The following is a 922,746-nucleotide window of genomic DNA, read 5'->3' as shown; positions in this document are numbered from 1 at the left end:
CGGCCTGCGTCCGCAGGGCAACCTCAAGCAGCGCAGCACGGCCTATCTGCACTCCTGGTCGGGCGAGCGCGGCATCGACGTGGCCAAGCCCATGACGATCAACGCCGCGCTGGGCGGCCAGATGAAGCGCGAGCTGCGCCAGCAGATCATGAAGCGAACGGTCCGGGACCTGCCCAACCTGATGCCGTTCATGGTCGGAGCGGCCGTGGGCGCGGTGATGAACCGCCGCGACACCAAGCGTGTGGCAGGCCACATTCGCAAGGACCTGCGCAGGATGCAGGTGCCGTGGGACGAGCTCCCGCAACTGCCGCCGCTGGAGAAGCCGACGGATCCGGTGCGGATCGGAGAGATTCCTACGGACCTGGGGGACTGAAGGCGTCTCGCACGCCGACCGAGACCGTTCACCCGCGCTCGGCGGACCGTGCCCGTCGCCGGTGCGCCGGCCCGGGCGCCGGCCGCGGCTGTCTCAGCTCTCCGCGGGACGGGCCGACTCCCGTGCCGTCTCCAGGGCGGCGGCCAGGCGTTCCGGCTCCCGTGTCGACAGGTACAGGTAGGGCGTCGGGTCCGCCGGGTCCGTGACCTGGACGCGCAGCGCCGTGGGGATGTACGAGCGCAGGAGCATGAAGGCGCGGGTGTCGGCCTTGTAGGTGCGCCAGGCGCGCGCTTCCTCCGGGTCCATGATCTCCGTGTCGCCCAGGGCCGAGACCGGGATCCTGGCGTCACCGGCGATCAGCGCGTCACCGACCACGCGGATGCGGATCGAGCCGTACGCGCTGGCCGCGACCGCCGCGACCGCGGTGCCGCCGACGAGGGCTCCGAGCATCGGCAGAGTGCCGAACGGGAGGAACACCAGGGCCAGCGCGAGCCCGACCAGAAAGCTGATCACCCACCACGAGCGGGGTGCGGTGAGGCGTTCTTCGTACGGGGAGGCGGAGAGCTGCATGACGTCAAGCTTGGCACGGTGCGAAGACTCGGTGGACGCGCGGGTAAGGTCTGCGGCTGTGAGTGGTACTTCCGCAGCTCTGACGCCTCCCGCCGACGCCGTCGCGCCGGTGCGGCACCCCGACGCGCCCGCCCCCGGAGAGCTCCTCGGAGCACACTACGAACACTGTTTCGGGTGCGGTGGAGCACAGCCCCACGGACTCCATCTGGAGGCCCGCGCGGGCGAGGGTGTCAAGATCACGGCGGAGTTCACCGTGCGCCCCGTCCACCAGGGTGCCCCGGGACTCGCGCACGGCGGTGTTCTCGCCACCGCGCTCGACGAGACGCTCGGCTCGCTGAACTGGCTGCTGCGGACGATCGCCGTGACAGGACGCCTGGAGACCGACTTCCGCCGCCCCGTACCCGTCGACACCGTGCTGTATCTGGAGGCCGAGGTCACCGCGGTGGCCGGCCGGAAGATCTACTGCACCGCCACCGGGCGGATCGGCGGCCCCGAGGGGCCCGTCGCCGTCCGCGCCGACGCTCTCTTCGTCGAGGTGAAGGTCGACCACTTCATCGACAACGGCCGCCCGGAGGAGATCCAGGCGGCGATGAACGACCCGGACCAGATCCGGCGAGCCCGTGCCTTCGAGGTGAACCCGTGACCCGTAGCCCCGGGGCCAGTGAGCCCCGTCCAGAAGTCGCCGTGATGATCAGGCGCGTCGATCCCGACGTCCCGCTTCCCGAGTACGCGCACCCCGGTGACGCGGGAGCCGATCTGCGCACCACCGAGAGCCGCGAGCTCGAGCCCGGTGAACGGGCCGTGCTGCCGACGGGAGTGTCCATCGCTCTGCCCGAGGGGTACGCGGCCTTCGTGCACCCGCGCTCCGGCCTGGCCGCCCGCTGCGGCGTCGCCCTCGTGAATGCCCCGGGGACCGTTGATGCCGGGTACCGTGGGGAGATCAAGGTGATCGTGGTGAATCTCGATCCGCGCGAGTCGGTGCGGTTCGAGCGCTTCGACCGGATTGCTCAACTGGTCGTCCAGCAGGTCGAGAAGGTTCGCTTCCAGGAGGTCGCGGAACTTCCCGATTCTGCGCGGGCCGCAGGGGGCTTCGGGTCCACGGGCGGTCATGCCGCCGTGGACAGCACGACGGGTGGGAATCGATACGCTTCGGTCGTATCCGACCGGGAAGGACAGTGACGTGTTCGGACGTCGCAAGAAGGGCAGTGCCGCCGAGGACGCGGCGGGCGAGGCCGAGCAGGTCGTCGACGGCGTCGACACTGAGGCGGACGAGGACGAGGAGCGCGAGCGCGTGAGGCTCGAACCCGAGCCGCGCCCCGACGGGCCCTGGGACAGCACGGAGGTCCGTGAACCGGCCGAGGGCCGGGTGGACCTCGGAGGTCTGTTCGTGCCCGGAGTCGACGGCATGGAGCTGCGGGTCGAGGTCGCGGGCGACGCGATCGTCGCGGCGACCGTCGTCGTCAATGACAGCGCCGTGCAGCTCCAGGCCTTCGCCGCTCCCAAGCGCGAGGGCATCTGGGGCGAGGTGCGCGAGGAGATCGCCTCCGGGATCACCCAGCAGGGCGGTGTCATCGACGAGGTCGAGGGCCCGCTCGGCTGGGAGCTGCGGGCGCAGGTACCGGTCCAGCTGCCGGACGGCACGGGCGGTTTCCAGGTCGTGCGGTTCGTCGGCGTGGACGGCCCCCGCTGGTTCCTGCGCGGAGTGATCTCCGGGCAGGGCGCGGTGCAGCCGCAGGCCGCGGGTCTGCTGGAGCAGATCTTCCGGGACACGGTCGTCGTCCGCGGTGAGGGGCCGATGGCCCCGCGCGACCCGATCGTCCTGAAGCTGCCGAACGACGCGCAGATGGTCCCCGAGGGTGTTCAGCAGGAGGACCAGGCCGGCTCCCGCTTCTCCGGCGGCATGGGACAGCTCCAGCGCGGACCGGAGATCACCGAGGTCCGCTAGACGGATCAGGCACAGACGAAGAGTCGAGCAACAGGAGGGCCGCATCCCCAGGGATGCGGCCCTTTCCCGTGCGCGGATCCTCCGGGGCACATGCCTCGCCGCATTCCTGTACGTGAACGACGGCTGAGCAGCAGCTCTTTCCTCAAGCCTTGACGGAAGTCTGGTCCGTACCTATGGTCACCGGCCAGCACCTCATGTTCAGCATCCCGTGTGTAGTTCACATACAAGAATGGATGGCTCTGCATGTCCGACACCCCCACTCGGCATCGCCGCAGACGGCGCCCGGCCTTCCTCGTCACCGTCGCCGCCGCGACCGCCGCGCTCGTCGGCACCCTCCTGTCCTGGCCCGGTGCGCACCGGGCCGAGGCGGCACCCGCCGCCTTCGTCCACCCCGGAGTCACCGTCTCCAGGGGACAACTGGACTTCGCCCGCACCGAGGTCCTGGCCGGCGCCCAGCCCTGGAAGGGCGCCTACGACCAGATGATGGCGAGCAAGTACGCCTCGCTCACGCGCACCCCCACGCCCCGCGCGACCGTCGAGTGCGGCTCGTACTCCAACCCCAATTACGGCTGCACGGACGAGCGCGAGGACGCGATCGCCGCGTACACCGACGCCCTCGCCTGGTACATCACGCGCGACGACCGGTACGCCAAGAAGGCCATCGAGCTGATGGACGCCTGGTCCGCGGTGATCAAGTCCCACACCAACAGCAACGCACCCCTCCAGACCGGCTGGGCGGGCTCCTCCTGGCCCAAGGCCGCGGAGATCATCAAGTACACGTACACCGGCTCCTGGGCCAACTCCGGCCGCTTCGCGAGCATGCTGCGCGACGTCTACCTGCCCCAGATCATCAACGGTTCCAACTCCAACGGGAACTGGGAGCTGTCGATGATGGAGGCGGCGGTCGGCATCTCCGTCTTCCTGGAGGACAAGACGTCGTACGACAAGGCCATGGCGAAGTTCCGGACGCGCACCGCGGCGTACGTCTACCTCCCGACCGACGGCGCCGTGCCCAAGACCGTGCCGAGCCAGAACCTCGACACCACCGCGAAGATCGTCAGCTACTGGCAGGGGCAGTCCACGTTCGTCACCGGGCTCACACAGGAGACCTGTCGCGACCTCACCCACACTGGCTACGGCATCTCGGCCATCTCCCACATCGCCGAGACGAGCCGCATCCAGGGGCAGGACCTCTACGGCACCGACGTCGGCGAGCGGCTGCGCCAGGCGCTCGGCTTCCAGTCGAAGTACCAGCTGGGTACGGCCGTGCCGAGCTGGCTGTGCGGCGGCTCGATGAACCTCGGGCTCGGCCCGGTCACCGAGGTCGGCTACAACGCCCTGCACAACCGCCTGGGCATCGCGATGACCAACACCCAGGCGCTCACCCAGCAGAACCGTCCGGCCGGCAGCAACAACCTCTTCGTCGCGTGGGAGACGCTGACGCACGGCGACAATCCCGCGTGAACCGGATCCGGGGTCTCGTCCGATGAACCCATGAGGGACCGGGTGTCCGGCCGGGACACCGGCGCCCGGTCCACCGGGGATCACGGGGAGAGAACATGAGCCGGACCGTCACCAGCACCGCCGTCGCTGTCACCGGCACCACCACTGTCACCAGCGCCGGCATCACTGTCACCAGGGCCGCCGTCACCGGCGCCGGCCGCCGACGGGCCACGTGGAACCGTGCCGGGTCGCGCGGGGCATCAGAGTTGCGTCAAGGACGTTCCCCGGCGGGGCGATCGTCCTGTTCGCCGGGAATCCTGGCCGTAAGGTCGACGCTGCGTACACAGCGGTGACAGGAAGACAATAGGCACATGGGACGCGGCAAGCTTCGGATCTACCTCGGTGCGGCACCGGGCGTGGGCAAGACCTACGCGATGCTCTCCGAGGCGCATCGCCGCGTCGAACGCGGGACGGACTGCGTGGTGGCGTTCGTCGAGCACCATCACCGGCCCCGCACCGAAGTGATGCTGCACGGCCTGGAGCAGGTTCCGCGCAAGGAGCTGGAGTACCGGGGCGGCGTCTTCACCGAGATGGACGTCGACGCCGTGCTCCGCCGCGCCCCGGCCGTCGCCCTGGTGGACGAACTCGCCCACACCAACGTGCCCGGCTCCCGCAACGCCAAGCGCTGGCAGGACGTGGAGGAGCTGCTCGCAGCCGGCGTCGACGTCGTCTCCACCGTCAACATCCAGCACCTGGAGTCACTGGGTGACGTCGTCGAGTCGATAACGGGTGTGCGGCAGCGAGAGACCGTGCCGGACGAGGTGGTGCGGCGGGCGGATCAGATCGAACTGGTCGACATGTCACCCCCCGCGCTGCGCCGCCGGATGGCGCACGGCAACATCTACAAGCCCGACAAGGTCGACGCGGCCCTGTCCAACTACTTCCGGCCGGGCAACCTCACGGCCCTGCGCGAACTCGCGCTGCTGTGGGTGGCCGACCGGGCCGACGAATACCTGACCGAGTACCGCAGCGAACACCGGGTCTCCAAGATCTGGGGATCCCGGGAGCGGATCGTCGTCGGGCTGACCGGCGGTCCGGAGGGCCGGACGCTGATCCGGCGCGCCGCGCGGCTGGCCGAGAAGGGGGCGGGCGGCGAGGTCATGGCCGTCTACATCGCCCGCAGCGACGGCCTCACCTCCGCCTCGCCGAAGGAGCTGGCCGTCCAGCGCACCCTGGTCGAGGACCTCGGCGGCACCTTCCACCACGTGGTCGGCGACGACATCCCCGCCTCCCTGCTGGACTTCGCGCGCGGGGTCAACGCCACCCAGATCGTGCTCGGCTCCTCCCGTCGCAAGACCTGGCAGTACGTCTTCGGTCCGGGCGTCGGCGCCACGGTCGCCCGGGAGTCCGGCCCCGACCTGGACGTCCACATCGTCACCCACGAAGAGGTCGCCAAGGGGCGCGGTCTGCCGGTGGCCCGCGGAGCACGGCTCGGGCGCTCCCGGATCATCTGGGGCTGGGCGATCGGCATCGGCGGCCCCGTCTTCATGGCCCTGCTGCTGAACACCATCGACCTCGGCCTCGCCAACGACATGCTGCTGTTCCTGGCGGTGACGGTCGCGGCCGCCCTGCTCGGCGGACTGCTCCCGGCCCTCGCCTCGGCCGCCTTCGGCTCGCTGCTCCTGAACTACTTCTACACACCGCCCCTGCACCGGCTGACCGTTGCCGACCCGAAGAACATCGTCGCCATCGTGATCTTCGTGGGCGTCGCCGTCTCCGTGGCGTCGGTGGTGGACCTGGCGGCCCGCCGTACGCACCAGGCGGCACGGCTCCGGGCCGAGTCGGAGATCCTCTCCTTCCTGGCGGGCAGCGTGCTGCGCGGCGAGACCAGCCTGGAAGCCCTGCTGGAGCGCGTCCGGGAGACCTTCGGGATGGAATCGGTCGCCTTGCTGGAGCGCGCCGGTGACGTCGACCCGTGGACGTGCGCGGGCAGCGCCGGACCGGCGCCCGCGACCCGCCCCGAGGACGCCGACGTCGACATGCCGGTCGGCGACCACATGGCGCTCGCCCTGTCCGGACGGGTGCTGCCCGCCTCCGACCGCCGGGTGCTGGCCGCCTTCGCCGCGCAGGCCGTGGTGGTCCTGGACCGTCAGCGCCTCCAGCACGAGGCGGACCAGGCCAAGGTGCTGGCCGAGGGCAACCGCATCCGTACCGCCCTGCTGGCCGCCGTGAGCCACGACCTGCGCACCCCGCTCGCCGGGATCAAGGCGGCGGTGTCGTCCCTGCGCTCCGACGACGTGGCCTGGTCCGAGGAGGACCGGGCCGAGCTCCTCGCGGGCATCGAGGACGGCGCCGACCGCCTCGACCACCTGGTGGGCAACCTGCTGGACATGTCCCGGCTCCAGACCGGCACGGTCGCTCCGCTGATCCGGGAGATCGACCTGGACGAGGTCGTCCCGATGGCACTCGGCGGTGTCCCCGAGGACAGCGTGGTCCTGGAGATCCCGGAGAGCCTGCCGATGGTCGCCGTCGACGCCGGACTGCTGGAGCGTGCCGTCGCCAACCTCGTCGAGAACGCCGTCAAGTACAGCCCCCTCGACGAACGCGTCCTGGTCGCCGCGAGCGCCATGGCCGACCGCGTGGAGGTCCGCGTGGTGGACCGCGGCCCCGGCGTCCCGGACGACGCCAAGGACCGGATATTCGCGCCCTTCCAGCGCTACGGAGACGCCCCGCGCGGCACCGGAGTGGGTCTCGGCCTCGCGGTCGCCCGAGGCTTCGCCGAGGCGATGGGCGGCACCCTCAACGCCGAGGACACCCCAGGCGGCGGACTCACCATGGTGCTCACGGTGCGGGCGGTGGACCGCCGGCCCGACCTGGCCGCCCGATCAGCAGTCGCAGAAAGGCAGGCTTCATGACCCGGGTCCTCGTGGTCGACGACGAGCCGCAGATCACCCGAGCCCTCGTCATCAACCTGAAGGCACGCAAGTACGAGGTCGACGCGGCCCCCGACGGAGCCACCGCGCTCCAGCTCGCCGCCGCGCGTCACCCCGACGTCGTCGTGCTCGACCTCGGCCTGCCCGACATGGACGGCGTCGAGGTGATCAAGGGGCTGCGCGGCTGGACCCGGGTGCCGATCCTGGTGCTGTCCGCCCGGCACTCCTCGGACGAGAAGGTCGAGGCACTCGACGCGGGCGCCGACGACTACGTCACCAAGCCCTTCGGCATGGACGAACTGCTCGCCCGGCTGCGCGCCGCCGTCCGCCGCGCTGAGCCCACCGGGGGCGATGACGACGACGTGATCGTGGAGACCGCGGGGTTCACCGTCGACCTGGCGGCGAAGAAGGTGCACCGCGACGGGCGGGACGTCCGGCTCACCCCCACGGAATGGCATCTGCTGGACGTGCTGGTCCGCAACACCGGCCGGCTCGTCAGCCAGAAACAGCTGCTCCAGGAGGTCTGGGGCCCGTCCTACGGGACGGAGACGAACTATCTGCGGGTCTACATGGCCCAGCTGCGCCGCAAGCTGGAGGTGGACCCCTCGCACCCGAAGCACTTCATCACCGAGCCGGGTATGGGATACAGGTTCGAACGGTGACGCGACCGCGCCCCGCGGATCGTCCGTGCGAGCCACGGCGGTCGCCCGATCGAGCGGAGCCCGCGGCCGGTTCGGGGAGCGGCGCCGCGGGTACGAAGCTGTCAGCACCCCCCGGTACGCTTTCGGTATGAGTGCTGTTCCTCGTTCCGAAAAGCCGGCGGGCCGCTTCCGGCGCATGATGGACCGGCTCTCCTCGTCCCAGCAGGACCTGGAGTCCGAGGAGCTGCGGGAGGACACGGCGACCGCGGGCTGTACCCGTATCGGTGACTGCCACGACCGGCAGATCGTCACGGTTACTGGTACCTTGCGCACGGTCACTCTGCGGCCGAGAGCCGGTGTCCCGGCTCTGGAGGCCGAGCTGTTCGACGGCTCGGCCGCCCTGGACGTGGTCTGGCTCGGCCGCCGTTCCATCGTCGGCATCGAGCCCGGACGCAAGCTGATCGCCTCGGGCCGTATCGCGATGAGCCGGGGCCGTAGGGTGTTGTTCAATCCGAAGTACGAACTCAGACCCCTCGGACGGGAGTAGCCGGTGACGTCGCTCGACAAGCCGACCGAAGACGCCCAGGACGCCCAGCAGGATGCACGGGCGGTGACCGAGGCCGCACTCTTCGAGGCGTTCGGCGGCGTGCGCGGCATGGTCGAAACCGTGGTGCCGGGCCTGCTCTTCGTCACCATCTTCACGATCAACAAGGACCTGCACTGGGCGGCGATCGCCGCCCTCGCCGTGTCCCTGCTGCTCGTCGTGGTCCGCCTGGTGCGGCGCGACACCGTGAAGCACGCCTTCAGCGGAGTCTTCGGCGTCGCCTTCGGCGTGGTCTTCGCGATGATGACGGGCAACGCGAAGGACTTCTACCTGCCCGGCATGCTCTACACGCTCGGGCTCGCCGTCGCCTACATCGTCACCACCCTCGTGGGCGTCCCGCTGATCGGTCTGATGCTCGGCCCGGTCTTCAAGGAGAACCTCTCCTGGCGCACCCGCAACCCCGGCCGGAAGAAGGCCTACACGAAGGCCAGTTGGGCCTGGGGCCTGATCCTGCTCGCCAAGTGCGCGGTGCTCTTCCCGCTCTACTGGTGGGGCGACACCACCCAGTTCGGCTGGGTCCTGATCGCCCTGAAGATCCCGCCGTTCCTGCTCGCCGTCTGGCTCACCTGGGTCTTCCTGGCCAAGGCGCCGCCGCCCATCGACGTGTTCGCGGAGATGGAGGCCGAGGAGCAGGCGGAGAAGGAGCGCAAGGCCGCCCTCGCCAAGGAACGCGGCGACGCCCCGGCTCCGGCCCGCCACCGCCGCGAGGCGTGAGCCGGGTGCTTGTGCGGACGCCTCCGGGCGACTGACCGTGGTACGACGATGGGGGCGCCCGGAGAATCTCCGGGCGCCCCCATCGTCGTACCACGGCGCGAATCCTCTTCCCGCCGGCGGACGGCCGCGTCGCCGTACCGCCGACGGAAGGGGAACGGCTACTTCGTCGTGCTCGTGTCGCGGCGGACCGACAGCAGGTCCTCGAGCTGTTCCTCCCGGGCCTGTGCGGCCACGAAGAGGAGCTCGTCGCCCGCCTCCAGGGAGTCCTCCCGGGAGGGGGTCAGGACGCGGGTGCCGCGGATGATGGTCACCAGCGAGGTGTCCTCCGGCCACGCGACGTCGCCGACGGTCGTGCCGGCCAGGGCGGACTCCGGCGGCAGGGTCAGCTCGACGAGGTTGGCGTCGCCGTGGCTGAAGCGCAGCAGCCGTACGAGGTCGCCGACGCTCACCGCCTCCTCCACGAGCGCCGACATCAGACGCGGGGTGGAGACGGCGACGTCCACGCCCCAGGACTCGTTGAACAGCCACTCGTTCTTGGGGTTGTTCACGCGGGCGACGACGCGCGGAACCCCGTACTCGGTCTTCGCGAGCAGCGAGACCACGAGGTTGACCTTGTCGTCCCCGGTGGCCGCGATGACCACGTTGCAGCGCTGCAGCGCCGCCTCGTCCAGGGAGGTGATCTCGCAGGCGTCGGCGAGCAGCCACTCCGCCTGCGGGACGCGCTCGACCGAGATGGCGGTCGGCGCCTTGTCGATCAGCAGGATCTCGTGGCCGTTCTCCAGCAGTTCGCCCGCGATCGAGCGGCCCACGGCACCGGCACCGGCAATGGCGACTCTCATCAGTGCCCCGTCTCTTCCTCAGGGCCCTTGGCGAACGCCGCCTCGACCTTGTCCACCTCGTCGGTGCGCATCATCACGTGCACCAGGTCGCCCTCCTGCAGCACCGTCTGCGAGCTGGGCAGGACCGCCTCGCCCAGCCGGGTGAGGAAAGCGACGCGTACGCCCGTCTCGTCCTGGAGGCGGCTGATCTTGTGGCCCACCCACGCGACGGCGGTGTGCACCTCGGCGAGCTGCACACCGCCCGTGGGGTCGCGCCACAGCGGCTCGGCACCCGAGGGCAGCAGCCGCCGGAGCATCTGGTCGGCCGTCCAGCGGACGGTGGCGACGGTCGGAATGCCGAGGCGCTGGTAGACCTCGGCGCGGCGCGGGTCGTAGATGCGGGCGGCGACGTTCTCGATGCCGAACATCTCGCGGGCCACCCGGGCGGCGATGATGTTCGAGTTGTCACCGCTGGAGACCGCCGCGAAGGCGCCGGCCTCCTCGATGCCCGCCTCGCGCAGGGTGTCCTGGTCGAAGCCGACTCCGGTGACACGACGGCCGCCGAACCCGGAGCCCAGCCGCCGGAAGGCGGTGGGGTCCTGGTCGATCACGGCGACCGTGTGCCCCTGTTGCTCCAGGTTCTGGGCAAGAGCGGAACCTACTCTTCCGCAGCCCATGATGACGATGTGCACGACCGTCCTTCCGCATGAATGGTTACGGCTCAGGCTAAACAGGGTCTCAGACCGCCGCCCAAGCTACACACGCACGGTCGGCCGGGGGCACCGTTGCGCGGGTTCACCTGTGCCTTTTTCGCGGAACGTTCGGGGAACGGCGGTGAGCGGGGGGTTCAGCGCCGTGTGATGCTGCGAACACTCGCGAGGGTGAGGATTCCGAGGCCGGCCAGTGCGACGGCCGCGCCGACGAGCTCAGCGGTCAGATGCATGGGTCCTCCAGGACGGTCGACAGTGGGGTTTTGTCATATAGACACGTGGATCTCCGGTGCTGCGGAATCCGCAGCCGGAGCCACCCCGTTTTCACCCGGAGAGCAGATGACGTGCCGAAGAGGGATGGCGGGTGGGCGACAGCCAGTTCGAACCCTTACGATTCCCTGTTGTGTCCAAACTGACCGACGTGCCCAAGCGGATCCTCATCGGGCGTGCACTGCGCAGCGACCGGCTGGGGGAAACGCTTCTGCCGAAGCGCATCGCCCTCCCCGTCTTCGCATCCGACCCGCTCTCCTCCGTGGCGTACGCGCCCGGAGAAGTCCTGCTGGTCCTTTCCATCGCGGGCGTGTCGGCCTACCACTTCAGCCCCTGGATCGCGGTCGCGGTCGTCGTGCTGATGTTCACGGTGGTCGCCTCCTACCGCCAGAACGTGCACGCCTACCCGAGCGGCGGCGGCGACTACGAGGTCGCCACCACCAACCTCGGTCCACGGGCCGGTCTCACCGTCGCCAGTGCGCTGCTCGTCGACTACGTCCTCACCGTCGCCGTCTCCATCGCCTCCGGCATCGAGAACCTCGGCTCGGCGGTGCCGTTCGTGGTGGAGCACAAGGTCTTCTGCGCGGTCGCCGTCATCGTGCTGCTCACGCTGATGAACCTGCGCGGGGTCAAGGAGTCCGGAAAGCTCTTCGCGATCCCGACGTACGTCTTCGTCGCCGGCGTCTTCATCATGATCGCCTGGGGCGCCTTCCGCGGGCTCGTGCTCGGCGACACCATGCACGCGCCGACCGCCGACTACCACATCAAGGCCGAGCACCAGGGGCTCGCGGGCTTCGCCCTCGTCTTCCTGCTGCTGCGCGCCTTCTCGTCCGGCTGTGCGGCGCTCACCGGCGTCGAGGCGATCTCCAACGGTGTCCCCGCGTTCCGCAAGCCGAAGTCGAAGAACGCCGCGACCACGCTCGCGGCGATGGGCCTGCTCGCCGTCACCATGTTCTGCGGCATCATCGCCCTGGCCATGACCACCAAGGTGCGCATGGCCGAGAACCCCGCCACGGACCTGATCCACAACGGCGTCGCGGTCGGCGCCGACTACGTCCAGAACCCGGTGATCTCCCAGGTCGCCGAAGCCGTGTTCGGCAAGGACAGCTTCCTGTTCATCCTGCTGGCCGCCGCGACCGCCCTCGTCCTGTTCCTGGCCGCGAACACCGCGTACAACGGCTTCCCGCTGCTCGGCTCGATCCTCGCCCAGGACCGCTACCTGCCGCGCCAGCTCCACACCCGCGGCGACCGCCTGGCCTTCTCGAACGGCATCGTGCTGCTGGCCGGCGCCGCGAGCATGCTCGTCATCATCTACGGGGCCGACTCGACGCGCCTGATCCAGCTCTACATCGTCGGCGTCTTCGTCTCCTTCACTCTCAGCCAGACCGGCATGGTCCGCCACTGGAACCGCCATCTGGCCAGTGAGACCGACCAGGCCAAGCGCACCCACATGATCCGCTCCCGCGCGATCAACGCCTTCGGCGCCTTCTTCACCGGACTGGTCCTGGTCGTCGTCCTCGTCACCAAGTTCACTCACGGCGCCTGGGTCGCCCTGCTCGGCATGGTGATCTTCTACGCGACGATGACCGCGATCCGTAAGCACTACGACCGCGTCGCGGAGGAGCTGGCCGCCCCCGAGGGACCGTCCGACGACAGCGTCCGCCCCTCCCGGGTCCACTCCGTCGTCCTCGTGTCCAAGATCCACCGGCCGGCACTGCGCGCCCTCGCCTACGCCAAACTGCTGCGCTCCGACACCCTCGAAGCGCTCAGCGTCAACGTGGACCCTGCCGAGACCAAGACCCTGCGCGACGAGTGGGAGCGGCGCGGCATCGACGTACCGCTGAAGGTCCTCGACTCGCCCTACCGCGAGATCACCCGGCCGGTCATCGAGTACGTGAAGGGCCTGCGCAAGGAGTCGCCGCGCGACGCGGTCTCCGTGATCATCCCCGAGTACGTGGTCGGCCACTGGTACGAGCACCTGCTGCACAACCAGAGCGCCCTGCGTCTCAAGGGCCGCCTGCTGTTCACCCCGGGCGTCATGGTGACCTCCGTCCCCTACCAGCTGGAGTCGTCCGAGGCCGCGAAACTGCGCGCCCGCAAGCGGCAGGACTGGAACGCGCCGGGTGCCGTGCGCCGCGGTCCGGCCCAGGTACGGCCCAAGGAGCCCACCCAGAAGAACTGACGGGGAAGGGAAGCGCGCCGGGAGCACGTAGACTGGACGGCTGTTGTCCGGCCGTTTCCCCCCTCTCATCTGGAGTCACCCCACCATGCAGGCAGAACCGAAGAATTCGCTGGTGGGGGACGAGTACGAGGTCGAGATCGGCCCCGTGGCGCACGGCGGGCACTGCATCGCCCGGACGGACGAGGGCCAGGTCCTGTTCGTCCGGCACGCGCTGCCCGGCGAGCGGGTCGTCGCCCGGGTGACCGAGGGCGAGGAAGGGGCGCGGTTCCTGCGCGCCGACGCCGTGCGGATCATCGACGCCTCCAAGGACCGCGTCGAGGCGCCCTGCCCGTACGCGGGCCCCGGCCGCTGCGGCGGCTGCGACTGGCAGCACGCCAAGCCCGGCGCGCAGCGCCGTCTCAAGGGCGAGGTCATCGCCGAACAGTTGCAGCGCCTCGCGGGCCTCACGCCCGAGGAGGCCGGCTGGGACGGCACCGTGATGCCCGCCGAGGGCGACAAGCTGCCCGCGGGCGAGGTGCCGCAGTGGCGCACCCGTGTCCAGTACGCCGTCGACCCGGACGGCAACGCCGGACTGCGCCGCCACCGCTCGCACGAGGTCGAGCCGATCGAGCGCTGCATGATCGCCGCCCCGGGTGTCACCGAACTCGGCATCGAGGAGCGCGACTGGTCCGGCATGGAGGCCGTCGAGGCGATCGCCGCCACCGGCTCCCAGGACCGCATGGTGATCCTGGAGCCCCGGCCCGGCGCCCGTCTGCCCCTCGTCGAACTCGACAAGCCGGTCTCCGTGATGCGGGTCGCCGAACAGGACGGCGGCATCCACCGCGTCCACGGCCGCGCGTTCGTGCGCGAGCGGGCCGACGGCCGCACCCACCGGGTCGGCAGCGGCGGCTTCTGGCAGGTCCACCCGATGGCCGCAGACACCCTGGTCAAGGCCGTCATGCAGGGCCTGCTGCCGCGCAAGGGCGACATGGCCCTGGACCTCTACTGCGGTGTGGGCCTCTTCGCCGGGGCCCTCGCCGACCGCCTCGGCGACCAGGGCGCGGTCCTCGGCATCGAGTCCGGCAAGCGCGCGGTGGAGGACGCCCGGCACAACCTCGCGAACTTCGACCGCGTCCGCATCGAACAGGGCAAGGTCGAGGCGGTCCTCCCGCGCACCGGCATCTCCGAGGTCGACCTCATCGTCCTGGACCCGCCCCGCGCGGGCGCCGGCAAGAAGACGGTCGAGCACCTGACGTCGCTGGGCGCGCGAAAGATCGCCTACGTGGCCTGCGACCCGGCGGCGCTGGCCCGGGACATCGCGTACTTCCGCGACGGGGGATACAAGGTGCGGACGCTGCGGGCGTTCGACCTTTTCCCGATGACGCATCACGTGGAGTGCGTGGCGATTCTGGAGCCGGTGAAGAAGGCCGGCTGAGCTGCAGGGTGACCCGCCTGCCGCGTTGCAGTGAGCAGGGCACCGATGAGACGGAAAGGCCGGTTCGGAACGGGCCTGGTCGGCCACATGGGCTGGGGAAGGCCCCCGCAGAGCGAGCGGCTGTGGGGATGCCACCGCTGACGCGACCGGATTCGCTGAACCTCGCCAGGTGGTCCAGCCTGTTCACAAGGTCCGCCGCGCGCTGCTCCACCAGCTTGGTCGTGACTCGCTGTCAGGCCTCGTCCCCGGGCAGCGCCGAGAGGAACGCGTCGATGTCCTGGCGGACGTGGCGCGAGACGTCGGTCAGGACGGCGACGGTTTCCCTGAGTTCGTGAGCCGGCTCCGGGGCGGCGGCCCAGACCTCCGGCTTTCTGGTGATGACCGCGTACAGCAGGTCGTCGTCGAACCAGCCGCCCTCGGCTTGCTTCGGCGCGGTGTCCCGCAGAATGTCCACGGCCAGGGGCAGGAGCCAGGGCAGCCCCACGTCCTGCCCGATCAGCCGGGCCAGCTCGTGCGGCTCCAGGGTTGCGACCGGCCGGCGCCGCAGCTCGTACACGTTCCGGACCATGGGGGTCGAGTCCGCGGGAGGAACCGGCCAGCGCACGCCCTCCAGCTCCTCAAGGGAGCTACCGCGGTCGAAGTCTTCGGGCATCGTCGGTCCTCTCGTGCTCCGCCGCTGCGGCGCGGAGGCGTTCCAGGCCGTTTCTGGCCTGCTTCAGGTCGATGGGCGTGCCGTCGGACCTGAGCCGTCCGCCAGGAGGAACAGCCCCGCGACGGCCGCGAGCAGCCGATGCCCACCGCGAGCGGGACGGGGTGACGCGCACGTCTTTTCCGCGCCTCGTCCTCGGCAGGACCGCTCATGCTCAACCTCCGTTCCTCCAGCGCCGGATCATCCGGTCCCGGCCTGTCATCCCCCTGAGGCGCGTCTGCCGAGACCGACTTCATGATGCCGCTGAGTACATCGGGGTTCTCGGACCAGTGTGCGATGTCCTCGGGCGTGAAGACGAAGAGGGCCGACCCGGGGCCGGTCTCCAGCGGCAGGCTCAGCTGCAACTGCCGGACGGCGGCGGGTATGGAGTCGTCCAGGCCGAACAGCATCGCTTGACCCGGTCCGTACGGTGTTCGAGTGATGGACATGCTGATCGACGAACTCCGCACCGCGTATGACGCCCAACTCCGTGGTGTCACCCCGCCCGGTGGCAGCGCCCGCATCGAGAAGGACGGCCCGTTGACCCGTGTCGTCGGCTGGCACCGTGGCTTCGTCACGGGCCCGCGCGACCTCGGTGTGCGCGGGGCGGAACTCGACACGCTCATAGCGCGGCAGCGTGACTTCTACGCTGCCCGTGGTGAGGCGGTCGAATGGAAGACTCGCGCCCATGACCTCCCCGCCGACCTCACCGGCCGACTCACGGCGGCCGGCTTCGTCGCCGAGGACAGCGAGACCGTGCTCATCGGGCAGTCCGCAGCTCTTGCCGCCGATCCCGTCCTGCCCGACGGCGTGACCCTCCGCCGTGTCACCGCCGGAGCAGACCTCCAGCGCATTGCCGCCATGGAGAGCACTGTCTGGGGCGAGGACTGGAGTTGGCTCGCCGACGACCTGGCCGCCCGGATCGAGAACGCCCCCGAAAACATCGTCGTCCTCGTCGCCGAGGCACGCACCGAAGTCGTCTGCGCCGCCTGGCTGGTGTTCAAGGACGGCGTCGACTTCGGCGGCTTCTGGGGTGGCTCGACGCTCGAGGAATGGCGTGGACAGGGCATCTACCGGGCCATGGTCGCCCACCGAGCCCGACTCGCTGCTGCCCGCGATATCCCCTACGTCCATGTCGACGCCTCAGCCCACAGTGCCCCGATACTCACCCGCCTCGGCCTGCACGCGGTCACCACGACGACACCGTATGTCTGGTCGCCCTGAGCTCAGAGTCCATCGCCCGGTCGGCGATGTCGGAGAACTCGACTGAAGGCTCAGATCATCGCCGAGGGTAGTGGTGTCGAGGGGTAGTGGCCCGGTCTCGCCGGTCGGCGCCTGGTACTGACGCGGGCTCAGGACGAACCGGGCGCCGGTGTCCGATACCGCAGGGCCGTTCAGTCGTGGCTGCCTGAGCGGGTCTCTTCCCGTGGGTCGGCGGGCGGTACGGCGTCCCGTGGCGGTACGGCCTCGTGCGGCGGGGACGGGGGCGTCGTCTCCGTCGGCTGGGCCGGGGTCTGTGCCCGGGCCCGCAGTCTGCGCCGGTGGCCGGTGCGGTCGGGGCGGCCCTTGTAGCCCTTGGGCTGCCATTTGTTGCCGTGCCAGAGAGTCGGCGGAACCCAGCGGGAGCATGCTTCCTCGACGTCCGTGGTCACGTTGATCATGTTGGTGAGCCCGACGCGGTAGCGCAGCCTCGGGAGACCGTCGGCGGGCGGGTCGGCGTCCCGTACGTGGCGCCACAGCACGGGGTGATCGCGGTCGAAGTCCCCGCGGGGGAAGAGTTCGAGTGTCGCGGTGCCGCGGTCGACGGCCGCGTCACCGGTGGAGTAGACGCACACCCCGGCCAACGAGTCCCAGGTCAGCAGCGCGTCCCCGTCCAGGCTGAACCACCACCACCCGGTGGCGTCGAAGACGAATCTCTCCTTGGACCCGGCGGCCGTCCCCATCAGCATGAGCAGGCCGAAAAGCGCACACAGGCCGCCGGCCGAGGCGAGAAGCCATCGAGCCACTTCGTTGCCGACCAGCGCGGCTCCCGACAAGCCGACGGCGGCGACAGACAGGGCGACCGCGGCGACGATCAGGCCCGGCGGGACCTCCTTCTGCCCGTACCGCACAACGGTCGCGTCGTCGGACGGCCGTCCCGGCAAGCTCCCCCCGGTGCTCATGGGCGCCACGGTACCGGCCGCGGTCAATCCACGGAATCCACTCCGTTCCGAGCTGCCGAGTTCATTTCCGAGACCCTCGTATGCTGGGCGTGTGAGGCGGACTTCTTTTGCGAACTGGCCCTGTTCCATCGCGCGAACGATGGATCTGCTCGGCGACTGGTGGACGCCTCTGGTGCTGCGGGAGGCGTTCTACGGGATCAAGCGGTTCGACGCGTTCCAGCAGGAGCTCGGCATCGCGCGCAACACGCTGACCGACCGGCTCCGTCGGCTGGTCGACGAGGGGCTCATGGAGAAGCGGGCCTACCAGACGGACCCGGTGCGGTACGACTACGTGCTCACCGAGATGGGCCGGGACTTCTTCGGGGTGCTGGCCGCCATGAACAGCTGGGGCAACCGCTGGCTCAGCGGTGAGCAGGGGCCCCCTGTCGTCTTCCACCACGACCGCTGCGGGCACGAGAGCGAGGCCGCGGTCGTGTGCGCCGACTGCGGTGAGCCGATGACGGCCGAGGACACCCGTCCGCGGCTCGGCCCCGGCTACCCGCCCCACCTCGCCGAACGCCCGGACATCCAAAGACGCTTCACCGCCTGAGCGCGCGACGGCTTCCGGGTCCGTTGGCCGTCCGGTTCCGCATCGGCTTCCGGGTCGGCTTCCGAGTCCGCTTCTCCTCCAGCATCCCTTCCGGCTCCCCTGTCGTACTCGTCTCCGCGCCCGATTCCCCGCCCGCTTCCGCGCCCCGTCGGGCCTTGTGTCGGGCGGGGTTTTCCTTGACATGACAGTCTATCTACGCAACTCTCAAGGTCAGAGCCCTAGGGGTGAGCTTCCTGGGGGACGAGAGGAAGGCCGGAGACTCATGGAGTGGACGGGCGCCCGCTATGCGGACCAGCCGACCGTCGAGGTGCGGACACGGATCGAGGCTCCACCGCGGCGGGTGTGGGAACTCGTCTCCGACATCCGGCTGATGCCGGACCTGAGCGCGGAGCTCCAGTCGGTCGCGTGGCTCGACGAGGTGACGGAGCCGCGCGTCGGCGCACGCTTCGTGGGGCGCAGCCGGCATGAGTCGCTGGGGGAGTGGGAGACCACCTCGTACGTGGTCGAGTGCGAGCCGCTCCGGGCCTTCGCCTGGGCCGTGGCGGACCCCGAACATCCCAGCGCCGTATGGCGGTTCGGACTGGAGGAGGCGGACGGCGGCACGGAGTTGACCCAGTGGATGCGGATGGGACCGGGCCGTTCGGGGCTGTCCTTCGCCATCGACCGGATGCCGGAGAAGGAACAGAAGATCGTGTTCGTACGGTTGCGGGAGTTCGAGCGGAGCATGACGGACACCGTCGAGGCGATCAGGAAGCTGGCCGAGAGCGCGGAAGGGGCGGGTGCGTGATGCGTACCTCCACGACGATCGAAGCGTCGGCGGGCGACTGGCGGGAGACCGTCGACTTCGTGGTCGAGGCCGAGAAGCTCGGGATGGACATCTGCTGGGTCGCGGAGGCCTGGGGCTCCGAAGCACCTTCTCCACTGGGCTACTTGGCGGCACGGACCGACCGGTTGCTGCTCGGCTCCGGGATCATCCAGCTCGGGACCCGCACCCCGGCGGCCATCGCCCGTGCCGCGATCACGCTCTCCAACATCTCCGACGGACGCTTCCTCCTCGGTCTCGGACCGTCCGGCCCCCAGGTGATCGAGGGGCTGCACGGCGTGCCGTTCGCGCGCCCGCTGTCCCGGATGCGGGAAACCGTGGAGATCGTCCGGCAGGCGGTCGCCGGGGAGAAACTCTCGTACGAGGGAAGGGAGTTCACCATTCCGCTGCCGGGCGGGGAGGCGCGGCCCATGCGGATGTCCGTGCGGGCCGAGCACGAGCTGCCCATCTATCTCGCCACGCTCTCGCCGAAGATGCTGCACCTGACGGGCGAGATCGCCGACGGCTGGCTGGGCACCAGTTTCGTGCCCGAGGGTGCCAAGGAGGCGTACTTCGACCACCTGGACGCGGGCCTCGCGGCGGCGGGCCGCGGCCGCGCCGACCTCGACATCTGCCAGGGCGCGGAAGTCGCCTTCGCGGAGGACGAGGACGCGCTGCGTGCCATGGTCGCGGGCCGGAAGAAGGAACTCGCCTTCAGTCTGGGCGGAATGGGCTCCGCCACCACCAACTTCTACAACGCCGCCTACAGCAGGCAGGGCTGGGCGGAGATCGCCGCCGAGATCCATGAGCGCTGGCAGGCCGGGGACCGGGACGGCGCCGCCGGGCTCGTGACCGACGAGATGGTCCTCGGAACCACCCTGATCGGCACCGAGGGCATGGTCCGCGAACGGCTCCGCGTCTGGCGCGCGGCAGGCGTCGACACCGTCCGCCTCTACCCCGCGGGCGAAACCCTGGACGAGCGGCTCACGACGCTGGGGCGCGCTCTGGCCCTCGTGGCGGAGGAGAACGCGGTGATCGCCGAGTAGTTCCTCTGCCTCTGCCTCTGCCTCTGCCCTGCCTCGGCCTCTGCCCTGCCTCGGCCTCGGCCTCGGCGCAGGGCCGGGCCGGTGCCGCGCGGCACCGGCCCGGCCCTGCGTGCGCCGCGCGGCCCGGCGACGGCGTCGTGCGCCGAGCGGCCCCGGCGGCCGTCGAGACCGTCACCCGATCGGCGGAGCCCCCGTGGCGGTGGGGGAACGGCGGGCGGACGCTCGAACTCCCCGATGCTTCCGGCACCGGGACGGCCGGCGGCCGACAGCTCAGCGAGGTGGTCGAGCATGAGCCAGGATTCTTCGAGACCTCAGGGCCCCCCGCCCGGTGGCGGCACGGGATCCCAGCCCAGCGGCGGCGACATGCCGCTGTGGGGAGACCAGTGGTCCGGAGCCGCTCCCGCCGCGGGAGGCATGGGGCCCCCGCCCTCGGGCAGCAGTGGCTGGGCGGCAGGAGGAGTCACCTTCGCGGGCGTCCTCCTGCTGGTGAACGGCGGCCTCAACATCCTCCAGGGCATCTCCGCGATCGCCAAGGACGATGTCTACGCGCGCGTGAACGACTACGTCTACCGCATCAATCTCACCGGCTGGGGCTGGATCCTGCTGATCCTCGGCGCGATCGCCGTCGTCACCGGCTGGGGGATCCTCAAGGACGCCGGGTGGGCCCGGATCACCGGCATCGTGCTGGCCTCGCTGAGCATGCTCTTCCAGTTCATGTTCCTGCCGTACGCGCCGATCTGGTCGGTCATCCTGCTGGCCATCGACGTCTTCATCATCTGGGCGCTGGCCACGTACCGGCCCGACCGCCCGCGCTGACGCGCCCTTCTCCGGCCCGCCGCCGGGCGAACGCCGCCGAGAAGGGGGCCGTCCCAGTGCCGTCGAACCCACGAACCGGACCGAGCGGAACGAGACACGCCATGGACGACGTGATCGACCGGACGCGAGCGGGCACGCCCGCGCGCGGCGCCGCGGGCACCGTCGACGATCCGGAGACGACGTGAGCACCGGAGACGTGAGCGGCGGCGCGAGCGGTGCCGGCGAGGGCGGCGCGCACGGGCAGGAGATCGCCGAACTGCGGGCCCGGGTCGCCGAACTGGAGCGACGCGGGCCGAGACGCGAGCACCACCGCGTCCGGTCGACCTTCGCTGTCGTGCTGGTCCTCCTCGCCGCCCTGCTCACCCCGCTGAGTGCCGTGGCGGCCTGGTCGAGCGATCTGATCGGCAACACCGACCGGTACGTGTCCACCATGAAGCCGCTCGCCTCCGACCCGGACGTCCAGGACGCCGTCGCCAAACGGGTGACCGACGCGGTGATGCAGCACGTCGACGTCCAGTCGCTGCTCGAATCCGTCGCCCCCGCCGACCGGCCCGCACTGACCAAGGCGATCGGCCCGCTGAGCGGTCCGATCACCAGCGGCCTCACCGACTTCGTGCACACCGTGACGCTGAGGTTCGTCAGCAGCGACGCGTTCGCCACCCTGTGGACCGAGCTGAACCGCAGAGCGCACGCCGCCGTGGACAAGGCGCTGACCGGAAGCGGCGGCGGAGCGGTGAAGCTCACCGACGACGCTGTGGTCATCGACCTCGCCCCCGTCATCGACCAGGTCAAGCAGTCGCTCGTCGACCAGGGGCTCGCCATCGCCGCGAAGATCCCCCAGATCCACACGAACTTCACCGTGATGACCTCCGACTCCATCGGCAAGGCCAAGAAGATCTACCGACTGCTCCAGCTCGTCGGGTTCTGGCTGCCGGTCCTGACCCTGCTGCTGGCGGCCGGCGGTGTGCTGCTCGCCGTACGCAGACGCCGTGCCCTCGTCACGGCGGCGCTCCTGGTGGCGGGCGGGGCGGCGGTCCTCGGCATCGCGCTGTGGATCTTCCGGGCGATCTATCTCGACGGTCTCCCGGCGGCGGTCTCCCAGCCCGCCGCCGGGTCGGTCTTCGACACCCTGGTGCGCTACCTGCGGACGTCGGTACGCCTGATCATCACCCTCGGCATCATCGTGGCCCTGGCGGCCTGGCTGACCGGCAACGGCCGGGCGGCCAAGCGGGTCCACGCCGCCTGGACCGGCGGTATCGGTGCCGTGCGGACGGCGACCGGGGTCGAACTCGGCGCGGTCGGCGCGTGGGTGCACCGGGTCAAGACGTGGCTCAACTGGACCGTGGTCGCGGTCGCCGCAGTCGTCCTGCTGGTCTGGAACTACCCCACGGCCGTCGTCACCGTCTGGATCGCGGTACTGGCCTTGCTGGCCCTGGCGGTGGTCGAGTTCCTCGACGACGACGGCGCCCCGCACCTGATCGACGCCGACGGCGGCCCGACGGCGGGACCCGCGGCCAAGGCCCCGGCCTGACCCATCGGTGTTCGTCGGCGTCCGCCCATGTCCATGTCCACGGGCGGTCCGGGCGTCCGCTGGCGTCTGTGGCCGGTCCGGCGTTCGCCGGTGTCCATGGCTGGTGAGGAGTCCACCGGCGCCCGGGTCCGGCGTCCGTCGGCGGGGCGGCGGGCGCGGGGTGGGCCGCGGCCGAAAAGCACCTGACAGATCGTCGGGGCCGGGCTACGCTCCCCGCGATGATGACTTCCTCCGCAATCAGATGGGGGGACCCGTCCGCGCAAGGTGAGTGCTGATGCTCACTTCGACCGCGTACGAGGATTCCCTCCTCTCCTTCTGGCCGCGCGTGCGGGACTTCGCCGTGCCGCCCACCATGATCGAGACCGCGACCGCCCGCCGCCGTCACGGGGACTGGGCGGGGGCCTGCGCCGCCGCCGGCGTCGACATCGACTTCGATCTGCGTTCGCTGGCACGTACGCACGGCAGCGAACTGGCGTCCCGAATCCGCCGCGATCTACGCCATTTGGCTCCCGACCTGCTGCGCTGGCACCTGCCGAGAGCCGCCCCCGACGGGCTGCTGCGCCCCGGTCTGACCATCACGCTGGCCCGGTACGACCGTGCCGCGCGTGATGGCGTGCATCGCGTACGGCCTGTGCACCTCGTGGTCCGCACTCCGCCGGCCTGGGCGGACGGCGGCCAGCGGATCAGCCTCGCGCTCTGGGACGGAGCTCCCGGCGGTTCCCGCGACCGCTTCTCCTTCGACACCGGTGCCCGCCGCCATCCGCACCCCCGTCCCAGCCGCCGGTACCGCCTGGATCTGCACCGCCACCTGTGGGACACCCGCAGGACCGATGAGCTGCGGGTCCGTTCCGGGGCAGACCTGCCGACGGACGACGCCCGTCGGGGAAGCGCGGATCCACCGGGGCCGGTGCCCGGGGACCTCGGCTGCGCCGTCGGCCGGTGGGCGGACGAGGCGGCGATCCTGCTGCGCGACGAGGGGCGCGCGGCCGGCACGGTCACCGTGTGGCTCGGGGCCCGCCGGCGGCTGCTCCTGGAACTGCCCGCGGGCCCGGCACGCGTCGGTCCGCCCCCACTGCGGATCACCGCCGTGCCCGCCGACAGGGGCGGCGCCGGCCTCGCGGTGCCGGCCCTGCCCGACGCCGCGACGTGGGTGCTGCCCGACCTGGCACTGATCCGCGCCGGGGTCATCGGGCCCGAGCGGCTGCATCCACTGGTCGCCTCGGCGCTGGTGCCGGACCACACGCCCGCCGGGTCCCGTGGGAACGCGGACCCGGCGGGAGGGCCACGCCTGGTGGAATGCCGGGGAGCCCGGCACCGGATCGGCCTGGTCGACGGCGTCCTCGTGCCGCTCGACCACGATCCGGCCGAGATCCGCCGGGAAGAGCTGCTGGTCGCCCTGACCGGCACACCCCTTCCCTGCCTCCGGGTCATCGACGACACGCACCGGCAGCCGCAGGACCTCTCCGGCGTCCGTGAACGGCTGCGCCACGGCGACACCGCCGGTGCGCTCGCCGTGGTCGAGGGGCTGCTGGGCCCCGAGGCGGTGCTGCGTGGCGGCGCCCTGCGCGACGAACTCCGGGCCGCCGCACTGCGGCGCCTCACCTACGGACTGTTCAGGGCGGGTCTGACCGGTCCCGGACCCGGACCCCTCTTCCCGGGGCCCGCCCGGCCCCGCTGGCACCGCTCCCACCCGCGGGAAACGGCCGGCCGCTGACCGTTCCCGGCCGCTGACCGTCCGTCGGCCGCTCGCTGACCGTCCGTCCAAAACCAGTTGACCGCCCCGGGGGCCAACCCCCGCGCACGGGCGTCCCGTTCTCGAACCCAAAGGTGATCAGACATGCCCGCAATCAGCACGTTCGCCGAAGCCTCCACCGTCACCGACCCGGCCCACACCGCCCGCCTCGCCGTGGCCGACGCCCGCGTCGACGCATCCGGCGGCACCGAACCCGCCGTGGCCGACACCCGCGTCGATCATTCCGGCGTCACCCAACTCGACGTGGCCGATGCCCTGTCGGCCCTGCTCCGCGACACCGGTACCGAGCCACGTCCCGACAGCCAGCTGGAGGCACTGACCCTCGCCGTCGCCGCCGACCTGCCCGTACTCCTGTGGGGCGAACCGGGGATCGGCAAGACCGCGGCCCTGACCCAGCTCGCCGAGACCCTGGACCTGCCCCTGACCACGGTGATCGCCAGCGTCCACGAGCCCTCGGACTTCTCGGGGCTGCCCGTCCTCGGCGACGACCCCGCCGAGCAGGGCGTGCCCATGGCCCCGCCGGACTGGGCGGTGCGCCTCGTACGCGCCGGCCGCGGCCTGCTGTTCCTGGACGAACTGTCCACCGCGCCCCCGGCAGTTCAGGCCGCCCTGCTCCGTCTCGTCCTGGAGCGGCGCATCGGATCCCTTCAACTGCCGCCCGGGGTACGGATCGTGGCCGCGGCGAACCCGCGTTCCTCGGCGGCCGACGGCTGGGAACTGAGCCCGCCGCTCGCCAACCGGTTCGTCCATCTCCAGTGGGCCCACGACCACGACGTCGTCGTACGAGGACTCGGTGGCACCTGGCCCCGTGCGACCCTGCCACGGCTCGACCCGCTCCAGCTCCCGGAGGCCGTGGACTTCGCCCGCCGCGCGGTGTGCGGACTCCTCGCCGCCCGCCCCGGACTGGTCCACCGGCTGCCCGGCAGCGAGACCCGCCGGGGCGGCGCCTGGCCCTCGCCCCGGAGCTGGGAGACGACCGTGCGGCTCGTCGCCTTCGCGCACGCGGCCGGTTCCTCACGGGAAGTACTCTCCCTGCTGGTCAGAGGCGCCGTGGGCGACGGCCCGGGACTGGAACTGCTGGCGAGCGTGGACCGTATGGACCTGCCCGACCCCGAGACCCTGCTCGCCGACCCGGCGGGCGCCGTCCTGCCCGAGCGGGGGGATCTGCGCCAGGCCGTCCTCGACGGCGTGGTGGCCGCGGTCCGCAAGCGGCCCGACAGGGCGCGCTGGGACGCCGCCTGGGCGCTGCTCGTGCGGGCGCTGGACACCGGCGCCCCGGACCTGGTGGTCGTTCCCGCGACCACCCTCGCGACGCTGCGCCAGGAGGACTGGGACGTCCCGGAGTCCATCGAGCGGCTGGCCGGAGCGGTGGCACTCTCCCGGCGCGCGGACGGCGCGGCGGCCCGCGTCGCGGCCGCCGCCGGGGCGCGACGATGACGGCGACCGCGCCAGGGGCTCTGGACCGGGAGAAGCTCTATGCCGCCCGGCTGCACGCGGCGCGGGCCCGGCCCTACCTCGCGACGGCACTGTTCGCCCTGCACACCGTCGAGTCGCGGTGGGTGCCGACGATGGCCGTCGACCGGCACTGGCGGTGCTACGTCTCGCCCGGGTTCGTGGACCGCACACCCGTGGAGGATCTGGCCGGTGTCTGGGTGCACGAGGTGTCGCACCTGCTGCGCGACCACCACGGGCGCAGCGAGCGGTTCGCCCGCGAACACGGACTCACCGGCCCCGCGGAGCGGCTGCGGATGAACATCGCCGCCGACTGCGAGATCAACGACGACGCGTTCGGGACAGGGCTCGCCCGGCCCGAGGGCGCCGTCATGCCGCAGCACCTGGACCTGCCGCCGGGCGAGCTCATGGAGGACTATCTGCGCCAGTTCCGGCTCGGGCCGCGTACGGAGGCCATGGCCTGGCTGGACTGCGGCAGTGGCGCCGACGGACGCGAGCGGGAGTGGGACCTCGGACCGGACGGAGCGCACGGCCTCAGCGCGCAGGAACGCGACGCTGTCCGTTTCCGGGTCGCGCAGGGCATCAAGGCCCGCCCCGGGAGGAGCCCGGCGGGATGGGAACGGTGGGCCGAGGACGCCTTCCATCCGCCGCAGCCGTGGCGGGAGTTGCTGGGGGCCGCGGTCCGCTCCGCGGCCTCGGGGCCCGGCGCGGGCGAGGACTACACCTACGGCCGGCCGTCGCGGCGCTCGGCCTCCGTACCCGGTGTCGTCCTGCCGAGCCTGCGCCGCAGACCGCCGAGGGTCTCGGTGGTCATCGACACCTCCGGGTCGGTCAGTGACGGGGAACTGGGCAGCGCCCTTCTGGAGGTCGCCGCGATCTCCCGTGCCGTGGGCGGCCGCCGCGACCTGGTCACCGTGGTCTCGTGCGACGCGGCGGCCGGGGTCGCGCACCCCTTGTGCCGGGCCGAGGGCATTCCGCTGCTGGGCGGCGGCGGTACGGATCTGCGCTCGGGATTCACCGCGGCGCTCCGGGCACGGCCACGCCCCGACGTCGTCGTGGTCCTGACCGACGGACAGACTCCCTGGCCTGAATCGCGGCCCCCGTGCCGGACGGTCGTGGGTCTCTTCCCGCGCGGGGACGGTTCCTGGGACGAGGACGACCCCGACTACGTACCGGACCAGCCGCCGGCCTGGGCCCGCGTGGTCGAGATCGGCTAGGACGTGTCCGGTCGAGCACGATGGAGGACGCCGACGGCAGCCGGTGGGGCCCGGTTGACGGCACGTGGGTGGACCCCGGTACTGACGGCGGCTGGAGGGCGCCGGTGCCGAGGTCGCCCGGTGGCCCCGCGTCTTCGCCGTGATCGACCGGACGGGTCCCAGGGAAGTGCTTCCGGCGCTTCCTCAGATGCTCAGACGCTGTACCCCCCGTCCACCCCCAGCGCCTGCCCGGTGATGAAGCCCGCGCGGTCCGAGGCCAGGAACGCGACGGCCTCGGCGACGTCCCGCGCGGTGCCGAAGCGGCGCAGCGGGGTGTTGCGGCGTGTGATCTCCAGTGCCGTGTCATCGAGTTCGCCGGAACCGATGAGACGGGCCGCGTTGCCGTCGGTCAGCATGCCGGGACCGACGCAGTTCACCCGGACGCCGTAGCGCCCTTCCTCGGCGGCCAGGGCGCGGGCGACCGCCTCGACCGCCCCTTTCGGGCCCGAGGAGAGTCCGTCGCGCACCGGGAACCGGCGCGTGGCCACCGTGGTGACGGCGACGACGCTGCCCCGGCTCTCCCTGAGCAGGGGCAGTGCGGGATGCACCAGGTTGAAGAACGCGCCCGCGTCCGCGTCGAGTTGGGTGCGGAACTCGCTCGGCGTGACCCTGCTCAGATGCACCATCGGCACATGCGGGCCCGCCGCGTGGACGAGGGTGTGCAGTCCGCCGAGCTCCGCGGCCGTCCCGGAGACGGTTGCGGCGACGGACCGCTCCTCGCCCAAGTCGAGCCGCAGGGCTCGTACTCGGCGGTCCGGCTCCGCGAACTCCCGCGCGATCTCCGCGGCGAGCGCGTCGGCGGCGGTCCGGCTGGAGCGATACGTGAACACCACGTCACTGCCTCGCTCGGCGAGGATCCGCACGACCTCCGCGCCGATGCCTCCGGTGCCGCCCGTGACGAACGCGACGCCTTTCCGGTGCGCGAAGTCAGCCCGGTGTGAGCGATCCGCGCGGTGTGAGGGATCCGACGGTTCCGACATGGGGGTCACCGTCCCAGGGAAGGCGGGGGACGGGTCATTTCAGCACGCCCGCGTCGTCGGCGCCAGAAGGCGGACGGGGTGAGGGAGAGAAGAGGAAGAGAACCGGACGAGTGCTCAGGGCCGGGTCGCCGGCAGGTGGAGGTCGGTGCTCGACAGGGTCATCGGCGCTGCCGAGACGGCTCGCAGACGTACGCGTACGCCGGCTCGCGGAAGCGTGAACTTCCCGTCAGGGGGTCGTAGTTCGTAGCGGCCGAAGGCGTGGCCGGCCAGGGTGGAGGGGCCGGAGGTCACCGACCAGTAGCGGCTCATGCCCTGGCCCGTGGTCAGTGTGAAATGCGGACTCAGCGCCGCGGCACCGAGGTTGGTGACGCCGACCGTGAGCCCGGTCAGGGTATGCGCGGCGCGGCGCGCTTCGGTGACCCGCATGCGCAGCGGCGGTGACCCGGTGGCCGCCAGGCTCACCGCCGCCGCCGACGGGGCCAGCAGCAGGGCGACCGCGGCGACCCGGGCCCCGCGCCGGTGCGGGCCGCGCAGGAAGGCGGGGCGGGGCTGCCACGCGGTTCGGAAGGACTGCCAGGGCGCGGTGATCGCGGCGGCCACCCACAACGGCGTCATCAGCAGGTAGTAGCCGTCCTGCGAGCGGGTGGCCGCGTAGAACGCGCACCAGGGCAGCACCGTCGCCGCGGGCCCCAGCCGCCGTACGAACAGCACGAACAGCGCCAGCAGACCCGCCGCCAGCAGCAGGCTCGCGTGCGCGTACCAGGCGAGGCGGTCGCTGCCGTCGGTGAGGTACAGCGAGATGCCGACCAGGCCCTGTCCGTGGATGTCCGCGTCCTGGGTGAGGGGCAGGGCGATTCCGGAGAGCCAGGTGCGCGGCTCGCTGACGATGAAATACGAGTTGATCAGCAGCCAGGTGGTGGCGGCGGTGCCGGCGATCCGGCCCACCGCGATCGCCGCCGCCCGCGCGCCCAGGTCGCCGCGGCGCAGCGCGTACACCCCGGCCAGCAGGAACGGCGTGAGGAACCAGGGGAGTTGCTGCGCCGCGCAGGCCGCCCCGAGGCAGGCCGCCCGCGCGAGGTCGCCGCGTCCGCCGCCGCCCATCCGCGTCCAGCCCACCACCACCGGGATGAGCAGGGCGCAGGCGAGGATCGCCGGGTAGCCGAGCCGCGCGTACGTCGGCAGCAGACCGAAACCGAGACAGGCCAGGGTCGCGGCGGACCGCCACGGCACCGGCAGCATCCGCCACATGACGACCGCGCCCGCGATCACGGCCCCGGTGCCGACCAGCGTGGCGGCGGTCGAACCGTGGCCCACCCACAGCAACGGCGCGGTGAGCATCGGCGCGAGCGGCGGATAGCCGTACGTGAAGTCGTAACCGCCGTTCATCGTCGCGGTGAGGGCGACGCCGTGGCCGAAGAGCCAGGGCCAGGGGCGGCCGTACACCTGGTGGCCGGCGAGGAACTCGTGGGCGGCCCGGGCGGTGAGGACCGACTCGTCGCTGCCCCGGTGGTTCATGACCAGTCCGCACACGACGAGCGTCACCGCGGTCACCAGGACGACGAGGTCGAGCCGCGCCAGCGAGCGGCCCCGGCGCACGACGAGGGCCAGTACGCCCGTCGCCAGGATCGAGGCGTAGCAGAGCGAGACGATCGCGGCCACGAGGAGCCGGTGGCTCGCGGCCTGCGCCCACAGCGGGCGCGTGCCGATGAACAGGCTGATGTCGGCCAGGAGGGTCAGGACGCGGTGCCACTGCGCGGGCGCCTCGTCCGGGTTCCATCGCGCGACCGCCTCGCCGGGCGAGACCTTCGACGGGGCCTGCCGGCGGACGGGCGCCGGCGTGATTTCTGCCGAGTACACGACGCCATAAGCTAGTTGTCGCAGGTGAGCGAGGTGCGACGGGACGTGAAGAGCCCGGTGTGAGGCCAGTAAGAGCAGGCCGGGCGCGTCAGGCGTTGGCCAGCGAAACCTCGGTGGACTTGATGAGCGCGACGACCTCGGAGCCGGCCGTGAGGCCCAGGTCGGAGACCGCGTCCCCGGTGATCGCCGAGGTCAGCTCGCCGCCCGCGACCCGGACCTTGACGCGGGCCATGGCGCCGCCGGAGGCGACGTCGGTGACCGTGCCCGGCAGTTGGTTGCGGATGCTCAGCCCGTCCACCGGGCCGGTCGCGAGGGAGACCTCGGTGGACTTGATCAGGGCCCGCACGGCGGAGCCCGGCGTCAGGCCGAGTTCCTGTACGGCCTCCAGGGTGACGGCCGCGGTGATCTCCTGTCCGGCGTCGAGCCGGACCTTCACCGTCGCCATCACCTCACCGGGGGTGACGGATGTGACGGTGCCGGGGAGTTGATTGCGGATGCTCAGACTCATGGGGAGGCCTCACTCGCTGAAATGCGTGATGGATACGGGCGTATATGCGTAGCTTGCCGCACGCGTCGGCTCCCGGTCCGGGGCGCGGACCGTGTCGCTGTTGGGCCGAACGGGTGACCATGCGTAAGAATTGCCCGGTGCAGACAACGAGTGCGAGCCAGGACGGGGTGGATCGATGACCGGCCACGACGTCACCGATGAACAGTGGGAAGGGCTCGCCCAGGTCGTTCCGTTGCGCGGCCGCGACGCCTGGCCGTCCGCGGTGCGGCACCGGTCGATCCCCGAGGCCGAGACCGAGACGCGGCGCCGCTTCGTGGTCCTGCGGGTGAACGTCTTCGCGGACGCCCGCGATGTCGCCGAGACGCTCATGTCCGGCGTCCCGGTGCTCCTCGACCTGACCGGCGCGGAGACCGAGGTCGCCAAGCGGGTCCTGGACTTCAGCACGGGCGTGGTCTTCGGCCTGGCCAGCGGCATGCACCGGGTCGACCGGAACGTGTTCCTGCTGACGCCCCCGGGGACCGAGGTGCGGGGCCTGATGGAGGGGGTCGGCGTCCCGGGTCTCTGACGGCCCACGGTCTCGCGGGCGTTGCCCGGTCATGGTCAGACGGGGATGCCGGGCGGGTGGTCGATCCGACGGGCATGCCTGGCGGTTGGTCGAGGGGGCCCGGCTGCGGGACCGGGGGTTTCGTCCCCCGATCGTAGGAAGGTCCCCCAGATGTAACGGTTCGCCTCCGCGAGGCGGCCTACCGTCGGCATATGACCCTGTCCTCGCCGGAAGCCCCCACGGCGGTGGAGCCGCGCCCGGTCCGTCCCGGCGTCACCGAGCTGCGGCTCGCCGCCTTCGCCGCCCACCGCCGCGTCCGGTTCCCGCTCGGACCGCTCACCCTCGTCGCCGGCCCCAGCGGCAGCGGCAAGACAGCCGTCCTCAGGGCCTACGAGGCGCTGGCGCGGCTCGGCGCCGGTGCCGGGCTCCCCGAGGTGTTCCCGGACCCGGTCGCCTGTGTGCCCGAGCGGTCCCGGCCCGACGCCCAACACCGCCGGGGCTTCCGTATCGGCTGCACGGTCGACGGACCCGAAGGCCCGGTCCGGCTCGACGTCGCCGTCCAGGCCGAGCCCCGACTGCGCGTCGTGGGCGAGCGGTTGTCGGCGGGCGGGCGGACCCTGCTGGAGACGGCGCTGCGCGACCCGGGCCGCCCGTCCGTCCAGGCGGCCTGGCACACCGGCGGGTCCTCGTCGGTGACGCGGGTCCCGCTCCCCGACGACCGCCTCGGCACCGCGCTGCTGCCTCTGCGGGTCGCGGGCCGTACCGCCGGGGAGCGCCACGTCCTGGCCGCGGCCGAGCAGATGGTGCTCGCACTGCGGTCCGTCTACGTCTGCGATCCGGACCCGGACTCCATGCGGGCCCCCGTTCCGCTCGGCTCGGGGCGGCTGCTGCGCGGCTGCGGCAACCTCGCCGAGGTGCTGTGGCGCACGAGGTCGGAGTGCGTTCACCGCTACGCCCACCTCGTCGCGGCGGTCCGCGCCGGATGCGCCGGACCGGTCACGGACGTCCTGGCCGAGGTGCTCGGCGACGGCACCGTGCGGGCGCTCCTCGACCGCGGCGACGGCGTCCGTACGCCGCTGGGGCTGCTCGGGGACGGCGAGCTGAGGTATCTCGCGCTCGCCCTCGTGCTGCTCACCGGACCCGGAGTCCTGGAGGTCGACCCGGCGGGCGAGGTGCCGGCCGCCTTCCAGTCGCTGACGGTTCTGGCCGACGGCCTCGGCCGCGGACTGGACGCCCGGCAGGCCGGGGAACTGGTGCGGCTGGCGGCGCGGATGTGCGAACGGGGGCACATCCGGCTGCTGGGCACGGTGAGCGACGGGACTCAGGCGCTCGGAACGGCCGGGGTCACGGTGGTGGATCTGACGGCGTGAGGGAGGCGAGGCGCGGTGGTGGATCTGACGGCGTGAGGGAAGCGGGGCACGGTGGTGGACCTGCGGTCTTGAGGGGAGGGGGGCGGTGGTGGACCTGACGCCCCCCGGCGGCCCGGGTCACGGTGATAGACCTGACGCCGTGAGTGAACTGGACGTAGCGACGCTGCAGCGCAGACTGGCCGAGTTCGCGGCCGCACGGGACTGGCAGCCGTACCACACCCCCAAGAACCTGGTCGCCGCCCTGAGCGTGGAGGCGTCCGAACTCCTAGAGATCTTCCAGTGGTTGACGCCCGAGGAGTCGGCCCGCGTGATGCAGGACGCGGACACCGCGCACCGCGTCACCGACGAGGTCGCGGACGTCCTCGCGTATCTGCTCCAGTTCTGCGAGGTGCTGGGTATCGACCCGCTCGTGGCCCTCGACGCGAAGATCGACCGGAACGAGCGGCGGTTCCCGGTGCCGGAGAAGCCCTGACCGACCGGCCGTCACCTGCCGCGCGAAACGGAATCCGGCACTCTCTGTAGTCGCCATATCCTCCCGATGCGATTCCGTGTCCACAGATTTCGGGCTTCCTCTGGCTTTTCGTCTCAAGGGACTTCACTCTGGGTAGTGAACAAGGGAGTTCGGGTAGACGTGCGAGAGCGCGTCGGACAGACGGGGGCAGCGCATGGAAGCGGTGCGGCTCATCGCGGCGAACAGACGTGCCCTGGCGGAGAGCGGCGAGACTCCGGAGGTCATGGCGGAGGCGTGGCAGGCGCATTCCCTGGCACAGGGGATCGGCAGCCGCCTCGCCGTGTCCGGCCCCCCTGAACTCCGGGGCGAGGCGCTGGGGTTGACCGAGCTGGCGGGCCGCGGCTGCGGGGTGCTCGGCGACCACGCCCTCGGGGTCGGTGCCTTACGGGCCGCCCAGCTCACGGAGCTGGGCGACGCGCGCGAGGCCCTGCTCTGTCTCGGCGGCCTCCTCGCCGAGGTCGGCATATCCCTGGTCGGCATCGCCTGTGCGGCGGACGACGAGGGAACGTACTGGCAGTGCATGGAGGCGATCGACGCGGCGGACGAGTCCCGGGACCGCGTCCTGGAAATGCTGAGACGCCTCGCGGTCCGGGACGAGAAACGTGTGGTGGAGCGGGATTCGGCCGCGGGGTAGGCAATCGGGAAGGCCTGTGCCGCCGCCCTTCGGCGCGCGGTCCGGCGCCACCCCGTTCCTCTGCCGGACCGGCCCCGGTCATGGCGGGTCACCCGACCGGAACCGCTCGCGGTGCCCGGCCGGTCAGCCGAGCTGCGGTGCCACCGCGGAGGCGATCAGGTCCAGGTGGTCCAGGTCGGTGAGGTCCAGCATCTGGAGGTACATCCGCTGCGAACCGACCGCCTGGTACTGGGCGATCCGCTCGACGACCTCCGCCGGGGAGCCCGCGAGGCCGTTGGCCTTCAGCTCGTCGACATCGCGGCCGATGGCGTCCGCCCGTCGTCTCACCTCGCTGTCGGTGCGGCCGACACACACCACCAGGGCGTTGGAGTAGACGAGTTCGTCGGTCTTGCGCCCGGCCTGCCGCAGCGCCGCGCGCACCCGCCCGAACTGCGCCTCCGAGTCGGCTACCGACGCGAAGGGGATGTTGAACTCGTCGGCGAAGCGCGCCGCGAGCGCGGGGGTCCGTCTGGCGCCGTGGCCGCCGATCAGGACGGGCACCTTCGACTGCGCGGGCTTGGGGAGCGCGGGCGAGTCCTTGAGCTGGTAATACGTTCCGTCGAAGGTGAACCGCTCACCGACCGGCGTGCCCCACAGCCCGGTGACGACGGCCAGTTGCTCCTCCAGCCGGCCGAACTTCTCCTTCGGGAACGGAATGCCGTACGCCGTGTGCTCGGCCTCGTACCAGCCGGCCCCCAGGCCGAGTTCGACACGGCCGCCCGACATCTGGTCGACCTGGGCGACCTGGATGGCGAGGACTCCGGGGAGGCGAAAGGTTCCGGCAGTCATCAACGTACCCAGGCGGATGCGGCTCGTCTCGCGGGCGATGCCGGCCAGGGTGATCCACGCGTCGGTAGGGCCGGGGAGCCCGTCGGCGGATCCCATGTGCACATAGTGATCAGAGCGGAAGAAGGCTCCGTAATGAAGGTCTTCGGCGGCCTTGGCGACGCGAAGCAGCGTCTCGTAGGTCGCGCCTTGCTGCGGTTCTGTGAAGACTCGAAGATCCATGCATTCATCATGCACCGGTCGCAACTGGCGTCCCGTGCCGAACCGCTGGCGCATCTTCCCTGTCGCCGGGCGTCCTCGCCCGCCGGGTCCGCCGGGGGCGGGGCGGCCCGGAGGCGAAGTCCGCGCCGGGCTACCGCCGCTCCCCGGAGAGCTGGGGGTACAGGGCGCTCAGCTCGCCGGAGAGGCCGGCCTTGACCTGGCGGGTGAGCGCGTCCGCGAGGACCTCGTGGGCGTCCGACTCGATCCCGTCGAGCGCCTGCCCGGCGACACTGTGCGCGGTGACCTTGGGTACGTCGAGGCTCGCGGTGAGATCCGTGTCGACGTAGCCGACGTGCAGCCCGGTGACCTTGATGCCGCGCGGCTGGAGCTCCAGCCGCAGGGCGTTGCTCTGGGACCACAGGGCGGCCTTGGCGGCGCTGTAGCCGTCGGCGCCGGGCACCGTGACCCACGACAGCACCGAGTGGACGGTGAGGATGTGCCCGTCGCCGTTGCGCTCCAGGACCGGAACGAAGGCCCGGGTGGTGAGGAGCGGCCCGAAGAAGTTGATGTCGAACTCGCGCCGTATGTCCTCGACGGGGGAGTTCAGGAAGGACGTGGGGGCCGTCGAGCCCGCGTTGTTGATCAGGAGGGTGACGTCCTGGGCCCGCGCGGCGGCGGCCGCGACCGACGCGGGGTCGGTGACCTCCAGGGCGAGCGGCACCGCGTCGGGGTGCGTGACGGTCCGCGGGTCGCGGGCCGTCGCGTAGACCTTCCTGGCGCCGCGCTCGTAGAGAGCGTCCACGAAGGCCTTGCCTATGCCGCGGCTGCCGCCCGTCACGAGTGCCACGGAGCCGTCGATGCTGGTCATGAGCTTCTCCTCTGGAGGGCCGCTTCCGTAAGCGGGGGAAACGGAGCGGCCGAAGGGTGGCGACAGTTTCGTCCACCGCGCCGCGTCTATCGTAAACCGATCGGTTTTCCTCGTTCTCCGCACTGTAAACCGATCGGTTTCCGCGAAGCAAGCGGAGAACGTAAGCTGGGCTCATGACACAGGCGACCTCGACCGCGACCGCCGGTTCACCGACCCGCGACCGACTGCTCGACGCCGCGGCCGAGCTCTTCTACAGCGAGGGCGTCGGCGTCGGTGTCGAGGCGCTGTGCCGGGTGGCCGGGGTGTCCAAGCGCTCGATGTACCAGCTCTTCGACAGCAAGGACGGCGTGCTGGCGGCGAGCCTGGAGCGCAGCGCGCCCGCGTACCTGGCGTTCCTGCTGCCCCCCGACGACGACCGGCCGCCGCGTGATCGCGTCCTGCACGTCTTCGAACGCCTGGAGGAGATGGCCGCGCGCCCGGACTACCGCGGCTGCCCCTTCGTGGCCGTGACCGCCGAGCTGAAGGCGCCGGATCACCCCGCGAGCCTGGTGGCCCGCCGCAGCAAGGACGCGCTGACCGCGTTCTTCCGGCAGGAGGCGGAGCGCGCCGGAGCCGGGGACCCCGAGCTCCTCGCGCGCCAACTGACCGTCGCCTTCGACGGATCGGGCGTCCGGGCCGTCATGCAGGGCCAGGGCCTCGGCGGCCTCGCCCTCGCGACCGCCGCCGCCCTGCTCGCCGCCGCGGGCGTGAACGGCGGGGACGATGCCGAGCGCCGCGGGCCGGAAACCTCCGGCTGATCCCGGCCGAGCCGTCCGCGCGCGGCGAAAAACCCCGGGTCCACCTGGGGTGTCCGCTGTACGTTGTGGGGGCGCGCCGAGGGCAGGCGTCGCCCCTGCGGTCGGCCGCGGCGCGGCGTGGCCACGGGCCACGGGGGCCGCGGCGGAGCCGGGAGGAGCGACGGCCGAGGCGTGCTCGCCCACGCCGTGGTTCCTCGGCGTCCGGCACGTGCGCACCGCGCACCGGCCGGGCGGCCCACAGGATCCACGGCTCAGAAGACACTTCGAGGCAGACACACCGTGTTCCTGACGATCAGTACCACCGGTACCCCAGAGCGGCCCGCGACCGACCTCGGCTTTCTGCTGCACAAGCATCCGGACAACGCGCAGAAGTTCTCGACCTCGTACGGAACGGCGCATGTGCTGTACCCCGAGGCGACCGCCGAGCGGTGCACGGCCGCCCTGCTCCTGGAGGTCGACCCGGTGGCGCTGGTCAGGCGGGGCAAGGGGAAGGGGCGCGGCGGCGCCCCCGACGCCGCACTCGCGCAGTATGTCAACGACCGCCCGTACGCCGCGTCCTCGCTGCTCGCCGTGGCGCTCAGCGCCGTGTTCTCCAGCGCGATGAAGGGCCAGTGCAACGCCCGGCCCGAGCTGCCCGCCGAGCCGAGGCCACTGCGCGTCGAGGTGCCCGCGCTGCCCGCACGCGGTGGTGCCGGCCTCGTCCGAGGGCTCTTCGAGCCGCTGGGCTGGACGGTGACGGCCGAGCCGGTGCCGCTCGACGAGCGCTTCCCGGAGTGGGGCGACTCCCGCTACGTACGCCTGGAACTGGCGGCGGAGGAGCTGACGCTCGCCGAGGCCCTGCGCCACCTGTACGTGCTGCTCCCGGTCCTCGACGACGCCAAGCACTACTGGGTGTCGTCCGACGAGGTCGACAAGCTGCTGCGGGCCGGCGAGGGCTGGCTGCCGGACCACCCGGAGCAGAAGCTGATCACCAGCCGCTATCTCTCCCGGCGCTGGTCGCTGACCCGGGAGGCCATGGAGCGGCTCGAACTCGCCCGGCTCGCCGAGACCGACGACATCGCGGTCGAGGAGATCGACAACGCCGTCGACGAGGAGACCGACACCGAGGAGAAGCCGGTACCCCTCGCCGTGCAGCGCCGGGACGCGATCCTCGCCGCGCTGCACGCGTCCGGCGCGAGCCGCGTCCTCGATCTCGGCTGCGGCCAGGGCCAGTTGGTGCACGCCCTGCTCAAGGACATCCGGTTCACCGAGATCGTCGGGGTCGACGTGTCCATACGCGCGCTCACCATCGCCTCGCGCCGCCTCAAGCTTGACCGCATGGGCGAGCGCCAGGCCGCGCGCGTCCAGCTCCTCCAGGGCTCGCTCGCCTACACCGACCGCCGCCTCAAGGGTTACGACGCCGCTGTGCTCAGCGAGGTGATCGAGCACCTCGACCTGCCCCGGCTGCCCGCCCTGGAATACGCGGTGTTCGGCTCCGCCCGCCCGCGGACCGTCCTCGTGACGACCCCGAACGTCGAGTACAACGTCCGCTGGGAGACCCTGCCCGCCGGCCACTCCCGGCACGGCGACCACCGATTCGAGTGGACCCGCGAGGAGTTCCGCTCCTGGGCTCGCGCTGTGGCCGAACGACACGGCTACGAGGTGGAGTTCACCCCTGTCGGCCTCGACGACCCCGAGGTCGGCCCGCCCACCCAGATGGCCGTCTTCACCCTGGCCACCGGCACCCCGAACGCGAAGGAGGAGAAGGCCGCATGAGCGAGCACACCGAACAGGGGCGCGTGCTGCCCGTCACCGACCTCTCCCTCGTGGTGCTGATCGGCGCCTCGGGTTCCGGCAAGTCCACGTTCGCCCGGCGGCACTTCAAGCCGACGGAGGTCATCTCCAGTGACTTCTGCCGGGGTCTGGTCGCCGACGACGAGAACGACCAGAGCGCCAGCGGCGACGCCTTCGACGTCCTGCACTACATCGCCGGCAAGCGGCTCGCGGCCGGCCGCCGGACCGTCGTCGACGCCACCAGCGTCCAGCAGGACAGCCGCCGCCAGCTGATCGAGCTGGCCAAGAAATACGACGTGCTGCCCATCGCCATCGTGCTCGACGTGCCCGAGGAGGTCTGCGCCGAGCGCAACGCGGCGCGCACCGACCGCGCCGAGATGCCACGCCGCGTGATCCAGCGCCACATCCGCGAACTGCGGCGCTCGCTGCGCTCCTTGGAGCGAGAGGGCTTCCGCAAGGTGCACGTCCTGCGCGGGGTGACGGACATCGAGAACGCGTCGGTGGTGACCGAGAAGCGGTTCAACGACCTGACCCACCTCACCGGCCCGTTCGACATCGTCGGCGACATCCACGGCTGCGCCTCGGAGCTGGAGACCCTGCTCGGCAAGCTCGGCTACGTCGACGGCGTGCACCCCGAGGGCCGTACGGCCGTGTTCGTGGGCGACCTCGTCGACCGCGGTCCGGACTCGCCCGGCGTGCTGCGCCGCGTGATGTCCATGGTCGGTTCCGGCAACGCCCTGTGCGTGCCCGGCAACCACGAGAACAAGCTCGGCCGCTATCTCAAGGGCCGCCAGGTCCAGCACACGCACGGACTCGCCGAGACCATCGAGCAGATGGACGCGGAGAGCGAGGAATTCCGCGCCTCGGTACGGGAGTTCGTCGACGGACTGGTCAGTCACTACGTCCTCGACGGCGGACGCCTCGTCGTCTGCCACGCCGGCCTGCCGGAGAAGTACCACGGCCGCACCTCGGGCCGGGTGCGCTCGCACGCGCTGTACGGCGACACGACCGGGGAGACCGACGAGTTCGGGCTGCCCGTGCGCTATCCGTGGGCGGAGGACTACCGGGGCCGCGCGGCGGTGGTCTACGGACACACCCCGGTCCCCAACGCCACCTGGCTCAACAACACCATCTGCCTGGACACCGGCGCCGTGTTCGGCGGCAAGCTCAGCGCCCTGCGCTGGCCGGAGCGCGAGCTCGTCGACGTACCCGCCGAGCGGGTCTGGTACGAGCCGGCCAAGCCGCTGGCCACCGAGGCGCCGGGCGGTCACGAGGGCCGTCCGCTGGACCTCGCGGACGTGCACGGCCGCAGGGCCGTCGAGACCCGGCACGCCGGACGGGTGGCCGTCCGGGAGGAGAACGCGGCGGCCGCACTGGAGGTCATGAGCCGTTTCGCGGTGGACCCCCGGCTGCTCCCGTACCTCCCGCCGACCATGGCGCCGACCGCGACCTCGCACCTCGACGGCTATCTGGAGCACCCCGCCGAGGCCTTCGCCCAGTACCGGGAGGACGGGGTCGAGCGGGTCGTGTGCGAGGAGAAGCACATGGGGTCGCGGGCGGTGGCCCTGGTCTGCCGGGACGCGGACGCGGCCCGCGAGAGGTTCGGCGTCGACGGCCCCACCGGGTCGCTGTACACCCGTACCGGACGACCCTTCTTCGACGACGCCTCCGTCACCGAGGAGATCCTCGGCCGGGTGCGCGCGGCCGCGACCGAGGCCGGGCTGTGGGAGGAGCTGGGCACCGACTGGGTGCTGCTGGACGCCGAGTTGATGCCGTGGTCGCTGAAGGCGTCCGGGCTGCTGCGCAGTCAGTACGCCGCTGTCGGCGCCGCGTCCGGGGCGGTGTTCCCGGGAGTGCTGACCGCGCTCGAAGGGGCGGCGGCGCGGGGCGTCGACGTCACGGACCTGCTGGCGCGCCAGCGCGGACGGGCCGCGGACGCACAGGCGTTCACGGACGCGTACCGCCGCTACTGCTGGACCACGGACGGCCTCGAAGGCGTCCGCCTCGCACCGTTCCAGATCCTGGCCGTCCAGGGCCGGAGTCTCGCCGGGCTGCCGCACGACGAGCAACTCGCCCTGATCGACGGGCTCGTGGAGAACGACGGGAGCGGGCTGCTGCACACCACGCGGCGGCTCTTCGTCGACACCGGTGACCCGGAGTCGGTGCGGGCCGGTGTCGACTGGTGGCTGGAGATGACCGGCCGCGGCGGCGAGGGCATGGTCGTGAAGCCGGTCGGAGCGGTGGTGCGCGGCGGGCACGGGCGACTGGTGCAGCCCGGCATCAAGTGCCGGGGGCGCGAGTACCTGCGGATCATCTACGGTCCGGAGTACACCCGTCCGGAGAACCTGGCCCGGCTGCGCGGCCGCTTCCTCAACCACAAGCGGTCCCTGGCCGTCCGCGAGTACGCGCTCGGCCTCGAAGCGCTGGACCGCCTGGCCGAGGGCGAGCCCCTGTGGCGCGTCCACGAGGCGGTCTTCGGAGTCCTGTCCCTGGAATCCGAACCGGTGGACCCCCGCCTGTAGCGGGGCCACTCTCTTGCCCCGGGCCGGGCCCGGTCAGGGGCGCGAGGAACGGCGCGCCCGGCCCGCACCGGTCGGCGGCGGAACCCCGCACCCACCGGGTGGGGGGAGCCCTGCCAGGGGCGCGGGGAACGGCGCACTCAGCCCCCACCGGGCCGGTGGCCGAACGGTGTACCCACCGGGCCGGGTAGTCGCCGGCCCCGGTGGGAGCCCCTTGAGGGGCGTGGGGAACTGCGCGACAAGCCCCCACCGGGCCGGTAGCCGAACCCCGCGCCCGAGGGGGCGGGGCGCCGCGTTCTCGGGCGGGTGTGCCGTAAGGGGCTCGCTCGGCCCCCACTGGGCCGGCGGCCGAACCGCCCCACCGGGGCACACGACCGACCCCGGCCGGGGGACTCCGGTCAGGGCCCAGGGGCCCGGCGGGGCTCGGCGCAGCCGGGCGGCGAGGGAGCGAAGCGACCCTCAACCGACCAGGCGGAGCCGAACCCCGGCCACCCCCACCTGCACGGTCTGCCCCCAGACCAGTTCCACCGCATCCCCCTCCATCCCGTCCCCGAACACGATGAGCCGGTCCGACTCCACCGTGAGGGACAGCCGCCCGGACCCGGTGAGCTCGCCGCCCACGAGCGAGGTGCCCGTGGCCGGCGACGGCCAGGCCTCGCGGACGAACCAGAGCAGGCGCTCGTCCGTCGGTCCCGGCAGAGGAAGCCGCTCGCCCCGCTCCTGCCACACCGAGCGGAGCCAGCCGGTGGCCCCGGTCCCGGTTCCCACCAGCACCCCGGAGGACGCCTGGGGCTCGACGGCACCCCCGTACTCGTCGAGCCCCAGCCGATAGCGGGCCGTCTGATGGCCCGCGGCTCCCAGATAGATCTCGTTGAGCGCGACCAGCCGCTGCGTGTCGTCCGCGACCGCCTCGACCATGGTCAGCTCGTCGGCGTTGCCCCCCTGTGCCGAGGCGAGCAGCGCGCCCGCGTCCCCCGGCCGGTGCCGCACCAGCACGCCCGGATTGCGCCCGGGGTCGGCGTCGATGCCCACCACCGGCTGACCCTCCAGGTACTTGGCGACGTTCGCGACCAGCCCGTCCTGGCCGACCACGACCACCACGTCCTCCGGCGCGAACAGGAACCGGTCCAGGTCGGAACGCTCCACGCGTGCCTGACGCCAGGTCAGCGGAACGGCCGCCACGACCGCGGACAGCGCCTCACGTGTCCGCCGGTGCCGCTCGACGACCTCCGTGATGTCCCGGCCGCGCGAGGACAGGAAGAACGCCGCCTGCCCGTGCGTGCCATGACGGGCCGTCAACTCCTCGTACTCGGTGGTCCGGTGGACGAGGACGACCCGGGGCGCGAGACTCACGCCCGGTCCCCGGCGGCCCCGTTGCCCAGCTTGGCGAGCAGCCCGGTCAGGACGTCGGGCGAGACGGTGAGGTTCTCGATCCGCGGCAGGTTCTCCGCGAGCCGGGTCCCGGTCAGGGCGTGCAGCGTGGCGACATCGACGTCGCCGTGGACCCGCAGCCAGGCCGCCTGAGCCTCGGCCCGCGCCGCGCCGACCTCGCGCGCCGCCTGTGCCTCGGCCCCCGCGAGCCGCACCTTGCGCGTGGCCTCCGCCTCGGCGAGCCGCAGCGACCGGGTGGCCTCCGCCTCGGCCAGCCGGACCGTGCGGGCCGCCTCCGCCCCGGCGCGCACCGCGTCCGCCGCCGCGTGTTCCTCTGCCTCACGGCGGGCGTTCGTGCCCTGCTGGTCGACCAACTGCTCCTCGCGTCGGGCGAGTTCGATCCGGCTGGCGAGTTCGTTCTCGGCGATGGCCCGCTCCCGCTCGACCGCGACGGCCCGGCGCTCGTACGTGGCCTTGTCCGCGTCCTGTTGGATCTGTTCGCGGGCGGGGGTGCGCAGCGCCCGTTCCACCTCGGGCTCCGGGCGCAGCGCGACGACCCGCACCGCGACCACCTCGATGCCGGTGGCGGGCAGCCGGGGCTCGGCGGCGAGGCCGTCCGCGACCCGCTCCCGCACCGCCGCGACGCCGTCGACCAGGGCGGACGCCAGCGACGTACGGGCGAGCACGTCGAGCGCGTGCTGCTGGGCCGTCTCGGTCAGCAGCGAGCCCAGCTGCTCCAGCGGGGTGCCGCGCCAGGCGCCGGAGTCGGGGTCTATGGAGAAGTCGATACGAGAGGCGGCGACCGCGGGGTCGCTGATCCGGTAGGTGACCGTCGCCTGCACCGCGACATCCTGGAAGTCGGACGTACGGGCATGGAAGGTCATCGCCAGCTCGCGGTCGTCGACGGGGACTTCGGAGAGCGCAGCGGTCAGCGAGCGGTACCAGAAGCTGAGTCCGGGGCCGTCGTGGACCAGCTGTCCCGACCGGTGGTGCCGGACGTGGGCGGTGGGTGCCCCGCGCAGATGGCGCCAGCCGAGGCGTCGCGTGATGTCGGCCATGTGTACCCCCTCGACGCCGGGTTGTCCCGGCGGCTCCACGTCGTTCATTGTCGTCACTGGGACGATAACGAACGGGCGGGCTTATCGTCAAGGGGACGAAATGAATGCGGTGCGGCTCGGGCGATCCACGGGTGAACACGCGTCCGGATGGTCAGGATGGAGGCATGGGATTCCATGTCGACTCCGAGGCCGGGCGGCTGCGCCGCGTCATCCTGCACCGGCCCGATCTCGAGCTCAAAAGGCTCACCCCCAGCAACAAGGACGCGCTCCTCTTCGACGACGTGCTGTGGGTGCGCCGGGCGCGCGCGGAACACGACGGGTTCGCCGACGTGCTGCGCGACCGTGGGGTCGCCGTCCACCTCTTCGGCGACCTGCTCACCGAGACCGTGGCCATCGGGGAGGCCAGGTCGCTCGTCCTGGACCGGGTCTTCGACGAGAAGGAGTACGGTCCGCTCGCCACCGACCATCTCCGGGCCGCCTTCGAGGCCATGCCCGCCCCGGAACTGGCGTCCGTGCTCGTCGGCGGCATGACCAAGCGCGAGTTCCTGGACGCGCACGCGGAGCCCACCTCGGTGCGCTTCCACGTCATGGACCTGGACGACTTCCTCCTGCGGCCGCTGCCCAACCACCTCTTCACCCGTGACACCTCCGCCTGGATCTACGACGGGGTCTCCATCAACGCCATGCGCTGGCCGGCCCGGCAGCGCGAGACCGTGCACTTCGAGGCGATCTACCGGCATCACCCGCTGTTCCGCGGCGAGGACTTCCACCTCTGGTCGGAGGGGCAGGCGGACTATCCGTCCACCATCGAGGGCGGTGACGTCCTCGTCATCGGCAGCGGCGCGGTGCTCATCGGCATGAGCGAGCGGACGACGCCCCAGGCCGTCGAGATGCTCGCCCACAAGCTGTTCGCGGCCGGCTCGGCCCGCACCATCGTGGCGCTCGACATGCCCAAGCGGCGTGCGCTCATGCACCTCGACACGGTGATGACGATGGTCGACGGCGACATCTTCACGCAGTACGCAGGGCTCGGCATGCTCCGCTCGTACACCATCGAGCCGGGCGTGGGGGACAAGGAGCTGAAGGTCACCGACCACCCCCCGGAGCACATGCACCGCGCCATCGCGGCGGCGCTCGGCCTCAACGAGATCCGGGTCCTGACCGCCACGCAGGACGTGCACGCGGCCGAGCGGGAGCAGTGGGACGACGGCTGCAACGTCCTCGCCGTCGAGCCGGGCGTCGTGATCGCCTACGAGCGCAACTCCACCACCAACACCCATCTGCGCAAGCAGGGCATCGAGGTGATCGAGATCCCGGGCAGCGAGCTGGGCAGGGGGAGGGGCGGCCCCCGCTGCATGAGCTGCCCCGTCGTACGGGACCCCGTGTAGGGGCCCGCGCGGGGCCGGTGGACGGGGTCGTCGCACGGAGTCGAACGGCAGGCCGCATATAAATGCTGAGGGTCGTATAGAATTTCAGGCGTCCGGTCCCGTCCCCGTCCCCGTCATCCCTGGAGCGCCCCCATGGCGACAGTCCCGACCGCCCTCGCCGGCCGCCACTTCCTCAAGGAGCTGGACTTCACGGAGAAGGAGTTCCTCGGCCTGGTCGAGCTGGCCGCCGGGCTCAAGGCGGCCAAGAGGGCCGGGGCGGAGACCCGGTATCTCCAGGGCAGGAACATCGCGCTGATCTTCGAGAAGACCTCGACGCGTACCCGCTGCGCCTTCGAGGTCGCGGCCGCGGACCAGGGTGCCTCGACGACGTATCTGGACCCGACCGGCTCGCAGATCGGTCACAAGGAGTCCGTGAGGGACACCGCCCGTGTGCTCGGCCGCATGTTCGACGCGATCGAGTACCGCGGCGACAGTCAGTCCGCGGTGGAGGAACTGGCCGCCCACGCCGGAGTGCCGGTCTACAACGGTCTCACCGACGCATGGCACCCCACCCAGATGCTGGCCGACGTCCTCACCATGACCGAGCACTGCGCCAAGTCGGTCGATGAGATCGTCTTCGCCTACATGGGTGACGCCCGTTTCAACATGGGCAACTCGTATGTGATCACCGGCGCGCTGCTCGGCATGGATGTGCGGATAGTGGCCCCCCGGGCCTACTGGCCGGACGACGAGATCGTCGCGAAGGCCCGCGAACTCGCCGCGAAGAGCGGCGGCAGCGTCACCCTCACCGAACGGGTGGGCGAGGGCGTGCGGGGCGCCGACTTCGTGGCCACCGACGTCTGGGTCTCCATGGGGGAGCCCAAGGAGGTGTGGGCCGAGCGCATCGGCGCCCTGGCCCCGTACGCCGTGACCATGGACGTACTGCGCGCCACCGGGAACCCGGACGTCAGGTTCCTGCACTGCCTGCCGGCCTTCCACGACCTCGGCACCCGGGTCGGCCGCGAGCTGTACGAGGTGTACGGACTCGACTCGCTGGAGGTCACCGACGAGGTCTTCGAGTCGGCGCATTCCGTCGTCTTCGACCAGGCCGAGAACCGGCTGCACACCATCAAGGCGATCATGGTCGCCACCCTGGCCTGATCTCCCCGTGGGCCCGTAGGCCCGTGGGCCCGTAGGCCCGTAGACCCCTGGGCCTGTAGTCGGCAGGCCCGTATGTCCGTACGTCTCTGCGGGTGACGCGCGTGTCCCGTGCGGGCCGCTACAGCGCCGGCTGCCGCTGGGCGGGAATCACGGGCAGCCTGAACCAGACCGCCTTGCCCGAGTCGGTGGGGCGGTGCCCGCAGGCCGAGCTGAGGGCGCGGAGCAGCAGCAGACCGCGCCCGTGCTCCTGCCAGGGGTCCGGCTCGCCGGGCGGGTGCGGCAGCGTCAGATCGAGGGGCGGCTCCGGGTCCGGGTCGTGCACCTCGACCCGGCAGCCGGTCGGCATCAGTTCCACGACCAGCTCTATCGGTCCGTCGCCCGCGGTGTGCTCGACCGCGTTGGCGACCAGCTCCGCGGTGAGCAGCTCGGCGGTGTCACTGTCGGCCGCGTGCTCCCGTTCCGCGAGTGCCGTGCGGACCAGGGCGCGGGCTACCGGCACGGCCGCGACGGTGTGCGGCAGCGCGATGCGCCAGGAGGCGGGTGCTGGGGTGTCGTGCAAGGCGGGTCCGTTCGTGGAGCAGGCTGTCCTGCTTACAACCTAAGGAATGGTACGGCGCCATCGGGTGAACGCGCTCGGCGGACTGTCCAGGGGCATCGGCCGATGCGTTCCGGAGAGGACAAGGCCTTTTTTCGGGACGTTCGGTCCGATACGGACTGTGTACCCGGACAAACGGTCCCCCTCCCGTCTCCGGCCCCGCTGTTACACGGCTATCGACAATCCGTGACGCGGTGACGGACCACGGTCCCCTCGCGGCTCCCCGTTCACTACCTGTGGCCGCTTCGTCGCGGTACGCGGCCTGCCCTTCGCGACTCGTAGCCAACCTGCTTTATCGCGTGCTCATGACGACAGTCACGAATGAGTGATAACTTGGTGGGACAGCCGTATCGCGTCGCCCCCGCCCTAGGAGGCCGCCCGCCATGAGTCCCTTCACCGGCTCCGCCGGCCGCACCGCCGACTGGCAGCATCTGAGGTACGAGCTCACCGACGGCGTCGCCACGGTCACCCTGGCCCGCCCCGAGAAACTCAACGCGCTCACCTTCGGTGCCTACGCCGACCTGCGCGACCTGCTCGCCGAGCTGTCCCGCGAGCGGTCCGTGCGCGCCCTGGTGCTCGCGGGCGAGGGCCGCGGATTCTGTTCCGGCGGCGACGTCGACGAGATCATCGGCGCGACCCTCTCCATGGACACCGCCCAGCTCCTCGACTTCAACCGGATGACCGGGCAGGTCGTCAGGGCCGTACGGGAATGCCCGTTCCCGGTGATCGCCGCGGTGCACGGGGTGGCGGCGGGCGCCGGAGCCGTGCTGGCGCTGGCCGCGGACTTCCGGGTGGCCGACCCGAGCGCCCGCTTCGCCTTCCTCTTCACCCGGGTCGGGCTGTCCGGCGGCGACATGGGCGCGGCCTATCTGCTGCCCCGTGTGGTCGGGCTCGGACACGCGACCCGGCTGCTGATGCTGGGCGAACCGGTGCGGGCGCCCGAGGCCGAACGCATCGGGCTGATCAGCGAACTCACCGACGAGGGGTACGCCGACGAGGGCGCCCAGGCGCTGGCCCGCCGTCTCGCCGACGGCCCGGCCCTGGCGTACGCCCAGACGAAGGCGCTGCTCACCGCCGAGCTGGACATGCCGCTCGCGGCCGCCGTCGAACTGGACGCCGCGACCCAGGCCCTGCTGATGAACGGCGAGGACTACACCGAGTTCCACGCCGCCTTCACCGAGAAGCGGGCCCCGAAGTGGCAGGGGAGGTGAGTCCGGGATGCGCGTGAAGGCCGGTGCGAGGCGGGTCGCGGTGATCGGCGGTGGCCCCGGCGGACTCTACGCCGCGGCCCTCCTCAAACGCCTGGACCCGGACCGCGAGATCACCGTCTGGGAACGCAACGCGCCCGACGACACCTTCGGCTTCGGCGTCGTCCTGTCCGACGAGACCCTCGGCGGCATCGAGCACGCCGACCCGGTCGTGTACGCGGCGCTCCAGGCCGAGTTCGTCCGCTGGGACGACATCGACATCGTGCACCGCGGAGTGCGGCACACCTCCGGCGGCCACGGCTTCGCGGCGCTCGGACGGCGCCGGCTCCTGGAGATCCTGCACGAACGCTGCCGCTCGCTCGGCGTCGACCTGCGCTTCTCGGCCGAAGCCCCGCCCGTGGACGAACTCATGGCGGCCTACGACCTCGTCGTCGCCGCCGACGGTGTGCACAGCCTCACGCGCGCGGCCCACGCGGAGTGGTTCCGCCCGTCCGTCGAGGAGCACCGCTGCCGCTACGTCTGGCTCGCCGCCGACTTCGCCTTCGACGCCTTCCGCTTCGAGATCGCCGAGACCGAACACGGCGTGATGCAGCTCCACGGCTACCCGTACTCGGCCGGCGCCTCCACCGTCATCGTCGAGATGCGCGAAGAGGTGTGGCGCGCCTCGGGGTTCGCGGACCTCGACGAGCAGGAGTCCATCGAGCGGTGCGGCAAGATCTTCGCGGACGCGCTCGGCGGACGCCCGCTGCGCGCCAACAAGTCGACGTGGACGACCTTCCGCACGATCGTCAACGACCGCTGGTCGCACGGCAATCTGGTCCTGCTCGGCGACGCGGCGCACACCGCGCACTTCTCCATCGGCTCCGGTACGAAGCTCGCCGTCGAGGACGCGCTCGCGCTGACCGCCTGTCTGGAGGAACAGCCCTCACTGGAAGAGGCGTTGGCGGCCTACGAGGAGGAGCGGCGCCCGGTCGTCGCCTCCACCCAGCGGGCCGCCCGCGCCAGCCTCGACTGGTTCGAGAACCTCGGCCGCTATCTCGGCCAGCCCACCCGGCAGTTCGCGTTCAACCTCCTCACCCGCAGCCGCCGCGTCACGCACGACAACCTGCGGCTGCGCGATCCGCGCTTCGTGGCCGCGGTCGAGCGTGAGTTCCGCTGTCCGCCCGGCACCCCGCCGATGTTCACCCCGTTCCGGCTGCGCGGCCTGACCCTGCGCAACCGGGTCGTCGTCTCGCCGATGGACATGTACTCGGCCGTGGACGGCGTCCCGGGCGACTTCCATCTCGTCCACCTCGGCGCGCGGGCCCTGGGCGGCGCGGGACTGGTCATGACGGAGATGGTGTGCGTCAGCGCGGAGGGCCGCATCACGCCCGGCTGCGCAGGCATCTACACCGCCCGGCAGGCCGACTCGTGGCGGCGGATCGTGGATTTCACGCACCGTCAGGCACCGGGCACGGCGATCGGCCTCCAGCTCGGCCACGCGGGCCGCAAGGGCTCCACGCGGCTGATGTGGGAGGGCATCGACGAACCCCTGCCGGACGGCAACTGGCCGCTCGTGGCCGCCTCCCCGCTCCCGTACAAGCCGGACAGCCAGACCCCGCGCCAGCTGTCGCGCGCCCAGCTCACCGATCTGCGCGAGCAGTTCACCGCGGCCGCCTGCCGCGCGGCCCGCTGCGGTTTCGACCTCCTCGAACTGCACTGCGCCCACGGCTACCTGCTCTCCGGCTTCCTCTCCCCGCTGACCAACCTGCGGACCGACGCGTACGGCGGATCGCTGGAGAAGCGGCTGCGCTTCCCGCTCGAAGTGTTCGACGCGGTGCGGGCGGTGTGGCCCGCGGAACGGCCGATGACCGTACGCATCTCCGCCACGGACTGGGCCGAGGGCGGCACCACCGGGGACGACGCGGTGGCGATCGCACGGGCCTTCGCCGCGCACGGCGCCGACGCGGTGGACGTGTCGACCGGCCAGGTGGTGGCGGACGAGCGCCCCGAGTACGGCCGCTCCTACCAGACGCCGTACGCGGACCGGATCCGTCACGAGACGGGGATCCCGGTCGTCGCCGTCGGCGCGATCTCGTCCTGGGACGACGTCAACTCCCTGATCCTGGCCGGGCGTACCGACCTGTGCGCGCTCGCCAGGCCGCACCTGTACGACCCGAACTGGACGCTGCACGCGGCGGCCGAGCAAGGCTACGAAGGGCCGGGCGCCGACTGGCCGATGCCCTACCGCGCGGGCAGCCGCCGCCCCCAGACCGGCCGCACCGACGCCCCCAAACCCCGGCTCACCCTGGGTACGTGAGCGTGTCGGGGTGCCCCGGCCACGGAGGCACCCCGGCGAACTCCGCGCCCGCGTCCCGCAGTCGCTCGTGGAGTGCCCGGAAGACGGTGGCCGAGCGGGCCCCGGGCCAGCCCTCGGGGAGCAGGGCCGCGGGCAACCCCGGGTCGGTGTAGGGGAGATGACGCCAGGAGTCGAGGGCGAGCAGGTAGTCGCGGTACGCCTCCTCGGGCGGGGTGTCCGTCCGCTCCTCCCAGGTGTGCAGCACCCGCGCGTGCCGGCCGAGGAACGCCTCGTGCTCCTTGGCGATCGCGGTCAGGTCCCACCAGCGCGCCACCGCGTCGGCCGTCGCGGCGAACCCCAGATGCTCGCCCCGGAACAGCTCCACGTACCCGTCGAGCCGCAGCCGTTCCAGGGTGTGCCGGGTCTCCTCGTACAGCCGCGCCGGGGCGATCCACACACCGGGGGCGGCCGTGCCGAAGCCGAGACCGGCCAGCCGCGAGCGCAGGACGTGCCGTTTCTGCCGCTCCGACTCGGGCACGGAGAACACGGCGAGCACCCAGCCGCCGTCCTCGGGAGGTGTCGTCGCGTACACCCTGCGGTCACCGTCGTCGAGCAACTGTCGTGCGTCCGGCGACAACGCGTACCCGGCCGCGCCCGCCGCGGTGCGCGCCGGCTCCAGCAGCCCGCGGCGCTTGAGCCGGGACACCGACGAGCGCACCGAGGGCGCGTCCACGCCGACCGCGGCGAGGAGCCGGATCAACTCGGCCACCGGCACCGGGCCGGGCGTGAAACGGCCGTAGGCGCCGTAGAAAGTGACGATGAGGGACCGGGGGGCGTGGTGCTCTGACACGTTGATCACTCTAGTGCGCGAAGATCACTTGGGATCGCCGTCCGCGGACAAGTCGTCCCCGGCAGCGGAGGCCGACGCCCCGGCAGCGGAGGCCGGCTCCCCGGGCACGGAGCCCGGAGGGATGCCGGTAGCGCCGTCGGAACGGCCTTCCTCCCGCAGCCTGAACCGCTGGAGCTTGCCCGTGGCGGTCCGTGGCAGGGCGTCCAGGAAGATGATCTCGCGCGGGCATTTGTACGGAGCCAGCTCGGACTTGAGGAAGGTGCGCAGCGTTTCGGCGTCCCGGCGGGCGCCCTCCTTGAGCACGGCGTAGGCCACCACGATCTGCCCGCGCGCCTCGTCGGACTGCCCGACGACGGCCGTCTCCAGGACGTCCGGGTGCCGCAGCAGCGTGTCCTCGACCTCGGGGCCCGCGATGTTGTACCCCGCCGAGATGATCATGTCGTCGGCGCGGGCCACATAGCGGAAGTAGCCGTCGGGGTCGCGCACGTAGGTGTCACCGGTGATGTTCCAGCCGCCGCGTACGTACTCCCGCTGCCGGGGGTCGGCCAGATACCGGCAACCGACCGGGCCGCGTACGGCGAGCAGTCCGGGCTCGCCGTCCGGCACGGGCGTCCCGTCGGCGTCGACCACGCGCGCGTGCCAGCCCGGCACGGGTACGCCCGTCGTGCCGGGGCGGATGTCGCCGTCGGCGGCGGAGATGAAGATGTGCAGCAGCTCGGTGGCGCCGATGCCGTTGATGATGCCGAGTCCGGTGCGCTCCTGCCAGTCCCGCCAGGTCGCGGCGGGAAGGTTCTCGCCGGCGGACACACAGCGCCGCAGCGACCCGATGTCGTGCCCGTCCGCCTCCGCCGGTTCCGCCAGTTCCGCCAGCATCGCCCGGTAGGCGGTCGGCGCGGTGAACAGCACGGAGACCCGGTGCTCGGCGATCGCGGGCAACAGCTGTCGGGGGCCCGCCTGTTCGAGCAGCAGGGAGCAGGCGCCGGCGCGCAGCGGGAAGACCACGAGACCGCCGAGCCCGAACGTGAAACCCAGGGGAGGACTGCCCGCGAAGACATCGTCCTCGCGCGGCCGCAGCACATGCTTCGCGAACGTGTCCGCGATCGCCAGCACATCACGGTGGAAGTGCATACAGCCCTTGGGCCGGCCGGTGGTGCCCGAGGTGAACGCGATCAGTGCCACGTCGTCGGCGGCCGTGTCCACCGCGGCGAAGGGCTCGCCAGGGGCGCCGGTGATCCGCAGCAGCAGATCGCCGGGCGCGTCACCGCCGTACGTGGTGACCCGCAGTCCGGGAACCTCCGCCTTGACCAGGTCGTCGACCGAGCGGACGTCGCACAGGGCGTGGGTCACCCGGGCGATCGAGCACATCGTGCCCAGTTCGTGCGGCCGCTGCTGAGCGAGCACCGTGACGGCGACCGCGCCCGCCTTCAGCACCGCCAGCCAGCACGCCGCCAGCCACGGTGTGGTCGGACCGCGCAGCAGCACCCGGTTGCCCGGAACGACACCCAGCTCGCCGGTCAGCACATGGGCGATCCGGTCGACCCGGGCGCGGAGCTGTCCGTAGGTCCAGGGCGCGCCGGACGGCGTACGGAACACCGGGCGTTCGGGGCCGGTGTCCGCGAGGAGCTCGACGGCGCAGTTGAGCCGGTCGGGGTAGCGCAGCTCGGGCAGGTCGAAGCGGAGTTCGGGCCACTGGCCGGGGGGCGGGAGGTGGTCGCGCGCGAAGGTGTCGACGTGGGCCGAACGTGCCGGCCCCGGAGTGTCTGCGGGATCCAGGGGATCCACAAGGTCCATGGCGTCTCGCCCCCTTGCCTTGACGGGCTGCCTCGGTGGGCGTCGTGGTGGGCTCGCACAAGGAGCGTATCGTGTTGGTGACGACAGTCAACGGTTCGCGATAACGTGGGTGGCGTCCGATGGGGAGAGGGGACGGGCAATGACCGCATTCTCGCTCGATCCGGGGCAGACCGCCTGGTGTGCAGAGCTGCGCGCGCTGGCCGCGGAGCAACTGCGCCCCCTGGCCGACAAGGGTGAACCGGGCCACGTCAACCGGCCGCTCGTCGCCGAACTGGGCCGGCTCGGCCTGCTCTCCCGCCTGTTCACCTCCGGCGCCCTCGACCTCTGCCTCATGCGCGAGTCCCTGGCCCAGGTCTGCACCGAGGCCGAGACGGCACTGGCCCTCCAGGGGCTCGGCGCCCATCCCGTCCACGCGTACGGCACCGCGGCCCAGCGCGCGCACTGGCTGCCCCGGGTCACTGACGGCTCCGCCGTGGCGGCCTTCGCCCTGAGCGAGCCCGGCGCGGGTTCGGACGCGGCCGCGCTGGCACTCCGGGCGGACGCGGACGGCACGGGCGGCTGGCGGCTCATCGGCGAGAAGTGCTGGATCTCCAACGCCCCCGAGGCCGACCTCTACACCGTCTTCGCGCGGACCACGCCCGACGCCGGAGCCCGCGGTGTCACCGCCTTCCTCGTCCCCGCCGACCGCCCCGGCCTCACCGGCACCCCGCTCGACATGCTCTCCCCGCACCCCATCGGCGCCCTCGCCTTCGACGCCGTGCCCGTCACGGCCGACGACGTCCTCGGCGAACCCGGCCACGGGTTCCGGGTCGCCATGAACACCCTCAACCTCTTCCGGCCGAGCGTGGGCGCCTTCGCCGTCGGCATGGCGCAGGCCGCGCTGGCCGCGGCCCTCGCGCACACGGCGCGGCGCGAGGCGTTCGGCGGCCCGCTGAAGGACCTCCAGACCGTGGCCCACCAGGTCGCCGAGATGGCGCTGCGCACCGAGGCCGCCCGCCTGATGGTGTACGCGGCCGCGGCGGCGTACGACGAGGGGTCCACGGACGTACCCCGGCGGGCGGCGATGGCGAAACTGCTCGCGACGGAGACGGCCCAGTACGTCGTCGACGCGGCCGTCCAGCTGCACGGCGCCCGCGCCCTGCGCCGAGGGCATCTCCTCGAACACCTCTACCGCGAGGTGCGCGCGCCGCGCATCTACGAGGGCGCCAGCGAGGTCCAACGGGCCATCATCGCCAAGGAGTTGTACCGAACGGCCGAGCGTGCCGACGGAAGGATGTCCAGGTGACCGCCGAGCGCGTGAATCCGCCCGAGCTCTCCCCGGCGGCCGGGTTCTCCCACGCCGTGGTCGCCACCGGCTCCCGGGTCGTCTTCCTGGCCGGACAGACCGCGCTGGACGTGGACGGAAAGGTGGTGGGGGAGACCCTGCCCCAGCAGTTCGAGAGGGCGCTGGCCAATCTGCTGACCGCGCTGCGCGCGGCGGGCGGCGCTCCCGCGGACCTCGCCCGGGTCACGGTCTACGCGACGGACGTAGCCGACTACCGTGCCCACGCTGCCGAACTGGGCCGTGTCTGGCGCCGGTTGGCGGGCCGCGACTACCCCGCGATGGCCGTCGTCGGCGCGGTGCGCCTGTGGGACGAACAGGCGCTGGTCGAACTCGACGGGTTCGCCGTACTGGCGTAGGACCGCGAGGCGAGGCGAGGCGGCGAGCGGGGATCAGGCCGCGACGGCCAGCCGGCCGGCGAACACCCGGTGCGGAGCGATCACGCTGCCGTCGGGGAGCAGTTCGCCGCTGTCGTCGAAGACGATCGCGCCGTTGCACAGCAGGTTCCAGCCCTGCTCGGGATGGGCGGAGACGATGTGCGGGGCGGCGGCGTCCGCGGACGGGCACGAAGACCGGTGTGAGCACATGGTGCACCTCCACGTGGGATGCGAAGAGTGTCGGCGGCGCTGTCGTCGCCCTCGCATGTACAGACCATGCGCGCGCGGCGAACCGATCGGAACACCCGGACGAGAAGCGTGACAACACGAGGACAACTCTCGGACGTCCCCAGGACGGACGGTGCCAACTCGCCACCAAAGGGGTGATGATCACCGCCCTCGGCGCCTCGGACCGGTACCTGTTGAGCGCCCTGTCCAGGTCCCTGCTCCCGGAGGTATCCCATGTTGTTCCGCCAGGCCGTCGGCGCGGCCGCCGGTGCCGCGCTGCTCCTGCTTCTCGCCCCGTCCGCCGTCGCCCGGTCCGCCCCCTCCGACGAGGTGACCGTCGACCCGACCGGCACGGTCGCGGCCGACGGCACCATCACCGTCTCCGGCAGCTACCGCTGCACGGGCGCCGCCGGGCCCGTGTTCGTGTCCTCCACGGTGTCCCAGGGCGATCCCTTGGTCAGCCGCCCCATCGGCGGCTCCTCGGCGGTCTGCGACGGCGCGGAGCACCGCTGGAGCAACTCGGAGAAGAGAGCGCCCGAAATCCTCGTACCGGGACCGGCGCGCGTCGAGGCCACGGTGTTCGACATCAGCGCCACCGGCCTCCCCCTGCCCACGATCCACGCCACCCGGAAGCAGGACATCACCGTCGCGCAGGGCTGAACGGGCGCGAGGAGGGGCCGCCGACCGTGCGAACCGGCGGCCCCTCGGCGGCTCACACGGGATAGGCCGTGTGGATGTTGCCGTCGCGGATCTTCGCCAGGTGCCGCACCCGGTCCGGATCCCCGGGCGTCGGATCCTTCTCCAGATCCAGAACGCGCCGATCCGTCGGCCGGTGTCCCACGTTCGTCCCCCGTCGCACGGCCTCACTCAACGCACGTACGCCTCGGCAAAGTTGCTTGGTGCCCGCTCATAGGCTTCGGGCGTGAACGACAACCAGGCAACGCCCGGTGACGACGCTTCCCGTCGCCCCCTCGGGGACCTGTCCGGCACGGCAGAGCTCAAGCTTCGGGCCGGGGCGCGCCCCGAGGAGCTGTACGAGGCGGCGGAGCGGCTGTGCCGTGAGGCGTCCGATGACGGCTCCGCGGCATCCGCCGCGGCCGTGCGGACCATCGGACGCGTCGCCGACGTTCTCGCCGAGACGCGGTCCCGGGACTGCGCGAGGTTCGCCGTGGACCTGGTGGGCCGGCTGCTGCCGACCGCCCCCGTGGGCCGGCGGGAAGGAGACCGGCTACGGCGATCGGTGGCCGCGAAGCTGGCCAAGGCCCAGCAACTGCGCGACCTGGCACCCCTGTTAGAGGAGCTGCCGGACGACGCCGAGGATCCTTCGGCGGACGTGCGCGCCTGCCTCCTCGGGGAGCTGGCCCTGATCGGCGCCGGACGCGGCCGGCCCGCCCTCGACGCGTACGCGGAGCGACTGCAAGAGCTGGGGCACCCGCTGGCCGTGCTGCCCAGGACGCGGCTCGACGTCGAACACCGTTTCACCGTCCGCGTCCGGGGCCTCGGCTCCGTCAAGACCCCTGACCAGCTCCGGTCGCGATTCCCGGAGATTTCCCCGACCGACGGCGGTGCGGCGGCGGGACACACGGCCGGGCAGACACCCGACGGCACGCGTGCGCGGGCCGCAGCGGAGCCGTTCACCGCCGGCGGATGGGCCCGTGAACCGGAGGTGCGCTTCTTCACGCTGCCGCGCCCGCTGGACCCGGACGACTTCAACATCTCCTTCGTCAAGGAACTGCCGCTGGACTGCATGGTGGGCGAGGGCGCGCACCGGGGCGGAGCCGTGGCCTGCCGGACGACGCCCGACGATGTGCTCGACACACTGTTCGCGGCGGCGTACGACGGTGGGGTGAACGGCAGGCCGCAAGGCGGCGCGTACGCCCGCCTGTACGCCTGGAAAAGTCTGTACGCGCTGCTGGGTCTGCCCGCCGACGTTCCGTTCCCGGAAGCGGTGGGGCAAGCCCTCGACCACCGTTGGCTGCGCTTCATGGCGTTCACGGACTGGTTCCACCACGACACGGCGGACGAGGCTTTCGCGGTACTGGATCCCACCCGTACACGGGTGACGGTGCTGGCCGCGACGGACACCGACACCGACGGCTAGCGGACGGGCCGGCCCCCGTCCCTCACCCTTTCGGGCCCCCACACATGCGTCCCCCCGTCCATCGGTGGTGCCCTGAGGTGAAGCCGACCGAGAGGAGCATCCGTGCCCGCGACGAAGGGCCGAGGCGCTGGAGGGATGGACGGCGGGGCCAGTGACCTGCTGCTGCGTACGGGGCGGTTCTTCCGGCGGGGTGAGACCTCCGCCGATCTGCGCACCCTCTCCAAGGAGGGCGGCCGGAGCGGGGACGTCTTCTACCGGGACCGGTGGAGTCACGACAAGGTCGTGCGTTCCACCCACGGGGTCAACTGCACCGGTTCCTGCCGGTGGAAGGTGTACGTCAAGGACGGCATCATCACCTGGGAGACCCAGGAGACGGACTACCCGAGCGTCGGCCCGGACCGCCCGGAGTACGAGCCGCGGGGCTGTCCGCGCGGGGCGGCGTTCTCCTGGTACACGTACTCGCCGACACGGGTGCGCTACCCGTACGTCCGCGGCGTGCTCCTGGAGATGTACCGGGAGGCGAAGGCGCGCACCGGGGACCCGGTCACCGCGTGGGCCGACATCCAGGCCGATCCCGAGCGGCGCGGGCGCTACCAGCGGGCCCGCGGCAAGGGCGGTCTGGTGCGGGCGAGCTGGGACGAGGCCGTGGAGATGGCCGCCGCCGCGCACGTCCACACCATCAAGGCGTACGGCCCCGACCGCATCGCCGGCTTCTCGCCGATCCCCGCGATGTCCATGGTCTCGCACGCCGCCGGGGCCCGGTTCCACTCGCTCATCGGCGCTCCCATGCTGTCGTTCTACGACTGGTACGCCGATCTGCCGGTCGCCTCCCCGCAGGTCTTCGGGGACCAGACGGACGTCCCCGAGTCGGGGGACTGGTGGGACGCGGCGTATCTGATGATGTGGGGCACCAACGTTCCGGTGACCCGTACCCCGGACGCGCACTGGATGGCCGAGGCGCGCTACCGCGGGCAGAAGGTCGTCGTCGTCTCCCCGGACTACGCCGACAACACGAAGTTCGCCGACGAGTGGCTGCACCCCCACCCCGGAACCGACGGAGCGCTCGCCCTCGCGATGGGGCACGTCGTGCTCAAGGAGTTCTTCGTCGACCGGCAGGTGCCGTTCTTCACGGACTACGTCCGGCGGTTCACCGACCTGCCGTTCCTCGTCACCCTGCGGGAGCGCGACGGCCGGCACGTCCCGGACAAGTTCCTGCGCGCCTCCGACCTCGGGGACAGCGCGGAGGGCGCGGACTGGAAAACCGTCGTCCTCGACGACAGGACCGGCCGGCCGGAGGTTCCCGGCGGGTCGCTGGGCTTCCGCTGGACCGAGTCCGGCCAGGGCCGGTGGAATCTGGAGCTGGGCGACCTCGAACCCCGGCTCTCCCTGTACGGGAGGGACGGAGCCGTCCCGACCGAGGTGCTGCTGCCCCGTTTCGACACCGACGGCGGGCCGCACGGCCAGGGCAGCGGGGCGGTCCGCGCCGGCGGCGTCCCCGCCGTGGCCGTCGGCGGCCACCTGGTGACGACCGTCTACGATCTGCTGCTCGCCCAGTACGGTGTCGGCCGCGCCGGACTGCCCGGCACCTGGCCGGGGGGCTACGACGACGCCTCCGTCCCCGGCACCCCCGCCTGGCAGGAGGTCCACACCTCCGTCCCGGCCGCGGCGGTCGTCCGTACCGCACGGGAGTTCGCGGACACCGCCGAGCGGTCCCGGGGCCGCTGCATGATCCTCATGGGCGCCGGCACGAACCACTGGTTCCACTCCGAGACGATCTACCGGGCCTTCCTCGCCCTGCTCCAGCTCACCGGCTGCCAGGGACGCAACGGCGGCGGCTGGGCGCACTACGTCGGCCAGGAGAAGTGCCGCCCGGCGACCGGCTGGGCCACCCTCGCCGCCGCGTCCGACTGGTCGCGTCCGCCGCGGCAGGCGATCGGCACCGCTTACTGGTTCCTCAACACCGATCAGTGGCGCTACGACCACTACCGCGCCGACACCCTCGCCTCCCCGCTCGGCAGCGGGGCCTTCGCCGGGATGACGGCCGCCGACTGCCTGGCCCAGGCGACCCGTTCGGGGTGGATGCCCTCCTACCCCACGTTCGACCGCAACCCGCTCGACCTGTGCGACGAGGCGGGCGACGAGGACCCGGCCGTGTACGCGGTGAGACAACTCCGTGAAGGGAGGCTGGGGTTCGCCGGAGAGGACCCCGACGCCCCCGCCAACTGGCCGCGGATCGTCACACTCTGGCGAGCCAACCTGCTGGGCTCGTCGGCGAAGGGCGCCGAGTACTTCCAGAAGCACCTGCTCGGCACCACCTCCTCGCTCGGCGCCCAGGAGGCCGCCCCCGAGGAACGTCCGCGCGATGTGCGCTGGCACGAGAAGGCACCCGAGGGAAAGCTCGACCTGCTGCTGTCGCTGGACTTCCGCATGACGTCCTCCACCCTCATGTCGGACATCGTCCTGCCGGCCGCCACCTGGTACGAGAAGCACGACCTGTCCAGCACGGACATGCACCCCTACGTGCACTCCTTCACCCCGGCCGTCGACCCGCCGTGGCAGGCCCGTACCGACTTCGCCGCCTTCCACGCCCTCGCCCAGTCCTTCTCCGCGATGGCGGCGGGACACCTCGGCGTGCGCCGCGACCTCGTCGCCACCGCCCTCCAGCACGACACCCCGGGCGAGACCGCACAGCCCGGGGGCGTCGCGCTGGACTGGCGCCGCGGAGAGTGCGAGCCCGTACCGGGGAGGACCATGCCCCAACTGACCGTCGTGGAGCGGGACTACGGCGCCATCGGCGAGAAGATGGCCACTCTCGGCCCCCTGGCGGAGAAGCTCGGCCTGCCCGTGAAGGGCATCACCTTCGACGTGGCCGAGGAGGTGCGGCTGCTCGCCGACCGGCACGGCATCCGTATGTCCGGGCCGGCGGTGGGACGGCCGCTTCTCGACACCGCCGTCAAGGCGGCGAACACGATCCTCGCCCTGTCCGGCACCACCAACGGTCACCTCGCCACCCAGGGCTTCCACACCCTGGAGCGCCGCACCGGACAACCGATGGCCCACCTCGCCGCCGAGCACGAGGGCAAGCGCATCACCTACGCCGACACCCAGGCGGCACCCGTGCCGGTCATCACCTCCCCGGAGTGGTCGGGCAGCGAGGCGGGCGGGCGCCGCTACACCGCCTTCACCCTCAACACCGAGCACGCCAAGCCGTGGCACACCCTCACCGGACGCCAGCACTTCTTCCTCGACCACGACTGGATCCACGAACTCGGCGAGGCGCTGCCCGTCTACCGGCCGCCGCTGGACATGCGGCGGCTCTTCGGAGACCGGATCGCCACCGGCGACGACGGCCAGGCGGAGGTGACCGTCCGGTACCTCACCCCGCACAGCAAGTGGTCCATCCACTCCGAGTACCAGGACAACCTGCTGATGCTGTCGCTCTCCCGCGGCGGCCAGAACATCTGGATGTCCCCGCAGGACGCCGAGACCATCGGCGTACGCGACAACGACTGGATCGAGGCGGTCAACCGCAACGGCGTCGTCGCGGCCCGCGCGGTCGTCAGCCACCGCATGCCGCGGGGGACGGTGTACATGCACCACGCGCAGGACCGCGTCATCGCCACCCCCAGGACACAGACGACGGGCAAGCGCGGCGGGACCCACAACTCCCTCACCCGGCTGTTGCTCAAACCGACCCATCTCATCGGCGGATACGCCCAGTTGAGCTGGGCGTTCAACTACCTGGGACCGACGGGCAACCAGCGCGACGAGATCACGGTCATCCGGCGCCGCACCGAACCCGTGGAGTACTGACATGCGCGTCATGGCACAGATCGCGATGGTCATGAACCTCGACAAGTGCATCGGCTGCCACACCTGCTCCGTCACCTGCAAACAGGCGTGGACCAACCGCGGCGGCGTGGAGTACGTGTGGTTCAACAACGTCGAGACCCGCCCCGGACAGGGATATCCGCGCCGATACGAGGACCAGGAGACGTGGAAGGGCGGCTGGGAGCTCAACAAGCGCGGACGGCTGAAGCTGAAGGGCGGCGGCCGCTTCTCGAAACTCGCCCACATCTTCTCCAACCCCAGACTCCCCGCCATCAGCGACTACTACGAGCCGTGGACGTACGAGTACGCCAACCTCATCGACGCCCCCCTCGGTGACGACATCCCCGTGGCGCAGCCCCGCTCGCTCCTCAGCGGCAAGCCCATGAAGATCGAGTGGAGCGCCAACTGGGACGACAACCTCGGTGGCGTGAATGAACACGGCGCACTCGACCCGATGGTGGCCAAGGTCCGTGAACAGGCCTCGGAGAAGGTCCGGTTCACGTTCGAGCAGACCTTCATGTTCTATCTGCCACGGATCTGCGAACACTGCCTGAATCCGTCCTGCGTCGCCTCGTGCCCGTCCGGCGCGATGTACAAGCGGCAGGAGGACGGCATCGTCCTGGTCGACCAGGACCAGTGCCGGGGCTGGCGCATGTGCGTCAGCGGCTGCCCGTACAAGAAGGTCTACTTCAACCACCGCACCGGCAAGGCCGAGAAGTGCACGCTGTGCTATCCGCGCCTCGAAGTCGGCCTGCCCACCGTCTGTTCCGAGACCTGCGTCGGACGGCTGCGCTACCTCGGCGTCATGCTCTACGACGCCGACAAGGTCCTGGAAGCGGCCTCCGCCCCCGACGACACCGACCTGTACGAGGCCCAGCTCGGCGTGTTCCTCGACCCCGAGGACCCCGTCGTACGCCGGGAGGCCGAACGCGCCGGCATCGCCCAGGACTGGATCGACGCCGCCCGCCGCTCACCCGTCCACGCCCTCATCAGCAAGCACAGGGTGGCGCTGCCGCTCCATCCGGAGTACCGCACCATGCCGATGGTCTGGTACATCCCGCCGCTCTCCCCGGTCGTCGACGCACTCACCGAGACCGGCTTCGACGGCGAGGACGCCGGCAACCTCTTCGGCGCGATCGACACCCTGCGCATCCCCCTGGAATACCTCGCCGAGCTGTTCACCGCCGGCGACACCGCTCCCGTACGCGCCTCGCTGGAGAAGCTCGCCGCCATGCGCAGCGCGATGCGTCCCGGGCTGCTCGCCGGCGGCTCCTCGGGACCGACCCCGGTCGACGAGGCGGCCGCCCGGTCGGTGGGCATGTCCGGGGAGGAGATGTACGCGATGTACCGGCTGCTGGCCCTCGCCAAGTACGAGGAGCGGTACGTGATCCCCACCGCCGCCGTCGGCGACGCGCGACGCCTGGAGGAGTCCGTCCTGCCCGACGAGTGCAGCCTCGACTACGAGGGCGGGCCCGGCATGGGCGGCTCCGGCCCCTACGGCGAAGGGTCCGGCGGGACACCGCCGGTGTCCGTGGAGAACTTCCACGTCCTGCGCGACCGCCAGACCGCCGACGCGCCCGCCGACACCGGCCGCAGCCGCGTCAACCTCCTCAACTGGGACGGCCGGGGCCACCCCGCCGGACTGTTCCCGGGAAAGCCGGGAACACCCGGCACCGACCCGCACCCACCCGAGAACGACGACGAGGAGGAGAGATGACCACCCCGCACGCCGTCGTCCACGCTGCGGCCGCCCGCTGCCTGGTCTACCCCGACGACGAGTTCCACGCCGGTCTGGGCGTCCTGCGCGCGGCTCTGGAGGAACAACCCGGCTCGGGAAGAGGGGAGTTGCACACGTTCCTCGACCACGCGGGCAGCACGGACCCCGACCGGCTCCGGCAGGACTACGTCCGGACGTTCGACTTCTCCGGCCGCCGCTGCCTCTACCTCACCTGGTGGACCGACGGCGACACCCGACGCCGCGGCCGGTCCCTGGTGCGCTTCAAGGAGATCTACCGGGAGCACGGATGGGAGTACGCGGACACCGGGGAACTCCCCGACTTCCTGCCGGCCGTCTGCGAGTTCTCCGCCCTCACCGGCACCGACACCCTCCTGCGCGACCACCGCCCGGCGCTGGAACTGCTGCGCTTCGCCCTCACCGAGGCCGCCTCGCCCTGGGCCGGCGTGCTGCGGGCGCTCGTCGCCACCCTCCCCGGAGCCTCCCCCCGCGACCGCGCAGCCGCCCAGGCCATGGCACGCAACGGACCGCCGCGCGAGGACGTGGGGCTCGCACCGTTCGGCACACCGCTGCTGGAGGTCGTCCCCCGATGAGCCTCGCCGACAGCATCCTGTGGACCGCCATGCCGTACATCACGATCGTCCTGCTCGTCGGCGGGATCATCTGGCGCTACCGCTACGACAAGTTCGGCTGGACCACCCGCTCCTCGCAGCTCTACGAGTCCAGACTGCTGCGGATCGCCTCCCCGATGTTCCACTACGGCATCCTCTTCGTCCTCGCCGGTCATCTCGTCGGGCTGTTCGTCCCGGACTCCTGGACCAGCGCACTCGGGGTGAGCGAGTCCACGTACCACCACCTCTCCCTGTGGACCGGCACACTCGCGGGCCTCGCCACCGTCGCCGGCATCGCGCTGCTGATCTACCGCCGCCGCACCAACGGGCCGGTCTTCCTCGCCACCACCCGCAACGACAAGCTCATGTACGTCGTCCTGCTCGCCGCCATCCTGATGGGCATGATCGCCAAGCTCACGCACGCGGGAGGCCACGGGTACGACTACCGCACCACCATCGCCCCGTGGCTGCGCAGTGTCTTCACCCTGCGTCCGGACTACGCGCGGATGGACGGCGTGCCGGTCACCTACCAGGTCCACATCGTCATCGGGTGCGCGCTCATCGCCCTCGTCCCCTACACCCGGCTGATCCACATGTTCAGCGCCCCCGTGCAGTACCTCTTCCGCCCCTACATCGTGTACCGCAGCCGCGAACGCGGTCAGCTCGGCACCCGTTCCGAGCGGCCCGGATGGGAGCGAGTGGAGTGACCACCCGGACCCCTCGGACAGCCCAGAGCACCGCGGTGCCCGGCGCCGCCTACCGCAACCTCGTGGTCGCCACGATCGGGTTCGCCCTCGCGTTCTGGGCGTGGAACCTCATCTCACCGCTCGCCACCGGGCTGGGCGTCAAGCTCTCGCTGAGCTCGTTCGAGCAGTCGCTGATGGTCGCCGTCCCCGTGCTCGTCGGCTCGCTCGGCCGGGTACCCGTCGGCGCGCTCACCGACCGCTTCGGCGCGAAGCTCATGTTCCCTCTCGTCACCGCGCTGACCATCGTGCCCGTCCTGCTGCTCATCGTCGTGAAGGACTCCTACGCGGGCCTCCTCGTCGTCGGCTTCTTCCTCGGCCTGGGCGGCACGACCTTCGCCATCGGCGTCCCCCTCGTCAACTCCTGGTTCCCGCCCGCGCGCCGCGGCTTCGCCATCGGCGTGTTCGGCGCGGGCATGGGCGGCGTGGCCCTCTCCGGCTACTTCACCCCCCGCATCTACAAGCACGGCGAGAACCTGCCGTTCGTGGTGCTGGCCATCGCCCTGGCCGTCATGGCCGTCGTGGAGTACTTCCTCCTCTCCGACCGTCCCGACCGTGTGGTCCCCACCACGTCGCTGGGGAAGCGACTGGCCGACGCCGGGCACCTGCGGGTCACCTGGGAGCTCGCGGCCCTGTACGCGATCGGGTTCGGCGGCATCGTCGCGTTCGGCGTCTACCTGCCCACCTACCTCAAGACCTGGTACGACCTGTCGCCCACCGACGCCGGTACACGCGCGGCCGGTTTCGCGCTCGTCACCGTGATCTTCCGCCCGATCGGCGGCTGGCTCTCCGACCGCGTCCACCCCGCCGTCGTCACCTCCTGGGCGCTCGGCGTCGTGGGGGCCATGGCGGTGTGCCAGGCGTTCGAACCCCACCTCGTCCCGGGCGGAACGGTCTTCCTGCTCGTGATGGCGGCCGGTCTCGGCACCTCCAGCGGCAGCGTCTTCGCGATGGTCGCGCGGGTCACCCCGCCGCCGCAGGTCGGCAGTGTCACCGGAATCGTCGGCGCGACCGGCGGACTCGGCGGCTTCGTCCCGCCCCTCGTCATGGGCGCCGTCTACAGCGCCAAGGGCTCCTACGCCATCGGCTTCATGCTGCTCTCCGACCTCGCCCTGGCCGGCTGCGTCTACGCGTACGGCCGCATGCGCGACGCGGACCGGGAGCGCGCCGTGCGACAGCCCGCCTGAGACCGGCCGGCGCAGTCCGCCACAGCACCCCGCGACAGCCGGCCGGAGAGCGGCCGACGCGGGCCGGACCGCACTCGGCACGGACCCCGCCCGGACGCGGAGAAGTCCCGGAGACGCCGCAGCGCCCTGCCGGACCCGCGGGCGAGCGGGTCCGGCAGGGCGCCGGGTCGGCAGAGGCGCGGGCGCGGCAGCTCCTCGCGACGTGGGCTCAGATGTCCCGGAAGATCTCGATCTGCGCGCCGATCGAGTTCAGACGCTCGGCGAGGTCCTCGTAACCGCGGTTGATGACGTACACGTTCCGCAGCACCGAGGTGCCGTCGGCCGCCATCATCGCGAGCAGGACGACCACGGCGGGCCGCAGCGCGGGCGGGCACATCATCTCGGCGGCGCGCCAGCGGGTCGGGCCCTCGACGAGCACCCGGTGCGGGTCGAGCAACTGCAGGCGGCCGCCGAGGCGGTTGAGGTCGGTCAGATAGATCGCCCGGTTGTCGTAGACCCAGTCGTGGATCAGCGTCTGGCCCTGCGCGGTGGCCGCGATGGCCGCGAAGAACGGGACGTTGTCGATGTTCAGGCCCGGGAACGGCATCGGGTGGATCTTGTCGATGGGCGCCTCCAGCTTGGAGGGCCGCACGGTCAGGTCGATCAGCCGCGTACGGCCGTTGTCCGCGAAGTACTCGGGCGTGCGGTCGTGGTCGAGGCCCATCTCCTCCAGGACCGCGAGCTCGATCTCCAGGAACTCGATCGGCACCCGGCACACCGTCAGCTCGGACTCGGTGACCACGGCGGCGGCGAGCAGGCTCATCGCCTCGACCGGGTCCTCGGAGGGCGAGTAGTCCACGTCGACGTCGATGTTCGGCACACCGTGCACGGTGAGCGTCGTGGTGCCGATGCCCTCCACCCGTACGCCCAGCGCCTCCAGGAAGAAGCACAGATCCTGGACCATGTAGTTGGAGGAGGCGTTGCGGATGACCGTGACACCGTCGTGGCGGGCGGCGGCGAGCAGCGCGTTCTCGGTGACCGTGTCCCCGCGCTCGGTCAGCACGATCGGCCGACCGGGCGTCACGGACCGGTCGACGCGGGCGTGGTAGAGCCCCTCGGTCGCGGCGATGTCCAGACCGAACCGGCGCAGCGCGATCATGTGCGGCTCGATGGTGCGGGTGCCGAGGTCGCAACCGCCCGCGTACGGCAGCTTGAAGGCCTCCAGGCGGTGCAGCAGCGGGCCGAGGAACATGATGATGGACCGCGTGCGAATGGCGGCCTCGGCGTCGATCGACTCCATGTCGAGCTCGCTCGGCGGCACGATCTCCAGATCGACCCCGCCATTGATCCACCGGGTGCGGACGCCGATCGAGTTGAGGACCTCCAGCAGGCGGTAGACCTCTTCGATCCGGGCCACCCGGCGCAGCACCGTGCGCCCCTTGTTCAGGAGCGTCGCGCACAGCAGGGCGACACAGGCGTTCTTGCTGGTCTTGACGTCGATGGAGCCGGACAGACGGCGGCCGCCGACGACCCGCAGATGCATCGGACCCGCATATCCGAGCGAGACGATCTCACTGTCCAGGGCCTCGCCGATCCGGGCGATCATCTCAAGGCTGATGTTCTGGTTGCCGCGCTCGATGCGATTGACGGCGCTCTGACTCGTGCCGAGTGCCTCGGCGAGCTGCGACTGTGTCCAGCCCCGGTGTTGCCGGGCGTCACGGATGAGCTTGCCGATACGTACGAGGTAGTCGTCTGCCATGGCGCGACCGTATATCGGATGTGAGATAAACAAAAGTGGAACGTGGCCTTCCGAGTGACAGGGGTCACCAGGCGGTGTTCGAGGGGCAGTTCGGGTGCCGCGCACCGGCGCGGCGACGGCGCCCGCGGGGTGCCGGCCGGCTCCGCGGGCTCCTGTCGCCGTCGGTGGATGCCGTGAAGAAACGCTTCCGTGACGGTTCGTCGGACCTAGGCCTTTTGTCGCCCTTGGGTCACTTTGCCTTGCGTGTGGTCTTGCGCCATCCGAACGGCCCCGGCAGGTCCATCGACGTCGTCCGGCGTCCGGTGCTGCTGTGTGTGCGCCTGGGGCCGTTCTTTCCGCCCGAGGTGATGGACCACGACTTGCGGTTGATGTTGAGCCGCAGTCCGGGAAGGATGCGGAAGCTCTTGCGGAAGGTGAGCGGCATGGTGCCCCCCTGTGTCGGTCACGCCGGGACGTTCCCGGCGCACACCGGGTACCCCGAAACGGCCCCGATGTGCCTGCCCTCGGCTTCGGTGTGTCAGCTTCCCTCCCGAGGGGCCGTGTTGCCCTTCTCCGGGTCCTCGGGTTCCGTCGAGTCTGCGGCCGCCCCTCTTGGTCGCCATGCACTGGTTGCGTGCGGCGTCCAGGGATGAGGCCGGTCCGGGAGAGCCGCCGGTCCGGGACGTCACGCCCGGCCGATGCCGGGTGATGCGGGCATTCTTCCCGTGGCGGGACATGCGGAACGGCCCGGACATGCGGGCGTGCGGACATGACCTGTCCGCCCCCATGCACTAGAGTTATCTCGACATCGAGATATCTGCCGAGGCGTACCGCAGCAGCACGCCGTCATCGGTCCAACGGTAAGGGCTACCTAACTTAGCCTTACCTTAGCGGATCGGCCATGACGTCGTGGCGGCAGGATGCGGTGGGAACGCGCACATCAATGAAGGAGACTGTCGTGTCGGCGAACAGCTTCGACGCCCGCAGCACGCTGCAGGTGGGCGACGAGTCGTACGAGATCTTCCGGCTGGACAAGGTGGAAGGCTCGGCTCGCCTTCCGTACAGCCTGAAGGTGCTGCTGGAGAACCTGCTCCGCACGGAGGACGGCGCGAACATCACCGCCGACCACATCCGGTCCATCGGCAACTGGGACTCGCAGGCCCAGCCCAGCCAGGAGATCCAGTTCACGCCCGCCCGCGTGATCATGCAGGACTTCACCGGCGTGCCCTGCGTCGTCGACCTCGCCACCATGCGCGAGGCCGTCAAGGAGCTCGGCGGCGACCCGGCCAAGGTCAACCCGCTCTCCCCGGCCGAGCTGGTCATCGACCACTCCGTCATCGCCGACAAGTTCGGCACGAAGGAAGCCTTCGGCCAGAACGTCGAGCTGGAGTACGGCCGCAACAAGGAGCGCTACCAGTTCCTGCGCTGGGGCCAGACCGCGTTCGACGACTTCAAGGTCGTCCCGCCGGGCACCGGCATCGTCCACCAGGTGAACATCGAGCACCTCGCGCGCACCGTCATGGTCCGAGGCGGGCAGGCCTACCCCGACACCCTGGTCGGTACGGACTCGCACACCACCATGGTCAACGGCCTGGGCGTGCTCGGCTGGGGCGTCGGCGGCATCGAGGCCGAGGCCGCGATGCTCGGCCAGCCGGTCTCCATGCTCATCCCGCGCGTCGTCGGCTTCAAGCTGACCGGTGAGCTCACCCCCGGCACTACCGCCACCGACCTCGTGCTGACCATCACCGAGATGCTGCGCAAGCACGGTGTCGTCGGCAAGTTCGTCGAGTTCTACGGCGAGGGTGTGGCCGCCACGTCGCTGGCCAACCGCGCCACCATCGGCAACATGTCGCCGGAGTTCGGCTCCACCGCCGCGATCTTCCCGATCGACGGCGAGACCATCAAGTACCTCAAGCTCACCGGCCGCTCCGAGCAGCAGCTCGCGCTCGTCGAGGCGTACGCCAAGGAGCAGGGCCTCTGGCTCGACCCGGCCGCCGAGCCCGACTTCTCCGAGAAGCTGGAGCTCGACCTCTCCACGGTCGTCCCCTCCATCGCCGGCCCGAAGCGCCCGCAGGACCGCATCGTCCTCGCGAACGCCGCCGAGCAGTTCAAGAGCGACGTGCGCAACTACGTCGCCGACGACGACGAGGCGGGCAAGGAGTCCTTCCCGGCCTCCGACTCCCCGGCCGCCAGCAATGGCGTGCCCTCCAACCCGGTCACGGTCACGGCCCCCGACGGCTCGACCTACGAGATCGACCACGGTGCGGTGACGGTCGCGGCCATCACCTCCTGCACCAACACCTCGAACCCGTACGTCATGGTCGCCGCCGCGCTCGTCGCGAAGAAGGCCGTGGAGAAGGGCCTGACCCGCAAGCCGTGGGTCAAGACCACGCTCGCCCCGGGCTCCAAGGTCGTCACCGACTACTTCGACAAGGCGGGGCTCACCCCCTACCTCGACAAGGTCGGCTTCAACCTGGTCGGTTACGGCTGCACCACCTGCATCGGCAACTCCGGCCCGCTGCCGGACGAGGTCTCCAAGGCCGTCAACGACCACGACCTCGCGGTCACCTCGGTCCTCTCCGGCAACCGGAACTTCGAGGGCCGTATCAACCCCGACGTCAAGATGAACTACCTGGCCTCCCCGCCGCTGGTCGTCGCCTACGCCCTCGCGGGCTCCATGAAGGTGGACATCACCCGCGACGCGCTCGGCACCGACACCGAGGGCAAGCCGGTCTACCTGGCCGACATCTGGCCCTCCGAGGCCGAGGTCAACGACGTCGTGGCGAACGCCATCGGCGAGGACATGTTCAACAAGTCCTACCAGGACGTCTTCGCGGGCGACGCCCAGTGGCAGGCGCTGCCGATCCCCGAGGGCAACACCTTCGAGTGGGACCCGCAGTCGACGTACGTCCGGAAGCCCCCTTACTTCGAGGGCATGACGATGGAGACCACCCCGGTCTCGGACATCGCCGGCGCGCGCGTCCTCGCCAAGCTCGGCGACTCGGTCACCACCGACCACATCTCCCCGGCCGGTGCGATCAAGGCCGACACCCCCGGAGGCAAGTACCTCACGGAGCACGGTGTCGAGCGTCGTGACTTCAACAGCTACGGCTCGCGCCGCGGCAACCACGAGGTCATGATCCGCGGTACGTTCGCCAACATCCGCCTGCGCAACCAGATCGCGCCGGGCACCGAGGGCGGCTACACCCGCGACTTCACGCAGGACGGCGCCCCCGTCTCCTTCATCTACGACGCCTCGCGCAACTACATCGACCAGGGCATCCCGCTGGTCATCCTGGCGGGCAAGGAGTACGGCTCCGGCTCGTCCCGCGACTGGGCCGCCAAGGGCACCGCGCTCCTCGGCGTCAAGGCCGTCATCGCCGAGTCGTACGAGCGCATCCACCGCTCGAACCTCATCGGCATGGGCGTCCTGCCGCTCCAGTTCCCGGAGGGCGCGACCGCCGAGTCCCTCGGTCTGACCGGCGAGGAGACCTTCTCCTTCACCGGTGTCGAGGAGCTCAACAACGGCACCACCCCGCGCACGGTGAAGGTCACCACCGACACCGGCGTCGAGTTCGACGCGGTCGTCCGCATCGACACCCCCGGCGAGGCGGACTACTACCGCAACGGCGGCATCATGCAGTACGTGCTGCGCAACCTGATCCGCAACTGAGCGGTCCGGTGAAGCAGTTGTAGGGCAGCTCCGCAGGAGTCGAGGGCCGCATCCCCGGTTGACGGGGGTGCGGCCCTTCGCCGTCGCCCCGAACTCCCTTCCAGGGCAGGGGTGGTGCTCGGACGGAACAATGGATTGCGTCCGGGTGCCGGGCCACGATCGCCCAAGTGCGGTGCGTCTGGGGGTCCTTGCCGGCACGTCAGTGACCGTTCCGTCTCGGTCGCCGTGTTCCGGTGGTCCACGACGGGTCGGTGCCGTCCGCGTCCCGTGGGCCCGGCCGCGGAAACGGGACGACGGCCCCGGCGGGTGCGCGCGATGCGTCAGGCGTTTACAGGGGTCCCTGTGCGCGCTACTTTCCGAGTGAGGTGGGAGCGCTCCCATGGGGTGGACCGGAACCCGCCCCCGGGCCGCTCCCACCTCGCTCCGATCCCGCACGGCCTCACGAAGGGATGGATTGTCATGCACTTAACAAGCTCGCGCCTGGCGAGGCTGCGTTCGCCCGGCCCGCGTACGCCCGGTCCACGCTCTGCCGGAACGCGACGGCCGCTCTCCCGGTCACTGCTCCCCGGCCGCCGCCCGTCCCCCTTCCTGGTCCTCCTCGCCCTGCTGGCCGTGCTCCCGGCCCTCGCCCTGATCGTCATGACCGGCGGCCGGGCGGAGGCGCACGGCACCCCCATGAAGCCCGGCAGCCGCACCTTCCTGTGCTGGCAGGACGGGCTGACCGACACCGGTGAGATCAAGCCCGTGAACCCGGCCTGCAAGGCGGCGCAACAGGTCAGCGGGACCACGCCGTTCTACAACTGGTTCTCGGTGCTGCGCTCGGACGGGGCGGGACGCACCCGCGGCTTCGTCCCCGACGGCTCGCTGTGCAGCGGCGGCAACCCCAACTTCTCGGGCTTCGACCTGCCGCGCTCCGACTGGCCGTTGACCCACCTGACCGCGGGCGCGACCGTCGACTTCGCGTACAACGCCTGGGCCGCGCACCCCGGCTGGTTCTACGTCTACGTCACCAAGGACGGCTTCGACCCGACCAGGACCCTCACCTGGGACGCCATGGAGGACCAGCCGTTCCTCACCGTCGACCACCCGCCGCTCAACGGGACCCCGGGCACGGTCGAGGCCAACTACTCCTGGAGCGGCAAGCTGCCGGCGGGCAAGACCGGCCGCCACATCGTCTACATGGTCTGGCAGCGCTCGGACAGCGCGGAGACGTTCTACTCCTGCTCCGACGTCGTCTTCGACGGCGGCAACGGCGAGGTCACCGGCATCCACGATCCGGGCAACCCGACCGAACCCCCGCCCGGCGCCTGCTCGGCGACCCGGCGCACCACCGGCAGCTGGCCCGGCGGTTACCAGTCCGAGGTGACGGTCACCAACACCGGCACGGTCCCGATGCTCGGCTGGATGGTCGACTGGACGCTGCCGGGCGGGCAGTCGGTCGCCAGTCTGTGGAACGGCAACGCGACCTACAGCGGTCAGGACGTGATGGTGCACAACGCCGACTGGAACGGCTCACTCAGTCCGGGCGGCAGCACCACGTTCGGCTATGTCGTCCAGGGCTCGGGTGGTGATCCGGCAACGGCCCTTCCCTGTCGGGTCGGCTGAACAGGCGACGCTCGGGGCGGACCGGGTGGGTGGGTTCGGACCCACCCGGTCCGCGAGCCCGGACGCGGCGGGGGAGGCCCTGCCCGGGATGGTGCGGCTTGTGGCGACCGGAGTGCGCGACAACGTTGTCGAACGGTCTGCTCACGACTCTATCGCCTCAACGGACAACGATGTCAAGCATGTTGACGGCCCACCTCGGCGCGTTCGCGCCCCTCGGGGGGCGGGCGCAGGACGCGTCGGCGGCCGGGGACGGGCGGGAGGCGGAGTACCGCTCACCGGCCCGGGCAGGTCACCGGTGGCCCCGGAAGGCGCGACCCGTCCGGCGTGCTGTCCGTGACGCCGTCGGAGGAGGTGCCGGGCGCGTCTCCGGCGGCGCAGGCGGTCTTCCGTGGTACCCGTGGCGCACGTTACTGTCCCTGCGGCTTGTGCGACCTGTGGTGCGCGACCCGTCCGAAGGAGGAGGGGCCGCGTCATGCGTTTCCGTCCGTCATCGTTACTGCTGGCCGTCGCCCTGACGGTCGCCGGTGCCACCCCGGCGCTCGCCGCGCCTCCGTCGGGGCCACCGGCATTCGTCCAGGACCCCACCGCGTACGTCGACCCGCTCATCGGCACCAGGAACGGCGGCAACGTCTTCCCCGGCGCCGTCACGCCCTTCGGCATGCTCTCCTGGAGCCCGGAGAACACCCGCGGGGACGCCACCCGCACCGCCGCGCCCGGCGGCTACCAGTACGACGCCACGCGCGTCCGGGGCTTCAGCCTCACCCACATGTCCGGAACGGGCTGCGCGGGCGGCAGCGGCGACATCCCGTTCTTCCCGTACGCCGGTGAGGTCACCTCGTCCCCGGCGACCGACACGAAGGACGCCGTCTACGCCGCGGGGTTCGCGCACTCCGACGAACTGGCCGAGCCCGGCCACTACAAGGTGGGGCTCGCCTCCGGAGTGACCGCCGACCTCGCGGCGACCGCGCGCACCGGCTCGGGCCGCTTCACCTTCCCCGCCGACAAGCCCGCCTCGATGCTGATCCGCACCGCCAACTCCGAGGTTGGGTCGACGGATTCGACGGTGCGGATCGACCCGGCGACCAGGACCGTCTCCGGCTCCGTCACCTCCGGCAACTTCTGCGGCTACCTCGACCCCGAGGGCCAACGCTCCTACTACACCCTGTACTTCACCGCCCGCTTCGACCGCGCCTTCAAGACCACCGGCACCTGGCAGGACGACCGGCTGAGCCCGGGTGCCACCGAGGCGAGCGGCGGCACCGGGGGCTTCGCGCAGGGCGGCCGGCCTCTCGCGGGCAAGGGGGCGGGCGGCTATGTGGAGTTCGAGCCGGGCGCCGACCCGGTGAACGTCAAGGTCGGTATCTCCTACGTCAGTCAGGAGGGCGCCGCCGCCAACCTGGACGACGAGAACCCGCCGTCCCGCTCCTTCGCCTCCGTCCAGCGCGCCGCCCACCGCGCCTGGCGCGAACAACTCGGTGCGATCGCGGTGGGCGGCGGCACCGACACCGACCGCACCACCTTCTACACCGCGCTCTACCACTCCCTCCTGCACCCGAACGTCATCAGTGACGCCGACCGCAGATACCGGGGCCCCGACGGCAAGGTGCACACCGTCGGCCGGGGCCACGAGGCGCAGTACGGCACCTTCTCCGGCTGGGACGTCTACCGCTCCCAGGTCCAGCTGCTGACCCTGCTCGACCCGGACACCGGCTCCGACATCGCGCAGTCGCTCCTCGAACTCGCCCGGCAGAACGGGGGAGTCTGGGACCGCTGGCTGCACGGCGCGAGCGGCACGCACGTCATGAACGGCGATCCGTCGGCGCCCGCCCTCGCGGGCATCCGCGCCTTCGGCGGCACGGACTTCGACCTGCGCGGCGCACTCGGCTCCCTGGTGAAGGCGGCGACCGTACCGACCGAAGGGGACCTCTCACCGGCGGGCAAACCGGTGCTCTCGGCCGGCCAGCGCCCCTCGCTCGACAAGTACCTCGAACGCCACTACATGCCGTCCGTGTCCAACGCCTGGGGCGGTGCCGCCGAGACCCTGGAGATGTCCGGCGCGGACTTCGCGATCTCCCAACTGGCCAGGGCGGCGGGGGAGAAGAAGACCGCGGCCGACTTCGCCGAGCGTTCCCAGTGGTGGCAGAACAACTTCAACATCGCGGCCGACCCCGGCGGCGGCTACATCGCCAACCGCAAGGCCGACGGGAGTTGGGTCACCGGCTTCACCCCGGCCACCGGCAACGGTTTCGTGGAGGGGACCGCGGCCCAGTACACCTGGATGGTGCAGCACGACCCGGCGGGCCTCTTCGCCGCCATGGGCGGGCGCGCCAAGGCCCTCGACCGTCTCGACACGTTCTTCCACAACGCGGACGGGAGCTGGGCGTTCAGCGGCAGCGGCGGTGCGAAGTCCGAGCTGGACAACGAGCCGTCGGTCAACGTGCCCTACCTGTACGACTACGCGGGCGCGCCCTACAAGACGCAGGAGACCGTCCGCGCGGCGATGAGCAAGCTGTGGTCGACACAGCCCGGCGGCATCCCCGGCAACGACGACCTCGGTGAGATGTCGTCCTGGTACGTCTTCTCCGCACTCGGCATGTACCCCCAGGTGCCCTCCCGCGCCGAACTCACCCTGGCCTCACCGCTGTTCCCGAGGATCGAGATCGAGCGTCCGGGTGGCGCCGACATCGAGATCCGGGCCCGGGGCGCGGCCGCGGACGCCCCGTACGTCCAGTCGCTGCGCGTCGACGGCCGCAGCAGCGAACGCCCCTGGCTGCCGGCCTCCTTCGTCCGTGAGGGCGGCACGCTCGACTACACGCTGTCCGCGACACCCGACAAGAGCTGGGGAAGCGCCGAGGCGGCCGCGCCGCCCTCCTTCCGCACGGGTGAGCAGCCGTACCAGATCGGTGTCGGGCCGACCGCGGCGACGCTCGCGCCCGGCGGCAGCACCGCGCTCGACATCCGCGCCCTGGCCCTCGGCGGCGGCGCCGGGCCCGAGGTCCGCTTCCACGTGGACGTGCCCGCGGGAGTGACGGCGACCCCGGCCGAGGGCACGGTGAGCGACGGTGCCCAGCGGATCGCCCTCACCGCCGCCGACGACGCCGAGCAGGGGTTCTACGACGTCAAGGTGACCGTGACCTCCGCCGACACGTCGTACGCGCAGCCGGTGGCGCTCACCGTCGCGGCCCCGGGATCCCTCCTCGCGGCCTACGACAACACCGGTGTCTCGGACGACAGCGGTGATCACGCCGAGGCCGACTACGACGGCGGCGGCTGGAGCTACTCCCGTCAGGCCCTCGCCGACGCGGGCCTGACCTCGGGTGGCCAGGGGACGGTGGACGGTCTCGCCTTCACCTGGCCGAAGTCCCCGTCCGGCCGTCCCGACAACGCCTCGGCCACCTCGCAGACCATCGAACTGAGCGACCCGGCGAGCCGGTTGTCCTTCGTCGGCAGCGCCGTGAACGGCAACCAGCGGACCACGGCGACCGTCACCTACACCGACGGCGGCACCGACTCCGTCGACCTGTCCTTCACCGACTGGACCGTGGGCGGCGGGGGCGGAACCGTCCAGTACGGCAACGAGACCGTCGCGAGGACCGCCTACCGCAACGTCGCCGGAGCCGGCAAGGACCCGGTGGCCACCTACGTCTTCGCCACCAAGCCCTTCACGGCACCGGAGGGGAGGACGATCAAGAGCGTCAAACTCCCGGACAACGCGGACCTGCACGTCTTCACCCTCGCGGTGAGCCGGTGAGTCAGTGAGCTGACCCGTACACGAACGCGGGGCGGGCCCGGAGTCTCCTCCGGGCCCGCCCCCTTTCCGTCGGGTGTGGCTCAGGCCAGCAGTTCCACCTCCGCGAGGGTCGACTCGCCGTCGAGGACGAGACGGTAGTGGGCGTACGAGCCCGGGGCCGCGACCGTGAACGCCCGGGTCTGTCTGTCCCAGGGGAAGGACTCACCGGAGCGCTTGTCGAGGTCCGTCCATGCCGTCCCGTCCGAGGAACCCTGGAGCGTCCACCCGCTCGGCGCCTTCGTGCGGTCCGCGGAGGTCAGCGTGTACTGGACTCCCTCGGTACCGGAGCCGACCGGCAGGTCCACCGAGGTGACGGAGGCGTCCGTCGCCGAGGTGTTGTCGAACAGGGCGCCGTCCCCCTTGAGCGTGTCCGCCCGGGGCGAGGGCACCTTGTCGTCCTCGGTGACCGACACCGGTGCCGCGTCCTTGCCGGTGCCCCACGAGGACGGTTCGGAGCCCATGTCGAACTCCAGCACTCCGCCACGGCTGATCAGCGAGTGGGGGAGCGAGGTCGAGTTCCACCGCTTGCCGTTGAACCGGACGCCCTGCACGTACACGTTCTTCGTGCTGTTGCGCGGGGCCTTGATGACCAGGTCGTGGCCGTTCTCCAGGTGGACCGTCACCTTGGTGAACAGCGGGGAGCCGATGGCGTACTCGCCGCTGCCCATCACCAGCGGGTAGAAGCCGAGCGAGGAGAAGAGGAACCAGGCCGACTGCTCGCCGTTGTCCTCGTCGCCGTGGTAGCCCTGTCCGATCTCGCTGCCGGTGTAGAGACGCGAGAGGACCTCGCGGATGTTCTTCTGCGCCTTCCAGGGCTGCCCGGCCGCGTCGTACATGTAGTTCACGTGATGGGCCACCTGGTTGGAGTGCCCGTACTGGCCCATGCGCACGTCCCGGGCCTCGGTCATCTCATGGATGACACCGCCGTAGGAGCCCACGATGTCCGACGAGGCCGTCTCGGGCGTGGAGAAGTACGTGTCGAGCTTGTCCCCGAGCGCGCCGCGGCCGCCGTACAGGTTGGCGAGACCGCGCGAGTCCTGCGGCGCGGTGAACGCGTATCCCCAGCCGTCGGTCTCCGTGTAGTCGTAACCCCACACGCGCGGGTCGTACTTCGCGGAGTCGACCCGCCAGTCGCCCTTGGCACCCCGGCCCTGGAAGAAGCCGGCCTTGGAGTCGAAGAGGTTCACGTAGTCCCGGGAGCGGTTGAGGAAGTAGTCGGACTCCTCCTTGTAGCGCTTCTCGCCGGTCTTCCTGTAGAGCGCCTTGCCCATCTCGGCGATGCCGTAGTCGTTGACGTAGCCCTCCATGGCCCACGACAGGCCCTCGCCCGTGGAGGTGCTCGTGTAGCCGAGGAAGGGTGAGGTGGTCATCCCCTTGCGGCCCACTCCGGACGTCGGCGGGACGACCGTCGCGTTCTTCAGGGCCGCCTCGTACGCGGACTTGGCGTCGAAGCCGACGCCCTTGACGTACGCGTCCGCGAACGCCACGTCGGACGAGGTGCCGGTCATCAGGTCCGCGTAGCCGGGCGAGGACCAGCGTGAGGTCCAGCCGCCGTCCTTGTACTGCTGCACGAACCCGTCGACCATCTCACCGGCCTGACCGGGTGTCAGGAGCGAGTAGGCGGGCCAGGTCGTCCGGTAGGTGTCCCAGAAGCCGTTGTTGACGTACACCTTGCCGTCGACGATCTTCGCCCCGGTGTGGGTCGGGGTGTCCGGGCCCGGCATCGGGGAGAACGGCGAGGCGTACTGGTACTTCGTACCCACCTTCTCGAAGCCGGAGTTCGGGTACAGGTAGAGCCGGTACATGCTGGAGTACAGCGTGGTCAGCTGGTCCGGTGTGGCGCCCTGCACCTCGATCTTGCCCAGGAGCCGGTCCCACTGCTTGCGGGCCCCCTTCTTGACCGCGTCGAACGACGTGCCGTCCGGGATCTCCTGGCTCAGGTTGTCCTTGGCCTGGTCGAGGCTGATGAGCGAGGTGGCCAGCCGCAGGGTGACGGTGTGGTCGGAGCCGGGCTTGAACTTCAGATAGCCCTTGACGCCGCTGGAGGAGCCCTCGGTCACGGGCGCGTCGAAGACCCCGTACACGAAGAGCCGGGTGGCGCCGGTCGACAGGCCGGACTTCACGTCCGAGTAGCCGGTGACCACGCCCGCCGACGTGTCCAGTGTCAGGCCCGCCTGCTCGGTGACGTTGTCGAAGATCACGCTGGCGTCGTCGCCCGGATAGGTGAAGCGCAGGGCGGCGGCGTGATCGGTCGGGGCGAGCTCCGCCTTGAGACCGTTCTCGAAGGTGACGCCGTAGTAGTACGGCCGCGCGGTCTCGTTCTCGTGCCTGAAGGCCAGTTCACGGGCGGTGCGGCCGGTGTCCGGGGTGCCGGAGGCGGCCGACGGCATCACCTGGAAGGTCTGCCGGTCGCCCATCCAGGGGCTCGGCTCGTGGCTCGCGCTGAACGCCTGGATGGTGGGCAGGTTGTCCGCGTTGTTGGCGCGGGCGTAGTCGTACAGCCAGCTCAAGGAGCCCGCGTTGGTCACCGGCGTCCAGAAGTTGAAGCCATGCGGTACGGCCGTCGCCGGGAAGTTGTTCCCGCGCGAGAATCCGCCGCTGGAGTTGGTTCCGCGGGTCGTGAGCGCGTAGTCGGCCAGATGGGCCGCGGGCTTCCGCGGAGCGGCCGTCCTCAGCGCGACGTCGTCCAGCCAGCCGCGGAACTTCGCGGGACCCTTGGGGGAGTCGTACGCGAGGACGATCCGGTCGACGGTCTTCCCGGCCGCGACGGAACCGATCCGCGAGGTCACGTTGTTCCACTGGTTGACGTAGAGCACCTTGGCGGCGCCCTGGCCCTGCGGCGTCAGCGTGAATCCGTGCTGGTCCACGGCGTTGAGACCGCTCAGCGAGGTGCCGTCGGTGAAGACCAGGTCCACGGCCGCGTTCGTGGCGTCGTAGTCCCGGTCGCCGTCCGCCATCGAGGGGAAGATCCGGTACGACAGCTCGGTGTCACGCCCGACGGCGACGTTCACGTCGAACACCTTGTTGTACGAGTACGCCCGGCCGTCGCCCTTGTGGGTGCCGGCGTAGCGCAGGGCCCGCTTGCCCGTGAAGCCCGCGCCCGCCTTCGCGGTCGGCGAGCCGCTCGGCCCCCGGTCCACGAGCGAGAGCATGTCCTTGGGCGTCGGGTCGTCGCTCCGGCCCGTCGAGAACTGGACGTCGGCGATCTGGAGGATGTCGCCGCCGTTGTTCTTCGTGACGTCGAGCCGGAAGTGCTGGTACTCGACGGGGCTCTCGATGTCGTACGACTTCGTCTGGAACCGCTCGCCGAAGGATTCGCCGGAGCGGGTGTCGAGGGTCTTCCAGTCCTTGCCGTCGGCGGAGCCCTGGAAGGTCCAGTCCCGAGGGTCGCGTTCGTCGTGGTCGTTTGCGGATGTGAGCGCGTACGTGACCGTCCTGACCGGCGCGTCCAGGTCGAACTCCGCCCAGCCGGTGGGCTCGAAGGTCAGCCACTTGCTGCTCGGCTCACCGTCGGCGAGGTTCTCCTTGACCTCGCCCGCGCCGGTGTTCTCGCCGCTGGCCCGCACGTCGGTGACGTGATCGGTCACGTTGCCGGGGATGCCGGTGCTGTAGCCGCCGTCGACCCCCGAGGACCGCTTCGTCCCGTCGGGAGCGGTGTCCACCGTGTTGAGCCAGTCCGGGGCCGGATCACCCGATTCGAACGAGGAGCTGAACTCCCGGTCGGGCTTGGCCGCTTGGGCGGGCAGGGCGACCGCGACGCCCTGGGAGGCCGCTAACAGGGCGAGGGCCGCCACCCCCAGCGCCGCCGGGGAACGCCATCCGGTCCGCCGCGTGGAACTCTGTCTGTACCGAGCGCTGTGCTGCATGCGCGAGCACCCTCCCTGCACGTGGACAACGTTGTCAAATTCGATGCGCAAGGACCATTTGGGCGTCAAGTTGACAGTGATGTCAAGGGTGTTGGGTGCGGCATCCGGGGTGAATGTGTGTGACGAACCGTGCATTGCGTTCAATGCGGGAGGCCGGCGTCCTGTGGATCTTCGCCGGGGTGGTCCTGGGGTGCCCCATATTTCCGTGAGGTCTCAACTCGGAAAAGACCGACGGCCAAACCTGCATTCGATCTTGCTCCGTTGGCGGGAAGTGGACTATACCTGTCGCGTCCGGCCAGTCGATCGACTGGCTCTGGACAGGCAGGACCCAGGGGGGAATTTCGCGGGACGGCGGAGCGTGGTCCATACACGTAATGCCGGTTCGTCCCGGTGAATCCCTCATGCACGACCCCAGCTTGACCTAACCGCGGTGCCGGGGAGGATCCGGTTCACCGCCTGAGTCCTGGAGAAGGCGAGGACTTGAGCATGGGATCCACTTCCGCCGAGAACAACAGCCCCGAGGGTGTCGGCCGCCGTGACCTCATCAAGAGGTCGGCCGCACTCGGTCTGATCACCGTCCCGACGATGAGCTTCCTGTCCGCGTGTGCGAGCGGCGGGGGCGACGAGGACAAGTCGGGCGACAAGGGCACCGGCAAGACCAGCAAGGACAACCCCTTCGGCGTGAAGAAGGGCGGCGGCAAGCTCGACGTCGTCGTCTTCAAGGGCGGCTACGGCGACGAGTACGCCAAGGCGTGGGAAGCGGCCTTCGACAAGAAGTGGGGCAGCAAGAGCGCCCACACCGGTACCCAGGAGATCACCGGCAAGCTCCAGCCGCGCTTCAACGGCGGCAACCCGCCGGACATCGTCGACGACTCGGGCGCCCAGCAGATCAAGCTGGACGTGCTCTACAAGAGCGGCCAACTCCTCGACCTGGCGGCGGTCCTCGACGCCCCGTCCATCGACGACCCGACCAAGAAGGTCCGCGACACCCTGATCCCCGGCACGCTCGACCCGGGCCTGCAGGGCGGCAAGGTCGTGTCCCTCAACTACATCTACACGGTGTGGGGGTTGTGGTACTCCGGCAAGCTCTTCAAGGAGAAGGGCTGGGAGGTGCCCAAGACCTGGGACGACTTCCTCGCCATCTGCAAGGACGCCAAGTCGCAGGGCATCGGCGGCCTCGCCCACCAGGGCAAGTACCCGTACTACATCAACGTCGCCATCATGGACCTGATCGCCAAGAAGGGCGGTCTGGACGCCATGAAGGCGATCGACAATCTCGACCCCAAGGCGTTCGTCGGGTCCGACGCCGCCCAGGCGGCCGTCGAGGCGATCTACGAGATCGTGGAAAAGGGCTACTTGCTGCCCGGCACCAACGGCCTCACCCACACCGAGTCGCAGACCCGGTGGAACCAGTACAAGGCCGCCTTCATCACCTGTGGCTCCTGGCTGGAGAACGAGCAGCTGAAGCAGACCCCGGCCGACTTCGACATGAAGTTCATGCCGATGCCCCTGCTGCCCGACAGCAAGCTGCCGTTCGAGGCGATCCGGGCCGGCTCGGGCGAGCCGTTCATCATCCCGGCGAAGGCCGCGAACCTGCCCGAGGCCAAGGAGTTCATGCGCTCCATGCTCTCCAAGGAGTGGTCGACGCTCTTCGCGCAGAAGGCCAACTCGCTCACCATCCTCAAGGACGGTGTGTCCGACGGCGTGGAGCTGCGTCCCGGTACACAGTCCACCGTCGACGCGTCGAAGGCCGCGGGCGACAATACGTTCAACTACCTGTACCCCAACTGGTACAGCGAGATGGGTACGGCCATCGAGACCGCGTCCAACGAGCTGATGTCCAAGCGTATTCAGCCGAAGGAATGGCTCAAGCGGGCCCAGGCGGCGGTCGACAAGGCGGCCAAGGACCCGGAGTCCAAGAAGAACCACCGCGACTGATCACGTAAAACCCGGAACATCGGGGTCACGCACGCCCGGAACACCCGGGCCGCGCACATCCGGAACACCAGGGCAGGATGCCATGCGAAAAGGGCAGTACCGGTTCGTCGCGGGGTTTCTCCTCGCACCTTTGGCGCTGTATCTGATCTTCGTGATCTGGCCTTACATACAGACCATCGGCTACTCCTTCACCGACTGGAGCGGCCAGTCGCAGACGTTCGGTTTCGTCGGCCTGGACAATTACAAGGCGTTGTTCCAGGACGACGTATTCCTCCAGGCGATCTGGCACAACATCCTGTTCCTGGTGTTCATCCCGGTGATCACCATCCTGCTCGCCCTCTTCTTCGCCTTCATGGTGAACGCGGGCGGGCGGGGTGGCGCCGGTGGCGTACAGGGCGTCGCCGGCTCCGGCTTCTACAAGATCGTGTACTTCTTCCCGCAGGTGCTGTCGCTCGCGATCGTCGCGGTGCTCTTCGGGGCCCTCTACCGCAGCGACAGCGGCGGCCTGCTCAACGGCCTGCTGATCAAGCTCGGCCTCGTCGACGCGAACAGTCCCGTCGAGTGGATGAACGAGCCCAACCTGGTGCTCTGGTGCCTGATGGCGGTCGTCGTCTGGCACGGCGTCGGCTTCTATCTGGTGCTGTTCTCCGCCGCCATGCAGTCCATCCCGCGGGACATCTACGAGGCCGCGCTGCTGGACGGCGCGAGCCGCACCCACACCTTCTTCCGGGTCACCCTGCCCCTGCTGTGGGACACGGTGCAGACCGCCTGGGTCTATCTCGGCATCATCGCGATGGACATGTTCGTCCTCGTCTCGACCACGACCCAGGGCACCGGCTACGGCGGCGGGCCCGACCACCACAGCGAGGTCATGGCGAACGTCATGATGCGCAACTTCCTCTACTACGGAAAGAGCGGCTACGCCTGCGCCATGGGCGTCGTCATGCTCCTTCTCACCCTGATCCTGTCCGTGGTCACGCTGCGCGCCACCCGCCGCGAGCGCATCGAGTTCTGAGCGGGAGACACGACTATGAGCGCACCCATCACGGAGCCGGCGAAGGTCGACGGCGCCGGAGTACCCCCGCAGCGAACCGCCAGGAAGGCCCCGCCACGGCCCGGCGACAAGCGCACCGAGGGCATGGCCCTCAACGTCTTCTCGCACGGGTTCCTGGCCCTGTGGGCGATCCTGATCATCCTGCCGCTGCTCTGGCTGGTCCTGAGTTCCTTCAAGACCGACGCGCAGATCGGCGGTTCGGCCCTCGGCTGGCCCTCGAACTGGCAGCTCGACGTCTTCAGCCGGGCCTGGAACAAGGGCATCGGCGACTATTTCGCCAACACTCTGATCGTCCTGGTGTTCTCGGTCCCGCTGACCATGCTGCTCGGCGCGATGGCGGCCTACGTACTGGCCCGCTACGAGTTCCCGGGCAACCGGCTCGTGTACTACTTCTTCGTCGGCGGGGCCATGTTCCCCGTCTTCCTGGCCCTGGTGCCGCTGTTCTTCATGGTCAAGCGCCTCGACATGCTGAACACCTACCAAGGCCTGGTCCTGGTGTACGTGGCCTACTCGCTGCCGTTCACGGTGTTCTTCATGCACGCCTTCTTCAGGACGCTGCCCACGGCGGTCTTCGAGGCGGCGGTGCTCGACGGGGCCTCGCACACCCGGGCGTTCTTCCAGGTCATGCTGCCCATGGCCAAGCCCGGACTGCTCAGCGTCGGCATCTTCAATGTGCTCGGCCAGTGGAACCAGTACATCCTGCCCTCGGTGCTGATGCAGCCGCAGACCAGTTCGGACCCGGAGCGCTACGTCCTGACCCAGGGACTCATCCAGCTCCAGCAGCAGCAGGGGTACGCCACCGACCTGCCCGTGCTGTTCGCCGGCGTGACGATCGCCATGGTCCCGATGCTGATCGTCTACCTGTCCTTCCAGCGTCAGGTCCAGGCAGGTCTCACTTCGGCGACTCTCAAGTAACGAATCGCCCCTTCCGTCACATGCGCCACTCCCGTCCCGGGGGTGGCGCATGTGTGTCCGGGTGAGGCCAGGAGTCGAACATGACTGGGCGACCCTGATTTTCGTCAAGGACTTGACTGCGGTAACCCGTTCAGCGGAGCTTGGAGTTCACAACTTGTAAGTGACCGGGGTCCCGTTGACGTGACCCAGATCACACGGGCGGCATCGGGGCCGCCCGGCTATGGGCAGGAGTGGATGAGTCGATGGAGACTCCGGGGTCGCAGTCGTCGCTGCACCGAGCCAATCTGGAGCGCGTCGTGCGAGCGGTGCGCCTGGCCGGCTCGCTCACGCAGGCGGAGATCGCGAGGGCGACGGGCCTGTCGGCCGCGACCGTTTCCAATATCGTTCGTGAACTCAAGGACGGCGGGACGGTCGAGGTCACACCCACTTCGGCGGGCGGCCGCAGGGCGCGCAGCGTGTCCTTGAGCGGGGACGCCGGGATCGTGATCGGCGTAGATTTCGGGCACACCCATTTGCGCGTCGCTGTCGGAAATCTGGCCCATCAGGTGCTGGCCGAGGAGTCCGAGCCGCTGGATGTGGACGCCTCCGCCGCGCAGGGCTTCGACCGGGCCGAGGAACTGGTCAGCCGCCTGATTGCAGCAACGGGGGTCGACCGTTCCAAAATCGCGGGCGTGGGCCTCGGTGTACCGGGCCCCATCGACGTGGAATCGGGCACCCTGGGGTCCACCTCGATCCTGCCCGGCTGGACCGGCGCGAGGCCCGCCGAGGAGCTGCGGGGGCGGCTCGGCGTGCCTGTCTACGTGGACAACGACGCCAATCTGGGCGCGCTCGGCGAGATGGTCTGGGGCAGCGGTCGCGGGGTCCGGGATCTCGCGTACATCAAGGTCGCCAGCGGCGTCGGCGCGGGGCTGGTCATAGAGGGCAAGATCTACCGCGGTCCGGGTGGCACAGCGGGAGAAATCGGGCATATTACACTTGATGAATCCGGCCCCGTCTGCCGTTGCGGCAACCGCGGCTGTCTGGAGACCTTCGCGGCGGCGCGCTATGTGCTGCCGCTCCTCCAGTCCAGTCATGGTACCGATCTGACGATGGAGGGCGTGGTCAGGCTGGCGCGGGAGGGAGATCCGGGCTGCCGTCGGGTGATCGCCGACGTCGGCCGTCACATCGGCAGTGGAGTCGCGAATCTCTGCAATTTGCTGAACCCGAGTCGGGTGGTCCTCGGCGGCGATCTCGCCGAGGCCGGCGAGCTCGTTCTCGGGCCCATCAGGGAGTCTGTCGGCCGCTATGCGATCCCCAGCGCCGCACGTCAACTCTCGGTGTTGCCAGGCGCACTTGGGGGCCGTGCGGAGGTACTCGGCGCGCTCGCTCTCGCACTCAGCGAGATGGGTGATTCGACCCTTTTGGACGGTTCTCTGTCGACCGGTACTCCTGCCTTCACTTAGAGAACGCATGGCACCGTTGCCATCTCGTTAAGTATTTACTTCTTGACGTCGCACGTGTGGCCGAGTTGACTCCAGTCCACCTCGGCCGCAACGACGCGGCCTCGTCAGGGAGGTTTAAGAATGAACACGCAGATGCGTCGTGCCGCTGTTGCCGTTGCCGCTGGTGCAATGGCTGTCTCTCTCGCCGCTTGTGGCAGCGCCAAGGAGTCCGGTGGCGGGAGCGACAGCTCCGCCAGCTCCGCGAAGAAGGGCGACGCGATCAAGGTCGGTCTGCTCCTTCCGGAGAACCAGACGGCTCGCTACGAGAAGTTCGACAAGCCGCTGATCGAGAAGAAGGTCCAGGAGCTCACGAACGGCAAGGGCGAGGTCGTCTACGCCAACGCCAAGCAGGACGCGAGCACCCAGAACCAGCAGGTCGACACGATGATCACCAACAAGGTGGACGTGCTGATCGTTGACGCTGTGGACGCCGCCGCGATCAAGAGCTCGGTCCAGAAGGCCAAGGACGCCGGCATCCCGGTCGTGGCCTACGACCGCCTCGCGCAGGGCCCGATCTCGGCCTACACCTCGTTCGACAACAAGACTGTCGGCAAGACGCAGGGTGAGGCGCTCCTCAACGCGCTCGGCTCCAAGGCCAAGTCCGGCAAGATCGTCATGATGAACGGTTCGGTCACCGACCCGAACGCCGCTCAGTTCAAGGCCGGCGCCCACGAGGTGCTCGACGGCAAGGTGAACGTCGGCAAGGAGTACGACACCAAGGAGTGGAAGCCGGAGAACGCCAACGCCAACATGGAGGCGGCGATCTCGGCTCTCGGCAAGAAGAACATCGTCGGTGTCTACTCCGCGAACGACGGCATGGCCGGCGGTATCATCACCGCGCTGAAGGCCGCCGGCATCAAGGTCCCCGTCACGGGCCAGGACGCCGAGCTCGCCGGTGTGCAGCGCATCCTCGCTGGTGAGCAGTTCATGAGCGTCTACAAGCCGTACGCCCCGGAGGCCGACGCGGCCGCCGAGCTGGCCGTCGCGCTCGCCCAGGGCAAGGCGCTCGACACCGTCGCCAAGGACAAGGTCGACAGCCCGACCGACAAGCAGATCCCGTCCCTGCTGGTCCCCGTCACCTCGCTGACGAAGGAAAACATCAAGGACACCGTCGTCAAGGACGGCCTGTACACGGTCAACGACATCTGCACCCCGGCGTACGCCGCGGCCTGCAAGAAGGCCGGCCTGCAGTAAACAACCGCGAGTAGCCAAACGCGTACGGGAATTCGATACTGAATTCCCGTACGTGGCTCGTGTGATCCAAAGCTCCTCCGGTGCCCCGCATCCAACAGCCCCGCAAGCTAAGCGGGGCACCGGACGGAACCCCCACCGCAAAATTCTGCACAACCTCCCGCCGGGTCAGGCGGCGAAGGAGATGGTTCACGTGTCCGCTACGCCTGTTCTGGCGTTGCGCGGGGTCTCCAAGCGATTCGGTGCCGTCCAGGCGCTCACCGATGTAGAGCTTGAGGTCCACGCCGGTGAAGTGGTCGCCCTGGTGGGCGACAACGGCGCCGGAAAGTCCACGCTGGTCAAGACGATCGCCGGCGTGCACCCCATCGATGAGGGCTCCATCGAGTGGGACGGCAAGGGCGTTCAGATCAACCGCCCGCACGACGCCCAGAACCTGGGCATCGCGACGGTCTACCAGGACCTCGCGCTCTGCGACAACATCGACGTCGTGGGAAACCTCTACCTGGGACGCGAGCTCAAGAAGCGCGGTGTCCTGGACGAGGTCGAGATGGAGCGCCGCTCCCGCGAGCTGCTGAACACGCTGTCGATCCGCATCCCCAGCGTCCGCATCCCGATCGCCTCGCTCTCCGGCGGTCAGCGCCAGACCGTGGCGATCGCACGTTCGATGCTCGGTGAGCCCAAGCTCGTCATCCTCGACGAGCCCACCGCGGCCCTCGGCGTCGAGCAGACCGCCCAGGTTCTCGACCTGGTCGAGCGTCTGCGCGAGCGGGGCCACGCGGTGATCCTCATCAGCCACAACATGGCTGACGTGAAGGCCGTGGCCGACAAGGTCGCCGTTCTGCGTCTCGGACGCAACAACGGCATCTTCGAGGTCAAGTCGACCTCCCAGGAAGAGATCATTTCCGCCATTACGGGTGCCACGGAGAACGCCGTGACCCGTCGTGCGGCGCGCAGCGGGGAGGCTCAGAAGTGAGCATCGACAAGACTTCTGAGACCGGGGACCACATCGTGGAGAACCCCGAGGCGGCCGCCCACGCGGTCACCGCCGTCGACCCGCGCCTGCTCGTCCGCGAGCAGGGCTTCGCCGGTTACGTCGGCGAGTTCAAGCGCAAGATGAAGTCCGGTGACCTGGGTTCCATCCCGGTCGTCATCGGCCTGATCGTCATCTGGGCGATCTTCGCGAGCCTGAACTCGAACTTCCTCACCGCGGGCAACATCTCCGACATCTCCGTCGCCATGGTCGGCACGGGCATGATCGCGGTCGGCATCGTCTTCGTGCTGCTGCTCGGTGAGATCGACCTGTCGGTCGGTTCGCTCTCCGGTCTGGCCGGCGCCACGTTCGCCGTGCTCAGCGTCACGCACGGCATGAACGAGTGGCTGGCGTTCGTCCTGGCCATCCTCACCGGCACGGTCGCCGGCGCGATCCAGGGCTTCGTCTTCGCGCGCATCGGTGTGCCGGCCTTCGCCGTCACCCTGGCGGGTCTGCTGTTCTGGAACGGCTTGATGCTCCAGATCCTCGGCAGCAACGGCACCATCAACCTGGACAGCGAGGGCGTCGTCGCCAAGCTGACCAGCTACTACTTCACTGATGTCGCCGCCGCCTACGTGCTCGCGGTCGTCGTGACCGCCGGGTTCTTCGTCAGCTCCTACCTCGGCAACAAGCGCCGCGAGGCGGCCGGTGTGCCGTCCCGCCCGCTGGGCGAGACCATCGCGCGCACGGTGCTGCTGGGTATCCTCAGCTTCGGCGTGGCGATCATGTACAACCAGTACAAGGGTCTGCCGCTCGCCGTTGTGATCTTCCTCGCGGTCCTGCTGGTCACGGACTTCGTGCTGCGCCGTACCACCTTCGGCCGGAAGATCTTCGCGCTCGGTGGCAGCGTCGAGGCCTCCCGTCGTGCCGGTATCAACGTCGAGCTGATCCGCATCGCGGTCTTCTCGATCTCCGGCACCTTCGCCGCCATCGGCGGTCTGTTCATCGCCTCGAAGATCGCCTCCGCCAACCAGGGCGCGGGCGCCGGTGACCTCCTGATGAACGCCATCGCGGCGGCCGTCATCGGTGGCACCAGCCTCTTCGGTGGCCGTGGCCGCACCTGGAACGCCCTGCTGGGTGTTCTGGTGATCGTCTCGATCCAGTACGGTCTGGCCCTGCAGGGCATCGCCTCGCCGGTCCAGTACATGATCACCGGTGGCGTTCTGCTCGCCACGGTCGTCATCGACGCCGTCACCCGCAAGACCCAGAAGACCGCGGGTCGCGCGTAGGGTTCCCACCCACCCAGGCCTGTGCCCGGCGCCAATGGCGGCGCCGGGCACAGTCACGTCCGGACGGGAACACGTGTTCCCGTCCGGTTGGGCCGTTCGTGTGGCGTAGATCGCCAGACCCGGCCCGCGCCCGAAAAGGCGGAACATTAGACTCGACGAACCCGGCAACAGCTCGATCACTGCAAGGAGGCACGGGTGGCGCTGCTGACCCGCATCACGGGACCGCGCGATCTGGACCGGCTGACCCTGGAGCAGCTCGACCAGCTGGCCGAGGAGATCCGGACCTTCCTCGTCGACGCGGTCTCCAAGACCGGCGGCCACCTCGGCCCCAACCTCGGTGTCGTGGAGCTGACCATCGCCCTGCACCGCGTCTTCGAGTCACCGAAGGACAGAGTGCTGTGGGACACGGGCCACCAGTCCTACGTCCACAAGCTGCTCACAGGCCGCCAGGACTTCTCCCGGCTGAAGATGAAGGGCGGCCTGTCGGGCTACCCCGCGCAGGCCGAGTCCGAGCACGACGTCATCGAGAACTCGCACGCCTCCACGGTCCTCGGCTGGGCCGACGGACTGGCGAAGGCGAACGAGGTTCTCGGCAGGAACGACCACGTGGTCGCCGTCATCGGTGACGGCGCGCTCACCGGCGGTATGGCCTGGGAGGCGCTGAACAACATCGCCGACGCCAAGGACCGCCCGCTGATCATCGTCGTCAACGACAACGAGCGCTCGTACGCGCCGACCATCGGCGGCCTCGCGAACCATCTGGCGACCCTGCGCACCACGGACGGCTACGAGCGCTTCCTGGCCCGCGGCAAGGACCTCCTGGAGCGCACGCCGGTCGTCGGCAAGCCGCTCTACGAGACCCTGCACGGCGCGAAGAAGGGCCTGAAGGACTTCATCGCCCCGCAGGGCATGTTCGAGGACCTCGGTCTGAAGTACGTCGGCCCGATCGACGGCCACGACATCGAGGCCCTGGAGTCGGCGCTCGCCCGCGCGAAGCGCTTCGGCGGCCCGGTCATCGTGCACTGCCTCACCGAGAAGGGCCGCGGCTACCAGCCGGCCCTCCAGGACGAGGCCGACCGCTTCCACGCCGTCGGCAAGATCCACCCGGACACGGGCCTGCCGATCGCCTCCTCCGGCGCCGACTGGACCTCCGTCTTCGGCGAGGAGATGGTGGCGCTCGGCAAGGAGCGCGAGGACATCGTCGCGATCACCGCCGCGATGCTCCAGCCGGTCGGCCTCGACCGGTTCGCCAAGGCGTTCCCCAAGCGGGTCTACGACGTCGGTATCGCCGAGCAGCACGCCGCCGTCTCCGCGGCCGGCCTCGCCACCGGCGGACTGCACCCCGTCTTCGCCGTCTACGCGACCTTCCTGAACCGCGCCTTCGACCAGGTCCTGATGGACGTGGCCCTGCACAAGTGCGGTGTCACCTTCGTCCTGGACCGCGCCGGTGTCACCGGCACCGACGGCGCCTCGCACAACGGCATGTGGGACATGTCCATCCTCCAGGTCGTCCCGGGTCTCAGGCTCGCGGCGCCGCGCGACGCCGACCAGGTGCGTGCCCAGCTGCGCGAGGCCGTCGAGGTGAAGGACGCGCCCACCGTGGTGCGCTTCTCCAAGGGCGCGGTCGGCCCGGCCGTCCCCGCCGTGGGCCGGATCGGCGGCATGGACGTCCTGCGGGAGCCCGGCACCGACGCCCCCGACGTGCTGCTGGTCTCCGTCGGCGCGCTCGCCCCGATGTGCCTGGAGATCGCCGCTCTGCTGGACCGCCAGGGCATCTCCACCACCGTCGTGGACCCGCGCTGGGTCAAGCCGGTGGACGAGGCCATGGCGCCGCTCGCCGAGCAGCACCGCGTGGTCGTCACCGTCGAGGACAACTCCCGGGTCGGCGGTGTCGGCTCGGCGATCGCGCAGGCGCTGCGCGACGCGGGCGTCGACATCCCGCTGCGCGACTTCGGCATCCCGCCGCGCTTCCTCGACCACGCCTCCCGCGCCGAGGTCATGGCCGAGATCGGGCTGACCGCGCCGGACATCGCCCGGCAGGTCACCGGTCTCGTCGCCAAGCTCGACGGCCGTTTCGAGAGCAGCGCCGTGCAGGCCGTGGACGCCGTACAGCCCGCGCGCGACTGACGCATCCCCGCACGGCCGATGGGCCGGTTTCACCACCCTGTACGGGTGGTGAAACCGGCCCATCTGCGTGATCCGCGCCGCGTCGGGGCATACGTGCTACCTGCCCTCTCGATCATGTCGAGGACGACAAGCGTGGGAGGTACGTCCGTGAGCAACACCCTCTTCAGGACGAAAAGGGTCGAACAATCGATCTTGGACACCGAGGAACCGGAGCACGCGCTCAAGAAGTCGCTGTCCGCCCTGGACCTCACCGTCTTCGGTGTCGGTGTCATCATCGGCACCGGCATCTTCGTCCTCACCGGCAAGGTGGCCAAGGAGAACGCGGGGCCGGGCGTCTCGCTGGCCTTCGTCGCCGCGGGTGTCGCGTGCGCGCTGGCCGCCCTCTGCTACGCGGAGTTCGCGTCCACGGTCCCGGTCGCGGGGTCGGCGTACACGTTCTCCTACGCGTCGCTCGGCGAGCTGCCCGCCTGGATCATCGGCTGGGACCTGGTCCTGGAGTTCGCGCTCGGCACGGCGGTGGTGGCCGTCGGCTGGTCGGGCTACGTGCGCTCGCTGATGGACAACGCGGGCTGGCACATGCCCGAGTCGCTCAGCGGTCGCGAGGGGGCCACCGGGTTCGGCTTCGACATTCTCGCCTCGGCGCTGGTGCTGGTGCTCACCGCCATCCTCGTCATCGGCGTGAAGCTCTCCGCCCGGATCACCACGCTGGTCGTCGCGATCAAGGTCACCGTCGTCCTGGTCGTGATCATCGCGGGCGCCTTCTTCATCGAGGGCAAGAACTACTCGCCCTTCATCCCCAAGGCGCAGGCCGTGGAGGCGGGCAGTGGCATCAAGTCGCCGCTGATCCAGCTGATGTTCGGCTGGGCGCCGACCAACTTCGGCGTGATGGGCATCTTCACCGCGGCCTCCGTCGTGTTCTTCGCCTTCATCGGCTTCGACGTGGTCGCCACGGCCGCCGAGGAGACGAAGAACCCGCAGCGGGACATGCCGCGCGGCATCCTCGGCTCGCTCATCATCTGCACCACGCTCTACGTCCTCGTGTCGATCGTGGTCACAGGCATGCAGCACTACAGCAAGCTGTCCGTCGACGCTCCGCTCGCCGACGCGTTCAAGGCCACCGGGCACCCCTGGTACGCGGGCTTCATCAGCTTCGGCGCCGCCGTCGGGCTGACCACGGTCTGCATGATCCTGCTGCTCGGCCAGACCCGTGTCTTCTTCGCGATGAGCCGTGACGGACTGCTGCCGCGCTTCTTCTCCCGCGTGCACCCGAAGTTCCGCACCCCGCACCGGCCGACCATCCTGCTCGGTGTGATCATCGCGATCCTCGCGGGCTTCACCAGCCTCAGCGAGCTGGCCGAACTGGTCAACATCGGCACGCTCTTCGCCTTCATCGTGGTCGCCGTCGGCGTCGTCGTGCTCCGCCACACCCGCCCCGACCTGCCCCGCTCCTTCCGCACCCCGTGGGTGCCGTGGGTGCCGATCCTGTCGGTCCTCGCGACGCTGTGGCTGATGCTGAACCTGCCCGCGGAGACCTGGCTGCGGTTCGTGATCTGGATGGTGATCGGCATCGTCGTCTACTTCCTCTACGGGCGCTCGCACAGCCGCCTCGGCCGGCACGAGGAGACGACGCTGGGCGAGGCCACCAACCCGCCCGGCGGCGCGGCCGGGTAACCACTCGGCGATGTCCGTACCGGCCCCGTGCCTCCCGTGTTCCGGCGGGCGGGCACGGGGCCCCGTACGTCCCGCGTCCACCGGAACGCGCGCGGCCCGGTACATGGCGGTGCGGGGTCCGGGGGGAGCCGGTCAGTCCTCGGGCGCCCGGTGCACGGTCCGGGGACCCGTGACCTTCGCGCCCAGTTCGCCCACCCGCCGCCGCAGTTCGCGGTCGGCCGTGACGACCAGGCGGGGGCGGCCGGGTGCCGAGGCGACGAGCTCCACGATCCGGTCGTCACCGTTGCCCGGGGCCTCGTCCACCCGGACGCCGGGAACCGGGGCCACTCCCCGGGCGACGCCCTCCACGACGAGGACGATGTCCAGCGGACCGGGATGACCGGGCACCCCGGCCTCCGCAAGGCCGGCCAGCCGGTCCCGGAGCCGCACGGCCGCTGCGCGCCGGTCGCGCCACCAGCCGTCGGGCACGGATCCGACCACATTGGCACCGTCCACGATGAGCAGAGTCGTCATGGCTTCACCCTGCCAGAGGGGGACCACCGCCCCGGCCGCGCGTCATGACGGACACGGCCTCGGCCACGAACGGCTTCCGCGCCGGGCTGCCGCGCGGCGCCAAGTGCCGGCGAACGGCTGACGGGCGCGGGGCGTTCGACCCGGCGGGAGGCATCCCCCGGATCACCGGGCGGGCCGCCCCCGATTAAGGTGAACCGGTGAACGTCGACTGGCTCATACGCGGTCGCGACGGCAGGCTCAGTGTGTACCTGCTGTCGGAGGCCACCGTCCGCTGCCGGGCGGAGCACGGACCCGGCGGCCCGTGGGGCTCCGCCCGCACAGTGGGGGGCGAACAACGCCTGCACTCCGTACTGGCCCTGGGGCAGGGACCGGACCGCTACACCCATCTGGTCTCCTGGCGCCCCACGGTCAGGGGCGAGTCGGGTCTCGTCCACTCGACCCACTTCCGGCCGGACCTCGCCGCCCTCGACTGGAACCCGATCGGTCACCCCGACCGCACCGGGGACCGGACGGGCAACCCCGCCGTCGCGGTCGACGCTCAGGGGCGCGCCCATGTCTTCGTGCGCAACAAGGGCGGCGGGGTCAGCATGATCGCCCAGAAGGAGAAGGGCGGCTGGGGGCCCTGGCGCGACCTCAAGGGACATGACGTACGGGGTGACCTGGCGGCCGTGACCGGGATGTCCGGCCGGGTCGAGCTGTACGCGGCGGTGACGGGCGGTGTTCTGCACTGGACCCAGGAGGAGCCGGGCGCGGTACCCGCCCTGGACGAGGCTCTGGAGGCACCGGTCCGCCCGGACACCCTCCAGGCGCTCGCGACCTCCGCCGGCTCCACCACGCTCTTCTTCACCGACGACTCGGGCGATGTGTGTGTCTGGCGTCCCGGCACCAGGCCCGTGCCCCTGCTGGCCTCGGCCGGCCCGGGTCCCGTCCGTGTCATCCGCTGTGAACTCGACGGCCACGACTGCACGTTGCTCGCCCAACGCGCGGCGAGCGGCCGGGTGGCCTTCGCCGCCTATCCGACCGAGGACGAGTCGGCGGGCGCGTGGTGGACGGAGTCGGGGCCCGAACTCCCCGCCGACGCCCTGCTGTCGCTGACGGAGGACGAGGAGGGCCGGGTGGTCGCCGCGACGCTCTCCCCGGGAACCGGAGAACTCCGCGTCACCCGGCGCAAGGACGAGTCGGGGATCGCCCTGGAGGCCTGGCGGGCGGTCTGACGCCGTTCACACGAACAAGGGTCCGGCCGTCACCTGTTCAGGTATCGGCCGGTGGACTTCTTCGTGCACCGCGGTGGAGGCAACTGCCGGCGGGTGTCCGAGGCCATCGACGCCCTCGGTGAGGTGCCCGCGGCCGCGCTCGCGCCCGCGGGCCCGGTCGGCGCGCTGTCGTCGCCGGAGACCGAGCAGACGAGGTGGATCGACGCGGCCTGCCGTCGGCCCGTTCCGGATCCTCCTCGCGGGCGACCCGAACGGGTGCGTTCGCGACAACAGGACGAGAACAGGAAGAGGGCCCCCGCCGAACGGCGGGGGCCCTCTTCCTGCTTACGTCAGGCCGTTACGCCGGAACCGACGCCACGCCCGCGTCCAGGAAACGCTTCCCGGTCACGCGCTCCGAGACACCCTCGCGGTCCAGGTACGGCGTGATGCCGCCCAGGTGGAAGGGCCAGCCCGCACCGGTGATCAGGCAGAGGTCGATGTCCTGGGCCTCGGCGACGACGCCCTCGTCGAGCATGAGGCCGATCTCCTGGGCCACCGCGTCGAGGACCCGGCCCCGTACCTGCTCCTCCGTCAGGACGACGTCGCCCTGCTTGAGGAGAGCCGCGACCTCGGGGTCCAGCTCCGGCTTGCCGGAGTCGTAGACGTAGAAGCCGCGCTTGCCCGCCTTGACGACGGCCGCGAGGTTCGGGGAGACCGTGAAGCGGTCCGGGAAGGCCCGGTTGAGGGTCTCCGAGACGTGCAGGCCGATCGCGGGGCCGACCAGTTCGAGGAGGACCAGCGGGGACATCGGCAGGCCGAGCGGCTCGATGGCCTTCTCGGCGACCTCGACCGAGGTGCCCTCGTCGATGACGTTCTGGATCTCGCCCATGAAGCGGGTCAGGATGCGGTTCACGACGAACGCCGGGGCGTCCTTGGTGAGAACCGCGGTCTTCTTCAGCTTCTTGGCGACGGCGAACGCCGTGGCCAGCGAGGCGTCGTCCGTCTGCTCGCCGCGCACGATCTCCAGGAGCGGGAGGATCGCGACCGGGTTGAAGAAGTGGAAGCCCACGACCCGCTCGGGGTTCTTCAGCTTCGACGCCATCTCGGTGACCGACAGCGAGGAGGTGTTGGTGGCGAAGATCGCGTGCGCCGGGGCGACCGCCTCGACCTCGGCGAACACCTGCTGCTTGACGCCGATCTCCTCGAAGACGGCCTCGATGACGAAGTCGGCGTCGGAGAAGCCCTCGGCCTTGTCCAGCACACCGGAGACCAGGGCCTTCAGGCGGTTGGCCTTGTCCCGGTTGACGCGGCCCTTGAGCAGCAGCTTGTCGATCTCGGCGTGGACGTAGCCCACACCCTTGTCGACGCGCTCCTGGTCGATGTCCGTGAGGACGACCGGGACCTCCAGGCGGCGCAGGAAGAGGAGGGCGAGCTGGCTGGCCATCAGGCCCGCGCCGACGACGCCCACCTTGGTGACCGGACGCGCGAGCGACTTGTCCGGCGCACCCGCCGGACGCTTGCCGCGCTTCTGGACCAGGTTGAACGCGTAGATGCCGGAGCGCAGTTCGCCACCCATGATCAGGTCGGCGAGCGCCACGTCCTCGGCGTCGTAGCCCTTCTGCAGGTCGCCGTCCTTGGCCGCGGCGATGATGTCCAGCGCGCGGTAGGCGGCCGGGGCGGCCCCGTGCACCTTGCTGTCGGCGATGAACCGGCCACGCGCGACGGCCTGGTCCCAGGCCTCGCCGCGGTCGATCTCCGGTCGCTCGACGGCGATCTCGCCCTTGAGGACGGAGGCCGTCCACAGCAGCGACTGCTCCAGGAAGTCCGCACCCTCGAAGAGCGCGTCGGCGATGCCGAGGTCGTAGACCTGACCGCCCTTGAGCTGCTTGTTCTGGTTGAGCGAGTTCTCGATGATCACCGAGACGGCCTTGTCCGCGCCGATCAGGTTCGGCAGGATCGTGCAGCCGCCCCAGCCGGGGACCAGACCGAGGAAGACCTCGGGCAGCGAGAACGCCGGCAGGGCCGCGGAGACGGTCCGGTACGAGCAGTGCAGACCGACCTCGACGCCACCGCCCATCGCCGCGCCGTTGTAGTAGGCGAAGGTCGGGACCGCGAGGCCCGACAGACGCTTGAAGACCTCGTGGCCGCCCTTGCCGATGGCGAGCGCGTCCTCGTGCTTCTTCAGCAGCTCGACACCCTTGAGGTCGGCGCCGACCGCGAAGATGAACGGCTTGCCGGTGACACCGATACCGACGATCTCGCCGGCCGCGGCCTCCTTCTCGACCTGGTCGATGGCGGCGTTCAGGTTCGCCAGCGACTGAGGGCCGAAGGTGGTCGGCTTGGTGTGGTCGAAGCCGTTGTCGAGGGTGATGAGCGCGAAGCGCCCGGCACCGAACGGCAGGTCGAGGTGGCGTACGTTCGCGGACGTCACTACCTCGTCGGGGAACAGCTCGGCTGCGCCCTTCAGGAGTTCAGCGGTGGTCACTTGTCGCCTCCGGCGTCCTTGTGGTGCGGGTTCTCCCAGATCACCGTGGCGCCCATGCCGAAGCCGACGCACATGGTGGTGAGGCCGTAACGGACCTCCGGCTGCTCCTCGAACTGGCGGGCCAGCTGCGTCATCAGACGGACGCCGGAGGAGGCGAGGGGGTGGCCGTACGCGATGGCGCCGCCGTACTGGTTGACGCGCGCGTCGTCGTCGGCGATGCCGTAGTGCTCCAGGAAGGCGAGCACCTGGACGGCGAAGGCCTCGTTGATCTCGAAGAGGTTGATGTCCTCGATCGACAGACCGGCCTGGGCGAGGGCCTTCTCGGTGGCCGGGATCGGGCCGTAGCCCATGACCTCCGGCTCGACGCCCGCGAAGGCGTACGAGACCAGGCGCATCTTGACCGGGAGGCCGTTCTCGCGGGCGAAGTCCTCGGAGGCGAGGATCGACGCGGTCGCACCGTCGTTCAGACCGGCGGCGTTACCGGCGGTGACCCGGCCGTGGACGCGGAACGGGGTCTTCAGGCCGGACAGGTTCTCCAGCGTGGTGCCCGGACGCATCGGCTCGTCGGCGGTGACCAGGCCCCAGCCCGTCTCACCGATCTCCGCGTTGGTGTTGCGCACCGAGATCGGCACCAGGTCCTGCTGGATCTTGCCGTTGGCGTACGCCTTGGCGGCCTTCTCCTGCGAGCGCACGGCGTACTCGTCGGCGCGCTGCTTGGTGATGGTCGGGTAGCGGTCGTGCAGGTTCTCGGCGGTCATGCCCATGAACAGGGCGGACTCGTCGACCAGCTTCTCGCTGACGAACCGCGGGTTCGGGTCCACGCCCTCGCCCATGGGGTGACGGCCCATGTGCTCGACACCGCCGGCGATGACGACGTCGTACGCGCCGAAGCCGATGGAGCCCGCGGTGGCGGTGACGGCGGTCAGCGCGCCCGCGCACATGCGGTCGATGGAGTAGCCGGGGACCGACTGGGGGAGCCCGGCGAGGATGCCGGCCGTGCGGCCCAGGGTCAGACCCTGGTCACCGATCTGCGTGGTCGCGGCGATGGCGACCTCGTCGATCTTCTTGGGGTCAAGACCGGGGTTGCGGCGCAGCAGCTCCCGGATGGCCTTCACGACGAGGTCGTCGGCGCGGGTCTCGTGGTAGATGCCCTTCGGGCCCGCCTTGCCGAACGGGGTGCGGACGCCGTCTACGAAGACGACGTCCCTGACGGTACGAGGCACGATGGCTCTCCTCCAGATGCGGGATGGCACTGCTGCGCGACACACGCCTGAGCGCGCGCTCAGCACCCATGCTACTTACGAGTAACCAACCTGCCCAGTCCCGCGGGCGGGAGCGGCGAAGGTCACATCCGGAAGGCCTGCGTGTTCCGGCCCGGCCGCTCGAGCGCGGGCGGCCGCCACCGGATCGCCGCCCGGGGTCCGCCCCGGCGGTCCTCGTGGCGGACGGTCCGTCCGCGGCCGTCCGGCCTGCCGTCACGCCGCTCCACCAGGTTCGGACGCCCAGGAGACGGCCGCACTCGGACACCCCGGGATCTTGGCGTGATCTCGTCGCCCGTTCGACGGGCCGATTCCCCTCCGAGGACCCGTCCGGCGTGCACCGGGAGAGCCGGCACACGCCCCGGGCGGCGCACACGGTGGGGCACGACGGGCATGCCGGGCGTGCGGAGTGTTTCCGGCATACGGAGCAACCGGAGCGCGCGGGACGTCCGGCGCGCATAAGGCGTACGGGCGGCGCACGACGCACACGAGCGCGCGCCCGGCATGGTCCTACGCCCGGCACGGCCCTACGCCAAACGGGTGGCCGTACGCCGGGTACGCCGATACGCCCAAGGCGTGCGGCCCGTACGCCGGGCCCGCCGCCGCGTGGAGGGACTCCGGTCTCCGGTCCGTCTCGGGTCCGGTCCGCCCCGGGCGTGGCGTTCCTGGCGGGCCATGGCGTCCCGGGTCCGGACGTCCTAGGCGGTCTTCACGGACAGCGCCGTCACCAGTTCCGGCGTGACCAGCTCCACCTGCCAGGGCCGTGCCCCGCAGGCGGTGAGCGCCGCGCCCACCGACTCCGTGTCCGGTGTCCTGGGCGGCTCCCAGCACACGCGCCGCACGGTGTCCGGGGTGATCAGGTTCTCCTGCGGCATGTTCAGCCGCTCGGCCAGCGCCGACACGGCGGCCCGCGCGGCGGAGAGCCGGGCGGCGGCGGCCGGGTCCTTGTCGGCCCAGGCCCGCGGCGGGGGAGGCCCGGTCACCGGCTGGCCGGGCTGCGGCAGCTCGGCGTCCGGCAGCGCCTTCGCGCGGTCGACCGCGGCCTGCCACTGCTCCAGCTGGCGCCGGCCCATGCGGTGCCCGAAGCCGTTCAGGGCGGCCAGGGCGTGCAGGTTGGCGGGCACGGCCAGCGCCGCTTCGACGATCGCGGCGTCCCCGAGCACCTTGCCCGGCGAGATGTCCCGGCGCTGCGCGATGCGGTCCCGGGTCTCCCACAGCTCCCGGACGACGGCCATCTGCCGGCGGCGGCGCACCTTGTGCATCCCGGACGTACGGCGCCAGGGGTCCTTGCGCGGGGGCGCGGGCTCGGCCTGGGCGATGGCGTCGAACTCCTGCCGGGCCCACTCCAGCTTGCCCTGCCGGTCGAGCTCCTTCTCCAGGGCGTCGCGCAGGTCGACCAGCAGTTCCACGTCGAGCGCGGCGTAGCGCAGCCAGGGCTCGGGCAGCGGGCGTGTCGACCAGTCGACAGCGGAGTGCCCCTTCTCCAGGACGAAGCCGAGGACGCTCTCCACCATGGCTCCGAGGCCCACCCGGGGGAACCCGGCCAGGCGTCCGGCCAGCTCGGTGTCGAAGAGGGTGGTGGGGATCATGCCTATTCCGCGGAGGCAGGGCAGGTCCTGGGTGGCGGCGTGCAGGACCCATTCCGCCCCGGAGACGGCCTCACCGAGGCCGGACAGGTCGGGACAGGCGACGGGGTCGATGAGAGCGCTGCCGGCGCCCTCGCGGCGCAGTTGCACCAGATAGGCCCGCTGGCCGTACCGGTACCCGGAAGCGCGTTCCGCGTCGACGGCCACCGGGCCGGAGCCGGCGGCGAACGCGGCGATCACCCCGGCGAGCGAGGTCTCGTCGGCGATCACCGGCGGAATGCCTTCTCGGGGCTCGAGCAACGGGGTCGGCGCCGATTCGACGTCGTCCGGAGGGCCGCCTCCGGTGGTTCGCAGTGAGCTGTCTGCTGCGGTCTCTTGGGCGTCGGTCACCTGTCAAGGGTATCCGTGGATGGACGACGCCCGTCGACGGAACGTTCCGTCGACGGGCATCGGATGGTCGTAAACCAGTCAGGTGAGCGCAACACGCGGTTCACGGGCCGGGGGGCGACCAGGGGGCCGTTCGGTGTCGGGTCGGGATGCGGGGAGGAGGGTGGGGGAGGGGTCAGTGGATGATTCCGGTCCGCAGGGCCACCGCGACCATTCCGGCGCGGTCGCCCGTGCCGAGCTTGCGCGCGATGCGGGCGAGGTGGCTCTTGACGGTCAGTGCGGACAGGCCCATGGAGACGCCGATGGCCTTGTTCGACTGGCCCTCCGCGACCAGACGCAGGACCTCGACCTCTCGGCCGGACAGTTCGCGGTAGCCGCCCGGGTGGCTCGGGGCACCCGGGGGGCGGCGGTGCATACGGGCGGCGGCCGAGCCGATGGGCGCGGCGCCGGGCCGGGTGGGGAGCCCGACGTTCGTGCGGGTGCCGGTGACGACGTAGCCCTTGACGCCGCCCGCGAGGGCGTTGCGTACGGCGCCGATGTCGTCGGCTGCGGAGAGGGCGAGGCCGTTGGGCCAGCCCGCGGCTCGGGTTTCGGAAAGGAGGGTGAGGCCGGAACCGTCCGGCAGGTGGACGTCGGCGACGCAGATGTCACGCGGGTTGCCGATTCGGGGACGGGCCTCCGCGACGGACGACGCCTCGATGACGTCGCGCACTCCGAGCGCCCACAGATGGCGGGTGACGGTGGAACGGACCCGGGGGTCTGCCACGACCACCATGGCGGTCGGCTTGTTCGGGCGGTAGGCGACCAGGCTTGCGGGCTGCTCGAGGAGAACGGACACCAGGCCTCCTGGGGTGCGGGACGGGACCGGCTCTGGGGGGCGAGCCAGGACGAACCGTGCTTTCAAGGTCACAGACGTCTTCGGCACCAAACCCGTCGACCTTTAGGGAATGATCACGATGGGGTGAGTAACAATCCGCGCAATTCGGACGCGCGATCGATCATCCGAAGATCGAACCGAGTCGTTCCGCGTCGTTCCTCGTCGATACGCGGCCGAAAGTGGTCGTATCGACACGCGGCCGGTAAGGAAACGGAAAGGGCGCGCGCGTCGGCGCGCGCCCTCGGCGGGGTCAGCGGGACTGTGGTCCCCGGCGCTGCGGCAGGGTGACCACCGAGGCGTCACCCGGAGTCACCGGCGGCAGTCCGGCGATCTGGCACAGCAGGTCGCACCAGCCGGCGAGGTGCGCGGCGGTGTCCGGTACGCCGCCGAGGCCCTCCCGGGGTGTCCAGGACGCGCGGATCTCGATCTGCGAGGCGGCCGGGCGCTCCGCGAGCCCGCCGAAGTAGTGCGAGCTCGCGCGGGTCACGGTGCCGCTCGGCTCGCCGTACGAGAGACCTCGGGCCTGGAGCGCGCCGGTCAGCCATGACCAGCAGACCTCGGGGAGCAGCGGGTCGGCGGCCATCTCCGGCTCCAGCTCCGCGCGGACCAGGGTCACCAGACGGAAGGAGCCCTGCCAGGCGTCGTGCCCTGCCGGGTCGTGCAGCAGGACGAGGCGGCCGTCGGCCAGATCCTCGTCGTCGGCGACGACCGCGGCCTCCAGCGCGTACGCGTACGGAGCCAGGCGTTGCGGTGGTCGCGTCGGGTCGATCTCGATGTCCGGCCGCAGCCGGGCGGCCCGCAGTGCGTCGACGGCCGCCCGGAAGGGCAACGGGGCCGTCTCCGCCGCATTCCTGTCCCCCTCCTTCTCCTCCCTCGCGTCGTCCATTCCGCCAGCGCCGTCCGACAGTCGTCCCTGAGCCGCAGCCATGCCGGGAAGATTAAGGGGAACGGAGCCCGCGCGCAGGGAGAGACACCCGTGCGTGGGACCCCTGTCCGGATCACGCCGGGCGCACGCCGTCGCGCGAGCGCGCCGTCCGGAGGGGCGGCGGGCGCACCGGAGCCCGGGACGGGGGTGTCCGCGAGCCGTGGGAGACTTTCCGTCGTGAGCGCCAACCACAGCCCCGCCGGGCAGCAGCCGACAGCCACGTACGAGTCCGCCTTCCTCAAGGCGTGCAGGCGCGAGCCCGTGCCACACACACCCGTGTGGTTCATGCGGCAGGCCGGTCGCTCACTGCCCGAGTACCTCAAGGTGCGCGAGGGCATCCCCATGCTGGAGTCCTGCATGAGGCCCGAGCTGGTCGCCGAGATCACGCTCCAGCCGGTCCGCCGGCACCACGTGGACGCCGCGATCTACTTCAGCGACATCGTGGTCCCGCTGAAGGCCATCGGCGTCGACCTGGACATCAAGCCGGGCGTCGGCCCGGTCGTCCAGAACCCGATCCGCACCCGTGCCGACCTGGCCCAGCTGCGCGATCTGACCCCCGAGGACGTCTGGTACGTCACCGAGGCGATCGGGCTCCTGACGGCCGAACTCGGCGAGACCCCCCTCATCGGCTTCGCGGGCGCGCCTTTCACCCTCGCGAGTTACCTCGTGGAGGGCGGCCCGTCCAAGAACCACGAGCACACCAAGGCGCTGATGTACAGCGACCCACAGCTGTGGGCCGACCTGCTCGACCGTCTCGCCGAGATCACCTCCGCCTTCCTGAAGGTGCAGATCGAGGCCGGGGCGAGCGCCGTCCAGCTCTTCGACTCCTGGGTCGGCGCCCTGGCCCCCGCGGACTACCGCCGCTCGGTGATGCCCGCCTCCACCAAGGTCTTCGACGCCGTCGCCTCGTACGGCGTGCCGCGCATCCACTTCGGCGTCGGCACCGGTGAACTGCTCGGCCTGATGGGCGAGGCGGGCGCGGACGTCGTCGGCGTCGACTGGCGTGTCCCGCTCGACGAGGCCGCCCGTCGCGTCGGCCCCGGCAAGGCGCTCCAGGGCAACCTCGACCCCGCGGTCCTGTTCGCGTCCACCGAGGCCGTCGAGACGAAGACCCGCGAGGTGCTCGACGCCGCCGCCGGCCTGGAGGGCCACGTCTTCAACCTCGGGCACGGTGTCATGCCGAGCATGGACCCGGACGCGCTGAGCCGCCTGGTGGAGTACGTCCACACGCAGACGGCCCGCTAGCTCGGCTCCCGTACCCGCGGGCTCACCAGCTGTGCCGCGCCTGTCTGCCGAACAGCAGGCGGCGCGGTTCGGGCGGTGGCGGGGTGCCCGGACGCAGCGGCCAGGCCAGGAGCATGCCGGCCAGGAAGCCGACGACGTGCGCCGCGTACGCCACGGTGCCGGCCGCGGGCACGGCGGCGCCGGACGAGTACGCGGCCTGGAGCGCGAACCAGAAGCCCAGCACGAGCCACGCGGGCAGCCGGAGCGGCAGGAACACCAGGAACGGGACCAGGACCCAGACCCTGGCTCTCGGATACAGCACCAGATACGCGCCGAGGACCCCGGCGATCGCCCCCGAGGCGCCGATCAGCGGATCGCCCGAGTCCTCGTTGACCAGTGCGAAGCCGTACGCCGCCGCGAAACCGCACGCCACGTAGAACAGCGTGAAGCGCACATGCCCGAGCCGGTCCTCGATGTTGTTGCCGAAGATCAGCAGGAAGAGCATGTTGCCCAGCAGGTGCAGCCAGCTCCCGTGCAGGAACATCGCCGTGAGCACCGACAGCGGCGGCGACTTGTCGTAGCCCCGCGGGCCCAGCAGACAGCCCGGTCCGTGCGGCCCGCCGCCGACTTCCCCGGTCGGCACCAGTCGGGGGATCCGATGATGGATCAGTTCCTGCGGCACGGCGGCGTAGTGGTCCATGAACGCGCGCAGATGACACAGCTGCGACAGGGCGCTGTCGCCCGCCACCGATCCGGAGAGACCGGGGGTGTAGAGGAACACGAGCACATTGGCAGCGATCAGCGCGTACGTCACATAGGGCGTGCGCCGCACCGGGTTCACGTCATGGACGGGAATGACCACGAAGGACTACTGCCCCCGCTGGGCGGGGTGAATCCGGGCTCTCCCGTCCTCGGCCGGCCCGGCCGCCGGCACGGTTTCCCGCCGGACCCACTGAACACATGTGCCCCTGCGGCCGTATGTCTCCTCAGCCCCCCGCGTCGCTCCGGCGGCGTGGCGCGGGTACGACGACGCGACGACGTGAAGACGTGAGGACCAAGGCCATGAGCGACCGAGTTACTCCTCCGATGCACGCTCTGCCCGACGGCGAGGCGGAAATCGCCCTGGTGCTGCACCTCCCCTGGGAGGACGTCGCCGCGCTCGGCCAGGAGGCCGGCCGGCTCGCGGCCCGGTTGCAGCGGCCCGTGACCCTGGACGAGGCCGTCAGCCATCGGCTGCGGTCCTCCCGGCCGGCGGCACACGCGAAGCCGGCCCAGACCGCGCCCGCGGTCACCGCGGGCTCGGTCTCCTCGGCCGGCTCGGTCTCCTCGCTGCCGCCCCGGCCGCCCGCCGAGCAGGCCCGGCAGACGATCGACCGGATCAACGGCACGGCCGGGAACGAGTCCGCGTAGCCGTCGCGCGGGCTGGCGTCCGCCGGGCGGACCGTCCGGGCGGGGCGGGGGCGCGCCGCCCAGGGCGTCCCGGGCGCCGCGCCGGGAAGCGAGTGCCGGGCGTCCGCCGGGCGGGCGAGACCGTGCGGACACGCCCCGGTTCCCGTCACGGGCCCGCCCGGCGCACCTTCGCCACAGCCTTGCGGGCCGCCACCAGGACGGGGTCCCAGACGGGCGAGAACGGCGGCGCGTAGCCGAGGTCCAGCATCGTCATCTGTTCCACCGTCATGCCCGCGGTCAGCGCCACCGCCGCGATGTCCACCCGCTTCGCCGCGCCCTCCCGGCCGACGATCTGCACGCCGAGCAGCCGTCCCGTACGGTGCTCCGCGAGCATCTTCACCGTCATGAGGGCGGCGTCCGGGTAGTAGCCCGCGCGGCTGGTCGACTCGATGGTGACGGTCTCGAACCGCAGGCCCGCCCGGCGCGCGTCCTTCTCGCGCAGTCCGGTGCGGGCGATCTCCAGATCACAGACCTTGCTCACCGCGGTGCCGACGACACCGGGGAACGTGGCGTATCCGCCGGCCACGTTGGAGCCGATGACCTGCCCGTGCTTGTTCGCGTGGGTGCCCAGCGCGATGTGCCGCTCGCGTCCCGATACCAGGTCGAGCACCTCGACGCAGTCGCCGCCCGCCCAGATGTTCTCGTGCCCGCGCACGCGCATCGCCAGGTCGGTGAGCAGCCCGCCGTGGTCGCCGAGCGGCAGCCCCGCCGCGCGGGCGAGCGTCGTCTCGGGGCGCACGCCGATACCGAGCACCACCACGTCCGCCGGGTACGTGGCGTCCTTGGTGACGACCGCGCCGACCCGCCCTTCGGCGCCGGTGAGGAACGCGGTGACCTCGGCGTCGTCGACCATGGTGATCCCGAGGCCCTCCATGGCGGTGTGCACCAGGCGGCCCATGTCCGGGTCGAGCGTGGACATGGGCTCCTTGCCGCGGTTGACCACCGTCACCTCGTACCCGCGGTTGATGAGCGCCTCGGCCATCTCCACGCCGATGTAGCCCGCGCCGACGACCACGGCACGGCGGCCCTTTGTCGCCGCCAGCGAGTCGAGCAGGGCCTGCCCGTCGTCCAGGGTCTGCACGCCGTGCACGCCCGGCGCGTCGGAGCCCGGCAGGTCGGGGCGGACCGGACGCGCGCCGGTCGCGATGACGAGCCGGTCGTACGACGTCCACTCCTCGGCCCCGGTGCCGAGGTCCCGGGAGCGCACCCGGGCGCCCGCGACGTCGATCCCGGTGACCTCCGTACGCATCCGCAGGTCGATGGAGCGCTCACGGTGTTCCTCGGGGGTCCGCGCGATCAGCCGGTCGCGGTCCGGGACGTCGCCGCCCACCCAGTACGGGATGCCGCACGCCGAGTACGACGTGAAGTGGCCCCGCTCGAACGCCACGATCTCCAGCTCGTCCGGACCGCGCAGCCGGCGGGCCTGTGACGCGGCGGACATCCCCGCCGCGTCACCCCCGATCACGACCAGTCGTTCCCGGGCGCCAAGCCCGCCGCCCGCACCGTTCGTATCGCTCATGCTCATACGAACACGCTACGGGGGCCCGGCACTTCAGTCCTTCTCGCCTTCCGCGGCCGCGCCGCGGGCGGGCGGGGCGGCCTTCGGCGCGGCCTCGCCCACCGGAGCCGGGCCGGGAGCCGGGCGGGAAGCCGGAACCGGGACCGCCGACGCCCGCGCGGCGGCACTCGGGGCCGGACCCGGAGCCACCGCCGGACCCGGAGCCACCGCCGGGGCCGGGCGGCGGGGCAGCCGGGGACGCACGAAACGCATCCACACCAGGGCGATCAGGCCGAGGACCACCGCGAAGGGGAGCAGCGCCCCGATCGCCAGGGCCAGCCAGCGCACCATGGTGACCAGCACGTCCCAGCCGCCCTGGAGCGCGTCCACGAAGCCCGGGTCCTCGTCCTTCTTCCCGGCCTTCTTCACCGGGGTCTCGGACAGCGAGAGGGTGATCGTGGCCAGGCTCGTGCGGTCCTTCAGCGAAGCCTGCTGGGCGAGCAGCGATTCCAGGTCGGCCTGCCGGCTGCTCAACTCCCCTTCCAGCGTCACCACATCACTGAGTTTGGTCGCCTTGTCCATCAGTTCCCGGACGCGGGCCACGCTGGCGCGCTGCGACTTGACCCGGCTCTCCACGTCCACGACCTGATCGGTGACGTCCTGTGCCTTGGCCGTCCGCTCGACGACCTTGCCGGCGCCCTCCAGGTCGGCGAGCACCTGGTCGTAGCGCTCGGTGGGCACCCGCAGGACGACGCGGGTGCGCTCGTGACCCCTGCCGTCACGCGTGGTGGTCTCGTTGCCGACGTAGCCGCCGGCGTTCTCGGCCGTGGCCCGGGCGTCGTCCAGGGCCTTGGCCACCTCCTTGACCTCGACGGTCAGGGAAGCGGTGCGGATGATGCGGTTCACCGTCACCTTGGGCGGGGCGGCCTTGCGTCCGCCCGAGCTGCCGCTGCCGGCCGCACCCGAGTCCGCCCGCTCCGCGGGGCCGGCCTTCGCGTCTCCGGCGTCCTGCGCGTACCCCTTGTCGCTGCTGCTGGTGGCCGCGTCATCGGCGGCGCCGCATCCCGACAGCGCGAGCGCGGTGACGAGGAACATCCCGGCGAGGACCCGGGCCGGGCGGGCGGTGCGTCCTGGTGAAGCGGGTGAGCCGGGTGAGACGGACGAGACGGGTGGCACGGGCCGGTCCGGACGTCCGGAGCTGTGTGTGAGCATGCGGTCTACCCCCAAGGTGGTGACGACTGACGCTTCTTCGACGCCGCAGCGGCCCGGGACGTTGGACGACTTCGGTTCCGATGCGGTCACGGTCAGGGCTCGCGCCGGACACCGGACTCCCCGACGGAGGGCACCGGTGGTGTCTGAGAAGGTGGAGCCATGCGCGAAGAGGACACTTCTCCGGGTTCGGGACACGTCGTGGTGGTCGGCGGAGGGATCGCGGGGCTGGCAGCCGCCCACCGCCTGCTCGGGCGGGGCGCGCGCGTCACCGTCCTGGAGGCCTCCGACCGCCTGGGCGGCAAGCTGCTGGCCGGCGAGATCGCGGGCGCACGCGTCGACCTCGGTGCCGAGTCGATGCTGGCGCGCCGCCCGGAGGCCGTGGACCTCGCCCGCGAGGCGGGACTGGGCGACCGCCTCCAGCCGCCCGCCACCGCGACGGCCTCCCTGTGGACCCGCGGCACCCTGCGCCCCATGCCCAAGGGCCACGTCATGGGCGTCCCCGGCAGCGCGTCCGCCGTCGCGGACGTCCTCTCCGAAGAGGGCCTGCGCCGCATCGAGCGGGATGCCGACCTGCCCCGCACCGAGGTGGGCGAGGACATCGCCGTCGGCGAGTACGTGGCGGCGCGCCTCGGCCGCGAGGTCGTCGACCGCCTCGTGGAACCCCTCCTCGGCGGCGTGTACGCGGGCGACGCCTACCGCATCTCGCTGCGCCTGGCCGTCCCCCAGCTCTACGCCGCCGCCCGCACGCACACCTCCCTCACCGAGGCCGTCCGCGAGATCCAGGCCAAGGCGGCCGCCGCCGGGCAGACCGGCCCCGTGTTCATGGGCATCGACGGCGGGGTGGGCCGGCTGCCGCTCGCCGTCGCGGAGTCGGTGACGGCACGCGGGGGCGAGATCCTCACCGGGACGCCGGTGACCGAGCTGCGCAGGACCACGGCGGCCGGGGCCGGTGAGCCCGCCCGCGCCGCCTGGCGCGTCGTCGCCGGGGACCGTGTCCTGCACGCCGACGCGGTGGTCCTGGCGCTGCCCGCCCCGGCCGCCTCCGCGCTGCTGCGGGCCGAGGTCCCGGCCGCGGCGGCCGAGCTGGCCGCCGTGGAATACGCGTCGATGGCCCTGGTGACCCTCGCCTACCGCAGCGAGGGCGTCACCCTCCCCGAAGGAAGCGGCTTCCTGGTGCCGCCGGTGGACGGGCACACCATCAAGGCGTCCACCTTCGCCTCCCGCAAGTGGGGCTGGATCGCCGACCAGGACCCCGGCCTGCTGGTCCTGCGCACCTCCGTCGGGCGGTACGGCGAGACGGAGGTGCTCGGCAGGCCCGACGCCGACCTCGTCGAGGTGTCCCGCCACGACCTGCGGGAGGCGACCGGGCTGGACGCCGAGCCGGTGGAGACCCGGGTGACCCGCTGGGACGACGGCCTGCCCCAGTACCCGGTCGGCCACCACGCGCGCGTCGCCCGCGTCCGCGAGCACGTCGCAAAGCTGCCGGGCCTCGCGGTGTGCGGTGCGGCGTACGACGGGGTCGGCATCCCCGCCTGCATCGCGTCCGCGTACGCCGCCGTCGACCGGCTCGGCGGCGACGGCGGCGCTCTCGAGGCGCTGCGGGCCGACCCGGTGCAGAGCCTGCACGGCGGCGCGGGAGAATAGCCCCATGAGTGACGACGCCCCCACCACCGAGGCCGCCAGGATCCCGAACAAGGGCAAGCTGGCCAAGGACCTGAACGAGGTCATCCGCTACACCCTGTGGTCGGTCTTCAAGCTGAAGGACGTGCTCCCCGAGGACCGGGCCGGTTACGCCGACGAGGTCCAGGAGCTGTTCGACCAGCTCGCCGCCAAGGACGTCACCGTCCGCGGCACCTACGACGTCTCGGGACTGCGCGCCGACGCCGACGTCATGATCTGGTGGCACGCCGAGACCAGTGACCAGCTCCAGGAGGCGTACAACCTCTTCCGCCGTACGAAGCTGGGCCGCGCCCTGGAGCCGGTCTGGTCGAACATGGCGCTGCACCGGCCCGCCGAGTTCAACCGCTCGCACATCCCGGCGTTCCTCGCCGACGAGACGCCCCGCGACTACATCAGCGTCTACCCCTTCGTGCGCTCCTACGACTGGTACCTGCTGCCCGACGAGGACCGCCGCCGGATGCTCGCCGACCACGGCAAGATGGCCCGCGGGTACCCCGACGTCCGCGCGAACACGGTCGCCTCGTTCTCGCTCGGCGACTACGAGTGGCTCCTCGCCTTCGAGGCCGACGAGCTCTACCGCATCGTCGACCTCATGCGCCACCTGCGCGCCTCCGAGGCCCGGATGCACGTCCGCGAAGAGGTCCCGTTCTACACCGGCCGCCGCAAGGACGTCGCCGAACTGGTCGCGGGCCTCGCCTGACCGTCCCGGCCGGGTTCGGTCCGACGGTCCCGTGAGCAGGCGGGCGCCCCTCCGGGGGACGCCCGCCTGCGGCTTCTCCGGAGCCGGTCAGTGTGCCCGGGCCACCGGTTCCCGGTGCGGTGCGCACCCCGCGTTCCGCCCGGGGAGCCGGCCCTCCAGCAGATAGGCGTCCAGATAGCCGTTGACGCAGGTGTTGGGGCCGCCCGCGATCCCATGGGTGCCGGCACCGTTCTCGGTCACCAGCACCGAGCCCCACAGCCGTCGCTGCAACTCCTTGGCACCCTCGTACGGCGTCGCCGCGTCCCGCTCGGCGGCGAGGATCAGCGTCGGCGGCAGCTCCCCGGGCAGCGTCCGGACGTCGAGCGGCTTCTGCCGGGGCGCGGACCAGTACGCGCACGGCAGGTTCATCCACACGTTGTCCCAGGTCTCGAACGGGGCGGCCCGCGCGAGACGGGTGTTGTCGCGGTCCCAGGTGCGCCAGTCGGTCGGCCAGGGCGCGTCGTTGCACTCCACGGCCGTGTAGACCGCGTTGCCGTTCTCCTGCTCGGCGGCGGCCTCCGGGTGCGGTCCTGCCAGCTGGATCAGCGGCTTCGGGTCACCCTTCAGATAGGCGGACAGCGCCAGCGCGCGCTGCGGCCAGTAGTCGTCGAAGTACCCGGCCTGGAGGAACGCGCCCTGAAGCTGGGCTGGTCCCACCGTGCCGCCCGCCGGGGAGGCGGCGAGCCGGGCCCGCGCCTTCTCGTAGGAGCGCCGCACCTCCTCGGACGTGCGGCCCAGCTTGTACACCTTGTCGTGCCGGGCCATCCACGCGCGGAAGTCGGCCCAGCGGATCTCGAACGCGGCCGACTGGTCGAGGTTGTTGCCGTACCAGATCTTCTCGGGGTCGGGGTTCACCGCCGAGTCGAAGACCATACGGCGTACGTGCGAGGGGAACAGCGTCGCGTACAGGGCACCGAAGTAGGTCCCGTAGGAGGCCCCCATGAACGTCAGCTTCCGCTCGCCGAGCGCGGCCCGCAGCACGTCCAGGTCACGGGCGTTGTTGAGCGAGGTGTAGTGGCGCAGGGCGGAGCCCGAACGCCGGGCGCAGCCGCGGGCGTACGCCTTCGCCTCCGCGATCCGCGCCTTCTTGAACGACTCCGAGGGGACCGCCGGGGCCTGGAGGAGCGGCTTCGGTGGGTGCTCGGGGTCCCGGCAGGACAGCGGCGCCGACCGGTCTACGCCGCGCGGGGCGTAGCCGACGAGGTCGTACGCGCCTCCGATCCGCTTCCACGCGGGCAGCATGCCGATCAGCGGGAAGTACACGCCGGAGGCGCCGGGGCCGCCGGGGTTGTACACGAGAGCGCCCTGGCGCGGCACCTTGTGCCTCGCGTTGTGCGGATCCTTGCCGGTGGCCTTCACCCGGCTGACGGTCAGTCTGATCCGCTTGCCGTCGGGGAGCGCGTAGTCGAGGGGCACCGTGACCGTGCCGCACCGGAGGCCGGACGGCAGATGCTCCTCCTTGGGACACCTGCCGAAGCGGATGCCCGCGGCGGCGGCGCGCTGGGCGGCGACGGCGGTGCCGCGCGTCTCGGCGGAAACGAACGGGCTCGGCCAGGCCGGCGCGCCTCCCGCCGGAGCGGCGACGAGGCCGGTCAGCAGCAGGGACCCCGCGGTTCCGTGGAGGACGGCAGCTCTCATCGCGAATCCCTTCGGCGCACGGCAGCGACAGAAGGGATGCTTCGGGCGGCGGCCGGCGAAGTAAAGCACCGCCCGCCGGTGTCGGCGCCAATGACCCCGATGCGCCCCCTGGAGCACCTTCCAGCCCCCCCCGGGCCCGCGGACCCGGCCCTGTCCGCGGGCAGGGCCGGACAGCGCTGGTGAGCCCCCTCCCGTCAGGAGGTCTCGCGGTCGCGGTGTGTCAGGGCCGCGCGCAGTTCCGGCTCGCCGATCGCGCGGATGCCGCGTACGGCGACGGAGGTGAGGTACGTACGGTCGTCGCCGGACGCGTCGGAGTGCCTGGCCAGGGTGCCGAGCAGCCGCTGTCCGGCCGGGGAGGCCCAGCGGGTGCAGGGGTGCACCTCGATCCGGGCTATGGCGAGACAGCTCAGCGTCAGGATGAGCGGGAGCAGGAACCAGACGGCCACCGGGACGTCGCTGCCCGGGGCCTGGCCCGGCAGCAGCAGGGCCACCACGCCCAGCGCGAGGACCGCGGCCGCGGCGGCCCGGACCTGGCGGACGGCACCCGCGACGTCGGTGCGGGCCCCGTCGGGGACGGCGAGGCCGGCCGCGACCAGGCGGTCCGCGAGACGGCGTACCGAGTCGGCGGCGGCGGTGGCCGCCCGCAGGGGTGCTATCCGGGACTGGCCCTCGGCTCCGATCGCCCTGATGACCGAGCGCTCCATGTCGTCGCGACCGCGCGGGTCGACGACCGTGGCCCAGCCGGTGTGCGCGAGCAGCAGGCGACGCTGGCGGGCCATCGACACCAGGGTCAGGTCGGCCACCCGGACCGGTCCGCCGGACAGGAACGCGGCCTCGTACAGCGTGAGGTCGTGCCCGCGCGCGGCGTCGACGTCGAGGGACGCGGCGTGGACCGCGGCCAGACACAGCCGGGTGCAGGAGACGCCGGCCGCCAGCCAGGCGAGGAACAGGAGAAGGACCCAGAACATGGCGTTTTTCTATGCGATGTGGCCGGTGGGCACCATGCTCCACTCACGATGTGGGACGGAGCCGTTCCCGGTATGTGACGTTCCGTTTGTCGCGGACCTCGGCGAATCGGTGCCCCCACGTGCTCAACTCGTATGAGTCGGGCCGCTCTTGAGGGCCTGGTGGTACCCGACGGAGTCGAGTTCGAGCTCGGACACCATTCGGTGGCGTCGGCGGACGGCGCCGGTCGTTCAGGAGGTCGGGGAGGGGTTGGGGCGGGTGGCGGCCGGAGGGAGCGGGTAGCCCGAGGACGGGGTCACCGGGAGGGGTGACGACGGGGACGGGACCGGGCCGGGCGGTGCGGGGGAGCGGGTGAGCGGCGGCGGGCTCGCGGTGGCCGCGTCCTCGGCGAGCGCGTCGAAGTCCACGTATCCGGTCGCTTCCAGGACCTTGATGTGGTCGAGCACGGTGGTGTTCGCGTCGTCGGCGAGATCCCGTACGAGCGAGTTCCGGGTGTTCGCGCGGACCTGGGCGACCATGGCGAACACCTTGCCGTGCGCCGCGCGCAGGATGTTCGCGAAATCCTGGTCGTACCGCGTGCCGTGCGCCGCGCTGAGCGTGGACAGCCACTGACGCTGCTGCGGATTGGGCTGGCTGGGCAGTTCCAGGCTGAGCCGCGCGGCGACGCTGCGGACACGGGCGTCGAGGAACGTGTGCCCCTCGATGAGGTGCTGTCCGGCCGTCCGTACGGCCTGGGTGGTGCCGCGCTCCTGGGCCTGCTGGCCGGCGGGCAGCTCCCACAGACCGGCCAGCCGGACCCTGGTGACGAACTCCCGGTCCAGGGCCGACAGCGGACCGTAGGGGGTCGGCACGGTCTGGGAGTTCAGGGTGTCCAGGCCGGTGCCGGCACGGTCCGCGTACGACCAGATCGGAAAGGCCAGCGCGACGAGGGTCGCCAGCAGCGCGGCGACGATGAGCCCTGTTCCACTGACGAGTCCGGTGCGGTTGTCGGATCGCATGGTGCCTCCTGTTGCGGCACCGCACGCTAATGCGCTTCGGGTGCGGGTTGGCATGCTACGGGGGGCTCTACGCCAACTGCCGTACACGAAGAACGGATCGGGCTGAGGGGAGAAGGTATCGGTTGTGGCGGTTCGCGCGTATGCCAGAACACCCCGAAGCGACCGAAACGGGGTGCACACATGACCTTCACAAGCGGAGGTGTTACTCCGGGCACACTCCGCGGGTGAGGTGTGTCGGGGTGCCCGGTCCAGGCGGCGCGCCGTGGCCGGTGGCGCGCGGCCGCGCGTCGGCGGGAACCCGCCCGGCACGCCCGCTCAGCGCCGGAGCAGCACCCGGCGGGTGGCCCGGGCCAGCCGGGCCGCGGGACGCCCGGACAGCGGGGCCGGACCCGATCGTTCCAGCCACCAGTCGCGCAGCCGCCGCGTGTCCGCGTCCTCCGGGAGTCCCGTGAGCAGCAGGTGTTCGGCGAAGTCCAGGGCGTCCCGGCGGTAGCCCCCGGTCATCGGACGCCGCTGCGCGTACGCGAGGAACGCCGGCCGGTAGGTGTCGGCCAGGATCTCCGGCAGCTCCGGGGCCACCTTCGCCACGACGTCCGCCCGCTTGGCGGCGAGGGCGCGCGCCTGCACCCCGAGGCGGACGCGGTCGAAGCCCTCGGGGGCGGGGGTCCCGGCGACGAGCGCGGACAGCAGGGCGGCCTGCGCCAGCGCCACCCGCTGACGACGGGCGTCGTCGGTGCCCGCGCGTGAACCCGGTCCGTCCGGTGCGGCCTCGGCGTCACCCGGGGTCCGGGACGCCGTCGTGGTGATCGCGGGAGCGGTCGGCGAGGTGTCCGGACTCCGCGTCGGCTCCGTTTCCGCCCCCGCCTCCCCGGCGGCCGGGGAGGCGGCCCGGCAGCCCACCAGGGCCGCCGTACCCCGCTCCGCCGCCCGGGCCGCGGCCTTCGCGGTCTCCCGCGTTCCCCGGGTCGCTGCCTTCGCCGTCTCCAGCGTTCCCCGGATCGAGGTCAGCTCCCGCTCCAGTTCGGCCGGTCCGGGGAAGTTCTCGTCGCGTTCGAGGAGGACCCCCGGCGGGGTCACCCGGGACGCGAGGTCGGCGAGGATGTCGAGCACGGGCCGCGCGACGGGATGGGCGTGGCTGTCGTGCCATACGCCGTCACGCTCGAAGCCTCCGGCGACGTGGACGTAGGCGATCGCCTCGACGGGCAGTTCGTCGAGCGCCTTGGCGGGGTCCTCGCCGCGGTTGACGTGGTTGGTGTGGAGGTTGGCCACGTCGATGAGCAGCCGGACACCGGTGCGGTCGACCAGGTCGTACAGGAACTGGCCCTCGGTCATCTCCTCGCCGGGCCAGGAGATCAGCGCGGCGATGTTCTCCACGGCGAGCGGGACGGGCAGCGCGGCCTGAGCGGCGCGGACGTTCTCGCACAGGACGTGCAGCGCGTCCCGGGTGCGGGGAACGGGCAGCAGGTGCCCGGCCTCCAGCAGTGGCGACGCGGTGAGCGGGCCGCCTGCCCGGACGAACGCGATGTGTTCCGTGACGAGGGGCGAGCCCAGCGCCTCGGCGCGTTCCGCGAGTGCGGTGAGCCGCGCCTCGTCGGGCCGGTCGGCGCCGCCGAGGCCCAGGGAGACGCCGTGCGGCACCACCGTGATCCCCCGCTCGCGCAGCCGCAGCAGCGACTCGGGGAGATGACCGGGGCACACGTTCTCCGCCACGGCCTCGACCCAGTCGATGCCGGCCATGTTCTCCACGGCCTCGGCGATCTCCGGCCTCCACCCGATGCCCGTACCCAGCCGCCCCGGCTCCCTCATGTCCCCTCCTCCGTCACGGCCTCGGCCGTGCCCCGCCCCTACGTCGCTCCCCACGACGGCCGGTGCACCGGCGTGACCAGGTCATGGCCCCGGGGGCCGGGACCGAACCCCCCGGGGCGGACGTTCAGAGCAACATTTGAGGTTTCGCGGGTTCACGCCCGGCGGCCCGGCGTCACGCGGATGGGCAGCGGACGACCGCCCCGCGCGGGTTCACGCCCGGCGCCGGTCCCTGCCGATCGGTCATTTCGGGCCACAACGGTGAACGAGAGGGCGTCAATTGGCCTGAAAGCCCTCCCGCGTCCTTCGTTCGGGGGCTGGTAACGCCAACTTCCGTTTCCCTAAGATGTATTGCCGGTCGGGCCGGTCAGGCCGGCCGACACTGATCTGGGGGAACGATGCAGCCTGGCGAGCAGCTGACCACGTCGATCGATGCCACGGTGCCCACGGCCGCGCGCATGTACGACCACTACCTCGGCGGCAAGGACAACTACGCCGCCGACCGGGCGGCCTGCGAAGAGCTGGACAAGGTCGTACCCAGCACGCGCGCGCTCGCCCTGAACAACCGGCGCTTCCTCCAGCGGGTGGTCCGGACGCTGGCGGACGGCTACGGGATCAGGCAGTTCCTCGATCACGGATCCGGCCTGCCCACCCAGAACAACGTGCACCAGGTCGCCCAGACGGTCGACGAGACCTCCCGGGTGGTCTACGTCGACAGCGATCCGATGGTGCTGGTGCACGGCCGGGCCCTGCTGGACCAGAACGAGCGGACCGCCGTCATACACGCCGACCTGCGGCAGACGGAGGAGATCTTCTCCCACTCCGACACCCGGCGGCTGATCGATCTCTCGCAGCCGGTGGCCGTGCTGTTCAACTCGGTGTTCCACTGCATCCCGGACAGCGAGACCGACGGGCCGCTCCCCGTGATCCGCCGCGTCGCCGAACGGCTGGCGCCCGGCAGCTTCATGGTGATGTGCCAACTGGTCAGCGAGGAAGCCGAGGTCCGCGACTTCGTCACCGGCTTCATGGACACCGCGACGCAGGGGCACTGGGGCCGGGTCCGCCAGGAGAAGGACGTGGAGGAGTTCTTCGACGGCATGGACATCCTCGAACCCGGACTGGTCGAGGTGTCCACCTGGCGCCCGGACACCGACGTCGTGCCGCGCCAGCTCACGCAGGAGTGGATCGAGTTCGGCGGGGTCGGCCGGGTCCGCTAGTTCCGGACCACTTCCGACCTCCCGGCGCCTGCGGCGGGACCCGCTCGCGTGTGCGCGGCGGGACCTGCCCGGCGGGACCCGCCGGCAACGGCCCGGGCCGGGTGTGACGGCCCGTCAGTGCGAGGCGTTGTAGCGCTGCTCCACCGTGCTGCGCAGCAGCGCCAGGGACGCGCGCGGGCTGAGGGCCTCGTCGGCGAGCCGGTCCAGTACCACCCGGTACTCCTCCGTCTCGTCGCGGTCCTCCAGGAAGTTTGCGCTCCTGATGTGCTCCAGGTAGACGATGTCGGGCAGTTCGACGCCACCGAAGCGCAGATAGGTGACGGGGATCGCCGGAGCCGAGGCGTTGGTGACGTCCAACGGCACGATCTGCACGACCACATGGGGGCGCTGTGCCATCTCGATGAGGTGCTCCAGTTGAGCGCGCATCACCTCACGGCTGCCCAGAACGCGCAGCAGGACGGACTCGTCGACGACGGCCCACAGCTGAGGGGCGTCCTCCCGGTTCAGCAGTTCCCGCCGGCGCATGCGCAACTCCACCCGGCGCTGCACCTCGGCGGCGGGCGCCGTCGGCAGCCCGCGTTCCACCACGGCCCGTGTGTAGTCGGGGGTCTGCAACAGGCCCGGAACGTACTGGATCTCGAAGGTGCGGATGATGGTGGCCGCCTCCTGGAGTCCGACCAGCCGGTCGAACCACTCGGGCATCAGCCGCTTGTCGTAGCGCTGCCACCACCCCGGCTCGCCCGCGCGCTTGAGCAGTCTGAGCAGGACCGACACCTGGTAGTCCTCGGTCCCGTACAGGTCGAGCAGCGCGCGGACGTCGCCCTCCGTCGGCGGCCGACGGCCCTTGCCCGCCTCTATGCGCGACAGCTTCGCCGCGCTGAACCCCAGGGAACGCGCCGCCTGTTCCTGGGACAGTCCCGCGTCCTCGCGGGCGCCGGCCAGCTGAACGCCGACCAGCATCTTCAGCAGAGTAGGGGCGGGCTCCTCCCGGCTCAGATACGGTTCGAGGCGGGAGACGCGGGGTGACTCGACGGACATCCTGACTCCCATTCGACCGGCAGAAGACAGCCAAAATTATCGCACTGCCCCGGACTCTGCCGCAGGGGGAGACAGAAGTGGACAATCATCGTTCCGTTTCAACGGAGTTCGGAGCACCGGACGCCTGGATCAGAGCAGGTGGTCGAACTCCCCGTCCTTCGCGCCGGCCAGGAACGCGGCCACTTCCGCGGGGGTGTAGACGAGGGCCGGACCGTCGGGGTCGCGGGAGTTGCGTACCGCGATACCTCCGTCGCCGAGGTCGGCCACCTCGACGCAGTTGCCTTCGGCATTGCTGTGCCTGCTCTTGATCCAGGAGGCGCCCAGCGAGCTCGCCCGCACTCCGTTCGGCACTGATGGCACCAACGCACTCTCCTTGCTGACGTTCCACCAGGGGTGTGTCCGCCCGGCCACCCGGTCGCGGGCTCCGGCCGGACCTCACGTGGCCCAAAACTCTCTCCGGCTTCATGCAATTTCTCGTGCAATTGCACGAAGACGCTGACAGCGTGGATAATAGCCGTGGCGTCAACCTCGTTACCAGGGGCGTGTACTGACGTCGGCTCAGCCGCTCCCCCGGGAGCGTGATCGTCCGGGACGGGCCCTCGGCCCGCCCGCGCACCTGTCACTGTCCGACGCCTTCGGAGGGAGCGGAAATGGCAACACCACTCGGGAATCTGGAACGCGTGCCGTGGGACGAGATCAAGGACTCCAAGGGGTCGGCGGAAGCCATCCCCTTCCTCCTCGACACCGTCGCCTGGGGTGACGCGGCAACGGCCAGGGCGGCACTCCAGGACCTGAGGGAACGAATCTGCCAGTACGGATTCGTCGTGGAGCAGGCGACGGCCGCCACCGTCCCCTTCCTCTGGGAACTCGCCGAACTCCCCCAGGTCACCTGCCGCGTTCAGATAATCCAGCTTCTGAGGGACATCGCGGACGCCCGGCAGTGGGAACGCACGGCCGCCGCCTACCCCAAACTCCTCAACCGCCGGGAGAACTGGGTGGGCTGGGAGCGCGAAGCCCGCCAGGCCGTGCGCGCCCACAGAGGCACCCTCCAGCACCTGCTCGCCGAGCCGGACACCGAACTCGTCCGCGTCACGGCGGAACTCGCCACCACGCTGGCGAAGTAGGGACCGCCGTCAGACCGCCGCATCCGGAACGCTTTTCGGCAGGGCGCCGACGCGGTCGTGCCCCTCGACGGCGACCGTCAGTCCGGGAGCGATCTCCGTGAACCCCGCGTCACGGACCAACGGCAGCTCGGAAGCGCTGAGTTCACTCCAGCGGGCCGGATCGGCCGTGCGCACCGAGAGGGCGAAGCCCGCCTCGCGCCAGGCGATCCGCTCCTTCTCCGACAGCTCCCACCAGGCCAGCTGGGCGCCATGACCCGTCTGCGCCATCGTCTTGCCGGCCGACATGTCGAGTTCCGGGTTCAGCCACAGCACGGGCGCCGCCGGATCGACCGGTGCCGGGGGTTCCGGATCCTCGAGATCCGTACCGGACACCTGGAGCCGTGCCAGGTCCTTGGGCCAGCCGTCCAGCGGTACCGGCGGGAAAACCCGTACCTCCGCGGACCGCCCGGTCACGGTGATGCCGGGCAGAGCCCCGGCCCGCCGCCACTCGGCTCCGCGCGCCCGCCGCACGACCTTGCGGATCCGGGCGTCCTGCCAGTCCCGCATCGCCTGCGCCCAGATGCCGTCCCCGAGCGACCGCTCGTCGCTCAGGATGGTCAGCACGGCCCGGGCCGCGGTCTCCAGCGCGTCGGTGCGCGCCGGGGGAGCGGCCTTCTCGATGTGCACGACCAGCGGCAGCACGAACTGCCGTGCCTGGTCGCGCACGGTGGGCTCGTCACGGAACGGGCTGTCGTCGGCGGGGGTCGGGTCGTCGCTGCTCACGCCCCCAGTCTGCCAGGCGGAAGATCCGTTCCGGACGGACGGTCCGGTTCCGCCCGTCCGGCCGGTGCCCGCGCCGGTCAGCCCGAACACGCGGTGCGCTGTGCCTCCTGCCAGGCGCAGACGGGGCACAGCGTGATCCCCCTGTACGACTCCGGGTACTCGGTCGGTTCACGGCACAGCACGCACTCCGCGTACGGCGGCCCGGCCTGCTCCGCCGCCGGGTCGAGGGCTTCGCGGGAGTCCAGGCCCGGCCCGTCTCCGCCGGTCGCGCAGTGGTCGTCGCTCATGCCTCCACCTTATGAGGAGCGGCGCACCGACGTCCCCGGCCGGTCCCGTCGAGCAGATCGACGCCGCGCGATGCGATCCGCCGCCCGGCGCGGTGCAGGACCTCGTCGGCCGGCCGGGGGTCGAGACGGCGCCCGTCGCGCAGGCGCAGGGCGATCAGACCGGCGGCCGCCTCCCGGGGACCGATCGCCGCCTGGTGGGGGACCAGGCGGGCGGCACGCACCCGGGCACCCAGGCTGCCCTCGTCCGGGGCGGCGAGTTCGGCCCGGATCCCCTGGTCGCGGCAGCGGCGTACCAGCCCGGCCACCTGTTCGGTCTCCGCCCCGGACACAGACAGGGCCACCAGTTGGGTAGGGGCGAGCCGGAAGGGGAACGCGCCACCGTGCACCTCGGGAGCGCGACCCGAGGCCGAACTCCCCCTCGTCCGCGCGGGGCTACCCCGCGGGTGTCTCCGGCTCCGCGCGTTCTGCCGCGGTCGTGGACCGGTCCGCGTCGTTCCCGTACTCGTCGGGATTCCCCGAATCCTCGGGTCCCTCCGGCTCCACGGGCACCCTGGGCTCACCCAGGATGCCGAACGTGTCCGGGATGCCGAGCCCGTCCGTGTCCGCGAACGCCTCCGGAAGGCCGAGAGCCTCCGGCACTCCGTTGATCCGCTCCGGCGGGGCGGGAGGCTCGACGGGCTCGACCGCCGGCTGCCGCTCCTCGGCGGTCGGCGCTTTCGGCTGCCGCTCCCGCTGCGACTCCGTCACCACCGGTGGCTGTCCCGACTGGGCTCGTTCCAGGAAGCGCAGCAGTTCGACCGGGAAGGGCAGGACGAGGGTGGAGTTCTTCTCGGCCGCGACGGCCACCACCGTCTGGAGCAGCCGCAGTTGGAGCGCGGCAGGCTGTTCCGACATCACCTCGGCGGCCTGCGCCAGCTTCTTGGACGCCTGAAGTTCCGCGTCCGCGTTGATGATCCGGGCCCTGCGTTCACGGTCGGCCTCGGCCTGGCGGGCCATGGACCGTTTCATCGTCTCGGGCAGCGACACGTCCTTGATCTCGACCCGGTCGATCTGCACGCCCCAGCCGATCGCCGGGCTGTCGATCATCAACTCCATCCCCTGGTTGAGCAGTTCGCGGTTGGACAGCAGGTCGTCCAGGTCGCTCTTGCCGATGATCGAGCGCAGCGAGGTCTGCGCCATCTGGGAGACCGCGAAGCGGTAGTCCTCGACCTTGATGACCGCGTCGGCCGCGTCCACCACCCGGAAGTAGACGACCGCGTCCACCCGGACCGTCACGTTGTCCCGCGTGATGCCCTCCTGGGCCGGCACGGACAGGGTCACGATCTGCATGTTGACCTTGCGCAGCCGGTCCACGAACGGCACGACCATGGTGAAGCCAGGGGGGCGGACCTCCCCCGCGAGCCGCCCGAGGCGGAGGACGACGCCGCGTTCGTACTGCTTGACGACCCTCGCACCGGCCGCGACGTAGACCACACCGGCGGAAGCGGTCACCGCGATCGCCGCGATGAGTTCCTGGATCATCAGGACCACCTTCCGGGCCGCCCGATTTACCTGATATTTCCACTTTACGTCGCGGGGGCGCGGTCTTTGGCGGGCCCGCCCGCGGGGAAGAGGGCGGGCGGGGCGCCGGGAAGGGCGTTCGGTGGAGTGCCTGGAACCGGGCCCCGTGGAGGGTGGGTGCGGTTGGTGCCGCCCCGCTCTTCGCGGGGAGGATGTGCAAGGAGGGCGGATCCTAGGATCCGTCGCCCTCCACGAGCCCCTTCGCGTCGCGGGCGAGCGCGGTCAGCCGTGAGATCGCGCGGAAGTACTTCTTGCGGTAGCCGCCGTTCAGCATCTCCTCGCTGAACAGCCGGTCGAAGGGCATTCCGGAGGCGAGGACCGGTACCTCGCGGTCGTACAGCCGGTCGGCGAGCACGACGAGCCGCAGTGCCGTCGACTGGTCCGGGACGGGCTGGACGTCGGTGAGGCAGACCGCCTTGATCCCGTCCGTCAGGGCGCCGTACCGGCTGGGGTGGACGCGGGCGAGATGGCCGAGCAGGTGCGGGAAGTCGTCGAGGGACGCGCCGTCGGTGGCGTACGCGGCCTTGGTGACCTGCTCGTCGGAGAACGGGGCGGGCGCCTCGGGCAGCCCGCGGTGGCGGTAGTCCTCGCCGTCGATGCGCAGCGAGCGGAAACGCGCGGACAGGCCCTGGATCTCCCGCAGGAAGTCGGCGGAGGCGAACCGGCCCTCGCCGAGCTTGCCCGGAAGCGTGTTCGAGGTGGCGGCGAGCGCCACGCCCGCGTCGACCAGCTTGCCGAGCAGGGTGGAGACGAGGACGGTGTCGCCCGGGTCGTCGAGTTCGAACTCGTCGATGCACAGGAGGCGGTGCCCGGAGAGGGTCTGCACGGTCTTCTGGAAGCCGAGCGCGCCGACCAGGTTGGTCAGCTCGACGAAGGTGCCGAACGCCTTGAGTGCGGGCTCCGCCGGGGTCGCGTGCCACAGCGAGGCCAGGAGGTGGGTCTTGCCGACGCCGTAACCGCCGTCCAGGTAGACACCCCGGGGACCGGCCGGCGTCTTCGGGGCCTTGCCGCGGCCGAACAGCCTCCGCTTGGGCGTACCCACGGCGTGCGCCCCGCCGAGACCCCCGGCGAAGGCCTCCAGGATGCCCACGGCCTCGATCTGGCTGGGCTGGTTCGGGTCCGGGATGTACGTGGCGAAGCGGACCGAGTCGAAGCGCGGCGGCGGCACCATCTCGGCGACGAGCCGGTCGGCGGCGACGTGCGGCTCGCGGGCGCACAGGGACAGCGGGGCCGCTTCGGCTATCGGGTCGATCGCGGAGGCGGTGGAGGTGGACGACACGGTTCCCCACTCTATGCGCCGTGCCAGACTGCACGTCATGCGACGCCTGTTCCCTGTGACCTACGAAACAGCAGCCGAGGCTTCTGGCAAGGCCTTGGAAGCGGATGCGACGGAACGCGAGTGGGAGCTCGGGGAACTGGCGGAGGCGTACGCCTATCCCGAGGTCCGGTGGCCCTGGCTCCGGGCCAACATGGTCTCCACGCTCGACGGCGCCGCCCAGCACGACGGGCGCTCGCAGCCCATCTCGAACGCCACCGACATGAGGATCTTCGGTGTGCTCCGGGGGCTCGCGGACGTCGTGGTCGTCGGCGCGGAGACGGTGCGGCAGGAGGGCTACCGGCCGGCCCGCGCGCGTGAGGCCTTCGCGGCGCTGCGGGAGGCCGCCGGGCAGGGCCCCGCGCCCGCGATCGCGGTGGTCACGGCGAGCCTCGACCTGGACTTCTCGCTGCCGCTGTTCACCTCGCCCCTGGTGCCCACGCTGGTGCTTACCGGTGCCGCGGCGGCACCGGACCGGGTCGCCGAGGCCGAGCGGGCGGGTGCGCGGGTGGTGATCGCCGGGGACGGCATGGGGATCGATCCCGCGCGTGCCGTACGGGCCCTGGGCGACCTCGGGCACACCAGGCTGCTGACCGAGGGCGGGCCGCGGCTGCTGGGCCAGCTGATCGCGGCCGGTGTCCTGGACGAGATGTGTCTGACGCTGGCCCCGATGCTCGCCGCGGGTGACGCCCAGCGGATCGCGGGAGGGCCCTCGGTGCCGGTTCCCCAGCAGTTCGGACTGGTGTCCCTGCTGGAAGAGGCCGGGTTCCTGTACAGCCGGTACGGTCGGTCCGACCGACAGTCGGAACAGTAGATTCCGTTTCTCTTCGACCGGGCACACTAATTCGCGCAGTACCCGTGCTGTCACGGGGCAGGATGGTTTCCGCAGGGGGCCGGGACGGCCCACGGACGAGAAGGGCGCCTGTCGTGTTCACGAGCGTATTGATGATCGAGAAGGCCCTGACGTCCGCCGACGTGGAGTTCGTCACCACCTTGCACGGTGACGAGACGGTCGCCTTCCACGTGCTCCTCCAGCCCCGGGGCGACCAGGCGGACCGGCTGCTGCGGGCCATCGACGACGTCGCGATGGGCGAGCTCGACGAGGCGACCCGCGAGGGCGAGACGCCGGAGGGCGAGGAGGCCGCGAGCCAGGGCGAACGGGCGCTGGAGGTGTCGCTGGTGGCGCTGCGCGGTTCCGGCAGCACCGCCGAGGGCCGGCTCATCGAGGACCACCCCCTCGACGCGCTGAAGACCTTGGTCGACGAGGTGGAGGCCGACGAGGTCATCGTGCTGACCGACCCCCACTACGTGGAGGAGTTCTTCCACCGCGACTGGGCCTCCCGGGCCCGCCACAAGGTGGGCGTGCCGGTCCTGAAGCTGTTCTCGCACAGCAAGGCGTGAGCCGGCTCCCGGTGCCGGGGACCGGCGTGAGCGGGCTCCCGGTTCCGGGGACATGAGAGCGGCCCGGGCGCGAGTCCCCGGGCGCCCGGGCCCGTCCGCCGGTGTCCCTTGTGAGGCGCTGTCCGTCGCACCCAATAGGCTGGGCCCGCGTTCCCCTCGGGAGAACGCGCCCACCTTCGTACCGGATCTTGGGGAGATACACGCATGGCACCCGGCCTTCCTACCGCGATGGACCGACCGCACTTCATCGGCATCGGCGGCGCCGGGATGTCGGGCATCGCGAAGATCCTCGCGCAGCGTGGAGCCCAGGTGGCGGGCAGCGACGCGAAGGAGTCCGCCACCGCCGAGGCGCTGCGCGCGCTGGGCGCCACGGTCCACATCGGGCACGCGGCCGGCCGCCTCGCCCCCGACGCCACCTGTGTCGTGGTCTCCTCCGCGATCCGCGCGGACAACCCGGAGCTCGCCCGCGCGGCCGAGCTCGGCATCCCGGTCGTCCACCGCTCGGACGCCCTCGCCCGGCTGATGGACGGCCTGCGCCCGATCGCGGTCGCCGGCACGCACGGCAAGACGACCACCACCTCGATGCTGGCCGTGTCCCTGTCCTCGCTCGGCCTCGCCCCGTCGTACGCCATCGGCGGCGACCTCGACGCCCCCGGTTCGAACGCCCTGCACGGCGAGGGCGAGATCTTCGTCGCCGAGGCCGACGAGTCGGACCGCAGCTTCCACAAGTACGCGCCCGAGGTCGCGATCATCCTCAACGTCGAACTCGACCACCACGCCAACTACGCGTCGATGGAAGAGATCTACGAGTCCTTCGAGACGTTCGTGGACCGCGTCACCGAGGGCGGCACGCTGGTGATCTCGGCGGACCACGAGGGCGCCCGCGAGCTGACCCGCCGTGTCACCGGCCGTGGGGTGCGCGTCGTGACGTACGGCGAGTCCGCCGACGCGGACGTCCGGGTGCTCTCCGTGGTCCCGCAGGGCCTGAAGAGCGAGGTGACGGTCCTGCTGGACGGCGCCGAGCTGACCTTCGCGGTCTCGGTCCCCGGCCGCCACTACGCGCACAACGCCGTGGCGGCGCTGGCCGCGGGGGTCGCCCTGGGCATCCCGGCCGCCGAGCTGGCCCCCGCGCTCGCCTCGTACACCGGCGTGAAGCGCCGCCTCCAGCTCAAGGGCGAGGCGGCCGGCGTCCAGGTCGTCGACTCCTACGCGCACCACCCGACCGAGATGACCGCCGACCTGGAGGCCATGCGCGCCGGCACCTCGGGCCGCATCCTCGTGGTCTTCCAGCCGCACCTGTTCTCCCGCACCCAGGAGCTGGGCAAGGAGATGGGCGAGGCCCTGTCGCTGGCGGACGCCTCGGTCGTCCTGGACATCTACCCGGCCCGCGAGGACCCGATCCCCGGGATCACCAGCGAGCTGATCATCCAGGCCGCGCGGACCGCGGGCGCGGAGGTGACGCCGGTCCACGACAAGGCCGAGGTCCCGTCCGCCGTCGCGGGAATGACGAAGCCCGGTGATCTCGTTCTCACCATGGGCGCCGGCGACGTGACGGATCTCGGACCCGAGATCCTCGCCCGCCTGGCCGAGTGACCGTGGCCCCTCAGTGGGCCTCCTTGAACGTGAGGGGTTGAGCTTCATGTCGTACGACATCGAAAAGCCGGACGAGCAGTGGCGCGCGGAGCTGACCCCGGCCGAGTACACGGTGCTGCGCAAGGCGGGCACCGAGCCCGCCTTCACCGGTGAGTACACCGACACCAAGAAGAAGGGCGTCTACTCCTGTCGCGCCTGCGGCGCCGAACTCTTCACCTCCACGGAGAAGTTCGAGTCGCACTGCGGCTGGCCGTCCTTCTACGACCCGAAGGACTCGGACGCCGTCGAGCTGATCCAGGACCGTTCGCACGGAATGGTGCGGACGGAGGTGCGGTGCGCCCGCTGCGGGTCGCACCTCGGCCATGTGTTCGATGGTGAGGGGTATGCGACGCCGACGGACCAGCGGTACTGCATCAACAGCATCTCGCTGCGGCTGACGCCGGACGAGGGCTGACCCTCCCAGGGCCCTGAGGGGCGACGGTCCAGGTCGCCCGGACCTGTCAGTGTGCCGTTCCCGGAGCGGCTCTGATGTGGGCCGTGAGGTGCTGAAGGGTGGTCCAGGCCCCGGGCGAGGTTCCGTCGCCGATCGGGTAGTGCAGGGCGGGTTCGGCGGCGGGGCCGAGCTGGACAGGGGTGGGGCCGAGGGGCGGGCTGAGGGCGTGGGCGAGGCCGACCGCCCTGAGCTCGCCGGGGCCCAGCGTGAATGTGTGGGGTACGGGCGGGGCTTCGAAGTGTGGGGGAACGGTCAGATCGCGACGGGCGGCGCGAAGTGACGTCAGCATGCTGGCCAGGGCGTGCTCGGCGCAGAGAGTCTCGGCGAGAAGTCCGATCCTGTCCAGGGGCGGGGTCTCGTCCTCGCCGTAGCCGAGAGTGAGGATGATGTCCTCCTCGACGCCGGCGGGGGTGCGGGTGACGCGGACGGTCGCGATGGCCGGGCGGTCCGGATGGCCGACGGCGATGAGCCAGGTCGGTCGGGGTGCGCGATCGCGCGCGAGGTCGGTCAGCCGGCGCGTCGACCAGGGAAGGCTGACGGGTTCGGCGGTGCTCCATCCGGCAGGTGGGGCACCGGTGAGAGCGCGCCAAGCGGCTTCCAGCGCCCGGCCGAGGACGAGATCCTCGTCGGCGGGGTGCCGGGTACGCAGGGAGAGGACGAGCTGGCGTTCGCCGGTGCCGGCGGTGGTCGTGAAGGCTTCCGCGACGGAGGCCGTGCCGTTCTCCCCGAGAACGGGGGTGAAGATGCCGCCCTTCCAGTGGAGTACGGCGCCGGACAGGCCGTCGTAGAAGCCGTGGTCGGCGTCTTGGACGACCCAGCGGTTGGGATGGCCGGTCAGCGCGATGCGGGTGGGCTGGGTCAGGCGGGTGGTGCACGGGGTGACGATCTGCAGGGCGCGGTCGTCGGCCGTCGCGCCGCGCAGGGCGTCGGAGAGCCAGCTGGTCATGGTGACGAAGGGGCGGTCCTGGATGACCACGGCAGCGTTGTCGGTGAGGACGTCCACTGCCGGAGCCGCCGTGGCGGGGACGGGGACGGCGGAGATGTCCGTGGTGAGCGGGACGACGTCGGTCGAGGCGGCTTCCGGAGGCCAGACCGAGCCGTTCAGGACGGTGGCGAGACGTCCGGCGAAGGAGCCCGCCAGCAGGCCGCCTTCCGCGACGGTGGTGGAGGCGCGGGCCTCGGTCCACCACACCGGGCTGTCGGGGAGACCGGGGCCGGCGCCGAGGAGACGGGCGGTTTCACCGGGGACCTGGATGAGTACGGGGGCCTCGACGGAGACGAGGGGGCGCCCGTCGGGCGCGTGGAGCTGGATGACGGCGCTGTCGGCCAGGGTGCTCACACCGAGGTCTGGGCCTCCGGCGTAGAGACCTGCGAGGAGGGTGCGCAGGTCCGGCATCTTCGGGGTGAGGGCGATGACGTCCTTGGTCATGGAGCGGATCCCGGATCTTCGTCGGCTTCGTCCGTGACGGCGGTCTGGATGAGCCGGTGGTGGCCGCGGCGGACGAGGGTGCCGCGGCCGGGCGGCTGGGCGGAGGCGTACAGGCCGGGGAAGAGCTGGCCCTCGGAGCGGTCACCGGTCATGACGAGGGCGGTGGTGCCGGTCTCGCGCAGGGTGGTCAGCAGCGGTTCGTGCAGGGCGCGGGAGGATCCGGCGGTGCGGCGGGCCATGACGAAGTGGAGGCCGATGTCCTGGGCGGAGGAGATGTACGGCAGGAAGGGTGCGAGGGGTTGCAGACCGGCGGTGGTGAGGACGTCGTAGTCGTCGATCAGGATCACGATCCGCGGTCCGGTGAACGAGGGCTCCGCACCGATCGCGTCGGGGTCGGCGGTCTCCGGCAGACGCTTCTCCAGCTCGGTCGCGATGCCCGTGGCCAGGGCGGCGGCGAGCTTCGCGTTGTGGGCGTAACCGCCGCGGTACGGCTCCGGAACGACGCCGCGCAGGCTGCGGCGCGGGTCGAAGACACCGAATACCAGCTCCTCGTCGCCGTACCGGGCCACGAGTTGCCGGACGATCAGCTTCAGCAGGTTGGTCTTGCCGCACTCGCTGTCGCCCAGGACCAGCAGGTGCTGATCGCTCCCGAACAGGTCCAGGAGGACCGGGGCGAGCGCGTCCTGGTCCACGCCGATGGGAATCGTCCCTGGCGCGGTGGCCGGTGAGGGGAGTTTCGCCGCGGGAAGCCGCGCCGGAAGCACCCGGACGGGGGCGGCGACGTCGCCGTGCCAGCCCGCACGGATCGTGCGGGCGGTCCGCTCCAGGGTGGCCGCGAGGTCGTCCGTGCGGGGGCGGTCGTCGATGCGGGGCAGCGCGACCTGCGCGAACAGTTTCCCGTCGGTCAGCACTCGGCCCGGCACATCGGGTGCGAGCGTCGCTGACAGCTTGCGGTCGATGGACGAGTCGGCCGGGTCGTTGAGCCGCAGTTCGACGCGCGTGCCGAACATCGACTGGGTGGCGATGCGGACGTCGTTCCAGCGCAGCATTCCGGCGACGACGTGGATGCCGTAGCCGCCGCCGCGCTTGAGGAGGTCGGCGACGGCGTCATCGAGATGGGTGAACTCGTCGCGCAGCGTGCCGAATCCGTCGATCAGCAGCACGACGTCGGTCGAGCCGAGCTGCGGCAGCCTGCCCTGGGCGCGCAGGTGGCGCAGATGGTCGACGGAGTCGATACCGTACGCGCGGAAGAGCTCCTCGCGCTCGGCGAGCATGGCGCGTACCTCGGCGACGGTACGCGCGGCTCGCTCGTGGTCGGCGCGCCCCGCGATGCCGCCGACCTGTGGCAGGCCAGCGAGAGCGGACAGGCCGCCGCCGACCAGGTCGAGGCCGTAGACGGCGACGTCGTACGGGGTGTGGGTGAGGGCAAGTGAGAGGGCGAGGGTACGCAGCAGGGTGGTCTTGCCGGACTGCGGGCCGCCGATGACGGCCGTGTGGCCGCCGGCGACGGTCAGGTCCAGCAGCCAGGGCCGTTGCCACTGCTTGGCCGGGTCGTCCAGAATACCCAGCGGAATGCGCATCGCGCCGTTGCGGTGCGCGAACCGGAGGCCCTCCGGACCGGCTTCGAGGGGGCCGACGGCGGTGGCGAGGGTGACGGCGTCCGGCAACGGCGGCAGCCAGATCCGGCGCACCGGCGGGGCGGCGGTGGCGAGTTGGCCGACCATGACCGACATCACCGTCGGTCCGGTCTCTCGTCTGGTGGCTGCGTGTTCCTCCGCTGCGTCCGCAGGGGATGCGCCGAGCGTGTTGTATGTCGGATACGGCGACGCGAGCGGCTCGTCGTCCTTCTCGTTGTGCGGGTTCGGGCTGCGGTAAGCGCCGGAGACGTACCCCGCCTTGAAGCGTTCGTAGGTGGAGGTGTCGACCTTCAGATAGCCGAAGCCCGGCAGTGGCGGCAGGTTGAAGGCGTCCGTGGTGTCGAGCACGGTGCGCGACTCGTCGGCGGAGAAGGTACGCAGGCCCAGGCGGTACGACAGATACGTGTCCAGCCCCTTGAGCTTGCCGCCTTCGATGCGCTGGCTGGACAGCAGCAGATGGACGCCGATCGAGCGGCCGATGCGGCCGATCGACAGGAACAGATCGATGAAGTCCGGCTTGGCGGTGATCAGTTCGCCGAACTCGTCGATGACGACGAACAGGTGCGGCAGTGCTTCGAGGTCCGGGCGCCGGGTGGCACGCAGAACGGCGTAGTGACCGATGTCGGCGATGTCGCCGGCGTCCTTGAGTACCTGCTGGCGGCGCTTGACCTCGCCGGCGAGGCTGCTGTGGACACGTTCGACGAGCCCGGCCTGGTTCTCCAGGTTCGTGATCACCCCGGCCACGTGCGGGAGGCCGGTGAAGGGGGCGAAGGTGGCGCCGCCCTTGTAATCGACCAGGACGAGCGCCAGGTCCTCGGGGGAGTGGGTCGCGGTGAGCGCGAGGACGAGGGTGCGCAACAACTCGCTCTTGCCGGAGCCGGTCGCGCCCACGCACAGACCATGTGGGCCCATGCCGAGCTCGGAGGACTCCTTCAGGTCCAGCAGCACCGGATCATGGCGGTCCGTCAGGCCGACGGGCACACGCAGGAACGCTCGCTCGCTCCGCGGTGCCCACAGACGCTCGATGTCGAGCGCCGCGGGGTCGTCGATGCCCAGCAGGCCGGGGAAGTCCACGGGCCCGGAGACGGGGGTGCCCTCGGCCGCGGACTCCGCCGACAACCTGAGCGGGGCCAGCATGCGGGCCAGCCCTGCCGCGCTCGCAACGCTGATGGCGTCCGATGAGCCCTGTGCCGCCGGCGACGTGTCGCGCAGGTCCTCCACGGTGATCCGACCGTCGTCGACGGTGACGCGGACCGTCACCTGATCCGGCTCGTGCACGCGCTGCTCCAGCAGGTGCAGCACGGTCACGCCCATGTCCGACAGTTCAACCGCCGTGTCAGGACGGTGCAGTTCGGCTGCCGCCTCGCCGTACACGTCGCTGACGACCAGCAGCCGGTCTGTCATCCGCAGCGCGCCACGGTCCGACAGCCCGCGTCGTACCTCCGCCGCGTAGGAGGCACGCTGACGCAGATCGTGACGGCACAGCGTGGCCAGTTGGGCCAGATCCGGCGAGATCCGGCGGGCGGCGACCGGACCGTCGTGCTCGGACGGATCCAGGACGTGGGGGAGCCACTTGGCCCACTCCCACTCGGCCAGCCTCTCGGCAGGTACGGCGAGCGCGAGGGCCACGTCGTCCGGCGCATGTGCGACCGCGGTGTGGATCAGCAGGGCGTGGGCGACCCGCAGCACCCCTTGGCGGTCCCCCACGATGCTGACGTTTCCCGCCCGGTCCAAAGGCACGGTGAGCGGGAAGTCCGTCGCCGCGGCGAACCTCTCCCGCAGGGCGCGGGCCTCGTTGAGCATGAAGGGGTCCGGAGGAGCCAGGACCCCGCCCGCGCTGTTCTGCCCGACCACCAGTTCCTGTACCGGCACGTTCCCCGTTCCGACCCGTACCTGCAGGAAGTCGGTGTCCTGGCGGCGCCGCTCCCACAACCGGGCCGGATCGCGCACGAGGTCGTACAAGGCCTCGTGCGGCGGGTTGAGCAACCGCGCCCGCCCACGCTGCTCCAGCTCGAGGGAGCCGAGCTCGTCGCGCAGTTCCTCCAGGTATTCGAGATACCGCTCGCGCTGGGTGCGTCGGGTGCGCTGTGCCTTGCCTCTCTGGGACAGGAACAGCGCTGCCGCGCCGACCAGGGCGAAGACCAGGAGGATCGCCCCGAGCGCGGCGAACTGGCTGTTGCGGATGACGGTCATCATCACGACCGAGCTGATGACGCCGGCCATCGGCAGCAATGCGGTCGCCGCGTTGCCGATCTTTCCCTCGGGCAGGTTGGGCGGCGGTTCGATGGTCCGCGGCTGGGACGGGGTGAGGGGGCGGGTGGAGCGCGCGGGCCGGTGGACGAGGTGCTGGGTCACGGACGGGCCCTTTCTCGAACAGGTCCTGAAGCCTGATGTCTGCTCATCGCACTCTCACCGCGCGGTGCATCGCCTCTGCCGCGAGGCGGACGGCGGCGTCCCGGGTGGCCCGGCCCAGCACGGAGGTGTGGATGGGGCCTCCCTGCGCCAGATGCCGGTCGTAGGGGAGCCGTACGACGGATACACCCGTCTCTCGCAGGTGCGTGGCGGCCGTCTTCTCGTCGAGAGTGGTGTCGGGGGAGTTCGCGGACAGTGCCACGACGGTTCCGGCCAGGGCGGAGTGCGGCAGCTGGGCCAGCCAGTCCAGGACCTGCCGGGTGCCGTTGACGCCCTCCGCGGTCATCGGGGCGACCACCACCCGGGCATGGGCGGTGTCCATCGCCGTACGAGCCACATCACCCGGCAGCGTCTCGCAGTCCACCACCGTCACCGCGAAGTAGCGCCGCAGGGCCAGTGTGACCGTGCGGTATGTGCGGACGTCCATCGGCGCGCCGACGCGGCCCTGGCTTGCGGGGAGCAGCCATCCGCCATCGGCTACAGGCACCAAGTAGCCCGTGACGTCGGTGAGTTGCATCGCGGGGGTGAGGATCCGAGCGATGTCGGCGCACGTCCAGCGCACCGATGCGGCGCCCATCCGTACGGGGAGGGTGCCCAGTGCGGTGTCGGCCTCCAGGGTGAGGACGGGGTCGTGTCGGTAGTGGTTGAAGGTGCGGCCCAGCAGGGCGGAGACGGTCGACTTGCCGACCCCGCCCCGGATGGATGTCACGGCGATGACTCGGCCGGTGGTGACCGGCTGCTGCAACTCCTGTGCGAGACGGGTCTCTTCGGCGACATCCCGGGAAGCTGACGCGGCGAGACCACGGAGTGCGCGTCCGGTCCGGCGGGTCACGGAATCGCCGTGCTGGGGCCGGCCCAGGGCGTGTGCCAGGCGAGGGTCGACGGTCGGTACGGACTCCGGGGCGTGCAGCGGAAGACGGGGATCACGGGGCGTCCGAACGGCGGGGTCCGACGACGGCGCGGAGACCTGGGCGGAACCCGGTGAGGCGGTGGATCGTGCGGCCTCGGGGGGCGTCGGCGCCGAGTGCGTCGGTCGAGGCCGTGCCGTGGGCCCGGTCGGCTCGGGGGCGGGACCCGCCGCTTCGTCCGAGCCGTCGTACTGTCCCAACTGCCGTAGTACGTCCTGCTGCCAGTCCTCTCGCTGAGCCATGAAGCCACCCCTACGCGAAGGTGTCGAGCAGACGCCCGTACACACCGAACGCCCCGATGAGGAGCGGAAACAGGGCGATGACTCCCACCGACTCGAGCACATCGCCGAAGCGCCGCAACCGCACCCGCACATGCTCGGCAGGCTGCACGGTCAGCACCAGCAGCGGCACGAGAGCCAAAGTGATGAGCGAGGCCATCGGTCCCGCGGCACCGCGGTGTTCCTGCCAGACATTGAGGAGCCGAACGGTGACCACCGCACCGGCTCCGAGCAGTGCCACGACCTCGGTGACGAGCGGGAAGGCACGTGCCCGCAGCGCCAGAACGGCCGCGGCCACCACGGCGAGCAACACGGTCCATGCCGAAGGCGCCCGCAGTACGAGAACCCCCGCGGTCATGGCTGAGGCGGCCAGGACGATCGTGGCGAGAGCCAGACCGCGATGAGTCGCGGTCAGGGCGGTGCGAACCTGCAGGCGGCTGACGGACATACCGCTCGAGCGCCGGTCGTCCAGCCCGGACAGACCGGATGCCGTGAGCGCGAGTCGCGGCAGCACGCCGAGGGCGACGACCGAGACGACGCTCAGCAGCGCGCCCGCACGGGCCTGCTCCACCGCTGTACCCGCGCCCGACTGGACCGCGAGCGCCGCCTGCCAGCAGACGGCGCAGCCGAACACCGCGACGGCACCGACGAGGCCGGCGCGGCCCAGCGGTGCGAACCAGCCCAGTAGGAGCAGCGCCACCACGAGGGCGAAGGCCATGCCTGCCAGGCGTACCGAGCCGGACCAGGCATGGGCGTCGGCCAGGGTCCATGTCCCGAGCGCGCCGAGGGTTCCCCCGGCGACGAGGAGCGTGGTGGCCAGGCCCCGTTGCGCGGCCCGGCCGAGAAGGCTCCCCGCGAGTGAGCACACCACGGCGACGGCCACCAGAGTGCCGCCCACGGCCAACGGCGCGAACTCCCGTCGGGCCAGGGCGCCGGCCACCGTGGCCCAGCCGACCGCCGCGACTCCGGCGACGAGGCGTCGGGCCGCGGGGCTCCACCGCCATGCCCGAACCTGCGGATCGTCGGCGGCCTCGTCGGTGACGTCGTGCACCACGGGTGCCGCAGGGGCGTCCTCCAGGCGCACGAGCCGCAGGATGGCCCCGTCCGGAATCCCGGCCGATTCCAGCGTGCTGTCGTGCGCCAGCGCGGAACCGTCGGGGGTGACCAGATGCCGTGACTCGGGGCGAGCCGACGGCCGGTCGTCCAGCAGTCGCATCACGTCGGGCAGGAGCAGCCCGACCGGTTCCCTGGAGGGGAGGACGAGATCGACCCGCCTGCGTTCGCCGACCAGGGTGACTCGGCTCAAAGCGGTCCGGCTCGGCGTCGTACGGCTCAGGGACCCCGCAGATATCACGCGTTCGAACCTATCATCGAGTTATCGGGTGGAAGACGGCGAATGCGCCTCGGAAGGCGAGGAAGAGGGCACAGAGGTGCCGTACGGGCTTTTCCCGATGACCCGGTGCGAAACGAACGACCAGCCCACGCATCCGGCGCACAGCACCGCCGCGACAACGATCCCGGCGAACGCCTTGCCCAACCGCTCGTCCACCGAACGCCGTTGCCGCTGCGTTCCGAACAGGACGGCATCCCTCAGCCGCCGACGCCGAACCGACACCGACTCCAGCAATTGGCTGTCGTAGTCCTGGGCTGTCACAGGTATGCGTTGTCCGTTCCGGTTCTCAGGGGGACGGTTCTCAAGTGGGGAACTCGCCGAGCCATCCGTGCTGGAGGAGGTGTTTGGGCAGATAGTCGGACTCGACCTCGATGGGAATGCCCCCGTCGCGGGCCAGGCACGCAAGGGCCAGCGGCCCCAGGGCGATGCTGCCGTCGATGTCTGCCGACCGTTCCTCGTTCAAGGTCCAGTAGGCGCGGTGCAGTTTGAGTGCCTCGGCGAGAGCGGGGCCGAAGCCCTCCTCGTCCCTGCGGACGAAGTGGTAGAAGAGGTTGATCGGCGGATAGAGGATTCCCTGCAGCAGATCCCGGGGAGCGATCCGCGCCACCGCGGGATCCGACGCCTCGAACGCGGCGGTGAGCTTCTCCACCAGTCCCGGTCGCCGCAGCCAGTACGTCTGCAGTGTGTCGACCCAGTGGTAGACGTACTCGTCGTACTGCCCCTCCGGTGCGCGCAGGCGCTCCAGCGGAATCTCGCAGAGCTGCGTCATACGGTCCTGTTCGCGGCAGATGACAGCCAGCCAGAACGCCTGCAGCCAGGTGCCCGCATCAGCGGTGGAGAGGGGGCCGACAGCACGCAAGCTGCGCATCTTGCGGTCGATGCGGCACTCGACGGTGCCGTCGCTCACGCCGGTCACGACAAACAGCGCAGAACCCAGCTGCATCGCCGCGACCGCAGCCTCCCATGTCTCCACCGCCGCTGCCCGCGGGTCGATGACACAGCGGGCTCGCAGGTTCAGGACCGACGTGTTGAACGTTCCGTCGATCGTGGACGCGGACTCCTCGAGCCGATCGATCTTCCCGCCGAGGTGACGGCTGAGCCGTTCCGCGTACTGCTCGGCCTCGGGTCCTGACGGCAGTCCGTGCCGGTCGATTCGTACGGTCACGGAAGGGTCCCCTTGCTGATGTCGAAACGGCGATACTTGTATCCGGTGTATGTACCCGCGTTCTTCTCGCCCTTGACGACCACGTATTCTAGCTTCCCCTCGCTGAGCGCCTTGTCGAGGGTTTCCGCCAGATCGAACTCGCCGCGTTTCTCCATGGCATCGATGATGTCGTAGAAGTATTCCCTGCTTCCCTGGGATACCTGGCGACCGTTCGGAAGGGTACGTCTGCCCAGTTCGGTGGTGGGGCTGCTCTTGGCCTCGATGACGACCACGCGGCCGTCCTCATGCGTCCAGACCTGGTCGAACTGGTCGTTCCCACTCTTCGGGCCGAGGAGGGGCTCATCAGTGAAGCCCGGGTGGCTCTCGGCCATGTAGTGATATCTGGCCGCCGCCTCACCGAAGTCCTCAGCCTTTTCTCCCATCAGGGTGTGGGATTCCTTGTACGCGCCTCGGGCCTCGCCCCACTGCGCAGCCGTATCGATCGTGCCGTGGAGTTCGTGAGCCTTGCCCGTATCCGCCTTCCAGTCCGAGACGAGGTTGTCCCACTTGATGGCGAGATGGCGCGTACGCGCGGCCATTTCCAGAGCATGGCGCCTGGCCTTGGACGTGACGGAGTCGGCCCTCACGGAGATGAAGTCGTCGTCGAGGAAGTGCGGCGCGGGCGGCGCCGGCGCGTCCTTGGCGCGCGTCCAGGGCACATTCTCGGAGGGCCGAGTGAGTTGCGGTGGGGTGTAGCCGCTCTCGTCGTAACGCTCCAGGAGCCTGCGGGTGCCGTCCTTGCGATAGTACTGATCCCGATAACCGGGCTCGTGGTTGGCGCGGTAGACCTGGATCTTCTCGATCTGCTCCAGTGAGAGTGATCCGCGAGGCCCGTAGGGATTGGGTCCCTCACGCATGAAGCCGGGGCGTTCGACGTCCGTGTGCTGACCGGGGGTGTCCCTGTCCGGCCCGCTCACACCGTCCGTTCCGTCGCCCATGGCGTCGTCGCCGCTCCGCCCCAGGTCGTCCAGGCCGTCGCCTCCGTGAGCACCCGCTCCCGTGCCGGCATGGCCGCTGCCGGTCGGCCCGGTGCCGGACCCGGAGGTCCGGGGACCGACGGGATGCGTGGCTCCGCGGCCGCCGGACGCTTCCCCCGCGTGAGCCGTGGTCCCGGGCGTGTGTGAGGATGCGCCGACCGTGGCGGGCTCCCGCGGCTGCGCGGGCGACTCCTCCGGCGTGGACCGCGCGTCCGTGGACGCTTCCCGGCGTGGTGTGTCCCCGATGACGTCGCCGTGCCTGTCGACGGGGATGAACCTGCCGTCCTCGATCACGACTTTGGAGCCGTCACCGAGTTCGATGACACTGTGGACCCGCTGGGCGTCCGCCGAGGCGCCGATGCCGCCGCGGATTCCGGCGGTGAGGTCGGAGAGCTTGGGCAGTGCGCCGACCGCCTTGCCCGTCGCTTTGAGGCCGATGACGACCGGGTCGATGTACTGGCCGACCTTGGCGGCCACGCCGGCGCTCTTGGCGACCGCGCCGGCCTCGCCGCCCTTGGACGCGACGGCCAGGGGGCCGGAGCCGAGGGTGAGACCGTTGAAGACGACCGTCGCCGCGGCACGGGCCGGGTTCTCGCTCCACATGTCCCAGGCGACCAGAGACTTGGCGAAGTCCTTGGCGGCCTTTTTCTGCCGGACCTCGGTGGCGCTCTCCTTGTCCGGGCCGATCGCCCAGTCCATGAGCGCGTCGTAGGGGGTGGCCGTGTACTGGCCGATCCCGCTGACGACGTCCCCCAGATGCCCCCAGGCGTCCCCGGCCGCGTCCGAGCCGTTCCAGCCGACCAGGGTGCCGAGTCCCTTGATGCCGCCCCAGATGTTGTCGACGACGAGCCCGTCCCAGACGAAGCTCTTGGCCCAGTAGCCCACCTCCCACGCGTGGTGGGACTCGCTTTCCGGAGTGCCCCAGGGCGTCTTCTCGGCGTGTTTGAGGACGTCCAGGTCGTAGCCGTACATCACTGTCTTCTTGTCGACGGTGTGGTGGCCGTCGTCGACCACGAACTCCGGGCCGCCGACAAGGGCCGAGATCTTGCCGGCGGCCCGGCGCTCGGCCTCCCGGAAGGCGCTCTCGGCCGCGGCGACACCGTCCATGAGCTCCTGGTGACGGTGGATCTTGTCCCCGTCGTACGTCCAGTCGTCGTCGCCTTCGACACTCTCGACGAACGCGAAGGCGTCCGTCTTGAGCCGAGCGAGCTTCTCGGCGATCGGCCGGGCCTCGACGGAGTACGTGTCCAGCGCGTCCGCGACCGTCTCCAACTGGGCGGCGAAGGTGTCGGCCTTGTCCATCACCGGCCGTGTGGTGGCGAACAGGTCGTCGGCCTCCGGCGCGGTGTAGAAGGCCTCCAGCATCTGGAAGCGGGAGTGCACGTCCATGCCACCGTTGCGGATCCCGATGGCGTCGCTGCGCAGACCGGACGTGTCCTTGTCCAACTGATCGAAGTCGCCGGTGAACTGGGGTATGGCCGAGGGCTCGATCACTTGTCGCCGCCGTCCTTGCCCTTGCCGTCCTGGCCCGGCAGATCGATCCTCGGTGCGCCCAGCGCCTTGTGCTCGGCCTGGCCGGCCATTTCAAGATCTCCGGCCAGGTAGTACGCGGTCGCCTCTCGTGCCCCGTTCACCGACTTCGCCGCCCGCGCGCCGAGGAACAGGACGTCACCCGCGGTCTTCTCGACGAAGACGGCCAACGCCGCGCCGATCGCACCGGTGGGAACGGCTCCGCAGTACGGTCCGCTGACGGTGCCGGCGGAGGTGGCCGCGCTCTCCACATCCGTCCCGTACGCCTTGACGTCCTTGGTCACGTCGTCCATCGCGTCCGCGACCAGCGAGGTCACGAACTCGACGCCGGACGACGAGATGTCCCACCCCGACATGCCAAACCCCCGTGGAAACGTTCCTGCTTACTCCGACGCCGGTCAGCCGATGTTGTCGACGGCCGCCCGTGCCTTGGCCATGGTCGACTGGGCGGTGCCGTCGTTCTGTTCGAGTGTGGTGCGTACGAGGCGGATGATGTCGCGGACCTCGTTCGCGGCGCGGTTCCAGCGGACTTCCTTGCCGTGGTACTCGTCGGCGACACCGTCGGCGGTGAAGTCGGCCATCGCGGCCTGCACCGCGCGGTCGCGGTCGCCGAGGACGCGCTCCAACTGGCCGATGACGCCCTGCAGGCTCCCCTGCACCTCGGTGGAGGCGCCGGTGTCGTACGAGCGCCTGTCCTGGTTCTGCCCCATCGTCATGTTCCCCCTGTGTCTGCTCAACGAGTGCCGAAGCGGGCGGCGTCGAAGTTGGACTGGCCCATGTTCTGACGGGCGTTGTCCTCCTGCTCCAGATCGCCGGAGCCGAACGCGGTGTCCATGCCGCCCTGGCCGCCCAGAATCGCGCCCAGCGACCCGTTCAACGCGCTCGTGATCTCGTCCGTGTGTGCCTTGAAGGAGTCGAACGCGGCCTTGCCCGACCCGTTGAACTTCCCCTCCAGCGGTTCCGCCGCCTGGACCAGCCACTGGATCAGCGTGCCCAGGTCCTCCGTCGAACCGACCGTGCTCCTGCCGAGATCCGCCAGGGTCGACGACTCCATGTCGAACTTCATCCACCCGCCCCCGTGTCGGTCATCCGTGTATGTCACGACAGTTCACTTGTTCGATAGTCGTGACGTCCGTGCGTGCGGAACGGTTCCCGTGTGCCCCGCACGCCTCTCGGTGCGCCGAACATCCTCTCGTTTCGCGCGTTGCAGGCGCAATCGAGTAACGCGCGAAGTGGCTTGATCTGCCCATGAGTTGTCTCACCGCACCGGGCTGCGGCGGCTGTTGCTCTGTCAGGACCGGCGCGTGTGCCGTCCCTTCGCCGTTCACAGCACCTTGCGGTGTACCAGGGCCGACAGGATGAGCGTGCCCGGGAGCAGCGGGATCCAGACCGTCAGGACGCGGTAGCCGATGACGGTGGCCGTCGACAGGCCCGTCGGTGCGCCCAGCGAGACCATCGTGAAGACCATGGCCGCGTCCACGGGGCCGATTCCGCCCGGTGCGGGTACGGCGCCGACGGCGGTACTCGCGATCAGCAGCGCGAACACCACCTGAGCCCACGACAGCGGCAGCCCGAGCGCGAAGCCGACCGCTGCGATCGTGCTCCCCTGGAGCACCGGGGCGACGGCCGAACCGCCCCAGAGGGCGAGCACGCGGCTGGGCCGCGTGTGCAGGATCCGTACATCGGTCAGCGCGGTGCGAACGAAGTCGACGGCCGGGCGGCGCAGCGGACGGACCGTCGTCACGAGCAGGCAGACGGTCGTGAGCCCGAGCGCCGCGCTTCCTGCCGCCGCCAGCAGCGTCGAGCGGTCCGGGGCGAGCGCGCCGAACCGCAGGGTGTCTCCGACGGCCATCAGGAAGACGATGAGCACCGGAATCCTCGCCACCGGCTTGACCAGCGAATACAGGGCGAGCGAGGCGGTCGCGCGAGCCAGGGGTATGCCTCTGCCTCGCAGGAAGCGCAGGGTGACCGCGTGGGCGCCGATGCTCGCCGGCAGCACGTGGTTGGCGGCGCCGGCGGCCAACTGCGACGCCAGCAGCAGGCCGGGCGGCAGCCGTTCCGGCAGGGCGCCCTGCCGGACGCACGCGGCGACGACCCAGCCCAGCAGAGTGAAGAGGAACCCGGCCAGCAGCCACCAGGGATCGGCGTCACCCAGCCGGGCGACCCCGTCGAGCACGGCGCTCCGGTCCAGCGCCGCCCACGTCCCGATCAACAGCAGGGGGAACAGCGTCACCACCAGGCGGGTGAGGTGCGAGAGGGACGTGAGGCGGGCGGCGGCGGGAGGGGAGCAGATGGTTGTCGGCGGGCAGGTGGCGGGAGGCGACTGCTTCGACGGGGAGTGCGCCGATGAGGGGTGGGCGGGGCAGGACACGTCGCCGGCCGCGGGGGTGGTGGTGCGGGTGGGTGATGGTGCCGTTGTGGGCGTGGTGGCGGGGAGGCTGTCGAGCGGAGGCAGGGACACGGCGCACGTCGTCCTTCCGCGTCACGCCCGGGTACGGACGGACGGATCCGAGGCGAAGCAACGGGGACGGGGGAAACGTGCCCGCCCGGTGTGACGCCACGGTGTCCGGGAGTGGAAGAGTGACCAGCGGGTGAGCGACACGGCGTCCGGCAAGGGAGGGGGACGGCGCGGGAGCGCCACGGCCGAGGTGTCGACCCCGGTGCCGGATGCCCCGCGGACCCCGGTGGTCGAGGCGTCGTCCCCGGTGCCGGATGCCCTGTGGACGCCGGTTCGGGGCGCTCTGCCGGCCCCGGTGACGGAGGTGTCGATCCTGGTGCCGGATGCCCGGTGGACGCCGGTTCCGGGCGCTCTGTCGACTGTGGTGACGGAGGTGCCGGCCCCGGTGCCGGAGGCCCGGTGGAGCCGGGTGGTGTGAGTCCGGCCGGCTCCGGTGACGGACGTCCGTGCCCGGGGAGTCGGCGAGTCGCCGTCCGAGGCACACGCGCACCCCCGATCCTGGCCTGACGCGCGGCCCTGGACTCCCCGGCCCGGGGGCCGCGCGCCCATCGCCGCTCCCGTGCCGCCCCGGAACCTACGGAGAACCATGGACGCCGACAGCAATCACCCCGCGGACGACGGCGCCGAGGACCCCACGGGCACCGCGGGCGCGGACGACGGTGCCGTCACCCGCCCCGGCGGCCGCGACGGTACGGACGCCGGCGCGGCCGCCCCCGCCGGCGCCCCCGTCCAGGCGCGCGCCGCCACGCTCCTGCGCCGCCCGAAGCTGTGGCTGGTGCCCACCGTGCTGACGGGGCTGCTCGCGCTGCTGCTGTCGCTGCTGTACATGGGCGGCATCGTCAACCCCAACGGGCATCTGCGTCACCTGCCGATCGGTCTGGTCAACGAGGACACCGGCAAACCGCCTCCGGGGCAGCGGCAGAACGTGGGCACCCAGGTCACCGCGGCCGTCGTCGCGAGCGACACCTCCGGCACGGTGCGCTGGCGCAGGCTCACGCGCGCTCAGGCCCAGGACGAACTCGCCTCCGGCAAGATCTACGGCGCTCTCGTCGTCCCCCGGAACTTCACCGACTCGCTGACCGCGCTGACCACGGCGAACGCCACGGTCCGGCCCACCATGACGGTGCTGACCAACCCCGGTATGGGCAGCCTCGGTTCGTCCCTCGCGAGCCGGATCACCACGGCGGCCGCCCAGCAGACCTCCACGACCATCGGCAAGCAGCTGACGGCGTCCCCGGTGACCGCGCAGGCGGACGCCACGACACGACTGCTCCTCGCCGACCCCGTCCAGGTCGTCACCCGCATCGGGCACCCCATCGGCGCGCACAGCGGCCTCGGGCTGAGCGCGTTCTACTACACCCTGCTCCTGGTGCTGGCCGGCTTCCTCGGCGGCAACCTCATCAGCACCGGTGTCGACACGGCCCTCGGCTACGCCGACAACGAGATCGGCCCCTGGCACACCCGCCGTCCGACCGTGCCGATCAGCCGCACCCAGACCCTGCTCCTGAAGATGGCCATGACCGCCGGGATCACCGTGCTCACGGTCTCCCTGGTCATGCTGGCCACCGTCGCGATCCTGGGCATGGACGCCACTCACCTGCCGTTGCTGTGGATCTACTCCTACTGCGCGAGCCTCGCCGTCGGACTGGGCGTCCAGGCGATCAACGCGGCGTTCGGCGGGATCGGGCAGCTCGTGTCCATGTTCGTGTTCATCGTGCTGGGCCTGCCGTCCTCGGGCGCCACCGTCCCGCTCCAGGCCGTCCCCGGCTTCTACCGGTTCCTGTCCGTCTTCGAGCCCATGCGCCAGCTCAGCGACGGGGTGCGCGCCATCCTCTTCTTCGACGCGCGGGCCGACGCCGGGCTCGGCCGCGCCTGGCTCATGATCGCCGTCGGCACCGTGCTCGCCCTCGTCTTCGGCTTCGCGATGACCCGCTACTACGACCGCAGGGGCCTGGACCGGCTGACCCCCCAGCCGCCCACCCGCCCGGCCACCCGTCCCGCGGCATCCACCTGACCGGGCCGGCGGCTCACGCGCGGTCGAGCCCGTCCTCAGGTCAGGTGGCGCAGGAGCGCGCGGACCGCGGGAGGGGGATCGCCACGGGGGTGCACCATCATGATCTTCCAGTGCGGGGCGTGCCGGGCGAACGCGTGGGTGCCGAGGCCCGGGAACCGTCCCGCGATCGAGGCGGGCATGACGCAGACGCCCAGGTCGTCGCGGACGAGTTCGGCCGCGGCCACGATGTCGTCGACCTCGAAGGCCGCCTCCCGTTCCACACCGGCGGCACGGAACGCCCGGTCCACGCAGAGGCGGATCGCCCAGCCCGGCGCGAAGTCCACCAGCGGCAGCCGGGCCGCCTCGGCGAGGGTGACCGTGCCGTCCGGGCCGGCTCCGGCGAGCGGGCGTGACGGGGCGGACACCAGCACCATCTCCTCGTACGACAGCAGCCGGGTCACCAGGCCGCGCTGCCGCTGCCGGTCGAGTGCGACCACGGCCAGGTCGACGCTGCCCTCGCGCAGCCCGTGCCGGATGTCGGTCATGGACCCCTGCCGCAACCGCACCACCACGCCCGGGTGCTCGGCCCGCAGCGCGGCCAGCGGCCGGTGGAGGTCGGCCCAGACACCCCGCGCCGTGCCGATGGTGATCCGGCCCCGCAGCTGTCCCCGGACCAGGTCGACGGTCGCCCGCGCCTGTTCCGCCGCCCGCAGAGCGGCGCGCGCCGCCGGGACGAAGGCCTCGCCCGCCGGGGTCAGGACCACCCGGTGCGTGGTGCGGTCGAACAGAGGGGTGCCCAGCTCCCGTTCCAGAGCGAGGACCGCGCTCGACACGGCGGACTGCACCACGTGCAGCCGCTGGGCCGCGGCGGTGAAACCGCCCTCCTCGGCCACCGCGACCACGACCTCCATCTGCCGCAGATCCATCTCCACTCCCGGGGCAGCAGCCCGTCGTGTACCGGGATCCCGTACTGGAACGGGATTCCGTCCTGTACCGATCGTCCGTACCGATTGTCCCAGGACGTGATCGTCCGTGGGACGGCGGAAGCGGCGGTCAGGGCAGGTGTGGGTGGGTGGATGTACGGGGGAGGGCACCGGGTGCGCGGTCACGTCCCGCGGACACGGTTGCGCATCTCGCGCGGGCTCACCCCGAAGCGCTGCCGGAAGGCGGTGCTCAGCGCGCTCGCCGACGAGAACCCCGAGGCGTAGGCCAGATCGGTGATCGTGAGTCGTTCGCAGTCGCCGCACCGGAGCCGTTCGCGGACCAGCCGCAGCCGCTCCTCGCGGATCAGGTCGCGGGGGGTGGTGCCCGCGTGCTGGAGGGCGAGCTGGATCTGGCGCAGCGACCAGCCGAGGGCGCGGGCCATGGACGTACCGGTGAGGCCGGGGTCGGCGGCGTTCTCGCGGACGTGGCGGCGCACCACCGTCTCCACGTCGGACAGGTGACGGGTGCCGTCGGGGCGGTCGTCACCGGTGGTGAGCATGCACAGCAGTTCCACCACCCGGTCGGACACGGCGTTGAACTGGGCGTCGGTGAGGTCGTCGCGCTCGGCGTACAGACCGTCGAGCATCGAGCGGACGACACGGCCGAGGCCCCTGCTCAGGTCGAGGCCGGTGGCCAGCGGCGACTTGCGGCTCAGTGGGCCGTCCAGCTCGCGGGCCGGGATCGTGAGGACGAACGCCTGCGTGGCGGCGTCCTGGACACACTGGAACGGCGACCCGAACGAGACGATCGTGCCCGTCCCCGGCGTCAGCCGTGCCTCGTGACCGTCCTGGCGCAGGAGGATCTGCCCGGTCAGCGGCAGCAGTAACCGGTAGTCCCCGTCGGGATCCTCACGGATCTGCCCCGCGGTCCTGCTGTACTCGATCTCGTCCGACCGGAACCTGACGAGCTGATACGCCTCGGTGCGCTGGCGGACCGTCTCGCCGTGGAAGTCGTCGGTGCGGCTGTACCGGTAACCCATCCGGGACTGGTACGACCCGATGTGCTCGCTCCAGAAGTCGGTCCGCTCCGACGATTCCACCGCACTCGTCGACCGGGTTTCCACCAGGTAGTTCCCCGTGGGCAAGGCCACCATCGACTCCCGTGCGGGTGAGGGCAGTTACGCGGTGTCAGCCTAGTGCACACAGCCGGTGCGCATGGCGGCAACTTCCTTGCGCGCAGGGGAAAGCGCGAACGCCGACGCGCGGCTACCGTCATGCGCCCCGCCAACTCGCACCACATCCCTCACTGTTCCAGCTCGTGCCCCAGCAGTGCGTTTCCGCATAAGAGGACTTGAGGACCATGACCGAACGGATACCGGAGGCCGCGTCCTGGTGCCTGGCGGCCGGACTGCTCGCCGTCACCGTGCTGCTGCTGCGCCAGCGCGGGATCAGCTCGCGGCAGCGCCGGCGGACCGACGATCTCACGGAGGACCTGCGCGCCCGCGACGAGGAGCTGCGCCACCTGGCCGAGGTCCGCCTGCCCACCCTGGAGGACACCCCGCACCAGCACGTCACCCCGGGTGCCCCGCCCACCGCTCTGCTCGACGCCCGTCTGGCCGGCACGGACTTCGCGAAGCACCTCGACAGCGTCCTCCAACGCTTCTCGGAGGCGGTGGGACACGCACAGGCGCGGGCCGACCGGTCCGCGAAAACCGCGCTCAAGGCGTCGATGCGCTCGATCCAGGCCCTCGCCAACGAGCAGCAGGTGTCCATCGCCGAGATGCAGGACCGGCACGATCACCCCGACGTCCTGCGCGACCTGCTCGAGATCGACCACACCAACGCCCAGTTCGGCCGCCGCGCCCAGGCGATCGCCGTCCTGTGCGGCTCCTGGCCCGGACGGCAGCGCGGTACCTCGGAGCTGATCGAGGTGGTGCGGGGCGCGACCTCCCGTGTCCGTGACTACCGGCGCGTCCGCGTCAACGGACAGGTCGACGTCGCCGTCGAGAGCCGCGCCGTCGAACCGGTCGTCCTCGCCGTCGCCGAACTGCTGGACAACGCGGCACGCCACTCACAGCCCGACACCACCGTCGAGGTCACCGTCCAGTCGGCGCACAACGGTGCCTGCGTGGTCGTCGACGACGCCGGTGTCGGCATGGACGGCGGGGCGGTCGAGCGCGCGGCCGGGCTGCTGACCGGCCGCGACCTGGTGGACGTGACCCGGCTCGACGACCCTCCGCAGTTCGGCTTCGCCGTCATCGGCGTACTCGCCGCACGGTACGGATTCAGCGTCTCGGTGGACACCCGGTCCCCGTACGGCGGCGTGCGAGCGGTGGTCTTCCTGCCCACGACGCTGCTCACGCATCCGGCCCCGGCCGTGGCGGTGCCCCCGTGGGCCGGGCCCTCACCGACGGCCGGAAGGCCGACGGGCGCGCCGCCGGTGCTTCCCACCCGGCGGGCGGCCGAGCCCGTCGAGACGACGACGGCCGGTGGCCTGCCGAAACGGCGGCGCCGGGTCCCGGGGCCGCCGGACGTCGCGGGACAGTCCGCCCCCGTGCCCCCCGCGCCCGCCGAGGACGTCAGCGCACGGTCGGCCGAGGAGAACGCCCGGCGCATGGGGGCGTTCGCCCGCGGCACCCGCTTCGGCCGCGCGGAGCAGGACACCACCGGCACCCCGGCCGTCCCGCAGCCGCCGCACGCCCCCGAGACCCCCGAGACCCCGTACGGAACACCCCACTCGATCGAAGGGAGCACACAGGGATGACCGCGCCCATGACCAACGAGCTGGGGTGGATGCTCGACGAGGTCCTGAAGGTGCCGGAAGCCCGGCACGCGATCCTGCTGTCCACCGACGGCATGCTCCGCGCCCACTCCGCGGACATCGGCCGGGACGACGCCGAGAGGCTGGCCGCCGGCCTGTCCGGCGTGCAGTCGATCAGCCGCAGCACCGCCGAGTTCTGCGGCAGCCCGGACACGCCCTGGCGGCAGACCCTGATCGAGTTCGCGCACGGATACGTGTTCCTCGTAGCCGCGGGCGAGGGCACCCACCTCGCGGTGTCCACGACCGAGAACGTCGACATGGAGGCGGTCAGCTACCGCATGCACAAGATGGTCGACCGGCTCGGCAAGGAGCTGACCAGCCCCGCCCGCAAGGACACCGGCAGCCCGGCATGACACCGCCCGGACGTCGTCCCGGGGAACGGCTGGTGCGGTCGTACGTCGTCACCGGCGGCCGCTCGCAGCCCTCACGCAACACCCTCGACCTCGTCACGCTGCTGATCGCCGCCGTCGGCCCGCCGCTCACCGGGTTGAGCCCCGAGGCGCGGCGGCTGATGGAGCTGTGCCGGCCCGGGGCCCTGTCGCTGGCCGAGGTGGCGGGCCATCTCGAACTGCCCGTCAGCGTCACCAAAGTGCTGGTCGCCGACCTGATGGACAGCGGTCACCTCGTCACCCGCGCGCCGATCCCCTCCGCCGGGCCGCCGTACGACACCCGCATCCTCAAGGAGGTGCTCGATGGACTGCGCTCCCGCCTCTGAGACCGGGTATCTGCCCGAGGGCGTGCGGACCGCCGTGAAGCTGCTGGTCGTGGGCCACTTCGCGGTCGGCAAGACCACGTTCGTCGGCGCGCTCTCCGAGATACGCCCGCTGCGCACCGAGGAGGTCATGACGCAAGCCGGCTCCCTCGTCGACGACTTGACGGGATCCCGGGACAAGACCACCACGACGGTCGCCCTCGACTTCGGCCGCGTCACCCTCAACGACACCCTGGTCCTCTACCTGTTCGGCGCCCCGGGGCAGCGGCGCTTCACCGGACTCTGGCGGGACCTGACACGCGGAGCGCTCGGCGCGCTCGTTCTCGCCGACACCCGCCACCTGGACCGGTCCTTCGAAGTCATGGGCCTGCTGGAGGAGCTGGGGCTCCCTTACGCCGTGGCCCTGAACGACTTCGACAACAGGCCCGCGTACGGCCTCGACGAGGTGCGCGAGGCCCTCGACCTGTTGCCCTCCACCCCGCTGCTGCGCTGCGACGCCCGCGACCGGGTCTCCGCCACCGAGACCCTGATCGCCCTCGTCACTCATCTGCTGGCCCGCACCGGCGAACTGGAGAACGCGTGAACGCCGTACCTCCCCCCGGCTGCCCGGCCCGTCAGTCCCTGTACGGGCCGGAGTTCGCGGCCGATCCGACGGCGGTCTACCGACTGCTGCGGGAGTCGGGACCCACCGCGCCCGTCGAACTCGCCCCCGGCGTCCGGGCCACCCTTGTCACCGGGTACGACGCCGCGCTGCACGTCCTGCGCAGCCCGGAGACCTTCTCCAAGGACCCGCGGCACTGGAAGGATCTCGCCGACGGCACCGTCCCGGCGGACAGCCCGGTCCTCCCGATGATGATGTACCGGCCCAGTGCCCTGTTCACCGACGGCGAGGAGCACGCCCGGCTGCGGGGCGCCATCACCGACACGCTCGCCCGCGTCGAGTCCGGCACGCTGCGCGGCTATGCCGAACGCAGCGCCGACACCCTCATCGACCGGTTCGCGCCGCTCGGCACGGCGGATCTGCTCGGCGAGTACGCACAGGTCCTGCCCCTGCTCGTCTTCAACCATCTCTTCGGCTGCCCCACCGGGCACGGCGTCCGGCTGGTCGAGGGCATGTCCGGGATGTTCGACGGGGTGGACGCGGAGAAGGCGTACGAACTGCTCATCGCCACTCTGCTCGACCTGGTCGCGCTGAAGCGGCGCCGACCGGCCCCGGATCTGACGTCCTGGCTGATGGAACACCCGGCCGCGCTGACCGACGAGGAGCTGATCCACACCCTCGCCGTGCTGATGGGGGCAGGCACCGAACCGCAGCAGAACCTGATTGCGAACGGCCTGTGCCTGCTGCTGTCCGACGACCGCTTCGCGGGCGACCTGTCCGGCGGGACCCTGCCGGTGGAGGACGCCCTCGACGAGGTGCTCTGGACCGACCCGCCGATCGCGAACTACGCCGTGCACTATCCGCGGTACGACGTCGTGTACGAGGGCACGCCCCTGCGCGCGGGCGATCCGCTGGTGGTGAGCCTCGCAGCCGCGAACACGGACCCTTCACTGATGAACCGTCAGCGCACTGGAAACCGCGCGCACTTGGCGTGGAGCGCCGGTCCGCACACGTGTCCCGCGCAGGGTCCGGCGCGACTGATCGCGTCCGTCGCGGTGGAGAAACTCCTGGACCGGGTCCCCGACATCGAACTGACGGTTCCCGTGGAAGACCTCCGGTGGCGTCCGGGCCCGTTCCACCGTGCGCTCGCCGCCCTGCCGGTGAGCTTCCCACCAGCCCCGGCTGTCGAACGCTCCGGGAACGGACGCTCCGGGGACGGACCGCCCGGGAACGGACGGCTGGGGGACGGACGCGTCGACGGCCTGGAGTGGTCGCCGTCCGAACCCTTCCCGCCGCCCGCGTTCGAGCCCTGGACCCCGGAGGCCGGCCGCCCGCGGAGCGCCTGGGCGCGGGCGGCTGCCTGGTGGCGCGGGGAATGACCCGGTCCCGGTGAGGCCGGACATCAGGCACAGGGCCCTGGGAACCCGACCCCAGGAACCCGGCCCCGGAAAGGAACCTGACCCCAGAAACCCGGAACCCAGGAAAAACCGACCTGGGAAAGCGCCCTAGGAAAGACGGACCGGCAGTGAGCGGTGTCCGTTGGAGATGAAGGAGCCGACCGGCCTCAGTTCCTCCTCCGGAACGGCGAGCCGGAGGTCCGGGAAGCGGCCGAACAGGGCCGGAAGGGCGATCCGGGCCTCCAGGCGGCCCAGCGGCGCTCCCAGACAGCGGTGCACACCGTGGCCGAAGGCGAGGTGTTCCTTGTCGGCGCGGGTGACGTCGAACTGATCGGCGTCCTTGCCGTGGCGCTCGGGATCACGTCCGGCGGCGGCGTAGGCCGCGAGGATCGCCTCGCCCTCGGCGATCACGGTCCCCTCGGGGCCGCCGAGTTCGGACAGGGCGATGTCCTCGACGGCGTACCGCAGCGGCAGACTCGCGACCGGCGCGTCCGCCCGCAGGGTCTCCTCGACCACGTCGTCCCAGTCGGCGCGGCCCTCCCGGACGTGCGCGAGCTGCTCGGGACGGGTGAGCAGGGCGTGCACGGCGTTGTCGATGAGGTTGACCGTCGTCTCGTGACCGGCGCTGACCATGAGGATCAGGGTGTCCAGCAGTTCCTGTTCGCTGAGCGCACCGCCGTGATGATCGTCGCGGGCCGCGATGAGCCCTGAGGTCAGGTCGTCGCCGGGTGACTCCCGTTTGGCGGCGACGAGTTCGCCCAGGACGACGAACAACCGGCCGTAGGCGGACGTCATCTCGCCCGGGTCGGCGGAGGTGTCGAAGATGCGGTCCACCAGCTCGCGCAGCTCGGGGCCCCGCTCCTCGGGCAGTCCGAACAGTTCGCTGATCACCTGGATCGGCAGCGGATAGCAGAACTCCTCGCGCAGGTCGACGATCTGGGAGCCGTGTCCGGCCTGCGCCACACGGTCCAGAAGCTGCCGGGTGATCTCCTCGACGCGCGGCTGGAGCGCGGCCGTCCGGCGGGCGGTGAACGCCTTGGAGACCAGCGTGCGCAGGCGCCGGTGGTCACCGCCGTACGCGGTGAACATGTTCTGCACGGCCACCCAGGTGAACAGCGGCCACTCGGGCGTGATCGTGCCGTTCGCCAGCAGGGGCCAGTGCCGCCGCGCGTCCTTGGACACCCGGGGGTCGGTGAGCAGCCGCTTCAGCAGTTCGGGACCGCTCACCGCCCAGGCCTCGACGCCCCCGGGAAGCTCCACCCGGGCCAGTGGCCCGCTCTCGCGGATCCGGGCGGCCTCCTCGTGGATGTCGCGTCCGGTCACGTCGATCACCAAAGGACGTGGATTTCCCATCAGGAACCTCCCGGCAGTCGAACTCCGATGCGCATACGGCGCGTCACGCTACGCGACGGATCAGGGTCGTCCGTATACGCAGGGGCCGGGTGCGTACGGTGTCAACTTCCCTGCGCGTACAGGCAATTCCGTCTTCCCTGTGCGTGCGGGGCAAGCCAGTGAGGGTCCGGATCACGCCGGGCCGCCCGCCTCAGGCGTGCTCGCGGCGCAGCAGCCGTTTGCGCGGTTTCTGATCGGGGAGCCAGCCGAAGGCGAGGCAGCTTCCGACGGCCCCGAGGAGCAGGCCGATGAAGAAGCCGCCGAGGTTGGAGGTGACCCAGGTGCCGAGCGACAGCAGGATGCCCAGCAGGGAGTAGAACAGGCGCTGGGCCGGGTTGAAGAGGATCAGCAGGCCGCACAGCAGCATCACGGTGGGCAGCAGGTAGCCCGCGAGGCCCTGCATCCCGATGTGCAGGACGACCTTCAGCGACGCCTTCTCGGTGAGCAGGATCTCCGCCCCCGCCAGGGTGAGCAGCAGCCCGCCCCAGAAGGGGCGGTTCGCGCGCCACCGCCGGAAGGAGCCCCTCAGGTCCCGGGAGTCGTCCGTCCGCGCTTCGGTGCTCATCAGCAGCCTTGGTCGCTGAAGCGGAGCTTGAGGCCCGGGAGCTTGAACACCGCCGCCGTCGTCGCGTAGTTGGTCTGGCGCAGGTTCGCGATGCGCACGGTGTCGGCCTGCTGGCTGAACACGCCCTTGGGGCCCTGGACCCCGGCCTTGTCGAGCGTGCTGGCGTCGTTGCCGATCTCGATGTTGTTGAAGGAGGCGTTGCCGGACAGTTCCGTGGAGTCGGTGGTCAGGTTCGTCGCCTGGACCTTGTCCGCCCCGCTGCCGGCCGTGATGAGCAGGTTCGTGCCCCCCAGGTCGACGCTCTGGCACAGGTGGTCCAGGGTCGCGTTCTTGATCGCCGAGGTGACGATGAGGACCTGGCCGCCCGTGTCGCCGGCGTTCGGGCTGTCCTCGGCCATGTTGTCGAGGCCGCCGAACTGTTCGAAGCCGGTACCGTTCAGCTCGGTCGCGGTGACCGTGAACGGCATGCCGGAGATGGCGAACTGGACACCGAGGGCACCCTGCGCCGTCGCGATCATCAGCCCCGCGGCGACCGCGGTGGCGGGTATCGCCATCACGGCGGCGCGGCGCAGCCGGACCCGCCCGCGTCGGTCCTGTCCGGCGGCTGAACCGCTTTCCGGGGTCTCGGGCGTGGAACCGTTGGACGCCGTGGCGTCCGAGGACGAAGCCATGTCTGCTCCCTGGGCACGTTCGATGCTGGTATCGATGCGGGTTGGGCTCAGTGGCGCGTTGTCCTGGCGCGGACAGCGGCTGCCGCGTACGCCTCCTCGCGCCTCCCGGCGGTTGCAAGGGCTTTCTCGTTACGCGGCAGTAGCCTTCGAGGAAGTTACCGGGGGTTACACGCACGGTCAAGGTACGTGTGGGAAAACCGTGCCCGTTGTGCCTCACCTGTGAACACGCGTCGGCCGGAGAGCTGCGTTGACCTCCAACTTCCTTTCAACGCCTTGACGTTGACCCTTCATCAGGTCTACAACTCTCCCTGTTTCCCGGATCCGTGGCGCCGGATCCGTCAGCCGACGCGCCCGTCACCTCCCGGACCCCGCTCTGCGGGGCGGTCATGGCGTGTTCCGGAACGGCCCTGACGCGTACGCCGGAAAAGGCACGCCTCTCGGCCGGTCCCCGAACCCGTGGCACCGGCGCGGTCACCTTCCCCCGAGGGCCGTACCGGTCGCCCGGTTGTCGCCGCCGGCCCGTGACGCACGGAGAAGGCGTCACGGACCGGCGGCGGTCCATCACCGCACCACTCCCGCGGGCGGGTCCCGGTATTCCGGCCCGTCGTCGCGCGCGGCCCGTTCGACCCCGCACACCCGCGCCACCTTCTCGACCCGCACCCCCGTGCCCCGGCACGGTCAGGCACCCACACCCCCATCGGAGAAGAGGCACCCCCCCCATGCGTACTCGATCCCTGCTCGCCCTCGCCGGCGCCGTCGCAGCTCTCTCGGCGTCCGCCGTCGTCCCCGCCTCCGCGGACGACATCGCGGTGCTCACCACCGGCAGCGCCGGAGGAACCCCCGTCGCCGTCGGCGACGTCCTCACCGCCTCGCTGGCGAGCGGCACCAACGCCACGCTCTACTCCAGCAGCACCGGAACGAGCGGCGTGTCCTGTTCCGCGTCGACCTTCACCGCGACCGCCGCCGACAACCCGGCGTCCCCCGGCACGGCCACCGAAACCCTCACCGGCCACACCTTCGGCGCCAGTTCGTGCAGCAGCAACGTCGTCGGCGTCCTCGGCGTCACCAGCATCACGGTCGACAACCTGCCCTACAGCACTGCGGTGGGCTCCGACGGAAGCGTCACGGTCACCCCGGCCGCCGGCTCCACCATCCAGACCACGGTCAAGCTGCGCTCCCTGCTGGGCACGCTGACCTGCGTCTACCGGGCGGCGAGCCTCACCGGAACGACGGACAACTCGGACAACAGCCTCAGCTTCACCAGCCAGCAGTTCACCAAGTTCTCCGGCTCGTCGCTGTGCTTCGCGAACGGTTTCTTCACCGCGAAGTACGCCCCCGTGACCGACACCAGCCAGGCGGACAGCCCGGCGGTGTTCGTCAACTGACCTCCACGGGAGCCCGGTTCACTGCCGGCGTCGCAGCACGACCGCGACGCCGGCAGTGAGCAGCAGGGCCGCTCCGGCTCCTCCGGCGACCAGGGGGAGCCCGGGGCCGCCTCCCGTGGTGCTCTCGGCGGCGGGCGCCAGCCGATCGGTGCCCGCCTGCGCGGCCGCCGAACCGGCCTCAGGTGAAGGCGAGTCGGCGGACGGCGACGGGGCCGTGGGGCTGGGTGTCGTGGATGCCGACCGTGTCGCCTTGGGGGATTCCTTGGCGCTCTTGCCGGCGGAACCACTCCCGGCGGTCCCCGAGGTCCCGGCGGTCCGGGCGGGCTTCGACGTCCCGCTCCCGCCGGAGAACACCACGTCCGAGCACGAGTAATAGGTGTCCGTCGTACTGGAGTTCTGCCAGATCGTGAACAGCATCTGGCGGCCGGTGCGGTCGGACGGCAGCGTCGCGTTGATCCGGTAGGCGCCGCCGACCAGGGCGGGATCGGTGACCGTGGCGAACGGCTTCTCCGGCAGGTCGGACCATTTCAGCGACCGCGTCGGGCTGTAGCCCTGCTTGGTCAGATAGAGCTTGAACGTCCCCGTGTGCGCGATCGTCGAGCTGTACTTCATGGTCATGGCCGCACCGGGCGTCAGACGCGTGGCCGGGAAGTCGGAGCGGGCCAGGTCGAGGCCCTTGTAGGCGGGCAGACCGCCGCTGCACAGCTTTCCGTCCGGGATCACCGAGCGGTCCCGGCCGCCCACCCCGCCCACCCGCAGGTTGTCCCACGCCGTGAAGGGCGAGCCGTTCGCGGCGATCGCCGCCCGGCAGGCCGCCGTTTGATTCTGGCTGCCGCCCTCGGGCGAGCACGCGTACACCCGGCTGACCGGGGACGTCGGCGCGCCGTGCGCCGACGCGGTCCCCGCCGCCCACGTCGTGAGCAGCAGCGGAGCCGCCAGGGCGACAGCGGCCGCGGTGGCGGTGCGGTAGGCGGTCATCCGGAACGTCTCCTCGGTGCGTGGGCGAAGCGGCGCGCCACCGCGCGCGGCCGGGACGCACTCCTCGCACGGGGCACGGGGGGATACGGATCCGGAGCGCGGAGTGTTCAGCCGGATCCGCAATCCGCGCGAATCAGGACCACCTCGCCGCGTCACGGGCGGACGAGGGCCGAACACCGGCCGGATCGAGGGTTTTCCCGCTATCCCTCCACCGGGCCGCCTGCCTATCGTTCAGCGCGACCGCCGGGGGACGCCGCACCCCGGATCGAGGACACGACCGCGCGGCACCCACAACGGCCGACAGCTCGAAGTCGACCGCTGGGCTCTACGGGGGGAGGGGCCGCTCGGCGCGCACCGCGTCGGACGGCCCCTTCTGTTCTGCGGGTACGGTGAGCCGCATGCGCGATCCCGACGCCCCCGCCCCCTCGGCCGCCGATCCCGACGACGCCCCGGTGGTCGTGAGCTCGGTGCGGGGCTCGTTCCCCTGGAGCGTGCTGGCGCAGCGGCATCCGGCGCTCATCCGGAAGGTGCGGGACGCCTTCCCGTACGGTCCCGAACAGCGCCACGCGCTCGACGCCCTGCTCAGGAACTGCGCCGAGGGGGTCGTCGAACCGCTCATGGAGTCGGCGGCGGACCGCGGCCGGTGGGACGCCTGGGGTGGCCGGGAGTACTACGGCCGGTCCTGGTTCGACCTGCCGTTCCTGTGGTCCGAGAGCTACTTCTACCGCAAGCTCCTCGAAGCCGTCGGTTACTTCGCGCCCGGCCCCTGGCAGGGCATCGACCCCTTCCGCCCCTTCAAGCTCGCCGAGCTCGACACCCCGGAGGCCGACGAGGAACTCGCCGCGCTGGACGACCTCGCACGGCGGCCGGCCGGGGAGCAGGAGGAGGCACTGCTGCACGGCTCGCTGTGGGGCAACCGCGCCGACCTCGGGTTCAGCCTGGCCGGCACCGGGGGCGCGACGGCGGCCGAGTCCCAGCTCGTGGCGAACGACGCGGACGTGCTGCGGTCCCTGTTCGACGGCGGCACCCTCTGTCTCGTCGCGGACAACGCGGGCCGGGAACTCATCCCCGACCTCCTCCTCGTCGACCACCTGCTCCGGCACGGCCGGATCGGGCGGGCCGCCCTGTACGTGAAGCCGTACCCGTACTACGTTTCCGACGCCACGGCGGCGGACGTGCTGGACGCTCTGCGCCGGCTCACCACCGCGAAGGGAGCGGCCGGCGAGGCCGGGAACCGTCTCTGGGCGGCCCTGTCCGAGGGCCGGCTCACCGTCCGGCCCCATCCCTTCGCCTGCGGCCCGCTGCCGTACGCCGATCTGCCCGACGACCTCCGGCGGGAGTTCGCCGCGGCCGACGTGACCCTTCTGAAGGGCGACCTGAACTACCGTCGGCTCATCGGCGACCGGCTCTACCCCGCCATCACCCCGTTCGCCGCCGCCACCGCCCGTTTCCCCGGTGCGGTGGCCGCGCTGCGGACCCTCAAGTCCGATGTCGTCGTCGGGCTCACCCCCGCCGTCGAGGCGGCCCTCGACGCCGCCGAGGACGACCGCTGGCGCACCGGCGGAACCCACGCGCTGATCCAGGCGAGACGCGGATGACCACGCGCCCGGCTCCCGAAGCCTGTCCGGTCACCTGAAGCGGCAGGGGCGGAAACTGCGAGGCGGTGGGGTGGTCCCGACCTGATGAAGAGGCCGTCGTGTGCGGCTTTCGGCGCGGTTCACGCGATGGTGTGATCATGTCCTGGCCTGCGGATGTGCGCGCGGGGCCCTGGGTAGGGCCCGGCCATGACGCAGCCGTTCGAACTCCCTCACTTCTACATGCCGTACACCGCCAGGCTGAACCCGCACCTGGACGAGGCGCGGGCGCACTCGGTCGAGTGGGCCCGCGACATGGGCATGCTCGAAGGCTCGGGTATCTGGGAGCAGTCCGACCTCGACGCCCACGACTACGGCCTGTTGTGCGCCTACACCCACCCCGACTGCGACGGACCGGCCCTCTCCCTCATCACCGACTGGTACGTGTGGGTGTTCTTCTTCGACGACCACTTCCTGGAGACCTTCAAGCGCACCCAGGACCGCGACGGCGGCAGGGCCTACCTGGACCGCCTGCCCCTCTTCATGCCGCTCGACCTGTCGACCCCCGTCCCCGAGCCGGAGAACCCCGTCGAGGCGGGACTCGCCGACCTGTGGGCGCGCACCGTGCCCTCGATGTCCACCGAGTGGCGCAAACGCTTCGCCGTCTCCACCGAGCATCTGCTCAACGAGTCGATGTGGGAGCTGTCCAACATCAACGAAGGGCGGATCTCCAACCCCGTCGAGTACATCGAGATGCGCCGCAAGGTGGGCGGAGCCCCCTGGTCGGCGGGGCTCGTCGAGTACGCGACCTCCGAAGTGCCCGCGTCCGTCGCGGAGTCGAGGCCGCTGCGCGTCCTCATGGAGACGTTCTCCGACGGCGTCCACCTGCGCAACGACCTGTTCTCCTACCAACGGGAGGTCGAGGACGAGGGCGAACTCAGCAACGGCGTCCTCGTCCTGGAGACGTTCTTCGGCTGCACGACACAGGAGGCCGCCGAGACCGTCAACGACATCCTCACCTCACGGCTCCACCAGTTCGAGCACACGGCGCTCACCGAGGTGCCCGCACTGGCTGTGGAAAAGGGGCTCACCCTCGCGGAGGTCGGCGCCGTCGCCGCGTACACGCAGGGCCTCCAGGACTGGCAGTCCGGCGGCCACGAATGGCACATGCGCTCCAGCCGCTACATGAACAAGGGTGCCGTCGAGGAGGTGCGGCCCTTCGGCATGGGCGGGTTCGGGACATCCGCGGCGGACGTCGGGGCGCTGCTCTCCGCGGCCGGGGCGGAGCGGCTGCGCGCGTACACCCACGTCCCGTTCCAGAAGGTCGGCCCCTCCGTGCTGCCCGACTTCCACATGCCCTTCGAGGTCACCCTCAGCCCGCACCTCGCGGGTGCCCGGGACCGCCTCGTCACCTGGATGCACACCACGGGCATGCTCCAGGAGGGCGTCTGGGACGAGGACAAACTCATCGCCTACGACCTGCCGCTCTGCGCGGCGGGCATCCACCCCGACGCGACACCCGAGGCCCTCGACCTCAGCTCGCAGTGGTTGGCCTGGGGCACCTACGGCGACGACTACTACCCGCTGCTCTTCGGCAACCGCCGCGACCTGGCCGCCGCCAGGCTGACCACGACGCGCCTGTCCGCCTGCATGCCCGTCGAGGGCGATGAAGTGCCCGTCCCGGTCAACGGCATGGAGCGGGGGCTGATCGACCTGTGGCGGCGCACCACCGCGGACATGACCCCGGACGCCCGGAGCACCCTGCGCGCGGCGGTGGACGTGATGACGGAGAGCTGGCTGTGGGAGCTGTCCAACCAGATGCAGAACCGCGTCCCGGACCCGGTCGACTATCTGGAGATGCGCCGGGCGACGTTCGGTTCCGAGCTCACCATGAGCCTGTGCCGACTCGGACACGGCCGGACGGTCCCGCCGGAGGTCTACCGCAGCGGCCCCGTCCGTTCACTGGAGAACGCGGCCATGGACTACGCGATGCTCCTGAACGACGTCTTCTCGTACCAGAAGGAGATCGAGTACGAGGGAGAGATCCACAACGGCATCCTCGTCGTGCAGAACTTCTTCGGCTGCGACTACCCGACCGCGCTCGGCGTCGTCCATGACCTGATGACCCGGCGCATGGAGCAGTTCCAGCACGTCGCCGCCCACGAACTGCCCCTCCTGTACGACGACTTCAAGCTCTCGGAGGAGGCGCGTGGGATCATGCGGGGCTATGTGGCGGAGCTGGAGAACTGGCTGGCCGGAATCCTGAAGTGGCACCAGGACTGCCGTCGTTACGGCGCGGCGGACCTGGCCCGGCGCGCCCACGGCTTCGTGCCGGACCAGGTTCCCGCGCCGCCGATGGCCCTTCGGGCGCAGCCCGTTCCGCTCTGACGGATCCGCAGGGCGCGGGAGTCAGTGCCGGACGCTGCGGCGGGCCGCCTCGGAGAGTTCCGACAGGAGGACCGCCGCGGCCTCGGTGACCTCGCGGACCTCCTCCGCGAGGCCCGGGTCCGCGGCGGCCGCACGGGCGACCTCGTGGTGCTCGTCGACGATGAACACGCCGAGGTTCGTGCCGCGCCAGTGCTTCAGCGAGCCGCCGGGGACGCGCCCGGTCCCGCCGGACTCCGGTTCTGCCGTGAGCGTCTCCCTCAGCCGTGCCAGCCCGGCAGCCCGATCACCGTCTCCAGCGCCTCGTCGACGCTGTTTCCGATGATCCCCGCACGGCCCTCGGAGTCGGCGTACAGCACCGAGCCGTCCGCGCACACGAAGTACGTGCCACCCGTGTCGTCGCCCGCCACCGGCTCCAGCGGGCCTCCCGAGGCGAGCCGGACGTCCTCGCAGTGGTCGGCGCGGTCCAGGTCGAAGTCGAAGGGGAAGGCCGCCAGTTCGGCCAGGCGCGGGGTCTCGCGGAGGAGCCGCAGGGCGTGATCGCTCATGTCACAGAACGTAACAGCCGCCGCTGACAAGGGGTCTGGCCGCCTCCTGGGCCGGAGCCGGAGCCGGAGACTGAGACGGGGGCGGCAGTCTCACTCGTTCGGGGATCGTCGCGGGCCGGAGCGCGGGGTAGAGCATCAGCCGAAGGCGGTCCGTAGAACATCTGCCGGAGGCGACCCATGGAACAGACCGCGCTGCGTCCCAAGCCGATGCCCGGCGGGGATCCGGGCGGCGGCACCCGTCCGTCCGGCAGCACTCGTCCGTCCGGCGGAGCCCGGCGCCCGCACGCGGCGCGGCGTCGTGGAAGGCGTCTGATCACCGTGGTGGCCGGGGTGTCCGCCGGAGTGGTCCTCGTCCTGTCCGGTGTGGGGCTCGGCGCGGTGGGCGCGACCGTGATCGGCGTGAGCAGGCCGGCGGACCTTCAGAGGCAGACCGGCGCGGCCGGGCAGCCACGGCAGCCCTCCGCCGCCTCCGAAGCGCCGAAGCCGGGCGATACGGGGGCGCCGAGGCCGGGTCGTTCCGGGGCGCCGCGGGCCGGTGGGGTCACGGCGGAGTCCGGCGGCGGACCGGTCCGGCCGGGGGAGTCCGAGCAGCGGTCCGTACGGGGGACCCTCGGGGTCGAGGCGGTCGACGCCCCCGGCGGCGCGGGTGCGCTCGTCGTGGGAGTGCACCTCCCCGGTCCCGGCTACAGCGCGGGCCTGGTGCGCGGCGACACCCTGCTCGCCCTCGACGGGACCGGGATCACCTCGGCCGCCGACCTCGCGCGCGCGGTGGCGGACGCGGCGCCGGGCGTCGAGGTCACCCTGCGCGTGCGCCACGCGAACGGCAGCCGCGGACAGCTGTCCGCCGTCCCGGGCACCGCGACCTGAGGCCCGGAGCCGCCCTCACCGCCCGGGAGGCCCGGAGCCGTCCCCCTGCCCGGGAGGCCCGGAGCCGCCTCGCGGGCGCGACACCCTGCTCCGGTGGGGCGGGAGAAACATGCTGGTCAACGGCTTCGCGGCCCGCCATGATGGCCGCATGCTGAGCACCCTCGTCGCCTTCCTCGGCGCCTGCACCCTCATCGCGGCCTCGCCCGGACCGAGCACCGTGCTGATCATCAAACGGTCCCTGGGCAGCAGGCGGTCCGGTTTCCTGACCGTGCTCGGCAACGAGACGGGCGTCTTCCTGTGGGGCGCCGTCGCCGCGTTCGGCCTCACCGCCCTGCTCGCCGCCTCCGAGATGGCGTACGGCGTCATGCGGGTCGTCGGCGCCGTGGTGCTCGTCGGCTTCGGCGTACAGACGCTGTGGCGGGCACGCCGTTCCAAGGGCGCCGCCGACGGCGGCTGGGAGAGCGCGGAGAGGAGCGGCTGGGCGTCCTACCGGGGCGGGTTGCTGCTCAACCTCGCCAACCCGAAGGCGGCCGTCTTCGCGATGTCCTTCCTGCCGCAGTTCGTGCCCGAGGGCGCCCCGCACCTGCCCGCCATGCTCGGCCTCGCCGCGCTCTGGGCGGTCTACGAGGTGGGGTACTACGGCGTCTACGTGTGGTTCGTCGGCCGGATGAAGACCGTACTGTCCCGGACGGGCGTGCGCCGGCGCCTGGAGCAGGTCTCCGGAGGCGTCCTGCTGCTCCTGGGAGCCCGCCTCGCCCTGGAGGGCTGAGGGGGCGCGGGCACGACCGGCTCGCGTACGCCCCACCGGAGGGGCAGGATGCTGCCGTAGCCCCCTGGGGAACTCCGCACACACGGAGGCATGGATGACCGCCGCCACACCCGAGCCCTTCACCGCCGACGACTACGAGGCCCGTATGCGGCGCGCCGCCGAGGCCGCGGCCGACGCCGGGCTCGACGGCGTCCTGGTCGCGCCGGGGCCCGACCTGGTGTGGCTGACCGGGTACCGCCCGGTGGAGACGGAGCGGCTCACCCTGCTGGTGCTGCGGGCGGGACACGACCCGGCCCTCGTCGTGCCCACCCTGGAGGCGCCCGACGCGGCCAAGTCGGCCGGCGCCCCCGCGCTGACCCTGCACGCCTGGACCGACGGCACGGACCCCTACGCGGCCGCCGCGCCCCTCCTGGACGGCACGGGCCGCTTCGGCATCAGCGACAACGGCTGGGCCCTGCACCTGCTCGGCCTCCAGAAGCGGCTCCCCGACACCCGCTACGCGGCCCTGACGGAGGTCCTGCCGATGCTCAGGGCCGTCAAGGACGCGGCCGAGCTGGAGCGGCTCGCGGCCGCCGGAGCCGCCGCGGACGAGGCGTTCGAGGAGATCCGCAAGGTCCGCTTCGCGGACCGCAGGGAGTCGGAGGTGTCCAAGGACCTCGCCGATCTGCTGCGCCGGTTCGGACACTCCCAGGTGGACTTCACCATCGTCGCCTCGGGCCCCAACGGCGCCAACCCGCACCACGAGGCCGACGAGCGGGTGATCGAGGCCGGCGACATGGTGGTCCTGGACTTCGGCGGACTCAAGGACGGCTACGGCTCCGACACCTCCCGCACGGTCCACGTCGGCGAACCGGACGACGAGGAGCGCAAGGTCCACGACATCGTGCGCGAGGCGCAGGAGGCCGGCTTCCGCGCCGTGCGTCCCGGGGCCGCCTGCCAGGACATCGACCGCGCCGCGCGCGCCGTCATCGAGGCCGCCGGGTACGGCGAGTACTTCATCCACCGCACCGGGCACGGCATCGGCGTCACCACCCACGAACCGCCGTACATGGTCGAGGGCGAGGAACAGCCCCTGGTCCCCGGCATGTGTTTCTCCGTGGAGCCGGGGATCTATCTGCCCGGCCGTTTCGGGGTCCGTATCGAGGACATCGTCACGGTGACCGAGGACGGCGGACGCCGGCTCAACAACACATCCCGCGAGATGGTGATCGTCGACTGACATGCGCCCGCACACCGCGCGGCGACCCCTTCGCCCCCGCCCCCGCTCCCGGACGACAAGGGCGCGACCATGAACGCGACACCGACACCGGTCCCCGTACCGACCCCCGAGACCGTCCGCCGGCTGGTCCGCACCCTGCTCTCCGACGACGCCGCGCCCGGTCCGGGACCGGACGTACGGCCCGTCCGCGAGCAGGGCGGGCACACCTGGTGGGTGGGCCGACGCCATGTGCTGCGGCTCGCCCTCGACCGCGAGGCCTCCCTGCGGCAACGCCGTGAACTGAGGCTGCGCGATCTGGTCCGCCCGTTCATCGGGGGCACCGTTCCCATGAGTGTGGCGCAGGGCGAGTGGGCGAGCGGACTGACCTACACCCTGGACACGAAGCTGCCCGGTGTCCCGGGCGAGGAACAGGCCGTCTCGGCACTCGGCGAGGCCGACCTGGCCGACCTGCTGACCGGGCTGCGCGACGTCCCCGTACCGCAGGCCGAGACGCTGGGGGTGCCGCGGACCCCGCAGCGCTCCCTGGAGGCCCTGCGGGCCGCCGCGGTACGGGCCGCCGAACGGATTCCCGCGGAGGACTTCGACCCCGCCCGCTTCGACCAGCTCGCAGCGCCCGCCGCCGTGCAGCTCGGCGCGCAGACCGGCGCCCCGGTCCTCGTGCACCACGGACTCCTCGGCGAACACCTCGTGGTCAGCCCCGACGGCCGGGTACGGGGCGTCCTCGACTGGTCCGGCGCGGTGACCGGGGATCCGGCCGAGGACATCGCGGGGCTGGCCCTCGCGGTCGGCGCCCCCGCGGCCGTACGAGCCGCCACCCTCGCCGGTTACGGCGCCCGGCCCTGTCTGCGCGGCCTGTGGCTCGCCCGCTGCGACACCGTCATCCGGCTCGCCGATCGCCTCCGCGGCGGCGACGCCGGACAACTTGCGCTCGCGGAAGCCCGGTTGGCGCGCGCCTGGGAGTCGATCCTGCTGGAGCGGGTCACGGACCTGCGGGACGCGCCGGACGAGACGCCGTAGGGACCTGCGGGACGAGACGCCGTAGGGGCGCCCGCCCCAGACGCCGTAGGGCGCCCGCGCGAAACGGCGTAGGGACGCCCGTCCGGGACGGCCTCACGTCTGGGTCAGCACCACGCACGACTCGCCCGGCACGTTCAGCACCCCGTCCGTGCCCGGTGTCTCGACCGGGTCCCAGGCCGCGAGGACGCGCGCTCGGCGGATACCGAGGGGAATCGCCGCCGGGTCCTTGCCGAGGTTCACGGCGATCCGGACGTCCCCGCGCCGGACGGCGACCCAGCGGGCCCCCGGATCGTGGGCGACCCTGACCGCCGCGAGGTCGGGGTCCGACAGGTCGGCCTGGCTCCGGCGCAGGGCGATCAGGTCGCGGTACCAGGCCAGCAGGCGCGCGTGCGGGGCCCTTTCGGGTTCGGACCAGTCGAGACACGAGCGGTCCCGGGTCGCCGGGTCCTGCGGATCCGGCACGTCCTCCTCGGCCCAGCCGTGCGCCGCGAACTCCCTCCGCCTGCCCCGCCGCACGGCCTCGGCGAGCTCGGGGTCGGTGTGGTCGGTGAAGAACTGCCAGGGGGTCGTGGCACCCCACTCCTCGCCCATGAAGAGCATCGGCGTGAACGGCCCGGTGAGCGTCAGTGCGGCGGCGCAGGCCAGCAGCCCGGGGGAGAGGGCCGCCGACAGCCGGTCCCCCTGGGCGCGGTTGCCGATCTGGTCGTGGGTCTGCGTGTAGCCGAGCAGCCGCTGCGCCGAGACCCGCGCACGGTCGAGCGGCCGGCCGTGACGGCGCCCGCGGAAGCTGGAATAGGTGCCGTTGTGGAAGAAGCCCGACGTCAGCGTCTTGCACAGCGCGGTGAGCGGGGGGTGCGCGAAGTCCGCGTAGTAGCCCTGCGCCTCGCCGGTCAGCGTGGTGTGCAGCGCGTGATGGAAGTCGTCGTTCCACTGGGCGTGCAGCCCGAGGCCGCCCTCCTCGCGGGAGGTGATGAGCCGCGGGTCGTTGAGATCCGATTCGGCGATCAGGAACAGCGGCCGGCCCAGGTCGCCGGCGAGCGCGTCCACGGCCGCCGACAGCTCCTCCAGGAAGTGCACCGCCCGGGTGTCCCGCAGCGCGTGCACCGCGTCGAGACGCAGCCCGTCGAGCCGGTAGTCGCGCAGCCAGGCCAGCGCACTGCCCACGAGATACGCGCGCACCTCGTCCGAGCCGGGCGCGTCGAGGTTCACCGCGGAGCCCCAGGGCGTCTGATGGGTGTCCGTGAAGTAGGGCCCGAAGGCGGGCAGGTGGTTGCCGGACGGGCCGAGATGGTTGTGCACGACGTCCAGGACGACTCCCAGGCCGAGTTCGTGCGCCCGGTCGACGAAGCGCTTCAGCGCCTCGGGACCGCCGTACGGCTCGTGCACCGCCCACAGGGAGACACCCTCGTACCCCCAGCCGTGCCGGCCGGGGAACGGGCACAGCGGCATCAACTCGACGTGTGTGACGCCCAGTTCCGCGAGGTGTCCGAGCCGGTCCGCCGCCGCGTCCAGGGTGCCCTCGGGGGTGTACGTCCCGACGTGCAGTTCGTAGAGGACCGCGCCGGGCAGCGGGCGTCCGGGCCAGTCGGCGCGCCACGCGTACCCCGCCGGGTCGACCACGGCGCTCAGTCCGTCGGGGCCGTCCGGCTGACGGCGCGAACGGGGATCGGGCAGGACCGGCCCGTCGTCCACCGCGAACCCGTACCGGGTCCCCTCCGCAGCCTCCGCCTCGCCCGTCCACCATCCGGCACGCCCGGGATCACGGTCCAACGCGCGCGTGACACCGGCGCAATGGAGCGTCATCCGCTCGGCCCGTGGTGCCCACACCTCGAATCGCATGGACGTTTCCCCCTTGTCGGCTCGCAGTGACTCAGCCCGTCCATGGTGCTCCACCGGAGATCAATTCGCTTTCGGATCCACCCTTTTGCCGCGTGTTCGTCGCCCTTTGGTCGCGCGAACGGCCGCACGCGGTCCCACCAGCCGTTTCCGGGTCTTCTGGACACCCTGTCGTTACTGGCCGACAATCACGAGCGTGACGTCGTCCTTCGAGTTCCACACGTACCCCGCGCGGCTGTCCGACGCGGAGCGCGACCGGGCGCTCAAGTCCCTCCGTGACGGTGTCGCGCTCGGCCGTCTTTCGCACGACACGTTCATCCGCCGTATGGAGCTGGTGCTGTCCGCCCGCCGCTCCGAGGAACTCGCCGTGCTCACCGCCGACCTGCCCGGCGACGGGCCCGCCGCGCGGCGCTGGTCGAAGCGGGTGTTCGGCACCGTGGAGGCCGTGTCCGGCTTCACGGTCCGGCTGCGCCGGGCCTGGCAGGCCGAGCGGCTGCCCAAGCTCCAGCTGCCCGACCCGAGGGACGCCTACCCGCTGCGCATCGGCCGCGACCCGGCCAGCGGACTGCGCCTCAACCACGAGACGGTGTCCCGCGTGCACGCCGAACTGCGCCGCCAGGACGGTGTCTGGGTGCTGCGCGACCTCGGCTCGACCAACGGCACGACCGTCAACGGGCGGCGCGTCATCGGCGCGTCCGTGGTGAAGGCCGGCGACCAGATCGGCTTCGGCCGCATGCTGTTCCGCCTCGCCTCGGCCTGAACCGCGGCGCCGCACGGGAGTGCCGAGGAGCCCTGGCGCGCCCGGAGAGCGGGCCCGGCCCCGGATTCACCCGCCCGCCCCCGCAACATCCTTTCGCTCCCGTGGTGTTGACGTACCCCCGGGACTCGTGACTGACTGTGTGTACTTCGTGCACATCAGGTGAACGACGGCATCGTTCGAGTGGAGGTGTGCCCTGCCGCCACTCCGTCGCTACCCGACCGTGGACGAACTCGGCGTCCGCGCCGCCGCCCTCGCCGCCCGGCGCCCCGACGACGCCCGGCTGCGCCGTGTGGGCACCTCGCGGGCGGGCACACCGATGCTGCTCCTGTCCGTCGGACACGGCAGCCGCCAGGTTCTCGTCGTCGCCGGACCGCACGCCAACGAACCCGTCGGCGGCGCGACCGTCCTGCGGCTGGCCGAACGGGCCCTCGCCGATCCCCGCCTCACCGAGGGCGCGGACGCCACCTGGAACCTGCTGCTCTGCCTCGACCCCGACGGCTCCCGCCGCAACGAGGCCTGGCTCCAGGGCCCTTACGTGCTCGGCCACTACTTCCGGCACTTCTTCCGGCCCGGCTTCCTCGAACAGCCGGAATGGCTGCCCGAGGGCCCGGACGCCGCCGCCCTGCCCGAGACCCGCGTCCTGCTCGGCCTCCAGGACGAGCTGCGTCCCTTCCTCCAGTGCTCCCTGCACGGCGTCGACGTCGGCGGCGCCTTCGTCGAGCTGACCCGCGATCTGCCCGGCCTCTCCCAGCGGGTCGCGCACAGCGCGGCCCGCCTCGGCATCCCGCGCGAACTCGGCCCCTACGACACCCTGTACTGGCCCGCGCTCGGCCCCGCCGTCTACCGCGTCCCGCCGCCGCGCCGGGGAGACCTGGCCGCCGCCATCACGGAGGCCGCGGTCGACTCCACCTGGTTCCACCCCCAGCCGCACGGCACGGTCACCGCGATCGTCGAGGCACCCATGTGGGGCGTCGGCGCCGTCGAGGACCGGGCGCGCCCCGCCGATCCCGACGCGGTGCTGCGCTCCGTCAGCCACACCCTGCGGCACGACACGGCGGTCCTGGAGGACATCCTGGCCCGGGTGCGGCCCGGCCTCGGCAGCTCGCCGGAGGCGACCCGTCTGCTCGCGCCCGTCGACGACTATTTACTGGTCGGACCCGGACTCGCCGACTCCTGGGACCCCGACGTGCGCGACGCCGGCGGGCGCGCCCTGCCCTCGCTCGACACCGCCCGGCTCACCGCCCTGCGCCTGGCCGGGCGCAGGGTCGCGCTGCGCACGGCCGGGCTGCTGCACCAGCTCGTCACCGCCTCCGGCCAGGACCCGTGCGGCGCGCTGCCCGAGCTCGACCGGCTGATCGACGCGTGGTGCGCCGAGTACCGCGACGGCTGCGGAGCACGCTGGATCCCGGTCGCGCGCCAGGTCGAGTACCAGGCCCGGGTCGTGCTGGCCGCGTTCGAACTCGCCGGGCGTCACACCGGGACGCGTTCCCGTTCGGGTGACTCCGGCTGGACCGCGCAGGCCACGGTGCCGATGCACCGGGAATGACGACAACCCTTCGAGCGATCCGCGCCGGCCTGCTCGTCCCGCTCGCGCTCCTCCTGGCGGGCACGGCCCCCGCCGCCCACGCGACACCCGGGCACGGCCTGCCCGGCAACTGGCTCCGCCTGGCCGTCACCCGCGGCGACGCCCGCGCCGACGACGCCGGAGGCGTCCTGCTGCTCTGCGACCCGCCCCAGGGCCACGCCCACGCCGCGAAGGCATGCGGGCAACTCGCCGCCGCCGGGGGCGACATCGGCCGCATCCCGAGCCGCGCCGGTGCCATGTGCCCGATGCTCTACGCGCCGGTGACGGCGTCGGCGTACGGCGAATGGGACGGCCGCCGGGTCGACTACAGGCGCGCGTTCTCCAACTCCTGTGTGATGGGAGCCGAGACGGGCGCGGTGTTCGACCTGCCGGGCTGAGTCAGGCGGCGCCGTCGCGTGCGTGGCGGGCGGCCGCCATCACCGTACGGGCCTGGTGCTCGACCTGGTTCTCCAGCGGCACCCAGCGGGCCCGGAAGCGTTCGGCGAAGGCGTCGCTCCAGCCGGCGACCAGCTGTTCGAGGCGGGGTGCCTCGCGGTCGTCGGCCTCCTGGAGGACGCGCAGCAGCATCGACGCGGCCCGCAGCGGGATCCGCCGGCCGAACGCGTCCACGCTGCCCACGTACGCCATCGTCGTGTCCACGGGGGGTGGCAGCGACCAGTCCGCCGCCAGCCCCGGCACCAGTTCCAGCGCCCACTTCGCGGCCCGCAGCAGCGGCCCGTCGGGACCCCGCAGCCGGGGCAGGGCCCGCCCGAGCACCTCCTCCACCTGACCCGCGTCCGTCACCAGCCGCTGGGCCAGGCGTCGCATCGCCGCCGCGGGCGCTGGGTGGGGCGCCGGGTCGTCCACCAGGTCGCTGGCCCACATCGGCACCTCCACGACGGCCGTCAGACCGCCGTACCGGTGGGCGTGGTACCAGGTGCTGTGCCGGGCGTCGTCCGGCATGCTCGGGTACGCCGTGTCCGAGCCCGGCGCCGGCATCACATGCACCCCGGGCCCGGAGGCGGGCCAGCCCGCGGCGTCCGAGGCGGCCGTCTCGACCGGGATGCGCAGCTCCGCCGCCGACTTGGCGAACGGCTCCGCCAGGCCCGGGATGTCCTTGGTCAACTGCACCCAGCTGCCGCCCAGATCGGTCCCGTGCAGCGTCACCTGGAGATAGGGCCGCACCTCGTCGATGACCCGGGTCAGGGCCCGCGTCTCCGGCGGCAGCCGGTCGGGCGGCAGGACGGAGGGCGACCACTCCGGCTGCTCGGGTCCGGCCGGGCGGAAGAAGCCCAGGTGGTAGTCGAGGAGCGTCCGGGGCGCGGGTGTCACATGAAGGCTCGCCCCGTCGGGGTCCGCGCACAGCAGGAAGTGCCAGGAGGTGTCCTTGCGCAACTCCCGCCGGTACAGCACACGTTCGGCCAGGGACAGCAGCGTCGAACCGCCCGTCGGCTCGTTGGCGTGGGCCCCCGCCACGACGAGCACCGCGTGCCGGGCATGACCGACGGACAGCAGGTGGAGGGGTCTGCCCGCGCGGGAGGCGCCCACTTGTCTGAGGACGCACAGGTCGGGCCGACGGGCCGTCAGCGCCCAGGCGGACGACACGATTTCGGTCACACTGGGGTAGCGCAACTCCGGCAGATGACTCACCCCCGACTTGTCCGCCCTGCGTCGCTTTTGGCAGTACTCCACGGTCTCGGAGAACTGTCAAGGACGCGTCGGCGCGGCCGCGAGGGAGCCCAGGTGGCATTTTCCGCCGGCAAGGGGCGGTGGAAGGTGCGCGGCCTTTCCCGGCCGGAGCGGACGGTGTCCCGCAGGCCTGCGGCGTACCGGACGGGACCCCCGGAACGGGCGCTCGGGAGGAGACGGCCGGCGTACGCGCGCGCCACGGGCGGGCGGGCCGGGACGACGTACACGATTCACTCGTCCGGGTGTACGGAAACTGCGGTCCGGGGCGGGCGGTGGTCGACTCGGAACAACCGCGCGCGGGTCCGGCGCGCAGACCCGAGGTGGTGGCCCGCGGTGCTGTGTCCACACGGCCTTCCCGGCGAAGGCGCCCAGCCGGCGACTCCCACGATCCCACCGGCCCCGATCCCGTCACCTCCACCGCCCGACGCCGAGCCCTTCCCGTCGTCCGACGCCGAGCCGTTCCCGTCGGGTGCGAGCCGGTCACCGGCGTCCCCGGCCGCCGGTGGGCCGTCCCCGGCCCGTGCGTGTTCACGACCCCCGCGGTCCGGCGCGATCGCGCAACCCCCGCCGGTCGCGGCCCCGGCGCCGGCTCACGCGTCGGTGGTCCCGTTCGCCCCGTCCACTCGCTCGGCGGACGGGCCGTGCGGGCCGTACGCGCCGCCGCGCGGGTGGTCCGCGTGCGTGGGCGGACCCGCGAGCCTGCTCGATCAGGGAACCGAGCGTGATCCCCACCCGCTCTACCGCACCCTGCGCGGAAACTTCCCCCTGGTCCACGACGAGCCGTTCGGCGCCTGGCTGATCAGCAGGTACGCCGATGTGCGCGCCGCGCTCGCGGACCCGCGGCTCGTCGCGCCGTCACCCGGCCCGGTACCGGCGCACGGGGAGCGCCGCACGCACGACGCGTACCGGGCCATCGCTTCCGCGGCGCTGAGGAACCAGGTGTCGGCCGCTCTCCGGGCGGGCGTCGAGCGCACCGCCTACGTCCTCGCGAGCCGACTGGCGTCCCGTCAGGAGGCCGATCTGGTAGCCGAGTTCTGCCGGTGGCTGCCCGCCGCCGCGGCCGTCACCGCGCTCGGACTGCCGTACGAGGACACCCTGCGCGTACACGCCTGGTGCCGAACAGGACTCGACCACCTCGGCGGTCACCGCCCCGGACTCGACGCCTACCTGCGCCCCCACCTGGTCCGCCGCCGCGCCCACCCCGGTGACGATCTGCTGTCCGCGCTGTGTACGGCCCGCCTCGACGGACGGCCGCTGCCGGACGGGACCGTGACCGAGCTCGCCGGGATCGTGCTGGGCGCGGCCGGCGAGACGACCGCGCGCGCCCTCGCGTCGTTCCTCGCCAACCTCCTCGACCATCCGGGCCGACTCGACCTGATCCGTGCCCGCCCCGGGCTGGCGGGCGCCGCCTGGGCCGAGTCGCTGCGCCGCGACCCGCCGCTTCAGATCGTGGCCCGCCGGGCGCTCGAACCCATCGGCCCGATACCCGAGGGTGCCACCGTGGCGTGTCTGCTCGGCGCCGCGGGCCGCGACCCGGCGCGGTTCGCCGACCCGGACCGCTACGACCTCTTCCGCGCCGACCCGGGCGACCTCGCGTACGGCTCGGGACCGCGGCACTGCCTCGGCGCCCCGCTGGCCCGGCTCACGGCGGAAGCCGGGCTGCTCGCCCTGCTCACCGTGCTGCCGGGCCTGCGCAGGGCCCCCGGGCCCCGGCCGCGCCCCGAGGGTCTGGTCAGCCGTTCTCCCCGGACCCTTCCGGTGTGTCCGCGCTGACGCGCTCCAGCAGCACGACGGGTGACCTTCCGAAGAGGTCCTCCACGCGCGTGTGCCCCGTGAACTCCCGCTGCGCGGAGCCGGGGAGCACATCGGCCCACCGCCCGTCGGGGAGCGCGAGCACAGTGTCCCGCCAGCCGCCGGCCTCGGCGAGCCCCAGCGACAGCCGGGTGACGGCCGTGATCACCTCTCCCGACCGCACGAACGCCACACAGTGGTCGGCGGCGGGCCCCTCGGCCCACAGCGGCGCGTACGTCGCCGCGTCGCCGAAGACATCGGGCCGCCGGGCGCGCAGCCGCAGCGCGGCGGCCGTGAGCGCGGGCTTCTCCGCGGCCGGGTCGCGCGGCGTGAACGCCTCCCGGTTGTCCGGGTCCACCAGCGCCCGGTACTCGTCCTCGGTGCCCTGGTACACGTCCGGCACCCCGGGCATCGTCAGATGGACCAGGGCGGCCCCCAGGACGTTCGCCCGCACGTGCGGGCCCAGCGAGGTCCGCAGGGCGGCCACGTGCCGTCCTGGGGGCCCGCACGGCCCGTCGGCGACGAACGCCGTCACCGCGTCCTCGTACGCGGGGTCGCGTTCGGTCCAGGCGGTGCGCGTGCCGGCCTCCCTGATGTGCTTCAGCAGGGCGTCCCGGACGCGCTCCGTGTGGACCTCGGCCCCCTCCTCGGCGGTGGCCGGGCCGAGCCCGAACACCGTCTGCCACGCGGCCCACGCCACCTGCGGGTCGGGGATCCCCGGCCCCTCCTGGGCCGCTTCCGCCAGGACCTCGGACCAGGCCTCCGGGCACTGGGTGAGGACCGAGACGGCGGCGCGCACGTCCGCGCTGCGTTTGGTGTCGTGGGTCGACAGGACGGTTCCGGTGGCGGGCCAGTCGCGCTGCACGCGCGCGCAGTAGGCGTGGAAGTCGTCCGGGGACACCGCGGGCCGGCCCGGATCGCCGCCCACCTCGTTCGCCGACAGCAGCGGCACATAGCGGTAGAACGCCGTGTCCTCCACCGACTTGGCGCGCAGCGCCGACGACGTCTGCGCGAACCGGGCCCGGAAGGCGGCCTCCCCCGGCCCGTCGCCGTCCCGGCCGAGCAGCAGGGCCCGTACGAAATCCACGGCATGCGCCTCCTCGGGCACCCGGAACGCCGACCTGGCCTCGGCGGCGGCCCGCTCGGTGACCACCAGGGACGCGTCCGTGGACGGGTAGGGCCGGTACACCTCCAGCCGGACCAGGAGTTCCCGCAGCGCGGCGCCCAGGGCCCAGGGCGCGTGGTCGCGGGCGGCGGGGTCGGGGGCGGCGGCGCACAGCGCGCTCACCTCGCGGGTGAGGCGCTCGACCTCCGTGGCCAGTTCGTACGTGATCACCTTGTACGCCGCCCGGCGCACGGTGCTCTCCCAGTGGCCGCCCCGGTCGGCCTGCGGGCCCGCGAACCGCCGGTAGCGGCCGAGCATCCGGCTCGCGCCCGCCTCGTCCGTGAAGAGGCCGTCGACGTGCCGCAGCGCGTCGTAGCCGGTGGTGCCCGCCACGGGCCACGCGGGTGGGAGCGGCTCGCCGTCCGCGAGGATCTTCTCGACCACCGTCCAGCGGCCGCCGGTCGCCTCGTGCAGCCGGCGCAGATAGGCGTCCGGGTCCGCCAGTCCGTCCGGGTGGTCCACGCGCAGTCCGTCGATCACGCCGTCGGCGACGAGCTGAAGGATCTTCACGTGGGTCGCCGCGAACACCTCCGGGTCCTCGACGCGCACCCCGATGAGCTCCGAGATGCTGAAGAAGCGCCGGTAGTTGAGCTCGGTGCGGGCCAGCCGCCACCACGCGGGGCGGTACCACTGGGCGTCCAGGAGCTGGGGCATCGGCAGCTGCGCGGTTCCCTCGCGCAGCGGGAACACGTGGTCGTAGTAGCGCAGTATGTCGCCGTCGACCTTCAGCTCGCCGATCTCGGCGCCGAGGCGGTCCCCGAGCACCGGCAGCAGCAGCCGGCCGCCCTGGGCGTCCCAGTCGATGTCGAACCAGCGGGCGTACGGAGACTGGGGGCCCTCGCGCAGCACCTCCCACAGGGCGTGGTTGTGGCGCGGGGCCATCGCCATGTGGTTCGGCACGATGTCCACGACGAGGCCGAGGCCGTGCTCCCGCGCGGTGCGTGCCAGGGAACGCAGCCCCTCCTCACCGCCCAGTTCGGCCCGTACGCGCGTGTGGTCCACCACGTCGTAGCCGTGTGTCGAGCCGGGGACGGCCTCCAGGACGGGGGACAGGTGCAGGTGGGAGACGCCGAGCGAGGCCAGATAGGGCACGGCCGCCTCGGCGCGGCGGAAGGGGAACTCCGGCTGGAGCTGGAGCCTGTAGGTGGCGGTCGGCACGACGGGGACGACCGGGCCGGGGACGACCGAGTCCGCGATCGCCGGTTCGGGGCGCTCAGGGGTCATGCGCATCTACGTACCCCTCCGGCCGCCTTTCTGTCAGCGCGGCCCGAGGAAGGGCACGCACGGCCCCGCCCCGCGCGCGTGGGTCCGCGTCATGGACCCACGCGCGCGGGGCGGGGGAAGAGGCCGTCCTAGGCGGGCCGCTGGAGCACCGTCATGCTCCGGTCGACCAGGGTCAGCCGGTCACTGGCCGCGACCTTCGCGCCCGTACCCGGGGCCACTCCCTCCGGGAGGGACGTGTCCACGACGACCTGCCACTGGCGGCCGTGGTCGACCGGCACGACGAATTCCAGGGGCTTGGGGGAGGCGTTGAACATCAGCAGGAAGGAGTCGTCGGCGATGCGCTCCCCGCGCGCGCCCGGCTCGGAGATCGCGTTGCCGTTGAGGAACACGGACAGCGCCCGGGCCTGGGCGGAACCCCAGTCGCGCTGGGTCATCTCCTGGCCCTCCGGGGTGAACCACGCGATGTCGGAGAGCTCGTCGTGGGTTCCCTGGACGGGCCGCCCGTGGAAGAAGCGCCGCCGCCGGAAGACGGGATGGTCCCGGCGCAGCCACACCATCGCGCGCGTGAAGTCGAGGAGCTCGCAGTCCTCCTCGGGCCACGGCACCCAGGCCAGCTCGCTGTCCTGGCAGTACGCGTTGTTGTTGCCGCCCTGGGAGCGCGCGAACTCGTCGCCGTGGCTGAGCATCGGCACACCCTGGGAGAGCATCAGGGTGGCGATGAAGTTGCGCCGCTGCCGGCCCCGCAGCGCCAGCACGTCCGGGTCGTCCGTCTCGCCCTCGGCCCCGCAGTTCCAGGAGCGGTTGTGGCTCTCGCCGTCCCGGTTGTCCTCGCCGTTGGCCTGGTTCTGCTTGTTGTTGTACGACACGAGGTCGTTCAGGGTGAAGCCGTCGTGACAGGTCACGAAGTTGATGGAGGCGAGCGGACGGCGTCCGTCGTCCTGGTAGAGGTCGGAGGAGCCGGTCAGCCGGGACGCGAACTCGGCCAGCGTGCGCGGCTCACCGCGCCACAGGTCCCGCACGGTGTCGCGGTACTTGCCGTTCCACTCCGTCCACAGGGGCGGGAAGTTGCCCACCTGATAGCCGCCCTCGCCGACGTCCCAGGGCTCGGCGATCAGTTTCACCTGGGAGACCACCGGGTCCTGCTGGACGAGGTCGAAGAACGACGACAGCCGGTCCACCTCGTGGAACTGCCGGGCCAGCGTGGCCGCGAGGTCGAAGCGGAAGCCGTCCACGTGCATCTCGGTGACCCAGTAGCGCAGCGAGTCCATGATGAGCTGGAGCACGTGCGGGGAGCGCATCAGGAGCGAGTTGCCGGTGCCCGTGGTGTCCATGTAGTAGCGGGGGTCGTCCGCCAGCCGGTAGTACGAGGCGTTGTCGAGGCCCCTGAAGGAGAGCGTCGGCCCCAGGTGGTTGCCCTCGGCCGTGTGGTTGTAGACCACGTCGAGGATGACCTCGATACCGGCCTCGTGCAGCGCCCGGACGGCCGACTTGAACTCCAGGACCTGCTGTCCCCGGTCGCCCCAGGAGGCGTAGGCGTTGTGCGGGGCGAAGAAGCCGATCGTGTTGTAGCCCCAGTAGTTGTTGAGACCCATGTCGACCAGCCGGTGGTCGTTAACGAACTGGTGTACGGGCATCAGCTCCAGTGCCGTGACGCCCAGCTTCGTCAGGTGTCCGATGATCGCCGGGTGTGCGAGCGCCGCGTACGTGCCGCGCAGCTCGTCCGGCAGCTCCGGATGCAGCATCGTGAGGCCCTTCACGTGGGCCTCGTAGATCACCGTGTGGTGGTACTCCGTTCGGGGGCGCCGGTCGTCGCCCCAGTCGAAGTACGGGTTGACCACGACCGACGACATGGTGTGCGGCGCCGAGTCGAGGTCGTTGCGCTTGTCGGGTGAACCGAACGGATAGCCGTACACCTCCTCGCCCCAGCTGACGGAACCCGCGATCGCACGCGCGTACGGGTCGAGCAGCAGTTTCGCGGAGTTGGCGCGCTGCCCGCGCTCGGGCGCGTACCGCCCGTGCACCCGGAAGCCGTACCGCTGTCCGGGCATGACGCCGGGCAGGTACGCGTGGCGCACGAACGCGTCGGTCTCCCGCAGTTCCACGGCCGTCTCCGAGCCGTCGTCGTGCAGAAGGCACAGCTCAATACGGTCGGCGGCCTCCGAGAAGACCGCGAAATTGGTGCCGGCGCCGTCGTACGTGGCACCGAGTGGATACGCCTCACCAGGCCAGACCTGCATGGATATGACTCTTCCAGTAGTGCCGTGCCCCTGGGGGCGAGTCCGAGCCGAGTCTCCCCGAAAGTGATGGAACCTCACATGACTTACATCCCTCTTACCCCGCGACCAGGCATATCTCGTATGCCGAACCAGTGGGACTCAAACGACTCCTGGGGATGTAGGGGGAGTAGGGGGAAATGTGCGCAAGATAGTGCACCGCCATCTGGGCAAGGTGGTGGCGGGTGCGGCCATCGCGGTGGCCGGGACGGCCGTGATGATCGGAGTCACCCTTCCGGGCTCGGCGGGGGCCGAGGAAGCGGGCGGGGGCCTTCAGGCCGACGGGACCACGCAGCAGGCGGCGCGGGACGGGCAGGGCGGATCCGTTCGGCCCGGCGTCGTCGAGCGGGCGCCGGCCGAGGGTGAAAAGGGCAAGGGCCGTGACCCGCTGACCGACGACGAGATGCGGCGCGCCGAGCGGATCGCGGTGAACCGGGCGCTCTTCGACTCCAGCGAGAACGTCGAGGGCGCGCGCGGACCACAGCGCATCGGAGTCGACCTCGCCGAACCCGACACGGCCGATCTGGACAACCCGAACGCGCCGCGCCGCGCCGACATCACGTTCTACGACTACAAGGACGACACGCTCGTCACCAAGACCGTCGACCTCGACACCGGGAAGGTCGACCGGACGGGCGTCCAGCACGGCGTGCAGCCGCCGATCAGCCGCGACGAGATGACCGAGGCCGCCCAGCTGCTGATCGCCGATCCGCTCGGCGCCGGCCTGAAGGCCGACTTCAAGGACGCGACCGGCAAGGAACTCACCTCGCCCGACCAGCTGATGCTCAACAGCATGGTCTACCGCGCGACCTCCGGCGCCCCCGCCGCCCTCGGCGCCTGTGGCGAGCACCGGTGCGTGCGGCTCTTCCCGAAGGTCAAGAACGGGCCCTGGATCGACAGCCGTGACCTGGTGATCGACCTGAGCGCCCGCAAGGTCGGCAAGCTCGGCTGAGCGCCGCCCGTCTTTCCTTCCCACCTTCACAGCTTTCCGCAAGGAGTCATTTCTTCATGCGCGTCAACAGAAACAGCCGTGCCCGCAGCCGGGCCGCCGTGGGCCTCTCGGCGCTCGCCCTGGCCGCCGGCGCGACGACGGCCGCGGGACCGGCCGTCGCCCAGCCCAGGTCCGCTCCCGCCCCGGCCGCCGACTGCAGCGCCGCCTACCGGATCGAGCAGAAGCTCGCCACCGGCACCACCTGGCGGATGTGCTGGCACTACGAGAGCGAGGCCGGGCTCGTCCTGGAGAACATCTCCTACCAGCCCCCCGGCGAGGCCCAGCCGATCAAGGTCCTGAGCACGGCCAAGCTCGCCCAGATCGACGTCCCCTACGACGACGGCTCGGTCGAGTACAGCGACCTGACCGGCGCGGGCTTCGGCCAGGGTCTGGTCGACATGGTCCCCGCCGAATGCCCCGGCGGCGCCATCAAGACGGTCAAGGTCCCCGACGCCTGGGACCCGCAGCACGCGAACGTCAAGGGCCTGTGCACCACGACCCGTTCACGCGGCCACGCCTACCGGATGGAGTCCGAGACCGGGAACAAGGTCTTCCAGAAGCAGGGCAAGGACCTGCTCGTCTACACCGTCAACAAGGTCGGCTGGTACGAGTACATCACCGAGTGGCGCTTCCAGGACGACGGCACCATCAACATGAACGTCGGCGCCACCGGCAGCCTCTCGCCCTTCGACTACGACGCGGGCGACGGCCGCGGCTGGCCGCTGGGCAAGGGCGCCAAGGACTACGCCACGAGCCACAGCCACAACGTCTTCTGGCGGCTCAACTTCGGCCTGGACGGCTCGTCCAAGGCGAAGGTCGAGCAGTACGACTCGGTGGTCAGCCCGCCCGCGCAGGGCCAGGAGGCCCCCAGCAACAAGACCACGGTCACCAAGGTCGGCAAGGAACTCGCCGGCGACGCCAAGAACATGCGCTGGTGGCGGATCGTCAGCAACTCCGGCAAGAACAAGGACAATCACGCACGCTCGTACGAGTTCGTCCCGGGCGCGACCACCAAGTACCTCGGCCGTGCCTTCACCAAGCACGACATCTACTTCACCGAGTACAACAAGTGCGAGCAGTTCGCGAGCGACAACCTGCGCAACTGCGGTGCCGGGCACGGAAAGTCCGTCGACAAGTGGGTCGACGGGCAGACGCTCACCCACCCCGTGGCCTGGGTCAACGTGGGTTTCCACCACGTCGCCCGGGACGAGGACCAGCAGCCGATGCCGGTCCACTGGCAGGGATTCTCCATCGCCCCGCGTGACGTGACCGCTATGAATCCGCTCACTCCTCCGGAGCTCGCGAACCAGAACGGGCATGTCGAACCAAGGTAGTTGGGAAACGACATGCGCATCGGGCTGCATCGCTCGCCGCTCCCGGAGTACCCTTCCTTGATCGTTGATTGGGGCCTGGCCCCTGGGGAGTGCTCGGGGGAGCGGAAGGCGGTGCGCGGGTGGGCTCGGGAGGGCTGGAGCTGCCTCCTGGTGACGAGGGTCACGAGGGGAACTCCACGGATGTCCCGCCCGGCGCGGTGTCCCTGGCGCGGCCGATGGAAATGGGATCCATTGGACCGGAACTGGACTGGGGCGCCGACGCCTGGAGCGAGGTGCGTACGCGCGCCCAGCGAGCCGGGCGCGCCTACATCTGGCTGAACCTGGTCGAACAGCGGCTGCGCGCGGTCGTGGCCGCTGTTCTCCGGCCCGTCTACGAACCCGTCCACGGCGACGACTGGGTGGTCGCCGCCGCCGGTCCGGCCGGCCAGGAGTGGGTGCAGCGCGCCGTCGCCGTACGCGAAGTCAGCCGCCGCAAGGGGTACTTGCTCGATCCGGCGGACGACAACGTGCTGAGTTTCCTCACGTTGCCCCAGTTGCGCGAGCTGATGGTGCAGCACTGGCCGTGCTTCGAGCCGTACTTCGACGAGCGCAGGGACGTCGAACTCGCCCTGGACGAGCTGGAAGTGACCCGGAACGTCGTCTCGCGCAACCGGGCGCTGTCCGAGGCCGTCCTGAACCAGGCCGAGCGGGCGGCGGCGAAGCTGCTGGAGATCCTGGGCGCCGGGAGCGATGTGCCCTCCGCGCGCCGGCTGCCCGTGGACGCCGTCGAGGAACTCGTGGGCGACCGCTACGCGGATGTCGTCGGGGTGCACTCCGACCGCGTGCGGCTGCTGCGCCAGTTCCCCGCCGAGGACCTCTTCGGCGGATCCCGCCGGCTCGACGCGATCGGCATCGGCCTGAACCTGCTGGTGCAGAACTTCTCCGGGCGCCGGCTGGTCCGCCTCGCCGAGTCCGGCTGCCGGACACGGCTGCTGTTCCTGAACCCCGCGTCCAGCGCGGTCAAGCGGCGCGAACGCGAACTCGGCATCAGACGCGGCGAGCTCAGCCGGTCGGTCGAGATGAACATCCTGCACATGCGCCGGGTGCGGTCCCGGCTGCGCGACCCGGACGCCTTCGAGATCCAGGTGTACGACGAGACGCCCCGCTTCACCGCGTACCTCGTCGACGGGGACGGCTCGGACGGCATCGCGGTCGTGCAGTCCTATCTGCGCCGGACGCGGGGCATGGAGGCGCCGGTCCTGGTCCTGCGCGGCGGAAGCCGGGTGCTCAAACCGGACGAGTTCGGCGAGGAGGGACTCTTCCCCACCTATCGCGAGGAGTTCGAGATGGCTTGGGCCGACTCGCGACCTGTGTCCTGAAAGCCCGTTTCTTCCGGCCTGATGGAACGCGGCCCCCGGATTGTCAGTGGCCCGTGGGATCGTGGAGACCACTGGGGGAAAGCACCACGAAGAAGGGGGGCCACCCATGGGCTGGCACCGGGAGCTGCTGATCGGCTTCGACCTGGAGACGACCGGGACCGATCCGCGCGAGTCGCGCATCGTCACGGGCGCCGTGATAGAGGTCAAGGGCGGAGAGCCGCTGGGCCGCCGCGAATGGCTGGCCGATCCGGGCGTGGAGATCCCGGTCGACGCGGTGGCCGTGCACGGGATCACCAACGAGCGCGCGACCGCCGAGGGCCGCCCCGCGGACGAGGTGGCCGACGCCATCGCCGGAGTCCTCGTCACCTACTGGCGCACCGGCGTTCCGGTCGTCGCGTACAACGCCGCCTTCGACCTCACGCTGCTCTCCGCCGAGCTGCGGAGACACGGACTGCCGTCGCTGGCCGAGCGGCTCGGCGGCATCGACCCGGCACCGGTCATCGACCCGTACACGATCGACCGCTCCGTGGACCGCTACCGCCGGGGCAAGCGCAACCTGGAGGCGGTCTGCACCGAGTACGGGGTGGTCCTCGACTCCGCCCACGACGCCTCGGCCGACGCCCTCGCCGCCGCCCGGCTCGCCTGCGCGATAGCCGGCCGCCACCCCAAGGTCGCGGCCCTCGGTCCCGTCGAGCTGCACCGGCGCCAGATCGAGTGGTACGCGGAATGGGCGGCGGACTTCCAGTCCTTCCTGCGCCGCAAGGGTGAGACGGACGCGGTGGTGGACGGGACCTGGCCGCTGCGGGACCTGGCGGACGAACACGTCTGACCCGACCGGGGGCCGGGGCGCGCCCCTCGTGCGGCCCTGGGCAGGCGGGCACCCGGCATCCGGGTGGGCACCTGGCTCCGGGCGGCCCCGAATGGGCACCTGACCTCAGGGCGGCCCTGGGCGGGCACCCCGGTGGCAGGTCAGAACGGGTACCAGCGCACCGTCTCGTCGCCGTCCCGCAGCGACGCCACCCGGCGTTCGAACTCGGCCAGTGCCTTCGGGTTCGTCGGCGCGTGCTGGGCGACCCAGGCGCAGCTCGCGGTCTCGCGGGCACCCCGGAGCACCGAGCAGCCCTCCCACGCCCGGACGTCCCAGCCGTACGTCTCGGTGAAGGAGTCGTAGGCCTCGGCGGGGAGCCCGTAGCGGTCGCGGGACAGGGCCATGACCACCAGGTCGTGCTCCCGCAGGTCCGCGGCGAAGGTCTCCAGGTCGACCAGGACCGGCCCCTCCGGGCCGACATGGACGTTGCGGGGCAGCGCGTCGCCGTGGATCGGGCCCGGCGGGAGCTGCGGGGTGAGCGCGGCGGCCGCCTCGGCGAAGCCGTCGCGCCGCTCCCGCAGGTACGCCGCGTCCGCGGGGGCGATCGCGTCGCCCGCCAGACGCAGCCAGCGCTCCACACCGCCGAGGAGTTCGCGGGGCGGCAGAGCGAACGAGGGGGAGGGCAGCGCGTGCACCACCCGCAGCAGCCCGGCCAGATCGCGCGGTTCTGCGGGGCGGACGGCGTCGGGCAGCCGGTGCCACACCGTCACGGGGTGTCCGTCGACCAGCAGCGCTTCCGGCTCGGCGGCCCGCACCGCGGGGACGCCCGACTCGGCGAGCCAGGCGGCGACGGCCAGTTCCCGGCGTGCCCGGTCGTGGAGTTCGGCGTCGCGCCCCACCTTGACGACCAGGTCACCGGCGCCGAACACCGCGTTCTCGCCGAGGGCGAGGAGCGACGCGTCCCGCACCGGTCCCGGCAGCACCTTCGCCGCGGCCAGTACGTCCCGCGCCCGTGCCTCGTCCATCGCTCGCCTCCGTGTGCTCGCATGCCGCCCGCGCGGCCCTCGCGTACGACGGCTCCGGGTGCGCGCCGTCCGTCGGTCAGTCTCGCATTCCCCCAGGCCGGACCGGGCGAAGGGTCTGTCGGCCCCTCCGGGAGGAGGAGACCGACAGGCCCTGGTGGTGTGCGGTTCTCCCGGCCGGCCGACTGGCCGGCCGGGAGCCGAGGCGGCGGCGGTGGTCGGCCGTGGCCGATGCCGGCCGGGACAGGTCCTAGACCCCGGCCCGCTCGCCCTGGAGCACCGGCGGCGCGACCGCCTCGGGGGCCTCGTCGTGCGTGAGGTCGGGCATCCGGTTCAGCCACTTCGGCAGGTACCAGTTGCGCTCGCCGAGCAGCGCCATCACCGCGGGGAGCAGGACACCCCGGATGATCGTCGCGTCGATGAGCACCGCGGCCGCCAGGCCCACGCCCATCTGCTTCATGGACTGCATGGACAGCGTTCCGAAGATCGCGAAGACGGCGACCATGATGACGGCGGCGCTGGTGACGACACCGGCCGTGGTGACCACCCCGTGCCGGATCGCGTCCTTGGTGCTGCGGCCGCGCAGCCGGGCCTCACGGATCCGGGAGACCACGAACACGTGGTAGTCCATCGAGAGCCCGAAGAGGATCACGAAGAGGAACAGCGGCAGCCAGGCGACGATCGCGCCGACGCCCTCCGCGCCCACCAGGGACGCGCCCCAGCCGTGCTGGAAGACCGCGACCAGGATGCCGTAGGCGGCCGCCACCGAGAGGAGGTTGAGCACGATCGAGGTGATCGCGATCGTCAGCGAGCGGAACGAGAGCAGCATCAGGAGGAAGGCGAACACGACCACGAAGGCGAACACCGGGGTCACCGAGCCGACCAGCTGGTCGTTGAAGTCGTGCGACCCCGCCACCTGACCGGTGATGGGCGCCTCCAGCCCGTCGACCTTGCCGAGCGTCTGCGGGCGCACCTTGTCACGCAGCAGCTCCAGGCTCTTCTCCGCCTTGTCCTGGTCGGAGCCGCCGACCAGCGGGACGAAGACGAACGCGACGTTGTGCTCCGCGTGCACCTTGATGTCGACCGGACCGCGCGAGGCACCCGAACTGACCGCCGTCGCACGGAAGTCGGCGAGCGCCGCCTTCACCTCGGGGGCGTTGATGTCCCGCGCCCTGACGACCACCTCGGCCGGCTCGGAGCCGCCGGGGAAGGCCTCGTTGACCCGGTTGTAGGTGCCGACGATCGCCAGCGAGTTGCCGAACTCCTTGTCCAGGGTGAGCTGTTGCGTCTTCATGCCGAGCGCCGGAGCGGCGACGGCGAGCAGCGCGCCCGTCGCGACGACCAGCGAGACCAGGGGCTTGGCGAGCACCACGCGCAGGACGGCGCTCCAGAACCGGCTGCCCTCGTCGGCCGGACGGCGGCCGTTCCGGCCGCCGTCCGCACCGCGCCGCTCGGCCCGGCGCAGGAACGGAAGGCGGCCCTTCTCGACGCGGTCGCCGAGCAGGGAGAGCAGCGCGGGCAGCACGGTGACCGAGCCGACCATGGCGACGGCGACGACCATCAGCGAGGCCAGGCCCATCGCCTCGAACTCGGCGAGCCCGGTGAACAGCATGCCCGCCATCGCCACGCACACGGTGACTCCGGAGACGATGATGGCGCGGCCACTGGTCGCGGCGGCGATCCGCAGGGCCGTACCGGCGTCACGTCCGGCCTCGCGCTCCTCGCGCTCACGCCGCAGGTAGAACAGGCAGTAGTCGACGCCGACGGCCAGACCCACCAGCAGCATCACGGAGTTGGCCGTGTCGCTCATCGGCATCAGATGGCTGACGATGCCCATCAGACCCATCGTCGCCATGATCGCGGTGACCGCGAGCGCCACCGGCAGCAGTGCCGCCACCAGCGCGCCGAAGGCGATCAGCAGGATGCCCAGCGCCACGGGGACGGCGGAGAGTTCGGCCTTCTGGAAGTCGTCGCCGAACGCGTCGTCGTACTGCTTCATCATGCTCGCGCCGCCGATCTCCTCGATCCGCAGCTCGGCGTGGTCCTTCTGCACGCCCTTGACGGCGTTCAGCACGGGCTCGACGCGGTCGCCCGCCGTCTCCGAGTCGCCGCGCATGTCGAACTGGACGAGCGCGCTGCGCCCGTCCTTCGAGATCGTCTTCGTGTCGTACGGGGAGGTCACGTCCGTGACCTTGCCGGTGGCGCCGACCGCCTCGACTACCGCGGCGACCGCGCTCCTGAACTCGGCGTCCGTGGCCTTCGTGCCCGCGTCCTTCGCCTGGATCAGGACCGTCTCACTGGCCGGCTCCTTGATGCCGGCGTCCTCGATGATCTTGGCCGCGGTGTGCGTCTCGCCCTTGAGCTGGTCGCTCTCCTTGACGTCGACGCGACCCGCCGCGGAGCCGAGGCCCATCGCCAGGACGACGAACAGCACCCAGATTCCGACGGCCGCCCATCGGTGGCGGGCGCTCCAGCCGCCTGCTCGCGCGGCGATGCCGCGCACCCGTGTGTCTGCGTTCCCCATGACGGGCCTGCCCCCTTGAGCACGGTGACAGCCCCTGCCGCCACCTTTCGTAATGAAGGTATGGGCCCGATAAGCGCGTCTCCTCGTACTGTCCGGTGAACTGCCGGACCTTCCGCTCCTCCCCGCGGACCCCGGGTCCTCCGCACTGGGGAGGACGGAAGCCCCTTACACCTAACGGCACTTCTCGGGGATGCCGCTCAGGGATCGGGCCTGTTGCCGGAAGCCCGGCGGGCGGCCCCACGGGTACGGTCGTCGTGCCCACCCTCGGGGGCGCGGCACCCGGCCTATGGTGTTCGGATGACGACGACGTACGCGGCGCTGTTGCGCGGCATCAACGTGGGCGGCGCGAAAAAGGTGCCGATGGCCGAGCTGCGCACCCTGATGGAAGGACTCGGGTACGGCGACGTCCGTACCTATCTCCAGAGCGGAAACGCGGTGTTCAGGAGCGACGGCGGAGACGAGGAGTCCCTCGCCGAGGAGCTCTCGGGGGCCATCGAGAAGCACTTCGGCTTCGGCGTCGGCGTACTCGTCCGCGATCACGCCTACCTGCGGGCCGTCAGGGAGGCCTGCCCGTTCCCGGCCGCCGAGCTGGAGGGCAGGCAACTGCACGTCACCTACTTCTCGGCGCCCGTCGACGCCGAGCGCTTCGTCTCCGTCGAGCCCGCGGCCTTCCTCCCCGAGGAGTTCCGCCTCGGCGACCGCGCCCTCTACCTCTACGCACCCGACGGCCTCGGCCGCTCCAAGCTCGCCGAGGCCCTGGCGAAGCCCAGACTGCTCAAGGGCGTCCTCGCCACCACCCGGAACTGGAACACGGTCGTCAAACTGGAGGAGCTGACCGGTGCTTGAGCGCAATGCCGCCGTCGAGGCCGCCATCGAGAGCGAACTGCGCCTGCTCGATCCGACGGTCCGCCGCTCGGCCGACCTCGTCGCCGCGCTGCTGCACCCCGGCTTCCACGAGTTCGGCGCGTCCGGCCGCATCTGGGACCGCGCCTCGACCGTCGCGTCGCTGGCCGCCGGGATGGAGGACGGCGGCCGCATCACGACCTCGCGCATGAAGGGGGTGCAGCTCGCCCCCGACCTGGTCCACCTGACCTTCGACACCGACAACAACGGCCGCCGCGCGCACCGGAGTTCACTGTGGCGGCTGTCCGGGAACGAATGGCTCCTCTACTTCCACCAGGGCACTCCGTACGATCCCGCCGAGGATGACGTGTCCGTCGAGGAGGCGTGAGCCACGGGATCCTGAGGAGGTACGGGCCCCGCGTTCCTGAGGAGGCGGGGGCCCCGCGTTCCCGGCGGGGAAGCGCTCCGCGGCCGCCACGAGGGCACCGCCGGCCTGACGGACGGGCCGACCCGGCGGACAGGCCGGGCCGGGAGAATTGGCCCAAGATTTCCGTGCGGGATTGGGCCAGGATTCTGCGCCACCGCGTGACTAGCCTCGACGGTATGACGACCACTTCGCCCACGCGGGTCGACTTCTGGTTCGACCCCGCCTGCCCCTTCGCCTGGATCACCTCGCGCTGGATCCTGGAGGTCGAGCGGAGCCGCCCGCTCGACCTCCGGTTCCACGCCATGAGCCTTTATCTGCACAACACCGGCAACGAACTCCCCGACTGGTACCGGGATCTGGTGGACAGGTCCATCGGTCCGGTACGGGTGACGGTGGCCGCGGCGGAGGCGCACGGCGAGAAGGTGCTGCGCGATCTCTACACCGCCCTCGGCACCCGCATCCACCAGCAGGGAAACAAGGACTTCGACGCGGTGACCGCCGAGGCGCTCGCCGAGCTCGGACTCCCGGCCGCCCTCGCCGACGCGGCCCACGACTCCGCGTACGACGAGGCGGTGCGCCGCAGCCATGACGCCGGAACCGAGGCGGACACCGGCGCCTATGTGGGAACGCCCACTCTCCACGTCGACGGAACGGTGTGGTTCGGCCCCGTACTCCGGGCCGTCCCGCGTGGTGAGAAGGCCGCCGAACTCTTCGACAGCTTCCGTGTCCTCGCCGCCCACCCCGACTTCTTCGAGCTCAAGCGGACCCGGACGGGCGGCCTCTCCTTCGACTGATCCCGGCGGAACACCGGGCCGCCCCCGAACCCGGGAGTCAGGCTCCCAGCGCCGCCAGCGACGGCATCCGTGCCTCGTCGTAGCGGTCCAGCAGGAGGCGCGCGACCTCCGGCGCGGGACCGAGGACGTCGGCGAGTACGTCCGCCCCGGCGGCGCCCCGGGCGATGCGGTCCGGCAGGAAGCCGGGGGCCAGGACGTACGGCGCGACGGCGACGCGTTCGCAGCCGAGGGCGCGCAGCTCACGGACGGCGTCCTCGGTGCGGGGAAGGGATGCGGAGGCGAACGCGGGCCGCACGGCGCACCAACCGGTGTGCCGCCACTCCCGCGCGATTTCTGCGATCACCGCGATCGCCTCCGGGTCGGTGGACCCCGCCGAGGCCAGTACGACCCCGGCCCGGGACTTGTCGGCGGGCGTCAGCCCGGCCTCGTACAGCCGGCGTTCGAGCGCGGCCGTCAGCAGCGGGGACGGGCCGAGCACCTCCGCCTGCCGGATCCGCAGCCGCGACGGTGCCTGGCGCAGCACCGCCGGGATGTCCGACTTGGCGTGGAAGGCGCGGGTCAGCAGCAGCGGCAGGGCCACCACATCGCGAACGCCCTCGGCCGCCAGGGAGTTCAGCACCCCCTGCACGGAAGGGATGTTGAAGTCCAGGAAGCCGGTCTCCACGCGCAGGCCGGGGCGCTGGGCGCGCACCCTTCGTACCAGGGCATGCACCGTCGCGGCGTGCCGCGGATCGCGGCTGCCGTGGGCGATGACGACGAGGACGGGACGCTCCGGCCTGCTCATGACGGGGTCAGCCCTTCACCAGGAGTCCGCGGCTGCGCAGCACCCACCGCTCCACCGGGCTGAAGACGATCAGGTCGATGGCGATGCCGACGAACAGGATGAGGAAGATGGCGAGGAAGACCATCGGCATGGAGCTGGCGTTGCGGCCGTTCTCCAGCAACTGGCCGAGTCCCACGCCGAGGTCGGGGGAGGAGGCGATGATCTCCGCGGCCATCAGGGAGCGCCAGGAGAACGCCCAGCCCTGCTTCAGACCGGCCAGATAGCCGGGCAGCGCGGCCGGCATCACGATGTGCCAGGTCCCGCGCAGGCCCGTCGCGCCCATCGTGCGGCCCGCCCGCAGGAACAGCGGCGGCACCTGGTCCACGCCCGACACCAGCCCGTTGGCGATCGACGGGACGGCGCCGAGCAGGATCACCGCGTACATCATCGAGTTGTTCAGACCCAGCCAGATCACCGCCGGCGGCACCCAGGCCACCGAGGGCAGGGACTGCAGGCCCGAAAGCATCGGGCCGATCGCGGCGCGCACGAACTTCACCCGGGCCACCAGCAGGCCCAGCGGCGTCCCGATCACCAGGGCGAACAGGAAGCCGAGCAGACCGCGCGAGACGCTGGTCCAGATGTAGTCGAGCAGTGTGCCCTGGAGCCAGGCGTTCTTGACCTCGCTCCAGACGTCGGACGGCGAGGGCAGCTTGGTCGGGTCGTCGACGATCTTGAAGGTGATCAGCGCCTGCCAGGCCGCCACGACGATCACGAACGCGACCAGCGGCGGGAGCACCTTCTGCCGGAACGTCGTGCCGAAGGAGCTGCGGCCGGCCACGGAGGACTCCAGCGCGTCGAGGCCCGCCTCCAGACCGCCCAGCCCGTCGTTGTCCTTGACGGCCGCGTCCGACTTCGTCTCAGTGCTGGCCATGACGGCGGATCTCCCCACGCAGTTCTTCGGTGATCTCGATGGACAGTTCCGCCACGGGGGCGTCCTCGATGCGGCGCGGCTGCGGGATGTCCACCCTCCACTCGCGGGCGATGCGCCCCGGGCGGGAGGACAGCAGGACCACGCGCTGGGCGAGCCGCACGGCCTCGCGGACGTTGTGCGTGACGAAGAGGACGGACAGTCCCGTCTCCCGCCAGATCCGCGTCAGCTCGTCGTGCAGGACGTCCCGGGTGATCGCGTCCAGCGCCGCGAACGGCTCGTCCATCAGCAGGATCTGGCTGTCCTGGGCGAGCGCCCGGGCGAGCGCCACACGCTGGCGCATACCGCCGGACAGCTCGTGCACCCGCTTGCCGTACGCGCCCTTCAGCCGGACGAGTTCGAGCAGCTCCTCGGCGCGCCCGCGCCGCTCGGCCTTCGGAACTCCCCGCAGTTTCAGGGCGAGTTCGATGTTCTTGCCCGCGGTCAGCCACGGGAAGAGGGCGTGCTCCTGGAACATCAGAGCCGGGCGCCCGTTGGTCGTGATGCTGCCGGTGGAGGGCTTGTCCAGCCCCGCCACCAGGTTCAGCAGTGTGGACTTGCCGCACCCCGAGGCCCCCAGGAGGGTGACGAACTCGCCCGGCGCGACATCGAGGGTGATGTCGTCGAGGACGAGCTGGGGTCCCGCGGGTCCGGCGAAGGACTTCGAGACGTGCTCGATGCGGGCGGCGTACTCCGTCGTGTCGGCGCCGTCGGCGGCCTTGGCGAGTGTCGTTGCCATGGTCGTCACCTCCTGAGAACTCATCGGGATACGGACTTACTTGACGCCGAGACCGGCGTCGTCGACCGTGCTCTCGCCGGCGGCGGCGAGGACCTTGTTCAGGAGCGCCAGGTCGTAGATGCCGGTCAGGTTCGGCTTGTCCAGGAGACCGGCCTTCACCGCGTGGTCCGCCTCGCTGTTCAGCGTGGAGGCCAGCGGGTCGTCGGTGATCTGGATGGACTTCCAGGCCGGGTCGAGGACGTCGGCCGGCAGCGCCTTGCCGGAGTCGGCCTCGAGCTGCTTGTTCGCCGAGGCCTTCGCCTCGTCCGGGTTGGCGTTGATCCACTTGTTGGTCTCGACCGAGCCCTTGAGGACCGCCTCGACGACCTTCGGGTGCTCCTTGAGGAACTTCTGCGACACGATGATGTTCGTGATCACGAACTTCTTGTCGGGCCACAGGTCCGACTCGTCGAGCAGGACCTTGCCGCCCTCGGCGACCAGCTTGGACGCGGTCGGCTCCGGCACCCAGGCGCCGTCGATGGAGCCGGACTTGTAGGCGTCCGGGGTGATCTTGTTGTCGGTGCGGACGACCGACACATCACCCTTGCCGCTCTGCGCGTCGACCTTCCAGCCCTGCTCCGCGGCCCAGTTGAGGAACGCCACGTCCTGCGTGTTGCCGAGCTGCGGCGTCGCGATCTTCTTGCCCTTGACGTCCTTCAGGGACTTGATCGTCTTGGGGTTCACCACGAGCTTGACGCCGCCCGAGGCCGAACCGCCGATGATCCGCAGACTCTTGCCCTCGGACTTGGTGAATCCGTTGATGGACGGCGAAGGACCGATCCAGCCGATGTCGATGGAGCCCGAGTTGAGCGCCTCGATCTCCGAGGGCCCGGCGTTGAAGATCTGGTACTTCGCGGCCGTGGCGCCGAGCTCCTTCTGGAAGAAGCCCTTCTGGTTGCCGACCAGCGCGGTGGCGTGCGTCAGGTTGCCGAAGTAGCCGATCTTCACGGAGTCGAGTCCGTCGATCTTCTTCGAGCCGACGGCGACCTTGGCCGCGGAGTTGTCGTCCTTGGCCTCGGAGCCGTAGCTGCACGCGGCGAGCGCGAGCAGGGGGAGAGCGGTGACGAGGGCTATGCCGCGGCCCAGCAGCTTGGTGCGCGTGGAGCGGATGGCAGGCACGGGAGGGTTTCCTCTCGTCGGCCCGGCGGTCACGCCTTTCTCAGGTCGTGGCCGGGAGGTCGGCAGGTCTTCGTTTGTGCAGGCGGTGGGGAGTGAGGGCGCGCAGGCAGTGCGCGTACGTCATCGCGCACATCGCGCCACTCCGCCCTGCCCGCTGCCGAGGGCGCCGCTGCCGACGCGGCCGCCCTCCTTCGCGAACGTGGAGTAGATGTCGACGGGGTTCATGTCAGAAGTCCCAGCCGTCGTCGTCGGACTCGTCCTTGACCGGCTGCGGAGCCGCGAAGGACTCGCCGATCATGCCCGCGGTGAGGGTGGTGCCGTCGGCGGGGTCGATGAGGATGAAGGCGCCGGTGCGGCGGGAGTCGGCGTAGGAGTCCAGGGGCAGCGGTTCGGCGGTGCGGATCTTGACGCGGCCGATGTCGTTGGCGACCAGCCGGCCCGGGTGCGGGTGCAGCGAGAGGTCGTCCAGGGTCAGCCGGGAGGGGATGTCCTTGACGATCGCCTTGACCGTGCGGGTGCCGTGCTTGAGCAGGACCCGGTGGCCGACGGTGAGCGGTTCGTCGGCGACGTGGCAGACGGTCGCCTCGACGTCCTGGGTGGTCGGCGGCGCGTCCTTGCTCGGCACGAGCAGGTCACCGCGCGAGATGTCGATGTCGTCCTCCAGCAGGAGGGTCACCGACTGCGGGGTCCAGGCGATGTCGACCGGCTTGCCCAGCAGGTCGATCCCGGCGACCTTCGTGGTGCGTCCGGAGGGCAGCACGGTGACGCTCTCGCCGACCCGGAACGAACCGGCCGCGATCTGGCCGGCGTAGCCGCGGTAGTCGGGGTGCTCGGCGGTCTGCGGGCGGATCACGTACTGGACGGGCAGCCGGGCGTGGCAGTGCGCCAGGTCGTGGCTGACCGGGACGGTCTCCAGGTGTTCCAGGACGGTGGGGCCGCCGTACCAGTCCATGTTGGCGGACGCGTCCACCACGTTGTCTCCGGCGAGCGCGGAGATCGGGATCGCGGTGATCTCGGGGACGCCCAGCTCGGAGGCGTAGGCGGTGAACTCCTCGGCGATCGCCGCGAAGACGGACTCCTTGTACTCGACGAGGTCCATCTTGTTGACGGCCAGGACCACGTGCGGGACGCGCAGCAGGGCGGCGACGGCGGCGTGGCGGCGGGTCTGCTCGATGACGCCGTTGCGGGCGTCGACGAGCACGACGGCCAGGTCGGCGGTGGAGGCGCCGGTGACCATGTTGCGGGTGTACTGCACGTGCCCGGGGGTGTCGGCCAGGATGAACCGGCGCCGGGCGGTGGCGAAGTAGCGGTAGGCGACGTCGATGGTGATGCCCTGTTCGCGCTCGGCGCGCAGGCCGTCGGTGAGCAGGGCCAGGTCGGGGGTGTCCTGGCCGCGGTTGCGCGAGGCGTGCTCGACGGCCTCCAGCTGGTCGGTCAGGATCGACTTGGAGTCGTGCAGCAGGCGTCCCACCAGGGTGGACTTGCCGTCGTCGACGGAGCCCGCGGTCGCGAAACGCAGCAGGGTGGTCGCCGTCAGCTGTTCGACCGACAGGGGCTCGGCGGGTTCGGTGGTGCTGGTCATGTCTAGAAGTACCCCTCGCGCTTGCGGTCTTCCATCGCGGCCTCGGACATCTTGTCGTCGGCGCGGGTCGCGCCCCGCTCGGTGAGCCGGGACGCGGCGATCTCGGTGATCACCTGCTCCAGCGTGGTCGCGTCGGAGTCGACGGCGCCGGTGCAGGACATGTCACCCACCGTCCGGTAGCGCACGAGGCGCTTCTCGACCGTCTCGCCGTCCTTCGGCCCGCCCCACTCACCGGCGGTCAGCCACATGTTCGAGCGCTGGAAGACCTCACGCTCGTGCGCGAAGTAGATGTCCGGCAGCTCGATGCCCTCACGGGCGATGTACTGCCACACGTCCAGCTCGGTCCAGTTCGACAGCGGGAACACCCGCACATGCTCACCGGGCGCGTGACGGCCGTTGTAGAGGTTCCACAGCTCGGGGCGCTGGCGGCGCGGGTCCCACTGCGAGAACTCGTCCCGCAGCGAGAACACCCGCTCCTTGGCGCGGGCCTTCTCCTCGTCCCGGCGCCCGCCGCCGAACACGGCGTCGAAACGCTCCGACTGGATCTTCTCCGTCAGCGGCAGCGTCTGCAGCGGATTACGCGTCCCGTCGGGACGCTCACGCAGCACACCGCGGTCGATGTAGTCCTGCACGGAGGCCACGTGCAGGCGCAGACCGTGCCGCTCCACGGTCCGGTCGCGGTACTCGAGGACCTCGGGGAAGTTGTGGCCGGTGTCCACGTGCAGCAGCGTGAAGGGGACCGCCGCCGGGGCGAACGCCTTCAGCGCCAGATGCAGCATGACGATCGAGTCCTTGCCGCCGGAGAACAGGATCACCGGCCGCTCGAACTCACCCGCCACCTCACGGAAGATGTGGACGGCCTCCGACTCCAGCGCGTCCAGGTGCGACAGCGCGTACGGGCTGCTCTCGGTCTCCTCGGAGACACTGGCGACGGTCGTCATGCGAGACCCTTCTCGGTGAGCAGCGCGTGCAGCGCGGCGGCGGACTCCTGCACGGTCTGGGTGTGCGACTCGATGCGCAGGTCGGGCGACTCGGGCGCCTCGTACGGGTCGTCGACCCCGGTGAGCCCCGTGAGCTCGCCCGCGGCCTGCTTGGCGTACAGACCCTTCACATCGCGTACGGAGCACACCTCGACCGGGGTCGCCACGTGCACCTCCAGGTACGTCGTCCCGTTCTCCTGGTGGCGCCCGCGCACCGCCTCACGGCTGTCCGCGTACGGCGCGATGACCGGGACGAGCGTCTTCACGCCGTTGCGGGCCAGCAGTTCGGCCAGGAAGCCGATGCGCTGCACGTTGGTGTGCCGGTCCTCGCGGCTGAAGCCGAGGCCCGCCGAGATGAACTCGCGGATCTCGTCGCCGTCGAGGACCTCGACGCGGTGGCCCTCCTCGCGGAGCCGGCCGGCCAGCTCGTAGGCGATGGTGGTCTTGCCGGCACTCGGCAGACCCGTGAGCCAGACAGTGGCTCCGCTCGTCACTTGCCGCTCCTGGGAAATCGTGGGGGCCGCGCCGGGCGCGGTGTCCGTCGTGGTCGTCGTCATCCGTGCAGCCCGCACTCGGTCTTGGCGCGGCCCGCCCAGCGGCCGGCGCGCGCGTCCTCGCCCTCCAGCACCCGGCGGGTGCACGGCGCGCAGCCGACGGAGGCGTAACCGTCCATCAGCAGCGGGTTGGTGAGGACCCCGTGCTCGGCGGCGTACGCGTCCACGTCCGCCTGCGTCCAGCGGGCGATGGGCGAGATCTTGACCTTCTGCCGCTTCTCGTCCCAGCCGACGACCGGGGTGTTCGCCCGGGTCTCGGACTCGTCGCGGCGCAGCCCGGTCGCCCAGGCGTCGTACGCGGTCAGGCCCTCTTCGAGCGGCTTGACCTTGCGCAGGGCGCAGCACAGGTCGGGGTCGCGGTCGTGCAGCTTCGGCCCGTGCTCGGCGTCCTGCTCGGCAACGCTCCGACGCGGGGTCAGGGTGATGACGTTGACGTCCATCACGGCCTCGACCGCGTCACGGGTGCCGATGGTCTCGGGGAAGTGGTAGCCGGTGTCGAGGAACACCACGTCCACACCGGGCCGGGCGCGGGAGGCGAGATGGGCGACGACCGCGTCCTCCATGGAGGAGGTCACGCAGAACTTCCCGCCGAAGGTGTCCACCGCCCACCGGAGGATCTCCAGCGCGGAGGCGTCCTCCAGGTCGCGCCCCGCCCGCTCGGCCAGGCTCTTCAAGTCCTCGTCCGTGCGCTCTTGCCGAACGGCCGTCATATCTCCGCCCCTCCACGCTCTTCCCGCTGGACGCCCCGGGACAGCAGTCCCAGGAACTTCAGCTGGAAGGCTCGGTTGCACGCCGCGCATTCCCACGCGCCGTGGCCCTCTTCGCTGGGTCGCAGGTCTTCGTCTCCGCAGTAGGGGCAGTAGAACGGTGCGGCACGCTCGCTCACGACAGCGCCTCCTCGGAGGCACGCGCGGCCCAGGCGGCGAAGCGCTCGTCGTCCTCGCGCTCCGCCTGGAAACGCTTCAGGACACGCTCGATGTAGTCGGGCAGCTCGTCCGAAGTGACCTTCAGGCCGCGGACCTTGCGGCCGAACCCGGCCTCCAGGCCGAGCGCGCCGCCCAGGTGCACCTGGTATCCCTCGACCTGCTCACCGTTCTCGGCGAGGACCAGCTGGCCCTTGAGACCGATGTCCGCGACCTGGATACGGGCGCAGGCGTTGGGGCAGCCGTTGATGTTGATGGTGATGGGCTCGTCGAACTCGGGGATGCGGCGCTCGAGTTCGTCGATCAGGGAGGCGCCGCGCGCCTTGGTCTCGACGATCGCGAGCTTGCAGTACTCGATGCCGGTGCAGGCCATCGTGCCGCGCCGGAAGGTGGAGGGGCGGGCGGTCAGGTCGAGAGCCTCCAGGCCCTCGACGAGCGAGTCGATCTGCGCCTCCTCCACGTCGAGCACGATCATCTTCTGCTCGACGGTGGTGCGCAGCCGGCCCGAGCCGTGCGCCTCGGCCAGCTCGGCGATCTTCGTCAGGGTGGCGCCGTCGACGCGGCCGACGCGCGGGGCGAAGCCGACGTAGTACCGGCCGTCCTGCTGCCGGTGCACTCCGACGTGGTCGCGCCAGCGGGCGACGGGCTGGTCGGGGGCGGGGCCGTCGACCAGCTTGCGCTTCAGGTACTCGTCCTCCAGGACCTGGCGGAACTTCTCCACACCCCAGTCGGCGACCAGGAACTTCAGACGGGCGCGGTTGCGCAGCCGCCGGTAGCCGTAGTCACGGAAGATCGACAGGACGCCGATGTGGACGTCCGCCACCTCGTCGAGCGGCACCCAGGCGCCCAGGCGCTGGCCGATCTTCGGGTTGGTGGAGAGACCGCCGCCGACCCAGAGGTCGAAGCCGGGGCCGTGCTCCGGGTGGTTCACGCCGACGAAGGCGACGTCGTTGATCTCGTGCGCCACGTCGAGCAGCGGCGAGCCGGAGATCGCGGTCTTGAACTTGCGGGGCAGGTTGGAGAAGTCCTTGTTGCCGATGACCCGGCGGTGGATCTCCTCGATGGCCGGGGTGCCGTCGATGATCTCGTCCTCGGCGATGCCGGCGACGGGCGAGCCGAGGATGACGCGGGGCGTGTCACCGCAGGCCTCGGTCGTGGACAGGCCGACGGCCTCCAGGCGGTCCCAGATCTCCGGGACGTCCTCGATACGGATCCAGTGGTACTGGACGTTCTGACGGTCGGTGAGATCGGCGGTGCCGCGCGCGAACTCCTGCGAGATCTCGCCGATGACACGGAGCTGCTCGGTGGTCAGCCGGCCGCCGTCGATCCGAACCCGCAGCATGAAGAACTTGTCGTCCAGCTCCTCCGGCTCCAGGATCGCGGTCTTGCCGCCGTCGATCCCGGGCTTGCGCTGGGTGTACAGACCCCACCAACGCATCCGGCCGCGCAGGTCGTTGGGGTCGATCGAGTCGAATCCCCGCTTCGAGTAGATCGTCTCAATGCGTGTCCGCACATTGAGACCGTCGTCGTCCTTCTTGAACTGCTCGTTGCCGTTGAGCGGGGTGAAGTGACCTACGGCCCACTGGCCCTCGCCGCGGTGACGGCTCACCTTGCGGCGGGGCGCGACGACGGGATCCTGAGGGGTGGCGGCCATGGCTGTTACGTCCTTCGAGACTGCGGGGCAGGTCTGACTGCGGCTCTGACCTGCGCATACGGGTGCATACGGAAGAATGGGCGCAGCACTGCGCAAGGGTCGCAAAAAAGAGGGGGTTCGGCGCTGCTGGGCTGATCAGCTCGCCGGACAGATGGCGCTGGACATGCGGCCGAGGTCGACGTGCCGCCGACTCACCAAGGCAATTCCAGTTCCAGACATGACGGAAGCGTGTCACGGGGATCTCGGGGCAGTCCACCGTCATCCATTATGTGGACATCCTTGTCCCGAATCTTGAGACGTGGGTGTTGTCGATCACATGACCGGCCCTCCCGCGGTGCCGCGAGGAGGGCCGGGAGTCGTGGTCACCACGGTACAAAGCGGGTCAGACGGTGTGCGCGCCCGGCCAGGGCCCCGGTGTGGCGGCCTCCTCCTCCTGCTCGACCTTGGTGTCGAAGAGCCGGAAGCCGCGACGCTGGTAGTTGTCCATCGCGTGCTCGCCGTCCTTGCTGCACGTGTGCAGCCAGACGCGCTTCGTACCGGCCCGTCCCGGCCAGCGTTCGGCCAGGTCCCAGGCGCGTGCGGTCCCGAACGAGAGGAGGTGGCCCCCGATCCGGCGGCCGCGGAACGCGGGGAGGAGTCCGAAGTAGGCGATCTCCACGACGCCGTCGTCCTGGGCGTCGAGTTCGACGTAGCCCGCGGGGGTCCCCCGGTCGTAGGCGACCCAGGTCTCCGTGCCCGGCCGGTCGAGGACCTCCTGCCACTGCGCGTACGTCCACGCGAGCCGGTCCGTCCAGAGGATGTCCCCGCCGACCGAGGCGTACAGGAAGCGGCTGAACTCGGGCGAGGGGACCTCGGCGCGGACGATCCGCAGGTCCCCGCCGGGCGCGCTCGCGGGGAGCAGGTCGGCCGGGGCCGTCTGCTCCAGGGACCAGGTGGTCACATTGATGCTGCTCATGACCGCCAGGGAATCACGCGACCGGGTGCCTCTCCAAAGCCGTCCACGGACCGGCGTCACGGACCGGCTGCCCGCTATGCGGCGCGGGCGGGCCCGCTGTCCGAGCGGCCCGTCCCCGGGCGGCCGGCTCCGCTATCCGAGCGAGCCGTCGACCGACGACAGCGGCACCGCGTAGAGCACCCTGTGGCCCGCCGTGCCGGTGAGACTCCACAGCTCGCCGGTCTGCTGCCAGTAGGAGAGCGACCCGGTGCCGAGGTCCCAGCAGGCGTGCGACTGGTCGGCGGTGCACGTGGCCGCCTCGGCGCCGTCTTCGCTCTGACGCCACAGGGACCCGTGCCCGGCGCGGCCGTCGGACGGCCGCCCGATGTACCACCTGGCCTCGTGGTCGCCCGCGGACCGGTGCGAGAGGGCGCCGGAGATCCCGGATCCCTTGGTCGTGTAGGCCTCGACCGCGTTCACGTGGCCCTGGGCGTCGGCGAGCAGTCCGGTGCGGTACGCGGCGGTGCTGAACGCGTACCGCCACAGGCGGGTGCGCTCCGGACGGTCGTCCGCGGCCTCCGCGGCGACCAGGCTGTCGGGTGCGGTCGTACGGTCCAGGGAGAGCGAGCCGATACAGGGGACCGCGTGGTCACGGTCGCGGGTGCACGAGCCGCCCTCCAGGTCGTACGAGCCGATGGCGGGGAGCACGTACCGGTAGCCGGCGGCCGAGTAGCCGTGGCCCACCCGGCCCACGGCGCCGCTGTCCACGTCGGTCCGCAGCAGCCGGTGCAGGTCGAAGACGAGCAGGCCCTCGCCGTGGTCCGCGGTGACGATCAGTTTGTCCTGGTACCAGACCATGCCGCCGAGGCCGGCGCGCACCGCCGTGAAGTCCTTGCCGCCGGCCCGTGGGGCGACCAGCAGGACCCAGCGGTAGCGGAGGGCGTCCGGATCCGTCGCGTCGACGACGGCGATCCGGGCCAGTCCCTCGTCCCGGTCCGGCGCGGCCGCCCGGCCGTCGCGGTGGGTCCAGCCGGCGAGGATCACCCGGTGCGTGTCCCACGTGCCGTCGTCGTCGGCGTCACCGGACGTCGTCACGGAACGCGGCTGCCATCCCGAGGTCCGCGCGTCGTCGTCGCCCCAGCAGTAGGCGCGGGTGGCCGTGGGCTCGACGGGGAGCGCGGCCCGCTCGTCCGCCGTGCAGTCGGCGGTGTTCCGCATCGAGCGGTCGGCGTCGCGCAGGACTCCGTCGACGCCCACGTTGCCGCCCATGTTCCCGCTGAGCGTGTCGAGCGCGTCCCGGGAGGCGAGGTTCTCGTGCAGGCTCAGTTGCGAGGAGGCGCCGGTGCGGAGCGGGGTGAGGCCGCCCGGACTGTTGGCGCCGGTGGCCTGCGAGGTGCTGATCAGGGTGGCGGCCGCGGTGAGGGCGAGCGCGGTTCCGGTCAGCGTGGCGCGCAGCGCCTGTCCTCTTCGTCGACGACGGTGTCTGCCGCGCTGCTTCATGCGTCCTCCCGGATAGGCCAACTGCCTCCCCCGCCGAGGGCGTTGACGGAGAGACGGGTGGGGTGGCCTGTGGAGTGGATGCTACGGCAGAGACCCCCCGGCCAGGTCGAAGACCGCGGAAGACGCCCACGAAATACGCCCGCTTCACCCCTTCTCGTCTTCACGAGGGGTCCGGTCCGGCCGTCGCGCGTGCTCCGAGCACCGCGGGCGCGGTCGAGTGCGGCAGCAGGTCCCGGGGGTCGTCCGGCAGCAGGACCTCGACCTCCACCTCCTCGCGGAAGCGGTACGGACGGTGGTCGAGGAGCCCGATGAGCCGGCGGCGTACGCGGGAGAGTTCGGCGCGGACCGTGACCGTGCGGGTGGGGTCGCCGAAGAGGTCGACCGCGAGTTGCGCGGCGCTGCGTCCCTGGCGGTGCACGGCGAGGACGTAGAGCAGTTCGGCGTGGCGCGGGCTCAGGTCCTGGGACCAGCTGCCCGCCGTGCCCGAGACGGTGATGTGCGGGCGCCGGGGTTCGCCGAGGTCGAGGACCACCCGCCCGGCGCTCCCCAGGTCACCGGCGCCGGTGACGCGCAGCAGCCAGCCGCCGGGCATCGGTTCGGCGACACACGTGCCGAGGGAGGGCAGCCAGATGTGGCCCGCGCCGAAGGAGTCGGGCAGCGGGACCCGGTCCACGGGCGGCATTCCGGTGACGGCGGCGAGCCAGCCGTGGGAGTCCACCACGAGCGCCGGACCGTCCAGTCGGCACAGCAGGGGCGCGGCCACCGCGCGCAGCCGCTCGATGGCCGTCAGATGCGCGGTGCGCAGTTCGCTTTCGGCCAGTCTGGACACCGTGTCGACCAGCGCGAGGGTGGCGGGATGAAAGGTGCTGTCCGGGCCGCTCACGTCGATGATCCCGAGCAGCCGTCCGTCGCGCGGGTCGTGGACGGGCGCGGCGGCGCACGTCCAGTCGTGCAGGGTGCGCACGAAGTGCTCGGCGGAGTGCACCTGGACGGGGGCGTCCGCCGACAGGGCGGTTCCGATGGCGTTGGTGCCGGTGGTGTCCTCGCTCCAGGCGGCGCCTTCCTCCAGGCAGATGGTGTCGGCCCGGCGCAGCACGCCCGCGTTCCCCTCGCGCCACAGCACCCGGCCCTCGGGGTCGGTGACCACCATGATCTGGAGGGAGGCGTCGGCGACCGTCCCGAGGCCGCCGTGAAGAGTCGGCATCACGTCGGCGAGCGCGGTGGAGGTCCGCCGGTGTTCGAGTTCGTCGGAATGGAGAAGGGTGCTGTCCGTTCCTTGTTCGGGATTGATGCCGAAACGTTTCGCTCTTTGCCAGGACCGACCGATCACCGGACGCGGGGCGAATGCGCCACGCTCGCCCTTGACCGAAGCGGCCCACGCCTGCCGGCGGTGCTCCGCAGCCTCGGACGGTGCGAACCGGGCTGGGTTGAACGATGTGGTCTTCACAGAGCACTCCCGAAACCAGGACCTCGTACGGGCCGCGTCACCGCCGTCATCCCACATCGTGCCTGCTCTCGGCCGCGTCCGCCGGGTCTTCGCGCAAGGTGCACAAAGGAATGCAACGGTCTGCAACTCTCGCCAACGGTCACAAGGTTCCTTGAAACTGACAGCGATGCCGCCCGTGCGGTGTCCGAGCTCCTGAACGGGGCGAGCGGCGGGGGTGGTGCCGTGTCGGCGCAGCACCACCCCCGCCTCAGCGCTTCCCTCAGGCCACCGGCCGGGCCCGCTCCACCACCGTGGCCAGATCCAGACTGTGCGGCAGCGTGCCGAACCCCGTGCCCCAGTCACCGCCCAGACGCGAGGCGCAGAACGCGTCGGCGACCTCCGGAGGCGCGTACCGGACGAGCAGCGACCCCTGGAGCACCAGCGCGATCCGCTCGACCAGCCGGCGGGCACGGGCCTCGATGCCGTCCAGGTCGGCGAGTTCCGTCAGCAGGTTCTTGATGGCCCCGTCCAGCCGGTGGTCGGCGCCGCGGGCCCGGCCCACCTCCCGCAGATACGCGTCCAGAGCCCCCGGCTCCCGCTGCAGAGCGCGCAGGACGTCCAGCGCCTGCACATTGCCCGCGCCCTCCCAGATGGAGTTGAGCGGCGACTCCCGCAACAGCCGCGGCATTCCGGACTCCTCGACGTACCCGTTGCCGCCCAGGCACTCCAGCGCCTCCACCGCGACCGGCGTACACCGTTTGGTCACCCAGTACTTGGCGGCGGGCACCGCGAGCCGCAGGAACGCCCGCTCCTGCTCGCTCCCGTCGTCGTACGCCGCCGCGAGCCGCATCGCCAGAGTCGTCGCCGCCTCCGACTCCAGCGCCAGATCGGCGAGCACGTTGCGCATCAGCGGCTTGTCGACGAGCCGGCCGCCGAACGCCTCGCGGTAGGTGCAGTGATGGATCGCCTGCGCGACCGCCTGCCGCATCAGCGAGGCCGAGCCGAGCACACAGTCCAGTCGGGTCGCCGCGACCATCCCGATGATGGTGCGGACCCCGCGCCCCTCCTCGCCCACCCGGCGCGCCCACGTTCCGTCGAACTCGACCTCGCTCGACGCGTTGGACCGGTTGCCGAGCTTGTCCTTGAGCCGCTGGATACGGAAGACGTTCCGGGTGCCGTCCGCCAGGACGCGCGGCACCAGGAAGCAGGTCAGCCCGCCCGGAGCCTGCGCCAGCACCAGGAAGCCGTCCGACATCGGCGCCGAGCAGAACCACTTGTGCCCGGTCAGCGCGTACGTCCCGTCCTCGGCGAGCGGCCGTGCCTCGGTCGTGTTGGCGCGCACGTCGCTGCCGCCCTGCTTCTCGGTCATGCCCATACCGAAGAGCACGCCGGCCTTCCGAGCGGCGGGCCGCAGCTCCTGGTCGTAGACGGTGGCCGTCAGCCGCGGCTCCCACTCGGCGGCGAGCGCCGGGTCGGTGCGCAGCGCGGGCACCGCCGCGTGGGTCATCGACAGCGGACAGCCGTTGCCCGCCTCGGCCTGCGTCCAGACCACGAAGCCCGCCGCGCGCCTGACGTGTCCGCCGGGGCGGGTCCAGGCCGACGTCAGCCCCGCCGACACGCCCTTGCCGAGGAGGCGGTGCCAGGACGGGTGGAAGTCGACCTCGTCGATCCGGTTGCCGTAGCGGTCGTGCGTGCGCAGCTTCGGCGGATTCTCGTTGGCCAGCGCACCCCACTCCTGGACCTGGGCGGAACCCGTCGTCCTGCCGAGTGCCGACAGTTCCTCGCGCGCCCCCTCGAGGAGCTCCGGATCGAGGTGCCGGACGACCGCCTCGCCGAGGGCCCGGTCGGCGGCGAATACGTCATATCCCACCAGGGGCGGAGCCTGGTTGGTCACGGTGTGGGTGCTGGCTGGCATACCGCTACCGTAAGGACGTGCACCAGGCAAAAGAAACCTCCGAACGGCCCCGCCTCGGCCGATTCCACCGCGCTCGCGCGCTCTACAGGAACGTCTCCAAGCGCAGGACCGCCTGGCTGCTGATCAAGGACACCGTCAACTCGTGCATGGAGTACCGGATCCTGGGGCTGGCGGCCGAGGCCGCCTTCTTCACGCTCCTGTCCGTGCCGCCGCTGCTGCTGAGCATGATCGGGCTGCTCGGATACGTGGACGCCTGGACCGGCGCCGACACCATCGCCAGCCTGGAGTCCAACATCCTGGACGCGTCCCGCACGGTGCTGACGCAGAAGGGCGTGCACCAGATCGCGGAGCCGATCCTGCACGACGTGATGAAGGGCGGCCGGCCCGACATCATCTCCCTCGGCTTCCTGTTCGCCCTGTGGTCGGGCTCGCGCGCGGTCAACGTCTTCGTCGACACCATCACCGTGATGTACGGGCTCGACGGCACCCGGGGCATCGTGAAGACCCGGGTGATGTCCTTCCTGCTGTTCATCGTGGCCCTGCTGATCGGCTCCGTCCTGCTCCCGCTGATGGTGGCGGGCCCGGACGCCGTGGTGAACGTCGTGCCGTGGTCGACGACCGTCGTCCAGGTCCTGTACTGGCCGGTCGTCATCGTCCTGTCGGTCGCCTTCCTGACGACCCTCTACCACGTGTCCGTCCCCGTCCGGTCCCCGTGGGTCGAGGACGTGCCGGGCGCCCTGGTCGCCCTCGCCATGTGGGTCCTCGGCAGCTTCCTGCTGCGCATCTACCTGACCAACACCATCGAGGGCCCCACCATCTACGGCTCCCTCGCCGCCCCGGTGGCCGTCCTGCTGTGGATCGGCGTCGCCGCCTTCGCCGTCCTGGTCGGCGCGGCCGTCAACGCCGCCATCGACCGGGTCTGGCCGGCCGCCGCCACCGCCGCGGCCCGCGCCGCCAACGAACGGCTGCGCGAGGCCCAGGCCGCCGAGTACGTGGCCCGCGCCGCCGCACACCGGTCCTACGACGCCGACCCCGACGATCCCGACATGCCCTCCGAGTTCCCGGAACGCTGGTCGCGCTTCCTGCCCCCGGAGGACGTGACGTCCCGCCTGCGCACCCACGCCAAGAACACCCACCACACCCACCGCGCCCCGAAGAACGGCACGGAGCACCCTCCGGGCGAGTGAGTCCGGGCAGGGACCGTCAGGCCTTCCACACTCCGGCCGCCGCTGCCTCCCGCGCGAAGTCGGTGAAGTCCCGCGGCGCACGGCCGAGGATCTCCCCGACGCCGTCCGAGAGGTGGGAGTTGCGGCCGTCGAGGAGGCTCTCGAAGAGCTCGACGAGGAACCCGGCCTCCTCGGCCGGCACTCCGAAACCGGCCAGCGTGTCGCCGTACCGCCGCGCCGTCACGGGTGTGTACGTCAGCTCCTCGCCCGTGGCCCGCGAGATCTCCGCGACCGCCTCCCGGAAGGTCAGCAGCCGGGGCCCCGTGATCTCGAGCTCCCGGCCGGTGTACCGGTCGCCCCCGGTCAGCGCGGCCACCACGACGTCGGCGATGTCCCGGACGTCGATGAACGGCTCCCGCACCTCGCCCGCGGGGAAGACCAGCTCCCCATGGCACAGCCCCTCGACCAGCGGGCCCTCGCTGAAGTTCTGCGAGAACCACGACGCTCGTACGATCGTCCAGTCCGCGCCGGACGTCACCAGCGCCTCCTCGGTCGGCCGGGCCCGGTCCTCGCCCCGCGACGACAGAAGCACCAGCCGCCGCACGCCGAGCCCCACCGCCTCCCGGGCCAGGGCCCCGACCGCTTTCGTGGCCGCCGGCGAGCCGACGTCCGTGGGGTGCGCCAGGTAGGCCGCGTCGGCGCCGCTCAGCGCCCCGGCCCACGTCGAGGCGTCCTCCCAGTCGAAGCCCGTGGCGCGCGAGGCGGCCCGGACCGTCAGTCCCGCCGCCCGCGCGGCCCGCGCGACCCGGCTCCCGGTCCGCCCCGTGGCGCCTGTCACCAGCACTGTCATGTCCCGCGTGTTCTCTGTCATGCGGCCCAGTCAACTGCCGTCCCCGGCAGGGAACCATCGGCGAACAGCTCATTCCCATAAGCGGTCGTCCACGGTCCCCCACGGCTGCCCGGGCCGCCGTCTACGCTGGCGGCATGGACGCTCCGCCGCGCTCGGACCCGCTCATGCGGGGGGACCCCCTCGCGAGCCTGCTGGAGGGTCCGCGCGCGCGGGGCGCCTTCATGATCCGAGCGTGCTTCGACCCGCCGTGGTGCGTACGCGTCGAGGACCGCGCCCCCCTGACGATCATGCTGGTGGTCCGCGGTGACGCCCGGGTCGTACCGGACCGGGGCGAGGGGCTGCGGCTGCGGGCCGGTGACCTCGCCATCGCGCGCGGCCCCGACCCGTACGTCTGCGCCGACGACCCGGGCACCCCGCCCCAGGCCGTGATCCTGCCGGGCGGCGAGTGCGCCTACCCGGACGGACGCTCGCTGAAAGGCCACTGGGACCTCGGCGTCCGCAGCTGGGGCGACCGGCTCGACGGCTCCACGGTGCTGCTGATCGGGACGTACATGATGCGGGGCGAGGTCAACGGCCGGCTGCTCGACGCCCTGCCGCCGCTGCTCGCGCTCCCCTCCGACGTGTGGGAATGCCCGCTGACCCCGATCCTCGCCGCGGAGATGACGCGCGACGAGCCCGGCCAGGAGGTCGTCCTGGACCGGCTCCTCGACCTGCTGATGATCACCGCCCTGCGGGCCTGGTTCTCCCGCCCCGAGGCCGCGGCACCCGCCTGGTACCAGGCCCTCGCGGACCCGGTCGTGGGCCGCGCGCTCCGGCTCCTCCAGGGCGACCCGGCCCGCCCCTGGACGGTCGGGGGGCTCGCCGCCGAGACCGGCGTCTCCCGTGCCGCGCTGGCCAGACGTTTCGGTGAACTCGTCGGGGAACCCCCGATGACGTACCTGACCGGCTGGCGTCTCGCCGCCGCCGCCGACAGGCTCCGCGAGAGCGACGACACCCTGGAGACGATCGCCCGCCACGTCGGCTACGGCAGCGCCTTCGCGCTCTCCAGCGCCTTCAAGCGGGTCTACGGCGTCAGCCCGCAGGAGCACCGGGCCCGCCCGGCGTAGCCTGGCGGGCATGTACGCGGAACGGGCGTCCCGGCTGCCTGGCGCGGTGCTCTGGAGCCGTGTCCTGAACGGTCCCGCGCCTGACGGCGGGGCCGAGGCGGCGCCCGCGCGCCTGACGCCGGGCACGGAGGCGGGGGCCGCCCACCTCGGCGAGCCGGCGTTCGCGCGGGGTGCGGAGGCGGGGCGCGCGGGCCTGGCGGAGCGTGCGTCCGCGCCCGGTGCGGAGGCGATGGCCGCGTTCGTCCGCGGGATCGAGGGCGAGGGCCCGGCCCGGGACGATCCTGCGGCCGCCCGGCACGCTTCCGTCACCGCCCGGGACGCCGTGCTCCCCGACGGCTGCATGGACCTGCTGTGGACCCGGGGGCGGTTGCTCGTCGCCGGTCCCGACACACGGCCCCACATCCCGGACGGCGTGCCCGGCGGCTGGGCGGGCGTCCGCTTCTACCCCGGCACGGCACCCGCCTACCTGGGCGTGCCCGCCGACGAACTCCGGGACCGGCGCGTGGAGCTGACCGAGCTGTGGCCCGCCGCCGAGGTGCGCCGCCTCACCGCGCGGATCGACGCGGCCGCCGACCCCGTGGCCGCGCTCGAAGAGCTCGCGCTGCGCCGGGCGGCCGGGGCCGAGCCCCCCGATCCGCTGCTCAGGGAAGTGGTGGCAGCCCTGGACGCGGGACGCCCGGTCGCCGAGACGGCGGACCGACTGGGCCTGGGGGCGCGGCGGTTGCACCGCCGCTCGCTCGCCGCCTTCGGGTACGGACCCAAGACCCTGGCCCGGGTCCTGCGACTTCAGCGGGCTCTCGCCCTCGCCCGTGACGGCGTGCCCTTCGCGGAGACCGCGCTGCGCGCCGGGTTCGCCGACCAGGCTCATCTGGCGCGAGACGTAAGGGAGTTGGCGGGAGCGCCGCTCGGTGAGCTGGTCGGTCAGCGGTGACAGGCCCCGCTACTGCGCGGGCGCCGGCTCTCCCGGCAGCGGGGCGAACAGGTCGACGCCGTTGCCGTCCGGGTCGTGCACGACGGCGTACCGCATGCCCCAGAAGGCGTCCCACGGCTTGAGTTCGCCGTGGTGGCCCGCGCCGACAAGGCCCTCGTACACGGAGTCGACCTCGGCGGGGTCCTCGCAGCGGAAGGCGAGCGACACCCTGCCGCCGCCGCTCGGAGGCCGCCACCCGGCGTGGAACGACCTGATGGTGTCCTCCGTGTCCAGCGCGAGGCGCAGCCCGCCGGGCAGCTCGGCCTCGACGTGCGGCTCGTTCTCCGCGCCTGCGGGGAACACGAGCCCGAGACGGCTGTAGAAGGCGAGGGAGGCGGCCATGTCGGAGACGGCCAGCCCGATCACATCGAATCGTGGAGTCATACGGCCACCGTAGGAGGGTCCCCGGCGGCCGGTCTTGAACGAAACGGACAGCGCCCGGCGAACGCGCGCCCTTAGGCTCCGGGCATGGTCTTCCGCGTTCTCGTCTACACCCGTACGACCGGCTACCGGCACGACTCGATCCCGGCCGCGGTGGGCGCCGTGCGCGCCCTCGGCCGCGCGCACGGCTTCGAGGCCGACGCCACCGAGGACCCCGAGGTCTTCGAGGCCCCCCTCGACCCGTACGCGGCCGTCGTCTTCCTGTCGACGAGCGGCGAGGTGCTGACGCCGCGGGGCCGTGACCGGCTGGCGGCCCACGTCGAGGGCGGTGGCGGCTTCGTCGGGGTGCACGCCGCCGCCTGCACCGAGTACGACTGGCCCCACTACGGAGAACTGCTCGGCGCCCGCTTCGAGAGGCACCCGGACCTCCAGCCGGGCAGGGTCGTCGTCGAGGACCACGGACATCCCGCGACCCGGCTCCTGCCACCGGTCTGGGATGTCACGGACGAATGGTACGACTTCCGGACCAATCCGCGCGAAGCGGACGGCGTGCGCGTGCTCGCCTCCGCCGACGAAGCGTCCTACGAGGGCGGGGGAATGGGCGGAGACCACCCGCTGGTGTGGTGCCGGGAACAGGGCGCGGGCCGGGTGTTCTACACCGCGCTCGGCCACGCCGCGGAGGCGTACCAGGATCCGGACTTCCTCGGACACCTGCTCGGCGGCATCCTCTGGGCGGCACGGCAGCCCGCCACGGCCGCTTCGGACCCCGGCGCCTGACCCGGCGCCGGACCCCGGCGCGGGGCCGCTCGCGGCCGGCGGACCGGCCCGTGCCGTACCGCGGTACGGCACGGACAGGTGGCCTCCGCAGGAATACCGGGACGCGATGTGGTGCTCTGATCTCTACAGCGCGCGACGGTGAGGAGCTGGTCCCGGATGGCGGCGGACTCGGTGGACTCGGTTGATCCGGTGGCGGAGACGAGGGGCCCGGTGGTTTCCACCCCTTACGGAGCGGTGCGCGGCCGGTACGAGAACGGGATCGCGGTCTTCCGGGGCATCCCCTACGCGGCCCCGCCCTTCGGCGCCCGCCGCTTTCGCCCGCCCGAGCCGCCCGAGCCCTGGGACGGGGTCCGGGACGCGGGCGCCTTCGGACCGACGCCGCCGAAGCCGCCGTACTCCGAAGCGTTCGCCCGGCTCCTCGCCGACCCCGTCGTCCCCGGCGACGACTGCCTCAATCTCAACGTGTGGACTCCGGCGCCGGACCCCGCCGCCCGCCTCCCCGTGATGGTGTGGATCCACGGCGGCGCGCTGACCCGCGGTTCCTCGGCCATACCGGTGTACGACGGGCACGCCTTCGCCCGCGACGGTGTGGTCCTCGTGTCCGTCAACTACCGCCTGGGCGTGGAGGGCTTCGGCCTCTTCCCGGACGCGCCCGCGAACCCCGGCCTGCGTGACCAGCTCGCCGCGCTGGAATGGGTGCGGGAGTCCGTCGCCCGGTTCGGCGGAGACCCCGGCCGGGTGACCGTCTTCGGCGAGTCCGCCGGGGCCATCAGCATCGGCGCGCTGCTCGCGAGCCCACGCGCCCGGGGCCTGTTCCACCGGGCGGTCCTCCAGAGCGGGCCGCCCGAGGCGAGCGACCGCGACAAGGTACGCCGCATGGTGCGCAGGATGGCCACGCGGCTGAAGATCCCCGCGACGGCGGAGGCGTTCGCCGCCGCCGACCGCGACCTGCTCCTGCGCACCCAGGCCGACGTGGGCAGGCTCAGCAGCCCGGTGCTCGGCGGACCCGCCTTCGGCATCGTCGTGGACGGCGACCTCGTGCCCCGGGACCCGCTTCAGGCCCTTGTCGAGGGCGCTGCTGCGGACGTCGGCCTCCTGCTCGGCTGGACCCGTGAGGAGTACCGGCTGTGGCTCGTGCCCGGCGGGCTCCTGGAACGCGTCGACCGGCTCGGCCCGGTCGCCCTGGCCGGTGCGATGGCCCGCTGCCACTGCGGCCACGAGGTGCCCCGCGGCTACCGCGCCCTCCGCCCCGAGGCGGGCACCGCCGATCTCGTCGGCCAGATGATCACCGACCATCTCCTGCGGGTACCGCTGCACCGTCTCGCCGACGCGCGGAGCGGCACGCCGACCGCGTCCCTCGACGCGGACGTCCCCGGCGGCCGGGCCCCGGCGCACGTCTACGAGTTCGCCTGGCCGTCCAACGTGCCCGGCCTCGGTGCCTGTCACGCCCTGGAACTGGGCTTCGTCTTCGACACCGCGGGTGTACCGGAGGCGGCGAAACTCGCGGGCGAGGGCGCTCCGCAGGAGCTGGCGGACGCCATGCACGGCGCGTGGGTGCGGTTCGCGGCCGACGGCGACCCCGGGTGGGCCGCCTGGGACCCCTCGCACCCGGTCCGGGTCTTCGGCGCCGGTGCCCCGCACACCGTGCACGGCCCGCACGACCGCGAACTCGCCCTGTGGGAGGCCGAGTCGGCCAGAGCCGCGGCCGGGCCCGCGACCGGTCCCACCCGCAGGCAGACCGGCAGAGCCACGGTCGGGGCCGCCGGCACGTCCCCACTCGGAACCGCCGGACAGCCCGTCGCAGGCGCGGACCCCGGTCCCGCCGCCCGTACCGTCGCCGGGACTGCCGACGGGCTCCCGGGCAGTCCCGTCGCCGGGACTGCCGACGGGCTCCCGGGCAGTCCCGTCGCCGGGACTGCCGACAGGCCCTCGGGCAGTCCCGCGGCCAGGACTGCCGACAAGACCGCTGGCAAGACCGCGGACAGCCCGCCCGGGGCGGTGGACGGAGCGTCCGCGTCGGCTTCTCCCGGCATCGACGAGCCCGTGCGCATCACGACACCGCTGGCGGCCGTACGACGCTTCCGCCGCTCGGGCGGCCCGGGACGGCGCTGACCCCGCCCCGGCCCCGGCCGGTACGCCGGGGTGGCTCCGAGCCGGGGTGCGGCCCGGGCCCGCGGCCCGAAGCCGCTCCGGGCCGGGGGCGGGGCCTGAGCGGCGCGCGGGCTCAGGCGGCTCGCAGCGCCGACGCGATCCCCGTGATCGCCTCCGGGCCCACCCGGCAGCAGCCGCCGATCAGCCGGGCCCCGGCCCGCTCCCACCCGCCGACCTGGGCGGCCGTGAACGTGGAGCTCCCGGTCCAGGCGCGGGCCGCCGCGTCCCAGGTCTCGCCGCTGTTCGGGTAGACCACGACCGGCTTTCCGGTCACGCGCGCGGCCGTGGCGACGGCCGCGTCGACGTCGGCGGGAGCACAGCAGTTGACCCCGACCGCGATGACCTCGTCCGCCTCGGCGGCCAGGGCGAAGGCCTCCTCCAGCGGCTGTCCGGCCCGTGTACGGTCACCGGCCACGCTGTACGACAGCCACGCCGGTACGCCGAGCCCGCGCACCGCCCGGAGCAGTGCCCGCGCCTCGTCCGTGTCCGGGACCGTCTCCAGCGCCAGCACGTCGGGCGCGGCGGCGGCCAGCACCTCCAGGCGCGGCAGGTGGAACCGCTCCAGTTCCGCGACGCTCAGCCCGTACCGCCCCCGGTACTCCGAACCGTCCGCGAGCATCGCCCCGTACGGACCGACCGACGCGGCGACCCACAGGGGCCGCGCGACGCCCTTCGCGTGCGCGCGCCGAGCGGCCTCGCGCGCCGACCCGACGCTCAGGCCGAGCAGTTCGGCACCCCGCTCGCGCGGGACGCCACGCCGGGCGAAGCCCTCGAACGTCGCCTGGTAACTGGAGGTGATCGCCACGTCCGCGCCCGCCTCGTAGTAGGCGAGATGCGCCTCGACGATCGCCTCGGGCCGGTCCGCGAGCAGTCGCGCCGACCACAGGGAGTCGCCGAGATCGTGCCCGGCCGCTTCGAGCTGGTTGGACATGCCTCCGTCGAGCACGACCGTGCCCGAGGAGAGCGCGCCGGCGAAGGCGGGGGTGGAGTCGCTGTTCATGTCACGACGCTAGTCGATACGACGGGAAAGCCGGTCTCCGCGACCGTGCCCCCGCCACGATCACCGGCCCGGACCGAGGACCTGATCAGCGACGGTCCACCGTCGTCCGGCGGCCGGGGTCGGACCGCCGGCCCCTGGTGACCGGACCCCGGCCGCCGCCCGGTCACCAGGGCCCCGACCGCCGGTGTCTCACGCTTCGAAGGCCGTGTCCCGCGCGAGCTTCTCCCAGGCGGTGATCTCCGCGCGCTGCGCGTCCAGGTGACCGAGGACGGCGTCCACCCCGTCTCCGCCGAGCGGCAGCCGCAGCGGAGTGCGGTCGTCGGCGAGGGCGGCCAGGACCGCGGCCACACCCTTCGCCGGGTCGCCGGGCTGGTCCCCGTCACCGGCGGCCACGGCCTGCCGGGTCGGGCCCACCGTGTCCGCGTAGTCGGCGATCTCCTCGCTGGCCCCGGCCGCGCCCATCAGGTTCGTACGGAACGCGCCGGGCTCCACGATCAGCACCTTGATGCCGAGCGGCGCCACCTCGGCCGCCAGCGCGTCGGAGAAGCCTTCCAGACCGAACTTCGTGGCGCAGTACGCCGCGAACCCGGGGTACGTCATCTGCCCGCCCATGCTGCTCATCTGGACGATCGCCCCCGAGCGCCGTTCCCGCATGTGCGGCAGCACGGCCCGTACCAGCGCGGCGGGCCCGAAGAAGTGCAGTTCGAAGAGGGACCGCAGCTCCGCGTCCGTGGTCTCCTCCGCGGCGCCCACATGAGTGCGGCCCGCGTTGTTGACCAGCACGTCGATCCGCCCGTGCCGTTCGACGACATCGGCCACGACGGAGTCGATGCCCGCCGGGTCCGTCACGTCGAGGGCGAGCGCCTCGACCTGATCGGGGTGAGCCGCCACCAGACCGGCCAGCGCCTCGGGCCTGCGGGCCGTGGCCACCACGACATCGCCCCGGCCGACGGCCGCCTCGGTGAACGCCCGGCCGAAACCGCTGCTCGCGCCCGTGATCAGCCATACCTTGCTCATGTCCGACTCCCTGGTCGTCTTTTCGTCCGCTGTCCTGCTTCCGATGAGTCGAGCCTGGCCCCGCGCCCGCTCGCCCGTCCAAGACCCTTCGTGATAACTCATGGTTATGGCCATGGACGTTCACGGGCGGGACCTGCGCTATTTCGTCGCCGTCGCGGAGGAGCTGCACTTCACGCGCGCCGCCGAGCGCCTCTTCGTCTCCCAGCCGGCCCTCAGCAAGCAGATCCGTGCGCTGGAACGGCAATTGGGTGCCGAGCTGTTCGAACGGGACCACCAGGGAGTGCGGTTGACCGCCGTGGGCGCAGCCCTGCTGCCTCATGCGCGCCGGGTCCTCGCCGAGTGGGCCGGCGCGGCCGACGCCTTGGAACGCGCCAAGGCCGAGCAACGGGCGACCCTGGTCGTCGGCATGAGCACCAGCCCGGGGCGGGGCGGCCTGCTGCCGGCCATCAGATCCCGGTTCGGCGAGGCGTGTCCGGACGCCAGGATCGAACTGCGGCAGGTGAGCTGGGCGGACTCCAGCGCCGGGCTCGCGGACGGTTCGGTGGACGTGGCGTTCGTGTGGCTGCCGATGCCGGACGAGGAACGCTTCGCGTGGGTGGTGGTGGCAGAGGAACCCCGTCATGTCGCGCTGCCGGACACGCATCGCCTCGCGGACCGCGAGGAGATCGACTTCGCGGACCTTCTCGAGGAACCGTTCATCGCCATCCCCGAGTCCGCCGGAGTGCTGCGCGCGTACTGGCTCGCGCTCGACGACCGCCTCGGGCACCCGGCGAGGATCGGCGCCGAGGCCGCGAACGCCGACGAGACGTACGAGGCCCTGGTGGACGGCCGGGGCGTCTGCCTGCTCGCCGCGGGGAACGCGCCGCTGCTCACCCGGGGCGGTGTCGTGACCCGCCCGGTACACGGCATCGCGCCGAGCAGACTGGCGCTCGCCTGGCGCGCGGACGACCGGCGCCCACTGGTCCAGGCGTACGCCAGAGCGTGCCGTCTCGCGTCGGGCCGCCGGTCCGGCGGCCTGCCCCGGAGCCCCACCCGGCCTGCCCAGGAGCCCCAGTTCTGAGGACCGGCCCCGTCCGTCCCGTTGACCTCTTCGTAGTACGCGCTTACTTTCTCCGACGGCAATGTTCGTAATCGCAGATGATGTTCGGCATACCGGACGGACGGTCACCGCATGAGCCGTATGAGCCGCACCATCCCCGCCCCGCGCTCCACACCCGCCCCACGCGCAACCCGCGCCGATCGGCACCCGCCGAGACGCCTGTACGCCCTCCTCGTCGCCCTCTGTCTCGCCCTCGCCGGGGGACTTCTCGCCGCCGCCCCCGCCCTGGCGGCTGTCCAGACCATCACCAACGGCACGCAGTTCACGGACACTTCGGGTGCCCCGGTGCACGCGCACGGCGGCGGGGTCCTCAAAGTGGGCGGCTACTACTACTGGTTCGGCGAGAACCGCAACGCCGACAACACCTTCCGGTACGTCGACGCCTACCGCTCCACCGACCTGAAGAACTGGGAGTTCCGCAACCACGTCCTGACACAGTCGAGTGCCGCCGAGCTGGGCACGGCCTACATCGAGCGGCCCAAGGTCATGTACAACGCGTCCAACGGCACGTTCGTCATGTGGATGCACAAGGAGAACGGCGTCGACTACAGCGAGGCGCGTGCCGCCGTCGCCGTCTCGGACACCGTGGACGGCGCCTATGCCTATCGGGGCAGCTTCCAGCCGCTCGGCCAGTACATGTCCCGTGACATCACGACCTTCGTCGACACCGACGGAACCGGCTACATGGTCTCCGCCGCCCGCGAGAACTACGACCTCCAGATCTACCGGCTCACCGCCGACTACACCGGCGTCGCGGCCCTGGTCGCCGACCCCTGGCACGGCGGACACCGTGAGGCACCCGCGCTGTTCAAGCGGGGCGGCGTCTACTTCATGCTGACCTCGGCCGCCACCGGCTGGAGTCCCAACCAGCAGCAGTACGCCACCGCCACCTCGCTCGCCGGCCCCTGGAGCGCGATGACGAACGTCGGTGACTCCACGGCGTACGGCTCGCAGACCGCGTACGTCCTTCCCGTCCAGGGGACTTCGGGCACCTCCTACCTCTACATGGGCGACCGCTGGGGCAACGCGTTCGGCGGCACGGTCGACGACTCCCGGTACGTCTGGCTGCCGCTCGCCTTCCCGACGTCCACCACGATGTCCCTGTCCTGGTCGCCGGAGATCGGTGTCGACGCGGCCGCCGGGACCATCAGCGCGACGAGCGCCACCTACGAGACCCTGACGGCCCGTCACTCCGGCAAGTGCGCGGACGTCCCGAACCAGTCGCTGTGGCAGGGGATCGCGCTCGCCCAGTACACCTGCAACGGCGGAGGCAACCAGAAGTTCTGGTTCAAGTCCCTCGGCAGCGGCTACTACGAGCTGATGGGCCGGGGCAGTTCCCTGTGCCTGACCGAGAACGGCACCGGCGTCAGCCAGGAGGACTGCTCCGGCACCACCGCCCAGCAGTGGTCGGTGACGGCATCGGGCGGCTACGTGCTCCTCAAGGCCAGGGCGTCCGGCGAGTGCCTGGACGTGTCCGGTGCCTCCACCGCCAACTCCGCCCCGCTCATCACGTACACCTGCAACGGAGGCACCAACCAGCAGTGGACGCGCGGGACTTGAGCACACGGTCGCGTGACGGTCAGGCTCCGGCCCCCGGCTGGTCCCTCAGGGGTACTTCGGCCGGTGCCTTCCGGGGGTCGGATTCCTGCTCCTGTGCGTGGGCCGCGCTGCGCCGGTCCAGCGGCACGGACGTCTCGTTGCCGGTTCCGAACCCGACCCGGTGTGTAGGGTGCCGTCCCGCGCCTCCGGGAAGGGGCCTGCGTTCCCGGCGTCAGGCCAGCAGATCCAGTGCGTCGATCGACGTCCCGGCGCTGAGATACGACGTCGTCCCCGATCCGCTCACCACGTCGATCTTCAGCACGTTGTACTGGCTGGTGTCGCCGAGCCAGGCGCCGGCGGGCACGCTGTACGTGAACGTGGTGTTGTTGCCGCGGTACGAACCGACCGTCAGCGAACGGGTGCTCGGCTGGGCGGGCGGCGAAGGGATCGACGACACCCAGCTGTTGACCGTGACCTGTGGCCGGCCGTTCGCGTAGGCGGTGGTCACACCGATCCGCAGGGTGTGCGCCGCGGCGGCCTGAGCTGCCGTCAGTCTGAAGTAGACGAGCAGGCCGCTGTTGACGTCCTTCCAGATGTACGCCGGGAAGGACGCGGTCTCGCTGCCGCTGCCGATGACCACGTTGCCGGTCCACGCGGCGGCCCGGACGTCGGAGGGATGCGCGTACGTCATCAGCTCGGCGTTCTTGAACCCGGCGGGCGTGCCGTCCCACGTGCCGATCCGCCAGATCGCCGTCGCGTTGGCCGGGTCGTTCGAGGAGGCGATGGCGATGGTGTTCAGGGTGGTCGTGCCACCGGCCGTGACCGTCACCGAGGTGGTGTGGACGGCGAGTTCGCCCTTGAGGACCGTGAGGGTGTACGTCCCCGGCAGGACGCCCCCGATCGAGAAGTAACCGTCCGAGGACCGCGCCGAACCCCAGTACTGGGCGGCCGAGTTGGCGAGCCCGACGGTGTACGCGTACGCGGTGTCGCGGCCCGAGATGCCGACGCCCGCGACCTTGCCCCGGCCGCTCGCCGCGACGTACCCGGAGATGCCGAGCGAGTCCGCCCACGCGGTGGTCAGCGTGCCCGGGTACAGCGACGTGGAGGGGGTGCCGCCGTCCGTGAAGGCGATGACGTACGGGCCCTGGAGGCCGAAGCGTTCGGCCTCGGTCTGGTTCTCGCCGTAGTACAGGATCTCGTACAGGCCGCCGCCGTCCGTGCTCTGGTGGCGCAGCAGGGAACGGTAGAACGGGCCGCCCGAGGCCTTCTCGTGGTTGGAGCGGACGACGTACAGGCCGACGCTTCCGGTGGTCCAGCCGATAGCGGAGTAGTCGATGACACGGCGCTTCGCGTAGTGCTTCGAGCGGGTCTGCCCGTCCGACTTCACGAACACGTCCGCGGACTCGATGACGGTCGGCGCGTAAGTGTAGGAATCGGGCTCGTCGTTGAGGAACAGACCGGCCTTGACCCGCACGATGTAGCGCGTCGCGCTGACGGAGGTGTCGGCCTTGTTCGTCCACAGATAGATGTTGTTCTCACCGCTGCGGGCCGCGTAGTAGTGCTTGAGCGTGCCGTAGACGACGGAGATCAGGATCGTCGTACCGGACTGCTTGATCGTCACGGTGGAGCTGCCGAGGCCGGACTCGACGTGCGAGTTCTTGCCGCCGTAGCCCTGGTACTCGGTGCCCCGGTAGACCAGCGAGGTCAGGTCTCCGTTCGCCTTGCTCACCTTGAAGACGAGGTTCGCGCCGGTGTCGACGACGTAGTTCGAGCCGTCGTCGCTCCAGCCGAAGGACGCGGCGGACGCGGCGGTGGCGAGCGGCCCGGAGAGGGCCGCGGTGCCGGCGGCGGCAGCGCCGCCGAGTACGAAGGCGCGGCGGCGGACCGGCCTGTTCAGGGATCCGGACATGGGAGTGCCTCCTTCGGGAGCGGGGAGGTGCGGGTGTTTCGCAGGGTGACAGTTGAAGCGTCATCGCGAAAGGGCTTTCGTCGAGGGGAAGTTGGCAGTCGTATGAAATTCGGCCGCGCACTAGAAAGCGCTTGCCCATGAGCGGTACCGTCCTGCCGCACCGTCCTGTCGCTTTCTTGCTTTCTCGCCTTGGCGTTCCGCGTTCCGCTGTCCCGCTGTCCCGCTGTCCCGTTGTCCTGCCGGAGGAGCCGCCCATGAGACGCCTCACCATCGCCGTGCCGCTGTTGGCGGTGGCCGCCGCCGGTGCCCTGTCGGCCGGCCCGGCCCGGGCCCAGGCGGGGCGTCCAGGCCCGGGCACGGAGAACTGCACGGCGACCGCCTGCCACTTCGACGTCCCGCCCGGCACGTACGACGTCAGCGTGCTGCTCGGCGGACCCGCCGCGGCCAGTACGTCCATCAGCGGCGAGACCCGCCGCTCCCTGCTCCCCGAGACCGCCACCGAGGCGGGCCGGCCGGTGGCGCGCGCCTTCACCGTCGACGTCCGCACCCCCGAGGGCGAGCCGACCGGTCCCGCGGGCACCCCCGGCCTGGACCTGGTCATCGGCGGTCCGGCGCCCGCGCTCGCCGGCATCCGGGTGACCCCTGCCCTCCCCGGGGGACACGGTCCAGACCGGCGGGAGGACGGCCGCACGCGCACCCGGCAGATCTTCCTGGTCGGCGACTCGACCGTCTGCGACCAGCCCGGCGACCCGTACTCCGGCTGGGGCCAGCAACTGCCGCAGTACTTCAGGAAGGGCCTCTCGGTCGCCAACTACGCCGATTCCGGGGAGAGTACGGTCACCTACCTCGCCGACCCGGCGCTCTTCCCGACGGTCCGGACGCTGATCCGCGAACGCGACCTGGTGCTCATCCAGCTCGCCCACAACGACAAGACGACCGACGAGGCGACCTACCGCGCGAACCTCGAGACGCTGGTCGCGGGGGTCCGCGCGCGGGGCGGCGTCCCCGTCCTCGTCACTCCGATCGTCCGCCGCTGGTTCAACGCGGACGGCACCCTGGACAACGGCACCGCGCTGCTGGTGAACGGCCTGGGCGTGGACCACCCGGCCGTCGTGCGCTCGGTCGCCGCCGCCGAGAACGTGCCGCTCATCGACCTCACGGCGAAGACCAAGGCCCTCGTCGAGTCGCTGGGCGTCGAGGGCTCCAAGGCGGTCTACCTCTACAACGAGAAGCGGGACAACACCCACACCTCGGTGCACGGCGCCACGGTGTACGCGGCCCTGGTCCGCGACGAACTCCTCGCCCTGCGTCTGGTGCCGAGGGCCCTGGTGAGGGTGGGATGAGCCCCTGGGGCGTCCCGACCGGAACCGGGGCGCCCCAGGTATCCACCCCGGCCACCCGCCGGACACCCGGCGCGCGAGACGCCGGGCCCGGCCCGGACAGGAAGCCCGTGAGATGCCCGTCGAACCCGCCGAGGACCGCTCTCTCAGCCCGTACACCGGCCGCACCCGCGCCCATTGGGAGGCGACCGCCGATGCCCTGCTCGCCGCGGTCGCCCCGTACGCCACCGACGACCAGGCCCTCTACCACTTCCCCGGGGACCGCACGAGCAGCGCGGGCAGACTCTCCGACGGCCTGGAGGGCTACGCCCGTACGCTGCTGCTGGCGGGCTTCCGCCGTGACGAGAAGGTCCTGGAGCGGTACGCCCGGGGGCTGGCCGCCGGAACGGCGGGCGTCTGGCCCCGGGTCGAGGACCGCGGCCAGCCACTCGTCGAGGCCGCCTCGATCGCGCTGGCGCTGCGGCTGACCCGGCCCCTGCTGTGGGACCGGCTGGACGACGGCGTGCGGCAACGGGCCGCCGCATGGCTCGGTGACGCGCTGACAGCCGAACCCTGGCCCTGCAACTGGGAGTTGTTCCCGGTGACGGTCGGCGGCTTCCTCCAGGAGATCGGCTACGAGCCCGAGGCGTCGCGCGCCGCGATCGACCGCGGCCTGGAGCGCATCGAGCAGTGGTATCTCGGGGACGGCTGGTACACCGACGGCCGCGGGCGCAAGTTCGACTACTACAACGGCTGGGCGATGCACCTCTACCCGGTGCTGCACGCCTGGCTGGCGGACGACGCCCGGCTGCTCGACCTGTACGCCGGCCGCCTGGAGGCCCATCTCGGCGACTACGCCCGCCTGTTCGGCGGTGACGGCGCGCCGATGCTCCAAGGCCGCTCGCTCACCTACCGCTTCGCGGCCACCGCCCCCCTGTGGCTCGGCGCGCTCACCGGCCGCACGCCCCTGTCACCGGGCGAGACCCGGCGCCTCGCCTCCGGCGCCCTCGGCTACTTCCTCGACCGGGGCGCGGTGGACGGCGCCGGACTGCTCACCCTCGGCTGGCACGGGCCCGACGAGGCGCTCCTCCAGCACTATTCCGGCCCCGCCTCGCCGTACTGGGCGAGCAAGGCCTTCGTCGCCCTGCTGCTGCCCCCGGAGCACGAGGTCTGGACGGCCACGGAGGAACCGGGCCCGGCGGAACGCGTCGACGCCGTCACCCCGGTCGGACCGCCCAACTGGCTGCTCCAGTCGACACGTTCGGACGGGCTGGTCCGCCTCCACAACCACGGCAGCGAGGACGTCCGCTACGACCCCTACTACACGCGGCTCGCCTACTCGACGGTGACGGCGCCCTCCCCGTCGTACGACAACAGCGTGATCGTCGGTGCCGACACGGGCCGGACGCGGATCGTGCCGCTCGGCGTCGGTGAGGGCTGGGCGGCGTCCCGGCACACCGTCTCGGAGGGCGTCGAGGCCGGCTGCGTCGTGGTCGCGCGGGGGGCCGTGGAGGTCCGGGCCCACCTGGTGTCGGGCGCGGACCCCGGGACGCCGGTACGGGTCACGGGCTGGGCCGCGCACGACGGCGCGCGCTCCGAACTCCTGCCCGTGCACGGCCTGTCGGGAACGGGGGAGGGCGTCACCGAGGACGGCCCGTCCCTCTTCGTCGCGCTCGTCCGCCTCACGGCCGACCGGGACCCGCTCCCGCTCACGGACCTGGTGTCCGTGCGGGTGACGACGCCCGAGGACACGGGGTCCGGAGCGTACGACGTGACGGTGACCTGGGCCGCCGGAGGAACGGCCTGCTTCCGGTTCGACGGCAGCGGCGGAATCGCCCCCCTGAACGGCGGCGACGTCACCGCCGTTCCCTAGAGTTCGGAGTGAGGCGGAAACGGATCCGCCGGGGCAGGGGGGTGTGTCATGGGTGGTCCGGACGAGGGCCGGGGCGGCAGAGCGGACAGCGGCCCGGTGAACGCGGAGCAGATGATCGCGGAGGCGCGGAAGGCGTTCTTCGTGATGTTCGGTTTCCTGGCGATCGTCTGGCTGGTGCAACTGGCCAACTACGCCGACGATTACGCGTTCTCGCGCGACTACGGTCTGGTGTCGGGCGACATCGGCACGCTGCCCGACATACTCAGCGCGCCCTTCCTGCACTGGAGCTGGGCGCACATCGAGAGCAACTCCGGCCCGCTGTTCGTCTTCGGCTTCCTCGCCGCCTACCGAGGCGTGGCCCGCTTTCTCGGACTGAGCCTGCTGGTGGCGACGACCAGCGGGCTCGTGGTGTGGTTCTTCGAACGAGGCCATGTGGAAACGGTGGGCGCGAGCGGCCTGATCTTCGGCTACTTCGGTTACGTCGTGGTCCGCGGGATCTTCGACCGGCACCTGATCGACACCCTGATCGGTGTCGTCATGGCGGCATCCTTCGCCTACATGCTCACCGTCGCGGTACCCGGGACACCCGGGGTGAGCTGGCTCGGCCACCTCGGCGGCCTGATCGGCGGCCTGGCCGGAGCCTGGCTCTTCCGCGACCGTCACCCACGCCCCCTGCCGCCCACCCGATCCGACGGCGGAGGGTCTCCCGCCCGCCGCACCCCGAACCCGGACCCCACCAACCCGCGCGCGGACCTGCACAAGGAACTGGGCGATCTGGGGTTGCTCTAGCCGAGCGGTGGCCGCCCCGGGGTGCGGTCGCGTGGTCAGACCTCCGTCGAGTTCTTCAGGCGCGGTGGCTTCGACGCAGCCGCGGGCCGGGGCGCGGGACCGCCTTCGCTGAGACCGAACCGTCCGTGGAAGCTGCGCAGGAAGCCGGGCGCGTACCAGGCCGAGCGGCCGAGCAGGCGCATCGCGGCGGGGACGAGGACGCCGCGTACGGCGACGGCGTCGATGAGGATGGCCAGTCCGGCGCCGAGGCCGAACATCTGCATGAAGCTGACCTCGGCGGTGACGAAGGCGAAGAAACTCACCGCGAGCAGACAGGCCGCCGCGGTGACGATGCGTCCCGTGTGGCCGAGGCCGTCCCCGACGGCGGTCTCGGTGTCCTCGCCCTGGTCGTGGAGTTCCTTGATCCGGCTGGTGACGAACACCTCGTAGTCCATGGAGAGTCCGAAGGCGATGCAGACCATCAGCACGGTCATCGCTGTCTCCATCGGCTGCGCGGTGACGCCGAACAGGGAGGCGAGATGGCCGTCCTGGAAGATCCAGGTCACGACGCCGAGGGTCGCGCCCAGACTGATGACGTTGAGGACCAGCGCGCGCAGTGGCTGCACGACGCTGCCGGTGAACAGGAAGAGCAGGGCGAAGGTGGTGAGCGCCACCAGGCCCAGGGCGAGCGGGATCCGGCTGCCGACGGAGTGCTTGGAGTCGACCAGCGCTGCGTCGACTCCGCCGACCAGGGGCTGTGATCCGGCGGGCGGTGCGACCGCCCGCACGTTCTCGACCAGGCTCTGGGCGGCGTCCGACTTCGGTACCAGGTCGCTCACCACGTTGATCCGCTGCGCGTCGGGGCGGCTGAGGGCGGCGTCGCCGGCCGCGGTGGACCGACCGTCGACATAGGTTCCCGGGCCCGCCTCGACGCGGAGGACGCCCTTGAGCGCGGACAGTTCGGTCGCGTACGAGTCCAGCGAGGCCTTGTCCACCGGCTGGTCGATGACGACGTGGACGGCCGCGTCGTCACTTCCCTCGAACTTGTCCCGTAGCTCCGTGGCGACCTGGCGGCTCTGAGCGTCCTCGGGCAGCACGCGTTCGTCGGGCGTGCCGAGGCTGATGCCGAGCAGCGGGCTCGCGGCCAGCAGCAGCACCGCGAGCACGGGCAGCGCGGTGAGCGCGGGCCGCCGCATGACGGTGCGGGCCAGTCGTCCCCACAGGGGCGCCCGGGTGGCGACGCGCCCCGGCTTCGCCCACGGCAGCCGCCCGCTGTTGACCCGGTGCCCCAGGGTGACGAACAGCGCCGGCATCACGAACAGGGTGCCGACGGCCGCGATGGCGACGACACCGATTCCCGCGTAGCCGAACGACCGGAGGAAGTACTGCGGGAACACCAGGAGCGCGGCGAGCGCCACGGCCACCGTCGCGGCGGAGAACGCGATCGTACGGCCCGCGGTGCGCACGGTGTGCCGTACGGCGTCGTCCACGGCCTCCCCGATCGCGAGCCGCTCCCGGAACCGGCTGATCATCAGCAGGGCGTAGTCGATGCCGAGGCCGAGGCCCAGGGCCGTGGTCAGATTGGTCGCGTTGACGGAGACATCGGTGGCGCCCCCGAGGAGGGTCAGCTCGGCGAACGTACCCGCGATGGCGACGATCGCCACGACCAGCGGCAACAGGGCCGCGACCACGCTGCCGAAGACGAACAGGAGCAGGACGAGAGTCACCGGTACGGCGATTCCCTCGGCCAGCACGAGGTCCTTGGGCACCTGTGTCGACATGTCGTCGCTCACCGCGGCGCCGCCCCCGGCCCGTACGCCGAGCCCGCCCGCGTAAGGACCGGTGTATTTGTCGATGAGGGCCCTGGCGTTCTTCTCCCGCTGGGTGTCGTCACCCTTCACATGGGCGAGCACCAGGGCTTCGCGGCCGTCCCCGGAGCGGAGGGCCGGGCTGTCCGAGTCCCAGTACGAGACCACGTTCCGCAGGTTCCGCTCCGCCCTGAGGCCGGCCGCCAGGGCCCGGCCGCTCCGCTCGGCGGCCGACGTGTCGATGCGGCCCTTCTCCGCACGGACCATCAGGACCAGGTTCGTCTCCCCGCCGAACTTCCCGTCGATGACCTTCTCGGCCCGGCTGGACTGCGAGGCCGGGTCGTCGAACCCGCCCCCTTTCAGCTTGCCGAACACGCCGACGCCGAGGGCGCCCATGAGGACCACGGCAACGAAGGCGACGGCGAGTACCAACCGGGCCCGGCGGATGGCCAGTTCGGCCAAGCGGTCAAACATGACCGTTCTCCTTTGAGAGGGGAGTTCGACAGGGGAGGGGGGAACTGGCGCCACGAACGAAGTTAGCGGGCGGCAAAAACATTTGGCAGTGTTAGATTTTCCTCATGCCCGCACATGAATCCGTGACGGTTCCACCCCCGCCGTCCTCGCTGCGCCAGCGGCGCCGTGCGGTCGCCGTCCAGGAGATCCTGGACGCCGCCGAGCGCCACCTCGCCGAGCACGGGCCGCACGCGCTGTCCCTGCGCGCGATCGCCCGGGGACTGGGCATGACCGTGCAGGCGCTCTACCACTACTTTCCGAGCCGGGACGCCCTTGTCACGGCGCTCATCACCAAGGCGTACGACGACTTGGCCGACGCCGTTCGGGCCGCCGTCGACAACGGCGGGACCCAGGCGGACGGTTCGGTCCTGCCGGGCACGGTGGTCGCGGCCGAGGGCTATCGCAGATGGGCGATCGACAACCCGGAGCGGTTCCAGCTTCTCTACGGAACGCCGTTGCGGTACTACGCGGCCCCTCTCGACGGCCCGACCACCCGGGCGGTCCGCCGGATGGGCGCGGCCTTCCAGCGCGAGTTGTTCGGCGGATTCACCCCTGCGCAGCTCGCCGCGGCCGACGTCCCCCCGCTCTCACCCTCGCTCCGGGCCCACCTGGAACTCATGCCGGCGGAGAGCCCGGAAGCAGCCGTGCCGCCCGCCGCGACCGCTCTCTTCCTGAGCGCGTGGGGGCACCTGCACGGCCTGGTCATCCTGGAGGTGTTCGGCCACACGGACTTCCTCGGCGACCACCGGGCCGAGATCTTCCGGACGGCGATATTGAACCTGCTGGAGGATGTGCACCGCCGTATCTCCACCCCCTGAGCCGGAGAGACTGCGCTCCCGTGCCGTGCTGCGAGGAGATGTCGTGCAGGTGGCCACGGCGGGTGGCTGAAGCCGCCGCGAAGCCGGGGTCATCAGGAGAATCGGCCAGAGGCGGCACAGCGTGGCGGAACGTGCGAAAAGCTCACTCCCTGCACCGCGTCCACGAGAGGGACGGCCCCGAGCGATGACAGGAACAGAAAGGTCCCCGAGTACACCGCCGAGGCCGCGAAGGCCGGAGGCCCCGGCGATGCCTCCCTGGGCATGCTGTTCCGCAGACCGAGCCTGCTCCCGGCCGTCACCATCGCCAAGCTGCGCGGCCGTGTCCGGGGGGCGGGAAGTGAGTTCCTCCTCGCCTGCGACATGCGCTTCGCCTCCCGGGAGAACGCCCTCCTGGGCCGGCCCGAAGTGGGAATCGGAGCACCCCCGGCGCGGGCGCGATCCAGCACCTCACCCGGCTGATGGGCCGGGGCCGCGCACTGGAAGCCGTGCTGGCGTCGTCGCACAGTTGGTCTCCCCTGCCGGTTTCGTGGGCCCGGAGCGAGGGGCGCCGCTCAGGCCCCGTCCTCGGCGCGCGGCCAGTTCTCCAGGGTCACGTGCAGTGCGTCCAGCGCGTGTCTCCAGGACGTCTCCACGGAGCGCGGGGCGCCGAATCCGCCGATGGCCTCAAGGGCGCAGTAACCGTGGAACGTGCTGCGCAACAGGCGCACTGCGTCGGTGAGATCGGGCTCGGACAGACCGTAGGCGCGGAGCATTCCACAGGTGACCTCGGCGGTGACCTCCGCCGTGCGGCGGTACTCCGGCCGCTCCGCGACCAGGGCCGGGTCGGGCTGCGTGTGAGTGGCCCGGTAGCGGCCGGGCCGCTCCAGCGCGTAGGCGCGATAGGCGTCGGCGAAGGCGACGAGGGCGTCCTTTCCGGCCCGTCCGGCCACCGCGGTGGCGATCCTGTCGATCATCTCGCCGGACGCGAGCAGCGCCATGCGCTCGCGCAGCTCCCGGACGTTCCTCACATGCGCGTACATGCTCGCGTCCTTCACCCCGAACTGCCGGGCCAGCGCGGCCACCGTGACGTTCTCGAAGCCGATCTCGTCCGCGAGATCGGCCGCCGCCAGCACGACCCGCTCGGTCGTGAGTCCGGCACGAGCCATGAGGACCACCTTTTAGCCACGGAACATTTCCTGGGGAACCCAGGCAGAAGCCTAGTCCCGCATGGCCGCCGACTCCGCGGAATTCATGACGCAACGGACAGGGTGTGGAGCAACAGGCTTACAGGCAAAGCCAGTTGACCGTTCCAGGTCGCCCCATGAACACGAGGGGGCCGCCCGCCGTTCATGCGCCGCCCCGAACCTCCTCATGACGCGTCCGCAGGGGCGGGGCGGGATTCAGGAGGCGGTCATGGGCCACACGCACGGACACGAGCACGGGCATCACCATCACCACCCGCACGGCCACGAGGGCACGGGCACCACGCTGCCCGCCGCCTTCGACACCGCCGTGCCCGACGAGGCCCTCACCCCCGAGCAGCGGTCGCGCCGCTCCCTGCTGCGCCGCGCGGGACTGCTCGGCGCCGGCCTCGCCACCGCCGGCGTCCTCGCGCAGGGGGCCGCCACCCCCGCGTACGCCTCCACGGGCGGCCGGAGAAAGAACGGCTTCCTGTGGCTCGCCGGAGACCACCACATCCACACCCAGTACAGCAGCGACGGCAAGTACCGCGTCCGTGACCAGGTCCGGCAGGGCGCCGCGCACGGCCTGGACTGGATGGTCATCACCGACCACGGCAGCGAGACCCACGCCAAGATCGGTGTGGACAAGGTCAACCCGGACATCCAGGCGGCCCGGGAGGCCTACGGGGACACCCTCGTCTTCCAGGGCCTCGAATGGAACATCCCGGCCGCCGAGCACGGCACCGTCTTCGTCCACCCCGGCCGCAACGAGGTCGCGGTCCTCAAGCAGTTCGAGACCGACTACGACGGCAGCCTCAAGGGTGCCTCCGACTCGACGCCCGCCAACGAGGCGCTCGCCATCGCGGGCCTCGACTTCCTTGCCGAGCAGGTCCAGCGGCGCCGCGTCAAGGACATCCTGATGCTGGCCAACCACCCCGCCCGCAAGGGCCTCGACTCCCCGCACGAGATCCGTGCCTGGCGCGACGCGACCCCCGCGTCCCACCAGATCGCCGTCGGTTTCGAGGGCGCGCCGGGCCACCAGGGCGGCGGTATCGAGAAGACGTACGGCATGGGTGTCGCGCGCGGTCTGTACGACAACAGCCCGAGCGCCAACTCCTTCGCCGGGTACCCGCTGGAGAGTTACCGCACCTGGGGCGGCTTCGACTGGATGACCGCCACCGTCGGCGGCCTGTGGGACAGCCTCCTCGCCGAGGGCAAGCCCTGGTGGATCACCGCCAACTCCGACTCCCACCAGGTCTACACGGACACCGCCGTACGCGGCGGACCGGACAGCGACTTCACCGCCAACGGCAGGCACACCGACCCGGTCTACGGCGGCAGGATCGACACCACCCAGGGCGACTACTGGCCCGGCCAGTACAGCCGCACGCACGTGGGCTCCGACGGATTCTCCTACGCGGCCGTGATGGACGGCATCCGCGCCGGCCGGGTCTGGGTCGACCACGGGCAGCTCATCAGCGGCCTCGACGCGAGGATCTCCGGCGGCGGCCGCTGGGCCACCCTCGGCGGCGCCCTGCACGTACGCAAGGGCACCCGGGTCACGCTGACCGTGGACATCGGACTGGCCGGTGGCCCCAACTGGGCCGGCTTCGTACCCAAGTTGGCCCGCGTCGACGTCGTCCAGGGCGATGTCACGGGCGCTGCCTCCGACCGGGACACGTTCACCGCCCCCACCGCGCGGGTCGCCAAGTCCTACGAGGTGAACAAGTCGGCCGGCACGGTCCGGCTCACCTACGACCTCGGCGCCGTCGACCGCCCGGTGTACGTCCGGCTGCGCGGCACCGACGGCAACCGCTCCGCCGTCGGTCTGCGGGGCGCCTCGGTCGACCCGGCGGGTCCCGCCGTGGACGTCCTCGGCGACGCGGACCCGTGGAAGGACCTGTGGTTCTACTCCAACCCGGTGTGGGTCCTCCCGTCGTGAGCGAGCTGTACGTCGTCGGAGTCGACACCGGTCATACGGGAGCCCTGGGGGAGGCCGACCATCTGGTGCGCGCGCTCGCCGCGGAACTCGGCCTGCACGCCGACGTCGTGGGCTGCACGCACCACGTACGGGACGGGCGGCGGCCGCACACGGCGCTGTCCTTCGCCGTGCCGTCGGAGCGGACCGCCCGTGCGGCCTGGCGGTGGCTCACGGAGAACGGCTCCGGCAGGCCCGGCACCGGCACCATCGCCGGTTCCGGTGCCGGGGCCGGGGCCCAGGAAGGCGACGGGGGCGGAGAAGCCGGTGGGCCGGGTGCCGGTCCTGACGCCGGGACCGGCACCCTCCTGGGTGTCGCCTTCGGCGGCGACCGGCACGGGCCCGACGAACTCGCGGCCGGAGCCGCCCACGCGGCCGCCGAACACAGGGCGCGCACGGGCGGCCGTGCCGTCCTGTACCCGGGAGCCGACGCCCTGACCGGTGCCCTGACCGTCGCACGGCTGCTGGAGGTCTCCGCGGTGGACCAGGTCGCCGTGCTCGGCTCGCCCGAAGGGGCCGCCATGGAGGCGAGGCTGGTCACCCGCGACCACGTCCGCCCCGAGTGGCGCGACGGCCGTCTCGTCCTCGCGGCGATGCCGGCCGCCGGCGGCACCCTGGTGCCCTTCGAGGTCCCTGACCCGACACCCTGCTGCGCCGACCACTGACGGGTGCGGCCGGACGGCCGGAAAGAGCCGTCCGGCCACGCCCGGGCCGTGGGCCTCAGCCCTGGATCACGGAGAACACGAACGAGAACTCCGCCGGGGCTGCCCACAGTTGGTACTGCGGAAGGGCGCCGGGACCGCACGACTGGGAACCGATGCCCTGCTGGCCGTGATCGAGGTTGACCCAGACCGTGCCACCGGGGCGCAGATCCGTCAGATGGCCGGCCGCGTCCAGCTCCTCGGTCGTCCAGCGGCGCGCGGTGAACCAGAAGGCCGGGTCGCCCTCGATCCGCAGTCCGCCGATCTCGGCCCGGCGGACGTCCGGCCGGGCGCCGTTCTCCTGCGGGCGCACGTAGGGCGTCTGCATCGCGTCGACCGTCGACTCCCAATGCCCGTTCATGGCGGCCGCCCTGGTGTCCGGGTATCCCTCTCCGGGGCCGCCGCCGAGCCAGGTCACCCGGTCCGCGGAGCCCGGGAGGCCGAGCCGGACGCCGAGCCGGGGCAGCGGCAGTTCCCACCGGCCCTCCGGCGCCACGGACACGGTCAGCCGCAGCCGTGTGCCGTCGGAGGTCCAGCGGTACACCGTGCGCAGGCCCACGTCCCGCGCCGCGGGCGCCACCCGGGTGCGTACGGTCAGGGAGTCGTCGCCCGCCTCCACCGCGTCCAGACGGTGCCGCATCCGGTGCAGGCCCAGCGCGCGCCAGAGCGGGCCGTACCGGGCGTCCGGCTGCCAGTGCGCGCCGTTGTCGTTGTCGGTGGGGGCGCGCCACACGTCGAGTCGGGGTCCGGTGACCTCGATCCCGCCGAGGGACAGCAGTGCACCGGTGCGGCTGTCGAAGGTGCCCGGTCCGAGGACGATCACCCGTTCACCGGGGACCGGAACCGCGGACGGCGCGACGGCCGGTGACGCGGGCTCCGCCACGGGCAGTTGGGCCCAGGCGACGACATGGCCGCGCGGCCCCCACGCCGTCTCCTCGGCCAGTACGGCCCGGACCGTCCACTGTGCCCCGGCGCCGCGCGGATCCACGGGCGGTGCCGGGAGTTTGACGTCGGCAGACCGGCCCGGTGTCAGCGCGGGCACCGCGAGCGGGCCCGACTCGACGGTCTCGCCGTCCACTTGGTACGACCACTCGAAGGCCAGGCCGGAAAGGTCCGCGAAGTCGTACCCGTTGGTGACGCGCACGGTGCCGTCCCAGCCCGCGACGGTTTCCCGGCGCTCACCGGGCGGGGAGAAGGAGTCCCCGCCGTCGATGCGGACGGGCTCGATCACCTTCTTGTACTCGACGAGCCCGGGGGACGGCGTCCGGTCCGGGAAGACGAGTCCGTCGCACACGAAGTTCCCGTCGTGCAGCTCCTCGCCGAAGTCCCCTCCGTAGGCGAACCCGTGACGCCCGTCCCGGATGCCGTGGTCGATCCACTCCCAGACGAAGCCGCCCTGGAGACGCTCGTACGAGGTGAACAGGCGCTGGTAGTCGGCGATGCCGCCGGGGCCGTTGCCCATGGCGTGCCCGTATTCGCACAGGATGAAGGGAAGCCGGCGTCGCGTCGGTCCGCCGCCGTCCTGGTGCCGGCCGATCCGTTCGACCTCGGCGTGATCGGCGTACATGCGTGAGTAGACGTCCGTGTCGCGGCAGTCGTGGTCGCCCTCGTAGTGGATGAGCCGTGAACGGTCGCGGCCGCGGATCCACTCGGCCATCGCGGTCAGGCCGCGCCCGGTACCGGCCTCGTTGCCGAGGGACCAGAGGACGACCGACGGATGGTTCTTGTCGCGTTCGACCATGCGCGCGGCCCGGTCGAGCAGCGCGGGTGTCCAGCGGGGGTCGTCGACGGGGTTGTCGCGCCAGGCCTGTTCGGTGAAACCGTGGGTCTCCAGGTCGCACTCGTCGATGACCCACAGGCCGTAGGTGTCGCACAGGTCGAGGAAGGCGGGGTGCGGCGGGTAGTGCGAGGTGCGCACGGCGTTGATGTTGTGCCGCTTCATCAGCAGCACGTCGGCGAGCATGGTCTCCGGGTCGAGGGCGCGGCCCTTCTCCGGATGCCATTCGTGCCGGTTGACGCCCTTGAACAGGAGGGCCCTGCCGTTCACCTTGATCAGGCCGTCGCTGAGTTCGACCGTGCGGAATCCGACGCGCAGGGGGACGCGCTCGCCCTCGGTGACCAGTTCGCCGTCGTACAGCCGGGGTGTCTCGGCCGTCCAGGGCAGCACCGGGACGGTGACCGGTGTCCCGGTCGCGACATCGACGTCCAGGGCGGGCACGAGGACCCGCCCGTCGACGTCGGAGTCGACGCGCAGGGTCCCCAGGCCCTGGTGATGGTCGTAGGAGGCGTGCACGAAGAAGTCGAGCACGCTGCCCGGCGGGCGGTGCAGGAGGGTGACATCGCGGAAGACGCCCGGCAGCCACCACTGGTCCTGGTCCTCCAGATAGGAGCCCGCCGACCACTGGTGCACCCGGACCGCGAGCACGTTGCCGCCCGGCTTCAGCAGATGGCCCACGGCGAACTCGTGCGGCAGCCGCGAGCCCTTGAACACGCCGAGGTCCGTGCCGTTCAGCCAGACCCGGGCACAGGACTCGACCCCGTCGAAGCGCAGGACCGCACCACCGTCCGCGGGCCAGTCCGAGGGCAGGTCGAAGCGGCGCAGGTGGTCGCCGGTCGGGTTCTCGGTCGGTACCCGCGGCGGGTCGACGGGGAACGGGTAGAGGTGGTTGGTGTAGATGGGCGATCCGTGACCTTGCAGCACCCAGTGGCCGGGGACCTCCACCTCGGCCCAGCCCGCGGGCTCGTACCCCTCGGCCGCGAACGAGTCGTCCTCGGCGTCGGCGGTGGGCGAGAGGCGGAAGTCCCAGCCGCCGTTCAGGGAGAGGGACCGGGCGTCCGAGGCCGCGTACCAGGCGCGGGGCGGAAGGACGCCGGCGCCGGGGGAGACGTCCTCGACGTGATCGGTGGGTGACGGGGGAGAGGCGGGTGCTCCTTCGGCGATGCGGAAAGACATGCGTCTCCTAGTTCAGCCCTTGATGCCGGTCTGCGCGATTCCCTGGACCAGCCAGCGCTGGAGGAAGAGGAACACGAACACCAGGGGCAGGATGGAAATGGCCGTGGCCATGAAGATCAGATGGAAGTTGACGGTCTGGTTCGTCATGTACGAGGACAGCGCGACCTGGACGGTCCAGGCGTCGGGGTCCTGGCCGATGACCAGCGGCCACAGGAAGGCGTTCCAGCCGCTGATGAACGTGATGGTCGCGATCGCGGCGAAGAAGTTGAGGGAGTTGGGCACGACGACGCGCCAGTACGCGCCCCAGTAGCCGAGCCCGTCCATGCGCGCCGCCTCCTCCAGCTCCTTCGGGAACCCCAAGAAGTACTGCCGGAAGAGGAAGCACGTGAAACCGCTGAAAAGCCCCGGAATGATGAGGCCGCGAAGACTGTCCACCCAGCCGAGCGACGACACGAGCACGAAGCTCGGCACGAAGGTCACGGCGGAGGGGACCATCAGGGTCACCAGCACCGCGTAGAAGACCTTGTCGGCGTGCCGGTACGGGATCCGCGCGAGGCCGTAGCCGGCGAGCGAGCAGACCAGCAGGGTGCCCAGGGTGTGCAGCACTCCGACGACGGCGGAGTTCCACAGGGAGCGGGCGAAGGGGACGGTGGGGTCGTCGAACAGCTCGCCGATGTTGCCCCACTTGAGGTCGGTGGGGAAGAACTGCCAGTTCTCGCCGGTGATGGCGGCGTCGGTGGACAGGGCGTTGCGCACGAGCAGATAGAAGGGGACCAGGAAGAGCAGACCGGCGACCCCGGTGGCGATGTACAGGCCGGTGCTGCCGAGGGTCCCGCCCCGGCCGGTCCGCCGGTGCTTCCGCGGCGCGGCGGCGTGGGTTCCGCGGTTCGGTGCGACGGCGGTCATTCGGCCCTCTCCCCGCGTCCGAATCCCATGAACGTGCCCTGGAGCAGGGTCACCATGCAGATCAGCAGGGTGAGGATGACCGCGCCCGCGCTGCCCGCTCCGTAGTCCTGCGCCTGGCCCAGCGCCGTGTAGTACAGCTCGACGAGCGGCGGCCGGCCCCAGGTGGTCTTCGACAGCAGGTTGAAGAACTCGTCGAAGGCCTGGTAGGCGGCCACGAGGAGCAGCAGGATCACGGCCGTCGAGGTGGCCCGCAGTTGCGGCAGGGTGATGTGGCGGAAGGACTGCCAGCCGGGACCGGCACCGTCGATCGCGGCGGCCTCGTAGAGCTCCGGCGGGATGTTCTGCAGGGCGGCCAGGAAGAGGATCATGTAGAAGCCGGCCTGGAGCCAGAGCCGCGCGCTCACGATGACCAGCCAGTACCAGGGCGGGTCGGGGTCGGCCAGCCAGGCGATGTTCTCGACCCCGAACCAGCCGAGCACGGTGTTCATCAGACCGAAGCGGACCCCGCTGAAGATGGACATCTTCCAGATCAGCGAGGCGGCGACGTAGCTGCACGCGGTCGGCAGGAAGAACACCGACCGGAAGAACGCCCTCATGAACCGCAGCCGGTTCACCATCAGCGCCAGGCCCAGGGAGAGCGCCCAGGTCAGCGGCACGATGAAGGCGGCGAAGACGGTGAACGTCACGAGCGAGCCGGTGAAGTTGCCGTTCTCCAGCATCTGCCGGTAGTTGTCGAAGCCGACGAACGTGTCGGGGGTGACGGTGAAGCGTGCCTCGAAGAAGCTCAGCCACAGACTCCAGCCGATCGGCACGTACACGAAGACGATCAGGCCGATGAGGAAGGGGCCGGTGAAGAGCCAGAAGTTGACGGTGCTGCCGTCCCGCCGGAACCGCCGGGGCCGGGCCGTTGTGGCCTCGGCCGGGGCGGAGCGCGGGACTTCGTGCGACGTGGTGGTCGACATGTCGGGGTCCGTCCGCCGGTCTATCCGAAGAGCTTCTTCAGCTCGCGGTTGACGGTCACGTCCGCCTTGTCGAGCGCGGCCTCCGGATCGCCGTCCTTGCGGACGCAGTTGGCGAAGACGTCCTCAAGCGCGGTGATCATGGACTGGGTCCAGCCGATGTTGTCGAAGTGCCCGTACTGGCCGAAGAGTTCGACTCCCTCGGCGGGCAGGCCGGACTTGAGCTTGGTGGCGGAGGCGGCGAGCGAGGAACGCGGCGGGATGTGGAAGCCGTACGACAGCGACCAGTCCTCCTGGTACTTCTTCTGGTCGATCCAGAGCCACTTCACGTACTCCTTGGCCAGGTCGACGTGTCTGCTCTTGGCGTTGACGAACATCGACCAGCCGCCGTTGTAGACGGACGGTTTGCCCGCGTCGGTGACCTTCGGGAAGGGGAAGACCCCGATGTCGTCGCCGAGCGCCTTCTGTATCTGCGGCATCGCCCACATCCCGCAGAACTGCATCGCGCACAGGCCCTGGTTGATCGCCGACGGGTCCCAGTAGTCGGCGGGGGCGTCGAGGAGCAGGTGGCCGCTGGTGAAGAGCTTCCGCATCGCCGTCAGCCCCTCCTTGACCCCCTCGGTGTGGTAGGCGATCTGGTTCTTGTCGTCGAGGGTGTCGGCGCCCGCGGACCAGATCATCGGGTTGATGACCGCGTGCAGGTCGTTGCCGATGAACAGGCCCTTGACCTTGCCGGTCGTCAGCTTCGCCGCGGCCTCGCTGAGTTCGTCGAGCGTGGTCGGTACCTTGACCCCGGCCTTCTCCAGCAGGGAGGGCCGGTAGAAGAAGAACTGGGGGTCGTCGATCATCCGGACGCCGTAGATCTTCCCGTCGACCGTGTGCGAGGCGATGTCGGCCGGGTTGAAGTCGTCCTTGACCGGACCCACGATGTCGCTCAGGTCCGCCACCTGGCCGCTCCTGACCAGCTGGATCTGCGGGTGGAACTCGAAGACGTCGGGCGCGTTCTCGGTGAGCAGCGAGGCGAACAGCTTGCTCTCGAAGTCGCTGCCCGTGATCCACTGCGTGGTCACCTGCGCCTTGTCGTAGGCCTTCGCGTACTTCTTGACGGCCTGCTCGGTGCCCGCCTCCCCGTAGGCATGGAAGTACTGGACCAGCTCCTGCGAACCCCCGCCCCCGGAACGCCCGTTGTTGCCGCCGCAGGCGGCCAGCGGCCCGAGGGCGGCGAGGCCGGCGGCGGCCCGCAGTACGGATCGACGGTCCCAGTTGCTGCTCAATGCCGACATGGTGACGTCCTTGTCTTGTAGGCGGTTTGAGTGCGCTGTGCATGCCGGCCGCGGGCGACCGCGGCTCGAACGGGCCGTGCGGTGCGGGACGTTAACCTTCCGCTAAGGCTTCGGCAAGGGGTTGGACGAAGTCGGCGTGAAGCGTTGCCGGGGGTTCGGGATACCGGACGCCATGGGTCCCGTGCCACCGGGGCGGCGGACCGCGACCGGTCAACTCGCCGCGATATTGCGGTACTTGGATCAGGTCGTACCGTTGGAGCCGCCTCCGGCGCTCACGCCGGAGGTGCTGTACGGCTCCTGGCGGGGGCGGTCCGCCTGGCCGGCCGCTGACCGACCGACTGGAGCGCGCCTTCGAGGGCGAACGTGGCGGCGCCCAGGCAGACCGGGTCCGTGGGGATGGGGGAGAGGACGATCTCCGTGGCCGCGAGCGGACGCCGCAGCGCGTGCCGGGCGACGGCCTCACGCACTTCGCGCAGCAGCGGTTCCCCGAGCGTGGCCGCGACCCAACTGCTCAGCACGACCACTTCGGGGTTGAGCAGATTGACCAGGTCGGAGATCCCGGCGCCGAGATAACGGGCGGTGTCGCGCACGACCTTGAGGGCGACCGGGTCCTGCGCGGCGACACCCGACGCGAGGGCGTCGATCGTGGCGGTCTGGTCCTCCGGGTGCAGCAGAGCGCTCCTGGGGCTCAGCTCCCGCAGGTTCAGCATGATTCCGGGAGCCCCGACATACGTCTCCACGCAGCCGTGGTTGCCGCAGTGGCACAGCCGGCCGTCCAGCACGAGGGTGGTGTGGCCCCACTCGCCGGCGCTGTTGCTGACCCCCCGGTGCAGCCCGCCGCCGAGCGCGAGACCGGCGCCCACGCCCGTGCCCAGATTGACCACGACGGCGTCACCGCGGCCACGGGCCGCGCCGAACCACAACTCGGCGACTGCGCAGGCGCGCAGCGGGTTGTCGAGGTACAGCGGGTAGGCGATGTGCTCCGCGAGCAGTTCGAGCAACGGCACGTCGTGCCAGTCCCAGTTGGGCGCGTACTCCGCGATCCCGGTGTCGCGGTCGACCTGCCCCGGGACGCTGACGCCCACGCCCAGGACCCGGGCGCCCTCCACCCCGGCCTGCGCGACCACCGAGCCGACGGCGGCCGCGACATGCCCGACGACCTGTTCCGGGCGGCTCTCGCCGGGTCGCATGTCCTCGTCGGCGCGGGCCAGCACGTTCAGGGCCAGGTCGAACAGTTCGACACGGACGTACGTCTCCGCGATGTCGACACCGATGAGGGCGCCCCCGGCCGCGTTGACCGCCACCAGCCCCCGGGGACGGCCGCCCGCCGAGTCCTCGAACCCGACCTCGGTCAGCATCCTGAGGTCGAGCAGCTCACCGACGAGCGTGGCGACCGTGGCCAGACTGAGCCCGGTCGCCGCCGCCAACTCCTGCCGCGAGGTCGGGGATTCGGCGATGATCTGGCGCAGCACCTCGTACCGGTTCGCGGTGCGGATGTCGCGTGATGTGCCGCGCTTCATGGGACTCCCCTCCCGTGCACCGGTTGCCCGGCCCCGGTGCCGCGCCAGGCTATGGCCCGTCGGAGACTTTCGACAAGGGGTTAGGAAATGGGGTGGAGGAAGGGGCGGGGAAGGGGCGGGGAAGGTCAGAGGGCCGGGTGGAGAAAGTCCCGCACGAAGGCGTTGATGAACGTGCCCGCCGGGTCGAGTTCGTCGGCCAGCGCCCTGAACTCGGCCAGCCGCGGCGACCGTTCGCGCAGCACCGCCGACGGCACCGTGAAGACCTTGCCCCAGTGCGGCCGCGGCCCGAACGGCTCCAGCGCCCGCTCGACCAGGCGTACCACCGGCAGGACGGCCTCGGTGTCCTCGACCCAGGTGAAGTGCACCGCCACGGTGTCCCGGCCGTAGGCCGGACTCAGCCACTGGTCGTCGGCGGCCACGGTCCGCACCTCACAGATCTGGAGCAGCGGCGCGATCGTCCCGCGGATCGCGTCCAGCGCGTGCAGCGCCGCCGTCGCGTCCGAGCGCGCCAGCAGATACTCCGACTGGAGCTCGGCCCCGCTGCTCGGGGTGAACTCGGCCCGGAAGTGCGGCAGCCGCTCGTGCCAGGGCCCCGGGACCCCCAGCTGCTCGGTGCAGTTGCGGGCGGGCATGCCCGGCACCGGATGCATGGCCTCGGTCGCGGGAGCCGCCCACCCGAAGTCCGGCGACGGCTGGTCCGTGCGCCGTTTGAGCCACACCTGCCGGAAACCGGGGCGGCCCCAGTCGGTGAACAGGCTCACGCTGTAGGCGGAGGCCGCGACCGTCTCGAAGTCCAGCCCCTCCAGCGGCAGTTCGGTGAACACGTGCTGGCTCACCTCGAAGTCCGGTTCCAGGTCGAGGGTGAGCGCGGTGACCACACCGAGCGCGCCCAGCGAGGTGACGGCGCCGCCGAACCGCTCCTCGCCCCGGCCGATCACCAGGGAGGAGCCGTCCGCCGTGACCAGCTCGACCTCGCGCACGGCGGAGGCGAGAGACCCGTTCGTGACCCCGGACCCATGGGTGCCGGTGGCGACGGATCCCGCCACCGAGATGTGCGGAAGCGAGGCCATGTTGTGCAGCGCGAGTCCGTGCTCGTGCACCCGGCGGGCGAGTTCGGCGTACCGGACACCGCCGGAGACCCGCACCGTACGGGCCGTCGTGTCGACGTCCACCGTGGGCGGCAGCGCGGTCAGCGACAGGAGGACACCGTCGGCGCCCGGCTCGGCGATCTCGTTGAACGAGTGCCCGCTGCCCAGCACCCGGACGCGGGAGCTGTCCGCGACCAGCGCGCGCAGCGCGTCGAGCGAGGGGGGCCGGTGCAGCTCCTTGGCCGCGTACGTGATGTTGCCGGCCCAGTTGGTCAGGGTCATCCCTGTCGTCCCTCCCCGGGAAGTCGCTGAACGTGGCCCGTGCGATGACCACCCGGGGAACGTACCTTGCCGGTCCGCCCAGGTGGCAGACCTGCCCGTTGACCCGCTCGCGTGGCGCGGTCTACCGTAGAAAGCGGTTGCTGTCCTCGGCGTCACCGAACCGGAAGGCCACTTCCTTGCCCGAGCGTCCCGTGGTGATGCCGTCCGAGCGTCCAGTGGCAGGGCCCTCCGGGCATCCGGCGGAGCTGTCCTCCGGACGGCCTGTGGCGATGTTCGCCATGACCCCGGGGAACGTGACACGGATCTTCCCCCCGGACACGCTCGCGCGGCTGCGCGAGCTGCTGGACATCGATCTCTCCTCGGTGGCGGGCGACTTCACCGGGCCACGGGCACGGGCCCGTCTCGCCGAGACCGAGATCCTGATCACCGGCTGGGGGTGCCCCGTGCTCGACGCGGACACGCTCGACGCGGCCCCGAAGCTCAGAGCCGTACTGCACGCCGCCGGTTCCGTGAAGAGCTTCGCGACACCGGAGGTGTGGGAGCGCGGCATCGTCGTCTCCTCGGCCGCCGCCGCGAACGCGCTGCCCGTCGCCGAGTACACGCTCGCCATGATCCTTCTCGCGGGCAAGGACGTCTTCGCCCACCGGGAACGCCTGCGCGCCGAACGCGCCTTCCCCTACGGCGAGATCCTGCCCGGCATCGGCAACTTCGGCCGCCGCGTCGGCATCGTGGGCGCCTCCCGCATCGGCAGACGCCTCATCGAACTGCTCCGCCCCTTCGACCTGTCGGTGAGCCTCTCCGATCCCTACGTCGACGAGGCCGGGGCGGCCGCGCTCGGTGTCCCCCTGCTGCCGCTCGACGAACTGCTCGCCGGCAGCGACATCGTCACGGTCCACGCCCCGCAGACCCCAAAGACATGGCATCTGATCGGCCGCCGCGAACTCGCCCTGATGCCCGCCGGGTCGGTTCTCATCAACACCGCGCGCGGCTCCCTGGTCGACCACGGTGCCCTGATCGAGGCACTGCGCGCCGAGCACGTCAGCGCGATCCTCGACGTCACGGATCCCGAGCCGCTGCCCGCCGACTCCCCGCTGCACGACCTCCCGAACGCGTTCATCACACCCCACCTGGCCGGTTCGCAGGGCAACGAGGTCGCCCGCCTCGGCCTGACCGTGCTGGAGGAGGCCGAACGGCTGCTGTCCGGGAAGGCGCCGGAATTCCGGGTCGACCGGGAGGACCTGGACCGGACCGCCTGACGGCAGCCTTCCTCGGCCGCGGGGCCCGGCTGTCAGCGGGTGGCCGGGGCTTCAGCGGGTGGGTCGGACGGTCAGCGGGTGGGGCCGGCCAGGAAGGCCTCCGTCGCCGCCACGAACCGCTCCGGATCGTCGAGCCACGGGAAGTGCCCGGCCCCGGCCTGGACGACCAGCTCGGCGCGCGGGAACAGGGCGGCGACCTCGGCCGTCGCGGGCACCGGGGAGTTCAGGTCGGCCTCCCCGGCGAGCACCAGCACGGGGGACGGCAGGCGGGCGAGTGCCGCCCGGGTGGCGTCCGGTGCGTAGGCGCCGTCGGAGTAGCGGGCCGCGGCCTCGTGGTTCCTGTGCTCGTCCTCCGCGTCCCGGTGCGCCCGCGCGGCCGCGTCCCAACGGCCGTACCAGAAGGGGGCGATGGCACGGAACGCGTCGGCGTCCCCGTGTCCGGCGACGATCCTCTCCAGCGCCGCGAACGCCTCGGGGAACCACGGCTCGTCCCGGCGCAGCAGCGCCGTCGTCCGTCGGACCTCGGGAGTGATCTCGACCCCGACGGCGTGGACGCTCGGGGTGATCAGCGCGAGGCGCGCGACGCGCTCCGGGTGGCGCTGAGCGTAGAGCACCGCCAGATTCGTCCCGCCGGAGTGCGCGAGCAGGTCCATCCGGTCGAGGCCGAGATGCCCGCGCAGGGCCTCGACGTCGTCGACCAGCCGGTCGCAGCGGTACGACGAGGGGTCCGCCGGGATCGCCGACCCGCCGGTGCCGCGCGGATCCATCATGATCAGACGCCGGTGCGCGGACAGCCCGCCCAGGTTCCCGAGGTACGCGCAGTCCTGCATCGGTCCGCCGGGCAGACACACCAACGGTGGACCGTCCCCGAAGGTGTCGAACCTCAGCTCGGTCCCGTCGTACGTGGCGAAGGCAGGCATGGCGACGACTCTCGCAGCGGCGCCCGGACGGAGCAAACGGGATCCGGCGTCGCGGCGGCCTCGGGCGGCGCGGGGGGACCCGGCACGGCCGATGTCCGGGCGGGGGCATACCGTGAGGAGTCGAACACGACAGACGAAGCAGGTCGGGAGCGAGGAGAACGGGATGGGCAGCCGAACCGCGCTGGTCGAGGATCTGATGGAGCGGTTCCCGCACGTACCGCGGGAAGCCGTCATCAAGGAGGACCTGCTCCGCGGGGGCGTGGCCTTCGACGCGTCCGCCCTCAGCGACAACGAGAGCGGCGAGGTCAAGCCGAAGTCGTACTTCATCTTCTCCTTCGACCACGGCACCCTGCCCGAGCTCGGCGAGGCCGCGCTCAGGCGCCCGCCCGAGGAGATCATCCTCACCGGCGGCCCGTACGACCTGCGGCGCACCGTCGTGTCCGTGCGCGTCAATCCCGCCTCGCCGTACCGCGTCGCCGCCGACGACGAGGGCGTCCTCGGGCTGTACCTGGACGGGAAGCGGATCTCCGACGTCGGCGTGCCGCCGATGCCCGAGTACTACCGGCACACCCTCTCCAACGGAAAGTCCGTGATGGAGGTGGCCCCGACGATCCAGTGGGGCTACCTGATCTACCTCACCGTCTTCCGGGTCTGCCAGTACTTCGGTGCCAAGGAGGAGTGCCAGTACTGCGACATCAACCACAACTGGCGCCAGCACAAGGCGGCGGGCCGCCCCTACACCGGTGTGAAGGACGTCGAGGAGGTCCTCGAAGCCCTGGAGATCATCGACCGGTACGACACCGCGAAGGCGTCGACGGCGTACACGCTCACCGGCGGCGCGATCACCAAGACGGTGGCCGGACGGGACGAGGCCGACTTCTACGGGCACTACGCCAAGGCCATCGAGGAACGGTTCCCCGGACGGTGGATCGGCAAGGTGGTGGCCCAGGCCCTGCCGCGCGACGACGTGCAGCGGTTCAAGGACTACGGCGTGCAGATCTACCACCCCAACTACGAGGTGTGGGACCGCCGCCTGTTCGAGCTGTACTGCCCCGGCAAGGAGCGCTACGTCGGCCGGGACGAGTGGCACAGGCGCATCCTCGACTCCGCCGAGATCTTCGGCGCGCGCAACGTGATCCCGAACTTCGTCGCGGGCGTGGAGATGGCCGAGCCGTTCGGCTTCACGACCGTCGACGAGGCCATCGCCTCGACGACCGAGGGCCTGCGCTTCTTCATGTCGCACGGCATCACGCCCCGCTTCACCACCTGGTGCCCGGAGCCGACCACGCCGCTCGGCAAGGCCAACCCGCAGGGCGCGCCGCTGGAGTACCACATCCGCCTGCTGGAGGCCTACCGCGCCACCATGGACGACTTCGGGCTGCAGTCGCCGCCCGGATACGGCGAGCCCGGTCCCGGCCGCGCGGTCTTCTCCGTCAGCTCCTTCATGGACAGCCTGCCCGCGAAGGAGCCGGCCGCCCAGGCATGATCGCGCCCCGAGCGCAGCCCGGGCGTCACCCGCGCCCCCGAACGCGGCCCGCACGGCCCGTACCCACTCGGCCCGGACGTCGTCCCGACGTCCGGGCCGCCGCGCGCCCGGTGCGGGGGAGCGGCGGGTCACGCGACCCGCGCGGCGGTGGAGTCGGGGGCGGCGGAGTGGGGCGGCGGAGTGGCGGGTCCTGTGAAAGTTGAAGCGTTCGGTCCCGCCGGGTCCCCGTTCCGTACGACACTCGGGGCGACCGGAGCTCCAGGGTCCCTCTGTGATCGCGTGACCGCACGATGTGACTACGTCGCTTGTCAGTTGTGTCGAACCCGTGAAAGGCTCTGGCCCGTTGTCGAAACGGTCGCCAACTCCCCCTGAAAACAGGCGAGTTGGGTGTTGTGTGCCGTTGCACTCGGAAGCAGTGGACGCAGGAGCCCCCCATGCCAGACCTGCCTACCCCCCAGGACGCCGCCGAGGCCGCGCTGTTCTCGGAGTGCTGGGACGCGGTCCTGTCGTACGCCGATCTGTGCACGTCCGGCTCCGCCGCGGCCGGCCAGTTGGCCACCGAGGCGTTCACCCATGGCATCCATGAGGCACGCTCGGTCACGGCCCGCACGAAGACCACCGGTCGCAGAAACCCCGGGCTGCCCCGGATTCCCCTGCTGCTGAGCTCGGTTCGGACCACCGCCGCCGCCTGGGAGGAACACGGCCAGGGGCACCGGCTGGACCCGGACCTCAGGCTGTGGCTCAACTCCGAGAAGGCCGCCCGCTACACCGGGCCTCCGCTGCACCGCCCGATCGCCCTGCGCGGCCTGAAGGACCTTCAGGAACCCGACGCGGCCCTGTTGTGGCTGGTCGAGGTGGAGGCGCTCCCGCTGCCCGCGGTGGCCCGGCGGCTCGGTCTCGACCCGGTGGCGGCCGCCGAGGAACTCGGCCAGGTGCGGGCGCTGTTCAGGGACCGGTGCCATCGCAACCACCTCGACACACCGATGGACGCCAACTGCCGCAGCTACGCCCGGCTTCTCGACGCGGTCACCCGTTCGCCGGCCGCCGAGACGCCCGAGGACCTCTCGCAGCACCTCTCCCGGTGCGTGGAGTGCGCCGAGGCCGCGGCCTGTCTGCGGCTGCACGGCGGTGGACTGCCCGCGGCGCTGGCGGGCGGGGTGATCGGCTGGGGCGGCCTCGCCTATCTGGAACGCAGGCGCCGCGCCGCCGAAGCGGGGCTGGCCGGCGGTCGTACGGACGCGGCCGCGGACACCGGTATCGCCGAGATCAGGGAGACCGCGCCCCGGATCGGCCGCACCGGACTGCTGGTCGCCGCCGTCATCGTCTCCGGCCTCGCCCTCACCGTCTCCCTGATGCCTTTCGGCGCCGGGGACGGTGGCGCCGCCTCCGCGCGCGGCGGCTCGGCCGAGGGCCGGCCGGTGGCCGACTCGGGCGTGTCGTCCCCGTCGGCGACCACCCGCGGCGAGGGCACACTCGTCTCGCCCGAACCCGTGGACGCCGGCGCCGAAACGAGCTCGAAGCCCGACCCCGAACCCCAGGGCACGTCCTCGTCCCCGGCCCACGCCACCAAGGGAACCTCGGGCTCCAAGGGCTCCACGACACCCCCGGACTCCACGAAGGGCCCCGCGTCCTGCCAGGTGAAGTACGACGTCGTCGACCAGTGGACGGACGGCTTCCAGGCCAGTGTCACCGTCACGTCCGTCGAAGCCCTCGACTCCTGGGAGATCGGCTGGACCTTCGACGACGGGCAGCGGGTCACGCAGATGTGGGACGGCACGGTCGCCCAGGACGGCTCCCGGGTGACCGCGACCGCCGCCGACTACAACAAGTCGGTCGCCGCGGGCGGATCCTTCGCCGTCGGCTTCCTCGGCACCTGGCACGACGGGAACACGACCCCGGACGCGTTCACGCTCAACGGGGGACGCTGCACGACGGTTCACTGAGCTGTCGCTCAACGGGGGACGCCGCACGACGGCTCACTGAGCTGCCGGTCACCCCGGCCTCCGGCCGGACCCTCGAATCCGCCGGTCCATCCCCTGGGCCGAGGGCCCGACCGGCCGAGGTCTTAATTCGATTGACGGGCCCGAGGGGGCCCCGGATACAGTTCACACGTCGGCGTAGAGGCGTTGGCTTCGAGAGAGTTCCAGGAGGTGTGACCGATGGCTGTCGTTGCGATGGGCGCTGCCCGCATCCAGAAGTTCATCAAGTCCACCTCCGTGGCCGCCGGCTGACCTTCCTTCTTCTTCGCGCAGCAGTGCGCGTCGCCGGGGCCGCCCTTGTGAAGGGTCTCCCTTGACTTCCAGCTCCGCTTTCCCGACCCCGTCCGCCACCCTGGGCCTCTCCCCGCTCGTTCCGTACGGCTGGGACGACGCCTGGGCGGACGAGTTCGCTCCCTACGACTCCGAAGGGCTCGTCGCCGGACGGGTGATCCGGGTCGACCGCGGCCAGTGCGACGTCGCCACCGCCGACGGCGTCATCCGCGCCGACACGGCCTTCGTGACACCGCACGATCCGATGCGCGTCGTGTGCACCGGCGACTGGGTGGCCGTCGAGCCGGCCGGCAACCCGCGCTACGTACGGGCCTATCTGCCCCGCCGTACGGCCTTCGTGCGTTCCACCTCCTCCAAGCGGTCCGAGGGGCAGATCCTCGCGGCCAACGTCGACCACGCCGTCGTGGCCGTCTCGCTCGCCGTCGAACTGGACCTGGGACGCGTCGAACGCTTCCTCGCGCTGGCCTGGGAGTCCGGCGCACAGCCCGTGGTCGTCCTCACCAAGGCGGACCTGGTTCCGGAGGCGGCGACACTCGCGCACCTCGTCCAGGACGTGGAGACCACCGCGCCCGGGGTTCCCGTGCTCGCCGTCAGCTCCTCGACGGGGGCCGGGCTCGACGTCCTGGAAGCCGTCCTCGCCGGCGGTACGGCAGTGCTGCTCGGGCAGTCCGGCGCGGGCAAGTCGACCCTGGCCAACGCGTTGCTGGGCGAGGACGTCATGGACGTGCAGGCCACCCGTGACATGGACGGAAAGGGACGGCACACCACGACGACCCGCAACCTCCTCGTGCTGCCGGGCGGCGGTGTCCTCATCGACACACCGGGGCTGCGCGGCGTCGGGCTCTGGGACGCCGGCACCGGGGTCGGGCAGGTGTTCGCCGAGATCGAGGAGTTCGCCGCCGACTGCCGGTTCCAGGACTGCGCCCATGTCGCCGAGCCCGGGTGCGCGGTGCTGGCGGCCGCCGACTCCGGCGAGCTGCCGGAGCGACGACTGGAGAGCTACCGCAAGCTGCTCCGCGAGAACCAGCGGATCGTCGCCAAGACGGACGCACGGGTACGTGCAGAGATCCGCCGCGACTGGAAGCGCAAGGGCGCAGAGGGCCGCGCCGCGATGGAGGCCAAGCGCGGACGCTGGTAGAGGCCGAGGTTGCGCCGGGCCCGGTTCACCGCCGGGCCCGGGGCCTCGCCCGGCTGGGGTGCCGTGTCCGATTTCCGCCAGCTCTGTCGTTCGGGCCGGGTCACACTGGAAGGGTGAACGACGAGGACACCAGGTACGAGGACACCAGGTACGAGGACACCAGGTACGAGGCCGTGCGGAGCCGGGACGCCCGGTTCGACGGGGAGTTCTTCTTCGCCGTGCGGACCACGGGGATCTACTGCCGGCCGAGCTGTCCCGCGGTGACGCCGAAGCGGCGCAACGTGCGGTTCTACCCGACGGCCGCCGCGGCGCAGGGTTCGGGTTTCCGGGCCTGCCGCCGCTGCCGCCCGGACGCGGTGCCGGGCTCCGCGGCCTGGAACGCACGGGCCGATGTCGTCGGTCGCGCCATGCGCCTGATCGGCGACGGTGTGGTGGACCGTGAGGGCGTGGCCGGTCTCGCCGCACGGCTCGGCTACAGCACCCGCCAGGTCCAGCGGCAGCTCACGGCCGAGGTCGGCGCCGGTCCGGTCGCGCTGGCCAGGGCCCAGCGGGCGCACACCGCGCGGATCCTCCTCCAGACCACCGAACTCCCCGTCACCCACATCGCTTTCGCGGCGGGGTTCGCCAGTGTCCGTCAGTTCAACGACACGATCCGCACGGTCTACGCGTCGACGCCGAGCCAGTTGCGTGCGGCGGCGCCGCGCACCGGTCCCACCGCCCGGAGCGCGGCCACCCCCGCCGGGGGTGTCCCGCTCCGGCTCGCCCACCGGGGTCCCTACCGGTCCACCGCCGTCTTCGACCTGCTGGCCGCCGAGGCCGTACCGGGTGTCGAGGCTGTCGACGGCAGTCGGGGCCGTCGTACGTACCGCCGGACGCTGCGGCTGCCGTACGGCACGGGAATCGTGGCCGTCGAGGAGCGGCCGGGCGCCGCCGCGGGCCGCCCCCGTGCCGACGAGGCGGGCCGGACCGCGGGAACACACGGCCCCGGCGCCGCCGCCCACCCCGGCGGCTGGCTCGACGCCCGGCTGCACCTCACCGATCTCCGGGACCTCACCACCGCCGTACAGCGGCTGCGGCGGCTGTTCGACCTCGACGCCGATCCCTACGCCGTCGACGAGAGGCTGGGAGCGGACGCGCGGCTGGGTCCGCTGGTCGCGGCGCGGCCGGGCCTGCGCTCACCGGGCGCCGCCGATCCGGACGAACTGGCGGTACGCGCACTGGTCGGAGAGGCGGAGGCCGAGCGACTGGTGCTGCGGTACGGCAAGGCGCTGGACGCCGAGTGCGAGACGCTCACCCATCTCTTCCCCGAGGCCGCCGTCCTCGCGGAGGCGGAGCCCGGCGGCCCGCTCGGCGCGCTGACCACGGCCCTCGCCGACGGCACCCTGCGGCTCGACCCGGGCGCGGACCGGGAAGAGGCACGGGCGGCGCTGCTCGCGCTGCCCGGAATGGGCGAGGGCACCGCCGCCGTCATCCGCACCCGGGCCCTCGGCGACCCGGACGTGGCACCGCCCGACGTGGACGCCCCGGACACCTGGCGGCCCTGGCGCTCGTACGCCGTCGGACATCTGAGGGCGGCGGGCGAGTACCCGGCGGGCGCCGAGCCGAACCGGTAGACGGTCCGCCGACCCGGCACGTCCGTGTGGACGTTCAGTCGTCGAGGCCCCAACTGTGGATCCGCCGAGGATGGATCCGGATCAGTTCCTCGCTGAAATGGGGCCCCAAGTCATGCGCGCCGGTGAGGAGTTCCGCCTCTCCGCGGATGTCGATGCCTCGCACCTTCCACGGTTTGAGGCTGACGATGTCGTCGACGACGAGGGCGACCTTCGGGTTCTTCTGGAGGTTGCGCCATTTCTTCGTGGTGCCCATCGAGTAGCCGCCGATCAGGATCGTCCCGTCCTCCTGGGGGAAGAAGCCGACGGGGTTGGCCTGGGGCTGCCCGAGAGGGTCGACGGTGGCCAGCCGTCCCAGCCGCTGCGACCTCAGATACGCGCGCTCGGCCTCACTGAATTCGGTCATGACAGCAGCCAAACACGCCCCCGCCTCCCTGCGCATCGGGTTCCGGTCCTAGGGCTCAAGGAGGAGGGCCGGTGAGGGGAGCCGGTGGGGAGATTCGGTCCCGGCCGGTCTCGGACAGTCCCGTTCGGGTGCGTCCGACGGTGTGATGATGTGATGCGGGGGTGCGTGGATGGGGAATCGATCGCCGCATGTCCCGCGCGATCATGTTCCGGCGTCTCCTCGTCCCCCTGGCGACCGCCCTGGTCCTCACCTCGACGGGGGTGATCGCCGAAGCGCGGTCCGCGCCCGGCCGGAGCGCTCCGAAACCGGCCCGGACCTGGACGGGGACCTGGGAGGCGGCGGCCTCCGGCACGGTGCCCGCGCTGCCCGGTGCCTCGATCCGCAATGTCGTCCACACCAGCGTCGGCGGTCGGGCGGCGCGTGTCCGGCTGTCCAACCGGCTCGGCACCGAACCGCTCCAACTCGGTTCTGTGACGCTGGCGTTGCAGCGACCGGGCGAGCCGGGGAGCCCCCGGGCCGTCGCGGGCTCCGTGCGCGCGGTCACCTTCGCCGGAGCCAGGTCGGTCACCGTCCCCGCCGGCCGGGACCTGGTCAGCGATCCCGTCGCCCTGGCCGTCCCCGCCGACGCCAACCTGCTGGTCTCGGTGCACACCCCGGCCGATTCCGGCCCGGCGACGTACCACCGCTCCGCGCTCCAGGCCAACTTCGTCGCGCCCGGGGCCGATCGGACCGCCCAGGAGAGCGGCGCGGCCTACACCGCCACCGTCTCCAGCTGGTACTACGTGACCGGCGTCGATGTGCTCGGCGCCCCGGCCGCCGGCAGCGTCGTCGCGCTCGGCGACTCGATCACCGACGGCGACGGCTCCTCGTCCGACGCCAACCACCGCTGGCCCGACCGGCTCGCCGCCCGGCTGCGCGGACTTCCCGCGCACCGCAGACCCGGCGTCCTCAACGCGGGGATCTCCGGGAACCGCCTTCTGCTCGACGGCCGGGGCCCGAGTGCCCTGACCCGCCTGGACACCGACGTCTTCTCCCGCGCGGGCGTCCGCACGATGATCGTGCTGGAGGGCATCAACGACATCAAGGGAACCCCGGAGCAGAGGGACCCACGCGTCCTGGAGGACGCCTACCGGTTCATCGTGCGCCGCGCCCACGCCCGCGGCATCAGGGTCATCGGCGGCACGATCACCCCGTACGCCGGTCATGGCGCGTACACCCCGGCCCGGGAAGCCGTGCGGCAGGCGGTCAACACCGCCATCCGCACCCACCGGATCTTCGACGTCGTCGCGGACTTCGACGCCGCCGTGCGCGACCCGTCCCGCCCGAGCCGGATCCTCCCCGCCTACGACCCCGGGGACCACCTGCACTTCAACGACGCCGGCATGCGCGCGCTGGCCGACGCGATCGACCTGCGGACCCTGATGGCGAAGCCGACCGGGCTCCGGCCCCGGTTCCGGGTGAGGGCCACGAGAAACCGTGCCGCTCACGGGTAGCCGTGCGCGTGCCGTCCGTCCCAGGACGGCATCCCAGGGCCTCCCTGTTTCCACAGGTCAACAGGGGTGGGATGGTCCCACCGTCCCAAGTGTGTGGCGGCTGTTGTCGGGGGTCCCCGGCGTCATGGAAGCTGTGGGTGTCGCACCGGCCGAGGCGGCACGACCGCCCCACAAACGCCACGACACCCTCCACCTTCCGCCTGCGCACCGGGACTTCTCTGTGCCCGGGCGACGTTCGGCACCCCACAGCACCCGCCGTCTCGCGACGCGGAGAACACCCGCGTCCGGACCGGAGAAGGAAGCCACACCATGAACAGGAACACCCCCGCACGTCGTCGTCCGGGCCGCCGCGTGGCCGTCGCCGCCGGCCTCGTCCTGGCCCTCGGACTCGGTGCGGCGGCGCAGGCGTCCGCCGCCGAACCGCGCATGGCCAGCGGCAGGATCAGCGCTTCGGCCCCGTCCACCGCCCTCTCCGACTCGGGCGCGTCGCTGTCCGGCCGCCAGATGATCCGGGTGCTGAAGTCCCTGCTGCCCAAGGGCGGGAAGATCTCCGACGAGCAGAGCCAGGAAGGCTACGCCGCACTGGTCTGGGACGACGGCCACGGAAAGAGCATGATCGGGGTGAACGCCCAGCACGACATGGGCGACGTCCTCGCCGGGCGCATGGGCTGCGAGGGCGAGTACATCGAGTGCCAGGCACTGACCCTGGCCGACGGCACCCAGGTGAAGCGGGCCAAGCGGGCATCCGAGAAGGGCGGCTCGGCCGTGGTGTGGCTGGTCGACACCCTCCACCCCGACGGCCGCCGGGTCATCATCCAGGAAGTGAACTCCACCATCGAGGGCGGACCGGTGACGCGGCCGCAGCCCCCGCTCACACTCGACCGGCTGCAGACCATCGCGCTCGACTCCCGGTGGGCGGGCTGATCCGAAAGCGGTGAATCCGGGGCACCGTCCCGAGAGCTCCCCCTGGACGAGCCGTCCGTACATCGCCGAACAAGCCCTTCAGGTCTCTCGACCGCCTGGACGACGGCTCCGTACGGCCCGGGATCGAAGTTCAACGCCCTTTATCTGTAACCGAGTTCCTGCTCTGTCACCTGGGAGTGCATGTGAGAAAGAGTCTTGCTGTCGCGGCAGTCCTCGCCGCGTCCGCGCTGAACCTGGCGCTCCTGTCCGCGCCTGCTTCGGCCGGCACCTGCGACACTTCGGGATGCGGTGGTGAGGTGAGCAACAACACCGACTACTCCGTGTCGATCTCGAACTGTTGGGCCGACAGCTACGGCACGTACGAGAACGGGGACAATCTCCCCTGCCACGGCAACCCGGTCCGGGTGGCCAACGTGCCCAACGCCCGGATCTGGCTGGATCCACACGGATGGTCGGGTTCGAGCAAGTACTCGAAGTTCTATGACACCGACGCTGTGAAGTTCCCCGCGAACTGTGTCACCAAGTGGCACTGGTGGGGTGGCGGCACCCAGACGACGAACCGCAACGGCGCGGCCAGTATGTGGATGAAGATCAACAGCGCTCAGCACATCTACATCGACTCCCTGTCCTGCTGACGGTCTGATACAGATCGAATCGCCGTACCAGCGAGGTCACCGTGGGTTCACATCCCACAACCACCTCACGAGAACGACCCCTGACCAGGTAGATCGGTCAGGGGTCGTTCTCGTGAGCATTGTCTTGTCCGCCGGAGACCGTGACTCCCGCTGCTTCCCGACCGAACGGGCACGGGAGGGGCGCGTCGTCCGGCGGTCACTGGACGACGAGCAGCCCCGCGAGCAGCACCGCGGCTGCCGCCGAGAGGACTCGCGGCTTCCTCCAGCCCGGTCCCGAGGCCTGGCGGTTCAGCTCCCACACGAACACCAGACCGCCACCCAGGCCCAGCGCGCTCCGCAGCAGGAAGACGAGAGTGTTCACCGGGCGCCTCCAGGAGCCTTCGAACGGCAGACGCTCATATCAGTCAACCGAGATCGTGCAGTCCTTGGAAGGGATGCCGGCGAGTTCACAGGCGGCCGCGCCTTCCTGGCCCAGAGACGGGTGTTGCAGGAGATACGCCGCCGCAGCACGAGTCCCGGCTCCGAAGCAGGTCGGATTCTGTCCCACGATCAAGGTGAGGATCTTCAGCCGTGCCGCGACGATCTCGTCCTGTCGTATGGTGCTCCCCTCGCGGGCGAACCGCTGCTGCTGCTTGCGGAACTGGCCGGCCCGCGCCTCGAATTCCTGGTTTGCCTGCTCGCACCTGGTCGACTGCTCGAATGTGCCGTCGTGCCGCGTCGCCCCGACGGCATAGCCGCTCAGGGCAAGCGTGATTGCTCCTGCGCTGACCAGCGCGATCATCGAACGCTTCATGGCCGGGGATCGTATACGCCCAGGTGAGAGCACTCGTCACCGGCACCCGCCGGCCTGCGGTCCCCGGTCCGGGCGGTGGCTGCGTCGGGGCCGGTGGGCGGTTCGGTGGCCGCGGCGGGAAGGGCTGGGAGCCGCAATGGATGGGGTCGCGGTTCTGTGCTGTCTCGGCGGGTCCAGGGGTCGGCCGGGACGGCACCTGGTCGTCCCCGCATCCCAGGACGGCATCCCAGGCGGTGCCTGTTCGCGCAGCTCAGGGCGGGTGGGATGGTTGCGCCGTTGCGGGTTGGGCGGTGGTGGTTGTGGTGGGTCCTCGGTGTCTTCGAAGCTGTGGGTGTCGCACCGGCCGGGGCGGATCGAGGGCCCCGGCAGCAGCCTGGTGGCGACTCCCGCTTTGCGCCTGTGCACCGGGCATCTGTGTGCCCGGGTGACCGTGTGCCCGACGTGCGGGGAGACGTCGGCGGGCGCGTTCGGCGGGAGAGCCGGCGCGGGCCGGGAGCGACCCCTATGGACCACTGACCAAGAAGGAAGACACGACATGAGCAGGAACACCCACGCACGTCGTCGTCCGGGCCGCCGTGCGGCCGTCGCCGCCGGTCTCGTCCTGGCCGTCGGGCTCGGTGTGTCGACGCAGGTGGCGGCACAGGCCGCCGTCCCCGCCCCGGTCAAGGCCTCCGCGAAGGCGTCCGCCGCGCTGCGGACGGTCAGTGGCTTCAACGGTGACGTGGTGACCCAGGTCGCCGACTTCTACGGCGCGTACATCGACGCGGAGGACGACGCCGCGGGCCCGGACACCGCACTGACCAAGGCGCTGCGCGCGCACTACCTGACGCCCGCCTTCGCCAAGCAGCTGAAGGCGTGGGAGAAGACGAACCAGGTGGACGGTGTCCTGCGGGCCCAGAACGTCCCGGTGCAGTGGACGGTGAGCGAGGGCGGCAACGGCCTCGAGGTCGTCGTCACCCTGACCTTCGGCGGCGGGGAGTCGCCGACGACGACCAACCTCGTCGTGAAGCAGGAGCCCACCGGCCGCATCACCGACATCCGCACCACGGGCATCGCCCCCGCGAAGGCCCCCGCGAAGGCGTCCGCCGCGGTGCGGTCGGTCAGTGGCAGGACCGGTGACTCGGTGACCCAGGTCGCCGACTTCTACGGTGCGTACGTCGACGCGAAGGACGCCCCCGCCGGCCCGGACGCCGCCCTGTCCACGGCGCTGCGCGCGCACTACCTGACGCCCGCCTTCGCCAAGCAGCTGAAGGCGTGGGAGAAGACGAACCAGGCGGACGGTGTCCTGCGGGCCCAGAACGTCCCGGTGCAGTGGACGGTGAGCGAGGGCGCCAACAGCCGTGAGATCGCCGTCACCCACACCTTCGGCGGCGGGGAGTCGCCGACGGTGACGACCAGCCTCGTCGTGAAGCTGGAGCCGGTGTTCGGCGACGTCACCGACATCCGCACCACGAGCGCCCGCTGACGAAGCAGCCGCTCCGCCTGGCCCGCTCCCGGCTCCGGCCGGGGCGGGACCGGCAGGGTGGAGGCGGGTCACCGGACCGCCGACCACGTGGACGGCCAGATCAAGAGGGTGAAGCGGCTCCCGCGGTCCGTCTGGCGCGTGAGTGGCACGACGGCCCCGAGCGGCCGGGGAAGATCAAAGCCCAGGTCTCCGGCTTCGCTTCGGTCGACCTGGGCCTTGGTCGTGTCCTGAGGCTAGTGGGCGCGGACGGTTTCGACCCGTCGGCATCCGTCTGGTAAGGCCCTCAGCCCCAGATGACCGCCCCCAGCCACGCCCCCAGGATCAGCTGGCAGGCGAGGAGCTCCGTCAGCACGCTCCAGCCGCCCGCCCGCATCGCGGTCCGCAGCGAGGCCTTCGCCGGGCCGTGCCCGCCCAGGCGCAGCCGCTCGCTGAGGTAGATCCCGCCGATGAAACCGGCCACGGCGCCGATCACCGGGACCAGGAAGAAGCCGAGGAAGGACCCGCCTCCCGCGTACACCGCCATTCGGGTGGTGGCGCCGCTCTCGCGCAGCCGCCGCGGTGGCAGCATCCAGCGGATGGCCTGGGCGAGCAGCAGGACGGCGGTCGAGGCCACCAGGACGGCCCAGGACAGGGTCTGCGGGTAGCTCAGCGCCCACCACAGGACCGCGGCCCAGACGAGCCACGACCCCGGCAGACCGGGCACCAGCACTCCGACCAGGCCGAGCAGAATCACCACGCCGACCAGCAGGAGTTCCCACACTCCCATCTGCCCAGCCTGCCCGAGCGGACGCGAGAGCGCAGGTCAGCCCCGGGCCACCCAGCCGCGCTCGTACGCGTGCCAGCCCAGTTGCAGCCGGGTCGTCACGCCGGTCAGCTCCATCAGGCGCTTCACCCGGCGCTGTACCGTCCTGAGGCCCAGGTCGAGCTGTTTGGCCACGCTCGCGTCGGTCAGGCCCGCGAGGAGCAGGGAGAGGATCTCCAGGTCCGTGGTGTCGGGGCCGTCCGGTTCCTGTTCCAGTACGCCCCGGCTGCCCAGCCGCAGCGGCAGCGCGTCCCGCCACACCGACTGGAACAGCCCCGACAGCAGCTCCAGGAGTCCGCTCGCGTGCACGACCAGCGCGGCCGGCTCCGCGGTGTGCGAGGTGAGCGGCACCATCGCGAGCGTCCGGTCGGCGATCACCAGTTTGGTCGGCACCCGGTCCACGACCCGCACCTGCTCGTCGCGGCCGAGCGCGGCGGACAGCTCGGTGATCCCGCCGGGCTGGTCGAGGACGGACCGCTCGACGACCACGCGATAGCCGACACCCCGGCCCGCGGCCTGCTCCTCGGCGTCGTTGTCCGTGCCGGAGACCACCATCGGGGTGCCGGTGACCAGCGCGCACACCTCGTCGCAGGCGCCCAGCTGGAGCTGGAGGAAGCGCTGTGAGACCGCCACGGCGCCGATCACCACCTCGACCAGATCGTGCACGGCCGGTTCGCCCGCCGCGCCCCGGTACTCCTCGGCCAGCAGCGCGGCCGCCAGCTCCGCCTTCTCCAGTTCGTGGCGCTGCTGGGTGAGCAGCGCGCCGAGGGCGACTCCGGGTGGCGCGGCGACCCAGCGGCCCGGCCGCGCCGAGGACTGCGCGGCCAGGCCGTGCAGCTCCAGCCGGCGCAGCGCGCGCTCCGTCTCGTACTCGCCGAGCGTGAGCCGGCGCGCGAGATCGGGTACCTCGGCCGCGCCCACGGACACCAGCGCGCGGTACGCCGATTCGTGGGTCTCGTCCAGACCTATCGCTCCCAGCATGCGGCGATGCCCTTCCCGTGGATGCGTTCCGGTCGGACGGCAGAGCCGTGGCGGATATCGGCCACGGCGCAAACCCGCCCCGGCACATCATCGCCGTACCCCCCGCCCCTCTGACAAGCTCACGTCATCGAGGTGCCAACCGGCTTCCGTGATCCTCCGGTTGGGTCCGGCCTGCGGGAAGCACGTGCGGACTCGCGGACCGAGGGCTGTCCCGGCTCGCGTTCGTGCGCGAACCGGCCCTGGAGAAGCTGGGGTTGAGGAGTCCGTCCGTGTCCGGGGCTGAACCCGGTGCCGAACTGGACGTCGACGGCGGCCCGGTGGTCCGGATCGTGGCCCGGCCGGCCACGGCGTGCGTGGGCCCGGTCACCCAGGCGCCGCCGGGCGGTTCCCCCGTGGGGGGTGGGGCCGCTCGGCGGTCAGGTGTTCGCGCGTTCCAGTGCGGATTCCTGTTCGACGGTTCACTCGTGCGGGCCGTTCGGCGGGCTGCACCTTGGCCGGTTTTTCCGGATGCCCCGTTTTCAACCGGCCGTCTCGGTGGACAATCGGGAGCATGAGCCAGCAGGGGGAGAAGCCCACCGGTCACGAGGACGACTGGTGGCGGCAGTTGTACGACGACTCCACCGAGGACACGGGGCCCGCCGCCGTGGCCGATTCCCTCGACGACCGGTTCGCGTCGGCGTCGGGGACGCTCGGGGACGGACTGGACGCAGGCCCGGAAACAGGGCCGGGCGCCCGGTCCGCGCCGGAACGGAAGCCCCTCTCCGACGTCCGGCCCACCTCGACACGGAGGCCCGCTTCGGAGGTGCCGCCCGCGCCGACGCGAAGGCCCGCCTCGGAGGTGCCGCCCCGGTCGGAGCGGTGGCCGACCTCGGAGGTGCCGCCCGCGCCGACGCGGAGGCCCGCCTCGGAGGTGCCGCCCGCGCCGGAACGGAGGCCCGCGTCGGCGGACGCGAGGTCCGCCTCGGATCCGAGGTCCGCTCCGGACGCGGCGTCCGTCCCGGGGCCCGGGTCCGACCGCCGGCCCGGCGCCCCCGGGTTCGACGGTCCGCCGCGTCCCGAAAGGCCTCCCACCGTGCCGGAGCCCTCGTCCCCCGGGCCGGGGACGCAGCCGCCCCCGCCGCCGCAGCAGCCTCCCACCGGACCGGGGCGACGTCACGGCGCCTCGGCCTCCGCCGACCGGCCGGGTGGCGCGAACCCGCCCGACGGGACGCCCACCGCCGAGCCGGCGTCCCGGCCGGGCCGCTGGGAGCGGGGCCCGGTGCCGGGGCCCGGCGAGGACACGGGCCCGCCCGGCCGCCAGGCGGCCCCGCCGGAACCCGCCGCCTGGGAGCCCACTCCCTGGGAGCCCTCCGTCTGGGAACCCCCGTCCTGGGACCTCCCGCCCGCCGGCCGGGCACCGGCCGCTCCCTCGGCCCCGCCACCCTCCGGTCCGGCACCGGCCGCTCCCTCCGCCCTGCCGCCCGGCCCGAAACCGCCGGGATTCACCGCGCAGGAACCCGGCCCGCACGACTCGCGGGACACCCGGAGCGACACGTCCGCGGGGCCTCCCGCCGGGCGGGTGCCCGCGTCGAGGGCTCCGTCGGAGGTGCCGCCGAAACCCGGGTCGGCTCCCGCCGTACCCCCGGGTGCGGCGGCCCCCGGACCCGGAACGGACGCGCTGCCCAGCACCACCGGGGGCTTCCGGACCCCACCGCCCCAGTCGGCACCGGGGGACACCGCGGACGAGCCCCGGGAGGCGGTCCTCTCCGTCGTCGAACCGCCGCCCCCCGCCGGCCACGTCGGCTCCGGCCCGCCCACCTACGACCCCGAACCGACCGCGCTGCCGTCCGCCGAACCCGACGAACTCGGTGACCTGGTCGCCGACACCGTGCTGGACGGCGCACGGTACGGAACGAGCACACTGCGGGCCGTGTCCGTACGCGGGGACTCCGCCCGCTTCCGGGGCGAGCCGCGCCGGGACGCGCTGCTCACCGCCCGGTTCGGAACGGGCGAGCAGGCGCTCGTCCTGGTGGCGATGGCGACCGGCGCGCGTGCCACCTCGGGCGCGCACAGGGCCGCGGCGGAGGCGTGCCGGTGGATCGGGCAGGCCGTCGGGCGCAGCCATGAACGCCTCTCCGACGACATCAGGGCCGCCCGGCGAGGCGAGCTGAAGTCGGGACTGCACCGGCTCGTCGCCCGCAGCCTCGGCCGGCTGCGGGCGAGCGCGGCGGAGCAGGGCGTCGAACCCGAGGAGTACACGGCGGGCCTGCGCTGTCTGCTGCTGCCGGCCGATCCGGAGTGCCGTACGCGGGTCTTCTTCGGTGTCGGCGCGGGCGGTCTGTTCCGGCTGCGGGACGGCGAGTGGCAGGACATCGAACCGCGGGTCGCCGACACGACCGGGGAGGCCGTCGTCGGCTTCGGATCACCGCCCCACGAGACTCCCGAGGGCGACCGGCTCACCATGGACCTCGGCATCACGACGCCACCGAGCCCGTACGAACCCGCCGCCAGGCCCCCGCACGCCCCCTTCCGGTTCCGGGCCTCCGTCGCCCGTCCGGGTGACACGCTGCTGCTGTGCACGGGCGGCCTCGCGGAGCCACTGCGCGGCGAACCCGAGCTGGCCGAGTACCTGACGACACGGTGGGCGCGGGGAGAGGCACCCGGTCTCGCCGCGTTCCTCGCGGACGCGTCGGCGCGGGTCAAGGGGTACGCCGACGACCGGACGGCCGCCGCCGTGTGGGAGGCGTAACCGCGCACGGTGTGAATTCATGGAACCGAGGGTCGATCCGGGGAACGAGGGGAACCCGGGGTGCCCGAGGCTTCGAGGATCACGAAGAGGTGTGTGCGGCATGGCCAAGCAGAACGTCGCCGAGCAGTTCGTCGACATCCTCGTCCGCGCGGGCGTCGAGCGGCTGTACGGAGTCGTGGGCGACAGCCTCAACCCGGTCGTGGACGCGATCCGGCGCAACGCGGCCATCGACTGGATCCAGGTCCGCCACGAGGAGACCGCCGCCTTCGCCGCGGGCGCCGAGGCCCAGATCACCGGCAGGCTCGCGGCCTGCGCCGGCTCCTGCGGACCGGGCAACCTGCACCTCATCAACGGCCTGTACGACGCGCACCGCTCGATGGCCCCCGTTCTGGCCCTGGCCTCGCAGATCCCCTCCAGCGAGATCGGCCTCGGCTACTTCCAGGAGACCCATCCGGACCAGCTCTTCCGCGAGTGCAGTCACTACAGCGAACTCATCTCCAGCCCGAAGCAGATGCCGCGGCTCCTCCAGACCGCCATCCAGCACGCGGTGGGCCGCTCCGGTGTCAGCGTGGTCTCGCTGCCCGGAGACATCGCGTCCGAGCCCGCCCCGGACAAACCCGTCGAGACCGCCCTCGTGACCTCCCGGCCCACCGTCCGGCCGGGCGACGCCGAGATCGACAGGCTCGTCGCGATGATCGACGAGGCGGAGAAGGTCACCCTGTTCTGCGGCAGCGGCACGGCGGGCGCGCACGCCGAGGTCATGGAGTTCGCCGAGAAGGTCAAGTCGCCGGTCGGGCACGCGCTGCGCGGCAAGGAATGGATCCAGTACGACAACCCGTTCGACGTCGGTATGAGCGGGCTCCTCGGCTATGGCGCGGCCTACGAGGCGACCCACGAGTGCGACCTCCTCGTCCTGCTGGGCACCGACTTCCCGTACAACGCCTTCCTCCCCGACGACGTCAAGATCGTCCAGGTCGACGTGCGGCCGGAGCACCTGGGGCGCCGGTCGAAGCTGGATCTGGCGGTGTGGGGTGATGTGCGGGAGACGCTGCGCTGCCTGATCCCGCGGGTGCGGCCCAAGGGCAATAGGCGCTTTCTCGACAAAATGCTGAAGAAACACGCGGACGCCCTTGAGGGGGTCGTCAAGGCGTACACCCGCAAGGTCGACCGGCACGTCCCGATCCACCCCGAGTACGTCGCCTCGGTGCTCGACGAACTCGCCGACGAGAACGCGGTGTTCACGGTCGACACCGGAATGTGCAATGTCTGGGCGGCCCGTTACATCTCGCCCAACGGCAGCCGCCGGGTGATCGGTTCGTTCTCGCACGGATCGATGGCGAACGCGCTGCCGATGGCGATCGGCGCCCAGTTCACCGACCCGGGACGTCAGGTCGTGTCGATGTCCGGCGACGGCGGATTCTCCATGCTGATGGGCGACTTCCTCACCCTCGTGCAGTACGACCTGCCGGTGAAGGTCGTGCTCTTCAACAACTCCTCCCTCAGCATGGTCGAGTTGGAGATGCTGGTCGCCGGGCTGCCCTCCTACGGCACCACCAACAAGAACCCCGACTTCGCCGCGGTGGCCCGCGCCTGCGGGGCGTTCGGCATCAGGGTCGAGAAGCCGAAGCACCTCGCCGGTGCCCTCAAGGACGCCTTCCGCCACAAGGGCCCGGCCCTGGTCGACATCGTCACCGACCCGAACGCGCTCTCCATCCCGCCGAAGATCAGCGCGGACATGGTGACGGGCTTCGCCCTCTCGGCGTCGAAGATCGTGCTGGACGGCGGCGTCGGCCGGATGGTGCAGCTGGCCCGCTCCAACCTGCGCAACGTGCCCCGCCCGTAGAGCCTCGTCGGGTGAGCCGCAGGTCTCGTTCAGCCGGTGGTGGTCAGGGTCCAGCCGTTCGCCCGGTACCAGTAATGCGGCAGGCCCTTGATGCCGCTGGTGCGGAACGGGACACCTTGGTCGTCGATCCGGACCGTACCGGTGCGACCCCGCGAGGACCAGTCGAGCTCCAGATACCAGCGGCAGTCGCAGGACTCGGTCAGGGCGTCGACCATCAGCACCTGGGGGTCCTTCACGGACACCCGGAAGGGCATGCTCAGAGTCCGGGAGCCCGTTCCGTCGTCATCGCTCGCGATCGGGCGGGCGATGGGCCGGTCCATGTCCAGATCGACGGCGAACGAGCCGACGCCCATACTGCCGCCGCACCCCCCGCCCGTGGCGTAGGCCGTGCCCTTCAGCGGGGCCGAGCGTCCGACGACGCGCACCCGCAGTGCCTCCAGGACCACGGCCGCGTCGGACCGCCCCTGCACGGTGAGGTCCACGATCGTTTCTTCGCCGTGCACCGCGTTCTGCGTCTGCGCCCACGGGGAGGCGTCCTGCGGGGCCGGGGGCGGTGGCACCTGTTCGGGCGACTTGTCGATGACGTAGGTGTGACCGCAACCAACCGCCCAGCGGTGGGAGTTCACGGTCCAGGTGAGCGGGGGCCCGGCGGAGACGCCGGTGGGGGAGGGGCTCGTGGACGGGCTCGGTGAGGTGCCGCGACTGCCGGACGCGCTCGGGGCCGTGGAGCCGGACGGCCGGCCGTGCGTGGCCGAGGGGGACGCGGACGGTGTCGCGGAGCCGCGCCGCTCGCCTGCCGCCTTCGCGGTGGGCGCGCCGGACACCTGGTCGCCGGCGTCCGTCGCGGCGTGCCCGGAAGGCAGGGCGGACAGACTGCCCAGGGTGGCGAACAGCGCCGTCACCACCGCCGCGGCGACCGCGACGCGGCGCCTGTACCAGGGCCTTCGCGGCGCTCCGGCGGGCTCGGGTCCCGTCTCCGTGGTCGTCCGGGCGGCCTCGGTGGTGACCGGCGAGGAGCCGGGCGACACCGTTTCCGGCACGGGAAGCGACGGATTCACGGACGGTGACATCGAAGCCGACGGGCTAGACGAAGCCGACGGGCTCGACGACGCCGACTCCGCGGCGGACGGAGTGGACGGAGCGGGTGGGGCGGGTGGGGCGGACTCGACCCCCGGAGTTGTCCGGGACCGTTGCCGGGCCGCCACCGCGAGAACCCACAGCCGGTGGAGTTCGACCCGCTGGGCCGGAGCCGCCCCGCACAGCGCGGCGAACCGCTCCATGGGTGCGAACCCCTGCGGCACCGCTTCCCCCGCGCAGTACCGGTGCAGTGTCGAGGCGTTCATGTTCAGGTGACGGGCCAGCGCGGCGTAGCTGCGGTCGGAGCGGGCCTTCAACTGCCGCAGCATCGCCGCGAATTCCTCGACATCGTCCCGGGATGACACCGTTTCCTCCGCTTCTCGACCCAGGACGGCATCCCAGGCACTCCCCATGATGAGAGGTCAGAAGGCCTGGGATGGTTCCCACTTCACTGGGTCGTCCTGCCCTGCCCTGCCCTGCCCTGTGCCGTGGCACGAGCGGGTGGGTCTAGCGGGCGGGCCGCAGTCGCAGGGTGAGGATCTGGAACGGCCGCAGCTCGATCTCCGGCGGGGCCTCGCGCAGCGGGCGTTCCAGCAGGTCGGTCACCTCGGCCCGGGAGACCGGGAAACCGGCGGTCACCTTCGCACGGGCCCGTCCGCCCCGTGACTCGTACAGCCGCACCACCACGTCGCCGCTGCGGTCCTCCGCGAGCTTGACCGACTCGACGGTGACGGCCGGGCCGGCGACGCTCACCAGCGGTTCGGGCGCCGGCACCGCGGCCCGGCGCAGCGGCAGATTGAGCGCGAGTCCTTCCGCCACGGCGTCCCCGACGCCGACCCCCGGCAGCAGCGCGTACGTGAACCGGTGCGTGCCGAGATCGGTCCGGGGGTCCGGGCTGTGCGGAGCGCGCAGCAGGGTCAGCCGTACGGTGGTGCCGAGGCCCTCGGCATGCGGGGTACGGGTCACGTCGTGGCCGTACGTCGAGTCGTTGAGCACCGCGACGCCGTACGACTCCTCCGCGACCCGCAGCCAGCGGTGGGCGCAGATCTCGAAACGGGCCGCGTCCCAGCCGGTGTTGGCGTGGGTGGGACGGTGGACGTGCCCGAACTGGATCTCGGCGGCGGACCGTTCGGCCTGGACGTCGAGCGGGAAAGCGGCCTTGAGAACCTTCTCCGACTCCTGCCAGTCGACGTCGGTCACGATGTCCAGCCGGCGGCTCGCGGCCGCCAGCCGGATCTCCTGGGTGATCCGGGAGGAGCCGAAGACCCGGGTGACGCGCACGGCCGCCCGCAGCGGCCCGCTCTCCACCAGCTCCACCGACTCGGCGGACGTCAGGTCCGTGCGGGTGCGCCGGTAGTGCCGGTCGATGTCCCAGGCGTCCCAGGCGTTGGGATGGTCGGGGTGGAGCTGGAGCAGATTGCCGGGACCGCACAGCACCTCCCGGCCGTGTACGAGGTCCCGTACGGAGGTCAGCAGTCCGTCGGCGTCGATCCGTACCCGCAGCCGGTCGTTCTCCAGCACGATGACGGCGTCGTCGCGTTCGGCCCGGACGGTGGGTCCCGGCCCGGTGGACACGGCGGCGCCGCCCAGCCCCGGCACCGTGACCAGCGCGTCCCCGACCACCTCGGTCCGCTCGTAGGGCGAGGCGTTCAGTACCGCCGGCGAGCCGGACCCCAGCGCCCGTACCGCCTCCGCGGTGATCTCCTCCAGCTCCGCGAGCACCCGCGCGTACGTCTCGCGTGCCTCCCGGTGCACCCAGGCGATCGATGAGCCGGGCAGGATGTCGTGGAACTGGTGCAGCAGCACGGTCTTCCAGAGCCGGTCCAGGGCGTCGTACGGGTAGGTGTACGACGGATCGCGCACGGCGGCCGTCGCGCACCACAACTCAGCTTCACGCAGGGCGTGTTCGGAACGGCGGTTGCCCTGCTTGGTCTTGGCCTGCGTGGTGTAGGTGGCCCGGTGCAGTTCCAGGTACAGCTCGCCGGACCACACCGGCGCGTGGGCCCCGTACTCTTCCTCGGCGGCGGCGAAGAACGCCTCCGGTTTCTCGATCCGGACCGTGGGCGAGCCCTCCAGGGACCGCAACCGGCGTGCCTTCTCCAGCATTTCGCGGGTCGGGCCGCCCCCGCCGTCGCCCCAGCCGAACGGGACGAGTGAGCGGGTCGCGAGGCCCTTCTCCGCGAAGTTGCGTTCCGCGTGGGCGAGTTCACTGCCGTGGAACTGGGAGTTGTAGGTGTCCACAGGCGGGAAGTGGGTGAAGACCCGGGTGCCGTCGATGCCCTCCCACCAGAAGGTGTGGTGGGGCATCTTGTTGGTCTGGTTCCAGCTCAGCTTCTGGGTGAGGAACCAGCGGACGCCGGCGAGCTTCGCCAGTTGCGGGAAGGCGGCCGTGTAGCCGAAGGAGTCCGGCAGCCAGATCTCCTCGGTCTCGACCCCCAGTTCCTCCCGGAAGAACCGCTTGCCGTGCACGATCTGCCGGGCCAGCGCCTCACCGCCGGGCATGTTGGCGTCGGACTCCACCCACATCGACCCCACGGGAGCCCAATTGCCCTCCTGCACGGCCTTCTTGATGCGCTCCCAGATGTGCGGCTGGTGCTCCTTGACCCAGGCGTACTGCTGGGCCTGGGAGCAGGAGAAGACCAGCTCCGGGTAGTCGAGGGCCAGCGCGGTGACGTTGGCGAAGGTCCGGGAGGCCTTGCGGACCGTCTCGCGCAGCGGCCACAGCCACGCCGAGTCGATGTGTGCGTGTCCGGTCGCCGAGACACGGTGCGCGCTGGCGGACGCGGGCCGCGACAGCACCTCCGTCAGCTCGGCCCGTGCCGCCGCGGCCGTGCCGGACACGTCGTGCAGATCGAGGGCGTCGAGCATGTTCTCCAGGGCGCGCAGGATCTCGTGCCGTCGCGGCCGCTGCGGATCCAGCTCGTACATCAGCTCCGAGAGGACCTCGGTGTCGAGGACCAGATGCCACACGTCCTCGTCCAGTACGGCGAGGTCGGCAGCCGCGAATCGGTAGATCGGCCCATCCCCGGCGGTCAGCACGTCTCCCAGGGGGGTGGGCTCGAAGCCGTGCAGGACGGCGGGGTTCGCCGCCGCCTCCAGCAGCAGGCGCACCGCCTCGCCTCCCCTCGCCGGTGCCCCGACCGTCAGGTGGCGGTTGCGCGGGTGGATGCCCTTGAGGGGGACGCCGGCGGTGTCGTACAGCAGCCCCTCCGCCTGGAAACCGGGCCCGTCCCCGGTGAACCCGGGGTCGATCACCACCTCCACGAGGCGGCCCGCCCATTCCTCGGGCACCCGGCCCTCGATGCGGAACCAGCTCGTCGACCAGGGCTTTCCCCAGGCCGTGCCGGTCGTGAAGGGCTCGTAGGAGGCCTGGAGCGCCTGCCCGACGGGCACCGGCTCGCCCGGCGCGTGCCACGCGGACAGCGTGAGCGGCACCCGGTCCCCGTACTGCGCGGGGCGCAGGAACTGCCGCAGCGCGCGCTCCAGACGGGCCTCCACCAGCGAACGGTCGTCGTGCACGGCGGCTCCTCGGTGCTCGGACGGCTCTGTCGACCCCTTCACTTCCCCGCGCGCGGCTCGCGCACCCGCGCCCGTACGGGGGCTGGTTCATGATTCGACATGACTGTCACGTTCTCGATGAGGGCATGGATCCCGTGAACGTGTTCGAGCAGAGGGGAACCGACATCGGCACGCAGGCGGGGGTCATGAAGCGGCAGGCACCAGGAGGTGGTCCCATGACCAAGGGGGCCTACTCCACCGATCCAGTGGAGGAAGCATCCGACGGGGCGATGGACGAACCGGACGGCGCGCAGTTCCGGCGCCGGCTGGGCAAGGCGGATCTGCGGGCGGTGCCCGAGGCGCGCAAGGCGCTGAGGGAGCACTTACGGCACTGGGGGAAGCCGGGCAGGGCCGAGACGGCTGAGCTCCTGACCAGTGAGCTCGTCACCAACGCACTGATCCACACGGACGACGACGCCGTCCTGACCGCGACGATCGGACCGCGCGGACTGCGCGTGGAGGTCCGGGACTTCGTGGGACGCAGGCCCCGACTGTGCGTACCGAACGCCGACGACGGTACGCACGGCAGAGGTCTCGTCCTGGTCCAGTCCCTGGCGGACGCGTGGGGCGTACGGTCGCACGGGGTGGGCAAGGCGGTGTGGTTCGAACTGAACGGCGACGCGGTGTAGGAACACCGCGTCGCCGTTGTCGTGTCCGGGCCTGTCCGGAGCGCCGGACAGGCTGCCCGGGCCCTCGTCCGGCTCAGCCGAACTGCTGTTCAAGGTCCTTGAGCTTGCGCTCCAGGGAGTCGAGCCGGGGCAGGGCCATCGTGTCGTCCTCCGTGGTGAGGTCGACGGTGATCGGTTCAGCGCTCTTGCGGACGGGGGTGAGGGAGGGCCGCGATCGTACGGGCAGCTGCTCCGCGGTGGATATGGCGGGCTCCGTGGAGGTCCCGGCGGGCGCCCGCTCCACGGTGGTCTCCAGTTCCCGGGCGGCGCCGCGGCCGGGGAAGCCGCGGTGACCACGGCTGAGCGCCTTGAGGTGCGCTCGCTCGACCCGCTCCTCGTTGCGGCGGCGCAGTCGGTTCTGCTCCTTCTGGCGCCGGTCCTCGCGCACCTCGTCGACGGCCTCGTCCAGGGACCGGACGTTCTCCAGGAGCATCAGCGACCACGCGCTGTACGTCTCACGGGGAGCACGCAGCCAGCGGACCATACGGATCTGCGGCAGTGGACGCGGCACCAGGCCCTGCTCGCGCAGGGCGGCCCGACGGGTCTGCTTCAGGGCCCGGTCGAACAGGACGGCGGCCGACAGGGACATCCCCGCGAAGAACTGCGGAGCGCCGGCGTGGTCCACGCCCCGGGGCGCGTGCACCCAGTTGAACCAGGCCGCGGCACCGGCGAAGGTCCACACGAGTATGCGGGAGCCGAGCGCCGCGTCACCGTGGCTGGCCTCGCGCACCGCGAGGACGGAACAGAACATCGCCGCCCCGTCCAGGCCGAACGGGACGAGGTACTCCCAGCCGTCCGAGAGGCCGAGGTTCTGCTCGCCGAAGCCGACCAGGCCGTGGAAGGAGAGTGCCGCCGCGACCGCGGCACAGCAGAACAGCAGGACATAGGAGGCCGTGCCGTAGACGGCCTCCTTACGCCTGCGGCGCTCCTCGGTCCGCTCCCAGGAGTCGTCGCTGCTCGCGCCGTCCCCGGACCGCTTGCCGCGTGCGAGCACCGCCACCGCCGCCAGCAGGCCCAGGAGCAGAACGGCGCCTGGAAGCAGCCAGTTCAGCGATATGTCGGTCAGTCTCATCGGGGGTCCCTTGCATTGGGATAGGGCGTAACGCCCGCCATAGTGGCCCAATCACATCGGCCCTCAGGGGGTTTCGGGGCAAGAGGCCGCCAAGGAAGTGCAAGAAGGTACGCAGGGCGACTTTCTGCTCGAACTGCCGCGCGAGGGACGGGAGTTGAGTACGAATAAGACTACCCATACGGATGGTTCCGCGGAAAGTTCCCGGGGCAAGTGAGGAATGTGTGAAGTACCTGTGATCCGCGGCCGGGCGTCGTCCGCCGTCAAGGCTCAGGTGCTCAGGTGCTCAGGTGCTCAGGTGATCCGGGGGTGCGGGGGTGTGAGACCGGTTCTGGTCGCGGGGCGGCGTACGGTCGCGCTCTCGCCCCGGTCGTCTCAACTCGCGTCGGCGGTGGTCAGCTTGGCGACGCGGGCCGTGTCGCAGGTGCGCGGACAGGTGCCGCAGGTGTCCTCGGGGCGCACGGTGTAGAAGAGGCAGCAGCTCACCCGGTCGCGGGTGGGCAGGGGCTCCCCGCCGGGACCCGTCAGTTCGCGGAAGGCCGCCGAGCCGACGTACGGCCGGGTCGAGTCCGGCAGCAGCAGCTCCAGCTCGCGCATCGCGCGCCGCTCCTCGCCGAGCAGACCGGCGACGTACCAGAGGCCCTCGACGATCTCGTCCGTGGCCATGCCCCACAGCGCCCGGCCGCGCCGTCGCATGCGCGGCCCGAATCCGCCGAGTACTGGCTCCAGGTGCTCGGCCACCGCGGCGCGCACCTCCGCGCGCAGCGCCTCCTCGTCCGGCACGACCCGGGCACCCGGCAGGGCGGCGGCCGGGTCGTCCGGCAGACAGGCGAACGTGGTGATCCGGACGGCCATCCGGCCTTGCTCGCGCTGGAATGTGACGTCCTCCACAGGCAGGCGGGGCACCCGGCGCCGGAGGAACCACGGAACGGTGATCAGCAGGCAGGCCGGCCAGGCGTAGCGGTGCAGTCCGAAACCGGCCACCACGTCGGGCCGTGCCCGCGTGCCGTGGTCCCGGAGCACCTGGGCCTCGTCCCAGGCGAGAAACGCGTCGAGGTCCGGCCCGCCCTCGGCGAGCCGGGCGGCGACGGCCCAACCCGGGCCCCGCGGGGCCGCTTCACCCGCTTCCAGCTCGGTGACGCCCAGGCCGGGGAAGGCCTCGCTCAGCCGTGCGTAGGCGTCGGTGAAGGGCGACACGGCGGCGGCCGGTGTGCCAGGACCGGCCGGAACGGTCGTGGCCGCCGGGGCGGTCGTGGCGGCGTCGGCCGACAGCGTGGGAGTGGACATGCGAAACCATCGCTTCACGATCGTTAGCAGGTAAGCCTTACCTTACCCTGCCGGTCGGGTGTTTGAACTGGGGCCGTGTGCGCCTATCGTGCTTGACGGGCCAGTAACAATCGACGCCTTGACCCCAGTACCGACGACCCGGAGGAGGAACCGTGGAGCAGACCGGTCCGCGCGGTGCGCACGGCTCCACCGGGGCGTGGGTCCCGGACATCCACGGGGGTGCCTTCCGGCTCCCGCAGCAGCCGGGGTCCGCGGACGCGGGACGGGTCAGGGGAGTGCCCGCGGGCGTCGTGGGCGACGGCCCCGGTGCCGGGCCGGCCGGCGCTCACCCCGTGGTCCTGGCCTCGGCCCGCGGTGAGCACACGCACAGCGAGACCCCGATCCCGCACCCGCGCACCGAGGACACCCGCGCAGCCGTACGTACGGACGACAGCCGTCCCGCCGTGAACCCCGGGAACGTCAGGCCCGCACCCGCCGACGAGACGCGCCCCGCCGGACGGCCGGAGAACACCGGTCCCGCGGACCGGGCCCGGCCGGGAGCGGATGCCGGAGGCGCGCGGCCCGCGCACACCGAGGAGACCCGTCCGGCCGTACGCGAGCCGAACGCCCGCCCCACGCACGCCGAGGAGGCCCGCCCCGCTGTCCGTTCGGAGGCCGCCCGCCCCGTCGTGCAGCGCGCCTCCGTCCGGGGGCAGATCGTCGACGCCCTGCGTACCGCGCTCGTCGCGGGTGAACTCGCTCCCGGCGAGGTGTACTCGGCGCCCGCGCTCGGCGAGCGCTTCGGGGTGTCGGCGACACCCGTCCGGGAGGCCATGCAGCAACTCGCCCTCGAAGGCGCCGTCGAGGTCGTCCCCAACCGGGGCTTCCGCGTCATCGAGCGCGGCACCCGGGAACTGGCCGAACTCGCCGAGATCCGGGGCCTGATCGAGGTCCCGGTGATGCTCCGGCTCGCGCGTACCGTGCCCGCCGCCCGCTGGGCCGAGCTGCGCCCGCTCGCCGAGGCCACCGTGCGGGCCGCCTCCTCGGGCTGCCGTGCGACCTACGCGGAGTCCGACCGGTCCTTCCACCGTGCGGTCCTCGCCCTCGCGGGCAACGCGCAGTTGGTGCGCATCGCCGACGATCTGCACCGCCGTGCCCAGTGGCCGCTCGTCGGCGGTCCCGTCTCCCGGGGCCGCGCCGACCTGGTGGCCGACGCGGCCGAACACACCGCGCTGCTGGAGGCGTTGATCGCCGAGGACCTGGCGGTCGTCCAGGCGCTGGTACGGGAGCACTTCACCGGCGCGTCCTGACCGGCCGCGGCACCTTGCCGACCCGGCGCCGCGACCCGCAGCAGGGCCGCGAGCACGGCACCTCGCCGGCCCCGGCGCGTACTGACCGGCCGAGGGCGCGGCACCCCGCCGTCGCCGCTTCCGCCGCCTCCGGCGCTTTCGCCGACGCCGTCCGTCGCTTCGCCCGCCGGCTCCGTTTCGGCTTCAGTGGCCCGAGCGCACCGGGCCCGGAGCCCGGGCCCCGGGTGCGCGTCCCGTCGGGTGCCGTCACGTCGAAGGGGCGCCCGCCCGGAGTCCGGCGGGCGCCCCTTCGGACGGGGTCACTTGCTCAGGTGGGTCCCGACGGTCAGGCCGTGGCGGCGGGCGGCTCCGGGGCCAACTGGTCCGCCAGCCACAGGGGGACGCCCCCGAGCAGCCGGAACAGCCGTCCCGCCTCCGCCCGCAGCCGCGAGGCCTCCGGCTCGGCCTCGGTGTCGGCGAGCGCCGCCAGCGCCGGCGCCGTACCGACCAGGTACCCCAGCTCCTCCCGGATCCGCAGGGATTCGGCGAAGCCGTGCCGGGCCTCCGCCAACTCCCCTTCGCGCAAGGCGAGTCCGGCGAGATGCCGCCAGGTGAAGGACAGCAGCAGCGCGTCGTTCTGGGCGGTCGCGCCCGCGTGCGCCCGCCGGTACGCGGCGCGGGCCGCCTGCGGCGCGTGCGCGAGGTTCTCGGCGAGCAGTCCGCGCCGGAAGTCCAGCAGCGCCCGGCCCGGCGCACCCGGCGCGAGCAGCGCCGCGGCCCGGCCGAGCGCCGCACGCGCCTCGTCGGCCCGGTCGCGCACGCCCAGCAGGGTGGCCGCGTAGGCGAGTTGGCCCCGCTCGCAGGCGGCCATGCCCCGCTCGTCGTCGCTCTGTGCCAGGGCCTCGGCCGTGCGCAGCGCGTCCTCTGCCTCGGCCCAGCCCTGCTCGGTGTAGAGACAGCGCTCGACCAGGAGCGACGCTCTCTGGAGCGCCGGTCCCGCCGCGCGCGGCTGGATCAGCGCGGCCGCGTCGGCCCAGCAGGCGCGCGAGCGCAGCCGCCATACCGCGGTCTGGAGTGGATCGTCCCCTGCAGTGGTTCCGGTACCAGACATGGCGGTATGCGCCACGTTGCCCTCCCCGAGCACGCCATTGAGCTGTTGAGTGGTGGCATCTCAGCACGGATCACCGGGCCCGGCCAAGAGGGTAGGTGAAGGATTTCACAAAGTCGTCGATCCCGTGCCGGGTCGCCCGGGGCTCCTGGGGTCAGCTCATCCGCAGTGCCAGGAAGAAGTCCAACTTGTCTTCCAGGCGCGACAGATCACGACTCGTCAACTGCTCGATACGGCCGACGCGGTAGCGCAGCGTGTTGACGTGGAGGTGCAGACGGGCCGCGCAGCGCGTCCAGGAGCCGTCGCAGTCGAGGAACGCCTCCAGGGTCGGGATCAGCTCTGCCCGGTGCCGGCCGTCGTACTCGCGCAGCGGGTCCAGCAGACGGGCGGTGAAGGCGCGGCGCACGTCGTCCGGGACGAACGGCAGCAGCAGGACGTGCGAGGCCAGCTCCTGGTGCCCGGCGGCGCAGACCCGTCCGGGGCGGGCCGCGGCGACCCGGCGGGCGTGCCGTGCCTCCTCCAGGGCGCCGCGCAGCCCCTCGGCCGAGTGCACGGCCGCGCTGACGCCGATGGTGAGCCGGCCGTCGTCGTCCAGACCGGCCGACAACGGCTCCCGTACGGCCGTCAGCAGCGTGTCGGCGTGCAGACCGGGGTCGGAGCCCTCCTCCTCGGAGGAGACCGCCGGAAGGGGCACGAGCGCGACCGCCTCCGCACCCGTATGGGCGACGGCGATCCGGTCGGAGAGCTCGGGCCCCGGCGACAGCGGGTCGACGAGGATCTCCTCCAGCAGCGCCTGGGCGACCGGGCCGCCCTCGACCTCGCCGCCGTCCCACTCGACGCGTGCCACCACGACCTGCCAGTGCGGGGCCGCGCCGAGGCCCGGCAGCAGCACCGGCGCCGCGACCCGCAGCCGGGCCGCGATCTCGGCGGGCGCGGCCCCCGTCTGGACGAGTTCCAGGACTTCCTGCGCGAGCCGTCGGCGCACCGTGCGCGCCGCGTCCCGCCGGTCCCGCTCCACCGCGATGAGCTGGGTGACGCCCTGGAGCAGGTCGAGCCGCTCATCGGGCCAGTCCCCGGCGTCCGCCTCGACGGCGAGCAGCCAGTCGGAGAGCACCGTCTCGCGGACGTCCCGGAGGGCGCCCGGGGCGCGCCCGGCGGAGCGGACCGGGAAGAGCGAGTACATCGCCGGGCCCACCGTCACCCGGTGCGGTCCCCGGCGCCCGCTGCGGACCGCCGTGAGATGCGCCGCGGCCAGCTCGGCGCGGGTCCCCGCGGGCAGCGCGCCGCCCGCGAGCTTCGAGCCCGCGATGGGCCGTCCGGCGGGCGAGAGGACCCAGGCGCGCAGGTCGAGGTCGGTGCCGAGGAGGTCGAGGACCACGTCGGGGCCGCCGCCCGCCGGGCCCGAGGTCATCATCCGCCGGTGCCGCTCGACCACGGCGGCCAGGTCCCCGGCGCGCTCGCCCGAGACCTGGCGCACGACGTGCTCGGTGATCGTGGCGAAGGCGACCGACTCGTTCACGGCGAACAGCGGCAGCCGGTGCCGGGCGCAGGCCACGACCAGGTCGTCGGGGATGTCGCCGAGCTCCGCCTCGCCCGCGGCCAGGGCCGCGACCCCGGCGCTCGCGAGGATGCGGACGAACGGCTCGGAGTCCTCGGCGTCGTGCCGCCAGGCGAGGCCGGTCAGGACCAGTTCGCCGCCCGACAGATAGCGGCTCGGGTCCTTGAGGTCGGTGGTCATCACACCGCGTACGGTGCGGTCCAGCTCGTCCTCGCCGCCGAGCAGCCGCAGGCCCAGCGCGTCCGTGTCCAGCAGTGCGCGCAGCCGCATTCTCGTCGCCGCCGTTCTTTGTCTCGAAATCTACGATGGATCGATGGAGGGCCCGTCGGCCTCCCGGGCTCCGCGGAGCTGTCCGTGGGTTCCGGGAAACCTGCGGTACCGCCCCTGGGCCTTCGGTTCCGGAGGGCCGTGCCCCGTTTCCGTGGGGCGTGTCCCTGTTTCCGGAGGACCGGGCCGTCCGTTTCCGGAGGACCGACCGATTGTTTCCGGAGGACCGGCCGACTGTTTCCGGAGGAAAACGAAGAGGTTGCCGATGGCCTCGGTTCATATGAATCTACAAGATGCGCGCGCTGGCCAGCGAACTCCTTCATGGTTTCGGTGACTGACCCCGGTGCCGGACACCGCTGTGTACTGACCCCACTCCGCTGTTGAGACCTCATGACCGAGCCGAGGACGCCGCACCCGATCTGGCTTGATCACAACACCCACGACACGAATGAAGAGAGCCACTCATGGACTTCCTTCGCCCCGCCAGTTGGGAGGAGGCGCTCGCCGCCAAGGCCGAGCACCCGACCGCTGTGCCGATTGCGGGTGGCACCGATGTGATGGTCGAGATCAACTTCGATCACCGCAGGCCCGAGTACCTCCTCGACCTGAACCGCATCGGCGAGCTGAGCGAGTGGGAGGCCGGCGAGAGCAGCGTGCGCCTGGGCGCCTCCGTTCCGTACACCCGGATCATGGAGAACCTGCGCCGTGAGCTTCCCGGGCTGGCTCTCGCCTCCCACACGGTGGCCTCCCCGCAGATCCGCAACCGCGGCGGCGTCGGCGGCAACCTCGGCACCGCCTCCCCGGCCGGCGACGCCCACCCCGCCCTCCTCGCGGCGGGTGCCGAGGTCGAGGCCCAGTCGGTGCGCGGTTCGCGGCTGATCCCGATCGACGACTTCTACACCGGCGTGAAGCGCAACGCGCTCGCGCCCGACGAGCTGATCCGCGCCGTCCACATCAAGAAGGCGGACGGGCCGCAGCAGTTCTCCAAGGTCGGCACCCGCAACGCCATGGTGATCGCGGTGTGCGCCTTCGGCCTGGCCCTGCACCCCGAGACCCGTACGGTCCGCACCGGCATCGGCTCGGCCGCGCCGACCCCGGTCCGCGCGAAGACCGCCGAGGAGTTCCTGAACGCGGCGCTCGACGAGGGCGGCTTCTGGGACAACGGCAAGATCATCACCCCTTCGGTGGCCAAGCAGTTCGCCGTGCTGTGCTCCGCCGCCTGCAACCCGATCGACGACGTCCGCGGCACGGCGAGCTACCGCCGCCACGCGGTCGGTGTCATGGCCCGTCGCACGCTCACCTGGACCTGGGAGTCCTACCGCGGCACCGCCGCCCGCACGGAGGGAGTCGCGTAATGCGTGTCAACTTCACGGTCAACGGTCGCAGGCAGGAGGCCGACGACGTCTGGGAGGGCGAGAGCCTCCTGTACGTCCTGCGCGAGCGCCTCGGCCTGCCCGGTTCCAAGAACGCCTGCGAGCAGGGCGAGTGCGGCTCCTGCACCGTCCGCCTGGACGGTGTGCCCGTGTGTTCCTGTCTGGTCGCCGCAGGCCAGGTGGAGGGCAGGGAGGTCGTCACCGTCGAGGGGCTGGCCGACTTCGCCAAGCAGCGAGCGGAGCACGCCGGTTGCACGACGGGTGCCGGCGACACGGCCGACGCGACGGGCATTTCGCTCGACGAGGCCCAGAGCTGGGCCGCCGAGGGGCACGACTCGCACACCGGCGAGGGCACCGAACTCTCGCCCGTCCAGCAGGCGTTCATCGACGCCGGAGCCGTCCAGTGCGGCTTCTGCACCCCGGGTCTGCTGGTCGCGGCGGACGAGATGCTGGAGCGCACCCCGAACCCGACCGACGCGGACATCCGCGAGGCACTCTCGGGCAACCTGTGCCGCTGCACCGGCTACGAGAAGATCATGGACGCGGTCCGCCTCGCGGCCGCCCGGCAGTCCGAGGCGGTCTGATCATGGGAACGACCGGAACACCCACGAACATCACGCAGGGCTCCCGGACCAAGGGCGGCATCGGCGAGTCCACGCTCCGCCCGGACGGCACCCTCAAGGTCACCGGCGAGTTCGCGTACTCCTCCGACATGTGGCACGAGGACATGCTGTGGGGCCAGATCCTGCGCTCCACGGTCGCCCACGCCGAGATCGTGTCCATCGACACCTCCGAGGCCATCGCACAGCCCGGCGTGTACGCCGTCATGACGTACGACGACCTGCCCACCGACGTGAAGAACTACGGCCTGGAGATCCAGGACACCCCGGTCCTCGCGCACGGCAAGGTACGCCACCACGGCGAGCCGGTCGCCATCGTCGCCGCCGACCACCCCGAGACCGCGCGCCGCGCCGCCGCCAAGATCAAGGTGGAGTACCGCGAGCTGCCGGTGATCACGGACGAGGCGTCCGCGACCGCGCCCGGCGCGGTCCTCGTCCACGAGGGCCGCGACGACCACCACATCGGCCACGTCCCGCACCCGAACATCGTGCACCGTCAGCCGATCGTCCGCGGCGACGTCGAAGAGGCCGCGAGGAGGGCCGACTTCGTCGTCAGGGGCGAGTACACCTTCGGCATGCAGGACCAGGCCTTCCTCGGCCCCGAGTCCGGCCTCGCCGTGCCCTGTGAGGACGGCGGCGTCGAGCTCTACATCGCCACCCAGTGGCTGCACTCCGACCTGCGCCAGATCGCCCCGGTGCTCGGCCTGCCCGAGGACAAGGTCCGGATGACCCTCTCCGGGGTCGGCGGCGCGTTCGGCGGCCGCGAGGACCTGTCGATGCAGATCCACGCCTGCCTGCTGGCCCTGCGCACCGGCAAGCCCGTCAAGATCGTCTACAACCGTTTCGAGTCCTTCTTCGGACACGTCCACCGCCACCCCGCCAAGCTCACCTACGAGCACGGGGCGACCAAGGACGGCAAGCTCACGCACATCAAGGCACGGATCGTGCTCGACGGCGGCGCGTACGCGTCGGCCTCCCCGGCGGTCGTCGGCAACGCCTCCTCGCTCGGCGTCGGCCCGTACGTGGTCGACGACGTCGACATCGAGGCCATCGCGCTCTACACCAACAACCCGCCCTGCGGAGCCATGCGCGGCTTCGGCGCAGTGCAGGCGTGCTTCGCGTACGAGGCCCAGATGGACAAGCTCGCCGACGAGGTGGGCATGGACCGGGTCGCGTTCCGCCAGCTCAACGCGATGGAACAGGGCTCGCTCCTGCCGACCGGGCAGCGCGTCGACTCACCGGCCCCGGTCGCCGAACTCCTGCGCCGGGTCAAGGCGATGCCGCTGCCGCCGGAGCGGCAGTGGCTCTCCGCGGGCGAGGAGGCCGACGTACGGCAACTGCCCGGCGGCCTGTCCAACACCACGCACGGCGAGAGCGTCGTCCGCGGGATCGGGTACGCCGTCGGCATCAAGAACGTCGGCTTCTCCGAGGGCTTCGACGACTACTCGACCGCCCGGGTCCGCATGGAGGTCGTCGGCGGTGTGCCGGTCGCCACCGTGCACACCGCGATGGCGGAGGTCGGCCAGGGCGGCGTCACCGTCCATGCGCAGATCGCCCGTACGGAACTGGGCGTCGCCCAGGTGACCATCCAGCCGGCCGACACCCGGGTGGGCAGCGCCGGTTCGACGTCCGCCTCGCGTCAGACGTACGTCACCGGTGGCGCCGTCAAGAACTCCTGCGAGCTGGTCCGCGAGAAGGTCCTGGAGATCGGCCGCCGCAAGTTCGGTACGTACCACCCCGCGTGGGGCACGGCCGAACTCCTCCTGGAGGGAGGCAAGGTCGTCACCGACGGCGGCGAGGTCCTCGCCGATCTCGCCGACGTGCTCGAATCGGAGGCCGTCGAGATCGAGGCCGAGTGGCGGCACCGGCCGACCGAGGCCTTCGACCTGCGTACCGGGCAGGGCAACGGCCATGTCCAGTACTCGTTCGCCGCGCACCGCGCCGTCGTCGAGGTGGACACCGAACTCGGGCTGGTCAAGGTCATCGAACTGGCCTGCGCCCAGGACGTCGGCAAGGCGCTCAACCCGCTGTCCGTCATCGGCCAGATCCAGGGTGGTACCACCCAGGGCCTGGGCATCGCGGTCATGGAGGAGATCATCGTCGACCCGAAGACCGCGAAGGTGCGCAACCCCTCCTTCACGGACTACCTGATCCCCACCATCCTCGACACGCCGACCATCCCCGTCGACGTGCTCGAACTCGCCGACGACCACGCCCCGTACGGGCTCCGTGGCATCGGCGAGGCCCCGACCCTGTCGTCCACCCCGGCCGTCCTCGCGGCGATCCGGAACGCGACGGGTCTGGAGCTCGACCGGACGCCGGTACGCCCCGAACACCTCACGGGAACCGCGTAGGCGCCGGACACATCTCTCCGGGCGGCGCCGGGAACGTCACACTTCGCCGCGCCGCCCGGAGCACCCGGTCACCGCACCGCTCGCGGGGACCGGGAGCCGCAGGGAAGCAGCAAGCAACAGACGCGTACAGCAACAGAGTTCCTCCCGTTCCTCTCGTTTCTCACGTTCGTCTCGGGCCGTCCCCCGGGTCGTGCGGCCGAAGCACCTTCCCAAATCCCGCAGCCGCGCACGCGACTGACCAGCCGTCAGGACGGCTGTCCGGGTGCCCCTTTGAACCTTGGGAGCAGGCCCACATGACCCAGCAGTCACTGGAGCCGAAGACCACCGCGCAGGACGCGGGCGCGGGCAGCCGCGTTCCGGCCGGACGGTCTTGGCTCGACCGGTACTTCCACATATCCCAGCGGGACAGTTCGATCGCGCGTGAGGTGCGCGGCGGCGTCACCACCTTCATGGCGATGGCGTACATCCTGCTGCTCAACCCCCTCATCCTGTCCGGCAAGGACGTGGCGGGGGACGCACTCGGCCAGAAGGCGCTGATCACCGCGACCGCGTTCGCGGCGGCCTTCACCACCCTTCTCATGGGATTCGTCGGCAAGGTGCCGCTCGCCCTCGCCGCCGGACTCTCGGTGTCCGGGGTGCTCTCCTCACAGGTCGTCCCGCAGATGACCTGGCCGCAGGCCATGGGCATGTGCGTGATGTACGGCGCGGTCATCATGCTCCTGGTCGTCACCGGGCTGCGCGAGATGATCATGAACGCGATCCCGTTGGCGCTCAAGCACGCCATCACCATGGGCATCGGCCTGTTCATCGCGCTGATCGGCCTGGTCAAGGCCGGCTTCGTGCACCAGGGCAAGGCGACCCCCCTCACCCTCGGCCCCACCGGCGAACTCGCCGGCTGGCCGGTGCTGCTCTTCGCCGCGACCCTGCTCCTGATCTTCGCTCTCCAGGCGCGCGGTGTCCCCGGCGCGATCCTCATCGGCATCGTCTCCGGCACGGCCGTCTCCGTCGTCCTCGACGCCACCGGTGTCATCGACCCCGGCCAGTGGGCCGGCGGCGCCCCCGAACTGCACGGCAGCGCCGTCTCGATGCCGGACTTCTCGCTCTTCGGCAAGGTCGAGTTCGGCGGCTGGAGCCACGTCGGCGCCATGACGGTCGGCATGATCGTCTTCACTCTGGTGCTCGCCGGGTTCTTCGACGCGATGGCCACGATCATCGGCGTCGGCACCGAGGCCGGACTGGCCGACGACCGGGGCCGGATGCCCGGTCTGTCGAAGGCGCTGTTCATCGACGGCGCGGGCGGAGCGGTCGGCGGAGTGGCCGGAGCGTCCGGCCAGACGGTCTTCGTCGAGTCCGCGACCGGCGTCGGCGAAGGAGCCCGTACCGGCCTCTCCTCCGTCGTCACCGGCCTCTTCTTCGCGGCCTGCCTGTTCTTCACCCCGCTCACGGCGATCGTCCCGGGCGAGATCGCGGCGGCGGCCCTGGTGGTCATCGGCGCCATGATGATGACGAACGCGCGCCACGTCGACTGGGCCGACCGCGCCACCGCCGTCCCGGTCTTCCTGACGGTCGTGATCATGCCGTTCACCTATTCGATCACCGCGGGCGTGGCGGCCGGTGTGATCAGTTACGTCGCCGTCAAGACCGCCCAGGGCAGGGTCCGGGAGATCGGGGCCTTCATGTGGGGTCTGACGGCGGTCTTCTTCGTCTACTTCGCGCTCCACCCGATCGAGGGCTGGCTGGGCGTCCGCTGACGCCGAGCCCCTTCCACGCAACCGCTGCCAAGGAGACCGAGACATGCTGGACATCGCCGAAGAACTGCACCGGTGGGTCGAGCAGGGCCGCGACTTCGCCATCGCCACCGTGGTGGCGGTCGGCGGCAGCGCGCCCCGCAGGCCCGGCGCCGCGCTCGCCGTCGACTCCGACGGCACGGCGATCGGCTCGGTCTCGGGCGGTTGCGTGGAAGGGGCGGTCTACGACCTGTGCACACAGGCGCTGGAGGACGGCGGGACCGTCCTCGAACGCTTCGGCTACAGCGACGACGACGCCTTCGCGGTCGGCCTGACCTGCGGCGGCGTCATCGACATCCTGGTCACCCCGGTCCGCTCGCACGACACCGCCCGACGGACGGTGCTCGCGACGGCCCTGGCCCGAGCGGCGCGCGGCGAGGCGGCGGCGCTCGCCCGCGTCGTGAGCGGGCCCGCCGAACTGATGGGCCGCGCCCTCGTCGTACGTCCCGACGGCTCCCACGAGGGCGGTTTCGGGGCCCATCCCGGGCTCGACCGTACGGTGGCGGGCGAGGCGGCGGCCCTGCTGGACGCCGGCCGCACCGCCACCGTGGAGATCGGAGAGCAGGGCTCTCGTTGTGGAGCGCCGCTCACGGTCCTGGTGGAGTCCTCGGTCCCGCCCCCGCGCATGATCGTCTTCGGCGCCATCGACTTCGCCTCGGCGCTGGTCCGCGTGGGCAAGTTCCTGGGCTACCGGGTGACGGTGTGCGACGCCCGTCCGGTCTTCGCGACGGCGGCCCGTTTCCCCGAGGCGGACGAGATCGTCGTGGAATGGCCCCACCGCTATCTGGAGCGCACGGAGGTCGACTCCCGCACCGTCCTGTGCGTCCTCACCCACGACGCCAAGTTCGACGTCCCGCTGCTCCGGCTCGCGCTGCGGCTCCCGGTGGCGTACGTCGGCGCCATGGGCTCGCGCCGTACTCACCTGGACCGCAACGAGAGGCTGCGCGAGGTCGGCGTCACCGAGATCGAGCTGGCCCGCCTCAGGTCGCCGATCGGCCTGGACCTGGGGGCGCGGACCCCCGAGGAGACGGCCCTGTCGATCGCGGCGGAGATCGTGGCCGACCGGCGCGGGGGGAGCGGGGTCTCCCTCACCGGGGCGCACACCCCCATCCACCACGACACACCCTCGGATCCGGTGCGCCGGATCGGGTCGGTGGCCTGAGGGCCCGCCTCCGGGTCGTTCCGCGGTTTCCGGGCGTGTTCTTCTGCGCCCCGTATTGACGCACGCGCGCCTCTCGGCGAACCTCCTGTGGGAGCGCTCCCGCAAGTCCCTCGTGACCGTTGCGACCCCGGAGTGAACCCGTATGAGACGACGCACCCCCACCTGGCTCGCCGCTCTGTCCGTCGGACTGGCAGCCCTGTTCGCCGTACCACCGGCGCACGCCGCCGAGGCCGCCGGCCGCGCACCGTCGCTGTACGTCCCCGACGCCAACCCGGCGGCGTACCAGCAGGCCCTCGGCCTCGCCCGGGCCGGCCGGCTGCGCGACGCGGCGGGCATCGTGGCGATGGTGAACACCCCGCAGGCCGTGTGGTTCGGTGACCAGACGCCGGCCGAGGTGGAGAAGGAGGTCCGCGCGGTGGTGCGCGACGCGGGCCGTGACGGCGCGATTCCCGCGCTGGCGCTGTACGACATTCCCGGCCGGGACTGCTCCAACTACTCGGCGGGCGGCGCCGCGGACACCGCCGAGTATCAGGCGTGGATCGACGCGGTGGCCCGCGGGATCGGCCGCGGCGACGCGATCGTCACCCTCGAACCCGACGCCCTCGCCCTGCTGCCCTCCGACTGCGGCCAGGACGACGCGCAGGGCACGAAGACGACCGCGCGCTACGCGGAGGTCAACTACGCGGTCGATGCCCTGGAGCCACTGCGCGGGACGAAGGTCTATCTCGACACCGGGCACCCGGGCTGGCACTCCGTCAACTCCATCGTGCCGCGCCTGATCGAGGGCGGGGTGGCACGCGCCTCCGGCTTCTACACCAACGCCTCGAACTACCACACCGACGACGCCAACTCCTGGTACGGCAAGCTCATTTCGTCCTGCCTGGCCTACGCCGACAGCGGTGGTGACGTGGCCCAGTGCCCCAACCAGTGGTGGCCGCGCGCCGACGCGCAGGCCTGGCTCGACGCGCAGGTGTCGACCCCGCCGTCCCGGATGAAGCACTTCGTCACGGACTCCAGCCGCAACGGCCGCGGCCCCTGGACCCCGCCGGCGGGCAAGTACACGGACGCGCAGGACTGGTGCAACCCGCCGGACCGCGGCCTCGGCGCCCGCCCCACGCTGCGCACCGGCGACCCGCTCCAGGACGCCCGGCTGTGGATCAAGACACCCGGCGAGTCGGACGGCCTCTGCCTGCGCGGAACCGCGGGGCCCGAGGACCCCGAGCGCGCCGCGGCCGATCCGAAGGCGGGCGACTGGTTCCCGCAACAGGCCCTGGAACTGGCGCGGTTGGCCGAACCGCCGCTGCTGTAAGGGAATTGAGCGTCGGGGTCCCCGTTTCGACGCGGGACTGTCCGCAGGGCAAGATCGTGTGGAATGTACGGGCGGATCCCCGCCCGTACATTCCACACGCCTGGTTTGTGCACAAGGGCGCACGCCAGGCGCACTCAAGCCCGCTCGCGCCAAGGCTGCCGCAGCTGGATTCGGCAAGAACACTTCCGTTTCGCGGCGAGTTGCTGAAGCATTGTCGACACCACGACTCTGCGAGTTGTGAAGATCGCTTCGCGGATGCAAGGTGTGAAGGAAAGGTCGCTTGTTGCTGCCGGGGCTCCGGTCGTGTGGTCGGCCCGGTCTTCGTGCTGGGGCGTTCGGCCTGGAAGTCGGCCACTTGAGCTCGCGTTCGCTTCGCCCTGCGAGATGGCGGAGGCAGCCTCCAGATCACGAATCGGTGACGGGTCTTCCCTGCGACGAAGTCTTGTTGAACGCTTGAGCTTCACGAATGGGGGGGACGTGTGAAGGTCTTTGTGTGTCCGACGCGTCCTCGGGCAGAGAGGTCTGCGCCGGTCATGGACTCTGCCGTGGCGCAACGGGGGTGCGTGGCCTCGTACCGGGACGGAGTGGATGCCCGCTTCCGGCGAAGAGGTTGCCGTGGGCGGTCGAGCGGCCCCGGTGTCGCCATGTGGCGGAACGTTCCGCATCGAGGGACACCGACAAGGTCTGGGCACCGTCGGCTCGGGGCTCCGGCGCCCACACGTCGAGGAGTGCTCCCGACGTCTCGAAGAACCGGACTGTCAGTGGCTGCGTCCACAGACTATGACGGGTCGACGCAGTGCCGGGTGTGACGGTTCGTTGGTGCATGGGCGATCGAAGTTCAGGAGCCGTGTAAGTGCAGGTTTGGCAGAGGTGCATTGTGGTGTCTGTAGTTGCGGCGGTGCTGCCGTGTTGATGAATCGTGCCGAATGGGTCCCGGAAGAGAGCCTGATTGGTGAGGTCGACGACCTCTTCGGGCGAGCGATCGATTCGTATCGCGCGAATCCCAACCTGATCACGGAGCACGCCAACCACGAGGAGTCCATACGGGTCGGTGGTTACTCCAACCGCACGCTTCTGGAACTGGTGCAGAACGCTGCCGACGCGATGTCGGGGGCTCCGGAGGACCAAGAGGGAGCCGGGCGGGTTGAGATCGTCCTTGATCTCAACCACCAGACTCTGTACTGCGCGAACGCCGGTCGTCCGTTCTCTCGAAGTGGCCTCACGGCGATTGCTCACGCGCACCTCAGCGGTAAGAGGGGTGACGAGATCGGGCGGTTCGGACTTGGGTTCAAGTCGGTGCTCGCGGTCACCGACGCTCCGCAGGTCTTCAGTCGATCGATCTCCTTCGAGTTCAACTCCGCCCGGACCAAGGCGACGATCGCATCGATCGGTTCCACGGCCAGAAGGTTTCCGGTCCTGAGGACCGTGACGAGAATCGACGCCGCGACCGAGTTCGACAAGGATCCGATCCTTTCGGAACTCGCTCAGTGGGCGACAACGATCGTCAGGTTGCCGCATGCCTCCAAACTGGAGAGCCTCAGGAAGGAGATCGAGGAGTTCCGCTCCGAGTTCCTCCTCTTCGTCAAGGCGGTTCGCGAGGTCCGGCTCCGGGTGATCGGGCCGGACGACGACTTCGATACGAGCCATGTGTCACGTCGCCTGGGCGACGGTCGATTCCGCATCGAGCGTCCTGAGGGCAGCTATGACGACTGGTACGTCGAGGACCGGATGCACACCCCGAGTCCCGAGGCTCGGACGGAGGTGGGTGAGGCGGTATCGCGTGGCCAGGTGAAGGTCACGGTCGCCGTGCCCGGGCGCCTCACCCAACTGAGGCTGGGCGAGTTCTGGTCGTACTTCCCGCTCCAGGACAGGACTTCCGCGTCCGCGCTCTTCAACGCGCCGTGGAGCGTGAACGACGATCGCACCACACTGCTCGAGAACGACTACAACCGAGAGATCCTGGTGGCTCTCTCGAACATGTTCGTCGACATGTTGCCCAAGGTCTCCTCCAGCGACGATCCGGCCGCGCACCTGGACTACATGCCGGCACGTGGTCGTGAGACCCACTCTCTGGGCGATGACGTTCTCTGCGCTCATGTTCCGCACCTCGGAGCCAAGAAGGCACTGGTGCCGGATGCGACCGGCACCCTGCGCATGGCTCTGGACCTTCGCCCGTTGGACTTTGGAGTCGGAGCGTCCGAGGCGGATCACGAGAAGTGGATCAAGTCGCCCAACACCAGGGCTGATGTGCCACATTGGCGCTGCTACACCAACAGCCAGCGCGTGACGCGTCTTCGACAGCTGTACATCAACAGCGTCGACTCGGATTACATGGACCGGCGGTCCAGGGACGAATTGAGAGCCTTGGAGCAGATCCCCAGAAGGGGAGCACTGTCGTGGCTGCGTGAGTGGGCAGACGGGAACGACGCTCGATCGGCCGCGCAGGCGCTCGAGTTCGCCGTACAGAACCCGAGGGTCGAGGGCGTCAACTCCGCGAAGGTCATTCCGACGACTGCCGGCATGTGCTCCATCAAGGACCGTGACCACGTCTTCCTCAGAGGCATCGGAGACGACGTCGAGGGCGCGAGCTTCGTCCGCCCGGACTTCCTCGCGCTCCCCGGAGTCGAGAAGAAGCTTGGCGACAAGGGGTTCCGGGACCTCGACCCGATGGCCGTCTTCGAGACCAGGATGGCCAAGCTGTCCTCGGAACCGGAAGACGACGAACTCCCGAAGTTCTGGGAGGCCGCCAAGGAAGTACCCGTGACCCAGGCGCAGAAGGTTGTCGCCGGCAGGAAGGCGGGAGGCTTCAGTGTCCCGGTCCCGACCCGTGACGGTGGGTGGGCGCCGCCCGAGCAGGTACTGGACATCGACGGTCTCGGCGACGGCATTCCCGAGCGGACGTTGGACCGGTCGCGCTGCGTTGTGCAACTCGCCCACGAGGCGGGAGTTGTCCACGCTCCGCGGAAGTCCTACTCGGTCGACGACGAGATCTACTTCCAGGCGTACGGCGAATACATCCTCGACGAGCTCAACAGACGACTCGGACCCGGTGAGCGCGCCATCGAGCGGGTGGAGTTCGACAACAACGACGGACCCGGCCCCTTCTCGGTGCTCCTGATGTTGGGAGAAGCGCAGGCACCCCCAAGCGTTCGGGAGACGTGGTCCGTTCAACTGCTCGCGTTGGAGGAGGACGGCTACTGGACTTGCGAAGACAGTGGCACGGGCAACAGATACCGAGTGATTTCCCCCGTCCGGTGGGCCGTGGAACGGGCGGGTCTTCTCAACTCGACCCGTGGCCACCGAGGACCTCGCGATGTCGTGTCGGCTTCGCTCGTCACGTTCGAGGCCCTGTTGCCCCTCTTCCGGGGACCGCGACGCGTCGAAGATCTGCTCGAACTGCCGAAGGTGTTGAAGGACGTCCCGGCCGAGGTGCTGCGTGAGGCGCTCGACGCAGAATTCGTCAATCCGGCGATCAAGGATTCGACACTGACGGCATTCGTCCTCACCTCAGGCGAGATCGGCTATCCCGGCGCTCGTCCCCCGCTCATCCCCGCCCGAGTGGGTCGAGCCGTCGAGGCGAAGCGGCCTGACGCGGTGTACCTGGCGACGACGGAAGAGGAGCGCGCACTCCTCCGTGAGAAGCACAAGCCGTTTCTGTGGGCGGCTCCGGACGAGGTGGAGCTGCTGGTCGAGGCGGTCGGATGTCGCCGCTTCGAGGACAGCTTCTCCTTCTCGTTGCTGGTCGACGGCCGGCAGGAGGGGGAGCGGGTCATCGATGTGTACACCGGGCTCCGTTCGATGTTCGTCGACGACAAGGTCATGAACGCGTCAGTGGCCAAGGCTGTGCACATTTCAAAGCGTGTGACCACGGAGGACGGAGTCGAGGACAAGTCGCTCGACTGGCATCTCGATGGGTTGACACTCGTCGTTCGCGCGGACCTCGACGAACGGCGTGTCCTGAACATTCTCAACGAGGCGTTCGGCCTCCAGCTCACGAACGCCGAGATGAGCGATGTCCTCAAAGCCGGCATCGAACAGCGACTCGAGGAGCAACGACAGTCGGCACGTGCAGCGTCCAGCGACGCCGAACGTCTCGAAATCCTGCTCGGCGAGGACACGTTGCGGGACAACCTGCCGAAGGGACTCTGGCAGGCGCTGAGGAGCCAGAGCCTGGTGGACCGGACGACGTCCGTCGGCGAGCTCTTCCTGACCGTCTGGGGAAGTGACTCCATCAAGCACCTCGCTGCCGAGTTCAGGGCCGAGGGGTACCCGGACGTTCCCACGACATGGGCGGGCGGTGCGTTGACGATCGCTTGGCTCCGCAAGATGGGATTCGGAGCCAAGTACGCAGGGCGCCGAACCCATCGCCAGGACGAGGAGTTCGTCGTGCCCGGCGCCGTGAAGCTCAACTCGCTTCACGACTTCCAGAAGGACATCAGTGGCCAACTGCGAGAGGTCCTGACGACCCGAGAGGTGGAGGGTCGCCATCGCAAGGGCATGGTGGAACTACCGACGGGAGCGGGGAAGACCCGCGTTGCGACCGAAACGGTGCTGCGACTCTTCATCGAGGGCGAGATGCGCGGAACTGTTCTGTGGATCGCGCAGTCGGAGGAACTCTGCGAGCAGGCTGTGCAGACGTTCAGCACTGTTTGGCGTGGGCTCGGCGACGAGCGTCCCCTGACGATAGGGAGACTCTGGCACTCGAATGTCGTTCACGAGCCCGATACCGAGTTCAGTGTGGTCGTGGCCACGGATGCGAAGCTCAACGTCCTGGTCGACTCGGCCGAGTACGAGTGGTTGAGTCGCGCCACCGCTGTCTTCGTCGACGAGGCACATCGAGCCGGCGGGTCGACGATGTACACGAAGATCTTCCGGTGGCTCGGGGTGGACGGCCGTAATTGGAAACGCCCTCTCGTGGGCATCTCGGCGACGCCGTTCAAGGGCAGGCCTGATATCCACTCCGGGCAGACAGATGACTTGGTTGCTCGCTTCGGCACGCACAAAATGTCGACGTTCGACGGCAACCCGTACGACGAACTGTCGAAGATCGGTGTGCTCGCTCGGGTTGAACACGAGGTGCTGTCTGGTGTGGACGTGACGTTGGAACCGGGCGAGCTCGCTCAGGTGCGATCCATGCGCAAACTCGAACCCCAGGTTCTTGAACGCATCGGTCAGAACCAGGCGCGCATGCGCATTCTCGTCGACCACATCCTGCGTCGGGACCCTGATTGGCCCGTCCTCGTCTTCACCCCCAGCGTGCTCTCCGCGCAAGTACTCGCGGCGACACTTCGATATCGAGGTGTCGAGGCCGCCGCGGTCAGCGGTCAAACCGGCCGGCAGGAGCGTCGCGAGGTGATCCAGAGGTTCAAGGACCGTGAGATCAGAGTCCTCACGAACTGTGACCTGCTGATCCAGGGCTTCGATGCCCCCGGTGTCCGGGCCTTGTACATCGCGAGGCCGACGTTCAGCCCCAACGCCTACATCCAGATGGCCGGCCGTGGCCTGCGCGGTCCCGAGAACGGTGGCAAGCCGGAGTGCCTGATCGTGGACGTCGCCGACAACTTCGGCGCGGTGAATGACTTCCTCGGATACAAGGCCTACGAGGACCTCTGGCGAAAGCAGGGCGCGTGATACTCATCCCGGATCTCTCCGACATCGAGGCGACAGCCACCAGCAACGCCGAACGGCGAGTGGCCCGGCTCCTGAGAGCCGTCGAAGGGCCTCAGGACGCGGTCGCCTTCCACTCCGTCAAACTGCGCAGCCACGAGACCAAGCAGCAGGCGGAGGCCGACTTCGTCGTGCTCTGGGGCGGCGTCGTGATTCTTGTCGAGGTCAAGGGCGGGGGCGTCAGGAAGCACAACGGGATCTGGTACACGATCGACCGCCGTGGCGACTGGAACAGGTTGCGCGAGTCACCGATGGACCAGGCGCAGTCGGCCATGTTCGCGTTGCGCAGAATCCTTCAGGAGGAAAGGGTCGGTTGGTTCGCGGCCGAGGCGGTCGCTGTGACCCCTGACATCGAAGCCCCTCCGGCAGCCGTCGAGTGGCAGGAGAGTCATTGGTGGGCCAAGGACCGGATGAGCGTCGCCGGACTGACAGAGGCCTTTCAAGCAGTCGCCGGTACCGCCAGGACCGCTCCTCGGGGAACGAGGGTCGCGACCCCTGAGGTTCTACGGGCACGGCTCTTCGGCGAGTTCACACGTATGCCGGTGATCGACGCGCAGCGGGGCGCGGTGATAGAGGAGCAGAACCTGGCGACGGACGGCCAGGCGCGGGTCTTGGCGGCGCTGTCCCGTAACCCGAGGATGCTCGTCTTCGGTGGCGCGGGAACCGGGAAGTCCCTGGTGCTCGCGGAAGGCGCGAAGCAGGAGGCCGGGCAGGGGAAGTCCGTTCTCATCACCTTCCACTCGCCTGCACTCGTCGACTTCTTCGGGCCGCGAATCGAGGGCAGGGACATCGATCTCCTCCCCTTCGCCGACCTGTCCGGTGACAAGCGGTACGACGTCGTCTTCGTCGACGAGGCACAGGACCTCATGAACGCCGAAGGCATGGACGCACTCGACTCGGTCATCCGTGGTGGACGTGAACGCGGTCGATGGAGGATGTTCCTCGACCCCAACAACCAGGCCCGTGTCGACGGCGAATTCGATCCGGAGGTCTGCGAGCTCGTACAGCAGGAGGCGCTGCAGTACGACTTGGACCGCAACGTCCGTAACACCCGGGCGATCGTCCATGTCGTACAGGAGTACCTGGGCGCGGATGTCGGGGATCCGGCCATAGTCAACGGCGAACGCGTGGCGTGGCGGTGGTCGGTCGGTCCGGCCGATGTCTTCGAGGCCGAGGCCGTGGCTCGGGACCTGGTTGCGAACGGGGCCGGACGGAACGACATCTGGATCATCAGCGTCACAGCGGACGGTGAACCGTTCAGGAGTAAGTCGGGATTCCTGGTGACGAACCCGCGCTTCGCCAAAGGGCTGGAAGCGGAACATGTCATTGTCTGCGACCTGCCGCAGGAATACGACGACCGTTCAGTGGCCGCCTTCTACGTGGCCATCACGAGGGCCCGCGTCACGCTTCACGTGGTCGCCTCCAAGGACGACAAGAAGCGACTCCAGGACCTTCTTCGAAAGCAGGTTGGCAAGTGAACCTCACCGCGGCTCAGAAGGAGGCCCTGCGACACCTCCGGGCGTCCTATGCGGGGCCGGAGGGCGGAGAGGAGGAGGTCACGGGGAACCTCCCCCACCGGCAGTACGCCGTCGGCATGCTCTTTCCCGTCGAGGAGTCGGCGGACCACTCCGGCGGCGAGGACACGGACTACGAGGAGATCCCGCCGGACGTTCCGGAGGGTGACGTCGAGGAGCACGCTGCCCAGGTGCCCTTGGCCGAGGATTGGAAACCGTCCTCGGTCGCCATCTCCTTCGTCACCGACGGCGACTCCGTCGGCGTCGAGTTCTCGTGCGGCACGTATGCCCTGGTCGGCGGGGACGGTCCGCCGAGGTGGCAGCGCGATCGATTCTTCGAGGACGGCATCGGACTCCCTCGAGGGGGCGCGCCTGTGGCCGTGGTTGTCGGCGGTGCCAAGGTCGAGGTCGGAGCACGCTGGCGTGCCCTGGGAAACAACTCGTTGGTCACCGTGCATGTTCGCAACCTGGCGGAGTCCACCGGGGACGACCGACTCGACGTGCCCCTTACGCTGTTTCAGGTTCGACTGAAGGTTGCGTCGTCCGCGGGAGCACAAATCTTGGAGTATGAGACGACGCGTTCCTTCGATTCCGACGAAGAGGCCGCCGAGCTGCGTCTGCGGTATCGGAAGCGCAAGGTCTACGCGGTCGGACACGGAATGGCCGCGGAGTGGGGCTTCACGGACGACCGTTGCACCGAGGTCTTCCTTGAGTCCGTGCCCGCTTTCGTGGTTCCTTCCGTCGAGACCACGGGATTCGCCAAAGGCACGGCGGAGGCCAGGTCTCTGGAGTTGGCCCACCTCGAGCAGATCGACTCCGATCCCGACGCTGTGCTTCGGTCCCTGGACGCCTTCGTCGGTTCCTTCGCCGAGTGGGCGGACGAGCAGATGAAGCGAGCGAAGTCCTTCGGCGACGACGAGGACGTGGCCGTTCGAGTCGCCAGGCGTTCCCTGGACGCGGTCGACAGGATGCGGGAGGGCTTGGATCTCCTCCGAGCGCCGGAGGGACGCGAACTCCGAAGGGCGTTCTCGCTCGGAATGACCGCCATGCGCCTCCAGATGCGTCAGGCCGGGATCAATCGCGGAGAACCCGAGGACGAGGTGCGGGAGCCGGAATGGCGCCCGTTCCAACTGGGCTTCCTCCTTGTCTCGCTGGCGTCCACGGTCGATGCCGAGCACAAGGACCGGAATCTCGTGGACCTCATTTGGTTCCCGACCGGCGGCGGCAAGACCGAGGCGTACCTGGGGCTCGCCGCGATCGAGATCTTCCGGCGAAGGCTCACCCACGGCCTCGCCGGCGGAGGCACCGCCGTCATCACTCGTTACACCTTGCGACTCCTGACCGCCCAACAGTTCCAGCGCGCGGCCGCGTTGGTCTGCGCCATGGAGAAACTGCGCGCCACGGACGAACGCGTGATGGGGATGGCGCCGTTCTCGATCGGCCTCTGGGTGGGCAACGAGGTCACACCCGGCACACGTGGAGACGCACGGGACGCCCTCAAACGGCTGCAGAAGGCGGCACGTCCGGAGGAGGCGAACGAGTTCCAGGTCGAAAGTTGCCCCTGGTGTCTGACACCGATGGTGCCGGCGCTCAGGAGCGACAAGCCGCAGGACTACGGCATGCGTCTGGTGGGCAACGACGTCGTGCTCCATTGCGTTGACGCGTCGTGCAGTTTCGCGGAGGAACTTCCGCTCGCCGTCGTCGACGAGGTGTTGTACGAGGTACCTCCGACGATACTTCTGGCGACGGTCGACAAGTTTGCGCGTCTGCAGTTCAGGCCCGAAGCGGGACGGCTTCTGGGACTTGGGACCAATTGCAGGCAGCCGTCCATGGTCATCCAGGACGAACTGCATCTGCTTTCGGGTCCGCTCGGAACCACCGTGGCGGTGTTCGACGCGGTGATTCAGCTCCTGCTCGGTCGAACGGGGTCCAGCCCCAAGATCGTCGCGTCGACGGCCACCATTCGCGCGTCCGAGGAACAGGTACAGGGGCTCTATGGTCGGGACGTCGCCCTGTATCCTCCCTCCGGACTCGATGACGACCGGACCTTCTTCTCCCGCCCTGTGGAGCATGAGGAAGGCCGTCTCTACGTTGGTCTGATGCCCCAGTCGGTCTCGCAGCCTTCGGCGGTCATCGCCGCGGCCACTCCTCTGGTCGAGATGCCGGAAGCGCTGGCCGCCCGGGCCGATTTTGCCGTCCCGAGGGACGCCTACTGGACACTGGTCATGTACCACAACAGTCTTCGTGAGCTCGGGCGTACCGGGACGTTGGTCGTCGACGACGTCAACGGCCGGCTCGAGCCTCGCGCGGAGCGATTCGACTTCCCCCTTCGGCAGGTCAGAGCCGGGAAGGTCCTGGAACTCACGAGCCGTCGTGGAGCGGAGGAACTGCCGAACGATCTCCGCGCGCTGCGTGTCAGGGCAGACGAGTCACCGGATGCCGTCGATGTCGTGCTGTCCTCGAACATGCTCTCCGTGGGCATCGACATCCCGAGGCTTGCGTTGATGCTGATGGTGGGTCAACCGAAGACCACGGCCGAGTACATCCAGGCCACCAGCCGGGTCGGACGCGGCGACATCAACGGGGTCGTCGTCACGCTGTTCAGATCGAGCCGTGCCCGCGACCGGTCCCACTTCGAGACCTTCCGCGGCTATCACGAGGCTCTGTACCGCAGCGTGGAGCCGACGAGCGTCACCCCGTGGTCGTTGTCGTCACGCGACAGGTCCCTCGCCGGTGCACTGGTCGCGCTGCTGAGGCAGTCGTTCACTCCACTCGCGCAGAATCACGACGCGGGTCAGCTCGATCTGGACGACGTCAGGCTTCGCAAGGCGGTCGAAGGAATCGTGGATCGATTCCTGGGCTACGTGCACCGTGCCGACGGGTCGGAGGCGACCGACACCGGGCACGCGGTGTGGAGCCTTCTGAAGGACTGGGATCGTCGGGCGTCCTTGGCACGGGACTCGGGCGAGCCCCTGTACTACCAGCGGACGAAGAAGGAACAGGCAGCTCTGTTGAAGCGGTTCGGACAGCCCGGAGACGGATGGCTCGTCGCGGATTCGATGCGGTCGGTCGAGCCCAGCGTCGCGGTCGAGGTGCAGGAACCGCAGGAGGAGGTGCTCGATGGAGAAGATCAAGCATGATCTGCGGCTCTCCGAGACGATTTCGCCGTTCGGCGTGGGTGCGATCGTCGACATCCGAGGGGAATCCCTGATCGCACCGGACACGTCCTGGTGGGACACGAGATTCGCTCCGGAAATCAGTTGTGAGCGCCTCATGGCGAGGCTCGGAGCCGGAAAGCTGAGGCAACCTCCGGCGCATGCGGGCCGCGCGGCCAAGGAAACACCCGCGTTGCCCTACTGGCGCTTTCCGGCATGGAGGTTCTGCGAGCGCTGCGACAGGCTCACGAAGCTGACCGGGAAGAAGAAGGGCAAGTGGAGCAACACCTGCGACTGCGGCGGCATGCTCGTGCCGATGCGATACACCGCCGTCTGCGACAAGGGCAGCCACATCCGGGACATTCCCTGGTTCAAGTGGGCGCATCGGGGGCCCGCGGCCGGTAGGAACGAGTCGGTTCGGTTCTGTCGTGACTACAAGGCGCTCAGGTTCCACAAGCTGGCCAAGCGCGGCGAAGGCCTCGCGTCACTGGTGGTCAAGTGCTACGGATGCGGCAACGCACGCTCCTTCGCGGAACTGGTGGCGAGGGGGGCGCTGAAGCGCGACGGGATCCGCTGCGAGGGACGGCAGCCCTGGGAGCCGAAGAGTTCGGTGCAGGAACCCTGCCCCTGCGAACTGGTCGCGGTGCAGCGTGGTGCCACCGGCAATTACATCGCCAAGACCATTTCGGCGCTCGATATACCGGAGGAACGCCCGCCGTCCGTGGAAGCGGCCGACAAGATCCGTGGACACCTCTTGTTCGCGAAGGTCGTGGCTGACAACGGCGGTCCCTTGGCGGAGACCGGGGCGCAGTGGATCGCCCAGGATCTCGGCGTGACCCCGGAGGCTGTCCTGGCGGTCGCGGCGGGAGAGGAGAACACGAACGATGACTTGTTGCTCGACCTCAAGGACGGTGAGTGGGCGGCGTTCCTGAAGAAGCTCGACGCAGGACGTGACGGGAGCGGCAGTGACTTCGTCGTCGACGGGCGTAGCCTCGAAGGCGTGCCGGGGCCGCCGAGCCTGATCAACAGGCTCGGCGGAATCGGACAGGTGCGTCGGGTGCGGGAAGTCCGTGCCTTGCGGGGATTCCGGCGCCACGACGCGGAAGCGGCGTTGATCGGGGTCGACCTGGGGGTGAACCAGAAGTACGGACCGGTCTATCCGGCCGTTGAGTTGTTCGGAGAAGGTATCTTCCTGCGGTTCGACGAGGCGAAACTGGCCGCCTGGGAGGCGCAGAGAGGTGTACAGGCACGGGCCGGCATCCTCAAGGCGCGCAGGGCCGACTCTCCACTGGCCGGTCGCCTCGATGTGCCGGAGCCCAGATTCGTGGCCCTGCACACATTGGCGCACTTGCTCATCCGACGATTGGCGTTCGCGAGCGGCTACGCGTCCGCCGCGTTGCAGGAGCGCATCTATGCCAACACCGACCGGACGGACAAGACAGCCGGGATTCTGATCTACACCGCCGCAGGGGATGCGCAGGGGACGCTGGGCGGGCTCGTCAGGCTGGGGACCCCGGGCAAGCTGATCCCTCTTCTGGTGGCGGCGCTTGAGGATGCGGATTTCTGTTCCAACGACCCTGTCTGCATCGAAAGCGACAGACAGGGAGCCTCGCAGCTCAACCTATCGGCCTGTCACGGTTGTGCGCTGGTGAGCGAGACCTCCTGCGAGACCGGCAACACTTTGCTGGATCGACAGTTGATATTGGGCGGAAGTGATGTGAGGGGCCTGCTGGACGATGTTCTGGCGGAGGTCCGGATGCCCGAGTGACCGACTCCTGGACGGATGCCGACCGAGTGGATGGTGGTGGGCGGCACCGGCAAGGGAATGCTTCCCGTCGTCGCCGCTCGGGCGTACGGCTGGGGCTCATCCCCGCCCCAGCAACCCGTCCACCGCCCGCCCGAACATCCACCGCGCCGACCACCCCAGCGGGCGGTCGGCGAGGGCGGGCAGGACGCGCACGCTCAGATCCTCCCGCCAGACCACCCGTGAACCGCCGCCGTCCGCCGGGTGCACCTCGAACTCGGCCCAGCCCGTGACGAACGTGCCGCGCTTGACCAGCCGGCACGTTCCCGGGACCCCGTCGCCCGGCGGGCTCCACGCGACGACCTCCATCGGGTCGTCGAACGCGAGCCGCCCGAACCCCGACCGTGCCACGAAGACCGTGCCCTTCCGCGTCGGCGCCGGGGTGCGCACGGTGACCCGGGTTAGCGGGACGACGTCCGCGTGCCGGGGCCAGTCGGTCAGCCGCCGCCAGCTCTCGGCGACGGAGTGCCGGGACACGCGTTCCAGGACGAAGAGGACCACGCAGTGATCGTAGGCGCCGGAAGGCCGGGACCGGAGACGAACCCACCGCGGGACATGCTGCCGAGGATCCGTGGAGCAGGCCGACGACGGTCCGGGAACGTGCTGCCGTCGGTCCGCGGGACGCCCTCGCCCGGTGCTCACGGCTTGCCGGACGGTTCCTCCGGTCGTCGTTCCCGCCCCGGTCCGTGGCCGGGGCGGTGCACACCGGCCGTGCGGCTCACGAGCAGGGCCATGGCCATCAGCCGGCGCCAGTCCAGGGTGGGCTGGACCGTGGGCACGCCCGGACGCTTCTTCGGGACGCGTACGCGCAGCACGCCCGGTTCGACGCGGCAGCGCACCGGCGTGGGCAGGACCATGGCCTCGCCGTCGACACCGGCTTCCAGTTCTGCGCTGTCGGCCGTCACGACCACCTCGCGCGCCGTGAGGACGGACAGGCCCTGCGGGGCGGGGGAGAGCAGCAGGGCGGCGGCCTCGACCGCGCTGTCCACCTTGACGCCGAGAACGCCGAGCAGCCCCGTGTCCAGCCGCTCGCGCCGTCCCAGACCCGCCGGATCGTCGGTGCGGTAGGGGTTGTTGCTCACCAGCACCGCCTGCGGTGCCACGAGGGTCGTGCCGGCGGCGTGGGCGGTCAGCTCGGGTCCGCGCTGGCGGGTGAGCAGATCCGGAAGGAGTTCCAGGATCGTGCCGATCTTGTCGTCCCGGTAGGCGGGATCCTGGACGACCGCCGCGTACGCGCCGAACGAGGCGTTGTTGACGAACGGGTGCGTCCCGGCGAAGCCGAGGTCCACCCGCAGTTCGACCCCGTTCGTCAGCGCGTCCAGGCAGGTGGCGGGGTCGTCGCGGTCGAGGCCGAGGTCCATGGCGAAGTGGTTGCGGGTGCCGGCGGAGACGACGAGGAACGGCAGCCCGTGTTCGGCGGCCACGGCCGCGACGAGCGCCTGCGTCCCGTCGCCGCCCGCGACGCCCAGCAGATCCGCTCCGTCGGCGACCGCCTGCCGGGCCAGTTCGGTGACGTCCTGGTGCTGCTCCGGGTCGAGGAGCACGACGCGGGCGCCGAGCCGCTCGGCCTTCTCCACGAGTCCGAACCGCTCCACCTTGCCGCCGCCGGAGCGGGGGTTCATCAGGACGAACGGCTTCCGCGGCGGCGGGGTGCGGTGCTCCTTCATGGGCCGGACCCGGCCGCGGGCGCTGCGCAGCGCGTAACGGCCGCACCACACGGCGATGATCCACAGCACGGGGGACAGCAGCAGGGTCCACAGCAGGGTCAGCGCGAGGACCACGACGGCGGCGAGCGGGAGGACGATGGCGAGCAGCCCGGCGATCCAGCGCAGCGGGCCCCGCCGGGTCAGCATCCACCACAGTGCCGCCGCCGCCACGGCCATGGCGGCGGCGGCAGCGAGCAGGAGCAGGAAGCCGCGTACGCCCCCGAAGGCGAGCGGCAGTGCCACGGCGAGCGCCGCCGCCGTCAGCGAAGCTCGCGCCGCCCATCGTTCTCTGGCCGGCGGCCCCGTCTCCGTGCTCATCGTTCCTCCACCGGTCGGTCCGTCCGGCACCGCGGTCGCCGTCAGAGAGGGCACCGCCGCGCCGTTCACGCGAACCGGATGCCCGTGCGGCGGACGTCCATGTCCGACCCGCCGGGACAGCCCTCACAGGGTCACGCTGTCACGAGCCGGGCTCCGGGGCCACGAGGCGGCCTGTGTCCCGGTCCGTTTCCTGGCGCGCGCCTCCTCCCGTTCCCCGCCCGGGGGCCGGGAGGGCGGCGGGATCCGCCCGCCGCGCCGACGGGCCGGGGCGGGTACGCGCCTCCGGCGGGATCAGCTCGCCGTGCCCGGCTCCGCACACGACCGCCGCGCGCACCTGCTCGCCGCAGTCCGCGTGCACGACCTCCAGCGGCGGCCCCTCGGGGTCGGCCGTGTACCGGTCGCCCCACTGCTTGAGGGCGATCATGGCGGGCCACAGCTCCCAGCCCTTGCGGGTGAGCCGGTACTCGTACCGGGTGCGGCTGCCGGGCTCGCTGTACGGCACGGTGTCCAGGATCCCGGCCGCGACCAGCTTCCGCAGCCGGTCCGCCAGCACGCTCTCGGAGAGCCCGACATGGCGCCGGAAGTCGTCGAAGCGCCGTACGCCGTTCATCGCGTCCCGCAGGACCAGCATCGACCACTTCTCGCCGATCAGGTCGAGGGTCCGCTGGACCGTGCAGTTCTCGGTACTGGTGTCGAGCCACGTCATGCGCCCCATCGTAAGCTGACTGTGAGATTGACAGCCAGGTGTGGTGCTGGCTAGCTTCTGTCGTACCGGCTGGCTTCGAAAAACAGAGTCAGAGGGCCGAAGCGGGAGAGTGGGAGAACCATGGGCAGGTCTCGTACGTACGACTGGGAGGACCCGGCCGTGTGCGCGGCGGCCGTCGCCCGGTACAGCGGCCTCGAATTCCTCCGCGAGATGCAGGCCGGACGGCTCCCCGCGCCGCCGATCTCCGCGACCGTGGGCATGACCCTCGACGAGGTCGAGCACGGCCGGGTGGTCTTCTCCCTGGTCGCGGGGGAGGAGCACTACAACCCCATCGGAAGCGTCCACGGAGGCGTCTACGCCACCCTGCTGGACTCCGCCGCGGGCTGCGCGGTGCAGTCCGTGCTGCCCCGGGGCACCGGCTACACCTCGCTCGACCTGAACGTGAAGTTCCTGCGGCCGGTCACCGTGGACACCGGCCGGATCCGCGCGGTCGGCACCGTCCTCAACAGCGGCCGCCGTACGGCCCTCGCCCAGGCGGAGCTCCTCGACGCGGGCGGCCGGCTGCTCGCCCACACCACCAGCAGCTGTCTGCTGTTCCCCGTCTGACCCGCCGCCGTTCCCCGTCCTGACGCCGCCCGCCGCGGGTTCCACCGGGCCGGCCGGCGCCGCCGGGGATACCGTGGCGGCGTATGAGAACCAGCCTGCCCCTGGACGCCGTGCCGCGCCTGATCGTCGCGGTGATCCTCGGTGCCGTGGTCGGCGTGGCCGTCGGGCTCTCGAACGACGTCTTCCTGGGCTCGCTCGTCGGGATCGCGGCGACGGAACTGTCCTTCGTCCTGGCGGGCTGGGCGGTGCTGTGGCCGATGACGGCCACGGCCACCCGCGACAACGCGCGCCGCGAGGACTTCCGCCCCCTGGCCGACGAACTCGTGGTGGTCGCGGTCGCCCTGTGCGGGCTGTGCGCCATCGTGCTGCTGCTCCTGCGCGGCAGCCGGTCCGACCAGGGCCACGCGGGGGCCGTGACCGCCCTGTGCGGAGTTTTCCTGGCCTGGGCCGCGCTGCACCTGATGTACGCCACCCGCTACGCCTACGTGTACTACGAGGCGAACGGCGGCATCGACTTCAACACGGACGACCCACCGGCGTACCGCGACTTCTTCTACTTCAGCTACAACCTCGGGATGACCTACCAGGTGTCCGACACCAGCGTCTCCAGTCCGGGGATCCGCTCGATCGTGCTGAGGCACTGCCTCCTGTCGTACGTGTTCGGCACCAGCATTCTCGCGACGGCCATCAATGTCGTCGTCGGACTCGTGAGCGGCTGACACCGCCGCGGGTGCGATCCGTTCTGGTGCGGTTTGTCCCATGACGAAGCAGGATGGGGGAAGTACCGACCGGTCCGTGCGCGACGGGACACCTCCGCGTCCCATCGCGACGGACATCTCCGCGTCCCCTGAGGAGGACGACCCTTGGCCGAGCCACAGGCTGTGATCTCCCGACCGGCCAGGGCCACCGTGTTCCTCGTGGTCACCGTCACGCCGGGATGCGAGGACACGGTCCGCGGTCTGCTGGAGGACGTCTCCGGACTGCGCCGCTCCGTCTCCTTCCGGGCACCGGACGGCGAACTCGGCTGCGTCGTCGGCGTCGGATCGGCGGCCTGGGACCGGCTGTTCAGCGGGCCCCGCCCCCAAGAGCTCCACCCGTTCGTGGAGTTGGCGGGCAGACGCCACCGGGCCCCGGCCACGCGGGGAGACCTCCTGTTCCACCTGCGGGCCCGCCGCGAGGACCTCTGCTTCGAACTGGCCCGGCTGATCGTGGAACGGCTGGACGGCGCGGTCACGGTGGTCGACGAGGTCCATGGATTCAAGTACTTCGACGACCGCGACCTGCTCGGCTTCGTCGACGGCAGCGAGAACCCCGAAGGACCGACGGCCGCCGACGCCGTGCTCATCGGCGACGAGGACCCCGATTTCGCCGGCGGCAGTTACGTGATCGTCCAGAAGTACCTGCACGACCTGCGGACATGGAACGCGCTGCCGTCGGACGAGCAGGAGAGGGTCATCGGGCGCACGAAGCTCGCCAACACCGAACTCCCCGACGACGTCAAACCGGCCGACTCCCATGTCGCGCTCAACACCATCACCGGCGAGGACGGCCGCGAACGCAGGATCGTGCGGGAGAACATGCCGTTCGGCACCCTGGGCGAGGGCGAGTTCGGCACCTTCTTCATCGGCTACGCCCGCACCCCCGAGGTGACCGAGCAGATGCTGCGCAACATGTTCCTCGGAGACGGCCGGGCCTCGCACGACCGCATCCTCGACTTCTCGACCGCGATCACCGGATGCCTCTTCCACGTGCCGCCCGCCGGCTTTCTCGACGACCTCCCCGCCGCCCCCGGCGAGCGGGAGGAGGGCGAGCCCGCGGCGGACCCGGCCGCCGCCGACGAGCGCGCGGTGGCGGCCGGCTCGCTGGGGATCGGCAGCCTCAAAGGAGTCCGAACATGACGACCGCACCCGACGCCACCACCGCCACGGACACCGCCACCGCCACCGCCACCGGGACCGGCAACCTGCACCGGGAACTCGCGCCCATCACGCCCGCCGCGTGGAACGAGATCGAGGACGAGGCGCGCCGCACGTTCCGGCGCAATCTCGCCGGCCGCCGTGTCGTGGACGTCACGGGCCCCGAGGGCCCCGCGCTCGCCGCCGTGGGTACCGGCCACCTGTCCCGCATCGACGGACCGTCACCCGGTGTCGCGGCCCGGCTGCGCAGGGTTCAGCCCCTGGTCGAGCTGACGGTGCCGTTCCGGGTGAGCCGTGACGCCGTCGACGACGTGGACCGGGGCGCCAAGGACTCCGACTGGCAGCCGGTCAAGGACGCGGCCCGCACCATGGCGTTCGCCGAGGACCAGACCGTGTTCAACGGCTACACGGCGGCCGGTGTCGACGGTCTTCGCGCCCGTACCTCCAACCCCGTTCTCCGCCTTCCCGTGGAGCCCCGCGACTTCCCCGACGCCGTCAGTCACGCGCTGAGCACCCTGCGGCTGGCCGGTGTGCAGGGCCCGTACGCGCTGCTGCTGGGCGCCGAGGCGTACACGGCGGTCAGCGAGACCTCCGACCACGGCTACCCCGTCGCCGCCCACCTCGGCCGGCTGCTCGACGGCCGGCTGATCTGGGCCCCCGCCGTGGAGGGGGCCTTCCTGCTCACCACCCGGGGCGGCGACTACGAACTGCGCCTCGGTGACGATCTCGCCATCGGCTACACCGCCCACGACGCCATCGGCATCGACCTGTACTTCCGGCAGACCCTGACGTTCCTCGTCCACACGGACGAGGCCGTGGTGGCCCTCGACCCGTGGACCGACACGAACACCGACACGAACCTGGACACGAACATGGACATGGACATGGGCGCGGACTCGGACAGGGACGCGGGCAGGGGCGGGGGCTGATCCCGCCGGGGGCACGGGCGTTCCCCGGGCGGGGCGGCCTTCCGCGCGGGTCCGCGGGCCGGGCCGTGTCCGTTTTCCGGCGTTCGCCAACGCCCCCTCCCCCTCGGCGAGTTCCCCCTTCTCCGAGGAAAAGCCGCAGGCCAGGATGTTCACGGCGCTGATGCCCGCTCCGGTTGCGGAGCAATAGGTGCCGCGAAATGGTGGAAGGACTCGTTGCCGCACCGGGAGCTGTCCATGTCGATGTCGTCCTACGGTTTCGGCTCGTCCGACCCCTTCGGTGAACTGCTGAACCGCTTCTTCGGGATGTCGCCCGCGTCGTCTCCTCCGGCGGTGCAGCGCGTGCCCATCGGACGGCTGCTGACGGAGTCCTCGCAGGAACTCCTGAACCTGGCCGCACGGCGGGCCCAGCAGGACGGGACGTCGGATCTCGACACCGAGCACCTGCTGTGGGCCGCCACGAAGGTGGAACCCGCCCGCTCCCTGCTGGCCCGCGCGGAGCTGGACCCCGACGCGCTCGCCGCGCAGCTGGCCGAGGTCCTCCCCCGGGAGAGCAGCGAACCGTCCTCGGAGCCGGGGCTGACCCCGGCGGCCAAACGCACCCTCGCCGCCGCGTACGCCCGCTCGCAGGCGGCCGGGGTGTCCTACATCGGCCCCGAGCACATCCTCGCCGCCCTGCTGGGGGACGCCGACACCGGTGCCGCCCAGCTCCTGCGGGCCGACGGACAGGACGCGCAGAAGCTGGCGGGTCTCACGGAACGGACGGCCCGTCCCGAAGGCCGTCCCGCCGAGCCCGACAAGCCCGCCACGACCCTCGACGAGTTCGGACGGGACCTGACGGAAGAGGCGAAGGCCGGCCGGCTCGACCCGGTCGTCGGACGCGCCGAGCAGATCGAGCAGACCATCGAGATCCTCTCGCGGCGCTCCAAGAACAACCCCGTGCTGATCGGTGAGCCGGGCGTTGGCAAGACCGCGATCGTCGAAGGACTCGCGCAGCGCATCGTCTCCGGTGACGTCCCGGACACCCTCAAGGGCAAGCGCGTCGTCTCCCTCGATATGTCCGGCATGGTGGCGGGAGCCCAGTACCGCGGACAGTTCGAGGAGCGGCTGAAGAAGGTCATCGAGGACGTCCAGGCGTCGGAGGGAGAGATCGTTCTCTTCATCGACGAACTGCACACGGTCGTCGGCGCGGGCGCGACGGGCGAGGGCTCCATGGACGCGGGCAACATGCTCAAACCCGCTCTGGCCCGCGGGGAACTGCACGTGGTGGGTGCGACGACCATCGACGAGTACCGCAAGTACGTCGAGAAGGACGCCGCGCTCGAACGCCGCTTCCAGCCGGTGATGGTGCCGGAGCCGACGGTCGAGGAGACCGTGCAGATCCTGGAGGGCCTGCGCGACGCGTACGAGGCGCACCACCAGGTCCGCTTCGCCGACGGCGCCCTGGCCGCGGCGGCGGAACTGTCCGACCGCTACATCAGCGACCGGTTCCTGCCCGACAAGGCGATCGACGTGATGGACCAGGCGGGCGCCCGGGTGCGGCTGCGCGGCGCCGTCCGCTCGACCGAGGTCGCCGAACGCGAGGACCGCGTCGCGAAGCTGCGCCGTGAACGCGATCAGGCCGTGGCCGCCGAGGACTTCGAGCGCGCGGGGCAGCTCAAGGGACGGATCACCGAGACGGAGGGCGAGCTCGCCGGCATCGAGGAGCGGCGCGCCGGTGTCGTCTCCGTGACCGCCCGTGACATCGCGGACGTCGTCTCCCGCCGCACCGGCATCCCGGTGTCCCAACTCACCGCCAGCGAGAAGGAGAAGCTCCTGAAGCTGGAGGAGGAGATGCACTCCCGGATCGTCGGCCAGGACGAGGCGGTCACCGCCGTCTCGCAGGCGGTACGCCGCAACCGGGCCGGCATGGGCGATCCGAACCGCCCCGTGGGCTCCTTCCTCTTCCTCGGCCCCACCGGCGTGGGCAAGACGGAACTGGCCAAGACCCTCGCCGAGCAGCTCTTCGGCGACGAGAGCCGCATGGTCCGCTTCGACATGAGCGAGTTCCAGGAGAAGCACACGGTCGCCCGTCTCGTCGGGGCGCCTCCGGGATACGTCGGTTACGACGAGGCGGGGCAGCTCACCGAGAAGGTCCGCAGACAGCCGTACAGCGTCGTCCTGTTCGACGAGGTGGAGAAGGCGCACCCCGATGTCTTCAACACGCTGCTCCAGATCCTCGACGACGGGCGCCTGACGGACGGTCAGGGCCGCACCGTCGACTTCCGGCACTGCGTCGTCATCATGACGTCCAACATCGGCGCGCACCGCATCCTGGACCACAAGGGCGATGTGTCCGATCTCAAGGACGCGTTGATGGACGAGCTGCGGACCCGGTTCCTGCCCGAGTTCCTCAACCGCATCGACGACATCATCATCTTCCACGGCCTGAAGGAGGACGATCTGGCGCAGATCGTCGAGCATCTCCTCGGCCGGAGCGAACGCCGGGTGCGCGCGCAGGGCATGAAGCTGGAGGTGACCGAGGCGGCCAAGAAGCTGCTGGTCGCCCACGGCCATCAACCGGAGTTCGGTGCCCGCCCGTTGAGGCGCACGATCCAGACGGAGCTCGACAACGGCATCGCGGAGCTGCTGCTCGGCGGCGAGGCCGAACCCGGCGACACGATCGTCGCCGACGACCGGGACGGCTCCGTTCGCTGCACCGTGCGCAAGGGTGCCGGGGGCAACAGCGCCCCGGACGAGGGGCCTTCGGGCGACGGCGCGGAGGCGGAGCGGGGGAGCGCGGTGCCCGCCGGCGACACAGGCCACGACTGACCGACGCACGACGAAGGACGGGACGGAGGACTCCTGAGGCCGAGGGACGTACCCGGGCGCGCGAGACGCCGGGTAGTCGTTTGAGGAGGCTGCGCATGACGCACCACAAGTCCAACCGGGCTGTCGAAGGCGATCCGGAGCACGCCCACAACAGGGGAATGCCCCTGCGGAGCGACGACGACGAACTCCACGCACGTACGGTCCGTGAGCGGCGCGAAGCCGGTCTGCTCGGCGGGCCCATGGAGGATCCCGAAGCCGAATACCGGCGCGAGCGCGTGGAGATCGACCTGGAGGTGGGCTCCGGCCGGATCCCCACGGGCCATGTCACCCGGCGGACCAGGGAACCCTATCCGCCCTCCAGTTACGGGGACTGAATTCACCGATTCACCGCGGGGAACGCGCCGGGGACTCCGGGGCGCGGGTCTCCCTGGGCCGCTGTGGTGCTAGCGGCCCAGGGAGACCACGACCACGCTCCGGGGTCCTTCGGGTGCCTGGAAGTCCACGGTGTCTCCCGCCCGGTGGCCGAGGAGAGCGTGTCCGAGCGGGCTGTCGGCCGTGACGAGCGTCCGGTCCAGCACCGCGGCGGTCTCGCCGATCTGAACGGTGTCCGTGGTGCCGTCCGAGAACCGGACGGTGACCGTGCTGCCCACGCCGACCTCGTCCGTGGGCGGCGGACCCGCCGTGTCCGCCTGGGCGAGCCGTGTGGTGATCCGCGAGATCCGGTCGTCCAGGTGTCGCAGATCGTTCGCGCGCTGCAACTCGTCCGCGGCGTCGGCGTGGTCGCCCACCTCCGCGTCCGAGTCCCGCAGGGTCGACGCGACCGTTCCGCGTTCGGTGCGGAGGTCGGCGAGTTCCTGCTCCAGTGCCTGCCGGGCGGTCTCGCTGATCGGTGCCGGTTCGCTGGGCATGCCCACTCCTCGGTGTGCGCGATCTGGGTGCATCAGGGTGTTTTCAGCATATCTGTGCACTTCTGTGCACTGTTGAGTCGGATCGCGGCGCTATGTGATGTGTGGAATCGTGGGGCACCGGAGTTCAGGACGCTTCGTGCTGTCCTGCGAGCGAGTGAGGGAGGTCCCCATGTCCTCGAAGCGACGCCGGAAGAAGAAGAGCCGCCGCAAGCACGCCGCGAACCACGGAAGACGACCCCAGTGCTAGCTCGGTGAGACCTTGAGCTCGGTGAGACTCTTGAACGCATCCCAGAACGGACAGGACGGCCGGGTACCCCATGTCGGGCCCGACCCGCGGGGCGAACCGGAATTCCATCCGTACCATCACCCGGCAGCCGGCTGGGGTGCGGCCAAGAGCGTGAGCCGGTTCCTCGTGCGCGAACGCGCCCTCGTGGACGGCCCCCGCGCGATCATGCGCATGAACCACGAGAACACGGGCTTCGACTGTCCCGGATGCGCGTGGCCCGACGACACCAAGGGCCTGCACCTGGACATCTGCGAGAACGGCATCAAGCACGTCACCTGGGAGATGACGGGCAAGCGGGTCGGCCGTGAGTTCTTCGCCGCGCACTCGGTGACCGAGCTGTCCGGCTGGAGCGACTACGACCTGGAGGACCAGGGCCGGCTGACCGAACCGATGGCCTACGACCCGGAGTCGGACCACTACGTGCCGGTGAGCTGGCGCGAGGCGTTCGAACTCGCCGGCCGCACCCTGCGCGAACTCGACGATCCCGGCCGGGCCTCCTTCTACACGTCGGGCCGCCTGGGCAACGAGGCCACGTTCCTCTACCAGCTGCTGGCCCGCGAACTGGGCACGAACAACCTGCCCGACTGCTCGAACATGTGCCACGAGGCCAGCGGCCGGGCCCTGACGGCCTCGCTCGGCACCGGCAAGGGGACCGCGGACCTCAAGGACTGGGAGACCACCGACGCCCTGTTCGTCCTGGGTGTCAACGCCGCCTCCAACGCGCCCAGGATGCTCACCGCCCTGGCCGAGGCCTACCATCGCGGCGCCCAGATCGTGCACATCAACCCCCTGGTCGAGGCGGCCGCCACCCGGACCATCGTTCCGCACGACTTCACGGACATGGCCGTCCTCAAGTCCACCCGGACCAGCACCCTGAACCTCCAGCCGCGCATCGGCGGGGACATGGCGCTCCTGCGGGGCATGGCCAAGGCGATCCTGGAGCAGTCCGGAACGGATCCGAAAGCCCTGGACCAGGAGTTCATCGACCGTCATACGGCCTACTTCGACAAGTACCGCGCGGTGTGCGAGGCCACCCCCTGGGACGCCATCGAGCTGCAGTCCGGGGTCAGCCGGGACGGCATCCTCAAGGCGGCGCGCGTGTACCGGGACGCCGACCGCTCCATCATCAGCTGGTGTCTCGGTGTCAGCCAGCACGAACACGGCGTCGACACCGTGCGGGAGATCGTCAACCTCCTTCTGCTGCGCGGCAATCTGGGCCGCGAGGGCGCCGGTCCGTCACCGGTGCGCGGGCACAGCAACGTCCAGGGCAACCGGACGTGCGGCATCGACCACCGGCCGGACGAGGAGTTCCTGGACCGGCTCGCCGAGGTCTGCGGGATCGACCCGCCCCGCGAGCACGGCATGGACACCGTGGCCACCATCCGGGCCATGCACCGCGGCGACGTGAAGGTGTTCGTCGGCATGGGCGGCAACTTCGCCCTCGCCGCGCCCGACACCCCGTACACCTACGCGGCCCTGCGCAACTGCGATCTCACCGTCCAGGTGAGCACCAAGCTCAACCGCAGCCACCTCGTGCACGGCCGCCGGGCGCTCATCCTCCCGTGCCTGGGCCGGACCGAGAAGGACCACCAGCGCGGCGGCGTCCAGAGCACCTCGGTCGAGGACTCGATGAGCATGGTGCACCTGTCCGTCGGCATGAAGCGCCCCGCCTCGAAGCACCTGCTGTCCGAGCCGGCCATCATCGCCGGCATAGCGCGCGCCGCCCTCCCGGACAGCGCCACCCCGTGGGAGTGGTACATCGAGGACTACGACCGCATCCGCGACACGATGGCCCGGGTCCTGGACGGGTTCGAGGACTGCAACCGCCGTGTGCGCCTGCCGCTGGGGTTCCGGATCAAGCAGCCCGCCCGCGAACTGGTCTTCCTCACCCCGTCGGGCCTGGCCGAGTTCTCCGCGGCCCCCCTGCCCGACGTGATTCCCGAGCCCGGCACCCTGGCGCTCGGCACGATGCGGTCCCACGACCAGTGGAACACCACGATCTACTCGGACAACGACCGCTACCGGGGCATCAAGAACCTGCGCACACTGGTCTTCATGAACGAGGACGACATGCGCGAACGCGGCATCTCCGAGTTCACCCCGGTCGAGATCGTCAGCACCGCCAAGGACGGAAGCCACCGCAGTCTCGACGGCTATCTGGCCGTTCCGTACGACATCCCCCGCGGCTGCGCGGCCGGCTACATGCCGGAGATGAACGTGCTCTGCGCGATCGGCGACTACAGCGTCCAGAGCGACCAGCCGTTGATGAAACACGTCAAAGTCACCATCGAGCCGTCCGGCCGGGACACTTGAGACTTCGCCAAGTGTTGACTCGCCGAGCCTTCGACGGCCGTGCGCCGCGGCCGCGTTGTTGGTTAGGGTGACAAAGGCTCGCGTACGGGCCGAGTCGGACACAACGGGGGTGCGGTGGTGGGGAGTTGGCGTCGAGCGGAAGCCGCCGTGGTCCCCCCGGCGCTCCGATTACAGCTCGGGCTGACCGCGGTCCTCGCCGCGTTGACGGTCCTCGCGCTCGGGGTCCTGTACGCCGGCGACAGCGAGCCCGGCCCGGTGGACGCGCGGATCGGGACAGCGGCGTACGACGTGGGCTCGCCGTGGCGGCACGTCGCCCTGGCGCTGGACTTCCTGGGGGAGCCCGCGGGGGCGACGGCACTGGTCGTGACCCTCATGGCGGGCTGTCTGCTCCTTCGGCGCCCCCGCGCGGCGGCGCTCGTCGCCACCGGCGCCGCCGCGGCCGTGGTCGCGGCGACGCTGCTCAAGTCCCTGGTGGGACGCACCATTCACGGCGGCGGGAACCTGTCCTACCCGAGCGGGCACACCGCCTTCGCCACCGCGCTCGCCCTCGCGCTGGCGCTGACCGCGACCGGCCGGCTCGGCCTCGGCAGGACCGCCGGCACCGCACTGATGCTGGGCGCGGCGCTGACCGCCGGCGCCGCCATGGGCTGGGCGCAGGTCGCACTCGGCGCGCACTACCCGACCGACGCCCTCGGCGGCTGGTGCACCGCGCTGGCGGTGGTCCCGGCGGCCGCGTGGCTGGTCGACCGGACGGCGGACCGGATGACCGACCGGCCGGCCGGCCCGATGGCGGACCGCCGGACCGACGGGACGACGGAACGGCCGGCCGGCCGCACGGCGGACCGGAGAGCCGATCCGTCAACGGACCGGAGAGCCGACCGGATGGCGGGCCGGACGACCGGTCCGACGGCCGGCACCGGTCGCCGGGAGGTGCGCTGACGCCATGTCACCTCACCTCATGTCACACCTGGCGGCGGAACACGGGCTTCACCGGTCGTCCGGCCAGCCAGGGGCCCGGATCGCCGGCGTCCAGTGCCTTGCGGTACACCGCGCACGCCTGGGCCACCACGTCGACGGTCCGGTCGATGTCGGCTTCGTCGAGCGCGCTGCTCACCACGAACGACGGGGCCAGCACCCCGCCCGCGAGGAGCCGGCGCAGGAACAGGGTGCGGTACTCCTGCGACGGCTGCCCCTTCTCGTCGAGGGTGGCGAAGACCAGGTTGCTGGCCCGGCCCCGGACGACGACGTGGTCGCCGACGCCCATGGTGGCCGCGGCCTCCCGGACCCCGGCGGCGAGCCGCTCGCCGAGGGCGTGCAGCCGCGCGGTGATGCCCTCTTCGACGTAGGTGGTGAGCACGGCCATCGAGGCCGCCAGGGAGTGTGTCTCCGCGCCGTGCGTGGTGGACAGCAGGAACACCCGCTCGCCGGAGTGACGCAGCCCGCCCATCTCCATCAGCTCGCGGCGCCCGGCCAGCGCGGAGACGGCGAACCCGTTGCCCAGCGCCTTGCCGAACGTGGAGAGGTCGGGGACGACGCCGTACAGGCCCTGGGCGCCCGCCTCGGACCAGCGCAGGCCGGTGATCATCTCGTCGAAGACCAGGACGCAGCCGTACCGGTCGGCCAGCTCGCGCAGACCGGCGAGGTACCCGGGCGGCGGCTCGGTCTGGGCGGCGGGTTCGAGGATCAGGCAGGCGACGTCCTCCGGGTACCGGTTCAGCAGCTCCTCCGTGGCGGCCAGGTCCCCGTAGGGGAACGTCACGGTGAGCTCGTTGGTCTCCGCCGGAATGCCCGCGGACATCGGCGTGGTGCCGATGAACCAGTCGTCGACGGAGAAGAACGGATGGTCGGCGCAGATGGCCACCCGCGTACGCCCGGTGGCGGCCCGGGCGAGACGCACCGCGGCGGTGGTGGCGTCGGAGCCGTTCTTCGCGAACTTCACCATCTCGGCGGTCGGCACCGTGGCCAGGAAACGTTCTGCGGCCGCGACCTCCACGATGGACGGCCGGACGAAGTTGCAGCCGCGGTCGAGTTCCCGCCGTACCGCCTCGACCACACGGGGGTGCGCGTGACCGAGGCTGACCGACCGCAGGCCGGAGCCGTACTCGATGTAGCGGTTCCCGTCGACGTCCCACACGTGGGCACCGTTGCCGTGACTGATGACCGGGGCCAGGTTGTCGGGGTACTGGTCGTCGCCCTTGGCATAGGTGTGCGCGCCCCCGGGGATCATGGCGTGCAGCCGCTCGTTGGCTGTCCGCGACAGGGGCAGGTGAAGCTCTTCGGTGTCCACGGGGACCTCAACTCTCTTCGTGCTTCAGGACCTCGGCGAGGCTTGGTGCCTCCCGGTCCCGTTGGGACATCGATGTGACCGGCAGCGGCCAGGGAATGGCGAGCTCCGGGTCGTCGAAGGCGATCGTCACGTCCTCGGCCGGATCGTGCGGGCGGTCGATCCGGTAGGAGGTGTCGGCGGTCTCGGTCAGCGACTGGAAGCCGTGTGCGCACCCCGCCGGGATGTACAGGGAGACCTGCGTCTCGTCGGACAGCTCGAAGGTGGCCACGTTGCGGTACGTCGGCGAGTCCGTCCGCAGATCCACGACGACGTCGAAGATCCTTCCGTACGAGCACCGCACCAGCTTGGCCTCGCCCGCGCCGGAGCGCAGGTGCAGACCGCGCAGCACGCCCCGGACCGAACGGGACAGGCTGTCCTGGATGAAGGCGTCCGGGTCGAGGCCCACCGAGCGGACCACGTCGGCGTCGAAGGTACGGCTGAAGAAGCCGCGCTCGTCGGCGAACGGTGTCGGTTCGAACAGGTACGCGCCGGCGATCGCCGGTACTTCGGTCGCTTTCATCGGGTCTCCCGCTGGGCGTGGGGGTGGTCGGTCGCCGGGAACAGGGTCGCGGTCAACTCGTCGAACTGGTCGTCCAGTTGCCGGGCGGCGGCCTGGTTGCGCTCGGCGAGGGTCCGCCGCAGTTCCGCCGATCGCTTCTCCAGCGCCCGGAACTGTTCGAGCAGTCGGTCGGCGTCCACCTCACGCGCCGGGTGGCAGTACGCGCCGAGACCCATCCCCTCCATGAGCGCGTCGCTCTTCGCGGCGTAGCTGAGCGCGAGCGCCGGTGTGCCGGTCTTCAGCGCGCAGATCAGGTTGTGGTACCGGACCGCCACCACCGTGTCGGCGGCGGCCATCTCGTTCATCAGGTCGGCCAGCGAGGCCGGTTCGGCGGCGGTGACCAGCGGTGAGTCCACCGCGTCGAGGATCGCGGTGACCACCGACGCGTCGCAGGTGTCGCCGGTGAGCAACCGGACCGGTCTGCCCTCCTCGACCAGTGCCCGCACGAACCGGATCGTCCCGGCGAGGTAGCGGCTGTGGATCTCCTCGGCGCGGGCGCGGTCGTCGTTGCCGCCGTGGAAGTCCATGACCCCGACGCAGACGGGGCCCGGCGCACCCGAGGGCTCGCTCGCCCGCGGCGCGGGCAGGGAGAACGCGAGGTCCGGGTAGACCTTGTCGCGCGCGGTGTCCACGCCCATCGCCCGCATCGCGTCACGGGACTGGGCGTCCCGGTAGGACCGGTACGCGGCCAGCCGCCCCGACCAGCGCACCAGGGCCCGGGTCGGCCGGTTGCGGATCTCGGCGGCCCCGACGCTGACGAGCGCGACCCGGGTGCGCAGCAGCCGGCCGCTCGCGCAGAGCAGGAACAGCGCGTACGGGAAGCCCCACGGCCGCAGCGGCAGCGTGGCCTCCAGGACGCCCATGCCCGGGACGATCACCACGTCGTGCCGGCGCACCCAGGAGGCGGTGCGGAAGACGTCGACGAGTTTGCCCAGGCCCTTCCCCACGATCGCGCCCGCACGCGAGGCGGTCCTGTACTCGCCGCGGTACCAGTGCAGCCGCGTCGCGGGGATCCCGTACCGGGCCGTGACGGCCTCGGGCCCCCCGCACAGCGCGTCCACGGCCGCCTCCGGGTGCCTGTCCCGCAGGTACCCGAGCACGGCCTCCAGCGACCCGTCGTTGCCGAGGTTGCCGGAGCCGAGCAGGCCGAACACCCCGACGCGCACCGGAGTGCCCTTCGCGGGCGTCACGGCCGCCGCCCCTCACGGCCGGCGACCAGGGCGTCGACGGAGACGGCGAGCCGGTCCGGGTCGACCGGGGCGCGGTCCTCGACCCGCTCGCCGGCGCCCGGCCGGACCCGGCTGGTCATCCACGCGGCCAGGTGGCGGTAGCAGGCGTGCCGGTCGGCCGGGGACAGCGGCGCCCGCCGGATCGCCGAGACGAAGCCCCAGACGTACTCGGCGAGCAGCCGGGGTGTCGGGTGCAGCGGGCCCGCCCGGCGCGGGTCCAGGTTGACGCACCGTGAGCGCTTGGAGGGGTTCGCCCGCTCGGCGCGGGTGGGATGGTCGCGGCGGAAGTACAGCAGCTCCGGCACCTGGTGGAAGGGCCCGTGCAGGGTGATCTCGGCGACGTAGGTGCGGTCCGCGTGGTGGTAGCTGTCCATCGGCTTCACCCGGCGCAGCCTGTCGGCCCGGAACACCCCGTAGAAGTCGTCGCCGCCGGGCTCGAAGAGCAGGCTGCGGAAGCGCTCCGGCGCGTGCGGCGAGTCGGTGGCGAGCGTGTACTCGTAGGGGACCTTCACCTTGCCGTCGCCGTCGATGACCGCCTGGCCGGTGTGCGCGAGGATCATCTCCGGCCGCTCGTCCAGCGCCTCCACGCAGACCCGCAGCAGGTCCCGGCCGTACAGGTCGTCGTGCGAGGCCCACTTGAACAGCTCGCCGCGGGACTCGGCGAGCACGTGGTTGTGGTTCGGCGTGGCGCCGATGTTCCGGGGCAGCCGCAGGTACCGGATGCGCGAGTCCTTCGCCGCGTACCTGCGGCAGATGTCCTCGGTCCCGTCGGTCGAGGCGTTGTCGGAGACGACCAGCTCGAAGTCCTCGTAGGTCTGGCCGAGCAGGGCGTCGAACGACTCGGCCAGGTACTCCTCGCCGTTGTACACGGGCAGGCCGATGCTCAGCCTGGGTTGCGCGGTCATGACGTCCTCACTTCGCGGATCGGTTCTTGAGCGTGCTCGCGCAGGGCGGACCGCAGTTGCAGCCACCACACGGCCGAGCCGCTGACGGTCGCGGCGGCGACGCCCCAGGCCGAGCCGACCGTGCCGGCGGCGGCCGCGCCGCCGAGCCCGCCGCCGACGTAACAGGCGGAGGCGAACAACTGGCAGCGCAGGCTGCGCCGGGCCGCGCCGAGCGCGCGCAGCCCGGCCGCCGCGCCGGTGCCGAGGCCCGCGCCGGCGACGCCGAGGCTGATCGGCACGATGAGCTGGGAGGCGGAGTGCCAGACGTCGCCGAGCACCATCTCGCCGAGCCGGCCGGGCACCAGCAGCAGCGCCGAGCCCCAGAGCAGCGCGCCGACGGCCTGCCCCCCGCCGAGGAACAGGCAGAATTTGCCCAGTCGGTGCGGGGCCTGGCGCAGTACCCGTGCCGCCTCCGGGACGGTGACCAGCGAAAGCCCCATGAGCACGGCCAGGAACGGGCCGAGCAGGAGCTCGGCGCCCCGCACCGCGCCGACCGCGCCGACCCCGACGATCACGCCGAGCCCGTACGCCCGCAGCTGGCTCGCGCCACTGAGGCTGACGTTCTCGACCAGGTACCGGTAGCCGAGATCGCGCTGCTCGCGCAGCCACCCGCGCGCCCCGGCCATCCGGGGCCGGATGCCGGACTGGACGCAGCCGTAGGCCGCGGCCACCGTGGCGGACGCGCCCCAGGCGAACACGAAGGCGGCCACGGTGCCGACGCGGGCGGCCACCACCATGGCCGGGACGAGCGCGACACCCCACACGACGTCGTTGAGGAACGCCTTCCGCCCGGTGCCCGCGGCGAAGAACGAGTACCGCCAGGCGTCCTGGAGCAGCAGCCCCGGCAGCATGACACCGAGGGCGGCGAACGCGGGCCCGACCCGGCCACCGAGTCCGAGCCCGGCCACCAGACACACCGCGCCGAGGGCGCCGCCGACGCCGAGCGCGGTGCCCGTCGAGCGGCCCGCAGCCCCCCGCCAGGCCGCGCCGGGCGGGCCGCTGAAGCGCACCGTGAGCGGATCGGTGGCCAGCCCGCGGGAGACGTTGAGCACCACGCCGTACGTCACCCAGGCGAGGCTGAACACGCCGAACGCGGTCACCCCCAGAGAGCGGGCCACATAGATGCCCACCGCGAAGTTGCTCACGCTGGAGGCCGCCTGGTCGGCCAGCCCCCAGGACAGCCGGCCGACGAGGGCCCGCTTGGCGGACCCGGCCGGTGCCCTCGTCTTCTCCCCCTCGGTGGTCATCGGCGTCACGCCTTGATCAGTTCGGCGCCGTGCAGGGCGTCGGCCGCGGCGGCGACGGTGTCGAACGGCAGCCCGGAGCGCTCGGCGACGTCCAGCAGGGTGTGCTCGCCGTCGGAGAGGCTGAGCACCCAGAGCATCGCCATCTGGGCCTGCTTGGCGTCGCTGCGGCCGCCGAGCGAGTCGTACAGCCCGCGGCGGCCGAGCTGCGGCTCGCCGTAGGGGCTGAGGTTGACGTAGCTCCGGTTGCGGTCCAGGACGGTGAACGCCTCGCGGCACACGGCGAGCGTGTCCGCCATCGCCTCCGGGGAGACGAAGTCCAGGTCGTCCGCCGAGGTGTGGTACTCGGGGTAGCCGGCGTACGGGGTCCGGCTGAGCGAGCCCACGCCGAGATCGAACCCGGGCGAGCAGAACTGCCGCTCGTCGTACCCGTACGGGGTGAACTCCTTGACCTGGTGCGGACGTTCGGAGGATGCCAGCACGTGCCGCATCACCCGGTCGATCTCCGCGTCCCCACGCCTGCTCTGCTTGTACGTCAGTCGGCCCGAGTCGCCCGCGCAGGCCAGCACCAGCCCGTGCTTGACCCGGTCCACCCGCTCCGCGTTGCGGGCCAGCCAGGTGATCGCCCCGACGGTGCCGGGCGCGAAGATGAACCGGTAGGTGTAGTACGGGCTTTGCTCCGCCAGCGCGCGCGCCAGGTACGTCGCCACCGCGATGCCGGCCAGGTTGTCGTTGGCCAGCGACGGGTGGCAGACGTGGCAGGAGACGATCACCTCGTCGGTCACCTGACCGGGGACCACGTGCTCGGCGTAGGTGAGGTGCCCGTCGGCGAGCGTGGAGTCGACGCGCACCTCGTACTCGCCGTCCGGCATCGCGTCCAGGGTCTCCTGGGCCAGGCAGAACCCCCATTCCGGCTTGTAGTAGCTGGTGCGGTACGGCACCCAGGCCGGGTGGTCCGGCAGCGTGTGCAGGTGTCCGCGCAGCTCGGACAGCGGCATGGTCGCCGACACCGGCACGCTGTAGCCGAGCACGTGCAGGCTGGACGCGGCGAAGTCGACGACGCGCTTGCCGGAACTGTCGGCGATGTAGGCGTCCCGGATGTTCCACTCCTGCGGCACCGTCCAGTCGAGCACCTGGGTCCCGGTCGGCACCTCGTGCACCTGGAGCGGTATGTGCTCGCCGACGATGTCCAGGGTGGCGCGCACCCCGTCGCCGGTGATGCTCCGGCACAGCGGGTACATCCGCTCCACCAGCGCGTGCATCTCCTCGCCGAGCCCGGTCATCGGCGCCACCGCAGGGTGTCGTCGACGGTGCCGGCGTCGGACGCGGCGCGCAGCACGGCGAGCCGGGTGAAGCGCTGCTCGAAGCTCTCCCGGGTCAGCCCGTGTTCCCGGTAGGCGTCGGCGAGTTCGAGGGCTCCCCGCTTCACCGTCCACTCGCAGTCGAAGCCGGGGATCGCCGTGCGGAACCGGGAGAAGTCCACCCGGTACGACCGCGGATCGGCACCGTTCTCCCCGGTGATCACCACCTTCGCGCCGGACACCGCCTCGGCGACCTGGTCGGCGATCTCGGCGACCGTGACGTTGTTGAACTCGCTGCCGATGTTGAAGGCCCGGTCGTGCACCGCTTCCCCGGGCGCGGTCAGCGCGGCCGCGAAGGCCCGTGCGATGTCGGCGGCGTGCACCAGCGGACGCCAGGGGGTGCCGTCGGAGAGCACGAGCACCTCGCCGGACAGGAGGGCGTGCCCCACCAGGTTGTTCAGCACGATGTCGGCGCGCAGCCGGGGCGAGAAGCCGAAGGCGGTGGCGTTGCGCATGTACACCGGGGTGAAGTCGCCGTCGGCCAGCTCGTGCAGGTCGTCCTCCACCCGCACCTTGGACTCCGCGTACGGCGTCACCGGCCGCAGCGGGGCGTCCTCGGCCACCAGGTCGTCGCCGCCGGCGGCGCCGTAGACCGAGCACGTCGACGCGTACAGGAAGCGCCGCACCCCGGCCTCGCGGGCCAGCCGGGCCAGGCGTACGGACGCGTGGTGGTTGATGTCGTAGGTGAGTTCCGGCGCCAGCGACCCCAGCGGGTCGTTGGACAGCGCGGCCAGGTGGATCACGGCGTCCACCCCGGCCACGTGGTCGGCCGTGACGTCGCGCAGATCCACCCGCGGTCCCGGCGGGTCGGCGGGCGTCGGGCCCAGCACGCAGTCGGCGAACAGGCCGGAGTCAAGACCGACGACCTCGTGCCCGGCGGCCGTGAGGACAGGGGCCATGACGGTGCCCAGGTAGCCCTGGTGCCCGGTCAGCAGTACGCGCAAGGTTCATTCCCCCAGGTCGAGAGTGAGTTTGGTGACGGCGAACGCCTCGGCGTAGCGCGCGTTGCTTTCGATACCGCGGATCCGGGCCAGCCCGAGGAAGGCCTCCCGGTCGTACCAGGGCCGGTGCCGCTGCGAGGGGTAGTGCTCCTGAAGCAGCCGCACCTTCTCCTCGGCGATCTCCGGCGACAGCGGCTGGTACGCCGACGGCCGGCCGAGGTCGCCGTCCCACTTGACGATCTCGTAGCCGAGCACCAGGTGGTCGCGGAACGCGGTGGTCATCAGCTTCGCCAGACCGCGGTGGTCCTGGTGCGCGTCGTCGGTGCGCGGGGCGAGCACGAGATCCGGCTCCGTGCCCGCGCGCAGCTCCTCGACCGCGCGCTTGGCCTCGTCCCAGTGCGCGGGCAGCCGTCCGTCCGGCAGCTTGTGCACGGTCAGCCGCAGGTCGGCGCCGGGGCAGAAGGCGGCGAGCGCGGCCCGTTCCTCCTGCTCCCGCTCGCCGCCGCCGCCGGTGAGCACCAGCGCGTCGACGCGGATGCCCGGCCGTGCGTGGCACAGCGTCAGCAGAGTGCCGCCGGCGCCGATGGCGATGTCGTCGCAGTGCGCGCCCACGGCGACGATCCGTTCCAGGCGCCCGGTCCCGAGCCGGATCACGCGGTGCCCGCCGTGACGCCGGCCCGGCTCGCGGGCACCCGCGCCGTCGTGCCACCGTGTTCCCACACGGCCCACGGGCGCTCGCCCCGGGTGTAGGCGTCGTCGAGCGCGGCCCGCTCCTTCACCGTGTCGGTCGGCTTCCAGAAGCCGCGGTGCTGGTGCGCCACCAGCCTTCCGCGCTTGGCCAGTTGGGCACAGCCGTCGGCGACCAGGTCCCCGTTCTCCGGGATGTGGTCGAAGACCTCCTGGCGGAGCACGAAGTAGCCGCCGTTCTCCCACAGCGGCATGTCGCTCACCGCGGTGATGCCCCCCACCAGGCCGTCGTCGCCCAGGTCCACGCAGTGGAACGAGGACTGCGGCGGCACCACCATCATCGACGCGCCGGCGTCACGCCGGGCGAACTTGTCGATCATCTCCGGCAGCGGGGCGTCGGTGAGCACGTCGGCGTAGTTGGCGAGGAACATCTCGTCGCCGTCCAGGTGATCCCGCACCCGGCGCAGCCGCTCCCCGATCGGTGACTCGATGCCGGTCTGCGCGAAGGTGATCGTCCAGTCGGCGATGTCGGTGGACAGCAGCTCGGTCCGCCCGCCGCGCAGCACGAAGTCGTTGGACGTCGTCTCCTCGTAGTTGAGGAAGAAGTTCTTGATGTGGTGCGCCCCGTACCCGAGGCACAGGATGAACTCCGTGTGCCCGAAGTGCGCGTAGTAGCGCATGACGTGCCAGATCAGCGGCCGCGGGCCGACCATCGCCATCGGCTTGGGCACGTCGTCGGAGGTTCCGTTGCGCATACGCATCCCGTAACCGCCGCAGAACAGTACGACCTTCATGCCTTGACCTCGACAATGCTCAGTTCCGGAATGGGGAAGACCAGCCGGCCGCCCCAGTCGTGGACGAAGGACAGCTGCTCGACGAGCTCGTCCCGCAGGTTCCACGGGAGGACGAGCACGTAGTCCGGTTTGTCGGCGGCGATGCGCTCGGGCGGCAGGATCGGGATGCGGGTGCCCGGGGTGAACCTGCCGTGCTTGTAAGGGTTGCGGTCGACCGTGTAGGCGAGCAGGTCGGGCCGGATGCCGCAGTGGTTGAGCAGGGTGTTGCCCTTGCCCGGGGCTCCGTAGCCGACGACCGTCTCGCCGCGCTCGGCCGCCTCGATGAGGAACCGCAGCAGATCCCGGCGCACCTTGGCCACCCGGCCGGAGAACTCGGTGTACCCGGACAGGTCCTGGAGCCCGGCGGCCTTCTCCCGGTCGAGGACCTCGGCCACCTTCCCGCCCGGCTCGCCGGCCACCTCGGCCGGCCGGGCCCACAGCCGGATGGAGCCGCCGTGCGTGGGCAGCAACTCGACGTCCACCAGCGCGAGTCCGCCGCTCGCCAGCGCCCGGATCGCGGACGCGACCGTGTAGTACTGGAAGTGCTCGTGGTAGATCGTGTCGTACTGGTTCTCCTCGATCAGGGTCAGCAGGTGCTGCACCTCGATGGAGACCCAGCCGTCGTCGGCGACCAGGGCGCGCAGCCCCCGGGTGAACCCGACCACGTCGGGGATGTGCGCGTACACGTTGTTGGCCACGACCAGGTCCGCCGGGCCGTGCTCGGCGCGGACGGCCGCGCCGGTGTCCGGGTCCAGGAACGCCGTGAGCGTGGGCACACCCGCCTCCCGGGCCGCGGCGCCGACGTTCACCGAGGGCTCGACGCCGAGGCAGCGGATCCCGCGGTCCACCACGTGCTTCAGCAGGTACCCGTCGTTGCTCGCGACCTCGACCACGAAGGCGTCGGGGCCGAGACCCACCCGCTGGGCCGCGTCGGCGACGAACGTGCGCGCGTGCTCCACCCAGGACGTCGAGTAGGAGGAGAAGTACGCGTACTCCGTGAACGTCTCCTCCGGCTCGATCAGCGGAGGTATCTGCGCGAGCCAGCAGTCGGTGCACACCCGCAGGTGCAGCGGGTACGCGGGCTCCGGCCGGTCGAGCTGGTCCGCGGCGAGAAAGCTCTCGCACGGCGGGGTCGCCCCCAGATCGACGACGCTCGCCGTCGCGTGCGAGCCGCAGAGTCGGCATCGTGTCATGTACTTTCCCCATCCCCCTTGAACGCGCGGGTGTCCCCGCCGCGAGCATGTGCCGACCGTCCCGCGATCGCGGTCCGGTACTCCTCCACCAGGCGCTCCAGCCCGACGGCCGGGCTGAAGCCCTGTTCGTAACGGCGCCGGGCCGCCCGCCCCATCTCCCGGTTGCCGGCCGTCCCCGCCGTGATCCCGCGCAGACAGGACGCGAGCGAGGCGGCCTCACCCGGCTCGTGAAGCAGCCCCGTCACCCCCTCCTCGACGAGTTCGACGAAGGCACCGTGACCGGCGGCGACGGCCGGGACCCCCGCCGCCATCGCCTCCACGACCACCAGGCCGAACGCCTCCAGCCAGGTGGACGGAGCCACCACGGCGACCGACCGCGCGATGGCCTTCCGGCACTCCGCCTGGTCCAACAGGCCGACGTACCGCACGTCGTCCCGGCCCGCCGCCCAGGTGGCCACCTCCCGCTCCAGCGGCCCCGTACCGGCGACCACGAGCGGCACGCCCACCCCGCCGCCGGCGCCGATCTCGTCCCACGCGGCCATGAGCAGCCGTACGCCCTTGGCCTCCGCGAGCCGGCCGAGATAGAGCAGATGCTCGCCGTCGCCCTCCCGGCGGACGCCCGGTTCGGGAACGAAGTTGTGCTTCACGGCCAGCCGTCCGGCCGGCATGCCGGCCCCCACCAGGACGTCGCGCTGGGCCGCGGAGATGCAGAAGAAACGCTCCACGCCGGTCCACCACCGACGCCGGTTGACCGACATGCTGACCGCGAGCGGCACCGTCGCCAGCCGGGAGCCCCGGTAGCAGCCGTGCCGGACGGCAGGCAGCGGCGAGGAGCCGACGCACTCGGTGCAGGGCAGGCCGTCCCGTTGCAGCGTGCCGGGCGGGCAGACCTGGGTGTAGTTGTGCAGCGTGGCGACGGCGGGCACGCCCGCGTCGGCGCAGGCGGCCAGCACCGCGGGCGACAGGAGCGGGAAGACGTTGTGGACGTGCACCACGTCCGGCCGGTCGGCGCGCAGCCTGGCGGCGAGTTCCGAGCGGACGGCCGGGTTCCACGGCACCAGCAGCGGTATCGCCACCTTGCCCGGCAGCGACCGGGCGGCGATGTCGTCGCTGCGCCGCTCGAACAGCTCGACCTGGTGGCCGGCCTCGCGCAGCAGCGCCACCTCCTGGTCGACGACCTTGTTCTCCCCGCTCGGCTGCGCCGAGGCGTAGCGGTTGTGCACCACGAGGACGTGCATGCTCAGATCACCTCCGATCTCTGGGCCCATCGAGGGACGTGTCGCCGGGGCACTCGGGGCGCCGGGAGGGGAGTGGCCGGGGCGGGCGTGGCCAGCAGCGAGGCGGCCACGGCCAGGTGCAGCAGATACGGCGAGGCGTCGCCGAGTCCGGCCTCGGTGTACGAAGCGATCGCGCAGTAGCTGATCAGGAAGATCGCGCAGGCCCTCGACAGCGACGGCGGCCGCAGCAGCGCGACGCCGCCCAGCACGATGATGATCGCGGCCACCAGGATGACGCCGATCACGCCCTGCTCGTTGAAGACGGCCAGCCAACTGTTGTCGATGGGCAGCCCGTCGAACGACTTGTCGCCCAGACCGGCGCCGAACAGATACTCCGTGGTCGACCGGGGCTCCGCCAGCAGCGCGTGCCAGACCTTGGCCCGGCCGGTGAGGCTGGAGAAGTTCTCCTGGCTCTGTCCGCGCAGGAACCACGTCTGCAGCGCGGAGGCGAATCCGACCGCGGCCACCGTGCCGATCGTCACCGCCCAGGTGAAGAACCGGCGGGCGGCGCCGCTGGTGAGGATGAGCGAGCCGATCGCCAGCGCCAGCCCGACGAGCAGGCCGAGCGTGGCCGTGCGGGTGTGGGTCAGGGCGAGCAGGACGAGGGAGGGCACGATGACCACGGCAGCGCTGGTCCGGTCGGTCCGACGGCCCAGCAGGAGCAGCACGGTCAGCCCGATGATGACCGCGGCGTACTGTCCGATCTGGGGCGGGGTGAGCGGCCAGAGCGCGCCGACCAGCCGTCCGCCGTAGAGGTCGGGCAGGGCGGCGCCCGGCGAGGCGACCAGACCGGCGACCACCGTCGCGAGCACCGCCAGGTACATCCGGATGTGGTGCCGGACGAATGTCTGGCCGCCGTCCCACCAGCGGCTGACGAGCCACAGGGTGCCGACGAAGAGGGCCAGCCGGAAGCAGCGGAACAGGGCGCCGAACCCGGACTCCAGATGCATGCTGGAGATCACGCTCATCACCAGGAGCAGGGTGAGCAGGAACAGGTAGGCGCTGGTCCGGATGCGCAGCCGGAGATTGACCGCGAGGGCCAGCGCGAACGCGGTGACCAGCGCGCCCATGGTGACCATCTGGATGAGGGAGCGGGGCAGCGGGACGATGGTCTTCGCCCCGGCGGACCCGAGCGTGTTGAGGACCAGCAGCCCCCAGACGGTCCCGATGATCCTCGGTGTGCGGTCCCCGCTCATCGTGTGGTCCCCGCTCATCTCAACCACCGTCCTGGGCGCGGAAGACGCTGCCCGCGTCCTGCCGGTACGGCGTGCCCTGCCACTGCCCGGAGTCGAGGACCCGGCTCGGGTCGTGGGCGACGAACTTCCACGGTCCGACGTAGATGTTGTCGTGCCAGCGGTTGTGCTGCTTGCCGGTGATCGCCTCCGCCACCCGGTCGCCCTGGTACGGCGACCAGTCCGGATAGGTGCCGTAGTTGGCCAGCACCGCCATGCGGTCGCACTTCACCGTGCAGCCGACGACGGACATGTCCAGCACGAAGCGGTTGTTGTGGATGTCCACCCGCTGGGTCTTCCACCGGCAGTCGGCGTAGAGCGGTTGGGTGGCGATCGCCGGCTGGGCGCAGCGGTCGATGTCCTTCACCAGCAGCGTGCAGTCACCGGAGGAGGTGTTGGCCGGGCTGTTGCAGAACCGGTCGGCGTTCTCCCACAGGGTGATCCCGGACCAGTTGTTCTCCAGCAGGTTCCGGTAGACCTCGATCCTGTCCGTGCGGGCCCGGACCCGCGGTTCGCCGCCGGACTCGGACAAGTAGACGGTCGCGAAGGGGAAGTTGTCCCCGCGGTCCGCGTACTTGCGGCCCTCGACCCAGTTGTTCCGCCGGATCGTGTTCTTCCGGATGACCGCGTTGTAGCTGGTCTCGTAGATCAGCGCGGCCCCGTCGTTGGCCTCGAGCACGTTGTCCTCGATGAGGAAGTCGTTGTTGTTGGTGTCCGCCCACAACCCGGTTCCGCGGTTGTCGTGCACCCAGTTGCCGCGTATGTCGGCGCCGTCGACGGCCCAGAACTTGACGCCTCCGGTGCAGCCGCAGCCCGACCGCTTCCGCTCCCAGTCGTCCGTGTTGTTGCCCACGATCTCGTTGCCCTCGAGCACCAGGCCGCTGATCCGGCCGTTGCCCTTGTAGGCGTTCACGCCGTACTGACCGTTGTCGCGCAGGCAGCTGGCGCGGACCTGCTGCCGTGCCCCGGCCATCAGCCCGGCGCCCGAGTTGCGCTGGATCGTCGCGTGCTCGATCACCCACCCGTCGGCCGAGTCGTGATTGACCACGCCCTCGTCGCGCGGGGCGACGAACCCCTGCACGGTCAGGTAGCGGATGGACACGTCGCGGGCGGTGCCGCCGAACGCGTACTGGTTGGTCTTGCGGCCGTCGAGCACCGCGCCCGGCGCGCCGAGGTAGACGTCCCCCTTCTTGGGGATGACCTGGGCGAACCGGTCCGCCTCGAGCCTGTGCTTGCCCGGCCGAAGCCAGAACGTGGTGTTCGGCGGGCTGCTCTTGGTCTTCGCGGCCAGGTCACCCGCCTTCGAGGGGTCGACCGTCACCGCGCCCGCCGGCGCCTTCGCCGGTCCGGACGCGGGCTTGGCGCACACCCGGGCCACGGACGTGGACGGCCCGGCGGTCGGCTTCAGCCGCGCGTCGTGCGAGCTGTCGCAACCGGTCGCCGCCGGCACGGCCAGTGCCAGCAGCGCAGCCGGAAGCGCCCAGTGCCGCCAGTTGATCCCCAAGCGTCCTTCCTCCCTAGCCGTGGAACCTGAGTACGGTGGTGAACCCCTGCGTGCCCTCGGCGACGCCGGTGCCGACCAGCGTGGTGGCGGGTTCTTTGCGCCCGAAGCCGGCGGAGTACCAGCCCAGCGGCGGCTCGCTCTCGCCGCGATGGGCCCGCCAGGTCAGCCGCCCGGGCAGGTCGAGCTCCGCGGAGCGGTCCTCGCCGTCCCGGGTCCAGCTGAGCAGCGCCCGGTTCCCCACCAGCTCCGCCGTGATCGCCGGGCCGAGGTGGAAGGCCAGACGCACGTCCCGGCGCGGGCCGCGCACCTCGTCGACTATCGTCAACTCCCGGCTTGCGGCCGCCAGTTCCACCCGGCGGCGGTGCGCGGAGCCCTGGTAGCCGTCGTGCTCGGCGCACCAGCGGGCCACCCCGCCGTCGGAGGCGCCGGACGGGTCCGTGACCAGGACGCGGGTGCGGGCGTGCCGGGTCCACAGGAACGGGCCGCCGGAGACGGACTGGTCACCGCCGTCCAGCTCCAGGGTGTTGTGGCCGAGCGTCGACCGGAAGTACCGCCGCCACTCGGGCTGTCCGTGGTAGCAGTACGTCCCCGGGTCCGCGAGCACGTCGACCCCGTCGTGCCGGACCTCCACGGACAGCGCGTCCGCGTGAGCGTGCGCGGCGATCGACAGGAACCCGTGCGGACCACCGTCGCAGCGGCACCAGATCTCTCCCGGACCGCGCAGGATGGTCATGCCCGCGTCGGCGAAATGGGCCGGCCGCTCCGCCGGGCGGGACACGGCCGGTGCCTTCTCGATCATCGAGTACGGCTGGACGAGCGCGGCCAGCAACGGGGTCCGCACATCGGTGCCGGGCACCACCGGCCACCAGGCGAGCCGGCCGAACACGGCGTCCCCGGTGGCCAGCAGCGAGCCCCAGCGGTCGGTGCCGGCGCCGTCCACGACCAGACCGTGCCCGTCGTCCGCGTCCCCCTGACGCGGCGGCCGCAGCCGGCTGTCCACGACGGCGGCGAGCGCGTCGGTCATCCGCAGCAGCACCAGCCGGACCGTCACGGGGACCGGTACGCCCGCCGCGTCGGCCTCGGCCACCGCGGCCAGGCCGAGTTCCAGCACCAGCCCGTGATACTCGGTGGCCAGCTCGCGGTTGAGGCCGGAGTGGAAAGTGTTGCTCCGTAACTGCCGCTCCAGCGACCGCAGCGCGTCGGCCCGCCAGCGCGCCGAGGAGGGGAACCACCCGAACGCGCAGGCCGCGGCGAACTGCCCGGCGGTCTCGGCGATGACGTGGTTGTTCGCCGAGGAACCGCGGCTGGGGAAGGCGGCCAGCCAGCGCTGGTGGTGCCAGATCTGGTTCAGCGCCACCGGGTTGTCCTCGAACAGAGCGGCCGCGCCCGGCCAGCCGTCGAGCAGCCGGCGGACCCACACCCAGGACAGCAGCCGGATGCCCAGCTCGATTCCGCTGGTCCAGTGCACCCCGCGCAGCGGCGGGTTGGCCGCCCACCACGACCGCAGGTGCCCGGCCACCCGCTCGGCGTACCGCTCGTCCCCGGTGACCGCGTAGGCGGCGGCGAGCACGGTCAGGTACTGATGCCGGGACGGCTCCCAGATCTGCTTGATGTCCCCGGCCCGGTCCTCGTCGCGGTACGGCACGTCGAAGGCGTAGCCCTCCGGCGCCCGGCGTCCCGTCTTCGGGTCGTACCACCAGTCCGGGTCGGCCAGGTCGTCGCGCCCGACGCCGAAGAACTCGGCGTGCCCGGCCATCAGCCGGTCCGCCTCGGCGACGAGACGCTTGGCGGCGTCGGGTGCCACCGCGTCGACCGTGCCCGCGGGCAGGGACGCGGTGAACCGGGCGCCGGTCACGTCCGGGCAGTCCGGCGGCGCCGACCGCCACCGCCGTCTGCGCACCGTGTCGCCCGCCCGGCCGCCGATCTCCCGCGGCCCCATCCGGGACAGCCGCCGCAGGTACCAGCCCGCGCTCATGGTCATCGAGCGCTCGCCAACGTCACCGGCGCGCCGCCGGCCAGGCCGGTCCGCACGGCGAGGGTGGCCGCCGTGGTGGCGACGAGCGACTCCAGCGGCACCGGCATGGGACCGCCGGTCCGTACGGCCTTGACGAACGCGGCCAGTTCGGCGGACTGGCCCTTGTCCCGGGCCTTGGGCAGCCGCGAGCTGACCCACCGCTTGCGGCCGCCCCTGCCGTCCGAATACAGCGAGGCCCGCACGAAGTCGTCGAGCCGCAGCACCTTGCCGTCCGCGACCAGGTCCAGCGTCTCCTTGGGGAAGCCGGACGCGCCGGTGGTGACGTAGCTGATGGTGGCGGTGGACCCGTCCGGGTAGCGCAGGACGACCTGAAGATCCTCGTTGCCGGACGCGGCGACCGCGTACACCGAGACCGGGTCGGCGTCGAGCAGCCAGCTCGCCGTGTCGACGAAGTGTCCGCCCTCGCCCGCGAACCGCGAGCCCTCGGTGCCCTGCTGGAGGTACCAGCTCCCCTGGGTCAGCCGGCCCGCGTTGACCAGATAGCGCAGGCTCGCCGGACCGGTCCGGGCGCCGAACCGGTTCTTGGCCTCCTGGAGCAGCGGCGCGAACCGGCGGTTGAAGCCCACCTGGATCCGGTCGTTGCCGGACTCCTCCACCGCCGCGAGCACACCGGCCAGCTCGTCCTCGGTGAGCGCCAGGGGCTTCTCGACGAACACGGTCTTGCCGGCGAGCAGGGCCTTGCGGGTCAGTTCGGCGTGCGAGCTGTGCCGGGTGACCACGAACACCGCGTCGATGGACTTGTCGCCGAGCACGGCGTCGAGATCGGTGGTCGCCTCGGCGAAGCCGAACTTCCGCTGCGCGTTGGCCGCGGACAGCGCCGTCGTCGTGACGACCGTCGACAGCTCGACCCCGTCGCGCTGCGTCAGGTGCGGCAGCAGCATCGACGTCGCGTAGTTGCCCGCGCCGACGAACGCCAGCCGCACCGGCGCCGTGGCCGACCTGGCCGGTCCGGAGACTCCGGCGCCGCGTCGCACCGCGGGCACGTCCACCACCGGGGCCTCGGCCTCGGACTTGGTCCCAGCCGTCTGCCCGGGGTACCGGAACAGCACGGCCACGGCCTTCAGTTCGCCGTCCTTCAGGCTCCGGTACGTCTCGACGGCGTCGTCGAAGTCGGCGACGTGGGAGACCAGGGGCTCCACGTCGACGCGGCCGCGGGCGACGAGATCGAGGAAGCACGCCAGGTTGCGGCGCTCGGTCCAGCGCACATAGCCGATCGGGTAGTCCCGGCCGTCGAGTTCGTACTCCGGGTCGTAGCGCCCGGGGCCGTAGCTGCGGGAGAAACGGACGTCGAGTTCCTTCTCGTAGTACGCGTTCCAGGGCAGGTCCAGACGGCACTTGCCGATGTCGACGACCCGGCCGCGGTCCCGGCAGAGCCGCGCGGCCAGCTCGACGGGCTGGTTGCTGCCGCCGCCGGCGGCCAGGTACACCTGGTCCACGCCGTGGCCGCCGGTGAGTTCGGCGACGGCGGCTTCCACGGCCGCGGAGGCGGGATCGCCGCAGGCCGCGGCACCCAGGCGCTCGGCCAGCTCGCAGCGCGTCGGATCGGGGTCCGCCCCGACGACGCGGACTCCCGCGGCGACGAGGAGCTGCACCACCAGCTGCCCGATCAGCCCGAGGCCGATGACCAGCGCCACCTCGCCGAGCTGCGGCTCGCCCTGGCGTACGCCCTGCATCGCGATCGACCCGACGGTGCCGAAGGCCGCGTGCCGCGGCGCGAGGCCGTCCGGTACCGGGGCGTAGAGGTTCTTCGGTACCCAGTTCAGCTCGGCGTGCAGCGCGTGCTCGTTGCCCGCGCAGGCCACGAGGTCGCCGACCTTCACGTCGTCGATCCCCGCGCCGACCTGCTCGACCACCCCGCACAGCGAGTAGCCGAGCGGCGTGTAGGAGTCCAGCTTGCCCATCACCTTGCGGTAGGTGGCGGGCACCCCGTTGGTGGCCACGCTCTGCATGACCTTGGCCACCTGGTCCGGCCGGGAGCGGGCCTTGCCCAGCATCGACATGCCGGCCTCGGACACCTTCATCAGCTCGGTCCCGGTGGAGATCAGCGAGTAGGCGCTGCGGACCAGCACACCGCCCCGCTTGCACTCCGGCACCGGCACGTCGAGCACCGCCAGCTCGCCGCTCTTGTAGTTCTGAACAACCTGCTTCACCCGAAGTCCCCTTGTTTCTAAGCCGTGTTCTAGGCCGCCGAGCGAGTGTCCTGGCCGGACCCGGAGACCGCGCCGCGATACCAGTACTCGAGGGTCAGCACATGCCACAGATGCTTGGAGAAGTCCCGCTGCCCGGCGGCGTCCTCGGCGACCATGCGCGCCAGCGCGTCACGGCGCAGGAGCCCCGAACGGACGAGCTCGCCGTCGTTCACCACCTCGCGCACCAGCGGTGCCAGATCCCTGCTCATCCAGGCGCGCAGCGGGGCGCTGAACAGGCCCTTGGGCCGGTACACGATCTCCCGGGGCAGGACCGAGGCGGCCGCCTCCTTGAGGACCGCCTTCCCCTGCCGTCCGACGATCTTGCGGTCACCGGGCACGGCGAACGCCGCCCTGACCACCTCGACGTCCACGTACGGCACCCGTACCTCCGTCGACGCGGCCATGCTCGACCGGTCCGTGTAGGCGAGGTTCAGGCCCGGCAGGAACATCCGGGAGTCGCCCAGGCACATACGGTTGACGAAGTCGTCGAGGTCGTTGTCCTCGTAGACATCCGCGTGCTCGGTCAGCACCTCGTCGACCGTCCCGGCCAGGTCCGGATCGATCAGGGCCAGCAGCTCGGCCCGGTCGTACATGGTGTAGCTGCGCCGGAACGCGGTCTCCTCCGGCAGATCGGCGAAGGACAGGAACCGCTTCGCGAAGCGCACCGAGCGGTACCCCCGGCGGGCCGAGGCGACCGGCAGCCGGTCCACGGCCGCGGACACGCCGCGCCGCAGGGGCCGCGGGACCCGCTGGTAGCGCAGCGCGATCAGGTTGGCCAGGTGCTTGCGATAGCCGGCGAACAGCTCGTCGGCACCCATCCCCGAGAGCATCACCTTGACCCCGGCCTCCCGGGCGGCCGAGCAGATCAGGAACGTGTTGATCGCGGCGGGGTCGCCGATCGGCTCGTCCAGGTGGTGCGTCATCCGCGGCAGCAGGTCGAGCACGTTCGGAGCGATCTCGATCTCGTGCAGGTCGACGCCGAACCGCTCGGCCACCTGCCGGGCATAGCGCAGGTCGTCCGGCATCGCCTCGAACTTGGCGTCCTCGGCCCGGAACCCGATCGTGTAGGCCGAGATCCCGGGCCGGTCGCGGGCCGCCAGCGCGGTCAGATAGCTGGAGTCGAGACCGCCGGAGAGGAAGGTCGCCACGGGGACGTCGGAGAGCAGGTGGCGCCGGGTCGACTCCTCGACGACGGCGGCGATGTCCGGCAGGTCACCGCTTCTGGCCCGCTCCTGGCCCTCGGCGGCGACGTCCTTCAGATTCCAGTACCGGCCGCGCTCCACCCGGCCGTCGGGCCGGAACCTCAGCCAGCTCCCCGGCGGCAGTTTCTCCGCCTCACGGAACGCGCAGCGCGAGTCCGGCACCCAGTAGTACAGCAGCGAGGCCACCAGCGCGGCGTGGTCCACCTCCAGCGACCCGCCGCTCACGGCGGCCAGCGCCTTGAGCTCGGAGGCGAACACCAGGCCCCCGCCGCGCCGGAGCAGGAACAGCGGCTTGATGCCGAGCTGGTCCCGGGCGAGCACCAGTTCACCGGTCCGCTCGTCGAAGATCCCGAACGCGAACATGCCGCGCAGCCGGGGCAGGCAGTCCGTGCCCCAGCGCCGCCAGGCCTCCAGCAGCACCTCGGTGTCGGAGGTACCGCGAAAGCGCACCCCGGAGGCCTCCAGCTCGGCACGCAGTTCGGGCGCGTTGTACAGCTCGCCGTTGTACGTCAGGACGAGGCCGCCCGAGACCATCGGCTGGGCGCCGGTCTCCGACAGGTCGATGATGGCCAGCCGGCGGTGCCCGAGATGCACCTCGCCGTCACCGACGGGGTGGCTGTAGCGGCCGGCCCCGTCCGGACCCCGGTGGGCCAGGGTCTCGGTGAGCCGGTCGGCCACGGCCTTCCCGTCGGGCCATCGGTAAGTACCCGCGATGCCACACATGTCCTACCGTGCCTCCTGGTCGCTGTCCGGGACGCGTGCCGCCCACATCGGCTGCCGCTCCGCCCGCCGGGCCGTCCCGCCCTGCCGGGCCGACCGCTCGTCCTGGCCGCGCAGCGCGGTGTTCAGCCCGTCCCACAGGGTGCCGTCGGTCCGGTCACGCGGATCGGGGTCGATCAGCACCACGCCGATCACCGCGATGCGCTGGTCCGCGAGCTGCCGTGCCACGGTGTGCAGCCATGCGGCGCTGCCGTGCCCGGCACGTACGACCAGCACGGTCCGCGTGCCGAGGTACTGCAGGTCGGTCCACGCCGTGCCGGGCGCCACCGAGCCGACGCCGACCCGGCGTTCCTGATGCGGCACGGACGCGGCACCTTCGCCGCTGACCACGGTCGGGTCTCCCGGCTTCGGGCGGCGCTTGGCGAGTTGGAGTCCGGGCAGACCGTCGACGACGACCACCGGCCCGTCCGCCGCCAGCGCCCTGGCGAGGTCCAGGGCGAGCACGCTCGTGCTGCGCGCGGTGCCCAGTTCGAGCAGTGACACCGGCTCCGCGGAGGCGCGCGCGGTGCGCGCCAGGGATGTGGTGAGCCGTTCGCGTGCCAGCCGGATCCGCCGGCGCCGCCACGGCCGGACCGACCGGCGGGGCAGCTCCGCGACGACCGAGGCGCCGAGGTTCGACGCGATCTCCCGGCGCAGCACGGGGCGGTCGGCCACCACCGAACCGACCGCGGCCACCGCGAGGCCGAGGACGAGACCGAGGACGAGGCCGACCGCGGCGTTGGTGGCGGCGGCCCTGGGCAGGGAGTTCCGTACCGCGCTCGGGGCGTCCACGATCTGTGTGCCGGCGATGAGCTTCGGCGTGCCGATGCGCGCCTCGGCGGCGCGCTGGCCGAAGTCGGAGATCCGCGAGGTGAGTTCGGCCCGACGGGCGAAGAGCGACTCCAGGTCCGCCGACGCCGTCGGCCCGCTCTGCGGCGATCCGTCCCCGATCGCCTTGTTGACCTGGGCGAGTTCGCCCTGCAGGCGGTCGCGCTGGTCGAGCAGGGCCTTGGCCTCGGCGTCCGCGGCCGCCCGGATCCGCTTCACATGGTCCGCGACGAACGCGTCGGCCAGCGCCTTGGCGCGGGCCTCCGCGTCCGCGTCGCTGTCACCGGTCACCGTGATCTGCAGCAGGTTGTTGGTCAGGCCGATCCCCGTGTAGTCCTTCATGAAGTCCTCCGGCTTCTCCGGAGAGTGGAGGGACTTCAGGGCCTTGTCGGCGATCCGCGTGGTCTGGAGCAGCGCGACGTCGGTGCGGATCAGCGTTCCGGGGTCGTTCGGCTGGTCCTCCTGATGCGCGACCAGCACCTTGGTCTCAGCGGTCGGCGGCGCCGGCAGCAGGACCGCCACCGCCGCGCCCACGAGCAGCCCCAGCAGCCCCACGGCGCACCAGAAGCGGCGCCGTCTGCGCACCGCCACCACCAGCGCCTGCAGATCCAGCAGCGGAGCGGCGGCCGACGACTCCGCAGTCGTACTCGTCGTCACCCTGAACTTCCCTTCGCGTCGTGGCCGACCGCGAGCACCGGCGTGGAGGTATTCCGGGGACGGCCGGCGGACCGCGCCGGAAGGGCCCGGACCATGCCGGCGAGGACGATGCCGACGATCTCGTGCTTGGCGTCCGCACAGGCCTCGGCGATGCCCGCGAGCTCCCCCGCGGTCCAGCTGCCCGGGCTGAGCACGACCAGGACACCGGACTCGCTGCCGCGGTCCGGCACCAGCGGATGGGACACGGAGACCCCCACCATCCGCAGCACCGGATCGCCCTCCGCCTCCGCGACGAGCTGACCCGCGGCCCGGCGGGCGATCTCGTCGCCTTCCGGGACGACGACCAGCAGCCCCCGCGGAGCGGGCAGCCGGTCCCGGAGACGGGTACACACCCGCCGGTAGCGGATCTGCCTGCTGACCTCGTCGCCGGAGGCCTGCGGGGCCGGTATGTCCCAGCGGACGTCGACGCCCAGCAACCGGCGGATCGTGGCCCGCGGGCCACGGCCCTCAGGCCGGTGCGCGGACCGCTCACCGGGAACGTCGACGGTCCCCAGCAGCGCCGCGCCCAGCGCCGCGGCGATCTCCGGCTGGGTGCGCAGCCGGCGGCTCATCCGGGCCGCGGTGAGATGGCCGACGACCCCGAGCAGGAAGAACAGCAGCGCCCCGGCGACGACGAGCTGGATCCTCGTCGGCGGTGCCTCGCCGGTCGGCCGGGCGGCCGACCCCATCACGACCATGTTGGCCCTGCCGGCGGAGGGGTCGGCCTGGTCCAGCTTGCCGATGGCCTCCTGGAGCGTGGTACGCAGCTTCTCGAGCTCGGTGCGGGCCTGGACGCTCTCCACGGTCTGCCCCGGATCGGCGGCGTCGGCCAGCTCGGTGATGCGACGGCTGGTCTGCACCACCGTCTGCTGCAGTGCCTCGCGCTGCGCCGCCGCCTCGGGGTCGGTGTTGTCGTCCACGATCCGTGCGGCGAACGTGACGAACTGCTTGGCCACCTGGTCGGAGAGCTGCTGCGCGCGCTCCGGGGTCTCCGCCGTGCCCGAGATCTTGATGATGTTCCCGTCGGTGGTCTTGGCGCTCACTCGGTCCCGGAGCTCGCTGTTGCTGACCCCGGACCAGTGCAGCGCGGCGGCCGCCTGGTCGACCACCACCGAACTGGTCGCGATCTCCTCCTGGGTCAGCAGCTCGCGTTCCTCCCAGGCGCCCGGCAGCAGTACCGATGCCGACGTCGTGTAGCGCGGCGGGAAGAGCAAGGACGTGCCGTACCCGCCGAGCGCGCCCACCAGGGCGAGGACGGTGAGGAGCCGCCAGCGCCGACGGATGATCCGCCCGATCGTGACCAGGCGTATCGTGTCATCGTTCAACGGTGCGGCCTCCGCCCTGTGCCCGGTCCGGATCGTCCGCCGACGCCGGGGCGTGGTCGCGGCAGGCGGCGGCGTAGGCGGCGAGCAGGGACGCCTGGGAGTTGCGCCAGGAGAGCGGGCCGCTGATCCGCTCCTGACCGATCTTGCCCATCAGAGCGCGCTTCTCCGGATCGTCCAGCAGCAGCGCGATGAGCCTCGCGAACTCGGCCTCGTCGTTGGCGGGCGCGTAGACGGCGGCGTCACCGGCGGAGACGCGCGCCTCCCGGAGGTCGAAGGAGACGAGCGGCCGGCCCATCACCATGTACTCCAGGACCTTGTTCATGGTCGAGACGTCGTTGAGAGGGTTGTGCGGGTCGGGGGAGAGGCACACGTCCGCGGTGGACAGGTAGCGCACCAGGTCCGCGTCCGGGATGCGTCCGGTGAACTGCACCTGCTCCGAGAGCCCGAGCTGCCGGGACAGCTCCACCATCGCCTCGAAGGTGTCACCGCCTCCGACGAACACCGCGTGCCAGTCGGTCCGCCCGACCTCGTCGCGCAGTTTCGCCAGAGCCCGCAAGGCGTAGTCGACGCCGTCCTGCGGGCCCATGACCCCGAGGTAGCACAGCAGATGGGGCTTGCCGCGCTTCAGCTCCGGCTCGGGCGGTACGGGGTGGAACCGGTCGATGTCGGGCGCGCTGCGCACCACGAAGACGTCCTCCGGCCGCCGGCCGCCGCGGCGCACCGCGACGTCCCGGTAGCTCTCGTTCGTGGCGAGCACGACGTCCGCGGCCCGGTAGGTCATCCGTTCCAGCGCGCACACGCCGCGGTAGAGCAGGTCCTTGCCGCGGCCGAACCGGGACAGGTACAGCTCGGGCACCAGGTCGTGCTGGTCGAAGACGAACCGCGCTCCGCGCCGCTTCAGCCACCGTGCGGGCAGGAACAGCAGGTCGGGCGGATTGCAGGCGTGGACCACGTCGACCGGGCCGATCTTCCGGGCCAGCCTGATCGTGTGCCACAACGCCGATCCGTACTCCCGCAGATAGCCGGCCGGTCCGCCGGTGGCGGCGCGCAACGGGTAGCGGTGGATCCGCACCCCGTCGATCTCCGCCTCCGGCTCCGTGTCCCGCTTGCTGCCCTGGGGACAGATGACGTGCACCGTCCAGCCGGCGTCGCGCAGCGTCGTGCACTCCTGCCACACCCGTCGGTCGAAGGGCACCGACAGGTTCTCCACCAGGATCAGCGCGCGCCGGTCATGCCGGTCGCCGCTGGTCGTGTCACCAAGCAAGGCCCATGTATCCCGGTTCGGTCCGGCGCGCGTCGGCGTCGGGAAGGTGGATGAGATCGACGATCATCGGGCCGTCGCCGTGGGGCAGTGCCGACAGCACGGCCGGGTCCCTGGTTCCGACCAGGCACACCTCCGCGTGTTCCAGCACCTCGTCGACGGAGTCCGCGAGCAGCTGCGCGAGGTGCGGCAGCCGGGTCTCGATGTATTCGCGGTTCGCGCCGAGCAGCCGGGAGAGGCTCACGTTGGCGTCGTGGATCCGCAGGTCGTACCCCTTGCCGAACAGCCTCTCCGCCAGCTCGACGAGCGGGCTCTCGCGGAGGTCGTCGGTGCCGGGTTTGAAGGACAGTCCGAACAGGCCGACCCGGCGCTTGCCGGTGCGCTCGACCATCTCCACCGCGCGCTGCAGATGGTCGGAGTTGGAGGGCAGCACGTGGGAGAGGATGGGCACCGAGACGTCCGCCCGCTGCGCCGCGTGGACCAGGCTGCGCAGGTCCTTGGGCAGGCACGAGCCGCCGAAGGCGAAACCGGGCCGCAGGTAGGCGGGGCTGATGTTCAGCTTGCGGTCGGCCAGGAACACGTCGATCACCTGGTGCGAGTCCACCCCGAGGGCCTGGCACACCGCGCCCAGCTCGTTCGCGAAACCGATCTTGAGGCCGTGGAACGCGTTGTCCGCGTACTTGATCGCCTCGGCCACGGGGATCGGCACCCGGAACACCTCGCCGGGCAGTCCCTCGTACAGGGCCGCCACCACATCGCCGCTCGCCGCGTCGAGTTCGCCGATGACGGTCTTCGGCGGGTCGAAGAAGTCCCGCACGCTCGTGCCCTCGCGCAGGAACTCCGGGTTGACCGCGACCCCGACGTCCACGCCGGCCGTTCCGCCGACGTACTTCTCCAGGACCGGCACCAGCAGGTTCAGGCAGGTGCCCGGGAGCATGGTGCTGCGGAACACGACGGTGTGCCGGCCGCCCCGCTCGGCCAGCGCGGCACCGATCTCCTCGGTCACCCGCTCCAGGTACGTGGTGCACAGGCTGCCGTTGGGCTCCGAGGGCGTGCCCACACAGATCAGCGACACCTCGCTGTTCGCGATCGCCTCACGGACGTCGGTGGTGGCGCGTAAGGCCCCGCTTCCCACGACGTCGGCGACGAGCTCGCCGATCCCCTCCTCGACCACCGGGGCCTTGCCGTCGTTGACCAGGTCGACCTTCACCTGGTTGACGTCCACGCCGATGACCTCGTGGCCCTGGCCGGCCAGGCACGCGGCCGACACACAGCCCACGTAACCGAGCCCGAAAACGCTGACCTTCATGACCCGTTCCTCCCCCCGGGCAGGCCCTTGCGGCCTGCCGTAGACGCGTCTGCCCGACGACGCCCTGCGCGCATCAGTAGGCCCCCTGCCCGTAGAGCACCGCACGCAGCGTCTTCCACAAGATCACTGTGTCCAGGGCGAGCGACCAGTCCTCCACGTACCGCAGGTCCAGCCGCACCGCCTCCTCCCACGACAGGTCGCTGCGTCCGCTGATCTGCCACAGGCCGGTGAGTCCCGGCTTGACCAGCAGCCGCCGCCGGATGTCCGGGCCGTACGCGGCGGACTCCTCCGGTAACGGAGGCCGCGGACCGACGAGTGACATCGATCCGGTCAGCACGTTGAAAAGCTGCGGGAGCTCGTCGATCGAGTACCGGCGCAGCACCGCTCCCACCCGGGTCACCCGCGGGTCCCGGCGGACCTTGAACAACAGGCCGGCGCCCTCGTCGAGGCCGGCCAGCTCGGCTCGTGCACCATGGGCCCCGGAGACCATGGTGCGGAACTTGAGAATGGTGAACTCCCGGCCGTTCTTGCCGACCCGGCGCTGGCTGTAGAACGCCCCGCCCCGGCTGTCGAGCAGCACGAGCAGCCCCACCAGCACCATCAGCGGCGCGAACAGCAGCAGCAGGACGGCCGCGCCCAGTCGGTCGACGACCACCTTGACCGCGCGGCGGCCCCCGGTGAAGGTCGGCATGCTGACCCGCAGCAGCGGGATCCCGAGCACCGCGTCGACGTGCAGCCGTGGACCGGCCACCTCCATCAGCACGGGGGCCACGACCATCTCGGCGTCGCTGCCCTCCAGGTTCCAGGCCAGCCGCTGGAGCCGGTCCGGTGACCAGTGCGGGTCCGGGGTGACCGCGACGACCCGGTAGCCGTCGCGGTGCACGTGGCCCGCGACGTCCGCCAGCCGTCCGACGACCGGCACTCCGTCCAACTCGTCACCGTCGGGCCCGTGACCGTCGGTCGTGCACACCGCCTCCACCCGCCAGCCGAGGTGCGGGAACTTGCGGGTCCGGGTGACCAGGTCGCGCAGGGTCGCCGGGCTCCCGGCGGCGAGCACCGGTCGCAGACACCGTCCTTCCTTGCGCTGTTTGTGCAGCCACAGGCGCAGCAGATAGCGCACGGTCATCGTGACGATCGCGATCGCGGGGATCGCGACGAAGATCCAGAGTTTGATGTTGCGCGAGGTGAGCGCGATCCCGCCGAGCGCCAGGACGACGGTCGCCGCGAACAGCGAGCGCCCTAACCGGCGGAATTCCTCGGCGCCCTGACCGAGCACGGCCGGAGCCCACGCCCGGCTCACCGCTAATGCCCCCAGCACCAGCAGTTCGGTGCCGAACGCGAGGATGCCCCACTTCTCGTGCCAGTTGGCCGCGTCCCGGGCCCCGAAGAAGTTGCCGATCGCCGCCACCACGAAGGCGGTGGCGATCATGTCGCTGGTGATCACGGTACGGCGGTACCGCTGCTCCCAGTCGGTCGCAGGCTGATTGACCGCCCCGTTCGTCAGACGCTCGCGCGCAGACGGAAACGGGCGTACTAGTCCCCCTTGCCGCACAGAACCCCCCAGGTTCCAGTGGTTCGACGTGTTCGCCTAACACTGTTCCTCGCTCCGGGAGGCACCCCAGCCTCCCGCGCCGCGCCGCGCTGTTCCTCCCCCCGGGAGGCCCCCGCCTCCCGCGCCGCGCTGTTCATCCCCCCGGGAGGCACTGCCTCCCGTCCAACGAACTCCCGCTTTTTCAGGGCTATTTGAACAACTCGCCCTGGCGGCAGCGGACTTGCGCTCCTGCCGCACTTCCGAGGTGCCCCGGAACCCGTCGAGACCCCGGGTGCTCCCCGCACCCGAACCCCTTCACGGCTCCAGGAACCGACCACCCCCAAGTCCCGCGTCGAGGAGGCCAATGCTGGCATTCCTGGCGCCGGACCTATAGATCATTATTGGTCGCCTCGTGTCCGAACAGCTGAAGCACGGTCAATCTAGACCATCAGGGCCGTTATGAAGAGGGGGATGTGTGGAATTTGTGCCCAAGATTTGGGGCCGGATCCGTCGACGGATGTCCGCCTACGGGCGCTTTGGTGTCATCGCGCCGCTCTGGGTGGCTCGTCCGGCACTCGGGTCCAGCGTGTGCGGGGCGCCGATCGGCATGTCTCAACAGGCCTTCTGTAGACCCTAGTTCGACGAAACCGGCCACCGACGAGCCGTCGCTCCCGCCGCGATCGCGCAGAGCCGGTCGCCCCGCTCGAAGACGACGTACGGGCTCGAGCGGACGACCGCCATCAGGCGATTGTGAAGGCGTCTCCGAACGCCCGTCACGGCTCCGGCATGTGACTGAAACTCATGCTGGCTGCGGGAGCCGGATCGTGAGAGTGGGGAGTACGACTGATCAGCCGGTGCTCGTCCTGGGCGAGGAACTGCAGGCGCTGGAACGTGCCGGGTTTGAGACCGAGACGGAGTTCCAGGCACTTCTCGCGCGCCACCCGCGGGTGCTGGACTTCGGCTCGCCGGCGGACGGCCCGCCCCTGCGTCAAGGACGGGCGTCCACTGGAGGAGGTGTGCGGGGAGCTTCTGGGCGAGCGTTCCGCGGACGAGTTCTGGTCGAGTCGACGGTCGAGGAGCGGTTGGCCGCCGGGCGGATGCGGTTGCTGTTCGTTGCCGACAGGATTCCGCTGGAGCTGCGGGCGATCGTCGAGTTCCTCAACCGGCAGATGCGGCAGACGGATGTGTACGCGGTCGAGCTGACCCAGTACCGCGGCGGGGGAGACCGTGACCTTTGTGTCCTCGTTCCGCGCATTCACGGGGAGGTCGCCACGTCGGCGGAGTCCCCCTCCGGCCGCCGCACCGTGCAGCGGACCACGCGGGCCGAGACGGACGCGGCGATTCAGTCTCGCCCCGGTCCGGAGGTACGACGGATCGCGACCACCCTGCTCGATCACGCGGCGGCCGACGGGCGGCCTGAGGGCGGAACAGCCAAGTATCCGTCTGATCGCGTGCGCTGCGGAAGGACAAGGACGCCAGCCGTCCCGGCCTCGCTGTCCGGCCCGGTGCCTGGGACGTGTTCCTCGGCTCCCTCGGACAGCAGCCTCTTGCGGGTCTGCCCCCGATCTCGGTCGGGGGCAGACCTGTGTCCGCCTACGGGTGTGCCTTCTCGTACAACACCCGGGTGATTGCCAGCCAAGTCTCCTTCGGCAATGTCGGAATCCGGTCCTCCTGCGCGTAGATCAGGAGTTCCTGCAGGATCCGGTGGTCGGCCGGGTCGTCGGAGGAGGCGATCGAGCTGAGGTATCTGGTGAGCTGGGGGCTCTGGGGCTTCGTCGTCCGGGGTTCGACGAGCCAGCTGAAGAACCAGCGGATGACGCGGGCGGTGCGTTGGGTATGGAGGTCGGTCAGGTACGGGTCCGGGGAGTCGGGGGGTGCTGTGATCCGGAAGTTGATCGTCAGGAGGCTCGCGAGGAGGTCGCGGGCCGACTCCTCCGCCTGGACGGCGGGTGGGAGGTGTTCGAGGACGATGTTCTGGGCGGCGTAGGGCAGGGGTTCCCGGAGGAGGGACAGGAGGTCCTCGTGGTGGGTCTGGGCCAGGCGCTCCTCAGTCTTGTGCCGGAGGTCGGCGGCACGTTCCGCCGGGTTCGTCGCGTGGATCAGGTCCTTGGCCAGCGCCCGGATCTGGAACGTCTCCATGCGGGCCCGGCGGCCCCTGTGCCCCCAGAGCTTCGAGACCGTCGATCTTCCCGCGACCGGCTGGTCGAAGAGCTCCGGCAACGCCTCTTCCTCCAGGGCGCGTTGGCGGTCCGGCGTCAGCCGGTCGGTGATCGCTCCCATCGCCGGGGCCGTCGCGGAGCTCATTTCGGCGCTCGTCGCGTGGTGGGTGATGGGCGCGTCCGCCCGCGGGGAGAACCCGGGGGGCGGGTTCGGCGGTGGCGGGTACCGGGGTGGGGTGTTCGGTGACTCCGGGTATCCGTAGTGGGCCCCCTGCCCTGACCGTCCGGACTGCCTGTGCTGCCCTGGCTGCCTGGGCTCCACGGTCTGCCCGGACGCGTACGTCCCCTGTGCCGCCGCAGACGTTGATCCGTCCGACGACGCCGACGACAGAGTCTCCGTGCCGGACCGCTGCGCTTCCGTCGCTTCGAGTGAGCCCTGCCCCTCCTCCGTAAGACTCCCCGACTGCCGTAGCGCTGTCGCCGGCTCCGTCGTCGGGCGGGAGTGCGGGGGAGGGGGCAACTCCGTTTTTTTGAGAAGCTGTTGGCGCCGCTCCGGTGGGGAGGTCCAGCTCGCGTCGGAGGCCGGGGTGTGCCGGTCCGGCGGATGAGCATGCGACTCGTCCTGGATGTAAGGCTGTTGCGGCGGGGCGGGCTGCTGGTCCCGTTCCGGGGCCTGGGGTGGGGAGATCACCGGGACGGAACCCGTGTCCGTGGTTCCCGGGCCCTCGTATCTGGCGGGCCACACTTCGCGGAGCCGGGCGTGGAAGCGCCGTAGCTTGAGGTCGGTCGTGTTCGGGTCGGTGTCCAGCAGGCGGTGGTACTTGACGGCGCGCCAGTCCAGGTAGTGGTCCACGAGGGTGGCGGCGAGTTCGGAGGCCGGGTCCGTGCCGGGGTCCAGCAGGTCGATCCGGTGCAGACGGCTGTCCTCGGTGGGCGAGACACGCCAGGCCGGGACGAACACCACCCGGTACGCCTGGTCGTCCATCGTGTCGAAGGTGGCGAACTGCCAGCTTCCCGAGCCCCGGTCCAGCGAGGAGCCGAAGATCCACCACAGACCCCACAGCACCAGGAGTGCCGGCTCCGGCAACTCCCGCACGGGGGGCACCGGTCGGTGCTCCCGGTCCTGGGCGTGCGCCTTGGCCAGGGACTCGTCCAGCTCGCCCACGAGAGCCGACAGCCGGGCCCCCGGAGTGCGCAGGAACTGGGCCACCAGACAGAGCAGCGGGCGCCGGACCAGCCGTACGTTCTCCCACATGTGGTTCCGCATGTGGTTGGCCAGGGCGTTGAGCCGTTCGCGCGGCATCGGCTCGATCCGCCCCGTCACCCGGTCGGCCCAGCCCTGCTCCGCCCAGGGAACCGCGCCCAGGCTGACGCAGTACAGCGGCACCAGGAGCTTCGCCGGCCCCAGCAGCGCATGGCACACCGTGCTGTCGCGCCCTTGGGCGTCGGAGCCCGGGGTGCGGCGGACGAGGAGGACCCGGCCGCCGGGGATGATGTGCCGGACCAGGCTGGGGCGCTGTTCGCCGCCCATGACGCGGAGGACGGGGCCGAGCCGGTCGGCGAGTGCGCGTGCCTCGGGCTCGGGGCAGGAGTAGGCGACCGCGGCGATCCCCGCGCCCCGGTGGCCGAGGTTGCCGGCCCAGCGGAACACGACCTGGTGCACCCGGTCGTCGGGTGCGGCCGTGTCGCCGGGTAGGCCGGGCTGCGTACGTGTCACAAGCCCACCGCCGCCGGTCCGTCCTCGGTGCCGTCGTCGAGCAGCCCGCACATGGCGAGCACCGAGATCAGCGGCTCCAGCACCCGCAACGGCCGGGTGCCGTGCGGGAATCTGCCCTCGTGGTCGTGGCTGCCGGTGGCCGAGGCGAAGTGCAGGGTGCAGCGCAGCACGCTGTCGAAGGGACCGACCCACGCCTGCCCGGTGTGGTGGCGCAGGAACGAGTACGCGTCCCGGCTTTCCTCCATGAACCGCTCGGCCATCCGCCGTTCCGGCGGGGGTTCGCCCAGCCAGCGGTCCACGGGCGGTTCGAACCGCACCAGATCGCTCTTGTTGATCACCACCGCCGCCGCCACCCCGAGATACTGCCCGCCCGCGCGCGGCAGCCGGTCCAGCACGGTCTGGAACGCCGGATCGCCGCCCCGGGTGTAGCCGAGGTCGCCGCGCAACGGGTCCAGATACGGCATCGGCAGCGCCCGCAGCGGGTCCACCACGAAGATCAGCGCGTCCACGCCCACCATGAACCGGGTCAGCGCGTCCGTGCGGCGCAGGTCCTCACCGGCCAGGTCGAAGAACGCCACCGGCCGGGCCGGCCCGTCCGGGCGGCTCAGCAGCAGCGCGTCCACGAACGCGGCGAACTCACCGGCGCTGCGGGTGTGCTCCAGCATGGTCCCGGACCGCAGCCGCTCCACCCGCTCGGTCATGAACGTCTGGTGGTCCTGCGGGTTCACCGACTGCATCTGCAGCCCGTACCGCTTCAGACCGCCGTCGGCGATCTCGGCGATCATCTGGGTGAGCAGATGCGTCTTGCCGGTGGCCGAGTCCCCGACCATCGCCACGGTCAGCGGACTGCCGTTGGTCAGGTACGGCACCGGGATGTAATGGGCTTGCTCGCCCTCGGAGTTGCCGCACCGCTGATAGGCGGAGCGGAGGGTGTCGGCGAGACGCAGCGGACTGATCCCCCGGTCCACGTGCAGCTCCTCGAACAGCTGCTTGTCGTTGCGAGCGAACAACCGCTGCTCGTCGTAGGAGATGATCTCCAGGCAGTACGGGCAGAGGATCTCCTGGGCGGTGGCGCCCGGGGGCATCGGAACGGTCATCGGCGGGTGTCTCCTTCGGACCGGCTCCCGCCGGGCTCGTTCGTGCCGGAGGTACGGCCTCCGCTGATCCAGGTGCGCAGCCGGCCGCGCTCGCGTGCCGGATACTCGTAGCCGGTGAACTGCGCCGGCGGTGCCTCGCCGTACCGGGACCCGTCCGCGCCGTAGCCGCCCGGGGCCCCGGTGTGTTCCTGCTCCGGGAGGTACGGAGTGTGCGCCGGGGGCGGCGGGGCGAGGGAGGCGTGCTTGCGGCGCCGGATCTCGTCGAACTCCCGCCGGTGGTGCTCCAGCGGATCCGGCAGCAGCACGCCCGCCGCCTCGGCGGCGACCTCAGGCACCAGGGTGCGCAGCAGCGCGTCCGGCGTCGGCCGGTCCTGAGCGTGCCGGGCGAACACCTGGCCCAGCGTCTCCGTCACCGACCGCTGCGCGGCGAGGTCGGCGGGCGGTCCGTCGGCGTTCCCCGGCCGGCCGGTGACCAGGTGGTACATCACCTGCGCCACGCTCCACAGCGCGTCCCGCGCCTCCGTCGTGCCCACCCCGGCCCGCTGCTCGGGCGAGGCGTACGGCGGGATGCCGTACGGCATCCGGGGACGCCCGGCCCGCACCACCGAGCCCAGGTCCCACACCTGCACGCCCTGCGCGTCCCAGCGGACGGCGCCCGGCACGATGCCCCGGTGCACCAGGCCGACCGCCTCCATCAGCCGTACCGCCAGCACCAGATCGCGCTCCACGGCTCGCTGGTCGCCCATCGACACCCGCTCGGTCGGCCCGGACAGCGGGCGTCCGCGCGGTACGGCGTACAACACGAACGGCGCCAAGGTGTTGACGTCGTAACCGACCGGCGTCGGGAAGAGACCCGCGAAGCGGGTGCCCGCGTACGCCCGGTGCAGCGCCAGCGCGGCGGTGATCTCCGCCCGGAGCAGGGTGCACGCCTCCCGGTCCGCGCCCGCCTCCTGCGGCAGCCGGACCTGGAAGCCCTGCCAGCCGTCCTCGAAGCGGACCGGCCGGGCCAGCGCGGGCGGCCGGACCAGACGCGGCCGGTCCGGCCCGAACCTGGCCCGCACCCGGTGCGCGACGCCCTGCGGCGAGACGAACGAGAACTCCACGGCCGCCTCCCGGGACGCGGCGGGGCCGGTCTCCCGGCCGGTGTGCTCGCGGGGCCGCACCCGCTCCGCGCGGTCACCCTCCGCGTCGTGGACGGACTCCTGACGGGCGGTCGGCCGGGGGCCGGCCGCCGCGTACGGCTCCGGCGCCGGCCCGAACCGGTCCGGGTGCGGTGCGGGCCGGTGGTCGTTCACCATGACTTCCCCACTGTGTTGGTCCGTGCGCCCGGGGCGCGGTCGGTCGTCGTCGTACGGGTACGGTTCACCGCTGCGCCCATTCCTCGCCGGGGTCCGGGACGGTTCCGGTCGTGCCGCGGTCCGGGCCGGGGAGGGGGCCGTCGTCGGCCCAGGTGCGCACGCGCACGTTCTCCACCACACCGGCACGCAGCGGGACCAGCCGCAGCGTGCCGGCGAAGCGGCCGGACGCCGTCCACACCATCGCGGCCGGCACGGCGTCGGGGCCGAGCCCGCCTGTGCGCACCTCCACCACGGGCCGTACGGCCTGCGGGGCGAACGCGATGGACCGCGCCTCGGCCGGGTCCCGGCTGAGCAGCGAGAGCTGCGCCGGGGGGCACAGCAGCAGCGGCCTGCCCTGCCCCGAACCGGTGTTGAGCACGTCCCGGACCCGCTGCGCCCCGATGCCCAGCAGCGCCGAGGCGTCTCCCCGCACCCGGTCCTGCCGGGCGTAGGGCGGGGCGGGCACTACCCCGTTGTCGCGCAGGCCCAGCCCGGCCGCCGCGATGGCCCGGGACACGGCGGCCTCCAGCGTGGTCGGCGCCCCGCCCGCAGGCGCGGCACCGCCCGCGCCGCCGTCGGAGCCGGTGTGACCGCGCAGCGCGGCCACCGTCGCGTCGGCCAGGTCCGCGACAAGGGTCGGCACCAGGTCGGGGCCGCCCTCGCCCGCGCCCCGGTGCAGCCAGGGCGGGTCCACCCGGGGCACGTGCCGAGGGCGGCCGCCGGGCGCGGCGGCGGGCTCGGCCCAGCCGCCGGCCGGCGCGTCGGCCGGCGGGTCGTCGGGCCAGTCGGCGTCCGGCCAGGACGAGTCCGGCTCCGACGGGTCCGGGCCCGACGCGTACTGCTGCGATTCGTTCGGCTGTGATGCGTGCGTCTCCGACGCGTACGGCGGTGAGGCGCTCGGTGGTGCCGCGTACGGTCCTGACGCGTACCCCTGTGCCGCGTCCGGCCGCGCCGGGCCCTGCCAGGCGCCGGGGGCCTCCGGCCGGTCGTCCGGCCAGGACGACTCGTCCCAGCCGGGGTCGGACCAGCCGTCCGGACCGGCCGGTCCCACGCCGGAGGTGCAGGGCGGGCCGGACACCGGGTGTCCCGCGTCCGCCTCGACGGCCGCGCCCCGCAGCACGGCCGCGAGCGTCCGGGCGCCGTCCGCGCAGCGGGTGCGCTCCTCGGCCGCCCACCACTGCCGGCGCAGCGCGTCCGCCAGGACGGCGTCCGCCCGGGCCAGACACGGCCCGAGTTCGGAGGTGCCGGTCGCCTCCCACCAGTCGGCCACGCCCCGGCGCCACCAGGCCCCGACGCACAGCGCCGCGCCGAGCACACCGGCCAGCACACCCCCGAGCACCAGCTCGCGCGGGACGCTCACCGGCAGGGTCAGACCGAGCCCGGCACCCGCGCCGGCCGACAGCGCGACGGCGCGGGCCGCGTCCGCCCGGTACACCCGGCCGCCCGCAGCCCGACCCGGCCGGACCGCGCCGGCCAGCGCGCCGCCGAGCAGGAACACCGCCGCGGGCAGCAGCGCGAGCAGCGTGCCGGGCCACGGCGCGAGCGCGGAGACGAAGGCGGCCAGCGCCGTCGGCACCAGCTGCCCCGCGCGGGCGCGGCCGAAGTACAGCGGCACCGCCGCCGACATCCGCCCCAGCGACTCCTCCGGGCACGCCCGCTCCAGGTCCCGCAGCCGGGCGGCGGACGGCGTCGGAGCGACCCGTTCAGCGAGCGCCGTCAGCCGGGCCGCGACCGCGCGCAGCGGCAGCCCCGAGGTCAGCCAGCGCGCGGTGCAGCGCTGCAGCCCCTCGTCCGACTCGCCGCCGCGCGACCGGCGTTCCCACATCTCCTCCGGCAGCGCCACGCCCCCGTCGGCGAGCCGGGCCAGCGCGTCGCCGTGCGGGACACCGGGCGAGCCGCTGTCCCGCAGCACACCGGCCACCACGTCCCGGTACCGGCGCAGCGAGTCCACCGCCCGTGCCATCGCCGAGGGCACTCCGTCCGCGATCTGGCGGCCAGTCAGAAGTGCCCGTGCGGAGCTCAGTTCGGCCAGCGCCCCGGCGAGGTCGTCCACGGCCCGTACGCAGGCGGCGCGGGCGGCGTCGGTGGGGCCGCCCGGACGCAGCAGTGCCGTCACCGGGCGTTCCGGACCCGGACCGAGCAACTCGGCCAGCCCTGAAGGGAGTTCCTGCGCGGCGGGCGGCCCGGTGACCGGCACCTCGCCCCCGGCGAACCGGGCCAGCGCGCCGGTCCACGCGCTGTCCCGCGCGTCCGGTGTCAGATCGTGCTCCAGCACCCGCAGTGACAGCGTGGCCACCGACACCGGGGCGTCGTGCAGTTCGGACAGCACCTTGTCGAAGATCTCCCGCACCCGCAGCAGATCGGTCAGTGCGACCAGCGCCGCCTCCGTCTCCCCGGCCGGGTCGGCGGTACGCGGATCGTGCCCCGCCCGCGGATCGGGTGCCCACAGCACCCCCGTACCGGAGGACTGCAGCACGGACGCCAGCCGCAGCCTGCGCCCGCCCTCCACCGGGCGGCCGTCCGCGTACGACGCGTCCCGGTGTGCCGGGTCCGGGTACGACGCGGTCCGGTACGGCGCGTCCGAGGGCGGCGGGCTCGCGGACCGCCGCCGCTCCAGGTCGCCGACGACCAGGCAGAGCAGGCTCACCGCGCCCAACGTCGGTGCGGCCGCGACCAGTTCGTACGCCTCGGCGTGCGCCGTCAGCCCGTCCGGCTCGTCCACCACCAGGAACCGCAGGTCCCCGGCGTCGTCCCGGCCGCTGTCCGGCAGCGGCGCGCCCACCCGGCAGCGCAGATCGGCGCCGTCCACCGGCACATCCCGGCCGCCCCGGAAGTCGAGTACGACGACCGGGCTCCCCGTGCCGCTCACGCGTGCTTCTCCCAGCTCTCGCGGGCGTCGTCGCCGTCGCCGCCCGACGTGATCTCCTCGTCGGGCCAGTCGGCGTCGCCGTCCGCGTCCGAGATGCCCCACGGCGCGGCGGAACCGGCGCCGGGCCAGCCCGGATCGGGTTCGGCGGCGCGCGGGAAGGGCGGGTACTCCGGCGCCCGCGCGGGCCGCCCGGCCGGCGCCTGCCGCACCGTGGGCCGGCCGGCGGGCGGCACCGGTCGGACCCGGCCCGGGTCCGCCGGCGCGGTCCGGCCCACGTCCTGGCGCGGGCGGTCCGCAGGACCGCCCGCGGCGGCCGGGGGCGGGGTGTCCGGCCAGTGCCGGGTCCGCTCGTCGTGCGGGGCCGCCGACGGCCACCGCGCGTCCCCGTCGCCGCCGTGCCGGGCGGCGGGCACCTCCCCGGCGGCCGGGGCACCGGGCGCGGGACCTGGCCGGGCGGACGGCACACCTCCCGGCCGGCTGCCGGCCCCCGGTGCGCCGTCGGCACCCGGCCTGCCGTGCGCGGGCACGTCCCAGCCGTCGGCGCGCCGGGGCGCGGCGCTGCGTGCCGCACCGTACGGATCGGCGGACTGCCCGCCGTCCGCCGGGCCGGGGCGCTGCGGACGCTCGGTGGGCAGTTGCTCCCGGGACCGGTCCCAGGCCTGGGCCGGGGGCCCGCCCGAGGCCCGGTCGGAGGCCCACCGTTCCCCCTCCTCCAGGTGCCGTGGGTCCTCGCCCGTGCTCCGGCTCTCGCGGACCCATTCCTCCAGTTCGCGCAGGGTCGGGTGGGCGCGGTTCTCGCCCTCCGGGAAGGGCAGGTCGAGCGCGTCAGGGAGGGTTTCCGCCCAGAACTCGCGCAGCCGGCGCGTCCAGTCGGTCACCCGTGCGCCGTAGCGCCGCTCCCGCTCGTCCAGCAGGCGCAGCTGACGCGGCGCCACCTCGTGGACCAGCTTCAGATACAGCTCCGAGGGCTCGCTTCCGGAGGTGCCCAGCCCGCGCGGCAGCGTGTTCATCACCACCTTGCAGTAGCTCTGCACGATGTTCTCCTCCGCCAGCAGCGCCCAGCGCTCGTACGCCCGCAGCAGCCCGGCCCAGCTGGAGATGCCGTCCTGGTAGTCGGTGAGCGCCAGCTGGATGCCGAGCGCGTCCTGGTCGGCGTCGTCGTGCAGCCGGATGCGCAGCCGCTGCGGGGACGCCGGGTCGCCCTGGTAGTCGATCTGGCCGTTCCACAGCGCGCACAGCAGCCGGTTCAGGATGTGCGCCCGGTCGTCGGACGTGCTGGCCAGCCAGTCGTCGCGGTACCCGAGCCGCTGCCGCCAGCGCAGCACGTCCTCGTCGCGGCGGGTCTCCTGCGCCCTGGCCCACTGGCGCAGCACCTTGCGGGCCTCCGGCACCTCGGTGAGGCTCATCTCGCTGCGGAACAGCACCACGGAGATCGAGTCGGTGTCCACAGCCCGGTACTCGATGGTCCGCTGGCTGTCCGGAGGCAGGCGCAGATGCTTCTCCAGGTAGTTGTCCACGGTCACCCGGCGCGAGCCCGGATAGGTGATGAGCACCTTCAGCCGCCCGTTGCCCTCGGGGGTGAACGCGGCCGGCAGCAGCCCGGCCAGCTTGTACCGGAACTGCTCCAGCGCCCGCGTGCTGACCTGCTGGGACGCCTCGGTGTCGCCCGCCTCGGCGGCCAGCAGCGTGCTCATCCTGGGCAGCAGCGCGCGGGCCTGCCGTCCGTCGGGACGCTCGGAGAACAGCCGCTGCACCCGGTGCTTGAACGCGGTCTTCACCTCCGACACGGCCGCGTCGGGGGAGTGCCGGCCGGCCGCGAAGGCGCTGCGGCGCAGCTCGGCATCGACCAGCTTGTGCAGCAGCGCGGCCTCGTCGCCGTTGGACCCGAGCTGGTGGCTCTCCACCAGACGCTCCATCAGCGCCTGGTAGAAGCGGCCCAGGTTGCCCTGCGGGGGCAGCAGGTAGGAGACGCCGGTGCGGTCGTCGTACAGCTCCTTGACCTGCGCGGCGTGCGCGCGCGGCTGGTCGTCCACGTGCTTGCGGAACGCGTCGCCGACCGCGTGCACCTCGTTGCGCAGCAGGTTCGCGGCCTGCCGCCAGCGGGGTTCGTGCTCGCTCCAGGAGCGGTGCCAGACCGTGCGGGCCCGCCACTTGTACCAGCGGTCCTGTTCCTCCAGCGCGGCGGCCACCTCGTCGTCCGCCCAGCGCAGCCGGGGCCCCACCACCCGGCCCTTGATCCTCGGCACCGGCGGCGGCTGCACCTCGACCCCGGCGGGCCGCGCCGGGTCCTGCCGGCGGTTGTCGAGCATGCCGAGGAAGCCGAGCCGGGCCACCGCGTTCGTCTCGCCCGGCACGCCCGACACCACCCGGCCCAGCGTGAACAGGTCGGTCTTCAACAGCAGTTGCTCGGCCGCCGCGCGCGGTGAGAAGCCCTCCACCAGCACCGGCATGCGGTGCGCGACCTGCCGTTCCAGGTCGGCCAACAGCCGCCGCATCTGTTCCAGCCGGTCCCGCAGCGCGGTCTCGATCTCGCCGCTGCCGCGTGGCAGCGGGTCCGGCTCGGTCACCTCCAGCGGCTCGCGCCGCCACAGGTCGCCCAGCCCGGCGGCGGTGAACATCTCCCGGACCAGTGGCGCCGTCCCGTGCGGTACGGCGGCGGAGGAGGCGTCGGTCAGCCCGGTCACCGCGTGGGCCAGCATCTTGGCCGCGACCAGCTCCGCCAGCTCGTCCAGCGGCGCCGTCATCGACGCCACCAGGCTGGTGGAGATGCCCTTGCGGCCGATGCCGGTGGCGGACCGGGTACGGCGGCTGATGTCGCCGTTGACGAAGTTGCTGGCGAACGTCTGGTAGTCGTCGTCGCGCCCGCCGCCCTTGGCCTCGCCCAGGTTCAGATCGGTGCCGACCAGGGACACCACCAGGGAGACGATGGACCGGCGCAGGTCGTCGGGGCGGATGCCGGCCGTCTGGCTGAACAGGAACGCGGTGGGCACGGTGCCCGGCCGCAGCGACACCGGGTGGGTCTGCGGGTAGCGGATGCGCAGCGACTCCTGGAGGTCCACGTCGCCCAGTTCCGCCTCGGCGTCCGGCGCGTTCTGCTCGTCCACCAGCCGGGACAGGTCCACCACCGCGCGGGCGGCGTTGAGTTCGGCCTCCCGGCCGCCGCCCTTGGCCTCCGGGAACACCGACGGCATGACGACCAGCGGATAGATCCGCGCGCCCCGGAACTTCTTGTCCTTGAACGCCTGCCCGATCAGATGCAGGTAGTCCAGGAAGATGCCCGCGCCGGTCCCGCCGGCCACCGAGAACGCCACGAACACGTCGCAGCCGTTGATGGTGTCACCGCCCACCTCCTGGAGTTCCCCGCCGGACCCGGCGATCGCGTCGATGGCCCGGTGCAGCGGGGTCAGCACCGGCGCGGGACCGTTGGCGAGGGTGGCGAACAGCGCGGCGCGGCCCACCGTGGGCAGCTGGCCGGCGCCGTTGCGCAGCGGGTTGATCTTGGGTTCGCCGCCGTGCGGCGGCAGCCAGTCGGACACCTCGTCGCGCAGCAGCGCGCGCAGCATCCGGGTCACCTCGGGCGAACTGTCGTAGTCGGCGGGCAGCAGGTCGTGCGTGGCGCGCGAGGTGCGGCTGTAGGCCTGCCGCAGCGCGGTGTCCGCGCTCAGGTGCGGCAGCCGGCCCAGCTCCGCCTCGCTGTAGTCGGCGTACACGAACTGCAGGCAGCCGGGCAGCTCGTAGGGCAGCCGGCCGTTGCCGGTGAGGGCGGTGCCGTCCGGACCGCAGAGTTCGGCGCGCAGCCGGCGCTCCAGTTCGGCGCCGATCAGGCCGCCGGTGCCGCCGAGGCCGACGAACAGCATCGGCTGGAAGATCTTCATCGTTTCGTTTCCCCCTGTCCGATGCGTGCGCACCGGGCGTTCGATGGACCCCAGGTCTCGTGGGCGGACCTGCCGTGGGCTGGTGGTGCGGTTCCGGTGGCCGGGCCGCCTCGCGGGCGGCCCGGCCCCGGTCGTCCGGTGTCAGGTGGCCTCGTCGAATTCGTCGTCGTACGAGGAACCCCCGCGCGAGGAACCGCCGTACGAGGAACTCCCGTACGTGTCCCGCCCTCCGAGGCCGTCCGTCTCCCTCCGGTCGGACGGCGCCAGGACGGGCTTCCGCTGCCGGGGCAGCAGGTCCGCGAGCCACCGGCGCGGTCCCGGCCGCCGGGCGGCGGACCGGCCGCCCGCGCCGCGTTCCACCCGCAGCCGGACCCGGCCCTCCAGCGGGATGTCACGGGCCAGCGGATACGACTGGTCGCGCCCGTCCGGGGTGCGCAGCCGGACCCCGGTACGCGGGTCGCGCTGCACGGCGTACCGGCCGGTGGGGCGGGGGTCCAGCCGAGGGCTGGGGCCGTCCGGGTCGGACACGTCGAACCGGTACCAGGGGTCGCGCTTGCGGGGCACCGTCGTCTCGCTGGTCGTCCGCTCCCCGGAGCCGTCGGACACGGTGAGCCGGAGCAGCAGTCCGCCCGGCGAGACGTCCTCGCGCGCCTGCCCGCGGTGCCACACGAACCAGCCGAACAGTGCGGCCAGTAGCACGGCACCGGTCACCAGCGCCCACCACCACGCGTCCCAGATCCGCTGCGGCCAGGAGGGCACCGGCGTGATGTCCACCTTCACCAGCTTCGCGTCGAGCGGCCGGGCGGAGTCGTCCGCGTCCGACACCTCGATCCGCGCGTTCAGTTCGCGCGGGTTCAGCTTTTCGCCGACGGTGAGCCGACCGGCCCGGTCCACGGAGTCACCGGGGGCCAGCGTGACCTCGGTGAGGGAGAGGGCGACGGCGCCCGGCTCGGTGTCCCGCAGCGAGAGGCGCAGGGTGTGCGGCCGGTCCGAGTCGTTGGACGCCAGCAGCCGGAACGGCACGCTGCCGCCGGGGTGCACCTCGGCGTCGTCCACGCGGAGTCCGGCCCGTACCTCGGGGTTGGCCGAGGCGGTGCGGGTCAGGAACGGGCGGTGGTCGGCGGTGAGTCCGACGGCACCGAGCACCCCGACGGCCTTGAGCGCGCCGGTCGCTCTCCGGGGGATCGTCACGGTGCCGGTGAAGCGGCCGTCGCCGGCCTTCTTGTCGCCGTTCTCCCCGTCGTCGGAGAGCGCCAGGTCCAGGGGTTCGAAACCGTCGCCGGTCAGCCGCCCGGAGACCTGCAGCCGGCGCAGGTCCGCCGGGTCGCCGATGCCCTGCTCGTCCCGGGTCTGGAGGGTCAGTTCGACGCGGGCCTTCTCGCCCGGCCGGGGTGCGGCGGGCGTCATCACGATGGAGGAGCGCACGGCACCCCGCCACTGCACGGAGACACTGGCCAGCCGGTCCCGGTGGCCCTTCGGAGCGTCGAGCCGGACCTGCCAGCGGCCCGGCCGGGGGTCGGTGATGCGCAGCGACTCCACCTCGCCGCCGGACCCGGCCAGCGTGAACTTCGAGCCGTCGGACCGGCTGCCGGGCTCGATCTTCCGGCCGCGCGGGTCGTAGTACGTGGCCCGCACCGCGTGGTCGCCCTTGGAGACGACGATGTTGGCGAGCGTCGCCAGCGGGGACAGCGGTACGGAGATGTCCGCCGGCGGGGTGTCCTTGCGCGGCGGGTCGGTGACCAGGCAGCGGGCCCCGGCGAAGGCACGCTGCACGGCGTCGCCCAGGGTCTGGGAGTCCGCCGCTCTGTCCGCGCGGGGACGGGCCGCCTCCAGGTCGGTGCACCCGCCCCGGTAGCCGCCTTTCGCCATGTCCCGCAGCGCGTCCATGTCGAGGTCGTCGCCGAAGCCGAGCGGCCAGATCTGCACCTTGGCGGCGCGAGCCTCGGCCAGCGCCTTGGTCAGCTCGCGGCGGCCGTTCTCCTCGCGGCTTTCCTTGTCGGTGCCGTAGGAGGGGCTGTCGCTCACGTCCAGCTTGCCGTCGGTGAGCAGGAAGAGGATGCGCGGGCGGCTGCCGCCGTGTTCTCTCAGCCGGGTCACGGCCTGCCGGATCGCGTTCGGGAAGTCGGTCCCGGTGCCCTGTCCCGCGCCGCGCCGGGCCAGCCGGCCGATGCAGCCGTCCATCTTCTCCCGGGCCACCGCGTCGAGCGCGGTGGTCGGGCACACCTCGTCCACCGGGCTCTGGTCGTCGTTGTCGGCGCTGGCGAACCCCAGGACGGTCATCCGTGACGCCGGGGAGATCTCCCCGACCGCGATCCGCCCGGCGGCGTCCCGCTCCCGCTCCACGTCGGTCGCGCTCAGACTGCTCGACTCGTCCACCGCCACGGCCAGGTCCACGGCGTCCGTGGCGCTCGACGCGGCCGGGGCGAGCGGCACGGGCGGCGCCGTTCGATCGAGCGCGGTCTGCCCGAGCAGCAGCAGTGCCAGCACGGCGGCGGCCCGGCGGACACCGAGCAGCCCTCGACGTCTGGCGGGTGCCGTACGGCGCGCCCCGGCCGCCGCGCGGGTGCCGGACGCGGTACGGGCGTCAACTGTCATACGGTGCGCGGTGGTTGTCGTACCGGCGTCGTACGTCGTACGGGTGTCGGACGCCGTACGCCCCCCTCGTCCCCGTGCCGCACGTCCCGGGCCGCCGCGCACCGGTGCGGTGTCGTGTGCGTCCATGTCGTCCCCCTCAACTGTCACTTGATAGGCGTAGATGTCGGGCGTGCGAGTCCTGTGCGGGCCCGCGTGCGCCCCGGTGTCGGCGGCCTGTGCCGCCGTCCACCCCCCCTGGGCGCGCCGGGATCAGCCGAGCAGCAGCCCGGCCGTCGCCGACAGCGCCCCCGATACCAGGCAGCCCGCTCCCCAGCGGATGCACCGGTACTTCCGGACGAGGATGTGGCTGTGGTCCACGGCCTGGGCCAGCAGCCAGGCCGTGACGTCCTCGCCCGCTCTGCCGACCGCCTCGGCCACGCCGCCCGGCCCGGCTGCCGTGTGCACCGCGACGACGTCGGCGAAGAAGGTGATGCCGGGCCCCACCCGCTCAGTTCCGCTGTGCGGCAGCACCGCCCGAACGAGTGAAACGGACCCCGCCAGCCACATCAGCAGCCCCGCCCCGACCAGCACCAGCCACAGCACGGAGGGCCGGTCCGGCGGGCGCTGCCCCACCCCGACCACCAGGGGCGGCACACCCAGGGTCACCGACAGCAGCACCGACGCCTTGACGTCCGCCCGCCCGGTGTCCTCACGGACCGTGCCGAGCAGCCGCTCGGCGACGTACCGCGCCTCCGTGACGGCGGTCGCCGGCGCGCCCGGTGTGGCCGTCATCGTCCGCCGCCCCGGCCGCCCGGGTCCCCGTCCGACGGGCCGCCCCAGATGTCGTCGTCCTCGTCGACCCGGTCAGGGGACCCCGCCCCGGACTCCGCGCGCCCGGCACCTGGGGAGGAGGATCCGTCGTACGTGTACTCGTAACCGTGGCCGTCGATGTGCGCGGACGTGCCGTACCCGTCCCGCGCCGCCGACGGACCGGTCCCGTACTCGACGGCCTCCTGCGGCTCGCCCCACCAGTCGTCCTCCTCCTGGCGTGGCGCCCCGGCGGTCCGCGCCGTCCCGCGCTCCGGGGTGTCGTACGCGTCCGTGTCCCCGCCCGCCGGGGTGTCTGGCCAGTCCTGCCGGGCCGCCGCGGTCGCGGCCGCGGCGGTCGGGGCGACGGGCGCGGGCGGCAGCGCGGCACGGGGTTCGAGTGCCGGGAGCGAGCGCTGCCCCGCCGTCTGGCCGGGGAGCACCATCCGGCGGATGTACGCGTCCAGTTCGGGGGTGTTGACCCGCCCTTCATGCGCCATCCGGACCAGGAACTCGCGGTTGGCGCGCTGCTCCTCGGCCTGGCTCTCCATCATCATCTTGATCAGCCGGCCGACCTCGGCGGTGCTGCCGGACGCCATCAGATAGGCGCACTTCTCTTCGTCGGTGCCGTGCGCGATCGCCGCGAACCCCCGGAAGCGGGCGGTCACCCGCTGGGCCTCCGCCTCGTCCTTGCGGGTCTGGCTGACGAAGCCGATCTGCGTGCGGTCGGTGCCGATCTCGACGAACACCTTCGTGCACAGCCCCACCTCTTGCCCGAGGGCGGCCCAGCGGCCCGCCTCGATGTCCAGCCGTACGGCCTGGTTGGCCTCGTGCGCCTGGTCCACGGAGTACCGGGTGGTGACGCCCTGGAGCCGGTCCACGATCTCGGGGCCGAGGTCGTTCTCGACGCTGAACAGGCGCTTCTCCACGACCAGCCGGTAGTCGATGACCTCCCAGCGCAGTTTCACCCGGGTCTCGAAGAAGGTCGCCGAGTCGTGCGCGGGCAGCTTCAGCGCGAACGAGGTCGTGTGCCGCCCGCAGGCGACCTCGCAGACACTGCTCGGCCGGGACCACCGGCTGAGCCGGTCGCGGTGGTCGGCACCCCGCGCGGTGATCACGCTGTGCCCGCCGTCCTGGTAGTAGAGCACGGAGGCCACCTGCGCGCCCCAGTGCTTGAACCCCCGTCCCTGCACGATCCGTTCGCGCAGGAACGGCCCGGCGAGGTTCTCCGGGATGACCAGTTCCTCTTCCTGTCCCGCCGTCACCTCTGCTCCTCCCCCCGGCCGCCCTGGCCGCGTCCCGTCGCCGCCATCGCGGCCACCACATGGCGGGCGAAGGCGGCGGTCATCGGTTCCTCCGGCGCGTCCGCCATCAACCGCAGCAGCCAGCGCAGCCGTTCGGCGTCCCGACGGTCGCGGATCAACCGGGGCAGCAGCCACAGCAGCGCCTGGAGGATCTCCCCGCGCCGTCCGGCCGTGCCGTCGGCCGGCTCCTCCCCGGCCACCTGCTCGAACACATAGGTGCGGCCCGTCCGTCCGGGTACCACGGCGTCCGCCTCGGCGGCCCGCAGCCAGGTCGCCAGGCCCTCCGTCGCGGCCTCGTGCGACAGCCGGTTCGCCAGCGACCGCCACAGCAGGTCCGCCAGCGGCTCGGCCGCGCTCTCCACCGCCACGGCCACCGCCAGCGCGAGCGGCCAGTGCGCCCGCCGGGCCAGCTCCGCGTCGGTCACCTCGACCGACGCGCGCGACACCGGCGGTCGTTCGTCCTGCCCGGTCCGGGCGCGCTGCCCGGCACCGCCCGGCTGCTCCGGCATCCGGCCCGCGAGCCGCACCCCGCCCGGCCCCCACACCCGGCTGACGGACGCCGGGACGGACGTGGCGGCGTCCGCAGGCGGCGCGCCGGGGTCGTCGCTCTCCTCCGCCTGCCACATGTCGTCGGTCCGCGCGCAGAACAGCCGTACGGCACAGAGCATCGCCAGGTCCAGCTGCTCGGCGGAGCCGTTCTCGGACCACTCGCGCAGCACGGTGGCCGCCTCCCCGGCCCGGCTGCCGGCCACCAGCCGGGTCGCGCCGTACGAGGCGACGAGCGCGTGGGCGCCCTCGTCCCGGCCGCCGATGCCACACAGCAGCTCCATGGTCTGCCGGGTGTCGTCCACGATCCGGCCGGAGCCGAGGGCCAGCGCCGCCGTCCAGCGCAGCGTCGGCACCGGGGCGTCCGCCCAGTCCGCGACCATGCCCCGCACCGCCGACCGGTACGGCTCGCGGCCGGCGGCCTGGGCCAGCGCGGTCGCGGCGAAGAAGCGGCGCCGGGTGTCCTTGGCCACCGACAGCGGCCGGATCAGCCCCGCGAAGCCGTACCCGAGGTCGGCGGTGGCGAGTTCGCCCGCCACCACAGCGGCGCGCACCCACACCTGCGGCCGGGGGTCGCCCGCCAGATCGCGCAGCCAGCGTGTCACCGGACCGCGGGCCGCGTGATGCCGGTGCCAGACCTCGGCCAGCACCGAGCCCGCCAGCGCCGTGCCCCGGTAGGCGACTGTGCGGACCGGTACGGGCACCCCGCCCACCGACTCCTCCTCGCCGGTGCGCACCTCGGCCCGGCAGGCGGCGAGCAGCCCCTCCAGGTCCTCCGCGAACACCGGCCGCCCGTGAGCCCGTCCGGGCATCCGTACGGTGAGGATCTGCTGGGCGAGAAGTTCGGCTGCGTCGGCCACCGAGCTGACCGCCTCCCCGTCCAGCACCGCGAGCGCGATCCGGAACGAGGCCTCCCGCACCCGTGACGCGGCGGTGTCCACCGGCCCGTCCGCCCCGGCCCGGCCGGGCTCGGGCGCCGGGGGCAGCGGGTCGGCCGCCCCGGTGAACCACTCGCGGGCCTGCCGGCGCGCGATCTGGCCGCAGGCGTCCAGGAGTTCGTCCCGGCGCAGCTCGCCCCGCACATGCCGGGCCACCCGTTCCGCGACCAGCTCGGTCTCGGACGGCCGCAGCGCCTCCGGGAGGATGCCGAGCGCGTCCAGGAAAAGCGGGTGCTTGAGGATCTGTTCGCCCCGGCCCAGCGCGTCCGGGTCCGGGCAGTCCGCCAGGTGCCGTACGAGCTGCCACTCCAGCAGTTCCCCGGCGGGCGCCGGCGGGCAAGCCAGCCCGTAGCGCCCTCCCAGCAGATGTCCGGTGGGCGAGGCGGGGGAGACGATCAGCACCGCGTACGACCCCTTCGCGGCGAGCCGCGCGGCGAGCGCGTCCAGGTGCAGCTCCTGCGGTGCGGTGAAGTCCCCTGCGCTTTCGGGAAGTTGGACCAGCAGACCGCCGCCGTCCAGCACACCGTCCGCCACCGCGTCCGGGTCGGCGGAGAGCAGCCTCAGGTCGGACGGGGCGAGCCGGGTGACCCGGCCCCGGGTGAGGACTCCGGTGCCCGTCCGGCCGCCGGGCTCCGCCGCCTCCGGTACGGGGTTCCCGGCGCCGGACGCCATGTCGCGTACGGCGGTGGTGACCTCGTCCAGCAGGCAGAGCCCGGTGGTGAGGCGGCCCGTGCCGGGCGGCCCGCCCAGCACCAGCACCCGGCGCCCGCGCAGCACTCGCTTCAGCGTGGGGTAGCCCGCCGGGGCCCGGTAGACCTGGCGCAGCCGGTCCAGTTCGTCCTCGGGCACGTCCCCGAAGACCGGCGCCGCCGTGTCCCGGGCGCCGACGTACACATCGCCGAAGTGCGCGCGGTCGAAGTTGGTCCGGTCGAAGACGCTGCTGTTGCCCCGGATCTCGAACCGGGCCTGCGCGGCCCGCTGGACCCGGGCCGCCGTGCGTGCCTCACCGGGCACCCCCGAGTCGGCCAGCGGGTCCCGGGTCGCTTCCCGGAAACGCTCCTCCTGGCGGTCCCGCCGCTCCCCGCGCTCCGCCTCGTCCGCCCGATCCCGGCCGCCGCCGTCCGGCCCCGCCTCCCCGTCGGCGTCCCTGCCGGAACCCTGGCCGGGCCGCCGTTCGCCGTCCTGCCACGCCGGTTCGTCCCCGGCCCGCCACTGGTCCGGTCCGCGGGACGCGCCCCCACCGTCGGCTCCGGAGCCCTCGGCGCCCCCGTACTCGCCGTCGTCACTCAACGTGCCTCCCCCGTATGGCCGTTGCCGTCCCCCGTGCGCCGGCCGCCGTTCGGGGCGTTGCGGTCGCCGGCCCGTCGGCCGTCGTCGGGCGTGGTGCCGTCCGTCGCCACTCGGCCTCCGTGCGCCCTGTTGCCGCCGGTCGGCCAGTCCTCCTCGGCCGTGTTCGCGCCGCCCCCGAAGTGGACCGGTCCCTGGAAGGTCGCGCGGTCCTGGACGACGCTGGTGCCGCCCTCCACTTTGATGTCCCAGTGGGCACCGGAACCGGTGTCCACCGGCCACGCCTCCGTCCCGGGCGCCCGGAGATCCCCGTCGGCGGGGGATCGGCCGGCCGGGGCCGGGACCGGGGCGGCATGCCCCGGGTCCCTCCCCGGTGGGCGGCCCTCCGCCTCGGTTCCCGTGGACGCGCCACCGCCGTTCTCCCCCGAAGACGCGTCCACGGGAAGCGTGTCGAACCCTTCGTCACCCGGCACCCGGGGCCGGGCCTCGCCCGGCACGTGGAACCACGCGGTGACCGGGCCCTCCTTCAGCGCGACCCGGGCCGGGCGGTACGCGGAGGGCTCCACGAACCGCCCACCGTGCCGGACCACTTCGTGGTGCAGCGAGTCGGAGACCACGAGGACCAGATCGCGCCCCGAGTGCTCCAGTACCGTCCGCGTCACCGGCGAGTCCGCCAGTCGGCAGACCAGGTCCATCGCATGGCCCGACAGCCCCTCCTCGTCGTGCTCCACCGGACCCACGTGCAGTCCGACGCGCAGCCCGAGCCGGCGTGCCAGGTCCTCGTTCCCCGCCCGCTGCCGCTGGTGCATCTCGGCCAGCCAGGTGCCGAGCAGCCGGACCGGCGGGATGCGCGCGTCCACGGCGGCGATGAACCCGTCCCCCCGGTCCTCCAGGTGGAGCATGGACTTCGCCACGCCTGCCGCCGCGAAGGACGCGTGGGCCAGGTCGTAGATCCGTGCGCGCATCCGTCGCTTCGCGCCGTCGAGGTAGCTGCCCGATCCCCGGGTGTCCACGCTCATCAAGGTCTTGTAGACGGCTCCGTCAGCCATCTGCCCACCCCCTGTCGTGCAGTGACCGACCGTCAGCATGGCGGCTCGCGCTGGCTCGCGATGTGGTCGTTTACACATCCGGTGGCAGCACATGGATCGCGCGCCGAAAACGCGCGCCTCGCAAGCTGTTCCGCGCTGCGTCCCGCACTTCAACACAACCCCGCGCAACCCTTGACAGACGCATATTCAAACGGTTTTGAGCAGAGGTATCCGCTGAGGGGAGTGGGGCTGACGGTCGTGCGAAAAACCGCTCAGGGAGCCGGGAACCCGATGTTCCCGCCGGCCGCCAGCAGGCGCAGCGCGTCGTGGTCGATCAGCTCGATGCGGCGGGGCCGGGTCCGGACGACACCGGCGGCCCGCAGCAGCCGCAGCGACTTGGCGACCGCCTCGCGGGTGGCGCCCACGGCGTCCGCGAGATCGTGCTGGGCGAACTGCGCGAGCACCGGGAACTCGTCCCCGGGTCCGTCCGTGTCCCGCGTGCCCGCCGGACCGGAGGCCGCCCGCTGGAGTTCCCCCAGCTCCAGCAGCCGCCCGGCCACCCGCTGCATGACGGTCAGGGAGGCGAGCGTGCGCCGCTCCTCGTCGGCGGTGCGCAGCCGGGAGACGAGCTGGGCCATGAGCAGCGCCGACACCTCCGGGTCACGTCCGGCGAACGCGCGGAACCGGGCGCCGGGCACCACCAGGGCACGTACCGGACCGAGCGCGGTGACGGAGGCGCTGCGCGAGATCCCGCCCAACGCGGCCATCTCGCCCACGAGTTCGCCGCGCCGGCGCAGCGCCAGGATCAGCCGGGCCGAGGACCGGTCGGTCGCCGTGGACACCACGGCCCACCCCGCCAGCAGCACCAGCACATGGCTGCTGTCGTCCTGCTCCAGCAGCAGATGTTCGTCCGTCCGGAAGGTCCGCTCGGCACTGATCCGGAACAGATCCTTCCGTGCTTCGGCGCCGAGGACATCGAGAAACGTGCGGTCCTGCACCACCAGGGCCATGAATCCGTCGCTTCCGGCAGAGGCCGGGAGAGGTCCGGCCGAGGGGCCCGAGAGAGGATGAATCGGATGGGCCTGCCACTGTACCCGCGCCCCCGCCCGGAAGGGCCGTCTCAGCGGACCTCGCCGGACCTCGCCCGGTCCGGCCTCACCCGTGCGCGTCACGACGCCGCCCCCCGGCGCGCCACCCCGGCGACCGCGTCCGTCCGACGCAGGGTGGGCGGCGCGGGAGGTCCTCGTACGCGGATGTGCGCCGAACACAGGAGCCGTGCCCCCATGACCGATGCCCACGGGCTGTTCGGCGATCAGCTCGGACCGCACTTCCTCACCCCGGTGACGACGGCCCGGACCGGGACGCGCCGGTGGTGATGGTCGAGGCGCGGTCGGTGTTCCGGCGGCACCGGTTCCCCACCCGTTTCGTGGGTCGTGTGGAGCGGACGTCTACGCGGCCAGAGGCTTCCGCGGGTCAACGCCCGCGATCGCAGGAGACCGCGCGCGTCGGAGCGCGGCTCATTCTCCCCGGATTCTCCCCAGTGGCCTGGAAGCATCGACGGAGCCTGCGATCCGAGCCGCGCCCACTCACGGGAGTGCCTCCCGGGACGGTTGCTCAGAGCCAGTCCTTCCGCTTGAAGATGACGTACAAACTGGTACAGACGGCAGCCATCAGGACGATCGCGAAGGGGTACCCAAGTACCCAGTGCAACTCCGGCATGTGGTCGAAGTTCATTCCGTAGATCGTCCCGACCAGAGTCGGGGCGAACAGGATCGCCGCCCACGACGAGATCTTCTTGATCTCCTCGTTCTGTTCGAAGCCTGCCTCCGCCAACGCCCGCATCTCGGCGTTCTGTTGCTGGGTGACGAGGGTCGCGTTGACGGTGAGGATGTCGGTGAGGGCCTGGCGGAATCCGTCGACCCGCTCGCTGGTGTGCGTGACGTGGTCGGCGACGTCGCGCAGGTAGCGCTGGAGCTCCTCGTCCGTGCGGTACTTGGCGAAGCCGGCCATCAGGCTGTGCAGCATGCCGACGAGCGGGCGGGTGGCACGCTGGAACTCGACCATCTCGCGGGAGAGTTCGTAGATGCGGCGGGACACCGCGGGGTCGCCGCGGAAGACCTCGGTCTCGATCTCGTCGATGTCGTTCTGGACGCCGAAGACCACCGGGACGTAACCGTCGACGACGGAGTCGAGGATCGCGTAGAGGACGGCCTCCGGGCCGAGCCTCAGCAGTTCCGGGCTGCCCTCCATGCGCCTGCGCACCGCCGAGAGGTCCGGTGCCGCGCCGTGCCGGACCGTGATCACGAAGTCCGGCCCCACGAACACGTGCAGCTCGCCGAAGTCGACCTCCTCGGCCGCGTCCAGATAGCGGGCGGCGCTCAGGACGACGAAGAGCGTCTCCCCGTACCGCTCCAGCTTCGGACGCTGGTGCGCCTCCATCGCGTCCTCGACGGCCAGCGGATGCAGGTCGAACTCGGCCGCCAGTGAATGGAGTTCGGCCGCAGTCGGACGGGCCAGGCCGATCCACGCCATGCCGTCCGGCTGCTCGCGCAGTTCACGGAAGGTCTCGGCCAGCGACCCGGGCGCCGACACCCGTACCCCGTCGCGGTACAGCGCGGACTGGACGACGCTGGCTACCTCGGCGGGCTCGGGCGCGGGAGGCGCTTCGTGCGGTGCCGCGGGCCGCGGGGGCGGCGCGGACGGCGGGGTCAGGGCCCGCCGCCAGAGAGATCTCCGTGCGGCCTTCGCGCCCTTCCGTCCCCCGGGGCCCCCGGAGTCTCCGGGCCCCTTCGCCTCCGTGGAGCCGTCCGTGTCCCCCGTGCCCCGCCGGTTCTCCGAGGCGGGGCGGGCGCGTCGCTCGGACATCGCGGCTGCCTCCAGGGTCGAACGTACGTCTGCGCGATCTCCGAGCAGGATATACGGGGCAAACGGTCCGCGTACCGCCGTCCGGACGGGACCGGGTGAGTCCTGCCGGACGCGCCGGGTGAGAGGTGCCGGGCGGGACCGGATGGGAGTTGCGGACAGAAGGTGTCCGCGAGCGGCGTTAGCGTGCCGGTCATGACGAAGACGACCGCGACGGCCCCCGTGCTCGGCACCCGCGCCCTCAACCGCGCGACCCTCGACCGTCAGCTCCTGCTGCGCCGCACCCCGATGTCCGCGACGGCCGCCGTCGGGCACCTCCTCGGCCTTCAGGCGCAGAACACGAAGCCCCCGTACTACGCCCTCGCGGCCCGCCTGGACGGCTTTCGGCCCGGGGACCTGTCGGCGGCCATGGACGCACGCGAGGTCGTCCGGATCGTCACCATGCGCTCCACCATCCACACGCACACCGCCGACGACGCCCTCACCCTGCGCCCGCTGGTGCAGGCCGCCCGCGACCGGGAGCTGGTCCACTTCCGCGAGGGGCTCGCCGGCGTCGACCTGGACCGGCTCGCCGCGATCAGCCGTGAGCTGGTGGAGGCCGAACCGCGCACCATGAAGGAGCTCCGGGAGGCACTGCTCGCCCAGTGGCCGGACGCCGACCCGTTCGCCCTCTCCATCGCGGCCCGCTGCACCCTGCCCCTCGTCCAGGTCACCCCGCGCGGTCTGTGGGGCCGCAGCGGCCAGGTCGCCCTCACCACCGCCGAGCACTGGCTGGGCCGTCCCGCCGAACCCGCCCCCGCGCCCGACGCGACCGTGCTGCGCTATCTCGCCGCTTTCGGCCCCGCCTCGGTCAAGGACATGCAGACCTGGGCCGGCCTGACCCGGCTCCGTGAGGTCTTCGAGCGGCTCCGGCCCGGTCTGACGGTGTTCCGCGACGAGAACGGAGCGGAACTCTTCGACCTGCCCGACGCGCCCCGGCCCGGCCCGGACACCCCCGCGCCGCCCCGCTTCCTGCCCGAGTTCGACAATCTGCTGCTGTCCCACGCCGACCGCTCCCGCGTCGTCCCCGCGGACCTCAAGGGGCGTACCTGGCGGGGCAATCAGGCGTACCGCACCCTGCTCGTCGACGGATTCGTGTCCGGCCTGTGGAAGCTGGAGGAGGGCGCGCTGGTCGTCGAACCCTTCGGCCGGCTCAGCAGGGCGCAGCGGGACGAGGTCACCGCGGAGGGGGAGCGGATGCTCACCGTGATGCACGGCGGCGAGGGGTACGACATCCGGTTCGGCACGGTCGCGCTGCCGTGAGATGCCGGCGGACGGGGCGCGTCGCGGGGAAGCCGTCCGCCGGCAGGCAGAGGGACGTGCAGAGGCACGTGCTCTTGGATGAGGGGCGTTGCGGACCGCTCGTGGAGGCTCGCAACGCCCCTCGGCTTTTACCTGAGGGGTACTCAGGAGATCATCGTTTCCTACGAGTTGACCTGTTCCGTCACCAGGCTGGAGAACGTCGTCAGGCGGGTGTAGACCCCCGGGTAGCCGGGCTCCGCGCAGCCCTCGCCCCAGGAGGTGATGCCGGCCAGCACCCCGCCGATGAGCAGCGGGCCGCCGCTGTCGCCCTGGCAGGTGTCGACGCCGCCGGCGGCGTAGCCGGCGCAGACCATGTCGGATGCCACGAAGGTGGAGCCGTACGAGGCGGCGCAGCTGGAGTCGGACACGGTCGGGACGGTCGCGGTGCGGAGCTGGTTGGAGGAGGCGCCGTTCTCCGAGGTGGTGCCCCAGCCGACGATGCGGGCCGTGGTGCCGGCCGCGTACAGGCCGGTGTCCGAGCCGGAGACGTACCGTGCCGGGGTGTACGGCATCGACGTGGACAGGGTCAGCACGGCCACGTCGTCGCCGTCGGTGGCGTCCGTGTAGTCGGGGTTGATCCAGATGTCGCTGACCTTGCTGACGGTGCCGTCCGTGCCGTTGAGGAACGTCCTCCCGCCCACCACCCGGATGCTGCTGGTGGTCTCGCCCGCCATGCAGTGGGCGGCGGTCACGACCTTGTCGGCGGCGACGAGGGTGCCGCCGCAGAACTGGTTCTGCCTGGCGTCGGTGATCTGCATCATGAACGGGTACGCGGTCGTCGTGGTCGTCGTGCCGCCGACGATGGGCTGGGGAACGGCTGCGGCGGACGGGGAGCCGAGCAGCGTGGTCGCGGCGGCTGCGGCGGTCGCCGCACACAGGGCGGCGCTCTTCTTGACGCGGTTGAGCCCGAACATCGGTCTCCTTGAAAGTTGCCGGTGGGGGGACGCGCGGGTGTGTGTGGGGGAGTCACGACGCCTCTGGATGGGGTGTCGTAGGGCCCGAGCGAGCGGCATGCCCACACGCTAGGGGGTGTGACCGCTCTCTCCCAATGAGGGAACCCCCTAGTGGAGACGGGGGAGGGAAAACCCTTGCACGGCACGGGCCGTGTTTGACGAGGGCGCCGTCCGGTTGGTCCCGGCCCGGGGGCCTCGCCCGTCCGGCGCACGTTCACCCGAAGGAGTCACCCAGCAGCCATACCGTCCTGGCCCGGAGCTCTACCGGTGTCGGCCGGAGCGTCACCGTTCCGGCCCGCAGTCTCACCGGTCCGGCCGCTCCCCGCGCGGTCCGTGTCACCGTTTCGGCCCGCACCGCTTCACGGCCGTCGGCCGGGGGAGCGTCAGTCGGGCCTGCGTTCCGCCGCCAGCCGCACGATGTCCACCCGCGACCGTATCCCCAGCTTCCGGTACACCCGGGTGAGCGTGGCCTCCACGGTCTTGACGCTGATGAACAGGCGCCCGGCGATCTCGCGGTTGGTGGCGCCCTCCATGACCAGAGCGGCGACCTGACGCTCGGTGGCCGCGAGGGTGTCGAGGGCCGCGGGGGCGAGGGGCGGCGCGGCCGGAGGGCGCGCGGTCGCCGTCTCGACCTGCCGGAGCCAGGGCAGCGCACGGCACCGGCGGAACAGACGGGCCGCCTCGTCGTAGGAGGTGGGTCCCGGCCCGGGCGTTCCCCCTGCCCGGGCGGATCCGGGAGCGTGGGGGAGGGCACGCAGCCCGGCGAGGGCGTAGGCGGCGCGGGCCTCCTCCAGGCCGTAGCCCAGCTTGCCGAGGCGGTCCTGCGCGGAGGCCAACTGACGCTCCGCCGGCCCCTGTTCGCCGCGTGCGGCCCGCACCAGCGCCTCGGCGCGGTCGAGCACGGCGAGTACGCTCTCACGTTCCAGCCGCAGCGCGCGCCTGCGGGTCACGTCGATGACGTCCTGCGCCTCGGCGGTCTCGCCGATCCTGACCAGGGCCTCGGCGAGGTCCCCGTGCCAGCGGCCCCGGGCGGGGTCGATGACACCGAGGCTCTCCTCCAGCTCGCGGACCCGGCGCAGGGAGCGGACCGCGGCCGACGCGTCCCCGGCGACGAGCTGGGCGTGCCCGAGGGCGCCCAGGGCGCGCGAGAGGTAGACCAGGTCGCCGTCCTCCTCGGCACGGTCCACGGCCTCGTGGGCGAGCGAGAGCGCCCGGCCCACGTCACCGCCGGCCGCCTCGGCGAGCGAGGTGAACATGGCCGTGGCGGCCTCGCCGATGCCGGTGTCGCGGGCCAGCCGAAGGCTCTCCCGGGCCAGGTCGAGAGCGCGGCCGCAGTGACCGGAGCGCAGTTCGGTCTCGGCGAGGCCGCGCAGGAAGTGCAGTTCGCTCTCGACCATGCCGCGCCGCTGCACCTCGCGCAGCAGCGCGGTGATGGCCGTACGGGCCTCGGCGAGGCGGTCGCCCATGATGAGCCAGCGGAAGCGGGCGGCTCCGGCCCCGTTGTGGTCGCAGGCGACCCGCGGGTCCTGCGGCTCGCGCATCGCCCGCTGGATGGTCGAGGGCGCGTCCGGGTGCCCCATCAGGGTCTCCATCTGCGCCTGGAAGCCGAGTGCGAGGAGTTCGGTGCGCCGGTCGCCGGCGCGCGCCGCGAGCCGCGCGGCCCGGGCGGCCTCCTCACGGGCCTTGGTCATCTCGCCGTCCATCAACAGGGCCCGCCAGGCGAGCTGGTAGCGGACGAGGGCGACCAGGCCGGGGTCGTCGCCCGCGTCGGCGAGCGCCTGGGGGAAGACGGCGTCGATCTCGGCCATGGCCTGTCCGGCCGAGTCGACGACGACCATCCAGGCCCGGACCCGTTCGGCGGGGGCGGTGGCTCGTGACAGCACCTGGCGGGCGATGTCCCGGGCGAGGTCCGTCTCCCCGGCGGTCAGCGCGTCCTCGGCCGCCTGGAGGCGCCGTTCGTCCGGGCCCGGCCGGGCGCCGGCCGGTGTGTGCCGGGCGGCGAGCAGTCCGAGCCCGACGGCGACGGAGGGGGCGCCGCGGTCACGGGCGACGGCCGCGGCCTCGCCGAGCCGGGCGGCGACCGCGGGGTCCGTGCCGGTGGTGGCCAGCGCGAGGTGCCGGGCCCGCTCGATGGGATCGGAGGCCGCGCGGGACAGGGCGGAGTGCGCGGCGCGCCGCTCCTGCGCGTCGGCCTCCGCGTACAGGGCGGCGGAGACCAGGGGATGCGCGAAACGGATGCCCGGTGTCTCGCGTTCTGTGGCGAGAAGTCCGAGGGCGGCGGCCGAGGCCGTCTCCGCCTCCGCGTTCTCCCGGCCCGCGGCATGCAGCAGGGCCAGCGTCGGACGGGCTCCCGCGCTCACCACCAGCAGGGTGCGGCGGGCCTCGGCGGACAGCATGTCCAGGCGGCTGAGGACGAGCGCGCGCAGTGACGTCGGTACGGGGAGCGGCTCGCCGGGACTCGGCCGGGTCGGGGACTCGGCGAGGGCGCGGCCCAGCTCCAGCGCGAAGAGCGGATTGCCGCCGCTGGTGCGGTGGATGTCGCGCACGGTGGAGCGGGGCAGCCCGGTGTAGCCGCGCTGTCCGAGGAGTTCGGCCACCTGGGCGCGGGCCAGCGGGGCGACCCGCAGGGCCAGGGTCTCCGGGACAGACGCGCGTAGAAAGCGGTCGTGGTCCTGCGCCTGCGGTTCGGTCTCCGTACGGACGGCGCACAGCATGCGGACCGGTGTGCCGCCCAGCCTGCGGGCGGCGAAGCCGAGGAGTTCGGCACTGGCCGGGTCGAGCCACTGGAGGTCGTCGGCGACGATCAGCACCGGCCCGCGCGCGGCGAGGGCGCGGAACGCCGACAGCACCGCGAGCCGCAGTGCCAGGCCGTCGCGCTGGAGGGTGGACTCACCGCGTCCGGTGAGCGCCGACTCCAGGGCGGTGCGCTGCGGGGCGGGCAGCCGGTCGGCTATCTCGTCGACGACCAGACCGAGGAGGTCGGCCAGCGCGAGGAAGGGGAGATGGGATTCGGACTCGGTGGCCGAGCAACGCAAGACGGTCCGCGCCGATTCGGCGTATTCGGCGGCCAGTGCCCGCAGGACGGTCGATTTTCCTATTCCCGCCGGCCCGTGCACGAGGACACTGCCACCGCCGGACAGCTGCTCTCGTGCCACCGCGAAGAGTTCGTCCCGGCCGATGACCAGGTCGGGGCGCGGTCTCGCAGGTTCCCTGAAGTCCCCTCGCACGGTCACCGCTCCCCTCGTGTGTCGTGTCCTGGCCAATATTAGGCAACGTCTCTTTGAATTTCGGACAGTCCGGGTGGTGAGGGAAATAACAGATGGTACGCATACGTCATTTCACGGTCCGGACGATTGAATGGAGGGTGCCGAAGCGGGCGGCGCGCTAAGGCAGCACCCCGGCCCGGCGCGCGGCGACGACCGCCTCCAGACGAGTGTGCGCGCCGAGCCTGCGCATCGCCGAACGCAGGTACCCCTTCACGGTCTCCGGACGGAGCCCGAGCCGCTCGGCCGCGGCCGCGTTGGTCGCCCCCGCCGCGACACAGGCGAGGACGTCCACCTCGCGCGGAGCCAGTCCGACATCCCACGGCACCCCCGCGGACGGAGCCGCCGCGTCGGCCAGCCGGCCGCACACGGAGAGCAGTTCGGCCCGCAGCCGGTGGTCGGCGATCCGCGGCGCCAGCGCCCGCAGTGTCCCGTGCGCCTCGCGCACCTCCTCCCAGGCCGCGTCCTTCGTCGCTTCCGTCGCCGGGCCGGGCGCGCGGACGACATCCAGCAGATCGCGTGCCGCGTCCCGGACGACCAGCGCCTGTTCCACGTCCCGGGCCGCGGCGACAGCCGCTTCCAGCGTCCGGTCACCCAGCGGCTGGGCCGTCCTCAGGGCGCCGTACAGCACACCGCGCACCCGGCGCCGTACGACCACGGGAACCGCGAGGACGGAACACAGCCCCTCCGTCGCCACCGCCCTGTCGTACTCGTGGCTGATCTGCCGCGAGGCCGGATAGTCGCTCACCGCGCAGGGCCGGGCGAGGGCCACCGCCTTGCCGCCCAGGCCGTTGCCCGACGAGACCGCGAGCGCGCTCAGCGCGGGCGTCGCCGTACCGCTCAGCTCGCTGATGCGCACCAGCCGCCCGCCGGAGTCGACCAGGCCGCCGAAGGCCACCGGCAGCCCCGTGGCACGGCGCAGCCGCACCAGCGCGGCGCGTACTTCCACCGACTCGGCCGTGTCTGCTGCCACCTGCTCTCCCCTTCGTCGCGGCCTACCCCCGTTCGGGGGTGGTGAGACCTGCATCACGGAATACACGATGGTAGGCGGCGGTCCGGCAACGAGGAGGACACATGACGGCGACGACAGGCGGGGCGGACGAGTTCCGCGCCGCGCGGGACTTCCTGCTGGAGCACCGAGCGGACTACACCACGGCGTACGAGGGCTTCCGCTGGCCCCGCCCGGAGCTCTTCAACTGGGCCCTCGACTGGTTCGACGCCATCGCGCGCGACAACGACCGCACCGCCCTGCACATCGTGGAGGAGGACGGGGAACGTGTCGAGGTCTCCTTCGCCACGATGTCCGAACGCTCGAACCGGGTGGCCAACTGGCTGCGCGAGCGGGGCGTGGGGGCCGAGGACCGCGTCCTCGTCATGCTCGGCAACCAGGTCGAGCTGTGGGAGACGGCCCTCGCCGCGATGAAACTGCGTGCCGTCGTCATCCCGGCCACCCCGCTGCTCGGCCCCGCCGACCTGGCCGACCGGGTCGGACGCGGCCGGGTACGGCACGTCGTCGCGCGGGCCGAGGACACCGCGAAGTTCGACGCGGTGCCGGGCGACTACACCCGTATCGCGGTCGGCGGCGCACGCCCCGGCTGGCAGGCGTACGAGGAGACGGCCGCCGCCGGCGCCGCCTTCGAGCCCGACGGCCCCACCCACGCGGACGACCCCCTGATGCTCTACTTCACCTCGGGCACCACGGCGCGGCCCAAGCTGGTGGAGCACACCCACGTCTCGTACCCCATCGGCCATCTGGCCACCATGTACTGGATCGGGCTGAAGCCCGGGGACGTCCATCTGAACATCTCCTCACCCGGATGGGCCAAGCACGCCTGGTCGAATCTCTTCGCACCGTGGAACGCGGAGGCGACCGTCTTCCTGTACAACTACACGCGCTTCGACGCGGGCCGTCTGATGGCCGAGATGGACCGGGCCGGCGTCACCACCTTCTGCGCCCCGCCGACCGTGTGGCGCATGCTCATCCAGGCCGATCTGAGCCTGCTGCGGACCCCGCCGCGCGAGGTCGTCGCCGCGGGCGAGCCGCTGAACCCCGAGGTCATCGAGCAGGTCAGGCGCGCCTGGGGCGTCACCGTCCGGGACGGCTTCGGGCAGACGGAGACCGCCGTCCAGGTGTCCAACGGCCCCGGCCAGCCGCTCAAGACCGGCTCCATGGGCCGCCCCAGCCCCGGCTTCCGCGTCGAGCTGCTCGACCCGGTCTCGGGCGCGCCCGGTGCCTCGGAGGGCGAGATCTCCCTCGACCTGTCCGAGCACCCCGTGGGCCTGATGACCGGCTATCACGGCGACCCCGACCGTACGGCGGAGGCGATGGCGGGCGGCTACTACCGCACCGGGGACATCGGCTCGCGCGACGCCGACGGTTACATCACCTACGTCGGCCGCGCGGACGACGTGTTCAAGGCCTCCGACTACAAGATCTCGCCCTTCGAGCTGGAGAGCGCGCTCCTGGAGCACGAGGCGGTCGCCGAGGCCGCCGTGGTCCCGGCCCCCGACGAACTGCGCCTGGCCGTCCCGAAGGCGTACATCGTCCTCGCGGCCGGGTACGAGCCCGGCCCCGACACCGCCAAGGTCCTCTTCGAGCACGCGCGCACGGTGCTCTCGCCGTACAAGCGCATCCGCCGCCTGGAGTTCGGCGAGCTGCCCAAGACCGTCTCCGGCAAGATCCGCCGGATCGAGCTGCGCGAGGCCACGGCCGCCGGCTCGGACGCCGAGTACCGCGAGGAGGACTTCCGGTGAGTGAACTGTCGTACGCGCACGGGACGGGCGGCACGGCGCTGCTCGGCGACACCATCGGGGCCAACCTCGACCGTGCCGTCGCGGCCTGGCCGGACCGGGAGGCGCTGGTCGACGTGCCCTCGGGCCGGCGCTGGACCTACGCGCAATTCGGCGCCGACGTGGACAAGTTGGCGTACGCACTGCTCGCGACCGGAATCGCCAAGGGCGACCGGGTGGGCATCTGGGCGGTCAACTGCCCGGAGTGGGTGCTCGTCCAGTACGCCACCGCCCGCATCGGCGCGATCATGGTGAACATCAATCCGGCGTACCGCACCCACGAGGTGGAGTACGTCCTGAACCAGGCCGGGATCTCGCTCCTCTTCGCCTCCCTCAGCCACAAGAGCAGCGACTACCGGGCGATGGTCGAGGAAGTACGCCGCAGGTGCCCGCAGTTGAGGGAGACCGTGTATCTCGGCGACCCGAGCTGGGACGCGCTGCTGCGGCGCGGGACCCCCGACCTGTACGAGGACTTCCACGCCCGCGCGAGCGAGCTGTCCTGCGACGACCCCATCAACATCCAGTACACCTCGGGCACGACGGGCTTCCCCAAGGGAGCCACGCTCTCCCACCACAACATCCTCAACAACGGCTACTTCGTGGGTGAGTCGATCGCCTACTCCGAGCAGGACCGGGTCTGCATCCCCGTGCCGTTCTACCACTGCTTCGGCATGGTGATGGGGAATCTGGCCGCCACCTCGCACGGCGCGTGCATGGTCATCCCCGCGCCGTCGTTCGACCCGGCGGCCACGCTGACGGCCGTCCAGCAGGAGCGGTGCACCTCGCTCTACGGCGTACCCACCATGTTCATCGCGGAGTTGAACCTCCCCGACTTCGCGTCGTACGACCTGTCCACCCTGCGCACCGGCATCATGGCGGGCTCGCCCTGCCCGGTCGAGGTGATGAAACGGGTGGTCGCCGAGATGCACATGGAAGAGGTGTCCATCTGCTACGGCATGACGGAGACCTCGCCCGTCTCGCTCCAGACCCGCCGGGACGACGACCTGGAACACCGCACGGGCACGGTCGGCCGGGTCCTGCCGCACCTGGAGGTGAAGGTCGTCGACCCCGTGGACGGGGTGACCCGGCCGCGCGGCAGGGCCGGGGAGCTGTGCACCCGCGGCTACAGCGTGATGCTCGGCTACTGGAACGAGCCGGAGAAGACCGCCGAGGCCGTCGACGCGGGGCGCTGGATGCACACGGGCGACCTGGCCATGATGCGCGAGGACGGGTACGTCGAGATCGTCGGCCGCATCAAGGACATGATCATCCGGGGCGGCGAGAACATCTATCCGCGAGAGATCGAGGAGTTCCTGTACGCCCACCCGAAGATCGCCGACGTCCAGGTGGTCGGCATTCCCCATGAGCGCTACGGCGAGGAAGTGCTCGCCTGTGTCATCCCGCGCGATCCGGCCGAGCCCCTCACCCTGGACGAGCTGCGCGCCTTCTGCGAGGGCCGGCTGGCGCACTACAAGATCCCGAGCCGGCTGCGCATCCTGGAGACCTTCCCGATGACGGTCTCGGGGAAGGTACGGAAGATCGAACTGCGGGAGACGTACGCCGAGTAGGCGCCCGGAGCGCTCTCGCGCCGCGTGGGCGCCCGGGGCGCTCGTGCCGCTGTCCCGGCCGTGCGCGTGCCACCCGTGCCACCCGTGCCGCCCGTGCCCGCGTCCGGTGGTCAGTCCGTGACGGCGATGAGTTCGTCGGCCGGGCTGTTCACCGGCTGGGGCGTGCCCGTGAGGTCCAGGACGAAGAGGGGGACGCCGAGGGTGTCGGCGCGGGCACGGGCGTCCTCGGCGTACCCGGCCAGGGAGAAGAAGACGCAGTCCGCCGACTCCGTCATGGCGGTCAGCCACAGACACTCCACGTCGCGCAGCGAGGCCGGCCGCACGGTGGGGTCCACCTGGGCGAGGATGCCGCGCGCGGCGAGCCCGATTCCGGACGGGGGCCGCTGGTCCGCGCGCCGGATGTCGCGGTAGCCGAGCCAGCCCAGATACAGCGCGGCGGCGGTGACGGCGTCGCGCGCGGTGCGGATGGTGACCGGCCGGAACGTCGGCCGGCCCACCCGCGCCCCCTCCCCGGAGCCCCGCCCGCCGTCCGCCCCGGCGCCCTGGTCCCCGCCCCCGGCGGTGTCCCGTGACGCGTCGGCCTCGGCTTGGCCCCCGTTCCGGTCGCCGCCCCGGGACGTGGCGGTCCCGGCATCCCGGCCGGGCTTCCGGGGCCGGACGGTGGCCCGGGGCGCATCGATCCCCGTTTTCCCTTCCGGTTCCCCGGAGGCGACGGGATCCTCGCCCTCGCCGCGGGGTTCCGGGTGGGCCGGGGTGGGGTCCGTGCCGTGGGACTCCGGGTGGGCCGGGGTGGGGTCCGTGGGGTTCGGCGGGCGGGCGGGTCGCGTCGCGCCGGCCGCCCGCAGCGGGATCCGCAGCGTCGTTCCGCAGGGGCAGCCCACCTCGGGCTGCGGCCACTGGGTCTCGCGGCCGCAGGCGTCGCACCGGACCGTGGTCCATTCGTCGTCCCACGCGCGGTGGGTGACGGGGGCCGGTTCCGCGTGGCGGTCGAGCGGGGCCGTCACGGGCGATCCGCACACACAGGGGTAGGACGGGGCCGCGTACAGGTGCTCGCGGCGGCAGGCCGGACACCGCACCGGCACGCTCTCGGCCATGGACCGCTCCAGAAGCTCACATCGGGTTTCGGCGCGTCCATCGTCCTCCTGCCGGGCGGCGTCCGGCAGCGAAACGCCGCGACGCGCGCCGGCCCGGTACGGCGTACCGCCCACCGTTGACACTCCCTGTCCCGACGCCTACATTGCTTCCAGATAGTAGAAGTTAGTTTCCACAATACGGAATAACGAGCTCTCCGCGGGCGCGACGGGAGCGCGAATCCGACAGCCGAAGCAGGAGTACTCCATGGCTCGTATGACCGCTGCCCGCGCGGCAGTCGAGATCCTCAAGCGCGAGGGCGTGACCGACGCGTTCGGTGTTCCGGGCGCGGCGATCAACCCCTTCTACGCGGCGCTCAAGGCGTCCGGCGGGATCAGCCACACCCTGGCCCGGCATGTCGAGGGCGCCTCGCACATGGCCGAGGGCTACACCCGGACGCACCCGGGCAACATCGGTGTCTGCGTCGGCACTTCGGGCCCCGCGGGAACCGACATGGTCACCGGTCTCTACTCCGCGAGCGGCGACTCGGTGCCGATCCTGTGCATCACCGGCCAGGCGCCGACCGCGGTGATCCACAAGGAGGACTTCCAGGCCGTCGACATCGCCTCGATCGCGGGGCCCGTCACGAAGATGGCGGTCACCGTGCTGGAGGCCGCGCAGGTTCCCGGCGTCTTCCAGCAGGCCTTCCACCTCATGCGCTCCGGGCGCCCCGGGCCCGTCCTGATCGACCTGCCCATCGACGTCCAGCTCACCGAGATCGAGTTCGACCCCGAGACGTACGAGCCGCTCCGGGCGTACAAGCCCGCCGCGACCCGCGCCCAGATCGAGAAGGCGATCGGGCTGCTGAACGCCTCCGAGCGCCCGCTGATCGTGGCCGGCGGCGGGGTCATCAACGCCGACGCCACCGAACTGCTCGTCGAATTCGCCGAGTTGACGGGCATCCCGGTCGTCCCGACGCTCATGGGCTGGGGCGTGCTGCCCGACGACCACGAGCTCAACGCGGGCATGGTGGGCCTCCAGACCTCCCACCGCTACGGCAACGCGACCTTCCTGGAGTCCGATTTCGTCCTCGGCATCGGCAACCGCTGGGCCAACCGCCACACCGGCGACCTGGACGTCTACACGGCCGGGCGGAAGTTCGTGCACGTCGACATCGAGCCCACCCAGCTCGGGCGGATCTTCGCCCCGGACTTCGGCATCGCCTCCGACGCCAGGGCCGCCCTGGAGCTCTTCGTCGAGGTGGCACGGGAGTCGAAGGCGGCCGGCCGGCTGCCCGACCGCTCGGCGTGGGCCGCCGCCGCGCAGGAGAAGCGGGCCACCCTCCAGCGCCGGACGCACTTCGACGACATCCCGATCAAGCCGCAGCGCGTCTACGAGGAGATGAACAAGGCCTTCGGCCCGGAGACGCGGTACGTCACCACCATCGGCCTCTCGCAGATCGCCGGTGCCCAGATGCTGCACGTCTACCGGCCGCGCCACTGGATCAACTGCGGTCAGGCGGGCCCGCTCGGCTGGACGATCCCGGCCGCGCTCGGCGTCGCCAAGGCCGACCCCGGCGCGCAGGTCGTCGCGCTCTCCGGCGACTACGACTTCCAGTTCATGATCGAGGAACTGGCCGTCGGGGCCCAGCACAGGATCCCGTACGTCCATGTCCTGGTGAACAACGCCTACTTGGGCCTCATCCGGCAGGCACAGCTCGGTCTGGACATCGACTTCCAGGTCAACCTGGAGTTTGAGAACATCAACTCCCCGGAGCTCGGCGTCTACGGCGTCGACCACGTCAAGGTCGTCGAGGGCCTCGGCTGCAAGGCGATCCGGGTCACCGACCCGGGCGAACTCGGCGCCGCCTTCGAACGGGCCAGGAAGCTCGCCGCCGAGTTCCAGGTCCCCGTCGTCGTCGAGGTGATCCTGGAACGCGTCACCAACATCGCCATGAGCAGGACGAACGACATCGGAAACGTGGTCGAGTTCGAGGAGACCGCGACCGAGCCGGGCCACGCGCCCACCGCGATCAGGACACTGAAGGTCTGACGCGGACGTTCGTTACCGGGCCGGACGGCCCCTCCGGGCCGGACGGCCCGTCCCAGGCCGGAAAACCCGTCCGGAGAAGCGGTGCGGCCCCTCCCGGCCGGACAACCCGTCCCAGACCGGACGGCCCGCCCGGGGGAGCGGTGCGGTCCGTCCCGAGTGGTGCGGCCGCCCCGACCGGTGCGGCCCCTCCCGGCAGGTGCGGCCCGTCCCAAGTGGCGGGCCGCCCAGGCGCGTTGTTCCCAGGAGCGGGCGGGTCCGGCATGCTCGCCCCATGCGGATGACCGTCCCCACCCACCTCGGCGACATCGCCGTACGCCGGCTCGACCCCCTCCCCGGCGCCCGGCCGGAGGGAGCCCCGGCCCCGTCCGACGCCCCCGCGCTGCTGCTCCTGCACGCCAACCCCGGGGACGGCCGAGACTTCGACGCCGTGCTGCCCGCCCTCGCCGACCGGTACCGCACGTTCGTCGTGGACTGGCCCGGGTACGGCGGCTCGACCGCCCCGGAACCCGGGCGGGTCACCCCCGAAGGCCTGGTGGAGGTCGCGGAGCGGGTGATCGACGCGCTCCGCGAGGAGCAGGGTGTGCGGGAGGTCGCCGTGCTCGGCAACAGCGTCGGCGGTTACGTCGCCTGCCGTCTGGCCGAGGGCCCCCGTGCCGCGTCGGTCACCGCGCTGATCCTGGTCGACCCGGCGGGCTTCACCCGGCACAGCGCGCTCACCCGCTGGTTCTGCCGCGAGGTGATGGGCCGCCCCGCCCGTGCCCGCCGGCTCGTCGTCCCGCTGGCCCGTGCCTATCTGGGCCGACTGGGCACCCCGAGCGCGCGGGAGACGTACGCCCGTGTGCGCCGGCTGCCGCACGACGAGCGGCGGCTGGCGGTGCACTGCGCGCTCTGGCGCGGCCTCGCCGACCCGGACTTCGGCCTCGCGGACCCCGCCGCCCTCGACCTGCCGATCCTGCTCCTGTGGGGGAGCCGCGATCCCGTCGTCCCCGCGTTCCTCGACGGCCGCCGCGCCCAACGCGCTCTTCCCGCACGGACGTTGAGCGTCCTGCTGCCCACGGCCCACGAGCCGTACAACGAGCGCCCGGGTCTCTTCCTGCGGCATGTCCTGCCGTTCCTGGAGAATCCGCGGGCGGTCACCGCGCGCCGCCTCAAGCCCCCCAGCCGCCCCCGCAGCCGCTGAAGCCGGAACCGTTCCCGGTGGAGCCCCAGGGCAGTCCGCGCTCCTGCCGCCCGCCGCGGCCCCTCGGACACGCAGCAGCGCGACGGTCCGAGGCCCTTGGCCCGACCGCCGCGCTCCCGCTCATGGTGCTACCCCCGTGCCCCCCGTTCGGGACCCGCCGCCCCCGTGCCGGCGGGCCCCGTGTGCCGAGGATGTGCCTTATCCGGCGGCAGGTGAAGCCCCTGGAGCAGTGTTCAGAGGTTGATTTGAGGGTTCCGTAGGCGTCCTACGCCCGCTTGCGTACGGACGGAGCCCGTCCGGCGCCCGTTTCACCGTGCCGGTCAGGGTCCGCGACGCGTGGTTCGGCGCCCACGACGCGCGGCCCTCATTCCTCCGCGCGCCCCGTGTGTCCCGTGTGATCCGTGTGCTCCGAGAGGCCGGGCCAGTCGTCCGGGCCGCCGCCCTGCCACTCGATGATGTCGCTCTCCTCGACCTCGATCGCGTCGAGGTCGACGTCCGCCTGGCGCAGGATCTCGACCACGTCGTCGAGGTGGTACGCGATGCCGAGCACCCGGTCGCCCTCGGTGACCCGCCGCGACCCGTCCAGTGCCGGTGTGTGCACCACGATCCTGGGGAATTCCATGCCGTCAGCCTCCATGGTCCAAGGCTGCTGGCCGCGGCCGCGATCCGCACCCGGAGCCGGCGCCCGGAGCCGGGTTCCCGGTGGGCCGCGGGGCTGGTGCCGTCCGACGGCGCGAGGCTGGGCGCGACAGTACGTTCGCGCCGCCGGACGGGGTCTGTGGGGCCTGGCCGAAGCCACGCTGTGGCCGGAGCCGAGGTGTGGCCGAAGCCGAGGTGTGGCTGGGACCGCGGCGGCCGCGACGGACCGGCGTCACCCTTCCCTCAGGTCGAGAAGGGGAACCGGATCCTTCACCACCGCACTGGCTCGCACGCCGCCGCGGTCCTCACCCTGCCCGCACCGTGTCCGAAGCGGCCACCCCTCATCCGGGCCGTTCGTGACGCGGTCCGGGAGCTCATCTCTCCGGACGCGGATCCGGGCCGCGGCGGCGCCCGGGCGCGACAGGACAGATGTCGGCGCCGCCGCGGCCCGGAAGTTCGAGGTGTCCGCTCAGACCCGGGCGCCGGAGAGGCGTTCGACCGCGCGCAGCAGCGCGGAGTGGTCCAGGCCGCCGTCGCCCTGCGCGCGCAGGCCGGCGACGAGTTGGGCGACCACGGCTCCCACGGGCAGCACGGCGCCCACGGTACGGGCGGCGTCGGTGACGATGCCCATGTCCTTGTGGTGCAGGTCGACGCGGAAGCCGGGCTTGAAGTCGCGGTTCAGGAAGTTGTCCTTCTTGCGGGCCAGCACGGTGGAGCCCGCGAGGCCGCCGCCGAGGACGTCGAGCGCCGCCCTCAGGTCCACGCCGGAACGCTCCAGGAAGACCACGGCCTCGGCGCACGCCTGGATGTTCACGGCGACGATCAGCTGGTTGGCCGCCTTCACGGTCTGGCCCGAGCCGTGCGGACCGCACAGCACGATGGTCCGTCCGAGCGCCTCGAAGAGGGGCTCCGCCTCGTCGAAGGCGCCCTGTTCGCCGCCGACCATGATCGACAGCACGGCCTCTACCGCCCCGGCCTCGCCGCCGGACACCGGGGCGTCCAGGACGCGGACACCCTTCTCGGCGCCGGCCTTCGCGAGGTCCACCGAGGTCCCCGGGGTGATCGAGGACATGTCGATCAGCAGCGTGCCGGGCCGCACGTTCTCCAGGATGCCGTCGGGACCGTACGCGATGGCCTCGACCTGCGGGGAGGCGGGCACCATCGTGATCACCACGTCGGCGTCCCGCACGGCCTCGGCGATCGAACCGGCGGCGGTGCCGCCCGCGGCGGCCAGGCGCTCCAGCTTGTCCCGCTCCAGCGTGTAACCGGTGACGTCGTACCCGGCCTTGATCAGGTTCTCCGACATGGGCGAGCCCATGATGCCGAGCCCGATCCATGCCACCTTGGGGAGGTTGTCGCTCATGAGGGTGCCTCTCTGGGAAATCTGCTGCTTCATCGGGGTGCCGCTCAGCGGGCGGCCCGGGCCACGGCGGGCAGCCAGTCGAAGGCCTGCGCGCTCGGCCGGTCGCCCGGCTTGTACTCCAGGCCGACCCAGCCGGCGTATCCGGCCTCGGCGAGCTGGTCTAGGAGCTCTTCGAGGGGGAGCGAGCCGGTCCCCGGTGCGCCGCGCCCGGGGCTGTCGGCGATCTGCACATGCCCGGTCCGGTCGGCGTAGGCGGCGATCACCCGCGGCAGGTCCTCGCCGTTCATGGCGAGGTGGTAGAGGTCCATGAGGAACCTGGTGTTGCCGAGGCCGGTCGCCGCGTTGACCTTGTCGACGACGGCGATGCCCGCCGCGGCGCTCACCAGCGGATAGTCCGGCGACTCCCGCTCGTTGAGGGTCTCGACGAGGAGGACCGCGCCGATCCGGTCGGCGGCCCGGGCCGCGAGTACCAGGTTCTCCAGCGCGAGCGCGTCCTGCTCCTCCGGGTCCACGCCGTCGACGCGGTTGCCGTACAGGGCGTTGAGCGCCGTGCAGCCCAGCGACCCGGCGAAGTCGGCGGCCACGTCGATGTTGGCCCGGAACCTCGCGGACTCCTCCCCGGGGAGGGAGAGGGCGCCCCGGTCCGGACCGGGCAGCCGTCCGGCGTAGAGGTTCAGCCCTGTCAGCCGGACACCGGCGGCCTCGATCGCCGTTTTCAGGGCGTCGAGCTCGGACCGCCCGGGGGCGGGGGAGTCGACCCAGGGCCACCACAGCTCGACCGCGGTGAAGCCGGCCGCCGCGGCGGCCGCGGGGCGCTCCAGGAGCGGGAGTTCCGTGAAGAGGATCGACAGATTGACGTTGAAGCGCTGGTCCGCGAATCCCATGGGGTCGGCGCTCCCTTCCGTATCGGCGGCCGTGCTGTCGGTCCGGCCGGATGTCGAGGGTTCTTCCGCAGTGGTTCCGCATCGCGAGTGATTCCGTATTGCGGAAACTTGTTTCTGCTCAATGGAAGATTGCCGTCGGGTCGCGAGGGTTGTCAAGGGGGGTCCCGGCGGAAAGCCGTGGCCGTGACCCGCTCCCGCCGCAAGGGGCTTGCCGGGGTGTCCGCGGCGCGCAGTAGGTTGAGCCCGTGCGATTGAGAGTGGAGTTCACGACCGAGCCCTTCGATCTCGACGAGGCGCCCCGGCACGCCCTGGTCGCCCGTGAGGTCATCGAGGCGGCCGAGCTGGACGCCGTGGACGTCGGGCCGTTCGGCAACACGGCGGAGGGCGGGGCGGACGCCGTGCTCGCCGCCGTCGAGGTGCTGCTGCGCCAGGTCCTGGACGCGGGAGCCACCCGGGTCTCGCTCCAGGTGAACGTCGTCGGGGCGACGGGGGAGGGCGATAAGTGACCGGAATCGCGGACGACCCCTTCGTCGCGGCGGTCAAGCCGCTGGTCGACGCCATGGGCGGCGAGATGCTGGCGCCCGAGCTGGCCGGTGTTGACGACGTCGTGCTGTCCTGGGAGGGCGCGGACGTCGTCGCCGTGCGCCTGCCCCAGCTCGCCGACTCGCTCGACCACATCCTGGCCGCCCTGGAGCGCAAGCGGGGCAAGCCGCTCGCGGAGCTCGACCGCAAGGCCAAGCAGGAGATCGTGCGCATACTGGAAGCCCGCGGGGCCTTCTCCGTGCGGCACGGTGTGGAGACCGTGGCGGGCGCGCTCGGCGTGAGCCGGTTCACCGTCTACAACTACCTGAATCGCGAGAAGGGCGTCTGACCGGCGCGAACACGCCTCGGGCGGCAGGTGTCACCGGCCGCCGCCTCGCCGCCGTCCGGACGACCGGGCGGCGGCTTTCGTAACCTCCCGTAACTCGAAGTTTTCAACAAAGTGTTGACGACGGTTCGCCGAGGGCGTTAGCTGTCCGCAGCCCGTCCAGCACACGGCCACGGAGGCTTCCCATGGAGTCGAGCACGGCATCCGGCGGCCTCGCCCGCTTCAACACCCTTGAGGAGTCCGCGGCCTTCGCCGTCCTCCACGAGGTGTGCGCCTCCCGGGCGTGGGCCGAACGGCTGCTCTCCGCCCGTCCCTGCACCACCGCCGAGGACCTGTACGCCGAGAGCGACGCGGCCACCGCGGGCCTCACCGTCGCCGACCTGACAGAGGCGATGGCGGGGCACCCGCCCATCGGACGGCCGAAGCCCGGCGACCCGGCCTCCTCCCGTGAGCAGCGCGGGATGGCCGGTGCCTCCGCGGAGCTCAAGGAGGAGATGCTCGAACTGAACCTGGCCTACCAGGAGAAGTTCGGCCACGTCTTCCTCATCTGCGCCACCGGCCGGACCGGCGAGCAGATGCGCGACGCGCTCAAGGAACGGATCGGCAACCCGGCCGGGCGGGAGCGTGAGATCGTCCGCGTCGAACTGGGAAAGATCAACCGCATCCGGCTCGGCCGTCTCGTGAGGGACCCCGTACAGGAAGAAGAGGCATGAGCACCGACACCACGGCCTCCGTGTCCACCCACATCCTGGACACCAGCGTGGGCCGCCCCGCGCGGGGCGTCGCGGTGCGGCTCGCCGCCCGGGCGGGGCGCGAGGGCGACTGGCGGGCGCTCGGCGGTTCCGCGACCGACGCGGACGGCCGGTGCAAGGACCTTCCGGCGCTGCCGGAGGGCACGACCCATGTACGGCTCGACTGCGAGGTCGAGCGGTACTTCGAGCAGGATCCGGCGACAACGACACAGCGAGCCGATGCGCAGCAGGACGCCCCCGCGAATCGGGACAGCGAGACGTTCTTCCCCGAGGTGACCATCACCTTCGCCGTCAGGCCGGGCGAGCACTACCACGTACCGCTGCTGCTCAACCCGTTCGGCTACTCCGTTTACCGAGGGAGCTAGCAGACATGACCGAACCTTCCCGCCAGGGCCGCCCGGTGCTCCTGGGGCAGAACCAGTACGGCAAGGCCGAGAACCGCGTCGTCAGGATCACCCGCGACGGCGCCACGCACCACATCAAGGACCTGAACGTGTCCGTCGCGCTGAGCGGCGACATGGACGAGGTCCACCTCTCCGGCTCCAACGCGAACGTCCTGCCGACGGACACCACCAAGAACACGGTGTACGCCTTCGCCAAGGAGCACGGCATCGAGTCCGCCGAGCAGTTCGGCATCCATCTCGCCCGGCACTTCGTGACCAGCCAGGAACCGATCCAGCGGGCGCGCGTCCGTATCGAGGAGTACGCCTGGGAGCGCATCGAGGCCCCGGACGCCGCGTCCCGGGCCGCCGGCGCGGACGAGGCCCGGCACTCCTTCGTCCGCAAGGGCCAGGAGACACGCGTCACCCAGATCACCTTCGACGGTGAGGCGTGGGAGGTCGTCTCGGGACTGAAGGACCTCGTCGTGATGAACTCGACGAACTCCGAGTTCTGGGGCTACGTCAAGGACAGGTACACGACGCTCCAGGAGGCCCACGACCGCATCCTGGCCACCCAGGTCTCCAGCCGCTGGCGCTTCGGCTGGAACGGCGACGAGCAGCGGATGCCCGACTGGGACAAGTCCTACGACGAGGTCAGGAAGCACATGCTCCAGGCCTTCGCGGACACCTACTCCCTCTCGCTCCAGCAGACCCTGTACGAGATGGGCGCGCGGATCATCGACCACCGGGACGAGATCGACGAGGTCCGCTTCTCGCTCCCGAACAAGCACCACTTCCTGGTCGACCTGACACCGTTCGGCCTCGAGAACGACAACGAGGTCTACCTCGCGGCCGACCGTCCGTACGGGCTCATCGAGGCCACCGTCCTGCGCGACGGCCGCGACCCGCGCATCCCGGTGGACCTCACCAACCTGTAGGACCGCACCGGGCGGTCCCCCCGGACCGCCCCCGCGGTACTGCCGCTGTACCCCCGACGCGGGCGCCGGCGTCACATCCCAGGGGAGAGCGGGGGCATCTGCGCAACCACAGCACCACGGACCCGGTCGTCACCCCGCTCGGCCCCCGGGTCCGTCCGCCGACGGGAAGAACGAGGAACCGCAGTGGCAGTCCAGCGCATCGTCATCGAGAACTGCGCCATCGCGACCGTGGACGCGGGCGACACCGAGTACGCCTCGGGGCACATCGTCGTCGCCGGCAACACGATCGAGTCGGTGGGCTCCGGAAAGGCCCCCGAGAACCTGGAGAACGTGGTCCGCCGTGTCGACGGCACCGGCCACCTGGCCACCCCCGGCCTGGTCAACACCCATCACCACTTCTATCAGTGGATCACCCGCGGCCTCGCCACGGACCACAACCTCTTCGACTGGCTCGTCGCGCTCTACCCGACCTGGGCCCGCATCGACGAGCCCATGGTCCACGCGGCCGCCCAGGGCTCCCTCGCCATGATGGCCCGCGGCGGCGTCACCACCGCCATGGACCACCACTACGTCTTCCCCAAGGGCTCCGGCGACCTGTCCGGCGCCGTCATCCGGGCCGCCCGCGAGACCGGCGTCCGCTTCACCCTCGCCCGCGGCTCCATGGACCGCAGCGAGAAGGACGGCGGACTGCCGCCGGACTTCGCCGTCGAGACCCTCGAAGGGGCGCTGGCCGCCACCGAGGCGACCGTCGACGAGCACCACGACGCCTCCTTCGACAGCATGACCCAGATCGCCGTCGCGCCCTGCTCGCCCTTCTCTGTCTCCACCGAACTCATGAGACAGGGCGCCGAGTTGGCCCGCCGCAAGGGGGTACGGCTGCACACGCACGGTTCGGAGACCGTGGAGGAGGAGCAGTTCTGCAAGGAACTGTTCGGCATGGGCCCGACCGACTACTTCGAGTCGACCGGCTGGCTCGGCGAGGACGTGTGGATGGCGCACTGCGTCCACATGAACGATTCCGACATCGCCGCCTTCGCCCGTACGAAGACGGGTGTGGCCCACTGTCCCTCCTCCAACGCCCGCCTGGCCGCGGGCATCGCCCGGGTCCCCGACATGCTGGCGGCCGGCGTCCCGGTCGGTCTCGGCGTCGACGGCACGGCGTCGAACGAGTCCGGCGAACTCCACACCGAGCTGCGCAACGCCCTGCTCATCAACCGGCTCGGCGCCCACCGCGAGGCAGCCCTGAACGCCCGTCAGGCACTGCGCCTCGGCACCTACGGAGGGGCCCAAGTCCTGGGCCGGGCAAGCCAGATCGGCTCCCTGGAGGCCGGCAAGCTCGCCGACCTCGTGCTGTGGAGACTCGACACCCTGGCGCACGCCTCGATCGCCGACCCGGTGACGGCGCTCGTCCTCGGCGCCGCCGCCCCGGTCACCCTCTCGCTCGTCAACGGAAAGCCGGTCGTCGAGGACAGCCGACTCCTCACCGTCGACGAGGACGCCATCGCCCGCTCGACGCGGGACGAGGCGCAGCGCCTGGCGCGGATCGCCGTGCAGGCCTGATCACCGCAGAACTCCGGCAGAGGGGGACGGCCCTCGGCCGGTAGCCATGGACCCGAGCGGGGTCCATGGCGGCCGTAGCCGGGGCGTGCATGACGTGCGCGCCCCGGAACGGTCTCCGCCGCCGGACACCATGTCCGCGCGACGGGCATCGTCCCGGTCCCGCACGACCGCGCATCACCTCCCTGACACCCACGTCGACGGCGACGTGTACCCGACCGGAGGAGCCGCCGTGGCCGCCCAGCCCGAGCCCAGCACCGATGCACGACCAACTGGAGCAACCGGATCAGCCGAAGGGACTGGATCGACCGGCCGGTCGAAGCACCCGGTCGACGAGAAACTGCCCGCCCTGAAGATGGCGACCAGCGGCCTGCAGCACGTGGCCGCCATGTACGCCGGAGTCGTCGCCCCACCCCTGATCGTCGGCGCGGCGGTCGGTCTCTCCGCCACCGAACTCACCTTCCTCACCGGCGCCTGCCTGTTCACCGCGGGGCTCGCCACCTTCCTGCAGACCATCGGCTTCTGGAAGATCGGAGCCCGGCTGCCCTTCGTCAACGGCGTCACCTTCGCCGGCGTCGCACCCATGACGGCGGTCGCCGCCTCCGCCAAGGACAAGAGCGACGCCCTGCCGATCATCTTCGGCGCGGTCATCGTCGCCGGCGTCCTCGGATTCATCGCGGCCCCCTTCTTCAGCAAGGCCGTCCGCTTCTTCCCGCCCGTCGTCACCGGCAGCGTGATCACGCTCATCGGCGTCTCGCTGCTGCCGGTCGCCTTCGGCTGGGCGCAGGGCCCGAACCCCGCGGCGGACGACTACGGTTCGCGGACCTATCTGGGCCTCGCGGCGACGACGCTCGTCATCGTCCTGCTGCTGCGCCGGTTCACCCGCGGCTTCGTCAAACAGATCGCGGTCCTGCTCGGCCTGGTCATCGGCACGCTCGTCGCGATCCCCCTCGGCGTCACGGATTTCGGGCCGGTGGCCGACGCGGACGTGGTCGGCTTCCCGACGCCGTTCCACTTCGGCGCCCCGCAGTTCCAGCTCGCCGCGATCCTCTCGCTCTGCGTGGTGATGGTCGTCTCGATGACCGAATCGACCGCCGACATGCTGGCGTTGGGTGAGATCGTCGAGCGCCCCGCCGATGAGAAGACCATCGCGGCCGGACTGCGGGCCGACACCCTCGGCTCGGCGCTGAGCCCGCTCTTCAACGGCTTCATGTGCAGCGCCTTCGCCCAGAACATCGGCCTCGTCGCGATGACGAGGATCCGCAGCCGTTACGTCGTCGCCACCGGCGGCGGCTTCCTGGTGCTGATGGGGCTGTGCCCGATGGCCGCGTCGCTGATCGCCGTCGTCCCGCGTCCGGTGCTCGGCGGGGCGGGTGTCGTCCTCTTCGGCTCGGTCGCGGCCAGCGGTATCCAGACCCTGGTCAGGGCGGGCCTGGAGAAGGACAACAACGTGCTGATCGTGGCCGTTTCCCTCGCGGTCGGCATCATCCCGATCACCGCGCCCGCGTTCTACCACGCGTTCCCGGAGACCGTACGGATCGTCCTCGACTCCGGTATCTCGACGGGCTGCCTCGCGGCCGTCGTCCTCAACCTCGTCTTCAACCACCTCGGCAGAGGGCGCGAGAACGCGGGAGAGGTGACCCACCCCATGGAGGCGGGCGAGGACCTCAAGGCGGTACCCGCCCACTGAGAAGACCGAACGATCCCGAGGGGCGAACGATCCGAGGAGCGGACGGACTTACGGAGGTGAACGGGCGCGTGGAGGGCGCGGCACGAGGAACGTGCCGCGCCCTCCGCCCTGTCGGGCCCGTCAGCCGATGTGGTAGCTGTCGCCGTAGACCTTCCAGTCCAGCGGTGTGTTGAGGTTCAGGTTCCGGTTGCGGACGAAGACCCGCTGTGCGGTGTCGACGCGGCTGGTGTCGGAGTGGGCCTCCTCCTGTTTCATGGCCCACACGCGTGCGTCGAGGAAGGCGTTGAGATACGTCACCTCGTCGCCGCCCTGGGCCGGCGGCCTGGCCCTGGTCAGGGCGCGCCGACGGATGTTGCCGAAGCTGGTGCTGTCGCCGCCGTCGCCGTGCATCACGATGGCGTCGTAGTACGTGAACTGGCCGAGGGCACCGATGCCGTCGGCCTTGCCCTGCCGTACGGCGGGGTTGAAGTAGACGCGGTCGCGCTCGTCGTTCTGGGCCTGCTGGAACGCCGAGTCCTGGGCGGCCCGGCGCCAGTCGGCCGGGAAGCCGGGGTCCAGGCCCTCGTGGGAATCGCTGCCGTCGACCTCGCGCAGCGCGGGCAGGTACTTGGCCAGGACGTTGCCGGGCTTGCGCTGCGTGTACAGCTCGACGAGGTCGAGCATGTCGTGGGTGCCGGAGCAGAAGCCGATGATGCCGGCGGTGTAGCCGCGCCCGTCACCGATGTCCTCGATGTACTTGTACTGCGCCTTCCAGTCCAGCGAGGAGTTCTCCGCGCTGGAGACCAGCTTCATGGCGATCTCCTTCTTCGCCGGGTCGTCCAGGCCGACCGGAGCAGCGGTCGCGGTCTGGGTGGCGATGAGGGGGCCTGCCGCCAATGAGGCTCCGATCAGGGTGAGCAGGGTGCGCCGCGACGTGCCTATGTGGGGGGTGTGCACGGTACCTCCGATGGGGGGAGTGGTGTTGGGCGTACTGTTAGGAAAGTTTCCTACCAGAGATTGGGGGCGGCGTATACCCGTCAGGGGAAGGCGAGTTGACGCTCCGGGGCCGAATGTCGAACTGCGCTGGGCTACGGTCGGAGCGCGCGAACGGCACGGACGACACACAGGTCCCGCGGAACCCATGTGCGGAAACCACGTGAGGACGCGGTCACAACGGGGAGAGTCGGGCATGAACGAGTCGGGCCGCGTGGAGGCCTTCAGCGACGGCGTCTTCGCCATCGCCATCACCTTGCTGATCCTGGAGATCAAGGTCCCCGAAGCCGGTGAGGACGGCGGACTGTGGCACGCGCTCGGAGAGCAGTGGCCCTCCTACGCTGCCTACGTCGTCAGCTTCCTGGTGATCGGCATCATGTGGATCAACCATCACCAGGTGTTCAGCTATGTCGCCCGGGTCGACCGCACTCTGATGTTCCTGAACCTGCTCCTGCTGATGGTGGTGGCCGCCATTCCCTGGCCGACGGCGATGCTCGCGGAGTATCTCCGCGAGGGCAAGGCGTCCCATGTCGCCGCCGCCGTCTACAGCTTGGTCATGGTGGCCATGGCCCTCGCGTTCCAGGCGGTGTGGTGGCACCTCACCCGCACCGGGCGCCTTCTCGACAGCCGCGTCGATGTGGAAGCCGCCCGGCGCACCCGCGTCCGCTTCGCCCTCGGCTCCCTCGCCTATCCGGCGACGGTCGCGCTGTCCTTCGTCTCGGCGCCGCTGACGCTGGCGGCGCACGGGCTGCTCGCGATCTACTACGGCTTCAACCAGGTGCCGGTACCGATCCGTACGCCCGACGCCGCCGGATCGGCGGAAGAGGGCTCGTGAGGAGGTTCTTCCCCCGCCGAGACGGTCGAGGAGTCCCGCCCGGGGTGCAGGAGGGCGGCGGTCAGCGTCAGGGCCGTCGCCGCGATGACCGTGGCCACCGTGAACGCCAGCCGGTAGCCGTCCGCCGTCGCCGCCACGGCGTCCTCGCCCGCACCGGCCAGGTGCTCGGTGCGGCCCGCCGCCAGTGTCGTCAGCACGGCGAGACCCAGTGAACCCCCCACCACCTGGGTGGTGTTGAAGAGCCCGGAGGCCAGGCCCGCGTCCTCGGCGCGGGCACCCGACATCGCGAGTCCCGTCACCGCGGGCATCGCGGCCGCGAACCCCGCGGAGAGCAGGAGGAGCGCGGGCAGCACGTCGGTGAGGTACACCCCCTCGGTCGGGACACGGCCCAGCAGGGCCAGACCGGCCGTGATGAGGGCGAGTCCGGCGAGCAGGACGCGGTACGGGCCGAAGCGGGCGACCGTGCGCGCCGACAGGCTCAGCATCAGCGCGCCGATGACCACCGGTGCGGGCAGGAACGCCGTTCCGGTGAGCAACTCGCCGTAGCCGAGCACCCGTTGGAGGTAGAGGGCGCCGATGTACTGGAAGCCGTACATCCCGGCGATCATCAGGATCTGTACGCCGTTCGCGCTCGCCAGGGTCCGGGAGCGCAGCAGGCGCAGCCGCAGCAGGGGGCGGGCCGCCCGCGCCTGACGGACGGTGAACCCGGCGAAGAGGGCGAGGGCGAGCGCGCCGAGGGCGAGGGTGCCGCCGAGGCCCCGCTCGCCGGCTCCGACGATCGTGTACACGGTCAGCATCAGGGCGCCGGTGACCAGCGCGGCGCCGGGGAAGTCGGCGCCCCGGCCGAGGCCGGACCCCTTGTCGGGGGCGAGGATCCGGAGCGCGGCGACCCAGGCCGACACGCCGATCGGCAGGTTGATCAGAAAGATCCAGTGCCAGCCGAGGGTCTGCGTCAGCGCACCGCCGAGGAAGGTGCCGAGCGCCCCGCCCGCGGCACCGACCGCGCTGAACACCGCGATGGCGCGGCCCTGTTCGCGGGGCTCGGGGAAGAGCGCCACCAGCATGCCGAGGACGACGGCCGAGGTTATCGCCCCGCCGACGCCCTGGAGGGCGCGGGCGGCGATCAGCGTGCCCTGCCCGTCGGCGACCCCGCACAGCACGGACGCCGCCGTGAACACCGCGAGGCCGGCCGTGAACATCCGCCTGCGGCCCACCAGGTCGCCGAGCCTCCCCGCGAGCAGCAGCAGTCCGCCGAACGGGATCAGATAGGCGTTCACGACCCAGGCGAGCCCGGGAGCGGAGAAGCCGAGGTCCCCCTGGATCGCGGGCATGGCCACGGTGACGATGTTCCCGTCCAGGATCGTCATCAGCGTGCCCGCGCACAGGACGGCGAGCGCGGCCCACCGGGAAGGTGTTCGGGGTGTCGACGGGTTCGCCGGTCCGGTCCGGGGCAGCATGACGGTGACCTCCGTGTTCTCCATGGACGGTGTCGGATCCATGGACGTTCTCCCTTGGTGCACGACTTGTAACGGGGTACATCGTCAGTGACCATGGAGACCGGCGTAAGGAGGCACTTCGATGTCCCAGGGGAACACCGGTGTTACCTCGCAGGCAGTGCTCGCGCAGGCGTGCCCGGTCCGCGAGGTTCTTGACAGGGTCGCGGGAAAATGGAGCGTGCTGATCATCGTGGCCGCCGCGCACGGTCCGATCCGCTTCACGGAACTGGAGCGCAGCATCGAGGGGATCAGCCGCCGGATGCTGACGCTGACCCTGCGCAATCTCGAACGCGACGGCCTCGTCACCCGCACCGTGCACCCCACGGTGCCGCCGAAGGTGGAGTACGAACTGACCCCAGTGGCGCGGGAGTTGCACGCGACGCTGCTCTCCCTGACCGACTGGGCCGAGCGGAACCGCGTCACCATCGCCGAGTCCCGCGCGGCCTACGACGCCGAGCACCGGCCGGAGTTGCTCGACGCCTAGGTCCGGCCGGTCGGTTCCGTCCGGTCGGTTCAGGCCGGTCGGGTCACCGGAGAGCTGCCGCGCTCGCGGGTCGGGCCCGGAGAGAGGTGCGGGGGCTCAGTTCTCGTAGAAGGCCGGGTCGGTGGCCATCGACGCGAAGTGCTTCCGGGCGTCGGGCAGCAGTCTGCGTTCCGTGAGGTCCATCAGACCGGCGACCGCCGTGATCTCGGCGGCCACCGTGCCGTCCGCCTTGACGATGGTCTGCTCCACGCGGAAGCTCTTGCCCGTACCCCAGAGGAAGGCGCACGTGACCTCGACGTCGTCGCCCGCGAGCAGTTCACGCCGGTAGCGGATCGTCGTCTCCAGCACGACAGGGCCCACCCCGCGGGCCGCCAGATCGGCCTGACTGATCCCGGACGCGTGCAGCAGCGACCAGCGGGCGTGCTCGGCGTACTGGAGATACACGCTCTGGTTGAGATGCCCCTGCACATCGGTCTCGTACCCGCGAACGGTCACGGGGACGGAAAACGGTTCTGCCACGACTGTCCTCTCGATCACTGCGACGACTACGACGACTGTGACGACCGCGATGACTCCGACGGCGTCAACGGCTTGAACGGTGCCCCCGGCGCGTCTCACGCCCGCCGGGGTGAGGCCAGGACGTACCGGGCGCCCGTGCGCGGCTCCGTGTGCTCACCGGCCTGCCAGCCCGCCTTCTCCAGGGCCGCCGCGCAGGCCCGCAGCGCCCCGGGGTCCGGCTCGTGCACGGCGACGGCCTCCGGCTGCGGTGTCGCCCGTACCCGGTAGCCCCCGCCCTCCGCTCCGGCGGGCCGGTGCCCGGCCGCCTCCAGCGCGAGCGCCGCGGCCTGCACCAGATGCGTACGCTCCCAGGAGCACGGAAGGTCGGTATCGCTGTCCGGACGAGTCATCCGGCGCAGCTCCAGGAGCCCTTGCCAGGCGCCGCGCACCTCTCTCAGCCGCGCGGGGCCCGCCTCGGGCCCCTCCTCGCCGCCGATCCGCGCCGCGAACACCCCCGACGCCGCCGGGGCGGACGGCTCCGGAGCGCCGGCATCGTCCGAAGCGCCGGGCGTCTCGCGCAGCCGGTGCCCGGCCGGGGTCAGGAAGTGGTCGCGCGGGGGACGAGGATGGCGGAAGGCGAGCCCGCGCTTCACCAGGGCGGCGAGCTGGGCCTCCGTGCCCTTCAGGCGCCCGGTCACGGGGTCGGCTGCCTCGATGACGCGCCGCTGCGCGGCGGTCGGCGGTCGTGTCACGGCGCGCTCCCTCCACCACCCGGTGGTGCCACGGCGCTCCGGCCCGGCCGCGGCTCAGTGTTCCTCCGCTCCCTCTCCCGCCGAGGAGGGGAAGTCATGGGAACAGTACGCGTCGGGTCTGACATTCCAGCCGGCCACGACATGCCGGCGGTGCTCCGTGCTGAGCCGGCTCATCGTCCCGGTGGCGAGCTGGAAGAGGGCGCCGGACCGGGCGCTCAGACCGAGCCGCCGCGCGGTCAGCACCCGCAGGAAGTGGCCGTGCGAGACGACGACCACGCTGCCCTCCGACTCGGAGAGCGCCGCGTCGATCCGGGCCAGCACCCGCTCGGCGCGCGCCCCGACCTCGTCCGGGCTCTCCCCCGGGTGTTCGGGCGGCCCGGGGGAGACACCGTCGGTGAACAGGAACCAGTCGGGCCGCTCCCGGTGGATCTCGACGGTCGTGACCCCCTCGTACCCGCCGTAGTCCCACTCGCGCAGGTCCGCGTCGACGCGTGCGCGGCCGATACCGGCCAGCTCGGCCGTCTCCCGCGCCCGGCGCATCGGGCTGACGAACGCGGCCGCGATGTGGTGCCGGGCGATCAGCGGACGGAGCCGCCGCGCCTGCTCGCGACCGTTGTCGGTCAGCGGGACATCGGTCGACCCCGTGTGCCGCCCGGACATCGACCATTCGGTCTCACCGTGCCGTACGAGGAGCAGATCACCCATCGCCGTGCCCTTCCGTCCCTGCGTCAGCTGTTGTCCCTCGTACGGTGACACCGGGCGGGCCGGACCGCAGCACGGATCCTCCGGTCGGCCCACCCGGGACCTCAGCCCTTCTCCTGCCGGTACCCGCTCAGGAACCGCCCGATCCGGCCGATCGCCGCGTCCAGGTCGTCGGCGTGCGGGAGCGTGAGGATGCGGAAGTGGTCGGGGCGCGGCCAGTTGAAGCCGGTCCCCTGGACGACCTGGATCTTCTCGCGCAGCAGCAGGTCCAGGACGAACTTCTCGTCGTCGTGGATCGGATGCACGGCCGGGTCGATGCGCGGGAACGCGTACAGCGCGCCCTTGGGTTTCACGCACGAGACCCCGGGGATCTCGTTGAGCTTCTCCCAGGCGCGGTCGCGCTGCTCGCGGAGCCGGCCGCCGGGCCCGGTCAGCTCGTGGATCGACTGGCGGCCGCCGAGCGCGGCCTGGATGGCGTACTGCGCCGGGGCGTTGGCGCACAGTCGCATGGACGCCAGCATCGTCAGCCCCTCCAGATAGCTGCTCGCGTGCTGCTTGGGGCCCGTGACGACCAGCCAGCCGGAACGGAAGCCGGCGACGCGGTAGGTCTTCGACAGCCCGCAGAAGGTGAGGACGACCAGGTCGGGGGCGAGGGCCGCGGCCGAGTGGTGGACTTCGTCGTCGTACAGGATCTGGTCGTAGATCTCGTCGGCGAACACCATCAGGCCGTGGCGTCGCGCGAGATCGAGGATGCCCTCGACGATCTCCTTCGGATAGACCGCGCCCGTCGGGTTGTTGGGGTTGATGATGACGACCGCGCGGGTCCGGTCGGTGATCTTCGCCGCCATGTCGTCCAGGTCCGGGTACCAGTCGGACTGTTCGTCGCAGAGATAGTGAACGGCCTTGCCGCCGGCGAGCGTCGTGACCGCGGTCCAGAGCGGGAAGTCCGGGGCGGGGATGAGGACTTCGTCACCGTCCTCGACCAGGGCCTGTACGGCCATGGAGATCAGCTCCGAGACGCCGTTGCCGAGGAAGACGTCGTCCACGCCGACCTCCAGGCCCCGGTCCTGGTAGCGCTGGGCGACGGCTCGGCGGGCGGACAGGATGCCGCGCGAGTCGGTGTAGCCGTGCGCCCGGGGCAGCATCCGGATCATGTCCTGGAGGATCTCCTCCGGCGCCTCGAAACCGAAGAGGGCGGGATTGCCGGTGTTCAGGCGCAGCACGCTGTGACCCGCCGCCTCCAGTGCGTCGGCGTGCTCGATCACCGGGCCGCGGATCTCGTAACAGACCTCGCTGAGCTTGCTCGACTGCCGGAACTCCATGCGCTGCGCCCTCCGGTTGTGGTGTTGCTTGGTTTTACCAAGTATGAGCTTGGAAAGTCCAACAAGATAGCTAGACTGCCTCACATGCCAGTGCGCCGAAGCTACGACCAGTACTGTTCCGCCGCCCGCGCCCTCGACGCGGTCGGGGACCGGTGGACCCTCCTGATCGTCCGCGAACTGCTCGGCGGACCGCGCCGGTACACCGATCTGCACGCCGATCTGCCGGGCGTCAGCACCGACGTCCTCGCATCCCGGCTCAAGGACATGGAGCGCGACGGGCTGGCCGGCCGCCGGCGTCTGCCGCCTCCGGGCGCCGCCTACGTCTACGAACTCACCGCCCGCGGAAGGGATCTGCTGCCCGTCCTCCAGGCGCTCGGGGAGTGGGGCGCGCCCGCGCTGGGCGAGCCGCGGCCCACCGACGCCGTACGGGCCCACTGGTTCGCGCTGCCGCTGCTGCGTCAGCTGGACGCCGCCCGGGCGGGGGAAGGGCTGGTCGAAGTCCGCCTGGACGAAGGCCTGTTCCATGTGTGGCTCGGTGCCGGGGAGGGGCCGCTCTACGGCGACGGGCCGGCCCCGCGGGAGCCGGACGCCCGTCTGGCGCCGGACGCGCGCGCGTGCGAGGCCATGAACCGGGGAGCCCTGACACTGCTCGACGCGCTGCGCGAGCGGAGCGTCGACGTGACGGGCGACGGACCCCTGGCCGAAGCGCTCCGCCGGGCGTGACGCTGCCGGGGCGGGCGCCTGCCCCATGTCCCGCCGTCGCGCGGCTCCGCCCTGCCCCGCACCGCAGAAGGAAGGCCCGCGCCGCTCCCCGTCAGGGAGCGGCGCGGGCCTCGGTCGACGGCCTGCGGGTCAGGCGCCCGGAGGAATCCGCGAGGGGCGCCCGCGCCCCCGCGTCAGCGAGTACCCCCAGATGCCGGCGAGGGCCGCGAGGATGCCGCCGATCGCGGTCCACACCCAGCGGTCGGACCACCAGTCCGAGCCGTCGGGCCGGAGCGAGGACAGCACCGCCGTCTTGGAGCCGGAAGCGTCGTCGGAACCGTCCTCCTCGGGATTCTCCGCCGCCGTGATGGCGATGCCCGGGACCAACGGCTTGGCGAGCGAGCCGTCGACCGCCGCCGAACCGCCGATGTCCTTGGAGTCCACCTGGAGCTGCGCGCTCATCGGCAGACCCAGATCGGCCGCGCCGAGACCGGTGGCGGTGAGCCGGACGTAGTAGGTGCCCGGCAGCGGGTCGTTGGCCCAGGTCTCCGACCAGGCGCGCACCGTGCGCAGGGTGCAGGACAGCTCCACGGAGGACGCGTCCGCCCCCGCCGTCCGGGTCTGCGCCCCGTACTGGCAGGCCTGACGGCGCCGCAGCCCGTCGTACACGTCGATCTGCCAGGTCTCGGCGCCGGCGCGCCTGGACGCCTCGGGCAGCTTCACCGTCGCCTTCACGGTGGGGCGCTGCCCCGCGTCCGCCGCGAACTGCCAGTACAGGTAGTCACCGGCGGAGGCGCCGGCGGTGGCCTGCACGCCCTGCTCGATCTCGGTCGCCGTGCGGAAGGACGTACCGGCCTCGGTGGGCGCGGAGTCGTCACCCGAAGGGCTCGCGGACGGCGAGGAGTCGGCGAGGGCCGGGGAGGCGGCCGCGCCGAGCAGCGCGGGCGCCGCGGCGACTCCCGCGAGGAGGGCGGTGGTGCTCAGTACACGTCGGATACGCATCAGTTGGTCCTCCAGACCGAGAACCGCCAGCGAGAGATCCAGCCCCACAGCAGACCCGCGAGGAAGCCGGTCAGCACCAGGGCGCCGAGCAGCCACCAGCCGCGTCCGAGGCCGAAGGAGGCCACGTCACTCGCCTGGTCGGGGCCGTCGACGACGTCGACCGTCAGTTCCAGCGGCAGACCGGGCGTGGTCTTCACGCCGGACGCGGCCGAGAAGGAGTTGGACACCTGCAGGCACACGACCTCTGCGGGCGCGTCCTCGTCGTCGCTCTCGGCCTTCGGGTAGCGCAGGCCGGTCGAGACGACGTCCGTGCGGCCGTTCCCGGCCGACTCGCCGCGCACGATCTCCCGGCCGTGCACGGTGACGGCACGCAGCAGCACCCCGTAGTCGCGATTGACCTGACGGTCGGCCGCGATGCTCACCGAGGCACGCAGCTCCTTGCCCGGCGCGACCTCCACGCGGTACCAGCGGTGCTGCGCGAACTCCTCGCGGTCGGTGTAGAGACCCGACTTGACGGCGGGCGCCCCGGTGCACGAGTCGGCACCCTGCACCGCCACCGGCTTCACCACCGGATCGGCGGCGCGGTCCACCAGCTGGTTGACGCGGTCGCTGAGCTGCTCCTTGTGCTCCACCGAGGTGTACGTGCCCCCGGTGGCCTCGGCGATGCAGCTCAGCTGCTTGCTCACCTTGACGTTGGGGACCAGCCCCAGGGTGTCGATCGTCAGGCCGATGCCCTTGGCGGCGATCTCGCGGGCCACCTGGCACGGGTCGAGCGGCTGGCAGGTGTCCTCGCCGTCGCTGATCAGCACGATGCGACGGGTGCCCTCACCGCCGTCGAGGTCGTCGGCCGCCTTGAGCAGGGCGGGGCCTATCGGGGTCCAGCCGGTCGGGCTGAGGGTCGCGACGGCGGTCTTGGCCTCGGTGCGGTCCAGCGTCCCCACCGGGTAGAGCTGGGCCGTGTCCTTGCAGCCGGTCTTGCGGTCGTCCCCGGGGTAGTTGGCGCCGAGGGTGCGGATGCCGAGTTGTACCTCCTGCGGCGTAGCGTCGAGCACTTCGTTGAACGCCTGCTTCGCCGCGGACATCCGCGACTCGCCGTCGATGTCCCGGGCCCGCATCGAACCGCTGACGTCCAGCAGGAGTTCGACCTTGGGCGCGGTCGCCGTCGTTTCGTCGGCGACCGCTCCGGCCGGGTGGGCGATCCCGGCGGCCAGGGCGGCGAGCAGGGCGCAGACGCCCGCCGCCAGCCGTTGTCTTGTGATCATCGGCGGATCCTATTGATCAAAGGTGCCGCTCGTAAAAACGAGAGGTGTCCCGCGTCATCACATACCGGCTCCGGCGAGTGGCCGGGGAAGCCGTGTCCACAGGTCACCGGGGGTCTCGGGGGAGAGCCGCATCAAGGTGAGCGCTTTGGCGGGGAGCGGTTCACCGAGGAGCGCGGGAAGGTCCGCGGTGCGCGGGAGATCCGCCGCGACGCTGTCAAGCGCCTCGCGGAGCGCGGCCGTCGAACCCGCCGTCGCGCCCAGGGCGCCGCCGACGAGGGAACCGAAGAGCTTGCGGCGCAGGGTGGTCTCGTCGTCCGTCACGATGCGCCCGGACAGCCGCGGGACCGGGACGCCGTGCCGGGCCAGCCGGGCCGGGCTCACCCGGATGTCGGCCAGGTCGCGGTAGACGAGCCGGACGGGGGAACCCGCGCGGTCGAGGATCACGAGCAGGTTCTGGCCGTGCGCCTCCAGCGCCACCCCCGACTCCAGCAGCCGCAGCCCCGTGGTGAGGACGAGACGGGTGAACTCGGCCAGCCAGGAAGCCTTTTCGGGCAGCGAGGTCAGCGGAAGGGCGGCCACCGGCACGCACCTCTCGCCCGCGTCCGCGTAGCCGTCCGGTGACTCCCGCACCACCGCCGCGAGATCGGGGAAGCCTGCGGAGGCCGCGCCGAGGGTACGGGTGATGTGCAGCGGAACGTCCAGGCCCGCCAGTATCCCCTCCATGAACGCCGAGACCGTCTCCGCCGTTTCCACCGAGTACACCGAGATGTCCCGCACCGACGAGGTCAGCCGGGCGCTCAGCGCGGTCTTCACATGCGGCCCGCCCGGCACCGCGAGGGTCCTCAGCGACATCAACGGGTGAGCGGCGAAGCCCTCCTGGACCCGGGCGTCCAGCACATGAGCGGTCTGCCAGGGGTGCACCGGGATCAGCACCCGCTCCCCGTCCCGCAGCCACTTCGGCCACTCGCCCGTGACGAGACAGCCGTCCACCGCCACCAGGCCCAACTCCACCGACGGCCGGTGCTCCGGCCCGTACGCGAGCTGTTCGGCCACCGAGAACCCGGGCCGCGCACGGCAGTTGGGGTGGTACGGGTGCCCGTCGACGATCCGTTGTTCCCACACCCAGCTCGCCTCGGGCTCTTCGGGAGTGCCCCAGGACGCCGCCCGGTCCGCCCGCGACAGGGCCATGGAGGCGACGCTGTGCGCGAGTTCGGCCGCGAAGGCGGGACCGTGCGGTACGCCGAGGGCGTCGACGAGCAGCTCCGGACGGTCGTACGTCCGCCCGGCGAGCCGCACTTCGGTCACGTAGGCGGAGGTGGCGTACGGGTCGGCGTGCGGTCCGCGCAGCCGCCGGCCGTCCGTCAGGCTCAGCGTGAGACCCTCACGGCCGGTGTCACGGCGGGCGATCCACGGCAGCGGCTCGTACGCCAGCGCGCGCCACAGCCGGGTCAGCACGGCGGCCCGGGCACCGGGCAGAGCCTCTGCGTACGGTGCCGACAGTCCGGGACGCACGACGCTCAGCTCCTCGGCGAACGTGGTCTCGGTGTCGGGCGTGGAGGGACGGGGCACAGGCGGGCTCCTCGGGTACGGGGACTATGTCGTGATCGTCCGCCGCGGCGGACATACTGATCACCAGTGCACCGCATGAATCGAATGGACCGGATGGATCGCGTGGACTTCAAGCCGACCGTGTTTCCCCAGCTCACCGCTGGCGACATGGACGAGGCCGCCGACGCGTACGCCGCCGCGCCGTTGCTCAATTGTCTCCTTCGCGAGCTGGCGGAACCCACACCGGAACCGGGCGTCCACCGGCTCCGCGCCGATGGCCGGATGCTGCGCGTGCGGGGGACGCGGCGCCCCGTCGAGCCCGAGGTGTACACCGGGGGAGCCTGGCACCGGCTCACCCACCGGGAACTGGTCGCCTTCGCCGCCGAGGAACTGCGCCGGTCCACCGGAGCGGCCAACTCCGAGCTGCCCGCGGAGATGACCGACAGCCGGGACGTGGTCGCCGCCCTCCTGCGCGCCCGCGCCGGGGCGACGCCCCCCGAGGACCCGTATCTGCGTTCCGAACAGTCCCTGATCACGGGGCACCCGTACCACCCGGCACCCAAGACCCGCGGTGGCGGCCCGGTCACCGGCTGGCTGCCCTACGCACCCGAGGCGTACACCCGCTTCCCGCTGGAACTGCTCGCCGTGCGGGAGGACACGGTCGTCGAGGAGGGCGACACGAGGGCCCTCGACACCCTGGGCCGGGCCCCCGCCGGATACCGGCTGCTGCCCGCCCACCCCTGGCAGTTGACCCTGACCGGCGCAGGCCGGGCGATCCGGGACGCCTTCGCGGACGGCCGGCTCCTGCGCCTCGGACCCACCGCCCGCCCGTTCTGGCCGACGGCCGCGGTCCGCACCCTCTACGCCCCCGAGGACGACCTGTTCGTCAAGTTCAGCCTCGACGTCCGCATCACCAACGACATCCGCCGACTGTGGAAGCACGACCTGCTCAAGATGCGCGCCACCGACGCGGCGACCGCCGCCGCCTTCGCGGCGCAGCCGGGGCCCGCCGCCTGGCTGAGCGACCGCGGCTACCGCACCGCCGACTTCGCCTTCGAGGAACTCGCCGTCCTGGTCCGCGACGGACTGCGCGACCACCTCGTCCCCGGCGCGACCCCGCTGCTCGCCGCCGCCCTGGTGGAGGGGTTCGACGGCAACCCGCTCGACCGGCTGACCGAGCCCTCGGCCTGGTGGGCCGCCTACCTCCGCCAGGTGGTGCCCCCGGTGCTGGAGGCGTTCGCCCGCCACGGAGTCGTCGTCGAGGCCCACCTGCAGAACACCCTGGTCGCCGTGGACGCCGCCGGCACGCCCGTCCAGGCACTGTTCCGGGACGCGGAGGGAGTGAAACTGCTGCCGGGGGTGACCCGCGCGGCCGGCTGGGAACGGCTCGTGTACTGCCTGATCGTCAACCACCTCGCCGAGCTGGCCGCCCTCCTCGCCGAGCGGTTCCCCGGCACGGACCCCTGGCCCGCCGTACGACGCGAACTCCACCGCTGCGGCGCGGACCACGACCTCCCCGAGATCGCGGCCCTGCTCTCCTCACCCACCGTCCCGGGCAAGACCAACCTGCTGCTCCGCTGGACCCGGGCGGACGGCGCCGACGCCCGCTACGTGCCCCTGCCGAACCCGCTGGCCGGATTCTGAGGCCGGGGCCACGACCAGGCCGCGCTCCCGGGTGGGGCGCCGGCGCCCCCAGTGCCGGTGCCCACGTCCGTAGCCCCCGTTCGTGGACACGGACCTGGCAACTTATCGGCGGACAGCCCGTTCACGCACCCGGACGGATACGCCAGCGAGGGCAACGTACTGGCGGTAGGGACCGCGTGACGGCGGGCAGAGTCCGTGATGACCGTGGCACGGTGGCTCGGGCACTCCTCGCCCGCGATCACCCTCGGTTACTATGCTCACTTCATGCCGGAGGCCGGAAGCAAGGGCCGGACCGCCCTTGACGGACTGCTGGGTAGGGTAAGGCTGAAGGGGTAGGTGACCAGGGAAAATGCTGAGAGAGGTCGGCGTGACCCGCTACGTCACGCCCCTGCGTGAGGGCGGCTCGCTGCCGGGACTCGTCGAGGCCGACGACTTCGGGACCTACGTCGTCAAGTTCACGGGGGCCGCCCAGGGCCACAAGGCACTGGTCGCCGAGATCATCGTGGGTGAGCTGGCCCGGGCTCTCGGGCTGCGCTTCCCCGAACTGGTCCTCGTCCACTTCGACCCGGTCTCCGGCGCGCACGAACCCCATCAGGAGGTCCAGGACCTGCTCCGGGCCAGTGCCGGGCTCAACCTCGGCATGGACTACCTCCCGGGCGCGAAGGACTTCACCCCGGAGGCCGCGCGGACGTTCCCGGTCGACCCGCTGGAGGCGGGCAAGGTGATCTGGCTGGACGCCCTCACGGTCAACGTGGACCGTACGGTGCACAGCTCGAACCTGATGATCTGGCCCACCTTCGGCATCGCGCCGCCCCGCCTCTGGCTGATCGACCACGGCGCCGCCCTCGTCTTCCACCACCGCTGGGACGCCTCGGCTCCGGAGAAGTCGTACGACTTCAGGAGCCACGCGCTCGGCGGCCACGGACCGGACACCCGGGCGGCCGACGCCGAACTCGCCCCTCTGGTCACCGAGGAGCTGCTGCGCACGATCCTGGCGCAGGTGCCCGACGCCTGGCTCATGGACGAGCCGGGCTTCGCGAGCCCCGACGCGGTCCGCGAGGCGTACGTCGGCTACCTCCTCGCCCGTGTCCGCGCCTCGGCGGCCTGGCTCCCCACGGACTTCCCGAGCCGGGAACAGCTTGCGGCCGAGGACGCCGACCGCGCGGAGCGGACCCAGCGGGGCCGCCCGGACTGGCTCAAACGCGTCCCGGACCTGCACGGCAAGCCGTCGGCGGAACAGGATTGGTCGGTGCATCTGGGATGACGGACGTCCAGCGGGTCCAGATCGAGTACTGCACCCAGTGCCGCTGGCTGCCCCGCGCGGCCTGGCTGGCCCAGGAACTGCTCACCACCTTCGAGGCGGAGCTCGACGAGCTGTCCCTGAAGCCCGGCACCGGCGGTGTCTTCGTCGTCCGGGTCAACGACGAGGTGATCTGGGACCGCCGCGAGCAGGGCTTTCCCGAGCCGACCGCGGTCAAGCGCCTGGTGCGTGACCGAGTGGCCCCGGAAAGATCCCTGGGCCACTCGGACCGCACGGCCGACGGAGCGGGTACGGCGGACTGAGCCGGGTCAGCCGGTCAGCTGCTCGTAGGCGGGCAGGGTGAGGAAGTCCGCGTAGTCCTCGTCCAGCGCGACCTTCAGGAGCAGGTCGTGCGCCTGCTGCCAGCGGCCGGCGGCGAAGGCCTCCTCGCCGATCCCGGCGCGGATGTCCGCGAGTTCGCGCGCGGCGATCTCACGGGCCAGCTCCGGGGTGGCCGCCACGGTCCTGCCGTCGTGCTCGAAGACGACACCCGCGTTGATCCACTGCCAGATCTGCGAGCGCGAGATCTCGGCGGTGGCGGCGTCCTCCATGAGATTGAAGATGGCGACCGCGCCGAGGCCGCGCAGCCAGGCCTCGATGTAACGGATGCCGACCTGAACGGCGTTGACCAGACCGTCGTACGTCGGCCGGGCGTCGAGCGAGTCGACGGCGATGAGGTCACCGGCCGCGACCGACACGTCCTCGCGCAGCCGGTCCTTCTGGTTCGGCCGGTCGCCGAGGACGGCGTCGAAGGAGGCCATCGCGATCGGCACGAGGTCGGGGTGGGCCACCCACGAGCCGTCGAAGCCGTCGCCCGCCTCACGGTCCTTGTCGGCCTTGACCTTCTCGAAGGCGACCTTGTTGACCTCCTCGTCGCGCCGCGAGGGGATGAACGCGGCCATGCCGCCGATCGCGTGAGCGCCGCGCTTGTGGCAGGTGCGGACGAGGAGTTCGGTGTACGCGCGCATGAACGGGGCGGTCATCGTCACCGCGTTGCGGTCCGGCAGGACGAACTTGGTCCCGCCGTCCCGGAAGTTCTTGACGATGGAGAAGAGGTAGTCCCAGCGGCCCGCGTTCAACCCGGAGGCGTGGTCGCGGAGTTCGTAGAGGATCTCGTCCATCTCGTAGGCGGCCGTGATCGTCTCGATCAGGACGGTCGCGCGGACCGTGCCCTGCGGGACGCCGATGTAGTCCTGCGCGAAGACGAACACGTCGTTCCACAGGCGGGCTTCGAGGTGGGACTCGGTCTTGGGCAGATAGAAGTACGGGCCCTTGCCGAGGTCGAGCAGCCGCTGGGCGTTGTGGAAGAAGTACAGACCGAAGTCGACCAGCGCGCCGGGCACGGGCGTGCCGTCGGCGGCGACGAGGTGACGCTCGTTCAGATGCCAGCCGCGCGGCCGCATCACGACGGTCGCGAGCTCGGCGTCCGGCTTGAGGGCGTACGACTTTCCGGACGCCGGGTCGGTGAAGTCGATGCGACGGGCGTACGCGTCGGTCAGGTTCAGCTGACCGGTGACCACGTTCTCCCAGGTGGGCGCGGAGGCGTCCTCGAAGTCCGCGAGCCAGACGCGGGCGCCCGAGTTGAGGGCGTTGATGGTCATCTTGCGGTCGGTGGGGCCGGTGATCTCGACCCGGCGGTCGTTCAGCGCGGCCGGAGCGGGGGCCACCCTCCAGGAGTCGTCCGCGCGGATCGCGGCGGTCTCCGGGAGGAAGTCGAGCGTGGAGGTGCGGGCGATCTCGGCACGCCGCTCCGCGCGGCGGGCGAGGAGCTCGTCACGCCGGGGCGTGAACCGCCGGTGCAGCTCGGCCACGAAGGCGAGGGCCGCTTCGGTGAGGACCTCCTCCTGCCGGGGCAGGGGCTCGGCGTCGACGATGGCCAGCGGGGACGGCGCTGGTGCGGACATGAGCTGTCACTCCTTCAGCGAGCTGCGTGCGGGCGAGCTGTTCACGACGATCGGCGTACGGGGCCTGCGGGCGAGCCGCATGCCGGTCGAACGAGCGAACCATGAACGGCGTCACCGCGCCTGGCACCCGGTGCCGTGGCGCGTGCGGACGATCCCGGGCGCCCTCGGCACGGCGAGGCGCTTCTGAGCAGTGGATACTAATTTCCTCATGGTGGAAGTTCAATGGTTTGTTGATGTCGAGATTCTCCAGGTCGACCGAAGGTGGCGCTCGGTGCCACCCCGTTCACTCAAGGTGGACCAGGTCGGCCTCCGTGTCGATGTCGTACGCCCGCGCCACATCCCCGCACTCCACGAGGGTGACCGCCTCCTCGTGGGCCTTCAGATAGGCGCGCGCCCCCCGGTCGCCGGTGGCGGCCGCCGCGATCCCGGCCCAGTGACCCGCCCCGAAGAGCACCGGATGGCCGCGTTCGCGGTCGTACGCCGCCGCGGCGAGCGTCAGCGGGCCGGTGTACGCGGCCAGCACCCGGGCCACCGCCTCCCGGCCGATCCCCGGCTGGTCGACCAGCGACACCAGCGCGGCCCGCGCCCCCGAGTCCGTCAGCGAGTCGAGCCCGGCCCGCAGCGAGGAACCCATGCCCTCCTCCCAGCGAGGGTTGTCCACGAGGACGCACCCGGGCAGCGAGGCCTGATCCCGTACGGCATCGGCCCGGGCGCCGAGGACGACATGGACGCGGGCGCAGCCGCCGGCGCGCAGCTCCCCCACCGCGTGTTCGACGAGGGGCCGCCCCCGGTGGGGCAGCAGTGCTTTGGGGCGGCCCCCGAGACGCCGGCCGCCTCCGGCCGCCAGTACCAGCCCCACCACCTCGCCCTTGTTCTCCGTCATGTCCCCTGCATACCCGACCAGGCCGGAGCGTGCCCCGGAACCCGGGCCGTCACCGCGGTGTCCCCGGGCTGAATTTCGGTCCGCGCAGTGGCGCCCGGCGTACCGGGTGGCGTTTACTGGCCCGCGTCCCCCGGCGCCCGACCACCGCCACGGGGAACGGGAGCCGACATGAGCGGGACCGACGCATAACGGCGCGCGAGGGGGAGAGCTGTGCTGCGGAGCTTGGGGCAGAGACCGGTGACGGGCAGCGACGAGGATCCGAGGGTGACGGAGTTGCGTACCGCCGTCGCCCGGCTGCGCCGCGAACTCGCCGTGCATCCGGTGGAGTTCCCCGACCGGGGCATCGCCGAGGACGAGCTCGCGTCCCTCGCCGCGATGGCCGCCGGAGGCGTCCCGGAGGTTCCCCGGCTGCGCCGCTCGCTCCTCCTGGTCGCCGGCGCGATCGGCTCGGTGAGCGCTCTCGCGACCCGCCTCGCGGACGTCCGCAGCGCGGTCGAACTCTTCGGGGAACCCCCGCGCCGAACCTGGCGGTGACCACGGACGGGACCGTGCCCGCGGAGCGGCAGCCCTCCCGTCCCGTCCGGACGGGACCTCCTGGGGCGTGTTCCTAGCGCCCCCTGCGGATGACACCCCGCTCGGTGGCCGCCGCCACGGCCGAGGTGCGGGAGTCCACACCCAACTTGGCGTAGATGTGCACCAGATGGGACTTCACGGTCGCCTGGCTCAGGAACAGCTCCTTGCTGATCTGCTGGTTCGAGAGGCCGTCCTTGACCAGTTCGAGGACCTCCAGTTCGCGACGGCTGAGGGCGGCGGCCGGAGTACGCATGCGGTCCATGAGCCGGTCGGCGACCTTCGGGGCGAGCGCCGAGTGACCCGACGCGGCGGTGCGCACGGCGGCGGAGAGCTCCTCGGGCGGAGCGTCCTTGAGGAGGTAGCCGGAGGCGCCCGCCTCGACCGCGGCGAGGATGTCCGCGTCGGTGTCGTACGTGGTCAGGACGAGGACCCGGGGTGCGCCGGGGCGTGCCGTGATGACCGCCGTGGCCTCTGCCCCGTGCATCCCGGCGCCGAACTGGAGGTCCATGAGGACGACGTCCACACCACCGGCCCCGGCCCGCTCCACCGCGGCCTCCGCAGTCGGCGCCTCCGCGACGATCTCGAAGTCCGGCTCCGCGGACAGCACCGCGCGCAGTCCGGCACGGACGACGGGGTGGTCGTCCGCGAGCAACAGGCGGACCGTCATACCTGGCTCCCCGCGGCCCGCGCGGGCTTCCCCGCGGCGCGGGCGGGCTCTGCGGGCTCGGGCCCGACGGCGTCGGCGGAGGCCGTCCCCGGCCGTTCCCCGGTGACGGGCAACGGCAGCGTGACCGCCACCGCAGTGCCCTGCCCGGGAGCCGACTCGACGGTGAACGTCCCGCCCAGCGACCGCGCGCGCGAACGCATCGCGGGGAGACCGAAGCCCCCGTCCGATGCGCCCCCGTCCTCACGGTCCCGGTCTCGGCCGGAGTGGTCTCGTACGGCGTCGTCTCGACCGGCGTGGTCTCGTACGGCGTCGTCCGGACCGGCGTGGTCCCGGTCCGTGCGGTCCGCGTCCGGCCGTACGCCGCCGGGGGTGAAGCCGGCCCCGTCGTCCACCACGTCCAGCGCGACCGAGGTGTCCATGAAGCTCAGCGTGATCTCCACGCGATCCGCGTGCGCGTGGCGCAGCGCGTTGCCGAGCGCCGACTGCGCGATCCGCAGCAGGGCCACCTCGTACGGAGTCGGAAGCCCGGCCAGCGGGCCGCTCACCGAGAAGCGGACCTTCGGCGTGTCCACGGCGGCCGACCGGCACAGCCGCTCCAGCGCGGCGGCGAGCGAACCGTGTTCCAGACCCGGAGGGGTGAGCGCGCGGACGAAGCGACGGGCTTCGGCGAGGTTGTCCTGCGCGGTCGCGCGGGCCTGCTCCAGGTGCGGTGCGGCGGGGGAGTCCGCGGGCAGCAGTCGCTGGGCGGCCCGCATCAGGAGCTGGATGCTGGACAGGCCCTGGGCGAGCGTGTCGTGGATCTCGCGGGCGAGCCGTTCCCGTTCGGCGAGCGTGCCCGCGGCGCGTTCGGCCTCGGCCAGTTCGGCACGGGCGGCGATGAGTTCCTCGATCAGCTCGCGGCGCCGCTCGCTCTCCCGGTACAGCGCCTCGTACCCGAGGACCGTGGCGACCGCGACCCCCGCCCCGAGCAGCGGCCCGATGAACGCGCCGGGCGTCAGGGGCGCGCCGTGCGCGACGAAGCTCGCGACGGCCGCCCCCGCCGTCAGGGCCACCGCGGGCAGGCTCCAGCGCACCGGCAGCAGGTGCAGTTGCAGGAAGTAGAGAGGGAACGCCACCCACAGCCCGTCCGGTGAGAGCGTGACGAGAGCCAGCCAGCTCGCGCTGAGGGCGGCCACCCACAGCGCGGCCGTACGCCGTGAGCGGTGCACCGCAGCGGAGACCGCGCCCGCCGCGAGCACCACCCCCGTCACGAGGACCGACACGACGACCGCCGCCGGGTGCCCGGTGTCCCCGCTGCGGACGGCGGCCAGCAGGAGAAGGCCCGCGAGCAGGACGTACAGGCACAGCCGCAGGACGGCGACGACGGGGGAGCGGCGGGGGACATCCATGGTCGTTCCAGGGTAGGCGGGGCAGTGCCGGACCCGGTCAACCGAAAGGTTGAAAGCGGGCTGCTCCCTTCGCCGGCGCGGTTCTCCTCCCGAGTCCGTGCGCCGCCGTTCCTTCGGTCCCGCGCGGTGCGTCTCCCGGCGATCTGCGCGCCCCTCCTTCGGACCGGGGGAAGCGTGCCGCGGGGCGATGCCCCGGGCGGGGTCCGGGCGGCAGGGTCGAGGCATGTTCGTCGCATGGAGAGACCTACGGTTCGCCAAGGGGCGGTTCGCCCTGATGGGAGCCGTCGTCGTACTGATCACCCTGCTCGTGGGGCTGCTGTCCGGGCTGACCGCCGGGCTCGCCGAGGAGAACACCTCGGCGGTCACCGCGCTGCCCGCCGACCACCTGGCCTTCGCCGCGCCGGCCGCGGGCCAGCCGGTGTCCTTCACCGGGGCGCGCATGCCGTCCCGCGCCTGGGAGACCTGGTCCGGCACACCCGGCGTCACCTCGGCCGAGCCGATCGGCATCCGCACCCTGAACGCGGCCGCCGGGAACCGTACGGCCGCGGTGTCCGCCTTCGCCGTGCGGCCGGGGTCGGGCATCGCCCCGGCAGGGGTCGCCCCGGGCCGTGCCGTGCTGTCCGAGAAGGCCGCCGCCGCGCTCGGCGTGACGCCCGGGGACCGGGTGGGACTCGGCGGCACCGAGCTGACCGTCGCGGCCGTGGCCGGCCGTGCCTCGTACAGCCACACCCCGGTCGTGTGGACCGACCTCTCCGGTCCGGCGACCGTGATCGCCCTGCGTACCGACGGAGCCGATCTGCAAGCGGCAGACCGTGCCGCCGGCACGAAGACCTTGACCCAGGGCGACGCACTCACCGCCATCGGTTCCTACCGGGCCGAGAACGGCTCGCTCCAGCTCATGCGCGGATTCCTCTTCGTCATCTCGGCACTCGTCACCGGGGCGTTCTTCACGGTCTGGACGATCCAGCGGGCGCCCGACATCGCGGTCCTGAAGGCGCTGGGCGCCTCCACGCCGTATCTGCTGCGCGACGCGCTGGGCCAGGCGGTGTTCCTGCTCGCAGCGGGGACGCTGCTCGGCACCGGGCTCGCGGCCGGAGCCGGCGCGCTCGTGCGGGGCGGCGGCGTGCCGTTCGCACCGGCCGGACAGGCCGTGCTCGGACCCGCCGCCGTGACGATCGCTCTCGGGGCGCTCGGCGCGGGTCTGTCCGTCCGGCGGATCACCGCCGTCGACCCGCTGACCGCGCTGGCGAGCGCCCGATGAGAACTCCGGAGACTGCCCGATGAGCCTGACCCTCGACGACATCACCCTCACCTACCCCGACGGCGACGGCCGTGTGACCGCTCTGGACGGCGTCGGTCTCCTGGTGCCCTCCGGAACGACGACGGCCGTCGTGGGGCCCTCCGGATCCGGCAAGTCCAGCCTCCTCGCGGTCGCCGCGACCCTGGTCGCTCCGGACCGCGGACGTGTCCTCGTCGGCGGTACGGAGATGGGGACGCTGACCTCCGCCGAGCGGGCCGTCCTGCGGCGGCGCGAGATCGGCATCGTGTTCCAGCAGCCGAATCTGCTGCCCTCGCTGACCGCGCTGGAACAGCTCCAGGTGATGGGCCACCTGGACGGGCGCCGTCGAGTGACGCGGCGCGCGAGGGAGCTGCTCGCCGAGGTCGGGCTCGGCGACCTGGCCCACCGGCGCCCCCACCAGTTGTCCGGCGGTCAGCGGCAGCGGGTGAACATCGCCCGAGCGCTGGTCAACGAGCCGTCGGTGCTCCTGGTCGACGAGCCGACCAGCGCCCTCGACCACGAACGCGGTACGGCGGTGATCGACCTGCTGCTGCGGCTCACGCGTGAGCGCGCCACGGCGACGGTCCTCGTGACACACGACCGCGCCCGCCTCGGCGAGGCGGACGCGGTGCGGGAGATGACGGACGGGCGCCTGGAGATGCCCGTCGCGGTGTCGGGGGCGGACTGAGCCGGGCGGGGAGCGGTGCGCGGTGCCGGGGGTGGCCCGAGCCGGGCGCCTCGGAGGGGAGTCCCGCGGTCAGCGGTTCCCAGGTCCTGTCGGCGTCGTCCGTACGGAAGGCCCGGCACCGTCGGTCGGCCGGGAGGGGAGTGGTGTGCGGTGTCCGGGGCGGACCGAGCCGGGCAGGAACGGCGCGCGTCCTCCCGCCCCGTCCCCGCGGACACGGCCGGGGTCCGGGTCAGCCGGCGCCCGGTCCCGAGCTGGCCAGAGCCTCCGACAGTTCGGCCGCGACCTGCTGGAGCACCGGCACGATCTTCTCGGTGGCGGCCTCGGTGACCCGGCCGGCCGGGCCGGAGATCGAGATCGCGGCGGCGGTCGGGGAGTCGGGCACGGAGACGGCCAGGCAGCGGACGCCGATCTCCTGCTCGTTGTCGTCGACCGCGTAACCGGTGCGGCGCACCTCGTCCAGCGCGGCGAGGAAGCCGTCCGGCGTGGTGATCGTCTTCTCCGTCGCGGCGGGCATTCCCGTACGGGCGAGCAGCGCCCGCACCTCGTCGTCCGGAGTGTGGGCCAGCAGTGCCTTGCCGACGCCCGTGGAGTGCGGCAGCACCCGGCGGCCCACCTCGGTGAACATGCGCATCGAGTGCTTGGACGGCACCTGGGCGACGTACACGATCTCGTCCCCGTCGAGCAGCGCCATGTTCGCGGTCTCGCCGGTCTCCTCCACCAGGCGCGCCAGATAGGGGCGGGCCCAGGTGCCGAGCAGCCGGGAGGCGGACTCGCCGAGGCGGATCAGCCGCGGACCGAGCGCGTACCGGCGGTTGGTCTGCTGTCGTACGTATCCGCAGACCACGAGGGTGCGCATCAGCCGGTGAATGGTGGGCAGCGGCAACCCGCTGCTCGCGGAGAGCTCGCTCAGACCGACCTCGCCCCCGGCGTCCGCCATGCGCTCCAGCAGATCGAAGGCGCGCTCGAGGGACTGGACGCCGCCACTGGGAGCGGACGATCTGGCGTCGGTGGTGCTGGCGCTGGACGGCGGCACGGCGGCGGTCCTTTCGGGGCGCGGTTTCGAGCGGGGTGACCCGAAGACTCTCGAAGGGGGCGGCGGCGGGCGGGCAGAGACGCAGCCTACCCGGCAGCGCATCCACTGCCGGGTAGGGTGAGACTACATTCTGTCTGTCGGAAATATGACTCCGCAATGCGGAAGATCGAGCGGTCGGGCATATCGGGCGCATCGGGGGCTGAGGCCGGCCGGGTCGGGGGGACGCTGGAGAAATGAGCCCTTGACGGAGCGGGGGCCGGAGTGAAGACTTCTTCAACAGAAAGTTGAATTCCGTTACGCGGAAGCGACCCGGCGGCAACGGGAGTCAACGGCGGCGGAGAGAGGGGTCCGGGTGTCCGATGCCGAACTGGTGCTGCGCTCGACGCGCGTCATCACTCCCGAGGGGACGCGCGCCGCTTCGGTCGCGGTCGCCGGGGGAAAGATCACGGCCGTGCTGCCGTACGACGCCGAGGTGCCGCCCGGCGCCCGGTCGGAGGACGTCGGCGACGACGTCCTGCTGCCCGGACTCGTCGACACCCACGTCCATGTGAACGACCCCGGCCGTACGGAGTGGGAGGGTTTCTGGACCGCGACCCGCGCCGCGGCCGCCGGCGGCATCACCACCCTGATCGACATGCCGCTCAACTCCCTCCCGCCGACCACCACGGTCGGCCACCTCCGTACGAAGCAGGACGTCGCCCGCTCCAAGGCGCACATCGACGTCGGCTTCTGGGGCGGCGCGCTGCCCGGCAACGTCGAGGACCTGCGCCCCCTGCACGACGCCGGTGTCTTCGGGTTCAAGGCGTTCCTGTCGCCGTCCGGGGTCGAGGAGTTCCCCGAACTGGACCAGGAGCAACTCGCCCGGTCCCTCGCCGAGATCGCCGACTTCGGCGGCCTGCTGATCGTGCACGCCGAGGACCCGCTCCACCTGGCCGCCGCCCCGCAGAAGGGCGGACGCAGTTACGCCGACTTCCTCGCCTCGCGCCCCCGGGACGCCGAGGACAGCGCGGTCAAGAGCCTCATCGCGCAGGCCGCGCGCCTCGACGCGCGGGTGCATGTGCTGCACCTGTCGTCGAGCGACGCGCTCCCGCTGATCGCCGCCGCCAAGGCGGACGGCGTCCGGATCACCGTGGAGACCTGCCCGCACTACCTCACCCTGACCGCCGAGGAAGTCCCGGACGGCGCCAGCGAGTTCAAGTGCTGCCCGCCCATCCGTGAGGCCGCCAACCAGGACCTGCTGTGGCAGGCGCTCGCCGACGGAACCATCGACTGTGTGGTCACCGACCACTCGCCGTCGACCGCCGATCTCAAGACGGACGACTTCGCGACCGCGTGGGGCGGCATCTCCGGCCTCCAGTTGAGCCTGTCCGCCGTGTGGACCGAGGCCCGCAGGCGCGGCCACGACCTGGAGGACGTGGTCCGCTGGATGTCCTCCCGCACGGCACGACTGGCCGGCCTGGGCGACCGCAAGGGTGCCATCGCGGCCGGCCACGACGCCGACTTCGCGGTGTTCGCCCCCGACGAGACCTTCACCGTCGACCCCGCCGCGCTCCAGCACCGCAACCGGGTGACGGCCTACGCGGGCAGGACCCTCAGCGGTGTCGTGAAGTCGACGTGGCTGCGCGGCGAACGCGTCGTCGCCGGGGGCAGGTTCACCGAACCCACCGGACAACTCCTCGTCCGCCACCCGTAATTGCAACGGCCGACCCCCGAAAGGCAGATCGATCATCGTGACGGCGCAGCGCCCGACCGTTCCGGCCACCTTCACCGGAGACGCGAACCCCTACCGAGGCGGCGACCCGTACGCGGACTACCGCACCGCCGACCTCCCCTTCACCCGGTACGCCGACCTGGCGGACCGGCGGCTCGGCGCGGGGGTCGTCGCCGCCAACGACGAGTTCTTCGCCCAGCGCGAGAACCTCCTCGTGGCCGGGGCCGCCGAGTTCGACCCCGAGCACTTCGGTCACAAGGGCAAGATCATGGACGGCTGGGAGACCCGGCGGCGCCGCGGTGTCTCGGCCGAGCACCCGTGGCCGACCGCCGAGGACCACGACTGGGCCCTGGTGCGCCTCGGCGCCCCCGGGGTGATCCGCGGGATCGTCGTCGACACGGCCCACTTCCGCGGCAACTATCCGCAGGCGGTGTCGGTCGAGGGCGCCTCGGTGCCCGGTTCACCCTCGCCCGGGGAACTCCTCGCGGACGAGGTGAAGTGGACGACCCTGGTACCGCGCACCGCGGTCGGCGGTCACGCGGCCAACGGGTTCGCCGTCTCCGTGGAACAGCGCTTCACGCACCTGCGCGTCAACCAGCACCCCGACGGGGGCATCGCGCGACTGCGGGTGTACGGAGAGGTCGTGCCCGACCCGCGCTGGCTGTCCGCCCTCGGCACGTTCGACGTGGTCGCCCTGGAGAACGGCGGACAGGTCGAGGACGCCTCCGACCTCTTCTACTCGCCGGCCACCAACACCATCCAGCCCGGCCGCTCGCGCAAGATGGACGACGGCTGGGAGACCCGCCGACGACGCGACGACGGCAACGACTGGATCCGCTACCGGCTCGTCGCCCGCTCCGAGATCCGCGCCGTCGAGATCGACACGGCGTATCTGAAGGGCAACAGCGCCGGATGGGCCTCGGTGTCGGTGCGGAACGGCGACGAAGGCGACACGGGGGAGTGGACGGAGATCCTGCCCCGTACCCGCCTCCAGCCCGACACCAACCACCGCTTCATCCTCGCGGCACCCGCCGTCGCCACGCACGCGCGCGTGGACATCTTCCCGGACGGCGGCATCTCCCGACTGCGCCTCTTCGGCTCCCTGACGGAGGACGGGGCGTCAGGGCTGACGGCACGGCACCAGGAACTGGGCGGCTGAGTCGTCCGGCCCCGTCGTCCGGAGCCGTGGGCCGTGGGCCGTGGCCCGATGGTCCCGTGGGACGTGCCGATGCCGGTGCGTCCCACGGGCCATGATCGGCTTGTGCCGGGTACGACGCCTGTCCAGGCGATCCAGGCGATCCAGGTGATCATCCGGGTGATCCGGGTACCGGGGGCCGGCCTGACGCGTCACGCCGCGTGGCCTCCGTCCACCGCGAACTCCGCCCCCGTCACGTACCCCGCCTCGCTTCCCGCCAGATACGCGACCATCGAGGCGACCTCATGGGCGGCGCCGAAGCGGCCGAGGGCGGTCATCGCGGTCTGGCCCGGTGCGTACGGGCCGTCCGCCGGGTTCATGTCCGTGTCGATGGGGCCGGGATGGACGATGTTGGCGGTGATCCCGCGGTCGCCCAGTTCCCGCGCCAGCGCCTTGGTGAGGCCGATCAGCGCGGACTTGCCCGTGGCGTAGAGCGTCCCCCCGGGGCCGGGGACCCGCTGTGTCATGCAACTGCCGATCGTGATGATCCGCCCGCCGTCCCCGAGGTGCGACGCGGCCGACTGGGAGGCCAGAAAGACCCCCCGGACGTTGACGGCGAGCACCCGGTCGACCTCCGCCGGGGACAGGGAGTCCAACGGTCCCAGAACGCCCACCCCCACGTTGTTGACGAGTACGTCGAGCCGCCCGAACTCCGCGACGACCCGGTCCACCACCCCGCCGGCCTCCGCCGCGTCCGAGGAGTCCGCGCACAGGGCGAGTCCCCTGCGTCCGAGCCCCTCGACGCCCCGTACGACACCCTCCGCGGCCTCCTTGCCCCTCACATAGGTGACGGCCACGTCCGCACCCTCCTGGGCCAGGCGCAGCGCCGTCGCGGCCCCGATGCCCCGGCTGCCACCGGTCACGAGTGCCACCTTGCCGTTCATGGTTCCCTGAGAAGTCATGCGTCCATCCCAGCGGTCGCACACGCCCGACGCTGGCGGCGAACGGACACCGAATTCGCCGGTCGCGGGACCAGCCCGACTCACCGCACACCCTTCTGACACGCAAAGAGATCGGTTCCCAGGTCGGCAGGGCTCCGGCGCCTTCGATGTGCCAGACCTGCCCGTCCGGCATATTTCCCCAGTGACCGGCAGGTCCGGCGGCTTCGTTCTCCCGCTCGGAGAGGACGAAGCCGCCGGACGTCATGAGCTCGGCCTCGGGGACCGACAGAGCAGCCAGTATCGATGAGATTGATCATGGTTGCGTCGCCGTGATCCGGTAGCACAGGCGACATCCTCCATACGGTTCTTTCGGTGAAGGGGAGGGGGAGTGCCTTGACTGCTTCGGGGACCGGAACGCGCGGTGGTTCCCGGTGGAACTCCGGGCGCAGAGTGTTGAGATCGCCGGGCATACCGCGAGAATTGTCCCTATGAACGATGTCTCCTCCTCCCGCGCTGCTCGCCGGCCAGCTCCACCAACTGCCGTCCAGCCCGATCCGATGCTCTATCCGGAGGTGGCAGCCGCTGGCGGAGATCTGGTGTCAGCTCTGCAGCGTGCTGCCGACGGCATGCGCATTGACCTTGGAGGTGTGCAAGGCCCGGAGTCGCCGACGGACCCCTGGAGGCTCATCGTCGCGAGCGTGGATGGTGAGCGTGGCCCCCTCACCGCGACTCTCCAGGAGGAGGAACGGCGCTTCTCAACCAGGATTTGGTGGACCGGTGTTGGAGAGGCGGCTCATGGCGGCACCACCGACTTGGAGACCATGGTCGAGGTGGCTCATGCCTGGCGAGCCGGAATGAAGCTCAGCGAGCTCCAGGTGAGGTGGCCCTCCTTCAAGGCCGACGAGCTCGCGTTGGCGCACGAGCGAGGAGAGGCCGTCGCCTTCAAGTGGCAGCTCACTCGCGACGCCCCCGATCGGCTGATCGACCATGACATCGTCGAAGCGGCGTATGCGGCCCCGGCCCTCCGCGCGCTCTATCCGATGATCAGTCATGGAAGCCTGGGGTTCAGCCGATGCACCCATTACCCGTTCTCGAACGACGTCCCCAGCCTCTTCCCGCTGGGCGGAGGTGGCTGGCGGGTGATCTGTCTGTGGCGTCAGGGAGGTATCCCGCATCAGGAAGCTTTCACTCCGGCGGAGGCCGTCGAGTTCGTTGTGGCGGGGCTGCCCGAAGGCTGCGGGCCCGCGGTGGAGGGGCCCGCCGTGCTGCTGCCCAGCTGAGCAAAGCGGCTCCTGGACCCTCCTCGTCATGCTGAGGAGGGCTGCCTCGGGCTCTGGCAAGGGGCAGCGGCTTGTCCACGGAACCGCATCACGCAATACCTGCCGTCATGTGTCCGGCTCTCACTGCTGTTCAGGCCGCGAAGGTGTCAGGACTTGGTGGTGATGCGCTCTTTATCGGGCAGGGCGGGACGGCCAGAGGCGGGCTGTCCGCCGGCAAGGTTCCGCGGTCTGGTCAGCAGATCTGTCTGGGCGTCGTCGTAGAGGAAGGTGCGGGATACCCCGGCCTGGGAGGCGACCCCGGCGACGGTGATCGGGCCGCCGTCGACTTCACCGACGGCATCAGCGGACCATCGCACCCCCGGTACAACCGTGGCCCGGCATCGCGGTTGTCATCAGCCACGACCAGCCTCAGCCGGGGGACACCGTCCCTGCCCATGCGGCCACCCCAGGACAGTTGACTGCCACATACGCCGTGACTTCGCGCCTGCGGGCTTCGTGAACTACGCCGGACGCACTCTCGGCCTTCCTGTGGGCTGATCTGCAGACGGGAATTTCCCGCTTTGGCTTCTGACCGAGCCGGCAGAACGACACAATGCTGCTGCCTGCGTGAGCGCATGGATACGTAGGGGAATCAGCACAGCCAGGGGGCAGCATGACGGCGTCGTCAGCTGACGGGGTGGACAGGCCGCTGTACGAGCGAGCGAGTGATCTCCATCAACGGGGACGGCCGGAGGAAGCGATTCCTCTGCTGCAGGAACTTCTCCAACGTGAGCCCGACGATGTCGCCGCGCGCTATGCGCTCGGCATCTGCCTGACCGATACGGGTAAGCACGCCGAAGCTCAAGTCCAGTTCCGGCGCGTCGTGGACAGCGATCCCCGGCACCACCAGGCCTCGTACCGTCTCGGTCGGCTTCTCCAGGTTGATGCCGATCTGGATGGGGCAGCGGAGGCGTATCGTCGAGTTCTCTCGGTGATTGCCGAATTCCGCGATACCGCGATCAGGCTGAGGGCCTGTGAGGACGCCCTCGGTGCCGCCGCGCGCGTGCCCTCTCCCGCACCCGGGGGCCCGCCCCTGACCGGTAGGCCTCTCACCCCAGGCCCGCCAACACTACGGTCCCAGTCCGACGCCCACCGGGTCGCGGACCGTGGAGAGCCCAGGTTCTCGGTCGGGCTCAAGGCGCGCCATCTTCTGATCCTGATCACGAAGCGATTCCTGGTCTCCGCCGTCCTGACGCTGGCCGTGCCGCTGATCGGCGGAGGTGTCGGGCTCATGGGCGGCGGTCTGATCCTGCTCCCTGTTCTCGTTTCGTGGATCTTCTTCCTCGCCTCACTCGTCCTCCTGCTGGTGAGGCCGCGGACAAACGGCGCGGACTTCTACGAGTACGGAGTTGACGTGAAGTCCGGCTTCATCAAGCGCAAGGTCCAGTTCATCTGGTACTACCAGATCGTCGAATCACCCAGCTACGTGCGGACGTTCGGTACCTACTTCACCAATACGGCCTCCCTCGGCCTGCGCTACAACGAGGCGGGGGCCTCCTCCACGGCATACGTGGAACTCTCCGGGATCGGCAGCCCGAATGAGGTCAGGGAGATCGGCCGATACGTCGAGTCACGGACCTTCCCTGAGCGCCATCCCATCCGGGGCCCGTGGACCTGAGGGGCCACGGGCCTGTCCGGCTACGTCATCATCTCGGGCGGGGCCATGGAGGTGAAGCTGTCGAAACCGCTCGCCACCGCGTCTCCGTCCGGAAGGCCAACGCCGTCCGTGCCGGTGCCCGTCACGGGGCCGTCGGGACACCCTCCATCGAAGTCGAAAGCGGTGGCTCCAAACCCCTCCCCGGCGATGTGATGCCCCAGTTGCCCGGTGTCACCGGAAGCCGAGGTGGACGACTGGTGCTGTCCAGCCTCCTGACCCGAACCGCCCGAAGCGGAAGGTGGTTGCAGCTGTCCGGCCCCGTCGCCCTGCCCCGTCGACGGCGTGGTGGTGACCGTGTCCTGGTGCGCCTCCCCGGCCGGCGAATCCGCCCCCCTCGGCTCCCCGATGATGGGGATCTCGCCCACGAAGTCGTCGGGTCCCTGGATCTGCCCACCGTCGGTGGGCGGAGGAACAGGGATAGGGGCTGGCGCCTGCGCATCAGTACTCGCGTCTGCCCCGGAGGCGTCCGGGGCGTTTCCGGACGCAGTTCCCCCTTCATCGGAACCACCCCTGGAGACGTGTGTAGGAGCAGGACTGGAAGCGCCGGGGCGGGGAGACGGCACATGGGTCGTCGGCGAGCCTCCCGATGAACCGGTGTGCCCGACGGCAGAGGGAGACTGCCCAGCGTGGTCAGGTGTCTTCGGACCCATCGGATCTTTGTCGGCATTTGGGTGCAGGTGGGCTGTTCCAGGCGGGAACGCGGCATCCGGCGCGCCGTGCGGCTGCGACGTGTCCGACGGTTCCTTGCCGGGGATCGCGTGCGGCGCTTTCTCGGTCCAGTCGGCCGAATGGTGATCCACCTTGATCGGCGGCGCTTTGTGGTAGCCCGCAGGCCCCGCGTCCGGATGCTCATGAGGCGAGGCGGGAGACGCCTGCGGGGCGCCGGATGAGGAGGGCCCCGCACTGGCGTCCTGCGCGGACGTACCGGCATCGTGACGCGGAGCAGGGGTGCTGTGCTGGGCCGTGCTGTTGTAATGATTGGCGGCGTTGAGGCTCCAGCTGGGACCCGCCTCGGAGTCGGTCTGAGACCGATCTCCGCCACCTCCCCCACCACCGCCGTTCGAACCCCGGCCACCGGATGTCCTCGGTGCAGGGGTGCGCCCGCCTGTTCCGAACCGCCTGCCCCGCCCCGACGACCCTGTGCCCCGGCTCCCGCCCCGTCGCGACCCGCCCATCGCATCCACCCCCAACTAGGTACGACTCTGCCTGCTGCTCCAATTGTCCTAAGCCGGGCCCGAATTGTCACCGAGGCTCACGCCCTGGCTCAGCGTGCCCTGCACGACCTCCGCCGCCGGATACATCAGGATCGTGCCGGCCCTTGCGGCATCACGCCGTGAGCAGCACGGACAGGTTCAGACGCAGCTTCTCAGCGATCGCGCGGTCGCCCGATTCGGCAGGGCGTCTTCGCACCGATGCAAATCCCTTGGGCAGCCAGACAGTTGCCGCCGTAGTCTCCCTGGATGACTACCGTTTTCGTCGAAGATCTCGCATGTGCATGCAAATCTGTCGGCGACCTGCTCGCCGAGGTCCGCCCCGAGCAGTGGAAGAAGCCGACGCCGTGTACGGAATGGAACGTGCGCGAGGTGGTGGCCCACCTGGTCGGCATGGACCTGGTGTTCGCAGCCATGATCGAGGGCGGCCCGATGCCCGAACGCGGAGTGGACCGCCTCGGTGACGACCCGGTCGGCGCCTACCGGTCCTCCAGTGCTTCGCTGCTGGCAGCTTTCTCTGGCCCTGGGGTGCTGGAGCGGAGTTATCGCGGACCCTTGGGGAGTGCCACGGGCGCCGAGCGCTTGCAGATCCGCCTGTACGATCTGCTCGCTCACGGATGGGACCTCGCCCAGGCCACCCGAATCCCTGGCCGGCTGCCCGAAGACGTTGCCGAGCGGGCCCTGGCTTTCGCTCAGGCCCAGCTCTCCACCCAGTCCCGAACGGGACGATTCGCCGAGCCACAACCCGTCGAGGAGACCGCTCCGGCCATCGATCGCCTTGCCGCGTTTCTCGGCCGGCCGGTCCCACCGCAGCTGTGAGGCCGATCGAGTGCAACTGACCACCCCGAACCCACTCCCGCTGATGATCTCCGGGCATTGATGAACGCAGGCCGTGAACGCCTGATTGGCAGGGGACTCATTTGTTCCTGGCGGTCTGCTCGATCTGGTCGTCGAGCAGGTTCCGGGCGATGGCCGCGTAGCGGCTCGCGGTGGTGTGGGACAGGTTGAAGACCAGGGCGAGATGCAGTGGGCCGGCGCCATGTCCGGCGATGGTGATCCTGGGGTTGGGCAGGTCGAGGCCGTGACGTCGGCGACGGTGATTTCGCGCAGGTGCCCACGGGGCGTCGCCCAGTTCTCCAGCAGGGGGCGGACGTAGCCGAGGTTTGGCGCGACTGTCACCGTCGAGGAGGACCAGCAGCCAGGCGCGGACGTCGCTGGCGAATCCGGCGGGCGGTTCGCCGGTGCGGTGCGCACTACGGGCGAGGTCGAGTCAGAACGTACTTCGGTCACCGGGACGAGGTAACAGGCCCAGGTCCTGGCACTCTCGGTGGTGCCAGGACCTGGGGGACGAACGCGGAACCCGGGGACTATTGCTCAGCGGACTTCGGCGATCCCCTCATCGCCGGGGTCCTCTCACCGCTCAAGATCAACCGCGCCGATACCGGCTGTTCCGTTGGTCCCCAAGGCCGGAGCTGCCGGACACGCTGGGAGTGGACCAGGCTGTCACCGGTCATGCGGGGCCGATGACCCCCATCGCACCCGGAACGAGGCAATCCTTGCCCGGGGTGGTGTCAGTTCTTGCTGTTGTCCACGATCACCGGAGTGCCGTTCGAGTCCGTGCCGCACGGCACCGCGTACACCGGGTTGGCCTTCGCGGCTTCCTTGTATGCCTCAAGGCACTGGTTGTACAGCACCTTGTCGCTCAGCGACCGCTCGATGATCTTGTTGGCACTGGCGATGCCCTCCGCCTCGATCCGCTTGCGCTCCGCCTCCGCTTTGGCCGTACGCGCCGCCTCGGTGGCCCGCTCGGTGGCCTGCTCCTGCTGGATCTTCTTGTCGATCTGGTCCTGCAGCTTCTCCGACGGCCTCACATTGCGCAGGTTGACGGAAGTGACGTCGATGCCGCGCGGTGCCAGTCGCTCGTTGACGAGGTCGGCGATCTCCGTGCTGATCTGCTCGCGGGCGGATGCGTAACCTTCCTCGCTGGTGTGCTTCGCGAAGACGTTGCGGATGATCTCGCGGCTGTCCGGCAGCACCAGCCGCTCCTCGACGGCTTCCTCGTTGCCCGCCAGCCGGTACAGCGCGACCGCCTTGGCCGGCACCACGGCCCACTTGATGGTGACGTCCGCGTAGAGCACGCCACCCTGCGAGGAGCGGACCTCCACCACGTCCTTGTCCTTGAGGTCGAGGTCCACCGGGCGGGTCGAGAAGGACGTGACGTCGGTGAACGGTGACTTGAAGTGCATGCCCGAGGTCAGCGGTGTGCCGAGCTTGCCAAAGGTGACCGGCACGCCGACCTCGTAGGCACTCACGACATGGATGCAGGCGAAGGTGCCTGCCAGCACACCCGCAAGGGCGCTGAGCGCCGCCCCGAGCTTCCAGTGGCCCGCGGGAGTGCGGCCGCGGCCGACGAGAAGGAGTACTACCGCAACTATGAGCAGCAGGATGGACAGCACGAACACAGGTATCCCCCTCCGGAAACGTGACCGCGCCTCCTGGGGCGCGGCACCGGCGCATCGTAGCGATCTCGGGTGTCGGGTACATGACCCGAGCCAGGCAAGAACCGCCGGCTCCGGTGCCGATCTCCTCTGCGGAGTCAGGGGCAACGGCAAGCTGTAACGAGAACCGGAGCAACGAGAACTCGGCACCGGCCGGGGCGGGAGTGAGCGCACACGCCGACACCTCACCCGGCTGACCGGAACTCTTTGCTCCGCTTCCCGCGTTCTCACGGCGTGACTCTTCAGCAAGAAATCGTCGGCAACGCCATGCAGATGGCGGTCGTCAACCTGCGCCTCGGCCAGACCGTGTACTGCGAAGCGGGAAAGTTCCTGTTCAAGACCACCAACGTGACCATGGAGACGCGGCTCTCCGGACCGTCGGGCGGCGGTGGGGGCGGGCAGCAGGGCGGCGGAGGCGGCATGGGCGGCATGCTGCGCCAGGCCGTGGGCACGGCCATGCAGGCAGGCCAGCGCGCCCTCGCGGGCGAGTCGCTGGCGTTCCAGTACTTCACGTCGACGGGCGGCGAGGGCACCGTCGGTTTCGCGGGCGTGCTGCCCGGCGAGATGCGCGCCCTGGAGCTCGACGGCACGCGCGCGTGGTTCGCCGAGAAGGACGCCTTCGTGGCGGCGGAGTCGACCGTGCAGTTCGGCATCGCCTTCCAGGGCGGGCGGACCGGGCGCAGCGGCGGCGAGGGATTCGTCCTGGAGAAGTTCACCGGCCACGGCACGGTGATCATCGCGGGCGCGGGCAACTTCATCGACCTGAACCCGGCCGACTTCGGAGGCCGCGTCGAGGTCGACACGGGCTGCGTGGTCGCTTTCGAGGAGGGCATCCAGTACGGCGTCCAGCGCATCGGCGGGCTCAACCGGCAGGGTCTGATGAACGCGGTCTTCGGCGGTGAGGGCCTGTCGCTGGCCACGCTGGAGGGCAACGGACGGGTGATCCTTCAGTCCCTCACCATCGAGAGCCTCGCCAACGCCCTGAGAAAGGCCCAGGGCGGCGACAAGCAGGGTCCGACGGGCGGAATGTTCTCGACTAGCGCGGGGTGATCCCCGGCCCGCACGGGGCACGCCGTCGACCGGAACCGGGTGCGAGCCCCGTGCGGGGCGCGGGACCGGTGGAAGGACGCAGGGCGTTTTCGTCGCGGACCGATGAGTTGCGGGCGCCGGTGGGGTCTGTCCTGATGGCAGCAGACCCCACCGCAAGGAAGCAGGCACCGTCATGGGCAAGCTCACCCTCACCGCGTTCGTCAGTATCGACGGAGTCCACCAGGCGCCGGGCGGTCCCGAGGAGGACACCAGCGGCGGCTTCGGCCAGGGCGGCTGGAGCGTTCCCTTCGGCGACGACGACTTCGGGCGCTTCGTCGTCGACAACTTCTCCCACGTCGACGCGTTCCTGCTGGGCAGGCGTACGTACGAGATCTTCGCGGGCTACTGGCCGAAGATGACCGACCCGGCCGACCCGATCGCCTCCAAGCTGAACGCGCTGCCCAAGTACGTCGTCTCCTCGACGATCACCGAGCCCGCCTGGGAGGGCACGACCGTGATCACCGGCGACCTCGGCAAAGAGGTCACCGCCCTCAAGGAGCGCACCGAGGGCGAGCTCCAGATCCACGGCAGCGCCGTCCTCGCTCAGTCCCTCCTCGCGCTCGGTCTGATCGACACCCTGCATCTGATGACCTTCCCCGTGCTGCTCGGCGAGGGCCGCCGCCTCTTCGCCGAGGGCGCCGCCCCCACCGCGTTCCGCCGCACCGGCGGGACGATCACCGGTGCCGGCGTCGCGATCAACACGTACGAGCGCGAAGGCCGGCCGACGTACGGCAGTTACTAGGAGCGCGGGCGGCCGGCTGCGGGCCCTCGTCCGCCGAGGGGCGACAGCCGGCCGCCGAGGCCGACAGCCGACCGCCCTCCGACGAAGGCCGACAGCCGACCCTCGTGCGACACATCAACTCCCAGAAAATTCCCCGGAGTTCACCAAAGAAATCAACGCGCTTGACATTGACATGTCATCTACGCGCATCATCCTGGGTTCATGAGATTCCCCCCACGAACCACCCGTATCGGCGCCCTCGTGGCCCTCATGTCCGCTCTGCTCATCGGCGGCACCGCCGTGGCTCCGGCCGACGCGGCGGCGGCCTCCGTCGGCAGCATCTGTTACGGCGCGCTGCCGTCCCAGGCGTACGACACGCTGGACCTGATCGACTCGGGCGGCCCCTTCCCGTACTCGCAGGACGGGGCCGTCTTCCAGAACAGGGAGGGCGTGCTGCCCGCCCAGTCCACCGGCTACTACCACGAGTACACGGTCAAGACGCCCGGCTCCTCGACACGGGGTGCCCGTCGCATCGTGACCGGCAAGAAGACCCTGGAGGACTACTACACCGCGGACCACTACGTCACGTTCAAGCTGATCAACTTCGGTTGCTGATCCAGGCCGCCGGACGCCCGATCCCTGTTCACCCGGGCTCGAGTCCCGGCCCGTACGGCCGGCCGGTGGCCTCCTGGGCCAGACCGGGGACGCCCTGAACGAGGGCGACGAGACCGCATCTCCAGCACCTGTTTCATGGGACGACCCTCGCCCCGCGGACCCCCCATGCGCATCGGCCGCGGGGCGAGGCGTGTCCGACCGAAGCCGCAGGGCGCCGTTCCCCCGTCGGACGAAGGTCTGAAGCGTGCCGATTCCGGTCGCCGGAGAGGCTCGCGGAGAGGTGGCCGCGGGTTCGGCTGCGTAGATTTGTCGACCGTGAGTGGTGACAGTCCGACACCCGAGCCGCGTGACGTTCCAGCGCCGGTCCTGACCGCCCGGCGCTGGCTGCTGCCGTCGGCCGTGGCCGCGGACCTCGACCCCGACGCCGAGCACGCCGGACCCTCCGGACGGCCCCGGCGCACCGTGCGCGACTGGGTCGTCGACTTCGGCTGCTTCCTGCTGGCCGTCGCCATCGGCCTCGCGGCCGCGAACACCCTCACCGACGACCCGAACGTCCCGCACGCGCTCGCCGTCGCCGACCAGCTCATCGGCGCGCTCGCCTGTGCGGCGGTCTGGCTGCGCCGGCGCTGGCCGCTGGGCCTGGCCATCGCCATGATCCCCGTCGGCCTGGTCTCGAACACGGCGGGCGGCGCGGGACTCGTGGCCCTCTTCACCCTCGCCGTGCACCGGCCCTTCCGGTACGTGGCCTGGGTCGCGGGCGTCCAGCTCGTGCTGCTCCCGGGGTTCTTCTGGCTGCGGCCCGACCCCGATTTGCCGTACCTCGCCGCCCTCGCCGTCACCGCGCTGCTCACCTCCGCGGTGGTCGGCTGGGGCATGGTCGTACGGTCCAAGCGCCAGCTCATGCTGAGTCTGCGGGACCGCGCGCGGAGGGCCGAGACCGAGGCGGCGCTGCGGGCCGAGCAGGCGCAGCGGCTCGCGCGCGAGGCGATCGCGCGCGAGATGCACGATGTGCTCGCGCACCGGCTCACGCTGCTGAGCGTGCACGCGGGAGCACTGGAGTTCCGGCCCGACGCGCCGCGGGAGGAGGTCGCCAGGGCCGCGGGGGTGATCCGGGAGAGCGCGCACGAGGCCCTTCAGGACCTGCGCGAGATCATCGGGGTGCTGCGGGCCGGGGACTCCGACGAGGCGGGGCGGCCGCAGCCGACGCTGGCGGCGCTCGACGCGCTGGTCGCCGAGTCGCGCTCCGCCGGCGCGAAGATCGTCCTCGACAACCGGGTCGTCGACCCCGCAGCCGTGCCCGCGTCCGCGGGCCGCACCGCGTACCGCATCGCGCAGGAGGGACTGACGAACGCGCGCAAGCACGCGCCGGGGGCGGAGGTCACGGTGACGGTACGGGGGTCCGCCGGCGCCGGGCTGACCGTGACCGTCGCCAACCCCGCGCCGCCGGGTCCGGTACCGAAGGTCCCGGGGTCCGGGCAGGGGCTGATCGGGCTGACGGAGCGGGCGACGCTGGCGGGAGGGCGGCTTGAGCACGGGGCGCTGGGGGGTGGGGGGTTCCGGGTTCGGGCGTGGTTGCCGTGGGGGGCGTAGGTGGCTTGGGCGGGCGTTTGTTGTGCGGGTTCGCTGCGCCGGCGTTTGCTGTGTGGGTTCGTTGAGCTGGCCCTTGCGGCGCGGTCCGGTGGGTGGGTCGGGGCCGTGCCGGTACATCCGCCCGTCGCCGTTGGATCAGACGGGGGTTTCGTAGGGAGCCGCTGCTCGATCCGGGCGTAAGCGACGGGCATCCGATGTACCGGCACGGCCCCTCCCGCGCGTTGCCGACTGCGGGTGCGTCGTGGTTTCGGCCGTTCACTACGGGTGCGTGGTGGCTTGGGTGCCGTTCCTCGCGGGTGTGATTTTCAGCCCCTCCGGCGTTTGAGGAGCGGGGTCCGGGGCGGAGCCCCAGGTATTGGGACGGGTAGGGGCGGAGGGGGCGAAGAGCCGGTTGCAGGGCCCGCTGGACCGGGGGTGGTGCGTGATCCAGCCCCTTTGGCGTTCGAGGAGCGGGGACGGGCACTGGCGAGGGCGCTCGTGCGTTGGGCGGGTTAACGGGAGGGAGAGTCGTGATCGATCTGGGGGAGTACGGAGCGCGGTTCACCGAGGATCCGCATCCGGTCTACGCCGAGTTACGCGCGCTAGGTGTATTGACCCGCAGCGTTGTTCACACGGCTGATGGGTGGCTGGCCTCCGAGGGCGGTGTGGCAGCGATGGTAGTTGTAGCCGTGGAGGAAGTCGTCCAGGGCGGCCGTGCGTTCGTCGTTGCTGGTGTAGGGCCGCAGGTAGGCCCATTCGTCGAGCAGGGTGCGGTTGAAGCGTTCGACCTTGCCGTTGGTCTGCGGCCGGTAGGCGCGCGTCAGCTTTCCGGTCGCGCCGATCTCGGCGAGGGCCTGTTTCCAGGCCAGGCCCTTGCGGTAGGCCCAGGCGTTGTCGGTGAGCACGCGTTCGATGCGGGTGATGCCGTGCGTGTGGAAGAACGCAGCCGCGCGGGTGAGGAAGCCCGCGCAGGTGGCGACCTTCTCGTCCGGGTGGATCTCGCTGTAGGCGAGGCGACTGTGGTCGTCGACGGCGGAGTGGACGTAGTCGAAGCCCATGCTGCTGCGGGTGGCGCGGCCGGCCTGGCGTCCGAGGACTTTGTGGCCGCCGCCGTCGGGGATCCGACCGAGCTTCTTGACGTCGATGTGGATCAGTTCGCCGGGCCGGTCGCGTTCGTAGCGGCGGATGACCTGGCCGGTGGGCCGGTCCAGGTGGGCCAGGCGGTTCAGGCCGTGGCGGGTCAGAATCCGGTGGATGGTCGAGGCGGGCAGGCCCAGGATCGGGCCGAGCCGTGCGGGACCGAGTTTGCGGGCCTGCCGCAGTTGGCAGACCCGGGCCTCCAGGGCCGCAGGTGTGCGATGCGGTGTCGTCCGGGGCCGGCTGGAGCGGTCGGCGAGGCCCGGTTCGCCCTCGTCCCGCCAGCGGCGGACCCACTTGTGGGCCGTGGCTCGGGAGACGCCCATCTCGGCCGCCACATGAGCGACCGGGCGGCCCGCGCAGACACGTTCGACCAGCAGCCGCCTGCCATGAACGGTCAGCCGGGCATTACGGTGGGACACGAAGACCTCCGTGCGGTGCAGTCCTAGACAGCTCCACCACATCGGAGGTCTTCGCCATGTTCAAGACCCGCCAGTGTCAACAACGCTCGTGATCAATACAGCTAGGGCCTGTGCACCGGGTGCGGCTGCCATCGCCGGACGCGACCCATGAGACCTGGCTCGTCGTCGGGTACGAGGAGGCGCGCGCCGCGCTCGCCGACCCGCGGCTGGCCAAGAACCCGGACACGGCGGGGTTCGTGTTCTACGGAGAGGAACTGATCGGCCGGCACATGCTGCTCGCCGACCCGCCGCAGCACACCCGGCTCCGGACGCTGATCGCGGGCGAGTTCACCGGCCGGCGGGTCGCGGCACTGCGCCCGCGGATCCAGGAGATCACCGACGAGCTGCTCGACGCGATGCTTCCGCGCGGGCGGGCCGACCTCGTCGAGTCCTTCGCCTATCCGCTCCCGCTGACCGTCATCTGCGAGCTGCTCGGGGTGCCGGAGCCGGACCGGGCGGCGTTCCGCGAGCTGTCCACGGAGACGGTGGCTCCCACCAGCGCCGAGAGTGAGCAGAAGGCCTTCGTCCAACTCGCCGACTATCTGGGCGATCTCATCGAGGACAAGCGGTGCGCGGGTCCCACCGACGATCTGCTCAGCGGTCTCATCCGCACCACGACCGAGGACGGTGACCGGCTCTCGGCGGGGGAGTTGCGCGGTATGGCGTTCCTGCTCCTCGTGGCCGGACACGAGACGACGGTCAACCTGATCTCCGGCACCGTCCGGGCGCTGCTCGGCCATCCCGGCCAACTCGCCGCCCTGCGGGCCGACATGACGCTCCTCGACGGCACCATCGAAGAGACCCTGCGCCACGACGGGCCGGTGGAGAACGCGACCTTCCGCTATGCCGCCGAGCCGCTCGACATCGGCGGCACGGCGATCGCGGCAGGGGAAGAGGTGATGATAGGCCTCACCGCGGCCGACCGCGACGCAGCGCGCTATCCCGCGCCCGACCGCTTCGACCTCCGGCGCGAGCCCCGCGGCCATCTCGCCTTCGGTCACGGCATCCACTACTGTCTGGGCGCGCCGCTGGCCCGGCTCGAAGCCCATGTGGCTCTCCGCTCCCTGCTGGAGCGGTGCCCGGACCTGGCGCTCGACGGACCGCCGAGCGGATGGCTGCCCGGCATGCTGATGCGAGGTGTGCGCCGTATGCCGGTGCGCTGGTGAGCGGCCCGGTGCCGTGGGAGGAGCGTTGCCCGTGCTGCGTACGGCGGAGATCACCGCGGAGCTGACCGGCCTGGAGAACACCCGCCACCAGCTCTACTGGCGCTCCCGGCTGGAGTTCACCCTCGACTGCTTCATCTGCGAGCGGACCGGGCGGACCACGGTGTTCGAGCGCGGCGCCGAGCAGGCCCAGTGCTCCGGCAGCCGCAGTGGATTCCAGAGCCACCGCACCGCGGGCAGGATCGCCGGGTTCGACACGACGACCGGCCGGGACAGGCTCGCGGTCCGCGCCCTGGTCGACTTCTGGTGGGCGCCCTTCACCGACACCCGGGACGACCGGAAGGCCGCCGCGCCCACCAGCCACCCCTGGGTTCGACTGCACCTCGCCTATCACTGCCCGGAGGCGAAGGAGTCGGGGACCGGCAGCATCCAGACCAACCTGGTGCGGCCGTACCACCTGAGGTGCAAGCACTGCGACGGCCTGCTCGCGGTCGACCGCGAGACCCCGGCGGTCCGGCTCCTCGACGGCCAACGATGACGCACTCACTCCCCGTTGTGAAACTCCCGCCGGAAGGCGCCCGGTTCGGCAAGGAAAGGGGTCCGTGGGGCGCGATGCGCGCCCTGGCTCAGAGCCTGCCGCCCGGGATCTCCGCCGGGGAGACCGCGCGTCGCTCGCGCCGCGACAGCTCGCAGGCCTCGGCGATGCGCAGCGCCTCCAGTGCCTCGCGGCCGTCGCAGGGGTTGGCGCGCTCGCCGCGGACCACCTCCACGAAGGCGGCGAGCTCCGCCTCGTACGCGGGGCCGAAGCGTTCCAGGAAGCCCGTCCACGGTTTGTCCGCGGGCGGCGGTCCGGCAGGTTCGGTCGAGGCGATCGGCGTACGGTCGTCCAGGCCGACGGCGATCTGGTCCAGCTCGCCGGAGAGCTCCATGCGGACGTCGTAGCCCGCGCCGTTCATGCGGGTGGCCGTCGCCGTCGCGAGCATGCCGTCGTCGAAGGTGAGGACGGCCGCCCCGGTGTCGATGTCGTTCGCCTCGCGGAACATCGAGGGCCCGGCGTCGGAGCCGGTCGCGTACACCTGGACGACCTCACGGCCGCTGACCCAGCGCAGCATGTCGAAGTCGTGGATCAGGCAGTCGCGGTAGAGCCCTCCGGAGAGCGGGAGGTAGTCGGCCGGGGGCGGCGACTGGTCCGACGTCATCGCGCGTACGGTGTGCAGCCGGCCGAGCCGGCCCGAGCGCACCGCCTCGCGGGCGGCCGTGTAGCCCACGTCGAAGCGGCGCTGGAATCCCATCTGCAGAACCGTTCCGGCGGCGTCTACCTCGGCGAGCGCGGCCAGCGTCCCCGCCAGATCGAGCGCTATGGGCTTCTCGCAGAAGACCGGGAGCCCGGAGCGTGCCGCCCGGCCGATCAGTTCGGCGTGGGCCGAGGTGGCGGCCGTGATGACCACCGCGTCCACGCCCCAGGTGAAGATCTCGTTCACGGTAGGCGCCGCCGTCGCGCCCAGCCGGTCCGCCAGCCGCTGAGCCCGTACGGGATCCGCGTCCGTGACGATGAGAGAGCCGCCGACCTCACGGTGGCGGCTGAGAGTGGCCGCATGAAATGTGCCGATACGGCCCGCTCCGATGAGTCCGATGCGCATGGGAACAAACTGAGGGGCCACCCGTCGCGCTGTCAATGGTTTGTCCGGACAATCGAACTTCACAACTTCCCGTCAACATCTCCCGGAGCTACGCTCGATCCGTGGCCAAACCAGTTGTGGATCCGACCGTGTCGCTCCAGCTCAGCGTCGACCGCACCAGTCCGGTCCCGCTGTACTTCCAGCTGTCGCAGCAGCTCGAGGCCGCCATCGAGCGCGGAGCGCTGACCCCGGGAAGCCTGCTCGGCAACGAGATCGAGCTCGCCGCGCGGCTCGGTCTGTCCCGCCCCACGGTCCGCCAGGCCATCCAGTCCCTCGTCGACAAAGGGTTGCTCGTGCGGCGCCGAGGCGTCGGCACCCAGGTCGTGCACAGCCAGGTCAAGCGCCCTCTGGAACTCAGCAGCCTCTACGACGACCTGGAGTCGGCCGGCCAGCGCCCCGCGACCCAGGTGGTCGTCAACACCGTCGAACCGGCGTCCACCGAGGTCGCGGCCGCCCTCGGGGTGACCGAGGGCAGCGAGGTCCACCGTGTCGAACGGCTGCGTCTCGCGCACGGTGAGCCGATGGCGTACCTGTGCAACTTCCTGCCCCCCGAGCTGATGGAACTCGACAACGAGCGCATGGAGGCCACCGGCCTGTACCGGCTGATGCGCGGGGCCGGCATCACCCTCCACAGCGCCCGTCAGTCCGTCGGCGCCCGCGCGGCCAGCGCGGACGAGGGCGAGCGGCTCGACGAGCCGGTCGGAGCCCCCGTGCTCACCATGCAGCGCACCACCTTCGACGACACCGGTCGCGCCGTCGAGTTCGGCTCCCACATCTACCGCGCCTCGCGTTACTCCTTCGAGTTCCAGCTCCTCGTACGCCCCTGACCCGGCGGTCTGACTTCCCTACGGCCGTCGAGCGTCGTCGAGGCCCGTTCTGCCGTGCGCGGGAGCCGTGATTTGGGCGGATGATCCCAATGATCGATACTTGGCCGTTTGGGCCGGTACGAAACCGGTCCTCAAGGGCCCGCGGGAGGGCCCCCGGGCCGGTCCTCACGGCCCGGCACACCAAGAGCACGGCAAGAAGGGCACGGCCTCGTGGCACGGACACGGACCTGGGTGGGCATCGCGCTGGCGGGGGCGCTGACAGTGTCCCTCGCGGGATGCAGCAGCACCGGGGGGAAGCGAGCCGAGGATGCCCGCAAGGCGGCGGCGGCCCAGGGCAGGGCCGCGGTGAACACGCCCCGGTGGACCTTCGCGATGATCACCCACTCGGGAGACGGCGACACCTTCTGGGACATCGTCCAGAACGGCGCCAAGCAGGCCGCCGTCAAGGACAACATCAACTTCCTGTACTCGCACGACGACGAGGCCCAGCAGCAGGCGCAGCTCGTGGACGCCGCCGTCGACAAGAAGGTCGACGGCATCATCGTCACGCTGGCCAAGCCCGACGCCATGAAGGCCGCCGTTGCGCGCGCCCGCAAGGCCGGCATCCCGGTGATCACGGTGAACTCCGGCTCCGCGGAGTCCAAGGCCTTCGGCGCGCTCACGCACATCGGCCAGGACGAGACGATCGCCGGTGAGGCCGTCGGCGACGAGCTGAACAAGCGGGGCCGCAAGAAGGCCCTGTGCGTCCTGCACGAGCAGGGCAACGTCGGGCACGAGCAGCGCTGCGCGGGCATGAAGAAGACGTTCGACGGGACCGTGGAGAACCTCTACGTCACCGGCACCAACATGCCCGACGTCCAGTCCTCCATCGGCGCCAAGCTCCAGGCCGACACGTCGATCGACTCGGTCGTCACGCTCGGCGCGCCCTTCGCGGACACCGCGGTCAAGGCCAGGCAGGACGCGGGCAGCAAGGCCGAGATCGAGACCTTCGACCTGAACGCCAAGGTCGCCGCCGAGCTCAAGGACGGCACCCTCGGTTTCGCCGTCGACCAGCAGCCCTGGCTCCAGGGCTACGAGGCCGTGGACCTGCTCTGGCTCTACAGGTACAACGCCGACGTCCTCGGCGGCGGCAAGCCCGTCCTGACCGGACCGCAGATCATCACCAAGGACCAGGCCGCCGAACTGCAGCGGTACGCGGACCGGGGGACCCGATGACCGCCACGGCACCCGCGCCGGCGCCCGGCCCCGAGACCGACGAGCGCCTCCTGAAGACCTCGCCGCTGCGCAAGCTGCTGAGCCGCCCCGAGCTGGGCTCCGTGGTCGGCGCCGTCGCGGTCTTCCTCTTCTTCGCGGTCTTCGCGGACAGCTTCGTACGGGCCGCGAGCCTCAGCACCGTCCTGTACGCGGCCTCGACCATCGGCATCATGGCCGTCCCGGTCGCGCTGCTGATGATCGGCGGTGAGTTCGACCTCTCCGCGGGTGTCATGGTGACCAGCTCCGCGCTGATCTCGTCGATGTTCAGCTACCAGATGACGGCGAACGTCTGGGTCGGCGTGTTCGTCTCGCTGTTCGCCACCCTCGCGATCGGCGTCTTCAACGGCGTCATGCTGACCCGTACCGACCCGCCGAGCTTCATCATCACGCTCGGCACCTTCCTGATGCTGACCGGCATGAACCTCGGCTTCACCAAGCTGATCAGCGGCACGGTCTCCACCAAGTCGATCTCCGACATGGAGGGCTTCTCCTCCGCCAAGGACGTCTTCGCCTCGACGATCACCATCGGCGGTGTCGACTTCAAGATCACCATCCTGTGGTGGCTGGCCCTGGTCGCCGTGGCCACCTGGATCCTGCTGCGCACCCGCGTCGGCAACTGGATCTACGCCGTCGGCGGCGGCGAGGAGGCGGCCCGCGCGGTCGGCGTCCCGGTCGACAAGACCAAGATCGGCCTCTACATGGGCGTCGCCTTCGGCGCCTGGATCTCCGGCCAGCATCTGCTGTTCTCGTTCGACGTCGTGCAGTCCGGCGAGGGCGTCGGCAACGAACTGATCTACATCATCGCGGCCGTCATCGGCGGCTGTCTGATCACCGGCGGCTACGGCTCCGCGATCGGCGCCGCCGTGGGTGCGCTGATCTTCGGAATGGTCAGCAAGGGCATCGTCTTCGCCGAATGGAACCCGGACTGGTTCAAGTTCTTCCTGGGCGTGATGCTGCTCCTCGCGACCCTGCTCAACCACTGGGTCCGCAAGCGCGCGGAGGCGACGAAGTGACGACGGAGAGCGACATGACCGGGGAACCCGTCGCCGTGGAGCGTCCGGCGCTCGTCGAGCTCGACGACGTCAGCAAGTACTACGGCAACATCCGCGCCCTCGAAGGTGTCTCGCTGGAGGTCCACGCGGGCGAGATCACCTGTGTGCTCGGCGACAACGGCGCGGGCAAGTCCACCCTCATCAAGATCATCGCGGGTCGTCATCAGCACGACGGGGGCATCCTGCGCGTCGAGGGCGAGGAGACCCGGCTGTCGTCCCCGCGTCAGGCCCTGGACCGCGGTATCGCCACCGTCTACCAGGACCTCGCCGTCGTCCCGCTGATGCCGGTCTGGCGGAACTTCTTCCTCGGCTCCGAGCCGCGGAAGGGCTTCGGCCCGTTCAAGCACCTCGACGTCGACCACATGCGGCGCACGACCCACGCGGAACTCCTGCGGATGGGCATCGACCTGCGCGACGTCGACCAGCCGATCGGCACCCTCTCCGGCGGCGAACGCCAGTGCGTGGCCATCGCCCGCGCCGTCCATTTCGGCGCCAAGGTCCTCGTGCTCGACGAGCCCACCGCCGCCCTCGGCGTGAAGCAGTCCGGTGTGGTCCTCAAATATGTGGCCGCCGCACGAGACGCCGGACTGGGTGTTGTGTTCATCACCCACAATCCGCATCACGCCTATCTCGTGGGTGATCGTTTCGTCCTGCTGAAGCGCGGCACCATGTCGGGCAGCTACGCCCGGGACGGGATCACGCTGGACGAGCTGACGCGCCAGATGGCGGGCGGAAGCGAGCTGGACGACCTGCGGCACGAGCTGGAGAACCGTGCCCTGTGAGGGGCGCGGGGCCGTGACCCGGACGGCCCCGCGGGCCGGCAGGGTCAGGCCACAGAAGGCCCACAGGTCACATGTGTCACCGCGCTTCCACGGTGCGGCCCCGGTGCGGCGTAAGGCAGAATCGGCGCGATGAGCACCTACCGCGACCTCGCGCTGCCCCGAGCTCTCGGCTCCGCTCGCGCGGGGGGCACCCCCATCGGCTCCGCGCGGGCCACCGTCCTGCGGACCGTGGGCACACGCGAGCGCCGTTCCCATCTGACGGCACCCCGCGTCCCCACCGTCGGCATCGACATCGGTGGCACGAAGGTGATGGCGGGTGTGGTGGACGCCGACGGCAACATCCTGGAGAAGGTCCGCGCCGAGACGCCGGACAAGTCCAAGAGCCCCAAGGTCGTCGAGGACACCATCGTCGAGCTGGTGCTGGACCTCTCCGACCGGCACGACGTGCACGCCGTCGGCATCGGCGCGGCCGGCTGGGTCGACGCCGAGCGCAGCCGCATCCTGTTCGCCCCCCACCTGTCCTGGCGCAACGAGCCGCTGCGCGACCGCCTCGCCGGGCGGCTCGCGGTGCCGGTCCTGGTCGACAACGACGCCAACGCCGCCGCCTGGGCCGAGTGGCGCTTCGGCGCCGGGCGCGGCGAGGACCACCTCGTGATGATCACGCTCGGTACCGGCATCGGGGGCGCGATCCTGGAGGACGGCCAGGTCAAGCGCGGCAAGTTCGGGGTCGCCGGAGAGTTCGGCCACATGCAGGTCGTGCCCGGCGGCCACCGCTGCCCGTGCGGCAACCGCGGCTGCTGGGAGCAGTACAGCTCCGGCAACGCACTCGTCCGCGAGGCCCGTGAACTCGCCGCCGCCGACTCCCCGGTGGCCTTCGGGATCATCGAGCACGTCAAGGGCAACATCGGGGACATCACCGGCCCGATGATCACCGAGCTGGCACGCGAGGGCGACGCCATGTGCGTCGAACTCCTCCAGGACATCGGTCAGTGGCTCGGCGTCGGCATCGCCAATCTGGCCGCCGCCCTGGACCCCTCCTGCTTCGTCATCGGCGGCGGTGTGAGCGCGGCCGACGACCTGCTGATCGGACCCGCCCGCGACGCCTTCCGCCGGCACCTCACGGGCCGCGGCTACCGCCCCGAGGCGCGGATCGCGCGCGCCCAGCTCGGCCCCGAGGCCGGCATGGTCGGGGCCGCCGACCTCGCGCGGCTCGTCGCCCGCCGCTTCCGGCGTGCCAAGCGGCGCCGCGTGGAGCGCTACGAGCGGTACGAGCGCTACGCCGAGACCCGCCGCACGACGCAGCAGGAGTCGCGGTGACCGCCTCTCTCCCCCGTCAGGCGACATCCCCGGACGAGCCCCGGCGGCCGCCCGAGGACCCGCGCCACAAGTTCCGCCGCCGCGCGCTGACGCTGCTGATCATCGTGCTGCTCATCGGCGTACCGGCCGGTTACCTGGTGATCTCCGCCGACCAGAGCCGCAACAGCGGCAAGGACAAGGAGGAGAAGTACTCGGCGACCGGCCTCACCTCGGGCTGGCCCTCGCGTGTCCAGCGCCGCCTCTACCAGGTGCCCATCCCCGGAAAATCGACCGACGTCGCGTACTACGAGACGAACAACTGGAAGACCAGCCGGCTGTACGTCCAGTTCGGCACCACCCAGGTGGGTCTCGACGCCTTCCTCAAGGGCGTCGGCACGAGCCGTTCCGCCCTGAAGAAGGACCACATCACCATCAGCGACCGCAATCAGAAGGTCGTCGGGTGGGACTTCACGGGCCCCGGCCCCTGGTGGGGACTCGTGCACAAGCAGAAGGACCCCGCACCCACCCAGGACATCGTCGTGAACGGTTCCCAGACGGACCACCCCATGGTGTACATCGTCTCGCGCACGATTCCGTAGCCCGTCCCGCTCACGATCCCGTGCCTCGGTTCTGCGCGTCCCGGCCCGGACGGGTCCGGCGCCGCCCGCCGTGGTCGTGGGAGCCGGTTGTCAGACCCCGCCCGTAGAGTCGAGGACAACTGATTCGACCGACGGGCGGGAGGTGACCGGGCGTATGCGGGACACGGCGGAAGCGGTGACCGCGCGGGTGCCTTCCGCGGGCGCGCCTTCGGCATGGGCACCCTCCGCGTCCGCGGCGGATCCCCGGCCGCGGGACCTCACGCGGCCGCCGGCCGACCAACCGCCCTCCGTGCGGCTCGCCGCCGTCTTCCTGCCCGCGCCGCTGCCCCGCGAAGGACGCGTCGCGTTCTGGGACCCGCGGGGCGAACCCCTGCCCGCCGGCGACGACGTGGACGGCCCGCGGCCGGGGGAGCACCCCGACGGAGCGACGTCGCCCGGCACGCGAACGTCCGCGCGCGAGCACACGGAACTGACGGTCGTACGGCCGCACGGCTCGGGCGTCCGCAGGAGCACCGTCCCCGCCCTGATCCTCTCCGTCGGCGAAGCCCTGCCCGTGCTCGCCGGGGCGCGGCGCGACCCCGGAGCCCATCCCGCCACCGTGTGCTGGGGCGCCGCCGCGCTGCACGCGCTGCGCCTCGTCGCCCGCGGCCGCCTGCTGCCGGGGCTCACCCCCGACGGCTTCGACGCCTGGCGCGCGGGTCCCCTGAACCCGGACGACATCGCCCACCTGCGGTCCGTCGCCGCGGCCCTCCCGTACGAGGGACACGCCGTCCCCCTGCCCGGCAGGGGACCGGTCCGCCTGCCCGAACCGGAAGCCCTGGTGCGGTCCTTCCTGGACGCGGTCGCCGACACCCTGCCCCGCACCCCCGCCGCGCCCTACACCTGCGGCAAACCCTTCGCGGCCCGCGAGCCGCAGCGGCTCGCGGGCGCCCACGACTGGGCCGCCGAGGTCGCCGCCGGCATGGACGCGGGCGTGCGGATCTCGCTGCGCCTGGACCTCTCCGCCCACCAGCTCTTCGACGACGGAGAGGGGGCGCGGCGCGCGGGCGCCGCCGTCGTCCAGGTGCACAGCCTCGCCGACCCCACCCTCGTCGTCGACGCGGCCGCCCTGTGGGCCGGGGACGCCGACACGGTGTTCGGACCCCGCGCCCGCGTCGACGCCGCCCTCGCCGTCCGTCGCGCCGCCCGGGTCTGGCCACCCCTCGACCGACTGTCCGAACAGGACGTGCCCGATGTGCTCGCCCTCTCCGAGGACGAGCTGTCGGACCTGCTCGGGGTCGTGGCGACCCGGCTCGGCGCCGCCGGTGTCGCCGTGCACTGGCCCCGGGACCTGGCGCACGACCTGAGCGCCGCCGCGGTGGTACGTCCCGCGCCCGGTTCGGCGACCGACGGGACCGGGTTCTTCGAGAGCGAGGAACTCCTCCAGTTCCGCTGGCAGTTGGCCCTCGGCGGAGATCCGCTCAGCGAGGCGGAGATGGACGCGCTGGCCGAGGCCCACCGGCCGGTCGTCCGGCTGCGCGACCAGTGGGTCCTGGTCGACCCCGCCCTGGTCCGCAAGGCCCGCAAGCGCGAACTGGGCCTGCTCGACCCGGTGGACGCCCTGTCCGTCGCGCTCACCGGAACCGCGGAGGTCGACGGGGAGACCGTCGAGGCGGTCCCGGTCGGGGCCCTCGCCACCCTGCGCGACCGCCTCACGGCGGGTGTGACCCCCGTCGAGCCCCCGCCCGGCCTGGACGCCCGCCTGCGGGACTACCAACTCCGCGGGCTCGCCTGGCTGGACCTCATGACCTCCCTCGGCCTCGGCGGCTGCCTCGCCGACGACATGGGCCTCGGCAAGACCGTCACACTCATCGCGCTCCACCTGAAGCGGGCCCGCAGCGAACCGACGCTGGTGGTCTGCCCCGCGTCGCTCCTCGGCAACTGGCAGCGGGAGATCACCCGTTTCGCGCCCGGCGTCCCCGTGCGCCGGTTCCACGGCCCCGACCGCACCCTCGACGGTCTCGACGGCGGCTTCGTCCTCACCACGTACGGCACGATGCGTTCGGCCGCCGCCCACCTCGCCGAACAGCGCTGGGGCATGGTCGTCGCGGACGAGGCGCAGCACGTCAAGAACCCGTACTCGGCGACGGCGAAGGCCCTGCGGACGATCCCGGCGCCCGCGCGCGTCGCGCTCACCGGCACCCCCGTGGAGAACAACCTCTCCGAACTGTGGGCTCTGCTGGACTGGACGACCCCGGGTCTGCTCGGCCCCCTCAAGTCCTTCCGCGCCCGGCACGCGCGCGCCGTGGAGAACGGCGAGGACGAGGAGGCCGTGGCCCGGCTCGCCCGGCTGATCCGCCCGTTCCTGCTCCGCCGCAAGAAGTCCGACCCCGGCATCGTCCCCGAACTCCCGCCGAAGACGGAGACGGACCACCCCGTCCCGCTCACCCGCGAACAGGCCTCCCTGTACGAGGCGGTGGTCCGCGAATCCCTGCTGGCGATCGAGACCACCGACGGCATCGCCCGCCGGGGACTGGTCCTCAAGCTGCTGACCTCCCTCAAACAGATCTGCGACCACCCGGCCCTGTTCCTGAAGGAGGACGCGCGGGCGGCCGCACAGGGGACCCCCTCCCGTTCGGGCAAACTGGCCCTGCTCGACGAACTGTTGGACACCCTGCTCGCCGAGGACGGCTCGGCGATCGTCTTCACGCAGTACGTCGGCATGGCCCGCCTCATCACGGCCCATCTGACCGCCCGCGCCGTCCCGGTCGAACTCCTGCACGGCGGAACGCCGGTCGCCGACCGCGAGCACATGGTGGACCGCTTCCAGAGCGGGGAGACCCCCGTCCTGGTGCTGTCGCTCAAGGCCGCCGGCACCGGCCTGAACCTCACCCGCGCCGGCCATGTCGTCCACTTCGACCGCTGGTGGAACCCCGCCGTCGAGGAGCAGGCCACCGACCGGGCCTACCGCATCGGCCAGACCCAGCCCGTCCAGGTGCACCGGCTCATCACCGAGGGCACGGTCGAGGACCGGATCGCCGAGATGCTCGAAGCGAAGCGGGCCCTCGCCGAAGCGATCCTCGGCTCCGGCGAGGCGTCCCTGACGGAGCTCACCGACCGCGAGCTGTCGGACCTCGTCTCGCTCCGGAGGCCGTCATGAGCGGGACCGAGGCGGAGGAGCCCTGCATGCCCGGGACCGAGGCCGGCGAACCGGCCGAGGGCGCCGGGCCGGGTCTGCCCCGTCCCGTCACCGGAGACCGCCCCGCCGACGAGGCCCGTCGGGCACTGCGCGCCGCACGGCTGGCCGCGGCGGCCGACGATCATGCGGGTGCGGGTGCGGGTGCGGGTGCGGGCGCGGGTGCGGGTGCTGAGCGTGAGGCGGCGGCGGACACAAGGTCCGTGTCGTCCACGCCCTCCGATCTGCCGGTGCCGTCTGTGCCGTCTGTGCCGTCTGTGTCACCCGTGACGTCCACTGTGGCCCCTGTGGCCCCCGCGGCCCAGGCATCCGGGGTACCCGCGAGGGCGTCCGCTCCGGGGGCGAGGCCGGGCGACGTGGCGCGCGAGGCTCTGCGAAGGGCGGCGGCGAGCGACGCGCCGCTTCCGGTGTCCGAGGATGCCGCCGAGGCCGGCTCGGGGAAGAGCCCCGACGGGACACCGACAGGGCATCCGGCGTCCGGGGAGCCCGCCACGACCGGTCGTTCCGATGCGCGGCCCCAGGGAGGCGCCCGCCCCGGCGACATCGCGCGCGAGGCGCTGCGTGCAGCGCGGGACGAGGCGAGGCGGCTTCGGTCCGAGGGGACGGACGGCAGCGGGGAGGGGACCACCGACGGCAAGGGAGCCGGCCCGAGGCGTCGGCCGGACAGGACATCCGGCGCCGGTGCACGGGGGCGGCGCAATCCCGTGCACTCCGTCTCCAGGGAACGGGCGTCCCAGGAGCGGGACCTTCGCGATCTGCTCGCGAACGCCTTCCGGCTGCCCCCTGACGTCACCGCCGACACCGGCGAGCAGCCGCCGGACCCCGCCCGGCCCGGGCAGCCGTCCCACCCCGCCGACGGCACCGGCGAGGCGACGCGCGACCGGAACCCCGGCCGGATCGCGCGGCCCGTGCACCCGGGTGACACCGTGCGTCCCGAGCACCTCACGGACGCCGTGCACGCCGCGAACCCCGCGCCCGAGAGCGAGGCGCGGGCGGCCACCGAGCCCGTCACCGCCGACTCTTCCGGCCTTGAGCCCTTCACCTCCGAGGCCCCCGCTCCCGAGCCCTTCACCGAGTCCTTCGCGTCGTCGAGCACCGGGGCGCGAGACCCGGAGGCGGCCGTCCCCGCTGAACGGCGCCCTCGTTCCATGGCGTCCCCGGGCCGTGACGGTGAGATGCGCCGGACCTTCCCCGCCTTCGCCGCGCGGGCCCGGGAGGAGGGCGGCCGGTTCGCGGAGACATGGTGGGGCAACGCGTGGGTCACGGCGTTGGAGGAAGGGGCGCTCGACGCGGCGCGGCTGGCGCGCGGGCGGACGTACGCCGGGCACGGCCACGTCGACGCCGTCACCGTCACACCGGGTCTGGTGCTCGCCTATGTGCACGGGAGCCGGCCACGGCCGTACCGCGTCCAGGTCAGGGTGCGGACGCTGACCGACGGCGACTGGGACCGTTTTCTCGACGCCGCCGCCGAGCGGCCCGGACACATCGCGGCGCTGCTCGACAAGGAGATGCCCAAGTCGCTCGCGGACTGCGGTGTCGAACTGCTTCCCGACCCCGGCGAGCTCGAACCGCACTGCAGCTGCCCGGACTTCGGCCACCCCTGCAAGCACGCGGCCGCACTCTGCTACCAGACGGCGCGACTGCTGGACCAGGACCCGTTCGTCCTGTTCCTGTTGCGCGGCCGCGGAGAGCGCGAGCTGCTCGACGCGCTGTCCCGGCGCAACGCCACCCGCGCGGCCCGCGCGGCCCAGGACCGGGAACCGGCACAACCGGCCGGCGTACGCGCCCGTGACGCCCTGGCACGACGCGTGCTGCCGCCCCTGCCCGCTCCGCTGCCGCCGCCCGCGCATCCCGAACAGCCGCCGGCCTACCCGGGCGTGCCGGGCGGCCCGGACGCCTTCGCGCTGGACCAGCTGGCCACGGACGCGGCCGCTCGCGCGTACGCGCTGCTCACCTCGGGCCGCGATCCGGTCGCGGAACTGACGCTCTGGCAGGACGCGGTGCGCATCGCGGCGGCCCGCCCCGGGTCGGGGCTCACGGCCGCCACCCGCGCCCTCTACTCCTCACTCGCGTCCGCGACCGGCCGTACGTCGGTCGATCTGGCACGGGCGGTCGCCGCCTGGCGCCAGGGCGGATTCGAGGCGCTCGCCGTGCTGGAGGAACCCTGGGACCCTCCGGCGGGCCGGTTCGACCGGGCCCGGCCGCTGCTGATGGCCGCCGACTTCCCCGCCTTCCGCCCCTGGCGCAACCACCTCACCCACCCGCGCGGCCACGCCCAGCTCCGCCTCGGCCGCAACGGCCTGTGGTACGCCTACGAGTCCGAGCCGGGCCATGACGACTGGTGGCCCCGCGGCACCCCGGACCTCGACCCGGTCGGCGCCCTGACGGGCCTCGGCGCACCGGGCGAGCTCTGACGCACACGAGATTCCCCGGACCGGCGGGTCGGTCCCGACACCGGCCCGCAGCGGTCCCGACACCGGCCCGCAGCGGCCCCGGCACGGTCACCGGGGCCCGGCATGGCCGCCGGACCCCGGACACCGACACGGGCACAGGCGCGCCCCGAGGCGTTTCTGCGCGTGCCGAGCCGTTCCTGGGCGGTCCGTTCCCAGCCGTTGTCAGCCGTTTGCCAGCAGTCCCTGGCTGTTCCTTTCCGAAGTTGATTCGGTCTTTCGTGATCCAGTTCGGTCCGGTCCAGCCCCTTTCCGGCTTCTTTCCGGTCCGGCGGGCCTATCGACGGAGGTCCTGCCATGGTGTGTACACATGTGGCGGCCTGGTGGGGGCACCGTGGACGAACGGCCCCCATTTCCGTCCGAACGGGCCCGGAAGCTAGCGTGGGGCGGTGAGTGAGACGAAGACCCCTGCCCTCCAGTACCGCCTCGACGGCCCGGAAGACGCTCCGGTCCTCATACTCGGACCCTCGCTCGGCACCACCTGGCACATGTGGGACAGGCAGGTCCCGGAGCTCGCGAAGAGTTGGCGGATCTTCCGGTTCGATCTGCCGGGACACGGCGGAGCGCCCGCGTATCCGGCCGGATCGGTGGCCGAGCTCGCCGGGCGACTGCTGGCCACGCTCGACCGGCTCGGCATCCAGCATTTCGGGTACGCGGGCTGCGCGTTCGGCGGGGCCATCGGACTCGAACTGGCGCTGCGCCGTCCCGAGCGCGTGGCCTCCCTCGCGCTGATCGCGGCCTCGCCCCGTTTCGGTACGGCCGACGAGTTCCGTCAGCGTGGGGTGGTCGTGAGGTCGAACGGCCTGGACCCGATCGCCCGCACCGCGCCCGAACGCTGGTTCACCAGCGGTTTCGCGGCGGCCCAGCCCGCGATCACCGAGTGGGCCGTGCAGATGGTGCGCACCACCGACCCCGGCTGCTACATCGCGGCCTGTGAGGCGCTCGCCGCCTTCGACGTGCGGGGCGAACTGGGCATGGTGGGTGTTCCCACCCTCGTCCTGGCCGGCTCCGACGACCAGGTCACCGGGCCGGCGGAGGCGCGCACGCTGGTCGCCGGAATACCGGATGCCCGCCTCGCGGTCGTCCCCGGTGCCTCGCACCTGGTTCCCGTGGAGCAGCCCGCCGCCGTCACGGATCTGCTCGTGCGGCACTTCTCCAGCGCCTGGCTGCCCGTCTTCGACTCGTCCACCGGGCAGATGGCGGTCCCGGCCGCGCCGGCATACCCCGTGCAGGCGGCTCCGCCACCGGTCGGGCCCTTCGCCGAGATCGCCCCGGCCCCCGTCGAGCCCGAGCCCATGGGGTGGCAGGATCCCTACGACGTCGGGATCAAGGTGCGCCGCGAGGTGCTGGGGGACGCGCACGTGGACGGGGCGCTGGCCTCGGCGGACGAGTTCTCCGGGGACTTCCAGGAGTTCGTCACCCGGTACGCGTGGGGCGAGATCTGGGACCGGCCCGGACTCGACCGGCGTTCGCGCAGCTGTGTGACGCTGACCGCCCTGGTCGCGGGCGGCCATCTCGACGAGCTGGCCGTCCACACCCGCGCCGCCCTGCGCAACGGTCTCACCCCGGTGGAGATCAAGGAGGTGCTGCTCCAGGCGGCCGTGTACTGCGGTGTTCCGGCCGCCAACAGCGCCTTCAAGGTGGCGCAGCAGGTCATCCGGGAGGAGACCACACCCCAGGAGTGATCTTGAGCCTGGTAGTGGGAGCACCCCTCTCGGCAGCCCTCCCCGGTGCCGAGAGGGGGAGGATGGACCCATGAAGCTCACGAAGAAGTCGCATGCCTGCATTCGACTCGAGAAGGACGGGCGTGTGCTCGTCATCGACCCGGGGACCTTCACGGAGGAGGACGCGGCCGTCGGAGCGGACGCGATCCTGGTCACGCACGAGCACCTCGACCACTTCAACGAGGACCGCCTTCGGGCCGGCATGGAGGCCAACCCGGCGGCGGAGATCTGGACGCTGCGGTCGGTGGCGGAGCAGGTCTCCGCCGCCTTCCCCGGCCGGGTGCACACCGTCGGCCACGGCGACACCTTCACCGCCGCCGGTTTCGACGTCCAGGTGCACGGCGAACTGCACGCCGTGATCCACCCGGACATCCCGCGCATCACCAACGTCGGCTATCTCGTCGACGGCGGCCGCGTCTTCCACCCCGGGGACGCCCTGACCGTCCCCGACCAGCCGGTCGAGACGCTGATGCTCCCCGTGATGGCCCCGTGGAACAAGATCTCCGAGGTCATCGAGTACGTCCGCGAGGTCAAGCCGCAACGCGCGTACGACATCCACGACGCCCTGCTCACGGACCTCGCCCGGCCGATCTACGATCACCAGATCGGCACCCTCGGCGGTTCCGAGCACCTGCGGCTCACGCCGGGAGCGTCGGCGGAGGTCTGATCCGGCAGCGCCCGACCGGGCAGCACCCGAACCCGTGCCGCTTCATGCCGCTCCTTGCCGCTCCGTGTCGTCCCGGTGGTGAACCGACGGCACGGAGTGTCTTCGGCGGACCCGTTGTCGTACCCGCCCGGTAGGTTGTGAGGCATGCGCATCGCCACCTGGAACGTGAACTCGATCACCGCCCGTCTCCCGAGGGTGCTGGCCTGGCTGGAGAGCAGCGGCACGGACGTGCTGTGCCTCCAGGAGGCCAAGGTCGCCGCCGAGCAGTTCCCGGTCGAACAACTGCGCGAGCTGGGATATGAGGCGGCCGTGAACGCCACGGGACGGTGGAACGGCGTGGCGGTGATCTCCCGAGTCGGCCTGGAGGACGTGGTCAGGGGCCTGCCCGGCGGTCCCGTGTACGAGGGCGTGGAAGAACCCCGGGCCGTCTCCGCGACCTGCGGCCCGGTCCGTGTCTGGTCGGTGTACGTGCCGAACGGCCGCGAGGTGGACCACGCTCACTACGCGTACAAGCTCCAGTGGTTCGAGGCCCTGGGAGCGGCGGTGGCGGGCGACGCGGCGGGCGGCCGCCCCTTCGCGGTGCTGGGCGACTACAACGTGGCGCCCACGGACGACGACGTCTACGACGTGGCCGCGTTCGAGGGCCTGACCCATGTCACCCCGGCAGAGCGTGCCGCACTGGCCGCCCTGCGCGAGGAGGGCCTGACGGACGTGGTCCCGCGCCCGCTCAAGTACGAGCACCCGTACACGTACTGGGACTACCGCCAGCTCTGCTTCCCGAAGAACCGCGGCATGCGCATCGACCTCGTCTACGGCAACGAGGCGTTCTCGACGGCGGTCAAGGACGCCTACGTGGACCGCGAGGAGCGCAAGGGCAAGGGCGCCTCGGACCACGCGCCGGTCGTGGTGGACCTGGACGTCTAGGAAGGGCGCGTCCCGGCGGGGTGAGGGCCGGGCGGCCGGCACAGGCATTCGGCCTCGCGATTGCGGGCATCCTTCTCCATGGACGACTCGGGAAACCGGTGGAGGCCCGAGGCGTGTTCCTCGGGGCGTCATGATCTGCCTGATTCTGTGATGAAATGCCGCGAGCTACATTTTGTTCACATACCGGGAACGCGGAGCTTCGACGATCGCACCCCACGGAGAGGCCGGTCATGAACATCCCCTTCTTGGACAAGCTGCTCAAACGGCAGCCGGTGCGGCGGGACCGTCCCCTCGCCAGGGCTTTCGAGGACGACCCGGTGGGTGTGGCCGAGCTGTTCTCGGAGTGCGAACTGCTCCGTTCCCAGGCGGCGGCCGTCGGCCTCGAACTCGACGACACCCCGGACTCGTTGGTGGCCCTGGACCAGCTTCTGCCGTTGTGGCGCGACGACCCCGAGGCGCTGCCCTGGCTCGGGAACGACGCCGGTCTCTATCTCGGCACCGTCGTGGTGCGCACGGTGCCGGGTGCCTCCTGGCACGTCTGGCCCGGCGGCAGTCCGGCCGTCCGGCTCCCCTCGGGCCGTGAGATCCCGGTCGTCGAGGCCGGCCTCGACTGGGCCGTGCAGGGCGTTCCCGAGCTGTCCCAGATGTACGCCGAGGCCACGGAAGCCTGACCCGAGGGCCCGGCGGAGCGTTCCGGTGACCGCCCGCGGTGTCGTGATCCGTTCTTCATCCAGCCTCAAATACGGCTAATGACCCGACGTGCGTGTCGACCGTTAAGTACCGATTTGCGTCGATAGTTTGCGGTGCCCGGCCACAGTCGACCATGGGCTGGACCGGCACGGCCGTCGATCCCTTGATCGACCTGTACGACGTCACCACGCACTTCGGGGAGCCGTATGTTCCGCAGGACGACGACCTCGCCTTCGGCAAGGAGAGGTGGTCCTGATCACCGGCCCGCCGGAAAGATCCTCAACTGCCGCGTGACACGAAGGAATCCGTACCCGAACCCGCCAACCCGTCGGTGGGTGCACGAGCCCGTGCGCCTGGCCGCCGGAGGCAAGGCGGCCCGGCGCACGGCGATCACGTGCCGTCCGGGGGAGACCCGCCGGGCGCCACCGTGCGGGAGTCGCCGCCGATGCCCGCACCGGCGGCGACTCCCGTCGGCGACGGGCACGCGGCAGAGGACCGCGCTCCGCGCCCGCGAGGACTTCCTCGGGCCCGGGAGGCTGATCGCGGCGATCCTCGACTACGATTTGCCGTTCATCCCCGTGGTGACGGCGAGCTCGCCGATCCGCATCGGGATGTGTGTGCCGCTCTCCTGGTCCGCCCCACGGGCGTACGGGCGGGAGCGGCGCAGTCCCGAGACCGAGGCCGTGGACGTGGCTCCGGCCGAACCAGGGACGCTGCTGCCGGGTGGGGTACCCCCCACGGCCCCGACACGGTAGGGGGAGCAGCAGCTCACAGGGCCAGGCCCGGCCGGCGCCAGCCGGAGATCACTGCTCGCGCAGGGGTACCGACACGTAGGACGGGTCGTGCTCCGGCGAGGAGAAGGTCAGCTGCGCGCCGGACGGGTTGTGCTCGATGTACAGCGGGTCGACCGTGTCGACGACCACGGCGAGACGGTGTCCGGCCGGGACGTCGTAGGCCGTGGAGAACAGGTCCAGGTCCACGCCGAACGGCTCGCCGGGCGTCCGCCCGTGGAAGGTGTACGGCGCGTTGCTGACCAGCTTGCCGATGCCGAGCGGGCCCACGTCGTAGAGATAGGCGATGAACGTGCCGCTCTCCTTGGTGCCGGTGACCGTGGTGTGGAGTTTGACGGTGCCTCGTACGCGCTGGACGCCCGTGGACTTCTCCGACTGCCACACCGCGGTCCAGTAGCGGGGCAGCAGGGGGATCGAGGCCATCGGCGGGATCCGGGTGAGCTGGTCGAGGATGCTGGACAGGAAGATGACCCCGCCGTCCGCGCCCGAGTCGACGTTCGTGTGGATCCTGGTGGTGCCCTCCAGGGCGATCTTCCGCGAGGCCGCGCCGACCGACTTCCAGTCCGGGTAGCCCTCGTAGCCGCCCGTGGAACGGGACTTGAGCTGCACCGGCTGTTCGCGGTCGATGCCGTTGTCCTTGCCCGCCAGATAGTGGTCGAACCAGCGGCCGGTGTCGGTCCACACGTCGTTGGGAAGCCCGAACAGGCCGGTCATCTCGGCGGTGGCGTGGTCGCCGGGACGGAACTCCAGCCGCTTGGGCCCGGTCAGTTCCTCGTAGAACTTGGCGTACTGGTTGGCCGAGAAGATCGTGTCGCCCCAGGTGTTGGCCAGGAAGACGGCGGGGCCGTTCTTGTCGAGCTGGTCGACGTGCGTCTCGGGGGAACGTTTCTTCCCCCAGTCGATCAGGTCCTGCTCCTTCGACAGATTCGAGCCGAAGAAGTCCTTGAACACCTGCTGGGTCTCGGCGCTGGGGTGGCCCGTGATGTGCCCGACTCCGTCCAGCAGCGCGGCCGCCTGGACGTGTTCGGTGCGGCCGGAGTAGATCGACGTGGTCAGATCGGCCCAGCCGCTCAGGGCGGCGACTGCCTTGATGCGCTTGTCGTGCGCGGCGGCCAGCAGGCTGATCCCGGCGCCGTACGAGACGCCCGCCACGCCCACCTTCCTCGCGTCGGCTGGGGTGTTGGCGAGAGCCCAGTCGATCACTTTGGACACGTCGGCGGTGTCACGGGGGCCGGCGACGTCGATCTCGCCGCCCGACTGCCAGAAGCCGCGGACGTTGTAACTGACGACCACATAGCCGGAGTTCGCCAGCTTCTGGGCCTGTGCGAGGTACTCGACCTGCGGCAGGCCCCAGCTCGTGGGCAGCACGATGAGCGGATAGGTGCGGGTGGCGTCCGCTCCCGCAGGGGTGACGACGTTGGCCTTGAGGGTGGTACCGCCGTCGCCGGAGATGTCGACGAAGCGGACACCGCCCGAGCTGTCGGCGGCCTGGGCGGCGGGTGCCAGGCCCAGGCCCGCGGCGGCGATCAGCGTCGCCGAGACGGCGCCGACGGCGGAAGTGCGCAGGGGGTTGCGACCGTTTCCCAACGGGTCACTCCTCACTTGGTCAGTGCAAGGTGACCCGACGGTAACCGCGACGGCTTACTCGAAGTAACCCGCCGGTAAGTTACGTGCGAGTAACGATTGTTGAAGTGTTCATTTCCATCCGTTCAAACCTCGCCGGAGTGGGCCGCCGTGAACGGCCGGAAAGCGCCCGCGTCGGCGAACCGGGCATCACGTACGCCGGCGTGCCCGGGGCGTGGCCGGCTTCGGCGAGGCCTCCCCGTCCTGGCCGGAATCCGATGCCGGGTCCGGCGCCGGGTCCAGTGCCGGCGGCGTCGGCAGCGGGGCCTGGGCCGCGCGGGTGACGTCCGCGACGACCTCGACGACATCGGGGCCGTACGCCTGGGAGTTCACGACCTTCAGGAGCAGGACGAAGCTGTTGCCGCCGTGCTTGCGGGCGAGGCGTGCGTGGTTGCGGGCGAGATAGCGGCTCGCGGCCTGGTTGGTGATCGCGCGCTGGCCGCAGAAGAGGAAGACCGGTCTCGCGTCACGGCTCTGGCCTGCGGTCAGCCGGGCGAGGATGACGTACTCGGCCTGGCCCGACTCCAGGCGGTAGCGCTCGCTGTCGATCTGGAAGGCGCCCCGGTCGGGCCCCCGTCCGGAGTCCACGTTGACCTGTACGCCGGGCAGCAGGGACTGCAGATGCGCGGCCATGCGCCGGTTCGACGCCGGTCCGCCCACGCAGAACTCCGTGCGTTCGCCGAAGCCCTGCTGGGTCGCGTCGTGCGCGATCACCTGGGCGTGCGCGCCACAGTCCTTGATCAGGGCGGACAGTTCGAGAAGCGCGAACACGTCGTGACGCACCACCGTGAGCTCGGGACCGCCCGCCTCGCGGTTCACCACGAGCAGCGACTCGGAGTTGTCGGGCAGCCCGAAGAACGCCTGCTTGCGGCGGAGCTTGCGCTTCCACAGGTAGGTGCGGGCGAGCCAGCCGAGCGAGGCACTGATGCCTGCGGCCAGGACGCCGAGGACGATGTTGCGCACGTCGTCATTCATGTGCGCGCATGCTAGCGGGCCCACGGAATCGTGTTCGAGGGGGCCTGACGTGGCCACCGTGGTGAAGTTACGCTGCGCAGACGGCTGTTGACTGGAGGTATTGATGCGACGTCCTCTTGCACGGAATCTGACGGTCCTGGCTGTTTCGGCCGCGACGGCATTGGTGGGTGCGGCGGCGCCGCCCGGGGCTCCGGCGGCGGGCACGGCCGCGGGGACGCCCGTCGCGAAGGTGCCCGTCGCGGTCGGGTACGGAGGTGCCGTGTCGAGTGTGGACGCCGACGCCTCCGCCGCGGGCATCGAGGTGCTGAAGAAGGGCGGCAACGCCGTCGACGCGGCCGTCGCCACGGCGGCGGCCCTCGGTGTCACCGAGCCCTACTCGTCCGGCATCGGCGGGGGCGGCTACTTCGTCTACTACGACGCCAAGTCCCGTACGGTGCACACGATCGACGGACGCGAGACGGCACCCCTGACCGCCGACTCCGGGCTGTTCCTGGAGAACGGCAAGCCGCTCGCCTTCGCGGACGCCGTCACCAGCGGGCTGAGCGTGGGCACACCGGGCACGCCCGCCACCTGGCAGACGGCTCTGGACTCATGGGGCAGCAGACGCCTGGGCAGCGTCCTGGAGCCGGCCGAGCGCATCGCCCGCTCCGGGTTCACGGTCGACTCGACCTTCCGCGCACAGACCGAGTCGAACCGGGCCCGCTTCGCGAACTTCCCCGACACGGCGAAGCTCTTCCTGCCCGGCGGCTCGCTGCCGGTCGTCGGATCGACCTTCAAGAACCCCGATCTGGCCCGCACGTACGAGGAGTTGGGCAGGAAGGGCACACGTGAGCTGTACACCGGCGATCTCGGCCGGGAGATCGTCGGCACCGTGAACAAGCCGCCCGTGGACCCGGCGTCCGGCTACGACGCCCGGCCCGGCAAGCTGTCGCTGAGGGACCTCGCGGCCTACGGGGCGAAGCGCCAGGCGCCCACCAGGACTTCGTACCGCGGTCTGAACGTCTACTCGATCGCTCCCTCCTCCTCCGGCGGCACCACCGTCGGCGAGGCGCTCAACATCCTGGAGGGGACGGACCTTTCGAAGGCGAGCGAGACGCAGTACCTGCACCACTTCATCGAGGCGAGCAGGATCGCCTTCGCCGACCGGGGCCGCTGGGTGGGCGACCCGGCGTTCGAGGACGTACCGGCGAAGGGGCTTCTCTCGCAGAAGTACGCGGACGGCCGGGCCTGTCTCATCAAGGACGACGCGGTGCTGTCGAGCCCGCTCGCGCCGGGCGACCCGAGCAGTCCCGCAGCCTGCGGCAGTGCCGGTACGGCCGCCCCGACGACGTACGAGGGCGAGAACACGACCCATCTGACGGTGGCCGACAAATGGGGCAACGTCGTCGCCTACACCCTGACCATCGAACAGACCGGCGGCAGCGGGATCACCGTCCCAGGGCGCGGCTTCCTCCTCAACAACGAACTGACGGACTTCTCGTTCGCACCGGCCAACCCGGCCGTGCACGACCCCAATCTGCCCGGTCCCGGCAAGCGGCCGCGCTCGTCGATCTCGCCGACCATCGTCCTCGACCGGTACAACAGGCCTGTCGTGGCGCTCGGTTCACCCGGGGGCGCGAGCATCATCACGACCGTGCTCCAGACCCTGACCGAGTTCGTCGACCGCGGACTGCCGCTGGTCGACGCGATCGCCGCGCCGCGCGCCAGCCAGCGCAACGCCGCCCAGACCGAGCTCGAACCGGGCCTGTACGACAGCCCGTCGAGGGCCGGGCTCGAAGCCATCGGCCACTCCTTCAAGGTCAACCCGGAGATCGGCGCGGCCACGGGCGTCCAGCGACTCGCGAACGGTACGTGGCTGGCCGCGGCGGAGAAGGTCCGGCGGGGCGGAGGCTCGGCCATGGTCGTGCGGCCCGCGTCCTAGGGTCCGTGTGGCCAGGGTCCGCGTGGCCCGCGTCCCGGAGTCCGGCCGCCACGCCTCGGCGGTCCTGAACCCTGGGACCGGCGTCGGTGCGCGGCACTCGTGCCGCGGGGCAGGAATCGTCCCCCGCCCCGCGGCCGGCAGGGGCCCGAGCGGTCAGCGCGCCGTCAGGATGCGCGGACCCGAGTCCGTGATGGCCACCGTGTGCTCCGCGTGCGCCGCACGGGAGCCGTCGTTCGTGCGCAGCGTCCAGCCGTCGGGGGCCGCGTGGTAACCGTCCGTGCCGCCGCCGATGAGCATCGGCTCGATGGCGAGGACCATGCCGTGCCGCAGCGGCAGCCCGCGTCCCGGGCGGCCCTCGTTCGGGACGCCCGGGTCCTCGTGCATCCGGCGCCCGATGCCGTGGCCGCCGAACCCGTCCGGGATCCCGTACCCGGCCGCCCGGCACACCGTGCCGATGGCGTGCGCGATGTCCCCGATGCGGTTGCCCACGACGGCCGCCTCGATCCCCGCGGCCAGGGCCCGCTCCGCGGTCTCCACGAGCCGCGCGTCGGCGGCGCGCGGCTTGCCCACGATGAAGCTGATCGCCGAGTCGCCCACCCAGCCGCCCAGTTCGGCGCCGAAGTCGATGGAGACCAGGTCTCCGTCGCGCAGCCGGTAGCCCGTCGGGATGCCGTGCACGATCGCCTCGTTCACGGAGGCGCAGACGACCGCGGGGAAGGGCGTGGGCGCGAAGGAGGGGTGATAGCCGAGGAAGGGCGACGTCGCGCCCGCGTCGCGCAGGACCTGGTGCGCCACCTCGTCCAGCTCCAGCAGGGAGACGCCCACGTCGGCGGCCTCGCGCACCGCGGTGAGTGCCCTGCCCACGACCTGGCCGGCCGCGTACATCTCGTCGATCGATGTGTCGGTCTTCAGTTCCACCATGCCAATTACTATACCGGTATTAGAATGGGGTCATGGTGCGAACTCCACTGACCCCCGAAGAGCACGAACGCGGCGAGCGGCTCGGACGGCTGCTGCGCGAAGCCCGCGCCGGCCGCAGCATGGCGGACATCGCGGGGGTGGCGGGAATCTCCGCGGAGACCCTGCGCAAGATCGAGACCGGGCGCGCGCCCACCCCGGCCTTCTTCACGGTCGCCGCGCTGGCGCGGGCCCTCGGGCTCTCGATGGACGAGATCGTCGTGCGGTGCGCGCTGGTGCCGGCGGCCTGAGAAGCCGTACCTCAACCGATCTTGGAACATGCGGGTCGAACGGGGTTCCTGGGCGGGTGATCCTCCGGCGGTACGCGCATGAGGGCAGGGCCTCCTGATGGCTCGGGGGTGCGATCCCGTTCCGAGCGGTTCCCTGGGGCCCTGTCGTCCCATGTGTACGACGGTTGCGCCTGCTTCGACGCGACGTCCGCGAAACGCTCCAGGGCCGAAAACACCGGTCCGGCGAACTCGGCGCGCGCCTCGACGTATTCCGCTGACCGAACCGGTACGACACCCGACGCCGTCACTCCCGCGAGACCGGTTCTCCCGCAACGTGCTTCACGGCATCCCCGAAGAGTTTCCCCACTGCACCCCGTCTGTTGGCCGCACCTGGCTATCTTCGCCTCGCCTGGTTCCGGCAGCAGGAGAGGTAACGTCCATGAGCACCCCGGTCCACCGCACCCCGACACGGCAGTCTGCAGCCGTCCCGACGTCGGCCCGGCAGCGTCGGGGAGGGAGTCCGTCCGGAAACTCGGTGGAGCACGCCTTCCTCCAGATGCAGTCCAGCGCCGGCAACCGGGCCACGACCGCGGCGGTGCAGCGTGCCAGGGGCGCGGACAAGGGGAAGGGGAAGGCGCCGGAGGCCGGCGGTGCGCCCGCCGGAGCGAAGAAGAACTATCGCGACCAGATCGCCGGGCTCCTGGACAGGTTCAAGAAGAATCTCGAGCCCATCGACACCTTCATCAAGGGCGTCCAGACCCCCACCAACGCGGGCTTCACCCAGCAGGCCGCCGCCACGGCCAACGAGGGTCTCAAGCACTCCGCCGCCGCCTCGGGGACCTCCGCCGCGTCGGGGAACCTCCTCACGGAGGTCGCCGGCACCGTGGTCAATGGCATGGACGCTTACAAGAACATGCAGGACGCCAAGAAGCACGAGACCGGGGCCGGCCACCACACGGCGAAGAAGAAGGCCAAGACCAAGGGGACCGACGCGGTCGTCGGAGCCGCCGGTTCGGCAAGCTACAGCGCCGGAATCGCCAAGGAGGTGACCAAGCTCCAGAAGGCGGCGGACGCCGCGGTGGCGTCCGAGGCGAGCGGTATCGCCAGCGCCTCCGTCGGCGCGATCAAGGGAATACGGGCAGCCTTCCGAGTCGGGGGAGCGGCCCGCAAGTACCAGAAGGTGAAGGCGCTCGGAGATCCCCATCTCGTCCAAGCGGGGTCACTGGCCCGGCTGAACGAGTCACGGGAGCAGGCCGACTGGGCCGCGGCGGAGGCGTACGTCGCGCTGGATGCCTACTGGGACCACGAGGGCGAGGGACGGCTGGAGCTCGTTTCCGAGGCCATCGACGCCGCCTGGGAGGCGATGGGTGAAGCCCGTGACGCCGCCGAGAGCCTCCAGCGCGCAGAGAGAGACGTGGAAAAGCTGAGCACGGTGCAGGAGTACGCGAAGAAGAAGCAGCTCACCAAGATCGGCAAGGAGACGGTCGGCGGCGCGCTGGGCGAATCCACCAAGGCCGCGGCCGGCGTCGTGACGGCGGTCGCGGCGGGAACGGCCGGGCTGGCGAGCAACCCGGTCGGATGGGGCCTCGCCGGGGCCGGGGCCGGCCTCGTTCTCGGCGTCACCCTGTACAAGGCGCTCCGCGCCGCCACGAAGCGCTACGAAGAGGTCCGTCACCCTGAGCACTGGGCGCCCGAGGGCGAGACCCCGGCGGAGGCCGCATCCCGCAATGAATCGCTGAAGCACGCCCTGAAGTTCTGGCAGAAGGTGTCGAAGGGCGAACGCCAGGCCATGGCGCGCGAGATCTATGCCTTGGCGGCGGGTCCCGACATCCGAGGCAGCGGCAGCACAACGGCCGAGATGAGGGAATCCGCGAGGGCCCTCCTCATCGCTCTCAAATCAGGCCCCGCCAACCACAAGCTGGAACCGGAAACGTGGGCGGACACCCTCAATGACCCGGCGAAGACCGCTGGTTGGATCAAGGAGATAGCGGAACAGCTGGCGTCGGGTTGACCGTAGTCGTGGGTGCGGCGCTCGGGCATGCCCGGCATCTTCGGCAGCACAGGTGCCGACCGATCCAGCGCCTGGATCTGCGACTTCTCGTCCACGCAGAGGACGATGGCCCGCTCGGGCGGGTCCAGATACAGTCCGGCGACGTCGCGGACCTTCTCGATGAACTGCGATCCTTGGACAGCTCGAACGACCGGTATGAGCACCCCGAGGGTCGGTCACACCAGCCTTTTTGCCTGAGCTGTACTGAGGTCTGGGGTCTGGGGTCTGGGGTCCGAGATCTGAGCTTAGGTCTGAGGTCTGAGTTGAGGTCTGAGCCTGAAGTCCAAGCCTTCAGGTCCGACCTCTGTTCCTCGACGGCTGGCACCTCATGGCTGGCACCTCACGGCCGGCGGGCCTCGCGGCTGGGGCCTCGCTCGTCGAGGGCCGCGCGGTCCGGATCTTCCCGCCGGTGCTGAGAAATTGTTGAATTCACTGCTTATTCCCTTGTCGTCTACGCGCGTAGTCACTAGCCTCCGGCCATGTCGAACAGCAACTCCCGCTCCGGCGTGGACACTTCGCAGCAGCCGACGCTCGGCGAAGCGCGGCTTTCCATTCCCGTAGAACGCACGGCGAGGCGTGGACGCCGTGCGCGGACGGTCGTGCGGCTCGTCTGCACCGATCTCGACGGCACCCTTCTCGATTCGGCCGGAGCCATCCGCCAACGCACCCTGAGCACGCTCGCCGAGGCGGAGCGGGCCGAGATCGCCGTGGTGGGGGTGACCGGACGGCCCGTCCGCGACACCCTGGACCTGGCCCGGCGCTACGGGCTCACCGGACCCGTGGTGTGCAGCAACGGGGCGGTGACCGTGGACGCCGGGTCGGGGCGGCTGCTGGACTGCCGGGGATTCGGCCCCGGCGACGCCGAGGGGATCCTGCGCGCGGTCCGTGACACGGTGCCCGGGATCGCGCTGGGGGTCGACTCCGTGTCCGGGCTCCGCCTGGAGACGGCCTTCGTGCGACTGGTGCCGAACACCTGGCGTCACGTGGCGCTGGACGGCGTGTCCGCGCCGGTGGGCGAGGACCCGGTCGTCAAGATCCTCGCCGCCCATCCGATGCTGCTCGTGGACGAATTGGCCGCCTTGATCGCCTCGGTCGTAGGCGACCGCGCGGTGATCACGCGGTCCACCGGCGACTTCCTCGAACTGTCCGCCCCCGGCGTCGACAAGGGGGAGGCGCTGCGGACGCTGGCCGAGCGGAGCGGGCTCCCGCTGGAGCACACCGCCGCCGTCGGTGACATGCCCAACGACATCCCGATGCTGCGCGCGGCCGGGCTCGCCGCCGCCGTCGCGAACGCCCACGAGGACACCCTGCGCGCCGCCGACATCGTGCTGCCCAGCAACGACGACGAAGGCGTCGCCGCCCTCATCCGGCTCGTGCTGCCCCGCGCGGCGGTGGTGGAGGCGTGCCGCATCTGAGAGCGCGCCGAGGTCCGCCGTTTCGGCCTGTGGCCGGGCGGGCGGGGGCGGGCCCGGAAGTGCGTGCGTGGACCGTCGTCCGGAGCGTTCCGGAGCGTTCCGGAGTGCCGGTGGGCGGTCCTTGGGCGTGCTCCGGAGCGCGGGTGGATCGTCCATCGGCGTTCTTCGGGGCGCGTGGTGGATCCTCCTCCGGTGCGCTCCGGTGCGTACGAGCCGGGCGGGACGAGGGAGAAGTGCGGGCGATCTCGGCCTTCGGTTCGCCCGGATGCTCGTCCGGTTGCCCGTCGATCCGCTCGTCGATCTGCCCGTCCATCGGCTCGTCCGGCGCGCGCCCGTGCGTACGCCGGGTACTTCCGTGCGCCCCTCGCGGAAGGCTCTGCGTTCCCGCCGAAAACTCCCCGTAGTCGATCCGTAACACGACTGGTGTTCGCTGTCGGGTCGAAGTGCTCACGTCGGGCGGGGAGTTGAGTGATGACTGTAGGACAACTCCCGGAACAGATACTGGAGTTCGCGCGGTATCTGAACGGGCTTGTGGAGCGGCTCGACCGGAGCGGCGGCTGGTGCGGAGTCTTCTGGCAACGCGACCCCGACGGCATGCGAGCGTGCCTCGAAGGCCAGGAGGTGCCGCCCTGGGATGTCGTCGAGGCGCTCCTCCAGGACGTCCTCGCACAGTACGGCGAGCGTGCCGCCGCCCAGGAGACGGCACGGGCCCACACGCTGTACGAGGCCTCGCTGGCCGCGTACGACGTCCGTCCGGGCGCCCGGGAGGCCCTCGGCGACCGCCTGGACGTCATGCTCCGCGAACAGCGCTACGCCGCCGAACGCCAGGCCGAACTGAGCGGACGGCTCCCCTCGGCCGTTTCCCGGGGAGAGACCGAGGCGATCCGCCTGGACCTCGCCTGGGCTCAGGACGATCACGAACGGGCCACCGCCCGCTGCGCCGAACTGCGCCACCGCATGGACAACGTCGACCGCCACGCCCTGCGTGCCCGTGCGCGGAGCGCGCCGGGCTTCCCGGCTCCGGCCGCCGGGGGCGGCGTGTGGACGCCGCAGCCGGAGAACCGGGCGGACCCGTCGGAGGGGCACCTGCACGAACGGCACCCGTCGGGAGGCAACCGGTTCGGCGGGGACCTGCCCGCAGGGGATCCGTCCGGAGCGGGAGGTGTCCGGCCCGGCCGGGAGACGGGCGCGCCGGGCGGCGAGACGGAACCCAGGTCCCCGCTGGCGAACCACGCACCGGGCCACGACGCGCAGCCCCGGTCCCGGCCCGCGGCGCACATGCCGGGCCACCACGCGTGGCCCCTGTCCCCGCCGACGGACTACTCGCCGGGCCACGACGCCCAGCCCCGGCCCCCGGCTGCGGACTACTCGCCGGGTCACCACGCGCAGTCCCTGTCCGCGGCGGACCATTCGCCGGGCTACGACGCGCAGCCCGGGCTCCGGCCCACGGACCACTCGCCGGGCCACCATGCCCAGCCCATGTCCCCGGCGGACCACTTGCCGGGCCACCACGCGCAGCCCCTGTCCCCCGCGAACCACTTGCCCGGCTATGGCGCGCAGCCCGGGTCCCCGGCGGCAGAGTCCCCGTCGAGCGGTCAGCGGGCCCACGACCGGGTGGCCGTGCCCGCTCCGACGCATGACAGGACCCCGCCCGGCGCCGACGAGTATCCGGCGAAGCGCTCCAAGCGTCGCCGCAGAGGGGGCGCGCGCTTCGCCGGGATGGCGGAGCCGGACGCGCCGGCGGTGGTGCCGGAGTCGGGTCCCGTGCTGCCCGCCCCGCCCGTGCAGAGCGGGCGTACGCCCCGCGGCGCGCGTTTCGCGGGAGCCGCCGAGGAGTTCCCGCCCCCGCGTCCGGGGGCGGGCACCGGGGCGGAGCCGCCGGACGAGGACGCACGGCGGCTCACCGCCGAGGCCGTCGCGACGCTCACGCGGCTGCGGAGCGAAGGCCGCAGCGGCGAGGCGCACGCCGTGCTCGTCGAAGCGGCGTACTGGCCTCCCGCACGCTTCCCCCTGCTCGCCGCCGAACTGCACCGCGCCGGCCTCGACGCGGACTGGGCCACCCTGCTCTGGGAGGCGGCCTCGCTGCCCGCCGACCGGCTGGTCGCCGCCGCCGACGCGCTCACCGCCGCCGACCGCACCGCCGACGGCAGGCAGATGCTGCGCCAGGGCGTCACCCGGCCCGCGCCGGAGATCGGGGCCGCCGTCCTCGGCCTCGCCGACGAGGGCCGCGGCCGCGAGATCAGTGCTCTCCTCGACGCGTACGTCCGCGTACGGACCCCGGAGGAGGCCGCCCGCAGCGCCGAGACGGACCCGCAGCGCCTCGTACCGCTCCTCCTGCGGGCGGCCCGGGGAGTGTCCGACGAATGTCAATGGGACCTGGTCCACGCCCTGCGCGTGGCCGGCTTCACGGCGTGACGGCCGCCGCCCCGGAGCGGCGGCCGTCACGCCCGTCCGGGGCTGAGGCCCGCCACGTCCGCCACCTCCGCCACGCCCGTCCCGCGGGCGCGCCGAGGGCGCACCACTCGGCCGACCGGGTCGCTCCACGTGGCCTTCCGCCAGGTCCTCCGCCCGGTCCTCCGATCGGCCGTACCTCCGGCTCCACCGGCCACGTCACTCACCCGTGAGGGTCAGAAACGTGATCGACTCAGCGGGTTAACGACGATGGTCTTGGCAAGGCTGTCCGGGGGGCTTACTTTCGAGCCTCTACAGCCTTTGTCTACGGGCGTAGAGGCTCTCTGACGTCCCGTCGAAGGAGCAGCTCATGGGCAACGTCGTACGTGCCGCCCTGGTTCAGGCCACCTGGACCGGCGACACCGAATCCATGGTCGCCAAACATGTGGAGCACGCCCGCGAGGCGGCCCGGCAGGGTGCCAAGGTCATCGGGTTCCAGGAAGTCTTCAACGCCCCCTACTTCTGCCAGGTCCAGGAGCCGGAGCACTACGGCTGGGCGGAGCCGGTTCCCGACGGGCCCACCGTCACCCGCATGCGGGAGCTCGCGCGCGAGACCGGCATGGTGATCGTCGTGCCCGTGTTCGAGGTCGAGCAGTCCGGGTTCTACTACAACACCGCGGCCGTGATCGACTCCGACGGCACCTATCTCGGCAAGTACCGCAAGCACCACATCCCGCAGGTGAAGGGGTTCTGGGAGAAGTACTACTTCAAGCCCGGCAACCTCGGCTGGCCCGTCTTCGACACGGCCGTCGGCCGCATCGGCGTCTACATCTGCTACGACCGGCACTTCCCCGAAGGCTGGCGGCAGCTCGGTCTGAACGGCGCCCAGCTCGTGTACAACCCCTCCGCCACCTCCCGAGGCCTCTCCGCCTATCTCTGGCAGCTGGAGCAGCCCGCGGCGGCCGTCGCCAACGAGTACTTCATCGCCGCGATCAACCGGATCGGGCAGGAGGAGTACGGCGACAACGACTTCTACGGAACCTCGTACTTCGTCGACCCGCGCGGACAGTTCGTCGGCGAGAGGGCGAGCGACAAGGCCGAGGAACTCATCGTCCGCGACCTGGACTTCGGCCTCATCGAGGAAGTACGCCAACAGTGGGCGTTCTACCGCGACCGGCGCCCCGACGCCTACGAAGGGCTGGTGCAGCCATGACCGACCTGTACACCCGCCACCAGGCCGTCCTGCCCGAGTGGCTCGCCCTGTACTACGAGGACCCGATCGAGATCACCCACGGCGAGGGCCGTCACGTCTGGGACGCCGACGGCAACAAGTACCTCGACTTCTTCGGCGGCATCCTCACCACGATGACCGCGCACGCCCTGCCCGAGGTGACGAAGGCCGTCAGCGAGCAGGCCGGCCGGATCATCCACTCCTCGACGCTCTACCTCAACCGGCCGATGGTCGAACTCGCCGAGCGCGTCGCCCAGTTGTCCGGGATCCCCGACGCCCGTGTCTTCTTCACCACCTCCGGCACCGAGGCGAACGACACGGCCCTGCTGCTCGCCACCGCATACCGGCAGAGCAACCAGATCCTCGCCATGCGCAACAGCTACCACGGCCGGTCGTTCAGCGCGGTCGGGATCACCGGCAACAAGGGCTGGTCACCCACCTCCCTGTCGCCGCTCCAGACGCTGTACGTGCACGGCGGCGTCCGCACCCGCGGCCCCTACGCCGACCTCGACGACGCCGCGTTCACCGACGCCTGCGTCGAGGACCTGAAGGACCTGCTCGGCCATGTCCGCCCGCCCGCCGCCCTGATCGCCGAACCGATCCAGGGCGTCGGCGGCTTCACCACACCGCCCGACGGCCTGTACGCGGCCTTCCGCGACGTGCTCCAGCAGCACGGCGTCCTCTGGATCGCCGACGAGGTACAGACCGGCTGGGGCCGCACCGGCGAGCACTTCTGGGGCTGGCAGGCCCACGCGGCCTCCGGCCCGCCCGACATGCTCACCTTCGCCAAGGGCATCGGCAACGGCATGTCCATCGGCGGGGTCGTCGCCCGCGCCGAGATCATGAACTGCCTCGACTCCAACTCCATCTCGACCTTCGGCGGTTCACCGGTCACGATGGCGGCGGGGCTCGCGAATCTCACCTACCTCCTCGAACACGACCTCCAGGGCAACGCCCGGCGCGTCGGCGGCCTGCTCATCGAACGGCTCCGCGCGGTCGCCGCGCAGTTCGGCGGTGTCCGCGAGGTGCGCGGGCGCGGACTGATGATCGGCATCGAACTGGTGCGGCCCGGTACCGACCGCGCGAACCCCGAAGGGGCCGCGGCGGTACTCGAAGCGGCCCGTGAGGAAGGCCTGTTGATCGGCAAGGGCGGCGGTCACGACACCAGCGTGCTGCGCATCGCCCCGCCGCTCTCCCTCACCGTCGCGGAGGCGGAGGAGGGTGCGTCGATCCTGGAACGCGCTCTGAGTCGGGCCCAGTAACGGATGAGCAAGGGCGGGTGGGCCGAAGGGGCGGTGGTCTCGAAGGCCGGGCGCGCGAAGACCCGGGGGTCCGGGCACGCGTCGGGTCCCCGAGGCCGCCCGCAGCGCTCCGGAGGCGAACCGAGCCACGGACAAAGGGGAACCCCGCCATGACCGCCACCCTGGAACCCGCTCTTTCGGTACGCCAGGTCCTCGCCCTGGACCGGGTGCTCGCCGGGGAGCCCGAGGTGGTGGCCGGCGCCGGTCATCTCGACCGGTCCGTCCGCTGGGTGCACGTCGCCGAGGCCTCTGATGTGGGCGTCATGCTCAGCGGCGGCGAAATGGTGCTCACGACCGGGGTGCTGCTCGCGGGTGACCCCGACGCCCAGGCCGAGTACATCCGTTCGCTGCACCGGGCCGAGGCCGCGGCCGTCGTCCTCGGTCTCGGCCGGGCCTTCCCGGCGCCCCCGGACGTGATGCGCCGGGCCGCCGAACGCTGCGGGCTGCCGATGGTGGTGCTCCACCGCCCGTTCCCCTTCGCCGAGTTGACGGAGGAGGTCCAGTCCCGGCTGGTACGGCACAAGTTCGCGGCCGTGAGCCTCTCCGAGTCCGTACGCACCGCGCTGACCGGGCTGATCACCACCGGCGCCCCGCTCCAGCGCATGCTCGACGAGATCGCCGTGCACGCCGCCTGCCCCGTCGTCGTCACCAACCTCGCCCACCGGGTGCTCGCCACCGCCGGTGAACGCTCCGCCGTCGACGACGTCCTGCGCGACTGGGACCGTATCGCCCGGCAGGCGGGCGGCATCGAGGGCGACGGATGGATCCGCGCCGAACTGGGCGGACGGGGGGAGAGATGGGGCCGCCTGGTGCTGTGCGGCCACCGGGGCGACGCGGCGACCGGGCGGCTGCTCGCCGACCGTGCCGCCGAGGCCCTGGTCCTGCACCGCATGCTCGGCGGCCCCGCCCACTCCTGGGAGGAGGAGTCCGCGCAGGGGCTGCTGACCGACCTGGTGAGCGGTGTCGTACCGGCCCGCCAGCTCCTGCCGCGAGCGCGGGCCGCCGGACTGCCCGTGAACCGCCGCACCTTCGTGCCGCTGGTCGTACGCGACGGCGATCCGGCCCAACTCGGCCGTGTGCTCAGGCTGCTGGGACTGCCGGGGCTCGTCGCCGAACTGTCCGACGGAGCCACCGCCGTGCTGCTCAGCCTCCCGCGCGACCAGGACGCGGAGGCGCTGGCCGAGCACTTCGCCATGCGGCTGCGGGACGAGACCGGGGTCCCCGCCGTCGTGTCCGCCGCCGGAGCTCGTACCGCCTGGGACGACGTGCCTGTCGGACTGCGGGAGGCCCTGCACGTCGCCGAGGCCGCCGCCGGCACACCCGCCGACCAGGACCGGCCCGCGCTGGTCCGGCTGCGTGACGTGCATCTGCGCGGTCTCGTTCGGCTGCTCCGGGACGATCCGCACGTCCAGTCCTTCGCGGAACGCGAACTCGACGGGCTGCTGTGCGGACCGCGGGCGGATCCCCGGCTGCTGCCCGTCCTGCGGACCTACCTCGCCACCGGGCGCAACAAGTCGCGCACGGCGCAGCTCCACCACGTCAGCCGGCCCGCGCTCTACCGCCGTCTCGAGGCCATACAGGCCCGCCTCGGCGTCGACCTCGACGACTTCGAACAGGCCGCGTCCGTCCACATCGCCCTGCTCGCGCACGACGCACAGCAACGATGAGGGCGCGAGCGGCGGCGACAGCCCTGGGAACCCGAACCCGACCGTGACAGCGGTGAGGATCCGGCGGGCAACAGCGGTGAAACACAGGACCACTCGGCTGAAACACGGGAGAACGCGGAGGTGACACCGTGGAACGGCACAGCACTTCGGACGTGACACGGTGCAACTCAAAGAAGGGGCCGGGGCTTTCTAGTCTCCTCGCACACCGAGCGACCGGAGGTCCCGATGAGCAGAGTGATCCGCGCCGCCGTCTTCCAGACCGCATGGACCGGCGACAAGGAATCGATGATCCAGGTCCACGAGCAGGCGGCCCGCGACGCGGCCGCGCAGGGCGCACAGGTCCTGTGCTTCCAGGAGCTGTTCTACGGACCGTACTTCTGCCAGGTCCAGGACAAGGAGTTCTACGCGTACGCCGAGCAGATCCCCGAGGGCCCGATCGTGCGGCGCTTCCAGGCGCTGGCGAAGGAACTGGGCCTCGTCCTCGTGCTGCCGATGTACGAGGAGGAGCAGCCCGGCGTCCTGTACAACACGGCGGCCGTGATCGACGCCGACGGCTCCTACCTGGGCAAGTACCGCAAGACCCACATTCCCCAAGTTCCCGGATTCTGGGAGAAGTTCTACTTCCGGCCCGGGAACTCCGGCTGGCCCGTCTTCGACACGGCCGTGGGCCGGATCGGCGTCTACATCTGCTACGACCGGCACTTCCCGGAAGGCTGGCGGGCTCTCGGTCTCGCGGGTGCCGAGATCGTCTTCAACCCCTCGGCCACCTCACGCGGTCTGTCCGGCTACCTCTGGCAGCTGGAGCAGCCGGCCGCGGCCGTGGCCAACGAGTACTTCGTGGGCGCCATCAACCGGGTCGGGCAGGAGGAGTACGGCGACAACGACTTCTACGGGACCTCGTACTTCGTGGACCCCGAGGCCCAGTTCGTCGGCGAGGTGGCGAGCGACAAGGAGAGCGAACTCGTCGTCCGCGACCTGGACATGGCCAGACTCCGCGAGGTCCGCGACCGGTGGCAGTTCTACCGCGACCGCGCCCCGGGTGCCTACGGGCCGCTGACCGCGCCCTAGTGCCGCGACAGGCAACGTTCGCCCCGTCGCGACTCCCGGCACGCCCTCTCGCCGCACCGGCCGAAAGCCCAAGTACATCCAGTACGAGGACTTCCGGCCGGCACACCGAGAGCACGCACCGGGCGCCGCTCCTTGACGGGCAAACATTGCCTGCCGCGGCACTAGTGCCGCCCCGTGCCGCGGGTCCGGGCATCGGGCCGCCGGACCCGCGGCGCGGTGGTCCGCACGGGCCGTCCCGCGAACCGCCCCATGAGCTTCCTCGCGAGGAAACAGTGCCGACCTCAGTCCCTGACAGCCTCACAACCCCCTCAGCGCACGCCCGACCGGAAGGAGAGGGAGCATGAGCCGTACCGTCATCCGGGGTGGTCTCGTCATCACCGCGTCCGACGAGATCCACGCCGACGTCCTGATCGAGGACGGCCGGATCGCCGCCCTCGCCGCGTCGGGCACGCCCGCGGCCGAGTCGTGGACGGCCGAGCGCGCCATAGACGCCACCGGCAAGTACGTGATCCCGGGCGGCGTCGACGCCCACACCCACATGGAACTGCCCTTCGGCGGCACCTTCGCCTCCGACACCTTCGAGACCGGCACCCGGGCCGCCGCCTGGGGCGGTACCACCACCATCATCGACTTCGCCGTCCAGAGCGTCGGCCGCTCCCTGCGCGAGGGCCTCGACGCGTGGAACGCCAAGGCGGACGGCAACTGCGCCATCGACTACGGCTTCCACATGATCGTCTCCGACGTGAACCAGGAGACGCTCAAGGAGATGGACCTGCTGGTCGAGGAGGGCGTCACCTCCTTCAAGCAGTTCATGGCCTACCCGGGCGTCTTCTACAGCGACGACGGCCAGATCCTGCGCGCCATGCAGCGCTCCGCCGAGAACGGCGGCCTGATCATGATGCACGCCGAGAACGGCATCGCGATCGACGTGCTCGTCGAACAGGCGCTGGCCCGCGGCGAGACCGACCCGCGTTTCCACGGGGAAGTACGCAAGGCACTGCTGGAGGCCGAGGCCACCCACCGCGCCATCAAGCTCGCCCAGGTCGCCGGCGCCCCGCTCTACGTCGTGCACGTCTCCGCCACCGAAGCCCTCGCCGAGATCGCCCGCGCGCGCGACGAGGGCCTGAACGTCTTCGGCGAGACCTGCCCCCAGTACCTGTTCCTGTCGACCGACAACCTGGCGGAACCGGACTTCGAGGGCGCGAAGTACGTGTGCAGTACGCCTCTTCGGCCCAAGGAGCACCAGGCGGCCCTGTGGCGCGGCCTGCGCACCAACGACCTCCAGGTGGTGTCGACGGACCACTGCCCGTTCTGCTTCACCGGCCAGAAGGAGCTCGGCCGCGGCGACTTCTCGAAGATCCCCAACGGCCTTCCCGGCGTCGAGAACCGCATGGACCTGCTCCACCAGGCCGTCGTCGACGGGCACATCTCCCGGCGCCGCTGGATCGAGATCGCCTGCGCCACCCCGGCCCGGATGTTCGGCCTGTACCCGAAGAAGGGCACCATCGCGCCCGGCGCCGACGCCGACGTCGTCATCTACGACCCGCACGCCGAGCAGATCATGTCGGTCGAGACCCACCACATGAACGTCGACTACTCGGCGTACGAGGGCAAGCGCGTCACCGGACGGGTCGAGACCGTGCTGTCGCGCGGCGAAATGGTCATCACCGACCGGGAGTTCACCGGGCGTGCGGGCCACGGCGTCTACACCCCCCGTTCCACCTGTCAGTACCTTCTCTGAGCGACCAGGAGTGGCGCCAATGGACTTCGGACTCGTCCTGCAGACAGACCCCCCGGCCTCCCGTGTCATCGACCTGATGAAGCGGGCCGAGGCCAACGGCTTCACGTACGGCTGGACCTTCGACTCGGCCGTGCTGTGGCAGGAACCCTTCGTGATCTACAGTCAGATCCTCGCCAACACCGAGAAGCTGACGGTCGGCCCGATGGTCACCAACCCGGGCACCCGCACCTGGGAGGTCACCGCCTCCACGTTCGCGACGCTCAACGACATGTACGGCAACCGCACGGTGTGCGGCATCGGGCGCGGCGACTCGGCGATGCGCGTCGCCGGACGCAAGCCCAACACGCTCGCCCGTATAAGCGGTGCGATGAAGGTCATCCGTGCCCTCGGCCGGGGCGACGAGGCCGATCTCGGCGGCACCGTCATCAAGTTCCCGTGGGTCAGGCCGGGTGCCGAACTGCCGGTCTGGATGGCCGCGTACGGGCCGAAGGCGCTGAAGATGACCGGCGAGGAGGCCGACGGCTTCATCCTCCAGCTCGCCGACCTCTACCTCACCGAGTACATGGTCAAGGCCGTGAAGGACGCGGCGGCCGAGGCCGGGCGTGACCCCGCCGAGGTGAAGATCTGTGTGGCGGCGCCCGCGTACATCACCGAGGACGACTCGCCCGAGGCGCTCGCCCACGCACGTGAGCAGTGCCGCTGGTTCGGCGGCATGGTGGGCAACCACGTGGCCGACCTGGTCTCCAAGTACGGCGAGCACTCGGCCGCGGTTCCCGACGAACTCACCGAGTACATCAAGGCCCGCGAGGGCTACGACTACTCGCACCACGGACGGGCCGACAACCCCGACACCGCGTTCGTGCCCGACGAGATCGTCGACCGGTTCTGTCTGATCGGGACGGCCGAGCGGCACATCGAGAAGCTGAACGCGCTGCGCGAGCTGGGCGTCGACCAGTTCGCCGTGTACGACATGCACGACGCCCAGGAGGCCACGATCGACGCGTACGGAGCGCGGGTCATCCCCGGCGTCAACGGGCAGTAACCGAAGGCCGACCCCCTCATTCTCCCCTTCCCGCCGTCCCGGGAAGGGGATCAGGGCGCTCCCCGCGCACCCCCCGAGTTCGTCCCCGCACGGCCTTTCCCGTCACTCCTCATTGATTGGCCTGCTCATGACAGAAATCGTCTCCCCGGGCGGCCCGCCCGCCGGACAAGTCACGCTCCCCGACGGCCGGGTGGAGATCGCGCCCGACGCTCCCGTGCCCACCGGCCCCTACGCCAACGACGACCTGCTGCCGGTCCCGGTCGAGAAGCGCACCTGGACCACGTACAACTTCTCGGCCCTGTGGGTCGGCATGGCCCACAACACCGCTTCCTGGACGCTGGCTTCGGGCTTGATAGCCGTCGGCATGGACTGGAAGCAGGCCGTCCTCACCATCGCCCTCGCCAACCTGATCGTGCTCGTCCCGATGCTGCTCACCGGGCACGCGGGACCGAAGTACGGCATTCCCTTCCCCGTCTTCGCCCGTGCCTCCTTCGGGGTCCGCGGGGCCAACCTCCCCGCTGTCGTAAGGGCGTTGGTGGCGTGCGGCTGGTTCGGCATCCAGACCTGGATCGGCGGCGAGGCGATCTACTTCCTCGCGGGCAAGCTCTTCGGCGACGGCTGGGCCAACGCCTCCGAGATCGGCGGCCACGCCTGGACCATGTGGTTGTCGTTCGCGATCTTCTGGGCGCTCCAAGTCGCCATCATCTACCGGGGAATGGAGACGATCCGCCGGTTCGAGAACTGGGCCGCGCCGTTCGTGCTCGCCGGTGCCGGCGTGATGCTGTGGTGGATGAGCGACAAGGCGGGCGGCTTCGGGCCGCTGCTCGACCAGCCGTCGAAGCTCGGCTGGGGCGGTGACTTCTGGAAGCTGTTCTGGCCCTCGCTGATGGGCATGATCGGGTTCTGGTCGACCCTGTCGCTGAACATCCCCGACTTCACCCGGTACGGAAAGAGCCAGAAGGCGCAGACGGTCGGACAGGCCCTCGGTCTTCCCACCACCATGACGCTCTTCGCGTTCCTGTCCGTCATGGTCACCTCGGGCTCGCAGGCCGTGTACGGCAAGGCGATCTGGGACCCGGTCCAGCTGGCGGCCAAGACGGACAACGTCGTCGGCATCCTCTTCGCGCTGGTCACCGTGCTGGTCGCGACGCTGTCCGTGAACATCGCGGCCAACCTGGTCTCCCCGGCCTTCGACTTCTCCAACATCGCACCCCGGAAGATCAACTTCCGTACCGGCGCGCTCGCCACCTGTGTCCTGGGCGTGCTGATCTTCCCGTGGAAGCTGTACTCGGACCCCCAGGGCTACATCTTCACCTGGCTCGGGCTGGTCGGCGGTCTGCTGGGGACGGTCGCCGGCATCCTCATCGCCGACTACTGGATCCTGCGCCGCACCAAGCTCGACCTCGCCGACCTGTACCGCACGGGCGGCCGCTACTGGTACGACGGCGGCTGGAACTGGCGGGCCGTGGCCGCCTTCGTCACCGGCGGCGTCCTGGCCGTCGGCGGCGCGGACTTCCACCCGCTGATCGACGGGCGGCCCGTCCCGGCGCTGGAACCGCTCGCCGACTACGGATGGGCGGTCGGCCTCGGCACGTCGATGGTGCTGTACGTGGTTCTGATGCTGCTGCGCGGAAAGGACAGGATCACGGTCTGACCGCGGCGACCGGAGGACGGTCAGGTCTTCTGGCCGTCCTTCAGCTCTTCTGGGCGCCCTTCAGGGCCGCCGTCGCGTCCTTGGCCGCCTTGATGGCACCCTTGTTGATCTCGTCGGTGGCGGGCGCCTTCTTGGTCTCGAAGTCGCTGCCGTTGTAGGTGACGACCACCAGAGCGTTGGACGCCCGGACGATCACCACGCCCTCACGGGTCTCCTGCTTGTCCTCGGTGCTGAGGTTGACCACGGAGTAGGCGGAGTCGCCGACACCCGGCACCGCCCCGCCTCCGCTCTTGTCGGCGACACGGTCCTTGTAGGCCTTCTCCGCCGCGGCGTCCGACTCCTTGATCTCGTACGAGACGTCGAGCCAGCGGTAGTCGAAGCCCTTCAGGGCGTTCCACGAGCAGGTGCGGCGCACCGCCTTGTCGGTCGACGCGATCTCCTGGCCGGCCGTCTTGGCGCCGGGGACCAGGGACTTGATCGTGGCGACCTGGATGCCGCCACAGGGGGCGGGGGAGGCGGTGAACGTCTTGACGGCAGCCGACGCCGAAGGAGCCGACGATGCATCGGATGTCTGTTTTTGCGTCGATTTATCCTCGGCGTTGGGGGTCGCTGCGGACGGGCCCGCGGCCAGGGCCCAGCCCGCGGAGGCGAGCAGAGCGACCGGCAACAGGCGCGCGGCGAGCGCGAGCGGCAGAGGAAGAGAACCCAAAGCGCACTTCTCGTGGGGGATGGTGCGGAGGAGTCCGCACTGCGGACGGGACGCCAGTGTCACACGAGACGCTGTGGTGCGGAAGGGCGGGCAGGTGTCATGCCCGTGTGATGACAGCGACTCACCTTGGCGGCGATTGACTGATGCTGTAGCAGGATGTCTGTTTTGTTCGCCTCAGTGATCGCTAAGTATTCCGTCATTCCGCCTCATCGCGGTCACGGCTACCGCTTCGAGGTGCGGACCGGGAGAGCCTGCTCGACGCGGTCGACGGCCGCGAACGCGCCGTAGGCCACGAGGCGCACCAGGTGGCGGTCGGAATGACCGGGTTCGCGCCAGGCCGTCACGTCCTCGTCCGTGATGCGGTACGGGGCGAGGGCGGCCAGCAGCGCCAGCCGCGCGCCGGGACGCGAACGGTCCGGGAGGCCCTCCCACGCGAGCGACGGATGCGCGCCGTCCCATCCCCGGAGCGTTTCCCGTACGAGGGCACGGTCCGCCTCGTCGAGCAGTCCTCCGCCCGCGGCGGCGGCGTCGCGCAGGGCGGCGTAGGCGGGGCCGACGGCGGTGTCCCGCGCCCAGTCGGGACCCGGACCCGGGGCGTCGAGCAGCGTGAGACCCGCACCCGGTACGGGCCGGCGGCGCACGGTCCTCGCCAGCGATCGCCCACCCAGACTCCGTACCGCCCGGAACCGCTGCGCGTTGCCCGGAAGCAGGTTCTCGGTCAGCAGCGCCGACGCGATCCGGTTGATGAAGTGGAAGGTGAGCATGGTGCCGATGTACGCCGGAGCGTGCGCGGCGGCGAACGGATACGGCGTCAACTCCGGTGCCCCCGGCGTCCGGCTCGCCCGGCCCCAGGCCAGCACGCGTGCGTGCTCCTCGTCCGAGGGCGTCTCCCCGCGCGCGACCGCCTCGGCGAGGGAATGGTCCCCGGTGGCGTGCAGCAGCATCGTGTGCGCGTCCACGCAGAAGGGGCACCGGTTGGCCAACGACACCCCGAGCGCGGCGAGTTCCTTCCCGGTCCTGTCGCCTTCACCCGCGATCAGCGACTCCCGCATCAACGCCCAGGTGGCGGTGAGCAGTTCGGGCTCGGAGGAGAGGACGACGAAGGTGGCCGGACGCTCCATGCCGAAGTCCGAGGCGAGCTGGGCGTAGGCGTCGGCGGTCGCGCCGGTGGCGGACTTCCGTGGCGGCGGGGTGGTGTAACGGAAGGGAGTGGAGAGGGACATGGCCATGGGTGCCTCCTGAGTGGACCGGGCGGTTGCCGGGTGACCGGCGATCACGGTCAACGATGGCCCGGAGGAGGTGTCGCGGGCGTCGTACGGCCGAGGGTGATCCGGGCTGCCGCCGTGGGCGCGGTGCCCGGTGCCGGCTACTCCGACAGGAGTAGCCGGAGACCCGTCCCAAGGGCTGACGCGGTGGTCGGCACGCCCGCATAGAGTGCCGGACATGCAGTTCGACCAGGTCGTCCGCACGCGTCCGGCCGACGCGGCCCTCGCGGTCGTGGTCGGCGCCCTCGTGGTGACCGCGGCCGCGTCCGGCGACGGCACCACCCCCCTCGACTACACCCTGATCGGCATCGGTTCGCTGACGCTGGCGGCCTACCGCGATGCCCCGCGCGCCGTACTGGCGATCACCACGGCCACCACCACGGGGTACGTCGTGCACGCCCACCCCGGCACCCTGTCCGCCCTTCCCGTCCTGAGCGCGGTGCACACGGCGGCCAGAGCCGGCCACCGGGGCGTCGCGGCCCTCGCGGGCGCCGTGTTCCTGGCCGGGTTCGTGGCGACGGGGCCGGGGACGAGGGAAGCGGTGGAGCGGACGCTGCTGCTAACCGGCTGGTTCCTGTGCGCCCTGGTCACAGGCCTCGCCGACCGCAACTGGCGGGCCTATCTGCGCCAGACCGAACAGCGCGCCCTGGAGGCCGAACGGACCCGCGAGGAAGCGGCATTGCGCCGTGCCGGTGAGGAACGACTGCGCATCGCAAGGGAGTTGCACGACTCGCTGACCCACAGCATCTCGATCGTCAAGCTCCAGGCGGGAGTCGCCGTCCATCTGGCGCGCAAGCGGGGCGAGGAGGTGCCGCCCGCACTGCTCGCCATCCAGGAGGCCGGCGGTGAGGCGATGCGTGAACTGCGCGCCACACTGGAGGTGTTGCGGACCGACGAGCCGACCGGTACACCGGCGCTGCTGGTCGAGCAGGCCCGCGCCGCGGGGCTCGCCGTCGATCTGCGGGTGACCGGAGAGGAGCGTCCCCTCGCGGCGACCGTGGACCGGGCCGCTTACCGCATCGTCCAGGAGGCCCTGACGAACGCCGCCCGGCATGCGGGCCCCGCCAAAGTGACGGTCGAAATCGCCTATGCCTCAAGCGAATTGACGATCGGTGTGCACGACGACGGGATGGCCCGGCTGTCCAGGCCGCCCACCCCGGGCATCGGCCTCACGGGCATGCGTGAACGCGTCACCGCCCTCGGCGGCACCCTGCGGGCCGCCCCGCGCGCGGAGGGCGGCTTCTCGGTCCGGGCCGAACTCCCCCTGGACACACCGGAGGAAGCTCGGTGAGCGCCCCGGACACGCCGATCGGGGCAGGCCGTCTGATCAGGGTCGCCCTGGTCGACGACCAGGCCCTGATGCGCGCCGGTTTCCGCGCTCTGCTGGACGCGGAGGAGGGCATCGAGGTGGTCGGCGAGGCGGCCGACGGGGCACAGGGGCTCGCCCTGGTCCGCGCCGAGCTGCCGGATGTCGCCCTGGTCGACGTACAGATGCCCGTGATGACGGGCATCGAGGCCACCCGTCGTATCGCCGCCGACCCGGCGCTCGCCGGGGTACGCGTCGTCATCCTCACCAACTACGGCCTGGACGAGTACGTCTTCGAGGCGCTGCGGGCCGGGGCGAGCGGATTTCTGCTCAAGGACACCGAGCCCGCCGATCTGCTCCAGGCCATCGAAGTCGTCGCACACGGCGAGGCGTTGCTGTCGCCCGCGGTGACCCGCACCCTCATCGGGGAGTTCGTGGCCAGGCCTCCCGACCGGGCCACGGCGCCGGGCCTCGAAGGCCTCACCCGCCGCGAACGCGAGGTCACGGCGCTCGCCGCGCGTGGCCTGAGCAACGAGGAGATCGCCGCACACATGGTCATCAGCCCCCTGACGGCCAAGACCCACATCAGTCGCGCGATGACGAAGCTGGCCGCCCGCGACCGGGCCCAACTCGTCGTCTTCGCCTACGAGTCGGGCCTGGTGACGGCGCGAGGGCGGACGCGGTGACGCCCTCCGCCGGACTTCCGTGCCATGATCGGCCCGTGATCGCGACAAGACCGAAACGGGTCGGCGCGGCAGCCGCCGCCGAGCGTCCGAGGCGCGCCGGTGCCTCCACCGCCGCCGTACCCCCGCGCGGTGACCGTTCCCGCGCCGCCGGCATCCGGGCGAGGTGGGTCCGTCCGGTCGTCCTCGCCTGCCTGGTCACGACGGCCACCAGTGGGTGCGGCCTGTCCGCCGAGCTCGACCGTGAGCGCGACCCCGGGCGGACACACGTCCCGGACCGGGCCTCCAGTCAGGATCCCCTCGTCATCGAAGTGCCCGAGCCCTCGAAGTCGGTACCGGTGCAACAGGGCCGTGGCTGTCCGCCGTCCGGCCTGCGCCTCGACACCGGACTCGTCAACGCGGCCATGGGCCTGCGTGCCGTGACGCTGACCCTTACCGACTGCGGCAAGCGGTCGTACAGGGTGAACGGCTACCCGGCCATCGCCCAGGTCCTCGACGAGGAGGGCGCCCCGATCACCGGGGTGCACAGCGTGATGGGGACGGACAAGGTGCCCATGGCGCCCGCCGACCCCGGTCCCGAGCCCTTCACGCTGCACCCGGGCGACAGCGCGCATGCGGCCCTCTACTGGCGGATGGCGGCCCAGCACGGCGTGTATCTGCGCGTCGCACCGCAGAAGGGACAGGACGCCGTCACCCTGCGGCTGGCGGACTACCTCGACATCGGCCCGGAGAACACGCTGGGGACCACGGCCTGGACGCCCGCGTCCTGAACGCCGGCCGGCCCGCTCCGAGCCCTGCACTCCTGATCGGGCGGGCGGCACGGAGCGAGCGGGATGCGCCGGTTGCGCGGTTGCCGGTGCAGCGTGGTCGCCCTCCATCTGAATCGTCTTGACGAGCTGCCAAGGGTGGTCGTCGGAGGCAACGGACCTCCTCCTCGACGAGGACCACGCGCTGAACAGCTTCCGGCGCCGACGTCGCTGATCACGACTGTCGGTGTATGGGGGAGTACGGCACTCACCGCTCGATCGCGATCTTCACTCGAAACGAACCACAGCCATTTCGGGGAGCAGGTGGCCGGCGACCGCACGAGGATCCTCGGCCCCGACCACCCCGACACCGTCATCGTCCGAGGCAACCTCGTATACCTGCGGAGCAAGGTGCGTCGTCTCGGCCGTGCCCTGGGCCTTCGGCCCGCTGGGCGAGGGTGAACAGCGGGATCAGCTCAGCGACAGCGGCACGGACTTCCTGTGCGCCGCCCTCCCTTGATGTCGGACCACCACTTGTACGGGCCCGGACATGCAGGAGACCAGCAGACGGGGTCCGCCGCACCGAGGTGACCCCCGAGGGGCCAGGCCGCCGTGTGCGGTGGCCTGGCCCCTCGGGGATCACTTCCCTCAGCGATCGGCGCGCATCTCCTCGAGCATGCTTCGCGCCGCCGTCACGACGGCCGGCCACCGGGGCGACGCCAGATAGACCTCGTCGCCCACGTCGCCGAGTTCGTCGATGAGCCTCCCCAGTACCTCGGCCAGTTCCCGGGCGGCGCGCACCTCGCGCGCGGACGCCAGTACCTCCCCGACCGGCGGCTCCGGGTCGTCCAGGACCCGTGAGTCGTCGAAGAGCACATGCACGACCAGGTCGAAGTTGTCCACCTTTTCGTCCGCCCTGGGCATACGGTCCCGCCAGACCCGCTGTTGGTAGTTCTGGTCAGCGAGGGACTCCAACGCCGCCACTACGTTGATCCGTACGTCCGGGAACTCCACGTCGTTCGTCATCAGGTGGGGCTGTCCCATTTCTCCCACTTCAGCCATTCAATGAGTAGGGATGTGTTCCATGTAGGCGTTGTGCTCGTTCCCTTGTCGATCCTGATGCCGTCCTGCTTTGGCCCGGGGAAACGGTAGTCCACCCGTCTTCGTCCCCTTCATCGGCTCGAAGCCCTCGGGAACCTTGGTGAGCGCGCGTCGATCGACAAGGACACCAAGATCCTCGAAGGACTCACAATCCGTCGGCCGTGGGTTCGAGTCCCACCCGTCTCGCCACGGAGGTCTCCGACCTGTGGAAACAGCTCACCAGGCGTTCGGATTGGGGACTTTGGTCCAACGGATCGAATCCGCTGCTCGCGAGTTCGACGGTGTCTCCATCGGCCGTAATTGATGCTGCCTTGACCTGCGGGAATGGGACGGACCTTGGTTCGGCTGGGCGGCGGCAACGGCTTGAACCGGGGCGTGGGGGCGGGGTTGGGGCCGTGTTGAGGCCGCGGGTATTTCGAAGAGTCGCCTGCGAGGCGTGCTGCCGATGGGTGGTGGGCGGCGCTGATGCGGCCGGGAACGTCCCCGGGTGTGGGTGTGGATCTGCGGCCCTGTCGCAGCGTGCGGGAAACTGCCCGTACTGGAAACGGCCCAGGACGGCATCCCGGCGCGCGCCTGCTGACGGTCCCGGGGAGATGATGCCCAGGGGTTACGAATCGCGCTGCAGCCTGCATGACCGATGGCGGACGCGTGTGCCAGCCTGGCGAGGTGGGTTTCTCCGCAGCAGGGATTACCAGTTCGCTTTGGCCCTCCCGTACCAGCGGGGCCATCGAGGACAACACCTTCCGGCGCCGACGCCACTGATCACGACCGCAACCTGGCTCGCGGTCCTGCAGCGGATGCAGTCCCTCTGAGCGCACGCAGTTGTCTGCTTCAGAGGGCCACTGACAGCTGCACCAAGATCACGATTTATGGCTGGAGCGACAGAGCGTCGGCGCAGCCTTCTTGACTGACAGTGTGCCAGCTTCTTCCCGGTCGGGCCGATTCGTGCGGCGAGGCGGTAGGAGTCGGTGCCGATTCCGATGACGGTGCCGTTGAAGGCGAGTCGGTCGACGATGGCCGCGCAGAGACGGGGGTCGGTGAAAGTCTTGGTCCAGCCGCCGAAGGACTCGTCGGAGGCGATGGCGACGCTGTTCTTCTCCTCGCGTTCGGTCAGGACCGGGAAGAGGAGTTCGGCGCAGTGGCGGTCGAGTTCCAGGCCTGCTGCATACGAGGACGTAGGCGTGGCCTGCTTGACCGGCCGGGCCACCCCCTGCAGGGTCGGGATGCGGCGCCACGAGTGCGCTGCCTGACTCTGCCGACCGCCCGCCCGTCCACAGGCGGTAGACGGTCCTGATCTTCAGGAGCGACTGATCCGATGGTCCTCGACCTGCTCGTGATCGGTACGGCCATCACCCTGGGGCCTTTGCACAACAGCGCCTTCATCCTGCTGCTCTCCTCGCGGCGCGGCGTTCGCCAGGGTCTGGCGTTCCTGCTGTCGTGGCTGGCCAACCTGATCGCGGTGATCGCCTGTGTGGTGCTGCTGACGGGCGGTCAGCCTCCGGCCCGTCACAGCGTGCCCTCGACCGCGACGATCGCCGCGAAACTCGCCATCGGCCTCGCGATGGTGCTGTACGGCGCGCACCGGCACCGCCGACCGCCCCACCCGCACGGCCCTCCACGCTGGACCACCCGGATCGACAACGCCTCCCCGACCACGGCAGCCGGCCTGGCATGGCTGCTGCAGCCCTGGGCCATGGTCGGCGCCGGAGCCGCGACCGCCGTCGACGCAGACCTCTCCACCCTCACCGACTGGCTCGCGCTGACCGGCTACTGCCTGCTGGCCACGCTCAGCCTCATCATCATGGAGATGTACACGGTCTGGGCGCCCACGGCCGCCAACGCCCGGTTGAACGCCCTGCGCGGCTGGCTGGAGCGACACCAGGAGCAGTTGATCGTCACGCTCTCACTGCTCCTCGGTCTGTACCTGATGGCCCGGAGCATCTACCAACTGGTCGCCTGATGGCAGCCGAGTGATTGTGCTGCTCGGCGCGTACCGCTGGCTCGGATCACCATGGCCCGGCCGTCCGGATGACGCCCGAGGACATCAGCACCCTTGTCGTGCGAACCTCCCACCCGCCGAACCTCCGTGCACCCGTCGCGGCGGCACAAGCTCGCGACCGGTTCCTCGAACTCCGTGCCAATCATGACGTCCACCTCGGCGACGGTCCGGCGACCGGCTTTCGCTCCCTCGTCCTGTCGTCGGCGGAGGTCCCGTGCATGCGCGATCCGGTCCGTGCGCCACAACCACCGGCCCGTCGTTCCGACGCCGCCGAGGAGCAGGGCCGCCGTTGCATAGGGCCACACGGCCGGCCGGAACGTCGCCAGGAGGGCCGGCAGCACGCCGCGGTGGATCATGGCCGAGCCAGCCGCGCCTTCCGCCGCTTGCGAGCAGTTGCGCCCCGCCCACGCCGAGCAGTCATCCCTCCTCTCTCTGTCCATTCAGCGCGATCCTGCCGGGCCTCATCGAGACCGAGTTGAGGCCGCAAGGACAGGAACAGACTGATAAGGGCAGAGGGAGAATTCACATGGATAGGCTCATCTGACCTGTGGAAACGTCATGGATGAGCGTTGATCGGCAAGGACCGCCAAGATTCCTGAGGGACTCATGATCCGTCGGCCGGGGGTTCGAGTCCCGCCTGCGCGCGGCTGCGGGTGCCGGCGGTGCGGGGCTACGTGAGGATGTCGTCGTTGGAGTCGAACCGGTGGCTCTCCAGGGGGAGTCCAGGGAAGTAGTCGGTCTCGGCCTCTCCTGTCAGGACGGACAGGAGTGCGGAGGCGCAGTGGCCGACGTGGTGTTCCCATTCCGGACCCCGGCCTTCGTCGAGCATGACCGTCCACTCGTCGGGCTTCTGTGCCGGGCGGCCGGGAGTGTTCCATGCCCGCCCCCGGCGTCAAGCTCGGGGCCCGATGAAGTGCCTGAGCGTGTCCAGGGCCAGCTTGTCCGTCACGGCACTTCGACCGGACAGGCGGTGAACAAGAATCCAGCCCTGCGGTGAGGCTCCCGCGAAAACGGACGCGCCGCCTGTCGCGCCGTTGTGCCACAGAAGGCTCCCCGCCTTCTGCCAGGCCGGCGCCGGTTCACCCAGCCTGCGGTCGACAAGCAGGTCGGTGAGGAGGCGGGCGGCGGCCCGGGGAGTGGCCCACAGCCCGCCGGCGGGAAGAATCGCGCCGTCCATGGTCCATTCCTGCCGAGACCGGCCGAACAGCCCCCTGCGGCACAGTCGTCTGCCGGACGGCGGATCGGTGGCGACGTCGGCGATGCCCAGGGGATCGAGGAGGTGACGGTGCAACAACTCCTCGTACGGGGTTCGGGTGGCCGATACCAGTGCGGCACCCAGGAGCGCGTATCCGAGGTTGGAATACTCCTCGGCCGTCCCCGCGGGAGCCGTGACCAGGGTGTCGAGGCGCCGTACGACCGAGTCCAGGGCGTCGGCGTCGAAAGCCACGTAGGGATCGCGCCCGCTGATGCCGGGAGGCAGTCGAGGAAGGCCCGAGGTGTGCTCGGCAAGCCGGCGCAGGGTGATTCCCGTGCCACTGGGCACCGGCAGGAACAGCTCCAGCGGGTCGTCGAGGCTCAGGACTCCGCCGTCGGCCAAGGCGGTCAGGACGGTCGCGGTGAGCGGCTTGGTCAGCGAACCGATCTGCACGAACAGGTCGGGGTTGTGGCCGTGTGAGATCCGGGGTGTCTGAAAGCTGCTGAGTATGCAGGTGGGAACTCGGCTCATGATGATCTTCTGTCGTGTGTTCGGGGCACCGCGTGCCGCCGTTCCGACGGGCGTGCGATGCCGGTGGGTGGCTGATCCGGCGATGGGCGAGTCGAGGTCTCGCTGACAACGGCCACCCGCTGGAACAGGGCAATGATCGCGGTCCGTTGACCGGGACGGACCGCAATGAGCCCCGGTCCGGCTGGAGTCGGCCGGGTGGTGGATCAGTTCCAGTGGGTGGTCGTCATCAGGTGTAACGGTACGGGCGGGTCCGGACCGAGCGGATGCGGGCAGCGGCCTGCGTGGCATCACTGGAGCCCGTACGCCCTGATGCCCCCTCAAGGTCCGGTGCCGGCGTCCGGGCCGTGTACTCAGGGCCGGAGGATGGAAATACGGCCCCACGGCCACTTTGATGTTCGATGGGCCGACCGGCGCACACAGACACCGAGGTTGCAGATGCTTTTCACGACTCGTCCGACCCTCCAGGGCACCTTCGGCATGGTGTCCTCCACGCACTGGCTCGCCTCGCAGTCCGCGATGGCCGTTCTGGAGGACGGCGGCAACGCCTACGACGCCGCCGTCGCGGCCGGTTTCGTCCTGCACGTCGTGGAACCCCATCTCAACGGGCCCGCGGGTGAGGTCCCGATCATCCTGGCCCCCGCCGACGGCCCGGTGCGGGTGCTCTGCGGGCAGGGCGTCGCGCCGGCCGGAGCGACCGTCGCCCACTACAGGAGCCTCGGTCTGGAGCTCGTACCCGGTACGGGCCCGCTCGCGGCCGCCGTGCCGGGCGCGTTCGACGCCTGGATGCTGCTGCTGCGCGACCACGGCACCAAACCGCTCGCCGACGTCCTGAAGTACGCCATCGGATACGCCGAGGACGGGCACGCGCCGGTGGAGCGCGTCGGCGAGACGGTGGAGGCGGTACGCGCGCTGTTCGAGGCGGAGTGGACCTCGTCGGCCGAGGTGTATCTGCCGGGAGGCAGGTCGCCGCGCCCCGGCGAGCTGTTCCGCAATCCGGCTCTCGCCGCGACCTGGCGACGGCTGCTCGACGAGGTCTCCGGCGCCGGGGACCGGGTCGCCGAGATCGACGCGGCACGGGAGGTGTGGCGCTCCGGCTTCATCGCCGAGGCCCTGGTCCGGCAGGCCCGGCGGCCCACCATGGACACCAGCGGTGAGCGTCGCACCGGCACCCTGACAGCGGCCGACCTCGCCGGCTGGTCCGCGACCTACGAGGCCCCGGCGACGTACGACTGGCGGGGCTGGACCCTGTGCAAGGCGGGCCCCTGGAGCCAGGGCCCGGTCCTCCTCCAGCAACTGGCACTGCTCCCGCCCGAACTGCCCCGCTACGGTTCCGCCGAGTACGTCCACCTGCTCGTCGAGGGCTGCAAGCTCGCCATGGCCGACCGGGAGGCCTGGTACGGCGACGCGGCCGAGGTACCGCTCGGCGACCTGCTGTCGGAGCCCTACAACGCCGCCCGGCGGGCACTCGTCGGCGACAAGGCGTCGTACGAACTGCGCCCCGGCAGTCCGGGCGGCCGGGAGCCGCGGCTGAGCGGGCACGCGCGCGTGGTGGCCGCCGAGGAGTCCGGCTTCGACGCGCTCGCGGTGCCCGGCGCCGGTGAGCCCACCATGGGCCGCGCGGCCGCGGAACCCGAAGTGGCGCCCGACGGAGGCACCCGGGGCGACACCTGCCACCTGGATGTCGTCGACCGCTGGGGCAACATGGTCGCCGCCACGCCCAGCGGCGGCTGGCTCCAGTCCAACCCGGTCGTCCCCGAACTGGGCTTCCCGCTCGGCACGCGGCTCCAGATGGCCTGGCTGGAGGAGGGACTGCCCAACTCCCTGGCCCCGGGCCGCCGGCCCCGCACCACGCTGACGCCCTCCGTGGCGCTGCGCTACGGCGTGCCCGTCATGGCGTTCGGTACCCCCGGCGGCGATCAGCAGGACCAGTGGCAGACGCACTTCTTCCTGTCCGTGGCGCTGCGCCCGCAGGTGCGCGGCGGACTCGACCTCCAGGGCGCGATCGACGCCCCGAACTGGCACAACGACAGCTTTCCGGGCTCGTTCTATCCGCGCGGTATGCGTCCGGGCAGCCTCACCGTCGAGTCCCGCACGGACGAGGGGGTCGTCGAGGAACTGCGCCGCCGGGGCCACGACGTCACGGTCGCCGAGGCCTGGTCCGAGGGGCGGCTGTGCGCGGTGGCCCGCGATCCTGGGACCGGCGTCCTGTCGGCGGGGGCCAACGCGCGCGGGATGCAGGGGTACGCGGTCGGCCGCTGAGGCCCGTCGGGGCACCGGCGCCTGTCCCGCCACCGATAGCTGTCCCGCCACCGACGGCTGTCCCGCCGCCCGCGCCCGTAACGGGCATTCCCCGAGGCCGGGATCCCGGGTCGGTACCGGTGATCGTCAGCCCTGGGAATTCATGGTGATTCCACCCGGAGTACCCCGGAGGGGTGAGGATTGTCAGTGGCGCGTGTTGTCATGGAGCCATGATCGAAGACATCGAAACCATCGACGAGTTTCTCGCCCACCGCGCGTCCGACGTGGAACACGCCATCCGCAAGGCCGCCGCCACCGAGATCATGCCCCGGTTCCGGCAGCTCTCCGCGGACGAGATCGACCAGAAGTCCGGCCCGCACGACCTCGTGACGGACGCCGACCGCCTGGCCGAGAGGTACCTCACCGAGACCCTCACCGCGCTGCTGCCCGGTTCGGTCGTCGTCGGCGAGGAGGCGGTGCACGCCGACCCGGCGACCTACGAGGCGATCCAGGGCACGGCCCCCGTCTGGATCGTCGACCCCGTCGACGGCACCAGGCAGTTCGTGCACGGCGACTCCGGGTTCTGCACGCTGGTCGCGCTCGTGCTGGACGGCGTGGTGTGGGCCTCGTGGACGTACGCGCCCGCGCGCGACGAGTTCGCCACCGCGGTACGGGGGCGCGGGGCCGTGCTCGACGGCGTGCCGCTGCGCTGCGGTTCGCCGGAGCCCGGCCGTGACCTCGACATCGCGACCTCCCACCCGGACTACACCACGGACGAGCAGAAGCGAGCGCTCCTCGGACTGCGCGTCGAGGGCGTCGTCCCGCGTCCGTGCGGTTCAGCCGGCCTGGAGTATCTGGCCATAGCCCGCGGCGAGTTGGACGCCACCGCGTTCAGCTGGGAGGCGGCTTGGGATCACGCCGCGGGACTCCTGCTGGTCGAGGAGGCGGGCGGCGCCCACCTGACGCTCGGCGGCGAGCCGTTCCGGGTCACCGGGGGCAACGCGCTGCCGTTCACGGCGGCCCGGGACGAGGCCACGGCCCGCCGGGTGACCGCCCTGCTGGCGGCACCGTCCGAGCAGGTGGCTGTCGGCGCCTGAGCGGGAGATCCCCGGCCCGCGCGGGCCGTGGATCCGGTGCGGCGGCCGTCGTACGGTACGGGGTGATTCCCTCCAACGCCCCGTACCGTCAAGGCTGTCAGTCCTCCGGCATATCCTGATGCTCAGTGGCCGTCGGCTGACAAAGGAGTCCGAAGGTGCCGTCGATGCTCGATGCGGTCGTGGTGGGTGCGGGGCCGAACGGACTGACGGCTGCCGTGGAGCTGGCCCGCCGGGGCTTCTCCGTGGCCGTGTTCGAGGCCCGCGACACGGTGGGCGGGGGATCGCGCACCGAAGAGCTGACCCTGCCCGGTTTCCGGCACGATCCGTGCGCGGCGGCGCATCCGCTCGGCGTCAACTCGCCCGCCTTCCGTGCGATGCCCCTGGAGCGCTACGGCCTGGAGTGGCTGCACGCCGAGCTCCCCATGGCGCACCCGTTCCCGGACGGCTCGGCGGCGGTGCTCGCGCGGTCCGTGGCCGAGACGGCGGCCTCCTTCGGGCCGCGTGACGCGGGCGCGTACCGCAGGCTCGTCGCCCCGTTCCTGAGCAAGTGGGACACCCTGGCGCACGACTTCATGTCACTGCCGCTGACCGCGCTGCCCCGGGACCCCGTCACCCTCGCCCGCTTCGGTCTGGCCGGGCTGCCGCCGTCGACCTGGCTGATGCGCCGCTTCCGCGACGAGCGGGCCAAAGCCCTGTTCGCCGGTCTGGTGGCGCACGTCATCGCGCCGCTGGAGGGAATCGCCACGGGCGCCGTCGGCCTGGTCTTCGCGCTGGCCGCGCACGCCCGGGGGTGGCCCGTCGCACGCGGCGGCTCCCAGTCCATCTCGGACGCGCTGACCGCGTATCTCAAGGATCTCGGCGGCACCGTCCACACCGACTACGAGGTCAAGCGCCTGGACGATCTGCCCCCCGCGCGGGCCTACGTCTTCGACACCTCGCCCAAGGCCCTGGCCCGTATCGCGGGTTTCGGGCGGTACTACGAGGGCTACCGGTACGGGGCGGGCGCCTTCAAGATCGACTACGCGCTGGACGGTCCCGTGCCCTGGACCGCCGAGCAGGCCCGTGTCGCCGGGACCGTCCAGGTCGGGGCGAGCCGGGCGGAGATCGGCACCGCGCTGCGGGCGGCCTCGCGCGAGGGCCGGGCGCCCGACGCGCCGTTCCTGATCACGGTGCAGCCGAGCGTCGTGGACCCGTCGCGCGCCCCCGAGGGCAAACAGGTCTTCTGGGCCTACGGCCATGTCCCGAACGGCTGGACCGGAGACCTCACGGACGCGATCGAGCGCCAGCTGGAGCGGTTCGCGCCGGGCTTCCGCGACCGGGTCCTGGCCCGCGCGACCGCCGGACCGCCCCTGCTCGCGGCCCGCAACGCCAACTACGTGGGCGGCGACATCGCCTGCGGCGCAGCCTCCGGACTCCAGCTCATGCTCCGCCCCAGACTGTCCCTGTCCCCGTACAGCACCCCGCACCCCGCCGTCTTCCTGTGCTCCTCGGCCACCCCGCCCGGTCCCGGAGTGCACGGGATGTCGGGGCACAACGCGGCGAAGGCCGTCTGGAGGAGGCTGAGAGAGTCATGACCACGATCACGCTGGTGCAGGGCGACATCACCCGGCAGAGCGTCGACGCCGTCGTCAACGCGGCGAACTCCTCGCTGCTCGGCGGCGGGGGCGTCGACGGAGCCATTCACCGCCGCGGCGGCCCGGCCGTTCTCGCCGCGTGCCGCGAACTGCGGGCCGGTCACTACGGCAAGGGCCTGGCGACCGGCCGGGCGGTCGCCACGACCGCGGGTGACCTCGACGCCCGCTGGGTGATCCACACCGTGGGTCCCCGCTACGCCCGGGAGGACGACCGGTCGGAGCTGCTGGCCTCCTGCTACCGGGAGTCGCTGCGGGTCGCCGACGAGCTCGGAGCCCGTACGGTCGCCTTCCCCGCCGTCTCCGCGGGCATCTACGGCTGGCCGATGGACGACGCGGCGCGCATCGCGGTGGAGACCGTCCGGGCCGCCGAGACCGACGTCGAGGAGATCCGCTTCGTGCTCTTCGACGAACGCGCGTACGACGCGTTCGCCGGGCAGCTGGGATGACGGGCCGGGCGCCGGGCGCCGCGGGCTGAGCGAACCGGGGTCCGGCGGACCGGGCCCCCGAGTCAGGCTCGGGGCGGTGCCGGGTCCTGCGCTGGTCAGGCGTCCCGCCAGGTCGCTCGTGCGGGCCGTTGGTGCATGCGGCGTGTTGAGGCATGCGGCGTGGCGGTGGCGTGCGGGGCGTCGGGGCCTGCGGATCGCTGAGGCGCGTGCGTGGTCCGGTCAAAGGGGCAGTTCGACCACCAGCGGCCGGTGGTCCGAGACGGGGGTGCTCGGCGCGTGCGCGCCGACGGCCGCACCCGCCTCGATGCCGGTGGCCAGCACATGGTCGAGCTGGACGATGGGGCGGTGCGAGGGGTAGGTAGGCGTACGGGCCAGATCCCGCCAGCCGCGCGGCCCCGGCGGGGTATCGGCGGACCGGGTCCGGCCGCCGCCGATCGTCCCGGCCGGACCGAGGACCGTCCTCGGAAGCGCGCCGGGCAGGTTGAAGTCGCCGAGAAGCACGCGGGGCCCGGGCAGGTCGGCGATCCAGGCGCGGACGGCGAGCAACTGACGGACGTTCCAGCCGGGCACGAACGACAGGTGCAGAGCCACCACGGTGAACGGCCCGCGGCTTCCCTCCAGGACGGCGGCCAGCGCGGCCCGCGGCTGGTCCCTGGACAGCGTGAGTCCACGGCGTCCGGGTGTCCGCAGCGGCATGGGGACCGGCGCCGGGGCCAGCCGAAGGGCCCTCCAGTGCCGTACGGGCAGCCGGGACAGCAGTGCGACGCCGTGCGAGGGGACACCGTCACCCGCCTCGGCCTCGCGCGGCCCGTACACCCGCAGACCCGGTTCGGACGGTTCCGGGACCCAGCCGCCGCCCGCCTTCGCCGTGCCGTGGAACGCGGACGCGTAACGCCAGTGCGGCGCGCCGGACCCCTCGGCCGCGGCGGACGCCTGGTCCACTCCGCCGGAGCGTTCCTGCAGCCGGTCCACCTCTTGTAGCGCCACCACATCGGCGTCCAGCGACGCGACGGCCCGCACGAGCGGCACCTCGGGGCCGCCCGCGGCCCGGACGGAAACGGGTCTGCCGTCCGCCAGCGTCCGGCCGTGCAGCACGTTGAACGTCGCGAACCGCACCCGCCCGGAGCGCGAGGAGCCGGGACGAGCCGTCTCGGAAGGTGTCATGGACGCGACGGTACCCGGCGTGACGGACGAGCGGGGGCCGGTCTTCCGGCGGACAGGGAGGTGCCGGAGCCCGGTGGGATCACCGGCGGGAAGGTGTTGCCGGGTGGGCGAGGTCATCGGCGGGCGGTGTCATGGGCCGGACGGGTTCGCCCCGGCGAGGCGGTGCCGTGCACGGGGGAGGGGTGGGGATCGGCGTCGGCACGAGCGGAACGTGGACATCGATCCTCATGGCCCGTTCCCTCCCAGGAGGTCGCGCAGGGCTTCCTCCTCCTGGCGGCTGAGCCCGGTCACGAACTGCCGGAGGGCCGCGATCGGGTCGGGCCCGCGGTCGAGTGCCTCGTGCATGGCCTCGGCGGTCAGCTGGGCCGCGTTCTTGGCGGGGCGGTACGCGCCGCGCCGGCCGTCAACGTCCCGGAGCACAAGACCCTTGTCGTACAGACGTCTGAGGATGGTGTGCACCGTGTTGTAGGCGAGTCCGCCGCCGATCTCGGCCTGGATCTCGGCGGGCGTCATCGCGTCGTCCGTGGCCCACAGGGCGGCGAGGACCGTGCTCTCCAGTTCGCCCGCGCTGCGCCGTTCCGCCCTTCCGTGGGGACCTGTGCCAGCCATGCCCGTCACCTTACAGCGCGTAGCCAAGCCGGTAACGAGGCCGGTCCGGGGTGTGCGCCCGGGGGTGCGCGGGGGCGCAGGCCGCCCCGGGTACCTCCCCACACGCCTGTCCCGTTCGGCGCCTTCTTCCGGTGAACGGTAGTTTGTCCATGATTTCCCGGCTCTCGGCCTCACCCTATGTCTTGTAGGGTGAGGAAACCCTACAGCGTGTAGGGTGAAGGGTGGACGATGGCCAAGACCCTGAACGTCCCGCTCATCGGCGCCCGGCGGTCCGGACCGCCGGGCAGGACGGCCCGGGCGTCCCGGCGTCCCGGTGGTCCCGGCGCGCTCGCTCTGGTCGCGGCCGCCTTCGTCCTGGCCCAGTTGATCCTCGTGCACCCCGGGACGGGACTCGGCTGGGACGAGACCGTGTACGTCAGCCAGGTCTCCCCGCACGCCCCGGCGGCGTTCTTCAGCGCACCACGGGCCCGCGGGGTCTCTCTGCTCGTCGCGCCGGTGGCCTCCTGGTCGTCCTCCACCACCCTGTTGCGGATCTACCTCGCCCTGCTCTCCGGACTCGGCCTGTTCGTGGCCCTGCGCGTGTGGCGCGGACTGTTCCCGGTGCGGGTCCTCGCCCTGGCGGGCGCCCTGTTCGCGACGCTGTGGGTGACCCTCTTCTACGGCCCGCAGGCCATGCCCAACTACTGGGTCGCGGTCGGCGCCCTGGTCTGCGTCGGCTGCTTCCTGCGGGCCCGGGCGGGCGGCCGCGACCGGGCGGTGCTGTGGGGGACCGGGCTGAGCGCGGCGCTGATGGCGTGGATGCGGCCCCCCGACGCCGTCTGGGTGACGCTGCCGCTCCTGGTCCTCGCCGTCGCGGTCCCTCGGTGGCGGCGGGTCCGGCCGCTGCTCGCGCTCGTCGCGGGCCTGTCGGCCGGAGCGGCCGAGTGGATCATCGAGGCGTACGTGAGCTACGGCGGCCCGGGGCAACGGCTCGCCGACGGTTCGCGCATCCAGGGCGGCCTCGGCTGGAACATCGCGGTCGGCGACCAGATGCGCAGCCTCGGCGGACGCGTGCTGTGCCGGCCCTGCACCGGCGGGATGCCGGACCCCGCGGTGACGGCGTGGTGGTTCGTCCTGCCGCTGGTCGCCGCCCTCGGCCTGGTGACCGCCGTCAGGGCCCGTCGCCCGGCACCCACCCTGCTGCTCCTGGCCTGTGCCACGACAGCGGGGTTCCCGTACCTCTTCATGATCGGATACGCGGCCCCGCGCTTCCTGCTGCCCCTCTACGCCCTCGTCGCGATCCCCGTCGCCGACGCCCTCGTCCACCTGGTCACCTCCGGGGGCCGGTGGCGGCCGGTGATCGTGACACTGGTGGCCCTCGGTCTCGCCGGGCATCTGGCCGTGCAGTTCGCGGTGCTTCAGGCCACGGTGCGGCGCACCGCCGACAGCCACCACGGCTGGGCGGTGACGGCGGCGGAACTGCACAGGCTCGGGGTGCGGCCGCCCTGTGCGCTGGCCGGCCGTCAGTCCGTGCCCATCGCCTTCTACGCCGGCTGTTCCTCCGTGGCGACCGGCGGACACAACGCCAACACCACCGCGGCGGCCATCGCGCGTTCCGTCCGGCACATGCCGGTCGCCGTCGTCACGACACCGGGAGGCGCGCCGCCCGGATACGCCCGCGCCTGGTCACCCCACCGCGCGGGTGACGTCGACGTCTACGTCTCTCCGGGCGCGGGGAGCCGTACGCCGTGACCCCTCCGCCGAAGACGCCTTCACCGGCGGACAGGGCGCGGGCGGCCGCCGGTGGCGCCGCCGGCGCCGGCCGGCCTTCCCGCGGCGAACCGGTGGGCGCCCCGCCGCCGGGTCCGGCCGGGAGCGGAACGCCCGGAGGCGCACCCGTGTCCCTCGCCGGGTCCGGGCCGGCGGCCGACGGCCCGGGGACCTCTCCGCCCGGGCCGGTGTGCGGCCCGAACGGACCGTCCTCCCCCTCGCCGGCCGACGGCGGGCGGACGACCGCCGGACGGCGCCTGTCCGCGCGGGACGGGCGGACGGTCCGGCACGCCGTGCTCTCGCTGCTCGTGCTGGTGGCCGCCGGGTTCCTCGCCCACCGCCACTGGCCGGTGATCGAGTCGGGAGCGGGCATGCTCGCGCACGCCGACCGGGGCTGGCTGCTGGTGGCGGCCGTCGCCACCCTGGCGACCTGGGTGTGCTCCGCCCTCGCCCAGCAGGGCGCGGTGGCGGAGCCGCTGCCCGCCGGGCGACTGGTGGCGGTGCAGTTCGCGGCCGCCTCCGCCAACCACGTACTGCCCTCGGGCCTCGGCGCGGGTGCCGTCAATCTGCGCTTCCTGACCCGGTGCGGACTGCCCTTCGCCCGTTCCGCGACCGCCCTCGTGGTCAAGGCCTGTGCCGGAACCGTCGTACGCGGCTGTCTGATCGGCGGACTGGCCCTGGCCTGTCCCGGCGCGCTTCGCCTTCCCCGGCTGACGGCGAGCGCCTGGACCGTGGCCGCCTGGACGGCCGGCGCCGTCGTGGCCGCCGTCGCCGCGGCGCTCTTCGCCGGACCGCTGCGGCGGGCGCTGCGCCGTGTGCTCCTGGACGTCCGCGCCGTGCACGAAGTCCCCGCGCGGGCCGCCGCGCTGTGGGGCGGCTCGCTCGCCTTCGCGGCGCTGCACGCCACCGTGGTCATCGCCGTCGCCCAGGCCATCGGCCTGTCGCTGTCCCCGGCCCGGGTGGCCCTCGTCTACCTCGCCGCGAGCAGCGCCGCCGTCCTGCTGCCCACCCCGGGCGGCCTCGGCTCCCTGGACGCCGCCCTCGCGCTGGCCCTCACGTTCGCGGGGGCGCCCGGCGAGGCGGCGGCGTCCACGGTGCTCGGCTACCGACTGCTCACCGTGTGGCTTCCCCTGCTCCCGGGGCTGGTGGCGCTGGGCGTGCTGATCCGCCGCCGGGTGCTGTGAACGAGGTGCGGGCCCGGGGCCGTACGGCGGTCAGGATCCGTTCAGACTTCCGCTGCCACCCTCGGGCTCCATGACCTACGAGACAACAGAGAACTCCGGGACTCCCGAGGCGTACGGCCGCCCCGGATCCCCGGATCCCGCCGGGCACCGCCCGCGCTGGAACAAGGTGCCCGAAGTCACCGCGTACTTCTGGATCATCAAGGTGCTGTGCACGACCGTCGGCGAGACCGCCGCCGACCTCCTGAACGAGAAGCTGGGCCTCGGCCTGACCGGTGTCTCGCTGCTGATGAGCGGGCTGCTGGCGGCCGTCCTGGTGGTCCAGTTCCGTACGAAGAGCTACCGGGCGGGCGTGTACTGGCTCGCGGTGGCGCTGATCAGCGTCGTGGGGACGCTGATCAGCGACAACCTCACCGACAACCTGGGCGTGCCGCTGGAGACCAGTACCGCCGTGTTCGCCGTCGCCCTCGCCGTGACGTTCCTCGTCTGGTACCGCCGTGAGGGGACGCTGTCCATCCACAGCGTCGACACGCTCTCCCGCGAGGCCTACTACTGGCTGGCGGTGCTGTTCACCTTCGCGCTCGGCACCGCGGCCGGTGACCTGGTCGCCGAGCGCATGGCCCTCGGGTACCGGGTCTCCGCGGTGCTGTTCGCCCTCGCGATCGCCGCCGTCGCCGTCGCGCACTTCGCGCTCGGCCTGAACGCCGTGCTCAGCTTCTGGATCGCCTACATCCTGACCCGCCCGCTGGGCGCGTCGATCGGCGACTACCTCTCGCAGCCGACCGGCGACGGCGGCCTGGGCTTCGGCACCGTCGTCACCAGCGTGCTGTTCCTGACGGTCATCCTCGGTCTGGTGGTCCATCTCTCGATCACCCGACGCGATGTCACCGACGCCGGCCGGCGCCCCGTTCAAGCGGGCTGACCGCGGACGGGCCGCCGCCGGAACGTTCCGGCGGCGGCCCTCGGGCTCTTCATCCCACCACTTCACCTCGTCCCTTCACCCCGACGGAAGGCCGACCACGAAGGTCGCGCCCGAGACGCCCGTCTCCTCGTGGCGGACCTCGCCGCCGGCGGAGCGGGCCAGGCGTCGTGCGAGCGGCAGACCGAGGCCCGCCCCGCCGTGTCCGTCCCCGGGATCGGCCCGGCGGCCGGGCTGGAAGAGCTGCGCCGCGAACGACGCGGGTACGCCGGGTCCGTCGTCCACGACCTCCACGCGGACACCGCCGGGCCGCGCGCCGGCCCGGATCTCGACATGGGCGCGGGCGTGCCGGAGAGCGTTGTCGAGCAGGGGACTGACGATGCGCTCCAGCAGGGCGTCGGGCACTCCGGCCACCGGGTCGGTCCCAGGGCCGGTGACGGTGATCCGCACCTCCGGCCGGGTCGTGGCGGCACGGGCCGCGAGCCGGCGCAGTACGGATACGACCTCGCTCGTGCCCGGTGCGGCGCACGCGCTGTCACGGGCGTCGTCGAGCAGCGTGTCGCAGATCGTGCGCATGGACCGGGCGGCGTCCGACAGGGCCTCCTGCGTGGCCCGGGTCTCCTCGGCGGACCGAGGCCGGGACTGCCACCAGTCGAGCTCGGCGATGATCCGGGCCAGAGGATTGCGCAGCTCGTGCGACAGCTCCCGGGTGAGCTGCCGCTCATGGCGCAGCAGGGCCCGGATGCGGTCCAGGAGCGCGTCCAGCGACCCGCCCAGCCGGGCGAGTTCGTCGGGCCGGTCGATGCTGCCGAATCGTTCCTCGGAAGCCACGGCGCTCCATTGCGTGGCCTGGTCGGTCATGGCGCGCACGGGACGCAGGGCACGCCCCACCGCGAGGCGTGTCAGCACATAGGTGCAGGCGAGCATGGCGGCGTCGAGCGCGAGCGACGCGAACAGCAGGGTGTCGGCCGAAGCGCGGTACGGGTTCAGGTCGAGGGCGGTGACGACGCTCGCGCCGGTCCTGCCCCCCGGCACCGGTCGCGCGCACAGCCGGACCGGGTCGTGGGCACGGGCGGTGACGCAGCGCGTCCCGCCCCGGGCGGCGAGTGCGCCGGCCGCGCGGGTGAGCGGGCCCGCGGCGGAGGCCACGGGCGGTTTCTCCAGGAGCCGGCCGTCCGCGTAGATCCACACGTTCGCGTCGAGCAGCTCCTCGCCCGGCGTCTCCAGAACACGCACCCGGGCGCCGCTGGTGTCGACCGTCGCGGCGACCGCGGTGCCCCGGGTGCGCAGTTCGTCGTCCGCCTGATGCCGCAGGTGCTGTCGTACGACGGTGTTGAACGCCACCGTGAGGATCACCATCAGCAGGGTGGCGGTGGTCAGCGCGACCAGCGAGAGCCGGCCCCGCAGGGTTCCAGGACGCCGCCGTCGGGTGGTGGACGTGGTACTCACGGGCACGCCTCCCGCTGGGGAATCCGTCGCGCCGGCCAGCCGCGCGCGTGGGGGAGCGGGCCTCATGAGAGGCGGTGTCCGATGCCCCGCGCGGTCGTGACCGTCAGCTTGCTGCCGCCGTCCCGGAGCTTGCGGCGCAGCCGGGTCAGATACTGGTCGAGCGTGTTGTCGCTGACCTGGGCTCCCTCCGGCCAGCCGGCCCTGATCAGCTCCCGTCGGCCGACGATCGCCCCGGACGCCGCCATCAGCGCCGCCAGCAGGCGGAACTCCGTGGGGGTCAGCGCGACGCGAAGGCCCCGTACGGTCAGGCTGTGCGCGACCGGGTCCAGTACCAGGTCGCCCGCGGTGTCCGCCGGACCCGGTCCGGCGCGCTTGAGGGCCGCCCGCAGCCGGGCCGCCAGCTCCGTCAGATGGAACGGCTTGGGCAGATAGTCGTCGCCTCCGGCCGCGAAGCCGGCCAGCCGGTCGGTGAGATGGTGGTGGGCCGTCAGGAAGATCACGGGGGCGAGGAAGCCGTTGGCCCGGATCGCCTGGCACACGTCCCGTCCGTCGGCGTCGGGCAGACCGACGTCCAGGACGGCCGCGTCGATGCCGTCCCCGGCCAGCCGCAGTGCGGTCGCGCCGTCCCGCGCCGACACGGTGTCGAAGCCCTCGTCCCGCAGCCCGCGCCGCAGAACGTCACGCAGGGCGTGGTCGTCCTCGACGACCAGGATCCGCCGGGGCATACGGGCCGCTCACCCGCTCTTCACGAGCCGGGGCGCGAGGAGCAGGGCTCCGAGCCGCGACGCGACGAGAGGGTGTCCCGAGACATCGGGCAGTCTGCGCAGAGCCGTCGTCATCGCCATCGCGACGAGTGTGCCGACGAGCACACCGGCCGCGATGTCGTGCGGATAGTGCGCACCCACCCACACCCGGGAGACGGCCATGACCCCGGCGGCCACGATCGCGACGGTGCCGAGGCGGCGCGAGACGAAGAACAGGGCGACGCCCGCCGCGGCCGCGATCGCCGCGTGATTGCTGGGGAACGACCAGTCACCGGGAGCCGGGCACGCCTCCAGGGTCGCCACCCGCAGGCTCTGACAGGGCCGGTCCTCGCGCACCAGCAGCTTCAGGCCGAGATCCACGCCGTACGCCACGACCACGACGACCGGCACGGCGAGGGCGGCCAGGGCCGCCCTGGGGCTCTCGCGCCGCGCCCGCCACCAGCCCAGCAGCATCAGCACGGCGAACAGTCCGAGCCCGTACGTGGACCAGAAGGACACCAGACCGTCGAGCCACGAGGGGGAGTCCTCGGCGAGATCGGTCACATACCGGTAGGCGGAGCCGTCGATCGACGAGCCGTCGAGCGCCAGGATCATCCCTGGGCCTCCCCGCCCGCCGCGCCCTGCCGGCGCGAGCGGTACAGCTCGGCGGCGAGCGGGGCCAGGGACACGAGGACGATGACCGCGATGATCGGGAGCAGATAGCGGTCGACGTTCGGGATGGAGGAACCCAGCGCGTACCCGCCGAGGGTGAGGCCGATGCTCCAGACGAGGCCGCCGGCCACCTGCCACACGGTGAAGGTCCGCAGCGGCACGCCCAGGGCGCCCGCCATCGGGTTCAGCACCGTACGCACGACGGGCACGAAGCGGGCCAGCACGATCGCCTTGGCGTGGCCGTACCGCTCCAGGAGCTCCTCGGCGCGGTGCGCGCCCGATTTCAGGCGGGGGGAGGAATCGCGGGCGAGCAGGGCACCGCCCGCCTTCCGTCCGATCAGATAGCCGGTCTGGGCGCCGGCGAGCGCGCCCACGGCCGCGGCGATCAGCAGCGGGGCGAGCGACAGCTTCACGCCGTCGTGCCCCGATCCTGTACAGAGCAGTCCCGCTGTGAACAGCAGTGAGTCACCGGGCAGGAAGAAGCCGATCAGCAGACCGGTCTCCGCGAACATCACCACGCCCACCCCCAGCACGCCGAAGGCGGCGAGCAGGGACTGCGCGCTGAGAATATTCACGGCGAGGTCGGACGCTGTGAACATCGGTGCGGCCATCATCGCGGACCCTCTCATACTGGAAGGGGCGGGCGCGGTCGAAACCCGCGCCCGGCTGACTACAATTCTGTAGACAGTCTACTGAACTGTAGACGATGGTGGGGTGAGGATCGTTCCGATGAGCAGTGACAAGGACGAACGCCGACCGGCGGGCGAGCTGGAGGCCAGCGTGATGGCGGCTCTCTGGGCCGCGGGGGTGCCGCTCACGCCCGGACGCGTGCAGACCGAGCTGGACTCCGGTCTGGCCCGCACGACAGTGACGACGATCCTGTCCCGGCTGCACGAGAAGGGCATCGTCGGCCGCGAGCGGCTGGGCCGGGGCTACGCCTACTTCCCCGTCCAGGACCCGCACGGCCTCACCGCGCGCCGCATGCACACCGAGCTCGACCGCGACGACGACAGGGAGACCGCGCTGGCCCGCTTCGTCGCCCAGCTCAGCCCCGACGACGAGCGGCTCCTGCGGGATCTCCTGGAACCGGATCTCGGCACGCGCCCGGAACCGGGCGACGAATGATCCTTCTCCTGATGGTCCCCCTGCTCGTCCCCTTCGCGCTGGGACCGCTGGCCCGCCGCTGCCTGGACCGGCTCACCCCGGTCGCCGCGCTGTGGTCGGTGACCCTCGCGCTCGTCGTGCTGGCCGGGGCCTCCGTGGCCTCGCTCGGCGCGCTCGTCCTGACGGGCCTGCTCAAGATGCCCCTGTTCGCGGGCCTCGGCGACCTCGTCCACCCGCTGCGCACGGCCTCGGACCTCGTCGTCCTGCCCGCGGCGGCCGCCGCGACGGGTCTGCTCACCGTCGGCGCCTGGACCGTCGTCCGCTCGGCCCTGCGCCAGCTGCGTGCCTTCCGCACCGCGCGCAGCCAGGCCGACCGCCGTCCCGCCGCCGGCGACCTGTGCGTCATCGAGTCGCCGCACCCCGACGCCTACGCGCTCCCCGGCCGGCCGCACCGCATCGTCGTCACCACCGCGATGCTCCGCAGCCTCGGCGCCGACGAGCGCGAGGCCCTCTTCGCCCACGAGCGGGCCCACAACGCGGGCGGCCACCACCGTTTCCTCGTCGTGGCCGAACTCGCGGCCCACTGCCACCCGGGCCTGCGCACGGTCCGCGCCACCGTCGCGCTCGCGGCGGAGCGCGCCGCGGACGAGGCCGCGGCCGTCGCCGTGGGGGACCGGAGGCTGATCGCACGGGCCATCGCCCGCGCCGCCCTGGCCGTCGGCGAGGCCCGCACCGGGCGCCCCGACTTCGCCCCGGCGGCCACCACGGGTCCCGTCCCCCAGCGGGTCGCCGCCCTGCTCTCCGTCCCCCGGTACCGCCCTCGCGCCGCCGCCTGGATCGCCGTCCTCCTCGCGGCCTGCGCCGCCGTCTCGGCCGGCGCGTCGGGGGCGGGTGTCATCGCCTTCCACCACGAGGTCGAGGTCGCGCAGGGCGAGGAGACTCGCTGACGCGATTCCGGCCGGGAGCGGCCGAGGGTCACCGGCCGGGCGAGGTCGATGTCGGATTCTCGCCAGCCCCGCCCTCCGGAGTGCCCGATGCTTGAGGCATGCAGAACGGGATGCACACGGACACGGAGCGCTGCGTGCGTGCCGTCCAGTCGAAGGACGCGCGTTTCGACGGATGGTTCTTCACCGCGGTGACGACGACGAGGATCTACTGCCGGCCGAGTTGCCCGGTCGTGCCGCCGAAGCCCCGGAACATGACCTTCTACCCGAGCGCCGCCGCCTGCCAGCAGGCCGGATTCCGGGCCTGTAAGCGCTGCCGCCCGGACACCAGCCCCGGTTCTCCCGAATGGAACCACCGTGCCGACCTGGTCGCCCGGGCGATGCGGCTGATCGGCGACGGGGTCGTCGACCGCGACGGGGTACCGGGCCTGGCCGCCCGGCTCGGCTACAGCACCCGCCAGATCGAACGGCAGCTCCTGGCCGAGCTGGGCGCGGGACCCCTCGCGCTCGCCCGCGCCCAGCGCGCCCAGACGGCCCGGCTGCTCATCGAGACGACACCGCTACCCATGGCCGGGATCGCCTTCGCCGCCGGCTTCTCCTCCATCCGCACCTTCAACGACACGGTCCGTGAGGTCTTCGCGCTGTCCCCGAGCGAGCTGCGCGCCCGCCTGCCCAGGAACCGGGCCGAAGCCGTGGCCGGGACCCCGAGCGTGCCGGGCGTGCTGAATCTCCGGCTCCCTTTCCGCGCCCCGCTCAACCCCGACAACCTCTTCGGACACCTCGCGGCGACCGCCGTACCCGGGGTGGAGGAGTGGCGCGACGGCGCGTACCGGCGGACGCTGCGGCTGCCGTACGGGCACGGTGTCGCCGGTCTGACGCCGATGCCGGACCACATCGCGTGCCGACTGGCCCTCAGCGACCTGCGGGACCTGTCCGTCGCGATCAGCCGCTGCCGCCGCCTGCTGGACCTGGACGCCGATCCGGTGGCGGTCGACGACCAGCTGCGCACGGATCCGCTGCTGGCGCCGCTGGTCGACAAGGCCCCCGGCCGCCGGGTGCCGCGTACGGTGGACGAGGCCGAGTTCGCCGTACGGGCGGTGCTGGGGCAACAGGTCTCCACGGCCGCCGCGCGGACCCACGCCGCCCGCCTGGTCACCGCGTACGGAGATCCGGTCGACGACCCCGGAGGCGGTCTCACCCACCTCTTCCCTTCGCCGGAGGCGCTCGCCGCACTGGACCCCGAGTCGCTCGCGATGCCCCGCACGCGGCGGACCACGTTCGTCACGCTGGTGGGTCAACTCGCCGAAGGCACCCTGCATTTGGGAGTGGAGAGCGACTGGGAGCAGGCACGGGCCAGACTTCTGGCGCTGCCCGGCTTCGGCCCCTGGACCGCCGACGTGATCGCGATGCGCGCCCTCGGCGACCCGGACGCCTTCCTCCCCACCGACCTCGGAATCAGGCGCGCCGCACAGGAGTTGGGGCTCCCCTCCACCCCTGCCGCCCTGACGGCCCGTGCCGCGGCCTGGCGCCCCTGGAGGGCCTACGCGGTCCAGTACCTGTGGGCGACGGACAGCCACCCGATCAACTTCCTGCCGGAGCAGGCCGGCGCCCCGCACCCGCCGGAGGCCACGAGGCCCGCCTCCCGTGCGACGGCGCCCCGCACACGTACTCCGCGCACTCCGGGCAGTCCGGGCAGTCCGAGCGCTCCAGGCACCTCACGCACTGCACGCACCTCACGCACCAAGGACGCCCAGTGAAACGGCACACGGTCATCGACAGTCCCTACGACCCCCTCACGCTCGTCGTCGACGACGACGGCGTCCTGTGCGGTCTCCACATGGTCGGTCAGCGCCACCGTCCGCCGCAGGAGAGCTTCGGCGACCGCGACGACACCCTCTTCGACGAGGTGACGGAGCAACTGAACGCCTACTTCGAGGGCGAGTTGAAGGAGTTCACCGTCGAACTGCGCACGAACGGGACGCCGTTCCAGCGCAGTGTGTGGGATCAGCTCCGGCGGATCCCCTACGGCGAGACCCGGTCGTACGGCGAACTCGCCGAAGTGCTGGGCAACATGGGCGCCTCCCGCGCGGTCGGCCTCGCCAACGGCAAGAACCCGATCGGGATCATCGTGCCCTGCCATCGCGTGATCGGCGCGAGCGGCGGCCTCACCGGCTACGGCGGCGGCCTGGACCGCAAGCGGCAACTCCTGGACTTCGAGAGCGGATCGGCGCTCTTCTGACCGCTCCCACATCCCGGCCGGGCCGCCGGGCGCCCCGGCCGCCCGGTCGGCGGAGCGGTCCGTGCGGCGGAGCGGTCCGTGCGGCGGTGCGCGACGGCCATTGATCAGTACGGGTTGATAACAGACGACAACCCTTCCGGAGTTGACGCTGTCTGAACCCCCATGAAGATCTCCTTTCTGCTCCACAACGCCTACGGGATCGGGGGCACGATCACCACCACCTTCAATCTGGCCCGCGCGCTTGCCGCGCGGAACGAGGTGGAGATCGTCTCCGTGCTGCGGCACCGCGAGCGGCCGACTCTGTCCCTGGATCCCAGAGTCTCGTTAAGGTCGCTGGTGGATCTGCGGCAGGAGAAGGAGCACCCGTCGCATCTGAGACCGGCGCGGGTGTTTCCTCGCGCCGAGTACCGGTACCGGCAGTACAGCGAGTTGACCGACCGACGGATCGGCGAGTGCCTCGCGGCGACCGACGCCGATGTGGTGATAGGGACCAGGCCCGGGCTCAACGTGCATCTGGCGCTCCAGGCTCCGCGGCACGTCGCGCGCATCGGACAGGAACACCTCACCCTGGACGGCCATCCGCCCCGGCTGCGTTCCGCCCTGCGCCGGGCCTATCGCCGGCTCGACACGCTCACCACGGTGACCGAGGCGGACGCCACCGCCTACCGGCGCAAGATGCGGATGCCCGGAGTCCGGGTGGCGGCACTGCCGAACAGCGTGCCGGAAACCGTGCTGCCGCCTGCCGACGGCGCCGCCAAGGTGATCATCGCGGCCGGCCGTCTGGTCCCCGTCAAACGGTACGACCTGCTCATCGAGGCCTTCGCGCTGGTCGCCGCCGAACATCCCGACTGGCGGTTGCGCATCTACGGCAAGGGTGAGGAGCACGAGAGGCTGCGGCGCCTCATCGCGGACCTCGGCCTGTACGACAGCGTCCTCCTGATGGGTGCGGTGACCCCCATGGAGGCGGAGTGGGTCAAGGGCTCGATCGCGGTGGCGGCCTCCGACTACGAGGCGTTCGGCATGACCATCATCGAGGCGATGAGCTGCGGTCTGCCGGTGGTGAGCACCGACTGTCCCCACGGACCGGGCGAAATCATCGAGGACGGCGTCGACGGCCGACTCGTGCCGGTCGGAGACCGCGACGGGCTGGGCGAGGCGCTGCGGGGACTGGTCCGCGACGACGAGTGGCGCCTGCGCGCGGGCCGTGCGGCCCGGAAGAACGCGCGGCGATTCGCTCCGGGCCCCGTCGTCACACAGGCGGAACGCCTGTTCGCCGAGGCCGTGTCGGCGAGAAGAGCGGGCCGGCCGGTCCTGCGGGAACGCTCCGGCGTGCGGCGCGTCCTGGTCAGCCAGGGCTTCGCCCTGCGTGACACCGCCCACGGCACGGCAGACGGTGTGCTGCGCACCCTGAGGAGGCAGGGATGAGCACGGACACGGAGACGCAGCCGCACGTCGGCTGCGTGATCGGTGCCGACGGCCGGATCACCTTCGACCTGCCACCCGGGTCGCCCGAAGGGCAGCAACTGCTGCTGAGACTGCGCCCGAAGAAGGGACAGCCCGAAAAGACGGTCCACGTCCTCGACTTCGAGCCCGCCGGCGAACGCCAGTGCGCCGTCCTGAACGCGCGGCCCCTTCTCACGGAGGGCCGCTGGGACGTCTACCTGCTCCAGGAACCCGGATCCCAGCGGCAGCGTCCGCGCGCCGGTCTGCGCGATCTCCGCGCACTCGTCGACGGTGACCGTCGCCCTCGGCCGTCCCCGCTCGCCGTCCGGATCCCGTACGTCACCATGGACGGCCACCTCGCGGTGCGCGCCTGGCTGCGCGACGTCCACGCGGAGGCCGAAGGCATCGACGTCGGCGTCCGCTCGATGACGGTCAGGACACGCCTGTACGGCGCCTCGCTCCAGGAGGGAGCCGTCGTGAGCCTGCGTCTGCGGGGTGCCGGCGCCACCGCTCTCACCGTGGAGCCGCGTGCCGGGGACGACGGACGGAGCCTCTCCTTCACCGTCGACTACGCGGAGCTGGCTGCCGGGGCACCGCCGGGGGGAGGCGTCTGGGACGTCTTCGTCCGTCCCGCGGCCCAGGCGCCCTCGATGCGTGTCGGCCGTCTTCTCGACGACCTGGCGGACCGCAAGAAGATCGTCGTCTACCCGACGGCCGACGTCGGTGGTACCGGCCTGCGCCCCTACTACACCGTCGACAACGACCTCTCCGTGGAGGCGACGGGGAAGCCATGACCTGTATGGCGCACCGCGGTCTTCCTCCCGGGTGACCCCGGTGGCGTGAGCCGCCCGATCACTGGTGTCTGTACGAAGGGAGAGCAGCCAGAGAGCGGGAGACCATGGAGCGGAAGTACAAGAGCCTCGCGACAGCCCGGGCCGCCGGGGTGGCCGGGGTGGCGTTCGCGATCCTGATGGCCGCGGCGATCGTGCTGGTGCGCGTCGCGCTGCCCGACGGCGGGGACGAGGTGACCCTCGACGCCGGACAGCGCGGTGGCGTCCGGACGGCGCTGGAGCTGGTGCCGTTCGCCGGGATCGCGTTCCTGTGGTTCATGGGCGCTCTGCGCGAGCAGGCCGGCCGGGCCGAGGACCGGTTCGTCGCCACCGTGTTCCTGGGCAGCGGCGTGGTCTTCGTCGCCACCCTGTTCGCCGCCGCCGCGGCTGCCGGGACCGTGCTCGGCGAAAGCGGGCAGAGCCCTTCCTTCGGCAGCCACTTCGCCTACGCCCTGCTGACCACGTACGCCATGCGGATGGCCGCGGTGTTCATCATCGCGACCTCGACCATCGGCCGCCGGCTCGGCGCCCTCCCGCGCCCGCTCGTCGTCGTCGGCTATCTGGCGGGCCTGACGCTGCTCGTGGCGGGAAGCAGCGTGCCCTGGTCCGAGCTGGTCTTCCCGGCCTGGGCGCTGCTCCTCAGCCTGAACATCCTGCGAGGCCGCCCTCCCGCCGCGGCACGGCCCGCCGCCCCGGCCTGACCGGGCAGCCCCGCTCACCCGAACGGTCCGCCCCTCGTCGCAGGCTCCCGTCCGGCCACCGAGAGTGGTGCGCAGGAGGGATGAACGGGCCAGTGGAGAGGACCGATCCCGTGGTAAGGATTGCCGTCGATCTGAACCGCTGTCAGGGGTACGCGCAGTGCGCGTTCCTCGCGCCCGAGATCTTCGCCATGCACGGCGAGGAGGTACTGCTGTACGACCCGGAGGCCGACGCGGCACAGCGCGACAAGCTGGCCCAGGCCGCCGCGGCCTGCCCGGTCCAGGCGATCCTCGTCGACGCCGTGGAACCAGACGTCGTGGAACCAGATGCCGTGGACGTATCGGCCGAGGCGGTGTCCGGTGGTCGGTGACGGATCCCTGGAACGGCTCAAGCGTGACGGCCGCATCGTCGTCGTCGGTGCCTCGCTGGCCGGCCTGAGGGCAGCCGAAACCCTGCGGGACAAGGGCTTCGCCGGGTCACTGACCCTGATCGGCGACGAGTCCTGCGAACCGTACGACCGGCCCCCGCTGTCCAAGCAGGTGCTGCTGGGCAGGGCGGGCGCCGAACGTACCGCCCTGCCCAGGCTCAGGGCCCTCGACGCGACCTGGCGGCTCGGCAGAGCGGCCACCGGCCTGGACATGGCCGCCCGGCGGGTGCGGCTGGCCGACGGCGACGAGGTGCCGTACGACCGGCTGCTCATCGCCACCGGCGTCCGGGCGCGACCGTGGCCGAACGAGGCCGAGGCGGACCTCGACGGCGTCTTCGTGCTGCGGACCCGGGACGACAGCGCCGCCCTCGCGCGGCGGCTCGACGCGGGCCCCGAGCGGGTCCTGGTCATCGGCGCCGGATTCACCGGCTCGGAGATCGCCTCCGCCTGCCGCGAACGCGGCCTGCCCGTCACCGTCGCCGAACGCGGCGCCGCGCCCCTGGTCGGCGCGCTCGGCGGGGTCGTCGGCGCGGTCGCGGCCGAGATGCATCGCGAGCACGGTGTCGACCTGCGGTGCGGGGTCATGGTGACCGCGCTGGAGGGCGACGCCTCGGGAAGGGTGTGCTCCGCGCAGCTGTCCGACGGCTCCACCGTGGAGACCGACGTCGTGATCGTCTCGCTCGGCGCCCTCCGCAACACCGAATGGCTCGCCGGGTCCGGACTCGGCGCGGGTCCCCGAGGCATCGCCTGTGACGCCGGATGCCGCGCCTTCGACATCCGCGGCATCGTCACCGACGACATCTACGCAGCCGGCGACGTCGCCCGCAGCCCGCACGCCCTCTTCGGCTACCAGTTCCTGTCCCTGGAGCACTGGGGCAACGCCGTGTCGCAAGCCCGGATCGCGGCGCACAACATGCTCAGCGAGAGCACCGACCGCCTGCCCCACATGGAGGTGCCGGCGTTCTGGTCCTCGCAGTTCGGGGTCAACATCAAGTCCGTCGGGATCCCTTCGATGGGGACGGAGATCCTCGTCTCCCAGGGCTCGCTGGCGGATCACCGGTTCCTCGGCGTGTACGGGTACCAGGGGCGCGTCATCGGCGCCGTCGCCTTCGACCACGGCCGGTGGCTGCCGTTCTACCAGGAGCTGATCGAGACCACCGCGCCGTTCCCGCCGCCGTTCGCGACGGTCGACCGGCGCCCGGAGGGACAGCGGCCGCTCGACGCGGACTTCCCCGACCCCTCGGTCCCCACCCACGGCCCCACCGTGACCCTCAGCGGATACTCGCCGGCCGACCGCCGGATGACGTTCACCCCGGCGCACTGACCGCACGGCCCGCACGGCCACGAGGACGCTAGGACTCGCCATGACGCAATCCCTGCTGCACCAGATCCTGGACTACGCCAACCGGGCCGACCCGTACCCGATCTACGAGGAGCTGCGGAAGTCGCCGGTCCACCACGAGGCCGACGGGCCGTACGTGATCAGCACGTACTACGAGATCCGCAGCCTTCTGCACGATCCCCGGATCAGTTCCGACGCCCGCAACCTGGCCTCGAACGCGGCCGAACCGCCGGCCGGGGCGCCCCCGGAGGAGAGCACCCTGCCGCCGGGCTTCCTGAAGCTCGACCCGCCGGAGCACGACCGGCTGCGCCGCATGACGAACCGCCCTTTCGGGCCGCCGCACTCCCCGCACCGGGTCGACGGGATGCGCGGAGAGCTCCACGACATCGTCACCGGCCTCATCGACGGCATCGGGGACCCGGACCGGATCGACCTGGTGGAACAGTTCTCGTACCCCTTCCCGGTGACGGTGATCTGCCGGCTGCTCGGGGTGCCGCGCGAGGACGAGACACGCTTCCACGTCTGGGCGGACACCCTCGCCGCGAACCTGGACCCCGCCCCGGACGCCGATCCCGCCGAGCGGGACAAGGGCGCACAGGACGCCCGGATGCAGCTGGGCATGTACCTGGCCGGCCTGATCGAGGAGCGCCGCAAGAACCCCGGCGAGGACATGCTCTCCCAGCTGGCGACCGCCAAGGGCGACGACGGTCCGATGACCACGATGGAACTGCTCAGCACGGCGGCGCTGTTGCTGATCGCCGGGCACGAGACCACGGTCAACCTGATCACCAACGGCATGCTCACCCTGCTGCGCAACCCCGACGTCCTCCAGCGGCTGCGTGCCGATCCGCGGCTGGCCGTGCCCATCGTCGAGGAGCTGCTGCGGTTCGAGCCGCCGGTGCAACTGGTGCCGCAGCGCACCACCCTCGCCGACATCGAGGTCCGCGGGGTCACCATCCCCAAGGGCGCCTCCGTGTGGCTGGTCCTGGCGTCGGGCAACCGCGACCCCCGGCGCTTCGAGGACCCGGACCGCTTCGACCCGGACCGCCCCGACATCCAGCACCTCGGCCTGGGCAGCGGCATCCACAGCTGCTTCGGCGCACCGCTCGCCCGGCTGGAGACGCAGTTCGCCCTGGCGGAGCTGGCCAGGAGGCTGGAGAACCCCCGTCTGCTGGAGGACCCGCCCCCGTACCGGCAGAACGCCGTCCTGCGCGGCCCGCGGCGCCTGCACCTCACCTGCGACGGGATCAGGCCCTAGCGGGCGGAGCCATCTCCCGGACGGTCGCGCGGACAAGCGCCTCAGGTCAGCGCACTTGCCCGCTGTCCTCCGTACGGAGCCGGCGCAGCAGCTCCGGCAACGCGGTGCCGATGGGCTCGCGCACGACGTCGTCGGCGAGTTCGTCGTACGGGGTCGGCTCCGCGTTGACGACGACGAGCCGGGCCCCGTGGTCGGCGGCCACGCCCGCGAGGCCCGCCGCCGGCTGGACCTGGAGGCTGCTGCCGACGGCGATGAACACCTGGCAGGCCTTGGCGATGGCGGCGGCCTGGCCGAGGACGACGGGGTCGAGTCGTTCACCGAACATGACGGTCGCCGGTTTGAGGATCCCGCCGCACTCGAGACAGGCCGGATCGTCCTCACCGGCGTCGACCCGGGCGAGGGCGTCCTCCATGGGCCCGCGCGCATGGCATCCGGTGCACACGAAACTCCGTGCGGTGCCGTGCAGTTCGAGGACCTTGCGGGCGGGCATCCCGGCGAGCTGGTGCAGTCCGTCGACGTTCTGCGTGATGACCCTCACGGGCACCCCGGAACGCTCCAGCTCGGCCACCGCCCGGTGCGCGGCGTTGGGCTCGGCCTGGAGCGCGCCCGTCTCGCGCCGCATCTGCCACGCCCGGCGCCTGATCTCGGGATCGCCCATGTAGTACTCGTACGTGACGAGCTTCTCGGCCTCGGGATCCTTCCGCCAGAGCCCGTTGGGACCGCGGTAGTCCGGGATCCCGGAGTCGGTGGAGATGCCTGCCCCGCTGAGGATGGCGACGAGTGGCCTGTTCACGGACATGAAGGTACGGGGCTCGACTGCTCGGGGCGACCGGATATCGGGCGCGGGCAATGCGGCGGGTCCTGCTGCTTCGCCGGGATCCACATCCACTGTCCGCCGCTTGCAAAGCGGAACAAGCTCACCTCGGAGTCCTGCCGCGCACGCAAATGGTCCCGGCCCCGGGCCTGAGGCCCGGGGCCGGGACCAGCTATCGGCCGGTGACTTCGCGTCGGCCAGGACTTCAGAAGGCGCTGTTGTTGCAGCCCGCGCTGGAGCCGATGTCGGTGACCTGGGCACCGGGGTTGCCCTCGCCGCCCAGCAGGTTGCCGCCCAGGCCGTTGAGCAGGCCGACCTGGCCGAGGACGTCCACGTTCAGGTCGTGCGACTTGCAGGAGGAGTGCTGCTTGACGGTGAACCCGTCGCCGTGGTCACCGGCGTGGGCCGTGCCGCCCACGAGTCCGATGCTGCCGATCGCGGCGATCAGGACGGCAACGTTGCGAAGCTTGCGCATGTCATCTCCGATGGAGTGAGTGGGTGCGATCTGGGGAAGATCGACTTTTACAATTCCGGGAGATTAGTTCGGAATATGCCGAAACGGGCAATGGCGCGCCGGGGCTCATGATCGCGCAGCAGGAGCACCCGAAAGCCGTAACGCATGCGAACGGACCCGTCCGTGGCCACCGGGCCGGCAGGCGGTGGCGGCCGCACCGACCCGGCCTGCGAGACCCCCGCGGCCGCCGCCCTCGACGCGGACACGCGGGTGCGACCCGCTACGCGTCTGCGGCCCTGGTCGGCGACCGCGCGGCCACCCGATGAACCGCCGGTCTCATGCGGTCGATTGGTAAGGTCGGCGAATGACCAGTCGCAGCCGCGACCGCGTCGCAGACGTCCGCAGCGTCGTGGCCACGCACATGCCCGACTGCCGGATCGAGTCCGTCGTGCCGCTCGGCGGGGGCCTGGACAACCTGGCGTACGAGGTCAACGGCGAGCTGGTCGTACGCTTCAGCAAAGAGCCCGACCTGGCACGGCGGGCCGCCCTGGTGTGCCACGAGGCCCGCGTGCTTGCCGCCGTCGCCGACATCTCGCCGCTGCCCGTCCCCGAACCGGCGTTCACGGTCGCGGAGCAGGGATGTCTGGCTTACCGCAAGCTCCCCGGCGTGCCACTGTTGGACATGCCGCGGCACCGGCGATCGGCCCACGGCACGTCGATCGCCGCCACGCTCGGCGAGCTGCTCTCAGCGCTGCATGCTGCTCCGATCGATCGGCTGGCCGGTCTGGTGGACGAGGACCACCAGCCGCCGGCCGAGTGGCGACATGAGGCCGCGGAGAACTACGCGACGGTGGCCGGGCAGGTACCGGCGGCGCACCGCCGGTCCGTCGAGGCGTTCTTGGACGCCGCACCACCGAACGATGGATGCGTCCCGACGTTCTCCCACAACGATCTGGGGATCGAACACGTTCTCATCGACCCGGCCACATGGACGGTGACCGGCATCATCGACTGGAGCGATGCGGCCGTCGTCGACCCGGCCTGCGACTTCGGGCTGCTCCACCGCGATCTCGGCCCCGCCGCTGCCCGCGCCGCCATCCGCAGCTGTCGAACCGACGCCCACGACCTCGCGGCCCTCAGCGAGCGCGCCGTGTTCTATGCCAGGTGCAGTGTCTTCGAGGACCTCGCACACGGCATCGAGACTGGACAGGGCAAGTACGTCGACAAGAGCCTTGCCGCGATGGAATGGCTGTTCTGACATGGGGCATCGAGCCGCGTTCACAGTCTCTTCCGTGCTGCGGGCAGCCACCGTTCGGACCACCCGAGGCGGCCCTTCAGGTGATTGCCGGACGCCTCATGAGCCAGGCGGGCCGGCGCGGGGGTAAGACGTCTCAGCAGAGGACGAACCCGGAACGCCGTGAGGAGCTTGGCAATGTACGCAGCAGTCCGGCGGTACGAAGGGGTGACCGATTCGGCCGAGGCGGCACGTCTCGTGAACGAGGGGTTCGTGGCGCTCATGCGCCAGGTCTCCGGCTTCGTCGCCTACTACTGGATCGATGCCGGGGACGGAGTGATGGTCTCGACCAGCGTCTTCCAGGACCAGGCCGGTGCCGAGGAATCGATCGCGAGGGCTGCGGACTTCGTACGGGACAACCTTGCGTCACTGCTCCCCAACCCTCCCCAGGTCATGGCCGGCGAGGTGGTGGCTTCCGCGTGAGATGGCCTCCCGCGTCCGCACGTACCACCCGGACCGTCTCGTTGGTTGCCGACCGTCAGCAGCAGCTTGCCGATGAGGCCGTCGACTCGTCCGGCGCGTCCTCGCCCGGGCCGGTGCAGCAGGTGCCGCCCTGCTGCTTGGCCAGGGAGTCGGCGTCGGCCTTCACGACGTAGACCTCCCAGGGTTCCTGTCCCGGGCCGTGGACCCAGACCTTGTCCTGGAGGGCGTAGCAGCAGGTGGTGTCGTTCTCCTCGACGGTGGCCAGCCCGGCCTCGGCCAGCCGGGCGGTGGCCGCGTGTACGGCCTCGGTCGTCTCGACCTCGACGCCGAGGTGGTCCATGCGCGTTGCCTCACCTGCGACGCCTTCGATCAGGACGAGTTTGAGCGGGGGCTCGGTGACGGCGAAGTTGGCGTAGCCGTCGCGGAGTTTGGCGGGCTCGGTGCCGAAGAGCTTGGTGTAGAAGGCGATGGACGCGGCGAGGTCGGGGACGCGGAGGGCGAGCTGGACGCGGGACATGGCGAGCCTCCTGCTGGTGATGGGTGGGGTGGTGGGTCAGCAGCCGCCGGAGGGGGCCGGGGCGCCGATGCCGATCTGGAGGGTGGCCGGGGCCGCGCAGCAACCTCCGCCGTCGCTGTCCTGTGCGGCGGCGGGGTCGTCGAAGAGGCCGGCGCCGCCGCAGACCCCGGTCTCCGGCAGGGTCAGCTCGACCCGCTCGGCGGCCTCCTGGTCGCCCGCGATCGCTGCGGCGATGGAGCGGACCTGCTCGTAGCCGGTCATGGCCAGGAACGTGGGGGCGCGGCCGTAGGACTTCATGCCGACGAGGTAGACGTCCTTCTCCGGGTGGGACAGCTCGTTGACGCCGTGCGGGTAGACGGTGCCGCAGGAGTGCTGGTTGGGGTCGATGAGCGGGGCCAGTTCCGTGGGTGCCTGGAGGCGCTCGTCGAGGCCGAGGCGGAGCTCGGACAGGAAGGACAGGTCGGGGCGGAAGCCCGTGAGGACGATGACCTCGTCGACCGGGTCGAGGCGGCGGCCGTCCTCGCCGACGAGGACCAGGCGGCCGTCGGTGGCGCGCTCGATGGCGTCGGTGCGGAAGCCGGTGACGGCGTCGGCATGGCCTTCGTCGACGGCGGCCTTGGCGGCGAGGCCGAGGGCGCCGCGGGCGGGGAGCTGGTCGGCTTCGCCGCCGCCGAAGGTGGAGCCGGAGATGCCCCGGCGCAGGATCCAGACGCCCTTGGCGCCGGTGCCGTCGTCGGACCTGGCGAGGTCGGCCAGGTGGGCGAGCGCGGTGAAGGCGGAGGCGCCGGAGCCGATGACCGCGGTGCGCCTGCCCGCGTACCGGGCGCGGACGGCCGGGTCCTTGAGGTCGGGCACGCGGTAGGTGATCCGGTCGGACGCGGCCCTTTCACCGAGGGCGGGGAGGCCGCTGCCGCCGGCCGGGCCAGGGGTGGTCCAGGTGCCCGACGCGTCGATCACCGCGCGGGCGAACAGCCGCTCCTCACGGCCGTCGGCGTGGGTGACATGGACGACGAACGGCTGGTCCTCGCGGTCGGCGTCCACGATCCGGTCCCGGCCCGAACGGGACACGCCGGTGACGGTGGCGCCGAAGCGCACCCGCTCACCGAGGACGTCGGCGAGCGGCTGGAGGTACTGCTCGGCCCAGTCTCCGCCCGACGGGTAGGTGGCCGAGTCCGGCTTCGCCCATCCCGTGGGGGCCAGCAGCTTCTCGGCGGCCGGGTCGGTGACCTCGCCCCAGGTGGAGAACAGCCGGACGTGCGCCCACTCACGCACGGCCGCACCGGCGAGGGGTCCGGCTTCCAGGACCAGCGGGGTGAGACCACGGTCGACCAGGTGGGCAGCGGCGGCGAGTCCGGCGGGGCCGGCTCCGATCACGACGACGGGCAGATCGGTGGTGACTGGCGCGTTCACGCTCGACTCCTCGGTATTTCGACATCCGTCGATGGCTTGCGAGATCAGCGTGGCACCTGATTCGATGAGTGTCAACATAGACAGTCATCTAATTCATGCGCTCGCCGAGGAGTGGTCGGGTGATCGGTCCAGTCCTGGCCAGGCTGGTTCGACGTGTGTCAACATAGATGTATGTCGAATACGAAGCTGCTGCCGCTGCTGGAGCCCGCCGACCAGGCCGTGGAGCCGTGCTGCCCGCCGCTCACCGAGCGCCCGTTCACCGCCGAGGAGGCGGAGACGGCCGCGCGGATGTTCAAGGCCCTCGGCGACCCGGTGCGGCTGCGGCTCTTCTCCGCCGTGGCCTCGCACGAGGGCGGCGAGGCCTGCGTGTGCGACATCTCCGACGTCGGTGTCTCCCAGCCGACCGTCTCCCACCACCTGAAGAAGCTCAAGGAGGCCGGCCTGCTCACCTCGGAGCGGCGCGGCACGTGGGTCTACTACCGGGTCGAGCCGTCCGTGCTCGCCTCGATGGGCCGGCTGCTGGTCATCGCCCCGGCCGTGGCCTGACCGTGGCGCGGGAGACGGGGAACGTCACCGCGCCCGGCCTGACCGTCGAGTCGAGTGTGACCGTCATCCGGCGGGCTGCTCGGCCTTTTTCCGGCCGGGCGTGAAGATGAGCGCCACCAGCGCCAGTCCCACCACGGCGCCGATCAGCTGCATGCCGATGAACCCCGGAACCGAGCCGGGCGCGATGCCCGCGAAGGTGTCGGTGAAGGCGCGGCCGATCGTCACCGCCGGGTTGGCGAAGGACGTCGACGACGTGAACCAGTAGGCGGCGCCGATGTACGAGGCGACCGCGACGGGGGCGAAGCGCAGCCGGTCGGTGCGGGCCAGCCCGAAGATCAGCAGGATCAGCCCGGCCGTCGCGACGACCTCGCCCAACAGCAGATGCCCCGCCGAGCGATCGTGAGTGGACCACTTGACCAGCGGCTCACCGAACATGGCGTCGGCCAGGACGGCGCCCGCGATCGCACCGACGATCTGGGCGGGGATGTAGGCGGCCGCATCACGCAGGGGGACTCCGGCGCCGCCGCGGCGGGAGGTCCACCACTCGGCCAGGGTGACGGCCGGGTTGAAGTGCGCGCCGGACACCGGGCCCAGCAGAAGGATCAGGACCCCGAGGCCGAAGACGGTGGCGGTGGAGTTGGCGAGCAGTTGCAGGCCGACGTCCCTGGTCAGTCCGGTGGCCTGGATACCGGAGCCGACCACGATCGCGACCAGGGCCGCGGTGCCGACCAGCTCGGCCGCCGCCTTGGCGATCAGCGGGGGCGCCTGGGGTGGAGTGGCACCCGGGGCGGCCTCCGGGACGACAGCGGAGGGGGTGGTGACAGCGGAGGGGGTTGTGGCGGATGCCGCGGCGCCGTCGCGCTCGGTGGCCTCGGTGGCGGTCAACAGGACTCCTTGTTGCGTGCGGGTCCCGCGTGGGCGGGGATCAGGGGCAGGACCGCTTGACGTTGTTCTCGACGGTGGCGCGCGCGGTCTCCGCCAGGTCGGCGAACTGGCCCGCGAGGGAGGCGATGACATCGGGCCTGAGCCGGTAGTAGGTGAAGCGGCCGCACGGCTCGGTGTCCACGATTCCGGCCTCGCGCAGCACCTTCAGATGGTTGGAGAGGTTGGTCTGCCTGGCTCCCGTCTCCTCGATCAGGTGCGTGCTGCAGAGCGTTTCCCTGGCGAGCAGGGTGACGATCCGGAGCCGGAGCGGGTCGGCCAGGACCCGCATCAGGTCAGTGTCGACCGACGTCATCATGGGCTGATAGTTTCACATCACTCCAGGCTGATACCAGCGTGGAGTGATTCCTGGATCCTGTATCCCCGCGCAGGCGGGGACCCGCGCCTTCTTGTGAGGGAAGAACCGATGTCCTCCAGCCCGCTCGCCTCCGTGCTCTTCGTCTGCGTCCACAACGCCGGACGCTCGCAGATGGCCGCCGGATTCCTGAACCACCTCGCGGGCGACCGGATCGAGGTCCGCTCCGCCGGATCGATCCCGGGCGACCGGGTCAACCCCGCCGCCGTCGAGGCCATGAAGGAAGCCGGCGTCGACATCGCCGACGCCGAGCCGAAGATCCTCACCACCGAGGCCGTCCAGGCATCCGACTACGTCATCACCATGGGCTGCGGCGACGCCTGCCCGGTCTTCCCCGGCAAGAAGTACCTCGACTGGGCCCTCGAAGACCCGGCCGGCAAGGGCGTCGAGTCCGTCCGCCCCATCCGCGACGAGATCAGGACCCGTATCGAGGCACTGATCGCCGAGATCGACGCGACGCGGCAGACGTGACGTCCGTGGCCCGCGTCGGGCCACGGGAGTGCGGATCGCGCGTCCACCCGGAGGGTTTCGCGGCCAGGCGCGCGGGCCGCGCGGGAACGGCGGATCCCGTGGGTACGCTCGCGCCCCGACGGCAGCGGCCCACGGCCGTCCCAGGGCGGTGTTCCTCCGAGCGGACGTAGGAGATGACCCATCACCGAGCCGAAGTCCGAGGAGAGCGGGCCCGCTCCGGGTGAGCGGTCCGCCGGGGCCGGGGCCCCGCCGGGCAAACAGCCCACGGAGGCCGAGCAGCTGAGGAGCATGCTGGCCCGGCCCGCCTACCGGCGGGCGCTGGTGTTCTGCGCCCTGATCGGTGTCCCGGTCTCGCTGGCCGCGTTCTGGTTCCTGGTGCTCCTCCACGAGCTGGAACATCTGATGTGGGAGCAGTGGCCGCACGATCTCGGGTGGTCGGACCCGCCGTGGTGGTGGCCGCTTCCCCCGATGCTCCTGGCCGGGGTGCTGGTGGGCCTGATCGTGGCGTGGCTTCCGGGCCGGGGCGGACACATCCCGGCCTCGGGCCTGCACGCCGACGGTGTGGCGGCCTCCGCTCTGCCGGGCGTCGCGCTCGCCGCCCTGGCCGGCCTTCCGCTGGGAGCCGTGCTCGGCCCGGAGTCGCCGCTGATCGCCCTCGGCGGAGGTCTGGCCCTGCTCTTCCGGGATCTCGTACGGGTCCCCGCGACCCCGGCGAGCACGGCGCTGCTCGGTGCCGCGGGCGCCGCCGCGGCGATCTCGGCGATCTTCGGCAGCCCCTTGGTCGCCGCCGTGCTGCTGATGGAGGTCGCCGGCGTGGGCGGGCCGCAACTGTTCGCGGTGATGCTGCCCGCGCTGCTCTCCAGCGGAGTCGGCGCCATCGTGTTCACCGGTTTCGGCGACTGGACCGGCCTGCAGACCGGCAGCCTGGAGATCGGACTGCCCGCGCCCTCGACCCTCGACATCGGGGACGTGGTCTGGTCGGTGCTCATGGCGCTGGTCATCGGGGTCGGCCTCCACTGGATCATCGTGGCCGGCCGGTACGCGGCCCGCTCGGTGTCCGCGCACACGCTGCGGACCACGGTGCTGTGCGCGCTCGGCGCGGGCGGCTGCGCGGCGCTCTACGCGGCCGTCACCGGGCGCTCGCCGGCCGAGGTGGCCCTGTCCGGCCAGACCGCCCTCGCCCAGCTCGCCGCCCACCCGCACGCCTGGTCGGCCGGCAGTCTGGTGGCCGTGGTTCTGCTCAAGTCCATCGCGTACGCACTGTGCCTGGGCAGCCTGAGGGGCGGCCCGGTGTTCCCCTCGCTGTTCCTCGGCGGTGCGACGGGCGCCCTGCTGGCACCGCTCCCGGGGTTCGGTGTCGTGCCGGCCATGGCGGCCGGCATGGCCGCCGCTTCCGCCGCCGCGCTCAGGCTGCCGGTCAGCTCCGTGGTTCTGGTCGTGCTTCTCGTGGGCAACTCGGGAACGGTCCCGGTGGTCGTGCTCGCCGCCGTGGTGTCCTTCGTGACCGTGGAACTGCTTCCGCAGGGCCCGGACATCCCGCCGTTCAGGGCCGCAGCCGGTCGAGCGCCTCGTCCAGCGTCGTCGCGGCCATGATGAGGGACAGATGGGTGAAGGCCTGCGGGAAGTTGCCCAACTGCTCCCCACTGGGGCCGATCTCCTCGGCGAACAGACCGACATGGTTGGCGTACGTCTGCATCTTCTCGAAGGTGTAGCGGGCCTGGGGGAGCCGTCCAGCCCGGGCGAGCGCGTCGACGTACAGGAACGTGCAGAGGCTGAACGTCCCTTCGGAGCCGCGCAGTCCGTCCGGGGAGGCCCCCGGGTCGTAGCGGTAGACGAGACTGTCGGAGACGAGTACGCGCTCCATGGCGTCCAGCGTGCTCAGCCAGCCGGGGCTGCGCGGGGAGACGAAGCCGACGCGGGGGGCCAGCAGCAGGGAGGCGTCCAGGACGTCGCCGTCGTAGTGCTGGACGATCGCCTGCTGCTTCTCGCTCCAGCCGCGCGCCATGACCTGTTCGAGAATCTCGTCCCGCGCCTTCGTCCAGCGGACGGTGTCGGCCGGTCTGCTGAACTCCGCGGCCAGCTTCAGGCCCCGGTCGAAGGCGGCCCAGCACATGACGCGGCTGTAGGTGAAGTCCTTGCGCCCGCCCCGGGTCTCCCAGATGCCCTCGTCCGGGCGGTCCCAGGAGTCCGCGAGCCAGTCGAGGATGCCGCTCAGCGCCTTCCAGCCGTGGTAGCCGCCCTGTTCGCCCACCGCGCGGCCCTCGGCCAGCGCGTAGAGGGCCTCGCCGTAGATGTCGAGCTGCAACTGGCCGGCGGCTCCGTTGCCGGCCCGTACCGGGTACGAGCCCCGGTAGCCCTCGAAGTGCTCCAGGATCTCCTCCGTCAGATGCGGGTCGCCGTCGACCCGGTACATGATCTGGAGGGGCTCGTCGTCCGGCCCTTCGCGCTCCTGCAGCCGGTCGCCCAGCCAGCGGGTGAAGTGGGTCGCCTCCTCCACGAAACCGAGGTCGAGCAGCGCCCGCACCGACAGCGATCCGTCCCGCACCCACGTGTACCGGTAGTCCCAGTTGCGCTCACCGCCGATCTGCTCGGGCAGCCCCATGGTGGCGGCGGCGACCGGCGCTCCGGTCGGGGCGTAGGTCAGGAGCTTGAGAGTGATCGCGGAGCGGTGCACCATCTCCGTCCAGCGGCCCCGGTAGTTCGAGGTGCGGACCCACTTCTGCCAGAAGTCGACGTTGCTCCACAGGTCCTCGGTGAGCCGGTCGACCGTGAGGGGCGGCGGGGCTTCGCCGTCCGGACCGCACACCGTGAACACGACGGCGGCCGACTCGCCGTTCTCCAGGGTGATGCCGCCCCGGACGTCCTGACCGTCGCGTTCGAGCGGGATGCTGCCCTGGAGATGGGCGGCCGCCACCGGGGACCTGAACGTCGCCGTACGGGGCGTGAGTTCGAGTTCGTGGCTCGCCCGCGCGTAGTCGAACCGCGGCCGGCACTCCAGGGCGAAGTGCACGGTGCCGCGCACCGAACGGACGATGCGCACCAGACTGTGCCGGTCGGTCGGCGTCGGACCGGTGAGGACCGGCATGTGATCGATGATCTCGCCCACGCCGTCCGGGGACATGAACCGGGTCACGACGACGGCCGTGTCCGGGTAGTACAGCTGCCGCCAGGTCCCCTCCGGGTGATCGGGCGCGAGGCGGAGGTAGCCGCCGCCGTCGTGGTCCAGCAGCGCGGCGAAGACACTGGGGGAGTCGAAGCGCGGTGCCGCGAACCAGTCGACGACGCCCCGGGACGAAACCAGGGCCGCGGTCTGGAGGTCCCCGACGAGGCCGTGGTCGGCGATGGGCGGATAGCGGTCCATGCTGGCCTCCATGTCAGGCGGCTTCGGCCTCGACGCGTCCCGAGCGGACGGCGTCGACGAGTGCCCGGTGGTCCTTCTCGTTCTGGTCCGCGTACGCCTCGGCGAACGGCACGAGCGCCCGGTCGAAGACGTCGCCCCCGCCCAGATAGGAGGCGATGGCGATCCGGTCGCCCGACCTCGCGTGCGCGCGGGCCAGCGTGGCACCGCACAGCTCGCCGAAGGCGCGCATACCGGACGGCACCATGAGCTCGGGTTCGGCGATCCCCTTCCAGTCCCTCAACTGCCGTACGTAGAAGTCCCGTCGGCGGCCGTCGATGCCGTCGGCCCGCTCCCAGCCCAGGAAGATGTCACTGGTGGCCTGCATGAGCCGCTGGCCCGCGACCACCCGCTCGCCCTGGGTCCGGTACTCGCTCGCGCCGGCGTAGGGCGCCAGCACCGACTCGCCCGCCTCCTTGGCCTGGAGCAGCAGCGGATCCGAACCGTCCCGGCCGAGCAGGAGGATGATCCAGCACCGGGTGCCCACGCTGCCGACCCCGACCACCTTGCGGGCCACGTCGGCGAACCGGTACTGCTCCAGCAGGAACCGCCGGTCCGAGTTCAGACTCCGGCCGTAGCGCCCGATCAGCCCGCGGAGCTGCTTCTGCAGGGCGCCGCGTTCCATGTCGGGAAGCAGATCCTGCAGCGGTACGACGAGCGGCGGGTCCGCGGCGATCAGGGCCTGGCCGTCGACCATGTGCGTGAGCTTGTTGAACGCCTGGAGGCTGTCCCGGCTGCGCGCCTTGTCGGTCGTCCTCTTCCAGCGGTCGCGGCTCCGCGCGCTCAGCTCCCCGGCGATATGGGTCCGTACCCAGTCCTCGTCGAAATGCGTGTACCACACGGGGAGATTGCCGAGCCCGGCGAAGCGCCTCATCCACTCGCGGTACGACCGCACCGTCGTACGGACGATGTCGGCGCGCTCCTTGCCGCTGAAGCCGTTCGCCCGGCCCGCGATGACGAAGCTGGCGGACAGCCGCTTGACGTCCCACTCCCAGGGGCCGGGCAGCGTCTCGTCGAAGTCGTTGATGTCGAACATCATGCGGCGCTCCGGGGAGGCCAGCAGCCGGAAGTTCAACAGATGCGCGTCACCGCACAGTTGTGCCCTGATCCCGGACCGGGGCGTGCCGGCGAGGTCCGCGGCCATGATGGCGGCGGCCCCGCGGTAGAAACGGAACGGCGACTCGGTCATCCTGCCGTAGCGGATCGGTACGAGCTCGGGCACCCGGGTCGCGGACTGCGCCTCCACGATGTCCACCGGGTCGGGCCGCTTCGGCGCCGGGGTGAAGTCGGAGTGGCTGGAGCGCGGCACGGCGGACCGGGCGGCCTTGCCGAGCGCGGCGCGCTCCGCCGGGGTGTGGTGCGGGGGATGGCTGCCGGCCGGGTGCTTGGGGGTCATCGCAGACGCTCCGCGAGGTGGTACACCGACACGCGCGGCGCCGGTGCGGGCGGTGGCGGTTCGGCGGGGGATGCACCGCGCCGATGCCCGGGAGGAAGGCTCTGGTCGAGGAAGTGCGGAGGGCCGGCGACGGGCGGCTCGCCGACCACTGGCTTCGGCGGCGTACGGTCGGTCGCCGGCATACGGGTCGTGGTGGGAGGGGCCCGGTCCGGTCACCAAGGTAGCTCCGGGCCATGTGTCCGGCGAGTTGGGCCGATCGGGCGAGCGCGGGCCGGAGGACCGCGACGGGATGCCGTGCGGGCCGGGCACGGAGCCACTGCGCCGCCCCGCCGCACGGGGAGGGTGTCGTCGGGCCGTACGGGGAGGGTGCCGGACTTCGTCGTGGCGGGCGGGACACCGGATTTGTGGACGTGCGCGGGGGAGGTGACCATGAGGGCATGCGCGCTACCGCGGCTCCGGGCCACGCGAGACCACGCGGGGTCGGCCATGGTCCTTGACCTGCTGCTCATCGGTCTGGCGATCGCCCTGGACCCGCTGCCGGTCACGGGATTCGTGCTGGTGCTGTCGTCGCGCAAGGGGATCTGGAAGGGCCTCGCCTTCATCCTGACCTGGCTGGCCTCCTTCGTCGCCATCATCGCCGCCGTGCTGGCCATGACCGGCGGCGAGCCGCCGCCCCCGAGATCCGCGCCGTCCACGGCGGCGCTGGCCGCCAAACTGGCCATCGGTGTCGGACTCGTCCTCTACGCGGAACGCACCCGGCGCAACATCGGCAAGCGGCCGAAGTCCTCCGGTTTCATGGCGCGGACCGAACAGATCTCCTCCTGGACGGCGGCCGGGCTCGCGCTGCTGCTCCAGCCGTGGGGGATGGTCGCGGCCGGCGCCGCCACCGTCGTGGACGCCCAGCTCGGTCACGCCGCGTCGTACGCGGCCCTGATGGGCTACGTCCTGCTGGCCACTTCCAGCCTTCTGACGATGGAGCTCTACGCGACGTTCGCCCCGCGAACGGCCCATGTCCGGCTCGGGAAGCTGCGCGCCTGGATGGAGCGGCACCAGGACAAGGCGCTGGTGTCGCTGTTCCTCTTCCTGGGTCTGTGGCTGGTCGGCAAGAGCGTCTACCAGCTGACCGCGTGAACCACCCGAACGGCCCGAACGGCACCGTTCCCGGCGGCCGGAGAAGGCGTCGTACCGAAATGCGGCGGCTCCCGTCCGGTGCTGCAATGGCATTGACCAGGGGCAGGGGAAAACCATGACCGTGCAGGGGTGAAGCCGTGAGCGAAGATGAATTCGTCGAGATGGGACCGATCGACTATATCGTCGTGGAGTTTCCCGGTAACCGAATGACGGGTGAGGGACTTCCGATCCTGGTCGATCTGGTGGATCGCGGCCTCATTCGGATTCTCGACCTTTTGTTCGTGAGAAAGGACGCCGACGGATCCGTGGTCGGCATGGAGGTCGCCGACTTCGACGGCGACGGAGCCCTCGACCTCGCCGTGTTCGAGGGCGTGTCCTCCGGTCTGCTGGGCGAGGACGACATCGAGGAGGCCGGGAAGGCGTTGGAACCCGGCAACGCCGCCGGAATCCTGGTCTACGAGAACGTGTGGGCGGCGCCCTTCGCCACCGCGCTGCGGCGCGGCGGCGCCCAGCTGGTCGCCTCCGGGCGCATCCCGGTGCCGGCCGTGCTGGCCGCGCTGGAGGAGACGGACGCCGGATAGCACGCCGGACAGACAGTCGGCACACGCACGAGACCGGCAGCGGCCCCGCACCGAGGAAGGTGCGGGGCCGCTGCCGGCCGGAGACTCCGGGGAGATCGCGGGCGGCTACGCGGTACGGGCGTCCCGGTCCGATCCGACGCACAGCGCCCAGATGACGAAGGCGTCGATGGCGATCAGGACGCTGGCCCACACCGGGGAGTGCGGCAGCCACATGAAGTTGGCGATCATGGACAGTCCCGCCAGGGTGATGCCGATGATCCGGGCCCACAGCATGCCGCGGAACACGGCGACGCCGGCGAGGACGACCAGGACGCCGAGGGTGAGATGGATCCATCCCCAGCTCGTGAGGTTGAAGGTGTAGACGTAGTTGCGGGTGGTGACGAACACGTCGTCCTGGGCGATGGCGGCGATGCCCTGGAATATCGCCATCGCCCCTCCGAAGATCATCATGACTCCGGCGAAGGCTGTCCAGCCGGACACCCACGCCCCCGAACTGCCGGCGGTTCCCTGCCGGTGCATACCCGTCGTAGTCATTGCGAGCTCCTCCTGCGTAGATCTCACCACTGACCGGGCGACGGCCGGTGGCCCACATTTCAGCTTGCCATGCGAATGACAGACCGGCAGATCGTCGGAAATCGCAGCCGATGAGGGAGTGATCGAGGTGCGGGGGAATCCGTTCGGTGCTCCAATGGTTCTGCCCGATGCGCCGGTACGAATTCGGCGCACTCAGGGGATCGAATCCCTATCGGGCTCGTTCCGTATGTCTCGTGCCGGAAAGGAAACCACCGTGCCAGGTCTCCTCCGCGGGGTCGCCCGCACCGCCGTCGTGGCCGGTACGGCCACCGCCGTCTCGGGCCGTGTGTCCCGTCGTCAGCAGGGACGATGGGCACAGCAGGAAGCCCAGCAGCAGTACCAGGAGCAGCCGCCCCCGCCTCCGCCCCCCGCTCCGGCCGACGAGATGACCAGCAAGATCGATCAGCTCAAGCAGCTCGGGGACCTCAAGGCCCAGGGCGTGCTCACCGAGGCCGAGTTCGATGCACAGAAAGCCCGCATCCTCGGCTGACCCGCGTCCTTCGCCGGGTGGTGGGCGGACTCGCGGTCAGCCCACCCGGTGGCCGTTCTCCAGTTCCGCCGTGCCCGACCCCTCCGCCAGGACGTCGAGCGCGGCGAGGACGCGACGGCCCGAGGCGCCCGACAGATGAGCGGTCACTTCCTCCCGCGGCACCAGCCGCCAGGACAGCAGCTCCTCCTCCTGGAGCCGGATCGCCTTGAGTTCCCGCTCGCCGAGCACCCCGCCGTCGTACAGATAGGCCACGATCGGCGGGCGCTCCGGCCCCAGGACCCAGTCGACCGCCAGCAGCCGTCCGAGCTCCACGTCGAGGCCGATCTCCTCGGCCGTCTCGCGGCGCGCACCCCGCCGAGGGCTCTCGCCGGCGTCCGACTCCACCGTTCCGCCGGGCAGGGTCCAGCCCTCGCGGTAGTTCGGTTCGACGATCAGTACCCGCCCTTCGACGTCGCGGAGGAGGGCGGCGGCCCCGACGAGGACACGGGGCAGGCCGGCGATATATGCGGCGAAGTCCGAAGTGGTCACCCCACGAAGGGTAGCGAGAAGACCCGTACGTTCGCGGGCAGCGGCCCGGGGCTCAGGCTTCGGCCAGCGCGACCGTGCGTGACGCGAGCTCGCTGATCCGTACCCCGTCGAAGCCGAACACCGCGCTGCGGACGGTGTCCTCCAGCGGGTCCTTCCACTGCGGGGGGATCGCCTCCGCACCGCACAGGACGCCCGCGACGGAGCCCGCGGTCGCGCCGTTCGAGTCGGTGTCCAGGCCGCCGCGGACCGTCAGCGTGATGGTGCGGGTGAAGTCCCCGTCGCCGTACAGCAGCCCGGCGGTCAGCACCGCCGCGTTCGGGACCGTGTGGATCCAGCCCATCCCCGCTGTCTCCTCGGACACGGCGGTGAGCGTGTCCTCCCAGGTCATCCGGGTCTCGTGGAGCGCGAGTACCCGGCGCACGGTGCGGGACAGGCGGCTGCTCGCGGGGATCACGGTGAGCGCCGTGTCCAGCGCGTCCCGGACGGAGGGGGCGGTGAAGGCCGCGGAGATCAGCGCCGCCGCCCACATCGCGCCGTACACGCCGTTGCCGGTGTGGGACAGGACGGCGTCACGGCGGGCCAGGGAGGCCGCGCGCTGCGGCTGGCCCGGCGACGTCCAGCCGTAGACGTCCGCGCGGATCAGCGCCCCGATCCATTCCTGGTACGGGTTCTCGTACGTCGCCGTCACCGGCGGTTTCAGACCCTTGGCGAGGTTGCGGTAGGCGGCGCGCTCCGCCGTGAACGTCTGGAGATACGGAAGCCGCGTCAGCCACAGGTCACCGACCTGCTCGGTGCTGAACGAGAAGCCGTGCGTCTCCAGCAGGTCGAGTCCGAGGATCGCGTAGTCCACGTCGTCGTCACGGCAGCTGCCGTGGATGCGGCCGCGCACACAGTCGCGCCACTCGGGCCGCAGCTCGAACTCGCCCCCGTCGTCGTCGGAGGGCCCGGGGAGATAGTCGGTCAGGGGCAGGGCGGCGGCCTGCCGCAGATAGCGGTCGATCCGGTCCCGCGTCCAGTGGTCGCCCTGCTCGACCGGCTTGCCGAGCATGTTGCCCGCGATCCGGCCGAGCCAGCCCCCGAGGACGCGGTCGGCGAAGTCGGTGCCCACAGGGGTCATGGCTCCGGTCTACCCAATTCCGGGCGGCCGTGCTCACCGGGGAGGCAGGGAATCGGGTGTTCCGGGAGCCGTCGGGCCCGCGGACGTCCACGCCGGACGGATCGACGGCCGCCGGTCCCGGGCCGGCCCAGGGCCGGCCTCGCGGGCTGGGCAGGGGCATGACGGCGGGGGCCCGCTCCGGCTATGGTCGCAGCGGCGCGACTGCCTTGACGTGTGCAAGGCCCGGAAGCAAGGGGAATGCAAGGTGGCGGACGCTGCTGTGGATCGGACCCCGCGTGTGCTCATCGCGGCGGACAAGTTCAAGGGATCTCTGACGGCCGTACAGGTCGCGGAGCGGGTGACCGCGGGACTGCGCCGGGTCGCGCCGCACGCCGAGATCGAGTCGCTGCCCGTGGCCGACGGCGGCGACGGCACCGTCGACGCGGCGGTCGCGGCCGGATTCGAGCGCCGCGAGGTACGCGTCGCCGGACCGCTGGGCCACGAGGTGACGGCCGCGTTCGCGCTGCGCGGGCGGACGGCGGTCGTGGAGATGGCCGAGGCGAGCGGGCTCCAGCGGCTGCCCAAGGGCGTCTTCGCGCCGCTCTCGTCCTCGACGTACGGCACCGGGGAACTGTTGCGGGCCGCGCTGGACGCCGGTGCCGACACCGTCGTCTTCGGCGTGGGCGGCAGCGCGACGACGGACGGCGGGGCGGGCATGCTCTCCGCGCTCGGCGCGCGTTTCCTCGACGCGGAGGGTGAGCCGGTGGCTCCCGGCGGCGCCGCGCTGGGCGATGTGGAGAGCGCCGATCTGTCCGGCCTCGACGACCGCCTCGCTTCGGTCGACCTCGTCCTCGCCAGCGACGTGGACAACCCGTTGACCGGCCCGGCGGGCGCGCCCGCCGTCTACGGCCCCCAGAAGGGCGCCGGTCCCGACGACGTGGCGGTGCTGGACAGCGCCCTCGCCCATTTCGCGGGTGTCCTGGAGAAGGAGATCGGACCGAAGGCCGCCGGGTACGCCACCGCGCCCGGCGCCGGTGCCGCGGGCGGTGTCGGATACGGGGCCCTGGTCCTGGGCGCACGCTTCCGGCCCGGCATCGAGGTGATGCTCGACGTGCTCGGCTTCGCGCCCGCGCTGGAGCGCGCCACGCTGGTGATCACCGGTGAGGGGTCGCTGGACGAGCAGACCCTGCACGGCAAGGCGCCCGCCGGGGTCGCGGCGGCCGCGCGAGCAGGGGGCAAGGAGGTCGTCGCGGTCTGCGGCCGCCTCGCGCTCCGGCCCGAGGCGCTCGGCAGGGCCGGCATCCGGCGGGCCTATCCCCTCACCGAGGCCGAGCCCGACATCGCGCGGTGCATCGCCGACGCCGGCCCGATCCTGGAGCGGGTGGCGGAGAACATCGGGCGGGACTTCCTGGTCTGAGGGCCGATCGGCCTGGCCTGAGGCCTGATCCGCCCGCGCGGACCCGCCACCCGAGGCGTTCACCGTTCTCGGACCCGTCGCCCGAGGCGTTCGCCGTTCTCGGACCCGTCGCCCGAGGTGTTCACCCTCCTCGGCGTCGTGGGCCGAGGACGGTCCGCCGTCGTCCTCGCCCTCCTCGGCGTCGTGGGCCGTGCCGCGGACCGGCCGCTCCCGGTTCACCGTCCCGGCCCCGGCCCCGGCCCCGGCCCCGACCCCGTGACCGGCGCGGCGCCCGCCAGCCGGTAGGCGTCCAGGGCCAGGGTCATCTCGATCAGGTCGCGGGGGCGGGCCAGTGAGCGGGAGGTGAGCTGTTCCAGTCGGCGCAGGCGGTTGAACACGGTGTTCCGGTGGCAGTACAGACGTCCGGCCGCGCGTCCCGCGGAACCCTCGCAGGCCAGCCACATGTCCAGCGTCTCGATCAGCACGGCCCGGTCCCCGGGTTCGAGTTCGAGCAGCGTGCCGAACACCTCGGACACCAGCCGGGCCGCCAGCTCCGGCTGGCTCACGACGAGCGCCGTCGGCATCCGCTGATCCAGGCGTACGACACCGGTCGCGTCCGGCGGACAGGTGCGCAGCGCCAGTTCGGCCCACCGCCGGGCCCGCCCCAGCTCGCCCAGACCCGAGACCACGGGACTGATGCCGCCCGGACCCGAGCGCCGTCCGTCCAGCAGCCGGGCCACCCCGTCCAGGCCCTGTCCGGCGTCGAGCGCAACCACCGCGATCTCGCAGTCGGCCCGCATCCGCCAGATGAACCGCAGCCCCGCGCCCACCATCGGCCGGACGCAGACGTCCCGTCCGTCGTGGCGCTCCGTCCGCAGCACGACGACGGCATACGGTCCGTGTTCGGGCAGATCGAGCCCGGCCGCCGCCCGCGCCGCGAGCCCCGGTGCCTCCTGACCCTCAAGCAGCGCGTCGAGCAGGGCCTGCAACTGCTCGTCCGTGCGCCGTCGTAGCTCCCGTTCCGTGGCGAGGTAGGACTCCGACGCGGTCGTGGCCTGCGCGTCCACGGCCGACCACACCATCGTGGCGCACCGCATGAGCACCGTGAGCCGCTCGGGCTCCCGGCTCGCCGCGCTCTCCATCAGCGCGTCCCACACCAGATAGCCCGCGGCACGGTAGGCGTGCACCAGGAGTTCGAGCGGCAGCCCCTGGTGGGCCCGCCGCCGTCCCGCCTCCTCGGCGTGCTCCAGATCGCGGCGCGGTGAGTCCCGCGGCGCGGAGATCGCCTTGATGCCGATGCGCATCGCGGTCTCCGCCTCCCGCCACTGCTGGTCGTACGGCAGCACCTGTCCGTAGACGGGGGAGTACTCGGTGAGCTGCCTGACGTGCTCGTCGACGAGCTCGGGCAGCCGTTCCAGCAGAGCCGTACACGACTCCGCGAGCAGCTTCCAGTCATGACCGGTCCGCGGTCTGCGCCCTCCCATGGCCGGAGGATGCCACCGGTGCACGGGGTCGCACAGGCCCCTGACACGCGGTGTTGTGCGCGTGCACAACGGGCGGGCGCCACCGGTGGGCTCCCGCCGCGTTTCGGCCGCAGCCCGTGGACGGGGGTCTCCGCCGGTGCTGAGGTGAGCGCCACACCGAGCGAGGACAAGGGAGATGCCATGGGCGGTTCCGCTCTGCTCGTGCGGGAACTGTCGGTCGGATACGGCCCCGTACGCGCACTGCGTCATGTGTCGTTGGAGGTGCCCGAGGCAGCCGTGGTGACGGTCCTCGGCGGCAATGGCGCGGGCAAGACGACGCTGCTGCGGGCGGTGTGCCGGACCCTCTCCTTCCACGGGGGAGCGGTCACCGGTGGCACGGTCACTCTCGGTGGACGCCCGCTGGACCGGCTGCCGCCGGACCGGGTGGTGGCCGCCGGGGTGTCCCAGGTCCCGGAAGGGCGGCGGGTGTTCAGCCGGATGACGGTCGCGGACAATCTGCGCGCCGGAGCCCTCGGCGGCACCGGCGGCCGCGTCGGCAGGGCGCGCGCCCTGCGGCGGGTGCACGAGCTGTTCCCCGTCCTCGCCGAACGCGCCGACCAGCGGGCGGGGCTGCTGTCCGGCGGGGAACAGCAGATGCTCGCGGTCGGCCGGGCGCTCATGGGCGCTCCCAGGGTGCTGCTGCTCGACGAGCCCTCCCTCGGGCTCGCTCCGCTGATGGCCGCGCGGATCGCCGACACCGTGCGGGAGATCAACGAACAGGGCACCTCCGTCCTGCTCGTCGAACAGAACGCCGCCCTCGCCCTGCGCCTCGCGTCCCGTGCCTACGTCCTGGAGGTCGGCGAGGTCACCCTGTCCGGTCCCACGGACGAACTCGCCGCCTCCGACGAGGTGCGCCGCCGCTACCTCGGCGTGGTCGACGAGGACGCCGCGGCCGACGGGGCGGCCACGCCCGACGGCCTTCCGTCCCTGACCCGCTGGAAGGGGTGAACCCACCGTGGAAGAACGCGCCAACGCGCCGGCCCGCACGGCCGCTCCGGCAACCGCGCCGGCCCACCCGGCCGCTCCGGAGGCCCTGCCCTCTCGCATCCCGTCGCTCGACGTCCGGGACGTGACCGTCCGCTTCGCCGGGCTGACCGCGCTCGACGCGGTGAGCTTCACCGTGCGGCCGGGCACCGTGCACGCCCTCATCGGCCCGAACGGCGCCGGGAAGTCCACCTGCTTCAACGTGCTGTCCGGTGTGTGCCGGCCCGCCGCCGGAAGCGTCCGCCTCGGGGAGCACGAGCTCACCGGCCTGCCGCCCCACAAGATCGCCGGGCTCGGCGTGGCCCGGATCTTCCAGAACCTCGCCCTGCCCCCGCACGCCACGGTCGAGGACTGCCTGATGCTCGGCCGGCACCGGCTGACCCGCGCCGGATTCCTGGCCGCCGGGCTGCGGCTGCCCTCGGCGGCCCGCGAGGACCGGCGCCACCGCGAACGCGTCCGCGAGATCGCCGCGTTCGTGGGCCTTCAGGGACAGCTCGGCCGGCCCGCCGGTTCGCTCCCGTACGGGCAGCAGAAGCTCGCCGAACTCGCCCGGGCCCTGTGCATGGAGCCCCGGGTCCTGCTCCTGGACGAACCCGTCGCCGGCATGACCGCCGACGAACGGCGCCGAACCGCCGCGGTCGTCGCGGGGGTCCGCGACAGCCTCGGCATCTCGATCGTGCTCGTGGAACACGACATGGGGGTGGTGATGCGGCTCGCGGACGCGGTGACCGTACTCGACTTCGGGCGCCGGATCGCCGACGGCGCCCCCGCAGACGTACAGAACGATCCGGCGGTGGTGCGTGCCTATCTGGGCGAGCGCGCCGAGCCAGAGGAGACCGCGTCATGAGCACCTTCGTCGAACTCCTGCTCAACGGCCTGTCCATGGGCTCCGTCTACGCCCTCATCGCCCTGGGCTTCGTCGTCATCTTCCGGGCCACCGAGGTCGTCAACTTCGCGCACGCCTCCCTGCTGCTCGCGGGCGGCTATGTCACCGCGACCCTCCACGACGACATCGGCTTCTGGCCCGCCCTGCTCGCCGGGGTCGCGGGCGCCGCGCTGGTGGGGGCCGCCGTGGAGTTCCTGGTGATGCGCCGCTACCGGGGCTCCGACCAGAGCGTCCTCGCCATCGTCACCATCGGCGTCGACATCCTGCTCACCACCGAGCTGACCCGGCGGATCGGTACGGACGTGCTGGCGCTGGGCGACCCCTGGGGCAACGCCGTCCTCACCGTCGGCCCCGTCTCCATCGCCCACACCCGGATCGCCGCGTTCGTCGCGGCGGCCCTGCTCATCACGGCCTTCCTGCTGGCCTTTCGCTACACGTCCTGGGGCGTGGCGATGCGCGCCGCCGCGGAGAGCCCGGAGACCGCCGCCCTGATGGGGGTCCGGCTCGGCCGGGTGTCGCTGGGGGCCTGGGCGGTGGCCGGCGGCCTCGCGGCCGTCGCCGCGCTGTTCCTGACCGTCTTCCCGACACCCGGCCTCGAACGCGCCACCTCGCTGGCCGCGCTCAAGGCGTTCCCCGCGGCGATCCTCGGCGGCCTCGACTCGACGACCGGCGCGCTGGTCGGCGGACTCCTCGTCGGCGTCACCGAGTCCCTGGCCACCGGCTACCAGAGCGACCTCACCTTCCTCGGGCGCGGCCTCGGCGACCTCGCGCCCTACGTGGTCATGGTCGCGATCCTGCTCATCCGGCCCGCCGGGCTGTTCGGCACGAAGGAGCTCGCCCGTGTCTGAGGTCCTCACCCACGACGAGGCGGGCAGCGCCTCCCGCCCCGCCCGCCGGCGCACGATCCGGCTCCCCGCGGTCCGGACCGCCGCCGGGACGGCCGGCGCCGTCCTGCTGCTCGCGCTGCCCTTCTACGTCGACCGCTTCTGGCTGCAGTCCGGACTGTTCGCGATGGCCGCCGCGATCGGCGCCATCGGCCTGAACCTCCTGACCGGCGCGACCGGACAGCTCTCCATGGGGCACGCCTTCTTCCTCGCGGTCGGCGCCTACGGGTACTGCGTGTTCGCCGCCGACGGGGGCGACGGTCTGACCGGGCTCGGACTGCCCGCCTGGCTCGCGGCCGTGCTCGCCGTGGCCGTCTCCGGGATCGCCGGAGGCCTGTTCAGTCCGATCGCGGGACGGCTGCGCGGCGCCTACCTCGGCATCGCCACGCTCGCCCTGATCTTCATCGGACAGCACGTCCTGTTCAACGCCCGGGATCTGACGGGCGGCTTCAACGGCCGCGACGTACCGCCGCTCAGCCTCTTCGGGCTCACCTTCGACGACCGCGAGCTGGTCGTCGCGAACGTGCCCTTCGGCTCGGCCGAGAAGCTCTGGTACGTGGGTCTGCTGCTGCTCCTCGGCTGCGGGCTGTTCGCCCGAGGGGTGCTGCGTGGCCGGCCCGGCCGGGCGATGAACGCGATCCGCGACCACCGGATCGCGGCCGGGGTGATCGGCGTGCCCGTCGCCCGGTACCGCGCCGGTGTCTTCGTCCTGTCCTCGATGTACGCGGGCCTGGCCGGGGTGCTGCTCGCCCTGGTCTTCCAGCGCACGGTGCCCGACTACTTCGGGATCACTCTCTCGCTCGACTATCTGGCCATGATCGTCATCGGCGGCCTCGGCTCGGTGGCCGGGGCGGTCGCCGGGGCCGTGTTCGTCTCGCTGCTGCCCCAGCTGCTGACCCGCTACAGCGACACCCTCCCCCTGGTCTCCGACCCGGGCATGGGCGGGATCGCGCCGGGTGAGGCGGCCCGGTACCTGTACGGCGCCGCTGTCGTGGCGGTGGTGCTTTTCCTTCCGGGCGGTCTGGTCAGGGTGGCCGCCCGGCTTCGCGCAACGCCCCGTCCCGGGGCCACTCCAGGGGAGGAACAATGAGAACGACACACACCGCGAGGCTGGCCGCGGGGGCGCTGGCCGCCCTGCTCGTGCTGGCCGGATGCAGCTCCAAGGCCAAGGACGACGACGGCGACAAGGGGGCCGCCGGCGGGGTGAAGACCGGCGAGGGGATCTCCGGGAAGACGATCAACCTCGGAGTGCTCACCGACATGAGCGGTGTCTACGCGACGCTCGGCAAGAGCGTCACCCAGGCCCAGCAGCTCTACGTGAAGCAGACCAACGCCGCCGGCGGTGTCTGCGGCTACAAGCTGGCGCTGACGGTCCGCGACCACGGCTACGACCCGCAGAAGGCCGTCTCCGGCTACACGGAGCTGGCACCGAAGGTGCTGGGCTTCACCCAGTTCATCGGCTCGCCGTTCGTCGCGGCCGTCAAGCAGCGCATCGACGGCCAGGACAAGGCCCTGGTCCTGCCGCAGGCCTGGTCGGCCACCCTGCTGGGCAGCCCGTACATCCGGCCCATCGGCTCCACGTACGACATCGAGACGATCAACGCGATCGACTTCCTGATGAAGGAGAAGGGCCTGAAGAAGGGCGACAGCATCGGCCATGTGTACTTCGAGGGCGACTACGGAGAGAACGCTCTGACGGGCTCCCGGTACATGGCGAAGCAGGCGGGTCTCAAGGTCGTCGAGCAGAAGATCAAACCCACGGACAACGACATGACCGGCCAGGTCGTCGCGCTGAAGAAGGCCGGGGTGAAGGCCATCGTGATCAGCGCGGGACCGCGGCAGGCGGCCTCGCTCGTCGGGGTCGCGGCGGCGGGCAAGTTCAATGTGCCGATCATCGGCAACAACTCGGCGTTCGCCCCGCAGCTCCTGGCCACCGCGGCGGCCCCGGCGCTGGAGGCGAACTACTACGTCGCGAACCCCTCGCTGCCGGTCGGCGCGGACACGCCGAAGGCGAAGAAGCTGGTCGCGGACTACAAGGCCGCCTATCCGAAGGACTCCCTGGACAACGGCGTGGTGGCGGGCTGGACGGCCGCGTCGGCGTTCGGCGAGGCGCTGAAGAAGGCCTGCGAGGCCAAGGACCTCACCCGCGAGGGCGTCGACAAGGCCCTCCTGACCATCAAGGGGTTCGACCCGGGCTTCGGCATCCCCCAGGACTTCACCGACCCGAAGTCGGCGTCGTCGAAGGAGAGCGTCATCCTCCAGCCCGACAAGAACGCCGTGGGCGGGATGAAGGTCGTCCGTGAGGCGGAGGCCTCGTCCGTCGCCCAGGGGTACACACCCGGCGCCTGATTCCGGCGCACGCCCGGCGCATGACCCACTGCGCTCCCGCGCGGGGGCGCACGGGAGCGCAGTCGGTCCGCACAGCGGAAGGGCCCCGAACCGTGTGGTTCGGGGCCCTTCCGTGTCGTACGGGGTGTTACGGGAGCTGTGCGGCTCGCGCCTCACGTCGGTTGCCCCGGAAGTTGTTCACCCGGCGGGCCGTGGCGAACAGCGGGATCACCGCGCCCATGACCAGCTGCAGCGCGCAGCCGGTCTGGAGGAGCAGCTGGCCGCCGGGGGCGTCGAACGCCCAGGCCGCCAGGAGCGCCATCGAGAGCACGATCCAGGAGAGCATCGCCACCGCGAGGCGGCCGCGCGGCTTGGGGTACTCGACCCGGCTCACCATCAGCCACGCGGTGCCCATGATCGCCATGAGCGTGGCGACGAAGGGCAGCTCCAGCAGGATGATCGAGACCACCGTCAGCGCGCCGAACGGGCTCGGCATGCCCTGGAAGGTGCCGTCCTTCACCGTGACGCAGGAGAATCTCGCGAGCCTCAGCACCACGGCCAGGAGCACCACGATCGCTCCGACCGCCGCCACCTTCTGGTAGGCGTCGTCCGCGACCATGCCGTAGACCAGCACGAAGTACGCCGGCGCGAGACCGAAGCTGATCAGGTCGGACAGGTTGTCCAGCTCGGCGCCCATGGGGGAGGAGCGCAGCTTGCGGGCCACCAGGCCGTCGAACAGGTCGAAGACCGCGGCGCAGAGCATGAGGATCACGGCCGTCGCGGCGGAGTGACGGGCCATGCCCGACTCGTCGCTGCCCGTGAGGTGCGGGATCAGGATGCCGGTGGTGGTGTAGTACACCGCCATGAATCCGCAGGTCGCGTTGCCCAGCGTCAGCGTGTCCGCTATCGAGAGGCGGAGCGAGAGAGGCATCTCCTCGTCGTCGTCCACCTCATCGGCCTCCGGCACCCAGCCGGCCTGTGTCTCGGGATCAATCACGGTCAATTCGAGTCACCCCAGCCACGGTCTTCTGACCGACCTCCACGTCGACCTCGACACCCTCGGGGAGGTAGATGTCCACGCGAGAGCCGAAGCGGATCAGGCCGATCCGGTCACCCTGCTCGACCTTCGTCCCCTGTGGGATGTAGGGCACGATGCGACGGGCGACGGCGCCGGCGATCTGGATCATCTCGATGTCACCGAGCTCGGTGTCGAAGTGCCAGACGACGCGCTCGTTGTTCTCGCTCTCCTTGTTGAACGCCGGGACGAACCCACCGGGGATGTGCTCGACCGACGTCACCGTGCCGGAGAGTGGCGCGCGGTTGACGTGGACGTTGAGCGGGCTCATGAAGATCGCGACGCGGGTGCGCCCGTCCTTCCACGGCATGATGCTCTGCACCACTCCGTCGGCGGGCGAGATGACCCGGCCCTGCGTGATCTCACGCTCGGGGTCGCGGAAGAACCACAGCATCCCGGCCGCGAGCGCGGTGGCGGGTACGGCCACGGCCTTGGCCGCGCCGGAACGGCGCGAACGGGCCAGGCTGAGTGCTGCGGTGGCAACGGTCGGGAGAAGCCACGGCGATGCTCCGCGCGCGAGGCGGACCCGGCCGCGAGGTGCAGAGGTTTGGCTGTGGGGCATGGATGACCTTCGTAGCGGATGATGCCGCGCTCGAACGGGGGACGGCGGCTTTCACGCGATCGTACCGGTCGCAGACCGCAACTGGGCAAGCCAAGATGCGGAGTCGACGGCTGAAGAGAGCTGACGGGGTGTGATCTTCTTCGCGAAGAAAACACCCCGAACCCGGACATCTAGCCCTGGAGTCGATACTCTTCGAGCAGTCGGCGCCCGATGATCATTTTCTGGATCTCGGCGGTACCCTCGCCGATCAGCAGCATCGGTGCCTCACGGTAGAGGCGCTCGATCTCGTACTCCTTGGAGAAGCCGTAGCCGCCGTGGATCCGGAAAGCATCTTCCACGACCTCTTTGCAGTACTCGGAGGCGAGGTACTTCGCCATCCCTGCTTCGAGGTCGTTTCGTTCCCCGGAGTCCTTTTTGCGAGCCGCGTTCACCATCATTGCATGGGCGGCCTCGACCTTGGTAGCCATCTCGGCCAACTTGAACTGGATCGCCTGGTGCTGGGCGATGGCTTTGCCGAAAGTGTGACGTTGCTGGGCATATGAGACGCCGAGCTCAAATGCACGCTGTGCGACGCCGCAGCCACGAGCCGCGACATTGACGCGGCCGACCTCGACTCCGTCCATCATTTGGTAAAACCCTCGGCCGGTGGTGCCGCCGAGGACCCGATTGGCCGGAATGCGCAGTCCGTCCATGATGAGTTCGGTGGTGTCGACCCCCTTGTAACCCATCTTGTCGATCTTCCCGGGGATGGTGAGGCCGGGACGGACCTCTCCGAAGCCGGGCTCCTTCTCCACGAGGAAGGTCGTCATCGACTTGTGGGGCGCCGTACCCTCGGGGTGTCCTTCGTCACTCCGGACGAGGACGGCCACCAGATTCGATGATCCACCGTTCGTCAGCCACATCTTCTGGCCGTTCAGGACGTACTCGTCGCCGTCCTTGACCGCCTTGGATGTGATCGCCGACACATCCGAGCCGAGCGCCGGCTCCGACATCGAGAAGGCGCCGCGCGTCTCACCGAGCGCCATGCGGGGCAGGAAGTAGTCCTTCTGCTCCTGCGTCCCGTGCTGCTTGAGCATGTACGCCACGATGAAGTGGGTGTTGATGATGCCGGAGACCGACATCCAGCCACGGGCGATCTCCTCGACGCACAGCGCGTACGTGAGGAGGGACTCGCCGAGACCGCCGTACTCCTCGGGGATCATCAGCCCGAAGAGGCCCAGCTCCTTGAGGCCGTCGACGATCGCTTGCGGGTACTCGTCGCGGTGCTCCAGCTCGGTGGCGACCGGGATGATCTCCTTGTCCACGAAATCGCGGACCGTGGAGAGGATCTCCCGCTGGACATCGGTCAGACCGGCGGTCTGGGCGAGTCGCGCCATGACTACTTCTCCGTCTTCTTCTCCGCCGGGGCGGTGAGTTCGGGCCGGCCGGGCTGCTCGCCGCCGCGCTCCTTGATGTACGTCTCGGTGGGGACCATCACCTTGCGGCGGAACACGCAGACCAGCGTGCCGTCCTGCTTGTAGCCCTTGGTCTCCACGTAGACGATCCCGCGGTCCGACTTGGACCGGGAGGGCGTCTTGTCGAGGACCGTGGTCTCGCCGTAGATCGTGTCGCCGTGGAAGGTCGGCGCCACGTGCTTCAGCGACTCGACCTCCAGGTTGGCGATCGCCTTGCCCGAGACGTCCGGCACGGACATGCCGAGGAGCAGCGAGTAGATGTAGTTGCCCACGACGACGTTCTTGCCGAAATCGGTCGTCTTCTCCGCATAGTTGCTGTCCATGTGGAGGGGGTGGTGGTTCATGGTCAGCAGACAGAAGAGGTGGTCGTCGTACTCCGTGACCGTCTTCCCGGGCCAGTGCTTGTAGACCGCCCCGACCTCGAACTCTTCGTAGGTGCGTCCGAACTGCATGGTGCTCAGGCCTCCGGGGCTTCGAACGAGGTGGTGCGCTGCATGCCGGCGGCCCGGCCCTTGCCCGAGATGACGAGCGCCATCTTGCGGCTGGCCTCGTCGATCATCTCGTCGCCGAGCATCGCGGAGCCCTTCTTGCCGCCCGCCTCGGACGTGTAGTAGTCGTACGCGTCCAGGATCAGCTCGGCGTGGTCGAAGTCCTCCTGCGAGGGGGAGAAGATCTCGTTGGAGGCCTCCACCTGACCCGGGTGCAGCACCCACTTGCCGTCGAAGCCGAGGGCGGCGGCGCGCTGGGCGACCGCGCGGTAGCCGTCGATGTTGCGGATCTGGAGGTAGGGACCGTCGATCGCCTGGAGGTTGTTGGCGCGCGCGGCCATCAGGATCTTCATCAGGATGTAGTGGTAGGCGTCCGCCGGGTAGCCGGGCGGCTGCTCACCCACGACCAGCGACTTCATGTTGATCGACGCCATGAAGTCGGCCGGGCCGAAGATGATCGTCTCCACGCGCTGCGAGGCCGTGGCGATCTCGTTGACGTTGTTCAGGCCCTGGGCGTTCTCGATCTGCGCCTCGATGCCGATCTTGCCGACCTCGAAGCCCATCGTCTTCTCGATCTGCGTCAGCAGCAGATCCAGCGCCACGACCTGCTGGGCCGTCTGGACCTTCGGCAGCATGATGCAGTCGAGGTTCTGGCCCGCGCCCTCGACGACCGTGACGACATCGCGGTACGTCCACTCGGTGGTCCAGTCGTTGACGCGCACGACCCGCGTCTTGCCGGTCCAGTCACCCTCGTTGAGGAACTTGACGATGGTGTGCCGGGCGTCGGGCTTGGCCAGCGGCGCGCACGCGTCCTCCAGGTCCAGGAAGACCTGGTCCGCGGGGAGCCCCTGGGCCTTCTCCAGGAAGCGGGGGTTGCTGCCCGGCACCGCCAGGCAGGAACGTCGCGGACGCAGACGGTTGACGGGCGTGGTCATGCGGGGACCTCCAGGGGGTCGAGCTTGTTCGCTTTCCGGATCTCGTCGACGATACGGCCGATGATTCCGGTGATGTCGAAGTCCTTCGGTGTGAAGACCGCGGCCACTCCCGCGGCCCGCAGCTGTTCGGCGTCGGCGTTCGGGATGATCCCGCCCGCGATCACCGGAATGTCGCCCGCGCCGGCCGCGCGCATCTTCTCCAGGACGTCCGGCACCAGCTGGGCGTGCGAGCCGGACAGGATGGACAGGCCGACGGCGTGCACGTCCTCGGCCACGGCCGCGTCCACGATCTGCTCCGGGGTGAGCCGGATGCCCTGGTAGACCACCTCGAACCCGGCGTCGCGGGCCCGCACGGCGATCTGCTCGGCGCCGTTGGAGTGCCCGTCCAGGCCCGGCTTGCCCACCAGGAACCGGAGGTTGCCGGCGCCGAGGTCCTTGGCGGTCAGCTCCACCTTGCGGCGCACCAGGGCGAGCGCGGTGCCCTCCTCGGCGGTGACCGCGACGGGCGCCGACGAGACACCGGTCGGGGCGCGGAACTCGCCGAACACCTCGCGCAGGGCCCCGGCCCACTCGCCGGTGGTGACACCGGCGCGGGCGCACTCCAGGGTGGCCTCCATGAGGTTGCCGGTGCCCTTCGCGGCCTCCTTCAGCCGTTCCAGCGCCTTGCACGGGCGCGGGTGGTTGAAGGGCGGCTGGTAGCGCGTGTCGCGCCAGGTCCCCAGCGCGGAGATCACCCGGGCCTCGACCGCGGGGTCGACCGTCATGATCGCCGCGTCCAGGTCGGCCGTGAGCGGGTTCGGCTCGGTCGACTGGAAGATGTTGACGCCGACGATCTTGTCGGTGCCGCCCTCGATGCGGCCCCGGCGCTCGGCGTGCGAGGAGACGAGCTGCGACTTCAGATAGCCCGACTCGACGGCGGCCATCGCGCCGCCCATCGCCTCGATCCGGTCGATCTCGGCCAGCGACTCCTCGACGAGGGCCGCCACCTTGGCCTCGATGACGTGCGAGCCCTCGAAGATGTCCTCGTACTCCAGCAGGTCGCTCTCGTGCGCCAGCACCTGCTGGATGCGCAGCGACCACTGCTGGTCCCACGGGCGGGGCAGGCCCAACGCCTCGTTCCAGGCGGGCAGTTGGACGGCACGCGCGCGGGCGTCCTTGGACAGGGTGACGGCCAGCATCTCCAGCACGATCCGCTGGACGTTGTTCTCCGGCTGCGCCTCGGTCAGACCGAGGGAGTTGACCTGGACGCCGTACCGGAAGCGCCGCTGCTTGGGGTCCTCGATGCCGTACCGCTCACGCGTGATCTTGTCCCAGATCCGCCCGAACGCCCGCATCTTGCACATCTCCTCGATGAAGCGGACACCCGCGTTCACGAAGAAGGAGATACGGGCCACGACCTCGCCCTTGCGGTCCTCGGCGATCTGCCCGGACGCGAACACCGCGTCCAGGACGGCGATCGCGGTGGACATCGCGTACGCGATCTCCTGGACCGGCGTGGCGCCCGCCTCCTGCAGGTGGTAGCTGCAGATGTTGATCGGGTTCCACTTGGGGATGTGGTTGACCGTGTACGTGATCATGTCCGTCGTGAGACGGAGGGAGGGCACCGGCGGGAAGACGTGCGTCCCCCGCGAGAGGTACTCCTTCACGATGTCGTTCTGGGTCGTCCCCTGGAGCTTGGTGATGTCGGCGCCCTGCTCCTCGGCGACGACCTGATAGAGCGCCAGCAGCCACATGGCGGTGGCGTTGATCGTCATCGAGGTGTTCATCTGCTCCAGGGGGATGTCCTGGAACAGCCGGCGCATGTCACCGAGGTGGGAGACCGGCACGCCGACCCGGCCGACCTCGCCGCGGGCGAGGATGTGGTCGGGGTCGTAGCCCGTCTGTGTCGGCAGGTCGAAGGCCACGGAGAGCCCTGTCTGCCCCTTGGCGAGGTTGCGCCGGTACAACTCGTTGGACGCCTCGGCCGTGGAGTGGCCGGCGTACGTCCGCATGAGCCACGGCCGGTCCTTCACCCTCTGCCCGTCGGCTGTCTGACGCTCTGTCATGGATGGACCTCAGACGTTCCGGAAGCGGTTGATGGCGTCGATGTGCTGGGCGCGCTTCTCCTGGTTGCGCACGCCCAGGCCCTCCTCGGGCGCCAGCGCGAGCACGCCGACCTTGCCCTGGTGGAGGTTGCGGTGCACGTCGTAGGCGGCCTGCCCGGTGTCCTCCAGGGAGTAGACCTTGGAGAGCGTCGGGTGGATCTTGCCCTTGGCGACGAGCCGGTTGGCCTCCCAGGCCTCGCGGTAGTTGGCGAAGTGCGAGCCGATGATCCGCTTCAGGGACATCCACAGGTAGCGGTTGTCGTACTCGTGCATGTAGCCCGAGGTCGAGGCGCAGGTGGTGATGGTGCCGCCCTTGCGGGTGACGTAGACCGAGGCGCCGAAGGTCTCGCGGCCCGGGTGCTCGAAGACGATGTCGATGTCCTCGCCGCCGGTGAACTCGCGGATGCGCTTGCCGAAGCGCTTCCACTCCTTCGGGTCCTGGGTGTGCTCGTCCTTCCAGAACTTGTAGCCCTCGGCGTTGCGGTCGATGATCGCCTCGGCGCCCATCGAGCGGCAGATGTCCGCCTTCTGCTCGCTGGAGACGACGCAGATCGGGTTGGCACCGCCGGCGAGCGCGAACTGCGTCGCGTACGAGCCGAGTCCACCGCTCGCGCCCCAGATCAGGACGTTGTCGCCCTGCTTCATGCCGGCGCCGTTGCGGGAGACGAGCTGCCGGTAGGCGGTGGAGTTCACCAGCCCGGGGGCGGCGGCCTCCTCCCAGCTCAGGTGGTCCGGCTTGGGCATCAGCTGGTTGGACTTGACGAGCGCGATCTCGGCGAGGCCGCCGAAGTTGGTCTCGAAGCCCCAGATGCGCTGCTCGGGGTCGAGCATCGTGTCGTTGTGGCCGTCGGAGGACTCCAGCTCGACGGACAGACAGTGCGCGACGACCTCGTCGCCGGGCTTCCAGGAGTTGACTCCCGGGCCGGTGCGCAGGACGACGCCCGCGAGGTCCGAACCGATGATGTGGTACGGCAGGTCGTGGCGCTTGCTGAGATCGCTGAGCCGCCCGTAGCGCTCCAGGAAGTTGAAGGTCGACACCGGCTCGAAGATCGAGGTCCAGACCGAGTTGTAGTTCACGGAGGAGGCCATCACGGCGACCAGGGCCTCGCCCGGGCCGAGTTCCGGCACCGGCACGTCGTCCAGGTGGATCGACTTGCGGGGGTCCTTGTCGCGGCTGCTGAGCCCGGCGAACATCTCCGCCTCGTCCTTGTGCACGGTGATCGCGCGGTAGGAGTCGGGGAGCGGAAGTGCGGCGAAGTCGGCGGACGTGGCCGTCTGCGACTGAATCGCGTCCAGGATTTCCTTCACGGTGTTGCCTCCGGCGATGCGCGTTCTGAGGGGGAACGCTGAGGGTTACGTCGGTGCTGCTGAGGGGTGTGCCGTCGGTTCGGCGGAGGTGGTGCTGGCGGCGCTGTGGTTGGCGCGGGAGGTTGCCTGTGACGCAGGCGTCCGGGCGCGCAGGCCCATGGGGCTTGCGGGGACAGCCGGCGTACGAATGGTCTCTGCACGCCGGCCGCCCGGACTCCTTCAACGTATGGCACGCCGTGTCACCTGACAAGGCACGGAGTGCCAGAAGTTGCGCTCAGGTGAAATCTTTACGTAACAAGTGAGCGATGATCGATCAAATCGGGGTGTAAAGCACTCAAAACAGGGCACAAAAAACGCCGGACGCGCTCGAAGTGAGCGTGTCCGGCGCGTGGTCGGAGAAAGTGGGCCGTCGGTGTACGGCGGGTCGCTACGACCGTTCCTTGAGAGCCTGCTCGATGGTGCGCATCACCTGGTCCAGCGGTGCGTCGACACGGGCGACGGTCACCAGGACGTCCCCCTCGGTGAAGGACGACGCCGGCGCCTGTCGCGGCGCGGTCTCCCGTCCCGCGCCGATCCCGGTGCCGAAGGTCTTGCGGACGATCGCGAAGGCGTGGTCCAGCTGGGACTCCACGTCGCCCTGGCCGCCGGCCCGCAGCCACCGCCGCAGGACGTGGTTGTGGGCCGTGACCACGGCCGACGCGGCGACCTCGGCGAGCAGCGGATCGTCGTTGGCGTCGTCGTCGTGCGCGTGCTCGTCGAAATGGCCCAGCAGATAGCGTGTGAAGAGCCGCTCGTAGCGGGCCACCGAGGCGATCTCCGCCTCGCGCAGCGTCGGCACCTCGCGCGTCAGCTTGTAGCGGGAGACGGAGATCTCCGGCTGGGCCGCGTACATCTTCATGACTTCCTTGATGCCGCGGCACACGGTGTCGAGCGGATGTTCGTGCGGGGGCGCCGCGTTCAGTACCGCCTCGGCCCGGATCAGGGTGTCGTCGTGATCGGGGAAGATCGCCTCTTCCTTGGAACGGAAGTGGCGGAAGAACGTACGGCGGGCCACTCCGGCCTGGGCCGCGATCTCGTCGACGGTGGTCGCCTCGTACCCCTTGGCGGCGAACAGCTCCATGGCCGCGGCCGCCAGTTCCCGGCGCATCTTGAGGCGTTGGGCCGCCGCGCGACTGCCCGCGGCGCTCTCCGGCGCGTCGGGCGTGGCTGGTGTACGTGAGGACTTGGCGGGCTGGGGCATGCCCCGAACGTACTGCATGTGCGCAGGAGAGCGCGCATGTCCGGGGATCCCCCCGCCCTGGAAGGGCGGGGGGTGTCCGGCGGGGCCCAGCAGTCCGCCCCAGTCGGCGTCGTCCGCGAACCAGTCGCCCGGACGCTCAGCGGCGGGCATATTCGCGGAAGCCGCGGCCCGTCTTGCGGCCGAGGCAGCCCGCGGCCACCAGGTGCTCCAGAAGCGGAGCGGGGGCGAGTCCCGGGTCCCGGAACTCGCGGTGCAGGACCTTCTCGATGGCCAGCGAGACATCGAGACCGACCACGTCGAGCAGCTCGAAGGGCCCCATCGGGTAGCCGCCGCCCAGCTTCATCGCCGCGTCGATGTCGTCCAGCGAGGCGTAGTGCTCCTGCACCATCTTGATCGCGTTGTTCAGGTACGGGAACAGCAGCGCGTTCACGATGAAGCCGGCCCGGTCACCGCAGTCCACCGGGTGCTTGCGGATCTTGGCGCAGACCTCGCGCACCGTGGCGTGCACGTCGTCCGCGGTCAGCACGGTCCGCACGACCTCGACGAGCTTCATCGCCGGGGCCGGGTTGAAGAAGTGCATGCCGATGACGTCCTGCGGGCGCGAGGTGGCGCGGGCGCAGGCGACGACGGGCAGCGAGGAGGTGGTGGTGGCGAGGATCGCGCCGGGCTTGCAGACCTTGTCGAACGTGCCGAACAGCTGCTGCTTGACCTCCAGGTCCTCGGCGACCGCCTCCAGTGCCAGGTCCACGTCGGCGAAGTCGTCGTAGCTGCCGGTCGGCGTGATCAGCTCCAGGGTCCGCGCCGCCGCCTCGGCCGTCATCCGGCCCTTGTCGACAGAGCGGTTGAGCGACTTGCCGATACGGGCCTTCGCGGTCTGTGCCTTCTCCTCCGTACGGGCGGCGAGGACGACCTCGTACCCGGCCTTGGCGAAGACCTCGGCGATCCCGGAGGCCATGGTGCCGGAGCCGGCCACACCCACCGAACGGACCGTACACCCCTCCGCCAGGACGGCACCCTCCAGCGGCGTCAGCGCGTCCCGCACGACGGCGTCGCTGCCCGGGGCCTCGTACGAGTAGAAGCCGCGACCGGACTTGCGACCGGTCAGGCCCGCCTCGCTGAGCTGCTTGAGGATGGGCGCGGGGGCGTGCAGCCGGTCGCGCGACTCGGAGTACATCGCCTCCAGGACGGTCCGCGCGGTGTCCACGCCGATCAGGTCGAGCAGCGCGAGCGGGCCCATGGGCAGTCCGCAGCCGAGCTTCATCGCCGCGTCGATGTCCTCGCGGGAGGCGTACTTCGCCTCGTACATCGCGGCCGCCTGGTTGAGGTAGCCGAAGAGCAGCCCGTCGGCGACGAAACCGGGGCGGTCGCCCACCGCGACGGGCTCCTTCCCGAGTTCCAGCGCCAGGTCGGTGACCGCGGCCACGGCCGTCGGCGCGGTCAGCACCGAGGAGACGACCTCGACGAGCTTCATCGCGGGCGCCGGGTTGAAGAAGTGCAGGCCGAGCACGCGCTCGGGGTGGGCCGAGTCGGCGGCCAGACGCGTCACGGACAGGGCGTTGGTGCCCGTCGCGAGGATCGCCTCGCGGCGCACGATGCCGTCGAGCGCCCGGAAGACCTGCTGCTTGATGTCGTACGACTCCGGGGTCACCTCGATGACGAGGTCGGCGTCGGCGGCGGCCGCGAGGTCGGTGAAGGTACGGAAGCGGGCGAGGGCGTCGGTGCGCTCCGCGTCGCTCATGTGCTCGCGTCGCACGGCGCGGGCGGTGGAGGCTTCGAGGGTGGCCACGGCCTGGGCGGCCGCGGCCTCGCTGATGTCGATGCCGATCACGTCACGGCCGGCCCGGGTCAGGACTTCGGCGATGCCGGTGCCCATGGTGCCGAGGCCGACGACGGCGACGGTCTTCAGCGGGGACAGAGGGGTGTCGGACAGGGGAGTGGCCATCGCGGGACTCCAGAAAGTGGTGACGACTGAGGAGCGCACGCGGGTACGCCGACAGGCGCACACCGTGCGGAGGTTGCGGGTGTTTCCGGGCTGACGAGCGCACACGCCCGGTGCCGTCCCGGAGCGCCGGAGAACGGGCGCCCATGGGCGGTGAAAGCCGACCGGCCCTGTCCCGGAGCCATGTCGTACTGAGGTACCTGAAGTACCGAACCGACTGCTCTCACGGTGGCTGCGTCACCAGGCCACCGAGAGGTGAGACACGAGTGGGTAACTCGCTCGTCTGAGCTTAACCCGCCGGTAACGAGCACGCCAGTCCCCGACTTTGTGATGTACGTCCCCGCACCTCATGGGCCTGCCTAAGCTCGGCCCATGGACGAAGCGTTGCGATCACTCACGGAGCGTCTACGCGCCGAGGCCGGGGCCTCGGCCTCGGCGGCCTACGAACGTCTGGCGCGGACGGCGGACCCCGACGTGCTGGCCGCGATGCTGACCGAGCCCGGACAGCCGCTCTGGGCACGGGAGTTGGTCGCCTTCCGGCTCGGCACGGCAGGGGACCGGCGGGCCTTCGAAGCGCTCGTCCTGCTGCTCAACCACCGTGATCCGCAACGCTGCGCGTCCGCCGCCCATGCCCTGGCCCGGCTCGGCGACCCGCGCACGGCCCGTGCCGCCGCGGCGCTCGCCACCAACGAGCTGCGGGTCGCGTACGCGCTCCAGCCCGTACGGCTCCTGGTCGAACTGCGCGCGCCCGAGGCGGTACCCGCGCTGATCACCACCCTGGAGCGCAGGCTGCGCCCGCACGACCCCTACCGCAAGGTCGCCCTCGCGTGCGCGGAAGGTCTGGGTGTCCTGGGTGACGCCCGCGCCAGAAGGGTCCTGAACGAGGCGCTGGCCCATCCGGCGCTCGCGGAGACGGCCGTGCGCGCGCTGACCCGGCTGCCCGAGGACCGGGTCTAGGGTTCGCGCCTGTCAGTGCCTGTGCCTGTGCGTGGGTCTGGGCGTGGGTTTGGGTCCGGGCGGACCGGTGCAGGCGTACGCGGTCCGGCCCGCCTGCGTCAGTCCCGGCCGGCGCCGGTCAGTACGCGGGCGTAGCGCACCTCGGGCACCGCGACCCCGGCCGCCTCGAAGGGCTCCTCGGCGCCGTCGGGGCCGAAGCCGGCTCTTTCGTAGAAGCGGCGGGCCGCGGTGTTCTCCTTGAGGACCCACAGCAGCATGCGTTCGTGCCCGGCCGCCGCGCAGCGGTCCGCGGACTCCCGCAGCAGGGCTTGGCCGACCCCCTGGCCCAGCACATCGGGGTGTACGTAGATGGCGTACAACTCGACTTCCCCGGGCCCCGCTTCGCTGTCCCGGTGCGGTCCGTGGCAGGCCCAGCCGACCACGGATCCGTCGCGCTCCGCGACCAGGTTCACGACGCTGCCGTCGCCCTGTCCGAGGTGGCGGCGCCGGCGCGCCGCGTCCTCGGCCACGCTGAGTCCGTCCAGGTACGGCTGCGGTATCAGGCCCTTGTACGCGACCTGCCAGCCGCGCACCCGGATCTCCGCCACGCGCGGACAGTCGTCGAGCGTCATCTCGCGGACCTGCAGCCCGCCGGGGGCGGAGATGGGTGTCGGATCGTCCATGGGTCCATGGTGGACCATGGGTCCGACACCGCCCCCGACGGGCGTCCGCGCGGGCGAGGTTCAGCCTCGGCGGCCGAGGAGTCCGTGCAGCGTCGCGCCCCGTGACGAGGAGGACGCGGCCTTCGCGGTCAGCGGCTTCGGATCGGGCAGCGTCTCGCACACCGCGTCGGCCTCGCCACTGCCGTGCGGCACCTTGCCGCCGGCCAGATAGGCCGACAGGTACTTGTCCAGGCAGGCGTTGCCGCTCAGCGTGATGCCGTGGTTGCCTCCGCCCTGCTCGACCACCAGGCTGGAGCCGCGCAGCTGGTGATGGACGGTCACCCCTCCCTCGTAGGGAGTGGCCGCGTCGTCGGTCGCCTGGAAGAGCAGCGTCGGCGGCAGACGGCGGTTGGAGATGTCCACCGGCCGGAGCGAGCCGGTGGGCCAGAACGCGCACGGCGCGTTGTACCAGGCGTTGTTCCAGGCCATGAACGGCGCCTTGCCGTACACCGCCCAGTTGTCCCGGCGCCACTGGCGCCAGTCGCGCGGCCAGGACGCGTCACGGCACTGGACCGCCGTGTAGACGCTGTAGCCGTTGTCGCCCGCGGCGTCCACGGCCCCGAAGTTCTCGTACGCCTCCACGAGCGCGTCCGAGTTCTTGCTGTTCGCATAGGAAGCGAACGCCTCGGCGAGGTAGGGCCAGTAGCCGTTGTAGTAGCCGCCCGGGATGAAGGTGTCCTCCAGCTCGGAGGCGCCCACCTTCTTCTGCGCGGGTTCCTTGGCGAGCGCCGCGCGCATCGCGTACCACTTGGCCTCGACCTCGGCCGGGTCGGTGCCGAGCTTGTAGGCCGCGTCGTTCTTGGCGACCCACGCCAGGAACGCCAGGTGGCGGTCGTTGAAGGCGTAGTCCTGGCTGAGGTTGTCGTCGTACCACACCCCGGTGGGGTCGACGATGGAGTCGAGGACCAGCCGGCGGACCCGCTGCGGATACAGCTTGGCGTACACGGCTCCCAGGTAGGTGCCGTACGAGTAGCCGAAGTAGTTGATCTTCTTGGCGCCCAGGGCCGCGCGGATCGCGTCCATGTCACGGACCGCGCTCACCGTGTCGAGGTACGGCAGCAGCTTCGCGTACTTCGTGCCGCACGCCTCGGCGAAGGTCCTGGCGCGGGCGAGGTTGGCCTTCTCGAGGGCCCTGGTGCTCGGCACGGTGTCGGGGCGGACGGGCTTGAAGTGCCCCGGCTCGCAGTCGATCGCGGGCTTGCTCCTGCCGACACCGCGCGGGTCGAAGCCGATGACGTCGTACTGAGCCGCCACGGCCTTGGGCAGCGCGGAGGCGACGAACCCGGCCAGCGTCAGTCCGCTGCCGCCGGGACCGCCCGGGTTCACCAGCAGCGGCCCCTGGTACGTCTTCGCGGTGTGCGGGACGCGGGACAGAGCGAGGGTGATCCGCTCGCTGTAGGGGTTCGTGTGGTCCAGCGGCACCTTCACGGACGCGCACTGGAGCGTCGGATAGTTGCTGGTGCCGCACTTCTTCCAGACGGGTTTCGCGGTCCGGGCGGTGCGCGGTGCGGCGGCGGAGCCGGTGCTCGCCTCGGCGGGGATCGACGTGATCATCCCGGCCAGCACGACGGCCGCCCCGCACAGAGCGGCTGCGCGTTTTTTCACAAGGCCTCCCAGGACGGAGGATTCTGAGCCGTGCACGCCACGGCCTTCGCCGTATCGTGCCGGACAGGGGTCCTGGAAGAACGTGTTCCGGTGAGACTCGACCCGATTGGATCGCGGGATGCGCTCGGATGCCGTCACGAGTCGCATCCCGGGCCTTCAGGGAGGCGGTCTCGCGGAAGCGCGGGACAAGCCGTTGTGACGGGTCGTCATCGGCCTTCAGAGCAGCGTCAGCTGCGTCGGTCCCGGCGCGGCGGACGTCGGGGCGGCGGGCGCCGGGGCGGCCGTGGGCTCGGGAAGGGTGATCCGGCGCGGCATGCCCGCGCGCGCGGGGCCGATGCCGTACTCCTGTGCCAGCTCGTGCACCTGACGGGTGATCCGGCGCTGATACCACTTCGGGGCGTAGGCGCCCTCCGCGTACAGCCGCTCGTAGCGCCGTACGAGGTGCGGGTGGTGGTGTTCCAGCCAGGCCATGAACCACTCCCGGGCGCCGGGCCGCAGATGCAGCACCAGCGGGGTCACCGAGGTGGCCCCGGACGCCGCGACGGCCTGGACGGTGGCGCGCAGCTGGGCGGGGTGGTCGCCGAGGAAGGGGATCACGGGGGCCATGAGGACGCCGCAGCCGATGCCGTGGTCCGTCAGGGCGCGGACGACGTCCAGGCGGCGCTCGGGGGCCGGTGTGCCCGGCTCCACGGTGCGCCACAGCTCGGTGTCGGTGAAACCCACGGAGACCGAGATCCCGACGTCGGTGACCTCCGACGCCTGCTTCAGCAGGTCGAGGTCGCGCAGGATGAGCGTGCCCTTCGTCAGGATCGAGAAGGGGTTCGCGTGGTCGCGCAGGGCCGCGATGATGCCCGGCATGAGCCGGTAGCGGCCCTCCGCGCGCTGGTAGCAGTCGACGTTGGTGCCCATGGCGATGTGCTCGCCGTGCCAGCGGCTCGAGGCGAGCTGGCGGCGCAGCAGCTCCGGCGCGTTGACCTTCACCACGATCTGCGAGTCGAACCCGAGTCCGGTGTCGAGGTCCAGATAGCTGTGCGTCTTGCGGGCGAAACAGTAGACACAGGCGTGTGAGCAGCCCCGATAGGGGTTGACCGTCCACTCGAACGGCATGCGGGAGGCCCCCGGCACCCGGTTCACGATCGAGCGTGCCCGGACCTCGTGGAACGTGATCCCTCTGAACTCGGGCGAGTCGAACGTCCTTGTCGTGACCGCGTCCGCGCCGAACAGAGCGGCGTCCAGGGCGGGGCCCCCGGCGGGGTCCGCTGTCAGGTTCTCCCAGCGCATGGCGCCTCCTAGGTAGCACTGGACAGAGAATAGAACACATGTTCCCTTGATCGTGCGACCTGATTCCCGTGTCGCCCCGCCGGCGCCGCCCGCGTCCACGGGCACCCCGATTTGGGGGGCCGGGGCGCCGGGTGGTTGGCTGGCCGCACACCCCGAGGAACCAAGTGCTGGAGGAAGTGCCATGGCGCAGGTCGAGGCGACGACGGAGCGGGTCATCGCGGCGGACGCGGAGGCGGTGTTCGAGGCCCTGGCCGACTACAACGGCACGCGGCCCAAGCTGCTGCCCGAGCACTTCAGCGAGTACGAGGTGCGCGAGGGCGGCGACGGCGAGGGCACCCTCGTCCACTGGAAGCTCCAGGCCACCAGCAAGCGCGTCCGTGACTGCCTGCTCGAGGTGAGCGAGCCCACCGACGGCGAGCTCGTCGAGAAGGACCGCAACTCCTCCATGGTCACCACCTGGCGGGTCACCCCGGCCGGCGAGGGGAAGTCGCGCGTGGTGGTCACCAGCGTCTGGAACGGCGCGGGCGGCATCGGTGGCTTCTTCGAGCGGACCTTCGCGCCCAAGGGCCTCGGCCGCATCTACGACGCCGTGCTCGCCAACCTGGCGACGCAGACCGAGAAGTGACCCCGCCCTCCGGGACGCGCACGGCTCCCGGAGGCCCAGGTACGGCCGCCGGACGGTGACTTGACGGCCGCGGCCGTCAAGAGGCCGTCCCCGAAAGCGTGTTGTGCTCTCACCGTTTCGGGTGGAAGTCCCTCCCGCTCGGTGATATGCCGTAACTCGTCATGCTTGCCGGAAGTTGTCGCGATTGGCGGCAATTGTGCGGCGGGTGTGACGAGGGGAGCGGATACGTGGGCGGGATCACTCAGGTGCGGGACGAACCGGCCGTCGCACCCGCGCGAAACCCCGTTCCGAGGGCCGCCGAACCCGTCGGGCCGACCCCGCGACAGGTGCGGCTGATCTTCTGCGGACTGATCCCCGCCCTGCTCCTCGCCGCTCTCGAGCAGATGATCGTGGCCACCGCGCTCCCGAGGATCGTCGGAGAACTGCACGGCCTCGACAGGATGTCCTGGGCGATCACCGCCTACCTGCTCACCTCCACCGTCGGACTCCCCGTCTACGGCAAGCTCGGCGACCTCTACGGCCGCAAGGGCGTCTTCCAGTTCGCCATCGCCGTCTTCGTCATCGGCTCCGCGCTCGCCGGACGGGCGGGGACCATGGACCAGCTGATCGCCTTCCGCGCGGTCCAGGGCGTCGGCGCCGGAGGCCTCATGATCGGCGTGCAGGCGATCATCGCGGACATCGTGCCGCCGCGGCAGCGGGGCCGGTTCATGGGGCTGATCGGCGCCGCGTTCGGTCTCGCCTCGGTCGCGGGCCCCCTGCTGGGCGGCTACTTCACCGACCAACTGTCCTGGCGGTGGTGCTTCTACGTCAACGTGCCCTTCGGGCTGCTCACCCTGGCCGTCGTCACCGTCGTCCTGAAGCTGCCGAAGCCCGCCGTCCGGGGACGCGTCGACGTCCTCGGAGTGGTGCTCCTCGCCACCGCCTCGACCTGCCTGGTCCTGCTGACCAGTTGGGGCGGCACCGAGTACGCCTGGAGCTCACGGGTCGTCCTCGCCCTCGCGGCGGGGGCGGTCGTCACGACGGCGCTCTTCCTCGTCGTCGAACGCTTCGCGGTCGACCCCCTCATCCCGCTGCGGCTGTTCAGGGATCCCGTCTTCAACGTCACCGCGCTCGTCGGTCTGGTCGTCGGGGCCGCGCTCTTCGGGGCAGTCGGCTACCTCCCCACCTTCCTGCAGATGGCGGACGGCGCCGGCGCCACGGAGTCCGGACTCCTGATGCTTCCGATGATGGGCGGCATCGTCGTCGCCTCCGTCGTCTCCGGGCAGCTCGTCAGCCGTACCGGCCGCTACAAGGTCTTCCCGGTCCTCGGCTGCGCCCTGTCCGCCGTCGGCATGTGGCTGCTCTCCCGCCTCGACGCCGGAACCCCCCGGCTGCACTACAGCGTCTGGATGGCGGTCCTCGGCGTCGGTATCGGCATGGTGATGCCGGTGCTGGTGGTCGCCGTGCAGAACTCCGTACGCCCCGCCGACCTCGGCACCGCGACCAGCGCCAACACCTACTTCCGCCAGATCGGCGGCAGCGTCGGGGCCGCCGTCTTCGGCACCCTCTTCGCCGGCCGGCTCGCCGACGCGCTCGCCGACCGCCTTCCCGCGCGCGCGGGCGAGAAGGCCCCGGACCCCGAGTCCATCACCCCGCAGCTCGTCCACGCGATGCCCGCGGCCCTGCGCGACCGGTACATCGGCGCCTACGCGGACGCCATGCCGCGGATCTTCCTCTACCTCGTGCCGGTACTCGTCCTCGGCCTGCTCATCGCCTTCTTCCTCAAGGAGAAACCGCTGGTGACCCACAACGCATCCACCGCCGACCCGGAATCCGCGCGGACGAACGACCGTGTTCCGAGGGCCCGTTCGGGGTACGCCGCCGGGATCCCCGTCTGCGGCACGGTGCAGCACCCCGACGGCACCGCCGTGGCGCGCGCCGCGCTCACCCTCATCGACATCGGCGGACAGCAGATCGGGCGGGGCGCCAGCGGGGACGACGGCCGCTACGCGCTGTCCACGCCCGGGGAGGGCTCGTACGTACTGATCGCCGCCGCCGGGGGCCACCAGCCGCAGGCCGTCTCGGTGACGGTCGGCGAACGGCCGGTGGAACTCGACGTCGTGCTGGGCGGCGCGGGACGGCTCACCGGCAGCGTGCTGACCGCCGACGGCACCCCCGTGCGGGAGGCCGCGGTCACCCTCACCAACGCGCACGGCGAGGTGGTCGCCACCACGCGCAGCGGACGCGAGGGCGGCTACGTCATCACGGAACTGGTGGCCGGCGAGTACACCCTCGCCGCCGGCGCGCCCGCGTTCCGCCCGGCCGCGCTCCCGGTGACCGTCCAGGCGGCCCGGGAGACCCGCCAGGACGTCGAACTCGCCGGTGGCGCCGTGCTGCGCGGCACCGTCCGGGCGGTCGGCGGACGGCCCGTGGAGGACGCGCGCGTGACGCTGCTGGACGCGGCGGGCAACGTGGTCGACACCCTCACCACCGGCCCCGACGGGACGTTCCGGTTCATCGATCTGTCGTCGGGCGAGTACACCGTCATCGCGGCGGGCTATCCGCCCGTGGCCACCGTGCTCCAGGTCTCCGGAGGCGACCGCACGGAACGCGACCTGCACGTGGGCCACGAGGACTGACGCGCACGCACGCGCGGACCGGGCCCGACAGGCGCCCCGGGAGGCGCGCCGCGCGCCGGAGCCGCCCCCGCCGAGGTCAATTCCCGCGTTGCCACACATCGCGACGGACCGCCGCCGTACGGTAGTGGAGGCGGCACAGATCTTGCGGAGCCGTGGGGAGAGAGGGCCTGGGCCATGGACCATGGCACCGAAGCCGGCACAGCTCCGAGCCCTGGGGCCGGGAACGGCGCGACGGACCACGCGGACGCCGGTCGCATCCCGCTGGCCGTGGTGGTCGTGGACCGCGACGGGCTCGTCTCACACTGGAGCAGCGGCGCGCGGCGAATGTTCGGCGTCCCCAGGGAAGAAGCTCTGGGCCGCCAGGCGGTGGACCTGCTCCCGGTCTCCGGCGCGCTCCCCGAGGACGCGGGCGCGACCCCCTTCGGCAGCCGTGCCACGTACGACGGACTCGGGCCCGGCCTGGAGTCCTCCCTGGACGGGCATCTCTCGTATCCCGCCGCCGGACGCGCCCGGCTCACCGCGGCCGGTCCCGAGCGGATCGACGTCCTGTGGTGGGCCTACCCGCTGGTGGGTCCCGGCCCGGAGCGGCTGCTCGTGCTCGCCGCCGACGCCGCCGCGACGCGGCACGAGGACGACGACGTCTCCTTCGAGCGCATCGCGCCAGGCTTCGCGCTGCACACCGACTTCCCCGGCGCCGAGGAACTGGCCCGCCGGCTCCCCGACATCCTGCCCAGCATGAGCGTCGGCGACAGCGCCCGCATCGTCTCGCAGGTTCTGGAACTGGGATATCCCGTCCTGGAGTTCAGCCAGAACGACCGAGTGCCCGTCACCCCCGACTGGGGCGTGCCCAGGCGCGCGGAACGCAAGGCGCGCCGCGAGCGGGCGGCCAGGGCCGAGGCCCGCGGAGCGCCCCTGCCGGGGGACCTCACGGACGACGAGGGAGAGGACCTCGAGTACGTCGCCGTCCGGGAGCGCCTGGAATTCCTGAACGAGGTCAGCGGGCGCATCGGAACCTCCCTCGACCTGTCGCGCACCATCGTGGAGGTCAGCCGGGCCGTCGTGCCGCGCTTCACGGACGTGGCGGGCACCTATCTGCGTGAGCAGGTCGTCGCCGGTGAGGGCTTCCCCGACGGCGTGCCCGACACGACCACCATGTGGCACCGGGTCGCCCTGGAGCACACGGACGAGCCGGGCCGCTGGGACGACGTCGTGCCGGTCGGCGAGGCCATGCCCTTCCCGGCGCACACCCCGTTCTTCCAGTGCATGACCACCGGTGAGCCCGTCCTGGTGCCGCGCATCAGCGAGCAGATGGGGCACATGATCGCCGCGCAGTTCGAGAAGCGCGACATCAGGCCGCTCATCACCAACCGCTCCATGCTGGTCGTGCCCCTCAAGGCCCGGAACGTGGTGCTCGGGTTCATGATCCTGCTGCGGCACCCCGAGCGCGTCGAGTTCAACGACATGGACCGGGTCACCGGCGCCGAACTGGCCGCCCGCGCGGGCCTGGTGCTGGACAACGCGCGTATGTACACCTATCAGGAGAGCGTCGCCGAGACCCTCCAGGACAGCATGCTGCCGACCATTGAACCCCGCATGGCCGGCTGCGACATCGCCACCCGCTATCTGCCGGGAACGCTCCTCGGACGCGTCGGCGGCGACTGGTTCGACTCGGTGAAGCTGCCCGGCTCGCGCACCGCCCTGGTCGTCGGGGACGTCATGGGCCACGGTCTCAACTCCGCCGCGATGATGGGCCAGTTGCGCACCGCCGTACAGACCATGGCCGCCCTCGACCTGCCGCCCGCCCAGCTCCTGCGCAACCTGGACGACCTCGCCCAGCGCCTCGGCGACACCTACCTCGCGACCTGCCTGTACGCCGTCTACGACCCGATCGCCGGCCTGCTGCACCTCGCCAACGCCGGCCATATCCCGCCGGTCCTGGTCCGCGCCGCGGACGGCCGCAGCGAGCTGCTCGACCTGCCGACCGGAGCGCCCATCGGGGTCGGCGGAGTGCCCTTCGAAGCGGTCCGCGTGCGGGTGCGGCCCGGCGACCGGCTCGTGATGTGCACCGACGGGCTGGTCGAGGTCCGCGGCGAGGACATCGGTGTCGGCCTGGCCACCCTCTGCGAGTCCGCCGCACACCCGGCCGCTTCCATGGACCACGCCTGCGACACCATCATCCGCGCGCTCAACACCCGCGGCGGGCGCAAGGACGACGTCGCCCTGCTGATGGCCCGGCTCAACGGGATCGCGCCCGAGGACGTCGCCGAATGGCACCTGGCGTTCGACCCGGTGGAGGTCGGCAGAGCACGCGCCGTGGTCCGCGAACAGCTTCACGAGTGGGGCCTGGCGGGCCTCGCCGACAACGCCGAGCTGATGGTCGGCGAGCTCGTCACCAACGCCGTACGCCACGCGCAGAGCCGCCGGATCGAGCTGCGGCTCGTTCGCGGCGACACCCTGCTCTGCGAGGTGGACGACGACGACCACACGCTCCCGGTCCTGCTCAGCGCGGGGCCCGGAGACGAGTACGGACGCGGGCTCAGGCTCGTCAGCGCGCTGTCCCGCGAGTGGGGCGCCAGCCGCACCGGCGCGGGCAAGACCGCGTGGTTCGAACTGACGCTTCCCCGCGGCTGATCCGTCCGCGCGGCGCACCGCACGCCCGGGCGGCTCCGGCGCGCGAGGGCGTACGGGGTTCGAATGAGAGGTGAAGGAATGCGCCGGCGGCTTGTCGCCGCAGGCAGGGCGCGATAGACCGATCAGGCCCGCCGGGTCCCGGCGGGCGCGGTCGCGACCCCGGGAGCGGGCATGAGCGTGAGCAGTCGGTACCGAGGGGCCTGGGAGGGCTTCTGGAGCGAGGCCCCCGGCGGACAGGGCGGGGTCCTGTGGGACGCCGAGCCCGCGCTCACGGCCGCGGTCCACCTCGCCCACTTCGAGCCGTACCTGACGGCACCCGACCTGCCCCTGGTGGACCTCGGCTGCGGCAACGGCACCCAGACCCGCTTCCTGTCCGACCGGTTCCCGCAGGTCGTCGGCACCGACCTCGTGTCCGCGGCGCTCGACCACGCCCGCGCCGCCGATCCGGCGGGCCGGGCCCGGTACCGCCTGCTCGACGCGGCGGACAAGGCCGAGACCGAGGCGCTGCACGCGGAGCTCGGCGACGCCAACGTCTACATGCGCGGTGTGCTCCACCAGTCCGAGCCGGACGACCGGCAGCCCCTCGCGGACGGCCTGGCCACCCTCGCGGGCGACCTGGGCCGGGTCTTCCTGGTCGAGCTCGCCCAGGCCGCCGGTCCGATCCTGCGCGCCCTGGCGCAGAGCCCGGACGGCCCTCCGGCCAAGCTGGCCCCGATGTTCCGGCACGGCATCGCCCCGGGCGAGGTCGCGGACGCCGCGGTCCCCGAGTACCTGCGCCAGGCCGGCCTCACCGTCCTCGCGAGCGGTGAACTCCCGCTCTTCACGACCGAGCACACGTCCGACGGCGCCCTCATCGACCTTCCGTCGCGGTGGCTGGTGGCTGGACGCCCCGGGTGACACCGGTGGCCCGGACCGGGAAGAGTTGTCCACAGGCTCTGCCGGGTCCGGGCCGAAGCGCGTACGGTTTCGGCATGAAGATCCTCATCAGCGCCGACATGGAAGGCGCCACGGGTGTGACCTGGCCGGCCGACGTGTTGCCGGGGACTCCCCAGTGGGAGCGGTGCCGCGCGCTGTTCACCTCGGACGTGAACGCCGCGGTGCTGGGCTTCCTCGACGGCGGCGCCGACGAGGTGCTGATCAACGAAGCCCACTGGACCATGCGGAACCTGCTGCTCGAGCGGCTCGACGAGAGAGCGGAGATGCTCACCGGACGGCACAAGTCGCTGTCCATGGTCGAGGGCGTGCAGCACGGGGACGTGGACGGCATCGCGTTCGTCGGTTACCACGCGGGAGCGGGCATGGAGGGCGTCCTCGCGCACACCTATCTGGCGAACTCCATCACCGGCGTCTGGATCGACGACGTACGGGCCAGCGAGGGGCTGCTCAACGCGCGCGTCGTCGCCGAGTACGGCGTGCCGGTCGTGCTGGTCACCGGGGACGACGTGGCTTGCGAGGACGCCCTCGGGTACGCGCCCGGGGCGCTGAAGGTCGCCGTGAAGGACCATGTCTCGCGGTACGCGGCCGTGTGCCGCACACCGGCCAGGACCGCCGCGGACATCCGGGCCGCGGCCAAGGAGGCGGCCGCGCTGGCGGTGCGGTACGAGCCGGTCGCCGGCGGGCCGTTCACCATCGCCGTGGAGTTCGACGCCGAGCATCTGGCCATGGCCGCCACCGTCGTACCGGGGGTCGGCCGCGTCGGCGAGCGGAAGATCGCGTACACCAGCGACACGATGTACGAGGGGATCCGGACCTTCAAGGCGGTCACCACGATCGCCTCGGCCGCGGTGGAGGAGCAGTATGGCTGACGAACTGGCACTCGACGAGGTCGTCCGGTTCACCTCCGACCTCATCCGGATCGACACGACCAACCGGGGCGGCGGGGACTGCCAGGAACGCCCGGCCGCCGAGTACGCCGCCGCGCGGCTGGCCGAAGCGGGCCTGGAGCCCACACTGCTGGAGCGCACCAGGGGGCGGACGAACGTCGTGGCCCGGCTGGAGGGCACCGACCCGTCCGCGGACGCGCTGCTCGTCCACGGTCATCTGGACGTGGTGCCCGTCCAGGCCGAGGACTGGAGCGTCCACCCGTTCTCCGGCGAGATCCGTGACGGTGTCGTCTGGGGACGCGGCGCGGTCGACATGAAGAACATGGACGCGATGATCCTCTCGGTCGTCCGGTCCTGGGCGCGCGAAGGGGTACGGCCCCGCCGTGACCTGGTCATCGCCTTCACCGCCGACGAGGAGGCGAGCGCCGAGGACGGCTCGGGCTTCCTGGCCGACGAGCACCCCGGACTCTTCGAGGGCTGCACCGAGGGCGTCAGCGAGTCGGGGGCGTTCACCTTCCACGACGGCAGCGGACGGCAGCTCTATCCGATCGCCGCGGGGGAGCGCGGCACCGCCTGGCTCAAACTCACCGCGCGAGGACGTGCGGGACACGGCTCCAAGGTGAACCGGAGCAACGCGGTGACCCGCCTCGCCGCCACCGTCACCCGCATCGGCGCCCACGAGTGGCCGCTGCGCATCACCCCGACCGTGCGGGCCGCCCTGACCGAACTCGCGGCCCTGTACGGCCTGGACGAAGGCCTGGACGACGTGGACGCCCTCCTCGGCAAGCTCGGTCCGGCCGCCGCGCTCGTCGAGGCGACCGTCCGGGGAAGCGCCAACCCGACGATGCTGAGCGCCGGTTACAAGATCAACGTGATTCCGGGGGAGGCCGTCGCCTACGTGGACGGCCGCTATCTGCCCGGCGGCGAGGACGAGTTCCGCACGACCATGGACCGGCTCACCGGACCGGACGTCGAGTGGGAGTTCCACCACCACGAGGTGGCCCTCCAGGCGCCGCTGGACTCGCCGACATACGCGAGGATGCGCGCGGCTGTCGAGGAGTTCGCACCCGAGGGCCATGTCGTGCCGTACTGCATGTCGGGCGGCACGGACGCCAAGCAGTTCTCCCGTCTCGGCATCACCGGCTACGGCTTCGCGCCGCTCAAGCTCCCGGAGGGCTTCGACTACCAGGCGCTGTTCCACGGAGTCGACGAGCGCGTCCCGGTCGAGGCGCTCCACTTCGGTGTCCGCGTTCTCGACCGCTTTCTGCGTACGGCCTAGGGGGACGAGATGCAGACCACGCCATACGGTTCATGGCCCTCGCCGATCGACGCGAGGCTGGCCGCCGCGCACGACGGCCATCCCGAGTTCGTCGGTTTCGTCGGCGACGAGGCCTGGTGGACCGAGCCCCGGCCGGCCGAGGGCGGGCGGCGCACGCTGGTGCGGCGGAAGGCGGACGGCACCGAGGAGACGGTCCTTCCGGCCCCCTGGAACGTGCGCAGCCGGGTCATCGAGTACGGCGGCAGTCCCTGGACCGGGATCACGCGCCCCGAAGGTCCGCTGATCGTCTTCGTAGACTTCGCCGACCAGCGCCTCTACCGCTGCGAACCCGGAAGCGAACCGAGCCCGTTGACCCCCCTCTCGCCGGTGGGAGGCGGACTGCGCTGGGTGGATCCGCAGTTGCGGCCGGAGCGCGGCGAGGTCTGGTGCGTCATGGAGGAGTTCACCGGCGACGGACCCACCGATGTGCGCCGGGCCGTCGTCGCGGTGCCGCTGGACGGATCGGCGGCGCAGGACCGCGCCGCCGTGCGCGAGCTGTCCGACGGGCGGCACCGGTTCGTCACCGGGCCCCGGCTCTCACCGGACGGCCGGCAGGCGGTCTGGCTGGCCTGGGACCATCCGCGGATGCCGTGGGACGGCACCGAGGTGATCCTCGCGGACGTCTCGGCGGACGGCACGCTGTCCGCCCCGCGGTCCGTCGCGGGGGGCCCGGCGGAGTCCGTCGTCCAGGCCGACTGGGCGGCCGACGGCACGCTCCTCTACGCCAGTGACCGCAGCGGCTGGTGGAACCTCCACCGCCTCGGCGCGGACGGCGGGGCGATCGCCCTCTGCCCGCGCGAGGAGGAGTTCGGCGGCCCTCTGTGGAAGATCGGACTCCGGTGGTTCGCGCCGCTGGACAGCGGCCTGGTCGCCGTCGTGCACGGACGGGGTGCCACCGGTCTCGGGATACTGGACCCCGAGACCGGAGAACTCGTCGACACGGCCGGCCCCTGGACCGAGTTCGCGTCGACACTCGCCGTGCACGGCAGCAGGGTCCTCGCCGTCGGAGCCAGCCCCCGCAGCGCCCACGAGGTCGTCGAACTGGACGCCCGCACCGGGCGGACCCGGGTGATCGGCGCCGCCCACGACGACCCGGTCGACCCCGCGTACTACCCGGAACCCCAGATCCGCACCTTCGCCGGCCCCGCCGGACGTGAGGTCCACGCGCACATCTACCCCCCGCACCACCCCGGCCACGTGGGCCGCACCGACGAACTCCCGCCGTACGTCGTATGGGTCCACGGCGGCCCCACCAGCAGGTCGCCCCTCGTGCTCGACCTGGAGATCGCCTACTTCACCTCCCGCGGAATCGGAGTGGCCGAGGTCAACTACGGCGGATCGACCGGCCACGGCCGGGAGTACCGCAACCTGCTGCGGGAGCAGTGGGGTGTCGTCGACGTCGAGGACTGCGCGGCCGTCGCGCTCGCGCTCGCCGACGAGGGCACCGCCGACCGGCGGCGGCTCGCGATCCGCGGCGGCAGCGCGGGAGGCTGGACCACGGCCGCCTCGCTGGCCACCACCGACGTCTACGCCTGCGGCACGATCATCTATCCCGTGATCGACCTCACCGAATGGGCCTCGGGCGAGACCCACGACTTCGAGTCGCAGTACCTGGAATCGCTGGTCGGTCCGCTCGCCGAGGTGCCGGCCCGGTACACGGAGCGGTCGCCGTCCACGCACGCCGACGGGATCACCGCGCCCTTCCTGCTGCTCCAGGGGCTCGACGACGCCGTCTGCCCGCCCGTGCAGTGCGAACGCTTCCTGGCCCGCGTCGAGGAGCAGGGCCGCCGGGTGCCGCACGCCTACATCGCCTTCGAGGGAGAGGGACACGGTTTCCGGCGCGCCGAGACGATGGTGCGCGCCCTGGAGTCCGAACTCTCCCTGTACGCGCAGGTCCTCGGACTGAATCCGTCCGGCATCCCCACCCTGGAGCTGTCCAAGTGAGGCGACCGACAGTCATCGGCACATGAACCGGACAGCACATGAACCGGCAGCACATGAACACCGGCACATGACCGTCGGCACATGACCGCCCAGCACGTGAACGCCCGGCACATGAGCACCGGCACATGAGCATCAGCACATGACCACCAACACATGAACCATCAGCAACTGGAGCACCACGAGTGACCCGAACGACCGCACCGATCACCGAACTGACCAGGCCCGCGAGGCTCGCCGCCGGGGCCAGGGTCGCGGTGGTCGCGCCCAGCGGGCCCGTCCCCGAGGAGCGGCTCGAAGCCGGCCTCGACATCCTGCGCGGCTGGGGCCTGGACCCTGTGGTGGCACCTCATGTCCTGGACCGGCACACCGAGTTCGCCTATCTGGCGGGGACGGACGCGGACCGGGCCGCCGACTTCCAGGCGGCCTGGTGCGACCCGGACGTGGCCGCGGTCCTGTGCGCCCGCGGTGGCTACGGTGCTCAGCGCATGATCGACCTGCTCGACTGGGACGCCATCCGGGCCGCGGGTCCCAAGGTCTTCGTCGGCTTCAGCGACATCACCGCACTGCACGAGGCGTTCGCCACGCGGGTGGGGCTCGCGACCCTGCACGGGCCGATGGTGGCGGCCGTCGACTTCCTGAAGAACACGCGGTCGCAGGAACATCTGCGGACGACTCTCCTCGAACCCGAGTCGGTGCGCACCATCGCCTCCGGCGAGGCCGCCGCGCTCGTGCCCGGGAAGGCCCGCGGGGTCACGCTCGGCGGCTGCGCCAGTCTGCTGGCAGCGGAACTCGGCACACCGCACGCCCGCGCCGGCGCCCGGGGCGGGCTGCTCCTGATCGAGGACATCGGCGAGGAGGCCTACCGGCTGGACCGGATCCTGACGCAACTGCTGCGCAGCGGCTGGCTCGACGGAGTGGCCGGGGTCGCGCTCGGCTCCTGGGTGGACTGCGGACCCTACGAACGACTCCGCGCGGTGTTCGCCGACCGGCTCGGCGCACTCGGCGTTCCGGTCGTCGAGCACTTCGGGTTCGGGCACGCGGAGGGGACGCCGACGATGCCGTTCGGCGTCCGCGCCGAGCTCGACGCGGACGCCGGGACACTGACACTGGAGGAGCCCGCGCTGCGCTGACCTCTGTGTGAAGCTGCCGCCGAACCGGCGCTCGCGTAGGGTGACCGGATGCCTGAGAACGCCGGCCATCTCGCCGAGGGCCCCCGTGTGGGCATCCGTCACTTCACCCTGGAGGACGGCGCGGAGTTCATCGCACGGGCCAGGGAGAGCAGGAGCCTGCACCGCCCCTGGCTCTTCCCGCCCGCCGACGTCGACGCCTATGCCGCCTATGCGGGGCGGCTCATCGAGGATCCGACCAAGGCCGGGTTCCTCGTCTGCGAGCGGGACGGCGGGGGGATCGCCGGGTTCATCAACATCAACAACATCGTCCGGGGCGGCTTCCTGTGCGGTGCCCTCGGCTACGGCGCCTTCGCGCACGCGGCGGGGCGCGGGCTGATGACCGAGGCACTCGGCCTCGTCGTGCGGTACGCGTTCGGGCGGATGGGCCTGCACCGGCTGGAGATCAACGCGCAGCCCGGCAACGCGGGGTCGATCGCGCTCGCCCGGACCTGCGGCTTCCGGCTCGAAGGCTTCTCGCCGGCCTTCATCCACATCGACGGTGCCTGGCGGGACCACGAACGGTGGGCGATCACCGCGGAGATGGTCAAGCCCGGCTGACGCCTTTGCGGAATCCTGACCGGATTCTGATGAGCGGACACCCTGGTCAGCAGGCCGATGACCATGTTCCATGGTCATCGTGACGACGATCCGACGTGACGTACTGGCCCTCCCGGCCGCGGAACTGGGCCCGAGCAACCCGCTGCCGCCGCTGCGGACCCTCGACGAGATGCACCGTATCGACGACCGCGACCGTGCCGGCCTGCCGGGCGACATGGCCCGGCAGATCGGGTACGAGCCGCTGCGCAGCGTGCTGCCGGAGCGCATACGGGACGGGTACGAGCGAGAACGGGTGCCGCGCGGACTCGACACGATAGTGATCGAGAACGACCGGCTGCGTGCCACCGTGCTGCCCGGCTACGGCGGCCGCATCGTCTCGCTCTTCCACAAGCCCACCGCGACGGAACTGCTCTACACCAACCCGGTGCTCCAGCCGGCCTGCTTCGCCCTCAACGGCGCCTGGTTCTCCGGCGGCATCGAGTGGAACATCGGAGCCACCGGGCACACCACCCTGTCCTGCTCACCCGTCCACGCGGCCCGCGTCCCCGCCCCGGGCGGCGGCGAGATGCTGCGCCTGTGGGAGTGGGAACGCCTGCGTGACCTCCCCTTCCAGGTCGATCTGTGGCTGCCGGACGGCTCGGACTTCCTGTACGTCGGCGTCCGCGTCCGCAACCCGCACGAGAAGCCCGCCCCGCTGTACTGGTGGTCCAACATCGCGGTCCCCGAGGAGCGCAGGGTGATCGCCCCTGCCGAGGAGGCCTGGCACTTCGGCTACGAGCGACGGCTGCGCCGGGTGCCCGTGCCGGCGTACGACGGGACCGACCGGACGTACCCGCTGAACAGCACCTTCCCCGCCGACTACTTCTACGAGGTGCCCGACGGGCGGCGCCGCTGGATCGCCGCGGTCGACGAGGCGGGCGAGGGGCTGGTCCAGACGTCCACCGATGTCCTGCGCGGCCGCAAGCTCTTCGTCTGGGGATCGGGGCCCGGCGGGCGGCGCTGGCAGGAGTGGCTCACCGAGCCGGGGACCGGAGGGTACTGCGAGATCCAGGCCGGCCTCGCCCGCACCCAGCTCGAACACGTCAGGCTGGAGGCCGAGAGCGACGTCTCCTGGCTGGAGGCGTACGGGCCGCTGTCCGTGAGCCCTGAGCCGGCGCACGGGGCCGACTGGGAGGCCGCGCGGGCGGAGGTCGAGGGCCGTCTGGAGAGCGCCCTGTCCCGGGACGCGGTCGAGGCCGCGTACGCCGCCTGGCTGCCGCACGCCGACACCGCGCCCGGCGAGGTCCTCGCCGTCGGTTCCGGCTGGGGCGCGCTCGAAGTGCTGCGCGCCGCGCACAAGTTGCCCGGGACGCCCTTCGAGGAGAGCACGCTCGGCGAGGACCAGGAGCCGTGGCGGGAACTGCTGAGCTCCGGCGCGTTCCCCGAGCTCCGGCGGGTCGGACCGCCCGGCGAGACACTGGTGGCCTCGCACTGGCGCGACCTGCTGGAGACGGCACCCGCCACTCCGGCCGCCGAGTACCACCTCGGAGTCGCCCAGTGGCATGCCGGAGACGTGGCGCAGGCCGTGCGGAGCTGGGAGCGGGCGCTCGAACTCGCCCCGTCGCAGTGGCCGTTGTTGCGCTGCCTCGCCGTCGCCGACCAGGAGGCGGACAACGACGAGCGTGCCGCGGACCGTTATGCCGAGGCCTTCGACGACCTGTGCCGGGAGCGGCGCGACGACGGACAGCGGTGGACCGCGGCGACCGCCGCGCTCGGCCGCGAGGCCATCGAGGCGCTGCTGAAGGCCCGCCGTCCCGCGCAGGCGCGTGCCGTCTGGGCGCGGCTGCACCCCGGAACCCGGGACCGTGGCCGGTTCCGCCTCGTCGAGGCCGAACTGCTGCTCGCCGAGGGCCGCCGCGAGGATGCTCTGGCGATCTTCGACGCGGGCTTCGAGGTGGCCGACCTGCGCGAGGGGGCGGAGACCATCGACCGGCTGTGGTCCCGGCTCAGCGACGAGCCCCTGCCGGCGCGCCACGACTTCCGCATGCGGCCGCCGTCCACGTCCTGAGCCTGTCGCGGTCACCGCTTCCGGGAGCGGTGACCGTGATCACGCCTCGGGTGCTCCACCGCCGGGTGGAGCACCCGAGGCGTGCCGCGTCGTGCCGCATCCCATCGCATCGTGCCGCGTCGCGTTGCGGGGCGGGCACCTGTCAGCCGTGGCGGTCCGCGTACTCGTACACCGACCCGTCGGGATGTACGGCGATGAGGTTGCGGCCCGCGGGTGTCTCCACCGGGCCCGCGACGACACGGGCGCCGAGACCGGTGAGGACCCGGCCGGTCTCCTCGACGTCCTTGACGGCGATCGTCGCCGCGACCTTGCGCAACACGTCGAGTTCGGACTCGGGCCCGCTCATCAGCAGGAAACAGCCGACCGCGGCGACCGACACACCGCCGCGCTCGAAGCGGAGCGCTCTGCCGCCCGCGAGCCGTTCGTAGAAGGGGACCGCAGTCTCCAGGTCGTCGACGCAGACGCGCAGCGTGGCTCCCAGAATCTCCATGAGGGCGAGCCTAGTTGGGCGCGCACGGCGGGGGAGATCGATTCGGACGATCGCCCTCGGCGCCCGGGCGCTCGCGTTATGTGTCCGGCCGCGCGGGTACCCGCGCACGATGAAGCGCATAGAGCATCTGGATCATCTGGACAAGGAACTCGTCGACGAACTCACCCTGGTGGCCCGCGAGACCGTCCGGGACGAACTGCGCGAGCAGGCCGTCGAGAAGCGCCGGACGGCGGCGCTGTACGCCGCCTCGGGTGCCGCCGCGCTGTACGCGGGCGCCGCCCTGGTCCTCGCCCTCGGTCTGGCCCTCGCGTCGGCGATGCCCGGCTGGGCCGCCGCCCTCGTCGCCACGGCGGGGCTCGGGTCCGTCGCGTACGCGCTGCGGGGCATGGCCCGGCCGTCCGCGCCCCGGCCGGCCACCGGGGACCTGGACGCGCTCACCCCGCCCGGCCGGGTCATCGGCGCCCACGCGCCCGCCTCCCCGCCCGGCGGCATGGGCCTGATGTACCCGCCGATCCCGTCCGGGACGCCCGATGTCCCCGGCGCGGCCACGGGCCCGGGTCCCTCCGACGACCCCGAGATGTGGCTGCGCCGGGCGCGATAGGAAACCGCCCGGGGTGCCGGTGGCGTGAAACACCGGGCGTGCCCGCGTTTGGGTCCCCGGCTCAGGGGGACGCGGAAAGCCCGTGCAGCGGGCGGAAACCGGCCCCACACCGCGCTCACGAGGGGGCCGGAGCACCGAGCTGTCCAAAAGCCGCTGTCCAGCCACCCGCCCCGGGGGAGACGTAGGAAGGAGCATCATGAACACACGCCGGCTCATCGACCTGGCCCAGCAACTGCGCGTCGACAGCGTCCGGGCCGCCGACGCCGCGGGCTCGGGACACCCGACGTCGTCCATGTCCGCCGCCGACCTGATGGCGGTCCTGCTGGCCGAGCACACGCGCTACGACTTCGAACGCCCCCAGCATCCCGGCAACGACCGCTTCGTCCTCTCCAAGGGACACGCCTCACCCCTCCTGTACTCCGCGTACAAGGCCGCAGGCGCCCTGAACGAGGCCGAACTGCTCACCTTCCGCAAGGCGGGCAGCCGGCTCGAAGGGCATCCCACGCCCCGGCGGCTCCCGTGGGTCGAGACCGCCACCGGATCGCTGGGCCAGGGGCTGCCCGTCGGAGTCGGCATCGCGCTCGCCGGAAAGCGGCTCGACCGCACCGGATACCGCGTCCGGGTGCTGTGCGGTGACAGCGAACTCGCCGAGGGCTCCGTGTGGGAGGCCGCCGAGCACGCGGGGTACGAGCACCTCGACAACCTCACCGTGATCGTCGACGTCAATCGCCTGGGCCAGCGCGGGCCGACCCGGCACGGACACGACCTCGACGCGTACGCTCGCCGGTTCGCGGCCTTCGGCTGGCACACCGTCGAGATCGACGGACACGACGTGGAGGCGATCGACCGGGCCTTCACGGAGGCGGACTCCACGAGTGGACAGCCGACCGTCATCCTCGCCCGCACCCTCAAGGGCAAGGGCGTGACATCGGTCCAGGACCGCGAGGGACTGCACGGCAAACCGCTGCCGGACGCCGACGCGGCGATCGCCGAACTCGGTGGAGTGCACGACCGCCGGGTGGTCGTCCAGCAGCCGCCCGCCGCCCGGATGCTGCACGCCGTACGGTCCGGACACCTCGACCTGCCGCGGTACGAGACCGGGGACGAGGTCGCCACCCGCGATGCCTTCGGAAAGGCACTCGCCGCGCTCGGCGACGCCCGCGGCGATGTCGTCGCCCTGGACGGCGAGGTCGGCGATTCGACCCGTGCCGAGTTCTTCGCCAAGGGCCACCCCGAGCGCTACTTCGAGTGCTACATCGCCGAGCAGCAACTGGTCGCCACCGCCGTGGGCATGGCCACGCGCGGCTGGGTGCCGTACGCCTCGACGTTCGCGGCCTTCCTCACCCGGGCCCACGACTTCGTCCGCATGGCCGCCGTCAGCGGTGCCGGCATCAACCTCGTCGGCTCCCACGCGGGCGTCTCCATCGGCCAGGACGGGCCCTCGCAGATGGGCCTGGAGGACCTGGCGATGTTCCGGTCCGTGTACGGCTCGACCGTGCTGTACCCGTGCGACGCCAACCAGACGGGGAAGCTCGTCGTCACGATGGCGGGCCTGGAGGGCGTCCGCTATCTGCGCACCTCACGCGGTGACAGCCCCGTCATCTACAGCGCCACCGAGGAGTTCCCGGTCGGCGGCAGCAAGGTGCTCCGCGCCTCCGCGGACGACCGGCTCACGCTCGTCGCCGCAGGTGTCACCGTCCACGAGGCGCTGGCCGCCGCGGAGGCGCTCGACCGCGAGGGCATCCAGGCCCGTGTGATCGACCTCTACTCGGTCAAGCCCGTGGACCGCGCGACCCTGCGCGAGGCCGCCGAGGAGACCGGCTGCCTGGTCACGGTGGAGGACCATCGTGAGGAGGGCGGCCTCGGAGACGCCGTCCTCGACGCCTTCACCGACGGCCGGCCCGTGCCCCGTCTGGTGCGCCTCGCCGTCCGTACGATGCCGGGCTCCGCGAGTCCCGAGGAGCAGCTCCACGCCGCGGGCATCGACGCCGAGTCGATCGCGGCGGCGGGCCGTCTGCTGGTCGAGACGGCCATGGTGCGCTGACGGGTCCCGGGACGGGAGAAACGCCGTGGTGCGCCGACCGGTCCCGGGACCGGAGAAACGCCGTGGTGCGATGACCGCACCGGCGGGTCGCCGTGGTGCGCCGACCGGACTCCGGAGGGCACCATGGTCAGTACGCCGCGGGGGTGCGAGGGAAGCGCGGGAGGAGACTCATGAGCGCTCTGCGCTACGTCTACGCGATCTGCCGCCCCTTCCCGGCGGCGTTGTCGGTCGAGCTGGCCGGGGTCGGGGGCGTCCCGCCCAGACTGCTGCGCCACGACGGCCTGATCGCCGTGGTCGGCTCGGTCCCGGAGCGGGATTTCGACGCGGAGCCGCTGCGCCGCCGGCTGGAGGACGTCCACTGGCTGGAGGCGACGGCCCGCGCCCACCAGGGCGTCATCGACGCGCTCACCGCCGTCACCAGCCCGCTGCCGCTCCGGCTCGCCACCGTTCTCCGGGACGACAGCGGCGTGCGCGTGATGATGGACGAACGCAGGGAGGATTTCGAGCGGACGCTCGACCGGCTCGACGGACGCGTGGAATGGGACGTGAAGGTGTATGCCGAAAAGGCCGATTTTTCCGGGAAGTCCGGAGAATTCACGCGCCGACTGCACGGCACCCTTTCCGAGTGCGCCGAGGAGAACAGGCTGCTGACCCCGCGGAATCCGGAAGAGGGTTCCCAAATTCTTGACGCGGCCTATCTGGTGCCGCGCGCGGACTCGGGGGAATTCCTGGAACGGGTGAACGGAAGTGTGGGCGAGGAGCCGGGGATGCGGGTGGAGCTGACGGGGCCGTGGGCGGCGTACTCCTTCACGGGGTCCACGGGCCTCACCGGGTTCGCCGGCCTCACGGGCTGTACGGGCTGAGTGGCGCGGAGCGCGGCGCGGGGTCCAGGACCGTCCTGGACCCCGCGCCGCGTCAAGCTGTTCCTCCCCGAGGTCTTCCCGAAGAGGGAAGGGCTACCACCTGTACCAGCGGCCCCGGCTTCCGGAAGCGCTCGTGCCGCGCACCAGGAATCCGAGCAGCCACAGGACAATGACCACCAGTGCTATCCACCACAGAATCTTCAGCGCGAATCCGGCACCGAAGAGAATCAGCGCGAGCAGCAGAACGAGCAGAATGGGAACCATAATGTGAGACCTCCTGCATTCCGGGTTTCCCGATACCGCGGAATCAGGCTTCCTTTCGGCAGAGAATTTCTCCGTGCAGGACGGAGAACCAGCCGTCCTCCTGCCGTCCCCACTGCCGCCAGGCGTCCGACACCGCCCGCAGTTCGCCCGTGTCCGCGTGGCCCCCTTCCGTCGCCCGCTCCGCGTACGCCGAGGCCAGCGTGCGGTCGGCCCACAGCCCGCTCCACCACTCCCGCTCGTCCTCGGTGGCGAAGGTCCAGGTGCTCGACGTGGCCGTGATGTCCCGGATCCCGGCTGTCAGCGCCCAGGACTTGAGGCGGCGGCCGGCGTCGGGCTCGCCCCCGTTGGCGCGGGCGACGCGCAGGTAGAGGTCCAGCCACGCGTCCATGCCCGGGGTGGACGGATACCAGGTCATGGACGAGTAGTCCGCATCGCGGACCGCGATGAGCCCGCCGGGCTTGGTGACCCGGTGCATCTCGCGCAGCGCCTGCACCGGATCGCCTACGTGCTGGAGCACCTGGTGGGCGTGGACCACGCAGAACGTGTCGTCCGGGTACTCCAGCGCGTGGACGTCGGCGACGGCGAACTCGACGTTGCCCAGGCCGCGTTCGGCCGCCGTCCGGCGTGCCTGGTCGAGGATGCCGGGCGCGTGGTCGACGCCGGTGACGTGGCCGTCCGGTACCCGTTCGGCCAGGTCCGCGGTGATGGTGCCCGGTCCGCAGCCGATGTCGAGGATCTTCATGTGCGGCTTCAGCGAGTCGAGCAGGTAGGCCGCCGAGTTGGCGGCTGTACGCCAGGTGTGGGAGCGCAGCACCGACTCGTGGTGGCCGTGGGTGTAGACGGCGGTCTCCTGCGACTGCGACATGACCGATCCCCTTCTCGTACGGGCCTCGTGGAGGTGTACGCACTCCCTGAGGCGATGTCATCACCGTACGCGGTCATGTCGAATGATGAGACCTGCATCTTGCGATGTGGACACTGGGAACGGCGGCAGCCTGCGCGGGCGCGCACGGACGGTGCGAGGGGACGACGTACGGGCACGACGTACGGGCACGACGTACGGGCCCGGTCGGCGGGGGCGGGCGACGCGCGGGAACGGGTCAGTGCGCGGGAAACGGGCGGTAGACGGTCAGCGCCTCGCGGCTCTTGCCCAGGGTCACCTCGCCGCTCACCTCGGTGACTTCACCGTCGTAGGCCAGCAGCGTGCCGGGAGCCACGCCCTCGATGCGCAGGCGGCCCACCCTTACGGCCGCGTGCGCGGGCGAGCGGGTGAGGGGACCCGCGAAGGCCGCGGCCAGCAGCCGCACCGCGGGATGACGGCCGCCGTGCACGACCCGTACGTCGAGGCGGCCGTCCGCGAGGTCGAAGCGGCGGGCGGGTGCCAGGCCCATCCGGTGGTACGTGCCGTTGCCGGCGAACAGCAGCCACAACGGGTGCGTACGGCCGCCGAGTTCGGCCCGCAGCGGGTGATGGTCGGCGCGCAGCACACGCAGGGCGCCCAGCACTCCCGCCGGCCAGCTGCCGATCACCCTGGACCAGTTCTCCCGCTCGCGCACCAGCTCCGGATAGATGCCCAGGCTGCACGTGTTGAGGAAGATGCCGTTCGTGCCGCCCGACGCGAACCGGCCCACGTCCACCTGGACCGCCTCACCCTCCTGGAGCGCGCGGACCAGATCGCGTTCGCCCTCCACACCGAGGTCGTGGGCGAAGTGGTTGAGCGTGCCGCCCGGCAGCACGGCGAGGGGGATCCCGTGGCGCAGGGCGACCTCGGCCGCGGTGTTCACCGTGCCGTCGCCGCCGCACACGCCCAGCACCCGGGCGCGGGCCGCCGCCTTCTCCAGCTCCTCCCGCAGGTCACAGGGCTCGCACTCCACGATCTCGGCCCTAGGCAGCGCGCCGGCCAGCGCGCCGACCCGCTCCGAGGTGCCCGAGCCCGTGTTGGCCACCATGACCAGGCCCTCGCCCTCACCGTCGGCCAGCGCGGGCGCGTCGGTGCGCGGACGGCCGGGCGGGGTCAACTGGTCGCGGGTGGGCACCAGCGCGCGCACGGCGTACGCGGCGCCGACACCCAGGGCCGCACCGGCCAGGACATCGCTCGGGAAGTGGACGCCGGTGTAGACGCGGGACAGTGCCACCGCCGCGGCCAGCGGTGCGACGGCCGCGCCCCAGCCGCGGGACTCCAGCGCCACCCCCGTGGCGAAGGCGGCGGCGGAGGCGGCGTGCCCCGAGGGGAACGACGTGGTGATCGGCTGCCGCTTCAGCTGCCGGATGACGGGGACCGGGTCCAGGACGGGGCGGGTACGGCGTACCGAGCGCTTGCCGAGCGTGTTGATGGTGGCGGAGGCGAGGGCGAGCGAGGCGACACCCCGCGCGGCGGCCCGGCGGGCCCGCGGGGTGCGGCTCGCCGCCACGGCAGCGGCCGTCGCGAACCACAGGACACCGTGGTTCGCGCTCCGGCTCAGCCGCGGCAGCACGGGGTCGCCGCCCGGCCAGTGCCGTGCCGCGACCGCCTCGAAGAGCCGGCAGTCCAGGCCGAGCAGGCGGTCCCGAAGGGCGTGGCGGCCCGGTACGAGGGCGGTCAGGTCGACATCCGGGGTCGTGGTCATGCGGCTCCGTCTACCCCGGATCAGGCGGTTCCCGCCCCCGCCCCCGGCCCTTCGTCGCATACGCGTTTGCCCCGCACCCCCGCTCCCCGGAGAATGCCTGCCCATGGGACATCTCGAAGCCGCGCACCTTGAGTACTACCTTCCCGACGGGAGGGCGCTGCTCGGCGATGTGTCGTTCCGGGTCGGGGAAGGCGCCGTCGTGGCCCTGGTGGGGCCCAACGGCGCCGGGAAGACGACGCTGCTGCGGCTGATCTCGGGAGAGCTCAAGCCCCACGGAGGAACCGTCAACGTGGGCGGCGGGCTCGGCGTGATGCGGCAGTTCGTGGGGTCCGTACGCGACGAGACGACCGTGCGCGAGCTGCTCGTCTCCGTGGCCCCGCCCCGCATCCGCGAGGCGGCGAAGGCCGTGGACGCCGCCGAGCACGCGATGATGACCGTCGACGACGAGGCGTCACAGCTCCGCTACGCGCAGGCGCTGTCCGACTGGGCCGAGGTCCGCGGGTACGAGGCCGAGACCCTCTGGGACATGTGCACGATGGCCGCCCTCGGCGTCCCGTACGAGAAGGCCCAGTGGCGCCTGGTCAGGACCCTCTCCGGAGGAGAGCAGAAGCGCCTGGTGCTGGAGGCGCTGCTGCGGGGCACCGACGAGGTGCTGCTCCTCGACGAGCCGGACAACTACCTCGACGTGCCCGGCAAGCGCTGGCTGGAGGAGCGGCTCAAGGAGACCCGCAAGACCGTCCTGTTCGTCTCCCACGACCGCGAACTCCTCTCCCGCGCCGCCCAGAAGATCATCAGTGTCGAGCCCGGCCCGGCCGGCGCGGACGCCTGGGTGCACGGTGCCGGATTCGCGACCTATCACGAGGCCAGGCGCGAGCGGTTCGCGCGCTTCGAGGAACTGCGCAGGCGCTGGGACGAGAAGCACGCGCAGCTCAAGAAGCTGGTGCTGAACCTCCGTCAGGCGGCCGCCGTCAGCCATGAGATGGCGTCCCGCTACGCGGCGGCGCAGACCCGGCTGCGCAAGTTCGAGGAGGCCGGGCCGCCTCCGGAGCCGCCGCGCGAGCAGGACATCAAGATGCGGCTGCACGGCGGGCGGACCGGCGTGCGGGCGGTGACCTGCAAGGGACTTGAGCTCACCGGCCTGATGAAGCCCTTCGACCTGGAGATCTACTACGGCGAGCGCGTCGCCGTCCTCGGCTCCAACGGCTCGGGGAAGTCGCACTTCCTGCGGCTCCTCGCGGGCGGCGACGTCGCGCACACCGGTGAGTGGAAGCTCGGCGCCCGCGTGGTCGCCGGCCACTTCGCGCAGACCCACGCCCACCCGGAACTGGAGGGCCGCGCGCTCCTGGACATCCTGTGGACCGAGCACGCGCAGGACCGCGGAGCGGCGATGTCCCGGCTGCGCCGCTACGAGCTGACCGCGCAGGCCGAGCAGCGCTTCGAGAAGCTGTCGGGCGGCCAGCAGGCACGTTTCCAGATCCTTCTCCTGGAACTGGAGGGCTCGACGGCCCTGCTGCTGGACGAGCCGACCGACAACCTCGACCTGGAGTCCGCGGAGGCACTTCAGGAGGGCCTGGAGGCGTACGAGGGGACGGTCCTGTCGGTCACCCACGACCGCTGGTTCGCCCGCTCCTTCGACCGCTACCTGGTCTTCGGCTCGGACGGCCGGGTACGGGAGACACGGGAGCCCGTGTGGGACGAGCGCCGCGTGGAGCGCGAGCGGTAGGCGGGCCGGTGCGGTGACCTCACGCGGGCGGGCCCGTGCGGGGACGCCGGACGCCGGGCCTGTCCCGGGGAGGCCCGGCACCCCGGATGTTCGTAGAGTGGAGGGAGTGGGTCTCGACCCACGGCTCCCTCCCGGAGGCCGCTCGGGGCAGTGTCTGCCCGGGGTGGACGTCCGGACCGCACCGACGGCCACGACGAGCGGGGTAGCACCATGACCGGAGTCGACCCGGACCGGCTGGACGATCAGCAGCTCATGAAAGAGCTCGAGGCCATCCACCGCACCCGCCACGACACGCTGTTGCACGGCTCGAACGACGCGCTGCACACCCACAACGTGCGTATGGCCCAGCTGGAGGGCGAGTACCTGCGCCGCCACCCGCGGCGGCCCGTCACGGCGGGCCGTACCCGCGACGGCGCCCGGGAACGCGGAGCGGCGGGGGTGCCGCCGGCATGAGCGAGCCGCATTCGGTCCTGGTCCGGCAGGCGGAGGCCCTGGAGCTCTTCGGCCGCCGGGTCCACGCGATCCACGACGACCAGTGGGAGGCACCCACGCCCTGCACCGCCTGGACCGTGCGCGATCTCGTGGGTCACCTCGTCTCCGAGCAGGCCTGGGTGCCCGCGCTGGTCAGAGACGGCTCCACCGTCGACGCGGTCGGCGACAGCCTGGCCGGCGACCTGCTCGGTCCCGACCCGGTCGCCGCCTGGGAGGCCGTGGCCGATGCCTCCCGAGCGGTGTTCGCCGAGCCGGGCGCGCTCGGCCGCACGGTCCACCTCTCCTTCGGGGACATGCCGGCGGACGACTACTGCGCGCAGCTCGTCACCGATCTGACGGTCCACACCTGGGACCTGTCCCGCGCCATCGGCGCCGACGAACAACTCCCCGAGGACCTGTTGTCCTTCGCGGTCCGGGAGGTCACGCCGCACGCGGCGGAGCTGGAGAAGAGCGGACTCTTCGCGGCCCCGGAGGAGCCACCGCCCGGCGCGGACGTCCAGACGAAACTGCTCTGCCTGGTCGGGCGTCGGCCCTGACCCTGCCCTGACCCCGGGTGCCACCACGGGGAAGCCGGAACCGGGGCCCCGGGAGGACGGGCGGGCCGGCGTCAGGGAGAATCGGAGGGTGTTTGCCCCGCATGGCGCGGGGCAGACGCAGTTGCAGTGCTTCGGACAGGAGGCACGTCCGTGGGAGCGGCTATCCGCGCCATGGGTGTACTCGTCCGGCGTACGGGTGCGTTCCCACGATGACTGTCCATCACATGGCACCATCAAGGGAGTTGCGACGCACCATGCGAACTCAAGCGAGCGCGACGCACCATCCGCACGACGACGCCCCCGACACCGGGGAGGCATTCCGCAGGCTCGCGGCCCTCCCCCCGGGACAGCAGCGCGACGCACTCCGTGCCGAGATCGTCGAGTCCTGGCTGCCGATGGCCGAACGGCTCGCGGGCCGCTTCCGCAACCGCGGCGAGAGCCCCGAGGACCTGCGCCAGGTCGCGGCGCTCGGACTGGTCAAGGCCGTCGACCGTTACGACCCCGAACTCGGCAACGCCTTCGAGAGTTACGCGGTGCCGACGATCACCGGCGAGATCAAGCGCCACTTCCGTGACCACATGTGGACCCTGCACGTGCCGCGCCGGGTCCAGGACCTGCGCAACCGGGTCCGGTTCGCCGCCCAGGACCTGTCGCAGACCATCCCGGGCCGCCGGCCGACGGTCGCCGAGCTGGCCGAGCACGCCCGCATGAGCGAGGAGGACGTCCTCACGGGTCTGGAGGCCCTGGAGAGCTTCACCGCGCTCTCCCTGGACGCCGAACTGCCGGGCAGCGAGGACGGCTACTCCCTCAGCGACGCCCTCGGCTCGCCCGATCCGGCCCTCGACACCGTCATCGACCGCGAGGCCGTCAAACCCCGGCTCCAGGCCCTGTCCGAGCGGGAACGGGCCATCCTCTACATGCGGTTCTTCAGCGACATGACCCAGAGCCGTATCGCCGACGAACTGGGCATCTCCCAGATGCATGTCTCCCGCCTCATCAGCCGCTGCTGCACGCGACTGCGCGACCAGATCATGCGCGACGCGGCCTAGGACCTGTCCGAGTCGATCCGGCCGGGGCCCCGGCCGTGGGGGCGGTGAGGGCCCCGGCCGTGGGTGTCGTACGGCTCAGGGTGGGGGTGGGTCGAGGTGCGGGCGGGATCGCACGGTGGGTACGGGGGAACGGTCGCGGCCCGCCCGCGATGTCACCCGCTCGGGCCCCGCTTTCCCGCGAATGGTGCCCGGCCGTTCGCGCCCGGCGGTGCGGCGGGCTCTGATGGGCCCGAGGGACACGACGGCCGTGGCTCTCGGACCGCAGCCCGCCGAAGGAGCCCCGCTCATGCGCCGTACCGCCCGTGTCCTGTACGCCACCGCCCTGGCCGGCGCCGCTCTGGGCGCCGCCGCGTCGGGCGCGGCCGCGGATCCGGCCGCGGAGGTCAGTCCGGGCTCAGTCGAACCCGGTGGCACCGTCACCGTCACGGTCAGCTGCGACGCGATCGGGGGGACCCTGCCCGACTTCATCGACGCCAGCTCCCAGGGTTTCCAGGAGGGCAAGGTCCAGCTTCACCGCGTCGAGGGCGCCGACCCGAGCGCCGCGGGCGCCGCCTCCTACAGCGGCACCGCCCACATCGGGTCCGGCGAACCCGATCCGGCCGCCGGTTCCGCCACGGAGGGGTCCGGGCGCGGCTTCGACGAGGTGAGCCCCGATACGAACGGTTCCGGCGCGGCGGCGAACTCCGACGCGAAGAACTCCGCCGACGCGCCTGCGGGAGCCCGGGCGGGAGCGGTGAGCCCCGTTCCCGGGGGCTGGTCCACCGTCGTGCCCGACGTCCAGGCCCCCGCTCCCGGCGCCGGTGACCCCGTGGTCCCCGACTCTCTGATCCCCGACACCGACAGCCCGGACACGGTGGGCCCGGACTCGGTGGGCCCGGATCAGGGCGGTGCGGACTCGGCGGGCCCGGACACGGTCGGTCCGGATTCGGTGGCCCCCGACGACCTGGGCCCCGACACGGTGGGGCCCGACACGGTTCCCGAACCGCTGAGCCCGGACGCCCTGGGTTCCGGCACCGCCGCTCCCGGCACGGTGGGACCGGACAGCGCGGGCCCCGACACCGGGGGCGCCGACACCGGGGGCGCCGACGGACGGTGGAACGTCGGCGGGGTCTGTCCCGCGCCCCCGGGCGGCCACGGGAAGCAGTGGACCGCCTCGTACGCCGTGGCCCGCGGCGCCACGGCGACCCATGTTCCCGACAGCGGGACCGGCTCAGACACCGGCGCGGGTGAACGGCCGCCCACGATCCAGCGGGGTGTGCACGCCGGCGAGGGCGGGGTGTTCACCGACTCCGTGCCGGCCCTGGTAGCCGGCGGACTGCTGATCGCCGGGGCCCTGGGCGCGGCCGCGCAACGGGTGCACAGACTGCGCCGACGGCGGAGGTGACAGGCGGACGCCACGGTGGCGGTGGACGGCACGACGGCTGACGATGTGACAGACACACACGAGAGGACACACGGGACGGCATGCCTCCGGGCGCTGAGCGGTTCACCCCGCAGGCCGGCGAGCGGCGCCCGGTGAGCCGTACGAGAGGACGAAGACACCCGGAACGTACGGCGGGCGGGCTCCGGAACAGGGAACGGCGGCATCCACGGTGCGGAGGCAGGTATGCGGCGGACGGACCCTAAAGGCCACGGACCGCTCCGGTACGGTCCGCCCCTGCCCGACCAGGGCCTGCCCGTGCTCCCGGAACTCCGTTCCGTGCTGGCCGCCGCCGCGAACCGCTCCGCCGCCGAACCCTGCGGGGGCGGCCCTGTGCTCCTCGACGCCGCCAGCGGCTACTGGACCCGGCGCGGACTGCGTGCCGCACCCGACCGGGTGGCGGCCGCCCCCGGAGCCCCCGCGCTGCTGCTGGCCCTGACCGGCGCGCTCGGCGGTGACCTCCTCGTGCCCCGTCCGTGTGCCGCCTGGTGGGCGCCGCAGGCACGCCTGCTGGGCAGATCCGTGTTCCACGTGGCGACACCCGCGGAGTGCGGCGGCGTCCCCGATCCCTACGCCCTCCTGGAGACCGTCCGCAGGGTCCGTGCGGAGGGCGGCGACCCGCGGCTGCTCCTGCTGTCCGTCGCCGACGACCCGACCGCCACCGTCGCACCCCCCGAGGTGGTGCACGAGGCCGTGGAGGCCGCGGCGGGCGAGGGACTGCACATCGTCAGCGACGAGACCTGGCGCGACACCCTGCACGAGCCGCGGGACACCGTGCTGCTCAGCCCCGCCGAGATGCTCCCCGACGACGTCTCCGTGATCGCCGACCTCGCGGGTGCCTTCCTGCCGCAGGGCTGGCCGGCCGCCGTCGCCCGCTTCCCCGACAACGCGGCGGGCGCGTCCCTGCGTTCCCGCGTCCTCGACGTGCTCACCGTGCTCGGCGCGCGCGTCGCCGAACCGGTCGCCGCCGCGGCCGCGTACGCGCTCGGCGAGCCCGCCGCGATCACCGAACGGCTCACCGCCGCCGTACGTCTGCACGCCTGCGTGGCCGACGCCGTCCACCGCGCGGTGGGTGCCGCCGGGGCCGTCGCGCGCCCCCCGCAGGCCGGCCGGCACCTGTACGTCGACCTCGGCGCGTTCCGATCCGCGCTCGTCGCGCGCGGCGTCGGTGACGCGCAGGACCTGGAGGACCACCTGTCCGCCCGGCTCGGCATGCCCGCGCCGGGCGGACACCGCTTCGGCGACGACCTCGCCGCCCTCCGGGTCCGCCTCGGCACCGGGTCGTTGCTCGGCTCCACGGACGAGGAGCGGGAGGAAGCGCTCAGCTCCCCCTCGCCACTGGAACTGCCGCATGTGCACAGCGCGTTGACCCTCGTGGGGTCGGCCTTCGGCGATCTCCGCGACGACGCCGAGCGACGGGAGTCTCCTCGATGACGCAGCAGTCCGAGTCGACCACGAGCACGACGACCCAGGCCACAGGCGATCCCGCGCCCCCGGCCGCACCGGCGCCCGGGCACCCCGCCGTCCTCCCTCCTGCGCCCCTCGCCGAACCCCGCCCGCTCGGCGAGCGGCGCCTGTGGCCCCGCCCCTGCGCCGACTCCCGCGCGACACACCGGTGTTCGTACCGGCGGGCCTCGGACGCTGGTTCAGGCGGAGCCGGTTCACCCGGATCACCGAGCTCGACTGGTGGGAGGCGGCCCGACTCGACGGCGTCCACTTCGATTTCGTCCCCGCCCACCACTGGTCCAAGCGCACCCTCACCGACACCTGCCGCTCCCGGTGGGGCGGCTGGGTGCTCGCGGCACCCGAGGGCCGGCGCGTCTACTTCGCGGGCGACACCGGATACGGCCACTGGTTCACCCGCATCGGGCAGCGCCACCCGGGGATCGGCCTCGCCCTCCTGCCCATCGGCGCGTACGGCCCCCGCTGGTGGCTGAGCGACGTGCACTGTGATCCGGAGGAGGCCGTGCAGGCGGCCGTCGACCTGCGCGCGCGGTGGATGGCCCCGATGCACCAGGGCACCTTCGTGCTCTCGGTCGAACCGGTGCTGGAACCACTGCGGCGGGTGCGGGCGGCGTGGGGGCGGGCGGGCCTGGCCGGGAGAACCCGTGGGATCTGGCTGTGGGAGGTTCCCGGGGGCTGGAGCGACGGTGTTTCCCCGTCCTACGAGGGTTTCGTGCCGCGGAACCTGCGCCACACACCCGGCGCCAGGCTGATCGCCACGGTCAGTGCCACCGCCGCCACCACGCCCTGCCACGGCTCGGGGAAGAGCGAGCCGCCGAGGATGCCGATGATCTGGTAGGTGGCCGCCCAGGCGAGGCAGGCCGGGATGTCCCCGCGGGCGAAGACCCGCAGCGGCATCTTCGCGATCAGGCAGGCCAGCATCACCGGAATGCGGCCCGCCGGTACGAGGCGGGACAGGACGAGGACGGCGATGCCGTGGTCGGCGAGCTTCTGCTGAGCCCGGGCGAGCCGGTCCTCGGGTGCGCGTTCCCGGATCGCCTCCAGCCAGCGCGATCCGTTCCTCGAGCCCATGCCGCGCCGACCGAGCCAGTAGAGCGACATGTCGCCGAGGAACGCGGCGGCCGAGGAGACCAGGAACACCATGAGCAGTGCGAAGGGTGACGTCTGGTGGAAGGCCACGACCGCCGCCGAACTCACCAGCGCCCCCGTCGGCACCACCGGCACCAGAGCGCCGATCAGCACCAGCAGGAACAGCGACGGATAGCCGATCGCCTGCTGAGTGGACTCCGGCGGGACGGTCGGCGCCGCGGCGGACAGGAACACCAGCGGTGCGGTGCTCTTGAGCGGCACGAGGGTCGTGCTCTTGAGCGACAGAAGAGCGCCGCTCTTGACCGACTGAAGGGCCGGGGGAGCCACCGCCCCGGCGGACCAGGACATCACCGAGCGGCCTCCGGACGCACGCTCTCGCCCTGCCTCAGCAGATGCACCGCCACCTGGGGCGCGCGCTCGGCGGCCAGGCGCACGAACTCCTCACCCGGCGCGTGGAATTCATGGGGGCGCACGGCATCCATCCCGATGGGCCAGAACGTGCCGTAGTGCACCGGCACAGCGCTGCGGGGACGCAACGCGGCGAGCGCCTCGGCGGCACGCCCCGCGTCGAGATGCCCCTCCCCGAGATACGGGCCCCAGCCGCCCACCGGCAGCAGGGCCACGTCGACCGGTCCGACCTCCTCGGCCATCGACGCGAACAACCCCGTGTCCCCGGCGAAGTACGTCCTCGCCTCGCCCTCGATCACGTACCCCACGGCGGGGGAGCGGTGCGGTCCGATCGGCAGCCGGCGTCCGTCGTGCCGTGCCGGAACCGTGCGGACGGCCAGGTCACCGACGCGGGTGCGGTCACCGGGCGCGACCTCCGTGAGCCGCAGATGGTCCAGCTTGCGCAGTCCGGGCACCGAACGCGGGGCACCGCGCGGCACGAGCAGCCGGGTACCCGGGGCCAGTCGCGCCAGCGAGGGAAGATGCAGATGGTCGGCGTGCAGATGGGAGACCAGCGCGACGTCGGCGACCGCAGCCGGGGGAGGGGGCGGCGCCCCGCGCCTGCGCCGCAGGTGTGCGAGCCGGCGCGCGAAGAGGGGATCGGTGAGCACGCGTGTCCCGGAGTCCTCCAGCGTGCAGGTGGCGTGCCCCCACCAGGTGATCTCCACCGGCACCTCTTTGCCTCCTTCGCACGACTCCCCCCGAGCCTACGGGCAGGAGTAGGGTCTGCGGCGAAACCATGAGGTGAGGGGGACACCATGGGAGACGCACGCGGTGCCTCCGGCACGCACGCCCTCGAACGCTCGCACGAGCGCGGCGGCCCCGTGCCGTGCTCCCCGTCGCTTCGTGTCACGGCGATCGCGAGCCTGACACCTCTGGAAGAGCTCGACGAGGACCCCTTTCTCGTCGACTCCCGCAGCCAGCACGCGATGTGCGCCCGCTGGGCCGCCGAGCACGGCTACGTCGTCACCCGGGAACTTCTCGTACGCGGGCTGCGCCCGGACCACCGCAGCCTGTGGGCGGATGTCGAGGCCGGTCTCGTGGACCTGTTCGTCGCGCCCAGCCGCCGGGTGCTGGAGCGCGCGCTCGCCTCGGTGGAGGAGTTCACCGCCGAGTGTGCGCGCCGCGGTGTCCGCGTCGAGACCGTGGGCACCGCCGAACCGTCGTACGACGCCCAGATGAAGGCCAGGGTCCACCGCCGTCTGTCGATGCCGACGGCGGGCTACGACGGCCGTTGATCTCCCACCCGCGGTGAGTCCCGGCAAAGAGGCACCTGGGGAAGCCTCCTGAGGGACTTCGCGCGGCTTGTGGGGACTTCTGGGGATCTCCGGCCGTTGTGACAGGGTGGGAGCAGGCCGCGCGGACCGGGCGGGCCGGGACGTGAGGTGGACTGGGCGTGGACAAAGGACGTTGGCGGCGCCTCGCCAGCGCGGCGGGACGCAGCACCACGGTGTGGGCCGTGTCCACGCTCACCATGCTCGTCCTCGCCGGTGCGCTGCCCGACTTCCGGCTCCAGTCGGAGAGCGGGGACAGCGCGACACGGATCGCCGTCACCGCGGCGGCCGGCGCGGGCGTCTTCGGTCTCCTGTCGGCGCTGGTGTGGCCCCTGCTCGTGCGGGCCCTGCTCCTCGTCCCCGCCCTGGTGCTGGGCCTGCTCGTCTTCTTCCTGAACGGTTCGCTGCTGCTGATCGCCCTGCGGCTCAACCCCTCCGGGCACGGCGAGGCGGCCCCCGAGACCGCCGTGGTCGTCGCCGCCGTCATGTCGGCCGTCGCCTCGGCCACCGGTGCCGCCCTCGCCGTACGGGACGACGACGCGTACCGGCGCCGCCTCTACCGGCTCGCCGACCGGCGCCGCAGACGCGCCACCGGGCGGCCCGGCCCCTCGACTCCCGGCGTGGTCTTCCTCCAGCTCGACGGCGTCGGACACGGCGTGCTGCGCGAGGCGATCGGCAAGGGTCTGATGCCCACGGCCGCCCGATGGCTCGACGGGAAGCGCCCCACCCACCGGCTCAGGCCGTGGAGAACCGACTGGTCCAGCCAGACCGGCGCCAGCCAGCTCGGCATCCTGCACGGCAGCAACCACGACGTCCCCGCCTTCCGCTGGTACGAGAAGGACACCCAGGAGGTCATGGTCTGCAACCGGCCGACCAGCGCCGCCGAGCTCCAGCGACGGGCCGTCGCGCACACCCGCGACGGCGGCCTGCTCACCGCCGGCGGCGCGAGCCGGGGCAACCTCTTCAGCGGCGGCGCCGACGAGCTGGCCCTCGTGCTGTCCGTCGCCGCGCGCAGGGGACGGGACAACCGCTCGCGGGCCGGCTACTTCGCCTACTTCTCCGACCCGGCCAACGCCGTCCGTACGGCGATGTCGTTCGTGGCCGAGGTCTTCAAGGAGACGGGCCAGTCCACCCGGGCCCGCCTCCAGCGGCGACGGCCCCGCGTCAAACGCGGCGGGCTGTACCCGTTCGTCCGCGCCTTCGCGACCGTCGTCGAGCGGGACGTCGTGGTCGCCGCGGTGATCGGCGACATGCTCGCCGGGCGCAACGCGGTCTACGCGGACCTGGTGGCCTACGACGAGGTGGCGCACCACTCCGGGCCGCGGAGCCGGGACGCCGAGAGGATCCTGGAGCGGCTCGACCGGTCGCTCGCGCTGATCGAGAAGGTCGCCGAGCACGCCCCCCGGCCGTACCGGATCGTCGTGCTCTCCGACCACGGCCAGAGCCCCGGCGAGACCTTCCTGACCAGGTACGGCCTCAGCCTCGGCAATCTGGTCCGGGCCGGCTGCGGGCTGCCCGTGCCCCGCGGGGCGCGCAGGACCCACAGCGGTGCCGAGGCCCGGACCGCCGTCCGGGCCGCGCTGCGCAGACCGGTCGAGGAGCGCGAGGAGCGGCGCGGACCGGCGGGGCGCCGCTCCGAACCCCTGGTCCTGGCCTCGGGCAACCTCGGTCTCGTCTCCTTCCCCGACGTCGCGCACCGGATGAGCCGGGAGGAGATCGACCGGCGCCACCCCGCGCTGCTGTCCACGCTCGCCAACCACCCGGGCATCGGCTTCCTCCTGGTGCGCAGCGAGGAGCACGGCGGCCTCGTGCTCGGGGCGCACGGCGCCGAGGTGCCGGTGGGCCGGCTCGACGACGAACACCCGGGCCCACTGGCCGACTTCGGTCCCGGTGCCGCTGACGCGGTGCGGCGCACACACACGTTCCCGCACACCGCCGACATCATGGTCAACTCCTGGTACGACCCCGTCGGGGGCGAAGTCCTCGCCTTCGAGGAGCAGATCGGCTCGCACGGCGGGCTCGGCGGAGCCCAGGGGCACCCGTTCCTGCTCTCTCCGCTCACCCTGTCCGCACCGGCCGGCGCGGACAGGGACCCCACCGGCCCGGACACCGGACTCGTCGGCGCGGCCACGGAACCCGTCGGCCCGGACACCGGACTCGTCGGCGCGGCCACGGAACCCGTCGGCCCGGACACCGGACTCGTCGGCGCGGAGCGGGTGCACGACGTGCTGCGGCGCTGGCTGCGTGAGTGCGACGGCGCCCAAGTACCGCTGCCGTCCCACCCGGACGAGCAGGCCGCCTGAGCGGCGGCTCCGCCGCGGGGCGGAGAACGGCCGGCCTGTTCACCGGCCGGCCCGGTCGCCGGCACCGGAAAAATGGGAGGCGGCGGACGTCGTGCCGCGCCCACACTGTGGGCGTCGCACGCCGCGCTTTCGCGCGCGTCCCTCACACATCGCTCGTCTCTCACCCCTCTCCCGCACCTTCAAGGAGCTCGCCTGTGCAGGCAGCCGTCACCGTCACGCCCTCCCGTGTCCCGGAGCTGCTTCTCGGTCTCGCCACCGTGCGGCCGGTCTTCCTCTGGGGCGCACCCGGCATCGGAAAGTCCTCCCTGGTCAGGGAGTTCGCCGAATCGCTCGGGCTGGAGTGCGTGAGCCTGCTGGGTACGCAGCTCGCGCCCGAGGACCTGATCGGCGTGCCGCAGATCCGTGACGGGCGTTCCGTCTTCTGCCCGCCGCAGGCCATCGCCCGCGACGAGCCGTACTGCCTGTTCCTGGACGAGCTGAACGCGGCGACGCCCGATGTGCAGAAGGCCTTCTACTCGCTGATCCTGGACCGCCGCATCGGCGACTACGAGCTGCCCAAGGGCTCCATCGTGATCGGCGCGGGCAACCGCGCGACGGACAACGCGCTCGCCCGCCCGATCGCCTCGGCGCTGATCAACCGGCTCACCCACGTCCATCTGGAGGCCTCTCCGAAGGACTGGCTCGTCTGGGCCGCCAAGAACGACATCCACCCCTGGGTGCTCGACCACCTCACCGACCGCCCCGACCACCTGTGGTCCAAGCCGCCGAAGACCGAGGAGCCCTTCTCCACCCCGCGCTCCTGGCACATGCTCTCCGACGCGCTGGGCTCCTTCGGCGACGCGCTCGACGAGGAGACCCTGAAGGTGATCGCCCACGGCACGCTGACGCCCGCGCACGCCGTCGCGTTCTGCGGTTACGTCAAGATCGTGCGCAGTCGCTTCGGCATCGAGGCCATCCTCAAGGGTGACGCCCGCTGGCCCTCCCGTACGGAGGACCGCGATCTCCTCTACTACCTCGCGGAGTCCTTCCGCGGCCGTCTCGTCAAGGAACTCCCGGCCGGCCGGGACCACATCTCGGCGAACGCCCGGCAGACCGCGTACCGGGCCAAGTCCCTGCTCATCCAGCTCGCCGAGATATCCGTCGAGGTCGCCCAGAGCGTCATCGCCTCGGACGCCGACGGCAATCCGGTCCTGCCCGCGTGGTTCCTGGTGGAGGCCGCCCGGGACATGCCGCGCCTGGTGGAGGCGCGCCGGTGAGCCGTTCCCGCAAGTCCGGGGCGAAGGCCAAGGCCAAGCCCGATCCCGCCGCCGAGGCGTTCGCCGAGGGGTTGCGGCTGGTCCGGGCCAATCCGGCGCTGGGCGCCGTCGGCTTCAGCGTCTGCCGGGAGGACACGTGCGCGCGGGCTCCCCGGGACGGGCTGGTGGTCGTCGACTCCAACGGGACCCTGCACGTCAACCCGACCCGTCGCGCCGAACCCGTCGCCTGGGCCTGGGCCATGGCGCACGCCGTCATCCATCTGGGCTTCGGCCATGTCCCGGCCGCGGCCGGGACACGCGAGCAGCCGGACCGTTTCGACCTCGCCGCCCGCTGCGTGGTGGTGAACCGCTTCCTGCTCGGCTTCTCGGTGGGCCTGACGCCCGAGGACCTCCCGGACTCCTACCCCGGCGGCGACGAGGAACGGCTCGCCGCGGCCTGGCGCCGCGACGGCATCCCGCCGCGGTACGAACACTGCGGCACGGCGGGCGGCGACCCGGACCAGGCCCTCGTGTCCTGGAACGCCTGGCTCGGCAGCGCTCCGGCCGACTGGCAGGTGGCCTTCGCGCACGCGCTGATCGGCACCATGTCCGCCGCGATGGACGTGGCGGGCGGGAGACGCGCCTCCATGAGCGAAGGTCCCACCCCGCTCCGGCCCTGGGAGCGGGCGCTGAGTTGGTTCGTCTCCTCCTACCCGCTGCTCGGCGGCCTCGCGGCGGGCATCACCCTCGTCGCCGACGCCGAACTCGCCCGCGCCCACGACATCTCCGTCGCCGCCGTGGACACCGAGGCGGCCGAGATCTACATCAACCCGCTGTGCTCGTTCAGCGACGAGGAATGGCGGTTCGTCCTCGCCCACGAGATGCTGCACGCCGCCCTGCGCCACGGTGACCGCTGCGGCGCCCGGGACCCGTACCTCTTCAACGTGGCCGCCGACTATGTGATCAACGGCTGGCTGTGCGAGATGCAGGTCGGCACGATGCCCGAGGGGCTGCTGTACGACCCGGAGCTGAAGGACCTGTCGGCCGAGGAGGTGTACGACCGGATCGCCGGCGATCTGCGCCGGATGCGCCGCCTCGCCACGCTGCGCGGCAGGGGAACGGGCGACATCCTGGGCGGACCGCTCGGCTCGGCGCGCGACTACGTCGACCTCGACGAGTTCTACCGCCGCGGCCTGGCCCGGGGCCTCGATCTGCACCAGCAGCAGGAGCGCGGTTTCCTGCCCGGTGGTCTGGTCGAGGAGATCCGCGCGCTCAGCCATCCGCCGCTGCCCTGGGACGCCCGACTCGCCCGGTGGTTCGACGAGTTCGTGCCCCGGCCCGAGCCGCTGCGGTCGTACGCGCGTCCCTCCCGCCGGCAGGCGGCCACCCCGGGCATCCCCCGCGCGGGCCGCTGGTTCCCGCCCGAGGAGATCGCCCGCTGCACCTTCGGCGTCGTACTCGACACCTCCGCCTCCATGGACCGCACCCTGCTCGGCAAGGCGCTGGGCGCCATCGCCTCGTACGCCGGGTCCCGCGACGTACCGGCCGCCCGTGTCGTGTTCTGCGACGCCGCCCCGCACGACGCGGGCTATCTGCCCGTCACGGAGATCGCCGGACGCGTACGGGTCCACGGGCGCGGCGGCACCGTGCTCCAGCCGGGCGTCGATCTGCTGCACCGCGCCGACGACTTCCCGCCGGGCGCTCCCGTCCTGGTGATCACGGACGGATACTGCGACGTGCTGCGGGTGCGGCGCGAGCACGCCTATCTGGTGCCGCACGCCGCACGGCTCCCCTTCACCGCGCGCGGGCCGGTCTTCCGGGTGACCTGAGCCCCCGCCGCGGTGCTCCGGCGGGCTCCGCGGCCCCCCGTCCGACGAAATCCCGGACACGCACCGGCAGGTCGCCGCCCGAACCGTGGGGTGCTCCGGGCCCAGGTGTGATCGGATGGGAGACACGGACCCCGGCAACGGGACCACACCCGAAAGGAATCATCGTGGCAACCACGCGCACCGCACACACCGTGTGGGAAGGCAACCTGCTCGAGGGCAACGGCGTCGTCACCTTCGACTCCTCCGGCATCGGCCAGCAGCCGGTGACGTGGGCGTCGCGGGCCCAGGACGCGAACGGCAAAACCAGCCCCGAGGAGCTGATCGCGGCCGCCCACTCCAGCTGCTTCTCCATGGCGCTGTCGCATGCCCTCGCGGGTGCCGGGACGCCGCCCACCAAGCTCCTCACCAACGCCGACGTCACCTTCCAGCCCGGCGAGGGCATCACCGGCATCCACCTCACGGTCGAGGGCACGGTGCCGGGCCTCGACAACGACGGATTCGTCGCGGCGGCCGAGGACGCCAAGAAGAACTGCCCGGTCAGCCAGGCCCTGACCGGTACGACGATCACGCTGTCGGCGAAGCTCGCCTGACGCTCGTACGCCGATGCCGCGTCCTCCCCGCGGGGGCGCGGCATCGGCGTGTCCGCCCGCGTACGCCGTCCGCGCCATTGACAAGCGAGAACACAGGTTTTGTGCTTGGGGGCGGGCAGAGCCGTGGCGGAAGGGGACGGACATGGCACGTGCGGTCGGGATCGATCTGGGGACGACGAACTCGGTGGTGGCCGTCCTGGAGGGCGGTGAGGCGACGGTCGTCGCCAATGCCGAGGGAGCACGCACCACACCCTCGGTGGTGGCCTTCGCCAAGAACGGCGAGGTGCTGGTCGGCGAGGTCGCCAAACGGCAGGCCGTGACGAACGTGGAGCGCACCGCGCGGTCCGTGAAGCGGTACATGGGCGATGTGAACTGGCGGTTTCCCGGGAAGGGCAGCATCGACGGCACCCGCTACCGCGCCCAGGAGCTGTCCGCGCGGGTGCTGCAGAAACTGAAGCGGGACGCCGAGGCCTATCTGGGCCAGGACGTCACGGACGCCGTCATCACCGTGCCCGCCTACTTCGACGACGCGCAGCGCCAGGCCACCAAGGAGGCGGGCGAGATCGCGGGGCTGAAGGTCTTACGGATCATCAACGAGCCGACCGCCGCCGCTCTGGCGTACGGGCTCGACCGTGGGGAGGAGCAGACCGTCCTCGTCTTCGACCTGGGCGGCGGCACCTTCGACGTCTCGCTCCTGGAGATCGGTGACGGGGTCATCGAGGTCAAGGCGACCAACGGGGACACCCGGCTGGGCGGTGACGACTGGGACCAGCGGATCGTCGAGCACCTCGCCCAGCGCTTCAAGGCCGCGCACGGCATCGATCTCGGACACGACAAGATGGCTCTGCAACGGCTGCGCGAGGGCGCCGAGAAGGCCAAGATCGAGCTGTCCTCGTCCACCGAGACCACCGTGAACCTGCCCTACATCACCGCCACCGCCCAAGGCCCCCTGCACCTCGACGAGAAACTGACGCGTGCTCAGTTCCAGGAACTGACGGCCGACTTGCTCGACCGCTGCAAGACCCCCTTCCACCAGGCCGTCAAGGACGCCGGTGTGAAACTGTCCGCCGTCGACCACGTCATCCTGGTCGGCGGCTCCACCCGGATGCCCGCCGTCACCGACCTGGTGAAGGAACTCACCGGCAAGGACCCGCACAAGGGCGTCAACCCGGACGAGGTCGTGGCTCTCGGCGCCGGACTCCAGGCCGGTGTGATCCGCGGAGACGTGAAGGACGTCCTGCTCCTCGACGTCACCCCGCTGTCTCTCGGCATCGAGACCAAGGGCGGCATCATGACCACGCTCATCGAGCGCAACACCACCATTCCCACGCGGCGTTCGGAGATCTTCACCACGGCCGCCGACAACCAGCCCTCGGTCGGCATCCAGGTCTACCAGGGCGAACGCGAGATCGCCGCCTACAACAAGAAGCTCGGCGTCTTCGACCTCACCGGCCTGCCGCCCGCACCGCGAGGTGTCCCGCAGATCGAGGTCGCCTTCGACATCGACGCCAACGGGATCACCCACGTCTCCGCGAAGGACCTGGCCACCGGGCGCGAGCAGAAGATGACCGTGACCGGCGGCTCCGCGCTGCCCAAGGACGACATCGACCGCCTGGTGCGCGAGGCCGAGCAGTACGCGGAGGAGGACCGGCGCAACCGGGAGGCGGCCGAGACCCGCAATCACGGCGAGCAACTCGTGTACCAGACCGAGAAGTTCGTCCGCGAGAACGACGAACGCATCCCCGCCGACACGAAGGAAGCGGTCGCCTCGGCGGCCGCCGGACTGAAACAGCTTCTGGAGGACTCCTCCACCGACACCGCCGCTCTGCGCGGCGCCATCGAGAAACTGGCCACCGTCAGCCAGCAGATGGGCCAGGCCATGTACGCCCAGGCCCAGCAGGGGCCGGCCCCGCAGGACCAGCCGCCCACCGAGCAGGCACAGGACGACGCGGACGTGGTAGACGCGGAGATCGTGGACGAGGACCGCGCAGGGGACGGAGGAGACGGCCGGGACAGGTCCCCGGGTCCGGGGCCCGCTCAGTAGCGCTCGCGGAACTCCCGGAGGATCTCCTTGGTGCGTTCGGCGGAGGCGGAGTGGGCCGACATGTGGTCCAGCACCTCCAGATGCAGGGCCACCTCCTCGCGCGCGTCGAGATAGAGGGCGCCGGTCACGTACTCGCTGTAGACGATGTCCGGCAGCTCTCGCTCGGCGAAGCGGAACAGTGCGAAGGACGTGTACGTCCCCGGGTGCGGGCCGGCCGCGAACTCCGCGACCTGAAGCGTGACGTGATCGAGCTCGACCCATTCGAGGAGCCGGTCCATCTGGTCGCGCATGACCTCGCCCCGGATGCTCACCGGACGCAGCAGCGCCGTCTCGTCCATGATCACCCAGAGGTGGGGAGGGTTCTCGCGGGTGAGCAGCGCCTGCCGTTTCATACGCAGCGCCACATGCCGGTCGATGGCCTCGGTACCCGTCTGCCCGACGGTCCCGGCCTCCAGCACGGCCCGCGCGTACTCCTCGGTCTGCAACAGCCCCGGCACGAAGTGCGGTTCGTAACTGCGGATCAGCCGGGCCGCGCCCTCCAGGCTGACGTGCATGCTGAACCAGTCCGGCAGCACGTCGTGGTACCGCTGCCACCAGCCCGGTTCGTTCGCCTCCTCGGCCAGTGCCACGAAGGTGTCCGTCTCGTCCTCGGAGACACCGTACGTCGTCAGCAGAACCTGCACGTAGGGGATCTTGAGGGCGACCTCGGCCATCTCCATCCGCCGCACGGTCGCCGGCGCGACCCGCAGGACTCGCGCCGCTTCCTCCCGTTTCAGGCCCGCGGCCTCGCGCAGTTCCTGGAGCCGTCGCCCCAGAACCACCTGCCCCACCGTGGGTGCCGGCCGCCGCTCACTCACGCCACACCTCCCCACGCGCCGAAGTATGCGTGCAGTGTGCCATGTCCGTGCGGAACCATCATCGATTGGCCTCAACATGCGGACAGCCAGCACGATCTGACGCACCGTAGGCATCATGTCACCCATGCCGCACCACCGTCACCGACGCCTCTTCCGTCTGCGGTGACAGATCATCACGCGTGCAGCGCGTGAAGGTACTTGCCCGTCGCGGGGTCCGCCGGGAGGAACGTCTCGATGGCCAGCTCCGCGACCGTCACGTCCATCGGGGTGTTGAACGTCGAGATGGACGAGATGAACGACAGCACCCGCCCCTCGTGCTCGATCCGCATCGGGAGCGCGAAGTGGGGCGCGGGACCGAGCGGCTCGTCGTCCACCTCCGCGTCCCGGTCCGGGACCGGATACGCCGCCACCTCCTCGTACAGCGCGCGCAGCGGCTCCGAACGGCGCAGCGCGATCTGCCGGTCCATCTGGGCCAGCAGATGATCCCGCCAGGTGCGCAGATTGCGGATGCGCGGCGCCAGGCCCTCCGGATGCAGGGTCAGCCGCATCGCGTTCAGCGGCGGCACGAGGAGCCGGTCCGTGACACCGTCCAGCAGCAGCGCGACCCCGCGGTTCGCGGCCAGAACGTCGTACCTCGCGTCGACCACCAGCGCCGGATACGGCTCGTAGCCCTGGATCAGCCGCTCCATGCCCTCGCGCAGCGCGTCCATCGACGGGTCGTCGATCGGGGTCTCCGCGTAGCGCGGCGCGTAACCCGCCGCGAGCAGCAGCGCGTTGCGCTCGCGCACCGGCACATCGAGGTGCTCGGCGAGCCGCAGCACCATCTCCTCGCTGGGGCGGGAACGGCCCGTCTCGATGAAACTGATGTGCCGGGCCGAGGACCCCGCCCGCAGGGCCAGCTCCAGTTGGCTCACCCGGCGCTGTTCCCGCCAGCCGCGCAGCAGCGGCCCGGCACCGCCGTCGGTCGAGGTACGGGGGACGGCGGCGGAACCGGACGGGACAGGGCTCATATGAGGACGGTAGCCGAGGAGCGGCACGTGAAGGATCGCCCGGGGCGGTGACCGGCCGGCACCCGTCCGGCCGTCGCGGCGAGCCGCCGCGCCCCGTGTGCCCTGCCGAGGGGTGACGGCTGTGGCACGCTGGGCGAAGGGCCCCTCCGCTGCGCTTCGGGGCCGGTCCGCCCCCCTGCGCCACCCCGGACCCACCGCCCCGCACGTCTCACCCGCCGTACGAAGGGATCACGTCCATGGCCGTCGAACCGCTGGAGCCCAAGGAGATCGAGGAGCGGCTGGTGGAGCTGCCCGGCTGGTCGCTGGACGGCGACCGGCTCGCCCGTACCTACCGGCTCGGCACACACTTCGCGGCGACCGCGATGGTCGTGCACATCGCCCAGGTGCAGGAGGAGCTCGGCCACCACTCCGACCTCACCCTCGGCTACAACACGATCGCCCTCACCGTGAACACGCACAGCGTCGGCGGCGCCGTCACCGTGCTCGACTTCGATCTCGCCCGCAGGGTGGAGGAACTCGCGCCGGGACACGGGGCGAGCTGACCTCCGTGCTGGACTACGACAAGGAAGCGGACCGCTACGACGCGACGCGCGGCGGCGAACCGCGGGCCGCCGCTGCCGCGGCCGCCGTGCTCGCCCTGGTCCCCGACCATGCCCGGGGCCTGCTCGACGTGGCCTGCGGCACCGGCATCGTGACGAGCGGGCTCGCCGCCGGGCGGCCGGGGCTCCGGGTGACGGGGGCGGACGCGGCCCACGGCATGGCGCGCCGGGCGGCGGAGCGCCTCCCCGGAGCCGTCGTCCGCGCAGACGGCCGCCGACTCCCCTTCCCGGAAGGCTCGTTCGACGCGGTGTGCGCCGTCTGGCTGCTCCATCTGCTGGACGACGCGGGCCCCGTCATCGCCGAGGCCGCGCGCGTCCTGCGCCCCGGCGGTGTGTTCGTGACCACCGTCGACAAGGCGGCGGCCCACCATGTCGGCAGCGACATCGACGCGTTGACCGCGCTCTGTCCCGCCGGGCACGCCGAGGACGGGACCGGACGCGTCACGGCGTACGCCGCCGAGCACGGCCTGGTGCCGAGCGGCACGGCCCTCTTCCGCGGCCACGGCCAGGGCCGGACCCCCCGGCGTGTGGCCCGGTACATCCGCAGCGGCCGGCTCTACGCGGCCGGCGGACCTCGACTGGCCGAGCGCGTCGAGACCTTGCCGGGGCCCGATGTCCCGCGCCGCGAACCGGACTTCACCCTGCGGGCCTTCCGCAGGAACTGAACGCGTGCGGACCGGGCCCGGGGTCAGAGGCGGGTTTCCCTCCGGGTGAAGTCCATGGTCCAGTTCGTCAGCCAGGTGTGCTCCCCGTCCACCGAGAAGGCCTGTTCCCAGCGAGCCGTCGTCTCCGAGATCCCCGACCACACGTACCGCACCCGCACGTCCTTCCCTTCATGGGTGTCGTCGCCGTGGAACTCGCCGCGTCCGTCCGGTCCGAACCGCCCGAGCACAGGCGGGAACAGCCGGCCGCTGCGGCTGGACGACCAGTTCAGCGACCACCGCTCGGTCTCCACGTCGAAGAGCCGCAGCGTCAGGCCCGTCCATCCCTGGCTCGGCACGTCGATCTCGTCGATGTTCGCGGCGCCGCGGAACAGGTTCCAGCAGCGGCTGACCGCGGAGAACTCCTCCCAGTCGCTCTCCGGGTCGAGAAAGTCCGTACGACGGCGGTTGACGACGTCCCAGTCGCCGTGGAGGAAGTCGAAGTCGTTCAGGGCCGACACGTTGTCCCGGACGTCGTTCATGCGCGGTCTCCTGTGGTTCCTTCGGGCAGGGAGTCGGCCAAGTAGGCGGCCAGGTCGGGTACTTCGGAGGCGAGCAGATGCCGCACCCAGGCGTCCCGCTCGTGCAGGACCGGCGGCAGCTCCCAGACGCAGCCGATCCAGGGGAGGTCCGTGGTGACGAAGTGCGCCGGGTCGCGGTCGGGGCAGCCCAGCACCTGCTGGCCCGCGGCGGCGCCCCGGAAGTGCAGGACGTTGTCCCACACCCAGCTGTACGCGTTGAGATAGGCGCCGTCGTCGGCGCCCCGGTGCAGGACGACGAACGTGGCGGGCGGTGTGCCGTCCGGCTCGGGAAGCAGCCGCGGCAGGATCGCGTAGGCGGCCCTTTCGACCTCCGGTTCGATACCGGCGGGGTCCGCGGTCACGTGGTACCGCTTGATCCGCCGTCCCGCCATCTCGATGGGCGGCGGGACGGTCAGGAACTTTTCCCTGAAGGCCGCACGGGCCGGGGACGCGTCCGAGCTTGCGGAAGCCCCGGAACTCCCCGAACTCCCGGAATCACCGGAACCGCCGGAAGACACGGACGCATCGGATGCCCCGGAGGGCACTGAGGCCGGCACCACCGCTGGAGCGGTGGACGGCGTGGAGGAAGCTGAAGCCATGGCAGGGACGCTAGGCCCGCTTCACTGACACCATGTGTCAGTGAAGTCCAGCCGTCTCATCTCGATCCTGCTGCTGCTCCAGACCCGGGGCAGACTCACCGCCGCCCAGCTCGCCGCGGAACTGGAGGTGTCGGTCCGGACGGTGTACCGGGACGTCGAGGCACTGAGCGCGGCGGGCGTCCCGCTCTACGGCGACGCGGGGCACGAAGGCGGCTACCGCCTCCTCGACGGCTACCGCACCCGCCTCACCGGCCTCACCACCGAGGAGGCCGAGGCCCTGTTCCTGGCCGGGATACCCGGGCCCGCAGCCGAACTCGGACTCGGCGCGGTGCTCGCCGCGGCCCAGCTCAAGGTGCGTGCCGCCCTCCCGCACGAACTGCGCGAGCACGCGGACCGGGTGAGCGGCCGCTTCCACCTGGACGCGCCGGGCTGGTACGCGGACGCCGACGAGACCCCGTACCTCACCGCGGTCGCCGACGCCGTCTGGAACGGCCGGGTCCTCGACATCCGCTACCGCCGCTGGCGCGAACCCACCGACGTGGACCGCCGCCTGGAACCGTACGGTCTCGTCCTGAAGGCGGGTCGCTGGTACGTCGTCGCGGGCCCGGGACCACGCACCTACCGGGTGGACCAGATCCTCGAACTGCACGCCTCGGAAGCGGAGTTCACCCGGCCCGAGGGATTCGATCTGGCCGAGTACTGGACCGCGTACCAACGGGACTTCCACGAGCGGCTGCACCAGGCGGAGGTGGTCGTGCGGATCGCGCCCGGAACCGGCCTGAGCGGTCTCGCCGGCCGGGCGATGGCGGTCAACGGGCTTACGAACAATCAGGGTTGGACGTGTGCCACCGTCCCCGTCGAGTCCCTGGAGCAGGCCCACGACGACTTCCTGCGGCTCGGCACGGCCGTCGAGGTCCTGGAGCCGCCCGAGCTGCGCGCCCGCATCGCCGAGACGGTCGCGGAGCTGGCCCGCAGATACGCGTAGAGAGCGCTTGCTGCGAGGCGGCAACTCCCCTGCGCGCAGCGGCGACTGGGAGGACAGAAGCAGTCTGTCCTCCCAGGAGGTAATCACCGTGCAGCACCCGCAACGGCAGCACCGCAGACGTGCGATCGGCTCGGCCCTGGCGGCCGCGGCCCTCATCACCGCCGGACTCACCGGCCTCGGCGCCGCTCCGGCCCGGGCGGCCACGGCGCGACAGGTCGAAGCCCTCGACCGGGGCGTCGTCAGCGTCCACACCGACAGCGGCAACCTGGTCACCTGGCGCTGGCTCGGCACCGACCCGAACGACGTGTCGTTCAACGTCTACCGTGCCGGGACCCTGGTCAACTCCACCCCGGTCAGCGGCTCCACGAACTACTTCCACTCGGGCGCGCCCGCGCAGGCCGACTACACGGTCCGCGCGATCGTGAACGGCGTGGAGCAGGCGGACTCCGTCCACGCCGTCCAGTTCCGGGCGGGCTACAAGGACGTTCCCATCACCCCGCCCGCGGGCGGCACCACCCCCGACGGTGTCGCGTACACCTACGAGGCCAACGACGTCTCCGTCGGCGACCTCGACGGCGACGGCGCGCTCGACCTCGTCCTCAAGTGGCAGCCGACGAACGCCAAGGACAACTCCCAGTCCGGCTACACCGGCAACACGATCGTCGACGGAGTCAAGCTCGACGGCACCCGCCTGTGGCGCGTCGACCTGGGCCGGAACATCCGCTCCGGCGCCCACTACACACAGTTCCAGGTGTACGACTACGACGGTGACGGCAAGGCCGAGGTGGCCATGAAGACCGCGGACGGCACGACGGACGGCCGGGGCACGGTGATCGGCAGTTCCTCCGCCGACTACCGCAACTCCAGCGGATACGTCCTCTCCGGGCCCGAGTACCTGACCATGTTCAACGGTCAGACCGGGGCGGCCATGGGCACCGTCGACTATGTCCCGGCGCGCGGCACGGTCTCCTCCTGGGGCGACTCCTACGGCAACCGCGTCGACCGATTCCTGGCGGGCACCGCCTACTTGGACGGTTCCCGGCCCTCCCTGATCATGGCGCGCGGCTACTACACGCGTACGGTCGTCGCGGCCTGGGACTGGCGGGGCGGTGCGTTCGCCCGGCGGTGGACCTTCGACACCAACTCCTCGACCAACAGCGGCAAGGGGTACGACGGGCAGGGCAACCACCAGCTGTCCGTGGCCGATGTCGACGGCGACGGCAAGGACGAGATCGTGTACGGCTCGATGGCCGTCGACGACAACGGCGCCGGACTGTGGACCACCGGGAACGGCCACGGCGACGCCCTGCACGTCGGTGATCTCGACCCCTCCCGGGCCGGTCTGGAGGAGTTCAAGGTCGACGAGGACTCCACCAAGCCGTCCTCGTGGATGGCGGACGCGAGGACCGGCGCGATCCTCTGGTCGACGGCCGCCAACGGCGACAACGGCCGGGGCGTGTCCGGGGATGTCTGGGCGGGCAGCGCGGGGGCCGAGTCCTGGTCCTCCCGCGCCGACGGGGTCCGGGGTCCGCAGGGCACGGTGGTGGCCACCCGCAAGCCGGGCAGCATCAACTTCCTGTCCTGGTGGGACGGGGACACCGTCCGCGAACTCCTCGACGACACCCACATCGACAAGTACGGCACGTCCGCCGACACCCGCCTGCTGACCGGCTCGGGTGTCCATTCCGACAACGGCACCAAGGCGACACCGTCCCTGTCCGGCGACATTCTCGGCGACTGGCGCGAGGAAGTCGTCTGGCCCACGACGGACAACACGGCCCTGAGGATCTACTCCACCCCCTACGAGACCACCACGAAGATCACCACCCTGCTCCACGACACCCAGTACCGCACAGCCCTGGCCTGGCAGAACACCGCGTACAACCAGCCCCCGCACCCGAGCTTCTTCCTCGGCAACGGCATGGCGACGGCCCCGCGACCGTCGGTGTACACGCCGTGAGCCGCTGAGTCCCTGTCGCCGAGCACAGGCCACGGCGGCTCTCCGAACCCGTCGGGGAGCCGCCGCGACCTGTATCCGCCGGGGGTCCGGGCCTGCCGGGTCCACCGCGGCTGGCGCGGGCCCGCTGTCGGGGGCGGCGCCTTGTAGGCTCGTATGTGCCGGAGCCCGGCCCGACTGTGACGCGGGCCGGTCTCCGGTACCGCGCGCGGCGCCCCTGTAACCCGGTGCTCGGCCCAGTGTCCGGCTTCGCGACCAGGCTTGAGCCCTGCCTTCGGCCCGCCCTGAGCCCTGCCTTCGGCCCGCCTCGAGCTGGGCCGCGTGTCCGGTCGCCGCCGATGGCCCTCGTGCTCGCGACGGGTCGGCAGCAACTTCCGGCCATGGTCTATCCGGGTGGCCGATTGTGGTGCATCGTTGGGCGTGCGGGTTCCACAGCTCCCGGGCGTCGGCCTCCGCACGGGTCCTGCCTGAACCGCGGTTCCGACCGGCCCGCCGCTCCTCCCGGCTCCCCACGGGAGGTTTCGCGGCTGCCCTCGACCCGCCCGGGCCGTCCGTCGCGCCGTCTCGCGCACGACGGAGCCGGCCCCGCGGCCGTCAGGGCGGGGCCCTGGTGCCGGGTGTCTACCGATCGGCGAGGCGGTACGTGGCGCTGTCCGGGTCGGTCTTCACGAGGAGGCCGGCCGTAGCGAGGTCGCGGAGTGCCTGCCGGGCCCGCTTCTCCTGCTGGATCCGGTCCCCGTCGCCGACCCCGGCGTCCCGGAGCGCGGTGACCGCCCGCTGGGCGTCCCAGGTGCCACCGAGTGTGCGAACGGACCGTGCGAGAACCTGTTGATGCGTCATGGGGCTCCGTGTCCTCTACTGCTAGGAGTGATGCTTGCGCTTGTGGCTGACGCCGGTTGGCCGACGGTGCCCGGCGGGCGCCGGCGTTCGGGCGGCCCGACAGGCGTGCCGGGCTGTTTGTCGGTGCCGCCGGTTACGCTGGTCGCACAGGCATCCGTTCCGAGCAAGTCGGGGATGCTGCTGAGGCCCCGCCCGGAGTGATGCCCGGTGCGGGGCCGGCTGCTGTCCGGGCTCCGGTGCTTCGCACGGTCCGGTCGAGCGGCTGTCAGCTGTAGGTCCAGCGCCATCCGCCGGAGCGGTACGCGCAGGTGATCCTGGTGCCGCTCGCGGTGGTCGTGCCGGCGCCGTGGTCGCCGTTGCGGCAGTACTGGCCCGCCGAATAGCAGTTGCCGGCGTTCGACTTGATCGAGCAGGTGCTGACGCCGGTTCCGCCGCCGCTGCTTCCGCTGCTTCCGCTGCCGCCGGAGCCGCTGCCCGAGGCGGCGCGCGCGGTGACGGTGACCTTCACCTTGACCGTCTTCGTCGCGGTCACGGTCGGAGCCGGTTCCGGCTCCGCGGTCACCGTCGCGGTCGCCGTCACCGTCGCGGTGACGGTGGGCCGCACCTTGGCGGCCGCGACCTTCGTGGTGCCGCTCTTGTCGTCGCCACCGTCATTGCCGCAGGCGCCGACGCCGAGGAGGACCGCGACGGCGATCACCGGCAGCAGACGGCGCTTTCGTGACCTGCGGGCTCTCGCCGGCTCCGGCGCCGATCCGACTGCCACGGGCGGCCGCTCGTACTCGTGCGGCGGCTTGTTGTGCGACATGGTCCCCCAGGGATGGTTCGTGGTGGGGTGACGATATCGGGGGATGTGAAGAAAGAGTGATGCATACGTGAAGGAGGTGACGCAGTTGTGATCATCGCGGGAGTACGGGCCGCTCGGGGGTACCCGTCCGGCCGGGTGGGACCGGCGGACGGGTACCCCCGACGGAGGCAGACCAAGGGCTCAACTCACCGCACAGGCCTGATCCCCCAGCTTGAAGACTGCCGGTTTCGTGTTCGCCCCCGTCCAACTCCCCGTGAAGCCGAAGGCGACCGTCGAACCCGGTGCCACGTTCGCGTTCCAGCCCACGTTCTTCGCCGTCACCGCCACGCCCGACTGGGTGTAGTCGGCGTTCCACAGCTGCGTGATCTTCTGGCCGTCGGAGAAGGACCAGCCCAGGTTCCAGCCGCTCCAGGCGGTGGAGCCGGTGTTGGTGAGGGACACGTCGGCCTGGAAGCCGCCCTGCCACTGGTTGGTGATCCTGTACGTCACCGTGCAGGCCCCCGTCGACGGGGGTGTCGGGTCCGTACCGCCGCCCCCGTCACCACCCCCGGCGTCCGAGGTGTCGCCGTAGACGATCCCGCGCCCGTTCGTCGCGACGTACACGCGTCCGTAGACCCGCGGGTCCCCGGTGATGGCCGCGCCGGTCCAACCCCACTGGTGGGCGTCGTCGTTGATGCGCGTCCAGCTCGCTCCCTTGTCCGTGGAGCGGAAGATCCCGCGTACGCCCCCGATCTTCGCGCTGGTGTAGAGCGTCTGGTACGAGGCCCCCGTCGCCGCCTTGCCGAAGCCGATCGTGTCGGCCTGGTCGACGCCTGACAGTCTGGTGAAGGTCGCGCCGCCGTCCGTCGAGTGCCACAGCCCGTACGCCCCGTCGCTCGCGCCGCCCGCCAGCCACACATCGCCCTTGGCGCCGGGCAGCGCTTTGAAACGCACGCTGTCCCCGCTGGGCAGATTGGCGGCCGAAGACGCCGTGAAGGTCGCGCCGCCGTCCGAACTGACGTAGAACTTGCCGGACTTGAAGCCGTAGAAGGTCTTCGGGTCGACCCGGTCCGACTCGACGACAGCGCCCGCGGGGATACCGCTCGACGCGGACCACGACGTACCGAACCCGGTGGTGTACTGCACCCCGGTGCCCGCCGGACTCCACACGAAGCGGCTGCCGTCGGAGGCCGAGGCGACCGTTCCGCCGCCGGTGACGCCCGAAGGGTCGCTGCCCGCGAACCAGTTGGCGCCGTTGTCCGTCGAGAAGCCGATGTGCGGCCCGGAGTCGAGGTTGCCGACGCGCACCACGGTGTTCGGGCCGGCCTCGGCGTAGTCGAGGCTGGTCGTGGTGGTGAGGTTCGGCGAGGTGTACATCATCGACGGGACCTTGGTGAGATCCGTGTGCCGGAAGCCGCCGATGTCACCGAGCGCGCTGAGCAGCGGAGCGCCCGACGGGGGAGAGGCGAGGTCGTTGACGGCCGTCTCCTCCAGCCCCTGGACCATGGGCTTGACGGTGAACTGGCTTCCGGTGTCCCAGTTGGTGAGGTTCTCGGTGCCGTAGATCGTGGCGCCGGTTCCGTACATCATCCGGGCGGAGTCGAACGGGTCGATCTCCAGCCCCTCGGTCATCCAGCCGAGTTTGGGCGTCTGTTCGGGCGGCGAGGGGTTCGCGCCGAAGGTCAGCCAGGGCACGGACGAGACGTCCGTCGTGTAGCGGTTCGAGCGGTTCGGGTACGACGTGTAGTCCCACGCCTTGGTCCACGTCCCGCCGCTGTCCGTGGACCGGAAGATCTGGGTGTCCGGCCACCAGGAGCTGTACGCCGTAGCCATCACGGTGCCCGGGTGCTGCCGGTCGACACTCAGCCCGCTGAAGCCGTAGTAGGTGTCGGCCTCCGCCACCGGGCTGATGTCCGTCCAGGTCCCGGTCTTGGTCGCGTACCGCCACAACTGGCCCTTGCCGCCGTCGTACGGGCCGCCCTTGTCGCTGTAGGCGAGATAGAGATAGCCGTTCGCCGCGTCGAGGACCCCCTTGTGGGCGAGGTAACCGGTCGGCTGGCCGGCGAGCCTGGACCAGGTCGCACCGCCGTCCGTCGAGCGGTAGACCGCGTTGTCCTTGTCGGCGACCCCCACGTAGATCGTCTGCGTGGCGCTGCCCGAGGTGCCGGTCGACTCGTCGAAGGTGACCCAGACGATCCCCTGGTTGTCGGAGGCGTAGCCGCTGGTGTCCGTCGCGTCCTGGACGTAGTTGCCGGGGTTGGGGAAGCCGGTGACCTGTGACCAGGTCACTCCGGAGTCCGTGGACCGCCACAGCCCCTTGCCGCTGGGCGCGCCGAGATACAGCACGCTGTTCTTGCGGGGGTCGACGGCGAGCCGCTCACCCATGCCACGTCCGGGCATGTTGCCGCCCAGCTTGAAGGGCAGGTCGGTCTTCTGCCAGCTCGCGCCCCGGTCGGCGGAACGCAGCACGGCCCCGTTGGTCGGGTCCCAGCTGTTGGTGTACGTGCCGACCGCCGCGTACACCTTGTCCGGGGCGACGGAGTCGGAGGCGAGGCTGACGACTCCCGAGTGGCCCCACTCGTTCCAGCCGACCGAGTCGAGCAGCGGCGTCCAGCTCTTCGTCGCCTGCGCCCACCGGTAGGCGCCGCCGATGTCCGTACGGGCGTAGGCGAGGTTCTTCTCGGAGCGGTTGAAGACGATGCCGGGGACGAAGCCGCCGCCGTCGATACGGGCGTTCTTCCAGGTGTACGTGTCGGCCGCGACCGTCGTCGTGGGGGTGCTCGCGGCCAGTGCGGGCGGGGTGCCGGCCAAGAGCCCGGCGGCGAGGGCGAGTACGGCCGTGAGGATGCGTGTTCTTCGCACGGGGGAGTCCTCTCCGGTGCGCAGGAGGAGTGGGGAAGGGACAGATGGATGGCCGGGCGGCCCTCAGTGCGGTGAGGGACCGCCCGGCCGGTGGCCCTGCCGTCAGGGACAGGACCGCGTACCCGGAGCCACAGCGGGGACTATTCGAGAAGCTCCGCGTACGAGCCCATGGCGAGGGCGATGTCCGCCTGCGCCCAGAACCGGTGGTACGTGAAGGAGGGCGCGGCGCCGCCCGCCAGATAGCTCTGGATCTTCGACCAGGCCGGGTCGTTCTTGTAGAAGGACCGCAGCGAGGCGAAGGTCGAGGAGGAGTTGACCGCGTCGCCGTTCGGCATCGTGCCGGTGAAGGTGCTCGGCACGTACACGCTGTCGCCGAAGCGGTTGTAGTCGGCGCGGGTCTCCGGGACGGCGATGCCCAGCCCGTCCTGGTAGTTGTTCCACATGCCGTCCAGGAGCGCCTTGGCCGTCGTCTTCGCCTGGGTGTTGCCGGACTTGGCGGCGTAGTACGACAGGGTCTTGGCGTACGCGGCGGCCACCCCGACATCGTTCGTGTAGTCGGCGACGGTGACGTGAAGTCCGCTGTTGGCGCCGGGACTCGACGCGTTCCAGGTGTCCGGTGCGCCGGACCACTGGAGGGTGGAGGGGATCTGGTAGGTGCCGTCCGGGTTGATCGTGGTCTTGGACAGCGCCCACGTGACCCACTTGTCGAGGACCGCCTTGGCGCTCGCGTTCCCCGTCTGCTGGTAGTACTCGGCGACCCGCTCCATGGACCACGCCTGGAAGCCGAACCACTGGTTGGACGGCGGGTCGTGGTACACCGGCTGCTGGTCGTAGTACATGCCGTAGAAGGTCGGCGTCCCGGTGGGGGGCGTCGCGTAGCGGCCGGCCCAGCTGTTGGTCGCGCCGCCCGCGATGGCGCCCTCGCTCGACTGGAGCCAGCGGTAGAACTCCAGTTGCCGGGTCAGCGAGGTGGCCCAGTCCGAGGCGCCGGTCGCCGACTTGGGCTTCAGGTCGGCGTTGCTGCTGAGCGCGTAGGCGGCCAGCGGGTTCTGGTAGCCGCCGTGGGTGTGGCTGGAGCCGATGCGCCAGGCCCAGCCCGCCGAGGTGTCGTTCGCGCCGCCCCAGGCGTAGTACCAGGAGAGCAGGTAGTGCGAGGCGTCCTTGCCGGTACCCGCGGCGCAGGTCGACGGGCCGACGCAATTGCCTATTTTCTTGAAGTACTTGTCGTACATGGCGTAGCGCAGATAGTCGCCCATCTTCGCGGCCTTGCCGACGGTCGCCGACACATCGGCGCTCTTGCCCTGGGCCTTGGCCCACACGTCGGCCCAGTACGCGGCCTGCACCGCGCGCGCGTCTGCGTCCGGGGCGTCCGTGTACTTCCACTGCTTCGCGTACGAGGAGTCCCCGGTGAAGAGGTCCAGGTAGCCGTTCTTCCCGCCGTACTTGAAGGCGTCACAGGTCGGCTGCGGCACCGTCTCCCACACCGACTCCTGCGCGCCGCGCTGGAAGGTGTTGATGTACGACGGACCCGTGGCGGTCGGACCGGCCTCGCACTTGCCGGGCTCGTTGCCGTAGCCGTAGGTGTTGTCCACGTCCTGGAGCCAGTGCATGCCGTACACGTCGTCCGTGCCGTACGCGCTCTTCAGCTCGGAGGCGATCGGGTCCGGACCGACCGAGACACCGGTGTCGAGCTTGGCCGGGTACTCGTTCGGAGTGTCCAGCTCGGGCGCGTAGGTGGCCGGCTTGGAGGCGTTGTAGAAGGAGTTCGTCGGCTGGTCGGCATGCGTGGGGATCATGTACGTCTCCATGGTCGTCCACGCGGCGTTGAACTTCGACCAGTCGCCGGTGACCTTCCCGTACATGGCCTGGAGCCAGATCAGATAGCTGTACGCCTCCGACGTCGTCTCGTGTCCCTGGTCCGGCGCCTCGACGATCAGTGTCTCCACCGAGTGGTACGGGATGCCCTCGGGGGAGAAGTAGCCGTTCGCCGGGTTGGTGATCTTGCCGTAGAGGTCCAGGAAGCGCGCGTCGTACGCCTTCGACGCGGCCAGTTCCGTCACGGTGACCGTGGCCTTGGCCTGACCGGTCGCCGAGGCCGTGAAGGTCGCGGACCCGGTGCCCGAGGCGTCGGCGGTGATCGTCACCGTCTGGGCGGTGTTCCAGTTGGACGGGGTGAACGTCAGACTCGAACCGCCGGTGACGGACAGCCCGGTGTTCCCGTCCGTGCGGGCCACCGCCACCGTCACGTTGGCGCTCGGCTGGGTCGAGAGCTTGACCGTGAACGTTCCCGACTTGCTCTGCTGGACGCCGAGTTGGGTCGGCGAGGCGACGATCGCCGGTCCCGAGGCGACCGTGATGCCGGCCGGTACGGACTCCGCCGACGCGCCCAGGCTGTCGTACGCCTTCGCGAGGACGGAATGACTGCCCACGGCCAGCCCGGACGCCGACAGCGTGTACGGCGAGCTGGTGTCGGTGCCGAGCAGGGTCGTGTCGTCGTAGAACTCGACCTTGGAGATGGTCGCTCCGTCGGCCGCCGCCGCGGTCGCGGCCATCGGGACGGCGTCGCCCTGGGTGTAGACGGCGCCCGCCGCGGGGCTGGTCAGCACGGTGATCGGCGGCTGGTGTGCGCCGGCGCAGGTGGTGCCGTTGACGGCGTAGGACGCGGGGGCGGTGTTGGTGCCGCTGTAGGTGAACTGCGCGCCGGTGGTCACGGCGGTCCCGGCGCCGATCGTCCCGTTCCAGGAAGCGTTCTTCACGGTGACCGACTTGCCGGACTGGGACCAGGTGCCGTTCCAGCCGTTGGTCAGGGTCTGGTTGCCCGTGTAGGCGTAGGTCAGGGTCCAGCCGTTGATGGCGTCGGTGCCCCGGTTGGTGATCGTCAGATCTGCGGTGAAGCCGGAGCCCCAGTCGTTGGTCTTGTAGTCGACGCTGCACTGAACCGTGGCCGCGTGTGCGGGAGTCGTACCGGTTGCCAGAGTCGCGAGCGGAAGGGCCAGAGCCGCCACTACAGCGGTCCACAGTCGCCGTGAGCTGCGACGACATCTCCATCGAGGGCTGGGATCCATGGTGCTGGTTCCTCCTTGCGGCTCGGAGAATGGGGGGAGGAGCAACAAGCCTTGAACCAGTGGGAGCGCTCCCATATTGGAGATGGGGGTGTGAGGGGTCAAGGTGCTTGAAGAGTCGAAATGATTCGACAGATCAACTGCGCAACCCCTCTGGGCAACGCGGGCACTTGGCGCTAGCTTCATCCGCACCAGTGGGAGCGGTTCCATCAGTCGACGCGTCCGTAACGGCGCGCCAGAGCTGCAAGGAGTCGCTTCATGCGTCACCCCCCGCGTTTGTCTCTCTTAGTGATCGGCGCCGCCGTCGCCCTCGTGGGCACGGCTGTCGCGCCGGTCGTCACGGCCTCGGGAGCAACTCCCGCGTGCACGGTGGAGTACTCGGTCACCGGCCAGTGGGACACCGGCTTCCAGGGCGCCGTGAAAATCACCAACAACATGGCCGCGCTGAGCAGTTGGAGTCTCGGCTTCGACTTTCCCGCCGGTCAGAAGGTCACCCAGGGCTGGAACGCCAAGTGGTCCCAGTCCGGTACGACGGTGACCGCGTCCAACGAGAGCTGGAACGGCTCGCTGGCCACCGGCGCGAGCGTCAGCGCCGGGTTCCTCGCCTCCTGGTCGGGAAGCAACGCGGTGCCGACGGCCTTCAAGCTCAACGGCACCACCTGCAACGTGGACGCCCAGCCGACGCCCACGCCGACCCCGACCGACCCGCCGCCGGCCGGCGGTGAGGCGCCGAAGCTGCACGTCTCGGGCAACAAACTGGTCGACTCCGCGGGAGCCACCCGCAGGATGCTCGGCGTCAACCGCTCCGGCGGCGAGTTCATGTGCGTCCAGGGCTACGGCTTCTTCGACGGTCCCGTCGACGACGCCTCCGTCAAGGCGATCGCCGACTGGAAGGTCAACACGGTCCGCATTCCGCTGAACGAGGAGTGCTGGCTCGGCCTGTCCAACATCAAACCGGAGTACGCCGGCGCCAACTACATCGCCGCGGTCAAGGACCTGGTGGCCAAGGTCGAGGCGCACGGCATGACCCCGCTCGTCGAACTGCACTGGACGTACGGTCAGTACACCGGCAACTCGGCGGGCTGCTCGGACGTGCACGCCACCTGCCAGAAACCGATGCCCGACGCGCAGTACACCCCGTCCTTCTGGTCCTCGGTCGCGAGCACCTTCAAGGACGACCCGGCCGTCGCGTTCGACCTGTTCAACGAGCCCTACCCGGACCGCGCGACCTCCACGACCACCCAGGCGTGGACCTGCTGGCGTGACGGCGGAACCTGCCCCGGCATCTCCTACGAGGTCGCCGGAATGCAGGACCTGGTCGACGCGGTTCGCGGCACCGGAGCCAAGAACCTGATCCTGGCCGGCGGTCTCGCGTACTCCAACGACCTGAGCCAGTGGCTGACCTACAAACCCAGTGATCCCACGGGCAATCTCGTCGCCGCGTACCACGTCTACAACTTCAACACCTGCGCGAGCGAGACCTGCTGGAACTCGACCCTCGCCCCGGTCGCCGCCCAAGTACCCCTGGTGGCAGGCGAGATCGGGGAGAACACCTGCTCCCACTCCTTCGTCGACACCGTCATGAAGTGGTTCGACGACCGGGGGCTCTCCTACCTCGGCTGGACCTGGAACACCTGGGACTGTTCCTCGGGTCCGTCGCTGATCTCGAACTACGACGGAACTCCGACCTCCTACGGCATCGGGCTGCGCGACCACCTGCGCGCCCTCAACGGATAAGGAACCCGCACATGAGCCGTGCAAGAACAGCCGTTCTCGGGGCACTCGCCCTGATCGCCGCGGGGTCGGGCGGAGCCGCCGCGGCCGTCCCCGCCGACGTCGCCGCCATCCCCTGCACCGTCGACTACAAGGTGCAGAACCAGTGGGACACCGGCTTCACCGCCGCCGTCACCGTCACCAACAACGGCGCCGCCAAGTCCTCCTGGGCGGTCAAGTGGTCGTACGCCGGGAACCAGAAGGTCACTTCCGGCTGGAACGCGAAGATCACCCAGAGCGGGACGGCCGTGACCGCGGCCAATGAGACGTACAACGGGACACTGGCGAGCGGGAGTTCGGTGAGCTTCGGCTTCAACGGCTCCTACAGCGGCACCAACGCCCTGCCCACCACCTTCACGCTTGACGGCGTGACCTGCAACGTCGATGACGGAGGCGGCGGCGGAGGCGGCGGGGGAGGCGGCGGCACCGGAACCCGCGTCGACAACCCGTACTCCGGCGCCAAGGTGTACGTGAACCCGGAATGGTCGGCGAAGGCCGCCGCCGAGACCGGCGGCAGCCGGATCTCCAACCAGCCCACCGGCGTCTGGCTCGACCGCATCGCCGCGATCAACGGCTCGTCCACCAGCATGGGCCTGCGCGCCCACCTCGACGCGGCGCTCGCCCAGAAGGGCACCGGCGAAGAGGTCGTCCAACTGGTCGTCTACGACCTTCCCGGACGTGACTGCGCCGCTCTCGCCTCCAACGGCGAACTGGGCGCCACGGAGATCGACAAGTACAAGACACAGTTCATCGACCCGATCGCGGCGATCCTCTCCGACAGCAAGTACGCCTCGCTGCGCATCGTCACGACCATCGAGATCGACTCGCTGCCGAACCTCGTCACCAACACCGGCAGCCGCGCGACCGCCACGCCCGCGTGCGACACGATGCTCGCCAACGGCAACTACGTGAAGGGCGTCGGCTACGCGCTCGCCAAGCTCGGCGCGATCCCGAACGTCTACAACTACCTCGACGCCGGCCACCACGGATGGCTCGGCTGGGACGACAACTTCGCCCCCGCCGCCACCATCTTCAAGCAGGCGGCGACGGCCGAGGGCGCGACGGTCGACGACGTGGCGGGCTTCATCACCAACACGGCGAACTACAGCGCCCTCAAGGAGAACAACTTCACCATCAACGACACGGTGAACGGCACCTCGGTGCGCCAGTCCAAGTGGGTGGACTGGAACCGCTATGTCGACGAGCTGTCCTTCGCGCAGGCCTTCCGCACCCAGCTCGTCTCGGTCGGCTTCAACTCCGGCATCGGCATGCTGATCGACACCTCCAGGAACGGCTGGGGCGGAACCGCACGGCCCAGCGGCCCCGGCGCGACGACCAGCGTCGACACGTACGTCGACGGAGGGCGCTACGACCGCCGCATCCACATCGGCAACTGGTGCAACCAGTCGGGCGCGGGCCTCGGCGAGCGGCCGCAGGCCGCACCGGCGACCGGCATCGACGCCTATGTCTGGATGAAGCCTCCGGGCGAGTCCGACGGCTCCAGCACGGCGATCGCGAACGACGAGGGCAAGGGCTTCGACCGGATGTGCGACCCGACGTACACGGGCAACGCCCGCAACGGGAACAGCCTCTCCGGCGCGCTGCCGAACGCCCCGCTCTCCGGGCACTGGTTCTCCGCGCAGTTCCAGGAGCTCATGAAGAACGCGTACCCGGCACTGTGACCGGCTGACCGCGTGCGGTCCGCCAGGGGCCAGTTCCCCTTCCCCAGCCCCTGGCGGACCGCGAACCCCACCGCCGAGCGGTCCCCGTCGGCCCGCTTTGGCGCATGGGGCACCGCCGGAAGCGGCGGTGGCCGCGCCTCCGGACTTCCGGCGGCGCTCGCCCTTTTTTGCTGTTAGAGCAACACGACTGGCCGTTTCCGGGAGTGGCGGAGCAGGCTGTCCTCATCCCGAGAGAGAGGCTTGTCCCATGGCGCAGGACCACGACCACGACCACGGCAGCGGGCACGGCCCCGCGCACCACCAGGGCGGGGCGCACGATCACGGCCCGCACCACGGCTCCGCGCAGAGCCACGGGCACGGCGGCTCCCACGACCACACCCACATGGACTTCTCCCAGATGCTGCCCATGCTGGTGCAGGAGGCGGAGCTGTTCAGCCCGGCGTACAGCCAGGCGGCCGAGTGGTTGCGTGAGCAGCGGCCCGACCCCCGGCTGATCGTGGACGCGGGCAGCGGCCCCGGAGTCATCTCCGGCCTGTTCGCCGAGAAGTTCCCCGGTGCGCGGGTCGTCGCCGTGGACGGCGCCGAGACCCTGCTGACGGAGGCCCGCGCCCGTGCCGGGCGGCTCGGCTTCGCCGACCGGTTCAGCACGATCGAGGCCGAACTCTCCGAGGGCGTCGGTGACCTGGAGTACCCCGCGGACCTGTTGTGGGCCAGCAGGTCGCTGCACCATGTCGGCGACCAGCGGGCCGCCCTCACCGGCTTCGTCCGGAGCCTGGCCCCCGGCGGCACCCTCGCCCTGCTGGAGGGCGGCCTGCCGACGCGTTTCCTCCCGCGCGACACCGGCATCGGCCGGCCCGGCCTGGAGGCCCGCATCGACGCGGTGCACGACGAGTGGTTCACCCGTATGCGGGCCGAGCTGCCCGGATCGGTGGCGGAGACGGAGGACTGGCCCGCCCTGCTCAGCGCCGTCGGGCTGCGCCACACGGCGACCCGCACCTTCCTGCTCGATCTTCCCGCCCCGGTCTCGGACGAGGCCCGCGCCTTCGTCGTCACCGCTCTCACCCGCAGGCGGGAGGGTCTCGCCGAGGGGCTCGACGCCGAGGACCTCGCGGCGCTCGACCGGCTCCTCGACCCGGACGACAAGGCGAGCGTGCACCACCGCTCGGACGTGTTCATCCTGACGGCGATGACGGTGTACGTGGGGGTCAAGCCGGAGTAGTCCTCGGCGGTGTCCGTCGGGGCGGGCCGGCACGGTCCCGGTGACCGCCGTCCGCCGTGAGGGCGGCGGCGGACCTTGACATCGAGCGCGCTCCAAGTGATGAACTCCCGGAGTCCGAAGCGCAGTCGGCCCGCGCCGGGCCGGACACTCCTGGGGGTACGCCATGACCGATTCGCCTGTCGCGCTCATCACCGGAGGCGGAAGCGGCATCGGAGCCGCGGTCGCCCGCCGGCTGCTCGACGCCGGGCACCGGGTGGCCGTCACCGGTCGCGGAGAGGAGCGGCTGAACGCCTTCGCCGAGGAACTCGACCGCCCGGAAGGGCTGTTGACGATCGTCGGGCACGCGGCGGAGTACGACCAGGTGAGGGCCGCGGTCGAGGCGACGCTCAAGGAGTTCGGGCGGATCGACACCGTCGTCGCCAACGCGGGGTTCGCCACCCACGACACGGTCGCGGACGGCGACCCCGCCGGCTGGTCCGAGATGGTGCTGACCAATGTCCTGGGGCCCGCGCTGCTCATCAGGGCGTCCATCGACGCGCTGAAGGAGTCCCGCGGACGCATCGTCCTGATCGGCAGTGTCGCCGGGCATGTGAACACGCCCGGCAACATCTACGGCGCGACCAAGTGGGCGGTGACCGGGCTCGCCGAGAACACCAGGCGCCAGGTCACCGAGTACGGCGTGGGCGTGACGCTGGTCTCGCCCGGCCGCGTGGAGACCCCGTTCTGGGACAGCTACGGCAGCCTCCCGCCTGGGCAGCTCCTGACGGCGGACCAGCTCGCCGACTCGATCGTCTGGGCGGTCGGGCAGCCGCCGGGCGTCGACGTGAACACGGTCGTCGTCCGCCCGATCGGCCAGCCCGTCTGAGCCGTGCCCGGTGGGGCGCCGCGCGTCCCACCGGGCAGGTCCTCAGTTGTTGGCCAGGAACTGCCTGGCCAGCGAGTCCCCGAGCGACACGGCCGCGCTGTGGCTCTCGATGGGGGACACCTGCGAGTTCTTGAACAGGATGTACGTCACGCCCGAGTCGGTCCCGCCCGTCTCCGGGTCGGGGTCGATACCGAGCGCGCTCGCGGTGGCGTACGACGCCTCACCGATGATCTGCGTCGGACCGGTGTCGCCGACCACCGCGTACTCGACCTTGCCGTTGTAGATCACGGCGACCACGCCGCCACCCTTGATGCCCGAACTCGTGTACTTCCAGATGCTGCTGGTGCTCGGCACGACGACGTAGGGCAGCGAGTCGGCGCGCAGCGCCTGGCCGTTGGACTGGTGGAACGCCGTGTCGTCCTGGAACCAGGGGTCGGTGGAGCCGTTGCACTTGGCGGTGACCTGGCCGTCGCAGTCGATGTCCATGTCGGCCTTCCAGAACACGGCGCCGTTCTTGCCACAGACGGGGACGGTGGCCGAAGTCTCCTCGTCGGTCCTGTACTTGCCGCTCGATATCTGCGAGCAGGACGTCACCTTGGCGAGGAGAGCGGCCGCGCTGACCGAACCCTCCTGCGCCGAGCGGGGGTTGGCTGCGCCGGAGGCGCCGGCCGGGAGCGCGGCGACGGCGAGCAGCGCCGCTCCGACGGCCGCGGACAGGGTCAGTGTTCGAGTGCGCACTGTGGGGGACCCTTCTGTTAGGAAACTTTCCTTACCGGGTTGCCGTACAAAGTGGCCCCGCTTGCATGACCGCGTCAATACCTGTCCCCGGATTGGTCCGGTCCAAGGGCACGAAAAAGCCGCCGGCCCGGATGCGGTGAGCATCCGGGCCGGCGGCGTGCTGCCGGTCGGGCCGGTCGGCCCCGGAACGGTCGGGCCCGGTCAGCCGATGTCGAACGTGGCCGGGTCGGGACCCAGCCGGCGGTCCTCGTTCAGTGCCGAGATCGCCGCGATGTCCTCGGTGTCCAGGGAGAAGCCGAAGACGTCGATGTTCTCCTTGATCCGGGACGGGGTCACGGACTTCGGAATCACGACGTTGCCGAGCTGGAGGTGCCAGCGCAGGACGATCTGGGCCGGGGTGCGGCCGTGCTTCTGGGCGATGGCGATGATCGCCGGGACCTCCAGGAGGCCCTTGCCCTGGCCGAGCGGCGACCAGGCCTCGGTCGCGATGCCCTGCTCGGCGTGGAGCTCACGGGCCGCGCGCTGCTGGAGGTGCGGGTGCAGCTCGATCTGGTTGACGGCCGGGATGACGGACGTCTCCTCGATCAGCTTCGCCAGGTGCTCCGGCAGGAAGTTCGAGGTGCCGATGGCCTTGGCGCGGCCGTCGGCGTAGATCTTCTCGAAGGCCTTGAACGTGTCGACGTACGTGCCCTTGGACGGCGTCGGCCAGTGGATCAGATACAGGTCGACGTAGTCCAGGCCGAGCTTGTCCAGCGAGGTGTCGAAGGCGCGCAGGGCGGAGTCGTAACCCTGGTCGCTGTTCCAGAGCTTGGTGGTGACGAAGAGCTCCTCGCGGGCGATGCCGGAGGCGTTGACGGCCTTGCCGGTGCCCTCTTCGTTGCCGTAGATCGCCGCAGTGTCGATGCTGCGGTACCCGGACTCCAGCGCGGTGGCGACCGCCCGCTCCGCCTCGTCGTCCGGCACCTGCCAGACACCGAAGCCCAGCTGAGGCATCTCGACGCCGTTGTTCAGGATGATCGGGGGGACCTTGCTCACGAGCTCTCGATCCTTCAGTCGTCGGGTGGTGTTCGTATGGTCAACGATCACGGGCCGTGATGCATTCCTGACCGGGCTCCGGGCACGGAGAATCGAAGATTGGCTGAAATAGTCCGATCAATCACGCCGACGCTTGCGCCGGAGACCGATGCGGGCCTCCGCGCGCCCGCCCCGCGGTCCACCCGGGGTCACGTCCGGTAGAGCGCCTCGACCTCGGCCGAGTACGCCTTCTCGATCGCCTTGCGCTTCAGCTTCAGGGACGGCGTCAGCAGGCCGTGTTCCTCGGTGAACTGGTTGGCCAGTATCCGGAACGTGCGGATCGACTCGGCCTGCGATACCAGCGTGTTCGCGGCGACCACGGCGCGCCGCACCTCGGTCTCCAGATCCGGGTCGCGCACCAGATCGCCGGCGGACAGCGGAGGCTTGTCGCGCATGTGGAGCCAGTGCTCGACGGCCTCGGAGTCGAGGGTGACGAGCGCGGCGATGTAGGGCCGGTCGTTTCCGACCACTATGCACTGCGCGACCAGCGGATGGTCCCGCACCCGCTCCTCCAGCACGCCCGGCGAGACGCTCTTGCCGCCGGAGGTCACCAGGATCTCCTTCTTGCGGCCGGTGATCGTGAGATAGCCGTCCTCGTCCAGGGACCCGAGATCGCCGGTGGCAAGCCACCCGTCGTGCAGGGTGGCGTCGGTGGCCTTGTCGTTGTTCAGGTAGCCCTGGAACACGTTGCCGCCGTTCAGCCAGATCTCGCCGTCGTCCGCGATGTGCACGGTGGTGCCGGGGATCGCCTGCCCGACGGTGCCGAACCGGGTGAGCTCGGGCGGGTTGGCGGTGGCGGCGGCCGTGGACTCGGTGAGCCCGTACCCCTCGTAGATGGTGACACCCGCGCCCGCGAAGAACAGCCCGAGCCGCCGGTCCATCGCCGAACCGCCCGACATCGCGTGCCTGACCCGGCCGCCCATCGCGGCCCGCACCTTGGAGTAGACGAGCTTGTCGAAGACCTGGTGCTGCATGCGCAGGCTCGCCGAGGGGCCCGGACCGGTGCCCCACGCCTTGGACTCGACGGCGTCCGCGTAGCGCACGGCGATGTCCACGGCCTTCTCGAAGGGGGCGGACCTGCCCTCCTTCTCGGCCTTGCGGCGCGCGGCGTTGAAGACCTTCTCGAAGATGTACGGCACGGCCAGGAAGAAGGTGGGCCGGAAGGCGGCGAGGTCCGGCAGCAGCGCGGACGCGTTGAGCTGGGGCTGGTGCCCGAACTTGACCCGCCCGCGGAACGCGGCGATCTGCACCATCCGCCCGAAGACGTGCGCGAGCGGCAGGAACAGCAGGGTGGTCGCCTCGTCGCCGCGCTTGGAGTGGAACACGGGTTCCCAGCGCTCGATGACGGTGTCCGCCTCGAACATGAAGTTCGCGTGCGAGATGACACAGCCCTTGGGACGTCCTGTCGTGCCGGAGGTGTAGATGATCGTCGCGACGGACGCGGGGGTGACCGCGCGACGGTGCCGGTGGACCACCTCGTCGTCGATGTGCGCACCCGCCTCGTACAGCTCGTGCACCGCGCCCACGTCGAGCTGCCACAGCTTGTGCAGCTGGGGCAGCCGGTCGACGACCGTGGCGATGGTCATCGCGTGGTCCTCGTGCTCCACCATGACCGCCGACACCTGCGCGTCGTGCAGCATCCAGAAGACCTGCTCGGCCGAGGAGGTGGGGTAGATGGGCACGACCTGGGCGCCGATCGTCCACAGGGCGAAGTCGAACAGGGTCCACTCGTAGCGGGTGCGGCACATGATGGCGACCCGGTCGCCGAAGCGGATGCCCTGGGACAGCATGCCCTTGGCCAGCGCCAGGACCTCGTCCCGGAACTCGGCCGAGGTGACGTCGCGCCACTGTCCCTGCTCGTCCTTGCGGCCGAGGGCGACGTGGAGCGGGTCCACCTGGGCATACTCGAACACGGCGTCGGCCAGGCCGCCCACCGGCGGCGCCGACGCCAACGGGGGGTTGGTGAACTCGCGCAATACCGCTCCTCGTGGCCTCCGCACAGCGCCGTGAAAGCTACCCCACCACGCGAGCGGGCGGGAGGGGCATCGAACCGCCGACGGGTGCGGCGTCCGCACAGGTCAGCCACGGAAATGCCGCACAAGGGGAAGGGTCGGACAGAATCCCTTACGGTTCCGTAGGTTTCGAGTCCGTAATCTCCACGGAATCGCTACGTCCGCGAACGGGGATCCGGCGTCACGGAGCGTCGATTCGGAATGTCCGGTTCCGGGCTGTCGGACAGCCGGGATCGAGTGATCCGGGCCGCCGGAACCGGGCGATCCAGCCTCCCGGGGGCGGGGCACGTACAGGCCCTGCCGCACGCTCGGTTCCGCCGCACGCCGCACGTCGACGCCGGAGCCCACCCGGCCGCGCGGGCCGGGCGACCGGTGCTCCTAGTGCCGCTGCCCCCGATGCAGCCGGTCCCCGCCCGCGAGGATCGCCGTGGCGAGCGCGTCCGCGGCGTCCTGCGCGGACGGCCGCCGCCGGCCGTGCACCAGTACGAAGTCGACCTCGCCGAGCTCCGGGAGTCCCGCCCGCTCCGGTACCCGGACCAGGCCGGGCGGCACCAGCCCCCGCGAGTGGGCCATCACGCCGAGGCCCGCGCGGGCCGCCGCGATGAGACCGTTGAGGCTGCCGCTGGTGCAGGCGACGCGCCACGGCCGGCCCTGGCGCTCCAGCGCTTCGAGGGCGAGTGCGCGGGTGATGCCCGGGGGCGGGTAGACGATCAGCGGGACCGGGCGGTCCGGGTTGAGCCGAAGCCGCTGGGCGCCGATCCACACGAGACGGTCGTGCCAGACGAGCTCGCCGCGCGGGTCCTCGGGCCGCCGCTTCGCCAGCACCAGATCGAGATGCCCGGCGGCGAGCTGTTCGTGGAGGGTGCCGGACAACTCGACCGTCAGCTCCAGGTCCACCTCGGGGTGGTCGGTCCTGAACCCCTCCAGGATCTCCGGCAGCCGGGTCAGCACGAAGTCCTCGGACGCGCCGAAGCGCAGCCGGCCCCGCAGCCGGGTCCCCGTGAAGAACGCCGTCGCCTGTTCCTGCACCTCCAGGATCCGCCGCGCGAACCCGAGCATCGCCTCACCGTCCTCGGTGAGCTCCACGGAGTGGGTGTCGCGGGAGAAGAACTGACGTCCGGCGGCGTCCTCCAGCCGGCGCACGTGCTGGCTGACCGTGGACTGGCGCACCCCCAGCCGCCTGGCGGCCTGGGTGAAGCTCAGCGTCTGGGCCACCGCCAGGAACGTACGCAGCTGGGAAGGGTCGTACACGGCTCCACGTTATCGCGATACGTGATGACAGTCAGAGCGGTATGACGGATTCCCGATCGCGCCCCGGAAGGGGACGATGGAGAGGGCACGATCCGCCGATGACGATCACCCGCACCGAACCGAGCAACCGAGCAGTGGAGCACCGTGAAACGCCTGAAGTGGCCGAGCTGGATGCCGGTCGACCCCTACATCCTGCTGCTGCTCGGGACCGTCGGTCTCGCCGCCCTGTTCCCGGCGAGCGGCGGGGCGGCGGATGTCGCCTCGGGCGCGTCCACGGCGGCCATCGCCTTCCTCTTCTTCCTGTACGGCGCACGCCTGTCCACCCGTGAGGCGATGGACGGCCTCAAACACTGGCGGCTGCACGGTACGGTCCTGATCTGCACCTTCGTGGCGTTCCCGCTGCTCGGCCTCGCCGCCCGCGGCCTGGAGCCGGTCTTCCTGACCCACGACCTCTACACCGGCCTCCTCTTCCTCACGCTCGTCCCCTCGACCATCCAGTCGTCGATCGCCTTCACCTCGATCGCCCGCGGCAACGTGCCCGCCGCCATCTGCGCGGGCTCCTTCTCGTCGCTCGCGGGCATCGTCATCACCCCGCTGCTCGCCGCCCTCCTCCTCGGCAGCAGCGGCGGCGGCTTCTCCACGGACTCGGTCGTCAGGATCGTGCTGCAACTGCTGGTGCCGTTCATGGCCGGACAACTGCTGCGCCCGTGGATCGGCGGTTTCATCACCCGCCACAAGAAGGTCCTCGGCTACGTCGACCGCGGATCCATCCTGCTCGTCGTGTACACCGCGTTCAGCGAGGGCATGGTGCAGGGCATCTGGAGCCAGGTCAGCGCCGTGCGGCTGGCGGGACTCCTCGTCGTCGAGGCACTGCTGCTCGGCGTCATGCTCCTTCTGACCTGGTACGGCGCGAAGGCTCTGCGCTTCAACCGGGAGGACCGGATCGCCATCCAGTTCGCCGGGTCCAAGAAGTCGCTGGCCTCGGGCCTGCCCATGGCCGGTGTCCTGTTCGGCGCGCACGCCTCCCTCGCCGTGCTCCCGCTGATGCTCTTCCACCAGATGCAGCTCATGGTGTGCGCGGTGATCGCCAAACGCCGGGCCCGTGATCCCGAGGTGAGCGCCCGGCCCGGCCCGGACGAGCCGTCCGGTACCGGGGGAGCGACGGGCACCGGTGGCACGGCCGGAGGAGCGGGCCGCGCCACCGGCTCGGCCCGCTCCTCCGGGTCCCTGCTCTCCCCGGTCGCGACGACGGGACGCTAGCCCCTGTCCGACCGCGGGTGGGCAGGGGCTGGGTGAGGGGCCTGGTGGTCCCCGCTCACCCGGTCCAGGGGGAGCCACAGGACGGTGTCCCGGGTCACCTTCCGCGAGGGCGGCACCGACAGTTCCTCATCGCTCAACGCGCGGTCGTAGACCCGCACCTCGTCGATCGCCCCGGTGAAGTAGGCCCGGCTGTCCATCCGTTGGCCGATGTGCACGCCGAACGGCGAGTTCCGGCTCACCGATCCGGGAACGTCCGCCGTACTGACGGTCGTCCCGTCGATGAACAGGCTGAGCTGCCCCCCGCCGCGGCGCAGCGCCAGATGGTGCCACTGGCCGTCGTTGAAGGAGCTCGTGGTGCGGACGAACGCCGTGGCCGGGGGCGACGCGCCGTTCCTGGTCGTGATGAGTCCGGTGATCCGGCCGGACGCGGGCTCCCCGCGCAGCCACACCTGGGGCTGGCTCGTACCGATCCCGCCCATCCACAGCAGGGGCTGCTCACCGCTGGTGGCCGTGTAGCGGAACCACAGGGACGCGGTGAAGTCCTTCGTCCCCAGCGGCAGCCGGTCCTGATACGGCAGTCGTACGGCGTCGTCGGTGCCGTCGAACTCCAGCCCGCCCCCGAGCACGCACGCGGTCTCGCTCGCGCCGCCGAGGACCGCCGCCCGCCGGGTGAGCGGAGCGAGGTCGGCCGTCGTCGGGTCGGGGCCCCGGCGCGGCCGGAGCCAGTCCTCGGTGAAGCGGGCGAAGCGGATCTCGTCGCGGGCGTCGACCGCGCCGCCCTCGTACATCAGGCCCACGGTGTCGCCGTCGACACCCACCAGGTCGGAGTAGCCGGACCAGTCGGTGGTGACGACCGTCCCGCGGTCCACGCTGTCCCAGGTGCGTCCGCCGTCGTAGGAGGAGCGGACCGTCATGGTGCGGCGGCGGTCCGGGTCGGCGGGGCAGGAGAGCAGGATCCGGTCCCCGAAGCGCAGCGTCGAGCCCTGTACCTGGGGCGCGTAGAGGTCCGGGACGTCACGGAAGGGGGACACGAAGCTGTCGCCGCCGTCCCGGCTGACCGCCTGGGTACGGTGGCCGAGGTCGGTCCCGTCCTGCTCGCGGCCGCTGACCAGGAGCGATCCGTCGGTGCGCTCGGTGAGGGTCATCTCGGACGGCTTCTGCCGGAAGGTGCCGTCGGCCGCGATCGGCCAGGAGTCGCTCGCCCCGATGTCCCAGTGGTCGCCGCCGTCGTCACTGGTGATCAGAGCGGCGTTGTTGGCGGTGACCCGGCCGCCGTCCCAGGTCTCGGTGTTGACGGCGAACACGAGCCGTCCCGCGTGCCGGCCGCGGGTGAGCTGGACGCCGTGCACTGGACCGGTGGCGTACCAGGAGTTCCAGCTCGCGGGCAGGATCTCGGAGCTGAGATCGCGCGGCTGCGACCAGCTCAGACCGTCGTCGTCGCTGTACTGGAGGTGCGGGGTGCGGTCGCAGGGCACCGAGCAGCTCGCGCTGTCCGTACGGCCCGTGTTGTACGTCTCCGCCAGTACGATCCGGCCGGTCTCGCGGTCCACGATCGGTGTGGGGTTGCCGTGGGTGTCCCCGTTCCCTTCGTTGACGACCTGGAGCGGGCTCCAGGTACGGCCGCCGTCGGTGGAGCGCTTCACGACGATGTCGATGTCGGCCGCGTCACCGCAGTTCAGGACGCGTCCCTCGGCGAACGCCAGCAGCGTCCCCGCGGTCGTCCGGACGACCGCGGGGATACGGAAGCAGGCATAGCCCGGATCCTGGGAGGCCTTGAACAGCACCTGCTGCTCGAACTCGCCTCCGGCGGCGGCTGGTTCGGCCCGCGCCGTGCCCGGGAGCACGACCAGGGCGGCGATGCTGAAGGCGGAGGTCAGGGCGGCTGTGAGGCGGGCCCGGGAACGGGGTCCGGGCTGGGCGCCCAAGAAGGGTCCGGTGCGGGTGCGGGTACGCGGGCCGGGGCCCGGCCGGGCGGAGGGGGCGGGGCGTGGACGGGTACGGGAGCGGCGTCCGGGGAGGGCTGCGAGGACGGATCTCAGACGGGTGGCGAGGCGTGACGGCATGGTGCGACCTGCCCTTCGTACGGCGGCTGGGCAATCCGGATCCTCCGGACATCCCACGTCCAACGTTCGCGCCGCAGAGGCTACTTGGGCCCTCATGCACCCCACAAGGAGCAGGTACCGGTCGTGTTCACGCCAGAATTTGCGTGCCTGTGCGTCCGCTCGGCGAGGAGCAGTTCACGGGCTTGTCGACCCGGATTTCCGGTACGGACGGCTGATGCGGGCTAACGTTCCGTCATGACCGCACCCGAAACCGAACCCCGCCTCGCCCTCGACCCGGCGCGCACCGCACTCGTGCTCGTCGATCTGATGGAGCGCATCGTGGCGTTGCCCCTGGAGCCGCACAAGGGGACCGAAGTTCTCGCCACCGCCGAGGAGTTGGCGGAAACCTTCCGAAAGGCGGGCGCGCTTGTCGTGCTCATCCGGGTCGAGCGGTCCGGAGTCGCGGAGCAGCCGCCCGGGAGCGGACTGGTCGCCGGACTCGTCGCGGAGGGTGACCTGGAGATCGTGAAGCGGACCATCGGCGGGTTCCAGGGCACCGGCCTCGACGAGCGTCTGCGCGAACACGGCGTCTCCACGCTGGTGTTCGGCGGAATCGCCACCAACCTCGGGGTCGAGTCGACCGCTCGCGCCGCCGGGGATCTCGGCTACGACCTCGTCTTCGTCGAGGACGCGATGGCCGCGTTCACCGCCTCCGAGCACGACGCCTCCGTCCGTCTGGACTTCCCGCGCCTCGGCACGGTCGTGACCGCCGGTGAGGTGCGCTTCTCGGTCCGGTGAACCCCGGGTACGGGTGAAACCCGTCGCGTACGGCGCCGGCGGTGCTGATCCGGGCCGAGGCGGGGCCCCCTCCGGCGCAGGGGGCGCTCCCCGCCGTTCGGGGCCCCGCCGCCGTGTCGCGGGGAGCCGGGGTCAGCCCTGGCCGGCCGTGGCCCGCAGGGCGACGCGGTGCTCGCCCGCGTACACGTTCATGTTGGCGCCGCGCAGGAAGCCGATCAGCGTCAGGCCGGTCTCCGCCGCCAGGTCGACGGCCAGGGACGACGGGGCGGAGACGGCCGCCAGCATCGGGATACCCGCCATCACCGCCTTCTGCGCCAGCTCGAAGGACGCCCGGCCGGAGACCAGCAGGACCGTCCGGGCGAGCGGGAGCGTGCCGTTCTGCAGGGCGCGGCCGACCAGCTTGTCGACCGCGTTGTGCCGGCCCACGTCCTCGCGGATGTCGACCAGCTCGCCGTCCTCGGTGAACAGCGCCGCCGCGTGCAGGCCCCCGGTCCGGTCGAAGACCCGCTGGGCCGCGCGCAGCCGGTCGGGGAGGCTCGCGAGCAGGTCGGGTTCCAGCCGCACCGGGGGAGTCGTGCCGCCCGCCGTGTCGTCGATGGTCCAGCGGGCTGTCGTACGGACCGCGTCCAGGCTCGCCTTGCCGCACAGGCCGCACGAGGACGTCGTGTACACATTGCGTTCGAGCGTGATGTCGGGGACGACGACACCGGGCGCTGTCCGCACGTCGACGATGTTGTACGTGTTGGAGCCGTCCTCCGTGGCTCCCGCGCAGTACACGATGTTCTGGAGCTCGTCGGCCAGGCCCAGCACCCCTTCGCTGACCAGGAAGCCCGCGGCCAGTGCGAAGTCGTCGCCCGGGGTGCGCATGGTGATCGCCAGGGGCTTTCCGTTGAGCCGGATCTCCAGCGGCTCCTCCGCGACGAGCGTGTCCGGGCGGGAGCTCACGGCTCCGTTCCGGACGCGGATCACCTTGCGTCGTTCCGTGACTCGTCCCATGTCCTGATCAGTCCCGCTTCCGTACGTGCGGCCGGCCGGATCGGCTGTTGCGATCGCCGGTTGGCGTTCGGGTCGTCCGGGGGCGTGCCGTAAGGGCGACCTTCACGTTCTCATTGTCCTGCACCCGCGGAGCGGGCCGCGGGGTGCCTTGCCGGGCGGGCGGCCCGCTCCGCGCTCATGCCGCGGTCCGCAGCGCGAGCAGATCCGAGATGGCGTGCACGGTGCGCAGGGTCGGGACCGGCACCCCGGTGATCTCCGCCAGTTCCACGACGGCCGCGAGCAGCACGTCGAGTTCCAGCGGCTTGCCGCGTTCCAGGTCCTGGAGCGTGGAGGTGCGGTGGTCGCCGACCCGCTCGGCACCCGCGAGGCGCCGCTCGATGGACACCCCCACCTCGCAGCCGAGGGCCTGCGCGACGGTGAGCGTCTCGGTCATCATGATCTCGATGACCCTGCGGGTCCCGCCGTGCAGGCACATCTGCCGCATCGTGGCGCGGGCCAGCGCGCTGATCGGGTTGAAGGAGATGTTGCCGAGCAGCTTGAGCCAGATGTCGTTGCGCAGGTCAGGTTCGACCGGGCATTTCAGCCCGCCCTCCCGCATGGCGTCGCTGAACGACCGGGAGCGCGCCGAGACGGACCGGTCCGGTTCCCCGAGGGAGAACCGGGTGCCTTCGAGGTGGCGGACGACGCCCGGTCCCTCCAGTTCGGTCGCGGCGTACACGACGCACCCGACGGCCCGTTCCGGGGCCAGCACCGTGCTGACCGCGCCGCCCGGGTCCACGCTCTCCACCCGGTGGCCGTCCCAGGGTCCGCCGTGCCGGTGGAAGTACCACCAGGGAATGCCGTTCTGGGCGGCGACGACCGCCGTGGTGTCGTGCAGCAGGGGCTCGATCAGCGGCCCGCACGCCGCGTACGAGTTGGCCTTCAGACCGAGGAAGACGTAGTCGACCGGACCGATCTCGGCCGGGTCGTCGGTGGCGTGGGCGTGCGCGGTGAAGTCACCGCGTGGACTGAGGACTTGGACGCCGTGCTGCCTCATGGCCGCGAGATGCGGTCCACGGGCGACGAGATGCACGTCGGCGCCCGCGCGGTGCAGAGCGGCGCCGACGTAGGCGCCGATCGCACCGGCGCCGAGAACTGCGACTCTCACTGTGTGGCGCTCCGTTCGGTCGAGGGTACCGAGGAACTGCCGAACTCTGTCGACGAAATATTGTCTACAGGATGGAATGGAGGGCGACAAGGGGCCGGACCGGGCCGGACCGGACCCGATGCCCCCGTGGCCGCCGCCGCGGGTGGAGCGGCGGAGCGAGGCGGGCGGGCAGCCGGGGTGGCGCGGGCGGGCCGGCGAGGCGGGCGGAACGCCGGGGCGATGCGGCCGGGCTGCGAGGCGGTACGGGCGGACCGATGGGCGGTAGGGGTGGACCGGTGGGGTGGTGCGGGCGGGCCGGTGGGGTGACCGCTGCCCGGTCGGGCCCGGGTGGCCGCCGGTGCCCGGTCGGGTGACCGTTCGTCGCGTCAGGGATACCGCTCATCGCATACGGTCGACGGGTTTTGGTCGGGCCGCTTCACAGCCGGGCGACCGCTTTCTATCGTCCCGGATCATGAGCCCTCCTGTCGCACCCCCCGGTTGGAGCCGCTGGCTCGTCCCGCCGGCCGCCCTGTCGGTCCATCTCTCCATAGGCCAGGCCTACGCCTGGAGCGTCTTCAAGCCGCCGCTCGAATCCGCGCTGGGTCTCAGCGGAACCCAGAGCGCCCTGCCCTTCCAGCTCGCCATCGTGATGCTCGGCCTGTCGGCCGCGTTCGGCGGCACCCTCGTCGAGCGCAACGGTCCGCGCTGGGCCATGACCGTCGCCCTCGTCTGCTTCTCCTCCGGCTTCCTCATCTCCGCGCTCGGCGCGGCCACCGAGCAGTACTGGCTGATCGTCCTCGGCTACGGCTTCGTCGGCGGCACCGGCCTCGGCATCGGCTACATCTCACCCGTCTCCACCCTGATCAAGTGGTTCCCGGACAGGCCCGGAATGGCCACCGGCATCGCGATCATGGGCTTCGGCGGCGGCGCGCTGATCGCCTCGCCCTGGTCCGCCCAGATGCTGAAGTCGTTCGGCTCCGACTCCTCCGGGATCGCGGTCGCCTTCCTCGTGCACGGGCTGACGTATGCCGTGTTCATGAGCCTCGGCGTGCTGCTGGTGCGCGTGCCGCGCGGCGAGAAGCCGTCCCCGTCCGCTCCGAGCGCGCTCGACGGAGTCCAGGTCTCGGCCCGCAACGCCGTCCGCACCCCGCAGTTCTGGTGCCTGTGGGTCGTCCTGTGCATGAACGTCACCGCCGGCATCGGCATCCTGGAGAAGGCCGCCCCGATGATCACGGACTTCTTCGCGGACACCTCCACCCCGGTCACCGTCTCCGCCGCCGCCGGGTTCGTCGCCCTGCTCTCCGCCGCCAACATGGCCGGCCGGATCGGCTGGTCCTCGACCTCCGACCTGATCGGACGCAAGAACATCTACCGGGTCTACCTCGGGGTCGGCGCCCTGATGTACGCGCTCATCGCCTGGTTCGGAGACTCCTCGAAACCGCTGTTCATCCTGAGCGCGCTGGTGATCCTCTCCTTCTACGGCGGAGGCTTCGCCACGGTCCCCGCGTATCTGAAGGACCTGTTCGGCACCTACCAGGTCGGCGCCATCCACGGCAGGCTGCTCACCGCCTGGTCCACCGCCGGCGTCCTCGGACCGCTGATCGTGAACCGGATCGCCGACCACCAGGAGGCGGCGGGCAGGCACGGCTCGTCCCTGTACGGAATGTCGTTCCTGATCATGATCGGGCTGCTCGCCGTCGGCTTCGTCGCCAACGAGCTCGTACGCCCCGTGGACGCCCGCCACCACATCCCCGCACCGAGGGAGGCCGCCGATGTCGCACGACAGCAGCCCGAGTCCGCCTGACCGGCGAGCCCTGACCGCCTTCGCCTGGCTGTGGGTGGGCGCGCCCCTGTGCTACGGCGTCTACGAGCTCGTACAGAAGGCCACCCAACTGTTCTCGGGGTAGGTGTTCGGACGTCCCAAGGTCTGACAGAAGCCGACAAGCCTGGCGCCGCAATCCTGTGGCTTCACCTGCCGCCGTACTCGTGAGTCATTGATCAGACTGGTGGATCCCGCTACACGAAGCACGAGGGGGACCACTCATGAACGGCTCACGGATCGCCGCCGTCGGTCATTATCAGCCCGCCAAGGTACTCACCAACGAGGACCTGGCGGGCATGGTCGACACCAGTGACGAGTGGATCCGGAGCCGTGTCGGCATCCGGACCCGCCATGTCGCAGGGCCCGACGAACCGGTCGACGAGCTGGCCGCGCACGCCGCCGCCAAGGCGCTCGCCTCCGCCGGTCTGACGCCCGGCGACATCGACCTCGTCCTCGTCGCCACCTCCACGGCCGTCGACCGCTCCCCGAACATGGCCGCGCGCGTCGCCGCCCGCCTCGGTATCCCCTCGCCGGCCGCGATGGACGTCAACGTGGTCTGCGCCGGGTTCACCCACGCCCTCGCCACCGCGGACCACACCGTGCGCGCCGGTGCCGCGACCCGGGCGCTCGTCATCGGTGCCGACAAGATGACCGAGGTGGCGGACTGGACCGACCGCACCACGTGCGTCCTCGTCGGGGACGGGGCGGGGGCCGCCGTGGTCGAGGCCTGTCCCGCGGACGAGGAGCCCGGCATCGGGCCGGTGCTCTGGGGGTCGGTGCCCGAGATGGGGCACGCGGTGCGCATCGAGGGCACCCCCTCGCGGTTCGCGCAGGAGGGGCAGAGCGTCTACCGCTGGGCCACCACACAGCTCCCGCCGCTCGCCCGCAAGGCCTGCGAGCGGGCCGGCCTCGTGCCCGAGGATCTCGCCGGGGTCGTCCTGCATCAGGCCAACCTGCGCATCATCGAGCCGCTCGCCCTGAAGATCGGCGCGGTCAACGCCGTCGTCGCGCGGGATGTCGTCGACTCCGGGAACACCTCCGCCGCGAGCATCCCGCTCGCCTTCTCCAAGCTCGTCGAGCGCGGAGAGATCTCCACCGGCGACCCGGTCCTGCTGTTCGGCTTCGGCGGCAACCTCTCCTACGCGGGGCAGGTCGTCCGCTGCCCGTGAGGCGGCCCGGGCTGTCCGTGAGGCGGCCCGAGTCGTCCGTGAGGTGGCCCGAGCTGTCCGTACGGCCCCTGCTTCCCCGGGTGTGACAAGCCCAACTCCCGTGCCTGTGACGGGTTTGTGCGCCGTAGACTGTAGGCGAAAGACAATTGATAATCGACTTTCCTATCGCGGCGACGACGCTGCCCAGGGAGGGACCGTGATGTTGTCGACAGGCCTGCCTCAGGGAGCGGTACCCAAGCTCGAGCGGCCCGGCCCGCTCCGTGACCGCGTCTACGAGGCGCTGCTCGAACTCATCACCACCCGCGCCCTCCAGCCGGGCCAGCACCTGGTCGAGAGCGAACTCGCCGGTCATCTCGGAGTCTCCCGGCAGCCGGTGCGGGAGGCTCTGCAGCGGCTGAGCACCGAGGGCTGGGTCGATCTGCGGCCCGCCCAGGGCGCGTTCGTGCACGAGCCGACCGAGGCGGAGGCCGACCAGCTCCTCACGGTCCGTACGCTCCTGGAGGCCGAGGCGGCCCGGCTCGCCGCCGCCAACGCGGATCCCGCCGCCATCAGCGCGCTCGAAGACCTGTGCACCGAGGGCGAACGGGCGGTCGCCGAGGACGACGTCGACGCCGCGGTCGCGACGAACGCGCGGCTGCACGCCAAGGTCATGGAACTCGCCGGCAACACCGTCCTCGCCGAGCTCGCCGCACAGGTCGACCGCCGGGTCCGCTGGTACTACACACCGGTGGCCCGGCAGCGCGGGCGGCAGTCCTGGATCGAACACCGCGAACTGATCGCCGCGATGGCGGAGCGCGACGGACAGCGGGCCACCGCGGTCATGCGGGCGCACACGGAGCACACGCGGCAGATGTACCACGACCGCGAGAAGTAGCAGGACGGCGGACGCCGCCGGCTCCGCCGGTCGGTCGGCGGATGCCGTCTCCCACCGTCAGGCGGCGGGCGCCGTCACCGTGCGGGGGCCGGTGCCGGAGGGCGACCAGCGTGCCTCCGCGCCGAGCATCACCACCAACACGGCCACCAGCGCCAGCAGTTCGACGACCGCCGAGAACCGGACGCCGAGCAGCGCCGTGGCCCCCGCGACGGGTACCGCGACCGCGCGGAACGTCACCGGCCACAGCCGCAGCACCGAGCGGAACGCCACGTCCCCCGCGAGGAACAGCGCGACCCCGCCCGCCAGCGTCAGCGCGGGACCGGTATGCGACGGCTCGGCGAGATGGCCGAGCGCCTTCTTCACCCCGGTGGCGCAGTAGGCGATGCCGAGCAGCATGGGCAGAAAGGCGTAGTAGTACGCGTTCATCGCCAGGCGCCAGCGACGGTCCGGCGGCGTCGCCGTGAACGCGGCCTCCGCCGCGTGCTCGTCGCGGACGAAGTACGTCCACCACAGGGCGCCGGCCAGCGCGAGCGCGAGGAAGGCGCCCACGAACAGATCCGCGGTGAGCGGCCGGCTCCCGATCCCGATGCCGATCGCGATGACGGACTCGCCGAACGCGACGATGAGCAGCAGCCCGTGCCGCTCGACGAAGTGGGCCGGGTCGAGCGCCCCCAACTGGGAGCGCAGCACGGCGGCTTCGCGCCCGCCCCGGCGCCGCGGACCGTGTTCGGCGAAGAACGGCGTGACGAACTGCAGGACCAGCGCCAGCAGCCACAGCCCGTCGGCGCGCAGTCCGTCGAACAGCCCCGCCGCCGTGACGGCCAGCGCGGCCAGCGAGTTCGGCACCGCGTACCAGATGACGTCGCGGCCGTGGCTGCGGGTGTAGAGCGCGCTGTGCACGAGGACGACGGCCAGGAAGCCCAGGCCGAAGACCACGCCGCCGTCGTCGAAGGCGCTCGGGACGGCCAGGGCGCACACCAGGAACGCACCCATGCCCAGCAACAGCAGGATCCGCCGTGAAGGCCGGTCGGGCGGAACCTGGTTGGTGAGATACGCGTAGGCGCCGTACATCCAGAACAGCACCATGAAGATCAGCGCGACGCGGGCCGCCGTCGCGAAGGACAGGTCGGAGGCGAGCAGCACGGTGAGCTGAGTGAGGGTGAAGACGAAGACGAGGTCGAAGAAGAGCTCCAGCGTGCTGACCCGCCGCCCCGCCCCGTCGCTCACCGCGTGCCCGGTCCGGTGTGCCGCCGGATCCCCCGCCCCGTCGCTCACCCCGCCCGCCGGCGGCCTTGCCGGTTCGTCCACCGACGTGTGCCCCGCCTCGTTCCCTGCCCTGTTCATGCGTCCCCCCGCGACAGATGTTCTGCGGAGATCGTATGCGGCCGCCCCGCCGGAGGGCTCGGTCCTCGGCCCGCCGGTCCTCCTTTGTCCTGCGAGTGGAGAAAGTGTGCTGCAATCCGTGCACGACTTCTTCCAACTCCCGGCAGCCACTGCTACGTTCCCCTCGAAAGCGCGACCGGTGACGGTGGCCGGAACCTGACCGACGCAGGTGCCGACCGAGGCGGGGAGGGGTTCGTGAGACGTATGACGGCGCGACCCGCGAACGCCCATCAGGCCCGGCTGCTAAGGCTGTTGCGTGACGGCGGCCCCAACTCTCGTGCCCAGCTAGGCGATCGCATCGACCTCTCCCGGTCGAAACTGGCCGTCGAGGTGGACCGGCTGCTGGAGACCGGCCTCGTGGTGGCCGACGGACTCGCCGCCTCGCGGGGCGGCCGCCGCTCCCACAACATCCGGCTCGCACCGGCGCTGCGGTTCCTGGGCGTCGACATCGGCGCCACCTCGATCGACGTGGCTGTCACCAACGCCGAGCTGGAGATCCTCGGACACATCAACCAGCCCATGGACGTACGCGAGGGCCCGGTCGCGGTGTCGGAGCAAGTGCTGTCCATGGCGGCCAAGTTGAGGGCTTCGGGGATCGCGGAGGGATTCGACGGGGCGGGGATCGGCGTTCCCGGTCCCGTCCGCTTCCCCGAGGGTGTCCCGGTCGCCCCGCCGATCATGCCGGGCTGGGACGGCTTCCCGGTCCGCGAGGCGCTCAGCCAGGAACTCGGCTGTCCGGTCATGGTCGACAACGACGTGAACCTGATGGCCATGGGGGAGCAGCACGCGGGCGTCGCCCGCTCCGTGGGCGACTTCCTCTGCGTCAAGATCGGCACCGGCATCGGCTGCGGCATCGTCGTCGGCGGAGAGGTCCACCGTGGTGCGACGGGCAGCGCGGGCGACATCGGGCACATCCAGGCCGTGCCCGACGGGCGTCCGTGTGCCTGCGGCAACCGGGGCTGCCTGGAAGCCCACTTCAGCGGTGCCGCGCTCGCGCGCGACGCCGTGGAGGCGGCCCAGCAGGGCCGCTCGGCCGAACTCGCCACGCGACTGGCGGCGAACGGCACGCTGAGCGCCGTCGACGTGGCCGCGGCCGCCGCGGCGGGCGACGCCACCGCGCTCGATCTGATCCGCGAGGGCGGCAACCGCACCGGCCAGGTCATCGCGGCCCTCGTCAGCTTCTTCAATCCCGCCCTGGTGGTGATCGGCGGCGGGGTGACCGGGCTCGGCCACACCCTGCTCGCCGCGATCCGCACCCAGGTCTACCGCCAGTCGCTCCCCCTCGCGACCGGCAACCTGCCCATCGTCCTCGGGGAACTGGGCCCGACCGCCGGAGTCATCGGCGGGGCCCGGCTGATCAGCGACCACCTGTTCTCGACCGCGTAGACCACCTCCGGGAATCGGACCATCGGCGCCGGGTCGCGCTCCGCCGTACCCGAAATCCCTGCCCCGTAGCCGAGACCCCCGCCCCCGTACCCGAAACCCCCCGCCCGTACGCGCACCACCCGGCAACCGGCCCGCACGCCTGTCCGAGGGAACCGTCATGGCACCAGAACCACCGCTGCTCACCATGTCCGGCATCACCAAGTCGTTCCCCGGAGTCCGGGCCCTCGACGGCGTCGACCTCGACGTCCAGGCCGGCGAGGTGCACTGTCTGCTCGGTCAGAACGGCGCCGGGAAGTCCACGCTGATCAAGGTCCTCTCCGGCGCCCACCAGCCCGACACCGGCACCATCGCCTGGCACGGTGAGCCCGTCACCCTCAGGTCCCCGATCGCCGCCATGCGCCTGGGTATCGCGACCATCTACCAGGAACTCGACCTGGTGGAGGGGCTGTCGGTCGCCGAGAACGTCCACCTCGGACACGAACCCACCACCGCGGGGTTCGTCGTCAGGGGCAGGGCCGCCAGGACGGCGACCGCCCTGCTGTTCAAGCGGCTCGGACATCCCGAGATCGACCCGGCCCGGCTCGTCGGTGAACTCTCCGCCGCCCAGCGGCAGATCGTCTCCATGGCGCGGGCGCTCTCCCACGACGTACGGCTCATCGTCATGGACGAGCCGTCCGCCGCCCTCGACCCCGACGAGGTCGGCAACCTCTTCCGGATCGTCGGCGATCTCACCGCGGACGGCGTTGCCGTCGTCTACATCTCGCACCGCCTGGAGGAGATCCGCCGCATCGGCGACCGCGTCACGGTCCTGAAGGACGGGCGCGCGGTCGCGGGCGGACTGCCCGCCAGGTCGACCCCGACGCGCGAAGTGGTCTCCCTCATGACAGGGCGCAACGTCGAGTACGTCTTCCCCGACAGGCCCCGCGCACGGCCACCGGGCGAACCGGTGCTCTCGGTCCAAGGACTGTCCCGCCAGGGAGAGTTCGCCCCGCTCGACCTCGACGTGCGCCCGGGTGAAATCGTCGGTCTGGCCGGACTGGTGGGTTCCGGCCGCTCCGAGATCCTGGAGACGATCTACGGGGCCCGGGGACCGACGACCGGCCGGGTCAGCGTGAACGGGAAGCCGCTGCGCACCGGCAGCGTACGCGCCGCGGTGCGCGCCGGGATCGGACTGGCCCCCGAGGAGCGCAAGGCACAGGCGCTGCTGATGCTGGAGTCGGTCACCCGCAACGTCTCCCTCTCCTCGATGTCCCGCTACGCGCGCGGCGGCTGGATCGACCGGCGGGCCGAGCGCGGGGCGGCCCGGGCGGCCACCCGCGAACTCTCCCTGCGCCCCGACGATCCGGGCCTCCCGGTCAGGACCCTGTCCGGCGGCAACCAGCAGAAGGCCGTGCTGGCGCGCTGGCTGCTGCGCGGCTGCCGTGTCCTGCTCCTCGACGAGCCGACACGCGGTGTCGACGTCGGGGCGCGCGCCGAGCTGTACGCGGTGATCCGCCGGCTCGCCGACGAGGGTCTGGCCGTCCTGCTGGTCTCCAGCGAGGTCCCCGAGGTGCTCGGGCTCGCCGACCGTGTCCTGGTGCTCCGCGAAGGGCGGGTCGTGCACACGGCGCCCGCCCACGACCTCGACGAACACCGCGTCCTCGACCTCGTGCTGGAAGGAGGCCCCGTGGCCAGTGAAGGGAGTCCGGCGTCATGACGCAGCACGTGTCCCCGCCCCGGGACGGCACCGGCAAGGTGCCCGTCACGGGTGAACTCCCGGCTTGGCGAGCCGTGGTGGCCCACGCAGACGTCCGCACGCTCTCGCTCCTCGGCGTCCTCGCGGTCCTCGTCGTCATCGGCGGCGTCACCCGACCCGACGAATTCCTCGACACCCGCAACCTCCAACTCGTCCTCACCCAGGCCTCGGTGATCGGCGTCGTGACCGTCGGCATGACCTTCGTCATCACCTCCGGGGGCATCGATCTGTCGGTGGGCGCGATCGTCGCGCTCTCCTCGGTCTGGGCGACCACGGTCGCGACCCAGGAATACGGCTTCACGGGCATCCTCGTCACCGCGGTGCTCGTCGGTCTGGGCTGCGGCCTGGTCAACGGACTGCTCGTCGCGTACGGCGGGCTGGTCCCCTTCATCGCGACGCTCGCCATGCTCGCCTCGGCCCGCGGCCTGGCCCTCCAGATCACCGACGGCCGGACCCAGATCGTCACCGTGGACGGCGTCCTGAAGCTCGGCGAACGCGACTCCTACGTCCTCGGCGTTCCCCCGCTCGTCCTCGTCTTCGCCGTCGTCACCCTCATCGGCTGGCTGGTGCTGAACCGCACCACCTTCGGCCGGCGCACGGTCGCTGTCGGAGGCAACGCGGAGGCGGCCCGGCTGGCCGGCATCGACGTACGGCGTCAGCGGCTCTACCTCTATCTGCTCTCCGGACTGTGCTGCGGCATCGCCGCGTTCCTGCTGGTCATCCTGTCCGGCTCCGGACAGAACACCAACGGCAACCTCTACGAGCTCGACGCCATCGCGGCGGCGATCATCGGCGGCACCCTGCTCAGCGGGGGCCGCGGCACCATCACCGGCTCGGTGCTCGGCGTACTGATCTTCACGACGATCACCGACATCTTCGCGCTGAACAACCTCCAGAGCGACGTCCAGCAGATCGCCAAGGGCGCGATCATCGTCGCCGCGGTCCTGGTCCAGCGGCGCACAGCCAGCACGACCTGACACGGGAAGGGTCCACCGCCATGCCAGAACCCACGAGCCTGACCAGTCGCAGAGGACTGCTCCTCGGGACCGCCGCCGTCTCGGCCGGTGCCCTCCTCACCGGCTGCACCAGCAACGACACCAAGGACGCGAACCCCGCCGCGAACTCCGGGCCGGCCGCCGACGGCAAGCCCGGCAAGCACGTCACGATCGGCTTCGCCGGCCCCCAGGCCGACCACGGCTGGCTCAACGCCATCAACGACAACGCCAAGAGCCGGGCCGGGACGTACAAGGACGTCACCCTGGAGATCACCGAGGGCTCCAACGACACGGCCGCGCAGATCGGCCAGATCGAGACCCTGATCAACAAGAAGGTCGACGTCCTGGTCGTGCTGCCGGCCGACGGCAAGGCCCTGACCCAGGTAGGTCTCAAGGCGATGCGCGCGGGCATCCCGGTCATCAACCTCGACCGCGTCTTCAACTCGCCCCAGGCGTACCGGTGCTGGATCGGCGGCGACAACTACGGCATGGGCCTCAGCGCCGGTCACTACATCGGCGAGAAACTCAAGGGCAGGAAGAACGCCAAGGTCATCGAGCTCGCGGGGCTCGACAACCTGGAACTCACCAAACAGCGCACCCAGGGCTTCGACGCCGCTCTGAAGAACTACCCGAACATCACGAAGGTCGCCCGCCAGGCGGCCGAGTTCACCGTCGAGACCGGCCAGGCCAAGATGTCCCAGCTCCTCCAGGCCCAGCCGAGGTTCGACGCGCTGTGGAACCACGACGACGACCAGGGCGTAGGAGCGCTGCGGGCCATCGAGCAGGCCGGCCGCGACGGCTTCCTCATGGTCGGCGGGGCCGGAGCGCTCTCCGCCTTCCAGGCCATCGACGCCGACGACAGCGTCCTGAAGGCCACCGTCCTGTACCCGCCGACCATGGCCGCGTCCGCGATCGACCTCGCCCGCACCCTCGGCCAGGGCAAGGGAATCAGCGGGCTCGCCGAGTTCGAGATCCCCGCCTCGCTCACCCTCTACTCGGCCGTCGTCGACAAGGACAACGTCCAGCAGTACATGGCCACCGGCTTCAAGTGATGCGCGCCGCCGACACCGGGGCCCGGTCCCGCGGGACCGGGCCCCATCCCCACCGCGCCACGACGACGAGGAGGACCCCCGTATGGGACAGCCGGACCAGGGCGACGAGGCCGCGAAACCGCCCTTGGGCGTGGGCATGGTCGGTTACGCGTTCATGGGCGCCGCCCACTCACAGGGCTGGCGCACCGTGGGCCGTGTCTTCGACCTGCCGCGCCGCCCGGTCCTCGCCGCCGTGTGCGGCCGCGACGAACCGGCCCTGCGTGCGATGGCCGGCCGGCACGGCTGGGGAGCCGCCGAGACCGACTGGCGTGCGCTGATCGCCCGGGACGACGTCGACGTCGTCGACATCTGCACCCCCGGCGACAGCCACGCCGAGATCGCCGTCGCCGCGCTGGCCGCGGGCAAGCACGTGCTGTGCGAGAAGCCGCTCGCGAACACCGTCGAGGAGGCCGAGGCGATGGCGGCGGCCGCGGCCGAAGCCGCCGCACACGGCCAGATCTCCATGGTGGGCTTCAACTACCGCCGCCTCCCCGCCGCGGCGCTCGCCCGCTCCATGGTGGCCGAGGGTCGCCTCGGAACCCTGCGGCACGTGCGGGTGACGTACCTTCAGGACTGGCTGACCGACCCGGAGTTCCCGCTCACCTGGAGGCTCCGCAAGGAGAAGGCGGGCTCCGGAGCCCTCGGCGACCTCGGGGCCCACATCGTCGACCTCGCGCAGTACCTGGCGGGCGAGCCGCTCGGCGGGGTCTCCGCGCTCACCGAGACGTTCGTCCGCCGACGGCCCCTGCCTGCACGGGCGTCCGGCGGACTGTCCGCCTCCGGGCCCGCACCGGGCTCCCCTTCGGGCGCCGTCACCGTCGACGACGCCGCCCTGTTCACCGCCCGCTTCGCCTCCGGAGCCCTCGCCTCCTTCGAGGCCTCCCGCTTCGCCGCCGGGCGCAAGAACTCCCTGCGCATCGAACTCAACGGCGAGCGCGGCTCGTTGGCCTTCGACCTGGAGCGGCTCAACGAACTCGCGTACCACGACCACACCGAGCCGGCCGCCCACGCGGGTTTCCGGCGCATCCTCGTCACCGAACCCGACCACCCCTACCTCGACGCCTGGTGGCCGCCGGGACACGGTCTCGGCTACGAGCACACCTTCGCTCACCAGGCCCGCGACTTCGTGCAGGCCATCGCGGACGGGCGGCCCCCGGCACCGTCCTTCGCCGACGGACTCCAGGTCCAGCGCGTCCTCGCCGCGGTCGAGGAGAGCGCCGGGAAGAACTCCACGTACACCCCCGTAGCGGTCTGAGGAGGCCCCGAAATGCCGCGCGAATTCACTCTCTTCACCGGCCAGTGGGCCGACCTGCCGCTCGAAGAGGTCTGCCGACTCGCCCGCGACTTCGGCTACGACGGACTCGAACTCGCCTGCTGGGGCGACCACTTCGAGGTCGACAAGGCGCTCGGGGATCCCGCCTACGTGGAGTCCCGGCGCGCGCTTCTCGACAAGTACGGCCTCAAGTGCCTGGCGATCTCCAACCATCTCGTCGGCCAGGCCGTCTGCGACGCCATCATCGATGAACGGCATCTGGCGATCCTGCCCGCCCGCGTCTGGGGCGACGGCGAACCCGAAGGCGTCCGGAGACGGGCCGCCGCCGAGATCGCCGACACCGCCCGCGCGGCGGCCGCCCTCGGAGTCGACACCGTCGTCGGCTTCACCGGCTCCGCGATCTGGCACCTCGTCGCCATGTTCCCGCCGGTCCCCGAAGCGATGATCGAGCGCGGCTACGAGGACTTCGCCACCCGCTGGAACCCGGTCCTCGACGTCTTCGACGCCGAGGGTGTCCGGTTCGCGCACGAGGTCCATCCGAGCGAGATCGCCTACGACTACTGGACAACACACAAGGCCCTGGAGGCAGTCGGCCACCGGCCGGCCTTCGGTCTCAACTTCGACCCCTCCCACTTCGTCTGGCAGGACCTCGACCCCGTCGGATTCCTCTACGACTTCCGCGACCGCATCTACCACGTCGACTGCAAGGAGGCCCGCAAACGCCTCGACGGACGCAACGGCCGGCTCGGCTCCCACCTGCCCTGGGGAGACCCGCGCCGCGGCTGGGACTTCGTCTCCGCGGGCCACGGCGACGTCCCCTGGGAGGACGTCTTCCGCATGCTGCGCTCCATCGGCTACGCCGGGCCCGTCTCGGTCGAGTGGGAGGACGCCGGCATGGACCGGCTCCAGGGCGCGCCCGAGGCCCTGACCCGCCTCAAGGCCTACGACTTCGAGCCGCCGTCCGCATCGTTCGACGCGGCGTTCTCGGGCAACGGGTAGCCGAGGACGGGGGACGGGGCCCGGGACGGGGGGCCGGGCCCCGTACACGGAAGCGGCTCTCCTCGCCGTGCCGCGAGGAGAGCCGCTTCCACCCGGGCCCGCGGGTGCTCAGCCCACCGGCTGCGGCTGTGGCGCCGAGCTGTCCGCGGTGCTGCGCCCCGGCTGCCGCAGCAGCAGGGGGACCGCGGCCGCCACCATGGAGATGCCGCCGGCCATCGCGTAGGCGCCGTCGTAGCCCCAGGCGGCGACCACCATCGAGCCGAGCCCGCCGCCGAACAGACCGCTGATCAGCTTTCCGCTGTACACCAGCCCGTAGTTGGTGGCGTTGTAGTTCTCACCGAAGTAGTCCGGGGTCAGGGCCGCGAACATCGGGTAGAAGGCCCCGCCGCCGAAGCCGGAGAGGAACGCGAAGAACAGGAAGAGCGCCTCGCTGTGGATGTCGCCGGCCCAGATCACGCCGAACTGCGCGAGTCCCAGGACCACGATGACGAAGACCAGGGTCTGTCTGCGCCCCCAGATGTCGGACAGCCAGCCCACCACACCCCGGCCGACGCCGTTGACGACCGCCATCACGCCCATCGACGAGGCCGCCACCAGCGGGCCGAAGCCCACCTCCTTGGCGAAGTCGACCTGGAAGGAGATCCCGAAGATCGACACACCGGCGGTCATCACCAGCGCGATCCACATCAGCGGGAGCATGCCGGTCCTGATGGCCTCCTTGGGGGTGTACTGCTTCACGGCGGGAGGGTTCTTCGACAGGCTCGCGGCCTCCTCGCCGGAACCGCCGTGGACCGGCGGGTCGACGTCCGCGGGCCACCAGTTCTTCGGCGGGTCCTTGAAGAAGAACGCGGCGGTCAGCACCACGATCATCACGTAACAGCCGATGAGATCCAGCACACGGTGGTAATTGGCCGTGTCGAAGCCGTAGTTGAAGATGAAGATGAACGGCAGGGAGCCGTAGGCGAATCCGCCGTTGACGAATCCCGTCCGCGCTCCACGACGCTCGGGGTACCACTTCCCGACCATGTTGATGCAGGTCGCGTACACCAGACCGGACCCGAGACCGCCGACGACACCGAAGCCCAGGATCGCCAGCAGGACATTGCTCAGATGCGACAGGGCGAGGAAGCCGGCCGCGCACATGACCGAGCCCAGATACATGGCCCCGCGTGCCGTCAGGACGCCCCTCTCCCGCAGCCAGCCGGCCGGGAAGGCGATGCCGGCCTGGAAGAACACCCAGACGCTCAGGATCCAGAAGGTGTTGCTCTGCGTCCAGCCGTGGGCGTGGGACAGGGTGTCCTCGGCCGAGCCGTACGCGTACTCGAAGACACTGATGGCCATCATGGCGACCCAGGGCAGGTAGACCATGAACGCGCGCGAGTGGCCGAGGATGTCCCGGTCGGTCTCGCCGACCCGGTAGACACGGCCCCGGACGTCGGTGATCTCCCGGTACGCGCGCCCCCGGGCGCCGGGATCGTCCGGCGAGTCCTTCGCCGCGACGGGTTCCGCCGTCATGACGCCATCTCCTCTCCGAGCGGCTGCGGATTGGGGACGACACGGGACTCGGGCCGGTCCGGTGACTTGAGGAACAGGGCCAGTACGGCGGACGCCAGACCGATGGACCCGGCGAGCACGAAGGCGCCGTGGTAGTCCCACGCGCCGACGACGACCGCGCCCATGCCGGAGCCCACGAGGCCCGAGATCAGCTTCGAGCTGTACACCATCCCGTAGTTGGAGGCGTTGTTGTTCTCGCCGAAGTAGTCCGCCGTCATGGCCGCGAACAGCGGGAAGATCGCGCCGCCGCCGAAGCCGGAGACCATGGAACAGAAGAGGAAGAACGGCATGCTGCCCATCTGGCCGGAGACCAGCACACCGAACTGGGCGGAACCCAGCACCAGACACACGATGATCAGCGTGTGGCGCCGTCCGACGCGATCGGAGATCCAGCCGATGATCCCGCGCCCGGTGCCGTTGACGATGGCCTTCAGCGACATCGCCGTGGCCACGATCCCGCCCGCGAAGCCCATGTCCTTGCCGAACGGGACCTGGAAGGCGATGCCGAAGATGTTGATCCCGGCCGTGCACAGCAGACAGAACCACATCATCCACAGAACAGGGGTACGCGCGGCCTCCCTCGGGGTGTACTGCTTCACGGCCGGCGGGTTCTTCTCCAGCGCCCGCCGGACCTTCGGGTCGTCCGGCACCTTCAGCGGGTCCACGTCCGGCGGCCACCAGCCCTTCGGCGGGTCCTTGAAGAACCAGCCGGCCGCCGCGACCACCGCGCAGCAGAGCAGACCGACACCCACCAGGACGCCCCGGTAGTTGCCCAGGTCCATGTACGAGGTGAACAGGAAGACGAAGGGTACGGACCCGTAGGCGAAACCGCCGTTGACGAAGCCCGTCTTGCCGCCCTTGCGCTCCGGATACCACTTGCCGACCATGTTCACGCAGGTCGCGTAGACGAGACCCGCTCCGATGCCGCTGCACATGCCGAAGCCGAGATAGGCGACCGCCACATGCGGCGCGAAGGCCAGGGACACATAGCCGAGCAGCGTGCCCAGCGCGCCCAGCAGCATCGCCGTACGGGCGGGGAGCCTGCCGCTCTCGCGCAGTTGCCCGGCCGGGAAGGCCACGGCCGCCTGGAAGAAGATCCAGACGCCCATCAGCCAGAAGATGTGTCCGCTGCTCCACAGATGAGCCTCGTGCAGCGTGTCCTCCGCCGACGTGAACGCGTACTCGGCGGAGCTGATGCCCATCATGCCCGCCCAGGGCAGGAAGACCATCCAGGCGCGTTTTCGGCCCATGATGTCGATGTCGGTCTCACCGACGCGGTACACGCGTCCGTTCCGGTCCCGCACCTCTCGATGTGGCACCGATGTCGAGTAGCCGGTGGTTGTCATGTCGATCGAGATCCCCTTGCGTCGAAAGATCTGGTCAGCGCCCCCTGCCACATGCCTTTCGTGCGCTCACGGGTCCCGGGGCGGCCGACGCGCACCGTCGGCCGGCCCCGCGCCTCCTCACGTCATGAACGACCCCCCAACAGCCCCGCCGCACGCGCCCAGCGGTACTTCGCGCCGAGGACGGCCACCGGCATCTCGGTCGTGTACGGATAGGCCACGACCCCCCGCTCGTACAGGTACCGGCACGCCTCCTCGACCTCGACGTCGCCCGCGAGCGACGCCACCACGGGCTTCTCGATGCCGCGTTCGCGGAACTCGGCCACCACGCGCGCGGTGAGCTCGGCGAAGACCATGGGAGGGGTCACGACGGTGTGCCAGTAGCCGAGGACGAGCGCGTGGACGCGCGGGTCCTCCAGTCCGAGCCGGATCGTCGCCTCGTACGTCGACGGCGGCTCGCCGCCCGTGATGTCCACCGGGTTGCCCGCGGCCCCGAAGGGCGGGATGAATTCCCGGAAGGAGGCGTCGAGGTCCGGCGGGATCTCCATCAGGGACAGCCCGTTGTCGGTGACCGCGTCCGACAGCAGGACGCCGCTGCCGCCCGCTCCGGTGATGATCACCACGTTGTCGCCCCGGGGGGCGGGCAGTACCGGCAGGGCCCGCGCGTACTCCAGCATGTCGATCAGCCCGGGAGCCCTGATGACCCCGGCCTGCCTGAGGATGTCGTCGTACACGGCGTCGTCGCCCGCGAGCGCCCCGGTGTGCGAGCCCGCGGCCCGCGCGCCGGCGGCGGTCCGCCCGGCCTTGAGGACGATGACGGGCTTCTTCGGGACGGTGGCGCGGGCCGCCTCCACGAAGGCGCGGCCGTCCTTGAGGTCCTCCAGGTGCATTGCCACGCACCGGGTGTTCGGGTCCTCGCCGAACCAGGTGAGCAGGTCGTCCTCGTCCAGGTCCGCCTTGTTGCCGAGCCCCACGATCGCCGAGACCCCCGTCTTCGTGGTCCGGGCGAACCCCAGCACGGCCATGCCGATCCCACCGGACTGCGAGGAGAGCGCGACACCGCCCTTCACGTCGTACGGCGTGCAGAACGTGGCGCACACGTCCTGCCAGGTCGAGTAGTAGCCGTAGATGTTCGGGCCGAGCAGCCGTATGCCGTACCGCTCGCCGATGGCCGTGATCTCGTCCTGGAGGGCCTGTTCGCCGGTCTCCGCGAAGCCGGAGGGGATCAGGACCGCGTTGGGGATGTTCTTGCGTCCCGCCTCCTCCAGGACCCGGGCCACCGCCCGGGCCGGGACGGCGAAGACCGCGACGTCCACCTCGCCGGGGATGTCCGTGACGCTCGCGTAGGCCTTGCGTCCCTGGATGTCGTCGGCCCTGGGGTTCACCGGGTGGATCTCGCCCGCGAAGCCCCCGTCGACGAGGTTCTGCAGCACCGCGTGGCCGATCTTGCCCGGGACGTCCGAGGCGCCGATCACGGCGATCGACCGCGGCCGCATCAGCCGGTCCATGGAGGCGAGGATCTCGTCCCGGGTGTACCGGCGCCGGCCGGCCGGAGGGACCGCGCCGAGAATCACGCGGATGTCCGCCGCGATCGCCCCCCGCGGGCCGGCGATCACCGGGTTGAGGTCCACCTCGGCGATCTCGGGGAAGTCCGTGACGAGTTCGGAGACCTGGCGGATCTGCTCGGCGAGGGCCGACCGGTCCACCGCGGGCCCGCCGCGCACCCCGTGCAGGACCTGCGCGCAGCGGATCGAGTCGAGCATCGACAGCGCCTCGTCCGAGTCCACCGGCGCCAGCCGGAAGGTGACGTCCCCCAGCACCTCGACCAGCACACCGCCGAGCCCGAAGGCGACGACCTTTCCGAACGTCGGGTCGGTCACCGCGCCGACGATGACCTCCTGCCCCGGAGGGATCAGCTCCTGCACCTGGACGCCGTCGATCCGGGCGCGGGCGTCGTACGCACGGGCGTTCTCGACGATCGCCCGGAAGGCGGCCCGTACCTCGGCTCCTCCCTCGACACCGACCAGCACCCCGCCCGCGTCGGTCTTGTGCAGGATGTCGGGGGAGACGATCTTCATCACCACGGGGCCGCCGAGGCGTTCCGCGTGTGTGACCGCCTCGTCCTCGTCGCGGGCCAGCTCCTCGCCGGGCACGGCGATCCCGTAGGCGTCGGCGATCTGCTTGCCCTCCGGTGCCGTCAGCGCGGTGCGTCCCTGTCGCCGCACGCCGTCGAGGAGCGCCCGCACCCGGGCCACCCGGTCCTGATCCGCCATCTCAGATCACCCCGCCCGACTTGAGAAGCCGCAATTCCTCGTCGCCGAGGCCGAGTTCGCCGATGTAGATCTCCTCGTTGTGCTCACCGAGCAGCGGAGAGGCGGTGATGTCGACGGGGGAGTCGGAGAGCTTGAGCGGGCTGCCGACGGTGACGTAGGAGCCGCGCTCGGGGTGTTCGACCTCGACGACCATGTCGTTGGCGGCGAGCGAGGAGTCCTCGATGATCTCCTTGGTCGACAGGATCGGTCCGCACGGGATGCTCTCGGCGTTGAGTTTCTCCAGCACCTGCCATTTGGGCAATGTCGTGGTCCATTCCTCGATGAGCTGGAACATCTTGGCGAGCCTCGGCAGCCGGGCCCCCGGGGTGGCCCAGCCGGGGTCCTCGGCCAGCTCGGGCCGGCCGATCAGCCGGGTGATGGGTTTCCATCCGGCGGGCTGGACGATGACGTAGACGTAGTCGTTGGGGCCGCCGGGCGCGCACTTGACGGCCCAGCCGGGCTGGCCGCCCCCGGAGGCGTTGCCCGAGCGGGGGACCTCGTCGCCGAAGTCCTCGTTGGGGTACTCGGCGAGCGGCCCGTGGGCCAGGCGCTGCTGGTCGCGCAGCTTGACCCGGCAGAGGTTGAGGACGGCGTGCTGCATGGCCACGTTGACGCGCTGCCCGCGTCCGGTGCGGGTGCGCTGGAGGAGGGCCGCGAGGACGGCGGCGACGGCGTGGACGCCGGTGCCCGAATCGCCGATCTGGGCGCCGGTGGCCATCGGCGGGCCGTCCTCGAATCCGGTGGTGGCCATGGAACCGCCCATGGCCTGCGCGACCACCTCGTACGCCTTGAAGTCGGTGTACGGGCCGTCCCCGAAACCCTTGATGGAGGCGTAGACGATCCGCGGGTTGATCTCGCGGATGCGGTCCCAGGTGAAGCCCATGCGGTCGATCGCGCCGGGGCCGAAGTTCTCCACCATGACATCGGAGCGGCGGATCAGCTCGGTCAGAAGCTGTTTGCCGCGCTCGGTCTTGGTGTTGAGGGTGATGCTGCGCTTGTTGCTGTTGAGCATGGTGAAGTAGAGGGAGTCGGCGTCCGGGATGTCCCGCAGCTGGGCGCGGGTGATGTCACCGCTCGGCGCCTCGAGTTTGACCACGTCGGCGCCGAGCCATGCCATCAACTGGGTCGCCGAGGGGCCGGACTGAACGTGCGTCATGTCCAGGACCCGGATGCCTTCGAGAGCCTTGGTCGTCACAGGTCACCTCACTTGTCCGTTGCCTTGAGCCGCTGCGGTGCGGCGGTGGGTGGGCCAGGTTCGGTACATTGCATACAGTCGACGAATACTGTATGAAGAGTGTTATCCCGCATCCGATGGGTGATGTCCAGGGGTCGTGCACCACTTTCAGGACAGGAGCCGAAACGTGGACCTGTACGAACATCAGGCGCGGCAACTCTTCGAAGAACACGGCATCCTGGTGCCGCGCGCCGAGGTCACCGACTCGCCCGGCCGGGCCCGCGACATCGCCCGCGGGCTCGGCGGCCGGGTCGTCGTCAAGGCCCAGGTCAGGACGGGCGGGCGCGGCAAGGCGGGCGGAGTACGGCTCGCCGAGGACCCGGACGCAGCCGAACGCACGGCGCGCGAGATCCTCGGCATGAACATCAAGGGTCACCCGGTCCGCACGGTGATGCTGGCCCAACCCGTCGACATCGAGAGCGAGTTCTACGTCTCGTACGTCCTCGACCGGGCCGCCGGACGCTTCCTCGCGATCGCCTCCGCCGAGGGCGGCACCGAGATCGAGGAGGTGGCCGCGCTCCGGCCGGAGGCGGTGGCGCGCGTCCCCGTGGACCCGGCGGAGGGCGTCACCCCTCAGAAGGCCGCCGAGATCGTCCGGGCGGCCGGACTGCCACCGCGCTCCGCCGACGTCCTCGTCCGGCTCTGGCAGGTGCTCATCCGTGAGGACGCCCTCCTCGTCGAGGTGAACCCCCTCGTCCGCACCGCCCAGGGTCAGCTCATGGCCCTGGACGGCAAGGTCACGCTCGACGGCAACGCCCGCTACCGCCAGGCGCGTTGGGACGGACAGGAGACCTCGCACGACGACCCGCTGGAGGCCGCGGCCGCCGCCAAGGGACTCAACTACGTGAAGCTGGACGGCGAGGTCGGTGTCATCGGCAACGGCGCGGGCCTCGTCATGTCGACGCTCGACGTCGTCGCCGGCAGTGGCGCCCGCCCCGCCAACTTCCTCGACATCGGCGGCGGGGCCTCCGCGCGGATCATGTCCGACGGGCTGTCCGTCGTCCTGTCCGACCCCGGCGTCAGGTCCGTCCTCGTCAACGTCTTCGGCGGCATCACCGCCTGCGACGCCGTCGCCGACGGCATCGTGCGGGCGCTGGACGCCGTACGGCCGACCAAACCGCTCGTGGTCCGGCTCGACGGCAACAACGCGGCCCGGGGCCGCGCCGTCCTCGCGGAGCGGGCGCACCCCCTGGTGCACCAGGCCGCCACCATGGACGACGCCGCCCGCCTCGCCGCCCGACTGGCCCACATCAGCTGAAGGAGCGGGACATGGCCGTCTTTCTCACCGAGGAGTCCAGGATCCTCGTCCAGGGCATGACCGGCGCCGAGGGCATGCGGCACACCCGGCGCATGCTCGCCGCCGGCACTAACGTCGTCGGCGGCGTCAATCCGCGCAAGGCCGGCCTCGCCGTGGCGTTCGACGTTCCTGGCCCCGAGGGCCGGGGAAGCACCCCGCGGACCGTCCCCGTCTTCGGGTCGGTGCGCGAGGGGATCGAGGCGACGGGAGCCGATGTGAGCGTGGTGTTCGTGCCGCCCGCCTTCGCCCGTGCGGCCGTGCTGGAGGCCGCCGACGCGGGGATCGGGCTCGCCGTCGTCATCACCGAGGGCATCCCCGTCCACGACTCCGTCGCCTTCTGCGCGCACGCCGCCGCCCGGGGCACCCGTGTCATCGGCCCCAACTGCCCCGGCCTCATATCCCCCGGACGGTCGAACGCGGGCATCGTCCCCGCCGACATCACCGGGCCCGGGAGCATCGGCCTGGTCTCCAAGTCCGGCACCCTCACCTACCAACTCATGCACGAACTCAGGGACATCGGCTTCTCCACCTGCGTGGGCATCGGCGGGGACCCCGTCGTCGGCACCTCGCACATCGACTGCCTCGCGGCCTTCGAGAAGGACCCCGACACCGAGCTGATCGTGCTCATCGGGGAGATCGGCGGCGACGCCGAGGAGCGGGCGGCGGCGTACGTACGCGATCACGTCACCAAGCCCGTCGTCGGTTACATCGCCGGATTCACCGCCCCCGAGGGCCGGACCATGGGGCACGCCGGGGCCATCGTCTCGGGTTCCTCGGGTACCGCCCAGGCCAAGAAGAAGGCCCTGGAGGCGGCAGGGGTGCAGGTCGGCGACACCCCGACCGACACGGCACGACTGGTCCTGGCGCGGCTGGCGGAGCGAGCGACCCCGAGTGACGTCACTCATAGTTGACGTGAGGTGACTGTCGGAAACCGTCGGACCTCACTACCTTCCCTGGCGTACGCGACGACTGTTCGCGCCGGCCCGCGCGGCCTGCCGTTCCGGCCGGATCCGGGCCCCCGCCCCCGACTGTGCACCGAGAGCGGAGACACCCATGACAACCCACGACCCCACACCTCCCAACCCCACACCGCTCCATCGCGGCCCCCTCGCTCCCGCCCCCCTCGTCCTCAAGTCCGGCACGTCCTGGACCGACGCCTGGCGGCGGTCCCTCGCCGTCGCCCCCGAGGCGTTCCGCGACGACCGGGTGCTCAACCTCTGGAACTCCGGCTGGCAGGCGGACGGCCGTGCGCTGCCCGCCACCAGCCCCGTCGACGGCGGCCCCATCGCGGGACCGCCACGGCTCGACGGCGCCACCGCCCAGGCGGCCGTCCGCGCCTCGCTCGACCGGCACCGCGCCTGGCGCCATGTGCCCCTCGCCGAACGCCGGGCCCGCGTGGCGGCGACCCTCGACGCCCTCACCGAACACCGTGAACTGCTCGCCCTCCTGCTGGTCTGGGAGATCGGCAAGCCCTGGCGGCTGGCCCAGGCAGACGTGGACCGCGCGATCGACGGAGTGCGCTGGTACGTCGACGGCATCGAGCCCATGCTGGAGGGCCGGACCCCGCTCGACGGGCCCGTCTCCAACATCGCGAGCTGGAACTACCCGATGAGCGTTCTCGTCCACGCGATGCTGGTGCAGGCACTGGCGGGCAACGCGGTCATCGCCAAGGCCCCGACCGACGGCGGTGTCGCGTGCCTGACGCTGGCCTGCGCGCTCGCCGTGCGCGAGGGCATCCCCCTCACCCTGGTCAGCGGCAGCGGGCGTGAGCTGTCGGAGGCGCTCGTGCGCGCGCCCGAGATCGGCTGCGTCTCCTTCGTCGGCGGCCGGGACACCGGCGCGGCGGTGGCCACCACCGTCGCCGACCTCGGCAAGCGCCATGTCCTCGAACAGGAGGGGCTCAACACCTGGGGCGTCTGGAACTTCAGTGACTGGGACGTGCTGACGGCGGTCGTCCCCAAGCTCTTCGACTACGGGAAGCAGCGCTGCACCGCCTACCCGCGCTTCGTCGTCCAGCGCGCGCTGTTCGACGACTTCCTCGCCGCGTACCTCCCGGCCGTCCACACCCTGCGCACCGGCCACCCGCTCGCCGTCGAGCACCCCGACGACCCCCACCCCTCGCTGGACTTCGGCCCGCTCATCAACGCGGCCAAGGCCAAGGAGCTGAAGGACCAGGTCACCGAGGCCATCGACCGGGGTGCCGTCCCGCTCCACCGCGGCAGGCCGTCCGACGCCCGCTTCCTGCCCGGCCAGGACACGGCGGCGTACGTCCAGCCCGTCACGCTCCTCAACCCGCCGCCCTCCTCTCCGCTGCATCACGCGGAACCCTTCGGACCGGTCGACACCATCGTCCTGGTCGACACCGAGGCCGAACTGCTCGCGGCGATGAACGCGTCGAACGGCGCGCTGGTCGCCACGCTGTCCACGGACGACGAGGCGACGTACACCCGGCTGGCCCCCCAGATCCGCGCGTTCAAGGTCGGTCACGGCAGGCCCCGCTCCCGTGGCGACCGCGACGAACTCTTCGGCGGCTTCGGCGCCTCATGGCGCGGCGCGTTCGTGGGCGGGGAACTCCTGGTGCGAGCGGTGACCCGGGGCCCGGCGGGGGAGCGGCTGCCGGGGAACTTCCCGGAGTACCACTTGATGCCGTGAGCTCGGCCGGGTGACCGGGTGACCGGGGGATCGGATGACGGGGTGAATCCGTCGGTCGGGTGGTCCTGGAGGTGAGCGGGGCGGCGTCCGCGCCGGGGTGCCGTCCGCGCGCGGTTCGGTGCGCCGGGGCGGCTACCCGATGCCCTGCCGGTCCGGTCGTAGCGCGAAGGCGCGGTCCGAAGGCTCGGCGACCGAGCGCTCCACGGCCTCGACGAGCAGGGCGCGGTGCCGGAGCAGGGGTTCACGGCGGTCCGCGGGAGCGATCGCGGCGAGATCGTCGAGTCCGGCGACGATGCGCCGGGTGACCTGCGGAGCACCCACCGCACAGCCGCGGATCTCCGTGAACCCCAGATCGACCAGCTCCGTCCAGCCCGGCACGGACTGCACCAGCCGTACGTTCCCGTGCCGGTCCCGGTGGAGCGCCGCGTCGAGGGGCCGGCCGGCGACGGCGGCCAGGAACTGGACGATGCGGTCGATCGCCTGCACGGCCGTGGTCGGGTCGTTCACCGCGGCCGACAGCGCCCGCAGCCCGATGTCGGCCAGCTGGCGCATCCCGAACGCGAAGTCCTGATGGAAGGTGCGCTCCACCCCGACCGACACGGTGTGGCTCAGGGGCCGCCGGCCCGCGGGGGCGGGACCTCCGTGCACGGCGAACAGCGGTGTGCCCGGTACGACGAAGTCCCCGATCCGGGGGATCAGCCTCAGTACGACACCTTCCCGCCGGGCCGCCCGCACCAGCCGGGCGATGTTCACGTCCCGCAGAACGCCGGCCCGTCCGTGGTGGGCGACCTGGGCGGTCTCGGGCCCGAGCGCGTCCTCCTCGCCGGTCGATCGGGCGACGGGCATGTGCGCGACGACCTTGAACGCCTCGTGGGTGATGTGGTCGATGACATGGCTGATGCGCATGAGCCGCAGGGTCTGGTTCACGTACAGCACGAAGAGCAGCAGGCTCAGCCCCAGCATCGCCAGCGTCAGAACCGACTGGATCAGCGGGATCGAGGTCACGTACCGCGCGTCGGCCTGCCCCTCGTACGAGGTCAGCACGAGGAGCGACAGCAGGAACGTGGCCAGGAACACGGCGAAGGTGGCCTTGGTGATCCGGCTCCGTACGAAGATCCGCACCACGCGCGGGCTGAACTGCCCGCTCGCCATCTGCACGGCGACCAGCGAGATGCTGAAGACCACACCGATGAACGTCATCATCGCCGAGCTGACCACGGTCACCACGGCCTTCGCGTCGTCGGCCAGACGCAGCAGATCGTCGAGGGTGTCGTAGTCGCGCGCGTCGTGCAGCGAGCCGACGATCGCGGTGTCGGCCGCGGTCGCCGCCGCCCACACCACGAAGACCAGCAGCATGGCCGCGGTGGGCGCGAACCAGAACGTGTCCCGCAGGTGTTCCCGCAACGGCGACAGCGTTCTCGGCCGCCGCCCTTCCCGCAGACCCCCGGTAGTCATCCAGTCACCCATGGTGCGACTGTAGGCGCACCCTCACCTGGCTCCGTGGACCCGCTCCGGGGCCCGGATATGCAGGTGAAAGGCACTCCGAAAGCTTGGTATTGTTATCCATGTCGCCGCGGGGAGCACCCCCGGCCAGGCGGCAGACACCTTGTCCGGGTGGCGGAATGGCAGACGCGCTAGCTTGAGGTGCTAGTGCCCTTTATCGGGCGTGGGGGTTCAAGTCCCCCCTCGGACACTCTCTGTAGCAATACACGAACGAGGACCACGGCCGTCAGGTCGAGGTCCTCGTTGCGTTTTCCTGGCTCGAGGACTCCCCGGGGTGAGGGCCGTCCGGGCGTCCTCGGCACCGCGGGCGGCGGCCGGTGATGTGCCGGCCGCCGCCTGGCGGAAGGATTCAGGTTCGGGTGCGTGAGCGGCGCGGCGTCAGTTCGATGCGCTGCCCGAGACCCACTCGCTCCACGGCATGTTCCAGTCGCTGAGGCCGTTGTCCGGGGACACCGTGGCCTTGTCGGCGGAGTTCTTGACGATCACGACGTCACCGGTCATCGAGTTGTCGAAGAACCACGCGGCGGGCTGCTTGCCGTCGCCGGCGTTCCTGACGTCCTTCAGGCCCACGCAGCCGTGGCTGGTGTTGACCTTGCCGAAGACCGAGTCGCCGCCCCAGTAGTTGCCGTGGATGAACGTGCCCGAGGCGGTCAGGCGCATGGCGTGCGGTACGGCCTTGATGTCGTACGAGGGCTTGCCGTTCTTCTCCGTGAGGCCGACGGTCGCACCGTTCATGTGGATCTGCCGGTACTTCTCGGAGATGACCATCCGGCCGTTGTACGTCGGGTGCTCGGCGCTGCCGGACGAGATCGGGATGGTCTTGATCGTCTTGCCGTCCCGTACGACGGACATCTGCTTCGTCTTGGCGTCGACGGTGCTGATCTGGCTCCGGCCGATCTTGAACGTGACCGTCTCCTGGACGCCGTCGAGGCTCATCCTGACGGTGACGGTGGAGCCGGGCTTCCAGTAGTGCTCGGGGCGGAAGTCCAGTCGGCTGCTGTTGAGCCAGTGACCGACGACCTGCTCGCCGCTGCTGGAGCTGACCTGGATCTTCGACGCCACGGCGGCCTTGTCGCCGATCGCCTTGTCGAAGTTGAAGCTCACCGGCATGCCCACACCGACGGTCGAGCCGTTCTCGGGGGAGAGGTGCCCGAGGAAGTCGTTGGCCGGGGAGACCGTGGAGATCGCGGCGTTCTCGGTGGCGGAACGGCCCTTCGCGTCCTCGGCCTCCGCGGCGACCTGATAGCGGGTGGCCTGCTTCAGCGGGCCGTTCGGCTTCCAGGACGTGCCGTCCGCGGACAGGGTGCCCGGAACCTCGGTGCCGGTCGCGACGGCGGTCATGGTCACCTTGGTGAGTCTGCCGTCGGTGACGGTGACGTTCACGGGGTCGTTGATCCCGAGGCCGTGGGCTTGGCTTGGCGTGATCTTTATTCGGGCGTCGGAAACGTCCTGGGTGTCCGCCTGATTCGCCTGTGCCTGCGTTTCCGGCTGAGCCCCGGAGTCGTTGGTGGCGGCGTAGCTGGTACCGCCCAGCGCCGTGAGTGCGAGTGCGCCGGCCGTAGCCATCAGCCCGATGCGTCGCTTGCGTGCGGTGATCAAACGCTTCTCCCATGCCGCTGGTCGTTGAATCTGGGTCTGGCTGCCAGATGGGCCATCAGCCCCAAAGAAGCATTTTTGCGCATTAGTCCGTTTTGAGGGGTGGATTGTGGCGGGTTTCACGCGTTGCGCGTGCGTCGCGAAAGCTCAGCTCGACGGCCGGATGGTGCGTGATCGATCCGCTCCCGCCGATCGGCGCGGGCCGTACGGCGACAGGGAGGCGAGGGGGCCGGCGTGACCGGTGCCCGGCCCGCCGTCAGGCCGCCGGTCTCGTCATCGGGCCGCCCGGCCGCGGCCTCACCTGTCGGAGATCTCGCCGAGCCATGCCGTGTCCTCCGGGCCGGGCGCTTCGGGGCCGGGTGCGGGCAGCCGGCGGACCTCGCCCGTGCGCAGGGCGATCGTGGCCCGTGGCTGCATCGGCCCGTGACCCCTGCGCGAGAGCAGGACGAGTTCCCAGACTGTCGCCGTCATGGCGTCGAGCCGGGTGGCGCAGTCGGCGCCGACTCGCCGCGGATCCCGGGTCCGGCCCAGGGACAGATGTGGAGTGAAGTCCTTGGCGGGCCCGTGGCGGAGCGGGAACCGCTGCCGCAGTACGTGGTACAGGTCCGCCCAAGGTGCCTTGCCGGCCGCTGCCGGATCGAGCCACACGGTGGAGTACGCCCTGTGCCGGAAGGTCCGCACCCCGTCCAGCCGGGCGGTGAAGACAGGTATCTCGGCCGTCGCCGCGGTGAGCAGCGAGGCGGCCCGATCGAAGTCGGACTCGGGCACGAAGGGGAAAAGCACATTGACATGCGGCGGCCAGCGGTGGATCTGCGGATCGTATTCCCGGCGGATGTCCTGGATCGGCGGCCACAGCTCCGCGGGCGGGATCCAGGCGACCGTCGAGTGACGCATCTCGTCGCTGGTTCGCATCACGCGTCCACTCCCGCCGTCACCACTTCCTCCTCCAGGGTGCCGCGCATCCGGTCCTCGGCGGTTGCCCCTCACGCACCGCGATGGTTCAGGTGCGGCGCGGGGGCGCTTTGGTCCGGCGCCCGTGCATGGAGGCCGCGGGCGTCCTCGACGGCGTCATCGCCGTCGAACGGCGGGCCGGACCCGGTCGGCCGCTTCGCCCGGGAACCCGGGATCGGCCTGTCCTGAGCCGCGCCCTCCGGGCAGGTCACTGATACTGAGAAAATGGGCAAACTCGGGCGAAAAGTCCCAGGACGGGGCGACCGCGTTCCGCCGAAGGCCGGGACGCCGGAAGCCGGCTCGGAAGCCCGTCGCCATTCGCGCGGCCGACGTCTGCTGCCGTTTCGGAAACCGCGCAGCGTCGCCGGTCAGGTCTTCCTGCTGCAACTGGTGGTCGTCCTGCTGCTCATCGCCACGGCCGTGGTGGTGCTCGTCATCCAGGACCGCAACCGGGCGATCCAGGAAGCCGGCGACCGGTCACTGGTCGCGGCCGAGTCGTTCGCGAACGCCCCGGGCACCGCGGACGCGATGAAGAGCGACGACCCGACGGCGGAACTCCAGCCTCATGCCGAGGTGGTGCGCAAGAAGACCGGCGTCGACTACGTCGTGTGCCTGAGCCCCTACGGCTTCCGGTGGACCCACCCGGACCCGGACCAGATCGGGAAGCACGTCTCCACCTCCTACGGCCAGGCGCTCGGAGGCGAGCCCCACCAGACCACGTTCGACAGCAGTCTGGGGAAGGCGGTCGACTCGACGGTGGCCGTCTTCGACGAGAAGGGGAACGCGGTCGGCCTCGTCACCGTGGGGGTCACGGTCGACAAGGTGACCAGTGTGGTGCAGCGCCAACTGCCGGTGATCTTCGTCTCCGGCGGTGTCGCGCTGCTGCTGGCCGCGGGTGGGTCGGCACTGGTCAGCGGGCGTCTGCGGCGCCAGACCCGGGGCCTGGGGCCGGTGGAGATGACCCGCATGTACGAGCACCACGACGCGGTGCTGCACGCGGTCCGTGAAGGCGTGATCATTCTGGACGGTGACGGAAGGCTGCTGCTGGTCAACGACGAGGCGCGCCGGCTGCTGGCACTGCCGCCGGAGGTCGAGGGCAAGCCGGTCACCGGGCTCGGGCTGAGCCCGGCCCTGGCCGCACTGCTGGGATCGGGCCGGGCGGCCACGGACAAGGTCTTCCTGGCCGGGGACACCCTGCTCGCGGTCAACGTGCGGCTGGTGGGCGCGAAGGGGGGCTCCGTGGCCACCCTGCGGGACACCACGGAGCTGCGCGCCCTCGCGGGCCGGGCGGACGTGGCGGGCGGACGCCTGCAACTGCTCTACGAGGCCAGCACGCGGATCGGTACCACCCTCGACATCAAGCGCACCACCGAGGAGCTGACCGAGGTGGCGGTCCCCCGCTTCGCCGACTTCGCCACCGTCGAGCTGTTGGAGCCGGTGCTCCAAGGCGGTGAGCCGACGGGGGCGAACATGGAAATACGCCGTATCGCGGCCGCGGGCATCCGGGAGGACGCGCCCCTTCTTTCTGTCGGGACGCTCATGCGCTACGTGCCCGGCAACCCCGTGGCGATCGGGATGGCCACCGGCCGGCCGGTCCTGGTGGAGCACCTCGCCCTGGCCGACGGATGGCGGGCCCAGGACCCGGTGCGGGCCCAGAAGGTCATCGAATTCGGTATCCACTCCATGATCTCGGTACCGCTCCGGGCCCGCGGCCAATTGCTGGGGGTCGTGGAGTTCTGGCGTTCGGAGCAGGAGCCCTTCGAGTCGGACGACCTGTCCCCCGCCGAGGAACTCGCCGCCCGGGCGGCCGTGTGCATCGACAACGCGCGCCGCTACACCCGTGAGCACACCACGGCCGTCACCCTCCAGCGCAGCCTGCTGCCCGGCATCCTCCCCGAGCTGTCCGCCCTGGAGGTCGGGCACCGTTACCTGCCCGCCCAGGCGGGGGTGGGCGGCGACTGGTACGACGTCATCCCGCTGCCGGGCGCCCGGGTGGCCCTGGTGGTCGGCGACGTCGTCGGACACGGTCTGCACGCCGCCGCGACGATGGGTCGCCTGAGGACCGCGGTGCACAACTTCGCCGCCCTGGACCTGCCCCCGGACGAGCTTCTCGCGCACCTGGACGACCTGATCACCCGGATCGACCAGGACGCGGCGGCAGAGGGCAACACCGAGGCCGTCACCGGTGCCACCTGCCTGTACGCGGTCTACGATCCGGTCACCGGGCGGTGTGTTCTCGCCCGCGCCGGCCATCCCGGTCCGGCGCTGGTCTCGCCCGACGGCTCCGTGACCTTCCCCGACATCCCCGTCGCCCCGCCACTCGGCGTGGGAGGAGGCCTGCCGGTCGAGACGGCCGTACTCCGGCTGGCCGCCGACAGCCAGCTCGTCCTTTACACCGACGGCCTGGTCGAGGCCCGCGGCCGCGACATCGACGTCGGGCTCGGCATGCTGAGGGAGGCGCTCGCGGAGACGGACGGCGACACCCCGGACGAAACCTGCCGGGCGGTGCTCGACGCGATGCTGCGCACCAGGTCGAGTGACGATGTCGCCCTGCTGGTCGCACGCACCCGGCTGCTCGACCCGGAGCAGGTCGCGGAGTGGGAGGTGCCCGACGACCCCGCGGCCGTCCCCCGGATCCGCGCCGAGGCCACCCGCAGGCTGGAGTCCTGGGGCCTCGGCGAGGCCGTCTTCACGACCGAGCTGATCCTCAGCGAACTGGTGACGAACGCCATCCGGTACGGAGGAAGCCCCATCAGTCTGCGGCTGCTGCGCGACCGCGACAGCCTGATCTGCGAGGTCGCCGACGGCACCAGCACCTCCCCGCACCTGCGCCGCGCGGCCTTCACCGACGAGGGGGGCCGTGGTCTGTTCCTCGTCGCGCAGATGTCCCGCCGCTGGGGGACCCGGTACACCGACCGAGGCAAGATCATCTGGGCTGAGCAGGCGCTCGACGCCGGAGCCGTAGGGGACCTGAGCGGTCTCCTGATGGCGGACCTGTGAGGCGGGACGGAGGGACGGAAACCGGACCGCCGGCCCGGGGTATGCGCACGTCCGGAGCGTTCAGGAGCCGTCGTTGACCGTGAAGTACGGGATCTTGGCCGGGTCCTGTCCGAAAGCGGCCCCGAGATAGACGGCCGACAGTTTGGTGAGCGTCCCGTCGTCGATCAGCTGCTTGATGATCCGGTCCAGCTCGTCCTTGTTGACCGACCCCTTCGGGTACAGGGCGCCGTAACCCTGGTCGGTCCTGTACTGGCCCACGAGGCGCACCTTGCCCTCCCGTTTCTGGGGATAGGCCAGCAGGATCGTCGTGTCGTGGACGACCGCGTCGATCCGTCCCTCCTCCAGTGCCGTGACCATGTCCGGGTCGTTGGGGAAGGACGTGATGGGCTTGGTCGGCTTGAGGCGCTTCTTGACGAACTCCTCGCCCGTGGTGCCCTCGGCCACTCCGATGCGGACGTCACGGATGTTGTCCTCGTTGATCTTCTCGCCGTCCCTGATCAGCACTCCCAGGGTCGAGGAGAGGTAGGGCGGGGAGAACTCGGCGACCTTGCTCCGTTCCGGGGTGATCGTGATCTGCGCCAGGGCCAGGTCGAAGTTCTTGGTCTTTCCGGACACGACGACCGGGAAGGGAGCGTTCTCCACCTTCACCCGGTCGAGTCCGGACCGGTACGCGATGTTGGCGGCCATGCAGTACTCGTAGCCGCTCTTGATGGAGTCCGGCGTGTCGCCGTTCCACCAGCCGGGTGCGGGCAGGGTCGTTTTGACCGTGAGGGCGCCCGCCGTCTTGGGCGACAGGTGAAACTCCCCGTAACGTCCCGAGATCTCGCAGTCGCCGTAGTGGGTCTTCGGTGACTCCGACCCGCCCTGGTCACAAGCCGATGTCGCGACGATGAGCGCCACGCTGACAGCCAGAGAGACGGTCGCTGCCGCGGCGCGCATCATTGCACCTCCGGTAGGGGCATACTCCTTGATTCACCATAAATCACCCCGAACCATACGACTGCCGGAGCCACGTGGGAGGACTCCGGGGCGCGGGTCGGGTTCCCCTCTTCCGGCGGCGTCGCCGTGGCCGGCCGCGAGCGCGAACCATTCCGGCGGAGCCGTCTCCCGGCCGGGCCGTGTCCCGGTCGTACCGCACCCCGGTGTGATCAGCCGGGCGGCTTCCCGTGCCTCCCTGCCGTGAAACGTGACGTTAACCCTGGAAACAGTTTTGACATGAACACTTCCTTTGGGTGGTTGCCTGTTGTACCAAATGAGGGCCAGCTTTCCCGCTCAGGGAGGTCTCGTGAGACGCGTCAAACTGCTGTCAGCCCTTGCAACGTTCGGCCTCGCGATGATGTTCAGCCTGGCGCTGACCGGTCCGGCACATGCTGCCGGGCCGGCCTATGTCGCGCTGGGGGATTCGTACTCGGCAGGCAACGGCGCAGGAAACTACGACAGTTCGAGTGGAGGCTGCCACCGCAGTCTCAGCGCCTACCCCTATCTGTGGAAAAACGCCCACACACCGTCCTCGTTCGCCGACACCTCCTGCTCAGGCGCGGTCACCACCGATGTGACGAACGGTCAGCTCGGCCCGCTGAACTCCGCCACCGGGCTCGTCTCCCTCACCATCGGTGGCAACGACGCCGGCTTCTCGGACGTCATGACCACCTGTGTGACCGGCTCCGACACCGACTGCGTCAACCGGGTGAACCAGGCCGAGAGCTACGCCCGGAACACGCTCCCCGCCCGCCTCGACGCCACCTACGACGCCATCCGTGTCAAGGCACCCAATGCCAAGGTGGTCGTTCTCGGCTACCCGCGCATGTATACGCTCAACGTCTTCTGCGTCGGCCTCAGCAGCACCAAGCACAGCAAGATCGACGAGGCTGCGGACGCCCTCGACAGTGTCATCGCCGCCCGCGCCGCCGCCCACGGCTTCGTCTTCGGAGACGTCCGCACCACCTTCGGCGGCCACGAACTGTGCTCCAGCGACGACTGGCTGCACTCCCTGGTGATCTCCCCGAGCTGGGAGTCGTACCACCCCACCGCCACCGGCCACGCCAGCGGCTACTACCCCGTCCTCAACGCCAACAGCTGACCTCCCCGCGGACGCGCCGCCCTGCCCTGACCCCAGGGCAGGGCGGCGCGCCCGTTTCACCGGGGGCGGTAGCGCGACTCGGCTCGGCGGGATCGGATCCTGGGCAGGAATTGTCCCGCATAACAGGGAAATCTATTTGCGCGATAAGAGCAGCCTGTCAAATACATAAGCAAATTCCGTGAATTCGCGCCGTTCTGTGTGTGGCTCAAGAATCTCCCGTCAATCTGATGGTGCGTTGAGATTTCAGTGAGAGCGTTGATAATGTTGTCAACAATCGTGCAGGGGTGAACAGATGCCCCTTGCGCGTCTCGCTCCTGCCCTCAACCGCTGCCAAGCGGCCTACAGGCGTGGGCAATTGTCCAGTATTCGTACGGACATGGTGATCTCGAAGTCGGCCGATGGGTGCTGCCCGTGCGGCCGGGACGTCATTCCAGGTTCAAAGGAGTGGTTCGTGAGCAGAGAAAGAACCCGGCGAGTTCGCACGCAGCGGACTTGGCGAGGTATAGGTGGCGCCGTCGCCGCAATTTTGCTGGTCGGCGGCGGTTTTGCCGTGGCAAATGCCTCGACGGACGTGCAGGCCGGTAATTCGGCCGAAGGTGCCAAGCGCCCGGTCGACCAGCATGCCACCGGTGCGAAAGCCGTGGTCAGCGCCGCCAACGCGTTCCTGAACACGCTGGACGCCGACCAGCAGTCGGAGGTGCTGCTGGACTTCTCCGAGGCGAACGCGACGGCTTGGTCGAACCTTCCGTGCGGTTCGTCCTGCCGGCCCGGCATCCAGCTCGGTTCGCTGACGGACACTCAACTGGCCGCGGCCATGAAGGTGTTGAAGCTGGCCACGGGCAGCGGCAAGGGCACCGGGTACGACCAGATCACGCAGGTCGTCAAGGCCGACGACGTACTCGACGCGGCGCAGAACTCCGGCTCCGGCTCCGCGCCTACGGGCAGCGCGTCCAGTACGGCCTCGACGGACCCGTCCGCCTCCGCGGACCCGAGCTCGTCGCCCACCGACGCTCCGTCGGCCACCGACGCTCCGACAGGCACCCCGCCGTCCGGTGGTCCCGGCGGTCCTGGCGGTGGAGGTGGCGCGTTCGGGTACGGCAGCGGTGTCTATTTCATGGCGTTCCTGGGCACGCCCTCGGCGGACGGTGCCTGGCAGCTGCACTTCGGCGGCCACCACCTCGCCGTGAACCTCACCTACCGGGACGGCAAGCCGGTGAGCGGCAGCCCGTTCTTCATCGGGGTCGAGCCGAGCACATGGACCGCGGACGACGGCACCACGTACACGCCTCTGGCGAAGCAGCGGAACGGCCTGCTCGCCCTGACCGGCAGCCTGAACACGGAACAGTCGGCGAAGGCCAAGCTGTCCGAGTCGTTCAGCGACGTGCTCCTCGGCCCGGGCAAGGACGGGAAGTTCCCTGAGACCAAGGAAGGCATCCCGGTCAGCTCGCTCACACCCAAGCAGAAGCAACTCGTCCTGAAGGCGATCCACCCCTGGGTCGCCAACGTGGACGACGCCACCGCGCAGCGGCTCATGAAGACGTACGAGCACGAGCTGAACCAGACCTACGTCGGCTACTCCGGCGGCACCGGCCTGGACGCCCAGGGCGACTACGTGCGGATCGACGGCCCCGGCGTCTGGATCGAGTTCGTCTGCCAGGGCGGCGTCGTCTTCCGGGACCAGATCCACTACCACACGGTGTACCGGGACCACACCCGCGACTACGGAAGCGAGTTCACCTTCTCATGACCCGATCGCGGAACTGGCTGACCACAGCACTACGCCTGGTGGCCGGGATCGCGATCGCGGTACCGGCGGCGCTCCTGCTCGGGGCGTCGCCGGCCGCCGCGCACCCGATGCCGCACTCGGTGGTCCAGCTCGACGTGTACAAGGCATCGGTCACCGCGCGCCTGGAACTGCCCGTCGACGACTTCTCCCGGGCGAGCGGGATCGATCTGGCCGGCATCGAACCGGCCGCCCTGCCCGCCAGGGCGACGGCCGTCCGTGCCTACCTCGGCCGGCACATCCGCCCGACCACCCTCCAGGGGAAGGCCTGGCAGGTCGGTATCGGCGCGCTGAGTCTCAGCCGCACCGAGCAGACCTCCACCGGCCCCTACCGCGAGCTGGTCGCCGAAGCGGTGCTCACCCCTCCGAACGGCGGGGACGTGCGGCACTTCACCCTGGACTACGACGTGATCGTCCATCAGGTAGTCACCCATGTGACGCTGGTGACGGTACGACAGGACTGGGCCGCCGGCCGGGTCGACGGCGGAGGAGCCACCCAGGTCGGCACGGTCGGTCTCGACATCCGGCACATGAAGGTCCCGCCCCTGACTGTCGACCTCGGGAACGGCAGTACCTGGCGCGGCTTTGTCGCCATGACCGAACTCGGCGGCGAGCACATTCTCACCGGCACCGACCACCTGTTGTTCCTGCTCATCCTGCTCCTGCCCGCACCGCTGCGGGCCACCGGGCGACGCTGGCACGGCCTGGTCGGCGCCCGTGCCGCGCTCGGGCGCGTCGGCCGCATCACGATCGCCTTCACCGTCGGTCACTCCGTCGCCCTGGCCGCCACCGCCCTCGGACGCCTGGAGATCCCCGGCCGACCGGTCGAGGCCTTCATCGCCGCAAGCATCCTCGTCGGTGCCGTCCACGCGATCCGTCCACTGTTCCCGGGCCGGGAAGCGCTGGTGGCGGGCGTCTTCGGCCTCGGCCACGGCATGGCGTTCTCGTTCGTGCTCGCCGAGATGCATCTGTCCACCGGACAGCTGGTGTTCAGCCTCTTCGGTTTCAACCTGGGCATCGAACTGGTCCAGCTCCTGCTGGTCTGCATGGCCCTGCCCGCGCTGCTGGTCGTCGCGCGGCTGCGGGTACAGCCCGCGCTCCGGGTGGGCGGCGCGCTGCTGACCGCCACGGCGGCGGTCGGCTGGCTGCTCGACCGGCTCGGCGTGCCCAACCCGGTCGCCCGGACGGCCGACAGTGCAGGGTCGCACACCACGCTGATGCCGGCCGCCCTCGCGCTGACCGCGGTCGCCGCCATCGGCTGGGCGCTGTCCACGAGCCGGCGCGTACCGGCCGGTCCGGGCGGTGACCTCCACCCCGGACCCCTGTCACGACTCCTGTCACGGCCGCGGTCACGGTCGGATGCGGTCGGTGCCGAGGCTCTGGACAGGTAGCGACCCCGGCTCGAGAATACCGAACACTCCATACCGTATGGACTATGCGCTCAAGCACTCACCCGTGATTCGCTCGGGCCTCGCCGCCTTGATCCGCGGTACGTGCCTGATGGGGCGGCGTCTGGGAATGCTCATCGATGCGGCCGGGTCCGCGGGGTTCTCCCGTGGTCGCGACCGTGCGTCCGTGAGCCTGTGGTCGCGAGTCCGCGGCCGGGCGCTCGTTCTCGGGCGTCCTCGGGCGTTCACGTCCGTGTTCACGGCTGATGAGTGGTCTTTTCGATACCGACCGGAGTGAGGTAGCCCAGCATGTCGACTCCAGCACCCCGTCTCGCCCCGTCCGCCGACCGTCTTCCGGGCGGCGGGACGGTCATAGACCGGCTCGTGACGGCCAACCGTGCGTACGCGGCCGGGTTCGTGGACCCGGGCATGGATGCACGCCCGGTCCAGCGTGTCGCCGTCGTGGCCTGTATGGACGCCCGGATCGACCTTCATGCCGCGCTCGGACTCCAGTTGGGCGACTGCCATACCGTGCGCAACGCGGGCGGTGTCGTCACCGACGACGCCATCCGTTCCCTGACGATCAGTCAGCGTGCCCTCGGGACCCGCAGCGTCATACTCATCCATCACACGGGCTGCGGCTTGCAGAGCATCACCGAGGAGTTCCGGCACGAGCTGGAGATGGAGGTCGGGCAGCGGCCGGCCTGGGCGGTCGAGGCGTTCCGTGATGTCGACCAGGACGTACGGCAGTCGATGCAGCGGGTCCGTACGTCACCGTTCCTTCCCCATACCGACGACGTCCGCGGCTTCGTCTTCGACGTCACGACCGGGCTGCTGAGGGAGATCGACCCGCGCGTCTGAGCCGCGCTGTTCTCTCGTCGCCGGTCGCCGGTCGCCGCGCGCTCGCCGCCGGGTGTCCGGTCGTCGTCCGGCGGCGAGAGAGCAGTCCTCCGGGATTCGTCCCCGCAACTCCCTGGTGCGCTCCGACGACTGGCTGCATACTGTATGCAGTCTCGGGGAAGCTGTTCGCGAGGAGGGGGCGTCCCGTGTCCTATCGCACTTCTCTCTCGGTCGTCCTGGCCGAAGTCGTCGCGCCCGCAGCCGAACTGGCTTCCAGGGAAGGCAGGTTCCCCCGGGACGCCGTGTCGGCGTTGGGCCGTGCCGGGCTCCTCGGTCTCACCGTCGCCCCGGAGTCCGGAGGCGGTGGGCTCGGGCTGCCCGAGGCCGTCGACGTGGTCGCGCGGACCGCCCGTGTCTGCCCGGCGACCGCTGCCGTGCTCACGTCCCATTTCGCCGCGGTCGCCGCCATCGAGTCCTGTGGTGGCTCCTGGGTGCGGGAGGAGATCGCCGCCGGACGGCACCTCGTCGGCCTCGCCCTGTCCGAGGACGGATCCGGCGAGCCGGGGGAGGGCGAGCCGGGGGAGGGCGAGCCGTACGGGAGGGAGTTCGGGGGGTCCCGATCGGGTGCCGTCCGTTTCGCGGACGTGGTCGCCCTGCGGGGCCGTAAGCGGCAGGTGGTCGCGGCGGGTGAGGCCGACAGCTACCTCTGGTCCTCGCGACCGCTCGCGGGGCGGCACGGTCTGACGTTGTGGGTCGTTCCGGCGCAGGCCGCGGATCTGTTCGTCCCGGCCCGGCCCGCCGGAGCAGGACCCAGCGGCAGTGCCACCTCCACCCTGTGCGCGGATCCGGTGCTCGTTCCCGCCGACGTGATGCTCGGACGGGACGGTGGAGGGCTCGACGTCCTGATGGGCGGCGTGCGGCCGTGGCTGCTGGAACTGAGGGCCGCCGTCGAGGGTGCGCCGCCCGGACCTGGCTACGGCGCCGACACCTTCCCGCCGGCCGCCGATGCACTCCGGCCCGGCGGCGGCGACCTCCGGTCCGGCGCCGACGCCATCCGGCCCGGGGGCGAAGACCTCCGGCCGGCTCCCGCGGCGTGAGCCGGCGGGCGGCGTGGGTGATGAGTCCCGTACGAGGGACCCCTCGGTCAGTCCTGGTTCGCTCCGGCGGCGAGCTGCTTGCGATAGAAGCCGGTGGTGCGCTCGGTGTGCTTGCGCATGACCTCGCCGGCGCGGTCGGAGTCGCCCTTGGCGATGGCCCGGATCAACTGGGCGTGTTCGTTCCAGGCCTCCTTGCCGCGGGGCCGCGCGATCGGCGTGTAGTACCAGCGCACCTTCTGGCTCACACCCGCTATCAGTTCGGCCAGGACGGCGTTGTCGGCGATCGAGGTGATGAAGGTGTGCAGCGCGGTGTTGGCCGCGACCAGCCGCTCGGTGTCGCTCGCGGCGAGCGCGTCGACACCCTCCTGGTGCAACGCCCAGAGTCGCTCGACGTCCTCGGGTTTCGCCTGCTGGGCGGCGAGTTGGGCCGAGTAGGTCTCCAGAACCGCGCGGACACCGAGGAGTTGGGCGGCCTCTTCTTCGGTGGGGGAGTGGACGAATGCTCCCTGGGCGGGGCGCAGGTCGACCCAGCCGTCGGTCTGGAGCCGCTGGAGCGCCTCCCGCACGGGCTGGCGGCTGACCCCGAGGTGCTCGGCGAGCTCGGCCTCGACGAGATGCTGGCCGGGCTTGAGGGAGCCACTGACGATCAGCTCGGTCAGGGCGTCGTACACCGCTTGCCGCAGTGGTGCCGGGCGGGTGACGCGCCGGGCCGCGGCGGCCGTGAGTGCCTCGCGCATGGGAGCCCCGTTCCGCCACCGGCCCCCGCGGGGCCGACGGCTCTGCCAAGAGGTGGCCGCCGAGAGGGTCGCCGACGGCTGCGTCAGCATACAGGTTTTCGTATGCAGGATGGGGGGTTGCCGGGAGGTGATCCCAGGTCGGCCGGGGTGCCGCCGGCGGCCGGTGGCGCCCGCGAGCGAGGTGACGTCCGTGTGCGGGGTGCTCCTCGGCGGGTGTCGTCCGCCGGCCGCGGTGCCCGTCGCTGTCACCCCGCGCGGTCAATTGCCTCTCGGAGCAAGAGGGTTGATTCGGATTGAGTTCTGTATACAGAAGCCTGTATGGGGTAGTGTTCAAGTCTCCCGCACGCATCGCCGGGGACCCGCACGACGGAAGGCGGAGCGATCATGACGGCAAGCGTGAGTGACGTGACGGTCGAGAGCGTGGTCCGGACGGCGGCGGCCGTTCACCGGGATCAGCGCGGCGCGCTCCTGCCCGTACTGCATGCCGTACAGGCCGAGTTGGGGTGTGTGCCCAAGGAGGCGATTCCCGTGCTCGCCGACGAGTTCAACCTCTCCCGGGCGGACGTCCACGGAGTGGTGACCTTCTATCACGACTTCCGCGCGGAACCGGCCGGACGCACCGCCGTGCGCATCTGCCGGGCCGAGGCCTGCCAGGCGCTCGGCGCCGACGGCCTGGTGACCTACGTCCGTGAGGCCGGACTGGCCCTCGGGGAGACGAGCGCGGACGGCGCCGTCACCGTCGAGCAGGTCTTCTGCCTCGGCAACTGCGCCCTGGGCCCGTCGGTCGAGGTGAACGGCCGGCTGTACGGCCGCGTCGCACCTGCCCGGCTGGGATCGATGCTGAACGGGGAGGTCTCGTCATGAGGGGCGAGGCCGGCATTCCCGTCGTGAGCCACGAGGCCGACGACAGGACGCACCCCACGGCCACCGTCTACGTACCCCGCGACTCGGCGGCCCGGTCCGTCGGCGCGGACGACATCGCGGACGCCCTGCGACAGGCCGCCGTACGAGGCGACTTCGCCCTCGACGTCGTACGCAACGGATCACGCGGCATGCTCTGGCTGGAACCCCTCGTCGAGGTGGTGACCCCGCACGGACGCGTCGGATACGGACCCGTGGCCCCGGCCGACGTCGAGGACCTGCTCGCCTCCGGCATGCTCGACGGCGCCGACCATCCGCTGCGGCTCGGTGTCGTGGACCGACTCCCCTGGCTGGCCCGGCAGAACCGGGTCACCTTCGCCCGGGTCGGTGTCACCGACCCGCTGTCCACGGACGACTACATGGCGCACGGTGGCCTCGCCGGGCTGCGCGCCGCGCTGGAACGCCCGCCCGCGGACGTGGTCGCCGAGATCACCGCGTCCGGCCTGCGCGGCCGCGGAGGCGCGGGCTTCCCGGCAGGCGTCAAATGGAAGACCGTCCTCGACTGCGCGGACGAGCTGAAGTTCGTCTGCTGCAACGCCGACGAGGGCGACAGCGGCACCTTCGCCGACCGGATGGTCATGGAGGGCGACCCGTTCATGCTCATCGAAGGCATGACCATCGCCGCGTACGCGGTCGGCGCGAGCGAGGGCTACCTCTACATCCGCTCGGAATACCCGGACGCGGTGGCCACCATGCGGGCCGCCATCGGCATCGCACAGGAACACGGCTGGCTCGGCAGGGGCATTCTCGGCTCCGCGCTCGACTTCGAGCTGCACGTCCGCGTCGGCGGCGGCGCGTACATCTGCGGCGAGGAGACCTCCATGCTGGAGAGCCTGGAGGGCAAGCGCGGCATGGTCCGCGCCAAACCCCCGATCCCGGCGATCGAGGGCCTGTTCGGCAGACCGACCGTGGTGAACAACGTGCTCACCCTCGCGACCGTCCCCGTCGTGCTCGCGGACGGCGCGCGGGCCTACGAGGAACTCGGTGTCGAACGCTCGCGCGGCACCCAGGTCTTCCAGCTCGGCGGCAACATCGCGCACGGCGGCATCGTCGAGACCGCGTTCGGCGTCACGCTGCGCGAACTGGTCGAGGACTACGGCGGAGGCACGTTCTCCGGGCGTCCGGTGCGCACGGTGCAGGTCGGCGGACCGCTCGGCGCCTATCTGCCGACGTCGATGCTCGATCTGCCGATGGACTACGAGGCCTTCGCGGAGGCAGGCGCGATGGTCGGCCACGGAGGTGTCGTCGTCTTCGACGACACCGTCGACATGGCCGCCCGGGCCCGTTTCGCGATGGAGTTCTGCGCCGCGGAGTCCTGCGGCAAGTGCACACCGTGCAGGGTCGGTTCGGTACGCGGCGTCGAGGTCATCGACAAGATCGTGGCCGGCCGGCACCCGGACGAGAACCTGGCGCTCCTGGAAGACCTGTGCGACCTGATGACCGACGGCTCGCTGTGCGCGATGGGCGGGCTGACACCGATGCCCGTACGGAGCGCCCTCACCCACTTCCCTGACGACTTCCTCGCCCGTGAGGCCGGCCGGGAGACCAACTCCCGCCCGCCGAGCGGCGCGAGGAGGGAGGCCACGTCATGACACTGCTCAAGGAACCCGACTTCGGAACCCCGGAACGGCCCGGCGAGGCCACGGTGGTGGTGGAGATCGACGGGCTGGCGGTGACCGTCCCCGAGGGCACCTCGGTGATGCGCGCCGCCGCGCTCGCCGGAGTCGACATACCCAAACTGTGCGCCACCGACAGCCTGGAGCCGTTCGGCTCCTGCCGGCTGTGCGTGGTGGAGATCGACGGCCGGCGCGGCACCCCGGCCTCCTGCACCACTCCGGTGGCGGACGGGATGACGGTGCGGACCCAGACACCGAAGGTGGAGAAGCTCCGCCAAGGCGTCATGGAGTTGTACATCTCCGACCATCCGCTCGACTGTCTCACCTGCCCCGCCAACGGCGACTGCGAACTCCAGGACATGGCGGGCGTGGTGGGTCTGCGGCAGGTGCGGTACGGCTACGAGGGCGAGAACCACCTCGACGCCGAGAAGGACACCTCCAACCCGTACTTCGACTTCGACCCCGCCAAGTGCATCGCCTGCTCCCGCTGCGTGCGCGCCTGCGGCGAGGTCCAGGGCACCTTCGCGCTCACCATCGAGGGACGCGGCTTCGACTCCAAGGTCTCGCCCGGCGCCGCGGAGACGTTCATGGACTCCGAGTGCGTCTCCTGCGGGGCCTGCGTCCAGGCCTGCCCGACCTCCACGCTCCAGGAGAAGTCGGTGGTCGAACTCGGCATGCCGACCCGGTCGGTGGTCACCACCTGCGCCTACTGCGGTGTCGGCTGCTCCTTCAAGGCCGAGCTGCGCGGCGACGAACTCGTCCGCATGGTGCCGTACAAGGACGGCGGCGCCAACGAGGGCCACTCCTGTGTGAAGGGCCGCTTCGCCTTCGGCTACGCCACCCACCCCGACCGGGTGTTCAAGCCCATGGTCCGCGAAAGGATCACCGACCCCTGGCGCGAGGTCGAGTGGGACGAGGCCATCGGCACGGTCGCCCGGCGGATGCGGGACATCCAGCGCCGGCACGGGTCGGGTTCGATCGGCGCGATCTCCTCGTCGCGGTGCACCAACGAGGAGGTGTACGTCGTCCAGAAGATGGTCCGCGCCGCGTTCGGCAACAACAACGTGGACACCTGCGCCCGCGTCTGCCACTCCCCGACCGGATACGGACTCAAGCAGACCTTCGGCGAATCGGCCGGAACCCAGGACTTCCGCTCCGTGGCGGAGGCCGACGTCATCATGGTGATCGGGGCCAACCCCACCGACGGACACCCGGTGTTCGCCTCCCGCATGAAACGACGCCTGCGCGAGGGCGCACAGTTGATCGTCGTCGACCCCCGCCGCATCGACCTGGTGCGCTCACCGCACATCGAGGCCGCGTACCACCTCCAGCTCAGGCCCAGCACCAATGTCGCCGTCGTCAACGCCATGGCCCATGTGGTCGTCACCGAGGGGCTGGTCGACCGGTCCTTCGTGGACACCCGGTGCGAAGGGTTCGACGCCTGGGCGGAGTTCGTCGCCCGGCCCGAGAACAGCCCGGAGGCCACCGAGGAGATCAGCGGCGTCCCCGCAGGCCGACTGCGTGCCGCCGCACGCCTGTACGCGACAGCACCCAACGGCGCGATCTACTACGGGCTCGGCGTCACCGAGCACAGCCAGGGTTCGACCATGGTCATGGGAATGGCCAACCTCGCGATGGCGTGCGGCAACATCGGCCGCGACGGCGTCGGGGTCAACCCTCTGCGCGGCCAGAACAACGTCCAGGGCTCCTGCGACATGGGCTCCTTCCCGCACGAACTTCCCGGCTACCGCCATGTGTCCGACGACGCCGTCCGCGAGGTGTTCGAGAACCTGTGGGGCGGCACGCTCCTCGCCGAACCCGGGCTGCGCATCCCCAACATGTTCGACGCCGCGATCGACGGGACCTTCCGCGGCCTGTTCGTGCACGGCGAGGACATCGCGCAGTCCGACCCCAACCTCCAGCACGTCACCGCCGCCCTCGAAGCGATGGAACTCGTCGTCGTGCAGGATCTGTTCCTGAACGAGACGGCCAGGTTCGCGCATGTCTTCCTGCCCGGCGCGTCCTTCCTGGAGAAGGACGGCACGTTCACCAACGCCGAGCGCCGGATCAACCGGGTGCGCGCGGTGATGAAGCCGAGGACGGGCAGGCACGAGTGGCAGATCGTGTGCGAGATCGCCACCGCCATGGGCTACCCGATGGCGTACGACCATCCGGGCCGGATCATGGACGAGATCGCCGCGGTCACGCCGACCTTCACGGGAGTGTCCTTCGACCTGCTCGACAAACTGGGCAGCGTGCAGTGGCCGTGCAACGCCTCCGCACCCGAGGGGACACCGGTCATGCACGTCGACGAATTCGTGCGCGGCAAGGGCCGGTTCGTCGTCACCGCCTACGTGCCGACCAACGAGCGCAGCACCCGGCGCTTCCCGCTGGTGCTTACCACCGGGCGCATCCTCAGCCAGTACAACGTCGGCGCGCAGACCCGCCGTACCGGCAACGTCGCCTGGCATCCCGAGGACATCCTGGAGCTGCACCCGCACGACGCCGAGGTCCGCGGCATCACCGACGGAGCGCTGGTGACACTGGCCAGCCGGGTCGGGCGGACGACACTGCGGGCGGAGATCTCCGACCGGATGCCGGCCGGCGTCGTCTACACCACGTTCCACCATCCGGTGACCGGCGCCAACGTGGTGACCACCGAGAACTCGGACTGGGCGACCAACTGCCCCGAGTACAAGGTGACCGCGGTCCAGGTCGGGCTCGCCCATCCGCTCGGGCACGGCGACGGGACGCCGCGGCGGGCTCGGGGCGAGCGGTCCGTACGCGCTGGGGACGAGACGCCGCAGTCGGCCGCCGACGACGTACTCACGGTGGTGGACTGAGATGACGGCGACCGTGCCTCCCGAGCGCCGGATGGCGAACGACATCGCCGCGAACCTCGGTCACCTGCCGCAGGAGTCGGCCGCCGAGGCCATCGCGGGTCACATCGGCCGCTTCTGGGACCCACGCATGCGTTCCCGGCTCCTCGCGTACGCCGACGCCGGAGCCGACGGCCTGCATCCGCTGGTGATCGCGGCGGTGCGGCTCATGCGCTGAACGAAGGGCCGCAGGAGGCAGGAGGCAGGAGGCAGGAGGCAGGAAGCGGAAGGGGGGCGTGCATGCTGTTCCGGCAGTTGGAGTACTTCGTCGCGGTCGCCAGGGAGCGGCACTTCGCGCGGGCCGCGGAGACCTGCTACGTCTCGCAGCCCGCGCTGTCGGCGGCCATCGCCAAACTGGAGCGGGAGTTGAACGTCACGCTCATCAACCGCGGGCACACCTACCAGGGCCTCACTCCCGAGGGGGAACGGCTCGTCGTGTGGGCCAAGCGGATCCTCGCCGAACAGGACGCGTTCAAGGCCGAGGTGGCCGCCGTGCAGTCGGGCATCACCGGGACCCTCCGCCTCGGGACGGACCCCACGGCCTCGACGACTCTGGCGATGCCCGTGGCCGCCTTCTGCGCGGCGCACCCGCTCGCCAAGGTCCAGGTCCGCTCCCGTCTGTCGACGAACGAACTCCACCGCCAGATAAGGGACTTCGAGCTCGACGTGGCCATCGCCCACTTCGATCCCGGCGACCGGGAAGGCCTTCAGGTCGTCCCCCTGTACCAGGAGAGGTACATGCTCCTGGTCGCCGACGACCAGCTCATGTCCCAGACCAGCACCATGACATGGGCGGAGGCGGCCCAGCTTCCGCTCGCGCTGCTGACGCCCGACATGCGCATCCGCCGGCTCATCGACGATGTCTTCGCGGAGAAGGGATGTGTGGTGACACCCCAGGTGGAGACGGACTCCATCGCCGCGCTCTACGCGCATGTCGGCGGCGGCACATGGGCCAGCATCGTTCCGCACACCTGGCTGCGCGCCATGCCGGTGATCGGCAGGACGCGCGCGCTGCCCCTGGTCGACCCGGAGGCGGGCGCCCAGGTCTCGGTGGCGATCCACGCGGGGACCCCCGGTTCGGTCGCCGCGCGCGCCTTCGTGAACGCGGCCACCGGCCTCGCGCTGGACGAGGTCTTCGGACAGCCCCTGCCGCACGAGCACCGGGTGCGCTGAGCCCCGCCAGACCCACCGACCTGCCAGACCTACTGACCCACCAGACCCGCAGACCTGCCAGACCCGCCGAACCGGCCCGGCGCGCGGACCCGTACGCCGTATACGCCGGGCTCATGGCCGACAGCCGCTCCCGGCAACCGAGTTGGAGGCCCCCCACCTGCCCTTGATAGACGCTGTTTATCGGCTGGTCGCCGATGGGTCTTGGACGCGGGCGGGCGCGTTGACGATGGTGGGAGGAGCAGCCGTACCGACCGGACCTGCCAAGGAGGACCTCGGACCATGACCGCTCCCTCGACACCGGAGACCGCGGCGAACGCCGACGCGCAGACCGAGCTCACCGACGGGTATCACCTGGTCGTCGACGCGCTGAGGATGAACGACGTCGACACCGTCTACGGCGTCGTCGGCATCCCGATCACCGACCTCGCCCGCCTCGCGCAGGCGCGGGGCATCCGCTACATCGGCTTCCGGCACGAGAGCAACGCGGGTCACGCCGCGGCGGCCGCCGGCTTTCTCACCAAGAAGCCCGGCATCTGTCTGACCGTGTCCGCGCCGGGATTCCTCAACGGTCTGGTCGCCCTGGCCAACGCCACCACCAACTGCTTCCCCATGGTGCAGATCTCCGGCTCCAGCGAACGGCACCTGGTCGACCTCAGGCAGGGCGACTACGAGGAGATGGACCAGCTCGCCGCCGCGCAGCCGTTCTGCAAGGCCGCCTACCGGGTGAGCCGTGCGGAGGACATCGGCCGGGGCATCGCCCGCGCCCTGCGCACCGCGGTCTCGGGGCGTCCGGGCGGTGTGTATCTCGACATCCCCGCCGCGGTCCTCGGCTCCGTGATGCACGCGGAGGCGGGCGCGAGGACACTGAGCCGCCTCGTCGACCCCGCGCCGCGCCAGCTCCCGGGGCCCGAGGCGGTGGACCGGGCCGTCGAGCTGCTCGCGGGCGCCGAACGGCCGCTGCTCGTGCTCGGCAAGGGCGCCGCGTACGCGCAGGCCGACGAACGCATACGCGAGTTCGTGGAGTCCACCGGCATCCCGTTCATCCCGATGTCGATGGCCAAGGGCCTGCTGCCCGACGACCACCCGCAGTCGGCGGCCACCGCCCGTTCGCTGGCCCTGAAGAAGGCCGATGTCGTGATGCTCGTCGGCGCTCGCCTCAACTGGCTGCTGAACCACGGCCGGGCACCGCAGTGGAACCCCGCCGCCCGGTTCATCCACGTCGACATCGAGGCCAGGGAGATGGACAGCAACCAGCCCATCGCGGCCCCGCTCGTCGGCGACATCGAGTCGGTGCTGGAAGCGATCGCCGAGCGCGCCAAGCCCGGCCGGATCGCGGCCCCCGCCGCCTGGCGCGCGGAACTGGGCGCGCGGTCGGCGCAGAACGTCGCGAAGATGGCGGAGCGGCTGAAGGCGGATCCGCACCCCATGCAGTTCATGGGCGCCCTGAAGGCCGTACGCGACGTCGTGCGCGAGCGCCCGGAGACGTACATCGTCAACGAGGGCGCGAACGCGCTGGACATCGCGCGCAACGTCATCGACATGCACGTACCGCGGCACCGTCTCGACAGCGGCACCTGGGGTGTCATGGGCATCGGCATGGGCTACGCGATCGCCGCCGCCGTCGAGAGTGGTGCCCCGGTCATCGCCGTGGAGGGCGACAGCGCCTTCGGGTTCAGCGGCATGGAGCTGGAGACGATCTGCCGGTACGGGCTGCCGGTCGTCACGGTCGTCATGAACAACGGCGGTGTGTACCGCGGCGACGACGTCAATCCCCTCGGCGACGCGCCCTCTCCGACCACCCTGATGCCCGCGGCCCGCCACGACCGGATGATCGAGGCGTTCGGCGGCAAGGGCTACCGAGCGACCACACCGGCCGAGGTCACCGCGGCCCTCACCGAGGCACTGGCCTCCGGCGGCCCGGCGCTCATCGACTGCGTCATCGACCCCTCCGCCGGCACCGAGAGCGGCCACATCGCCCACCTGAACCCGAAGGGCATCACGGGCGGCAACATCGCGTCCGCCGCGAGGTGAGCCGAGAGCTCCCCATCCGGACACCTGGTTTCCGCACCGACATCATTCACGGGAGGGAAACAGCCGTCGAGCCTTCCTCTGCGGCAGCCCCGGGGGCGAACACGATGGCGGCGGGGTGGAGCCGTAGGCCGCTGGTGATCCGGAGTCCGGCGTGGGATCGTTCCGCGGTGACCGATATCGCCAACGGAGCGACCGCGTCGGGGCGACCCGACGACCGTCTGCCGTCCGTTCTTCGCTTCGCGACGGAGATCGTGGCCTGGGTGGCCACCCCCTGGGTGCTGTCCGACCGTTCGTGGCTGCTCGCCGTGGCTTCCGTGGTGGTGCTCATCGGTCTGCCGACGGTCTTCGCCACCCCGGGTGACAAGTCCAACGTCCTCGTGCCGGTGCCGGGTTGGGTGACCGTGCTGCTGGTGCTGCTTCAACTGGTCGCGGCGGTGGTGTTCTCGTGGCTCGCCTGGCCCGCCTGGGCGGCGGTCCCGGTCACCGTGCTGGCCGCCGCGACCTGTGTGACGGAGCGCGGGCGCTGGCAGTGGCTGCTGAGTCGGGCCGGGAGAGACCGCCCGGTGGCCTGAATCCCCGGCCTGGCGAGGCCCGTTCAGGTCCGCGCGAGGGTCAGCCGCTCGTGCCGAAGTGGCTGCCGGTGGTCTCGCCGTCGTCCGTGATCGCCGCGGCGACGCAGCGGAACACCCGTAGCCCCTCGGCCCACTGGGGGGCGGTCGGCGGCAGGACGTCCACGTTCCAGCGGGTGCCGTCCGAACGGCTCGTGGACGTCAGGGAGTCACGCATGACCTGCTGCGAACACAGCGCTCTGACGTCGGGATGCTTGACGAGATCCCTCGCGTTGTACGTCATCCCGTCCTTGGGCAGCGGGGCGATGGCGAAGGTCTGCCACACGTGCGCGACGTGACAGTCTGCGCTGGTGACGGTGATCGTTCCCGAGATGTCGGTGATGCCGCTCCAGCACTCGGGGGTCGTGACACAGCGGCCGCCCACTCCTTCGACGCCGGCGGCCGCGCAGCCGCTCCGGGTGGTCCGCACGCCGCCGAAGGCCGCGCCGGCGCCCGGGGAGGCCTTGCCCGAGGTGCTGGGGGGCGGGGATCCGCCCGCGGAGGAGCCGGGGCCGCCCGGCGACCCGTACTCGTTGACCACCCAGGTGACGGACAGACTCACCGAGACCACGGCCGCCACCACGCCGATCAGGCCGGGACGCCACCGTGAGGACCCACGAGTCGCCGGTTCGGTCACCGTGCTCGCCTCTCCACCGGCGGCGGGCCGGCCGTGGCCGTCCTCCGTCCGGCCACCGTCGGCCTGAGGCCCGCCGTTCCCGCCCGCCCTGCCGGGCCGGCCGTCCGGCCGCGCCGGGCCCGGAGCCCGCGGGTCCGAGGGCGGTGGGGGAAGGGTGTAGGACGTGGAGGGCGTGTCCCGATGGGTGGGACGGGTGGTGGCCGTACGGGGTACCGGCCCGAACCCACCCTGTACGGCGCTGTCGACGTCGACGGCGGCCAGGGCGTCCCGCAAGGATGACGCGTCCGGCATCCGGGAGGCCGGATCCGTCTCCAGGGCCTGTCTGAGCACCGCGTTGAGGGCGCTCGGCACTCCCGGCAGGTCGGCGTAGGGCCAGGTGTGCCGGACGATGAGCTCCGCGAGGCTGAGCTGGGTGCCGTCGTCGGGGTGGTGCGGCGGGCGGCCCCGCAGGAGGGCGTAGAGCGTCGCGGCGAGCGAGTAGACGTCGCCCGTCGTCGTGGGTTCGGCCAGATGGAAGGCCTCGGGCGGCGCGTACGCCGGGGTCAGCGCCTCGCGCGTCACCGACAGGTCCCGGCCGGGCCTGGGCATGGCGGCCAGTCCGAAGTCGGTGAGGGCGGCGGCGCCGTACCGGTTGACCATGATGTTGCCCGGCTTGATGTCACGGTGCAGCACCCCGGCGGCGTGCGCCGCGGCCAGGGCGTCGGCGATGCCGAGCCCGATGTCCCGGGCCTCCTTGACGGCGAGCGGTCCATGGCGGTGCAGGCGCTCGCCGAGCGAGCCGCCCGGACACAACTCCATGACCATGTACGGACGGTCGTCGCCGAGGACGCCCGCGTCGTAGACCGGGACCACGTGCGGATGTCCGGACAACCGGCCCGCGGCCGTGACCTCGCGCAGGAAGCGCTGCCGGTCGCGGTCCGAGGCCAGCACCCTGCTGTCGACCTTCAGCGCGACTTCCCGGCCCACCGCCACCTGGCGCGCCCGGTAGACCGTGGCGAAGCCGCCCCGGCCGAGGACCTCCTGGATCTCGTACCCGGAGAGTTCCACGTGCTCGTACCGCATGGTGCCGTCATCCCCCAACGCACAGCCCACCCACGGCAGAACGTCCGGCCGGGGACCGGCGCCGACTCTAGCCCAGCCGTACGGTCTCCCACGCGTCGCCCGTGAGTTCGGCGAATCCGTCCAGCAGGGCCGCGGCCACGGTCACGTCGTCGGTGAGGGGACGGTCCCGCATGTCCGGGTCCAGTGCCGCCGCCGCGCGTGCGTAGGCGCGGCCCGCCGGAGTGCCGGGCGCGGGCGGAGCGCCCCGCAGCCGCAACGCCCGTACGGCGGCGACGAGTTCGCAGGCCAGGACCAGCCGGTACGCCTGCGCCGCCCGCAGCGCCTTGCGGGCGGCCTGGGGCGCGAAGGTCGCCGCCTCCTCCATGCCCTGGGACAGCACGACATGCCCGAGCGAGGCCGGAGTGGCGCACGCCTGTATCTCGGCGAGGGCCGAGGCGGCGCTGTACTCCAGGATCATCATCCCGGACCCGGCCGAGGAGGCGTCGGCCAAGTAGGAGCGCAGTCCGGTCAGTTCGGGGCGGCCCAGGGCGGACAGCCGGGCCGCCGAGAGCCGGGCCGTGCCGAGCACGGCGAGGGCGAGCTGGTCGAGCGCGAGAGTGAGCGGCGCGGTGAAGAAGCCGCCGTGATGCCGGGCGACGGGACCGTCCGTGATGTCGTCCCAGCCGATGAGGGGGTTCTCGGCGGCGGAGTTGAGGTCGATGGACAGCACCCGGTTCAGGCCGGACCACGCCTCCATCGCGGGGCCGTGAGCCTGCGGGAAGCACCGGAAGCCGAAGGGGTCCTGCACCCGTGACGGCACTCTGTCCGGCAGCCCCGGTACACCTGTGTCCCTACCGGTCGTCGCGCCGAGCAGCCACCGGACGCGTGCCGCCACCTGCGCGATCGCCGGATGCGCGTGGGCTTCGTGGACCTCCGGTGCGTACGGTTCGAGGGAGCCGTCCACCGCGTGCAGGGCCAGCGCGGCCACGAGGTGCGCGGCACGCAGCGGGACCCCGAGGTCGTGCCAGGCGAGGGCGGACTCCCCGAGGGTGAGGGCGTTGCTGCTCAACAGGGCCAGCGCGTCCCCGCGTTGCAGGGGAAGGCGCTCGGGGAACGGGTGCTCGGCCGACGGTCTCCCGGGCAGCGGCTCCTCGGCCGGCAACCCCTCGGGCAGCGACCTCTCGGCGAGCCTCTTCTCGGGCAGCAACATCTCGGGAAACGGGTCAGGGGAGACAAGGCTCTCCGAAACCGCCAGGTCCCGTGTCCAGGTGTCGTGGCCGAAGAGCGCGAGTCCCAGCCGGGCCAGCGCGGTCAGGTCACCGGTGCCGACGGACCCGTACTCGAGCACCCGGGGATGGACCCCCGCTCGCAGTGCCTGCGCTACGGCCGCGGCGATCTCGGGGCCCAGCCCCGAACCACCGACCAGGAGTTGATTCGCGCGGACCACCATCATCGCGCGGACCCGGCGGGCCGGCAGGGCTTCGCCCACACCGCCCGCGTGGCTCAGCAGCAGCCGCAGATCGTGGCCCGCGCCGTCGTGTTCCTCGACGGCGAGCCCCCGGTGCGCTCCCACGCCGGTGCTGCGTCCGTAGACGCGGGCACCCTCGGCGGCCAGCCGGTGGGCCGCCCGGCGCGTGCGTTCCATCGCCTCAAGTGCCTTCGGGCACAGGGAGAGCGGCGTCGCCCCGTCGGCGATCCGGGCCACCGTGGCGGCGTCGAGGCCCCGGCCGTCGAGGACGACACCCGGCGGCGTGCTCCCGGTGGCCGGGCGGTCGGCGACCGGGGCACCGGTGGCCGTGTCGGCCGTGCGCTCGAGCATGACGGACGTTCACTCCTCAGCCGTACGCCGTCGCCGTCAGGAGGCGGGCCGGGAGGACGGCCTCCCGGCCCTGGGCACTCGTCCGGCTGCCGGTGCCGGTGCCGACGTCAGCTCAGTCCCGCCGAGGCCAGCCAGTTCTTGGCCACGTCCAGCGGGTCCTTGCTGCCGTCCTGCACGTCGCTGTTGAGCTTCACCAGGGTCTCGGTGTCGAGCTTCGCCGAGACGTCGTTGAGAACCGAGACTCCGGCCGCGGGCAGAGCGCTCTTGTAGGTCAGGGGAGTGACATTCTCGAACCCGAAGAGATTCTTGGGATCCTGGAGCACGACGAACTTGTTCTTGCTGATTCCGGGGTCCGTCGTGAAGATGTCCGCGGCCTGGATGCTGTTCCCCTTCAGTGCCGCCACGGTCAGCGGGCCGCCCGCGTCCAGTGCCTTGAAACTCTTGAAATCGAGACCGTATACGGACTTCAGGCCCTTCAGGCCCTGCTGCCGGGTCTGGAACTCGGGCGAGCCGCCGACGACCAGGTCCTTCGCCACGTCGGCGAGGTCGCTGATGGTCGACTTGTCCGTGAGGTTGTACTTCTTGGCCGTCGCCTCGTTCAGGGCGATCGCGTCCTTGTCCTGGGCCTGGGACGGGATCAGCAGCGAGAGCTTGGGGTCGAGCTTGGCCGAGATGGCCTGGCTGGTCTCGTCGACGGACGTCGGAGCGGCCTTGGCGTCCAGGTAGGCGAGCAGCGCGCCGTTGTACTCCGGAAGGACCGTGATCGTACCGTTCTTGATCAGACCGTACGTGGTCTCACGGCTGCCGATGTTCAGCTTGTAACTGACCTTGATGCCCTTGGACTTGAGGGCCTCGCCGTAGATGTCGGCGAGCAGGATGCTCTCGGGAAAGTTGTTGGAACCGACAACGACCGTACCGGCCTTGGCGGCGTCACCCTTCAAAGGGTCCTTGCCGTCCGTGTCGTTGGAGGAGCCGCAGCCCGTCAGCGCGGCAGCGGCCACAACCAGCAGGGAAACAGCGGAGGTTGCGGAGGTTCGAGTGCTTCTGGCGATGGTCACTTGGTCATCCAGACTTGGCAATCGGTGGGGCGTTGGTGGCTGGTGGGCACGTGTGAAGGTCCTGACGATCCAATCGAGCCGCCTCGAGTACCGTCAAGACACGAATAGATCACTGATGGGGACCGTACAGCTTCAGCCCGTAGGCGCAACGTGACCGAAACAGGAGCGAACCAGGCGTCTTCGCGTGCCACTTTTCGGTTGATCATGGCCGTACTCTGACGGCAGCCGCTAGTGTTGGCCGCGTCGAGGGCCCCCTTCCACTTGTCGGCCCGATCGCGCTGCTCGTGACCATTTGATCCATGCAGGCGGCCTGCTACGAGGCTTCCAACGGGGAATGAAGTCAAGGAGGTTGGGTGCCCGCGCACAGAAAAGCCGCCTCGGGGCAGCCGTCCGATGTCCTCGGGACCGGCCGGACACCGTCTCTGCTGGACCGCTGGCCCTTCCGCCGGAAACTCAACGTTCTGGTGATCGTGCCGCTCGCCGTCATCTCCGTGATGCTCGCCTATGTCGTGTCCGGCGAGATCGGCCGGGCCCGGTCCGCCGCCGACACCGCCCAACTCGTCCGCGACAGCACGCAGGTGACGAAACTCATCGACGCCGTGCAGACCGAGCACCGGCAGGCCCTCCTGGTCTCGCTGCGCTACGAGGCCGCGCCCTCGGGGAAGAGCGCGCCGGACACCACCGCCTACCTGGCCGCGCAGGCGCAGGTCGGCACCCGCATCGAAGCGGTCCGGGCCGCCTACGGCGACCGGCTGCCCGACGGCGAGGCCCAGGCGCTGAAGGAGCTCGAAGGCCTGGACAGCCTCCGCAAGACCGTCGAGCAGGGGCCGATCCCCGCCGACAACATCGACCCCGCGTACGGATCGGTGATCGAGGGGCTCATCGACGGCCTCGGTCTCGGCCGGTCGGGCAGCGAGTCCTCCGCGTCCGCGGGCAATCTGCTCGACGCGCTGCTGCGCGCCGACACCGCCCACGCGTCCTTCGAGACCAGCGTCTTCGCCGCCCGCACCCGTGACTCCAACGCGCTCATCGAGTTCACCGGCGCCGTCGGCGACTACGACCAGTACACCTACCAGGCCGAGCGGTTCACCCGGTTCGCCGGCACGGAACAGGGCAGCGACCTCGCCGAGATCGAGCACAGCCCGTACCAGAGCGTCATCACCCAGCACTGGGCCGCGCTCCAGGTCGACACCGGAGCGCTGGTCGCCGAGAACGCGACACAGCTGCGGGCCGCGCTCGACGAGGCGCTGCGTGCCGGTCCCACCTATGAGCGGCAGGCCGAGAACCGGCTGAAGATCGTCCAGTCGCTGATCGGCGGGATCGCGGGGAACGCCCAGTCCGCGTCGAACACCGCCTGGTGGCGGGTGGTCTGGCTGATCGCCGGCATCCTGGCCGCCTTCGCGGCGTGGCTGCTGTTCTCCGTGCTGACCCGGCGTTCCGTGGTGCGGACCGTAAGGACCCTCACGGCGGCGGCCCAGCATGTGGCCGGTGCCGCGGGGAGCGAGCTCGCCCGCGTCGCGGACGACGACGCCGACGACGCGAGCCCGCCGCGGCTGGAGGCCGTTCCCGTGCTGGTGCGCGACGAGATCGGTGAACTGGCCGAAGCCTTCAACCAGGTTCAGGTGACCGCGAGCGCGCTGCTGGAACGCCAGGTCGTCAGCCGGCGCAACATCGCCGAGATGTTCGGCAACGTCGGCCGCCGGGTCAGCAATCTGACGGCCCGTCAACTCGCCCTGATCGACTCGGTGGAGCGCGGCGAGACCGACCCCGAGGTGCTGGACCGGCTCTACCGCATCGACCACATCGCCGTCCGTCTCCAGCGCAACGCCGACAGTCTCATGTTGCTCGCCGGGATCAGCGAGACCGGTCTCAACACCGAACCGATGCGGCTCAGCAACATCGTCCGTGCCTCGCTCGGCCAGATCGAGGGCTTCCAGCGGGTGACTCCGCACGCCGAGGGCGATGTCACCGTCGTCCCCGACATCGTCGGCGATCTGACCCTCATGCTCGCCGAACTCCTGGAGAACGCCGTGATGTTCTCCCCGGCGACCAGCGGCGTCGAGGTCGTCCTGCGGCCCCGGCACCAAGGGGGCGGAGCCCTCGTCGAGATCATCGACCACGGACTCGGCATGAGCCCCGAGCGGCTGGCGCAGGAGAACGCCCGGCTGATCCGGCGCGAGCGCCTCGACCTGGCGCCGACGGAGGTGCTCGGTCTGTTCGTGGTCGGCGGCCTGTCCCGGCGCTGGGGCATCGAGGTCGCCCTGTCCCGTACCCCGGGTGGCGGTGTCACCGCCACCGTGGCGGTGCCCGCGGTCCACCTCGTGCCCGGTGACCAGGCCTCCGCCGCCGTACGGGCCCCGCGGATGCAGCCGGCCGCGCGCCGCCCCGGCCCCGGTGAGCCGCGCAAGGCGCGGCTCGAGGCGCCGGCCGGACCCGCGGGCCTGCCCCGCAGGGTGCCCTCGCGGCCCCGTGGCGCCGAGCCCCCAACCACGCCCGCCGTTCGGAGGCGGCGGACACCGGCGCCGAGCGCGCGACGACGCACGGCGGTGCCCGGCCCGGCACCGCAGCCGACCCGGCACCCACCGGCCCGGCGCGGTCCGGCGATACCGGTCCGCTGCGCCGCAGGGTGCGCGGGGCGACCCTGTCGGCCGGCACCGCCGCGAGCCGGCTGCCCAGACCCACCGAACCACCCACCCATCGCAGGCCGCCCTCCTGGCAGCCCACGGACGCCGAGGCCGCGCGCTCCGAACTCGACGAGTTCGAGGCCGCCGTGCTGCGGGCCGAACGCGAGAGCGCGACCGAGGGCCACACGACCGCGGTGACCCGGCCGGGCGGCAGAACCGGCGGTCCCGCCGGGACCGACACCCAGAACAGAAGACCCTCTTCCCCGGAAGGCATGAGCACGTGACGATGTGGACAGGCGGGCCCGAGTCCCCGACAGCGGAACCCGCGGCGGACGTGAAGGCCGCCGCTGCCGACTTCAACTGGCTGCTCAACCGATTCGCCACCGAGACGGCCGGGGTCGTGGACGTGATCGGTGTCTCCTCCGACGGGCTGCTCATCGCGGTGTCCCAACTGCGCGGCCAGGCCGACTCCGAGCGGCTCGCGGCGATCGTCTCCGGAATCACCAGCCTCGCCATGGGGGCCTCCGGCAACTACGGCCTCGGCAGCCTCAACAAGGTCATCATCGACCTGGAGGAAGGGCACGTGCTGGTGTCCGCGCTCGGCGCCGGAGCGGTGCTCGGCGTGGTCACCTCGAAGGAGGCGAAACTCGGCAACATCGCCTACGAGATGACCCTCTTCGCCAACCGGGCCGGTGCGGTGCTGAGTCCGCAACTGGTGATGGAGCTGAAGAGAACCGTGGGCGTCGCACCGGCCGGCTGATGTCCGACGGCGCGTCACATGACCGGTGACGCGCGCACAGGTGAAGGGGGAGGACGTGATGACGTCCGGCGAGCCATTGGCCGGCGGCGGCGCCGAACGGGGAGTGGAGCGCCCCGCCTCGGTCGTCCGGCCGTTCCTGCTGACCGCGGGACGGATCGCCGGCGGCGACAGTCTCGTACCGCCGATCCCGATCGAGACACAGGTGGTGGCCACGGATGTGGGACTGGCGACGCTGGACCGCTTCGTCTTCGACCAGCACCGCGACATCATCATGGTCTGCCGTGAGCCGCAGTCGCTCGCGGAGATCGCGGCGAGGCTCCGGATGCACTTGAATGTGGTCCGGGTTCTCGCCGACGACCTGCGCGCCGACGGTCAACTGGCCCTGTACGCGCCGCAGGCCCGCTCCAACCGCGATGTCACTGTTCTGCGAAGGGTGATCGATGGTCTCCGAGCTGTCCCCGATTCCCGGGGCTCGATCCGTGAGGGATGACGACGGGCGTCCCCGGCCGCCGCTGCCGGTCAAGATGGTGATCGCGGGCGGCTTCGGCGTGGGCAAGACCACGACGGTGGGGGCCATTTCGGAGATCGAGCCGCTGACCACCGAGGCGTCCATCACCTCGGTCGCCGCCGGTGTCGACGACCTCTCCCACACCCCGGAGAAGGTGACGACGACCGTCGCCATGGACTTCGGCTGCGTCACCCTCGATCCGACCCTGAAGCTCTACCTGTTCGGGACCCCCGGCCAGGAACGGTTCGGGTTCATGTGGGACGACCTCGTCGAGGGCGCGCTCGGCGGACTCGTCATCGTCGACACCCGGCGGCTCGACGACTGCTACGCGGCCGTCGACTACTTCGAGCACCGGGACATCCCCTTCGCGGTGGCCGTCAACGCCTTCGACGGCCGGGTCGAACACGATCTGAACGACGTACGGTGGGCCCTCGACGTCGCCGACCACGTGCCGCTGACCGTGTTCGACGCCCGCGACCGGGGGTCCGTACGCGACGCCCTGCTCGTCGTCCTCGAACACGCCCTGGCCAGGGCCGAGAGAGCAGCGCACACTCCGGGAGAGCGTCCCTGAGCGAGGGCACGTGCCGCCCGCAGGTTCCGGCCGGGACGCGGACGGCCCGAAAGCCGTCCAGGCCTGCCGGGACGAGGGCGAGGACGAGGACGGGGACGGCCCCAAGGCCGTCCCCGTTGCGGTGGTACCGCTACCGGGTGGTGTCGCTACGCGGCGCGGCGCCTGCGTACGCCGGGTGAGACCGCCACCCGGCCCACGGTCCAGAACAGCACGAGGACGAGCAGTGCGAGGACGGCCGTGAGGGCGGCTCCGCCGGCCACCTTCTCGTAGTTGTGCTGGTACAGGCCGTCCAGGATGTAGCGGCCGACCCCGCCGAGGGACACGTAGGCCGCGATCGTGGCCGTCGAGACGATCTGGACCGTCGCCGAGCGCAGCCCGCTGAGGATCAGTGGCAGCGCCGCCGGGACCTCGACCTGGAAGAGGATCCGTGACTCGGGCATGCCCATGCCGCGGGCGGCGTCGACGGGGGAGGGATCCACGGTGCGGACCGCCTCGTAGGTGGTGATGAGGACCGGCGGGATCGCCAGTACCACGAGCGGGATCATCACCGGCACGATGCCGAGGCCCAACCAGACGAACATCAGGACCAGGAGCCCGAAGGTCGGCAGCGCGCGCGCCCCGGCGGACACGAAGGCCAGGGCGTTGCCGCCGCGCCCGGTGTGCCCGGTGACCAGGCCGATCGGCAGACCGATGGCCGAGGCGATCGCGAGGGCCGCGGCCGTGTACTGGACGTGCTCCCACACCCGCTGCGGGATGCCGTCGTAGCCGTGCCAGTGGGAGCCGTCGCTGAAGAAGGCCTGCATGAAGTTCAGCACGTTCACGAGGCGCCCTCCGCGGTGCCGGCACCGGCGTTTGCGGTCGCGGCCCCGGAGCGCCCGGCGGCACCGCCGGACGGCGGCTGCCAGGGGGTGAGGACCCGCCGCAGCAGGACGAGCAGGGCGTCGATCACGACCGCGATGACGGCGATGGTGACCACCGCGGTCACGGCGAGCCGGGGGAGACCGTACAACTGCGCGTAGGTCAGCAGATTCCCGAACGCCCCTTGGTTGCCGATCAGCGCGCCGACGCTCACCAGGCTGATGCTCGAGGCGACGGCCACACGCAGCCCCGCCATGATCGCCGGTACGGCGATGGGCAGTTGGACCTGGAAGTAGCGGCGCACGACACCGATGCCCATGGCCGAGGCGGCGGCGTTCGTCTCCTCGGGGACCGAGCGGACCCCGTCGACCACCGCCGGGACGAGCACGACGAGGCTGTACAGGCACAGCGGGATCATCACGGTCAGCAGGCTCAGCCCGGTGTAGTCGATGAGCACCACGAAGAAGGCGATGGAGGGGATCGCGTAGAGCACCGTCGAGGTCCACAGCACCGGCGCGTAGAGCCAGTCGTAGTGGACGCACAGCAGTCCGATCGGCACGGCCAGCAGCAACCCGGCCAGCACGGGGACGAGCGCCTCCTCCAGATGGAGGACGATCAGGCCGGCATAGCTGTGCTGGATGGCGCTCGGAATGTGGAAGAACCCGTTCATCGCGCGGCCTTCGCCGTCTCCTGCGGGGCGTCCGCCGCCCGGCGCTTCCGGGCCGACCGGATCGCCGCGGCGACCGTCTCCTGCCCGGCGACCCCGAGGACCTTCCCGGAACCGTCGACGCCGACGGCCTGTCCGGTCGGCGACAGCACGGCACGGTCCAGCGCGACCCGCAGCGAGTCGCGGCCCACCTCGAAGCTCGGGCCGTACGGTTCGAGGTCCGCGACGTCTCCGCCCCAGGTGCCGGGGTCGGCCCAGCCGAGCGGCCTGTCGTCGGCGTCCGTCACCAGCACGGGCGTCCCTTCCGGGGCGCGTCCGGCGATCTCCCGCCAGTCGGAGCCGACGGGGAAGACCCGGGAACGGTCGAGTCCGAGATCGCGGGTGGAGAGGAACGACAGACCGCGGATGCCCCGGTCCGCGCCGAGGAACTGCTCGACGAACGGGTCGGCCGGCGCCGAGAGGATCTCGTCGGGGGCCGCGAACTGGGCGAGCTTGCCGCCGGTGCGCAGCACGGCGATGCGGTCGCCGATGGTGATCGCCTCGTCCATGTCGTGGGTGACGAACACGATGGCCTTGCCCAGTTCACCCTGGATGCGCAGCAACTCCTCCTGGAGTCCCCGGCGTACGACCGGGTCGACCGCTGAGAACGGCTCGTCCATGAGCAGGATGGGCGGGTCGGCCGCCAACGCGCGGGCGACGCCGACCCGTTGCTGCTGACCGCCGGAGAGCTGGTACGGATAGCGGCGGGCCATGGCCGGATCGAGGCCGACCCGTTCCATCAGTTCCGCGGCGCGCTCCCGGGCGCGCTGCTTGGACCAGCCGAGCAGCCGGGGCACCGTGGCGATGTTGTCGACGATCGTCCGGTGCTGGAAGAGGCCGGCGTTCTGGATGACGTAACCCATGGAGCGGCGCAGGGTGTTGACCGGCCGGGTGCGGATGTCCTCGCCGTCGACCCGGATCGTGCCGCTGCTCGGCTCGATCATGCGGTTGATCATGCGGAGCGTGGTGGTCTTGCCGCAGCCCGAAGGTCCGACGAGAACGGTGATGGAGTGATCCGGTATCTGGAGGGACAGGCGATCGACGGCCACCGTGCCGTCGGCGTATCGCTTGCTGACATCTTCGATGGCTATCAAGCGTCGAAACCCTTCGGGAACGGCCTTGCCCGCGCGTGGCGCGATCACGTGCACGAGGGTCCGTAGTCTAGTCAGACGATGTTCGTTCCCGGCCATGACAGATCGTGAATGTCGTGCGTACGTCCGCTTTTCCCGGGCGCGCCCGGCCTCCCGGTCTCACGGGATCCCGGTCAACTCCTCCTCGGGCCCGTGCCGTTCGGTGATCAGCCCTCGGAACCCACGGGAGCCGAGCCCGCGGTGACCAGTTCCCGCGGGCGCTCGTTCTCCCGGGGCTGCAGGCTCCGTTCCGCGGGCCCGCGGCCACCCTGCCGCCACAGCCACGCGATGTCGCGGCCGAACGACCACACGAGCAGCGCGAGCGCGGTCAGCACGGCGGCCATCTCCGCGTCGTACGGCAGGAGTCCGGAGCCCGCGACCAGCAGGATGACGCCCTGGAGGGCCGCCACCGTCTTGCGCGCCATGCTCGGCGGCAGCTCGCCGTTCAGCCACGGCATCACCCGGGCGGCGGCGACGAACGCGTACCGCATCGTGCCGATCAGCAGCACCCACGGACCGAGCGACATCCCGACGTACACGCTCAGCACGAGGATCAGGAACGCGTCCACCTCCATGTCGAAGCGGGCGCCCAGGGCCGAGGACGTGCCGGTCCGCCGGGCCACCTTGCCGTCGACGCCGTCGAGGATCAGCGCGACCGCCGTCAGACCGACCAGCAGGCTGACCGGCGGCGAGCTCTCGAAGGAGTCCGCGACCAGCGCGGTGACTCCGCCCACCAGGATCGCGCGGCCGAGCGTGACCCGGTTGGCGGGTCCGAAGGAGCGGGGCTGGGTGCGCCGCAGAGCGCGGGTGAGCACCGCCCAGGTGGCGAACGCGAACACCAGGCCGGTCAGCCAGCCCGCGGGCCCCATCCCGATCGCCGTGCCCAGCAGGGCCAGGACCAGGAGCTGCACGCCGGCTCCCACCGTGGTCTCCTGCTGGGGAAGCCTTGCGCCGTACATGTTGTTCAGGGCCACCGCAGATCCTCCGGCCGAATGACAGATTCGATCAACGCCGCGTACCGTGTGCGCGACTTGTCACTGCTCCGTACGTGAAGATCTGCGGAATCGTTCAGGGGGACGCTCATGGAACTCACAGCTCGCGCCTTCTGGCTCGCATCTCCGGGCCACGGCGAGATCCGTGACGTCACCCTCAACGCGCCCGCGCAGGGCGAGGTACTCGTCCGTACGCTCTACTCCGGAGTCAGCAGGGGCACCGAGACCCTGGTGTTCCGCGGGGGAGTCCCGGAGAACCAGCACGCCTCGATGCGCGCGCCGTTCCAGGACGGCGATTTCCCCGCACCCGTGAAATACGGCTATCTGAGCGTCGGCCAAGTGGAGGAAGGACCCGCGCATCTGCTCGGGCGGACGGTCTTCTGCCTCTACCCGCACCAGACGCGGTACGTCGTGCCGGTGAGCGCCGTGACCGTCGTACCCGAGTCGGTGCCCGCCTCCCGCGCCATCCTCGCCGGCACCGTCGAGACCGCGGTGAACGCCCTGTGGGACGCCGCCCCGCTCATCGGCGACCGGATCGCCGTGGTCGGCGGCGGCATGGTCGGCTGCTCGGTCGCCGCGCTGCTCGCCCGCTTCCCCGGGGTACGCGTCCAGCTCGTCGACGCCGACCCGGCACGCGGTGCCGTCGCCCGCGCGCTCGGCGTCGATTTCGCGCTCCCCGAGGAGGCCGAGGGCGAACTCGACCTCGTCGTGCACGCCAGCGCCACCGAGGCCGGACTCAACCTCTCCCTCGGCCTGCTCGCCCACGAGGGGACCGTCATCGAGCTGAGCTGGTACGGGGACCGCCGGATCGCCCTGCCGCTCGGCGAGGCCTTCCACTCCCGCCGGCTGACCCTGCGCAGCAGCCAGGTGGGTTCCGTTTCCCCCTCCGGCCGGGCCGGAAGGACGTACGCGGACCGTCTGGCGCTCGCCCTCGAACTTCTCGCCGAACCGGCCTTCGACGCCCTGATCACCGGCGAGTGCTCCTTCGGAGAACTCCCGGACGTGATGGGGAAACTGGCCTCCGGATCGATACCCGCCCTGTGCCACCGAGTCGCCTACGAAGAGGTTTGAGCCGACGAGAACCGGCCTGACCTCTACGGACTCCGAAGAAAGGGCGACACGCGGCTGAACAAGGTGAACCGGACAGCCGTACTACACGACGTGATCCCGGCAGGGGATCAGACGCACCGCACCTGGAGGGTCGTCCGTTGTTCAGCATCACCGTCCGCGATCACCTGATGATCGCCCACAGCTTCCGTGGCGAGGTCTTCGGACCCGCGCAGCGCCTCCACGGGGCGACGTTCCTGGTGGACGCCACCTTCCGTCGCCCCGAGCTGGACGACGACAACATCGTCGTCGACATCGGACTGGCCACGCAGGAGCTCGGCGCCGTCGTGAGCGAGTTGAACTACCGCAACCTCGACAGCGAGCCGGACTTCAAGGACACCAACACCTCGACCGAGTTCCTGGCGAAGGTCATCGCCGACCGGCTCGCCGACCGCGTGCACGCCGGAGCCCTGGGCGCGGGCGCCCAGGGCCTCACCGGCATCACCGTCACCCTCCACGAGTCGCACATCGCCTGGGCGAGTTACGAGCGTGCCCTGTGACCGACGTGACCCTCGACAAGGCATCCGTGCCGTCCGGGCGTGCCGCCACGGCCCCCGGACCCGGCGCCCTGAACTACGTGCCCGTGCAGAACGCGGCTCTCAAGAACGCCGAGATCATCCCCATGTCCCTGCGCACCGTGCACTTCGTGATGCCGGGCGGCGTCGACGACCCGGCCACGCCGAGCGGAGGCAACGCCTACGACCGCCGGCTCTGCCTCGACCTGCCCGGCTTCGGCTGGCAGGTCGAGCGGCACATCGTCGCCGGCGAGTGGCCCCGCCCCGGTGCCGCCGCCCGTACGGAACTCACCCGGACCCTGGCGGACCTGCCCGACGGCACGGTCGTCCTCCTCGACGGGATCGTCGCCTGCGGAGTCCCCGAGATCGTCGCTCCCGAGGCCGACCGGCTGCGTCTCGTCGTCCTCGTCCACCTGCCGCTCGGCGACGAGACGGGACTCGAGCCCGCCGTGGCCGCCGAGCTGGACGCCCTGGAACGTACGACCCTGCGGGCCGTGTCCGCCGTCGTCGCCACCAGCGAATGGGCCGTCCGCCGGCTCGTCGCCCACCACGGCCTCGCCCCCGACCGGGTCCACGCCGCCGCGCCCGGCGCCGACATCGCACCGCTCGCCTCCGGCACCGACGGTGTCTCGCGGCTGCTGTGCGTGGCCGCGGTGACCCCGCGCAAGGGCCAGCACCGGCTCATCGAGGCCCTCGCCACCGTCACCGACCTGCCCTGGAGCTGCGTCTGCGTCGGCGGTCTGGCCCAGGACCCGGCCTACGTCGACCATCTGCGCGCCCTGATCGCCCAGCACGGCCTCGGCGACCGGCTGCACCTCGCCGGACCCCAGGCCGGCGCCGAACTCGACGCCAGCTACGCCGCGGCCGACCTCATGGTCCTCACCTCGTACGCGGAGACGTACGGCATGGCCGTCACCGAGGCCCTGGCCCGCGGCATCCCCGTGCTCGCCACGGACGTCGGCGGTGTGCCCGAGGCCGTCGGACGCGCCCCCGACGGCGGTGTGCCCGGCATCCTCGTACCCCCGGAGGACCCGGCGGCCCTCGCCGCCGAGCTGCGCGGCTGGTTCGGCGAGGCCGACGTGCGGCGCCGGCTGAAGGCCGCCGCCCGCGGACGCCGTGCCGCGCTCGACGGCTGGGCCACCACCGCGCGCAGCCTGGCCGGTGTGCTCGGCCGGCTGCCCCAGGAACCCCGGAGGGCGGCGTGAGTACCGCGACGACCCCCGCGAGCGGGCCGGACTCCGGCATCCCCGAGGAGAAGGTGAGGACGGGCGTGCCCGGTCAGCGAGTCGGGGACCCTGACGCCGAAGAGGTGCGCTACGCCCCCCAGTGGCTCCAGCTGCGCGAGCCCGCCGACGCCGCCGCGCGGGCGGTCGACCTCCTCGACCCGCTGCGCATCCGGCTGGCCAACCGGCCCGTGCGCGGCGGCCTGGCCATCCACGACCTCGGCTGCGGCACAGGCTCCATGGGCCGCTGGCTGGCACCCCGGCTCGACGGCGCCCAGCACTGGATCCTGCACGACCGGGACCCGTACCTGCTGCACTTCGCCACCGTCGGGGCGCCCAAGGCGGCGGCCGACGGCAGCCACGTCGGCGTCACCACCCAGCGCGGTGACATCGGGCGGCTGACGGCGGACGCCCTGGCCGGCGCCTCCCTGGTGACCGCGTCGGCGCTGCTCGACGTGCTCACCGCCGAGGAGATCGACCGGCTCGCGGCGGCCTGCGCCGGCGCGGGCGTGCCCGCCCTGCTGACGCTGTCCGTCGCCGGCCGGGTCGACATCACCCCGGCCGACCCGCTGGACGCCGAGATCACCGAGGCGTTCAACACCCACCAGCGGCGCGGCGACCTGCTCGGCCCGGACGCCGTCACCGAAGCCTGCGAGGCGTTCGCCCGCTACGGCGCGACCGTACGGGTGCATCCGAGCCCGTGGCGGCTCGGCCGTGACGAGGCCGACCTCACCGCGGAGTGGCTGCGCGGCTGGGTCGCCGCGGCGGTGGAGGAGCGCCCCGAGCTGGCCGGACGGGCGGAGACGTATCTGGAGTCGCGCCTGGCGGCGTGCGCCGCGGGCGAGCTGCGGGTCGTCGTCCACCACAGCGATGTGCTGGCGCTGCCCCACCCGGTCGGGGGTGCGGCGTGAGCGCGGGCCTGGAGACACTGGGACCGGTCGCCGCCCCGGCGGCCGCGACCCCGGACCTCGACGGCCCGCCCCTGAACATCCCCGCGGAGTCCGGCGCCTCACGGGCGCCGGACCCCACGGGCACGGGACCGGGGTCCCTCCCGGCCGAGGGCTCCGGGAGCCCGGCGGCCGAGGAAACCCCCCGGGCCCGGCGCGTGTCCGGACGGGTGCGCAAGCACTTCGGCGCCGCGGCCGGCGTCCTCATCCTCGGAGTGCTGTTCTGGCGGCTGGGTACCGGGGTGTTCGTGGACGGGCTGCGGCGCATCGACGGGACCACCCTGACGGTGGCGATGGCGATCGGGCTGCTCACCACGGTGTTCAGCGCCTGGCGGTGGTGCCTGGTCGCGCGCGAGCTGCGCATCGAACTCCCGCTGGGCGCGGCCGTCGCGGACTACTACCGCGCGCTGTTCCTGAACGCCGCGCTGCCCGGCGGGGTCCTCGGCGACGTGCACCGGGCGGTACGGCACGGGCAGAGCGCCGGCGACATCGGCCGGGGCGTGCGCTCGGTGGTGCTGGAACGCACCGCGGGACAGGCCGTGCTGGTGGCCGTCGGAGCGGTGGTGCTGCTCACCCAGCCGTCACCCGTGCTCGCGCAGGCCCGCGAGGCCGCGCTGGTCCTCGCGCTCGTCTCGGTGTGCGGCGCGGTGACCTTCGGCGTCGTCCGCAGGCGTCGGACCTCTTCCGCCGCCGGACGGTACGGAGCCGTCCGCGGCGCACTCGTCGAGGCCCGGGGTGCCCTGCTGGCCCGGCGCAGCTGGCCCGGCGTGACGCTCGCGTCGGTCCTGGTGCTCGCCGGTCATCTGGCGATGTTCGTGCTCGCGGCCCGGGCCGCCGGATCCGGCGCGTCCGTCGCCCGGCTGACGCCGCTGGCCCTGCTGGCCCTGCTGGCCATGGGGCTGCCGCTGAACGTCGGCGGCTGGGGCCCCCGCGAGGGCGCCACCGCCTGGGCGTTCGGCGCCGCCGGGCTCGGCGCCGGCACGGGTCTGACCGTCGCGGTGATCTACGGCGTGCTCAGCCTCGCGGCGAGCCTGCCCGGCGCCGTGGTCCTGGTCGTCCGGTGGGGAGCCGCGCTCCGGCGCCCCCGGGAGGAGAGCGCGGGAGGGCCTGATCAGTGCAGCGTCTCGGACGTCACCAAGGAGAAGTACGCCCCGAAGGCTTCGGTCAGCCCGGCGAGGAGTTCCTTCCCCTTCTCGGCGCCGGCCATCGAGGGACGGCCGATGACCCCGGACTCGGTATAGCCCGACATGCCGAGAGTGAGCAGATGCCGACGGTCGTCGGCCACGAAATCGGAGGTCTCATAACCGTCTTTGACGCATTCCGGATGGGCGTGCAGGAGAATGGAGGTCTCGATTTCTCCCGCGTGCATATCCGTGAGCAACGACGTCTGCACACCGGCCCGTTCACACGTGCCTTCCCAGTCCTCCATGGCGGGGAAAAGCGCCATGCGCGTACCGGTGCCCGCGGATTCCTGGACCACATTGCCCAGAACGTAATTCCCCCCGTGCCCGTTGACCACGACCAGGGTGTCGACGCCCGATCGCCGCAACGAAGCGGCGATGTCCCGGACGACGGCGTACAGCGTGACGGCGGAAATGCTGACGGTACCCGGCCAGGCCGCGTGCTCGTGCGAGCACGAGATGGTCACCGGAGGAAGAAGATGCACCGGATAGGCGGCCGCGATCTCCCGCGCGATGGCGCACGCCACCAGTGTGTCGGTCGTCAGGGGCAGGTAGGCGCCGTGCTGTTCGAGACTCCCGACGGGAAGGACGGCGACCTGGCGGGCGACACCGGCCCCCCGCTCGCGGACATCCTCCGTGGTGTCCAGTGACAGCACACCGGACTCCATCACGCGCGTTCCCGAACTACTCATCTTTCACGGCCCTTTCGACTCTGCTTAGGAACCAGATCATGACAGATAACTTTGGCGTACTCGGCGGGAATGCCCACCTCACAGGTGTCGAACGAGTCGTGATTGCCCCGCTGCCCACCGTGTACGGCGATTTCCACGCCGTCGGCTACCTCGACCACGACCGCGGCGAGGAACAAGTCGTCCTCGTGTACGGCGACTTGGACACCCTTGGAAAGGGGGACGTACTGACCCGGCTGCATTCCGAATGCCTCACCGGCGACTCCTTCGGATCGCAGCACTGCGAGTGCGGCCCCCAGCTCACCGCCTCGCTGCAGGCCATCGCGGCCGAGGGCCGCGGCGTCCTCGTCTACCTGCGCGGCCACGAGGGCCGGGGCATCGGCCTGCTCGCCAAGCTCAAGGCGATGAAGCTCCAGTCGGAGGGGCTCGACACCGTCGAGGCGAACGTCGCCCTCGGCCTGCCGGTGGACGCCCGCGACTACCGGGTGGCGGCGGAGATGCTGCACGACCTCGGTGTACGGTCCGTGCGGCTCCTGTCGAACAACCCGCGCAAGCGTGAGTCGCTGCTGCGCCACGGCATCAAGGTCGCCGAGCAGGTGCCGCTCCTGATACCGCCGTGCGAGGACAACCTCACCTACCTGCTGACCAAGCGGGAACGCCTCGACCACTACCTGCCCCACCTGGACGGCGAGGAGTGGGCCAAGGCGATCTTCGCCGGGTCGGCGAAGACGGTCGTCACCGAGGAATGACCGAAGAGGCCGGCGGAAGCGGGACGACGGAAGAGGAATGACGGAAGACGGGCGTGCGGTCCCGGGGCGGTCCGGATCAGGGCCCCGGACCGCTCCCGCCGGACGACTCCGCGGTGATCAGGGCCGTACCGCCTCGTGCACCAGCCGCTTGAGGTCGGGGAAGACCGAGTGTGAACCCTTCGGGCGCAGTTGGCTCAGGAACTGCACGGTCAGGTCGCGCCGCGGGTCGACCCAGAAGGTCGTGGTGGCCACCCCGCTCCAGCCGAACGCGCCCTCGGCGGCAGGCGCCCGGGTGACGGCCGGGTCCACCACGACCGAGAGGCCCAGGCCGAAACCGAGGCCGGCGTTGCCGGGTTCCTGGTGGACCGGGCTGCCGAAGGAGCACCGGTCGGCGTTGCCGGGCAGCTGGTTGGCCGCCATCAGGTCCACGGTCCCGGGGCGCAGCAGACGGGTTCCGTCGAGTTCGCCGCGGCGCCGGAGCATCTCCATGAAGCGGTGGTAGTCGTGGGCCGTGGCGACCATCCCCCCGCTGCCGGACAGGAAGCGGGGCCGGCCGCGCAGCGGGAGACCGGCGATCGGGGTGAGTTCCCCGTCGTCGTCCTCGCCGTACAACTCGGCCAGTCTGCCCGCCTGTTCGTCCGTGACCTGGAAGCCGGCGTCGGTCATCCCGAGCGGCCCGAGGACGCGCCGGTGGAGGAAGACGTCGAGGTCCTGGCCGGACACCACCTCGATGACACGGCCGAGGACATTGGTGGCCACCGAGTAGTTCCACTGTGTGCCCGGCTCGAACTGGAGCGGCAGCCCGGCGTACACCTCACAGGTCTCGGCCAGGTCGGCGTCCGGAGCCACCGAGGACTCCACACCCGCGTCCCGGTAGAGCCCGTCGACGGGGTGCGCGTGGTAGAAGCCGAAGGTCAGGCCCGCGGTGTGGGTGAGCAGGTGGCGGATCAGGATCGGCTGTCGGGCAGGCCGGGTCGTCGTGTCCGGTCCGGACCCGCCGACGTACACCCGTGGTTCGGCGAAGGCGGGAAGGAAGCCGGCCACCGGGTCGTCGAGTCCGAGGCGGCCCTCTTCGAGCAGCATGAGCGCGGCGACCGAGGTGACCGGCTTGGTCATGGAGTAGATCCGCCACAAGGTGTCGCTCTCCACCGGGAGTTCCGCCGCACGGTCGCGCCGGCCGTACGTGGTGAGGTGGGCGACCTGCCCGTGCCGGGAGACGGCGACCAGGAAGCCGGGGAGCCTGCCGTCGTCGACCAGAGCGGCGAAGTGCCGGTCGAGCCGGTCCAGAGCCTCGGGATCGAGGCCGACGGATCCCGGCTCGACTTCCTGTCGCAGATGTCCCATGGCTCTCCTTCGCGGACCGCGGCTCGTGTCCCTCATCGTCCCAAACGGGCTGGTGGCGCGCCGCGCGGGCTTGCCCGGACGGCCCCCACGGTGTCCTTGTGCCCCGGAAGCCTCAGGGCGAGCAGGGTTCCCGCCGAGGAGAAGAGCGCGAGCGCGGTCAGCGGGGCGCCGACGGCGGCGCCGGGCGTCAGAGACATCAGCGTGGCCGCCACCGCGATCCCCAGCGTGGGTCCGATGTTCATCGCCGTCTGCTGCAGTCCGCCCGCCACGCCGGCCGACGCCGCGGGGGCGTGCCGCACGGCGACCGCCGTCGTCGTCACCATCACCGTCACGAAACCGGCACCCAGCAGCAGGAAGCCGCAGGCGACGGGCAGGGCGGTGGACGCCGGTCCGAGCCGGCCCAGGAGCAGGACGCCGAGCGTGAGGACGAGCGCTCCGGCCACGGCGGTCCGCCGCGGGCCGATCCTGCGCATGAGGACGGCGGCGAGGGGAGCCCCGAGCACCATCATCACTCCGGCGGGCAGCGCCCGCAGGCCGGTCTCCTGCGGGTCGAGACCCAGGGTGCGCTGGAGGAAGTAGCTGGCGACGAACAGGGTGCCGAGCAGCGAGGCGGACACGGTCACCAGGATGCCGAGCGCCGCGCCGATGGTCGCCGAGCCGAGGATCTCCGGCGGCACCAAGGGGTTCGCGGCCCGGCGCTGCCGGCGTACGAACGCGGTGCCGGCGGCGGCCACCAGGGCAGCTCCGGCCACCCTCGCCGCAGTCCAGCCGGTTTCGGGTACGGCGACCAGGGTGTGCACCAGGGCGACCAGTGCGACGGTGAGCAGGCAGGCTCCCGGCGCGTCGAGGCCGTCGGCCGCCGGCGGGCGGACCGCTCTCCTCTCCGGATCGGCGGGCGCCCGGACACCGAGCGCGGCCGCGCCCATCGCCAGCGCGGGCGGCACGTTGAGGAAGAAGACGGACCGCCATCCGAAGTGGCCGACCAGCGCGCCGCCGAGCAGCGGACCCGCGGCCGCGGCGATCCCGATGGCGCTCGCCCGCAGCGCGATGGGCGTCCCGAGCCGGTCGGGCGGGTACGCGGCGCGCAGCATGCCGAGCGTGGCCGGTTGCAGCAGCGCGCCGAAGACACCCTGGGCGACCCGCAGCGCGATCACCCAGCCGATCCCGGGCGCGAGACCGATTCCGGCGGACGCCGCCCCGAAGCCCAGGATGCCGAGGGCGAAGATCCGTTGGTGCCCGTAACGGTCGCCGAGGCGTCCCGCGAACACCAGCAGGCCCGCCACCGCGATGAGATACCCGGTGCTGGTCCACTGGACCTGCGCGAACGAGGCGTGCAGGTCGTCCTGGAGCGCGGGCTGCGCGACGGTGAGGACCGTGCCGTCGAGGGCGACGATCACGGCGCCGACGACGCTGCTCGCGAGGGTGATCCGGCGGTGCGCGTTCGCCGGGGTGGTGCGGCGGGCGGCGGACTGCGAACCGGGCACGTTCACCGCTCCTCCGGTCCGAGGTGCGCGTCGAGTGCCGCGTGCAGGAGGGGTACGAAGTCGTGGGCGCCCGTGGTGAGTTTCAGGCTTCCCCAGCCCCACAACTGGGCGATGCCGTGCAGGTTCGCCCACAGGGCACCCGCGAGGATGCGGGCGTCGGCCTCCGGACGCACCCGGCCGACAAGGTCGACCAGCGTCCCGAACAGCGGCAGGCTCGTCTCGCGGAGCCCCAACTCGTTGCTTTCCAGGAGATCGTGACGGAACATCAATTCGTACATGCCACGCTGGGACAGCGCGAAGTCCAGGTAGGTCTTCGCCAGGGTCGTGAGCCGGGCACGGGGGTCGCCCCCGCCGTCACCATCAGCCTCCGTCGTCCGGGCCTGGAGGTCGGTGAAGCCGCGGCGCGCGATGGCGGACAGCAGCTCCAGGTGGGTCGGGAAGTAGCGGCGCGGGGCGCCGTGCGAGACCCCCGCCCGGCGGGCGATCTCCCGCAGCGTCAGCGCCTGCGCGCCCTCCGCGGTCACGAGATCGACTCCGACGTCGATCAGGCGCGTCCGCAGTCCGGTGGTGGTTTCCAGCTCGCTCATAGACACTGTCTACCAGGTGGAAGTAGACACTGTCTACGAGACTGGCCGCACGGTGGGATGACGAGGGGGGCGGGGGAAGACCGCCGGCCCGGAATGACGTACCGGATCCGGAGCGTTGACCCTGATATGACTGAGGAAGCGACCAAGAGCGCGACGCCGGACACGGCGCAGGACGCATTGCTGAAGCTGCTCTCCGAGTACAAGGGCGGGGTGCTCGTCACCCTCAAGAAGGACGGCCGGCCCCAGTTGTCGAACGTCAGCCACTTCTATTACCCCGACGAGGGGGTCATCCGCGTCTCGCTCACCGACGACCGCGCCAAGACCCGCAATCTGCGCCGGGACCCGCGGGCCTCGTACCACGTGACCAGCGCGGACCGGTGGGCGTACACGGTCGTCGAGGGCACGGCCGAGCTGACGCCCGTCGCCGGGGATCCCCACGACGAGACGGTCGAGGAGCTCATCCGGGTCTACCGGGACGTCCTCGGCGAACACCCCGACTGGGACGAATACCGTGCCGCCATGGTCCGCGACGGCCGGCTCGTCCTGCGGCTGCGCGTGGAGCGGGCCTACGGGATTCCCGGGCGCTGAGACGTTCCCCGGCGCCCAGGCCGTGACGCACTGAGTCGGCCCGCCGGACGGCATGCCCGGTGCTCCGGCGGCCGCGGTCGACGAGGGTTCCGCGCACCCCGGCCGTCCCTGAATCCGGCCGGGGTGCGCGGAACCACGACCCAAGGGTGCCGCAGACGCACGGTCTTCGGGCTGGACAGGCCCCGTCCCGGGAGTGGCCCGCTGTCCGGACGGCCCGGTCATCCGGGACGCCCGCACCACCGGCGGGCCTCAGCCGGTCAGGGACTTCCACAGCGTGATCGAGCGGTCCTCGACCGCAACCTGGTCGTTGTGCCCGTGGCCGTCGGCGATGCAGATGATCCGGTATTTCTGCTGGTGGAACACCCAGAACAGGCTCAGCCCGTTGATGCGCTGCATGTCCGGCACGGCGAGGAACTCGTCCACGCGGGAGACGCCGGCCAGCGACTGCCACAGACCGAGCGAACGGTCGCCGCGCTCGATGACGTCGGTGTGCGCGGAGCCGTCGGCGATCGAGATCAGCCGGTAGACCTGCTGCCCCAGGGAGGAGTGGAAGAGCCAGTAGTGGCTCTTCCCGTTCTGGCGCTGCATGTCGGGCACCGGCAGGAAAGCGTCCACCTGCTCGATTCCGTTGAACGAGGCCCAGGCCGAGATCGGCCGGTCGGGCCGGTCGACGGAGCCTGCCGCCTCGGGGTCGAGTCCGGACTCCGCTCCGTCCGCGATCGAGATCAGCCGGTAGACCTGGCGGCCTTCAACGGTGTGGAACAGCCAGTACCGGCTCCGGCCGTTGACGCGCTGCTCGTCCGGCACCGGCAGGATCGCGTCCACCTTCGACACGCCGATGTAGCACGGCCAGGTGGCCAGGGGCCGGTCGGAGCGCTCGACGACGTCCTTGTGCTCGTCGCCGTCGGCGATGGAGATGGTGCGGCAGACCGGTCCGTCGCCACCGGTCCCGTAGGCCCAGTACCAGCTCTTGCCGTTGTCCCGCTGGCGGTCGGGAATCGGGAGGAAGGCGTCGGTCGGCCGGACGGTCTCCGGGAGCTTGTCGGTGAGGCGGCCGTCGCCCAGCAGTCGCAGTGTGGTGAGCGAGGGGACGAAGGCGTAGACCGAGCCCTCGGTGGTGACGAACTGATGGAAGCTCAGCTCGGTCGTCGCGTCGGGGCTCTCGAAGTTGACCTTGCCGGTGAGGCCGACCATCGGGTCGGGGCCGGGCTTCGCGGGGCGGTTCGGCGGGAAGTCGACGTTGTCGATCCACATCTTCTGGATGAACTCGAACTGCTCGACGAGGTCGGACTGGTAGCAGACGAAGACCAGCCCGCGCGGGTGGTCGGGGCCGCCAGGGCCGTCCGAGGCAGGGTCGAAGGGCGCACCGTAGGGGGTGCCGCGGCGGATGATCCGGCGTCGGTCCATGACCGGCTTCTCGGGGAGCGGGCCCGCGCCGGGCTTCTCCTGCAGGCCGTCCCGGGGATTGGTCTTGCGCAGGTGCGAGAAGAGCGGGGTGGTGAACCCCTCCGGGTCGTTGCGGTAGCCGAAGTCGTTGTCCTGGCTCGCGAGGGCGTTGTCGGGCGTGTCGGCGTGCGGACACTTGGCGACGGGAGTGCCCGAGCGCCAACGGCCCACCAGCCGGGCGGCCAGCCATTCGGCGGTCGCCTCGTCCGGCACCACTTTGGCCTTCCTCAGAACCTTCAGCTGCGCGGCGACCTGCGCCCACCAGCCCGGGACGTCCTGAGCGAGCCGGCGCACCACCTGGAAGCTGCCGTTGTCGGCCCACTCCGGCATCTCGTCGTACGGAATCCCGCCGACCCGGTCGTGCCCGACGACGAACTCACCGGGCGGGATCAGCCGGGTGCCCGGGTGGTCCTTGACGTACTCCGGCCGCTCCGGGTCGGGCTCGTCGAAACCGATCACTCCCGGCTCGCTGACCCCGTCCTTGAAACCGAAGTGTTCCTTTCCGCGGCGGGTGCCCGGCAGCGTGGCGCCGTTCTGCTGGAAGACGATCACGATCTTGGCCTGCGCGGCTGCCTCGCGCTGGGCGGTCAACGCGTCCTGGAGCCCGTCGGCGGTGTCGGAGGCGACGGTGATCACGGCGTGCACGGTCTGGCCCTTGCCGTCCCCGAACAGCCAGTTCTCGGGTGAGCTGTCGCCGGTGTCGCCCAGCGAGCGCTTGTGGGACCCCTCCTTGAACGCCTCCAGAGTGCCGCCCTTCCGTACCGAGGGCAGGGGGTCCTTGCCGCCGATGAGGACCTTGAGGCCCTCGTAGGTGAAGCTGACGTTCGTCCAGGTGGCCTTCAGCGCCTTCGGGTCGTCGCCGCCGGTGGCCTGCCTGGCCATGCGGAACGCCGCGTTGAAGGTGGCCACCTGCCTGGTGGTGGAGATCTGGGATGCGAGCCGCTTCACCCAGGTACGAGCCCGCGCGGGGTCCTCGAACTTGAGGAAGAGCAGTGTCATACGGTCCTTCTTGAAGCCCGCGATCACATCGCCCTGGATGTCGTCACTCTCGCGAAGTTTGGGCTCTTCTCTCACGTTTTCTCCTTGACAGACGCATATGCCATGAAATGATCACAGTAATCGAGACGCTACGTCATGTGATCGACGAAGGCGTGGGGGTGTCGCCGGACGGGCCCGTCGGCAGGCATGCGCCGTGACGCAAAATCCCAGTCCTGCACGGGTTCTGACTCGTTCGGCCGCCGGAAGATCACCCGCCCGCCCGGCATCGCGCGACAGCGGACGATCAGGGCATGAACACTGTGAGTAGTCATGTGCTCGCGTCATGTGCTCACGTCATGTGCTCGTCATCGGGTCGGTGACACGGCGCGGCCGCGACGCCACCGCTGCGCGCCCTGCCTCTCTCGCAAGGAGTCCCATGTCCCGTAGGAACCTGCCCGGGCCGTCGTCCAGAAGGATGCGGTCCGCGGCGATCTCCGCGTGTGCCGTCTCCGCGCTGACACTCGCCGTGCTGTCCTCCGGCCCGGCCGTCGCCCACGAGTCCGGCGGTGACGGCCACCCGGCCGGCCGGGCGCAGGCCGACCCGGACGAGGCGAAAGTCATCGGCAAGGAACACGCCGAGGAACACGCCATGACCAGGAAGGCCATCAAGGCCGTCGGCGAGTACCCGCAGTCCACCCGCACCGAGCGACTCAAGGCGCTCGGGGCTTCCCAGGCCAAGGTCAACGCGGACTTCGACGCGATGGATTCCGGCCGGTTCCGGGAGTACTTCCAGTCGCCGGACTTCGCCGCGCACATCGCCATGCTGCCCACCGGCAAGGTGCTGCTGTTCTCCTTCGAGCGCATCGAGAGCAACCCTCAGAAGGAACCCGCCCCGACCGACACCATCGGCAAGGAGAACGCGGGCCGCGCGTACCTGTGGGATCCGGCCAAGGGCACCGGCCCGGGCTCGTTCACCAAAGTCACGCCGCCCGTGATCAACATGCCGGACGGGCTCAACCAGCCCCGGCCCGCGCCGTTCTTCTGTGCCGGTCATTCCTTCCTGCCCAACGGAATGCTCGGCGTCTTCGGCGGCAACCTCGGCGGCAACGGCGGTTCCGGCGCCAAGCTCTCCCTCGTCTTCGACCCGTGGGAGGAGAAGTGGTACCAGAACCAGGACATGGTGGTCGGCCGGTGGTACCCGTCGGTGGTGACCGGCGCGGACGGGCGGCAGCTGATCATGTCCGGCCAGTCGGAGCTCGGCTGGGGCACCCCCACCTCGATCGTCGAGCGCTTCCCCGCCCTGAACAAGCCCGTGCCCACGGCCAAGACGGACAAGCCGGAGGGCTGGGCGCCGGAACTGTTCAAGGCCGACGCCCCGTTCAAGCGTGACTACCCGCACCTCTTCTCGCTGCGTGACGGCAAGATCTACGGCCTGGGCCGGAACCCCGACCAGCAGTGGAAGTTCGACCCCGCCGCCGAGACCCGGACGGACCTGGCACCCCGCCCGGACAACATGCCGCGCAACTACGGGTCCGCCGTGCCGCTACCCGCCGGCTTCAAGGGCCCGGACTCGGTGCTGGTGCTCGGCGGGGACCGGGACGACCCGAACACCTATCAGCTGGTCGGCGGCCAGTGGAGCAAGGAGAAGGCGAGAGCCTTCGGCCGTACCCAGGACGACACCCTGCTCATGCCGGACGCGACCCTGATGACCGTCAACGGCGCCTTCGACATCCGCGACTACGGCAACGGCCCGTACAACCCCAACGCGGATCTGAAGTACCGCCAGATCGAACTGCGCGACGAGAACGGCAACTGGAAGCTCGGCCCGGCCCAGCGGCTGCCGCGCGGCTACCACTCCAACGCCGTGGTGCTTCCGGACGGCCGGGTGATGGTCACCGGTGACGAGCTCCAGCAGCTCGCCAACGACCCCGACGTCAGCGACGACATGAACGGCAGTATCGAGATCTACGAGCCGGCCTACCTCCAGCAGGGCAGCCGCCCCCACCTCGGCACCGTGTTCAACCCGTCCGTCGGATACAACGAGAAGATCACGGTGAGCAGCAACACCGCCGCCGACGTCACCCGCGCAGTCCTGCTGGCACCGACCACCGCGACCCACTCGGTCAACACCAGCCAGCGCCACCTCGACCTGCGGATCAAGAGCCGCAGCGGCAGCTTCCTCGAACTGCAGGCACCCCCGTCCGCCAATGCCGCCCCGCCCGGCTACTACATGCTCTTCCTCCTCAATGAGGAGGGCGTACCCAGCACCGCCGGCTGGGTCCAGCTCAAGCCGGCCTCCGGCGGCCAGACCCGGGGGTCGAGCCTCCGTCCGCAGTAACCGCCCGGCTTTGAGGACCTCCGCTCTTCGGAGGTCCTCAAAGGGCTTCGGCTCCGTCACCGCTCAGAACCCCGGCGAGGCGTGGAAGGGGATCCGATCAGCGATGGGTGCGGCTCGTTTCGAGTGAGGCCGCTGGTCAGGCGGTCACGGCCTCACGCCGAACCGCGTCGCCCGCCGCGTCCCCGCCGAGCCGCTCGGTCGGCACCTTGTGGGTCTCGCGGGCGGTGAGCACGGCGAGCACCGGCGGCACGCACAGCGCCGCGGTGAACAGCGCGACCGAGGACCAGTCGTCGCCGTCGGGACCGGCGATCTGCGCGGCGAAGGTGACGGCGAACCCGGCCACGGCGAAGCCGATCTGGGTGCCTATCGCCGTGCCGGAGAGCCGGACGCGCGTGGAGAACATCTCTCCGTAGAAGGAGGGCCAGACACCGTTCGCGGCGCTGTAGACGACGCCGAAGGCGAGGATGCCGAAGAGCAGGACCAGGGGGTAGGAGCCGGTGGAGATGGCCCACAGGTAGGCGAACATCAGGCCCGCGCTGCCCGCTGCGCCGATCAGGTACACCGGGCGGCGGCCGATGCGGTCGGAGAGCGTGGCCCAGGCGGGAATCGCGCCGAGGGCCACCAGGTTGGCCAGCGCGCCGACCCACAACATCTGTGTCCGGGAGAGGCCGACCGCGTCACTGGTGCCGTAGGCCAGCGCCCACACCGTGAAGATCGTGCTGACCGAGGCGATGAGCGCACCCGCGACCACGCGCAGCACGTCCGCCCAGTGCTCGCGGAACAGCACGGCGAGGGGCAGTCCGACGACTCCTTCGGTCTCCGCCTGCCGGGTGAAGGCCGGAGTCTCCTGGAGCGTGCGGCGGATGACATAGCCGACCCCGGCGACGGCGACGCTCGCCCAGAAGGGCACGCGCCAGCCCCAGGAGAGCAGTTGGTCCTCGGGCATCGTGGCGACCGCCAGGAAGACCAGGGTCGCGATGAGCTGGCCGCCCTGGGTGCCGCTGAGGGTGAAACTGGTGAAGAAGCCGCGCCGTTCCGGCGGTGCGTGCTCCAGCGTCATCGAGTTGGCTCCGGCCTGTTCGCCGGCCGCGGAGATGCCCTGAAGGACGCGGCACAGGACGAGCAGGACCGGGGCGATGCCGCCGACCTGGGCGCGGGTCGGCAGACAGCCGATGAGGAACGTCGACAGCCCCATGAGGATCAGCGTGAAGACCATGATCTTCTTGCGGCCGAGCCGGTCGCCGAAGTGGCCGAGGAAGAGTGCACCGACCGGGCGGGCCGCGTAGGCGACGCCGAAGGTGGCGAGCGACTGGAGGGTCGCGGTGGCCGGGTCGGACTCGTCGAAGAAGACCTTCGGGAAGATGAGGGCCGCGGCGCTGCCGTAGATGAAGAAGTCGTAGTACTCCAGGGCGCTGCCGATCCAGGCGGCCATGGCGGCCTTCCTGGGCTGGCCGGCTGGCGCGTCGAGGGGGGCTGCGGGTTCGGACACGGCTTGCTCCTTCGGGTGACTCCGGGGACGGGAGTGCGGCGGGGCGCGGGGCCGGTGCCGTGACCCCGAGGGGCGGACCGCGGCACCACCGCCGTGCCGGAGAGAGCCCGGACGGCGGTGTGACGGTGGCCGGTCCCCGGCCCCGTGGTTAATTAACCCACTGGATAGTTAGTAGTGGATGGCTACGGATGCTGCGCCCAGGTCACCCGGGTGTCAAGGGGTCGCGCCGAAGGATGTTCCCGTGCTCAGTCCGCCGCGCGGTCCGCGGTCAGATAGGCGATGACCATGTCGCCGAGCATCGAGCGGTAGTGCTCCCGCTGGTCGGGGGCGGTCAGGTCGCGGCCGAACAGGGCGCCGAACGTATGCCGGTTGGAGACGCGGAAGAAGCAGAAGGCGCTGATCATCGCGTGCAGGTCCACGGCGTCGACGTCGGCGGTGAACAGGCCCGACTTCCTCCCGGTCGCCAGGATCCGGCGGATCACGTCGAGCGCGGGCGAGCCGATCCTGCCCAGCGCCTCGGAGTCCGCGATGTGTTCGGCCTCGTGGATGTTCTCGATGCTCACCAGGCGGATGAAGTCGGGGTGCGCCTCATGGTGGTCGAAGGTCAGCTCGGCGAGCCGGCGGATGGCCGCGACCGGGTCCAGGTGCTCGACGTCCAGCTCCTGTTCGGCCTGCCGGATCACCGAGTAGGCGCGCTCCAGGACCGCCGTGAAGAGCTGCTCCTTGCCGCCGAAGTAGTAGTAGATCATCCGCTTCGTGGTGCTGGTGCGGGCGGCGATCTCGTCGACCCGGGCACCCGCGAAACCGGCGCGGGAGAACTCCTGGGTCGCCACGTCGAGAATCTCGGCCTTGGTGCGGGCGGCGTCGCGGATGCGCCCGCCAGGTCGTGCCGGTTCTTCGACGCTGGTCATCGGGTTCCTTCGGGCGAGACGGTCGGTGTCCGCGATTCTAGAAGCAGGGCGGGCCCGGGGGAGATCGCGAGGGCGTCCCCGCGTGCCTTCGCCGGGGCGGCTCTTCCCTTCGGGGAGGCGGCTTGATATGACTAACGAACCAGTTCGTACATTAGTGTCGGCCGGTCGGTCACCGCTTACCCGCCGACCCCACGCCTCCGGAGGCCCGCCGTGTCCCAGACCTCGTACCTCATCGGCCTCATCGGCTCCGGAATCGGCCCCTCCCTCAGCCCCGCCCTGCACCAGCGGGAGGCCGACCGGCAGGGGCTGCGCTGTCTGTACCGGCTGATCGACATCGACACCCTCGGCGTTCCGCCGGAGGCCGTCGGCGATCTCGTACGGGCCGCACGCGACGTCGGCTTCGACGGGCTGAACATCACGCACCCCTGCAAACAGCTCGTCATCCCGCATCTCGACGATCTCGCTCCGCAGGCCGCCGCACTCGGCGCGGTCAACACCGTCGTCTTCGAGGACGGCCGCGCGACGGGACACAACACGGACGTCACCGGTTTCGCGGCCTCCTTCGCGCGCGGACTGCCCGACGTCCCTCTGGAACGGGTCGTCCAGCTCGGCGCGGGCGGCGCGGGGGCGGCCGTCGCCCACGCCGTGCTCACCCTGGGCGCGGGACACGTCACCGTCGTCGACGCCGTGCCCGACCGCGCCGGCTCCCTCGCCACCGCGCTGAACGGCCACTTCGGCGAGGGCCGGGCCGCCGCGGCGGCACCGGACACACTCGCGCCCCTGCTCGCCGGCGCCGACGGCGTCGTGCACGCCACCCCCACCGGCATGGCCGCGCACCCGGGCCTCCCCTTCCCCGCCGCGCTGCTGCGCCCTGGACTGTGGGTGGCCGAAGTGGTCTACCGGCCGCTGGAGACCGAACTGCTGCGCACCGCCCGCGCGGCGGCCTGCGCCACGCTCGACGGCGCCGGAATGGCCGCCTTCCAGGCCGCGGACGCCTTCCGGCTGTTCACGGGGCGCGAGCCCGACACGGCACGGATGCTCGCGGACATCGCCGAGCTGGCCGGCGCCGCGGGTGCCCGGAACTGAGGGCGTCGCGCGGGGGAGGCACTGGGACCTGTCCGACCGGACACGTCCTGGACGAACAGACCGAAGGAGCACCGCCATGCGTACGTCCATCGCCACCGTGTCCCTCAGCGGCTCCCTGACCGAGAAGCTCACCGCCGCCGCCCGGGCGGGCTTCGACGGAGTGGAGATCTTCGAGAACGACCTGCTCGCCAGCCCCCTCACCCCCGAGGAGATCCGGGCCCGCACCGCCGACCTCGGCCTGCGCATCGACCTCTACCAGCCGATGCGCGACATCGAGGCCGTCGCGGAGGAGGAGTTCACCCGCTCTCTGCGCCGGGCACGCCACAAGTTCGAGCTCATGCGCCGCCTCGGTGCCGACACCGTGCTGGTGTGCTCCAGCGTCTCGCCGCACGCCGTGGACGACGACGCGCTCGCGGCGGAGCAACTGCGCCGGCTGGCCGTCCTCGCCGAGGACTTCGGCGTCAAGGTCGCGTACGAGGCGCTCGCCTGGGGCCGGCACGTGAGCACGTACGACCACGCCTGGAGCATCGTCGAGGCGGCCGGACACCCCGCTCTCGGCACCTGCCTGGACAGCTTCCACATCCTCGCCCGCGGATCGGACCCCAAGGGGATCGAGGACATCCCCGGGGACAAGATCTTCTTCCTGCAGCTGGCCGACGCCCCGCTGATGGCGATGGACGTGCTCCAGTGGAGCCGTCACTACCGCTGCTTTCCCGGCCAGGGCGGCTTCGACCTCGCGGGACTGCTCGCCCACGTCCTGCGCGCCGGTTACGACGGGCCCCTGTCCCTAGAGGTCTTCAACGACGTCTTCCGGCAGGCCGAGGCCGGTCCGACCGCCGTCGACGCCCGCCGTTCCCTGCTCGTCCTCCAGGAGACGGTCCGGCCCCTGCTGCGCGAGGCGGCCGGGCTCGCGGCACCGCCCGCTCCCGTCGTGCCGACCGGCGTCGCCTTCGCCGAACTCGTCACACCCGATGTCGTCCCCGTCGCCACGCTCCTCGGCGCCCTCGGTTTCGCCCGTACGTCCCGGCACCGCAGCAAGCCCGTCGACCTCTGGGAACAGGGCGAGGCCCGCGTCCTCGTCAACACCGGACCGGCCGCCCGGCACGGCGGCACCGCTCTCGCCGCGATCGGCCTGGAGTCGCCCGACCCCGCTGCCGCGGCCCGGCGCGCCGAATCCCTCCTCGCTCCCGTCCTGCCGCGCCGCCGCGCCCTGGAGGACGCGCCCCTCGACGCGGTCGCCGCGCCCGACGGCACCGAACTCTTCTTCTGCGCCTCTCCCCGGCCCTCGGCGCCGGCGGAGGGCGGAACTTCCCCCGCCCGCGGCGAACTCCCGATCTGGACGGACGACTTCGAGCCTGTGGAACGGGTGCCCCACGACGAACCCGCCGAGGGGGAGCCGGGCGCCTCCTGCGTGACCCGGATCGACCATCTGGCGCTCACCCAGCCCTGGCACCAGTTCGACGAGGCCGCCCTGTTCCACCGCGCCGTCCTCGGACTGGGCGCCCAGGAGAGCGTCGACGTCGCCGACCCCTACGGCCTGCACCGCAGCCGCGCGGTCACCAACGACGACGGAAGCGTCCGGATCGCCCTCGGCGTCGGCCCCGCGCCCACGGACGACGGCGCCCGTCCCCAGCACATCGCCCTCGCCACCCATGACGTGATCCAGGCCGCCCGGCGCTTTCGCGCGGCCGGCGGCCTGCTGCTGGCGGTACCCGCCAACTACTACGACGACCTGGCCGCCCGGTACGGGCTCGGCGACGAGGAGCTGGCGGTGTACCGCGAGTTCGGCATTCTCTACGACCGCGACGGGGAAGGGGAGTTCCGGCACTGCTACACGCGGACCGTCGGCCGTGTCTTCTTCGAACTCGTCCAGCGGGACGGCGGATACCGGGGGTACGGAGCGCAGAACGCCCCGGTGCGCCTCGCCGCGCAGCGCGCGGAGGGGCGGCCGGGGCGCTGAGCCGACCGGGCCCGGAGGACAAGCCCTAGAGGTCGAACTCGTGCGGCGGCAGGTCCAGCGTGAAGCACGCCTCACGCACGACGGCCTGCTCGGTCTTGTCGAAGTCGCCGTCGGCGCCGCCGATGACGATGCCGATCTGGATGACCGCGCGCGCCTCGGCGGGCTTCTTCTTCGCCTTGGCGATCTCCTGCAGAACGCTGACCTTGCCGAAGGCGAAGTCGGCCGTCAGCTTGTTCAGGTTGTCGTCGAAACGGCGCTGCAGGTCCGTGGCGTCGAAGTTCTGGAGGACCTCGTTCGTGGCGATGAGCTGGGCCACGCGCTGCCGCTCGGACGGGTCGATCGTGCCGTCCGCCGCCGCGACCAGGGCGCACATCGCCATGCTCGCGTCGCGGAAGGCGCCGCTCTTGAGATCGTTCTTCTTCGCCACGAGCTGGGTCTGCATCGTCGACGCGGACTCCTTGATGCGGTCCCACAGGGCCATGAGAACTCCATAGGTGGTCAAGAGCCCGGTCCGCCCGAGCGGGCGGACCGGAGGACTCTTCGGTTTCTACAGCGGCACCGTGGAAACTAGTGGACCGTGACGGAAGTTCCCGGTTGATTCCAGGCGGCGATCACGGGATCGCCGTGCTCGGTGGAGAGCCTGCTGACGGTCCCGGTCGAGAGCTGGAACAGCCGCCCCGACTCGGGCGGCAGCCCCAGCCGCCGGGCCGTGAGCACCCGCAGGAAGTGCGCGTGCGCCACCAGCACCACGTCACCGGGGTGGTTGCAGAGCGCGGCGTCCACCCGGGAGAGCACCCGGTCGGCTCGCACGCCCACCTCGCGAGGCGATTCGCCGGGGTGGCCGTCCGGGCCGGGCGGCACCCCGTCGTCCCACAGCACCCAGCCGGGCCGGGCCCGGTGGATGGCGATGGTGGTGATTCCCTCGTAGCCGCCGTAGTCCCACTCGTGCAGATCGGGGTCGGTCCGCGCGCCGGACAGACCCGCGAGCTCGGCTGTCCGGACCGCGCGGCCGAGGGGACTGGTGAGGACCTGGGCGAAGGACCGCCCGGCGAAGAACGGCGCGAGGGACTCGGCCTGCTCCTCGCCGTGCCGGGTGAGCGGAAGGTCGGTCCAGCTGGTGTGCTGTCCCGTCAGCGTCCACTCGGTCTCCCCGTGGCGGACCAGGATGAGATCGCCCATGGTCCCTCCTACTTCGCCGACTCGACGGCGTGGCCGCCGAACTGGTTGCGCAGCGCCGCGATCATCTTCATCTGCGGCGAGTCGTCCTGGCGGGACGCGAAGCGGGCGAAGAGGGACGCCGTGATGGCGGGCAGCGGAACGGCGTTGTCGATGGCCGCCTCGACGGTCCAGCGGCCCTCGCCCGAGTCCTCCGCGTGGCCGCGCAGCTTGTCCAGGTGCTCGTCGCCGTCCAGGGCGTTGACCGCGAGGTCGAGCAGCCAGGAACGGATGACCGTGCCCTCCTGCCAAGAGCGGAACACCTCTCGTACGTCGGTGACCGAGTCGACCTTCTCCAGGAGCTCCCAGCCCTCGGCGTACGCCTGCATCATGGCGTACTCGATGCCGTTGTGGACCATCTTGGAGAAGTGGCCCGCGCCCACCTTGCCGGCGTGAACGAAGCCGAAGTCGCCCTCCGGCTTGAGCGCGTCGAAGACCGGCCGCACCTTCTCGATGTTCTCGGCGTCGCCGCCGACCATCAGCGCGTAGCCGTTCTCCAGGCCCCACACACCGCCCGAGACACCGGCGTCGACGAAGCCGATGCCCTTGGCCGCCAGCTCCTCGGCGTGCTTCTCGTCGTCCGTCCAGCGGGAGTTGCCGCCGTCCACGACGGTGTCGCCGGCCTCCAGCAGGCCGCCGAGTTCATCGATGACGGACTGGGTGGGAGCGCCCGCCGGCACCATCACCCAGACCACGCGGGGCCCTTCGAGCTTGCCGACGAGTTCGGCGAGGCTGTGCACGTCGGCGAGGTCCGGATTGCGGTCGTAGCCGATGACGGTGTGTCCCGCGCGGCGTATCCGCTCGCGCATGTTGCCGCCCATCTTGCCGAGACCGATGAGTCCGAGCTGCATTGTCAGTTCTCTACTTTCGGAGGTTGCGGTAAGCGGCCACGAGAGCGGCCGTGGAGGGGTCGAGACCGGGCACGTCGGCGCCTTCGGTGAGGGCGGGCTCGACGCGCTTGGCGAGCACCTTGCCGAGTTCGACGCCCCACTGGTCGAAGGAGTCGATGTTCCAGATCGCGCCCTGGACGAACACCTTGTGCTCGTAGAGGGCGATGAGCTGGCCCAGGACCGAGGGGGTCAGTTCGGCGGCGAGGATCGTGGTGGTGGGGTGGTTGCCCTCGAACGTCTTGTGCGGCACCAGTTCCTCGGGCACGCCCTCGGCGCGGACCTCGTCCGGGGTCTTGCCGAAGGCCAGCGCCTGCGTCTGCGCGAAGAAGTTCGCCATCAGCAGGTCGTGCTGGGCCGCGAGTTCGTCGCTCAGTTCACCGACCGGGTTGGCGAAGCCGATGAAGTCGGCGGGGATCAGCTTCGTGCCCTGGTGGATCAACTGGTAGTAGGCGTGCTGGCCGTTGGTGCCGGGCGTGCCCCACACCACCGGTCCCGTCTGCCACTCCACCGGATTGCCGTCACGGTCCACCGACTTGCCGTTGGACTCCATGTCGAGCTGCTGGAGATAGGCCGTGAACTTCGACAGGTAGTGCGAGTACGGCAGCACGGCGTGCGACTGCGCGTCGTGGAAGTTGCCGTACCAGACCCCCAACAGACCCAGCAGCAACGGCACGTTGGCCTCCGCCGGGGCCGTGCGGAAGTGCTCGTCGACCAGGTGGAACCCGTCGAGCATCTCGCGGAACCGCTCCGGACCGATCGCGATCATCAGCGACAGACCGATCGCCGAGTCGTACGAGTACCGCCCGCCGACCCAGTCCCAGAACTCGAACATGTTCGCCGTGTCGATGCCGAAGTCCGACACCTTCTCCGCGTTCGTCGACAGCGCCACGAAGTGCTTCGCCACCGCCTCCTGACCGGCCTTCAGACCGGTCAGGAGCCAGTCACGCGCCGAGGTGGCGTTGGTGATCGTCTCGATCGTGGTGAACGTCTTCGAGGCGATGACGAACAGCGTCTCGGCCGGGTCCAGGTCCCGCACGGCCTCGTGCAGGTCCGCGCCGTCCACGTTGGACACGAACCGCACGCTCAGCGAGCGGTCGGTGAACGAGCGCAGCACCTCGTAGGCCATCGCCGGACCCAGGTCGGAGCCGCCGATGCCGATGTTGACGACGTTCTTGATGCGCCTGCCGGTGTGCCCGGTCCACTCACCGGAGCGGACCCGCCCGGCGAAGTCCGCCATCTTGTCCAGGACCGCGTGCACGGCCGGCACGACGTTCTCCCCGTCGACCTCGACCACCGCGTCCCGCGGCGCCCGCAGCGCCGTGTGCAGCACCGCCCGGTCCTCGGTCACGTTGATCTTCTCGCCCCGGAACATCGCGTCCCGCAGCCCGAACACGTCCGTGGCCACGGCGAGTTCCTGGAGCAGGGCCAGGGTCTCGTCGGTGATCAGGTGCTTGGAGTAGTCGATGCGCAGGTCGCCGACCTGGACGACATAGCGCTCGGCGCGCGCGGGGTCGGCGGCGAACAGGGCACGCAGCCGCGGGTGGAGCAGCGCGGTCGCGCGGTGGTCCTCCAGGGCCACCCACTCAGGACGCCGGGTGGGCTTGGGGTAGTCAGACACGAGGGCTCTCCTTGGGGGCCTCGCCGCGCAGGGCGATGGCGTACATCTCGTCCGCGTCGAGGCGGCGCAGTTCCTCGGCGATCAACTGGGAGGTGGTGCGCACCTTGAGCGCCAGGGTGCGGGAAGGCTGACCGGGCAGGGACAGGGTCGCGAGCGGGCCCTCGGGGCGGTCGATGACGATCTCGCCGTTCTCCGTGCCCAGCCGGACGGCGGTCACCACGGGGCCCGCGGTCTCGACACGCTCGGTCCTGACCTGGAGGCGGGCCTCCAGCCAGCGGGCCAGCAGTTCGGCGCTCGGGTTCTGCGCCTCGCTCTCGACGGTCGCCGAGATCACCTTCGTACGGGCCTGGTCGAGGGCCGCCGCCAGCATGGAGCGCCAGGGGGTGAGCCGGGTCCACGCCAGGTCGGTGTCGCCCGGCGCGTACGAGGCGGCGCGGGCGTCCAGCGCCTGGAGCGGTGTCTCGACGGCGTACATGTCGGTGATCCTGCGCTGGGCGAGGGCGCCCAGCGGGTCCTTGACCGGGATCTCGGGCGCGTCCACCGGCCACCAGACGACGACGGGGGCGTCCGGCAGCAGCAGCGGCAGGACCACCGAGTCGGCGTGGTCCGAGACCTCGCCGTACGTCCGCAGGACGACCGTCTCGCCGGTGCCCGCGTCGGAGCCGACGCGCACCTCGGCGTCCAGACGGGAGTTGGTGCGGTCGCGCGGGGTGCGGGCGACGCGCTTGATGACGACCAGGGTGCGCGAGGGGTGCTCGCGGGAGGCCTCCTCGGCCGCCTTGATGGAGTCGTACGCGTTCTCCTCGTCGGTGACGATGACCATCGTCAGGACCATGCCCACGGCGGGGGTGCCGATGGCCCGGCGCCCCCGTACGAGTGCCTTGTTGATCTTGCTTGCCGTGGTGTCGGTCAGGTCGATCTTCATGGCCTGCGCCAGCTCCGTCCGTCTCGTGCGAGCATCTCGTCGGCTTCCTCCGGACCCCAGCTGCCCGAGGGGTACTGCGCGGGCGTGCCGTGGCTCTCCCAGTACCCCTCGATCGGGTCGAGGATCTTCCAGGACTCTTCCACCTCCTGGTGACGGGGGAAGAGATTGGCGTCGCCGAGCAGGACATCCAGGATCAGCCGTTCGTACGCCTCCGGGCTGGACTCGGTGAACGACTCGCCGTACGCGAAGTCCATGGTGACGTCCCGGATCTCCATGGACGTACCCGGCACCTTCGATCCGAAGCGCACGGTCATGCCCTCGTCGGGCTGGACGCGGATGACGATCGCGTTGGCGCCGAGTTCCTCGGTGGCCGTGGAGTCGAACGGGGAGTGCGGGGCGCGCTGGAAGACCACCGCGATCTCCGTGACGCGCCGGCCGAGACGCTTGCCGGTCCTGAGGTAGAACGGGACGCCCGCCCAACGGCGGTTGTCCACCTGGAGCTTGACGGCCGCGTAGGTGTCGGTCGTCGACCGGGGGTCGATGCCGTCCTCCTGGAGGTAGCCGCGCACCCTCTCGCCGCCCTGCCAGCTCGCCGCGTACTGGCCGCGCACGGTGTGCTCGCCCAGGTTCTGGGGCAGCTTCACGGCCCTGAGGACCTTGAGCTTCTCGGCGAGCAGCGACTCGGCGTCGAAGGCGGCGGGTTCCTCCATGGCGGTCAGCGCCATGAGCTGGAGCAGGTGATTCTGGATCACGTCCCGGGCGGAGCCGATGCCGTCGTAGTAGCCGGCCCGGCCGCCGATACCGATGTCCTCGGCCATCGTGATCTGGACGTGGTCGACGTACGACCGGTTCCAGACGGGCTCGTACATCTGGTTGGCGAAGCGGAGCGCCAGGATGTTCTGGACGGTCTCCTTGCCGAGGTAGTGGTCGATCCGGAACACCTGGTCCGGGTCGAACACCTCGTGCACGATCCGGTTCAGCTCGCGGGCGCTCACCAGGTCGTGGCCGAACGGCTTCTCGATGACCGCGCGCCGCCAGGACCCCTCGGGAGCGCTCGCCAGCCCGTGCTTCTTGAGCTGCTGGACCACCTTCGGGAAGAACTTCGGCGGTACGGAGAGGTAGAACGCGTAGTTGCCGCTGGTGCCCCGGGAGGCGTCCAGCTCGTCGACGGCCGCGCGCAGCTGCTTGAACGCCGTGTCGTCGTCGAAGTCGCCGGGGACGAACCGCATGCCCTCGGCGAGCTGCTGCCAGACCTCCTCGCGGAACTCGGTCCGCGCGTGCTCGCGCACCGAGTCGTGCACCACCTGGGCGAAGTCCTGGTCCGCCCACTCACGGCGGGCGAACCCGAGGAGCGAGAAGCCCGGCGGCAGCAGACCCCGGTTGGCGAGGTCGTACACGGCCGGCATCAGCTTCTTGCGGGACAGGTCGCCGGTGACGCCGAAGATGACCAGACCGGAGGGGCCCGCGATCCGGGGGAGCCGGCGGTCGCGCGGGTCGCGCAGCGGGTTGTCCCAGTCGGCCGCCGGGACGCCGAGCGCCTCGGCGAGAGCCTCGGCCGCCGGGACGCCCAGCGCGTCCGCGAGGGCCTCGGGCGTCAGGCCGCCCTGTTCCACGGCCGCGTCACCGGATCCCTGCGACGCGGTGGCCGCATCCTGCGGCTCGCTGCCGGAAAGCGCCTCACCCTTGGTCATTCCCCTTCAACTCCCTTACCCCGCAGGGAGGCCGCCACGGCGTCGAGAAGGTCCTCCCAGGCCGCCTCGAACTTCGCGACGCCCTCGTCCTCCAGCTGTCCGACGACCTCGTCGTAGGAGATGCCGAGCGCCTCGACCGCGGCCAGGTCGGCGCGGGCCCGGTCGTAGTCGCCGGTCACCGTGTCGCCGTGGATGTCGCCGTGGTCGGCGGTGGCGTTCAGCGTGCCCTCCGGCATGGTGTTGACCGTGCCGGGCGCCACCAGTTCGTCGACGTACAGGGTGTCCTTGTACGCGGGGTCCTTGACGCCGGTGGAGGCCCACAGCGGACGCTGCTTCTGCGCGCCGGAGGCGGCGAGCGCCGTCCAGCGGGCGTCGCCCTCCGCCGTGCCGTCGGCGGTGCCGAACACCGTCTCGTACGCCTCGTAGGCCAGACGGGCGTTGGCGAGCGCCGCCCTGCCCTTGAGCGCGAGGGCGTCGTCCGTGCCGTTCTTCGCGAGCCGCTTGTCGATCTCGCTGTCGACGCGGGAGACGAAGAAGGAGGCGACGGAGTGGATGCCGGCGAGGTCGATGCCCGCGGCCTTCGCCCGCTCCAGGCCGGCGAGGTAGGCGTCCATGACCTCGCGGTAGCGCTCCAGCGAGAAGATCAGCGTGACGTTGACGCTGATGCCGAGGCCGATGACCTCGGTGATCGCCGGGAGCCCGGCCTTCGTCGCCGGGATCTTGATCATCACGTTCGGGCGGTCGACCAGCCAGGAGAGCTGGCGGGCCTCGGCGACGGTCGCGGCGGTGTTGTGCGCCAGCCGGGGGTCGACCTCGATGGAGACCCGGCCGTCACGGCCCTCGGTCGCCTCGGACACCGGGCGCAGGATGTCCGCGGCGGCGCGCACGTCCGCGGTCGTCATCATGCGGACGGCCTCGTCGACCGTCACCCCGCGTACGGCGAGGTCGGCGAGCTGCTGCTCGTACCCCTCGCCGGAGCCGATGGCGGCCTGGAAGATGGACGGGTTGGTGGTCACGCCCACCACGTGCCGCGTGGCGACGAGTTCGGCCAGGTTGCCGGACTCGATGCGCTTGCGGGAGAGGTCGTCGAGCCAGATGGAGACGCCTTCGCCGGAGAGGAGCTCAAGAGGTGCCGCGGTCGCGGTCGTTTCGGTCACAGTGATCATCTTCCTTCGTGTGAACGGATCAACCGCGCAGGGCGGCAGGGCCAGTCGTCGAATCGAGCACGGCCCGCGCGGTGGCGGCGACGTTCTCGGGGGTGAAGCCGAACTCGGCGAACAGCGTCCCGGCGTCGGCCGAGGCGCCGAAGTGCTCCAGCGAGACAATGCGTCCGGCGTCACCGACGTACCGGTACCAGGTCAGGCCGATTCCGGCCTCGACCGCAACGCGGGCCTTCACGGACGGCGGAAGGACACGGGCCCGGTACTCGGGGGACTGCTCCTCGAACCACTCGACGGACGGCATCGACACCACGCGGGTGCCGACCCCCTCGGCCTCCAGGAGCTCGCGCGCCGCGACGGCGAGCCGCACCTCGGAGCCGGTCGCTATGAGGATGAGGTCCGGGGTCCCGGTGGAGGAGTCCTGCAGGACGTAACCGCCGCGCGCCGCGTCGGCGTCGGCCGGGTAGGTCGGCACGCCCTGACGGGTGAGGGCCAGACCGTGCGGGGCCGGGTTCGTGGCGTGCCGTTTGAGGATCTCGGCCCAGACGATCGCGGTCTCGTTGGCGTCGGCCGGGCGGACGATGTTCAGGCCGGGGATGGCGCGCAGCGAGGCGAGGTGCTCGACCGGCTGGTGGGTGGGACCGTCCTCGCCGAGGCCGATCGAGTCGTGCGTCCACACGTACGTCACCGGGAGCTGCATCAGCGCGGACAGCCGGACGGCGTTGCGCATGTAGTCGGAGAACACCAGGAAGGTGCCGCCGTAGATACGGGTGTTGCCGTGCAGCGCGATGCCGTTCATCTCGGCGGCCATGGAGTGCTCGCGGATGCCGAAGTGGATCGTGCGGCCGTACGGGTCGGCCTCCGGCAGCGGGTTGCCCTTCGGCAGGAACGAGGACGCCTTGTCGATGGTGGTGTTGTTCGAGCCGGCCAGGTCGGCGGAGCCGCCCCACAGTTCGGGGAGCACCGCGCCGAGCGCCTGGAGGACCGTGCCGGAGGCGGCGCGGGTGGCGACACTCTTGCCCTCCTCGAACACCGGCAGCGCGCTCTCCCAGCCCTCGGGAAGCTGTCCGGCGACGATCCGGTCGAAGAGCTTCGCGTTCTCGGGCCGCTCGGTGCGCCACGCGCCGATCCGCTTGTCCCAGTCGGCGTGCGCCTCGGCGCCCCGGTCCAGGGCCTGGCGGGCGTGGGCCAGCACGTCGGCGTCGACCTGGAAGGCCTGTTCCGGGTCGAAGCCCAGGATCCGCTTGGTGGCGGCGATCTCCTCGGCGCCCAGCGCCGAGCCGTGCGAGGCCTCGGTGTTCCGCGCGTTCGGGGCGGGCCAGGCGATGACCGTGCGCATCGCGATGATGGACGGGCGTCCTGTCTCGGCCTGCGCGTCCTTGAGCGCCGTGTACAGGGCGCGCACGTCGATGTCGCCGTCGGGGGCGGGCTCGATGCGCTGCACGTGCCAGCCGTACGACTCGTAGCGCTTCAGCACGTCCTCGGAGAAGGCCGTCGCCGTGTCGCCCTCGATGGAGATGTGGTTGTCGTCGTAGAGGAAGACGAGGTTGCCGAGCTTCTGGTGGCCGGCGAGCGAGGAGGCCTCCGCCGAGATGCCCTCCTCCAGGTCGCCGTCGGAGACGATCGCCCAGATGGTGTGGTCGAACGGGGACTCGCCCTCGGGGGCCTCCGGGTCGAACAGACCGCGCTCGTAGCGGGCGGCCATCGCCATGCCCACCGCGTTGGCGGCACCCTGGCCGAGCGGACCGGTCGTGGTCTCCACGCCCGCGGTGTGTCCGTACTCGGGGTGGCCGGGCGTCTTGGACCCGTGGGTGCGGAACGCCTTCAGATCGTCGAGGCCGAGTTCATAACCTGACAGGAAGAGCTGGGTGTAGAGGGTCAGCGAGGTGTGGCCGGGGGACAGGACGAAGCGGTCGCGGCCGGTCCACTCCGGGTCGGCCGGGTCGTGACGCATCACCTTCTGAAAGAGCGTGTACGCCGCCGGGGCCAGGCTCATCGCGGTTCCGGGGTGACCGTTGCCGACCTTCTGCACGGCGTCGGCGGCCAGAAGGCGGGCGGTGTCGACGGCTCGGCGGTCGAGCCCGGTCCAGGTGAAGCCGTCGGAGCTCTGCGTACTCATCTTCAAGAAGTCCTTACGACATGGGCTGCAACGCGGTCTGTGCGTTCAAACCTAAAAGTCAGACTTTTGCTGGGGAAGGTGCCCGCGTGTCAGCCTTCGGTGAAAATGGGACACGTGGAGCCGTGGCGAGCCGACGCGAGAAGGACATGAACGACAGAACCACCCAAGGCGGCACCGGCGGTACGGGCGGCCGGGACGGGATCAGGACCTTTCCGTTTCCGGCCGATCTGAGCCTGTCCGGCGTGGGCATGCAGGTCGGCGCGATGGGGGCCGGGCGCACCTGGCACGCGGACGCCCCGCTGGAACGCGTGCACCGCATCGACTTCCACGTCGTGATGCTCTTCCACGAGGGGCCGGTGCGGCACATGATCGACTTCGCGGAGTACGAGGCCCGCGCGGGTGACATCCTGTGGATCAGGCCCGGACAGGTGCACCGCTTCTCCAGTACCGACCCGTACCGCGGCACCGTCCTGACCATGCAGCCCGGATTCCTGCCCCGCGCGACCGTCGAGGCGACCGGCCTCTACCGCTACGACCTGCCCCCGCTGCTGCGTCCCGACGCCGCCCGGCTGGCCGCACTGGAACACGCGCTGACCCAGCTGGAGCGCGAGTACGTCGACACGACCACGCTGCCGCTCAGCCTGCACACCGCGGTGCTGCGGCACTCGCTCACCGCGTTCCTGCTGCGCCTCGCCCACCTCGCGGCGAGTTCCGCCGAGGCGGCCCACGAGCACACGGACACCACGTTCACCCGTTTCCGGGACGCGGTCGAGAAGGACTTCGCCGTCAACCACAGCGTCAGCGCGTACGCCGACGCCCTCGGGTACTCGCGCCGGACCCTGGTGCGCGCGGTGCGGGCCGCCACCGGCGAGACGCCCAAGGGGTTCATCGACAAGCGGGTCGTCCTGGAGGCCAAACGGCTCCTGGCCCACACGGACATGCCGATCGGGCGCATCGGGGCCGCCGTCGGCTTCCCCGACGCGGCCAACTTCTCGAAGTTCTTCCATCAGCACACCGGGGCGACCCCGGTGGCCTTCCGGACCGAACTGCGCTGAGCGGGACGGACCTGGTGGGTCCGCCCCGCTCGGCCGGGCTGTTCTATGGGTGACTACGGGTGGTTACGGGTGACTGCCCGTCGGTCCGCCTGCCGGTCTATGGTCAGTGACCGAAGTCGAACCAGTTGACGTTCACGAAGTCCGCGGGCTGGCCGCTGGTGAAGGTCAGATAGACGTCGTGGGTTCCGGTCACGGAGCTCATGTTCGCGGGCACGGTCCTCCAGGACTGCCAGCCGCCGGTGTTGGCCAGCGCGAAGCTGGCGACCGGTGTGCTCGTACGGCTGTCGAGGCGCACCTCGATCAGGCCGCTGACGCCGCCCGCCGCGCCGCTCGCGACCCGGCCGTGGAACTGGGTGGCCGCCGAGGAGCCGAAGTTGACACCCTTGTAGACCGCGTAGTCGCCGTTCGCGATCGTGCCGATGTCCTGGCCGCCGCCGGTGTCCGTGGTGGTCTCGCTGACGACGCCGCTCTGGCTGTCGTACGACTCGGCCTGGATGGCGCTGTAGGCGTCACGGTTGCCGGTGGGCGGCGGAGTGGTGCCGCCACCGCCGCCGGCCGACTGGAGCACCTGGACGTAGTCGACGACGAGCGGGTGACCGGGCTCCGTGCCGCTGTCGGGGCCGCCGCCGAAGGCGCCGGGGAAGCCGCCGCCCATCGCGACGTTCAGGATGATGAAGTAGCCGTGGTTCGTGGCGTTCGCCCAGGTGGTCGCGTCGACCTGGTTCGCCTTCACCGTGTGGAAGTTGACGCCGTCGAGGTAGAAGCGGACCTCCTCGGGGCTCGTCGACCTGTCCCACTCCATCGCGTAGGTGTGGAAGCCGGCCTGGCAGGTCGTCCCGGTACAGGGCGTGTTGTTGCCGATGCCGCTGGTCTCGTTGCACGGGCCGCCCGGGCTGGTGCCGCAGTGCATCGTGGCCCACTCGGTGTTGAGGCCCTGGACGTTCTCCATGATGTCCAGTTCGCCGACGCCCGGCCAGTTCTGGTAGTTGCCGCGGTAGGGCGCGCCCAGCGCCCAGAAGGCGGGCCAGTAGCCCTTGGCGGCGGCGCCGGTCACGTTCGGCATCTGCAGCCGTGACTCGATGCGCAGCTTGCCCCCGGCGGCGGGCTGGAAGTCGGTGCGCTTGGTCTCGATGCGGCCCGAGGTCCAGTTGCCCGAGGCGTCACGGCGCGGGGTGATGAGCAGGTTGCCGCTGCCGTCCAGGGCCACGTTGCTGGTGCTGGAGGTCATCGTCTCGACCTCGCCGGTACCGAAGTTGGCCGGCCCGCCGGGGTAGCTGGTGCCCGTCGTGTACTGCCAGTTGGTGGTGTTGACACCGCTCCCGGCGGTCCCGGTGAAGTCGTCGACGAAGACCTGGGACCAGCCGGTGGGGGGAGTGGGAGCGGACGCGTTGGCGGGGAGGGTGGCCGCGGTCGCGGCGGCCGCCGCCAGGCTCAGCGTGCCGAGCACGGCGATGAGCACGCGCCGGACGGAGCCGCGTCTGGGTGTGCCGGAAGTTTCACTCATGGGTGCCTCTTCGCGTACGGAGTGTGGGGTGCGCGGGTGGGGGAGGGAGCGCTCCCATGACTGTTGAGAGCGCTCTCAAAAAAGCTGCGCGGCCAATGTGCTCTCTGTCACTCCAGTCGTCAAGAGGTGAAGCCGAGAAAGTCCTTTCGCCGTAAGGGAGTTCACGCCGTGAAGGAAGGCATAAGGCCCGATGGACCTGCCACGAAGGGCAGTTGAAGTCCGTCCATCGGGTGCGGCCCTCAAAGAGCGCTGCCGGCCTTCCAGTCGGCCCATGACAGGTTCCAGCCGTTCAGGCCGTTCGACGCTTCGACGGTCCGCTCGCCCGAGTTCTCGACGACCACCACGTCGCCGAGCATCGAGCTCTCGTAGAACCGGTAGCCCGGCACGGAGCTGTCGTTCGCGCCCTTCGTGTCATGGAGGCCGACGCAGCCGTGGCTGGTGTTGCTGCCGCCGAAGACCGAGGCCGCGGCCCAGTAGTTGCCGTGGATGAAGGTGCCCGAGGTGGTCAGGCGCTGGGCGTGGGGCACGTCCGCGATGTCGTACTCGTCGCCGAGCCCGACCGTCGAGGACTCCATCCGGGTCTCCTTGAACCGCTCGCTGATCACCATGATCCCGGACCACGTGGTGTGGTCCGCGGCGCCGCCGCTGACCGGGTAGTCGGTGAGGGTGCTCCCGTCCCGTTCGACCGTCATGGTCTTCTTCGCGAGGTCGACGGTGCTCACCTGGCGGCGGCCGATGTGGAAGGTGACGTCCTTGGACTGGACGCCGTAGACGCCGTCCGTGCCCTCGACGTCCTTGAGGCGCAGGCTCAGCGTGATCTTCGTGCCCGCCGCCCAGTACCGCGCGGGACGGAAGTCGAGCCGGGTGTTCCCGAACCAGTGACCGACCACCTCGACCGCGGGCTCCGCCGTCACCGTGATGGCCTTTTCCACGGCGGCCCGGTCCGTCACCGCCTGGGTGAAGTTGATCGACACGGGCATGCCGACGCCGGACGTCGAATTCGCCTCGGGCGTGAAATAGCCGGCGAACGTCTCGCCCGGGGACTTCGTGACGAACGTCGCGGTGTGCTCCGCGGCACCCGCCGCTTTCGCCGTGACCGTGTATTTGGTGCCCGAGTACGGATTCCTGGAGGAGGTCCAGCGCGTACGGTCGTCGTCGAAGGATCCGGCCAGAGTGGAACCGTCGTTGCCGGAGACCTCGACCGACGACAGCGTGCCGTCCGCCACGGAGACCACGACCGGAGCGGTGAAGCCGGCCCTCTTCGTGCCGTCGGCGGGGGAGACGGTGACCGTCGGCGTCTTCACCTGCGTCTTCGCCTTCACCCCGGCCCCGGTGGCACCGGTCGCCGTCGCGTCCTTCCCGTCGGTGGCGCCCGCCGGACCGCCACACCCGCTCAGCGCGAGGGCCGGCACGGCGGCACCGAAGGCCGCGAGAATTCCGCGCCGTGACCAGGCCGGACGTCCCGGACGCCGGCGTACCCGCCCCGGGTCCCGCGGTGCGGACTCGGGCCGGTTCGATATCTCAGGGACGCCCACGGAACGCCTTTCCTCGGTTCTCTCGCTCACCACCACTGCGGGTGCATCCTGCGGGACTTTCCTGGGTTGATTCTTTGAATCCGGCTGCCCCAGCCTGAGATTCCCGTGAAGACGTGCGGAGGGACGGCCTGAATCCGCGGTTGCCGGGCCACTCCGAATTGTGAACAGAGTATGAAGAGCCCTGCCCGATCGCTGAGTTCTCCATGAGATCCTCTTCCGGGAGTTCTCTCGGGAGCCCTTTCTGGACTCCGCGACACAGGAGTGAAGGAGAAGTCCCGCTTGCCGGACCCGCGACAACCCACGCCGGAGGCATCCGTGAACCCAGCCCGTGAGCGGCACGCCGTGGCCATCGTCGGAGTGGGCGCCGCCGGCACCCTCACCGCCGTCCAGCTGTGCGAGACGGCGACCCGCCGACGTACCCCGCTCGACCTCTTCCTGGTCGACCCCGCCCCCGAAGCCGGGCGGGGCAGCGCCTACGCCACCGCCGATCCCCGGCACCGGCTGAACGTGCCCGCAGGCGGAATGAGCTGCTATCCCGACGACCCCGGCCACTTCACCCGATGGCTGTGCCGGCACGGCGAACCCACCGTCAGAGGAACCGACTTCGCCACCCGCTACCGGTACGGCGCCTATCTCGCCGACACCCTGGCCCGGGCGATCGTGCACGCCCACGGCACGGTCGCCGTGCACCGGCTGCGGACCAGGGCCGAGGCCTGCGCCCCCGACCCGGACGGGGGCCTGGAGCTCCGGCTCGCCGACGGGCACAGCCTGGCGGCCGACAGCGTGGTCCTCGCCACGGGACCGGCCGCCACGACGGGTGCCTGGGCCCCGCCACGGCTCCGTACCTCCGAACGGTTCATCGGCTCGCCCTGGGCGCCCGGCGCCCTCGACGGACCGCTCGCCGAACCGGCCGTCCGCGCGCGGGAGGGCGTGAGCGACGACGTCCTGCTCGTGGGCACCGGACTCACGGCGGTCGACCTCGCGCTCAGCCTCGACCGTCCCGGACGCACCGTGCACGCCCTCTCCCGGACCGGTCTGCTGCCACAGCCGCACGCGCTGAGCCCCGCACCGGCGATGGCCGCGCCCGAAGGGCTCGACGCGCCGACCCTGCGCACGCTGCGCCGGGCCGTCTACCGCCACATAGGCCGCGCCGTGCGCGCCCACGGCGACTGGCGCCCCGCGCTCGACAGCCTGCGCCCGCACACCGCGCGCCTGTGGCGCAGTCTCACACCCGAGGAACGCGCCGCCTTCCTGCGGAGCGAGGGCGCGCTCTGGAACACCCACCGGCACCGGATGGCACCGGCGACGGCCGAGTCGCTGGACCGCGCCCGCACGGCCCGGCGCCTGCGTGTGCACACCGGCGGGATCGCCGACGCCGTCCCCCGGCCGGACGGCTCCGAGCTGCTCACCCTCTCCAACGGGCGGCGCGTCACGGCTGGTTGGGTGATCGACTGCACCGGACCGGGGCCGCGCCCCGAAGACCCCCTGTGGCGCTCGCTGTTCGACACGGGTGCCGCCGTTCCCGGCCCGCTCGGCCTGGGCGTCGCGACCCGCGACGGCCGGCTCCTCGACGCCGGGGGCAGGGCCCAGCTCGCGGTGTTCACCCTCGGCGCTCCGCGCCGCGGTGAACTGTGGGAGACCACCGCGATCCCCGAGATCCGCGTCCAGGCCGCGGAGTTGGCCGAGCAGGTACTCGCGCCACTGGCTCCCCGGCGCCGCCCCGCCCGCCGTCGGCCCCTCGACGCGCACGGGCTCCCGCTGTCCACCCACGCCGAGGCGGCCGCCGCCCACCGCACCGGCCTCGACCGGGTCCTCAAGGTCAGGGCCGGCGCCGAGGACGCCTTCGCGCGCGCCGTCGCCCTCGACCCCGGCTTCGCGCTCGGGCACGCGGCCCTCGCCCTGCTCGGCCACGAGTGCGGCGCCGACGTCGACGTGCCGCGGGCACTGGCCGACGCGCGGCGCTGCGCGCGGGAACGGGCAGATCCGCGGGAACGCTCCTTCGTCGACGTGGTGACCCACCGCGTGCACGGCGACGGCCCGGACACCGCCGCGCGCGCCCTGCTGGGCCACCTGGCCGCCTATCCCGCCGACGCGCTGGCGCTCGCCGCGGCCGTGCCCACCATCGCCTTCTCCGGCATCAACGACATCGACAGCGCCTACGCGTTGAACCTGGTCGAGCGCGCCTCGCCCGCCTACGACGGCCACTGGTTCCCCACCTCGCTCCTCGCCTTCCTGCGCCAGGACCAGGGCCGCCACGACGAGGCGGCCGAACTGGCCGGGCGCGCGCTGGCCGCCGAGCCCGCCTCCGGACACGCCGTGCACGCCCTCGCCCACGTCCATTACGAGTCAGGGGCCCACGAGTTCGGCCGCGACTGGCTGGACGCCTGGGTGTCCGGGCACGGACGGGGCGCCGTCCACCGGGCCCACTTCTCCTGGCACATCGCCTTGCACGAACTGGCCCTGGACGATCCCGCCGCCGTCCGCAGACGCTGGTTCGCCCAGCTCGCGCCCGGCCGGGTGACCGGTGTACGCGCCCTGGTCGACTCGGGGTCGCTGCTGTGGCGGGCCCGGCTCAGCGACAGCTGGCGGGGGCGGGTGCCGGTGGCGGACGTCCTCGACAGCGTCGCCCGCGACATCGTGGAGCGGCCCGCGACCGCCTTCACCGCGCTGCACGCCGCCGTCGCGCTCACCGCCGCCGGTGATCTCGCGGCCCTGCGCCGGCTGCGCGACCACGCCGCCGGCGCCGACCCGGTGCAGCGCGAGGTCGTCGTCCCCCTGTGCGAGGCCCTCGCCGCCCTCGTCGAGGAGCGATTCCACGAAGCCGCCCGGGGTCTGGACGCGCTGCTGCCGGTTGTCCGCCGCGTCGGCGGCAGTGCGGCCCAACGCGAGGTCGTCGAGGAGACACTGCTGTACGCCCTGGTCGCGGCGGGCCGCTCCGAGGCCGCCCGGCGCCTCCTGGACACTCGCCTCGACCGGAGCCATTCACCCCGGGACCGCCGTTTGCTGGCCGCGCTGCCTGACTGAGGCAGGGCACGCGTGGTCGGCCCGGCGGAGTCGCGGTCGCCCGGTCGCGGGACGGCAACGGCGCCGGGCCGGTTGAAGCGGGCCGGTCCCGCCATCGGCGACGGGTGCTGGACCGCCTCGGTTTCGCTCCTGCCGCCGGGGTGGGGTGGTCAGGGCGGGCCCGCGGCCTTGCCCGCGCCCGCGTCAGACGTGTGGCTCCGTCCGGGCCGTCGGTCGCCAGCCGAGGGCCCGGGAGATTCCGCGGGCCGCCAGGCGTACCGCCGGGATCAACGCCGGTACCTGTGCGTCGGCCTGGGGCACGACGAGCGACACGGCCGCGACGACGGTGCCGTCCGTGCCGCGCACCGGCGCGGCCACCGACAGGGCGTCCTCGGTCACCTGACGGCTGCTCACCGCCACGCCCGTCCGGCGCACTTCGGCCAGAGCGCGGCGCAGGCGGGCCGGATCGGTGATGGTGTACGCCGTGTAGGCGGCCAACGGCCCGGCGCAGTAGGCGTCCTGGACCGCGGGCTGCGCGTGCGCGAGCAGCGCGAGCCCGACACCCGTCGCGTGCAGCGGCCAGCGGGCGCCCACCTGGATGCGTACACCGACCGACGAACGCCCGGCGATCCACTCGATGTAGACGACCTCGACGCCGTCGCGGACCGCCAACTGGACGTTCTCGTGCGTCGCTTCGTACAGGTCCTCCAGATACGGCAGGGCGATCTGCCGCAGCGCGAGCCCGCGCGGAGCGAGCGCCGCGACCTCCCAGAGGCGCAGGCCGACGTGGTAGAGCCCGTCCGTGTCCCGCTCCAGCGCGCCCCACTCGGCGAGCGCGGCCACCAGCCGGTGGGCGGTCGTGAGGCTGAGGCCGGCCCGGCGGCTGATGTCCGTCAGGGACAGCGCCGTGTGCCCGTGGTCGAAGGCGGCGAGTACGGCGAGGAGGCGGCCGGGAGCGGACAGGGCGGTCATGAGTTCAGTTCGGTGTCCGCGATCCGTCGCGGCAGCGTGTGCAGGCCGCGCATGCGGGGCTCCTCGGCGTCGATGCGGACGGGGCCTCGCAGGTGTTCTGCGGCGCGCTGCCGACCTGCGATGACGGGCTCCCTGGGGCCTGGCCCCGGCCGGGGCGGTCCGGACGTACGGACCCAGCATGCCGTATGGGTCAGGACGTGCCGGGCGGAGTGCGGATCGCCGTCGACGGCACGGTGGGGATCGACGGCGGCGGGAAGCCCGCCGCCGTCCTGCGGAGCCAGTCGCGGTTCCACGAGCGGGACTCGGGGCCCGGCGGTGCTCCAGGCCCCTTCGCATCGGACTCCTACCTGAACCGGTACGCGTACACGGAGGTCGCGACGCTGCACGTGCCGGGCTGGACCACCTCGGCGCGCAGCGTCCCGCTCGCCGTGTCGTAGTCGACGCCCTCGGCCTCGTACGTCCCGTCCGTGCACAGGCTGCGCTGCGGCAGGGCGAAGAGGCTGGTGACGTGTCCCGTGACCGGCTGACCGTCCACCTTCCGCTCCAGGTCGACCTGGAGCAGCGGCCGGTCCTCGGGGAAGAGCGCGCGCGAGCTGTCGTCCGAGGCGCAGAGCAGCCGGGTGCCGTCGACGAAGTCGCAGCCCTGGATGTCGCGGACGGGCTTGTCGAGGGTGATCTGGCCGGCCCCCGGCAGGGCGCCGCCGGTGGGCGGGGTCGACGGGTTGAGCAGCGGGGCGGGGAAGACCTGGAGCCGGTTCTGGTCGCCCCACTCGCCGGACACCAGCCACTGGCCGTCGGGCGACACGGTCGCGAAGGAGTTGTTCAGCTTCTCGCCGGGGTCGAGCCGGTGGACGTACTCGAACCGCTTGCCCGTGGGTGTGGTGACGGCGAACATCTTCGACGTCGCCGTGTCGGGCCCCTGGTAGGCGTCGAACACGGAACCCTGGGCGATGTCCGGGTCACCCACATGGTTCCAGCCCTTGATGCGCAGGACGAGCGGAATGGAGGCGAGCCCGCGGTGCAGCAGCGAGCCGTCCGCACGGCTCGCCAGCCCCTGTCCACCGCTCAGCGAGTCGACGTACGAAGTGCCGGTCTCGGTCCACACGGGTTCGCCGGCTACCGCGGCCGACGTACTCACGCCGACCGTGAAAGCCCCCAACAGGCAGACAGTGGACATTAAGTGACGCTTCATCAGCAGCCTTCCACATCGACGAACACCGGGTTGGAATAGAACCATGTGTCGACCCACGGGTCACCGTTTCCGGGCACGTGCGGAATCGGGCCGTGCGGGTCGACCGCCGCACCGAGGTATCCGGCGCCGTTCCTGTTGCCGTCGCTGCCGCGCAGCCGGACGTAGAAGGACTCGTCCCCGGCGGTCAGCGGAATGCGCAGGGTGTACGTCCCCTTGCGGCCGCTCACGTCCACGGTCCGGACGACCTTGGTGTCGGGGGCCCGCCAGACATCGCGGTCGGCCGCCGGGCCGCGCACCGCGCCGCGGATCACGTCGACATGCGCCAACTCCGGCAGGATTCCATGGGCGTTGGGGCGTGAGGCCGTCGTCACGGTGACCGACAGGGTGAGCCGGTCGCCCTTGCGGACGCGGATCCGGCCGCCCAGGGTGACGCCCGCCCCGTGGTCGTGGTCCCGCTTCAGGCGGACGTCGAGTCCGTCCAGCAGATGGCCGTGGTCCAGCCAGACCCGGCCCGCGCGCAGGCCCGCCATCACCGAGCGGTAGCCGTAGCGGGTCACGCCGACATGGGTGCGGCTGAACTGACCGGGCCAGAAGTCGCCGCCCGGCTGCGGAGTGTCGGTGTTCACCGGGTCGGGGACGTGCCCGGTGTTGTCGAAGTTCTGTCCGGGCGCCCAGTCGCCGTTCTTCCAGGTATCGAAGACGACGCGGTGCACATCGGAGTTGGTGGTGATGGTGAACAGTCGGCCCTCGGCGAGCATCGCGTCCCACATGCCGCCGACCGTGGCCGTCATCCAGTCGAACCCGCCGTACAGGACGTACGCGTCCTCCGGGTAACCGGCGAAGGAGTTCTCCGAGGGCTTGTTGACGTACTCGCCGCGCTGTTGGCCCGAGCCCACCCAGCCGGGGATGCCACCGCCCTGGGCGCCGGGCGCGCCCTCCATGCCGATCATGATCTCGGGGGCCGCGTCGCGCCAGTTGCGCATCTCGTGCGGGGAGTCGATGCCCAGGCGCAACGGGTGGTTGGCGAGGACCAGCACGTCGTCGACGTATCCGGTGCGGCGCCGCTCGGCCAGCCACTGGACGGCCTTGACCGCGTGCGCCTCGTTGCGGGCAGTGTCGGGGCTGGTCGGCGAACCCGCCGTGTAGCCCAACAGCTTTCCGTCGTAGGCGAGTTCGAACTGGGTGAGCAGGTCCACCTCGTGCGGTCCGGGGGCGGCGAAGACGGTGGCGTGCTCGGCGGCCGGAATGTACCACTCCAGACCCTGGAAGATCAGCTGGCGCGGGTTCGCGGCGCGCGCCTTCAGGATCTCCTGGTGCTCCGACCGGGCGCCGTAGGAGGCGTGCCCGAAGTTGGAGTGCTCGTTGAAGACCATCCAGTCGAGACCGTACTCGGCCCCGGCGCGGGCGAGCTGGGAGAACGTGTACTTCGCGTCGTGGCTGTAGACGGAGTGGATGTGATGGTCGCCCACGAGATAGGCGAGGCCCGGGTCACTGCCGCCGTAGCCTCTCTGGGACGCCGCCGCGGGCGCGGCGAGCGAGCCGACCGCGAAGGCCGCCCCGAACAGGCCCGCGCCGCGCAGCAGCCCGCGCCGCGACATGCCCTGCGGGTCCAGCGCGGCGGGGGAGACGGACGGATCGGCCCAGGCGGGCAGTTGCTGCTCGGTCATGGTCGTGTGGTCCCTAGGTCAGAGGGTCATGAACGACGGGACGGGGAAGGCGCGTTCGACGCGAGGGCGGCGGTGGCCGCATCGGTCGCGCGGTCGCCGTCGTACGCCCGGCGGTGGGGTCTCGCCGTGCCACCGTTGTCGTACGATCCCGCGCCATCGTGCCCGGCCGATCTTCCGTCGTTCACGCGTTGGAGAATGGCGCGGTCCCAGGGCCCCCGGATGAAACCGTCCTGAAGCCCCGGGGTCGACTCGATGGCGCCCAGTGGTCGGCGGGTCCACCCTCGCCGCTGCCCGTCGCGTGCGAGGGGGCGGGTCCGCGGGACGAGGACTCGACGTGGCGGTGACGGACGAGCCCGTGGACGCGGTGGCACGCTGACTCCTGGAAGACGTGGGTGAAACAGGCGGTCGTGGCGTGCTCCCTCGCCGTGCGGCCTGCGTCCCCGCACGAACTGCGAAGGTGGTACTTGCGTGAGGCTGACCATTCTGGGCGGCGGCGGATTCCGTGTCCCGCTCGTGTACGGGGCACTCCTCGGGGACCGGGCCGAGGGCCGCGTCACCCGGGTCGTGCTGCACGACCTGGACGCGGGACGGCTCTCCGCCGTGGCCCGCGTCCTCGCCGAGCAGGCGGCCGGGGACCCGGACGCACCGGAGGTGACCGTCACCACCGACCTCGACGAGGCCCTGCGCGGCGCCGACTTCGTCTTCTCCGCGATCCGCGTCGGGGGTCTGGAGGGCCGGGCGGCGGACGAACGGGTCGCTCTGGCCCAGGGCGTCCTCGGCCAGGAGACGGTCGGCGCCGGCGGCATCGCGTACGGCCTGCGCACCGTGCCCGTCGCCGTGGACATCGCGCGACGGGTGGCCCGGCTCGCGCCCGACGCCTGGGTCATCAACTTCACCAACCCGGCCGGACTGGTCACCGAAGCCATGTCCCGCCACCTCGGCGACCGCGTGATCGGCATCTGCGACTCCCCGGTCGGCCTCGGTCGCCGGATCGCCAGGGTCCTCGGCGCGCACCCGGGCGAGGCGTGGATCGACTACGTCGGGCTCAACCACCTCGGCTGGGTGCGCGGTCTGCGCGTCGCCGGCCGCGACGAACTCCCGCGTCTGCTGGCCGACCCCGACCTGCTCGGCTCCTTCGAGGAGGGCCGGCTCTTCGGCCCGCAGTGGCTCCAGTCCCTCGGCGCGGTCCCCAACGAATACCTGCACTACTACTACTTCAACCGGGAGACCGTCCGCGCCTACCAGCGGGCCGAGAAGACACGCGGCGCGTTCCTGCGCGACCAACAGGCCGGTTTCTACGAGGAGATGAGGCGCCCCGACGCGGCGGCCCTGACCGCCTGGGACCGCACCCGGGCGGAGCGCGAGGCGACGTACATGGCCGAGAACCGGGACGCCGCCGGTGCCGGGGAACGCGAGGACGACGACCTCTCCGGCGGCTACGAGAAGGTGGCGCTCGCGCTGATGCGGGCCATCGCCCGCGACGAACGGACGACCCTGATCCTCAACGTCCGCAACCGCGGCACGCTGAGCGTCCTCGACGCCGAGGCCGTCATCGAGGTTCCGTGTCTGGTGGACGCCAACGGCGCGCACCCCGTCACCGTCGACCCGTTGCCGGGCCACGCCACCGGTCTGGTGTGCGCGGTCAAGGCGGTGGAGCGGGAGGTGCTCTCCGCGGCCGAGTCGGGTTCCCGTACGACCGCGGTCAAGGCCTTCGCCCTGCACCCGCTCGTCGACTCCGTGAACGTGGCGCACGCACTGCTCGACGGCTACACGGCCGTACACCCGGGCCTGGCCTACCTGACGTAGGGACCGACGGAGAGGGCCGTACGGCCGCGAAGGAGCAGCGAGCGCGGTGGGCAACGCCCGCGGGCGTTGCCGGGTCCGTCTCGATGACACCCGCTTTGCGCACCGGACTTGCCGACGCCTTGACGATCCGTTTCCTGCGTGTTCAACCCTCTGTCCGTACCCGCGTTGTGTAGCGTCCCTAAGGTCCCTGAGTGCTTCGAGTGCTTCGAAGGAAGGGACTCAAGGGACTCATGGACAGACCCCTCGCCGTCCGGGCTCGCGGGATCACCAAGTGCTTCGGCGACGTCGTCGCACTCGACGGCGTCGATCTGGATGTGGCACGGGGCCGGATCCACGGCCTGGTCGGACCGAACGGCGCCGGCAAGACGACCCTGCTCGGTCTCCTGCTGGGCCTGGCCGTCGCGGACGAAGGCCGCCTGGAGATCCTTGGCACCCCCCTGCGGCGGGCGCTCGCCGCCCCCGACGGTGTCGCCGGCTTCGTGGACGGGCCCGGCCTCTACCCTTCGCTCACCGCCCGTCAGAACCTCGCCGCCCTGGCCGCACTCCGCGGCCGGGGCGCGCGGGCGGCCGGGGTCGACGACGTGCTCGATCAGGTCGGGCTCACCGATGTCGCCGACGACCCGGCCCGCGGCTACTCCCTCGGCATGCGTCAGCGGCTCGGCCTGGCCGCCGCCCTGCTCACCGAGCCCCGGCTGCTGGTGCTCGACGAACCGTCCAACGGCCTCGACCCGGCGGGCAAGCGCCATGTGCACGGTGTCCTCAACCGGCTCGCGGCGAACGGAACCGCGGTGGTTCTCTCCAGCCACCGCATGGACGACCTCCAGGCACTGTGCTCCGAAGCCACCATCCTCGCGACCGGACGGGTCGTCTTCACCGGCCCGCTGGGCAAGCTGGCCTCCGAGAACCGTGAACTCGACTACCGGGTCCTCACCTCCGACCCCGGGGCCGCCCGTCTGCTGGCCCTCGGCACGGCCGGGATCCGTGTCGTCGACGACGCCGCACCCCGGCAGGACGCCGAGGCGCTCGTCGTGCGCGCGCTGGTTCCCGCCGTCGACGAACTGGTCGTGGGGCTCGTGCGCGCGGGCATCGCGCTGCGCGAGCTCGCCCCCGTGGTGTCGCCTCTCGAAGCCGCGTTCCTCGCCCTCACCGAGCAGAAGGAGACCGGCAGATGACAGCGACCGTCGCCGAGGACGGTGACCTCGGAGCACAGAGCCCGGAGGAGGCGGTCGCCGCCTCCCCCCGTGTCCCGGTCGCGCGTGTGTACCGCTTCGAGCTGGTCAAACTCGTCTCGCAGTGGCGGATCCGGCTGCTGCTCCTCGCCTGCTGGATCGTGCCGGCCCTCTTCGTCGCCGCGGTGAGCCGGCAGAGCACGCTCCCCGTCGACACCCTCTTCGGCCGCTGGATGCACGCCACGGGGTGGGCCGGAGCGCTGGTGATGCTCGGCTTCGCGGGAACCTGGGCGCTCCCCCTGCTGACCTCGGTCGTGGCCGGCGACGTGTTCGCCTCCGAGGACCGGCTCGGCACCTGGCGTCATCTGCTCGTGGCGGTCAGATCGCCGCGCCGGATCTTCGTGGCGAAGGCACTGGCCGGTCTCACCGTCATCCTGCTGCTCGTGGCCGGACTGGTCGCCTCCAGCTCGGCCGGCGGCCTCGTGGCGGTGGGCGACCAGCCGCTGGTCGGCCTCGACGGACACCTCCTGACACCGGCGGACGCCGCCGGCGAGGTCCTGCTCGCCTGGGTCTGCGTCCTCGCCCCGACCCTGGCCCTCGCCGCGATCGGCCTGCTCGGGTCCATCACTCTGGGACGGTCCCCGATGGGGCTCCTGCTGCCCGCGCTCGTCGCGCTCGCGATGCAGCTCGCCCAGATGATGCCGCTCCCCGTCGCCGTGCGCCTCGCGCTGCCCGGTTACGCCTTCATCGCCTGGAACGGTCTGTTCACCAGCCCCGCACAGCCCGGCCCGCTCCTCATCGGCATCGTGGTCAGCCTGCTGTGGGCCGTGGCCGCGACCGCGCTGGCCTACGTGCTCTTCATGCGGCGCGACTTCACCGACGTGGCGCACGACGGCTCGGGCCGCGGCGCGGTCATCGCCGGAGTCCTGCCGCTCGTCGCGCTGGCCGCCGTGACGGTCGCGGTCGTCGGCGCCGCCACGGGGGCCACGGGCTCCGGGATCGAGCAGGACAAGGTGCAGCGCTCGGCCGCCACGGCGTTCGCCCACCTCTACCGGCTCCAGACCGCTCAGCTCAACCGCCCCGCCGTCACGGAGGCTCAGCTGAAGGTCACGGCGAGCTGCGACAAGGGCAGTGTCAAGGTCGCGGCCGAGGGGCCGGGCAACGACTGGCGCTGTGTCATCTCCTGGCATCTTCCCGGCGTCGACGCCGTGGGGACGGCCGTCTACCAGCTCGATGTCACCCCGGACGGCCGATACATGGCCGACGGCGACGGACCGAAGGAGGTGAACGGCTACTTCCTCGTCCGCACACCGACCGGGGACGAACCGAACCCGCTGTGGCAGTTCGACGGCAACGTCGACCTGCTCGCCACCTCGAAGGGATGACTCCATGCAGGTAACGCGCCGCCGCCGGAGTGACGAGAAGGGGCGCAAGGGCCTTCTCGGCAGACACACCGGCAGACGGATACCTCTGGTGACGGCGGGCACCACCGTCCTCGCCCTCGTCGCCGCCGGGGCCGCATTCGCCCAGACGCGTCAGTTCGGCACGGACCAGGTCGGCCAGGTCACCGACCGGGGTCAGGTCGTCTCCAGCGACCAGTACATCGCCCCGTACGGCGACCGGCTCGTCGTGAACAACGGGAAGATCATGTCGTCCTCGGTCAGCCCGGACGGCACGCACCTCGCGGCCTCGGTCACCGACGGCGGGAGCGCCCTGTCGATCGTCGACCTGAAGAATTGGAAGGTGCAGCAGCTCGTCAGCAGCGCCGCGTCGTCGGTGCCGCGCATCAGCGGCAACAGCGTGGGCCAGGAAGGCCCCACGTACTCGCCCGATGGTTCGCAGCTCTGGCTGGGCCAGACCGACGGCTACACCCGGTTCACCGTGAACCCGGACGGCGGCGTCACCGCCCCGGTGTTCGTCCCGGTCGCGGCGGACGGGCCCAGGCACGCGCTGGTCGGCGCGGCGGTGTTCTCGTCCGACGGCTCCACCGTGTACTCCGCGGTCAACGGACAGAACCGGGTGGTCGCGATCGACGCGGCGACCGGGACCGTCCGGCAGAGCTGGAACGTGGGCAACGCCCCTCGTGACATGGCCGAGGTGGGCACCAAGCTCTACGTGAGCAACGAGGGCGGGCGTCCGGCGCAGGCCGGCGACACCACGCTCAACTCCTACAACACCCAGGTTCCGGCCGACCCGGTCACGGCTGCCACCACCACCGGCACCGTCAGCGTCATCGACCTGGCGGACCCGGCCGCGGCCGTCGCGAGCATCCCCGTCGGTCTGCACCCGACCGCCCTGTACGCCAAGGGCAGGGCGCTGTTCGTCACCAACACCGCCACCAACGACGTGTCCGTCATCGACACCGCCAAGAACAAGGTCGTCCAGACCATCGCGACCCAGCCGTGGCCGGAGGCGTCGGTCGGCTACGAGCCCGACGCGGTGACGCTCACCGACGACGGCCGTCTGCTGGTGACACTCGGCCGCGCCAACGCCGTGGCCGTCTACCGGTACCGGTCCCCGCAGGATCCGGTCCGATACATCGGCCTGCTCCCGACGGACTACTTCCCCGCCGAGATCGCCGCCGTCGGCAAGGACGTGGTGGTCTCCAACACCCGTGGCACCGATGCCCGTCGGCCCACCACCGCCGCCGGGCACGGCACCCACGACACGACGTCGAGCGTCCAGCGGTTCACGCTGCCGGACGACAGCGTGATCAGGGCCCAGACGGCCAAGGTCTTCCGGCAGAACGGCTGGACCCGCGGCTCGGTCGCCCGGTCCAAGGGCAGGAGCCACGCGAAGCCGGTGCCCGTCCCGCTGCGGCTCGGCGAACCCTCGACGATCAAGCACGTCTTCCTGCTCGTCAAGGAGAACCGGACCTACGACCAGGTCTTCGGGGATGTCCCGGAAGGCAACGGCGACCCGTCGTTGGCGCAGTTCGGCGAGAACGTGACGCCCAACCAGCACGCCCTGGCCCGGCAGTTCGGTCTGTACGACAACACGTACGACATCGGCACGAACTCCGCCGAGGGCCACAACTGGCTCATGCAGGCGGACGATCCGGAGTACACCGAGTCCTCCGCCGGTGAGTACCAGCGCAGTTACGACACCGAGGACGACGCACTCGGCCACCAGCGGACCGGGTTCCTGTGGACCGGGACGCAGGCGACGGGGAAGTCGGCCCGGGACTTCGGCGAGTTCCAGCAGTTCCTGGCCAAACCGGCGGACGCGAGCTGGCAGAACCTGTACTGCGACTCCAAGAACATGGCGTCGACCGGGCAGGACACCGCGTACACGCTGAACTCGTCCTCGCCGATCCCGTCGCTCAACGACGTTTCCGTGCACGGCTTCCCGAAGTTCGACACCAGCGTCCCGGACATTTACCGGGAGGAGATCTGGAAGCGTGACTTCGAGAAGAACGGGCCGGCGAACCTGAACATGTTCTGGCTCTCCAGCGACCACACCGGCGGTCCCGCGAACGCGGCCGCACAGGTCGCGGACAACGACCTCGCGACCGGCCGGATCGTCGAGGAGATCTCGCACAGCAAGTACTGGAAGGACTCGGCGATCTTCGTCGTCGAGGACGACTCGCAGGCCGGTCTCGACCATGTGGACGGCCACCGCGCCCCGATCCAGATCATCAGCCCCTGGGCCCGGCGCGGCGTCGTCGACAGCCACTACTACTCGCAGATCACGCTGATCCGGACCATCGAGCAGATCCTCGGGGTCCACCCGATGAACCAGAAGGACAGCGCCGCCACCCCGATGAGCGCGGCGTTCACCCGGAACGCGGACTACACGCCGTTCACCGCGCTGCCCAACCGGACCTCGCTGACCGACGGACTCAAGACCCCGCCCTCCTGCGGCCTGGACACCCCCGCGCCGCAGGACCCCGCCGCGGCGCCGGTGCCCTCGGCGAAGGTTCCGGCGGACAAGCGGGCACTGGCGGCGAAGTGGGACACCTGGAAGTCGCACCAGCGGCTGACCGGGCCCGACGCCGTTCCCGACTTCGCCAACCCCGCGCAGATGAACCACCTCACCTGGTACCAGACGCACGGGTGGACCAAGCCGTACCCCGGTGAGCACCGGATCTTCGCGCCGCAGGACGTGCCGGGCGCCTACCTCCCGTCGTCGGAGTCCGACGGCTGACGGCTGACGGCTGATGGCTGACGGCTGTCGCTGACGGCCGACAACTGGCCTACGAGCAGGACGAGATGGGCCGCCCGGATGTCCCGGGCGGCCCACCGCGTTTCCGTTGTCCCGTCGTCGTCAGCCCGTGAAGCCGGCCGTGATCGACGTGAACTGCCAGGTGCTCTGGCTGATGCCGGAGCAGTTGCTCACCACACCGCCCCCGGGGCAGGACCGGTCGCGGTTGACCGACCAGTAGGCGAGCCGGGCGATGTGATGGGAGTTGGCCCAGTCACGGATCGAGGTCCAGATCGCCGGGGTCGTGTTCTCCTGCTGGTCGGACAGACCGTTCATGCCGGAGATGCCGATGTGGGAGTAGGCCGTGGCGTCGTCCCAGCCGAAGGCCGACTTCAGCTTGGTCTTCAGCCCCTCGGTGGCGTTGACCGTGTTGCCGTACATGTCGGAGCCGCCGCCGAAGTCGAACGGCATGATGGTGAAGACGTCGATGTTCGCGTTCAGGGACTGTGCCTGCTCGATGAGCCGGTTGCCGTAGTAGGTCGGGCCGGTCGTCGAGGTGCCGAAGGTGACGATCGTCTTCAGGCCGGGGTTGTTGGCCTTGACGGTCTTCAGTGCGGTCAGGATCTTCGCCTGGACGGCCTCGTTCTCGAACTCGTCGGTGTTCTCGATGTCCATGTCGATGGCCTTGAGGCCGTAGGCGTCGATCACCTTCTGCAGAGCGCCGGCGAGCGCGCTCGCCGAGGAGCAGTTGGCACCGAGCTTGCTGCCCTGCCAGCCGCCGAACGACGGGACGATGTCACCGCCCGCGGAACGGATCTGGTTGATCGCCGTCTGGTCGACACCGCCGGTCAGCGCACGGCTGCCGTCCCAGGCCGGGTTGCAGCCACCGGAGTCGAGCACGAACGCCATCGTGAACCACTTGATCCCGGTCGCGCTCATCACCGTGGTCGGGTTCGGGGGATCGCCCCAGCCCTCGTACAGATAGGGAGCGGCCTGCTTGAAGCCGGTGCCGCCCCCACCGCCCGCGTCCGTGGTGACGCTCACGGAGTTGGAGGCCGCGGAGGTGTTCCCGGCCGCGTCACGCGCCTTGACGGTGAACGAGTACGCGGTGCTCGCCGACAGCCCGCTGACCGTGCCGCTCGTGCCCGACACATTGAGCACCTTGTTGGAGCCGCTGTAGATGTCGTACGCCGTGACGCCGACGTTGTCGCTCGACGCGCTCCACGACAGGGACACGCTGGAGGACGTCTTGCCCGTGGACTTCAGGCCGGTGGGCGTGGTCGGCGCCTGGGTGTCGCTGCCGCCGCCACCGCCGGGACCGTCGAGGCTGACGTCGTCGGCGTAGTAGGTGCCCTGCGCGTACCAGCCGTGGAGGTAGATCTTGGCGCTGGTCTGCGAGGCGCCGGTGGTGAAGGACACGGTGAGCTGGCTGTACGCCGACGGGGACGTCGTCCAGGTCGAGGCACCGCCGTCCACACCGAGGTAGACGTAGCTGCCGCGCACCCAGCCGGAGAGGCTGTACGTCGTGTTCGGCTGGACCGAGACGGTCTGGGTGCACTGCGCGGTGTCGCTCGAACTCGCCGCCCCCGCGAGGGCTTTGGAGCCACCGTGCACGGGGCTGGAGACGACCGACCCCAGGTTGCCGGAGCAGGACCAGGGGGAGAGGCTGCCCGTCTCGAATCCGGGGTTGGACAGGATGTTGGCCGCCTCGGCCGTACCCGGAAGGGCGACCGCGCCGGCGAGGGCCAGCGCGGCCGTGCCCAGCAGGGCGAGGAAACGATGTCTGGAACGTCTGAGCATGGTCATGCGCACGCGATCTCCCTGGGGATATGGGGGTGTTCGGGAGTGCAGAGAGGTGCGCAACCAAGTTGGTATGGACCAATCCCGCTGTCAAGACACTGCGCGGGAATTGGTCCAGACCGGTAAAGGGGATGGGGGGCCGGGGGCTGTGGGTGCCGACCCTAGGCAGGCGCGATCGCGGCCGTGGCGGCCGTGGTGGCCTGGGCGGGAACGGCGGACGCCGTCGCCTCGACCGGGGCGGACTGCGCGGACACCGGCTCCATGGCCTGCGCCGGCATCGCGGGCAGGGTGGGCGCGCCCGAGTCGGTCCGCTGCGCGGGCAGCGACACCGGACGCACCGGACGCGGCCCCGCGACCACCGTGTAGTCCGGTCCGAGGAACGGCGGAATCAGTTCGCCCGACTCCTCGCCCAGCGCCAACTGCACAGCGGCCCAAGGGGCGTTGACCCCGCACTGGGCGATCTGGTGCAGTCCGCCCGCCGGACGCGTGTTCACGTCCATCAGCACCGGCTCGTCGCCGTACATGCGGAACTGGATGTTGGACAGATAGTGCAGCCCGAACGCCTCGGCGAGCAGTCGGGCGGGCCCGGTCCACGCGTCGTCGAGTGTGAATCCGCGGCGCCGGCCGTTCTTCGTGCGCCCGATGGCCATACGGACCCGGCCGTCCGGCCCGGTGAGGCAGTCCACCGACACCTCCGGCTGTCCGAGGTGCGGCATCACCAGCCAGTCGACGGGCTCCTCGGCCGTGTGCAGCGCCTCCACCACCAGGTCCAGAGGCACGTACGCGCTCGGGAAGCCGTTGAGGTGCATGAGCGAGAACGGGGAACGGGTGATCACCCGGAAGCCCACCCCGCCCGCGCCCGCGGCCGGCTTGAAGCAGGCCCGCTCGCCCGCGGCCTCCAACTCCTCGACCGCCGCGACCAGTTCCTCCGCCGTACGCACCCGCCACCACGGGGGAACGGGAATACCCACGGCCTCCACGGCCTGGTACGCGACGACCTTGTCGTGGAAGACCGCGACCGCCTCCGCGGGCGGGGCCAGCAGCGCCGTACCGAGCGCCGCGAACTCGGCGCGCTGCGCCACGATCGCGTCCTGGTGCAGGACCGGCACGAACACGTCGATGGAACGGCGTGCGCACATGTCGAGGGCGTACTCGACGTAGGCACGCGGCGACAGGCCCTCGGGCTCCGGCTCGGCGGTGTCGGCGGCGGCCAGGACGGGCGAGTCGGCGTCGCCGTGGGTGGCGTGGATCTCGACCGCGCGGTGCTGCGGATTATTTCGCAGCTGGTCCATGAAGAACACGTTCTCCGCGTACGTGCGGTTGAGCCAGACGCGTACGCGAGAGCCCATGCAAGCCACCATTCAGGGTTTGCGGGCACGGCGGAGCGGGCCGGGCCCGGCCAGGGGTAGGGGAGGTACACCGAGCCGTCGCACGCCAAAGCAGATTCGAGCGGTGGTGTTGGGGCGATCATATGGGTCGCGGGACCCTGATGCTGCTACAGGGATGTTACGGATTCGGCTGCCTGCCCGACCGGGCCTCCTTGTCCGTCGGCGGGAGCGTGTGCTGTTGTGTTGGCATTCGCTTTCTACGGGGGTGTCGCGTGCGGCCGACAGACGGCGATGCCGGAAACCTGCTGGCCATCAGCGACCTGCACATCGGCTACGCCGAGAACCGCGCCCTGGTCGAGAACATGCGTCCCGAGACGGACCAGGACTGGCTCCTGGTGGCCGGTGACATCGGGGAGATCGTCGAAGACATCCGGTGGACCCTCCGGACGCTCGCCGACCGCTTCCGCAAGGTCGTCTGGGTGCCGGGCAACCATGAGCTGTGGACCCATCCCAAGGATCCGGTCCAGCTCCGCGGAGTGGCCCGCTACGAGCATCTGGTCGCCCTGTGCCGGGAGTTGGGCGTCATCACCCCCGAGGACCCCTACCCCGTCTGGAACGGGCCGGGCGGCCCCGCCGTCGTCGCGCCGCTCTTCCTGCTCTACGACTACTCCTTCCTGCCGCAGGGCTGTGCCACCAAGGCGGAGGGGCTCGCGTACGCCCAGGGGACCGGCATCGTGTGCACGGACGAGTACCTGCTGCACCCGGACCCGTATCCGAGCCGTGAGGAGTGGTGCCGGGCCCGGGTGGCCGAGACCGGGCGCAGACTCGCCGCGGTTCCCGAGGGGCTGCCGGTCATCCCGGTCAACCACTATCCCCTGGACCGTCACCCGATGGACGTCCTGTGGCACCCCGAGTTCGCCATGTGGTGCGGCACGGCGGCGACCGCCGACTGGCACCGCAGGTTCCGTGTCGAGACCATGGTCTACGGACATCTGCACATCCCCCGGACCACCTGGCACGAGGGTGTCCGGTTCGAAGAGGTGTCGGTGGGTTATCCGCGAGAATGGCGTACGCGACCGGGTCCGCCGGGCACGCTGCGCCGCATTCTGCCGATGGAGGTCAAAGCCGGTGATGGAGGAGCTGCTTCCGGAGTCGGTGGTGGTCGTGGAGAGCCACGGTGACGATCCGGCCGGGGACGCGAGTCTGTACCCCGAGGAACTGGCGGTCCTGACCCGGGCCGTGGGCAAGCGGCGCCGCGAGTTCGCCACCGTGCGCGTCTGTGCCCGGCGTGCCATGGAGAAGCTGGGTGTGGCCCCGGGGCCCGTGCTGCCGGGCGAGCGCGGGGCCCCGCAGTGGCCGGAGGGCGTCATCGGCAGCATGACCCACTGCGAGGGCTACGGCGCGGCCGCGCTCGCCCGCGCCGGCGATCTCGCCTCCCTCGGCATCGACGCCGAACCCCATCTGGCACTCCCCGACGACGTCCTGGACGTTGTCGCCCTGCCCGGTGAGTCGGACCGTCTGAACCGGTTCGGCGCCCGGGTACCCGCCGTCCACTGGGACCGGCTGCTGTTCAGCGCCAAGGAGTCGGTCTACAAGGCGTGGTTCCCGCTCACCGGCAAGTGGCTCGACTTCTCCGAGGCGGACATCGACATCTCCCTCGACCGGATCTCCCTCGACCGGATCTCCCTCGACCGGATCTTCCTAGACAGGGCGCCCGTCACGGACGGGCTCTCGGGAGACCTGAGGGCCCAACTCCTCGTCCCGGGACCTGTGGTGGACGGCCTTGTCGTCCAGACCTTCACCGGCCGCTGGACGGTCCGGGGCGGCCTGGTCGCGACGGCGGTCACGGTCCCGCACACCGGGCCGGGCCCGGTGCCGGGGTCCGGCGCCTGACCGTACGTCGCCACCCCGGCGCGGTCCCGGCGCCGACTGCGCGCGGTCAGCCCGGTTCCGGGCACCAGGCGTGCAGCAGTTCGAAGAACGCGTCCTCGTTGCCCGCGAGGCCCGCCGCCTTCAGGGCCCGTTCCGTCTCGGCGAGCACGGCGGGCGGGACCATGGGTGGCCGGCTTCCGTCCGGCGGGCCGTCGAAAGCCGCTCGTACCGTCTGGAGGAGGCGGAGGTAGGCCTGCACGGCGGCGCGTTCGTGGTCGGTCAGTACGGCGGTCGGCATCGGACGGCTCTCCCTGGTCGACTTGTCGTGACACTGGTCCTGAACCCAGCTTGCCGTCCGCCACTGACAATCCGGTTTCGGTCCCTGGAGGTTCGCCCGCTTAGCGGAGGCGAAACCTCACGGAAATCCCTGGTGGAACAGGGCCCCTACGCTGGAGGGGAGAGCAGGGGCCGCCCACCGGACGGCCTCGCAAGCCGCCGTCAGGCGGTTCGGGAGCCGCCTTCGCGGCGGCCTGGGAACGGGAGGTTCGCCCGTGGTCGACGTACAGCCCCGGCAGCCGCGGCGCACCGCGCGGCTGCGTTCGGTCGGTGACGGAGAACTGCGTCTGCGGCACCGCCTCGTGCACGGCTACCGGCGCGCCTACCGGATGGCGGGGCAGGGCCCGGCGCTCGTCCTGATCCACGGCATAGGCGACTCCTCGGCGACCTGGGCGGAACTGATCCCCGACCTCGCCCGAACGCACACCGTGATCGCGCCCGACCTGCTCGGCCACGGCGCGTCCGACAAACCGCGCGCCGACTACTCGGTGGCCGCCTACGCCAACGGCGTACGCGATCTGCTCGCCACGCTCGACATCGAGTCCGCCACCCTGGTCGGGCATTCGCTGGGCGGGGGAGTGGCGATGCAGTTCGCCTACCAGTTCCCCGAGCGCACCGAGCGGCTGATCCTGGTCAGCGCGGGCGGTGTCGGCGGCGAGGTCAACCCCGTCCTGCGTGCCGTGTCGCTGCCCGGAGCCCATCTGCTGCTCTCCACGCTGCGGCTGCCCGGCATGCGGCTGAACGTGGGCCTGTTCCTGCGTCTGATGCGTCTGCTCGACGCCGATCTGGCCCAGGACGCCCCGTCGTTGCTGAACCTCGTGGACGCGCTGCCCGACGCGACCTCCCGCAGCGCGTTCATCCGGACCCTGCGGGCCGTGGTCGACTGGCGCGGCCAGGCGGTCACCATGCTCGACCGCTGCTATCTCACCGAGGGCATGCCCACCATGCTGCTCTGGGGGGACCGGGACAGCGTGGTACCGGTGCGGCACGCCCACGGAGCGCACGCGGCCATGCCGGGCAGCCGCCTGGAGATCTTCGAGGGAGCGGGCCACTTCCCCTTCCACAGCGATCCGGCGCGCTTCCTCGCCCTGGTCGAGGAGTTCACGGCCACCACCGGTCCGGCCGACTGGAGCCGCGAGCACTGGCGGGAGCTGCTGCGTGCCGGGCGCCCGGGTACGGCGGCGGGGCAGCCGGACACCGTCCGCAACCGCGAGGTGGAGCGGGACCTGCGCGAGGCGAGCGAACGCAGCGCGACCTGAGGGCCGGACGAGGGACCGTGGACGGGGTCAGCCGGTTCGTTCGCGGGTGTCGTGCTCGGGCCCGGTCGCCGTCCGGCCGCGGACGGCCGCGACGACCGGCGAGTGGCGCAGCGCGTTCGACATGCGCACGAGGTCGCGCCGGCCGTCGGTGTGCGCGAACGTGGACCCGGTCGCGGGCGGCGCTTCCGCCGTCTCGGCCGAGCTGATGACACGGCCCTCCGGGTCCGCGGCCCTGGCCCGCACCGCCACGGTCACCATCGCCGCGTCCGCCTCGGCATGCGCCTCGGCGGCGGAGGAGCCCGCCGCGACCGCGGCTCCGTACGCCCGGGAGCGCACCTCGGAGTCGAAGTAGGGGTAGAGGCTCAGCATGCCGTCGTGGATGTCGGACTCCCGCTGGGTGACCTGGAGTTCGGCGGGCGACCACCAGGACATCCGCACCGCGCGGTCCTCCGGTACGGAGACCGGCTTCAGTTCGCGCCACAACGGGCCGAGCCGGCGGTAGGTCGACCAGGTGTTCCAGCTGTCCTCGATACGGTGCCAGGCGAGGGGGAGGCAGAAGCCGACGGCGGTGATCTGGGCCCCGGCGGAGGCGAGCAGGGGGGCCACATTGGTGCTGAGGCCGTCCAGGTCCGTGTCGTTCCAGCGGGCGACCACCGCGGTGAACTTGGCCGCGGAGTAAGGGATGTTGCACAGCGACCCGAAGGCGATGATCACCAGCCCGGCGCGCAGCCGGCCGCGGACCTGGACCGCCCAGCGCCAGCACATGATGTTCATCGCGACACCGGCGACCGTGAGCGACGCGAGATACAGGACGATCATCTCGCGGATGAAGGGGGTGTTGGCGTAGTACGTGTCGAGGTCGCGCAGCCGTTCGACGGAGGCGTCCCCGAGGGCGAACAGGACGATCAGTGCCACGCCGACCACGGTGTACCCGAGGGTCCAGCGGAGGGAGAGCCGCCGGGTCACCTCGGGCGGTCCGCCGCGCCAGTTGATGATCAGCACCAGGCACGAGGCGCTGTAGGCGCTCAGCAGGCAGTAGACGAGGGGGGCCGAGACGTTGGGTATCCCGGTGACGTCGTTGACCGCGGCGATGGTCGGCGGGGCCGCGAAGAGGAACACCAGGCCCGCGAGGGCGAGGAGTACGCCGACGGAACGCAGCAGCGGGTCGCGCCAGCCGCGCAGCAGTGAGGGCCCTTTGAACGCGATCGCCGCGCCCATGGCGACGGCCGGGATGTAGTAGCTCGATCCGTCCATGCGCCCGGGACCTTCAGCCTCGCGGCCCGCGACAGCCCAGGGAGGCCTCGATGCGGCCGGCCAGACCGTGCCGTTGCACCGGGCCGCGCAGTGAGGAACCGGCCAGCCAGGTACGGCACTTGCTGGCGAGCAGAAGGCCGAAGCTCTCGGCCTCCTGTTCGTCGGCGAGGTCGAAGCGGGTGCGCGCCGCCACTTTCAGGACGGTGGCCTGGAGGTCGGCCCCGTCGCCGAGTAAGCGCGCCGCGACGGCCGCGCCGTCGACGTGATGGCTGCAGTGTCCGGCCTTCATGTGCCACAGCTCGTGGCCGAGGATGACCAACTGGTGGTCGGGCGCCGTGCGTTCCTCGATGACGACCAGGTCCTGCTCGGCCATGTCGAGCCACAGTCCGCTGGCGGTGCCGGGCGGGAACGCGGCCGTACGGAACTGGACGGGACGGCCGCGGCGTCGGCTCATCGCGCCGCACAACGCGGTGTAGAGGTCGGCGGGGGCCGCCGGCGCGGGGAGCGAGAGCTCCGAGACCAGCTCGCCGCACAGGCGGCGCATTTCCCTTCCGATGCCCACTGATCTCCCCAGGCTCACGACTCTGGCCGTTTGACGCTCTCCAGGAGCATGTCCAGCCATTCCGCGACCTTGTCCCGGTGCTGGTCGGTGGGCAACTGCGCGGCCCGCCAGGCGATTCCGCGGACGCCGTGGTCCAGGAGCAGCCGTTCGAGCGGATCGTGGGCGACGGAGACCGCGGCGCGTTCGCGGTCGGCGAGCCGTTGCAGGAGTTCCTGTTCCGACCGCTGGAGGGCGCCCACGAGCGCTTCGGAGTCCTCGGCCGTGAGGAATCCGGCGTGCACCCGGAAGAAGCGCTGGATCGCGTCGCAGTGCTCCATGGTGGGGCGCCGGTCGCCGTTGATGAGGGCGCCCGCCTGCTGGCGCGACATACCGGCGCCATCCGCTATCTCCTGCTGCGTGTAGCGGCGGCCGTTGGGCTTGAGCCGGGTGCGGCGCAGCAGGTCGAGGCGTTGCAGGAAGCGTGCCTGAAGGTCGGGTTCGCCGGCGGGGCGGCCGCTCAGCATGGCCTTCGCCACGGGTTCGGGGACACCGGACTCGGCCGACAGTCGCCGGATGTCGAAGACTTCGGCGTGCGGCACGCCGAGCCGGTCGGCGAGTGCGGTGACCCTGGCCACGACGGCCTGCAGCAGAACCGTCGCCGTGGCGCACGGAACCTCGAAGCCATCCGTCACCGACAGATCTCCTACGTCTCTCTCAGGTGGCTCTCACGAAGTTCGGGAACCATGCGGACACGAGGGTCAGGAACCATCCCGACGGCAAGGCCGGGGGCCAACCGGAGCCTAGCCGCTCGCTCGAACTCACATCCAGGTCTCGCCACAACTGTGGCGAGATTCAGCCGTCAACAAGCGCTAAATGCCACGATAGTTGACACGCCTGTCCCCGGGGCAGCAGGATCGGGGCGCCGCGTGAAGGCCGCAGAGGCAAGAGGGGTGACCTCCCGATGGCGTACCAGGCAGGAAGGCAGCGGTCCCAGCCGCGACCTGTCCCCGAGAGTCTCGAAGCGCAGGCGTACCTCCAGGACTACGCCACGCTCCTCGAGGCCGTGCCTTTCCCCTCCTTCGTCTTCGACGACCGCTGGGACGTCGTGCTGTCCAACGTCGCCTTCGAGACACTTTTCGACGGCGTCGGCGCACACCCGACAGCCATGCCGGGCGACAACTTCCTGCGCTTCGTCCTGTTTCATCCGGACGCGGGATCGATTCTCGGTGAGCACGAGTCGAGTTGGTGTCTGCCGATGCTCGCGCACTTCGCCGCGGCGGTGGAGCGCAACGGGCAGGACCGCGGACTCCAGGCGATCCGCCGGGACATCGCGCAGGACCCGATCATGGACGCCGCCTATCGGCACGGCCTGCCGCACTGGATCGAGGCGGTCGGCCCGCGCGGGGTCGAGCACGACGGAGCCGTGCGCCCGCTGGTCCACCCCGATCCCCGCTGGGGCAGCACGGACTGCCGGATCGTCGACGAGACCCCCAAGGCCCTTCAGGGCATGGGCTATTCGCGGATGACCCTGGTGCTGCGCGAGGCGGTCAGGCCGGTCACCGGCGGACCGCGCAGAGCACGCAGGACGCGCAACGGCACGGCGGAGCTTCGCGCGGTGTGACGCGCGTAGTCGCAGCGCGTCCGCGCCGGTGCGACTCGCCCGGACGGCGCACGTGCAGGGCACGTGGGTGGCTCGGGGCGGTGTCCGTTCAGCCGGCCGGCGTCACGAGGACGAGGGGCACGCTGTCGCAGGGCACGAGCCGCAGGTCCCCGTGGCGCGTGCTCCGAGCCGCCGCCAGCACGGCCGCGAAGTCCGGTCCCCTGGTGAGAGATCCGGCCAGATGGGCGGGGTCCGCGGACGCGGCCACCCGGCCCCGCGCGTTCACCAGGTAGGACGCCCCGGGCAGCCGTTGCAGGAGCGGGACGACCGCGGCCTCGAAGTGCCGCAGATACACGTCGGCCGCGGCGACCCCCACGAACCGGCCCTCCACGTGGACCGGCGCGGACAGGGTCAGGCTGTACTCGTCGGAGCAGAGGTAGTCGACGTAGGGCCCGGCGACCGCGCGCCGCCCCGTGTCGCGGGGGAGGGCGAACCAGTCCCAGTGCGTGTAGTCCGAGTACGCGGAGCGCGCCGGATCGAGGTCGAGCAGCAGCGGCCGTACGCCACCGTCGGAGTCCTGCTGCCACCATTCCAGCCACGCCGGTACGTCACCGAGCAGCCCCGGCGCCGCCACGAAACCGGCGCCCGACACCAACTCCTGGCGGGTGAGCCGCAGGTGCAGTCCAGGGCGCAGGGCCGCCAGATGCACCGTCGCGGGGCGGCGGCCCTCGGCGGCGAGGCGGGTGAGCAGCGCGGCCGTCTGGTCCCGGGTCTCGGCGACCGCGTCGAAGACGGCCTCCAGAGTGCCGCGGACCCGCGCGGCCACGGCCGCCTCGGGAGCGTCAAGCGTCGCCGTCGCGCCGGCCCCGCCGGGGCTCCTGCTCATGGGTGCCCTCCAGGGGACGCCTGCCTGAAGCGGCACGCGGCATCGAGAGGCGCAGAGTGATGAGCCGCGCCGTCGAGTCCACCACGCACCGCTCGGCCAGTGCTCTGGCCGCATCGTGGGCCCCATCTTGCACGGCCGAGATTACGGAGCGGTGACGGTCTGCGACTTCTTCACGATATTCGTCGTCCCCGAGCACGAGGCACAGCAGCGCGCCCACTTCCGTCTGCAGCACGACCTGTTCGCGGGTCAGCCGGGCGGACTGCGCCGCCGCGGCGAGCTCGACGTGGAAGCGGCCGTAGACGCGGCTGCGGGCGGCGGCGTCCTCGGCGGACGCCAGGTCGTCCAGGGTGCGCCACAGTGCCTTGAGGTCGTCGGGTTCCGTGCGCTGCGCCGCGAGCCGGGCAGCCGCTCCGGACACGGCCGCCCAGTGGTCGCCCAGGTCCCGCAGTTCCTCGGTGCTCCATTCGGCGAGCCTGGCCAACAGCCGTTCCTCGCCCGGCACTTCGGGCAGCGACACGAAGCTGCCGCCACCGCGCCCGCGCCGCGTGGTGACCAGTCCCTGCTGGCGCAGGGCCATCAGGGCCTCGCGCAGGGTGACCGTGGACACACCGAGCTGTCCGGCCAGCTCCATCTCTCCCGGCAGCTGCTCGCCGTCGGCGAGCAGCCCGAGCTCGATGGCGTCGCCGATCCGGTGCGCGACCGTCTCGACGCGCGCGCGGTTGTCCACGGGAGTGAAGACGGCTCTGCGGACGCCGTCGCCCCTGTGTTGCTTCACGGTCACCACCTTGTGCGTTGACTCAACCTTTACTCTAAAGGGGTCTTGAAGTTTGAACTATGACTTCATATCTTTCCGGTCAGTGTTGCAAACGTACCTCTGCACCAGAAAGGTTCCCCGCCCATGGAGGCAAAGGCGATCCGGCTCCAGGGCCTGCGAAAGGCGTTCGGTGACACGACCGCCGTGTCCGGAGTCGATCTGGAGATAGCCGACGGCGAGTTCTTCTCGATGCTCGGTCCGTCCGGCTCGGGCAAGACGACCGTGCTGCGGATGATCGCCGGATTCGAGAGCCCGACCGAGGGCCGGATCGAACTGGCAGGCCAGGAGGTCACGGGCCTCGCCCCCTTCGAACGGGACGTCCACACCGTCTTCCAGGACTACGCCCTGTTCCCGCACATGACCGTCGAGGAGAACGTCGCCTACGGCCTCAAGGTCCGCAAGGTGCCCAAGGCGGAGCGCCTGGTCCGGGCCCGCAAGGCGCTCGCCGACGTACGCCTGGAAGGGTTCGGCAGGCGCCGCCCCGCCCAGCTCTCGGGGGGCCAGCGCCAGCGCGTCGCCCTCGCCAGGGCACTGGTCGGCCGCCCCCGTGTCCTGCTGCTCGACGAACCCCTCGGCGCCCTCGACCTCAAGCTGCGCGAGCAGATGCAGGTCGAACTCAAGGCGATCCAGCGTGAGGTCGGCATCACCTTCGTGTTCGTCACCCACGACCAGGAGGAGGCCCTGACGATGAGCGACCGCGTCGCCGTCTTCAACCAGGGCCGCATCGAACAGGTCGGCACCCCCGCCGAGATCTACGAACGCCCCGCCACCGCGTTCGTCGCGGGCTTCGTCGGCACCTCCAACCTGCTCGACGGCCAGTCGGCGCAGCAGGTCGTCGGCGCCCCGGGCACGTACAGCATCCGGCCGGAGAAGATCCGGGTCCTCAAGGAGCCGGCCGAGACCGGCACGGCCGCGGAGCCGGAGCACTCCACGGCCACCGGAACCGTCGCCGAGGTCGTCTATCTGGGCGACGCCACCCGTTTCCTGGTGGACCTCGACGCGGGCGGCCGCCTCACCGCGCTCCAGCAGAACCTGGAGACCTCCTCCGAGGACGTCGCCGCCCTGCGCGGCACCCGGGTCCGGCTCCAGTGGCACCGCCGCCACACCTTCCAGGTCCCCGACCCCAGCTGACTTCCACGCTCAGTCCCCCGTCACGTATGGAGTACGCCGTGCGCCTCACCCCAACCCTCAAGGCCGCCGCCGCTGTCGCGGTGCTCCTCGCGGCCACCGCCTGCGGATCGTCCGGTACGGGCTCCTCCGCGTCCACCGGCTTCAACCCGCCCGACCTCAAGGCGCAGTCCAAGCTCGGCAAGACCGAGGGCCAGGTCAACCTGATCGCCTGGGCCGGCTATGTCGAGGACGGTTCCAACGACCCCGAGGTCGACTGGGTCGGCGACTTCGAGAAGCAGACCGGCTGCCAGGTCAACTCCAAGGTGGCCGCCAGCTCCGACGAGATGGTCAAGCTGATGAAGACCGGGCAGTACGACGCGGTCTCCGCATCCGGAGACGCCTCCCTGCGCCTCATCGCCTCGGGCGACGCGGCCCCGGTCAACACCGGCCTCGTACCGAACTACAAGGACGTCTTCAGCGGCCTGAAGAAGGGCGCCTGGAACTCCGTCGACGGCCAGATGTACGGCATCCCGCACGGCCGGGGCGCCAACCTCCTGATGTACAACACCCAGAAGGTCACCCCCGCCCCCACCTCCTGGTCGGCGGTCTTCGACGACGCCTCGGCGAACAAGGGCCACGTCACCGCCTACGACTCGCCGATCTACATCGCCGACGCGGCGCTCTATCTGAAGTCGGCCAGGCCCGAGCTGAAGATCAAGGACCCCTACGCCCTCGACCAGAAGCAGTTCGACGCGTCCGTCGCCCTGCTGAAGAAGCAGAACGCGAACGTGGGGGAGTACTGGAGCGACTACCTCAAGGAGATCTCCGCCTTCAAGAGCGGCGACTCCGTGGTCGGCACCACCTGGCAGGTCATCGCCAACCTCGCGGCCGGCGAGGGCGCCGAGATCAAGGCCGTCGTGCCCAAGGAGGGTTCCACGGGCTGGTCCGACACCTGGATGGTCTCCGCCAAGGCCAAGCACCCCAACTGCGCCTACAAGTGGATGGACTGGATCATCTCGCCGAAGGTGAACGCCCAGGTCGCCGAGTACTTCGGTGAGGCGCCCGCCAACGCCCGGGCGTGCGGGTACACCAGCGACAAGTCCTTCTGCGACACCTTCCACGCCACGGACGAGAGCTACTGGAAGAACATCGCGTTCTGGAACACGCCCATCGAGCAGTGCCTCGACGGCCGCACCGACGTCAAGTGCGTCCCGTACGCGAAGTGGGTCCAGGCCTGGACCGAGATCAAGGGCTGACCGAACGATGACCACCACCGCGCAGGCCGCCGGACGCTCCCCCGTCCGGCGGCTCGCCGGGACCCTGCACCGGCGCCCCCGGCTGCGGCTGTCCCTGCTGCTGACCGCACCCCTGCTCTGGCTGGCGGTGCTCTATCTCGGCTCGCTGGCCGTGCTGTTCGTCTCGGCGTTCTGGACGACGAACTCCTTCACCTCCGAGGTCGTGAAGGTCTGGTCGGCCGACAACTTCCACCAGCTGTTCACCCTGCCCGTGTACCGGCAGGTGATCCTGCGCAGCATCGGCGTCGCCCTCGCGGTGACCGTCCTGTGCGCGGTGATCGCCTTCCCGGTCGCCTTCTACACCGCGCGCATCGCCAAGCCCGCCCGGCGCCCGCTGCTCGTCGTCGCCATCCTCACGCCGCTGTGGGCCAGTTACCTCGTCAAGGTGTACGCCTGGCGGCTGATCCTCTCCCAAGGCGGCCTCGCCGACTGGGTGTTGGAGCCCCTCGGACTGAGCGGACCCGGGTACGGCCCGGTCGCGGCGATCATCGCGCTCACCTACCTCTGGCTGCCGTACATGATCCTGCCGATCCACACCGCGCTGGAGCAGCTCCCCGCCAACCTGCTCGACGCGTCGGCGGACCTGGGCGCCGGGGCCGCCCGCACCTTCCGGTCGGTGGTGCTGCCGATGGTCCTGCCGTCCGTGGCCGCCGGCTCGGTCTTCACCTTCTCGCTCAGTCTCGGCGACTACATCACCGTGCAGATCGTCGGCGGCAAGACCCAGCTCATCGGCAACGTCGTCTACTCCAACATCGAACTGAACCTGCCCATGGCCGCCGCGCTCGGCACGGTCCCCGTCGTCGTCATCGTGGTGTACCTCCTCGCGATGCGCCGCACGGGCGCCCTGAGCAGTCTCTGAGGAGCCCGCTGTGCAACTCTCCCGTCCCGCGCGTATCGCGCTGCGCGCCGCCGCCGGGCTCGGCTTCGCGTTCATCTACGTGCCCCTCGCGCTCGTTCTCGTCAACTCCTTCAACCGGGACCGCAGCGCGAGCTGGCCGCCGTCCGGGCTCACCTTCCACTGGTGGTCGGTCGCCTGGGAGAACGAGGGGGCCCGCTCGGCGCTGTGGGTCTCGGTCAAGGCGGGCCTCGGGGCCACGGCCATCGCGCTGGTCCTGGGCACGCTGATCGCCTTCGCGGTCGCCCGGCACCGCTTCTTCGGCCGGGACGCGATCTCCTTCGTGGTCGTCCTGCCGATCGCGCTGCCCGGCATCGTCACGGGCATCGCCCTCAACTCGGCGTTCAGCACGGTGCTCGAACCGCTCGGCGTCGGACTCGGCATGTTCACCGTGATCGTCGGTCACGCGACCTTCTGCATCGTCGTCGTCTTCAACAACGTGGTCGCGCGACTGCGCCGTACGTCCGGCACGTACGAGGAGGCCGCGATGGACCTGGGCGCGGACACCTTCAGGGCCTTCGTGGACGTGACCTTCCCGCTGGTGCGTTCGGCGCTGCTGGCCGGCGGACTGCTCGCCTTCGCGCTGTCCTTCGACGAGATCGTCGTGACGACGTTCACGGCCGGGCCCGGCATCGAGACCCTGCCGATCTGGATCTTCAACAACATGACCCGGCCCCAGCAGGCCCCGGTCGTGAACGTCGTGGCGGCCGTGCTCGTCCTGCTCTCCGTGATCCCGATCTACGCGGCCCAGCGGCTGTCCGCGGACACGGCCACCGAGAGCCGGATCTGACCGGGCCGATGAACTGCCCTCGCAGGTCTCCTGGTTGACGCCGGTGAGGGGCGGCCGGATCCGCCGCGCACGGATCCGGCCGCCCCTCACCGGCAGGTCGAAAGGCGGGTTCTCAGCGCTTGGTCGTGCTGTTGAACAGCGAGCGCGACCAGACGTAGCCGACCAGGCTGATCCCGGCGCACCAGGCCAGCGAGATCCAGCCGTTGTCGCCGATCGCCGAGCCGGAGAGCAGACCGCGCAGCGTCTCGGTCATCGGCGTGAAGGGCTGGTTCTCCGCGAACCAGCGAAGGCCCGGGGACATCGAGTCGGCCGGCACGAAGGCGGAGCCGAGGAACGGCAGGAACTGGACCAGCAGCGGTTTGTTGCTCGCGGACTCGACGGTCTTGGAGATCAGGCCGAGCGCCGCCGACAGCCACGTCACCGCGAACGCGACGGCCGCGAGGAGACCGGCGGCCGCGAGCCATTCGAGGGGGCTCGCGTCCGAACGGAAGCCGATGGCGAGGGCGAAGCCCACGACCAGGATCATGCTCACCATCGTCTGGAGGACGCTGCCGACGACATGGCCCGTCATGAACGACGAACGAGTGATGTTCATGGTGCGGAAGCGGTTGATGATGCCTTCCGTCATGTCCGAGCAGACCGCGATCGAGGTCGACATCGCCCCGGCCGCCACGCCCATGATGATGATGCCGGGCGTCAGGTATTCCAGGTAGGCGTCCCGGCCGCCGCCCATTCCGGCGCCGATCGAGTCGCCGAAGGCGTACACGAACAGCAGCAGCATCAGGATCGGCATCATGGCGGCGCCGAGCGACACGCTCGGATAGCGGATCGCGTGCTTGAGGTTGCGCCGCAGCATCGTCATCGAGTCGTGCACGGCGTAGGTGAGGGTGCTCATCGCAGGGTCTCCTTGACGTGAAGCGGGGTGCCGGTGCCGGTCCTGGTGGCGCCGTCGCCGGTCAGGGCGAGGAACACGTCGTCCAGGTCGGGGGTGTGCACGGAGAGGTCGGCGGCCCTGACACCGGCGGTGTCCAGCCGGTCGAGCAGGGCACGCAGCGCGTCGAGCCCGCCGTCGCCCGCCACGCGCAGCGCGAGGTCCTCGTCGTCGCGGGCCGCGCCGGGGAATGCCTCGGCCGCGCGCTCGTACTCGCCGGGCCGGGTGAAACGCAGCCGTACGTGGCTGCCGGGGATCTGCGCCTTGAGTTCGCCGGCGGTGCCCTCGGCGACGATCCGGCCGCCGTCGAGCACGGCGATCCGGTCGGCCAACTGGTCGGCCTCTTCAAGGTATTGGGTGGTGAGGAACACGGTGGTGCCGCCCGCGACCAGGGAGCGCACCGTGTCCCACATCGTGCGGCGGCTGCGCGGATCGAGACCGGTCGTGGGCTCGTCCAGGAAGATCACCTGGGGGTCGCCGACCAGAGTCATGGCGAGGTCGAGCCGGCGCCGCATGCCGCCGGAGAAGGTCGCGGCCCGCTTGCCGGCGACGTCCGCGATGTCGAAGCGCTGGAGCAACTCCTTGGCACGGAAACGTCCTTCACGCCTGCCGAGACGCAACAGGTCGGCCATGAGGAGCAGGTTCTCCTCGGCGGTGAGCAGATCGTCGAGCGCGGAGAACTGCCCGGTGACACCGATCGCGGCGCGGACACCGTCGGGTGAGGCGGCGATGTCGTGGCCCGCGACCTGGGCCTGCCCGCCGTCGGCGGCGACGAGCGTGGACAGGATCTGCACGGTGGTGGTCTTTCCGGCGCCGTTCGGTCCGAGCAGCGCGAAGACGGAACCGGCCGGGATACGCAGATCGATGCCGTCGAGCACGGTCTTGTCGCCGTACGACTTGCGCAGACCGACCGCGGAGACGGCGGCGGGCGGCTGCGGACCGCCGTCTCGCCCGGGGTTGGGGATAGGCATGGGCATGACAGAAGAAGGCATGGAGCTCTCCGTTCGGAGGCCGGGTGAAATCAGGCGCTGGAGGGGGAAAGGGGCGGGGCCGGGGCCAGGGCCGGGGAGTTCAGGACTTGGCGCGCAGGATGTCGATGTTGCCCCAGTTGGTCCGCGCGTGGACCGTGACCGTGCCCTCGGTCTCCTCCGGGGCCTCGGACGAGGCGAGCATGTTGCGTACCTGGCCACGGTTGGAACTCACGTCGAGCCACGCGGCTACGCCCCGCCGGACGCCGACCTCGATGGAGCCGTTGGAGGTCTCCAACTGGATCTCACCGCCCACCACTTCGGCGACACGAAGGTGCCCGTTGGTCGTGGTGCCGGTGACCGACGCCCCGGCGCGCGCGATGTCGATGCCACCGTTGGTGCCGCTCGCCCGCAGCTCGCCGGTCACGGTGCCGACGGTCGTGGTGCCGTGCGCGTTCTTCAGGACGGCGGGTCCGGTGACCGTGCCGACGCGCACGTTGCCGGTGCTGCTGGTGATCTCGGCCATGCCCTCGACGCGGTCCACGGTGATCAGGCCGTGCGACGCCGTCAGGTTCAGCGGGCCGGTGGTGTCGAGGCGCACGTCTCCGGCCGAGGTCTTCACGCGGACCTCGCCGAACCGGCCCTCGGCTAGCACCTGGGTCCAGGAACAGGTCATGTCGAGCCGGGAGCCCGTGGGCAGGCCGACCGTCACATCGACGGCGCCGCTGGAGCCGATCAGATGGCGCTGCTTCGTCCTGACCGTCAGGGCGCCGCCCGCGTACACGACCTCGGTCTGCTCGGCGGCCCGTACGTCCCTGTCCTTCTTCGGGTCGAGGGGCCGCACCTCGACGACCGTGTCGGGACGGTCCGTGGCGGTGAGGCGGATGGCACCGGCGGTCACGTCGGCGGTGACCGAGATGGGTTCAGGGGTGTCGAAAGAAGGCATGGTTGTACCGTCCTCGTGGGTCCTCGAGTCGTCCCCGCAGGTGGGACGTGGTGTGTGGGTGAAGTGGTGCGGGCGCGGACGCGGCTAGCGCACCCAGCCCGTGAAGCTCTGTCCGATGGTGCGGTTCCTGCCCGTCGCGCGCGGCCGGGTTCCGCCGTCGACCGCCGCCGACACGGCCCGCACGAGCCACGCGTTGACCGACAGGCCCTCATGGCTCGCGGCCTCCTCGGCGCGTGCCTTGAGATGGGCGGGCAGGCGCAGATTGACGCGGGCGGTGCCGCCTTCGTCGCCGTCGGCCGGCAGCGGTGCCCTGAACGGTTCGACGGGCGCCTCCGCCGCTTCCGTGGTGTCACCGTAGGAAGGCGGCGGTGTCACCACGAAGTCGGGGTCCAGTCCCCGCAGCCGTACGTCGACCGAGCCGGGAGCGAGCTCGCGGGTGATCTCGTCCATCGCGGCGGAGAGCACGTTGAGCATGGTCAGACGCGTCGCCGACTCCAGCGGAGCGGTGAGGCGCTCGGCCAGCTGACGGGCTTCTTCCCCGCCGGCCTCGGCGGCCACCGCGAGTTCTTGGCGCAAGGTGTCGACATACGGAGTGAGGTCCATGACGACATCGTGGCACCACTATGGCGCCATGCGCAAGCGTGAACGGCTCCCCATGTCGGGCCACTCTGAGGATTGCGCCTCTGGCCTGCGGAAACATGGAGAGGATTGCTTGGGGCGTGATGGTGCCACGGGTGCCTGTGTGCCAGGTGGGGGTCTGTGGTGGCGCCGAGTGGCGCCGGATGGTGTCAGGTGGCGCCAAGTGCCGTCACGTGGCGTACGTGGCGTTGAGCGGGACCGGGTGATGTCGAGCGGGGTGAGTCGATGCCGAGCGATGCCAAGTGGCGCCAGGCGGTGTCGAGTGATGCCAGTCGTGCCCGGGTGGAGCCGCAGCGCGCTCCTGCCCCGCTCCCGCCCCTCGGATGGGGCCCGCTCCTCGTGCCGGACTCCGGGCCGAATGCAGCGCTATGTGACATAGTACTGATGTGAGTCAGCCTGTTACCTGCGATGTCGTGATCGTCGGAGCCGGAATGGTGGGCGCCGCCTGTGCCTTGTACGCGGCTCGCGAGGGCCTCGACGTCGCCGTGGTGGACCGTGGCCCGGTGGCCGGCGGCACGACCGGCGCGGGTGAGGGGAATCTGCTCGTCTCCGACAAGGAACCCGGACCCGAACTGGACCTCGCCCTGCTCTCCGGGCGTCTGTGGGCCGACCTCGCCGAGGAACACGCGAAGGCGATCGAGTACGAGGCCAAGGGAGGCGTCGTCGTGGCGTCCACGCCCGAGGGCCTGGCCGCGCTGGAGACGTTCGCGGCGGGTCAGCGAACGGCCGGTGTACTGGCCGAACCGGTCGCGGCCGATCAACTGCACGATCTGGAGCCGTACTTGGCCCCGGGGCTCGCGGGCGCCGTGCGCTATCCCCAGGACACCCAGGTGATGCCCGCCCTCGCGGCCGCGCATCTCCTCCGGGCATCGGGGGCGCGGCTGCTGACCGGGCGCACCGTGACCGAGGTACTGCGCGCGAGGGACGGCTCGGTCCGCGGAGTGCGTACCGGCCGGGGCGATGTGCACGCGCCCGCCGTCGTCAACGCGGCCGGCACCTGGGGTGCGGAGGTGGCCTCGCTCGCGGGCGTCACGCTCCCCGTCCTGCCCCGCCGGGGATTCGTCCTCGTCACCGAGCCCCTGCCGCGCCGGGTGCGCCACAAGGTGTACGCCGCGGACTACGTCGCCGACGTCGCCAGTGACTCGGCCGCTCTGCAGACCTCGCCGGTCGTGGAGGGGACGGCCGCCGGTCCGATCCTGATCGGCGCGAGCCGGGAACGGGTCGGCTTCGACCGGTCGTTCTCGCTGCCGGTGGTACGGGAACTGGCCGCCGGTGCCATTCGGCTCTTCCCGTTCCTCTCGCAGGTGCGCGCCCTGCGGACCTACCTCGGATTCCGGCCCTACCTGCCCGACCATCTGCCCGCCATCGGCCCCGACCCCCGGGCCCCCGGTCTCTTCCACGCCTGCGGTCACGAAGGGGCCGGCATCGGGCTGTCGACCGGGACCGGGCAGCTCGTCGCGCGGGTCCTGGCGGGCGAGGCACCCGGCCTCGACCTCACGCCGTTCCGGCCCGACCGTTTTCCCGAGGAGGCCGTGTGAACCCCCTTTTCCGAGGACGCAGTGTGAACCCCCTGGACCTCGTACGGGCCGAACCCGGCCCCGCCTTCACCGTCACCCTGGACGGCCGGGAGGTCGACGTGCTGCCCGGCCGGACCGTCGCCGCCGCGCTGTGGGCCGAAGGCGTCACCTCGTGGCGCAGCACCCGTGACGCGGGCCGGCCCCGCGGGGTCTTCTGCGGCATCGGCGTCTGCTTCGACTGCCTCGTCACCGTCAACGGCCGCTCCAACCAACGGGCTTGTCTGGTCACGTTGGCGCCCGGCGACACGATCCGCACACAGGAAGGCACCGGCCACGATGACTGACGGAGCCCACCGCCTCGCGGTGATCGGCGCGGGCCCGGCCGGTCTCGCCGCCTCCCTGGCCGCGGCGGCACGCGGCATCCACGTGACGCTGATCGACTCGGCCACGGCGGCGGGCGGACAGTTCTACCGCCGGCCCGCGAGCGGCCTGGGCGCCCGGCGGCCCCGCGCGCTGCACCATCGGTGGCGCACATGGCGACGGCTGGAACAGGGGCTCGCCGGACACCTGGAAGCGGGCACGGTCGAATACCTGACGGATCATCATGTCTGGCTGGTCGAAAGGACCGGGGCGAGCACCGGCTCCCGACCGGGATTCACCGTCCACGCCCTCGTCGGCCGGCTCCAGGAGCGCTCCGTCGGTGTCCGTGCCGACGCCGTGCTCCTGGCCACCGGTGGATACGAGAAGGTGCTGCCCTTCCCCGGCTGGACCCTGCCCGGAGTGGTGACCGCGGGCGGGGCCCAGGCCATGCTCAAGGGCGGTCTCGTCGTGCCGGGCGCGAGAGTCGTCGTCGCGGGAAGCGGGCCGCTGCTGCTGCCCGTGGCGACCGGACTGGCCGCCGCCGGGGCCGAGGTCGCCGCGCTCGTGGAGTCCCTCGATCCGAGAAGGCTGCCGCGCGGTGCCGGGGCGCTGGCGGCCGAACCGGGCAAGGTCGCCGAGGCGGTCCTGTACGCGGCCGGCCTCCTGCGCCACCGCGTCCCGTTCATCCCGCTGCACACCGTCGTGGAAGCCCATGGCGAGGCCCGGATCGAAGCCGTCACCGTCGCCGCGCTCGGCCCCGACGGGCGCGTACGGCCCGGAACCGGGCGCCGCATCCCGTGCGACACGCTCGCCGTCGGCCACGGGATGGTCCCGCACACCGATCTCGCCGAAGCGCTCGGCTGCCGTATCGACGGTACGAAGGTCGACGTGGACGACGAGCAGCGCACCGACGTGCCCGGTGTCTGGGCCGCCGGCGAGATCACGGGGATCGGCGGTGCCGTGCTCTCCCTGGCCGAGGGGCACCTCGCGGGCCGGTCGGTGGCGGCCCGGCTGCGCGGCACCGGCCCCGATCCGCGCTCGGCCGCCCGGGCCGTCAGGGTCCGGGCGAGGGCGCGCTCGTTCTCCGCCGCCCTCGACGCCCTGTACGCGCCGCCCGCCCACTGGACGGACCAGGTCACCGACGACACCGTCGTGTGCCGCTGCGAGGAGGTCACCGCCGGCCGCGTCCGCGAGGCCGCCGCCGACCTCGGCGCGGGTGACGTACGGACGGTCAAGCTGTTGACCCGCGCCGGAATGGGATGGTGCCAGGGCCGGATCTGCGAACCCGCCGTCGCCGGACTCCTCGGCTGCGAACAGACGCCCGCACGAAGGCTGTTGGCCCGCCCGGTACCGCTCGGCGTACTCGCCCGAGCCGGTTCGGACGGCGACGGCCGGTCACCCGCCGCGGGCTCGCCCCCGGAACCCGGCCTCACCTCACCGCGCCTCGACCGACAGTGAAATGTCACACCCTATGGAGAGGGATGAGCACCTCATGACCGTCACCCCCGACAGCCGACGCCCCTGGCGTGGTGTCCTCGTCGCCACCGCGCTCCCGCTGAACGACGACCTCGGCGTCGACCACGGCCGGTACGCCGAACACTGTGCCTGGCTCGTCGAGAACGGCTGCGACGGCGTCGTACCGAACGGTTCGCTCGGTGAGTACCAGGTGCTCACACCCGAGGAGCGCGCCAAGGTCGTCGAGACCGCCGTCGCCGCGGTCGGCGGGTCCCGGGTGATGCCCGGCGTCGCCGCGTACGGCTCCGCGGAGGCACGCCGCTGGGCCGAGCAGGCCAGGGACGCGGGCTGCGGCGCCGTGATGCTGCTGCCGCCCAACGCCTATCGCGCGGACGGCCGTTCGGTCCTCGCCCACTACGAGGAGGTCTCCGGGGCGGGCATCCCGGTCGTCGCGTACAACAACCCGATCGACACCAAGGTCGACCTGGTTCCCGAACTCCTCGCGAAGCTGCACGCCGAGGGTTTCGTCCAGGCGGTCAAGGAGTTCTCCGGTGATGTGCGCCGCGCCTACCGCATCGCCGAACTCGCCCCGGAACTGGATCTGTTGATCGGCGCCGACGACGTCCTGCTGGAACTCGCCGTGGCCGGGGCCAAGGGCTGGGTGGCCGGCTACCCGAACGCGCTGCCCCGGGCGAGCGTCGAGCTCTACCGCGCGGCCGTGGCCGGTGACCTCGACACGGCGGGCAAGCTCTACCGGCAGCTCCACCCGCTGCTGCGCTGGGACTCCCAGGTCGAGTTCGTCCAGGCCATCAAGCTGTCCATGGACATCGTCGGCCGGCACGGCGGTCCGGTCCGGCCGCCCCGCGTCCCGCTGCTGCCCGAGCAGGAGGCCGCCGTGCGCCTGGCCACGGAGCGGGCCGTCGCCGCCGGTCTCGCCTGAGCCGGCAAGGCCCTCGCCTCCACCGCCCAGCCGCCCCGCCGACACCACTCAGGAGTCCCATGCGCAGCAAACTCGTCCTGCACGCCGTCGACTCGCACACCGAGGGCATGCCGACCCGGGTGATCACCGGCGGGATCGGCACGGTGCCGGGCGCGACCATGAACGAGCGGCGGCTGTACTTCCGTCAGCACCGCGACGACATCAAACAGCTCCTGATGAACGAACCGCGCGGCCACGCGGCGATGAGCGGGGCCGTCCTCCAGCCGTCCACCCGCCCGGACTGCGACTACGGCGTGATCTACATCGAGGTGTCGGGCTATCTGCCGATGTGCGGACACGGCACGATCGGTGTGGCGACCGTGCTGGTGGAGACGGGCATGGTCGAGGTCGTCGAGCCCGTCACCACGATCCGCCTCGACACCCCCGCGGGTCTCGTCGTCGCCGAGGTCGCCGTGGAGGACGGCGCGGCCAAGGAGGTCACGCTCAGGAACGTGCCGTCCTTCGCCGTCGGCCTCGACCGCGAGGCCACGCTCGCCGACGGGCGCACGGTGACGTACGACCTGGCCTACGGCGGGAACTTCTACGCGATCCTGCCGCTGGAACAGTTCGGCCTGCCCTTCGACCGGTCCCGCAAGGACGAGATCCTCGCGGCGGGGCTCGCGCTCATGGACGCCGTCAACGCCGAGGGCGAGCCCGTGCACCCCGAGGACCCGTCCATCCGCGGCTGTCACCACGTCCACCTGTACGCCCCCGGGGCGACGGCCCGCTTCTCGCGGCACGCGATGGCCATCCACCCAGGCTGGTTCGACCGCTCGCCCTGCGGTACGGGCACCAGCGCACGCATGGCCCAGCTGCACGCCCGTGGTGAACTCCCGCTGCACACCGAGTTCGTGAACGAGTCCTTCATCGGGACGCGGTTCACCGGCCGGCTGCTCGGCACCACCGAGGTCGCCGGAACGCCCGCCGTGCTGCCCAGCTTCACAGGGCGCGCCTGGATCACGGGCACCGCCCAGTACCTGCTAGACCCCTCGGACCCGTTCCCGGCCGGGTTCGTCCTGTGAGCGGCTTCGCGCCGGGGCGTAGATACTGGAGCTCCGAGTAGGACGTGACATGGCACATGACCGGTGAGGCAGGACGACGGCGCGCCGGCCCGTACGAGGAGACCCCGATGGCCGCCCAGCGCAGCAGCGCACCCTCAGCCGCTCCCGACCTGCCCACGCTGGGCGGCAGGCGGAGCAGCTACCGCGAGCGCGTGGCCGACGCGTTGCGCGCGGCACTGATCGCGGGCGAGCTGCGGCCCGGCGAGGTGTACTCGGCGCCGACGCTGGCCGCCCGTTTCGGCGTCTCGGCGACGCCGGTCCGCGAGGCCATGCTCGACCTGGCCAAGGAAGGCCTGGTCGACACGGTCCCCAACAAGGGATTCCGGGTCACCGAGGTCTCCGAGAAGCAGCTCGACGAGTACACCCACATCCGCTCGCTCATCGAGATCCCCACCGTCGTGCGGCTGGCCACCACGACGGACGCCGTCTCGCTGGAGGCGCTGCGTCCGGCCGCCCGGGAGATCGTGACGGCTGCCGCCGCCGGCGACCTCATCGCCTACGTGGAGGCAGACATCCGCTTCCACCTGGGCCTGCTGGCCCTCGCGGGCAACTCCCATCTGGTCGAGGTGGTCGGAGACCTGCGCAAGCGCTCACGCCTGTACGGACTCGACGCCCTGGTCCGGGCGGGCCGTCTGGAGGCCTCGGCCCGCGAGCATCTGGAACTCCTCGACGCCCTCCTGGAACGCGACGAGCGCGCCGTGCACGCGGTGATGACACGCCACCTGGGCCATGTCCGCGGACTGTGGGCGGCGCCCTGAGGGTCCGCCGCCGCGGGTGTGGCGCCGGGGTGCGGAGCCGTCGTTCTCGTTCCCACGGACAGGAACCGGTCGAACTTTTACGCAAGCAACTTGCATTTCTTGCGCTATTCTTGCGCTCATGACGCGACGACTTGCTCAGGTGGCGAAGAAGGTCGGGGTCAGCGAGGCCACGGTCAGCCGGGTGCTCAACGGCAAGCCGGGTGTCTCCGACTCCACTCGGCAGGCGGTCCTGTCCGCCCTGGACGTCCTCGGCTACGAGCGGCCGACCCAGCTGCGCGGCGAACGCGCGCGGCTCGTCGGGCTCGTTCTGCCCGAGCTCCAGAACCCGATCTTCCCGGCCTTCGCCGAGGTGATCGGCGGAGCGCTCGCCCAGCTCGGCCTCACCCCGGTGCTGTGCACGCAGACCAAGGGCGGGGTCTCCGAGGCCGACTACGTGGAACTCCTGCTCCAGCAGCAGGTCTCCGGGGTGGTGTTCGCCGGCGGTCTGTACGCGCAGGCCGACGCGCCGCACGACCACTACCGCCAGCTCGCGGACCGCAATATTCCGGTGGTGCTGGTCAACGCGGCCATCGAGCACCTCGGCTTCCCGTGCGTCTCCTGCGACGACGCCGTCGCCGTCGAGCAGGCGTGGCGTCATCTCGACTCGCTCGGCCACGAGCGGATCGGACTCGTCCTCGGCCCCGGCGACCACATGCCCTCGGGCCGCAAGCTCGCGGCGGCGCGCGCCCTCGCGCCGGACCTGCCGGACGCGTACGTGGCACGGGCGATGTTCTCGCTGGAGGGCGGTCAGGCCGCGGCCACGAGGCTGCTCGACCAGGGGGTCACCGGCATCATCTGCGCCAGCGACCCGCTCGCGCTCGGCGCGGTACGGGCGGCCCGCCGCAAGGGGCTCGGTGTCCCCGGCGAGATCTCCGTCGTCGGGTACGACGACTCGGCGTTCATGAACTGCACCGAACCCCCGCTGACCACGGTCCGCCAGCCCATCGAGGCCATGGGGCGTGCCGCGGTGGAACTGCTGAACGCGCAGATCGGCGGCAGCAGCGTGACCGCCGAGGAGCTGCTGTTCGAGCCGGAGCTGGTGGTGCGCGGGTCGACCGCGCAGGCACCGCGCCGCTGAGAGGCGCGGCCGGGCCGCCGTACCGGGGTCGGTGACTCCGGTACGCAACCACCTGCAACGCAGACCCCCAATCGCTGTCAAATAATTACAGATTCTGCGCGACATCTTGCGGACGGATGTTGTCGGTGCTTGAGTGTGCGGCGCCAGAACACGGCGGCACGCCCGCCGTGGGCCTTCCTCGCTCCAGCCCGAAGGGGTCCACCAATGAGAAGTACCGGGTTCCGCCGTAGCTTCGTCATGCTCATGGCGTCCTCTGTCGCGCTCACCGCCACCGCGTGCGGTTCGAGCGGCGACGACGATGCGGCCAACGGAAAGACCCGCATCACCGTCAACTGCGAGCCGCCGAAGAGCGCCAAGGTCGACCGCTCGTTCTTCGACGCCGACACCAAGGCGTTCGAGAAGGCCAACCCGGGCATCGACGTCGCCATGCACGACGCGTTCCCGTGTCAGGACCCCAAGACCTTCGACGCCAAGCTGGCCGGCGGCCAGATGGAGGACGTGTTCTACACGTACTTCACCGACGCCAAGCACGTCGTCGACGTCAACCAGGCCGCCGACATCACGAGTTACGTCAAGGACCTCAAGAGCTACAGCACCATCCAGCAGCAACTGCGCGACATCTACACGGTCGACGGCAAGATCTACGGCATCCCGCGTACCGGCTACTCGATGGGCCTCATCTACAACAAGGCGCTCTTCAAGAAGGCCGGCCTCGACCCCGACAAGCCCCCGGCCACCTGGGAGGAGCTGCGCGCCGACGCCAAGAAGATCGCCGCGCTCGGCAAGGGCACGGTCGGTTACGCCGACTACAGCGCCCAGAACCAGGGCGGCTGGCACTTCACCGCCGAGCTCTACTCGCAGGGCGGGAACGTCGTCGCCGAGGACGGCAAGTCGGCGACCGTCGACACCCCCGAGGGCAAGGCGGTCCTGCAGAACCTGAAGGACATGCGCTGGAGCGACAACTCCATGGGCAGCAAGCAGCTGCTGGTCATCAACGACGTCCAGCAGATGATGGGCTCCGGAAAGCTCGGCATGTACCTCTCCGCGCCCGACAACATCCCGATCCTCGTCAAGGAGAAGGGCGGCAACTACAACGACCTCGCCCTGGCCCCGATGCCCGGCGGCAAGGGCACGCTCATCGGCGGCGACGGCTACATGTTCAACAAGAAGGACACCCCGGCCCAGATCAAGGCCGGCCTCAAGTGGCTCGACCACATGTTCCTGACCCCCGGAAAGGGCTTCCTCGGCGACTACGCCCGCGCCAAGCAGAACAACGCGCCCGTCGGCCTGCCCGAGCCGCGCCTGTTCACCGGCGCCGCCGACGACAAGGACCAGCAGGTCAAGAAGGCCAACGCCAACGTGCCCGTGGAGAACTACCAGGCCTTCCTCGACGGCAACCAGAGCCTCCAGATGAAGATCGAGCCCCCGCAGGCCCAGCAGATCTACTCCGTCCTCGACGCCGCCGTGTCCTCGGTCCTCACCAAGAAGGACGCCGACGTCGACCAGCTCCTCAAGGACGCCTCCGGCAAGATCGACTCCATTCTGGCCCGAGGCTGACACCGTTCATGAAGACCGCATCGAAGCCCCCCGCAGTGCTCCCTCCGGCCGCCCTCGGCGTGCCGGAGGCGCCGCGGTCGGCCGGGCGCCGGACCGGGGGACCATCGCGCCGGCGCCTGGCCGACCAGTTCCGCGCCTACGCCTTCCTGGCCGGCGGCCTGCTCTGCTTCGCCCTGTTCTCCTGGTACCCGGCGATCCGCGCTGTCGTGATCGCCTTCCAGAAGTACACCCCGGGCAGCGGCGGCGAGTGGGTCGGCACCGCCAACTTCACCCGGGTCTTCCACGACCCGGAGTTCACCGCCGCCTGGCGCAACACCCTCACCTTCACCGTCCTCGCCCTGCTCATCGGCTTCGCCGTCCCCTTCGTGATGGCGCTGGTCCTCAATGAACTGCGGCACGCGAAGGCGTTCTTCAGAGTCGTGGTCTACCTGCCGGTGATGATCCCGCCGGTGGTCAGTGCCCTGCTGTGGAAGTGGTTCTACGACCCCGGAGCCGGCCTCGCCAACGAGACGCTGCGCGCGCTGCACCTGCCGACCTCGAACTGGTCCAACGGCGCCGACACCGCGCTCGTCTCGCTGGTGATCGTCGCCACCTGGGCCAACCTCGGAGGCACCGTCCTCATCTACCTCGCCGCCCTCCAGAGCATCCCCGGCGAGCTGTACGAGGCGGCCGAACTGGACGGCGCGAACCTGCTCCAGCGCATCCGCCACGTGACGATCCCTCAGACGCGCTTCATCATCCTCATGCTGATGCTGCTTCAGATCATCGCCACCATGCAGGTGTTCACCGAACCGTTCGTGATCACCGGCGGCGGTCCCGAGGACAAGACCGTCACCGTTCTCTACCTGATCTACAAGTACGCCTTCCTCTACAACGACTTCGGCGGAGCCTGCGCGCTGAGCGTCATGCTGCTCGTCCTGCTCAGCGCCTTCTCCGCCCTCTACCTGCGGCTGACCCGCTCCGAAGGGGAGGACGCGTGAGCACCCGCACCCTGATCTCTCCGCTCACCCTGGCCCGCCCGCGCGGCAGAGCCCTCTACTGGACCGTCTTCGGCGGCGTCGTCCTGCTCTTCGCGCTGGCCTTCCTCTTCCCCGTCTACTGGATGGTCACCGGCGCCATGAAGTCGCCGGACGAGGTCACGCGCACCCCGCCCACCCTGCTGCCGCAGCAGTGGCACCTCGGCGGTTACACCGACGCCTGGGACCTGATGGACCTGCCCACCCACCTGTGGAACACCGTCGTCCAGGCGACGGGCGCCTGGCTGCTCCAGCTCGTCTTCTGCACGGCCGCCGCCTACGCCCTGTCCAAACTGAAGCCCGCCTTCGGCAAGGTGATCCTCGGCGGCATCCTCGCCACCCTGATGGTCCCCGCGCAGGCCCTGGTGGTCCCCAAGTACCTGACCGTCGCCGACCTGCCCGTCCTGCACACCAGCCTGCTCAACTCACCGCTGGGCATCTGGCTGCCCGCCGTCGCCAACGCCTTCAACCTCTATCTCCTCAAGCGCTTCTTCGACCAGATCCCGCGCGACGTCCTGGAGGCCGCCGAGATCGACGGCGCCGGACGGCTGCGCACCCTGTGGTCGATCGTGCTGCCGATGTCCCGGCCCGTCCTCGGAGTCGTGTCGATCTTCGCCCTGGTCGCCGTCTGGCAGGACTTCCTCTGGCCGCTGATGGTCTTCTCCGACACCGACAAGCAGCCCATCAGCGTGGCGCTCGTCCAGCTGTCGCAGAACATCCAGCTCACCGTGCTCATCGCCGCGATGGTGATCGCCAGCATCCCCATGGTCGTGATGTTCCTGGTGTTCCAGCGGCACATCATCGCCGGCATCAGCGCGGGCAGCACCAAGGGCTGACGCCCTCACCGACCTCCTCGAACGAAAGGCAACGCACCGTGGGACAGCCCCGCCCTGCCCGAAATCAGTCCGCGTGGTGGCGTTCCGCCGTCATCTACCAGGTGTACGTCCGCAGCTTCGCGGACGGCGACGGCGACGGCACCGGCGACCTCGCGGGCGTCCGCGCCAGACTCCCCTACCTCGCCGAACTCGGTGTGGACGCCCTGTGGTTCAACCCCTGGTATCTCTCGCCCATGGCCGACGGCGGCTACGACGTGGCCGACTACCGCACGGTCGACCCGGCCTTCGGGACCCTCGCCGAGGCCGAGAAACTCATCGCCGAGGCCCGCGAGCTGGGCATCCGCACGCTCGTCGACATCGTGCCGAACCACGTCTCGGACCAGCACCCCTGGTTCCGGGCGGCGCTGGCGGGCGGCCCGGAGCGCGACCTGTTCCACTTCCGCCCCGGACGCGGCGAGCACGGCGAACTCCCGCCCAACGACTGGCCGTCCCAGTTCGCGGGCTCCACCGAACCGGTGTGGACCCGGCTGCCCGACGGCGACTGGTACCTCCACCTGTTCACCCCCGAGCAGCCCGACCTCAACTGGGCGCACCCGGCCGTCCGCCGGGAGCACGAGGAGATCCTGCGCTTCTGGTTCGAGCGGGGAGTGGCGGGTGTACGCATCGACTCGGCCGCGCTGCTGGCCAAGGACCCGGACCTGCCCGACTTCGTCGAGGGCCGCGACCCGAACCCGTACGTCGACCGCGACGAACTCCACGACATCTACCGTTCCTGGCGGGCGGTCGCCGACTCCTACGACGCCGTCTTCGTCGGCGAGGTCTGGCTCCCCGACTCCGAACGCTTCGCCCGCTATCTGCGCCCCGACGAACTGCACACCGCCTTCAACTTCTCGTTCCTGTCCTGCCCCTGGGACGCCGGACGGCTGCGGACCTCCATCGACGAGACCCTCGCCGAACACGCCCCCGTCGGAGCGCCGGCCACCTGGGTGCTGTGCAACCACGACGTGACCCGCACGGTCACCCGCTACGGCCGTACGGAGACCGGGTTCGACTTCACCGCCAAGGCCTTCGGCACCCCCACCGACCTGGCTCTCGGCACCCGCCGGGCTCGCGCAGCGGCACTGCTCTCGCTCGCCCTGCCCGGCTCCGTTTACCTGTACCAGGGCGAGGAACTCGGGCTGCCCGAGGTGGAGTTGCCGCTCGACAGGATCCAGGACCCGATGCATTCGCGCTCCGGGGGCACGGACCCGGGCCGCGACGGCTGCCGGGTCCCGCTGCCCTGGACGGCCGCCGAGCCGTACGCCGGCTTCGGCGGTGAGCCCTGGCTGCCGCAGCCCGCCGACTGGCCCGCGTACGCCGCAGACCGCCAGGCGGACGACCCCCGGTCCATGCTGAGCCTCTACCGTGCCGCGCTCCGCGTCCGTCGCGGCGAACCGGGCTTCGGGGACGGCGTGTTCGGCTGGCTGCCCGCACCGGAGGGCGTCCTCGCCTTCACCCGCGCGGACGGTCTGCTCTGCGTGGTCAATCTGACCGACGGCCCGGTCGGGCTCCCCGAGCACTCCCGGCTCCTGCTCCACAGCGACCCGCTGACGGCCGACGGGCTCCTTCCGCCGGACACGGCGGTCTGGCTGCGCGCCTGAGCGGCCCGCACCGCACAGCGCGGTCCCCGCAGGCCGGTTCAGTTCGGCGGGGGTGAATCCCTGGGCTCATCCCTCTTCATGACCGGCTCCCCGCGCTTCGCCACCTGGATCTGCTCGTACACATGGGTCCGCAACTCGGCGAAGCGCGGGGAGACCCGTGTACGCAACTGGTCGCGGTCCTCGGGAAGATCGACCTTCAACTGCTCCTGCACGACGGTGGGGGAGGCCGAGAGGACCAGGACCCGCTCGCCCAGATAGACGGCCTCGTCGATGTCGTGGGTCACGAACAGGACGGTGATCCCGCGCTGCCGCCACAGCCGGCGCACCAGATCCTCCAGATCGGCGCGGGTCTGCGCGTCGACGGCCGCGAACGGCTCGTCCATGAGCAGGACTTCGGGCTCGTACGCCAGGGCCCGCGCGATGGCGACCCGCTGCTGCATCCCCCCGGACAGCTGCCACGGATAGGCCCCCGCGGCATCGGCCAGGCCCACGGACTCCAGCGCGTCGGCGACCAGTTCCCGGCGCCGCGCCCTGCCCAGGTTCTTCTGCCGCAGCGGGAGTTCGACGTTCTCGCCGACCCTCATCCAGGGGAACAGGCTGCGCCCGTACTCCTGGAACACGAACGCCATGCCCGGCGGCGGGCCGCTCACCCGCCGGCCGCCGAGCAGCACCTCGCCCGACGTCGGTGTCAGCAGGCCGCCCATGCACTTCAGCAGGGTGGTCTTGCCGCAGCCCGACGGCCCGACCAGGCAGACGAGTTCACCCGCGTCCACCGTGAAGGTGAGATCGCGGACCGCCTCCACCCGGCGACCCGACCCCTCGTAGACCTTCCGCAGGCCGGATACGACCAAAGACGCGTGCATGGACCGTCCTTTCGCGAGCGTCACGAGGACCGCCTGGAGGAGTCGCGCAGACCGTGGTACCAGCCGAGGACCCGGCGCTCGACCAACTGGAAGACGACCGAGAGGAGAAAGCCGAGCAGGCCGAGGACGAGGATCCCGGTCCACATGTCGGGGATCGCGAAGCCGCGCTGGAACTGCACGATGGTGAAGCCGAGTCCGTTGCTCGCCGCGAACATCTCGCTGATGACCATCAGGATGATGCCGATGGACAGCGCCTGGCGCAGGCCCGCGAAGATCTGCGGGCTCGCGGACGGCAGGACGACGGACCGTATCCGGGCCGGACCCGTGATGCCGTACGAGCGGGCCGTCTCGGACATCACGGAGTCGACGGCGCGCACCCCCTCGATCGTGTTGAGCAGGATCGGCCACACACAGCCGCTGGCGATCACGACGATCTTCATCGTGTCCCCGATGCCCGCGAACAGCATGATGACCGGAACGAGGACGGGCGGAGGCACCGCCCGCAGGAACTCCAGCACCGGCTCGCACACCGCCCGCACCTTCCGGTACGAGCCGATGACCGTGCCGACACCGACTCCCACCACGGCCGCCGCCGCGTACCCGGCCAGCAGCCGCAGCAGGCTGGGCACCAGGTCGGCGCGGAGCCGGTCACGCGTCCAGACGTCGGGGAAGGTCTTCAGGATCGTGCGCAGCGGCGGCCAGTAGACATTGGTGCTGCCGTCCGACGCGAGCCACCAGAGGGCGAACAGCAGCGCGGGGAGCGCCACGACGAACAGCACCCGCAGCGGGAGAGCTCCCCACCGGTTCGGCCTCGTCGGTCCGGGCGGGATGCCCGTCACACCGTCACCTCCCCGCGCACCGACTGGTGCCAGGCCAGCGCGTACCGCTCCACCGACCGGGCACCGACGTTGATGAGCAGCCCGAGCAGACCCGTGACCACGATCAGCGCGTACATCTCGGGCACCGCCTGCGAGGTCTGGGCGACCGCGATGCGCGCGCCCAACCCCGGTGCCCCGATGACGAGTTCGGCGGTCACCGTGAGGATGAGCGCGACGGCCGCGGCGAGCCGGACCCCCGTCATGACGTACGGCAGCGCGGTCGGCCACAGCACATGACGGACCCGGGCCCAGGTGCCGAGCCCGTACGAGCGCGCCGTCTCCTCCGCCACCGGGTCCACGTCCCGCACGCCGTACATGACCTGGACGAGGACCTGCCAGAAGGACGCGTAGACGACCAGCAGGAGCACCGACCTCAGCTCGGTCCCGTAGAGCAGGACGGCGAGCGGGATCAGGGCCACGGAGGGGATGGGCCGCAGGAACTCGATCGTCGAGGCGGTCGTCTCGCGCAGATACGGCACGACCGAGACGACCACCCCCACCACGATCCCCGCGCCGACCGCGATCGCCAGGCCCAGCGCCCAGCCCGTGAGCGTGTCGCCGAGGTCCGTCCAGAAGGTGCCCTCGGTGATCTGGTCACCGAGGGCGCGCGCGATCCGGCTGGTCGGCGGGAAGTACCGCTCCTTGACGATGCCGAGCCGCGGCACCGCCTCGCCGAGGGCGAGGAAGGCCGCGAGCCCGGCCGCGCCCAGTGCGGCGTTCACGGCCCGTCCGGCGGAGCCGCCGCCGCGCACTCGCTTCCGTGTCACGGCAGCAGCTTGTCCAGGTCGGGCGCCGACTTGAAGAGGCCGTCCCGCTCGCCGAGCTTCTCCAGTGCCTCGATCGAGGCCCGGTTCTCCTCGGCCGGCCACTTGGGCAGGGTCACCTTGGCCAGCACGGCCGCGGGGATCTTCGTGTACGTGGTGACGATCTGCCGGACCTCGTCCGGGTGCGCGTCGGCGTACGCGAGGGACTCCGCGGTGGCCTCCTGGAACTTCTTCACCACGTCGGGGTGCTGCTGCATGTACTGGTTCGAGGTGAAGTACATGGCGACGGTGAGGTTCTTCGCCACGTCGACCAGGGAGGAGGCGATCTCGGTCGCGCCCTGGCTCTTGACGGTGGCGAGCGCGGGCTCGACCACCATCGCGGCGTCGATCTGGCCGCTGTCGAGGGCCGCGGGCATCTGGTCGAAGGCGAGCTCGACGAACTTCACCTTGGACGGATCACCGCCCGCCTTGCGCACCGACTCGCGTACGGCCGTCTCGTTGATGTTCTTCAGCGTGTTGACGGCGACCTTCTTGCCCTCCAGGTCCTTCGGCGACGTGATGGCGCTGCCCTTCTTGACCGTGATGGCGCCGAAGTCCGCGCCCGCCACGCCCGTCGAGGCGACACCGTTCGCGATGGCCTTCACGGGAACGCTGTTGGACTGGGCGATCATCAGCGAGGTCACGTTGGAGAACCCGAACTGGAACTGGCCCGAGACGACCCCCGGGACGATCGCGGCTCCGCCCTGCGCGGCGGTCATCGACAGGGTCAGTCCGCGCTTCTTGTAGAAGCCCTTCTTCTGGCCCAGGTAGACGGGGGCGACATCGACGATGGGGATGATCCCCAGCTTGACGGTGGTGGTGCCGCCGGACGAAGAGTTCTTGTCCGAGGCGCCACCGCCGTCGGACGAACCGCAGGCCGACGCGGTGACCAGCAAGGCTCCGACCGCGATACCGGCGAGCAGACGACGCATGGCTCCTCCTGTGCAGACGAGAGTGTTCCGACAGGGCGTGCGCACACCGCACAATGGTGCTCAGCGCGAAGGTAGAACCCTGTCCGTGCCGGGTCAATGGCCTTGGCTGACAATATTGTTGACAGTTATCGAAGTGTGCTCCCGTTCCGTGCGAGAGCACTCCGTGTGTCCCTCTGGAGGCGACGATGCCTGCAGCAGACCGAGCGCCCCATTTCGTCCGGTCCTTCGAACGCGGACTCGCCGTGATCCGCGTATTCGGCGCCGACCGGCCCGAACTGACACTCAGTGAGGTCGCGCGCGGCTGCGACCTGACCCGCGCGGCGGCACGCCGCTTCCTGCTGACCCTGGTCGATCTCGGATACGTCCACACGGACGGCCGGGTCTTCCGGCTCACCCCGCGCGTGCTGGAACTCGGCTACGCCTATCTCTCCGGCTTCACCCTCCCGGAGATCGCCCAGCCCCATCTGAAGCAACTCGCGGAACAAGTGGGGGAGTCGAGCTCGCTCTGTGTCCTCGACGGCGACGACATCGTGTACGTGGCGCGGGTCCCGACCCGGCGGATCATGACGGCGACGATCACCGTCGGCACCCGCTTCCCGGCCCATGCCACCTCCGTGGGCCGGGTGATCCTCGCGCACCTCACGGACGACGAGATCGACGCCCGGCTGGAGCGGGCCGATCTGCGAGCCCTGACCGCGCGCACCATCGTCTCGCCGGACCTGCTGAGAGCCGAGCTGGCCCGGGTGCGGCGCCAGGGATATGCCATCGTCGACCAGGAGTTGGAGGAGGGACTCCGCTCGGTCGCCGCCCCGGTGCGGGACCGGGACGGCACCGTGGTGGCGGCCGCGAACATCCCCGTCCACGCCAGCCGCAACAGCCTCGAATCGGTCCGCCGCGACCTGCTTCCCCACCTGCTGGACACGGTCGCCCGGATCGAGCGGGATCTGGCGGTCACAGGTCCAGTACGAGCCGTCTCCCGAGGCAGCGGGACACGCAGATGAGCATGGTTCCGCCCGCCTCCCGCTCCTCGTCCGTGAGCACCGAGTCCCGGTGGTCCGGGGTCCCTTCGAGCACCTCCGTCTCGCAGGTCCCGCACGTGCCCTCGGTGCAGGAGTAGAGCACCTCGACACCGGCGGCGCGCACGGTGTCGAGGACGGAGACACCGGGAGCGACGGTGACCGTCCGCCCGGACCGTTCCAGGACGACCTCGAACTCCTCCTCCCCGTTCGCCTCCCCGGCCGTCTCCCGGTCCTTCGGCCGGAACCGCTCGATGTGCAGCCGGCCGGCCGGACAGCACTCCTCGATCGCGTCGAGCAGCGGCCCGGGACCGCAGCAGTAGACGAGGGTGTCCCCGGGGAGCCCGCCGAGCACGGAGGGCAGATCGAGCGGTCCGGTCTCGTCCTGGGGAGCGAGGGTGACCCGGTCCCCGTACCGCCCCAGTTCCTCGGTGAACGCCATGGAGCCGCGGGTCCGTCCGCCGTACAGCAGGGTCCACTCGGCGCCCGCCGCCTCGGCCGCGGCGAGCATCGGCAGGATCGGGGTGATGCCGATGCCGCCCGCCACGAAGCGGTAGCGCGGAGCGGGCGCGAGGGCGAAGTGATTGCGCGGACCCCGGACACGGACCGTGTCGCCCTCGCCCAACCGCCCGTGCACATAGGCCGATCCGCCGCGCCCGTCCGGTTCGAGCAGCACCGCGATCCGCCACGTCCCGCGGTCCGCCGGATCCCCGCACAGGGAGTACTGCCGCTCGATGTCCGGCCCGAGCCGGACATCGATGTGGGCCCCGGGCTCCCAGCGCGGGAGTTCCGCGCCGAGCGGATGCCGCAGACTCAGGGCGAGTACGCCGTCGGAAACGAACTCCCGCCGTACGACGATGAGTTCGGCCTCGTACGAGCTGTCCCCGGCAAGGCCGGTCACCGTACCCTCTCCACCGGCTTGTCGCCCTCCTCGACCAGGCGGGCCAGGATGCGCCGGGCCGCGAGACCGCCGGTGTCGATGCCGATGCTCAGCTCCTGGTAACCGGTGGGCTCCGAGGCGAGGGTCCGCTGGAGGAGGTTGAGCGCGTCGACGTCCTGCATCACGACGGTGTGGTTCAAGTCCCGCATGAAGGTGCTGACTTCGTCGTCCGAACGGGCGAAGTCACGTGAGACCGCCCAGAAGTCGTACACCTTGCCCGCGCCGGACGGCGTGATGGCGTACGTGATCTCGGTGTGGAAGGCGTTCGGGTCACTGCCGTCCGCCTCCGGCAGCACACCGGCCGGCGCGATCCTGCTGTGCAGCAGATAGAGGCAGGGCGTGTGGTACTCGATGTCCTGCCAGCGGGTGATGCGCCCCTCGACGCCGGTCGACCGCGCGTAGAAGGGCGGACACTCGGCGTCGGCCATGCGCCGGGAGACGCGCACGATCCCGGCCTCCTCGTCCACCTCGGTGGCGATCGGCGTCTCGGCGACCTCGGGCGTGCCGATGTAGCCGCCGTGCAGATACGTCTCGTGCGAGAGGTCGAGGAGGTTGTCGACGAGGAGTCCGTAGTCCGCGTCGATGGGCTCCATACCGCTGACCGTCGTCCAGTCGGGCGAGTCCATGTGCGGTGCGCGCGGCACGGATCCCGGGTCGGCGAGCGCGGGGTCGCCGATCCAGACCCAGACGAACAGGTCCTGCTCGACGACAGGGTAGGAGGCGACCCGGGCGGTGCGCGGTATCCGCTTCTGCCCCGGCACGTACACACACGCGCCGGTCGTGTCGTAGGTGAACCCGTGGTAGCCGCACACGATCCGGTCACCGTCGAGCCGGCTCTCCGAGAGCGGGAATCGCCGGTGCACACACCGGTCGGACAGCGCGACGGCCGCCCCGTCCTCCTCGGTGCGGTAGAGCACCAGCGACTCACCGAGGACGGTCCGTCCGACGAGCTCGCGTCCGATCTCGTAGGTGTAGGCGACGACGTACCACTGGTTCCTGGCGAAAGCGGTGATGTGCGGCATGGGGGCCGGCTCCCGTCTCTGATGGTGGTGGCATCGTTCGGGCGGACATCACTGGGCCGCAATACGACTTCCGTCTCACGGAAGATGTCCGATGAAATGCCACGTCAGCGGGCTGATGTGTGAGTGCCCTCCCCGGTGGCAGTTGCGATGCTCGTCCACCCAGTGTGTTGTCGCAGGTCGGGCAGGTAGCGCGAAGGGTTGGGGGTAGGAATCGCGAGCAGATTGATGGCCTGAAGGACGCGCGGAGACGGTCATCGACCAGCCGTTCGTCACGCGGTGACACACGCGGGATGCCTGCTTGGGCTTGCGTAAACGGGGCTGCTGTCGGGTGGTGACTCAGCCCAGGAGTGGCCCGGTTGGTTTCGGGCGGTGGGTACCAGCCCTATGGCTGGGACTGGGAAGTCAGCGGGGAGCGAATTCGTCGTAGCGCAGAGCAGCGGACTCATAATCCGTCGGCCGTGGGTTCGAGTCCCACCCGCCCCACCTTAGCCGTGTCCTGACCTGCGGAAACGCTTCATCGGGCGTTCGGATTTAGGACTTTGGGCCAACGGCGTGAATCCGCTGCGCGTGAGCTCAACAGCGTTGCCGCCAATGGTAGTTCGAACTGTTCTGACCTGCACGGATGTCTTGGCTCATAGCGGGGGAAGCCGCCGCATGTGGCCTCTGTGAGTGGCTGGGCGCCGAATTCGGGACGTTGGCAGGACGCAGGGAATCGGAAGGGGCTGCCACGGCGCCATCCTGCCCGACGCTGCTGGGGTGGGCGGCGGAGCGGCAGCAGGCGATCAGGGTGCTGCGTGACACTTGGATCACTGGGCTGCCACCAGACTGCGGTGCGGGAGAAACGGCCCGTACTGAAAACGGCCCAGGAACCTTCTCACGTCGGCGTCTGTTCCGATGGAGGTATGCCATCTACGAGGGGCACAGGGAGTGGAGGCCGGGCAGGTCGGTTGAGGCTCCCACCGTTGGTAGAGGTGTATGGCAACGAGATCATCGTGCTGCCACCGTTCTGCTTGCGCGGAGAGAACGTGCCTGGCCCGCGGACAGGAACAGCGAAGGGAGGATCACCTTCGCTCGCGTGGAGAGCACCGAGGACGGCCGTGCCGCGGCCTGTGGCGTGGCGGTGCTCTCCCGACGCGGTCAGGGGAGTGCCACCTGCGGGTTCACCGCCATACCGAAGAGCGGCAATGCCGGCCGGCCGATCTCGACAGCCTGCCTGGCCGTGCAGTTCGGTGCCAACTCCAGGTCACGGTTCCTGCAACGCAGCGACAGGGAGTTCGCCCGAGCCTCGGACGACCAGGTGGGTGGGGACGGTGATGGTGCGGGCGCGGGTGCGGTCGCCGTCGAGTCGGGTCAGCGCGGTGGTCGCGGCCGCCCTGCCGAGTTCTTCCGCGTCCTGGGCGACGACGGTCAGGGCCGGCTCGAGTACCTCGGCGAGCGAGACGTCGTCGAAGGCGACGACGGCGACGTCCTTGCGCTTGCTGCGGGCCAGTTCGGCGACGACGCCCAGTGCCATGATGTTGTTGCCGGCGAACAGGGCGGTGGGGGGATCGGCCAGGCCGAGGAGTTGGGCGGTCGCGGCCTCGGCTCCTTGCTGGTTGTGGGCGTTGGCGAGGAGCGAGCGGTCGTCGGGGATGTCGGCTTCCTGGAGTGCCGAGCGGTAGCCGGCCAGACGTTCACGGCGGGTGTACAGCTTCACGGGCAGGTCGCCGACGAAGCCGACGCGCCGGTGTCCCTGGGCGATGAGGTGGGCGACGCCGTCGTGGGCGCCGGCCCGGTTGGAACTGACGATGCTGTCGGTGGCGAGGCCGACTCCGGGTCGGTCCAGGAAGATCACGGGCAGCCCCGCCGTACGGTGGGACTTGAGGTGGGAGTGGTCGGCGCCGACGGACGGTACGACGATCAGGATGCTGACGCGGCGGGCGAGGAACTTGTCCGTCAGGGCGCGTTCGCGCTCGGGGTCGTCCGCGGAGGAGCCCATGAGGAGGGTCAGTCCGCGTTCGCGGACGGTGTCCTCGATGGCGCGGGCCACGGCTCCGAAGAAGGGGTTGGCGAGGTCGGGAATGACCAGGCCGATGGTGGTGTCCGGGCCGCCGATGCGGATGTTGCGGGCCATGAGGTTCGGCTGGAAGCCGAGCTTGGCCACTGCGGCGAGTACCTGTTCCCTGGTCTGCGCGGAGGCGGGTCCGTCCTCGTTGAGGACTCGGGAGACCGTCTTGGCGCTGACGCCGACTTCTCGGGCGACGTCGGCCAGGGTGGGGCGGCGGTTCGCTGCCATGGAGGAAACCGTCTCCTGAGGGCTCTCGCTTCCGGCCGCGGCCTCGGCCGGAAGATGCGAGAGCTGGTAGTGCTGTCAGGTGGCCCGGACTCCGGCGGCCTTCGCGGCCTCCGAATCCGCTACGACAGTATCTCCGGTTTCGTCGACTGTGAGGGCGCCGGTCATGATGGCGACGACCTCGGCCATGGAGTAGTCGGAGGGCTTGATCACGGCAGCGCGCCGGCCGAGGCGGTGGACGTGGATCCGGTCTGCGATCTCGAAGACGTGGGGCATGTTGTGACTGATCAGGACGACCGGCATGCCCTTGTCGCGGACCCGGCGGATGAGGTCGAGGACCTGGCCGGACTCCTTGACGCCGAGGGCTGCGGTGGGTTCGTCCATGACGACGACGGAGCGGGCCCAGGCGACGGAACGGGCGACCGCGACGGCCTGCCGCTGTCCGCCGGAGAGCGTCTCCACCGACTGCGTCAGCGAGCGCAGGCCGATCTTCAGGTCGGCCATGTGCTCGGCGGCCTCCTGGCGCATGCGCTTCTTGTCCAGCATGCGGAAGACACTGCCGAGGACGCCGGGGCGGCGCAGCTCGCGCCCGAGGAACATGTTCGAGGCGATGTCCATGGAGGCGGCCACGGCGAGGTCCTGATAGACCGTCTCGATGCCGTGGGCGCGTGCGCTCTGCGGGCCGGAGAAGGCGATGGGCTCGCCGTTGAGTCGTATCTCGCCCGCATCGGGGGTCACCGCGCCGGTGAGGGCCTTGATCAGGCTGGTCTTGCCGGCGCCGTTGTCGCCGATGACGGCGAGGACCTCACCGGGGAGCAGGTCGAAGTCGGCGCCGTCGATGGCGGTGACCTGGCCGTACCGCTTGACCAGACCACGGGCCTGCAGCACGGGCGTGGGGGAGGAGGTGACGGTCATCAGGCCTTCTTCCGGGAGAGCTGGTCGACGGTCACCGCGAGGATCACCAGGACTCCGGTGATCAGGGTCTGGTAGATGGAGGCGACGCCCATCAGCTGGAGGCCGTTGCGGAACACGCCGACGATGAGGACGCCGATGAAGGTGCCCAGGACCGAGCCGCGTCCGCCGAAGAGGCTGGTGCCGCCGAGGACCACGGCGGTGATGCTGTCGAGGTTGTCGGTCTGCCCGGCCTGCGGGTCGCCGACTCCGGTGCGGGAGATGAGTAGCAGGGCGGCGATGCCGTACAGCAGGCCGGCCACGGTGTAGATGCCGATGGTCAGGCGGGAGGTGCGGATGCCGTTGAGCCGGGCGGCCTCGGCGCTGTTGCCCAGGGCGTAGACGTGCCGTCCCCAGCCGGTGCTGCTCAGCGTGTAGGCGAGGAGGAGGAACAGGGCGATGGTGACCAGGGAGCCGTAGGTGATGTCGGTGTGGCCGAGCGGGAAGGTCTCGCCGAGGGCCGTCAGCGGGCCGGGCAGGTTGGTGACCGTCTGCTCCGCGGAGTAGATGTGGGTCAGCGCGAACGCCACGTTGAGCATGCCAAGGGTGACGATGAACGGCGGCAGCGGGATCTTCTGCACCAGCAACCCGTCGAGCAGACCGAACCCGCCGCAGACCACCAGGCCCAGGGCGATGGCGAGGAGCGGGGGCAGGGAGCCCTCGGCGGCCATCTTGGCGATCACGATGCTGCCGAACGCCATCACGGCCCCGCACGACAGGTCGATCCCCGCCGTGAGGATGATCAGGGTCTGCCCGATGGCGAGGGTGCCCACAACCATGACCTGCTGCACGATCAGCGAGAAGTTCCCGCCGGTCAGGAACTGGTCGGTCGAGAAGGAGAAGAAGGCGCAGGCCAGGAGGAGGGCGGCCAGGGGTCCGGTGGTCGGCGCCGTGAGCAGTCTGCGGGCTGTGGTCGGTGCTTTGAGCTCCGAGTAGGGCGTTGTCGTGGCTGTCATGCGAAGTCCTTGTCGGAAGACAGATGTCCTTGTCGGAGGACGAGGGCAGAAGCCCCGCCGACGGGACAAGGGGGCGGCCGTCCCTGGTCGGGGAGGTGGGCCGACCGCCCCGCTGAGGGAAGTGGCGGTGTCGTACGGTCCTGGGGCTGTCGTCACCTTCCCGCCTGCTTCGGGCGGACGACGGGAAGGTGGCGACATTCCCTGGGGGATTTAGCCCCAGCAGTTCTCCAGGCCGTAGGCGGCGTCCTTCGACGTGACCCCGTCCTGCGCCTTGTCGGTGATCAGCGTGACGCCGGTGTCGGTGTAACCGGATGCCTTCTTGCCGTCCTTGGCGTACGTCACGACTGCCTTGACGCCCTCGGAGGCCATCTTCAGCGGGTACTGCTGCGAAGTCGCGGCGATCTTGCCGTCCTTGACGGCCTGGGTGCCGGTGCAGCCGCCGTCGACAGAGACGATCAGGACGTCCTTCTCCCGGCCCTTGGCCTTCAGCGCGGTGTAAGCGCCCAGGGCCGCCGGTTCGTTGATGGTGTAGACGACGTTGATGTCGGGTGACTTCTGCAGGCAGTTCTCCATCGCGGTCTGGCCCTTGGCCTGGTCGCCACCGGTGTCCTGGGCGCACACGACGTCCTTGTCGGTGGCGCCGAAGCCCTTCAGGAAACCGTTGTGCCGCTGGACGCCGACGGAGACGCCCGGCGCCAGGTCGAGGGCGGCTATCTTCGCCGTCTTGCCCTTCATGGCGGCCTTGGCGTACTCGCCGATCAGCTGGCCGGCCTTGAGGTTGTCGGTGGCGAAGAGAGCGTCGACCGCGCTCTCCGGCTCGGTCGGCGTGTCCAGCGCGATGACCAGAACACCCTTGGCACGGGCCTTCTGGATCGCGGGCACGATCGCCTTGGAGTCGCTCGGGGTGATCAGGATGCCCTTCACCCCGGCGGCGACCATGTTCTCGATGGCGGTGACCTGACCGGCGTTGTCCCCGTCGAACTTGCCTGCGGCGGTGGACAGTTGGGCACCGTTCTCCTTGGCGGCCCTCTCCGCGCCCTCCTTCATCTTCACGAAGAACGGGTTGGTGTCGGTCTTGGTGATCAGACCGACTTTCACCTTGCCCGAGCTCGTGGAGCCCGAACCGGAGCCGGACCCGCAGGCCGTCAGGGTGAGTGCCGCGACGCCCGTGACCGCGGCGGCTCGGAGGAGGGACGAGGACAGGCGAGTGGTGCGAGACATGATCGACTCCTGTGGAATAGCGGGCGGCACGGGGGTTGGGATCAGAGCGTGTCGCCCGGGGTGTCATCGTTGACTTATGTCATCGTTGACACTGCCTGGCCAGGATGATGGACTCCGGATCCCGGCAACGTCAATGCCTTCCACTCGTCACAAATTGGCAACGTCCCCAGTCGCCGGCCCCGCGCGGCCGGTCAGTGGCTGTGTCGCCGCACCGCCCCTTTGCCCGGTCTTCCCGAGCCTTTCCGAGAGAGAGCAGTCCATGAGCCCGCGTCAGATCACCGTTCTGGGAGAGTGCGTCGCGGACGCCTTCGCCGAACCGGCAAACGCCTCGAACGAGCTCGCCCTGCGGGTGCTGCCTGGCGGCGGACCTGCGAATACGGCGGTGGCCCTGGCCCGGCTGGACACGCCGGCCCGCTTCCTCGCACGCCTGTCCGGCGATGTGTTCGGCCACCTGTTCCGCGCCCACCTGGAGGCGTCCGGCGTCGACCTGTCGTACGCCGTCGCCGCCGCCGAGCCCAGCACGCTGGCCGTGGCGGAGCTGGACGCCACCGGGCAGGCCGCGTTCTCGTTCCACGCGCAGAACACGGCCGACTGGCAGTGGACTCCAGGGGAACTGGCAAGGGTGGATCTGTCCGAAACAGCCTGTGTGCACACCGGGTCGCTGGCGCTGGTCCGTGAGCCCGGCGGAGCGGCGGTGGAGGAGTTCCTGGCGGCTGCTGCTCCGCGGGCCACCATCAGCATCGATCCCAACGTCCGGCCGCTGCTGGTGCGCCCCGAGGTCTACCGCGCCCGGCTGGCGCATTGGTGCGCTCTCGCCGACATCCTGCGGCTGAGCGAGGACGACCTGGAACTCCTCCTGCCGGGCACTCCGCCTGAGCAGGCGTGCGACATCTGGCATGCGGCGGGGGTACGGCTCGTCGTGATCACGCTCGGCGCCGACGGCGCCCTGGCCTCGCTCGACGGCGAACGGCTGCGGGTGCCCGCGGTGGCCACGCGGGTCGTCGACACGGTCGGCGCGGGGGACTCCTTCACCGCCGGCCTGCTGCACCACCTCGGCGCCCGCGGACTCCTCGGTGGCCGGCTGGCCGATCTCGGTCTCGACGAGGTCGCGGAAGCCTGCCGGTTCGGCACCCGGGTCGCGGCCCTGACCTGCTCGGTCGCCGGTCCCAATCCGCCGTGGCGGAACCAGTTGGCGCAGCTTGCGGCCGCCGGCGGCGCCTGACGGGCGGGCGGGCCGCGCCGGGCAGTTCCGCCCCAACCCTTGACGCGTCTGCCGGATTCCGCACATCATCGGGCCACTTGATGTCAACGATGACACAAGTCAACGATGACACCCCTGGTTCGGCCGCGTGGACGACGACGCCGACCAGGGCGTCACGTTTCGGTCGGTCCACGCACGAGCCGCAGGCTCCGCCCAGTGGACGGCCACAGCACAGGAGACACCATGAGCTCTGGACGTGTATCCCGGCACGCTCTCGGGCACCCAGGCCCAGCTCGTCTCCCAGGAGACGTCCGTCAACTTGATCGTCGACGGCAAGGTCGTCCGCAGCGCCACCAGTTCCAACAGCGAGACCTGGACCGGGCCTCCTTCGACATGCACTCCTACGCCGGCAAGGAGGCGCAGATCCAGATCGTCGACATGAACACCGCCGGCTGGGGCCACCTCCTCGCCGACCGGTTCACCGCCACCGACACGGCCGCGAAGTCCGTCGTGCAGCGCGCCGACTGGGCCAACTACGGCAAGGACTACTACACGGCGATGTCCTGGGAGAACGCGCCGGGCGGCAAGCGGTACATGATCGGCTGGATGAACAACTGGGACTACAGCGGGGTCATCCCCACGTCACCTTGGCGCGGCGCGCAGAGCATCCTCGGGGAGATGGCCTTGCGTACGGTCGACGGCAGCATCCTGTTGACCAGCCGGCCCGTGAACAGGGTGTGGTCCCTGTGGCAGCCGCACGCGGTGACCGCGTCCGGCGTCACCGTCAAGAGTGCCTCCAAGACCCTGATCGGCCCCGCGGCGCAGGGCAAGGCTCTCGACATCGAGGCGACCCTCTCCCTCAAGGACGCCGAACGCTTCGGCCTGAAGGTGCGCACCGGCGCGAATGGCGAGGAGACCGTCATCGGCTACGACATCACGACTCAGGAGCTGTGTACGTCGACCGCACCCACTCCGGCGCCGTGGACTTCAGCAGCACCTTCCCCGGTGTCCGGACCGCGCTGAAGGCCGAGAACGGCCCGGTGAAGCTGGACAAGGCCGTCGTCTGGCACCTCGACTCCGCACACAAGTGATGCCCACGACTGACAAGGACACGAGACCGTGAAGAAAACCCTGCTCGCCGAGTTCACCGCCCGCGAGGGAGCACAGGACGAGGTCGCCCGTCTGATCGGCGACTACACCCTGAAGGTGCGCGAGGAAGAAGGCAACCTCGCCTTCGACGTCTACACCAAGGCAGCCGCCCCGCGCGCCTTCTGGATCTTCGAGGTGTACCGGGACGAGGACGCCTTCCAGGCGCACCTGAACGCCCCGTACGGCGGCCCTTTCAACGCCGCCCTCGTTCGGCTGATCGAAGAGGACGCCTCCGCGCTGACGTTCCTGAACCCGCTGGCCACGAATCCGTAACGAACCGTCGACAAAGGCCTCCACCGGGGCGTGGTCTCATCCCGTACTCACTTGCCGAAACGATTGGGCACCACTTGGGCAGGCGGATCGGGGTAAAGGACGTGGCGGCAGCCGCCGGAGTCTCGGTCACGACCGTCTCCCACATCCTCAACGAGGTCGAGGGCAAGCGCGTCAACACCGAGACCCGGCAGCGCGTTCTGGAGACGGCCCGGCAACTGGGGTACGCCCAACGGACTGGCCCGTGGCCCGCGGCTGAAGCGGTCGAGCACCATCGGCTTCGTCAGTGGCCAGATCGCCACCACCCCCCCCCACGCGGGCCGGATCATCCTAGGAGTGCAGGAGGCAGCCGCCAAGCACGACCCGCTGCTGCTCATGCTGAACACCGGCGGAGACTCTGGGATGGTCAGTTGGTGGCGAGCATGCCTGTCCGCAGCTTGGCGAGGGTGCGGTTGAGGAGGCGGGAGACGTGCATCTGGGAGACGCCGAGGTGTTCGCCGATCTGGGCCTGGGTGAGCTCGTCGACGAACCGCATGTGGATGATGCGGCGTTCACGGTCGTCGAGCTGGGAGATCAGAGGGGCGAGAGCGTTGAAGTCCTCGACGAGTTCGAGGGCGGTGTCGTCCACGCCGATGAAGTCGGCGAGGGCGGCCTCACCGTCTTCGCTGGAGGTGATGGCGGCGTCGAGGGAGGCCGAGGTGTAGCCGTTCGCGGCCTTCCGGGCCTCGATGACGTCCCTCTCCGACAGGGACATCAGCTCGGACAGTTCCCGTGTGGTGGGCATGCGGCCGAGCCGGCCGCGGAGCTCCTCGGTGGCCTTGGCGAGCGCCACGCGTGCTTCCTGCAGGCGGCGGGGGACGTGGACGGCCCACGTGGTGTCGCGGAAGAAGCGCTTGATCTCGCCGACGATGTAGGGGACGGCGAAGGAGGTGAACTCGACCTCGCGGGACAGCTCGAAGCGGTCGATGGCCTTGATGAGGCCGATGGTGCCGACCTGGACGATGTCCTCCATCTCGTCCTGGCCGCGGCTGCGGAAACGCGAGGCCGCGAACTGGACGAGGGTGATGTTCATTTCGATGAGGGTGTTGCGCGCGTACTGGTACTCGGGGGTGCCCTCTTCCAGGACGGCGAGCTGGTCGAAGAACAGCCTCGACAGCTCGCGGGCGTCCTTCGGAGCGACCTGCGACGGGTCACTGATCTCCGGCAGCACAACGGTCCGCGCCCCTGCCGTCTCGGTCACTGTCATGCTCGTCCCCTCCTGCGTGATCCATCCTCATACGCCGCCTGCTCCTGAGCGACCAGAGACGGCGTACCCGCAGTTGAGGCATCCATGCCAGGCAATTCCGCAGTGCATCTGCTGCTCGGCCATCCGGCCTCAGGAGTCAAAGCGGAAGCGAGGTTAACCCATTCGGCATCCGGGGTTTCGACGTAGGGCCGGCCGCCCTCGCCGAGATGCCGTCCCGGCGAGCCCCTGGTGCCGGCACGACGGGCAACGCGACGTCAGGACTTTGCCACTGCGGTCACCTTCCCCAGCAACGGCCAGGAGCGCCGCCCGACGCTTACGCCGGATCACTAGCGCGGCAGGAGGACGCTCACGGTCTTGCTCCCCAACGGGTGGCGGGTGACGGCGGTGACGTGGGCGAGGCGGTTGACCATGAGCCGGCCGAAGCCTCCGGCGCTGTTCAGAGCGGGGATGCGCATGCGGGGCGCCTGGGAGCAGTGGTCGTGCACGGCCACCTCGATGCTGTCCGGGGCGCGACCAGGTCCAGGGTGTAGGCGCCGCCGCCGTGGCGCAGGGCGTTGGTGACGAGTTCGGAGACGACCAGGACCACGGTGTCGGCGGCGTCCTGCGCTCATCGTGACTATCAGTTCCCCCAAGCCCCTGTGGAGTCCAATGTCCGGTGTGTGCGCTGCGCTTGTGCCCTGTCGCGCAGCCTGCCAACCCGGCCGGGGCCTTCCACCGTCGTTGTTCGAGGCCGACTAACTCTCCGCAAGACACGCGAAAATCTATGCTGGCTGTAGTAGACATTGGGAGATCGTCTGGCTATGGTTTCTCTCGTAGCCGAGATCAGCAGGGCCCGGCAGACATGAACTGCCAGGTAGCAGTACATGTAGTTGGAATGTGCAGGGCGGTGCGGTGGTGGAGTTTCGGAGCCAGGGTTGTTGCAGGACGGCGACGGGGCTGACGACCGGACCGGGTGGCTCGCAGTGATCAGGGGCCGCCGTGAGCAGGACCGCAGTTGAAGTTGCAGTACCCGTTAGTGCAGTTAGCGGTATCCAGCAGTGAAGGTATGTGAGTGGTTCCTCGGTGAAGGCGTCGGCTGCGGGCGCGCGCACCGGGAGGTTCGGCAGTGGGGTTCTAAGCCAGAGCAGACGCAGGACGGGCGACGGGGCTGGCTGCCGGAGAGTGACGCTTCCTCAGGTCACCGAGCAGGTCGCATCACCAGCAGTACGCGGTAGAGCAGTACCGGCAGTGAGTTGATCCCAGAGGGAAAGAACGGAGGGGCCGAGCGCCATCAGGATCGCCCGGGCGGAATGGCTGAGCCCGGGTACCGCAGGACATCGATAGTGAGGTGGTCTCCGGTCGAGCAACCGCGATCCCCGCGTCCCCGACAGCAATCTTGGTCGGGTCTGCGGAAACAGTAGGTCGGCGCAGTATCAGGGCCGGCAGATGGTGTAGCAGTTCCTTCGGGGCCCTGGCGCGAATAGCGCCGGGGCCCCTCCACGCGTTCCATGAGAGGTGCAAGTGACAGCAGACGACTCGTTCGGCCGGCTCGATGACGACGACTACCCCGCCTACACCATGGGCCGGGCCGCCGCGTTGCTCGGCACCACCCAGGGCTTTCTCCGCGCCCTCGGCGAAGCCCGCCTCATCACCCCGCTGCGCTCAGCGGGCGGCCATCGACGCTACTCCCGCTACCAACTGCGCATCGCCGCCCGCGCCCGCGAACTCGTCGACAACGGCACCCCCATCGACGCCGCCTGCCGCATCATCATCCTCGAAGACCAACTCGAAGAAGCCCAGCGCATCAACGACGAACACCGCCGCGCCTCCCCGCCTGCGGATCCAACGGCCGCAGCCTGAGGAGCCTGGACCCCTGGACTTCCCGCGCCTGCCGCCCCCTTCGCATGCGCACGGGTGCTGACGTCAGATGCTGAGCTGGTTCTGGTAGTAGCTGCCGACTTGCTCGTGGTAGCCGACGTTGTCGAACTGGGGAGTCCTTGATCTCGTTTTGGGTGAGCGCGACGTAGACCTCCGCTTGTTGGTCGACTTGCTGAAGGTTCCGGCCGGCAGCAGAACGTGCTTGCCGAAGATCCACACGCCGGTGACGAGGTGGGAGGAGTCGATGTCGTCCGAGTGCTTGTCGACCTTGCCGACGTCACCGTCGGCGGCCTCGACCTTGTATCCGATCAGGTCGGTGCCCGCGGTCTAGCCGGTGGCCAGCTGGCAGCCCCAGATGTTGTCACTCATAAAGTACGGCTGCCTCATCAAAGAATGCTTTGCCACCCGCAGTTGAACTGCAGACTTGCCGAGATTGAGCGTCATTGGTGACGTTCCCTCAGAGATTCGGGTTCCCGGCTTCTTGCGCCTATTCATACGCCCTGCGGAAAGAGCGGACAGCCGGAGGCGTCGTGCTGGAGGGCCATGGTTCCTGACGTCACGGCCGCCTCCGGCCATGGCCTCTAGCTACCCCGAACCGGAAGAACTAGCCTTTTCATCCTTCGGTCACTGGGACAGGACATGGGTGGGGCCCGACGCCGAAGCGTCGGGCCCCACCCATGATGATGTGCTGATCAGGCCGTCTACCAGCGGTACCAGCGGCCGCGCTTGCCGCCGCTTGCTGTCGGGCGGATCACGAAGCCGAGGACCCACACGATCAGGACGATCACGGCGATCCACCAGAGCGCCTTCAGTGCGAAACCGGCACCGAAGAGGATCAGGGCGAGCAGTAGAACAAGAAGAATAGGAACCATAGTTATCAACCTCCGGACCGTCGTGTGCCCTGCGGATCGATCTCCATTCCTATGGATCTTATGTATTCCTTAGACGGTCCACGGCTGCGAAAGCGTGGCGGTCATCGAGCTGGTTTGAGGATGCGATCCGGGGTGACACGGAGGGCATACGTGAGTTCCGATTGAGGCAGGGGTGAGTGGTTGTGGCTGCGGACGAGAAGGCTCAGGCCAAGGGCGAGCAGGTCGAGGGCAAGGTCAAGAAGGTCGTCGGCGGTGCGGTGGGTAACGAGTCGCTGAAGGCTGAGGGGCGCGTCGAGGAGTCCAAGGGCGACCTGCGTGCGGCCAAGGAGAAGGCCAAGGACGCCGTCCGGCCCAAGTAGGCGCTCAGCACCCCTGATCCCGGCAGCCCGTTGGCTGCCGGGATCTTTGCTGCCGGTCCCGGGCTGGGGAGTCAGGAGGCCCGGACGAGCTGGGCACGTCCGAACAGCAGGGCGTAGCCGTCGGGGAGCTGTCCGATGATCCGGGTGGTCAGGTCGTCTCCGGCGAGGCGGGCGACGACGCCCAGGACTGATCCGACGTCCCAGCGGGTCGTCGCCGGCGTACCCCCGGTTCGCTCAGCGAGGTCCTTCACGAAGCCCCAGCCCGTCAGGGCCTCACCCGCAGGGATCTGCGAAGCGAAGGCGTGGGCGGCTTCCTGGGGGAGACGAGCGGCGAGTTCCGTCCGCTCGATGTCTGTCAGCTGGCGGCCGAGGCCTTCGAGGACGCGGCGTACGACGCATTCTGTCTGGGCGCGGGTGGGGTAGGCGCCTTCGTAGCGCACCTCCTCCAGCATGTGCTCGAAGGTGACGGTTGCCGTCGGGGCAGGGGGCGCGGGGGGAGAGAGAAGAGTCATGAGGCGTGTCGACTTTCCTTGCGTGACCGTCTTCCTGCGGTGGACCGGCTGTTCCGCGTGAACCGTGTTCTTCGCGGGGCCGGTTGTCCGGCGTGGAGTGGAGAGTCAGTGCCGCCGGGGCCCAGGCGGGATTGCAGGCAGACCGCCCGGGCCCCGGTGGATGGGGCACGTTCACCGGATCAGCTGTCGAGTTCCTTGCGGTTGCCGGTGCTGTTGACGCTGATCTTGCGGGGCTTGGCCCGCTCCGCGATCGGGATGCGCAGCGTCAGGACGCCGGCCTCGTAGTCGGCGGAGATGCGTTCGGTGTCGAGGGTGTCGGCCAGGACGAGCTGGCGGGAGAAGGCACCAAGAGGCCGTTCGGAGAGTTCCGTCTGGGCGCTCTCGGACCGCGGCAGGGGCCGGCGTTCCGCCTTCACGGTGAGCATGTTCCGCTCGACGTCGATGTCGAGGGCGTCGGGGTCGATACCCGGCAGGTCGAAGGCGATGACGTACTGGTCGCCGTCTCGGTAGGCGTCCATCGGCATCGCGGAAGGGCGGGACCATGTTCCCGGACCCATCAGGTGCTGGGCCAGCCGGTCGAGTTCACGGAACGGGTCGGTGCGCATCAACACGGGATACACCTCCAGATGAGTTCAGCAGTTGCTGTGCGCTTCACCTGACACCGTTGTAGCATGTCATCCGAACGACGACAACTCATGAGTCATCCGAACGACGACGCATCGAGTGGTGGGCCACAACCTGCGAAGGAGAAGACGATGAGTGACGACCCCGTCCCGGCACCGGCTTCCTTCGCGGCAACGGCCACCGCGCTGCAGGCCATCGCCCAGGCCATGCGGACTGCGCGAACCGAGGAGAACGCCTCCACCGACGATCCTGAGCAGGCCATAGCGGCCCTGCTGCTCCTGCGCGAGGTACGTGAACAACTGGCCGGCTGGGAGCCCGGGCTGATCGAGACGGCCCGGGAAGCCGGTGCCAGTTGGGCCGACCTGGCCCACCCCCTCGGCGTCTCCAGCCGCCAGGCCGCCGAGCGGCGCTACCTGCGTGTGCGTCCCGGTGAAGCGGGTGCCACCAAGGAACAGCGTGTGCAGGCCACCCGCGGCCGGCGCGCCGCGAACCGCTCCGTAGCTGCTTGGGCTCACGACCACGCCGCCGCGCTGCGCCAGCTCGCCGGGACCATTACTGCCTTGCCGGACCTTCCCGCCACCGCAACGGACGCGATCAGGTCCCTCCACACCGCACTTGGTGACAGTGACCCCTCCCAACTCCTCGGCCCTCTCTCCGATACAGGCCCCCACCTGCGGCCTGCTCATCCCGACCTCGCGGACCGCGTCACCGACATCGACCGCCACGCCCACGAGAGACGCGAGAGCGAGCAGCGTCAGCGCTCTTCGAGCGGGCAGTAACAGCCGTCGGGTGAAATGGACGTCGCGAAAGAATCCGTCCCGGTTGACGATCCACCCGACTCGACCCCTGCGACAAGATCTTCGGCCATCGCCGGTGCCGCAAGCAGGAGGCCTCATCGGGAGGGCAGCGGGGGGAGAGGTGCCGCGCGTCCCGGTGGCAGCCCTGCCCTCGCCGCGTGCCGGTGCTGATGTCCGCCCATCGCTCCTGAGCCCATCTGTGCGCCCGCCAGCTGAGTTGAGGCCTCTCGAGGAGCTGCCTCGGGTGCCAGCCACGGCCGGCCATGCCTTCCTCGTCCGCCCTCAATCACTGCACCCCCTCGTGCTGCGGGTGCGGCCACGGGGACGCGCCTGCACCGTTCGGGTGTGGTGGTTGAGGCTGCTTCCCGCAGCAGAGCGAGCCTGCGGCGTTCCTGAGCGCCGGGCCCGCCTCGACTCCCGTAGAGGCCGACAGGCCCGGTGCGTCCCTGGCGGGCAGCTTCGATACCCGGGTTTCATGCTTCCGGGTCCTGCCTGCGGGGGAGTGCTCGATGCGGCCGGTACGGGGGCCACGTCACGCGAGGCACACGGCCGCCGGCCGACTGGCGCCCGTCAGGCAGACGGCGAACGAACACCAAAGTTTCAGCCCGCTGTCAGCTGCCATGTCCGGGTGAAGCCGAGCTTTGAGCGCACGGCACTTCCGGAGGGCGCAGTTTGCCCGACACGATCCACGGTGGCGTCCCCTCACCGGATCGAACGCTCGACCACTGCTCCGGACGCGGCGATCAGCGCAGGTCCGCCCATGTTGGTGGCTGCTCTTGGCCGCTGTTCAATGCGATCCTGTGGACAGCCGCACACGCCAAATGCTCCAGCTGTAGATCGTGATCTTGATTTCTACTTCAGAGCTGTTCAGCGGTAAGGGTTGACCCGGGGACGATCCTGATGGCGACGTTGCCAGTTGGACCAGCCGAGTCGGCGGGCCAGATTGTCCACGGGGCGGACGGCGAACGCCGTGAACAGTCGTCAGACGTGGTGCCGGTGGCCGGCGCGAGGGATCGACCCGTTCGAGGCGGTCTGTGTGTCACCATCGAGGCGTGAGCACCACTCCGGCCTTGACGCACGATGCCCAGCTCTCGCAGTTGCGGCGGCTACGTCTCGCCAAGGACGCCATGGACCGTGATTGGGCCGAGCCCATAGACCTGGACATGGTCGCCGCGCACGCTGGGTACTCGCGCTACCACTTCGTCCGCGTCTTCCGGGCCGCGTACGGGCAGACACCCGGGCAGTATCTGAGCCACCGCCGCATCGAGCGCGCGGAGGAGCTGCTGCGCACTGCCGACCTGTCGGTCACCGAGATCTGCACGCTGGTCGGCTTCACCAGCCTGGGAACTTTCTCCTCCAGCTTCAAGAAGCACACCGGCCTCACGCCGAGTGAGTACCGTGCCCGGCACGTCGGGCAGGGGTCGGTGCTGATCCCCGGGTGCTATGCGCTGCTCTGGCACGGGAGTTTCAAGGGACTGCTGAAGCGCAGCGCCGAAGAGCGCAATTCTGGAGAAGCCGGGTGAGGCAGCGGTAACTACGGTGGGCTGCAGGGCATGGGGGAGCAGCGCCCCGTCGAGCACAGGGAGTCAGCCGTGATCAAGGGATTGTCCATCGCCAACGTCTGGGTCCTCGACCACGAGCGGGCCAAGGCGTTCTACACCGAGCAACTGGGGCTCGAGATTCGTACCGACATGACGATGGGCGAGGCGGGGATGCGCTGGCTCACCGTCGGCGCCAAGGACCAGCCGGATCTTGAGATCACACTGATGGTCCCAGGGCCACCTGCGCTCGATCCAGAGTCCGCCGAAGAGTTGAAGAAGCTGATCGCCAAGGGTGTGCTGGGGGCGGGTGTATTCGCCACCGACGACATCCATGCCGATTACCAGGCGATGAAGGCGCGCGGTGTGGAGTTTCTGCAGGCACCGCAGGAGCGGCCGTACGGGACTGAGGCCATCTTCCGCGATGATTCCGGCAACTGGTTCTCCTTCACCCAGCGTCGTGAGCAGCTCGATCTCGACAAGGACTGGAGCTGCTGATAGCTGAGCCGTAGACCGTGATCTTCACGTCTGTGATGCGGCTTGTCGCCGGTAATGACTGGCTCGTGATCGTGACTGGTGGCGGCGTCGCCAGGTGGACCAGCTGAGCCGGTGAGCGGGGCCGTGACCGGGGCGGACAGCAACAGTGATGAACAGGCGCTGGATCTCGTTACAGGTCAGCGGGAGCAGGTCATCCGGTCCCGGACGGCGGGTGTGTTCGTCGGCACGGACAACGGCGAGAAAGGCATGGGCGAGCATGGCGAGGGTGACCCATCGGAGCCAGGAGGGGTAGCGGCGGACCTGGTGCTCATCGAGCCCGGCCAGCCCTTTCTCGCTTTGGAAGGTCTCCTCCACCCGCCATCTGGAACCTGCGACCTTGACCAGGGTGGCCAGGGTGGCCAGGGTGGCCAGGGATGTCGGCGTGGTGCAGTGGCAGCGGTAGTAGGCGAGCACGCCGGTGGTGCGGTTGCGGCGGATCAACAGCTGGTGGTGGCCCGGTGCCGCTTCGGTAAGGTCGATGACGGCCCAGTCGTAGAACCGCTGCCCCTTCGCACCGCGTCCGGCCGAGAGCTTCTGCCAGGCCCGCCTGGGCACCTTCTTCACCAGGGCATCAGCACGGAACGTGCCCGCGCCGGTCGGCACTTCAGCCGAGCAGGCCACCGCGAGGACGTAGCCGATGCCGCGTTCCTCCAGCGCCGCCCGCGGTTTCGGATTGCCGCCGTAGACCTCGTCCCCCGTGACCCAGCCGATGCGGTGTCCGGCGTTCAGGAACCGTTCGATCATCACCCGGGCCAGTTCTGGCTTGGTCGCGAAAATGGTGTCCTCGCCAAGCCCCGCTGCCCGGCAGCGATCTGGGTCGCACGTCCACGAACGCGGGATGGACAGTTCTCGGTCCACCGCCGCGTGCCCCCGGGCGCCCGCGTAAACGAGGTAGACCGCGACCTGGGAGTTCTCGATCCTCCCGGCCGTACCGGTGTACTGGCGCTGGACACCGACAGTGTGCGTCCCCTTCTTCACGTCCCCGGTCTCGTCGACGACCAGCACCGCGGCGTCGTCGTGGAGGTGCTCGACCACGTATTCGCGCATGTCGTCACGGACGGCGTCGGCGTCCCAGGCTGCCCGGCACAGCAGGTGTTGCATGCCGTGCGGGCTGGCCTTTCCAGCCCACTCCGCGATCGTCCAGCAGTTCTTCCGCGGCAGGTCCGACAGCAGCCCGAGCACCAGCCGCCCGACCCGGCGCCGGGGTTCAACCCGCTTAAACCGGACCGCGATCCGCCCCAACAGGCCATCGAATGCCTCGCGCCAACGCGCGGGATCTATGTTGTGACCTGCGGCCACCGCCTCTTCGTAAGTCCACACAACTCACGATGATCAACGGAGGCCGCACCTGTCTCCACACCGGCCCAACCAGCAAGATCACGATCTACAGCTGGAGCAAAAGCGCCCCGACAACCCTGGTTGCGGCTGGCGACTCCGCTTTTCTGGAACGTTGCACTGCGAGTGGGTCAATATCTGTGCTCGTGAGGTGAGAGTTTGCCGGACCGTGTAGTGAGAGTTTTTGCCACAATGAGCGGAGTAGAATTACTTAACCGACGCGGGCCGTTGCGGCGTGCTACTGTCCATCTCAGTTGCAGTTGTGGTTCCCGAACTTCAAGTGCTCCCACCCGGCTTCTGTCGAGGAGAGCGCTTTTGTATTTCCGGTCATTTTCCGGCGGGGTAATCATCGCGGCGACACGGTGTTCGCACAGTGCGGACGCCGGTGTACTGCCCCAAAGGAGATATGACATGGCTGCTGGTACCGTGAAGTGGTTCAACGCGGACAAGGGTTTCGGCTTCATCGAGCAGGACGGTGGCGGCGCTGACGTGTTCGCCCACTTCTCGAACATTGCCGCCCAGGGCTTCCGTGAGCTTCAGGAAGGCCAGAAGGTGACCTTCGACATCGCGCAGGGCCAGAAGGGCCCGACGGCCGAGAACATCGTTCCGGCCTGACGCTGACGCGCACTTTGTAGCTGGGGCCCGCATCCCTCGGGGTGCGGGCCCCAGCTACACGCATTTTCCCGCAGTGGTTTCACCTGCGGGACGGCTCGGAGAAATCCGCGGTCTCACCACACGCGGCTCCTCCTCCAGGATGCAGGCGCATCCTGAAGAGCCACACCGCACCTCGGCGCCCGGGGCTTTACGTCCTCTCTGCGTCACCTATTTCAGCATTTACGCCCGCCGCGGATTTCCGTCGGCCGGATTTGCTTTGACATCGGTCCATACTTGTAATTCCGTGCTGCTCACCGCTTGCGGGAATTCCTTGATATGTGCCGCATCGAGGAAGGTTCCGCATGAACCGCACACGTACGAACGACCGCTCGCCCCGCGCCCGTAATGGCAGTGCCGACGCAGGAAGGGGCGGCAGCCGCTTCGGCTCGCCGGCACCGCGCCGTTCCGGCGGTCCTGCCCGTTCCGGAAGTTACGGCCGTCGGCCCGCCCCCGTGCAGGGTGAATTCGCGCTCCCCACGACGATCACCCCCGCGCTGCCCGCCGTGGAGAGCTTCGCCGATCTCTCCATGCCCGAGCAGCTGCTGGCCGAACTCGGCAGGCAGGGTGTGAGCGCGCCGTTCCCGATCCAGGGCGCGACACTGCCGAACTCCCTGGCGGGCCGTGACGTCCTGGGCCGCGGGCGCACCGGTTCCGGCAAGACCCTCGCTTTCGGTCTCGCTCTGCTGGCCCGTACCGCGGGACAGCGTGCTGAGCCCCGCCAGCCGCTGGGGCTGATCCTCGTACCGACGCGTGAGCTGGCGCAGCAGGTGACCGACGCGCTCACTCCGTATGCCCGGTCCGTCAGGCTGCGGCTGGCCACGGTGGTGGGCGGGATGTCGATCGGCAGGCAGGCCGGCGCGCTGCGAGGCGGGGCTGAGGTCGTGGTGGCGACTCCGGGGCGGCTCAAGGACCTCATCGACCGGGGCGACTGCCGGCTGAACCAGGTGGGCATCACGGTGCTGGACGAGGCCGACCAGATGGCCGACATGGGTTTCATGCCGCAGGTCACCGCGCTGCTCGACCAGGTGCGTCCGGAGGGGCAGCGGATGCTGTTCTCCGCCACCTTGGACCGCAACGTCGATCTGCTGGTGCGCCGCTATCTGACGGACCCCGTCGTGCATTCGGTCGACCCGTCGGCCGGTGCGGTCACGACGATGGAGCACCACGTCCTGCACGTCCACGGCGCCGACAAGCACGCTGCCACGACGGAGATCGCCGCCCGCGAGGGCCGGGTGATCATGTTCCTGGACACCAAGCATGCCGTCGACCGGCTGACCCAGGACCTCCTCAACAGTGGGGTTCGGGCCGCCGCGCTGCACGGCGGCAAGTCGCAGCCGCAGCGCACTCGCACGCTGGCGCAGTTCAAGACGGGGCACGTCAGTGTGCTGGTGGCGACCAATGTCGCGGCGCGCGGCATCCACGTCGACAACCTCGACCTCGTCGTGAACGTCGATCCGCCGACCGACCACAAGGACTACCTCCACCGCGGAGGCCGTACGGCCCGAGCCGGCGAGTCCGGCAGTGTCGTCACCCTGGTCACACCGAGCCAGCGTCGCGGCATGGTGCGCCTCATGTCGGACGCCGGAATCCGGCCGCAGACCACCCAGATCCGCTCGGGCGACGAGGCCCTGCACCGGATCACCGGCGCCCAGACCCCGTCCGGCATCCCGGTCGTCATCACCGCACCGGTGGCCGAACGCTCCAAGCGCAGCACCTCGCGAGGCCGGCGTCGCCCCTCTTCGACGACCCGGCGCGCGCCCGTACGCCAGACCGTCTTCGGCACGGCGGCCTAGAACCTTCGTGATCAGGAAGCTACCCATCTCTGCAGGAGGCACCTTGTGACGCTGGTTCAGATGCAGCCCCGCCCGGCGAGCGCCAACCTCGGGCACAAGACGGTGGCTGAGGTCATGGACGCGGCCGGACCGCAGGTCTGCGACGACATGAGTGTCGAGGTGGCGCTGTCGGTCATGGCCGCCGCGCGCACGGGTCGGCTGGTCGTATGTGACCAGGACGGCCAGCGCGCCGGCCTGGTCACCCGGACCGAACTCACCGCCGTCCGCGACAGCTCCGCCTACACGGACCGCGTCCGCCTGCGCGAGATCCTCGGCGACCACGGGTCGTTCACTACATCCGTGGCCACGACGGCCGAAGCCGAGCACGCGATGCGCTCCCGCCGGCTCGGTGCCCTGCCGGTGGTCGACGGGCAAGGCAGCGCTCTGGGCGTCCTCGCCCTCTCCCGCTGAACCGTCTCACCCTGGCCGGACCGTTCTCCCGCTTCTCTCTGTGAGGTCACATGCGCTGTGTCATCGCCCGCTTCCCCTTCGAGCTCACCAAGAGCGGCGTGCTGGAATCGATGAAGGGCATCAAGCCCGAACTGGGTACCGGCGAATCCGTGATCATCGGCCGCCGCCACTACCCCGTCAAGCAGGTCGGCCAGGTCATCACCCGCCAGGACCGACGTGATTTCAGCGCCGGCGAAGTCCTCCGGGCCATGACGCAGCTCGGCTTCACCTGCCGTACCCTCCCCGAGGCCGCACCCGTACGCATCCTCAGCCCGCTCCAGCACGCTTCCGCGATGCTCGGCACTCCCGTGTCCGTCTGACCGAGGGAAACAGGCACGAAGCCGACACCTGAACAGCAGTGTGGGCCCGGCCGGCATGCGCCGGCCGGGCCCACACTGCTTGCAACGGGTTCCCGTCGCAGTGGTTGCTCAGTGGTCGGAATAGCTGAAGTCGCCCACGGTCCAGGCGCCGACGTCGGCGATCGCCACGCGGTACATCCCGCCCGTCTCCGGGATCCCCACCGTGCCCTGCAGGATCCGGGCGACATGGAAGTGCAGATGCGTGGGCGGCCCGTTCTTCGCGGGGGTGTCGAAGACGGCTGAGAATTCTCCCAGGCGGGCGGAATCCGTCAGCACGTCCGACACCCTCTGCCGCCACACTGCTTCGGGAGCAAGTCGGCCGGTGATGACAGCACCACCGGTGACCACGGTCAGGGACATCTGGTTGCTCTGCCCGGACTCCACCAGGGCGGCGACGTCAACGAGCAGCTCGTCAGGCTTCGACATGGGTCGATTATATTTACTGGCCACCCTGAGGTTCCCCCGGTGTGCGGGAGGTGCTGACCGGACGGATCCGCCGCCAGCTGGGCAAAGGAGCCAGGGTGGTGGCCACGGGCAGTGCCTCGCAGGCAGGCAAAGCGGCTTCGACCGTGAGAAGACTCTCACGGCTCCGACCCTGGCAAAAAGGGATCAACGGCCGCCACGGCGGTCGAGTGGTCGACACTCACGGCCTGCCACTGATGGTGATGAAACCGAATTCCCTGCGGTGTTCACAGCTGGGCAACATCGAAGAACGGAGCAGATGGTGAACGAACAGACCGGGAAGTGGAGCTTCCTCACCAACCACGACCGTGTGCTGATCGTCATCGCCCGCGCCCTTGCCGCCCGCCTTCGCTACATCGCCGCGGCTTGCCACGTCACCGGGCGGACCGCCCAGAACATCGTCACGATCTTGAACAGGCCGGCTACCTGCGCCGGGAGCGCGCCGGACGGCGCACGCGCTACATCCTCTGCCTGGACGGCACCCTCCGCCATCCTGCAGACGCACACGTGCCCGTCCGGGCACTGCTGGAACTGTTCACCCATTGCGACAAGCAAGCGCTGAAGCTCAGACCTTGCTCCAGGCATCGAGGAATGCTTTGCGTCCTGTCGGATCGTCGGACCTGCGGTCTGCGTGCAGGACGCGCCAGGCGGTGAGTTCGAGGTCCCGGAGCCATAGTTCTCCGATGACCTGTGTCTTGAGGTCGGGAAAATGGTCGGACTCGGCGAGGGCCTGACCGATCACCTCCCCGGCTGCGACGCGCTGGGGCGGGGTCATCTCATCGACAGCCGACAGGATCTGTCGGGCCAGCACGATTCCTTCTCCCGCCAGGGAACGCAGTACCGCAGCCTTGATGTTGGCAGGCAGCAGGTACGCGGTGCCCGAAGACCTCCACAGCTCCGACCAGAAGCGTTCTCCTGCCTTGGTGGGGGCAGGCAGCGCGGCCAGCAGCCCCAGGAGGTGACCGGTGGCCGCATACCCATCGGAGTGGGCGGCCGCGACGACGGCGATGCCGGCGACGCGCTGCACATCGAGATCGCCGGCTTCCCGTTGCGGAACCAGACCCAGTTGGTGTTCCAACTGGTCGGCGAGGGGGCCGGACAGGTGGGGGCGGACCTCAGGAAGCATCGGCGATCCTTGCGCGCAGGGAGCGGAGATACCCGCTCGGGAGCTCTGATCGTTCCCATGAGCAGCTGATCTATTCCGCTTCGAGCCCAATGGGCGGCAGCAGCAACGGGCCGGAGTTCACACGGCGGCGAAGTGACCCAGTGACCCATTTCCGGCGACGCGGCCTGGCTGTTTCGAGACCGGCCTTGCAGAAAACTGTCTGGGCGAGGTCTTTTAGCATGGCTGCATGATCACCGGTGATGCCCAGGAGTCCGAGGGAGGACGAGAAGCCGTGTCGCACGACGCCGCTGAAGCCGAATACACGTACGCCGCCGCAGCGCGTGGAGAAGACCATGAAGACGGGCTGCCTTGCGGATCACAAGGTGGGGAGAGCGGGCACTCGGTTGCCGCGCTGGTGGAGCGGGCGGCCCATCTGGCCGAACCGATCAAGCCGAGGCTGCGTGGCTGGCTGCATGCCGGGATGGTCCCCGCCGCACTGATCGCGGGCATCGTGCTCATCTGTCTGGCCCGCACCCCGCAGGCAGCCGTGGCCTGCGCCGTGTACTCGGTCACCGCCTGGCTGCTGTTCGCAACGAGCGCCATCTACCACCGCGGCACCTGGGGGCCGCGCGGCGAGGCGGTCCTGCGGCGTCTCGACCACGCCAACATCTTCCTGATCATCGCCGGCACCTGCACGCCCCTTGCGGTGCTCCTTCTCCCGCCGGGCCAGCGGTCCGTGCTGCTGTGGATCGTGTGGGCGGGCGCACTGGTCGGCATCGCCTTCCGGGTCCTGTGGGTGGGAGCTCCGCGCTGGCTGTACACCCCGTGCTACCTGGCGCTGGGGTGGGCACCGGTGCGCTACCTGCCCGACTTCCTGCACGCCGGCGGAGCGGCCGTACTCACCCTGGTCGTGGCCGGCGGTCTTCTTTACAGCGCGGGCGCGGTTGTCTACGCCCTCCAGCGCCCCGATCCCTCACCGCGCTGGTTCGGCTTCCACGAGGTGTTCCACGCTCTGACCGTGGCGGCCTTCACGGCGCACTACATCGCCATCTCCCTGGCCGTCTACTGACCGCGACAACGTTTTGGCCAGGGCCGCTGGTCACGCACGTTGCCGCGTGCCGGGCCGCGACGGGCAGGGCGGCCGTCGAGGCATCGCGCCGCGCGCGAAAGCCGTCCGCTCCTCCGCACCGCGGTCCAAGGGCCGCCCGAAGCGGGGGAGCGGAACACTCCCAAGGTCATCGCCCGGGAGTGGTCCGCCCCGTTGGCGACGGGGCGGAGGCGTCGGCGAGGTTGGCGCCGGTGTCGGCGTCCCGATGGGAGTGGCCGATGCCGTGCCAGTCGAGGCACATGACGGTCGCGTCGTCCTGCAGGTGACCGTGGTTGGCCTCGACGACCGCGGCGATGAGAGTGCGGGCGGCCTCGCGGGGATGCAGCGCGCGGGTGCGGACGATCAGGTCCGGCAGATCAAGGCTGTTGGCGTTGCGCTCCAGCATGCCGTCGGTCAGCATCACCAGCCGGTCGCCCGGCCGCAGGTCCAGCAACTGGACCCGGTAGCTGTGCGGTGCGTGGAAGCCGAACGGCATATCGATCTTCGGAGTGATCTCCCGCACCTGCCCGTCCCGCATCCTCAGTGGCCAGGGGTGCCCGGCGTTGATGAACTCGGCGGTGCCGTCGAGCAGGCTGATGCGCAGGAGCTGCCCGGTGACGTAGCCGTGGCGGCCGTGCTCGCGCACGGCCTGATCGGCCTGATCGCCCTGTTCGGCGAGGCCGGCGCCGGCCCGCCGTGCCCGGCGCAGGGCGCCCACCAGGAGAGTTGCGAGCAGAGCGGCATCGACATCGTGGCCCATGGCGTCGGTGACGGAGAGCTGGACCGTGTCCCGGTCGATCACGTAGTCGAAGGTGTCACCCCCGACGTGATCGGCCGGCTCCAGTGCCCCGGCGACCGCGAACTGGGCCGCCTCACATGCCAGTGATGCCGGGAGCAGCCTGTGCTGGATCTCGGCGGCCAGGCTCAGCGGGGCGGTGCGGCGGCCCCACTGGTACACGTCGGTGAAGGACCGGTTCGCGATGACGATGTACGCCAGGGCGTGCGCGGTCTCGCTGACCTCTTGCATCACCTCCGCGTCAGGCGCGACGGGCAAGAACAGTTCCAGGAGCCCGATGGCGTCCCCGCGGTTGGTCACCGGGGCGACGAGCCGCACCAGACCGCCCTCGCCCTTGTCCTCCACACTCGGCCGCTGGGTGCGGATCACGTCGTCGTACAGGGTGCCCCGCAACGTGATGCGCCGCGCGGGCTCGTCGGTCTCGACGCTGCCCGCCGCCCCCAGCCGTACAACCGAGCCGCCGCTGAAGTCGGTGATCAGGAACGACACCGCCGCGGCTCCGAGTCGCTCTTTGAGCATGCGCGCGACCACGTCGAGCGACTCCACGGGCGCCGCGGCCTCCGCCGCCGCCAGCGTCCCCGCCAAGGTCATCGCCCCGCCCCGGCTGCCGTCGCTGTCAGGAAGACGAGTGGTCGGCCTGCCTTCTTCGCCAGGCCCGCATACGGTCACGGTGACTCCTCGCTCTTTACTGCCCGCCAGCGCAGTGCCCCCTGCCGAGTGGGCCGAGGGGGCGGCGCCAGGGCCCGGTGCCGGGCAGTGTCATTGCACCACAGAGCCCCTGAACGGATGCCAACGTCCGCCCCGGACTCGGCGGCCGTACGCCTTGTCCGTGCGACACACCAAGCCCGCATACCGAGGTCCTCGCCGGCCAGCGGGTGAGCGGGCGGTTGTGGTGTTGACGCTCTTCGTTGGGGTCCCAGGGTTTTTGGATCACGCGACGAACTCTTCTGCCCGCTACACATTGCCCCGGACCTTTCGCCCTCTCGCCCTGGCAGTGACGGGTGCCAGCCTCCGTCGCCGTCGAGGTCGCTTACCTCCCCGCCGAACGCACAAAAATCTATGCTGGCTGGAGTAGACATTGGGAGATCGTCTGGCTATGGTTTCTCTCGTAGCAGAGATCAGCAGGGCCTGGCAGACATGAACTGCCAGGCAGTGATAGAGGTAGTTGCAGCGTGCAGGGCGGTGCGGTGGTGGAGTTTCGGAGCCAGGGTTGTTGCAGGACGGCGACGGGGCTGACGACCGGACCGGGTGGCTCGCAGTGATCAGGGGCCGCCGTGAGCAGGACCGCAGTTGAAGTTGCAGTACCCGTTAGTGCAGTTAGCGGTATCCAGCAGTGAAGGTATGTGAGTGGTTCCTCGGTGAAGGCGTCGGCTGCGGGCGCGCGCACCGGGAGGTTCGGCAGTGGGGTTCTAAGCCAGAGCAGACGCAGGACGGGCGACGGGGCTGGCTGCCGAAGAGTGACGCTGTGACAGGTCACCGAGCAGGTCGCATCACCAGCAGTACGCGGTAGAGCAGTACCGGCAGTTAGTTGATCCCAGAGGGAAAGAACGGAGGGGCCGAGCGCCATCAGGATCGCCCGGGCGGAATGGCTGAGCCCGGGTACCGCAGGACATCGATAGTGAGGTGGTCTCCGGTCGAGCAACCGCGATCCCCGCGTCCCCGACAGCAATCTTGGTCGGGTCTGCGGAAACAGTAGGTCGGCGCAGTATCAGGGCCGGCAGATGGTGTAGCAGTTCCTTCGGGGCCCTGGCGCGAATAGCGCCGGGGCCCCTCCACGCGTTCCATGAGAGGTGCAAGTGACAGCAGACGACTCGTTCGGCCGGCTCGATGACGACGACTACCCCGCCTACACCATGGGCCGGGCCGCCGCGTTGCTCGGCACCACCCAGGGCTTCCTGCGCGCCCTCGGCGAAGCCCGCCTCATCACCCCGCTGCGCTCAGCGGGCGGCCATCGACGCTACTCCCGCTACCAACTGCGCATCGCCGCCCGCGCCCGCGAACTCGTCGACAACGGCACCCCCATCGACGCCGCCTGCCGCATCATCATCCTCGAAGACCAACTCGAAGAAGCCCAGCGCATCAACGCCGAACACCGCCGGACGGCCGGACCGTCCGGTCCGCCCGTGTCCTGAGACGGTGCGTCCAGGTTCCGGCGGACCCCGCACACACATGTCGGCGCGTGACGCGTGGGTCGTTCTGTCCGGCGGCAGGGCGTTCGGACGGGCGGCGTCTGCGTCGGCCCCGGCTATTCACCGGAATTGACGGGCTGACGCCCCGACAGTAGAAAGGTTCCGTTTACCTGCAAGGATGCGTTTGTTGAGGACGTATCGGGCAGAAGATCAAGCCATTATTCTGGTGACTGACCGTACAGGGTGGAACCGGCGGCCGGCCGTGCGGGCCGACAGCAAGGGACTGGTCGGACACGCCGGGGAGGCACCGCTGCGGCGGTGTGCGGACGGGGTCGGGCTGGCCGAGGCGTTGGCGAGGGTGTCGGTGGGCAGGCCCGGCCAGCGGAACCGGCCCGCGCTGCTGGTGCAGCTCGCGGTGTCGATCACGCTGGGGCGACGAACCTGCTGGAGGCCGAGCGGCTCCAGCTCCGTCACCGGCCGTTGTTCGGTCCGCCCGCCTCGGACTCCATCGCCCGCCGGACCCTGGCCGCACTCGACGAGACGACGCTGGGGCAGGTGGCGAAGGCCCGCCGTCGGGTGCAGCCCTCAAGGCGGCAGTTCGCGAAGCTGACCGCCTCGTCGCCCTCCACGACGTCGATCACCTCGCCGCCGCCGAGCCGGACACCATGCGCTTCCGGCTCTACCACCCGCCTGCCTGACGAAACCCGCCCGCGGCCGATGGCTGCGGATCGAGTCCACCTGGCCCTGGGCCACCGCGTTCACCACCGCCCGGACCCGCCTCTCCATCTCCCGGCTGCCACCTGGCGGCGCCAAAATACCGCCCCGACGAAGACCAGGAAGGAGGACGACCAGTAGCGCCCCGGGCCCGTGGAAGCCGGCGCACCCGCAGCGTCACGCGAAGGCCCGCCTCGAAGGCCAGAGATCATTACGGGCGCACCTCGATCGGGCCGAGTTCACGCCACTCGTGAAGAATCGAGGTCAGCTGCGGACTAATAGCTACGACAGCGAGGTGAGGGTTTAACGCCCCGTGCCGAGAGTGTTTTTACCGCAGCGAGCAGAATGGAATTCTGTAACACACGCAGGCCAGTATGGCATGCTACTGTCGATCTCAGTTGCAGTCTTGGTTCCCAAACTTCAAGCGCCTCCAACGGTACTTTCAGCCGGTGGAAGCGTTTTTGTATTTCCGGTCATTCCGGGAGGGTGTCATCGCGGCGACCCGGTATCCGCACATTACGGGTCCCGGCGTACTGCCCAAAGGAGATATGACATGGCGTCTGGCACCGTGAAGTGGTTCAACGCGGCGAAGGGTTTCGGATTCATCGAACAGGACGGCGGAGGCGCCGACGTGTTCGCCCACTTCTCGAACATCGCCTCCCAGGGCTTCCGTGAATTGCTCGAAGGTCAGAAGGTCACCTTCGACATCGCGCCGAGCCAGAAGGGCCCGACGGCTGAGAACATCGTTCCCGTCTGACGCCGACGCGCACTCTGCAGCGGGGGCCCGCACCTTTCGGGGTGCGCGCACCCCGCTGCGGGCATTTACCGTAGTGCCCGCGTCCTTGGATAATGCCTGCGGGCGATGGGTCCCCAAAGCTGCACCCGTCTGAAGCCCTGGATTTCGCGTCCATATGATGCCACTTTTTTCATCGCCTGCATATGTACCAGATTCACTGCAGGCCAGATTTTCTTTCGCATTCCATTCGGCCCGTTCTTGTTGTTCCCGCACTGTTCTTGCGCTGCGGGAATTCCTTGATACGCGCCTATCAAGGAAGGTTCGGAATGAATCCTGCACCTACGGACGACCACTCCTCTCGCAGCCGGACCGGCGCCCCCGCTATTGGCTCCGGTGCAGGTTCGGGCCGGGGCAGTCGCTTCGGCTCGCTCGCCCCGAGTAATGGGAAACTGATGAGCATGGATATTCGTCGCAGGAACAACGTCACCGTCACCGGCCGTGTGGACGGGCCGGTGCTCCTGCTGGCGCACGGGTTCGGCTGTGACCAGAACATGTGGCGTCTGGTGGTCCCCGCGCTGGCCGTGGACTTCCGGGTGGTGCTGTTCGACTACGTGGGCTCCGGCCGGTCGGACCCTTCGGCCTGGAGCGAGCGTCGCTACAGTTCGTTGGAGGGCTATGCCCTTGATGTGCTGGAGGTCTGCGAGGAGCTGGACCTGCGGGACGTGATCTTCGTGGGGCATTCGGTCAGTGCCATGGTCGGGGTACTCGCGGCGGCGAAGGCGCCGCAGTGGTTCTCCCACCTGGTGATGGTGGCTCCCTCGCCCCGCTACATCGACGAGGACGGATATCGGGGCGGGTTCAGCGCGGACGACATCGATGAGCTGCTGGAGTCACTGGAGTCGAACTATCTGGGCTGGTCCGCCGCCATGGCCCCGGTGATCATGGGCAACGCGGACCGGCCGGAACTGGGCCAGGAGCTGACCGCCTCGTTCTGCGCGACCGACCCGGACATGGCCCGGGTCTTCGCCCGCGCGACGTTCCTGTCCGACAGCCGCGCCGACCTCAAGACGGTCGCGGTGCCGACGCTGGTGCTGGAGTGCAGTCAGGACGTGATCGCCCCGCGCGAGGTCGGCGCCTACGTCAATCAGGCGATCCCCGGCAGCCGTCTGGTCACGCTGGAGGCGACGGGGCACTGCCCGCAGCTGAGCGCACCGCAGGCCACCGCTCAAGCGATTACCGACTTCATCGGTGCTGCCGGATGATGTGCCGCACCGGCCATGACCCGGGTGAGGAGCCGGACGTGGGTGCCACGGACGCGGCGTTCATCTCGCTGCTGGAGGACAGTGCCGAGGAGCTGTACGAGCAGGCGCCGTGCGGCTACCTGTCGACACTGATGGACGGCACCATCGCGAAGATCAACACCACGTTGCTTGACTGGCTCGGCCTGTCCGGGACCGAGGTGGTGGGCCGGATGCGGTTCGCCGATCTGCTCACGGTCGGCGGGAAGATCTACCACGAGACGCACTTCGCCCCGTTGTTGCAGATGAAGGGCGAGGTCAGCGGCATCGCCCTGGACATCAAAGCCGCCGGGAAGCAGCGGATGCCGGTGCTGGTCACATCGAAGGTGAAGACCAGCGACGACGGCGAGCCGCTGCTGATCCGCACCACCGTCTTCGACGCCCGCGACCGTCGCGCCTATGAGACCGAGCTGCTGCGCGGCCGCCAGGCGGCGGAGGAAGCACGCCGGCAGGCGGAGGTCGACCGCGAACGGCTTCAGGAAGCCCTCGCCGTCCTCCAGCAGAACCTGCTGCCCGCCGAGCTGCCCAAGGTGCCGGGCCTGGAAGCCGCCTCCTACTACCACACCGCCTCCCCGGACCTGCTCGGCGGAGACTTCTACGACCTGTTCCCCCTCGACACGGACCGGTGGGCGTTCTTCCTCGGCGACGTCTGCGGCAAAGGCCCCCAGGCTGCCGCGGTCACCTCACTGACCCGTTACACGCTGCGGGCCGCCGCCCTGCACGACCCCGACCCCGTCACCGTCCTGAGCACCCTGAACACGGTGCTGCACGAGCGGTACACCAGCGGCGACACCCGCTACTGCACCGCCATATTCGGCGTCCTCAACCCCGCCGACGACCACGTCAGCGTGCACCTGGCCTCCGGCGGCCACCCCTCCGCACTGATCCAGCACGCGGATGGCACCGTGGACTATCTGCCCACCCCCGGCGGCATGCTCGTCGGCGTCCTGCCCGGCGCACAGTTCGAAACCGCGCGCGCCCAGCTCTTTCCCGGCGACACCCTGCTGCTCTACACCGACGGCCTGACCGAGGCCCGCACCGGGCCCGATCGCGAGCTGTACGGCGAGGACGCCCTGCGCGCCTTCACCACCGCCCAGCCCGCTGCGGGACCGCAGGCCCTGATCACCGCCCTGACCGGGCTCCTCACCGGGTTCGGTGACGGACTCGACGACGACACCGCGCTGCTCGCCCTCGGCGTGCCCGCTCCGCTGCCCACCCCCGCGAGTGAAGACCTGAGATGAGCCCGCTGACGATCACCTCCCGAGACACCGCCACCGGTCCCGTACTGGAGATCACCGGTGACCTCGACTACGAGAGCGCCCCAGATCTCCGCAAGACCCTCGACAGTCTCACCCTGACCGGCGGGCAACTGCTGATCCTGGATCTGGCCGGCCTGGAATTCTGCGACTCCAGCGGCATCACCACTCTGTTGGCCGCCCGCAACCTGGCCACCGAACTGGGCGGCGGCATGGCCCTGGCTGCGGTCCCCGCCAACACCGCCCGCATCCTGTCCATCATCGGTCTCGACCGGGTCTTCACCATCCACCCAGACACATCAACAGCCACCAACCCCAGTTCCACAGCCCGTTGATCAACAGGACCGCGCCGCCAGGGACTGAATCGCGCCCGTAAAAATGGAGCAACCCCGATCACCGCCCATTGCGGAGACCTCTCCGCTCCCCTGGGCACAGGCAAAGGAGCCCCATGCGCCCCGAGGGTTCCCACCAAGACGTGAACCCTCCGAGTCCGTATTGTCATTCTCGAGACAGTCTGTGGGATGCCACGGCGCGAGGACACTTCCGAACACACCGGCTACGCCTGTCCGAGCCGCCTGTCGACTGACCGGCTGCATGACCCCCTTCCGCCGCAGCCGGAAAGTAATGACCGACCGGTGCTTCCGCGCATCTGTCGCTTCCTTCTGCCTTTGGGGTGCGGAGTTGCCGTAGACACCAGTCGAGCAGAAACCGACCCGTCGCGGACGGGACGCTCGTTTGACACTCCGGACGAATGGAAGCGGCTCCTCGGTGCCCATAAACTATGTCTGACCTGCTGGTTCTCGCAGGGTGGGCTTCGGCGATATCTTCCCGATGACCTCATCATGTGGAGTGTGTTGCCACACCGGCCTCCCGAGGCGGCTGCTGACTCCCGTGCCAGACCTCGATACCCCAGGGACCGGAACCGGGGACCGTGCTGCCGTGCTGTGGCTCAGGCGTCGATGGCACGACGCCTGACCGCGGAATCCACCCCGAGCTGGCGCGGCACCTGAACCAACCCCAACCAGGCAATCCGGGATGAAACAACAGGAGAAAGCGTCCTCTCAACTACCTTTCACCTGCCGAGTTCGAACGGCAGTACCAGCAAGAACGTGGACTTGCCCTCGCGGCATTGGGGTCACCTCACCCGTCCGGGACACCGTCAGTAGGCACCGTGCCGACGCAGGGAGCGCGGTCGGCCGTCGGGATCGGCGATGACCCGGTAGAGCGGGTCGGTCAGGGCGCGCGTGATGCGGGACAGGCGCGGCGGGTGGTAGGTGCGCAGCCGTCCCGACGGTCGCGGACCGTGGCGGCCGTCGTCGTGCCACGCGTCCAGAGCGGCGGCCGAGTCGGCGTAGGCCGCAAAGGCGTGGCCCGGTTCGCAGAGTGCAGCCGCTTCCCCGTCCCCGTCGCGGTCAAGGTGTTCGAGATTCAACGACAACCGCAGCTCGCGCGCGAAGACGCGGGCGCCGTCACCCAGGCCGCCGGGGTCCATCGGTTCACGGGAGTCACGGGTCTCGTCGAGGACAGCGCAGCTGAGTTCCGAATCGTGCGTCCAGGAGCGCCGGTTGACGTTGTCGGACCCGACCGAGGCCCAGGCATCGTCGATGACACAGACCTTGGCATGGACGTACACGGGTGTCCCGGCGTGATTCTCCAGGCTGTAGACGGCCACCCGGTCGCCGCCGGCCCGTCGCAGGACTTCCAGGGCGCGGATCCGGCCCAGCAGGTTCATCGGTGTGCTGATCCGCCCCTCCTGGTCCGGCAGTGGCGGCAGGACGGCGATCATCCGCAGTCCCGGATGATCCGCGAGAGCCTGGGCGAATGGCTGGACGGCACTCTCCGACCACAAGTACTGGTCCTCTAGGTAGATCAGCCGGCGTGCCCGCCGCAGGGACTTCGTGTAGGCGCGGGCGATGCTGCGTTCACCGTCGGGAGCGAACGGATAGCCCCTGAGGCGGTTCGGGTAGGTGCGCAGGATCTGGACCGTGTGGGAACCGCGCGGGCCCGGGTCGGGTTGCTGCACCGGGAGCGGATCCGCCCGCGTGTCCTCGTCCCGGAGTGCCGCCCGCAGCCGGCTGCGCGGGCTGCGGCTGAGCGGAGCCGGGTCCGTCCACCGCTCACGGAACGTGGCCTCGACATCGCCGACGGCGGGCCCGCGCACCGCCAGCTGGATGTCGTGCCAGGGCGGACGGGAACCGTAGGCGTCGGCGATGGGTTGCGCCAGCGGGTCACCCTGATGAGCGGCGTCGTCCCGACGGCTGTGGCACAGATCGATCCCGCCGACGAAGGCGACGTCCCGCTCGGGCCGACCCGGGTGGCGCAGTACCACGAACTTTTGATGGTGCGAGCCGCCCGGCCGCACCCGCATGTCGAGCAGGCACTCGCCTCCCGCCTCCTCGATCTCCTCCCCCAGGTGGTAGTTCTCCTGTTCGCTGAACTGGAACCGATCCAGGTGCGAGCGCCACACCAGCCCCTTGACGACGACACCGCGGCGTGCGGCGTCGCACAACACATCGCCGATAGCGCTCTCCGGACCGTCCAGCAGCTCGTCAGGGTCACCCCGCCAGTCCGTGAACATCAACATGTCGCCGGCCCGCTGCGCCCGCACGGCCGCGAGCAGCTCGGCGAAGTACACCGCCCCGTGCACCAGGGGGCGGACGTCGTTGCCCGTGGACCACGCCGCACCGTCGGCATGACGGCGGTCCACCCGCGACGCCGGATTCCCCCGCTGAGCCGAGGTGAGCAGCCAGTCGGCGCGTTCCACGTGACAGTCCTTCCAGTCAACGGCCCTTCCGGGATCTCCTGATAGATCCGTTACCCCATGACCGCGTGACCACGCGATTCCTGCTCCGCCAGCCCTGCGAAGACCCAGCAACCAGCGGACCCACCCGACCCAGACCCGTAACGCAACGGCATTGCCTCTAAGCGCTGAGCACTTCTGATCCCGGCAGCCCGTCGGCTGCCGGGATTTGCGCTGCCGGTGCCGGCTCCGCTTTCGCGACGGATGAACAGAGGGGCTACGTCATCAGCCCGCGGCGGCACAGCGACCAAGAGAGTGCATGTCTGGGGTTCGAAGTGCTCCCCCCTGCGGCCGAACAGTGGCAACTGTGGTCACGACGCAGCGCACCGCGGACATGTGCGCTGCGTTCTGGGTGCCGGCATCGGACGGTCAGGCGGCCCGGATGAGCTGGGCACGTCCGAACAGCAGGGCGTAGCCGTCGGGGAGCTGTCCGATGATCCGGGTGGTCAGGTCGTCACCGGCGATGCGACCCACGGCGCCGAGGACCGATCCGGTGTCCCAACGGGTCGTCGCCGGGGTGCTGCCGGTTCGCTCAGCGAGGTCCTTCACGAAGCCCCAGCCGGTCAGCGGACTGCTCGTGGTGGGCTGCGAGGAGAAGTGGCAGGCCGCTTCCTGAGGGAGGCGAGCGGCGAGTTCCATCCGCTCGGTGCCTGTCAACTGGCGGCCGAGGGCTTCGAGTACTCGGCGTACGACGCCTTCTGCGTGGCGGCGGGTGGGGTAGGCGCCGTCGTAGCGCACCTTTTCCAGCAGCTGGTCGAAGGTGACGGTTGCTGTTGGGGGAGGGGGCGTGGGGGAGAGAGAAGAGTCATGAGGGCTTCGGCTTTCCTTGCGTAGCCGCCTTCTGCGGGAGAGCGGCTGTTCCGTGTGAACCCTGTTCTTCGCGGGCGTCGGTTGTCCTGCGTGGAGTGAGGGGGCCGGTGCCGCCGGGGCCCAGGCGGGATGGTGCGTGAACCGTCCTGGGGTCGGCGGCGGACGGGCGACCGGCAGATCAGTTGTCGAGTTCCTTGCGGTCGCCGGTGCTGCGGACGCTGATCTTGCGGGGCCTGGCTCGCTCGGCGATCGGGATGCGCAGCGTCAGGACGCCGGCCTCGTAGTCCGCGGCGATGTGCTCGGTGTCCAGGGTGTCGGCCAGGACGACCTGGCGGGAGAAGACACCCAGAGGCCGTTCGGACAGTTCCGTCTGGGTGCTCTCGGACCGCGGCAGGGGGCGTCGCTCCGCCTTCACGGTGAGCATGTTCCGCTCGACGTCGATGTCGAGGGCGTCGGGGTCGATGCCCGGCAGGTCGAAGGCGATGACGTACTGGTCGCCGTCTCGGTAGGCGTCCATCGGCATGGCGGAGGGACGGGACCACGTTCCCGGACCCATCAGATGTTGGGCCAGGCGGTCGAGTTCCCGGAACGGGTCAGTGCGCATCAACACGGGATACACCTCCAGATGAGTTCAGGCAGTTGCTGCCAATGCGCTTCACCTGACACCGTTGTAACATGTCATCCAAACGACGACAAGTGAAACGTCATCCAGGGGATGACGATGGTGAAGGGGAGGGGAGAGTGAGCGACAAACTTCCGGCGCCGGCCTCGTTCGCGGTGACGGCCACGGCGCTCGAGGCCCTCGCGCAGGCCTTGCAGACCGCACAGTCCGCAAGGACCGCCACCCCCGACGATCCCCAGGGCGCCCTCGCGGCGCTGCTCCTCCTGCGGCAGGTTCGTGAGCAGCTGGCCGGCTGGGAGCCGGGACTGATCGAAGCGGCGCGGCAGGCGGGCGCGAGCTGGGCCGATCTGGCCCATCCGCTCGGCGTCTCCAGCCGCCAGGCCGCCGAACGCCGCTACCTGCGCGTGCGCCCCGGTGAAGCGGGCGCCACCAAGGAACAGCGGGTGCAGGCCACCCGCGGCCGGCGCGCCGCAGACCGTTCCGTAGCTGCCTGGGCCCACGACCACGCCGCCGCACTCCGCCAGCTCGCCGGGACCATCACCGCCCTGACAGACCTACCCGACACCGCGACGAGCGCCATCACCGCTCTCCACGCCGCCCTCGGCGACAGCGACCCGGCCCAACTCCTTGGCCCCCTCTCCGATGCAGGCCCACACCTGCGCGCCGATCACCCGGCCCTGGCCGACCGCGTCACCGACATCGGCCGCCACACGCACGAAACGCGCGAGAACGAACAGCGACAACGCTCGTCCCTCGAGGCGTGACCGCGTTGGGTGGCCCTCTGGACGCTCGCAGCGGTGGATCCGGCGCCGCGGCCGGCAGGCACAAGCTGGTCCCGGACCCGCCGCCATAAGACGGCGGGGGCGGATCCGCACAGTCGGCTGTGATCGCAACGCCTGCCGAGCGATATACGTATTTCCGTTCTAGTTTGTCACTGTCACTGATTTTCCTATGCAAGGAGCAGGACATGGCTGGCAAGGGCGGCATGGACAAGGCCAAGGGCAAGATGAAGGAAACGGTCGGTAAGGCCACCGGCAACGACCGGATGAAAGCCGAGGGGAAGATGGACCAGGCGGAGGGCGAGGCGAAGGAAGTCCTGGACGACGCCAAGGACTCCATGCACGGCAAGCACGGCAAGCGCTGAAGCACGGACCGGCTCCGCTGAAAGGACCCACCTCCGAGAGGGCAGGCCCTTTCGCCGGAGCCGGTCCGGCATCCAGGCGCTGCGTGCTGACACCGTTGACCGGCAGAGTCCCCCCGGACTGAGAGGTCGGAGGCGTTGGCATGAAGACGTGCGCGTAGCAGGCGGGCATCCCTTCGGTGGCAGAGCTCGCCGAGTCGGGTGTACCGCCGACACCCGACCGGACGGAAGGCCCGATTCGGTGCGCCTTCAGGCGGCCCGCTCCCAGCCTGTGGCGTCCGAAACGTTCGCTGATCATGGGTGCATCGGGTGGGCTTGGACGAGGTCGGTCGAACTGCCGGTTATCGAGTTGTGAGAGCGTCGCGACGAACTCGCAGTGTGCCGACTCCTGAACTACGCACAAGTGAATATTTATGACTAATGGTGTGAATAGGGCGAGGTGGTCCGGGTAGTCCGTCAAAGGACTAGTGAACGGAGCGCATCGTGATCATCAAGAAGATGCATGACATGGGTATCCGCAGCGAACATGCGTACCTGGCCGCCATGGCGTCCATAGGCCTCACCGTGGTCGCCTGGGCAGGCTCCTTGAAGATAGAACCCGGCGTCGACATCGCCCGGGCCGACCGCTGGGGAATCTACATCGGCGAATGGGCCCCCACCTTCTTCGGGCTTGGCCTGGCACTCGCCCAGTACGAGCAGCAAGAGGACGCCATCGCAAGCGAGTTGTTGGCGCATCAGAGCGTCAACTGACTCGCGGGGCGCCCAACTGCCCGGGGTGAACGGCGTTCGGGCGAACACCCACGCAGGGAGGCGGCATGCCTGTGAGCGGACCACTTTGTGCTGATCGGGGTCGAGTTCGTCTCGAAACGGTCACCGTCCCGCGCGGCGATGTGTCCCGAACGCACGGACGCGGCTGCGCGACCCGGTTCTCGCGGCCGCTGTAGTGGGCGGCTATGTGCTGGGCCGCACCAAGAAGGGCCGGATGGCCCTGTCCATTGCGACCTATCTGGCTGGCTGGCGATTCGGTCTCGAACCTCGCCAGCTCGCCGCCGAGGGAATGCGCAGGTTGGGGGAGGTTCGGCAGATCGCCGAGTTGCAGGAGCAGTTGCGCGGGGAAGTGCTGGAAGCGGGCCGCAAGGCTATAAGCGCCGCAGCCGACCGAGGCATGAGCGCGCTGGCCGACACCCTCAGCGATCGTAGGACACGTTCAGCAACTCCTTCCACCCCAACGTCGGGAAGTCCGCGGTCCGGGTCCTGGAGGACGCCGGATTCCACATCACCATTCCGATCCGCGCCGTGTGCTGCGGCCTCACCTGGATCTCCACCGGTCAACGCGGCACCGCTGAGAGGGCGTTGCATCGCATGCTCGACGTCATGTGGCCATGGCTGGAGGCCGGCACACCCGTCGTCGGGCTTGAACCGTCCTGCACGGCCGTCTTTCGCGCAGATGCCCCCGAGTTGATGCCCGACGACCAGAATGTGCGGCACCTGGACGCGCGGTTCAGGACGTTCGCCGAGCAACTCCTCAACCACGCACCCGAAGACTGGCAGCCCCCGTCCCTCACCCGGGCGGCCACCGTGCAGACCCACTGCCACCAGCACGCGGTGACGAAGGACGACGCCGACCGTGAACTGATGCGGCGCGCCGGGATCGACGCGAGCGTCCTGGACGCAGGCTGCTGCGGTCTGGCCGGCAACTTCGGCTTCGAACAGGGCCATGACGACCTGTCCATGACGGTGGCGGAGCAAGGGGTGCTGCCCGCCGTACGGGACACCGCCCCCGGCGCACTGGTCCTCGCGGACGGCTTCATCTGCCGTACCCAGATCGAACAGGACGACACCGGCAGGCGCGCCCTGCATCTGGCCGAGGCACTCGCACTTGCCATGGACGGACAACACCTGCCCGCCGACCACCCCGAGAAGCTCGCCGACCGGCCCGAGGGCTCTGCCCGTGACGGCCGCCTGCTGGCCGCGGGCGCCGCAGCCTCCGCCCTTGGAGCGGCAGCGGCCGCGACCTGCTGGTTCCGCAGCCGGCCATCAGCGCGATGAGAGGAAATCCTGTGTCCATCAAGGTGTCCGACTACGTTCTCCGGCGGCTCCGCGATTGGGACGTCGACCACGTCTTCGCCTACGCCGGCGACGGCATCAACGGCCTTCTCGCGGCCTGGGGCCGATCCGACAACAAGCCGAAGTTCGTCCAGTCGAGGCACGAGGAGATGTCCGCGTTCGAGGCCGTCGGCTACGCCAAGTTCTCCGGCAAAGTCGGCGTCTGCGCGGCGACTTCGGGCCCTGGCGCGATCCATCTCCTCAACGGTCTCTACGACGCGAAGCTCGACCACGTTCCGGTCGTCGCCATCGTCGGACAGACCAACCGCAGTGCCATGGGCGGCAGTTACCAGCAGGAGGTCGACCTCCTCAGCCTCTACAAAGACGTCGCTTCCGAGTACTGCGAGATGGTGACCGTCCCCGAGCAACTGCCCAACGTCATCGACCGGGCCATGCGCACCGCATACGCCAAGCGCACCGTGACAGCAGTGATCATCCCCGCCGACGTACAGGAGTTGCCCTACTCGGAGCCGACCCACGCCTTCAAGATGGTGCCGTCCAGCCTCGGACTGACGCACTCCGCGCCGGTCCCGGCCACGTCGGACCTCGCCCGCGCCGTCGAGGTGCTGGACGCGGGCGAGAAGGTCGCGATCCTGATCGGTCAGGGCGCGCGCAGTGCCAGGGCCGAGGTGGAGGAGATCGCCGACGTGCTCGGTGCCGGGGTGGCCAAGGCTCTGCTCGGTAAGGACGCGCTGCCGGACGATCTGCCGTATGTGACCGGATCGATCGGGCTGCTCGGCACCCGTCCTTCCTACGAGTTGATGCAGGACTGCGACACCCTGCTCGTCATCGGCTCCAGTTTCCCGTACACGCAGTTCCTGCCCGAGTTCGGCCAGGCCCGTGCCGTGCAGATCGACATCGACCCGTTCATGATCGGGCTGCGCTACCCCTTCGAGGTCAACCTCGTCGGTGACGCGAAGCAGACGCTCAAGGCCCTGCTGCCGCAGCTGAAGCGGAAGCAGCACGGCAAGTGGCGCAAGAAGATCGAGAAGGACGTGGCCCGCTGGTGGGAGGTCATGGAGCGGCGTGCGGCCGTGGACGCGGACCCCATCAACCCCGAGTACGTGGTGCACGCGCTCGACGCACTCCTGCCGGACGACGTGATCCTGGCCGCCGACTCCGGCTCCGCCGCCAACTGGTACGCACGGCACCTGCGGATGCGCGGCGCCATGCGTGGTTCCCTGTCCGGCACCCTCGCGACCATGGGGCCGGGGGTTCCGTACGTCATCGGCGCGAAGTTCGCCCATCCCGAGCGTCCGGCGCTGGCGATCGTGGGCGACGGAGCCATGCAGATGAACGGCATGGCCGAACTCATCACCGCCGCCAAGTACTGGCCCGAGTGGGAGGACCCGCGGCTGATCATCGCCGTCCTCAACAACCAGGATCTCAACCAGGTCACCTGGGAGATGCGCGCCATGTCCGGCGCCCCGCAGTTCCTGCCCTCGCAGGCGCTTCCGGACGTTCCGTACGCCGACTTCGCCCGCTCGATCGGCCTCGGCGGGCTACGGGTGGAGAAGCCGGAAGACGTGGAGGACGCCTGGCGGCGGGCGCTCGGCGCCGACCGGCCGTTCGTCATCGACTTCCGCACCGACCCCGCCGTACCGCCGATCCCGCCGCACGCCGGCCTCGACCAGATCGAGGCCGCGGCCTCCGCCGTCATCAAGGGCGACAGCGACCGGACCGGCATGATCCGGCAGGGGCTGAAGGCGAAGGTGCAGGAAATGCTCCCCGGCGGCAAGCAGCGCCAGGACAAGCCGGAGGAGTGATGGTCCCGATCGCCGCCGACCACCCCTTGGGCGCCGCTGGAGACGGTGAGTTGCTGCACACCGCCGTCGACGGCGAACCGTTCGTGGACCGGGTCGAGACCGCCGTCTACACGGGGTACCTACCTACACCCCGGAGGGGGACGGCACGCTGCCCTGGGACTCGACCACGATGATCGTGGTCCAGGTCAGCGGCGGCGGCGCCACAGGACTCGGATACACCTACGGCGCGGCGGCGACCGCCCAGGTCGTCGAGCGGCAACTCGCCGACGTCGTGACCGGCCGGTGCGTCTGGGATGTCCCCGCCGGGGCTGCCGATGTCGAGGAAAGGGGAGGCCGTGCCCTCGCCGTGCCCACCGACATGGCCGACCCCGCCCGGGTCGCGGCTGTGACCGCCGAGGAGGCGTTCGGTCCGATCGACACGCCAGCTACATCACCGCGGAAATCGTCAACGCCACAGGTGGAACACCGCTGCCCTGAACGGCCAAGGGATCCACCGGCCCGGCCCACCGCACCACCCCGACTCCCGGCGGCCCGGCCTCGCCCACCGAGGGCCGGGCAGGCCGGCTGTGATCTTGAGCATCAGCGCAGGGTGATGGAGCACCCGCCGATGACGCGTAGAGGCCGTCGTGGTGACGAGTCGCGGTCGCTCACAGAGCAGGAGCGGCACCGGGGCGATCCACAGAACCGGGCGGCGCGGACTTGCCGATCACGGGCCCGGCCACGACGACGGCGGGTGATCGGCAAGTCCGAAGATTCCGCTGATCCGTCGGTGCGCGGCTGTTTTGCGTGGGGGCAGGCGGGGACTCGGACGGTACGCCGCCGGAGCACCGAGCCTCCGCCTGGTGGTCCGGGCGTTACCGAGCCGGTGAACGGCTTTCAGAGACCGGAGCCACGGGCCCCGTCGTATCAACCGCGGGCGTCAGGCTTCGCATCCTCTCCATCACCGCAGTGCTGCGGTCATGCCGCGGCGCCTAAGGAAGCATCATGAAAGCAGCGGTATATGAAGGTCCGCGAACGGTCACGGTGAAGGACGTACCGGACGCGAAGATCGAGCATCCTTGCGACATCATCGTCAAGATCACCACCACCAACATCTGCGGTTCGGACCTGCACATGTACGAGGGCCGCACCTCGTTCGAGGCCGGCCGCACCCTGGGACACGAGAACATGGGTCAGGTCGTGGAGGTCGGCCCGGCCGTCCGCAAGGTCCAGGTCGGCGAATATGTGGTCCTGCCTTTCAACATCGCCTGCGGCTTCTGCAAGCAGTGCGAGCAGGGTCTGACCAGCTACTGCCTGACCATGCAGCCGGAACCGGCCCTCGCCGGAGCCGCCTACGGATTCGCCGAAATGGGCCCCTACCAGGGAGGCCAGGCGGAACTGCTGCGCGTGCCCTACGGCGACTTCAACGCGCTGCGTCTGGGTGAGGACGCCGCCGAGCGGCAGACCGACTATGTGATGCTCGCCGACATCTTCCCCACCGGCTATCACGCCACTGAGATGGCCCACGTCAAACCGGGCGACCAGACGATCGTCTTCGGGGCCGGTCCCGTCGGGCTGATGGCGGCCTACTCCGCCCTCCTCAAGGGCGCCGGCCGCGTGTGGGTAGCTGACCACCAGCCCGACCGGCTGCGCAAGGCTGAGGAGATCGGGGCCATCGCGATCAACACCGCCGAGCAGAATCCGGCGGAGGTCGTCAAGGAGGCCACCCTCGGCCTGGGGGCCGACAACGGCTGTGAGTGCGTCGGCTACCAGGCACACGACCCCGAGGGACATGAGGACGCCAGCCTCACGCTCAACGGACTGATCGACTCGGTCAGGTTCACGGGCCATATCGGCGTGGTGGGCGTGTTCCTGCCCGAGGACCCCGGCGGCGCGGAGGCCCAGGGGGAGCTGGAGGCGCGGGGCAAGGTCCCGATCGACTTCGGCATGATGTGGTTCAAGGGCCAGCACATGGGCACCGGGCAGGCGCCCGTGAAGAGGTACAACCGGGCGCTGCGGGATCTGATCGCCGGTGGGAAGGCAACGCCGAGCTTCGTGGTCTCCCACGAACTCCGTCTGGACGAGGCCCCCGCCGCCTACGAGCACTTCGACGCCCGTGACGAGGGCTGGATCAAGGTCGTCCTGCACCCGAACGGACACGGGAACGGCCACAACCGATAAGGAATCCGAAGGGCCACCGTCCCGCCCCGCCTGGGGAGGCCGGCCCAGCGCCGGCCGATGTCGTGCGCGGCGCGAGCGGGGGCTCCAGCCGCGAGCCGCGTTTCCTCGACCGTGAGCCCGGATCGGGCGATCTCCCCGAAGGCCCACGCCCGAGCATGCGAGGCCACATCGAACGGACCCCGACGGGCACCCGCACGCCCCGCAACCAGCCAGCCGCTTCTCACAACAGGCCGCACAGAAGTACCAGAAATTTGCGGAGGCGGTGATCAGCGTGGCCACGACGCGCCCTGAGCTGTCCACTCAACGCAATACCCGCGCCAGCGACAGGAAAAACGACACGAAAGTGGTGAGCGCTCTACTAAAGCGGCAAGAAAGGACCTACGCGGCGCAGGCCGGAATCCGGTTGCGTGACACCCCGGCTTCGCTCTACCGGATGCTCGTGCTGGCGAATTTGCTCAGTGCCCGTATCAAGGCGGACATCGCGGTCTCGGCAGCCAGAGCACTGTTCGAAGCCGGGATGCGCGACAGCCGGTCGATGGCGCGGGCGACCTGGCAGGAACGTGTCGACGCGCTCGGCAAAGGCGGATACCGGCGCTATGACGAGCGCACCTCCACCATGCTCGGTGAGGGAGCGGAACTGCTGCTCGACCAGTACGACGGTGATCTGCGGCGGCTGCGCGAGGAATCCGACCCCGCCAAAGCCCTGCAGCGCTTTCCGGGCATCGGTCCGACGGGGACCGACATCTTCCTCCGCGGAGTACAGGCCATCTGGCCGGAGTTCCATCCGTACGTGGATCGCAAGGCCCTGGACGGCGCCCGACGGCTCGGACTCCCCGCCGCGCCGGAGAAGCTGGCCGGCCTCGTGACCCGTCGCGAGGTGCCTTTGCTGGCGGACGGCCTGGTACACGCGGCCCTCGACAACCCCATGGCCGCCGCGGTGCTCGCCGCCGCGGACCGAGCATGACGGGTGGATGGCCGGCTCTCGCCGCGCATCGGTGCGCGATCAGAGGCCGAGACCCTTGCGCCGGGCTGCCGCCCGGGCACGAGCCCACGCCTCGGGGAGCTGCCGTTCCCGAACCCCCGCCGCGGTCCTCTCCTGACCGTGCAGCAGGCCCCAGGTGAAGCCGGGTTCCCCCGCCGCGTGCGCGGCGATCGCAAGACCGCGCAGGGTGTCACGGGCCACGACACTGTCGTGCTGGGCACCGCTCACCTGCTGTACGACCTTGACGCGCTTGCCGAGGCGTCGAACAGGCTTGCCCAGGGCGGGGCGGGCCGCCTCCGCGGCATAGCGAAGCCTCTTGGCGGCCTTGCGGGCGTGGTGGATCCGGGCATCACGTTCCGGTCCGGACGGCGTTTCGAGCGCACGGTCCATTCGCTGGCCAAGTCGCCCGTACTCCTTCCCAAGCGCCTTGGCCAGGACCTTCTCCGGTTTTCCAGCCGCCTTCGCGCGCAGCGGCGGCGCCTCGGCCAACCTGTTCAACTGCTCAAGCAGGTTCAGGTAGCGGGGCGCGGCGAGCGCGTCCAGGGTGCGTCGACGGCCCTCGGCCTGCCGCGCCGCGTCCCAGGCCTGCAGCCGTGCGCCAACCGGGCCCAGGACCAGTTCACCGGGAAGTTCCCGCACGCCGGAGGCCAGCCGCTCCCGGAGCACCTCATGGTCGCGCTCCACACCGAGCTCGGCGCCGAGCCACCTCAGATCCCGCCGAACGGGATCGGTGACCTCACGGTCGAGGACGGATCGGTAGGAGCGCAGGCAACTGCGCAGACGGCGGGCCGTGGTGCGCATCCGGTGCACGGCGTCGGGCAGGTCGCGACGCACAGCGGGGTCGAGGTCCGTGAGGGCGTCCACCAACCGGCGAACGTACGTGAGCACGTGATCGCCGGCCGGCCCTGGGGCGGCCCCGGCGCGCGCATCCTCCGTGCCTTCGAGGAGGGGCGTCGTCGCGGACAGGGCACGGACGACTTTCGAGGGGCCCTGCGCGCGGTCGACACCGTTCTTCCGGAGTACCTTTTCGATGGCGTCCAGGAGCGCAGGATCACCGTCGTCGGCGAGTTCGACCTCCATCTCCGTCCACTTCGTGTGCGCGTCCTCGTCCAGCAGCGAGTCGGCGCGCACCGCATCCGTACTCAGCTCGGCCAGGGCGTCACCCCCGGCGTCGAGAAGATGGCGCAGGGATCGGGTGGAGCGGATCCGCATGACCGGCCGCAGCTCTGCGCCGCGGGTGCGCGAGAGAGCCAGGGCCCGCAGGTCCTCCGGGACCTCTTCTGATGACAGGGGGAGCCGGATCTCCTCCCGGGTGTCTCCCTCCAGGGGCAGCTTCAGGTGCCAGCCGGCGTCGGTGCCGCCCCTTCGGCGCCGCAGGGACGCCCTGGTGCGTGCCAGTCGCAGGTCCTCGGTGTCGTAGTAGACGGCATCCAGCTCCTGCGTCGCATGTTCTGCGAGCGAGGTGACCCGGTCCACTTCCGTCAGCTCGGGCAGCCATGAGATGTCGTTTCCCGGCGGCGCCGCATATTTGCGTTCTGTCTCTCGTGTCGAATGGACCATACAGATCGCGTTGACACATTCCGTGGTCTCAAACTCGACGTACGCCACTTCGCGGTTTCACCTTTGTGCGCGTGGTGGATCGGAGGCGGACGGAGATCCGTAGCGTTCCGGCAGCCAGGTGAAGGCGCTGTGGTCCAGGAGCCCCGAGGACGCGCACCGAGCCGATGCCGGCGAGGCGATTCGTACCGTGGAGATGGCCTTCGCGGGTGGGGTACCGGCGGGCCACGGCGAGATTGACGGCCCACGGTCCGCCTGGGTCTGCCGTAGAGGACTGTCGTCGTTGCGCTGCTCAGGACATTTGTGAGGCTCCTTATGTGACACCTGTACTACGGTGTTCGTGCCTCTTGACTGCACCACGCCTGTCGACCTTCATAGGCTTGCGGCATGTTCATGCCGCTGCGCTGCAGAACAGGCTGAGCGCCCGCCAGATGATGCGTGTGGGGCAGCGCGGACGGCCGTCGACGCCTGATGTTCCTCAGCGGGGACATTTCTGCCGTGCCGTAAAAGGCCCGGTCTCGTAGAAACATCCGCCGCCTGGCGTGAGGACGGCGGGGATTTTGGCGTCGAGGGGGTACCCGGCGTCCATGGACACCGGAAAGGAGACCGTGCTGGCTGCCGCTTCCTATAGCGGCGCACTGTGGCTGATGGCGGCGGGCATCACTGTCGTCGTCATCCTGGTCGTCGCGTTTTTCATCGGTACCCGGCGTTCTGCCCGGCGCCGTTCAATCAATCCATCCCAGGCCGCACAAGCGCGTCGTGACCTCGTGGACCCCGCACGCCGCGGCGACGGCTGGAGCACTCCCGACGACGACCCGGAGCAGGGGCATCCCCACCGCTGACGGCAATTCACGCCGTGCCGCACAGTCCAGTAGTCCTCCCCCGCCCCTCTTCCGTGATGTGCGCCGAACTGGCCCGGCAGATTTCCGTACGGCCAACCCTGACGGGAGCACCCGCACCCGCCGTCACAGCGGCCGTCTTCCAGCAGCGCCCGCCTGAGGCGAGAGAAGCCCGGGCAATCCGACGCTGCCGGGATGCCGGCGTGCTGGACGAGAGCGATGAACTTCCGGACTGTGCTGGCGGATGTGGTCGAGACCCGTCCCAGGCAGTTGCTTTGACCGGCGATCGGGAGCGGCTGCTGTTGAGGCTCATGAGGGTGATGGGAAACTGGCGGTATGGATATCCGTCGGAACAACGTCTCCGTCACTGGCCGTGCTGATGGACCGGTTGTGCTGTTGGCGCAGGGGTTCGGCTGCGACCAGAACATGTGGCGGCTGGTGATGCCCGTGCTACCGGTAGGTCGTTAAATCCGGCGGTAGAGGTTTGCTCAGGCCGGTTAGTCCAATGGGTGACGACGCCGGGACGGGCTGTGGCCCGGATCAGACCGCTAGGTTTCTGACCAAAAGGGGCGGCTCCGTCCTCCCGTGAATGGGAGGACGGAGCGGTTTCGCCGGGGAGCGGAGGCGGGGTCAGGCGTGGCGGCGGTTTCCGGTGATGACCCGGTACAGGGCCAGGAGGATGAGGGAGCCGACGATGGCGGCGATCCAGGTGGAGAGGTCGAAGAAGCCGTCGATGGAGTCGACGCCGAAGATGACCTTGCCGAGCCAGCCGCCGAGGAGGCCTCCCGCGATGCCGATGAGCATCGTGATGATGATGCCGCCCGGGTCCTTGCCGGGCATGAGCGCCTTGGCGATGATGCCGGCGAGCAGACCGATGAGTATCCAGGCGATGATGCCCATGATGTGTGTCTCCTAGCTGGTGAAATAAAGTCTCTGTCAGGAGAACCGTGTGTTCCGCGTCGGCGATTTCAAACCCGGCGGGCGGGTTCGCGAAACCTTGGAGACGAGGTTCCGTGAATCCGTAAGCCAACGGTGAGCACCAGGAGTTGGCAGTCGGGCGTCCGTCGCATGTCCGGTTCAAGGGCCGGATCTGCGGCACAGAGCGCAGGAGTATCCCGGCCTGCTCTTCCAGGGCCGCCGTGAGGAGTTTCGCCGTCTACTGGCCTGTACTGCTGAAGTGCGTCTTCGTGGACTTGGCTTCCGGTGTCTGTGAGGGAGGCCGGGCGGGCTGGGAGGTCGGCGACCGCCCGCAGCCGCCACGAGTTCACCGCGGACAGCAGCCGGCCGATGCCGGGCGGGACACGGCCGGCCGCTGTGTCAGCCGCCGATCTGCTTTGCGGACATCCGCTATCAGTTTCATGAGCGGCAGGTATCCCCGGGCGTCGGGTGCACACCCGGTTGCATATCGCTGGTAGGCCAGGATTTTTCAGGCCCTGCTGTTTTCGCTTGTGAAGAAGGGGCACTCAGGGCGCAGGCCGGTCAGGTGGCCTTCACCTTTAAGGGACTGGCCGACTGTAGGTTCCCTCGGTTCGGCCACGTGTGCTGGGGGAGCCGCCCTTTTTTCAGGGAGCGGACAGCGCCGGGGTGCGCGGGTCGGGGCAGAGAACAGGGCCTTGCGCATCCTGAGCCGGGTATTCGTACGGATGGACGATCCGCGGCGGCCGGAGGGCACTGGAAGCCTCATGCTGCCGCACTCGTTGGAGGACGGTGTGCTGGCCCTGAGGGCGGACACTGCTCCACGGACCGAAGGGGAAAGCACTCTGGCGGCGCTGATCGGCGACGCTCTGGGTGCGACGCTGCAGGAATACCAGCCGCAGAAGGAGGTGCGGGTTCTTCGGGACCCGTACGGCCATCCGTTCTGCCTCTTCACTCCGGGTGCCTGAATGCCAGGGCTTGCACCGGGTCAGCGACACGCAACCGAGACCTCAGCCGGCGGACTGCCGGGCACTGGTCGGTCCGGCCGCTCGCTCCGCCCGAGTACGTCCGGCACTGTCTGCCTTGCCGGACCGATATCAGGCGGCAGCAGAGCACCGCGGTGTGCTTCTCCCGCTCCCCACCCAGGGGTCAGGCGTGGGAGAGGGCGAAGGAGACGAGGAAGTCGCTGACCGTGATCAGTCCGATGGCCGGATGGGCGTCGTCAAACGCTTCGGGGACCATCGTGTCGGCGATCAGGGGAGGATCGCCCCGGCCGCCACCGCGGCGATCACGGCGGGTGAGATGCGGCGGCCGGGAGGCTGGCTGATCATGAGCTCATGCCTGGGTTTCGTGTGGTCGTCTCTCCGCCGTCCCCGACCGGGGGCCGGCGGGTCCGGGTGGATGGGGAGATCCTCGGGCTGGCGTACTCGGTGCGGGACCTGGTGGAGTTCCTGCGCCGGGTGGGGCTGGAAATGGAGCCGGCCGAGGTGATCGAGTCTCCGGTCATCGACTGGCACGGGGTCGGGCCGGATCGGTGGGGTCCCGATCCGTCGTAAGAGGTCGTTTCTCCCGTTGTTTCATCCCGGAATCTGGTGTTTGGTCTGCGGTGTCGGGTCGCGCCAGGAGATGGCGTTCTCGCCGGTGAGACGGCGGGCCATGAGGTCGGTCATGGCGATGTGGATCATGGCTTCGGAGCGGACGGGCAGGCATTCGTAGTCGCGGGCCAGGCGGCGGTGGAGCATAAGCCAGCCGTAGATCCGCTCAACCACCCACCGCTTGGGGATCGGTGTGAATCCCCTGGTCCCGGGCCTGCGTTGAGTGATTTCCATGTCGATGCCGAGGGTGGCTGCGTGCTCGACGAGGTGCTGGCGGTAGCCGCCGTCGACCCACACTTTGCGGACGCGGGGATGTTCGGCGGCGACCCGGTCCAGGAGCTGGGTGCCGGCGATGGAGTCCTGCACGCTCGCCGCGGTCACCAGCACAGCGAGGAGAAGGCCGATGGTGTCGGTGACGATGCTCCGCTTCCGCCCGACGATCTTCTTCCCGGCATCGATGCCCTGGCCGGAGGCGAGCACGCTGGTGGAGGTCTTCACGCTCTGCGCGTCAATCACGCAGGCCGACGGCTCGGCCTCCCGCCCTTCCTTCCGCCGTAAGAGTTGTCCGTCGCCTGGCTCGCCGGCTGCCGCAGACTCCACCGCCGCTACGAGCGCAAAGCCGAACACTTCCTCGCCTTCGCCGCCATCGCCTGCACCCTCATCTGCTATCGCCGACTCACCAAATGAGATGACTTCTTAGACCGTGTCCTATGTGGTGACGGCTCGTTGTCTCATGTATGGGGCGGAGTACGTGGAGTTGGATTGTTCCGGACGGACTGTGGGAGATCGCGGAGCCGCTGATTCCGCCGTCGAGGGTACGGCCGCAGGGCGGCGGAACACAGGACACACCTGATGAGACGCTGTTCGCGGCCATCATCTACGTGCTGGTCAGCGGTTGCGCCTGGCGGGCCCTGCCGCCCTGTTTCGGCGTGTCGAAGTCGACCGCGCACCGCCGCTTCCTGATCTGGTCCAGAGCCGGCGTGTGGGGCAGGCTGCACGAAGCGATCCTGCACCGCCTCGACGACGCGGACCTGCTCGACCTGTCCCGCGCCGTCCTCGACTCCGCCCACGTCCGGGCTAAAAAAGGGGCGAACTCACAGGTCCGAGCCCCGTGGACCGGGGCAAGCCGGGTTCCAAGATGCACGTCCTGTCGGACGCAAACGGACTGCCCCTCCTCGTCGGCCTCTCGGCAGCGAACACCCACGACAGCCAAGCATTGAAGCCCATGATCACGGGTCACCAAACGAGACACGACCCCCACAACGGCCGCTACTTCAAGCCGCAACGCCTACATGCCGACAAGGCCTACGACATCCCTCACCTGCGAAAATGGTTGTGGGGCAAGCACATTGGCGTCCGCATCGCACGCAAGGGAGTCGAGTCCAGCGAACGGCTCGGTCGCCGAAGGTGGGTAATCGAACGGACCATGTCCTGGCTGTCGGGCTACCGCAGACTCAGCCCTCGCTACGAGCGCCATCCTCGCAACTACCTGGCCTTTCTCGGACTCGCCGCGGCCATCTGCTGCTACAAGCGACTCCTCAAGCTGACCACGTAGGACACGGTCTTAGACCGTGTCCTACGTGGTGAGGCGGACGTTGGTCTGTGCATGGGGCGGGGTACGTGGAGTTGGATTGTTCCGGACGGCCTGTGGGAGATCGCGAAGCCGCTGATCCCACCTTCGAAGGCGCGGCCGCAGGGCGGCGGAACGCAGGACACGCCTGATGAGACGCTGTTCGCGGCCATCATCTACGTCCTGGTCAGCGGCTGCGCCTGGCGGGCCCTGCCGCCCTGCTTCGGCATATCGAAGTCGACCGCGCATCGAAGATTCCTGATCTGGTCGAGAGCCGGTGTCTGGGGACGTCTGCACGAGGCCGTGCTGCACCGGCTCGACGACGCCGGCCTCATCGACGTCACCCGTGTCGTCCTCGACACCGCCCACGTCCGGGCTAAAAAAGGGGCGAACATACAGGTCAGAGCCCTGTGGACCGGGGCAAGCCGGGTTCCAAGATGCACGTTCTGTCGGACGCGAACGGACTGCCCCTCCTCGTCGGCATCTCGGCCGGCAACACCCATGACAGCGAAGGGCTCAAACCCATGATCGAGGGTCACCAAACGAGACACGACCCTCACAACGGCCGCCATTTCAAGCCCCAGCGCCTCCACGCCGACAAAGCTTACGACCGAGCCGACCTGCGCAGATGGCTCAGATGGAAGCGCATCGGCGTGCGCATCGCCCGCAAAGGGATCGAGTCCAGCGAGCGATTAGGGCGACGCCGCTGGGTCATCGAGCGGACGATGTCCTGGCTATCCGGCTACCGACGCTTGAGCCCTCGCTACGAACGCAATCCCCGCAACTACCTGGCCTTTCTCGGCCTCGCCGCCGCACTCTGCTGTTACAAACGACTCGTCCGCCTCACCACGTAGGACACGGTCTTATGTACTCGGCGAGCCGGTCCGTCGAGCAGGAGGGTGGTTGCGCAACCGAAACCGACGCCGACGACGCCCCCAGCCCCCGCGAGACCCGACTGCTCGTACGTGCGCACCCAGGAGTGCGCCGACTGCCTCGACACCGCAGACCGGCCCGCGACTTGAGTGACCGCGACCCCCGCGGCCACGCTCAACTCCACCAGCATGGCAGAGGTCCGGCGGATGTCGTTTGAGATCACCTACAGGTGCCGAGCGTGGGTCAGCGGCGGCGCAGCAGCATGACGACAGCGATGATGACGATGATGAGAACGACGGTACCCAGGCCTATGTACACGGGTTTCTCTTTCCTTTGGGGGAGCGGCGTCCATTGGTGCCGCCCAGCCCGAGTGCCCCGGCCTGGGCTTTTCAGTCGGGAGCGACCAAGTCAGTGCCTCCGGGCTGTGTCCGGCCGTCGCTGTTCTGCCCGGTGCCTGCGGCTCAAAGGGCCGGGCGCCGTGCGCTGGTGCGGGGCGGCGAGGGCTGGAATTTGAGCGCTTCGATCCCCATGGCGACGAGTTGCATCGCGCCAGGGAAGGCGTAGAGCGCCGGCCTTGTCTCGGTCGTCGATGATTTTTCGCGAGGTCTGGTCACCGCGTCCCGTAGGTGCGGACGAAGGCCTTGATCGCCTTCTCGGCGTGGGCGCGGTCCTCAGCGTTGTAGATTTCCTGTAGCGCCTTTGTCGCTCCGTGCTGTGTAGAACGCTGGGTTGTGGAGCGCGCCTTCGCCCATCTGCGCTGGTTTCGGCGCCTGCGAATCCGCTGGGGGATCCGCGACGACAGGCGGCCGTCTTCGGAGGTTCCTGTGACCTTGCGACCGACCTCTGTCCGGGGCGTTCCGCCCGTCCTGGGACGGGTGATCTGAGGGAGCGGAGCGTGAATGGCTGTGACCGTTCCTGCCTGTCGGCAGCAGACGCTGCGGCAGGTGACGGGATCATCGGCAGGTGATTGCGCGGGCCGGCTGTAGCCGGACCGTGCCCGCTCCGATCTTCGGGAGCAGATGGGGCAGTGTTCGGCAGCGGGCCATGACCAGGGGGGGCGAAGGTACGGGGAGCTCCTGGACAGGCTGCGTGCTTGTGGTCGATGAACGACGATGGAGGTTACAGGGGCTGGCCGGTTGCGGTATCCGCCCCTCAGGGCGCATACCGCCGTGGTGCGCCGAGGACTGCGCGCGGAGGGAGTTCGCCGTGGACTCGTCTGCCGCCCCGGGCCCGCCAGAGCATGGCAGGCACAAGCTGCACGGCCCTTCGGGCCATGTCGAACGAGCGGAGGACGAGCGGCTGCAGCGCCCTCTGGGGGTGCGAAGCCGTCGCCTGCGCCTTTGCGGAGCGTCCCTGCTCCTCCTCTTGGCTGTTCTGATGGCGCCCATCAGCGTCGTCGCCACCTGGGTAAATTCCGAGGTCACCGACATAGATCGGTATGAGCAGACGGTCTCACCCCTCGCCCGAGACCCCGCTGTCCAGGACCTGATCATCGAGCGTGCTACCGATGGTCTGGTCCACAAGATTGACGTTCGCAAGATCACCGACACCCTCGCTGACACTCTGGCCGACCAGAATGCGCCCCGTTTCCTGGTCGACGCGGCCAGGTCGCTGGATGAAGAGCTCGAGGGCGGGCTGAGGGCCGGCGTGCGCTACACAGTCGCCAAAGTGGTGACGAGCGATGCTTTTGCCAAGGCGTGGAACAGCGTCCACCGCGGCGCGCACACCGCCACGACGAACGTCCTCACAGGGGAGGCAGGCGGAGCGGTCGAGGTCAAGGGCGACACCATCACGCTGAACGTCGGCGCTGTCATCGAGGAACTTCAGAAGCAGCTGATCGGCGTGACCCTTGTCGGGGCGGAAGACATTCCCGGGGCGGACAAGTCGATCGTGCTGGTGCACAACGACCATCTGAGTGAGGCCCGTGATGCTGCCCGCTGGCTCAGCGTCGTCGCCCCGTGGTTGCCCTGGGCGGTGATTGTGCTCGCCGGGCTGGGCATCTGGGCGGCGCCCTCACACCGGCTTGCGCTGATGGCCGCAGGCATCGGTATCGGCGCCATGATGTGCGTGCTGCTCATCGCACTCGCCATGATCCGCCAGATCTGTCTGGACGCGGTGCCTCCGGCAGCCCAGTCGCAGGACGCAGCAGCAGCCCTCTACGACACCCTGGTGAGGTTCCTCCGGCAAACCATTCTCACCGTGCTCCTCACCGCCCTGCTCACCGTGATCGCCGGGTATCTGTACGGACATGGCCGCGGTGCAGCCGCCGTGCGCACAGCCGCCGTCCGAAGCACCCGGACTGCCGGACACGCCCTCGCCCAAACGGGACTGAAGCCAGGTGCCGTCGGACAGTGGCTGCGCAGGCACAGGCCCCTGACCACGGTCGTCGTCATCGCGGCCGGCGCCCTGGCCCTCGTCCTGTGGCACTACCCCACGCCCGCCTCCGTGGCCCTTGTGCTCCTGGTCGTCGTGGTTGTCCTCGCGACCCTGGGCGTCCTGGCCGCTGCTGACGCTGCGGAGCAACGCTTATCCGGCGAGGGCGGCCCTGGCTTGCCACTGAGAGTCGCAGGGCCCCGAACCGGCCGATTGCCGCCCCTGATGAAGCGCGAGCAACTTCTCTGTCAGTTAAGCGTGTTGAACGAACTTGGCCTTGGATCCCGAGCCCGCCAGGGGAACCCAGAGACGCCGTGGGCCCTCTGGCGGCCGATGTTTGCTGACGTGACGGCGGGGCATACGCGAATCAGTGCTTCGGACCGGAGGCGCACGCCGAGCAGGGGATCACCCCGCCTGCTGCGATTTCCTCCGGCCATGCAGATCCCCCACACGGCGAACCCTGGCAGCCGTTCTCGCCATGCTCGGGCGATCCGCTCAGCGCACGGCAGGAGCCCGGCTATCGGCCCAGATCAACGAGGAGGCGAGTCGGATGCGGGAGCTGTTGGCCTCCGGCCACGACCGAAAGGGTGACCCGGACTCCGAGCAGTCGACCACCACGACCATCCCGCGCACCGCAGCCACCACACATGAGGCGGGGGCGCCGCAAGAGCGACCGAGCATGCCGCAAAACCCCGGCGCGAACACGGTAAGAGAGCAGGCAGTGGGCATTGTGATGGCACTCGGACGCCTGCCCGCCAACCAGGCGCGGACCGTACTGACGGAAGTCTCCCAGCGCACTGGCGTCACGCTGCTCCGCATCGCCGGACTCCTCACCGCCTGGGTGTCCTGCGGCGAACTCAACCTTGGTATCCGCATCGCCCTGGAGGAAGCGATCCGGGCCCAGCGCCGCACTGCCCAGCCGGCCGGTCCAGCGACCGACTGAGCACCCTGGAACACCGGACGTAGGCGCGCCGGCCGACCGCTGTCCGAACCTGTGCCCGCGCAGCGCTGTGAAGCAGGAACCCAGCTGCGGTGCGGCGCTGCGTCAGATGACCAGCAGGCGGTTGAAGAACGAAATGGAGAACTGCGGCCAGTGCCCGATCAAGTCCAGTTGCACCCGCAGCGACCGGCGGACACCAGCCTTCCTGCCGCAGCAGACCAGTCCCTGGAGGCGAACTACGCGATGCGGGGCTGGCATCGAGAGTAGTGCGTATCGGGCGGATGGAAGCGGTACTTGAATGCTCGCCCTGACGGTGAATCCCAGCCCAATGTGCCCTGCTCCGCAGGAGTCCGTTTCCTCCCCGGCCTGAAGGCCGGAGTACCCACGGAGGGGTTCCGACGCGGCTTCTTGCCGTCGGCTCCCGGCGCCCTGACGGGCGCTCCGTCGGCTTCGTTGCTTCGGCGGCGCGGCGGTGTTCGTCGTTGATGCGCTGGGCTTCTTCGAGTTGATCTTCGAGGACGACGATGCGGCAGGCGGCTTCGATCGGGGTGCCGTTGTCGACGAGTTCCCGGGCGCGGGCGGCGATGCGCAGTTGGTAGCGGGAGTAGCGGCGGTGGCCGCTCGCGGAGCGCAGCGGGGTGATCAGGCGGGCGTCGCCGAGGGCGCGGAGGAAGCCCTGGGTGGTGCCAGGAGTTCAGCGGCCCGGCCCATCGTGTATGCGGGTGGGGTAGTCGTCATCGTCGAGTCGGCCGAACGCGTCGTCTGCTGTCATTGCACCTCTTCGTGGAACGCGTCGAGGAGCCCTGGTGTTGTACGGCACCAGGGCCCCGAAGGAACTGCACACGATCTGCCGACCCGAGAACTTGGCAGAGTGAACACGACGACAAGCCTTCCAACCTTGCAGGGGTTGGCGGGTCATTCGGCCCCGAACTCGAACCCATCGACATCGCGGCCACCCCTCCGCCAGCTCGAACAAACGCCCAAACCAACGCGACGGCAACGCGGGTAACGTCCTCCGCGACCGCTGACCAGCCACGGGAGTCGCACGGCGACCCCCGGAATCAACGTCGGCCGGAGGGGTACTTGCGCGTCAAGCGAGGACGCGAGGAAGCGAGAACGCCGTGAACGATCGCCGCCCGGAAGGCCCTGGGAAAGGCGGAGGGCCGACACCGAAGCCGATACCGAGGGACCTGCCCGATCAACAGGCCGCAGCCGATGAGGCCCCTTGGGACGTAGTGGGCGGGGAGATGCAGTCGACCTTCGTCGAGCGGGCCGAGCTGGAGGGCCTGGATCCGGAGGTTCCCGCTACGGACGAGGCCGGCACCGGGCGGAGGGGTGCCCCGCAGTCCGGCAGTCCACATCCGGAGCATCCCGTGCCCGACGAACCGTCCGCCTGACGCATCTCCGCGCGCCGCGGGGGCCGAGACACGTCACGCTGGGAGGGGCGCCCGCGGATTCCAGCTACGCGAAAAGGACAGGTGATGGGTGTGCGCACGTGGGCCGGCGAACGGCCCGTCTATGGCCAGCTGACCGGATCCGACCCACTGCTCAGCGCGTACGACCCGCTGCCGGTGCGGCCGCCCTCGGCGCCGTCACGGGGAGGCTGCCCCGCGTCGGCGCCATCGCGACAGTGGGAGCCGCGCTGCACGGACCAGCGCTGGCCTCGTATAGCGCCGTCCTCGCCGTTCCCGCCCGGCACAGTCGCCCGCCCGCGGCTAGGACCGAAGTACACAGTCGTACCCCAGCGGAAAGGAGAGCGATCCCATGGTCACCGTGTCTCTCACTGGAGGGTTCAAGGAGGACGTCGCCACCGTGTTCGGCGTTCTGCGGACGGCGTTCCCGACCGACCGGCCCGCCGACGACATCCCTCACGAGCAGCCGGGCGACCGCCCTCCCGTGTGGAGCGCGGACTTCGACCCGACCGAGGAACGCATACCGACCGGCCCCACCCCGCTGGAGGGATCGATCAGCGCCACGTTGCAGGGCGGCTACGTCGCCCTGGACAGGCTCCTTGAGGCCCTGAGCGGCTCGTTCGCGGTCCAGGAGCAGGGGACGGCGTCGGGAGACCAGGAGAAGGAGGTCGACCTGCGACTGATGACGCAGCCGTAAGGAGAGGCGGCGGTCGCGCGGCAGACGCCCGCGCGGTACCGGCCCCACGTGGGTTCCGGTCCGTCGACCCGGCAGGAGACGACCCCTGGCCGCCCCAGCTGCGCCGGGCACGAGGAGGAGAGCGACATGGTGCGGATCGGGTACACGATGATGACGGAACAGGCCGGTCCGCGTGAGCTCGTCGGCCATGTGGCTGGAGCCGAGCGCGCCGGCTTCGACTTCTCCGTCACGTCCGACCACTACTTCCCCTGGCTGGACTCCCAGGGACACGCACCGTACGCCTGGAGTGTTCTCGGCGCCGCCGCGCAGGCCACCGAGCGTATTCCCCTGATGACGTACGTGACGTGCCCGACCACCCGCTACCACCCCGCGGTCGTCGCCCAGAAGGCCGCCACCCTGCAACTGCTTTCCCAGGGACGCTTCCGCCTGGGTCTCGGCTCCGGCGAGAACCTCAACGAGCATGTGGTGGGCGGCGGATGGCCCGCCGCACACGTCCGGCTGGAGATGCTCGAAGAGGCCGTGGAGATCATCCGCTCGCTCTTCGCGGGCGGGAGCGTCAACCACCACGGCGCCCACTTCGACGTCGAGAACGCCCGACTGTGGGATCTGCCCGACACGCCCCCGCCGATCGGAGTCGCCGTCTCCGGTGAGCGCTCGTGCGAAGTCGCCGGACACCTCGCCGACTTGCTGATCGCCACCGAACCCAAGGCCGACCTGATCTCCGCGTTCGACCGGCACGGCGGCGCCGGCAAGCCCAAGGTGGGCCAGCTGCCCATCTGTTACGACACGGACCGGGACGCGGCCATCGCCCGCGCCCATGACCAGTTCCGCTGGTTCGGCGGCGGATGGCCGGTCAACGCCGAACTGCCCGGCCCCGAAGGATTCGCCGGCGCGACCCAGTTCGTACGTCCCGAGGACGTGGCCGAGTCCATTCCGTGCGGAGACGACGTGGACTCCGTCGTCGACGCGGTACGGTCCTTCGTCGAAGCGGGGTTCACCGAGGTCGCGCTCATCCAGATCGGCGGTGACCACCAGGAGCCGTACCTGGAATGGGCCGAGCGGAAGCTGCTTCCCGCCCTGCGCGAACTGTGAGAGGGCGAGGACACCCGCGATGACCACGAAGCGCGCCGCCATCTTCGATGTCGACGGAACACTCGTCGACACCAACCACCTGCATGTCGTCACCTGGTGGGAGGCCTTCCACCAGGCCGGCCACCGCGTCCCCATGCGTGACATCCACCGGGCCGTGGGCCTTGGCAGCGACGACCTGATCGAGCACCTGCTCGGCAAGGACCGCGACCCCGGGGACGACGAACAATTGGTCGCGGCCCACCACGCGCTCTACGCAACGTACTTCGACCGGTTGCCGCCACTGGACGCGGCCGGCGAACTGCTGCGCACCCTCGCCGGCCGGGGCTGGGAGATCGTCCTGGCGACCTCGGCGAGCGGCGCGGAACTCTCCGCGCTCCGCCGTGCCATCGACGCGGACGACGTCATCCTCGGGGCGGCCAGCGCTGACGACGTCGCCGAGGGCAAACCCGCCCCCGACCCTGTCGAGCAGGCCAGAAAGCTCGCCGGAGTACCGAGCGAAGGAGCGGTGTTTGTCGGCGACACGGTCTGGGACATGAAGGCCGCAGTGCGGGACGGTGTGACACCCCTGGCGGTTCTGTCCGGCGGCATCCCGCGGACGGATCTGGTGTCGGCGGGCGCCCACGCGGTGTACCAAGATCCCGCCGACCTCCTCGACCGCCTGGACACCAGCGTCTTCGCGGACCGGGAATGACGCAAGCTGCCCTGGATGGCCGGGTTCGGGTTACCTGCTCCCTCGCCAGTGACGGCGAGAGCCCCCGTCCCGGGCAGGCCATATGGCCCAGGACAGGGGCGAACGTACGTCCCATCGGTCCCGCGTTCAGGTGGTCGCGCGACCGAACTCGTGCACCAGGGCCTCGCAGAACGCCTTCAGGTCGTCCGACTTGCGGCTGGTGACAAGGGTGTTGGGGCCGCCGTGGCAGACCTTGACCTGTTCGTCCACCCAATTCCAGGCCCGGTTGCGGATGTCGGTACGCAGGCTCGGCCACGGAGTGAGGTTGCGCACCGACATCCGCAACCTGGCCTGGACGAGAATCCACGAGGCGTGACAAATAGTGGCCGCTGGCTTGCCCCGCGTCGAAGAGCACCTTCACGAAGGCCACCGCCCGCTCGTCCAGGCGCAGTTGGTCGGGAATGGCGACTCCACCGGGCAGTACCGGACCGTCGAACTCGTCCACGGACGCGTCCCGCACTACCTGGTCAACAGGGAAGGTGCCTCCCTTGCCGAGAAGTCGGAAGGCTTGCACCTCTCCCGACTTCGTGGACACGAGTACGGGAGTACCGGCGCTGGGCGCCACGGTGGCCAGCGGCTCGATCAGTGCGATCTGCTCCACGCGGTCCGGCGCCACGAGGAATGATGCGCATTTGCGGGGGATCCAATCAGTGCCGATGTCGTGGGGGATGGTCGCGTTGATGCACCGCCGGCTCGGCGGCCTTCGATCCACGAAGCGGCTGCGGCCCCTTCCGCCGAGTCCCGGATCGAACCCCCAGGCTCCTTGAGGTGCCGGTACGGCCTACCGTTCGGCGCTGGGAACGGCGAGGGGCTCGCTCGGAGCCTCCTTCTTGGCCGATTCCATCTGTTCGCCCAGTTCGGTGAGCCGGTGCGGCCCATGGTCTTGCGTACGTCGGGGAACCATTCCTGCTCCTCTTCCTCGACGTGGTGGCGGACGTTCTCCATGAGGACAGTCATCTTGGCGTCGAACCGTTCGTCCGTCGCATCGAGACCCTTCAGCTCGGAGAGCATCCACAGCACTACGTGATGTTCCTCGACGCTCTCCAGGACGTGGTCCTTGGTGTCGGGGGCGGCCGCCTGACGGTGGCCGACCTCAGGTTTGTCCGTCATGGCGGACCAGCGTCCCGGGCGGCGTGCCCTGCCCGGTACCGACATCAGGCATCAGTACCTCGCTTCGACAGGCCTGCTGCGGCGTCGTCCCGGGGGGCTGTAGTGGACCTGCACAAACGTGTCCGATAAGAGCAATTAGTTCATATAGGCAGGTTTTTATGTCTTTCTGCGGGTTACGCGAAAGAGGGCCAGGGGCAGGAGGCCAAGATGATCACCCAAGGGCAGATTGCCACTGTGTCGGACCACCCGGTGTACGACGTCGACAGAGACCAGATCGGCGACATCAAGCATGTCTTCCTCGACGATGTGACCGGCGAGCCCGAGTGGGTCAGCGTCATGATCGGGCTCTTCGGTACCAGTGAGTCTTTGGTCCCACGCACGAGGCCACCTTGGTGGATGACCACCTCGAGGTTCCCTACGCCAAGGCCACCGTCAAAGACGCCTCCAAAGTCGACGTCGATGCCGGGGGCTTCCTCTCGGTGGACGAGGAACACCGCCTCTACGAGCACTACGGCATCGCGTGGGACGAAGATCGAGGCTGGCAGCAGGTCGTCAACCAGCCTGACCAGGGCGGAGGGGCCAGCACCGACTCCCGGACCGTCATCGATGCCACCGAAAGTGCCTTTCGCCCTACGACAACACCACCGCTTCGGGCATCGCCCGCGGCGGCAAAGAGAATTCCGACACCGAGTCTGCACGCTCCGACAGTTCCGAAGTCGGCGCCGCGATGACGCGGTCCCAGGAACAGGGGCGCGTCGGCAGGGAAAGCCCCGAAGCGGGGCGGGCACGGCTGCGTTTGTACGTGGCGCCCGAAGAGCGGCGATAGGGACACCGCCGGGTGCACGACACCACAAGACTTCGATGGGCGCCACTCAGGTGTCCCACACTGATCGAGGCGACCACCATGACAGACAACATCACCAGCGTCGGCGGAGGCAGCCGGCCTGACACAGGCGTCAGCCCGCTCAAGGGCCGCACCGGGCCCGGAGCTCCGGCCGAGACTCGAGGGAAGACCACCATCGCGGACAGCGTGGTGGCCAAGATCGCGGGCACGGCCGCCCGTGAGGTACTGGGCATCCACGGCCTGGGAGCGGGGATGGCCCGCGCCTTCGGCGCCGTGCGCGAACGCGTCCCCGGCGGGAGCGGAGGCGGAGCCACGCGCGGGGTGAAGGTCGAGGTCGGCGAACGCCAGGCCGCCGTCGACCTGGACGTCGTCGTCGAGTACGGCGCCTCCATCGTCGACGTCGCCGGCGAGGTGCGCACCAACGTAATCAGCGCCGTGGAACGGATGACGGGACTGGAGGTCGTCGAGGTGAACATCGCCGTCGACGACGTCCACCTCCCGGACGACGAGGAAGAGACCGAATCGGACGAGGGCCGCGTGAGGTGATCGACGGCCGTGACCCACGGCCATGCCTAGTGCATGGGCGGGTGATCATACGGACGATCGCGCTCGCGAGACGGGTGAGTGCATGATGAACGCAGCAACGACGGGTCTCGCGGCTGGCATGGCCCTGGGCTTCGCCGGCTACTTCGGCGGCTTCTGGGCATTCCTGCTGGTTCTGGTCCTGGGTACAGCGGGGCTGATCGGCGGCCTCGCCTTGCAGGGTGACCTCGACCTCCGTACGCGGAGGCAGCGGTGACTACTACCCGAGTCGGATCCCTATCCCTCGGCGATGCGTCTGGTCCCCCGGCACAGGTCGCCGGCCTGCCGCCCCCGGCAGTGCGGGGCGCCACCGTCATCCCGGACAGGGTGGTCGCCCGTGTCGCCGCCCAGGCCGCACGCACGGCCCAGTCCCGGCGTGCCGCCATACCGCCCGACCGGAGCCGACCGGCGCCACCCAGCGTATCCGCCGCCATCCGTGCCGGATCGGTGCGCCTGCACCTGTCCATGGACCTGCCCTACCCCACCGACCTCCCCCATGTCTGCGAACGGATCCAGGTCGACGTCGCCGAGCGGGTGGCTCAGCTGACCGGCCTGGAGGTGGGAGAGGTCATCCTCACGGTCCGGCGGCTGGTGACCGCCGTCGGCGTGAACCGGGGACGGGTCCGGTGAGCCGCCATGGCCCGGGGCGCCGGGCCCGCCACGCATGAAGGAGGCCGGAATGACACCCGACCCGAGCCCTCCCGCCCGCAACGCCGCGCACCGTGCCACAGTGCCGCTGACGAAGACGTCCGAGGAACCGCGGGAGCCGGCGGAGCCCAGTCTGCCCGAACACGACGCACCCCCACCGAATCTGACGGCCGGTGAGGACGGCGGCAGGCACCGGATGCACCGCCCGTGGTCCGCGCGCCGCCTTCCAGCCGCGGTGGTCGCCTCGTTCGTTCTCGTGGCGGCGGGCGCGGCGCTGGTGGATGTGGTCGCTGTACGGGCGGGACGCCCTGCGGCAGCCTGGCGACGGCGCCTGGCCGACGAACTGGCCACCCGCCCCGTGGACGACGTGTGGATGCTCACGGGAGCCGCCGTGGCCGCCGCCGTCGGTCTCTGGTTGATCGTCCTGGCGCTCACCCCCGGCCTGCGTCACTGGCTGCCGATGCGCTCTCCCGCGCCCGGACTGCGAGCCTCTCTGGACCGCGACGGCGCTGCCGACCTGCTGCGCGACGCCGCCATGCAGGTACCCGGAGTCGGCAAGGCTCACATCCGGGTGCGCCGCCACCACGTCAAAGCCCGCGCGGACGTCCGCTTCCGTGACCTCCAGCAGGTGAAAGACGATCTCACCGCCGTCCTTGACGAGGAGCGCGACCGGCTCGCCCTCGCCAGCCCTCCCCGCACCGGCATACGGGTGCGGCGACACACCGACTGACAGAGAAACCCAGCACCGGAGCCCACACCATGACGCCGCGCCCCGCACTCAACCGCAGTCTGCTGGCCCTCGCAGGACTGATACTGCTCTGCGGCGGTCTGCTGATCCTCTTCGCCGGGCTCGACATCTACCGGCGACACGATCTGGTCCCGCCAGTCGGCTGGCCCCTGACCACCCCGAACGACGTCCTGCTCGGTGCCGCCGACCGGGCCCGCTGGAGCAGCCAGGGATGGTGGTGGTGGCCCGCGGTCATCGCCGTCCTCGCCCTCGTCGCCCTGCTCGCCCTGTGGTGGCTGCTCGCCCAACTACGCCGAGGCCGCCCAGGGACGCTGCCCGTCGGCGGTACACCCCCGCAGGAAGGCGTCGAACTGCGCGACCGGGCGCTGAGCGACGCGATCACCGCTGAAGCGGGCGCCTTGCCGGGGGTTGAGGAGGCGGCCGTACGCATCACTGGCGGCCCTGCCCAGCCCCGCGCTCGCGTCATGCTCGCTCTCACACCTCAGGGGGAACCTGGCGTCGTCCTCGATGCACTCTTCGCAGGCCCGCTCCGCACCGCCAGCCGGTCCACCGGCTCCCCTCCGCTACCCACCGAGGTACGCCTACAGGTCGCCCACCACAAACCGCACCGCGCCCAGTAAGAAGGCAACCGACCACACCCGTGTCCGCTCCCTTCCGCTCGGGGCCGGGCACCGTGGCATTGCGTTGGCGGTCTGGTCGGCGTCCGGGTATGTGACGGCGTTTATCCGTGCCGCGAATGCCGTTTGCGACGGGATCGAGGGCCGCCCGGCGTGGAAGATCCCGCCGGTATGCGTCGGCACCTCTGTGAGTGCGAGCCTCGCCCAGCGCGGTCCTGGCCCGCCGAGCCGACGCCAGCGCAGACAACCATGATGCCGGGAACGAACGCCAGATTGGCCGCTCAAGATGCGTCGAACCGGATACGGCCCAGACTTGAACTCATGGCAGAAGAGCGTCGGCCGCGCCCCAGGAAGTCCTCGACGACCACCGCTCGACGCACACCGTCCGTGCGTGGAGCGGAACATGCCGCGCGTGCTGCCTGCCGGGCCCTGGAGGGTCTGATCGGCCATCCCGCGGAGGTGAAGCGTGGCAGAGCGCTTCGCCCACACACATCGCGACCGGGTGGAGCTGCGGCTTACGGGTCCGCTGCCCTGCTACAGCTTCGTCTCCGCCGAAGGCACTCCCGTCCGAACCGCTGGAGTCTGAGATGGGACTGATCACCGGACTGCTCACCCTCCCCATCGCGCCGGTCCGCGGCGTTGTCTGGGTGGCGGAGAAGCTCAACGACGCCGCCGAACGGGAGTTGCACGACCCAGGGGTGCTCCGTGCCCAACTGGCCCTGCTGAACCGGGAGCTTGAGGACGGAGACATCGGCCTGGAGGAGTTCGAACGAGAAGAGGAACGGCTGCTCGACCGGCTGCACGCCGCGCAGACCTGTTCCACGCCGAGCGATCGAAGGTGACGAGATCATGGATGACAAGGAAAAGGTGGCTCTCGCGGCTGCGGTAGTGGGCGGCTATGCGCTGGGCCGTACCAAGAAGGGCCGACTCGCTCTGTCCATTGCGACCTATTTGGCGGGCCGGCGCTTCGGCCTTGAACCTCGCCAGCTCGCCGCCGAAGGGATGCGCAGACTGGGGGAGATCCCGCAGATCGCCGAGTTGCAGGAGCAGTTGCGAGGGGAAGTGCTGGAGGCGGGCCGCAAGGCGATGACGGCCGCCGCCGACCGGGGCATGAGCACCCTTGCCGGCAGCCTCAGCGAGCGTACGGCCCGACTCCTGGAGAAGCCGGACGAAGGGGAGGAGGACGAGGAGGAGTACGCGCCGCAGGACGAGGACGCGGAGTACGAGGAGGAGGAAGAGCCAGAGGGCGAGTACGAAGAGGATCAGACCGAGGAGGAAGAGGAGGAGGAACAGCCGGAAGCCGAATACGAGGACGAGGGCGAGGAGGAACCCGAAGAGGGACCAGAAGAGGAAGAAGAACCAGAAGAGGAAGAGGAACCGGAAGCGAAGCCGAGGGAGGGCCGCGGTTCGCGACCCGACCGGTCCCGCAAGGCACCCGCACCTGCGGCACGCAAGAAGGCTGCTCCCTCCGGCGGAGAGAAGCCCCGGGCGGCCAAGAAGACTGCGCCGGCGAAGAAGACGGCGGCCAGCAAGAAGACCGCAGCCAGCAGGACGGCGAAGAAGTCGGCGGCGAAGAAGACAGCTCCGGCCAAGAAGTCCGCGGCGAGGAAGACCGCGGCAAAGAAGACGGCTCCGGCCAAGAAGTCCGCTGCCTCGAAGACGACGTCATCGAAGCGGGCAGCGTCCAAGCGCGCCGGTCGTGGGAGGTAGGCGGCCATGGCCGAGAAGGAAACGGACGGGTCGGCAGAGGGTACGTCGGGCATGGACAAGCTCCGTGAGGAGCTGTCCAAGTTCGTGTCCGCGCAGGTGGAGAACCTTGCCGAGAAGGCCGGCGACAAACTGACGGACGTCGCCGGGCAGCTCAGTGATTCGGCCGAGAGTGGCTCGCTTCCTGCGATCGGGTCCCGCATCCTCCAGGGCGACTCACCGCTGAAGGCCTTCGTTTCGGAGAAGGCCAAGGGTGTCAAGGACAACGTCGTGGAGAAGGCCAAGAGCGCTTTCGGGGGCGGTAAAGGGAAGCGGAAGGCCAGCGGCGGCAAGGTCATGAACATCATCGAGGTTCTCGATGTCGGAGTGCCGCTCCGGGACACCTATGACTACTGGACGCAGTACGACAAATTCAGCAGCTTCGCCAAGGGTGTTCGCGACGTCTCCAAGGACGATGAGGGCGGGAGCGACTGGAAGGTCAAAGTCGGCCCTTCGTCGCGCAGCTTCAAGGCGACCGTCCAGGAACAGATTCCTGACGACCGCATCGTGTGGACCTCGAAGGGAGCCAAGGGGAGCACTCGCGGCGCGGTCAGCTTCCACGAGCTGGCGCCCACCCTGACCCGAGTCGTCCTCGTGGTGGAGTACTACCCGTCCGGATTTTTCGAGAAGACGGGCAACCTCTGGCGTGTGCAAGGGCGCCGCCTGCGGCTGGACTTCAAGAACTTCCAGCGATACGTGACCCTCACCAATGAAGAACCCGAGGGCTGGCGCGGCGAAATCCGTGACGGAGAAGTCGTCGTGTCCCACGATGACGCCGTCGAAGAGGAAGAGGCCGAGCAGGAGCAGTCGGAGGGCGAAGAGCCCGAGGGTGAGAGCGAAGGCGATGCCGAGGAAGGCACCGACTCCGCAGGCGACGGCGAGGGAGAAGAGGGGGCGGAGGGCGCGTACGAGGACGAAGACGAAGAGGGCGTATACGAAGACGAGGACGGGGCCGGCGACGGGGCCGAGGACACATACGAGGACGAGGACGAGGAGGGAACGGAGGGCGAAGAGGGGGCCGAAGACGAAGACGAGGCAGAGGCCGAGGAAGAGGAAGAGGAAGAAGCTCCCAAGAAGAAGCGAGGACAGAGGCGACGCCGTGAGTGACTGGACGTCCGGCAGGGCTCGTACCCCGTCTCCGGCCCTCAGACCACCAACCTCGCCGACCAAGCGCATTGCGCACCATGCCGAATAGGGTGTGGAGGTCTACGCGCTGCCCTGCCCGCTGGACGACGCGGCGCACACGCCGATCCGGCAGGTCACTCCGGCTGAGCGCTCCCGCCCAGCGGCTGGAGCCGACCTCACCTGGCTGAATCGCAAGCGGGGCGCGCAGGAGCGCCGCGAGCGGATCCAGGACGAGCCCCTGAGGACGGCGGCTGATGTTGCTCGGCCAGCGGATGGCGGAACTCTGCGAGCAGCACGGAGTGCGTCTGGAAGATCTCCATCTGGACCTCGGCCCGCTGAGAACCCTTTTGCCCAGGAGCTGAAGACGTTGATCCAGCACTGCCGGATCCGCAGCAACCCTGGGCCGCGCCGAAAGACTGCGATGCGTTCCGCCCAGCCGGGGTATCGGCCACGAATCATTGCCGTTGATGGTCAGGCGAATGTCCGGACCGGAGCGGTCACTACCAGTAGTGCCGTCGTCCGCCGACCTCGCGTCCCATCGTTCCCAGAACCCACAGCACAATTCCGATCGCGACCAGAATGACCCCGATGGTCCAAAGGATTCCAATGCCCGCGACGAGGCCGACAACGAGCAGAATGACTCCGAGGATGATCATGGTTTCCTCCGATGGCGGGACGTCGTCTGCGGGCGTCCCCATCCTTTGCCACGGGTCCCCGTACGCCCGTGAGGCAAACGAGGCTTCGGATGCTCCCCGAGGGAACGAGTCGTCGCCGGTGTGGTCGTCATGGCCGTGTACGTCCGGCTGATCGCGGAGTGGGTCAAGGGCGGCCGGGATCGGAGACGAGGCGTCGGCTGACACGGTCTGCCTATGCAGCGGGATTCGCCCCTACGGCCTGCCCATAAGCCACGTGGCCGCCCAGCGCACCGCTCACAGCGACGGCAGTCAAGCCGCCCAACGACCACAGCCTGCCCTTCGTCGAGTGACGGCGGAGCCGCGCGGTCGGGGATGCGGCGTAGAACGCCACCGCGGCCACGTTCGAGATCGCATGAGCCAGTCCGGCCCGGGCCTGACCGGGCGGCAGGTCCGCCCAGTCGGCCCAGCCCGCGACCGCTGCCGGGGCGGCCCCGGCCAAACCGACAGCCAGCAACCGATGGGTACCTGTATCAGAAGGGGATGGACAGGGTGGCCCAGCGGACGGCCGCGCAGTTCGCGCGCCTCACCCAGTGGGAGTGAGCGGATTCCGCGTTGGAGAACTCGGATTGCCGTATCCGCGACTGTCGACCGTTCCATGCGGTCCAGGGTTGTCAGCCACCATGTCGACGCCGTGTCCGGGGGGAGGGATTCTTTGATTTGCGTTGGCGGTGTCGAAGACGGGGGCCGTGCCCAGGTGCGTCCGCGAGCCCCAGGGACTGCTGCGCATGATGCCGGGACGGAAGGGTACTCGTCGATATTGACCTATCCGTCACTATTTCAGGGGTTTGTCGTGGCGATTCGACACCAAGTGATCGAGCAGCCCCCTGACGCCGTCTGGGCGGTTCTGGAGGATCCCGAGCTCTACGCCGACTGGGTCGTGGGGACCTCCGCGTCCTGGCCACTGGACACTCGGTGGCCGCAGGTCGACGCGGCGCTGGCGTATCGCGTGGACCTGGGGCCATGGACGCTCGAAGGGCGGACGGTGGTCCGCCGGGTGGAACCGCCCCGCTGGCTGGAGCTCGAGGTCGACAGCGGGCGCCTGGGTACCGCGCGCATCGCCATTGAGGTACGCCCCTGGGGCGGACAGGCCCTGGTCCTCGTGGATGAGCACCCGCTGCGCGGACCGGGAGGAGTTCTGCACGCAGCACCCCTCGATCTCCTGATCCAGCTGCGGCACCGGAGCATGCTGCCCCGCCTTGCCCGAACCGTGGAGCGCGTCGCCGCGGCGGCACCGGGCAGCACATCCAGGGCCACGGCGGGAGGCAGGGCGACCAGTGGCCGGGCTTGAGAAGCCGAAGCCCACAACACCTCCGGCGCAGGGTCGGCCCCGGCGACAGCCAGCTCAGGGCACGCTCCTGCCACGAAACCGTCATCGACCTATGTATCTGGGGCGGAGGGAGAGAGCGCCATGAGCAGGCGCATAGCCGTGGACGACAGGTGTATCAGCGCACTTTGGGAGCTCAAGGGGAAGCGAGAAGTCAACACGGTGATCTGCCGGCTGAGTGACGCCCTGGATACCTGCGTCGTCGAACGCCAAGGCAATCTGACGCACGACGAGCTCCTGTCGGCCCTGCCCGCGCACGAGCCCAGACTCGTCGTCCACGACCTGGCCTTCGCAACGGCGGACGGAGCACGTCGGAACAGGATTCTGCTGATCTCCTGGCTGCCGCGAGGAATCACTCCCCAGCATGAGGCTGCCAACGGTGACGCCCATGCCGCTCTGCTCGAGAGGCTGGACGGAAGCCCGTTGCCCGTGCGGGCCACGGACTTGGCGGACCTGGACTACCGCCGCCTCGTTTCCCAGGCCCGCACAGGAGCGCTACGCCGGGGAGTCCCGGGAAGCGTGAGCGGATTCACCGTCTCCATGGGACAGACCAGTGCCCCGGCCGATGGTGCGCAGCCCGCGTCATCGAAGCGATCCGTGTGACCTATCGCCGACAGGAGGAGTCCCGCCCGCACCGCCCACTCTCAGGGTCGGCACGCCGGACGGGCGTGCCGACCGGTGTGCCCTACCTTCTGGAGGCCTGGCATGACCTTTTCCACCGCGTCCGATCCGCTCGCCGAACTGTCCGCTGCCGGAGTGTCGGTCTGGCTGGACGACCTGTCCCGTGAGCTGCTGGCCCGGGGTGAGCTGAAGGAGCTGATCGCGGACAAGCATGTCGTAGGGGTCACGACGAATCCCACGATCTTCGCCTCCGCGCTGTCCAGGGGGGACCGTTACAGCGAGCAACTGCGCCGGCTGGCACGTGAGGGTGTGAGCGTGGACGATGCCGTCCTCGCCCTGACCTCCGACGACGTACGGGCAGCCTGCCAGGCGCTCGGCCCGGTCTACCTGCAGACCGGCGGGAGCGACGGGCGGGTCTCCATCGAGGTCGACCCCCGGCTGGCGCGGGACACCGACGCCACGATCGACCAGGCACGGAAGTTGTGGGAGACCGTCGACCGGCCGAACCTTCTCGTCAAGATCCCGGCCACCAGCGAGGGCTTGGCCGCGGTCACCCGCGTCATTGCCGAGGGCATCAGCGTCAACGTCACGCTGGTCTTCTCCCTGGAGCGCTATCGCGCGGTGATGGACGCCTACCTGACCGGACTGGAGCGGGCCAAGGCCGCCGGACGGGACCTGGCGGACATCCACTCCGTCGCCTCGTTCTTCGTCTCCCGCGTCGACACCGAGGTCGACCGTCGCCTCGACGCCCTCGATACCCCCGAGGCCCAGGCGCTCAAGGGCAAGGCCGCGATCGCCAACGCCCGGCTCGCGCACCAGGCGTACCAGCAGTTGACCGACGGGTCCCGCTGGCAGGCCCTCGTCGTGGCCGGCGCCCGCCGGCAGCGGCCTCTGTGGGCATCCACCGGGGTCAAGAACCCTGCCTGCCCCGACACGATGTACGTCAGCGAACTCGTCATTGCGGGCACCGTGAACACCATGCCCGGCGCCACTCTGGCGGCGTTCGCCGACCACGGCGCTCTGCCCGCCCGCCGGCCAGCCGCCGATGTCTACGCCGGCGCGACAGCCCATTTCGAGGCGCTGGAGCGTGTCGGCGTCGACTTCACGGATGTCACCGACACCCTCGAACGCGAAGGGCTCGCCCAGTTCGAGCACAGTTGGACCGAACTCACCATCTCAGTGGGCCGAGAAATGCGCGCCGCCGCCACCAGCGACGAGTCGGGAACCTTCCGAGGGTCCCCGAAGAAATCCTCGGGTGTCGCCGACCTTCTGGCGATCTACCTCAACGACCACCTCTCCGGCGCGACCGCCGGCCTGGAACTCTTCCGGCGGGCCGCACAGACTCAGCAATACCGGGAACAGGGCACCATGCTGGCCGAATTGGCCCATGAGGTCGAGCAGGACCGTGATTCGCTGACGCAGATCATGGCCGACCTCGTGGTGCCGACCGCCTACACGAAAGTCGCCTTCGGCTGGCTGGCCGAAAAGGCGGGCCGCGCCAAGCCCAACGGCCATCTCTTTTCCCGCTCCCCCCTCAGCGACGTCCTGGAACTGGAATCCATGCTGCTGAGTGTCCAGGGCAAGGCGGCCTGCTGGCGCAGCTTGCGAGCCCTGGCGGAGACCGACGGGCGGCTCTTCCCTGAACACCTGGACGTACTGCTGGAGCGCGCCGACCGTCAGTCCGTCGTACTGGAGCGGCTGCGTCTCGCTGCTGTCGCCTCCGCCTTCCGCTGTACCCAGCCCTCCGAGTGACGGTTGCGGTCCCTCCCGGCTCCCATGTCTCCGGGACAGGAAGGAATGCCCTACCCGTGTGCCCGTTATGCATCAATTGCGCATATGGGGTACTCAGTGGGGCGCGACTCCCGGCTTTGGTCATCGCCACCCGGGCGGAGGCTCGCGCTGGATGCGGGACCGTGCTCGCAACCAGGCGACAGTGCAGCCAGTCCCGCGACCTGGCCGGCTCAGGCGGGCGAGCCGTTCCGCAACAACTTACGAGAAGTGGGGCCGACCGGAGACGCTCCGGTCGGCCCCACCTGTGGGCTGGTGCTGAGGTCAGAAACCTCGGTGGGTCTGGTAGTAGCCGCCGACCTGCTCGTGGTAGCCGGCGTCGCCGACGTGCTTGTCCTTGTCGAACTCGGGGGAGTCCTTGATCTGGTCCTTGGTGAGGGCGACGTAGATCTTGCGTTCGGCCTGGTCGACCGTCTTCACGGTTCCAGCCGGCAGCAGGACATGCTTGCCGAAGATCCATACGCCGGTGTCGACGACGAGGTAGGCGGAGTTGACGTCGTCCGAGTGCTTGTCGACCTTCCCGATACTGCCGTCGGTCGCCTCGACCTTGTACCCGGTCAGGTCGGTGCCCGCGATGTGGCCGGTGGCCGCCTGGTAGCCCCAGATGTTGTCACTCATAAAGAACGGCTCCCTTGTTGAGATTCTTTGCAGCCCCGCAGTCGAACTGCGGAGTCGTACAGAGGTCATCGAATTCGGTGACGCTTTCTCAGAAAGCCGGGTGCCCTGCCTCCCGGACCCCACACATCCTCATCGGGAAGAGGAATGTATGGCTGGATTTGGCGTGCTGGAGGCATGGTTCCTGGAGGTACGGCCGTCCTCCGGGCAGTCCTCCAATGAGGTGGATACCGCGGCAGCCGGGAGCAGGCGACCGCTCCTGGGGATCGCAGGATCTGGTTCATACAGCGCCCCTGCATATATGCCTGATCCTTCACCCAAGACCCGGTCATCCGCTCCGTCAAGCCCTCGTACAGGAAGAGGGCGAGGGCTCGAGCCCGGGGCGCGCGTCGGCCCTCGGACCGCGTTCATCCGAGGAGCGAAGTCGGGGCTTTGCGCATGAAGGAACGTTCCGTAATCGTGCATCCGCCCGTGAAGCATGAAGGCCGGAAGGTGGAAGTGCACGGGATGCTGGTGGGCAGAACGCGCGGTCTGCGGGATGTCATTGAGGTGCTCCGGCGCCTGGCGTCGTCCAGGGTCCAGTGGGTCTTGCCGTCAGGGAGATTGTCGATCGAGGCGAAGCGCTCCGCGTCGTCGTTGATGCGGGCCAGCAGCTGGTGGACCGTGAACGATCCGCTTTCCGGCGTCGGTCGGCCGGCCAGCGCGATGCCGTCCAACGGGCCTGCCTGACTGCTGTCACCGGCAGGCCGATGTCCTTGGCCAGCCGGGTCAGGGACTGCTCCACCGGCCAGGCGGTGTCCGCGACCGGGCCGCTGCGGGGACCTATCGGCTCGATCTCCAGGGCTCGGTCCCCGATCGTGAACTGGGCCTGCGTCAGCTGTTCGGCCGCACTCCGCAACTCGGCAACGATCTGCTCGTAGCGCGGCTGACTGACTGCTCCGACCTTCGCAAACTCCTCGGACATGGTCTCTACCCAAGCGCGGTCTAGGACAAAGTACTTCGGCCGTGAACGGAGCAGACTTTGCATCCATCACCAAGAGTCACACCAGTAGCCCTATGGTTGCAACGAATGATTGCAAATGGCCGACATTTGCTTGGAGTTGGGATTGTGATGCTTTCGGTGAACGCTCCTTGTGACCGGTCCGCGAATGGTCTCTTCTGGCGCTTCCAGGCTGCTGGCACGTCTCATGCCTCGTTTTGCGGGGGCTGTGTGTACTGTGCGAGCTGCCGCTCCAGCTCCGTGCGGACGTCGGTGCAGAGTTTCCCTGTGCGGGCCCAGCCTATGATCAGTTCCGACACGTGGCGGAGCTTGATGTTCGTCCGCTGGGAGATCTCACGCAGGACGTCCCATCCCTGTTCTGGTGTCAGCTGTCCTATGACGAGGACGACTCCGATGGCCTGGTCGACCACGGCGTGCGAGCGCATCGCTTCGTGAAGCTGGGCATTCTCGCCCTGCAGTTCCTCCACGAGTCCTTCGACACGTTCCTCCACGTGTTCCTCCAGCGAGTCCTGAGCAGCTGGATCCGATTCGTCGGCGTGGGCTACCGCCGCGCCTTCGCAGTTGCTCCCTGGCTGGTCACCAGTTCTTGGCATTCTCTGCCCCGAACGTGCCGGAAGCACCCCTGCGCAGGACCGTTCAGAGACCCAGATCACCGTGTCAGAGCAGCGGGAACGACCAGAAGGCAGCCGGCCGTCAGGACCTGGCCCGTGTCCGGGCGCGCGGGCGCGTGCTGAGCTGCGTGCTGCGGTGTGCCTGTCTTTTGAACGGCAGGGGTGAGAACCCGGTTCGGCTACGCGGCGGCGGTGCTGAGGAGGACGTCGGCGGTGATGCGCTTGCCGCCGGGCGTCTGCTCCACGGTGACGGTGCGGGCGAGGGCTGTGACGATCTCCAGGCCGTGCTGGCCGATGCGTTCGGGATCCGGGTCCTTGGCGGCCGGCAGGACGGGGTTGCTGTCCCAGAGTTCGACCTGCAGGACGGGGCCGGTGATCCGCAGGTGCAGAAGGGCCGGTCCGGGGGCGTACTTGCGGGCGTTCGTGACGAGTTCGCTGACGATCAGCTGGACGATCTCCACCGCGGGGCTTGCCACCGGGATGCCGTAGTCGTCGCGTACCTTCGTCAGGAAGGCGGCTGCGAGGTGGCGGGCCTGGGCGATGCGGGAGGCGTCGCTGTCCAAGGCGAACGAGGCTTCCAGCGGTGGGGCAGCGTCGGGCCGTTCACCGTCGCCGTTCCTAGGTGATTCGTCCATTTCCGCCCGCTTCCGTCGCCCTGCCGGTTACCCCTACAGGCACTGCGTATGCCAGGTCGGCACGTTACTTGTGGCACGGCCACGTGGGTGCAGCGCCCGTAGGATGTGGTGCTTCGGGGCTTCCGTATGGAGGCGCTGGCCTGTTACCGCAGAGGATTTTGAAAAACACGTGGCAGACATGCATGAGACAGCTGAGCAGTCCGGCCGCTTGTCGATCCACCGGAGCATCACCGCGGACATCCGTGTCCTGGTCCTGAGCGGCGAGATCGATGCAGACAACGTCGGCCTCCTGGCCGAGGCCCTTCAGATAGACGGCAACGGCCCGGTCCAGCTGGTCCTCGACTTCAGTGCGGTCACCTTCATGGACTCCAGCGCCATCAGCGCCCTGGCCGCCGCGCGCCGCGACGCCACGTCGGCCGGCGGCTGGATCCGGATGGCGGCCCTGACAGCGCCGGTGCAGCGAGTCGTCGAAATCGTCGGCCTCGACACGATCATCCCTTGCTACCCCACGCTCTCCCAGGCCCTCCTTCCTTGAGCTGGGGGCATCGTGCACCGACAGGACACGGAGCGACTGCTGTCCGTGCATTCCGTGCGAATGCCCCCAGGCAGGTATGACGGCGGCGCAGTACGCCCGAAAGTCGCCCCGCGTCGTGCGAGAGGGCGTTGAAGGCGTCGGGCGGAAGAGACGGCGAGCGCCTGGGCTGATGCTGGGGTGGACGCTGAACATGCCAGTCGTGCCGGTAGGTCCAGGCGTCGCTGGAACGAAGAGCTGATCGGGCCTCCAAGGTGGACGTCATGAGCGCTGCGGGTGTTGACCAGCAGGCCCAGCGGGAATCAGCTTCCGAGGGCCGCGGGGGAGCGCCCTCGGCGGCCATCGAGCCTCCGGAGGGAGGCCTTCTCCTGGCCGCCACCATCGCCGGCGGCCTGTCAGCCGTCGGCACTGTGGCCTGGCCCAGATGCCTCGGTGGCGTGTCCCACCCTGTGAGGGAAGGACACGCCGTCGGTGCGTGCGGAAAGCCGGGGTCAGTCGGTGGTGAGCATGCCTTCGCGGAGTTTGGTGAGGGTGCGGTTGAGCAGGCGGGAGACGTGCATCTGGGAGATGCCGAGGTGTTCGCCGATCTGGGCCTGGGTGCATTCGTCGACGAAGCGCATGGGGATGATGCGCCGTTCGCGGTTGTCGAGTTCGGCGATCATGGGGGCCAGGGCGTTGAAGTCCTCGACGAGTTCGAGGGCGTTGTCGTCGATGCCGATGAAGTCGGCCAGCGCGGCTTCACCGTCGTCGCTGGAGCCGATGGTCGCGTCGAGGGAGGCTGAGCCGTAGCCGTTGGAGGCGAGGCGTGCTTCGTTGACTTCCTCCTCGCTGAGGCACATCAGCTGGGAGAGTTCCCTGACTGTGGGGGTGCGGCCGAGCCGGCTGCGGAGCTCCTCGGTGGCCTTGGCGAGATGGATCCGCGCTTCCTGCAGCCGCCTGGGGACATGGACGACCGCAGGTGCGTGTACCCAGGCTTTCCGACGCTCCGTCCGCGCCCGGCCAGCCGGCCACCGGGCTGGTCCTCTCCCCGCACTACCCTCAAGCGCAGGCGATTTCTAAGCACGGTGCCCGACCTGTGTGCGCTCGTTCGACCACGAGGGTGGCTGCATGGGTGCTGTTCGACGAGCCGCGGATCGAAACCCTTCACGGAACGGAACTCGGCCGACGGAGGGCAGGACTGTTCGCAGCCGACGCAGCAAGCCCGGCGTCACCGCCGTTGGGCTCCCGGGTGGGGAGCCCGAGTCAGCCCGCGTACTTGCCGTGCTGGTTGACCTACCTGGTCGGCGTCCGTTCGCATCCTCCCTCAGCGGCTTCCGTCTCCGGCGGGGGAATCGTCGGGGTTGACGCCGGTGTAGGCGGAGGCGTCCTTTGTGCCGCTGGGGCGGCGGGATTCTCCGCGGCGTCCGGTGTCGTGCATGCCTTCGGACTTTCCTCGGTCTTCGCCACTCGCGGTCAAGCTGTCTGAGGGTGTGCCCACTCCCGATGCCGCTTTCTCTGCCTTCGTAGGCACCTTGCGGGGCTTGTCGGGCTCCGGGGCGTACTTGTCGGGGTGGAAGCTGCGGTGGGCGCTGGGGTTCGGTTGCTGTGACTCGTCGTCCACGGACGGGCCCCAGCGCAGCTGACGCTCTCCCTCGGATTTGCGCGATCCTGCTTCGTCTGCAGGCTGCCTCGATGTCTTCGCCATTGCGGGACCTCTCGTCGTTGCACGTTGTGTGGTGGCTCTCCTCGCGATGCGGACTGAGCGCCGCGTGCGCGGACAGCACAAGCGCCGAGTGTCCCGTCACGTGTGCGCAAAACGTGACATAGCGGTCCCGCCGGTCCTCCATGCCGTGCCGGTTTGCGGGGACGGGGCGTACTGCAGGAACAGCTGGTCCAGATCCCAGCCGATGTCGGTCGAAAGGGAGGTCATCGCCACCGGGTTCGGCAACGTGACGGGCCTCGACGTCGGTCCGCTGTCAGGCCACTCTGTTGCCGGTCCGGAAGGTGGTGTCGGTCTTGCTTGGGTTGCAGTGCTGGCGTGGGGGCCGGACTCCGCGTCCTGCCGGCCCCCACGCTGTTTGTCAGCCGGGCCAGGTTCCGGTCAGGCTGCGCGTAGTGGCGGCGCCGGCGCGGTCGACGGCGGCCTTGACCGCAGCGAAGATGGCGCCCTGGAGCGTCGCCGCCAGGAGAACCTCGCTCCACGTGCGGTTCTCGTCGGTGGCGTCGGGGGCGTCTTTGTCGTGACCGAGTACCTTCCATGCCTGTTTGAAAGCGGCCCCGGCGATCAGGCCGCTGACAGCGCCCAAGGCGAGCCCGACCGGTTTGTAGGCGATCTTCGAGGCTTTCATCTGCTCAGCCCTTCTTGCGGCGGCCGGCCAGCCACAGCACGGTGACGCCCGCGGCGGCAGCGACCAGCAGCACGGTTCGGTTGTCCCGCGCCAGCTGCGCGGACTGTGCCGTCTTCTGCCGCAGAGGTGCGGGCGCCTTCTCCTCCCACACCCGTCCGGCCCGAGCTGCCGTGGCGCGGACCTGCCCCGCAGCCTGGGCGGCCTTGTCCTTGACCGAGTCGGGCAGCATGTCCTGGACCTGGGAGGTGGCCTTCACAGCCTGGGCCTTGAGCGCATCGGCTTTGACGACGGCCTGCTCCTTCAGCTTGCCGGCCTTCTGCTGGGCGCGGGCCTTGACGTCGGTCTTGTCGGCGAGGGCCTGGACGGTCTGCCCGAGCTCGTGGCGGGTCCGCTCGACCTGCTCGCGGAGCTGTTCGGGGCTGGGGGCGCTCTGCGGGTCGGCAGGCGTGTGGGTCATCGGTGTGCGCTCCTCTTGATCTCTGCCACGTCGGCCTTGACGTTCTCGATCGTGCTCTGGGGTGTCGGTGGGGCGGCCTTGCCGATCTGCTTCTTGCCGCTGAGGGCCAGGACCGCGGCGATCACACCGAGAACGGCGGTGACGATCAGGGCCGCGGCCCACACCGGCAGCAGCAGGGCCATCGCTGCGATCACGGTGGCCACCAGTGCCTGGAGCATCAGGAAGCCGACCAGTGAGGCACCGCCGAACAGCGACCCGCTCTTGCCGTAGCGCTTGCCCTTCTCCGTCATCTCCGCCTGCGCCAGCTTCATCTCGCCGCGCACCAGCTCGGTCAGCTGCTGCGAGGCCTGCTGCACCAGCTCACCCACCGGCTCGTGTCCCACGTCGTGCGTCTCTCGGCCCGGCCCGAAGCCGCGCGGTTGTGTACTCGACACGCGATCACCTCCTGTTCTGTTTCGTTCCTGTCGGTCCGGTCACGCCACGGTGCCCCGGCCGTCCGATGAGTTGGCGAGTACCCCAAACCGTGGAGTTCAGGAGAAAAGCGATCTGCCACGAACAGGTATGCGCTGCGGGGTTGGTGCGTGGCTGCTACCGCCAATGCCGCAGCAGCGGGGAAAATGACGGGTGAGCCAGGCGCTGGAAAGGCCGATCAGGGCGCCGGCCAGCGGCAACGTGGGGTGACGGCGGCGCTGAAGGCCACGACAGCCGGGGTGTGGCCGGAGGGGAAGGAGGAGTCGGGCCGGTCCTCGGCCTCATCGTGCTCAATCCACTCCTTGGACGGGCGGGGCTGGTCGACCAGCTGCTTGCACACACCGTTGGAGACCCACTCCGCGACGGCGAGTGCTCCCGATCCGGAGCTGCGGACCCTTGTCCGCGCCGTCCGCCGAGCGCGTCCATCAGCCGCCGCACCGCAGCGGCCGGCCGAGCGCCGCTACCTGCGCTTGCGCCCCGGTGAAGCGGCACCACCAAGGAACAGCGCGTGCATACCACCCGCGACCAGCGCGCCGCGGACCGTTCCGTAACGTCCTGGGCCTACAACCGCGCCGCCACGCTGCGCCAGCTCGCCGGGACCATTACCGCCCTGCCGGATCTTCCCACCACCGCGACGAACGCACTTGCGGCTCTCCACACCGCACTCGGGCACAGCGACCCGGCCCAGCTTCATGGCCCCCTGTCCGAGGCAGGTCCTCACCCGCGTCCGGCTCATCCCGACCTCGCGGACCGCGTCACCGACATCGGCCGCCATACCCACGTGGTGCGCGAGAACGAGCACCGTCAGAGTTCCAACGGGCCGTGACAAGAGTTGCGGGAATCGACAGGTCGGGCGGCATCGCATGTTCGACTGCGTGATGCCGACTGGCACCCAGGACTGACTGGCGAGGTAGCTGCGCGGTCGCAGGTAGCGGATCACCGGGGCACTCTTGAAGCGTTCGCCATTGACGTCGAACCCGGGCGCGTCCGAGGCGAAGGAACCATCACCGGTGACGTGAGCGACACCGGCGCCACAGCGATGTGGCGCCAATCGCCGGGTACAGGGCCTGCGCAGCCAGGTCCGAGCTGTGCGCCGCAGCTGCTGAATCAGCCGTGTTGCGTGTTTTGAGGATGAGCCTGCGGATACTCAGACGCCTGCTGGCGCCCTCGACGACGATGTATGCAGGAGGTCCGTGTGACTGACCACCTCCGTACCCCGGAGCGGCGTACTGCGGACCTGTTCGCCGACTTCGTCAAGCGCGACGCCCCTGGCGTGCCGCTGCCGGGCCGGTCGACGGCGCGCCGTCTTGCTGCCCTCACCGCTCTGGGACGGCAAGACCTGTCCCTGGCACGGCTCGCCGAGGGGCACCTGGACGCTGCGGCTATCCTGCACGAACTGGACCATCCCCTGCCCGCTGCAGGGGAGCGGTGGGGAGTCTGGGCCGCACGCCCACCGGGCCCTGGCGTGCACGCGACACGCACGGACCAGGGATGGAGGGTCACCGGCGTCAAGCCCTACTGCTCCGGTGCCCGCACCTGTACCCATGCGCTGGTCACCGCAGACGCCGATGACGGCTACCGTATGTTCGCCGTCGCACTCGAGCACCCGGGCGCGGCGCCGGTGGAGGGGACGTGGCCGGCGATCGGTATGGCCGGCAGCGACAGCCTGGACATGTCGTTCACGGACGTGCCCGCGCGAGCCGTCGGTGGGGTGGAGGGCTATTTGACGCGGCCCGGTTTCCAGCACGGGGGAATCGGCGTGGCGGCATGCTGGCTCGGCGGGGCCCACGCCGTTGCTGCGCCGCTGTACGAGCGAGCTGTGGCAGGGCGGTTGAACGAGCACGCAGCAGCTCACCTCGGAGCGGTCGACCTTCTGTTGCACACGGCCGACACCGTGCTGCACCAAGCGGGCCAGGACATCGACGCCGACCCCCTCGACAAACGCGAGGAAGCACGGGTGCGCAGCCTGCGCGTGCGGGCCCTGGCCGAAAAGGTGTGCACCGAGGTCGTGGACCATGTAGGGCGTGCCACGGGTGCCGGGCCGTTGTGTCACGACGAACGGCACGCCCGCGCCGTGGCAGATTTGACGGTCTACGTGCGCCAGCACCATGCCGAGGCGAATCTGGCCGAACTCGGCCGCCTGGCGACCACGGGCCCGGCAGAGGCGGCACGATGAGCACGCCACAGACCGCTGGCGCTGCGAGGCAGGCCGCCGCCGCAGCGATTGACGCGCAGGGCACCGACGAGGCCGAGTGGCAGCAGGCGCTACTGCCAGACCACCTGCCACACCTGGTCCTCCCGACAGGTCCCGTCGTCGTGGTGGCTGCCCACCCCGACGACGAGGTCTTGGGATTCGGCGGCACCATCGCCGCCCTTCTCCATGCCGGTGCGGCGGTCCACACGGTGTGCTTGAGCGACGGGGAAGCCTCCCACGGTCCCGCGACGCCGTCGGCCCAGGCGCAGCTGGCTGCCCGGCGCCGCAGCGAACTGACCGCAGCGCTGGGCGAGCTCGGCGATCTGCCTGCCCCTGTGCATGCCGGTCTGCCCGATACGGCCCTCAACGAGCACGAGCACCACGCGCAAGCCGTGATCGGCGAACTTCTCGATACCGTCGGGGCCGCCGTGTGCGTGGCGCCGTGGGAGGGCGACCTGCACAGCGACCACGAGGCCGCCGGTCGAGCCGCCAAGCGCGCCGGCCGCAACCGCTCCACGCCGGTGTGGTCCTACCCGGTGTGGATGTGGCACTGGGCCCGACCCAGCGACCCCCGCGTGCCATGGCACCGGGCCTCTGTTCTCCCTCTGTCCGAAGCCGCGATCGACCGCAAGAAGGCAGCCCTGGCACGGTTCACCAGCCAACTGGAGCCACGCGGCTCCGGCACCGCGCCGGTGCTGCCGGCGCAGGAGATCGCCCACCACACCCGCACCTTCGAGACGGTGATCCGGTGAACACCCCCGCAAGCTACTTCGACAGCCAGTACGCCCACGCCGCCGACCCCTGGCACCTCGGAGAGCGGTGGTACGACCGCCGCAAGTACACCCTGACCGTCGCGGCTCTGCCCCGCCCCCGCTACCTGCAGGCCTTCGAGCCCGGCTGCTCGATAGGCGTGCTGACCGAACTCCTTGCCGCCCGATGCGACCACCTGCTCTCCACCGACCGCGTCGCCTCGGCCGTCGAAGCCACCGCTCGGCGCACCACCGGCTTGGACCACGTCACGGTGCGGCGGATGACGGTGCCCGACCAGTGGCCCGAGGACTCCTTCGACCTGGTCGTGCTGTCGGAACTCCTCTACTACTTCGACAGCAGCACCCGTACACGACTGCTCCACCAGAGCATGGAGATTTTGAGGGAGGCCGGCCATCTGGTCACGGTGCACTGGAACCACCCGGTGGCCGAGCACACCTGCACGGGCCGCGACGTCGCCGACCACCTCGACACCCTGACGGGCCTGATCCGACTGGCCCGCTACGACGATCCCGACTTCACCCTCACCGTCCACGAACACAGTCCAGGTCCGGGCCCGGTGCTCTCTCCTGCCCGCGCGGAGGGTCTCGCGTGACGCCCTCAGCTTTGGCCGTCGTCGTCCCCGCGCACAACGAAGAACACCGCATCGCTGCCTGTCTGCGCAGTCTGCACGCGGCCGCCGCGCAAGCGGCGCCGACGCCCGTCGTGATCGTGGTGGCAGCGGACGCCTGCACGGACGCCACAGCGACTCTGGCCACCCGCGGGGGAGCCCACGTCGTGAAGACCCGTAGCCGCAGTGTCGGAGCTGCGCGGGCTGCCGGCATCGAGCACGCGCTGGAGCTGCTGGCAGACGCCGGCCCGGAGGTGTGGCTTGCCATGACGGATGCCGACACCACCGTGCCCGCAGCATGGCTCACCCACCAGGCCACCTGGGCGCGGCGAGGCTACGACGCCGTCCTGGGCACCATCCGCCTCGCACCGACCGCGGCCAACGCCCTCCTCGTGGCCCGGCACGACGCCGGCTACTTCCGCACCCGTCGGCTCAGCGACGCACAGAGGGAGTGGGAGCACCCGCACGTTCACGGTGCGAACCTGGGCGTGTCCGCTGCGGTCTACCTGCGGGTGGGCGGCTTCGCCCCCCTGCCCACCGGCGAAGACCGTGACCTCGCAGTCCGGCTGTCCGCGGCGGGCCATCGCATCGCCCGCACCGACCAGCACCCCGTGCAGACCGCCGCCCGCCTGCGCGGGCGGGCCCCCGGTGGCCTCGCGGACCTCCTCGCCTGCCGCACGGTGTCCGCCCGTCAGAGCGGTCCCACACCACTGGACCTCGTGCGACTGCTTGACGCCGGGCATTGGGAGACGCGCAGTTCGTGAGGCTGAGCGCGGCCAGTGTGGTTGTGTCCTCCCATCACGGGTACCAGGAGGGGGCAAACCGTATGAGATCAGGAGAGATAGCCATGCCTTCCGAAGCTACCCCCCGCTACACCGTCCCGGGCCTCACGGTGCAGGACGCCGGCTCGCTCATCGAGGTGCTGCAGCAGCGCCTGCACGCCCTCAATGATCTCCACCTGACGCTCAAGCATGTGCACTGGAATGTGGTGGGCCCGCACTTCATCTCCGTGCACGAAATGCTCGACCCGCAGGTCGACCGTGTCCGCGACATGGCCGATGACGTCGCCGAGCGTCTCGCTGCCCTGGGGGGCGTCGCCCACGGCACTCCGGGCGCGCTGGTCGAAGAGCGCTCCTGGAAGGACTACAGCGTGGGCCGTGCCGACGCCATCGCCCATCTTGGCGCGCTCGACCTCGTGTACACCGGAGTGATCGAGGATCTGCGCGCCGCGATCAAGACAGTGGGGGACATCGACCCGGCCACCGAAGACCTCCTGATCGAGCAACTGCGTGACCTGGAGCAGTTCCAGTGGTTCGTGCGGGCGCACTTGGAGACCGCGGGCGGGGCCCTCGCCACGGCCGGCGCCACCACCGAGAAGCAAGCCGCCAAGCAGGCCATTGACCGGTGACATCGACAGCAGGGGCGGTGTGGATGGGTAGCGACCGGATCAGCTCGTCACGGCCCTCACACGAGCGCCTCCCCACGCGCGATCGCGCTCCGCGGACACCCCTACAGGCGCAGGCCGGGTTCCAGGAGCGTCAGGACGCCATGAGCGATGTGGCGCGCGACAACTGAGCCACGCCACGCGGACTTCGGGACACGGGAAAGGCGCACGATCATGTCCGACAAGCCGCTCAACGGTCACCGGGTGTTGGTACTCGTCACCAACTACGGAGTCGAGCAGGACGAGTTGCTGGTACCGGTCCGCCGACTACGGGAGGACGGCGCGGACGTCACCATCGCAGCCGTGACCCCAGACCCCATCCAGACACTGGTGGGCGACCGGGACCCCGGCGAGACGGTGGAGCCCACCACCACGCTCGAGACACTCGATCCTGGCGCACACCAGCTGCTGCTGGTCCCTGGCGGCACGATCAACGCCGACCAACTCCGCCTGCAGCCCAAGGTCCTCGAGACGATCAGGGCGTTTGCGGCGTCGGGTCGCCCGATCGCTGCGATCTGCCACGGACCCTGGGCACTGGTGGAAGCCGACGTCTTGAACGGCAAGACGCTGACCTCCTATCCCTCAGTGCGTACCGACGCCCGCAACGCAGGTGCCAAGGCCTGGGTCGACGAAGCTGTCGTGAGCGACAGCGCGAACGGCTACACCCTGGTCACGTCGCGGACGCCGAAGGATCTCGACGATTTCCTTGGCGCCGTCAACAAGGCTCTGGTCGGTTCCTGAGGGCAGGGGCATTGAAGTGTCATTGATGGGATGGTTTATGGCGATTCGGGGTACACGGCACTCATGATCGACGAAGCGCAAACCATGTTGGCCGTTTCCTCCGCCGGTGCTCTTTGGCTAACGGCGGCGGGTGTCGCTGTGGTCGCCGTCCTCATCGCGGCGTTTGTCGTCGGAGGTCGGCGTGCTGCCCAGCGCAAGGTATCCACCCCCGGGCCGGGGGCCGAACAGGCCCGCCGAGTCTTGGCTAATCCCGCACAGCGCGGCGAAGGGTGGAGCACTCCCGACGACGACCCCGAGCAGGGTCACCCCCGCCGCTGACCATCTTCTGCCCAGTACCGGCCGTGCCGTGCGCGGCCATGCCTTCCTTCGTCCACCCCATGAGGAGCTGGGGCGCCTTCTCGGAGCTGCTGAGGTCGTGGCTACGTCGGTGGTGAAGAAGCGGACGAGTGCGGCGGCCGCGGGCTTGTCCGCGTCGCAATTCCTGTACAGCTCCGGCAGGATCGGCAGCCCGCCAGTGTCCTTCTCCAGTATTTCGCCGTGGCGAGGAGGCGGTCACCGACGCAGCGTGAGCAGAGTCGCAGCTCCTGGTCGCCCACGAAGAAGCGCGAAGGCTGGCCGGTCCAAGTGGACGGGGTCCTTGTGAGTTCGGCTTGTAGCCTACGTGCTCTGTTTCTGTTGCGTCCGTTTGATCCTTCTTCCCCGTGCCGAAGCCGTGACTGGCCTTGGAGACGGTCTCGGTGCCCTTGACGGACTGCGCCCCCTGGCGGCGATCACCCGCCAACCATCGTTGACGTGTCTCCCTGCGCCCAACCCTTCGGCCATCACGCTGTTTCCGCTGTTGCTGGCACTGCCCGACCGGGCGGGTAGCGAGCTGGCTGCGGGGAACAAGGGCGCCATCACCACGGTCGGCAATGTTGCCCCGGTGGTCGTGACACCTCCGGTGGGGCCGCATACTCGTTGCTCGCCTGTCCGTGCTGTGAACTGGGACGGGTGCGCCGAGGGCACGAACTGGAAGGACTGATGGGGGACATGAAGGTCGCGAACGAACCGGTCATACCGGCAGAGGTGGAAAGTCCCGCTCTACGGGCCCAGCCGACCGGACGCTTTGCGCAATGGCTGCTGCATCACCGGGTGCAACCGATCGGACCAGCGGCAGGCGGGGGACACACCGAGCAGCACGCCTGGTGGAAGGTGATGTGCCTGACCGGGGTCGACTACTTCTCCAGCCTGGCCTACGTCCCGGCGATCGCCGCCCTCGCGGCAGGAGCGGTCTCGCCCTTGGCGACGCTGTTGATCGTGGCGCTGACCCTGGTGGGGATGCTGCCGATGTACCGGCGGGTGACGCGTGAGAGCCCCCACGGAGCAGGGTCGGTGGCGATGCTGGAGGATCTGCTGCCGTTCTGGTGGGGCAAGTTGTTCGTCCTGGTCCTGCTCGGTTTCGTCGCCACTTCGTGGATCATCACGATCACGTTGTCAACGGCGGACGCTTCCGTGCATGTGGTGGAGAACCCCTATTTCCCGCATGCGCTGCACGGCCACGAGGTCGCTCTCACCGTGGCGTTGCTGGTGGTACTCGGCGGGGTGTTCCTGCTCGGGTTCAGCGAAGCGGTCAAGGTGGCCATCCCCCTGGTCGTGGCCTTCCTGGCGCTCAACGCTGCGGTCATCGCCGTTGGCCTGGTGGATGTCTTCACCACGCCGGGCGCGTTCTCGGCGTGGACGGACGCCCTCGGCGACGGCGGAGGCGGTCTCGGAGATCTGGCAGGGCCCGCACTCCTGGCGTTTCCCCTGCTGGTGCTGGGCCTTTCCGGTTTCGAGACGGGCGTGAGCATGATGCCTCTCATATCCGCGGAAGGCCGCGATCCCGAGCAGCAGAAGCAGTCACGGATCCGCAACACCAGGCGGCTGTTGACCACCGCCGCGCTCGTCATGAGCGTCTACCTGCTGGCCGCGAGTTTCGTGACCACTGTCCTCATCCCGCACAAGGAGTTCGAGTCCGGCGGCCAAGCGAACGGCCGGGCGCTGGCCTGGCTGGCGCACGAGAAGGTCGGCGAAGTGTTCGGCACCGCCTACGACATCAGCACCATACTGATCCTGTGGTTCGCCGGCGCGTCCGCGATGGCAGGGCTGATCAACATTGTCCCCAGATATCTGCCCGACTACGGCATGGCCCCGGAATGGGGACGCGCCGTGCGCCCCGTCGTCATCGTCTACACCGCTCTGTGCATCATCATCACCATCGCGTTCGGCGCCGATGTCGACGCGCAGGCCGGCGCCTACGCCACCGGCATCCTGGCCATGATGGTCTCAGGAGCGTTCGCCGTCACGGTTTCGGTCGTCCGCAGTCGCCGGCGCGTGGCCGGTACAGGATTCGCGCTCCTCACCGCCGTCTTGTTCTACGCGCTGATGGCCAACATCGTCGACAAGCCTGACGGCATCACCATCTCGGGCATGTTCATCGCCGGCATCATCGCCGTGTCGCTGATCTCCCGGGTCTCACGCACCACCGAACTGCGCGCCGACCGGCTCGTGTTCGACGACGAAGCCCGCAGGTTCATCACCGACACCCTCGCGCACGACAACGCCATCAACATCATCGCCAACCGACGACAGACCGGCGACAGCGCCGAGTACGCCCATAAAGAGCGGGAGCAGCGCGGCACCAACCCCGTGCCCGGCCTTGCCGACGTGCTGTTCCTGGAGATCGACGTGGTCGATCCGTCCGACTTCAGCGAGACCCTCAGCGTCCGGGGCGTCGAGGTGGACGGTCACCGAATCCTGCGGGCCGAGGCCCCGGCCGCTCCGAACGCCATTGCGGCGATCCTGCTCGCCCTGCGCAACGCCACCGGGGTTCAGCCGCACTGCTACTTCGCCTGGGCCGAAGGAAGTCCCTTGCTGCACATGTTCCGTTACTTCCTCCTGGGCCGCGGCGACACCGCTCCCGTCACCCGCGAAATCATCCGCAGCAACGAACCCGACCCCGACCGCCGCCCAGGCATCCACGTCGGCGGATGAACTCGCGGCCGTACTTCGTGATTCGAGCTGGCCAGACCCGTTCCCGCTCTCGCGCCGGAGAGCGTCAGCCCGCTGTTCATTGTGAGTGGGCCTGCAGATCACGGTGCCAGGAGGGCATGTGCTTGGCTACCAGGGCAGCGTGATCGAAGCCGATACAGGGGATGAGCCCACGGCGTCGCTGTCCTCGGGCGCGTGCGCGACTGGTCGGCAGTTCTTTCGGCCGTAAGGCCAACTCCAAACGGATGGAGGACCAGTTCGCGTCGCCTGCCTACTGCGCCTCCGGCGTGGGCTGCCGCCGCTGACCCACCCGCCGTCCGGCAGAGCCAGCCGACGGCCACCGTCTCGATGCTGTAGAACCGGCGCTGTTCGCCAACGTGCGAGGGGTGGCGAACGCCGCCGGTTCGCTGTGGGCGGGTGTGGTTTGTTGGGGGTGAGCATGCCTTCGCGCAGTTTGGTGACGGTGCGGTTGAGCAGGCGGGAGACGCACAGTCGGGAGGCGCCGAGGTTCGCCGATCTGGGCCTGGGCAAGTTCGTCGATGAACCGCATGGGGATGATGCGCCGCTCGCGTTCGTCGAGTTCGGCGATCATGGAGCGCTCATGAGATGCGGATATCCCAGATGATGCGATACGTATCGCCCAGCATTCAACAGTCATTCTTCTCCTTCGTCGAGGCGGCGTAGGTCGTCCTCGTCCCATTTCCGGGTGTCGCGGGGCTGGGTGTAGGGCTCGGTCCCGGGCGGGAGCCCGCCGGCGATGGCTCGCTGGCGTACCGCCTCGGCATCGAACTCCAGGCCGAGGAGGATGGCCAGGTTGCTGATCCACAGCCACACCAGGAAGACGATGACGCCCGCCATGGTGCCGTAGGTCTTGTTGTACGACGCGAAGTTGGCCACGTAGAACGCGAATCCGGCGGAGGCGATCATCCAGATCACCAGGGCCAGGAAACTGCCCGGAGTGATCCACTTGAAGCCCTTCACCTTCGCGTTCGGGCTCGCCCAGTACAGGATCGCGATCATCACAGTGACCAGCACGACCAGGACCGGCCACTTGGCGATCGACCACACCGTCAGCGCGGTGTCCCCGACCCCCAGCGCCGTGCCCACCTGGCGGGCCACGCCACCGGTGAAGACCACGATCAGCGCACTGACCACGGCCAAAACCATCAGGACAACCGTCACCCCGACACGCACCGGCAGGATCTTCCACACCGGACGTCCCTCCGGCATGTCGTAGATGGCGTTCGCGGCACGGATGAACGCCGCGACATAGCCGGAGGCCGACCACACCGCCACCACCAGAGCGACGATCGCCACGATGCTGCCGGTGCCTGCGTTGCCCTGCAGCTGCTCCACAGCGCGGGTGATGATGTCGCGGGCCGGGCCGGGAGCGAGCTGTCTGAGATTGTTCAGCACCTTGTCCGTGGTCGACCTGCCGGTGATGCCCAGCAGGGAGACCAGGACCAGCAGGGCGGGGAACAAGGCGAGCACGCCGTAGTACGTCAGTGCCGCCGCCCGGTCGGTCAGCTCGTCCTTCTTGAACTCCCGCAGGCTCCCGGTGAACACCTTGCCCCACGCCCGCCGGGGCAGCTCCGTCGGCGTGTCCGGCGCCCGCTCCTCCACCTCGGGTCCGGGTCCGGCCTCCTCAGGTGTCGGCACATCGACATCTTTTTGTTCTTTCCATCCTGATTTCGCCATGTCCCGCCGTGTACCCCAGCTCATGGCGTTGAACGACGATCCGAAGCGCCAAAAGCAGAGGCCACCCCCAGGTCATCACAGTAGACACCGGGCGAAGGTGGCAGCAGGATCGGGCAGGTAGGAGAGAACGCGTGCTGGGACAGAACGCTGCCCCCCGTATCGGATCTGTGGGGAACCTACGGACTGCCGGTCAGCGGTCAGCCCGGCTGCATCGATGCGCTCGCTCCGCCCGAGGATGTCGATGTCCGGCACTGTCCGCCTGATGGATCGATATCAGGGGGCAGTGAGCGCTGCTGTGCTCTGGTTGACCAGCGTCATCCGTTCAGGCGCCGCCTGCAACGCCGCATCCATGCCATCTCACTACCGCACGCAGTCGACAACAATGGCCTTCTACAGACCACCCCACCCGCGCCAGCCCGCACTGCCCACCACGATCACTGCAGACCGTTTCGGTGAGAGTCGAAATGAGACCTTGCTGGTGTAATGAGTGGTCAGGGCCTGCTGCTCGGGGTGGTGAGGTCGTCGGCTCCGGTCGGGGAGGGCGACCAGTCGTCGACGACGGACAGGCGGCGCACCTTTGCGGTGTTTGCAGGTGAGAGCCGGGGTACTCGGGGGTTCGTGCGTCGGATCGGAGACGCAGGCTGTGGAGCGCTTGTTGCGACTTTCCTCGGCGGGCCAGGCGTGACCGCGCGGCGAACCTCCGGCCATCCGTTCGAGCCGGTTCCGAAGTGGTACCGGCACGAACCTGAGCAAACCGTTCAAGGGTGATTTAGCATGGTGTCCGACATGACGGCCCGCCGATATCGCCGACAAAGCCCCACCCCCCGCGTCTGGCGAGGCCCCGATCGCTTCGAGGCGTCATTCCCAAACCAGCCCGGCCGGTGCTGCCGCGCTCTTCGCGCGGCTATGGACCTGGGCGAGGGACTCGAGTGTGAGGCGGTGCGCTCTGAGCTGTTGTGTAGGCGGCTGCCCATGGCGCACCGGATCGCCAGCCGCTTCCGCGACCGCGGCGAAGACGTCGACGAACTTCGGCAGGTAGCTGTGCTCGGCCTGGTCAAGTCCATCGACCCAGCCCCCATCAGGGTGCCTTCGGAAAGTTGTGCGATCCCGACTGTCAGCGGAGGGGTGAAGCGGCACTCCCGGGACCGGACGTGGGCTGTTCGGGTGCCCCGCCGGATAGAAGAGCTGCGCCACCAAGCACGTGTCGCATGCTGCAAGCTCACCGAGCACCCCGACACCGCCCCCGTCGGCATCGCCGCCCGCACCGCCTCACGGAGGAAGAAGTGACGGCGGGCCTGGAAGCGTTGGAGAGCTACGACACTCTCTCGCTGGACGTCGAACCGACCGTAGGCGACGACGGGTACCGCATTGGCGACACCCTGGGCACGCCCGCCTCCTCCTTCGACGTCGACCGCGAGCCGGCCACGAAGCCGCGGCAACTACCCGACCGGGAGCGGGCCACTTTCTACCTGCGCCTCTTCGAGGACATGACGCAGAGCCGCATAACTGACCGATTCGGTATCTCTCATAGCAAGTGTCCCGGCTCATCACGCGCAGTTGCGCTCGTGCACGCAAAAGAGGCGCTGGAACAGTGACCCAGCGACCTAGACCGAAACGGGGGCGACCGTTGGCGAGTGAGCCGCTGGCCCCAAGCCAGGACCGACATCGGTCTCACCCTGGTGATACCGATCGCTCGCTGGCCGCTACCGCGACTTGGGGCGCCGAGGATTCTGCAGCTGCCGATGAGGCGGCGGCGGTACAGAAGCAAGCGGGTCGGCCGCGGCACGCGTGGGCCGTCCACGCGGTCATCGATCAGGCTACGGGTGTCGTCATGGCGCTCGGGCGCCTGCGAGCGGATCAAGCCCGGACCGTCCTGACAGAAGTTTCCCAGCGCACCAACGTCACTCTGTACCGCATCGCCGAACTCCTCACCGCCTGGGCACACACCAGCGAACTCAACCTCGGTATCCGCATTGCCCTGGAGGAAGCCATCCGGCAACAGCACCGCACCCGTCGCTGACTGCTCGTAGCCGTCGTCGGCACGGGTTTGGTCGCGGATGCATCGCTCGGCCTCAAGCAAACTCTGTCGTTTCGTCACTCAGCCTGTAAGAAGAGTTGGTCTAGCCGACTGATCAGGTCGTTTCGGCGTTTGGACTGGTGAGTTCGGGTGGGTAGCCCTTGGCGCGCAGGAAGGCGTCCACGGCGAGAGCGACGATGTCGCCGTGCTGGATACCGGTGTCGGCGTTGTAGCGGCGGATGCGGTGCTGGAGCTGGAGGGCTTCGGGGACGGCGTAGTTCAGCTGGCTCCGGCTGGTGTGGCGGGTGTTGAGGATGATCTGGGTGCTGGGGTGGGGGGCGAACATGTAGTGCACCCACGAGTGGATGACGGTCTCGGCGAGCGGAAACGGCTCGTCCCGGTCCGGGCCGATGTCCTCGCCCTCGCTGGGCTCCAGGAGCTTGTCCTTCGCTCGGCTGGGCAGACTGGTGCGGTCGTCGGCCTTGACCATCACCACGTGGGCGGTGACGTTGCGCTGGTTGCGGGCGGCGGCGCGCTCGGCCTCGTCGAAGGTGGTCACCAGCTTGCGGCGCTCGATCTTGGTGGGGGCGACGGGCACGAGCAGCAGGTTCGCCTCGGTAACAGCCTCGTGGAACAGCTTCGCGCTGCCGCCGCCGGCGTCGACCACGATCGCACCGAACTCGGCGCGCTTCTCACGGATGTACTCGGCGATGTCGTCGAACGGGTACCGCTCGACCACCAGGTTGGCCGGGATCTCGAAGCCTGCGGCCTGGGCGACTTTGAACCAGGCGTAGGCGGACTGGCTGGTGGCGTCCGAGTCCAGCAGCAGGGTGGGCAGTCCGAGGACGACGGCGTAGTAGAGGGCGATGAACCAGGCGGAGGTGGTCTTGCCGGTGCCGCCCTTGAGCATGCCGACGACGATGACGAACGCGTCCCAGACATGCTCTGTGGCCGCGGCCAGGTTCTTGTGACGGGTGTTCTCGTTCACGTGTGCTTGATCTCCTGAAAACTGGAAGGTGCGTTGTCTCTGGGCGGGTTGTCGACGACGTCGACACCTGATGGGGCATGGCTGCATGCGGATGAGGGGGTGCCCTCGGTGCGCAACTGCAGCCCGGATCGTGGAAGGGCGGGGTGACGATCGGACCGGCACCGCCGAAGACGCCATTGCGGGTTGGGGCGCTCATGACCGCTTCCTCGCCTGGCCGGCGGGACCGTGGCGGTGCTGGGCCCGCATGCGGGTGCCCGCCTGGTGCAAGAGCCGGTAGACCGTGCCGGCGGAGTAGTTGCACTCCTGGGCGAGTTTCGGGACCGTGGCCCCGGCCTCGTACTTCGCCCGCAGGGACAGCGCGAGCTTCTGCCGCTCAGCGGCCTGCGCTGCCGAGCGCATCCGCAGTGTCTGCTGCGTGGTGCGCACGGTGCCGCCTGCCTCGATCAGCAGACTTCGGGCACCACGCCTCGTCTCTCCGGCAGTTGCTGCGAGTTCGGCGAGAGTCGCGCCGTGCTCGTCGTACAGCGCACGAAGATGGGTCGCGAGACGTTGGCGCATTTGGGGGTCCTCGCGCATCCGGCGTGTCTGCCAGGAGGTGCGCATCGCGGTTCCGGCGTCGTGCAGCCGGTTGAGGACCGTGCCGTGCGACAGGCCGCTGGCGGTGACGAGTTCGTCGACCGTGGCACCGGACTCGTACTGCTCGCGAAGCGCTTGGGCGGTGACCTCATCGCTGTGACTGGCCGGGGTTGGAGGGGTTGGGTTCATGCTGCGGACTCCCATTCGCTGAGGGCTTCGGCATGGGCAGCGGCCAGCTCGTCGTAACTGCGCTGGTCGGCAGGGGTGATGAGGATCAGCCGTCCATCGGTGGCGATCCGCCAGTCGGGAGCGGCGCGGCCGGTGACCGGATCGAGGACGTGCCCGTAGGAGGTGTGCCACGCGGACGAGACTTCGTCGGGGCGTGGCGTGGGGACCAGGACCTGGCGGCCGTCGCGGACGATCACCACGGCTCTGCTGCGGTGCTCTGCAAGCCGGTTCAACGTCTCCCGGTACGCCGCGCGTTGGGCCGCGTGCAGGGCCTTGCGCTGGGTGGCGAGACCCGTGGTGCCGTATTGCTCTGCCACGGTGTCCCAGCCGTGTGCTGGCTCCAGGGCCGGGCAGGTATCAGCCTCGGGAAGGCTGTTACCGAGGCCCTCCAGAGCCCGGGGCGCGAGAGCCCAGGTCTCCCCGGTGTCGTGCACGAGACCGTGCTCGGCGAGGTGTCGCAGGGTCCGGTAGGTGGTCGCGCGGGAGACCGAGGACGTACCGGCGAGCTCACCAACTGTCTGATCGGGTCGCTGGTGCAGAGCGCTGATGATCATGAGGGCGGCGCTGCCGAGGCCGTGGTGGGCGAAGGCGTCGTGGCCCATCAGACGGGCGAGGACGGTGGAGTCGATGTCGGCCGTCGTGGCCGTCTCAGGGGTGGTCCACTCCTCAAGTGCCGGGTCGGGGGGAACTGAGTGGTCCGGAAACGAGACAGCGAAGTGGGGGCTCCGTGACTGGGGGTGCTGCCGTTGTCGAGATACCAGGTCGAGCCCTCCCGGCCGTGGCCCACCCGCAGCCGGCGCAGCCAGCCCCCCCGGTTTGAGGACCGTCTCGTAGACGACGCGCAGCGTCGTCCGGGAGATCCCGGCTTGCTCCGCGGTCTGCCGCTCACTGGCGTGATGCAGCGGACCGCCCGCGATCTCGGCGAAGTTCAGGTGTGCCCGCAGCACCCGCAGCGCGGTCCGTCCCCGCTCCCCGCGCCAGGGCGTGGTCTCGATGCGGTCGCGTAGCGCGGCGAGAATTTCGTACGCGTCGTGTCGCGACTCCAACGCCCTGGTGGTGCTGACCGCTTCGGAGGCGCTGTCCCAGACCCGGCGGATGTAGTCCAGAGCGCGCGACTGCCCGGAGCGCAAGGCGATGTGCCGGGCGTGCCGTCTGCCCTCGTGCTCAGGGTGCAGCAGCAGTTGGGTCAGCTGGTCGCCGGTGCCGCCGACGCGGGCTACGTGGCAGGCGATGGCCGCGGTGATCCGGTGCCCGTGTTCGGCTGCGCCCTGGCGATCGGCGCGCAGGACAACGGCCCGGCCGCTGGAGTCGAGCCTGGTGTAACTGCCGCTCGCGTAGCGGCCGGTGAGGTCGCCGAGCAGGATCAGATCGGCCGCAGCCGAGGACAGTCGGGAAAGGCCCAGGGGGCCGCGGAGGTGGGTGAGCTGTCGTTGGGGGAGTGGCTGGTGGGTGCTGTCTGACACGGTGGGGTCGTCTCGCAAAGACGTGGACGCCACCCAGGCCCGCTAAAACCACGGGTGGTGTCCGAACCGACCTCCATCGGCGCCGGCGAGGTCTTCAGGACGGCCATCCTGAAGACCCCGCATGCCTGGCCCCGAGCGGGAGGCAGGCGTCCCCATCGCAGCTCGACCGAGGTCGAAACAGAGCACCGCCAGAGCCGTGCACTCGTGATCAACGCCGGTCAACTCGAGTCTCTCAAAGGTCAGTTACAGAGGGCGTTGCCTCTGACTGCCTCCGAGCTACCCGGGTCGAACCGGGGTCGAATCAGAGTGATTTCCTCTGACTGCCTCCGCTCGCCTCTGCAACCCGTCCTAGCAGGTCACAGCCTCATCGGCCCGCATAAGCGCAGGTCAGAAAGGTGCGCTAGCTGTACCACTGGTTCCTGGCGAAGGCTGTCGTGTGAGGCATGGCGTTCGGCTCCCGTGTCTGGGTCGTGGCGTCATCGTCGGGAAGGACTTCACGGGGGCGCAACACCGCTCCCGCCTCACGGAAGGACCGATGTAGAGCGCCTGTTCGGAGGGTTGAGCGAGACGCGTACGCGGAGCGCGACCCTGCTGAGAGGGCAGCCCCCTCCGCCACCGCTGACGCACGGCCCTCAATGGACCGGCCGCCTGGTGTGAGGGGTAGATCACGCCAGGTGGTGCGGTCTTGGCCAGGTACGCGCCACGCGGTACGGTCGGGTCCGATATTGATGACGTCAAGACGGAAGCCGGTGGAAATCCGGCACGGTCGCGCCACTGTGAACGAGACGCTCCAGCCATGCTGGGCGCCCGTGAGTCAGACCCGTAGGCGTCATCCTGTGCACCACCGAGATGGGACGCGAACTCCCGAGGAGGTCCTGCCATGGCGCAGACCGTCGCTCCGCCGACAGCCACCACCCCCGCTCTTCCCGCCAAACTGCCGATCGGTGCGATCGTCCCCTGGGCGGCCTTCTTCGGCATCCTGATGCTGGTCCTGCTGTACTTCGTCGGCGCCGAACAGGGCGCCACCTCCGTCGTCTCCGGCGAGAACGTCCACGAGTGGGTGCACGACGCCCGCCACCTGCTCGGTTTCCCCTGCCACTGACGCGAGAGACGACACACACTCATGAACTCCGCAACGGTAAGAAACCTGCTCGTGCGAGGCATGCTCGCCGGCCTCGCGGCAGGTGTACTCGCCCTGGTCGTCGCCTACTTGCTCGGTGAACCGACCGTCGACAGCGCGATCGGCTTCGAGGAGGCGCACGCCCACGAGCACGGGCACGAGGTCGAACTCGTCTCCCGCAGCCTCCAGTCCACCGCCGGTCTTGCCACCGGCGTCCTGATCTACGGCGTCGCCTTCGGCGGAATCGCCGCGCTCGCCTACTGCTTCGCGCTCGGCCGCGTGGGCCGCTTCAGCGCCCGCGCGACCGCGCTCCTGCTGTCCGGGACCGCGCTGCTCGCCGTGTACGTCGTGCCGTTCCTGAAGTACCCGGCCAACCCGCCGTCGGTCGGCGACCCCGACACCATCGGCAAGCGGACCACCCTGTACTTCCTGATGATGGTTCTCAGCGTGCTCCTGGCGGTCGGCGCCACCATCCTCGGCAAGCGCCTCGCACCCGGCCTGGGCACCTGGTACGCCACCGTGGTCGCGCTGGCCGCCTTCGCTGTGGTGATCGGTCTGGCCTACGAGTTCCTGCCCGTGATCAACGAGGTGCCGGGGGAATTCCCGGCCACCCTGCTGTGGCGCTTCAGGCTCTCCGCGCTGGCCATCCAGACCGTCCTGTGGGGCGGATTCGGCCTCGTCTTCGGAGAGTTGGCCGAGCGTCTGCTGAACCCGAAGCCCGCGGCGGTCGCCTCCGGGCGAGCGGTTCCGGCCGCGAACTGAACCCTTCAGGACACAAGAGGGCCCTTCGGAAGCATCCGGGGGGCCTCTCGCGTTTACGGACACCGACACCACCTGGGCACGGACGTGAGCCCTCCGACGGTCACAGAACCGACCGACGGGACTGAACCGCAGAGGCGAGGAGCGGAGGCCCGAGTGGGCAGACATCCCCAGCCCCGTCACATCACGCTCGGTGGCCGCGAAGCGGTCGCCCTCACCGTACGGGAATACGAGCAACTGATCGCCGGCCGACGGCGGATCGGCGGCCAGAGCGCCCGCGTGCGGGTGCTCGGGGAACAGGTGAAGCGGACCGAGGAGCTCCTGCGGGACCTGGAGTCGCTGGTCGCGGCCACGGAGGACAGCTGCCGTGAACGGGCGGACACGGCGGCTGCCGCGCCCGATGCGTCGCGCCCCGGCCCCGTGGCGACGATCGTGGAACCGGATGGTGGATGCCTGCACTGCGCGATAGCGGCACTGCTGCGACGCCGTCGAGGTCCGGCCGCCTGAAACCCCCGGGGGTGAGGCGCCGCACTCCGCCGACTGCTGTGCCCTCCGTGCGGTCCAAGTTCCGGATCGGCAACGCGGGGCCCGTTCGTCGTGCCCGGGACCGGGTCGCAGGTGCCTCCTGGCGTCCCGGCCGCACGGTGAAAGTCCCGAAGCATGATCGGCGTGGCTCCCTCTTGCCATCAGCATGCAACTGCATACTATTGGCAATAACGAAGTCGAAGGATGTTGGACATGGCGGTGTACACGCTCCCGGAGCTTCCGTACGACTACGCGGCGCTCGAACCGGTCATCAACCCGCAGATCGTCGAGCTGCACCACGACAAGCACCACGCGGCGTACGTCAAGGGCGCGAACGACACCCTGGAGCAGCTCGCGGAGGCGCGGGACAAGGAGCAGTGGGGCTCGATCAACGGCCTGGAGAAGAACCTGGCCTTCCACCTCTCCGGACACATCCTGCACAGCATCTACTGGCACAACATGACCGGCGACGGCGGTGGCGAGCCCCTCGCGGCGGACGGTGTCGGCGACCTCGCGGACGCCGTCACCGAGTCCTTCGGCTCGTTCGCCGGCTTCAGGACCCAGCTCACCAAGGCCGCCGCCACCACCCAGGGCTCCGGCTGGGGCGTCCTCGCCTACGAGCCGCTCAGCGGCCGCCTGATCGTCGAGCAGGTCTACGACCACCAGGGCAACGTCGGCCAGGGCTCGACGCCGATCCTGGTCTTCGACCCCTGGGAGCACGCCTTCTACCTTCAGTACAAGAACCAGAAGGTCGACTTCATCGAGGCCATGTGGGCGGTCGTCGACTGGCAGGACGTGGCCCGGCGTTATGCCGTCGCCAAGGAACGCGGCGACAGCCTGCTGCTCGCGCCGTGAGGCCATGGGCACCCACAGACGTCCTGCTCGTGATCGTCTTCTCAACCTTCACGTGGCAGGCGGCAAGGAGAAGGGCTCCCGCGAGGACGTGACTTGCGGGAGCCCTTTCGCCCGCAGAGGCCCATGGACGACTCGACCGGGACCGCTCCCGTGGTTCAGCCGCCCGCCGGGGGCCAGGGCGCGCGTGGCGCCCCGGCCGCTCGAAGGTACGGGTCAGGAGACGGGCAGTTCGCCGCGCACCGCGTGGGCGGCGGCGACCAGGTTCTCCAGGGAGGCTCGGGTCTCGGGCCAGCCGCGGGTCTTCAGACCGCAGTCGGGGTTCACCCACAGCCGTTCGGCGGGGATGGCCTTCAGTCCGGCCCGCAGCAGTTCGGCGGCCTCCTGCGTGCTGGGGACGCGTGGGGAGTGGATGTCGTACACGCCGGGTCCCGCCTCGCGCGGGTAGCCGTGCGAGGCGAGTTCGCGGGCCACCTGCATGTGGGAGCGGGCGGCCTCCAGGCTGATGACGTCGGCGTCCAGGTCGTCGATGGCCTGGACGATGTCCCCGAACTCGGCGTAGCACATGTGCGTGTGGATCTGCGTGTCCGGGCGCACCCCGCTGGTGCTGAGCCGGAACGCCTCCGTGGCCCACGCCAGGTAGGCCGGCCGGCGGTGCGCAGGGGAAGGGTCTCGCGCAGGGCCGGCTCGTCGACCTGGATCACCGAACTGCCCGCCGCCTCCAGGTCGTTCACCTCGTCCCGCAGGGCGAGGGCGGCCTGGCGGGCGGTGTCGCCGAGGGGCTGGTCGTCGCGGACGAAGGACCAGGCGAGCATGGTGACCGGACCGGTGAGCATGCCCTTGACCGGCCGATCGGTCAGGGACTGGGCGTACGTCGTCCAGCGCACCGTCATCGGTTCGGGCCGCGTGATGTCGCCGGCCAGGATCGGCGGGCGGACGTAGCGGGGGCTGTAGGACTGCACCCAGCCGTGCTGCGTGGCGAGGTACCCGGTGAGCTGCTCGGCGAAGTACTGGACCATGTCGTTGCGTTCGGCCTCGCCGTGCACGAGGACGTCGAGACCGGTCTTCTCCTGGAAGGAGATGACCTCCTGGATCTCGGCCTTGACGCGCTCCTCGTAACCGGCCGTGTCGATGCGGCCGGTGCGCAGGTCGGCGCGAGCGGTGCGCAGTTCGGTGGTCTGCGGGAAGGAGCCGATGGTGGTGGTCGGCAGCAGCGGGAGACCGAGGTGGGCCCGCTGGGCCGCCGCGCGCTCGCCGTAGGGCTGGGACCGGCGGGTGTCGGCGTCCGTGACGGCGGCGCCGCGGGCCCGTACCGCGGGGTTGTGCGTGATCGGCAAGTTCGCGCGGGAGGCTGGCGGGGGAGGTCACCGAAGCCAGGGTGTCCCCGAACGACCTCGCCGAACTGGCCTCGCGGATGCCCGCGGTGGCGAACGTCCTGCTGGATCTGGGCCGCCGCAACCAGCTCCTGACCGAGCGGCTCAGCGGAACCGTGGACGGCCGCGACGGCGAGGACGCCATGCCCCGCTCACCCCATGAGGAGATCCGGGACTTCTTCTACCGCCGCCAGAACTACCTCCACGACACCGACCTCGCCGCCGAACAGCTCGCCGGGGAGATCGGCATCCGGCCGGGCGAAGTCGTCGGCGCCCTCACGGTGAGACTGGCCGGCACCCACGGTGTGCGTCTGGCCACCGAGACCGGCGACCGCCTCCACCACTACGACGAGGCGACCCGCACCCTGCACCTGGCAGCCCGAATGCGCCCGGGGCAGCGTGCCTTCCGCATGGCCACCCAGCTCGCCCTGCTCGAATACGCCGATGAACTCGAACGCCAGGCGGCGGAGGACTTCCCCGGGGGCTCACCCGCCCATGCCCTGGGCCGCATCGGCATCGCCAACTACTTCGCCGCCGCGCTGATCCTGCCGTACACCACCTTCCACGCCGCGGCCGAGGAAGCGCGCTACGACATCGAACGCCTCACCGACCACTACGGCCTCGGCTACGAAACCGTCTGCCACCGCCTGTCCACCCTCCAGCGCCCCCGCCTGCGTGGCGTCCCCTTCTCCTTCGTGCGCGTCGACCGCGCCGGCAACCTGTCCAAGCGCCAGTCCGCCACCGGCTTCCACTTCTCCCGGGCCGGCGGCACCTGCCCCCTGTGGAACGTCTACGAGGCGTTCGCCGCCCCCGGCCGCATCCACGTCCAGATCGCCGAAATGCCCGACGGGCAGCGCTACTTGTGGACCGCGCGGGCCATCACCCGGCACCGCGGCGGCTGGGGCGAACCCGGCAAGACCTTCGCCATCGGCCTCGGCTGCGAGATCCGCCACGCCCACCGGCTCGTCTACTCCGACGGGCTCGACCTCACCAGCACCTCCGCCGCCACCCCCATCGGCATGGGCTGCCGCGTCTGCGAACGCCTCGACTGCCCCCAGCGCGCGGCACCGCCCCTCGGACGCCCCCTGCGGATCGACCAGAACACCAGCACCTTCGTCCCCTACCCCGTTGCCGGATCCCCGGAATGACGGAAGCCGCCGTAGGCCGGGGCGGGACACTTCGCTTCGCACCGTGAGCTGATGAAGCATCAGGACACGTTGTTCACTGGCCGGTCTGCATGTGCTCTCGCCATGACCCGTCTCAGGCGGTGTGACATCCGTCGACTCTGCGGTGGTTCCGATGGAACGCGAGTGGCCCGGCGTCCGTCTTGACGTGCAGGGGCTCCATGTGACCCGCTCTCGCGGCAGAGGCGGGTGGTGGTCTCCGGGCCGGTCGGCCGAGCCCCGGGCGCGTTGTCGCCGGGCGGGTGAACCCGCCCTGGCCGGTGCGGCGTTCCGGTGGAGCGCCCGGCTTCCCTCGGATGCGCGTTCTCTGACGTGCCCTCAGTACCCCATGCTGGAAAGGAAACTTGGAATGATCTTCGTCGTCCTTGTCTTTGTCGCGCTCGTGTCCGTCATCGTGATCGCCCCGGTCGCCGCGGGCGTGATGGCGGTCAGGAAGGTCCGTCGGCGGACACGGGCGCAACAGCACGGGCTGCGCACCGAGGGCAGATGCATACGGGTCGAAACCGTGCGGCGCTCGGGCGGGGGGTACGCCACCTCGATGCGGCGCTACTACCTCTTCGAGTACGTCACCCACGACGGCCGGCAGTTCCGGTTCGAGGACTCCGCACCGAACACCACCATGCCCGGCGACATCCTCGCCGTCTCGTATCTCCCCGAGGACCCGGAAGGGGCCACGGTCGCGCTGCCCGGCGACCGGACGGCTCAGCGGGAACTCGGCTGTTTTCTGGTGTTCCTCGGCGTGGCGCTGGCCATCGCGCTGACCGTCGCCGGTGTCGGGGTCGGCGTGCTCTCCCTGTTCGCGGCCGGAGCTTAGGGCCTGTCCGGAACCGTTCGTCTCGTGTACCGCCGACCTTCACACGAGGGACAGGGTGCCCTTTCCTGACGTTCGGTGCGCTTGGAAAGCTTCCTTCGCGCACCTTCCGTCAACCTCCGGCCCATGGGCCCGTCAGGACAAGAGGTCACCCACTCATGCCTCAAGTGAATCGGCGCCGATTCTTCCAACTCGCCGGTGTTACAGCGGCGTTCACCGCGCTCTCCAGCAGTGTCCAGCGCGCGGCCGCCGTGCCGGCGCATCGACGCTCGGGCACGATCGAGGATGTCGAGCACATCGTCGTCCTGATGCAGGAGAACCGTTCGTTCGACCACTACTTCGGCTCGATGCGAGGCGTCCGCGGCTTCGGCGACCCGCGTCCGGCGAGCCCGGCCGGCACCAAGCCGGTCTGGTACCAGTCGGACGGCACCAAGGACGTGCTCCCCTTCCGCCCGGAGCTGGACGACCTCGGTCTCGCGTTCATCAAGGACCTCCCGCACGGCTGGAGCGACGGGCACGCCGCGTTCAACAAGGGCAGGTACGACAAGTGGGTGCCCGCCAAGTCGGCCACGACGATGGCGTATCTGACGCGTGAGGACATCCCGTTCCACTACGCGCTGGCCGACTCGTTCACCGTCTGCGACGCGTACCACTGCTCGTTCATCGGCTCGACGGACCCCAACCGCTACTACATGTGGACCGGTTACACGGGCAACGACGGCAAGGGCGGCGGCCCGGTCCTCGGCAACGACGAGGCGGGGTACCGCTGGACCACGTACCCGGAGCGGCTGGAAGCGGCGGGGATCTCCTGGAAGGTGTACCAGGACATCGGCGACGGGCTGGACGCCAACGGCTCCTGGGGCTGGATCCCCGACGCCTACCGGGGCAACTACGGCGACAACTCACTGCTGTACTTCGACCAGTACCGCAACGCGCAGCCGGGCGACCCGCTGTACGACAAGGCCCGCACCGGAACCGACGCCCGCAAGGGCGAGGGGTTCTTCGACGGGCTCAGGGCCGACGTGCAGGGCGGCAAGCTGCCGCAGATCTCCTGGATCGCCGCTCCCGAGGCGTTCACCGAGCACCCCAACTGGCCCGCCAACTACGGCGCCTGGTACATCTCCCAGGTGCTGGACGCGCTCACCTCCGACCCCGAGGTGTGGAGCAGGACGGCCCTGTTCGTCACGTACGACGAGAACGACGGCTTCTTCGACCACCTGGTGCCGCCCTTCCCGCCGCAGTCCGCGGCGCAGGGCAAGTCCACGGTCGACGTCGGCCCGGACCTGTACGCGGGCGACGCGAGCCGTGCGGCCGGACCCTACGGACTGGGGCAGCGGGTGCCGATGCTCGTCGTCTCGCCCTGGAGCAAGGGCGGTTACGTCTGCTCCGAAACGCTCGACCACACCTCGATCATCCGGTTCATGGAGGCCCGGTTCGGGGTGCGCGAGCCCAACATCTCGCCCTGGCGGCGCGCCGTCTGCGGCGACCTCACGGCCGCCTTCGACTTCGCGCAGAAGGACACCGGGCCGGTCACGCTGCCCCGCACCGACGGCTACCGGCCGCCGGACGGCGACCGCCACCCGGACTACGTGCCGACCCCTCCCGCGAACCCCGCCCTGCCCCGGCAGGAGCGCGGCTCGCGCCCGACCCGCCCGCTCAAGTACGCCCCTCTCGTGGACGGTTCGGCGGACACCGCGGCCGGTAGGTTCACGCTGACCTTCGGCTCCGGTCCCAAGGCGGGCGCGGCCTTCCTCGTCACCTCCGGCAACCGCGCCGACGGCCCCTGGACGTACACCACGGCAGCGGGCAAGACCATCTCGGACACCTGGAACTCGGCCTATTCCGGTGGCTCGTACGACCTCACGGTGCACGGTCCGAACGGCTTCCTGCGCACCTTCAAGGGCTCCAACGGGACGGCGGGACCGGAGATAGCGGCCCGTCACACCGGCTGCGACGTCGAGCTCACCTTCGTGAACAAGGGCGCGTCCACGACGACGCTCAGGCTCACGAACGGCTACGGCGGACCGTCCCAGGTCTTCCGGGTCCGGGCGGGTGCGACCGTGAAGCACACGGTGGACCTGCGGGCGAGCGAGTGCTGGTACGACCTGAGCGTCGTCGCCGACGGCCAGGCGGGCTTTCTGCGGCGATTCGCCGGACATGTCGAGAATGGCCGGCCCGGTGTGAGCGACCCCGCTCTCATCACCGTCTGACGGGTCCACAACTGACCGTTGTTTTTCGGTCAGGCCACGGTAGGGTGCCCCGGTGACCACGCAATCGAACACTCCTGCAGGTTGGTACCCGGACCCGAACGGGAAGTCCCAGACGCAGCGTTACTGGGACGGCTCGCAGTGGACCGACCAGGAGGCCCCCGCCGGACAGCAGGTGCCGCACCAGGGCCCGCCGCCCCAGCAGCCCTTCCCTCAGCAGGCCACCGCGCCGGACCCGCGCGTCCAGCGTCAGGTGCAGCAGCAGGCCGGGGTGGCGGCCCCGAGTGGTGTCGGCGGCGGCACGCTGTTCACCGAGCCGGTCCTGGTGGTGAACCAGAAGGCCAAGCTGATCGAGCTGACCAACGAGTACAAGGTCATGGACCAGCAGGGCAACCCGGTCGGTTCGGTCACCGAGGTCGGTCAGGGTGTGCTGCGGAAGATCCTGCGGCTCGTCTCCAGCCTCGACCAGTTCCTCACCCACCGGCTGGAGATCCGCGACGCCCACGGCCAGCCGCAGTTGCTGCTGACCCGGCCGGCGAAGATATTCAAGTCCCGCGTGATCGTGACGCGTCCGGACGGTTCCACCGTCGGTGAGATCGTCCAGAAGAACATGATCGGCAAGATCAACTTCGCGATCAACGTGGACGGCCGGCAGGTCGGCGCGATCAAGGCGGAGAACTGGCGTGCCTGGAACTTCGCGATCGTCGACGAGTCGGAGAAAGAGGTGGCCCGGATCACGAAGACCTGGGAAGGCCTCGCCAAGACGATGTTCACGACCGCGGACAACTATGTCCTGCAGATCCACTTCCAGCTCCCCGAGCCGCTGCTGAGCCTCGTCGTCGCGACGGCGCTGACCGTCGACACGGCGCTCAAGCAGGACTCCCGCGGACTGGGCTGACAGGTCACGGCAGTAACGGAAGGGCGGCCGCGGATCTCTCCGCGGCCGCCCTTCCGGCATGTCCCGCCCGTCGCACGGACCGCGGTCTCCCGCGGCGACGCCCCGCTAAAGGGACGTCAGATGGCCCGAGCCGGTCTGCCGGGGCACCAACGAGGGTTCGTACGCCGCGCCGTTGGGCTCCAGCGCCAGCACCGCGGCGACCGGGTGGTCGTCGTCCGCCAGGCCGTCCAGGCGGGCGTCCGCCGTCGCGGCGGGCTCGGGCGCCGAACGCGAGAGCGTCACCACGCCCCACGCGGCGACCGACGCCCCCGCGAGCGCGAGCAGCAGGCCCGCCGCGCCGCCCTGGAGACGCTCACCGAGCAGGGACAGTCCGATCGCCGCCGCGGCCAGCGGGTTGGCGAGCGTCACGACGGCCAGCGGGGCGCCGAGTCCGCCCTGATAGGCGGTCTGCGACAGCAGCAGCCCGCCCGCCGCGAAGGCCGCCACGAGCAGTGCCACCACGACCACCTGCGCGCTGAGCGGCGAGTCCGAACGGTCCGTCGCGGCGACGGTCACGGTCTGGGTGAGGGCGGAGGCCACGCCCGAGGCGAACCCGGCGGCCGTCGCGTGCCGCAGCCCCGGCCGGGCACCACGCGCCAGCGCGCCGATGACCGCGGCGGTCGTTCCCGCGACGGCGAGCGCCTGCGGCAGGCTCAGCACCTCGTCCGGCGCGGCCCCGGACGCCGTGACGAGCAGCGCGGCGAGGCCGGTCAGGGTGAGTGCCGTGCCGCGCCACTCGACCGCGCTGACGCGCCGTCCGGCGACCCGTGCGCCCAGCGGCACGGCGGCCACGAGGGTGAGCGCCCCGAGCGGCTGGACCAGGGTGAGGGTTCCGTACTTGAGGGCCGCCACGTGCAGCAGCGCGGCCGAGGCGTTCAGCGTGACCGACCACCACCAGGCGCCCTGGGCCAGCAGGCGCAGCGTGCCCGAGCCGGCCGACCGGGCGGCGAGCCGCTCCTGCGCGACGGCGGCGGCGGCGTAGGCGACGGCGGAGAACAGGGACAGGACGACGGCGACGAGTGTCGGGTTCATCGCCCCGCTCCCACGAGTTCGGGCAGATCGCGTACGGGGATCGCGGCGGGCTCGTGGCCGAGGTGCCGTTTCGGGGCCGTCGCCGTCCGGTGCGGCGGGTGGACCACGGCGAGGGCGACGCAGAGCAGCACGGTCGCCACGATCGCGTCGAGCCAGTAGTGGTTCGCGGTGCCGACGATCACCAGCAGGGTGAGCAGGGGATGCAGCAGCCACAGCGCGCGCAGCCGCGACCGGGTCGCGGTGATCAGGCCGATCGCGACCATCAGCGCCCAGCCGAAATGCAGCGACGGCATCGCCGCGAACTGGTTCGCCAGGGCGTCGGCCGCCGGGTGCGCGCCGTACACGGTGGGCCCGTACACCTGGCCCGTGTCGACGAGGCCCGTCCCGGCGAGCAGCCGCGGCGGCGCGAGCGGGAAGGCGAGGTGCCCGGCCAGGGCGGCCGCGGTGACCAGGGCGAGGATCCGGCGGGCCCACACGTAGTGCGCGGGGCGCCGCAGGTACAGCCAGACCAGGAAGGCGGCGGTGGCCGGGAAGTGGACGGTCGCGTAATAGGTGTTCGCGAGGTGCACGAGGGTGTCGCTGTGCAGCAGCGCGGTCTGTACGGAGCCCTCGTCCGGCAGACGCAGGGACCGCTCCCAGCCCCAGACGCTGTGCGCGTCGGCGAAGGCCTTGTCGGTGCGGCCGGTGGCCAGCAGGCGGCCGGCCTTGTAGACGACGAAGAGCCCGACGACGAGCAGCAGCTCCCGCAGAAGCGGCGGGCGTGCCGTGGTGCCGCCGGGGCGTGTGTCCGGACGGACGTGCGCGTGAGGGCGCGTGCGGGCGGCCGCGTCGTATGACGCGGCCGATGGTGTCACCGCGTCGGGCGGCTCTGGTTCTGACGTGGACTCGGATGCGGAATCCGCAGGCTCGGTTCGGGAATCCATCCCCCGGCCCCCTTGCTGACGGCTTGATGTCGTGAAGTGCGCGGTGAGCCCAGGACAGGATCCACTCGGCCTTCCCTGTGCGGGAGGAGTGGGTCCTGTCCGAGGCTCATCGATACGGCAGTGTACCGATACGGCAGTGTACCGATACGAGCATGTACCGATACGCAGGAGTACCGATACGGATGCGTACCGGTACCCTCGCGTATCGATTACACTGAGCGCAAGACCGCACCGGCATCGCCCGGATCGAGCGAGGAGAAGCCTCATGACGTCGCAGGCCGCGGACGGACCGGAGACGGTCGTCGCCTCGCGCCGCTCCAAAATCACGCCCGAGCGTGAGCAGGAGTTCTACGACGCCGTGCTCGAACAGATCAGGGAATGCGGGTACGAGGCGCTCACGATGGAGGGAGTGGCCTCCAGCACCCGGTGCAGCAAGTCGACGCTCTACCGGCAGTGGAAGTCCAAGCCCCAGTTCGTGGCCGCCGCGCTGCGCAACAACCGCTGTCCCCGGTTCACGGGGATCGACACCGGATCGCTCGCCGGCGACCTCCGCGCCGCGGCCGGGGCCGCGGGTGAATGGTCGGCCCGGGACAACACGCAGCTGTTGCAGGGCCTCGGCAATGCCGTGATGCAGGACAAGGAGCTCCAGCAGGCGCTGCGCGACGCGCTCGTCGAGCCCGAGGTCGCCGAGCTGCGACAGATGATCAGCCGCGGTGTCGAGCGCGGCGAGGTCGACGCCGGTCACCCGGCGCTGGAGTTCATCCCGGCCCAGATGCTCGGCGTCCTGAGGGTGCGGCCCCTTCTGGACGGCCAGTACGCGGACGCGGCGTATCTCACACGGTTCGTGGAGGCCGTCGTGCTGCCGACGCTGGGTCTCACCTGAATCTCAGGCCGCTGTCCGTGGGATGACCGGACGTCGGCCTGTATCGCGCCGCACCGTGGGGACGGGGGCGGCGCGCACCCCCCGGCCGGGTGGGGTTCCCCTTGAGCGGAGGGGTGCTCCACCCGGCCGATCCATGTCCGCGGTGTCCCGGTGCCGGGACGGGCGTACCCGGTTTTGGCGGGTCTCAGACGTTCTGGCCGTTTCCTCCGGTTCCGGCCGCCACCTTGATGCCCTTGGTGATCGTGTCGATGATCGACTGCTGGGGGGCCTTGGAGCTGATGTCGACGCCGAAGCGGACGACGACCAGCGAGGCGGGGTCGGCGGGGGACGGGAACACGAGCGATTCGACGTATCCGTCGTCGCCCTTGCTCGTCACGACCTTCCAGCGCACCAGATAGCCCTTCTCGCCGGCCACCGTGACGGCCTTCGAGGCGAGCTGGGTGTGAGAGGTGATCGAGCCGTAGCCCTTGCCGTACGACTCGGTGGCGTTCTTGGAGATGTCCTCCTTGGCCGCCGCCTCCGCCGTCGTGGACTTCAGCTTCTGCGCCTTCGCCGGGGCCGAGTAGGCGCCGCCGCGCTGACAGTTCTGCGAGGTGTCGCCGGGGCATTTGTACGTGTCCTTGGTGGACACCGCTGCGGTCCCCGCGCCGCTCTGGCCGGCCCAGCCGTCCGGCACCGGGATGCTGATGCCGTTGTAGACGTCCGTGGCGTACCCGGGGTCGGTCTCCGGCTGCCCCGACTCGCCGGGCGCCGGAGTCTGCCCGCCGGAGCCGCCGGGCGCTCCGTTCGGGCCGCCTTCCTGGCCGCCGCCCGGCCCCTGCGGTCCGCCCTGGCCGTCCGACCCGGCGGGGCCGCGGGACGCCGCGCTGCCGCCGCGTCCGTCATCTCTGGTCAGCGCGTACACGCCCCCGCAGATACCGGCGAGGACGGCGACCGCCGCCGCGACCGCTATGCCCGTGCGCAGCCCGCGCCGCGGGCCGCTCGGGGCGTACGCCGGATAGGGCCCGGCCCCCGCCGGGTGTGCCGGGGGACCCCATGCGGCCGCCGAGCCGACCGGGCGGACCTGGTCCGTCCATGTCCTACCGTCCCACCAGCGTTCGGTGGCGGGAGCGTCATTTGTCTGCCCGGGGTCGGGATACCAGCCGGGGGGAGTCGCCTGCGTCATGGGGCCACCGTATGAGCACAGGGTGAAAGGCGGATGAGAGGGTTCCCCGAAGCCCGCTCGGGAGCTGACGCGGTCATGCCGACGGAAGTGGCCCACCGGACGGATGAAGAACGCCAGTGCCAAGGACGCGCGCGCCTCACGTGCCGCCCGGGCCGGCCGTCACCCCCGGGAGATGGGGGCGGCAGCCGGGGGTGCGGGGCGCCGGCCGGACTCGAAGGGCCCGACGAGACGTCCGCGGCACCCGCGCGCACACCTCCGCGGGAGCGCGGGAGCGGAGGGCGCGCAGGTCACAGCCGCGCGCGGGGGCGCTCGTGCCGGTCCTTCCCGGGAAGCTCGGGAGTTCGCCGTGCGCGGTCCGGCGCGGCGAACGAGGGAGGGAAATTACCTTCATTTTCCCAGCGGTTGACTGTCCGTCACTTCCCTTCGGCGCTACCCGGTTTCCGGTGGCGTCGCCTCCGCGACATCGCCGTCACCCGCCTCGGCAACTCGTGCCAGGTCCCGCCTCCGCCGTGGCTTCCAGGAGGCTAGGCTCGTTGCAGTTAAGTCGTTTGGGTGACCTGGGGAGGTAGCGGGATGACGGAGGGACGACCCGGAGCGGTCGCCTCGGCTTCCCTGTGGGAGCGCGAAGAGGAAGTCGCCACTCTCGAAGGGGCGATCACCGCACTGCGTGCGGACTCCTCGACCTCGGGCACCCTGCTGGTGCTCAGCGGAGAGGCGGGTCTCGGCAAGACCGCACTCCTCGCCGAGGTGCGCAGGATCGCGGAGAGCAACGGCTGTGCCGTGTGGTCGGCGCGCGGCGGCGAGACCGTCACGTCCGTCCCCTTCAATGTCGTACGGCAGTTGCTCCAGCCGGCCCTCGTCTCGCTGCTCCCGGAAGAGGCGCGCGAATACCTGGGGGACTGGTACGACATCGCGGGACCCGCCCTCGGCATAGCCGAACCCGGCGACCGGCAGCCCGACCCGCAAGGCGTGTGCGACGGTCTGGTCGCCGCGGTACGACGCCTCGCGAAGCGGGACTGGCCGCTCGTGCTGCTCATCGACGACGCGCACTGGGCCGACCAGGAGACCCTGCGCTGGCTCGCCGCGTTCGCCGAGCGGCTGGACGACCTGTCCGTACTCGTCGTGGTGGCCCGCAGGCCCGGCGGGGTCAGCGGAGAGAGCGCCCGGCTGCTCGACGCCGTGGCCGCCGCGGGCCGTCCGGTCTCCACCCTGACAGCGCTGACCCCGGCCGCCACCGAGGGCCTCACCCGCGCCACCCTCGGCGAACACGCCGACGCGCCCTTCTGCCGCGAGGTGTGGGCGGTCACCGGCGGCAACCCGTACGAGACCGTCGAACTGCTCGCCAAGGTCCAGGACAGCGAACTGGAGCCGGTCGAGGGCTCGGCCGCCGAACTGCGCGACCTGAACCGCTCGGCCCGCGGCCGCGGACTCGTCGCCCGCCTCGAAGGACTCGGTATCGACGCCACCCGGTTCGCCTGGGCGGCAGCCATTCTCGGCACCGGGATCTCCCTCGACCTCGCCGCCCAACTCGCCGGAATGCCGGACGAGGAGGCCTCCCGCTGCGCCGAACTGCTGGGTGCCGCCCGCATCCTGACCACCGCCGGATCCGCGGGCGGCCAACCGCCGGACGGCGAGCTGGAGTTCGTGCACCCGCTGATCGCCACAGCGGTGTACCGCTCGATCCCGGACGCCCTGCGCACGGCGATGCACGGTCAGGCGGCCTGGGCGGTCACCGAGTCCGGACGCGGTGCGGCGGCGGCCTCCCGCCATCTCCTCGAAGTGCATCCGGACGACGATCCCGAACTCGTCGAGCAGATGCGCGAAGCCGCCCGCGAGCACCTCGCCGTCGGCGCCCCGGACGCGGCCCGGCGCTGCCTGGAGCGGGCGCTCAAGGAACCACCGCTGCCCGAGGTCCACGCACAGGTGCTCTACGAACTGGGCTGCGCCACGCTCCTGACCGCGCCGTCCACGACCATCGGTCACCTCCGGGCCGCGCTCGAACGGCCCGGACTCGAGGACACGGCACGGGTCGACGCCGTCTTCCGGCTCTCCCAGGCACTGCTCCACAACAACCAGTTGGACGAGGCCGTCCGCACGGTCGACGCCGAGGTCGAGCGGCTGGAACCGGGGGCCGCCCGGATGCGGCTCCAGGCCGTGCACTACATGTGGGAGGGCATCCACGCCGGCGAGGAGCGCGCCGGACACTCCAGCGGTCTCGCCGAACTCGTCACGACCTGCACGGGGCGCGACAACTCCGAGCGCGCCCTGCTCATACTGCGCGGCTTCGACGCGATGACCCGCGGCGAGAACGCCGAGGAGGTCGTGGAACTCTGCGACCGGGCCCTCGTCAACGGCCGCCTCGCGCCGGGACTCGCCTGGACCGACACCGAGTGGGGCGTCGAACTCCTGCTGATGCTGGGCAGCGCGTACGCCTACACGGACCGGCTGGACCGCGCCGAGAGCCTGTTCAGCGAGGCCCTGCACGCCTATGTGAAGGCGGGCTGGAGCGGCGGTCACCTCTCCCTGGCCAACGCCTACCTCGGCCTCGCCCATCGCAGGCGGGGCCGCCTCGCCGACGCGGAGCACTACCAGCGCGAATCGCTGCGCCTCGCGGAGCGGGTCGGACGCGGACTGCCCCTGTACTGGTCGGCGACCTGCGGGCTCATCGACACCCTGCTGGCCCGCGGGCACGTCCAGCAGGCGGCGGAGATCGCCGAGCGCTACGGCTTCGCGCCCCCGTACCCCTCCACGATCGTCCTTCCCGACACCCGCTCGGTGCGCGGCCGGCTGCTGCTCGCCGTCGGCCGCACCAAGGAGGGCATCAACGAACTGGAGGCGGCGGAGAAGGCCGCCGCCGCCCGCGGCCACCACAACACGGTGCTCGCACCCTGGGCCGTCGACCTCGCGAAGGCACTCGCCAACGAGGACCCGTCACGCGCCGCCGCCCTGGCCGGTGACGCCCGACGCCAGGCCGAACGGTTCGGCACCGACACCGCGATCGGCGAGGCACTGCGGTGCGCCGCCGCCCTCGAAACCGGTCAGCGCGCGGTCCGGCTGGCAGCCCAGGCGGTCACCTACCTGGAAGCCTCGCCCTGCCAGTACGAACACGCGGCCGCCCGCATCGAGTACGGCATCGCGTCCCGCTCGGTGATGGAACTGAACAAGGGTCTGACCCTGGCGCGCACCTGCGGAGCGGACGGCCTGGTGGCGAAGGCGGAGGCGGCGCTGACGGGTCTGTGACGAACCGCCGGCCGCCGTCAGCCGCCGCGGCGGCGCGCGGTCGGCGGTCGCCGCCTGCGGCGCACGGTCAGGTGACAGCCGACGGGTGTCCGTGGCCGGCCCCGGTCCGCGGGTGCCCCGGGCCGGGGCCGATCTGTGGGTCCCCGGCGGGGTTGGTCTGAGGGTGCCCCCCTGGCGGGGGCCGGTCCGCGGGTGCCCCCTGACCTGGGTAGCCCGCGGGTGCCCCGGCCCGGGCCGGTCTGTGGGTCCCTGGCGGGGTTGGTTTGAGGGTGCCCTCTGGCCGAGGCCGGTCCGCAGGTGACGCTGGCCGGGTCCAGTCCGCGCGTGCCCCTGACCGGTGTCAGTCCGACGAGTCCGACGGGGAGGCGTCGTCCTCCTCCTCCGAGGCCTCCTCCGCGAGCACCCGCTGGGCCACCGCGAACGCCGAGTTGGCGGCCGGGACACCGCAGTAGACCGCCGTCTGCAGCAGCACCGCGCCGATCTCCTCGGGGGAGAGCCCGTTGCGCCGTGCCGCGCGGACATGCATCGCCAGCTCGTCGTAGTGGCCGTGCGCCACCAGCGCGGTCAGCGTGATCATGCTGCGCTCGCGGCGCGTCAGCGTCGTGTCGGTCCAGATCTCGCCCCAGGCGTAGCGCGCGATGAAGTCCTGGAACCGGGCCGTGAACGGGCTCTGGCGCGCCTGCGCGCGGTCCACGTGCTCGTCACCGAGGACCTGACGGCGTACCTCCATGCCGCGCCGGGCGCCCCCGGAGAAGTGCGCCCGCAGAGCCGTCAGCACGGCCTCCGGGCACTGTGCGGGCGCCAGGTGCGAGGCGCCCGGGATCTCCACGAGCGCCGCACCCGGCACCGCGTCCGCGATCTCCCGCAGATGCGCGGGCGGCGTCGCGGGGTCCTCGCGCCCGGCGATCAGCAGCGTCGGTACGGTGACCGACGCCAGCCGGTCGCGGATGTCGAACGCGGCCAGGGCGTCACAACAGGCGGCGTACGCCTCCGGGTCGGCGTCGCGGTGGTCCTGGACCAGCTCCGGCACGGTGAAACCGGCGGTGAACCATCGGGCGTCGGCGGTCGCCGCGACGGGTCCGAGGCCCTCGCGGCGTACCAGTTCGGCCCGTTCCTCCCACGGCTTGGACCCGTTGAAGTGGGCCGAGGAGCAGATGACCGCGAGGGACGAGAGCCGTTCGGGATGGTGGACCGCCAGGTGCAGCCCCACCGCGCCGCCCAGCGACACACCGGCGTACGCGAAACGCCCGATGCCCAGTGAGTCGGCCAACTCCAGGACGAGCGCGGCCAGATCGGCGACCGTCGCTCCCGGACCGATCGGATCGGCGGGTGAACCGCCGTGCCCGGGAAGGTTCCAGCGCACCACCCGGTGGGTGGCGGACAGTTCGGGCGCGATCTTGTCCCACAGGGCGTACGACGTCCCGAGCGAGGGCCCGAGGAGCAGCGGGGGAGCGGTGACGGATCCCTCGGCGCGGTGGGTGAGCGGATTCGCGGTCAAGGTCGCTCCAGAGCACGGTCGGTGAGGACTCCGGCGGAGCCCGTGTAGTGGGTCGGGTCGGTGAGCTCCGCCAGGTCGACGCCCGGGAGGTCCTTGAGGCAGGGCTCCTCGCCGAGCACGTCCGCGAGGGGCCGCCGCTCACCGACGGCCCGCCCGGCGGCTCGCGTCAGCAGCTCCTTGGCGCGCGCCCGGCCGAGCACCGGGGCGAGTTCGGCGGCCAGTCGTTCGGAGACGACCAACCCGTGGGTGAGGCCCAGGTGTTCGCGCATGGCATCGGCGTTCACCCGGAGATCCGCGGTCAGTTCGGCCGTGTCACGGGCCGCCCCGCCGACCAGCCGCAGCAGATCGCGCAGCGGCTCCCACTCGGCGTGCCAGGCCCCGGCCGGCCGCTCGTCCTCGGCGGGCAGCGCCCCGTACAGGGTGGCCGCAAGCAGGGGGGCGCGCCGGGCGGCCGCGGCCACGAGGGTGGCCCGCACCGGGTTCGCCTTGTGCGGCATCGCGGACGAACCGCCGCCGGATCCCTCGGCCAGCTCGGCGATCTCCGTGCGGGAGAGAGTCAGCACGTCGACGGCCGTCTTACCGAGCGCGCCGGCCGTGAACGCCAGCGCTCCGGCCAGGTCCGCGATCGGTGTGCGCAGCGTGTGCCAGGGCAACGCGGGCTCGGCGAGGCCCAGTTCGCGTGCGTACGCGGCGGTCAGGGCCCGGGTGTCGTCCGCGCCGAAGGCGGTGAAGGCGGCCAAGGTGCCTGCCGCGCCGCCCAGTTGGGCGGGCAGCGAGGTCCGTACGACGGCCAGCCGGTCCCGGGCGTCGAGCACCAGGGACCGCCACCCCGCCGCCTTCAGCCCGAAGGTCGTCGGCACCGCGTGCTGGGTGAGCGTGCGGCCGGGCAGGACGGTGTCCCGGTGCCGCGCCGCGAGCCGGGCGAGGTGGTGCCCGGTCCGTTCCAGGTCGTCCAGGACCAGGTCCAGGGTGCGGGCCGCGACGAGCATGGTGGCCGAGTCCAGGATGTCCTGGCTCGTCGCGCCCCGGTGGACGTACGGGCCGAACTCGGCGGCGACGGCGGCCGTCAGGTCCGTGACCAGCGGGATCACCGGATTGCCGCCGCTCCGGGCGCGGAGCGCGATCGAGGCGAGGTCGAAGTCCGCGGTGGCGGCCGCGTGGGTCACCGCCGTCGCTGCCCCGGCCGGGGCCAGGCCCAGGGACGCCTGGGCCCGGGTCAGCGCGGTCTCCGCGTCGAGCAGGGCCCGCAGATACGCGGTGTCGCTCGTCGCGGTGGACGCCGGGGAGCCCGCCCGGCCGGGAGCGAGCAGACCGGTGTCGTCCGCGACGGGGTCGGCAGGTGTCACTGGAACTCCAGGAAGACCGTCTCGCCTTCGCCCTGAAGGCGGATGTCGAAACGGTACGTCCGCATCGCGCCCTCGGCCGCGATCAGCGTGGCGCGCCGCTCGTCCGGCAGCGCGTCGAGCAGCGGATCGCCGCCGTCGGCCAGATAGGCGCGGGTGAACAGATGGTGCGTCAGACCCCGCGCGAACACGCACACCCCGATGTACGGCAGCCCGGTGTTTCCCGGCGGCAGCGTGCGCAGCGCGTAGCGGCCGTCGGCGTCGGTGGCGACCCGGCCGAAGCCGGTGAAGTCGACGCCGTTGCGGCCGAGGAAGCCGCCCGTGGACGGGTCGCGGCGCAGCGAGCCGGGGGCGCCGGCGAGCGAGCCGTCGGGCGCGGCCTGCCAGAAGTCGAGCAGGGCGTCGGGGACCGGCGCGCCCGCCCCGTCGAGCACGTGGCCGTGCAGGGTGATCGTGTCGGGGTGGCCCGAAGGAGCGATGTCGCCCCCGCCCGGGAACGGCAGCGCGTGGCCGTAGAAGGGGCCGATGGTGTGCGCGGGGGTGGGGAGCAGCCGCTCGGTCATGCTCATCGGCCTTCCTCGATCCAGGTGGCGGAGGGACCGTCGAGGACGATGTCCCACTCGTAGCCCATGGAGAACTCGGGCCGCGAGAGATCGTGGTTGTACGCGGCGATCAGCCGGTCGCGGGCCGCCGGGTCCGTCACGGACCGCAGGATCGGGTCGTAGGGGAACAGGGGGTCGCCCGGGAAGTACATCTGGGTCACCAGTCGCTGGGTGAACGCGTTGCCGAAGACGGAGAAGTGGATGTGCGCGGGCCGCCAGGCGTTGGTGTGATTGCCCCAGGGGTACGGTCCCGGTCTGACCGTGGTGAACGCGTACTGTCCCTGATCGTCCGTCAGGGTCCGTCCCACGCCGGTGAAGTTGGGGTCGAGCGGGGCCGGGTGCTGCTCGCGCAGGTGGGCGTACCGTCCCGCGGCGTTGGCCTGCCAGATCTCGATGAGCTGGCCGCGCACCGGTCGTCCCTCGCGGTCCAGCAGCCGGCCCGAGACGGTGATCCGCTCGCCGATCGGCTCGCCCCGGTGCTGGAGGGTGAGGTCGTTGTCGATCTCGGTGATGTCGGTGACGCCGAAGACCGGGCCGGACAGCTCGACCGTCTCCGGGTCGCCGCCGCTCACGGCGACCAGCGGCTGCTCGGGGTGGCGCAGCCGCGAGCTGCGGTACGGGGCGTAGTCGCGCGCGGGGTGGTGGCGCACGGGCGCGCCGCCGGCGACCGCCTTGTCGTACGTGTCCTGGTGATCCTTGATCTCGGCGTCGATGTCCGACTGAGTGAGAGCCATGGCCGACTTCCTAGCGTTCGAGGACGAGGGCGAGGCCTTGGCCCACGCCGATGCAGAGGGTGGCAACTCCAACTCCGGTGCCCTTGCGGGCGAGTTGGTGGGCGACGGTTCCGGCGAGCCGGGCACCGGAGGCGCCGAGGGGGTGGCCGAGCGCGATGGCGCCGCCCTGCGGGTTGAGGATCGCGGGGTCGAACTCGGGCCACTCGGCGAGGCAGCCGAGGACCTGCGCGGCGAAGGCCTCGTTGAGCTCCAGCACCGACAGGTCGTCAAATCCCTTGCCCGCCTTGGCCAGAGCGCGGTTCACCGCCTCGACGGGGGCGAGTCCGAAGTACTGCGGGTCGGTCGCGGACACACCCGTCGCGGACACCCGGGCGAGGGGTTCGCGGCCGGTGGCCCGAAGCCCTTCCGCGTCGGTCAGCAGCAGGGCGGCGGCCCCGTCGTTCAGGGGTGAGGCGTTGGCCGCGGTCACCGTGCCCCCTTCCGCGCGGAAGGACGGCTTGAGCCGGGCCATGGCGTCGAGAGACGCGTCGGCGCGGACGCACTCGTCGGCGCCGAACACGACCGGACCATCCTTGCGGCCGGGCAGGGACAGGGGAGTGATCTCGGCGTCGAACAGGCCCTCCGCCTGGGCCCGGGCCGCCTTTTGGTGGCCGGCGAGGGCGAACTCGTCCTGCCGCTCGCGGGTGATCCCGTGCTTGTCGGCGATGAGTTCGGCGGACTCGCCGAGGGGGATGGTCCACCGCGGGTCCATCCGCGGGTTGACCATGCGCCAGCCGAGTGTGGTGGAGTACAGCTCGGTGTGCCCGGCCGGGAACGGCCGCTCGCTCTTGGGCAGGACGTAGGGCGCGCGGGTCATCGACTCGACGCCACCGGCCAGGGCGATGGAGGCGTCGCCGAGCGCGATGGCGCGGGCCGCCTGGATGACGGCTTCGAGGCCGGAGGCACACAGCCGGTTGACGGTCACGCCCGGCACCGAGGTGGGCAGTCCGGCCAGGAGGGCGGCCATCCGGCCCACGTTCCGGTTCTCCTCGCCCGCGCCGTTGGCGTTGCCGAAGTACACGTCGTCGATCCGCGCCGGGTCCAGGTCCGGGGTCCGGGCGAGGAGTTCGCGGACGGTGTGGGCCGCCAGGTCGTCCGGGCGGACGGCGGCCAGTGAGCCGCCGTACTTGCCGAAGGGCGTCCGGACGGCGTCGACGATGTAGACGTCCTTCATGACCGGATCCCCTCAGCGACGACGACCTCGGCGGCGGTCTTCGCCGCGATCTCACCGGCCGTGACACCCGGAGCGGTCTCGACCAGCAGCAGCCCGGCGGGTGTGACGTCGAGGACGCCCAGGTCGGTGATGACGCGGTTGACGCACGCCTTCCCGGTGAGCGGCAGCTCGCACTCACGGAGGATCTTGGGCGAGCCGTCCTTGGCGGTGTGTGTCATCACGACGATGACCGTCCGGGCCCCGTGGACGAGGTCCATCGCCCCGCCGATGCCGGTGATCATCTTGCCGGGGACGGCCCAGTTGGCGAGGTCGCCGCCGGCCGACACCTGCATCGCGCCCAGCACCGCGACGTCGATGTGCCCGCCGCGGATCATCCCGAAGGACAGCGCGGAGTCGAAGTACGAGGCACCCGGCAGGACCGTGACGGTCTCCTTGCCGGCGTTGATGAGGTCGGGGTCGACCTGGTCCTCGGCGGGGTAGGGGCCGGTGCCCAGAATGCCGTTCTCCGACTCCAGGATCACCTCGACGCCGGCGGGGAGGTGGTTGGGGATCAGGGTCGGCAGGCCGATGCCGAGGTTGACGTACTGGCCGTCCTTCAGTTCACGCGCGGCGCGAGCCGCCATCTCTTCCCTGCTCCAGGCCATCACTCGCTCACCGTCCCGTCCGCCGCGGACGCCGAGACCGTCCGCTTCTCGATCATCTTGGCGTCCGCCTGCTCGCGGGTCAGGGCGACGACGCGCTGCACGAAGATGCCGGGCAGGTGCACGGCGTCCGGATCGATCCCGCCCGGCTCCACGAGCTCCTCGACCTCGGCGATCGTCACCCTGCCGGCCATCGCGGCGAGCGGGTTGAAGTTCCGGGAGGACTTGTTGAAGACGAGGTTGCCGTGCCGGTCGCCCTTCGCGGCCCGTACCAGCGCGAAGTCGGTGCGGATGCCTCGCTCCAGTACGTACGCGGTGCCGTCGAACTCGCGCACCTCCTTCGGCGGGGAGGCCAGCGTGACGCCGCCGTGGCCGTCGTACCGCCACGGCAGTCCGCCGTCGGCGACCTGGGTGCCGACCCCGGCGGGCGTGTAGAAGGCGGGGATGCCGGCACCGCCCGCGCGCAGCCGCTCGGCCAGCGTGCCCTGCGGGATCATCTCGACCTCCAGCTCGCCGGCCAGGTACTGCCGGGCGAACTCCTTGTTCGCGCCGATGTACGAGCCGGTGACCCGGGCGATGCGTCCGGCGGAGAGCAGGGTCGCGAGGCCGGAGTCCATGGCCCCGCAGTTGTTGGAGACGACCCCGAGCCCCTGGGCGCCGCGCTCGTGGAGCGCCTCGATCAGCACGTTCGGAACGCCACTGAGGCCGAATCCGCCGACCGCGAGGGTCGCGCCGTCCGGTACATCGGCCACCGCCTCCAGTGCCGTGGCGACCACCTTGTCCATCCGTGAAGCCTCATCTCTCCCGAGTGTCCGGCGCCAAATTAGTCAGGGCACTGAGTAATTCTGCGAGGTGCTCAACACGCTGCCATCCGGGCTTCGGTCCGTCAAGGCTTCGGATAGGCGCAGTGATGCGAAGGGTCGGCAAGGTCGACAGGGACGGGACAGTCGCCAGGAAGGGCAGGTATCGTTCAGTGCACCAACGAATTCAGAGCATCGATGAACGCGGAGCGCCGACGGGGCGCGGGGCATCGACGCACGCCACCCCGGTGCGGCACTGTCACCGGCGCGTACCGGACCCGAGGAGCGCACATGGCCGCGGTGGACCTCTCCACCCACCCCGGGCACCTGGCCCGGCGACTCCAGCAGGCGCACTACCTGCTGTGGAACACGATGGTCTCCGAGGAGATCACCTCGCCCCAGTTCGCGGTCCTGAACGCGCTGGTCGCCGAGCCGGGCCTCGACCAGCGCACGGTGGGGGAGCGGGTGGGACTCGACCGGTCCACGATCGCCGAGGTCATCAGCCGGCTCGGGCGCCGCGCGCTGCTGGACAAGGTGCGCGACCCGCAGGACGGACGGCGTTTCCTGCTGCGCCTCACGGACGAGGGGCTGCGCGTGCACCGGAAGCTGACCGTGCGCACCGCGCGCATGAACCAGGTCTTCCTGGCTCCCCTCTCCGCCGAGGAGCAGGATCTCTTCTTCGACCTCATCCAACGCGTCTCGGACGCCGCCGAGGGGCTCCGCAACCCCGGGGAACCCATCCGCGCGCAGCACTGAGGGCCGGCGTCCGCCCGAGCGGGGGCCGAACCGAGGGCCGAACCGGCGGCTCGGTCGGCCCGTCCGCCCGTGGGTGCCCACGCCCGGGTGCCCGGGGCTCACGCCTTGGCGAGGACCACCCACACCTGCCCCGGGGCGAAGTTCATCGGCGTGCCGTCCGGACTGGTGAACCGCGTGCCGTCGGCCGCTTCGGGACGCGTCCAGTTCGCGTCGAAGGCGCGGCCGTCGCGCAGTACCCGGGCCGTGCCCGAGCCCACCGACTCCGTGAACGGAGTGTTGTTGCCGAGGAAGTCGTGGTACCTCGACGCGCGCACCTTCACGTACTGGATGACCACCGTCGCCGGAGCCACCGAGGTGCCGTCGGTCGTCACCGTCGGCGTGCCGTCCATCGCCACCAGCCAGCGCCGGCGGTCGGCGGACCAGGTGAAGGTGAAGCGGGCCGACGGGAAGCGGACCGTGCGGGAGGCCTCGGGGGTGCCGCCCTTGGGTGCCGCGCCGAAACGGAAACCCGTGGTCAGCGCGGCGTCGCCGGGCGCGGAGTCCATCAGCCGCCGCGGGCGCAGATACAGATTGTGCGGCGCGGCCTTGCCCGTGCCCCGGTACCAGGCGTCGGGCACCTTCCCCGCCGGCTCGGGATCCAGCGGAGCGTCGTCGATCAGCGGCAGCAGCTTGTGCTGGGCCCCGGAGAAGGCGAGCGTCGGCTCGTGGAACTGTCCCAGCAGTTCGAGATCCGACTCGCGGGCACTGCGCACGGGCCCGACGCTGTCGGGCAGGGTGCTCGCGAAGACCGCCATCAGCCGGCTCAGACCGCCCTCGACCTGCTCCGCGTAGACCACGTCCGCCGCGTCGAGCCCCGTCTGGGGACGGGCGTCGGGCGCGTTGTCGATCTTCACGGCGAGTACCGGGCCGGCGTTCGGGACGCCTGTCCCGCTGTCGCTCGGGCTCTGGCTCGGGGAACGGCTGTCGTCGGCCGCTCCGCCGCCCGAGGTGCAGCCCGTCATCAGGGAGCCCGTCACCGTGACGGCCAGCAGTCCCGCCGTCCATGCGCCACGCCGTGTCCGAACCGACTCTCGTATGCCCACCGTGCCACCTGTCCCGTGCCATCGATTGTGCGTCCATCAGTTCATCGGTGGCCATACCCGATCGTTTCTGATTGCGCGCGGCGACTGAGTTGATCGGCTCAGCGGGACGATCCGTGCAGGGTCGAAGAGGGTCGCGGAGGAAGCGGCTCCGTGCGCGGTGCGTCAGCTCCGCGGCCCCAGGATCTCCGCCAGGTCGTAGCCGACCGGCTCCTCCAGTTGTCCGTACGTGCAGCTCTCGGCGGTACGGTCGGGGCGCCATCGGCGGAAGCGGGCCGTGTGGCGGAACCGTACGCCGTTCTCCATGTGGTCGTAGGCCACCTCGGCCACCCGCTCGGGCCGGACCGGGATCCAGGACAGGTCCTTCTTCGCCGACCATCTGCTGGGCGCCCCCGGCAGCCGGGCCGTCTCGTGCGCCGACTCCCGCGCCCAGGCCGCCCACGGATGCCCGGCCGCGTCCTCCAGCCGCAAGGGCTCCAGCTCTTCCACCAGTTCCGCCCGCCGCTTCATGGTGAACGCGGCGCTCACGCCCACGTGCTGGAGCGTGCCCTCCGTGTCGTACAGGCCGAGCAGCAGCGACCCGACGACCGGTCCGCTCTTGTGGAAGCGGTACCCCGCGACGACGACGTCCGCCGTCCGCTCGTGCTTGATCTTGTACATGGCACGCTCGTCCCGCAGATACGGCAGCGTGAGCGGTTTCGCCATGACCCCGTCGAGCCCCGCCCCCTCGTACTGCTCGAACCACCGCTGCGCCACCTCGCGGTCCGTGGTCGCCGACGCCACGTGCACCGGCGCCGTCACCCCGGACAACGTCTTCACCAGCAGCGCGCGCCGCTCGTTCAGCGGCACGTCGAGCAGCGAGGCGTCGGCCAGTGCCAGCATGTCGAAGGCCACGAAGGAGGCGGGGGTCTTCTCGGCCAGCATGCGCACCCGTGAGTCCGCCGGGTGGATCCGCTCCGAGAGCGCGTCGAAGTCGAGCCGCCCGTCCCTGGCGATCACGATCTCCCCGTCCATCACACAGCGCTCCGGCAACCGCTCCCGCAGCGCCTCGACGAGCTCCGGAAAATACCTGGTCAGCGGCTTGCCGGTGCGGCTGCCGATCTCCGTCTCGTCGCCGTCGCGGAACAGGACGGCCCGGAACCCGTCCCACTTCGCCTCGTAATGCATGTCCGGCGGGATCTTCGCCACCGACTTGGCGAGCATCGGCTTCACGGGGGGCATCACCGGCAGATCCATACTTCGACTCTAAGAGCCGTCCATGGTGTCCGCCTGTTGCGTCTTCCGTCCTGCGGGATGCGGCTGTCCTGCGGTTTTGCGGCCGTTTCGCGGCCGGGCTGTGAGACGGGTGTGAGACGGAGCCGCCGCGGGGCCGGACCGGGAGCCGGGGGTCCCGCCGGAGGCCGAGGCGTCCGACGGGACCCCCGGGACGGACCTGTCCCGCTTCCTTGCGACGGGACGGCCGGCCGGGGTCAGCCGAAGTAGTCCGGCTGGGTCTGGACGTTCAGCTCGTCCAGCCGCACCCGCTTGGCGGGGTCCGTGCGCCGGTCGCTGATCTTCAGCACGTCGAAGCCCTTGGTGATGTCGTTCGAGTAGATGTGGCCGTTGTAGTAGTACGCCGACCAGGCACCGCCGACGACCAGTCCGGTGGTGGACAGCGGTCCGCGCTCGAAGTAGGCGATCTCCTTCGGGTTCGAGGAGTCGGTGAAGTCCCAGACCGAGACGCCGCCCTGGTACCAGGCCTGGACCATCAGGTCCTTGCCCTTGACCGGGATCAGCGAGCCGTTGTGGGCGACGCAGTTCTCGGTGGCCGCCTGGTGGCGTGGGATCTTGTAGTAGCTGCGGAAGACCAGCTTGCGCTTGTCGCCCTTGCCGACGATGTCGTAGATGCCGTCCGCGCCGCGGTCCGGGCCGATCTCGGCGTTGCAGGTGGCCGCGCCGCCGCCACCCAGCTCGTCGGTGAAGACGACCTTGTTCGCCTTCTGGTTGAAGGTCGCCGAGTGCCAGAACGCGAAGTTGACGTTGTCCTGGACCCGGTCGATGACCCTCGGGTTCGCCGGGTCCTCGATGGAGAACAGGATGCCGTCACCCATGCAGGCACCGGCGGCCAGGTCCTTCTCCGGCAGCACGGTGATGTCGTGGCAGCCGGTGGTCTTGGACACGCCCGGGTTGGTGGGCGAGCCCGGGTTGCCGCCGCCGTCCGGGCCCTCGCCCGGGAAGAGCACCGGGAAGTTCACGACCGCCGCCCGCTCGGGGGCCTTGCGCGGCACCTTGATGACGGAGATGCCGTCGTGCGGGGGCTGGCAGTCCGGGTAGGTGGCGTTCGGCGAATACGAGGAGACGTATACGTAGACGTTCCTGCGCTCGGGCACCAGGGTGTGGGTGTGCGAGCCGCAGGCGGTCTCGACGGCGGCGACGTACTTCGGGTTCCTCTTGTCGCTGATGTCGAAGATCTTCATGCCCTCCCAGGAGGACTTCTCGGTCACGGGCTGCGTGGTGCTGTTGCAACTGCTGTCGCTGCGCGAGGAGTCGGTGGAGAGGAACAGCAGGTCACCGGAGACGGAGATGTCGTTCTGCGAGCCCGGGCAGAGCACCTGCGCGACGGTCTTCGGCGCGCTGGGGTCGGCGATGTCGAAGATGCGGAAGCCGTCGTAGTTGCCGGCGAAGGCGTACCGGCCCTGGAAGGCCAGGTCCGAGTTGATGCCCGGCAGCGCGTCCTTGGGGATGTTGGCGAGGTGTTCGATGTTGTCGGAGTGGACGATCTCGTCCTGTCCGGGTATCTCGCCGTCGGCGATCGCCTCAGCCGCCCGGGCCCGCGCCTCCTGCGACACCTGGCGTTCCGCGGCCGGGCCGTCCCCGGGGTCGGGGGTGGCGGCCGCGGGGACGGCCGTCAGGAGTGCCGCGAGGAGTCCGGCACAGGCCGCGACGACACCCAGCCGTCTGTGCCGCGTTCGGGGATGGTTTAACAGGGTCACTGCAACCTCCATTTCGCCGTTCACGGGGGAACGGTTCACGGTCCTCCGAAGTATCGTCTTCATCATGCACAGATCAAAGAGGGGTAATGCCTTCGTCATGAATCTCGCCGGTGATCGATGCGAAGATCCATGAGTGTCAGTCAGGTTCGTCAACTCCCCCGTACCAGGAGGTCGTTGTGTTCAGAAGCCGGGCGCCCCTCGCTGCCGCGCTGCTCGTGCTCGCCCTCGCCGGCTGTGACGCGGACACGGACACCGACAACAGGTCCGCTACCGGCGGCGGACCTTCGGTGATCGTCCCCGGCGCGCCGGGCGAGGAGAACCGCACGCTCTCCGCCGGCGAGGCGGCCGCGCAGCGCGCCGATGACGACACCCCCAACTCGGCCGACGTGTCGTACGCCCGGATGATGATCCAGCATCACACCCAGGCCCTGGAGATGACCGGGCTTGTCCCGGACCGCGCCCGGTCGGGGGACCTCGAACGCCTCGCCCTGCGCATCTCCGCGGCCCAAGGCCCCGAGATCGAGGCCATGCGGGGCTGGCTGAAGACACACGGCGAGACGGAGACCGGGGACGCCGGGGGCCACCAGCACACCGGGATGCCGGGAATGGCGACCGAGGCCCAGTTGAAGGAGTTGCGCGCGGCTCGCGGCGCGGACTTCGACGCCCTCTTCCTCACCCTGATGATCACTCACCACGAGGGAGCCATCACCATGGCCACCGACGTCAAGGCGCAGGGCCACAACCTGCTGATCGAGGAGATGGCCGACGACGTGGTGGCCCAGCAGACCAGCGAGATCACCCGCATGCGCGCGATGCGCTAGGGCTCTACGCCCGGTGTACTCCCGGACCGCGCAGAGCGGCCGGGAGCGCCGGCCGGGCTTGCGCAGGGTCATGCCGACCATCGACACCCGCCCGGATCCTCTGCCACGCACCCGCACGACCGGCGCATGTGCGAAATGTGGCAGGACGCCCGATCGGCATCTTCACCCGAGCGTCCACCGCTCGTCGATTCCGCGCGGGCGTCCGCCCGGTGTGCGGGGCCCGTGGGCTGCGCCTACCGTGGCTCGCATGGGCGATGCGGTGGAACTCGAAGCGGCCGGCAGGAGTGTTCGTCTGTCCAGCCCGGACAAGATCTTCTTCCCGGAGCGCGGGTTCACGAAGCTGGACCTCGCCCAGTACTACCTCGCGGTCGGCGACGGCATCCTGCGTGCCCTCCGTGACCGTCCCACCACGCTGGAGCGCTACCCGGACGGGGTGACCGGCGAGTCCTTCTTCCAGAAGCGGGCGCCCAAGAACATGCCCGACTGGATCCCGACCGCCCGCATCACCTTCCCCAGTGGCCGCAGCGCCGACGAGATGTGCCCCACCGAGCCCGCCGCCGTGCTGTGGGCCGCGCAGTTCGGCACGCTCACCTTCCATCCGTGGCCGGTCCGCCGTGACGACGTCGACCGCCCCGACGAACTGCGCATCGACCTGGACCCGCAGCCCGGCACGGACTACGCGGACGCGGTACGCGCCGCCCACGAACTGCGCGAGGTCCTGCACGAGTACGGCGGTCTGCGGGGCTGGCCCAAGACCTCCGGGGGCCGCGGACTGCATGTCTTCGTGCCGGTCCAGCCGCGCTGGACCTTCACCCAGGTGCGCCGGGCCGCCATCGCCGTCGGGCGCGAGCTCGAACGCCGTATGCCCGATCAGGTCACCACCGCCTGGTGGAAGGAGGAGCGAGACGAGAAGATCTTCGTGGACTACAACCAGGCCGCTCGCGACCGCACCATGGCCTCCGCCTATTCCGTACGGCCCCGCCCGCACGCCCCGGTCTCCGCGCCGCTGCGCTGGGACGAGGTGCAGGACGCCAGGCCCCGGGACTTCGACCTGGCGACCATGCCGGGGCGCTTCGCCGAACTCGGCGATGTGCACGCCGACATGGACGATCACGCCTTCTCCCTGGAGGCACTGCTGGAACTCGCCGACCGCGACGAGCACGACCACGGCCTCGGCGACCTCCCCTACCCGCCCGAGTACCCGAAGATGCCGGGCGAGCCCAAGCGGGTGCAGCCGAGCCGCGCGAAGCACGAGGACGCCGCGCCGCAGGACAAGTGATTCCCCGGGCGGCCCCCGTCCGGGCGGCCGCGCCCGGCTGTTCGGGACCCTCTCCCGTCCGGGCCGGACGGCGTCGACTCCCTTGACGGCGGGGCGACTTCGGCCGCTGCGCACGCGAATCCCGTCCGGGCGCCCGCGCCATCGGCCCGCGCGTGGACGGCCGTGGGGCGGACCCGGCGGGCAGCCGATCGTCCGGGGCCCCGACTCCCGCGCCGGGTCAGGGAACGGGCCGGCACTCTCACCGCCGAGGCGCCCTTCGGCGGGATCGGTTCGAGCCGTTCTCGGTGATCGGGGAGCACTTCCACAGAGCGAGCGGCCACGCGGCTATCCTGATCCGCATCCGCCGAGGAGGTGCCCTGAGGTGACCGAGACAGTGTCGCGCCCCACGCTGGAGGCCGTGGCAGCGCGGGCCGGGGTCTCCCGGGCCACCGTGTCACGGGTCGTGAACGGTGGGGACGGGGTCCGTGAACCGCTCGTCGAGCGCGTGCGCCGGGCCGTCGAGGAACTCGGGTACGTTCCGAACCAGGCCGCCCGCAGCCTCGTCACCCGGCGCCACGACGCGGTCGCCGTCGTGATCGCCGAGCCGGAGACCAGGGTCTTCGCCGACCCCTTCTTCGCGCTCCAGCTCCGCGGCATCAGCAAGGAACTGACAGCCAACGACTCCCAGCTCGTCCTGCTGCTCACGGAAGGCCGCGACGACCACGCCCGCGTCGCCCGCTACCTCGCCGGCGGCCACGTCGACGGCGCGCTCGTCTTCTCGCTGCACCTCGACGACCCGCTGCCGGGCCTGATCCACGGCGCGGGTGTGCCGACCGTGTTCGGCGGACGGCCCGGCTGGGGCGACGGCGTCCGCGAAGCCGTCTACGTCGACTGCGACAACCGCGGCGGAGCCCGCCAGGCCGTTCGCCACCTGATCGGACTCGGGCGGACGCGCATCGCCCACATCACCGGTGCCCTCGACCAGACGTCCGCGGTCGACCGGCTCGACGGCTTCCGGGACGTCATGGCCGACGCCGATCCGGCGCTCGTCGCGCAGGGCGACTTCACCCCCGCCGGCGGCGAACGCGCGATGCGGGAACTGCTGGAGCGCCGCCCCGACCTGGACGCGGTGTTCGTGGGGAACGACCTGTCGGCGCTCGGCGCGCTGCGCGTGCTGCGTGAGCACGGGCGACGGGTGCCCGACGACGTGGCCGTGATCGGCTTCGACGACATGCTGCCGATCGCCGAACAGACGGATCCGCCCCTGACGACGGTGCGTCAGGAAATAGAGGAGATGGGCCGGTTGATGGCCCGGCTGCTGATCCGCGGTCTGGAGGGCGGGGCGGGGGCCGAGGACACGGCGCCCGAGGCCTCCGGAGTGGTCCTGCCGACGACGGTGGTACGACGCGCCTCGGCCTAGGGCTTGTCTGGCAATTCCCGTCTGCCTGGCGACGCCATGCGCGTTCCCCCAAGCTCTTCGAGCAGGGGGACCCCCATGACGCCGCACGGCCGCCCTTCGGGCGACGACGCGAATTGTCAGACAAGCCCTGGGACCGAAGCACCCTCGGCACGGGGCTGAAGGGCTTCGGCCCCGAGCAGGTCCGCCGGCCGGAGGCGTCAGCTCTGCTGCGGTGCGCTCCTGATCACCGCGAGGCGTGCCCCGTACGGATCGGCGAGCTTGGCGATGCGGCCGACGCCCTCCATGTCCGTGGCGGGCATACGGACCGTACCGCCGAGTTCCTGGGCCTTGGCGACCACGGCGTCCGTGTCGGGGACCTCGATGTACGGCAGCCAGTACGCGCCGGTCCTCGCCTCGACCGGGTCGTCGGCGAGCGGGACGAGGCCGCCGAACATGCCCTCCTCCTCGGTTCCCGCGGGGTTGACACAGGTGTAGGTCCCGCCCGGGAACTCGGCCGCCGAAGTGTTCCACCCGAAGACCGAGTCGTAGAACGCGGCGGCCGCAGCGATGTCCGGGGTGCAGAGCTCGACCCAGCACAGGGAACCCGGGTCGCCGGCCAGGCCCAGGCCCTCGGTCCGGCCGGGCTGCCAGACGCCGAAGGTCACGCCCGCCTGATCGGCGAACATCGCCACGTGCCCCTCGCCCATCACGTCCATGGGAGGCATGAGCACCGTGCCCTTGGCGTGCTCGACCGCCTTGGCGGTGGCCTCGGCGTCCGTGGTCCGGAAGTAGACGTTCCAGGACGGCGGGCCCTGCTCGGCGGTGATCTGCATGGCCCCGGCCACGGTCTTGCCGTCGACCTGGAAGAAGCCGTAGCCACCGGCGTCGGGCCCCGCCGACCGGAACTGCCAGCCGAAGAGGCCTCCGTAGAAGGCGATCGCACCCTCGATGTCGGCCGTAGCGACATCCAGCCAGTTCGGGGAGCCGTTGACGAAGCGGGTGGTGAGCATGATTGCCCTCCTTTGAGGGGTCCCGTTGCCTTTGGTGCCGAGTCTTCCACCGCCCACTGACAATCGCCGTGGAGACGAGCAAACCGCCCGGATCGGCGGCGCCCGTCACTTAAGGTGTCCGCAGCGCTTCGTATCGTCGCCGTGTTCTCCCGCGCGCCGCCGTGCCCGAGGCCTCCCCGCGGGGCCATCATCGAGGCCGCCGGGAGCCTTGGTACGTCGCGTTGATCCTGCGTTGATCGAACGTTTTTCGCCGTCGGGCACGCTCTTGACCATGTACTCGGTAACCATCACCCCGTCCGACATCGCCTGGCAGGAGCAGGCGTTGTGCGCGCAGACGGGGGCGGACTTCTTCTTTCCCGATCCGGGCAGCTCGGTGCGCGAGGCGAAGCGCATCTGCGGGATGTGCGAGATGCGTCCCGCGTGCCTCGACTACGCGCTGAGCAACGACGAGCGTTTCGGCGTGTGGGGCGGACTCTCCGAGAAGGAGCGTCTCGGCCTGCGACGCGCCCTGGAGTGACACGAGCCCCCGCGCGGCGTCGGCCGCGCGGGGGCTCGGAGATCGGGTCCCGGGGCGCCCGTGGGCGCGCCGGGGAGAGCGGCGCCCCGAAGGCCGGGGCGGCCGTACTCGCGGAAGGGGCTACGCCGTGGCGCGGGCCGCCATCCGCGCCTTGCGGGCGGCGAGCTTCTCGTCGAACTTCGAGGCCTCGGCGTCGAGGCCGCCCATGAAGTAGCCGAGCTCCTCCTGCGCCTTGAGGCCCTCGGGACCGAGGCCGCCGATCTCCAGGACCTTGAGGTGACGCAGCACCGGCTGGAGCACGTCGTCGTGGTGGATGCGCATGTTGTAGATCTCGCCGATGGCCATCTGCGCGGCCATGCGCTCGAAGCCGGGCATGCCGTGACCGGGCATCCGGAAGTTGACGACGACGTCGCGGCAGGCCTGCATGGTCAGGTCGGGGGCGAGCTCGAACGACGCCTTCAGGAGGTTGCGGTAGAAGACCATGTGCAGGTTCTCGTCGGTCGCGATGCGCGCCAGCATGCGGTCGCAGACCGGGTCGCCCGACTGGTGACCGGTGTTGCGGTGCGAGACGCGGGTCGCCAGCTCCTGGAACGCGACGTACGCGACCGAGTGCAGCATCGAGTGGCGGTTGTCCGACTCGAAGCCCTCGCTCATGTGCTGCATCCGGAACGCTTCGAGCTTGTCCGGGTCCACCGCGCGCGAGGCGAGCAGGTAGTCGCGCATCACGATGCCGTGCCGGCCCTCCTCCGCCGTCCAGCGGTGCACCCAGGTGCCCCAGGCGCCGTCACGGCCGAAGAGGGAAGCGATCTCGTGGTGGTAGCTCGGGAGGTTGTCCTCGGTGAGCAGGTTGACGACGAGCGCGATGCGGCCGATCTCGGTGACCTTGGACTGCTCCTTGTCCCAGGCCTCGCCGTCCTCGAAGAGCCCGGGGAAGTTGCGGGCGTCGCTGAAGGGCACGTACTCGTGCGGCATCCAGTCCTTGGCCACCTTCAGGTGACGGTTCAGCTCGGTCTCGACGACTTCCTCCAGCGCGTACAGCAGACGAGCATCGGTCCAGGCTGCTGCCGGGCTGCCGAGGTCGGGGGAAGTGATCGTCACGGGTGCTCCAGGGAGGGACGGGACAACGAGCGGAAAACCAAACCTACGGCATCGTAGGCTACGTCTCCGTAGGTTACGACTCCGTAGGTTAAGAAGCCTGTAAAGGTCTCTGATCAGCGGTGTTACAGGCGCGGGCACCCCGCTTCCCGGCGCATCCCGGAGGGGTCCGGGGGCGTCGAGGGCCCGGGGCCGTACCGATGGTTGGCTCACTCGGTCAGACGTACAGCTCCCGGAGCCGCACCGAGAGGCATGTCACACAGCCCTCGAGTTTCTCGAACTCGCCGATGTCCACCACGACCGGTTCGTGGCCCAGGCCGGCGAGCAGCTCGGCGGTCTTCGGGGCGGACGACGCCATCAGCAGCTTGCCTCCGCCCAGGAGCACCACGTGCGCCCCGGACTCCTCCGGCACCGCCAGGAAGCGCGGGAAGAGCGAGGGGGTGTCCACGAGCGGCTCGTGCCCGATCACCGTCCCGTCCGGCAGCGCGGTGACCGCCGACTTCAGATGCAGCACCTTGCTGACGGGAACGGCGACGACCCGCGCCCCGAGCGGTTCGAAGACCGCGCGCAACTGCTGGACCCCGGCCGCGTTCGTCCGGCCGCCGCGGCCCACATAGATGGTGTCGCCCACCTTCAGGACGTCGCCCCCGTCGAGGGTGCCCGGATCCCAGATCCAGTTCACCGAGCAGCCGAGGCGCGCCACGGCCTCCTCCACCCCCGGGGTCTCGGCGCGGCGGGACTCGGCGCCCGGGCGGGCGATGAGGGCGACGTTGCGGAAGACGACGACGGCGTCCTCGACGAACACCGAGTCCGGACAGTCCTCGGCCGGGTCCACCTCCACGGTCTCCCAGCCGTGCGTACGCAGTGCCTCGGTGTACGCCTCCCACTGCTCGACCGCGATATCGACATCCACCGCCGTGCGTTCCACGTGCGTCACCAGCCCCTCGGCGAGGCGGGGGCTGGGCCTGCGTACGAGCACTTTCTGACTGGGCACGGGCGGGTCTCCGAATCGGCTGGGGGTGTCGGCGCAACATCATGCAGCGCGGCTCGCGCGCGCAAAAGCCCCCGGCCCGACACCGGGCACACCGCCCACCCCCGACGCTAGGGTCTGTCGTCCGGATCATGTCGCAGACGCGGGGGCTGGTGCGCACGTCTGCGGCGTTGTCGTCACTCGCCGACGCTCCGCGTCGACTCCCTCCTCCGCCTTGCAGCCGCACACACCAGCCCCCGCTCACCTCCGCCGACAGGGCGCCGCCCGCACCCTGCAACCTGATCCAGACGACAGACCCTAAGCCGCCCCCGCTCCCCGCACTATGAGAAATACCCGACAGTTTCCGGAGCGATTTCTTTCAGTTCTCCTCCTTCCAGCAGCAGTCGTCGCGTGATGCCGATCGACTCCAGGAACGGCATGTCGTGGCTGGCGACGATCAGGGTCCCTTCGTACGACTCCAGGGCCGTGGTGAGCCGGCGGACGCTCGCCATGTCGAGGTTGTTCGTCGGCTCGTCGAGCAACAGGAGCTGCGGGGCGGGGTCGGCCAGCATCAGGGCCGCGAGCGCCGCGCGGAAGCGTTCGCCGCCGGAGAGCGTCGCCGCCTGCTGGTCGGCCTTCGCCCCCTTGAACAGGAAGCGGGCGAGACGGGCCCGGATCCGGTTGGCGGTGGCGGCCGGCGCGTAGCGGGCCACGTTCTCGACCACGCTCAGATCGTCGTCCAGGACGTCGAGCCGCTGCGGCAGGAAACGCAGGGGCACATGGGCGCGCGCCTCGCCGGACACGGGGTCCAGCTCCCCGGCGATCGTGCGCAGGAGTGTCGTCTTGCCCGCTCCGTTGCGCCCGATGAGCGCGACGCGTTCGGGTCCGCGAAGATCGAACACGCCGTTCACCCGCGAGCCGTGCTGCAGCTCCAGGCGGTCGAGGGTGAGGACGGTGCGCCCCGGCGGTACGGCCGTGTACGGCAGGTCGATCCGGATCAGATCGTCGTCGCGTACGGCCTCCACCGCCTCGTCGAGACGCTCCTTCGCCTCGCTGAGCCTGCCCTCGTGCAGGAGCCGGTGCTTGCCCGCGGACTCCTGGGCCGACCGCTTGCGCGCGCCCATGACGATCTTCGGCTCGCGCTTCTGCTCGGCCATCTTCTGCCCGTACCGCCTGCGCCGGGCCAACTTGACCTGAGCGTCGATCAGTTCGCGCTTCTGCTTCTTCAGATCGGACTCGGCGACGCGCACCATGCGCTCCGCCGCCTCCTGTTCGGCGGCGAGCGTCTCCTCGTACGCGGAGAAGTTCCCGCCGTACCAGCTGACCTCGCCGGAGTGCAGATCGGCGATCTGGTCGGCCAGGTCGAGGAGTTCGCGGTCGTGGCTGACCACGACCATGACCCCGGACCAGGCCTCCACGGCCGCGTACAGCCGTCGTCGCGCGTACAGGTCGAGGTTGTTGGTGGGTTCGTCGAGCAGGAGGACGTCGGGCCGGCGCAGCAGGAGCGCGGCCAGCCGCAGCAGCACCGACTCGCCACCGGACACCTCACCGACCGTGCGGTCGAGGTCGATGTGTCCGAGACCGAGTTCGCCGAGGGTCGCGCGGGCCCGCTCCTCGACGTCCCAGTCGTCGCCGACGACGTCGAAGTGCTCCTCGGACGCGTCACCCGCCTCGATCGCGTGCAGGGCGGCGCGGACCGCGCGGATGCCGAGTGCCTCGTCGACCCGCAGCGCGGTGTCGAGGGTGACGTTCTGCGGCAGATGGCCGACCTCGCCCGCGACCCGGACGGAGCCGTCGGCCGGGGTGAGTTCTCCGGCGATCAGCTTCAACAGGGTTGATTTACCGGATCCGTTGACGCCGACGAGTCCGGTGACGCCCGGTCCGAAGGCGACCTGGAGACCGTCGAAGACATCGGTGCCGTCGGGCCAGGCGAAGGACAGGGAGGAGCAGGTGATGGAGGTGGGGAACGTTGACATGAGGGCCTCGCGATTGCTGGATGCGGTCGGGGGTACGCGTACGGGACACCGCGAGGCGACGACGATCCAGTTCGGAGGAGAGCGAGAAGAAGGCTCCGCACCCAAGGACGGCTCGAACGCCGAGGTCGCACGCTGCGCACACACGGGTCCGACAGGACCAGACGGGTGTGACGCGGTGTCTCAGACCTCAGACGAGCAACGTCCTTCTCCATTCGACGGCAACAGAACCGCTAAACACCGTAGGGGCGGTCCTGAGGGCTGTCAAAGGATTAACGCGCCCCACCGACGAACCGAGGAGACCTCGTGCCGAACGGCCCGCTCTCGTTGCCCGCCCGGCTCTACCTCCTGGCGTGGGACACCACGAAACGGAGCATCACCGGGTCCACCCACCTCCACCACCTGGTGCGCGCCGGCGCCCTCACCGAACTCGCCCAGCGCGGGCTCCTCGTCGACGACGACGGCATCGTCACCCCCGTCGACGCCGACTCCCGGACCGGGGACGTTGTTCTCGACGGACTCCTGGAACTCGTGTCGGAGTCCCGGCCCCGCGGGTGGAAGCCGTGGGTCACCTCACGGGCCCGGGTCACCCTGGACGCCGTCCGCGCCCAGCTCGCCGCCGACGGATATCTGCGCGCGGAGCGCAAGCGGGTGCTCGGGATCTTCCCGTCCGTCGAGTACGAGCTGGACCGGGTGCCCGAGGTGGAGGCCCTGCGCGGACAGGCGCGCGAGGTGCTGGAGGGACCGGTGCCCGTCGCCGACGTCGGTGACCGCGACGCGGCCCTCGTTGCCCTGGCCACCGCGGCCGAGCTCCGCACCTTCGCCTCGCCCAAGGAACGGGCGCTTCACAGGGCCCGCATCGACGAGCTCACCGAACGCGGCGGAGCGGCGGCTCCCGCCCTGAGGAAGGTCATCCAGGACGTCCGTACGGCGGTGGTCGTGGCGGCCGCGACGGCTTCCGCCAAGGCGGCCACGGCGACCACCACGGCGAACTGAGCCGGCGCGGCCGCGGCGTGCCCCGGGGAGCGCTGGTTCCCGGGGCGTCGTGCCGCCCGGCAAGGGGTCCCCGTCGATAGGCGGCCGGACGCCCCGCGAGGGGACCCGTTGAGGCGCGTCCCCGCGGCGGGAACCCGTTCGGGCGTGCCGCCCGGCGACGGGATCCGGAGGCCTAGTGCCTTTCGGCGGGAGGTCCCAGGACGGCGGCGCGCCCTCACGTACATGTCGGTTTCCTGCCAGCTCCCCCCGTACCGGCCGTGCTTGGGTTGCCCCATGACCCGTACCGAGCGACTCCGCGACTCCGCCCTCGCCTTCCGCGCCCTGCACGTGCCCGGCCGCCCCCTCGTCCTGGCGAACGCCTGGGACGCGGTGAGCGCGCGGATCGTCGAGGAGGAAGGCGCCGCGGCGGTGGCGACGACCAGCGCGGGCCTCGCCTGGGCCCTGGGCGCGGCGGACGGCGACCGGCTGGACAGGGACGACTCGCTCGCGGCCGTCGCGCGGATCGCCGCCGTGGTCCGGGTACCGGTCAGCGCGGACATCGAGAGCGGGTACGCGTCCGACGCCCAGGGAGTGGGGGACACCGTCCGCGCGGTGCTCGCGGCGGGCGCGGTGGGCGTGAACATCGAGGACGCCCTCTACGGGGAGGGAGCCGGCCCGCTGCGTCCGCGGGCGGAGCAGGCGGAGCGCATCGCGGCGGTCCGCGCGGCCGCCGACGCGGCGGAGGTGCCCCTGTTCGTCAACGCCCGCGTCGACACGTTCCTGCGCGGCGCGGGCGGGGTGGAGGAGACCCTGGAGAGGGCTGCCGCCTTCCTGGCCGCGGGCGCCGACGGCGTCTTCGTGCCCGGAACCGTCGATCCGGCGACCGTGAAGGCGCTCGTCGAGGGCATCGAAGGCCCGGTGAACATCCTGGTGGGCCCCGGTGCGCCGTCCGTGGACGAGCTGGCCGCACTCGGCGTGGCCCGGATCAGCGCGGGGTCGAGCATCGCGGCGGCCGCGCACGCCCTGGTCCGGCGCGCCGCGCGGGAGCTGCTGGGCAAGGGGACCTGCGAGACCCTGATCGGCGGGTTCGACTACGCCGGCCTCAACGCCCTGATGGGCCGCGCCGGCTGACCGCACCCGCGCCGCTTCAGCAGGTGCCCCGCATGAGCTCCTCCAGATCGTGGTCCAGGTCCACCTGGAGGTGCTCCAGACCGACCGGCACCAGCTCGGTGGTCTGCTGGAGGAAGTTCCGCACCTCACCCGAGCGCACATGGACCACGGCGGTGCCCTCGGGAGCGTGGAACTCCAGCACGGTGCGGTCGAAGCCGTACGGCCGCACCCGCACGTCGCCGTGCCCCACCGGGTCCTCTAGGCCCGACACGAGCAGTTCGCGGGCGAAGGTCCAGCAGACCTCGATGCCTTCGAGCGTGGCGGGGGCCGGGAAGGTCATGCGGACGGCGAACGGGTCGGTCCGGTCGTAGTGGAGCGTGGCCGGAATGCTCGGCATCCGCGGCGCGGCGGCGACGAGGCGGGCCTCTACGGGCTGCTCGATGACGGTGGACAACGCCTTGCTCCCTTGTGACGGCTGGACGAACTCCGGGCGGATGAAGCCGGTCAATTGAAGAGACGGAAGAATGACCCGGCGCGTGCACCTCTGACCCGAGTGACCTCTGTCACCGAGGTGTTGCACCGAGAGATCCACTTTCTCCGATCCGGGTGATCCTTTCCGTTCCGCACTCACCCGACACCGAAGAGGACACCCGGGCGGCGCCCGAGGTTCCCGTCGGAGGCCATCTGGACGCGATCGGGGGAGTGCACTAGCTTCCCCCGCCATGAGGGCCTTGGGGAAGACGAGACGCACGAGGCGAACAACAGGCATGGGACCGGCGGTGGCCGCACTCGCCGCGGCGCTCGTGGTGGCGGCACCGGCGGTGGCGGCGCCGGCACAGGCGCACGACACGGCACGGACCCCGCACTGGGCGCTCAAGAACAGTGGCGTGGACGTCCGGCTCCGCGGACTGTCGGCCGTCAGCAGGGACACCGCGTGGGTGGCCGGTTCGAAGGGCACCGTGCTGCGCACCACCGACGGCGGCACGCTCTGGCGGAACGTGTCACCGCCCGGGGCGGCGGACCTGGAGTTCCGCGACATCGAGGCGTTCGACGCGCGGCGTGCGGTGGTCCTGGCCATCGGCGAGGGCGAGGCCTCCCGCCTCTACCGGACCGAGGACGGCGGCGCCACCTGGACCGAGTCCTTCCGCAACACCGACGCCAAGGCCTTCTACGACTGCCTCACCTTCCTCGACCGGCGCCACGGCCTGGCGATGAGCGACCCGGTGGACGGCAGGTTCCGCATCCTCTCGACCGGCGACGGCGGCCGCTCCTGGAAGGTGCTGCCGAGCGATGGGATGCCCGCCGCGCTGGACGGCGAGGCGGGCTTCGCCGCGAGCGGTCAGTGTCTGGTCGGTTCGGGGCCCCGCGATGTGTGGCTGGCCACGGGAGGGGGCGCACGCGCGCGTGTGCTGCACTCCGCGGACCGCGGACTGACCTGGACCGCCACCGACACCCCGGTCCCCGCGGGCGACCCGGCGCGCGGTGTCTTCGCCCTCGCCTTCCGTGACCGCGTCCACGGACTCGCGGTGGGCGGCGACTACCGCGCCGACCAGGCCTCGCCGAGGGCCGCGGCGCTCACCCCCGACGGCGGCCGTAACTGGGCCACCGCGGACCTGCCCCCGCCCGCCTACCGCTCCGGCGTCACCTGGCTTCCGCACAGCCGCACCGCCGCCCTCGCGGTCGGCCCCACCGGCACCGACCTGACCACCGACGGCGGCCGCACCTGGCGCACCCTCGACACCGGCTCGTACGACACCGTGGACTGCACCCCGGACCTGGGCTGCTGGGCCTCCGGCGAGAAGGGACGGGTCGCGCGGCTGGAGGGCTGAGCCGTCCCGTGCCGTCTCTTGCGGTCTTCTCCCGTCCCGTGCCGTGCCGTTGGGGCATGTGCACCGCGAGCGGGCGGCGACGATCAGCCCCGGCGCGCCGTGTTCACGGCCGTTTCCCGCGAGGGGCGTTCGGCCAGGTCACCCGTGGTCGTCCACCCCTCGGCGAAGTCGAGCATCAGCAAGTTCTCCGAGCTCGGCGCGGGTGCGCACAGGCCGTGCCGGAGGGTGAACTCGGCCGTCTCGACCTTCGTCGGCTCACTCGCGGTCACGAGGAACTGCCGGACGAACTCCCCCTCGGAGGTGGTCTCCACGAGGTCGTTGAACCAGAAGGCGGTGTCCAGAACCCGGGTCGAGCCACCCAGTCCTGATCTGCCCCGCAGATGTGCTGTCCGCCCGCGTCCACCCACTGGGCGATCATGTCCTAGGGTGCCGTCGGCATCGTGACGTGTTGCCTGACGAGTTCGTACGACCTCAATCGGTCGACCAACGCGTAGACGGGCGTCACCAGCATGAGCTCGTCCGCGCCCGTCAGGTCGACCAGATCCGTCAGATGCCGGGCGACCGTCTCGGGTGCGCCGTGTGCCTGGTGCGCACGGAAGCCCGCCAGCGCCTGCGCCTCTTCCGCGGTGAAGGAGTGAGCCGCTGCTTCCGCGGGTGTGGGGAAGGGGATGTCGCCTCGCCCCTTGAGGAGTCCGGCCTTGACGACGTCCATGGGGCCGGCGAGCCAGGAAGCCTCCTTCTCCGTCTCGGCGCACACCGTCTCCACGCAGACCAGCACGCGCGGGCGCGCGCACCAGCGGGAGGGGGAGAAACACCCGCGGTAGTGGCTGAGCGCGGCCAGGGTGTTGTCCGGGCGAATGTGATGGGCGAAGGCGATCGGCAGTCCGAGCTCCCCGGCGAGCGCGGCGCCGGCTGTGCTCGAAGCCAGCAGCCACGGTTCCGGGAGCGGACCGAGCGCGACCTCGTCCACCAAGTGGCGCAGCGTCGAGGAGACATCGTCGCGGTACTCGTCGTCGGTCGTCGGCCCGGCCCCACGGCGCAGGGCCCGCGCCGTGGACTCGTCGAAGGTTCCCGGGCCACGGCCGATGCCCAGGTCGATCCGGCCCTCGTGCAGCGCGGACAGCGTGCCGAACTGCTCGGCCAGCATGATCGGGGCGTGGTTGGGGGCGAGGACACCCCCGGAGCCGAGCCGTATGGACGACGTCAACGCGGCTGCGTGGGCGGTCAGAACGACGGGCGGGAACGCTCCGATGGCCGGAGAGTGATGGTGTTCGGCGTACCAGAGACGCAGATATCCGAGATCCTCGATGCGCCGGGCGAACGCGGCGGTGTCGCGCAGTGTGTCTGCGGCCCGGGTGCCCGTCTGGACCATGGCCACTTCGAGCGCGCTGAGCGGAACAGTGATCATTCGGTCAGTATAGGAATCGCCCGTCAGTATCAAATGCCTTTGCTCGCAAGGAAGTTCGACCTCGACGTCGACCGCGGGGGCGCACAGCTCGGGGTGCTCGGTTCTGGACGAGGAACAGCTCCGGCGGACGCTCGGCCGCGGGTGGGCGGTGACGCTCCACCGGGCGGCTCGCGGTACCGCTTGAGACCGGGTGTCGTCTTCGTCGCGATGAACTCGGCGACGCGATACGCGCACGATGCACGCCGCCCGGGCCCGGACCCGGCGCGAACGCGGGTGCCCGGCACGCCCCGTCCCCGGCACGGCCGGCACTCCCGCGGGCGAAGGTGTAAAGGAATCCTTGACGCGCTCGATCGCGTAAAGGCATCCTTTACATGTGACCGATTCTTCGCCGTCCCTCACGGCCGTATGCGCCCGGCTCGCCGAGCAGGCATCGGCCCTGGCCGCCTCTCTGGGCAGCCCGGTGACCCCTCCCGCCTACCTCGACCTGGTCGGACGCGCCCGGGGCATCGATGCCCTGGGCGAACAGGTGCTCAAGCTGTGCGTCCAGCAGTCACGCGACGCCGGTCACACCTGGCAGGAGATCGGGGACCTGCTCGGAGTCACCCGCCAGGCCGCCTTCCAGCGGTTCGGCAAGCCCATCGACCCCCGAACCGGAGAACCCATGGACAAGACAGTGCGCATGACCGACGCCGCGGAACGCGCCCTCACCATCGTCACGGCCGTCCTCGAAGACCGCATGGACGACGCCCGGCCGTCGTTCAACGCGCAGGTCCTGGAGGCCTTCACCGACAAGGTCCGGGCCGACGGCCTGGCCACGGTCGCCGGACTCGTCGGCGCGTTCGAGGGCTTCGCGGAGGGCGAGCCGTTCGTCCGGCGCGTCGGCGACCACACCGTCGTCGACATCCCCCTGAACTACGAGGCCGGTGACATGAAGGCCCGGGTCGCGTTCGACTCCGACGAGAAGGTCGCCGGAATCTTCGTCCTCGCGCCAGAGGTCCCGTGACGTGTCCGTCCACATCGGCCCGCGACCGGGACGCCGATCCGCCGGCGCGGGGACAGGAGCGGGCGATCGGCCCGCTGTGAGCACCGGGAGATGCGCTTGAGTCACGAGAGCGCGACGCCCTATGACGACGGCGGGATCCGCTGCGACGAGCGGGGCCTCGCCATCCGGCGCTACTACCCGTGGGGGACGAAGTGGATCCCCTACACCTCGATCAGAGGCGTCAGCCGGCTTCCCGTGACCGGCGCGAACGCGGTGCGGAAGTGGCGCATCTGGGGCTCGGGAGACCTCGTCCACTGGTGGAACCTCGATGCGCGGCGGCCCCGTAAGAACACGGTGCTGGTGATAGATGTCGGACACCGTGTACGTCCCACGATCACGCCCGACGACCCGGACGCCGTCCAGCGCATCCTCGCCGAGCGCGTCGACGGCGGGTGATCGGGACCGGCCGGCCTGTCGGAGCGCGCGCACTCGCAGGTGTCTTCAGGCGGGCCCGTAGAGCTGCCGGGCTGGTTCAGGCCCAGCCGGAACGGCTTGAGTCGGCCCCGGCCGGCTCGTCCGCGGGCCCGCCGAGAGGAGGGCCGCGGACCCCGTCGCCGTGAATGTCGATCAGTCATTAGGCTCGTCCGCATCATGACGACCGTGAGGATTCCCGCGGGCTGGCCCGCCACCGAGGAACAAGCCCGCGCCGTGCAGGACGAGTTGCGCGAGCGCGTGGTGCTCGACGAGCCGGGCCCGCCGCCCGGCACCGGCCGGGTGACGGGCGTCGACGTCGCCTATGACGACGAGCGGGACGTGGTGGTCGCGGCGGCCGTCGTCCTCGACGCGGCGACCCTCGACGTCGTGGCGGAGGCCACCGCCGTGGGCCGGGTCTCCTTCCCGTACGTCCCCGGACTGCTCGCCTTCCGCGAGATCCCGACCGTCCTGGCCGCGCTGGAGGCCCTGCCCTGCCCGCCCGGACTGGTCGTCTGCGACGGATACGGACGCGCCCACCCGCGCCGTTTCGGCCTCGCCAGTCACCTCGGCGTCCTCACCGGACTCCCCACGATCGGGGTCGCCAAGAACCCGTTCACCTTCTCCTACGAGGAGCCGGGCGCCCGGCGCGGCAGCGCCTCACCGCTGCTCGCGGGCACCGAGGAGGTGGGCCGCGCCGTGCGCACCCAGGACGGGATCAAGCCCGTGTTCGTGTCCGTCGGCCACCGTGTGGACCTCGGCAACGCCTGCGCCCACACCCTCGCGCTCACCCCGAAGTACCGCCTGCCGGAGTCCACCCGCCGGGCGGACTCCCTGTGCCGGCGGGCACTCCAGCAGGCGACTTCCTGACTCCGCCCACCCGTCGGCCCACCGGCGCACGTGAGTACGGATTCTGAGTACCCGTACGGATGTACGGCCGCGCCGCGACCGGCAGGCTGATCCGCATGACGACACATCAGGCCCCGAAGCCCTCCGCCGAACCCCCGCGGCCCGTCGGGCGGGCGGTGACGGCCGCGCTGGCCCTCGCCGTTCCGGCCGGCCTGGCCTGGACGGCCGGGATGATCTACACGGTGATCGTCTGGGCGTCGTGAGGATCGAGCGACCCTCACGAACGCGCCAGGCGGACGTCAGCGGCTAGCGCACCGCCGCCACCCGGAAGGTGATCCCCGCCGCGACGAGCCGTTCCAGCAGCGCGTCGCCCATCGCCACCACGGGCGTGACCTGACCGGACGTCTTCGGCAGCTCGTCGAGGGCCAGGGACAGGGCGGACTCGGCGAGCATCTTCGCGGTCTCCCCGTAGCCGGGGTCGCCTCCCGACACCTCGGTGAACACACGCCGGCCGCCGCCCTCGCCCACGAACCGCACCGAGAACCAGCTCTTGGCACGGCGTGCGGCGCTCGGCCCCTCGCCGGGCTTGAGCCGGTCGGACAGCCAGCGGCGCGCCGGCGGAAGCTGGGCGGCGGCGAAGAGCGCGCTCACCCCGGCGACTCCGCCGAGAGCGATGGGCAGCCGTTCGACGGCCGCGTAGTGGCGGTAGCGGAAGTCCGGCCCGTACCGCGCCAGGGCCCGAGCCGAGCGCTGCACCACCTGGGCGTCGATCGTGGGCAGCGGCAGGGCCCACGCCCCGACCTCCGGGGCGAACCGCGGCGCTCCCAGCGGGGCCTCGACCCGCCGGCCCATCAGGCGCGGTTCGTGGTGCCTGCGCTCCCGCGCCGCGGCGAGCATGTGCCGGCCGCGGGCGAACTGGTTGAGTGCCGAGGCGAACGTGCCGCCCGAGAACATCGCCTGGGAGCGGACGAATCCCTCCACCCTCAGCGGCACGTCCTCCGGGAGCTGCCGCACGGTGAAGTAGACACCCAGGTCGTGCGGGATCGAGTCGAAGCCGCAGGCGTGCACGAGTCGCGCGCCCGTCTCCCGCGCGCGTGCGTCGTGCCGCACGTACATCAGGTCCACGAACTCGGGCTCGCCGGTCAGGTCCAGGTAGTCGGTGCCGGCGTCCGCGCAGGCGGCCACCAGCTCCTCCCCGTAGGTGATGTACGGCCCCACGGTCGAGGCCACCACGCGCGCCTGCCGGGCGAGTTCGCCCACCGAGTCCGGGTCCGTCACATCCGCCCGCAGCACACCGGGCGCGCCGCCGAGCCGCTCCCGCAGCCGTTCCAGTTTCTCGGCACTGCGTCCGGCGATCGCCCACCGCAGTCCCTCGGGCGCGTGAGCGGCCAGATATTCCGCGGTGAGCTCCCCGACGAACCCCGTGGCTCCGAAGAGCACGATGTCGTACGCGCGGTCCGGCTCGTTCACCCTGCTCATGACACCCTCCACCCCTGTGGGCTGCGTTCGAACGTGCGGTCCGCGCCACGTCGTGCGCGAAGCGCCGTTGTCGGTGGCTGAGGCTAGCGTGAGGTACGAACAGTCGGACGACGAGGTCGCACGAACAGGCCGGAGGCAGCCGTGACCGTGTCGAAAAACGCGCTGAAAAAGTGGCAGAAGGTGCGTGGGTTCGCGCTCGGCCTGCCCGGTGCGTCGGAGGAGTTCCCCTGGGGCGAGACGGTCGCGAAGGTCAACAAGAAGGTCTTCGTCTTCCTCGGTCTCGACGACGGCAGTTACCCGCTCGGCGTCACGGTCAAGCTCAAGGACGAGGCGGCGCACGCCCACGCGCTCACCTCGCCGGGTGCGCAGCCCGCCGGATACGGCCTGGGCAAGGCCGGCTGGGTGCGCGTGCCCCTGGAGGAGCAGGGGGCCCCGGCGGCGGAGCTGCTGTGCGACTGGATCGAGGAGAGCTACCGCGTCATAGCACCCAAAAGGCTGATCGCGGAGCTGGACGGGCGCTGATCGCGATGCCCGGGCCGACGGGGACGGCGACACCGGTCCCGGTCCTGTCCCGGAGCCGGAGCCGCTCCCGATCCCGGAATTTAACTAAGCGCTTGCTCGCCAAGGGCTTGCCCGGAGTGGAACACGTTCTTAACATCACTGATGTCACATCAGTGGTGTCACAGTGCTGGGGGCTTGATGACAGCGGCAGGAACGCCGGGGCACGGTCCCCTCGCCGGGGTGCGCGTGGTCGAGCTGGCGGGCATCGGTCCCGGCCCGTTCGCCGCCATGCTGCTGGCCGACCTCGGAGCGGACGTCGTCCGGGTGGACCGGCCCGGCGGCCCCGGGCTCGGGGTCGACCCGGCCCACGACATCACCAACCGCAACAAGCGGTCCGTGATCATCGACCTCAAGGCCGAGGACGGCGCGTCCCGCGTCCTCGACCTGGCCGAACGGGCCGACATCCTGATCGAGGGCTACCGCCCCGGCGTGGCCGAGCGGCTCGGCGTGGGCCCCGAGGACTGCCGTGCCCGCAACCCGGGGCTCGTCTACGGCCGGATGACGGGATGGGGCCAGGAAGGCCCGCTCGCCCAGCGTGCCGGGCACGACATCGCCTACATCGCGCTCACCGGCACCCTCGGGATGATCGGCGACCCGGACAGGCCACCGGCGGTCCCCGCGAACCTCCTCGGCGACTACGCGGGCGGCTCGCTCTACCTCGTCGTCGGCCTCCTCGCCGCCCTGCACCACGCGCGGGCGACCGGCACCGGCCAGATCGTGGACGCCGCCATCGTCGACGGCACCGCGCACCTCTCGACGATGATCCACGGCATGATCGCCGCGGGCGGCTGGCAGGACCGGCGCGCCGCCAACCTCCTGGACGGCGGGTGCCCCTACTACGGCACCTACGAGACCGCCGACGGCCGGCACATGGCCGTCGGCCCCCTGGAGCAGCGGTTCTACGACCAGTTCGTCGACCTGCTCGGCATCCCCGAACTCGGTCCCGCCCACAAGGACCCGGCGCGCTGGGAGGAACTGCGCACGGCGGTCGCCGACCGCTTCAGGGCCCGTACGAGAGACGAGTGGACCGCCGTCTTCGAGGACACCGACGCGTGCGTGGCACCGGTCCTGTCCCTGCGCGAGGCGCCCGGACATCCGCATCTCGCCGCCCGGGGCACGTTCGTGGACCACGAAGGCATCACCCAGCCCGCCCCCGCCCCGCGCTTCTCGGCCACCCCCACCTCGGTCCGCGGCGGACCGGCCCTGCCGGGCGCGGGCACGGCGGACGTGGCCCGTGACTGGGACGTACCCGGGCTGACCAAGGACGGCGGCTGATGGGATCGCGCCGGCCGCCGGCTCCCGGCCGGGGCCCGGCGCCCGCTCGCGCCTGCGCGAGCCCCGGCACCGGCCTCCACGAAGGTTTCCGTACGCACTCCAGGAAGGTGCTTCCCGCATGAAGCGGCAGATCTTCACCGCCGAGCACGACGCGTTCCGCGAGACCGTGCGCACCTTCCTCGCCAAGGAGGTGCTGCCCCACTACGAGCAGTGGGAGAAGGACGGCATCGTCTCCCGCGAGGCCTGGCGGGCGGCCGGGAAGCAGGGACTGCTCGGACTCGCCGTGCCCGAGGAGTACGGAGGCGGTGGGAACACCGACTTCCGCTACAGCGCCGTGCTCGCCGAGGAGTTCACGCGCGCGGGAGCGGCCGGTCTGGCCCTCGGACTGCACAACGACATCATCGGTCCGTATCTGACGGACCTCGCCACCGAGGAGCAGAAGCGGCGCTGGCTGCCCGGCTTCTGCGACGGCTCGATCATCACGGCGATCGCGATGACCGAGCCCGGCGCCGGCTCCGACCTCCAGGGCATCACCACCCGCGCGGAGGACAAGGGCGACCACTTCCTGCTCAACGGCTCCAAGACCTTCATCTCCAACGGCATCCTCGCCGACCTGGTGATCGTGGTAGCGAAGACCACCCCCGAGGGCGGTGCGCGCGGGCTGTCGCTGCTCGTCGTCGAGCGGGGCGCGGAAGGCTTCGAACGCGGCCGCAACCTCGACAAGATCGGCCAGAAGTCGCAGGACACCGCCGAGTTGTTCTTCAACGACGTGCGTGTGCCCAAGGAGAACCTCCTCGGCGAGCCGAACGGCGCGTTCGTCCACCTGATGACGAACCTCGCGCAGGAGCGCATGGGCATCGCCGTCGCCGCCATCGCCGGGGCCGAACACCTGCTGGAGATCACCACCGGGTACGTGAAGGAACGCGAGGCGTTCGGGCGGCCGCTCGCGAAACTCCAGCACATCCGCTTCGAGATAGCCGAGATGGCCACCGAGTGCGCCGTCACCCGCACCTTCCTCGACCGCTGCATCGTCGACCACTCCGACGGCGAACTCGACGCGGTGCACGCCTCCATGGCGAAGTGGTGGGCCACCGAACTGCAGAAGCGGGTCGCCGACCGGTGCCTGCAACTGCACGGCGGCTACGGCTACATGACGGAGTACCGGGTCGCACGGGCCTTCACCGACGGACGCATCCAGACCATCTACGGCGGGACGACCGAGATCATGAAGGAGATCATCGGCCGCTCCCTGCTCGGCTAACCCTCCCCGAAAGGCTTACCAGTGAGCACCGAAGCGTACGTGTACGACGCGATCCGCACCCCGCGCGGACGCGGCAAGCAGAACGGCTCCCTGCACGGAACCAAGCCCATCGACCTCGTCGTCGGGCTCATCCACGAGGTGCAGCGACGCTTCCCGGGCCTCGACCCGGCTGCCATCGACGACATCGTCCTCGGTGTCGTGGGCCCGGTCGGCGACCAGGGCTCCGACATCGCCCGTATCTCCGCGATCGCCGCCGGGCTGCCCGACACGGTGGCCGGCGTCCAGGAGAACCGCTTCTGTGCCTCGGGCCTGGAAGCGGTCAACCTGGCCGCGATGAAGATCCGTTCGGGTTGGGAGGACCTCGTCCTGGCGGGCGGCGTCGAGTCGATGTCGCGCGTGCCGATGGCCTCGGACGGCGGCGCGTGGTTCGCCGACCCGATGACCAACCTGGCCACCAACTTCGTGCCGCAGGGCATCGGCGCCGACCTCATCGCCACCATCGAGGGCTTCTCCCGCCGCGACGTCGACGAGTACGCGGCCCTCTCCCAGGAGCGTGCCGCCGCGGCCGTGAAGGACGGCCGCTTCGAGAAGTCCGTCGTCCCCGTCAAGGACCGCAGCGGTCTCACGGTCCTCGACCACGACGAGTTCCTGCGCCCCGGCACCACCGCCGACTCGCTGGCGAAGCTGAAGCCGTCGTTCGCCGACATCGGTGAGCTGGGCGGCTTCGACGCGGTCGCGCTGCAGAAGTACCACTGGGTCGAGAAGATCGACCACGTCCACCACGCGGGCAACTCCTCCGGCATCGTCGACGGCGCCTCGCTGGTCGCCATCGGCTCCAAGGAGGTCGGCGAGCGCTACGGCCTGACCCCGCGCGCGCGGATCGTCTCCGCCGCCGTGTCCGGCTCCGAGCCGACCATCATGCTCACCGGCCCCGCTCCCGCCGCCCGCAAGGCGCTCGCCAAGGCCGGCCTGACCATCGACGACATCGACCTCGTCGAGATCAACGAGGCCTTCGCGGCCGTCGTCCTGCGCTTCGTGAAGGACATGGGCCTGTCGCTGGACAAGGTCAACGTCAACGGCGGCGCCATCGCGCTGGGCCACCCCCTCGGCGCCACCGGCGCGATGATCCTCGGCACCCTCGTCGACGAACTGGAGCGCCAGGACAAGCGGTACGGCCTCGCCACCCTGTGCGTGGGCGGCGGAATGGGCATCGCCACGATCGTCGAGCGCGTCTGACCTTCCCAACGGATCAAGGATCTACGGAGCATCCCCTGATGAGCACTGAGCCCACCACCATCCGCTGGGAACAGGACGAGACCGGTGTCGTCACCCTCGTCCTGGACGATCCCAACCAGTCCGCCAACACCATGAACCAGGCGTTCCGCGCCTCCCTCGCCGCGGTCACCGACCGCCTGGAGGCCGAGAAGGACTCGATCCGGGGCGTCATCTTCACCTCCGCCAAGAAGACCTTCTTCGCGGGCGGCGACCTGCGCGACCTCATCCGGGTCACCCCCGAGACCGCCCAGGACCTCTTCGACGGCGGCCTCGCCATCAAGCGGAACCTGCGCCGCATCGAGACCCTGGGCAAGCCGGTCGTCGCCGCCATCAACGGCGCGGCGCTGGGCGGCGGCTTCGAGCTCGCCCTCGCCTGCCACCACCGGGTCGCCCTCGACACCTCCGGCACCAAGATCGGCTGCCCCGAGGTCACCCTCGGCCTGCTCCCCGGAGGCGGCGGAGTCGTCCGCACCGTGCGCCTGCTGGGCATCGCCGACGCCCTGCTGAAGGTCCTCCTCCAGGGCACGCAGTACAACGCGACGCGCGCCCGGGACAACGGCCTCGTCCACGAGGTGGCCGCCACCCCCGAGGAACTGCTCGCCAAGGCCCGCGCCTTCATCGACGCCAACCCCGAGTCGCAGCAGCCCTGGGACAAGCCCGGCTACCGCATCCCCGGCGGCACCCCGTCGAACCCGAAGTTCGCGGCCAACCTGCCCGCCTTCCCCGCCAGCCTGCGCAAGCAGACCAACGGCGCCCCCTACCCGGCCCCCCGCAACATCCTCGCGGCCGCCGTCGAGGGCTCCCAGGTCGACTTCGAGACGGCTCAGGTCATCGAGGCCCGCTACTTCGTCGAGCTGGCCGCGGGCCAGACCTCGAAGAACATGATCCAGGCGTTCTTCTTCGACCTCCAGGCCGTCAACTCCGGCGCCAACCGGCCCCAGGGCATCGAGCCGCGCCCGGTCCGCAAGGTCGCCGTCCTCGGCGCCGGGATGATGGGCGCGGGCATCGCCTACTCCTGCGCCCTCGCGGGCATCGACGTCGTCCTCAAGGACGTCTCGGCCGACGCGGCGGCCAAGGGCAAGGCGTACTCCGAGAAGCTCTGCGCCAAGGCGGTCTCGCGGGGGCGTACGACCCAGGAGAAGGCCGACGCGCTGCTCGCCCGGATCACGCCCACCGCCGACCCGAACGACCTCGCGGGCTGCGACGCCGTCATCGAGGCGGTCTTCGAGGACACCGCGCTCAAGCACAAGGTGTTCCAGGAGATCCAGAACATCGTCGAGCCCGACGCGCTGCTCTGCTCCAACACCTCCACCCTGCCGATCACCGCCCTCGCCGAAGGCGTCGAGCGGCAGGAGGACTACATCGGGCTGCACTTCTTCTCGCCCGTCGACAAGATGCCGCTGGTGGAGATCATCAAGGGCGAGCGCACCGGCGACGAGGCACTGGCCCGCGCCTTCGACCTGGTCCGCCAGATCAAGAAGACCCCGATCGTCGTCAACGACTCGCGGGGCTTCTTCACCTCCCGCGTCATCGGGCACTTCATCAACGAGGGCGTGGCGATGGTCGGCGAGGGCATCGAGCCCGCCTCCGTCGAGCAGGCCGCGGCCCAGGCCGGCTACCCGGCCAAGGTCCTCTCCCTCATGGACGAGCTGACGCTCACCCTGCCGCGCAAGATCCGCAAGGAGTCGAAGCAGGCCGTCGAGGAGGCGGGCGGCACCTGGGAGACCCACCCGGCCGAGGCCGTCATCGACCGCATGGTGGACGAGTTCGGGCGCCCCGGACGCAGCGGCGGAGCGGGCTTCTACGAGTACGGCGAGGACGGCGGGCGCGGTCTTCTCTGGCCCGGTCTGCGCGAGCACTTCACCAAGCCGGGGTACGAGATCCCCTTCGAGGACATGAAGGAGCGCATGCTCTTCTCCGAGGCGCTGGACACCGTCCGGCTCCTGGAGGAAGGCGTCCTGACCTCCGTCGCCGACGCCAACATCGGCTCCATCCTCGGCATCGGCTTCCCCGGCTGGACCGGCGGTGTCCTGCAGTACATCAACGGCTACGAGGGCGGGACCGGTACCGGACCGGCCGCGTTCGTCGCCCGCGCGCGCGAGCTCGCCGAGCGCTACGGCGACCGTTTCCTCCCGCCGGCGCTGCTCGTCGAGAAGGCGGAGAAGGGCGAGCGTTTCACCGACGCGGCCTGATCCGTGCGGACTGGGTCGCACCCCGGCCCAGTCCGCACCCCGGCACACACGGGACCTGGGGACACGCCGCGCCACGGCCCGCGGCACATCAGAGCACACGTCGCCCGGCACACGTCGTCCCGGGCACCCGCCCCGAGGCGACGTGTCGCTGAGTGGTACGAGGGACTTGCTCCACGGGGGCGGGCACCGGACGCTGACCGGCGAACCGGTACCCGCCGACGCCGAGGAGCCCCCATGGGCCGCCGCCCCGCCCTCGCCCTGCTGGACATCCTGCGCGGCGAGGGCGTGGACCGTGTCTTCGGCAACCCCGGTACCACCGAACTGCCCTTCCTGGCCGCCCTCACGGAGGCCGAGGACGCACCGGAGTACGTCCTCGGCGTCCACGAGGGCGCCGTCGTCTCCATGGCCGACGGCTACGCCCGCGCGACCCGGCGTCCGGCCTTCGTCAGCCTGCACATCGCCGCAGGACTCGCCAACGGGCTCATCGGCCTGCTCAACGCCCGCCGCTCCCGCACCCCGCTGGTGGTGATGGCGGGCCAGCAGGACCGCCGCCACCTCCAGCAGGACCCGATGCTGTCGGGCGACCTCGTCGGGCTGGCCCGCCCCGCCGTCAAGGCGGCCATCGACGTCCAGCACGCCCGCGACCTGCCGCTCGCGGTGCGCCGGGCTTTCGCTCTCGCGGTACGGCCGCCCGCCGGACCGGTGTTCCTGTCCGTGCCGATGGACCTGCTCGCGGAGGACACCGAGGTCGAGGTCCCGCGGCGCACGCCCGTGCCCCGCGCCGGCCCGGCCGTCGGTCTGGACCGTGCCGCCGTCCTGCTGGGCCGAGCGGCCCGCCCCGTCGTCGTGGCCGGTGACGGCGTGGGTCGCGACGACGCCCTCGCGGCGCTCGTGCGCCCTGTCCGCGTGACCGGCCCGGCGCCGCGTCCGGCGGGCGCTCACCGGTCGTACGGCCCGGCGTCCCGGTCAGCCGGCACGGCGCCGCCCCGCGCGGACCGTGCCCGGCGCCGCGCGGACCGCCCTCAATGCCGCGCGGTCCGCGTCACCCCCGACTGCATCGCCACCGCCAGCGCGTGTTCCGTGAGCTGTCCGCCGTGCACCTCGCCCACGAGCCGCCCCCGGACGAACACCAGCACCCGGTCGCACAGCTCGGCCAGTTCCGCCGGGTCGGTGGAGGCCGTCAGCACGGCCGCCCCCGACGCCGCCAACTCGCCGATGATCCGGTGCATTTCGGCGCGTACGCCGATGTCCACACCCCGGGTCGGATCGTCGAGGACGACGATCCGCGGCTCGATGGCGAGCCACTTGGCGAAGACGACCTTCTGCTGGTTGCCGCCGGACAGCCGGGCCACGATGTCGTCCGGGGCGCCCCGCAGCCGCAACCGGTCGGTCAGAGCCGACGTGCTCCGGATCAGCCGGGCGCGCGAGGGCAGCATTCCGCCGCGCCCCAGGCTCAGCCGGCTCACCGCGGTGACGTTCTCCCAGACCGTACGCCCGGTCATCAGCCCGTAGCGCTTGCGGTCGCCGGGTACGAAGGCCACGCCCGCGCGCACCGCCGCCCGCAGGGACCGCGGCAGCCCCCGCCCGCCCACATCGACGCGCCCGGCGGAGATCGCCGTACGGCCGCACACCACCTCCAGCGCGGTCAGATGGCCCGCTCCCTGGAGCCCGGCCACCCCCACCACCTCGCCGTCCCGGACGGTGAACGTGACGTCGGTGAGCCGCCCCGGCACGCTCACCCCGGACAACACCACCGGCGGGGGCCCGTTCCCGGCCACGCGTGTACGCCGTACGGGCCCCGGCGGGGCGCCACCGAGCATGGCCGTCACCAGTTCCGGCACGTCGACGTCGGCCCGGTGGACCCCGGCCAGCGCGACCCGTCCGTCCCGCAGCACCGTGACGCGCTGCGCGAAGCGCATGACCTCCTCCAGGAAGTGGGTGACGTACAGGACGGCGATGCCCCGTGCCGTCAGCGCGCGCAGTACGTGTTCCAGGCGGTCCACCGCGGCGGCGGGCAGCGCGGAGGTCGGTTCGTCGAGCACCAGCACCTGGGGACGTCGCAGCAGTGCTCGGGCGATCTCGGTCAATTGCCCGTCGGCCAGGCTGAGTTCGGCGAGCGGTGTGCCGGGGTCGATGTCGAGGCCGAGTTCGGCGAGCACCGGCCGGGCCGCGCGGTCCATCGCGCGCCGGTCGAGCAGGCCGAACCGGCGCGGGGGAAGGCGGGGGTAGAGGTTCTCGCGGACGGTGAGGTCGGGGAAGAGGCTCAACTCCTGTGACACGACGGCGATTCCGCCCGAGCGCGTCTCGCGCGCCGCGCGTACCGTGCCCTCGTCCGGTGTCGAGGTGCCGGACAGGACGCCCACCAGCGTCGACTTGCCGGCGCCGTTCTCGCCGACCAGCGCGTGCACCTCGCCGCCGCGCAGGCTGATGCCCACGCCGTCCAGGGCTCTGACCCCGCCGTAGGACTTGACCAGGCCGTACGCCGTCAGCAGTTCGCCGTCCCCCATGTCAGCGCGCGTCCTTCAGTGGTTTCAGCTGGGCCTTCTGATCGTCCAGCAGTTTGTCGATGGTCGGCTTGTACCAGTCGTAGGCGGCCTGCGCGGACTTCTGGCGCGCGATGATCTCGTCCACGTCGGACCGGTCGACCACTCCGCCGGGGGACAGGAACCAGCCCTCGGGGAGTTCGCCGTCGTGGTCGCGTACGGCTTCGATCAGCATCGACGTGGACAGATAGCCCTTGAGGAAGTGCTGGGGGTCGATGGTGACGAAGTTCGAGCCGTCCTTGACCGCTTCGAGGGTCTTCGGGTCGACGTCGAAGCCCGCGGTGAGCCAGCCGCCGTGCTCGGCCTTCTTGATCTTCGCGAGGTTGTAGCTGTCGGCGTCGCCGACACCGAGGAAGGCGAGCGCCTTCGGGTGCGCGTTGACCTGCGCCGACCAGGCGCTGTAGTTCTGCCCCGGATCGCTGTACGTCTGGAACGGGCCGAGGATCTCGATGCCGGGGGCCTGCTTCCTGAAGGTGTCCGCGATGCCCTTCGCCCGGTTGTCCAGCACCGGCGTTCCGGGGTTGGGCACGCCGATCACGATCTGGCCCGTGGGATCCTTGCCCAGCCGTTCGAGAGCCTCCGTCGCCATCAACTCGCCCAGCGCGTAGTTGTCGTTGCCCACGTAGAAGCCGATCTTGCTGCCGTCGGTCGGCGAGGTGTCCAGGGCGACGATCGGGATGCCCTGGTCGACGGCCCGGGCGGCGGGGCGGGTGAAGATCGGCGGGTCGAGGTTCTCCAGGACGATGCCGTCCTTGGCCCGGGCGGTCAGGTTCTGGAAGAGCTGCACCTCGGCGGGTCCGTCCGTGTTGGGCGGCCCGACGGCCTTGAAGTTCACGCCGCCTTGGTGGCTCGCGGCGCTCTGGGCGCCGAGGACCATCTCGTGGGCGAAGTTCAGGCTGATGTTGGCCACGGCGATGCCCATGTCGAGGCGGCCGCCGCTGCCGTCGGAGCCGCTGCCGGAGCCGCATCCCGCGGCGGCGAGCAGGGCCAGCGCGGCGGGCACGGCGAGCAACGTACGCGATCGGGGGTGCATCACGGCCTCCAGGCGGATCCGGACGGGCTCTGAAGTCCGGAAGGGGAACCTCCGGACGGGTACGGGGGTACTGCGCTCGGGACCTCAGCGTCGGCGGCGGCCGGTTCTGCGCAGCGTGCTGTCCGCCGCGACCGCGACGAGGATCACGCCGCCGGTCGCGAACGACGTCCAGTTGATGGGTACTTCGAAGAAGACGAGTCCGGAGGCCACCACGGCCAGGATCATCGCCCCGGCGACCGCGCCGACCACCGAACCGCGCCCGCCGGCCAGCGGAGTACCGCCGATGATGCAGGCGGCGATGGCCTGCAGTTCGTAGCCCTGGCCGAGCGTCGGGTCGCCGGCCCCGTAGAACGCGAGCGCGAGTGCCGCCGCGCAGGCCGTGGTCAGTCCGGACAGGGCGAGCGCCTGCACCCGGGTGCGGACCACCGGGATCCCGCTGAACTCGGCGGCCTCGGGGTTGGATCCGATCGCCCGCACCCGTGCCCCGTAACGCGTCCGGGTCAGCACGACCGTCAGGACGACGACCACGCCGAGCAGGACCCACAGCGCGAACGGCACCCCCGCCGCGTCACCGCCCGCCAGGGTGAAGAAGGAGTCGCCGAGCGGCAGATCGGTGATCTGCTTCCCGTCGGCGAGCGCGAGTCCGACACCGCGGTAGAGCATCAGCGTGCCGAGCGTCACGATGAACGAGGGCAGCGCGAGCAGTGTGGTGACCAGCGCGTTGAAGACGCCGAGGGCGACGCCGGCGGCCAGCATCACGGGGACCGCCAGCCAGGGCGGCGTACCGTCGCGCACCAGCAGCGCTCCGACGACCAGGCACAACGCGTAGGTGCCGCCCACCGACAGATCGACCTCCCGCATGGCCAGCGCGAAGACCATCCCGCAGGCCATCAGCGAGATGTAGACGGAGTTGTGCGCGGTGGTGAGCAGGTTGTCGGCGGCGAGGAAGTCCGGGTAGGGGACACCGATCGCCGCGACCAGGAGTGCGAGCACGACGAGCACCCCCAGCTCGTCGCGCACCAGCCGGCGCGACAGCCTGGCCGACCACCGTCGCCCGCCGTCCTGTTCGCGGGCGTGCTCGGCGTCGTCCACGGCATGCTCGGTCTTGGCCATCGGGCACGGCTCCCGTACGTACGGCTGACGCTGGGCGGGTCGCCCCGCAGCGTGGGCCCGGCGAACGCCCGCGGCAACAGGGCCGTTCCGGCGAGTGGAATGTGCTCTTGCCGGGTTCCGGACGGCTGGCCACACTCGGCGCATGCAGACACGTACCGCCCTGGTGACCGGAGCGGCGCAGGGCCTCGGACAGGAATTCGCCGTCGCGCTCGCCGGGCGCGGCTACCGGGTCGCGGGCCTCGACCTGGTCCCGCAGCCCGGGACGGCCGAACGCGTGCCGGACTATGTGGAGTTGATCGCCGACGTGACCGACGAGGCGCAGATCGCGTCGGCGCTCGACCTCGTCATCGAGCGGTTCGGCACCCTGCACGTGCTGGTCAACAACGCCGGTGTGTACCCGGAGTCGGCCTTCGAGGACACCACGCCCGAGGAGTGGCGGCGGGTCATGCGCGTCAACCTGGAGGCGCCGTTCCTGATGGCCCGTGCCGTACTGCCGCATCTGAAGGCGGCGGGCTGGGGCCGGATCGTGAACATCACGTCCGCGGCCGTGCTCACGGCACCGCCCACGATGGTCGCGTACGTCTCCTCGAAGGCCGGACTGATCGGCCTCACCCGGACGCTGGCGTCCGCGCTCGGACCGTACGGCATCACCGTCAACGCGATAGCGCCGAGCATGGTGCGGACCGCCACCGCCGAACGGACCGTGGGCGCGGACGGCGGTTTCGAGCGTGTCCTCCTCCAGCAGGCCGTCCCGCGCACCCAGCAGCCGTGCGACCTCGTCTCGACCCTCCTGTACGTGGTCGACGAGGGCAGCGGCTTCCTCACCGGCCAGACCCTCAACGTGGCAGGCGGATCGGCCTACTTGTGAGCGCCGGTACCGTCGGGCGGGCCCGGCCGGACCCCGGCCCCCGGCGGGAGAGCCCGCCTCGGATCAGGACTCCTTGAGCCATTCCCGCAACTCGTCCTTCAGGGAACGCTGGAACGCGGTCAGCAGTGCCTGCACCACCAGCGGCTGCATGTGCGCCGACAGCGACTTCACGGCCGCCACGGACTCCTGTTCGCCCACGGCGTTGCGCAGCAGGCCGGACAGCGCGTGGGCCGCCGCGCGCGAGTGCTCCAGCAGGACGGTCCGCGCGGCGAGGATCGTCTCGTCCGCGATCGGTACGTCCAGGAGCTCCAGGCCGAGCTTCAGCAGCCCGGGGTCCAGCCGGACCGGGTCCCCCGTCCCTTCGACGACGCCCATAGCGGCGAGCCGCTCCAGGTCCGCGTCACGAAGCGGCCGCCCGGCCCGCCGGTCCAGTTCCTCCCGGGTGACGTCCTCCATCGCGTCGGGCGCCCAGGAGGCCACCACGGCACGGTGGATGGCGAGGTCGTGCGCGCTCAGACCGGGCGGCAACTGTGTCAGATGCCGCTCGATCGCGGCCAGTGTCATGCCCTGGTGCTGCAACTCCTCGATGAGCGCGAGCCGGGCCAGATGCTCCTGGCTGTAGTGGCCCACCCGGCGGGGGCCGATGACGGGCGGCGGCAGCAGGCCCCTGGCGCTGTAGAAGCGGACCGTGCGGACCGTCACGCCCGCCCGCGCGGCCAGTTCGTCGACCGTGAGCGCAGGCTCCTCGGTGTCCGTCGTCATGGCAGGTCCTCGCCTCTCGCGTCGTGCGGCGCGCGCCCATGGTGACGGGTGACGGCGCGGTGCAACAGTATTGCTGTCCCACCAGTGTTGTGAAAGCTTCTGTCCGGAGCGACGCGGGTCGCGGCCCGCGGTCCGCGTGGTCCTCCGAGCCGACCGTGCCGGAAGCGGTCATGACCGCGGTTGCCGGGACGGCGCCGACGTGACGCCCACCCGGCTCACGAGTCCGCTCGACCCCGGTGGCTGCGACCGAGCCGCGTTCCCCGGTCCTTCTCGGTGGCGACGGCGGAGGCGGAGACGAGCGTCGCTGCGGCGAGGCTGCCCCAGAGGGCGGCCGGGCCGTGGGGTGCGAGAGAGGTGATGACCGCCGGGGAGACGGCGAGGCCGAAGCCCGTGGAGAGCTGGAAGCGGGCGAGGGCGCGTCCCAGGGCATGGGCAGGGGCGAGGTCGGTGACGAGCGCCGTGGCGCTGCCGGCATAGATGATCTCGCCGATCGTGCAGACCACGGACACCGCGGCGACGGCCGGGGCACCCCAGCCGTGTCCGAGGGAGGCGGCCGCGAGGAAGCCGAGGTAGGACGCGGTGAGCACCACGCCGGCGATTACCAGTACGGCCCGCCGGGAGAAGCGGAACATCAGGACGGTGACCGGAACCTGCAGGGTGACCACCAGCACCGTGTTGGCCACGAAGACGGCGGCCGACCACACCGGGGACGCGTGCAACTGTGTCACCAGGACCAGGGGGAGCGCGATTTCGGGGAGGTTGAGGCAGAAGACGTAGACCACGTTGGCGGCCAGCAGCGACCGCATCCGGGGTGCGGGCCCGTCGTCCCTGTCCTCGGCCGGGGCGGTGGCCGGACGCGCGCGCAGGTGGACCGACCAGGCCAAGGCCGCCGCGGTGAGATACGCGAGCCCGGTGACGGCCGCCAGCGCCCGCAACGCGGTGGTGCCGCCCGCCAGACATACGGTGGCGAGGAGCGCGCCCACGCCCAGGCCGGCGTTGCGCAGGGCGCGGCCTCCCGCGAGGGCGGCGTCGCGTTCCCGGCCGTGGGCGACCGTGGCCACGAGAGCCGCGTGGGCGGCCGGCCATGCCTGGTTGCCGATGCCGAGGAAGAGCGCCGCCGTCGCGAACAGCCCGGCGTGCCCCGCCGGGGTGGCCAGCAGCAGCGCGACGCCCAGCACCCGCACCAGCATCGATGCCGCCACGACCGTGCTGCGTGCGCCCCGGTCCAGCCATCGGCCCACCGCGGGCATGCACACCAGACCCACGAGGACGCCGACCGTCATGGCGATGCCGGTGACCGGTGCGGACAGCCTTAGCACCGTCACCCCGTAGAGCAGCAGAAAGGGCCGCAGCAGGCCGGTGCCGAGTGCGTCCACGGCCAGGGCGACGGCATAGCGGGAGCCTCCGGAGGCACGGACGAGGGCGCGGGGCCGGATTGCGGTGGTGGTTGGCATGGCGCCAACGGTGCGTTCAACCACCGTGCCGGCCACGTCGGTTGACGGACACCGTCAACCGACGACATCGCCGGCCGTTCGGTCGGTGATGATGAGGGGGTGACGTTGAGGATCGATATCAGTGGCCCGCCGTCCGGGCAACTGCGGTTCGCCGCCTCCCCGCTGGCCGAGCTGACCGCGATGCTGCACGTGCTGGCCCAACCCGGCCATCATCCGCAGCTCGCCGACTGGGCCGGGGACGTCTGGGCCGGGCTGCGGCCGGAGTTGGCCGAGCGGTTGCGGGAGGCGGACTTCCTCTGGCGTTCCTCACAGGCCGACTTCCTGGTCCCCGCCCGCCCTCGGTCCACCCTCGCCGAGGAGTTGGACGACGTGGACCGGATCGACGACGAAAGGTACGTGACCGCCGCACTCGTCACCACGTGCGGCAGCAGCCGGGTCCACTTCGGCGCGCCGTCGCCGCTCACCGACGCGACCGCGCGGGAGCGGGCCCTGGACCTGGCCCAGGCCCGCGGCGCGCGGCAGGAGGCTTTCGCGGAACGGCTGCTCGCGGACCCGGCCGCCGTGCGGGCCCGGGTGCGCCACACTCTCGAACAGTGCGGCGAGGCCTTCTTCGACGCCGCCTGGACGAACGTCGCCGTGCGACTGGCCACCGACCTGCGCGTGAAGAACGACCTGCTGAAGCGCCAGGGCATCGGGGCGGCACTCGCATCGGTCTCCGGCGCGGTCACCCTGTCCCCGGACGGTGACTGCATCGTCGTGGACAAGCTGCAGGACAAGGCGACCGCCGCCCACGGCGCCGGGGTCACCTTCATCCCCAGTGTCTTCGGCCGTCCACATCTGGTGGCGGTCCACGCGCCCGGGTGGCAGCCGGTGGTGCAGTACCCCGTGGCCGAGCCGATCCCGTCGGAGCCGGTGTCGCTGGAAACGGTCTCCCTACGGCTGGAGGCACTGGCGCATCCGGTACGGCTGCGGCTGCTGCGTACCCTGGCCCGCGGTCCGCACACCACCCGCGAGCTCGCCCATGCCTGGGAACTCACACCCCCGGAGATCTCCCGCCACCTCGCCGTCCTGCGCCGCGCGGGCCTGCTCACGACCCGGCGGCAGGGTCGTTACGTCCGGTACACCCTGAACCTGTCCGATCTGACAGCGCTGGGCACCGACCTGCTGGCGGCCGTGCTGCGCTGATCACCACTGTCAGTGGCGGCCTCTACGGTGATGTCATGTCGGAGATCATGTACGTCCGGGGTGATGCCACCGTTCCGTCGGTCAAGGGCGTCAAGCTGATCGCCCACGTCTGCAACGACATAGGGGGCTGGGGGAAGGGCTTCGTGCTGGCGCTCTCCCGCCGCTGGCCGGAACCCGAGGCCGCGTACCGCGCCTGGCACCGCGACCGCGCGGGCAACGACTTCGGCCTGGGCGCGGCCCAGTTCGTCCAGGTCGAGCCGTACGTGTGGGTGGCGAACCTGGTGGGCCAGCGGGGGATACGCACCGGCAGCAAGGGCGTGCCCGTGCGTTACGAGGCCATCGACGCCTCACTCGGACTGCTGGCCGACAAGGCGGTCGAGCTCGGGGCCTCCGTGCACATGCCGCGTATCGGGTGCGGCCTGGCCGGCGGCCGGTGGGCGCGTGTGGAACCGCTGGTCACCGAACGGCTCGTGCGTCGCGGCCTGGCGGTGACTGTGTACGACCACGGTGGCTGACCGGCGCCGGGATGCGGGCGGGTGACGGGGGACAGATCCCGGTCCCGGAGCCGACGGGGCTCGTGGAAGCGGGTTGCGGAAGTTTCTGCAATTCCTTGCGGTGATCGTCGGGGGCCTGGTTGACTCGCTGCTCGCGTCCGAGAGGGAGAGCCATGAGCCGCGAGACCGACGTCCTCGTCCTGGGCGGTGCCGGTGTGGACACCATCGTCCACGTCCCCGAACTGCCGTTGCCCTACGCCGACAGCTACATGATCCGTCCAGGCATCGAGACCCGCGCCGGGCAGACCGGCGACTTCGTCGCACTGGGCCTGCACGCACTCGGCCTGCGCACGCACCACCTCGACCTGCTCGGCGACGACCCCGAGGGCGACCTCGTGCGAGCCCTGCACCGCGACCGGGGCATCGCGCTCACCGAGGTCCCCCAGCCCGCGGGCACCAAGCGCGCGGTCAATCTCGTCGGCCCCGACGGGCGCAGGCTGTCCCTGTACGACGACAGCCGGTCGAGCGAGGCGGACCGGCTGCCCGAGAAGACGGTACGGGACCTGGCCGCGGCGAGCCGGCACGCCCACGTCTCCATCACCTACCCGTGCGCCTTCGCCCTGCCGGTCCTGCGGGAGGCCGGGGTGACCGTCTCGACCGACCTGCACAACTGGGACGGCGAGAACCCGTACCACGAGGCCTTCGCCTACGCCGCCGACATCGTGTTCGTCTCCACGACCGCCCTCGCCGACCCCGAGGCCACCATGCGGAAGATCGTGGAGCGGGGCCGGGCCGAGGTGGTCGTCGCCACCGCCGGTGCCGAGGGCGCGTACATGCTGGCCGACGACGAAGTGACCCACATCCCGGCGATCCCGCCCCGCACGCCGGTCGTCGACTCGAACGGCGCCGGGGACTCCTTCGCCGCGGGCTTCCTCTACGGCCGTCTGGCCGGCGAACCCCTCGGGCGCTGCGCCCTGTACGGCGCGCTGGCCGGCGCCTACGCCTGCACGGTGCCCGCGACCCGGGCGGACGCCATCAGCCGCGCGGAACTCCTCGGCCAGGTCGCGGAGTTCGACCGCCGGGAGGCCGAACCGGCGCGCTCCTGAAGGACAGCCGCCGGCGACGGCCGGGCCGCCGATGATGTTCTCCAGCACGGCCGCGGCCTTGGCCGGGCACTGTGGGCGTGCGACAGGTCCGCGCCCCGATTCGGCGGGGGACGCGGACCCGTGCCGCAGCCTGTGGGAGCGTGCCTCAGCCCGAGTGGACCGTGTCCGTCGCGGCGATCTTCTTCCACGACTTCGGCGGGACGACGGCGCCCTTCGCCGCGGCGGCCGAGGCCACGCCCGCGCTCCGCGCCGCGGGCGCCGCCGGCTTCGACGGCTGGAACAGCCAGGTGTCGAAGAGCGCCGCGAGCGAGGTACCGGACACCTGCTCGGCGTACTCCCGGAAGTCGGCGACCGACGCGTTCCCGTACGCGTGCTCCTTCGGCCACCCCTTCAGGATGGCGAAGAAGGCGTCGTCCCCGACCTCGTTGCGCAGCGCCTGCACCGCCAGCGCGCCCCGGTCGTAGACCGCGATGTCGAACTGGTTGTCGGGTCCCGGGTCGCCGGGAGCCACCGTCCAGAAGGCGTCGTCCGCGGGATGCGAGGCGTACACGTAGTCCGCGAGTTCCTGTGTCGTGCCCTCGCCCTCGTGCTCCGACCACAGCCACTGCGCGTAGCGCGCGAAGCCCTCGTTGATCCAGATGTCCTTCCAGCCCTTCAGCGACACGTCGTCGCCGTACCACTGGTGTGCCAACTCGTGCACGACCACAGAGGTGTTGGAGCCGTTCGCGAACTGCCGGGGGCTGTAGTACACCCGGGTCTGGGTCTCCAGCGCGTATCCGGTGGTGGTGTTGGGGACGTAGCCGCCGGCGCTGCTGAAGGGATACGGCCCGAAGTAGCCGCTCAGCCAGTCGACCAGCTCGCCCGTGCGCTCGACGCTGGCGCGCGCGGCCCCGTCGTTGTCGCCGAGATCCTTGCTGTAGGCGTTGACCACCGGGACGCCGCCCTCGGAGGTGCCGGTCGTGATGTCGAACTTCCCGACCGCGAGCGTGGTCAGATACGTGGCCTGCGGCTTGTTGGACCGCCAGTTGTAGCGGGTCCAGCCGAGCCGCGAACTCGTCGACTGGAGCGTGCCGTTGGAGATGGCCTGGGTGCCGTCGGGCACGGCCACCGACACGTCGTAGGTCGCCTTGTCGAGCGGGTGGTCGTTGCTCGGGTACCACCACCAGGCCGACTCGGGCTCGTCCGCCGCGACCGCCCCGTCCGGGGTGCGGTGCCAGGTCGAGAAGCCGTACGCGCTCTTCGTGGACGGCACTCCGCTGTAGCGGACGACGACCGTGACGGACGTGCCCTTGGCGAGCGGCTTCGCCGGGGTGATCTGCAGCTCGTGCTCACCGGAGGCCGCGAACGACGCCTTCACGCCGTTGATCCGGACCTCGCCGACATCGAGCAGAAAGTCCAGATCGAACCGGGACAGGTCCTGCGTGGTGGTCGCCAGGAGAGTGGCCGTGCCCTCCAGTTCGTCCGTCCCCGGCTGGTACGTGAGCCTCAGGTCGTAGTGCGAGACGTCGTATCCGCCGTTGCCGTAGGCCGGGTAGTAGGCGTCGCCGATGCCCGGCGTTCCCGGTGTGTAACTTGCCGCCGATGCCGGGATCGCCAGCAGCAGGGAGGCGGCGAGGGCGCCCGGGGCGATGAGTCTGCGGTGCACGTCAAGCTCCAAGTCGTGGGGGCATGAAGTCGGTCCGGAGCCTATTCAGTCCCTGGGGCCCCGGTCATGTCCACGGCCACCCCTGTCACACGATCGCCATTCGGCCGACATGAGTCACCCGGCCCCGATGGCCTGTCACCGACCCTCTGTCGCACAGGAGTCGACCGGGGTACGTTCCGCGCATGCCGATACCACTGAGCCGCATGCGCTTCATGACCTGGAGATCGCTCGCGACGGCGGCCGTCGCCGCCCTGATGGCCGCCTTACTCGTCCCGGTCGCCGCACACGGCGCCCCGAGAGAGAGCGCCCCGGTCTACTCGTACGAGAACGCGATCCGTGAGTCCGTCTGGGTCGACACCGGCCTCGACGGCGACAGCGACGGACGGCACGACCGCGTCGCCGTCGACATCGTCCGGCCCCGCGAACTCGCCCGCCAGAGGCACAAGATCCCCGTGATCATGGACGCCAGCCCGTACTACTCCTGCTGCGGGCGCGGCAACGAGAGCCAGAAGAAGACGTACGACGCGAACGGCCACGTCGTGCAGATGCCGCTGTTCTACGACAACTACTTCGTGCCGCGCGGCTACGGATTCGTCGGCGTCGACCTCGCCGGCACCGACCGCTCCGACGGCTGCGTCGACGTGGGCGGCCGCTCCGACATCCAGTCCGCCAAGGCGGTGATCGACTGGCTGAACGGCCGGGCCAAGGGCTACACCACGCGCACCGGCACCGCCACGGCCAGAGCCACCTGGACCAACGGCAGGACCGGGATGATCGGCAAGAGCTGGGACGGCACCATCGCCAACGGTGTCGCCGCCACCGGCGTGAAGGGCCTGAAGACCGTCGTGCCGATCAGCGCCATCTCCTCCTGGTACGACTACTACTTCGCCAAGGGCGCCCCGCTCTACGACTCCGGCCCCGACTGGCTGTCCGGTTACGTCGACAGCCCCGACGCCCGCGCCAAGTGCGCGGGCGTGCAGCGGAAGCTGGTCGACGAGGCGCCGCGCACCGGCGACTGGACATCACTGTGGACCGAGCGCGACTACGTCAAGGACGCCTCGAAGGTGAGGGCCAGCGTCTTCCTCGTCCACGGCATGCAGGACCTCAACGTCCGCACCAAGAACTTCGGCCAGTGGTGGGACGCCCTCGCGAGGAACGGGGTCGAGCGCAAGATCTGGCTCTCCCAGACCGGCCATGTCGACCCCTTCGACTTCCGCCGCTCCGCCTGGGTGGACACCCTGCACCGCTGGTTCGACCACGAACTCCTCGGCTACGACAACGGCATCGACCACGAGCCCATGGCCGACATCGAACGCCACCCCGACCAGTGGACGACCTCCGCCGTCTGGCCGCCCCGCACCACCGGTGCCACGACCCTGCGACCGGGTACGGGCGCGCAGCCGGGTGTCGGCACCCTCGGGCTCGGCCGCGCATCCGGCACCGAGACCTTCACCGACGACCCAGGGCGGAGCGAGACCGACTGGGCCGCCAACATCGACCGGCCGACCGCCGACAAGGCCGGTTTCACCACCGGCCCGCTCACCCGCGACCTGCGGCTCTCGGGCTCGTCCAAGGTGACCGTCACCGCCACACCCACCACCTCGACGGCCCACCTCTCGGCGGTCCTCGTCGACCTCGGCCCGGACACCATCCGCGACTACACGGGCTCGGGCGAGGGCATCGACACCCTTACCGACCGCACCTGCTGGGGCGCGAGCACGGCCGGCGACAGCTCCTGCTACAAGGTGACCGAGGCGGCCAGGACCGACGTCGGCCAGACGGTCCTCAGCCGCGGCTGGGCCGACCTCGGCAACTACGCCTCGGACCGAGGCGTTCCGCTCACCCCGGGGAAGGCGTACACCATCACGCTGGACCTGGCGGCCACGGACCACGTGGTCCCGAAGGGGCACCGGCTCGCGCTGATCGTCGCGGGCACCGACAAGGACCTCATCGACCCTCCCGCCAGTACACCGACCCTCACTCTCGACCTGTCCCGCACCTCGGCCCGAGTGCCCCTGGTGGGCGGCGCGGACGCGTTCGAGCGGGCGACGGCGGGCTCCGCGGCGGCACCGGCCGCGTCCGTCCTCGACGGCGTACGCGCCCCGCGCCCCGCGCACCGAGTCCCGGGGGAGGAACACTGACCCCTCACCCCTCACCCCTCACCCTCTGACCCTCTGACCTTCTGGTCCTCGGGCCCGCTGATCGGCCGGCCCGACGACCCTTCGGCCCGAAGACCTCCGGCCCGCCGCGGAGGGAGTTCAGACGGAGGCGGCCGGACCGACGAGTCCGGCCGCCTCCCGCGCGCATCCCCACGCCACGGTGACCCCGGCGCCCCCGTGCCCGTAGTTGTGCACCAGCACTTGTCCGTCCGGCCGGACCTCGCGTTCCAGCCGGACGGTTTCGCGCACCGGCCGCAGCCCCACCCGGTGACCGAGCACACGGGCTCCGGCGACCTCGGGACGCAGCGCCGCGCACCGCTCGACGATCCGCGCCGCCACCTCCGGGTCGGGAACCCGGGACCAGTCGTCCTCGTCCGTGGTGCCGCCGAGGATCACCCGGTCCGGCTGCGGGAAGACGTACGTCGTCGTCCCGGCCGCCGGGTCGGTCGAGACGAGCCACTCACGGATGCCAGGATTCTCGACGATCACGAGCTGCCCGCGCACGGGCCGTACGGCCGGGTCGGGCACGAGTTCGCGGGCGCCGAGGCCCGCGCAGTTCACGACGACCGGCGCGTCCGGCTCGGAGAGGTCCGTCACCGTCCGTTCCTCGACCGTCCCGCCCGCCCGCAGGAACCGCTCCCGCAGATGGCGCAGATGCACGGGCATGTCGATCAACGGCAGCCGCGCCCGCAGCGCGGTGCCCGGATACTCCTCGGCCGTCGCCGCGCGCAGTCCGGGTACCCGGGCCGCCCACGACCCCAGCTCGTCCAGCCGCGTCTCGCCCATGACCCCCTCGACCAGGCGTACGCCACTCTCCTCGGGCCGTGCCGCCAGCTCCTCGTACACGGAGAGGGACACGAGGGCCCACGTGCGGGCGAGCGCCTTCGGCGCGATGCGGTACGGCCACCACAGAGCCCCCGCAACGGCCGAGGTGGTCCGCTCGGCGGGCTCCCGTGCCCACACCCGGACCCGCCTGCCGGCCTCGGCCAGCACCAGGGCCGTCGTCAGGCCGACGACCCCGCCGCCGACCACGATCACATCACCGTTCCCGGGCTTCTCCATGCCGGGACGTTAGCGGAGCATGCCATGCAGTGGTCGCGTCACTCTCCGCGAGGGGATACTCACAGCATGTCCTCCGAGTACGCCACCTTCGGCCTGGCCCCGGCGATGCGTGCCGGTGGAGTCCTCACGGGCGGTGACCACCCAGTACGCCGGGACCTCGTCGACTTCATCGTCGACGGACTCCCGCTGCTGTGCCGGCTCTCCGGCCTCGACGCGGTCTCCCCGCTCGCCTCCGACGTACCGCCCGCGATCTTCACCGCGCAGGTGCGCAACCTGCTCCTGGAGGCGGACGCCCCGCTCGACGGGGGCAGGTACGTCATCTACGGCTGTCCCGAGTGCGAGACCGTCGAATGCGGTGCCGTCACCGCGGTCATCGAGCAGGACGGCGACGACTACGTCTGGCGGGACTTCGCCTGGCAGACCGGCGCACGGGCCGATCTGGAACGCAACGGCTACCACGGCATGGGGCCGTTCCGCTTCCACGGTCCCGGGTATCGCGCCACGCTGAACTCCCTGCTCGACGGTGGCCCGCGTTCCCGCCGCCGCGTTCTGGAGCGTGCCGGCGGAACCTGTGGCCCGTCTGCGGCCCCCGACCGGGCCGGACGGTGACCGGTGGCCCCGGACCCGGGGGCCGTGGAGATCGGCGGTGAGGGGGGCCGCGGCGGGCCGTTAAAATCGGCTCCCTGATGACTGCCACTCTCGTCGCCAAGAATCTCACCGCCGGACACGGCGACCGCGCGCTCTTCGCCGGACTCGACCTCGTCGTCGCGCCCGGCGACGTGATCGGACTCGTCGGCGCCAACGGCGCGGGCAAGTCCACGCTGCTGCGGCTGCTCGCCGGCCTCCTCGCCCCGGAACAGGGTGAGCTGCGGCTCTCCCCGCCCTCCGCGACCGTCGGGCACCTGCCCCAGGAGCCGGAGCGCCGGGAGGGCGAGACCGTACGGGACTTCCTCGCGCGCCGGACGGGCGTCGACGAGGCGCAGCGGGTGATGGACGCGGCGACACAGGCGCTCGTCGACGGAGCGCCCGGCGCGGACGACGCGTACTCGACGAGTCTGGAGCGCTGGCTCGACCTCGGCGGCGCCGACCTGGACGAACGTGCCGAGGAGGTCGCCGACTCGCTGGGGCTCGGCGTCGGTCTCGACCAGCTGATGACGTCCCTGTCCGGAGGCCAGGCGGCCCGGGCCGGACTCGCCTCCCTGCTGCTCTCCCGCTACGACGTCTTCCTCCTCGACGAGCCCACCAACGACCTCGACCTGGACGGTCTGGAGCGCCTGGAGCGCTTCGTCTCCGGCCTGCGCGCCGGGACCGTCGTCGTCAGCCACGACCGCGAGTTCCTCACCCGCACGGTCACCAAGGTCCTCGAACTCGACCTGGTCCAGCAGCAGATCACGCTGTACGGCGGTGGCTACGAGGCGTATCTCGAAGAGCGCGACACCGCCCGCCGGCACGCCCGCGACGACTTCGAGGAGTACGCCGACAAGCGCTCCGCCCTCGAAGGCCGGGCCCAGATGCAGCGCGGCTGGATGGACAAGGGCGTCAAGAACGCGCGGCGCAAGGCGAACAACGACAACGACAAGATCGGCCGCAAGTTCCGCAGCGAGGCCAGCGAGAAGCAGGCCGCGAAGGCCCGGCAGACCCAGCGCATGATCGAGCGGCTGGACGTCGTCGAGGAGCCCCGCAAGGAGTGGGAGCTGCGGATGGAGATCGCGGCGGCCCCGCGATCGGGCGCGGTGGTCGCCACCCTGCGCGACGCCGAGGTGCGGCGCGGGGACTTCACCTTCGGTCCGGCGACCCTCCAGATCGACTGGGCGGACCGGGTGGCCGTCACCGGCGCGAACGGCGCGGGCAAGTCCACCCTGCTGGGCGCGCTGCTCGGCCGGGTGCCGCTGTCCGCCGGCCACGCCACGCTCGGCTCCGGTGTGGTCGTCGGCGAGGTGGACCAGGCCCGCAAGCTCTTCCACGGTCCCGAGTCACTGATGGACGCGTTCGGCGCGGCAGTCCCCGACACGGAGCCCGCCGAAGTCCGCACCCTGCTGGCCAAGTTCGGCCTGAAGGCGGACCACGTCCTGCGCCCGGCGGCCACGCTGTCCCCGGGTGAACGCACGCGCTCGGCGCTGGCACTCCTCCAGGGCCGGGGCGTCAACCTGCTCGTCCTGGACGAGCCGACGAACCACCTCGACCTGCCGGCCATCGAGCAGCTGGAATCGGCCCTGGACTCCTACGAGGGCACGCTCCTGCTGGTCACCCACGACCGCCGCATGCTGGACGCGGTCCGTACGACGCGCCGCCTGGAGGTGGCGGACGGCAAGGTGACGGAGCACTGAGCCCCCGGGCCGGAAGCGGAAGCCGAGTCTTCGAGCCGGAAGCGGAGCTGACCTCGGGCCGCAAGGGAAGCTGAGCCCCCGGGCCGGAAACGGAAGGGGGCGGCCACCGAACGGTGGCCGCCCCCTTCCGCGTGTCAGCTCCGTCCCCGCTCGGGGCCGGTCAGGCCCGCGCGCCGCAGGGCGTCGGCCATGGCGCTGTTCGCCGGCGGCGGGGCCTGCCGGGAACCGCCCCCGGCACCGCCCCCCGCACCGCCGCCGCGGCCCTGGCGCTGCTGCTGACCACGCGGCTGCTGGCCGCGCTGCTGGGGCGGCCGTCCGCCCCGCTGGGACCGGCCGCCGCCGCCCTCGGCCTCCGGAGCCGCCGCCTCGTCGTCCAGCCGGAGCGTCAGCGAGATCCGCTTGCGCGGGATGTCGATGTCCAGGACCTTCACCTTGACGATGTCGCCGGGCTTCACGACGTCCCGCGGGTCCTTCACGAACGTCTTCGACAGCGCGGAGACGTGCGCCAGGCCGTCCTGGTGGACGCCGATGTCGATGAACGCCCCGAAGGCCGCGACGTTCGTGACGACCCCCTCCAGGACCATCCCGGAGGACAGGTCGGAGATCTTCTCCACACCGTCCTTGAAGGTGGCCGTCTTGAAGGCGGGCCGCGGGTCGCGCCCCGGCTTCTCCAGCTCCCTCAGGATGTCCGTGACGGTCGGCAGACCGAACTTCTCGTCGACGAAGTCGGCAGGCTTCAGCGAGCGCAGCACACCCGTGTTGCCGACCAGGGACGCGACCTCGCTGCCCACCGTCTTCACCATCCGCCGCACCACGGGGTACGCCTCGGGGTGCACGCTGGACGCGTCCAGCGGGTCGCTCCCGCCCCGGATCCGCAGGAAGCCCGCGCACTGCTCGTAGGCCTTGGGACCGAGCCGGGCCACGCCCTTGAGGGCCGTACGGGAGGTGAAGGGTCCGTTGGCGTCGCGGTGCGACACGATGTTCTCCGCGAGGCCGGAGGTGATGCCGGAGACCCGGGCCAGCAGCGGGGCGGAAGCGGTGTTCACGTCCACGCCCACGCCGTTCACACAGTCCTCGACCACCGCGTCCAGCGAGCGGGACAGCTTCACCTCGGACAGGTCGTGCTGGTACTGCCCGACGCCGATCGACTTCGGGTCGATCTTCACCAGCTCGGCCAGCGGGTCCTGGAGCCGGCGCGCGATGGAGACGGCGCCGCGCAGCGACACGTCCATGTCGGGCAGCTCCTGCGAGGCGAACGCGGACGCGGAGTACACCGACGCGCCCGCCTCGGACACCATGACCTTGGTGAGCTTCAGCTCCGGGTGCTTCGTGATCAGCTCACCGGCGAGCTTGTCGGTCTCGCGGGAGGCCGTGCCGTTGCCGATCGCGATCAGATCGACCGCGTGCTCCTTGGCGAGCCGGGCGAGCTTGGCGACGGCCTCGTCCCACTTGTTGGCCGGGACGTGCGGGTAGATCACGTCCGTGGCGACGACCTTGCCGGTCGCGTCGACGACGGCGACCTTCACGCCCGTACGGAAACCGGGGTCCAGGCCCAGCGTCGCGCGCGTGCCCGCCGGGGCGGCGAGCAGCAGGTCCCGCAGGTTCGCCGCGAAGACGTTCACCGCCTCGTCCTCGGCGGCGGTGCGCAGCCGCAGGCGCATGTCGATGCCGAGGTGCACGAGGATGCGCGTGCGCCAGGCCCAGCGGGCGGTGTCCGTCAGCCACTTGTCGCCGGGACGGCCGCGGTCGGCGATCCCGAAGCGGTGGGCGACGATCCCCTCGTACGAGGAAGGCCCCTCGGTGGCCTCCTCCGGCTCCAGGACGAGATCGAGGACATCCTCCTTCTCGCCGCGCAGCATGGCGAGGATCCGGTGCGAGGGCAGCGCCTTGAAGGGCTCGGCGAAGTCGAAGTAGTCGGCGAACTTGGCGCCCGCCTCCTCCTTGCCCTCGCGCACCTTGGCGGCGAGCCGTCCGCGCACCCACATGCGCTCGCGCAGCTCGCCGATCAGGTCGGCGTCCTCGGAGAACCGCTCGGTGAGGATCGCCCGGGCGCCGTCCAGGGCGGCCTGCGGGTCGGCGACGCCCTTGTCGGCGTCGACGAAGGCCGCCGCCGCGGCGATCGGGTCGACCGACGGGTCGCCGAGCAGGCCCTCGGCCAGCGGTTCGAGACCCGCCTCGCGCGCGATCTGCGCCTTGGTACGCCGCTTGGGCTTGAACGGCAGATAGATGTCCTCGAGACGAGCCTTGGTCTCGGCGGCCCTGATCTGCGCTTCCAGCTCGGCGCCGAGCTTGCCCTGCTCGCGTACCGAGTCGAGGATCGCGGCCCGCCGGTCCTCCAGCTCCCGCAGATAGCGCAGCCGCTCCTCGAGGGTGCGCAGCTGCGCATCGTCGAGCATCTCGGTCGCTTCCTTGCGGTAGCGGGCGATGAAGGGCACCGTCGAGCCGCCGTCGAGCAAGTCGACGGCGGCCTTGACCTGCCGCTCCCGTACGCCGAGTTCTTCGGCGATCCTGCCTTCGATGGACCCTACGAGGGGTGTCGTCACGATCCCGTACCGCCTTCTCCACTGAGGTTGCGCGGCAATTGTGGCAGGTGACACCGACATCGGGGGCTCAGGGAGGCACTCGAGGGGACCGCGCGCCGTGTCCGGACCCGGTCCGCGCCCGGCACACCCGCTCCGGCCCGGCCCTTCAGCCCTTGCCGGTCATCCCCTCCGGGAACGCGCCGGCGGCGAAGGCGGTCATCAGCAGACCCTTCGCGATCTCGGTGAGCCGTTCGACCCCGGCGGCGCCCAGGTGCTCGTAGGGAGCCCGGTCGAGGCGGTCCGTCCGGGCCTCGATGTCCCGGCGCAGCTCCGTACCGGCCGGCGTCAGCTCGCCGTCCGCGTCGAGCAGCCCGCGCTCCCGCAGCCGCCCCGACGCCGCCTCCCAGTCCTGCCGGGACCAGCCGCGTGTGCCGAGCACCCACCGGGGCGCCATGCCCTTGCCGGTCGCGGTGTGACTCACCAGGGCCTCCACCGGGTCGAGCTCCGCGTCGAGCAGCGCCGCGAGGTGACCGTCGCCCCGGTGCTCGCGCAGCAGGGTGGCCGCGTGCCAGAGCGCCAGGTGCGGCGCCTCGGGCACGGGCAGGTCCGCGTGAGCGGCGTACAGCGGGCGGAAGGCACGGGTGCAGGCCTCGGCCGCGCGCAGGGCGAGCTTCGCCGCCTCGGCCACCTGCTCGGACGCGATGACGTCCTCGCCGAGCAGCCGCCTGAGCGTCGCGTCCACGGCGCGCAGACGTGCCGCGAGCACCGTCTCCGGAGAGGCGGCCCGCCACACCGCGGGCACGTGCTCGGCGACCAGTTCGTGCCGGAAGTTGAAGAACGTCGCCGTCACCGTGCCCGTGCCGACCGCGCCCATCGCGGCGGCCCGCACCGCGAAGTAAGCGGTCCGCTCGTTCCCGATGCCGACCGCGGCCAGCTCACGGCCCAGATCGGGCGAGAAGTAGTGCGTCGAGTGCAGCGGATTGAGGACGTTGTGGCAGCGCCGGCCGGCGCGCTCCGGCAGTGGAGGGGTCATACCGCGCAGATTACCGACTGGTTGGTATGTCGTGAACTCCCGGCCCCGCTATGGCAGGAAAGGTGGGACCTTCGTCATTGCGGCCATGTGCCCACCGGTCGAGAATCGAGACATGCGAACGGTCCTGATCGTCCTCTTCGACGGCGTGCAGAGCCTCGATGTCACCGGCCCCCTGGAGGTGTTCGCGGGCGCCGAGACCTACCGCGGCGGCTCGTACCGCATCCGCACGGCCTCCCTGGACGGCTCCCCGGTCCGCTCCTCCAGCGGCCTCGTCCTGGTCCCGGACCAGGCGCTCGCCGACACGGCGGCCCCGCACACCCTGCTGGTTCCCGGCGGCAGCGGAACCCGGCGCCCGGATCCCCGTCTGATCGGCTGGCTGCGCGCCCACGGCCCGCGCGCCGAGCGCCTGGTCTCGGTGTGTACGGGCGCCGCCCTGCTCGCGGCGGCGGGCCTGCTCGACGGTCGTCGCGCGACGACCCACTGGGCCTACTGCGACAGCCTCGCCCGCGACCACCCGGCGGTCACGGTCGATCCCGACCCCATCTACGTACGCGACGGGAACGTGTCCACCTCGGCGGGCGTCACCTCCGGAATCGACCTGGCCCTCGCGCTCGTGGAGGAGGACCTGGACCGTGACGCCGCCCTCACCGTCGCCCGCCATCTCGTCGTCTTCCTCCGGCGGCCGGGCAACCAGGCCCAGTTCAGCGCCCAGCTCGCCGCCCAGACGGCGCAACGCGAACCGCTGCGCGAGGTCCAGCACTGGATCTCCGAGCATCCGGGCGACGACCTGAGCGTCGAGTCGCTCGCGGTCCGCGCCCGTCTCTCGCCCCGCCACTTCGCCCGTGCCTTCCGGACGGAGACGGGCACGACGCCCGGCCGCTACGTCGAGCGGGTACGGCTCGAACACGCCCGCCGTCTCCTGGAGGACACCACGGACGGCATCGAGGAGGTCTCCCGGGCCTGCGGCTACGGCACGCCCGAAGCCATGCGCCGCGCCTTCGTGAAGTTCCTCGGCTCGGCACCCGCCGAGTACCGGCGCCGCTTCCGGCCGGCTCCCACCGGCTGACGTCCCCGCCACCCCGCGCGGGCCGACACCCCGCCCTCGGTACGCCCTGCCCCGTTCCCCGGCCCTGCCCCACTCCTCGCCGCGCCCCATGTACCGGGCGGCTCCCTGACCCTGTTGGCACCCCGCAAGCCCGCGGCACATCCCTCAGCTCCCCGTGTGTGCCGGACGGCTCCCTGATGCCGCCGGCACCCACGCACCCGCAGCACACCCCTTCGCCGAAAGGACCCCCCGATGCAGATCGCCATCGTCCTCTACGACCGCTTCACCGCCCTGGACGCCGTGGGCCCGTACGAGACGCTCGGCCGGCTGCCGGAAGCGGACACCGTGTTCGTCGCCGAGCGTCCCGGCCCGGTCCGCTCCGACACCGGCCGGCTCGCGCTGACCGCGGACAAGAGCCTCGCGGAGGTTCCGCACCCGGACATCGTGGTCGTACCGGGAGGGCCCGGCCAGAGTGCCCAGATGGACAACCAGGTCCTGCTCGACTGGCTGCGGGCGGCCGATGCCACCAGCCTCTGGACGACCTCGGTGTGCACCGGGTCCCTGCTGCTCGCCGCGGCAGGGCTCCTGGAGGGCCGCCGGGCCACCTCCCACTGGCTGGCCCTCGACCAGCTCGAACGGTTCGGTGCCGAACCCACGGGGGAGCGGGTGGTGTTCGACGGCCGGTACGTGACCTCGGCCGGTGTCTCCTCCGGCATCGACATGGGCCTCACCCTGCTCGGCCGGATCGCCGGGGACGAACACGCCCAGGCCGTCCAGCTGCTGACCGAGTACGACCCGGAGCCGCCCTACGACGCCGGGTCCCCGGACAAGGCACCCGCTCACCTCGTCGAGGAGTTCCGGAGCAAGAGCCGTTTCCTCCTGACGTAGCCGCGGGGGACTCCCGCTACCGCCCGAGGCGCTGCCCAAAGAGCCCGGCGAGCCCTCAGGGAGCCCACGTGAAGTGCGGCTGCCTGCGTTCGAGGAAGGCGGCGACCCCCTCCGCGGTGTCGCCGCCGGCGCGCGCCTGCCGCGTCCAGTGGGCGTCACGGTCCGTGCGCCCGTTCACGAACTCCTTCGCGGCCGCCTGCGTCATGAGGGAACGCGCGGCCAGGACGCGGGTGAACTCCGCGACCCGCTTGTCGAGTTCGCCCTCGGGCAGCACCTCGTCCACGAGACCGGTGCGCAGCGCGCGCTCGGTGTCGATCAACTCGCCCGAGAAGAGCAGGTACTTGGCGGCGGAGGGCCCCACCAGGGCCGCCAGTCTCCGCGTGGAGGAGGCCGGATAGACGATGCCGAGCTTCGCCGGAGTCACCCCGAACAGCGAGCCCTCCTGCGCGAACCGCAGATCGCAGGCGGCCGCGAGCTGGGACCCGCCGCCCACGCAGTAGCCGCGGATCGCGGCGAGAGTCGGCTTCGGGAACGCGGCGAGCGCCTCCTCGGCGAGGACGGCGAGGCCCTGGGCCTCGTCCGGCGACTCCCGCAGTGTCGAGATGTCGGCCCCGGCGCAGAAGGTGCCGCCCTCGCCGGTGAGCACGAGCGCGTGCACGTCGGCGCGGGTGCTCAGCGTGTTCAGCAGCGGCGGCAGCGCTCGCCACATCGGCGTCGTCATGGCGTTCCGCTTGGCAGGGTGGTGGATGACGACGGTGGCGACCCCGTCGCCGACGTGGTGCAACAGCTGCGGCTCCATACGCCGGATGCTATCCGGAGCGACCGGCCGCACTCCGATCATGGTCGCGGACCGCCGTGCGGGCGACGGAGTCGCGGGGAACGAATCGTGTCAGTCCCGGGACAAACCCGTACAACCCGAAGAGTTTCGGAAGGCGGCACGAAAGCGGCAAGGGTTGTCATAGGGCTGGCTTTATCGTGCATTCGTGATCAAAAATCGGCGATAACTGCTGACTTCTGTTCAGTCAACCGGTACGGACCGGCGCATTACCAACACTCGACGTGTGGTGACAATCGAGCGCAAGGGTGGCGACCGGACGATGGACAACCTCGGGCGGGGGTCCGACCCTAGCCCCGAAGGCGGAGTTGCGACTCCCGACGTCAGATCGCCCGGACCGCTGCCGTACGAGGGCGTGTGGCGGTTCACCGCCGCCGCGGTCGACGCCTCGGTGCCGCAGGCACGGCACGCCGTCCGTGATCTGCTGGCCCGCCAGGGGGTGCCGGTCTCGGACGATGTCGTTCAGGGACTGCTGTTGATCGTCTCCGAACTGGTCACGAACGCCGTCAAGCACGCGGCACTTCTGTCGCCGATGCTCGCGGTGGAGGTCGCGGTCGGCGCCGACTGGGTGCGGGTGTCCGTCGAGGACGACCACCCCTACCGTCCGACCGCTCTGGAGGCCGACCACGGCCAGACCGGAGGCCGGGGTCTGCTGCTGGTGCGCGAGGTGACCAGGGAGTACGGCGGAGGGTGCGACGTCGAGTACACCGCGGGCGGCGGCAAGGTGATCTGGGCCGCCCTGCCGCTCGCTCCGAGCGTCTGAGCGTCCGGCTACCAGCCCGCGGACGGACCCGTCAGCTCCCGCATCGCCGGACGGGCCGCGTCCAGCACCGTCATGAACCACGCCGAGAAGGGGTCCTTCGCGTGCCGCTCCGCCAGCTCGACGGCGGTCACGAAGGCCGTCGAACCGACCTCCTCCGGGTCGGGCCGCAGCGCCGACTGCACCATTCCGACGAACAGATGGTTGTACTCCTGCTCCACCAGGCCCGAGTCCGGGTCCGGGTGGTTGTAGCGGACCGTGCCCGCCTCGGCCAGCAGCGTCGGTGAGACCCCGAGCTCCTCGTACGTCCGCCGGGCCGCCGCCGCGAAGGGTGCCTCGCCCGGGTAGGGGTGGCCGCAGCAGGTGTTCGACCAGACGCCGGGGGAGTGGTACTTGCCGAGCGCGCGCTGCTGGAGCAGCAGCCGGCCCTGTTCGTCGAAGAGGAACACCGAGAACGCCCGGTGCAGCTGTCCCGGGGCCTGATGGGCCGCGAGCTTCTCCGCCGTACCGATCGTGTTGCCGTCCTCGTCGACCAGTTCCAGCAAGATCGCTTCAGCGGTGCCGTTCGACGAACTGTGCGTCGCGGTGGCAGGTGTGATCGGCATACCCATCCTTCGCATCGGTTTTCCAGCACCAAGTCTGCCGTACGAAACCGGCACTCCCGGCACTTCGCGACTCTCCGCATGTCCCGCCCCGGGGTCCCCTGGCGGGACACACGGCCCCGGGCGCCGGACGCCGAATACCGTCGGACACCTGATCGTGCCCGGTGCCACCGGCACGGAATCGTCGAGGACGAGAGCCGTCGGATGTTCGGACGGCACCTCCTTCGGCGCCCGGCCACGCAGGCGGTGCCCGTCGGGCGCCGCCCGCGGATGTCCCGGTGCCCGCCCTGTCCCGCGAAGGGCGCCGCGGGGCCGGCCGCGCGTCAGTGGCAGAGCTTCGCCTCGTGCTCGGCGTGGCCGCTCGGCTCCAGCTGGAACGTGCAGTGCTCGACATCGAAGTGGACACCCAGACAGCCCTGGAGCTCGTGCAGCATCTTCTCGTGGCCGATCGCGTTCAGGACGTCGGAGCTGACGACCACGTGCGCGGAGAGCACCGGCATGCCGGAGGTGATGGTCCAGGCGTGCAGGTCGTGGATGTCCTCGACACCGTCGAGGGCCAGGATGTGGGCACGTACGTCCGCCATGTCGACCCCCTTGGGCGCAGCCTCCAGGAGCACGTCGAGCGTCTCCTGGAGCAGCTTCCAGGTGCGCGGGACGATCATCAGCGCGATGGCGATCGAGGCGATCGGGTCCGCCGCCTGCCAGCCGGTGGTCATGATCACCACGGCGGCGACGATGACCGCCACCGAGCCCAGCGCGTCCGCCGCGACCTCCAGGAAGGCGCCCCGTACGTTCAGGCTGTCCTTCTGCCCGCGCATCAGCAGCGTCAGCGAGACCGTGTTGGCGACCAGGCCGAACACGCCGAACGCGATCGTCAGTCCGCCGTGGGTGTCCGCGGGCGTGATGAAGCGCTGGACCGCCTCGACGAACACATAACCGCCGACGACGAGCAGCAGCAGACAGTTGGCGAGCGCGGCGAGGATCTCGGCCCGCGCGTAGCCGAACGTGCGTTTCTCGCTCGGCGGGCGGGCCGCGAAGTGGATCGCGAGCAGGGCCATGCCGAGACCCAGCGCGTCCGTCGCCATGTGCGCCGCGTCCGCGACGAGCGCGAGCGAATCGGCGAGGACACCGCCGAAGATCTCGACGACCATGACGGTGAGGGTGATCGCCAGCGCGACACGCAGCCTCCCGCGGTACGCGGCCGTCGCCGTACCGGCCGGGGGAGCGCCGTGCGCGTGCCCGTGGTCGTGCCCAGCCCCCATGGAAGCCGCCTCCTGTTTTCCGCTCGGTCGTGACAGTCAACTACGGGCGGGGGGTATCGGGCAACGCGGCACTGAACACCGTTGTCATATGCTCTGACCTGCGGAAACGATCCGCAGGTCAGAGCGCTGACGCGGTCATGCGCCGGTGATCTCCGGGTGGTGCAGCAGCCAGCCCCGCCAGGCCGACTCCACCATCTCGCGGACCCCTCGGCGCGCGCTCCAGCCCAGCTCGTCGGCGGCCAGAGCGGCCGAGGCGACCGCGCGGGGGGCGTCGCCGGGGCGGCGCGGTTCGACGAGGGGCCGCGCGGGGTTCCCGGTGACCTCGGCGACGAGCGCCACGAGCTCCCGCACGGAGACACCCTCGCCCCGGCCGATGTTCACCGTCAGATCACCGCTCGCCCCGTCCGTCAGCCGCCGGGCCGCCGCGAGATGTGCCTCGGCGAGGTCGGCGACATGGATGTAGTCGCGTACGCAGGTGCCGTCCGGCGTCGGGTAGTCGTCGCCGAAGATCCGCGGGGCCTCGCCGCGGGTGAGGCGGTCGAACAGCATCGGGACGATGTTGAAGATCCCGGTGTCGGCGAGCTCCGGCGCCCCCGCGCCCGCCACGTTGAAGTAGCGCAGGCACACCGTGGCGATACCGTGCGCCCGGCCCGCCGCACGCACCAGCCACTCGCCCGCGAGCTTCGTCTCGCCGTAGGGGCTCATCGGGGCACACGGGGTGCCCTCCGTGATGAGGTCCACATCGGGGTTGCCGTAGACGGCCGCCGAGGAGGAGAACACGAACCGCTCGACGCCCGCCCCGGCCACCGCGTCCAGAAGCGTCGCGAGGCCGCCCACGTTCTCCTGGTAGTAGCGCGTCGGCTCGGCCACGGATTCGCCGACCTGCTTGCGGGCGGCGAGGTGCACCACACCCGTGATCCCGTGCTCCGACAGGACCCGCTTGAGCAGATCACCGTCCAGCGACGACCCCTGGACGAGGGGGATGTTCTCCGGAAGCCGTTTCGGTGTCCCGGTCGACAGGTCGTCGAGGGCGACGACGCGCTCCCCGGCCTCCGCCATCGCCCGCGCCACGTGTGCCCCGATGTATCCGGCCCCGCCTGTGATCAGCCATGTCATGGACGACCACCCTATGCCGGTCCGGCGCCGTGTCCGGGGCGCCCCGGTTTCGGCGAGGCCGGGTGCCGTACGTCATGCCGGGAATGCGCCGGTCCGCGAAGCCGCGCTTGTGACCCGGGCCCGCGATCCCTGATGATGATCGCGGCGCCCGTCGGACAAAATCGGTTGATCGGGCCGTGAACAGGCGGTGAACGGCCGCTTCCGTTCATCCGATAGCCTCTGCCGACATGCCGCCGGGGCCGCCGCCATGCCGGGGGCGCCATCCCATCACGCACACGCCGGCGCCAGGTCGCGCCGGCACCCAGGGAGTGAGTTCGCTGCCGACCGCCATCCTCACCGGCCAGCCGGTCCCCGGATCGTCGCTCGAGGGCGATCTGCGGTCGCTCGGCTTCGATGTGCGTCCCGCGTCCGACGCGGGCGAGACCGAGACCCTGCTCGCCGCCGTGCCGGCGAACGAGCGGGTCGCCGTCGTGGACGCCCGCTTCGTCGGGCATGTGCACGCCCTGCGTCTCGGCCTGACCGACCCCCGCTTCGCGGCCTCCGCCATACCCGGCGCCGTCTCCGTGCAGCCCGAGGCCCGGCGGGCCCTGACCCGCGCCGTGACCCGGGAGAGCGTGGCCGCCGGCAACGCCGCCGTGGCCCCCGAGAACCTCGTCGAGCGCCTCGGCGAGGCACTCGAAGCGGACGACCTCTCCGTGTACCGCCCGGAGCTCGGCACCCTCGTCGCCGCGGTCCCCGCCGACCCGCAGGAGCGCAACGGCGTCCGGCAGGCCGTCCTGGCCGTCGACGACGAGGCCGTACGGCTGCGCAGCGCCGTCAAGGCCCGCGACGGCTTCTTCACCACGTACTGCATCAGCCCGTACTCGCGCTACATCGCCCGCTGGTGCGCCCGCCGCGGTCTGACCCCGAACCAGGTCACCACCGCCTCGCTGATCACCGCGCTGATCGCCGCGGGCTGCGCCGCCACCGGCACCCGCGCCGGCTTCGTCGTGGCCGGTCTGCTGCTGATGTTCTCCTTCGTCCTGGACTGCACGGACGGACAGCTCGCCCGCTACTCCCTGCAGTACTCCACGCTCGGCGCCTGGCTGGACGCGACCTTCGACCGCGCCAAGGAGTACGCCTACTACGCGGGACTCGCGCTCGGCGCGGCCCGCGGCGGCGACGACGTGTGGGCGCTCGCCCTCGGCGCGATGATCCTCCAGACCTGCCGGCACGTCGTGGACTTCTCCTTCAACGAGGCGAACCACGACGCCACGGCCAACACCAGCCCCACCGCGGCCCTCTCGGACAAGCTCGACAGCGTCGGCTGGACGGTCTGGGTGCGCCGGATGATAGTCCTGCCCATCGGCGAACGATGGGCGATGATCGCCGTCCTCACGGCGCTGACGACCCCCCGTATCACCTTCTACGCGCTGCTCGTCGGCTGCGCCTTCGCGGCCACCTACACCACGGCGGGCCGGGTCCTGCGCTCGCTCACCCGCAAGGCGCGCCGCACGGACCGCGCCGCCCGGGCGCTGGCGGACCTCACCGACTCCGGCGCGCTCGCCGAGTACCTGACCCGTTTCGCGGGCCGCCTCCCGCGCATCGCCCCGGCCGTGGTCGCCTTCGTCGCCGGAGCGGTCGTCGTGACATCCGCCGCACTCGCCCCGTACGGCAGCTGGCTCCCCGTCCTGGGCGCCGTCGTGTACGTCCTGCTGTCGCCCGCAGCCCTGCTCAGGCCCCTCAAGGGCGCCCTCGACTGGCTGGTCCCGCCGTTCTTCCGCGCGGCCGAGTACCTCACCGTTCTGGCGCTGGCGGTCAACGCCGACGTGAACGGAGCGCTTCCGGCAGCTTTCGGCCTGGTGGCCGCCGTCGCCTACCATCACTACGACACGGTGTACCGCATTCGCGGAGACGCCGGAGCCCCCCCGCACTGGCTGGTGCGGGCGATCGGCGGGCACGAAGGCAGGACGCTGCTGGTCACCGTCCTGGCCGCGCTGCTCACCGCCGCACAGTTCAAGGTCGCGCTCACGGCACTCGCCGTGGCCGTGGCACTGCTGGTGCTCGTCGAGAGCATCCGCTTCTGGGTGTCCTCCGGGGCGCCCGCCGTACACGATGAAGGAGAACCCGCATGATCGGCCTCGTGCTGGCGGCCGGCGCCGGAAGGCGTCTGCGCCCCTACACCGACAGCCTCCCCAAGGCTCTCGTGCCGGTTGGCCCCGCGGGCATAGAGGACTCCATCACGGTCCTGGACCTGACCCTCGGCAACTTCGCCGAGATCGGACTGACCGAGGTCGGCATCATCGTCGGCTACCGCAAGGAAGCCGTCTACGACCGCAAGGCCGCTCTCGAGGAGAAGTACGGCCTCAAGATCACCCTCATCGACAACGACAAGGCCGAGGAGTGGAACAACGCCTACTCCCTGTGGTGCGGACGTGACGCCCTCAAGGACGGCGTGATCCTCGCCAACGGCGACACCGTGCACCCGGTCTCCGTCGAGCGGACGCTGCTCGCCGCCCGCGGCGAGGGCAAGAGGATCATCCTCGCCCTGGACACGGTGAAGAAGCTCGCCGACGAGGAGATGAAGGTCGTCGTGGACCCCGACAAGGGAGTCCAGAAGATCACCAAGCTCATGGAGCCGTCCGAGGCCACCGGCGAGTACATCGGTGTGACCCTCATCGAGGGCGCCGCCGCCGCCGAGCTGGCCGACGCCCTGAAGACGGTGTGGGAGACCGACCCGCAGCAGTTCTACGAGCACGGCTACCAGGAGCTCGTCAACCGCGGCTTCCGGATCGACGTCGCGCCGATCGGGGAGGTCAAGTGGGTCGAGATCGACAACCACGACGACCTCGCCAAGGGACGTGAGATCGCGTGCCAGTACTGACGAGGCTCATCCCCTCGCCGGTCGTCGTCGACATCCGTCCCGGTGCCCTGGACGACCTGGCGAGCGTGCTCAGTGACGAGCGCATCTCGCACTCGGGCAAGCTGGCCATCGCGGTCAGCAACGGCTCGGGCGCCCGGCTGCGCGACCGGATCGCCCCGGCCCTGCCCGGTGCCACCTGGTACGAGGTCGGCGGCGGCACGCTCGACGACGCGATCAAGCTGGCCGGCGCCATAAGGGCCGGGCACTACGACGCCGTCGTGGGCCTGGGCGGCGGCAAGATCATCGACTGTGCCAAGTTCGCCGCCGCGCGGGTCGGGCTGCCGCTGGTCGCCGTGCCCACCAACCTCGCGCACGACGGCCTGTGCTCGCCGGTCGCCACCCTCGACAACGACGCGGGCCGCGGCTCCTACGGCGTGCCGAACCCGATCGCCGTGGTCATCGACCTCGACGTCATCCGCGACGCGCCGGTCCGGTTCGTCCGGGCGGGCATCGGGGACGCCGTCTCCAACATCAACGCGATCGCGGACTGGGAACTGTCCAACCGCGTCAAGGGCGAGAAGATCGACGGACTGGCCGCCGCCATGGCGCGCCAGGCGGGCGAGGCCGTGCTCAGGCACCCCGGGGGTGTCGGCGACAACAGCTTCCTCCAGGTCCTCGCCGAGGCGCTCGTCCTCACCGGCATCGCGATGTCGATCTCGGGCGACTCCCGGCCCGCCTCCGGCTCCTGCCACGAGATCAACCACGCCTTCGACCTCCTCTTCCCCAAGCGCGCCGCGAGCCACGGCGAGCAGTGCGGCCTGGGCGCGGCCTTCGCGATGTATCTGCGCGGCGCCCACGACGACGCCGTGTTCATGGCCGAGGTGCTGCGCCGGCACGGACTGCCGGTGCTGCCCGAGGAGATCGGCTTCACCGTGGACGAGTTCGTCCAGGTCGTGGAGTTCGCTCCGCAGACCCGGCCCGGCCGCTACACGATCCTCGAACATCTCGACCTGAACACCCACCAGATCAAGGACATCTACTCCGACTATGCCAAGGCCATCGGTAGCTGAACTCCGCCCCGTCGTTCACCCCCCGGGGGTGAAGGACCGGCGCAGCGGTGAGCACTGGGCGGGACGCCTGTACATGCGAGAGATCTCGCTGCGCTGCGACCGCTACCTGGTGAACACCAGGATCACGCCCAACCAGCTCACGTACCTGATGACCCTCTGCGGCGTGCTCGCGGCCCCCGCCCTGCTGGTGCCGGGGATCACGGGCGCGGTGCTGGGCGTGGTGATGGTCCAGCTCTATCTGCTGCTCGACTGCGTCGACGGCGAGATCGCGCGCTGGAAGAAGCAGTACTCGCTCGGCGGGGTCTATCTCGACCGCGTCGGCGCCTATCTCACCGACGCGGCCGTCCTCGTCGGCCTCGGCCTGCGCGCCGCGGATCTGTGGGGAGACGGACGTATCGACTGGCTGTGGGCCTTCCTCGGCACGCTGGCCGCCCTCGGCGCGATCCTGATCAAGGCGGAGACCGACCTCGTCGGCGTCGCCCGCCACCAGGGCGGGCTGCCGCCGGTCCAGGAGTCCGCCGCCGAGCCCCGCTCCTCGGGCGTGGCGCTGGCCCGCAGGGCCGCCGCGGCGCTCAAGTTCCACCGGCTGATCCTCGGCATCGAGGCGTCCCTGCTGATCCTGCTCCTCGCCGTCGCGGACCAGATCAGGGGCGACCTGTTCTTCACCCGGCTGGGCACCGCCGTGCTCGCCGGCATCGCGCTCCTGCAGACCGTGCTGCACCTGGTGTCCATCCTCGCTTCGAGCAGGCTCAAGTGAGTACGGCGAAGGTCGGCGCGGTGATCATCACCATGGGCAACCGCCCCGACGAGCTCAGGGCCCTGCTCGACTCCGTCGCCAAGCAGGACGGCGACCGCGTCGAGGTGGTCGTGGTCGGCAACGGCTCACCCGTCCCGGACGTCCCCGCGGGGGTCCGGACCGTCGAGCTGCCCGAGAACCTCGGCATCCCCGGCGGCCGCAACGTCGGCATCGAGGCCTTCGGCCCCGGCGGCACCGACGTGGACGTCCTCCTCTTCCTGGACGACGACGGCCTGCTGGCCCACCACGACACGGCCGAACTGTGCCGCCGGGCCTTCGCCGACGACCCGGAGCTCGGCATCATCAGCTTCCGGATCGCCGACCCCGAGTCCGGTGAGACCCAGCGCCGCCACGTGCCGCGGCTGCGCGCCGCCGACCCGATGCGCTCCTCGCGCGTCACCACGTTCCTCGGCGGCGCCAACGCGGTCCGTACGAAGGTCCTCGCCGAGGTCGGCGGACTCCCGGACGCGTTCTTCTACGCCCATGAGGAGACCGACCTGGCCTGGCGGGCCCTCGACGCCGGCTGGATGATCGACTACCGCTCCGACATGGTGCTGTACCACCCGACGACCGCCCCCTCGCGGCACGCGGTGTACCACCGGATGGTGGCCCGCAACCGCGTCTGGCTCGCGCGCCGAAACCTTCCCGCCCCCCTCGTCCCGGTCTACCTCGGCGTCTGGATGCTCCTGACGCTGCTGCGCCGCCCCTCGCGGGCCGCTCTGCGGGCCTGGTTCGGCGGATTCAGGGAAGGCTGGAGGAGTCCGTGCGGACCGAGGCGTCCCATGAGGTGGCGCACGGTGTGGCGGCTGACCCGGCTGGGCCGGCCCCCGGTCATCTGACAAGCTCGACCCTGAGAGCACCCGGGCCCTACCCGGTTCCCGGCTCATGCCCACGTCCCAACCGGCTGTGCGCATCTTGAAGACGAAAGTTCCCCTTGTGAGTGAGACCACGCATGACGGCGGAGTCGCGGTGAGCGACCGGCCGTCGCCCGATGACGGGCTTTCCGCGGCCGAACTGGCCGCCAAGTACGGCCTCGCGGTCAGCGGCGCCCGGCCCGGGCTGGGCCAGTACGTGC

Annotated in this window: 775 protein-coding genes, 1 tRNA gene, 33 pseudogenes and 1 riboswitch (2 of these 810 only partly in view); of the genes and pseudogenes, 442 read left to right on the top strand and 367 right to left on the bottom strand. The window is 71.0% G+C overall.

Features of this window, described 5'->3' with window-relative positions; translation table 11 throughout:
• Positions 1-373, top strand: the final stretch of a protein-coding gene (locus OG780_RS11170; RefSeq protein WP_328447152.1) for a hypothetical protein. It extends 539 nt beyond the left edge of the window; the window shows 373 of its 912 coding nt (coding positions 540-912); its start codon lies off the left edge, out of view; the stop codon is at positions 371-373.
• Between the two features lie 93 nt (positions 374-466).
• On the opposite strand, the gene OG780_RS11165 is transcribed toward OG780_RS11170, so the two are convergent.
• The gene (locus tag OG780_RS11165) at positions 467-943 is read right to left on the bottom strand and encodes a DUF3093 domain-containing protein (protein ID WP_328447150.1); all 477 of its coding nucleotides are present in this window, start codon (positions 941-943) and stop codon (positions 467-469) included.
• A gap of 58 nt (positions 944-1,001) precedes the next feature.
• On the opposite strand from OG780_RS11165, the gene OG780_RS11160 reads away from it, so the two are divergent.
• From OG780_RS11160 to OG780_RS11125, 8 genes are all read left to right on the top strand, one after another.
• Entirely contained in the window at positions 1,002-1,586 is a 585-nt protein-coding gene (locus tag OG780_RS11160) for a PaaI family thioesterase (RefSeq protein WP_328447149.1), read from the top strand.
• Between the two features lie 44 nt (positions 1,587-1,630).
• The gene (gene dut / locus OG780_RS11155; RefSeq protein WP_328458050.1) at positions 1,631-2,122 is read left to right on the top strand and encodes a dUTP diphosphatase; all 492 of its coding nucleotides are present in this window, start codon (positions 1,631-1,633) and stop codon (positions 2,120-2,122) included.
• Position 2,123: 1 nt separating this feature from the next.
• Entirely contained in the window at positions 2,124-2,888 is a 765-nt protein-coding gene (locus tag OG780_RS11150) for a DUF3710 domain-containing protein (RefSeq protein WP_328447148.1), read from the top strand.
• 243 nt (positions 2,889-3,131) lie between these two features.
• Positions 3,132-4,352 carry an alginate lyase family protein gene (locus OG780_RS11145; RefSeq protein ID WP_328447147.1) on the top strand — a complete coding sequence of 407 codons (1,221 nt, stop codon included), beginning with the start codon at positions 3,132-3,134 and terminating at the stop codon, positions 4,350-4,352.
• A gap of 350 nt (positions 4,353-4,702) precedes the next feature.
• Positions 4,703-7,246: a sensor histidine kinase gene (locus OG780_RS11140; protein WP_328447145.1), complete on the top strand. Its 2,544-nt coding sequence runs from the start codon at positions 4,703-4,705 to the stop codon at positions 7,244-7,246.
• Positions 7,243-7,926, top strand: a complete 684-nt coding sequence (locus OG780_RS11135; RefSeq protein ID WP_328447143.1) for a response regulator — start codon at positions 7,243-7,245, stop codon at positions 7,924-7,926. Before OG780_RS11140 ends, OG780_RS11135 begins: the two co-directional genes overlap by 4 nt.
• 127 nt (positions 7,927-8,053) lie before the next feature.
• Positions 8,054-8,452, top strand: coding sequence for an OB-fold nucleic acid binding domain-containing protein (locus OG780_RS11130; RefSeq protein ID WP_326785035.1), 399 nt, complete (start codon positions 8,054-8,056; stop codon positions 8,450-8,452).
• Positions 8,453-8,455: 3 nt separating this feature from the next.
• Entirely contained in the window at positions 8,456-9,223 is a 768-nt protein-coding gene (locus OG780_RS11125) for a DUF3159 domain-containing protein (protein ID WP_328447141.1), read from the top strand.
• A gap of 158 nt (positions 9,224-9,381) precedes the next feature.
• Here the strand turns inward: OG780_RS11125 and OG780_RS11120 are convergent, their stop codons facing one another.
• On the bottom strand, positions 9,382-10,062 hold the full coding sequence (locus OG780_RS11120; RefSeq protein ID WP_326785033.1) for a potassium channel family protein: 681 nt from the start codon (positions 10,060-10,062) through the stop codon (positions 9,382-9,384).
• Complete coding sequence (locus tag OG780_RS11115) at positions 10,062-10,733, bottom strand: potassium channel family protein (protein ID WP_328447138.1); 672 nt, start codon at positions 10,731-10,733, stop codon at positions 10,062-10,064. The genes OG780_RS11120 and OG780_RS11115 overlap by 1 nt, the downstream gene beginning before the upstream one ends.
• 421 nt (positions 10,734-11,154) lie before the next feature.
• Here OG780_RS11115 and OG780_RS11110 point away from each other — a divergent pair, with 421 nt between their 5' ends.
• Positions 11,155-13,203, top strand: a complete 2,049-nt coding sequence (locus OG780_RS11110; protein ID WP_328447136.1) for an APC family permease — start codon at positions 11,155-11,157, stop codon at positions 13,201-13,203.
• An 85-nt stretch (positions 13,204-13,288) separates the two neighbouring features.
• Positions 13,289-14,617 (top strand): class I SAM-dependent RNA methyltransferase, encoded by a 1,329-nt coding sequence (locus tag OG780_RS11105; protein WP_328447134.1) that lies wholly within the window; start codon positions 13,289-13,291, stop codon positions 14,615-14,617.
• 232 nt (positions 14,618-14,849) lie between these two features.
• Here the strand turns inward: OG780_RS11105 and OG780_RS11100 are convergent, their stop codons facing one another.
• Positions 14,850-15,269: a contact-dependent growth inhibition system immunity protein gene (locus OG780_RS11100; protein ID WP_328447132.1), complete on the bottom strand. Its 420-nt coding sequence runs from the start codon at positions 15,267-15,269 to the stop codon at positions 14,850-14,852.
• Between the two features lie 474 nt (positions 15,270-15,743).
• On the opposite strand from OG780_RS11100, the gene OG780_RS11095 reads away from it, so the two are divergent.
• On the top strand, positions 15,744-16,529 hold the full coding sequence (locus OG780_RS11095) for a GNAT family N-acetyltransferase (protein WP_328447130.1): 786 nt from the start codon (positions 15,744-15,746) through the stop codon (positions 16,527-16,529).
• Positions 16,530-16,699: 170 nt separating this feature from the next.
• Here OG780_RS11095 and OG780_RS11090 read toward each other — a convergent pair whose 3' ends face one another.
• The gene (locus OG780_RS11090; protein WP_328447128.1) at positions 16,700-17,467 is read right to left on the bottom strand and encodes a hypothetical protein; all 768 of its coding nucleotides are present in this window, start codon (positions 17,465-17,467) and stop codon (positions 16,700-16,702) included.
• Between the two features lie 139 nt (positions 17,468-17,606).
• Between OG780_RS11090 and OG780_RS11085 the strand changes: the two genes are divergently transcribed.
• From OG780_RS11085 to OG780_RS11050, 8 genes are all read left to right on the top strand, one after another.
• On the top strand, positions 17,607-18,056 hold the full coding sequence (locus OG780_RS11085; RefSeq protein ID WP_326785027.1) for a winged helix-turn-helix transcriptional regulator: 450 nt from the start codon (positions 17,607-17,609) through the stop codon (positions 18,054-18,056).
• 262 nt (positions 18,057-18,318) lie between these two features.
• Positions 18,319-18,843 (top strand): SRPBCC family protein, encoded by a 525-nt coding sequence (locus tag OG780_RS11080; protein WP_328447126.1) that lies wholly within the window; start codon positions 18,319-18,321, stop codon positions 18,841-18,843.
• The gene (locus OG780_RS11075; protein ID WP_328458048.1) at positions 18,843-19,904 is read left to right on the top strand and encodes an LLM class flavin-dependent oxidoreductase; all 1,062 of its coding nucleotides are present in this window, start codon (positions 18,843-18,845) and stop codon (positions 19,902-19,904) included. The genes OG780_RS11080 and OG780_RS11075 overlap by 1 nt, the downstream gene beginning before the upstream one ends.
• A 288-nt stretch (positions 19,905-20,192) precedes the next feature.
• On the top strand, positions 20,193-20,720 hold the full coding sequence (locus OG780_RS11070) for a DUF7144 family membrane protein (RefSeq protein ID WP_442813995.1): 528 nt from the start codon (positions 20,193-20,195) through the stop codon (positions 20,718-20,720).
• Positions 20,721-20,901: 181 nt separating this feature from the next.
• Positions 20,902-22,251, top strand: coding sequence for a hypothetical protein (locus OG780_RS11065; protein WP_328447124.1), 1,350 nt, complete (start codon positions 20,902-20,904; stop codon positions 22,249-22,251).
• Positions 22,252-22,525: 274 nt separating this feature from the next.
• Positions 22,526-23,965 carry a hypothetical protein gene (locus OG780_RS11060; protein WP_328447122.1) on the top strand — a complete coding sequence of 480 codons (1,440 nt, stop codon included), beginning with the start codon at positions 22,526-22,528 and terminating at the stop codon, positions 23,963-23,965.
• A gap of 123 nt (positions 23,966-24,088) precedes the next feature.
• Complete coding sequence (locus OG780_RS11055) at positions 24,089-25,441, top strand: AAA family ATPase (RefSeq protein ID WP_328447120.1); 1,353 nt, start codon at positions 24,089-24,091, stop codon at positions 25,439-25,441.
• Positions 25,438-26,673 (top strand): vWA domain-containing protein, encoded by a 1,236-nt coding sequence (locus OG780_RS11050; RefSeq protein ID WP_328447118.1) that lies wholly within the window; start codon positions 25,438-25,440, stop codon positions 26,671-26,673. The genes OG780_RS11055 and OG780_RS11050 overlap by 4 nt, the downstream gene beginning before the upstream one ends.
• Positions 26,674-26,864: 191 nt before the next feature.
• Here OG780_RS11050 and OG780_RS11045 read toward each other — a convergent pair whose 3' ends face one another.
• The 3 genes from OG780_RS11045 to OG780_RS11035 all read right to left on the bottom strand — a co-directional run bounded on the left by OG780_RS11045 (position 26,865) and on the right by OG780_RS11035 (position 30,057).
• Positions 26,865-27,692, bottom strand: a complete 828-nt coding sequence (locus tag OG780_RS11045) for an SDR family NAD(P)-dependent oxidoreductase (RefSeq protein ID WP_328447115.1) — start codon at positions 27,690-27,692, stop codon at positions 26,865-26,867.
• Positions 27,693-27,806: 114 nt separating this feature from the next.
• Positions 27,807-29,549 carry a hypothetical protein gene (locus OG780_RS11040; protein WP_443062147.1) on the bottom strand — a complete coding sequence of 581 codons (1,743 nt, stop codon included), beginning with the start codon at positions 29,547-29,549 and terminating at the stop codon, positions 27,807-27,809.
• Positions 29,550-29,637: 88 nt separating this feature from the next.
• Positions 29,638-30,057, bottom strand: coding sequence for a TOBE domain-containing protein (locus OG780_RS11035; protein ID WP_328447113.1), 420 nt, complete (start codon positions 30,055-30,057; stop codon positions 29,638-29,640).
• Positions 30,058-30,232: 175 nt separating this feature from the next.
• On the opposite strand from OG780_RS11035, the gene OG780_RS11030 reads away from it, so the two are divergent.
• The 4 genes from OG780_RS11030 to OG780_RS11015 all read left to right on the top strand — a co-directional run bounded on the left by OG780_RS11030 (position 30,233) and on the right by OG780_RS11015 (position 33,116).
• The gene (locus tag OG780_RS11030) at positions 30,233-30,622 is read left to right on the top strand and encodes a cell division protein SepF (protein WP_326785018.1); all 390 of its coding nucleotides are present in this window, start codon (positions 30,233-30,235) and stop codon (positions 30,620-30,622) included.
• Between the two features lie 191 nt (positions 30,623-30,813).
• Positions 30,814-31,971 carry an AAA family ATPase gene (locus OG780_RS11025; protein ID WP_328447111.1) on the top strand — a complete coding sequence of 386 codons (1,158 nt, stop codon included), beginning with the start codon at positions 30,814-30,816 and terminating at the stop codon, positions 31,969-31,971.
• A gap of 139 nt (positions 31,972-32,110) precedes the next feature.
• The gene (locus tag OG780_RS11020; protein ID WP_328447109.1) at positions 32,111-32,443 is read left to right on the top strand and encodes a nucleotide pyrophosphohydrolase; all 333 of its coding nucleotides are present in this window, start codon (positions 32,111-32,113) and stop codon (positions 32,441-32,443) included.
• 193 nt (positions 32,444-32,636) lie between these two features.
• Positions 32,637-33,116 (top strand): DUF6099 family protein, encoded by a 480-nt coding sequence (locus OG780_RS11015; protein ID WP_326785015.1) that lies wholly within the window; start codon positions 32,637-32,639, stop codon positions 33,114-33,116.
• A 123-nt stretch (positions 33,117-33,239) separates the two neighbouring features.
• Here OG780_RS11015 and OG780_RS11010 read toward each other — a convergent pair whose 3' ends face one another.
• On the bottom strand, positions 33,240-34,163 hold the full coding sequence (locus OG780_RS11010; RefSeq protein ID WP_328447106.1) for an LLM class F420-dependent oxidoreductase: 924 nt from the start codon (positions 34,161-34,163) through the stop codon (positions 33,240-33,242).
• A gap of 130 nt (positions 34,164-34,293) precedes the next feature.
• Positions 34,294-35,010: an SDR family oxidoreductase gene (locus OG780_RS11005; RefSeq protein WP_328447104.1), complete on the bottom strand. Its 717-nt coding sequence runs from the start codon at positions 35,008-35,010 to the stop codon at positions 34,294-34,296.
• A gap of 173 nt (positions 35,011-35,183) precedes the next feature.
• Here OG780_RS11005 and OG780_RS11000 point away from each other — a divergent pair, with 173 nt between their 5' ends.
• From OG780_RS11000 to OG780_RS10990, 3 genes are all read left to right on the top strand, one after another.
• Positions 35,184-35,807 (top strand): TetR/AcrR family transcriptional regulator, encoded by a 624-nt coding sequence (locus tag OG780_RS11000; RefSeq protein WP_328447102.1) that lies wholly within the window; start codon positions 35,184-35,186, stop codon positions 35,805-35,807.
• A 279-nt stretch (positions 35,808-36,086) separates the two neighbouring features.
• Positions 36,087-37,562 (top strand): 3' terminal RNA ribose 2'-O-methyltransferase Hen1, encoded by a 1,476-nt coding sequence (locus OG780_RS10995; RefSeq protein WP_328447100.1) that lies wholly within the window; start codon positions 36,087-36,089, stop codon positions 37,560-37,562.
• Positions 37,559-40,102, top strand: a complete 2,544-nt coding sequence (locus OG780_RS10990; protein WP_328447098.1) for a polynucleotide kinase-phosphatase — start codon at positions 37,559-37,561, stop codon at positions 40,100-40,102. The genes OG780_RS10995 and OG780_RS10990 overlap by 4 nt, the downstream gene beginning before the upstream one ends.
• A gap of 456 nt (positions 40,103-40,558) precedes the next feature.
• On the opposite strand, the gene OG780_RS10985 is transcribed toward OG780_RS10990, so the two are convergent.
• On the bottom strand, positions 40,559-41,452 hold the full coding sequence (locus OG780_RS10985; RefSeq protein WP_328447096.1) for a hypothetical protein: 894 nt from the start codon (positions 41,450-41,452) through the stop codon (positions 40,559-40,561).
• A complete protein-coding gene (locus OG780_RS10980) occupies positions 41,449-42,528 on the bottom strand; it encodes an SPFH domain-containing protein (RefSeq protein ID WP_328447094.1) in 1,080 nt (359 codons plus the stop codon). Before OG780_RS10980 ends, OG780_RS10985 begins: the two co-directional genes overlap by 4 nt.
• Before the next feature lie 164 nt (positions 42,529-42,692).
• Between OG780_RS10980 and OG780_RS10975 the strand changes: the two genes are divergently transcribed.
• Together OG780_RS10975 and argF are read left to right on the top strand one after the other, a co-directional pair.
• The gene (locus OG780_RS10975; protein ID WP_328447092.1) at positions 42,693-43,916 is read left to right on the top strand and encodes an arginine deiminase; all 1,224 of its coding nucleotides are present in this window, start codon (positions 42,693-42,695) and stop codon (positions 43,914-43,916) included.
• Positions 43,917-44,048: 132 nt separating this feature from the next.
• Entirely contained in the window at positions 44,049-45,056 is a 1,008-nt protein-coding gene (gene argF, locus OG780_RS10970) for an ornithine carbamoyltransferase (RefSeq protein ID WP_328447090.1), read from the top strand.
• A gap of 118 nt (positions 45,057-45,174) precedes the next feature.
• On the opposite strand, the gene OG780_RS10965 is transcribed toward argF, so the two are convergent.
• Positions 45,175-45,615, bottom strand: a complete 441-nt coding sequence (locus OG780_RS10965) for an ATP-binding protein (RefSeq protein ID WP_326785005.1) — start codon at positions 45,613-45,615, stop codon at positions 45,175-45,177.
• 419 nt (positions 45,616-46,034) lie between these two features.
• Here OG780_RS10965 and OG780_RS10960 point away from each other — a divergent pair, with 419 nt between their 5' ends.
• Positions 46,035-46,862: an enoyl-CoA hydratase family protein gene (locus tag OG780_RS10960; RefSeq protein WP_328447088.1), complete on the top strand. Its 828-nt coding sequence runs from the start codon at positions 46,035-46,037 to the stop codon at positions 46,860-46,862.
• 7 nt (positions 46,863-46,869) lie between these two features.
• Entirely contained in the window at positions 46,870-49,158 is a 2,289-nt protein-coding gene (locus OG780_RS10955; protein WP_328447085.1) for a bifunctional salicylyl-CoA 5-hydroxylase/oxidoreductase, read from the top strand.
• Here OG780_RS10955 and OG780_RS10950 read toward each other — a convergent pair.
• On the bottom strand, positions 49,142-49,996 hold the full coding sequence (locus tag OG780_RS10950) for a PaaX family transcriptional regulator (RefSeq protein ID WP_328447083.1): 855 nt from the start codon (positions 49,994-49,996) through the stop codon (positions 49,142-49,144). The two genes, OG780_RS10955 and OG780_RS10950, sit on opposite strands and share 17 nt — an antisense overlap.
• Positions 49,997-50,011: 15 nt before the next feature.
• The gene (locus OG780_RS10945; RefSeq protein WP_328447081.1) at positions 50,012-51,778 is read right to left on the bottom strand and encodes an AMP-binding protein; all 1,767 of its coding nucleotides are present in this window, start codon (positions 51,776-51,778) and stop codon (positions 50,012-50,014) included.
• Between the two features lie 139 nt (positions 51,779-51,917).
• Here OG780_RS10945 and OG780_RS10940 point away from each other — a divergent pair, with 139 nt between their 5' ends.
• On the top strand, positions 51,918-53,063 hold the full coding sequence (locus tag OG780_RS10940) for an acyl-CoA dehydrogenase family protein (RefSeq protein ID WP_328447079.1): 1,146 nt from the start codon (positions 51,918-51,920) through the stop codon (positions 53,061-53,063).
• The gene (locus tag OG780_RS10935) at positions 53,060-53,458 is read left to right on the top strand and encodes a RidA family protein (RefSeq protein WP_326784999.1); all 399 of its coding nucleotides are present in this window, start codon (positions 53,060-53,062) and stop codon (positions 53,456-53,458) included. The genes OG780_RS10940 and OG780_RS10935 overlap by 4 nt, the downstream gene beginning before the upstream one ends.
• 33 nt (positions 53,459-53,491) lie before the next feature.
• Here the strand turns inward: OG780_RS10935 and OG780_RS10930 are convergent, their stop codons facing one another.
• Positions 53,492-53,686, bottom strand: coding sequence for a DUF5999 family protein (locus tag OG780_RS10930; RefSeq protein ID WP_328447075.1), 195 nt, complete (start codon positions 53,684-53,686; stop codon positions 53,492-53,494).
• Between the two features lie 252 nt (positions 53,687-53,938).
• Here OG780_RS10930 and OG780_RS10925 point away from each other — a divergent pair, with 252 nt between their 5' ends.
• Complete coding sequence (locus OG780_RS10925) at positions 53,939-54,364, top strand: DUF6299 family protein (RefSeq protein WP_328447073.1); 426 nt, start codon at positions 53,939-53,941, stop codon at positions 54,362-54,364.
• A 52-nt stretch (positions 54,365-54,416) separates the two neighbouring features.
• Here the strand turns inward: OG780_RS10925 and OG780_RS10920 are convergent, their stop codons facing one another.
• Positions 54,417-54,563 carry a hypothetical protein gene (locus tag OG780_RS10920; RefSeq protein WP_328447071.1) on the bottom strand — a complete coding sequence of 49 codons (147 nt, stop codon included), beginning with the start codon at positions 54,561-54,563 and terminating at the stop codon, positions 54,417-54,419.
• A gap of 63 nt (positions 54,564-54,626) precedes the next feature.
• Between OG780_RS10920 and OG780_RS10915 the strand changes: the two genes are divergently transcribed.
• The 6 genes from OG780_RS10915 to OG780_RS10890 all read left to right on the top strand — a co-directional run bounded on the left by OG780_RS10915 (position 54,627) and on the right by OG780_RS10890 (position 63,912).
• The gene (locus OG780_RS10915; RefSeq protein WP_328447069.1) at positions 54,627-55,805 is read left to right on the top strand and encodes a DUF6183 family protein; all 1,179 of its coding nucleotides are present in this window, start codon (positions 54,627-54,629) and stop codon (positions 55,803-55,805) included.
• A 135-nt stretch (positions 55,806-55,940) separates the two neighbouring features.
• Positions 55,941-59,618 carry a nitrate reductase subunit alpha gene (locus tag OG780_RS10910; protein ID WP_328458043.1) on the top strand — a complete coding sequence of 1,226 codons (3,678 nt, stop codon included), beginning with the start codon at positions 55,941-55,943 and terminating at the stop codon, positions 59,616-59,618.
• A 1-nt stretch (position 59,619) separates the two neighbouring features.
• Positions 59,620-61,353, top strand: a complete 1,734-nt coding sequence (gene narH / locus OG780_RS10905) for a nitrate reductase subunit beta (RefSeq protein ID WP_328447067.1) — start codon at positions 59,620-59,622, stop codon at positions 61,351-61,353.
• Positions 61,350-61,964, top strand: a complete 615-nt coding sequence (narJ, locus tag OG780_RS10900; protein ID WP_328447065.1) for a nitrate reductase molybdenum cofactor assembly chaperone — start codon at positions 61,350-61,352, stop codon at positions 61,962-61,964. Before narH ends, narJ begins: the two co-directional genes overlap by 4 nt.
• On the top strand, positions 61,961-62,689 hold the full coding sequence (narI, locus tag OG780_RS10895) for a respiratory nitrate reductase subunit gamma (RefSeq protein ID WP_328447063.1): 729 nt from the start codon (positions 61,961-61,963) through the stop codon (positions 62,687-62,689). The genes narJ and narI overlap by 4 nt, the downstream gene beginning before the upstream one ends.
• Complete coding sequence (locus OG780_RS10890) at positions 62,686-63,912, top strand: nitrate/nitrite transporter (RefSeq protein WP_328447061.1); 1,227 nt, start codon at positions 62,686-62,688, stop codon at positions 63,910-63,912. The genes narI and OG780_RS10890 overlap by 4 nt, the downstream gene beginning before the upstream one ends.
• 208 nt (positions 63,913-64,120) lie before the next feature.
• Here the strand turns inward: OG780_RS10890 and OG780_RS10885 are convergent, their stop codons facing one another.
• Both OG780_RS10885 and OG780_RS10880 read right to left on the bottom strand, forming a co-directional pair.
• Positions 64,121-65,650 (bottom strand): helix-turn-helix domain-containing protein, encoded by a 1,530-nt coding sequence (locus tag OG780_RS10885; RefSeq protein ID WP_328447059.1) that lies wholly within the window; start codon positions 65,648-65,650, stop codon positions 64,121-64,123.
• A gap of 229 nt (positions 65,651-65,879) precedes the next feature.
• Positions 65,880-66,074: a DUF4236 domain-containing protein gene (locus OG780_RS10880; protein WP_326784988.1), complete on the bottom strand. Its 195-nt coding sequence runs from the start codon at positions 66,072-66,074 to the stop codon at positions 65,880-65,882.
• A 513-nt stretch (positions 66,075-66,587) separates the two neighbouring features.
• Here OG780_RS10880 and acnA point away from each other — a divergent pair.
• From acnA to OG780_RS10865, 3 genes are all read left to right on the top strand, one after another.
• Positions 66,588-69,302, top strand: a complete 2,715-nt coding sequence (acnA, locus tag OG780_RS10875) for an aconitate hydratase AcnA (RefSeq protein ID WP_328447057.1) — start codon at positions 66,588-66,590, stop codon at positions 69,300-69,302.
• 459 nt (positions 69,303-69,761) lie between these two features.
• Entirely contained in the window at positions 69,762-70,907 is a 1,146-nt protein-coding gene (locus OG780_RS10870; protein ID WP_328447055.1) for a lytic polysaccharide monooxygenase auxiliary activity family 9 protein, read from the top strand.
• Positions 70,908-71,379: 472 nt separating this feature from the next.
• Positions 71,380-74,658: a GH92 family glycosyl hydrolase gene (locus OG780_RS10865; protein WP_328447053.1), complete on the top strand. Its 3,279-nt coding sequence runs from the start codon at positions 71,380-71,382 to the stop codon at positions 74,656-74,658.
• Between the two features lie 80 nt (positions 74,659-74,738).
• Here OG780_RS10865 and OG780_RS10860 read toward each other — a convergent pair whose 3' ends face one another.
• The gene (locus tag OG780_RS10860) at positions 74,739-78,563 is read right to left on the bottom strand and encodes a GH92 family glycosyl hydrolase (RefSeq protein ID WP_443062146.1); all 3,825 of its coding nucleotides are present in this window, start codon (positions 78,561-78,563) and stop codon (positions 74,739-74,741) included.
• A 486-nt stretch (positions 78,564-79,049) separates the two neighbouring features.
• Here OG780_RS10860 and ngcE point away from each other — a divergent pair, with 486 nt between their 5' ends.
• From ngcE to OG780_RS10815, 9 genes are all read left to right on the top strand, one after another.
• On the top strand, positions 79,050-80,501 hold the full coding sequence (ngcE, locus tag OG780_RS10855) for an N-acetylglucosamine/diacetylchitobiose ABC transporter substrate-binding protein (RefSeq protein WP_328447052.1): 1,452 nt from the start codon (positions 79,050-79,052) through the stop codon (positions 80,499-80,501).
• Between the two features lie 82 nt (positions 80,502-80,583).
• Positions 80,584-81,516 (top strand): carbohydrate ABC transporter permease, encoded by a 933-nt coding sequence (locus OG780_RS10850; protein WP_326784983.1) that lies wholly within the window; start codon positions 80,584-80,586, stop codon positions 81,514-81,516.
• 15 nt (positions 81,517-81,531) lie between these two features.
• Complete coding sequence (locus OG780_RS10845) at positions 81,532-82,470, top strand: carbohydrate ABC transporter permease (protein WP_328447051.1); 939 nt, start codon at positions 81,532-81,534, stop codon at positions 82,468-82,470.
• A gap of 242 nt (positions 82,471-82,712) precedes the next feature.
• Complete coding sequence (locus OG780_RS10840; RefSeq protein ID WP_328447050.1) at positions 82,713-83,912, top strand: ROK family transcriptional regulator; 1,200 nt, start codon at positions 82,713-82,715, stop codon at positions 83,910-83,912.
• Positions 83,913-84,044: 132 nt separating this feature from the next.
• Positions 84,045-85,145 carry a substrate-binding domain-containing protein gene (locus tag OG780_RS10835; protein WP_328458039.1) on the top strand — a complete coding sequence of 367 codons (1,101 nt, stop codon included), beginning with the start codon at positions 84,045-84,047 and terminating at the stop codon, positions 85,143-85,145.
• Between the two features lie 181 nt (positions 85,146-85,326).
• The gene (locus OG780_RS10830) at positions 85,327-86,115 is read left to right on the top strand and encodes an ATP-binding cassette domain-containing protein (RefSeq protein WP_328447049.1); all 789 of its coding nucleotides are present in this window, start codon (positions 85,327-85,329) and stop codon (positions 86,113-86,115) included.
• Complete coding sequence (locus OG780_RS10825; RefSeq protein ID WP_328447048.1) at positions 86,112-87,401, top strand: sugar ABC transporter permease; 1,290 nt, start codon at positions 86,112-86,114, stop codon at positions 87,399-87,401. Before OG780_RS10830 ends, OG780_RS10825 begins: the two co-directional genes overlap by 4 nt.
• A gap of 195 nt (positions 87,402-87,596) precedes the next feature.
• Positions 87,597-89,528 (top strand): 1-deoxy-D-xylulose-5-phosphate synthase, encoded by a 1,932-nt coding sequence (dxs, locus tag OG780_RS10820; RefSeq protein WP_328447047.1) that lies wholly within the window; start codon positions 87,597-87,599, stop codon positions 89,526-89,528.
• A gap of 147 nt (positions 89,529-89,675) precedes the next feature.
• The gene (locus tag OG780_RS10815) at positions 89,676-91,199 is read left to right on the top strand and encodes an amino acid permease (protein ID WP_328447045.1); all 1,524 of its coding nucleotides are present in this window, start codon (positions 89,676-89,678) and stop codon (positions 91,197-91,199) included.
• Between the two features lie 132 nt (positions 91,200-91,331).
• Here the strand turns inward: OG780_RS10815 and OG780_RS10810 are convergent, their stop codons facing one another.
• Entirely contained in the window at positions 91,332-91,712 is a 381-nt protein-coding gene (locus OG780_RS10810) for an NTP pyrophosphohydrolase (RefSeq protein WP_328447043.1), read from the bottom strand.
• A gap of 197 nt (positions 91,713-91,909) precedes the next feature.
• Between OG780_RS10810 and OG780_RS10805 the strand changes: the two genes are divergently transcribed.
• Positions 91,910-92,926, top strand: coding sequence for a hypothetical protein (locus OG780_RS10805; protein ID WP_328447041.1), 1,017 nt, complete (start codon positions 91,910-91,912; stop codon positions 92,924-92,926).
• 337 nt (positions 92,927-93,263) lie between these two features.
• On the opposite strand, the gene OG780_RS10800 is transcribed toward OG780_RS10805, so the two are convergent.
• From OG780_RS10800 to OG780_RS10780, 5 genes are all read right to left on the bottom strand, one after another.
• A complete protein-coding gene (locus OG780_RS10800) occupies positions 93,264-95,390 on the bottom strand; it encodes a 3-hydroxyacyl-CoA dehydrogenase NAD-binding domain-containing protein (protein ID WP_328447039.1) in 2,127 nt (708 codons plus the stop codon).
• Positions 95,387-96,613, bottom strand: a complete 1,227-nt coding sequence (locus OG780_RS10795) for a thiolase family protein (RefSeq protein WP_326784967.1) — start codon at positions 96,611-96,613, stop codon at positions 95,387-95,389. Before OG780_RS10795 ends, OG780_RS10800 begins: the two co-directional genes overlap by 4 nt.
• A gap of 734 nt (positions 96,614-97,347) precedes the next feature.
• Positions 97,348-98,625 carry a ribonuclease D gene (locus OG780_RS10790; RefSeq protein ID WP_328447037.1) on the bottom strand — a complete coding sequence of 426 codons (1,278 nt, stop codon included), beginning with the start codon at positions 98,623-98,625 and terminating at the stop codon, positions 97,348-97,350.
• 172 nt (positions 98,626-98,797) lie between these two features.
• The gene (locus OG780_RS10785; protein WP_019073943.1) at positions 98,798-99,460 is read right to left on the bottom strand and encodes a response regulator transcription factor; all 663 of its coding nucleotides are present in this window, start codon (positions 99,458-99,460) and stop codon (positions 98,798-98,800) included.
• Positions 99,461-99,749: 289 nt separating this feature from the next.
• Complete coding sequence (locus tag OG780_RS10780) at positions 99,750-100,427, bottom strand: DUF3000 domain-containing protein (RefSeq protein WP_328447034.1); 678 nt, start codon at positions 100,425-100,427, stop codon at positions 99,750-99,752.
• Between the two features lie 174 nt (positions 100,428-100,601).
• Between OG780_RS10780 and hemE the strand changes: the two genes are divergently transcribed.
• Positions 100,602-101,669 (top strand): uroporphyrinogen decarboxylase, encoded by a 1,068-nt coding sequence (hemE, locus tag OG780_RS10775; protein WP_328447032.1) that lies wholly within the window; start codon positions 100,602-100,604, stop codon positions 101,667-101,669.
• 22 nt (positions 101,670-101,691) lie between these two features.
• Here hemE and OG780_RS10770 read toward each other — a convergent pair whose 3' ends face one another.
• Entirely contained in the window at positions 101,692-102,510 is an 819-nt protein-coding gene (locus OG780_RS10770) for a rhomboid family intramembrane serine protease (RefSeq protein WP_328447030.1), read from the bottom strand.
• A 200-nt stretch (positions 102,511-102,710) separates the two neighbouring features.
• On the opposite strand from OG780_RS10770, the gene OG780_RS10765 reads away from it, so the two are divergent.
• Positions 102,711-103,058, top strand: a complete 348-nt coding sequence (locus OG780_RS10765) for a hypothetical protein (protein ID WP_328447028.1) — start codon at positions 102,711-102,713, stop codon at positions 103,056-103,058.
• A 145-nt stretch (positions 103,059-103,203) separates the two neighbouring features.
• On the opposite strand, the gene OG780_RS10760 is transcribed toward OG780_RS10765, so the two are convergent.
• Positions 103,204-104,622: an FAD-dependent oxidoreductase gene (locus OG780_RS10760; protein ID WP_328447026.1), complete on the bottom strand. Its 1,419-nt coding sequence runs from the start codon at positions 104,620-104,622 to the stop codon at positions 103,204-103,206.
• Between the two features lie 27 nt (positions 104,623-104,649).
• Positions 104,650-105,690 carry a DUF4349 domain-containing protein gene (locus OG780_RS10755; protein ID WP_328458037.1) on the bottom strand — a complete coding sequence of 347 codons (1,041 nt, stop codon included), beginning with the start codon at positions 105,688-105,690 and terminating at the stop codon, positions 104,650-104,652.
• Between the two features lie 276 nt (positions 105,691-105,966).
• On the opposite strand from OG780_RS10755, the gene hemG reads away from it, so the two are divergent.
• Positions 105,967-107,451, top strand: coding sequence for a protoporphyrinogen oxidase (gene hemG / locus OG780_RS10750; protein ID WP_328447024.1), 1,485 nt, complete (start codon positions 105,967-105,969; stop codon positions 107,449-107,451).
• A 4-nt stretch (positions 107,452-107,455) separates the two neighbouring features.
• On the top strand, positions 107,456-108,187 hold the full coding sequence (gene hemQ, locus OG780_RS10745; RefSeq protein WP_326784959.1) for a hydrogen peroxide-dependent heme synthase: 732 nt from the start codon (positions 107,456-107,458) through the stop codon (positions 108,185-108,187).
• Positions 108,188-108,274: 87 nt separating this feature from the next.
• Here hemQ and OG780_RS10740 read toward each other — a convergent pair whose 3' ends face one another.
• From OG780_RS10740 to OG780_RS10725, 4 genes are all read right to left on the bottom strand, one after another.
• Complete coding sequence (locus OG780_RS10740; protein WP_328447021.1) at positions 108,275-109,864, bottom strand: alpha/beta hydrolase; 1,590 nt, start codon at positions 109,862-109,864, stop codon at positions 108,275-108,277.
• Positions 109,865-110,058: 194 nt separating this feature from the next.
• Complete coding sequence (locus OG780_RS10735) at positions 110,059-110,832, bottom strand: TIGR04222 domain-containing membrane protein (protein ID WP_328447019.1); 774 nt, start codon at positions 110,830-110,832, stop codon at positions 110,059-110,061.
• 228 nt (positions 110,833-111,060) lie between these two features.
• Positions 111,061-111,828: a DUF4142 domain-containing protein gene (locus OG780_RS10730; protein WP_328447017.1), complete on the bottom strand. Its 768-nt coding sequence runs from the start codon at positions 111,826-111,828 to the stop codon at positions 111,061-111,063.
• Between the two features lie 315 nt (positions 111,829-112,143).
• Positions 112,144-113,634: a DUF692 domain-containing protein gene (locus tag OG780_RS10725; protein WP_328447015.1), complete on the bottom strand. Its 1,491-nt coding sequence runs from the start codon at positions 113,632-113,634 to the stop codon at positions 112,144-112,146.
• A 395-nt stretch (positions 113,635-114,029) separates the two neighbouring features.
• On the opposite strand from OG780_RS10725, the gene OG780_RS10720 reads away from it, so the two are divergent.
• Positions 114,030-114,848, top strand: a complete 819-nt coding sequence (locus OG780_RS10720; protein ID WP_328447012.1) for an SAM-dependent methyltransferase — start codon at positions 114,030-114,032, stop codon at positions 114,846-114,848.
• A 114-nt stretch (positions 114,849-114,962) separates the two neighbouring features.
• Here the strand turns inward: OG780_RS10720 and OG780_RS10715 are convergent, their stop codons facing one another.
• Both OG780_RS10715 and OG780_RS10710 read right to left on the bottom strand, forming a co-directional pair.
• Positions 114,963-115,886: a helix-turn-helix domain-containing protein gene (locus tag OG780_RS10715; RefSeq protein ID WP_328447010.1), complete on the bottom strand. Its 924-nt coding sequence runs from the start codon at positions 115,884-115,886 to the stop codon at positions 114,963-114,965.
• 129 nt (positions 115,887-116,015) lie between these two features.
• Entirely contained in the window at positions 116,016-116,246 is a 231-nt protein-coding gene (locus tag OG780_RS10710; protein ID WP_326784952.1) for a DUF397 domain-containing protein, read from the bottom strand.
• A gap of 290 nt (positions 116,247-116,536) precedes the next feature.
• On the opposite strand from OG780_RS10710, the gene OG780_RS10705 reads away from it, so the two are divergent.
• Complete coding sequence (locus tag OG780_RS10705) at positions 116,537-117,010, top strand: hypothetical protein (RefSeq protein WP_328447008.1); 474 nt, start codon at positions 116,537-116,539, stop codon at positions 117,008-117,010.
• Between the two features lie 9 nt (positions 117,011-117,019).
• Here OG780_RS10705 and OG780_RS10700 read toward each other — a convergent pair whose 3' ends face one another.
• The 5 genes from OG780_RS10700 to zapE all read right to left on the bottom strand — a co-directional run bounded on the left by OG780_RS10700 (position 117,020) and on the right by zapE (position 120,937).
• Entirely contained in the window at positions 117,020-117,772 is a 753-nt protein-coding gene (locus tag OG780_RS10700; RefSeq protein WP_328447006.1) for a peptidyl-tRNA hydrolase, read from the bottom strand.
• 77 nt (positions 117,773-117,849) lie between these two features.
• Positions 117,850-118,059 (bottom strand): hypothetical protein, encoded by a 210-nt coding sequence (locus tag OG780_RS10695; protein ID WP_328447004.1) that lies wholly within the window; start codon positions 118,057-118,059, stop codon positions 117,850-117,852.
• Positions 118,056-118,400 (bottom strand): His/Gly/Thr/Pro-type tRNA ligase C-terminal domain-containing protein, encoded by a 345-nt coding sequence (locus OG780_RS10690; protein WP_443062145.1) that lies wholly within the window; start codon positions 118,398-118,400, stop codon positions 118,056-118,058. Before OG780_RS10690 ends, OG780_RS10695 begins: the two co-directional genes overlap by 4 nt.
• 91 nt (positions 118,401-118,491) lie before the next feature.
• On the bottom strand, positions 118,492-119,580 hold the full coding sequence (locus OG780_RS10685; RefSeq protein ID WP_328447002.1) for a slipin family protein: 1,089 nt from the start codon (positions 119,578-119,580) through the stop codon (positions 118,492-118,494).
• Between the two features lie 211 nt (positions 119,581-119,791).
• Entirely contained in the window at positions 119,792-120,937 is a 1,146-nt protein-coding gene (zapE, locus tag OG780_RS10680; RefSeq protein ID WP_443062144.1) for a cell division protein ZapE, read from the bottom strand.
• Between zapE and OG780_RS10675 the strand changes: the two genes are divergently transcribed.
• From OG780_RS10675 to msrB, 4 genes are all read left to right on the top strand, one after another.
• Complete coding sequence (locus OG780_RS10675; protein ID WP_328446998.1) at positions 120,936-121,748, top strand: pyrimidine reductase family protein; 813 nt, start codon at positions 120,936-120,938, stop codon at positions 121,746-121,748. The two genes, zapE and OG780_RS10675, sit on opposite strands and share 2 nt — an antisense overlap.
• A gap of 113 nt (positions 121,749-121,861) precedes the next feature.
• Positions 121,862-122,335: an indole-3-glycerol phosphate synthase gene (locus OG780_RS10670; RefSeq protein WP_328446996.1), complete on the top strand. Its 474-nt coding sequence runs from the start codon at positions 121,862-121,864 to the stop codon at positions 122,333-122,335.
• Positions 122,336-122,539: 204 nt separating this feature from the next.
• The gene (gene murC, locus OG780_RS10665) at positions 122,540-123,928 is read left to right on the top strand and encodes a UDP-N-acetylmuramate--L-alanine ligase (protein ID WP_328446994.1); all 1,389 of its coding nucleotides are present in this window, start codon (positions 122,540-122,542) and stop codon (positions 123,926-123,928) included.
• A 46-nt stretch (positions 123,929-123,974) separates the two neighbouring features.
• On the top strand, positions 123,975-124,382 hold the full coding sequence (msrB, locus tag OG780_RS10660) for a peptide-methionine (R)-S-oxide reductase MsrB (RefSeq protein WP_328446992.1): 408 nt from the start codon (positions 123,975-123,977) through the stop codon (positions 124,380-124,382).
• A gap of 46 nt (positions 124,383-124,428) precedes the next feature.
• Here the strand turns inward: msrB and OG780_RS10655 are convergent, their stop codons facing one another.
• From OG780_RS10655 to OG780_RS10605, 11 genes are all read right to left on the bottom strand, one after another.
• A complete protein-coding gene (locus OG780_RS10655) occupies positions 124,429-125,850 on the bottom strand; it encodes a DUF6177 family protein (RefSeq protein WP_328446990.1) in 1,422 nt (473 codons plus the stop codon).
• Positions 125,847-129,842, bottom strand: coding sequence for a type VII secretion protein EccCa (eccCa, locus tag OG780_RS10650; protein ID WP_328446988.1), 3,996 nt, complete (start codon positions 129,840-129,842; stop codon positions 125,847-125,849). The genes OG780_RS10655 and eccCa overlap by 4 nt, the downstream gene beginning before the upstream one ends.
• Positions 129,843-129,885: 43 nt before the next feature.
• Positions 129,886-131,049: a hypothetical protein gene (locus OG780_RS10645; RefSeq protein WP_328446986.1), complete on the bottom strand. Its 1,164-nt coding sequence runs from the start codon at positions 131,047-131,049 to the stop codon at positions 129,886-129,888.
• 10 nt (positions 131,050-131,059) lie between these two features.
• A complete protein-coding gene (gene eccD, locus OG780_RS10640) occupies positions 131,060-132,391 on the bottom strand; it encodes a type VII secretion integral membrane protein EccD (RefSeq protein WP_328446984.1) in 1,332 nt (443 codons plus the stop codon).
• Positions 132,392-132,460: 69 nt separating this feature from the next.
• Positions 132,461-132,739: a hypothetical protein gene (locus OG780_RS10635; RefSeq protein ID WP_326784939.1), complete on the bottom strand. Its 279-nt coding sequence runs from the start codon at positions 132,737-132,739 to the stop codon at positions 132,461-132,463.
• Between the two features lie 40 nt (positions 132,740-132,779).
• A complete protein-coding gene (locus tag OG780_RS10630; protein WP_328446981.1) occupies positions 132,780-133,643 on the bottom strand; it encodes an immunity 49 family protein in 864 nt (287 codons plus the stop codon).
• Positions 133,640-136,153, bottom strand: a complete 2,514-nt coding sequence (locus tag OG780_RS10625; protein ID WP_328446979.1) for a hypothetical protein — start codon at positions 136,151-136,153, stop codon at positions 133,640-133,642. The genes OG780_RS10630 and OG780_RS10625 overlap by 4 nt, the downstream gene beginning before the upstream one ends.
• Positions 136,150-136,545: a DUF6507 family protein gene (locus OG780_RS10620; RefSeq protein ID WP_328446977.1), complete on the bottom strand. Its 396-nt coding sequence runs from the start codon at positions 136,543-136,545 to the stop codon at positions 136,150-136,152. Before OG780_RS10620 ends, OG780_RS10625 begins: the two co-directional genes overlap by 4 nt.
• A 42-nt stretch (positions 136,546-136,587) precedes the next feature.
• A complete protein-coding gene (locus tag OG780_RS10615) occupies positions 136,588-136,899 on the bottom strand; it encodes a pore-forming ESAT-6 family protein (protein ID WP_328446975.1) in 312 nt (103 codons plus the stop codon).
• Between the two features lie 23 nt (positions 136,900-136,922).
• Positions 136,923-137,255 carry a hypothetical protein gene (locus OG780_RS10610; RefSeq protein ID WP_328446973.1) on the bottom strand — a complete coding sequence of 111 codons (333 nt, stop codon included), beginning with the start codon at positions 137,253-137,255 and terminating at the stop codon, positions 136,923-136,925.
• 258 nt (positions 137,256-137,513) lie between these two features.
• Positions 137,514-138,650, bottom strand: coding sequence for a lysylphosphatidylglycerol synthase transmembrane domain-containing protein (locus OG780_RS10605; protein WP_443062143.1), 1,137 nt, complete (start codon positions 138,648-138,650; stop codon positions 137,514-137,516).
• Between the two features lie 583 nt (positions 138,651-139,233).
• On the opposite strand from OG780_RS10605, the gene OG780_RS10600 reads away from it, so the two are divergent.
• Entirely contained in the window at positions 139,234-140,661 is a 1,428-nt protein-coding gene (locus OG780_RS10600; protein WP_328446971.1) for a YhgE/Pip domain-containing protein, read from the top strand.
• A gap of 35 nt (positions 140,662-140,696) precedes the next feature.
• On the opposite strand, the gene OG780_RS10595 is transcribed toward OG780_RS10600, so the two are convergent.
• Positions 140,697-141,566 carry a LysR family transcriptional regulator gene (locus OG780_RS10595; RefSeq protein ID WP_328446969.1) on the bottom strand — a complete coding sequence of 290 codons (870 nt, stop codon included), beginning with the start codon at positions 141,564-141,566 and terminating at the stop codon, positions 140,697-140,699.
• Between the two features lie 179 nt (positions 141,567-141,745).
• Complete coding sequence (locus tag OG780_RS10590; RefSeq protein ID WP_328446967.1) at positions 141,746-142,714, bottom strand: helix-turn-helix domain-containing protein; 969 nt, start codon at positions 142,712-142,714, stop codon at positions 141,746-141,748.
• A gap of 209 nt (positions 142,715-142,923) precedes the next feature.
• Here OG780_RS10590 and OG780_RS10585 point away from each other — a divergent pair, with 209 nt between their 5' ends.
• The 5 genes from OG780_RS10585 to OG780_RS10565 are packed head-to-tail and all read left to right on the top strand — an operon-like array spanning position 142,924 to position 147,076.
• The gene (locus tag OG780_RS10585; RefSeq protein ID WP_328446965.1) at positions 142,924-144,327 is read left to right on the top strand and encodes an ATP-binding protein; all 1,404 of its coding nucleotides are present in this window, start codon (positions 142,924-142,926) and stop codon (positions 144,325-144,327) included.
• On the top strand, positions 144,324-144,737 hold the full coding sequence (locus tag OG780_RS10580) for a roadblock/LC7 domain-containing protein (RefSeq protein WP_326784928.1): 414 nt from the start codon (positions 144,324-144,326) through the stop codon (positions 144,735-144,737). Before OG780_RS10585 ends, OG780_RS10580 begins: the two co-directional genes overlap by 4 nt.
• Entirely contained in the window at positions 144,734-145,099 is a 366-nt protein-coding gene (locus OG780_RS10575) for a DUF742 domain-containing protein (protein WP_328446962.1), read from the top strand. The genes OG780_RS10580 and OG780_RS10575 overlap by 4 nt, the downstream gene beginning before the upstream one ends.
• Positions 145,077-145,679, top strand: a complete 603-nt coding sequence (locus tag OG780_RS10570) for a GTP-binding protein (protein ID WP_328446960.1) — start codon at positions 145,077-145,079, stop codon at positions 145,677-145,679. The genes OG780_RS10575 and OG780_RS10570 overlap by 23 nt, the downstream gene beginning before the upstream one ends.
• Before the next feature lie 38 nt (positions 145,680-145,717).
• A complete protein-coding gene (locus tag OG780_RS10565; protein ID WP_443062311.1) occupies positions 145,718-147,076 on the top strand; it encodes a cytochrome P450 in 1,359 nt (452 codons plus the stop codon).
• Between the two features lie 126 nt (positions 147,077-147,202).
• On the opposite strand, the gene OG780_RS10560 is transcribed toward OG780_RS10565, so the two are convergent.
• The 3 genes from OG780_RS10560 to OG780_RS10550 form a co-directional block, all read right to left on the bottom strand.
• Positions 147,203-148,447 (bottom strand): cytochrome P450 family protein, encoded by a 1,245-nt coding sequence (locus OG780_RS10560; RefSeq protein WP_328446956.1) that lies wholly within the window; start codon positions 148,445-148,447, stop codon positions 147,203-147,205.
• A 190-nt stretch (positions 148,448-148,637) separates the two neighbouring features.
• Positions 148,638-149,051 (bottom strand): DUF6114 domain-containing protein, encoded by a 414-nt coding sequence (locus OG780_RS10555; protein ID WP_326784923.1) that lies wholly within the window; start codon positions 149,049-149,051, stop codon positions 148,638-148,640.
• Complete coding sequence (locus tag OG780_RS10550; RefSeq protein WP_326784922.1) at positions 149,051-149,722, bottom strand: DUF6230 family protein; 672 nt, start codon at positions 149,720-149,722, stop codon at positions 149,051-149,053. Before OG780_RS10550 ends, OG780_RS10555 begins: the two co-directional genes overlap by 1 nt.
• Positions 149,723-150,441: 719 nt before the next feature.
• On the opposite strand from OG780_RS10550, the gene OG780_RS10545 reads away from it, so the two are divergent.
• Positions 150,442-151,107 (top strand): Tat pathway signal sequence domain protein, encoded by a 666-nt coding sequence (locus OG780_RS10545; RefSeq protein WP_326784921.1) that lies wholly within the window; start codon positions 150,442-150,444, stop codon positions 151,105-151,107.
• A gap of 18 nt (positions 151,108-151,125) precedes the next feature.
• Here OG780_RS10545 and OG780_RS10540 read toward each other — a convergent pair whose 3' ends face one another.
• Entirely contained in the window at positions 151,126-152,085 is a 960-nt protein-coding gene (locus OG780_RS10540; protein WP_328446951.1) for a lytic polysaccharide monooxygenase auxiliary activity family 9 protein, read from the bottom strand.
• 398 nt (positions 152,086-152,483) lie between these two features.
• Here OG780_RS10540 and OG780_RS10535 point away from each other — a divergent pair, with 398 nt between their 5' ends.
• Both OG780_RS10535 and cyc2 read left to right on the top strand, forming a co-directional pair.
• Entirely contained in the window at positions 152,484-153,683 is a 1,200-nt protein-coding gene (locus OG780_RS10535) for a damage-control phosphatase ARMT1 family protein (protein ID WP_328446949.1), read from the top strand.
• A 186-nt stretch (positions 153,684-153,869) separates the two neighbouring features.
• Entirely contained in the window at positions 153,870-156,047 is a 2,178-nt protein-coding gene (cyc2, locus tag OG780_RS10530; RefSeq protein ID WP_328446947.1) for a germacradienol/geosmin synthase Cyc2, read from the top strand.
• A gap of 21 nt (positions 156,048-156,068) precedes the next feature.
• On the opposite strand, the gene OG780_RS10525 is transcribed toward cyc2, so the two are convergent.
• Entirely contained in the window at positions 156,069-156,215 is a 147-nt protein-coding gene (locus OG780_RS10525; protein WP_328446945.1) for a hypothetical protein, read from the bottom strand.
• A gap of 98 nt (positions 156,216-156,313) precedes the next feature.
• Positions 156,314-156,592, bottom strand: a pseudogene (locus OG780_RS10520) (hypothetical protein); the annotation flags it as partial.
• A 177-nt stretch (positions 156,593-156,769) separates the two neighbouring features.
• Here OG780_RS10520 and OG780_RS10515 point away from each other — a divergent pair.
• The 4 genes from OG780_RS10515 to OG780_RS10500 all read left to right on the top strand — a co-directional run bounded on the left by OG780_RS10515 (position 156,770) and on the right by OG780_RS10500 (position 160,464).
• Positions 156,770-157,459: a PDZ domain-containing protein gene (locus OG780_RS10515; RefSeq protein ID WP_328446943.1), complete on the top strand. Its 690-nt coding sequence runs from the start codon at positions 156,770-156,772 to the stop codon at positions 157,457-157,459.
• A gap of 148 nt (positions 157,460-157,607) precedes the next feature.
• A complete protein-coding gene (locus tag OG780_RS10510) occupies positions 157,608-158,228 on the top strand; it encodes a LysE family translocator (protein WP_328446941.1) in 621 nt (206 codons plus the stop codon).
• Between the two features lie 94 nt (positions 158,229-158,322).
• Positions 158,323-159,447, top strand: a complete 1,125-nt coding sequence (locus OG780_RS10505; RefSeq protein ID WP_328446939.1) for an aminopeptidase P family protein — start codon at positions 158,323-158,325, stop codon at positions 159,445-159,447.
• Positions 159,448-159,516: 69 nt separating this feature from the next.
• Entirely contained in the window at positions 159,517-160,464 is a 948-nt protein-coding gene (locus tag OG780_RS10500) for an aminoglycoside phosphotransferase family protein (RefSeq protein WP_328446937.1), read from the top strand.
• Positions 160,465-160,557: 93 nt separating this feature from the next.
• Here the strand turns inward: OG780_RS10500 and treZ are convergent, their stop codons facing one another.
• Positions 160,558-162,303 (bottom strand): malto-oligosyltrehalose trehalohydrolase, encoded by a 1,746-nt coding sequence (gene treZ / locus OG780_RS10495; protein WP_328446935.1) that lies wholly within the window; start codon positions 162,301-162,303, stop codon positions 160,558-160,560.
• 193 nt (positions 162,304-162,496) lie between these two features.
• Between treZ and OG780_RS10490 the strand changes: the two genes are divergently transcribed.
• The 3 genes from OG780_RS10490 (at position 162,497) to OG780_RS10480 (ending at position 165,022) form a co-directional block, all read left to right on the top strand.
• Positions 162,497-163,060: a DUF1707 and FHA domain-containing protein gene (locus OG780_RS10490; protein ID WP_328446933.1), complete on the top strand. Its 564-nt coding sequence runs from the start codon at positions 162,497-162,499 to the stop codon at positions 163,058-163,060.
• A gap of 220 nt (positions 163,061-163,280) precedes the next feature.
• Positions 163,281-164,606, top strand: coding sequence for a M14 family zinc carboxypeptidase (locus OG780_RS10485; RefSeq protein ID WP_328446931.1), 1,326 nt, complete (start codon positions 163,281-163,283; stop codon positions 164,604-164,606).
• Positions 164,603-165,022, top strand: a complete 420-nt coding sequence (locus OG780_RS10480; RefSeq protein WP_328446929.1) for an SSI family serine proteinase inhibitor — start codon at positions 164,603-164,605, stop codon at positions 165,020-165,022. The genes OG780_RS10485 and OG780_RS10480 overlap by 4 nt, the downstream gene beginning before the upstream one ends.
• 1 nt (position 165,023) lies before the next feature.
• Here OG780_RS10480 and OG780_RS10475 read toward each other — a convergent pair whose 3' ends face one another.
• A complete protein-coding gene (locus tag OG780_RS10475) occupies positions 165,024-166,274 on the bottom strand; it encodes a M14 family zinc carboxypeptidase (RefSeq protein WP_328446928.1) in 1,251 nt (416 codons plus the stop codon).
• 720 nt (positions 166,275-166,994) lie between these two features.
• On the opposite strand from OG780_RS10475, the gene OG780_RS10470 reads away from it, so the two are divergent.
• A complete protein-coding gene (locus OG780_RS10470; RefSeq protein ID WP_328446926.1) occupies positions 166,995-168,086 on the top strand; it encodes a cytochrome P450 in 1,092 nt (363 codons plus the stop codon).
• On the opposite strand, the gene treY is transcribed toward OG780_RS10470, so the two are convergent.
• A complete protein-coding gene (gene treY, locus OG780_RS10465) occupies positions 168,046-170,493 on the bottom strand; it encodes a malto-oligosyltrehalose synthase (RefSeq protein ID WP_328446924.1) in 2,448 nt (815 codons plus the stop codon). The genes OG780_RS10470 and treY overlap by 41 nt on opposite strands.
• Positions 170,494-170,621: 128 nt before the next feature.
• Entirely contained in the window at positions 170,622-172,730 is a 2,109-nt protein-coding gene (gene glgX, locus OG780_RS10460; RefSeq protein ID WP_328446922.1) for a glycogen debranching protein GlgX, read from the bottom strand.
• A 178-nt stretch (positions 172,731-172,908) separates the two neighbouring features.
• Between glgX and OG780_RS10455 the strand changes: the two genes are divergently transcribed.
• The 4 genes from OG780_RS10455 to OG780_RS10440 all read left to right on the top strand — a co-directional run bounded on the left by OG780_RS10455 (position 172,909) and on the right by OG780_RS10440 (position 177,278).
• On the top strand, positions 172,909-173,718 hold the full coding sequence (locus OG780_RS10455; protein ID WP_328446920.1) for a Tat pathway signal sequence domain protein: 810 nt from the start codon (positions 172,909-172,911) through the stop codon (positions 173,716-173,718).
• A gap of 56 nt (positions 173,719-173,774) precedes the next feature.
• Positions 173,775-175,091: a copper amine oxidase gene (locus tag OG780_RS10450; protein ID WP_328446918.1), complete on the top strand. Its 1,317-nt coding sequence runs from the start codon at positions 173,775-173,777 to the stop codon at positions 175,089-175,091.
• A gap of 119 nt (positions 175,092-175,210) precedes the next feature.
• Positions 175,211-176,449, top strand: a complete 1,239-nt coding sequence (locus tag OG780_RS10445) for an SAV2148 family HEPN domain-containing protein (RefSeq protein ID WP_328446916.1) — start codon at positions 175,211-175,213, stop codon at positions 176,447-176,449.
• A gap of 106 nt (positions 176,450-176,555) precedes the next feature.
• Positions 176,556-177,278, top strand: coding sequence for a 3'-5' exonuclease (locus tag OG780_RS10440; protein ID WP_328446914.1), 723 nt, complete (start codon positions 176,556-176,558; stop codon positions 177,276-177,278).
• Positions 177,279-177,418: 140 nt separating this feature from the next.
• Here the strand turns inward: OG780_RS10440 and OG780_RS10435 are convergent, their stop codons facing one another.
• On the bottom strand, positions 177,419-178,282 hold the full coding sequence (locus OG780_RS10435) for a phosphotransferase enzyme family protein (protein ID WP_326784900.1): 864 nt from the start codon (positions 178,280-178,282) through the stop codon (positions 177,419-177,421).
• A gap of 247 nt (positions 178,283-178,529) precedes the next feature.
• Entirely contained in the window at positions 178,530-180,803 is a 2,274-nt protein-coding gene (locus tag OG780_RS10430; RefSeq protein WP_328446911.1) for an MMPL family transporter, read from the bottom strand.
• 297 nt (positions 180,804-181,100) lie between these two features.
• Between OG780_RS10430 and OG780_RS10425 the strand changes: the two genes are divergently transcribed.
• The 3 genes from OG780_RS10425 to OG780_RS10415 all read left to right on the top strand — a co-directional run bounded on the left by OG780_RS10425 (position 181,101) and on the right by OG780_RS10415 (position 182,867).
• Positions 181,101-181,649 (top strand): DUF1697 domain-containing protein, encoded by a 549-nt coding sequence (locus tag OG780_RS10425; RefSeq protein ID WP_328446909.1) that lies wholly within the window; start codon positions 181,101-181,103, stop codon positions 181,647-181,649.
• Complete coding sequence (locus tag OG780_RS10420; protein WP_328446907.1) at positions 181,642-182,034, top strand: nuclear transport factor 2 family protein; 393 nt, start codon at positions 181,642-181,644, stop codon at positions 182,032-182,034. Before OG780_RS10425 ends, OG780_RS10420 begins: the two co-directional genes overlap by 8 nt.
• Before the next feature lie 215 nt (positions 182,035-182,249).
• The gene (locus OG780_RS10415; protein WP_328446905.1) at positions 182,250-182,867 is read left to right on the top strand and encodes a mycothiol-dependent nitroreductase Rv2466c family protein; all 618 of its coding nucleotides are present in this window, start codon (positions 182,250-182,252) and stop codon (positions 182,865-182,867) included.
• A gap of 37 nt (positions 182,868-182,904) precedes the next feature.
• Here OG780_RS10415 and OG780_RS10410 read toward each other — a convergent pair whose 3' ends face one another.
• The 15 genes from OG780_RS10410 to OG780_RS10340 form a co-directional block, all read right to left on the bottom strand.
• Positions 182,905-183,651: a sirohydrochlorin chelatase gene (locus tag OG780_RS10410; protein WP_328446903.1), complete on the bottom strand. Its 747-nt coding sequence runs from the start codon at positions 183,649-183,651 to the stop codon at positions 182,905-182,907.
• Positions 183,652-183,658: 7 nt separating this feature from the next.
• Positions 183,659-184,561, bottom strand: a complete 903-nt coding sequence (locus tag OG780_RS10405; RefSeq protein ID WP_328446901.1) for an ABC transporter permease — start codon at positions 184,559-184,561, stop codon at positions 183,659-183,661.
• The gene (locus tag OG780_RS10400; RefSeq protein WP_328446899.1) at positions 184,548-185,336 is read right to left on the bottom strand and encodes an ABC transporter ATP-binding protein; all 789 of its coding nucleotides are present in this window, start codon (positions 185,334-185,336) and stop codon (positions 184,548-184,550) included. Before OG780_RS10400 ends, OG780_RS10405 begins: the two co-directional genes overlap by 14 nt.
• Before the next feature lie 36 nt (positions 185,337-185,372).
• On the bottom strand, positions 185,373-186,494 hold the full coding sequence (locus OG780_RS10395) for an aliphatic sulfonate ABC transporter substrate-binding protein (protein ID WP_328446897.1): 1,122 nt from the start codon (positions 186,492-186,494) through the stop codon (positions 185,373-185,375).
• Between the two features lie 226 nt (positions 186,495-186,720).
• Positions 186,721-188,076: a sulfate adenylyltransferase subunit 1 gene (locus tag OG780_RS10390; protein WP_328446895.1), complete on the bottom strand. Its 1,356-nt coding sequence runs from the start codon at positions 188,074-188,076 to the stop codon at positions 186,721-186,723.
• 2 nt (positions 188,077-188,078) lie between these two features.
• The gene (cysD, locus tag OG780_RS10385; RefSeq protein ID WP_328446894.1) at positions 188,079-189,017 is read right to left on the bottom strand and encodes a sulfate adenylyltransferase subunit CysD; all 939 of its coding nucleotides are present in this window, start codon (positions 189,015-189,017) and stop codon (positions 188,079-188,081) included.
• Positions 189,014-189,613, bottom strand: coding sequence for an adenylyl-sulfate kinase (gene cysC / locus OG780_RS10380; protein WP_328446892.1), 600 nt, complete (start codon positions 189,611-189,613; stop codon positions 189,014-189,016). Before cysC ends, cysD begins: the two co-directional genes overlap by 4 nt.
• Positions 189,610-190,320 carry a phosphoadenylyl-sulfate reductase gene (locus OG780_RS10375; RefSeq protein WP_328446890.1) on the bottom strand — a complete coding sequence of 237 codons (711 nt, stop codon included), beginning with the start codon at positions 190,318-190,320 and terminating at the stop codon, positions 189,610-189,612. Before OG780_RS10375 ends, cysC begins: the two co-directional genes overlap by 4 nt.
• Positions 190,317-190,496, bottom strand: coding sequence for a hypothetical protein (locus tag OG780_RS10370; RefSeq protein ID WP_261704338.1), 180 nt, complete (start codon positions 190,494-190,496; stop codon positions 190,317-190,319). The genes OG780_RS10375 and OG780_RS10370 overlap by 4 nt, the downstream gene beginning before the upstream one ends.
• Positions 190,493-192,187, bottom strand: coding sequence for a nitrite/sulfite reductase (locus OG780_RS10365; protein WP_326784887.1), 1,695 nt, complete (start codon positions 192,185-192,187; stop codon positions 190,493-190,495). Before OG780_RS10365 ends, OG780_RS10370 begins: the two co-directional genes overlap by 4 nt.
• Positions 192,188-192,322: 135 nt before the next feature.
• On the bottom strand, positions 192,323-192,406 hold the full coding sequence (locus tag OG780_RS10360) for a putative leader peptide (RefSeq protein ID WP_309486338.1): 84 nt from the start codon (positions 192,404-192,406) through the stop codon (positions 192,323-192,325).
• A gap of 163 nt (positions 192,407-192,569) precedes the next feature.
• On the bottom strand, positions 192,570-193,142 hold the full coding sequence (locus OG780_RS10355) for a GNAT family N-acetyltransferase (RefSeq protein WP_328446884.1): 573 nt from the start codon (positions 193,140-193,142) through the stop codon (positions 192,570-192,572).
• 132 nt (positions 193,143-193,274) lie between these two features.
• On the bottom strand, positions 193,275-194,621 hold the full coding sequence (locus OG780_RS10350; protein ID WP_328446882.1) for a hypothetical protein: 1,347 nt from the start codon (positions 194,619-194,621) through the stop codon (positions 193,275-193,277).
• 160 nt (positions 194,622-194,781) lie between these two features.
• Positions 194,782-196,068, bottom strand: coding sequence for a GAF domain-containing protein (locus OG780_RS10345; protein ID WP_328446880.1), 1,287 nt, complete (start codon positions 196,066-196,068; stop codon positions 194,782-194,784).
• Between the two features lie 259 nt (positions 196,069-196,327).
• Entirely contained in the window at positions 196,328-197,962 is a 1,635-nt protein-coding gene (locus tag OG780_RS10340; RefSeq protein ID WP_328446878.1) for an acyl-CoA dehydrogenase family protein, read from the bottom strand.
• 17 nt (positions 197,963-197,979) lie between these two features.
• Between OG780_RS10340 and OG780_RS10335 the strand changes: the two genes are divergently transcribed.
• Positions 197,980-199,149: a YihY/virulence factor BrkB family protein gene (locus tag OG780_RS10335; RefSeq protein WP_326784882.1), complete on the top strand. Its 1,170-nt coding sequence runs from the start codon at positions 197,980-197,982 to the stop codon at positions 199,147-199,149.
• Between the two features lie 16 nt (positions 199,150-199,165).
• On the opposite strand, the gene OG780_RS10330 is transcribed toward OG780_RS10335, so the two are convergent.
• Positions 199,166-199,999 carry an NmrA family NAD(P)-binding protein gene (locus OG780_RS10330; RefSeq protein ID WP_328446874.1) on the bottom strand — a complete coding sequence of 278 codons (834 nt, stop codon included), beginning with the start codon at positions 199,997-199,999 and terminating at the stop codon, positions 199,166-199,168.
• A gap of 143 nt (positions 200,000-200,142) precedes the next feature.
• On the opposite strand from OG780_RS10330, the gene OG780_RS10325 reads away from it, so the two are divergent.
• Both OG780_RS10325 and OG780_RS10320 read left to right on the top strand, forming a co-directional pair.
• Positions 200,143-201,084: an AraC family transcriptional regulator gene (locus tag OG780_RS10325; protein WP_443062310.1), complete on the top strand. Its 942-nt coding sequence runs from the start codon at positions 200,143-200,145 to the stop codon at positions 201,082-201,084.
• Between the two features lie 229 nt (positions 201,085-201,313).
• A complete protein-coding gene (locus OG780_RS10320; protein WP_328458033.1) occupies positions 201,314-202,015 on the top strand; it encodes a helix-turn-helix domain-containing protein in 702 nt (233 codons plus the stop codon).
• Between the two features lie 9 nt (positions 202,016-202,024).
• On the opposite strand, the gene OG780_RS10315 is transcribed toward OG780_RS10320, so the two are convergent.
• Entirely contained in the window at positions 202,025-202,438 is a 414-nt protein-coding gene (locus tag OG780_RS10315; RefSeq protein WP_328446870.1) for a VOC family protein, read from the bottom strand.
• Between the two features lie 84 nt (positions 202,439-202,522).
• Here OG780_RS10315 and OG780_RS10310 point away from each other — a divergent pair, with 84 nt between their 5' ends.
• Complete coding sequence (locus OG780_RS10310; RefSeq protein ID WP_328446868.1) at positions 202,523-203,212, top strand: ThuA domain-containing protein; 690 nt, start codon at positions 202,523-202,525, stop codon at positions 203,210-203,212.
• Between the two features lie 156 nt (positions 203,213-203,368).
• Positions 203,369-204,961: pseudogene (locus tag OG780_RS10305) on the top strand (carboxylesterase/lipase family protein); the annotation flags it as partial.
• A 475-nt stretch (positions 204,962-205,436) separates the two neighbouring features.
• On the opposite strand, the gene mmuM reads toward OG780_RS10305, so the two are convergent.
• A complete protein-coding gene (gene mmuM / locus OG780_RS10300) occupies positions 205,437-206,363 on the bottom strand; it encodes a homocysteine S-methyltransferase (protein WP_328446866.1) in 927 nt (308 codons plus the stop codon).
• A gap of 189 nt (positions 206,364-206,552) precedes the next feature.
• Positions 206,553-207,380, bottom strand: a complete 828-nt coding sequence (locus tag OG780_RS10295) for an oxidoreductase (RefSeq protein ID WP_328446864.1) — start codon at positions 207,378-207,380, stop codon at positions 206,553-206,555.
• A gap of 106 nt (positions 207,381-207,486) precedes the next feature.
• Between OG780_RS10295 and OG780_RS10290 the strand changes: the two genes are divergently transcribed.
• Positions 207,487-208,440, top strand: coding sequence for a LysR family transcriptional regulator (locus OG780_RS10290; RefSeq protein ID WP_328446862.1), 954 nt, complete (start codon positions 207,487-207,489; stop codon positions 208,438-208,440).
• A 111-nt stretch (positions 208,441-208,551) separates the two neighbouring features.
• A complete protein-coding gene (locus OG780_RS10285; protein ID WP_328446860.1) occupies positions 208,552-210,039 on the top strand; it encodes an RICIN domain-containing protein in 1,488 nt (495 codons plus the stop codon).
• Between the two features lie 211 nt (positions 210,040-210,250).
• On the opposite strand, the gene OG780_RS10280 is transcribed toward OG780_RS10285, so the two are convergent.
• Positions 210,251-211,927 carry a rhamnogalacturonan lyase B N-terminal domain-containing protein gene (locus tag OG780_RS10280; RefSeq protein ID WP_328446858.1) on the bottom strand — a complete coding sequence of 559 codons (1,677 nt, stop codon included), beginning with the start codon at positions 211,925-211,927 and terminating at the stop codon, positions 210,251-210,253.
• Between the two features lie 254 nt (positions 211,928-212,181).
• Here OG780_RS10280 and OG780_RS10275 point away from each other — a divergent pair, with 254 nt between their 5' ends.
• From OG780_RS10275 to OG780_RS10265, 3 genes are all read left to right on the top strand, one after another.
• A complete protein-coding gene (locus OG780_RS10275) occupies positions 212,182-213,270 on the top strand; it encodes a rhamnogalacturonan acetylesterase (protein ID WP_328446856.1) in 1,089 nt (362 codons plus the stop codon).
• Positions 213,271-213,382: 112 nt separating this feature from the next.
• Entirely contained in the window at positions 213,383-215,119 is a 1,737-nt protein-coding gene (locus tag OG780_RS10270) for a DUF2264 domain-containing protein (protein ID WP_328446854.1), read from the top strand.
• A gap of 48 nt (positions 215,120-215,167) precedes the next feature.
• Positions 215,168-215,908: a rhomboid family intramembrane serine protease gene (locus OG780_RS10265; RefSeq protein WP_328446852.1), complete on the top strand. Its 741-nt coding sequence runs from the start codon at positions 215,168-215,170 to the stop codon at positions 215,906-215,908.
• A gap of 35 nt (positions 215,909-215,943) precedes the next feature.
• Here the strand turns inward: OG780_RS10265 and OG780_RS10260 are convergent, their stop codons facing one another.
• Positions 215,944-218,169 carry an MMPL family transporter gene (locus tag OG780_RS10260; RefSeq protein ID WP_328446850.1) on the bottom strand — a complete coding sequence of 742 codons (2,226 nt, stop codon included), beginning with the start codon at positions 218,167-218,169 and terminating at the stop codon, positions 215,944-215,946.
• 104 nt (positions 218,170-218,273) lie between these two features.
• On the opposite strand from OG780_RS10260, the gene OG780_RS10255 reads away from it, so the two are divergent.
• Positions 218,274-219,026: a TetR/AcrR family transcriptional regulator gene (locus tag OG780_RS10255; protein WP_328446848.1), complete on the top strand. Its 753-nt coding sequence runs from the start codon at positions 218,274-218,276 to the stop codon at positions 219,024-219,026.
• A gap of 261 nt (positions 219,027-219,287) precedes the next feature.
• Complete coding sequence (locus OG780_RS10250; protein WP_328446846.1) at positions 219,288-219,485, top strand: enoyl-CoA hydratase-related protein; 198 nt, start codon at positions 219,288-219,290, stop codon at positions 219,483-219,485.
• Between the two features lie 92 nt (positions 219,486-219,577).
• Here the strand turns inward: OG780_RS10250 and OG780_RS10245 are convergent, their stop codons facing one another.
• A complete protein-coding gene (locus tag OG780_RS10245; RefSeq protein ID WP_328446844.1) occupies positions 219,578-220,171 on the bottom strand; it encodes a TetR/AcrR family transcriptional regulator in 594 nt (197 codons plus the stop codon).
• Positions 220,172-220,418: 247 nt separating this feature from the next.
• On the opposite strand from OG780_RS10245, the gene OG780_RS10240 reads away from it, so the two are divergent.
• Both OG780_RS10240 and OG780_RS10235 read left to right on the top strand, forming a co-directional pair.
• Positions 220,419-222,128, top strand: coding sequence for a PHP domain-containing protein (locus OG780_RS10240; protein ID WP_328446842.1), 1,710 nt, complete (start codon positions 220,419-220,421; stop codon positions 222,126-222,128).
• Positions 222,125-222,829, top strand: a complete 705-nt coding sequence (locus tag OG780_RS10235; protein ID WP_328446840.1) for a hypothetical protein — start codon at positions 222,125-222,127, stop codon at positions 222,827-222,829. Before OG780_RS10240 ends, OG780_RS10235 begins: the two co-directional genes overlap by 4 nt.
• Before the next feature lie 55 nt (positions 222,830-222,884).
• On the opposite strand, the gene OG780_RS10230 is transcribed toward OG780_RS10235, so the two are convergent.
• The 6 genes from OG780_RS10230 to OG780_RS10205 form a co-directional block, all read right to left on the bottom strand.
• The gene (locus OG780_RS10230; protein WP_328446838.1) at positions 222,885-225,818 is read right to left on the bottom strand and encodes a glycoside hydrolase family 2 TIM barrel-domain containing protein; all 2,934 of its coding nucleotides are present in this window, start codon (positions 225,816-225,818) and stop codon (positions 222,885-222,887) included.
• 12 nt (positions 225,819-225,830) lie between these two features.
• Positions 225,831-226,724 carry a carbohydrate ABC transporter permease gene (locus OG780_RS10225; RefSeq protein WP_328446836.1) on the bottom strand — a complete coding sequence of 298 codons (894 nt, stop codon included), beginning with the start codon at positions 226,722-226,724 and terminating at the stop codon, positions 225,831-225,833.
• Positions 226,721-227,686, bottom strand: a complete 966-nt coding sequence (locus OG780_RS10220) for a carbohydrate ABC transporter permease (protein ID WP_328446834.1) — start codon at positions 227,684-227,686, stop codon at positions 226,721-226,723. The genes OG780_RS10225 and OG780_RS10220 overlap by 4 nt, the downstream gene beginning before the upstream one ends.
• Positions 227,687-227,706: 20 nt before the next feature.
• On the bottom strand, positions 227,707-228,966 hold the full coding sequence (locus OG780_RS10215) for an ABC transporter substrate-binding protein (RefSeq protein WP_328446832.1): 1,260 nt from the start codon (positions 228,964-228,966) through the stop codon (positions 227,707-227,709).
• A 272-nt stretch (positions 228,967-229,238) separates the two neighbouring features.
• Positions 229,239-230,486 carry an ROK family transcriptional regulator gene (locus OG780_RS10210; RefSeq protein ID WP_328446830.1) on the bottom strand — a complete coding sequence of 416 codons (1,248 nt, stop codon included), beginning with the start codon at positions 230,484-230,486 and terminating at the stop codon, positions 229,239-229,241.
• Between the two features lie 125 nt (positions 230,487-230,611).
• Entirely contained in the window at positions 230,612-231,856 is a 1,245-nt protein-coding gene (locus OG780_RS10205; RefSeq protein ID WP_328446828.1) for an FAD-binding protein, read from the bottom strand.
• A gap of 278 nt (positions 231,857-232,134) precedes the next feature.
• Between OG780_RS10205 and OG780_RS10200 the strand changes: the two genes are divergently transcribed.
• Positions 232,135-233,112 (top strand): hydroxyacid dehydrogenase, encoded by a 978-nt coding sequence (locus OG780_RS10200; protein WP_328446826.1) that lies wholly within the window; start codon positions 232,135-232,137, stop codon positions 233,110-233,112.
• 71 nt (positions 233,113-233,183) lie between these two features.
• Here the strand turns inward: OG780_RS10200 and OG780_RS10195 are convergent, their stop codons facing one another.
• The gene (locus OG780_RS10195; protein WP_328446825.1) at positions 233,184-234,032 is read right to left on the bottom strand and encodes an alpha/beta fold hydrolase; all 849 of its coding nucleotides are present in this window, start codon (positions 234,030-234,032) and stop codon (positions 233,184-233,186) included.
• 163 nt (positions 234,033-234,195) lie between these two features.
• Here OG780_RS10195 and OG780_RS10190 point away from each other — a divergent pair, with 163 nt between their 5' ends.
• From OG780_RS10190 to OG780_RS10175, 4 genes are all read left to right on the top strand, one after another.
• Positions 234,196-235,518 carry a radical SAM protein gene (locus tag OG780_RS10190; protein ID WP_328446824.1) on the top strand — a complete coding sequence of 441 codons (1,323 nt, stop codon included), beginning with the start codon at positions 234,196-234,198 and terminating at the stop codon, positions 235,516-235,518.
• Between the two features lie 434 nt (positions 235,519-235,952).
• Positions 235,953-237,461 (top strand): cellulose-binding domain-containing protein, encoded by a 1,509-nt coding sequence (locus OG780_RS10185; RefSeq protein ID WP_328446823.1) that lies wholly within the window; start codon positions 235,953-235,955, stop codon positions 237,459-237,461.
• A 349-nt stretch (positions 237,462-237,810) separates the two neighbouring features.
• Entirely contained in the window at positions 237,811-238,926 is a 1,116-nt protein-coding gene (gene rsgA / locus OG780_RS10180) for a ribosome small subunit-dependent GTPase A (protein ID WP_328446822.1), read from the top strand.
• A 113-nt stretch (positions 238,927-239,039) separates the two neighbouring features.
• A complete protein-coding gene (locus OG780_RS10175; protein WP_328446821.1) occupies positions 239,040-240,539 on the top strand; it encodes a DNA-3-methyladenine glycosylase 2 family protein in 1,500 nt (499 codons plus the stop codon).
• Positions 240,540-240,573: 34 nt separating this feature from the next.
• On the opposite strand, the gene OG780_RS10170 is transcribed toward OG780_RS10175, so the two are convergent.
• On the bottom strand, positions 240,574-240,942 hold the full coding sequence (locus OG780_RS10170; RefSeq protein ID WP_328446820.1) for a PPOX class F420-dependent oxidoreductase: 369 nt from the start codon (positions 240,940-240,942) through the stop codon (positions 240,574-240,576).
• 188 nt (positions 240,943-241,130) lie between these two features.
• Between OG780_RS10170 and OG780_RS10165 the strand changes: the two genes are divergently transcribed.
• From OG780_RS10165 to OG780_RS10155, 3 genes are all read left to right on the top strand, one after another.
• Positions 241,131-242,435: an SGNH/GDSL hydrolase family protein gene (locus OG780_RS10165; protein ID WP_328446819.1), complete on the top strand. Its 1,305-nt coding sequence runs from the start codon at positions 241,131-241,133 to the stop codon at positions 242,433-242,435.
• Between the two features lie 309 nt (positions 242,436-242,744).
• Complete coding sequence (locus tag OG780_RS10160) at positions 242,745-243,359, top strand: hypothetical protein (protein ID WP_328446818.1); 615 nt, start codon at positions 242,745-242,747, stop codon at positions 243,357-243,359.
• A gap of 182 nt (positions 243,360-243,541) precedes the next feature.
• A complete protein-coding gene (locus OG780_RS10155) occupies positions 243,542-243,994 on the top strand; it encodes a hypothetical protein (RefSeq protein WP_328446817.1) in 453 nt (150 codons plus the stop codon).
• Positions 243,995-244,190: 196 nt separating this feature from the next.
• On the opposite strand, the gene OG780_RS10150 is transcribed toward OG780_RS10155, so the two are convergent.
• Both OG780_RS10150 and OG780_RS10145 read right to left on the bottom strand, forming a co-directional pair.
• Positions 244,191-244,355 (bottom strand): hypothetical protein, encoded by a 165-nt coding sequence (locus OG780_RS10150; protein ID WP_328446816.1) that lies wholly within the window; start codon positions 244,353-244,355, stop codon positions 244,191-244,193.
• A gap of 39 nt (positions 244,356-244,394) precedes the next feature.
• Positions 244,395-244,787 (bottom strand): hypothetical protein, encoded by a 393-nt coding sequence (locus tag OG780_RS10145; protein ID WP_328446815.1) that lies wholly within the window; start codon positions 244,785-244,787, stop codon positions 244,395-244,397.
• Positions 244,788-245,322: 535 nt separating this feature from the next.
• Between OG780_RS10145 and OG780_RS10140 the strand changes: the two genes are divergently transcribed.
• A complete protein-coding gene (locus OG780_RS10140) occupies positions 245,323-246,252 on the top strand; it encodes a hypothetical protein (RefSeq protein ID WP_328446814.1) in 930 nt (309 codons plus the stop codon).
• 283 nt (positions 246,253-246,535) lie between these two features.
• Here OG780_RS10140 and OG780_RS10135 read toward each other — a convergent pair whose 3' ends face one another.
• The 3 genes from OG780_RS10135 to OG780_RS10125 all read right to left on the bottom strand — a co-directional run bounded on the left by OG780_RS10135 (position 246,536) and on the right by OG780_RS10125 (position 249,106).
• The gene (locus OG780_RS10135; protein WP_328446813.1) at positions 246,536-247,018 is read right to left on the bottom strand and encodes a DUF456 domain-containing protein; all 483 of its coding nucleotides are present in this window, start codon (positions 247,016-247,018) and stop codon (positions 246,536-246,538) included.
• Between the two features lie 36 nt (positions 247,019-247,054).
• Positions 247,055-248,035 carry a helix-turn-helix transcriptional regulator gene (locus OG780_RS10130; RefSeq protein WP_328446812.1) on the bottom strand — a complete coding sequence of 327 codons (981 nt, stop codon included), beginning with the start codon at positions 248,033-248,035 and terminating at the stop codon, positions 247,055-247,057.
• A gap of 579 nt (positions 248,036-248,614) precedes the next feature.
• On the bottom strand, positions 248,615-249,106 hold the full coding sequence (locus OG780_RS10125; protein WP_328446811.1) for a hypothetical protein: 492 nt from the start codon (positions 249,104-249,106) through the stop codon (positions 248,615-248,617).
• A gap of 1 nt (position 249,107) precedes the next feature.
• On the opposite strand from OG780_RS10125, the gene OG780_RS10120 reads away from it, so the two are divergent.
• Both OG780_RS10120 and OG780_RS10115 read left to right on the top strand, forming a co-directional pair.
• A complete protein-coding gene (locus OG780_RS10120) occupies positions 249,108-250,763 on the top strand; it encodes a protein phosphatase 2C domain-containing protein (RefSeq protein ID WP_328446810.1) in 1,656 nt (551 codons plus the stop codon).
• A gap of 100 nt (positions 250,764-250,863) precedes the next feature.
• On the top strand, positions 250,864-252,606 hold the full coding sequence (locus OG780_RS10115) for a pyruvate dehydrogenase (RefSeq protein ID WP_328446808.1): 1,743 nt from the start codon (positions 250,864-250,866) through the stop codon (positions 252,604-252,606).
• A 29-nt stretch (positions 252,607-252,635) separates the two neighbouring features.
• Here OG780_RS10115 and OG780_RS10110 read toward each other — a convergent pair whose 3' ends face one another.
• Together OG780_RS10110 and OG780_RS10105 are read right to left on the bottom strand one after the other, a co-directional pair.
• The gene (locus tag OG780_RS10110) at positions 252,636-254,048 is read right to left on the bottom strand and encodes a helix-turn-helix domain-containing protein (RefSeq protein ID WP_328446806.1); all 1,413 of its coding nucleotides are present in this window, start codon (positions 254,046-254,048) and stop codon (positions 252,636-252,638) included.
• 142 nt (positions 254,049-254,190) lie between these two features.
• Positions 254,191-257,202 (bottom strand): alpha-mannosidase, encoded by a 3,012-nt coding sequence (locus OG780_RS10105; protein WP_328446804.1) that lies wholly within the window; start codon positions 257,200-257,202, stop codon positions 254,191-254,193.
• A 269-nt stretch (positions 257,203-257,471) separates the two neighbouring features.
• Between OG780_RS10105 and OG780_RS10100 the strand changes: the two genes are divergently transcribed.
• Positions 257,472-257,870, top strand: a complete 399-nt coding sequence (locus OG780_RS10100; protein WP_328458031.1) for an ATP-binding protein — start codon at positions 257,472-257,474, stop codon at positions 257,868-257,870.
• 73 nt (positions 257,871-257,943) lie between these two features.
• On the opposite strand, the gene OG780_RS10095 is transcribed toward OG780_RS10100, so the two are convergent.
• Entirely contained in the window at positions 257,944-258,981 is a 1,038-nt protein-coding gene (locus tag OG780_RS10095; RefSeq protein WP_328446802.1) for a DUF2637 domain-containing protein, read from the bottom strand.
• Positions 258,982-259,353: 372 nt separating this feature from the next.
• A complete protein-coding gene (locus OG780_RS10090) occupies positions 259,354-260,265 on the bottom strand; it encodes a (2Fe-2S)-binding protein (RefSeq protein WP_328446800.1) in 912 nt (303 codons plus the stop codon).
• Between the two features lie 443 nt (positions 260,266-260,708).
• On the opposite strand from OG780_RS10090, the gene OG780_RS10085 reads away from it, so the two are divergent.
• Complete coding sequence (locus OG780_RS10085; protein WP_443062309.1) at positions 260,709-261,554, top strand: GntR family transcriptional regulator; 846 nt, start codon at positions 260,709-260,711, stop codon at positions 261,552-261,554.
• A 325-nt stretch (positions 261,555-261,879) separates the two neighbouring features.
• On the opposite strand, the gene OG780_RS10080 is transcribed toward OG780_RS10085, so the two are convergent.
• Both OG780_RS10080 and OG780_RS10075 read right to left on the bottom strand, forming a co-directional pair.
• Positions 261,880-262,644, bottom strand: coding sequence for a hypothetical protein (locus tag OG780_RS10080; protein ID WP_328446798.1), 765 nt, complete (start codon positions 262,642-262,644; stop codon positions 261,880-261,882).
• A gap of 151 nt (positions 262,645-262,795) precedes the next feature.
• Positions 262,796-264,469 (bottom strand): PucR family transcriptional regulator, encoded by a 1,674-nt coding sequence (locus OG780_RS10075; protein WP_328446796.1) that lies wholly within the window; start codon positions 264,467-264,469, stop codon positions 262,796-262,798.
• Between the two features lie 461 nt (positions 264,470-264,930).
• Here OG780_RS10075 and OG780_RS10070 point away from each other — a divergent pair, with 461 nt between their 5' ends.
• From OG780_RS10070 to OG780_RS10025, 10 genes are all read left to right on the top strand, one after another.
• Positions 264,931-265,821, top strand: a complete 891-nt coding sequence (locus OG780_RS10070; RefSeq protein WP_328446793.1) for an FAD binding domain-containing protein — start codon at positions 264,931-264,933, stop codon at positions 265,819-265,821.
• Positions 265,821-266,423 carry a (2Fe-2S)-binding protein gene (locus OG780_RS10065; protein ID WP_328446791.1) on the top strand — a complete coding sequence of 201 codons (603 nt, stop codon included), beginning with the start codon at positions 265,821-265,823 and terminating at the stop codon, positions 266,421-266,423. Before OG780_RS10070 ends, OG780_RS10065 begins: the two co-directional genes overlap by 1 nt.
• 2 nt (positions 266,424-266,425) lie before the next feature.
• Positions 266,426-268,813, top strand: a complete 2,388-nt coding sequence (locus OG780_RS10060) for a xanthine dehydrogenase family protein molybdopterin-binding subunit (protein WP_328446788.1) — start codon at positions 266,426-266,428, stop codon at positions 268,811-268,813.
• A 293-nt stretch (positions 268,814-269,106) separates the two neighbouring features.
• On the top strand, positions 269,107-270,564 hold the full coding sequence (locus OG780_RS10055; protein WP_328446786.1) for an NCS2 family permease: 1,458 nt from the start codon (positions 269,107-269,109) through the stop codon (positions 270,562-270,564).
• 43 nt (positions 270,565-270,607) lie between these two features.
• Complete coding sequence (locus OG780_RS10050; RefSeq protein WP_328446784.1) at positions 270,608-271,762, top strand: XdhC/CoxI family protein; 1,155 nt, start codon at positions 270,608-270,610, stop codon at positions 271,760-271,762.
• Positions 271,763-271,904: 142 nt separating this feature from the next.
• Positions 271,905-273,071: a glycoside hydrolase family 6 protein gene (locus OG780_RS10045; protein ID WP_328446782.1), complete on the top strand. Its 1,167-nt coding sequence runs from the start codon at positions 271,905-271,907 to the stop codon at positions 273,069-273,071.
• Between the two features lie 912 nt (positions 273,072-273,983).
• Positions 273,984-278,702, top strand: a complete 4,719-nt coding sequence (locus tag OG780_RS10040) for a DEAD/DEAH box helicase (protein ID WP_328446780.1) — start codon at positions 273,984-273,986, stop codon at positions 278,700-278,702.
• Positions 278,699-280,216, top strand: coding sequence for a nuclease-related domain-containing DEAD/DEAH box helicase (locus OG780_RS10035; RefSeq protein ID WP_328446778.1), 1,518 nt, complete (start codon positions 278,699-278,701; stop codon positions 280,214-280,216). The genes OG780_RS10040 and OG780_RS10035 overlap by 4 nt, the downstream gene beginning before the upstream one ends.
• Positions 280,217-280,443: 227 nt before the next feature.
• Entirely contained in the window at positions 280,444-283,392 is a 2,949-nt protein-coding gene (locus OG780_RS10030) for a helicase-related protein (RefSeq protein ID WP_328446776.1), read from the top strand.
• Entirely contained in the window at positions 283,373-285,175 is a 1,803-nt protein-coding gene (locus OG780_RS10025) for a DUF1998 domain-containing protein (RefSeq protein WP_328446774.1), read from the top strand. The genes OG780_RS10030 and OG780_RS10025 overlap by 20 nt, the downstream gene beginning before the upstream one ends.
• A gap of 96 nt (positions 285,176-285,271) precedes the next feature.
• Here OG780_RS10025 and OG780_RS10020 read toward each other — a convergent pair whose 3' ends face one another.
• From OG780_RS10020 to OG780_RS10010, 3 genes and pseudogenes are all read right to left on the bottom strand, one after another.
• Entirely contained in the window at positions 285,272-285,712 is a 441-nt protein-coding gene (locus tag OG780_RS10020) for an SRPBCC family protein (protein WP_328446772.1), read from the bottom strand.
• Between the two features lie 137 nt (positions 285,713-285,849).
• Positions 285,850-287,235, bottom strand: a complete 1,386-nt coding sequence (locus OG780_RS10015; protein WP_328446770.1) for a diacylglycerol/lipid kinase family protein — start codon at positions 287,233-287,235, stop codon at positions 285,850-285,852.
• A 250-nt stretch (positions 287,236-287,485) separates the two neighbouring features.
• Positions 287,486-287,941: pseudogene (locus OG780_RS10010) on the bottom strand (winged helix-turn-helix transcriptional regulator); the annotation flags it as partial.
• 120 nt (positions 287,942-288,061) lie between these two features.
• Between OG780_RS10010 and OG780_RS10005 the strand changes: the two are divergent.
• The 6 genes from OG780_RS10005 (at position 288,062) to OG780_RS09980 (ending at position 294,574) form a co-directional block, all read left to right on the top strand.
• Positions 288,062-288,547 (top strand): PaaI family thioesterase, encoded by a 486-nt coding sequence (locus OG780_RS10005; RefSeq protein ID WP_328446768.1) that lies wholly within the window; start codon positions 288,062-288,064, stop codon positions 288,545-288,547.
• Between the two features lie 83 nt (positions 288,548-288,630).
• Positions 288,631-289,266 carry a DUF1345 domain-containing protein gene (locus tag OG780_RS10000; RefSeq protein WP_328446766.1) on the top strand — a complete coding sequence of 212 codons (636 nt, stop codon included), beginning with the start codon at positions 288,631-288,633 and terminating at the stop codon, positions 289,264-289,266.
• A gap of 144 nt (positions 289,267-289,410) precedes the next feature.
• Positions 289,411-290,445, top strand: coding sequence for a Dyp-type peroxidase (locus OG780_RS09995; RefSeq protein ID WP_328446764.1), 1,035 nt, complete (start codon positions 289,411-289,413; stop codon positions 290,443-290,445).
• Positions 290,442-291,392: a family 1 encapsulin nanocompartment shell protein gene (locus OG780_RS09990; protein WP_328446762.1), complete on the top strand. Its 951-nt coding sequence runs from the start codon at positions 290,442-290,444 to the stop codon at positions 291,390-291,392. Before OG780_RS09995 ends, OG780_RS09990 begins: the two co-directional genes overlap by 4 nt.
• Positions 291,393-291,626: 234 nt before the next feature.
• Positions 291,627-294,200 carry an ATP-dependent Clp protease ATP-binding subunit gene (locus OG780_RS09985; RefSeq protein WP_328446760.1) on the top strand — a complete coding sequence of 858 codons (2,574 nt, stop codon included), beginning with the start codon at positions 291,627-291,629 and terminating at the stop codon, positions 294,198-294,200.
• Between the two features lie 95 nt (positions 294,201-294,295).
• The gene (locus OG780_RS09980) at positions 294,296-294,574 is read left to right on the top strand and encodes a hypothetical protein (RefSeq protein ID WP_326784802.1); all 279 of its coding nucleotides are present in this window, start codon (positions 294,296-294,298) and stop codon (positions 294,572-294,574) included.
• Positions 294,575-294,643: 69 nt separating this feature from the next.
• On the opposite strand, the gene OG780_RS09975 is transcribed toward OG780_RS09980, so the two are convergent.
• The gene (locus tag OG780_RS09975; RefSeq protein WP_328446756.1) at positions 294,644-295,108 is read right to left on the bottom strand and encodes a GreA/GreB family elongation factor; all 465 of its coding nucleotides are present in this window, start codon (positions 295,106-295,108) and stop codon (positions 294,644-294,646) included.
• Positions 295,109-295,385: 277 nt separating this feature from the next.
• Here OG780_RS09975 and OG780_RS09970 point away from each other — a divergent pair, with 277 nt between their 5' ends.
• Both OG780_RS09970 and OG780_RS09965 read left to right on the top strand, forming a co-directional pair.
• On the top strand, positions 295,386-297,707 hold the full coding sequence (locus OG780_RS09970; protein ID WP_328446754.1) for an FdhF/YdeP family oxidoreductase: 2,322 nt from the start codon (positions 295,386-295,388) through the stop codon (positions 297,705-297,707).
• A 117-nt stretch (positions 297,708-297,824) separates the two neighbouring features.
• A pseudogene (locus OG780_RS09965) lies at positions 297,825-298,487 on the top strand (phosphatase PAP2 family protein); the annotation flags it as partial.
• A gap of 181 nt (positions 298,488-298,668) precedes the next feature.
• On the opposite strand, the gene OG780_RS09960 reads toward OG780_RS09965, so the two are convergent.
• The 34 genes from OG780_RS09960 to OG780_RS09795 all read right to left on the bottom strand — a co-directional run bounded on the left by OG780_RS09960 (position 298,669) and on the right by OG780_RS09795 (position 350,575).
• The gene (locus OG780_RS09960; protein WP_328446752.1) at positions 298,669-299,994 is read right to left on the bottom strand and encodes a glutamate-1-semialdehyde 2,1-aminomutase; all 1,326 of its coding nucleotides are present in this window, start codon (positions 299,992-299,994) and stop codon (positions 298,669-298,671) included.
• A gap of 7 nt (positions 299,995-300,001) precedes the next feature.
• Entirely contained in the window at positions 300,002-300,553 is a 552-nt protein-coding gene (gene rfbC / locus OG780_RS09955; RefSeq protein ID WP_328446750.1) for a dTDP-4-dehydrorhamnose 3,5-epimerase, read from the bottom strand.
• Positions 300,550-301,782 (bottom strand): polysaccharide pyruvyl transferase family protein, encoded by a 1,233-nt coding sequence (locus OG780_RS09950; RefSeq protein WP_328446748.1) that lies wholly within the window; start codon positions 301,780-301,782, stop codon positions 300,550-300,552. Before OG780_RS09950 ends, rfbC begins: the two co-directional genes overlap by 4 nt.
• Positions 301,779-302,726 (bottom strand): glycosyltransferase family 2 protein, encoded by a 948-nt coding sequence (locus tag OG780_RS09945; protein WP_328446747.1) that lies wholly within the window; start codon positions 302,724-302,726, stop codon positions 301,779-301,781. The genes OG780_RS09950 and OG780_RS09945 overlap by 4 nt, the downstream gene beginning before the upstream one ends.
• Entirely contained in the window at positions 302,723-304,012 is a 1,290-nt protein-coding gene (locus OG780_RS09940) for a hypothetical protein (protein WP_328446746.1), read from the bottom strand. Before OG780_RS09940 ends, OG780_RS09945 begins: the two co-directional genes overlap by 4 nt.
• Before the next feature lie 5 nt (positions 304,013-304,017).
• Complete coding sequence (locus OG780_RS09935; protein ID WP_328446745.1) at positions 304,018-305,301, bottom strand: DUF4910 domain-containing protein; 1,284 nt, start codon at positions 305,299-305,301, stop codon at positions 304,018-304,020.
• Complete coding sequence (locus tag OG780_RS09930; RefSeq protein WP_328446743.1) at positions 305,289-306,314, bottom strand: NAD-dependent epimerase/dehydratase family protein; 1,026 nt, start codon at positions 306,312-306,314, stop codon at positions 305,289-305,291. The genes OG780_RS09935 and OG780_RS09930 overlap by 13 nt, the downstream gene beginning before the upstream one ends.
• 3 nt (positions 306,315-306,317) lie before the next feature.
• On the bottom strand, positions 306,318-306,965 hold the full coding sequence (locus OG780_RS09925; RefSeq protein ID WP_328446741.1) for a PIG-L deacetylase family protein: 648 nt from the start codon (positions 306,963-306,965) through the stop codon (positions 306,318-306,320).
• Entirely contained in the window at positions 306,962-307,792 is an 831-nt protein-coding gene (locus OG780_RS09920) for a glucose-1-phosphate cytidylyltransferase (RefSeq protein WP_328446739.1), read from the bottom strand. The genes OG780_RS09925 and OG780_RS09920 overlap by 4 nt, the downstream gene beginning before the upstream one ends.
• On the bottom strand, positions 307,789-309,024 hold the full coding sequence (locus tag OG780_RS09915) for a class I SAM-dependent methyltransferase (protein WP_328446737.1): 1,236 nt from the start codon (positions 309,022-309,024) through the stop codon (positions 307,789-307,791). Before OG780_RS09915 ends, OG780_RS09920 begins: the two co-directional genes overlap by 4 nt.
• Positions 309,021-310,262 (bottom strand): glycosyltransferase, encoded by a 1,242-nt coding sequence (locus OG780_RS09910; protein ID WP_328446735.1) that lies wholly within the window; start codon positions 310,260-310,262, stop codon positions 309,021-309,023. The genes OG780_RS09915 and OG780_RS09910 overlap by 4 nt, the downstream gene beginning before the upstream one ends.
• A 2-nt stretch (positions 310,263-310,264) precedes the next feature.
• Positions 310,265-311,497, bottom strand: a complete 1,233-nt coding sequence (locus tag OG780_RS09905) for an O-antigen ligase domain-containing protein (RefSeq protein WP_328458029.1) — start codon at positions 311,495-311,497, stop codon at positions 310,265-310,267.
• 19 nt (positions 311,498-311,516) lie between these two features.
• Positions 311,517-313,037, bottom strand: coding sequence for a right-handed parallel beta-helix repeat-containing protein (locus OG780_RS09900; RefSeq protein WP_328446733.1), 1,521 nt, complete (start codon positions 313,035-313,037; stop codon positions 311,517-311,519).
• A gap of 13 nt (positions 313,038-313,050) precedes the next feature.
• Complete coding sequence (locus OG780_RS09895) at positions 313,051-315,018, bottom strand: heparinase II/III family protein (RefSeq protein WP_328446731.1); 1,968 nt, start codon at positions 315,016-315,018, stop codon at positions 313,051-313,053.
• Positions 315,015-317,222 (bottom strand): bi-domain-containing oxidoreductase, encoded by a 2,208-nt coding sequence (locus OG780_RS09890; protein WP_328446729.1) that lies wholly within the window; start codon positions 317,220-317,222, stop codon positions 315,015-315,017. Before OG780_RS09890 ends, OG780_RS09895 begins: the two co-directional genes overlap by 4 nt.
• A 29-nt stretch (positions 317,223-317,251) precedes the next feature.
• The gene (gene asnB, locus OG780_RS09885; RefSeq protein ID WP_328446727.1) at positions 317,252-319,186 is read right to left on the bottom strand and encodes an asparagine synthase (glutamine-hydrolyzing); all 1,935 of its coding nucleotides are present in this window, start codon (positions 319,184-319,186) and stop codon (positions 317,252-317,254) included.
• 3 nt (positions 319,187-319,189) lie between these two features.
• Complete coding sequence (locus tag OG780_RS09880) at positions 319,190-320,707, bottom strand: Wzz/FepE/Etk N-terminal domain-containing protein (protein ID WP_328446725.1); 1,518 nt, start codon at positions 320,705-320,707, stop codon at positions 319,190-319,192.
• Positions 320,704-322,071 (bottom strand): Wzz/FepE/Etk N-terminal domain-containing protein, encoded by a 1,368-nt coding sequence (locus tag OG780_RS09875; RefSeq protein ID WP_328446722.1) that lies wholly within the window; start codon positions 322,069-322,071, stop codon positions 320,704-320,706. The genes OG780_RS09880 and OG780_RS09875 overlap by 4 nt, the downstream gene beginning before the upstream one ends.
• Complete coding sequence (locus OG780_RS09870; RefSeq protein WP_328446720.1) at positions 322,061-323,335, bottom strand: glycosyltransferase family 4 protein; 1,275 nt, start codon at positions 323,333-323,335, stop codon at positions 322,061-322,063. Before OG780_RS09870 ends, OG780_RS09875 begins: the two co-directional genes overlap by 11 nt.
• Positions 323,325-324,641 carry a nucleotide sugar dehydrogenase gene (locus OG780_RS09865; RefSeq protein ID WP_328446718.1) on the bottom strand — a complete coding sequence of 439 codons (1,317 nt, stop codon included), beginning with the start codon at positions 324,639-324,641 and terminating at the stop codon, positions 323,325-323,327. The genes OG780_RS09870 and OG780_RS09865 overlap by 11 nt, the downstream gene beginning before the upstream one ends.
• A 73-nt stretch (positions 324,642-324,714) precedes the next feature.
• Positions 324,715-326,193: a sugar transferase gene (locus OG780_RS09860; RefSeq protein WP_328446716.1), complete on the bottom strand. Its 1,479-nt coding sequence runs from the start codon at positions 326,191-326,193 to the stop codon at positions 324,715-324,717.
• A gap of 752 nt (positions 326,194-326,945) precedes the next feature.
• Complete coding sequence (locus tag OG780_RS09855; RefSeq protein ID WP_328446714.1) at positions 326,946-327,431, bottom strand: hypothetical protein; 486 nt, start codon at positions 327,429-327,431, stop codon at positions 326,946-326,948.
• Between the two features lie 334 nt (positions 327,432-327,765).
• Positions 327,766-330,048, bottom strand: a complete 2,283-nt coding sequence (locus OG780_RS09850; RefSeq protein WP_328446712.1) for a hypothetical protein — start codon at positions 330,046-330,048, stop codon at positions 327,766-327,768.
• Positions 330,045-331,145, bottom strand: coding sequence for a hypothetical protein (locus OG780_RS09845; RefSeq protein WP_328446711.1), 1,101 nt, complete (start codon positions 331,143-331,145; stop codon positions 330,045-330,047). The genes OG780_RS09850 and OG780_RS09845 overlap by 4 nt, the downstream gene beginning before the upstream one ends.
• Positions 331,142-332,443, bottom strand: a complete 1,302-nt coding sequence (locus OG780_RS09840) for a hypothetical protein (protein WP_328446710.1) — start codon at positions 332,441-332,443, stop codon at positions 331,142-331,144. The genes OG780_RS09845 and OG780_RS09840 overlap by 4 nt, the downstream gene beginning before the upstream one ends.
• 64 nt (positions 332,444-332,507) lie before the next feature.
• Positions 332,508-335,351 (bottom strand): hypothetical protein, encoded by a 2,844-nt coding sequence (locus OG780_RS09835; RefSeq protein ID WP_328446708.1) that lies wholly within the window; start codon positions 335,349-335,351, stop codon positions 332,508-332,510.
• On the bottom strand, positions 335,348-339,226 hold the full coding sequence (locus OG780_RS09830; protein WP_328446706.1) for a tubulin-like doman-containing protein: 3,879 nt from the start codon (positions 339,224-339,226) through the stop codon (positions 335,348-335,350). Before OG780_RS09830 ends, OG780_RS09835 begins: the two co-directional genes overlap by 4 nt.
• Before the next feature lie 141 nt (positions 339,227-339,367).
• The gene (locus OG780_RS09825) at positions 339,368-341,947 is read right to left on the bottom strand and encodes a vWA domain-containing protein (RefSeq protein WP_328446705.1); all 2,580 of its coding nucleotides are present in this window, start codon (positions 341,945-341,947) and stop codon (positions 339,368-339,370) included.
• Between the two features lie 123 nt (positions 341,948-342,070).
• The gene (locus tag OG780_RS09820) at positions 342,071-342,592 is read right to left on the bottom strand and encodes a Pycsar system effector family protein (RefSeq protein ID WP_328446704.1); all 522 of its coding nucleotides are present in this window, start codon (positions 342,590-342,592) and stop codon (positions 342,071-342,073) included.
• Entirely contained in the window at positions 342,589-343,872 is a 1,284-nt protein-coding gene (locus OG780_RS09815) for a hypothetical protein (RefSeq protein ID WP_328446702.1), read from the bottom strand. Before OG780_RS09815 ends, OG780_RS09820 begins: the two co-directional genes overlap by 4 nt.
• Positions 343,869-346,685: a hypothetical protein gene (locus OG780_RS09810; protein ID WP_328446700.1), complete on the bottom strand. Its 2,817-nt coding sequence runs from the start codon at positions 346,683-346,685 to the stop codon at positions 343,869-343,871. Before OG780_RS09810 ends, OG780_RS09815 begins: the two co-directional genes overlap by 4 nt.
• A complete protein-coding gene (locus OG780_RS09805; RefSeq protein ID WP_328446699.1) occupies positions 346,682-347,731 on the bottom strand; it encodes a hypothetical protein in 1,050 nt (349 codons plus the stop codon). Before OG780_RS09805 ends, OG780_RS09810 begins: the two co-directional genes overlap by 4 nt.
• Positions 347,732-347,982: 251 nt before the next feature.
• Positions 347,983-348,720 carry a Crp/Fnr family transcriptional regulator gene (locus tag OG780_RS09800; protein ID WP_328446697.1) on the bottom strand — a complete coding sequence of 246 codons (738 nt, stop codon included), beginning with the start codon at positions 348,718-348,720 and terminating at the stop codon, positions 347,983-347,985.
• Positions 348,721-349,324: 604 nt separating this feature from the next.
• Positions 349,325-350,575, bottom strand: a complete 1,251-nt coding sequence (locus OG780_RS09795; protein ID WP_328446695.1) for a magnesium and cobalt transport protein CorA — start codon at positions 350,573-350,575, stop codon at positions 349,325-349,327.
• Between the two features lie 192 nt (positions 350,576-350,767).
• Between OG780_RS09795 and OG780_RS09790 the strand changes: the two genes are divergently transcribed.
• Positions 350,768-351,874 carry a winged helix DNA-binding domain-containing protein gene (locus tag OG780_RS09790; protein WP_328446693.1) on the top strand — a complete coding sequence of 369 codons (1,107 nt, stop codon included), beginning with the start codon at positions 350,768-350,770 and terminating at the stop codon, positions 351,872-351,874.
• Positions 351,875-352,035: 161 nt separating this feature from the next.
• On the opposite strand, the gene OG780_RS09785 is transcribed toward OG780_RS09790, so the two are convergent.
• From OG780_RS09785 to OG780_RS09775, 3 genes are all read right to left on the bottom strand, one after another.
• Entirely contained in the window at positions 352,036-352,827 is a 792-nt protein-coding gene (locus OG780_RS09785) for a S1 family peptidase (protein ID WP_328446691.1), read from the bottom strand.
• 422 nt (positions 352,828-353,249) lie between these two features.
• Entirely contained in the window at positions 353,250-356,099 is a 2,850-nt protein-coding gene (locus OG780_RS09780) for an ATP-binding protein (RefSeq protein ID WP_328446689.1), read from the bottom strand.
• A gap of 151 nt (positions 356,100-356,250) precedes the next feature.
• A complete protein-coding gene (locus tag OG780_RS09775) occupies positions 356,251-357,102 on the bottom strand; it encodes a helix-turn-helix transcriptional regulator (protein ID WP_328446688.1) in 852 nt (283 codons plus the stop codon).
• Positions 357,103-357,203: 101 nt separating this feature from the next.
• Between OG780_RS09775 and OG780_RS09770 the strand changes: the two genes are divergently transcribed.
• On the top strand, positions 357,204-358,883 hold the full coding sequence (locus OG780_RS09770) for an AMP-binding protein (protein WP_328446687.1): 1,680 nt from the start codon (positions 357,204-357,206) through the stop codon (positions 358,881-358,883).
• On the top strand, positions 358,880-360,487 hold the full coding sequence (locus OG780_RS09765) for an AMP-binding protein (RefSeq protein ID WP_328446685.1): 1,608 nt from the start codon (positions 358,880-358,882) through the stop codon (positions 360,485-360,487). Before OG780_RS09770 ends, OG780_RS09765 begins: the two co-directional genes overlap by 4 nt.
• 110 nt (positions 360,488-360,597) lie before the next feature.
• On the opposite strand, the gene OG780_RS09760 is transcribed toward OG780_RS09765, so the two are convergent.
• On the bottom strand, positions 360,598-361,581 hold the full coding sequence (locus OG780_RS09760; RefSeq protein ID WP_328446683.1) for a hypothetical protein: 984 nt from the start codon (positions 361,579-361,581) through the stop codon (positions 360,598-360,600).
• Between the two features lie 244 nt (positions 361,582-361,825).
• Between OG780_RS09760 and gcl the strand changes: the two genes are divergently transcribed.
• Together gcl and OG780_RS09750 are read left to right on the top strand one after the other, a co-directional pair.
• Positions 361,826-363,610 (top strand): glyoxylate carboligase, encoded by a 1,785-nt coding sequence (gene gcl / locus OG780_RS09755; protein ID WP_328446681.1) that lies wholly within the window; start codon positions 361,826-361,828, stop codon positions 363,608-363,610.
• Positions 363,611-363,881: 271 nt separating this feature from the next.
• Positions 363,882-364,790, top strand: coding sequence for an alpha/beta fold hydrolase (locus OG780_RS09750; RefSeq protein WP_328446679.1), 909 nt, complete (start codon positions 363,882-363,884; stop codon positions 364,788-364,790).
• Positions 364,791-365,154: 364 nt separating this feature from the next.
• Here OG780_RS09750 and OG780_RS09745 read toward each other — a convergent pair whose 3' ends face one another.
• The 3 genes from OG780_RS09745 to OG780_RS09735 all read right to left on the bottom strand — a co-directional run bounded on the left by OG780_RS09745 (position 365,155) and on the right by OG780_RS09735 (position 367,676).
• Positions 365,155-365,412, bottom strand: coding sequence for a hypothetical protein (locus tag OG780_RS09745; RefSeq protein ID WP_328446676.1), 258 nt, complete (start codon positions 365,410-365,412; stop codon positions 365,155-365,157).
• A 486-nt stretch (positions 365,413-365,898) separates the two neighbouring features.
• Entirely contained in the window at positions 365,899-366,792 is an 894-nt protein-coding gene (locus tag OG780_RS09740; RefSeq protein ID WP_328446674.1) for a 2-hydroxy-3-oxopropionate reductase, read from the bottom strand.
• Between the two features lie 44 nt (positions 366,793-366,836).
• The gene (locus OG780_RS09735) at positions 366,837-367,676 is read right to left on the bottom strand and encodes a TIM barrel protein (protein WP_328446672.1); all 840 of its coding nucleotides are present in this window, start codon (positions 367,674-367,676) and stop codon (positions 366,837-366,839) included.
• 245 nt (positions 367,677-367,921) lie between these two features.
• On the opposite strand from OG780_RS09735, the gene OG780_RS09730 reads away from it, so the two are divergent.
• From OG780_RS09730 to OG780_RS09700, 7 genes are all read left to right on the top strand, one after another.
• Entirely contained in the window at positions 367,922-368,182 is a 261-nt protein-coding gene (locus tag OG780_RS09730; RefSeq protein ID WP_328446670.1) for a hypothetical protein, read from the top strand.
• Positions 368,179-368,547 (top strand): helix-turn-helix domain-containing protein, encoded by a 369-nt coding sequence (locus OG780_RS09725; protein WP_328446668.1) that lies wholly within the window; start codon positions 368,179-368,181, stop codon positions 368,545-368,547. The genes OG780_RS09730 and OG780_RS09725 overlap by 4 nt, the downstream gene beginning before the upstream one ends.
• Before the next feature lie 182 nt (positions 368,548-368,729).
• Positions 368,730-369,257: a 2-oxo-4-hydroxy-4-carboxy-5-ureidoimidazoline decarboxylase gene (gene uraD, locus OG780_RS09720; protein ID WP_328446666.1), complete on the top strand. Its 528-nt coding sequence runs from the start codon at positions 368,730-368,732 to the stop codon at positions 369,255-369,257.
• Positions 369,254-369,661, top strand: a complete 408-nt coding sequence (gene uraH, locus OG780_RS09715) for a hydroxyisourate hydrolase (protein WP_328446664.1) — start codon at positions 369,254-369,256, stop codon at positions 369,659-369,661. Before uraD ends, uraH begins: the two co-directional genes overlap by 4 nt.
• Before the next feature lie 5 nt (positions 369,662-369,666).
• Positions 369,667-370,614 carry a factor-independent urate hydroxylase gene (pucL, locus tag OG780_RS09710; RefSeq protein WP_328446663.1) on the top strand — a complete coding sequence of 316 codons (948 nt, stop codon included), beginning with the start codon at positions 369,667-369,669 and terminating at the stop codon, positions 370,612-370,614.
• A 183-nt stretch (positions 370,615-370,797) separates the two neighbouring features.
• Positions 370,798-372,174, top strand: a complete 1,377-nt coding sequence (locus OG780_RS09705) for an 8-oxoguanine deaminase (RefSeq protein WP_328446662.1) — start codon at positions 370,798-370,800, stop codon at positions 372,172-372,174.
• A 352-nt stretch (positions 372,175-372,526) separates the two neighbouring features.
• On the top strand, positions 372,527-373,861 hold the full coding sequence (locus OG780_RS09700) for a nucleobase:cation symporter-2 family protein (RefSeq protein ID WP_425870715.1): 1,335 nt from the start codon (positions 372,527-372,529) through the stop codon (positions 373,859-373,861).
• A 120-nt stretch (positions 373,862-373,981) separates the two neighbouring features.
• Here OG780_RS09700 and OG780_RS09695 read toward each other — a convergent pair whose 3' ends face one another.
• On the bottom strand, positions 373,982-374,797 hold the full coding sequence (locus tag OG780_RS09695) for a chitosanase (RefSeq protein ID WP_326784747.1): 816 nt from the start codon (positions 374,795-374,797) through the stop codon (positions 373,982-373,984).
• 232 nt (positions 374,798-375,029) lie between these two features.
• On the opposite strand from OG780_RS09695, the gene OG780_RS09690 reads away from it, so the two are divergent.
• The gene (locus tag OG780_RS09690) at positions 375,030-375,668 is read left to right on the top strand and encodes a TMEM175 family protein (RefSeq protein WP_326784746.1); all 639 of its coding nucleotides are present in this window, start codon (positions 375,030-375,032) and stop codon (positions 375,666-375,668) included.
• On the opposite strand, the gene OG780_RS09685 is transcribed toward OG780_RS09690, so the two are convergent.
• Complete coding sequence (locus OG780_RS09685; RefSeq protein ID WP_443062308.1) at positions 375,596-377,035, bottom strand: MFS transporter; 1,440 nt, start codon at positions 377,033-377,035, stop codon at positions 375,596-375,598. The genes OG780_RS09690 and OG780_RS09685 overlap by 73 nt on opposite strands.
• Before the next feature lie 211 nt (positions 377,036-377,246).
• Here OG780_RS09685 and OG780_RS09680 point away from each other — a divergent pair, with 211 nt between their 5' ends.
• Positions 377,247-377,648: a winged helix-turn-helix transcriptional regulator gene (locus tag OG780_RS09680; RefSeq protein ID WP_326784745.1), complete on the top strand. Its 402-nt coding sequence runs from the start codon at positions 377,247-377,249 to the stop codon at positions 377,646-377,648.
• Positions 377,649-377,744: 96 nt separating this feature from the next.
• On the opposite strand, the gene OG780_RS09675 is transcribed toward OG780_RS09680, so the two are convergent.
• The 4 genes from OG780_RS09675 to OG780_RS09660 all read right to left on the bottom strand — a co-directional run bounded on the left by OG780_RS09675 (position 377,745) and on the right by OG780_RS09660 (position 380,922).
• Positions 377,745-378,167, bottom strand: coding sequence for an acyl-CoA thioesterase (locus tag OG780_RS09675; protein WP_328446661.1), 423 nt, complete (start codon positions 378,165-378,167; stop codon positions 377,745-377,747).
• A gap of 95 nt (positions 378,168-378,262) precedes the next feature.
• The gene (locus tag OG780_RS09670) at positions 378,263-378,898 is read right to left on the bottom strand and encodes a hypothetical protein (protein WP_328446660.1); all 636 of its coding nucleotides are present in this window, start codon (positions 378,896-378,898) and stop codon (positions 378,263-378,265) included.
• Positions 378,899-378,952: 54 nt separating this feature from the next.
• The gene (locus OG780_RS09665; RefSeq protein ID WP_328446659.1) at positions 378,953-379,603 is read right to left on the bottom strand and encodes a histidine phosphatase family protein; all 651 of its coding nucleotides are present in this window, start codon (positions 379,601-379,603) and stop codon (positions 378,953-378,955) included.
• Between the two features lie 101 nt (positions 379,604-379,704).
• The gene (locus OG780_RS09660; RefSeq protein WP_326784739.1) at positions 379,705-380,922 is read right to left on the bottom strand and encodes a pyridoxal phosphate-dependent aminotransferase; all 1,218 of its coding nucleotides are present in this window, start codon (positions 380,920-380,922) and stop codon (positions 379,705-379,707) included.
• An 84-nt stretch (positions 380,923-381,006) separates the two neighbouring features.
• Here OG780_RS09660 and OG780_RS09655 point away from each other — a divergent pair, with 84 nt between their 5' ends.
• Entirely contained in the window at positions 381,007-381,645 is a 639-nt protein-coding gene (locus OG780_RS09655; protein ID WP_328446657.1) for a winged helix-turn-helix transcriptional regulator, read from the top strand.
• A 129-nt stretch (positions 381,646-381,774) separates the two neighbouring features.
• Here OG780_RS09655 and OG780_RS09650 read toward each other — a convergent pair whose 3' ends face one another.
• Genes OG780_RS09650 through OG780_RS09640 form a run of 3 tightly spaced genes read right to left on the bottom strand, consistent with a single transcriptional unit; the run spans position 381,775 to position 385,457 of the window.
• A complete protein-coding gene (locus OG780_RS09650; protein ID WP_328446655.1) occupies positions 381,775-382,626 on the bottom strand; it encodes a hypothetical protein in 852 nt (283 codons plus the stop codon).
• On the bottom strand, positions 382,626-383,888 hold the full coding sequence (locus OG780_RS09645) for a VWA domain-containing protein (RefSeq protein ID WP_328446653.1): 1,263 nt from the start codon (positions 383,886-383,888) through the stop codon (positions 382,626-382,628). The genes OG780_RS09650 and OG780_RS09645 overlap by 1 nt, the downstream gene beginning before the upstream one ends.
• A gap of 57 nt (positions 383,889-383,945) precedes the next feature.
• Positions 383,946-385,457, bottom strand: a complete 1,512-nt coding sequence (locus tag OG780_RS09640; RefSeq protein ID WP_328446651.1) for an IucA/IucC family protein — start codon at positions 385,455-385,457, stop codon at positions 383,946-383,948.
• Positions 385,458-385,550: 93 nt separating this feature from the next.
• Here OG780_RS09640 and OG780_RS09635 point away from each other — a divergent pair, with 93 nt between their 5' ends.
• The 3 genes from OG780_RS09635 (at position 385,551) to OG780_RS09620 (ending at position 388,643) form a co-directional block, all read left to right on the top strand.
• Positions 385,551-387,080 carry an IucA/IucC family protein gene (locus tag OG780_RS09635; RefSeq protein WP_443062142.1) on the top strand — a complete coding sequence of 510 codons (1,530 nt, stop codon included), beginning with the start codon at positions 385,551-385,553 and terminating at the stop codon, positions 387,078-387,080.
• Between the two features lie 349 nt (positions 387,081-387,429).
• A complete protein-coding gene (locus tag OG780_RS09625; protein ID WP_328446649.1) occupies positions 387,430-388,344 on the top strand; it encodes a HipA family kinase in 915 nt (304 codons plus the stop codon).
• Positions 388,341-388,643, top strand: coding sequence for a SelT/SelW/SelH family protein (locus OG780_RS09620; protein ID WP_328446647.1), 303 nt, complete (start codon positions 388,341-388,343; stop codon positions 388,641-388,643). Before OG780_RS09625 ends, OG780_RS09620 begins: the two co-directional genes overlap by 4 nt.
• A gap of 6 nt (positions 388,644-388,649) precedes the next feature.
• Here the strand turns inward: OG780_RS09620 and aceB are convergent, their stop codons facing one another.
• On the bottom strand, positions 388,650-390,284 hold the full coding sequence (aceB, locus tag OG780_RS09615) for a malate synthase A (RefSeq protein ID WP_328446646.1): 1,635 nt from the start codon (positions 390,282-390,284) through the stop codon (positions 388,650-388,652).
• Here aceB and OG780_RS09610 point away from each other — a divergent pair.
• Positions 390,283-390,471 (top strand): hypothetical protein, encoded by a 189-nt coding sequence (locus OG780_RS09610; protein WP_328446644.1) that lies wholly within the window; start codon positions 390,283-390,285, stop codon positions 390,469-390,471. The two genes, aceB and OG780_RS09610, sit on opposite strands and share 2 nt — an antisense overlap.
• Before the next feature lie 96 nt (positions 390,472-390,567).
• On the opposite strand, the gene OG780_RS09605 is transcribed toward OG780_RS09610, so the two are convergent.
• Positions 390,568-391,167, bottom strand: a complete 600-nt coding sequence (locus OG780_RS09605; protein WP_328446643.1) for a nucleotidyltransferase family protein — start codon at positions 391,165-391,167, stop codon at positions 390,568-390,570.
• A gap of 210 nt (positions 391,168-391,377) precedes the next feature.
• On the opposite strand from OG780_RS09605, the gene OG780_RS09600 reads away from it, so the two are divergent.
• Entirely contained in the window at positions 391,378-391,701 is a 324-nt protein-coding gene (locus OG780_RS09600; protein ID WP_328446642.1) for a DUF5955 family protein, read from the top strand.
• Positions 391,702-391,774: 73 nt separating this feature from the next.
• Here the strand turns inward: OG780_RS09600 and OG780_RS09595 are convergent, their stop codons facing one another.
• Positions 391,775-392,407 (bottom strand): response regulator transcription factor, encoded by a 633-nt coding sequence (locus OG780_RS09595; RefSeq protein WP_326784729.1) that lies wholly within the window; start codon positions 392,405-392,407, stop codon positions 391,775-391,777.
• Entirely contained in the window at positions 392,404-393,795 is a 1,392-nt protein-coding gene (locus OG780_RS09590) for a sensor histidine kinase (RefSeq protein ID WP_328446641.1), read from the bottom strand. Before OG780_RS09590 ends, OG780_RS09595 begins: the two co-directional genes overlap by 4 nt.
• A gap of 223 nt (positions 393,796-394,018) precedes the next feature.
• Here OG780_RS09590 and OG780_RS09585 point away from each other — a divergent pair, with 223 nt between their 5' ends.
• Entirely contained in the window at positions 394,019-395,056 is a 1,038-nt protein-coding gene (locus tag OG780_RS09585) for an FtsX-like permease family protein (protein ID WP_328446639.1), read from the top strand.
• A 19-nt stretch (positions 395,057-395,075) separates the two neighbouring features.
• A complete protein-coding gene (locus tag OG780_RS09580) occupies positions 395,076-395,762 on the top strand; it encodes an ABC transporter ATP-binding protein (protein WP_328446637.1) in 687 nt (228 codons plus the stop codon).
• A gap of 229 nt (positions 395,763-395,991) precedes the next feature.
• Here the strand turns inward: OG780_RS09580 and OG780_RS09575 are convergent, their stop codons facing one another.
• Positions 395,992-396,795, bottom strand: a complete 804-nt coding sequence (locus OG780_RS09575) for an IclR family transcriptional regulator (protein ID WP_326784725.1) — start codon at positions 396,793-396,795, stop codon at positions 395,992-395,994.
• Between the two features lie 352 nt (positions 396,796-397,147).
• Between OG780_RS09575 and allB the strand changes: the two genes are divergently transcribed.
• Positions 397,148-398,488 (top strand): allantoinase AllB, encoded by a 1,341-nt coding sequence (allB, locus tag OG780_RS09570; RefSeq protein WP_328446634.1) that lies wholly within the window; start codon positions 397,148-397,150, stop codon positions 398,486-398,488.
• A gap of 37 nt (positions 398,489-398,525) precedes the next feature.
• Positions 398,526-399,665, top strand: coding sequence for an allantoicase (alc, locus tag OG780_RS09565; RefSeq protein ID WP_328446632.1), 1,140 nt, complete (start codon positions 398,526-398,528; stop codon positions 399,663-399,665).
• 188 nt (positions 399,666-399,853) lie between these two features.
• Here alc and OG780_RS09560 read toward each other — a convergent pair whose 3' ends face one another.
• Positions 399,854-400,603 carry an SDR family oxidoreductase gene (locus OG780_RS09560; protein WP_328446630.1) on the bottom strand — a complete coding sequence of 250 codons (750 nt, stop codon included), beginning with the start codon at positions 400,601-400,603 and terminating at the stop codon, positions 399,854-399,856.
• A 467-nt stretch (positions 400,604-401,070) separates the two neighbouring features.
• Between OG780_RS09560 and OG780_RS09555 the strand changes: the two genes are divergently transcribed.
• A complete protein-coding gene (locus OG780_RS09555; RefSeq protein WP_328446628.1) occupies positions 401,071-401,862 on the top strand; it encodes a DUF6193 family natural product biosynthesis protein in 792 nt (263 codons plus the stop codon).
• Between the two features lie 146 nt (positions 401,863-402,008).
• Here the strand turns inward: OG780_RS09555 and OG780_RS09550 are convergent, their stop codons facing one another.
• Positions 402,009-402,218: a hypothetical protein gene (locus OG780_RS09550; RefSeq protein ID WP_328446626.1), complete on the bottom strand. Its 210-nt coding sequence runs from the start codon at positions 402,216-402,218 to the stop codon at positions 402,009-402,011.
• A gap of 296 nt (positions 402,219-402,514) precedes the next feature.
• Between OG780_RS09550 and OG780_RS09545 the strand changes: the two genes are divergently transcribed.
• Positions 402,515-403,519, top strand: coding sequence for a tetratricopeptide repeat protein (locus tag OG780_RS09545; RefSeq protein ID WP_328446624.1), 1,005 nt, complete (start codon positions 402,515-402,517; stop codon positions 403,517-403,519).
• Between the two features lie 20 nt (positions 403,520-403,539).
• On the opposite strand, the gene OG780_RS09540 is transcribed toward OG780_RS09545, so the two are convergent.
• Positions 403,540-403,923: a hypothetical protein gene (locus OG780_RS09540; RefSeq protein WP_328446622.1), complete on the bottom strand. Its 384-nt coding sequence runs from the start codon at positions 403,921-403,923 to the stop codon at positions 403,540-403,542.
• 1,095 nt (positions 403,924-405,018) lie between these two features.
• Between OG780_RS09540 and OG780_RS09535 the strand changes: the two genes are divergently transcribed.
• A complete protein-coding gene (locus OG780_RS09535) occupies positions 405,019-405,588 on the top strand; it encodes a TIGR03086 family metal-binding protein (RefSeq protein WP_328446620.1) in 570 nt (189 codons plus the stop codon).
• A 752-nt stretch (positions 405,589-406,340) separates the two neighbouring features.
• Here the strand turns inward: OG780_RS09535 and OG780_RS09530 are convergent.
• Positions 406,341-407,231 (bottom strand): prohibitin family protein, encoded by an 891-nt coding sequence (locus OG780_RS09530; protein ID WP_328446618.1) that lies wholly within the window; start codon positions 407,229-407,231, stop codon positions 406,341-406,343.
• A gap of 270 nt (positions 407,232-407,501) precedes the next feature.
• Here OG780_RS09530 and OG780_RS09525 point away from each other — a divergent pair, with 270 nt between their 5' ends.
• The 4 genes from OG780_RS09525 (at position 407,502) to OG780_RS09510 (ending at position 411,282) form a co-directional block, all read left to right on the top strand.
• Positions 407,502-408,317: an AIM24 family protein gene (locus OG780_RS09525; protein ID WP_328446616.1), complete on the top strand. Its 816-nt coding sequence runs from the start codon at positions 407,502-407,504 to the stop codon at positions 408,315-408,317.
• A gap of 172 nt (positions 408,318-408,489) precedes the next feature.
• Positions 408,490-409,098, top strand: coding sequence for a dihydrofolate reductase family protein (locus OG780_RS09520; RefSeq protein ID WP_328446614.1), 609 nt, complete (start codon positions 408,490-408,492; stop codon positions 409,096-409,098).
• A 201-nt stretch (positions 409,099-409,299) separates the two neighbouring features.
• A complete protein-coding gene (locus OG780_RS09515; RefSeq protein WP_326784718.1) occupies positions 409,300-409,692 on the top strand; it encodes a ribonuclease domain-containing protein in 393 nt (130 codons plus the stop codon).
• 315 nt (positions 409,693-410,007) lie between these two features.
• Entirely contained in the window at positions 410,008-411,282 is a 1,275-nt protein-coding gene (locus OG780_RS09510) for a sensor histidine kinase (protein WP_328446612.1), read from the top strand.
• A gap of 581 nt (positions 411,283-411,863) precedes the next feature.
• On the opposite strand, the gene OG780_RS09505 is transcribed toward OG780_RS09510, so the two are convergent.
• Positions 411,864-412,820 (bottom strand): IS481 family transposase, encoded by a 957-nt coding sequence (locus tag OG780_RS09505; RefSeq protein WP_328444966.1) that lies wholly within the window; start codon positions 412,818-412,820, stop codon positions 411,864-411,866.
• A gap of 104 nt (positions 412,821-412,924) precedes the next feature.
• Between OG780_RS09505 and OG780_RS09500 the strand changes: the two are divergent.
• Together OG780_RS09500 and OG780_RS09495 are read left to right on the top strand one after the other, a co-directional pair.
• Positions 412,925-414,025: pseudogene (locus tag OG780_RS09500) on the top strand (cytochrome P450 family protein); the annotation flags it as partial.
• Between the two features lie 31 nt (positions 414,026-414,056).
• Positions 414,057-414,560 carry a hypothetical protein gene (locus tag OG780_RS09495; protein WP_328446611.1) on the top strand — a complete coding sequence of 168 codons (504 nt, stop codon included), beginning with the start codon at positions 414,057-414,059 and terminating at the stop codon, positions 414,558-414,560.
• A gap of 88 nt (positions 414,561-414,648) precedes the next feature.
• Here OG780_RS09495 and OG780_RS09490 read toward each other — a convergent pair whose 3' ends face one another.
• The gene (locus tag OG780_RS09490) at positions 414,649-415,662 is read right to left on the bottom strand and encodes a Gfo/Idh/MocA family protein (RefSeq protein ID WP_328446610.1); all 1,014 of its coding nucleotides are present in this window, start codon (positions 415,660-415,662) and stop codon (positions 414,649-414,651) included.
• A gap of 116 nt (positions 415,663-415,778) precedes the next feature.
• On the opposite strand from OG780_RS09490, the gene OG780_RS09485 reads away from it, so the two are divergent.
• The 14 genes and pseudogenes from OG780_RS09485 to OG780_RS09420 form a co-directional block, all read left to right on the top strand.
• Positions 415,779-416,528, top strand: a complete 750-nt coding sequence (locus OG780_RS09485) for a GntR family transcriptional regulator (protein WP_328458021.1) — start codon at positions 415,779-415,781, stop codon at positions 416,526-416,528.
• 210 nt (positions 416,529-416,738) lie between these two features.
• On the top strand, positions 416,739-417,743 hold the full coding sequence (locus OG780_RS09480; protein ID WP_328446608.1) for a sugar ABC transporter substrate-binding protein: 1,005 nt from the start codon (positions 416,739-416,741) through the stop codon (positions 417,741-417,743).
• The gene (locus OG780_RS09475; RefSeq protein WP_328446606.1) at positions 417,740-418,795 is read left to right on the top strand and encodes an ABC transporter permease; all 1,056 of its coding nucleotides are present in this window, start codon (positions 417,740-417,742) and stop codon (positions 418,793-418,795) included. Before OG780_RS09480 ends, OG780_RS09475 begins: the two co-directional genes overlap by 4 nt.
• A 14-nt stretch (positions 418,796-418,809) precedes the next feature.
• Complete coding sequence (locus tag OG780_RS09470; RefSeq protein ID WP_328446604.1) at positions 418,810-419,616, top strand: ATP-binding cassette domain-containing protein; 807 nt, start codon at positions 418,810-418,812, stop codon at positions 419,614-419,616.
• 129 nt (positions 419,617-419,745) lie between these two features.
• Positions 419,746-420,933, top strand: coding sequence for an ROK family glucokinase (locus tag OG780_RS09465; protein ID WP_328446601.1), 1,188 nt, complete (start codon positions 419,746-419,748; stop codon positions 420,931-420,933).
• Positions 420,930-421,511: a sugar kinase gene (locus OG780_RS09460; RefSeq protein ID WP_328446599.1), complete on the top strand. Its 582-nt coding sequence runs from the start codon at positions 420,930-420,932 to the stop codon at positions 421,509-421,511. Before OG780_RS09465 ends, OG780_RS09460 begins: the two co-directional genes overlap by 4 nt.
• 154 nt (positions 421,512-421,665) lie before the next feature.
• Positions 421,666-424,650, top strand: a complete 2,985-nt coding sequence (locus OG780_RS09455) for a DEAD/DEAH box helicase (protein ID WP_328446597.1) — start codon at positions 421,666-421,668, stop codon at positions 424,648-424,650.
• A gap of 740 nt (positions 424,651-425,390) precedes the next feature.
• Complete coding sequence (locus OG780_RS09450; protein WP_443062141.1) at positions 425,391-427,100, top strand: SWIM zinc finger family protein; 1,710 nt, start codon at positions 425,391-425,393, stop codon at positions 427,098-427,100.
• A gap of 425 nt (positions 427,101-427,525) precedes the next feature.
• Positions 427,526-428,821 carry a bifunctional 3-oxoadipate enol-lactonase/4-carboxymuconolactone decarboxylase PcaDC gene (pcaDC, locus tag OG780_RS09445; RefSeq protein ID WP_328446595.1) on the top strand — a complete coding sequence of 432 codons (1,296 nt, stop codon included), beginning with the start codon at positions 427,526-427,528 and terminating at the stop codon, positions 428,819-428,821.
• A 70-nt stretch (positions 428,822-428,891) separates the two neighbouring features.
• Positions 428,892-429,527, top strand: a complete 636-nt coding sequence (locus OG780_RS09440) for an MBL fold metallo-hydrolase (protein WP_328446593.1) — start codon at positions 428,892-428,894, stop codon at positions 429,525-429,527.
• A 144-nt stretch (positions 429,528-429,671) separates the two neighbouring features.
• On the top strand, positions 429,672-430,451 hold the full coding sequence (locus tag OG780_RS09435; RefSeq protein ID WP_328446591.1) for an exodeoxyribonuclease III: 780 nt from the start codon (positions 429,672-429,674) through the stop codon (positions 430,449-430,451).
• Between the two features lie 230 nt (positions 430,452-430,681).
• On the top strand, positions 430,682-431,122 hold the full coding sequence (locus OG780_RS09430) for a DUF6278 family protein (protein ID WP_328446587.1): 441 nt from the start codon (positions 430,682-430,684) through the stop codon (positions 431,120-431,122).
• Positions 431,123-431,274: 152 nt separating this feature from the next.
• Positions 431,275-431,397, top strand: a complete 123-nt coding sequence (locus tag OG780_RS09425) for a hypothetical protein (protein WP_328446584.1) — start codon at positions 431,275-431,277, stop codon at positions 431,395-431,397.
• Positions 431,398-431,653: 256 nt separating this feature from the next.
• Positions 431,654-431,896, top strand: a pseudogene (locus tag OG780_RS09420) (amino acid ABC transporter permease); the annotation flags it as partial.
• Between the two features lie 48 nt (positions 431,897-431,944).
• On the opposite strand, the gene OG780_RS09415 reads toward OG780_RS09420, so the two are convergent.
• Both OG780_RS09415 and OG780_RS09410 read right to left on the bottom strand, forming a co-directional pair.
• The gene (locus tag OG780_RS09415; protein ID WP_328446582.1) at positions 431,945-433,519 is read right to left on the bottom strand and encodes an alpha/beta fold hydrolase; all 1,575 of its coding nucleotides are present in this window, start codon (positions 433,517-433,519) and stop codon (positions 431,945-431,947) included.
• A 186-nt stretch (positions 433,520-433,705) separates the two neighbouring features.
• Positions 433,706-434,530 (bottom strand): hypothetical protein, encoded by an 825-nt coding sequence (locus tag OG780_RS09410; RefSeq protein WP_328446580.1) that lies wholly within the window; start codon positions 434,528-434,530, stop codon positions 433,706-433,708.
• Positions 434,531-434,633: 103 nt separating this feature from the next.
• Between OG780_RS09410 and ggt the strand changes: the two genes are divergently transcribed.
• On the top strand, positions 434,634-436,451 hold the full coding sequence (ggt, locus tag OG780_RS09405) for a gamma-glutamyltransferase (protein WP_328446578.1): 1,818 nt from the start codon (positions 434,634-434,636) through the stop codon (positions 436,449-436,451).
• 153 nt (positions 436,452-436,604) lie between these two features.
• Here the strand turns inward: ggt and map are convergent, their stop codons facing one another.
• Complete coding sequence (gene map / locus OG780_RS09400) at positions 436,605-437,372, bottom strand: type I methionyl aminopeptidase (RefSeq protein ID WP_328446576.1); 768 nt, start codon at positions 437,370-437,372, stop codon at positions 436,605-436,607.
• Between the two features lie 32 nt (positions 437,373-437,404).
• Here map and OG780_RS09395 point away from each other — a divergent pair, with 32 nt between their 5' ends.
• Both OG780_RS09395 and OG780_RS09390 read left to right on the top strand, forming a co-directional pair.
• Positions 437,405-437,659 (top strand): helix-turn-helix domain-containing protein, encoded by a 255-nt coding sequence (locus OG780_RS09395; protein ID WP_328446574.1) that lies wholly within the window; start codon positions 437,405-437,407, stop codon positions 437,657-437,659.
• 418 nt (positions 437,660-438,077) lie between these two features.
• Positions 438,078-439,649, top strand: a complete 1,572-nt coding sequence (locus tag OG780_RS09390; RefSeq protein ID WP_328446572.1) for a hypothetical protein — start codon at positions 438,078-438,080, stop codon at positions 439,647-439,649.
• A gap of 2 nt (positions 439,650-439,651) precedes the next feature.
• On the opposite strand, the pseudogene OG780_RS09385 reads toward OG780_RS09390, so the two are convergent.
• Positions 439,652-439,813: pseudogene (locus OG780_RS09385) on the bottom strand (IS630 family transposase); the annotation flags it as partial.
• 354 nt (positions 439,814-440,167) lie between these two features.
• Here OG780_RS09385 and OG780_RS09380 point away from each other — a divergent pair.
• From OG780_RS09380 to OG780_RS09340, 9 genes are all read left to right on the top strand, one after another.
• Positions 440,168-441,103, top strand: coding sequence for an HAD family hydrolase (locus OG780_RS09380; protein ID WP_328446570.1), 936 nt, complete (start codon positions 440,168-440,170; stop codon positions 441,101-441,103).
• A gap of 471 nt (positions 441,104-441,574) precedes the next feature.
• Positions 441,575-443,518, top strand: a complete 1,944-nt coding sequence (locus OG780_RS09375; protein WP_328446568.1) for a hypothetical protein — start codon at positions 441,575-441,577, stop codon at positions 443,516-443,518.
• A gap of 346 nt (positions 443,519-443,864) precedes the next feature.
• Complete coding sequence (locus OG780_RS09370) at positions 443,865-444,707, top strand: nitrilase-related carbon-nitrogen hydrolase (RefSeq protein WP_328446566.1); 843 nt, start codon at positions 443,865-443,867, stop codon at positions 444,705-444,707.
• On the top strand, positions 444,704-445,987 hold the full coding sequence (locus OG780_RS09365; protein ID WP_328446564.1) for an aspartate aminotransferase family protein: 1,284 nt from the start codon (positions 444,704-444,706) through the stop codon (positions 445,985-445,987). Before OG780_RS09370 ends, OG780_RS09365 begins: the two co-directional genes overlap by 4 nt.
• 149 nt (positions 445,988-446,136) lie before the next feature.
• A complete protein-coding gene (locus tag OG780_RS09360) occupies positions 446,137-447,693 on the top strand; it encodes a PucR family transcriptional regulator (protein ID WP_328446562.1) in 1,557 nt (518 codons plus the stop codon).
• A 225-nt stretch (positions 447,694-447,918) separates the two neighbouring features.
• Positions 447,919-448,761, top strand: a complete 843-nt coding sequence (locus OG780_RS09355; protein WP_037621540.1) for a nitrilase-related carbon-nitrogen hydrolase — start codon at positions 447,919-447,921, stop codon at positions 448,759-448,761.
• Between the two features lie 340 nt (positions 448,762-449,101).
• Entirely contained in the window at positions 449,102-450,502 is a 1,401-nt protein-coding gene (gene hydA, locus OG780_RS09350; protein WP_328446538.1) for a dihydropyrimidinase, read from the top strand.
• Between the two features lie 19 nt (positions 450,503-450,521).
• Positions 450,522-451,544 carry a TIGR03842 family LLM class F420-dependent oxidoreductase gene (locus tag OG780_RS09345; protein WP_328446536.1) on the top strand — a complete coding sequence of 341 codons (1,023 nt, stop codon included), beginning with the start codon at positions 450,522-450,524 and terminating at the stop codon, positions 451,542-451,544.
• A gap of 127 nt (positions 451,545-451,671) precedes the next feature.
• Positions 451,672-453,198 (top strand): NCS1 family nucleobase:cation symporter-1, encoded by a 1,527-nt coding sequence (locus tag OG780_RS09340; protein ID WP_328446534.1) that lies wholly within the window; start codon positions 451,672-451,674, stop codon positions 453,196-453,198.
• A 40-nt stretch (positions 453,199-453,238) separates the two neighbouring features.
• On the opposite strand, the gene OG780_RS09335 is transcribed toward OG780_RS09340, so the two are convergent.
• The gene (locus tag OG780_RS09335; protein WP_328446532.1) at positions 453,239-453,907 is read right to left on the bottom strand and encodes a hypothetical protein; all 669 of its coding nucleotides are present in this window, start codon (positions 453,905-453,907) and stop codon (positions 453,239-453,241) included.
• Between the two features lie 221 nt (positions 453,908-454,128).
• A complete protein-coding gene (locus OG780_RS09330; protein ID WP_328446530.1) occupies positions 454,129-455,136 on the bottom strand; it encodes a carboxymuconolactone decarboxylase family protein in 1,008 nt (335 codons plus the stop codon).
• A 214-nt stretch (positions 455,137-455,350) separates the two neighbouring features.
• On the opposite strand from OG780_RS09330, the gene OG780_RS09325 reads away from it, so the two are divergent.
• The 3 genes from OG780_RS09325 to OG780_RS09315 are packed head-to-tail and all read left to right on the top strand — an operon-like array spanning position 455,351 to position 457,931.
• Complete coding sequence (locus OG780_RS09325) at positions 455,351-456,463, top strand: sensor histidine kinase (RefSeq protein ID WP_328446528.1); 1,113 nt, start codon at positions 455,351-455,353, stop codon at positions 456,461-456,463.
• A gap of 32 nt (positions 456,464-456,495) precedes the next feature.
• Entirely contained in the window at positions 456,496-457,164 is a 669-nt protein-coding gene (locus OG780_RS09320; RefSeq protein WP_328458017.1) for a response regulator transcription factor, read from the top strand.
• Between the two features lie 35 nt (positions 457,165-457,199).
• Positions 457,200-457,931 carry a DUF4232 domain-containing protein gene (locus OG780_RS09315; protein ID WP_328446526.1) on the top strand — a complete coding sequence of 244 codons (732 nt, stop codon included), beginning with the start codon at positions 457,200-457,202 and terminating at the stop codon, positions 457,929-457,931.
• A gap of 624 nt (positions 457,932-458,555) precedes the next feature.
• Here OG780_RS09315 and OG780_RS09310 read toward each other — a convergent pair.
• Positions 458,556-458,951 carry an SCO4402 family protein gene (locus tag OG780_RS09310; protein ID WP_328446524.1) on the bottom strand — a complete coding sequence of 132 codons (396 nt, stop codon included), beginning with the start codon at positions 458,949-458,951 and terminating at the stop codon, positions 458,556-458,558.
• A 1,003-nt stretch (positions 458,952-459,954) separates the two neighbouring features.
• Positions 459,955-460,164 (bottom strand): annotated as a pseudogene (locus OG780_RS09305) (ATP-binding protein); the annotation flags it as partial.
• A 159-nt stretch (positions 460,165-460,323) separates the two neighbouring features.
• On the opposite strand from OG780_RS09305, the gene OG780_RS09300 reads away from it, so the two are divergent.
• Positions 460,324-460,968 carry a GAP family protein gene (locus OG780_RS09300; RefSeq protein ID WP_328446522.1) on the top strand — a complete coding sequence of 215 codons (645 nt, stop codon included), beginning with the start codon at positions 460,324-460,326 and terminating at the stop codon, positions 460,966-460,968.
• On the opposite strand, the gene OG780_RS09295 is transcribed toward OG780_RS09300, so the two are convergent.
• The 3 genes from OG780_RS09295 to OG780_RS09285 all read right to left on the bottom strand — a co-directional run bounded on the left by OG780_RS09295 (position 460,950) and on the right by OG780_RS09285 (position 462,733).
• Complete coding sequence (locus tag OG780_RS09295) at positions 460,950-461,153, bottom strand: restriction endonuclease (RefSeq protein WP_328458015.1); 204 nt, start codon at positions 461,151-461,153, stop codon at positions 460,950-460,952. The genes OG780_RS09300 and OG780_RS09295 overlap by 19 nt on opposite strands.
• Before the next feature lie 524 nt (positions 461,154-461,677).
• Positions 461,678-461,836 carry a hypothetical protein gene (locus OG780_RS09290; protein WP_328446520.1) on the bottom strand — a complete coding sequence of 53 codons (159 nt, stop codon included), beginning with the start codon at positions 461,834-461,836 and terminating at the stop codon, positions 461,678-461,680.
• A 63-nt stretch (positions 461,837-461,899) separates the two neighbouring features.
• Positions 461,900-462,733: a serine hydrolase domain-containing protein gene (locus tag OG780_RS09285; RefSeq protein ID WP_328446518.1), complete on the bottom strand. Its 834-nt coding sequence runs from the start codon at positions 462,731-462,733 to the stop codon at positions 461,900-461,902.
• A 435-nt stretch (positions 462,734-463,168) separates the two neighbouring features.
• Here OG780_RS09285 and OG780_RS09280 point away from each other — a divergent pair, with 435 nt between their 5' ends.
• The 4 genes from OG780_RS09280 to OG780_RS09265 all read left to right on the top strand — a co-directional run bounded on the left by OG780_RS09280 (position 463,169) and on the right by OG780_RS09265 (position 468,148).
• Positions 463,169-464,992, top strand: coding sequence for a gamma-glutamyltransferase family protein (locus tag OG780_RS09280; protein WP_328446515.1), 1,824 nt, complete (start codon positions 463,169-463,171; stop codon positions 464,990-464,992).
• Between the two features lie 209 nt (positions 464,993-465,201).
• Positions 465,202-466,068, top strand: coding sequence for an inositol monophosphatase family protein (locus OG780_RS09275; protein ID WP_328446513.1), 867 nt, complete (start codon positions 465,202-465,204; stop codon positions 466,066-466,068).
• 164 nt (positions 466,069-466,232) lie between these two features.
• Complete coding sequence (locus OG780_RS09270; RefSeq protein ID WP_328446511.1) at positions 466,233-467,642, top strand: phytoene desaturase family protein; 1,410 nt, start codon at positions 466,233-466,235, stop codon at positions 467,640-467,642.
• A complete protein-coding gene (locus OG780_RS09265) occupies positions 467,639-468,148 on the top strand; it encodes an O-acetyl-ADP-ribose deacetylase (protein WP_328446509.1) in 510 nt (169 codons plus the stop codon). Before OG780_RS09270 ends, OG780_RS09265 begins: the two co-directional genes overlap by 4 nt.
• A gap of 219 nt (positions 468,149-468,367) precedes the next feature.
• On the opposite strand, the gene OG780_RS09260 is transcribed toward OG780_RS09265, so the two are convergent.
• Both OG780_RS09260 and OG780_RS09255 read right to left on the bottom strand, forming a co-directional pair.
• On the bottom strand, positions 468,368-469,312 hold the full coding sequence (locus OG780_RS09260; protein WP_328446507.1) for an endonuclease/exonuclease/phosphatase family protein: 945 nt from the start codon (positions 469,310-469,312) through the stop codon (positions 468,368-468,370).
• 225 nt (positions 469,313-469,537) lie between these two features.
• Complete coding sequence (locus tag OG780_RS09255) at positions 469,538-469,921, bottom strand: BlaI/MecI/CopY family transcriptional regulator (protein ID WP_328446505.1); 384 nt, start codon at positions 469,919-469,921, stop codon at positions 469,538-469,540.
• A gap of 228 nt (positions 469,922-470,149) precedes the next feature.
• Between OG780_RS09255 and OG780_RS09250 the strand changes: the two genes are divergently transcribed.
• From OG780_RS09250 to OG780_RS09240, 3 genes are all read left to right on the top strand, one after another.
• Complete coding sequence (locus tag OG780_RS09250) at positions 470,150-471,652, top strand: hypothetical protein (RefSeq protein ID WP_328446503.1); 1,503 nt, start codon at positions 470,150-470,152, stop codon at positions 471,650-471,652.
• 275 nt (positions 471,653-471,927) lie between these two features.
• On the top strand, positions 471,928-472,854 hold the full coding sequence (locus tag OG780_RS09245) for a lysylphosphatidylglycerol synthase transmembrane domain-containing protein (RefSeq protein ID WP_328458013.1): 927 nt from the start codon (positions 471,928-471,930) through the stop codon (positions 472,852-472,854).
• Positions 472,855-472,924: 70 nt separating this feature from the next.
• On the top strand, positions 472,925-473,773 hold the full coding sequence (locus tag OG780_RS09240) for a COG4705 family protein (protein ID WP_328446501.1): 849 nt from the start codon (positions 472,925-472,927) through the stop codon (positions 473,771-473,773).
• 75 nt (positions 473,774-473,848) lie between these two features.
• Here the strand turns inward: OG780_RS09240 and OG780_RS09235 are convergent, their stop codons facing one another.
• The 4 genes from OG780_RS09235 to OG780_RS09220 all read right to left on the bottom strand — a co-directional run bounded on the left by OG780_RS09235 (position 473,849) and on the right by OG780_RS09220 (position 477,263).
• Positions 473,849-475,219, bottom strand: a complete 1,371-nt coding sequence (locus tag OG780_RS09235; RefSeq protein WP_443062140.1) for a sensor histidine kinase — start codon at positions 475,217-475,219, stop codon at positions 473,849-473,851.
• Between the two features lie 62 nt (positions 475,220-475,281).
• Positions 475,282-475,944, bottom strand: coding sequence for a response regulator transcription factor (locus tag OG780_RS09230; protein WP_328446499.1), 663 nt, complete (start codon positions 475,942-475,944; stop codon positions 475,282-475,284).
• A gap of 9 nt (positions 475,945-475,953) precedes the next feature.
• Entirely contained in the window at positions 475,954-476,577 is a 624-nt protein-coding gene (locus tag OG780_RS09225) for a phosphatase PAP2 family protein (protein WP_328446497.1), read from the bottom strand.
• A complete protein-coding gene (locus OG780_RS09220) occupies positions 476,574-477,263 on the bottom strand; it encodes a DedA family protein (RefSeq protein ID WP_443062139.1) in 690 nt (229 codons plus the stop codon). The genes OG780_RS09225 and OG780_RS09220 overlap by 4 nt, the downstream gene beginning before the upstream one ends.
• 100 nt (positions 477,264-477,363) lie before the next feature.
• On the opposite strand from OG780_RS09220, the gene OG780_RS09215 reads away from it, so the two are divergent.
• From OG780_RS09215 to OG780_RS09170, 10 genes and pseudogenes are all read left to right on the top strand, one after another.
• On the top strand, positions 477,364-477,759 hold the full coding sequence (locus OG780_RS09215) for a BlaI/MecI/CopY family transcriptional regulator (RefSeq protein ID WP_326784669.1): 396 nt from the start codon (positions 477,364-477,366) through the stop codon (positions 477,757-477,759).
• The gene (locus OG780_RS09210; protein WP_328446491.1) at positions 477,756-478,685 is read left to right on the top strand and encodes a M48 family metalloprotease; all 930 of its coding nucleotides are present in this window, start codon (positions 477,756-477,758) and stop codon (positions 478,683-478,685) included. The genes OG780_RS09215 and OG780_RS09210 overlap by 4 nt, the downstream gene beginning before the upstream one ends.
• 98 nt (positions 478,686-478,783) lie before the next feature.
• Positions 478,784-480,277: pseudogene (locus tag OG780_RS09205) on the top strand (AlkA N-terminal domain-containing protein); the annotation flags it as partial.
• A gap of 158 nt (positions 480,278-480,435) precedes the next feature.
• Positions 480,436-480,921 carry a methylated-DNA--[protein]-cysteine S-methyltransferase gene (locus OG780_RS09200; protein WP_328446489.1) on the top strand — a complete coding sequence of 162 codons (486 nt, stop codon included), beginning with the start codon at positions 480,436-480,438 and terminating at the stop codon, positions 480,919-480,921.
• A gap of 162 nt (positions 480,922-481,083) precedes the next feature.
• Positions 481,084-482,346, top strand: a complete 1,263-nt coding sequence (locus OG780_RS09195; RefSeq protein ID WP_328446487.1) for a glycosyltransferase family 4 protein — start codon at positions 481,084-481,086, stop codon at positions 482,344-482,346.
• Positions 482,343-483,158, top strand: coding sequence for a transferase (locus tag OG780_RS09190; RefSeq protein WP_328446486.1), 816 nt, complete (start codon positions 482,343-482,345; stop codon positions 483,156-483,158). Before OG780_RS09195 ends, OG780_RS09190 begins: the two co-directional genes overlap by 4 nt.
• 104 nt (positions 483,159-483,262) lie before the next feature.
• Positions 483,263-483,895: a hypothetical protein gene (locus OG780_RS09185; protein ID WP_328446484.1), complete on the top strand. Its 633-nt coding sequence runs from the start codon at positions 483,263-483,265 to the stop codon at positions 483,893-483,895.
• A gap of 110 nt (positions 483,896-484,005) precedes the next feature.
• Positions 484,006-484,263: a ferredoxin gene (locus tag OG780_RS09180; RefSeq protein ID WP_328446482.1), complete on the top strand. Its 258-nt coding sequence runs from the start codon at positions 484,006-484,008 to the stop codon at positions 484,261-484,263.
• A complete protein-coding gene (locus tag OG780_RS09175) occupies positions 484,220-485,644 on the top strand; it encodes an NAD(P)/FAD-dependent oxidoreductase (RefSeq protein ID WP_443062138.1) in 1,425 nt (474 codons plus the stop codon). Before OG780_RS09180 ends, OG780_RS09175 begins: the two co-directional genes overlap by 44 nt.
• Before the next feature lie 40 nt (positions 485,645-485,684).
• Positions 485,685-486,920 (top strand): cytochrome P450, encoded by a 1,236-nt coding sequence (locus OG780_RS09170; RefSeq protein WP_328446478.1) that lies wholly within the window; start codon positions 485,685-485,687, stop codon positions 486,918-486,920.
• A gap of 46 nt (positions 486,921-486,966) precedes the next feature.
• Here the strand turns inward: OG780_RS09170 and OG780_RS09165 are convergent, their stop codons facing one another.
• Both OG780_RS09165 and OG780_RS09160 read right to left on the bottom strand, forming a co-directional pair.
• Entirely contained in the window at positions 486,967-487,713 is a 747-nt protein-coding gene (locus OG780_RS09165) for an SIR2 family NAD-dependent protein deacylase (RefSeq protein ID WP_328446476.1), read from the bottom strand.
• Positions 487,714-487,939: 226 nt separating this feature from the next.
• A complete protein-coding gene (locus OG780_RS09160; protein WP_326784659.1) occupies positions 487,940-488,209 on the bottom strand; it encodes a hypothetical protein in 270 nt (89 codons plus the stop codon).
• Between the two features lie 343 nt (positions 488,210-488,552).
• Here OG780_RS09160 and OG780_RS09155 point away from each other — a divergent pair, with 343 nt between their 5' ends.
• Positions 488,553-489,446 (top strand): phosphotransferase family protein, encoded by an 894-nt coding sequence (locus OG780_RS09155; protein ID WP_328446472.1) that lies wholly within the window; start codon positions 488,553-488,555, stop codon positions 489,444-489,446.
• A gap of 174 nt (positions 489,447-489,620) precedes the next feature.
• Positions 489,621-489,905, top strand: coding sequence for a hypothetical protein (locus OG780_RS09150; RefSeq protein WP_326784657.1), 285 nt, complete (start codon positions 489,621-489,623; stop codon positions 489,903-489,905).
• Between the two features lie 55 nt (positions 489,906-489,960).
• On the opposite strand, the gene OG780_RS09145 is transcribed toward OG780_RS09150, so the two are convergent.
• Entirely contained in the window at positions 489,961-490,422 is a 462-nt protein-coding gene (locus OG780_RS09145; protein WP_328446470.1) for an ArsI/CadI family heavy metal resistance metalloenzyme, read from the bottom strand.
• A gap of 36 nt (positions 490,423-490,458) precedes the next feature.
• The gene (locus tag OG780_RS09140; RefSeq protein ID WP_328446468.1) at positions 490,459-491,832 is read right to left on the bottom strand and encodes an NAD(P)-binding domain-containing protein; all 1,374 of its coding nucleotides are present in this window, start codon (positions 491,830-491,832) and stop codon (positions 490,459-490,461) included.
• A 171-nt stretch (positions 491,833-492,003) separates the two neighbouring features.
• Between OG780_RS09140 and OG780_RS09135 the strand changes: the two genes are divergently transcribed.
• Positions 492,004-492,378 carry an ArsR/SmtB family transcription factor gene (locus tag OG780_RS09135; RefSeq protein ID WP_328446466.1) on the top strand — a complete coding sequence of 125 codons (375 nt, stop codon included), beginning with the start codon at positions 492,004-492,006 and terminating at the stop codon, positions 492,376-492,378.
• A 63-nt stretch (positions 492,379-492,441) separates the two neighbouring features.
• On the opposite strand, the gene OG780_RS09130 is transcribed toward OG780_RS09135, so the two are convergent.
• Entirely contained in the window at positions 492,442-493,263 is an 822-nt protein-coding gene (locus tag OG780_RS09130; protein ID WP_328446463.1) for an MIP/aquaporin family protein, read from the bottom strand.
• A gap of 40 nt (positions 493,264-493,303) precedes the next feature.
• On the bottom strand, positions 493,304-493,618 hold the full coding sequence (locus OG780_RS09125; protein ID WP_328446461.1) for an ArsR/SmtB family transcription factor: 315 nt from the start codon (positions 493,616-493,618) through the stop codon (positions 493,304-493,306).
• 108 nt (positions 493,619-493,726) lie between these two features.
• Here OG780_RS09125 and OG780_RS09120 point away from each other — a divergent pair, with 108 nt between their 5' ends.
• Positions 493,727-494,146 (top strand): arsenate reductase ArsC, encoded by a 420-nt coding sequence (locus OG780_RS09120; RefSeq protein WP_328446459.1) that lies wholly within the window; start codon positions 493,727-493,729, stop codon positions 494,144-494,146.
• Positions 494,147-494,434: 288 nt separating this feature from the next.
• Entirely contained in the window at positions 494,435-495,739 is a 1,305-nt protein-coding gene (locus OG780_RS09115) for a chloride channel protein (RefSeq protein WP_328446457.1), read from the top strand.
• Here the strand turns inward: OG780_RS09115 and OG780_RS09110 are convergent.
• Positions 495,690-497,507 (bottom strand): glycoside hydrolase family 15 protein, encoded by a 1,818-nt coding sequence (locus tag OG780_RS09110; RefSeq protein ID WP_328446455.1) that lies wholly within the window; start codon positions 497,505-497,507, stop codon positions 495,690-495,692. The genes OG780_RS09115 and OG780_RS09110 overlap by 50 nt on opposite strands.
• A 13-nt stretch (positions 497,508-497,520) precedes the next feature.
• Positions 497,521-498,939, bottom strand: coding sequence for a DUF2252 domain-containing protein (locus OG780_RS09105; protein ID WP_328446453.1), 1,419 nt, complete (start codon positions 498,937-498,939; stop codon positions 497,521-497,523).
• Between the two features lie 486 nt (positions 498,940-499,425).
• On the opposite strand from OG780_RS09105, the gene OG780_RS09100 reads away from it, so the two are divergent.
• Complete coding sequence (locus OG780_RS09100; RefSeq protein ID WP_328446451.1) at positions 499,426-500,070, top strand: GAP family protein; 645 nt, start codon at positions 499,426-499,428, stop codon at positions 500,068-500,070.
• Between the two features lie 161 nt (positions 500,071-500,231).
• The gene (locus tag OG780_RS09095; RefSeq protein ID WP_328458009.1) at positions 500,232-500,651 is read left to right on the top strand and encodes a DUF6325 family protein; all 420 of its coding nucleotides are present in this window, start codon (positions 500,232-500,234) and stop codon (positions 500,649-500,651) included.
• A 105-nt stretch (positions 500,652-500,756) separates the two neighbouring features.
• On the opposite strand, the gene OG780_RS09090 is transcribed toward OG780_RS09095, so the two are convergent.
• Positions 500,757-501,185 carry a DUF7144 family membrane protein gene (locus OG780_RS09090; protein ID WP_326784651.1) on the bottom strand — a complete coding sequence of 143 codons (429 nt, stop codon included), beginning with the start codon at positions 501,183-501,185 and terminating at the stop codon, positions 500,757-500,759.
• A gap of 253 nt (positions 501,186-501,438) precedes the next feature.
• Here OG780_RS09090 and OG780_RS09085 point away from each other — a divergent pair, with 253 nt between their 5' ends.
• Entirely contained in the window at positions 501,439-501,714 is a 276-nt protein-coding gene (locus OG780_RS09085; RefSeq protein ID WP_326784650.1) for an SHOCT domain-containing protein, read from the top strand.
• Positions 501,715-501,750: 36 nt separating this feature from the next.
• Here the strand turns inward: OG780_RS09085 and OG780_RS09080 are convergent, their stop codons facing one another.
• Both OG780_RS09080 and OG780_RS09075 read right to left on the bottom strand, forming a co-directional pair.
• Positions 501,751-502,242, bottom strand: a complete 492-nt coding sequence (locus tag OG780_RS09080; RefSeq protein ID WP_328446448.1) for an NUDIX hydrolase — start codon at positions 502,240-502,242, stop codon at positions 501,751-501,753.
• A 52-nt stretch (positions 502,243-502,294) separates the two neighbouring features.
• On the bottom strand, positions 502,295-503,359 hold the full coding sequence (locus tag OG780_RS09075) for an ADP-ribosylglycohydrolase family protein (RefSeq protein WP_328446446.1): 1,065 nt from the start codon (positions 503,357-503,359) through the stop codon (positions 502,295-502,297).
• Positions 503,360-503,636: 277 nt separating this feature from the next.
• Here OG780_RS09075 and OG780_RS09070 point away from each other — a divergent pair, with 277 nt between their 5' ends.
• Positions 503,637-504,755 (top strand): glycerate kinase, encoded by a 1,119-nt coding sequence (locus OG780_RS09070; protein WP_328458007.1) that lies wholly within the window; start codon positions 503,637-503,639, stop codon positions 504,753-504,755.
• Positions 504,756-504,970: 215 nt separating this feature from the next.
• Here OG780_RS09070 and OG780_RS09065 read toward each other — a convergent pair whose 3' ends face one another.
• Positions 504,971-506,218 (bottom strand): PucR family transcriptional regulator, encoded by a 1,248-nt coding sequence (locus OG780_RS09065; protein ID WP_328446444.1) that lies wholly within the window; start codon positions 506,216-506,218, stop codon positions 504,971-504,973.
• A gap of 180 nt (positions 506,219-506,398) precedes the next feature.
• Here OG780_RS09065 and OG780_RS09060 point away from each other — a divergent pair, with 180 nt between their 5' ends.
• From OG780_RS09060 to OG780_RS09040, 5 genes are all read left to right on the top strand, one after another.
• Positions 506,399-507,205, top strand: a complete 807-nt coding sequence (locus OG780_RS09060) for an ABC transporter ATP-binding protein (RefSeq protein ID WP_328446442.1) — start codon at positions 506,399-506,401, stop codon at positions 507,203-507,205.
• A gap of 97 nt (positions 507,206-507,302) precedes the next feature.
• Positions 507,303-508,088, top strand: a complete 786-nt coding sequence (locus OG780_RS09055) for an ABC transporter ATP-binding protein (RefSeq protein WP_328458005.1) — start codon at positions 507,303-507,305, stop codon at positions 508,086-508,088.
• Positions 508,085-508,975, top strand: coding sequence for a branched-chain amino acid ABC transporter permease (locus OG780_RS09050; protein WP_266763814.1), 891 nt, complete (start codon positions 508,085-508,087; stop codon positions 508,973-508,975). Before OG780_RS09055 ends, OG780_RS09050 begins: the two co-directional genes overlap by 4 nt.
• Positions 508,968-510,101 (top strand): branched-chain amino acid ABC transporter permease, encoded by a 1,134-nt coding sequence (locus tag OG780_RS09045; protein ID WP_443062137.1) that lies wholly within the window; start codon positions 508,968-508,970, stop codon positions 510,099-510,101. Before OG780_RS09050 ends, OG780_RS09045 begins: the two co-directional genes overlap by 8 nt.
• A complete protein-coding gene (locus OG780_RS09040; protein ID WP_328446437.1) occupies positions 510,098-511,360 on the top strand; it encodes an ABC transporter substrate-binding protein in 1,263 nt (420 codons plus the stop codon). The genes OG780_RS09045 and OG780_RS09040 overlap by 4 nt, the downstream gene beginning before the upstream one ends.
• Before the next feature lie 127 nt (positions 511,361-511,487).
• Here the strand turns inward: OG780_RS09040 and pssA are convergent, their stop codons facing one another.
• The 9 genes from pssA to OG780_RS08995 form a co-directional block, all read right to left on the bottom strand.
• Complete coding sequence (gene pssA, locus OG780_RS09035) at positions 511,488-512,306, bottom strand: CDP-diacylglycerol--serine O-phosphatidyltransferase (RefSeq protein WP_328458001.1); 819 nt, start codon at positions 512,304-512,306, stop codon at positions 511,488-511,490.
• 22 nt (positions 512,307-512,328) lie between these two features.
• Positions 512,329-512,976 (bottom strand): phosphatidylserine decarboxylase, encoded by a 648-nt coding sequence (locus OG780_RS09030; RefSeq protein WP_078943298.1) that lies wholly within the window; start codon positions 512,974-512,976, stop codon positions 512,329-512,331.
• Between the two features lie 170 nt (positions 512,977-513,146).
• On the bottom strand, positions 513,147-514,352 hold the full coding sequence (locus OG780_RS09025; protein ID WP_326784644.1) for an acyl-CoA dehydrogenase family protein: 1,206 nt from the start codon (positions 514,350-514,352) through the stop codon (positions 513,147-513,149).
• Positions 514,353-514,354: 2 nt separating this feature from the next.
• A complete protein-coding gene (locus tag OG780_RS09020; RefSeq protein ID WP_261705053.1) occupies positions 514,355-514,882 on the bottom strand; it encodes a MaoC family dehydratase in 528 nt (175 codons plus the stop codon).
• Between the two features lie 5 nt (positions 514,883-514,887).
• Complete coding sequence (locus OG780_RS09015; RefSeq protein ID WP_326784643.1) at positions 514,888-515,853, bottom strand: HpcH/HpaI aldolase/citrate lyase family protein; 966 nt, start codon at positions 515,851-515,853, stop codon at positions 514,888-514,890.
• A complete protein-coding gene (locus OG780_RS09010) occupies positions 515,850-517,898 on the bottom strand; it encodes a protein meaA (protein ID WP_328446427.1) in 2,049 nt (682 codons plus the stop codon). The genes OG780_RS09015 and OG780_RS09010 overlap by 4 nt, the downstream gene beginning before the upstream one ends.
• Positions 517,899-517,907: 9 nt before the next feature.
• Positions 517,908-519,245, bottom strand: coding sequence for a crotonyl-CoA carboxylase/reductase (ccrA, locus tag OG780_RS09005; RefSeq protein ID WP_328446425.1), 1,338 nt, complete (start codon positions 519,243-519,245; stop codon positions 517,908-517,910).
• Between the two features lie 427 nt (positions 519,246-519,672).
• A complete protein-coding gene (locus tag OG780_RS09000) occupies positions 519,673-520,485 on the bottom strand; it encodes a TetR family transcriptional regulator (protein WP_328446423.1) in 813 nt (270 codons plus the stop codon).
• Between the two features lie 136 nt (positions 520,486-520,621).
• Positions 520,622-522,427 carry a 3-hydroxyacyl-CoA dehydrogenase family protein gene (locus tag OG780_RS08995; RefSeq protein ID WP_328446421.1) on the bottom strand — a complete coding sequence of 602 codons (1,806 nt, stop codon included), beginning with the start codon at positions 522,425-522,427 and terminating at the stop codon, positions 520,622-520,624.
• A gap of 369 nt (positions 522,428-522,796) precedes the next feature.
• Here OG780_RS08995 and OG780_RS08990 point away from each other — a divergent pair, with 369 nt between their 5' ends.
• The gene (locus OG780_RS08990; protein ID WP_328446419.1) at positions 522,797-523,381 is read left to right on the top strand and encodes an adenylosuccinate lyase; all 585 of its coding nucleotides are present in this window, start codon (positions 522,797-522,799) and stop codon (positions 523,379-523,381) included.
• Between the two features lie 98 nt (positions 523,382-523,479).
• On the opposite strand, the gene OG780_RS08985 is transcribed toward OG780_RS08990, so the two are convergent.
• From OG780_RS08985 to OG780_RS08975, 3 genes are all read right to left on the bottom strand, one after another.
• The gene (locus tag OG780_RS08985) at positions 523,480-524,043 is read right to left on the bottom strand and encodes a GNAT family N-acetyltransferase (protein ID WP_328446416.1); all 564 of its coding nucleotides are present in this window, start codon (positions 524,041-524,043) and stop codon (positions 523,480-523,482) included.
• Between the two features lie 60 nt (positions 524,044-524,103).
• Positions 524,104-525,687, bottom strand: a complete 1,584-nt coding sequence (locus OG780_RS08980) for an alpha/beta hydrolase (protein ID WP_328446414.1) — start codon at positions 525,685-525,687, stop codon at positions 524,104-524,106.
• A 216-nt stretch (positions 525,688-525,903) separates the two neighbouring features.
• Positions 525,904-526,968: an Rv2578c family radical SAM protein gene (locus OG780_RS08975; RefSeq protein ID WP_328446411.1), complete on the bottom strand. Its 1,065-nt coding sequence runs from the start codon at positions 526,966-526,968 to the stop codon at positions 525,904-525,906.
• 181 nt (positions 526,969-527,149) lie between these two features.
• Between OG780_RS08975 and OG780_RS08970 the strand changes: the two genes are divergently transcribed.
• The 10 genes from OG780_RS08970 (at position 527,150) to OG780_RS08925 (ending at position 541,701) form a co-directional block, all read left to right on the top strand.
• On the top strand, positions 527,150-527,593 hold the full coding sequence (locus OG780_RS08970; protein ID WP_328446409.1) for an SRPBCC family protein: 444 nt from the start codon (positions 527,150-527,152) through the stop codon (positions 527,591-527,593).
• A 227-nt stretch (positions 527,594-527,820) separates the two neighbouring features.
• Entirely contained in the window at positions 527,821-530,211 is a 2,391-nt protein-coding gene (locus OG780_RS08965; RefSeq protein ID WP_328446407.1) for an MFS transporter, read from the top strand.
• Between the two features lie 174 nt (positions 530,212-530,385).
• Positions 530,386-532,842: a SpoIIE family protein phosphatase gene (locus OG780_RS08960; protein WP_328446405.1), complete on the top strand. Its 2,457-nt coding sequence runs from the start codon at positions 530,386-530,388 to the stop codon at positions 532,840-532,842.
• Between the two features lie 171 nt (positions 532,843-533,013).
• On the top strand, positions 533,014-533,739 hold the full coding sequence (locus tag OG780_RS08955) for a class I SAM-dependent methyltransferase (protein ID WP_328446403.1): 726 nt from the start codon (positions 533,014-533,016) through the stop codon (positions 533,737-533,739).
• A gap of 74 nt (positions 533,740-533,813) precedes the next feature.
• Complete coding sequence (locus tag OG780_RS08950) at positions 533,814-534,647, top strand: M55 family metallopeptidase (protein ID WP_328446401.1); 834 nt, start codon at positions 533,814-533,816, stop codon at positions 534,645-534,647.
• Entirely contained in the window at positions 534,640-535,944 is a 1,305-nt protein-coding gene (locus OG780_RS08945) for a M20/M25/M40 family metallo-hydrolase (RefSeq protein WP_328446399.1), read from the top strand. The genes OG780_RS08950 and OG780_RS08945 overlap by 8 nt, the downstream gene beginning before the upstream one ends.
• 9 nt (positions 535,945-535,953) lie before the next feature.
• Entirely contained in the window at positions 535,954-537,927 is a 1,974-nt protein-coding gene (locus OG780_RS08940) for an LpqB family beta-propeller domain-containing protein (protein ID WP_328446397.1), read from the top strand.
• Between the two features lie 203 nt (positions 537,928-538,130).
• The gene (locus OG780_RS08935; protein ID WP_328457999.1) at positions 538,131-539,057 is read left to right on the top strand and encodes a S66 peptidase family protein; all 927 of its coding nucleotides are present in this window, start codon (positions 538,131-538,133) and stop codon (positions 539,055-539,057) included.
• Between the two features lie 48 nt (positions 539,058-539,105).
• A complete protein-coding gene (locus tag OG780_RS08930) occupies positions 539,106-539,654 on the top strand; it encodes a GNAT family N-acetyltransferase (RefSeq protein ID WP_328446394.1) in 549 nt (182 codons plus the stop codon).
• Between the two features lie 70 nt (positions 539,655-539,724).
• Positions 539,725-541,701: a DUF5107 domain-containing protein gene (locus OG780_RS08925; RefSeq protein WP_328446392.1), complete on the top strand. Its 1,977-nt coding sequence runs from the start codon at positions 539,725-539,727 to the stop codon at positions 541,699-541,701.
• Between the two features lie 142 nt (positions 541,702-541,843).
• On the opposite strand, the gene OG780_RS08920 is transcribed toward OG780_RS08925, so the two are convergent.
• A complete protein-coding gene (locus OG780_RS08920) occupies positions 541,844-542,191 on the bottom strand; it encodes a VOC family protein (protein WP_328446391.1) in 348 nt (115 codons plus the stop codon).
• Positions 542,192-542,300: 109 nt separating this feature from the next.
• Between OG780_RS08920 and OG780_RS08915 the strand changes: the two genes are divergently transcribed.
• The 3 genes from OG780_RS08915 (at position 542,301) to OG780_RS08905 (ending at position 545,699) form a co-directional block, all read left to right on the top strand.
• Positions 542,301-542,792 carry a phage holin family protein gene (locus OG780_RS08915; protein WP_328446389.1) on the top strand — a complete coding sequence of 164 codons (492 nt, stop codon included), beginning with the start codon at positions 542,301-542,303 and terminating at the stop codon, positions 542,790-542,792.
• 196 nt (positions 542,793-542,988) lie between these two features.
• Positions 542,989-544,836, top strand: coding sequence for a transketolase (locus OG780_RS08910; RefSeq protein WP_328446387.1), 1,848 nt, complete (start codon positions 542,989-542,991; stop codon positions 544,834-544,836).
• Positions 544,837-545,006: 170 nt separating this feature from the next.
• Positions 545,007-545,699, top strand: coding sequence for a GvpL/GvpF family gas vesicle protein (locus OG780_RS08905; RefSeq protein ID WP_328446385.1), 693 nt, complete (start codon positions 545,007-545,009; stop codon positions 545,697-545,699).
• 93 nt (positions 545,700-545,792) lie between these two features.
• On the opposite strand, the gene OG780_RS08900 is transcribed toward OG780_RS08905, so the two are convergent.
• The 3 genes from OG780_RS08900 to OG780_RS08890 all read right to left on the bottom strand — a co-directional run bounded on the left by OG780_RS08900 (position 545,793) and on the right by OG780_RS08890 (position 548,569).
• On the bottom strand, positions 545,793-545,963 hold the full coding sequence (locus OG780_RS08900) for a hydrophobic protein (RefSeq protein ID WP_326784621.1): 171 nt from the start codon (positions 545,961-545,963) through the stop codon (positions 545,793-545,795).
• Positions 545,964-546,006: 43 nt separating this feature from the next.
• Complete coding sequence (locus OG780_RS08895; protein ID WP_328446382.1) at positions 546,007-546,828, bottom strand: class I SAM-dependent methyltransferase; 822 nt, start codon at positions 546,826-546,828, stop codon at positions 546,007-546,009.
• 235 nt (positions 546,829-547,063) lie between these two features.
• Positions 547,064-548,569 (bottom strand): bifunctional phosphatase PAP2/diacylglycerol kinase family protein, encoded by a 1,506-nt coding sequence (locus OG780_RS08890; RefSeq protein WP_328446380.1) that lies wholly within the window; start codon positions 548,567-548,569, stop codon positions 547,064-547,066.
• A 103-nt stretch (positions 548,570-548,672) separates the two neighbouring features.
• On the opposite strand from OG780_RS08890, the gene OG780_RS08885 reads away from it, so the two are divergent.
• The 7 genes and pseudogenes from OG780_RS08885 to OG780_RS08855 form a co-directional block, all read left to right on the top strand.
• Positions 548,673-550,292: an ABC-F family ATP-binding cassette domain-containing protein gene (locus tag OG780_RS08885; protein WP_328446378.1), complete on the top strand. Its 1,620-nt coding sequence runs from the start codon at positions 548,673-548,675 to the stop codon at positions 550,290-550,292.
• 210 nt (positions 550,293-550,502) lie between these two features.
• Entirely contained in the window at positions 550,503-550,745 is a 243-nt protein-coding gene (locus OG780_RS08880; RefSeq protein ID WP_326784617.1) for a DUF6158 family protein, read from the top strand.
• Positions 550,742-551,320 carry a TIGR03086 family metal-binding protein gene (locus tag OG780_RS08875; RefSeq protein ID WP_328446375.1) on the top strand — a complete coding sequence of 193 codons (579 nt, stop codon included), beginning with the start codon at positions 550,742-550,744 and terminating at the stop codon, positions 551,318-551,320. The genes OG780_RS08880 and OG780_RS08875 overlap by 4 nt, the downstream gene beginning before the upstream one ends.
• A gap of 254 nt (positions 551,321-551,574) precedes the next feature.
• On the top strand, positions 551,575-552,369 hold the full coding sequence (locus OG780_RS08870) for an RNA polymerase sigma factor SigF (RefSeq protein WP_328446373.1): 795 nt from the start codon (positions 551,575-551,577) through the stop codon (positions 552,367-552,369).
• 286 nt (positions 552,370-552,655) lie between these two features.
• Entirely contained in the window at positions 552,656-553,753 is a 1,098-nt protein-coding gene (locus OG780_RS08865) for a hypothetical protein (protein ID WP_328446371.1), read from the top strand.
• Between the two features lie 222 nt (positions 553,754-553,975).
• A complete protein-coding gene (locus OG780_RS08860; protein WP_328446369.1) occupies positions 553,976-555,223 on the top strand; it encodes an aminotransferase class I/II-fold pyridoxal phosphate-dependent enzyme in 1,248 nt (415 codons plus the stop codon).
• A gap of 145 nt (positions 555,224-555,368) precedes the next feature.
• Positions 555,369-555,934: pseudogene (locus tag OG780_RS08855) on the top strand (MBL fold metallo-hydrolase); the annotation flags it as partial.
• A gap of 18 nt (positions 555,935-555,952) precedes the next feature.
• On the opposite strand, the gene OG780_RS08850 reads toward OG780_RS08855, so the two are convergent.
• The gene (locus OG780_RS08850; protein WP_328457997.1) at positions 555,953-556,579 is read right to left on the bottom strand and encodes a DedA family protein; all 627 of its coding nucleotides are present in this window, start codon (positions 556,577-556,579) and stop codon (positions 555,953-555,955) included.
• Between the two features lie 110 nt (positions 556,580-556,689).
• Entirely contained in the window at positions 556,690-557,463 is a 774-nt protein-coding gene (locus OG780_RS08845; protein WP_328446367.1) for an MBL fold metallo-hydrolase, read from the bottom strand.
• 84 nt (positions 557,464-557,547) lie between these two features.
• On the opposite strand from OG780_RS08845, the gene OG780_RS08840 reads away from it, so the two are divergent.
• The 6 genes from OG780_RS08840 (at position 557,548) to dnaK (ending at position 566,064) form a co-directional block, all read left to right on the top strand.
• The gene (locus OG780_RS08840; RefSeq protein ID WP_328446365.1) at positions 557,548-558,027 is read left to right on the top strand and encodes a hypothetical protein; all 480 of its coding nucleotides are present in this window, start codon (positions 557,548-557,550) and stop codon (positions 558,025-558,027) included.
• A gap of 236 nt (positions 558,028-558,263) precedes the next feature.
• The gene (locus OG780_RS08835; RefSeq protein ID WP_443062307.1) at positions 558,264-560,366 is read left to right on the top strand and encodes an alkaline phosphatase family protein; all 2,103 of its coding nucleotides are present in this window, start codon (positions 558,264-558,266) and stop codon (positions 560,364-560,366) included.
• A 194-nt stretch (positions 560,367-560,560) separates the two neighbouring features.
• Positions 560,561-561,622: an ATP-binding protein gene (locus OG780_RS08830; RefSeq protein WP_328446361.1), complete on the top strand. Its 1,062-nt coding sequence runs from the start codon at positions 560,561-560,563 to the stop codon at positions 561,620-561,622.
• Positions 561,619-563,430: a vWA domain-containing protein gene (locus OG780_RS08825; protein ID WP_328446359.1), complete on the top strand. Its 1,812-nt coding sequence runs from the start codon at positions 561,619-561,621 to the stop codon at positions 563,428-563,430. Before OG780_RS08830 ends, OG780_RS08825 begins: the two co-directional genes overlap by 4 nt.
• A 164-nt stretch (positions 563,431-563,594) precedes the next feature.
• On the top strand, positions 563,595-564,020 hold the full coding sequence (locus tag OG780_RS08820; RefSeq protein WP_261705012.1) for an OsmC family protein: 426 nt from the start codon (positions 563,595-563,597) through the stop codon (positions 564,018-564,020).
• 142 nt (positions 564,021-564,162) lie between these two features.
• Positions 564,163-566,064: a molecular chaperone DnaK gene (gene dnaK, locus OG780_RS08815; RefSeq protein ID WP_328446347.1), complete on the top strand. Its 1,902-nt coding sequence runs from the start codon at positions 564,163-564,165 to the stop codon at positions 566,062-566,064.
• Here dnaK and OG780_RS08810 read toward each other — a convergent pair.
• A complete protein-coding gene (locus OG780_RS08810; RefSeq protein ID WP_328446345.1) occupies positions 566,058-566,921 on the bottom strand; it encodes a helix-turn-helix domain-containing protein in 864 nt (287 codons plus the stop codon). The genes dnaK and OG780_RS08810 overlap by 7 nt on opposite strands.
• Before the next feature lie 173 nt (positions 566,922-567,094).
• A complete protein-coding gene (locus OG780_RS08805) occupies positions 567,095-567,931 on the bottom strand; it encodes a helix-turn-helix domain-containing protein (protein ID WP_328446343.1) in 837 nt (278 codons plus the stop codon).
• A gap of 236 nt (positions 567,932-568,167) precedes the next feature.
• Between OG780_RS08805 and OG780_RS08800 the strand changes: the two genes are divergently transcribed.
• The gene (locus OG780_RS08800) at positions 568,168-568,473 is read left to right on the top strand and encodes a 4a-hydroxytetrahydrobiopterin dehydratase (RefSeq protein ID WP_326784604.1); all 306 of its coding nucleotides are present in this window, start codon (positions 568,168-568,170) and stop codon (positions 568,471-568,473) included.
• A gap of 5 nt (positions 568,474-568,478) precedes the next feature.
• On the top strand, positions 568,479-569,195 hold the full coding sequence (locus OG780_RS08795) for a class I SAM-dependent methyltransferase (protein WP_328446338.1): 717 nt from the start codon (positions 568,479-568,481) through the stop codon (positions 569,193-569,195).
• A gap of 23 nt (positions 569,196-569,218) precedes the next feature.
• On the opposite strand, the gene OG780_RS08790 is transcribed toward OG780_RS08795, so the two are convergent.
• Both OG780_RS08790 and OG780_RS08785 read right to left on the bottom strand, forming a co-directional pair.
• Positions 569,219-569,692 carry a hypothetical protein gene (locus tag OG780_RS08790; RefSeq protein WP_328457995.1) on the bottom strand — a complete coding sequence of 158 codons (474 nt, stop codon included), beginning with the start codon at positions 569,690-569,692 and terminating at the stop codon, positions 569,219-569,221.
• A gap of 17 nt (positions 569,693-569,709) precedes the next feature.
• The gene (locus OG780_RS08785; protein ID WP_328457993.1) at positions 569,710-570,144 is read right to left on the bottom strand and encodes a hypothetical protein; all 435 of its coding nucleotides are present in this window, start codon (positions 570,142-570,144) and stop codon (positions 569,710-569,712) included.
• Positions 570,145-570,391: 247 nt separating this feature from the next.
• Between OG780_RS08785 and OG780_RS08780 the strand changes: the two genes are divergently transcribed.
• Together OG780_RS08780 and OG780_RS08775 are read left to right on the top strand one after the other, a co-directional pair.
• Positions 570,392-571,336 carry a helix-turn-helix transcriptional regulator gene (locus OG780_RS08780; protein ID WP_328446336.1) on the top strand — a complete coding sequence of 315 codons (945 nt, stop codon included), beginning with the start codon at positions 570,392-570,394 and terminating at the stop codon, positions 571,334-571,336.
• An 82-nt stretch (positions 571,337-571,418) separates the two neighbouring features.
• The gene (locus OG780_RS08775) at positions 571,419-573,296 is read left to right on the top strand and encodes a rhamnogalacturonan lyase (protein ID WP_443062306.1); all 1,878 of its coding nucleotides are present in this window, start codon (positions 571,419-571,421) and stop codon (positions 573,294-573,296) included.
• Positions 573,297-573,914: 618 nt separating this feature from the next.
• On the opposite strand, the gene OG780_RS08770 is transcribed toward OG780_RS08775, so the two are convergent.
• The 4 genes from OG780_RS08770 to OG780_RS08755 form a co-directional block, all read right to left on the bottom strand.
• The gene (locus OG780_RS08770; RefSeq protein WP_328446332.1) at positions 573,915-574,133 is read right to left on the bottom strand and encodes a hypothetical protein; all 219 of its coding nucleotides are present in this window, start codon (positions 574,131-574,133) and stop codon (positions 573,915-573,917) included.
• A 265-nt stretch (positions 574,134-574,398) separates the two neighbouring features.
• The gene (locus OG780_RS08765; RefSeq protein WP_328446330.1) at positions 574,399-574,938 is read right to left on the bottom strand and encodes a hypothetical protein; all 540 of its coding nucleotides are present in this window, start codon (positions 574,936-574,938) and stop codon (positions 574,399-574,401) included.
• A 180-nt stretch (positions 574,939-575,118) separates the two neighbouring features.
• A complete protein-coding gene (locus tag OG780_RS08760; RefSeq protein WP_328446328.1) occupies positions 575,119-577,779 on the bottom strand; it encodes a cellulose binding domain-containing protein in 2,661 nt (886 codons plus the stop codon).
• A gap of 140 nt (positions 577,780-577,919) precedes the next feature.
• A complete protein-coding gene (locus OG780_RS08755; RefSeq protein WP_328446326.1) occupies positions 577,920-580,844 on the bottom strand; it encodes a glycoside hydrolase family 48 protein in 2,925 nt (974 codons plus the stop codon).
• A 255-nt stretch (positions 580,845-581,099) separates the two neighbouring features.
• Between OG780_RS08755 and OG780_RS08750 the strand changes: the two genes are divergently transcribed.
• The 4 genes from OG780_RS08750 (at position 581,100) to OG780_RS08735 (ending at position 586,380) form a co-directional block, all read left to right on the top strand.
• Positions 581,100-582,578, top strand: coding sequence for a cellulose binding domain-containing protein (locus OG780_RS08750; RefSeq protein ID WP_328446324.1), 1,479 nt, complete (start codon positions 581,100-581,102; stop codon positions 582,576-582,578).
• 11 nt (positions 582,579-582,589) lie between these two features.
• The gene (locus OG780_RS08745) at positions 582,590-584,296 is read left to right on the top strand and encodes a glycoside hydrolase family 6 protein (protein WP_328446322.1); all 1,707 of its coding nucleotides are present in this window, start codon (positions 582,590-582,592) and stop codon (positions 584,294-584,296) included.
• A 247-nt stretch (positions 584,297-584,543) separates the two neighbouring features.
• The gene (locus OG780_RS08740; protein WP_328446319.1) at positions 584,544-585,515 is read left to right on the top strand and encodes a methyltransferase; all 972 of its coding nucleotides are present in this window, start codon (positions 584,544-584,546) and stop codon (positions 585,513-585,515) included.
• 163 nt (positions 585,516-585,678) lie between these two features.
• A complete protein-coding gene (locus tag OG780_RS08735; RefSeq protein WP_328446317.1) occupies positions 585,679-586,380 on the top strand; it encodes an SDR family oxidoreductase in 702 nt (233 codons plus the stop codon).
• A gap of 42 nt (positions 586,381-586,422) precedes the next feature.
• Here the strand turns inward: OG780_RS08735 and OG780_RS08730 are convergent, their stop codons facing one another.
• The 4 genes from OG780_RS08730 to OG780_RS08715 form a co-directional block, all read right to left on the bottom strand.
• Positions 586,423-587,118 (bottom strand): glycoside hydrolase family 75 protein, encoded by a 696-nt coding sequence (locus tag OG780_RS08730; RefSeq protein WP_328446315.1) that lies wholly within the window; start codon positions 587,116-587,118, stop codon positions 586,423-586,425.
• Between the two features lie 201 nt (positions 587,119-587,319).
• Positions 587,320-588,111, bottom strand: a complete 792-nt coding sequence (locus tag OG780_RS08725; RefSeq protein ID WP_328457991.1) for an aldo/keto reductase — start codon at positions 588,109-588,111, stop codon at positions 587,320-587,322.
• Between the two features lie 230 nt (positions 588,112-588,341).
• Entirely contained in the window at positions 588,342-590,168 is a 1,827-nt protein-coding gene (locus OG780_RS08720) for an AMP-dependent synthetase/ligase (RefSeq protein WP_328446313.1), read from the bottom strand.
• A 414-nt stretch (positions 590,169-590,582) separates the two neighbouring features.
• Entirely contained in the window at positions 590,583-591,455 is an 873-nt protein-coding gene (locus OG780_RS08715; RefSeq protein ID WP_328446311.1) for a LysR substrate-binding domain-containing protein, read from the bottom strand.
• Between the two features lie 171 nt (positions 591,456-591,626).
• On the opposite strand from OG780_RS08715, the gene OG780_RS08710 reads away from it, so the two are divergent.
• A complete protein-coding gene (locus tag OG780_RS08710) occupies positions 591,627-592,715 on the top strand; it encodes a bile acid:sodium symporter family protein (protein ID WP_328457989.1) in 1,089 nt (362 codons plus the stop codon).
• Here the strand turns inward: OG780_RS08710 and OG780_RS08705 are convergent.
• A complete protein-coding gene (locus tag OG780_RS08705; RefSeq protein WP_328446309.1) occupies positions 592,712-594,640 on the bottom strand; it encodes a sialidase family protein in 1,929 nt (642 codons plus the stop codon). The two genes, OG780_RS08710 and OG780_RS08705, sit on opposite strands and share 4 nt — an antisense overlap.
• A 372-nt stretch (positions 594,641-595,012) precedes the next feature.
• Here OG780_RS08705 and OG780_RS08700 point away from each other — a divergent pair, with 372 nt between their 5' ends.
• Complete coding sequence (locus tag OG780_RS08700) at positions 595,013-595,555, top strand: isochorismatase family protein (protein WP_328446307.1); 543 nt, start codon at positions 595,013-595,015, stop codon at positions 595,553-595,555.
• A gap of 132 nt (positions 595,556-595,687) precedes the next feature.
• On the opposite strand, the gene fdhD is transcribed toward OG780_RS08700, so the two are convergent.
• Both fdhD and OG780_RS08690 read right to left on the bottom strand, forming a co-directional pair.
• The gene (gene fdhD / locus OG780_RS08695) at positions 595,688-596,551 is read right to left on the bottom strand and encodes a formate dehydrogenase accessory sulfurtransferase FdhD (RefSeq protein WP_328446305.1); all 864 of its coding nucleotides are present in this window, start codon (positions 596,549-596,551) and stop codon (positions 595,688-595,690) included.
• A 175-nt stretch (positions 596,552-596,726) separates the two neighbouring features.
• Positions 596,727-597,698 (bottom strand): 2-dehydropantoate 2-reductase, encoded by a 972-nt coding sequence (locus tag OG780_RS08690; protein WP_328446303.1) that lies wholly within the window; start codon positions 597,696-597,698, stop codon positions 596,727-596,729.
• A 451-nt stretch (positions 597,699-598,149) separates the two neighbouring features.
• Between OG780_RS08690 and OG780_RS08685 the strand changes: the two genes are divergently transcribed.
• From OG780_RS08685 to OG780_RS08670, 4 genes are all read left to right on the top strand, one after another.
• On the top strand, positions 598,150-599,481 hold the full coding sequence (locus OG780_RS08685; RefSeq protein WP_326784584.1) for an OFA family MFS transporter: 1,332 nt from the start codon (positions 598,150-598,152) through the stop codon (positions 599,479-599,481).
• Positions 599,450-599,584 (top strand): MFS transporter small subunit, encoded by a 135-nt coding sequence (locus OG780_RS08680; protein ID WP_326784583.1) that lies wholly within the window; start codon positions 599,450-599,452, stop codon positions 599,582-599,584. The genes OG780_RS08685 and OG780_RS08680 overlap by 32 nt, the downstream gene beginning before the upstream one ends.
• Before the next feature lie 136 nt (positions 599,585-599,720).
• Positions 599,721-600,668, top strand: coding sequence for a beta-ketoacyl-ACP synthase III (locus OG780_RS08675; RefSeq protein WP_328446301.1), 948 nt, complete (start codon positions 599,721-599,723; stop codon positions 600,666-600,668).
• Positions 600,669-600,867: 199 nt separating this feature from the next.
• Complete coding sequence (locus OG780_RS08670; RefSeq protein WP_326784581.1) at positions 600,868-601,542, top strand: GntR family transcriptional regulator; 675 nt, start codon at positions 600,868-600,870, stop codon at positions 601,540-601,542.
• Between the two features lie 57 nt (positions 601,543-601,599).
• Here the strand turns inward: OG780_RS08670 and OG780_RS08665 are convergent, their stop codons facing one another.
• Positions 601,600-602,886: a low temperature requirement protein A gene (locus OG780_RS08665; protein WP_328446297.1), complete on the bottom strand. Its 1,287-nt coding sequence runs from the start codon at positions 602,884-602,886 to the stop codon at positions 601,600-601,602.
• 243 nt (positions 602,887-603,129) lie between these two features.
• Between OG780_RS08665 and OG780_RS08660 the strand changes: the two genes are divergently transcribed.
• From OG780_RS08660 to OG780_RS08635, 6 genes are all read left to right on the top strand, one after another.
• Positions 603,130-604,311: an ROK family transcriptional regulator gene (locus OG780_RS08660; protein WP_328457987.1), complete on the top strand. Its 1,182-nt coding sequence runs from the start codon at positions 603,130-603,132 to the stop codon at positions 604,309-604,311.
• 157 nt (positions 604,312-604,468) lie between these two features.
• Entirely contained in the window at positions 604,469-606,007 is a 1,539-nt protein-coding gene (locus OG780_RS08655; protein ID WP_328446296.1) for a sugar ABC transporter ATP-binding protein, read from the top strand.
• Positions 606,004-607,023: an ABC transporter permease gene (locus OG780_RS08650; RefSeq protein ID WP_328446295.1), complete on the top strand. Its 1,020-nt coding sequence runs from the start codon at positions 606,004-606,006 to the stop codon at positions 607,021-607,023. Before OG780_RS08655 ends, OG780_RS08650 begins: the two co-directional genes overlap by 4 nt.
• Before the next feature lie 20 nt (positions 607,024-607,043).
• A complete protein-coding gene (locus tag OG780_RS08645) occupies positions 607,044-608,093 on the top strand; it encodes a substrate-binding domain-containing protein (protein ID WP_328446294.1) in 1,050 nt (349 codons plus the stop codon).
• Positions 608,094-608,175: 82 nt separating this feature from the next.
• A complete protein-coding gene (locus tag OG780_RS08640) occupies positions 608,176-609,387 on the top strand; it encodes a Gfo/Idh/MocA family protein (protein ID WP_328446292.1) in 1,212 nt (403 codons plus the stop codon).
• A 12-nt stretch (positions 609,388-609,399) separates the two neighbouring features.
• Complete coding sequence (locus tag OG780_RS08635; RefSeq protein WP_328446290.1) at positions 609,400-610,404, top strand: sugar phosphate isomerase/epimerase family protein; 1,005 nt, start codon at positions 609,400-609,402, stop codon at positions 610,402-610,404.
• Positions 610,405-610,512: 108 nt separating this feature from the next.
• Here the strand turns inward: OG780_RS08635 and OG780_RS08630 are convergent, their stop codons facing one another.
• From OG780_RS08630 to frc, 4 genes are all read right to left on the bottom strand, one after another.
• Entirely contained in the window at positions 610,513-611,919 is a 1,407-nt protein-coding gene (locus OG780_RS08630) for an OFA family MFS transporter (protein ID WP_328446288.1), read from the bottom strand.
• Complete coding sequence (locus OG780_RS08625; RefSeq protein WP_328446286.1) at positions 611,916-613,304, bottom strand: OFA family MFS transporter; 1,389 nt, start codon at positions 613,302-613,304, stop codon at positions 611,916-611,918. The genes OG780_RS08630 and OG780_RS08625 overlap by 4 nt, the downstream gene beginning before the upstream one ends.
• Before the next feature lie 122 nt (positions 613,305-613,426).
• Positions 613,427-615,574, bottom strand: coding sequence for an acetate--CoA ligase family protein (locus tag OG780_RS08620; protein ID WP_328446284.1), 2,148 nt, complete (start codon positions 615,572-615,574; stop codon positions 613,427-613,429).
• A gap of 1 nt (position 615,575) precedes the next feature.
• A complete protein-coding gene (gene frc / locus OG780_RS08615) occupies positions 615,576-616,808 on the bottom strand; it encodes a formyl-CoA transferase (protein WP_328446282.1) in 1,233 nt (410 codons plus the stop codon).
• Positions 616,809-616,974: 166 nt separating this feature from the next.
• On the opposite strand from frc, the gene sucC reads away from it, so the two are divergent.
• The 3 genes from sucC to OG780_RS08600 all read left to right on the top strand — a co-directional run bounded on the left by sucC (position 616,975) and on the right by OG780_RS08600 (position 620,796).
• Positions 616,975-618,105: an ADP-forming succinate--CoA ligase subunit beta gene (sucC, locus tag OG780_RS08610; RefSeq protein ID WP_328446280.1), complete on the top strand. Its 1,131-nt coding sequence runs from the start codon at positions 616,975-616,977 to the stop codon at positions 618,103-618,105.
• An 11-nt stretch (positions 618,106-618,116) separates the two neighbouring features.
• Positions 618,117-619,055 carry a succinate--CoA ligase subunit alpha gene (sucD, locus tag OG780_RS08605; protein WP_328446278.1) on the top strand — a complete coding sequence of 313 codons (939 nt, stop codon included), beginning with the start codon at positions 618,117-618,119 and terminating at the stop codon, positions 619,053-619,055.
• Between the two features lie 142 nt (positions 619,056-619,197).
• A complete protein-coding gene (locus tag OG780_RS08600; protein WP_328446276.1) occupies positions 619,198-620,796 on the top strand; it encodes an aldehyde dehydrogenase family protein in 1,599 nt (532 codons plus the stop codon).
• A 132-nt stretch (positions 620,797-620,928) separates the two neighbouring features.
• Here the strand turns inward: OG780_RS08600 and OG780_RS08595 are convergent, their stop codons facing one another.
• Entirely contained in the window at positions 620,929-622,263 is a 1,335-nt protein-coding gene (locus OG780_RS08595) for a DUF2254 domain-containing protein (protein ID WP_328446274.1), read from the bottom strand.
• 141 nt (positions 622,264-622,404) lie between these two features.
• Between OG780_RS08595 and OG780_RS08590 the strand changes: the two genes are divergently transcribed.
• Positions 622,405-622,489 (top strand) — tRNA-Leu (locus OG780_RS08590).
• Positions 622,490-622,677: 188 nt separating this feature from the next.
• Here the strand turns inward: OG780_RS08590 and OG780_RS08585 are convergent.
• Both OG780_RS08585 and OG780_RS08580 read right to left on the bottom strand, forming a co-directional pair.
• A complete protein-coding gene (locus OG780_RS08585; RefSeq protein ID WP_328446272.1) occupies positions 622,678-623,898 on the bottom strand; it encodes a L,D-transpeptidase in 1,221 nt (406 codons plus the stop codon).
• Positions 623,899-624,192: 294 nt separating this feature from the next.
• Positions 624,193-624,807, bottom strand: coding sequence for a 2'-5' RNA ligase family protein (locus OG780_RS08580; RefSeq protein ID WP_328457985.1), 615 nt, complete (start codon positions 624,805-624,807; stop codon positions 624,193-624,195).
• A gap of 264 nt (positions 624,808-625,071) precedes the next feature.
• On the opposite strand from OG780_RS08580, the gene OG780_RS08575 reads away from it, so the two are divergent.
• The gene (locus OG780_RS08575) at positions 625,072-627,846 is read left to right on the top strand and encodes a SpoIIE family protein phosphatase (RefSeq protein WP_328446270.1); all 2,775 of its coding nucleotides are present in this window, start codon (positions 625,072-625,074) and stop codon (positions 627,844-627,846) included.
• 60 nt (positions 627,847-627,906) lie between these two features.
• Here OG780_RS08575 and OG780_RS08570 read toward each other — a convergent pair whose 3' ends face one another.
• Positions 627,907-628,785, bottom strand: a complete 879-nt coding sequence (locus tag OG780_RS08570) for an ABC transporter substrate-binding protein (protein ID WP_328446269.1) — start codon at positions 628,783-628,785, stop codon at positions 627,907-627,909.
• Between the two features lie 346 nt (positions 628,786-629,131).
• On the opposite strand from OG780_RS08570, the gene OG780_RS08565 reads away from it, so the two are divergent.
• The 5 genes from OG780_RS08565 to OG780_RS08545 all read left to right on the top strand — a co-directional run bounded on the left by OG780_RS08565 (position 629,132) and on the right by OG780_RS08545 (position 635,034).
• Positions 629,132-629,926 carry an SGNH/GDSL hydrolase family protein gene (locus OG780_RS08565; protein WP_443062136.1) on the top strand — a complete coding sequence of 265 codons (795 nt, stop codon included), beginning with the start codon at positions 629,132-629,134 and terminating at the stop codon, positions 629,924-629,926.
• Between the two features lie 550 nt (positions 629,927-630,476).
• Positions 630,477-631,673: a DUF3500 domain-containing protein gene (locus OG780_RS08560; protein WP_328446267.1), complete on the top strand. Its 1,197-nt coding sequence runs from the start codon at positions 630,477-630,479 to the stop codon at positions 631,671-631,673.
• Positions 631,670-633,100, top strand: coding sequence for a HupE/UreJ family protein (locus OG780_RS08555; protein WP_328446265.1), 1,431 nt, complete (start codon positions 631,670-631,672; stop codon positions 633,098-633,100). Before OG780_RS08560 ends, OG780_RS08555 begins: the two co-directional genes overlap by 4 nt.
• 306 nt (positions 633,101-633,406) lie before the next feature.
• Positions 633,407-633,958, top strand: a complete 552-nt coding sequence (locus OG780_RS08550; protein WP_328446263.1) for a beta-class carbonic anhydrase — start codon at positions 633,407-633,409, stop codon at positions 633,956-633,958.
• 185 nt (positions 633,959-634,143) lie between these two features.
• Positions 634,144-635,034, top strand: a complete 891-nt coding sequence (locus OG780_RS08545) for an acyl-CoA dehydrogenase family protein (RefSeq protein ID WP_328446261.1) — start codon at positions 634,144-634,146, stop codon at positions 635,032-635,034.
• 47 nt (positions 635,035-635,081) lie between these two features.
• Here OG780_RS08545 and OG780_RS08540 read toward each other — a convergent pair whose 3' ends face one another.
• The gene (locus OG780_RS08540) at positions 635,082-635,771 is read right to left on the bottom strand and encodes a GntR family transcriptional regulator (RefSeq protein ID WP_328446259.1); all 690 of its coding nucleotides are present in this window, start codon (positions 635,769-635,771) and stop codon (positions 635,082-635,084) included.
• Between the two features lie 384 nt (positions 635,772-636,155).
• Here OG780_RS08540 and OG780_RS08535 point away from each other — a divergent pair, with 384 nt between their 5' ends.
• From OG780_RS08535 to OG780_RS08505, 7 genes are all read left to right on the top strand, one after another.
• Positions 636,156-636,635: an NAD(P)H-dependent oxidoreductase subunit E gene (locus OG780_RS08535; protein ID WP_328446257.1), complete on the top strand. Its 480-nt coding sequence runs from the start codon at positions 636,156-636,158 to the stop codon at positions 636,633-636,635.
• Positions 636,632-638,284 carry a formate dehydrogenase beta subunit gene (locus tag OG780_RS08530; protein WP_328446255.1) on the top strand — a complete coding sequence of 551 codons (1,653 nt, stop codon included), beginning with the start codon at positions 636,632-636,634 and terminating at the stop codon, positions 638,282-638,284. Before OG780_RS08535 ends, OG780_RS08530 begins: the two co-directional genes overlap by 4 nt.
• Positions 638,281-641,151, top strand: a complete 2,871-nt coding sequence (fdhF, locus tag OG780_RS08525; RefSeq protein WP_328446253.1) for a formate dehydrogenase subunit alpha — start codon at positions 638,281-638,283, stop codon at positions 641,149-641,151. Before OG780_RS08530 ends, fdhF begins: the two co-directional genes overlap by 4 nt.
• Position 641,152: 1 nt before the next feature.
• Positions 641,153-641,365, top strand: a complete 213-nt coding sequence (locus OG780_RS08520; protein WP_328446251.1) for a formate dehydrogenase subunit delta — start codon at positions 641,153-641,155, stop codon at positions 641,363-641,365.
• Between the two features lie 62 nt (positions 641,366-641,427).
• Complete coding sequence (locus tag OG780_RS08515) at positions 641,428-642,360, top strand: LysR family transcriptional regulator (protein WP_328446249.1); 933 nt, start codon at positions 641,428-641,430, stop codon at positions 642,358-642,360.
• A 279-nt stretch (positions 642,361-642,639) separates the two neighbouring features.
• A complete protein-coding gene (gene oxc / locus OG780_RS08510; protein ID WP_328446245.1) occupies positions 642,640-644,391 on the top strand; it encodes an oxalyl-CoA decarboxylase in 1,752 nt (583 codons plus the stop codon).
• A 167-nt stretch (positions 644,392-644,558) separates the two neighbouring features.
• A complete protein-coding gene (locus OG780_RS08505) occupies positions 644,559-644,963 on the top strand; it encodes a hypothetical protein (protein ID WP_443062135.1) in 405 nt (134 codons plus the stop codon).
• A gap of 40 nt (positions 644,964-645,003) precedes the next feature.
• Here OG780_RS08505 and OG780_RS08500 read toward each other — a convergent pair whose 3' ends face one another.
• From OG780_RS08500 to OG780_RS08490, 3 genes are all read right to left on the bottom strand, one after another.
• Positions 645,004-646,698, bottom strand: coding sequence for a serine/threonine-protein kinase (locus tag OG780_RS08500; protein ID WP_328446243.1), 1,695 nt, complete (start codon positions 646,696-646,698; stop codon positions 645,004-645,006).
• Between the two features lie 67 nt (positions 646,699-646,765).
• Positions 646,766-648,496, bottom strand: a complete 1,731-nt coding sequence (locus tag OG780_RS08495) for an aromatic amino acid lyase (RefSeq protein WP_328446241.1) — start codon at positions 648,494-648,496, stop codon at positions 646,766-646,768.
• A gap of 107 nt (positions 648,497-648,603) precedes the next feature.
• Positions 648,604-649,506, bottom strand: a complete 903-nt coding sequence (locus tag OG780_RS08490) for an ABC transporter substrate-binding protein (protein WP_443062305.1) — start codon at positions 649,504-649,506, stop codon at positions 648,604-648,606.
• A gap of 401 nt (positions 649,507-649,907) precedes the next feature.
• Here OG780_RS08490 and OG780_RS08485 point away from each other — a divergent pair, with 401 nt between their 5' ends.
• The 4 genes from OG780_RS08485 (at position 649,908) to OG780_RS08470 (ending at position 654,017) form a co-directional block, all read left to right on the top strand.
• Positions 649,908-652,376, top strand: coding sequence for a sensor histidine kinase (locus OG780_RS08485; RefSeq protein WP_328446237.1), 2,469 nt, complete (start codon positions 649,908-649,910; stop codon positions 652,374-652,376).
• An 88-nt stretch (positions 652,377-652,464) separates the two neighbouring features.
• On the top strand, positions 652,465-652,938 hold the full coding sequence (locus OG780_RS08480; RefSeq protein WP_328457980.1) for a roadblock/LC7 domain-containing protein: 474 nt from the start codon (positions 652,465-652,467) through the stop codon (positions 652,936-652,938).
• 58 nt (positions 652,939-652,996) lie between these two features.
• Positions 652,997-653,428, top strand: coding sequence for a DUF742 domain-containing protein (locus tag OG780_RS08475; RefSeq protein ID WP_328446235.1), 432 nt, complete (start codon positions 652,997-652,999; stop codon positions 653,426-653,428).
• Positions 653,379-654,017 (top strand): GTP-binding protein, encoded by a 639-nt coding sequence (locus OG780_RS08470; protein ID WP_443062134.1) that lies wholly within the window; start codon positions 653,379-653,381, stop codon positions 654,015-654,017. Before OG780_RS08475 ends, OG780_RS08470 begins: the two co-directional genes overlap by 50 nt.
• A 146-nt stretch (positions 654,018-654,163) precedes the next feature.
• On the opposite strand, the gene OG780_RS08465 is transcribed toward OG780_RS08470, so the two are convergent.
• The 4 genes from OG780_RS08465 to OG780_RS08450 form a co-directional block, all read right to left on the bottom strand.
• Positions 654,164-654,838, bottom strand: a complete 675-nt coding sequence (locus OG780_RS08465) for an ABC transporter permease (RefSeq protein ID WP_328446233.1) — start codon at positions 654,836-654,838, stop codon at positions 654,164-654,166.
• Positions 654,835-655,545, bottom strand: a complete 711-nt coding sequence (locus OG780_RS08460) for an ABC transporter permease (RefSeq protein WP_328446231.1) — start codon at positions 655,543-655,545, stop codon at positions 654,835-654,837. The genes OG780_RS08465 and OG780_RS08460 overlap by 4 nt, the downstream gene beginning before the upstream one ends.
• Positions 655,542-656,675 carry an ABC transporter ATP-binding protein gene (locus OG780_RS08455; RefSeq protein WP_328446229.1) on the bottom strand — a complete coding sequence of 378 codons (1,134 nt, stop codon included), beginning with the start codon at positions 656,673-656,675 and terminating at the stop codon, positions 655,542-655,544. The genes OG780_RS08460 and OG780_RS08455 overlap by 4 nt, the downstream gene beginning before the upstream one ends.
• 203 nt (positions 656,676-656,878) lie before the next feature.
• Positions 656,879-657,685 (bottom strand): CDP-alcohol phosphatidyltransferase family protein, encoded by an 807-nt coding sequence (locus tag OG780_RS08450; protein ID WP_328446227.1) that lies wholly within the window; start codon positions 657,683-657,685, stop codon positions 656,879-656,881.
• 108 nt (positions 657,686-657,793) lie between these two features.
• Between OG780_RS08450 and OG780_RS08445 the strand changes: the two genes are divergently transcribed.
• The 5 genes and pseudogenes from OG780_RS08445 to OG780_RS08425 form a co-directional block, all read left to right on the top strand.
• Positions 657,794-658,774: a zinc-dependent alcohol dehydrogenase gene (locus tag OG780_RS08445; RefSeq protein WP_328446225.1), complete on the top strand. Its 981-nt coding sequence runs from the start codon at positions 657,794-657,796 to the stop codon at positions 658,772-658,774.
• Between the two features lie 137 nt (positions 658,775-658,911).
• Entirely contained in the window at positions 658,912-659,310 is a 399-nt protein-coding gene (locus OG780_RS08440; RefSeq protein WP_328446223.1) for a 6-pyruvoyl trahydropterin synthase family protein, read from the top strand.
• Positions 659,307-660,530, top strand: coding sequence for a glycosyltransferase family 4 protein (locus tag OG780_RS08435; RefSeq protein ID WP_443062133.1), 1,224 nt, complete (start codon positions 659,307-659,309; stop codon positions 660,528-660,530). Before OG780_RS08440 ends, OG780_RS08435 begins: the two co-directional genes overlap by 4 nt.
• Positions 660,527-661,459 carry a class I SAM-dependent methyltransferase gene (locus OG780_RS08430; protein WP_443062132.1) on the top strand — a complete coding sequence of 311 codons (933 nt, stop codon included), beginning with the start codon at positions 660,527-660,529 and terminating at the stop codon, positions 661,457-661,459. Before OG780_RS08435 ends, OG780_RS08430 begins: the two co-directional genes overlap by 4 nt.
• A pseudogene (locus OG780_RS08425) lies at positions 661,378-662,469 on the top strand (lysylphosphatidylglycerol synthase transmembrane domain-containing protein); the annotation flags it as partial. The gene OG780_RS08430 and the pseudogene OG780_RS08425, both read left to right, overlap by 82 nt.
• Before the next feature lie 137 nt (positions 662,470-662,606).
• On the opposite strand, the gene OG780_RS08420 reads toward OG780_RS08425, so the two are convergent.
• Positions 662,607-663,368, bottom strand: a complete 762-nt coding sequence (locus OG780_RS08420) for a creatininase family protein (RefSeq protein ID WP_328446221.1) — start codon at positions 663,366-663,368, stop codon at positions 662,607-662,609.
• A 38-nt stretch (positions 663,369-663,406) separates the two neighbouring features.
• Here OG780_RS08420 and ribA point away from each other — a divergent pair, with 38 nt between their 5' ends.
• Positions 663,407-664,114, top strand: a complete 708-nt coding sequence (gene ribA, locus OG780_RS08415) for a GTP cyclohydrolase II (protein ID WP_328446219.1) — start codon at positions 663,407-663,409, stop codon at positions 664,112-664,114.
• 117 nt (positions 664,115-664,231) lie between these two features.
• Here the strand turns inward: ribA and OG780_RS08410 are convergent, their stop codons facing one another.
• From OG780_RS08410 to OG780_RS08400, 3 genes are read right to left on the bottom strand one after another with little or no spacing between them, the layout of a single operon-like run.
• Positions 664,232-665,458, bottom strand: coding sequence for a serine hydrolase domain-containing protein (locus OG780_RS08410; RefSeq protein ID WP_328446217.1), 1,227 nt, complete (start codon positions 665,456-665,458; stop codon positions 664,232-664,234).
• Between the two features lie 32 nt (positions 665,459-665,490).
• Complete coding sequence (locus tag OG780_RS08405) at positions 665,491-666,948, bottom strand: MFS transporter (protein WP_443062131.1); 1,458 nt, start codon at positions 666,946-666,948, stop codon at positions 665,491-665,493.
• Positions 666,945-667,529: a TetR/AcrR family transcriptional regulator gene (locus OG780_RS08400; RefSeq protein WP_328446213.1), complete on the bottom strand. Its 585-nt coding sequence runs from the start codon at positions 667,527-667,529 to the stop codon at positions 666,945-666,947. Before OG780_RS08400 ends, OG780_RS08405 begins: the two co-directional genes overlap by 4 nt.
• A 126-nt stretch (positions 667,530-667,655) precedes the next feature.
• Here OG780_RS08400 and OG780_RS08395 point away from each other — a divergent pair, with 126 nt between their 5' ends.
• Positions 667,656-668,117: a PPOX class F420-dependent oxidoreductase gene (locus OG780_RS08395; protein ID WP_328446211.1), complete on the top strand. Its 462-nt coding sequence runs from the start codon at positions 667,656-667,658 to the stop codon at positions 668,115-668,117.
• A gap of 249 nt (positions 668,118-668,366) precedes the next feature.
• On the opposite strand, the gene OG780_RS08390 is transcribed toward OG780_RS08395, so the two are convergent.
• Positions 668,367-670,637, bottom strand: a complete 2,271-nt coding sequence (locus OG780_RS08390; RefSeq protein ID WP_328446209.1) for a Dyp-type peroxidase — start codon at positions 670,635-670,637, stop codon at positions 668,367-668,369.
• A 340-nt stretch (positions 670,638-670,977) separates the two neighbouring features.
• Here OG780_RS08390 and OG780_RS08385 point away from each other — a divergent pair, with 340 nt between their 5' ends.
• Positions 670,978-672,879: a galactose oxidase early set domain-containing protein gene (locus OG780_RS08385; RefSeq protein WP_328446207.1), complete on the top strand. Its 1,902-nt coding sequence runs from the start codon at positions 670,978-670,980 to the stop codon at positions 672,877-672,879.
• A gap of 136 nt (positions 672,880-673,015) precedes the next feature.
• Here the strand turns inward: OG780_RS08385 and OG780_RS08380 are convergent, their stop codons facing one another.
• Both OG780_RS08380 and OG780_RS08375 read right to left on the bottom strand, forming a co-directional pair.
• A complete protein-coding gene (locus OG780_RS08380) occupies positions 673,016-674,368 on the bottom strand; it encodes an MFS transporter (protein ID WP_443062130.1) in 1,353 nt (450 codons plus the stop codon).
• Between the two features lie 245 nt (positions 674,369-674,613).
• Entirely contained in the window at positions 674,614-675,279 is a 666-nt protein-coding gene (locus OG780_RS08375; RefSeq protein WP_328446205.1) for a TetR family transcriptional regulator, read from the bottom strand.
• A 210-nt stretch (positions 675,280-675,489) separates the two neighbouring features.
• Between OG780_RS08375 and OG780_RS08370 the strand changes: the two genes are divergently transcribed.
• Both OG780_RS08370 and OG780_RS08365 read left to right on the top strand, forming a co-directional pair.
• Positions 675,490-676,365, top strand: a complete 876-nt coding sequence (locus OG780_RS08370; RefSeq protein WP_328446203.1) for a shikimate dehydrogenase — start codon at positions 675,490-675,492, stop codon at positions 676,363-676,365.
• 76 nt (positions 676,366-676,441) lie between these two features.
• Positions 676,442-678,325: a bifunctional sugar phosphate isomerase/epimerase/4-hydroxyphenylpyruvate dioxygenase family protein gene (locus OG780_RS08365; RefSeq protein WP_328446201.1), complete on the top strand. Its 1,884-nt coding sequence runs from the start codon at positions 676,442-676,444 to the stop codon at positions 678,323-678,325.
• A gap of 25 nt (positions 678,326-678,350) precedes the next feature.
• On the opposite strand, the gene OG780_RS08360 is transcribed toward OG780_RS08365, so the two are convergent.
• From OG780_RS08360 to tkt, 8 genes are all read right to left on the bottom strand, one after another.
• Positions 678,351-678,806 (bottom strand): tellurite resistance TerB family protein, encoded by a 456-nt coding sequence (locus tag OG780_RS08360; protein ID WP_326784529.1) that lies wholly within the window; start codon positions 678,804-678,806, stop codon positions 678,351-678,353.
• Between the two features lie 86 nt (positions 678,807-678,892).
• Positions 678,893-679,504 carry a histidine phosphatase family protein gene (locus OG780_RS08355; RefSeq protein WP_328446199.1) on the bottom strand — a complete coding sequence of 204 codons (612 nt, stop codon included), beginning with the start codon at positions 679,502-679,504 and terminating at the stop codon, positions 678,893-678,895.
• A gap of 8 nt (positions 679,505-679,512) precedes the next feature.
• Entirely contained in the window at positions 679,513-680,391 is an 879-nt protein-coding gene (gene gnd, locus OG780_RS08350) for a phosphogluconate dehydrogenase (NAD(+)-dependent, decarboxylating) (protein ID WP_326784527.1), read from the bottom strand.
• Positions 680,392-680,401: 10 nt separating this feature from the next.
• Complete coding sequence (gene pgi / locus OG780_RS08345) at positions 680,402-682,048, bottom strand: glucose-6-phosphate isomerase (RefSeq protein ID WP_328446196.1); 1,647 nt, start codon at positions 682,046-682,048, stop codon at positions 680,402-680,404.
• Complete coding sequence (gene opcA / locus OG780_RS08340) at positions 682,041-682,973, bottom strand: glucose-6-phosphate dehydrogenase assembly protein OpcA (protein WP_328446194.1); 933 nt, start codon at positions 682,971-682,973, stop codon at positions 682,041-682,043. Before opcA ends, pgi begins: the two co-directional genes overlap by 8 nt.
• Positions 682,970-684,664 (bottom strand): glucose-6-phosphate dehydrogenase, encoded by a 1,695-nt coding sequence (zwf, locus tag OG780_RS08335; RefSeq protein WP_328446192.1) that lies wholly within the window; start codon positions 684,662-684,664, stop codon positions 682,970-682,972. Before zwf ends, opcA begins: the two co-directional genes overlap by 4 nt.
• On the bottom strand, positions 684,661-685,830 hold the full coding sequence (gene tal, locus OG780_RS08330; protein ID WP_328446190.1) for a transaldolase: 1,170 nt from the start codon (positions 685,828-685,830) through the stop codon (positions 684,661-684,663). The genes zwf and tal (OG780_RS08330) overlap by 4 nt, the downstream gene beginning before the upstream one ends.
• Positions 685,831-685,849: 19 nt before the next feature.
• Positions 685,850-687,943, bottom strand: a complete 2,094-nt coding sequence (tkt, locus tag OG780_RS08325) for a transketolase (protein WP_328446188.1) — start codon at positions 687,941-687,943, stop codon at positions 685,850-685,852.
• 146 nt (positions 687,944-688,089) lie between these two features.
• Here tkt and OG780_RS08320 point away from each other — a divergent pair, with 146 nt between their 5' ends.
• Positions 688,090-688,998, top strand: a complete 909-nt coding sequence (locus OG780_RS08320; RefSeq protein ID WP_326784521.1) for a helix-turn-helix transcriptional regulator — start codon at positions 688,090-688,092, stop codon at positions 688,996-688,998.
• 103 nt (positions 688,999-689,101) lie between these two features.
• On the opposite strand, the gene OG780_RS08315 is transcribed toward OG780_RS08320, so the two are convergent.
• Positions 689,102-690,502 (bottom strand): glycoside hydrolase family 16 protein, encoded by a 1,401-nt coding sequence (locus OG780_RS08315; protein WP_328446185.1) that lies wholly within the window; start codon positions 690,500-690,502, stop codon positions 689,102-689,104.
• A 239-nt stretch (positions 690,503-690,741) separates the two neighbouring features.
• Positions 690,742-692,037, bottom strand: a complete 1,296-nt coding sequence (locus tag OG780_RS08310) for a L,D-transpeptidase (RefSeq protein WP_443062129.1) — start codon at positions 692,035-692,037, stop codon at positions 690,742-690,744.
• A gap of 315 nt (positions 692,038-692,352) precedes the next feature.
• Here OG780_RS08310 and OG780_RS08305 point away from each other — a divergent pair, with 315 nt between their 5' ends.
• Positions 692,353-695,061 carry an FAD/NAD(P)-binding protein gene (locus OG780_RS08305; RefSeq protein WP_328446182.1) on the top strand — a complete coding sequence of 903 codons (2,709 nt, stop codon included), beginning with the start codon at positions 692,353-692,355 and terminating at the stop codon, positions 695,059-695,061.
• Positions 695,062-695,244: 183 nt separating this feature from the next.
• On the opposite strand, the gene OG780_RS08300 is transcribed toward OG780_RS08305, so the two are convergent.
• Genes OG780_RS08300 through OG780_RS08285 form a run of 4 tightly spaced genes read right to left on the bottom strand, consistent with a single transcriptional unit; the run spans position 695,245 to position 698,871 of the window.
• On the bottom strand, positions 695,245-696,012 hold the full coding sequence (locus tag OG780_RS08300; protein WP_328446180.1) for an IclR family transcriptional regulator: 768 nt from the start codon (positions 696,010-696,012) through the stop codon (positions 695,245-695,247).
• Positions 696,009-696,305 (bottom strand): hypothetical protein, encoded by a 297-nt coding sequence (locus OG780_RS44615; protein ID WP_443062128.1) that lies wholly within the window; start codon positions 696,303-696,305, stop codon positions 696,009-696,011. The genes OG780_RS08300 and OG780_RS44615 overlap by 4 nt, the downstream gene beginning before the upstream one ends.
• A 50-nt stretch (positions 696,306-696,355) precedes the next feature.
• Entirely contained in the window at positions 696,356-697,204 is an 849-nt protein-coding gene (locus tag OG780_RS08290) for a hypothetical protein (RefSeq protein ID WP_328446178.1), read from the bottom strand.
• Entirely contained in the window at positions 697,204-698,871 is a 1,668-nt protein-coding gene (locus OG780_RS08285) for a histidinol-phosphatase (protein WP_328446176.1), read from the bottom strand. Before OG780_RS08285 ends, OG780_RS08290 begins: the two co-directional genes overlap by 1 nt.
• A gap of 468 nt (positions 698,872-699,339) precedes the next feature.
• On the opposite strand from OG780_RS08285, the gene OG780_RS08280 reads away from it, so the two are divergent.
• The 4 genes from OG780_RS08280 (at position 699,340) to OG780_RS08265 (ending at position 705,992) form a co-directional block, all read left to right on the top strand.
• Entirely contained in the window at positions 699,340-700,677 is a 1,338-nt protein-coding gene (locus OG780_RS08280) for a 6-phospho-beta-glucosidase (protein WP_328446174.1), read from the top strand.
• Between the two features lie 230 nt (positions 700,678-700,907).
• The gene (locus OG780_RS08275; RefSeq protein ID WP_328446172.1) at positions 700,908-701,849 is read left to right on the top strand and encodes an ABC transporter ATP-binding protein; all 942 of its coding nucleotides are present in this window, start codon (positions 700,908-700,910) and stop codon (positions 701,847-701,849) included.
• Positions 701,846-703,231 (top strand): ABC transporter permease, encoded by a 1,386-nt coding sequence (locus OG780_RS08270; RefSeq protein ID WP_328446170.1) that lies wholly within the window; start codon positions 701,846-701,848, stop codon positions 703,229-703,231. The genes OG780_RS08275 and OG780_RS08270 overlap by 4 nt, the downstream gene beginning before the upstream one ends.
• Before the next feature lie 4 nt (positions 703,232-703,235).
• The gene (locus OG780_RS08265; RefSeq protein WP_328446168.1) at positions 703,236-705,992 is read left to right on the top strand and encodes a bifunctional YncE family protein/alkaline phosphatase family protein; all 2,757 of its coding nucleotides are present in this window, start codon (positions 703,236-703,238) and stop codon (positions 705,990-705,992) included.
• Between the two features lie 120 nt (positions 705,993-706,112).
• Here the strand turns inward: OG780_RS08265 and OG780_RS08260 are convergent, their stop codons facing one another.
• Both OG780_RS08260 and OG780_RS08255 read right to left on the bottom strand, forming a co-directional pair.
• On the bottom strand, positions 706,113-707,795 hold the full coding sequence (locus OG780_RS08260) for a carbohydrate binding domain-containing protein (protein WP_328446167.1): 1,683 nt from the start codon (positions 707,793-707,795) through the stop codon (positions 706,113-706,115).
• 155 nt (positions 707,796-707,950) lie between these two features.
• The gene (locus OG780_RS08255) at positions 707,951-709,138 is read right to left on the bottom strand and encodes an ATP-grasp domain-containing protein (RefSeq protein WP_328446165.1); all 1,188 of its coding nucleotides are present in this window, start codon (positions 709,136-709,138) and stop codon (positions 707,951-707,953) included.
• 251 nt (positions 709,139-709,389) lie between these two features.
• On the opposite strand from OG780_RS08255, the gene OG780_RS08250 reads away from it, so the two are divergent.
• Together OG780_RS08250 and OG780_RS08245 are read left to right on the top strand one after the other, a co-directional pair.
• Positions 709,390-710,298 carry a metallophosphoesterase family protein gene (locus OG780_RS08250; RefSeq protein WP_328446162.1) on the top strand — a complete coding sequence of 303 codons (909 nt, stop codon included), beginning with the start codon at positions 709,390-709,392 and terminating at the stop codon, positions 710,296-710,298.
• The gene (locus OG780_RS08245; protein WP_328446160.1) at positions 710,246-711,010 is read left to right on the top strand and encodes a 4'-phosphopantetheinyl transferase family protein; all 765 of its coding nucleotides are present in this window, start codon (positions 710,246-710,248) and stop codon (positions 711,008-711,010) included. Before OG780_RS08250 ends, OG780_RS08245 begins: the two co-directional genes overlap by 53 nt.
• 46 nt (positions 711,011-711,056) lie before the next feature.
• On the opposite strand, the gene OG780_RS08240 is transcribed toward OG780_RS08245, so the two are convergent.
• Complete coding sequence (locus OG780_RS08240) at positions 711,057-711,287, bottom strand: hypothetical protein (RefSeq protein WP_328446158.1); 231 nt, start codon at positions 711,285-711,287, stop codon at positions 711,057-711,059.
• Positions 711,288-711,540: 253 nt separating this feature from the next.
• Between OG780_RS08240 and OG780_RS08235 the strand changes: the two genes are divergently transcribed.
• Positions 711,541-712,584 carry an alpha/beta fold hydrolase gene (locus OG780_RS08235; RefSeq protein ID WP_328446156.1) on the top strand — a complete coding sequence of 348 codons (1,044 nt, stop codon included), beginning with the start codon at positions 711,541-711,543 and terminating at the stop codon, positions 712,582-712,584.
• 27 nt (positions 712,585-712,611) lie between these two features.
• Here OG780_RS08235 and OG780_RS08230 read toward each other — a convergent pair whose 3' ends face one another.
• From OG780_RS08230 to OG780_RS08220, 3 genes are read right to left on the bottom strand one after another with little or no spacing between them, the layout of a single operon-like run.
• Positions 712,612-713,838 carry an MAB_1171c family putative transporter gene (locus OG780_RS08230; protein ID WP_328446154.1) on the bottom strand — a complete coding sequence of 409 codons (1,227 nt, stop codon included), beginning with the start codon at positions 713,836-713,838 and terminating at the stop codon, positions 712,612-712,614.
• 13 nt (positions 713,839-713,851) lie between these two features.
• The gene (locus OG780_RS08225; protein WP_326790721.1) at positions 713,852-714,382 is read right to left on the bottom strand and encodes a toxin-antitoxin system, toxin component; all 531 of its coding nucleotides are present in this window, start codon (positions 714,380-714,382) and stop codon (positions 713,852-713,854) included.
• Between the two features lie 32 nt (positions 714,383-714,414).
• Positions 714,415-715,071, bottom strand: coding sequence for a helix-turn-helix domain-containing protein (locus tag OG780_RS08220; RefSeq protein WP_328446152.1), 657 nt, complete (start codon positions 715,069-715,071; stop codon positions 714,415-714,417).
• Between the two features lie 269 nt (positions 715,072-715,340).
• On the opposite strand from OG780_RS08220, the gene OG780_RS08215 reads away from it, so the two are divergent.
• Positions 715,341-716,000, top strand: a complete 660-nt coding sequence (locus tag OG780_RS08215; protein ID WP_328446150.1) for an MmyB family transcriptional regulator — start codon at positions 715,341-715,343, stop codon at positions 715,998-716,000.
• Positions 716,001-716,088: 88 nt separating this feature from the next.
• Here OG780_RS08215 and OG780_RS08210 read toward each other — a convergent pair whose 3' ends face one another.
• Positions 716,089-716,865 carry a cache domain-containing protein gene (locus tag OG780_RS08210; RefSeq protein ID WP_328446148.1) on the bottom strand — a complete coding sequence of 259 codons (777 nt, stop codon included), beginning with the start codon at positions 716,863-716,865 and terminating at the stop codon, positions 716,089-716,091.
• A complete protein-coding gene (locus tag OG780_RS08205; RefSeq protein ID WP_328446146.1) occupies positions 716,822-717,640 on the bottom strand; it encodes a FadR/GntR family transcriptional regulator in 819 nt (272 codons plus the stop codon). The genes OG780_RS08210 and OG780_RS08205 overlap by 44 nt, the downstream gene beginning before the upstream one ends.
• 123 nt (positions 717,641-717,763) lie before the next feature.
• On the opposite strand from OG780_RS08205, the gene OG780_RS08200 reads away from it, so the two are divergent.
• The 4 genes from OG780_RS08200 to OG780_RS08185 are packed head-to-tail and all read left to right on the top strand — an operon-like array spanning position 717,764 to position 721,769.
• A complete protein-coding gene (locus OG780_RS08200) occupies positions 717,764-718,810 on the top strand; it encodes an ABC transporter ATP-binding protein (RefSeq protein WP_328446145.1) in 1,047 nt (348 codons plus the stop codon).
• Positions 718,811-718,836: 26 nt separating this feature from the next.
• Positions 718,837-720,045 carry an ABC transporter substrate-binding protein gene (locus OG780_RS08195; RefSeq protein WP_443062127.1) on the top strand — a complete coding sequence of 403 codons (1,209 nt, stop codon included), beginning with the start codon at positions 718,837-718,839 and terminating at the stop codon, positions 720,043-720,045.
• Positions 720,046-720,052: 7 nt separating this feature from the next.
• A complete protein-coding gene (locus OG780_RS08190) occupies positions 720,053-720,943 on the top strand; it encodes an ABC transporter permease (protein ID WP_328446142.1) in 891 nt (296 codons plus the stop codon).
• A 10-nt stretch (positions 720,944-720,953) separates the two neighbouring features.
• Entirely contained in the window at positions 720,954-721,769 is an 816-nt protein-coding gene (locus OG780_RS08185; RefSeq protein WP_326784499.1) for an ABC transporter permease, read from the top strand.
• A gap of 112 nt (positions 721,770-721,881) precedes the next feature.
• Here the strand turns inward: OG780_RS08185 and OG780_RS08180 are convergent, their stop codons facing one another.
• From OG780_RS08180 to OG780_RS08165, 4 genes are all read right to left on the bottom strand, one after another.
• Complete coding sequence (locus OG780_RS08180) at positions 721,882-722,664, bottom strand: ABC transporter permease (protein WP_328446139.1); 783 nt, start codon at positions 722,662-722,664, stop codon at positions 721,882-721,884.
• Positions 722,661-723,692, bottom strand: a complete 1,032-nt coding sequence (locus OG780_RS08175; protein WP_443062126.1) for an ATP-binding cassette domain-containing protein — start codon at positions 723,690-723,692, stop codon at positions 722,661-722,663. The genes OG780_RS08180 and OG780_RS08175 overlap by 4 nt, the downstream gene beginning before the upstream one ends.
• Positions 723,693-723,771: 79 nt before the next feature.
• Complete coding sequence (locus tag OG780_RS08170) at positions 723,772-724,614, bottom strand: DUF4097 family beta strand repeat-containing protein (RefSeq protein ID WP_328446135.1); 843 nt, start codon at positions 724,612-724,614, stop codon at positions 723,772-723,774.
• A gap of 84 nt (positions 724,615-724,698) precedes the next feature.
• Positions 724,699-725,217 (bottom strand): toxin-antitoxin system HicB family antitoxin, encoded by a 519-nt coding sequence (locus OG780_RS08165; RefSeq protein ID WP_328446133.1) that lies wholly within the window; start codon positions 725,215-725,217, stop codon positions 724,699-724,701.
• A 422-nt stretch (positions 725,218-725,639) separates the two neighbouring features.
• Between OG780_RS08165 and OG780_RS08160 the strand changes: the two genes are divergently transcribed.
• From OG780_RS08160 to OG780_RS08110, 11 genes are all read left to right on the top strand, one after another.
• On the top strand, positions 725,640-726,791 hold the full coding sequence (locus tag OG780_RS08160) for an NAD(P)/FAD-dependent oxidoreductase (RefSeq protein ID WP_328446131.1): 1,152 nt from the start codon (positions 725,640-725,642) through the stop codon (positions 726,789-726,791).
• Between the two features lie 23 nt (positions 726,792-726,814).
• Entirely contained in the window at positions 726,815-727,114 is a 300-nt protein-coding gene (locus tag OG780_RS08155) for a (2Fe-2S)-binding protein (protein ID WP_328446129.1), read from the top strand.
• On the top strand, positions 727,107-728,588 hold the full coding sequence (locus OG780_RS08150; RefSeq protein ID WP_328446127.1) for an NAD(P)/FAD-dependent oxidoreductase: 1,482 nt from the start codon (positions 727,107-727,109) through the stop codon (positions 728,586-728,588). The genes OG780_RS08155 and OG780_RS08150 overlap by 8 nt, the downstream gene beginning before the upstream one ends.
• Before the next feature lie 34 nt (positions 728,589-728,622).
• Positions 728,623-729,525 (top strand): dihydrodipicolinate synthase family protein, encoded by a 903-nt coding sequence (locus OG780_RS08145; RefSeq protein WP_328446125.1) that lies wholly within the window; start codon positions 728,623-728,625, stop codon positions 729,523-729,525.
• A 59-nt stretch (positions 729,526-729,584) separates the two neighbouring features.
• Positions 729,585-730,586, top strand: a complete 1,002-nt coding sequence (locus OG780_RS08140; protein ID WP_328446123.1) for a proline racemase family protein — start codon at positions 729,585-729,587, stop codon at positions 730,584-730,586.
• Between the two features lie 107 nt (positions 730,587-730,693).
• Positions 730,694-731,383 (top strand): GntR family transcriptional regulator, encoded by a 690-nt coding sequence (locus OG780_RS08135; protein WP_328457968.1) that lies wholly within the window; start codon positions 730,694-730,696, stop codon positions 731,381-731,383.
• Between the two features lie 118 nt (positions 731,384-731,501).
• On the top strand, positions 731,502-732,500 hold the full coding sequence (locus OG780_RS08130; protein ID WP_328446121.1) for a LacI family DNA-binding transcriptional regulator: 999 nt from the start codon (positions 731,502-731,504) through the stop codon (positions 732,498-732,500).
• Between the two features lie 204 nt (positions 732,501-732,704).
• Positions 732,705-734,057 (top strand): ABC transporter substrate-binding protein, encoded by a 1,353-nt coding sequence (locus tag OG780_RS08125; protein ID WP_326784490.1) that lies wholly within the window; start codon positions 732,705-732,707, stop codon positions 734,055-734,057.
• A gap of 8 nt (positions 734,058-734,065) precedes the next feature.
• Complete coding sequence (locus OG780_RS08120; protein WP_328446118.1) at positions 734,066-735,037, top strand: carbohydrate ABC transporter permease; 972 nt, start codon at positions 734,066-734,068, stop codon at positions 735,035-735,037.
• On the top strand, positions 735,034-735,909 hold the full coding sequence (locus OG780_RS08115) for a carbohydrate ABC transporter permease (protein ID WP_328446116.1): 876 nt from the start codon (positions 735,034-735,036) through the stop codon (positions 735,907-735,909). The genes OG780_RS08120 and OG780_RS08115 overlap by 4 nt, the downstream gene beginning before the upstream one ends.
• A gap of 38 nt (positions 735,910-735,947) precedes the next feature.
• Complete coding sequence (locus tag OG780_RS08110) at positions 735,948-737,549, top strand: glycoside hydrolase family 13 protein (protein WP_328446114.1); 1,602 nt, start codon at positions 735,948-735,950, stop codon at positions 737,547-737,549.
• A gap of 38 nt (positions 737,550-737,587) precedes the next feature.
• Here the strand turns inward: OG780_RS08110 and OG780_RS08105 are convergent, their stop codons facing one another.
• The 4 genes from OG780_RS08105 to OG780_RS08090 are packed head-to-tail and all read right to left on the bottom strand — an operon-like array spanning position 737,588 to position 741,025.
• Complete coding sequence (locus tag OG780_RS08105; RefSeq protein WP_328446112.1) at positions 737,588-738,412, bottom strand: ABC transporter ATP-binding protein; 825 nt, start codon at positions 738,410-738,412, stop codon at positions 737,588-737,590.
• Positions 738,413-738,432: 20 nt separating this feature from the next.
• Positions 738,433-739,242 (bottom strand): ABC transporter permease, encoded by an 810-nt coding sequence (locus OG780_RS08100; RefSeq protein WP_443062304.1) that lies wholly within the window; start codon positions 739,240-739,242, stop codon positions 738,433-738,435.
• Positions 739,243-739,247: 5 nt separating this feature from the next.
• The gene (locus OG780_RS08095) at positions 739,248-740,057 is read right to left on the bottom strand and encodes an ABC transporter permease (RefSeq protein WP_328446108.1); all 810 of its coding nucleotides are present in this window, start codon (positions 740,055-740,057) and stop codon (positions 739,248-739,250) included.
• Entirely contained in the window at positions 740,054-741,025 is a 972-nt protein-coding gene (locus OG780_RS08090; RefSeq protein ID WP_328446106.1) for an ABC transporter substrate-binding protein, read from the bottom strand. Before OG780_RS08090 ends, OG780_RS08095 begins: the two co-directional genes overlap by 4 nt.
• 185 nt (positions 741,026-741,210) lie before the next feature.
• On the opposite strand from OG780_RS08090, the gene OG780_RS08085 reads away from it, so the two are divergent.
• On the top strand, positions 741,211-742,026 hold the full coding sequence (locus tag OG780_RS08085) for an IclR family transcriptional regulator domain-containing protein (RefSeq protein ID WP_328446104.1): 816 nt from the start codon (positions 741,211-741,213) through the stop codon (positions 742,024-742,026).
• On the opposite strand, the gene OG780_RS08080 is transcribed toward OG780_RS08085, so the two are convergent.
• The 6 genes from OG780_RS08080 to OG780_RS08055 form a co-directional block, all read right to left on the bottom strand.
• The gene (locus tag OG780_RS08080) at positions 741,977-742,942 is read right to left on the bottom strand and encodes a PDR/VanB family oxidoreductase (protein ID WP_328446102.1); all 966 of its coding nucleotides are present in this window, start codon (positions 742,940-742,942) and stop codon (positions 741,977-741,979) included. The genes OG780_RS08085 and OG780_RS08080 overlap by 50 nt on opposite strands.
• Positions 742,939-744,003 (bottom strand): aromatic ring-hydroxylating dioxygenase subunit alpha, encoded by a 1,065-nt coding sequence (locus OG780_RS08075; protein WP_328446100.1) that lies wholly within the window; start codon positions 744,001-744,003, stop codon positions 742,939-742,941. The genes OG780_RS08080 and OG780_RS08075 overlap by 4 nt, the downstream gene beginning before the upstream one ends.
• 1,243 nt (positions 744,004-745,246) lie before the next feature.
• Positions 745,247-746,278, bottom strand: coding sequence for a LacI family DNA-binding transcriptional regulator (locus tag OG780_RS08070; protein WP_328446098.1), 1,032 nt, complete (start codon positions 746,276-746,278; stop codon positions 745,247-745,249).
• 75 nt (positions 746,279-746,353) lie between these two features.
• Positions 746,354-747,190 (bottom strand): ATP-binding cassette domain-containing protein, encoded by an 837-nt coding sequence (locus OG780_RS08065; protein WP_328446096.1) that lies wholly within the window; start codon positions 747,188-747,190, stop codon positions 746,354-746,356.
• Complete coding sequence (locus OG780_RS08060) at positions 747,190-748,182, bottom strand: ABC transporter permease (protein ID WP_328446094.1); 993 nt, start codon at positions 748,180-748,182, stop codon at positions 747,190-747,192. The genes OG780_RS08065 and OG780_RS08060 overlap by 1 nt, the downstream gene beginning before the upstream one ends.
• A gap of 210 nt (positions 748,183-748,392) precedes the next feature.
• Positions 748,393-749,403: a sugar ABC transporter substrate-binding protein gene (locus OG780_RS08055; protein ID WP_328446093.1), complete on the bottom strand. Its 1,011-nt coding sequence runs from the start codon at positions 749,401-749,403 to the stop codon at positions 748,393-748,395.
• A gap of 259 nt (positions 749,404-749,662) precedes the next feature.
• On the opposite strand from OG780_RS08055, the gene OG780_RS08050 reads away from it, so the two are divergent.
• From OG780_RS08050 to OG780_RS08035, 4 genes and pseudogenes are all read left to right on the top strand, one after another.
• A complete protein-coding gene (locus OG780_RS08050; protein WP_328446091.1) occupies positions 749,663-750,625 on the top strand; it encodes a carbohydrate kinase family protein in 963 nt (320 codons plus the stop codon).
• 372 nt (positions 750,626-750,997) lie between these two features.
• Positions 750,998-751,627 (top strand): GH32 C-terminal domain-containing protein, encoded by a 630-nt coding sequence (locus OG780_RS08045; RefSeq protein ID WP_443062125.1) that lies wholly within the window; start codon positions 750,998-751,000, stop codon positions 751,625-751,627.
• Positions 751,628-751,723: 96 nt separating this feature from the next.
• Complete coding sequence (locus OG780_RS08040; RefSeq protein WP_326784476.1) at positions 751,724-752,026, top strand: putative quinol monooxygenase; 303 nt, start codon at positions 751,724-751,726, stop codon at positions 752,024-752,026.
• A 101-nt stretch (positions 752,027-752,127) separates the two neighbouring features.
• Positions 752,128-752,193, top strand: a pseudogene (locus tag OG780_RS08035) (hypothetical protein); the annotation flags it as partial.
• Between the two features lie 236 nt (positions 752,194-752,429).
• On the opposite strand, the gene OG780_RS08030 reads toward OG780_RS08035, so the two are convergent.
• Together OG780_RS08030 and OG780_RS08025 are read right to left on the bottom strand one after the other, a co-directional pair.
• Positions 752,430-753,269: an RNA polymerase sigma factor SigF gene (locus OG780_RS08030; protein ID WP_328446088.1), complete on the bottom strand. Its 840-nt coding sequence runs from the start codon at positions 753,267-753,269 to the stop codon at positions 752,430-752,432.
• A 326-nt stretch (positions 753,270-753,595) separates the two neighbouring features.
• A pseudogene (locus tag OG780_RS08025) lies at positions 753,596-753,870 on the bottom strand (ATP-binding protein); the annotation flags it as partial.
• Between the two features lie 899 nt (positions 753,871-754,769).
• On the opposite strand from OG780_RS08025, the gene OG780_RS08020 reads away from it, so the two are divergent.
• Positions 754,770-755,108: a MerR family transcriptional regulator gene (locus tag OG780_RS08020; protein ID WP_328446086.1), complete on the top strand. Its 339-nt coding sequence runs from the start codon at positions 754,770-754,772 to the stop codon at positions 755,106-755,108.
• A 63-nt stretch (positions 755,109-755,171) separates the two neighbouring features.
• Here OG780_RS08020 and OG780_RS08015 read toward each other — a convergent pair.
• Positions 755,172-755,438, bottom strand: a pseudogene (locus tag OG780_RS08015) (PRC-barrel domain containing protein).
• Positions 755,439-755,827: 389 nt separating this feature from the next.
• Positions 755,828-755,998, bottom strand: a complete 171-nt coding sequence (locus tag OG780_RS08010) for a hydrophobic protein (RefSeq protein WP_067385923.1) — start codon at positions 755,996-755,998, stop codon at positions 755,828-755,830.
• A gap of 182 nt (positions 755,999-756,180) precedes the next feature.
• Between OG780_RS08010 and OG780_RS08005 the strand changes: the two genes are divergently transcribed.
• A complete protein-coding gene (locus OG780_RS08005; protein WP_326784472.1) occupies positions 756,181-756,357 on the top strand; it encodes a CsbD family protein in 177 nt (58 codons plus the stop codon).
• A gap of 71 nt (positions 756,358-756,428) precedes the next feature.
• Here OG780_RS08005 and OG780_RS08000 read toward each other — a convergent pair whose 3' ends face one another.
• The gene (locus OG780_RS08000) at positions 756,429-756,869 is read right to left on the bottom strand and encodes a DUF2267 domain-containing protein (RefSeq protein ID WP_328446081.1); all 441 of its coding nucleotides are present in this window, start codon (positions 756,867-756,869) and stop codon (positions 756,429-756,431) included.
• A 179-nt stretch (positions 756,870-757,048) separates the two neighbouring features.
• Positions 757,049-757,480 (bottom strand): Hsp20/alpha crystallin family protein, encoded by a 432-nt coding sequence (locus tag OG780_RS07995; RefSeq protein ID WP_328446079.1) that lies wholly within the window; start codon positions 757,478-757,480, stop codon positions 757,049-757,051.
• A 144-nt stretch (positions 757,481-757,624) separates the two neighbouring features.
• Here OG780_RS07995 and OG780_RS07990 point away from each other — a divergent pair, with 144 nt between their 5' ends.
• From OG780_RS07990 to OG780_RS07980, 3 genes are all read left to right on the top strand, one after another.
• Complete coding sequence (locus OG780_RS07990; RefSeq protein WP_328446077.1) at positions 757,625-758,272, top strand: type III effector protein; 648 nt, start codon at positions 757,625-757,627, stop codon at positions 758,270-758,272.
• Between the two features lie 1,145 nt (positions 758,273-759,417).
• Positions 759,418-759,813, top strand: a complete 396-nt coding sequence (locus OG780_RS07985) for a helix-turn-helix transcriptional regulator (RefSeq protein WP_328457966.1) — start codon at positions 759,418-759,420, stop codon at positions 759,811-759,813.
• A 69-nt stretch (positions 759,814-759,882) separates the two neighbouring features.
• Positions 759,883-760,326, top strand: a complete 444-nt coding sequence (locus tag OG780_RS07980) for a VOC family protein (protein WP_328446075.1) — start codon at positions 759,883-759,885, stop codon at positions 760,324-760,326.
• Between the two features lie 24 nt (positions 760,327-760,350).
• Here OG780_RS07980 and OG780_RS07975 read toward each other — a convergent pair whose 3' ends face one another.
• Positions 760,351-761,664 (bottom strand): IS701 family transposase, encoded by a 1,314-nt coding sequence (locus OG780_RS07975; RefSeq protein WP_443062124.1) that lies wholly within the window; start codon positions 761,662-761,664, stop codon positions 760,351-760,353.
• A gap of 447 nt (positions 761,665-762,111) precedes the next feature.
• Here OG780_RS07975 and OG780_RS07970 point away from each other — a divergent pair, with 447 nt between their 5' ends.
• The 4 genes from OG780_RS07970 (at position 762,112) to OG780_RS07955 (ending at position 764,956) form a co-directional block, all read left to right on the top strand.
• Positions 762,112-762,315: a cold-shock protein gene (locus OG780_RS07970; protein WP_326784468.1), complete on the top strand. Its 204-nt coding sequence runs from the start codon at positions 762,112-762,114 to the stop codon at positions 762,313-762,315.
• 341 nt (positions 762,316-762,656) lie between these two features.
• Positions 762,657-764,147: a DEAD/DEAH box helicase gene (locus tag OG780_RS07965; RefSeq protein WP_328446071.1), complete on the top strand. Its 1,491-nt coding sequence runs from the start codon at positions 762,657-762,659 to the stop codon at positions 764,145-764,147.
• A 45-nt stretch (positions 764,148-764,192) separates the two neighbouring features.
• Positions 764,193-764,597, top strand: a complete 405-nt coding sequence (locus OG780_RS07960) for a CBS domain-containing protein (protein ID WP_328446069.1) — start codon at positions 764,193-764,195, stop codon at positions 764,595-764,597.
• Between the two features lie 50 nt (positions 764,598-764,647).
• A complete protein-coding gene (locus tag OG780_RS07955) occupies positions 764,648-764,956 on the top strand; it encodes an SCO5918 family protein (protein ID WP_326784465.1) in 309 nt (102 codons plus the stop codon).
• 108 nt (positions 764,957-765,064) lie between these two features.
• On the opposite strand, the gene OG780_RS07950 is transcribed toward OG780_RS07955, so the two are convergent.
• Entirely contained in the window at positions 765,065-765,421 is a 357-nt protein-coding gene (locus tag OG780_RS07950) for a hypothetical protein (protein WP_328446067.1), read from the bottom strand.
• Positions 765,422-765,719: 298 nt separating this feature from the next.
• Between OG780_RS07950 and OG780_RS07945 the strand changes: the two genes are divergently transcribed.
• Complete coding sequence (locus tag OG780_RS07945) at positions 765,720-766,019, top strand: hypothetical protein (protein WP_328446060.1); 300 nt, start codon at positions 765,720-765,722, stop codon at positions 766,017-766,019.
• 3 nt (positions 766,020-766,022) lie between these two features.
• Here OG780_RS07945 and OG780_RS07940 read toward each other — a convergent pair whose 3' ends face one another.
• Positions 766,023-766,583, bottom strand: a complete 561-nt coding sequence (locus OG780_RS07940; protein ID WP_328446059.1) for a hypothetical protein — start codon at positions 766,581-766,583, stop codon at positions 766,023-766,025.
• A 226-nt stretch (positions 766,584-766,809) separates the two neighbouring features.
• On the opposite strand from OG780_RS07940, the gene trhA reads away from it, so the two are divergent.
• Positions 766,810-767,631: a PAQR family membrane homeostasis protein TrhA gene (gene trhA, locus OG780_RS07935; protein WP_326784462.1), complete on the top strand. Its 822-nt coding sequence runs from the start codon at positions 766,810-766,812 to the stop codon at positions 767,629-767,631.
• Between the two features lie 166 nt (positions 767,632-767,797).
• On the opposite strand, the gene OG780_RS07930 is transcribed toward trhA, so the two are convergent.
• Entirely contained in the window at positions 767,798-769,036 is a 1,239-nt protein-coding gene (locus OG780_RS07930) for a PP2C family protein-serine/threonine phosphatase (RefSeq protein ID WP_328446056.1), read from the bottom strand.
• A gap of 1,205 nt (positions 769,037-770,241) precedes the next feature.
• Between OG780_RS07930 and OG780_RS07925 the strand changes: the two genes are divergently transcribed.
• Complete coding sequence (locus OG780_RS07925) at positions 770,242-770,577, top strand: helix-turn-helix domain-containing protein (RefSeq protein ID WP_326784461.1); 336 nt, start codon at positions 770,242-770,244, stop codon at positions 770,575-770,577.
• A gap of 467 nt (positions 770,578-771,044) precedes the next feature.
• On the opposite strand, the gene OG780_RS07920 is transcribed toward OG780_RS07925, so the two are convergent.
• A complete protein-coding gene (locus OG780_RS07920) occupies positions 771,045-771,260 on the bottom strand; it encodes a hypothetical protein (RefSeq protein WP_328446051.1) in 216 nt (71 codons plus the stop codon).
• 581 nt (positions 771,261-771,841) lie between these two features.
• Here OG780_RS07920 and OG780_RS07915 point away from each other — a divergent pair.
• From OG780_RS07915 to OG780_RS07900, 4 genes are all read left to right on the top strand, one after another.
• The gene (locus OG780_RS07915; RefSeq protein WP_261709056.1) at positions 771,842-772,045 is read left to right on the top strand and encodes a cold-shock protein; all 204 of its coding nucleotides are present in this window, start codon (positions 771,842-771,844) and stop codon (positions 772,043-772,045) included.
• A 437-nt stretch (positions 772,046-772,482) separates the two neighbouring features.
• The gene (locus OG780_RS07910; protein ID WP_328446047.1) at positions 772,483-773,286 is read left to right on the top strand and encodes an alpha/beta fold hydrolase; all 804 of its coding nucleotides are present in this window, start codon (positions 772,483-772,485) and stop codon (positions 773,284-773,286) included.
• On the top strand, positions 773,283-774,563 hold the full coding sequence (locus OG780_RS07905; protein WP_328446045.1) for a PP2C family protein-serine/threonine phosphatase: 1,281 nt from the start codon (positions 773,283-773,285) through the stop codon (positions 774,561-774,563). Before OG780_RS07910 ends, OG780_RS07905 begins: the two co-directional genes overlap by 4 nt.
• The gene (locus OG780_RS07900; protein WP_328446043.1) at positions 774,560-774,913 is read left to right on the top strand and encodes an STAS domain-containing protein; all 354 of its coding nucleotides are present in this window, start codon (positions 774,560-774,562) and stop codon (positions 774,911-774,913) included. Before OG780_RS07905 ends, OG780_RS07900 begins: the two co-directional genes overlap by 4 nt.
• An 824-nt stretch (positions 774,914-775,737) precedes the next feature.
• Here the strand turns inward: OG780_RS07900 and OG780_RS07895 are convergent.
• The 3 genes from OG780_RS07895 to OG780_RS07885 all read right to left on the bottom strand — a co-directional run bounded on the left by OG780_RS07895 (position 775,738) and on the right by OG780_RS07885 (position 778,798).
• Complete coding sequence (locus OG780_RS07895) at positions 775,738-777,342, bottom strand: phospholipase D family protein (protein ID WP_328446041.1); 1,605 nt, start codon at positions 777,340-777,342, stop codon at positions 775,738-775,740.
• Positions 777,343-777,747: 405 nt separating this feature from the next.
• Positions 777,748-778,128, bottom strand: coding sequence for a DUF2267 domain-containing protein (locus tag OG780_RS07890; protein ID WP_328457964.1), 381 nt, complete (start codon positions 778,126-778,128; stop codon positions 777,748-777,750).
• A 238-nt stretch (positions 778,129-778,366) separates the two neighbouring features.
• Positions 778,367-778,798 carry an Hsp20/alpha crystallin family protein gene (locus OG780_RS07885; RefSeq protein WP_328446039.1) on the bottom strand — a complete coding sequence of 144 codons (432 nt, stop codon included), beginning with the start codon at positions 778,796-778,798 and terminating at the stop codon, positions 778,367-778,369.
• A gap of 131 nt (positions 778,799-778,929) precedes the next feature.
• Between OG780_RS07885 and OG780_RS07880 the strand changes: the two genes are divergently transcribed.
• The 8 genes and pseudogenes from OG780_RS07880 (at position 778,930) to OG780_RS07845 (ending at position 786,947) form a co-directional block, all read left to right on the top strand.
• Positions 778,930-779,574 carry a type III effector protein gene (locus tag OG780_RS07880; RefSeq protein ID WP_328446037.1) on the top strand — a complete coding sequence of 215 codons (645 nt, stop codon included), beginning with the start codon at positions 778,930-778,932 and terminating at the stop codon, positions 779,572-779,574.
• Between the two features lie 203 nt (positions 779,575-779,777).
• The gene (locus OG780_RS07875) at positions 779,778-779,954 is read left to right on the top strand and encodes a CsbD family protein (RefSeq protein ID WP_328446035.1); all 177 of its coding nucleotides are present in this window, start codon (positions 779,778-779,780) and stop codon (positions 779,952-779,954) included.
• Positions 779,955-780,434: 480 nt separating this feature from the next.
• Complete coding sequence (locus OG780_RS07870) at positions 780,435-780,701, top strand: hypothetical protein (RefSeq protein WP_328446033.1); 267 nt, start codon at positions 780,435-780,437, stop codon at positions 780,699-780,701.
• Between the two features lie 232 nt (positions 780,702-780,933).
• Positions 780,934-781,158, top strand: a pseudogene (locus OG780_RS07865) (histone protein); the annotation flags it as partial.
• Positions 781,152-782,000: pseudogene (locus OG780_RS07860) on the top strand ((Fe-S)-binding protein); the annotation flags it as partial. The pseudogenes OG780_RS07865 and OG780_RS07860, both read left to right, overlap by 7 nt.
• An 11-nt stretch (positions 782,001-782,011) precedes the next feature.
• Positions 782,012-783,823 (top strand): thiamine pyrophosphate-requiring protein, encoded by a 1,812-nt coding sequence (locus OG780_RS07855; RefSeq protein WP_328446031.1) that lies wholly within the window; start codon positions 782,012-782,014, stop codon positions 783,821-783,823.
• Positions 783,824-784,807: 984 nt separating this feature from the next.
• Positions 784,808-785,983: a glutathione-independent formaldehyde dehydrogenase gene (locus OG780_RS07850; RefSeq protein WP_328446029.1), complete on the top strand. Its 1,176-nt coding sequence runs from the start codon at positions 784,808-784,810 to the stop codon at positions 785,981-785,983.
• Positions 785,984-786,254: 271 nt separating this feature from the next.
• Positions 786,255-786,947 (top strand): hypothetical protein, encoded by a 693-nt coding sequence (locus OG780_RS07845; protein WP_443062123.1) that lies wholly within the window; start codon positions 786,255-786,257, stop codon positions 786,945-786,947.
• A gap of 39 nt (positions 786,948-786,986) precedes the next feature.
• Here the strand turns inward: OG780_RS07845 and OG780_RS07840 are convergent, their stop codons facing one another.
• A complete protein-coding gene (locus OG780_RS07840) occupies positions 786,987-788,525 on the bottom strand; it encodes a CYTH and CHAD domain-containing protein (protein ID WP_328446027.1) in 1,539 nt (512 codons plus the stop codon).
• Between the two features lie 584 nt (positions 788,526-789,109).
• On the opposite strand from OG780_RS07840, the gene OG780_RS07835 reads away from it, so the two are divergent.
• Positions 789,110-789,364 (top strand): DUF6479 family protein, encoded by a 255-nt coding sequence (locus OG780_RS07835; RefSeq protein ID WP_328446025.1) that lies wholly within the window; start codon positions 789,110-789,112, stop codon positions 789,362-789,364.
• A 333-nt stretch (positions 789,365-789,697) separates the two neighbouring features.
• A pseudogene (locus tag OG780_RS07830) lies at positions 789,698-789,814 on the top strand (alpha/beta fold hydrolase); the annotation flags it as partial.
• A 177-nt stretch (positions 789,815-789,991) separates the two neighbouring features.
• Here the strand turns inward: OG780_RS07830 and OG780_RS07825 are convergent.
• The gene (locus OG780_RS07825) at positions 789,992-790,261 is read right to left on the bottom strand and encodes a GlsB/YeaQ/YmgE family stress response membrane protein (RefSeq protein ID WP_328446023.1); all 270 of its coding nucleotides are present in this window, start codon (positions 790,259-790,261) and stop codon (positions 789,992-789,994) included.
• Between the two features lie 782 nt (positions 790,262-791,043).
• Here OG780_RS07825 and OG780_RS07820 point away from each other — a divergent pair.
• Positions 791,044-791,244 (top strand): VOC family protein, encoded by a 201-nt coding sequence (locus OG780_RS07820; protein ID WP_328446022.1) that lies wholly within the window; start codon positions 791,044-791,046, stop codon positions 791,242-791,244.
• Between the two features lie 181 nt (positions 791,245-791,425).
• On the opposite strand, the pseudogene OG780_RS07815 reads toward OG780_RS07820, so the two are convergent.
• Positions 791,426-791,577, bottom strand: a pseudogene (locus OG780_RS07815) (ZIP family zinc transporter); the annotation flags it as partial.
• A gap of 36 nt (positions 791,578-791,613) precedes the next feature.
• On the opposite strand from OG780_RS07815, the gene OG780_RS07810 reads away from it, so the two are divergent.
• Positions 791,614-791,832, top strand: a complete 219-nt coding sequence (locus OG780_RS07810) for a hypothetical protein (protein ID WP_328446021.1) — start codon at positions 791,614-791,616, stop codon at positions 791,830-791,832.
• A gap of 21 nt (positions 791,833-791,853) precedes the next feature.
• On the opposite strand, the pseudogene OG780_RS07805 reads toward OG780_RS07810, so the two are convergent.
• Positions 791,854-792,435, bottom strand: a pseudogene (locus OG780_RS07805) (transposase); the annotation flags it as partial.
• Between OG780_RS07805 and OG780_RS07800 the strand changes: the two are divergent.
• The 3 genes and pseudogenes from OG780_RS07800 to OG780_RS07790 all read left to right on the top strand — a co-directional run.
• A pseudogene (locus tag OG780_RS07800) lies at positions 792,430-792,558 on the top strand (IS5/IS1182 family transposase); the annotation flags it as partial. The pseudogenes OG780_RS07805 and OG780_RS07800 sit on opposite strands and share 6 nt — an antisense overlap.
• A gap of 50 nt (positions 792,559-792,608) precedes the next feature.
• Positions 792,609-793,426, top strand: a protein-coding gene (locus tag OG780_RS07795) for an IS5 family transposase (protein WP_328446020.1) whose coding sequence is annotated in 2 segments (ribosomal slippage) — positions 792,609-792,957 and positions 792,957-793,426 — 819 coding nt in all. Because the reading frame shifts where the segments join, the coding sequence is not laid out codon by codon here.
• A 51-nt stretch (positions 793,427-793,477) separates the two neighbouring features.
• Positions 793,478-794,295 (top strand): IS5 family transposase gene (locus OG780_RS07790; protein WP_328446019.1). Its coding sequence is split into 2 segments (ribosomal slippage): positions 793,478-793,826 and positions 793,826-794,295, totalling 819 coding nucleotides; the frame shifts between segments, so codons are not numbered across the junction.
• Between the two features lie 86 nt (positions 794,296-794,381).
• Here OG780_RS07790 and OG780_RS07785 read toward each other — a convergent pair.
• Both OG780_RS07785 and OG780_RS44610 read right to left on the bottom strand, forming a co-directional pair.
• Positions 794,382-794,504, bottom strand: a pseudogene (locus OG780_RS07785) (helix-turn-helix domain-containing protein); the annotation flags it as partial.
• A 423-nt stretch (positions 794,505-794,927) separates the two neighbouring features.
• A pseudogene (locus OG780_RS44610) lies at positions 794,928-795,080 on the bottom strand (IS256 family transposase); the annotation flags it as partial.
• Between the two features lie 611 nt (positions 795,081-795,691).
• Here OG780_RS44610 and OG780_RS07780 point away from each other — a divergent pair.
• Complete coding sequence (locus OG780_RS07780) at positions 795,692-797,278, top strand: hypothetical protein (protein WP_328446017.1); 1,587 nt, start codon at positions 795,692-795,694, stop codon at positions 797,276-797,278.
• On the top strand, positions 797,238-797,630 hold the full coding sequence (locus OG780_RS07775) for an ANTAR domain-containing protein (RefSeq protein ID WP_328458776.1): 393 nt from the start codon (positions 797,238-797,240) through the stop codon (positions 797,628-797,630). Before OG780_RS07780 ends, OG780_RS07775 begins: the two co-directional genes overlap by 41 nt.
• 442 nt (positions 797,631-798,072) lie before the next feature.
• Here OG780_RS07775 and OG780_RS07770 read toward each other — a convergent pair.
• Positions 798,073-798,399, bottom strand: a pseudogene (locus tag OG780_RS07770) (helix-turn-helix domain-containing protein); the annotation flags it as partial.
• A 349-nt stretch (positions 798,400-798,748) separates the two neighbouring features.
• Here OG780_RS07770 and OG780_RS44605 point away from each other — a divergent pair.
• From OG780_RS44605 to OG780_RS07750, 4 genes are all read left to right on the top strand, one after another.
• A complete protein-coding gene (locus tag OG780_RS44605) occupies positions 798,749-799,024 on the top strand; it encodes a hypothetical protein (RefSeq protein ID WP_443062122.1) in 276 nt (91 codons plus the stop codon).
• Between the two features lie 367 nt (positions 799,025-799,391).
• The gene (locus tag OG780_RS07760; protein ID WP_328446013.1) at positions 799,392-799,736 is read left to right on the top strand and encodes a hypothetical protein; all 345 of its coding nucleotides are present in this window, start codon (positions 799,392-799,394) and stop codon (positions 799,734-799,736) included.
• Between the two features lie 126 nt (positions 799,737-799,862).
• Entirely contained in the window at positions 799,863-800,828 is a 966-nt protein-coding gene (locus OG780_RS07755) for an LLM class F420-dependent oxidoreductase (protein WP_328446011.1), read from the top strand.
• A 19-nt stretch (positions 800,829-800,847) separates the two neighbouring features.
• Positions 800,848-801,519 carry an HAD family hydrolase gene (locus OG780_RS07750; protein WP_328446009.1) on the top strand — a complete coding sequence of 224 codons (672 nt, stop codon included), beginning with the start codon at positions 800,848-800,850 and terminating at the stop codon, positions 801,517-801,519.
• A 126-nt stretch (positions 801,520-801,645) separates the two neighbouring features.
• Here OG780_RS07750 and OG780_RS07745 read toward each other — a convergent pair.
• Positions 801,646-802,201, bottom strand: a pseudogene (locus OG780_RS07745) (DJ-1/PfpI family protein).
• A complete protein-coding gene (locus OG780_RS07740) occupies positions 802,141-802,668 on the bottom strand; it encodes a hemerythrin domain-containing protein (RefSeq protein WP_328446007.1) in 528 nt (175 codons plus the stop codon). Before OG780_RS07740 ends, OG780_RS07745 begins: the two are co-directional and overlap by 61 nt.
• A gap of 392 nt (positions 802,669-803,060) precedes the next feature.
• Between OG780_RS07740 and OG780_RS07735 the strand changes: the two genes are divergently transcribed.
• From OG780_RS07735 to gvpK, 12 genes and pseudogenes are all read left to right on the top strand, one after another.
• Complete coding sequence (locus OG780_RS07735) at positions 803,061-803,399, top strand: hypothetical protein (RefSeq protein WP_328446005.1); 339 nt, start codon at positions 803,061-803,063, stop codon at positions 803,397-803,399.
• Positions 803,400-803,572: 173 nt separating this feature from the next.
• Positions 803,573-804,058, top strand: coding sequence for an Asp23/Gls24 family envelope stress response protein (locus OG780_RS07730; RefSeq protein ID WP_328446003.1), 486 nt, complete (start codon positions 803,573-803,575; stop codon positions 804,056-804,058).
• A gap of 82 nt (positions 804,059-804,140) precedes the next feature.
• Positions 804,141-804,311, top strand: coding sequence for a hypothetical protein (locus OG780_RS07725; RefSeq protein ID WP_261709101.1), 171 nt, complete (start codon positions 804,141-804,143; stop codon positions 804,309-804,311).
• The gene (locus OG780_RS07720) at positions 804,308-804,724 is read left to right on the top strand and encodes an Asp23/Gls24 family envelope stress response protein (protein ID WP_328445997.1); all 417 of its coding nucleotides are present in this window, start codon (positions 804,308-804,310) and stop codon (positions 804,722-804,724) included. Before OG780_RS07725 ends, OG780_RS07720 begins: the two co-directional genes overlap by 4 nt.
• A gap of 49 nt (positions 804,725-804,773) precedes the next feature.
• Positions 804,774-805,472 (top strand): DUF6286 domain-containing protein, encoded by a 699-nt coding sequence (locus OG780_RS07715; protein ID WP_328445995.1) that lies wholly within the window; start codon positions 804,774-804,776, stop codon positions 805,470-805,472.
• Positions 805,473-805,501: 29 nt separating this feature from the next.
• A complete protein-coding gene (locus tag OG780_RS07710) occupies positions 805,502-806,110 on the top strand; it encodes an alkaline shock response membrane anchor protein AmaP (RefSeq protein WP_328445993.1) in 609 nt (202 codons plus the stop codon).
• Between the two features lie 55 nt (positions 806,111-806,165).
• Positions 806,166-806,297: pseudogene (locus tag OG780_RS07705) on the top strand (ribonuclease BN); the annotation flags it as partial.
• A 279-nt stretch (positions 806,298-806,576) separates the two neighbouring features.
• Positions 806,577-806,693 (top strand): annotated as a pseudogene (locus OG780_RS07700) (GvpL/GvpF family gas vesicle protein); the annotation flags it as partial.
• A gap of 1 nt (position 806,694) precedes the next feature.
• On the top strand, positions 806,695-806,949 hold the full coding sequence (locus tag OG780_RS07695; RefSeq protein ID WP_326783996.1) for a gas vesicle protein GvpG: 255 nt from the start codon (positions 806,695-806,697) through the stop codon (positions 806,947-806,949).
• 7 nt (positions 806,950-806,956) lie between these two features.
• Complete coding sequence (locus OG780_RS07690; protein WP_328445990.1) at positions 806,957-807,817, top strand: histone protein; 861 nt, start codon at positions 806,957-806,959, stop codon at positions 807,815-807,817.
• Positions 807,818-807,823: 6 nt separating this feature from the next.
• Positions 807,824-808,960, top strand: coding sequence for an SRPBCC family protein (locus tag OG780_RS07685; protein ID WP_328445988.1), 1,137 nt, complete (start codon positions 807,824-807,826; stop codon positions 808,958-808,960).
• Positions 808,961-809,220: 260 nt separating this feature from the next.
• Positions 809,221-809,340 (top strand): annotated as a pseudogene (gene gvpK, locus OG780_RS07680) (gas vesicle protein GvpK); the annotation flags it as partial.
• 138 nt (positions 809,341-809,478) lie between these two features.
• Here the strand turns inward: gvpK and OG780_RS07675 are convergent.
• Positions 809,479-809,634 (bottom strand): DUF6131 family protein, encoded by a 156-nt coding sequence (locus tag OG780_RS07675; RefSeq protein ID WP_328445986.1) that lies wholly within the window; start codon positions 809,632-809,634, stop codon positions 809,479-809,481.
• 211 nt (positions 809,635-809,845) lie between these two features.
• Positions 809,846-810,127 (bottom strand): DUF2231 domain-containing protein, encoded by a 282-nt coding sequence (locus tag OG780_RS44600; RefSeq protein WP_443062121.1) that lies wholly within the window; start codon positions 810,125-810,127, stop codon positions 809,846-809,848.
• Positions 810,128-810,463: 336 nt separating this feature from the next.
• Here OG780_RS44600 and OG780_RS07670 point away from each other — a divergent pair, with 336 nt between their 5' ends.
• The 3 genes from OG780_RS07670 to tal (OG780_RS07660) all read left to right on the top strand — a co-directional run bounded on the left by OG780_RS07670 (position 810,464) and on the right by tal (OG780_RS07660) (position 813,370).
• Positions 810,464-810,961 carry an SRPBCC family protein gene (locus OG780_RS07670; protein ID WP_326784444.1) on the top strand — a complete coding sequence of 166 codons (498 nt, stop codon included), beginning with the start codon at positions 810,464-810,466 and terminating at the stop codon, positions 810,959-810,961.
• A gap of 120 nt (positions 810,962-811,081) precedes the next feature.
• On the top strand, positions 811,082-811,600 hold the full coding sequence (locus OG780_RS07665) for a hypothetical protein (protein ID WP_328445984.1): 519 nt from the start codon (positions 811,082-811,084) through the stop codon (positions 811,598-811,600).
• 102 nt (positions 811,601-811,702) lie between these two features.
• Positions 811,703-813,370 carry a transaldolase gene (gene tal / locus OG780_RS07660; protein WP_328445982.1) on the top strand — a complete coding sequence of 556 codons (1,668 nt, stop codon included), beginning with the start codon at positions 811,703-811,705 and terminating at the stop codon, positions 813,368-813,370.
• Between the two features lie 300 nt (positions 813,371-813,670).
• Here the strand turns inward: tal (OG780_RS07660) and OG780_RS07655 are convergent, their stop codons facing one another.
• The 4 genes from OG780_RS07655 to OG780_RS07640 form a co-directional block, all read right to left on the bottom strand.
• Positions 813,671-814,024, bottom strand: a complete 354-nt coding sequence (locus tag OG780_RS07655) for a PRC-barrel domain-containing protein (RefSeq protein ID WP_328445980.1) — start codon at positions 814,022-814,024, stop codon at positions 813,671-813,673.
• Positions 814,025-814,428: 404 nt separating this feature from the next.
• A complete protein-coding gene (locus OG780_RS07650) occupies positions 814,429-815,052 on the bottom strand; it encodes a DUF6192 family protein (protein ID WP_328457960.1) in 624 nt (207 codons plus the stop codon).
• A gap of 154 nt (positions 815,053-815,206) precedes the next feature.
• The gene (locus tag OG780_RS07645; RefSeq protein WP_326784437.1) at positions 815,207-815,512 is read right to left on the bottom strand and encodes an ANTAR domain-containing protein; all 306 of its coding nucleotides are present in this window, start codon (positions 815,510-815,512) and stop codon (positions 815,207-815,209) included.
• Positions 815,513-815,811: 299 nt separating this feature from the next.
• Positions 815,812-816,267 carry an ATP-binding protein gene (locus tag OG780_RS07640; protein ID WP_328445978.1) on the bottom strand — a complete coding sequence of 152 codons (456 nt, stop codon included), beginning with the start codon at positions 816,265-816,267 and terminating at the stop codon, positions 815,812-815,814.
• A gap of 178 nt (positions 816,268-816,445) precedes the next feature.
• Here OG780_RS07640 and OG780_RS07635 point away from each other — a divergent pair, with 178 nt between their 5' ends.
• A complete protein-coding gene (locus OG780_RS07635) occupies positions 816,446-816,802 on the top strand; it encodes an STAS domain-containing protein (RefSeq protein WP_326784435.1) in 357 nt (118 codons plus the stop codon).
• 488 nt (positions 816,803-817,290) lie between these two features.
• Here the strand turns inward: OG780_RS07635 and OG780_RS07630 are convergent.
• The 5 genes and pseudogenes from OG780_RS07630 to OG780_RS07610 form a co-directional block, all read right to left on the bottom strand.
• Positions 817,291-817,749, bottom strand: a pseudogene (locus OG780_RS07630) (sigma-70 family RNA polymerase sigma factor); the annotation flags it as partial.
• Positions 817,750-818,859: 1,110 nt separating this feature from the next.
• The gene (locus OG780_RS07625) at positions 818,860-819,126 is read right to left on the bottom strand and encodes a DUF4235 domain-containing protein (RefSeq protein ID WP_328445974.1); all 267 of its coding nucleotides are present in this window, start codon (positions 819,124-819,126) and stop codon (positions 818,860-818,862) included.
• A 4-nt stretch (positions 819,127-819,130) separates the two neighbouring features.
• Complete coding sequence (locus OG780_RS07620) at positions 819,131-819,583, bottom strand: DUF3618 domain-containing protein (RefSeq protein WP_328445972.1); 453 nt, start codon at positions 819,581-819,583, stop codon at positions 819,131-819,133.
• Positions 819,580-819,951: a phage holin family protein gene (locus tag OG780_RS07615; RefSeq protein ID WP_326790714.1), complete on the bottom strand. Its 372-nt coding sequence runs from the start codon at positions 819,949-819,951 to the stop codon at positions 819,580-819,582. Before OG780_RS07615 ends, OG780_RS07620 begins: the two co-directional genes overlap by 4 nt.
• Before the next feature lie 281 nt (positions 819,952-820,232).
• A complete protein-coding gene (locus tag OG780_RS07610; protein WP_328445970.1) occupies positions 820,233-820,394 on the bottom strand; it encodes a phosphatase PAP2 family protein in 162 nt (53 codons plus the stop codon).
• A 168-nt stretch (positions 820,395-820,562) separates the two neighbouring features.
• Here OG780_RS07610 and OG780_RS07605 point away from each other — a divergent pair, with 168 nt between their 5' ends.
• From OG780_RS07605 to OG780_RS07570, 9 genes are all read left to right on the top strand, one after another.
• Positions 820,563-820,880: a hypothetical protein gene (locus tag OG780_RS07605; protein WP_328445968.1), complete on the top strand. Its 318-nt coding sequence runs from the start codon at positions 820,563-820,565 to the stop codon at positions 820,878-820,880.
• A 354-nt stretch (positions 820,881-821,234) separates the two neighbouring features.
• Entirely contained in the window at positions 821,235-822,230 is a 996-nt protein-coding gene (locus OG780_RS07600; protein ID WP_443062120.1) for an acyl-CoA dehydrogenase, read from the top strand.
• Positions 822,227-823,000, top strand: a complete 774-nt coding sequence (locus OG780_RS07595) for a PIG-L deacetylase family protein (RefSeq protein ID WP_328445964.1) — start codon at positions 822,227-822,229, stop codon at positions 822,998-823,000. The genes OG780_RS07600 and OG780_RS07595 overlap by 4 nt, the downstream gene beginning before the upstream one ends.
• Complete coding sequence (locus OG780_RS07590) at positions 822,997-823,611, top strand: SAM-dependent methyltransferase (RefSeq protein ID WP_328445962.1); 615 nt, start codon at positions 822,997-822,999, stop codon at positions 823,609-823,611. Before OG780_RS07595 ends, OG780_RS07590 begins: the two co-directional genes overlap by 4 nt.
• A complete protein-coding gene (locus OG780_RS07585; protein WP_328445960.1) occupies positions 823,608-824,390 on the top strand; it encodes a glycosyltransferase in 783 nt (260 codons plus the stop codon). The genes OG780_RS07590 and OG780_RS07585 overlap by 4 nt, the downstream gene beginning before the upstream one ends.
• Positions 824,391-824,473: 83 nt before the next feature.
• The gene (dps, locus tag OG780_RS07580) at positions 824,474-825,034 is read left to right on the top strand and encodes a DNA starvation/stationary phase protection protein Dps (protein WP_328445958.1); all 561 of its coding nucleotides are present in this window, start codon (positions 824,474-824,476) and stop codon (positions 825,032-825,034) included.
• 210 nt (positions 825,035-825,244) lie between these two features.
• On the top strand, positions 825,245-825,811 hold the full coding sequence (locus OG780_RS07575) for a DJ-1/PfpI family protein (protein ID WP_328445956.1): 567 nt from the start codon (positions 825,245-825,247) through the stop codon (positions 825,809-825,811).
• 30 nt (positions 825,812-825,841) lie between these two features.
• Positions 825,842-826,129 carry a DUF6479 family protein gene (locus OG780_RS44595; protein ID WP_442813969.1) on the top strand — a complete coding sequence of 96 codons (288 nt, stop codon included), beginning with the start codon at positions 825,842-825,844 and terminating at the stop codon, positions 826,127-826,129.
• Between the two features lie 711 nt (positions 826,130-826,840).
• Positions 826,841-828,823: an amino acid transporter gene (locus OG780_RS07570; RefSeq protein WP_328445954.1), complete on the top strand. Its 1,983-nt coding sequence runs from the start codon at positions 826,841-826,843 to the stop codon at positions 828,821-828,823.
• 651 nt (positions 828,824-829,474) lie between these two features.
• On the opposite strand, the gene OG780_RS07565 is transcribed toward OG780_RS07570, so the two are convergent.
• Positions 829,475-830,518 (bottom strand): YihY/virulence factor BrkB family protein, encoded by a 1,044-nt coding sequence (locus OG780_RS07565; RefSeq protein WP_328445952.1) that lies wholly within the window; start codon positions 830,516-830,518, stop codon positions 829,475-829,477.
• Positions 830,519-831,801: 1,283 nt separating this feature from the next.
• Here OG780_RS07565 and OG780_RS44590 point away from each other — a divergent pair.
• Complete coding sequence (locus OG780_RS44590) at positions 831,802-832,113, top strand: sigma factor-like helix-turn-helix DNA-binding protein (protein ID WP_442813968.1); 312 nt, start codon at positions 831,802-831,804, stop codon at positions 832,111-832,113.
• Entirely contained in the window at positions 832,053-832,538 is a 486-nt protein-coding gene (locus OG780_RS07555) for an ANTAR domain-containing protein (RefSeq protein WP_443062119.1), read from the top strand. Before OG780_RS44590 ends, OG780_RS07555 begins: the two co-directional genes overlap by 61 nt.
• 112 nt (positions 832,539-832,650) lie before the next feature.
• Here the strand turns inward: OG780_RS07555 and OG780_RS07550 are convergent, their stop codons facing one another.
• The 3 genes from OG780_RS07550 to OG780_RS07540 form a co-directional block, all read right to left on the bottom strand.
• Positions 832,651-833,523, bottom strand: a complete 873-nt coding sequence (locus OG780_RS07550) for a ParA family protein (protein WP_328445950.1) — start codon at positions 833,521-833,523, stop codon at positions 832,651-832,653.
• Between the two features lie 192 nt (positions 833,524-833,715).
• Positions 833,716-834,288 (bottom strand): helix-turn-helix domain-containing protein, encoded by a 573-nt coding sequence (locus OG780_RS07545; protein WP_328445948.1) that lies wholly within the window; start codon positions 834,286-834,288, stop codon positions 833,716-833,718.
• A complete protein-coding gene (locus OG780_RS07540) occupies positions 834,285-835,790 on the bottom strand; it encodes a MarR family winged helix-turn-helix transcriptional regulator (RefSeq protein ID WP_328445946.1) in 1,506 nt (501 codons plus the stop codon). The genes OG780_RS07545 and OG780_RS07540 overlap by 4 nt, the downstream gene beginning before the upstream one ends.
• A 697-nt stretch (positions 835,791-836,487) precedes the next feature.
• Positions 836,488-836,599: riboswitch (cobalamin riboswitch) on the top strand.
• Positions 836,600-836,670: 71 nt separating this feature from the next.
• On the opposite strand from OG780_RS07540, the gene OG780_RS07535 reads away from it, so the two are divergent.
• The 4 genes from OG780_RS07535 (at position 836,671) to OG780_RS07520 (ending at position 839,049) form a co-directional block, all read left to right on the top strand.
• Positions 836,671-836,892 carry a CbtB domain-containing protein gene (locus OG780_RS07535; RefSeq protein WP_326784383.1) on the top strand — a complete coding sequence of 74 codons (222 nt, stop codon included), beginning with the start codon at positions 836,671-836,673 and terminating at the stop codon, positions 836,890-836,892.
• Positions 836,893-836,913: 21 nt separating this feature from the next.
• Complete coding sequence (locus OG780_RS07530; protein WP_328445942.1) at positions 836,914-837,672, top strand: CbtA family protein; 759 nt, start codon at positions 836,914-836,916, stop codon at positions 837,670-837,672.
• A 153-nt stretch (positions 837,673-837,825) separates the two neighbouring features.
• Positions 837,826-838,176, top strand: a complete 351-nt coding sequence (locus tag OG780_RS07525) for a hypothetical protein (RefSeq protein ID WP_328445940.1) — start codon at positions 837,826-837,828, stop codon at positions 838,174-838,176.
• 231 nt (positions 838,177-838,407) lie between these two features.
• Positions 838,408-839,049, top strand: coding sequence for a superoxide dismutase (locus OG780_RS07520; protein WP_328445938.1), 642 nt, complete (start codon positions 838,408-838,410; stop codon positions 839,047-839,049).
• Positions 839,050-839,262: 213 nt separating this feature from the next.
• On the opposite strand, the pseudogene metE reads toward OG780_RS07520, so the two are convergent.
• Positions 839,263-840,398: pseudogene (metE, locus tag OG780_RS07515) on the bottom strand (5-methyltetrahydropteroyltriglutamate--homocysteine S-methyltransferase); the annotation flags it as partial.
• On the opposite strand from metE, the pseudogene OG780_RS07510 reads away from it, so the two are divergent.
• From OG780_RS07510 to OG780_RS07495, 4 genes and pseudogenes are all read left to right on the top strand, one after another.
• Positions 840,380-841,567 (top strand): annotated as a pseudogene (locus OG780_RS07510) (short-chain fatty acyl-CoA regulator family protein); the annotation flags it as partial. The pseudogenes metE and OG780_RS07510 sit on opposite strands and share 19 nt — an antisense overlap.
• Before the next feature lie 385 nt (positions 841,568-841,952).
• Positions 841,953-842,417, top strand: a complete 465-nt coding sequence (locus tag OG780_RS07505) for a DUF3592 domain-containing protein (protein ID WP_328445936.1) — start codon at positions 841,953-841,955, stop codon at positions 842,415-842,417.
• 155 nt (positions 842,418-842,572) lie between these two features.
• Positions 842,573-844,624 carry a phosphocholine-specific phospholipase C gene (locus OG780_RS07500; RefSeq protein ID WP_328445934.1) on the top strand — a complete coding sequence of 684 codons (2,052 nt, stop codon included), beginning with the start codon at positions 842,573-842,575 and terminating at the stop codon, positions 844,622-844,624.
• 52 nt (positions 844,625-844,676) lie between these two features.
• Positions 844,677-845,519, top strand: coding sequence for a phospholipid scramblase-related protein (locus OG780_RS07495; protein WP_328445932.1), 843 nt, complete (start codon positions 844,677-844,679; stop codon positions 845,517-845,519).
• Between the two features lie 105 nt (positions 845,520-845,624).
• Here the strand turns inward: OG780_RS07495 and OG780_RS07490 are convergent, their stop codons facing one another.
• Both OG780_RS07490 and OG780_RS07485 read right to left on the bottom strand, forming a co-directional pair.
• Positions 845,625-846,590 (bottom strand): hypothetical protein, encoded by a 966-nt coding sequence (locus tag OG780_RS07490; RefSeq protein WP_328445930.1) that lies wholly within the window; start codon positions 846,588-846,590, stop codon positions 845,625-845,627.
• A complete protein-coding gene (locus tag OG780_RS07485; RefSeq protein WP_328445928.1) occupies positions 846,587-847,513 on the bottom strand; it encodes a phosphatase PAP2 family protein in 927 nt (308 codons plus the stop codon). The genes OG780_RS07490 and OG780_RS07485 overlap by 4 nt, the downstream gene beginning before the upstream one ends.
• Positions 847,514-847,778: 265 nt before the next feature.
• Between OG780_RS07485 and OG780_RS07480 the strand changes: the two genes are divergently transcribed.
• Positions 847,779-848,396, top strand: a complete 618-nt coding sequence (locus OG780_RS07480) for a TetR/AcrR family transcriptional regulator (RefSeq protein ID WP_328445926.1) — start codon at positions 847,779-847,781, stop codon at positions 848,394-848,396.
• Positions 848,397-848,580: 184 nt separating this feature from the next.
• Here the strand turns inward: OG780_RS07480 and OG780_RS07475 are convergent, their stop codons facing one another.
• Positions 848,581-849,561 (bottom strand): DUF2510 domain-containing protein, encoded by a 981-nt coding sequence (locus OG780_RS07475; RefSeq protein ID WP_328445924.1) that lies wholly within the window; start codon positions 849,559-849,561, stop codon positions 848,581-848,583.
• 573 nt (positions 849,562-850,134) lie between these two features.
• Between OG780_RS07475 and OG780_RS07470 the strand changes: the two genes are divergently transcribed.
• Positions 850,135-852,801, top strand: a complete 2,667-nt coding sequence (locus OG780_RS07470; protein ID WP_328445922.1) for an ATP-binding protein — start codon at positions 850,135-850,137, stop codon at positions 852,799-852,801.
• A 340-nt stretch (positions 852,802-853,141) separates the two neighbouring features.
• On the opposite strand, the gene pcaDC (OG780_RS07465) is transcribed toward OG780_RS07470, so the two are convergent.
• Genes pcaDC (OG780_RS07465) through OG780_RS07435 form a run of 7 tightly spaced genes read right to left on the bottom strand, consistent with a single transcriptional unit; the run spans position 853,142 to position 859,617 of the window.
• Positions 853,142-854,299, bottom strand: coding sequence for a bifunctional 3-oxoadipate enol-lactonase/4-carboxymuconolactone decarboxylase PcaDC (pcaDC, locus tag OG780_RS07465; protein WP_328445920.1), 1,158 nt, complete (start codon positions 854,297-854,299; stop codon positions 853,142-853,144).
• Complete coding sequence (pcaB, locus tag OG780_RS07460; RefSeq protein ID WP_328445918.1) at positions 854,296-855,645, bottom strand: 3-carboxy-cis,cis-muconate cycloisomerase; 1,350 nt, start codon at positions 855,643-855,645, stop codon at positions 854,296-854,298. Before pcaB ends, pcaDC (OG780_RS07465) begins: the two co-directional genes overlap by 4 nt.
• Positions 855,642-856,205: a protocatechuate 3,4-dioxygenase subunit alpha gene (gene pcaG / locus OG780_RS07455; RefSeq protein WP_443062303.1), complete on the bottom strand. Its 564-nt coding sequence runs from the start codon at positions 856,203-856,205 to the stop codon at positions 855,642-855,644. The genes pcaB and pcaG overlap by 4 nt, the downstream gene beginning before the upstream one ends.
• 2 nt (positions 856,206-856,207) lie before the next feature.
• Positions 856,208-856,978, bottom strand: a complete 771-nt coding sequence (gene pcaH / locus OG780_RS07450; RefSeq protein ID WP_328445914.1) for a protocatechuate 3,4-dioxygenase subunit beta — start codon at positions 856,976-856,978, stop codon at positions 856,208-856,210.
• Between the two features lie 10 nt (positions 856,979-856,988).
• A complete protein-coding gene (locus OG780_RS07445; RefSeq protein WP_328445912.1) occupies positions 856,989-858,191 on the bottom strand; it encodes a thiolase family protein in 1,203 nt (400 codons plus the stop codon).
• Positions 858,188-858,835, bottom strand: a complete 648-nt coding sequence (locus tag OG780_RS07440) for a CoA transferase subunit B (protein WP_328445910.1) — start codon at positions 858,833-858,835, stop codon at positions 858,188-858,190. Before OG780_RS07440 ends, OG780_RS07445 begins: the two co-directional genes overlap by 4 nt.
• Positions 858,835-859,617 (bottom strand): CoA transferase subunit A, encoded by a 783-nt coding sequence (locus tag OG780_RS07435; protein ID WP_328445908.1) that lies wholly within the window; start codon positions 859,615-859,617, stop codon positions 858,835-858,837. Before OG780_RS07435 ends, OG780_RS07440 begins: the two co-directional genes overlap by 1 nt.
• Before the next feature lie 306 nt (positions 859,618-859,923).
• Here OG780_RS07435 and OG780_RS07430 point away from each other — a divergent pair, with 306 nt between their 5' ends.
• The gene (locus OG780_RS07430) at positions 859,924-860,388 is read left to right on the top strand and encodes a MarR family winged helix-turn-helix transcriptional regulator (protein WP_328445906.1); all 465 of its coding nucleotides are present in this window, start codon (positions 859,924-859,926) and stop codon (positions 860,386-860,388) included.
• 98 nt (positions 860,389-860,486) lie between these two features.
• On the opposite strand, the gene OG780_RS07425 is transcribed toward OG780_RS07430, so the two are convergent.
• The 3 genes from OG780_RS07425 to OG780_RS07415 all read right to left on the bottom strand — a co-directional run bounded on the left by OG780_RS07425 (position 860,487) and on the right by OG780_RS07415 (position 864,439).
• On the bottom strand, positions 860,487-861,464 hold the full coding sequence (locus OG780_RS07425) for a DUF3048 domain-containing protein (protein ID WP_443062302.1): 978 nt from the start codon (positions 861,462-861,464) through the stop codon (positions 860,487-860,489).
• Between the two features lie 168 nt (positions 861,465-861,632).
• A complete protein-coding gene (locus OG780_RS07420) occupies positions 861,633-862,703 on the bottom strand; it encodes an ATP-dependent DNA ligase (protein WP_328445904.1) in 1,071 nt (356 codons plus the stop codon).
• A 233-nt stretch (positions 862,704-862,936) separates the two neighbouring features.
• On the bottom strand, positions 862,937-864,439 hold the full coding sequence (locus tag OG780_RS07415; protein WP_328445902.1) for an LVIVD repeat-containing protein: 1,503 nt from the start codon (positions 864,437-864,439) through the stop codon (positions 862,937-862,939).
• Positions 864,440-864,615: 176 nt separating this feature from the next.
• Here OG780_RS07415 and OG780_RS07410 point away from each other — a divergent pair, with 176 nt between their 5' ends.
• Positions 864,616-865,260, top strand: a complete 645-nt coding sequence (locus OG780_RS07410; protein WP_328445900.1) for a DUF305 domain-containing protein — start codon at positions 864,616-864,618, stop codon at positions 865,258-865,260.
• Positions 865,261-865,263: 3 nt separating this feature from the next.
• Here OG780_RS07410 and OG780_RS44585 read toward each other — a convergent pair.
• Positions 865,264-865,383, bottom strand: a pseudogene (locus OG780_RS44585) (IS630 family transposase); the annotation flags it as partial.
• A 124-nt stretch (positions 865,384-865,507) separates the two neighbouring features.
• On the opposite strand from OG780_RS44585, the gene ligD reads away from it, so the two are divergent.
• Positions 865,508-866,539, top strand: coding sequence for a non-homologous end-joining DNA ligase (gene ligD, locus OG780_RS07405; protein WP_328445898.1), 1,032 nt, complete (start codon positions 865,508-865,510; stop codon positions 866,537-866,539).
• Positions 866,540-866,900: 361 nt separating this feature from the next.
• Positions 866,901-867,938, top strand: a complete 1,038-nt coding sequence (locus tag OG780_RS07400; protein ID WP_328445896.1) for a LacI family DNA-binding transcriptional regulator — start codon at positions 866,901-866,903, stop codon at positions 867,936-867,938.
• Between the two features lie 197 nt (positions 867,939-868,135).
• Here the strand turns inward: OG780_RS07400 and OG780_RS07395 are convergent, their stop codons facing one another.
• A complete protein-coding gene (locus OG780_RS07395; RefSeq protein ID WP_328445894.1) occupies positions 868,136-868,927 on the bottom strand; it encodes a VOC family protein in 792 nt (263 codons plus the stop codon).
• A gap of 271 nt (positions 868,928-869,198) precedes the next feature.
• Here OG780_RS07395 and OG780_RS07390 point away from each other — a divergent pair, with 271 nt between their 5' ends.
• Entirely contained in the window at positions 869,199-869,444 is a 246-nt protein-coding gene (locus tag OG780_RS07390) for a WhiB family transcriptional regulator (RefSeq protein ID WP_328445892.1), read from the top strand.
• 120 nt (positions 869,445-869,564) lie between these two features.
• Here the strand turns inward: OG780_RS07390 and OG780_RS07385 are convergent, their stop codons facing one another.
• From OG780_RS07385 to OG780_RS07375, 3 genes are all read right to left on the bottom strand, one after another.
• Entirely contained in the window at positions 869,565-870,542 is a 978-nt protein-coding gene (locus OG780_RS07385; RefSeq protein ID WP_328445890.1) for an acyl-ACP desaturase, read from the bottom strand.
• A 214-nt stretch (positions 870,543-870,756) separates the two neighbouring features.
• The gene (gene ddaH / locus OG780_RS07380) at positions 870,757-871,533 is read right to left on the bottom strand and encodes a dimethylargininase (protein WP_328445888.1); all 777 of its coding nucleotides are present in this window, start codon (positions 871,531-871,533) and stop codon (positions 870,757-870,759) included.
• A 317-nt stretch (positions 871,534-871,850) separates the two neighbouring features.
• Positions 871,851-873,485 carry an ABC-F family ATP-binding cassette domain-containing protein gene (locus OG780_RS07375; protein ID WP_328445886.1) on the bottom strand — a complete coding sequence of 545 codons (1,635 nt, stop codon included), beginning with the start codon at positions 873,483-873,485 and terminating at the stop codon, positions 871,851-871,853.
• 303 nt (positions 873,486-873,788) lie between these two features.
• On the opposite strand from OG780_RS07375, the gene OG780_RS07370 reads away from it, so the two are divergent.
• On the top strand, positions 873,789-874,478 hold the full coding sequence (locus OG780_RS07370; RefSeq protein ID WP_328445884.1) for a GOLPH3/VPS74 family protein: 690 nt from the start codon (positions 873,789-873,791) through the stop codon (positions 874,476-874,478).
• Between the two features lie 273 nt (positions 874,479-874,751).
• Positions 874,752-875,588 (top strand): isocitrate lyase/PEP mutase family protein, encoded by an 837-nt coding sequence (locus tag OG780_RS07365; protein WP_328445882.1) that lies wholly within the window; start codon positions 874,752-874,754, stop codon positions 875,586-875,588.
• 16 nt (positions 875,589-875,604) lie between these two features.
• Here the strand turns inward: OG780_RS07365 and OG780_RS07360 are convergent, their stop codons facing one another.
• Complete coding sequence (locus OG780_RS07360) at positions 875,605-876,021, bottom strand: SsgA family sporulation/cell division regulator (protein WP_326784352.1); 417 nt, start codon at positions 876,019-876,021, stop codon at positions 875,605-875,607.
• A 313-nt stretch (positions 876,022-876,334) separates the two neighbouring features.
• Between OG780_RS07360 and OG780_RS07355 the strand changes: the two genes are divergently transcribed.
• A complete protein-coding gene (locus OG780_RS07355; RefSeq protein ID WP_328445879.1) occupies positions 876,335-877,396 on the top strand; it encodes a WD40/YVTN/BNR-like repeat-containing protein in 1,062 nt (353 codons plus the stop codon).
• Positions 877,397-877,479: 83 nt separating this feature from the next.
• Here OG780_RS07355 and OG780_RS07350 read toward each other — a convergent pair whose 3' ends face one another.
• Both OG780_RS07350 and OG780_RS07345 read right to left on the bottom strand, forming a co-directional pair.
• Entirely contained in the window at positions 877,480-877,803 is a 324-nt protein-coding gene (locus OG780_RS07350) for a hypothetical protein (RefSeq protein WP_328445877.1), read from the bottom strand.
• A 14-nt stretch (positions 877,804-877,817) separates the two neighbouring features.
• Positions 877,818-878,804 carry an LLM class flavin-dependent oxidoreductase gene (locus OG780_RS07345; RefSeq protein WP_328445875.1) on the bottom strand — a complete coding sequence of 329 codons (987 nt, stop codon included), beginning with the start codon at positions 878,802-878,804 and terminating at the stop codon, positions 877,818-877,820.
• A 373-nt stretch (positions 878,805-879,177) separates the two neighbouring features.
• On the opposite strand from OG780_RS07345, the gene OG780_RS07340 reads away from it, so the two are divergent.
• The 4 genes from OG780_RS07340 to mmpA all read left to right on the top strand — a co-directional run bounded on the left by OG780_RS07340 (position 879,178) and on the right by mmpA (position 881,369).
• On the top strand, positions 879,178-879,807 hold the full coding sequence (locus OG780_RS07340; RefSeq protein WP_328445873.1) for a DUF3887 domain-containing protein: 630 nt from the start codon (positions 879,178-879,180) through the stop codon (positions 879,805-879,807).
• 96 nt (positions 879,808-879,903) lie between these two features.
• A complete protein-coding gene (locus tag OG780_RS07335) occupies positions 879,904-880,242 on the top strand; it encodes a hypothetical protein (RefSeq protein ID WP_328445870.1) in 339 nt (112 codons plus the stop codon).
• Between the two features lie 195 nt (positions 880,243-880,437).
• A complete protein-coding gene (locus OG780_RS07330) occupies positions 880,438-881,127 on the top strand; it encodes an endonuclease V (RefSeq protein ID WP_328445868.1) in 690 nt (229 codons plus the stop codon).
• Between the two features lie 95 nt (positions 881,128-881,222).
• Positions 881,223-881,369 (top strand): morphogenic membrane protein MmpA, encoded by a 147-nt coding sequence (gene mmpA, locus OG780_RS07325; RefSeq protein WP_328445866.1) that lies wholly within the window; start codon positions 881,223-881,225, stop codon positions 881,367-881,369.
• Between the two features lie 43 nt (positions 881,370-881,412).
• Here the strand turns inward: mmpA and OG780_RS07320 are convergent, their stop codons facing one another.
• The gene (locus OG780_RS07320; RefSeq protein ID WP_328445864.1) at positions 881,413-882,585 is read right to left on the bottom strand and encodes a saccharopine dehydrogenase family protein; all 1,173 of its coding nucleotides are present in this window, start codon (positions 882,583-882,585) and stop codon (positions 881,413-881,415) included.
• Positions 882,586-882,726: 141 nt separating this feature from the next.
• Here OG780_RS07320 and OG780_RS07315 point away from each other — a divergent pair, with 141 nt between their 5' ends.
• The 6 genes and pseudogenes from OG780_RS07315 to OG780_RS07290 form a co-directional block, all read left to right on the top strand.
• Positions 882,727-883,107, top strand: a complete 381-nt coding sequence (locus tag OG780_RS07315) for an MmcQ/YjbR family DNA-binding protein (protein WP_328445862.1) — start codon at positions 882,727-882,729, stop codon at positions 883,105-883,107.
• 177 nt (positions 883,108-883,284) lie between these two features.
• A complete protein-coding gene (locus tag OG780_RS07310; RefSeq protein ID WP_328445861.1) occupies positions 883,285-884,421 on the top strand; it encodes a CaiB/BaiF CoA transferase family protein in 1,137 nt (378 codons plus the stop codon).
• A 118-nt stretch (positions 884,422-884,539) separates the two neighbouring features.
• Positions 884,540-885,682, top strand: coding sequence for an acyl-CoA dehydrogenase family protein (locus OG780_RS07305; RefSeq protein WP_328445860.1), 1,143 nt, complete (start codon positions 884,540-884,542; stop codon positions 885,680-885,682).
• 21 nt (positions 885,683-885,703) lie between these two features.
• Positions 885,704-886,918 carry an acetyl-CoA C-acetyltransferase gene (locus OG780_RS07300; protein WP_328445859.1) on the top strand — a complete coding sequence of 405 codons (1,215 nt, stop codon included), beginning with the start codon at positions 885,704-885,706 and terminating at the stop codon, positions 886,916-886,918.
• 38 nt (positions 886,919-886,956) lie between these two features.
• Complete coding sequence (locus OG780_RS07295; RefSeq protein WP_328445858.1) at positions 886,957-889,149, top strand: 3-hydroxyacyl-CoA dehydrogenase NAD-binding domain-containing protein; 2,193 nt, start codon at positions 886,957-886,959, stop codon at positions 889,147-889,149.
• A 234-nt stretch (positions 889,150-889,383) separates the two neighbouring features.
• Positions 889,384-889,656 (top strand): annotated as a pseudogene (locus OG780_RS07290) (thiamine pyrophosphate-binding protein); the annotation flags it as partial.
• A 515-nt stretch (positions 889,657-890,171) separates the two neighbouring features.
• Here the strand turns inward: OG780_RS07290 and OG780_RS07285 are convergent.
• The 3 genes from OG780_RS07285 to OG780_RS07275 form a co-directional block, all read right to left on the bottom strand.
• Positions 890,172-891,656, bottom strand: a complete 1,485-nt coding sequence (locus OG780_RS07285) for a sugar ABC transporter ATP-binding protein (RefSeq protein WP_328445857.1) — start codon at positions 891,654-891,656, stop codon at positions 890,172-890,174.
• 1 nt (position 891,657) lies between these two features.
• Positions 891,658-892,725, bottom strand: a complete 1,068-nt coding sequence (locus OG780_RS07280) for a sugar ABC transporter substrate-binding protein (protein ID WP_328445855.1) — start codon at positions 892,723-892,725, stop codon at positions 891,658-891,660.
• Between the two features lie 84 nt (positions 892,726-892,809).
• Complete coding sequence (locus OG780_RS07275) at positions 892,810-893,838, bottom strand: ABC transporter permease (RefSeq protein WP_328445853.1); 1,029 nt, start codon at positions 893,836-893,838, stop codon at positions 892,810-892,812.
• A gap of 142 nt (positions 893,839-893,980) precedes the next feature.
• On the opposite strand from OG780_RS07275, the gene OG780_RS07270 reads away from it, so the two are divergent.
• Positions 893,981-894,706 carry an SDR family NAD(P)-dependent oxidoreductase gene (locus OG780_RS07270; protein ID WP_328445851.1) on the top strand — a complete coding sequence of 242 codons (726 nt, stop codon included), beginning with the start codon at positions 893,981-893,983 and terminating at the stop codon, positions 894,704-894,706.
• A 63-nt stretch (positions 894,707-894,769) separates the two neighbouring features.
• Here OG780_RS07270 and OG780_RS07265 read toward each other — a convergent pair whose 3' ends face one another.
• On the bottom strand, positions 894,770-895,468 hold the full coding sequence (locus tag OG780_RS07265; protein WP_328445849.1) for a MerR family transcriptional regulator: 699 nt from the start codon (positions 895,466-895,468) through the stop codon (positions 894,770-894,772).
• Positions 895,469-895,683: 215 nt separating this feature from the next.
• The gene (locus OG780_RS07260) at positions 895,684-896,922 is read right to left on the bottom strand and encodes an MFS transporter (protein ID WP_328445847.1); all 1,239 of its coding nucleotides are present in this window, start codon (positions 896,920-896,922) and stop codon (positions 895,684-895,686) included.
• A gap of 99 nt (positions 896,923-897,021) precedes the next feature.
• Between OG780_RS07260 and OG780_RS07255 the strand changes: the two genes are divergently transcribed.
• The 3 genes from OG780_RS07255 (at position 897,022) to OG780_RS07245 (ending at position 899,707) form a co-directional block, all read left to right on the top strand.
• Positions 897,022-898,107, top strand: coding sequence for a helix-turn-helix domain-containing protein (locus tag OG780_RS07255; RefSeq protein ID WP_328445845.1), 1,086 nt, complete (start codon positions 897,022-897,024; stop codon positions 898,105-898,107).
• A 35-nt stretch (positions 898,108-898,142) separates the two neighbouring features.
• Positions 898,143-898,622: a macro domain-containing protein gene (locus OG780_RS07250; protein ID WP_328445843.1), complete on the top strand. Its 480-nt coding sequence runs from the start codon at positions 898,143-898,145 to the stop codon at positions 898,620-898,622.
• A gap of 152 nt (positions 898,623-898,774) precedes the next feature.
• Positions 898,775-899,707, top strand: coding sequence for an adenosine kinase (locus tag OG780_RS07245; protein WP_328445841.1), 933 nt, complete (start codon positions 898,775-898,777; stop codon positions 899,705-899,707).
• Between the two features lie 145 nt (positions 899,708-899,852).
• On the opposite strand, the gene OG780_RS07240 is transcribed toward OG780_RS07245, so the two are convergent.
• Positions 899,853-901,352, bottom strand: a complete 1,500-nt coding sequence (locus tag OG780_RS07240; protein ID WP_328445839.1) for a M1 family metallopeptidase — start codon at positions 901,350-901,352, stop codon at positions 899,853-899,855.
• Positions 901,353-901,534: 182 nt separating this feature from the next.
• Between OG780_RS07240 and OG780_RS07235 the strand changes: the two genes are divergently transcribed.
• On the top strand, positions 901,535-903,493 hold the full coding sequence (locus OG780_RS07235; protein ID WP_328445837.1) for a Xaa-Pro dipeptidyl-peptidase: 1,959 nt from the start codon (positions 901,535-901,537) through the stop codon (positions 903,491-903,493).
• A gap of 117 nt (positions 903,494-903,610) precedes the next feature.
• On the opposite strand, the gene OG780_RS07230 is transcribed toward OG780_RS07235, so the two are convergent.
• Positions 903,611-904,573 (bottom strand): FAD-dependent oxidoreductase, encoded by a 963-nt coding sequence (locus OG780_RS07230; RefSeq protein ID WP_328445835.1) that lies wholly within the window; start codon positions 904,571-904,573, stop codon positions 903,611-903,613.
• 66 nt (positions 904,574-904,639) lie between these two features.
• Between OG780_RS07230 and OG780_RS07225 the strand changes: the two are divergent.
• Both OG780_RS07225 and OG780_RS07220 read left to right on the top strand, forming a co-directional pair.
• Positions 904,640-905,125 (top strand): annotated as a pseudogene (locus OG780_RS07225) (oxidoreductase); the annotation flags it as partial.
• Between the two features lie 134 nt (positions 905,126-905,259).
• Entirely contained in the window at positions 905,260-906,900 is a 1,641-nt protein-coding gene (locus OG780_RS07220) for an ABC-F family ATP-binding cassette domain-containing protein (RefSeq protein WP_328445833.1), read from the top strand.
• A gap of 134 nt (positions 906,901-907,034) precedes the next feature.
• Here the strand turns inward: OG780_RS07220 and OG780_RS07215 are convergent, their stop codons facing one another.
• Both OG780_RS07215 and OG780_RS07210 read right to left on the bottom strand, forming a co-directional pair.
• Entirely contained in the window at positions 907,035-909,443 is a 2,409-nt protein-coding gene (locus OG780_RS07215; RefSeq protein ID WP_328445831.1) for a Tex family protein, read from the bottom strand.
• Between the two features lie 145 nt (positions 909,444-909,588).
• On the bottom strand, positions 909,589-910,455 hold the full coding sequence (locus tag OG780_RS07210) for an SCO6745 family protein (RefSeq protein WP_328445829.1): 867 nt from the start codon (positions 910,453-910,455) through the stop codon (positions 909,589-909,591).
• Between the two features lie 112 nt (positions 910,456-910,567).
• Here OG780_RS07210 and OG780_RS07205 point away from each other — a divergent pair, with 112 nt between their 5' ends.
• Complete coding sequence (locus OG780_RS07205) at positions 910,568-911,521, top strand: GlxA family transcriptional regulator (protein ID WP_328445826.1); 954 nt, start codon at positions 910,568-910,570, stop codon at positions 911,519-911,521.
• Positions 911,522-911,752: 231 nt separating this feature from the next.
• On the top strand, positions 911,753-912,388 hold the full coding sequence (locus OG780_RS07200) for a DJ-1/PfpI family protein (RefSeq protein WP_328445824.1): 636 nt from the start codon (positions 911,753-911,755) through the stop codon (positions 912,386-912,388).
• A 55-nt stretch (positions 912,389-912,443) separates the two neighbouring features.
• On the opposite strand, the gene OG780_RS07195 is transcribed toward OG780_RS07200, so the two are convergent.
• The gene (locus OG780_RS07195) at positions 912,444-913,187 is read right to left on the bottom strand and encodes an enoyl-CoA hydratase/isomerase family protein (protein WP_328445822.1); all 744 of its coding nucleotides are present in this window, start codon (positions 913,185-913,187) and stop codon (positions 912,444-912,446) included.
• A 298-nt stretch (positions 913,188-913,485) separates the two neighbouring features.
• Between OG780_RS07195 and OG780_RS07190 the strand changes: the two genes are divergently transcribed.
• Positions 913,486-913,986 (top strand): ATP-binding protein, encoded by a 501-nt coding sequence (locus OG780_RS07190; protein WP_326790709.1) that lies wholly within the window; start codon positions 913,486-913,488, stop codon positions 913,984-913,986.
• Between the two features lie 8 nt (positions 913,987-913,994).
• On the opposite strand, the gene idi is transcribed toward OG780_RS07190, so the two are convergent.
• The 3 genes from idi to galE all read right to left on the bottom strand — a co-directional run bounded on the left by idi (position 913,995) and on the right by galE (position 916,963).
• Positions 913,995-914,588 carry an isopentenyl-diphosphate Delta-isomerase gene (idi, locus tag OG780_RS07185; RefSeq protein ID WP_328445820.1) on the bottom strand — a complete coding sequence of 198 codons (594 nt, stop codon included), beginning with the start codon at positions 914,586-914,588 and terminating at the stop codon, positions 913,995-913,997.
• Positions 914,589-914,908: 320 nt separating this feature from the next.
• Entirely contained in the window at positions 914,909-915,847 is a 939-nt protein-coding gene (locus OG780_RS07180) for a cation diffusion facilitator family transporter (RefSeq protein WP_328445818.1), read from the bottom strand.
• A gap of 135 nt (positions 915,848-915,982) precedes the next feature.
• Entirely contained in the window at positions 915,983-916,963 is a 981-nt protein-coding gene (gene galE, locus OG780_RS07175; RefSeq protein WP_328445816.1) for a UDP-glucose 4-epimerase GalE, read from the bottom strand.
• A gap of 317 nt (positions 916,964-917,280) precedes the next feature.
• On the opposite strand from galE, the gene OG780_RS07170 reads away from it, so the two are divergent.
• The 6 genes from OG780_RS07170 to OG780_RS07145 form a co-directional block, all read left to right on the top strand.
• Positions 917,281-919,077 (top strand): DUF5941 domain-containing protein, encoded by a 1,797-nt coding sequence (locus OG780_RS07170; RefSeq protein WP_328457950.1) that lies wholly within the window; start codon positions 917,281-917,283, stop codon positions 919,075-919,077.
• Positions 919,074-919,826 carry a phosphocholine cytidylyltransferase family protein gene (locus tag OG780_RS07165; protein WP_328445815.1) on the top strand — a complete coding sequence of 251 codons (753 nt, stop codon included), beginning with the start codon at positions 919,074-919,076 and terminating at the stop codon, positions 919,824-919,826. Before OG780_RS07170 ends, OG780_RS07165 begins: the two co-directional genes overlap by 4 nt.
• Positions 919,814-920,875 (top strand): iron-containing alcohol dehydrogenase family protein, encoded by a 1,062-nt coding sequence (locus tag OG780_RS07160; protein ID WP_328445813.1) that lies wholly within the window; start codon positions 919,814-919,816, stop codon positions 920,873-920,875. The genes OG780_RS07165 and OG780_RS07160 overlap by 13 nt, the downstream gene beginning before the upstream one ends.
• The gene (locus tag OG780_RS07155) at positions 920,853-921,632 is read left to right on the top strand and encodes a CDP-alcohol phosphatidyltransferase family protein (RefSeq protein ID WP_328445811.1); all 780 of its coding nucleotides are present in this window, start codon (positions 920,853-920,855) and stop codon (positions 921,630-921,632) included. Before OG780_RS07160 ends, OG780_RS07155 begins: the two co-directional genes overlap by 23 nt.
• A 32-nt stretch (positions 921,633-921,664) precedes the next feature.
• Positions 921,665-922,510 (top strand): glycosyltransferase family 2 protein, encoded by an 846-nt coding sequence (locus OG780_RS07150; RefSeq protein WP_387301319.1) that lies wholly within the window; start codon positions 921,665-921,667, stop codon positions 922,508-922,510.
• A gap of 97 nt (positions 922,511-922,607) precedes the next feature.
• On the top strand, positions 922,608-922,746 hold the start of the coding sequence (locus OG780_RS07145; RefSeq protein WP_328445807.1) for an ABC transporter permease. The gene runs 791 nt beyond the window's last position; only the first 139 of its 930 coding nucleotides appear in the window; its start codon is at positions 922,608-922,610; its stop codon lies beyond the right edge, outside the window.

The sequence above is a fragment of the Streptomyces sp. NBC_00386 genome (genome assembly GCF_036063235.1).
Lineage (GTDB): Bacteria > Actinomycetota > Actinomycetes > Streptomycetales > Streptomycetaceae > Streptomyces.
Note: the sequence above shows the minus strand (reverse complement) of the source record. Positions and strands in the feature narration are given on the sequence as shown.

Bases quoted from the DNA above. Each gene is read 5' to 3' on its own strand.
- OG780_RS11165 (WP_328447150.1), bottom strand. From the start codon at position 943: ATGCAGCTCTCCGCCTCCCCGTACGAAGAACGCCTCACCGCACCCCGC.
- dut (WP_328458050.1), top strand. From the start codon at position 1,631: ATGATCAGGCGCGTCGATCCCGACGTCCCGCTTCCCGAGTACGCGCAC.
- OG780_RS11145 (WP_328447147.1), top strand. From the start codon at position 3,132: ATGTCCGACACCCCCACTCGGCATCGCCGCAGACGGCGCCCGGCCTTC.
- OG780_RS11140 (WP_328447145.1), top strand. From the start codon at position 4,703: ATGGGACGCGGCAAGCTTCGGATCTACCTCGGTGCGGCACCGGGCGTG.
- OG780_RS11135 (WP_328447143.1), top strand. From the start codon at position 7,243: ATGACCCGGGTCCTCGTGGTCGACGACGAGCCGCAGATCACCCGAGCC.
- OG780_RS11130 (WP_326785035.1), top strand. From the start codon at position 8,054: ATGAGTGCTGTTCCTCGTTCCGAAAAGCCGGCGGGCCGCTTCCGGCGC.
- OG780_RS11120 (WP_326785033.1), bottom strand. From the start codon at position 10,062: ATGAGAGTCGCCATTGCCGGTGCCGGTGCCGTGGGCCGCTCGATCGCG.
- OG780_RS11105 (WP_328447134.1), top strand. From the start codon at position 13,289: ATGCAGGCAGAACCGAAGAATTCGCTGGTGGGGGACGAGTACGAGGTC.
- OG780_RS11100 (WP_328447132.1), bottom strand. From the start codon at position 15,269: ATGCCCGAAGACTTCGACCGCGGTAGCTCCCTTGAGGAGCTGGAGGGC.
- OG780_RS11090 (WP_328447128.1), bottom strand. From the start codon at position 17,467: ATGAGCACCGGGGGGAGCTTGCCGGGACGGCCGTCCGACGACGCGACC.
- OG780_RS11085 (WP_326785027.1), top strand. From the start codon at position 17,607: ATGGATCTGCTCGGCGACTGGTGGACGCCTCTGGTGCTGCGGGAGGCG.
- OG780_RS11080 (WP_328447126.1), top strand. From the start codon at position 18,319: ATGGAGTGGACGGGCGCCCGCTATGCGGACCAGCCGACCGTCGAGGTG.
- OG780_RS11075 (WP_328458048.1), top strand. From the start codon at position 18,843: ATGCGTACCTCCACGACGATCGAAGCGTCGGCGGGCGACTGGCGGGAG.
- OG780_RS11070 (WP_442813995.1), top strand. From the start codon at position 20,193: ATGAGCCAGGATTCTTCGAGACCTCAGGGCCCCCCGCCCGGTGGCGGC.
- OG780_RS11060 (WP_328447122.1), top strand. From the start codon at position 22,526: ATGCTCACTTCGACCGCGTACGAGGATTCCCTCCTCTCCTTCTGGCCG.
- OG780_RS11055 (WP_328447120.1), top strand. From the start codon at position 24,089: ATGCCCGCAATCAGCACGTTCGCCGAAGCCTCCACCGTCACCGACCCG.
- OG780_RS11050 (WP_328447118.1), top strand. From the start codon at position 25,438: ATGACGGCGACCGCGCCAGGGGCTCTGGACCGGGAGAAGCTCTATGCC.
- OG780_RS11045 (WP_328447115.1), bottom strand. From the start codon at position 27,692: ATGTCGGAACCGTCGGATCCCTCACACCGCGCGGATCGCTCACACCGG.
- OG780_RS11035 (WP_328447113.1), bottom strand. From the start codon at position 30,057: ATGAGTCTGAGCATCCGCAATCAACTCCCCGGCACCGTCACATCCGTC.
- OG780_RS11030 (WP_326785018.1), top strand. From the start codon at position 30,233: ATGACCGGCCACGACGTCACCGATGAACAGTGGGAAGGGCTCGCCCAG.
- OG780_RS11025 (WP_328447111.1), top strand. From the start codon at position 30,814: ATGACCCTGTCCTCGCCGGAAGCCCCCACGGCGGTGGAGCCGCGCCCG.
- OG780_RS11015 (WP_326785015.1), top strand. From the start codon at position 32,637: ATGGAAGCGGTGCGGCTCATCGCGGCGAACAGACGTGCCCTGGCGGAG.
- OG780_RS11010 (WP_328447106.1), bottom strand. From the start codon at position 34,163: ATGGATCTTCGAGTCTTCACAGAACCGCAGCAAGGCGCGACCTACGAG.
- OG780_RS11005 (WP_328447104.1), bottom strand. From the start codon at position 35,010: ATGACCAGCATCGACGGCTCCGTGGCACTCGTGACGGGCGGCAGCCGC.
- OG780_RS11000 (WP_328447102.1), top strand. From the start codon at position 35,184: ATGACACAGGCGACCTCGACCGCGACCGCCGGTTCACCGACCCGCGAC.
- OG780_RS10990 (WP_328447098.1), top strand. From the start codon at position 37,559: ATGAGCGAGCACACCGAACAGGGGCGCGTGCTGCCCGTCACCGACCTC.
- OG780_RS10980 (WP_328447094.1), bottom strand. From the start codon at position 42,528: ATGGCCGACATCACGCGACGCCTCGGCTGGCGCCATCTGCGCGGGGCA.
- OG780_RS10975 (WP_328447092.1), top strand. From the start codon at position 42,693: ATGGGATTCCATGTCGACTCCGAGGCCGGGCGGCTGCGCCGCGTCATC.
- argF (WP_328447090.1), top strand. From the start codon at position 44,049: ATGGCGACAGTCCCGACCGCCCTCGCCGGCCGCCACTTCCTCAAGGAG.
- OG780_RS10960 (WP_328447088.1), top strand. From the start codon at position 46,035: ATGAGTCCCTTCACCGGCTCCGCCGGCCGCACCGCCGACTGGCAGCAT.
- OG780_RS10955 (WP_328447085.1), top strand. From the start codon at position 46,870: ATGCGCGTGAAGGCCGGTGCGAGGCGGGTCGCGGTGATCGGCGGTGGC.
- OG780_RS10945 (WP_328447081.1), bottom strand. From the start codon at position 51,778: ATGGACCTTGTGGATCCCCTGGATCCCGCAGACACTCCGGGGCCGGCA.
- OG780_RS10940 (WP_328447079.1), top strand. From the start codon at position 51,918: ATGACCGCATTCTCGCTCGATCCGGGGCAGACCGCCTGGTGTGCAGAG.
- OG780_RS10930 (WP_328447075.1), bottom strand. From the start codon at position 53,686: ATGTGCTCACACCGGTCTTCGTGCCCGTCCGCGGACGCCGCCGCCCCG.
- OG780_RS10925 (WP_328447073.1), top strand. From the start codon at position 53,939: ATGTTGTTCCGCCAGGCCGTCGGCGCGGCCGCCGGTGCCGCGCTGCTC.
- OG780_RS10910 (WP_328458043.1), top strand. From the start codon at position 55,941: ATGGACGGCGGGGCCAGTGACCTGCTGCTGCGTACGGGGCGGTTCTTC.
- narH (WP_328447067.1), top strand. From the start codon at position 59,620: ATGCGCGTCATGGCACAGATCGCGATGGTCATGAACCTCGACAAGTGC.
- narJ (WP_328447065.1), top strand. From the start codon at position 61,350: ATGACCACCCCGCACGCCGTCGTCCACGCTGCGGCCGCCCGCTGCCTG.
- narI (WP_328447063.1), top strand. From the start codon at position 61,961: ATGAGCCTCGCCGACAGCATCCTGTGGACCGCCATGCCGTACATCACG.
- OG780_RS10885 (WP_328447059.1), bottom strand. From the start codon at position 65,650: ATGGCAGACGACTACCTCGTACGTATCGGCAAGCTCATCCGTGACGCC.
- OG780_RS10880 (WP_326784988.1), bottom strand. From the start codon at position 66,074: ATGCCGCTCACCTTCCGCAAGAGCTTCCGCATCCTTCCCGGACTGCGG.
- OG780_RS10870 (WP_328447055.1), top strand. From the start codon at position 69,762: ATGCACTTAACAAGCTCGCGCCTGGCGAGGCTGCGTTCGCCCGGCCCG.
- OG780_RS10865 (WP_328447053.1), top strand. From the start codon at position 71,380: ATGCGTTTCCGTCCGTCATCGTTACTGCTGGCCGTCGCCCTGACGGTC.
- OG780_RS10860 (WP_443062146.1), bottom strand. From the start codon at position 78,563: ATGCAGCACAGCGCTCGGTACAGACAGAGTTCCACGCGGCGGACCGGA.
- ngcE (WP_328447052.1), top strand. From the start codon at position 79,050: ATGGGATCCACTTCCGCCGAGAACAACAGCCCCGAGGGTGTCGGCCGC.
- OG780_RS10850 (WP_326784983.1), top strand. From the start codon at position 80,584: ATGCGAAAAGGGCAGTACCGGTTCGTCGCGGGGTTTCTCCTCGCACCT.
- OG780_RS10845 (WP_328447051.1), top strand. From the start codon at position 81,532: ATGAGCGCACCCATCACGGAGCCGGCGAAGGTCGACGGCGCCGGAGTA.
- OG780_RS10840 (WP_328447050.1), top strand. From the start codon at position 82,713: ATGGAGACTCCGGGGTCGCAGTCGTCGCTGCACCGAGCCAATCTGGAG.
- OG780_RS10835 (WP_328458039.1), top strand. From the start codon at position 84,045: ATGCGTCGTGCCGCTGTTGCCGTTGCCGCTGGTGCAATGGCTGTCTCT.
- OG780_RS10830 (WP_328447049.1), top strand. From the start codon at position 85,327: ATGGTTCACGTGTCCGCTACGCCTGTTCTGGCGTTGCGCGGGGTCTCC.
- OG780_RS10810 (WP_328447043.1), bottom strand. From the start codon at position 91,712: ATGACGACTCTGCTCATCGTGGACGGTGCCAATGTGGTCGGATCCGTG.
- OG780_RS10780 (WP_328447034.1), bottom strand. From the start codon at position 100,427: ATGGCTGCGGCTCAGGGACGACTGTCGGACGGCGCTGGCGGAATGGAC.
- OG780_RS10765 (WP_328447028.1), top strand. From the start codon at position 102,711: ATGAGCGACCGAGTTACTCCTCCGATGCACGCTCTGCCCGACGGCGAG.
- OG780_RS10760 (WP_328447026.1), bottom strand. From the start codon at position 104,622: ATGAGCATGAGCGATACGAACGGTGCGGGCGGCGGGCTTGGCGCCCGG.
- OG780_RS10755 (WP_328458037.1), bottom strand. From the start codon at position 105,690: ATGTTCCTCGTCACCGCGCTCGCGCTGTCGGGATGCGGCGCCGCCGAT.
- hemG (WP_328447024.1), top strand. From the start codon at position 105,967: ATGCGCGAAGAGGACACTTCTCCGGGTTCGGGACACGTCGTGGTGGTC.
- hemQ (WP_326784959.1), top strand. From the start codon at position 107,456: ATGAGTGACGACGCCCCCACCACCGAGGCCGCCAGGATCCCGAACAAG.
- OG780_RS10740 (WP_328447021.1), bottom strand. From the start codon at position 109,864: ATGAGAGCTGCCGTCCTCCACGGAACCGCGGGGTCCCTGCTGCTGACC.
- OG780_RS10735 (WP_328447019.1), bottom strand. From the start codon at position 110,832: ATGTTCTGGGTCCTTCTCCTGTTCCTCGCCTGGCTGGCGGCCGGCGTC.
- OG780_RS10730 (WP_328447017.1), bottom strand. From the start codon at position 111,828: ATGCGATCCGACAACCGCACCGGACTCGTCAGTGGAACAGGGCTCATC.
- OG780_RS10725 (WP_328447015.1), bottom strand. From the start codon at position 113,634: ATGAGGGAGCCGGGGCGGCTGGGTACGGGCATCGGGTGGAGGCCGGAG.
- OG780_RS10720 (WP_328447012.1), top strand. From the start codon at position 114,030: ATGCAGCCTGGCGAGCAGCTGACCACGTCGATCGATGCCACGGTGCCC.
- OG780_RS10715 (WP_328447010.1), bottom strand. From the start codon at position 115,886: ATGTCCGTCGAGTCACCCCGCGTCTCCCGCCTCGAACCGTATCTGAGC.
- OG780_RS10705 (WP_328447008.1), top strand. From the start codon at position 116,537: ATGGCAACACCACTCGGGAATCTGGAACGCGTGCCGTGGGACGAGATC.
- OG780_RS10695 (WP_328447004.1), bottom strand. From the start codon at position 118,059: ATGAGCGACGACCACTGCGCGACCGGCGGAGACGGGCCGGGCCTGGAC.
- OG780_RS10685 (WP_328447002.1), bottom strand. From the start codon at position 119,580: ATGATCCAGGAACTCATCGCGGCGATCGCGGTGACCGCTTCCGCCGGT.
- OG780_RS10675 (WP_328446998.1), top strand. From the start codon at position 120,936: ATGCGACGCCTGTTCCCTGTGACCTACGAAACAGCAGCCGAGGCTTCT.
- zapE (WP_443062144.1), bottom strand. From the start codon at position 120,937: ATGACGTGCAGTCTGGCACGGCGCATAGAGTGGGGAACCGTGTCGTCC.
- murC (WP_328446994.1), top strand. From the start codon at position 122,540: ATGGCACCCGGCCTTCCTACCGCGATGGACCGACCGCACTTCATCGGC.
- msrB (WP_328446992.1), top strand. From the start codon at position 123,975: ATGTCGTACGACATCGAAAAGCCGGACGAGCAGTGGCGCGCGGAGCTG.
- OG780_RS10655 (WP_328446990.1), bottom strand. From the start codon at position 125,850: ATGACCAAGGACGTCATCGCCCTCACCCCGAAGATGCCGGACCTGCGC.
- OG780_RS10645 (WP_328446986.1), bottom strand. From the start codon at position 131,049: ATGGCTCAGCGAGAGGACTGGCAGCAGGACGTACTACGGCAGTTGGGA.
- OG780_RS10620 (WP_328446977.1), bottom strand. From the start codon at position 136,545: ATGTCGGGGTGGGACATCTCGTCGTCCGGCGTCGAGTTCGTGACCTCG.
- OG780_RS10615 (WP_328446975.1), bottom strand. From the start codon at position 136,899: ATGGGGCAGAACCAGGACAGGCGCTCGTACGACACCGGCGCCTCCACC.
- OG780_RS10610 (WP_328446973.1), bottom strand. From the start codon at position 137,255: ATGAAGTTCGACATGGAGTCGTCGACCCTGGCGGATCTCGGCAGGAGC.
- OG780_RS10600 (WP_328446971.1), top strand. From the start codon at position 139,234: ATGGACGCCGACAGCAATCACCCCGCGGACGACGGCGCCGAGGACCCC.
- OG780_RS10595 (WP_328446969.1), bottom strand. From the start codon at position 141,566: ATGGATCTGCGGCAGATGGAGGTCGTGGTCGCGGTGGCCGAGGAGGGC.
- OG780_RS10585 (WP_328446965.1), top strand. From the start codon at position 142,924: ATGACCGAACGGATACCGGAGGCCGCGTCCTGGTGCCTGGCGGCCGGA.
- OG780_RS10580 (WP_326784928.1), top strand. From the start codon at position 144,324: ATGACCGCGCCCATGACCAACGAGCTGGGGTGGATGCTCGACGAGGTC.
- OG780_RS10575 (WP_328446962.1), top strand. From the start codon at position 144,734: ATGACACCGCCCGGACGTCGTCCCGGGGAACGGCTGGTGCGGTCGTAC.
- OG780_RS10570 (WP_328446960.1), top strand. From the start codon at position 145,077: ATGGACTGCGCTCCCGCCTCTGAGACCGGGTATCTGCCCGAGGGCGTG.
- OG780_RS10560 (WP_328446956.1), bottom strand. From the start codon at position 148,447: ATGGGAAATCCACGTCCTTTGGTGATCGACGTGACCGGACGCGACATC.
- OG780_RS10555 (WP_326784923.1), bottom strand. From the start codon at position 149,051: ATGAGCACCGAAGCGCGGACGGACGACTCCCGGGACCTGAGGGGCTCC.
- OG780_RS10550 (WP_326784922.1), bottom strand. From the start codon at position 149,722: ATGGCTTCGTCCTCGGACGCCACGGCGTCCAACGGTTCCACGCCCGAG.
- OG780_RS10545 (WP_326784921.1), top strand. From the start codon at position 150,442: ATGCGTACTCGATCCCTGCTCGCCCTCGCCGGCGCCGTCGCAGCTCTC.
- OG780_RS10540 (WP_328446951.1), bottom strand. From the start codon at position 152,085: ATGACCGCCTACCGCACCGCCACCGCGGCCGCTGTCGCCCTGGCGGCT.
- OG780_RS10535 (WP_328446949.1), top strand. From the start codon at position 152,484: ATGCGCGATCCCGACGCCCCCGCCCCCTCGGCCGCCGATCCCGACGAC.
- cyc2 (WP_328446947.1), top strand. From the start codon at position 153,870: ATGACGCAGCCGTTCGAACTCCCTCACTTCTACATGCCGTACACCGCC.
- OG780_RS10515 (WP_328446943.1), top strand. From the start codon at position 156,770: ATGGAACAGACCGCGCTGCGTCCCAAGCCGATGCCCGGCGGGGATCCG.
- OG780_RS10510 (WP_328446941.1), top strand. From the start codon at position 157,608: ATGCTGAGCACCCTCGTCGCCTTCCTCGGCGCCTGCACCCTCATCGCG.
- OG780_RS10505 (WP_328446939.1), top strand. From the start codon at position 158,323: ATGACCGCCGCCACACCCGAGCCCTTCACCGCCGACGACTACGAGGCC.
- OG780_RS10500 (WP_328446937.1), top strand. From the start codon at position 159,517: ATGAACGCGACACCGACACCGGTCCCCGTACCGACCCCCGAGACCGTC.
- treZ (WP_328446935.1), bottom strand. From the start codon at position 162,303: ATGCGATTCGAGGTGTGGGCACCACGGGCCGAGCGGATGACGCTCCAT.
- OG780_RS10480 (WP_328446929.1), top strand. From the start codon at position 164,603: ATGACGACAACCCTTCGAGCGATCCGCGCCGGCCTGCTCGTCCCGCTC.
- treY (WP_328446924.1), bottom strand. From the start codon at position 170,493: ATGACCCCTGAGCGCCCCGAACCGGCGATCGCGGACTCGGTCGTCCCC.
- glgX (WP_328446922.1), bottom strand. From the start codon at position 172,730: ATGCAGGTCTGGCCTGGTGAGGCGTATCCACTCGGTGCCACGTACGAC.
- OG780_RS10450 (WP_328446918.1), top strand. From the start codon at position 173,775: ATGCGCGTCAACAGAAACAGCCGTGCCCGCAGCCGGGCCGCCGTGGGC.
- OG780_RS10440 (WP_328446914.1), top strand. From the start codon at position 176,556: ATGGGCTGGCACCGGGAGCTGCTGATCGGCTTCGACCTGGAGACGACC.
- OG780_RS10435 (WP_326784900.1), bottom strand. From the start codon at position 178,282: ATGGACGAGGCACGGGCGCGGGACGTACTGGCCGCGGCGAAGGTGCTG.
- OG780_RS10430 (WP_328446911.1), bottom strand. From the start codon at position 180,803: ATGGGGAACGCAGACACACGGGTGCGCGGCATCGCCGCGCGAGCAGGC.
- OG780_RS10425 (WP_328446909.1), top strand. From the start codon at position 181,101: ATGACGACGACGTACGCGGCGCTGTTGCGCGGCATCAACGTGGGCGGC.
- OG780_RS10415 (WP_328446905.1), top strand. From the start codon at position 182,250: ATGACGACCACTTCGCCCACGCGGGTCGACTTCTGGTTCGACCCCGCC.
- OG780_RS10410 (WP_328446903.1), bottom strand. From the start codon at position 183,651: ATGAGCAGGCCGGAGCGTCCCGTCCTCGTCGTCATCGCCCACGGCAGC.
- OG780_RS10405 (WP_328446901.1), bottom strand. From the start codon at position 184,561: ATGGCCAGCACTGAGACGAAGTCGGACGCGGCCGTCAAGGACAACGAC.
- OG780_RS10400 (WP_328446899.1), bottom strand. From the start codon at position 185,336: ATGGCAACGACACTCGCCAAGGCCGCCGACGGCGCCGACACGACGGAG.
- OG780_RS10390 (WP_328446895.1), bottom strand. From the start codon at position 188,076: ATGACCAGCACCACCGAACCCGCCGAGCCCCTGTCGGTCGAACAGCTG.
- cysD (WP_328446894.1), bottom strand. From the start codon at position 189,017: ATGACGACCGTCGCCAGTGTCTCCGAGGAGACCGAGAGCAGCCCGTAC.
- cysC (WP_328446892.1), bottom strand. From the start codon at position 189,613: ATGACGACGACCACGACGGACACCGCGCCCGGCGCGGCCCCCACGATT.
- OG780_RS10375 (WP_328446890.1), bottom strand. From the start codon at position 190,320: ATGACGGCCGTTCGGCAAGAGCGCACGGACGAGGACTTGAAGAGCCTG.
- OG780_RS10365 (WP_326784887.1), bottom strand. From the start codon at position 192,187: ATGGCCGCCACCCCTCAGGATCCCGTCGTCGCGCCCCGCCGCAAGGTG.
- OG780_RS10360 (WP_309486338.1), bottom strand. From the start codon at position 192,406: ATGTCTGGAACTGGAATTGCCTTGGTGAGTCGGCGGCACGTCGACCTC.
- OG780_RS10355 (WP_328446884.1), bottom strand. From the start codon at position 193,142: ATGAGCAGCATCAATGTGACCACCTGGTCCCTGGAGCAGACGGCCCCG.
- OG780_RS10350 (WP_328446882.1), bottom strand. From the start codon at position 194,621: ATGAAGCAGCGCGGCAGACACCGTCGTCGACGAAGAGGACAGGCGCTG.
- OG780_RS10340 (WP_328446878.1), bottom strand. From the start codon at position 197,962: ATGCCAGCCAGCACCCACACCGTGACCAACCAGGCTCCGCCCCTGGTG.
- OG780_RS10330 (WP_328446874.1), bottom strand. From the start codon at position 199,999: ATGACAGAGAACACGCGGGACATGACAGTGCTGGTGACAGGCGCCACG.
- OG780_RS10325 (WP_443062310.1), top strand. From the start codon at position 200,143: ATGCGGGGGGACCCCCTCGCGAGCCTGCTGGAGGGTCCGCGCGCGCGG.
- OG780_RS10320 (WP_328458033.1), top strand. From the start codon at position 201,314: ATGGCCGCGTTCGTCCGCGGGATCGAGGGCGAGGGCCCGGCCCGGGAC.
- OG780_RS10315 (WP_328446870.1), bottom strand. From the start codon at position 202,438: ATGACTCCACGATTCGATGTGATCGGGCTGGCCGTCTCCGACATGGCC.
- OG780_RS10310 (WP_328446868.1), top strand. From the start codon at position 202,523: ATGGTCTTCCGCGTTCTCGTCTACACCCGTACGACCGGCTACCGGCAC.
- mmuM (WP_328446866.1), bottom strand. From the start codon at position 206,363: ATGAACAGCGACTCCACCCCCGCCTTCGCCGGCGCGCTCTCCTCGGGC.
- OG780_RS10295 (WP_328446864.1), bottom strand. From the start codon at position 207,380: ATGAGCAAGGTATGGCTGATCACGGGCGCGAGCAGCGGTTTCGGCCGG.
- OG780_RS10290 (WP_328446862.1), top strand. From the start codon at position 207,487: ATGGCCATGGACGTTCACGGGCGGGACCTGCGCTATTTCGTCGCCGTC.
- OG780_RS10285 (WP_328446860.1), top strand. From the start codon at position 208,552: ATGAGCCGTATGAGCCGCACCATCCCCGCCCCGCGCTCCACACCCGCC.
- OG780_RS10280 (WP_328446858.1), bottom strand. From the start codon at position 211,927: ATGTCCGGATCCCTGAACAGGCCGGTCCGCCGCCGCGCCTTCGTACTC.
- OG780_RS10275 (WP_328446856.1), top strand. From the start codon at position 212,182: ATGAGACGCCTCACCATCGCCGTGCCGCTGTTGGCGGTGGCCGCCGCC.
- OG780_RS10270 (WP_328446854.1), top strand. From the start codon at position 213,383: ATGCCCGTCGAACCCGCCGAGGACCGCTCTCTCAGCCCGTACACCGGC.
- OG780_RS10265 (WP_328446852.1), top strand. From the start codon at position 215,168: ATGGGTGGTCCGGACGAGGGCCGGGGCGGCAGAGCGGACAGCGGCCCG.
- OG780_RS10260 (WP_328446850.1), bottom strand. From the start codon at position 218,169: ATGTTTGACCGCTTGGCCGAACTGGCCATCCGCCGGGCCCGGTTGGTA.
- OG780_RS10255 (WP_328446848.1), top strand. From the start codon at position 218,274: ATGCCCGCACATGAATCCGTGACGGTTCCACCCCCGCCGTCCTCGCTG.
- OG780_RS10250 (WP_328446846.1), top strand. From the start codon at position 219,288: ATGCTGTTCCGCAGACCGAGCCTGCTCCCGGCCGTCACCATCGCCAAG.
- OG780_RS10245 (WP_328446844.1), bottom strand. From the start codon at position 220,171: ATGGCTCGTGCCGGACTCACGACCGAGCGGGTCGTGCTGGCGGCGGCC.
- OG780_RS10240 (WP_328446842.1), top strand. From the start codon at position 220,419: ATGGGCCACACGCACGGACACGAGCACGGGCATCACCATCACCACCCG.
- OG780_RS10230 (WP_328446838.1), bottom strand. From the start codon at position 225,818: ATGTCTTTCCGCATCGCCGAAGGAGCACCCGCCTCTCCCCCGTCACCC.
- OG780_RS10225 (WP_328446836.1), bottom strand. From the start codon at position 226,724: ATGACCGCCGTCGCACCGAACCGCGGAACCCACGCCGCCGCGCCGCGG.
- OG780_RS10220 (WP_328446834.1), bottom strand. From the start codon at position 227,686: ATGTCGACCACCACGTCGCACGAAGTCCCGCGCTCCGCCCCGGCCGAG.
- OG780_RS10215 (WP_328446832.1), bottom strand. From the start codon at position 228,966: ATGTCGGCATTGAGCAGCAACTGGGACCGTCGATCCGTACTGCGGGCC.
- OG780_RS10210 (WP_328446830.1), bottom strand. From the start codon at position 230,486: ATGAAGCGCGGCACATCACGCGACATCCGCACCGCGAACCGGTACGAG.
- OG780_RS10205 (WP_328446828.1), bottom strand. From the start codon at position 231,856: ATGACCCTGACCAACTGGGCCGGCAACATCACGTACGCGGCCAAGGAG.
- OG780_RS10200 (WP_328446826.1), top strand. From the start codon at position 232,135: ATGACCCCGGGGAACGTGACACGGATCTTCCCCCCGGACACGCTCGCG.
- OG780_RS10195 (WP_328446825.1), bottom strand. From the start codon at position 234,032: ATGCCTGCCTTCGCCACGTACGACGGGACCGAGCTGAGGTTCGACACC.
- OG780_RS10190 (WP_328446824.1), top strand. From the start codon at position 234,196: ATGGGCAGCCGAACCGCGCTGGTCGAGGATCTGATGGAGCGGTTCCCG.
- OG780_RS10185 (WP_328446823.1), top strand. From the start codon at position 235,953: ATGCCAGACCTGCCTACCCCCCAGGACGCCGCCGAGGCCGCGCTGTTC.
- OG780_RS10170 (WP_328446820.1), bottom strand. From the start codon at position 240,942: ATGACCGAATTCAGTGAGGCCGAGCGCGCGTATCTGAGGTCGCAGCGG.
- OG780_RS10165 (WP_328446819.1), top strand. From the start codon at position 241,131: ATGTCCCGCGCGATCATGTTCCGGCGTCTCCTCGTCCCCCTGGCGACC.
- OG780_RS10160 (WP_328446818.1), top strand. From the start codon at position 242,745: ATGAACAGGAACACCCCCGCACGTCGTCGTCCGGGCCGCCGCGTGGCC.
- OG780_RS10145 (WP_328446815.1), bottom strand. From the start codon at position 244,787: ATGAAGCGTTCGATGATCGCGCTGGTCAGCGCAGGAGCAATCACGCTT.
- OG780_RS10140 (WP_328446814.1), top strand. From the start codon at position 245,323: ATGAGCAGGAACACCCACGCACGTCGTCGTCCGGGCCGCCGTGCGGCC.
- OG780_RS10135 (WP_328446813.1), bottom strand. From the start codon at position 247,018: ATGGGAGTGTGGGAACTCCTGCTGGTCGGCGTGGTGATTCTGCTCGGC.
- OG780_RS10130 (WP_328446812.1), bottom strand. From the start codon at position 248,035: ATGCTGGGAGCGATAGGTCTGGACGAGACCCACGAATCGGCGTACCGC.
- OG780_RS10115 (WP_328446808.1), top strand. From the start codon at position 250,864: ATGGCCAAGCAGAACGTCGCCGAGCAGTTCGTCGACATCCTCGTCCGC.
- OG780_RS10100 (WP_328458031.1), top strand. From the start codon at position 257,472: ATGGACGAACCGGACGGCGCGCAGTTCCGGCGCCGGCTGGGCAAGGCG.
- OG780_RS10095 (WP_328446802.1), bottom strand. From the start codon at position 258,981: ATGAGACTGACCGACATATCGCTGAACTGGCTGCTTCCAGGCGCCGTT.
- OG780_RS10090 (WP_328446800.1), bottom strand. From the start codon at position 260,265: ATGTCCACTCCCACGCTGTCGGCCGACGCCGCCACGACCGCCCCGGCG.
- OG780_RS10080 (WP_328446798.1), bottom strand. From the start codon at position 262,644: ATGTCTGGTACCGGAACCACTGCAGGGGACGATCCACTCCAGACCGCG.
- OG780_RS10075 (WP_328446796.1), bottom strand. From the start codon at position 264,469: ATGCGGCTGCGCGCACTGCTGGACACGGACGCGCTGGGCCTGCGGCTG.
- OG780_RS10070 (WP_328446793.1), top strand. From the start codon at position 264,931: ATGGACTTCCTTCGCCCCGCCAGTTGGGAGGAGGCGCTCGCCGCCAAG.
- OG780_RS10065 (WP_328446791.1), top strand. From the start codon at position 265,821: ATGCGTGTCAACTTCACGGTCAACGGTCGCAGGCAGGAGGCCGACGAC.
- OG780_RS10060 (WP_328446788.1), top strand. From the start codon at position 266,426: ATGGGAACGACCGGAACACCCACGAACATCACGCAGGGCTCCCGGACC.
- OG780_RS10055 (WP_328446786.1), top strand. From the start codon at position 269,107: ATGACCCAGCAGTCACTGGAGCCGAAGACCACCGCGCAGGACGCGGGC.
- OG780_RS10050 (WP_328446784.1), top strand. From the start codon at position 270,608: ATGCTGGACATCGCCGAAGAACTGCACCGGTGGGTCGAGCAGGGCCGC.
- OG780_RS10045 (WP_328446782.1), top strand. From the start codon at position 271,905: ATGAGACGACGCACCCCCACCTGGCTCGCCGCTCTGTCCGTCGGACTG.
- OG780_RS10040 (WP_328446780.1), top strand. From the start codon at position 273,984: ATGAATCGTGCCGAATGGGTCCCGGAAGAGAGCCTGATTGGTGAGGTC.
- OG780_RS10025 (WP_328446774.1), top strand. From the start codon at position 283,373: ATGGAGAAGATCAAGCATGATCTGCGGCTCTCCGAGACGATTTCGCCG.
- OG780_RS10015 (WP_328446770.1), bottom strand. From the start codon at position 287,235: ATGAGCACGGAGACGGGGCCGCCGGCCAGAGAACGATGGGCGGCGCGA.
- OG780_RS10005 (WP_328446768.1), top strand. From the start codon at position 288,062: ATGGGCAGGTCTCGTACGTACGACTGGGAGGACCCGGCCGTGTGCGCG.
- OG780_RS10000 (WP_328446766.1), top strand. From the start codon at position 288,631: ATGAGAACCAGCCTGCCCCTGGACGCCGTGCCGCGCCTGATCGTCGCG.
- OG780_RS09990 (WP_328446762.1), top strand. From the start codon at position 290,442: ATGACGACCGCACCCGACGCCACCACCGCCACGGACACCGCCACCGCC.
- OG780_RS09985 (WP_328446760.1), top strand. From the start codon at position 291,627: ATGTCGATGTCGTCCTACGGTTTCGGCTCGTCCGACCCCTTCGGTGAA.
- OG780_RS09980 (WP_326784802.1), top strand. From the start codon at position 294,296: ATGACGCACCACAAGTCCAACCGGGCTGTCGAAGGCGATCCGGAGCAC.
- OG780_RS09975 (WP_328446756.1), bottom strand. From the start codon at position 295,108: ATGCCCAGCGAACCGGCACCGATCAGCGAGACCGCCCGGCAGGCACTG.
- rfbC (WP_328446750.1), bottom strand. From the start codon at position 300,553: ATGAAAGCGACCGAAGTACCGGCGATCGCCGGCGCGTACCTGTTCGAA.
- OG780_RS09945 (WP_328446747.1), bottom strand. From the start codon at position 302,726: ATGACCGCGCAACCCAGGCTGAGCATCGGCCTGCCCGTGTACAACGGC.
- OG780_RS09940 (WP_328446746.1), bottom strand. From the start codon at position 304,012: ATGACCACCGAGGGGGAGAAGACGAGGGCACCGGCCGGGTCCGCCAAG.
- OG780_RS09920 (WP_328446739.1), bottom strand. From the start codon at position 307,792: ATGAAGGTCGTACTGTTCTGCGGCGGTTACGGGATGCGTATGCGCAAC.
- OG780_RS09915 (WP_328446737.1), bottom strand. From the start codon at position 309,024: ATGACACGATGCCGACTCTGCGGCTCGCACGCGACGGCGAGCGTCGTC.
- OG780_RS09910 (WP_328446735.1), bottom strand. From the start codon at position 310,262: ATGCACGTCCTCGTGGTGCACAACCGCTACGCCTCGGCGCAGCCGAGC.
- OG780_RS09905 (WP_328458029.1), bottom strand. From the start codon at position 311,497: ATGAGCGGGGACCGCACACCGAGGATCATCGGGACCGTCTGGGGGCTG.
- OG780_RS09895 (WP_328446731.1), bottom strand. From the start codon at position 315,018: ATGACCATGAGCGCGGGCTGGTACCTGCGGCGGCTGTCCCGGATGGGG.
- asnB (WP_328446727.1), bottom strand. From the start codon at position 319,186: ATGTGTGGCATCGCGGGTACTTACCGATGGCCCGACGGGAAGGCCGTG.
- OG780_RS09865 (WP_328446718.1), bottom strand. From the start codon at position 324,641: ATGAAGGTCAGCGTTTTCGGGCTCGGTTACGTGGGCTGTGTGTCGGCC.
- OG780_RS09845 (WP_328446711.1), bottom strand. From the start codon at position 331,145: ATGACCGTTCCGATGCCCCCGGGCGCCACCGCCCAGGAGATCCTCTGC.
- OG780_RS09840 (WP_328446710.1), bottom strand. From the start codon at position 332,443: ATGGTGAACGACCACCGGCCCGCACCGCACCCGGACCGGTTCGGGCCG.
- OG780_RS09830 (WP_328446706.1), bottom strand. From the start codon at position 339,226: ATGAAGATCTTCCAGCCGATGCTGTTCGTCGGCCTCGGCGGCACCGGC.
- OG780_RS09825 (WP_328446705.1), bottom strand. From the start codon at position 341,947: ATGGACGCACACGACACCGCACCGGTGCGCGGCGGCCCGGGACGTGCG.
- OG780_RS09820 (WP_328446704.1), bottom strand. From the start codon at position 342,592: ATGACGGCCACACCGGGCGCGCCGGCGACCGCCGTCACGGAGGCGCGG.
- OG780_RS09805 (WP_328446699.1), bottom strand. From the start codon at position 347,731: ATGGCTGACGGAGCCGTCTACAAGACCTTGATGAGCGTGGACACCCGG.
- OG780_RS09800 (WP_328446697.1), bottom strand. From the start codon at position 348,720: ATGGCCCTGGTGGTGCAGGACCGCACGTTTCTCGATGTCCTCGGCGCC.
- OG780_RS09795 (WP_328446695.1), bottom strand. From the start codon at position 350,575: ATGTCCGAGCGACGCGCCCGCCCCGCCTCGGAGAACCGGCGGGGCACG.
- OG780_RS09790 (WP_328446693.1), top strand. From the start codon at position 350,768: ATGACGAAGACGACCGCGACGGCCCCCGTGCTCGGCACCCGCGCCCTC.
- OG780_RS09785 (WP_328446691.1), bottom strand. From the start codon at position 352,827: ATGTTCGGGCTCAACCGCGTCAAGAAGAGCGCCGCCCTGTGTGCGGCG.
- OG780_RS09770 (WP_328446687.1), top strand. From the start codon at position 357,204: ATGACGGCGACGACAGGCGGGGCGGACGAGTTCCGCGCCGCGCGGGAC.
- OG780_RS09760 (WP_328446683.1), bottom strand. From the start codon at position 361,581: ATGGCCGAGAGCGTGCCGGTGCGGTGTCCGGCCTGCCGCCGCGAGCAC.
- gcl (WP_328446681.1), top strand. From the start codon at position 361,826: ATGGCTCGTATGACCGCTGCCCGCGCGGCAGTCGAGATCCTCAAGCGC.
- OG780_RS09750 (WP_328446679.1), top strand. From the start codon at position 363,882: ATGCGGATGACCGTCCCCACCCACCTCGGCGACATCGCCGTACGCCGG.
- OG780_RS09745 (WP_328446676.1), bottom strand. From the start codon at position 365,412: ATGGAATTCCCCAGGATCGTGGTGCACACACCGGCACTGGACGGGTCG.
- OG780_RS09740 (WP_328446674.1), bottom strand. From the start codon at position 366,792: ATGAGCGACAACCTCCCCAAGGTGGCATGGATCGGGCTCGGCATCATG.
- OG780_RS09735 (WP_328446672.1), bottom strand. From the start codon at position 367,676: ATGGGATTCGCGGACCAGCGCTTCAACGTCAATCTGTCGATCCTCTTC.
- uraD (WP_328446666.1), top strand. From the start codon at position 368,730: ATGGAGTCGAGCACGGCATCCGGCGGCCTCGCCCGCTTCAACACCCTT.
- uraH (WP_328446664.1), top strand. From the start codon at position 369,254: ATGAGCACCGACACCACGGCCTCCGTGTCCACCCACATCCTGGACACC.
- pucL (WP_328446663.1), top strand. From the start codon at position 369,667: ATGACCGAACCTTCCCGCCAGGGCCGCCCGGTGCTCCTGGGGCAGAAC.
- OG780_RS09700 (WP_425870715.1), top strand. From the start codon at position 372,527: ATGGCGACCAGCGGCCTGCAGCACGTGGCCGCCATGTACGCCGGAGTC.
- OG780_RS09690 (WP_326784746.1), top strand. From the start codon at position 375,030: ATGAACGAGTCGGGCCGCGTGGAGGCCTTCAGCGACGGCGTCTTCGCC.
- OG780_RS09685 (WP_443062308.1), bottom strand. From the start codon at position 377,035: ATGACGATCCTGGACGGGAACATCGTCACCGTGGCCATGCCCGCGATC.
- OG780_RS09680 (WP_326784745.1), top strand. From the start codon at position 377,247: ATGTCCCAGGGGAACACCGGTGTTACCTCGCAGGCAGTGCTCGCGCAG.
- OG780_RS09665 (WP_328446659.1), bottom strand. From the start codon at position 379,603: ATGGGTGATCTGCTCCTCGTACGGCACGGTGAGACCGAATGGTCGATG.
- OG780_RS09660 (WP_326784739.1), bottom strand. From the start codon at position 380,922: ATGGAGTTCCGGCAGTCGAGCAAGCTCAGCGAGGTCTGTTACGAGATC.
- OG780_RS09655 (WP_328446657.1), top strand. From the start codon at position 381,007: ATGCCAGTGCGCCGAAGCTACGACCAGTACTGTTCCGCCGCCCGCGCC.
- OG780_RS09650 (WP_328446655.1), bottom strand. From the start codon at position 382,626: ATGCGTATCCGACGTGTACTGAGCACCACCGCCCTCCTCGCGGGAGTC.
- OG780_RS09645 (WP_328446653.1), bottom strand. From the start codon at position 383,888: ATGATCACAAGACAACGGCTGGCGGCGGGCGTCTGCGCCCTGCTCGCC.
- OG780_RS09635 (WP_443062142.1), top strand. From the start codon at position 385,551: ATGGATCGCGTGGACTTCAAGCCGACCGTGTTTCCCCAGCTCACCGCT.
- OG780_RS09625 (WP_328446649.1), top strand. From the start codon at position 387,430: ATGCTGAGAGAGGTCGGCGTGACCCGCTACGTCACGCCCCTGCGTGAG.
- OG780_RS09620 (WP_328446647.1), top strand. From the start codon at position 388,341: ATGACGGACGTCCAGCGGGTCCAGATCGAGTACTGCACCCAGTGCCGC.
- OG780_RS09610 (WP_328446644.1), top strand. From the start codon at position 390,283: ATGAGCTGTCACTCCTTCAGCGAGCTGCGTGCGGGCGAGCTGTTCACG.
- aceB (WP_328446646.1), bottom strand. From the start codon at position 390,284: ATGTCCGCACCAGCGCCGTCCCCGCTGGCCATCGTCGACGCCGAGCCC.
- OG780_RS09605 (WP_328446643.1), bottom strand. From the start codon at position 391,167: ATGACGGAGAACAAGGGCGAGGTGGTGGGGCTGGTACTGGCGGCCGGA.
- OG780_RS09595 (WP_326784729.1), bottom strand. From the start codon at position 392,407: ATGACGGTCCGCCTGTTGCTCGCGGACGACCACCCCGTCGTCCGTGCC.
- OG780_RS09590 (WP_328446641.1), bottom strand. From the start codon at position 393,795: ATGGATGTCCCCCGCCGCTCCCCCGTCGTCGCCGTCCTGCGGCTGTGC.
- OG780_RS09585 (WP_328446639.1), top strand. From the start codon at position 394,019: ATGTTCGTCGCATGGAGAGACCTACGGTTCGCCAAGGGGCGGTTCGCC.
- OG780_RS09580 (WP_328446637.1), top strand. From the start codon at position 395,076: ATGAGCCTGACCCTCGACGACATCACCCTCACCTACCCCGACGGCGAC.
- OG780_RS09560 (WP_328446630.1), bottom strand. From the start codon at position 400,603: ATGACTTCTCAGGGAACCATGAACGGCAAGGTGGCACTCGTGACCGGT.
- OG780_RS09555 (WP_328446628.1), top strand. From the start codon at position 401,071: ATGAACGATGTCTCCTCCTCCCGCGCTGCTCGCCGGCCAGCTCCACCA.
- OG780_RS09545 (WP_328446624.1), top strand. From the start codon at position 402,515: ATGACGGCGTCGTCAGCTGACGGGGTGGACAGGCCGCTGTACGAGCGA.
- OG780_RS09535 (WP_328446620.1), top strand. From the start codon at position 405,019: ATGACTACCGTTTTCGTCGAAGATCTCGCATGTGCATGCAAATCTGTC.
- OG780_RS09520 (WP_328446614.1), top strand. From the start codon at position 408,490: ATGGGCAAGCTCACCCTCACCGCGTTCGTCAGTATCGACGGAGTCCAC.
- OG780_RS09515 (WP_326784718.1), top strand. From the start codon at position 409,300: ATGAGATTCCCCCCACGAACCACCCGTATCGGCGCCCTCGTGGCCCTC.
- OG780_RS09490 (WP_328446610.1), bottom strand. From the start codon at position 415,662: ATGCGCATCGGACTCATCGGAGCGGGCCGTATCGGCACATTTCATGCG.
- OG780_RS09475 (WP_328446606.1), top strand. From the start codon at position 417,740: ATGACCGCCACGGCACCCGCGCCGGCGCCCGGCCCCGAGACCGACGAG.
- OG780_RS09470 (WP_328446604.1), top strand. From the start codon at position 418,810: ATGACCGGGGAACCCGTCGCCGTGGAGCGTCCGGCGCTCGTCGAGCTC.
- OG780_RS09465 (WP_328446601.1), top strand. From the start codon at position 419,746: ATGAGCACCTACCGCGACCTCGCGCTGCCCCGAGCTCTCGGCTCCGCT.
- OG780_RS09455 (WP_328446597.1), top strand. From the start codon at position 421,666: ATGCGGGACACGGCGGAAGCGGTGACCGCGCGGGTGCCTTCCGCGGGC.
- OG780_RS09440 (WP_328446593.1), top strand. From the start codon at position 428,892: ATGAAGCTCACGAAGAAGTCGCATGCCTGCATTCGACTCGAGAAGGAC.
- OG780_RS09435 (WP_328446591.1), top strand. From the start codon at position 429,672: ATGCGCATCGCCACCTGGAACGTGAACTCGATCACCGCCCGTCTCCCG.
- OG780_RS09430 (WP_328446587.1), top strand. From the start codon at position 430,682: ATGAACATCCCCTTCTTGGACAAGCTGCTCAAACGGCAGCCGGTGCGG.
- OG780_RS09425 (WP_328446584.1), top strand. From the start codon at position 431,275: ATGGGCTGGACCGGCACGGCCGTCGATCCCTTGATCGACCTGTACGAC.
- OG780_RS09410 (WP_328446580.1), bottom strand. From the start codon at position 434,530: ATGAATGACGACGTGCGCAACATCGTCCTCGGCGTCCTGGCCGCAGGC.
- ggt (WP_328446578.1), top strand. From the start codon at position 434,634: ATGCGACGTCCTCTTGCACGGAATCTGACGGTCCTGGCTGTTTCGGCC.
- map (WP_328446576.1), bottom strand. From the start codon at position 437,372: ATGGTGGAACTGAAGACCGACACATCGATCGACGAGATGTACGCGGCC.
- OG780_RS09395 (WP_328446574.1), top strand. From the start codon at position 437,405: ATGGTGCGAACTCCACTGACCCCCGAAGAGCACGAACGCGGCGAGCGG.
- OG780_RS09390 (WP_328446572.1), top strand. From the start codon at position 438,078: ATGAGCACCCCGGTCCACCGCACCCCGACACGGCAGTCTGCAGCCGTC.
- OG780_RS09380 (WP_328446570.1), top strand. From the start codon at position 440,168: ATGTCGAACAGCAACTCCCGCTCCGGCGTGGACACTTCGCAGCAGCCG.
- OG780_RS09375 (WP_328446568.1), top strand. From the start codon at position 441,575: ATGACTGTAGGACAACTCCCGGAACAGATACTGGAGTTCGCGCGGTAT.
- OG780_RS09370 (WP_328446566.1), top strand. From the start codon at position 443,865: ATGGGCAACGTCGTACGTGCCGCCCTGGTTCAGGCCACCTGGACCGGC.
- OG780_RS09365 (WP_328446564.1), top strand. From the start codon at position 444,704: ATGACCGACCTGTACACCCGCCACCAGGCCGTCCTGCCCGAGTGGCTC.
- OG780_RS09360 (WP_328446562.1), top strand. From the start codon at position 446,137: ATGACCGCCACCCTGGAACCCGCTCTTTCGGTACGCCAGGTCCTCGCC.
- OG780_RS09355 (WP_037621540.1), top strand. From the start codon at position 447,919: ATGAGCAGAGTGATCCGCGCCGCCGTCTTCCAGACCGCATGGACCGGC.
- hydA (WP_328446538.1), top strand. From the start codon at position 449,102: ATGAGCCGTACCGTCATCCGGGGTGGTCTCGTCATCACCGCGTCCGAC.
- OG780_RS09345 (WP_328446536.1), top strand. From the start codon at position 450,522: ATGGACTTCGGACTCGTCCTGCAGACAGACCCCCCGGCCTCCCGTGTC.
- OG780_RS09340 (WP_328446534.1), top strand. From the start codon at position 451,672: ATGACAGAAATCGTCTCCCCGGGCGGCCCGCCCGCCGGACAAGTCACG.
- OG780_RS09330 (WP_328446530.1), bottom strand. From the start codon at position 455,136: ATGGCCATGTCCCTCTCCACTCCCTTCCGTTACACCACCCCGCCGCCA.
- OG780_RS09325 (WP_328446528.1), top strand. From the start codon at position 455,351: ATGCAGTTCGACCAGGTCGTCCGCACGCGTCCGGCCGACGCGGCCCTC.
- OG780_RS09310 (WP_328446524.1), bottom strand. From the start codon at position 458,951: ATGGGACAGCCCCACCTGATGACGAACGACGTGGAGTTCCCGGACGTA.
- OG780_RS09300 (WP_328446522.1), top strand. From the start codon at position 460,324: ATGGTCCTCGACCTGCTCGTGATCGGTACGGCCATCACCCTGGGGCCT.
- OG780_RS09295 (WP_328458015.1), bottom strand. From the start codon at position 461,153: ATGATTGGCACGGAGTTCGAGGAACCGGTCGCGAGCTTGTGCCGCCGC.
- OG780_RS09290 (WP_328446520.1), bottom strand. From the start codon at position 461,836: ATGCTCGACGAAGGCCGGGGTCCGGAATGGGAACACCACGTCGGCCAC.
- OG780_RS09285 (WP_328446518.1), bottom strand. From the start codon at position 462,733: ATGAGCCGAGTTCCCACCTGCATACTCAGCAGCTTTCAGACACCCCGG.
- OG780_RS09280 (WP_328446515.1), top strand. From the start codon at position 463,169: ATGCTTTTCACGACTCGTCCGACCCTCCAGGGCACCTTCGGCATGGTG.
- OG780_RS09275 (WP_328446513.1), top strand. From the start codon at position 465,202: ATGATCGAAGACATCGAAACCATCGACGAGTTTCTCGCCCACCGCGCG.
- OG780_RS09270 (WP_328446511.1), top strand. From the start codon at position 466,233: ATGCTCGATGCGGTCGTGGTGGGTGCGGGGCCGAACGGACTGACGGCT.
- OG780_RS09265 (WP_328446509.1), top strand. From the start codon at position 467,639: ATGACCACGATCACGCTGGTGCAGGGCGACATCACCCGGCAGAGCGTC.
- OG780_RS09260 (WP_328446507.1), bottom strand. From the start codon at position 469,312: ATGACACCTTCCGAGACGGCTCGTCCCGGCTCCTCGCGCTCCGGGCGG.
- OG780_RS09255 (WP_328446505.1), bottom strand. From the start codon at position 469,921: ATGGCTGGCACAGGTCCCCACGGAAGGGCGGAACGGCGCAGCGCGGGC.
- OG780_RS09250 (WP_328446503.1), top strand. From the start codon at position 470,150: ATGGCCAAGACCCTGAACGTCCCGCTCATCGGCGCCCGGCGGTCCGGA.
- OG780_RS09240 (WP_328446501.1), top strand. From the start codon at position 472,925: ATGACCTACGAGACAACAGAGAACTCCGGGACTCCCGAGGCGTACGGC.
- OG780_RS09230 (WP_328446499.1), bottom strand. From the start codon at position 475,944: ATGCCCCGGCGGATCCTGGTCGTCGAGGACGACCACGCCCTGCGTGAC.
- OG780_RS09225 (WP_328446497.1), bottom strand. From the start codon at position 476,577: ATGATCCTGGCGCTCGACGGCTCGTCGATCGACGGCTCCGCCTACCGG.
- OG780_RS09220 (WP_443062139.1), bottom strand. From the start codon at position 477,263: ATGAGAGGGTCCGCGATGATGGCCGCACCGATGTTCACAGCGTCCGAC.
- OG780_RS09215 (WP_326784669.1), top strand. From the start codon at position 477,364: ATGAGCAGTGACAAGGACGAACGCCGACCGGCGGGCGAGCTGGAGGCC.
- OG780_RS09210 (WP_328446491.1), top strand. From the start codon at position 477,756: ATGATCCTTCTCCTGATGGTCCCCCTGCTCGTCCCCTTCGCGCTGGGA.
- OG780_RS09195 (WP_328446487.1), top strand. From the start codon at position 481,084: ATGAAGATCTCCTTTCTGCTCCACAACGCCTACGGGATCGGGGGCACG.
- OG780_RS09190 (WP_328446486.1), top strand. From the start codon at position 482,343: ATGAGCACGGACACGGAGACGCAGCCGCACGTCGGCTGCGTGATCGGT.
- OG780_RS09185 (WP_328446484.1), top strand. From the start codon at position 483,263: ATGGAGCGGAAGTACAAGAGCCTCGCGACAGCCCGGGCCGCCGGGGTG.
- OG780_RS09175 (WP_443062138.1), top strand. From the start codon at position 484,220: ATGCCGTGGACGTATCGGCCGAGGCGGTGTCCGGTGGTCGGTGACGGA.
- OG780_RS09170 (WP_328446478.1), top strand. From the start codon at position 485,685: ATGACGCAATCCCTGCTGCACCAGATCCTGGACTACGCCAACCGGGCC.
- OG780_RS09160 (WP_326784659.1), bottom strand. From the start codon at position 488,209: ATGCGCAAGCTTCGCAACGTTGCCGTCCTGATCGCCGCGATCGGCAGC.
- OG780_RS09155 (WP_328446472.1), top strand. From the start codon at position 488,553: ATGACCAGTCGCAGCCGCGACCGCGTCGCAGACGTCCGCAGCGTCGTG.
- OG780_RS09150 (WP_326784657.1), top strand. From the start codon at position 489,621: ATGTACGCAGCAGTCCGGCGGTACGAAGGGGTGACCGATTCGGCCGAG.
- OG780_RS09145 (WP_328446470.1), bottom strand. From the start codon at position 490,422: ATGTCCCGCGTCCAGCTCGCCCTCCGCGTCCCCGACCTCGCCGCGTCC.
- OG780_RS09135 (WP_328446466.1), top strand. From the start codon at position 492,004: ATGTCGAATACGAAGCTGCTGCCGCTGCTGGAGCCCGCCGACCAGGCC.
- OG780_RS09125 (WP_328446461.1), bottom strand. From the start codon at position 493,618: ATGATGACGTCGGTCGACACTGACCTGATGCGGGTCCTGGCCGACCCG.
- OG780_RS09120 (WP_328446459.1), top strand. From the start codon at position 493,727: ATGTCCTCCAGCCCGCTCGCCTCCGTGCTCTTCGTCTGCGTCCACAAC.
- OG780_RS09115 (WP_328446457.1), top strand. From the start codon at position 494,435: ATGCTGGCCCGGCCCGCCTACCGGCGGGCGCTGGTGTTCTGCGCCCTG.
- OG780_RS09110 (WP_328446455.1), bottom strand. From the start codon at position 497,507: ATGGACCGCTATCCGCCCATCGCCGACCACGGCCTCGTCGGGGACCTC.
- OG780_RS09105 (WP_328446453.1), bottom strand. From the start codon at position 498,939: ATGACCCCCAAGCACCCGGCCGGCAGCCATCCCCCGCACCACACCCCG.
- OG780_RS09100 (WP_328446451.1), top strand. From the start codon at position 499,426: ATGGTCCTTGACCTGCTGCTCATCGGTCTGGCGATCGCCCTGGACCCG.
- OG780_RS09095 (WP_328458009.1), top strand. From the start codon at position 500,232: ATGGGACCGATCGACTATATCGTCGTGGAGTTTCCCGGTAACCGAATG.
- OG780_RS09090 (WP_326784651.1), bottom strand. From the start codon at position 501,185: ATGACTACGACGGGTATGCACCGGCAGGGAACCGCCGGCAGTTCGGGG.
- OG780_RS09075 (WP_328446446.1), bottom strand. From the start codon at position 503,359: ATGACCCCTGTGGGCACCGACTTCGCCGACCGCGTCCTCGGGGGCTGG.
- OG780_RS09065 (WP_328446444.1), bottom strand. From the start codon at position 506,218: ATGGGAGGGCGCAGACCGCGGACCGGTCATGACTGGAAGCTGCTCGCG.
- OG780_RS09060 (WP_328446442.1), top strand. From the start codon at position 506,399: ATGGGCGGTTCCGCTCTGCTCGTGCGGGAACTGTCGGTCGGATACGGC.
- OG780_RS09050 (WP_266763814.1), top strand. From the start codon at position 508,085: ATGAGCACCTTCGTCGAACTCCTGCTCAACGGCCTGTCCATGGGCTCC.
- OG780_RS09040 (WP_328446437.1), top strand. From the start codon at position 510,098: ATGAGAACGACACACACCGCGAGGCTGGCCGCGGGGGCGCTGGCCGCC.
- OG780_RS09030 (WP_078943298.1), bottom strand. From the start codon at position 512,976: ATGCCCCACAGCCAAACCTCTGCACCTCGCGGCCGGGTCCGCCTCGCG.
- OG780_RS09025 (WP_326784644.1), bottom strand. From the start codon at position 514,352: ATGGCGCGACTCGCCCAGACCGCCGGTCTGACCGATGTCCAGCGGGAG.
- OG780_RS09020 (WP_261705053.1), bottom strand. From the start codon at position 514,882: ATGCAGTTCGGACGCACCTACGAAGAGTTCGAGGTCGGGGCGGTCTAC.
- OG780_RS09015 (WP_326784643.1), bottom strand. From the start codon at position 515,853: ATGACCACGCCCGTCAACCGTCTGCGTCCGCGACGTTCCTGCCTGGCG.
- OG780_RS09010 (WP_328446427.1), bottom strand. From the start codon at position 517,898: ATGACAGAGCGTCAGACAGCCGACGGGCAGAGGGTGAAGGACCGGCCG.
- OG780_RS09000 (WP_328446423.1), bottom strand. From the start codon at position 520,485: ATGCCCCAGCCCGCCAAGTCCTCACGTACACCAGCCACGCCCGACGCG.
- OG780_RS08995 (WP_328446421.1), bottom strand. From the start codon at position 522,427: ATGGCCACTCCCCTGTCCGACACCCCTCTGTCCCCGCTGAAGACCGTC.
- OG780_RS08990 (WP_328446419.1), top strand. From the start codon at position 522,797: ATGGACGAAGCGTTGCGATCACTCACGGAGCGTCTACGCGCCGAGGCC.
- OG780_RS08985 (WP_328446416.1), bottom strand. From the start codon at position 524,043: ATGGACGATCCGACACCCATCTCCGCCCCCGGCGGGCTGCAGGTCCGC.
- OG780_RS08975 (WP_328446411.1), bottom strand. From the start codon at position 526,968: ATGCGCTGGGAGAACCTGACAGCGGACCCCGCCGGGGGCCCCGCCCTG.
- OG780_RS08970 (WP_328446409.1), top strand. From the start codon at position 527,150: ATGGCGCAGGTCGAGGCGACGACGGAGCGGGTCATCGCGGCGGACGCG.
- OG780_RS08960 (WP_328446405.1), top strand. From the start codon at position 530,386: ATGGACCATGGCACCGAAGCCGGCACAGCTCCGAGCCCTGGGGCCGGG.
- OG780_RS08955 (WP_328446403.1), top strand. From the start codon at position 533,014: ATGAGCGTGAGCAGTCGGTACCGAGGGGCCTGGGAGGGCTTCTGGAGC.
- OG780_RS08950 (WP_328446401.1), top strand. From the start codon at position 533,814: ATGAAGATCCTCATCAGCGCCGACATGGAAGGCGCCACGGGTGTGACC.
- OG780_RS08945 (WP_328446399.1), top strand. From the start codon at position 534,640: ATGGCTGACGAACTGGCACTCGACGAGGTCGTCCGGTTCACCTCCGAC.
- OG780_RS08940 (WP_328446397.1), top strand. From the start codon at position 535,954: ATGCAGACCACGCCATACGGTTCATGGCCCTCGCCGATCGACGCGAGG.
- OG780_RS08930 (WP_328446394.1), top strand. From the start codon at position 539,106: ATGCCTGAGAACGCCGGCCATCTCGCCGAGGGCCCCCGTGTGGGCATC.
- OG780_RS08925 (WP_328446392.1), top strand. From the start codon at position 539,725: ATGGTCATCGTGACGACGATCCGACGTGACGTACTGGCCCTCCCGGCC.
- OG780_RS08920 (WP_328446391.1), bottom strand. From the start codon at position 542,191: ATGGAGATTCTGGGAGCCACGCTGCGCGTCTGCGTCGACGACCTGGAG.
- OG780_RS08915 (WP_328446389.1), top strand. From the start codon at position 542,301: ATGAAGCGCATAGAGCATCTGGATCATCTGGACAAGGAACTCGTCGAC.
- OG780_RS08910 (WP_328446387.1), top strand. From the start codon at position 542,989: ATGAACACACGCCGGCTCATCGACCTGGCCCAGCAACTGCGCGTCGAC.
- OG780_RS08905 (WP_328446385.1), top strand. From the start codon at position 545,007: ATGAGCGCTCTGCGCTACGTCTACGCGATCTGCCGCCCCTTCCCGGCG.
- OG780_RS08900 (WP_326784621.1), bottom strand. From the start codon at position 545,963: ATGGTTCCCATTCTGCTCGTTCTGCTGCTCGCGCTGATTCTCTTCGGT.
- OG780_RS08895 (WP_328446382.1), bottom strand. From the start codon at position 546,828: ATGTCGCAGTCGCAGGAGACCGCCGTCTACACCCACGGCCACCACGAG.
- OG780_RS08890 (WP_328446380.1), bottom strand. From the start codon at position 548,569: ATGACCACGACCCCGGATGTCGACCTGACCGCCCTCGTACCGGGCCGC.
- OG780_RS08885 (WP_328446378.1), top strand. From the start codon at position 548,673: ATGGGACATCTCGAAGCCGCGCACCTTGAGTACTACCTTCCCGACGGG.
- OG780_RS08880 (WP_326784617.1), top strand. From the start codon at position 550,503: ATGACCGGAGTCGACCCGGACCGGCTGGACGATCAGCAGCTCATGAAA.
- OG780_RS08875 (WP_328446375.1), top strand. From the start codon at position 550,742: ATGAGCGAGCCGCATTCGGTCCTGGTCCGGCAGGCGGAGGCCCTGGAG.
- OG780_RS08870 (WP_328446373.1), top strand. From the start codon at position 551,575: ATGCGAACTCAAGCGAGCGCGACGCACCATCCGCACGACGACGCCCCC.
- OG780_RS08865 (WP_328446371.1), top strand. From the start codon at position 552,656: ATGCGCCGTACCGCCCGTGTCCTGTACGCCACCGCCCTGGCCGGCGCC.
- OG780_RS08860 (WP_328446369.1), top strand. From the start codon at position 553,976: ATGCGGCGGACGGACCCTAAAGGCCACGGACCGCTCCGGTACGGTCCG.
- OG780_RS08840 (WP_328446365.1), top strand. From the start codon at position 557,548: ATGGGAGACGCACGCGGTGCCTCCGGCACGCACGCCCTCGAACGCTCG.
- OG780_RS08835 (WP_443062307.1), top strand. From the start codon at position 558,264: ATGCTCGTCCTCGCCGGTGCGCTGCCCGACTTCCGGCTCCAGTCGGAG.
- dnaK (WP_328446347.1), top strand. From the start codon at position 564,163: ATGGCACGTGCGGTCGGGATCGATCTGGGGACGACGAACTCGGTGGTG.
- OG780_RS08805 (WP_328446343.1), bottom strand. From the start codon at position 567,931: ATGAGCCCTGTCCCGTCCGGTTCCGCCGCCGTCCCCCGTACCTCGACC.
- OG780_RS08800 (WP_326784604.1), top strand. From the start codon at position 568,168: ATGGCCGTCGAACCGCTGGAGCCCAAGGAGATCGAGGAGCGGCTGGTG.
- OG780_RS08785 (WP_328457993.1), bottom strand. From the start codon at position 570,144: ATGGCGGGACGGCGGATCAAGCGGTACCACGTGACCGCGGACCCCGCC.
- OG780_RS08770 (WP_328446332.1), bottom strand. From the start codon at position 574,133: ATGACGCATCAACAGGTTCTCGCACGGTCCGTTCGCACACTCGGTGGC.
- OG780_RS08765 (WP_328446330.1), bottom strand. From the start codon at position 574,938: ATGTCGCACAACAAGCCGCCGCACGAGTACGAGCGGCCGCCCGTGGCA.
- OG780_RS08755 (WP_328446326.1), bottom strand. From the start codon at position 580,844: ATGGATCCCAGCCCTCGATGGAGATGTCGTCGCAGCTCACGGCGACTG.
- OG780_RS08750 (WP_328446324.1), top strand. From the start codon at position 581,100: ATGCGTCACCCCCCGCGTTTGTCTCTCTTAGTGATCGGCGCCGCCGTC.
- OG780_RS08745 (WP_328446322.1), top strand. From the start codon at position 582,590: ATGAGCCGTGCAAGAACAGCCGTTCTCGGGGCACTCGCCCTGATCGCC.
- OG780_RS08740 (WP_328446319.1), top strand. From the start codon at position 584,544: ATGGCGCAGGACCACGACCACGACCACGGCAGCGGGCACGGCCCCGCG.
- OG780_RS08735 (WP_328446317.1), top strand. From the start codon at position 585,679: ATGACCGATTCGCCTGTCGCGCTCATCACCGGAGGCGGAAGCGGCATC.
- OG780_RS08725 (WP_328457991.1), bottom strand. From the start codon at position 588,111: ATGCCTCAGCTGGGCTTCGGTGTCTGGCAGGTGCCGGACGACGAGGCG.
- OG780_RS08710 (WP_328457989.1), top strand. From the start codon at position 591,627: ATGCCGGTCGACCCCTACATCCTGCTGCTGCTCGGGACCGTCGGTCTC.
- OG780_RS08700 (WP_328446307.1), top strand. From the start codon at position 595,013: ATGACCGCACCCGAAACCGAACCCCGCCTCGCCCTCGACCCGGCGCGC.
- fdhD (WP_328446305.1), bottom strand. From the start codon at position 596,551: ATGGGACGAGTCACGGAACGACGCAAGGTGATCCGCGTCCGGAACGGA.
- OG780_RS08685 (WP_326784584.1), top strand. From the start codon at position 598,150: ATGAGCCCTCCTGTCGCACCCCCCGGTTGGAGCCGCTGGCTCGTCCCG.
- OG780_RS08680 (WP_326784583.1), top strand. From the start codon at position 599,450: ATGTCGCACGACAGCAGCCCGAGTCCGCCTGACCGGCGAGCCCTGACC.
- OG780_RS08675 (WP_328446301.1), top strand. From the start codon at position 599,721: ATGAACGGCTCACGGATCGCCGCCGTCGGTCATTATCAGCCCGCCAAG.
- OG780_RS08670 (WP_326784581.1), top strand. From the start codon at position 600,868: ATGTTGTCGACAGGCCTGCCTCAGGGAGCGGTACCCAAGCTCGAGCGG.
- OG780_RS08665 (WP_328446297.1), bottom strand. From the start codon at position 602,886: ATGAACAGGGCAGGGAACGAGGCGGGGCACACGTCGGTGGACGAACCG.
- OG780_RS08660 (WP_328457987.1), top strand. From the start codon at position 603,130: ATGACGGCGCGACCCGCGAACGCCCATCAGGCCCGGCTGCTAAGGCTG.
- OG780_RS08655 (WP_328446296.1), top strand. From the start codon at position 604,469: ATGGCACCAGAACCACCGCTGCTCACCATGTCCGGCATCACCAAGTCG.
- OG780_RS08650 (WP_328446295.1), top strand. From the start codon at position 606,004: ATGACGCAGCACGTGTCCCCGCCCCGGGACGGCACCGGCAAGGTGCCC.
- OG780_RS08645 (WP_328446294.1), top strand. From the start codon at position 607,044: ATGCCAGAACCCACGAGCCTGACCAGTCGCAGAGGACTGCTCCTCGGG.
- OG780_RS08640 (WP_328446292.1), top strand. From the start codon at position 608,176: ATGGGACAGCCGGACCAGGGCGACGAGGCCGCGAAACCGCCCTTGGGC.
- OG780_RS08635 (WP_328446290.1), top strand. From the start codon at position 609,400: ATGCCGCGCGAATTCACTCTCTTCACCGGCCAGTGGGCCGACCTGCCG.
- OG780_RS08630 (WP_328446288.1), bottom strand. From the start codon at position 611,919: ATGACGGCGGAACCCGTCGCGGCGAAGGACTCGCCGGACGATCCCGGC.
- OG780_RS08625 (WP_328446286.1), bottom strand. From the start codon at position 613,304: ATGACAACCACCGGCTACTCGACATCGGTGCCACATCGAGAGGTGCGG.
- OG780_RS08620 (WP_328446284.1), bottom strand. From the start codon at position 615,574: ATGGCGGATCAGGACCGGGTGGCCCGGGTGCGGGCGCTCCTCGACGGC.
- sucD (WP_328446278.1), top strand. From the start codon at position 618,117: ATGGCCGTCTTTCTCACCGAGGAGTCCAGGATCCTCGTCCAGGGCATG.
- OG780_RS08600 (WP_328446276.1), top strand. From the start codon at position 619,198: ATGACAACCCACGACCCCACACCTCCCAACCCCACACCGCTCCATCGC.
- OG780_RS08595 (WP_328446274.1), bottom strand. From the start codon at position 622,263: ATGGGTGACTGGATGACTACCGGGGGTCTGCGGGAAGGGCGGCGGCCG.
- OG780_RS08580 (WP_328457985.1), bottom strand. From the start codon at position 624,807: ATGCGAACCAGCGACGAGATGCGTCACTCGACGGTCGCCTGGATCCCG.
- OG780_RS08575 (WP_328446270.1), top strand. From the start codon at position 625,072: ATGGGCAAACTCGGGCGAAAAGTCCCAGGACGGGGCGACCGCGTTCCG.
- OG780_RS08570 (WP_328446269.1), bottom strand. From the start codon at position 628,785: ATGCGCGCCGCGGCAGCGACCGTCTCTCTGGCTGTCAGCGTGGCGCTC.
- OG780_RS08555 (WP_328446265.1), top strand. From the start codon at position 631,670: ATGACCCGATCGCGGAACTGGCTGACCACAGCACTACGCCTGGTGGCC.
- OG780_RS08550 (WP_328446263.1), top strand. From the start codon at position 633,407: ATGTCGACTCCAGCACCCCGTCTCGCCCCGTCCGCCGACCGTCTTCCG.
- OG780_RS08540 (WP_328446259.1), bottom strand. From the start codon at position 635,771: ATGCGCGAGGCACTCACGGCCGCCGCGGCCCGGCGCGTCACCCGCCCG.
- OG780_RS08535 (WP_328446257.1), top strand. From the start codon at position 636,156: ATGACGGCAAGCGTGAGTGACGTGACGGTCGAGAGCGTGGTCCGGACG.
- OG780_RS08530 (WP_328446255.1), top strand. From the start codon at position 636,632: ATGAGGGGCGAGGCCGGCATTCCCGTCGTGAGCCACGAGGCCGACGAC.
- fdhF (WP_328446253.1), top strand. From the start codon at position 638,281: ATGACACTGCTCAAGGAACCCGACTTCGGAACCCCGGAACGGCCCGGC.
- OG780_RS08520 (WP_328446251.1), top strand. From the start codon at position 641,153: ATGACGGCGACCGTGCCTCCCGAGCGCCGGATGGCGAACGACATCGCC.
- OG780_RS08515 (WP_328446249.1), top strand. From the start codon at position 641,428: ATGCTGTTCCGGCAGTTGGAGTACTTCGTCGCGGTCGCCAGGGAGCGG.
- oxc (WP_328446245.1), top strand. From the start codon at position 642,640: ATGACCGCTCCCTCGACACCGGAGACCGCGGCGAACGCCGACGCGCAG.
- OG780_RS08500 (WP_328446243.1), bottom strand. From the start codon at position 646,698: ATGCGGTACGAGCACGTGGAACTCTCCGGGTACGAGATCCAGGAGGTC.
- OG780_RS08495 (WP_328446241.1), bottom strand. From the start codon at position 648,496: ATGCTCGAGCGCACGGCCGACACGGCCACCGGTGCCCCGGTCGCCGAC.
- OG780_RS08480 (WP_328457980.1), top strand. From the start codon at position 652,465: ATGTGGACAGGCGGGCCCGAGTCCCCGACAGCGGAACCCGCGGCGGAC.
- OG780_RS08475 (WP_328446235.1), top strand. From the start codon at position 652,997: ATGACGTCCGGCGAGCCATTGGCCGGCGGCGGCGCCGAACGGGGAGTG.
- OG780_RS08470 (WP_443062134.1), top strand. From the start codon at position 653,379: ATGGTCTCCGAGCTGTCCCCGATTCCCGGGGCTCGATCCGTGAGGGAT.
- OG780_RS08460 (WP_328446231.1), bottom strand. From the start codon at position 655,545: ATGAACGGGTTCTTCCACATTCCGAGCGCCATCCAGCACAGCTATGCC.
- OG780_RS08445 (WP_328446225.1), top strand. From the start codon at position 657,794: ATGGAACTCACAGCTCGCGCCTTCTGGCTCGCATCTCCGGGCCACGGC.
- OG780_RS08420 (WP_328446221.1), bottom strand. From the start codon at position 663,368: ATGAGTAGTTCGGGAACGCGCGTGATGGAGTCCGGTGTGCTGTCACTG.
- ribA (WP_328446219.1), top strand. From the start codon at position 663,407: ATGACAGATAACTTTGGCGTACTCGGCGGGAATGCCCACCTCACAGGT.
- OG780_RS08410 (WP_328446217.1), bottom strand. From the start codon at position 665,458: ATGGGACATCTGCGACAGGAAGTCGAGCCGGGATCCGTCGGCCTCGAT.
- OG780_RS08400 (WP_328446213.1), bottom strand. From the start codon at position 667,529: ATGAGCGAGCTGGAAACCACCACCGGACTGCGGACGCGCCTGATCGAC.
- OG780_RS08395 (WP_328446211.1), top strand. From the start codon at position 667,656: ATGACTGAGGAAGCGACCAAGAGCGCGACGCCGGACACGGCGCAGGAC.
- OG780_RS08385 (WP_328446207.1), top strand. From the start codon at position 670,978: ATGTCCCGTAGGAACCTGCCCGGGCCGTCGTCCAGAAGGATGCGGTCC.
- OG780_RS08375 (WP_328446205.1), bottom strand. From the start codon at position 675,279: ATGACCAGCGTCGAAGAACCGGCACGACCTGGCGGGCGCATCCGCGAC.
- OG780_RS08365 (WP_328446201.1), top strand. From the start codon at position 676,442: ATGCGTACGTCCATCGCCACCGTGTCCCTCAGCGGCTCCCTGACCGAG.
- OG780_RS08360 (WP_326784529.1), bottom strand. From the start codon at position 678,806: ATGGCCCTGTGGGACCGCATCAAGGAGTCCGCGTCGACGATGCAGACC.
- OG780_RS08355 (WP_328446199.1), bottom strand. From the start codon at position 679,504: ATGGGCGATCTCATCCTGGTCCGCCACGGGGAGACCGAGTGGACGCTG.
- gnd (WP_326784527.1), bottom strand. From the start codon at position 680,391: ATGCAGCTCGGACTCATCGGTCTCGGCAAGATGGGCGGCAACATGCGC.
- opcA (WP_328446194.1), bottom strand. From the start codon at position 682,973: ATGAAGATCGACCTGACCGACACCACGGCAAGCAAGATCAACAAGGCA.
- zwf (WP_328446192.1), bottom strand. From the start codon at position 684,664: ATGACCAAGGGTGAGGCGCTTTCCGGCAGCGAGCCGCAGGATGCGGCC.
- tal (WP_328446190.1), bottom strand. From the start codon at position 685,830: ATGATCACTGTGACCGAAACGACCGCGACCGCGGCACCTCTTGAGCTC.
- tkt (WP_328446188.1), bottom strand. From the start codon at position 687,943: ATGAGTACGCAGAGCTCCGACGGCTTCACCTGGACCGGGCTCGACCGC.
- OG780_RS08320 (WP_326784521.1), top strand. From the start codon at position 688,090: ATGAACGACAGAACCACCCAAGGCGGCACCGGCGGTACGGGCGGCCGG.
- OG780_RS08315 (WP_328446185.1), bottom strand. From the start codon at position 690,502: ATGAGTGAAACTTCCGGCACACCCAGACGCGGCTCCGTCCGGCGCGTG.
- OG780_RS08300 (WP_328446180.1), bottom strand. From the start codon at position 696,012: ATGACCGCCCTGTCCGCTCCCGGCCGCCTCCTCGCCGTACTCGCCGCC.
- OG780_RS08290 (WP_328446178.1), bottom strand. From the start codon at position 697,204: ATGAAGCGTCACTTAATGTCCACTGTCTGCCTGTTGGGGGCTTTCACG.
- OG780_RS08285 (WP_328446176.1), bottom strand. From the start codon at position 698,871: ATGACCGAGCAGCAACTGCCCGCCTGGGCCGATCCGTCCGTCTCCCCC.
- OG780_RS08275 (WP_328446172.1), top strand. From the start codon at position 700,908: ATGGACAGACCCCTCGCCGTCCGGGCTCGCGGGATCACCAAGTGCTTC.
- OG780_RS08270 (WP_328446170.1), top strand. From the start codon at position 701,846: ATGACAGCGACCGTCGCCGAGGACGGTGACCTCGGAGCACAGAGCCCG.
- OG780_RS08265 (WP_328446168.1), top strand. From the start codon at position 703,236: ATGCAGGTAACGCGCCGCCGCCGGAGTGACGAGAAGGGGCGCAAGGGC.
- OG780_RS08260 (WP_328446167.1), bottom strand. From the start codon at position 707,795: ATGACCATGCTCAGACGTTCCAGACATCGTTTCCTCGCCCTGCTGGGC.
- OG780_RS08255 (WP_328446165.1), bottom strand. From the start codon at position 709,138: ATGGGCTCTCGCGTACGCGTCTGGCTCAACCGCACGTACGCGGAGAAC.
- OG780_RS08240 (WP_328446158.1), bottom strand. From the start codon at position 711,287: ATGCCGACCGCCGTACTGACCGACCACGAACGCGCCGCCGTGCAGGCC.
- OG780_RS08230 (WP_328446154.1), bottom strand. From the start codon at position 713,838: ATGGACGGATCGAGCTACTACATCCCGGCCGTCGCCATGGGCGCGGCG.
- OG780_RS08225 (WP_326790721.1), bottom strand. From the start codon at position 714,382: ATGCGCCGCCTGTGCGGCGAGCTGGTCTCGGAGCTCTCGCTCCCCGCG.
- OG780_RS08215 (WP_328446150.1), top strand. From the start codon at position 715,341: ATGGCGTACCAGGCAGGAAGGCAGCGGTCCCAGCCGCGACCTGTCCCC.
- OG780_RS08210 (WP_328446148.1), bottom strand. From the start codon at position 716,865: ATGAGCAGGAGCCCCGGCGGGGCCGGCGCGACGGCGACGCTTGACGCT.
- OG780_RS08200 (WP_328446145.1), top strand. From the start codon at position 717,764: ATGGAGGCAAAGGCGATCCGGCTCCAGGGCCTGCGAAAGGCGTTCGGT.
- OG780_RS08195 (WP_443062127.1), top strand. From the start codon at position 718,837: ATGGAGTACGCCGTGCGCCTCACCCCAACCCTCAAGGCCGCCGCCGCT.
- OG780_RS08190 (WP_328446142.1), top strand. From the start codon at position 720,053: ATGACCACCACCGCGCAGGCCGCCGGACGCTCCCCCGTCCGGCGGCTC.
- OG780_RS08180 (WP_328446139.1), bottom strand. From the start codon at position 722,664: ATGAGCACCCTCACCTACGCCGTGCACGACTCGATGACGATGCTGCGG.
- OG780_RS08175 (WP_443062126.1), bottom strand. From the start codon at position 723,692: ATGCCTTCTTCTGTCATGCCCATGCCTATCCCCAACCCCGGGCGAGAC.
- OG780_RS08170 (WP_328446135.1), bottom strand. From the start codon at position 724,614: ATGCCTTCTTTCGACACCCCTGAACCCATCTCGGTCACCGCCGACGTG.
- OG780_RS08165 (WP_328446133.1), bottom strand. From the start codon at position 725,217: ATGGACCTCACTCCGTATGTCGACACCTTGCGCCAAGAACTCGCGGTG.
- OG780_RS08150 (WP_328446127.1), top strand. From the start codon at position 727,107: ATGACTGACGGAGCCCACCGCCTCGCGGTGATCGGCGCGGGCCCGGCC.
- OG780_RS08145 (WP_328446125.1), top strand. From the start codon at position 728,623: ATGACCGTCACCCCCGACAGCCGACGCCCCTGGCGTGGTGTCCTCGTC.
- OG780_RS08140 (WP_328446123.1), top strand. From the start codon at position 729,585: ATGCGCAGCAAACTCGTCCTGCACGCCGTCGACTCGCACACCGAGGGC.
- OG780_RS08135 (WP_328457968.1), top strand. From the start codon at position 730,694: ATGGCCGCCCAGCGCAGCAGCGCACCCTCAGCCGCTCCCGACCTGCCC.
- OG780_RS08130 (WP_328446121.1), top strand. From the start codon at position 731,502: ATGACGCGACGACTTGCTCAGGTGGCGAAGAAGGTCGGGGTCAGCGAG.
- OG780_RS08125 (WP_326784490.1), top strand. From the start codon at position 732,705: ATGAGAAGTACCGGGTTCCGCCGTAGCTTCGTCATGCTCATGGCGTCC.
- OG780_RS08120 (WP_328446118.1), top strand. From the start codon at position 734,066: ATGAAGACCGCATCGAAGCCCCCCGCAGTGCTCCCTCCGGCCGCCCTC.
- OG780_RS08105 (WP_328446112.1), bottom strand. From the start codon at position 738,412: ATGCACGCGTCTTTGGTCGTATCCGGCCTGCGGAAGGTCTACGAGGGG.
- OG780_RS08090 (WP_328446106.1), bottom strand. From the start codon at position 741,025: ATGCGTCGTCTGCTCGCCGGTATCGCGGTCGGAGCCTTGCTGGTCACC.
- OG780_RS08085 (WP_328446104.1), top strand. From the start codon at position 741,211: ATGCCTGCAGCAGACCGAGCGCCCCATTTCGTCCGGTCCTTCGAACGC.
- OG780_RS08075 (WP_328446100.1), bottom strand. From the start codon at position 744,003: ATGCCGCACATCACCGCTTTCGCCAGGAACCAGTGGTACGTCGTCGCC.
- OG780_RS08070 (WP_328446098.1), bottom strand. From the start codon at position 746,278: ATGGCAGCGAACCGCCGCCCCACCCTGGCCGACGTCGCCCGAGAAGTC.
- OG780_RS08065 (WP_328446096.1), bottom strand. From the start codon at position 747,190: ATGACCGTCACCTCCTCCCCCACGCCCGTGCTGCAGGCCCGTGGTCTG.
- OG780_RS08060 (WP_328446094.1), bottom strand. From the start codon at position 748,182: ATGACAGCCACGACAACGCCCTACTCGGAGCTCAAAGCACCGACCACA.
- OG780_RS08055 (WP_328446093.1), bottom strand. From the start codon at position 749,403: ATGTCTCGCACCACTCGCCTGTCCTCGTCCCTCCTCCGAGCCGCCGCG.
- OG780_RS08050 (WP_328446091.1), top strand. From the start codon at position 749,663: ATGAGCCCGCGTCAGATCACCGTTCTGGGAGAGTGCGTCGCGGACGCC.
- OG780_RS08045 (WP_443062125.1), top strand. From the start codon at position 750,998: ATGCACTCCTACGCCGGCAAGGAGGCGCAGATCCAGATCGTCGACATG.
- OG780_RS08030 (WP_328446088.1), bottom strand. From the start codon at position 753,269: ATGACAGTGACCGAGACGGCAGGGGCGCGGACCGTTGTGCTGCCGGAG.
- OG780_RS08010 (WP_067385923.1), bottom strand. From the start codon at position 755,998: ATGGTTCCTATTCTTCTTGTTCTACTGCTCGCCCTGATCCTCTTCGGT.
- OG780_RS08000 (WP_328446081.1), bottom strand. From the start codon at position 756,869: ATGACTCTTCTCTCTCCCCCCGCGCCCCCTGCCCCGACGGCAACCGTC.
- OG780_RS07990 (WP_328446077.1), top strand. From the start codon at position 757,625: ATGAGTGACGACCCCGTCCCGGCACCGGCTTCCTTCGCGGCAACGGCC.
- OG780_RS07985 (WP_328457966.1), top strand. From the start codon at position 759,418: ATGGACCGTGATTGGGCCGAGCCCATAGACCTGGACATGGTCGCCGCG.
- OG780_RS07970 (WP_326784468.1), top strand. From the start codon at position 762,112: ATGGCTGCTGGTACCGTGAAGTGGTTCAACGCGGACAAGGGTTTCGGC.
- OG780_RS07965 (WP_328446071.1), top strand. From the start codon at position 762,657: ATGAACCGCACACGTACGAACGACCGCTCGCCCCGCGCCCGTAATGGC.
- OG780_RS07955 (WP_326784465.1), top strand. From the start codon at position 764,648: ATGCGCTGTGTCATCGCCCGCTTCCCCTTCGAGCTCACCAAGAGCGGC.
- OG780_RS07950 (WP_328446067.1), bottom strand. From the start codon at position 765,421: ATGTCGAAGCCTGACGAGCTGCTCGTTGACGTCGCCGCCCTGGTGGAG.
- OG780_RS07940 (WP_328446059.1), bottom strand. From the start codon at position 766,583: ATGCTTCCTGAGGTCCGCCCCCACCTGTCCGGCCCCCTCGCCGACCAG.
- trhA (WP_326784462.1), top strand. From the start codon at position 766,810: ATGATCACCGGTGATGCCCAGGAGTCCGAGGGAGGACGAGAAGCCGTG.
- OG780_RS07930 (WP_328446056.1), bottom strand. From the start codon at position 769,036: ATGACCTTGGCGGGGACGCTGGCGGCGGCGGAGGCCGCGGCGCCCGTG.
- OG780_RS07915 (WP_261709056.1), top strand. From the start codon at position 771,842: ATGGCGTCTGGCACCGTGAAGTGGTTCAACGCGGCGAAGGGTTTCGGA.
- OG780_RS07910 (WP_328446047.1), top strand. From the start codon at position 772,483: ATGGATATTCGTCGCAGGAACAACGTCACCGTCACCGGCCGTGTGGAC.
- OG780_RS07905 (WP_328446045.1), top strand. From the start codon at position 773,283: ATGATGTGCCGCACCGGCCATGACCCGGGTGAGGAGCCGGACGTGGGT.
- OG780_RS07900 (WP_328446043.1), top strand. From the start codon at position 774,560: ATGAGCCCGCTGACGATCACCTCCCGAGACACCGCCACCGGTCCCGTA.
- OG780_RS07875 (WP_328446035.1), top strand. From the start codon at position 779,778: ATGGCTGGCAAGGGCGGCATGGACAAGGCCAAGGGCAAGATGAAGGAA.
- OG780_RS07850 (WP_328446029.1), top strand. From the start codon at position 784,808: ATGAAAGCAGCGGTATATGAAGGTCCGCGAACGGTCACGGTGAAGGAC.
- OG780_RS07840 (WP_328446027.1), bottom strand. From the start codon at position 788,525: ATGGTCCATTCGACACGAGAGACAGAACGCAAATATGCGGCGCCGCCG.
- OG780_RS07835 (WP_328446025.1), top strand. From the start codon at position 789,110: ATGGACACCGGAAAGGAGACCGTGCTGGCTGCCGCTTCCTATAGCGGC.
- OG780_RS07825 (WP_328446023.1), bottom strand. From the start codon at position 790,261: ATGGGCATCATCGCCTGGATACTCATCGGTCTGCTCGCCGGCATCATC.
- OG780_RS07820 (WP_328446022.1), top strand. From the start codon at position 791,044: ATGCTGCCGCACTCGTTGGAGGACGGTGTGCTGGCCCTGAGGGCGGAC.
- OG780_RS07810 (WP_328446021.1), top strand. From the start codon at position 791,614: ATGCCTGGGTTTCGTGTGGTCGTCTCTCCGCCGTCCCCGACCGGGGGC.
- OG780_RS07780 (WP_328446017.1), top strand. From the start codon at position 795,692: ATGGCGCCCATCAGCGTCGTCGCCACCTGGGTAAATTCCGAGGTCACC.
- OG780_RS07775 (WP_328458776.1), top strand. From the start codon at position 797,238: ATGCGGGAGCTGTTGGCCTCCGGCCACGACCGAAAGGGTGACCCGGAC.
- OG780_RS07760 (WP_328446013.1), top strand. From the start codon at position 799,392: ATGGTCACCGTGTCTCTCACTGGAGGGTTCAAGGAGGACGTCGCCACC.
- OG780_RS07755 (WP_328446011.1), top strand. From the start codon at position 799,863: ATGGTGCGGATCGGGTACACGATGATGACGGAACAGGCCGGTCCGCGT.
- OG780_RS07750 (WP_328446009.1), top strand. From the start codon at position 800,848: ATGACCACGAAGCGCGCCGCCATCTTCGATGTCGACGGAACACTCGTC.
- OG780_RS07740 (WP_328446007.1), bottom strand. From the start codon at position 802,668: ATGACGGACAAACCTGAGGTCGGCCACCGTCAGGCGGCCGCCCCCGAC.
- OG780_RS07730 (WP_328446003.1), top strand. From the start codon at position 803,573: ATGACAGACAACATCACCAGCGTCGGCGGAGGCAGCCGGCCTGACACA.
- OG780_RS07725 (WP_261709101.1), top strand. From the start codon at position 804,141: ATGATGAACGCAGCAACGACGGGTCTCGCGGCTGGCATGGCCCTGGGC.
- OG780_RS07715 (WP_328445995.1), top strand. From the start codon at position 804,774: ATGACACCCGACCCGAGCCCTCCCGCCCGCAACGCCGCGCACCGTGCC.
- OG780_RS07710 (WP_328445993.1), top strand. From the start codon at position 805,502: ATGACGCCGCGCCCCGCACTCAACCGCAGTCTGCTGGCCCTCGCAGGA.
- OG780_RS07695 (WP_326783996.1), top strand. From the start codon at position 806,695: ATGGGACTGATCACCGGACTGCTCACCCTCCCCATCGCGCCGGTCCGC.
- OG780_RS07690 (WP_328445990.1), top strand. From the start codon at position 806,957: ATGGATGACAAGGAAAAGGTGGCTCTCGCGGCTGCGGTAGTGGGCGGC.
- OG780_RS07685 (WP_328445988.1), top strand. From the start codon at position 807,824: ATGGCCGAGAAGGAAACGGACGGGTCGGCAGAGGGTACGTCGGGCATG.
- OG780_RS07675 (WP_328445986.1), bottom strand. From the start codon at position 809,634: ATGATCATCCTCGGAGTCATTCTGCTCGTTGTCGGCCTCGTCGCGGGC.
- OG780_RS07665 (WP_328445984.1), top strand. From the start codon at position 811,082: ATGAGCAGGCGCATAGCCGTGGACGACAGGTGTATCAGCGCACTTTGG.
- tal (WP_328445982.1), top strand. From the start codon at position 811,703: ATGACCTTTTCCACCGCGTCCGATCCGCTCGCCGAACTGTCCGCTGCC.
- OG780_RS07655 (WP_328445980.1), bottom strand. From the start codon at position 814,024: ATGAGTGACAACATCTGGGGCTACCAGGCGGCCACCGGCCACATCGCG.
- OG780_RS07650 (WP_328457960.1), bottom strand. From the start codon at position 815,052: ATGGATGCAAAGTCTGCTCCGTTCACGGCCGAAGTACTTTGTCCTAGA.
- OG780_RS07640 (WP_328445978.1), bottom strand. From the start codon at position 816,267: ATGGACGAATCACCTAGGAACGGCGACGGTGAACGGCCCGACGCTGCC.
- OG780_RS07635 (WP_326784435.1), top strand. From the start codon at position 816,446: ATGCATGAGACAGCTGAGCAGTCCGGCCGCTTGTCGATCCACCGGAGC.
- OG780_RS07625 (WP_328445974.1), bottom strand. From the start codon at position 819,126: ATGAAAGCCTCGAAGATCGCCTACAAACCGGTCGGGCTCGCCTTGGGC.
- OG780_RS07620 (WP_328445972.1), bottom strand. From the start codon at position 819,583: ATGACCCACACGCCTGCCGACCCGCAGAGCGCCCCCAGCCCCGAACAG.
- OG780_RS07600 (WP_443062120.1), top strand. From the start codon at position 821,235: ATGCAGGAGGTCCGTGTGACTGACCACCTCCGTACCCCGGAGCGGCGT.
- OG780_RS07595 (WP_328445964.1), top strand. From the start codon at position 822,227: ATGAGCACGCCACAGACCGCTGGCGCTGCGAGGCAGGCCGCCGCCGCA.
- dps (WP_328445958.1), top strand. From the start codon at position 824,474: ATGCCTTCCGAAGCTACCCCCCGCTACACCGTCCCGGGCCTCACGGTG.
- OG780_RS07575 (WP_328445956.1), top strand. From the start codon at position 825,245: ATGTCCGACAAGCCGCTCAACGGTCACCGGGTGTTGGTACTCGTCACC.
- OG780_RS44595 (WP_442813969.1), top strand. From the start codon at position 825,842: ATGGTTTATGGCGATTCGGGGTACACGGCACTCATGATCGACGAAGCG.
- OG780_RS07570 (WP_328445954.1), top strand. From the start codon at position 826,841: ATGAAGGTCGCGAACGAACCGGTCATACCGGCAGAGGTGGAAAGTCCC.
- OG780_RS07565 (WP_328445952.1), bottom strand. From the start codon at position 830,518: ATGGCGAAATCAGGATGGAAAGAACAAAAAGATGTCGATGTGCCGACA.
- OG780_RS07545 (WP_328445948.1), bottom strand. From the start codon at position 834,288: ATGAACCCAACCCCTCCAACCCCGGCCAGTCACAGCGATGAGGTCACC.
- OG780_RS07535 (WP_326784383.1), top strand. From the start codon at position 836,671: ATGGCGCAGACCGTCGCTCCGCCGACAGCCACCACCCCCGCTCTTCCC.
- OG780_RS07530 (WP_328445942.1), top strand. From the start codon at position 836,914: ATGAACTCCGCAACGGTAAGAAACCTGCTCGTGCGAGGCATGCTCGCC.
- OG780_RS07520 (WP_328445938.1), top strand. From the start codon at position 838,408: ATGGCGGTGTACACGCTCCCGGAGCTTCCGTACGACTACGCGGCGCTC.
- OG780_RS07505 (WP_328445936.1), top strand. From the start codon at position 841,953: ATGATCTTCGTCGTCCTTGTCTTTGTCGCGCTCGTGTCCGTCATCGTG.
- OG780_RS07500 (WP_328445934.1), top strand. From the start codon at position 842,573: ATGCCTCAAGTGAATCGGCGCCGATTCTTCCAACTCGCCGGTGTTACA.
- OG780_RS07490 (WP_328445930.1), bottom strand. From the start codon at position 846,590: ATGAACCCGACACTCGTCGCCGTCGTCCTGTCCCTGTTCTCCGCCGTC.
- OG780_RS07485 (WP_328445928.1), bottom strand. From the start codon at position 847,513: ATGGATTCCCGAACCGAGCCTGCGGATTCCGCATCCGAGTCCACGTCA.
- OG780_RS07480 (WP_328445926.1), top strand. From the start codon at position 847,779: ATGACGTCGCAGGCCGCGGACGGACCGGAGACGGTCGTCGCCTCGCGC.
- OG780_RS07475 (WP_328445924.1), bottom strand. From the start codon at position 849,561: ATGACGCAGGCGACTCCCCCCGGCTGGTATCCCGACCCCGGGCAGACA.
- OG780_RS07470 (WP_328445922.1), top strand. From the start codon at position 850,135: ATGACGGAGGGACGACCCGGAGCGGTCGCCTCGGCTTCCCTGTGGGAG.
- pcaG (WP_443062303.1), bottom strand. From the start codon at position 856,205: ATGACCGAGCGGCTGCTCCCCACCCCCGCGCACACCATCGGCCCCTTC.
- pcaH (WP_328445914.1), bottom strand. From the start codon at position 856,978: ATGGCTCTCACTCAGTCGGACATCGACGCCGAGATCAAGGATCACCAG.
- OG780_RS07445 (WP_328445912.1), bottom strand. From the start codon at position 858,191: ATGAAGGACGTCTACATCGTCGACGCCGTCCGGACGCCCTTCGGCAAG.
- OG780_RS07440 (WP_328445910.1), bottom strand. From the start codon at position 858,835: ATGGCCTGGAGCAGGGAAGAGATGGCGGCTCGCGCCGCGCGTGAACTG.
- OG780_RS07435 (WP_328445908.1), bottom strand. From the start codon at position 859,617: ATGGACAAGGTGGTCGCCACGGCACTGGAGGCGGTGGCCGATGTACCG.
- OG780_RS07430 (WP_328445906.1), top strand. From the start codon at position 859,924: ATGGCCGCGGTGGACCTCTCCACCCACCCCGGGCACCTGGCCCGGCGA.
- OG780_RS07420 (WP_328445904.1), bottom strand. From the start codon at position 862,703: ATGGATCTGCCGGTGATGCCCCCCGTGAAGCCGATGCTCGCCAAGTCG.
- ligD (WP_328445898.1), top strand. From the start codon at position 865,508: ATGGGCGATGCGGTGGAACTCGAAGCGGCCGGCAGGAGTGTTCGTCTG.
- OG780_RS07395 (WP_328445894.1), bottom strand. From the start codon at position 868,927: ATGCTCACCACCCGCTTCGTCAACGGCTCCCCGAACTGGCTGGATGTC.
- OG780_RS07390 (WP_328445892.1), top strand. From the start codon at position 869,199: ATGTACTCGGTAACCATCACCCCGTCCGACATCGCCTGGCAGGAGCAG.
- OG780_RS07375 (WP_328445886.1), bottom strand. From the start codon at position 873,485: ATGTCAACGTTCCCCACCTCCATCACCTGCTCCTCCCTGTCCTTCGCC.
- OG780_RS07365 (WP_328445882.1), top strand. From the start codon at position 874,752: ATGACCCGTACCGAGCGACTCCGCGACTCCGCCCTCGCCTTCCGCGCC.
- OG780_RS07355 (WP_328445879.1), top strand. From the start codon at position 876,335: ATGGGACCGGCGGTGGCCGCACTCGCCGCGGCGCTCGTGGTGGCGGCA.
- OG780_RS07345 (WP_328445875.1), bottom strand. From the start codon at position 878,804: ATGATCACTGTTCCGCTCAGCGCGCTCGAAGTGGCCATGGTCCAGACG.
- OG780_RS07330 (WP_328445868.1), top strand. From the start codon at position 880,438: ATGACGACCGTGAGGATTCCCGCGGGCTGGCCCGCCACCGAGGAACAA.
- mmpA (WP_328445866.1), top strand. From the start codon at position 881,223: ATGACGACACATCAGGCCCCGAAGCCCTCCGCCGAACCCCCGCGGCCC.
- OG780_RS07320 (WP_328445864.1), bottom strand. From the start codon at position 882,585: ATGAGCAGGGTGAACGAGCCGGACCGCGCGTACGACATCGTGCTCTTC.
- OG780_RS07310 (WP_328445861.1), top strand. From the start codon at position 883,285: ATGACAGCGGCAGGAACGCCGGGGCACGGTCCCCTCGCCGGGGTGCGC.
- OG780_RS07305 (WP_328445860.1), top strand. From the start codon at position 884,540: ATGAAGCGGCAGATCTTCACCGCCGAGCACGACGCGTTCCGCGAGACC.
- OG780_RS07295 (WP_328445858.1), top strand. From the start codon at position 886,957: ATGAGCACTGAGCCCACCACCATCCGCTGGGAACAGGACGAGACCGGT.
- OG780_RS07285 (WP_328445857.1), bottom strand. From the start codon at position 891,656: ATGGGGGACGGCGAACTGCTGACGGCGTACGGCCTGGTCAAGTCCTAC.
- OG780_RS07280 (WP_328445855.1), bottom strand. From the start codon at position 892,725: ATGCACCCCCGATCGCGTACGTTGCTCGCCGTGCCCGCCGCGCTGGCC.
- OG780_RS07275 (WP_328445853.1), bottom strand. From the start codon at position 893,838: ATGGCCAAGACCGAGCATGCCGTGGACGACGCCGAGCACGCCCGCGAA.
- OG780_RS07270 (WP_328445851.1), top strand. From the start codon at position 893,981: ATGCAGACACGTACCGCCCTGGTGACCGGAGCGGCGCAGGGCCTCGGA.
- OG780_RS07265 (WP_328445849.1), bottom strand. From the start codon at position 895,468: ATGACGACGGACACCGAGGAGCCTGCGCTCACGGTCGACGAACTGGCC.
- OG780_RS07260 (WP_328445847.1), bottom strand. From the start codon at position 896,922: ATGCCAACCACCACCGCAATCCGGCCCCGCGCCCTCGTCCGTGCCTCC.
- OG780_RS07250 (WP_328445843.1), top strand. From the start codon at position 898,143: ATGTCGGAGATCATGTACGTCCGGGGTGATGCCACCGTTCCGTCGGTC.
- OG780_RS07245 (WP_328445841.1), top strand. From the start codon at position 898,775: ATGAGCCGCGAGACCGACGTCCTCGTCCTGGGCGGTGCCGGTGTGGAC.
- OG780_RS07235 (WP_328445837.1), top strand. From the start codon at position 901,535: ATGCCGATACCACTGAGCCGCATGCGCTTCATGACCTGGAGATCGCTC.
- OG780_RS07230 (WP_328445835.1), bottom strand. From the start codon at position 904,573: ATGGAGAAGCCCGGGAACGGTGATGTGATCGTGGTCGGCGGCGGGGTC.
- OG780_RS07220 (WP_328445833.1), top strand. From the start codon at position 905,260: ATGACTGCCACTCTCGTCGCCAAGAATCTCACCGCCGGACACGGCGAC.
- OG780_RS07210 (WP_328445829.1), bottom strand. From the start codon at position 910,455: ATGACCCCTCCACTGCCGGAGCGCGCCGGCCGGCGCTGCCACAACGTC.
- OG780_RS07205 (WP_328445826.1), top strand. From the start codon at position 910,568: ATGCGAACGGTCCTGATCGTCCTCTTCGACGGCGTGCAGAGCCTCGAT.
- OG780_RS07200 (WP_328445824.1), top strand. From the start codon at position 911,753: ATGCAGATCGCCATCGTCCTCTACGACCGCTTCACCGCCCTGGACGCC.
- OG780_RS07195 (WP_328445822.1), bottom strand. From the start codon at position 913,187: ATGGAGCCGCAGCTGTTGCACCACGTCGGCGACGGGGTCGCCACCGTC.
- OG780_RS07190 (WP_326790709.1), top strand. From the start codon at position 913,486: ATGGACAACCTCGGGCGGGGGTCCGACCCTAGCCCCGAAGGCGGAGTT.
- idi (WP_328445820.1), bottom strand. From the start codon at position 914,588: ATGCCGATCACACCTGCCACCGCGACGCACAGTTCGTCGAACGGCACC.
- OG780_RS07180 (WP_328445818.1), bottom strand. From the start codon at position 915,847: ATGGGGGCTGGGCACGACCACGGGCACGCGCACGGCGCTCCCCCGGCC.
- galE (WP_328445816.1), bottom strand. From the start codon at position 916,963: ATGACATGGCTGATCACAGGCGGGGCCGGATACATCGGGGCACACGTG.
- OG780_RS07165 (WP_328445815.1), top strand. From the start codon at position 919,074: ATGATCGGCCTCGTGCTGGCGGCCGGCGCCGGAAGGCGTCTGCGCCCC.
- OG780_RS07155 (WP_328445811.1), top strand. From the start codon at position 920,853: ATGCCAAGGCCATCGGTAGCTGAACTCCGCCCCGTCGTTCACCCCCCG.
- OG780_RS07150 (WP_387301319.1), top strand. From the start codon at position 921,665: ATGGGCAACCGCCCCGACGAGCTCAGGGCCCTGCTCGACTCCGTCGCC.